This window comes from Miniphocaeibacter halophilus (assembly GCF_016458825.1).
GTDB lineage: Bacteria > Bacillota > Clostridia > Tissierellales > Peptoniphilaceae > Miniphocaeibacter > Miniphocaeibacter halophilus.
Genome location: NZ_CP066744.1, coordinates 1,388,607 through 2,311,352, shown reverse-complemented (window position 1 = coordinate 2,311,352; position 922,746 = coordinate 1,388,607). Strand labels below are relative to the sequence as shown.

Here is a 922,746-nt window from a genome sequence, read left to right as displayed (position 1 = left end):
AAATGATGGGTAAAAAAGACAAGATAAGTAAAACACAAATAGAGATATTAAGTTTAGATTCATTAGTTCCACAAGATCATTTGGTAAGAAAACTGGATCAAGTTATTGATTTAAGCTTTATCTACGATTTAGTAAAAGATCTTTATTCTAAAACAGGAGCCGAAAGTATAGATCCTGTTGTTTTAATAAAATTAAATATTATCCAATATACATTTGGAATTAGGTCTATGCGACAAACAATAAAAGAAATAGAAGTTAATGCAGCATATAGATGGTACTTAGGATATGGATTAACTGAGAAAATACCACATTTCTCAACCTTTAGTAAAAATTATCAAAGACGATTTAAAGGAACAGATATTTTTGAACAAATATTTTTCAGAATTTTAAATGAAATAGCTAAATGTGGATTACTTACAGAAGAAAATATATACATAGATGGAACTCATATAAAGGCAAATGCAAATATACATAATAAAGAAACCATAGAAGTAGAAGAATCTGTTAAATATTACCAAGACATATTAGAAAAAGAAATAAATGAAGATAGAAAAAATCATAATAAAAAACCATTAAAAAAAAACGAAGAAATCAAAACAAAAGAAATAACAGTAAGTAAAAATGACCCAGATTGTGGAATATTTCATAAAGGAGAGCATAAAAAAGTATTTGCATATTTATCAAATACAGCGTGTAATGATTATGGAATAATACTTGATTTTGAAGTAACCTCAGGAAATAAACATGATTCAACAGTATTTCCTATATTATATGAGAGAATAAAGAATAAATATAAAAGTAATAAATACATAGCAATTGATGCAGGATATAAAACACCGGCAATAGCAAAACAAATACTTGATAATGATAAAATACCATTATTACCATATAAAAGACCAATGACAAAAAAAGGGTTCTATAAAAAATATGAATATGTTTATGATGAATATTATGATTGTTATATATGTCCAAATAACAAAATATTAAAATATAGTACAACCAATAGAAATGGATATCAAGAATATAAAAGTAATCCTAACGATTGTAAAAACTGTAAATATGTCAAAAATTGTACAGAAAGTAAGAATAATCAAAAAGTAGTAACTCGTCATATCTGGGAAGAATACATAGAAAAATGCGAAGATATTAGACATACTAAAGGATTTAAAGAAAAATATGGAAGAAGGAAAGAAACAATAGAGAGAGTTTTCGCTGATGCAAAAGAATTACATGGGATGCGATACACATTACATAGGGGTTTAGAAAGAGTTAAAAATGAACTATACCTCTTATTTGGGTGCATGAATTTAAAGAAGTTGGCAAAAATCATATGGAAAAGGTATAAGAATTCTTCCGAATTACATGTTTTATTTGAAGATTTGAAAAATATTTCAAATTTCAGAATTTTAAAAAGGCATTTTAGATTATTGATAAATTCTAAAATGCCTTTTGTCTTCAATCTGAAGCCATAGAATCTATGGCTTTTCTTTAATGAAATAATTATTTGCCTCTTTTAAAGTATCTATAATATTTAAAGCCTGTGGACAAATAGATTCACATTGACCACATTCTACACAAAGGGATGCGTCTTTCTTTTCTTCAATTAATGACAAATATTCTTTTTTATACCTTTCTTTTCTGTCGTAGATAACCGCATTATTATATTTTGAAAAAACAGACGGAATTTGTACTCCTTCCGGACAAGGAAGGCAATATTCACAGGAAGTACAGGCAATTTTTGTCTTACTGTTAAAAAAGTCCTTAACCTTATTAATATTTTCTAATTCTTTAAAATTTAAAGAATTAGCCTCTGCTTCACTGGCAATTTTAATATTTTCCTTTACTTGGTCTAAATTTGACATTCCACTTAAGGCTAAGGAAACCTCTTCAAAGTTATAAACCCATTTTAAAGCCCATTGAGCCATAGAATATTCTTTATTTAAATCTATAAAATAATCTTTGACCTCTTTGGGTCCATCTGAAAGAAAGCCACCTTTAACAGGCTCCATAACTATTACTGACAAACCCTTACTTTTTGCATAACGTAAACCTTCAACTCCGGCTTGGTAATTTTCGTCCATATAGTTTAATTGGATTTGACAGAAGTCCCAATTATATGAATCTACAATTTCCTTAAATAATTCAAGATTATCATGAAAAGAAAAGCCGACGTATTTTATTCTTCCACTTTTGCGTTCTTTATCAAAAAAATCAAAAATATTATTTTCAACCATTTTCCTATAGGAGTTTTCTCCAATGGAATGGGCTAAATAGAAATCAATATATTCAGTTTGAAGTTTTTTTAATTGTTCTTCAAAAATATTTTCATAATCGCTATATTCTTTACATAGCCATAAAGGCATCTTAGTAGCTAGGTATAATTTATCGCGGCCTAGTTTTTTAATAGATTCTCCTACAAAAACTTCACTTTGACCATCATGATAAGTATAAGCGGTATCAAAATAATTTACTCCGGAATCAAAGGCGTATTTAAGCATTTCAAAGCTTTTTTCTTTGTCAATACTTCCATTATTATTTGGATCGTATAAAGGAAATCTCATACAACCAAAACCTAGTATAGATACCTTAATATTTTCATTAATAAAATTTCTGTATTTCAATTTAATCATCTCCTTTATAACTTTATTAAATTATAACATTAAATAAGAAAAATAGAGATAAGGTTTTCATATTGTAAAATTAATCGTTTTAATTTATAATAAGTTAGAAGGGTAGTTTCATTTCTTATCAAATATTTACTATTCTAAGGAGGAATTAAATGAGTGCAAAGAAAACACCGTTATATGATCGTCATATAGCAGCAGGTGGAAATGTAGTAGATTATGCAGGTTGGATGTTACCTGTAGATTATGTAGGACTTAAAGAAGAACATAAGGCAGTAAGAGAAAATGTTGGTTTATTTGATGTTTCTCATATGGGAGAATTTGATGTAAAGGGTAAAGAAGCATTAAAATTCCTAAATTATGTTTGCTCTAATGATTTTTCAAAGGCAGCAGACGGGCAAATCGTTTATACTATGCTATGTAATGAAAATGGTGGTATTATTGATGATTTACTAGTATATAAGTATAATAATGAACATTTTCTAATGGTTCCTAATGCAGCTAACACTGAAAAGGATTACAACCATTTAATAAAATACGTTAAGGATTATGATGTAGAATTTAACAACATATCTGATAACGTAGGGGAAGTAGCTATTCAAGGTCCTAATTCACAAAAAGTACTTCAAAAACTAGTAGATTTTGATTTAGATCAAATAAAGTATTATCATTTTGTTGACGATATTGATTATAAGGGACATAAATTATTAATATCTAGAACAGGTTATACTGGTGAAGATGGATTTGAAGTTTATACTACTCCAGAAGGAATACAACAAGTTTGGGATGACTTACTTGAAATTGGTAAGGAATTCGAATTACAATTGTGTGGACTTGGATGTAGAGATACTTTAAGATTTGAAGCATCAATGCCATTATATGGTAATGAAATGGGAGATGATATTTCTCCACTAGAAGCAGGATTAAAATTTGCTGTTAAATTTGACAAAGATGATTTTATTGGTAAAGCAGCTTTAGAAAAAGAATTAGCTGAAGGACCAAAAAGAAAAATCATTGGACTTGAAATGGAAGATAAGAGAATTCCAAGACATGGATATGAAATTCAAAAAGATGGAAAGAAAATTGGTGTAATAACAACTGGTTATTTATCTCCAACTTTGAATAGACGTCTTGCAAATGTTTTAATTGATATTGACGAAGCTGTTATTGGAAATGAAGTAGATGTAATTGTAAGAAATAAAGTTTCCAAAGCTAAAATAATTAGCAAAAAATTCATGAAATAATTAATTATTATTAAAAATTAAAAATAAATTTTAGGAGGATTAGAATGAACGTAGAAAAAGGATTATTGTATACAAAAGACCATGAGTGGGTAAAAGTTGAAGGAGATACTGCTTATATAGGAATAGCAGATTTTGCACAATCAAATTTAGGTGATATCGTTTATGTAGAATTACCAGAAGAAGATGATGAAGTTTCAGCAAAAGATTCAATAGCATCTGTTGAGTCTGTTAAAGCAGCTGCAGAAGTATTTAGCCCAGTTGATGGAACAGTAGTAGAAATTAATGAAGATTTAGATGATGATCCAGGTCTACTAAATAAAGCTCCTTATGAACATTGGATTGCAAAAGTAGAATTATCAGATAAATCTCAACTAGATGAATTAATGAACGATGCTGAATATACTGACTTTTTAAAGGAGGCATAATTAATGTCTAAATATCCATATATTCCTCATACTGATGAGGAAATTAAGGAGATGTTGGATGTAGTTGGAGTTAGTTCTCTCGAAGATTTATTTTCGGACATTCCTGAAGAAATGAAAATGAAGGGAGAATTGGATTTACCTGCTTCACAATCAGAAGGTGAGGTATTTGGCTATTTAAGTAAATTAGCTAAGAAGAATAAAACAACTAATGATTTAGCTTGTTTTATGGGTGGAGGAGCTTATGACCATTACATTCCTTCAGTAGTTAACCATATTACAGGTAGATCAGAATTCTATACTGCATACACTCCTTACCAGCCAGAAGTAAGTCAAGGAACTTTACAATATATATTTGAATATCAAACTTTAATGGCTAATCTAACAGGAATGGATTATGCTAACGCTTCATTATATGATGGACAATCAGCTGTAGCAGAAGCTGCTATAATGACTACACAAATGTCAAAGAAAAACAAAATAGCAATTTCTGAAACTGCAGACCCTCAAGCAATTACAGTTTTAAGAACCTATACTCATGCAAGGGGAATGGAGCTAGTTCTTATACCTAGAGACGGTATGGTTACAAGTTTAGATAAGGCAAAGGAAATTGTAGATGATACAGTAGGAACTGTAATTATTCAAAGCCCTAACTTCTACGGCTATATTGAAGATATTGCACCTTTTGTTGAATTAGCACATTCACAAAAGAAAAGATATATTATTCAATCAACAGACCCAACTTCATTACCAATAATGAAGAAACCTGGAGAATTAGGCGTTGATGTTGTTGTTGGAGATGGTCAAGCCTTTGGAATTCCATTACAATTTGGTGGTCCTTATTTAGGAATATTGGCATTTAATAAACCTTTCTTAAGAAAGATTCCTGGAAGAATAGTTGGACAAACTGAAGATATGGACGGAAAAAGATCTTGGGTATTGACTCTATCAGCAAGAGAGCAACATATTAAGAGGGAAAGAGCAACTTCCAATATATGTTCAAACCAAGGATTAAATGTACTGGCAGCTACAGTATATATGTCATTACTTGGTAAAAAAGGGATGAAGGAAGTATCATATCAATGTATAGCTAAATCTCACTATTTATTTGAAAAATTAAGTGGTTTAGATAAAGTTAAAGTATTGACCGATAAACCTTTCTTTAAAGAATTTTCAATTGGTTTTGACAAAGATGCTGATGAAGTACTTGCTAAATTAGAAGAAAATGGCATCTTAGGTGGAATAAGTCTAAGTAGAATAGACGAAAGCCTAGGAAACGGATTGATTATAGCAGTAACAGAAAAACGTACTAAAGAAGAAATGGATAAATTTGTTAAAACTTTAGAGGAGGTATTATAATGGCTTACGATAAATTAATATTTGAATTATCTAAACCAGGAAAAACTGGATATAGATTACCTTCTTTAGATGTTGAAGGAAAAGACTTAAGCGAATATATTCCTGAAGAATTATTAGCAACAGATGAGTTGGATTTTCCAGAAGTAAGTGAAGTAGATGTAATTAGACATTTTACTAACTTATCTATGAAAAACTATGGCTTAGATAGAGGTTTTTATCCATTAGGATCATGTACAATGAAATATAATCCTAAAATCAATGAAGATGTTGCATCATTAGAAGGATTTACAAATCTTCATCCTTATCAAAAAGATGAGGACGTTCAAGGAACTCTTGAAGCATTGTACAATGTTGGTGAAGCATTGTCAGAAATATCTGGAATGGATTTTATGACATTACAACCTGCAGCAGGTGCTCATGGAGAAATAACCGGTGTTATGCTTATTAAGGCATATCATGAACACAATGGACAAAATCAAAGAAACAAAATAATTGTTCCAGACGCTGCTCATGGTACTAACCCAGCAACTGCAGCAATGGCTGGATATGAAATAATTGAAATTAAATCAAAACCAAATGGAATGGTTGACATAGATGCCTTAAAGGCAGTAGTTGGTGATGACACAGCAGGACTAATGCTTACAAATCCAAATACTTTAGGTATTTATGATGAAAATATAAAAGATATAACTAGCATTATACACGATGCCGGTGGATTGGTTTATTATGATGGAGCTAATATGAATGCAATATTAGGACATAGTAGACCGGGAGACATGGGATTTGACATTGTACACTATAATGTTCATAAGACTTTCTCTACACCACATGGTGGCGGTGGTCCAGGAGCTGGTCCAGTAGGAGTTAAATCATTCTTAAAACCTTTCTTACCTAAACCAGTAGTTGAGAAAAAAGATGATGGAACTTACTATTTAGACTTTGATGTACCTTATACTTTAGGAAAGATGAAAGCTTTTGTTGGTCACGTTGCTATTTTATTAAGAACTTATAGTTATATTTTAACTATGGGTAAAGATGGACTTAGAGATGCAAGTACAATGGCAGTTTTAAATGCTAACTATCTAGCACAAAGCTTAAAAGAAAATTACAACTTGCCATTAGATAGATTATACAAACATGAATTTGTATTAGCTGGAATTAAAGATGATACTCATACAATTACTACACTAGATGTAGCAAAGAGAATATTAGATAAGGGATTCCATGCTCCAACAGTGTACTTCCCATTAATAGTACCTGAAGCATTGATGATTGAACCTACAGAATCTGAACCTAAAGACACATTAGATGACTTTATAAAAGCATTAAATGAGATTGCTGAAGAAGCAAAGACAAATCCAGAACTTCTTAAAACAGCTCCTCATGACACTCCTGTAAGAAGACCAGACGAAACTAAAGCTGCTAAAGATTTAGTTTTAAAGTACGAAGGAGAGATTAATGCCTAAGATAGTAGTTATTGGTGCTGGACCTGGTGGATATGAAGCAGCTATTAGAGCTGCTCAGCTAGGTGCAGATGTAGTTTTAATAGAAAAAGGGAAATCCGGTGGTACTTGTTTAAACATAGGTTGTATTCCAACTAAAACTCTATGGAAAACAGCAGAACTATACGAGCAAGTAAAACACTCTTCTGAATTTGGAATAAATTTAGAAAACCCTTCAATAAATATGCCATCAGTAAAAGAGAGAAAAGATTATGTAGTTAATAGAATGAACACAGGAGTTGACTTCTTAGTACAATCCTATCCAAATATAGAATATATTGAAGGAACTGCTAGTTTTAAAGATGATAATACGGTTATTGTTAAAACAGCAGATGGGGAAAAAGAAGTTTCTGGAGATAATTTTATTATTGCTACAGGATCTGCTCCTCTAATTCCGGGATTTGAAGGTTCAAGACTGGATAATGTAATAACCAGTACAGAATTATTAGATTTGGATTATTTACCAAAAAGTCTAGTAATAATTGGAACCGGAGTAATTGGAATGGAGTTTGCTAGTATTTATACTTCTTTTGGTACAGATGTAACAGTAATTGGTTCAGACTTACTAAAAGCAGCTGATGGTGAAGTAACTAAGAGAATTCAATCTATATTCAAGCAAAAAGGTATGAAAATACAAAAGGGATATAGAGCTAGTAAAATAGAAAAAACAGAAAATGGTTTAAAAGTTGTTGCTGAAAATAAAAAAGGAAAAGTTATTGAAGCAGAAGGCGAATTAGTATTACTTGCAATTGGTAGAGTACCTTATACTGAAGGTTTAAATCTTGAGGAAATAGGCGTAGAAACCAATAGAGGTGGAGTAGTAGTAGATTCTAACTTAAAAACCAATAAACCAAATATTTATGCAATAGGAGATTGTATTGCAGGAAATACTCAACTTGCTCATATAGCATCAGCTCAAGGGTTGAATTTAGTTGAATATTTAATGGGCAACACACCTCATATTGTTATGGATGTAGTTCCGGCAGCAACATTTACCTTACCTGAAATAGCACAGGTTGGTAAAACTGAGGAGGAACTAAAAGAAGAGGGAATAGAGTATGACAAATCCAAATTCTTATTCTCTGGAAATGGAAAAGCCGTTTCTATGGGAGAAACTGATGGATTTGTAAAAATTCTAGCTTCAAAGGATCATGAAAAAATTCTTGGAGTTCATGTATTTGGACCTCATGCAAATGATATAGTACATTTAGGCGCTTTAGCAATGGCTAATGACTTATCTGTTGCAGCTTTAAATAGAACTATATTTGCTCATCCAACTTTAAGTGAAACATTTATGGAGGCAGCTCACGGTTTAGAAGGAGCATCAATTCATAGTGCTAATGTTGGAAGAAAATAAATATTTAAAGGGAGATTTATATCTCCTTTTTTATTTGCAAAAATTTATATTAAGTCTATTTCTAATACTTATTTAAAAAAAGTATCTCTTAAGTAACAAAATGAAAACAAATCTTAAGTAGATATAATTATTTTATGTTAAAATAGATATATATATATTTATAAAAGTATAAGGGGTAAAAATGAAAAAAATTAAAACTCAAGATGCAATAGGCCACGTATTGCCACATGATATGACTAGAATTGTAAAAGATGAATATAAAGGACCTGCTTTTAAAAAGGGACATGTAATAAAAGAAGAGGATATTCCTCTTTTATTGGAAATGGGAAAAGAACATATTTATGTATTGGAAAAAGATGAAAACATGATACATGAAAATGATGCTGCAAAAATATTAGCAAACATATGTATAAATGATTACATGGAAATGACCGATGTACAGGAAGGTAAAATAGAAATAAAAGCGACAGAGGACGGTTTCTTTGAAGTGGACACAGATAGGCTATTTGAATTAAATTATTTAGGTGACATAGCTATAGCAACTAGAACTGGAAATTTACCAGTTAAAAAGGGAGATGTTCTTGCTGGCACAAGAATTATTCCATTATTAATAGAGAAAAATCAGTTAGAAGAAGCTGAAAAAATTAAAAATGGAGTTCCTATTTTTAAAATTACTCCCTTTAGAAAACTTAAAGGCGGTATAGTCACAACTGGTTCAGAAGTTTATAATAATAGAATAGTAGATAAATTTACTCCAGTAGTAAAGGATAAATTAAAGGAATATAATGTTGAATTAATTCATCATGAAATATGTGATGATAAGACTGAAATGATAAAAAATGCAATTATGAAAATTAAAGAAATGGGAGCAGATGTAATTCTTTGTACCGGTGGAATGAGCGTTGACCCAGATGATTTAACGCCGGCTGCAATAAAGGAAAGTGGAGCAAATATTATAGCCTATGGAGCTCCTACGCTTCCAGGTTCGATGTTTTTAGTAGGCTATTTTGATGATGATACGGCAATTATGGGATTACCGGGCTGTGTTATGTATACAAAAACAACTGTCTTTGATATACTTTTTCCATATGTAATTGCAGGTAAAAAAATTACTAGAGAACAAATAGCTCGTTTAGGATATGGTGGCTATTGTTTAAAATGTGAAACTTGTCATTATCCTAATTGTGAGTTTGGAAAGGGAGTTTAGTTATAAAAAGTAAAAGTAAAAATAAATTTTTAATTATTTCAATTATTTTTATATTATTTATTTCCTTTGGTGTTTATTTAAAATTTAATGGAAATAAATATACTTTCATTGATTTTAAGTTATTATCCTTAATAAGAGATAATATAAAACCAAATATTTTTTTTAAAGCTATGACAATTTTAGGTGATGTAGAAACCTATTTTATTATCTTTGTACCTGTATCAATATATTTATTATTTAAAAGAGATTATAAAGAATTAATTACTATTTTGTTTGCCATATTATTAGCTGTAGTAACAATGAAGGTTTTTAAAAATATTTTTCAAAGAATAAGGCCAGAGGAGTTTTTTGTTGTACAGCAAGGTGGATTTAGCTATCCTAGTGGTCATTCTATAACAAGTGCTGCAACTTATTGGACTATTTTAAAAATTTTAAAAACAAAAAATATTAACATCGTTATTTTAAGTGTTTTTTTAGTAATTCCATTTTTAGTAGGTTTCAGTAGATTGGTTTTAGGAGTACATTGGCCTACAGATGTTGTTTTTGGTTTATTACTAGGATACTCTATATCAATAATAAGTATTATTTTATACAATAAATTAAGGGTGAAAAATGAATGATAATTTTATTTTAATTTTAACAATAGCTATTTTAGTTTTAGTTCTTTTATTTGGTAAAATATTAATGAAAAGTAAAGGATTTACAATAGATTTAAAAGTCAGAGCATTTTTTTATAAAAATGCAACTAAGCAATTTAAACATATGATGAATATGATTACAACATTGGCTAATGTTGAAACAATATTAATTATTTCCATACCAATCTTGTTTTATTTAATTTCAGAAAAAATGCTGGATAAAGCTACAGCCATAATTTTATCGGTGTTTTTTTCAGTAGGAATTAGTCAAATATTGAAATTTCTCTTTAGAGTTAGTAGACCAACTAAATCTCAGGAATTTAAATATATTGGATATTCTTTTCCAAGTGGTCATTCTACAGTAGGAATGGCATACTATTTAACATTAGCCTATATTCTTGCTGGTGGTTTAGATGGTTATACAGAAATAGTTTTTATAGGATTAATTCTAGGTATTTTAATAGGTTTTAGTAGATTGGTTTTAGGTGTACATTGGTTTACAGATGTTACAGTAGGATTAATTCTAGGTCTATTATGTAGCTGGTGGGTAATAAAAATATATAGTACAGGATATTATATTAATTGGTTATTTAATTGAGGAGGAAATATGAGTTTTTTAAGTGAATTAAGAAAAGACAAAATGAAAGCTATGAAAGAAAAAGATAGGGACAGAGTAAATGTTATTACATTGTTAATGTCATCAATATCTTTAGCAGAAAAAGAAAATAAAAAGGAATTAACCGATGAAGAGGCTTTGGTTTTTGTTCAAAAAGAGTTAAAACAATTAAAAGATACTTTAGAAGCTACTCCGGACAATAGACAGGATATTATTGATGAAACTAAAAGAAGAATTGATATAATTGAAGGTTATCTTCCAAAACAAATGACAGAAGAGGAGTTAACAGAAATAATACTAAATATAATAGATGAAAAAGATTTGGAAAAGACAAAAAAGAACAAGGGCATTATTATTAAAGAGGTTTTAGGAAAATATAAAGGTAAGACAGACGGTAAAACTGTAAATTTAGTAATAGATAAAATATTAGAATAATCTCGTAATTTACGAGATTATTTGTTTTTATAATATTAAACATATGGTAGAATTATAGTTGAAGTAAAAACAAGGAATGATATTATGACAGACAGTTTGAATAATTTTTTAAGTTTTGTATCGACAATTAGAGTACAAGACATTATAGATATACTTATAGTTGCAGTAGCAATATATAAAATATATATACTTATTAAAGAGACCAGGGCTGAACAGCTAATGAAAGGAATTCTAGCAATTTTCTTTTTCTCAATTTTAAGTGATATTTTAAATTTATATACAATTTCCTGGATTTTAAAGAAAGCTTGGACAGCTGGTTTTGTGTTAATAATTGTAGTCTTTCAGCCTGAATTAAGGAGAATGTTAGAGTACATAGGTACAAGTAATATATTTAAAAAATCCTTTGTAGATTTACAATATGAAGTAGCTAAACATAATTCTACTGAGGTTACCCGTGCTGTTGCATCTTTATCGAGACAAAAAATCGGAGCGTTAATCGTATTTGAAAGAAGAACAGGTTTAAATGAGGTAATAGAGACAGGAACTTTATTAAATGCCGTTATATCAAGTGAATTATTAATTAATATATTTATACCAAACACCCCCCTTCATGATGGGGCTGTAATTATTAGAGAGTCTACTATAAAAGCTGCATCATGTTTTTTACCTATGTCTGAAAATCAGTCTATATCTAAGGAACTAGGGACAAGACATAGAGCGGCATTAGGAATTTCAGAAAAGTCAGATAGTTTATCTGTTGTAGTATCTGAGGAAACTGGAACTATTTCAATTGCAGAAAAAGGTGAATTACAAAGATATATTGATGTTGAAACATTGGAAGATATTTTAATGAATTTTTATAGTGTAAATAATGAAGAAAGTGTGAATGACTATGAAGAGTAAATTGAAAAATAATTGGCATTTAAAATTAATTTCTTTATTATTTGCAATTGGACTTTGGTATTATGTTGTAATGGATAAAAATCCTACAACGACAGCAAATTATAAAAACATAGAAGTAACAATAAGGAATGAAGACTATTTAACAAAAAGGAATTTGGCTATTGTTGAACCAACAGAACCAGTTGTAAATGTTGAATTAAGAGGTAATATTAAGAAGTTAAATGATATTAAAAGATCCGACATTATAGTTACTGCAGATATGTATGGGGTAACTGGTGATTCAGCTGAAATTGACTTAAAATATACGGTGCCCGATGGGGTAACTATTGTTAATAAATCTCAAGATAAAATGACCTTTAAATTTGATGAGGAAGTAACGGATAAATTCCCTGTTAAAGTTGAGACAATAGGTGAGCTTCCTTCTAATAGTATGCAGTTAATTGAAGCAGAGGCAGTACCAAAAGAAGTAAAAATAAGTGGATTTAGAAAAGAAATTGCAAAAATAGATAAAGATAAGGTTAAAGTTACATTGGATTTATCTGTTATAACCGAAAGTGGTAAAATTACCAAGGACATTGAGGTATATGATAAAAATGGTGATTTAATGAAGGACTTAATAATGGATAAAACAAAGGCCACTATAAATATTTACATTGCCAATAGTAAACAGGTATCCATAAAGCCGGTTATTAAAAATGAACCTGAGAATTTCTCCATGTCAGATTTAAAATTAAGTAAGGACAAGGTAACAATACTAGGTGAAGAGAAAATAATAAAGGATATTACTGAAATAAGTACAGAGCCAATAGATTTAGAAGGAGTTACTGGTAATGCAACATTAAAAGTGAAATTGGATCTACCAGAAGGAGTTACATTGTTAACAGGAGAAAATGGCGAAGATACTATTGATGTACAAATTTTCACCAATACAGAAGAAACAGGAATTAGCAGTAAAAGACTTGTAAAAAAACTTTCAGATTTACAAATAGTAAATAATGAAAATAATAGTGGTATTTTATTTACAAATAGTGAAACAGATATTAATATAGACATTTATGGTTTAGAAGATAGTATAAAAAATATTAAAGTAGATGATATTATTTTAAGTATTGATGTTAAAAACTTAGAAAAAGGAAAACATGAGGTACCTATTAAAGTTGAAAGTATAGAAGGAGTAAGTAATATAACAATAAATCCTTCTAAAGTAAATATTGAAATAGAGTAATATCACAGGAGGAAAAATGGGAAAATATTTTGGAACTGATGGAATTAGAGGAGTGGCAAACAAGGAATTGACTCCGGAACTAGCGTATAAAGTTGCAAGAGCATCAGCTTATAAATTAAATGAAGATAATAATAAATTAATTATAATTGGAAAAGATACTAGAAAATCAGGAGATATGTTGGAAAGTGCCTTGGTAGCAGGTTATACTTCAATGGGCTATGATGTTTATTTACTTGGGGTAATACCAACGCCGGCAGTTGCATATTTAACTAAATATTATGGTGCAGAAGCGGGAATAGTTATTTCAGCTTCCCATAATCCTGCTGAATTTAATGGAATAAAATATTTTGGCAGTGATGGTTTTAAACTACCGGATGAAGTTGAAGAAGAAATAGAAAATATTATTGATAATTATAAGGAAATTGATATTAGACCAATTGGAAAAGATTTAGGTATAGTTGAATTTAAAACAGACGCAAAGGATATATATTTAGACTATTTGAAATCAAGAGTTAATTTGGATTTAACAGGAATAAATATTTCTCTTGATTGTGGAAATGGAGCAACATATGAAATAGCACCAAGACTATTTAAAGATTTAGGTGCAAATGTTACAGCTATTCACACTGAACCAAATGGACTTAATATTAATTTAAATTGTGGCTCTACAAATCCGGAAAAAATTGAAGGTCTTGTAAAAAAATCAAAATCAGATGTTGGTTTTAGTTATGATGGTGATGGCGATAGACTTATAACTGTTGATGAAAATGGCAATACCTTAGATGGAGACCATTATTTAGCTGCCTGTGCTTTTCATATGAAAAACAAGGGTACTTTAAAGAACTCCGGAGTAGTAGGTACAGTAATGACTAATATTGGTCTAGATGAATATTTAAACAAGATTGATGTAGAATTAAAGAAGTCGTCGGTTGGCGATAGATACGTTTTAGAGGTTATGAGAAAAGATGGATATTCTCTTGGCGGAGAACAATCTGGACATATAATATTCTTAGATGACAATACGACAGGTGATGGAATATTATCTTCTTTAAAAATTCTAGAAGTAATGCTTGAATCCGGTAAAAAAATGTCCGAACTAAATGAATTGATGGTAACCTATCCTCAAGTATTAATAAATGCGAAAGTCTCAAATGAAAACAAAAATAACTATAAAAAGGATGAACTTGTTTTAGAAGAGATAAGAAAATTGGAAGAAAAATTTAATGGTGAAGGAAGAGTATTAATTCGTCCATCAGGAACAGAGCCTTTGGTAAGGGTAATGATAGAAGGCAAAGACCAAGATGTCTTAAAAAGAGAAGCAGAAAGATTAGTTAAAATAATAGAAGATAGGTGTTCTTAGGAGGAAACATGAAAGATTATATTTTAATAGCCGATTCAAGCTGTGACCTAAATAAAAAATTGAATAAAGAGGTAAAAGTTGAATTAGTTCCTTTTAATATTGATGTTAGTGGAGAAACTTTTGTTGATGATGGTAAAACCGATTTAAAAAAATTCATGAAAAATGTTGACGAAAGTAAAAAAGCACCAAGTACTGCAGCACCTTCTCCAAATCTATTTATGGAGAAATTCAAAGAAAAAAAAGAAATATTCATAATAACAATTTCTTCAAAATTAAGTGCAACTTATAATAATGCTATTTTAGCTAAAAATATGTTTTTAGAGGAAAAAGAAGCAAAAATTCACGTATTTGACAGTAAAAGTGCTTCATCCGGAGAAACCTTAATAGCTTTAAAAATAAAAGAATACATTGACAATGGCCTTAAATTTGAAGAAATAGTAGATAAAGTTGAAGAATTTATAGAAAATATGAAAACTTTTTTTATATTAGATAAGTTCGATACATTAGTTAAAAATGGTAGAATGTCAAAATTTACAGGAACAATAGCAAAGGCGCTGTCGTTTAAACCTGTAATGTGTGCTAATAATGGGGAAATAGGAGTTTTTGCTAAAACTAGAGGATATAATAATGCTGCAAATAAATTAATTGACACTATTGCAGAGACCTATGATAATTTTGAAAATAGAACATTAATAATAGCCCATTGTGAAGCAGGGGACAGGGCTAAAAACTTAAAAAACAATATAGCTAAAAGATGTAATTTTAAAAACATAGAAATTGTTGAAACAGGAATGCTTTCATCTGTATATGCAAATACAGGTGGAGTAATAGTAGCTTTTTAGGAGGGTTATGACAAGAAGAGTAATATTAGGTATGAGCGGTGGCGTTGATAGCTCAGTTTCAGCGTTACTTTTACAAAAACAAGGATATGAGGTTGCCGGTGCAACTATGAATATGATTCCGGAAGGAAATTTATTTAAAGAAAAATATTGTTCGCTAGCTAATGCTACTGAAGAGGCAAAATTAGTAGCAAAGGACTTAGGAATAGAGCATTATATTATAGATTTAAAGCAAGAATTCGATAAAAATATTATTGAAAGCTTTGTAAGGGAATATTCCTTAGGATATACTCCAAACCCTTGTATTAGATGTAATAAATATATTAAATTTGGTGAATTTTTAAAAGAAACTAAAAAACTAGGTGGAGATTATATTTCTACTGGCCATTATGCAAAAGTGGAATATGATAAAGATAGGGAAAGATATTTATTAAAAAAAGCCAAAGATTCAAAAAAGGACCAAACATATTTTTTATATAATTTAAAACAAGAAATATTAAAGGAAGTTTTATTTCCTTTAGGAGATTTAACAAAGGATGAAGTAAGGGATATTGGAGAAAAAAGTGGAATATTTACCTATAGCAAAAAAGACAGTGAAGAGATTTGTTTTATAAATAAAGATGATCATGGTAATTTTATAAAAACAAGAAATCCTGAATTAATCGGTGTAGGAAATTTCATAGATGAAGAGGGAAATGTTCTAGGGGAACATAAGGGCATTGTATACTATACTATTGGTCAAAGAAGAGGACTGGGAATTGCTTTAGGTAAAAGGGTATTTGTAAGTAAAATAAATCCTAAAACAAAGGAAATTACCTTATCTGATGATGAGTCCTTATACAAGAGTCGTATAGAATTAAAGGATTATAATTTAATTTCTCTTGACGATATTTTAGAGCCATTAGAAGTTACTGCGAAAATTAGACATGGTGTAAATGAATATAAAGCCCTAGTGACTAAGAAAGATGATAAATTATTTTTAGAGTTTGAAAAACCTGTTAGAGCTCCTTCTAGAGGACAATCTGCTGTAATGTACAATGGAGATATTGTTGTAGGAGGAGGAATAATAGAAAATGTCTGGTAAGATTAAAACAATTGGAATAGTTTCTGCGTTAAGCTCTGAAATTAGAGCTTTTAAAGATATAATTTCAAATATAGAAGAAAAGAAAATAGGAAAACATCTTTTTTATTTAGGAGATTATGAAAATAAAAAAATCATATTTACGGATTCAGGTGTAGGAAAAGTAAATGCTGCAATAACAACTCAAATATTAATAAATGAATTTAAACCCGATTTTATTATTAACACAGGAATTGCAGGTGGATTAAATAAAGAATTAAATCATACTGATTTAGTTATTGCCAATGAATTAGTCTACCATGATTTTGATTCAGGATTATTAGAAAAATATTCACCTTATGTAAAATCTTTTAAAGTAGAAGACAAATATTTGGAAATTGCAAGAAAGGTTTTAGAAAATAAAAAATACTTTGAAGGACTGGTTATTACAGGTGATCAATTTATAACTGACTCCTTTAAAAAAGAAGAACTTATAAGGGATTTTAATGCTTACTGTGTTGAAATGGAGGGGGCAGCAATTGCTCATACTGCTTATTTAAATAATGTCTCCTTCATAGTAATAAGATGTATTTCAGACTTAGCCGATGATGATGGCGACGATGATTACGATGATTTTGAAATTATAGCAGCAGAAAAGGCAAGTAAATTTACCTTAGAATTTATTAAAAAATTATAAAATTCATATATGCTTAGCATATATGAATTTTTTCTTGTCTATTTAACCTTTAATAGTTATTTTTCTAATTAAAGGATTTGAAATTTTTTTATACCATAAATCAATTAAGGGTCCATTAAAAAATGCGTTTATAACAGTACCAACTCCTACAGGGCCTCCAAATATCAATGCAGATATCATAAATATTATATCTTGAGCCATTCGTATATATTTATATTGAATATGACTATAATCGGTTATTACTAAGGTTATAGCATCATAGGGAGCAACACCTAAATCGGCTGAAATATAAAAGGCAACTCCGAAAGTAAAAAACATAGTCCCAAATATTAAAGATAAAATTTTAAATGGTAAGGTTAAATCAAAAAACACTATATGAGATATTAATTTAGTAAAATAATCTATTAAGAAACCAATAGAAACCATAGTTATTAAGGTGCCTAGTCCAATATACTTTCTTCCAAAAATAAAAATAAAGAATAAAAATATAAGATTTAAAATAAATTGGTAGGTTCCTAAAGAAAGTCCAAATAAAGAACCAATTGCTATATTTGATGCTGTATATGTGTCGACTCCAACTTGTCCAACATTTAAAATAGCAGCTCCCAATGCAATAATTAGGACTCCTGTAACAGAAAATATAATTTTTACAAATGTTTCCTTATTGTTCACCTTATCACTTCCTTTAATTATATTAGCATCTCAAATTAGTTAATAATTGTCAATTATTTATTATTAAATCTCTAAATATAGCTAATATTTAAAAGAAAATTTTTTCAAAAAAGCCTATATATGAAAATAAAATTGGGTAGTAATAAAATGGATAAAATTTAAAAGAAAGGGGTACAATTATGGCTAAGGATTATCATGAACCGGAAGTTGAACTTACTGAAAAAGTAAGAGATCAAGTACGTGCAATCAATAGTTTAAAGGAAGAAATTGAAGCTATAGATTGGTATATGCAAAGGGTTGCAGTTGCTTCTGACCAGGAACTAAAAGACATTATGTGGCATAATGCAAAAGAGGAAATGGAACATACAATGATGACTTTAGAATGGTTAAGAAGGAATATGGACGGTTGGGATGAACAGATGAGAACATATCTATTTACTGATAAACCAATATTAGAAGTAGAAGAAGATGCTGAATCAGAGAATAATTCTAATGATGATTTAGATTCTTTGTGAATTGAAGAATTATAGTAAGCAAAGGTGAAGCTATGAGTATACTAAAAAGAAATACAGCACCAATTTCAGAAAAAGCGTGGACGGAAATAGACAATAGGGCTATAGATGTTATAAAGAGTTTAATTTCCACTAGAAGAGTTTTAAAGGTAAATGGACCAAAGGGGTTGGATTATACTGCTCTTCCAATAGGAAGATTGGACCATGTAGATGATTTAAAGGCAATTAATGTAGTAAAAACCGGTATCTACAAAACTCAAAATTTAATTGAATCCAGAATAGAATTTGAATTAGATAAGGCTGAACTAGATAATGTTGAAAGAGGTTCAAAAGATGTAGAACTTTTCAATTTAGAAAAAGCAATGGAAAAGTTACTAGTCTTTGAAGAGGAAACTATTTATAATGGAATGGAAAAATTTGGTATAGAAGGTATTAAAAAATCTGCTGGCCATAATTTATCCTTAGGAGAAAATGGTAATGAAATTCTAAAGGCAATTGGAGATGGGAAATATGCCTTACATAATTCTTATGCTAAAGGACCTTTTGATTTAATTGTGCCATCTAAAGTATATGATAAAATCAATACAATATATGATGGAGTCTTTTTAATGAAGCTGATAGAAGATTTAATTGGAGGTACTATTGTTCGAACTAAGGTCTTAGATAAAGCTTTGATGATTCCTCATAGGGATGAGGATTTAGAATTAACGATTGGTCAAGATTTTTCTATAGGTTATGTTGGAGAAAATGAAAAAGCTGTAAGATTGTTTGCTTTTGAAACCTTTACTTTTAGAATTTTAGACAATATGAAAATTGTATTATTTTCATAATATATAATAAATCAATTAGGAATGTGTCTTATGACCATTCCTTTTTTTGAGTATATTTATAAAGGATTAACCAAATTCAAAATAAGTAAAATAATATTTAATAAAGTTAATATAGATAAGAGAAATATTTAGTTAACAACAAGACAGATAATTCAACTAGAAAATACTTTTAATTGAATTTATTTACCAATATTAGTAAGATATATACAGTTGTAATATAAAATGGTATTTAAAGGATAAAATAATGACAAAATATTTAGAATATTCATTAAGGTATATAATAATAGTATTTGCTTTTGTATTTTCAATCTTAAACAAAAGTATGACATTAGTTAATTTTTCCATACTGTTATTATATATTATATTTTTTCATCTAACTAATTATCAAAAATTTAATGAAAATACAAAAATCTTTTTAATATTATTGGAGATTTTATTTGGACTATATTTAGCTCAAAGGGATATTACTATGATAACCATTTATATGGTTAATCCCATACTTGATGTATTAAAGGAGTTAAAAGCTCGGATAGCCGGTTTTTATATAATCTTAATAATTGGAATAGGCATATACTATTTAAGACAAAATTTAAATATATATAATATATTTACTCTTTTTACAATTTTTATTTTCTCAATTACTTTAGGTTATGTTTTAAGGCAAAATAAAAAAATAAAAACAATGGAAAACAAAATCGACGAATTGATTATAGATAAAAAAGAATTAATTAATGAACATAGAAATAAGGATATTCTTCTAGAAGAAATATATACGAATAAGGAAAGAAATAGAATTTCAAGGGACATTCATGACAGCGTTGGTCATAGACTTTCTGCTATTATAATTCAATTATCGGCTATAGAAAAATTAGCTAAAATTAATGGAGACAAGGCTTCAGAATTAAGTGGAAACTTAAGAAATTACGCCACAGAAGCTTTAAACGATATTCGTAAGGTACTTCGTAGAATAAAACCACAAAACACCGGAAAAGATGAATTAATAACTTTAATTCAAGAAATAATTAATCAAAATTCAAAACTAACCGGTTTAAATATAAAATTTAAATTTTCTTCTGAAAGATACCCTATTCCAAATGATTTAGAAGAAGTATTTGTAAATGCAGTAAGAGAATTTATTTCCAATAGTATAAAACATGGTAAAGCTTCATTAGTAGATATTAATTTATTTTATAAAGAAGATGAAATAATTTTAAGTATGAGGGATAATGGTCTAGGTTCAGAAAAAATAAAAAAGGGAATAGGCTTAACGGCATTAGAGGAAAGAGTTAAGGAACATAAGGGTAGTTTAACAATTGAAACAGGAAAAAAAAAGGGTTTTCTAATAAATATAGTTTTTTATAGAGGTAAATATGATAAAGGTAATGTTAGTTGATGATGAAAAGTTAATAAGGGAAGGTTTAAAAATATTAATTTCTTTAGACAAGGAAATAGAAATTGTAGAAGAGGCAAGTTCTGGAAAAGAAGCCTTTGAAAAGTTTAAGGAAAAGGAAATAGATGTAATTCTTTTAGATATACGTATGCCAAAGTCAAATGGTATAGATGCTATTAGATTAATAAATGACTATGGAAAAGGAAATACTAAGATACTAATACTTACAACTTTTAAAGACACAGAATATATAAATGAAGCAATAAGATTAGGAGCCTCCGGTTATTTACTAAAGGACAGTGACCCGGAATCCATTATAGGAGGAATAAAATCGGCCTATTATGGAAATGTAGTTTTAAATAGTGAGGTGTCTGAAATAATATTAAATAGTAAAAACTCTGTTAAGATACAAGCAAATATTGATGATTATAATATTACAAACAGGGAATTGGAGATTATAAAACTCATAGCTGAAGGACATAGTAACCAAGAAATTGCCAATCAACTATATTTATCTGTGGGAACAGTAAAAAACAATATTTCTTCAATACTTCAGAAACTGGAATTAAGGGATAGAACGCAAATTGTAATATTTGCTTATGACAATAATTTAAGATAATGTTAAAAACCATGACTAAAGTCATGGTTTTTAGTTACTTAAGGCAGTATTTAATTCAATTGAAATCTAGTAGTATATAGCTTAGGAGGTATTAGATGAATATTTTAAAAGTAGATAAAATTAACAAATCTTATGATAATAAAAAAGTTTTAAATAATATAAGCATGGAGGTTGAAGAAGGGGATTTATTTGGACTAATAGGACCAAATGGTGCAGGTAAGTCAACCTTAATACAAATAATTTGCGGATTACTTGGACAGGATTCCGGAAAAATAGAATTATTTGGAATGAATTATAAAAATAATAGTATAGAAATAAAGAAAAGAATAGGCCTTGTTCCTCAGGAACTAGCAATTTTTGAAAATTTAACGGCTAGAGATAACTTAGAGTATTTTGGAAGAATGTATGGACTGAAAGGAAAAGTATTAAAAGAGAGAATTAAAGAAGTACTTGAATTAATAGGACTCGATCCTAAAGACAAAAAACAAGTTCAAAAATATTCAGGGGGAATGAAAAGAAGACTTAATTTAGGTTGTTCTGTCTTACATAAACCCGACCTTTTAATCTTAGATGAACCAACAGTAGGTGTGGATGCTCAATCTAGAAACAATATATTTGATTATTTAAGGAAAATAAACAAAGAAGGAACAACAATAATTTACACATCACATTATATGGAAGAAATTGAAGCCCTATGTAATAAAATATTTATTATAGACTTAGGCGAAGAAATTGCATACGGTGAGAAAAGTGAATTAAAATCCATGTATGGCAGCAGTTCAATATTGACTATATATTTAAATAAAATAGAAAATGGAATTATTGAAGAGCTGAATTTAATAACAGGGGTTTTAAATAGTGAAATTGAAGAAAATAAAATCATAGTTAAGGTAAATAAGAAGGAATTGAATTTTACAAGTATTTTTAAGCTTATAGAAAATAGGAATCTAACTATAGAAAATTTTACAATAAAAGATTCAAACTTAGAAGAAATATTTCTTAATCTTACTGGAAAGAAACTAAGGGATTAGGTGATTTTATGATAATAGCAACTCTTAAACAATTTTATAGCACTATAAAGAAAAATTTTGCATCATATTTCTTTACCTTTTTAGTTATGCCAATTGGCCTTTCCTTGCTACTTTCAAGTTTTAATACCAGCTTGTTTTCAGGGGAAATTGAAACTAATCCGTTAAGTATAACAATTAAGGACAAAGACAAATCAGACTACTCAAAAATATTAGAAAAAACCTTTGAGGACAAAGAAATGAAAAAGTTCTTTAAAGTTGAAGAAAAAGGAGATTATTTAATTACAATTCCTAAAGAATTTGAAAATGAAATATTAGAAAGTGGTAAGTTTAATATAACAGTAGAAACTATAGGAAATAATTCCAGTATATTTGGTCTTGAGACAATTGAGAGTGTTTTAAATTCAATAGGAAACGGAATAGTAAAATCAATAGAAAATAATAAAATATCACAATCCTTAAATGAAGAAAACTTAAAAGAAAAAGTTTTTAACGATTTAACACAAATACAAAACACTGCCTTTTTAGAAAATAGAAAAATAGAATCATCATCAAAATTAACAAGTCAAAGTTTTTACGCAATGACCTTAATGCAGTTTCTGTTTTTAAACTATCTTGTATCAGCAGTAGTAGGTAGTAAAAAATTATCAGAAACAACAGCTTTATTTCAAAGGATTGATATGCTTCCAGTCAATAAAATAAAATATAATTTAGTAGATACATTTGGAGATTCTTTTATACTAATTTTGTTTGCCTTTGTTTATATTCTAATATATAGGGTTTTAGGGAAGGCTTTTACGGAAAATTTGGGAATGTATTTTATAGCAATTTTGATAATTTCCATTACAGTAGGATTTATATTATTTTTATTTAAAAATATAAAAAAAGAAGTAGCAATAGTAATAGCAAATATTGCAATGTATTTACAATTGGTTTTTGGTGGGATGTTAGGACCGGTAGAAAAGTTGTTTTCCGGAACCATAATGGAAAAATTAAGCAATATTAATTTTAATAAAATATTCTTAGATCCATTAATGAATGCATTTAATAATAATATTTCTTTAAAAACATTTATTCCTCATATAATAGTAATTGCTGTATGTATTACTGCTTCATCAATTATTATAACAATTAAAGAAAAAGAAAGAATAGGGGGCAATTATGAAATTATTAAATAATTTTTATGCAAATATAAAAAGACTAATTAAAAGTCCTAAAATATGGTTTATATTTGTAATTATGCCTGCCTTCATGTATTTATTATATTTCTTTATGTTTAACAACAGTGGAGTGTCTTATAACACCCTAGGAGTAGTAATCGAAGATAAGGGAAACCAATATGAAGAACTACTTGAAGTTTTTGGAGAGAATCCTAATATAATAAAAAACAGGCAAGAAGCAACAAAACTATTAGAGAATTACGACGTAAGTATTGTTTATTTAATAGGAGAAAATTTTTCAGAAGATTTAAAAAATAATAAATTTCCAAAAGTAGAAAAGTTATTCGTAGATGATTCAGGCGTTCAAATAGAAGATAAATTAATTAACGATAAAATAAGTGAATTATTAGAAAAAAACTACTTGAAAAATAATAATATAGATACCGACTCTTTAAATATTGAAACAGAAGTTAATGTAGAAACTATAAACAATAAAACAGGTGTAGACGGATATGCTATGATTATTTTAATATTATGTTGCTTTTTTATAATTTCATTTATAGGACAAATAGGACAGGATATTATAAATATTAGTAAGACAAAAGTCTTAAGTAGAATTTTAATATCACCAAATAGAAGTTTTATGAATATCTTTGTAATCTTTTTAAGTTACTTAACATTAGTGGGAACTATATTTAGCATAATGACAACAATAGGATTTAAAGTTTTACAAACAGAAAATATAGAATTGTTTAAATTGACTTTAATGATATTTTCCATTTCAGCCTATTCATTATCATTTATAATACTAATAACAAGAATAGCTAAAAAAGAAATAGTACTTTCAATGGTGCCATTAGTAGTAGGTATAATATTTTTCATAACATCGACATTCTATTTAAATAATGTTAATATACCTAATTGGGCTGAGTATGCATTTTATTTAAATCCTTTGTATTGGATTATAGTAACAGTAGAAACAAATAATTTAATTAACTTAATCCCAATAGTCCTTATGACCCTTGTATTGCTAACATTTGGCAGTAATAAATTGGAAAAATTGCAAAATATTTAAAATTTATTTAAAAAAAAGCTTGCATTATTTTTAAAATTGTATTATAATAAAAAAGTCGTCAGTTAATGATGACTTCGGCGGGGTGTGGCGCAGTCCGGTAGCGCACGTGGTTTGGGACCATGGAGCCGGGGGTTCAAATCCTCTCACCCCGACCATAAACCAATCTTTCAATTGAAAGGTTGGTTTTTTATTTATTTAATAATACTATTAATAAATCTACTTGATATACAAATATACTGAGTAGGTTTTTTTATTTTAATCTACAAGTTTTTCAAAATCGTTAAATTGATACATAAATTCCTTTATTTCATCTTTAGAGCATGATTCAGTCTTAAAATTCATTAATTTCTTTCTATGGTCTTTTTTATGATGCTATAAGCTATTATTTTTATTAAATATGTTCAAAGTTATAAAATCATTTTAATTTTTAGATAGATATAGGATTAAATGAAAATATTTGGTGGAACATTGTGGTATTGCCAGTTGTGTTATTTATAGTTTTTTGTAAAATAGTACTTTCTGGAAAGAGGATGTTTTATAGTTAGCCTAGACAAGTACAGTGGGATATGCTCCACCAAAACATGCTATGATGTTAACAAGTAGATCTACAAATGATTTTACATATTTTGGACATACAACTCACAGGAAAATGCTGCTCTGAGAGGAGATATAGAGCAAAGTTCTATAATTTATAGATTTAGATGGTGAGGTTTTTTTAATCATTATATTTAAATAAAAATCTATATTAAAAGAGGGAAGAAGATGGAAAAAAGTAATAAAAAAATAATTTATTTGTTTTTTACTATTATGTTTATAATGATCAATTATATTTTACAATATTATAGGTATATATTTGCAGAACAGGTACAGGTATCTTTTTGTGTAGCATTAATTTTCACTATATTTAATGTCTTAGTTAAACCAGAAACTAGAGGATTGAAATTGTTGATATTAGTGGGAGGATTGATTTTTTTATATGTAGCTATTAATAATTTTATTTCTATGACTGTAAGCTTAGAGTTTTTTACTATAGAAGGTATATTAGAAATAATTAAATAGTATAAATTTAGGAGATAAGATGAATAAAAATAAAAATTTGAATATCATTACTTTCTCGGCGATATTGATATTATTCAGCAACTTGATTTTTATTGGATATGAAGTAGAAACAGTATCTAAGACTGCATTAGTATTTACACTACTATATTTTATAGTAAATTTTAAATTTAAGGTATTTATAAAGGTTATATTAATGGTTTTTTTGCTTTTTTTGTATGTTATTAGTTATGTTTTTATTTAATAGTAATATGTAAGATGAAAATCTATGGCTTTTTATTTCAATATGTATTTTATTAAATCTATAATATTGTTAGTGATTAAATTTTTAAATATGAACTATATCAGAAGAGAATACGAATAGACGCTTTCAAAAAGAAGTGGTTAATTATAGTGTTCCATAAAAATTTGGCTTTTCCAGATTAGAAAATTGAAATTCAATTCTGGTTTTTTTAATAACTTATTTAGCCGATAAAATTTACAAAATTATTTTTACAACTTATTTTGTTGAAATTAAGTTGTAAACTTAAATCAAGCTATAGTTTTAGTACTCTTACAATAATATTCAATAATATCGCTTTATATGATGGTTTTTAAACTGAACGGCTTAAATAGACGTATGTGGAGAGGGAAGTGAACAATAGAAATAGAGGAAGATAAGGCAGAGAAAAATCTGTCCCTTTTTTATGTAAATATATTATTTTAAATATAAATTATTGTGTATAATTTGATATTACATTAATAAAATTACACAAGAAGGGTATAATATATAAAACATATATAAGGAGGAAGTAATGAAAAAAATAGGTACTCTATTAATAGCTTTAATGTTGATAGTGACAGCATGTAGTAATAATTCAAGCAAGGAAACAAGCAAGGAAACAAGGGAGACAATAGAAATAACAGAAAGTGTAGAAGTTGAAAAAGAAACTAATTATGAAAAAGCATTTTCAACTTATAATGAAACATTGCTAGAAAAGGTGGAATTATTATTAGATTCAGAAGATAGTATTCCAGAAGGGAAGTATACTGAAGAATGGGAACAAGGACATAGAGAAGTATTAGCTGAAGTTAAAGATACTATTAATACATTTGAAAATATAGAAGTACCAGAAAAATATAAAAGCGTTCATGAAAAATATATCGAAGCGAATGATCAATTATTAACATACATAAATGAAACAAGCAGAATGTTAGATGAAGGACTAATAAAATTTGATGAAATTAATAAATATTATCATGGGTTTGTTGAATTGCAAGGAGAGGCTGCTGATTTGTATAATGATATACCATAGTACCCTTTTCTAAAAATATTGCTTTATGCGGCGATTTAGAAGAGAATGGATTGAAATAGCCAAACACGGGGTAGAATGGAGAAATGAGAAGTAAAGTTAGGCAATAAAAAAGAGGATTTAATTATCTACCTTGTATTATTTAATAATATAACATGTTACGCTTTTAGGAGAACATAATAATATTAAAATTTATTCAGATTTCTTTATAATTTACAGAAATTGATAGTGAAAGTTTATTAATGTGATTAAAAAAGAATTAATCGAAGTTATATATTAAAGAAAATCAAGACACAGAATATAAAAAAACTGTGTCTTTTTTCTTAGTTTACTGTATAGAAACTATTAATTATAAGACTTAGTATTATAATTAATAGTTTTACATATGTATGGTGGAGATGGTGGGAGTTGAACTTTATTGTATTATCTAAGAAAACTTGATGAAAAGATAATAGGGTATAGAATTTATTGCGTTTTACCCGACAACACAATATCCGAATTTTGCCTAAAAGCTTGGTTTTTTATTTATTTAATAATACTATTAATAAATCTACTTGATATACAAATATACTGAGTAGTTTTTTTTATTTTAATCTATAAGATTTTCAAAATCGTTAAATTGATACATAAATTCCTTTATTTCATCTTTAGAGTATGGATTCAGTCTTAAAATTCTTTAATTTCTTTCTATGGTCTTTTTTATGATGCTATAAGCTACTATTTTTATTAATGATGCCTTGGTTTATATATCCATATTAAAAATAAAATAAAATAATTATGAACCGAAAAAAATAGAAGAAATCTAAATATTATTTTTAAATTGGAACAGTTTAAAAAGATTTCTATTGGGAATAGTAAGCTATTTTAAATTGACAAACAAATATTGTTTTGATAGCATATTTCCGTATCCTATATGGGGGGATATGGAAGGGAGATTAATTTGAAATATAAACATGATGAAATATCTAAAAAAGCAATAATAAACAGATTGTCTAGAGCTGGAGGACATTTAGAATCAGTCAAGAAAATGATAATAAATAATGAGGATTGTAGCAATGTTTTAATTCAGCTATCAGCAGTTATTTCAGCGCTAAATAATACTGGTAAAATAATTTTAAAGGATCATATAGATCATTGTATAGTAGATGCAGTAAGAGAAAATGACGAAGAGACTATAGAAAATTTAAAAGAAGCTATAGATAAATTTATTTAATTATGAAGGATAATATTATGAAGAAGGATATTAAAGATATATTCATATTGTCTTTTCCAATTATTATAGAGAATATACTTCAAACCTTATTAGGAACTACGGATACATTTTTTGCAGGTAAATTAAGTGATAATGCTATAGCGGGTATAAGTATTACCAATGTTATAATGAATATATTTATTTCATTTTTCACAGCCGTTAGTATAGGATCGATGGCTGTGGTTTCTAGAAATTATGGAAAAAAGGATTTTACAAGGACAAAGAAAGCTATTGCACATTCAATTGTAATAGGCTTAAGTTTAGGTATATTTATAGGACTGATATGTTTGATTTTTTACAAACAAATTCTTTTAATATCAGGAGCAAAAAATACCATTATTAATTATGTGGTGCCATATTATTTTTCTGTTGCAGTACCTTCTGTATTTTTATGTTTGCAATTAATTTTAAGTAGTTCCTCAAGAGCTATAAAAGATACAAAGACTCCAATGTATGTTATAGGATTGTCAAATATTTTAAATATTACATTAAATGCAATTTTCATTAAACTTGGACTTGGAGTATTAGGTTTAGGCTTAGCTACTACAATTTCTAGAGCTATTAGTACCGTATTACTGCTTTGTAGAATACTCAATCATGATAAGTATATTAAGCTTTCCAAAGCAGATTTTTTAATAGATAAAGGTATGCTAAAAGGTATTTTAAAGATAAGTATTCCAGCAGGCCTAGATAAATTAATTATGAGAATAGGTCAGTTAATTTATTATAGCATGATACTCTCAATAGGAATTTCCGAATATGTTGCTCATAACATAGCCGGAACTATTGAAAGTTATTCCTATATACCGGCTATGGGTTTTGGTTTAGCCATATCGGCATTAGTAGGTATATCTATGGGGGAAGGAAGAACGAAAGCAGCTGAAAGATATACATATACTGGATATTCTCTTGCGGCTATTTTTATGGTAATAATAGGTATTATATTTTATGTTTTTGCAGAGCCATTAGCTTCTATTTTTACAGAAACTAAAAGAGTTAAGTTATTGGTAGTAGATGTATTACATATAATAGCATTTTTTCAACCTTTTTCAGCCCTAGTTCAGATTATTACAAATGCACTTCAAGGTGCAGGTGATACGAAATTTCCAATGTATTCAACTATTGTAGGGATTTGGGGTATACGTTTAGCTATAGGTTATCTATTAGCTGTTCCTCTTAAGTATGGATTGCGTGGTGTATGGTATGCCTATGCCTTAGATTTGGTAGTTAGAGGAATTATACTTTTAATAAGGTTTAAAAAAGGTAAATGGAAACAAATAAAAATCTAGCAAATATAAAAATAGTTAATATTTTATTTGTAAGAAAAAGATAGATTAATTGTATAAATACTCAATAGTTAGACCTTAACTAGAACAGAAATTTTGATGTGTTTTCTTCATTAAATTTCATTCTCCTCTATACTACATATTTTCTGATATAAGAATATGAGGAGAAATTAAACTACAGAGGAACAGATAAGTACAATTGTGTTGTATTATTAATTCACTATGAATTAAGTTTAATTATTTTATTCATGTTCTTTGAGACTTATAATATAATGGATATTCTAATAACTAATTATTGAGGAGGTAAAAATGAAAAGAAAAATTGTTTTTGGTCTTATATTCATTTTGTTAATATACTTAATGTATGCTCTATATATTAATGAAAAAAAATATATGGGAAATTATAATTTGGATACAAAAATTATAGAAGTTAAAAATATAATGACAGGAGAAAAAACACTAATAGAGGATTCGGAAGACGTAAATGAAATTATTAAATCGTTACAATCTACTCCTTATAAAAAATTGTCTGGTGGAAACATGTATAAAGCAGGAAGTACATATGAAATGAAATTCAATGAAGATGTTGTTATAAGTATTGATATTTATGATGGATTAAAATTATTAATATTTACAAATGAAAGTGGTGAACATGAATATCAATATGAAGCTATAGGAATTTACCATATTCAGAATGAAAAGTTTAAGAGTATTTTAAAAAAATATTTTAGCAATGAGTTTGATTAATTAAGATTAAATGCTATTACTCTGTTAATATTTTATTTGTAAGAAAAAGATAGATTAATTGTATTAATCCTCAATAGTTAGACTTTAACTAGGGCAGAAATTTTGCTCTGGCTTTATTATCGGATTTTATATTTCTGTATGCTATATTTTCTGATAAGGAATATTATCGTGTTAATATATATATAAGATTTTAAATATCTGGAGGTAGATTAGAATTAGTATAGAATGTATTGTAGAAGCTAAAAGTGGAATAAGTCTTAAGGTTAATAAAGGAGAATTAATTGAAATTGTAGATTTATTCGGTGAGCAGGTAGTTGATTTTTTCGCATTCAATCAGGAATCTGCTGAAGAGTATTTATCTGCAGGGGTTACTATAGACTGTAATGAGAGTTTGAAAGTTTCTGTTGGGGATGTTATATATACAAATCACTATAATAAAATGTTTACTATTATCGAAGATGATGTTAAAGAGCATGACTTGTTACATCCTTGCTGTAGACCGGAAATGTACGATTTCTTTTATGGTAACGAAAAAGATCATTCAAACTGTCTTGAAAATATAAATAATTATCTTATTGAATTATTTAGTATAAAGAAAGAAGAAATTAGGCCATTCAATATTTTTATGTATACCAAAATATTATCAGACGGTAGCATATCTGTAGAAAAACCTTTATCGAAACCGGGAGAAAAAATAATTTTAAGAGCTGAAATGGATGTTCAATTAGCTGTGGCGGCATGTAGCGTATCTGAAAGTGATTGTAATGGAGGAAACTGTACTCCAGTTAAAATAATCATTAGATAAAGCTAAACTCTGTTATTATAGGAATAGGTTGTTGTTTTCATTAAAAAAATTAGGGAGAATAAAGAGTGATGACAATTGTAAGTATATTTATTTTAATTTTAATGGATCAATTATCTAAAATATTAGTTACTAAATTTTATTTAAATAGTAGTTTTATTATAATTCCTAAAACATTGAGTTTTTTACCAAAACAAAATACACATGGGTCTTATTTATTTAATTTAATGGATTATAAAGCATCAATAGCACTTCAAATAACAATCTTAATATTGGTATTTATTGTAATAATTGTTCTATATAAATATTTATTTCACATAATGAATAGTAAGATTATTAAGATTTCACTTATTTTTATTTTAGCAGGTAGTATTGGAGCAGCATTTGATACTATTTTTGGGGTGGAAGTTGGGATTTTTTCTACCTACATAATTGGTTTATATTCGATTTTAAAGATTTATATATTAGTATTGGGGCAATACTTTTAATAATAGGCTATATGAAAGCATATTATTCAATGGACAAAAATAGTAGAAGGGAAACTGGGTTTTCAAATTGGTTGAGAAATAAAAAGATAAAAATAAAAAGAATTATTAACATATATAATTTTAATATTATGGGAGATTTGATTTGAAAAAATTTAATAAAAAACATATCATTATTTTTAACTTATTGCTGTTATTATGGTTTAGTTTAGATATGATAGGATTAAAAATAGGAGAAAAAGAATTGGTTTCTCGAGCTTGGAGAGAAGATGGAATATTCTTTATTATATACTTATTAAGTTTTTTGTTTTTTATATTGAACACTATAAAAGGTATAAAAGTATTGATAACAGTATTATCTATTTGGTTTATTACTCAATTTTTAAGTCATGAATTATATACAATAGTTGGTGGGGGAGAAGGTAAAATAAGATTTTTTTCAAATACAATAAAAGTATTTGAAAGTTCATCTAAATATATACCGGACTTATACCATATAATTTTACATACACTTATACTTTTTGCTTTAATTACAACAGTAATATATTTTTATAATTTAAAGAAAATAAACTAATAAGTTAAGCCCTAAATTCGTAAAGAACTTTAGGGCTTTTAATATCTTAAATAGATTATGAATAAATAACACTGGTCCTTAATTAAAGAAAATTTTTGAATCGTTGAATTCTATTTCACATAGATACTACCTATTAGGTATAAATTAAATCAGATAGATAGTTTTCGTTTTTATCAAATTCTTTTAAAATATCATCATAAAATAATATTGCCTCACCTTTTAATAAGGAACAAACCAGGTCGAATTCATTTTTATCAATAAATAAATATCTGTTATGAACATCTTTTAATAGTAATTTTTCCATACATCCTCCTGTGGACTATTTTTAATTTCCTATCTTTAATTATACATTAATATTATGTTTTCTTATATTTTTCACTATAATAATATTCTTAGTAATGTTGCTTATAATATTTATTATAAATATTGATTTTTGCACTTTGCTTATTTCTGATAATAAGTTATGATTTATGTATTAGTAGAGTCATATTATCAACTTGTAAAAATTAAGAATTTTTAATATAAAGTAGAATGATTGGAGAATTAAAAATGAATAATATATATGTTTTCAAGATAGGTTACATTAACGATAGAGACTACTTGTTAAAGGAAATAGAAAACGGTAGATTACGTCAAGGTTGGGGAGCTATGTTTCCAGGTAAAAAGCCAATGGCAGTTTTTTACGGGAAGTTTAAATTTGTACAGGCATGGAAGGATAATTGGCCATTAGATGAAACGGCCCCTAAAACAATTAATGACATCTTTTCCCAGCTATTAATAATGACCGATTTTAAAGAAGGAGATATTTTAATAGTACCTAATATGCCAGAAAACAATAATTTTAAAATTCTTAAGGTTGTGGATTCATACTGTTTTGAACATAATACTGGTAAAGAAAAGGAAATTGATGACTATAGGCATATTGTACCTGTAAACGAAATAACTACAGTTTCTTTTGATTATGATAGTAATAGTAGAATAATTTCTAAAGAATTTAGTTCAAATGAAAATAATATATATAAAGTAGATTCTGAAGAAGTTATTGATGCAGTAAAAAATTTGATTGGTTAGAATAATTTAGTGTAGTAAATATTAGGGAGAAAGAATGTCGGAAAAAATCAAAGAACTAATAGATAAATATCAAGTTAGAAAAAATTATGAAGATAAGACGAAATTTATTAATTGGCTTAAACCGGTTATTAAAGAAATGAATTATGATTTTAAGATTGATAAATACAGTTCTAAGGGTAGAAATTTAATAGTAGGGGATATTAATAATGCAGAAGTTTTTTTAACTGCTCATTATGATACTCAAGTAAATTACTTTGTACCTATGTTTATGGGAATGAATTGGTTAGGATTTATTATAGGCCAACTTTATGTACTTTTTATTATCTTATTACCTGCAATTTTAATAGATTTGATTTTTAAAAATATTTTTTATTACAATATTCCAAATATATTTTTGGTTTTAATTGTTCTACTGACATTTCTTTATACTCAAATTGGTGTTTCAAACAAAAACACCGTTAATGACAACACTTCCGGTCTTGCTACTTTAATTAATATTATGGAAAATTTAGAGGATACTCATAAAAATAAGGTATGTTTTGTATTTTTTGATCAAGAGGAAGTAGGCTTAATTGGTTCAAGTAAATTTCAAAAGAAATATAGGAGAAATATAAGAAATAAGCCGCTAATTAATTTTGACTGTGTAGCTAATGGAAATAATATATTTTTTATTGGACAAAAAGAATTTAGAAATTCCATACTTAATAATGTTTTAACAAATTCAGTAGAAAAAATAATGAAGGACAATATATACGGTAAAAAATATGTAATAGGACCGGCTTACAGGTATATTTATCCATCTGACCAATTGATTTATGATAATAGTCTTGCTGTTGCTGCCTTAAAGAAGGCTCCGCTTATAGGTTATTATTTAAATGGAATTCATAATTCAAGAGATAGAGTTTTTATGAAAGAAAATATTGCTTTAATTACAGAGGTGATTTTAGATTTTGTAAAGAATATTTAAAAGGAAAAATGAACCTAGTATATCTAGGCTCATTTTTTAATTATTTGGAAAATAGAATAATATTTGTTGTATCTTCCTTAATTTCAATATTAATATTGTAATTAGTAATTAGATCATCTTCTTTAGATATAATGCTATCTAATTTCTCTTCCATTTTTATTGCTAATTCCTCAGCAGTTCCTTCACTAGTACCGTCTTCAACAAATGCATTTATTTTAATAGAATTATTTTCTACATCTATATTGAAATCTTTAATTTCTGCATAAACATCAATATTTTTAAATTCTTCATTCATTTTATTTTCAATACTAGTAGTTACATTAGTAGGAACTGAGATTTCTTCCTTAGTAGCGTCATCACTATTATTTTCTGTTTCTTTAATAGCTTCTGTTTCTGTTGTATTAGCTTCAGTTTCCTGTTCTTGTTTTACAGTAGGCTGATTTTCTGTTGTATTAGTTGAATTTTTAGAATTATTACAAGCTGTTAAGCTTAGTGATAAAATTAAACCTAATATTAATAATTTTTTCTTCATTTTTACCTCCAATATTTTATTACAATATAATTTTACCACAAAAAAATACCTATAAAGTTTACAATATATCTAAATCTGTTGTATAATTTGGTTTTAACGGTAATATAAAGTATAATTTTAATGTATAATTTAGAAAATTGAAAGTCGGTGAAAGATATTAAAAAACTTGGAATAATAGGAGGCATGGGTCCTTTAGCAACTTCTTTATTTATGAAAAGAATAGTTGAAAAAACTCAAGCTCATAAAGATCAAGACCATATAAATACAATAGTTTCAAACCATGCTACTTTACCTGACAGAACTGAGGTAATTAAGAATAACAAACCGGAAGAATTTCTTAGTAAAATTGATGAGGATATTAAGTTAATGGAATTTGCTAAAGTAGACAATATTGCAATTCCTTGTAATACATCACATTTTTATTTTGATGAAATACAAAAAATGACAAATATTAATATTATTAACATGGTAGATGAAACTATTAAATATATTAAAAACAATACAAAATTTAACAAAATAGCTGTTTTAGGAACCTATGGTACAATGGGGTGTAGGGTTTATGATAAATATGCCTTATTAAACGGTTTAGAGGTTTATTCTTTAAATGAAATGGAAGAAAAAATTTCCGTAGATAGTATTTACGATGTTAAGGAAAAAATGATTTTAAAATCTGAAAAATTTAATGAGCTTTTAAGAAAACTATCTAAAGAAAATGTAATATCGATATTGGCCTGTACTGAACTTAGTTGTTTGGATTTGCCGATTGACTTAGAAAATTATTATATAGATGCTATGGAAGTTTTAGTAGAAAAATCAATTGAATATTCAGGTGGAAAAGTAAAAAGCTAGAGATTTTCTCTAGCTTTTAATAGTATTCCTTTAAATCATAATCATATTTCGATATTTCTTTTTCACCTTTTTCGTTTTCAAACTCCAATTCATAAAAGATTGGTCTAAATTCTGAAAAGTCAATTTCTTCAGAGGCTTCTACTTCTATGGATTTTAAAGTGGTGCCTTTGTCTAAGTTATTACAATTTATTGTAATAAGACTTCCCTTGTTATTACTTAAATCCATAGCCAGCTTAGTAATATTATAGTCACTATTATTGCTTATATCCACCTTGCCAAGTCCATTTTCAAATTCACTTGCAAGAACTAATTCAATATCTTCAGCCTTAGGGTGTTTTCCACTTGTATCTACATATTTGTTGATATTATTTGTTTCCATTGTAGTATTTACATTTGTTTCAGTAGTTTCTTCTAAATTGGAGTTATTTTTAGTACATGAAACAGCAGTAAATAATACAATTACCAATATTAAACTTAAGATTTTTTTCTTCATGTTATCACCTACTTGTATTATAACAGGAATTATTTATCTGGAATAGGAAAAATCTCCCTTTTTCTGCCTATTTAAAATAGCATTTATAAGTACAAGAACAATAGTCATAACTCCTTGTACTAGAATAACTTTAATTAGTAGACTAAAATCCATTTTATTACTTGCCTTTATTCCCTCTAAATACCAGTAAGGAGGAAAAATTGAAGAAAGTTTAAGTAAATACTGTGGCAAAAGCTCCTGTGGAACAAATATTCCTGTAATGAAGCATAGGCTTAAAGAAATAATATTGTTAAGGGCGCCATTACTAGAAGAGTCCTTTGACTTAGAACTTACTAAGTATGCAAGGGCAACCATTGGTATTGTAAAAGCTATTAAATTAATTAAATATAAGGGATATTTTTCCAAACTTGTCTTATTTTTAAATAGTTCCAGTAAAGAAAATCCTAGACAGATAATTAACATCAGTATTAAGGACGATGCATATATTGAAATAATGAACTTATTAAATTTTGTTTTAGAAACTCTTACTCTATTCTCTACACCATCACGCAAAAAGGAGTTATATCCTAAATAAATTATAGACAGGGAAAATAGTATTATTATATAGGCTAAATAGGTGTAATAAAATTCGGTATTATTTCTACTAGTATTATCTAATATTTTAAAGTCTGCATTTTCAGATAATATATTTATACTTTCTTTATTGGAGTTTTCAATATTATATTTTTCTAAAGTAGCATTGGTATTTAAATACTCATCTATAGATAAATTTATGGCTACAGGGGCAACGGAATCTTCTTTAGCAAAATAGGATAGGTTATTTTCCTTGTCAATAAATAGCACGTAGGATGTAATATTACCAAATAATTTATCCTTGGCATTTTCATCAGAAATATTTTCTTTTCTAACCCTATATTTTGTTTCTAAAAATTCGATTAAATTTTTGCTTTTGTTATTATTTGCCTTGTCAATTACTGTTATATGATAATTTGTGTCCAATGTTTCTACATTTGAAGCATTGTTAATACTTAATAATATGGTAAAAAGTACTATATATAAAATTAATGACCATTTATTTGCGAAAATTATTTTAAAGTAGTTTTTAAATGTTTTCATTTTTTCTTCTCCTAGTGGTAAATAATATTAATATTACGAAGATTATAATTAAAGCCAATATATTAAAAAGATTTAATAAATAACTACTATTATTTTCAAAGTAATAAATGTTTTTGTAGGCCTTAGTAATAACAGTTGCCGGATTAATATATTTTATTATAGGTAATTTTTCTTCTATTATATAAGGAGTGGTATTAACCATCATCCCTGCTAAAAAACAGCTAAAGACATAAATAATAGCACTTATATTATACTTGGTGGCAAGTTTGGTTTTAAGCAGTAAGGATATAAGTACACCAAACAATAATCCCAATATGGTTCCTAAGGTTGAAGTTATAATTATTTTAGGCAAATACTCTGCTAAAGAAGCTTTTAGTATTAATAAATAGCCTATAGCAACATATGTTACAAACAAGGAGAAGGTTAGGGCTCCTAAAAATTGTGAAAAAATCAATTTGAATTTATTAGTAGGGGAAACCAATATTCTTTTTACATATCTCATTTCTGATTTTGGATTTAAAATTTCTCCAATGTCAATTCCTTGGTTTGAAGCAGAAAGACAGGCCATAGCAAGTATTGTAAAGAAATATATAAGTGATTCGTTTTTACTGGACGAATCGAATTTGTTTTTTATATTATTGTCTTTGTTATAGGTATCCATAATTTCTTCAGGATTAATATTAATGTCCTTGGCTAACACTTTTCCGTACATCTTATGAATATGCTTGTACATATTCACTGTTTCATAAACTAAAGAAGAAGATAGATTATAGTCCTTAACAACTACTTCTAAATTTTCTGAACCTTTAATGTAGGCAGTAATTTCTTCTTCCTTTAAATCTTTTTCATAGTCAGAACTTTCAATTATTTTAAAAGCTTTTTCTTTATCCGATATTTTAATATCTCCCAGAGTTTTAGCTACTGCTGTGTTTTCAACTGCAATGGGAATGGTTTCAAAAAGGCCCTCATTATCAATATTTGCAATTGTTAAGTTAAAAAGGGTTAGAAATATAATTGGAAGGGTTAGACTAAAAAATAAGGTAGATTTATTTTGAAATAATTCCTTTAGTTTTAATTTGTAATTGTTAATAACCATTATCTCTTAACTCCCTTCCTGTAATTTCTAAAAAGACATCATTTAATGTTGGAGTTTTAATATTAAGGGAATCATATATTATATTGTTCTTATTTAAATAATTTATTATATTACTAATAGCCAAAGCATTTTCAACAATTATTTTTAAATCATTTTTATTTTTTAATATTTTACTTACACCTCTTATGTTGTTTAATTCATCCATATAGTTTTTATCTATTTTAATATTTGATATTTCCAAGGAATTTCCTAAACCAACAAAGGATTTTAGTTCTTTTGATGTTCCTGTAACTAAAATATGGCCTTTATCAATTATTGAAATTTTATTTGCCAAATATTCTACCTCTTCCATATAGTGAGAAGTGTATATAATAGTAGCACCTTTTAAATTCAATTCTTTAATACCTTGGAGGATTTTATTTCTAGATTGAGGGTCAACTGCTACTGTTGGTTCATCAAAAATAATTAATTCCGGTTTATGAGCTATTCCACAGGCAATATTAAGTCTTCTTAGTAAACCTCCACTTAATTTTTTTGGTAGAAACCTTCTAAAATCATTTAATTCTACAAAATCTATTGCCTCTTCTATATACTGTTTCCTTAATTTTTTATCTTTAATATAAAGACCACAGAAAAAATCTATATTATCATAAACATTTAAGTCATATATTACAGAAACATCTTGAGGAATATAACCGATTTTTGCCTTAATATTATTTTTTGATGAATTCATTTTTTCATTAAAAATAAAAATATCACCTTTTTCATAATTTAAGAGAGAAAGAATACAGTTAATTGCTGTAGTTTTTCCTGAACCATTAGGTCCGACTAAACCATATATATCACCATTATCAACACTTAAATTAAAGTTGTTAAGGGCTAGTACTTCTTTATATTGTTTAAATAAATTCTTAACTTCTATCATAATAACCTCCTAAGTTTTATTGTTAACTATACTTTAAGCTATTTTTTTCTTTCATGGTAGTGAATAAAATCACTACTTATATGACATTTGTCATTAAAGTAATTTTTACAAATTTGTTATAAGTACAAAGATAAGGGTATATAGATTATGTAAATATATTAATAAATAGAAAAGAATATAAATAAATAGGAGGGTTTTATGGAAGACACAAATATCAACAAATTACCATTATTAGGCGACAAGGCACCGGAATTTACTGCAAATACAACACAGGGAACTATAAATTTCCCACAGGACTATGAGGGAAGTTGGGTTATATTATTTTCCCATCCTGCAGATTTTACACCGGTTTGTACAACGGAATTTATAACTTTTGCATCAATGGAAGAAGAATTTGCTGAACTAAATACAAAACTTATAGGTCTATCAATTGACTCTACACCATCACATATTGCTTGGTTAAATGCAATTGAAGATTTAGAATGGAAGGATTATAAAAATATAAAAGTTAATTTTCCGGTTATAGATGATATAACAATGGATGTAGCAAAAAAATACGGTATGATTCAACCAAATCAATCTAAAACTTCAGCTGTAAGAGCAGTATTTGTTATAGATCCAAAGGGAATAGTTAGAACTATACTTTATTATCCACTTTCAACTGGAAGAAATTTCGATGAAATAAAAAGAATTATTCAAGCATTACAAAAAGTCGATAAGGACAATGTAGCAACACCAGCTGACTGGCGTCCAGGCGACGATGCCATAGTACCTGCTGTAGCAACACAAGCAGAAGCTAAAGAGAGAATAGATAATTTAGCTGACAATGAATACAGTCTTGCTTGGTTCTTAACATTTAGAAAAGATAAATAAATTTAAATCCTATACTTATGAATACTATAAGTATAGGATTTTTTTGTTTTATTATGAAAATCCTTAAATATATTCTATAATTAATAGTATTAAAACAAGGTGGGATTTTATGAACAATTATTTAAGTAGTTTTTTTATTTGGTGTATTACAACAATATACTTCCTTATAACTTTCCCCTTAGGAAATTCTATTATTCCTTTAATTTCCCTAGGCCTATTAACTTGTGCATATTTATTAAAAAATAAAAAATTCAAGTTTTTAACAATGATTATTTTTATTATATTAATTTATATAGAAATAAAGTTTCTTTATTTTGTCCCCATACTGTTATATAACCTACTAAATAGAGATAGAATATTTAATATTCTTATATTAGTTTTTGCAATTTTAGTCGTTTGGAATGTTTTTAATAAAGAACAGTCTCTCTTTATTATTTTAAATATATTTATAGCTGTTTTATTTAAATTTAAAGATATGAAAATAGCCTATTTAGATAATAAATATAGGAATTTCATAATAGAATCAAATGAAAAGAACTTTAAATTGAAAACTGAAAACCAATTATTAATAGAGGAACAGGACAAGGGAATTTCCCTTGCTATTTCCAAAGAGAGAAATAGAATTGCAAGGGATATACATGATGGTGTGGGACATATTATTTCCCGTTCTATCTTACAAGTTGGTGCCTTAATTGTAAGAGAAGAAGATAATAGCAGAATAAATAATTTAAACTTATTAAAGGATTCCTTAACAGAATCCATGGAAGAGTTAAGAAAAAGTTTACATAATTTACAAGAGGATAGCATAAACCTTAAAAATGAGTTGGAAAAAATCATTCAAAATTATATTTTTTCTGATATTATCTTTAATTATAATCTTAACGAAAATAAAGATTTAAATTTTAAATATTCAATTATATATATTGTAAATGAATGTTTAAATAATATTATGAAGCATTCAAATGCAACTTTGGTAGAAATTAATTTAAGGGAAACAGCCAATAATATATATATTTTAATAAAGGATAATGGAACAAATCAGAAAATAATTAAGTATGGTATTGGTTTAAATTCAATTCAAACTAGGGTAGAGGCAATAAATGGAAAATTACAAGTTTCAAATGAAAAGGGATTTAGAGTTTTTATTAATATAGAGAAAGAGGAAATATGAATATAATAATTATTGACGATGATAAGATGATTACCTATGCATTAAAGACCATTGTTGAATCGGACAGGGAAATAGAAGTAGTTGGAATTGGCTATGGATATGAAGATGCTATAAGTTTTTTAGAAAAGGAAATAATAGATATTGCTTTATTGGATATAAGAATGGGGGATAAAACCGGAATAGACATTCTAGAATATATAAATAATAAAAATATCGCTACAAGAGTATTGTTTCTAACAACTTTTTTAGACGATGAATACATAAAAAACGCCTTGTCATTAGGAGCTTATGGTTATATTTTAAAGGATGATTTTGAAAATATTATACCTGCTATAAAGGCTGTCAATGCAGGTCAAAAGGTTTTTGGATCAAATGTGTTAAATACAATATACAATGAAAGTGTGAACAAGAAGGAAATTTCAAAAATATTAACAGAAAAAGAATTGATTATTTTAAAAGAAGTAGCTGAAGGTTTAAACAATAAAGAAATTTCAAATAAATTATATTTAAGTGAAGGAACTATAAGAAATTATATTAGTTCAATCTTAGAAAAACTTGACTTAAGAGATAGAACTCAATTGGCGATTTACTATTTAAACAATAAATAAGACAGGAAAACCTGTCTTATTTGAAAAATTCTAAAAATGCCTTGTAAATATATTCCTGGTCTTTTACTCCGGCTAATTCCCTTATGGAATGCATTGAAAGTATAGGATTTCCGATATCTACTGAATTTATATTTAAATTTTGAGTAGTAATAGGACCAATAGTTGAGCCACCTAATATGTCTGAACGGTTTACAAAGTATTGAACTGGAATATTTACACTATTACATAATTGTGAAAAGATTGATGATGAAACTCCATCACTAGTATAATTCATTCTTGCGGACACCTTTATAACCGGACCTTTGTTAATTAAGGGTGAATTTGTAGGGTCGTTTTTCTCAATATAATTAGGATGTACTGAGTGAGCTTGGTCGGCAGAAATTAAAAATGATTTATCTAATGCAATTTCAAAATCTTCAAAACTACCACCACTTGTAGTAATAATTCTTTTTAAAGTATCTCTTAAAAAAGGGGAGCCTGCACCTTGTTTTGTTTGGGAACCTACTTCTTCGTTATCAGAAACCAGTACAAGTTTTGTAAACTCCGAATCTTCTGAATTTAATAAGGCCTCCATACTAGCGTGGGCCATTCCAAGATTATCGATTTTTCCAATTGTAAAGAATTCCTTATTATTACCAAGAAATTCACCCTTTTGTCTATCATATAGGAAAAGATCAAAATCTAATATATTATTTATATCCTCATTTATTTCTTTTGAAATAATATTTAAAAGGTAGTTTTCTTTTTCGAGTTCTTCGTTTATTAATCCAATAATTGGTAAAGTATCTTTTTGCTTATTATATTTATAACCGTTGTTTATTTCACGATTCATGTGAATAGCTAGGTTTGGTATAATAAGAAGATTTTTGTCTATATTAATATTTCTTATAGTTGGACTAAAAATATCCTTTGATTTTAATACAACTCTACCTGCTAAAGATAAGGGTCTGTCAAACCAAGTGCTTAATATAGGACCACCATAAACTTCTGTATTGAGTTTTACAAAATGGTTTTTTTCAAATATTTCAGGAGAAGGTTTAACTCTGAAAGTTGGTGAATCACTATGGGAACCAATTATTCTAAAATAATTGTCCTTTAAGTTATTTCCCATTTGAAAAGCTATAATTGCACTGTTATTATTTGAAACAAAATATTTTCCGTTTCTTTTTAAGTTCCATTTTTTATTTCTAGAAAGTTTTGTATAACCTTTCTCCATAAGAGATTTTTCAAAATTATCCACTACATGAAAAACTGATGGACTATTATCAATAAAGTTCATAAGTCTTTTTACAATTTCTATATTTTCCATATAACACCTCATTAATTTTTTAATCGTATTTATTATAACATTAATGAAATTTTTTATTTAAATATAAATATAAGAAGTTAAAAGGCAGGTATAATTTAGTGGACTTGAAGAAGATACAGTATAGTGCTATAATTAAATTATCTTCAGGGCGAGGTTAAATTCCTCACCGGCGGTAAAGTCCGCGAGCCGTAAGGGTTGAATTGGTGAAATTCCAATACCGACAGTATAGTCTGGATGAAAGAAGAAAGCTGAATAAATGCTAATTTGTATATCCAAATGCCCGGAAGTATTAAAGGGGCATTTTTTATGTCCTAAATATTTAGGAGGATATAATGAGAAAAAATAATAATTTATCTATAATGATAAAAGTAGCACTACTTGGAGCCATAGCTTCAATATTAATGTTGTTTGATTTTCCTTTGCCTTTTGCACCACCATTTATGAAAATAGATGTTTCAGAGGTGCCGGCAATTATTGCAGGATTTACATTTGGTCCTTTATGGGGATTTATAGTAATTGTTGTTAAACTTTTATTAAAATTTTTAACACAAGGAACTTTAACAGCAGGATTTGGTGAATTATCGAATTTAATAGTTTCATCTTCCCTAGTTGTTACGGCATCATTAATATACAAAAGAAAGAAAACATTTAAAAATGCGATTTTTTCACTAACAATAGGAATTATTTTAATGAGTGCATTAGCAACCTTAAGTAACTACTATGTAATATTTCCACTATATGGATTACCAATGGAGACCTTTGCGCCTTCAATGGAGAAAATTAATCCGTTAGTTAGTAATGTGCCAACTTTTATCTTATTTTCAATTGTACCTTTTAATATAATTAAAGGTGCTTTAAACGCTATGATTTTAGGAATATTGTATAAACCTTTATTACCTAGATTAGGTAAAAGTTATGGCAGTTAAAATTAAGTTTAAACCTTAATAATTTAATATTGCCAAAAAAAGAATTATGAAATATACTTTTAGAATCGTAGCAATACGATTCTTTTTTAATTAATAATATTCAATATAAGGATTGCTTGATTTAGCTATAAGTTTTATACTAGTATAATGAGGTGGATTATGTATAAATACATTTCAAAAAATGAAAAAGAAACAAATGAGTTTGCTAAAAAAATATCTAAAGCCTTAAAAAAAGGATATGTAATTTCCTTAAAAGGAGAAATGGGAGCAGGTAAAACTACTTTTACAAAAATGATAGCAGATTCATTAAATATAAAGGATAATGTAACAAGTCCTACTTTTTCCCTAGTTAATACTTACTATGGTAATATAGAACTAAATCATTTAGATTTATACAGATTAGAAGATGAATCGGAAGTGGAAACTATAGATATAGATAATTATTATTATCCTAGTGGGGTAACAATAGTAGAGTGGGCAGAAAGAGCCTTAAATTATTTACCAAGAGACTATATAGAAATTTCTATAAACAAACTAGGAGAAACAGAAAGAGAATTTGTTATTGAAGGTAAAAATAATAAAGAAAAAGAACTAATAGAAAGATTGAAGTAAAATGAAAATATTAAGTATTGACACTTCAACTATGATTTCAAGCTGTTCAGTTATGGAAGATGGAATTATAATTGGAGATTATAATATAAATCAAGAATTAACACATAGTGAAACATTAGTACCTATGATTAAAGATTTATTAAAAAATTTAAATATAAAAATAGAAGATATAGACCTATATGTTGTTGGGAAAGGGCCAGGTTCTTTTACAGGACTTAGAATTGGAATGACTGTAGGAAAGACTTTTGCTCAAATTTTCAATAAGGACATAATAGGTATTTCAACCTTAAAGGCCCTAGCTTCTCAAATTATAAGTGATAAAATAATAGTTCCAATTTTAGATGCTAGAGGAGGAAGGGTATATTATGGTGTTTATAAATACAGTAATAATGAAATAATTAATATAGAAGATGATAATTTAATTTATTTTGATGAACTTATGAATAAATTAAATGAAAAATATGATGAAATTATTTTTGTTGGCGATATTAATTCTGACTTTGAAATGGAAATAAAGGAAAATAATAAATTTTCAATAGCACCTGCATCTTTAAATAGTTGTATTGGCAGAAGTTTATGTTTTTTAGCTAACAAGGAAAAGAATGGGGTTTTAGAAGAAAGTTATTTAACTTTAAAACCGGAATATATAAGAAAATCACAAGCACAAAGGGACTTGGAGATGAAGATTAAAAATGTTTAAAATTAGAAAGATGATTTATTCTGATATAGATTTAATTTCAGAATTAGAAAGAAAGATTTTTAAAAATCCTTGGTCATATGAAAGTTTTAAAAGTGCCTTAAATAATGAATATGCCCATTATTTTGTAGTGGAAAAAAACAATGACTTAATAGGTTATTTCGGGATGATAATTGTTTTAGATGAATGTCAGATTCATAATATTGGAATAATAGAAGAAGAACAAAATCAAGGATATGGAAATAAAATTATGCAATATATAGTAGATTATTGTAAGGAGAACAATATAAAATATATATCGCTAGAAGTAAGGGAATATAATTTTAAAGCAATTCATTTATATAGTAAGTTTGGATTTAAGAAAATGTCTAGAATAAATGGATATTATACAAACCCTTCTGAAGATGGATTATTAATGAGATTAGATATAGGAGAAAAATTTGAAAGAATTGAAAATTCTAGCTATAGAAACGTCATGTGATGAAACCTCTGTAGCTGTTATAAAAAATGGTAGAGAAATAATGTCAAATATTATATCCTCTCAAATATCTACACATAGGATTTTTGGTGGAGTTGTACCTGAAATTGCCAGCAGAATGCATTTGGAAAATATAAATTTAATTATTAAAGAAGCTTTAGAAGAAGCTAAAATTGGTTTTGAAGATATTGATCTAGTTGCTTGTACAAAGGGTCCTGGACTAATTGGTGCATTATTAGTTGGAATTTCATCAGCAAAGGCAATTTCCTTTGCTTTAGACATTCCTTTAGTAGGTGTAAACCATATGGAAGGTCATATTTGTGCAAATTATTTAGTTCATAAGGATTTAGAGCCGCCATTTATTGGCTTAATAGTTTCCGGTGGCCATACTTATCTAGTTCAAGTAAATAGCTACACTGACTTTGAAATTATTGGTAGAACAAGAGATGATGCAGCAGGAGAGTCCTTTGATAAAATTGCCAGAGCTTTAGGATTAGCCTATCCAGGTGGACCTGAAATAGATGCTCAAGCCAAAAAGGGAAATCCGGAAGCAATAGACTTTCCAAGGGTAATAATAGATAAAAAAACTTATGATTTTAGCTTTAGTGGTTTAAAAACATCTGTTTTAAATTATATAAATAATCAGAAGCAAAAAAATATAGAGTTAAATATACCGGATATATGTGCTAGTTTTCAACAAGCCGTTTTAGATGTTTTAATTGAAAAATCCTATAGATTGTTAAAAGAAAAAAATATGAATAAATTTGTTATTTCTGGAGGAGTTGCGGCAAATTCTAAATTAATAGAAATGGCAGAAAAAATGGGAGAAGAAAACAATATAAAAGTATATTATCCTAGTAAAATTTTAAGTACCGATAATGCTGCTATGATTGGTTGTGCGGCTTATTATGACTATATTAATGGTAAAAGAGATGAATTGAGTTTAAAAGTTTATCCGAATTTAGAATTAGGACAATAAAAAATAAGAAGGGAAAAGTCGGGTAGAAGTAATGGTTTTAATACCTGATTTTTTTTAGCAAAAAAATTGGATTTTATAAAAAATATAAAAAAATTATTATAAATATGAGTTTTTATTGATAAATCTTATCAATAGTTATAGAATAGATATGGATAACAATTATCAAAGCATTATATTTAAATGGTTTTCTTATATATAAATATTAAACAAAGGATTAGTGATAAATATGATATTAACAATTGCACCTGTAGGGGTGCCTTTAAAAATAGTCCATATTAGAGGAAAAGATAGTCAACAGAAACAATTGGCAAATATGGGATTTGTGTTAGATGCTGAATTAAGAATAGTGAATGAAATGATGGGAAATCTTATAATATCCATAAAAGGATGTAGGGTAGCTATTGGAAAAGATTTAGCAAATAGAATTAAAGTTGAAATAATATAAAGGGGTGTTTATTTGATTACTTTAGATAATGCAGAGGTAGGAAAAACCTATTCAGTTAAAAAAATTAATGGTAGCGGTGCTATTAGACGTAGAATTATGGATATGGGAATTACAAAAGGAGTAGAACTATATATAAAAAAAGTTGCTCCCTTAGGTGATCCGGTTCAAATTACTTTAAGAGGTTATGAGTTAACATTAAGAAAACAAGATGCAGAAATTATAGAAGTAGAGGAGAATTAAATGAGCAAGTTTACAATTGCTTTAGCCGGTAACCCCAATAGTGGAAAGACAACCTTGTTTAACCTTTTAACCGGTAGTGAACAATATGTTGGTAACTGGCCAGGGGTAACGGTAGAAAGAAAAGAAGGATTATATAAAAAGGACAAGGAAATAAATATTGTGGATCTACCGGGAATATATTCTTTGTCACCATATACTTTAGAAGAGGTTGTTTCTAGAGATTATTTAATAGACGAAAATCCTGATGTTATTATTAATATTTTAGATGCTACAAATTTAGAAAGAAATTTATATTTAACTACCCAATTAATGGAATTGGGAATTCCTGTTGTAATTGCACTTAATATGATGGACCTAGTGGATAAAACAGGTGAGAAAATATTAACAAATGAATTAGAAGACCATTTAAAATGTAAAGTTGTAAAAATTTCTGCCTTGAAAAAAACAGGAATTGATGAATTAATTGAGGCTTGCGAAAAGGTTAAAGATGACAAGGTAGAACCTTTAAAAATATTCAATGAATCTATTGAAAAATATATTGAAGATATTAAGAACATATCTACTAAAGTAGATTATCATAACAGTATAAGATGGATTGCTGTTAAACTTTTAGAAAATGATGAAAAGATAATAGAAAAAATTGGATTAGATGATTCAGAAAAAAATAAATTAAATGGTTTATTAAATAAATTTGAAGATGAATTTGATGATGATGGAGAAGGTGTTATAACAGACGGGCGATATAATTTTGTAAGCAATATAACTAAACATATTATTAAAAACAAAAGGTCCGGCCTTAGTACATCAGATAAAATAGATAGAATAGTTACAAATAGATTTTTAGCAATTCCTATTTTTGCCGTATTTATGTTTGCTATATATTATATTTCTATAAAAATAGGTAATGATATTTTAGGTGAATGGGTTAATGGAACGCTAATTGAAGAAATTATACAAGGTGGAGCAGAAAATCTTTTAGTAGGTTGGGGAGTTTCAGCTTGGCTAGTAAGTTTAATAGTTAACGGTATTATTGGTGGTGTAGGAGCGGTACTTGGATTTTTACCAGTTATTGCAGTACTTTATTTTTTCATTGCCATTTTGGAAGATATTGGATACATGGCAAGAATTGCATTTATTTTAGATAGAATATTTAGAAAATTTGGATTATCCGGTAAATCTTTTATTCCGATTTTAATTGGTATAGGTTGCTCAGTACCGGGAATAATGGCTACAAGAACAATAGAATCAGACAAGGACAGAAGAATGACAATAGTAGTTGCTTCCTTTATGCCTTGTGGTGCAAAATCAGAAATAATTGCCTTATTTGCAGCATCTGTTTTTGTTGGTAAATGGTGGTTTGCACCTATTTGTTATTTTGCAGGTATAGCTGCAGTAATAGTAAGTGGAATAATTTTAAAGAAAACCAGCAGATTTGCTGGAGAGGCAGCTCCTTTTGTAATGGAACTTCCGTCATACCATATGCCTAAACTTGGAAATGTTTTAAGAGTAACTTGGCAAAGGATAAAAGCCTTTATTATAAAAGCAGGAACAATAATTTTAGTTGCTACAATTGCAATTTGGTTTTTACAAAATATAAGTACATCTGGTGAATTTGCTGAATTTTCAGCAGAAAGTCATTCACTATTAGAAGCAATTGGAAAATTCTTTGCACCTATATTTAAACCTTTAGGTTTTGGTAACTGGTTAGCAGCAGTTTCATCTGTGGTAGGTTTAATAGCAAAGGAAATGGTTGTAAGTACCTATGGAGTAGTTGCCGGCGTTGGGGCTGACTTGACTTTTGAAAGTCCGGACATGATCCAATTTGCATCTCTAGCTTTTACAACAGTTTCAGCTATGAGCTTTATGATTTTCAATCAATTGAACATACCTTGTTTCGCAGCAGTAGGAGCAATAAGACAGGAAATGAAAAGTGGCAAATGGACTGCTTTTGCCTTAATTTACCAAATGGTATTTGCTTATACAATATCATTGATGATATATCAATTTGGTTCTGTTCTTATATTAGGTAATGACTTTACAATATGGACAGGAGTGGCTTTAGTAATATTAGCTGTATATATATTCCTGTTATTTAGACCGGATAAAAATAAAATAGATAAAAGAAAATTAAGTAGGTCCATAGACTAGATTAAGAAAGAAGGGTTATTATGGCTACAATAGTAGTATTAATCTTACTAGTTGGCATAGTTGCATTTGCTATTAGAAGTATGAGAAAGAACAAATCAAGCTGTGGTAGTTGTAGTTCTTGTCATATAAGCAATTGTCAATCTAATAAAAAATAAAATAAAAAATAGTTTAGTATTATTTTTATAATACTAAACTATTTTTTTCTTTTTAAATTGAAAAATTTCCCTCTGACCTAAATTGCTTTGGAGTTATTCCATATTCGCTTTTAAATTGGTGGCAAAAATAAGATGTACTATCAAAGCCTACTAAATGAGAAATTTCATTAATAGACAGATTACTGTCTAAAAGCAAAAGAATTGCTTTTTCTAATCTAAAGTTCAATAAAATAGTTGGTAGACTATTTCCTACGTGTTTAGAAATTAAATTAGATAAGTAAGATTTACTAATATGGAATTTATTGGATAAGATTTCCAAGGTTATTTTTTTCCACAGTTGTTGTAAATATAAATTAGAATGGTTTTAATTAAAGGATTTGTACAATTATAAATTAACTTATTTTGTGATGCAGTATAAAAATCCAACATTTCAAAAAAAACCTTTTTTAAGGATTTAATATTTGTTGATTCTGAAATTTTTAAAAGAAAAGCATTCCTTTCGTTTAATATTGCAGTTGTATATTCAATATCCTTAATGTTTTTAATAGTATTCCAGTAGAATATTCCATTAAATTGTATTAAATAGCTTTTGAAAAAGTCAAAACTAGTATGGTCTTCAGCAATTTTATTAAATATTGATTCAGAAAGCTCTTTAGTCTTGTCTCTGTCCTTCATTAAAACAGCTCTAATTAATTGATTTTCTAAAATGTCCAAAACAAACTCCTAAATGTTAATAAATTTATATAATTTACATTATTTTAACATAAATTAAGTATTTCAACTAGTTAAATTTGATTTACTAGTACAGAATACTATATAATTAGTATGTAATTTGGGAATAATAGAAAAGGAGATTAGGATGAACAATTTATTAAAAAGGTTTTTTTCAGTATTTTTAATGACGGTTTTAACTTTTTCTACTATTGCAGTTAGTATTGGAAATGGAGGAACTTCCTATGCAAGTTCGTCTAATAGTGTAAGTATTAGTAGGAACGAAATAGTTAAAAATAATGTAGTTTATTTAAATTCTACTAAAAACAATAATATTAATGCAAGTTCTACAATTTCTTATGTAGATAATAATGGAGAAGAGTTGAAATTTAGTCCAGTATATAACGATGATACTGAAACTTATTATTTTGAAGTTTTAATTAACAAGGCTGGTAATTGGAAAGTAAAAGAACATAACATTGAAGGTATTACTAATATCGATGAATTAGATATTACTGTACATGATACTTTAAACGATATGACAGGTTCTTCAACAGGATATGTTTATACTTCTGCTATTACAGGAAATAGCAATATTAGTGGTGAAAATTTAGAACAAATTTTATCACAATTAATAGGTTTAAATAGAAATGGAAATTACTCAGAAGTTAAAGTAACTATTGGAAATGGTAACAGCTCAGGTATTTTTTATATTGATTTTGATGGTGTATCCTCTTCTATAAATATTCCTAGTAATATTTATCTAGAAGCTGGTAACTATACTTTAACAATAGAGGTAGATGGTTATTCAACTACAGAAAATATAGTATTAACAACTGACTATACCAATGTTGAAGATATTAATTATGATGAATCTCCACAATTAAGAAGTCTATCATCAACTTCAAAACTATCTAGTGATTTTTATGTAAAGAGATACTCAGGAAACGATAGATATGCTACAGCGGTAGAAATTTCTAAATCAAAATTTTCAACTGCTGAAAATATAATCTTAGTTAACGGCGATTCAGTAAATGAAATATTATCAGCAGCTAGTTTAGCAAAACAAAAAAATGCTCCGATTTTATTAACTAAAGCAGACACATTAAATAACTATTCTGAAGCTGAAATAAATAGACTAAAGGCTAAGAATATTTTTATAGTTGGTAGCGAAAAAGAAATTGGAAAAGGTATTGAAACAAAGTTACAAAATAATGGAAAAGTAGTTACAAGATTAACAGGTTCTAATATTTATAAAACAGCTATTTCAGTTGCAAAGCAACTAAGTAGTTTTAATACTGTTATTGTATCTTCTTCATCTAGTTATTCAGACTCTTTATCGGCAGCAGCTTTATCAGCTAGTAAGGGATATCCGATTTTATATGTTGAAAATTCTTCAATACCAAATGATACTTTAAATTATATAAAGTCAAGTAATTGTTCTGTTATTTTAGTAGGTGGGCCTGCGACTATTAGTAATTCTGTGCAAGATAAATTAAAAGCAGAAAGCAAGTCCGTTACAAGAGTACATGGAGCTAATAGATATGGAACAAGTATTAATTTAGCTAAAAATTATTTTAGCTCAACAAGTATTATTAATTTAGCAACTGGAAATACTTTTGCAGATTCTTTAAGTGGTGCATCAGTAGCAGGTTTGAACAATTCCCCAGTTGTACTAGTAGAAGGCAATTCAGTTAGTGCAGATTTAAAGGGATATATTACTTCATCTAAGGCAAAAACTATAAATATTTATGGTGGTCCAGCTAGTGTTAGTAAAGAATATGAAAATAGTGTACAAAAAACTTTAAATGAAATATATAATAGTTCATCTATTCAAGGAAGTAATACTTCTGTTAAAATATTATTGGACCCGGGACACGGTGCCGGCTCATCCCATAATAGGGGTTATGTTGGACCAAGATGGAAAAATGAAGGTGATGGAAATTATTATTTCTCATTACTTTTAAAGAAAGAATTAGAAGCATATGGAATTCAAGTAGGTACTACTAGAGCTAGTATAGGAAAAGATCCTTCTTTAGCATCACGTGGACAATCTGCTAAAGGCTATGATTTATTTATTTCTTTACACACAAATGCATTAAATGGCTCAGCCAAAGGTGTAGAAATCTATGAAGATGTTAATGCAAGGGCAACTTCATTGGCAACTAATTTAACAAAAACCATATCATCAACCTTGGGAACATCAAATAGAGGTGTTAAGTACAGATATTATGGAGCAAATACAAGTGGAGTTAATCCTAAATCAAACTACTATGGAGTTTTAAGAAATAATGCGGCTCCAGCAGGAATGTTAATTGAACATTGTTTCCATGATAATCTTGCAGATGTTACTAAATATGAGTCAAAAGCAGAAACATTAGCTAAAAATATGGCTAGTACAATTGCCTCATATTATGGCGTAAAATAAGAGACTACTTATGTAGTCTTTTTTTAATGCAAAATAGAAAAAAATATGATATACTTAGTCAATGTGAGTAGTTGTACATTTTATATTTGGAGGAATAATTATGAGCGCAGTTTTAGTAAATAAAGAAAAAAATAGAGCAGTGTTTACTGTGGAAGTAGCACAAAATAAATTTGAAGAAGCTATACAAAAAGCTTATATTAAAAATAAAAAAAGATTTTCAATACCAGGATTTAGAAAGGGAAAGGTACCTAGAAAAATAATTGAACTGAATTATGGCGAAGGTATTTTTTATGAAGATGCTATAAATATATTATTACCAGAAGTATACGAAGAAGCATTAAATGAATTGGATTTAGATCCAGTAGATAATCCGGAAATTGATATCGATGAATTAAATAGGGAAAACCCTGTTAAAATAAAATTTGAAGTTGATGTAAAGCCAGAACCTAAATTAGGCGATTACAGTAATCTTGAAGCAGAATTAGAATCCTATGAAGTTAAAGAAGAGGATATTGAAAGAGTTATTAATAGTGCTTTAGAATCTAATTCAAGATTAGTTAGTATAGAAGATAGAGAAGTAAAGGACAAAGACATTGTTAATATAGATTTTGCAGGAAAACTAGATGGAGAATTATTTCCAGGTGGACAGGCTGAAAATTATGAATTAACAATTGGTTCAAATACATTTATACCGGGATTTGAAGAACAGATAATAGGTAAGAAAATTGGAGAGGAATTTGAAGTTAATGTAACCTTCCCTGAAGATTACCAAGAGGAAACTTTAAAGGGAAAAGATGTAGTATTTGAAGTTAAATTAAATTCCATACAAGAAAAAGTTTTACCTGAATTAGATGATGAATTTGTTAAAGATGTTTCAGAATTTGATACTTTAGAAGAATATAGAAATAACATAAAAATTGATTTAGAAGAACAAAACGAATCTAGAAAAAAAATAGATAAAGAAAATAAAGCTATAGAAGCCTTAATTGATGTAATGGAAGTTGAAATACCAGATTCAATGGTAAAAAATGAAATTGAAAGAGAATATGAAGATTTCCTTTATAGAATACAAGGAATGGGCTTAAATGCAGAACAGTATTTTTCCATTACTAACACTTCAGAAGAAGATACTAAAGAAGAATTAAAACCTAATGCAGAAAGAAAAGTAAAATCTGACTTAGCTATAGAAGCTTTAATTGAAGCTGAAGGTATAGAAGCTTCTGATGAAGAAGTAGATAAAGAATTAAATGAATTAGCAGAACAATATGATTCAAAAAATAAAGATAAATTCATTAAAAATATGAAAAAATCAGGTAACTTAGAAATTATTGCTGAAAATGTTAAAAAGAAAAAAGCAGTAGATAAACTTGTTAGTATGGTCAACTTTAAAGAGGAATCTAAATAAAAGATATTTAAAGGAGGCAAAATTATGGCATTAGTACCAATGGTAGTAGAGCAAACAAATAGAGGGGAAAGATCTTATGATATTTTTTCCAGACTATTAAAAGATAGAATAATTTTTATAAGTGGAGAAATTAATAATGTTATGGCTGATTTAGTTGTAGCACAATTACTTTTTTTAGAATCTGAAGATCCTAAAAAAGATATTCAAATATATATTAATTCTCCAGGTGGTTCAGTTAGTGCAGGATTTGCCATATATGATACAATGCAATATGTTAAATGTGATGTAAGTACAATTTGTATTGGTATGGCTGCAAGTATGGGAGCATTTTTACTTGCTGCAGGTACTAAGGGAAAGAGATTTTCTTTACCAAATGCAGATATAATGATTCACCAACCATTAGGTGGAGCACAAGGACAAGCTGAAGATATTAGAATTCAAGCTGAAAAAATATTAAAAACAAGAGCAAGATTAAATGATATCCTAGCTGAAAGAACTGGACAACCATTAGAGATTATTGAAAAAGACACAGATAGAGATAATTATATGGATGCTAAGGAAGCAAAGGAATATGGATTAATAGACGAAGTTATAGACAAGTCTAAATAGGGGAATATATGTCAGAAATAGAAGAAAAAAAGATTAGTTGTTCTTTTTGTGGAAAAACTTCTGATGAGGTTAATAGATTAATAGCAGGACCAAATGTTTATATTTGTGACGAATGCGTTAAACTATGTAACGATATAATTGAGGATGAAATTTTTAAAGAAAAAGGAGCTTCTCACTTAGATGAGAAGCTTTATAAACCTATAGAAATGAAAAAAATTCTTGACCAATATGTTATTCAACAAGAAGTAGGAAAGAAAGCTTTATCTGTAGCTGTTTATAATCATTACAAGAGAATAAATAGCAATTACAACAATACGGATATTGAACTTCAAAAGTCCAATATATTATTAATTGGCCCAACAGGATCCGGTAAAACTCTATTGGCACAGACTTTAGCTAAAACATTAGATGTACCTTTTGCAATTGCAGATGCAACATCTCTTACTGAAGCTGGTTATGTTGGCGAAGATGTGGAAAATGTAATATTAAAATTAGTCCAAGCAGCTGATTATGATATTGAAAGAGCTGAACGTGGCATTATCTATATAGATGAAATAGATAAAATTACAAGAAAATCGGCTAATCCTTCCATTACCAGAGATGTTAGTGGTGAAGGAGTTCAACAAGCATTGTTGAAAATCATAGAAGGCATGGTTGCAAATGTTCCACCTCAAGGTGGAAGAAAACATCCTCATCAAGAGTATATACAAATCGATACAACAAATATATTATTTATTTTTGGTGGTGCCTTTGAAGGCATTGAAAAAATTATTGAACAAAGAAAAGAGACAAAATCTATCGGCTTTGGAGCTGATATTAGAGATAGAAAAGAATCAAAAATTGGAGAACTAATTAAAGATATTAGACAGGAAGACTTATTAAAATATGGTTTAATACCAGAATTAATAGGTAGAATTCCGGTTATAGTAACCTTAGAAGAATTGGATATTGATTCTCTTATGAGAATATTAGTTGAACCTAAAAATGCAATAGTAAAACAATACGAAGAATTGTTTAAAATGGATAATGTTGAATTAACATTTACAGAAGAAGGTTTAAAGGCTATTGCACAGAAAGCTTTTGACCGTAAAACTGGAGCTAGAGGATTAAGGTCCATTATTGAAGAAACCCTAATGGATATTATGTTTGAAATACCTTCTAGAGAAGATGTTAAAGAGGTTATTATAGATGCAGATACTATAATTAAAGGTTCAGAACCAAAGTTGGTTTTTAATAAAAAATAAAAAGCTCACTATTGTGAGCTATTTTTTTTAGAGAGGGTTTTATGAATAAAAATATTACTTATGAAGTAAAAAATATTAGATTACCTATTATACCAATGAGAGGTATATGGATATTTCCTAATACTATTATTCATTTTGATGTAGGAAGGGATATTTCTATAAATGCATTAAATGAATCTATGATAAAAGATTCATTGATTTTTTTAACGGCACAAAAAGATGCTAGTATTGATGAACCTAAAATAGGTGATTTTTATGACACTGGCGTTATTGCAGAAATAAAACAGACCTTAAAACTACCTAATGGCAATATGAGAATATTGGTCGAAGGAATAAGTAGGGCAGAAGCGAAAGAATTTATTTTTGAAGATAATTACATTCAAGCAGAGCTAAAAGAATATGTTTATAACGAAGAAAAAGTTGTACTTGATGATAATTTAAAAGCTATTACTAGATTAGTAGTAAATGATGCCAAAGAATATATTAGTTTAAATCCAAATATTTCAACAGAAATGATATTGCCAATACTGGAACAGGATGATCCAAGTCGTTTAGCTGATATTGTTGCTTCCTATATAAACCTAGAAGGCGATGACTATTTTAATATAATAAAAGAACTGGATATTTATAAAAGACTTGAAATATTACATGGTATCTTATTAAAAGAAATCGAATATTTAAAAATCGAAGAAGAAATTAATAAAAAAGTTTCTAAACAAATTAGTAAAAACCAAAGGGAATATTATTTAAAAGAACAATTAATGGCTATTAGACAGGAATTAGGCGAAGATGATGACGAAGAAATAGCTTTTAAATATACAGAACAATTAAAAAAATTAAAATTAAATAAAAAGTCAGAAGAGCACGTATTAAAAGAAATAAATAGATTGAATATCCTTTCACCTGGAAGTCCGGATGTAAATGTAATTCGTTCCTATGTTGAAGAAATATTAAGTTTGCCTTGGAATAAAACTACAAAAGAAAAATATGACATTAAAAAGGCAAGAGATATTCTAGAAGAGGACCACTATGGACTGGAAGATGTTAAAGAAAGAGTATTGGAATTTATTGCAGTTAAAAAAATGACAAAGGGTTTAAAGGGGCCAATATTATGTTTAGTTGGACCACCGGGAGTAGGTAAAACATCAATTGTAAAATCCATAGCTAGAGCTACAAATAGAAACTTTGTTAGTATGCGATTAGGTGGAGTTAGAGATGAGGCTGAAATTAGAGGTCATAGAAAAACCTATATTGGGGCTATGCCTGGTAGAATAATTAAGCTAATGGAAGATGCTGGTACAACAAATCCGGTATTTTTACTAGATGAAATAGATAAACTGTCCTCAGATTTTAGAGGGGATCCTGCATCTGCTTTATTAGAGGTTTTAGACCCTGCTCAAAATGACGCTTTTATAGATAACTATATTGAAATTCCATTTGATTTATCTAAAGTAATGTTTGTTACTACAGCAAACTCATTAAATACCATTCCAGCAGCCTTGCTAGATAGAATGGAAATAATAAGAATTTCCGGCTATACTGAATTTGAAAAACTAAATATTGCTGAAAAATATTTAATACCTAAACAAGTTAAAGAGCATGGCTTAAAACCAAATCAGTTTTCAATTTCAACAGATTCTGTTAAGAAAATGATTACAAATTATACAAGAGAAGCAGGAGTTAGAAATTTAGAAAGATTAATTTCTAAGGCTGTAAGAAAAGCTGTAATGGATATAGTGGAAAAAAATAAAAAAGCTGTTAGAATTTCCTTGAGAAATTTGGAAAAATATATAGGTAATGTGAAAATTGTTGATGATGACATTCCTAAAGAAGACATGGTAGGAGTAGTTAATGGACTTGCTTGGACTGAAACAGGTGGAGAAATATTAACTATTGAAGCAACTGTTATGGAAGGTAGCGGAAAAGTACAATTAACCGGCATGCTTGGGGACGTAATGAAAGAATCGGCTATGGCTGCAGTATCCTTTATAAGAAGTAACCAAGAAAAATTAGGAATAAAAGGTGAGTTTTATAAAAATAAGGATATTCATCTACATTTCCCTGAAGGAGCTGTACCAAAAGATGGACCATCGGCAGGTGTTTCAATTATTACGGCTTTAGTTTCGGCCTTATCAGGTAAGAAAGTAAGCCATGACATTGCCATGACAGGAGAAATTACCTTAAGGGGTAGAGTCTTACCAATTGGTGGAGTTAAAGAAAAAGTATTAGCAGCAAACCGATATGGAATAAAAAATATTATACTACCAAAGGCCAATGAAAAAGATGTAGAGTTAATTCCAAATAAAGTAAGAAAATTATTACAATTTTCTTATGTTGAAACTATTGATGAAGTATTAAATTTAGCTATTAAAGAATCATAAGAAATTATGGTTCTTTTTTTATTTTCCAGAAAATATTTTTCAAATTAAATACATTGTATTATTGTATACTATACAATAATGTATTATAATTATTAATACAAAGAGGTGACAATATGATTATAAAATTAAATATGCAATCCAGCACTCCTGTGTATTTACAGTTAAGAAATGAAATTATAAAGAGGATTGCTAGTAAAGAAATAAATCCGGGAGAAAAACTTCCAACAGTTAGGGATATGGCTAAACAAGTTGGTCTTAATCCAATGACTGTAAACAAAACCTATCAGATTTTAAAAGAAGAAGGTATTGTAAGAACAGAAGGAAGAAATGGTGTTACAGTAAGAGAGGACATTGTAGCTAATGAATTGTTTTTATCAAAACTAAATAATGAAGTGGAACTTATGGTAACAGAGTCAATAGTTAGAGGTTTCAGTATAGAGAAAATAATAGAGATGATTAATAATACTACTAAAGAATACGGAGAGGTAAAATAGATGTTAATTCTATTTTTAATTTATAATAGTATATTGATACCGGTTGTTTTTTTAATGTACTATTGGAATAAGAAAACTCTAAAATATAATAATGGAGAAATCTTTTTGGTGAAAATTCCCTATTCTGAAAAAGACAATGAAGAAATATCTGAAATTTCTAAAAAACCCCTTAAATTTTTAAAAATATTATCTCTATTAAGTATTATATTTATTCTAATTGGAAGTTGTTTATTTTTTTATAAAGCAAATTATTATATTTTTTTACTAATAATAATATTATTAATTCAGTTAATAATTGATATTTATTTAAATAATCAGAGGAAAAAGGTTCTTACTTTGAAAATAGAAAATAATTGGCAATTTCCCACAGATGTTTTCATAGATACAAAACTGCTTAACTCTAATTTAAAGGCTGAATATAATTTTGCACTATATGGCTCATTAATAGTCTTACTTTTATCGATAAGTATTTTTATATTTCTTCCAAACTTAAGTGAATCAGCATTTTTTCCTTTATTTGCATCAGCTAATATTTTAATTTTCACCTTTATTATGAAGTCTGAAAATTATAATTATCTTAGTGAAAAGTTTGAAGAAAATTATGCATATAATTTGGAAAAATAAAGTCTAATAAGGTAGTTTTAAACCAATTTATTGCTATAAATATTTTTACCTGCAGTCTTTCTATATTAATGCATTTAATTTTAAAGGAAAGATATAATTTGATTATAAATACAATATTAATTTCACTGCTTGTTAATATTATTGCTATATTCATTTTTTTCATTAGGTATAGCACATTAAATAAAAAATATTATATTGGTAAAAATAATATAAATAACACCGGAGACTTTTATGACTATTTTGGATACAACAATCCCTATGACAATAGAATATTTGTGGAGAAAAAAGTTTCAATAGGTATGACTATAAATACAGGAACTTTAAAAGGTAGAATTACAGTGTTAGGAATTTTGCTTTCGACCTTTTTGCTTATATTCTTTTCAATGTTTGCAACTGGAACAAGTGATTTCAATTATGATTTAAATAATAGTTATTTAAAAGTGTCTTCTAATATCTACAAGGATGAAATTAAATTAAAGGATATAAAGAATATAGAATTTGAAAAAATAAAGGAATTCCCTAAAGGATATAGGTCAAATGGAGGAAGTAATTCAAAACAAAATTTTGGAAGTTTTAAATTTGAAGAATGGGGAAGCGTTAGACTGTATTCCTACAATGACAATGATTTTCATATTGTAGTTGATACTAAGAATCAGAAATATATTTTTAATGAAAGTACAAAAAAGGAAACGGAAGAGCTATATAATTCCATAAGGGGTAAATTAGAGTAATTTTTGTTCTTTAAAATAAAATATATAAAAGGAAGTGGACTATGATTTTTTTCTTTATAGTAATAATGATTTTAATAATTGGAGGCTATATATTTGCCTATAGAGCCTATTACAAGAGTACAAATTACAGAGATGGGAGAGTTATGCTAGTAAGTATTCCCTATGAACACAAGGACGATGAAGGTATTAAGCTTATTACCGAAAAATCTAAGAAGGTAATAAAAATAATAGGAATTTTTCATAATTTGCTTATGCTCATGTACTTCTATGGTTTATATTTTTCGGATTTTAATAAATATCTATTTAATGAATACTTTGCCTTTACCTTAATTCTTATATTAATGTTGCCCTTAGTAGTTTTGCAGGTATACCTAAATAAAAATCATAAGCAGATTAAGAAAATTAAAAGTGATAATAATTGGGCCCTAGTAACTGAATATGAAATTGAAGTTGATACTAGAATACTTGCCGATAATTTAAAAGGTAAATATAATAAATTACTACATTTAAGCTTAATATTAACAATAATAATTGGAATTTTGTCTTTTTTATTAAAATCTAAAGTTGAATTATTTGAAATATTGGTTTTATTATTAAATGTTAATTCATTAAATCTTGTAATGATTTTAATTCTTAAATTGGATAATTACATAAAGATTTCTGACGATTATAAGGAAAATTATAAGGCTAATAAGGAAAAAATAGAATACAACTATAATTTAATCTATAAATTGATTTTAATTGATTTTATACTTATTTTTGCCTATATAATATTAACCTACTCATTGGGTTATATGAATTATGTATTTATTTTCCTAAATATATTTCTTATAATTTTATGGATTCTATTCATAATAGTCTTTTATAAAGTAAATAAGAAATATGAGATAAGCAATAATAATATTTCAAAAGCCGGAGATTTTTATGACTATTATGGTTATAACAATCCCTATGATAATAGAGCAATGGTTAATTCCCTTGTATCTAGTGCAGGTACGGAAGTTAATAGGGGAAATATTAAGGGAAAGATGATTAATTTGCTTTCTTCCTTATTTTTAATAGTCATTTTAGTAGGTTCCGTAATTTTTTTACATGATACAATATATGCAAGTATAGATTATACAATTGAGGATAATAAATTGGAAATAGAAGTTTCCACCTTTAACTCAACAATAAATCTTAAGGAAATAGATTCCCTTGAGTTTAAGGAAGAAATAGATTTTGAAAATGCCTATAGAATTATAGGAAATGCCATGGAAAATTATAGTGCTGGCTCATATAATTTAAAGAATTACGGAAATGTTACACTATATAGCTATAATTATGTAGACTCCCATATAGTTATTAAAGCAAAGGGAAAAACATATATTTTCAATGAAGATACAAATAATAAAACAGAAAAATTATTTAATAAAATTACAAAATATATAGATAAATAGTGTAGTTTAAAACTTAACAGCAAGTAATTCTTGCTGTTTTTTCTTGCAAAATTATTAAGTAGCATTATAAAAACGTTAATAAATATACTAATAAATTCAATATATTATTGATTTTATTAGTATATATTGATAAACTTAGATAGAATGTATTTAATTAATTATATGAGGTGAACAATGGATATTAGAAATTTAGCGGTAAACACAATTAGAGTATTGTCTGTAGAAGCTGTACAAAAGGCTAAGTCAGGTCATCCTGGAATGCCAATGGGAGCAGCTCCAATGGCCTTTACACTTTGGAATGACGTTATGAATCATAATCCTAAAAATCCTAATTGGTTTAATAGGGACAGATTTATTTTATCAGCAGGACATGGTTCTATGTTGCTTTATTCGCTATTACATTTATTTAACTATGGTTTAACGATAGATGATTTGAAAAACTTTAGACAATTAGATAGTAAGACTCCAGGACATCCGGAATATGGACATACAGTTGGAGTAGAGGCTACAACAGGACCTTTAGGCCAAGGATTAGCTATGGGAGTAGGTATGGCTTTAGCAGAATCCCATTTAGCAGCAAAGTATAATAAACCGGGTTTAAATATAGTTGACCATTACACATATGTTATTGCCGGTGATGGATGTATGATGGAAGGAATTACAAATGAAGCATCATCTTTTGCTGCAGCAAATAAACTATCTAAATTAATCGTACTTTATGATTCTAATAATATTTCTATTGAAGGTAGTACCGATATTTCCTTTACAGAAAATGTTAGAGCTAGGTATGAAGCTTTAGGTTGGGATACTTTTTATGTAGAAGATGGAAAATCCCTAGACGATATTTTAGCTGCTATAAATGAAGCTAAGAAAACAGATAAACCATCTTTAATAGAAATAAAAACCAAAATTGGTTGGGATAGTGCTAAGGAAGGATCTGCCTCAGCTCATGGTGAACCTTTAGGCGACGATAATATTGTTGATTTTAAAAATAAAATCGGCTGGGAATATGAAGAAGAATTTTATGTTCCAAAAGAAGTTAGAGAATATATTTCTGAAAGTAGTAAAAAAGGCGAGTTAAAAGAAGAAGAATGGAATAAATTGTTAGAGGAATATAAAAACAATTATCCGGAAGAAGCTAAAGAATTTTTAATGTCCCTAAAGAAGGATTTATCAGATGATGTTTTTGATGAAGAGTTTTATAAATTTGACAAGGACGATGCATCAAGGGGGTATTCAGGAACATTAATAAATAGACTAGCTGAAAAAATTCCTTATTTAATTGGTGGCTCAGCAGATTTATCTCCATCAAATAAGACTGAAATGAAAAATACTAGTTATTATAGTCCAACTAATAGAGAAGGAAAAAATATTCATTTTGGTGTTAGAGAATTAGCCATGAGTGCTATTTCAAACGGAATAAGCTTACATGGTGGATTATTGCCATATTGTGCTACCTTCTTGGTATTTAGTGATTATGTTAAACCTACAATAAGATTGTCAGCATTGATGAATCAACAGGTATTGTATGTATTTACCCATGATAGTATTGGTGTTGGGGAAGATGGACCAACACATCAACCAATTGAACAAATGGTTATGTTAAGATCAACACCGAATATTTCAACTTTCAGACCGGCTGATGGCAAAGAAACTGCTGCTGCCTATGAGTATGCTTTAAAGAAGAAGGATGGACCAACGGTTTTTGCCTTAACTAGACAAAAATTAGAAAATCTGGAAGAAACCGGAAAAGATGCACTTAATGGCGGTTATGTATTAAAGGATTTAGGAGAAAGAATAGACATTATTCTAATGGCTTCCGGTTCAGAAGTAAAACTTATTTGTGATGCTGCTGAAAGAATTAATAAATTAGGTTATGGAGTTAGGGTTGTTTCAATGCCTAGTCCAGATGTTTTTGATAAACAATCAGAAGGATATAAAAACTCTGTTTTACCTAAAGAAGTAAGTAAAAGAGTTTCTGTAGAAGCACTTTCTACTTATGGATGGGATAAGTATGTAGGACTAGACGGAATAAAAATAGGAATGGAAGGTTTTGGAGCTTCTGCACCTGCAAATTCATTATTTGATAAATTTGGTTTTACAGTAGAAAATATTGTAGAAAAAGCTTTAAGTATCTTAGATTAAATTTAAACCATACAAATTATTTTTGTATGGTTTTTTTATATATATTATTGTTATTTTACAACATATATATTTTACTTAGGTATCATAAAAAGAAATATTGAAATTTATTTGACAATTATAAATAAATAGTATATTCTATTTTAAAGGAGAAATCACTATGAAAACTTTATTATTTAAAATTGAATTAAATAATTTAATGCATCACAGCCATCTATAATTGTATATGGCTATATTGTAGTGTTGAATTTTTATTGTTATAGCCACTATTGTAGTGGCTTTTTTTATTTTTAAATCCTAATTTAATGTTATAGTAATAATAATGAATTAATTAATAAATAAGTAAATTTGAGGTGAAACATGGATAAATATTTTATTAAAGGCTCGGAATATATTTTCGGTGAAAAAATTAATGAAATAAATAATATTGGTAATATAATTTTAGATAAGGCAAAAGATGCAGGCTATAAACAAGTAAGTACACCTTACTTTGAGGACTATGAAGTATATAAAAATTATGACAAATTAGATAAATTAAATATGACAAAAATAATAGATAAAGATGGGAAAATTTTGGTTTTAAGGCCCGATGCAACTATACCTATTGCTAAAATAGTATCTTCTAAATTTGAAGATGAAAAGGAAATAGTAAAATTATGCTATTTAACAACAATTTTTAGGGAATATAAAAGCCCTAAAAGTTATGGAAGGGATTTTTTACAAGGAGGAGTTGAACTTTTTGGCAAAGACTCTTCTGAAATAGATTATGAAGTAATAAATTTAGCAATAGATATGTTAAAAGAAATTGGATTTAATAATATTCAATTAGACATTGGAAATATCGCTTTTCAAGAAGGCTTTTTTCAATCTTTAAATATAGAAAGTCATATTAAGGAAAATATAAAAAAACTAATTGAAACTAAAAACATTAACGATATTAGAGAATATGTTGAGCCTTTAAGCATAAAAAGAGAAGATAAGGATTTTATTTATGCCCTACCAAAATTATTTGGTGAATATGATGAGATTATTAGTAAGGCTAAAGAATACTGTAAAAATAGTAATATGACAAGGGCTTTAGAGAGAATAGAGAATATATATGAAATTATTAATAATAAAAAACTGGACATAAAAGTTAAGTTAGATTTATCTTTTACTAATAATTTAAATTATTATACTGATTTAATTTTTAAAGTCTATGCCGGTTCCCTTCATGTCCCTGTTGTAAGTGGAGGTAGATGTAATAATTTAGCTGAAGATTTTGGAAAATATAGGCCTTGTTGCGGTTTTGGTATTAATGTTAATTTAGTTGATGAGTATTTAGAGGACGATAAATACGATGACGTTATTCATATAGCTTTAGCAAAGGGAAGAGTCCATAAACAAGCTATGAAAAGGTTTGAAGAGTGTGGATTAATTTTTCCCGAATACAGTGAAAAAAGTAGAAAGTTGTTATTCTTAGATAAAAGTAAAAAAATTGAAGTTATACTTGTAAAATCTCAGGATGTACCAATTTATGTTGAAAATGGAGCAGCAGATATTGGAATTGTCGGAAATGATATTTTGTTAGAGGAACAGTATAAGGTATATGAGTTAATGAATTTAAATATTGGAATTTGTAGAATGGCAACTGCTAAAATAAGAAATACCGAAATTGATTATAATAAAAAGGTTTTAGTTGCTACTAAATATCCTACAATAACTAAAAACTTCTTCTCTAAAAAAGGTGTACCTATTAATTTAATAAAGTTAAACGGTTCTGTAGAATTAGGCCCTATTGTAAAATTATCTGATGTAATTGTAGATATAGTTGAAACAGGTGGAACTCTTAAAGAAAACAATTTAGTTGAAGATGAAAAAATTTTGGATATTTCCTCTAGGCTAATATGTAATAAAGTTGCTTTAAAAACGAAAAACAAACAAGTTGGCAATATAATGGGAATTTTAGAAGAATTAGAATTAAAAAATTAGGAGAGGTATTATGAGAATAATTGAAATTAAAGACGGTATGAATAAAAGAAAAACTTTAAATGAATTATTAAAACGGGAAGATGAAGACAATTTAGAAATAGAAAATACCGTTCGAGATATTATTAATAATATAAAAAGAAATGGAGACGTTGCCTTAAAGGAATATACCTATAAATTTGATAGGGTAGAATTGGAAAATATTAAAGTTTCTAAGGAAGAAGTAGAAGAAGCAATAGATATAGTAGGAGAAGAATTTTTAAATATTTTAAAAGAAGCATCTGAAAATATAAGAATATACCATGAAGAAGAAGTAGAAACTACATGGTTTAAAGATTTTGGACCAGGAATAAAATTAGGCCAAAAAATTACTCCTATTAAGCGTGTTGGTTTATACGTACCTGGAGGTACAGCTGGTTATCCTTCAACGGTTTTAATGACAGCAATACCGGCAAAAGTTGCCGGAGTAAAATCTTTAGCTATGGTTACACCACCGGATAGTAGTGGAAAAGTAGATCCATATATTTTAGCTGCAGCCTATGTTGCCAATATAGATGAAATTTATAAGGTAGGTGGAGCTCAAGCAATTGCTGCTTTAGCCTATGGTACTGAAACAATAGAACCTGTATATAAAATAGTAGGGCCTGGAAATATTTTTGTTGCTACTGCTAAAAAACAGGTTTTTGGGAAAGTGGATATTGATATGATTGCCGGACCAAGTGAAATTGGAATCTTAGCAGATGAAAAGTCCAATCCTAGAATAATTGCAGCTGATTTATTATCGCAAGCAGAGCATGATGAAATGGCAGCACCGATTTTTATTACTACATCTAAGGAACAGGCAGAAAAAGTTGAAGAAGAAGTCTATAAACAAATAGAAAAATTACCTAGAAAGGATATTAACTTAAAGTCTATTGAAAATTATGCCTTAGGTATAATAGCTAGAAATAAGGATGAAGCTATTGAGTGGATGAATGAATTTGCACCAGAGCACTTAGAAATCCTATATGATAACCCTGAAACTTATTTAGATAAAATAACTAATGCAGGAGCAATTTTCTTAGGAGAATATTCTCCGGAACCTGTAGGTGACTATTTTGCCGGACCAAACCATACTTTACCGACAAGTGGAACTGCTAAGTTTTCATCACCTTTAGGTGTATATGATTATTTTAAAAGAAGTAGTATTATACAATATAATAAAGATGCATTGGAAAAAGTAGGGGATAAGGTACAAAAATTCGCTAAAAAAGAAGGCTTATTTGCCCATGCCAATGCTATAGATATAAGATTTCAAGAGGACTAATATGAGTGAGAGATATTTAAAAAAATGTTTAAGGGATTTTAGTAATTATGAAACTAAAGCAATTAAGGAAAAATATGTTGTAAATGCAAATGAAAGTCCCTTTAATATTATAGAAGAAGAAAATATTAAAAATACAATTGTAAATATAGTGAAAGACTACGATTTTAATCGTTATCCAGACCCAATGACAAATGAATTACGTGAAGAATTAGCAAATTTTTTAAATATTAAAAAAGCTAATATTATTTGTGGAAATGGTGGAGATGAAATTATTAATCTAATTATTATGACTTTCATCGAACCGGATGATTATGTAGTAGTTCACAGTCCCAGTTTTGAAATGTATAATATTAGTACAACTATTAATAATGGGAAAATAATTAAAGTAAGGGATAAAGATAATTATATTATTAATACAGACAAAATTATTGAAAAAGCAAATAAAAATAAGGCAAAAGTAATATTTTTATGTGTTCCTAATAATCCAACAGGCTATTTAATGCCAAAAGAGGAAATAGAAAAAATTATTAATAGTACAGATTCAATTATAGTTCTTGACCAAGCATATATTGAATTTTCATCCTTGGGACAGTTAAATTATCTAGACAATAGTAGGGTTATTGTAATTAGAACATTATCAAAATTATTCGGTTTAGCCGGACTAAGAATTGGCTACGGAGTTGGTAATGAGGAAGTAATAAATTGTTTAAATAAAGTTAAACCACCTTATAATGTAAATGGATTAACCCAAAAGATAGCTACAGAAGTATTAAAGAATAGAGAATTTATTTTAGAAAGAATTAATTTCTTTAAAAATGAAAGAGATAGAATAATTCAGGAATTAAGGAAACATGAATATCTAACAGTTTATGATAGTAATACAAACTTTGTATTAGTAAAAGTCAGTCCCGATAAAATCGATAATATTTTACAGAACTTGGAAAACAATAGTATTTTAGCTAAAGTTTATAAGGAAAGACCGGAGCTTGATAATTGTATTAGAATTTCAATTTCTAATACTGAAGTAAATAATTTAATTATAAAATCTTTTAATTGTAGGAGCGAAAATGAATAGAATTGCCAATGTAGAAAGAAATACTTTAGAAACTAATATAAAAATAGAACTGGATATAGATGGAAATGGTTTATTAAAAGGTAAAACAGGTATAGGCTTTTTTGACCATATGTTAAATTTATTGGCTAAACATGGAAACTTTAATTTGCAAATTTATACAAAGGGGGATACCTATGTAGACAATCATCATTTAATTGAAGACATAGGCATTGTTTTAGGTGAATGTTTAGTAAAAGCATTAGGCAATAAAGCAGGTATTAATCGTTATGGGTCCTTTACTTGTCCAATGGACGAAACTCTAACTACTGTAGATTTAGATTTAAGTGGAAGGGGATACTTGGTTTATAATGTTAAGTTAAATAGAGACATGATTGGAGAGTTTGAAACGGAGATGTTAAAGGAATTTCTTTATGCATTAGCTATTAATGGTAGGTTTAACTTACATATAAATAACCACTATGGAGAAAATGACCACCACAAAATAGAGTCAATATTTAAGGCAATGGGAAGGGCTTTAAGAATTGCTTGTAAAATAGAAGATGGCAATATGGATATACCTTCAACAAAAGGAGTAATATAATGTTAATTTTACCAGCAATAGACTTAAAAAACAGACAATGTGTAAGACTTCATCAAGGAAAAGAAGAGGAAGTAACATATTATTTTGATAATCCTGTGGAAGTTGCCAAGGATTTAGAAAAAAAAGGTGCTAAATATTTACACATTATAGATTTAGATGGGGCCTTTAGTAATGAAAATAGAAATTATGATATTATTGAAAAAATAGTGAAGGAAATTTCAATTCCAATACAAGTTGGTGGGGGAATTAGATCTGAAGAAATTGTAAATAATTTAATTAATCTAGGTGTTAGTAGGGTTATACTTGGTACAGTAGCAGTTGAAAACCCAAAACTGGTTAAATCACTTATAGAAAAACATGGTGATAAAATTGCTGTTTCCGTTGATTGCTATGGGGAACAGGTAGCTATAAAAGGTTGGGTAGAAAAAACCGATATAAATATTTTTGATTTTTGTAAGGAATTGAAGAATATTGGTTTAAAGACAATAATCTATACAGATATAAAAAGAGATGGTACCTTAGAAGGACCAAATATTGAAATTCTAGATAAACTACAAAAAGAATTTGGCGATAATATTATAGCTGCCGGTGGTTTAAGTAATATTGAAGATTTTTATAAATTAAAAGAAATTAACTTGTATGGTGGTGTTACAGGTAAAGCCTTATATGAAGGAAAAATCACCATGGATGAAATATCGAAATTTTCTTAATAGGAGTAAAATTGTGAAAAAAATAATAGCATGTTTAGATTGTAAAGACGGAAAATTAGTAAAGGGAGTACAATTTACAGATATAAAGGAAATCGCTGATCCGGTGGAAAGAGCAGCTTATTATATTGAAGAAGGCATTGATGAAATTATATATTACGATATTTCTGCATCAAATGAAGGTAGAAAAAATCAAATAGAAATTGCACGTAAAATTGCTGAAATTTGTAAAAGTAAAAACATTCCCCTTACTGTTGGTGGAGGAATCAGTAGCCTAGAAGATATACAGGAAGCCTTAGATGCAGGTGCAACAAAGGTTTCCATTAATACTGCAGCTGTTAAAAATCCACAATTTATTAAAGAAGCATCGGAGAAATTTGGCAAGGACAAAATAGTAGTTGCAATAGATGGTAAAAAAAATGAAAAAGGCTCTTGGGATGTATATATAAAAGGCGGCAGTGAAAATACAGGAATTGATGTAGTAGAATTTGCAAAAAAACTTGAAAAATTAGGCGCTGGCGAATTATGTATGAATTCCATAGATGGAGATGGTGCCAAAAAAGGCTATGACCTAGAGCTTACAAAACAGTTAAGAGATAATTTAACTATTCCGATTATTGCTTCAGGTGGTGCAGGTAAACTGGAGCATTTTAAAGAAGCCTTTAATGCAGGTGCTAATTCGGCTTTAGGAGCGTCGGTATTTCATTTTGATGAAATAGATATACATGATTTAAAAAGATATTTATTGTTTAAAAATATTGAAGTAGATTGGAGTAGTTATGAATTATGATTATAAAAGATATTAAATGGAATGAAAATGGTTTAATTCCCGCAATAGTGCAGGATGCAAAAACTAAAGAGGTTTTAATGTTAGCCTATATGAACGAAGAGGCTTTAGAGAAAACTTTAGAAACAAAATCCTCTTGGTTTTATAGTAGATCTAGAAAAGAATTATGGAATAAGGGAGAAACTTCAGGAAACACACAAAAAGTAGTGGAAATAGCACTGGACTGTGACAAGGATACAATTTTATTAAAAGTCCTACCTAATGGACCGGCCTGTCATACCGGAGAAGTATCTTGCTTTTTTAATGAAAAGGAAATATTTGAAGAAACAGTAGACAGAGAAATACTGTTTAAAGAATATGATATGATAAAAAATAGAGCTGAAAACCCAATTGAAGGCTCCTACACAAATTACCTATTAAAAGAGGGTGTAGATAAAATTTGTAAAAAAATTGGAGAAGAATCTGCTGAAACAATTATAGGAGCAAAAAATAATTCAAAAGAGGAATTGATTTATGAAGCTTCAGACCTGTTGTATCATTTAAATGTTTTACTTTATAACCAAGGGGTAACTCTAGATGATATAATGACAGAAATAACTAATAGATATAAATAAAGAGCTTCGAAAGAAGCTCTTTTATGCCTTTGCACAAGCAATTCCAAATTCTCTACATTTTTCCAAATCCTCATCTGAGGGATTATCATAAACTGCTAATGAGTCTGTAACTAATATAGCACCTAAATCTTTAGTTCTTTTCGTCCATTCCTCCATCCATTCACCATTATTCCATTCATATGAGCCAAACAAAGCCACTTTTTTGTTAGGAAGTTTATCTTCACATGATTCGAATAACTCTTCAAAACTGTCTTCCAATTCTTCATCGCCCATTGCAGGACATCCAAAAGCTATTACTTCATAATCATCAATCATATTAGCGTTAAAATCGTCACTAAAAAATAAATCATTTTCTGTATTAAGACAGTTAGCTCCTTCAATAATGGCATTTGCCATATTTTCTGTATTGCCTGTTCCAGTCCAAAATACAACTGCTAATTTTTTCATTTTTCACTCCTTTGTATTTATTTTTAATAAATTACAAATTAAAATCCAAATAGTAGTAATATTTCCAAAAGCTTGTACATTTTTGGAAAGAAAGAAGCTTTTGTTAATTCTAATTACTAGATATTTTTTAGTTTCCGTTAATGTAGGATCTTCTTTCTGGAAAATATTTTTTATTTCAATAAAGGGTAATTTACAAATACCCTAATTTCATGAAGAAATTCACCATTTTTTAAATTTATATTGTAAATATTTTATGGTCTTAAAACATCAATTTGAGGAAAAATATTTAGATAAAAATTTTTATTCTGCCTAAATTCAGTTTTTTTCTAAATCAAGAATATAAAATAATAATTTAGAATATTATTTTTAATTAGATAATGTTAATCAGCCTGGTAATTATAACGACATAGAGTAGGAGGAAATATAATTTTAAACATATTTTTCCAGTAATCCTATTCCTCTTTTTAAAATGATAATAAAGATTAACTACTCCTAAACTATGGCTTTAATCTTTTTAAAAGTCAGTAACAGTTATTAATTTGGCAGAGATTTAATATTTTATATAAATATAATCTAATACTTATATAAAAAAAGTATTTAATTGCTGTCTGTTAACTTGATAATAGGGCATAATTATGATATTATCGTAAGGAATGATATGTAGTGGGAGGTGCTCATGAAACAATTTCTTGAAATACTATTAGGTATAGTTAGTATTGTAATTATAGTAAGTGTATTATTCCAAGATTCAAAGTCAGATGGTTTAGCTTCTTTAACTGAAAGTTCAAATACAGGAGGATATGGAAGAAAAACTTCGAAAAATTATCTTATAGATAGAATTGTAATTGTTTGTTCAATTTTATTCTTTATAATAGCGTTAGCTTTAGCAATTTTATCTTAAATGAATTTATAAGACTTTAAAACTTTATGTAAATTTAGCGATTATTTATAATCGCTTTATTTTTATTAATTTATTATTTAAGGAGGATTTTATGGAACCAAGTATTTTTGGGTACATTGCAATAGGTTCAGGAATATTAGCGTTAATTTTTGCTTTTGCAAAAATGAGCTCAATTAATAATGAACCTGAAGGAAATGAAAGAATGAAAGAATTATCTTCTTTTATTTCAGAAGGAGCAATGGCTTACTTAGGAAGACAAAACAAAGCAATTATAATGTTTTTAGTAGTTGTAGCAATTATTTTAGGAATAGCTCTTACATGGCAAACAGCAGTAGCTTTTATTTTTGGTGGTATTTTATCAATGCTAGCAGGCTTAATAGGTATGAAGGCGGCTACTAAGGCAAATGTAAGAACTACAAATGCAGCAATGGAAAGTGGTATGGCTAAGGCTTTAAATATAGCATTTTCCGGTGGAGCTGTAATGGGAATGTGTGTTGTTGGTTTAGGTATTGTAGGTATAACACTTACATATTTAATATTTGATGATGCAAATATAGTTACAGGATTTAGTTTTGGTGCTTCTGCAATAGCGTTATTTGCAAGAGTTGGTGGAGGTATTTACACCAAAGCAGCTGACGTAGGAGCGGATTTAGTAGGTAAAGTAGAAGCGGGAATACCGGAAGACGATCCAAGAAACCCGGCAGTTATAGCTGATAATGTTGGAGATAATGTTGGGGACGTTGCAGGTATGGGAGCTGACTTATTCGAATCCTATGTAGGATCTATTTTGTCAGGAATTACTTTAGGATTAGCTGCATTTGGTGACAAAGGTATTTATTACTCTTTAGGAGTAGCAGCTGTGGGAGTTTTAGCTTCAATAATAGGAGTACTTTCTGTTAGAGGAGATAAGGACCCACAAAAATCTTTAAATATGGGTACTTTTGTAAGTGCAATCTTAGCAATTGCAGGTTCAGCAGTATTATCATACTATATTTTAGATGGTTTAAGACCATTTATAGCAGTAGCAATAGGAATTGTAGTAGGACTTTTAATTTCACAATTCACTGAATATTATACTTCTGCTGATAAAAAACCTGTTCAAAAAATTGCTCAAGAATCTGAAACTGGAACAGCAACAAATATAATTTCAGGTTTAGCAGTTGGAATGATGTCAACAGCAGCACCTATAATCATTATTGCAATTGGTATTATAGGAGCCTATCTTGGTGTAGGTGGAGCAACAAATGCTACTGAAGGCTTATATGGTATTGCAATTGCAGCAATAGGAATGTTATCAACTTGTGGTATGACAATAGCAGTAGATGCTTATGGACCTATTTCAGATAATGCTGGTGGTATTGCTGAAATGGCAAACTTACCGGAAGATGTTAGAAATATTACAGATAAATTGGACTCTGTTGGAAATACAACAGCAGCTATAGGTAAGGGATTTGCTATAGGATCAGCAGCTTTAACAGCATTGGCTTTATTTGCTTCATATAATCAAGTTGTTAAATTAGATTCAATAGACGTTTCTGAGCCAACAGTAGTTGCAGGTATGTTTATTGGTGGAATGTTGCCTTTCCTATTCTCAGCCTTAACTATGGATGCAGTAGGTAAAGCAGCTAATGATATGATTATTGAAGTTAGAAGACAATTTAAAGAAATACCTGGAATAATGGAAGGAAAAGCTCAACCTGATTATAAGAAATGTGTTGACATATCTACTTCAGCAGCTTTAAAAGAAATGATTGTTCCTGGTTTATTAGCAGTAATTGTTCCAGTATTAATTGGACTTTTATTAGGACCTGAATCATTAGGTGGATTACTAGCCGGAGCATTAGTAACAGGTGTTTTAATGGCTATATTCATGTCAAATGCCGGTGGTGCATGGGATAATGCTAAAAAGTATATTGAAGAAGGACACCATGGTGGAAAGGGTTCAGAAGCTCATAAAGCAGCAGTAAATGGTGATACAGTAGGAGACCCATTTAAAGATACTTCAGGACCTTCATTAAATATCTTAATAAAACTTATGACAGTAGTTTCATTGGTATTTGCACCATTAATTTTCCAATACGGTGGATTTTTATTTAAATAATATTTAAATATACTAAGATGTTAAGATGCTAAGCGATTAGCATCTTTTTTTAGGGTAAATTTAAGTATAATCTGCTATTATAGTATATGAGGTGGGACTTATGAGAGTACTAATTGTAGAGGATGAAGTAAGATTATCTGAAGCTATTTCAGAAATTTTAAAGTCCGAAAAATATGATGTTGATGTTGTCCATAATGGCGATGAAGGATTGGATTATGGTTTATCAGATATATATGATTGTATAATATTGGATGTAATGCTACCTGGAATTGATGGTTTTACAATTCTTAAGGAATTAAGAAAGGCAAAAATCTCAACTCCAATTCTTATGTTAACGGCAAAGGATGAAATTTCTAACAAGGTTGAAGGTTTAGATTATGGGGCAGATGACTATATGACCAAACCTTTTGATATTGAAGAACTTTTAGCTAGAATCAGATCTATTACAAGACGACAAGGACAAGTATATATTAATAATATTGAATTTGAGGATTTAAAATTAGATTTATCCAATTATAATATATCAACTGCAGAAAAATCTATTAATTTAACTGCAAAAGAATTTGAAATAATGAAATTATTAATGAGCAATATTAATATTGTTGTTACAAAAGATGAGTTAATATCAAAAATTTGGGGATATGATTCCGATGCTGAAGATAATAATGTTGAAGTTTATATTTCTTTTTTAAGAAAGAAGTTGAAATTTATAAAAAGTAAGGTAAGTATTGTAACTTTAAGAAAGTTGGGTTATAAACTTGAATATGCTGGTTAAATTAAAAAGGAAATTTATAATTATAACCATGTCATTAGTTTCTTTCGTGTTATTAGCTATTTTAATAGGATTTTATGTTTTTATGTATAGATTTTTAAATGATGATATAGATAATAGACTAAAAAACACAACTATGGATAGTGTCATGGGAGTAGATTATTCCTTTGAAGAAAGAATTGAAAGAAATAATTATGTATTTGTTTATTTAAAAGAAGGAAACTATTATAGACCTATTAATACCGATGCTAACTTATTACAAGATGAAAAAATGACAATTTCAATTTTAGAAAAAATTGAAAAACAAAATTCGGATGCCGGTTCAATTAAAGTAGGGATTAACCAAATAAGATTTTTTAAAATTGACAATTATGTTTCCTATACAGTTGTAAATGAGGATATTAATACTTTAACCTTAATAGCTAAAATGCTTACAACAGCATTTATTACGGCTTTTGTTTTCATATTTTTTATTGCAAAATACTTGGCTTCCTGGGCATTGGAACCTGTTGAAAAGGCTTGGTATATGCAAAGGCAGTTCATAGCAGATGCCTCTCATGAATTAAAGACCCCTTTAACTGTTATACTTGCGAATTTAAAAATTTTAAAAAGATATAATAATTTAACAGATGAGCAAACCAAGTGGGTTAACAATACAAATGATGAAGCTGTGAGAATGAAGGATTTAGTTGAAGAGATGCTGTACTTAGCAAAAGGTGATGTTGAACAGTCCAATTTACATTATTCAGAAGTGAATTTTTCAGAACTTGTAGAAGAGGTAATTCTAACATTTGAATCAATAGCTTTTGAAAAAGGTCTTACAATTGAATACGACAACTTTGAAGAAGATATCATCTATAGTGGGGACAGACAGCAATTAAAAAGACTTTTAATAATTTTAGTAGATAATGCTTGTAAATATTCAGATACGGGAAATGAAATAGAAATACAGTTAAACAAAAATGATAAGAAGATAATTTTTAAAATTTCTTCAATTGGCAATATAATTGATGAAAAAAATGCGGATAAAATTTTTGAACGTTTTGTAAGAGAGTCTGAATCACGTATGCGTAACTCAGAAGGCGGCTACGGATTAGGACTTGCAATAGCTAAAAATATAGTAGATAATCATAAGGGTAAAATAAGTTGGGAGCCCTATAAGGACATAGGAAATACATTTATTGTAGAATTAAATGTTTAAACTCTTTTTTTTACTTATATTTTGTGTTATATTTATGTATATACAATTTATTAGAATTATTAGGAGGAATTATATATATGGAAGATACTGGACCCGAGGTCTCGATACAAATACTTATTTTAGTTTTATTAACTACACTAAATGCTTTTTTTGCTGCGTCAGAAATGGCAATGGTGTCAGTAGATAGAAAAAAAATATCAAATTTAGCAGAGGAAGGAAATAGAAAGGCGGCTACTTTATTAAACCTTTTAAAAGAACCGTCCAGGTTTTTATCTACAATACAGGTAGGTATAACTTTAGCAGGTTTCTTCTCAGCAGGATTTGGAGCTACGGGACTATCAGGAGATTTAGGAAAGTTTTTATCTGATATTGGAGTACCTTATGGTGGGAAAATATCATTTGCTTTAGTAACTATAATATTAGCCTTTTTCAACCTAGTTTTTGGTGAATTAGTGCCAAAGCGAATAGCGTTACAAAATTCATTGAAATTTTCTCTATTTGCAATACCTGTAGTAAGTTTAGTAGCTAAGTTAATGAAACCTTTTGTTTGGTTATTATCACTAACAACGAACGGTGTTTTAAGATTATTAGGACAAAAAGCTGAGGGGGTTGAAGAAAAGGTAACCCTTGAGGAAATAAAATCTTTAGTAGAAGTAGGTCAAGAGCAAGGGGTTATTAACCCTGTAGAACGTGAAATGATCGATAGTGTCATAGGATTTGATGATAAGCTAGCAGAAGATATTATGACAGCACGTACTGAAGTTTTTATGATAAATGTTGATAGTGAAATAGATGAATATGCTAGCAAAATGATGGAATTAAAATATAGTAGAATTCCAGTATATGAAGATGATATCGATAATATTATTGGTATCTTATATATTAAAGATTTTTTAAAAGAAGCTTTTGAAAATGGCTTTGAAAATATAGATATTAGAAAAATAATTAGACCACCGTATTTTGTTCCTGAAAGAAAAAATATAAATGATTTATTTTTAGAACTACAGGAAGGCAAAATGCATATGGCTATTTTAATTGATGAGTATGGCGGATTCTCTGGTATAGTAACAATGGAAGACCTTATTGAAGAAATAGTTGGTGATATTGATGATGAATATGACCATGATGAACCGGACTTTAAAATAATAAATCCATTAACATTTCATGCTAAAGGTTCTATTTCCATTAAGGAATTAAATTCAAAAATAGGATCTAAATTTGATGAAGATACAGAAGACTATGATACCCTAGGTGGATTGTTAATATTCAATATGGGATTTATTCCTAATGATGGAGAAACATATAATCTTACAATAGATGAAATTTGTTTCAAAATTGAAGAAGTAAAGGATAAAAGAATTCAATATGTTAATATTGTTATTCCAGAAGACTATGGTGAAGAAAAAAAGAAGACGAAGAAGATAAGAAAGAGAGCTCTTAGTATTACTAGGAGCTTTTTTACAGACAATAATTAGGAGTAGTAATGATATATATAAAAAGTAAAAATGATATTGAAAGAATGAAAAAAGCTGGAAATATTGTAGCTACTATGCATGAAGCATTAAGAGATTATATTAAACCTGGAATTTCTACACTTGAAGTAAATGAATTTTGTGAAAACCATATAAGAAAATCAGGTGGAAAGCCTGTTCAAATTGGTTACCATGGTTTTCCCTACGCTACTTGTACTTCTGTAAATGATGAAATCTGTCATGGATTTCCAACAGAGTATATATTAAAAGCAGGGGATTTAATTACAGTTGATACAGTTGTAGAATATGATGGATTCATGGGGGATTCAGCGTGGAGTTACCATGTTGGAGAAGCCAGTGAAAAAGTAATGGATTTAATGAAAACGACAAAAGAATGTCTTTACATTGGTATAGAAAAAGCAATTATCGGCAATAGATTGGGAGATATTGGTCATGCAATACAAGAGCATGCTGAAGGCAAGGGATATTCTGTTGTAAGGGAGTTTACCGGACATGGAATAGGTAAGGATATGCACGAAGATCCAATGGTTCCGCATTTTGGAAAGCCTGGTAGGGGTATTAGGCTGGAAGAAGGAATGGTTATAACTATTGAACCAATGATAAATACTGGAAAATGGAAGAGTGTAATCGATGATAATAATTGGACAGCTAGAACTATAGATGGAGGATTATCTTGTCAATATGAACATACACTAGCTATAACTGCGGAAGGACCAATTATACTTACAAAACAAAAGGGAGAAGAGGATTATTTATAATCCTCTTTTATATATACTTTTTTTTGTAATTCCCTAGTAGATAGTTGATTTTTTATATTATAAAGATCTGTTGATGTAATTTCTAAATCAAACTGAGACTTGCTTAAACTATCATTTAAAATAAAGTCTTTGTTCTTAGTGACTATATTTAAATTTGATGATTTCTTAATAGATTTCAAAATAGATTTTCCATTATTATTTAAGCCCAGTACTTTTATAAATTTAACAGGGGTATTTATACTATTATCTATAAATTTCTTTTCAATATTTAGAAGATAGTTAAGAATAAATCTTTGGATTCTACCTTTTTTATATCTTTTACTAATGGAATAATCAATAAATTCATTCATGTTTTTCGATTTAATAATATTTTTGAAAAAGAGATTATCTAAACCTTCTTCATATCCGGTAATATTATAAAAATCTTTTTTTGTAATTAAAATATTATATTTTAATAATTCAAAATAATCTTCTAAGCTTGTAAATCTATGATAATTTTTTAAGTCAGACTTTGCTAAATATGGGATAAAGTTTAAAACTTCATCTATATTTCCCTTAAGAATATTATTTCTAATGGAAGTAGCTGAGTTAAAATTCGAATCTGTTAAATTTTCTTCTAAATAGTTATTTCCCTGTCGAAGAACCGGTAACAACTCAATATTTAGATTTAATTTCAAAATTGATTTAATATATTCTAAAGCTAGAATATTGTTAGATAAAAAAATATTTTCATCTACCTTATAATCAAGCAGGGAAATAGTTGCATCCTTATAAGAGGCAGCATAGCTTTTACCCGTTAACATAAATCTTTCTATTAGTAGTGACAATTCTTTAGCCTTATTAACTTGAGTTTTAGCTATTTCATATAATTCACTAATATTTTCACTTTCTACACCAAAGGAAATATAGTCTATACAATTTATCGCCTTTATTATTTTTACTCCACCTAGTGCGAAATTTTCAGCTGATTGAAGGGAATAAATAGTAGGAAGTTGCACTACTAAATCAATACCGTTTTCAATTGCGTATTTTGTTCTTAAAAATTTTTCAAAAATCGCAGGTTCTCCTCTTTGAACAAAATTACCAGACATTATTGCTAGAATTCTAGATTGAGGAAATTTTTCTTTTATTTTAGCGATTTGATATAAATGTCCTGTATGAAGAGGATTATACTCAGATATTATAGCTATTGTTTTCATTATATTTGTACCTTAATTTCCTTATTAATCCTAATATTATCCCTTGTAACAATTGAATCATAAGCCAGAATCCTTACATTACTCTTAGAAGCATTTTCAAGATTATTACTGAAGTTTGGATCCATAGGGCTATTTGGTTTAAATAATTTAGCATTGCTAAATTGAATTAAAAAAACAATAATTGCACCATATCCATTTTTCCTTGCATCTATTAATTCCAAAATATGTTTACTGCCTCTTTCTGTAGGAGCATCAGGAAACATAGCAACACCCTTATTTTCCAATGTAACACCTTTAACCTCTAAATAAAAATCTTTTTTTAAACTTTCACTATGAAATTTAATATCAAATCTACTATTTTTATATTGTTTTTCTCTAACAACATTAGTAGGATTTAATTCAGATAGAATTTTTTTATCTACTATACTATCATATACGACTTTATTTGGGATTTGGGAATCTATATTTATAAGTAAATCATTTTTATAAATGGATATTAGAGAATATTTAGTTTTCCTATTTGAATTATTGGATTTTTCTAAGTAGCATTTTTTGCCTTCAATAAAAAGTTCCCTACATCTGCCAGTATTTTTTACATGAACTTTTTCTATTTTATTATCAATTAATACTTCGGCTATGAATCTGTTTACTCTTTTTATAAAAATACCTTCTATAATTTCGTTATACATTATTACTCCTTATTGATTTTATTCAAATTATATTATATACTAAAACACTCATAAGAAAGGAATTTATTATGGATATTAGATTTACAAATGATAATATTTTTGATGTTAATGCAGAAAGTATTGTGTATTTTACAGACAATACTTTAATTGGTGAAAAAAGCAACGAATTAATTGAAAATGCCGGAGAAAGAATTCTTGAAACCATTCAAAAATTAAATGGTTGTCCAACTGGTGAGGTAAAAATCATTCCAGGATATAATTTGAAACAAAATTATGTTTTCCTATCTGTTTTACCAGAAAAAATTGAAAATAAAGTTGAAATAGAATTGTTTAAAAGTTTATTCAATAAATTATTTATATTGGCAGAAGAGTATAAAATATCATCTTTTGCTATTGATGTATTGTATATGCAAACTATTTATGGCGATAATTATATACGACTTTTAAATAATATTGTTCGTTCAACTGACATGAAATATAATGATTATACTATATACATGAGCAAGGAAATCAATTGACTTTTATGTAGTATTTTGGTAAGATTTGAATAGTGATTTGAGGAAATTTTGCTAAATCAATAAGAGAGGGTGTTATATAATTTTTCCAGAAGCACACGCAATAATTGCGAAAAATCTTTGTAAGGAAATAAATGATAATTACCAAATATCATTAAATGAAAAGAGAATGATGTGGGGGGCAATATCGCCAGATATTTTACCTAAGTATAAAATTTATCGTCATTACAAAGAGGACAGTGAAGCATTTTTAGTTAACGAAATAGTTAATTTAATATATATATGTAGATTTTTTAATTTAAAGAGTTTAGATAATTTTAAAAAGAAGATTATTAGTATAAAAATTGGGGTTATAAGTCACTTTTTGTCTGATTATGTATGTTTACCACATAAGGAAAATTGGACATTTAATGAGGCTTTTAAAAAGCATGTAAATTATGAAAAAGAATTAAATGAAGTTGTTAAAAATCATGTTTTTACAAAGAATGTTATCTCTACAGAGAGTATATCTTTATATGAATGTGAAACAATTCATTTAAAAAAATTAGTAAAGGAATATATAAATAAGGTAATAGATGAATATTCATTAGAACAATCATACGAAAGAGATTTAGATTTTGCTTTAAATTTAAGTACTAATATTTCTTATTTCATATTTGATGTTGTAAATGAATTAAGTCTTGAAACTTCCATGAAGTATTCTTTTGTATTTTAATTTTAAATTTGGGGAGGAAATATGCATCTTGAAAAAAAAAGAGATAATTTTTTAAAAGAAGAACTTAAAGCTAATTTCTTATATCAAGATGATATAGACTCTTTATATTTATTATTATCTATTATTGAAAATGATTACAAGTGTAATACATTAAAGCCTAAGTACAGCTGCACAAAAAAAATATTAAGAACTATAAGTAATTTTTTTAAAGAAAGAGAGGATGTTGAAGAAATAACATCTGCTTCGATGAAAATTCTAAATGAAGATCTTTCAAGAATGGAATTTGCTGTATATTTAGAAGCTTACAGAATAGGATATGATGATTTAAATGCAGTAAATGCCTTTGAAAATTTCGTTTTATCTAAGATACCAGCTGAAAGTTTGAAAAATAGACGAAAATTATTTCACAATTATAAGAACAAAGAGATTAAGGATTTAAAAAAACATATTGCTTACAATATAAAGGATTATATTGTTTTTGAAAAGTATTTGAAAGAATTAATAACAAAATATTGTGATAGTGTTATAAAGGATAATGTGTTTTCTTTAAATAAATATTTAGATAAACAACTTTTATTTAAATTTGATGGTATTAATACTTATATTGTTGAAGAAAGATTTTTAACAAGAAAAGAGCTAGAATTACTTTACGAAAAAATAGTAAGATCTTATTTACGTTCAATTAAATATTTATGCAAAGAAGCTTTATGGTATGGAATTAATGATAAAGTTTTAAGCAGATATAATTAGTCATTATTAGAGTTGTTAAACAACTCTTTTTTTTACCTTAATATGCGAATGCGACAATATTTAAATCAATTATGACTAAGATGATAAAAATGAAATCCTTGTAATATATTCTATATTGTAAGTATTTTGTAATATATGCAAATTTTATATAGATTATAATTAAAGATATGGGTTAGGAGGTTGTTGTGAATAAGATTATAGAAGTTAGAAATCTTTATAAGGTATATAAAATGGGGGAAGAATTAATATATGCTTTACGTAATGTAAATTTAGATATATATAAGAATGAAACCATTTCTCTATTAGGTACTTCCGGTTCTGGAAAATCTACTTTACTAAATTTGTTAGCGGGTTTAGAAAAACCAACTAAAGGAAAGGTTATAATAGGAGGTATTGAAGTTTCTAAATTAAATGAAAAACAAATTACAAAATTTCGACAAAAGAACATAGGATTTATATTTCAATCCTATAATTTAATTTCTTCTATGACAGCTTTAGAGAATGTGGAATTTAGTTTAATGCTTAAGGGCGTTGATAAAGAAAGTAGGTTGAAAAGATCTATTAAAATATTAAATGATGTTGGCCTAGGTAAAAGATTAAACCATAAACCAAGTGAAATGAGTGGAGGTCAACAACAAAGAGTTTCAATAGCTAGAGCTTTAATTGATAACCCTAAAATCGTTTTTGCTGATGAGCCAACGGGGAATTTAGATAGTAAAACCTCTATGGAGATTTTGAATCTAATTACCAATTTAACAAAGGAACATAAACAAACTATGATTTTAGTTACTCATGATGGGGAAATAGCCAAGTATGGGCATCGAACTATTTACTTAAAAGATGGTTCAATTGAAAATATAAAATAGGAGAGGAAATATATGAAAAAGCTTATAAGTGTTTTATTATCTTTAGTTATTATGCTTAATGTGGTATTTTCTTCTAATATAGTTAAAGCAGAAGAAAATTCAAACCTAGTAAAATTAGGAGTGGAAGAAATATCTCTTTCTAAACAAACAGCCGTTAAACAAGGAGATATTATAAATATAAAGATAAGGTTTGTAAACGAATCTGAAAATGAAGGTAATAATATTAAATTTGAACTGGATTCTGAAAGTGCTAAATCCTTTAAATTAGTAAGTGATAATACTGCAAATAGGATTAAAAGTATTAAAGGTAAAGAGAGTAAAGATTTAGATATTAGTCTGGAAGTTTTAAAGGATGCAAAAGAAGGTAGCCATAAAGTAGGACTTATTGCATTTTTAAATGAAAAAGATAGTGCTATAACCCAATCTTACTTTTTTAATATAAAGGTGGAGAATTCTACAATAGATAAAGAAGCAAACAATAATACACCTACTAGTCCAACTGTTGCTAACATAGAGGAAGTAAGTTACCCGGGAGGCTTAGACATTGTACCAGAAGCTTCTAATTTATCATCTTCAACTGGTGGAGATTTTAATGGAGGCGGTGGAGGAGGTACAGAAACTACAGTAATAAAAGGTGGTAAGCCAAAATTAATAGTAGATAATTATACAATTTCTCCTAATCCTGTAAAAGCAGGAGAGGATTTTGATTTAAATCTTTCATTTTATAATACCAACAAGAAGAAAGCAGTAAGAAATATTAAAATTGTAATAAATTCTTCAGGAGGAACTACAGTTGGTACAGGAGAAGAAGGAGGAGAAAATCCAGGTGGTGCAACACCGAGTTTAACGGGCTCTGTATTTATGCCGGTAAATAGTTCAAACACTTTCTACATTGAATCAATAGGGGCTGGAAAAAGAGCAAGTAAGAATTTGAAATTAACAACACCTCACAGCGTTACTCCAAATACATATGAATTAAATGTTCGTTTAGAATATGATAACTCTGAAAATAATGAATTAATATCAGAAGAAGCCTTGGGAATTAATGTCTACCAGGAGGCAAAAATTCAACTAGGTACTATAAATTTTATGGATCCTGAAGTTGGAATGCCTTCAGATTTTTCTGTTGAGTTTTATAATACTGGAAAATCCCCTATTCATAATCTAATGATTAAAATGTCTGGAAATTTTGATGTTGAAGGAGATACTTATTATGTAGGCAACTTTGAGCCAGGTAGTACAGAAAGTTTTTCTGCGCCGATAATTGCAACTGAAGCAGGGGAGGTTAAAGGAAAATTAATAATTTCTTATGAGGATTCGACTGGAAAGCCACATGAATTTGAGCAAGAGTTTTCTGCAAATGCCATTGAATTAAACATGGAAGAAGATCCAAGTTTAATAGGACAAGAGGAGAAGAAACCATCAATTTTCAAAAATCCTATTTTTTGGATAATTATTGTTTTAATTATTGTAGTAATAGTAGTTATAGTATTTAGACTCAACAAAAAAAATAAAGAGTTAGATGATGAACTAATAATAGATGATGACGATTTAGATAATTTAAATATTGAAGAAAAAAACGAAAACGATAATATTGAAAATACTCAATTAATTAATAAAGGAAATAAGGAAAATGAAGATAACTGATCTTTTATTAACTTCATTAAAAAATTTATGGAGAAGAAAAGTTAGAACTATTCTTACAATAATAGGTGTTCTAATAGGTTCAACCTCAATTATTATAATGCTTAGTATGGGCTTTGCCTTAACAAAAAACAATGAAGCCATGTTTGAAGAAATTGGAGGACTTTCTGTTATAACCGTCCATCCTTCAGACAGTATGTATGCTCAATTTCAAGAAGAAAAACCTATAAATACTAAAAATGTAAAATTAAATAGTCTTACATTAAATAAAATTCAAGAAATTGACGGAGTAAAATTAGTAGTACCATTTATGGAGTTTAGGGGAGAAGCTCCACAATTAACTAAAGGTAAATTTGTAGGTGGAGGAATGGTCTATGGAGTGGACTTTAAACATATAGAAGAAATAGGTTATAAAGTTACCCAAGGACATTTACCAACCGGCAAATATGATGCTTTAGCCGGAAGTGAAATTGGTAAAAATTTCTACAACCCTTCTAGCAATAATTATGAAACAATAGAAGTCGATTTACTTAAGGATAAAGTTGACTTTGGATTATTGGAGTATGATGAAAAGGGGAACTTTAAAGTTAAATCAAAAAGCAAAATCAATTTTACCGGCTTAACTGGTACGGAAGGAAGTATGTATAGTTACCAGCTTTTAATTGGTATGGATTATTTTAAAGAACTGGCTACTGAAGTTAATAGAAATGCAATAAATAAGGAAATGAAAACCGATTTAAACAATTATTCCTTAGCTATGGTTCAAATAGAGGATGGAGCAAATTTATTAGAGGTTCAAAACTCTATTAAGGCAGAAGGTTTTATAGCTGAATCAAATGCCGACTTTTATAATGAAATCAAGGAAAGTACAGACAGCACCAGAATGATGTTTCTAATAGTTGGAGCAGTTGCCTTTATAGTAGCTGCAATAGGAATTGCCAATACTATGATAATGTCCGTCTATGAAAGAACTAAAGAAATAGGTGTAATGAAGGTAATAGGAGCATCAATTAAAGATATTAGAAATATGTTTTTAATGGAAGCTACCTTTATTGGACTAATTGGGGGCATAATTTCCATATTTTTCAGCTTTTTTATTTCCTTTTTACTAAATTCCTTTGGTTCTGTACAAAATCAGGAAATTTTTTACATGGATGAAACAAAGAAAGCGTTAGTTTCCTATATACCATTCTGGTTGCCTTTTATAGGAGTATTATTTTCAACCTTGGTAGGATTATTCTCTGGATACATTCCGGCTAGAAGGGCAACTAAAATCTCAGCAATTGAGGCAATAAGAAATCAATAGACAATAAAGAGAAGGTGATAGCCTTCTTTTTTTATACAAATATTATAAAAAACTTGATTTATTAAATTATTACATATATATTTTTCTTATAAAGTATTATATATGACGGTGGTGGATAAAATGAAAAAGGTATATAGGGGAAATATAGTTTTTATTAAAAAAATGGGAGAATTAACAAGTATTAAAAACGGTTACCTTGTAGTTGAAAATGGAGTAATAGTTTCTGTTGATAAAGTACTTTCTAGAGAATATGAAAATCTTGAGATAGTTGATTTTGGAAATAAATTAATAATACCCGGCTTTGTAGACATACATTTACATGCTCCCCAAATAAATAATTTAGGTTTAGGTGCGGACTTAGAATTACTTGATTGGCTGGAAAAATATACTTTTCCAGAAGAAGCAAAATATAGGGATTTAAATTATACTGAAAAATCCTATAGCACTTTAATTAATAAATTATGGGAAAATGGTACAACAAGTTCAATTATATTTGGTAGTATTTTTAAAGATTCCAACATATTATTATCAAAAATGATTAGTAGATCAGGGTTAAAAGCCTATGTTGGGAAAGTAAATATGGATAAAAACTCTCCGGATTATTATATAGAAGAAACAGAACAAAGTTTAATTGACACTGAGGATTATATTAATGAAATTTCTAAGTTAAAAAATATAAGGCCTATTATAACACCAAGATTTGTTCCAAGTTGTTCTAAGAAATTAATGTATGGCTTAGGAGAACTTGCAAAAAAATATGACTTAAAAATTCAATCCCATTTATCAGAAAATATTGGAGAAGTAGAATGGGTGAAGGAGCTACATCCGGATTGTGAAAATTATATTGATGTTTATGAAAAATATAATTTATTAAGAAAAGACAAAGTAGTAATGGCTCATTGTGTTTGGTCTAATAAAGAAGAAATAAAAAAATTAAAAGAATATAATATTACCGTTGCTCACGCACCTGTTTCAAATGGAAATCTTGCTAGTGGAATAGCTCCTATTAATGAATTTAAAGAGAACAGGGTTAATATTGGACTTTGTTCCGATTTAAGTGGTGGACATGAATTGTTCTTAGGTAAAGTAATTAAAGAAGCTGAAACCTTTGGAAAATTAAAATGGATAAATGATAAAAATAAATATAATTATTTAACGACTTTAGATTATTTTTATTTTGCTACTAAGGGCAGTGGAAAGTTTTTTGGTAATGTTGGAAGTTTAGAAGAAAATTATGATGCAGATTTTTTAGTCATTGACGATAGTGATTTAAGTGATTTAAATGATAGAAGTTTAGATGAACGATTAAAAAGATTTATATACTTAGGAAATGGTAAGAATATAATTGCAAGATATGTGAATGGGATAAAAATTGAAAAACCTTTTTAATCTATAATGAAAATTTACTTATAAATTAATATATGATAAAATTATCAGATGAGGTGTTAGTTTGATAATTTTAGGTATAGATCCAGGGATAGCTATAATAGGTTATGGAATAATAGAAGTTGTTGGAAGTTCAATTAAATTGTTAGAATATGGATGCATTACTACTTCTTCAAAAAGTCCTGTACCCAAAAGGCTATCTTTTATTATGAAAGAAATGTCTTCGATTATAGAAGAATTTAAGCCTGATGAAATGGCTATAGAAGAATTGTTTTTTAATAAAAATGCCAAGACGGTTATTAATGTCGCACAGGCAAGAGGAGTGGAGATTCTAGCAGGTATAGAAGCGGGTTTACCAATATACGAATATACTCCTTTACAGATTAAACAAGCCATTGTTGGCTATGGAAGAGCTGAAAAAATTCAGGTGCAAGAAACAATTAAAACCATTTTAAGACTTAGTGAAATACCAAAACCGGACGATGCTGCTGATGCAATAGCAGTGGCAATTTGCCATTCATTTAGTCGTAAGTTTAAAGAATTATATGAAATGAGGTAATTTTATTGTATGCATATATTATAGGTGATGTAAAGGCAATTTATGATGGAGAAATTATTTTGGAAAATAACGGAATTGGTTATAGAATTTTTTCTTCTTTAAGTACAATTAGTGAAATAAACACCTATGAAACCTATAAAATATATACTGAATATATTCAAAGGGATGATGGAGTATATCTGTATGGTTTTAGTAGTGAAGAAGAATTAGAGTTTTTTAAAAAGCTTACAAAAGTTTCATCTATAGGACCAAAAGCTGCAATAAGTTTATTGTCAACCCTATCTGTAAATGATTTGAAATATTCTATATACAATAACGATTTAGACAATCTTACTAAGGCACCTGGTATTGGTAAAAAATCTGCAGGTAGAATTATTCTTGAGTTAAAGGATAAAATAGATTTAGATTTTACTACACCAGACGAGAAAACAATAGAAAATCCTTCTATGGATAAGGATTTTGCAGTAGAGGCTTTAGTTAATTTAGGCTATGTTAAAAATGAAGTTGAAAAAGTAATAAATAAAATGGATTATAATAATTTACAGTTGGAAGAAATAATTAAATTAGCTATGAAAACCTTAGAAAATAAGAGGTGATTAAATGAATGATGCTAATGAGAGAATTGTTGGTGGAAGTTACACTAAATTAGATGAAGGTATTGAATTTTCTTTAAGACCTAAATGGATGAAAGAATACATAGGTCAAAACAAAGCCAAAAACAAATTAGATATTTTTATAAAAGCAGCAAAAGAACGTGAAGAGGCTCTTGATCATGTTCTTCTTTATGGACCTCCAGGACTTGGGAAAACCACATTGGCAAATATAATTGCCAATGAAATGGGTGTTAATTTAAGGATAACAAGTGGTCCTGCAATAGAAAAGCCTAGTGATTTAGCCAGTATTTTGACTAATTTAGGAAAAGATGATGTTCTTTTTATTGATGAAATACACAGAATTAATAGAACTGTTGAGGAAATACTCTATCCTGCTATGGAGGATTATGCCTTGGATATTATAGTAGGAAAAGGACCATCAGCCAGATCTTTAAGAATTGATTTGGAGAAATTCACCTTAATTGGTGCAACAACAAGATCGGGACAGTTAACTTCACCATTAAGGGACAGATTTGGTGTAATGTTGAATTTGGAATTATATAAAGTAGAGGATTTAGCTAATATTGTAAAAAGATCAGCTTCTTTTTTAAATGTGGAAATAGATGATGAAGGAGCTTTAGAAATTGCAAGAAGAAGTAGGGGCACTCCTAGAATTGCCAATAGACTTCTAAAAAGAGTAAGGGATTTTGCTCAAGTAAAATCCGATGGGAAAATTATTAAGAATACTGCCAGAGATGGTTTAGATCTATTGGAAATAGATCCTTTGGGTTTAGACAGTGTAGACAGGAAGATTATAAAAACTTTAATTTATAATTTTAATGGTGGACCTGTTGGAGTTGATACAATAGCAGCATCAACAGGAGAAGAAAGAATTACAATAGAGGATGTTTACGAACCCTATTTACTACAATTAGGTTTTATAAATAGAACTTCAAGAGGAAGAATTGTAACATCAAAAGCATATGAGCATTTTGGTGTAAAAAAATAATTTAAAGGTGTAATTTTGAGGACAGATGATTTTAATTTTGATTTAAATGAAGAATTAATTGCTCAATTTCCCATAGAGAATAGAGACCAATCGAGATTGTTGGTCATGGGAAAAGAAAGTGGAAAAATTGAGCATAAATACTTTTATAATATAATAGATTATCTTAATAAGGGAGATGTACTTGTCTTAAATGATACAAGGGTTCTTCCTGCAAGATTATTTGGAAATAGACCAGGAAAAGATGAAAAAATAGAAGTATTATTACTAAAAAAAACTCTAGATAATTCTTGGGAATGTCTAGTTAAACCTGGGAAAAAAATGAAAATAGATACAATAGTTGAATTTGGAAAAGGTCTTCTTAAAGGAAGAGTAATGGATATTAAAGAAGATGGTTCACGAATTGTAAAATTTATATATGATGGAATATTTGAAGAAATTTTAGATAAACTTGGCACAATGCCACTTCCACCCTATATTAAGGAAAAGTTAAAAGATAAGGAAAGATACCAAACGGTTTATTCAAAACATAATGGATCTGCAGCAGCTCCAACAGCTGGACTACATTTTACAAAAGATCTACTTTTGAAAATAAAAGAAAAAGGCATAAAAGTAGCCTATATTACATTACATGTTGGATTAGGTACATTTAGACCTGTAAAGGTTGATGATGTAGAAGAACATATAATGCATTCTGAATATTATAATATTCCGGACGAAAGTTCAAAAATAATAAATAAAGCTATAGAAGAAAAGTCTAAAATTGTTGCTGTAGGAACTACTTCCATAAGAACTTTGGAAACGGTAGCAAAAGAACATGGGAAAATTACAGCTACAAGTGGCTGGACCGATATTTTTATATACCCGGGTTTTAAATTTAAAGTAGTGGATAGTTTAATTACAAATTTCCATTTACCTAAATCTACTTTAATGATGTTGGTATCTGCTTTTTCAACAAAAGAAAATATTATGAATGCATATAAGCTTGCAATAAAAGAAAAATATAGATTTTTTAGTTTTGGTGATGCAATGTTAATAAACAAAGAGGAAAATATATGATTAATTATACATTAGTAAAGGAATCCAGTAATTCAAATGCAAGATTAGGTTATATAGACACTCCTCATGGTAGAATTGAAACTCCAATATTTATGCCTGTTGGAACAAGAGGAACTGTAAAAACCATGACCTCTCATGAATTGTATGATATTAATGCTCAAATTATACTAGGCAATACCTATCATTTGTATTTAAGACCTGGTCAAGAGATTTTAAGAGAGGCTGGCGGCTTGCATAAATTTATGAATTGGGACCGTCCAATTCTTACTGATAGTGGTGGTTTTCAAGTATTTAGTCTTAATTCAATTAGAAAAATAACAGAAGAAGGTGTTGAATTTCGTTCTCACATTGATGGTTCAAAGCATTTTATTTCTCCTGAAAAATCCATGGAGATACAAAATGATATAGGCTCCGATATTATGATGGCCTTTGATGAATGTGCACCCTATCCTGCTAGTAAGGAATATATTGAAAATTCTATGCATAGAACTTTAAGATGGTTGCAAAGATGTAAGGACTACCATAAAAATACTGACAAACAATCTCTATTTGGAATTGTTCAAGGTGGAATGGTGGAATGTTTAAGGATTTAAGAGAATATAGTGCAAAAGCTACAGCAGAAATAGACTTACCGGGCTATGCAATAGGCGGACTGTCTGTTGGGGAACCAAGGGAATTGATGATTGAATATTTAAACCATACTATTCAATTTCTTCCAAAGGACAAGCCAAGGTATTTAATGGGGGTGGGAACACCTGATTATTTGTTTGAAGCAGTCGAGGCAGGAATTGATATGGCAGACTGTGTTCTTCCAACAAGAATTGCAAGAAATGGAACTGCTTTAACAACATATGGGAAATTAGTAGTGAGAAATGCAAAATATTCAAAGGATTTTAGGCCTTTAGATGAAGAATGTAATTGTTATACCTGTAAAAATTACAGTAGAGCCTATATTAGACATTTAGTAAATGTTGATGAAATTTTAGGGGCAAGACTATTGACAATTCATAATTTATCATTTTTAATTAATATGATGGATAAAATTCGTCAGTCTATAAAAGAAGATAGATTCTTAGAGTATAAACACGAATTTTACGATAAATATGGTTATAATTACCATAAAATTTAATGGAGGTAGAAATGCAAGGAACGGGTTCAATTATCTTTTTAGTTGTTATGATAGGTGCCATGTACTTTTTAATGATAAGACCGCAACAAAAAAGAGATAAAGAAGTTAGAGAAATGAGAAGTAAATTAAAAGTTGGAGATAAAATTATCACCATTGGTGGAATTAAAGGGAAAGTTCTAAAAATAGGTGATGATTATGTTGTAATTGAAAGCTCTAATGCAAAAACAAGAATGGAATTTGTTAAATCTGCAATTGGAACTGTTATTCAAGACGAACCAGTTTCAGAACCAGATGAAGATGAAATTGATGAGGACGAAGAAGAAGACGATGAAGATGAGGAATAAAATTCATTAATTTAAATGAATTTTATTCTCATATATTTAAAATTATATATTATTTGGATATATAAACTAGTAAAATATTTGATTTTATCAAATATTTTATTTTTTTATAGATTATTATTTAAAAAGATTGTTTCATTTAATATTTTAAAGGTGAAAAATGAGTAAATGGTTTATTAAAGGAAGTAAAGTAGATTATAGAATAATTAGTAAAAAATATGATATAAATCCAATAATTACAAAATTACTTGTTAATAGGAATATCGATGAAAAAGATATGCATAAATTTTTAAATCCGACTTATGAAAATTCTGTTCATAATCCTTTTTTAATGAAGGACATGGACAAGGCAGTTGATATGTTAATAGATTCCATTAATAATTATGAGCATATTAGAATTGTTGGTGATTATGACCAAGATGGAAATTCAGCTACTATGACTTTAATTGATGGAATTATGATTTACAACGAAAATATTTCCTACGCTATTCCCCACAGAGTAGAGGATGGTTATGGAATATCTAAGAGAATTGTAGATAGTGCTGTAGAGGAAAAAGTTGATTTAATAATAACTTGTGATAATGGTATAACATCTTTTGATGTTGTAGAATATGCAAAATCAAAAGGTTTAAAAGTAATAGTAACGGATCATCACCAGGTAAAGAATGAAAATGGAGTAGATGTTCTACCTATGGCAGATGCAGTTTTAAACCCAAATAGACAGGATTGTTCCTACCCATTTAAAAAACTATGTGGGGCAGGAGTGGCTTTTAAACTTGTTCAAGCACTTTATGATAAATTAGATGGTGATAGGGAATATATGCTTGATTTATTAGAATATGTAGCTATGGGAACTGTTTGTGATGTAGTTGATTTAGTCGATGAAAATAGATACTTTGTAATTGAAGGATTAAAGAGAATTAATAATACAGAAAATTATGGTTTAAAATGCTTAATAAAGGAAACTGGATTAAAAACAGAAGTTAACACCTATGCTTTAGGTTTTATTATTGGTCCATGTATTAATGCGGCTGGAAGACTTGATAGTGCAACACTGGGAATAGAGTTATTTTTAGAAGAAAATATGCTTAAAATTGAAGAAATTGCAAAAAAACTCGTAAGTTTAAATAATGAAAGAAAAAAACTAACAGAAGAAGGTCTTGAAAAAGTTGAAAAGATTATTGTAGACGAAAATTTAAATAAAAACAATATCTTAATTGTAAAAGAAAAAAGTATACATGAAAGTATAGCTGGAATTATTGCAGGTAGAATAAAAGAAAAATATTATAAACCTACAATTGTTTTTACTTCTTCTAGTGAAGATGGAATATTAAAAGGGTCTGGAAGAAGTATAGATGAATATAATATGTTTGAAGAAATTAACAAATACAATAGTATGCTAAATTCTTTTGGTGGACATCCTATGGCAGCAGGTTTATCTATTAAAGAAGAACTTTTTGAGGAATTTTCAAGTTTATTAAATGAAAATAATCCATTAGAGGAAGATGACCTGACTCCAAAAATCTATTTAGACTCACAATTATACGCAAATGAATTAACTTTCGACATTATAGATGAAATTAATACCTTGGAGCCTTTTGGTAAGGGTAATAGTAAGCCTGTTTTTGGCGATAAAGATATAAAAATAAATAAATTGGATATTATTGGGAAAAATAAGAATGTTATTAAATTTCAATTTGACATAAGAAATAGACTTATGGAGGGAATTTATTTTGGAGATGTTAGTGAATTATTAAATTATCTTGAAAATAAATTTAATACTAATAATTATACAAATAAATTTGTTGATATTGTATACTACCCTAATATAAATGAATTTAATGGAAACAAGAATATACAATTGGTTATAAAGGAAGTAAGATAATATATAATTGAGCATAAATTAAATATATGTTAATATTATACTATTATTTATACTTTAAAAGGAGGTGTATAAATATGCTTGAAGAATTATTAGCTAAAATAGAATTGTATAATCCGGAAACGAATAGGGAATTAATAACAAAGGCATATAATTTAGCCGAAGAAAAACATGAAGGCCAATTTAGAAGTTCTGGAGAGCCGTATTTTATTCATCCAGTTGCTGTAGCGAATATACTAGCTGATTTAAACATGGATGATGCAACTATAATGGCAGGATTACTTCATGATATATTAGAAGATACAGACTTTTCCTATGATTCTATGCAGGATATGTTTGGAGAGGAAGTGACTAAACTTGTAGATGGAGTAACAAAATTAAAGAAATTAAGCTACAAATCCAAACAGGAAAATCAAGCAGAGAATTTAAGAAAAATGGTCCTTGCTATGTCAAAGGATATAAGAGTAGTTATTGTTAAATTAGCTGATAGACTTCATAATATGAGAACATTAGAGTATATGAATAGAAATAAGCAAATTGAAAAAGCTACAGAAACTTTGCAAATTTATGCACCCTTAGCTCATAGACTAGGAATTAATACAATCAAATGGGAGTTAGAAGATTTAAGTTTACGATATTTAGAACCGGAAATTTATTATGAATTAGTAGAAAAAGTTAAACTAAAAAGAAAAGAAAGAGAATCTTTTATTCAAGATATTATAATGGTTTTAAATTTAGCTTTAGATGAACTAAATATTAGTGGGGAAATAAGCGGTAGACCTAAAAGTATATATAGCATTTATAAAAAAATGTATCAACAAGGCAAAGCCTTTGAAGAACTTTTTGATTTATCAGCAGTACGTGTTATTACAGATAGTATTAAAAACTGCTATGGTGTGTTAGGTGCAGTTCATACTTTATGGAAGCCAATACCTGGTAGATTTAAAGATTATATTGCTATGCCTAAGCCGAACTTATATCAGTCCTTACACACAACTGTAATAGGTCCAAGAGGAGAAATTTTCGAAGTTCAAATAAGAACCTGGGAAATGCACAGAACAGCAGAATACGGTATTGCTGCACATTGGAAATACAAGGAAGGAACTACAGGTAAACAGTCATCTCTTGACCAAAAATTAAGCTGGATTAGGGAGTTAATGGAATGGCAAAAGGATTTATCCGACTCTCGAGAGTTTATCAATACGATTAAAGATGACTTTTCCATGGATGAGGTATTTGTATTTTCACCAAAAGGAGATGTAATTGACCTTCCGGAAGGTTCGACTCCAATTGACTTTGCCTATAGAGTCCATTCTGCTGTAGGTAATAAATGTGTTGGGGCTAAAGTTGACGGGAGAATAGTTCCTTTAACCTATAAGTTAAAAACAGGTAACATTGTAGAAATTCTCACTTCTTCAAACTCTACAGGTCCAAGTATGGACTGGTTGAAAATTGTAAAATCATCTCAGGCAAAAACCAAGATTAAACAATACTTTAAGAAGAAAGAAAGAGACAATAATATTATTAAGGGTAGGGATATGCTTGAAAAAGAAGTAAGGAAACAAGGCTTTACCTTTAATGAAATATTAAAAGATGATTGGCTGGAATCTGTTAGGGAGAGGATGAGTTTTAAAAATATGGATGATATGTACGCATCTATAGGATTTGGAACAACACCTTTAACACAGGTTATGCCAAAATTAAAAGAACTTCATAAAGAATATTATCATACAGAGGATTCTGTTGAAGAATTACAGGAAAACTATCAAAAAAGTAAAACGCCAATTAGTTCTGAACATGGAATAATTTTGAAAGGTGTTGATAATATTCAAATAAAAATTGCTAAGTGTTGTAATCCGGTTCCAGGAGATGAAATTGTAGGCTATATTACAAGGGGAAGAGGAGTTTCTGTTCATAGAAAAGACTGTTCAAATATATTAAATGTTGATGATCAAAATCGATTAATAGAGGTTTCTTGGGATAATACTGAAGAATCAAATTACAATGTGGAAATAAAAGTTATAGCATTTGATAGATTTGGTTATTTAGCAAACCTAACACAAAAAATTTCCGAACTTGGCATTGACACCAGAGGTATGAATGTTGTTAAAAACAAGGATAAAACCTTCGATATTAATTTAATAGTTGAAGTAAAACATGCAAAGCAAATAGAGGATGTTTTGTCTATGATTAGATCTGTAAAAGGAACATTAGATGTTTACAGAGTTAAAATGTAGTTAATTAAAGGAGCAATATGAGAGCAATAGTTCAAAGAGTAAAAGAAGCGTCTGTAAAAGTTGACAATGAAATAATAGGAGAAATCAATCAAGGATTTTTAGTATTTGTTGCAGTAAATGTTGACGATGAGTTGAAGGATATTGATTATATAAAAAACAAGGTTATGAATTTAAGAATATTTGAAGACGAAGAAGGTAAAATGAATAAATCTATTATGGATATTGAGGGAGAATTTTTAGTTGTTTCTCAATTTACCCTATATGGAGATGCTAGGAAGGGTAATAGACCTAGCTTTATTAATTCTGCAAAACATGAAAAGGCAAATGAATACTATGAATTATTTGTTGAAAAATTGAAAAATGACTCAAATTTAAAGGTAGAAACCGGAAAATTTGCAGCTGATATGGAAATTTCTTTAATTAATGACGGCCCTGTAACTATTCAATTAGATAGTAGTAAATTATATTAGGAGTCTGTATGGAAATAATAAAATATGTTACAAGATCTTTAGTTGAAAATGTTTATATTGTTGTAGAAAATGAAAATTGTTTTATAATTGATCCGGGCTATGACTTTAATGGAATAAAAAATATTTTAGAAGAGAGAAATTTAAAACCTAAATTTATTATACTAACACATGGTCATGCAGATCATATTGGTTCAGTAGAAGAATTAAAAAAACTTTATAATATTCCAATATATGCACATATTGAAGAAAAAGATTTATTAAATTCACCAGAGTTAAATTTATCTAGCCAAATGTATGGCGATATATCATTAGAAGCTGACCACTATGTTAAAGAAGGGGATATTATAAATTTCGAAAATAATGAATTAAAAATTATTCATACTCCAGGACATACACAAGGAGGAATGTGTATTTTAATGGATGGTCATATATTTACAGGGGATACAATATTTGCAGGTTCAGTTGGTAGAACGGATTTACCAACTAGTAATTTTGAAGAATTAAAAAAATCCCTTAATAAATTAATGTTATTAGACGATGATTTAATAATTCACCCTGGACATAATTCAGATAGTACAATTGGTAGGGAAAGGATAAGCAATCCTTTTATATCTTGATTTTATAGTTTATTTATTGTAAAATCTTTTATAGTTAAATATAAAAACACTGTGAAAAAGAGGAGTAGTTTAAAAATCTTTAAAGAGAGGGAAATATTGGTGAAAATTTCCTAAGTAATTTTTAAATGAAGGTTGCTTTGGAGTGTTAAAGTTGATTACTTTATAATTAAGAGAGTCATATTTATTATGAAAATTAGGTGGTACCGCGAACCCTTCGTCCTAAGGATGAGGGGTTTTTTATTTGATTTACTTAATTATAAATATGCTAAATTGATGATAGTATATTAAAATAGTAATTTTAATATGAATTTATAAGGAGAAGATAATTGAAAAATTTAGATAAGAATTATAATCCTAAGAGTTTTGAAGATAGAATTTACAAAACATGGAAAGACGGAGAGTATTTTGTTGCAAAAATAGATGAGAATAAAAAACCATTTACAATTGTAATGCCACCTCCAAATGTAACAGGTAATTTACATTTAGGTCATGCATTAAATAATACCCTACAGGATATTCTAATTAGAAGAAAAAGAATGCAGGGTTATTCTGCACTATGGGTTCCAGGTACAGACCATGCCAGTATTTCCACTGAAATGAAGGTAGTACAAAAAATTGAAAGTGAAGGAAAAACAAAGGCTGAACTTGGAAGAGAAGAATTTCTTAAAGAAGCTTGGGAATGGACCTATGAATATGGTGGAAATATTAAAAACCAATTAGAAAAATTAGGGGTTTCTTGTGACTGGTCAAGAGAAGCCTTTACACTAGATGATAATCTTTCCAATGCAGTTCAAGAAGTCTTTATTAAAATGTATAATGATGGTTTAATTTACAGGGGAGATAGGATTGTAAATTGGTGTGTAAGTTGTGGTACTGCAGTTTCTGATGCAGAAGTTGTTCATAAAGATGAAAGTGGACATTTATGGCATATAAGATATCCTTTCAAAAATAAAGAGGGGTACATTGTAATTGCAACAACTAGACCTGAAACAATGCTAGGAGACTTAGCTGTTGCAGTTAATCCTAATGATGAACGCTATAAAGATATAGTAGGAGAAACTTTAGTTCTACCTTTAGTAAATAGAGAAATTCCAATTATTTCCGATGAATATGTTGAAATGGAATTTGGAACAGGAATGGTTAAAATAACACCTTCTCATGACCCTAATGACTTTGAAGTAGGAGCAAGACATAATCTAGGTCAATGTGTAGTTATTGATGAAAAGGGTTATATTCCTGAAGGATATGGAAAATATTCCGGAATGGAAAGAAGTGAAGCAAGAAAAGCCATTGTAGAGGATTTAGAAAAACTAGGGCTTCTGGATAAAATTGAAGACCATGAGCATTCTGTAGGTCATTGTGAAAGATGTGGAACTGTAATTGAGCCGGTTATTTCTAAACAATGGTTTGTTAAAATGGAAAACTTTGCTAAAGAGGCCCTTGAAGTATATAAGAATGGAGAGCTTAATTTAATACCTTCCAGACTTGGAAAAGTTTATGAAAATTGGCTTACTGGAACTAGAGATTGGACTATTTCTCGTCAACTTTGGTGGGGACATAGAATTCCAATATATTATTGTGATGATTGTGGAGAAATAATAGTTTCTAAGGAAAGGCCGGAAAAAATGTGCCTGTGGAAGTACAAATATAAGACAGGATCCAGATACTTTAGATACTTGGTTTTCGTCTGCTCTTTGGCCATTTTCAACTTTAGGCTGGCCTGAAAAAACACCTGATTTAGAATATTTCTTTCCAACAGATGTTTTAGTTACAGGGTACGATATTATATTTTTCTGGGTAATTAGAATGGTATTTTCATCATTGTACAATATGGGCAAAGTACCTTTTAAAGATGTGTATTTTACCGGTCTAATTAGGGATTCTCAAGGAAGAAAGATGAGTAAATCCTTAAATAATGGTATTGACCCATTAGAAGTAATTGACCAATATGGTGCAGACGCTTTAAGATTTACTTTAGTAACCGGTAATTCTCCAGGCAATGATATGAGATTCTATATGGAAAGAGTAGAGGCTAATAGAAACTTCGCTAATAAATTATGGAATGCTACTCGTTTTATCTTTATGAATTTAGATGAGGATAATATAAAAAACATTGATGAATTAGAACTTGAAAATGTAGATAAATGGATAATTTCACGAGCTAATAATCTAATTAAAAATGTAGATGAAAATATAGATAAGTATGAAATAGGATTAGCAGCAGATAAAATTTATGACTTTGTTTGGAACGAGTTTTGTGACTGGTATATAGAATTAGTAAAATCCAGACTTTATAATTCGGATTTAGAAAGAAGCATAAAAGCACAAAGTACATTAATTCATGTATTGGATATAGTTTTAAAATTACTTCATCCTTTTATGCCTTATATAACTGAGGAAATTTATTCTATTATGCCAAATAAAAAGGATATGCTTATTAATGAAACTTGGCCAAAATATAAGCCTAACTATGAATATAAAGATGAAGAAGAAAAAATAGATATAATGATAAATGCAATTAAGTCTATTAGAAATGCAAGAGCAGAATTAAATATTGCACCAAGTAAAAAAGCAGAACTAATATTTACTAGTAAGGACAAGAATTCCATAGACACGCTAAAAGAACTGACAGAACATTTTAAAACTCTAGGTGGAGCTTCAAGTATTAAGTTTTTAGATGAGGATTTAGATGAAAATATAGATGCTATTTCAATAGTACAAAATAAATTTAAGATTTTCATACCTTTAGCAGATTTAGTTGATTACTCTAAGGAATTGGAAAGACTGGAAAAAGAAGCGGAAAAATTACAGTCTGAAATAAAGAGAGCTAGTGGAAAATTGTCAAATGAAAAATTTACTTCTAAGGCACCTGAAAAAGTTGTACAGGAAGAAAGAGATAAATTAGTAAAATATGAGGGAATGCTTAAGGAAGTAAATAGTTCAATAGAAGGAATTAAGGCAAAATTGTAATGAAATTTGAAGAAGCTTTAGCATATTTGGAGGATGTAAAATATGGACATTGCAAGGACTTTAATAATTTTAAAGAGGTCCTTGCTCTTTTTAAAATAAAAGAATCGGATTTTAAGATTATTCAAATAGCCGGAACAAATGGTAAAGGTACAGTTGGGACTTTTTTAAGTAATTTTATTGAAGGTTCAAATAAAAGTATTGGACATTTTATATCTCCCCATTTAGTAGATTACAGGGAAAGATTTAAAGTAAATAATAAGATTATTTCTAAAGAAAGTTTTATTAATATTGTAAAAAAAATAAAAAATACATTGGCAGATGAATTAAAAAATAAATTAACCTATTTTGAATTATCCTTAATAGTAGCCTTGCTTGTATTTAAATATGAAAAAGTAGAATATATAATATTGGAGGCCGGCATAGGTGGAAGGTATGATATTACAAATATTTTTTCAAATAATATACTATCCATTATAACAACTATTGGTTATGACCATGTTAATATTTTAGGAAATTCACTAGAGGAAATAGCCTATCATAAATCCGGTATAATTAAACCTTGCTCAAAAGTTGTTTCCTATTCTCATACATCAATTGTCGATAGGCTAATAGAAAAAGAAGCTTTAGAAAAACATTCAAATTTAAGTTTTTTAAATAAAGAAGATGTAAAAATTTTAAATATGAACCTTAATGGTTCGGATTTTACATACTTGTCAGAAGAATTTCATACATCGATGATTGGAAAACATCAAGTATATAATATTTGTTTAGCCTTACAGGCTTTTTTATTATTGGATATTGAATATAATATGGATGTTATAAGGGAAAAAATTAATAGCATTCAATTTGAAGGAAGAATGGAAAAAATTAATTATAATCCAACTGTTATCGTAGATGGTGCCCATAATGATGAAGGCCTGGAAATTTTAAATAAAAATATAGAATATTTAAATATAGAAGATTTTATTTTAATAGTAGGATCTATGAATGACAAAAATATTTTTAATAAATTAGAGAAGATTATATCTAAGGCTAAAATTGTTATTTTCACCAAAATTGATTATGAAAGAGCCATAGAACCGGAAAAAATAATGAATTTGGTTAATTTACAAAAGAAACAGTATATAATAATAAATAATATTAAAGAAATTAAAGACTTTATAGTAAATAATATTAAAAAAGAGGATTTAGTTTTAATAACAGGCTCTTTATATTTAGTTGGAGAAATTAAAAAGATCTTTAACTATAAAAATAATAATGGAGATAAGTATGTATAGTGACTTTGCAGAAATATATAACAAACTGGTTTTTGATATAGATTATGATTTTTATTACAATACTATAAATGTTGAGTTAGATAAAAATAGTATTGTTCCCAAAAATATACTTGAAATAGGAATAGGAACTGGAAATTTAACAAAAAGAATGAATTTTGAAACAGATTCCTATATTGGAATTGACTTAAGTCAGGAAATGTTAGAAATTGCCAGTAATAATCTTATAGAAAAAAAGGACATTACATTATTAAATGCCGATATTTCAGATTTTAGTTTAAATAATTTCTTTGATTTAGCCATAAGTACACTAGACACAATAAATTATATTTTAGAAGAAGATAGGTTGTTTTCAGCCTTTAAAAATATATACAATAGTTTAAAAAAGGATTCTGCCTTTATTTTTGATATTAATTCTGAAAATAAATTAAAGAAAGTCCTAGGAAATAATACATTTGTATTTGAATATGAGAATATTTTTTATACATGGCAAAATTTTTTAGACGAAGAAGAAAATATTGTTGATTTTGTTTTAGATTTTTTTATAGAAGAAAATGGCTTGTATAGAAGAATAAGAGAAGAACAAAGCGAAAAGATTTATTCTGTAGATTATATAATGAAACTGTTGAAAAAAGCTGGTTTTAAAAACATCTCTTATAAAGATTTCGATAGTGGAAATAAGGTTACTGAAAATAGTCAGAGAATTTTATTTACAGCCATTAAATAACCTACTTAATATAAATATGTATTTTTCAATATTTCTTGCATTTTATATTTAATTATGGTATAGTTAAATTGTAGCAAAGCTACGCGTATCAACGATGGACATTATCGTTGAGTTCGTTTATTTTTTTTGGAGGATTTTTTAAATGGCAAAAGGCAAAGTAAAATGGTTTAATGCAACTAAAGGATTTGGATTTATATCTACAGAAGAAGGAGAAGACGTTTTCGTTCACTATTCAGCTTTAGAAGATAATGGAGATTTCAGAACTTTAGATGAAGGACAAGAAGTAGAATTCGAAGTAGTTGAAGGAACAAAAGGTCCACAAGCTTCTAATGTAGTTAAATTATAAAGTACAAAATATATTTTAGAAGTAAACCAAAGCCCCTAATTATTTAGGGGCTTTTGTAATTGGAGGATATATGAGCAAATTATATAGAGCAATTAATAAAAATGAAACAATAAGATTTTTTATTATAAATTCAACTGAAATAATAGAAGAGATGAGAAGAACTCACAATACTTCTACTACAGCTACAGCTGCACTAGGCAGATTAACGACTATGGCTGCAATAATGGGGTCAGATATAAAAAATGAAAAAGAAAAAATAATTTTAAAAGTCAAAGGTGATGGACCTTCAGGAATGCTTATTTCAGAAATAAATTCCAAGGGAAATATTAAATCATATATTCAAAACCTACAAGTAGATATTCCAAGTATAGTTGAAAATAATAAATTAGACGTTGGATCTTTTGTAGGAAAAAATGGTGCATTAGCAGTAATACATGATTTTGGTTTCGGGGAACCTTATACTGGTCAAACAAGTTTGGTTTCAGGGGAAATTGCAGAGGATTTTGCAAATTATTTTTATCAATCCGATCAATTACCTACAGTTGTTACACTTGGAGTGTTAGTAGATACAGATTATTCTGTTAAATCAGCTGGAGGTATTTTCATTCAAGCATTACCAGGTTATACAGATGAGGACATTGATATATTGGAAAAATGTATTAATAATCTTCCACCTGTAAGTTCTTTGTTTAATAAATACGAATCACCTGAGGAGATTTTAAAAATATTTTTCAAGGAAATGGAAGTAGAAATTTTAGAAATAGAAGATAGAATATACAAATGCGACTGTAATAGAGATAGGATAGAAAAGGCATTATTGTCTATTGGTGAAGAGGAAATTAACAAAATTATAGAAGAAGATCACCAAATTGAATTAACTTGTAGTTATTGTAATAAAAAATATAATTTTACTGAAGAAGAAATTAAAGATTTACTGGAAAAAGCAAGGATTTAGTCCTTGCTTTTTCTGTCATTAATGAATTATAGAAGATTGTTATTATTTGTGATATAATGTATTAAATATTTTATATAAAGGATGAAATAAATGATTAAAGTAGGAATTGTTGGTTCAACTGGCTATGCAGGTGGAGAATTAGTAAGGTTATTACTACAGCATAAGGAAGTTGAAATTAAATGGTTGTATTCACAAAGTTATCTTGGAGAGGATTACCATAGAATATATGGTAATTTTTTTAAACTATTAGATAAGAAATGTGTTGGTGGAGATATTAATGACTTGGTCAATGAAGTAGACTTAATATTTACTGCTACTCCACAGGGATATTGTTCCGGGATAATTAATGAGGAATTATTAAGTAAGGTAAGAGTAATTGATTTAAGTGCGGATTTTAGAATTAAAGATTTGGATATCTACACTTCATGGTATAACTTGGAACACAAATCTCCTGAGTATATTGATGAAGCAGTATATGGTCTATGTGAAATAAATCGAGAAAAGATTAAAAAAACTAGGATTTTAGCTAATCCAGGGTGTTACACTACAGCATCTATTCTTTCCCTATATCCATTAGTTAGGGAAAAGTTGGTGGATTTAAATAGTATTATTATAGATGCAAAATCCGGTACTTCCGGAGCAGGAAGAGGTAGTTCTGTTGCAAGTTTATTTTGTGAAGTAAACGAAAGTATTAAGGCTTACGGAATAACAAGCCATAGACATACACCAGAGATTGAAGAGCAACTTGGCTATGGAGCAGGAGAAAATGTTATTGTTAATTTTACCCCACATTTGGTTCCAATGAACAGAGGAATATTAACAACTTCATATTTAAATTTACTAAGTAAGGTAAATTATTTCGATTTAAAGGAAATATATAATAAATACTATGGAAATGAATATTTTATTAGACTTTTAGAAGAAAATGTATTTCCAGAAACCAGATGGGTTTCAAGTAGTAATTTTGTAGATATAAACTTTAAAATTGACAATAGAACAAATAGAGTTGTTGTTATCTCTGCAATAGATAATTTAATAAAAGGGGCAGCAGGACAGGCTGTTCAGAATATGAACATTATGTATGGACTAAAAGAAAATGAAGGGTTGGAACAAGTTCCCTTGTTTCCATAATAGATAAGGAGTGTGTATGAAAGAAATCGAAGGAGGTATTGTTTCTCCAAAGGGTTTTTATTCTACAGGAGTTAAGGCGGGAATTAAAAAGGATAGTCTGGATATGGCTGCAATTTATAGTGAAGTGCCGGCAAGTATAGCTGGTACTTTTACACAAAATATTGTTAAAGCAGCTCCTGTAGTTTGGGACAGAAAAATAGTTGATGATAATTTAAAATCCCAATTAATAATTATAAATAGCGGAATTGCAAATGCTGCAGTAGGAACAGAGGGACTAAAACATTGTGAAGAAACAGCATTAGAGGCTGAAGAAATTTTTAACTTAGATAAAAATTCCGTATTATTAGCTTCAACAGGATTAATTGGAGCTAAATTGCCAATGGATAAGATAATAAACGGTGTTAGTCTACTAAGAAAAAATTTAAACAATTCAAGTGAAAGTGCTAATTTAACGGCTGAAGCTATTTTAACTACAGATACTAAAAAGAAGGAAATAGCTGTTGAGTTGGAGTTGGATAATAAAATCGTAAAAATAGCCGGAATATGCAAAGGTTCCGGAATGATTCATCCCGATATGTGTACAATGTTAGCTTTTATAACTACTGATATTAGTATTGATGATTTATTATTAAAGAAATGTACTAAAGAAATTGTAGATGATACTTTTAATATGATTTCAGTAGATGGAGACACATCTACAAATGATACAGTCTTAGTTATGGCAAATGGATTGGCAAAAAACAATAAAATTACTAAAGAAACTGAAGAATATAACAAATTTAAAGATGCACTAAAGTATGTTTTTACTTATTTAGCTAAAAAAATTGCTGAAGATGGAGAAGGAGCAACTAAATTATTTGAAGTTAAGGTTAAGGGAGCTTCTACTGTAAAACAGGCTAAAAAAATTGCTAAATCAGTTGTAACTTCAAATTTAACTAAAGCGGCATTATTTGGCAATGATGCAAATTGGGGTAGGATTTTCTGTGCTATGGGTTATGCAGGAGAGCATTTTGACCCACTTAAGGTAGATTTAAACTTCATAAGTACAGCTGGAAATATAGAGATTGTTAAAAATGGAGTTGCAGAAAAATTTAATGAAGAAAAGGCTGTAGAAATTTTATCACAAAAAGAAGTTTTAGCATTAATTGATCTAAAAGAAGGTAATTGTGAAGCAACAGCATGGGGTTGTGACTTAACTTATGAATATGTAAGAATAAATGGAGAGTATAGATCATGATAAATACATCTAATTCAAATAATGTAGAGGATAAGGCTAATATTTTAATTGAGGCTTTGCCTTATATTCAAAAATTTCATAACAAGGTAATAGTAATTAAATATGGTGGTTCGGCTATGTTAGATGAAACCCTAAAAGAAAGTGTAATGAGAGATGTTGCCCTATTGAAATCAGTTGGTATTCATCCTGTAATTGTCCATGGTGGAGGAAATGAAATTACTAAATGGGTTGAATTAAATGGAATGAAGTCTGAATTTTATAACGGATTTAGGATAACTGATTCCGATACAATGAAAATAGTAGAAATGGTTCTTGGTGGCGTTAACAAGGGTTTAGTATCCCATATGGAAAGTTTAGGAGTTAAAGCAGTAGGCTTAAGTGGCAAAGACGGCTCTATGTTACGTGTTAAAAAGAAAAAAGTCGATGAAGTAGATATAGGTTTTGTTGGTGATATTACAAAGGTTAATACACAACTAATTAACACATTGCTTAAAGATGACTATGTACCTGTTATTTGTCCAATAGGTTTAGATAAAAACTACCAGATGTACAATATAAATGCAGATGAGGCTGCCAGCGAAATAGCAATAGCATTAGAGGCGGAAAAAACTTGCATTTTTAACAGATACAGAAGGATTCTATTTGGACTTTAATGATGAAAGTTCTTTAATTTCTAGAATATCGATAAGTGAAGCTCAAAAGTTAATAAGAGAAGGTAAAATAAATGGCGGTATGTTACCTAAAATGGAAAATTGTATTAGGGCAGCAAAAAATAGTGTAAAGAGAGTCCATATTTTAGATGGTAGAAAAATGCACAGTTTATTATTAGAAATATTTACTAAAAAGGGTATTGGAACCTTAATATATAGATAAAGGAGTAATAATGGATAAATATATAGATTTAGCAGAAGACAATATTTTAAAAACCTATAATCGCTTTCCGGTAGTTTTTAAAAAGGGGGAAGATGTATATCTTTATGACAATAAAGATAAAAAATATTTGGATTTTTTAAGTGGAATAGGTGTAATTGGTTTAGGATACAGTAACAAAAAATTTACAGATAGTATTAAAGAACAGGTGGAAAATTTATTACATACTTCTAATTTATTTTATACAGAGGAAATAGGAACTGCTGCAAGTAAAATTATAGAGGTTAGTAAAATGTCCAAGGTTTTTTTCACTAACAGTGGAGCTGAAGCAATAGAAGGTGCCTTAAAAGTAGCTAAAAAATTTGCCTATGAAAAAAATGGAAAAGATGATTATGAAATAATAGCATTTAAGAATTCTTTTCATGGAAGAACTATTGGTGCCCTATCTGTAACAGGAAATGACTCCTACAGAGAACCATTTTATCCATTACTACCGGGAGTTAAATTTGCAGAAATTAATAATATTTCCAGTGTTAAAGAATTAATCAATACAAAAACCGCAGCAATAATTATTGAACCTATTCAAGGCGAAGGTGGGTTAACTGTTGCTGATGATGACTTTTTAAAAGAATTGGAATCAATTTGTAATGAAAAAAATATTTTATTAATTCTAGACGAAATACAATGTGGGGTTGGTAGGACAGGTAGTTTTTATAGATATTTAGAAATTGGTATAAAACCGGATATTGTAACTACAGCAAAGGCAATTGGCAACGGTATTCCAGTGGGAGCATTTCTTCTAAATGAAAAAGCTGCTAAAGATTCATTAAAACCAGGAGACCATGGAACGACCTATGGTGGAAATCCATTAGCAGGAAAAGCCATATCTACAGTTATAGATATTTTTAAAGAAGATGAAATTTTAAAGAAAGTAAAATCAACTTCTCTATATTTTGAAGAAAAACTAGATGAACTAGTTAATAAATATGATTTCATTTTAGAAAAAAAGGGAATAGGATTAATGAGGGGATTAAAATTATCCTCCGACAAAAAAGTTGGCGATATTGTTAAAAACTGTTTAAATAATGGCTTGGTTATAGGAACAGCTGAAGGAAATGTTCTTCGATTTTTACCACCATTAATAATAGATAATAATAATATTGATGAAATGATAGGAAAATTGGAAAAGTCTTTTTAATTATTTAAAGAGCAAATTAAACAAGGACATTTTGTTCTTGTTTTTTATTTGTTTAAAAAGATTATAGTTTTTCAATATAAATATAGATATTATTAAGATGTTTTATTTTAAGATTTAGATATAATAAAATTAACAATATAAATATCTATAGGAGGTATATTATGAGACAGGAATATCCACGTCCAAATTTTGTTAGAAAAGATTGGATTAATTTAAATGGAGAGTGGGACTTTAAATATGATGATAAAAATAAAAAGATAAATGTTCCTTTTGTTCCCCAAAGTAAGCTAAGTGGAATTAACGAAAGAATAAAAACAGATTTTGTAATATATGAGAGAAAATTCAATATTCCAAAGGAATGGAATGGTAAAAATATAATATTACATTTTGGAGCCGTAGATTATAGTTGTGATGTTTTTATAAACAATAATAAAGTCGGTTCACATAAAGGCGGAAATACCTCTTTTAGTTTTGATATAACACGTTTTTTAGAAGATGAAGAGCAAATTTTAACCGTAGAGGTTTATGATCCACTAAAGGATGATACTATTCCACGAGGAAAACAATTTTGGAAGGAAGAAAGTGAATTCATTTGGTACACCCCAAGTACTGGCATATGGCAGACTGTTTGGTTGGAACCTATTGACAACTCAAACATATCCTATGTGCATATGACTCCTGATATAGATAGGGGAGAAGTTGAAATACGTTTTGAACTGGATAAAAGATGTAAACTACCTTGTGAAGTAAATTTCTCAATTAAATTTAATTATGAAATCGTTAACGAAACTTTACTAAAATGCAATCAATTACAAAATAAAATTGTTTTAGATGTATTTGGCAATAGGGCAATGGAAGGCAGTTTCCATTTTACAGGTAGATATTGGACACCGGAAAATCCTGTGCTTTACGATGTAGAAATAAAATTGTCAAATGAAAATAATATTAAGGATTTTGTTAAAACATATTTTGGCATGAGAAAGGTTCATGTTGAAAATGGAAAATTTTATTTAAATAACCTGCCTTATTATAATAAGTTAATTTTAGATCAAGGATACTGGAAAGATGGTTTAATTACAGCTCCTACAGACGAGGATTATAAAACCGATATTATTAAATTTAAAGAAATGGGTTTTAATGGTTGTAGAAAACATGAAAAAGTAGAAGATCCAAGATTTTTATACTGGGCAGATAAGTTAGGGTTTTTAGTTTGGATTGGAATGGCAAGTTTTTGGAGTTATACACCGGAAGCTGCAAGTAATTTTACAAAAGAATGGTGTGATGTAATTAAAAGGGATTACAATAGTCCTAGTATTGTAGTTTGGGGGATGTTAAATGAAAGTTGGGGAGTACCTAAAATTTATGATAATTTACATCAACAAGCTTTTTCACAAGCCTTATACTATCTAGCTAAAAGTTTGGACCAAAGTAGACTTGTTATTGGTAACGATGGTTGGGAACAGACTACTACAGATATTGCTGCCCTACATACATATAAGCATGGTGTAGAGCAAGATTATAAACAGCATGAACTATTTTCTAAATCCTTAAAAAACATTGATGAAATGCATAATATTGTAGAAAAACTACCTTATGCTAAAGGTTTTAAATATAATGGTGAGCCTTTTATGATTACTGAATTTGGTGGAATTTCAATGTCAAAGGACAATTCAGATGATTGGGGATATACTTTTGCGAAAAGTGAAGAAGAATTTATTACAACCTATAGTAGGATAATGGAATCAATTTACGATTCAGATATTATTTGCGGCTATTGCTATACTCAAGCTACAGATATTGAACAGGAAACCAACGGTCTATTAGATATAAATCATGAATTTAAATTTGACCCAGCGAAAATAAAAGAAATAAATGATAAGAAGAAAGTTAATAATCTTTAAAAAAATGTCTCATCGAAAGGTGAGATATTTTTAATATCTAAGTGATATTAATTCTAAAATATGATAATCTATTTTCGAGTGTTTATTTTAAATAGGTAAAACTATTGTAAATTTTACTTATATTTTTCAATGAAGGAGTAATTTATGAAATTTAAATCCATTAGAACTAAAATATTATTAAGCAGTTTAGTTTTATTTGCAATATTATTATCTTCTTTTTTTATTATTTATTATATTTCCTTATCTCATATTAAATCTATGACCATTTCTTCAATGGAATCATCTGTTGAAAAAAGTGCAAACGATATGAATAATCTTCTTAAAAATATGGAAAACGTTGCAGAAATGGTTGCCTTAGATAGTGAGATTCAAAAATCGTTAAGATTACCTTTACCAGAAACTAAACAGGATATTTTCAAACAACGTTTAGAGTATAATCAAAAAATTCTATACATGAAGCAGTTTTCCAACCAAATAGATGGTATTTTCGTTCTAGGAGAAAATGGTTCAATTTTTCGAGGTAGTAATAAATCTTTAAGGGAAGAAGAATATAGGAATTTTGATTGGTATAAAAAGGTTGTTAAGGAAAATGAAAGTTTGTGGATAGAACCAAATAATCCTTCATTAATAATAAAAAATTTAAATAAACCAACTTTGAGTTTAGTATTTCCCATTCAAGATAGGATTTCTCCGGAAATTATAGGAGTTGTTGTTGTAGAGGTTTTAACATCAACTTTAAATGATATTTTTATAGAAAGTACTATCTACAAGGGAAATATTTATATTGTTAATGAAAATGGTAATATTTCATATTCAAATCAAGAAAATATTGAAGAAGCAATATCTTTAGAAAAAATAAAATATGAAAAAGAAGATTTCATATCAAAAAAACAAATAGATTCCAACAACTGGGAATTAATTGGTTTTATAAAGAAGAATATAGTTTTTTCTGAATTATACAATATAAGAAATAATATATTAATAATTTTTATAATAGTTGCAATTATTAGTTGTACTTATATTTGGTTTTCTGCTAATAAATTAACAAAACCTATAAAAAGAATTATTAAAAACATGAAAATAGTTGAAAAAGGAAATTTCAATATATCTTTGGAGGTAGAAAGCGAAGACGAAATGGGAGTATTGACTACTACCTTTAATCACATGGTATATACAATTAAGGAATTAATAGAAAAGGAAAAACAACAACAGATACTTTTAGAAACAGCAGAATTAAATGCTTTACAAAGTCAAATTAATCCACATTTTCTATATAATACTCTAGATTCAATAAACTGGATGGCTAGATTAAATAGACTAGATGTAGTTTCCGATATGATAGAAGCATTAACAACAGTTTTTAGGGTTAGTTTAAGTAAAGGGAAGGTTTTAATTCCGGTTAAAGATGAGCTTAGTCATGTGGAAGAATATATGAAAATTCAAAAGTATAGATACGGTGATAAAATTAATTTTGAAATAGATGTTGCTGAAAAATTATTGGATTACACAATTGTTAAAATTATTTTTCAACCCTTAGTTGAAAATTCACTATATCATGGCTTAATTAATATTAATAAAAGGGGAGATATAAAATTAATAGGAAAAGAATATGAAGATAAGTTAGTGTTTATAGTAGAAGATAATGGGTTGGGAATGACAAAGGAAAAACTTAAAGAAATTAATAATCATCTTAAAGATGGAATAGATATAAAATCATCTTCTTATGGAATAATAAATGTTCAAAGAAGATTACAGATGACTTTTGGTGAAGAATATGGACTAAAATATGAAAGCGAAATAGATAAAGGAACTAAAGTATATATAGAATTACCAAAAATAAAGGAGAATTAAATGTTAAATTTACTAATTGTAGAAGATGAAGAAATATTGAGAATAGGTTTAACATCGTATATGAATTGGGAAAATTTAGGTTATATAGTTAAAGGACAAGCTAGTAATGGAAAGGAAGCTTTGAATGTATTAGAAAATGAAGATATTGATGTAGTTATAACAGACATTAGAATGCCTTTAATGACAGGAATAGAATTATCAGAAATAATACATGAAAAATATCCGTTAATAAAAATTGTAATAGTAAGCGGATATGATGATTTTGAATATGCTAGAAGTGCTTTAAGGTTTGGCGTAGTTGATTATCTATTAAAACCAATTAATTTAAAAAAACTTGATTCTACTATGACAAAAATTAGAGAACAATTTAATAAAGAAAAAAAGAAGCTGAAGAATTAAATAGGTTGCAAAATGTTGCAGAGAGCTCCTCTCAAATCTACAGCTAATAAGATTATTAACGATATATTTGTTTTGGATTTATCCTATGAAGAATTAAAAAACAAACAAGTTCCAATGGAATTAGAAGAAAAATATTATTCAATTATAATTGCAGGAATAGAAAATTTTGTTTTGTATATTAACGAATATACTAATTTAGAATTATTGGAATTAGATAGGAACTTTGGTTCTCAAATAAAAGAACAACTAGAGAAATTTGAGCAAATATATATGTTACAGGAACAACTATGTGAACGAATTATATGTATTTATGGAGATTCTGAAAATGAAGTTTTAAGCATAATTGAAAATTTAGAAACTAAAATAAAAAATTTAAAAATAGAAAATATGAATGGAGTCTTGTTTAAAGGAAGTACCGAAAAAGGAATATTTAAAATAAAACAATCCTATTCCATAGCAAGAAATAGTTGGAAAGTTGCTCAAGAAAATTATTGGGAAATATCTCCAATACTAACAACTGATGGTAAATCTGAAAATTATACTTTCTTTAGTTATGACAGTTCAAAAATAAAATCTGCAATAAGATCAGGAGAAGAAGAGGAAATACTTAATGAGTTAGAAAAATTTTATAAAAAATTAGGCAAGGGTTATATTAACTCTTACCTACAGTGGATAATGATTTTTAGTAATTTATATAGAGAAATAATTCAACTACCAGAAGAAGTAGGAGTTAAAGTTGATGATATTATTGGAAATCCAGATTTATTATTAAAAGAAATGATGCTTGAACGAAAAAGAGAGATTATGATGAATAATCTTAGAGCGATAAGCAGTGAAATTGGTAATGAATTTAAAAAAGCTGGTCAAGGTAGGCAAAAGGATATTTTAAATAAGGCTTTAACTTTTATTGATGATAATTATTATAAAGAGGATTTAACAATAGGAGATGTGGCGAAAAACATTTATGTTAGTAGTTCATACTTAAGTTTATTATTTAGAAAGGAATTAGGTAAAACTTTTATAGAAATATTATCTGATACTAGAATGGAACATGCTAAAAATCTTTTACTAAATACTAACTTAAGATCCTACGAAGTAGGAGAAAAATGCGGTTATTCTAATCCATCATACTTTAGTACAGTATTTAAAGGGTATTACGGATGTTCTCCATCAAAGTTTAAAAAGAAATCATAGTTTCTAATAATATTTCATACCAATAATTTATTATGATAGAAAAGTGAAAGATATTTATAGTTTTTTTAATGGTTTACAGTCTGTATAGCTTATATAATATAATTGAATAGAAAATTAAATATCAAGGGGGAAAACGTATGAGTAGTAAAATTAAGAAAATTTTAATGTTGATGTTATCAGCAGTTTTGGTTTTTTCTTTAGTTGCATGTAGTGACAAAGAAGAGAAGAAGGAAGAGGGAACTGACGCTGGCACACCTGTAAAACAAGCTGAAAATGGAGAATTAGATATGTCTGCACTATCAGGTTTAACTGTAGGGTTTTCACAATGTGATAATGCTAGTGCTTGGAGAATTGCTGAAACAGAAAGCATTCAAGAAACAGCAAAGGAAAACGATGTAACATTAGTTTATGCAGATGCAGGTGGAGATATTGCAAAACAGGCTTCTGATATAGGCGATATGATTGCTCAAGGAGTTGACTACATAATTGCTGCTCCGCAAGAAGAAGATGGCTTACAAAGTGTATTACAAGAAGCTATGGCTGAAGGAATAGGAGTTATATTAGTTGACCGTGGAGTTAATGGAGAAGCAGGAACAGATTATACAACAGCAATAATGTCGGATTTTATTTGGGAAGCTGAACAAGTTGCTAAAAAGGTTATAGAGGCTACAGAAGGTAAAGGAAATGTAGTTATACTTCAAGGAACTCCAGGAGCTACTTCTGCAACAGAAAGAAATGAAGGATTTTTAAATACAATAAAAGATACTGATTTAAAGGTTATTGTAGAACAGCCAGCAGGTTTCTTAATGGCTGAGGCTCAATCTGTAATGGAAAATATTCTTCAAGCTCAAGGAGATGAAGTAGATGTAGTATTCTGTCATAATGACGATATGGCTTTAGGCGCATTAACAGCAATAAAGGCTGCAGGATATAAACCGGGCGAAGATATTTTAGTATGTGGAATTGATGGAGCTTCAGCAGCATTAGAAGCTGTTAAATCAGGGGAAATGTTATGTACAGCTTCATGTTCACCATATTTTGGACCAATAACTTTTGAAACTATTGCTAAACTTAAAAATAATGAACAAGTTGATGAGAAATTAATAATTGAAGATACTTTATTTGATATAGACAATGCAGATCCAGCATTGGGTTACTAGGAGAATATATAAAACGGCCTGCATAAGCAGGTCGTTTCTTCCAACTGGAGGTTTAATATGGAAAGAAAAATAATACTGGAAATGAAAAATATTGAAAAATCTTTTCCAGGGGTAAAGGCATTAAAAAATGTTGATTTTTCTGTAGCAGAGGGAGAGGTTCATGCTTTAATGGGAGAAAATGGAGCTGGAAAATCAACTTTAATAAAAGTCCTAACTGGTGTATATGGAAAAGATAGCGGCGATATAATGTTTCAAGGAAAATCTATTAATCCAAAATCTACTTTAGAAGCTCAAGAAGAGGGAATAAGTACAATTTATCAAGAATTAAATCTTAGTCCTTTTCAAACTGTTTATGAAAATATTTATTTAGGAAGAGAAATAAAAAATAAATATGGCTCGCTAGATAGAAAACAAATGAGAGCTGGTGCTAAAGAATTATTATCAGATATGGGTTTACATATAGATGTAGATGTTCCCTTAAGAAAATATAGTACTGCTATTCAGCAAATGGTAGCAATTGCTAGAGCTGTTTCTACAAAAGCAAAATTAGTTATTATGGATGAACCTACTTCTTCTTTAGATACTAAGGAAGTTAGGGTTTTATTTGATGTTATAAATCGTTTAAAATCTCAAGGAATTGCCATTATATTTATTAGTCATAGATTAGATGAAGTATTCGAAATTTGTGGTCATGTTACTATTTTAAAAGATGGAGAACTTGTTGGAGATTATAGTATAGAAGATTTAGATCAAATGAAATTAGTTTCTTTAATGATTGGTAGAGAGGCTGTAACTTTAGAAAGAAAAAAAGACAAATATACATTTAGAGATGTTGATGAGTTAGTAAAAATGGAAGATATTCATTTTGAAACTAAGTTAAACGGTATAGGAATTAGTATAAAAAAAGGTGAAGTTCTAGGACTAGCTGGATTATTAGGGTCGGGAAGAACGGAGTTAGCCAATGTTTTATTTGGAGAAATTAGACCAGATAAAGGAAATATATATTGGTTAGATAAGAAAGTCTCATTAAAAAATCCACAAATGGCAATTAAATTAGGTATGGGATTTTGTACTGAAGATAGAAAAGTAGAAGGAATTTTCCCGGAGATGACTGTTAAAGAAAACATGACAGTTGCTTTACTTCCTCAAATTAGTAAACATGGAATAATTTCCAATAAGAAGGAAGAGGAATTAACTCAATATTATATTGACAAACTTCGTATAAAAACACCTTCAATGGATCAATTAATTGGTAATTTATCAGGTGGAAATCAACAAAAAGTATTACTTGCTAGATGGATGTGTATGAATCCGGACTTAATAATAATGGATGAGCCAACAAGAGGGATAGATGTTGGTGCTAAGTCAGAAATTGAAGACTTAATACAGGAACTTTCCTCTAATGGAATAAGTATATTAATGATTTCTTCTGAAATAGAGGAGTTGGAGCGTAACTGTGACAGGGTTTATGTTATGAGGGAAGGAAAAGAATTAGCAGATTTAATTGAGGATGATATTAATTCAGATTTAATTATGAGCACTATTGCTTCTGCAGGAAAAGTTAGTAGCAAAGAAGGAGGAAAATAAATTGATTAACAATAAAAGTCAAATGAATTCAAAGGAATTCTTAAAAAAATATAGTGCTTTTATATTACTGGTTATTATGTTACTTGTTAATGCAATTATTACACCTAATTTCTTTGCATTAAATACATTTAGCTTAATGCTTACACAAATATGTCCTGTTATTTTAACAGCAATGGGGATGACAATGGTAATTTCCACTGGAGGAATAGATATATCAGTAGGTGCTGTAATGGCTCTATCAGCTGCATTATCGACTAGGTTTGTAAATTTTGAGGGAAAAGCTTCAATTATTATGTTAGCAATTGGATTATTAGCAGCAATAATATTATCTTCAGCTAGTGGACTTGTAGCAGGTTTTATGGTTGGAAAATTAAAAGTACAACCAATGGTTGTTACCTTAGGTTTAATGATAGGAGTAAGAGGACTTGCCTTAGTTGCAACTAGTTCAAAAACCGTTTATATATCCCAAGCACAAGGAGAACTATATAAATTATTAGGAAATTATAAAATTGCTGGCTTGTTACCAATACAAATCATACCAATTGTTCTAAGCATTGCAATAGTATACTTTATACTAAACAAAACGGTTCTTGGACGAAGAATACAAGCAGTAGGTGATAATGTAAACTCTGCAAGATTAGCGGGAATAAATGTTACAGCTGTAATTATTTTTGTTTATATGGCAAGTGCATTTTTTGCGTCAACTGCAGGAATTTTTTCAGTAGCAAAAATTGGTAATATTAATCCAAATGATGTAGGCTTGTTAGCCGAATTAGATGCAATAGCTGCCGTAGTTATTGGCGGTACTAAAATGTCAGGTGGACGAGGTCGTGTATTTGGTACTGTCATAGGTGCATTTATTATGTCAATAATATCGATGGCAGTAAATATGAATAATATTCCATATGAATATGCACAAATAGTTAAAGCAATTATTATTGTTGTAGCTGTCTATATTCAATCAGATAGAAAGAAATAAGAAGGTGAAATAAATGAAAACTTTAAAGAAGACATGGAATTGGTTTGGATCTAAAAGTTCTATAATTGCATTTTTAATTTTGTTCATATTTGCTAGTATTGCATTTTCTGAAAAGAATTTAATGTCGTTTCCATCAATTATGAGATTATTCAATAAAGCAGCTAGTGATACTGGTATAGTTGCACTGGGTATGGCTTTTGTTATAATGATAGGTCAAATAGATTTATCCGTTGGAGCAGTTTTAGCTTTATCTGGTGTAATAATGGGGATTTTTGGAGAAACAAATCCGATATTAGGAATAATATTAGGTTTATTATGTGGAGTTATTACAGGATTATTAAATGGATTAATGGTTACAAAGTTACGTATTTCTTCATGGATAGCTACATTAGCAATGTTAATGGGAGTAAGGGGGCTAGTTCTTTTAATAACTAACAAAAGTCCGGTATCCATTAAGGATCCAATACTTAGAGCAATAGGAGGATATAGAATTCCTTTTTTAAATAATACAAATATACCAATATTAGTAGTAATCTTCGTAGTACTTACTTTAATCTGTATGCATATATCACATAATACAAAATTTGGAACATCCTTATATTCTGTAGGAGGAAATGAAGAAGCAGCAAGAATGATGGGACTTCCAGCAGATAGAACAAAAATCTTAGCTTTTGTAGTTTGTGGTCTTATTGCAGCTCTCTCAGGTATATTATCAGCCTCTAAATTAGGTACAGCTCAACCAAATGCAGGAGATGCTTGGGAAACAACTGCAATAGCAATGTGTGCTCTTGGAGGAATTAAACTTTCAGGTGGAGAAGGAAAATTTAGTGGAGCATTTTTTGGTGCTATGATTATAACTATAATTAATACAATATTTAATTATTCTGGTAAATTAGACTCTGCATGGCAAAGGGTAGCGATGGGAGGAGTAATATTACTATCTATAGCCTTACAATCAGAAGTATTTTCTTTTAAGAAAAAAAATAAAGAAGAAGTTAAAGAAGAATTTAATACTTAGAAAAACTTTCCTTAATAAAAATGTACCTACAAATCAGAAAAATTGAGATAGTAGGTACATTTTTCAATAAAATATAAAAAAATTGACATATCTTATGTATAATACAATAGAGAACAAAATAAATTAGTCTATTGATTTTAAAAAAAGTAAAATAATTGACTTTATATCTAAAATTTGATATCCTTAAATCAATATAATTGCAAGCGCTACCATTGAGGTTAATATGAATATATATGATATTGCTAAAAAAGCAAATGTTTCAACAGCTACAGTTTCAAGAGTTTTAAATAATCCAGAAACTGTAAAAGAAGAAACTAGAAAAAAAGTACAAAAAATAATTGATAAATATGGATACAAACCAAGTCATATTGCAAGAGGTCTTGCAACAAATAAAACTAATACAATAGGAATTATGGTTCCAGATATAAGAAATCCCTTCCATGCTAATTCTGCATTTTTATTAGAACAAAATTTAGTTTCAAAAGGTTACAATTCTATCTTATGTAATACTTCAGAAGAACCAGAACAAAAACTAAAGTATTTTGAGTTGCTTAATCAAAAGGGTGTAGACGGAATAATTTTACTTGGTGCATCTTATGGTGATAAAGTTTTAGAAGAAAGATTTGAAGAATTAAATAAGAGCATATCAATTGTATTAATAAATAATATAATTGGAGATAATTCTACATTTGTTATTTGTGATGAGAAAAATGGTTTAGACCAATCCATAGGTTATTTAAAAAGTAAAGATTATAAAAATCCTATTTATATACAAGATAAACAAAAATATATTACAAGAGCAAGTGTATCTAAAAAAGAAGGTTTTTTAAAAGCAATAAAAAAATACTATCCAAATTTAATAAATGAAAATCTAATCTTAGAATTAAAAGAAGATTTAGAAGAGTATGAGAAAATAATTGAATTTCTTAAATCTAATGTTGAAGTTGATAGTATTCAATTTGAAAAAGATACATCTGCTATAAAGTTTTTAAAAGTAGCTCAAAAATATAATATAGAAATTCCTGAAAAATTAGCAGTAATTGGATTTGATAATATTGATTTAACAAATTATACCTATAAGTCATTATCAACAATTGACCATAAAATAGAGGAACATTGTAATATAGCAATAGATTTATTAATAAAAAAAATGAATGGGGAAACTGTAAAAAATAATAATTATATTATTCCTAAATTTATAAAAAAAGAAACATCTTAATGTTTTTTTTTAATACACAATGTAATCGCTTACAATAGAGAGGAGAAAGAAATGAAAGTAATTAATGATAATTTCATGTTACATAATGATTATGGAAAAGTTTTATATGAAGAGTATGCAAAGGATATGCCTATATTTGATTTTCATTGTCACTTAGAAGCTAAAGAAATATGGGAAAATAAAAAATTTAGTAATATTACAGAAATTTGGTTAGGTGGTGATCACTATAAGTGGAGAGTCATGCGTGCATATGGAATACCTGAAGAAAAAATAACAGGAAATGCATCTGACTATGAGAAATTTGCAGAGTGGTCAAAAATTGTACCGCTTTTAATAGGCAATCCATTATATCATTGGACACATTTAGAATTGAAAACTTTTTTTGGAATAGAAAAAGAACTTAACGAAAATACTTGTAAAGAAATTTGGGAAAGAACAAATGAATTATTAAAAACTGATGACTTTAGAGCAAGAAAATTAATAGAAAGATCAAATGTTTATGCTGTTTGTACAACTAATGATCCAGTAGAAACTTTAGATTACCATAAAAAAATAAAAGAAGAGGATAAATTTAAAACTAAGGTTTTACCAGCTATGAGACCTGATAAAGCTTTAAATATTGAAGCTGAAGATTATAGTGAATATATTAATGAATTATCTAATGTTTCTGAAATAGAAATAAATAGTTTTGAAGATTTAAAAATAGCATTATCTAAAAGAGTTAAATATTTTAATGATAATGGTTGTGCAGCATGTGACCATGCATTTAATTATATTCCATTTAATAGAGCGTCTAATGCTGAATTAGATAATATATTTTTAAAAGGATTAAATGGCGAGAAAACTAACAAGGAAGAAGAGGACAAATATAAAATAGAGTTAATGATTTTTTTAGCCAAGGAATATAAAAAATATGATTGGGTTATGGAACTTCATATTGGTGCTTTAAGAAATAATAATGAAAGAATGTTCAATAAATTAGGACCTGATACTGGCTATGATTCTGTAAATGATTATAAATATGCTAGAGAATTGGGACAATTACTTAGTGCAATGGATTTAACAGAAGAATTGCCAAGAACTATTTTGTTTTCTTTAAATCCAAAAGATAATTATGTTCTATCAACTTTGGCTGGTTGTTTTCAAGGAGAAGAATATGGAATATCCAAGATACAATTTGGAACTGCATGGTGGTTTTTAGACCATAAGGATGGCATGACAAAACAAATAAAAGATTTAGCTGCTACTGGAGTTTTACCTAATTTTATTGGAATGTTAACTGATTCTAGATCGTTTTTGTCCTATCCACGACATGACTATTTTAGAAGAATTATTTGTAATATTTTAGGAGAATATGTAGAGCTGGGAGAATATCCTTGGAAAAAGGAATTTTTAGGTGAAATAGTTAAGGATATAAGTTTTAATAATGCAAAAAAATATATAAAAATTAAATAATAGTTTATAAACTAGGAGAAAAAATGGAAATCAAAGATAAAATTATAAAAGATAACTCTAAATATCCTAAAAAAATTCTTCAATTTGGACAAGGAAACTTTTTAAGGGGATTTGTTGACTGGATAATTGACTTAAGTAACGATGAAGAAATTTTAAAATCATCAGTAATAATAGCTAAGGCTACTGAAAGAGGAGATTTAAATAGGTTTAAAAAACAGAATTTTAAATATACTTTGGCTATGAGAGGCTTAGAAGGTGGAGAAGCTAAAGAAGAGTACAAAATTATAACCAGTATATCAGATATGATAAATCCCTATAATGACAAGGACTTTAAAAGTTACGAAGAAGTAATAAAAAGTGAGGAATTATCGATTGTAATTTCAAATACTACTGAAGCTGGAATTGTATATGAAAAAGTTAATTTTGAAGATAATTATCCTAAGACTTTTCCAGCAAAGATAACAAAATTATTATATACAAGATATTTGCATTTTAAAGGTGATAAATCTAAAGGGTTATTATTTATTCCTGTTGAGTTAATAGATAATAATGGCCGTGAATTAAAAAAAATAGTCTTAAAACATATTGAGGATTGGAAATTACCGGATGAATTTAAAAATTGGGTAGAAGAAAATAATAAATTTCTAAATACTTTAGTCGATAGAATTGTTACAGGATACCCAAAAGATAATATAAGTAAATTAGAAGAAAAAATAGGCTATAAAGATGAAATTATAGTTACTAGTGAAATTTTCAACCTATGGGTTATTGAAGGCAATAAAGAAGATGAAAAAAATTTTCCAATTAATAGGACAAAAGCAAATATAATTTGGACAGATAATGTTAAATCATATAAAACAAGAAAAGTTAGAATTCTAAATGGTGCCCATACATCTATGGCTTTAGCTGCATATCTATCTGGTTTTAAAATAGTTAGAGATATGATGGAAGACAGAAATTTTAATAATTTTTATGATTTTATAATAGAAGATGAAATAATTCCAACAATTGAAATGGATAAAGATGAATTATTAAGTTTCTCCAATTCAGTGAAAGATAGATTTAAGAATCCTTTTATTGACCATAGTTTGTTGGATATTTTTTTAAACTCTGTATCTAAATTTAAGGAAAGATGTTTAAGCAGTTTGTTAGATTACTATAATAAATATGATAAAATTCCCAAGGGTTTAGCTTTTTCATTGGCTTCCTTAATTAGATTCTACAAAGTTAAAGAAAAAAACAATGTTTTTTTTGGAAAGGATTTTAATAATAATAATTATGAAGTTAAGGATGATATTAACATTTTAAAATTATTTGAAAAATTCTGGCAAGAAGATAATAACTATAATTTGGTAAAAAATATATTATCTAATGAAGAAATATGGGGTGTTAATCTATTAGAAGTAGACGGATTATTTGAAGAAATCTTAAATAATTTAAATAATTTTGAAGAAATAGGAATAAGAAAAACTTTAGAAAAAATCGTATAGGTGAATTATGAATAATAATTATTTACAAATTAATGAAAAAGATAATGTAGTTGTGGCAGTAAAAAAATTAGAAAAGGGAAATAAAATTGTTTTTAAAGATACTGAGATAGAAATTCGTTCTGAAGTTCCTGTTGGTCATAAAATTGCAATTAAAAACATTAAAACCGGAGAAAATATTATTAAATATGGGGAAGCTATAGGAAGAGCTGTTACTGATATTGAAAGTGGGGAACACGTTCATACTGAAAATATAAAAACAAATCTTAAAGATATAATCGATTACAAATACAATAAGCAAATTTTTGAATTTGATTATAAAAATAAGAACATACCAACATTTAAAGGATATGTAAGAGAAGATGGAAATGTTGGTACAAGAAACGATATTTGGATAGTTCCTACAGTTGGTTGTATTAATCAAACTGCTAAAAACTTGTCAAAAATGGCTAAAGAAAAATATGGAAATAAAGTTGATGATATAGTTGCAATAACTCATGATATGGGATGTAGTCAACTAGGTGATGACTTAGAAATAACACAGAAAATACTTGCCGGTATTATTAAAAACCCTAATGCTGCTGGTGTTTTGGTTTTAAGTCTTGGCTGTGAAAATAACTATTTGGAGATTTTTAAACCTTTTCTTGGTGAATTTAATAAAAATAGAATTAAGTTCTTGACTATTCAAAATGTTAAAGATGAATATTTAGAAGCTATGAATTTATTAGATGAATTAGTAAGTTACGCTAGTGAATTTAAAAGAGAAGATGTTGGAATAGACAAGTTAAAAATAGGATTTAAATGTGGTGGCTCCGATGCTTTTTCAGGAATAACAGCAAATGTACTTTCAGGTAAGGTAAATGATGAGATAGTTTCTTATGGAGGGAGTACGGTTATTAGTGAAGTACCTGAAATGTTTGGTGCTGAACACTTATTAATGGCCAGAGCTAAAGACAAAGAAGTATTTAATAAAATTGTAAACTTAATTAATGATTATAAGAATTATTTCAAAAAATATAATCAACAGATATATGAAAATCCTTCACCAGGCAATAAAAAAGGTGGTATTACAACTTTAGAAGATAAATCCTTAGGCTGTATTCAAAAGGGAGGTAGTTCTCAAATAGTAGGAGTTTTAGACTATGGAGAACAAATTGATAAACCGGGTTTCTTTTTACTAAATGGATCAGGTAATGATCAAGTTTCAACTACTAATTTAGTAGCTTCAGGTGTTAATTTAATTGTTTTTACAACAGGAAGAGGAAATCCTTTTGGAAATATAGTTCCAACAATAAAATTATCTTCCAATACAGAGCTAGCAAAAAATAAACCACATTGGATAGACTTTGATGCAGGACAACTTTTAAATGGAATAAATTTTAAAGTGTTAACACAATCATTTCTAGACTATATTATAAAAGTAGCATCAGGTGAATTAACCAACAATGAAAAAAATGGCTTTAAGAGTATAACAATATTTAAAGATGGAGTAATCTTATAAGATTACTCCATCTTTAATTTTGTAAAAATTACGAATCTAAAACTTTCAATTATAAACTAACCGTAAAAACTATTAAACTTTAAAGATTATTAACTGCATCTTTAATTCTTTCTAATCCTTCCATTACGATATTTCTTTGGGTAGCAAAATTAAATCTCGCAAATCCAAGACCTTCATCTTTTCCAAAAGTAGTACCATCATTTAACAAAACTTTAGCTTTATTTATGAAAAAATCCATTAATTCTTTTTGATTCTTGAACCCTAAATCTCTACAATCAAGCCAAATCATAAAAGTTGCTTCAGGACTTACTGCTTTAATTTTAGGAATGTTATCAGCAATGTATTTAACAACTTGATTTTTTGTTTCATTTAAGTATTTAACTAGTTGATCAGCATAGTCATCGCCATAATTAAAACATGCTTCTAAAGCTACATTTCCAAAAATATTTCTTCCCATACCCTTATTATATGTTTGTTGATTAATCATCCTATCATAAATTTTTTTGTTATGTGTAAACCATGCAGCAGTACGGACTCCAGCTACATTAAATGTTTTAGCTGGATTTAAAAAAGTAACTGAATTTTTTGCAAATTCATCAGAAATTGAACAAAAAGAAACAAATTTTTCATTATCAAAAACTATATCTGCATGAATTTCATCAACACCAATCATAACATCATATTTTAAACATAAATTTCCAATTTTAGTCAATTCTTCTTTTGTAAAATTTCTACCAGTAGGATTTTGTGGATTACAAATAAAAAGCATTTTTACTTTTGGATCATTTAATTTATTTTCAAGATCTTCAAAGTCTATTTCATATCTGCCTTCAATTAGCTTTAATTCGTTATATACAAGTTGGCGACCATTATTTTTCACTAAATCATGGAATGGGGGATATACAGGAGTTTGCAAAACAACTTTATCTCCGATACTGGTAAATTCTTTTACAAACCAAATCATTCCAGGAATAACACATGGAGAAAAATCAATTAAGTTTACATCCAATTCAACATTATGCCTAACTTTATACCATCGAGCTATACTTTCTTCAAATTTTGAATTAATATATGGATATCCATAGTGTCCTTCCTTTACTCTAGTTAATAAAGCGTCCTTTACTTCAATAGGGCTTGGAAATTCGGTGTCAGCTATCCAAAAAGGTAAAACATCGTCAGGACATAGTGATGGGTCAAATTTTTTAGCATCTGTACCTCTTCTACTTACACCTTTATCAAAATCGTAAATTATTTTTTTCATTATAAAATTCCTTTCTTTAAATATATATTTTACACTACTAAGTATGATACAACTAAGTTACAAACAAACATTACCATTGATGGAATAGAACATCTTTTTATTAAATCGGTTAATTCTACTTCTGCCATACCTGCAACTGAAATCATAGCTCCAGCAACAGGTGACATACTTCTACCTATTCCAGAAGATAGTTGCATTGGCAAAGCAATAGTTGCTGTAGATATTCCCATTTGCATCGTAACATCTGGAACTAAAGGACCAAATGCATACCATGAAGCATTACCAGACCCCAATAACATACCTGCAAGAAATGTAATTAGAGACATTAATGCCATTGTAATAATTGGTGCACTTCTTATAGATGCTAAAGCATTTGAAATAATGGTAATTCCCCCTAATAATTGAATTGCTTCTGCAAAAAGTGCTGCTCCTATTAAAATACTAACAACTCTAGCAAAAGAATTTCCCATAGCTTTTAAAACAACATTGAAATCGTTTGTAACTCTTTTTCTATCCTTTTTCACTAACAACTCTAAAGTGAAAACAAATATTAAACCAATCAAATTTGCTGTAACCACATCTAATTCAATCGTAGGAATAAAACTAAAAATGGTAATTAGTAAAAGTGGGATTACCGGTAAAATTGCATAAATAATAGGGCAATCAACATTTTCTACTTTTTCAGTTTTAATATCGTCACTATTTTTGCTTATTGATTTTTGATCAATTTTCCATAAATAAATAGGCAAGAAAATTGCTGCAATTATTATTAAGATAATGGCAGTTTTTGCTTGATATGTAAGAAAATATTCCATCATAGGCATTCCAACTACATTTTCTCCAGCAAAAATTGCACTTGAATCATTAGGACCCCAATCAACAAATCCAGACATTATTATTGCAGTAGCAGCGCTTAATTTACTAATTCCTAAAGAAGTTAAAATAGGAAAAGATATAGCCATAAGTAACATTGATAAGCCAGCATGACTTGTTATTACAAGTTTTAACATAGTTCCTATAACAAATAATAAGCTAAGGACTACATAAGGGCTTTTGATTTTAGATAATGGCTTAGTAGCTATATATGCTAATTTGGTAGAAGCACCAATATGTGACATGTACATAGCATAACCAGTAACCATCATCAGTGTAAGTCCAACTCCTGAAACATTAGACTTGAAAGCGTTTGTAGCATAAACAAAAACGTCAATAATGCCACTTCCTGAAGTTTCTTCACCTAAAATTGTAGCTCCGGTAATTATTGTAGAAATGAGTAAAACAAGTATTCCCGATGATAAGAAAACAAATACTGAGTTATACTCTTTTATAACTAGATATGCAACAATTACTATATATAGTAGTGTTACTATTATTGAAAATAACCCATTCATGATAACCTCCATAATTATTTTAATTAACATATCTGCAGATAAGTCTAAGGTAGAGGTGAAATCCAACCAAAAGGTTTATAATCTATACCTCTTGTATAGATTCTAAACCTTTTGGTTATTTTTGTCAATATAAATTAATCATAAAAATTAAAATAAAAAATTAATAGTTATTTTATATTTTATTGTAAGAAAATGTATAGGTTGTGAAACAATAAATAGTATATTTATTAGTGATAATGAAAATTTCGATAAAGAGTTTATTGTAATTAGAAATAAAACAATCTTAAATTATATGTATGTTAAAATTAAAATTAAAAAAGACATAAAATTAGTAGATGAATATTATAATAATAATTAGGTAGAGGAAGTAGATTATGAATCCTCATAAGCATATTTAAAATATATGTTTGGATTCATAATTACTTTTTTTCTTTAATTCTTCTTTCTTGAACTTTTCGTCTAATATTTAACCAAGCTTCTAAAACTTCAAAAGTAGTATTTATTTGTTCTTCAGAAAACATTTCTCGTACTATATTCATAGATTCTCCAAAATGTTTTTCATCATATTCTTTATGGCAGTCATTTAAAATTTTTCCTTTTTCTGTTATTCGTAAAAAAAATCTATTTTCGTTGTTCTTATCAATTTCTTTATAAATTAAACCTTTTTTTTCGATTTTTTTTAGTATTTGAGAGATTGCACCTTTAGTTTTTCCGGTATTTTTTGAAAGTTCCGTTAGCGTTGTATCAGGATTATCTGCTATTTCTTTTAAAGTATGAACTTCTACAGATGTATATACTTCACCGGTTCCATAATCATGAGGAACTTTTGTATTAATATAAAAATTAGAAACTTTATGAAGTACATCTACGGCATCAGCATTACTATATGTTTTTTTATTGTTCATTTTATCACCCATTATTATTATTATTTATAACATACGCTAGTATAGTTCATATTATTTAATAAATCAATAATATAACAAACCGTTTAATTAACAAAATTCGATTAAACGGTTAAACTTTATAAATTATCGTTTTGGTGCATCAGAGAGGAATCGAACCCCCAACACACGGTTCCGAAGACCGTTGCTCTATCCATTGAGCTACTGATGCATATACATTTATTTTATCATAAAAAGTTATTTATAAATTACTAAATTTAATATGGTATAATTATATATATTAATTTTAAGTATAAAGGAGTAAGTATGAGTACTATACTGCAAATGATATTAGAAAATAAGGACAAAGTTTTAAAAGTTCCTTTATTTTGTTTTTTTTCAATAGTAATAGTTTATATTGTATTTAAATTTATTAAAAAAGAAGGAATAGCAAAATATATTTTTGGTTTAGTTATGTTAGCAGTGGCTTTAGTATTATTTATTGTTTCAATTACTAATTTAACTGATCCTATAGTGTTAACTACATTGGAGTTTTTTGTCTTAACTTTAGCTTCAGGAGTTGTATCTTTATGTGCAGCTTGGTTTTTGGATTTGTTTTTTGTAAAAGGAAAGAAATAAACTATGGAGAAAAAAATAGCTGCCTTTTTTGATATTGATGGAACTATTGCTAGGGAAACTTTAATTGTAAGACATTTTAAGAAATTACTTAATTATGGAATTATAGAGCAATCTGTTTGGTATGATAAAATTAGACCTTTTCAAGATGCATATTCTAAAAGATATAATGACTATGATTATTATTTTCTAGCGCTTGCTGATGCTTATAGAGAAAGTATTACAGGTTTTAATAGTGTTTTTAATCAATTTATTTCCCAACAAGTAGTTGAAGAAATTGGAGAAATTGTATACAAATATACTCGTAGTAGAATAAATTTTCACAAAGAAAACAATCATTATATTTTCTTTATATCCGGTAGTCCAGATTTTTTAGTTAAGGAAATGGCTTTGAAATATGAAGTTACTGAATATAGAGGATCAAAGTATAATATTGATGATAATGATAATTTTAATGGTGAAATTGAACCTATGTGGCAAAGTCGAAAAAAACAAAAGGAAGTTTTAAAATTAGCTGAGAAATATAATGTAGATTTATTAAATTCTTACAGTTATGGAGACACTTCTGGAGATGTTTCAATGTTAAAGTTAACAGGCAACTCCATTGCTATTAATCCTACTAAAGAATTGGTAGATATCATAAAAGAAGACGAGGAATTAAAGGATAAAGCTAAAATAATCGTTGAGAGAAAAGATGTGATTTATTCTTTAGATTCTTCAGTTAACATACTGGAAATATAAAATTATTATTTAGATTATGATTGATATTGAATTTCATTTATTCCGATGATATAATTAAATTGCATTAAAAATCAAGGAGGGATTTATGAATTATATAGGAAAAAAAGTCGAAGAATTTAAAGTTCCAGCATATAAAGATGGAGCTTTAACAACTGTTTCAAGTGACGATTTAAAAGGCAAATGGTCAGTATTATTCTTCTATCCTGGAGATTTTACTTTTGTTTGTCCTACAGAGTTAGAAGAATTGCAAGGCTTATATGAGGAATTTAAAGATATAGGAACAGAAATTTATGGAGTTTCAACTGACAGTGAATTTGTTCATAAAGCTTGGTTAGATGCATCAGAACAAATGAGTAAAGTAGAGTATCCATTATTATCTGATAGATCTTTTACTCTTTGTAATCAGTTTGGTGTTCTTATAGAAGAAGAAGGACAAGCAAGAAGAGGTACTTTTGTAATTAATCCAGATTTAGAAATAGTTCTATATGAAGTAAGTGCTGATGGTATTGGTAGAAATGCCAAGGAATTACTAAGAAAGGTAAAAGCAGCACAATATGTAGCTAAATATGGTGATCAAGTTTGTCCAGCAAGTTGGGAGCCAGGAGATGATACTTTAACTCCAGGAATTGATCTTGTAGGAAAATTATAATATTTAAAGTCTTGGTAAAAAACCAAGACTTTTTTTATGAAATATCCTATTTGTTAATTTTTTTGATTTCATTAAAGAATTTAGACGGTTTAACCTTTGTATTGTACCTATATTTAGGGAATACTAGGTATAATTGTTTTTTTGCTCTTGTAATTCCAACATAGAATAATCTTCTTTCCTCTTCTAAATTAGAAGCCTTGTCACTGTATATTGGAAATTCACCATCTACTAGGTCAATTAATAAAACATTGTCATATTCCAATCCTTTTGACTGATGTATAGTTGATATAAAAATATTGCTAGTGTTAAAGTTTTTATTTTTCAATGTGGATTCTATATTTTTAAAAGCTTTTAAAAGTTCATTTATAGTATTATAATCCTTGGCAAAGTATAAAATTATTTCTTGAATATATTTTATTGGAATATTTTCAAAGTGCTTAGAAATATATTCGATATAGCCCAACTCTTCAAAAATCAATTTAATAGAATTGTATAAATTCAAATTAACTACTTTATCAAGTACGAATTTCAAATTTTCCACCAATTCCTTCTGATATTCTTTTATATAGGAATCGTCTAATATTGTATCTAATATACTCTTGTTAAAACCAATATTTAAGCCATATATATAATCCTTTTTTAAATATAAATTTAATTTATAATAAATTGATTTAAAAAGTTCAAGATTACTATTATCAAGAGCAAAATCTATAATATTATTTAAATCCTGTAGAACAATATTTAGGCTATTGTTATTGAAATTTAATCTTTTGTTAAACTGTATCTTGTTTTTTATTAAATCAAAGGCAATAGCGTAAGCACTTATATTATTTCTAAAAAGAATAGCTAAATTTTCCTTATTATTTAGTTTAAAAATTTTATTGGAAATAAATATATTTTGTGTTTCAATATTTTTAACTTTTATTATTTGTATAGGAGTTTTTTCGTCATTATGACTTTCAACTGTTTTTAAATATCTTTCCTTATTATTTTTTATTATATAGTCAGAAAGCATGACAATATCCTTTGTAGACCTATAATTTTTATTTAAATAATAGTATTTTATATCTTTAAAAATCGAATTAATTTTCAACAAATATTCTGGATTAGCACCTCTAAAAGAGTAAATAGATTGATCATCATCGGCTAGTATATATATATTGTTTTCTGGATAAGCGATTAATTCTAAAATTTTAAACTGAATTAGACTAGCGTCTTGACCTTCATCTAACTGAAAATATTTATAATTTCTTTTTATAATCCTTAGAATATCGTCGTTATTTTTTAATATATTATATGCATAAGTTAGCATATCATCAAAATCAAATAAGTTATTTTTCTTTTTATAATCCTCATACTTTATTGCAATATTAATAAAATGATTGCTATTAAAATTATCTATGTTTAGCATATTATTTTTCATTAGACTATAGTTTGCAAAAAAATAATCTAGATCATCATTAGAAGGGGGAGATTTATAATTCTCATAAAAAATTCTTTTTAATAATTTATATTTATTAAAAATGTTATTTCCTTCTATTAATTTTAAATTTATTTTATACTTTTTAGAAAATAATTTAATAACATTAAAAGCAAAAGCGTGGATTGTAGAAAAAACTGCCTTGTTATTACTGGTCATTGAATCGAAACGAGTTTTCATATCTGTAGCTTGGGTTTTACTAAAGGTTAAATTTAAAATTTGTTTATATTCTACAGATTGGGTATTATTTAAGTATATGATTCTATTTAACAAAACCGTAGTTTTACCTGAGCCGGGCACAGCTAAAACCAATGCCGGACCATTTTTGTGTGAAATTGCTTTTTTTTGTTGGTCTGATATAATCATTTAATCACCAAGTTGATTATATCAGAATAATAATAGAAATAAAAAATAAAGGAGTTTTTAAATGAGATTAAATGAATTTATGGAACAGAGAAAATCTTCTAGAGAATATAAAAACAAAAAATTATCGAAGAAAGAAATAGCACTAGTAGAAGAAATTTTAGATGATGTAAATAATAAAGCAAAAGATTGTAATGTTGATTATAGATTATTTAATGGAAAAGATGTTTATGAAGGTTTAAAGGGCGAAGGTGGATATTCCGGAGTAATGATAGAAGCACCAGCGTACATTACACTGGGCATGTCACAATTAAATGACAAGGCTTACATATATGGTTCCTATTATTTAGAAGATATAATTGGGAAGTTGTCGAGTTTAGGCTTTGGAACTTGTTGGGTTAGCTTATTTTCAGTAGATAAGGAATTAAAGGAAAAAGTATTTAAATTAAATGAAACAGTAGATTTTATTTTGGCTTTTGGTAAACCTGTAACCCAATCTATTCTTACAGATGAGCCATATAGTAATAGACTAAGTATGGAAGAATTTGTTTTCTTCAATGACTTTAACACTCCTGCTACTGTTGAAAAACTGGAAGATTATGGCCTTGATGAAATATTCTATTATTTGAGAAATGCACCATCAGCATTTAATAAACAACCTTGGAGATTTTTAATTAAAGATGGTAAAATTGATTTATTTATAGATGATTTTCAAGGCAATGTAAATTTAACTGATGCAGGAATTGTAATGTATTATTATGAACAATTGGCTGCACTAACAGGTATTAATGCAAGCTGGGACTTGGAAGTAGATCCTTGTATTGAAACCGATAAAAAATTTATAGGAAGGACTAATTTCTAGAAGTGGGAAACCACTTCTTTTAAATTTATGGAAAAATACAGAAGAAGTAATAACTATGTAAATATTGCTAATAGTTTTTATATAAATAAAAATCTTGAAAAAGCTTTACTCTATTATTTTAAGGCTTTAGAATTCGATAATATTAAAGATGAATATATAAATATATATTTAAATATAGCACAAATCTATTTTGAATTAGATGAAAAATATAAGGCCATAGATATTTACCAAACTATTTTAAAAAAATTTGGAGATATTAAAGAGGCTTATTATGGAATAGCTGTTATGTATGATTATTTAGATAAGTTTAAAGAAGCGGAAAAATATTATGTAGAATCCTTAAAAATAGATAATACTTTTAGAGATGCACTATTTTTTCTAGCTGATTTATATGATAGAAAAGATGAAGTTGAAAAAGCAATTTTATATTATAAAATGACAATTGAGAAGCATCCTAATGATTACATGGCATATAATAACTTAGGAAGTATTTATGAACAAAACTCTAAATATAAAGAGGCAATAAAATTTTTAAAAAAATCAATTGAAATTAATCCAAATTACTATTTGTCAGTATTTAATTTAGGAATAGCATATAAGGGATTAGACGATTATATTAATGCGGAGAAATATTATTTACTTGCCTTAGAACTTAACCCTTTGGAAAGTAATATATATTTAAACCTATCAGCCCTCTATATTGAGAGTAAAGAATTTGAAAAAAGCTATAATATTTTAAACAAGGGAATTGAAAATATTCCAACATCAGAAAATTTATTCTATAATAGAAGTTGTGTAAATTTGAAATTTAACAAAATCAATGAAGCTATGGATGACTTAGAAATTGCTTGTGAATTAAATCCTAGAATTGCAGATTATTCCTTAATAGATAAAGACTTTGATGACCTTAGGAAAGATAGCAGGTATTTAAAAATAATAAATGATTACTTGAAATAATTATAGGACAACGATATACTTATTATAGTATAACGTAAGGAGTGATTATTTTGAGAAAGAAAAGTTATTTAATTGTTATGTCTCTTGTATTAGTATTTACAATGTTTTTAACATCATGTTCAAATACTAATACAAGAGATACAACTAAGGAAGGCAGTACAAAGGAAGTAAAGAAAACAGAGGAAAAGGTTAGCAGTAAAATAACAGTAGCTGCTGCAGCAAGTCTAACAGATGCTTTTAATGAAATGCAACCTATATTTAAGGAAAAAGAAAATATAGAGTTAGAATTTACATATGGAGCAAGTGGTACTTTACAAAAACAAATTGAAGAAGGGGCAGGTATAGATTTATTTATTTCTGCTAGTACTAAAAATATGGATGAATTAGTAGAAAAAGATTTAATAGACAAAGATACTGTTGATACTATTGTAAAAAATGCTCTAGTCTTAATTACACCAAAAGATTCTGAAGTAAAAAGTATTGCAGACTTAGAAGCTCTAAATGATAAAATTGCAATTGGAGAAACAGAGTCAGTTCCTGCAGGACAATATGCAAAACAATCTTTAGAAAGTCTTGATTTATGGAATAAATTAGAAGATAAATATGTTTTTGCAAAAGATGTAAGAGCGGTACTATCATATGTAAGTACAGGAGAAGCTGGAGCGGGCTTTGTATATAAAAGTGACACTATTGGAGAAGATAATGTAGTTATAGTTGAAACTATAGAAGAATCCAATCATGACCTAATAATATATCCAGGTGGGGTTATTTCTGAAAGTAAGGAAAGAGATGCTGCAATGAAATTTTTAGATTATCTTAAAACCGATGAAGCAAAAGAAATATTAACAAAATATGGATTTGTAGTAGATTAATGAATATTTGGGAGCCAATAATACTTTCTTTAAAAGTTGCGACTATATCAACAATATTCACTTTAATAATTGGAACTTTTTTTGCCCATATATTTACGAAGTACAATTTTCCTTTTAAAGATGGCCTAGAAGTAATTTTTACATTACCAATGACAATACCACCTACAATAGTAGGCTATTTGTTATTAATTCTTCTAGGTAGAAGGGGACCGGTAGGAATATTCCTAGAAGAAGTATTCGGTATAAGAATTATTTTCACTTGGGTTGCAGCCTGTATTGCATCAATAGTTGTATCGTTACCGTTAATGTACCAAAGTATTAAATCCTCATTGCAAGGTGTAAATCCTGTTTATGAAAAAGCGGCAAAAACATTAGGGGTTTCAAATATAAAAATATTTTTTAAAATTACTGTTCCCTTAGCATTACCGGGAATAGTAAGTGGTATTGTCCTTTCTTTTTCAAGAGCGTTAGGAGAGTTTGGTGCAACTTTAATGGTTGCAGGAAATATTCCCGGAAAAACAGAAACTATTCCATTGGCCATTTACTATGCTGTAGAAAGCAATAATAAAGAAAAAGCAAATACCTTAATGTTAATTGTAATAATCTTTAGTTTTATAAATATATATTTATTAAATAAATGGCTTAAGAAAAAGAGGATGAACTAATGTCTAATTTAAAAGTTAAGATAAATAAAAAACTTAATCATTTTACCTTAGATTTGGATTTTGAATTAGGAAAAGAGATATTGGTTATTCAAGGGGAATCAGGCTCGGGAAAAACAAGTACATTAAATATTATTTCCGGTTTAATGAAACCGGATAGGGCGTATATAAAATTAAATAATTCGGTTTTAGTAGATAGTAAAAATAAAATATATGAAAAGGTTCAAAATAGAAATATTGGTTATGTGTTTCAAGATTTTGCACTTTTTCCTAATATGACTGTAAAGAATAATATAAAATTTGCAATTAAAGATGAAAAGATTTATGAAGAAATTATAAGCTTATTAAAGATTGAACATCTTCTAAATAATTTTCCTGCTGAGATTTCTGGAGGAGAAAAACAAAGGGTAGCCTTGGCTAGAACATTGGTCACAAAACCTAAATTACTTTTATTAGATGAACCATTTTCAGCTTTAGATAGTAAGCTAAAAAATAAATTATATATTGAGTTTCAAAATATTATAAAAAATTTAAATATTCCGGTTATTTTAATCACCCATAATGAAATAGAAGCAAAAATATTAGGTGACAAGTTATTATATTTAAAAAACGGAAAAATTCAAGCTAGGTAATCCCTAGCTTTTTCATTTGTTTTTATAATGTTATAATATAAAGTGGAGGATTAAAATGAATATTAAAAATAATATAGTAAATTATATTTCATCTAATAATTATAAGCCAATGACAAAAGAAGAATTAGCATTGGAATTTAATATAGGTATAAAAGAATATAGGGATTTCTTTAAAATATTAAAAGATTTAGAAAAAGAAGGTTTGTTATATAGAACTAAAAGAGAAAAATATGTTTTGACTTCTTCAGAAGGTTTATATAAGGGTACATTACAGGGAAACAAAGCCGGATTTGCATATTTTATTGAAGAAAATAAATCTATTTCTGATGTTTTTATTTCAAAAGATAGTTTAAATGGAGGAAAACATAAGGATAGAGTATTAATAAGGATTTTAGTAGACGAAAAAGAGTCCAGAAGTGCTGAAGGCGAAGTTGTAAAAATAATAGAGGAAAGTAAAACTCCAATAGTTGGGACCTATAAGGATTCAAAGCAATTTGGTTTTGTAATTCCAGACGACTCTAAATATGGATTTGATATTTTTATTGCAAAAAGGGATAAAAATGGAGCTAAAAACAATGATAAGGTAGTTATAAAGTTAAAAGATACAGTTAAAAATGGCAAGAGTCCGGAAGGAATTATAACTTCAGTACTAGGTAATAAAAATGAAAAAGGTGTTGATATTTCAAGTATTGCATTGGAATTTCAACTACCTTATGAGTTTTCAAATAAACTTTTAGAAAAGGCCGATAAAGTTCCACAAAAAGTATCAAAAGAAGAAATTAAGAAGAGAAAGGACTTTAGAGATTTATTTACCGTAACAATTGACGGCGAGGACGCCAAGGATTTCGATGATGCTGTTTCCATAGATAAAAAGGGAGATAACTATATATTATATGTTCATATAGCTGATGTAGCTCATTATGTAGCTAAAGGAAGCGCTTTAGATAGAGAAGCTTATAAAAGAGGTAATTCTGTTTATTTATTAGATAGGGTTATTCCAATGCTTCCTAAACAATTATCCAATGGCATATGTAGTTTAAATCCTAATGTAGACAGACTTACTATAACATGTAAAATGGAAATAAATCCTAAAGGTAAGGTTGTAGATTATAAATTTTTTGAGTCTGTTGTTAACTCGGATTACAGACTGGTTTATGAAAAAGTGTCGGATATTCTTGAAAATAAGTCAGATTATTATAATGATGATTATTTAAATAATAAATTAAGGATAATGGCTGAACTTTTTGAAATATTAAAAGATAAAAGAAAAAATCGTGGTAGTATTGATTTTAATTTTGTTGAGTCAAAAATAATATTAGATGAAAATGGAAAAGCTGTAGATGTGGTCAAAGAGGAAAGAAGAGTTGCCAATAGAATCATTGAGGAGTTTATGATTGTAACTAATGAAACAGTTGGTGCACATTTTGGCTATATGGAAGAACCATTTATTTATAGAGTCCATATTGAGCCAAGTAAGGAGAAAGTTCTACAGTTTAAAAATATAATTAAAAAATTTGGTTATTTTTTAAAGGGACAAGATATTTATTCTAAGGATTTTCAAAAAATATTGGAAGACGTAAAAGGAAAGCCTGAGGAAATGTTAGTTTCAACATTACTACTTCGCTCCCTTTCAAAAGCAGAATATAGTTTAGAACCGGATATACATTTTGGTTTATCCAGTATGTTTTATTCTCATTTTACATCTCCAATAAGAAGATACCCGGATTTATTTATTCACAGAATTCTAAAAAACTTTATTCATAATAAACCTAATACTAAAAACATTAAGGCATATTTAGAGATGATAGATGAAGTAGCACACCATTGTTCAATAACTGAAAGAAGAGCTGAAGAAGCAGAATACGAAGTAAATGATATGAAAATGGCAGAATATATGGAACAGCATATTGGTGAAGAATTTGAAGGTATTATTTCATCCCTAACTAATTTTGGTATTTTTGTTCAGCTTAATAATGGAATAGAAGGATTAGTACAATATGCCCAAATGAAAGATGATTATTACACTTTTAATCAAGAATCATATATAGTAGTAGGTGAAACTAGGAACAAAATGTACAATCTTGGTCAACAAGTTACAGTAAAAGTGATAGATGCTAGTAGTTCTAGAAGACAAATAGATTTTGAATTTATTAATTAATGGTGAAAAATATGAGTAAAAAAATTATAGCTAACAATAAAAAAGCACGTTATGAATATTTTATTGAAGAGGTATTTGAAGCAGGAATTGTTTTAAAAGGTACTGAAGTAAAATCCATAAGACGAGGGAAAGTCTCTATTAAAGAAAGCTATTGCCTATTAAAAGATGGGGAGCTTTTTATATTTGGTATGCACATTAGTCCATACGAACATGGTAATAGGTATAATGTAGACCCTTTAAGAACAAGAAAATTACTTCTTCATAAAAAACAAATTAATAAGCTAATAGGTGCTACAAAAGAAAAGGGCTTTACAATTGTACCTTTAAAGTTATATTTAAAGGATGGTTTAGTAAAATTGGAAATAGCCTTAGCTAAAGGTAAAAAAATATACGATAAAAGAGATAGTATTGCTAAAAAAGATGCTGAGAGAAGAATTCGTAGAGCTGTAAAGGAAAGATACTAAAAAACTTATAAAAGCTGTAACAACTATAAATTGTTATGGCTTTTATTTTTTATAGGAGTAGAATGTGATTAAAATATTAATTAGCAATATGGAAGAAATAATTAGAAATAAAGAATTTTTAAACTTGCTTAAAGTAAAGTTAAGTAAGGGGAAACTTTTATTTGTTCCATCAAATCTAAAGAATAAAAAATTAACTGAAGAATTCGGTACTGAAATATATAAGTTATTTTTAAAAAATAATTTATTATTTGTTGATATTGAATATTTATATGAAGATTTTGATTTTAAATTATTAAACAGCATGAATGAATATTCTCTTATATTTTTAATGGGGGGAGATACTGTTGAACAAAATAGCTTTATAACAAAAATTAATTTGATGAAATCTTGAGAGAATATAAGGGGATTTTTATTGGAATGAGTGCTGGTGCACTTAATATGTGTAAATTTACTATAGATACGCCTAAAAATATAAAAGATGAAATAATTTATCTAAGCGGCTTAAGTCTAACAGAGTTAACAGTTGAAGTACATTTTAATAAAAATAATAAAAATCAATTATTAATTTTAGAAAAAACAAATATGCCTGTATATTGTATAGTTGATACTGGAGCAGTAGTGGAAATGGATAAAAAAGTTTATGTATATGGAGATGTTTATAAATATGACAATATGCTGGAAAAACTTCCAAACAAATATATAATAAAAAAATAGAGATTTATTTCTCTATTTTCTTATAATTGTCAATATTGAATTCTTTTAAATTTACCATTTTAGTTTCATAATTATCATAATATACCATACCGGGTTTGGCGTGTTTAGCCTTACGTACATTTTTCTTTAAAGTATAGTCTACAAGAACATGGTCTTCTTGAGATTGGCTGCTATAATAGGCTGCTAACATCGAAGCATCATAAATGTCTTCTTCTACAATATTATTACCTCTTAAAATTACATGAGAACCTGGAACATCTTTTGCATGTAAGAAGTAGTCGTTTTTGTTAGCAAATTTTAATGTAAGATAGTCATTTTGATAATTATTTTTTCCAATATAAATGTCGTTGTTATTTTTGTTTTTATAGTGTAAAGGAAGGGATGGTTTAGATTTAATCTTAGGTTTTTTCCTTTTTTTCAAATAACCATTACTTTCAAGTTCATCCCTTATTTCATCAATTTCATTATTTGAATTAATATATTTAAGACTTTCTAAAACTTGATAAATATATGCTATTTCAGATTCTAATTTCGGAATTTGAGTTTTCAATAATTTATTTGATGTTTTCAATTTACTGTATTTTTTATAATAGAATTGAGCATTTTCCCAAGGACTCTTAGTTTCATCTAATTTTATTTCAACAAGACTTAAATCAGGGTCATAAAAATTTTCCGCTTCTAATATAGTTTGTCCCCTTTTTATAAGATGACTATTTGCAGATATTAAATCAGCCCATACTTTATATTTTTCCCTATCGGAACTAATAACTTCTTCCTGTTTAAGTTTTTCCAATTTACTTAAATTTCTATTTAAAATAGTTTTTACTTTCTTTTGTAAATTAGAAATTTTTTGTCCAACTTTATCAGAAATAGTTGTTTGGCTGTAAAAATCATCTATTAATTCTGAAACATTTTCAAAACTAGAATAATTTTCACCTAAATGATTTAATTTTATAATATGAAAATCTAAATAATTATTATTGGAATCTTTATATATATTAAATTTATATTCTTTATTTATAATGGAATTACTTATGTCTTTAAAGCTTAAGTCAATTAATTTCAAATTGTCTTCACTTAAGTCAGAAGTTTTTATGTCACTATCTAAATTTGCCCTGTAGGAAATTTCTTTTCCTAACTGAGGACTAAATCCAGTATAGTTCATATAAAAAAGTCGTGATAATTTAACGGGTTTTTCTAATTTTGAAATTATTTCACTTGGATAAATTTTTTCTTTCATTATATCAGTTTTATTATCGGGAATACTTGAATATTCCATTCCTGGTAAAACCTGTCTAATTCTACTTAAATCCAATGTAATTCTTTTTATACTATCAATAATTTTTTGATCCTTTTTATATGTTAAAATTATATTAGAATATTTTCCCATTAGCTCGATAATAAGGGTTTTTGTTATAAAATCACCTAACTCATCTAATGATTTTACATCTATTTTAATAACCCTATCAAGTCCAACTTGTTCAATATTAGTAATACTTCCACCTTGAATATGCTTTCTAAGTAGCATACAAAAATTAGGAGCTTGGACCGGATTTTCGAAATTATTCTTTGTTATATTTATTCTAGGACTATTACTAGAAGCATCTATCAATAATTTATAATTATTTTTATTGTTGTAAATGTTAAATACTAAAGAATTTTTTTCAGGTTGATTGATTTTGTTTATCTTCCCATTAATTAATAATTTTTGTAATTGTTCTACTATAGATTTTGTAACTATACCATCAAAACTCAAAATATCACCTCAAAGTAATTATATCATAGTAATTGTTAAGAAAATGTAATAATCTATTGTATTCTATTTTAATATATATTAAAATAAAGTAATTAAGGAAAAGGAGAGAATATGGTTTATTCAATGACAGGCTTTGGAAGAAGCGATGGAGAAAATGATGATTTTACAATATCTATTGAAATAAAAACAGTTAATCATAAGTATTTAGATATTCAGATTAAATCACCATATTATTTTAATTATTTAGAAGAAGATATTAAAAAAACAGTAAAAAAATACCTTAATAGAGGTCGTATTGAAATATTCATAAAATCTACAAGAAAAATTGGAAATGCTGCAAAAATTGATGTAGATTATCTTTTAGCTAAAAGTATTAATGAAGCTTTAAATAATTTAAAAAATGAACTACAAATTAATGAAGAAGTAGGTTTAAATAATATTTTAAAGTACGATGGTGTAATTAATTTACAATATGAAGAACCTAATGAAGACAGTACAAAAAAACTTGTTATAGGTTTAATGGAAGAAGCTCTAGTAGAGTTAAAAAACATGAGAAAAGTAGAGGGTGAGAACTTAAGTAAAATTATTGAAACTCAATTATTAGAAATTAGCAAATTGATTTCTGAAATAGAAATAGAATCACCTAAACTCACTGAAAAATATAGGGAAGATCTTTTAGAAAAATTAAATGATATTTTTTCTGAAACAGAATCTTTAGACATGGATAGAATTAGTTTAGAAATAGCCCTATATGCGGATAAATCCGATATTACTGAAGAAATAGTAAGGCTTAGATCCCACATAGACCAATTTACAAACACTATGAAAGAAAATTCGTCTATAGGACGAAAACTGGATTTTATTATTCAGGAAATGAATAGAGAAGTAAATACTATAAGTTCAAAATCTAATGATAAAATTATTACTGAAAAATCAATAGAGCTTAAGACTTTAATAGAAAAAATTAGAGAACAAATACAAAATATTGAATAATGGAGGATTAAATGAGAGATGGATTCTTATTAGTATTATCAGGACCTTCAGGTGTTGGAAAAGGTACTGTTTGTGAAGCATTATTAGATAAAAGAAAAGATATTAAATATTCGATTTCAGCTACAACACGTAAAAAAAGGCCACAAGAAAAAAATGGTGAGAACTATTATTTTTTATCCTTAGATGAATTTAAAGACAAAATAGACGATGGAGAATTTATTGAATATGCTAAAGTTCATGGAAATTATTATGGTACTCCAAAAAGTTATGTAGTTGATAAAATTGCTGAAGGCGATATTGTTATATTGGAAATTGATGTTCAAGGTGCTTTACAGGTAAAAGAAAATTATCCGGGAGCTGTTTATATTTTCTTATTACCACCGGATATGAAGGAATTGAGAAGTAGAATTGAAAAAAGAGCAACTGAAGATGAAGAAACTATAAATCTTAGGATGAATAATGCTAAGAATGAATTATCATTTATAGATAAATATGATTATGCAGTTATTAATGATGAAATAGAAAAAACTGTGAAAAAAATAGAATGTATTATTGAAGCTGAAAAATTGAAAGTTACAAATATACAAGGGGTGAAATTATGATTAATCCATCATTTAAAGAATTAGAAAAAATTAGTAATAGTAGATATGCCATTTGTGTTATGGCTTCAAAGAGAGCTAGAAAAATAATAGATGGTGCTGAAGTATTAATAAAAACAAAAGATAAGAATCCTGTTACTATAGCCATAGAAGAAATTATGGAAGGTAAAGTTACAGAAGTAAAGGGAGAATAATGGGTAAAAAAAGAATTTTAATTTGTGTAACGGCAGGAATAGCAATTTATAAAGTTGTAGATGTTGTATCTAGATTAGTTAAAAAAGGTTATGAATTGGAAATAATTATGACAGAAGCTGCTACTAAATTAATTTCTCCTTTAGTATTTGAAACTATGGGTAATTGTTTAGTCCATACTGATATGTTTCATAATGGACACCATTATGAGGTTGAGCATATTGAAATTGCTAAAAGAGCTGATTTATGTTTAATAGCTCCTGCAACGGCAAATACTATTGCTAAATTAGCCAATGGCGTAGCAGATAATTTACTTACATCAACCTTGCTGGCATATACAAAAGATACTTTTGTGGCAATAGCCATGAATACCAATATGCTAAACAATATTGCCACAGTTAATAATGTTAATATACTGAAAAAAAGAGGATTTAAATTTATTAATTCAAACGTTGGCTATTTAGCATGTAATACCTATGGTGACGGAAGATTAGCTGAACCTATAGAAATTGTTGAAGAGATAGATAGGTATTTTATAAAAAAAGATTTAATAGGTAAAAAGGTTATAGTAACAGCTGGTCCTACAATAGAAAGAATTGACCCTGTAAGATATATTACCAATGACTCAAGCGGTAAAATGGGCTATGCTATTGCAGAATCAGCTTATAATAGAGGAGCAGAAGTAGTATTAGTTTCCGGACCTAGTAAATTAAATATTTCCGAAGGAATAAAGAAAATAGATATAACTACAAATAATGAGTTAAAAAAGTCAATTGAAAATGAATTTAATAATGCAGATGTTTTAATTATGGCTGCTGCACCTTGTGATTTTAGGGTAAAAGAACAAAGTAAGGAAAAAATCAAAAGGAAGGAAGAAAATCTTCTTTTAGAACTAATTCCAAATGAGGATATACTGTCCTATTTTGGTAAAATTAAAGGTAAAAGACTAGTTATTGGCTTTGCGGCAGAATCTAACAACTTAATTGAAAATAGTAAAAGAAAATTAGAAAACAAAAATGTAGATTACATTATAGCAAATAACATAACCGAAAAAGATGCCGGTTTTAATGTAGATACAAATAAAGTGAAAATTATTTCTAAAGATGAAATAATAGATTTACCATTAATGTTAAAAAGTGAAGTAGCTAATAAAATATTGGATTTAATATAAATGATTTATGTAGAAATTGTTCTTGAAAATAAGACCAGAGTAACAGATAGAATATACACCTATAAAGTTGACGAGCAATACAAACATGATGTGAAAATTGGAAAAAGAGTAATTGTTCCTTTTGGAAAAGGTAATAAAAAACGACTGGGTATTATAGTAAATATTTTAGATGAGGTTAATTTTAAATTTGAATTAAAATATATTTATAAAATAGTAGATAAAAACCCAATAGTTACAACTGATTTAATAGAATTGGCTTTTTATATGAGAGATAGGTATTTGTCAGATTTTTCTTCTGCTTTTCAAACGGTTCTACCTCCAGGAAACTGGAAAGATTTGGAGGAAGTTTATTTTGTAAATGAAAATTCTATTAATGATTTAGATGGGGAAACTTATAATTTTTTTATAAAACCTAGATCCTATGAGGATATTCAAAAAAAATATCCTAATTTAAATATTACTGAATTATTGGAAAATAATATTCTAAAAACTAAATATATTATTAAAAATTCCATAAAAGAAAGGAAAACTTACTTTTATGAATATAATAAGAATTTTAAGTTAAAAAGTATTAGAAAAAATGCAAAATCTCAAATTAAAATAATCGATTATTTAAAAAATAATGGAAAAACAGAAATAAAAAAGTTATTGAAGAACACCTCCACATCATCTAGTGTTTTAAAAACCTTAGAGAAAAAAGAGGCTATAATAAAAATAGAAGAAGTTAGTTATGGTAAAGTAATCGAAGAAAATGAAATTTATAAAAAAATTACCTTAAATAATGAGCAGAAAGAAATATTTAATAAGATTTTAAAAAGTGAAAATAATTTTAATTTAATTCATGGTGTTACAGGTAGTGGGAAAACGGAAATATATTTACATTTAACTGAACAAATTTTAAAAGAAAACAAGTCTGTAATAATCCTAGTACCGGAAATTTCCTTAACACCACAGACAATCGAACGGTTTTCTGGTAGATTTCCAAATCAAGTAGCTGTACTTCATTCTAAGTTAACACCTACAGAAAAATTAGAGCAATGGCAACAAATTGAAAATGGTGATTATAAGATTGTAGTTGGTGCAAGGTCAGCTGTTTTTGCACCAGTAAAAAACTTAGGTCTTTTAATAATAGATGAGGAACATGACACTAGTTATTATAGTGAAAAAAATCCTAAATATAATACTATTGAAGTTGCTGAATATAGAACTAGACAAAATAATGCAAAACTAGTCCTAGGATCAGCTACACCCAGTATTGAATCCTATTACAAAGCTAAAGAGGGTTACTATAATTTATTTACAATAATGAATAGGGCAACAAATTCTTCTTTACCAAAAGTAAATATAGTAGATATGAGGGAGGAATTAAAAGCTGGCAATACTTCAATTTTTAGTTCCAAACTTAAAGAAGCTCTTGAAGAGAATTTATCTTTAGGTAATCAAAGTATTTTATTTTTGAATAAAAGAGGACATACTTCCTATATTTTTTGTAGAAGATGTGGTTATGTGGAAATGTGTCAACATTGTGATGTTTCAATGACTTATCATAAAAGAAGTAATAGGCTAGTCTGTCATCACTGTGGTAGAACAAAATATAAACCTAATATTTGTCCTAATTGTGGAAGTAGGTATATTAAAGAGTTTGGAGCAGGTACAGAAAAGCTGGAAGAAGAGTGTAGAAAATTATTTCCAGATGCAAATATATACAGAATAGATGGAGATACAAATACAGGTAAAAACACCTATACTAATTTATATAACAAAATGAAAAACAAGGAGATTGATATTCTAATTGGAACACAAATGATAACTAAGGGATTTGATTTTAAAGATGTAACCTTAGTTGGAATAGTTGCAGCGGATATTAGTTTAAATGTTGGAGATTATAAATCCTCGGAAAAAACATTTCAGTTACTAACCCAAGTAGCGGGAAGAGCAGGAAGAGGAGAAAGTACTGGTAATGTGTTTATACAAACATATAAACCGGGCCATTATTCAATTATGGCAAGTAAAAATCATGATTATGAATCATTTTATAATTTAGAAATAGAATATCGAAAAAGATTTAAATATCCTCCTTTTTACAAATTATTAAATATAAAGGTATCGGGTAAAAATAGAACGCAAACAAGATTAAAGCTTTTTGAAATACTTAGGTATATTCAAAATAATATTAAGAAAGAAAAATTAAAGAATATAGAAATTATTGGACCGAATCCTAGTCCTGTAAATAGAATTAATGATTTTTTTAGATTTGATATTCATTTTAAATTTGAAAAAAATGACTTGGATTTTCTAAAAATAATAAAAAGAGTGTTAATTGAAGATGAATATAAGATTAATTTAACAGGATTTAAATTAAGTATAACTGTTAATCCTATATCATTTTTTTAGGAGGCAATATGGCAATTAGACAAATTAGAATAGAAGGAGATCCATTACTAAGAAAAAAATCTAGGGAAGTTTCTGAAATTAATGAAAGAATATTGGAACTTCTTGATGATATGAAAGATACTTTATATGAAGCAGAGGGGTTAGGATTGGCTGCTCCACAAGTAGGTGTCTTAAGAAGAGTAGTAGTGGTAGATATGAGAGATGAAGAAGGATTATTGATGATGATAAATCCTAAAATAATAGAAGAAAGCGATGAAACACAAATAAATATTGAAGGTTGTTTATCGGTTCCAGATGAATCTGGTTATGTCCAAAGACCAAAGGAATTAACTGTTGAGTATCTTGATGAAAAAGGAGAAAAACGCACTATGAAATGTGATGGATATAAGGCCGTTTGTATAAGTCATGAACTGGATCATTTAGAAGGAATACTTTATATAGATAAGAAAATAGAAGTAGATGAAGAAATGCTAGAAAAAGAAGGAATGTTAGAAGAAGAAATATTAGAAGAAGAAAATGGTGAAAATGAATGATTAAAATAGTTTTCTTAGGAACACCGGATTTTGCTGTGGAATCATTAAGAAAATTAAATGAAGATAAAAATATTTCTGTGGATTTAGTAATTAGTCAGAAGGACAAAAAAAGGAGTAGGGGAAAATTTACCCCTACTCCGGTAAAACAATATGCAATAGAAAACAATTTAGAATGTATTACACCGGAAAATATTAATTCAGATGAGGTTTACGAGACTTTAAAGGAACTTAACCCTGATTTATTAGTAGTTGTTGCATATGGACAAATAATAGGGGATAGATTATTAACTCGATTTAAAGATAGGATTATAAACCTACATTCTTCCGTACTTCCTAAATACAGAGGTGCTGCACCTATAAATTGGGCTATAATTGAAGGTGAAAAAGAAACTGGTACAACTATTATGTTAGTTGAGAAGGAACTTGATTCCGGAGACATTTTAAAAATTGAAAATACTCCTATAGACGAAAATGAAAATGCTGAACAACTACATGATAGATTAAAAATTATTGGGGCAAAATCCCTTGTTGAAGTAGTTAATAATTTTGACTATTATTATAATAATCGGGTTAAACAAAATGAAAAAATAGCTGTATACAGAGGTATGCTAAAAAAGTCAATGGGCAAGATTAATTGGGCTGATAATATTAAAGATTTATACAATAAATTTAGAGGAATGTACCCATGGCCGGGATTTTATTTTAACTATGACAATAAAATTGTCAAAATTCATGAAATGAATATAATTAAAGAAAATCATGACAATGAATTTGGCAAGGTGGTAAAGGTAGCCGATGAAGGCATTAAAATAGCTGTAAATGGTGGTTATGTAGTTTTAAATAAGATTCAATTTCCTAATAAAAAAGCTATGTATGTAAAAGACTTTTTAAAGGGAAATGAATTTAAAACTAATATTATATTAGAGGGATAGATATGTACGGATATAATTTTTATTATAATTTTGATTGGAGTTATTTGTTAGTATTATTTGCAATTATATTAGCAATGTATGCCCAACATAAAATAAATAGTTCATTTAAAGAAAATAGTAAAATTCCTTCCAAAAAGGGATTTACCGGAAAAGAAGTAGCGAGGTTTATCCTAGATAGAAATGGATTAAATGATGTTGAAGTTTTACCTGTTTCAGGTAATTTAACAGATCATTACGATCCTTCAAAAAAAGTAATTAAATTATCACAAAATGTTTACAATAATTCATCTATTGCTGCTATTAGTGTTGCAGCTCATGAAGTTGGTCATGCAATACAAGACAAGGAAGAATATATGCCTTTAAGAATTAGATCTGCTTTAGTGCCAGCAGTTAATTTTGCTTCAAGGTATGTTTTTATTTTGATATTAGTGGGATTTTTAGCAAATCTATTTATGCTGGTGCAAATTGGAATTGCTGTTTTCATGGTAGCAGTATTATTTCAGATTGTAACATTACCGGTAGAAATAAATGCTAGTAAAAGAGCCTTAATTCAATTAGAGGATTATGGAATATTGGAAGAAAGAGAAATAGATAATGGAAAATCTGTTTTAAAAGCCGCTGCTTTAACATATATTGCATCAACATTAGTGGCAATAACACAATTAATACGTTTAATTTCAAATACAAGGAGAAGAGATTAAGGGATTGATTAAATCCCTTTTTTTATTATGAATGAAAGAATAGAATCAGTTATAATTTTAGAAAAAGTTAATACACAATCAGGTTATTCAAATGAATTAATTAATTCTATAAGAAATAAAAATTTAAATACAAATTTTATTAGAGAATTAGTTTATGGCGTTGTTGAAAATAAAATACTATTGGATTATATCTTGTTTTCTAAACTGGATAAACCAAATAGAAAACTACCACCAAAAATAGAAGAAATTTTTAGAATAAGTATTTTTCAAATTCTTTTTTTAGATAATATACCTAAGTATGCTATAGTAAATGAAGCATTGGAAACTGCAGAATATTTTAAATTAAATGGATATAAAAATTTGTTAAATGCTATACTAAGGGATATAGAAAAAGGTGACGAGGAAAAATATTTAAAAAAAATCAAGGACAGGGAATTACGAATTCAAACGGAATTTTCCCTATCAAAAGATTTTTATGATATTTTAAGTAAGGATTATTCAAGAAAAACTTTAATAAAAATTTTAAAGTCCTATAATGCTAAACAAGAATTTATTATTAGAATAAATAAATTGAAAAGCAATATAGTTGAAGTTAAAAAAATATTTGATGAAAATGGAGTTTTGTATAAAGATCATCCTTTTTTAAATAATTCCTTAATAATTGAAAACCCCGGAGCTATTTTAAATTCAGATTATTTTAAAAATGGCTTATTTACTGTTCAAGATGGAGGAAGTATTTTAGTATCAGATGTGTTAAATCCTAAAAAAAATTCGCGAGTTTTGGATTTATGTGCAGCACCGGGAAGTAAAACCTGCCATTTATCTGAAATCATGGAAAATACAGGAAGTATTTTAGCAAACGATCTATATTCTAAAAAGTTAGAAAAAATTCATGAAAACATAAAGAGATTAGGATGTAAAAACATAAAAACGATTAGTTTTGATGCTACAAAATATATTTCAAAATACTATGAAAAATTTGACTTTATATTAATAGATGCACCTTGTTCCGGTTCCGGTATAGTTTCAAGAAAACCAGAAATAAAACTATACAGAACAAAAGAACAGATTAGAGAATTAATTGATATTCAAAGGAAAATAGTTGAAAATGGGTTTAAGTACCTAAAAAAAGGTGGATTCTTGGTTTATAGTACATGTAGTATTTTTGAAGATGAAAATGAAAACCAAATAAAATGGATCTTGGACAATATTTCAAATGTTGAAATATCCAAAATTGATTTTAAAAATAAAGAACTTGACTATATTAAACTTATGCCTTATGAATTTGGAAATAACGGCTTTTTTATGAGTAAATTCATAAAAAGATAAGTAGATTATGGTATAATAGGTAAGGATTAATATGAAAAAAATTAGTTATAATAATATGGAATTAAAGGAATTGGAAGATTTTTTTGTATCCATAGATGAAAAAAAATTTAGAGCAGAACAATTATTTGTTGGTCTGCATAATAAGAATTATTTTGATTTAGATGAATTTACTAATATTTCAAAGGAATTAAAACTTAAATTAGAAGATTATGGCAATATAAATAAAAGTGAAATTTTTAAAGTATTTAAATCTAAATTAGACAAGACAAGGAAATATTTAATAAAATTAAATGATGGTAATATTATTGAATCAGTTTATATGGAATACAGTTCTCACAATACAATTTGTATTTCTTCACAAGTTGGCTGTAAAATGGGATGTACTTTCTGTGCTTCCACAAAACAAAAATTTGTTAGAAATTTAGAACCATCAGAACTTCTAAATCAAATTTACCTAATTCAAAAAGATGTAGGTAAAAGAATTAGCAATATTGTTCTAATGGGTATAGGTGAGCCACTTGACAATTATGATAATGTAATAAAATTTATTAGGTTAATTTCAAACAAGAAGGGATACAATATTAGTATAAGAAACATTACTTTGTCAACATGTGGAATTGTACCTAAAATATATGAGCTTGCAGATGAAAACTTACCTATTAATATTACTATTTCTCTACATAATCCATTTGATAATGAGAGAAAACAAATAATGCCAATAGGTAACAGATATTCTATAGGAGATATTATAAAGGCTACAAAATATTATTTTCAAAAAACTGGAAGAAGAATTAGTTTTGAATATACTTTAATTGAAGGTGAAAATGATAGTTATATCCATGCCAAAGAATTAAGAAGGATTTTAAGAGGACTTAACTGTCATGTAAACTTAATACCTTTAAATAAGATTAAGGAATTCAATAAAAATAGTTCAAACAAGGAGTCAATAAATAAGTTTAAATCATATTTAGATGACTTCGGTATTACCACTACTATAAGAACTAGCTTAGGGCAAGATATAGACGGTGCTTGTGGACAATTAAGAGCAGCCCATAATTTTAATTAAGGACGTGATGAAGTGCAATTATACTCTAGTACAGATATAGGACTGCAGCGGAAATTAAATGAAGATTATTACGATAACTATATAGTTGATGATATGACTCTTATGGTTGTTGCAGATGGAATGGGAGGACATAATGCAGGCGAAATAGCATCAGAACTTGCAGTAAAATCCTTCGTGTATTTTTTTAAAGAAAATTATGAAAAATATGATAATTATTTAGATTTACTAAAAGACTGTGTATCCTATTCAAATAGTATTATATATGATGAATCTCATAATAATGAGGAATTGTTAAATATGGGAACAACCATTGTAGTAGCATTAATTAAAGACAATTCTCTGTATATTTTAAATGTAGGAGATAGTAGAGCTTATTTTTTAAATCAATATGGTTTTAGACAGTTGTCAAAAGATCATTCTTTAGTAAATGATTTATTAAGTAATGGAACTATTACTGAAGAAGAAGCCAGAACTTATATTCAAAGAAATGTAATTACAAGAAGTTTAGGATCTGAAGAAAGTGTTGAACCTGAAATGATAGCAATTGATATAGAGGAAAACGATGCGGTTTTACTTTGTACAGACGGTTTAAATACCATGTTGGAAGATCATGAAATAGAAGAAATCTTAAAAGAAAAAATTACAATAGAAGATAAGGTCAATAAGTTAATTGATGAAAGTTTAAAAAATGGCGGAAATGATAATATTACTATTTCCTTATTTATAAAAGAGGAGGTAGCTAAATGATAGGCTTAACTCTTGGAAATAGATATGTAATTGAAGAAAACGTTGGAATAGGTGGAATGGCTATAGTTTATAAAGCCAAGGACACTTTACTTAATAGATATGTTGCAGTCAAAGTATTAAAAAATGAATTTATGGATGATGAGGAGTTTTTGAAAAAATTTGCAATGGAAGCACAATCAGCTGCAAGTTTATCTCATCAAAATATTGTTTCTGTATATGATGTTGGTAGTTCAACAATTGACAATAAAAAATACAACTATATTGTAATGGAATATATAGATGGAAAAACACTTAAGGATATTATTAATGAAAAAGGTGCATTAGAGCCTGAATATATTGCTAATATTGGTTTCCAAATAGCTGCAGCAATTGAAGCAGCACATAAAAATGGTGTTATCCATAGAGATATTAAGCCTCACAATATATTAATAAATAGTGATAATATAGCAAAAGTTACGGATTTTGGTATTGCAAGAATTTCATCATCAGCTACAATTACTTATACTTCAACTGTTTTGGGAACTGTACATTACATTTCACCTGAACAGGCAAAGGGTAAATTTATTGATGAAAAATCAGACATTTATTCTTTAGGAGTGGTCTTGTATGAAATGGCTACGGGAAAGGTACCTTTTGATGCAGAAAATGCAGTAGGAATAGCCTTAAAACATATACAAGATCCATTAATTGATCCAAAAAGTATAAACAATTCAATTCCTGATGGCTTAAATGAAATTATTATAAAGGCTATGGAAAAAAATCCTGGTGACCGATTTGAAAATGCTACAGAAATAAAAATTGCATTATTAAATTATAGGAACTACAAAGCAAATTACAATGATGATTTAGAAAAAACTGAAAGAATCGGCGTAATTAAAGATGAAGATATTGAAGATAAAAAAGACACAAAAGCAATTTACAATATGCCTAAAGAAGAGGATGAGGAAGAAAAACATCCTAAGAAAAAAGAAAAGGAAAAAGGAAAATTTTTCAAAACTTATATTTTACCAATTATTCTAGCATTATTGGTTATTGTTGTTGCAGTAGTTGCTGTTAAAGCTTTTAATGGAGAGCTAAAATTATTTGGAAAAGATAAGGTAAAAGCTCCAAATCTACTAGACTATACTTATAGTGAGGCTGAAGAGCTCTTAAAAGAAGAATATGAAGAATATGATTTAGGATTAGAAATAGTAGAATCAGATGGTGAAGATAATTCTGAAGAAGGTAAAATAATAAATCAAGATCCTGCAGCAGGGACTGAAATTAAGAAGGGTACAACTATTAAAGTTTCAATTAGTTCAGGAGAAGAAGAAGTAACAGTTACTAATTTAAAAGATTTGACTAGAGAAGCAGCTATTGCTGAAATTAATAGGTTAGGATTAAAAAGAGGTGCTGTTCAAGATCAATATAGTGATACAGTTCCTAATGGTATTGTAATAAGTCAGGAGCCAGAAGAAGGGGCTGTTGTTGCACCAGGCTCTACTGTAACCATAGTAGTATCTAAGGGAGTAAAACCTAAGAATCCAAAAATGCAAGATGTAACAGGCTTTACTGTAGATAGAGCTACCAGTATATTAAATGAATTGGGATTAGTTGTAAGCTACAATAAAGAATATAGTGACAATGTAGAGGTAGACAGGGTAATAAAGCAAAGTATTAGCCCTGACACAGAGGTTCAACAGGGACAAAAAGTTGTTTTAACTGTAAGTCTTGGACCAGAGGAAACACCAACAGAAGCAGAAGAAAACAATTCAACGACAAATGCAACATTTTCAATAAATACTTCCGATATTATGGAAGGTGCTTTTGATGTTAGAATAACTAGCAAAGATGGAAACACCATATATAAGAAACGACATAATACAAATGAAGGGAAAAACATAGATATTGATATATCAAATGTTCCAGTTGGGAAATATGATATTTTTATAGCTGGTGAATACTATAATACGGTGACAGTTCAGTAATGAATAAAATTATAAAATCACACAGAGGAATTTATTATGTTGAAAATAAAAATGATATAGTTTTATCAAAAGCAAGAGGGGTTTTTAGAAATCAAAATATAAAACCTGTAGTAGGTGACAATGTAAAATTATTCATAAATGATGATGGTACAGGTTATATAGATGAAATCTATGAAAGAAAGAACCAATTAATACGACCACCTATTGCAAACATAGACCAGGTTGTAGTTGTAATGAGTATTGTATCTCCTAATATAAATTTAAATCTTTTAGATAGATATTTACTTATGTTAGAAAAATCAAAGATAGATATTAAAATAATATTTAATAAAATTGATTTGTTAGTCAACGATGATTTTAATTATATTTTTGATATATATAGAAATATTGGATATGATATCTTCTTAAATTCAAATAAGGATTCTAAGAGTAAGGAATATTTAAAAGAAATATTTAATAATAAAATCACTGCAGTAGCAGGACCTTCAGGTGTAGGAAAATCTACAACTTTAAATAGTATTTTTGAAGATTTAGATTTAGATACTGGTTTGATTAGTAAAAAAACACAAAGAGGTAAACATACTACAAGAACTGTAAAAATGCTTAAAATAAATGAAACTACCTATATAATAGATACTCCAGGATTTAGTTCCTTGGATTTAACCTTTATTGAAGATAGGTCGGAAATTAAAGATAATTTTGTAGAGTTTAAAGAGTTTTCTGCAAATTGTAAATTTCATAATTGTTTTCATATAAATGAACCGTCCTGTGGTATAAAAGAAGCAGTTAAGCTTGGAGATATTTCAGACTATAGATATAATAACTACAAATTGATTTTAGAAGAATATGATAGTATAAGGAGATATTAATGGCGTTTTTATCACCATCGTTATTGGCAGCAGATTTTTATAATTTAGAAAGACAAATTAAAGTTTTAGAAGAAAATAATGTTAAATATTTACATTTGGATGTTATGGACGGAAACTTTGTTCCTAACATATCCTATGGAGCAGGAATAATAAAGAGTTTAAGAGAAAATACCAATCTTGTATTTGATGTTCATTTAATGATTGAAAAACCTGAAAACTATATTGATGATTTTGCAAAAGCAGGTGCAGATATAATAACTATACACCAAGAAGCTACTAAACATCCTTTAAGGGTTTTACAACAAATAAAAGAACATGGAATAAAGGCAGGTATCTCATTAAATCCTGGTACATCTTTATCGGTACTAGACTATTTATGGGATGAACTCGACTTAATTTTAATAATGACCGTTAACCCGGGATTTGGTGGACAGAGTTTTATACCAAGTAGCATAGATAAAATAAAAGAAACCAGGAAGTTGATTAATCAGAATAAAGATGATATATTATTAGAGATTGATGGAGGAGTTAAAACAACTAATTTAGAATCCCTGTTAGATTTAGGGGTTGACATATTTGTTTCAGGCTCTGACATCTTCAATAAAGATTTAAATCTTATGAAAGAAAAAATTGAATATTATTTAGAAAGAATCTAATTTATCACTAGGGGAGCTTAAGCTGAGAATGTTATACATGACCCTTTTACCTGATCTAGATAATACTAGCGTAGGGAAGTGAATTTTATAATATTATATTTATTTATAGACAATATTATTTTAATCCATTTACCTTGTTGGTAAGTGGATTTTTTTATTTTTATAAATAAAAATAATTGAATAAGCTCAACAAGTTTTGTATAAATTATTTCTAAATAAAGTAAAATTACAAACATTTTATATTTTAGGAGGAAAAAATGAATACAAAGAAAATGAATATGAGAAAAGTTAATGTTAAAATGTTGGCAGAAGCAGGAATTATGATAGCTTTGTCCATAGTATTAAATATGATTAAATTATATAAATTGCCACAAGGTGGTTCAATAACTCCTGGAGGTTATGTTCCGTTGTTATTATTTGCCTTAAAATGGGGACCAACTAAGGGAGTAACTGTTGGAATAATATATGGCCTAATTGATTGTTTAATAGATCCATATATTATTCATCCATTACAATTTTTGTTGGATTATCCTTTAGCTTATGGAATGTTAGGTTTGGCTGGTTTAGCTAGTAAAAATTTGAATTTTAATAGTGTTAAGGGAAAAATAAAACTAACTTTATCTGTTGTTTTTGCAAATTTTATGAGAATGGTTATTGCAATATTGTCTGGAATAATTTTCTTTAAAAAATTTTTACCAACAAATATTCCATATGTACTAGGATCATTTATTTATAATATATCCTATGTACTTCCTAATACAATTATATGTATAATATTAATATTTATAATATATCCTAGATTGATAAAACTTAATAAATAAGGTGGAGAAATGATAGGTTTAATAGTTTCCGGTGGAAACAAAGTAAATGATGACATATTAAAAAAATATTCCAAGAAAGCAGATTTTATTATTGCTGTTGATAAAGGTGCTGAATCATTAATTGAAAACAATATAAAAATAGATTTATTAGTTGGGGATTTTGATTCCATTAATAAAAAGTATTTAAATATTTTAGAAGAAAAGAAAACATCTATAATAAAATTAGAAATAGAGAAGGATGACTCTGATACAGAAGCTGCTTTAAATTATTTAATAAAGAAAAAATTTTCAAAAATATTTATGTTAAATTGTACAGGAAGTAGATTGGATCATACTTTTTCAAATGTTCTTTTATTGAAAAAATTATTAGACAATAATATTAAAGGATATTTAATAGATAATAATAACAGGATAACTATTACTAATTCCAAGGTTAAAATAGAAAAAGAATATGATAATATTTCAATAATTCCTTTGACCTTAGAGGGTATTAATGTTACTCTAGAAGGATTTTATTACAAATTATTTAATGAAAATATCGAATATGGTAGTAGTAGATGCTTAAGTAATTTTTTAATAAAGGACTTTGGAAATATTTTTATAAATTCAGGATTAGCAATAATAATAGAATCTAACGACTAAAAAAATACCTCAAAAGAGGTATTTTTTATATTTAAATATATTATATAATTATTGAGGTCTAACAACTTTACCAGATCTTAAACATCTAGTACACACATTAATTCTTTTTGTTTTTCCGTCAACAACTGCTTTTACTTTTCTAATATTTGGCGCCCAACTTCTATTATTCTTTTTATGTGAGAAAGTAATGTCGTGTCCAAATACTCTGGATTTACCACAGATTTCACATTTTTTTGACATAGTTACACCTCCTGTCAATAATATCAATATTCTTGTTTAGAACAGTAATATTATAGCAAACAAAGTTTTTTTATGCAACAAATAGTTAATATATATGATACTTTGGGTAAATTATATTTACATTATTAGTTTTTTACATTAGAATAAATGTATATGTATAAATATAAGGAGGCAATATGTCAGCTCATATAATAAATGAATTAGGAGTAATACAAATTAGCGATAATGTTATCTCAAAGGCTATAAGTGATGTTGCAATGCAATCATATGGCGTTGTAGGATTAGTTAGCGCAAGCGCTACTGATAGTTTATTGACTTTGTTAGGAAAAGACAATATAACTAAAGGCGTTGTATTAAATATAAAAAATAATAAAATGACTATAGATTTACATGTAATATTAGAATATGGAGTAAAAATTTCAGTTGTTACTGAAAATTTAATTGATGCAATTAAATTTCATGTAGAAGAACATACCGGTATAGAAGTTGAAAAGGTTAATATAATAGTAAGAGATATTAGACTCCAAAATCAGGAGGAAATATAATGAACATAACAGATGGTAAGTTGTTTACAACTATGCTTAGGGCGGCTTATCTAAATTTAGAAAAAAATAAAGAAGAAGTTAATAGGTTAAATGTTTTTCCTGTTCCAGATGGAGATACGGGAACAAATATGTCACTAACCTTAAAATCTGCAATTAAGAATATGGAATCAGAAAATAATGAAAATATTTCTAAAATTGCAAAGGCCTTTAGTACAGGATCCCTAATGGGAGCAAGAGGAAATTCTGGAGTTATAACTTCTCAAATTTTAAGGGGTTTTGCTCAAGGAATAGAAGATTCGGAAATTATTGATGTTGAAACCTTAAAAAATGGCTTAGTCCAAGCATATAAAGTTGCTTATAAAGCAGTTATGAAACCTACCGAAGGAACAATTTTAACAGTTATTAGAGGTATAGGTGAATTTGCTGAAAAAAATTATAAAAATTATGTTGATGTTAAAGTTTTCTTTGACGATTTAATCAAAGAAGGTAAAAAAGTATTGGATTCGACTCCTGAAATGCTACCTGTTTTAAAACAAGCAGGTGTAGTTGATGCTGGTGGAATGGGACTTATTGTTATTTTAGATGGAATATTGAATTACGAAAATATAGATTCCAGCGACTCGATTTCTGTGGAAACTGTAAAGGTTAATTCTACAAGCTTTCCTATAGCTCAAGATACAGGAGAAGATATTAAATATGGCTACTGTACAGAATTTATGATTGAAACTGACTATGGTGATTATTTAAAATTCAGAAATGATATTTCTAAATTTGGTGACAGTATTTTAGTTGTTAAAGGCGATGGTTTAATTAAAACCCATATTCACACCAATAATCCTGGAGTGGTTTTAGAAAAAGCTCTACAGTTAGGGCAACTAAAGGATGTTAAAATAGATAATATGAGAATTCAACATAATCATATTATTGCAGGAGAAGAAGCTGATAAATATTTAGATCCTGCTATAAATCCGGATAAAAAAACCAAATATGGATTCATATCTGTTTCTAGTGGAGATGGATTTTCTAAGCTGTTTAAAGAATTAGGGGTAAATGAAATAATATCCGGTGGACAAACAATGAATCCGTCCACAGAAACTATTTTAGAAGCCATAGATAAAATAAATTCTGATAATATATTCGTTTTTCCTAATAATGGAAATATTATATTGGCTGCTGAACAGGCTAAATCTCTGTCGGAAAAGAATATTATTGTTATTAAATCCAAAACCATACCTCAAGGAATTACATCTTTATTATCCTTTGATGAAGAACTAAGTCCAGAAGAAAATGAAAAAGAAATGAATGAAGTTTTAAGTACTGTTAAAACAGCTCAACTAACATTTTCAATTAGGGATACGGAAATTAATGGACTAAAAATAAAAAAAGATGATATTATAGGTTTAGAAGGTGGAGAAATACTTTCAACAGGGAAAAAACTTAATAAAGTCACCTTGGATTTATTAAATAAGATTATTGATGAAGACTCAAGTTTAATTACTGTTTATTACGGGGAAGACACAGAAGATAAATATGTAAATGACCTGGAAAGAAAGTTAACTAGAATTTATCAAGATCTAGATATAGAATTTGTAAATGGTGGTCAGCCATTATATTATTATATTATTTCAGTGGAGTAAGCCTTACATAAGTAAGGCTTTTTATTATTAATATGAAGTTAAAAGAAATTAAAGGAATTGGTCCTAAAAAAGAAAAATTATTAAATAATCTAGGAATTTTTACTGTTAAGGACCTAATAGAATATTACCCTAGAAAATATGAAGATAGAAGTAAAGTTGTAAACATAAATGATGTACCAAATGGCGAAATGGGATTATTCTATTTGAAAATTATTTCCCCGTGTATAGTTTCCTATCCTAGAAGAAATATGTCGATTACTAAATGCAAGGCAACAGATGGTACTAATATAATAAATATTAAATGGTTTAATAATCACTTTATAAAAAATTCTATAAGGTTAAATAATACCTATTATATTTATGGTAAAGTAACACGGACGAATAAATATATCGAAATTGATTCCCCGGTTGTTAATAAAACCTTGGGTGGCAGTCTAGGAAAAATTTATCCAATTTACTCTTTAACAAAGGGGCTATCTAATAACGATATGAATAAATTTGTACTGGACGCCTTAAAAAAATTAGAAATCAAAGATATTTTACCAAAGGTTATCTTAGAGAAATTTAGTTTATTAAATAGAAAATTAGCAATTAGAAACATTCACTTTCCTGAAAATGAAAAACTACTTATTCTTGCTCGTAAAACATTAAAATTTGAAGAATTACTGGTTTTACAAACAGCCATTAATTTAGATACAATTAATATAAAAAAAGAAGGTATTCGATTTAAAGATTTTAAGGAAGTAGATGATTTTATAAAAGGACTTCCATTTAAATTAACAAATGCTCAAAGAAAAGTAGTAAATGAAATATTTAAAGATATGAATGAAAACAAATCTATGAACAGACTTGTCCAAGGAGATGTTGGTTCAGGTAAAACAATTGTTGCGGCTATAGCAATGTTAAAGGCGTTTTACAATGGTTATCAATCAGCTATGATGGCACCTACAGAAATTTTAGCAACTCAACATTATAATTCATTAAAGGAATTATTTAAAAACGTAGACCTTAAAGTTGAATTATTAAAGGGTAGTATGTCAAAACAAGAAAAAGATAGTGTGTATGAAAGAATATATAATCATGAAATTGATATTTTAATAGGAACTCATGCAATAATAGAGGATAAGGTAGAATTTTCTAAAATAGGTTTAGTAATTACCGATGAGCAACATAGATTTGGTGTTAAGCAAAGGGCTGAAATTTCTAAAAAAGGCAATGTTGATACTTTAATTATGACAGCTACACCAATACCTAGAACTTTAACCTTAGCTATGTATGGGGATTTAGATATTTCAATAATAGATTCATTACCACCTGGTAGAAAGAATATTGATACTTTTGCAGTTAATATGAATTATGAAAAAAGAGTTATAAATTTTTTAAAAAAACAAATTAAAGATGGTAGGCAGGGCTATATAGTTTGTCCATTAATTGAAGAGTCCGATAAGTTAGAATTAAATTCTGTAATTGAATTATATGAAAGATTAAAACAAGAATATTTTCAAGCTACTAAAATCGCATTTATTCATGGAAAAATGAAAAATGATGAAAAAGAAAGTATTATGGATGAATTTATTAATAATAATATAAAGATTTTGTTTTCTACAACTGTAATTGAAGTAGGTATAAATGTACCTAATGCTAATATTATGATTATTTATAATGCTGAAAGATTTGGCCTTTCTCAATTACATCAGCTAAGAGGAAGGGTAGGTAGAGGACAATATCAATCCTATTGTATTTTAATCAACAACTCAAATAGTAAAATTGCCAGAGAAAGAATGAGAATTATGCAAAATTCCAATGATGGTTTTGAAATATCAAAAAAAGATTTAGAATTAAGAGGTAGCGGTGATATATTAGGAACTAAGCAATCTGGATTAGCAAGTTTAAAAATTGCTAATATTTTTGACGATATGAATCTTTTAAATATAATCCAACCTATTGCTAAAAAAATTGTAGTTGAAAGAAAATTAGATGAAAAAGAATATTTTAATCTGAAAAAAAGTATTTTAGAATTTTCAGATAAATTAAAAGAGAATATTATATTTAACTAGGAGGATTATGAGAGTTATTTCCGGTGAAAAAAAAGGTATGAGATTATTTTCTACTAAAGATAAAAATACTAGGCCAACAGAAGATAGAATTAAAGAAGCCTTATTTAATATTTTAACCGATATAGATGATAATTCTATGGTTTTAGACCTGTTTGCAGGCACAGGCAGTGTAGGTATTGAGTTTTTGAGTAGAGGAGCTAAATTTGCCGTTTTTAGCGAAAAAAGTAAAACGAATATAAAATGTATAAGAGATAATCTTAACCATACAAATTATACAAAGAAAAGTAAGATATATTTTGGGGACTATGTTGATAATTTGAAAAATATAGCTAAAGATTTTACAGGATTTGATTATATTTTTATAGACCCTCCTTATGATGAAGCTAAAATGTATTATAATTCTTTGAATTTAATCTATCGTTTAAAACTTTTAAATTTTGAAGGAATAATAATTTTAGAAAGTAATATAGAGTTGGATTTAAAAAAATATAATATAATTAAAGAAAAGAAATACGGCAAAAAATTAATTTATTTTATAGATTTAGGAGTTAATTATGAAAATAATATATCCAGGTAGTTTTGATCCTATTACTTTGGGACATTTAGATATAATTGAAAGAGTTTCAAAAAAATTTGATGAAGTTTATATAGCTATATTAAATAATAACCAAAAAAAATCTCTTTTTACAGTAGAGGAAAGAATAGAAATTATAAAGGATGCGTGTAAATCCTTTAAAAATATAAAGGTTGTAGCTTTTTCAGGACTTCTTGTAGATTTTGCTAAAAGCATAGACTGTAAATTAATTGTCAGAGGCTTACGGGAAGTGTCCGATTATGAAAAAGAAGTTCAAATGGCTCTTATGAACAGAGAGCTATATAACGATATGGAAACATTATTCTTAGTTTCCAATGCAAAATATTCCTTTGTAAGTTCTTCTATTATAAAGGAAATAATTTCCTTTGGTGGTAATGTCGAGAACTTTGTACCAGAATTAGCGTATAAAATGTTAAAAAGTAAGTATTTACATAAGTAAATTCTTGTAAGTTCTTGATATTTAATATATAATATTTAGAGAATTATAAATTTGGGAGGTATTTGTATGGATGTACTTCAAATTATTGAAGAAATAGAAGATTTACTAGACGAAGCTTCTACAGTACCATTTTCGAAAAAAGTTATGGTGGATACAGACGAAGTATTTCATCTTTTACAACAAATAAGACAAGGACTACCTGGAGAGATAAAACAGGCTCAATGGGTAAACGAAGAAAAGGATAGAATTTTGGCAGAAGCTGAAAGAGATGCATCTGCAATAAAAGATGAAGCAAACAAAGAAGCAGACAAAATAATTAACGATGCTAAAGAAACATTTAATAATATGATAAGTGAACACGAAATTACTAAAAGTGCAAATGAATTTGCAGAAGATATTGTTTCTAAGGCAGAAGAAAATGCAAGAGTATTAAAAACTCAATCACTAACATATGTTGATGAAATGCTTCAAGCAACTCAAGACAGATTGAAAGAAATCTTAAATGATTTAGAAGAAGATAGGAAAGAATTAAGATAAATTTTTATTAATATTTGAATAATTCATATCGAATGCCTTTAATTGTTTAAGATAAAATTTTAATAGAACTATGATGAGAAATATTTATAAATATATTTTATAGAGAGCTAATAGTTGGTGGAAATTAGTAAATATTTTATATTGGGCAACTCTGAGTTCGTTAATCAAGTGACGACATAAGTCGTAAATAGGGTGGAACCGCGGAAAACTTTCGTCCCTAGCGTAAGCTAGTGGTATGGGAGTTTTTTTATTTTTTAATAAAGTTTAGGAGGAAGTTATGGCCAAAGAAATTAAAATGGAAAATATTGTTAGTCTTGCTAAAATGAGAGGATTTGTTTATCCAGGCTCTGAAATATATGGAGGATTGTCAAATACATGGGACTATGGTCCTTTAGGAGTGGAATTAAAAAATAATATTAAAAAGGCATGGTGGAAAAAATTTATACAAGAAAGTAAATATAATGTGGGAGTTGATGCAGCAATTCTTATGAATCCATCAGTTTGGGTTGCATCAGGCCATGTTGGAGGTTTTTCAGATCCACTAATTGATTGTAAAGAATGTAAGTCTAGATTTAGAGCAGATAATTTAGTGGAAGATTATTTTTTAAATGAAAAAAATGAAGAAGTTGTTGGCTTAGATGGATATACAAGCGAGGAATTGAGAAATATTATTGAAGAAGAGAATATTAGTTGTCCAAAATGCGGAAAACATAATTTTACAGATATAAGAAAGTTCAATTTAATGTTTAAAACTTTCCAAGGTGTTACTGAAGATAGTACCTCAGAATTATACTTAAGACCGGAAACAGCACAGGGAATCTTTGTTAATTTTAAAAATGTTCAAAGAACTTCTAGAAAGAAAATTCCTTTTGGAATAGGACAAATAGGAAAATCTTTTAGAAATGAAATTACACCAGGTAATTTTATTTTTAGAACTAGAGAATTTGAACAAATGGAATTAGAATTTTTCTGTAAACCTGGCGAGGACCTAGAATGGTTTAATTATTGGAGAACCTACTGTAAGAACTTCTTGTTAAATTTAGGAATTAAGGAAGAAAGACTTAGAATGAGAGATCATGGTGAAGAAGAACTTTCTTTTTACAGTGTAGCTACAACTGATATAGAATATTTGTATCCTTTTGGATGGGGAGAACTATGGGGGATTGCAGACAGAACCGACTATGATTTAAAACAACATATTGAAGGTTCAGGAATTGACTTTACTTACACAGATCCACAAACAAATGAAAAATATATACCTTATTGTGTTGAACCGTCAGTAGGAGTAGACAGAATGTTCTTAATGTTTTTATGCAATGCTTATGAAGAAGAGGAATTGGAAGACGGAACTACAAGAAATGTTCTTCACCTACATCCAGCTCTTGCACCATATAAAGCAGCTGTTCTACCTTTAACAAAAAAACTTTCTGACAAAAGTGATGAAGTTTATGAATTATTATCAAAAGAATTTAATGTAGACACTGACGTTTCTGGCTCAATTGGAAAAAGGTACAGAAGACAGGATGAAGCAGGAACTCCTTTCTGTATTACAGTAGATTTTGATACCTTAGAGGATAATTCTGTCACTATAAGAGATAGGGACACAATGAAACAAGATCGTATAAAAATAGATGAACTTATTGATTATATTAATGAAAGGACTATGTTTTAATGGAAAAATTAATAGTTTTTGGATCAGATAAATGTCCGGATTGTCCACCTGCATTAGAAGAGTTAGATAGAAAAAATATTTCTTATGAATTTGTTAATATAACTGATTCAATTCCTAATCTAAAAAGATTTTTAATAATTAGAGATAGTAATACTAAATTTGAAAAAATTAAAAATAACGGCTCTGTAGGTATTCCATGCTTCTATAAAGATGGAGATGTATTCTTTAACATTGAAGAAATTTTATAAAAACATTGATTAGATTAGTTTAATGTAGTAAAATAGTTTAACAAAAGGATGAATAAAGGAAAGAGGGATATAATGAGTAATGAGGTGTTAAACCCCTTAATAAGTGCTCAGACACAATTAAAAACTGCATGTGATAAATTAAATTTAGATTCTGCCATATATGAATTATTAAAAGAACCTGAAAGAGTTATAGAAGTTTCAATTCCTGTAAAAATGGATGATGGAACGGTTCAAGTATTTAAGGGCTATAGATCGGCACATAGTACAGCTGTTGGACCTAGTAAAGGTGGAATAAGGTTTCATCCTCAAGTTAATTTAGATGAAGTAAAGGCCTTGTCAATGTGGATGACTTTTAAGTGCTGCGTTACGGGAATTCCTTATGGCGGTGGAAAAGGAGGCATTGCAGTTGATCCTTCAAAACTTTCACAGGGAGAATTAGAAAGACTAGCAAGAGGTTTTATTAGAAAAACTTATAAATATTTAGGTGAAAACATAGATATTCCAGCTCCGGATGTTGGAACTAATGCACAAATAATGAGTTGGATGATAGATGAGTATATTACAATAAAAGGTGAACATTTAAACGGTGTTATAACCGGAAAACCAATTGTATTTGGTGGCTCAAAAGGTAGAACTGAAGCAACAGGTCTAGGTGTTGCAATAATATCTAGAGAAACTTTCAAAAGTATTGGTAAAAATATTGTAGGTTCTAAAGTAGCTGTACAAGGGTTTGGTAATGTAGGAAGTTTTGTTGTAAAATATTTAGAAGAGCTAGGCGCTAAAGTAGTTGCTGTATCTGAGTATCATCCATCAAAAGGAACTTATGCAATATACAAAGATTCAGGCTTATCATATGAAGAATTAAATTCCAGTATGAATGAATATAAAATACTGCAAAATATTGATGATGCTAAAGAAATATCCATGGATGATTTTTGGAGTTTGGATATAGACTTAATAGTTCCAGCTGCTTTAGAAAATGCGATTTCAACTAATGAAGCAAAATTAATTAAATCAGATATGATTGTAGAGGCTGCAAATGGACCTATAACCCTGGAGGCCGATGAAATTTTAAACAATAAAAACATAGTTGTAATTCCGGATATTTTAGCTAATTCCGGAGGGGTAACTGTTTCATACTTTGAATGGGTTCAAAACCTTTACGGATATTATTGGGAAGAAAAAGAAGTTGCTGATAAACAAGAAAATGCCATGGTAACTGCTTTTGAAAATATCTTAGAAATTAAAGAAGATTACAAGGTATCTTTTAGAGAGGCTTCATATATGTTCTCTGTTAAAAAAGTTGCCGAAGTAATGAAATTTAGAGGCTGGTATTAAAAATGAAAGTCATAATGTGATATAATTCATATTATGACTTTTTTAGGTGAAGATATGAAATATAAAATAAAAAATAAAAATATAATAATAAAAAGTAATAATGATTTCAATCCAAAACATATTTTTGAATGCGGACAGGCTTTTAGATGGAAAAGAGAAGAAGATAATTCCTATACCTGTGTTGCAAAAGGTAGAGTTATAAATATTTTTCAAAGTAATGATGAAATAGTATTTAGCAATACAAATGAAGAAGATTTTAATAATATATGGATTGATTATTTTGATTTAAAAACAGACTATAATAATATAAAAAAAGAATTATCATTAGAAAAAACCATAAAAGATGCAGTTGATTATGGGTATGGTATAAGAATATTAAATCAAGAAAAATTTGAAACAATAATTTCTTTTATTATTTCTGCAAATAATCAAATACCTAGAATTAAAAAATCCATTGAAATTATTTCTAAAAATTATGGTGAATTCATAGAAAACTTTAGAGGTCAGGATTATTTTTCCTTTCCTAGTGCAGAAAATTTATCTAAAGTTTCAGTAGAAGAATTACGAGAAGTTGCTAGAGTTGGTTTTAGAGATAAAAGAATAATTGAAACTTCTAAACTAATAGCAAATAATGATTTTTCTATTAAAGAATCAGTTAATTTAAATAGTGAGGAATTAAGAAAGGAATTAGAAAGACTTCCGGGAGTAGGACCTAAGGTTGCATCTTGTATTATGCTTTTTTCCTATGGCAGAAGTGAAACTTTTCCAGTAGATGTATGGATTAAAAGAGTAATGGAAGAATTATATATTAAGAAGGAAACAAATATAAAACTAATTGGTAAATATGCAAGTGAAATATTTGGCGATTTAGCAGGATATGCACAACAATATTTATTCTATTATGGCAGAGAAAATGCTATTGGAAAGCTTTAATAAATATAATTAATGATAGCTACTATTAATAATTTAATGAAAAGCAAATAAAAATATGATAAAATTAATTAGATATTATTATAATTAGGAGAACTTATGATTGATATAAATGAAGTAAAAAGAGTTTATTCTTTAGCTAAATTAAATATTAGAGAAGATGAACTTGAAATAATGAAAAATAAATTTAATACTGTATTAGAATTTGCAAATAGTATTATGGAAGTAGATACAGAAGAAGTTGATATGTTAGAAATGGTATCAAATCACAAATCTGTTTTAAGAGAGGACAATGTAGAAAAAAGCGTAGATAGGGAAATGGCTTTAAAAAATTCTACAGATAGGGAATATGGATATTTTAGATTAAAAAAGGTTGTTGAATAATGAATATAAAAGAATTAAGAAATAGTTTTGTCTCAGGTGAGATTGATTTAAGATCATATTATACTAAATTAATAGAAAAGATTGAAACAAAAAAGGATTTAAATATTTTTATTTCTTTTAACAAGGAAGATATCTTTAGGCAAATTGAAAAATTAGAAGAAAAACAAAATAGTAATTGTGGTATTCTTTTTGGAATTCCCGTTACTTTAAAAGATAATATTTCTTACGATAAATTAAAAATGACTTGTGGTTCAAAAATGCTAGAAAATTTTGAGCCTATTTTTAATGCTACTGTAGTGGATAAATTAATTGAAGAAGATGCTGTAATAATAGGGAAAGTTAATATGGACGAATTTGCTATGGGAAGTTCATCTGAAACATCATATTTTGGTCCAACAAAAAATCCTATTGACAATAAACTAATTCCGGGAGGTTCTTCTTCAGGTTCGGCTGCTTCAGTCGCAGCAGATTTAGCTATGATTTCTTTAGGGTCAGACAGTGGTGGTTCTGTAAGGCAACCAGCTTCGTATTGTAATATATATGGCTATATGCCAAGTTATGGTACTATTTCAAGAGCCGGTGTAGTTTCAATGGCAAATACTCTAGACCAAATAGGAATTCTTTCAAACTGTGTTGAAGATATTGTTACAACTACAAATGTTATTGGTGGAAATGACAGTAAAGATATGAATTCAACTTTAAAAGAAAGTATAAATTTCCAAATAGAAGATAATTATAATTTTAAAAATAAGAAAATTGGTATTATTAATTTAGATAAATTTGAAATAGAGGAAGCAGTTAAAAAAGATTATGAATTAGCAGTAGATAAAATAAAATCTTTAGGTGCAGAAATTGTAGAACTGGATTTTAAATATTTAAAGTATTCTACAGCTGTATATTCTGTAGTGATGTCTTCAGAAGTAAGTAGTAATATGTCCAGATTTGATGGTATAAGATATGGATGTTTAACAGATGAATATGAAACAACTGATGATTTATATATTAATACAAGAAGCGAAGGCTTTGGTGAAGAAACTAAAAGAAGAATTGCCATGGGAACATTGTTTTTAGCTGCTGAGAATAATCAAGAATTATATAAACAAGGTCAAAAAGTTAGAAAGTTAATGTCTGATGAGTTTGATGCTCATTTTGAAAAAGTTGATATTATTTTAACTCCTACAACAACTAATTTACCTTATGAAATAGGCTCTAGAACAGAAGATCCTCTATCAGTTTATGATAGTGGCACTTTTAATGTTCCAGTAAATCTTTGTGGTCTATGTTGTATTTCTATACCTGTTAGAAAAGGTATTTCCGGTTCAATTCAATTTATTGGAAAAAGATATGAAGATGAAGAAATACTAAATGCAGCGTATTATTATGAAAGGAGTAACAATTAATGAATTATAAAACTTTAATTGGCCTAGAAATTCACGTAGAACTTTCAACAAATAGTAAAATGTTCTGTGGCTGTAAAAATGAATTTGGTTCTGCTCCTAATACAAATGTTTGTCCAATTTGTTTAGGACATCCAGGTGCATTGCCTGTTATGAACAAAAAGGCATTAGAATATGCTATAATGGCAGGACTATCTTTTAATTGTAATATAAGAAATAGTTTTAAAATGGATAGAAAAAAATACTTTTATCCGGATTTAACAAAAGGATACCAAATTACACAACAAGACATGCCTTTATGCGAAAATGGTTATATAGAAGTTCATACAAAAGATGGTATAAAAAAAATTGGACTTATTAGAATTCACATAGAAGAGGATACCGGAAAATCAATTCATAACGAAGAGGGTAATACTTTATTGGACTATAATAGGGCAGGAGTTCCCCTAATTGAAATAGTTTCTGAGCCTGAAATGTCAAATGCTGATGAAGCTAAAGAATTTTTAGAAAACTTAAAAGAAACCCTTAAATTCATTGGTATTTCAGATGTTAAAATGGAACAAGGTTCATTAAGATGTGATGTTAACATAAATGTTATAGATGAAGATAGTAATTTTAAAACTAGAATTACGGAAGTAAAGAATTTGAATTCCTTTAAAGCGGTTTATAAAGCAATAAACTATGAAGAAAAAAGACATCTTGAAATGTTAGAAAACAAAGATGAAGGATTCAAAGAAACAAGAAGATGGGATGACGCTAGTAATTCTACAGTTGTAATGAGAAGAAAAGAAGAAGGTAGTGATTACAGATTTTCAGTAGAAGGGGATATTCCTGTAACTATTGTAGAAGATGAATTTATAGAAGAAATAAAAAATAACTTACCGGAACTTCCTTCACAGTTAATGAAAAGATTTATAAAAGAATATAATATATCAGAATATGATGCAGATATATTATCAAGAAATAAATATCTTTCCAAATACTTTGAAATTGTTACAAAAGAGGTAAAAGATCCTCAATTAGTTAGTAATTGGTTATTATCTGATGTTTTACGTAGGGTAAATGAAGCAGAAATTGAATTTGAAGAAATAAAAATGGAAAGCAAAAATTTCGCTAAACTATTAAATTTAATAAAAAATAAAGATATAAACAATAATACTGGTAAAAAAGTTTTAAGAAAATTATTTGAAGATAATTTTGATCCGGAAGAATATGTAAAAGAAAAAGGACTTATCCAAGTAAATGATGATTCTGTATTAGAAAAAATAGTAGATGAAGTTTTAGCAAATAATCAAGAATCTATTAATGACTATAAAAATGGTAAGGACAGAGCTTTAGGATTTTTAGTAGGACAATGTATGAAGGCTTCAAAAGGCAAGGGAAATCCTCAAAAATTCAATGAAATGATTTTGAAAAAATTAGTTAGGTGAAAAATGAAAAGATTAGTATTGGCAACTCACAATAAAGGAAAAGTAAAAGAGATAAAAACTATATTAAAAGAACTAAATATTGAAGTTTTAAGTATATCTGATATTATATCAATTGAGGATATAGAAGAAAATGCTGATACATTAGAGGGTAATGCTAAAATTAAAGCTGAGTATATTCATCAAAAAATTGGTGGATATACTCTTGCTGATGATACAGGACTTTTTGTCAATGCTTTAAATGGAGAACCGGGAGTTCATACAGCAAGGTATGCAGGAGAAAATTGTTCTGAAAAAGATAATAGATTAAAAATGCTAAAATCTTTAGAAAATATTGAAGATAGAACAGCTTATTTTAAAACTGTTTTAGTTTTAATAGATGACAAAGGCAAAGAACATATTGTTGAAGGTATTTGTGAAGGTAGTATAGCTTTTAAAGAAACAGGTGAAGGTGGTTTTGGATATGACAAAATTTTCATTCCAAAAGGCTATACAAAAACATTTGCTCAATTAGGTTTAGATGAAAAAAATAAATTAAGTCATAGGGCAAAAGCTTTAGACAAGTTAAAAATATTATTGGTGGATGTGTTAAATGAAAGTAGCTATAATTAGTGATACTCATGGGAGCTTCGATAATGTAATTGAAGAAATTGAAAAACATAATATTGATTTAATTATTCATTTAGGAGATTTTTCTGATGATGGTAGAGACATTGGACTAATTACAAATAAAATTTCCTATGTAGTAAAAGGCAACAACGACTATTTAGCTAATAATGAATTAGAAGATCTGTTTATTAATCTTAATGGCATAGATTTTTTTATTACTCATGGTCATCGTTATAATGTTTATAGAGGCGTTGGTAATCTTGTAAAAAGAGCAAAAAAAGCTAATGCAAAAATAGCGCTTTATGGTCATACACATGTATATTTTAATGAGGTTGTTGATGGTGTATGGGTAATAAATCCTGGAAGTCCAAGTTATCCAAGATATGGAGATGATAAAAGTTTTGTTATTTTGGATTTAGATACAATGGAATTAGAAAGAATAAAATTTAGGAGGTCAAAATGGAAGCTATATTAAGCTCGAATGAGCTGGCAAAAGAACTAGAGGAAAATATTATATCTAGAGTAAAGGTTTTATCTGAAAAAGGTGCTACACCTAAACTTGCAATAGTTAGAGTAGGTGAAAATCCTAATGATATTTCTTATGAAAAAAGTTTATTAAAAAAAGGTGATGGATATGGAATAGATATCCAACAAGTTGTTTTAGAAGAAAACATTTCAACAGAAGAATTAAAAAGTGAAATGGAAAAACTTAATGTTGATGAGTCTGTTACAGGAATCATTTTATTTAGACCTTTACCAAAGCATATTGATGAGGAATTAATTCAAGAAACAATATCATGGAAAAAAGATGTTGATTGTATGTCACCATTAAATTTAGCAAAAATATTCCAAGGAGATTTTACCAGTTTTCAACCTGCAACACCTTTTGCTTCAATGAAAATTTTAGAATACTATAATATAGATTTAACTGGAAAAACAGTAGCAATAATAAATAGGTCAATGGTATTGGGAAAACCTTTAGCTATGATGGTGTTAGGTAAAAACGGAACTCCAATAATCTGTCATTCTAAAACAAAAGACCTTAAAAAAATATTAAAAGAGGCAGATGTAGTAGTTACAGCAACAGGAAGAGCAAAAAGCTTAAAAAGAGATTCATTAACTGAAGATTCAATAGTAATTGATGTTGGAGTTTCCTTAGATGAAAATGGAAAATTATCAGGTGATGCAGATTTTGAAGATTTAAAAGGTTACGTTAAAGGCATTACACCAAGATTAGGTGGAGTTGGTAAAATAACTTCAACATTATTAATGGAACAGTTAGTTACAGCAAAAGAAAATAGTTTAAAATAAAGCCAACAGGCTTTATTTTTTTTACTAAAAATATGCTATACTTCTTTAAGGTGATAATATGAAAAAAATAACTAAGAAAAAAATTATATCCTTAATAATAGCCTTATTAATTACGGCTTTTGGTGGAATAACAGTAACTGAAAATCTAGCTGATAATGTAAATTCAGATTTAGAAGTACATTTTATTGATGTAGGACAAGGAGATAGTACCTTGTTAATATCAAAAGGAGAATCTATATTAATTGATGGCGGGGAAAGGCATGCATCTTCTAAAGTAGTAAGTTATATAGAAAAATTAGGTATAAATAAAATTGATTATGTTATTGCAACTCATCCCCATAGTGATCATATTAGTGGTCTTATAGGTGTGATAAATAAATATGAAGTAAAAAATATAATAAGAAATGAAGAAGAAGTAGATAGTAAAATTTATGATAGCTTTGTAAATGCATATGAAAGTAAAAATATTAATACGATTATACCAAAAGTAGGAGATAGTTTTAAATTCGGTGAAGCAAATTTTGAAATTTTAGGACCAACTGCATACAATTTTGATACTAACAACAACTCATTAGCTGTAAAGGTCAATCATGGGGAAAATTCCTTTCTTTTTACCGGTGATGCAGAGAAACTGGAAGAATCTACATTAATGTATACAGGAGAAGAAATAGACGCAAAAATTCTTCATATAGGACATCATGGTAGTAGGAAAGCATCATCAGAAGAGTTTTTAAAAGAAGTTAATCCTGAATATGGAATAATATCCGTTGGAAAGGATAATATGTATGGACATCCTCATAAAGAAGCCTTAAATAGACTGGAAAAACATAATATTAAAACTTATAGAACAGATATATCGGGAGACATAATTATAATAAGCGACGGAGAAGAAATACTTATTAGTACAGAAAAATAATTGAAGATTATTAACAGCTTGTTTTAATAACTACAAGGTCTTTCATGTTAAATAGCTTTAGATATATTAGATTTTAGGATAGTTAAAAAAAGAAATAATGAAAAGAAGTTGGTTTGGATTATCAAATAGAAATTACCAGTTTTTTCAGGTGTTGTTAAAAAATAAATCTTTATAATGAAATAATAATGGGTATATTATTATAAACTAAATGATTCTATTTCTTAAAATTTCAAGGAGGTATTGAAATGTCAGAATATAGAGAAATTGTTATTCAGGAAGAGGAATTAAAATTAAGATTAGAACAACTTCGTGCTGATAAAAGAAAATTTGAAGAAGATATTTTAATGACTTTTGGAAAAATGTATTTAAAGAAAAAAGGATTGAGCATTGAAGATTTTACTGGACTAGAACCTGAGGAATTAGACAAATTAATTAGTAAATTAATAGATGAGGATTTAAATAATAAGTAATAATAGCAAACTAAACCAGCATAGTATCCAATATAGGATTTATGCCGGTTTTTATTTTATACTCAATTAATAATAAGAATATTTTATTATTAATTATTTAATAGAATCTTCTACAATTCTTATTAAATCCACATCTATTTCTTTTGAAAATTTTATTTTGGTAGCCGCTACATCATAATCATTTTTATATTTTAAGTATTCATCATATAATTCTTTTTTTGTAACGGTTTTATTTTTACCATCATAGACTTTTGTTTCTTCAATTCTAGCTACAATGCTGTTTTTATATATTATAGTATCTATATTTATTGTAAATTTATTAATAGGATGACCAGAACCAACACCACTGGTTAAATAAGTGTATATATTATTACCTTTTATATCAAAATAAAACTCCATGTAATCTAAATTTCGAAATTCGAAGACTCTTTCATCTGCAATACTTGTAATCAAGAATGCCTGTAACTTTATATCTAATTTATCAAAGTTATTTTCTATTGGGGTTATAACCTCTCCTCTTAATTCTCTTTCAATGTTTTTAGATACTGAATTTTCTCCACCAACAATAATTACATTTTTAATATTATCGTTATTGTCTATAAATGATTTTGTTTCTTTAGATAATGTTTTAGAATTTGTTAATAATATTACGCCATTGTTCATACTAGCCACTGGTGCAGAAGCTAGTGCATCCGGATAATCATATCCATGAACTAGGACTACAGTATTAATTTCTTTGTTTAATTCCTCTTCATATGCTTTAGCTATTTCAACAGCTGTTCCTTCTCTATTAGAACCTGCGTACCTTTTCTTTTCTGTAGTTGACTTTGTAACGCTATTAGTACCACCCAAAGCTACTGTATGAGCTGAACTAGTATTGCCTTTTTCAATTGGTATCAAAGGAATAAAATAATTAAGCTGAGAAACAAAAGGAGCTGCACTTAATGCATCTGCATAATTATTTGCATCTATAGCTGCAAATTCAGTCCAGTTTGTATCAATCCCTAAATGTTTTGCTCTTGCTTTTGCAATTTCTTGAGCTGTATAAGCCTTATTTCTACCAGCTAATCTTTCTACAGAAACACCTAGTTGTTTCAGAGAATTTTCCACTGTAGAAGTTCCACCTAACAAATATACTTTTTCAACTTCTAGTCTTTTAATTTCAGTTGTTACAACGCTAGGAACTGAATTTTTATTTACCAATAGTACCGGTGCTTCAATCTGAGTTGCTAAAGTTCCTCCGACAAGAGCGTCAGCAAACTTTTCTCCGCTTGCAACTACTGCATATTTACTTCTTTCAAATGTTTTCTTACTAGCTTCTACGGCTGTTTCATATCTACCACTGCCAGCTATTCTTTTTACATTTAATTTTTTATTGTCAGCAAGCGATGTAGCTGGTAACAAAGAACTAAATGTAAATGTTAATGCAAGCATTAAACTTAAAACTTTCTTTTTCATATCATTCTCCTTTACTTAAATATAATTGTTATTAGAAAATTAATTATTTAATCCCAATGTTTAATACATACCCAAATTAAAATAAAATTATTAATTAGAATATTTATGTATTTAATTATAGTAAACATGATAAATGCTTAAAATATTTTCTTATTATTAAAGAATGAAAATTAAATATACATGTAACTTTATTACAAGAGAAGGATTAAAAGTTTAATTGATATGGAAAAAACAATGTTTTCTAAAAAAATTAAAAGAAACATTTTTTTAACAGCGTTAATTATAATTATTCTAGATATTATCTTTTTTATAATTGAATAATATAATGGAGAAATTACCTTATGTTACATTATTCATAGATTAACTTTTTTTTATCCATGGTAAGTTGTATAATTTTACTTAATTTAGTATTTGGAGATAAAGATTAAAATAAGAAAATACAGTAATACTCTTTTAAATATAACAAGTATTACTGTATTTTTAAAATTTAACCAAATAGTTCATTTAATGATTCTGCAGCATCTGATTTTTCTTTTGGCATTGCATGAGTATATATATTCAATGTAGTTGCTATGTCAGAATGGCCCATTAATGTTTGAACTACTTTTGGTTCAACCTTATTTTCAATAGCCTTGTAGCATAAGTATGTCTTATTCCATGAAATTTCACATAGGTATTTCTAATTCTTTTAATTTTTTAGCAAAAAATCTTGGAAGCCTTCTTGGTTCTAATGGTTCACCTAATCCGTTTTCGAAAATAAACTTTTCATCTTTATAAGTTTTTCTATATCTCATAATTCTTATAGCTTGTTCACTTTTATGCTTTTTAAGTTCTTTCATTAAAACAGAGGGGATAGGAACTATTCTATTACTACTTTCTGTTTTAGGTGTTTGCATTAACAGTTCAGCATGTCTTGTTCCATCATTATCTACTACATTAACTTGTTTTAATACTTTATTTACGTTTAAAGTTCCTTCTTCAAAATCTATATCAGTCCATTTAAGTGCAGTTAGTTCTCCTAGCCTTAATCCTGTACCAAATGCAATTTTAACTGCTAATCCATAGGTAGAGTTGTCTAAATTTTCTAAAATGGTTTTTTGCTGTTCTAAGGTAAATACAGGGTATTTTTTACAGGTGGAGCTTTGGGTATGGTAACAAAGGAACAATAATTTTTTACTACTAAATCTTCTTTTATAGCATAATTTAAACATGATACAATTATTTTCTTGTAGCTATAGTTTTTTCTTTCACTATTTTATTTATATACTTTTGAAAATGAATTGTTTTTAAGTCTAATAATTTAAATTTTGCAATAGGGGATCCTTGAATATAGTTTCTATAGATACCTTCGTTTCTTGCAAAGGTGGATGGTTTCCATTCAATTTTTTTATATTGATATAACCAGGTATAACAATATTTTTCTAATGTGGTTTCACTATCTGCAGAAATTAAGCCTAAATTTAATTTGTATTTATATTCTTCCATTCTCTTAACAACATTATCTCAATTATAACTACAAAATGATTTTCTTTTAGGACTGCCATCTTCATTGGTTCCTATAATTAACTGTGCCTTATAATACTTCTTATTATTTCTTAATTCGACAAAGATAGTTCCATCAGCATTAGCTTTACTTCTTTTCTTAGCCATAATATCCTCCTTCATAAAAATAGGGGATATATGATATAATCCTATTGTGGTATTGGGATGTATATCTATATATCCTTATATTATAAAGTCCTTCATGTTACCGCATGAGGGGCTTTTTAATTTATATCTTACTTGTGATTTTCAATATAATCTTCCATTAAATATTCTGCTGAACCAAAATGCTCATTTGCAGTTGCCTTATCATATTCTTCTTTATGTGCTAAATATTCATTATACAAATTTTCTTTAGTCACTGTTTTAGATGGAATATCTAATTGGCTCCATTCATACCAACTAGAATGCACTACTCCGTCTAAATATGTTATGCTGTCTTTTCCAACAGTAAACTTGTAGATTGGGTGAGCGAGTCCAGCTCCACCATGTATTTGAGTATATAATGTATTTCCATCATAATGGTAATGAAAAGCCATACCAAATGGCAACTCTTTTAGTTCTTCTAGTCTCCAGTCACCAGTAATACTAGTGGCAACATATGCCTGTAATCCTTTATCTAACTTATCAAAATTATTTTCTTCTACTACAGGTGGTGTAACTTCTCCTCTTAATTCCCTTTCAATATTAGCTGATACTGAATTTTCTCCACCTACTATAATTACATTTTTTATATTGTCATTATTATTTATATAATCTTTTGTAGCTTTGCTAAAATTAGTTGGATGAGTTAATAATATTGCTCCGTTATTCATACTTGCTACTGGAGCTGAAGCTAAAGCATCTGGGTAATTATATCCATCAACTAATACTATGGTATCTAATTTTATATTTAGTCTACCATCGTAGGATTCAGCAATTTTAATAGCAGTTTCTTCTCTATTGGAACCTGCTAATCTATATGCTTCTGAAGCTGTTTTAGGTACTGAATTTGTTCCACCAAATACATATTCATTCACTGATTTACTTAAATCTTGACCGATATAAGGAATCATATGAGTTTTTTTCATAGATCCTACAAAAGGAGCAGCAGCTAATGCATCTGCAAAATTATTTCCGTTAACCATTGCTATCAAAGGATTATCTTCAATAAGTCCTGGCATTTTTTCAAATTCTTGTTTTAATTCACCGATTTTTTTAGCTGTTTCTAATCTGTCTTTTCCTGCTAATCTTTCAACATTTGTTATTCCGGTATTTAATGTAGATTCGACAGACTTAGAGATAGTATTTGTACCACCCAATAAATATACCTTTTCTACTCCAAGTCTCTTTATTTCATTAAAAACTGCATTAGGAACAGAGTTTTTACCAACTAATAAAATAGGGGCTTCTATTTGAGTTGCCAAAGTTCCACCTACTAATGCATCAGCAAAGCCTTCTCCACTTGCAACTACTGCATATTTAGATGTTTTAAATGTTGCCTTGCTTGCTTCTACTGCTGTTTCATATCTTCCTGAACCTGCAATTCTTGTTACATTTAGTTCTCTACTATCTGCTAATGATAGATTAGATAATAGAGTAGTAATACTTAATGTTACCGCTAATACTAAACTTAAAATTTTCTTTTTCATATAATTCTCCTTTATTTAAATATAATTATTATTCTAAATTATCAATAGCATATTGAGCTTCTTCAGCTGTAAATTTTTCACCATGTTCTGATACTAATTGATCATATATGGCTTGTTTGGACATTGACATAGTCTCTTGATAACTTTCTGCTTTTTTGAGTGCGTTTTCTTTATAATTAGTTTCTAAATTATCAATAGCATAGGTTGCAGCTTCAGCAGGGAATTTTTCACCATGTTCTGATACTAATTGATCATAGATACCTTGTTTTGACATATGCATTGTATCAGAATATGATTTTGCTTTCTTTAGAGCAGACTTATATTCTGTTGGTATAGCTTCAGTTGGTGCTTCTGTTTCCTCATTTCCTTGCTCTTTTGTATTTTCTTCAGTAACATCTTCATTATTTACGGATATTTTAACTCCTGTATTTTCTGAACCAGTTATTTCTCCATAAACTCCAATTGCAACTATTATTACAATTAATATGAACCACCATCTTTTATAGAATGGCTTCTTTACTTTACTTCTTGACATACAAATCCTCCTAAATAAATTTATTTAAACACACTAAGTATGTTTATTACAAAATAACATTATACATAACTACTTTTCCGACTATTTTAACTGTAGTAAAAATATCTTCTGTTATATCAAAAGTTATATCGGTAAATGATTCATCTGTTGATTCAGGTCTAAATATAATTTTAGTATCGGTTTTGTAGAATCTTTTAACAAAACAATTATAGTTATCATTAAATACAACAATATCTCCATTTTTTAAATCACATAAAGGAAAGTTTTCCAGTATTCCAATAAGACTTTCATTTGGAATAATTTTATTCATAGAATCTCCGTTAACTTTCATAATAATAATGTCTGGATTGTTTGCATATTTTCCTAGAAAATTATTAGGAATAGATATGCTACTGTATTTTTGTCCTTCCATATTTTCTAGATTTCCTGCAGAAACAGGATCTGGTATGTATTTATATGAATTAATTGTTTCTACTTTTCCAATTATTTCATTCTCTGGTTTTGTTAAGTCTTTAGATATTAGATAGTCTATATCAACATTAAAAATTTTCGATAATTCATGCAGTTTTTCTAAGGAAGGTTCAGAAATTCCAGACTCCCACTTTTGAATAGTGGTATATGATTTATATCCAAGTTTTTCGGCTATATAATCTTGAGACATATTCTTTTTTTTCCTTAAAAATCTTATATTATCAGCTAATGTCATAATTTGTCTCCTTTTCATATATGTTAATATACGCTAGAAAATAATTCAAGTATATTTCAAAGAAAACCAATTTACCTGAAAATATTTCAAGCCACGATTAATACTTGAAGTATATTAATGCAACACATAATTGTACTACAAAGAGGTAATGAAAATAACAGTGCTGAAATGGAATCTATTAAACGATTAATTAAACAAAGAGGTAAATAAGTTGAGAAGAAACTGGAACAAATATAGGGCTATTAGATGTGAATGTGATGGTATTAAGTTTGATAGCTTAAAAGAAATAAATAGATACAAAGAATTAAAACTTTTAGAAAGAGCTAAGGAAATATATAAGCTAGAATTACAGCCTAGGTTTTTAATACTAGATGGTTTTGAATATGAAGGAAAAAAGGAAAAAGCAATTTATTATGTGGCTGATTTTCAATATATTACAAAAGATGGTTATGAAATAGTGGAAGATACTAAAGGATTTAAAACAGATGTATATAAAATTAAAAGAAAGATGTTTTTATTTAAATATGGTGAGAGATTTATATTTAGGGTGGTATGGCAACCCTTTTTTAGACAATTTCATGTCAAACACTTCCTTGAATTTCTTAACAACTATAAAATATTTCCAAGAACTAGTCTAAGGTAAAGGTGTTGCCCAAATTAAAAAACGTAATTTGCCATAGCCTAAACCTTGAAAATATTTTTATCTATTTATAGAAATTCAACTTGTCATATTTAATTTTTTGTATTCTAGAGGACTTAGATATCCCAAAGAACCGTGTATTCTATCATTGTTATACCAATAAATATATTTTTCCAGTTCATATTTTAATTGTTCTAGATTCTTGAATTTGTGTTGATAAATTAATTCGGTTTTTAAAATTTTATTAGTTGCTTCACTTATTGCATTGTACCCTCGCTATGCTGGGGTAGACCCTCATGAGGATTACCTTTTCTACTTAAAGATCTTTGTATCTTAAAGATTTTTAAAAGGTCATCTATTATTTTATTATCATATTCACTCCCTCTATCTGAATGAAATAACTGTATTTTACTTAATGAGTATTTAGAACTAAGAAGAGCTTGTTCGATTAATTTTGTGGATAGGCTATACTAAATAGGACAATTTCATTCCGAACATGATATATTAAAAGAAATGGGAGGAATTGAAATGTCTAAGAGAAAATACTATGAAGAGAATTTTAAAAAGCAAATAGTAAATATATATAATCAAGGAAATCATACCTACAGAGAGTTAAGTGAGCGGTATAGAATCTCTACGTCTACCATTAGGCAATGGGTTGTAAAATACAATAACACGCAATCTTTTAATGCTAAGGACAATAGGACGGACGAAGAAAACAGAGTAATAGAATTGGAGAAAAGGCTAAAACAACTTGAAATGGAAAATGATATTTTAAAGCAGGCAGCACTACTACTGGGCAAAAGATAGACCTAATTATTTCTAACAAGGAGAAATACAGTATTAGTGCCATGTGCAAATTTTTAAAGGTCAATAGAAGTTTGGTATATCATCATATAAATAATGAATTATCCCTTAAAAAGACAAAAAATAAAGATATCGAATTAGTAAATCTTGTGAAGGGAATTTTCAAAGATAGCAGAAATAACTTTGGAACTAGGAAAATAAAAAATGAGTTAGAAAAACTAGGTTTTTGTGTATCTAGAAAAGTAATCTCCAGAATTATGAAAACAAATGGACTTGTTTCTAATTACACAGTAGCTCAATACAAAGTCTACAAGAGCACTTGTAACGAGGCTAAAATAGAGAATATAGTAGATAGGGATTTCAATGACAGAGACTCTTTAGAAGTAATAGTAAGTGATTTAACATATGTGAGAGTAGGCAAATCCTGGAACTATGTATGCCTCCTAGAAGATCTTCATAATAGAGAAATAGTTGGGTATTCTGCGGGTAAAAAGAAGGATGCAGGTCTAGTTGAAAAGGCAATTTTCACTTGTAAATATCCATTAGATAAAATGAAAATATTCCATTCCGATAAAGGAAAAGAATATGACAATATAAGCATTGATGAAATACTGGATGCTTTTAAAATTGAGCGCTCACTTAGTAGTAGGGGTAATCCCTATGATAATGCAGTGTGTGAGGCACTTAACAAGGTATTAAAAATTGAGTTTAAATATCAAAATAGATTTGAAAATTTGAAGAGTTACAAATGGGGTTGGCAGAATATGTCTATTGGTATAACAATGTTAGAATACACGGCTCTCTAGGCTATATGACGCCAATTGAGTATAGGAATTTGAATATGGAAGTATGGATAGCTGCATAGTTATTTGTGTTCGGTATAAAACTGTCTAAAAAAAGGTTGCCATTCCAAAGCTAAGTCAAACAAAGATTAAATCAGATCTTTATTCTTTAAATTTATCATCGTATCTTTTTACCCTTACCGATCATGATTTCACTTCTTGTTTTTATTATTTAGATTCTATCATGTTTGGTATAAAACTGCTTTATTTAGTGTAGCCTATCCAAAACAACTCAAAAATTATGAAACAAATAGATAAAGTGGTAGATAAAATAGTTTCTCTTGAAAATAACGATAATAGATTTGAAGAAGTAATAGAAAGCTTAACAGATGCTGTAAAAGAAGTAGTCACTACTAATAGAATTATGGCTGATACTTTAAATAAGATAGATTTCTATAATAGGGAACTTCATAAGAAATCGGATAGGATTTATGATGAAATAACTAAGATTGGGAGGTGATAATTTGACAATAGGAGTTGATTTATCTCAATGGAATAGTAAAAGTAATATTGCTCAAGCAAAGAAAGCAGGATTAGGATTTGTTATTGCAAGAGCAGGAAGTGGTGTTATACATTAGATAGTAAATTTAATGATGTATATAGTCAATGTAAAGCAATAGGAATGCCTGTGAGAGCATATTGGTATCTTTATGCATTAAATGTGCAACAAGCTAGAAATGAAGCTAATATATTTGTTTCAAGATTAAAAGAATCAGAAAAACGGGATAAATAAACAGCAGAGGATGTATTTAACCAAGCATTAACTGAAGTAAAGTTTCAATTAGGAAAAGAAGGTTTAGAATTATTAAATGAGAAGGTCGCTGATGTAGATATATACTTAACTTCATTAATAGAGTCAATAGTATACGAAACAAAAGCTAATGAAGTAGAGGGTGTAGGTATAAATAAAATATTGGAATTAGCTAAAAGGGAAGTAGATGAGGATGGGGTGGATTAAGTTCCACCTCTTTTTTTGTATAAAAATATAGGTTATTATATATTATGATGTTGAGTTTAGGTTATACAATAGTCAATTTACAACATGAGATATTTTGATAGATATCATGAGTATATTATAATCATTAATAGAGGAGTAAAAATGTATGAGTCAAGTAGTAGAAACAAATAAATTAATTTTTGGAATGGATATTGGCGACAATGAGTTTAGTTTTACATCTTCAATTGAAACTGCATTAATATCAGCTGAAAGTGAAATACAGAGTCTGAAAGAGACAATTACGTCAGTTGAAAGTCTCAGACCTAACTGTGATAAATTGGATTATGCATTGGCTGCTAGCTCAGGAGTTTTATGTGGTATTATTGATATTTTTTTGGTTGGAAAACCCAATAAGTCACAAAAAACAGATAAAATGAATTCACCAGCTGCTGATGTTGTTGATAGGTGGTTTGAAAAACGAATATTTGATTTTGCAAAACTTTGTGGATGGGATAGCAAAAAAGATGATTCACTTTCAACAGCAATCACCTTTCTTGAGGAAAAATTCGAAATTCCATATGATCAGCGCGGAGCTGGAGATTCAGGTAGTGACATATTCGGATTGACTCCTAGTAATCATCATTTTAAATCGCTTGGACATAATCCAACTTTGCTTGGTTTATTTTTTTCAATATTAGATCAGTTTACAAACCAATCACACTTTGTATCTGGAGGGGATGTAATATCGTTACAGAATGCTGATGGAAAATCTAAACTTAATGGTAAAAGTGTTCCTGCAAAATTATTTTCTGGATTTGTCAATTGGTTTGGACATTTGATTTCCGATGTATCTGGTTCATCAAGTAGTAAGGGTCGGGGCATGGGAATACCTTCTCCATTTTGGTCTTGGACTAATGATCTTATTGTAATAAAAAGATATTTGAATATACCTCCTTCACAGTTTGATAGCATAATAAATGAATTGGCTCTGAGTATTTATACAGAAGGATTCGATATCCGATTTCAAGCTACTCAGGCTATTCCAGTTTTTATTAATGAAATCATTACTAGATTTATGTATGCTATACGACGATTGATAAAGTATTTAGCAACAACAGATAAAACAGAAATTTCAGCATCTGATATGTGGAAAGCTTGCGAACCGTTCTCAAATGCCACAGTAAAAAGAATGCTTACAGTGGGACACGGTGTATTTTGTATGATAGATCTTAGCGATGCAACCATACGTGCATTTTCAAAAAGTAGTGGTGCTTTCAATATGAAAGAGTTTGCGCTTAGACTTAATATAGCAGGAGTGGGACGCTTCACCATTTCTTTGTATGGAGAAGTAAAGCGAGCTGTTTCAATAGGAAAAGCTGTATCCGAAGCTCAATTTGCAAGAAGAGAAATAGCCATCGTAGAAAATTATCTGAGCGGACTTTCAATCTTGTCTAAGATATATGACGATGAAAATCTTGTAGATTTTGTTGATGACTTTAAGAATAGTGATATGTATGTCCAGGCATTTCAAAAATCTGTCAAGTTGGCAGAACTTAGGAAGGTTTCTGATAATAAGATACTTAGGACAAAATCTGATATAGATTCATATTTTAGGGAGGGAGATAGACAATGAGTAAGAAAAAATCAAAATTAGAACGTACCCAAGAATTGACGGAATTAGCTATTAAAAAAACGAATAAAAAAATAGATGAGCTAGGTTTTTACACAAGTCAAATATATGATGAATTAAATACTATACAAAAAATCTTTGATGATATCAGAAATGTCCCTAGTGAAGAATGGTTGAAATATGAGGAGCTTAAAAAAATTCGTTTAAACTGGAAACAACAGGCAGAAAAAATTGAAACAGATTACAAAAATACTGTAGCAAAGAATGCAGGAAAAGGTGCAGCAGGTGTAGGGATAGGAGTTGCTTTTGCAGCTTTAGGACCTACAGCTGCAATGGGAATTGCAACAACGTTTGGAATTGCATCAACAGGAACAGCTATATCTACATTAAGTGGTGCAGCAGCTACTAATGCAGCATTAGCTTGGTTGGGTGGAGGTGCACTTGCAGCTGGTGGTGGGGGAATTACCGCTGGAAGCATAATAATGAATCTTTTTAGCCCCATTGGTTGGATGATTTCTGGAACTGCACTTGCAAGCAGTGGATTTCTTCTATGGAAAGGTAAAAATGATAGGAATCGCTTAGAGAATATCTTCATTCTTATTAGTAAACGTGATGTTAAATCATTTGAACTGGCTATTGTAGAAATAAATGAGCGTATAACTCGCATTAAAGATGAAGTTCAAAAACTTAATAACGCAATAGAAAGAATAAAAGAATTTGGACTTGATTATAACTTAATGCCGGAGGATATTCAGTACGAGTTAGGTTCTTATGTAAATTTAATGAATTCTTCTACTCAATTGCTAATTAATCCTATACTTGGACTACAGTCAAAATATACCGAAGATGATTTTAAGACATACAATTCTTTTGATAAAAACAAAGTTGATGATAGGCTTAGGTCTTTAATAATTTACCTTGCCAATCTTTTGTATAAGATAACCCTTGATGATAAAGACAAAACATTATTATGGAAGTCTTTCAAAAGAAATAAGGAGTTTTTGAAACTAGTAGAAATTTCAAAAAAGGATTTTGACTTTTCAATTATTGAAACAGTAACTGATGCTCTTCAACAAAAGTACCATTCTGAAAAAAATTAATATTATTGGTGCTAATGTAGTTGCATGTAATTTTTTAGTAAATTATATTACAATATGGATAATTAGCATTGGAGATATGTATGATTAAAAATATTCAAGAACTTATAAATTAATATCAAGTTAGAAAAACATAAAATCAGAAAACAGAATTCATAGAATGGTTAAGCAGCATCTATTAATAACGAATTAATATTTATACAATTATTGGAATTATATTAAAATGAATTAAAATAACAAAAAATTAAATTAAATTAGTTTAAAAAATAACGGTTCTTTGTCAAATGGTGTTGGTATACAATAAAATAACAAACTACTTTTATATTAGGCAGCTATATAGCTGCCTGATAATTTTCTATTGGCTTCATTAAATTTTTAATTATAAAAACTCTATTTCTAAAATTATAAAATGACCTATATCCAAAAGCTATTCTTTTTATACTTTTAATAAGATTATTAGTACCTTCCAAGGGTCCATTTGTAATGTCCGTACTTAAGGTGTTTTTCACATATTCAAAATATTCTAACAAAGTGTTTATAGCTACTTTCATTTGTTCACTTACTGTGTCCTTAAATAAAGTTAAATGTTCCCTTAATCCTTTAGAATTTTCACATCTAATATCAGATAAAAGAATTTGATAAACTTCATATGTTTTCTTTAAATTATCATCAACAGCAATAGTTTCATTTACTACATCAGATGTGCTTTTCCACTTATTAAAATGTGTCCATTTACTAAAGTGGATTATATCAAGTTTAGAAGAATCCTTTTGAATTAGCTTCCAATATCTTTTTAGTCTTTTATATTCAATAGAGGAAGTAAAAGTTTTTCATTATTTCAATCCTTGTTTTTAACAAAGCTCTGCCAATAAGATTTACAATATGAAACTTATCTAAAACTATTTGAGCATTAGGAAAAACATCCTTAATTAATGACATATAAGGTTTATATATATCTATACAAATATATTTAACATTTGCTCTAGCTTTACAGGTAAACTTTCTAAAATATTTAGTTAAATAAGGGAGAGTACGATTTTCAACAATATCCATAATATTAAAATTCTTCCTATCACCATTACAAAAGATAAAGCTCATACTGCCCTTAGCATCTTTAGTGGATTTGAATTCATCAAAACACAAAGTTTCAGGCAGATATGACTTGTTAACTCTAAAAGCCTTATAATTAGCCTCTAAAGAACGACTAACGGTATTAGAAGATACGTAATTTAACCTAGCAATATCCTTTTGACTTATTTTCATAGTTAGATTTTCAGTTATATGTAATTTTACCCTATTTGAAATAAAACAATTTTTCTCTACAATATTGGTTTTTGCTGTAAAAGTATGAGAACATTCTTTACAAAAAAATCTTTGTTTTCTTAATTTTAAAATAGTAGGATCTCCATTTAGTGGAAGAAGTTTAATATTTGATATTTTATTTCCGTGCTTAATAATTGCATTCTTGTCCATATTCCCACAAATTGGACAAATATTAGGAGTATAAGAAAGTTTAGCGTCTATAACTTTATATATTACATTGTTCTTTCTCATATTATTGCTGAATTTAATAAATTTAATATTCTTATCTTTTATTCCTAAGAAATCTAAGATATAATTACTAGTAGACATAATGACCTCCGATTGGTATTTTGTAGTGAATTTATTGTATCGGAAAAATGGTTGTTATGTCTCTTTTTTTATAAAAAAATGGTGCTGGAGAAGATTTTCTTTTTTCTTCACCAACACCATAAATTATAGAACCAAAATTAATTTTCAGCAGGTAGCACACTTATGCAAACTAAAACCCCTCAAACATTATAGTTTAAGGGGTTGTTTTTCTTATGGAGGCGGCACCCAGATTTGAACTGGGGATAGAGGTGTTGCAGACCTTTGCCTTACCACTTGGCTATGCCGCCATATGGAGCGGAAGACGAGATTCGAACTCGCGACCCTCGCCTTGGCAAGGCGATGCTCTACCACTGAGCCACTTCCGCATTGTGTTGGTGCCCGGAGCCGGAATCGAACCAGCGACACGAGGATTTTCAGTCCTCTGCTCTACCGACTGAGCTATCCGGGCGAATAGTACATTTGACTACCAATTTATGATACAATAACTTTTAAATAATGTCAAATATAATTTTGGAGATGTTAAATGTTTAATTTTTTACAAATTGTAAACTATACCGAAAAAAATTTTAATGAAGATACATACTTTGTTTCAAATGATTTTGCATTTGTTATAGATGGAGCTTCTGCAATTACCAATAAAGATAATAGTAATTATATTGTCCATAGTTTTGTTAATAATTTCAAAAAAAATCTTTCTAAGGAACTTTTTAATAAGGAAATTTCAATTGTTAAGGCTTTAGAATTAGCATTGGAAAACACTTTAAATTCAAAACTTAAAGATGAATATACTTTCAATGATGTTTCTGCAGCGATTTCCATTGTAAGATTCATAGATGATTATTGTGAAGTTTATACTTTAGGTGATTGTAGTGTCTTGTTAGAACTAGATAATACTATTAAAACTTTTAAGTCAAAAGATATTGAATTACTCGATAAAAAAGTAATTGATAAAATGAAAAATATTTCTATTAAGGAAAATATTAGTATTCTTGAAAGTAGAAAACATGATATTGTTATTAATCATCTTAAAAATAATAGGTTATTAAAAAATAAGGAAAATGGTTATTGGATATTAGACACTACTGGTATAGGTATAAAAAATGGATTCTATACAAGAATAGAAAAAGATGAAGTTAAGGGGTTTCTAATTTGCAGTGATGGTTTTAGTCAAGTCTATGATACTTTAAATATTTATTCTGATTTAAATAAGTTGTTTTTAGATTTAAAAATATTTTCAATTAATAAGGTTTTATTTACTATTTTAGAAAAACAAAATAATGATAAGCTTTTAAATGAATTTCCAAGATTTTTTAAAACAGATGATATAACAGCTGTTTATATAGGAGGAATGAATGAATCCCTTCGCATTTAACAGGAGAGTAAGGGCTGTAATTATAAGTTATAAATCATCTAAACAGTTTAAAAACTTACTTAATGATTTGAAAATAGATTATATTGAAACAATTAAATGTAAAGATTTAGACCTTCCTGTTGATGATCATCCGGATATGGTTATTCATCCAGTAAATTATAGTACTTTTGTCGTTTATAATGAACATTTTGATTATTATTTAGATAAAACAAAAAAATATAATATTAATATTATTAAATCTAAAGAAAAGTTAAATCCAAAGTATCCTAAGGATATTTTATTAAATATTTCAAGATTAAATAATTATTATTTTTATAAAAAGGATTTTATTGATGAAAATTTACAATATTTACTGGATAAAGAAAATACCGGGATTACGGTTAATCAAGGATATGCTAAATGTTCATCGATGATTATTAAAGAAAATACGGTTATAACAACTGATTTAAAACTTCACAAAATCTTTTTAAACCTTGGACTTAAATCCTATTTGCTAAATCCTAATTTTATAGATTTATCAGGATATAATACTGGTTTTATTGGAGGAACTTGTGGTAATATAGGAAAAGATGAAGTAATTTTTTATGGGAATTTAAAAAAATATAAGTATTATGAAGAGTTAAGAAAAATTTTAGAAAGAGAAAAAATTGATTATTATTATCCCAATGTTGATACTTTTATAGATAGAGGTTCAATTATAGGAATTTTAGGAGGTTAATATGAGTATAATTCAACCAAGTGTTTTACCGGGAATGATGGAATTATTACCCGAAGATCAGGTAGTATTTAATAAAATGAAAAATATTATTGAAGATACTTTTAAGAAATATGCATTTTTACCAATTGACACTCCGGTTATGGAAAAATTGGAAATTTTACTAGCTAAAGGTGGAGGAGAAACAACTAAACAGGTTTATACTTTAAAAAAGGGTGATACAGACATAGGATTAAGATTTGATTTAACCGTTCCTTTAGCACGATATGTTGCCCAACATTTTAATGATTTAACTTTTCCTTTTAGAAGATATCATATTGGAAAAGTTTATAGGGGAGAAAGAAATCAAAGAGGTAGATACAGAGAATTTTACCAATGCGATGTAGATATTATTGGAAACAATAGTATTTCCATATATAATGATGCAGAGATTCCATCTGTTATGTCAGAAATATTCTATAAATTAGGATTAAAAAACTTTAAATATTTATTTAATAATAGAAAAGTTTTAAATGGTTATTTTGAGTTTTTAGGTATTGAAGATTTTGTTTTTGCATTAAGGACTATTGATAAAATAGAGAAAATCGGAGTAGATAATGTAAAAAAAGAGCTGCTAGAGAATAATATTTCTGAAGAAACAATAGATAAATTGTTAGATTTTCTATATTTTAAAGGTAGTAATGAAGAAATATTAGAATATTTAAAAAATTTGAATATGGACAATGATCTATTTAAAGAAGGACTTGAGGAACTGGAATTAGTTTATTATAATATGATAGCCTACGGTGTTAATGAGGAGAATATAGAAATTAAACTCAGTATTACTCGTGGTTTAGATTACTACACCGGTTCTGTTTATGAAACGATTATTCCTGGTTATGAAAGTCTAGGTTCAATTTGTTCAGGTGGAAGATATGATGATTTAGCTGGAAATTATACTAAACAAAAACTTCCGGGAGTAGGCCTTAGTATAGGTTTAACAAGATTATACTTCCAATTAAAAGAAGCCAATTTATTAAACTTAGATGTGAAAATGCCTTTTGATGCAATAATCTTACCAATGAAAGGTTACGAAGGCGAGTCTATTGAATTATTGACTAGATTAAGAAAAAATGATAAAATAGTTCAAGCCTATATGGAAGGTGGAAAACTTAAAAAGCAATTTAATTATGCAGATAAGTTAAATATTCCTTATGTTATTGTTATAGGCGAAGATGAAGTTAAAAATAATTTTTATACTTTACGTAATATGAAAACAGGGGAACAAAAAACTGTTGATTTTGAATACCTTGTAAATAATATATAAAGCTGTGAAGGATCCAAGTAGTAAATTTAAACTTTAAGAGAGAAATAGACATGGCTGAAATCTATTTTAAGTAAATGAATTTATGAATACTAATCTGGAGCTAATTATTTAATTGAGAAGCAATTAGGGTGGAACCACGAATCTTTCGTCCCTACTATTTATTATAGTAGAGATGGAAGATTTTTTTATTACTTTATTTAATATTAAACTTGGAGGTAATTATGATAAAAATAACTTTACCAGATAATTCTGTTAGAGAATACAATGAAGGAGTTTTAGTAGGGGATATTGCAAAAGATATTTCTGAAGGTTTGGCAAGAGTTGTATTAGGTGCTGTTGTTAATGATAGAATTATGGGAATGCAAGAGCCAGTTAAAGAGGATTCCAATATTAGATTTGTTAAAATAGAAGATCCTGAAGGAAAAGAAATATTTTGGCATACCTCAGCACATATTATGGCATTAGCCGTACAAAGACTATTTAAAGATGTTAAATTTGGAATTGGCCCAGCAATAGACAATGGTTTCTATTATGATTTCGATACAGAACATCGCTTTACAGACGAGGATTTACCATTAATTGAGGCGGAAATGAAAAAAATTACTAAAGAAGGCCTTAAAATGGAAAGATATGAAATGTCAAGAGATGAGGCTTTGGCTTATTTTAAAGAAAAGGGAGAAATTTATAAAGTTGACCTAATTGAAAATTTACCAGAGGATGAAACTATTTCATTTTATAAACTAGGTGAATTTACAGATCTTTGTAGGGGACCTCATCTATATGAAATAAAAAAAGTTAAGGCAATTAAATTATTAAGTATTGCAGGAGCATATTGGCGTGGTGATGAAAACAACAAGATGCTTCAAAGAATTTACGGTATAACTTTTGAAAAACAAAAACAATTAACAGAATATCTTGATTTTTTAGAAGAAGCTAAAAAAAGAGATCACAGAAAATTAGGAAAAGAACTAGATTTATTTAGTTTCCACGAAGAAGGTCCTGGTTTTCCATTTTTCCATCCAAATGGTATGATTTTAAGAAATGAATTACAGAATTTCTGGAAAGATTTGCATATTAAGGAAGGTTATGGAGAAATAAATACACCAATTATTTTAAGTGAAAGTCTATGGCATCAATCAGGTCATTGGGACCACTACAAAGAAAATATGTATTTTACAAAAATAGATGATGAAGATTATGCTATAAAGCCAATGAACTGTCCTGGATCTATTTTAGTGTATAAGAGCAATATGCACAGCTATAGAGATTTTCCATTAAAGTTAGGAGAAATGGGTTTAGTTCATAGACATGAATTGTCAGGAGCATTACATGGACTATTTAGGGTAAGGTCTTTTACTCAAGACGATGCTCATATATTTATGTTAAAAAGTCAAATTAAGGACGAAATTTCTAAAGTAATAGATTTATGTGATTATATTTATTCTGTATTTGGATTTAAATATAGTGTAGAATTATCAACTAGACCAGAGGATTCTATGGGAAGTGATGAAGATTGGGAAATTGCAATTCAAAGTTTAAAAGATGCTCTGGACAGTAAAGATTTTGACTATACAATTAACGAAGGCGACGGAGCATTTTATGGTCCTAAAATAGACTTCCATTTAGAAGATGCAATTGGTAGAACTTGGCAATGTGGAACTATACAGTTAGATTTCCAAATGCCAGAAAGATTTGAATTGACTTATATTGATTCAGATGGTGAGAAAAAAAGACCTGTAATGGTTCATAGGGCAATTTTAGGTTCTATGGAAAGATTTATTGGTATTTTAATTGAACATTTTGCAGGAAAGTTCCCAACTTGGTTAGCTCCTGTACAAGCAAAAATATTACCAATTTCCGATAAATTTAACGAAAAAGCTTACGAATTAAAAGAAAAATTAATGGAAAATGGCATTAGAGCACAGGTTGATAACAGATCTGAAAAAATAGGTTTTAAAATTAGGGAAGCTCAGTTATTGAAAATTCCTTATAGTTTAATTTTAGGTGAAAAGGAAATTAATGAAAATAAAGTCTCTGTTAGAAAAAGAGACCTAGGAGATCAAGGTTCAATAGATACAGATGAATTTATTAAAAATATAGTGGAAGAAATTAAAACTAAAAGAATATAGTCTTTTAAACACCTTTAATCTTTTTTGGATTAATAGGTGTTTTTTATTACCTTTACACAATTATTTTACTATGATACCATAATAAAGTATAATGATAAATTAATTGAGGAGAGAAAAATGAAAAAAAGAAATTTAATTATGGTAATAGTATTAACATTGTCATTGTTTTTAGTTAGTTGTTCAAATAAAAATGAAGGTAAGGATGATGTAACAACAGATAATAACACATCTTCTAATACTTTAATTGTTGGATTTGATGCGAATTTCCCACCAATGGGTTTTAAGGAAACAGATGGTAGCTATACCGGATTTGATTTAGAATTAGCTAAGTTAGTAGCTGACAAATTAGAAATGGAGTTAGTACTACAACCTATTGATTGGGCTTCTAAGGATGCAGAATTAGATAGTGGAAATATAAATGTAATTTGGAATGGATTTACTAAAACAGGAAGAGAAGAAAAATATACTTTTTCTGAACCATATATGGAAAATAGACAACTTATAGTCGTAAATGAAGATTCAGAATTTAATGAATTAGAGGATTTAAAAGGTAAAAACCTTGAATTACAAGATAGATCAACAGCTGAATACGCTTTAGAAGATTCAGCAGAATTTAAAGAAAGCCTTGGTGAAGTTATAAAAGTTCCTGATAATTTAACGGCTTTAAACGATTTAGAACAAGGTTCAACAGATGCAGTTTTAATGGACGAAGTAGTGGCCAAATACAATATTAATAAAGGAAGAAAGTTTAGAGTTTTAGAAGAATCTTTAAAAGACGAAGAATATGCAATTGCTTTTAAATTAGGAAATGAAGAATTAAGAGATAAAGTTGACAAAGTAGTTAAAGAATTAGCCTCAGAAGGTGTATTAAAAGAATTGTCAATTAAGTGGATAGGCGAAGATAAAACTTTAATTAAATAAATAGAAATAAAAATACAGATATGATAATTATCATATCTGTAAATATTTTAAGTATTAGGTGATATATGTATATATTAAATATTTTTAAAGAACTTTCTAAAGGATTTTCAACAACATTTTTAATATTTTTACTAACATTAATCTTATCAATTCCTCTTGGTATGATAATATATTTTTTAAAACATAGTAAAAACAAGATAATATCTAGTATTACTAAAATTTATATTACTGTTATGAGAGGAACTCCTTTAATGTTACAGCTTATGTTTGTATTTTATGGACCTTTTTATATATTTGGGATGAGGTCACCAGATAGATTTTTTGCTGTAATAGTGGCTTTTGTTTTAAATTATGCAGCTTATTTTGCAGAAATATACAGAGGTGGATTTAAATCAATAGATAAAGGACAATATGAAGCTGCAAATATTTTAGGCTTAACGAAATGGCAAACATATAAAAACATTGTAATACCTCAAGTTTTTAAAAATTCTTTACCTGCAATGACCAATGAAATAATAACTTTAGTAAAGGATACATCTTTAGCTTTTGCAATTTCTGTAACAGAAACCTTTACCTTAGCAAAATCAATAGCTAATAGAGATTCAAATATGCTAGCTTTTCTTGCAGTAGGAATATTTTATTTTGTTTTTAATTATTTAGTAGAAAAAATTATGAATAAAATAGAAAATAGATATAATTATTATAGGTAGGTTATAATATGAAAGTATTAGAAATGAAAAATATTAGGAAGAGCTTTGGTAGTGATGATGTTTTAAAAGATATTTCTTTGTCTGTAAACAAAGGGGAAGTTGTGGCTATTATAGGTTCTTCAGGCTCTGGGAAATCAACTTTAATAAGATGTGCAGTTAATTTGGAAAAAATAGATTTTGGTGAAATAAAATATGATGATTTGATTTTAGCTGAAACAAGAAACGATGAAGTTATATATGCAAAAGCAGAAAATTATAAATTAATTAATAATAAATATGGTATGGTGTTTCAAAACTTTAACCTATTTCCAAATTTAAGTGTATATGAAAATATTTCTTTAGCATTAAAATTAGTACAGAAAAAAGATAAAAAAGAAATTGATAATATTGTAGAAAATTTAATCGAAAAAATGAATTTACAAGGAAAAGAGAAAGCGTACCCATATAGCTTGTCAGGAGGACAAAAACAAAGAGTATCAATTGCAAGAACACTTGCAATGAATCCGGAAATTATTTTTTTTGATGAACCAACTTCTGCCCTAGATCCGGAATTAACTCAAGAGGTGCTAAAAGCAATAAAAGCTTTAGCTAAAGAAAATACCACTATGGTTATAGTAACACATGAAATGGAATTTGCTAAAGAAATTGCTGATAGAGTTATATTTATGGATAATGGGTATATTGTTGAAGAGGGAGCACCTGAAGAAGTTTTGGTTAATCCCAAAAATGAAAGAACAAAGAATTTTTTAAATTTAAAATAGTGAGGTAGTATGAAAGTATATTGTTATCCTAAATGTAGTACATGTAAAAAGGCATTAAAATTTTTAGAAAATAATAATTATAATTTTGAATTGTTAGATATTTCTAAAGAACCCCCTTCTTATAAAGAGCTAGAAGAAATAATAAATAAGAGTGGATTAGATATAAAGAAATTTTTTAATACAAGTGGAAAACTCTATAGAGAGAAAAATGTAAAGGACAAATTGGCGGATATGACACAAGAAGAAAAAATTACTCTTCTTTCTTCTAATGGAATGTTAATTAAAAGACCATTGCTAATTAATGACGATGTAATTTTAGTAGGTTTTAAAGAATCGGAATACAAAGAATTAAAGAAGTGATATCACTTCTTTTTTTATAGTATAATTAATAGTATAATTTTTAATTTTAGGATGATAATATGATAAATGTAATAGAAGCAATAAAAATATTAAAAGATAATATAAAAACACAAACAGAATTTTTAGATGTTAGCCTCTTAAATTCTGAAGGATATGTTTTAGCTAAAGATTTATATTCAGAAATAAATGTTCCGGAATTTCCAAAATCTGCTATGGATGGTTATGCTGTAAATTATAAGGATTTGGAGAATACAAGAAAATTTAAAGTAATAGATGAAATATATGCCGGTCAATTTAAAGATATAGAGTATAAACCAAATACAGCTATTAGAGTAATGACTGGGAGTTTTATTCCAAAAGGCTATAATTGCGTTGTTAAACAAGAAGATACAGATTATGGAGTAGAATATGTAAGTATTAATAAAAAAGAAAAAGAATACTCGAATTATTGCCATATTGGTGAAGATATAAAGAAGGGAGACCTTATATTAAAGGCCGGAACAATTATTAGTACAATTCATTTAGGTGTTTTTGCTAGTTTAGGGCTAAATATGATAAAGGTTGTAAAGCCACTTTCGGTTTCTTTAATTTCTACAGGTAGTGAATTATTATATCCTGGAGAAAAACTTGAAAATGGTAAAATATACTGTAGTACTTTATTTACAATAAATTCATATTTAAAAAAATTTAATATTAAAGTTAATAATATTAAAATTGTAAAAGACAATCTTTTTGATATTTCAGAAAGTGTTGAGAAAGCCTCTCAAGAATCGGATATAATAATAACAACCGGAGGAGTATCAGTAGGAAAATATGATTTAATTCCAGAATTATATAATAAAATCTCAAATAATATTTTGTTTAAAAAAGTTGCTATGAAACCAGGCACTCCTGTTTCAGCTGCTTTAATAAATGATTCTATTATAATAAGTCTTTCAGGAAATCCCTTTGCAGCCTTAGCCAATTTTCAAGTACTATTTTGGCCAATTGCATCTAAATATTATAATTCTGAGGAGTTTAATAATATTGAACATGAAAAAATTGTAAAAAAGGGTTATTTAAAACCTAGTAAATTACAAAGGTATGTAAGAGCAAGGTACTATAATGAATATGTTGAATTAGAAGATATCCATTCATCATCAGTAATTTCCAATTTATTAAATTGTAATTGCTTAATAGTACAAAAGCCAGATACAGAAATTAAAGAAGGAGATAAAGTAAAAGTTATTTACTTACCATAATATGAATATTGGAATAGGAATTTTAGCCGGTGGGAAAAGTTCTCGAATGGGAGAAAACAAATCAGAGTTAATTTATAAAGGAAATACTTTTTTAGAAAATTTAATTCATTTATTTAAAGGTTATGATATTATTGTTTCTTCTAATGATAAAGATTTTAAAAAAATAGATAAAGTAAGATATACTGAAGATTTATATAAAAACATAGGTCCAATTAGTGGGATTTTAGAAATATTGAAGGCAAGTAAATATGAATATAATTTTATAACCGGAGTAGATATGCAAAATATAAACTTGGATTTTGTTAATTATCTTAAATCCTATATTTCTAGCGACTACTATATTTTTTCTGTTAAATCAAATAATAATATACATCCTATTGGAGCAATTTATTCAAAAAAAATGGTTCCAACTTTAGAAAAATATATTCATGATGAAAATTATAAATTAAAAGAACTTCTAAAAGAACCTTTTAGTAAAATAATAGATTTAAAATATAGTATATTTAATGATAATATATTGTATAATGTTAATACTAAAGAAGAATACTATAAACTAATTAATAACAATATAATTTCTATTTGTGGTAGAAAAAACTCTGGAAAAACTACTTTCATTGAAAAACTAATCTATATACTAAAAGAAAAAGGATATAAAGTATGTGCTATTAAACATGATGGCCACGATTTTAATATAGATAATAAAACCGATACCGGTAAATTTTTTAATGCAGGTGCAGATAGTGTGGCTATTTTTTCAAATAGAAAATATATGATGATTGAAAACAAGAAAATAAATATTGAATTTTTACTTAACAGACTAAAGGAGTTTGATTTAATTGTTATTGAGGGTTTAAAAGATAGTGACTTTGATAAATATGAAATAGTTCGCTTTAAAAACTCCACAGAAATAATTACAAGAAAACCTTTAAAGGGAATTGTTACCGATATTGAAGATTTTTCAAATAAATATGAAAATGTATTTAAATTGTCGGATATAGATAACTTTGCAAATTATATAATTGAACACTATATTAGTCCTAAACAATTAGTTTAGGGCAATTTTATTTGGTATAATTTAGTTGGTGATTAAATGGACAGGTTTTTTGAAATATTAAAGGATGAAAATCCTCAGTTAATTCTTACAATCTATGACTCTTTAGAAAAATTAGAAAAGAGTTTTAACATGGCTCAAACTTATGATTTAGACTTAAAAAATCATAAGGAAATTAAAGAGTTTTATGATAGTATTATTAATATTAAATCGTTAATACCCATTGAGGGAATACAACTTTCATTGGAAATATTATCTAATGAAAAGGTATTTTCTAAATCTGTAAATTTATTTCATGATTTTTCCTATACCAAACCAAAATCCTATTCGATTTATAGGGGAAAAAATATTGAGGTCTCATCTTTTAAAGAATTATATGAGCAAATTTTATTTTATTTATTTAAAATTGATCAAAGTAAACTATATTCACTTATAAATAAAACTAAGTACAATGGTAGAACAAGACCATATTTTGATAAAGAACCTAAAAATATGATTAATCCAATAAAAATCTCACATAATTTATATGCTGAAACTCATTTTAGTTCAAATAGATTTAGGGATATGTTAATTAAAATTTTCAACTTATATAATATAGATATTAATAATTTAAGAATATATATAAAGCAAGATAAAAAAGATAAATATGGTTATTATAAATAGGAGGACTATGAAATTTTTACACAGTGGAGATTTTCATATAGCATCTAGTTTTGAATACTCTTCTTTCCCAAAAGAACTGGCCATTGAAAGAAGAAATGACATATGGCGAAGTGTTGATAATCTCATTGATATAGTTAATAATAAAAAAGTGGATATACTACTGCTTTCAGGTGATTTATATAATGAAGAATACGTGACTTTATCAGATTTAAAAAGATTAAATGATCTTTTTAGAAAAATACCATCTACGAATATATTTATTATATTTGGAAATCATGATCCTTATAGAAATACTTCAAAATGGAAACTAATTGATTTACCAAGTAATGTATATTTGTTTAGAGAGGATAAAATAACTAAATTTGAATTTGAGGAATATGATGTTTATGGTATTAGCTACATAGACAATATTTTAAATAGGGATAATATTTTTGAAAATATAACTTTAAATAAATCTAAAAAAAACTTTTTACTTATTCATACAGATATAGTTAATACAAATTTTAAATATCAACCAGTTGATATTAATGAATTAAAGAGCATCGGTTTTGATTATATTGCTTTAGGACATTTACATAAACCAGGTGCAATTGCTGAAAACATTGTATATCCTGGTTCAATAGAACCTTTAAGTTTTAAAGAACAGGGTTTACATGGTGCTGTTTTAGGGGAATTTAAAGAAAAAGAACTTTTAATTGAATTTTTAGATATTTCTCAATCTGTTTTTAGTGAAGTAGAATATAAAATAAATGGAGAATTTAATTTTTATGAATTAAAGGATTTACTTTTAAATGATTGGATTTATCCTGATAAAAAAAATTATATTAGAATAAATTTAATTGGAAATTTACCTGAAGAATATGATATTGACATAGATGCTATTGAAAATGAACTAAAGGATCATGTAAAATATTTAGAAATTATAAATAAACTCGATAATAATCTAGATTTAGATAAGCTTCAAAAATTAAATGAAAACAATATAATAGGTGTTTTTATAAAGAATATGTCAGAATATGATATGGATGATTCTATAAATGTAGAAGCTTTAAATTTAGGTTTAAAAGCTCTTTTAAAGGAAGATAAATGAAAATAATTGAATTAAATATAATAAATTTTGGACAGTTTAAAAATAAAAATATTGTATTTAAAAATAATTTTACAATTCTACAAGGTAAAAATGAATCCGGGAAAACAACTGTAGTAAAATTTATTGAAGGTATGTTTTATGGATTTGTTAAACCTCATTTAAAAACTTTAAGATTTACAGATGATTACTACAAATATAAACCTTGGACTAGTGAAAAATATGAAGGTAGTATTATTTTTATTTATAAGTCAAAAAAATATAGATTATATAGAGATTTTATTAATAAGATCTATAAAATCTTTGATGAAAAAACAGGATTAGATATAACAAGGGAATTTGAAGAATATGAAGAAAGCAACTTAAGTTTTCCGGGAGAATATTTCTTTAAATGCAGTAGTGATATTTTTATAAATACAATATTAGTTGGTCAAGATAATATAGAAATTTCTTCTAATTCAACAAAATATATTTCAGAAAAAATAGCCGATACATTTAGTGAAAATAATGAAGTATTTTCTGTTGTAAAGGGGCTAAATAAATTAAATACATTTAAAAATAATATAGGAACTGAAAAATCTTTAAAAAAACCATATGGAATATTAAAAAGTAGGGAAAAGGAATTAAATGAAGAAATTATAAGTATAAAGAATAAAAAAAATCAATATGACGATTATTTATTTGAGTTGGATAAAAAAATCAAAGAGTTTAAAAAACTACGAAATGATATAGATTTATATAATAAATTAGAAGAATATAATAGACAACAAAAATTACTAAAAGTAGTAGAACAGAAAAAAAGTTTAGAAAAAGAGATTTCAGATTTAAAAAAACAATTAGAAGAATATAATAGATTAAAACTAATGGCAAATGACGATATTGAAAAATCTGAAGAAATTCTAGAAGAAATAAAATATATTCAACGTGAATTCAATGAATTATCAAAGGATAAAAAATATATTTATACTGAGTATAAAGAAATTGAAGATAAAATTATTTATGAAGATAAAAAAGCCTTTTATAAAAACGAATTAAACAAATTATCGAAAAATAAGAAAAATGTATTTTACCTTGTACTAGCTTCAGGACTTTTTTCGTTTTTAACTTTGATTTTCTTATTTATATCTAATTTCCAAAATATACTTGTTTTTATATTATTTTTCTTTTTAATAATATTTGGAATTTCTATTGGTATAATACTTTTTTTAAATAATAAAGAAATTAATATTATTGAGGAAATTAATAATAATTTCAATATAAAGCTAAATAAAAAAAACATTTTAAATTCAGATGTTTTAGAAACCGATAAATATATTTATGAAAAATTTGAAAAAATTAAAAAAGAATTAGATGAAAAAGATAGGGATATAGAAATTCTTTTAAATGATGAAGATTTTAAAAACGAAGAATTAAAAGAAATATCTATTAGAATAAGAAACAAAACTGGATTTGATTTAAGTAATCATTTAAAAAATAGAAATACCTTCATTGAGTTAGAAAAGGATTTAAACAATAAAATTAAAGAGCTAGGTACAATTAATAACAATTATGACACTAGATCCTTAAACAATATTATAAAATATGAAAAAGGATTTGAAAATATAAAACATTTTAATCTTAATAATGCAAAAAGCAATTCTGATTTTTTAATTAAAGAAATTGCATCTTTAGAAGAAAAGAAAAATTTTCTAGAAAATGATGTAAAAAGATTACCTGAATTAATTGAAGAATTAAGTCAAACAGAAGATGAAATTAGACAAACAAACGACTATTTAAAGTCTTTGGATATCGCTATTAAAGAAATTGAAAAAGCTCATAATGAAATTAAAACAAATTATTTACCTCGTATGGTAAGCTTTTTAAAAAATTATTTTGATTTAATCTCCGATTATAATATGACAATTAAAATCGATGAAGATTTAAATATAAATTTTAGTAATGATAAAATCGGTGAATTTAAAGATGTGAATTCTTTAAGTAGGGGAACTATGGATCAATTATATTTAGGTTTAAGGATAGCCTTGTCAAATGAAATCTTCAATGAGGAGGAATTTATAATTTTTGACGATGCTTTTAATAATTTTGATGATTATAGACTACTAAAAACTTTAAAATATTTAAAGAATATTAGTGAGAATAGACAAATTATTATTTTTACTTGTCAAGAAAGAGAAAAAAATTTATTAAATAATCTTCTTGAAAAAGAGGTTATTTATTTATAGGAGAAATATGATATATAGCATTTCAGATTTACATTTAGATTATACCGGTAATAAAACTATGGAATTATTTGGTGAAAATTGGGATAATTATGAAAATAGAATATTTCAAAATTGGAAAGAAGTAGTTAAAGATAATGATATAGTTTTAATAGCAGGTGATATTTCTTGGGCAATGACTATTAACGAAGCCTATAATGATTTAATTAGAATAGAGAATCTTCCTGGAAAAAAAGTGTTAATTAAGGGAAATCATGACTATTGGTGGAGTTCATTAAAAAAAATTAATGATTTGAATTTAAATAATATGTTTTTTTTACAAAACAACTCCTATGATTTTAATGGAATTTCTATTGTTGGAACTAGAGGATGGGAAGATTGTAATGAGGATTCGGATGAGTTTAATGTTTTTAAAAGAGAATTATTAAGACTTGAAATGAGTATAAAAACAGCAAAGACATGTAATAAAAAAATTGCAATGTTACATTATCCTCCATTTGATAAAAAAGGCATTCCTAATGACTTCCATTCAATATTAAAAAAATATAATATTGAAATTTGCATATATGGACATTTGCATGGTCCAGGACTAAGTAATATAATTGAGGGTACAGTAGATGGAATAAAGTATTTTTGTACTTCTAGTGACTACTTAAATTTTATTCCTAAATTAATATATTAACTTATTTTTAATATATAAAATTTAATAAGGAGACTAAAAACATGAAAATAATATACACAAAAAACTATGATGAAATGAGTAAAAAAGCTTGTGAATTAGTTGTAAAGCAAATTAATGAGAAAAAGAATTCCATACTAGGTTTAGCAACCGGCTCTACTCCGTTAGGACTATATGAAAAGTTAATAAAAGAGTATAAGAATGGATTAGATTTTTCTGAAATTTCAACATATAATTTAGACGAATACATTGGCTTAAGTGAAGATAATGACCAATCCTATAATTATTTTATGAATGAAAATTTATTTAAACATATTAATGTAAATAAGGAAAATATAAATATTCCTAGTGGTATAAATAATCCTGAAAAAGAAATTGATGACTATGAAAATAAAATAAGAGATATTGGTGGTGTTGATTTACAAATTCTTGGTTTAGGTTCAAATGGCCATATTGCTTTTAATGAGCCAAGTGAAGAACTTAATGCAAAAACAAGTATAGTAGAATTAACTGAAAGTACAATTAAAGCCAATTCAAGATTTTTTGAAAAGGAATCAGACGTTCCAACAAAGGCAATTTCTATGGGGATTGGAACAATATTTACTGCAAAAAAAATTATTATATTAATTAGTGGTAAAAATAAAGAACAAGCAACTGACTATTTGCTTAATAGTAATAAAATAAGTACCAATTGGCCGGTTTCCTTATTACAATTACATCAAGATACTACTGTTATAATCGATGAAAGTTCAGTTGGAGTAAAATAGTGGAGAGGGAATTAGAGTTTAAATTATTAGGACTTGACTTTAATTACTATGAAGAATTGTTAAAAGAAAAAGGTGCAACTTTAATTGCACATGAATTTCAAACAAATACTGTTATTGATTCAACAAATTTTCCATTAATTGATGAAGATTGTTATTTAAGAATTAGGGAAACTAAAAATCTATTAAATAACTTGTCAAAAAATGAGCTTACCTTTAAGAAGAAAATTAGAAATCAATATGCTAGAGAAAACTTAGAATATACTATTGAATTTGATAATAAAGAAAATTTAATTGAAATATTGAAAAATTTAAAATTAGACAAATATATTGTTGGAACAAAGGAAAGAACTTCATATAAATATAAAAATTTAAGAATTGATTTTGATATATGGGATAAGGATACTTATCCTTACCCCTATATTGAAATAGAAGCAAATACAAATGAAGAATTATATGAATTATTAAATGAACTAAATATAGATAAAAAACATATTTCTCTTAAATCAATAACACAATTACAAGAAGAATTAAGAAGATAGCTAAAAGCTCTCTTTTTTTTATTTTATTACTTTGCTATAATAAATATAATTGACATAAGGTAGGAGATGCTATGAGAGAGTTTGCTAAAAATTTAAAAAGAGTAGTAATAAAAGTTGGATCGTCCTCAATTACCCATGAAAATGGTGATATAAACTTAAGAAAGATATTTGATTTATGTTGGCAATTAAGTGATGCTAAAAATCATGGATATGAAGTTGTATTGGTATCATCAGGAGCAATTGCTGCTGGTTCTAAGAGATTGAACTTAAAAGATCGTCCTAATACAACTGCACTTAAACAAGCTGCTTCAGCAGTAGGACAAGTTGCACTAATGAACACCTATAATAGGATTCTAGGCGAATTTAGCTATCATGGTGCTCAAATTCTATTGACTAAACATATTGAAACAGATGAGTTAATGCTTACAAATGCTAAAAATGCTTTTAAAGAACTTTTTAATCTAAATGTTATTCCAATAATAAATGAAAATGATACTATTTCAACCTTTGAAATTAAATTTGGAGATAACGATACTTTATCTGCAATAGTATCTAGAATTATAGATGCGGACTTATTGGTTCTTTTATCTGATATTGACGGATTATACACTTGTGACCCTAGAGAAAATAGTGATGCAGAATTAATTAAAAATGTAGATACTATTACAGAAGAAATAAAAAGTTGTGCTCAAGGAACTAATTCTAAAGTTGGAACAGGTGGAATGGTTACAAAAATTAGTGCAGCAAATTTGTGTATGGAAAAAGGGATAGATGTAGTTTTAGCAAATGGAAAAGATATGAAAATAATCAAGGATATCCTTGAAGGAAAAGAAATAGGAACATATTTTAGGAGTAAAAAAAATGATTAATGAAATTGGTAGAAAATCAAAAGAATCTTCTTTTGATTTAAGTCTATTATCGACAATAGATAAAAATAATATTATAAATAAAATTTCCGATAATTTAATAAAATATGAGGAAGATATTATAAGTGCAAACAAAATCGATATAGAAAATGGAAGAAAAAATGGACTAAGTGAAGGTTTAATAGATAGGCTTTTACTAAATAAGGAACGTATTTTAGGAATGGTTGACTCTGCAAATAAGGTTAGGGATTTAAAAGATCCTATAGGAGCTATTAACCATATGGAAGTGTTGCCTAATGGACTTCAAATTGGTAAAAAAAGAATTCCAATGGGAGTAATAGGTATAATTTATGAATCAAGACCAAATGTAACATTAGAATGTAGTATTTTATGTTTAAAATCATCAAATAGCTTAATTCTTAGAGGTGGTAAAGAGGCAATTGAATCAAATAAAGCTATAGTGAAAATAATAAGAGAATCTATTAAAGAATTGGGTTTTAATGAAAATTTTGTTCAATTAATTGAAGATACTACAAGAGAAAGTGCTAATGCATTGATGAAATTAGATAAATGTGTAGATTTATTAATACCAAGAGGAAGTGCAGGACTAATAAAATCCGTTGTACAAAATTCTACAGTTCCTGTTTTAAAAACAGGAGATGGAAATTGTCATGTATATGTAGATGAGTATGCAGATATTGATATGGCAATAGATATTATTGAAAATGCTAAAACTCAAAGAATAAGCGTTTGTAATGCTATGGAATCACTTCTTGTGCATAAAAACGTAAGCGATGATTTTTATTCAAAATTAAAAAAGATTATTGATAAATACAGTATTACAGTATATGGAGATGAAATATCTAAATTTAAATTAGGAGATATTGAAGATGCTACTGATGAGGAATATGCAAGGGAATATTTAGATTATGCATTTTCTTTGAAGGTAGTTGATTCCATAGACGAAGCAATTTTGCATATAAGAAAATTTAGTACAAATCATTCTGAAGTTATAGTAACAAAAGATTATGATAATAGTAATAAATTTTTGAATTTAGTAGACAGTGCTTGTGTATATGTAAATGCATCAAGTAGATTTACAGATGGTTTTGAATTTGGTTTAGGTGCTGAAATGGGTATTTCAACACAAAAATTACACGCAAGAGGACCTGTTGGTCTTGAAGAACTAACATCAGAAAAATATATTATATTAGGAAATGGACAGGTTAGGTAGAAGATATTTTCTATCTGGATATTTAGGAGAAATGGATGTATAAATTATTAGCATTAGATTTGGACGGCACAACCTTAACAAGTAAACATATTATTGATTCAGAAACAAAAAAACATATAAAATTTTTAATAAATAAAGGAATAAAAGTTACTATTATATCAGGTAGAGAACCTAAATCCATAGTTTCTTTATCTGACCAAATTGGATTAAATGGATTAGTTGGTTCAATGAATGGAGCTATTATTACTACTTCCGATGGTGTTGATCATATTATGAATTTAACCTTACCAGAAGAACATGTAAAATACTCTATTGATTTGTCAAAGAGAATGAACTTTAATTCAATACTCTTTATAGAAAATGATTCCTTTATTGCTTCTAAGAAAAATGAATTTGGAAAAATTATAGATAAATTTACAGATTATCCAGCTACAGAAGTAGGAGATTTAGATAAATTTTTAAAAGAAAACAATTTGTATAATAAAGTAAATAAAGTTGCAATTACAGATGAATATGAAAATTTATTAAAATTCAAATCGGTATACGAAAAAAATAATAACTCCTCAAAATTATTTTTTTCCCTACCATTTTTCTTAGAAATAAATAGAAATGATATATCTAAAGGAAGAGCTTTAGAATATATTGCAGATTCTTATAATATTAATCGAGAAGAAATAGTTGCAATTGGTGATGGTGAAAATGATATAGAAATGATACAATATGCAGGAAAGGGTGTAGCCATGAAAAACGCCATGACAGGATTAAAGGATGTTGCTGACGAAATTACCGATTCTAATGACAATCATGGAGTAGTTAAAATTATAAAAAAATACTTTTTATAATTTGACATTTTTTTTTATAAATGGTATTGTATTTAAGGAAAAAAATTAAACAAATATTAATTTAAATGTCTGAGGAGGAAAGTAATGCTTAAAGGTAGGAATTTAATTGAAATTAATGATTTTACAAATTCTGAGATTATGGATATTATGTTATTAGCTCAAGACATTATAAAGAGTCCTGAGAATTTTTCTAATTTATGTAATGGAAAAATTCTAGGGACTCTTTTTTTTGAGCCATCAACAAGAACAAGATTAAGTTTTGAATCTGCAATACACAGATTAGGAGGGGATTGTATAGGATTTTCTGAAAGTCAATCTTCTTCAACAGCAAAGGGAGAAAGTCTAGCTGACACTATAAGAACTGTCGGCAGTTATGTTGACATAATTGCAATGAGACATCCTAAGGAAGGATCTTCTACATTAGCAAAGGATTATACATCTGTACCATTAATAAATGCAGGAGATGGGGGACATCAACATCCAACGCAAACTCTAACAGATATGTTAACTATTTTAGAAAGTAAAAAAACTTTTGAGAATTTAACAATAGGTTTATGTGGTGATTTGATGTTTGGTAGAACTGTACATTCTTTAGTTAAAGCCATGTCCCAACATAAAGGCAATAGATTTGTTTTTATTTCTCCTGAAGAATTAAAAATTCCTGAATATATTAAAATAAATTTAAAAAACAATAATATTGAATTTATTGAAGAGGAAAGATTGGGAAATATTATTCATGAATTAGATATTTTATACATGACAAGGGTTCAAAGGGAAAGATTTTTTAATGAAGAGGACTATATTAGATTAAAGGATAGTTATATTCTTGATAATAAAAAATTAAAAAAAGCAAAAGAAGATTTAGCAATTCTACATCCATTGCCAAGAGTTAATGAAATAAGTGTAGAAGTTGACTCTGATAAAAGAGCATTATATTTTGAACAAGTTAAATATGGTGTAATTGTAAGAATGGCTCTTATTTTAAAGTTACTAGGGGTGAAATAATGTTAAATATAAATAGTATAAACAAAGGAATCGTAATTGATCATATAAAACCTGGTCATGGACATCTTATATTTGAAATGTTAGGATTAGACAAAGCAGATTACTCTGTTGCATTAATTATGAATGCATCTTCAAAGAAATTTGGCAAAAAAGATATGATTAAAATTGAAAATGTTATAGATATAGACTTGACTGCTCTTGCTATTATAGATATAGACTTAACTGTAAATATTATAGAAGATCAAAAAATAGTTGAAAAAATTAATATGACTTTGCCAGAATATATTGAAAATGTTATAAAATGCAAAAATCCAAGATGTATTTCCACTAGTGAAAGAAATATTGTTCATAAATTTGCTTTAGTCGATAGAGAAAATTCATTATACAAATGTGAATATTGTGATCAAATATATGACATGGAGGGATAAAATGATAATTGATAAATTATATGATTCTGTAAAAGACAAGGGATTTGTTTGTGTAGGACTTGATACTAGTTTAGATTACATACCTGAAAATATAAAAAACAAATCAAGTAATGTTGCTGATATAGTTTTTGAATTTAATAAACAAATAATAGATTGTACAAATGATATTACAGGTATATTTAAAGTTCAAATAGCCTATTATGAAGCAATGGGATTAGAAGGCTTAAAAGCTTATTCAAAAACATTAAAATATTTAAAAGAAAAAAATGCCCTTTCTATTGGAGATGTTAAAAGAGGAGATATTGCCGCTACAGCAAAGGAATATGCAAAGGCTCATTTTAGTGGTGATTTTGAAGTAGATTTTATAACATTAAATCCTTATATGGGATATGATAGTATTACTCCATATTTTGATTATTTTAAATCTGGAGAAAAAGGAGCTTTTGTGCTTTTAAGAACTTCAAATCCTGGAGCAAAAGATATTGAATATTTGGAATATAAGAACGAACCCTTATATTATGAAATTGGTGAAAATATTTATAAAATGGCTGATGAATTTATTGGTGAATGTGGTTATAGTTCCTTAGGTTTTGTAGTAGGTGGAACCTACAGTGAAGAAGCTACTGAAATAAGAGAAAGATTTAAAAAGTCATTTTTCTTAATACCTGGCTATGGTGCTCAAGGTGGTAAAGCAGAGGACATAAGATTATATTTAGATGATTTTAATGGAGGTGTTGTTAATTCTTCTAGAGGTATAATTACTGCTTATAAAAAACATGAAGATGGAGAAAATAAATTCCAAGAATATACTAGACAAGCAGTTGAAAATATGAGGAATGATATTTATGGAAAAAAATAACTATGTTAGTGGAAAAATTATAAAAAATGAACAAATAGATAATGATATATTTTTGATTGAATTAGAAGGGAGTTTCAAAGGAGAACCTGGTCAATTTTACATGGTTAGAGGATGGGATGAGTATCCTCTTTTACCAAGACCATTGAGTATTTTTGACTTAGAAAATAATAAAATTTCCTTTTTATATCAAGTAGTAGGTAAAGGAACAGGAATATTATCTAACTTGAAAAAAGGAGCAAAAGTTGAAATTTTAGGGCCTTTAGGTAATGGGTTTCCAATTGTTAATAATCAAAAGGTTGCTTTAGTATCAGGAGGAATAGGTCTTGCTCCTATGAAGTATCTTGCTAGAAAATTAGATTGTAAAGTAGATTTATTTGCAGGATTTAGAACTTCCAGTTATTTAATGGATGAAATGAGTAATTTTGTAGATAATATTGTAATTACAACAAATGATGGTAATGAAGGAAAAAAAGGATTTGTAACTGATTATATAGAAGATAAATACGATGTAATTTATGCTTGTGGACCAAATCCTATGATGAATTCCTTGAAAAAATTAAATTTAAAAGCTAAATCCTATTATTCTTTAGAAGCTCATATGGCTTGTGGCATTGGAGCTTGCCTAGGATGTGCTATAAACACTACAAAAGGAATTCAAAGAGTTTGTCATGAAGGACCGGTTTTTGATGGTAGTGAGGTGATATTTGATGTTGAAAGTTAATATTTGTGGAGTGGAATTTAATAATCCAGTAATAGCAGCCTCAGGAACTTTTGGTTTTGGTAGAGAATTTGAACCTTATGTAGATTTAAATAAAATTGGTGGTATTTCAACCAAAGGTTTAACCTACTATAAAAAAGACGGTAATGAGGGAAGAAGAATTCATGAAACAGCATCAGGTATAATGAATAGTATAGGACTACAAAATCCTTCAGTATCTGAGTTTATAAAAAATGATTTGGATTTTATGAAACAATTTGATGCAAAAATAATTGCTAATATTGGTGGCTCACAAGTTGAGGACTATTTAAAAAGCATAGAATTAATAGAAGAAACAGATATAGAAATTATTGAATTAAATATTTCATGTCCAAATGTAAAAGAAGGTGGAATGGCCTTTGGAATTAAATGTGATATTGCCTTTGATATTGTAAAAAAAGTTAGAGAAAAAACAAATAAGGTTTTAATGGTTAAATTATCTCCTAATGCAGAAAATATTAAAGAAATGGCTATTTCTTGTGTTGAAGCCGGTGCCGATAGTCTATCACTTGTAAACACATTTAATGCATTAGCTATTGATATATATAAAAGAAAACCAATATTTAAGAATGTTACTGCCGGTTTGTCTGGACCAGCAATTAAACCAATTGCTTTAAGGATGGTTAAAGAAGTACATGACGTTGTTGATGTTCCAATAGTAGGAATGGGTGGCATAATGGACTGGCAAGATGCTATTGAATTTATTATGGCCGGTTCTACAGCTGTGCAAGTTGGTACTGCAAACTTTATCCAACCAAATATTATGGAAGATATTATAGATGGTATAGAAAGATTTATGATAAAGGAAAATATTAAAGATTTAAGTGAAATAACAGGAATAATATAGGAGGAAATTATGGAAAATAGAATTGTAGAGCTTTTAAAAGAAAGTGATGCTTTATTAACAGGACATTTTTTACTTTCATCTGGTAAACATAGTGATAAATATGTACAATGTGCTAAATTATTACAATACCCTGAAAAAGCTGAAGAGGTTTGTCAAGTATTAAAAGAAAAATTAAAGGATGAAAAAATAGATATTGTTGTAGGACCTGCCATGGGTGGAATTATAATTGCCTATGAACTTGGTAGAGCATTAGGAGTTCCTGCAATTTTTACTGAGCGTGAAAATAATGAAATGACTTTACGTAGAGGTTTCGAAATAAAAGAAGGACAAAATGTACTAGTTGTTGAAGATGTGGTAACAACAGGAAAAAGCTCGTTAGAAACTATAAAAGTAATTGAAGATTATGGTGGAAAAGTAGTAGGTATAGCTTCTTTAGTTGATAGAACAGGTGGAAAGGATATAGGAACAAAGTTATTTTCTGCAGTTGCTTTAGAAATTAACACCTATGATAAAGAAAATTGTCCATTATGTGAAAAGAATATTGAACTAGTAAAACCTGGTAGTAGAAAAAAATTCTAAATTAAAATATAATAAAAGGTAGGCATATATTTATTATGTCTACTTTTTTTATATACAAAATTTAAGGATATTTGTATGATAACTAATTAAATTTAAGACTAAATATTATGCTAGATATGAGTATTGTATACTTTAATATGTTATAATAATTTAGGGGATTATATGAATAAAATTAAATCAAAAAACAAAACTAATAAAAAGAAATTTAAAATAAATATTTTTTCGCTAATTTTTCTTTTTATATTATTAATATTGATTAAAAATATTTATGTTAAATTTGTTAAAAATAATACTATTATTCTAGATTCTCCAGTAATATATGAGGAAAAAATTAATACAAATGCAATTATTTTAAAAGATGAACATATATATGCCTATGATGAAAATATAAATCTAAATGCAAAAAGTACTTCAAGAATATCTGTCGACACATCTTTAGGTTCAATTAATGATTTTACAAATAAATTTGGTCTAAATATAGACATTATAAATAATGAATTAGAAAAACTAAAAGAAAAAAACAAAAATCAAGAAACACTTCCTATTGAAGATATTGTCGAGAGTATTCATGATTATAACTATTCAAAAATAGGAGAGTTACCGATAGATAATTACGAAGATCATGAAATTGAATATAAAAAATATCTGGAAAGTCAAAATAATATTTATAAGTCTGTCTTAGAGTCAAATGGTCAAAAAATTAAATCTAAAAATGCAGGTGTTCTTTTTACCGAAGTTGATGGATATGAGGATATATTTAACATATATAGAATGGATTTAAATCTATTGGATTTAGACATTGAAAACTTAGATCTTGATAAAGAATCTCATAAAAATGGGTTAAAAATCGTTAATAACAATTATTTTGGTATGATTTTTACAGTAAATAGCAAAGATGTGAAAAAATCTTATGAAGTTGGTGGAGATATTACCATTAAAATTAACGATACATATATTACTGGTACTGTAAAGGATATTAAATTAAATAATAAAATATTTACAATAGCAGCTTATTTTGATACAAATTTTGATTCTATTAGTGATAATAGATTTTATAATATAGATATAGTAAATTTTTCCACAAAATCATATAAAATTCCAGAAAAATCTTTAACAACAAATAAAGACACAGTGGGAGTTTATATAAAAAAACCTAGCGGGGTAGTTGTTTTTAGACCTGTGGAAGTTATAACAATAAAGGATAAAACAGCGATTGTAAATTATGGTAATAAAGGATTAATTAAAATTAATGGTAAGGAAATGGAAACTATAAATCCTTATGATGAAATAATTAAAAATCCTAAAAAAGTAAAATTAGGAGAATTGTTAGAATAGGTGATAAAATGAGTATAAGCAGTAATTTAAACGAAATTAAAAATAATATTGAAAATATAAAATCTGAACTTTCTATTGAAAGAGATATAACTCTTATTGCTGTTTCAAAAACAGTAGATTCAAATAGAGTTCTAGAAGCATATAATAGTGGTCAATTGGAATTTGGTGAAAACAAGGTACAAGAGTTAATAAAAAAGTATGAAGAATTAAATAATTCTGATATAATCTTTCATATGATTGGTCATTTACAAACAAATAAGGTAAAATATTTAGTTAACAAAGTGAAATTAATTCAATCATTAGATAGATTGTCCTTGTTAAAAGAATTAGAAAAAAGAGGTAAAAACAATAATTATGTTTTTAATTGTTTAATCGAGTTAAATTTAGCAAAAGAAGAGAGTAAAACAGGATTACATGAAGAAGATTTACCAGAACTAATTGAAAAAATCGAGGAATGTAATTATGTTAAAGTTAAAGGACTAATGACAGTTGCACCTTATTTTGAAGATTTAGAAAAAGTAAGAGTTTATTTTAAGAAACTTAAAGATATTTATGAAAATTTAGCTAGTAAAAAGTTTAAAAATATTACAATGGAATACTTATCAATGGGAATGAGTCATGATTATAAAGTTGCTATTGAAGAAGGCTCAAATATGATTCGTATTGGTACTAGTATTTTTGGAGAAAGAAATTATGATTAATGGAGGAAAATATGGGAGTTTTTGATAAATTTAAGAATTTAATTGGTTTAGATGATAATTATGAAGATGATTACTACAATGATGATTACTATGAAGATGATTACTATGATGAAGGGCCTTCTGTAAATAAAAATAGTAGTTCAAATAATTATTATAGCGAAAACGATAATGAATCATCTAGCAATAAATTTAAAAAGAGCAATGTTGTAAGTATTAAGGATAATTATGTATCTGATAGAGTAAAGATTCTTATTCATGAACCTATAAAATTTGATGATGCTCCATTGGTTTTAGATGATATAATTTCTAAAAATATAGTTGTTCTAAACCTAGAAATGTTAGATGTTGATACTAAAAGAAAAACCTTTGATTTTGTAAGCGGTGGTATTTATTCAATTAATGGTAAAATGCAAAAAGTTACTAAAGATATTTTTGTAATAGCACCAAAAGAACTTGAAATAGATGGGAAAATCAAAGATCAAATACAAAGTAAAGGATACTATCAATTATAATTTATAGAGATGAACATGGAATATTCAAAAATACTAAATCATATACAAGATATTGAAACTAAACAGACTATCAAAAAATTTATTGATAGTCTATTTGTTGTAGAAAAAAAGGGAGGCACCTATTGCTCTGATTTTCTTACACCTAATGAAATAAATTATTGTATAAGTAGTATTAATACCTATTCAAATCTTGATTATATGGTTATTCCTAACCTTAATATATGTGAAAGAAATTGCATACTTGTAAGTTCTTATATAGATTCATTGAATATATATGAATACATAAATATAATAAGTGCTCCCGTAATAGATAATATAAATCATAGAGATGTACTAGGATCGCTTCTAGCGTTAGGTGTAAATAGAAGTAAGATAGGTGATATTTTATTTACAGATAAAAAAATGGCTATAGTTCTAAGAAGTTCTTTAACAAACTATATTCTACAAAATTTATTGTCAATTTCAAAATATAATGTCAGCTTTTCTCTTGACAACGAATTTTCTTTTAATAATTTAATTGAAAATACTAAAAAATATTTTGCAATTGTTTCTTCTCTTAGATTGGATTTAATAATTTCTGAAATTATAAATTATCCACGAAATAAAACTAGCAGTTTGTTAAATTCAGGAAAAATAAAAGTTAATTATGAGGAGATTAAAAAATCACATTACGAGTTAAATGAAGGGGATATTATTTCCATAAAAGGATTTGGAAGATTTAAATTTTTGAAAGTTTTAGGTGTTACTAAAAAAAATAAATATAAAATAGAGTATATAAAATATGAGTAGGAGAATTATGTTATCTGGAATATTAATAGCTTTAGCTTTGATTATAGATCAATTTACAAAATACAAAGCTTTAGGTTTAAAAAACAATTCTATTGAATTAATTGGAAAAAAACTTCAATTAGTCTATGTAGAAAATAGAGGAGCAGCTTTTGGATTTTTCCAAAATAAAAAAATAATTTTATTAGCTGTTACTATAATAATAATTTTAGCATTAGTTGTTACCTTAATAAAAAATTATAGTAAATTCAGCTTAATTTCATTAATTAGTTTATCCTTAATAATAGGTGGAGCGATTGGAAATTTAATAGATAGGATTTTCAGAGGGTATGTAATAGATTTTATATCATATACTTTTTTTAATGGCTATGAATTTCCTGTATTTAATTTTGCAGATATTTTTGTAGTTTCAGGATGTATCTTATTAATTATTGCTATTATTTTTACAAAGGATTTTGAGGGAGTATAATGGTTAATTTAGGTAATAGTTGGGATTTGTTATTAAAAGATGAATTTAAAAAAGAATATTATTTAAATCTTAGAGAAATATTAAAGAAAGAGTATATGAATTTTAAAATTTATCCTTCTATGGATTTAATTTTTGACGCATTAAAAAAAGTGGATTATAAGGATGTTAAAGTTGTTATATTAGGACAAGATCCCTATCATGGTCCAAATCAAGCTCATGGTCATAGTTTTTCAGTATTACCTGGAGTTAGAAAACCGCCTTCAGTACAAAATATTTTTGTAGAATTAAAGGATGATTTAGGTTGTTATATTCCAAATAATGGATATCTTATGAAATGGGTAAATCAAGGAGTGTTATTACTAAATACTTCCTTAACAGTTAGGGCAGGAGCTGCTAATTCACATAAAGATTTAGGCTGGCAGATTTTAACTGATAAAATAATTAAAATTCTTGGAGAACGTGAAAAACCATTAGTTTTTATTCTTTGGGGAAGAAATGCAATTAATAAAGAAAAGCTTATAGAAAACAAGGATCATTTAATTTTAAAATCTGTTCATCCTTCACCTTTATCAGCATATAGAGGTTTTTTTGGTAGTAAACCCTTTTCTAAATGTAATAATTTTCTACTACAAAACAATATTGAACCAATAGATTGGCAGATTGAAAATATATGAATGAATTTGAAATAAAAGTAGATTCTTCTGAAGAGGTGCGAATAGACAAATATTTAACAAGTTACTTTAAAGATTATTCTAGAAGTTTTATAAAAAATCTATTTTCAGATAATTCTATTTTGTTAAATAATAAAATAGCAAAGCCCAGCACGAAGGTAGTTTTTGGTGATATTATTTTAGTTTCAATTCCAGAAAAAAAAGATATAAGTATAAAGCCGGAGAATATATTCTTAGATGTAGTTTATGAAGATGAGTACCTAGCTATTATTAATAAACCGGTAAATATGATAGTACACCCAACTGAATCAATTACAGAAGGGACTTTAGTCAATGCTATTATGTATCGATTTGAAAAACTATCAGATTTAGACTTACCATTTAGACCTGGTATTGTACATAGACTTGACAAAGACACTACTGGACTCATTATAATTGCTAAAGACAATAATATACACTTGCTTTTGCAAAAAATGTTTAAGGATAGAAGAGTAAAGAAAACCTATTTAGCAATTGTTCATGGAAGAATTCAAGACTCCTTAGTTTTAAATTTTCCTATTGGAAGACATATAAAGGATAGAAAAAAAATGTCAGTAAGAAAAGATATTGGTAAAGAAGCTGTTACTAGAATTTTTCCAATATTATCTAATGAAAATTATAGTTTACTAAAAATCAATATAGATACTGGCAGAACTCATCAAATTAGAGTTCATCTTAAATATATACACCATTGTATAGTAGGAGATAAAATTTATGGACAAAAAAATGAAAAAGTAAATTTTAACTCTCAATTACTTCACGCTTATAAATTGGAATTTAATCATCCTGTAACTGGTGACAAACTTACTGTTTCGGCAGAACCAGACGATACATTTAAATCTGCAGTAAAAAAATTATTTTAATTTTACAAAAGCTATATATAGTTTTACTCAATACTATATATGGCTTTTTATATTACAAAAAATATTTTCTCATAATATAAAAATTCCTTCATTATACTTTTATTTCACCATATTCATCTTTTTTGTTATTATATAATAGTAAAAGGAGGTTTTTATGTTTGATATTTTAATAATTGGAGCAGGTGTAGTCGGTGCTAATATAGCTAGAGAACTTTCAAAATATAAATTAAACATTGGTATTATTGAAAAAGAACCTGATGTTTGCATGGGATCAAGTAAAGCGAATTCTGCTATTGTCCATGGAGGTTACGCCGAAGAACACACAAAGTTAAAAGGAAGAATTTGTTTCAAAGGTAGAAAGAAATTTGAACAATTAAATAAAGAATTAAATTTCGGATATTTGAAAACAGGATCTTTAGTACTGTCTGAATCAGAAGATGATTTAGACAATTTGAAAAATTTAGAAGAAAATGGAATTAAAAACGGTTTAAATGATATAAAAATAATTGACTCTAATGAAATTAAAAAAATGGAAACTAATATAAATGAAAATTTCAAATATGCACTTTTTTGTGAAGGAGCGGGTATTTGTTCTCCTTTTGAATTTACAATTGCATTAATAGAAAATGCTATTGACAATGGTGTTAAGTTGTTTTTAAATGAAGAAGTAAAAAAGATTGAAAACAATAACGACTATTTTGAAGTAATTACAACAAATAAGAGCTTTAGAAGTAAAATTATTATAAATTGTGCAGGATTAGGTGCTGAAAAAATCGCTAATATGGTAAATGATTTTTCATTTAATTTAAAGTTTAGATCAGGACAATACTTTGTTTTTGATAAAAGTGAAGGGGGTAAAATCAATTCTGTTCTTTTTCAAATGCCTACTAAGTTAGGAAAAGGAATTTTAGTTTCAAAAACAGTGTACGGAAATTTAATAATAGGACCAGATGCTTTAGATGAAAATACTGCAAATCTTAATACAGATTCGCAGCGACTAGTAGAGATTTACAAAAAATCTCTACTAGTTACAGACAAAATAAACATTAATAAAATAATTAGAACCTTTTCTGGAGTTAGAGCAGTTTCTAATAATGATGATTTTATTATTGAAGAAAGTGCTATTAAAAATTTTATTAACGTGGCAGGCATTCAATCTCCAGGACTAACTTCATCTCCTGCTATAGCAGAGTATATAGTAGATATTTTAAAAAACAAGGGTTTTACATTAGAAGAAAACCAATCCTTCAATCCGTATAGAAAGGGTTATGGAAATTATAATCATAATAAGAGTAATAAAGACAACTTAATATGTATTTGTGAAGAAAAAACAGAAGAGGAAATAATGGAATGTTTTAATAGACCTATTCCTATTAATACTATTGATGCTATTAAACGTAGAGTTAGGGCAGGTATGGGTATGTGTCAAGGAAGACGTTGCAAACCTAAAATTAAAGAAATATTAGAAAATAAGAATATTAATCTAGACTATAGAACAGATATAGAAATAAAAGATGTCGATAGAGTGGATAGATTTAAATTAATAAAAGATTTAAAGGAAAATATTTAACTGATATTATGGATAGAAATATTGTTTTATTTTTAAATGCTATTGGAATTTCAAATAGAAATATACAAAAGATATTAAAATTATTTAACTCGTATAAGGATTTCAAATCAAATTATAAATTATTATATGAATTAGATAATATTGATAAAAGAACAGTAAAGAAAATAATCAATAATATAGATTTTAATATAAGTGATTATATAAAAAGGATTAAAAAACTAAATGTAAATATAGTTTTTTATGATGATGACAATTATCCTAAAAACCTAAGATTTATTGATGATTATCCTTTAATTTTATATTACAGAGGAACTCTCTTAGAAGATGATTATTTAGGTGTTTCTATTGTAGGAGCAAGAAAATGTACAAGCTATGGTTCCTGGGCATGTTCAAAAATAGCAAAAGAGCTTTCATATTATAATATTCCAATTATTTCAGGTCTAGCATATGGTATAGATAAAATAGCTCATGAAACGGCATTACAAAATAATAATAGGACTATAGCTGTTTTAGGAAACGGTATAGATATAATATATCCTAAGAATAATTATAAAGTCTATAATGAAATTTTGAAAAATGGTGCAATTATAACTGAATATCCTTTAGGAACACAACCTTTAGGATATAATTTCCCTTATAGAAATAGGATAATCTCTGGAATAGGGCAAGGAGTAGTCGTAATAGAGGCTATGGAAAAATCAGGTACTCTTATTACTGCTAACTACGCAGCTGAACAAGGTAAAGAAGTTTTTGCATTACCTGGAAATATTAACAGTCTTTATAGTAAAGGTACTAACTTACTTATAAAAGATGGTGCTAAAATATTAATATCCATTGATGATATACTTGAAGAGATTGAGTATAGAGATGTAAAAAAGGATAGTATCAATATTCAATTTTCAAATGATGAAGAAAAAATCATTTATAACGAGCTATTAAAAGAACCTAAAACTGCTAATGAACTATCTATTACTACTAATATTAAAATAGATAATATAAATGTGGTCTTGACAATACTTGAACTTAATGGTTATATTATTGAATTAAAAGGTGGAAAGTTTTCTACTGTTTAAATATGAAAGGAAAATACAGTTGGCAAAGAATTTAGTTATTGTAGAGTCTCCAACAAAAGCAAAGACTATTGGAAAAATGCTTGGAAGTAATTATAAAGTCGTAGCTTCTGTTGGACATTTAAGAGATCTTCCTAAGAGTAAAATGGGAATCGATATAGAAAACAACTTTGAACCTCAATATATTAATGTTAGGGGCAAAGGTGACATAATAAAAGAATTAAAAAAACAAGCAAAAAAATCTGAAAAAGTATTTCTTGCAACAGACCCGGATAGAGAAGGTGAAGCAATTTCTTGGCATCTTAGTAATTTATTAGGATTAGATCCTAATGAAAAAAATCGAGTTGAATTTAATGAAATTACTAAATCAACAGTTAAAGAAGCTGTAAAAAATCCTAGAAAAATAGATATGAATCTAGTAAATGCTCAACAAGCTAGAAGGGTATTAGATAGACTTGTAGGTTATGAAATATCTCCTGTTCTCTGGAAAAAGGTCAAAAGTGGACTTAGTGCCGGTAGAGTACAATCAGTAGCCTTGCGTTTACTATGTGAAAGAGAAAAGGAAATTAGGGAATTTGTTCCAAAAGAATACTGGTCAATTGAAGCCACTCATCTTAAGGATAAAATTAATTTTGAATCATCTTTTTATGGAGAGTTAGTTAAAGGTAAAGAAGAAAAAAAAGAATTAAAAAATATTAATGAGGCAGAAGAAATTATTAGTAACTTAGATTTAAATAATTTCATGGTTTCAAACATTAAAAAAACTAAAAAGAAAAGAAACCCTTATCCTCCATATACAACAAGTACGTTACAACAAGATGCAAATAGAAAATTAGGTTTTTCTGCATCCAAAACCATGTCTGTAGCACAACAGCTTTATGAAGGTATTAGTATAGGAAATGAAGGTACTGTTGGTTTAATTTCCTATATGAGAACGGATTCTACAAGAATTTCTAAAGATATAATTAATGAAGCCTTAGAATATATTAAAAACAAATATGGCAGTCAGTATGCTTCAAAAGGTAATAGTTATGGGAAAAATAAAAAAGGGGCTCAAGATGCACATGAAGCTATAAGACCAAGTTCTATAATACGAACTCCTGATTCGTTAAAGGATTATTTAAGCAATGATCAGTATAAATTATACAGACTTATTTGGAATAGAGTAGTAGCTAGCCAAATGACACAATCCCAATATGAATCAACTAATATTACCCTTTTAAATAACAATTTTGTCTTTAAAGCTAATGGAAACATTGAATTATTTAAAGGCTTTACTATAATTTATTCTGTTGAGGATAAGAATGTACTATTGCCTACAGTTGAAGAAAATGAAATAATTAACACAAGTAAAATTGATAAAACTCAACATTTTACTAAGCCAAAAGCAAGGTTTACTGAAGCTTCCTTGGTAAAAACATTAGAAGAAGATGGTATAGGACGACCTAGTACTTACGCTTCAATTATAAGCAGTCTTTTAAAAAGAAACTATGTAAAATTAGATAAAAAGAAATTTTTCACTACTGAACTAGGTGAAAATGTTAATGCTTTCTTATTAAAGTATTTTAGCGATATAATAAATCAAAAATTTACAGCTGAAATGGAAGATGAATTAGATAAAATTGAAGAATATGATTTAGATTGGAAAAATACTATTTCAAAATTCTATGATAGTTTAGAAGAAAATTTAGCAAAAGCCAAATCAGATACGAATACCTATAAGGTTGAAGATAAAAAAATTGATGAGTTTTGTCCAGAATGTGGTTCACAATTAGTCATAAAACATGGACGTAATGGAGAATTTATAGGTTGTTCAGGATTTCCTAATTGTAAATATACAAAAGCCATAATTAAAGGTACAGGGGTTAAATGTCCTAAATGTGGTGGAGAGATTATTGAAAAAGTTTCAAAAAGAGGAAAGCTTTTTTATGGTTGTAGCAATTATCCAAATTGTGACTTTGCTGTTTGGGATAAACCAATAGATGAGAAATGTCCTAAATGTAATTCAATTTTAGTTCATAAGAAAAATAGAAAAGTAGATGAAATTAAATGTTCTAATGAAAAATGTGATTATGTAAAATAAATTTGTAAAATTAATCCTTTTATGGTATTATACTTGAGGAATACGCACATTTATGGATTAATTAAGAGTTGCTAAATAGTACTTAATTAAGTTGAAGTAAATGGAGGTAAAAAAACAATGGAGGGATTTATTTAATGGCAGTAGTATCAATGAAAAGCCTGTTAGAGGCTGGTGTACATTTTGGACATCAAACTAGAAGATGGAATCCAAAAATGGAAAAATTTATTTTTACAGAAAGAAATGGAATCTATATTATAGATTTACAAAAAACTGTAAAACAAATTGAAGAGGCTTATAACTATATAAGAGATATAGTAGCAGATGGTGGTAAAGTATTATTTGTAGGCACAAAGAAACAAGCTCAAGAAGCTATAGAAACAGAAGCTAAAAGATCAGGACAACCATATGTTAGTCAAAGATGGTTAGGTGGTATGCTTACAAATTACAAAACTATCAAAAGTAGAATTAGACGTCTTCGTGAATTAGAGGATATGGAAGAAAATGGTACATTTGCCGTTTTACCAAAAAAAGAAGTAATTCAACTAAGACATGAAAAAGATAGATTGGAAAAATTCTTAGGTGGAATTAAAGACATGAATGGCTTACCAGATGTTCTATTTGTTATAGATCCTAAGAAAGAAAAAATAGCAGTACATGAAGCACATATTTTAGGAATACCTGTAGTTGGGGTAGTTGATACAAATACAGATCCTGATGATGTAGACATTCCAATTCCTGGTAATGATGATGCTATAAGAGCTGTAAAATTAATAACAGGTGTTGTAGCAAATGCAGTAATTGAAGCTAACCAAGGTGCTCAACATGATGATGTTGAAGCAGAAGCAGAAGTTGAAAATAAGGAAACTGCTAAAGTAGAAGAAGTTACTGAAGAGGAAATAAAAGAGGCTTCAGAAGAAATTAACTCATAATAAAAATGGTAAGAGTAATATATCTCTTACCTTTTGTTCTGATTTATTATAAATTTTAAGGGGGAATATTAATGGCTATAACAGCTACAATGGTTAAAGAATTACGTGATAAAACTGGTGCTGGTATGATGGATGCTAAAAAGGCTTTACAAGAAGCTAATGAAGACATGGAAAAAGCAATGGAAATTTTAAGAGAAAAGGGACTTGCTGGTGCTTCTAAAAAAGCTGGTAGAATTGCTTCTGAAGGTTTAGTTGAAGCATATATACATGGTGGTAGAATTGCAGCCTTAGTAGAAGTGAATTCTGAAACTGATTTCGTTGCTAAAAATGAAGAATTTAAACAATTTGTTAAAGATATTGCTATGCAAGTTGCTGCTTCATCTCCAAAATACGTTTCAAGAGAAGATGTTCCTGCAGAAGAAGTTGCTAAAGAAAAAGAATTTTTAATTCATCAAGCAATGAACGAAAATGCTGCTAAAGGAATGGATCCTGAAAAATCAAAAATGATTGCAGAGAAAAAGGTAGAAGGTAGAATGGGTAAATTCTATGAAGAAATTTGTCTATTAGACCAAGCATACATTAAAGATCCTAGCATAAATGTTCAAACTCTTTTAAATAACCTAATTTCAAAAATTGGAGAAAATATTAAAATCCGTAGATTTGTAAGATATGAAGTTGGAGAAGGATTAGAAAAAAGAGAAGAGGACTTTGCAGAAGAAGTTGCTAAACAAATGGGTAACTAGAATATAAATTAAATAATATTTTAAAATAGACATAATCTTAATTATGTCTATTTTTTTAAGTGTAACAATATTATGAAAGCAAATAAAATAATTAAATATTAACAAATATTTTCTTTCAATTTCTTATTACATAAAACTGCTTAATTCAGTTATTTCCTAAACTTACTTCTGTTGAAAAAGTAAGTTGTAAATGATATGATATTAAAGATATATAATAGAATTTTTATGTGAACATTTATCTTGTTCGTATTTATAAAAAATAGTATGGGAGGAATAATTTGAATTTAGCCTATAAAAGAGCAATAATAAAATTAAGTGGAGAAGCCCTTTCAGGTGGTAAAGGTCATGGACTAGATGACGATGTTATAGATGATATTTGTAAATCTATAAAAGAAGTTCATAATTTAGGTCTAGAACTAGCAATAGTAGTTGGTGGAGGAAATTTTTGGAGAGGACGTTCCTCTGAAAAAATAGATAGATCTACATCTGACAGTATGGGGATGTTAGGTACAGTAATTAACGCATTGAGATTACAAGCTTCACTTGAAAATTTAGGAGTAGATACTAGAGTACAAACTGCAATAGAAATGAAAGCAGTAGCCGAACCATATATAAGAAGAAGAGCCATTAGGCATATTGAAAAAAATAGAGTAGTAATCTTTGGTGCCGGTGCCGGTTTACCATATTTTTCAACAGATACAACAGCAGCTTTAAGAGCTGCAGAAATTAATGCAGATGTAATTTTATTAGGTAAAACAGGAACAGACGGAATTTATAATAAAGATCCTAATAAATATGATGATGCTATTAAATATGATGAATTATCATATATAGATATATTAAATCAAGGTTTAGGTATAATGGATTCAACAGCCACATCTCTATGTATGGATAATAATATACCAGTGGTTGTTTTTGGAATTGATGATCCAAATAATTTAATAAAGGTAGCTTGTGGAGATAATATTGGAACTAAGGTGAAAGGAGACTAATATGTATACTGACGTATTGAAAAATTTAGAAACAAAAATGCAAAAAACAATAAATTCCTATAAAGAGGATTTGAAAACTATTAGGGCTGGGAGAGCAAATCCTGCTTTGTTAGATAATTTATCTATAGACTACTATGGAACACAAACTCCATTAAATCAAGTATCTACTATTAATGTTGCTGAAGCAAGGTTATTGACCATTCAACCATGGGATGTTTCAACTATATCGGCAATAGAGAAAAGTATTCTACAATCAAATTTAGGTATTACTCCTTCAAATGACGGAAAAATTATTAGACTTCCATTTCCTGCATTAACAGAAGAAAGAAGAAGGGATTTAGCTAAATTAGTTAGACAGTATGCTGAAAATGCTAAAGTAGCTTTGAGAAATAGTAGAAGAGAAGCAATGGATGCAATAAAAAAATTAGAAAAAAACTCAGAAATATCTGAAGATGAGTTACGAACTGGAGAACAAGAAATTCAAGATTTGATTAATAAATATACTGCTGAAATTGATTCCATTACAAAAACAAAAGAAGACGAGTTAATGGAGATCTAGGAGAGAATATGCAAGAGAGTTTACTTAATAAAATTGATTCAAATAATATTCCTAAACATGTTGCAATTATTTTAGATGGTAATGGAAGATGGGCAAAAAAAAGATTTCTTCCTAGATTTAAAGGGCATCAAGAAGGTATGAAAAGAGTAGTTGAAATAGTAGAAGTTGCTAGCAATATTGGTATTGAATTTCTAAGTGTCTATGCATTTTCTACTGAAAACTGGAAAAGACCAGTGTTAGAAGTAAATTCTCTTATGGATTTATTAGTTTATTATGTAGAAATACAACTAGATAAATTAAAAAAGAATAATGTTAAAGTTATTACTCTTGGAGATATATCAAAACTTCCTACTAAAGCTAAGAATGCTATTGTTAAAGCTTGTAATGAAACAAGTACAAATACCGGAATGGTTTTAAATATAGCTTTAAATTATGGCGGTAGAGATGACATTGTAAATGCAACAAAAAATATTCTTGAAGATTTTAATTTAGGAAAAATTAATATTAATAATATTGATGAAGATATTTTTAAAAACTATTTATATACAACAAATCAACCAGATGTTGATTTGTTAATTCGTTCAGGTGGAGATATGCGATTAAGCAATTTTTTATTATATCAAACAGCATATGCTGAATTATATTTTACTAATTGCTTATGGCCTGATTTTAAAGAAGATGAATTATTTAAAGCTATTATAGATTATCAAAGTCGTAATAGAAGGTTTGGAGGAGTATAATGAAAAATTTAATTATTAGAGCATTAACAGGTATTGTGTTAGTAGCCGTATTAATTGGTTTTACAATACTAGGAAAAACCTATTTATTATTACTGACGACTTTTTTATCTTTAGTTGGAATTTATGAATTTTTTAATATTATGAAAAAACTAGAATATAAACCTAACTATTTGTTAGCGTTTATTTTTTCTTTACTGCTGTTACTAACTGTATATTTTGGATATACAAATATAGAGAGTAGTATAATTTTAGTTTACACATTATTTGTAATGATAATGATGACTTTTTTTGATTTATTTGATCATAAAACAGCCTTTTTACAAATCTTTGTAGTAACTTATATTACGCTGTCTTTTAGTAGACTAATATTATTATCTGATACTATGCTTATATGGTTAGTATATATAACTTCATGGGGTACAGATACTTTTGCATATCTAGTAGGTTCTGTTTTTGGCAAACATAAATTAATTGAAAAACTAAGTCCCAAAAAATCCATTGAAGGTGCTATTGGTGGAATTATAGGAGCTGCTATTCTAACTTACATATTTGCCGTTGTTTTTAAATTTGACAATAAGATGCAATTAGTTATTATTGCCTCTATTGGTTCAGTAATATCTCAAATCGGTGATTTATGTGCATCTAAATTTAAAAGAATATCAAATACTAAAGATTATGGCACAATATTTTTAGGACATGGAGGAGTATTAGATCGTTTTGATAGTGTTTTATTTACTGCTCCATATATATATTTAATATATTCATTTTTATAATGAATGTCTGGAGGTTAAATGGTAACAATAATAATAGCAATAGCAGTATTTTTGATAGTGATTTTTTGGCATGAATTAGGACATTTTCTTGTAGCTGTAAAATCAGGAATTAAGGTAAATGAATTTTCCGTAGGAATGGGCCCAAAGTTATTTCAAAAGAAAAAAAATAATATTAAATATTCTTTAAGAGCCTTACCCTTAGGTGGCTATGTTGCTATTGAAGGCGAAGATGAGGATTCTGAAGATCCGAAAGCCTTTAATAATGCAAAGGCAAGTAAAAGACTAGCTGTAATAGTAGCTGGTGTAATAATGAACTTTATTCTTGGATTCGTAATTTTATTTTTTGTAAATATGTTTGCGCAACCAAATATAGCATTAATAGTGGAGAATAGCCCTGCAGAAAAGGCTGGACTTAAAGCAAATGATATTATTTTAGAAATCAATGAAAAAAATGTAAAAAACTCAGATGATATTACAAAGTATATATCTGAATCTAATGGAGAAGAACTGAATATTTTAATTAAATCTAACAATAAGGAAAAAGAAATTAGAGTAACTCCTTCTAAGGATGAAAGTGGTCAATATCTTATTGGTATTCAAATAGGAAGAGCTTTCAGTACAGATAATGTTTCTATATTACAAGGAATTACAGGTGCAGTTAAGGATTTTAAAATCTATTCAACAGCGATTGTAGATGCACTATATAAATTAATAACAGGTAAATTATCTCTTGATAATTTAGCAGGACCTGTAGGTACTGTTGTTTTAATTGGTGATTCTGCAAAAAGAGGTGCAATGACCTTTTTTAATCTACTAGCAATGCTTTCTATTAATTTAGGAGTTTTTAACATTATGCCTTTTCCTGCATTAGATGGGGGACGAGCTGTTCTAATACTTGTGGAAATGTTAACCGGTAAAAAATTACCGGCTGAAAAGGAAGGACTACTAAATTTTGTTGGATTAATACTACTTTTAACACTTATGGTTGTAGTAGCTTTTAAAGATATAGTTACTTTATTTTAAGAGGTAAAAATGAAAAGAAAATTAACAAAACAAATTTTTGTAGGTGATGTTCCCGTTGGAGGTTCATCACCTATTACTGTTCAATCTATGACTAACACAATAACAAAAGACATCGATTCAACAGTAAATCAAATTTTATTATTAGAAAAAAATGGCTGCGATATTTCCAGGTCAGCAATTAATGACTTGGAAGATGCAAAAGCAATTTCTATTATAAAAAGTAAAACCAATATTCCCTTTATTGCTGATATTCAATTTGATTATAGATTAGCAATTGCAGCAGTGGAAAATGGTGCTGATTGTTTAAGAATAAATCCCGGCAATATTGGAAATAAAAACAGGGTTAGAGAAGTAACCCATTGTTGTGAAGAGTATAATGTTCCTATACGAATAGGAGTAAACTCCGGTTCCTTACATCAAAAATACTTGGATAAATATAAGGGTGTTAACTCTGATTCTATAGTATATAGTGCTTTAGATGAGGTGAATTTTATAGAATCCTTAGGTTTTTATAATATGAAATTATCTTTAAAATCCAGTGATGTAAATATGAGTATTGAATCATATAAAAAGATTTCTGAACTAACGGATTATCCTCTACATTTAGGAATTACTGAAGCAGGACCTTCTTATGTTGGGACAATAAAATCTGCTGTTGGTATTGGAAGTTTATTAAGCCAGGGTATAGGTGATACCATTAGAGTTTCTCTAACAAGTGCACCAGAAGAAGAGGTTCGGGTAGGAAAAGAGATTTTAAAATCTTTAAAACTTAGAACAGAGGGCATTAATATAATATCTTGTCCAACATGTGCAAGGACAAAAATTGATTTAATAAGTATTGTTAAAGAAGCTGAAAATTATTTAAACAACATTAATAAAAACTTAACTGTTGCCATTATGGGCTGCGTTGTAAATGGACCTGGTGAAGCAAAAGAAGCTGACATAGGAATAGCAGGCGGTAATGGTCAAGGCTTAATATTTAAAAAAGGAAAAGTTATAAAGAAAGTTGAAGAGAAAAAATTATTAGAAGAATTAATTTCAGAAATAGAAAAAATGAAGTAGAAGGTAAATATGGAATCAAAATTTAATACTTTATTAGATAAATTAAAAATTAGAAATTGTTTAAATTGTGATCCTAATATCTTAGAAATTAATTATGATCCAAAAAAGGACGAAATTAGTTTCTTATTTTCAGAAGTTGAGAATATTGAGGATAAAAAGGAAATTAAAAATATTTTAAAGGAAATTTTACCAAATCTTTCAAATATTATAATTGAATTTAAAGAAAATTCAATTAATAGTGTTAGTGTAAATATTGAGGAATTAGTTTTTAATTTTTTAAAAAATAATAATATATTTATAAATAAATCCGATATATATTTAATAGGGGAATCAATAAACATATATTGTGAAGAAAAATATAAAAAATTGTTATCCGAAAATAAAATTGAAAATTCTTTATTAGAAAATGTTAACAAATTTGACAACAAATATACAAATGTTCTAATTAATACTTTAAAAGATGAAGATATTTCTCAACAACATCTTTCTATAGTGAAATCAAAAGAAAAAAAGGTTAGTAAAGAATTTGTTTCAAAAATAAATAACGAACAAAAAAATAATATAAATGATATTAACAATAATAATAAAGTAGACAAGAAAAACAGATATGGCAGGAAAATTAATAGTTCCATTACTCCAATAAAAGATTTAGGAGATAATTGGGATTATATTTGTGTTGCTGGAGAAGTAATAGATCTAAATAAAGTTGTTACTAAAAAAAATGACTATGTAATACTCTCATATGATATAAGTGATTATACTTCAACAGTAACTTGCAAAACTTTTTTTACAACAAAAAAATTTTAGCGAATTCGAAGATTTAATTACTGTTGGATCTTGCTTAAAGGTTGAAGGTAAATATACCTATGATAATTTTGCTAAATCAAATGTAATTAATGTTAACAGTATAGAACCATATAAAATGAATAAGAAAATTGATAACTCAAGTGAAAAAAGGGTTGAGTTACATCTATTTACACAAATGAGTGCCTTAGATGGTTTTGTAAAAGTAAAGGATTTAATGAAACTTTTAAAAAATTGGGGACATACTGCTGTTGGGATAACCGATAAGGGTGTAGTTCAATCCTATCCGGATGTTGACCAATATGCTAAGGAAAACTGTATTAAACCTTTATATGGTATTGACGCAAAGTTTTTAAAAGACAAACTTAGAATTCTTACAGATTTTTATGGTACATTTAATAATGATGAATTTGTTGTTTTTGATATTGAAACTACAGGTTTTTCAAGAATAAATGACAAAATTATTGAAATTGGTGCTGTAAAAGTAAAAAACAATGAAATAGTTGAAAAATATAATCAGCTAATAAACCCAAATGTTACTATTCCCGAAAAGATTATCGAACTAACAGGAATTAATAACAATATGGTAGACAATGAACCTAATATTAAAAAAGTACTTCCTGAATTTATGGAATTTGTTGGAAATGCAACACTTATTGCCCATAATGCAGATTTTGATATAGGATTTATAAGGGAGAATTGTAAATTACAAAATATTACATTTAAAAATGCTTATATTGATACAGTGGCATTATCTAGAGCTGTCTTTCCTGAATTAAAGAAACATAAATTAAATATTATAGCAAAACATTTAAGTATTTCTCTAGAAAATCACCATAGAGCTTGTGACGATGCACAAGCTACAGCTGAAATTTTCTTAGAAATTTTAAAAAAACTTAAAGAAGAAAATATAATATTTGATGAAAAAATTAATAATCTAAATACGGAATGGCCAATTTATAAAAATGAAGCCTATAATGGATTAATATATGCGGAAAATCTTACTGGTTTAAAAAATCTTTATAAAATAGTATCTGAATCAAGTTTGAATTATTTTAATCGTTCACCTGGCATACCTGAATTTCTTTTTGATAAATATAAAGAAGGTCTATTAATTGGTAGTGGGAATCACAATGGTGAATTATTTAAAGCTATTATTAAGGATTATCCTGATTTTATAATTGAAGAAATAGCTAGTAAATTTGATTTTCTTGAAGTTCAACCTCCTGAAAATTATGGAAAATTAATTTATGAAGGTGAAATTAAAGATATTAATCATGTTAAAAAATATATAGAAAAAATATGCAATATTGGTGAAAAATATAATATTCCAGTAGTAGCAACAGGAGATGTACACTACATTTATCCAGAAGATTATATTTTAAGAAATATTGTTAAGTTCTCTCAACCCCTTGCAAAACATGAGAAAGAAATTAAACCAACCTTATATTTAAGAACAACAGAAGAAATGTTAAATTCCTTTGAATTTTTAGGTAGGAAAAAAGCTAAGGAAATAGTAATAAAAAATACTAATTTAATAAAGGATTTAATTGGAGAATTTAAACCTATACCAGATGGTACATTCCCTCCAGTAATAGAAGGCTCTGATCAAGAACTTAGAAAAATCACCTATGATAAAGCCATTTCTTTATATGGAGATCCTATACCTGAGTATGTTAAAGCTCGTTTAGATAAAGAGCTGGACTCAATTATTTCAAACGGATATGCAGTTTTATATATTATTGCCCAGAAACTTGTCTGGAAGTCAAATGATGATGGTTATTTAGTAGGATCAAGAGGTTCTGTCGGTTCTTCTTTTGCTGCAACTATGGCAGGTATTACTGAAGTTAATCCACTATTACCACATTATAGATGTCCAGAATGTAAACATAGTGAATTTATTGATGATATAAATATCGGTTCAGGTATAGATTTACCTGATAAAATCTGTCCTGTTTGTGGAACAAATTATATAAAAGATGGGCACAATATACCTTTTGAAGTCTTTCTGGGATTTGAAGGGGATAAAGAACCGGATATAGATTTAAACTTTGCAGGAGAGTATCAACCAGTAGTTCATAAATATACAGAAGAACTTTTTGGTTCCGATAAAGTTTTTAGGGCTGGTACTATAGGTACTATAGCTGACAACACCGCATATGGCTATATTCAAAAATATATAGAAGAAAATGAAATTAATATACCAAATGCAGAATTAAAAAGATTGCAAAAGGGAATTGTAGGTGTAAAGAGAACTTCCGGTCAACATCCAGGAGGAGTTATGATTGTTCCTCAAGATAAGGAAATATATGATTTTTGTCCTGTCCAACATCCTGCAGACGATATGAAGTCAGATATTATTACTACTCACTTCAACTATAATGCAATTAGTGGTAGAATATTAAAATTGGATTTACTTGGCCATGATGTTCCTTCAATAATAAAAATGCTTAGTGATATTACAGGAATAGATCCATTAACTATTCCTTTTGATGATGATGAAACAATGAGTATTTTTAAATCTAATGATGCTTTAAATTTTATTGAGGATTATGATTATACATCGGTAGGAACTTTAGGTATACCTGAATTCGGTACTAAATTTGTTAGGCAAATGTTAGTTGAAACCGAACCAACAACTATTTCAGAATTATTTAGAATATCTGGACTATCCCACGGTACTAATGTTTGGACTAATAATGCACAGGATCTAGTACGTGACAATATAGCATCTCTTAAAGACGTTATATGTACAAGAGATGATATAATGACTTATTTAATACAGAAGGGACTGGAGAACAAAAGAGCCTTTAAAATAATGGAAACAGTTCGTAAAGGGCGTCTACTCGATGAAGAAACAGAAAATTATATGAGAAAGTTTGATGTACCTGAATGGTATATTGATTCCTGTAGAAAAATTGAATATATGTTTCCTAAAGCCCATGCAGTTGCTTATGTTTTAATGAGTTATCGTATAGCTTACTTTAAGGTTCATTATCCTGAAGCCTTTTATTCAACTTTCTTTACAACTAAAATTGCGGATTATCCAGGTCAAATTATTTTTGAAGGATTGGATTCTATTAGGAAAAAAATGAGCGAAATAAAAGAACTTGGATATTCAGCTACGGCAAAAGATAATAGTACATTGACTGTATTAGAAGTTGCTGAAGAAATGTATTGTAGAGGAATAAAAGCTAGTCCTGTAAGTTTTCAAAACTCAGATAAATTAAAATTTAAAGTTTTAGAAAAAGGATATATTCAACCTCCTTTTAGAGGACTTGAAGGAGTTTCAGATGCTCATTCAATTGCAATATATGACGAATACAATAAGAATGAATTTCTTTCAATTCAAGATTTAGTAAAAAGAACTAAAATAAATAAAGTTGCTGTAGAATCTTTAAGAAATCATGGTGTATTAAAGGGGCTACCAGAATCTAACCAATTGAGTTTCTTATAAAAAAGATGTTGTTATTTCAACATCTTTTATTTAATTGTGTACTATTTCTATGCTATAATTGAATAGAATATAAATGAGGAGAATTTATGGAAAAAGTTAAATTTGAATTTGAAGTTACAAATCAAGAATTTATCAACATACTATTTGATAACTTAGAGGAAAAAATTAAATTAATAGAAAAAGAATTAAATGTAAAATTATCTTTATATGGCAATGGAATTAAGATTATTGGTAATAAAAATTATTCCAGTGCTACATATAATTTACTTATTGAATTATATGAATTATATAAAAAAGATGGAAATATTTCTGAGCAACAAGTTAGATATTTAATTGATATGATTAAAAAGGGCAAAAATGGAATTTCTAAAACCCTTCTTGACTATATAATATGTACAACATCTAGAGGAAAACCAATTAAACCAAAAACTCTAGGACAAAAACAATACTTGGATTATATTTTAAGTAATGACATTGTATTTGGAGTTGGACCAGCAGGGACAGGTAAAACTTATTTGGCTATGGCAATGGCAATTAGAGCTTTTAAAAATAATGAAGTAGATAGAATAATTCTTACTAGACCAGCTGTAGAAGCTGGAGAAAGCTTGGGATTTTTACCAGGAGATCTGCAAGAAAAAATTGACCCATATTTAAGACCTATATATGATGCTCTATTTGAAATATTAGGCTATGAGCAATACTTGAAACTAGTTGAAAAAGGATTAATTGAAGTGGCACCTTTAGCCTATATGAGGGGTAGAACTTTAGATAATGCTTATGTAGTATTAGACGAAGCTCAAAATACAACCAATGAACAGATGAAGATGTTTTTAACTAGGATTGGTTATGGTTCAAAAGCTATCATTACAGGTGATATTACCCAAATAGATCTACCTAGGGGAAAAAAATCCGGTCTAAAAAATGCTAGTAATATTTTACGTAATATTGATGGTATAGCTTTTATGGACTTTGAATCTACAGATATAGTTAGACATCCACTAGTACAAAAAATTATTAATGCTTACGAGAAATTTGAATTAAAGGAAAATAAGAATGGAAATATTAATAAATAACAGACAAGATAAATTAACACTTTCTGATAACTTAATTTCAAATATAAAAAAAGCTATTTTAATCTGTCTAGAAATTGAAAAGCATAATATAAATGTAGAAATATCTCTTTCATTTGTTGACAATGAAGAAATAAAGAAAATAAATAAAGAATTTAGAAATATTGATACTCCAACTGATGTACTATCTTTTCCTTTAGATATAGATTTTTTCATTGAAGATATAAATATTCCTTTAGGGGATATTATTATTTCTACAGAAAAAGCTAGGGAGCAATCATTAGAGTTTGGACATAGTTTAGAAAGGGAAATTATATACTTAGTAATTCACTCTATGTTTCACTTACTAGGTTATGATCATATTAAAAATGAAGATGCAATAAAAATGCGTAATAAGGAAAAAGAAGCTATTAGAAAAATAGGAATATATAAAAATGAAAAATAATAAAGACTTTAAAAATACTAATTTAATAGAAAGCTTCAATCATGCCATTGATGGTTTAATCTATTCTTTTAAAAATGAAAATAATTTTAAACGCCATGTATTTATGGCAATTTTAGTGGCTTTGTTAAGTTTGTTTTTTAATTTTACAAGATTGGAAATGGCTATTTTATGTATTACTATTACTTTGGTTATTTTAGCAGAATTATTAAATACGACTATTGAAAAAATTGTGGATTTAATATATGAATATTATGAGCCTAGGGCAAAAATAGCTAAAGATGTTGGAGCTGGAGCAGTTTTGGTAACAGCTTTAAACTCTTTGTTTGTTGGTTATTTTATTTTCTATGATAGGATTATAAGAATTACTGAAATAGGAGTATTTAAAATAAAGAAATCTCCTGTTCATTTAGCTTTTATAGCCTTGGTTATTGTAATTTTAATTACACTAATATTAAAAAGTTCTTTTTATAAAGGAAAGGGTACACATTTACAAGGAGGTACTGTAAGTGGACACTCTGCTTTAGCCTTTTGTTTGGCAACTATTATTGTTTTTTTAGCAAATAATACACTAATTTCAATTTTAAGTTATTTTTTAGCTTTTTTAGTTGCTGAATCTAGGGTAGAAAGTAAAATTCACAGTTTATCTGAAGTTATATTTGGTGGAATTACAGGATTTTTAGTTGCTACTATTATATTTAAATTGTTGGTGAGATTTTAATTATGAATATAGAAAAACTTATAAAATTAGCTTATACTGCAAGAGAAAAAGCCTACACTCCTTATTCTAATTTTAAAGTAGGCGCTGCTGTTGTTACAGAGAATAATAATATTTATTCTGGATGCAATATAGAGAATGCTGCCTATTCTCCATCTATTTGTGCTGAAAGAACAGCAATATTTAAGGCTATTAGTGAAGGAGAAAGTAAAATTAAATTAATTGTTATTGTAGGAACTAACGATTTTACTTATCCTTGTGGTGTATGTAGACAGGTAATTAAAGAATTTGCAAAAGATACATGTAAAATAATTGTTGCAAATAATAAAATGGAATATAAAACTTTCACTTTGGACGAGCTACTTCCTTATAGCTTTGGGCCAGAGGACTTAAGGAGATAAATATGTTTAAATCTGGATTTATTACGGTATTAGGTAGGTCAAATGTAGGAAAATCTACATTTTTGAATTATATAATGGGGGAAAAATTATCAATTATTTCCAATAAACCTCAGACTACAAGAAATAAAATAAAAATGATATATACAACTGAAAATATGCAATGTATTTTTTTGGATACTCCAGGTATACAAAAACCTAAAAATAAATTAGGTGAATATATGTTGAAAGTATCAAAAGATAGTTTAAATGATGCTGATATTGTAACTTATATAGTTGACAATAGTACAATTATTGGAGAAAATGAAGAATATATTTTAAATTTTTTAAAAAATATAAAAACTCCAATTATATTAGTTATAAACAAAATAGATTTATTAACTGAAGCTAACCTAGAAAAAATTATTGCTTTATATGAAAAATATAATATTTTTAAAAAAATTATTGCAGTTTCTGCAGTAAATGGACAAAATATAGATGAGTATTTTGATGCAGTCTATGAACTATTACCTGAAGGTCCTATGTATTATGACGAGGATGAAATTACTGACCAACCTATTAAGAAAATAGTTTCTGAAATAATCAGAGAAAAGACTCTAGTTTATTTAAATGAAGAAATTCCACATGGAATAAATGTTGTTGTTGACAGCTTAAAACACAGAACAGAAAAGAATATATATGATATATATGCAACAATAATTGTCGAAAAAAAATCTCATAAGGGAATGGTTATAGGCAAAAACGGAAAAATGATTAAAAAAATTGGTACCGATGCTAGAATAGATATTGAAAATTTTCTAGAAAGTAAAATAAATTTAAAACTTTGGGTAAAAATTGATCCTGACTGGAGGAATGTCAATTCTAGATTGTCAGAATATGGATATAAATAATGCAAAATAATGAAACAAGAGCTATTGTACTAAATACCTTTAATATAAAAGAAAAGAATAAAATAATTAAGGTTTTTTCTAAAAACTTTGGCAAAATGGATCTAATTTATAAGGACAATAAATTAGGTTCATTAAATAATGCCAGTCAATTAGATATATTCAGTGAAGCTTTTTTAAATGTTTATATATCAAAGGAATATGCTTATTTAATAGATTATGAACTTATTTCTACCCGGTATAAATTAAGGAAAAATAGTTTAAAAATCCTATATGGAAATGTAATTATAGAATTATTAGAAAAAATTTTTCCAATGTATTTTATTGAAGATAAAATATATGATTTAACATTAAAAGTATTGGATAATTTAGAAAATAAAGATAATAACGGTTATTTACTTGTATTAGCCTATATATTAAAATTTTTAGCTTATACTGGATATAAATTAGACTTTAGTAAATGTGCAAATTGTAGTGATAGCAAATCAAAAAAATATTACTTTTCTTCACAAGAAGGAGTTTTATTTTGTAATAATTGTACAAAAGGTTATAATATGTATGAATTAGATTATTCACAAATTACATTAGTGAATAAATTATTATATTCTAAAATTGATTTTATTCCTGATGTAGAATATGAAGATAATTTGTATTTATTAACGATTTTAATAGATAGTATAAAAAAAATTTTCGAAATTAATAAGTTTAATTCATTAAGTTTTATTAACTTATATAAGAAAGGTTTATATGGACAATAAAGTTTTAATTGAAATAGGTATAAAGGATTTACAATATAATTTATATGATGTTGTTATTAGAAATTTAAGGGAAAGTTTGAATAAAAATTTTGAGATAAATAATATTAAATACGATGAATTAAAGTTCAATTATAGTAAAAACAGAATTTTGTTCTCTTTTAGTATTCCTGAAGAAACAAATATTTCTAACGATATTATTTCAAAAATTATTACAGATTCCTTAAATAAATTATTTATACCTATAAAAGATTTAGAAATTTCATATTATTTAAAGGATTATATAATATGGATTCAAGGGATGAGAGATGATTTATTTTTAAATTTTAATGAATTTAATATTTCCAATGAAAAAGATTCTAATATAAAATTTTATAAAATGGTTTCTATTGACGGGTATAAAGAACTTTTAAGGAAAAATAATATTATTTTTGAAAATGATGCACGTAGAAATTATTTTATTACAAAATCCAATCGAATGGCTAAAGAATATGGTGGAATATTATTTGATTCAAATTACTTAATTGAAAAATATATAAATGCATATAATTTGCCATATCCAATTATAAAAAAATTTGATAATAAATTATTAGAATATCCTCAAAAATTATTAATAGCAATTTTATTGGATATTTGTAATGTTTTTCCAATAGTTAATGAAAAGAATGCATTAATGCCTTATTTCATCTTTCCTGTAGAAAAACATAATATTAATAACGAAATTAAAATAAATAATATTCATTTAGAAATAATTAATACTATATTGGAAGTTTTGTCTAAGTATGAAAAAACTATGGAATTTGATTATGAATATTATTTAAATAAAATGAAAAAAACAAAATTGCCGTTAGAAATAGGTACAGTATACGATAAAACCCTTAGAATAAAATCTTTTGCTAAAATACTAGGTTCCTATTTAAAAGTAGGGGAAAATACTATAAAAAATATCGAATTAGAAGCAGATATATGCAAATTGGATCTGGCTACAGATATAGTAAATGAAATGCCAGCTTTAAAGGGAATTATTGGATATTTATATGCTAAAGAAAGTGGATTTAGTGATATTGTATCAAATGCTATGTATATGTACTATAGACCAAGGTTTTATTATGATAAGATGCCTGATACCACTTCTGCAAAAATACTTAGTATTGCTGACAAATTAGATTCAATAGCTAATATGTTTATTTATAATACGTTAAATTTAAAAGATAACCTATATCAAACTACTGATATTAGGAGAAAAGCAAGTGGTGTTATTAATATAATTATAGAAAATAAATGGGATTTAAATCTTTCTATTATAATTGATGATTTAATATATACCTATATAAAATACAATAATATAGTAATGGATTATAAGGTCCTTAAAAATGAAATTAAAAGTTTTATTTTATCTAAATTTCGAGAGGAACTGGTTAATAAAGACTTTAATTATAATTCCATTGATAATTTAATAAAAAAATATCCAGATAATATTTCAAAAATACATGAAATATTAGTAAAAGGAGAAGAAGATGAGTAGTAAAAATTTAATTATAGTGTCTGATTCCACTGGCGAAACTGCTATTCAAATGACAAATGCTATAAAAGTACATTTTGACTTAGATGGAGTAAATATTTTAAGATATCCTGATATTTTGTCTAATGAAGAAATTGATGAAATGTTTAATGAACTAACAGGTGAAAATTTAATTTATTCAACTATTATAAGAGAAGACATCTTAAAATATTTAAAAGAAAAAGCTTTAGAAAAAAATTATACAGTTGTAGATTTATTTGAAGTTCCTTTAACGGCAGCTGAAAAATTCTTTAACCAAAAAGCTAAACGTGAAGTAGGATTAACAAGAACATTAAGTGAAGATTATTTTGCAAAAATTGAAGCACTTGATTTTGCTATGAAATATGATGATGGTAAAGATCCAAGGGGAATTAAATTAGCTGATATAGTTTTAATTGGAATATCCAGAACTTCAAAAACTCCATTATCCCTTAATTTAGCTTTTAAAAACTACAAAGTATGTAATATTCCCTTAGTACCTGAAATTAATCCTCCTGAGGAATTGTTTCAAGTAGATCCAAAAAAAATAATAGGACTTATAATTAATAAAGATAAATTAAATGAAATAAGAAATGAAAGATTAAAATCTATGGGAATAGTATCAGGTGGAGAATATTCATCTGAAAATAGAATATTAAATGAATTGAATTTTGCTTTAGAGCTATATGAAAAAATTGGTTGTAGAGTTATAGATGTAACTACTAAAACCATTGAAGAAACAACATCTGATATTATTACAATGATAGATCAAAAGGACAATATTAATTAATAGGAGAAGTAATGACAGAAGAAGTAAAAAAGAAAAGTGTATTTAAAAAAATATTTATTGCTATATTGATTTTACTCGTTTTAGTATATTTGGCAGGAATATATGTTTTTTCAAAATACACCTATCCCAACACTTATTTAAATGAAGTAAAAATTCCCTTTAAACAAATTGACACTTTGTTTACTAATGTAGACTTAGATGACATATTAATTTATGACAAGGACAATGAAAAATATGTTTTAAATCCAACAGAATTAAACTTTGTTGCAGATTATAAAGATGAAATTGAAGTTAAACAGAATTCTTTTCTATGGCCATTTGAAATATTTTCAAAACACGAATATATAAATCCTGTAGAAAAATCTGTTAATGCAGATAATTTAAAATCTTGGATAAATGAATCTGAATTAACTAAAAACATGGTAGAACCTGTAAATGCAGAAATAGTTAAAGAAAATAACAATTATATTATTAAAGAAGAGGTAGTTGGAAATACTCTAGATAAAGATAAATTGTATACTACAATTGAAAATTCTTATCTGAACTCCGTTAATGAAATAACATTAAAGGATGAATATATTAAACCAACAGTAGTAAAAAAAGATTTAGAAGAAAGAGCTGAATTTTTAAATAAATTAATAGGTAGAAATCTTTCTATTAAAATACATGATGATTCCTTAATTAAACTAGACGATATGGAAATCTTTATTAACGAAAATGAAGCTAAACTGGATTATGAAAAAGTTAAAAATTACGTTACAGAATTAAAAAACAAGTATGATAATTTAAACAAAGAAAGAAAATTCACTACTTTTGCAGGTAATGAAGTTTCAGTTCCAGGTGGAAATTATGGGATACAAATTAATTTAGAAAAAAGTACAGATGCTATTTTTAATGCACTATCTGAAGGAGATTCTGAAGTAGTTGATTTAGTTTATACTCATAAATCTCCAAATAATGGAGAAATTGGAAATACCTATGTAGAAATTAGCATAGCTGATCAAAGAATGATTTTTTATAAAGATGGAAATGTAATCGTAGATACCCCTGTAGTTACAGGTCAACCTAATGGTAAGTATGATACTCCTAGAGGAGTTTGGAATGTTTGGATTAAAGAGAGAGACAGATATTTACAAGGTTATAATTCAGATGGTACTAAATATAAGAGTTGGGTGCAATATTGGTTACAAATCGATTATACAGGTGTAGGAATTCATGATGCTTATTGGCAAAATGGAAATTTTGGAGGACAGAGATACAAAACAAATGCAGGTAGTCATGGTTGTATTAACACTCCTTTATCAGCAGTTAGTACACTTTATAATAATATCGAAAAAGGTACTCCTGTAATAATATATTAATTTTAAAAAGGTGATTTGTAAATCACCTTTTTATTATATTAAATTTATGTAATATTCAAATAATATACTATTATTCTTAAAAATATCTATTAATATACATCTTAACTTTTTATTTATTCATATTATCATTTATACATATACATAGTGATATTTTCTTTAAAAATTTTCAAATTTAACTTTTTTGTAATACTTTTGTAACTAATTTGTAACTTTCATTGACTTATGAACTATAGTCCATTAGAATTTATTATAGTGTTTAACTTGGGAGGATACTAAATTATGAATAAGAAAAAATTAGGTGCATCACTGGGCTTTGTATCTTTAATAGCTTTAGGAGTAGTTGGTTTAGGTAACGAAACTTTAAGTGATGTTTTAAAGTCAGCGCCTAAAAATTATGTAGAAAGTATTTCAACTTTTAAAGAAGAAGATATAGATAAATTAATAGACGAAAATAAAAATGACAAAAACGATAAAAAAGATAATATAGAAACTATTAAATTAGCATTGGATAACACTGTTTATGATATTTCTAAAAAAGATAATACTGAAACTATTAAACAAGAAGAAACTCCAAACATTACAGATAACTCTGCTGTAAAACAAGCACCAGCAGAAACAACCGTTGTGGAAGAAGACAATATATCTCTTTCAGGAGAGAAAGTAGTTGAAACTTCTAAAGAAAACAATATAGAAAACAATAGTGCAAATTCAACTATGGATAATACAAATACTGTAGATAATGATTCTAAAACTGAAGATAAATCTAGTTCAGAAGTTGAAGTTGAAGTTGTTAATAGCGATGAAAGTTCATTATCAGATGAAAACACAACAGTTAGCACTCCAAAAATAGAAACTAATGAAGCAAAAGTTATAGAATTACCTGTTGAAGGTTGGGTATCTCATAATTTAAATGTACGTTCTAGTGCAAAAATTGATGCTGAGAATATAGTAGGTACTTTAACTGTAGGTACTAAAATTTCCGGTACTGAATCCAATGGTTGGGTTAAAATAGAATTTGAAAATAAAACAGGATATATTGCTAGGGACTATATTTCAAATACAGAAATTAAGGCTCCGGAAAAAGAAGAGACTCCAGCTCCTGAAAATACAGTAAATGATTCAGCTACAGAAACCAATACTAACGAATCTGTTCAAACTGAAAATTCATTAACCGGCTGGGTTAAAAGTCCTTTAAATTTAAGAGAAAATAGTAATACTAGTTCAAAAGTATTAACAGTATTACCTGCGGGTACTAAAGTTTCTGGTACTGAATCCAATGGTTGGGTTAAAATAACTTATAACGGACTAACTGGTTACATTGCTAAATCATATATTTCAAGTACCGAAATAAATAATGAAGAAAACACTACTGAAACTAATGCTACAGAAACCAATACTAACGAATCTGTTCAAACTGATTCTAGTACTATAAATAAAATAGTAAACAGTGCATATGGTTTTGTAGGTTATAGATATGTATATGGTTCAGCAGATCCTAGTGTAGGTTTTGACTGTTCAGGTTTGACATACTACCTTTATAAAACACATGCAGGTATTACTTTAAATAGAAACTCTGCAGCTCAGGCTTCAAATGGCTATCAGGTTTCAAGGTCTAACTTAAAACCTGGAGATTTATTGTTCTTTGCTACTTCAGGAGGAAAGAATATAAGTCATGTTGGACTTTATGTTGGAAATGGAAAAATGGTACATGCTTCTACTCCAGAAACTGGAGTTAAAGTAGACGATATAAATTCTAACTACTATGTTAATAACTTTATTACAGCAAGAAGAATAATCGATTAAAAATTTCAAGCACCCGTTGGGGTGCTTTTTTTATAGCAAAAAATATATTTTAATGCTATGATAAATAAAGAGGATGCTATGAAAAATATTAATAAAGATAAAATCATTATTGGTTTTCTTGTTATTATTTTTGCAATATACGGTTTTATCTCAAGTAAAAAAAATTCTAAGGTCGATTTTAAGGAAATAAAGAATGACAATATAGTTATGACTGATACTACTTCTAAAGCTGAAGGTATTTTTGTACATGTAGATGGTGAAGTATTCAACCCTGGACTTTACGAATTTACTAATAAGGATAGAGTTAATGATGCTATTTCAAAAGCCGGTGGTATTACTGATAATGCCGATTTGAAAAATATAAATTTAGCTCAAAAATTAGAAGATGAGATGAAAATTTTTATACCGACTAAAAATACTAATGAAAACCAAGTAGAAAATAATTACAAGGAAAAAACTGAATTTCAACTTATTAATATAAATTCTGCTTCTAGAGAAGAATTAATGTTATTGCCAGGTATTGGAGAAACTAGAGCAGATGCTATTTTAAAATATAGAGAAGAAAATAGTTTTAAAAAGATAGAAGACCTTATGAATATATCCGGAATTGGCGAAAAAATATTTGAAGGGTTGAAAGATTTAATTTCTGTTTATTAAGGAGAGAAAATGGATAAAAAAATAAAAATGACCAATTATGCAAAAAACTTCTGGTTGAGCAGCAAAATTCGGACCTGATGTCCTTTCACAAGTTTTGTGTAATTTACCAAAAAATACTGATGAAAATTTAATTGTAGGATTGGAAACTTCTGATGATGCTGCAGTTTATAAAATTAATGATGATTTAGCATTAATTCAAACTTTAGATTTTTTCACACCTATTGTTGACGATCCTTTCCATTATGGAAGAATTGCTGCTGCAAATTCTCTTTCAGATGTTTATGCAATGGGGGGAGATCCTAAAATAGCTATGAATATAGTTTGTTTTCCTAATTGTTTAGATCCAAGTGTGTTATCTGAAATTTTAAAAGGTGGATTTGAAAAAGTTAATGAAGCTAATTGTATTTTAGCTGGTGGACATACTGTTCAAGATGATGAGCCTAAATATGGACTATCAGTTTCTGGATTCGTTCACCCTGATAAAATCTGGACTAATTCAAATTGTAAGGCTGGTGATTATTTAATATTAACAAAACCTATAGGTACTGGAGTTATTAATACAGCTATTAAAGGCGGTATAACCGATAAAAAAATAGAATTACAAGCAATAGAAACAATGGCAACTTTAAATAAATATGCTAAAATAGTAGCAGAGAACTATAATATAAATAGTTGTACCGATATTACTGGTTTTGGATTAGCGGGACATTTATATGAAATGGCAAAGGGAAGTAATTGTAGTATAAATTTACACTTTAATAATATTCCAATTATTGAAGGAGCTAAAGAATTTTTTAATCTTGGTTTAATTCCTGCTGGTACTTATAATAATAAATATTTCGTAGGTGAAAATATTTCATATAAAATAGAAAATGACTTTACTGATATTATTTTTGATCCACAAACTTCTGGTGGATTATTGTTTAGTTTACCTAAAGAAGAGGCTATTGCGTTAAATAATGAATTAAAAGAAAACAACATTATTTCAGAAATTATTGGAGATGTAGAGAGTTTAAAAGAAAAGTATATATATTTAGTATAATATATATAGTTGAGGTGTAAAATGGAACTTAATGTATTATTATCGTTTCCAGAATCAAAGTATAAAAATGAAATACTATATAATTTTTCTGATGATCCCAATTATATTATTACAACCACTAGTACTATTGCAGAGTCTATTGATAAAGTAAATAATTTCGAATATGATATTATTTTACTAGATATGAACTACAGTGATGGTACCGGATTGGATTTAAAGAAGAAATTAAACGATATAAGGGATATTCCAACTATTTTTGTTACAGATGTCAATGATGACATACAAAAGGTGTTGGCTTTAGAATACGGGGCAGATGACTATATTGTATATCCTTTTAATATTTTAGAGTTAAAGGCTCGTATTAGAGCTATAATAAGAAGAGTGTCAAAGTCACAAGATGAAACTATTGTAGATCAAGAAAAGGAAAATATAATAGTTTTTGATGATTTTGAATTCAATATTGTTGGAAGAAAAGTAACTCTTAAAGGTGAAGACATTGATTTAACCGGCAAAGAGTTTGATCTTTTATATATTTTAGTTTCAAATTCTGGTAAAGTCTATTCTAGAATAGATTTGGCAAAAGAAATTTGGGATGAAAATTATGAAGGACATCTACGTACTGTTGATGTTCATATTAAAAGATTAAGGGAAAAGATTTTTGATAATGATGGCCTAATTATTAAAACTAAATGGGGTAAGGGCTACTATTATGGAAACTTAGAAGAAGGTGATTAAAATTACATTACATCAATTTGACGAATTAAAAAAATCAGATGTATTAGCAAATATAAATACAACAAAAGGTACTATTAAAGTAAAATTATTCCCCAATATTGCTCCACTAGCTGTAGAAAATTTTCTTACTCTTGCTAAAAATGGATATTATGACAATGTTATTTTTCATAGAGTAATTAATGATTTTATGATTCAAACAGGTGATCCTGAAGGAACAGGAATGGGTGGAAACAGTATTTGGAATAAACCATTTAAAGATGAATTTGATTTATATTATAGAAACTTTAGAGGTGCATTGTCTATGGCTAATGCAGGACCTAATACTAATGGAAGTCAATTTTTTATAGTGCAAAAAAATAATACTGAACCTAAATTTATTGAACAAATGAGGGAAATGGGGGAAGAAAACGGATATCCGGAAAATATTATTGATGCATATGAAAAATTCGGAGGAACTTTCTGGCTAGATTTTAAACATACTGTTTTTGGACATGTTTACAGTGGAATGGATATAGTAGACGAAATAGCGACTACTAGAGTTGGCATTAATGACAAACCTATTGAAGAGATTAAAATAAATGATATAGAAATATTATAAAAACCTAAACTGCCTTATTCAGGGTAGTTTAGGTTTTTTTCATTTAAGTTATTTAAAATATCATCTATAAATTTTTTACTTATATATCTTGCCATAGGTAAATTCATATCTAAGTAGTTTCCACAGTCTTTAGCTGTCGCTCCCGGTATTTCGTCCTTATAATTAGCAATAAAATCAAACATATCTTTTAAAAGTTCTACAATATCCTTAGATTTATAATCCCCAACTAAAATCAAATAGAATCCTGTTCGACATCCCATTGGCCCAAAATATATAACCTTATTCTTATATTCATTATTATTTCGTAGGAAAGTAGCTCCTAAATGTTCAATTGTATGAATTTCAGCTGTATTCATTACAGGTTCAAAATTAGGTCTGGTTATTCTAATATCAAATGTAGTCAAACAACTCCCATTGATAAAGTCTTTCCTAGATACATAAATACCTGGTAATAAATTTAAATGATCTACTTTAAAACTATCAATTTTATCCATAATTCAATTCCTTTTCTTCTATTTTAAAATTCCATAATCGATTTTTATCTATTTCATCAGCGTAATTAATTCCTATACGCTTATTTCTATGAAATAAGAATTTCCTTGTATTTTCTTCAAAATATAAATCACTATTAAAAACAGTTTTTTTATTTAAGCTTCTATCTATACCTAATTGTTTAGTTATTTTTCCTGGCCCATATATGTTATCAAGACCTCGTATTAATATTGCTTGAGGTTGACCTTCTTTTCCAGTAACTATATTAAGCATGTTATGAATCCCGTAACAAAGATATACATATATAGTTCCTGCCTTATCATATAATACTTCTGTTCTTTTTGTTATACCTCTACTTGCATGACAAGCAGTATCTTCTTCTCCTCTATAAATCTCCAGTTCAGAAACAATATATTTATTGTTTTTATAAACTAAATTTTTACCAATTAGTTCCTCAGCTACAATTAAAATATCTCTATTAAAAAAGTCATAATTTAATTTATTCAAAGGACAAGGCCTCTTTTTGAATTGAAACTGAAAGAATTATTCCTACAGAAATTAAATTTATTAATTGAAAAGTTCCTCCATAACTAAAGAATGGTAATGGTATACCTGTAACAGGCATAATTCCCAATGTCATTCCTATGTTTTCAAATATATGGAATAAAAACATAGCTGAAAGTCCCATAATAACCAATTTAGAAAAGATTTGATTACTATTTTTAGCAAGAACTACGAATCTATATAATAGTCCACCATACAAAGCTATAAGTATTCCTCCACCTAAAAAACCAAACTCTTCTACTAAAACAGGAAATATATAATCTGTTTGTTTTTCTGGTATAAAATTAAATTGACTTTGCGTTCCTTTTAAAAATCCCTTGCCAAAAAACTTTCCTGAACCTATAGCAATTTTCCCTTGTATTGCTTGGTAACTTGAATCTGATGTATCATGTTCGGGATTTAAAAAAGTTAAAATTCTCTTTTTTTGAAAATCTTCTAAGGATAAATAAATAAATGGTAAAGAAGCTATACCTAATCCTAAAGCCATAAAAAAGTATTTCATTTTTACTCCTGCTGCAAATAACATTACTGCAATTATAAATATGAAAACCATAGCCGTACCCGCATCTGGCTGTAGTAAAATTAAAATTACTGGTATTAAGGCGAAAATTAAAACTTTTAACAATGTTTTAGGATGATTAATAGTTTTAATATTAATTTCTATAATTCTAGAAAAAGATATAATAAAACCAATTTTTACAATTTCAGCTGGCTGAAATCTTATTGGTCCTAGTACAATCCAACTATTAGAACCCCATTGTTCTCTACCTGTACCTATAATTAAAACCAACACTAGTAAAGCTATACTAGCTATATAAATAACCTTATAATTTTGTTTTAAAAAATCTGTATCTATTAACAATATAAATATAATTGCTATTAATCCTAAAATAGTAGCTACAACTTGTGCAAAAATAGTTTTACTACCTAAACTTTTAGTTGCACTAAATAAAACAATTAAACCATAAACTAGTAAAGTTAATAGTATTAAAACTAGTTTTTTATCTAATTTTCCTAAATTCTTTTTTCGCAAATTAAACATCTTATCACCTTCGATTATTATATCATAGATGAAATATTATTAACTAACTTTATGCTATAATAATTTAGGGGTAAATTTTATGAAAATAGGGTTTCATATTTCAACTACTAAAGGATTTCATTATGCAATTAATGAATCAATAAAATATAAAGCAAATACTTTTCAGTTTTTTCCAAGAAATCCAAGAGGATCCAAAGCTAGAAATCTAGAAAATAGTGAAATTTCTAAATTCAATGAAAAAATTAATAAGTATAACTTTGGTCCTGTAGTATGCCATGGTTCATATACTATGAATCTAGCTTCAAATAAAGATTCTGTTATAAATAATAGTATTGAATTAATGAAAGATGATTTTAAAAGAATAAAGAAATTAAGAATAGGTAATTATGTGTTTCATCCCGGATCTCATGTTGGACAAGGTGAAACTGTCGGATTAGATTTAATTATTAAGGGATTAAATTCTATATTAAATGAAGCATATGATTTTAATCTTTGTTTGGAAACAATGTCTGGAAAAGGTACTGAATTGGGGCATAACTTTCTTCAGTTAAAATATATTATAGACAATCTAAATTATAAAAAAGTTGGTGTTTGTATGGATACCTGCCATATTTATAGTGCTGGTTATGATATAAAGAATGATTTCCTAAATGTTATGGAAGAATTCGATAAAATAATAGGCATAGATAAAATTAAAATTTTACACTTTAATGATAGTAAAACCGAATTTAATTCACATAAGGATAGACACGAAAATATAGGCCTAGGATCATTAGGAATTGAAACATTTAAAAATTTTATTAATTATGAGTATTTTTCTAATATTCCCATAATATTAGAAACTCCAAATGATTTAAATGGCTATAAAAAAGAAATAGAATTATTATATAGTTTAAAGGAATAGATATGAGTAAACATTTAAAAATAGTAGAAATAGAAGAAGTATTAAATATTTTAGAAAAGGATTATCCTGATGCAAAAGCAGAATTAAACTTTTCGACACCATATGAATTATTAATTGCAACAATTTTATCTGCTCAATGTACAGATGTTCAAGTAAACAAAACAACGGCTGTTTTGTTTAAAAAATATAATACACCAGAAAAAATGGTTACACTGTCTACTGATGAATTAGGAAAGCTAATTAAAAGTTGTGGATTTTATAAAACAAAAAGTGCAAATATTTTAAGCACTTCCAGAATTTTAATTGAAAATTATAATTCAAAAGTTCCTAATACTATGGAAAAATTAACTGAACTACCGGGAGTGGGAAGAAAAACAGCAAATGTTGTACTTTCAAATGCTTTTAACATTCCTAGTATAGCTGTAGATACACATGTTTTCAGAGTATCAAATAGAATAGGAATTGCAAATGCAGATAATGTTGAGAAAACTGAGAAACAATTACGTAGGAGAATAAAGAAGGATAGATGGAGTAAAAGTCATCATATCTTAATCTTTCATGGTCGAAGAGTCTGTAAGGCTCGTAATCCTTCTTGTGAAATATGTAATGTTAGAGATTACTGTTTATATTATAATAAAAAATAATTTTAGGAGATATTATGTTTAATATAGTTCTATTAGAACCTGAAAAACCAGCAAATGCAGGCAATATTGGAAGAACCTGTCTTTTAACAAATTCTAAACTTCACCTAATAAGACCTTTTTATTTTAAAATGGATGATAAAACTTTAAGAAGAACTGGTCTTGATTATTGGAAAGATGTAGACTTAGAAATATATGATAATTACGAAGATTTTCTTGAAAAAAACAATCATCCTAATATATATTACGCTACTACTAAAGCTAAACAATCCTATTCTGAAGTAAAATTTAAAGATGGTGATTTTATTATGTTTGGAAAAGAATCTGCTGGTATCCCAGAAGAAATATTAAATTCAAATAAAAATAACTGTATTAGAATACCTATGATAAAAGATTTAAAGAGATCTTTAAATTTATCTAATAGTGTAAGTATTATTTTATTTGAAGCTTTAAAACAAAATAATTTTTTAGATTTAATTTAGCCAAGATAAATTTCTTGGCTCAGGCTGTTGACAATGAAATTGTCAGCAGCCTTTTAAAATGGGTAAAAATAATATAGGGTGATAAAAATGATGGGTAAAAAAGACAAGATAAGTAAAACACAAATAGAGATATTAAGTTTAGATTCATTAGTTCCACAAGATCATTTGGTAAGAAAACTGGATCAAGTTATTGATTTAAGCTTTATCTACGATTTAGTAAAAGATCTTTATTCTAAAACAGGAGCCGAAAGTATAGATCCTGTTGTTTTAATAAAATTAAATATTATCCAATATACATTTGGAATTAGGTCTATGCGACAAACAATAAAAGAAATAGAAGTTAATGCAGCATATAGATGGTACTTAGGATATGGATTAACTGAGAAAATACCACATTTCTCAACCTTTAGTAAAAATTATCAAAGACGATTTAAAGGAACAGATATTTTTGAACAAATATTTTTCAGAATTTTAAATGAAATAGCTAAATGTGGATTACTTACAGAAGAAAATATATACATAGATGGAACTCATATAAAGGCAAATGCAAATATACATAATAAAGAAACCATAGAAGTAGAAGAATCTGTTAAATATTACCAAGACATATTAGAAAAAGAAATAAATGAAGATAGAAAAAATCATAATAAAAAACCATTAAAAAAAAACGAAGAAATCAAAACAAAAGAAATAACAGTAAGTAAAAATGACCCAGATTGTGGAATATTTCATAAAGGAGAGCATAAAAAAGTATTTGCATATTTATCAAATACAGCGTGTAATGATTATGGAATAATACTTGATTTTGAAGTAACCTCAGGAAATAAACATGATTCAACAGTATTTCCTATATTATATGAGAGAATAAAGAATAAATATAAAAGTAATAAATACATAGCAATTGATGCAGGATATAAAACACCGGCAATAGCAAAACAAATACTTGATAATGATAAAATACCATTATTACCATATAAAAGACCAATGACAAAAAAAGGGTTCTATAAAAAATATGAATATGTTTATGATGAATATTATGATTGTTATATATGTCCAAATAACAAAATATTAAAATATAGTACAACCAATAGAAATGGATATCAAGAATATAAAAGTAATCCTAACGATTGTAAAAACTGTAAATATGTCAAAAATTGTACAGAAAGTAAGAATAATCAAAAAGTAGTAACTCGTCATATCTGGGAAGAATACATAGAAAAATGCGAAGATATTAGACATACTAAAGGATTTAAAGAAAAATATGGAAGAAGGAAAGAAACAATAGAGAGAGTTTTCGCTGATGCAAAAGAATTACATGGGATGCGATACACATTACATAGGGGTTTAGAAAGAGTTAAAAATGAACTATACCTCTTATTTGGGTGCATGAATTTAAAGAAGTTGGCAAAAATCATATGGAAAAGGTATAAGAATTCTTCCGAATTACATGTTTTATTTGAAGATTTGAAAAATATTTCAAATTTCAGAATTTTAAAAAGGCATTTTAGATTATTGATAAATTCTAAAATGCCTTTTGTCTTCAATCTGAGCCAAGATAAATTTCTTGGCTTTTTTATTGCAATTATTTCCAAATTGTAGTATTATCTATATATAAACGATATTGTCCCAACAGGGACAAAAAGAGTGGTGCCTATGAATAAAAATATAATAGATATTCTATATCCAGATTATAAGGAAAAGATGCTACAGCGATATAATATTCTAAATGAAATAAAAATGAATAATAATATAGGTAGAAGAAAATTATCTAATATTTTAAATTTAAATGAAAGGCTAATTAGAAATGAAACTGAAAAGCTTTTTCAAATGAATTTAATAATAATAGAACAAGTGGGTATGAATATTACAAAAGAAGGTATTGCCGTACTTGAAGAAGCTAATGATTTTATAAAGCATTTATATAGTCATGAAGAATTAAGTAATAAAATAAAAAATTTACTTGGGATAAAAAAAGTTATTATTTCTAATGGTAGTATATATGAATCAAACGGCAGACTTGAACTAGCTAAGGTTTCAAGTAATTATTTTTTAAAAAACATAAAAAATAATATGATAATTGGTATAACTGGTGGATCAACTATTGGACAAACCATTGAAAATATACAAACAAATAAAAGTTTTTCCAATATTGTAGTAGTACCAGTTAGAGGAAGCTTGATGGGATCAGTAAAAAATCAAGCTAATATTTTAGCTGTAAAACTAGCTGAAAAACTTAATTCGAAATATGCAAATTTTTATTTACCAGATGATTTTGACTTAGACAATTTAAAGGATATTTCTAAATTACCAGAAGTACAAAAAACTTTAGATTTAATTAATCATTTAGATTTATTGGTATTTGGCATTGGAGATGCTTTAAAAATGGCAAATCGTCGATTATTGTCAGAAGATGAAAAGGAACTCTTAATTGAAAATAATGCAGTTGCTGAAGCTTTTGGAAATTATTTCGATATAAATGGAAACATAGTATTGAAATCAAAATCAATAGGTATAAGTTTGGAGCAGTTTTTAAATGTCAAAGATGTTATTGCCATAGCTGGCGATGATGAAAAAGAAAAGGCGATAATTGCAATTTCTGAAGTAAGAAAAGATATTACTTTAATTATTACTGAAGAATGTGCAAAGAAAATAATTGAATTAAAAGATAGCGATATCTAAAAATTTAAGGAGGATTTTTTTATGAAAGTAGCAGTAAATGGTTTTGGTAGAATTGGTAGAGATGTTGTAAGACAAATTTTTGAAAGAGAAGAAAAAGATTTAGAATTAGTAGCTATAAACTTTAGTACAGATATTGATACAATGGCTCATTTGTTTAAATATGACTCATTATATGGAAAATTTAATGGTACTGTTGAAGCAACTGAAGATTCATTTATTATTAATGGTAAAACAGTAAAAATTGTAAATGACAGAGATCCTGCTAATTTACCTTGGAAAGAATTAGGTGTTGAATTAGTTATAGACTCAACAGGTGCTTTTAAAGATGAAGCTGGCTTAGGTAAACATATTCAAGCTGGTGCTAAAAAAGTTATATTAACAGCTCCAGGTAAAGGAATTAAAACAATCGTTATGGGAGTTAACGAAGATACTTATGATCCTGAAAAAGATAATATTATTTCAAATGCTTCTTGTACAACAAACTGTTTAGCACCTATGGCTAAAGTTTTAGATGAAAACTTTGGTATTAAAAGAGGTTTAATGACTACAATACATGCTTATACAGGAGATCAAAATTTACATGATAATAAGCATAAAGATATTAGAAGAGCTAGAGCTGCAGCTTTAAGTATGGTTCCTACAACTACTGGTGCTGCTAAAGCAGTTGCATTAGTATTACCTCAATTAGAAGGAAAATTAAATGGTTTTGCAGTAAGAGTTCCAACCCCAACAGTTTCTTTAACTGATTTAACAGTTGAGTTAGACAAAGAAGCTACAAAAGAAGAAATTAATGGAGCTATTAAAAAAGCTGCTGACAATGAATTAAAAGGCATTTTAGGATATTCTGACGAAAAATTAGTTTCTATAGATTTCCAAGGTGATCCAAGATCTTCAATTTTTGATGCTGATTTAACAACAGTTATTGATGGTAACTTTGTAAAAGTTGTATCTTGGTATGATAATGAGTGGGGATATTCTCAAAGAGTTGTAGATTTAGCTAAATTAGTTGCTACAAAATAGTTATATAATAAATAAATAAGCCCAGTCTTTGACTGGGCTTATTTAAAGAATAACGAGGTGAATTCTATGTTAAATAAAAAATCAGTTAAAGATTTAAATGTAAAGGGAAAAAAAGTTTTAGTAAGAGTAGATTTTAATGTGCCTATGTCTAAAACTGAAGAAGGTGTTATTACTGATGATGCAAGAATTGTTGCAGCAATACCTACAATACAATATTTAATAGATAATCAAGCAAAAGTAATTCTTATGTCTCATTTAGGTAGACCTAAAGGAGAGCCTAAAAAAGAATTTTCTTTAGCTCCTGTAGCAAAAAGATTATCTGAATTAATCAATACAGAAGTAAAGTTTTTAGATTCTGATACAGTAGTTGATGATAATGTAATAGAAGAAGTTAATAATTTAAAAGATGGGGAAGTAGCCTTACTACAAAATACCAGATATCGTAATGAAGAAACAAAAAATGGTGAGAAATTTGCAAAAGAATTAGCAAGCCTAGGCGATTTATATGTAAATGATGCCTTTGGAACTTCTCATAGAGCCCATGCTTCTAATGTTGGTGTTTCTTCTTTACTACCTTCTGCTGTAGGATTTTTAGTTGAAAAAGAATTAGATATAATGGGAAAAGCTTTAGATAATCCGGAAAGACCTTTTATAGCTATACTTGGTGGTGCTAAAGTAAGCGATAAAATCGGTGTTATTGAAAATCTTTTAAATAAAGTAGATTCTATTATTATTGGTGGAGGTATGGCCTTTACTTTCTTAAAAGCGGAAGGTAAAAATGTAGGTAAATCTCTACTGGAAGAAGATAAAATAGACTTAGCAAAAGAATTAATGGATAAGGCTACTGAAAAAGGAGTTAAGTTATTTTTACCAACTGATGTTGTTGCTGCAAAAGAAATGACAGATAGTGCAAAGTCTGAAATTATTTCAGTTGACAATTTTTCAGATGATGTAGCAGGATTTGATATTGGTCCTAAGACTATTGAAGAATTTTCTGAAGAAATAGGAAAAGCAAAAACAGTTGTTTGGAATGGACCAATGGGAGTTTTTGAAGTTGAACAATTTAGCAAAGGTACTTTTGCAATTGCTAAATCATTAGCAGATTCAAATGCTATAACTATTATTGGTGGAGGAGATTCCGCTTCTGCAATTGAAAAAGCAGGCTATAAAGAAAAAGTTACTCATGTTTCAACTGGAGGAGGAGCTTCTTTAGAATTTTTAGAAGGAAAAGAACTTCCAGGTGTTGCAGCTATAAATGATAAATAGGAGGAATTATGCGTAAACCAATAATTGCAGGTAATTGGAAAATGAATAATACAGTTACCGAAACTTTAACCTTATTAAAAGAAATTACTTCATTGGATTTAGACAAAGAAGTTGAAAAAGTAGTAGTAGTTCCATTTACAAGTGCATATTCTGCTGTTGATCTTTTAAAGGATTCTGATATAAAAGTTGGATGTCAAAATATGTACTATGAAGAATCTGGTGCATATACCGGTGAAATATCACCTTTAATGCTTAACGATTTAGGAATTGAATATGTAATAATAGGTCATTCTGAAAGAAGAGAAATTTTCGGTGAAGATGATAATTTAATTAACAATAAAGTTATTTCCGCTTTAAAACATAATATTAACCCAATTTTATGTTGTGGAGAAACTTTAGAAGAAAGAGAAAATAACAAGCAAGAAGAAAAAGTAAGAAATCAATTAATCAATGATTTAAAGGATGTTTCAGCTGAGGATATTACAAAAGTAGTAATAGCATACGAACCTATTTGGGCAATAGGTACAGGAAAAACCGCTTCTAGTAATGATGCTGAAGAAATGTGCAAATTTATTAGAAATTTATTAAAAGAATTATATAACGAAGAGTTAGCAGAAAAAGTTAGAATTCAATATGGCGGATCTGTTAAGCCTAATAATGTTTCTGAAATAATGGAAAAAGAAAATATTGATGGTGCATTAGTGGGTGGTGCCAGTTTAAAAGCTGACAATTATGCAGCGTTAGTAAACTTTAGAAGGTAATTATGAAAAAAACAATGTTAATGATACTAGATGGATGGGGATTAGGAGAAAAATATCCAGGTAATGCAATTGAACTTGCAAATACTCCTAATTTTGATAAATTAATTAAAGAATACCCTCATTCAACTTTAGAAGCAAGCGGTCTAGCAGTTGGATTACCAGAAGGTCAAATGGGTAATTCTGAAGTTGGACACTTAAATATAGGTGCTGGTAAAATAGTTTATCAAGATTTAACTAAAATCACAAAAGCTATAGAAGATAAAAGTTTTTTTAAAAATGAACACTTACTATATGCAATAAATAATGCTAAAAAAAATAACAGTAATTTACATTTACTAGGATTAGTTTCACATGGCGGTGTTCATAGTCATATGGATCATCTATTTGCTCTCTTAGAGCTATGTAAATTAAATAATTTTGAAAATGTATTTGTTCATGCTTTTTTAGACGGTAGAGATGTTTCTCCAACTGCTGCTAAGAATGATATAGCTGAATTGGAAAATAAAATGAAAGAAATTGGTGTTGGAAAGTTAGCAACAATATCTGGAAGATATTATGCAATGGATAGGGATAAACGATGGGATAGAGTTGAAAAAGCATATAATTCCATGGTAATGGGGGAAGGTAATAAATCAGATGATATTATTAAAACTATTACTGAATCCTATGAGAATAAAATTACTGACGAATTTTTAGTTCCAACTCTAATTTCCAATAACAAACAAGGGCTAATTGATGATAATGACTCTATTATCTTCTTTAATTTTAGACCGGATAGGGCTCGAGAATTAACAAGAGCTATTATCGATAAGGATTTTAATGGATTTGAAAGAAAAAAAGTATTAAAGAATATAACTTATATCTGTATGACTCAATATGATGCTACAATAGAAAATGTAAGAATTGCATTTCCTCCGGATGTTCATAAAAATACCTTAGGAGAAATTATTGCAAAAAATAATTTAACACAACTAAGAATTGCTGAAACGGAAAAAATATGCTCATGTAACATTTTTCTTTAATGGTGGTAATGAAGAGCCAAACGCTGGAGAAGACAGAAAATTAATTCCTTCTCCTAAAGTGGCAACTTATGATTTACAACCAGAAATGAGTGCGATTGAAGTTACGGACAATGTAATTAAAGCTATAAATGATGATAAGTACAATTTAATTATTCTAAATTATGCTAATACTGACATGGTAGGACATACAGGTGTTTTAGAAGCAGCAATTAAAGCTGTGGAAACTGTAGATGCTTGTATAGGAAAAGTATTAGATGCAATAGAAAAAAATGATACTATTCTTTTTATAACTGCTGATCATGGTAATAGTGAATATTTAATTGATAAAGATACAGGTGAATCATTTACAGCACATACAACAAATAAAGTACCTTTCATTGAATTTCCAAGAAAGGACTTACAATTAAAAGATGGTAAATTATCTGATATAGCACCTACTATATTAGATGTTATGAATATTAAACAACCAAATGAAATGACAGGCAAATCACTTATTAAAAATTTATAGGAGGTTATGATGAGTACAATTATAGACGTGTATGCAAGAGAAGTATTAGATTCAAGAGGTAATCCAACTGTTGAAGTTGAGGTTACTACAGACTCAGGTGCTGTAGGACTTGCTTTGGTTCCTTCAGGAGCATCTACAGGAGCACATGAAGCAGTTGAATTAAGAGATGGAGATAAGAGTAGATATTTAGGAAAAGGTGTTACAAAAGCTGTTGATAATGTAAATGACATTATCGCTGATGAAATAGTTGGCTGGTCTGTATTTGATCAAATTGGTATTGATAAAGCAATGATAGCTTTAGACGGAACAAGCAATAAAGGAAAATTAGGAGCTAATGCTATACTTGGAGTATCTATGGCTGTTGCTAAAGCTGCTGCTGACGATTTAGGAATGCAATTATATGAGTACATAGGTGGGGTTAACTCTAAAACACTACCTGTACCTATGATGAACATTTTAAATGGTGGAGAACATGCAGATAATAATGTAGATATTCAAGAATTTATGGTTATGCCTGTAGGTGCACCTAACTTTAAAGAAGGTTTAAGAATGGGAGCAGAAATCTTCCATAGTCTAAAATCAGTGCTAAAGGAAAAAGGATTAAATACTGCAGTAGGTGACGAAGGTGGTTTTGCACCTAATTTAAGTTCTAACGAAGAAGCCTTAGAAACTATAGTAACAGCAATAAAAAATGCAGGATATGAACCTGGTAAAGATATCTTTTTAGCTTTGGATGTTGCTTCATCTGAAATGTTTGTAGATGGAAAATACAACTTTAAAGGAGAAGGAATAGTAAGAACTACTGATGAATTAATTGACTATTATAAAGGATTAGTTGAAAAATTCCCTATTATATCCATTGAAGATGGTTTAGCAGAAGATGATTGGGATGGATGGAAAAAACTTACAGAAGTTTTAGGTGAAAAAGTTCAATTAGTTGGAGATGACCTTTTTGTAACTAATGTTGAAAGATTAGAAAAGGGTATTAATTTAGGAATTGCTAACTCTATACTAATTAAACTTAATCAAATCGGTACAATTACTGAAACCTTAGATGCTATTGAATTAGCTAAAAGAAATGGATATACTGCAGTAATTTCTCATAGATCCGGTGAAACAGAAGATACAACTATTGCAGACTTAGCAGTTGCTACAAATGCCGGCCAAATCAAAACAGGTTCCGCATCTAGAACTGATAGAATTGCTAAATATAACCAACTATTAAGAATAGAAGATTATTTAGATGATAATTCAAAATATGATGGATTAAAAACTTTCTATAACTTAAAAAAATAATATGGTTAATAATATTAACACTTAAAAGAGAAAAATTTTATTTCTCTTTTAAGTGTTTTTTTACATATCGTAATTTTAAATTTTAATCTGATATAATAATAGTAATATTTATTATAAAGGTGCATTATGAGAAAATATCCATCTGTTATTATAGCTATAATATTATTTATTGGAATAATTTTAAATAAAATTTTTAACTTCCCCAAAAATCATTTAATTATATTTTTATTTTTAGGGACTTTTTTATTTCTAATAAAAAATAAAAATATAAATTATTTAGGATTAGCCTTAATATTAACAACAGTTACAATATTTAACTTTAATAATACATTAAACAAAATAAATCCTACTTTAGATGGTAATTATTATACAGTCTCCGGTGATATAAAAAACTTGAAAAAAGATGATAATAAAACAACTCTTATTATTACAAATGTTGCCTTGGATTCCAATATAAAAATTGAAGATATAATTGTATATTATAATGGAGAAAACAACAAGCTATCCGTAGGAGATAAAATTAAATTTATAGATCAAATATATGTTCCAATTGAAAATTTTAACCCTGGTGAATTTAATTATTATAATTACTTAATATCTAATAATATTTTTTATTACTCATATACAAAGGACTTACAAGTAATTGGTCGAAGTAGCAATATATTACTTACAGCTAGAGATTGTTTTTTTACAAAAGTTAACAAAATTTTATCTAAATTAGATTCCAATAGTAAAGACTTCCTATATTCAGTTTTTACGGGAAATAATTTTCTGTCAGAAGAATATACTAATATGTACAAAAATTTAGGAATAATGCATATTTTGTCTGTTAGTGGCCTACATATAGTCATACTTCAGTCACTTTTAATGTTTTGTTTGAATTTTATTATTATTAATAAAAATACTAAAAGAATTTTATCATTATTTTTAATATTTTTATATTGTTTATTAATAGGATTTCCTATTTCAGCTATAAGAGCCTTCATATTCCTATTTATTGACTTTATATCTAGTGTATCTATGAGGCCTAAAGTTCAAATTAAAACAATTTCTATATCGGCAATATTAATATTACTTATTAATCCTTGGAGTATATTTGATTTAGGATTTCAGTTTTCATTTTTATCAGTTTTAGGAATTGCAATAATATATCCTTTGTTAAAAAATAAAAATTATGCTAATGGAAGTATTCTAAATCTTTTTTATATAACCTTAGCTATTAATATATTAATAATACCATTACAATTATATTACTTTAAAAACTTTTCTATAGCTTTTTTCCTTGGAAATATTATAGCTATACCGATTTTAACAATCATAATTAATATATCTGTTATATATATGCTTGTTAACTTTTTACCCTTGATAAGTACAATTTTAAAATTAATAATAGATTTTTTATATAATATTTCAACCTATTGTTTACTAGGAATAAATAATCTTTTCGAAAAATTTAATAATGGTATATATTTAAATCTGTACAATATTATTTCAATATATATGATTATTGTTTTAATATTAATTATGTATAAAAATTATTATTATTTGAAAAGAAATAGTAAAATAATCCTAAATATTTTAATAAAACTTATTCCCATTCATATAATTTTATTATTTTATTGTACAAATTTTCTAACTCCCTTAAGATTTAATATGATCAATATAGGGCAAGGTGATTGTTTTTTACTTGAAACAAAAAATTATAATATATTATTTGATACTGGCGGCTCTGTTTTTAAAGAATATGACAAATCAGGTAATAGATTAATAAATTTTTTAAAATATAAAAAAATCAAAAATATTGATGCTATTTTCATATCCCATTTTGATGAAGATCATGCAGGAAATATTAAACTTTTATTAGATAATTTTGGTGAAATACCTGTCTATGGAAGAAATAATGGTTTAGATATTTTAAAAAACAAATATGAAATTGATAATGTTTTATACTTTGAATTAAATAATAATGAAATCATTAAATTTGAAGATATTGAAATACAAGTAATTAGCCCTAATAATCAAGTAGGAGATGAAAATAGTAAATCCTTAATATTTAAAATGAAAATTAATAATAATACAATTCTCCTCACTGGTGATACAATAGAGGAAGTGGAGAAAAATATACTTGATAACAATTTAAAAAGTGATATATTAAAAATTCCACATCATGGTTCAAAAACAAGCTCTAGTACAGAGTTTATAAATACTGTAAACCCAAGAATAGCACTATTGTCTGTTGGGAAAAACAACATATACAATTTACCAAATGATGAGGTCATAAAAAAATACAAAGAAAACAATGTAAATATAAAAAGAACCGATAATGATGGAATTATAATAACAGATTTTTATAAGGATGGTTATAAAATTTACAAATATAGTGAGATTTTAAAATACAATATTTCAAATTCTGTTATTTTAATATACACTATATATGGACTAGCCTTAGTTTTAATTTTAAAAAATTATTATAGTAGGATGACATATGAAAAAAAATATATACTTAATTTATGGTGAAGAAAAGTTTTTAATCGATAAATATAATGAAGAAATAATTAATAAAACTCTAATTAAGGATTTTTTAGATTTTAATTTAATTAAATTTGAATCTAAAAAATTGAAATTTGATTCTATTTTAAATACATTAGAAACTTTGCCACTTTTTGATGAAAATAAAATAATTATTATTGATGATTTAGACACAAGTAAAAAAGGTATTTCAACGAATTCTGAATTTATAAATAAGTTACATGACTATATTGATACTATTTCAAACTATAACAATATAATTATAAATTCTTATTTAGATAAACCATTTAAAGGAAAATTCTTTAAAAAAATAAAAAAGGTAGGAAGCTTAAAACAGTTTAAAAAACTAAATTATTCGGAGCTAAAAAATTATATAAAAGAATTTTTTACACAAAATTCCCTAGATTATAATTTGAATACCATTGACTATATAATTGATAAAACTGCATATTTAAATAAAGATTTTAATAAAAATTTATATAATGTTAATAATGAATTAGAGAAATTAAAAAATATTAAAGTAAAAATTAATAAGGAGATAATAGATGATGTTTTTACAAATTCCTTTGAAAATAATATTTTTAAATTAACAGATGCTATTTCTACAAAAAACATATCTGATTCAATAAGAATTTATAATGAATTACTTATTAATTCAAATGATCCTTTTAGGATTTTCTATATGATAGTTAGACTAATTAGAAATATTCTAATTATAAAGGAAAGTACAAGGCTAAATTTAACTGAACAAAATATTAGTAAAAATTTTTCTATTTCAAATTTTGAAATTAAAAAGCTTAAAGCTATTATAAATCGATGGAAATATGACACTTTAAAATTAGGAATCCATAATTCTTACAAAACCGAAGTACTATTAAAATCTACATCTGTTAACCCTAACTATATAGTAGAAAATTATATGATAAATTTATTAAGATAATTACAAAAAAAGAGATAATGTAATGGATCCTTTTACATTATCTCAACAAAACCTATTTAGATGAATTCAATTTTTTTGAAAGTTTACTTAATTGTCTAGAAGCTGTATTTTTATGAAGAACATTTTTTGAAGTAGCCTTCTTTAATTTTTTATCTATAACTTTTAATAAGCTTTTTGCTTCATCAAAATCATCAGAAGAAATAGCATCTTCAAATTTTTTAACATAAGTTTTAATTTCAGATTTTCTTGCTTTATTTTCTAAGGTCTGTCTTTTAGTAACATCAATTCTTTTAATTGCTGATTTAATATTTGCCATAATTTCACCTCCTAAACATAACATTGTTATTATATAATAGCAAAAAACAAAAATCAAGAGAATTTATGTTATAATTATTAATGGATTTATTTTAAATATGTACTTAATGTAGGAGTGTAAGAATGAATAATACAAAAAAAGTTAAATCTGAGTTTTTTGAATGGATTATTATGATTATTGTAGCAATAGTTCTAGCTTTAATTATTAGATATTTCATTTTAAGTTCTACTTTAGTAAATGGTTCAAGTATGGAACCTACTTTAAAAACAAATGATAGGCTACTTGTAAATAGAATAAGTTTTATGATTGATGATTTAGAATACGGAGACATAGTTGAGTTTCATAATCCGAATAATGAAAAAGAAGACTTTATAAAAAGAGTAATCGCCACAGAAGGTGATACGGTAGAAATAAAAAATAATATTGTCTATGTTAATAACCAACCTTTAAATGAAAATTATACCAGTACTGAAAATGGTTTTACAACATTTGGAGCAGAATCTTATTGGGAAATAGAAAAAGATGAGGTTTTTGTATTAGGAGATAATAGGCCAAACAGCAATGACAGTCGTGCCTTTGGACCAATAAAAAAAGATTCTATAGTTGGAATAGCTTTTTTTAGATTCTATCCTTTTTCAAAAATAGGATTATTAAAATAATTTACGGTGAATTTTATGAATAAAAATAACAAAGAAAAATCCGAATTTTTAGAATGGATTTTCCTTATTGTCTTTACATTGGCCCTAGCTATACTAATAAACACTTTTGTTCTAAGTTTAACTATAGTAAAGGGTTCAAGTATGGAACCTACTCTAAAAACAAATGATAGATTATTAATTAATAAAATAAGTTTTTTAGTAGATAATATAGAATATGGCGATATTGTAGAATTCCATAATCCCTATAATAAAAATGATGAAAATTATATAAAAAGAGTTATTGCTTTAGAAGGTGATATTGTAGAGATTATAGAAAACAGGGTATATGTAAATCAAAATTTACTTGATGAAAATTATACAAGTACCAAAGGAGAAACAAAAATAAAATCTGAATATTATTGGGAAATACAGGAAGATGAAGTTTTTGTATTAGGCGACAATAGACCAAAAAGTGAAGATAGTAGGGCTTTTGGACCAATTAAAAAAAATTCAATAGTAGGTATTGCTTTTTTTAGATTTTATCCTTTCAATAAATTTGGAAGTTTAAATATTAATTAGTTAGTAGGAGATTTAATGAATATAAAAAAATCAAATATAAGAAATTTTTCAATAATTGCACATATTGATCACGGTAAGTCCACTTTGGCTGATAGGTTAATTGAAGAAACAGGAATGTTAACTAAACGAGAAATGGAAAGTCAAGTATTAGATAGCATGGACTTAGAAAGAGAAAGAGGTATTACAATAAAATTAAAGGCTGTAAAACTATTTTATAAGTCTTTAGATGGTGAAGAATATATATTAAATTTAATTGATACTCCTGGTCATGTTGATTTTAACTATGAGGTATCTAGAAGTTTAGCTGCTTGTGAAGGAGCTGTCTTAATTGTAGATGCAACACAAGGAGTGGAAGCTCAAACATTGGCAAATGTATATTTAGCCATTGACCAAGATTTAGAAATTCTTCCTGTAATTAATAAAATTGATTTACCTTCTGCCGATATTGAATATGCTAAAAATGAAATAGAGGAAATTATAGGATTAGATGCTTCTAATATCCCTGAAATTTCAGCTAAGGAAGGAATTAATATAGTAGATGTTTTAGAGGATATAGTAAATAATATACCAGCACCAGAAGGAAATGATTCTAATCCACTAAAAGCTTTAATTTTTGATTCATATTATGATTCATATAAGGGCGTAATCTCATATGTTAGAGTTTTTGAAGGTGTAATAAAACCAGGTATGAATATTAAAATGATGTCTACGGGAAAAGAATTTGAAGTAACGGAAGTTGGTTATACTGCTCATTCTAGTGTAGTAACCGATAAGATTATAGCAGGAGATGTAGGATACGTTGTAGCTAGTATTAAAAATGTAGAAGACTCAAGAGTTGGTGATACTATTACCGATGCTGACAATCCAACTGATGAAGCTTTGCCTGGCTATAAAAAAGTAACTCCTATGGTATATTGTGGTATATATCCTGCTGAGGGTGAGGAATTTACAGCTATTCGAGAAGCATTGGAAAAATTACAGGTTAACGATGCATCATTAACTTTTGAACCAGAATCATCTGTAGCCCTTGGGTTTGGTTTTAGATGTGGTTTCTTAGGATTATTACATATGGAAATAATTCAAGAACGATTAGAAAGAGAATTTGATCTTAATATTATAACTACTGCACCATCTGTTATTTATAAAGTTACTACAAAAACTGGAGAAATGTTAAATATACAAAATCCAAGTAATCTTCCAGAACCTACTGAAATAGAGTATATGGAAGAACCAATAGTAGATGCAAATATTATGGCTCCAAAAGATTATGTTGGTGTAATAATGGAATTATGCCAAAATAAACGTGGTACTTTTATAAATATGGAGTATTTAGATGAAAAAAGAGTAAATATAAACTACACTTTACCTTTAAATGAGGTTATTTATGACTTTTTTGATGCCTTAAAATCAAAAACAAAAGGATACGCATCATTGGACTATGAATTAAAGGGTTATGAAGTTTCTGAATTAGTAAAATTAGATATATTAATTAACGGAGAACTTGTAGATGCCTTTTCATTGATTGTTCATAGTGAAAAAGCCTATGAAAGGGCTAGGATTATTGTTGAGAGACTTAAAGAAGAAATACCTCGTCATCAATTTGCAATTCCTATTCAAGCTTCAATAGGTTCTAAAATAATAGCTAGGGAAACAGTAAGAGCATTAAGAAAAGATGTTCTAGCAAAATGTTATGGTGGAGATATTTCTCGTAAAAGAAAATTATTAGAAAAACAAAAAGAAGGAAAGAAAAGAATGAGACAGATCGGTTCAGTTGAAGTTCCACAACAAGCCTTCTTGTCTGTATTGAAATATGATGAAGATTAATCTCATAGCATTGCTATGAGATTTTTTTGGAGGAAAAATGAAAAAATTAGGTATTTATATCCATATTCCTTTTTGCAAAGAAAAATGTTATTATTGTGATTTTATTACGATGCCTTACCAAGAAAAAAGAATTGATGAATATTTTTCCTTATTAGGAAAAGAAATAGATATGTATAAAGAAAAATTTAAAAACTTAAAGGATTATGAAATAGATAGTATTTATTTTGGTGGAGGTACTCCTTCCTTTGTAAACTCTAAATATATTATAAATTTAATATCACTGTTGAAAAAAACTTTTTTTATTAAAGATAATATTGAATTTACTATTGAAACAAATCCAGATACTTTAGATAAATTAAAATTAGAAGATTACCTTAATTCTGGAATAAATAGAATTTCTTTAGGAGTTCAAACTTTTAACGATAGCATTTTAAAAACTTTAGGAAGAAATCACAACTCTAAAACAATATTAAATGATATAAAAATAATAAGAGAATCAGGATTTGAAAATTTAAGTCTTGATTTAATAATGGGACTTCCAAAACAAAAGCTACGTGACATAAAAAATGATTTGAAAATTATAAAGGAAGTTTCTCCTAATCATATTTCCTATTACGATTTAATAATAGAAAAAAATACCAGGTTTAATAAATTATATAAAGAAAATAAATTAATATTACCAACTGAAGATGAAAATAGAAATTTTTACAAAGAAATTATTTCTTCATTAGATAAAATGAATTTAAAACAATATGAAATTTCAAATTTTGCAATAGAAGGGTTTGAATCAAAACATAATTTAAAATATTGGAATGTAAATGAATATTTGGGATTTGGTATTGGAGCCTCTGGCTATATTAATAATTATAGATATACAAATGAATATAGATATAAAGATTATAAGAATAAAATTGATAAAAATATTATTCCCATTCTCGAAAAAGAAAATCTAACTAGAGAAAATAAAATCTTTGAAAAAATTATTATGAATATGCGTCTTGTTGATGGAGTGTCGTTAAAGGAATTAAATACTGAATTTAATTATAATTTTATGGAAAAAAATAAAAATATAATAGAAGAATATATTAGTTTAAATTTATTGAATTTAAAAAATGATAATTTATCATTTACAGAGGAGGGTTTTAATATTTCTAATAAATTTTTTACTGATATTAGTATTTAGTATTGACAAATTTAAATATTAATACTATTATAATATTAGCACTCGACATCAAGTAGTGCTAATAAAGAATAGGGCTGAGTTAAATGAACTATAAAGACTTGGATATTAGGAAAAAAAATATTTTATATTATATTATAGAGGAATATTTATTACATCCTGAACCTGTAGGTTCAAGAACAATATCTAAAAATTCTAATCTAGGTGTAAGTGCAGCTACTATTAGAAATGAAATGAGTGATTTAGAAGATTTAGAATTACTAAAAAAATCTCATGCTTCTTCCGGAAGAATACCTTCTGAAATGGGATATAAGCTATACGTTGAAGAAGCGTTAACGAGTTTTAGAGAACAATTTACCAATTCTTCCAATACTGCACTAAAAGTAAAACGAAGCGATTTGAATATAGATGTTGAACAACTTGTTAATTCAGCTGCAGAAATATTATCCTCTATGACTAATAATGTTGTAATAACTTCTTTAGAAAGACCATATAGTATTGGAATATATCATGTAGAAATACTAAAAATCAGTAAATACGATTATGTCTTGTTAATGGTTTTAAAAAATGGAGAAGTTAATAGTTCAATTTTTAATCTTAGAAATAATATTTCAAATGAAGATCTTAAAAAAATCAATTTTTTATTAAACCATTTAATAAAAAACAGTTTAACTGTAGAAGATTTTGAAGAAGAATTTACAGAAATAATTCAAAAATTAAATAATTATTTTGATTTATTGCAAAATATTTTTAGAATTTTAAAAATTGAATTTACTAATTTTGGTAATATTAAAACAAAAATATATGGTTTAACAAATATTTTTAATTTACCAGAATATAATGATTTAGAAAAAGTTAAAAACTTTTTTCAGTTTATGGATAAAAAAGAAAACATCATTACACTTCTAGATAAGACTATAGAAGAACACGTTGAAGTGTATATAGGATCGGAAATAGGAATACCTATTTTAAATGAAAATAGTCTAATATTAACCAATCTATTTTTAAATAATTACTATATAGGGAAAATAGGGGTTATTGGACCATTAAGGATGGATTATAAAAACACAATAGTGACTCTTTATAATATATCTTGGAAAATAGTTAATATGATAGATTAAAGAGGTGATAAAGTGGCTAAAAATAAAGATAAAAAAACTAATGAAACTTTTGAATCTGATGAAAATAAAGAAAATTTACCTAACAATGAGGAAAATTCAGATGAAATTGAATCTAATGAAAATGAATTACTTGAAGAAAATGAAAGTCTTAAAAATTCATTGACAATATTACAGGCAGATTTTATAAACTTTAAAAAAAGAATAGAAAAAGAAAAATCTCAATCTATTTCTTTAGCAAATGAAGGGTTAATTATGAAATTACTTCCTATTGTTGATGATTTGGAAAGAGCTTATGAAAATAAAATACAAGAAGATGAATTTTCTGAAGGTATTAAAATTATCTTAGATAATTTTAAAGAAATACTAAAAAGAGAAGGACTTGAGGAAATAGAATCAAAAGATACATTATTTGATCACAATGTTCATCAAGCTATATTAGTTGAAAAAAATGATGAGGTAGAGTCGGGTTATATTATAGATACTCTACAAAAAGGTTACAAGTTAAATGGAAAAATTATAAGACCTAGTATGGTCAAAGTTAGTGAATAATTTAGGAGGATATAATTATGGGAAAAATTATTGGTATAGACTTAGGTACAACAAACTCTGCAGTAGCTGTAATGGAAGGAGGTACTTCTACAATAATTCCAAATGTAGAAGGTAATAGAACAACCCCTTCAGTAGTAGCTTTTACAAAGGATGGAGAAAGATTAGTTGGAGAAACTGCTAAAAGACAAGCAATAACTAATCCAAGTAGAACAATTTCTTCTATTAAGACACATATGGGAACAGATTTTAAAGTTGATGTTGATGGAAAAAATTATACACCAGAAGAAATTTCTGCTATGATATTACAAAAATTAAAAACAGATGCTGAAAGTTATTTAGGAGAAACTATTACTGAAGCTGTAATAACAGTTCCAGCTTATTTTACAGATAGCCAAAGACAAGCTACAAAAGATGCAGGAAAAATTGCAGGTTTAAATGTAAAAAGAATTATAAACGAGCCTACTGCTGCAGCATTAGCATATGGAATGGATAAAGACCATGACCAACATAAAATTATGGTATATGATTTAGGTGGAGGTACTTTTGATGTTTCCATACTAGAAGTAGGGGATGGAGTTTTTGAAGTACTAGCTACTAGAGGTAATAATAAACTTGGTGGAGATGATTTTGACAACATAATTATCGATTATTTAGCAGATGAATTCAAAAAAGAAAATGGAATTGATTTAAGACAAGATCCGACTTCTTTACAAAGATTAAAAGACGCTGCTGAAAAAGCTAAAAAAGAATTATCTTCAACTTTAAGTTCAAATATTAACTTACCATTTATTACAGCCATAAACGGAGTGCCAGCTCATTTAAATATGGATTTAAGCAGATCCAAATTTGAAGATTTAACTTCTGGCTTAGTAGAAAAAACTACAATTCCTGTTAAAGAAGCATTGAAGGATGCAGGTCTTTCCGCAAGTGATATTCAATCAGTTCTCTTAGTTGGTGGATCTACTAGGATACCTGCAGTACAAGAATCCGTTAAAAAGTTAATTGGTAAAGATCCTCAAAAGGATATAAACCCAGATGAATGTGTGGCAATGGGTGCTGCTATTCAAGGTGGAGTTTTAAGTGGTGAAGTAAAAGATTTACTATTACTAGACGTAACTCCTTTATCATTAGGTATTGAAACTCTAGGTGGAGTTACAACTAAGTTAATAGAAAGAAATACAACTATTCCAACTAAAAAAAGTCAAGTATTTACTACAGCGGCTGATGGACAAACAAATGTAGAAATTGTTGTTCTTCAAGGTGAAAGAGAAATGGCAGCAGACAATACTCTACTTGGCAAATTTACTTTAGCTGATATACCAGCTGCACCAAGAGGAGTGCCACAAATTGAAGTTACATTTGATATTGACGCTAATGGAATTGTAAATGTAACAGCAAAGGATTTAGGATCTGGAAAAGAACAAAAAATGACAATTTCTTCTTCTACTAAACTTACTGATGAAGAAATTCAACAAAAAGTAAATGATGCTGAAAAATTTGCAGAAGAAGATAGAAAGAAAAAAGAATTAATTGAAAGCAAAAATAATGCTGAATCTGTTATTTATCAAACAGAAAAAACAATTAAAGACCTAGGTGATAAAGTTTCAGCTGATGAAGTTGAAAGTGTAAATAATAAAATAAAAGATTTAAGAGATGTAGTTTCTGGTGATGATGCTGAAACAATAAAAAGCAAAACCGAAGAATTAACTCAAGAACTTTATAAAATGTCAGAAAAACTTTATAGCCAACAAGGTGCTCAAGATACAACTCAACAAAATCCTGAAGACGATGTTGTTGATGCAGATTATGAAGTAGTTGATGATGAAGAAGATAAGTAGTATTATAGATAATATTGTTACATTAATAAAGGCTCATGTTTTCATGAGCCTTTATTAATGTATTGAATATATTTATATTTTTAGTAGAATATTTAAGAAAGATATTTTGAGGTTGGTGTATTAATGAGAGATTTATATGAAATCTTAGAAATAGATAGAAACTCTTCAAAAGAAGAGATAAAAAAATCATATAGGAAATTAGCTAAGAAATATCATCCAGATTTAAATCCAGACGATGATGAAGCTCAAGAAAAATTTAAAGAGATTAATTTCGCATATGAGGTTTTAAGCGATGAAGAAAAAAAATCCAAATATGATATGTATGGTGAAGCTGCCTTTACAAATGGTGGAATGGGACCTAATGACTTTACAATGGATTTTTCAGATTTATTTGGAGATATTTTTGATATATTTGGTGGAGGTTTTTCAAGGAAAACTAGAAATCCTAACGCTCCACAAAAGGGTTCAGATATACAGCAAAAAATACATTTGACTTTTGAAGAAGCTGTATTTGGAGTAGAAAAAGAAATATCTGTTAGAAAAATGGAAACATGTGATGAATGTAACGGGACAGGTGCTGAAAAGGGTACTAGCAAAAAAATTTGTGATAAATGTCATGGAACAGGTCAGGTAAGATATACTCAACAATCGGCATTTGGTACATTTGTTAGAACTGCCACTTGTGATAAATGTCATGGAACAGGTGAAATAATAGAAAAGAAATGTCATAAATGTAAAGGCAAGGGACAAATACGTACAAATAAATCTTTAAAAATTAAAATACCTGCTGGTGTAGATAATGATTCTGTAATTAATTTACGAGGTGAAGGAAACGCTGGGGTAAATGGTGGTCCTGACGGAGATTTATATTTAGTTTTAGATGTAAAACCTCACGAATTCTTCCAACGTTCAGGATATGATATTTACTTTAAATTACCTATATCTTTTACTCAAGCAGCTTTAGGTGCGAAAATTGATGTACCTTTGTTAAAGGGAATTGAAGAGTTTGAAATTCCTGCCGGAACACAAACTGGAACAAGATTCAAGTTGAAGAACAAAGGAGTACAAATTTTAAATAGGAAAAACAATGAACGTGGTGACCTATATTTTGATGTACAAATAATAACTCCTACTAAATTAAATAGTAAACAAAAGGATTTATTGTTAGAATTTTCTAACATAACTGATGAAGATTATAGGGAAAGCAAGGGTAAAAAAAGTATTTTTGATAAAATAAAGGATAAATTCGATGTTGGAAAATAACAAGTGGTTTGAAATTATAATTAATCTACCTAAAGAATTTGAAGATATTGTATATTCTATTTTATATGATTATGATATTTCAACTTTTGAAATAATTGATTATAGGACTATGGATGAAATAAAGAAGACCAAACCATATTGGGTTGAACTACAAGACAATTTAATTCCTAAATCTAAATTTATAACTATTAAATTATATTTATCTGAATCTGAACATGATAAAAATGAAATAAAGGAATTAGAAAATTCCATAAAAAATATAAATAAATTAATAGAGTTTTATATTGATAAAAAAATAGAAGATAAAGATTGGTCTGAAGAATGGAAAAAATTTTACAAACCATTTAGAATAGGTAAAAAATAATTATTAAACCTTCATGGGAAAAATTCACACCTAAAGAAGATGATATAGTTATAAATATTGATCCTGGAATGGCCTTTGGAACAGGAACTCATGAAAGTACCTATTTATGTATTGAAAAATTACAAAGTATAGACCTGCTAAATAAAAGAGTTTGTGATGTTGGATGTGGCTCAGGAATTTTGTCAATAGTTGCTGCAAAACTTGGTTCAATAAAAGTTTCAGCAATTGATATAGATCCAATTAGTGTAAAAACTACAAGGGAGAATTCTCTTTCAAATAATACAGATAATATTATTTCTGTCTTTGAAGGTGATTTACTTAATACAATAAATAACAAATACGATATTTTTATTGCCAACATTCTTCCAAATGTAATAGTTGAATTAATACCATCGGTAGAAAAACTAATTAATAAAAATGGTTTAATAATTACTTCTGGAATAATTAAAGAAAAATCGGATTTTATAATATCTAAACTGAAAGAACATAATTTCAGTATAATAGACACTACTAGTAAAGGAGAGTGGGTTTGTATCCTAGCTGAGTATAATGCATAGAATTTTTAGAAATATTGAGGATGTTAACAATAATAATATTTTAATAGATGGAGAGGACTTTCATCATTTAAAAAACGTACTACGTATGAAAAAAGATGAAGAACTAGAAATTGTTATTAATGAAAATCTATATATTTCTAAGGTTTCAACTATAGAAAAAAATAGAATTATAGCAAATATTTCTTCTATTAAAAAGTTAAAGGAAGAAACTTTAAACATTCATCTTTATCAAGGGTTAACAAAATCTGATAAATTTGATTTAATTATACAAAAATCGGTAGAATTAGGTGTTTATAGAATAATTCCGATAATAACTAATAGGGTTATAGTTAAATTAAATAGTAAAAATATTGAGAAAAAATTAATTAGATTTAATAAAATTTCCAAACATGCTGCTTCTCAATCTCATAGAAACTACATTCCTAAAGTATATTCACCAATAAATTTATCTGATATTACTTTAGAAAAAAATGAGTTAGGATTATTAGCATATGAATCTTCAGAAAATTATGATTTAAAGGATATTTTAAAAAGTTCCAAGGTCAAGAACATTAAAATTATAATAGGTCCTGAAGGTGGATTTGATAGTAGTGAAGTTTTATGTTTGGAAAATAAGGGATTTAAAACAATATCTTTAGGAAAAAGAATTTTAAGAACAGAAACTGCTCCTATAACTATGTTATCAATATTACAATATGAAATAGGAGATATGAATAGGTGATTTATGAAAAAAGTAAGTTTTTTGACTTTAGGTTGTAAAGTTAATCAATACGAAACCGAAGCAATGATGGAATTATTTAATAATAAAGGTTATAAAATATCAGAAAATGATGAAGTGTGTGATATTTATGTAATAAATACTTGTACAGTTACAAATTTAAGCGACCGGAAATCAAGACAATTTATATCAAAAGCTAAAAGTAAAAATCCTAAGGCTATAATCGCAGCTGTTGGATGCTATTCACAAGTTAGTACAGAAGAGGTTTTAGCCATAGATGGTATTAATGTAATTTTAGGAACAAAGAATCGCTCTAGTATTGTTGAGTATTGTGAAGAAGCAATTAAAACAAATAGTATAGTCAATAAAGTTGAAGATATTAAAAATAATAAAGATTTTGAATCCTTATCCATTACTAAGCAAAATCATATGACTAGGGCCTATATAAAAATTCAAGAGGGATGTAGTCAATTTTGCTCTTATTGTATTATTCCCTATGCAAGAGGGCCAATACGTTCTAGAGATTTAAATGAAATATATGAAGAAGCTCTATTATTGTCAAAAAATGACTTTAAAGAAATTATATTAACTGGTATACATGTTGCTTCTTACGGATTAGATTTAAAATCCAATGTTTCACTAGTTGATGTTATTGAAAAAATAGCAACAATTAATAATATAAAACGAATAAGATTAAGCTCTTTGGAACCTAGAATCATAAATGATGATTTTTTGAGCAGAGTTAAAAATACAAATAAATTCTGTGATCATTTTCATTTATCATTACAAAGCGGGTCAGATAAAATCCTTAAACTTATGAATAGAAAATATGATACAAAAGAATACCTAGAAAAAGTTGAATTGATTCGCAAATATTTTCCTGATGCAGGAATTACTACAGATATAATTGTTGGTTTTCCAAATGAAACCGAGGAAGATTTTCAAGATACCTTAAAATTTGTTAATAAAGTTGCTTTTTCAAAAATTCATGTATTTAAATATTCACCAAGAAGTGGTACTAAGGCTTCTAAAATGAAAAATCAAGTAGATGGAAATATAAAAAAATTAAGGAGTTCTACTTTAATTGAAGAATCAAAAAAACTTACTAACAATTTTTTGAAGGAATTCATTGGAAAAGATTTAGAAGTTCTTTTTGAAGAAAAAACTGACAATAAAATAATTAGTGGTTATTCTACTAACTATATTAGAGTATCTACAAATTATAATAAAGAATTTATAAATAAAATAGTAAAAACTAAAATTACCGATATACAAGATGAGGGAGTTTTTGGTATAATTAACTAATAGGAGGTGAAATTAATGGATTGTATTTTTTGTAAAATTGCAAATAAGGAAATAGATTCCGATATTATTTATGAAGATGATAAAATAATTGCTTTTAACGATTTAAATCCTCAAGCACCTACTCATTTTTTGGTTATTCCAAAAAAACATATAGCATCTGCAAATTATATCGATAGTTCTAATGTTGATATTATTGCACATATTATGATGGTTATTCCCAAATTAGCAAAAGAGCTAAAAATTGATAATTCTGGTTATAGAATTGTTAATAATTGTGGAAAAGATGGAGGTCAGTCTGTAGACCATATTCATTATCATGTACTTGCAGGCAGACAATTACAATGGCCACCAGGCTAAAATTCTTGCAATTAGCATCTATATGAGTTATACTATTATAGTATTATTCTGCTCATTAAGAGCACTCTTGCAAGAGAAGAGGGGAGGGATAACCTATGGCAGAAATTAAAGTTGGTGAAAATGAATCATTAGATAGCGCTTTAAAAAGATTTAAAAGACAATGTGCTAGATCTGGTGTTTTATCTGAATATAGAAAAAGAGAACATTATGAAAAACCAAGTATTAAAAAGAAAAAGAAATCAGAAGCAGCAAGACGTAAAAAGGCTAAAAGAGGTTAATATAGTTAATTAATGTCCAGTAATTACTGGACATTTTTATTTTTTATTTACTTCTAAATTTTAGGGTATAAAATGCTAAAGGAGGTAAATATGAAAAAGTATTTTTTAATTGCTATAGTTTTAATTTTTGGATTTTGTTGTAACACAGTGTCATTAGCTAGTGATTATTATAAATCTGATTACGCAGTAACTGTAGAAAAAAATTATGAAAAAAATGAAATAAATCTTAATACAACTCCTAAAAATGTAAACCAGGTTAAATCTTTTAGTATTAAAAATAATAATTTCTTTTCTAATTTTATTAGAAATATATCAAATCCATTTGTTAGTGGAATACTGTTAATAATTTCTATAGTCGCTATAATTATTGAAATATTTTTACCTACATATGGAATAGCAGGAATAATATCTATAATCTCAATTGTACTATTTTTTGCTGGAAATTTTCTTTATGGTGATACAGATATAATAGATTTAATCTTATTTATTATTGGATGTATTCTCATTGCAATAGAAATTCTAGTACCGGGATTTGGAATCCCTGGGATTGCAGGTATAATTCTTATTGTTTTGGGAGTAATTTTATCTATGTCAAATTTATATGTTGGATTGTTATCTATTAGCATTGCCTCAATAATAGGTTTCTTAGTTCTTATTACTATAATAAGAAAAGGATATAAAAGTAAGTTGTTTAACAGGATTGTATTGGATAAAGAGATTAAATCCTATAGTTCAAAAGATAATAGGCACCTGTTAGGAAAAAAAGGTTTAACTATTACACCCTTAAGACCGTCTGGCACAATAGAGATAGACAATAAAAAAATAGATGCTTTAACTGAAGGCGAATTTATAGATAAGGGTGAAAAAGTGGAAGTTGTAAATATTGAAGGTTTTAAAATTTTTGTAAGGAGGTATTATGATTAATTTCGGTAGTTTTAGTATAATTATAATTGCAGTACTTGTATTTTTGTTTTTAATTTTATTTTTTACATTTGTTCCTGTAGGTTTATGGATAACAGCATTCTTTTCAGGAGTAAAGGTAAAAATATCAACTTTAATTGGTATGAGACTTAGGAGGGTAGCTCCAAGTAGGATTATAAACCCTCTAATAAAAGCTACTAAAGCAGGATTGGTTTTAAGTACAAATCAATTAGAAGCTCATTACTTAGCAGGTGGTAATGTCAATACTTTGGTAGATGCTTTAATTGCTGCGCAAAGAGCTGAAATACCTTTAGATTTTGATAGAGGTGCTGCTATAGATTTAGCAGGAAGAAATGTTTTAGAAGCAGTACAAGTATCTGTTAATCCAAAGGTAATAGAAACACCACAAATTTCTGCAGTTGCAATGAATGGTATAGAAGTTATTGCTAAAGCAAAAGTTACAGTAAGAGCTAACATTGACAGGTTAGTTGGAGGAGCTGGTGAAGAGACAATAATAGCTAGAGTTGGTGAAGGTATTGTTACAACAGTTGGATCAGCTAAAAGTCATTCTGATGTTTTAGAAAATCCCGACTCTATATCACAAACGGTACTTTCTAAAGGTTTAGACTCTGGTACTGCCTTTGAAATACTATCAATTGATATTGCAGATGTAGACGTTGGAAGAAATATAGGTGCTAAACTCCAAACAGACCAGGCTGAAGCCGATAAGAGAATTGCTCAAGCGAAGGCTGAAGAAAGAAGAGCTATGGCTGTAGCTTTAGAACAAGAAATGCTAGCTGAAATTAGAAAAATGCGTGCAAAAGTTGTCGAAGCAGAAACAAAAGTTCCTATCGCGATTTCAAATGCATTAGAAAGTGGTAACCTTGGTGTTATGGATTACTATAGAATGGAAAATATAAAAGCAGACACTAATATGCGTTCATCAATATCTGGTACTGATAACAGTAACGAAACCGACACCTCTAAGTAGGTGATATTATGGACATTATATTATTAATTATTTTAATTGTAGCCTTTACTATCTATAATTCAAATAAAAAAATCAATAAAGAAAAGAAAAAGAACGTTAAAAGAACTGAACCAATAAAAAACAATGAACATATTTATTCAAAAAACAAAAAAAAGAGTAAGACAAAAAATATAACCAAGGCTAAAAAAATAGAAAATGAATTGTTATTAAGAGAAAACATTAAGGAGAATATAGAAGAAATAATATCTTCTAGCATAAAATTAGATAATATTGTAGCTAGAGATACTTTAAAAGAAGATATTATTAAAGTTGAAATTTTAGGAGATATAAAAAAAGACTTTAAGAATAATCCAAAAAAAGCTTTTATTTATTCGGAAATTTTTAATAGAAAATATTAATAACTTGATATTTTAGAGGTTTTTTGCTATAATTAACATAGAAAAATAATGTTTGTTTCGGAGTGGGATTTTCCCACTCTTATTTATTTAATTAGGAGGTATGATGAATAAAAAAAATTTATTAGACCTGTGTTGGAAAGAATTTGAACCTATAGTAAATAATTTAGGATATATATTAGATGATATTGAATATGTAAAAGAACCTAAAGGCAATATACTTAGAGTTTATATTGATAAAGACCAAGGTACCATAAATATTGATGATTGTGAAAAATCAAGCAAGCTAATTAGCGATAAGCTTGATGAAATAGATCCAATTGACGAACAATACTATTTAGAAGTGTCATCTCCAGGAATAGATAGACCTTTTAAAAATAATAGAGACTACTCCAAAAATATTGGAAACTTAGTTATTGTAAAGTTTTATGCACCAATAAATGGAGAAAAAGAAATTACAGGAAAATTAATAGATTTCAACGATGAATCTATAGCAATCGAAAGAAAAGATAAGGTAACTAATTTTGACCGAAAAAAAATAGCTACAATTAGATTATCATTATTTTAATAGGAGAGACAAATGAATCAAGAATTTATTAATGCATTAAATGAAATTGAAAGAAATAAAGGAATTTCAAGCGATGTAATAATAGATGCATTAGAAAAAGCTTTAATAAAAAGCTATGAAAAAAATTTTGATGATAATGCAAATGTATCTGTTTCTGTTAGTAGAGATACAGGGGAAGCAAAGATATACTCAATAAAAACAATTGTTGAAGATGTTGATAATAAAATTACTGAAATATCTTTAGATGAGGCCCGTTTAATTAATAATAATTTAAATATAGGCGATGAGGTGACTATTGAAGTTACTCCAAAAAATTTTGGTAGAATTGCGGCGCAGACTGCAAGAAACATTGTCATTCAAAAAATAAAAGATGCTGAAAGAGAAATTGTTTATAATGAGTTTATAAATAGAGAAAAAGAAATTATTACAGGTATTATTCAAAGAATAGATCATGGTATTATTTACGTAGACCTAGGTAAAGTTGAAGGCATTGTACCTTTAAGTGAACAGATTCCTAATGAAGAATATAAGGTAAATGATCGATATAAGTTCTATATTAAAGAAGTTAAAAATACAACTAAGGGAGCTCAGGTTATACTATCAAGAACTGATACTGGATTAGTTAAAAGACTTTTAGAATTAGAAGTTCCTGAAATTCATGATGGTATAGTTGAAATATTTTCTATTTCAAGAGAGGCTGGTTCTCGTACTAAACTAGCAGTATTTACAAGAGATGAAAATATAGATCCGGTAGGTGCTTGTGTAGGATTTAAAGGGACTAGGGTAAAGGCTATTGTCGATGAATTAAATGGCGAAAAACTAGATATAATAATTTGGGATAAAGATATTAAAGTATTTTTAGCTAATAGCTTAAGTCCTGCAGAAGTATTAAAGGTATTTGTCAATGAAAAGGAAAAAATTGCTAGAATTATAGTAGATAGCGGTCAATTGTCCTTAGCCATTGGTAAAGAAGGACAAAATGCTAGATTAGCTGCCAAACTAACAAATTGGAAAATAGATATAAAGGGAACTGAACAATATTTGGAAGGAATTCAAAACAAGAACATTGTTGCTGAGTTTCCAGAAGAAGAAGAATATATTAATGATTTATTAGGTGATTTTGATGAAAACTAAAAAAATTCCTATGCGAAAATGTGTCGCTTGTGGTGAAAATAAACCTAAGAAGGACCTACTTAGAATTGTTAATAATAAAGAAGAAGGAATACTAATAGACCCTACTGGTAAAAAAAACGGCAGGGGGGCTTACATCTGTAAAGATGTAAAATGTGTTGAATTAGCTAAAAAAAATAAAAATATTAGTCATGCATTAAGTGCTGAAATTAACGAAGAAATATATAAGGAGATTGCAAATTATGTAGTAGATTCGGAATAGAGAGGAGCAACAAATATGAAAAAAATCAGAGTGTATGAAATAGCTAAAGATTTAAATGTATCTGCTAAAGAAATTATTTCTGAATTAAACAAATTAAATATAGATGTTAAAAGTCATATGTCATCAATAGAAGGTGATGTAATAGACAAAATATATAATGTGTTTTCTAAAAATAATACAAAAAAAAGTAATGTTGATAAAAATTCTAAAAATACAAGTCAAACAAAAAAATCCAATAGAAAAGAAAAACAAACTAATAAGAAGGACAAATTTACTAAAGAAAACCAAGCTAGTAAAAAGGATAAAGTTATAAAAGATAAACAAGATAATAAAAATAAAAAATTCAACAATAAAAGCCAAGATAATAAAGGCAAAAAAACTATTGTTAAAAACAAAAAAACTATTGACAGAAATAAAAATAAAAAGATTAATGAAGACCATTTTAAAAATTTACAAAAAGCAAAACCAAAACATAAGAATAAAAGTAAGGCTAAGAAAAAAGCCGCTGAAACTACAAATCTTGAGGGTATTGTAAATGTAACTGAATCTGGCGCAATAGAAATTCCTGAAACTATTATTGTTAAGGATTTTGCTGCTGCCATAGGGGTTTCTGTTAGTCAAGTTATATCTAAACTTATTCAGTTAGGTATTATGGCTTCACAAAACCAAGAATTGGATTTTGAAAATGCTGAACTAATTGGTATGGAATTTGATAAAGAGATTGTTTTAAAATCCGAAGATGAAGAAAGCATGGAGGATATTTTTGACCTAGATTACGAAGACAAGGAAGAAGATATGATACCTAGACCTCCAGTTGTTACAGTTATGGGCCATGTTGACCACGGAAAAACTTCTTTATTAGATAGTATTAGAAATACACATGTAACCAAAAAAGAAGCTGGTGGAATTACACAACATATTGGTGCTTATACTGTAAGAGTTAATGATAATAAAATTGTATTTTTAGATACTCCTGGACACGAAGCATTTACTGCTATGCGTTCTAGAGGAGCTCAAGTTACAGATTTAGCTATACTTGTTGTAGCTGCAGATGATGGTGTAATGCCTCAAACAATAGAAGCTATTAATCATGCAAAAGCTGCTGATGTACCTATAATTGTTGCAATTAACAAAATGGACAAAGAAGGTGCAAATGTTGATAGAATTAAACAAGAATTGTCTGATAATGGTTTAGTACCTGATGATTGGGGTGGAGACGCTATTTGTGTACCAGTTTCTGCTCGAACAGGACAAGGTATAGATGAACTACTTGAAATGGTAGCAACTGTTGCAGAAATGGAAGAATTAAAAGCAAATCCTAATAGGGCTGCAGTAGGTACTGTAATAGAAGCTCAGCTAGATAAAGGTCGAGGACCAACTGCAACAGTACTTGTGCAAAAAGGAACTCTAAGATCAGGCGATATGGTTGTATCCGGAGTTTCAAGCGGTCGAATTAGGGCGATGTTTGATGATAGAGGTAAAAAAATCAAAAAAGCTGGTCCTTCCATACCTGTTTTAATATTAGGTCTTTCTGATGTACCTGAAGCTGGAGAATTTATATATGTTACAAAAGATGAAAAAACAGCTCGTTCTTATGCTGAAAAAGCTAAAAACTTAATTAAGGCTGATATGGTTAAATCTTCTTCTAATATTAAATTAGATGACTTGTTTAATCAAATATCTGATGGAACAATAAAAGATTTGAATATTATTATAAAAACAGATGTTAGAGGAACAATAGATGCTGTAAAACAATCCTTTGAAAAATTAAGCAATGAAGAAGTTAAAGTAAATATTATACATGGAGCTGTAGGTGGAATTACAGATTCAGATGTTAACTTAGCAGCTGCTTCAAATGCAGTTATTATAGGATTTAATGTTAGACCATCTCAAAGTGCCATTGACTTAGCAAATTATGAAAATATAGATATTAGAACCTATAGAGTAATTTATGATGCTATTGAAGATATTAAAAATGCTATTAAAGGAATGTTAGCACCAAAATATGTTGAAGAAGTAATTGGAAGAGCTGAAGTTAGAGCTATCTTCAAAGTTCCAAATGTAGGATCTGTTGCGGGTATATATGTTCTTAATGGTAAAATAACTAGAAATGCTACTATAAGATTAATTAGAAATGACATAGTTGTTCATGAAGGTGAAATATCATCATTGAGAAGATTTAAAGATGATGTAAAAGAACTTGCTTCTGGTTATGAAGGTGGACTGGGTTTAGAAAATTATAACGATGTAAAAGAAAATGATATTTTAGAAGCATATATAATGAAAGAAGTTAAAAAATAGGTGATTTTATGAATCAAAAAAGAGTTAATCGCATCTCATCTGAAATTAATAAGGTTATATCCCATTGTTTATACAATACTATTAAGGATCCTAATTTAGATCCATTGTATACTGGAATTACTGGAGTTAATGTTACTAATGACCTAAGTTTTGCAACTGTATATATTAGTGTCATAGGTGATGATGAAAAAAAGGCAAATACTATAAAGGGCTTTGAAAATGCTAAGGGATATTTAAAAAGAGAAATTAGTAAAAATGTAAAATTACGACATATTCCTGAATTAATATTTAAAATAGATGATTCAACCGAACGTGGAATGCATATAGAAAATATAATAAACGAATTAAATAAGACAGGTAATGCAAATGAATAATTTGTTTACTAAATTTAAAGAAATAATTGCAAATAATAAATCTTTTGCAATTATTTCTCATTTAAGTCCAGATGGGGACAACTTAGGATCAATAAAATCTCTTTATTTATATTTGAAAAACTTAAATAAAGAAGTTTATCCAATATTATTTGATAAAATCCCCAGCAATTTAAAATTTATTACTAATGATATTCCCTTCACTTCAAATGATAAACTAATAGTTGATGTTCTAATTGCTGTTGATTGTGGTGATAAAAAAAGATTAGGAAATATTGAATATATATATGACAATTCTAAAGAAATAATAAAAATCGATCACCATATTTCAGGAGAAAATTATGGGACTTTAAATATTATAGACCCTCAAATATCTTCTACCTGTGAACTTATTTCAAAATTGTTTTTAGATTTGAATATAGAAATTACACCTGAAATATCCACATCTTTATTGTTAGGTATTTTAACGGATACAGGAAGATTTTTATATGAACGTGCTACTGAAGATACTTTTCAAATGGCTGCAAAATTAATTGAAAATGGTGCTGAAAAAGATTTATTAATGAAAAAATTGTTTCAGTCTAATAAATTAAATGCATTAAACGCAATAAATAAAATAAATAATAATGCTAAATTTTATTATGACAATCATCTAGTTATAACTTCCGTTACCAATGATTTTCTTAATGACTATAATTTAGAAGTATCCGATGTTGAAACTGCTATTAATTACTATCGGGATGCTGAAGAAGTTGAAGTTTCCTGTATGTTAAAAGAGAAAGAAAACAATAAATTTAAAATTAGTTTTAGAAGTAAAAATTATGTAGATGTAAACCTAATTGCAAATTATTTTAATGGTGGTGGCCATAAATTTGCTTCAGGTTGCATTATTAATGGTGATTTAAAAGAAGTAGAGGAAAAGATAGTTGAAAGATTCAAAACAATTAACTGGCAATAATATAGATGGAGTATTAAATATTTTTAAAGAACCAGGTTATACTTCCCATGATGTTGTTGCAATTTTAAGAAAAATTTTAAAAACCAAAAAAATAGGTCATGCTGGAACATTAGATCCTAACGTAAGTGGAGTTCTACCTATTTGCATAGGCAAGGCAACTAAAATTAGTCAATATCTAATGGATTTTGGAAAAACTTATGTTGCTGAAATAACTTTTGGAATCGAAACTGATACAGAAGATATTTGGGGAAATATAACAAAAACAGATAATATGCCAGTAAATTTTGAAACTTTTGAAAAAGTTTTATCAAAGTATAATAATATAGAAATAAAACAAATACCACCTATGTACTCAGCTATAAAGGTTAATGGAAAAAGATTATATGAATTAGCTTATAAGGGTATAACAATAGATCGTAAAGAAAGAAATGCTAAAATTTATAAAACAAAAATTCTAAGAAAATATAAAAATAAAGTTATTCTTGAAGTAAGCTGTTCAAAAGGAACTTATATTAGAACTCTTATAAAAGATATTTGCATAGAGTCTGGTACAATAGGTACTATGTCAAATCTTCTTAGAATTGAATCCGGTGGGCTTAATATAAGCAACTCATTAACATTAGATCAAATTAAGTATTTTGTATATAATGGTAATTATGATTATATAATATCTATTGAGAATGCTCTTCATACCTATGAAAAATTTAATTTATCTGATAAGTATTTTAAAAAAATTATAAACGGTGTTAAAATTGACGTAGGAGATTTCTATACAGATAAATTACTTTTAATATATTGTTCTAATGAATTTATTGGTTTAGGTTCAATTAATAGAATTAGTGGTAGTAATTATCTAAAAATGAAAAATATGTTTTACAGAGGTACAAATGAAAATAATTAAAGTTTCAGAAGATATGATTGTAAAAGATAATATTGTTTTTGGATTAGGAAATTTTGATGGTATACATCGTGGTCATAGATTTTTAATTGAAAGAGTCAAAGAAATATCTACAAATTATAAATATAAATCCGGAATTTTATTATTTACACAACATACAAAAGACATTTTAAATCCAAATAATCCTACGCCTAAATTGACTAGTACCAATGATAAAATTGATATATTGAGTAAATTAAATATAGATTATGTTTTTTTAATAAACTTTAGAACTATTTCTAATTTATTACCTTCTGAATTTATTACTCTTCTTATTAATCAACTGAACTGTAAGGGTATTGTAGTTGGAAATGACTATAGATTTGGAAAAAAAGCAGCAGGTGATATTAATCTTTTAAAAGAATTATGTTATGAAAATAAAATTATTTTAAATATAATTGATACTATAAAAGATAAAAATATTAATATAAAAAGCACAAATATAAGAAAGTATATCAACGAGGGTATGATTATAGAAGCTAATAAATTACTTGGTAGAAATTATTTTATTACAGGAAATGTAATACATGGTGAAAAAAGAGGCAGAGAATTAGGATTTCCTACGGCGAATATGATTAATGATTACAATTATGTTTTACCTAGAGAAGGGGTCTATTATACAAAAACTACCATTATTAGTAAAAATTCCGAAAAAAAATATGATTCACTTAGCTTTATTGGCAATAATATTACCTTTAATGAGTTTGATAAAAAAATTGAAACATTTATATTTGATTTTTCACATAATATATATGGTGAAATAATTAGAGTTGAATTCATTGACTTCATACGACAAAATTTTAAATTTAATTCTAAACTGGAATTAATTAATCAAATGAATAAAGATGTAGAATTTGTTAAAAACTATAATAAAAATTTACATTTTTAGTTATTTATGATATTATATTCCGGTAGGTACTGTAACGTTGAATATCGAGTCCTCAACGAATTCAACAGTTATGGTGGACTAAAATATTAGGAGGAAATTATGTTTACAGCAGAAGATAAAAAAAGAATAATTGATGAATACAAAACGGTAGAAGGAGACACTGGATCACCAGAAGTTCAAATAGCTTTATTAACTTATAGAATAAACTATTTAACAGAACATTTAAAAACTCATAAAAAAGATCATCATTCTAGAAGAGGATTGTTTAAAATGATTGGTAAGAGAAGAGGTCTACTTAACTATCTACAAAAAAAAGATATCAATAGATACCGTGAATTAATTAAAAAATTAAACATTAGAGGTTAATTTCGGTTAATTTTTAAACTAATAAGAGCGGTTCAACGCTCTTATTTTTAAATGTTTTAAAATCTAAAGGAGATTTAAATGATAAAAGAATATAAATATGACTTGCTTGGAAAAGAAATAAAGGTAACTATTGGAAAAGTTGCTAAACAAGCAAATGGTTCTTGTACTATACAATGTGGAGAAACTGTGGTTTTAGTAACTGCAACTGCTTCGAAAGAACCTAGAGAAGGAATAGATTTTTTCCCTCTAAGCTGTGATTTTGAAGAAAAATTATATGCTGTTGGAAAAATACCAGGTGGATTTATAAAAAGAGAAGGTAGAGCTAGTGAAAAAGCTGTACTTACTTCTAGATTAATAGATAGACCTTTAAGGCCATTATTTCCTGAAGGTTACAGAAATGATGTACAGGTTATAGCAACGGCTTTGTCAGTTGATCAAGATAATACTCCAGACATACTTGCTATGATAGGTTCTTCAATAGCATTAAGTATATCTGATATTCCTTTTAATGGTCCTACTGGATCAGTATCTGTAGGTATGGTAGATGGAAAAATTATTATAAATCCAAATCAAGAAGAAAGAGAAAATTCATCTTTAGAACTAACAGTTGCAGGTACTAAAGATGCTATTATGATGGTTGAGGCTGGATGCCATAAATTAACTGAAGCTGAAGTATTAGAGGCTATTTTAACTGCCCATGAATCAATAAAGGGAATTTGCTCTTTTATTGAAGAAATTCAAAAAGAATGTGGAAAAGAAAAAATAGAATTTATTTCACCTCAAATAGATCAGGACTTAGTATCTGCAGTTACTGAGTATTCTAAAGAAAATTTAATTAACGCTATTAGAAATGCTGATAAAATTAAAAGAGAAGAAGATACAGAAAAAATTATTGAAGAAACATTAACACATTTTTCAGAAATTTATGAAGGAAGAGAAAAAGAAATCAAGTCTATTTTGGAAAATATTCAAATAGAAGAAGTTCGAAGATTAATTATAGAGGATGAAATTAGACCTGACAATAGAAAATTAGATGAAATTAGACCTATATCTTGTGAAAGAAGATTATTACCAAGGGCTCACGGTTCCGGATTATTTACTAGAGGACAAACTCAAGTACTATCGGTAGCAACTTTAGGCTCTCCAAGTGATGTTCAAATCTTAGACGGTTTATTAGAAGAAGATAATAAAAGATATATGCATCAATATAATTTTCCACCTTATAGTGTAGGAGATACAAGGCCAATGAGAGGTCCTGGAAGAAGAGAAATAGGACATGGGGCATTAGCTGAAAGAGCATTAATTCCTGTAATTCCTTCAATAGATGATTTCCCTTACACAATTAGAGTTGTGTCTGAAGTTTTAGAATCAAATGGTTCAAGTTCTCAAGCTTCTATTTGTGGTTCAACTTTAGCCTTACTAGATGCAGGAGTACCTATTGATGAACCTGTAGCAGGTATCGCTATGGGACTAATTAGCGATGGAGAAAAAGTTTCAATACTTACTGACATCCAAGGACTAGAAGATCATTTTGGAGATATGGATTTCAAAGTAGCAGGAACTAAAGATGGTATTACCGCTTTACAAATGGATATAAAGATAGATGGTATTAGTAGAGAAATATTAGAAGAAGCTTTATCTAAAGCTAAAGAAGCAAGATTGTTTATTTTAGATAAAATGAATGATTTAATTTCAGAACCTGAAAAAGAAATTTCAAAATATGCACCACGATTAATGACTATTAAAATTGATCCTGAAAAAATAAGAGAAGTCATTGGACCTGGTGGAAAAGTAATTAATAAAATTATTGAAGAAACTGGTGTAATAATTGATACTAAAGATGATGGTAATATAACCATTACTGCAGAAACTACTGAAAATGGTGAAAAAGCTATTGCCATGATTGAAGATATTATTGCCGAAGTTGAAGAAGGAAAAACATATTTAGGTAAAATAACTAGAATTACCAATTTTGGCGCTTTTGTAGATGTTCTAAACGGTAAGGAAGGTTTACTTCATATTTCTAAAATTGCTCATGAAAGAATTAATAAAGTTGAAGATGTTCTATCTGTTGGGGATGAAGTACTTGTTAAAGTAACTGATATAGATAATCAAGGTAGAATTAACCTTTCAAGAAAGGCTTTATTGCCAAAACCAGAAAACAATAACAATAGCAATAAAAATAATAATAACAATAAATAATAAGATTAAAATGAAACATAGGAAACTATGTTTTTATTTTTTAGTGGAGGGACTATGAAAATAAAAATAATTAATAAAAGCAATAATTCATTACCGGAATATGCAACTTTAGGTTCAGCAGGACTTGATTTGCAAGCCTATCTTCCTGAACCATTAACCTTAAAATCCTTAGAAAGAAAAATTATACCTACAGGTTTATACATGTCAATTCCGGTAGGCTATGAAGTACAAGTTAGAGCAAGAAGTGGTATGGCTATTAAGCATGGAATTACTGTAATAAATGGTATTGGAACAATTGACAGTGATTATAGAGGAGAAATTGGTGTATTGTTAGTCAATCTTTCAAAAGATGATTATACTATTAATTCAGGTGACAAAATAGCTCAAATGATATTATCTAAATACGAACAAGTTGAATTTGAACTTGTTGAAAATTTAGATAATACAGAAAGGAATGCTGGTGGTTTTGGTCATACAGGTTATTAATATGATATAATTTATAATGTCACAAGGAGATATTACATGGCCAAAAAAAAGAAAAAGAAAAATAAAAAAAATAAATATTCTAAAGGGTTAAATCCTAAAAATATTGTAATTGTACTTACAGTCCTAATATTTATTTCATATATATTTCTAATTGGGAATAACACAGGATTTATAGGAGACTTTTTTAAAAAATATTATTTTAAATTACTAGGATTAGGTTCTTACATACTTCCTATAATTATAATTATTAATTCTTTAGTTTATATTTTTAATAAATTAAATAAAAAATTGATAAACATATTTTTATTATTATATGGATTATTTGTTATTTCTTTAATCTTAATAGATTTAAATATGAATACTGGAACTATTTTAAATATGAGATTAGAAAATTCAAAAATATTATCTAGTAACTATTTAGGTGCAGGAATTATTGGAGCATTTATTACACATTATTTACTTATTTCAATAGGTAAAATAGGAATATATCTTTTAACGATTTTTTATATTATTTTTTCAGGAATTTATATTTTTAATATATCCTTTAAAGAACTATTAGAAGAAATAAAACAATTTTTTATTGGAATTGCAAATCTATTTAAAAAAATTTCCAATAAAATAAAGAAAATAAATATTCCTAATAATAACAAATCTTCAATTATAAAAAATAATAAATCTAAGAATAATAATAAAAACAAAATAGAAGTAGAAGATATTGTTATAAATGACTATAGTGACAATTCTCCTAAATCTAAAAATATTATTGATAATTCTAATTTAGAAGAATTAGATGGAGAAATCGAACAACTATCTGTGGAAGATTTTTCTGTTGAAATTGAAAAAGAAACAACTCCCTATAAGTTTCCACCTTTAGAGCTTCTAAAAGATCCTTATTTATCAAAGGGTGATAGTAAGGATGAAGTATTAAACAAAGCAAAAAAAATTGAGAGTACCCTTTCTAGTTTTGGAATTGATGCTTCTGTAGTGGAAATAAATAAGGGACCAACAGTTACTTGTTATGAATTAGAACCTGCTCCTGGAGTTAAAGTTAGTAAAATAGTTAATTTATCCGATGATTTAGCTATGACATTAGCTTCATCAGATATAAGAATTGAAGCTCCTATACCGGGTAAGTCCGTTGTTGGAATAGAAGTACCAAATATCAATAAAGAAGATGTCTATTTTAAAGAAATAATAAATTCTAAAGAATTTATGCAAATTAACTCATTAATGCCTATAGCTTTAGGAAAGAGTATTTCTGGAAAATCTATAGTAACCTCTATAGATAAAATGCCCCATTTACTTATTGCAGGAGCAACAGGAAGTGGTAAATCAGTATGTATAAATACAATTATAATGAGTATTATCTATAAAGCTAAGCCCGATGACGTTAAAATGATTCTAATTGACCCAAAAGTAGTTGAATTAAGCGTTTATAATGGAATACCACATTTAGCTATACCCGTTGTAACTAACGCTAAAAAAGCTAATTTTGCCTTAAATTGGGCTGTTACAGAAATGGAAAGAAGATATAAAATATTTTCTGAAAATTATGTCAGAGATATTAAATCATATAATGAAAAAAATTCGGACAATAGTTTAGAAAAATTACCTTATATTGTAATAATTATAGATGAATTATCAGATTTAATGATGGTTGCAGCTGGAGAGGTTGAAGATTCAATCGCTCGACTTGCACAAATGGCAAGAGCTTGTGGAATTCATTTAATTGTAGCTACTCAAAGACCATCAGTAGATGTTATTACCGGTACAATTAAAGCAAATATTCCTTCTAGAATTTCTTTTGCTGTTTCATCACAAATAGATTCAAGAACTATTTTGGATACATCAGGTGCAGAAAAATTATTAGGTAAAGGCGATATGCTCTTCTTCCCTTCAAATGTATCTAAGCCTGTTAGAATACAAGGAGCATTTATTTCTGATGGTGAAGTGGAAAAAATAGTAAGTTACTTGAAAAATCAAAATATAACAGATTATGATAAAAATATAATAGAGGATATCGATAAAAAACAAGAAGCTTCTGAAAATATACAAAGTACCGATGAACTATTTAAAGACGCTGTGAAAATAATTTTAGATGAAAATTCAGCATCTATATCCCTTCTTCAAAGAAAGATGAAAATAGGTTATGCTAGAGCTGGAAGACTTATTGATGAAATGGAAGAGATGGGTATAGTTAGCGGGTATGAAGGAAGTAAACCTAGAAAGATTTTAGTTGGGAAAGATTATTTAAAGGATATAGGTGAATAGATGAATATTGCAAATAAGTTTACAATTTTTAGATTAATATTAATTCCTGTTTTTATTATATTACTTATGGTACTAGGTATTGATAGCTTAATACCCGGGCTTGTTTTTGTTATTGCTTCTTTAACGGATTTTATTGATGGTCATTTAGCTAGAAGCCGTAACCTAGTTACAACATTTGGTAAATTTTTAGATCCACTTGCTGATAAAATGTTAGTAACAGCTGCATTAATCATGTTTATAGAGTTAGGATTAATACCAGCTTGGACTGTCTGCATTGTTGTCGCAAGAGAATTTATTATTACAGGATTTAGAGTTTTAGCAGCTTCTAACGGTATTACTATAGCTGCAAGTTTTTGGGGTAAATTTAAAACTGTTTCACAATTTTTAGCAATTATAATGATTCTATTTAGTGGAAGCATTTTATTTTGGATTCCAACGTTTATTATAAGTATTGTATATTATATTTCAGTTATATTAACAATTATATCTGGTATAGATTATTTAATAAAAAATATACATGTATTAGATTTAGATAATATTTAAGGAGAATAATAATATGTCATTAAATTTTACAAATGATAAAGACAAAAACCAAGCATTACAAAATACTTTTAAAAATATTGAAAAACAATTTGGTAAAGGTTCTGTTATGCTTTTAGGAGATACTCCTAAGCAAAATATAGCTTCCATTTCTACTGGTGCAATTAATTTAGATATAGCCCTAGGTATTGGAGGAATTCCACGTGGAAGAGTTGTAGAAATATATGGTCCTGAGTCTTCAGGAAAAACAACATTAGCACTTCATGTAATTGCTGAAGCACAAAAAGACGGAGGAATAGCAGCTTTCATTGATGCAGAACATGCCTTAGATGCTCAATATGCTACAAATCTTGGTGTAGATATAGATGAACTAATTGTTTCCCAACCAGATACAGGTGAACAAGCTTTAGAAATAACAGAATCTCTTGTTAGAAGTAGTGCGTTAGATATAGTTGTTATTGATTCAGTAGCAGCATTAGTTCCAAGAGCTGAAATTGAAGGGGATATGGGTGACTCCCATGTTGGTTTACAAGCTAGACTAATGTCACAGGCTCTAAGAAAACTTACTGGAGTAATAGCAAAATCAAATACTACTGTTGTATTTATAAACCAATTAAGAGAAAAGGTTGGTATTATGTTCGGGAATCCAGAAACTACAACAGGTGGTAGAGCTTTGAAATTCTATTCCAGTGTTAGATTGGAAGTTAGAAGAGCTGAGGCTATAAAAGATGGGGATAGTATAGTAGGAAATAGAACTAGAGTTAAAGTGGTGAAAAATAAGGTAGCTCCACCTTTTAAACAAGTAGAATTTGATATAATGTATGGAACCGGAATTTCTAAAGTCGGTGCCTTGTTAGATATGGCTGCTGAAGCTGGTATTATTAATAAAGCAGGTGCTTGGTATTCATACAATGAGGAACGTTTGGGACAAGGTAGGGAAAAAGCAAAAGATTTCTTAGAAAATCATCCAGAAATACTAGATGAAGTTTCTAAAAAAACCTATGCTCATTATAATATTAATAATGGCAATGAAGACATAGTTGAAAAAGAGATAAATATTGAAGAATAATTAAAGACCTCCTTACAAATAAGGAGGTCTTATTGTAGGTGATTTATGAAATTTTTATTTTTTACAGATACTCATATAAGATCAACAAATCCTGTTTCAAGAAAAGATAATTTTTTAGAAACTATAGAGAATAAATTTGCTGAAATAAATTCATTAATCAATAAATATGATATTGACTATGTATTACATGGTGGTGATTTATTTGACAGACCAGATATTCCTGTAAGGATCATAGGTAAATTTGCAAACATTTTAAAATCTTTTAATAAACCAATTTATATAATTAGTGGAAATCATGATATTTATGGTCATAATCCAAATACTGTCGATAGATCAATGTTAGGATTATTAAATACTTTAGATATTGTAACCCTTATTAATAAAGATGATCCTATTATATTAAAAGAAGAAAATTTACGTATTCAATTATCCGGATGTCCATATATATATGATATTGATAGTGAATACAAAAAATATTATTTCCCACAACGATTAGAAGATGTTGACTATCATATTTTTTTAATTCATAGTTTTTTAATAGACAAACCCTTTGTCGATTCAGTAAGTCATACTTTAATTGAAGAGATTTTAGAAATTGATGCTGATATAGTTTTATCTGGTCATTATCATACAGGTTTTGGAGTTAAAAATATAAATAACAAATATTTTATAAATCCTGGTAGTTTACTTAGGACTAACAGTAGTAAACCTGAATTAAAAAGAATTCCAGAGGTAGTCATTATGGATATTTCAAAGGAAGGAATAAATATTAAAGAAATTCCATTAAAATCAGCCTTACCTGGAGAAGATGTTTTAAAAATAAATAATAATTATGAAAAATTAAAATCTGAAGCACTGGAGGATTTCAAACTTTTAGTTCGCCAAAGTAGTAACTTAGAAAGTTATAATATTTATGATATATTAAAAGAAATATCAGAAAAAAATAACTTTCCTAAAAGAATACTGGAAGAAGCGTTAAAAAGAATAGAAGATATCGAGGTTAATAAAAAATGACTTATTTAAGAAGAATGGAAATAATCAATTTTCAATCCCATGAATATACAGATTTATACTTTGATAATAAGGTCAATGTTATTATTGGTCCTTCTGATAGTGGTAAAACTGCTGTTATTCGTGCTTTAAAATGGGTTTTATTCAATGAGCCATCTGGAATTGACTTCATAAGAAAAAATAGTAAAGAAGCTAAAATTATTCTTTATTTTGATAATGAAATTATAATTACAAGAGGACGTAGTAAATCCAAAAATTATTATGAAATAACTTATCCAGCTGGAGAAGTAGAAAGATTTGAAGGATTTGGAACTAAAGTTCCAAAAGAAGTAATAGATGTTACAAATATATCAAAAGTTCAATTAGATGGTAATAATTTAATTGCATTAAATATTTCCGATCAGTTAGAAAGTCCTTTCCTATTAACAGAATCTCCATCAATTAAGGCTGTAGCTATTGGTAAATTAGCTGGAATTGAAAAGGTAGATTTAGCTTTGAACAAACTATCTAAAGACATCAATGAAATAAATGCTGAAAAAAAATCATTAGAAAAAGAAAAAGATATTCAGCTAGAGAATTTGAAAAATTATGATTTCTTGGATTCTGAATTAGAGGAAATTAAATATATTAGTAATATTATAAGTGAAATAGACAAGAAAAAGATACTATTAGAAAAATATAAAAGAATTAATAGTTCTTATCTGAATATTCAAAACCAAATTAATGATTATAATATATATATTAATAAATTTGCAAATCTCTTAAATTATGAAAATATAGTTGAGAAATCTTCTTCAATTTTGACTAAACGCAATAATTTAAGAAATATTAATCTTAAATTATTATCAGTTAATAATGAAATTAATAAATATAATTCAATACTTAGCAAAACAAAAAACTTAAACAATGTTATTGTTAAATATGAAGATATAGTTGAAAAATCCAATAAATACAGTAAATTACAATCAATTCATAATAAATTAGTACCATTAAATTATAATATTGAAAGATTTCTTTCTTTAATAAAATCCAATAAGGTAAATAATCTAAGTATACAGTTAAAAAAATTAGATAGTTTAGAAAAGAAATATATAAAACTATTTAATTTAAATAAAAATTTAATTGAGATTAATAGTAGAATTAAAAATGGTAATATTTATATAAAACAATTTAAAAATATAGATGACTTATCTTTAAAATACAATAAAAGCACTTCTTTAGAAATTATTTATGAAAAACTAAATAAATATAAGGAAAATCTAGAAGAGATTAATAAAAAAATACTTTATTTAGAAGATACTATTAAGACAGAGTCTATGGTTAATAATAAAATTCTTGAAAAATATATTGATTTATTAAAAGAATCTTCTATATGTCCCTATTGTTTCAATGATTTAGATGAAAATCATTTAAATAAAATTATTAGTGAATATGAGGTATAAATAAAATGGATTATAGTAAAGAAATTAGTAACTTAAAAAATAGATTAGATGATGCAAAAATTAAAAGAGCAAGAGCAGAATCTACTTTAGAAAGTTTAAATAAACAAAGAGAAGAACTTTTGGCTGAAATAGAGAAATTGGGAGTAGAACCTGAAAATTTGGAAATTGAAATAGCTAATTTAGAAAATGAAATAGATGGATTACTGTTTGAAGCAAGCAAACTATTATCAGAGGATATTTAATGATTGATATAGATTATAATGAAATAATATCTAGTTTTAATTCTAAAAAAGAAAAGTATCAATTAAATCTTGGACAAAAAAAAGCTATTGAAAATAATATAAATAGAATAGATAAAAGAATAAACAAGTTGGTTGAAAATAACCAAGATTTGTTATTAGTAGATACTTTATTAAAACAAACTGCTGATTTTTCTAGAGAACAAGCCAGCCAACAAATTAAGTCAATTGTAACTAGCTGTTTAAAATTGGTTTTTAATAATGATTTAGAGTTTGAAATCGAACTAAGTCAATTAAGAGGTAAAAATAGTGCTGAATTTTTTATACTAGAAAAACAAGATGATAATATATATAAATACAAGATTCAGGATAGTAGGGGGGAGGAGTAATAGATATACTCTCCTTAGCATTACGATTAGCTTTTTTGTTAAAATATAAACCAACTATAGATGGTCCATTAGTTTTGGATGAACCAGCTAAACACGTTAGTGAGGATTATATATTTAATGTATCAAATTTTATAAAAAAGGTATCTGAAGAATTTGATAAACAAATAATTTTAATTTCTCACAATGAACATATTGCTTCAATTGGCAATAAAGGATATAGAATAATTAAAGAGGATATGATTTCAAAAACTGAAACAATAAACTTTTGATTGTTAAAGTGGAATTCTTGACTTTTAAGCTGCAAAAGCTTATACTTAGTATGTAAAATATAACAAAATTTTAATATTTTGTTATATTTTTATGAATATTGAAAATTTAATATTATTTAGGGGGTGCGTTATTTGAATAACGTATTAATTACTACAATAGCTAGTATTATTACCCTTATAATCGGCTTGTTAGTCGGTTTTTTAATGAGAAAAAATATTTCCGAAAAGCATATCGGAAGTGCTGAAATTCATGCAGCAAAAATAATTGAAGATGCTAATAAAGAAGCTGATTCAACTAAAAAAGCTATGTTAGTAGAAGCAAAAGATGAAATTTTTAAATTAAGAACCGAGCAAGAAAATGAAAATCGAGAAAGAAGATTAGAAATTCAAAAATCTGAAAAAAGAATTCTACAAAAAGAAGAAAATCTTGAACGTAAAAGTGATATTTTAGAGAAGAAAAATGCTAAATTAGACACTGAAATGAAAAATATTGAAATTAAACAAAAAGAAATTCAAGAAATTGTAGATAAACAACTTCAAGAATTAGAACGAGTTGCTAATTTAACTCAAGATGAAGCTAAAAATGTTTTACTTAATGACTTAAGAGAACAAGTTACTCATGAACAAGCTATGATTATTAAGGAGTTAGAAGCTAAAACCAAGGACAAGGCAGATTCTTATGCCAGAGAAATAATCACCACATCTATTCAAAGATATGCTGCTGATTATGTAGCTGAATCTACCGTATCGGTTGTTTCATTGCCTAATGATGAAATGAAAGGTAGAATTATTGGTAGAGAAGGAAGAAATATAAGAGCTTTTGAAACATTAACTGGTGTTGATTTAATTATCGATGATACACCTGAAGCTGTAGTTTTATCAGCCTTTAATCCTGTTAGAAGAGAAATCGCAAGAATTGCTCTTGAAAAATTAATTTTAGATGGAAGAATTCACCCAACTAGAATTGAAGAAATGGTAGAAAAAGCAACTAAAGAAGTTGATGCTACTATTAAAATTAACGGGGAAAATGCATGTGATGAAACCAATGTACATGGAATCCATCCTGAAATTGTAAAATTATTAGGAAAATTACATTACAGAACAAGTTACGGTCAAAATGTTTTAAAACATTCTATTGAAGTATCCAATATTGCAGGAATGATGGCTGCTGAAATAGGAGCAGATGTTAAACTAGCTAAAAGAGGCGGTTTATTACACGATATTGGTAAAGCAATAGATCATGAAATTGAAGGCCCTCATGTTGAATTAGGTGTCCAAGCTGCTAAAAGATTTAAAGAAAAACCAGAAGTTATTAATTGTATTGAATCACATCATGGCGATGTTGAACCTACAACCATAGAAGCGGTTTTAGTACAAGCTGCTGATGCAATTTCAGCTGCAAGACCAGGCGCTAGAAGAGAAGCTATTGAAAATTATATTCAAAGATTAGAAAGTCTAGAAGAAATTTCAAGTTCCTTTAAAGGAGTAGACAAATCCTATGCTATTCAAGCTGGTAGAGAATTAAGGATAATGGTTAAACCAGAAGAAATTTCTGAAGATGAAATGATTATATTGGCTAGGGATATTTCTGCTAGAATCGAAGATGAACTAGAATATCCAGGTCAAATTAAAGTAAATGTTATAAGGGAAAGCCGAGTAACAGATTATGCAAAATAGAAAATCAAACTATTACATTTGTAATAGTTTTTTTTTATTCTATTTTAAAGATAATAATATAGGTTCTTTGTCAAATGGTGTTGGTGTACAATAAAATAACAAACTACTTTTATATCAGGCAGCTATATAGCTGCCTGATAATTTTCTATTGGCTTCATTAAATTTTTAATTATTACAAGAAAAGATTTAAATGACTATAAAATACTCTATTTTTTTATTTATGGTTAAAAGTAGTCATAGTTTACTACTCTTTTCTTTTAATATAAGCTTAAACGACAATTTAAAGCCAAACGGCTTAATATCAATGTTTAAAGGTAATTTATTTATATTTAACTATGAAATTCCATTATTCTTTAATAAAATCTAATTTATATTACTTAAATATAATCTGCCCTTGTAATTTTTTGATTTTAAATCATCTTTTTTAATCCTTAAATTTAAAATTCCTAATTAACTATATTTAATAGAGTTATTTAGCTAATATGTTTTAATTTTATTTTTATAAGACATTTACTACTTTATATACTATAATAGAATATACTTGAATTTATTTTTACAATATAAATAAGGAGATTATAATGTATGATTTACATTTACATTCTATCTATTCCGATGGAATAGTTTCAGTTAAAGAAATTTTAGACTCCATATTGGATCTTCAATTAAAGGGATTCTCCTTAACGGACCACGATACTTTCAATGGTATTAAAGAAGCTAATACATTAGCCAAATCCCATAATCTAGATTTCATTCCTGGAATAGAATTTGGAATCACCATGGCAGGACGAGAAGTACATATTCTAGGTTACTATATTGATATTAATAATAAAAATATTATAGACATAGTCGAAAGATCTAAGAGGAATCGGATAGAACGAACTAAGAAAATATTAAATAAATTATCACAAGCAGGAATTAATATTAGTAATGAAGAAATTAAAGAATACTCCAAAAAAGATATAATAAGTAGAAGTCATCTGGCTCAAATTCTTGTGGATAAAGGTTATTCTTCCTCTATAGTAAATTCTTTTGAAAAATATCTAGGTAGTGAAGGTTTGGCCTATGTGGAAAAAATATCCATCTCCTACAAGGAGATTCTTCAAGCTATAAAATCTTCTGGAGGTGTGTCCATATTAGCTCACCCGGGAGATATTGGAGATGATAATATTGTATATGAATTAATACATGGAGGCATTGATGGTCTTGAAATTATTAATTCAAAACATACTTTAGAGCAAATAGAAAAATATTACAACATTTCTAATAAATACCACTTAATAGAAACTTGCGGCAGTGATTGTCATGGTAAAATAATCAACGGTTCTAAATATATAGGAAAATTTATTTTAAATAAAAAAAATATTAAAAGAATTAAAGCTTTACATAAAATAAGAACAGAGGGGATGTAAAATAAATGAATTATAGTAAAAAGATTGAAAGTTTAGCAACTTCTATGACTTTAGCTCTTTCAACAAAAGCAAAAAATTTAATACAAGAAGGAATACCGGTACTTGATTTGACAGCTGGTGAACCCGATTTCGATACTCCAGAATACATTAGAATGGCAGGGATTGAGGCTATTAACAAGGGATTGACAAGGTATACTCCAGCAAATGGAACACTTGAATTAAGAACAGAAATATGTAAAAAACTTTTGAATTTTAATAAATTAGAGTACTCTCCTAATGATATTATAGTTTCAACTGGAGCAAAACAATCTCTTCTTAATGCTTTAATGGCTATTTGTAATCCTGGAGATGAAGTATTAATTCCCACTCCTTTTTGGGTCAGCTATCCTGAAATGACAAAAATTGCAAGTGGAGTGCCTATAACTGTAGAAACTAGTTACGATAATGACTTTAAAGTAACTGTTTCCGATTTAGATAAATATTTAACTAATAAAAGTAAGGTTCTTATAATAAACAATCCATCTAATCCTACTGGTGCTGTTTATTCTAAAAATGAACTAATGGACATTGCAAATTGGGCATTAAAAAACAAGATTTTTATTATTTCAGATGAAATTTATGAAAGATTAAATTTTGTTAGTCAACATCATAGCATTGCTTCCTTCAATAAGCAAATTAAAAATATTACAATTACTATTGGTGGTTTTTCTAAAAGTTATGCAATGACTGGATGGCGTTTAGGTTATTGCGCTGCTAATGGCGATTTAGTTAAATTAATGAATAAAATACAAAGCCATGCAACTTCTTGTGCAAATTCAATAGCTCAATATGCCGGTTATATTGCTTTAAAAGAGGAACAAAACGAAATAGAAGATATGATTACACAGTTTAAAAATCGTTCTAATTTAGTATATAATTTAATTAATGACTCTGGTACATTAGATATGATTAAACCACAAGGAGCTTTCTACGGTTTTATTAATATAAAATATTTCATTGGGAAAAAATACAATGATTTAGAAATAAAGAATGCGTCTGATTTGGCTAATATATTATTAGATAAATTTCAAGTAGCTATTTTGCCGGGAATCGCTTTTGGAAATGATAATTATATAAGAATTTCTTATGCTACTGATGAAGACACTATAAGAAAAGCTCTAGAAAGATTAATTGATCTTTCTAAAAAAGTAAACTAGGTATGTCTAGTTTACTTTTTTATCTTACATAACATATTAGTATTTCATAATTTAATAGTTTTAAATGGCCATTTTCATAAATATTGTAATTTTCTCTTTACAATTATTATATTTTGGTTTATAGTTTAAGTAGTCACAAAACTATTATTTTGTGACTACTTAAAAATCTTAAGGAGGTTCCACCTTGTTAAATTATCCATTAATATTAAATGATTATTTGGACTATATGGAAACTATTAAGGGTCGCTCCCCTAATACTACTAAGGAATATGGTTATGATATTTCTAAATTTTTGAAATTTATTACCTACAGATTTAATACTAAAGAATTTGTAAATAATAATATAGATAATATTGACATTTCTAATTTTCCAGAAGAATATTTAAAAAGAATTCAACTATCAGACATACATTCCTATTTAGCTTTTCTCGATAGAAATTATAACGATAGCGCAACTACAAGAGCTAGAAAAGCGTCTAGCATAAGATCCTTCTTTAAATATTTACTAAATATTAGAAAAATAATAGATTCCAACCCTAGTGAAGAATTAGAAATACCAAAAAAACAAAAACGTAATCCCGTCTACCTTACTCTAGATGAATCTATTAGATTAATTAAATCTGTTCAAAATGTAGAAAATGAAATTATTAGAAAAAGAGATCAGGCTATTTTAATTCTATTTCTAAATTGCGGAATGAGATTATCAGAACTTTCAAATATCAAATTATCAGATATTAAAGATGATACTTTAAAAGTTATAGGAAAAGGAGATAAAGAAAGAACCATATACTTAAACAAATCATGTAATACAGCTATTGATGAATACTTAAAAGTTCGCCCAGAAACAGATGATGAGTTTCTCTTTTTAAGTATTAGAAAAAGCAAAATGAGTAATAGAGCAATACAACGTAGAGTTGATTACTATTTAGAATTATCCGGATTTGATACTACTATATACTCTACTCATAAACTAAGGCACACAGCAGCTACTTTAATGTATAAACATGGAGATGTTGATATAAAAATATTACAAGAAATCCTTGGTCATACATCAGTGGCTACGACTCAGATTTATACTCATGTTGATAATGAAAGTTTAAGAAGTGCAATTAATAAAAATCCATTAGGAGATTTATAATATAATTTAAATAAGGATACCTATGATTTAAATCATAGGTATCCTTATTTTTTCCCCTGGAATAATATTTGAATCAAACAAATCATTCTCATCTATAATAATACTAACAAAATCCCTTATATCAATCTTCTTGTTATTATACTTCTCTGCAATCTTCCAAACTGTATCATTATCCCTTATAGTATAGTATTCATATTCTATTTTATTAAAATTAGATCCTAAAGAGCTACCTATATTAAAAAATAGTAGAACTAAAAATAGAATTATTGCTAAAGAAATAGTTATAAAACTATAAAATTTAAATTTATTAACTATTTTGTATTTTTTCATAACATCCTCCGTACATATGTTCTTATAATATATATAATAACGAATATTTGTTCGCTTGTCAAATATTTGAAACGTTTGTTCGTGTTTAATTAGAACTATTGTTTGTTAGTAAAGTTTTAATATGATATACTTTATTTAAGAAAATTTGAGGTGTTAAAATATGTATGATGATTTATCAAAAAAACAAGCAGATATATTAAATTATATTAAATCTTATATTAAATATAAAGGCTATCCCCCAGCCATTAGAGAAATATGTACTAAACTAAATATTAGTTCTACTTCTACTGTACATAGTCATATAGTTAAACTTGAAGATAAAGGTTATATAAGACGTGATCCTTTAAAAAATAGAGCTATTGAAATTATAGATACAGATTATGATGAAATGAATTCAAAAAAGGAAACTTTCGATGTTCCTATTGTAGGAAAAGTAACTGCTGGTGAACCTATTTTAGCATTGGAAAATATAGAGGATACTTTTCCCCTACCAATAGAGCTTTCTACAAAGGGAAATTTATTTATTTTAAATGTACAAGGTGAATCTATGATAGAAGCCGGTATACTCGATGGGGATAAAATAATAGTAAGACAACAGAAAACCGCAAATAATGGTGATATTGTAGTAGCCATGATAGATGAATCCGCTACAGTAAAAAGATACTATAAAAGAAATGACCATGTTGAATTAAAACCTGAAAATTCAACAATGTTTCCCATTATAGTAAAAGAAGTTGAAATATTAGGTAAGGTTATAGGCTTATATAGAGACATATAAAAAATGACTAATTAATTAGTCATTTTTTATAATTTTATATATCCTTTATTAAGAAATTTATTCAATACCAGCATGACTGCATATTTACACTGATAATAATTTAAACCGCCTTGAAAATAAGCAATATATGGTTCTCTTAATGGACCGTCTGCACTTAACTCTATAGATGAGCCATCAATAAAACTTCCAGATGCCATTATTACCTTATCTGTATAACCTGGCATTTCCCAAGGATAAGGAGTTACAAATGCATCTACTACAGAGGCCTCTTGAATAGTTCTGCAAAAATCTATTACTAATTCTTCTCTTTCAAAAACTATAGCTTCAATAATATCATATCTAGTAGAATTTGAATTTGGAAAAGTTTTAAATCCTAATTTTTCAAAAACTCTAGCAAAAAGCAAGGCTCCCTTTAAGGCTTCCATAGTTACTTTAGGAGCAAAATAAAGTCCTTGTAATGTTGTTCTTGTTGTTCCAAATGTAAGCCCGGTTTCTTTTCCTAAGCCTGGCGCTGTTAATCTATTTGAAATTCTTTCAATATGTTTTGTAGGCCCTACTACATAACCTCCCGATAGCGCTATTCCTCCACCAGGATTTTTTATTAAGGACCCTACGGCTAAATCAGCACCAACTTCTGTAGGCTCTAAAATCTGAGTAAATTCACCATAACAATTGTCCACCATTATAATAATATTATTGTTTTTTTCTTTTATTACTTTAGTTATATTTCTTATACTTTCTATAGATATAGCATTTCTAAGACTATATCCTGTTGATCTCTGTATTGTAATAATTTTTATATTGTCATCTAATGAATTGAGGACTAAATCTTTTTGGATTTTACCATCTTTACTTAATTCAATCTTTTTATAATTTATTCCATATTCTAATAATGTTCCTTTTTCTTCACCTTCAATACCAATAACCTGTCTTAAGGTATCATATGGGTCTCCTGTAATTGATAATAATGTATCACCTGGTAATAATAAGCCTTGTAAAGTTAAGGCAAGAGCATGGGTTCCAGAAGAAATACTTGGTCTTACTAGTGCATCTTCAGTTTTAAATACTTTGGAATATATTTCCTCAACCTTTTCTCTTCCAATATCACCATATCCATATCCTGTAGACCAAGCAAAATCTGTAGCAGATAAACGTGAATCCTGCATAGCTTGAATTATTTTTATAATATTATATTCTTCTATAGAATTTAACTCATCAAATCTATTTTTTAAACTTTCTTCAATATCAATAACAAAATCATAGACCTTATTATTAATATTATTATCAATTAAATAACAACCTTTATTTGCCATTTACTACTTCCTTATATATTATTTCCGTTATTTGACTAATGTCATAGTTATAATTAATTAAATTAAACCATTTAATCCTTTCATCTCTTCTAAACCATGTTAATTGTCGCTTGGCATATTTTCTAGAATTTTGTTTTAATTTATATATTGCAGCCTCTTTATCATACTTGTTATTATAATAATCAATTATTTCTTTATAACCTATGCCTTTAAAAGCTTGAATATTTTTATCATATTTATCCATTAAAGTCCTGACTTCTTCAAATAAACCTAAATCTATCATTTTATCAACTCGATTATTAATTCTTTCATATAATTTTTCTCTATTGTCATTTAGTCCATATATGAAAAATTCATAATCTTTATTTTCTTTTCTAAAATTTTTATTTTGATTAGAAAATTTAGTTCCTGTGACTTTATATACCTCTATAGCTCGTATAATTCTTTTAATATTGTTATGATCTATACTATTATAGGATTCTTCATCAACTGATTTTAACAAATTAAGAATATAATCTTTGCCTTTTTCTTCATAGTCTTTCCATAATAAATCTCTAATTTCTGTATTTGGTTTAGCATTTGAGAAATCCAAATCATATACTATAGAGTTTATATATAGTCCTGTACCTCCAACTACAATTGGAATTTTATTATCATTTAAAATTTTTTCTAGGTGCATTTTTGCTAATCTTTGATAATCAGCTACTGAAAATTCAACATTAGGTTCTATAATATCTATCATAAAATGTTTTATTTTTTTTCTATCATCTTTATCTACTTTAGCTGTCCCTATATCCATATATTTATATATTTGCATAGAATCCGCCGATATAATTTCAGAGTTTAGCTTGTATGCAAGTTTTAATGATAATTCTGTCTTTCCACTAGCTGTTGGTCCAACAATTATAACAACTTTTTTCATTATTTCACTCTCATAAATTCTTTTTCTAATTCATATTTTGACATTTCAATTAAGGTAGGTCGTCCATGTGGACATGTATAAGGTTCTTTACAATTCATTAATTTGTTCAATAATTCCCTTATTTCCATTTCGCTTAATGAATCCCCTGCTTTAACAGCGTTTTTACAAGAATTTTTAATAATTTTCTTATAAATAGAATCTAATCCATCCTTTTTATCTGAATTAGATATAGAGTCTAGTAAGTCCAAAAACAATTGTTCATTTTTAGCGTTTCCTAGTATATTTGGAACTGATCTTATGATTATAGTACGACCACCAAACAGGTCAACATTATATCCTATTTTACCGAAAATATCTTTGTTCTCTAAGTATAAATCATATTCGTCTTGTTTCAAATCGATAGTAATTGGAACGATAAGTTCTTGTATTATAACTTCATCTTCTTCAAATTCTTTCAAAAACTCCTCATATAATACTCTTTCATGGGCTGCATGTTGATCTACTATGAAAATTCTATTGTTAACTCGATCTTCATATAAAAGATACGTTTTAAATATAGTACCTATATATATATATTCATTAAAATCATTCTCTTTAATAAAATTAACTTCTTCTATTTCAATATTATAATCCTCTTTTATTTCTAAATCTTCTTGGGTATTTGTATTGACACTATAGTATTCATTAGATTCAAATACAAAATTATTAAAATCTTCTTCAGAAGTAGTATTATTATCTAAATTAATTTTTCCTGTATTATCATGCTCAATCTTTTCAATCTTATCTGTATTAGTATTAGAAATACTATTTGTAGCTTTATTGTTTTCAAACTTCTCCAATAGGTCCTTAATACTATTATCTTCTTGAAAAAGAATATTTTCCTTTATATCATCTTTAGATTTTATTTCTGGTAAGGAAAATTCTTGATTTAATATCTCTTTAGTTTTTAATTGTATACTATTTAATATTTCTTCTAATATTGTTATTTGAACCTTTTCTTTATTCGGATGGATATTTACATCGATATGTTTTGGATTAATACTTAAAAAAATCTGGAAAACAGGATATCTACCATTTGGAATTACTGCTTTATAAGCAGTTTCTATTGAATCTCGTATTTCTTTACTCTCTATATATCTACCATTTATATATATATATTGTAAAGATCTATTGGCTCTATAGTATTTATTATTGGATATATAACCGTTAATCTTGTATTCTCTACCACTTAGAGTAAATTCTAACAAATTATCAACTATATTAACTCCAAATAACTCAGTTAATACTGAATTTAAATTTTCCTTTTCTTTTGTTTCAAAAATTAATTTATCGTCTTTAATATATGTTATTCCAATGCCATAATTTCCTATAGCTAATTTATACATTAAATTTGTTATGCTATTAGCTTCTGTAGTCTTGCTCTTTAAGAATCTTTTCCTAACTGGTACATTGTAAAATAAATCTTTTACAATAATACTTGTTCCTATATTCTTTGCAATTGGTCTTTCTTCTATTTTTTTACCATCTTCAAAATATACTTTATGTCCCAATTTTTCGTCATTAGTCCTAGTGGAAATAATAACTTTACTAACTGAAACAATACTTGCTAATGCTTCTCCCCTAAAACCTAAGGATTGTAAATTATATAGATCATTAAAATCATTTAATTTTGAAGTTGCATGCCTTTTAAATGCGATTTCTATTTCGTCTTTCGCAATACCCTTTCCATTATCCAGCACTTCTATATAATCTAAGCCGCCATTTTTTATTTCTACTACAATATTAGTAGCCCCTGCATCTATAGAATTTTCAACTAATTCTTTTACTATAGAACTAGGTTTTTCAATTACTTCACCAGCAGCAATTTTTTGAATAGTATCATTAGATAAAACCTGAATCATATTAACACCTATAAATCTTTCGCTTTTTCTATAAATTCATCTAATAATGTCAACGCTTCAATTGGAGATAAAGAATTAATATCAACTTTTGTCAATGACTCTATAAACTCATCTCTTTTAACATCTTCTATATCCATTTGCGCTTCTTCTATTATATTTTCAAATATATTTAGATTCGAATCTTCATTCTTTGATTCTATGTTTTTTAAAATAGTTTTTGCTCGATCTGTTAAACTTTTAGGAAGTCCAGCTAATCTTGCTACTTCTATTCCATAGCTTTTATCTGTTTTTCCTTTAATTATCTTTCTTAAAAATATAATTTCATTTTTATATTCTTCAATTTGTACCTGTAAGTTTATAACGTTGTCTAACTTATTCTCAAGCTCTGTTAATTCATGATAATGTGTCGCAAATAATGTTTTTGCCTTTATCTTAGTACTTATATGCTCTATAATTGCCCAAGCAATACTTAAACCATCAAAAGTACTTGTCCCCCTACCTACTTCATCTAATATTAACAAACTATCTTTTGTTGCATTTGTTATTATATTACTAACCTCATTCATTTCTACCATAAATGTACTTTCGCCTTTATATAGATTATCCGAAGCTCCTATTCTGGTAAAAATCTTGTCTACTATGGAAATATTTGCCGAATTTGCCGGTACAAATGAGCCAATTTGTGCCATAATTACCAATATCGCTACTTGCCTTAAATATGTGGATTTTCCACTCATATTTGGTCCGGTAATTATTTGTATATTGTTAAATCCACTTCCTATATTAACATTATTTGATATAAAATTACTTCTACCTATACTTTGCTCAACAACAGGATGTCTACCCCCTACTATATCGATAATTCCAATGTTATTAATTGTTGGTTTTACATAGTCATTAGAGTAAGCAACCTTTGCTAATGAGTTAAATACATCTAAATAAGATAGTATATTTGAAGTATCTTTAACCCTTTCTACATTTTGTAAAATTATATCTCTAATATTATTAAATATTTCATATTCTTTATCAAATATTTCGTTTTCGGAACTTAAGATTAAGTTTTGAATATTTTCTAATTCTTCCGTAGTAAACCTTTCTGAATTAGTTAAAGTTTGTTTTCTAATATAATAATCTGGAACATTTTTTAAATTTCCCTTAGTTACATCTATAAAATATCCTAATTTTTTATTAAATACTATTTTTAAATTTTTAATACTATTTTTTTCTTTTTCATTTTTTTCATATTCAATTAGTTTTTGTTTACCTATGACCTTATTATTTCTAATATTATCCAATTCGCTATTAAAACCAATTTTTATAAGATTTCCTTCTGTTATTGTAAGTGGTGGTTCATCAACAATAGATTCATTAATCAACTTATAAATGTCTTCTAAACTATCTATATCTTTAGCTAGTTTTACTAAAATAGTATCATTTGCATCTTTTAAATCTTTTATAATAGTAGGAATTTTTTCAATCGATAATTTCAAAGCTATTAAATCTCTGCCATTAGCTCTTCCATAGGATAATTTCCCAATAATTCTATCAAGATCATAAATATCTTTTAATGAACTAGTTAATAATTCCTGTAACTTTTTATTTTCAAATATTTTCTCAACTATTAATTGACGTTCTAAAATTTTGTTTTTTTCCATTAATGGCATTTCTAGAAAATTATGCAATAATCTTGACCCCATGGAAGTATTCGTTTTATTTAAAACATCAAATAAAGATCCTTTTTTATTTCCAGTAAATAAATTCTTCTGGATTTCTAAATTTACAATTGTATGTGAATCAATATTTAAAAATTTATCTACTTCATAAAAATTAATATTATTAAGATGTTGTAATCTTTCCTCTTGATAAATATATATATAATTTAATATACTAGCTATAGCTCCAATATAGGACTTTTCCTTATAGTCAGTTTTTTCTACATCTATATTAAGTTTTTTTTGTATAATCGCTATTGAATCCTCTATTGATAGTTTGTCAACAATTGTAAATAATAAATTGTTACTAGCTGATAAATTTTCAATTATTTCATTATGAATTATTTTATTTTCATTGATTACAATTTCTGAAGGATTTATTCTACTGATTTCATTTTCTATGTTCTTTCTAACATCATTTATATTTGAAAATCTTAATTTAGTAAAATTAATAATGCCTTCTAAAACATCGCAATATGAAATACCAATATTTTTTTCATCTATATATATTGACATTAAATAATTGTTATCACCTTTTTCGGACACACTGTCATCTATTATTGTTCCAGGTGTAACAATTCTTATAATATCTCTTTTTACTAATCCCTTAGCTTTCCTAGGATCTTCCAATTGTTCACAAATAGCAACCTTATACCCTTTTGCAACTAATTTAGAAATATATACATCTGAAACATGGTAAGGAACACCACACATAGGACACTTTTCTCCACCACCACAATCTCTTTGAGTTAGCACAATTTCTAACTCTTTAGAAGCAATTATGGCGTCTTCAAAAAACATTTCGTAAAAATCCCCTAATCTAAAAAATAAAATACTATCTCTATTTTTTTCTTTTATTTCTAAATACTGCTTAATCATTGGAGTATAATTATTCATTTTATCACCTATATTAAATCTCCATTTAAGGAAAAAGAATTATGTCCTGTAATTTTTACATTCACTAGCTTCCCTATTAAACTTTTATCACCTTTAAAATGAACCAGTTTATATCCTCTGGTTCTCCCAGTTAATACTTCGTCATTATTTTTACTTGGTCCTTCTACTAAAACTTCTAATGTTTTTCCTAGTTCTTTTTCATTATTTTTATAAAATATTCCATACATTAAATCAAGTAGCCTTTCAAATCTCTTCTGCGAAATATTTCTTTCTACTTGATTATTCATAGTTGCAGCCTTTGTACCTTCTCTTTTACTATATATAAATGTAAAGCCTTGGTCATACTCAACTTCTCTAACAACTTTTAATGTTTCTTCAAAATCCTCTTCTGTCTCTCCTGGAAATCCAACTATAATATCAGTAGACAAAGTAATATTTGGAATTTTGTTTTTTAGTTTTTTTACTAATAATAAATAATCTTCCTGAGTATATTTTCTATTCATTTCTTTTAAAATTCTATTACTGCCTGCTTGAAAAGGTAGATGTAAGTTTTCACATACTTTATCACACTCAGCCATTGCATCTATTAAGTCATCGGATAAATCTTTTGGATGACTAGTTAAAAATCTAATTCTTTCAATTCCCTCTACCTTGTTTATCATTCTTAGTAAATCAGGAAATGAAATTGGATTTGATAAAGTTTTACCATAAGAATTTACATTTTGACCTAGCAGCGTAATTTCCTTATAACCCTTTTTTGCTAAATCATTTACCTCATCTAATATACTTTCAGGACTTCTGCTATCTTCTCTTCCCCTAGCATAAGGTACTATACAATAGGTACAAAAATTATTGCATCCTGTCATAATATTTACATATCCAATAAATGGATGTTCTCTAATCATATCAATTTGATTATCTATTAGGTCCCTATCTTCAATATCTACTACTGTATTACCTGTCGATAAATGCCTATTTATTAAAGAAGGTAAACTTGATATATTTTTTGTACCAAAAATAATATCTACATGTTTATATTTTTCCTGTATTATTTCTTTTGCTTCTCCTGTTTGCATCATACATCCACACACAGCAATTATCATATCAGGTTTTTCTTTTTTTAATGGTTTTAATGAGCCTAATTGCCCATAAACTTTAAGTTCAGCATTTTCTCTTACCAAGCATGTATTATAAATTATAAAATCTGCATTTTCAATTTTATCTGTTTTTACATACCCTAATTTTTCTAAAATATAAGCTATCTTTTCTGAATCATGTTCATTCATCTGACAGCCATAAGTTTGTATTATATACTTTTTATCTATCAAAATATTACCTCTAGTTCTAAAATTATTCTATATACGAACATAATTGTATCACAGATTATAGTAATGAAAAAGAATTCCATACTGTTTTTATATGGTTTAAAACAAAAATAGAAGTAACTAATATTTCTACTTCTACTTTTTTTAAATAGTCATAATTTTTTTATTACTTTTTAAGAAAATCTATTAAAAATTTCCCTCATATATTTTTTTACTATTATTTTCGCTTCATCAGCTGGAATTTGTTTTTTATATACTCTTCCTAAATAATTTTCGTATAAACTTATAATTATATCATCTACAATTACTGCATTTTCTCTTTCTATTAAACCATCTTCTACACATTTATCCATTAAAACCTTAGATCTTTTATTTAATGAATTTGAACGCAGCATCTCTTGTATATAAGAAGGATGTTTTTCTATATCTAAAGGAAAAATATTATAAAACTGTTTAACATATAATTCCAAGTCCTTTTTTAATTCAGCTAAAAACAAAGCTTGATAAATATTGGGAATTTCAAAGGATTTATCTATAAAACAATCCCAAACCTTAAAATATATTTCTTTACTATTATTTGCATCCTTAATATAATTGGGAATTTCGTCAATATAATCATTTAAATAGGTCATAGCCGCGAAAAACTTAAGATGATTTAAATCATCAAAATATTTATATATTGTAGCACTATTATATCCAGCTAATTCCCCAACTTTTCTTATTGTAATATTTTGAATACTATCATTATCGATTATTTGCCTTGCTGCATCTATAAAATATTCTATTTTTCTTTTCTTTTGAATTTTCTTGTTTCTTTCTTTAATTATTTCTTCTTTATTCAAAATATTCCTCCATTATAGTTCTTTATATTAAGGATAATATATCATAAAAAATAAGCAAGAACTAGTCTTGCTTATTTCACAATGTTAAAAAATTGTAGGTTCCTCTATTTCTATAGTTAATGAATCTAAAGCTCTTTTAACTCTGTCATATCTCAATTTATGTTGAACTTCTTCAGGTGTTGTTGGATCACCTAAAGGATATGGTATTGATATTGTTGGTACTATTTTATTAACTCCTACTGTCTGAGCCACAGGAATCAAGTTACACATTTGTACTACAGGTATACCTGCTTTTTCTATTTCTTTTACCATAGTTGCACCGCAACGTGTACAAGTACCTCACGTAGATGTAAGTATTACACCATCTACTGAATCTTCTTTAAGATATTCTATTATCTCCTTACCCATTCTAGAAGCTTCTGCTTGGGTAGTGCCTGTTCCTACTGTTGAATAGAAATAAGGATGTAATTTGCCAAAAATTCCTTCTTTCTCCATCTCTTTTAAAACATCTATTGGCGTCACTCTATTAGGATCATTGTCTGCAGCTTCTGGATCAAAACCAGCATGAATAGTTTTAAATTCTCCACTTTTTAATCTATCCATATTAGAAATATCATATCTACCCCATCTAGTAGCAGATGCTGATTGAATTCTATCAGGGTTATCAACTGGTACGATTCCTCCGCTTGTTACTACTGCTATATTGGCTTTTTTTAGATCTTTAATAGGTTCTGCCATTGGAATAACTTCCTTAGCTTCAATTACTAATTCAGTTTGAAACTCTTCGCCTTTTAATTTCTTAATTAACATATCTACGCCACGTTTAGAAGCTTTAACCGGATTTTCCAACCAAACTTGTTTTCTAATTCCTCTTGAAAAGTATCCTTCTTCCTCTGCAGATTTCAATTCTTTTCCTTCTAGGACTCTATTTAAATAATCTGCCATTGGAGCTATGTTTTTTCTCATAGAAGCTGCTGATTTTCCACCTTTGAATATTATCAATTCAGATTTAAACATTTCAACTCCAGGATTTTCAATGTTCATTGATGTAATAACCGGAACATTAAATTTGTCCTGAACAGCTTTACAAATATTACCACATGCTACACCATATCTACCTGCTTGAAATGCCGGACCTGCTACAAAAGCATCAAATTCTATTTCTTCTAACATATCTAATATATCTTCTATTGCCTTTTCTGTATTACTTCCAAAGTAATTGTCACCACATATAATAGTATGGGTAACTTCGGCATTTAATTTTTTATTTAATTCAGCACCTGGTCCTACAATACCTTCTCGTATTTCAGGCTTAATATCCGCTTTATCTTCGCCACCAATACCAGCAAAAAATTGATTTATATAATGTACAACTTTTTTCATATTATCCTCCTAAAATTCTTTAACGGTTTTTACAGACCAACCACTAATTCCATCGCCACAAAACATTGCATTGTTCTCTAGTATAATGGAACCGTCCTCTCTTACAGAAGGTCCTAATTTCTCATCGCCTTCCCAACCACCAGACAAACCATCTCTTCCCAATGCTGCAAGTTCTCCATAAACTATTTCACATGCTGGAAGTTCTATTAAGTCTGAAACATTTCCTGTAGATACTAGGGCATTAGCTTTTTCATTTAATACTACTAACGGTTGAGATTTTCCATCTCTTCCTGTACATTCATTACTTATTCCTACAGTTTTTACTCCTACATCCTCTAAAGCTACTATACATCTTATATAATCAACATCTGGATTACCATATCCTTCTTCTGTAACTATAGCTCCATCTGCTCCTAAAGATTTAGCAATATTAGCTACAAATATAGCTGATCTTTCTTTTTGTTCTAAAGAAACATTTAAATTGGATAGAATTACTCCTAAAAAATTTATTTCTTTACCATGTCTTGAATAAAGTTCCTTTATAGTCTCAAAGTTTTGCATTTCATATGTTGACCATTTTGATGATGACGGCATGAAACTACCAGAAATTAAAGCTCCATCTAAAATTTCATTTGGATTAATAAAGGAAGGTACATAATGGTTCATATCCCATCCATATATTAAATCGTTATAGCCCATCATTTCCATTTGGGATTGAGGTTGCATTACAAGTACTACTGATGGTAGATTATTTGTTTTTTCATCCCTTTTAGTAACGCCTTCAAATTCATATATGTCTTTATCTTCCGGTTCTAAATCCTTAACAGCCCTACCTATATACTCCGCTAATTTATGTGCAGCCCATCTAATTGCATGATTTTTCTTCTGTTGTTCAAATCTTTCTTCCTCTTCGTCTGTATCGGCTATTAAGACTACATTAATTAATTGTCCAAATAATGTATATTTTTGACCTTTTCCACCCATATCAACTACACCATCACCAAAACTTCCATAATGTTTTCCTACTCCCAGTACACTAATTCCCTTTAATGCATGTACTATTCCTTCTCCTGTAGGAGCTAAATCACCGATAACACCAGGAAATAATGCTCTTCCATCTGGTCTAATTCTAGGTTCTACTGCTTCTTTTACTGGTACTATTCTAATATCTTCTCCAGGTTTTGCTATTTTCAAATCCAGTGAAGTAATATGTTCGTCTTCTAAAATATAATCCATTGCTTCTTCTTTATTAATAATAAGTAAACCATCTTTATAAGAAGTTTCATTTCCAAAAACTACATCTTTTACATGAAAATTTCCTATTTCAAGTTTTTTCATAATATCCTCCTATTTTAAAGCCGCCGCTTTTTCTTTTGCTAGTTTCTTTTGTCTATCTAATTCAATTGTATATGGATCTTTATCCAAGGCTTTTTTTAATGCATACATAGCAAAAAACATTATAAATATAAATGGAAAAGCTGCTACAATGGAAATTGTTTGCAACATATTCAATCCATTACTAGTTCCTAACATTAGTGCTAAAGTTAAAGCTGATATTAAAATACCCCAAACTCCCATTTTCATTTTATTTGGTTCTAGTTTTCCTTCATCACATAGCATACCAAGAACAAAAGTTGCTGAGTTTGCTGATGTAATAAAAAAAGTAAATAGTAAAACTACAGTTACCATGGATAATATTGTCCCAAAAGGTATCTCATTCATTACAATGAAAAATGCTGTAGTTGTATTCTTAGCAGCCTCTGTTAAAATTGCTATATCAACAGAAAAATCTATACCACCAAATATTGCAAACCATAAAAAAGATAATATTGCTGGTACTAATAAAACGCCTGCCACAAATTCTTTTATTGTTCTTCCTCTTGAAATTCTAGCAATAAATACTCCAACAAATGGTGCCCAAGAAATCCACCAAGCCCAATAAAATATTGTCCATCCGCTATACCAGGTATCTTCATTAAATGCACCCATTTCCAAAGCACTACTTAAAAATCTCTGTAAATATAGGCCTGTACTTTCAATGAAAATACTTAAAATTTTAACAGTAGGTCCAAATACAAAAGAACCCAATAATAAGATAGCCACTAAAATCATATTTAAATTGGAAATTGCAGCTATCCCTTTATCTATTCCAGCTACGGCTGTTCCTGTATATATAATAGTTATTCCTACTACTATTATTAACTGGACTGTAGTACTTTCAGGAATGCCAAATAGATAATTTAAACCACTATTTATTTGATATGTACCTAATCCTAAAGATGTTGCCATTCCTCCTGCTGTCGCAAAGACAGCTAATATATCTATTAATTTCCCAAGGCCTCCTTTAGTCTTTTCTTCACCAAGTAAAGGAATAAATATACTACTTACTAAAGCGGGTTTTTTCATTCTAAATTGCATATATGCTAATCCTAAACCTATAATGCAATAATTTGCCCAAGGATGTAATCCCCAATGTAAAAACGATTTCTCCATTGCAAATTTAGCCGACTCCAGTGATGCAGTTTCAATTCCTGCCGCTGGTTGTAAATAATGACTAAGTGGTTCTGCTATTCCCCAAAACACTAACCCTATACCCATACCAGCTGAAAACAACATTCCAAACCATGTTATTGTTTTATAATCTGGCTTTGAATCATCTGGTCCTAATTTTATGTTTTTATATTTACTAATAAACCCAAGCCACAATGCATATACTACAAACGATGTCATAGCCAGAGTATAAAGCCAACTAAAATTACCAGATAAAAAGTTAAATACTGTGTTTGCAGTACTTTCAAAACTAGATGTATGTAATAATCCCCAAAGAACAATTACAAAGACCAGTAACATGGAAATAATAAATATCGTTTCCTTTTTGAAACTAAATTTTTCTTTCTTCATACTTCCTCCTTGCTAAATTTAAATAATTAACCACAAAAATAATTGTGATTGTTAAATAATCATGATTATTCTTATGTTAATATTCTATCATATAAGAAAAAATAAAACATCATATTTATATTCTTATATATATATTTATATTTTAAATAATTCTATGTGAAATATTTATCTGGAATTTTTTCTTCAAAGTATATAATATCTCTTATCCATTCTTCTCTTATTTCCCAAATATTAGCTTGAATAAAATGAACAGGAGTACTACTTATATCAAAAATCCTTGGCCAACTGTCAATTACCTTTTGTCTTTCAAGTAAGTTTAAATTTCCTTTTGAATCATCAAAGATATCATATTCACTTTTAATCCCCTTTTTTCTTAAACTATTTATATAGTTATTATAATCATTGTCATCCTTTGGTACATATCTTAAATTAAGTACATGATCCCATTTTACTGAATCAAAAAAAATAACCTTGTCTTTAGGAACTTCAATAATATAGATTACTTCATTTTCAATGGGTTTCATACAATTTTCTGCATTTGTACTACACCAAATATGGTATTGTGCATAATCTGGTCTTGCTACTTTTTTTTCTGCTTCTTTTACAAACCAATCATATCCCCTAATAAAAATATTTGAAATTTCTCCAAAACTATTTTCTATGTAACTTTTTTTATTTACTATTACTTTTTCTTTCTTTAATACTTCAAGGGATTTATCGTTCTGGCATGTAAATAAAATAATATTATTGTTTTTTTCAATTAACTTTATTCTTTCCATATTATCTCTCCTTATTAATAATTAAAAAAGTAATCACGATTATTTTATTAACAGTATATCAAATTAAATAAAAAAAACTAGACTGTAAATAAAACTTTTACAACCTAGTTTTAATCCTATAATTTTTTTCTTAACATATACCATGGTTTTACTGGAAAATTAATTTTAGTTTTAAAAATTTCCCTTGCTCGAGGAACTACATCTACTTCTTTCCCCTCATCATTTATCATTGTTCCAATTTCAAAATTATAAAAATCTTTTTCTGGTCCAAAAACTTCTAATTTATCTCCCTTAAATATTCTATTTCTTTGCTCAATAGTTGCTATTTTAGTTTCTTCATCATAATCTAGTACTATGCCAACAAAATCATAATTTCTAGTATATGAACTAGAAGTGTATAATTGATCTTCTGCTGTTGGCTTATTATAAAAAAATCCCTTAGTAAAATCTCTATGGCTTGATTTCTTAATCTCATTCAAAAGATAGTCTGCCAGTTCTTTAGTGTAATTTCCATTGTAATAAGCATCTATTGCAATTCTATAACTCCTTATAACAGTTGCAACGTAATACTGTGTTTTAACTCTTCCTTCTATTTTTAAACTATCTACTCCTGAAGATATTAAGTCATCCAAAGAATCAATCATACATAAATCCTTTGAATTGTATATAAATGTACCCTTATCCGTTTCTTCTATTGGATAATATTCTCCTGGCCTTTTTTCTTCTACTAAATGATATTTCCATCTACAAGCCTGTGCACAATCTCCTCTATTAGCATCTCTACCTGTCATATAGTTACTTAATAAACATCGTCCAGAATATGAAATGCACATTGCACCATGAACAAAAACTTCTAAATCCATATTTGGAACTTCTTCTTTTATTCTTTTTATTTCATCCAGTGATAATTCTCTAGCTAAGACTATTCTTTTAATTCCCATCTTTTCCCAGAATTTTACCGTCTTATAATTTGTAACCGATGCTTGAGTTGACAAATGTACTTCTAAATCTTCACTGACACTACGAACTATTGAATATATTCCTGGATCCGATACTATTACTGCATCAACATCAATATCTACTAAATATTGAACATATTCTTCTAATCCATCCAAATCATCGTTATGTGGAATTATATTTAAAGTAATATATACTTTCTTGTTTCTTTTATGTGCAAATTCTACACCTTCTTTTAATTGTTTTTCATCAAAATTTTTAGAAGCTGTGCGCATTCCAAATGCCTCACCTGCTAAATATACAGCGTCGGCACCATACATAATTGCAATTTTTAATTTTTCCAAATCTCCTGCTGGAGCTAATAATTCTACTTTTTTCAAAAATATCCCCCTAATTTTGTAGTATATCTTAGACTATTATACTACAAAAAAATAAATGATATAGATTTCTATATCATTTATTTTAAAATTATTTATTTTCTAATTGCTCTGCTATTTCCACTATCCAATCCTCTTGTCCACCTACTGCTTCTCTACGTCCTAATTCTAAAATTATATCTCTATAATCTACGTTAAAACGAGCTGCTGCTCTTTTAGCGTGTAACATGAAACTTGAATACACTCCTGAATAACCTAACATCATAGAATCTTCTAAATTATTTAAGTTTACACCATATTTTTTCACTATAGGTATTAATTTTTTAGAACTAACATCCATTGTTTTAAACATATCTACATTATGTTCTATTTTTAATCTATTCAAAACCGCAACTAACATTTCAGTTGGAGTGTTTCCTGCTCCTGCCCCTAGACCACCTAAAGAACCATCTAAATATGTTGCTCCCGCTTCAATAGCTGCTATAGAGTTTCCTATTGCTAAACCTAAATTGTCATGAGAGTGAAATCCTATAGGAATTTTTAACTCCTTCACTAAAGTACCAATTTTATTTCTTACGTCATTAGGTAACATTGCTCCTGCTGAATCTGTTGCATAAACTACATCAGCACCATAGGATTCCATTTTTTTAGCTTCTTCTAAAACTTTATCAACATTAGCCCTATGAGCCATCATTAAAAATCCTACAACAAAGAATCCCATTTTTTTAGCTTCAGTAATATGTTGTTGGGAAATATCGGCTTCAGTAACATGAGTGGCTATTCTTACAACTTCAACACCACATTCCTTAGCTTTTTTTAAGTCTTCAACCGTTCCTATACCTGGCAATAATAAGGTTGCAAGTTTAGAATTTTTAATTACTGATGATGCAGCTTCCAACATTTCAAAGTCATCATATTTGGAAAAACCATAATTACATGTTGATCCTGTTAGCCCATCTCCATGTCCAACTTCAATAATATCTACTTTAGCTTCATCCAATCCTTTACATATTTCCTTTATATCGTCTAAATCAAATTTATGTCCAACACTATGACTACCATCTCTTAAAGTAGTATCTGTAACAAATACTTTAGGCATACTACACCCCCAGTAATTCTTTTGCTTTTTCTTCTGCAATTTTTATTGCAGAAGCATTTATTATGTCTAAATTTCCAGAATGTATTGGTAAATAGTCACCTAAACCCTCCACCTCAACAATTAACATAACAATATCATCATTAAGATCTTTTAAAGTTGGAGTCATTTTATATCTTACACCTGGAACATATTCTTTCATTCTATTTATACACTCATCTGTAGCTTTAGTAATTTTTTCCATATTTACATCTTTTACTCTTGTATATATTGTATTGCTCATATAGATTGGAGGATCTGCTGGATTCAAAATAATAATCGCTTTAGCTTTATCAGCACCACCAATTGTTTCCAAAGCTTTCTTTGTCGTTTCAGTAAATTCATCAATATTAGCTCTCGTACCAGCTCCAGCACTATCTGAACTTAGAGATGATACAATTTCAGCATAGTAAACATCTGCTACTTCATTAATAGCGTTTACTAAAGGAGTTGTAGCTTGACCTGCACAAGTAACTAAATTTACTTCTTTCTCTCTTAACATATTTCTATCTAAATTTACAGCTGGAACACAGTAAGGTCCAACTGCCGCTGGAGTTAAATCCAATACAAACATACCTGCATCTTGTAATTTTTTATATGCGGATAAATGTGCCTTTGCAGAAGTAGCATCAAATACTATATCGATTATACCTGTATATTTTTCAATTAGGTAATCTACTCCTAAAGGAGATGCATCTACACCTAATTTTCTTGCTCTCTCAAGTCCTTTTGATTCTCTAATATTTACTACACATGTCAACTCTAAATATTTACTTCTTCCAATTTTAATCATTAAATCTTGTCCTATGTTTCCTGGACCAATTATTCCAACTTTAATTTTTTTCATATGCGTCTCCTACTTAATCGAATTCTATTTCTATTTTACCGAATTCGCCATAGTCACAAATAAATTTATCACCTTTTTCAGCAGCTACAGCTCCTGTAATAGCTCCTGATAGTATTACATCTCCCTTATTAAATTCAACTCCGTATTTCCCAAGAGTTTTCGCTAACCAAACTACTGCATTTACAGGATCTCCCTGCACCTCAGTTGCAAATCCTTTATTTATAAACTCTCCATTTTTATATACTGTCATTTCAATTTTTTTCAAATCTGTTTTTCTAGGATCAATCTTTATATCTGAAACTATATATTGACCACATGAAGCATTATCTGCAATAGTATCAATTATAGTAACTGCCCAATTTTCTATTCTACTTGCAACAATTTCTATTGCTGGAGCTACATAATCTGTGGCCTCTATAATTCTTTCATATGTAATATTTTTCCCTATATCTTCTTTTAAAACAAATACTAATTCTCCCTCTACCTTTGGCTGTAAAATTTTAGAAGTATCTATAATATTATCTTTTACTTCCATATCATCAAATAAAATACCAAAATCCGGTTGGTCTACTCCAATAGCATCCTGCATACCTTTTGAGGTTAAGCCAATTTTCTTTCCAGTTATTTTTTTTCCTTTTTCAAGTTCTTTTTTATGATTAATCAATTGAATTTTATAAGCATCATCAATTGTTAAATCTTTATAAGTATTACTAATTGGTTCTATTTGATAAAAATTATTTGATGCATCATATAATTTATCAGCTATTTTTTTCAATTTATCCATATTTCCACCTCTGTTTTTAAATAAATATAGAAGCCACTGCAGCGACTTCTATATTTATACAAGCTCTATTTGGATATAAAATATTTTACTAATTCTGAAAAGTCATCTGCTCTTTCAATTTGAGTCCAATGTCCACAATGTCCAAATACATGTAATTCCGCATTTTCTATTAATTTTATAAGTCTAAAGGCATTATCTACAGGAATTACTTTGTCCTCTCTACCATGTACAATCATAGTCTGATTTTTTACAGTCTTAATTTCCTCATCTGTAAAGGACATATCATCTACTGAATTTTGTCTAGGTTCAGGGAACATAGAACTAAAAGCTTCTTGGAAACCTGGTTCAGTACTTGCTTTAAACCTAACTTCAGCTAATTCTTCTGTTGCATATTCTTGATTATAGCAGAAAAGTTGAATTAGTTTTAACATATTTTCTTTAGATGGTTTATATCCCCAAACTTCATTTAATCCATAAGATATATCAAACTCTACTCCCATTGGTCCCATCATAATCAATTTTCTTACCCTTTCTGGGTATTTTAAAGCCATTGATAAGGCTAATGAGCCACCAAAGGAGTTTCCTACAAAATCTGCTTTTTCTATATTGAGAGCATCCATAAAATCTACTATTTGTTGAGTCCAAATCTTCATTCCATATTTTACATCAGTAGGTTTATCAGAATATCCAAACCCTAACATATCCATTGCATAACAATGAGCTTTCTCAGCAACCTTAGGCAAAACTAATCTCCAATTAGCATAAGCAGAAACTCCAGGGCCAGATCCATGTATAAAGATTAATGGATAACCCTTTCCTGATTCTAAATAATTTGTTTTATATTTACCAGTAATTACACTTTTTCCAATTTCTGGTCTAGTCAAAATACATCACTCCTTTTCTTATTTATAAACTTTCAAATATATTCTCATTGATTTTAAAGCATATATTTTAAGTATATACAGATAAGAATCTGTCATTTAATGCTTTATCATAGTAGAAAATTCCAGCACCAGCATGATCATAGTCCCAAACTCTAACTGGATGATCTGGGAAATATTCATATCCACCTGCATAGGCTTCATTTCTATTTCCAGAAGGATCAAAGAAATAAATTGTTTGTCCTCTAGTAATACCATGTCTCATTGGACCTGCATCTATAGAGATATCATATCTAGCCATTATATCAGCTGCATTTCCAACATCTTCCCAACTATTTAAATGGAAAGAAATATGATGTAAAACGTTTGGTTCTGGAAAATCCAATACAGCAAGATCATGTCCTCTGGTATTTGCTGTTAGCCATGTACATAGGCTTTCTTTTCCATCCTCTTTTAATAATATTTCAGATATACTTAATCCTAAAACTTTAGTAAACCATTCTACTGTAGTTTTTTGGTCTGGACCATATAATAATGCATGATCAAAATGAGTTGCTCTCATGCCCCTAGGTTCCTTTTTCCAAATAAAAGGATTTTGTATCATTGGATAATCTTCTGCCATTTCAACTTCACTATAAATACCAATTTTATGACCTGTTGGTACTGTAAAAGTATGAATAGGTCCAAAACCAGGCTGATCGTCTATTATTTCATAATTAAATTTATATTTGTCTTCCGTTTCTTTCTTTATTCTATCAATTGTCTCTTCATTGTCTGCTTTAAAAGCTATAAAATCAATTCCTGCTTTTTCCGCTCTATGTAATACAACGGAATGATGATCAAATTCGTCATATGCCTTTAACATTAACCTATTTTCATCTATGTTCCCTACAACATCTAATCCTATCCTGTCTCTATAATGCACTAGAGATTCTTCAAAATCCAATACTCTAATCTGAACTAAACCTACTCGCAATATACCAGTAATAGCCATTTTGTACCTCCTTGATAAAATATTAAATTAATTATTTTTCTACAAATTCAACTAACAAATCAGATCTTGGATAAGTCTTACATGCTAGTGTATAACCTTTTCCTATTTCACATTCAGAAATAACTGCTTTACTCATTCTTCCTAATTCATAATCACCACCTAAAATTTTTATCTTACAAATTCCACAGCCACCACCTCTGCATCCGACAATTGGATGTCTATTGTTCACTCTATTCATAGCATGAGAAATTGATTCATCACTATTACAAAAAAACTCTAATCCTTCTTTTAAAAATCTAACCTTATATTTCATAATATATATCCTCTATAAATGCGTACTATAATATAATACATCGTTCTCATTTATTAGCATACCTTTATTTTACTATATTATATTAGCTTATTTGACATATGTCAAGTTTTAATCAAGTTTTTTTATAATTTTATCTTTTATATTTAATAAATCTTTAATAATATTTTTTTTAATTTCATCATTAACCCTAAATTTAGGCATAGAAACACTAATAGCATACTCTGTTTCATCTAATTCAATACTAGTTGCTATACAATATAAATCATATTGTGTTTCTTCATCATCGATACTATATCCTCTTTCTCTTATTTTTTCAGCTTCTTCAATAAGTTTAAACTTATTAGTAATGGTATTTTTTGTAAAAGCTTCCAAGCCAAATTTATCTGCATACTCTAATATTTCTTCATCTGTTCTCAAAGATAATATAGCCTTTCCTACACCTGTACAATGTAAAGGTCTTTTATCTCCTACATTAGTGGATACAGTTATAGATTTTAGACCACTAAATTTATCAATATATATTGCTGAATCCTCTGTAGATACAACCAAATGTATAGTTTCCCCATATTTATTATTCAACATCTTTAAATAGGGCTTTGCTATATTTATAATTGGCAAATTGTCAACAAATCTACTTGATAATATATAGAACTTATAAGTAAGCATATATTTATCATCTGTATTATTTTGTGCAACATAACCTAACTTTTCTAAAGTTTTAACTAATCCGAAAACTGTACTCTTATTAATATCCAAGTTTCTGGACATTTCCGATATACCTGCGGAATTATTTTTTGAAATATATTCTAAAATTTTAAACGCCCTATCTACTGATTGTATAAAAACACTTCCCATGTTCCACTCCTAAACTATAGATTAACTTATAAAAATTTATATATTTCTATAAGTTATCATCATACCATCATCTATTGGCACAATAGATGATGATAGTCTTTTGTCATTAATTAATAAATCAATATATTCATCTAATCTTTTTACTATAGTAACTTTTCTATGTCTTTTTTGCTTGTATTTCTCTTCTGCTACCATGCCACGAAATAAAACATTGTCAGAAATTAAAAGCCCATGAATTTTTAATTTATCAATTGTTTTTTTTAAAAAATTTACATACTGTCCTTTAGCAGCATCTATAAAAATCAAATCATAATTATCGTCTAATAAATCAATCACTTCATTAGCGTCTCCAAGTATACAATGAATATCTTTTTCATAACCAAACTTTTTAATATTTGATTTGGCTTTTAAAAAATTTTCTTCATTTATTTCAATTGTAGTTATTTTAGAATCCTTAGATGCCATTTTCATTATTATAGATGAATATCCAATTGCAGTTCCAATTTCTAATATTTTATAAGGTTTTTTTATTCTTACAAGCATTCCTAGAAAGTTTCTAACTTCTGGTTCTATAATAGGAATATTGTTCTTGATAGCAAATTCTTCAATTTCTTTCAATAAATCATTGCTAGTTTGAGATTTGTTTCTAATATATTCTTCAACAACTTTATTTACTATCATTATTCTAGTTCTAGTTCCTTTTCTATTGCTTCATAAATATCTTTTAACTCTATGGAGAAATTAGTTTCTGCAATTAAAAATTTTCCTAAATCTTGATTCATCATCATAATGTTTTGTAAATTTTCTAGTTTTTTTAGTTCTTCTTCTGATTCTTTACCTTTATTAGCATAATTTAATTGATAGTCGACAACTTTTTTTCTAAAGTCATCAATCATCTCTTTATTTTTTTCATCTTTATATACTTGATTATATAGATTTTTATACTCAATAAACTTATCACTTTTTGATATTTCTATTCCTAACTCTCTTGCTTTTGATACTAAATCCATAAAAAACCTCCTAAGCTTCTATAATTACTGGTAGTATCATAGGTTTCCTTTTTATTTTACCGTATACATATTTTTTTAAACTTTCTCTAACACTGTTCTTTATAGTAGTCCAGTCCTTTATATCTTTGTTTTTACATACAGATAGTGATTTTTCAACTACTAGCTTAGCCTCTTCCATTAAATTCGTATTTTCTTTAACGTATACAAATCCTCTAGATATAATGTCTGGTTCAGAAATAATTTCTCCAGTATCTTTATTAACAGTTATTACTACAACTATTAATCCATCTTCTGCTAAATGTTTTCTGTCTCTAAGAACTATATTTCCAACATCACCAATTCCTAATCCATCAACTAATATATTTCCCGCATGATCTGTATCTATGAGTTTTCCAGAGCGTTTAGTAAATTCAAATGTATTACCATTTTTACCAATAAATATATTTTTCTTTTTCATTCCTAAACTTTCTGCTAATTCTGCATGTTTTTTTAAATGTCTATATTCCCCATGAATAGGAATGAAAAATTTAGGTTTTACTAGAGTATGAATTAACTTCAATTCTTCTTGACAGGCATGACCAGAAACGTGTACATCTGCTAATGTATCATAGATAATATTAACACCAATTTCCGTTAATTTATTTATTATTGAAGATACGGTTTTTTCATTACCTGGTATCGGTGAAGCAGAAATAATTACTGTGTCTTCTGGAACTAACTGTACTTTCCTATGCTCTCCATAGGCCATTCTAGTTAACGCACTCATAGGTTCACCTTGACTACCTGTAGTTAGTAGAACTATCTTATTACCTTTAAATTTATCTATATCTTTCAATTCAATGAAAGTATCATCTTTAACTTTTAAATAATTTAATTCTTTAGCAACAGAAACAATATTCACCATTGATCTTCCTGACAATGCTATTTTTCTACCATAGTGTTCTGCAGCATTAATTACTTGTTGTATTCTATGAACATTTGAAGCAAATGTTGCTACAATTATCCTTGATTTAGCCTTAGAGAATAAATCTATAAATGTTTCGCCTACAGATTTTTCACTTAAGGTATAACCTGGTCTTTCTACATTTGTACTATCTGCTAATAATGCTAATACACCATTTTTACCTAATTCAGCTAATCTTGTAAGATCCATTACATCTCCGTCAATTGGAGTATAGTCTATTTTAAAGTCACCTGTGAAAATTATAACTCCTACAGGTGTAGTAATTGCAAAACTAACAGAATCCGGTATACTGTGGCTAGCTTGTATAAATTCCACAGAAAATACCCCTAGTTTAATCGAGCTTCCTTTCTCTACAACTTTTAGATTTTTTTTACTTAATCCATGTTCATTTAATTTTGTTTTAATTAACCCTATTGTTAATTTAGTTCCGTATACTGAGATATCGAATTTTCGTAATATATATGGTATTGCTCCTATATGATCCTCGTGACCATGTGTTACTACAATACCTTTAATTTTTTCTTTGTTTTTTTCCAAATAATCTGTATCTGGTATAACTAAATCTATCCCTGGCATATTGTCATCAGGAAATGTCAAACCACTGTCTACTATAATTAAATCTTTACCAAATTCTACGACAGTCATATTTTTACCAATTTCCGAAACCCCGCCTAAAGGGATAATTTTTAATTTATTTTGTTTTTTTGGTGCCATTTAAATCTCCTTGTTCAATTTCTTTAGATTGACATTCGGAGCACAGTCCAAAAAATTTCAAAACATGATTTTGAATTTTAAATTTATAAGTTTTTTCTATATCTTCTTCTATATTTTCTAATAAATCATATTTCACTTCTTCAACCTTACTACAATTTGTACAAATTAAATGATGATGTTGATGCTTTTCTCCTTCTGAAGCAAGTTCGTATCTATATCTATTATCATCAAAATCCAATTTATAAACTATATTTAGTTCTTCAAATAACAATAAAGTTCTATAAACTGTTGCTATTCCTATGTCTTTATCTATTTTACTAACTATTTCATGTAGTTCCTCAGGACTTAAGTGGGATTCATTATTTTCTAACAGGGCTTGAAAAATAACTTCTCTTTGTTTTGTTACTTTATAACCATTTTCTGTTAATATTGTTTTCAAATTATTTAAATCCATAAACCCTCCTATTCTACTGAATTGTTTCTCCTTTTAATTTCTCGTATATTTCTACAGCATCTTTCAGTTCCTGCTCGTCATCTATTCCTTCTAAAATTATTTCTCCATGATTACTTTTTTTTATTCTAAAAATATATATTGTATTGTCTTCTTGATTAACTGTTAAAAGAGCAGCATAATCATTATCGTCCATTCCAAAAGTATCTAATAGTTCATATTTATGCAAGTTACCTGACTCATCATAAAGTTCTATAATTTCCATTGTTCCTCCTAATACATATCTAAATATGCTTGAAGAATATAAGTTGCTGCAACCATATCAATTAATTTCTTACGTTTTTTTCTTCTTACATTTCCTTCTATTAATGTTCTTTCTGCAGAAACTGTTGTTAATCTTTCGTCTTGAAAAATTATCTCTATAGAAATGCTATTTTTCAATTTATTACAAAATTTATAAACTTTTTCAGCTTGAGGACCTATTGTGTTATTCATATTTTTAGGTAATCCAACTATTATTTTAATTATATTATTCTCTTTAATAATGCTTAAGAGTTCCTTAATATCATCTTTGTCGTTTGTTCTAAAAATCGTTTTGTAACCTTGAGCGGTAATAAAGAAAGGATCGCTTATTGCAACACCTATTGTTTTATCACCTATGTCTAAACCCATATATCTTTCCATTAAACCACCTTTATATAAAAATCCGGACAAACGGTAGCACAGTATCCACATAAAACACATTTATTGTAATCAACAGTTGAAATTCCATTTGAAATCTTTAACGCATCTTGATTACATCTTTTCACACAATTTCCACAACCGGTGCAATATTCTTCAACTATAAGTTTTCTTTGTTTTAATGATAGCTTCTCTTTTAATTCTTCAGGATAAATCCCTTCATTAATTAAAGATATATTGCAGTCAATTTCTTCAATACTCTGCATACCAACAGCAATAGAATCAATAAAATCAAGCTCATTTAAAAAATTAAATGATTCTTTTATATCCTTTATTAAATGACCTCCACCTAACGGTTTCATACTATAAATGCCCTTCCCAAGTTTTTTAGATTCTTTTAAGGCTTTAATCATTTCTTTAACATTGCCATCTCCGATACCAAGTCCATTTTTATTTAAAATTGGATGAATTAATTCTAATTCAGGGTACTTATTAGCACCTAAAACTCCACTTATTCTATGGGTTGATAAACCTAAAGCTCTTATATATCCTCTTTTTTTTGCCTCCTTAAAGAATTCTAAAGCTTCATAATGTCCCTTTATTGTTAATTCCGATTCTTGTTCATGAAGCAAAAAAATATCTATATAATCTGTACTTAATTCTTTTAAGGCTTCTTCTAAGGCTTCTTCTGCTAATCTTCTATTCCACGCATAAGATTTAGTAGAGATGATTAAATCATTTCTACTAAATCCTTTTAAAGCTTCTCTTATATAATTATAATTATTGTACAATTGAGCTGTATCTATGAAATTAATACCTCTATCAAAAGCATACTCTATTAAGTATGCCCCTTCTTTTACAGTTAAATTACTTTGAAAGGGTGTCATAGTCAAGCTTCCAAAACAAATATTTGAAGTAATAATACCTGTATTCCCTAATTCACTATATTTCATTAGCTATTTTATTTTATTCTCTTTCAAATAAAATTCTAATAGTTCCTCAAGTAAATCGTCTCTATCAATTTGTCTAATAATATTTCTAGCATTTCCATGACTTGTAATATATGTTGGATCATCTGATAGTATATACCCAATAATTTGATTTACAGGCTTATAACCTTTTTCTTCTAATAAATTATAAACAGCTTCTAATATTTCTTTAATAGATTTTGAATCTTCTTTTTGTGGTTCAAACATTACCGTTTTGTTAATATTATTATCTTCGTTTCTCATTTTTCCTCCTATTTTATTATTGACTCTAAAATTTTATCTACTGAATCCATTGCAAATTTTACTTTAGTTATATCTTTTCCTCCGGCCATAGCAAAGTCTTTTCTTCCTCCACCATTGCCTCCTGTTAAAATAGCCACTTCCTTAACAATATTCCCAGCATAAATATTTTTTTCTACTATATCCTTAGTGACTAAAGCTAAGAAATTAACTTTATCACCATTAATATTTGACATTACTACTATTCCTGAACCAAGTTTATCTCTTATAGTGTCACCTAATTCTCTAAAAGTATTCATATCCATATCTTTTACAGAGTGTTTAATATATTTTACACCTTTAATTTCTTTAATATTTGATAATATTGAGTCCAGGTCCTTTTTACTATCCTTGTTTTTTAACTTTTTAAGTTCCTTTTCTAATATTTTTATATCATTTTGTAATGAAGTTATTCTATTGTTAATCTCTTTTTTATCTACTTTTAATTCTTTAGATATTTCGTCTAATAAGTTTCCATTTTCTTTTAAATGCTTATATACCTCTGGTCCTGTAATAGCTTCAATTCTTCTTATTCCTGCTGCTACAGATGATTCTGAAATTATTTCAAACATTTGTAAGTCAGCAGTTGTTGAAGCATGAGTACCACCACAAAGTTCAACAGAATATCCATCACCAACATTAATTACTCTAACAATATCCCTATATTTATCTTCAAATAAACCTATTGCTCCTAATTCCTCTGATTCTTTCAAGGTCATATGTTTTGATTTAATAGGCATTCCTAAAGAAATAGCCTCATTAACTTTATCTTGTACTTTTATTAAATCTTTTTTTGATATAGACTCATAATGAGTAATATCAAACCTTAATCTATCTGGACCTACATATGAACCAGCTTGATGGACATGATTACCTAAAACTTCTCTTAATGCTTTATGAAGCAAATGTGTTGCTGTATGATTTCTAACAGTATTTTTTCTTCTAATAAAATCTACTTTTAACTTTACAGTTTCTCCTACTGAAAACTCTCCATTTTTAACTTCAACATAATGTAATATAGCACTATTACTATTTTTTGTAGTATTTACAACAACCGCCTTTGAATTTGGACTTTCAATAATACCTGCATCACCTACTTGTCCTCCTCCTTCTCCATAAAAAGAAGTTTCCTCTACAATTATTATACCATTTTCTTCACTTTTTATTTTATCTACACTTTCACCATTAACAAAAATTTCAATTATTTTCGATTCATTTTCTAGTGTTTGATACCCTAGAAATTTGGTCTCTTGAAGTTTTTCAATATTTTCATTTGTCTCATTTGACCATCCTATATTATCTTCATGTCTAGATAGTCTGGATCTGGTTCTTTGTTCTTCCATTAACTTGTTAAATTCTGATAAATTAACTTTTAAATCTTTTTCTTCTAATATCTCTATAGTTAAGTCTATTGGAAAACCATAAGTATCATATAATTTAAAAGCGTCTCTACTACTTATTTCCTTTAAATTCTTTTCTATACTATCTTTTATAATTTTATCAAGTATATTAAGACCTTGATCTATGGTTTCTTGGAATTTATTTTCTTCAGCATTTATAATTTTAAAAATTCTTTCTTTATCTTCCAATAGTTCAGGATATTCTGACTTATAAATGTCCATGACTTTTTTTGCTACTTTTACAATGAAATTACCTTCAATACCTAATAATTTCCCATGTCTTGCTGCTCTTCTCAGAAGTCTTCTTAAAACATAACCTCTTCCCTCGTTACTTGGTATAACACCATCATATATTAAAAATGTTATTGCTCTTATATGGTCAGCAATAATTCTAATAGAAATATCGTCCTCATCATTTGTTTTATATTTTTTGTTGGAAATATCTTCTATTATTGAAATAATATCTTTTACTAATCCAATTTCAAATATATTATCTGCATTTTCCAACACCATTGTAAGTCTTTCCAAACCCATTCCCGTATCTATATTAGGAGAATCTAAATCATGGTATACTCCATTAGAATCTTTATTATATTGTGTAAAAACTAAATTCCAAACTTCTAAAAATCTATCACAATCACAGCCCGGCTTGCAATTTGGATCATCACAACCGTACTTTGTACCTCTGTCTACATGAATTTCTGAGCAAGGTCCACAAGGGCCCTCTTCTAATTCCCAAAAATTATCTTCCTTGCCTAATCTTACTATTTTTTCTTCTGGAATTCCTATATGATTTTTCCATATATCATAAGCTTCATCATCTTCTTCATAAACTGAAACCCACAGAATTTCTTCAGGTATTTCCATTTTTTCTGTTAAAAATTCCCAAGCCCAAGTAATAGCTTCTTTTTTAAAATAGTCACCAAAAGAAAAGTTCCCTAGCATTTCAAAAAAAAGTACCATGCCTTTGAGTTTTGCCTACCGACTCAATATCACCGGTTCTTATACATCTTTGAGATGATGCTGCTCTATTTTTAGGCATTTTTAATTCTCCAGTAAAGTATTTTTTTATTGGAGCCATTCCTGCATTTATTAACAATAAACTATTATCATCTTGTGGAATTAAGGAAAAACTTTTTAATATATTATGATTCTTCTCTTTAAAAAAATCTAAAAACTCTTGTCTAATTTCATTTAATCCTATTTTTTTCATATAACCTCACCTTATATATTATCTTCTTCATTTTCATCTTTTACAAAAAAATTCTTTACGTCATTTTTATAATGATTAATAACCACTTTAACAGTTGCTACAACAGGTACTGAAAAAATCATTCCTGGAACGCCAAACATCCCTGCTCCAATTAACAGACATAATAATATTAGCATTGGATTAAGTCCTATAGTAGTGCCTAAAATTTTAGGAGCCAGAATATTATTTTCCACCCATTGAATAAGTAAAAATACCACTGCAACAAACAATGCTTTTATAGGACTATCAAAAAAGGCTATAAGCACTGCTGGAATAAAACCTAAGGCAGGACCAACATACGGTATAATATCTGCTATACAGGTTATAATACCAACTACAAGTGCGTATTCAATCCTCATAATAAATAAAAATATAGCTGTTAGAACACCTACTGCTAAAGCCATTAATAAACGTCCTCGAACAAATTGTGAATTTACCTTGTCTATGTCTTTTAATAATGATATTATATTTTTCCTGTGTTTTTCTGGAATTGTTCTTTTAAATCCTGCAATGTATTTTTCTTTGTCCATTAAAAAATAAAAAGAAAAAATAGGTATAAGAACAATTCTTACTAAACCACTTGCTATACCACTAACTCTTTCACCAACATTTGAAATGCCTTCAATTAATTTCCCTTGAAAGCTTGAAATACTATTGGTAAACGTAGCTTTTGCCTCTGTAATTAAATTTTGAACAGTTTCATTTTCGCTAAAATTTTCTTTTAAAAACTTATATGCAGAATTAAACAAATCCTCAAAAAATGATGGTAAAGAATATAATAGCCTCTTTAATTGCTCACTTAATTTAGGCATTATCAATATAATAATTATAGCAAATAACAGTATTACTAAAAAATATACGAGTAAAATTGCATATGATCTTTTTAATCCTTTTTTTTCTAAATTTTTTACTAAAGGATTTATTAAATATGCTACAACTAAAGCAATTATAATAGTTATAATAGTACTTCCTATTATAGGAAACTTTGTAAATATATATAAGACCGCTAATATTATTAGTATATATATAGTTACTCTTTTTATATAGCTTTGATCTAGTCTTAATCTATTTTTTAAACTAACTTTAGTGTTTCCAATATTAATTAAATAATAAATACCTAAAGCAATTAAAATTGTTAGTAAAATAAATATAACATTTATTAATGTTTCTCTAACGTTAAACGGCATTATAAACCTCCACTTAGGGTTAATTTAATATATCTTAAAAATATTAAAAAAATATAGGCTTTAAAACCTATATTAAATTAATAAATAATTATCTACTGAAATTTAATATAAGGAATTACTAAGGGATTATCTCATGTATTTACCAGCTACCATTTCAGCTAAATTCATTGAATTGGCTTTAGTAATTAGCTCTTTGGAAATTTCAATCCAAACTCCTCTTGCCGGACAATATCCTTGCTTAGAACAATAACCTTCGTCAGTAGAACATTCAGTTGTACCAAAAAAATCTTCCAATGCTATTAATATTTCTCCAATACTAATATCTTTGGGATTTCTAGTTAAAAAATATCCTCCTTGTGATCCTCTAACACTACTCACTAAACCATTTTTCTTTAATCGTCTAATCAATTGTTCCAGATAACTATTTGATAATCCTGTCATTTTAGAAATTTCACTTAAAGGAATTGGATCTAAACCATAGTTTTTTCCCAATACATACATAGCATGAAGTCCATACCTTCCTCGTGTTGAAAGTCTCATCTATAATCCTCCATTATTACCCATATATTATATACTAAAATAGAACAAAAACAAAGGTCCTTAGCAAGGACCTTTACCTTTATACATTTAAATTTAAATATGTTCCAAATAACAGTCCTACCGTTCCAGGTCCAATATGTGAACCGATGGCAGGCGACACCTCTTCTATTACAACATTAATATGTGGATATTTTTCTCTCATTTCTTCATATAGTTTATAGGCCTTATCCTTTTTATAGACATACGCTATAGCCATATATTTTATATCTTCTGGTACAAATGAGACTATTTTTCCTATTGCTTTGTTATATCCTCTGGCTTTATCTACCAGTCCTAAAGAACCATCTTCTAGGACTGAAATAATGGGTTTTATACTTAAAACATCCCCTACAGTAGCAGAAACTTTAGAAAGTCTCCCTCCTCTTTTTAGATATTCTAAGGTTTCAGGAATAAAGTATACTTCCTGATGTTTTCTATGGAGATATAATCTATTTATTATTTCTTCAACTGGTAAGTCGAGTTTTCTTAATTCAACTAAGTATTCAACCATCCTTTTTAAATTTAAAGTAGTGGTTTTTACATTAATAATATGAATTCTGTCATCACCTATCATATCTTTAGCTAACAGACAGGAATCATAAGTTCCACTTAATTTTTCTGAAATAGGCATTACTATAACTGCATCAGGATTATCCTCTAATGCTTTTTTAAACACCTTTATTAACAATCCAAAGGGCGGTTGAGATGTAGTTGGAAAATTTTTACTTCCTACTAATTTTTCATAAAAAATATCATATCGAGTTGGATCTGGTTCTTGGTACTCCTCTCCTTCAAAAGTATAATAAATTGGAAATACATTTATATTTTCTTTATCAATAAATTCTAATGGTAAAGTAGCTGTTGTATCTGTAACTATATTAATTTTCATTAAAATCTCCTATATATAATATTAATATTCTCATTACACTATTTTACCACTATATTGTATATTTTACCATTTACATAAATTTTCTTAATTATGTCTTTTCCTTCTACGTATTTCTTTATTGATTCATTAGAAATAGCTTTACTGAAAATACTTTCCTCTTCCTCATCTATGGAAATTTCTATATTTGCTCTTAATTTACCATTTACTTGAATTGGTAGATTAATTACCTCATCTTTTGTCTTTTCTTCATCATACTCTGGCCATTGTTGTTCATAAATATGACCTTTAAATTTAAATCTTTCCCAAATTTCTTCTGTAATATGAGGTGCTACTGGATTTAGTAATATTAAAAATGTACTTAAATCTTTTTTGGAAATTTTACCATTAGCTAAAAAATCATTTAATAAAGTCATCAACTGGGCTATTCCAGTATTGAATTTTAATGTTTCAAAATCATTTGACACTTTTTTAATTGTTTTATGAATTGAGGATTCTAATTCTTTTGAATATTCTCCTTCATCAACTACAATATCTTGCAATTTCCAAACTCTATCTAAAAACTTTCTGCAACCCTTTACTCCATTTTCTGACCAAGGAACAGATTTTTCAAAATCTCCTATAAACATTTCATATGTTCTTAATGTATCTGCGCCAAAATCTCTAATAATATCATCTGGATTAATAACATTTCCTCTAGATTTAGACATTTTTTCACCATTATCTCCTAAAATCATACCATGGCTTGTTCTTTTCATATATGGTTCTTTGGTATTTGCAACACCAATATCGTATAAAAATTTATGCCAAAATCTAGAATATAATAGGTGAAGAGTTGTATGTTCCATTCCACCATTATACCAATCAACAGGGCCATAATAGTCTATACTCTCCCTGCTGGCTAATTCATTATTGTTGTGTGGATCCATATACCTCATATAATACCATGAAGAACCTGCCCATTGAGGCATAGTATCTGTTTCTCTTTTTGCCTTTTTACCACATTTTGGACAAGTAGTATTAACAAAGGATTCAATTTTAGCCAGTGGTGATTCTCCATCATCTGTAGGCTCATATTCTTTTACATCAGGTAATTTAACTGGTAGTTCCTCTTCAGGTACAGCAACCCAACCACAATCATCACAATACACTAATGGAATTGGTTCTCCCCAGTATCTTTGTCTTGAAAAAATCCAATCTCTAAGTTTAAAGTTCGTTTTTTTATGTCCTAAATTGTTTTTTTCAATATATTCTATAATTTTCTTTTTAGCATCCTCTACTTCAAGACCATTTAAAAATCCAGAATTTATTAAAATGCCATTTTCTGTATTGGTATACGCTTCTTTTGAAATATCTCCTCCAGAAACAACTTCAACAATATCTAGGTTGAATTTCTTTGCAAAATCATAATCCCTTGTATCATGAGCTGGTACTGCCATAATAGCACCTGTACCATAAGTCATTAAAACATAGTCTGAAATATAAATTGGAATTTCTTTTCCTGTTAATGGATTTATCCCCTTAATTCCCTTTAACTCTACTCCTGTTTTATCTTTATTTAATTCAGTTCTTTCAAATTCAGATTTTTTTAATACTTCTTTTTTATAATTGATCACTTCATCTAAATTTGTAATTTGATCCTTTAAATTTTCTATTATTGGATGTTCAACAGCTACAACCATGTATGTTGCTCCAAAAATCGTATCTGGTCTTGTTGTATAAACTTTAATTTTTTCTTCAGAGTCCTTTATAGAAAAATTTAATTCGCAACCATAGGATCTTCCTATCCAATTAATTTGTTGAGATTTTATTTTGTCCGGATAATCTACTTCATCTAAATCATCAATTAATCTATTTGCATATTCAGTTATTTTTAACATCCATTGGTTTTTTACTTTATGAACAACTTCTGTGCCACAACGTTCACAATTTCCACCAACTACTTCTTCATTAGCTAATCCAACTTTACAAGATGGACACCAATTAATAGGCATTTCTTTTTTATAAGCTAATCCTTTTTCAAACATTTTTATAAAGATCCATTGTGTCCATTTGTAATAATTTGGATCTGTTGTATTTATTTCTCTATCCCAATCAAAAGATAATCCTATCGATTTTAATTGAGCTTTAAATCTTTGTATATTTTTTTCAGTAATTATTGCAGGATGAATTTTATTTTTTATAGCATAATTTTCTGCCGGTAATCCAAAGGCATCCCATCCCATTGGATATAATACATTATATCCTTGCAATCTTCTTTTCCTAGATACAATATCTAAGGCTGTATATGGTCTAGGATGGCCCACATGAAGTCCCTCTCCTGATGGATAAGGAAATTCTATTAAAGCATAAAATTTCTCTTTGTTTTTATCAATTTCAGTTTTAAATGGTTTAAAATCATCCCAATGTTTTTGCCATTTTTTTTCTATGGCATTAGGATTGTAATTTTCCATAATTTCCTCCTCAAAATAAAAAACTTCCATCTCTATTAAGAGACGAAAGTTAAATTCGCGGTACCACTCTTATTGGTTTATACCCTCTTTAATACATTTATCGATGTCCCGTTTAAGTATAATATAGACAAGTTCGGTATTTAGACTATACTGTATTTCACCAAACTACAGCTCTCTATAAAAGTCCTTCTACTTAGTAATTCTATAAACTTAAAATATTTAATCTACAAAATTATACCATTAGAATTATAATAAATCAATTATTCCAATTCTTCTTTCAATAGTTCTTGCAATATCATTAGTTCGTCTTTTGTAAAAGTAACACCTTTACTCATTCTAGTATGATCTGGGTTCCATTCCCTTATATCATACTTAGGTTCTCTTTCACTCCAACTAACTAAATTAAGCTCTTTTCTCCATCCTTTTGCATTTTCAGAAAGAATGCCTAAATTTTCTACAATTTCAAATTTAAATTCTGCCATAGTTCCTCCTACATAATATAAGTATCTTCTTTTTCTGGTATTGACATTAAAAATATATCATTAATTTCTTTAATTAGCTTATCAAGCTTATCAATATTTTTATAAATATTCTCTTTGATTTTATTTAATCTTATATCTTCTTCTTTATTTTCTTTTTCCAACTTTTTAATAGAATTCTCTAAAATGTCTTGTGAAATATTTCCGTTTGATATATTTTTATTAAATATATCATAGGAAATTTCTTCATAAAGCCTTAATAATTTATCATTTTTATTTTTATATGCTAGCTCTGCTTTATTATATAATTCTTTAATGAATTTTTTGTCATCTTTATACAAATCTTCATATAAAAGATATTTAATATTTACAAATATTTTTTTTAAATTTTTTGAATTATTAATAGTATTGGATTTTAAAAAATCGTTACATATATATTCATTTTTTACAATGTAATCAATATATGGCAGCCAATTTGGTACATCTATATTTTTATTTACACTTAAATTTTGAGCTATTTCAATTTCTCTTAACTTTAATAAAATATATTTTTCTTTTAAATGCTTTCTTACTTCTAAATTATTTAATTCTTTTTTACTTTCAGATTTTTTCTCTAAATCATATATTTTTATTCCTAGTTCTACTAATAATTTATCTATACATAATTCCATTTCATCCCAACTTTCAATAAATATTTTAACATTAATAATATAAAATACAAGCTATGGCATAGAAGTTTTTAATATGATAAAATCTTATGATAAGAGGTGAATTATGAAAAAAAGAAATAAAATTATAAGAATTGTTTCATTTCTACTTGTTTTATCGATGTTAATTCCAGTAATTTATTCTTTAGTACTACTATGATTATAAAAGAAATAAACTTTAACGATCATAAAGATCAGTTTGATATAATTTTAGAAAACAAAAAAATATTTCATGCTAATTATAAACTATACAATGAGTTAAATTTATACAGAGGAAAGGAGCTTTCCTCTGACGATTTAAAACAATTAATAGAATATGATAATTTTACTAATTTATTATCAATATCCATTAATTTTATTAGCTATAGAATAAGAACAGAAAAAGAAATTGTCAATAGACTAAAAAAAGAAAAGGCAACAGAAGTAGAAATTGAAAATATTGTTTCTTATTTGAAAAATTTAAATATGATTGATGATCTTTCTTTTACAAAAGTATTCTACAACAATAAATCACAAGTTAATAAATGGAGTTCTAAAAAAATAAAATATGAATTATATTTAAAAGGTATTTCAAATGAAGTTTTTGACAATGTCATTGAAGATACTTATGAAACAGATTTTAATAATGCTGTTCATATAATTAAGAAAAAATATAATATATGGAAAAACAAGTATGATAAATATAAATTAAAAAATAAAATTTACTCCACTTTATCTCAAAAGGGGTTTTCATATGATATTATCACTGCTGTAATCGAGGAATTTCATGATTAATTATGTATATATCCTTAGGTGTAAAGATGGTTCTCTATATACTGGTTGGACAACTAATTTAAATAAAAGAATTGAAACCCACAATAAAGGACTAGGGGCTAAATATACTAGAGGGCGAATTCCTGTAGAGTTAGTTTATTTCGAATCTTTTGACAATAAAAGTGAAGCTTTAAAAAGAGAAATTAAAATAAAAAAATTAACCAAACAAGAAAAACTTAAACTAATATTAAAAAAGGAGAATTAATTCTCCTTTTTTAATATTAGTTTTCAAAAACGTCTATTTCATCACCAATTTCTTTTTTGTTAATAAAAACAGCTATACAGCCTGGTCCTGTATGTGCTGATATAGTTGATCCAATATTTCCAACTATTATATTCTCTGCTCCCAGCTCATTTGATATCATGTTTTTTAATTCTAATGCATTTTCTAAAAAGTCAGAATGAACTATGGCCATTGTTTGAGTTTTAAATAAATTATTATCTGCAATATCCTCTTTTATTTTGGATATTATTTTCCTATAAACCTGTTTTAAGCCTCTTCCCTTGTCTATTGGAATCAATTTACCATTACCCTTATCCACTGTTAGCATAGGCTTAATATTTAACATTCCGCCTAATATCTTTTGTGTGGCTGTGACTCTGCCACCTCTATATAAATATTGCATATCATCAACTGTAAAATAATGTTCTACATTATCAGCTAAAAATTTAATTTTATCCACTATATATTTTGAATCAAAGCCATTTTTTACTAATATTGCTGCTCTAATCGCAACAAGTCCAATTCCCAACGATGCACAATTACTATTTATTACATCAATTGATGCTTCTGGATATTCTTTAAGAATATCATTCATAGCTAAAACACCTGAATTATAACAACCGGATATACCAGCTGATAGAGCAATATATACAATTTCATTTCCTTTTTCTATTTCTTCTTTAAATTTATTATAAAACTGATCATATGTTACTTGAGATGTAGTGAAAACCTCTCCTTGTTTCATCCTATCAGTCAATTCTTTTGAAGTAATATCAACTCCATCACTATATTCCTTATCTCCAGAAATAACCGTTAGTGGAAGCATAATTAAATCATACTTTTCTACTAGTTCTTCCGGTATATCACTACCTGAATCTACAATTACTTTTAATGCCATTAAATCACCTCTATGTTAATATCAATTAATTTTAGTATACCATACATATGATACCTTTGAATAATATTAAAATCCTTTGGGTTTTAGTATATTGTTGACCGATTATTTTACTTAAAGTATAATTATAGTATTATTTTTCAGGAGGAAATTAATGTATAATCTTGTAATTCCCAAAAATTATAAGTCTGATTTAAACTTATTAGAAACACAAAAAGCTATAAAATTAATAAAAGATTTTTTCGAGTCCAGACTTGCTAGTACTTTAAATTTAACTAGGGTTTCAGCGCCTCTATTTGTCGAGTCTAACCTTGGTATAAACGATAATTTAACTGGTGTTGAAAAACCTGTAAGTTTTTATGTTAATCAAGAATGTGGAAAAACTCAATTAGAAATTGTTCAATCACTGGCTAAATGGAAACGAAATGCTCTAAAAGAATATAATATTCCAATAGGCAGTGGTATATATGCAGATATGAATGCAATAAGAGCTTCTGAAACCTGTGATAATACTCACTCTTACTATGTTGATCAATGGGATTGGGAAAAAACTATAGATGATAAAGATCGAACAGAAATTTTTTTAATTCAAACCGTTAGAACCATATATCAAGTTTTATTGGATACTCAGGTTATGTTGAAAAAACACTATCCTAAATATAATCCGGTTTTACGTGATACTATTAGTATAGTTACAAGCCAAGATTTAGAAAATAAGTACCCGAGCCTATCTCCAGAGGAAAGAGAAAAACAATATTGCAAAAAATATGGCTCAATGTTTTTAATGAAAATTGGAAACAAACTTAACTCTGGAAAACCTCACGATGTTAGATCTCCAGATTATGACGATTGGAATTTAAATGGAGACATTATAGTTTGGAATCCAATTTTAAATGATGCTCTTGAATTATCCTCTATGGGAATAAGGGTAAACTCTGAAGTATTAAAAAAACAATTGGAAATATCAGATAATCTTAACAGATTAAATTTTGAATTTCATAAAAATTTAATTGCAAATAACTATCCACAAGCTATAGGTGGAGGAATTGGTCAATCAAGACTATGTATGCTTTTTTTGCAAAAAGCACATATTGGAGAAGTTCAGGCTAGTGCATGGCCAAAAGAAATGATAGAAGAATGTAAAAAAAACAATATAAATTTATTATAAGCTCTGTTAATAGAGCTTATTTTTTATAATTAATAGAATAAAATCGAAATTGTTGTATAATAGTAGTATAAGCTAAAATAAGTAGAGGTATATATTATGATTAGATTTATCGTAGTGTCAGATTCAACTGGCGAAACTTGTGAACAAATTATTAATGCTTCTATAGCTCAATTTGATGTTGAAGAAAAAGTTTTTGAACGATTTTCTCATATTAGAGATATCGTTTCTTTAAATAAGATTTTTGATAATATTAAAGATATAAAAAATACCTTGATTTTTTATTCATTAGTTGATGAAAACTTAATTGAAGCAATGAAAAAAAACTGTGATTTAATTGGTATTACCGGTGTAGATGTCTTAACTTCATCAATTATCGCTATAGAAAGATTATTAGGTCAAGAACCTAAAACAAGGCCTGGTGCCTTAAGAAGTCTAGATGCTCAATATTTTAAAAGAGTAGATGCAATCGATTTTGCTGTTAGATATGATGATGGTAAAGATCCAAGAGGAGTCCTTTCAGCAGATATTACTATTTTAGGAGTGTCTAGAACGTCAAAAACTCCCCTATCCATGTATTTAGCTAACAAGAATTATAAAGTAGCTAATATTCCTTTGGTTCCAGAAACACCTGTTCCAAAAGAAATATTTGAAATTCCTGCTAAAAAAATTATTGGACTTACTAATTCCCCAGAAAAACTAAATCTTATTAGAAAATCGAGATTGCAAGCATTGGGTCTTCCACCTAATTCTTCATATTCTAATATGGATAGAATATTATTAGAATTAGACCATGCACATTCTGTAATAAAAAAAATTGGATGTCCTATAATAGATGTTTCTGAAAGAGCTATTGAAGAGACTGCAGATATTATTATAAGACATCTTAAAAAAATAAATAACGAAATTTAGGAGTGAGAATATGACTAAGAAATATGTATATGACTTTAGTGAAGGTAACAAAGATATGAGAAACTTGTTAGGTGGCAAAGGTGCTAACTTAGCAGAAATGACTTGTTTAGGTTTATCAGTACCACCAGGATTCACCATTACAACGGAAGCTTGTAATCGTTACTATGATGAAAATGAATCCTTGTGGCCTGAATTACTAGAAGAAGTTGAAATGCATATAAAGGAAACTGAAAAGAAATTAAATAAAAAATTTTCCGATGAAAATAATCCTTTATTATTCTCAGTTCGTAGTGGAGCAGTATTTTCAATGCCTGGTATGATGGATACCATTTTAAATCTTGGCTTAAATGATAAATCTGTAATCGGCTTAGCTAATTCTACTAAAAATGAAAGATTCGCCTATGATTCTTATAGAAGATTTATACAAATGTTTGCTGATGTAGCTATGGATATTCCTAAAGTTCATTTTGAAACAGCTTTAGAGCAAATGAAAGAGGACAAAAAAGTAGATTTAGACAATGAATTAACAGCTGAGGATTTGAAAAAATTAGTTGATATTTATAAAAAAATATATGTTGAAGAAACTGGTAATGAGTTTCCTCAAGATCCTATGGTACAACTAAAGTATTCTATTGAGGCAGTTTTTAGATCTTGGAATAATCCTAGAGCTAATATCTATAGAAAACTACATAATATTGACAATACTCTTGGTACTGCTGTTAATATTCAATCTATGGTATTTGGTAATATGGGTGATACATCCGGTACTGGTGTAGCCTTTTCTAGAAATCCTGCAACTGGAGAAAATAAATTATTTGGTGAATACTTAATTAATGCACAAGGTGAAGATGTTGTAGCAGGAATTAGGACTCCTGAACATATTTCTACTTTACATGATGTAATGCCTGAAGTTTATGATGAATTTTTAAATACAGCAAATAAATTAGAAGAACATTATAAAGATATGCAGGACTTAGAGTTTACTATAGAAAATGGTAAATTATTTATTCTACAAACTAGAAGCGGTAAAAGAACTACTCAGGCTGCTTTAAACATTGTTGTTGATTTAGTTAATGAAGGTCTTATTTCTAAAGAAGAAGCAGTTATGCGTATTGAGCCTGATAGTTTAAATCAACTACTACATCCAAACTTTGATCCTGAACAATTAAAAAATGCACAATTAATTTCTAAAGGACTAGCAGCTTCCCCTGGTGCAGCTTCAGGAAAAATATACTTTAATGCTGAAGAAGCAGTAGAAGCTGCAAAAAAAGGTGATAAAGTTATTTTAGTTAGACAAGAAACCTCTCCTGAGGACATTGAAGGCATGATTTCTGCTGAAGGAATTTTAACTGCTAGAGGTGGTATGACTTCTCATGCAGCTGTAGTAGCTAGAGGAATGGGTAAATGTTGTGTAGCTGGAGCAAGTGAAGTAGTTGTTGATGAAGCACAAAAAATTATGAGATCTAACAACTTTGTTCTAACTGAAGGTGATGTTATTTCATTAAATGGAAATGATGGTTCAATATATTTTGGAAATGTAGATAAAGTAGAACCTGAATTATCCGGTAATTTTGAAATATTTATGAATTGGGTTGATGAAATTAGGAATATGAAAGTAAGAACTAATGCCGATTCACCTAAAGATGCTAAACAAGCTTTAAAATTTGGTGCAGAAGGAATTGGATTAACAAGAACTGAGCATATGTTCTTCAGTGACGAAAGAATTCCAGCTGTAAGAGAAATGATCTTATCAAAAACCACTGAACAAAGAAAAATTGCTTTAGACAAAATCAGACCTATGCAAGAAAATGATTTTTATGAAATATACAAAGTTATGGAAGATCTACCTGTTACAATAAGACTATTAGATCCACCATTACATGAGTTCTTACCTACAAATAAAAAAGATATTGAAAAATTAGCAAAAGATATGGGATTGTCATATGACGAAGTAAATGATACAGTTCAAGATTTACATGAAGTAAACCCTATGTTAGGTCATAGAGGTTGTAGACTAGCTGTTACCTATCCTGAAATTTATAGAATGCAAGCAAGAGCAATTATTACAGCTGCTTTAAGACATAAAAAAGAAGGACGAAATATTGTTCCAGAAATTATGATACCTTTAGTTGGTGATGTAAAAGAATTAATCTATGTAAAAAATGAAATAATAGATGAAATAAATACAATATTTGAAGAATATTCTGATAAAGTGGAATATTTAATTGGAACCATGATAGAAGTGCCTAGAGCTGCATTACTAGCTGACGAAATTGCTGAAGAAGCAGATTTCTTTAGTTTTGGAACTAATGATATGACTCAAATGGCCTTTGGTTTTTCAAGAGATGATGCCGGTAAATTCCTAGGAGAATATGAGGAAAAAGATATTTATCCAACAAGTCCTTTTGAAAGTTTAGACCAAAAAGGCGTTGGTAAACTATTGGAAATAGCTGTTGAGAAAGGTCTGAAAACCAATAAGAATCTACATCTAGGAATTTGTGGAGAACATGGCGGAGAACCTTCTTCAATAGAATTCTGTTATAATCTTGGATTGGATTATGTTTCATGTTCACCTTATAGAGTTCCAATTGCTAGACTTACATTAGCTCAAGCAACTGTAAAAAAACAAAATATTGATACTGGTCATATTGATAAATAAAAACTAAAAAAAAGGTTCAGTAATAATTTACTGAACCTTTTTATTTTACTATAAAAGTAGCCTTCTTTGTTCTTCTGGACTAATAATTGATAAATATGATACTGGAACATCAAAGACAGATATTGCCCCTTTTGTCCCCTCTTTATTTAACCTATATACAGCCCTAGCATAAGCAACATTTATTGCTGAAGTAAACTCTGGATTACTTCCTAAATCAAGTTTGAATTCATAGATTTGTTTTATGTTTTCAGAGGTTTTACCAATCCTCAAAACTCTTCCTCCATGGGGCATTCCACTATGATTTAGTTTTAATTCATCTTCTGATACAAAATTTACATAAGTATCATAGTCTGAAAAATAATTAGGCATAGATTTAATTTCATTCTCTATTTTATTCTTATCAGCTTCTTCTTCAACAACAACATAGCATTCTCTAATATGCTTATCTCTTGTTGTTAAATCCAATATATTTCCACTTTGAATTTCACTAATTACTTTCTCCACAGGAATTGTATATTGAACTGCATCTTTAACCCCTTCTATTTGTCTTATAGCATCTCCATGACCTTGGCTAACACCTTTACCCCAAAAAGTATAGGTTTCTCCTACAGGCATTATTGACTGAGAAAATAATCTATGAATAGAAAACAATCCTGGATCCCATCCTGTTGAAATTAATGATAAATTATTTCCTGATTTTGCTGATCCATCTATTTGAGAGAAATATTCCGGAATTTTAGCATGTGTATCAAAACTATCCACTGTATTGAAGTTTTTAGCTATTTCTGGGCCTTGTTTCCATAAATCAGTAGCTGAGCCACCACATAATATGCAAACGTCAATATCCCCCTTAAATTCCTCTAATTCACTAATGTTGTAAATATTTGAATCACTATCTATTTCGCTTTTATTTCTTCTAGTAAAAATACCCACTAACTCCATGTCCTTAGATAATTTTACTGCTTTTTCAGCACCTTTGCCAAGATTTCCATATCCAATAATTCCTATTTTAATTTTTTCCATAAAATCTCCATTAAAAATCAAATATATCTCTCATACTATATAAGTTATTTTCCTTTTCGATTATAAATTTACAAGCCTTTAAAGCTCCAAAAGCAAATATTTTTTTAGATTGAGCTTTATGGGTTACTTCTAATATTTCATCTTCTCCTGAAAATAATACCGTATGTTCACCAACAATGGTTCCACCTCTTACAGAATGAATACCAACTTCATTATTAGCTCTTTCTAAATTAGTACCTTCTCTGCCATATTTTTCTATTAATTCATTGTCTCTTCCTAGATTTACAGAATTAAATAGCATACGTGCAGTTCCACTAGGAGAATCTTTTTTTAATTTATGATGTTTTTCTATAATTTCTATATCAAAATCCAATAGTGATTTTGATAAGTTCTCTACAACTTTCAATAAAATATTTATTCCCAAACTCATATTTCCGGAAAATAAAATTGGAATATAATTTGAAGCATTTTCAATTTCTTCAACTTGTTTATCTGTATATCCTGTTGTGGATATTACTAAAGGTTTTTTGATTTTTATTGCATAATTCAAAATATCTGTTATTAAATTATGATTAGAAAAATCCAAAATTACATCACAATTTTCTTTAACATTTGAAAAATTTGAATAAATTGGATATTTATGATCTTTCCCATCATTTAATCCTATTCCTGCAACAATTTTAAAATCTTTAGATTCACTACAAATTTCCTCAACAGTTTTTCCCATACTACCTGTTGCACCAATTAATAATATATTCATATTACACCTTATAAAATTCCTACTTCTCTCATTGACTCAACTAATAATTCTTTAGTAGAATCAGATGCTTCGTATAGAGGTAATCTTAAACCTCCAACATCAAAACCTAAAATATTCATTGCAGCCTTTACCGGTATTGGATTTGCTTCTGCAAATAATGAATCAATAAATTTTTTATATTTAATTTGCAAAGCTGCTGCTTCTTTGGTTTTTCCTTCTAAATATAGATGAACCATTTGACTTGTTTCTTTAGGAATTATATTAGCTGAAACTGAAATAACTCCTACTCCTCCTACTGATAATAGAGGTACAACTACATCATCATTACCTGAATAAATCGCAAAATTCTCTCCACATCTACGAATTACTTCAACAGTATATGCTAAATTTCCAGTTGCATCTTTTAAACCAACTATGTTTTTATGTTTTGATAATCTTTCAATTGTTTCTGGAGCTATTGTCATTGCAGTTCTTCCAGGAACATCATACAGAATTATTGGAATATTTACAGCATTTGCAATAGCTAAAAAATGTTCTTCTAATCCTTTTTGAGATGTTTTGTTATAATAAGGAGTAACTTGTAATAAAGCATCCGCTCCTCTTTTTTCCGCTTCAACGCTTAAATTTATTCCATGTCTTGTATCATTACTTCCAGTACCTGCAATTACCGGTATTCTTTTATTAATTACATCTACTGCAAATTTTATTGTTTCTAAATGCTCATCATCTGTCATTGTAGAGGCTTCACCTGTAGTACCAGTAATAATAATTGCATCTGTTCCATTTTCTACATGAAATTCTAACAATTCTTCTAATTTTTCAAAATCAATTTCTCCATTATCTTTAAATGGAGTAACTATAGCAACTCCTGAACCTTTAAAAATCATTACACTCCTCCTTAAAGTCTACTTGCAATTAATTCAGCTATTTGTACAGTATTAGTTGCTGCACCTTTTCTGATATTGTCTGCTACACACCAAAAATTAATTCCATTATCTACACTAAAATCTCTTCTAATTCTGCCTACAAAAACCTCATCTTTTCCATTAGCTGTTTCTTCAAGAGGGTAGATCAAATTTTTAATATCGTCTTGTACTACTACTCCATCTGCATTCTTTAATAATTCAAATATGTCTTCAATTTCAAAAGGTTTTTCAAATTCTAGATTAACACTAACAGCATGAGAGTTCTTTATTGGTACTCTTACAGTTGTTGCAGTAACCTTAATAGAATCATCATTTAATATTTTTTGTGTTTCCTCTATCATTTTCATTTCTTCTTTTGTATATCCGTTATCTAAAAAAGAATCAATATGTGGTAAGCAATTTTTTGCTATTGAATAAGGGTAATTTTCACAAGTTCCATTTTCTAAATCTGCTACTCCTTTTACACCTGATCCAGAAACTGCTTGATAAGTATTATATATAATTCTCTTTATTTTGTATTTATCATGTAAAGGTCTTAATGGAACTACTGATTGAATTGTAGAACAATTTGGATTTGCGATAATACCATCATTCTTAAATGCATCTTCTCCATTTACTTCAGGAACAATCAAAGGTATGTCGTCATTCATTCTCCAAAAAGAACTGTTATCTATTACTGTTACACCTTTTTTAGATGCTATTGGAGCAAATTTTTCAGAAATAGTTCCACCTGCTGAAAATAAAGCAATATCAATATCTCTATCAAAAGACTCTTCATTTAATTCTTCAACTACATATTCTTTTCCCATAAATTCTACTTTTTGACCTGCAGATTTTTTAGATGAAAATAAATATAGATTGTTAATTGGAAAATCCCTATCTTTCAATACTTCCAATATTGTTCTTCCAACCATTCCTGTTGCACCGACTACCGCTAAATTAACTAATTTTCTTTCTTCCATTTTTGCCTCCATTATAAATTATATTCTTTTGCCAATATTTCAACTATATTCTTAACATTGAAGTCATCAATTACATATGAAATACTAATTTCTGATGTTGATACTTGATGAAATTCAATATTATTTTTAGATAATATTTCAAAAACTCTAGATGCTACACCTGCCTGAGTTCTCATTGCATTTCCTATTATTGAAACCTTACTAACATTTTCAATAAAGTTAAAATTAAGATTCATTTCTTTTAAGATTTCCGATACTATAATTTTATTATCATTAGTTGTTGTAAATGAAATTAAATAATTATTATCAGAAAACTTGTTTTGACTTATTATATCTATATTTACATTTTTATTACCTAATTGTACGAAAATATTATTTATTTTTTCTGTATTTTTAGTTTTTAACTCTATATTAACTAAAAGAATATTATCAATTACTGAAATATTCGTAATACTATTTTTTTCCATATTATTTCCTTCTCCTCTGATTACTGTTCCAACTACATCATTTGTATTTAATGCTATATACAGAGGTACTTTATATTTCCATGCTAACTCTACACTACGAGGTTCTATAACCTTTGCACCTAAATTGGCCATTTCCAATGTTTCTTCATAAGATAGATAATCTAACTTTCGAGCTTTGCTAAATAGTCTTGGATCTACAGTGTATATTCCCTTTACATCTGTATAGATTTCACAAGAAAAATTTAATTTCGCTGCAAGTGCAACTGCAGATGTATCTGAACCGCCTCTACCTAATGTAGTAATATCTCCTACTTCATTTACTCCCTGAAATCCGGCTACAATTACTATATTGCCTTCTTCTAAGTAATTTTCGATTTTATTTTTATCTATATCTCCTATTTTACTTTTCATATGGTGCCCAAAGGTTTTTATTCCAGCTTGCCAACCTGTTAGAGAAATAACTTCCTCTCCCTTTGAAGCCAACGCCATAGCCAATAACGAAATAGTCACTTGCTCACCTGTAGATAAAAGCATATCCATTTCCCTTTTACTAGGATTTTCATTTATTTCTTTAGACATGGATATTAAATTATTTGTGGTTTTTCCCATTGCAGATACAACTACAACGATGTTTTTAAATTTCTTTTTTCTTTCAACTATCCTATCTGCAACTTCATTGATTTTCTTTGGATTAGCTACTGATGAACCTCCATATTTCATAACAACCCCAGTTGTAAAATTACTCAACATCTACATCCTCTCTAATTATGTCTTCATAGGTTTGTCTTCTAACAGCTAATTTTACCTTGTCTTTATTTATAAATACCATGGCTGGTTTTTCAATTCTATTGTAATTACTACTCATAGAATATGTATAAGCTCCTGTAGAAGATATTAATAATAAATCATTTTCCTCTGCTTTTGGTAATGGACAATTTTCTATTAAAATATCCCCTGATTCACAACATTTTCCAGCTATTGTATAGTTATTGGTATTTTTATTATTAGCTTTATTAGCTATAATTGCTTCATATTTAGCTTGATAAAGAGCTGGTCTTGGATTGTCTGTCATGCCACCGTCTACAAAAATATAATCTTTTCCGCCGTAAGTTTCTTTTATACCGCCAATTCTATAAAGTGTTGAACCACTATTTGAAATTAAAGATCTACCAGGTTCAATATCAACTCTTTTTAGATTTAAATCAAATTTTTTATCTAATTTTTCTATTTTAGAAATAAATTCTTTCAAAAATTTTTCTAGCTTAAATGGTTTGTCCTCCTCGGTGTAATATACTCCAAATCCGCCACCTAAATTTAATTCCTTTACCTTAATATTTAATTTTTCATTTATTTTTTTAGTAAATTCCATCATAGTTTCTGCTTCTTTAAAAAAGGATTCTTTTTCGAATATTTGAGAGCCTATGTGGCAATGAAACCCTTCAAATATTAAATTTTCACAATCTACAATCTCTTTTACAATACTATATATATTTTCATCAAAAATAGATTCTCCAAATTTTGAATCTAATTTTGTAGTTTTTATATATTCATGAGTATGAGCATCAATTCCCGGATTTACTCTTAATAAAACCTTCTGTTTTTTTTCTGTATCTTCAAGTAATTCTTTTAATCTACGAATTTCATCTTTATTATCTATTACAATAGTTCCTATATTATTTTCAATAGCTAACTTTAACTCTTTTTTTAACTTATTATTTCCATGAAAGTATATTTTATCTTTAGGAAAATTTGCTTTTAAAACAGTATACAGCTCTCCACCACTTACTACATCAATAAATAGATTTTCTTCTTTTATAACTTTAGCCATGTATATATTCAACATAGCCTTTGATGCATATATAACTCTTGTTTCAATATTTTTACTAGAAAAATTATTCAAGTATTTATTTGCTTTTTTTCTAAAATCATCTTCATCTATTATAAATAATGGTGTATCATATTTTTCAGCCAAATACTTACATGATATTTCTCCAATATAAAGTTCATTGTCCTTAATATTCATATTTCCTAATAATTTCATATAATGTCTCCTAATATTTGTATAAAAAAAACTATGAGCAAAAGGCACTCATAGTTAAAAACTTTCCTTCTGCCCTCAATATATAAAGTCCTCCAATAAAGAAATGGGCGTATCTTTATTGACAGTTCTATACTTGTTCAGCATAGCCCCAACACTTTCGTATTTCGGCAATTTAACCTTTCGTTTCCTACTAATTTAAACTGCGGCCTCTTTATATACTGATTATTATATTAAAATTAGAATAACAGATGTTCAATAATTTGTCAAATTACTTTCTGCTTTTATTATGCCAAATTTATATTTGAACAAATCCAACTTTTCTATAAACCTTTCTTAATGTTTTACTTGCTAATCTTCTAGCTTTCTCTGCTCCATTTCTCATAACATCCTCTAAATATGCCTTATCCTTAATTAATTTATAATATTCATTGTGAATAGGCTCCATTTTATCTGCAATTAATTCTCCTAAATCAGCTTTAAACTTAGAGTAGTTTTCATTTTTATATCTATTTAAAATTATTTCAATAGATTCTTCAGAAAAAGCACTATATATATTTATTAAATTCTTTAAACCTTTTTGCTCATCTGAATAATTAAATTCACCAAGTGAATCGGTTACAGCTCTTTTAATCTTTCTAATTATTGTATCCCTATCATCAAGCATTGAAATATAACTATTTATATCCGAATCGGATTTTGACATTTTAAACTCTGGGTTTTTCAAGCTATAAATTTTCCCAATTTCTTTTTGAATTAAATTTTCCGGCACTTTAAAAGTATCACTATATTTATTATTAAACCTAATTGCTAAATCCCTAGCTAATTCCATATGCTGTCTTTGATCTTCACCAACTGGAACAAAATCTGTCTGGTACAATAAAATATCCGCTGCCATTAGTACAGGATAAGTAAATAAAGCAGAATTTAAATTTTCTTCAGACTTACTTGATTTATCTTTAAACTGAGTCATTCTACTTAATTGACCCATATATGAAATTGAGTTTAACACCCAGCATAACTCTGCATGTGCTGAGACATGAGATTGTACAAAAATTGTAGTTTTTTCAGGATCTAAGCCTGTTGCTAAATATAACGCTAATACTTGATAAGTTCTTTGTCTTAAATCTTTTGGAATTTGAGGTACAGTTATTGAATGCATATCTACTATAGAATAAATAGCATTGTATTCCTCTTGTAATTTAGAAAAATTTTTAATAGCTCCTAAATAATTACCAATCGTTAAATTTCCAGATGGTTGTACTCCACTAAAAACAATTTTTTTTTCCATAATTCCTCCTAAAATAAAAAAACGTCTTCTAATAATAATAGAAGACGAATAACTCCGCGGTGCCACTTCATTTGCATTTGCCACTTAAAACTTTGTAAAGTAAGTTAAACTTTTGAATTATAGTCAAGCCCATTCATCAGTTCTCTCATATTGGGCTCCCACCTTTCCCAACTCGCTACAAATTAATCCCTGACTACTATTTTGACATTCAAATATTTATAACAAAATAAAACATAAATAATTAAAATAAAAAGCCCGTAAATCGGGCAAGTGACCAGAAAATAAGCCGTGTTCTGTTTTAGATAATCATCTGTCTAGACTAAATGTTACCAAATAGTTCAAGCGATCTACCTTAGGAGTGACGAGCAGCCACATATAATCCTACTTGATCTTGCACTGAATGGGGTTTACATAGCCATATAGTCACCTACATGCTGGTAAGCTCTTACCTTACCTTTCCACCCTTACCAAAAATTGGCGGTATCTCTCTGTTGCACTTTCCTTAGGGTCGCCCCCACTGGACGTTATCCAGCATTCTGCTCTATAGTGCACGGACTTTCCTCGTATTAACGCGATTATCTTTTCTACTCACATAATAATTATAACATATTTTATAATATTTTTCTCATAGATTTATCATAGTAAAATCTTGTAACTTTAATATTAAATTTTTCTTGAAAATCATAATATAATTTTTCTAAAATAAATTTTTCTGAAATATAATGACCTAAATCTATTAATAACAAGCCATTATCAATTGCAAATTCCGCATTATGATATTTAATATCACTAGTAATTAGTAAATCTAATTTTAATTTTAATGCTTCTGGAATTTCAGAAGCACCTGAACCACCTATAAAACCTATACTATTAATTTTTCTATTAAAATCACCATATACCAATAAATTATCTTCTACAATTTTACTCTTTAATAAGTTTAAAAATTCTTGTCCATTTATGGAAGGAATAGTTCCAAACCTTCCCAAACCAATTTTTTCATTAAAATCTTTAGGTACTATTGGCTTAATATTGTTTAATTCAAATAAATTCGCTAGAGCATCACTAACTCCACCATCTATATAATCTAAATTAGTGTGGCTGCTATATATTGAAATATTATTTTTTATAGCCATTTCAAGAGCTTTTCCAAAATTAGTATTAAGATCCAATGATTTAATTGGATTAAAAAAAACTGGATGATGAGTAAATATTAAGTTACATGAATTTTTTACAGCATACTCAACTACATTAATGCTAAAATCCAATGACAATGTTATTCCTTTTAAAATATTCTCTTTATTTCCAAGTTGAAAACCTGAATTATCCCATTCATCTTGAATATCTAAAGGAACTACTTTTTCATATTCATTAATGAATTCTTTAATTTTCAATTAAATCCCTCACTTCAGAGTAATATAGTATCTCTTCTTCTAGTTCAAGAATTCTGTTATTTAAATTAGGGTTTTTAATAGCTTTTAAATCTTTTATTAAATTTTGATTAATTTCTATTAATCTATTTAATTGTTCATATAATGATTTCGATTTTTTTTCTATTAAAAATTTACCAAATTCATATTCATACTTATGTTCATATTTTTCCAATCCAACTTCTGTTTTTATGATTTGATAATATTTGTCATTTTCAAATAAATCGTCCTCTTCAATAATTTTAAATCCATTTTCATGTAAAAATCTTCTAAGTTCATAAAGACTATTATTGGCTTGTAATATTAGATTATTAGCTGATTTAGCTATATTTAAATCCTTTTTTAATATATCGATAATTAATAGTCCTCCCATGCCGGAAATAACTATTGTATCCATTTCAAAGGGTTTATACTCACTTAACCCATCAGAAACCCTTGTTTCAATATTATCTAACAAATAACTACTATTTAATTTTTCTATTAATTTATATAGAGATTTTTGGCTTATGTCAGAAGCGATAATTTTTTTAGAAATTTTTTTCTCAGACAAAAATATAGGTATCAACCCATGGTCAGTACCTATATCTGCTACAATGGAATTATTATCAATCATATTCAATATCTTCATTAGTCTATATTGTTGCATTTTTTACTCCAAGAAATCTTTAAGTTTTTGACTTCTACTAGGATGTTTCAGTTTTCTTAAAGCTTTTGCTTCAATTTGTCGTATTCTTTCTCTAGTTACATTAAACTCCTTACCTACTTCTTCTAAAGTTCTAGGTGTTCCATCAGTTAAACCAAACCTTAACTCTAAAACCTTTCTCTCTCTATCATTTAATGTTCCTAATATTTCATTTAATTGTTCCCTTAACATTGTAAAATTAGCTGCTTCATCAGGAGCAATAGCAGTTTCATCTTCTATAAAATCTCCTAAATGACTATCTTCTTCTTCTCCAATAGGAGTTTCTAACGATACAGGTTCTTGAGCAATTTTTCTTACTTCCCTAACCTTTTCAACTTCTATTCCCATTTCCTTGGCAATTTCTTCATTTGTTGGATCTCTTCCAAGTTCTTGAATAAGCTGTCTTTCAATTCTTACTAATTTATTAATAGTTTCAACCATATGAACTGGTATTCTTATAGTCCTAGCTTGATCAGCTATAGCTCTTGTTATAGCTTGACGTATCCACCATGTAGCATAAGTTGAAAATTTAAATCCTCTTTTATAGTCAAATTTTTCTACAGCTTTCATCAAGCCTAAATTACCTTCTTGAATTAGATCTAAAAACTGCATACCACGACCAACATATCTTTTTGCAATACTTACAACTAATCTTAAGTTTGTTTCTGCTAACCGTTTTTTAGCATAGTTATCTCCTGCTTCCATTCTTTTTGCTAAATCAACTTCTTCTTCGGCAGTTAATAGAGGTATTTTCCCAATTTCCTTTAAGTACATCTTCACAGGATCATCTACGTTTAGTCCCTTTATATTTGATAAGTCATCAACTTTTATTTCAACTTCTTCTGAAGGTTCATCTTTTTCATCTTCTTCGTCTGCATCATCTTTTAAATCTTCATCGTCATCTAGGTTTTCTTTTTCAATATGGGCTCTGTCTTTTACTAGTTCTATATTTTCCTCTACTAGTTTTTTTTCAATATCTTCAATATCTTCTTCTGATAATTCTGAATAGGATTCAACTGCTTTAAACTGCTCTTCTGTAATCAAACCATCATTATCTGAAGCAAGACTAATTAATTCTTCAATAATATCTTTCTTTATTTCATCTATTTCTATACTTATTTCATCAAAATCTTTAATTGAATTATTGTCACTCATGATGAAACCTCCTGATTAAGTCATCTTTTTTATATCTATATCTAGTTTAAATATATCCATTGCAAGCTTATTGTAAACATTTTTTAATTCATCACTTAATTTATCATAATCTTCTAACAGAATAAACTGGGATTTTAATATTTCTCTTTCTATAATTAATTTATTTTTTTCCATGCTTTTTATATAATTTTCAGCATTATCGTTATTTAAATAATAATTATAATCCTTTACTTTAAAAACTGCATCAAATATTAACTTTGTTTTATCATCTATATTAAAATCATAAATTTGATCTTTTATTGATTTTTCTGAATTATAATCAATCTTTTTAACTATATCTAAAGTCTTAGTCCAAAATTCAGTTTTTTCACTTAGAAATTTTGATACTTCTATAATGTCTTCTGAAATATTAGGATTAAAAATAATATAACGTAAGGATTCTAATAAGATTTTTTTATATCCTTTATCGGATTGGTTTTTTACAACTTGCTTTTTTGTCTTTACATCTATAGTTTTAGTATTTAAAATCTTATTAATTTCATATTGTAAATTATCCCTATCTAATGATAAATCATCTGAAAATCGATTAATATATTCATCTCTAATCAATTTACTTTCGATTTCAGCAAGTAGTTCTGTTAATTTGTTTAAAAAAATCACCTTTTGATCTATATCATTTAAATCATATTCATTTATTAAATTATTATACTTATATAAAATAGGATTTAATGAGTTTTCTAATAATTGATTAAATGAGTCTCTTCCATATTTCTTCAGATAATCATCCGGATCTAAACCATCTGGAATTTTTACAATATTTGGAGAAATATTAATACTTCTAAATATCTCCAAAGCTCTTTCTGCTGCATTAATACCCGCTTCATCGCCATCATAACAAATGTACACATTTTTAGTATACCTAGATATTAATTTAGCTTGTTCTATTGTCAAGGATGTTCCTAAACTTGCTACACTATAATCTATTCCATAATTTGATAAAGAGATTACATCCATATAACCTTCAACTAAAATTACCTTGTTTTCTTTAGAAACATTTCTTAAATTCATTACACCATAAACATTGTTGCTTTTATGATAAACTAAACTTTCTGGTGAATTAATATATTTAGCCCTATCATCAACTAAGGTTCTTCCACCAAAACCTATTATGTTTTTTCTTAAATCTATAATAGGAAAAATTAATCGATTTCTATATGCATCATACAAGGAATTATTTCTTTTAGATTGTTTCACTAAACCTAATTCTAGTAGATCTTCAATTTTAAAACCCTTTTTTAACATATAATTTAGTAGATCTTGGGATTTTTCTGTAGCATAACCTATCATGAATTTATTAATTAATTCTTTTTTTAATCCCCTTTCCACTATATATTTTTTAGGTATTGGATTTGTTAAAAGATTATGAAAGAAAAAAAGTTTTGCTTCATTATTTATTGCATATAGTTTTTTTCTATGTTCATATAATTCTTTATCAACTTTTCCTGTCTCTATGAATATTCCTAATTTATCAGCTAGAAACTGAATTGCTTCAGGATAGGATAAATTTTCTTTTTTCATAATAAAGGAAATAGTATCTCCACCTTCACCACAACCAAAACAATGAAATATTCCTTTTTGACTAGATACTGTAAATGAAGGTGTTTTTTCGTTATGAAATGGACATAGTCCAATATAATTATTTCCAGATTGCTTTAAATCTACATACTCTGAAATAATATTGACTATATCTAATTGATCTTTTATTTCATCGATTTTATCTTCTGGAATATATGCCAATATTTACCTCCTAAATTGTCCACTGTTTAGGTACAAATAAATCCATATATTTATGAATTGCGAAAGTATCTGTCATTCCTGCAATGTAATCTGTAATTATCTCATCTTTAGAAGAATATTTTAAATCTTCACTCTTTTTATAAATATCTATATGATCTTTAGGCAGCTTATTAAAATTATTTTTATAATAAGCATAAAGATTTTCAATTATTCCCTTTGCTTTAACTTCATCATTTTTAACTTTTGGATTAAAATAAACTCTGTCAAACATAAATTGTCTTAATTCGTTCATTTTCTCGTTTTTATCACTAGACATCTCTATATTATTTTTCAAATAGCTGTTAATTATAATATCATTTACCAAGGTATTAATTCTAATACTAGAAGTCCTACCTAGAACATTTGAAATATCTTTTGGTATATCTTCTTCACTTAGAATTCCAGCTCTAATGGAATCATCAATATCATGATTAATATATGCAATTCTATCTGCAAATTTTATTATTTTACCTTCCATTGTTTTTGAAATTTGGCTACCTGTATGGTTAGCTATTCCATCTAACACATCTTCAGTTAAATTTAAACCAAATCTTTCTTTTGTGTTTTCTAATAATTCTACCACTCTTACAGAATGTAAATAATGTTTAAAACCAGAAGGATTTAATTCATTTAAAACTTCTTCTCCCATATGTCCAAAAGGCGTATGACCTAAGTCATGACCTAAAGCTATAGCTTCGGTTAGGTCTTCATTTAATCTTAAGGCTCTTGCAATAGTCCTTGCTATTTGAGCTACTTCAAGTGTATGAGTTAACCTGGTTCTGTAGTGGTCTTTTTCAGGGGAAATATAAACCTGTGTTTTATGTTTCAATCTCCTAAAGGATTTGGAATGAATAATTCTGTCCCTATCCCTTTGGTATGCTGTTCTTATGCTATCTTGTTTTTCAGGTCTTCTTCTAGTTGCAAATTTACTTTTAGCAGCAAATTCAGTTAAAAACTTATCTTCAAAATTTTCTTGATCTATTCTGTTATACATGGAGTACCTTTCTAAGATAAATTATAAAAGAGTGTATCAAATAAAAAAGATAGAGAATACTCTACCTTTTTTTATTAATTTTATTCTTCAGTATTTTTATTTAGTTCTGCATCTAAAATCTCACCTAAATTATGTTCTAGTTCTTGATTTTCATATTCAGGCATTCTATCTTCTTTAGGTTTTTTAGCTTTTTTTGGCTCTGGCCTTTCTGGCATTTCAGGTTTTTCTAAAGTTTCTTTTATACTTAATGCAATCCTCTTAGTTTCAGGATTGATATCTAATATTTTTACTTGTATCTTATCCCCAATGTTTAATTCATCTGAAGGCTTTTCTACATGTTCATAACTTATTTGTGAAACGTGTACTAATCCTTCAACTCCTTCTTCAAGACGTACGAAAGCTCCAAAATCCAATAGATTAACAACTTCACCTGTTACAATATCTCCAACATTATTATTTTCCATAAATAATTCAAATGGTTTTTTAGTAAGTTGTTTTAACCCTAAAGATATTCTGTTCTTTTCCTTGTTAGCTCTAAGTACTTTTACTTCGATTTCATCACCAACTGTTAATACATCTGAAGGATGTTTGATTCTCCTCCATGAAATATCAGAAATATGAATTAATCCATCAATTCCACCAACATCTACAAAAGCTCCAAAATCCGTTAATCTTTCAACTCTACCAGGTAATATTTTATCTACTTCAATATTTTCCCAAGCTTTGTCTATTCTTTCTCTTTCTGCAGCTTCTTCTATTTGTCTTCTTGATAAAACTAATCTTCTCTTCTTTTCATCTATACTTATAATTTTACATTCTAATGTTTGACCAACATATGGTGATAAATCTTTTACATAAGAAGTAGTTATTTGAGAACCAGGAATAAAAGCATTGATACCAAGTACAGAAGCTAGCAAACCACCTTTAACTTCTTTTATAACTTCAGCATTTACTGTTTCATCATTTTCATAAATTTCTACGAGTTTTTTCCAGTTTTTCAACCCTTCTACCCTTCTCGTAGATAAAACTACGTTACCTTCACCATCGTCAAGTTTTATTACATATACTTCAATTTCTTGACCTTCTGTGAAAAGATCTTTAGGTTTTTTATCTGGATCAGTTGATAATTCATCTAACTTAATTATCCCATCTGAACTATAACCTATATTAACCATAACTTCATTGTCAGTAACATAAATAACGCTACCTTTAACAACATCTTTAGGGTAAATCTTAGTTATACTTCCTTCCACTTGCTCCATAAACTCGTCTTTGCTGTAATTATCCATTACTTGAACAACCTCCTCAATTATCCATTCAGGTGTAGACGCACCTGCGGTAATCCCTATTTTTTTATATTTCAATACTTCTTGTAAAGATAAATCATTTACTGTCTCAATTCTAAATGAATTTTTACAATGCTTCTTGGACAATTCATAGAGTTTGTTAGTATTTGAACTCGTTTTTCCTCCAATAACAATCATTGCATCTACTTGTTTAGATAATTCTATTGTTGACTGTTGTCTTAGTTTTGTAGCATTGCATATTGTATTTTTTATCACTACATTAGTATTACTTCTATCTATTATATCAGATAATTTCAAAAATTTCTCTATTAAATTTGTTGTTTGGGATATAATATATAAATTTTTTTTATTTTTTATTCTTTCTGCCTCTTCTATACTGTTTATTACAATAGCATCAGTTGAAATTTGACCACATATTCCAATAATTTCCGGATGATTCTTATCTCCAATTATTACAATAGTGTAACCTTCATCTTCTGCTTTCTGTATTTTTTTGTAAATAGACAATAGAATTGGACATGTTGCATCTATAAGATTATACCCATTTTTTATAATTTCATTTTTTTTCTCTAATGTTTCACCATGACTTCGAATAACTAAATTTTCATTGGTGTTTGTTTCTTTTATTTCATCTAAAACATTTAACCCCTTTTCCTTTAATCTTCCAACTTCTTGTTCGTTGTGTATTAACAATCCTAAAGAATTTGTTTTTACAGTACTGTCTAAAGCTTTTTCCGTTATATCAATGGCTCTTTTTACTCCAAAACAAAATCCTGCATTTTTAGCAATATATATTTCCATAATTACTCCGATAAATCATATATTTCATTATAAGCTGCTAAAGTAATAGTTCTATTTTTTAGTTCTTTAGGAACTTCTAGAAATTTATCAATTTTTACTATAGGCTTATAAGTAACTTTCACCTTCCTAAATATTTTGTATTCCGTCTCTATATGGACAGGAAGTATATCTGAATTAGCTCTATTAGCCATCATACCTATTCCATCTTTCACATTGTTTTTATCAATAGTATTTACTCTAGTGCCTTCCGGGAAAATACCTAAGACCTTATCTTCTTTTAATATTTTCAAAGATTGTTTTATGCTTTTTAAATCAGCCTTTTTTCTATCGACTGGAAATGCTCCAACTTTATAAAATAGTTTACCTATAATAGGTATTTCAAACAATTCTTTTTTTGCCATAAAGTGAATCTGTCTATTATAAGTTATGGCTAGAATTAATGGATCTAATATACTTATGTGATTTGAGCAAATAATAAGCTTTTCTCTTGTATTTATATTTTCTTTTCCCTTGACTTCAATTCTAAATATAATCCTTAATACTACCCATAAAATATTTCTAAAAAACCAATACATTATATACCCCTAATACTTTTTAATATATTTTCAACAACTTCATTAATAGTTAATTTAGAAGAATCGATTACAATAGCATCTTCCGCTTTTTTTAAAGGTGAAATAGCCCTAGTTGAATCAAGATAATCTCTTCTTTTAATATCTTCTACTATTTCATCGAAGGTCATATTTAATCTACTATTTTTATCCTTTAGCCTTCTTCTAGCACGAACTTCCGGATCTGCTACTAAAAAAAACTTATATTCTGCATTAGGCAAAACCACAGTTCCAATATCTCTTCCATCTAATATTATGGAGTTTTTCTTAGCAATTTCTCTTTGAATATTAACTAATTTACTTCTAACGCTACTATAACTTGAAATCAAAGATACATTTTTAGTAACAACTTCTGTTCTTAACTCATCCTTTAATATTTTATTATTTATTATAATGTTATTGTTGTCATACTTTAAAATAATTTTCTTAATTCCTTTTTCTATTTCATTCTCATCTGTTAGCGAATATCCATTTTCTAACAAATAGAAAGTAATTGCACGGTACATAGCTCCTGTGTCTAAATAGTCTATGGCTAAAATTTCACTTAAATATTTAGAAATTGTACTTTTCCCCGATGCAGATGGTCCATCTATTGCAATTCTAAAAACTTTTTTTTCTTTAATTTTTACAATTATTCCCTTATCTTCCTTACTGCTATTAATATTATTTGTAATAAAAATATTAATATCCCCTAATTTTTTTAAAATATCTTCATCTAAATAATACATTTCTTTTGGTAGCTGTATTATTAAAGAATCTATATTTAACTTAGTTCTCCCTACTTTATAAACAATTTCTTGAGAAATTTCCTTTAAATCCTTATTTATATAATCATCTATAATAATTTCATCATTCATTACTTTTTTCCTTTATACTTTTTCCTGCAGCATATCCAGTAGAATAAGCAATTTGTAAATTATATCCTCCTGTCATTGCATCAATATCAATAACTTCGCCGGCAAAATATAAATTTTCAATTTTTTTACTTTCCATGGTTTTAGGATTTATTTCCCTTACGGAAATTCCTCCCTTTGTAATAATTGCTTCTTTAATAGGTCTTAATCCTACTAGTTCAAACTTTAAATTCTTTATTGTATTAATTAATCTAAGTCGTTCTTCCCTTGTTATTTGATTCACCTTTTTGAAACAATTAATTTTGGATTCTTTTAAAACTACAGGTATTAGCTTTTTAATTAATAAATCATCTAAAGCATTTTCAATATTTTTATTACTATATTTGGCAAAATCCCTTTGGATTCTGTTATCTAGTGTTTCTAAATCCAATTTTGGCTTTAAATCTATGGAAATAATAATATTATTTTTATTTTCTGGAACTGAATTTGAGGCTTTTAAAACTATTGGACCAGATAGTCCAAAATGTGTAAATACCAGTTCACCAAATTCCTTACAAATAATATTATCATCTACTTTTACTGCTAATTCAATATTTTTTAAGCTAACTCCTTGTAATTCCTTTAAATAATTTGACTTTATTTCCATAGGAACTAAACTTGGGTTTAATTTTGTAACACTATGTCCAAAATTCTTAGCAAATTTATGTCCAGCTCCTGTAGATCCAGTTGCTGGATAAGAAATCCCTCCTGTTGCTATTACTAAAAAATCTGATTCATATTTATTAGTTTTTCCATAAATTCTAAAAACATCATCTTGTTTTTCAATGTATCGAATATCTTCATTTAATTTTACCTTTATATTTAAATCAAGTAAAATTTTGTTAAAGGTTTTTATAACGTCGCTAGATTTATCACTATAAGGAAAAACCCTATTACCTCTTTCAACTTTATATTTTAGTCCATAACTCTCTAGCAAGTTTAATATGTCCATATTTGTATAATTATATAAAGCACTATACATAAATTTAGAATTACTATTTATCATTGGAAAAAAATCTTCAATTGGTGAGTAATTAGTAATATTGCATCTACCTTTACCGGTAATATATAATTTTTTCCCGATTTTTTCATTTTTTTCTAAAATTAAAACATTATTATTAATTGTTTTTGCTGCTATTGCAGCTAATATTCCTGCTGGTCCAGCACCAATTACGACAACATTTTTCAATTTAACCTCTCTATAACCACAACATATGGTGGATTATTTATTTGATTTATAAAACTATATTTTAATATATTATATTTCTTTTGATTTATTTTAGATAAAAACTTTTCAATTTCAATAGATTCTAATTTACCGCTATTATGACCTGGATAAAATGTCATTATAATAATTCCATTTTCATTTAAAGCACTTAGAACATACTCTAAACTTTTTATTACAGTCTTATAGTCTGTTGTAATATTTTTATCTCCCTTTGGTAAATAACCTAAATTATAAATTACTAAATCAAGTTTTTTATCTGTATATCTGTTAATGTTTTCATGACTATCTCTTATGATTTTTATATTATGTTTTTCAAATTCCTCTAGCTGTTTTTTTGTATTTTTAACTGCTATTTCTGAGATATCAAAGCCTAATATTTCGCTTTCTTTATTTACTGTTTTGGCAATCTTATATATATCATTGCCATGACCTATTGTCATATCAATTGCATTAATAATTTTATTTTTAAAAAAATCAATATAGTAGTCAGTTATTTCTACTGTATTTTTAAATAATATACTAGTCATTACATGTTCCTAAAAAAAGCTTATCTAAATTTATATCTTCTAAATTATTCTTATAAAATTGTAAACTATTAGTTTTATTCTTTAAATAATCAAATCCCATATCCTTTACTTTTGAACCAGTGCCTTTTAAAAAAAATAATTTTTCTTCATCTTTATAGTCCTCTCCTACATAAAACTTAATTAATGTAGGTAGATTATCGGCAATAATAATTTCGCTAAATCCAATAATGTTATTATCTTCTTTAAAAATATAATATAGGCTAGGATTTTTATAATCCATATTTAATTCTATTCCGAATTTATCTCTTATAAAGTAAAGTTCTTCTAAAATTGGATTTTTTACAATATACATTAAATACTCCTTAAATAATTAATTTCTTTTTTTGATAAAGCTCTATATTCTCCTTCTTTTAAACCATTTCCCCGAATATTGCCTATTGCTATTCTATTTAAATCTATAACTTTACAACCTATATGTTTAAACATCTTTCTAACTTGTCTATTTCTGCCTTCTGTAATTGTAATTTTATATTGGAAATCAGATATTTTTTTAATTTTAGCTTTTTTAGTTAAACTACCATCTATCATAATACCAGATTCTAATTTTTTTAAATCTTTTTCTGCTGGCATAGAATTTAATTTTACCATATATGTTTTAGGAAAATCATTACTTGGGTGTGTTAATTTATGGGTAATTTCTCCATCATTGGTTAAAATCAATAAACCTCGACTATCCTTATCCAATCTACCTACTGGATAAATACGATTTTTAAAATCAATTAAATCAAGGACCACCTTGTCAGCATATGGATCTTCAACTGTACTTACATAACCTACCGGCTTGTTTAATAGTAGATAAATATGCTCATCAATAGGTTTTACTACCCTATTATTAAACTTTACAATATCTCCCTCTTCTACTATTGTTCCAAGCTCCTGTATAACTTTATCATTAATGGATACTTTTCCTTCTAGTATTAATTCTTCTGCCTTCCGTCTAGATGCTATTCCTGCTTTTGCTAAATACTTATTTATTCTCATTTTCTTCCTCATCTTCCAACATTAATTCAATTTCTTTTAAATTAGGAAGAGATTTCAAACTATCTAGTGAAAATACTCTAAGAAATTCCTTAGTCGTTCCATACAAAATTGGTTTTCCCATTTTATCAAGTCTACCAACTTCTTCAATTAAATTTCTATTTACTAGTGAATCAATTGAACTATTGGATTTTACACCTCTTATTTCCTCAATCTCCATTCTTGTAACAGGTTGTTTATAGGCCACTATAGATAGTACTTCCATGGCAGAATTACTTAATTTCTTCTTTCTCTTTTTATCTACTAGTTTATTTATATAGTCGAAATTTTCTTTTTTTGTAACAAATTGATAATCTCCACTATAACTTTTTAACTCTAAACCTCTGTCATTTCTTTCATATTCCTCTTTCATTTCTTCCAAAGTTCTTTTAACTTCACTGTTTTCTCTTTCAACTACTTTTGCAATTTCCTTATATGATAATGGTTCTCCCCATACAAAAAGCAATGATTCAATTATAGATTTCAAATTAGTCATATTATCATCTCAATTCTACAATTATTTCTGAAAAAACATCCTCTTGAACAACTTTTACAACTTTGGTTTTTATTAATTCTAGAATAGATAAAAAAACCACTATAATTTCTTGCCTGGTTCCATTTTTTTCTATAAAGCTAGTTAAAGGAAGCTTTTTTTCTCCCTCAAGCTTCCATTGTATATTTTCCATATATTCTTCTACAGAGTATTCTTCAGCTCTAATTATTTCAAATTTTTTCAAATTTTCTTCTTCAATTCTATTTCTTTCAAGTAAATTCAATAATTCTTGAAGTAATAAATTACTATCACCAATAATGTCATTTTTAACTTCTTCAACAGTATATTCTAAAAAATCCTCTTGAAATTTTGGTAAATAGTAATCAGCATTTTTTTTTAGTTCAATAAATTCTTTACTTAGTTTTTTAAATTTCTTGTATTCAATTAACCTTCCTAATAATATTTCCTCAGTAATTTCTTCTTCCTCATCTAAATATTCATTCTTAGGTAATAGCTTTCTTGATTTTATTTCTAATAGAGTACTTGCTAAGTAAATAAATTCCGTTATATTTTCAGGATCTTTTATTTTTAGAGTTTCAACTTCCAAAAGAAATTGTTCAGTAATATCACTTAAAAAAACATCGTAAATATCTATCTTATTTTTTTCTATTAATTTTAATAAAAGATCAAAAGGACCATTGTAAAATTCTGTATCAATATTTAAAGTCATTAAAACACCCTTAATAAATTAAATAAAAAACTTAACAAACTCGAAGCTGCTGTACTTATAATTTTTGGAATTGCTCCTGAAAAAATCAATATAATTAAAATTATATTTAAATATTGTTCCATGGAAGATATTTTATAAACAATTTTTTCCGGTAAAAAACTATAAATAATTTTTGAACCATCTAATGGAGGAATAGGTATTAAATTAAAAATTGCTAAATATACATTATATAAAATTAAGTATGATATTAACTGAATTAAGAAAAATGAAAATAAATTTGTTACATCCATATTTTTAATAAATCCAAAAACAATAATAAAAATAATTGCTAAAATTAAATTAGTCATAATTCCCGCTATTGAAACTAAAAAATTACCTAATCTTTTATTCTTGAATTTATAGGGATTAATTGGTACCGGCTTTGCCCATCCGAATTTAAATATAAACAAAGATAATGTTCCAATTAAAGATAGATGCTTTAATGGATTTAATGATAGTCTACCATTGTTTTTAGCTGTATCATCCCCCATAAAATAAGCCATTATTCCATGGGCATTCTCATGTAAGACTAAGGCAGTTAAAAGAGCAACTGCCATTGCCAAAGTATCAATTATTTTTACATTATTAATCATTTGTCATTAACTTTCTATAAACATATAAAATTCCTGTTATTGTCTTACTATCTTCTATTTCTCCATCATCTATCATTCTTAAAGCTTCATCAATATCAAAATCCAAAACTTCCAAATATTCATCATCATCAGCCTCTAATTTACTTTCAAAAAGATCTTGGGCTAAAAAATAAGATGTTTTTTCATCTGTAAACCCTGGAGAAGAATAACCATCAAATAAAAATTCCAGTTTATTTGCACTATAACCTATTTCCTCTTGTAATTCTCTTAAAGCAGCTTCTCTTGGAGATTCATTTGCATCAATAAGACCAGCTGGAATTTCAAGTAAGACCTTATTAACAGCTTTTCTATATTGTTTTATGAAAAAAATTCTATTATCTTTAATAGCAATTATCGCCACAGCATTATTATGCTCAACTATTTCTCTTTTCGAATATTTTCTATTTGGTAATTCAACTGTATCGATTCTTAAATTCAATATTCTTCCTTCATATACCATTTCACTTTTTATAGTGTTTTCTTCATAAGTCATTTTTTACTCCTTTTAGATAAAAGTAAATTCATACCTTGATCTATCATTTCTTTTGCTTGTTTAATTGTTGTATCAGTTATATTTACGCCACCAATTAACCTTGCTATTTCATTTATTCTATCTTTGTTTTCTATACTGTATATTTTTGAAATAGTATTATCATCTAATTCCTCTTTATCTATTAATAGATGATTATCTGCTAAAGATGCAATTTGAGGCAGATGAGATATTACAATAATCTGTCTATAGTTAGATATATCTATTAATTTTTCTCCAACTAGTTGTGCTGTCCTTCCACTAATACCGGAGTCTATCTCATCAAAAATCAAAGTTTCCACATTATCTACATCAGCTAATGCAGTTTTAAAACCCAACATTATCCTGGATAACTCTCCACCTGAAGCTATTTTTGTCAAAGATGTAATATCTTGTCCTACATTAGTAGAAATTAAAAAATCCGCCTTATCTTTTCCTAAATTGCCAACATTTTCTAATTCCAAAAATTCAATTTTGAATTTTGCATTTGGCATATTTAAATCTTTAATATTAAAAAGAATTTCTTTTTCTAACTTTTGAGCAATTTTCTTTCTTTCACTTGTTAAAACAGTGGCTACCTTATTTAAGGCTTTATTGTTTTCATCTAATTGTTTTTTTAAATATTCTAAATTATCTTCAATATTATTAAGCTTATTTATTCTGTTATAGATATTATTTCTAAAAACAATTAATTCGTCTATGCTTGCTCCATATTTTCTTTTTAAGTTTGTTAAAGTTTCTATATTACTATTAAGTATAGCTAACTTTTCATCATCAATATATAAATTACTTGCATATCTGCTTATATCTGAAACTATATCTTCTAATTGAAAGTATATATTATTTATCTCCTCATAATAAGGTTCAATGTTTTTATCCTTATCTTTAACATCGCCTAATAATTCCTTACTTTTACCAAGCATAGTAAAAACATCTAAACTATTATAATCTTCAGAACTAAATAAATTTGAAAAGCTATTTAAATCATTTATTATTTCCTCAACATTACTTAGTAATGTATATTCAGATAAAATTTCTTCTTCATTTATATTTTCTAAATCTAACTCTTCAAGTTCAGATAATTGATATTGTAGTATATCTTTTTCTCTATCTAATTCTTGAGGTGAAAATTCCAAGCCCTTAATTTCTTTTAATAAGTTGTCTTTTTCCTTTAAAATTTTTTCAATTTTTATTAGTTCTTTATTGATTACATCTGGATTAAAGGAATCTATTAAATTTAAATAATTTTCCTTTTTTAAAAGAGTTTGATTTTCATTTTGGCTATGAATGTCCATAAGTCCATCCATTAGCTCCTTTAATAAAGCTAGACTAATATTTCTACCGTTAATCCTATTGGATGTCTTTCCACTTGAATGTAATTCTCTGGTAATAATAAGTTCACTATCATCTAAAATGTAACCTGCGTCTTGAAATTCTTTTAACTTATTAACATCATATACTAAAAATTTACCTTCTACTATGGATTTATTTCCATATTTCCCGAAGAAGCTTTTTTGAAATCTTCCTCCGAGTAATAACTGTAGAGAATTAACCAATATCGATTTTCCAGAACCGGTTTCTCCTGTAATTACATTGAATCTATTGGAAAATTCTATATTAAGTTTTTTTATAATAATAAAATTTTCTATGTATAATTCTGAAAGCATAATTCTACCTTATAATTGATTTAATATCATTAACCGTAATATCCAACTTGTCCTTATCTTCAACTGCAATAAATATTGTATCATTTCCTGCAATTATTCCACTTATATTATCTATTTTTGCATTTGTAATAGATGTTGCACATACAGTTGCAGTATGAGAAATAGTTTTAACAATAACCATATCATTATTGTGTTTTACAGTTAAAACTGCAGATTTAAATATTTTATCCAAACGTTCATTTAAAGAATCATGGACTGTATCAATTATTGCATAATGATATTCACCATCTCTTGTTTGTACTTTAGAAATTCTTAATTCTTTAATGTCTCTAGAAATAGTAGCCTGTGTTGCCCTAACTCCACTTTTTTCCAAAAGATCTGACAATTCTTCCTGTGTATGAATTTCATTATCTTGAATTAAATCTAAAATCAGTCTTTGTCTAGTATATTTCTTCATTTCTTCTCCTTTTATCAAATGCTGATTCAATAGTTTCTACTATAATATCTTTTGGAAATATTTTTTTCTGTTTTCCCTTTACTAAATGTGCTAAATACTCAACATTTCCTTCTTTTCCCAGAATAGGCGAAAAGCTTAAATTCATAACTATGAAACCATTCTTATTAATATAATCGATAATATCTCTAAGAATATTATAATGAAACTTTTTATTAACAATTCCCTTTTTTAACAATGTACTATTACCTTCAAATTGTGGTTTTATAAGAATAATAATATTCGTAAAATCATGTACTATTTCTTCCAATATAAAAAGTATTTTCTTAATCGATATAAATGAAATATCTATGGTTATAATTTCTAAATTATATTTATAGAATACATCTGTATCTATATTTTTTATATTGGTGTTCTCTAGAGAAATAACTTTTGGATTATCTTTTATACTCTTATCTAATTGACTTGTTCCTACATCTAATGCATATATTTTTTTTGCACCATATTCTAATAATACTTGTGTAAATCCACCTGTTGAAGAACCTATATCCAAACATATTTTATTATTAACCTCAATATTAAAAATTTCTAAGGCTTTAATTAGTTTGTAGGCACCTCTTGAAACATAATCCTTTCCTGCAATAACTTTTATATTATCTTTATTAGCTAAGGTTGAAGGCTTGGTAACTAATTTATTATTAAGATAAACTCTTTTTTGTTTAATTAATTCTTTAGAATATGTTCGAGATTTTGAGTATCCTAATTCCGTTAAAAGAATATCTACTCTTTTTTCTTCCATAACTAAATAGTCCTATTTATTAAATATTTTACTAAATCATTAAGAAAACTAGTATCTTCTTTAAATTCATTTAAAATATTAATTGCTTTATTGGAATACTCTACCAATACTTTTTCTGCATTCTCTTTTGACGTATAGTTAGCAAATGTTACTTTACCTATTTTTTTATCCTCTTCATAATCTAGAATATCATCTTGAATTTGAAAGGATAATCCTAATGCATGGCCAAACTCTTCTGCTAATTTAACTTCTTTATTATTTCCATTACCTAAAATCGCACCACATTTACACGCTGCCATTATTAGAGCACAGGTTTTTTTATTATACATGTTTAAAATTTCTTCCGAGTTTGTAAAATCATTCGATATATCTAAAATTTGACCTTCTATCATGCCATTTTTTCCTGCTTTATTTGCCAAATACTTACTTGCTTCAATAATATTGTCCTTATTTTCTTCCTGTGAAATAAGATTAAATAAAATTTCATATGATGAATTAAGTAAATTATCTCCTACAAGGATGGCTATATCTTCACCAAATTTTTTGTGTACAGTTAAATTTCCCCTTCTATAATCATCATTGTCCATAGATGGTAAATCATCATGGACTAAAGAATAATTATGTATTAATTCTAAAGCTAGTGCGAAATCATAAATATAGTTATTTACCTTAGAAAAAAGTTTAGCAAATTCAATAAGTAGGATTGGCCTTAATCTTTTACCACCATTTATAATTGCATATTTTGAAGCTTTAGATAATATGTCATTGTCAACAAAAATCATACTTAGTTTCTGATTAATTATTTCTTGTCTGAATCTTAAATCTTTTACAAAATTATTATTCTTCATTTAAAAAATTCATCTCATCTATCTCTTCAATATTATTCTCGGAAATAATTCTAATTTTACCTTCTTCTCTTTCTAAAATTTTAGATAATTTAGTATGAAGCTTAATTCCCTCTTCATATAACAAAACATTCTCTTCTAAAGAAATATCTCCGTTTTCCATTTTTTCTAAAATTTCATTTAATCTTTCAATTCCTTTTTCATATTCACTAAAATTATTACTCAAACTTATTCTCCTTATTTTCTATTAAAGCTCCTGCTACTCCATTGTGAAAGCAAATCTCAACTTTATCATCAATGTTAACATCTTCTATGCTCCCTATTGGCTTTTTATTTAAATAGATTTTAGCATAGCCATACTTTAAAACCTTATTTGAATCAAAATTATCTAATTTGATTTTAAAACTATCAATTTTAAATTTTTCTTTAGAAAGTAAATTATTCATATTCATAGTCAATAATTTATTTAAAACTTTAAGTTTTTCTCTTTCCTTTTTTATTTTGTTAATAGGATTAAAATTCTTAATTTTTAAATATATACTATTTATTTTATTTTTTTCAGAAGTAAAATAATTCAAATTATTTTTTTCAAGTTTTTCTTTTATATATATTAACTCTCTTTTTAAATTTAAAATTCTCTCTTTAGGATTATAATAATTAATTTCTTTAAAGTAAAAATCTAAAACTTTTTTCTCTTCAATAAAATAATTATAAAAATATTTATTCAATAAATTTATCGACTTATTTAAATCATTCTTTAAGTCATTAATTTCAGGAGTTGCTAATTCTGCAGCTGCTGTTGGAGTGGCAGCTCTAAGATCTGCAACGTAATCCGATAACATATTATCAATTTCGTGACCTACTGCTGATATTACCGGAGTTTTAGTATTATGAATTTCATAAAGTAAAGTTTCATCATTAAAACTATTTAAATCTTCAAAGGATCCTCCACCTCTACCTATTATAATAGTGTCAACTAATTTAGATTTATCAAAAAATTTCAACCCTTTAATTAAACTTTCAGGTGCATCATTTCCCTGGACTTTAGAAGGGTAAATATAAATATTTGCTATTGGAAATCTTCTTCTTATGGTATTTATAATATCCCTAACTGCTGCCCCTGTTGGAGATGTTATCACTCCAATGGAATTCGGCATACTAGGAATGCTTACTTTATGGTCTAGTGAAAACAGTCCTTCCTTAGCTAATTTATTTTTTAAAATTTCAAATTGTTGATATATATCCCCTATTCCATCGGATACAATTTCTTTTACTAATAATTGATAATAACTACCATAATCATATGTTGTAAGTGATCCTCTAGCTATAACTTTCATACCATCTTTAATAGATATGGTTTTTGCTAATCCCATATTCTTAAAAATAATACATCTTAAGGCTGCAGCTTCATCTTTTAAAACAAAATAAACATTACCTGATGATATTTTAAAGTTAGAAACCTCTCCCTCTACGTGTAAATTCGCTAAAATTGGATCACGCTTTACTAAAGAATTAATATATTTACTCAATTCCTTTATTTTTATTGCTTTTGTCATTCTGCTAAACTCTTTCTTGATATTGATCCTAAAACTCCATTAATAAATCTGTAGGCATCATCTGAAGAATATCTTTTTGCTATTTCTACAGCTTCATTAATTGATACTTTATTTGGAATATTTTCATTGAATAAAATTTCATTAGTTGCTACTCGCAAAATAGATTTGTCAATGCTAGATAATCTATTAAATTCCCAACCAATAAGATTTATTTCAATATTTTCATCTATTATATTTAAATTTTCAAAAATGGAATTAATTGAAAATTCTATAAATTCCTTTTCATTACTATTTATTTCAAAATTTTCACAAAATTTCTCAAAATTTTCATTGTTATACTCTTCATTAATTGTTGCTTGAAATATATATTTTACAATCCATTCTCTTGCTGATTTTCTACTCAAAATTCCTCCACACAAAAATTCCCTCTTTAACTTTTTTTAAAGAGGGTATTTTCTAATTATAATCTATTCCTACTACATTAATATTAACCTGGCTTACACTTAAACCTGTCATATTTTCAATATCACTTTTAACTTTATTTTGAACTGATTTTGTTGTCTCTGGTATTTTAGATTCAGAATCTAAAACTAAATTTATGCTAACTATAACATAGTCTCTTCCAATTTCAACTTCAGTAGCTTTCATTACTCCTTTTTTTGGATTAGTTATTTTTTCACCCATAGTTCCAATTAGAGCAGAAACACCTTCAACCTCTAAAGCAGAGGTTCCTGCAATTTTATTTACAATATCATTAGATATTTTTACAGAACCATTTTTAAATTTATTTTTATTAAGCATAACGTACCCCCGTTGTATAATTTTAACAAAAAACTTGTATATTTTCAAATAAACGAATAATTATTAATTAAATATTGCATCTACGAAATTATCTGAATCAAATTCCATTAAATTATCTATTTGTTCTCCTACTCCAATTAATTTTACTGGTAAACCTAATTCAATTTCTAAAGGAAATACTACTCCTCCCTTTGCTGTTCCATCTAGTTTAGTAATTACTACACCTGTTAATTCAGCAACTTCTTTAAATTCTTTTGCTTGAAAAATTGCATTTTGACCTGTAGTACCATCTACTACTAATAAAGTTTCTTTATAAGCTTCAGGATACTCCCTTTCAACAACACGATGTATTTTATTAAGCTCATTCATTAAATTCTTTTTATTGTGCAATCTACCTGCAGTATCACAAATTAAGACATCTACATTCTTTGACTTAGCAGAAGCTATTCCATCAAAAACTACAGAAGCAGGATCTGCTCCTTCTTTATGAGAAATAATATCCACACCAGCCCTATTTGCCCATTCGGTTAATTGTTCAATAGCTGCTGCTCTAAATGTATCAGCTGCAACTAACATTACTTTTTTACCCTGTTGTTTTAATTTGGCAGCCATTTTTCCTATAGTTGTAGTTTTTCCAACTCCATTTACTCCAACTACTAGTATAATCGTTGGACTTTTTGAAGTGTCAAGATTATTATTTGGTACTGCTTCAGCTAATTTTTGTTTCATAATTGATATTAAAATACTTTTTACTTCTTGAGGATCTTTTATTCTTTCTAACTTAACTCTTTCTGTTAGTTCATCTATTATTTGCATAGTAGAATCTACCCCAACATCTGCTGAAATTAAAGTTTCTTCAATTTCTTCAAATAAATCCTCATCTACTTTTTGATAACTTGCTAAAATCGTATCTATTTTATTAGAAATATTGTCACGAGTTTTAGTTAATCCTTTTTTTAACTTACTGAAAAAGCTTTCTTTCTCCTCTGTAATTTCTTCTTCTTGATTTGTTTCTTCAATTAATTCTTCTTCTTTTTCAGAAGACAAATCATGGTTTTTCTCTTCTAAATTAATATCCCCTTCTTTATTTTCTTCTTTTTCCTCGATTTCTTCAATTTCTTTATTTTCCTCATCGTCTTTATTTTTAAATTTATCAAAAAAATTTTTAAACATATTTCCTCCTATTCAATTTCTAAAGATATAACTTTACTTACTCCCTCTTCTTCCATACTTACACCATAAAGAATATCTGCTATTTCCATTGTCGTCTTTCTATGTGAAATCATTATAAATTGAGTAGTGTCTGTAAATGATTTTAAATATTTAGTATATCTTGAAATATTAGCCTCATCTAAAGCTGCATCAATTTCATCGAGAATACAAAAAGGTGATGGACTGGTTTCAAAAATCGCAAATAATAACGCTACAGCAGTTAAAGCTCTTTCCCCACCTGATAATAAAGATAGATTCTGTAATTTTTTTCCAGGCGGCTCTGCTACTATATCAATTCCACCATTTAAAATATCATTATCCTGTATTTCTAAACTTGCATGTCCACCATCAAATAGGATATGAAAAATATCATTAAATTTTATATTAATTTCTTCAAAACTTTTAGCAAACATTTTTTTCATATCTATATCTAAATTTTTAATAATATTTTCTATATCATCTTTAGAATTTAATAGGTCTTCCTTTTGTGCAGTTAAAAACTCTACTTCATCATTTATTATTTTATATTCTTCAATGGAATCGGTACTAAAATATCCTAGTTCCTTTAATTTGGTTTTTGATTTCTTCAAATCGCTTTTACTTTTATTATCTATATTGTATACCAATGTAAACTTTTCTAAAAATACATTGTATTCTTCAAGAATAATGGATAATATTTTGTTTTTATTATTGTTAAGATTTTCTATTTTATTATTTATTATATCTAAATTATATTCTAATTTTGATGAAATATTTTTTAAATCATTTACCTCATCTTTTTTGTCTAAGAATAATTTTAACTGTAATTCATAATTGGATTTTTCTGTAGGAATGATTTCCTCTAATAATTTTGCCTTATTATTTACTTCATCTAAATTATAGTTATCTACCTTTAATTTTTCTTTTCTATTTTTTAAGTTGCTAGTAAGTTCTACTATATTATTTGAAATAGTTCTTATTCTATTGTCTGTATCCTCTAGTTCATTTTTTAATTCACTTCTATTATTGTCATTAATACCTAAATCTCTTTTAAAAGCTTCTAGTTTAGAATCTTCTTTTATTATTTCTAGATCTAAATAATTGATTTTTGAATTAGTTTGTATAATTTTTTCTTCAACAACATTATAGTTATCTTTTATTTTTTCTAATTCTTCTTTTATTTCATCTACATTTATTATATTCTTTAAATCCTTTGATTTTGAATAAAATTCCTTAATCGAATTTTCAATTTCATTTAAAGAATTTTCTTTAATAAAAATCTGTGTTTTAATTTCTTCAATATTCTTCTCTTTTATTTTCTTTTCTTCAAAGAACTTTTCTAAATTTTTGTTTTTTTCATTATATAAATTTTTTTTAATTATTAATTTTTTTTGAAGTTGAGTTATTTCGTTTTCTAATAGACTATACTCACGTTTTAACTCTTCTAATTTACTATTTATAATATCTAGGTTCTTTTTTCTATTAATAATATTAATGGTCTTTTTCTTATTTGAATACCCACCTATTACAGAACCCCAAGAATTGAAAATATCCCCATCTAAAGATACAACCCTAAACTGTTTATATTTCTTGCTTATAATTATTGCATCATCAATATTAGTAACTAAAATAGTCTTTCCTAAAAAATAATTGATTAATGACTTATATTTATCATCACATTCAATTATTTCAGATGCTATGGACAATATTTTATCATCATTAAATTTAGGTATTGGATTTCTTCCTTTAATTTTGTTTAATGGTAAAAATGTCAATCTTCCAATTTTTTCTTTTTTAAGAAAGTCAATTAACACCTTAGCGTCATTTTCAGTATCAACAACAATATTTTGCAATGTTCCAGACAAAACATTATTTATTGCTATGGAATATTTTTCCTCTACATTTATTAATTCAGCTAAAGTACCTAATGGTAGTAAATTTAATTTAGAATTTTTGATTTTTTTAAAAAATGTACTTACCTGTCTATTATATCCTTCATAATTTTCTATTATATTTTTATAAAACAAAAATTCTCTTGTTAAGTCTTTAATTTGAATAGAAGTATCTGATTTCTTATTGTTTTTTTCTTCTATAGCACTGTTTAAATTATTAATTTCTTCTTCTAATTCTTTAATATTGCTAATTAAATTATCAATACTGCTATCAACATCTTTTAATTCATTTCTTTTTAAATTATTACTATCCTTTAAAGCTTCAATTTCTTTTAATAATTTATCTCTTATTAATTCATTATTTTTTATTTTTTCTCGATTAGTATTTTCAATGTTTTCTTCAGTTCTTTGTTCTACTTCAATATTCTTTAATTTTTCAGTATAAATTTCTTTATCTTCTTCAAGTTTTTTTAAAATTTCTTTATTTTCTTCAAGTTTCTTTGAAAATGTATTTTTTTCTATATTATAATCTTCTATTTTTTTAGATATTTCCTTTATACTTTCTTCAAGTTCTTTCTGTTGTTTAATATTTTTTTCAATTTTAATCTTTAAAGTATTTTCTTTTTCTAATAAGTACTTTTCTTCCTCTTTTAATCTAATTATTTCCGAGTCTTCGTACTTGATTTTTTCTTCGTTTAATTTTACCTGTAGATTTATATCATTTATATTCTTCTCTAACTTACTATATTCCAATTGTAAACTTTCATATTTTTCTTTTAATAGATCCACTTCTTTTTCTAGTAAGTTTATTTCTTCATTTAAAGACTCGATAGTATTTTTATTTTTATTAATATCTTCTTTTAATGAGGAAGTTTCTTTAATGTTTTTCGAAATTTCTATTTCACTTTTTTCAATTTCCAATTTATTAAAATACAAATCCAACAGTTTTATTTCATTTGTTAATTCTAATCCTATTTTAGCTTTATCAGATTGCTCTTTTAAATAATCTCTCTGATCAACTTTCTGATTTAAAATGTCTTCAATTCTACCTAAGTTAGAAATAGTTTTATCAAGTTTTTTTAAGGATTCTTCTTTTTTATATTTATATTTAGATATTCCTGAAGCTTCTTCAAAAATAAATCTTCTATCTTCACTTTTAGAAGATAGGATTTCATCTATTCTTCCTTGTCCAATAATAGAATACCCTTCCTTGCCTATACCTGTATCCATAAATATTTCTCTAATATCCTTTAATCGACAAGGCTTTTTATTTATATAATACTCTGATTCTCCTGTTCTGAAAACCCTTCTGGTAATATTTACTTCACTATATTCAACTGGAATCCATTTTTCAATATTATCAAAGTTTAAAGATACCTGTGCAAAATTTAAAGGTTTGTATTTGTTTGTCCCTGAAAAAATAACATCTTCCATTTTACTTCCCCGTAAGGACTTTACACTTTGCTCACCTAAAACCCATCTAATTGCATCTGATATATTTGATTTTCCACTTCCATTAGGTCCAACTATTGCACAAATAGGCTTATTAAATTGTAATTTAATTTTATCCTTAAAGGATTTAAATCCCTGAATCTCTATTGATTGTAATTTCAAATAGTTACACCTCTAAACTTTGCAAATATTTTTTGTAATAATTGTAAATATCTATATTAGTTTTTTTATTATTCGTTTTAATTATAATATTATTGTAATTGTCATCTGTTCCAATAAATTTAAGTTTTTTTATTTTAAATTCACTAGAATAATATTTTTTATTTTCTCCATTATTTCCAACTACATATGAAATATTTTTTTTATTGGTAAAGATAGACACTTCACTACTGTCTTTGAATATATCTAATTCTTTGGATAATATCTCTTTAAATATTTCTTGTAAAACCAATTGGCGAAAAGCGGCATGAAATGGTCCTGCTATAACATCTTTTCCTTCGTTAATATTATCTGTAGGTTGTAAGCCTATTCTAATTACATCAATTTTATTTAAAGTATACATAATATAAATTGGTTTTATAATATTAATCGCCTCATAAATCGATAAAGGCTTATAGACACCCTTTAAAAACAATCTTTCCAATTCTGTATCTTTAATTACTAAGGTAGGATAGATTCTTACAAATTTAGGTCCTATTTCTACAAATTTTCTTGCTGTATCTAATGATTTCTCAAAATCGTCCTTGTATAACCCAACCATTTGTTGCAGGCCTAGTTCAAATCCATATTCTTTTATTTTTTTTGCTGCTTCAAATACCACATTTGAATTATGTCCACGATTATTATAATATAAAACATCGTCATCGAGAGATTGGACTCCTAACTCAATAGTTTTTACATTAAAAAATTTAAGAATCTCTAATATATTATCATCTATATAATCTGGTCTAGTAGATAATCTTACAGAATTAACTAATTTTTTATCTATGAAATAATTAGCCAATTTTAAATACTCAACCATAACATCTTCTTTTAAACCAGTAAAGCTTCCACCATAAAAAGCTATTTGAGTTTCCTTGTTTTTATTCGAAAAAAAAGTTAGGTATTCTTCAATATCTAACCTTGTTTTTATTAAATCATCAGCATAATTTTTATTAGTTATTTTCCTTTGGTTGCAAAAAATACAATCATTTGGGCAACCGTAATGTGGTACAAATACCGGTATAATATTTAACTTACTCAATTTCAATACCTAATTTCTCTATAGAATTTTTCGCTGCTTTTTGCTCAGCGTGCTTTTTGTTTTTTCCTTTACCCTGCTCTAATTCTATATTATTATACATAGCAGTAACAAAAAATACTTTTGCATGATCTGGTCCAATAGATTTATCCAGTCTATACTTTACTTTACTTTTATATTTAATTTGTACATAATTTTGTAAAATAGCTTTATAATTATAGTTATTCTTATTAATTTTTAAGTAATTATCAAATATATTAATATGCTTTTTGGTAATTAATTCATATACTGTACTATAGGAATTAGAATCTAAGTAGATTGCAGCAAATAAGGCTTCAAAAGTATCTGATAAAATAGAATTTCTTTGTCTACCGCCAGACTTTTCTTCGCCTTTACCTAATATTAAATACTTTCCTAAATTAAAATGTTTTGCTGCATTTGAAAAACTCTCTTCGCAAACTACTTCACTTTTTAGTTTTGTCAGTTCACCTTCATCAATATCTCTGTATTTCTTATAAAAATATTCGCTAAATACTAATCCAAGTATAGAGTCTCCTAGAAATTCCATTCTTTCATTTGATTTATAACTTGAATCTTCTTGTTCGTTTACTTTAGATATATGGTGAAAAGCCGAATCTAAAATTTTCAAATCCTTAAAATCATATAATATTTCTTTTTCTAATTGTTTTAATAACTTAATTCTACTATTACTTAGTTCCAAAATGTCCTACTTCTTTAATTTTTCTATATTGTCTACTATATCTTTAACTGTTACTATATTATCTAAATTCTCATCTGAAATTTCAATATCAAATTCATCCTCTATTGCCATTACAAGTTCTAATAGTCCAATAGAATCTGTTCCTAAATCTTCTCTGATAACTGTATTTTCACTAATATTATCAACTTTAAATTCTTCTTTTATAATATCTACAACTTTATCGTAAATCATTCTTCAATCTCCTTTTTGGCTAATTCTTTCTCTATCTTATTAATTATATCATTTTCTACAAATTTCACCATTGCATCTATACCTGTTTCTATTGCTCTAGCATTGCTACTTCCATGAGCTTTAAAAACAGCTTTTTTAACTCCTAATAGTGGTGCTGCACCATATTCATTGTAGTCTAACATATTCTTGACATCTTTTAATACGTCCTTTAATAATAAAGCTCCTATTTTTGCTTTAAAAGAACCTAATATACCTTTTTTTAGTCTACCCATAATTGTTATAGCAGTACCTTCTGTTGATTTCAACAAAACATTTCCTGAAAAACCATCTGTTATAATTACATCGGAATTTCCTGAAAGTAGATCCCTTGCTTCAACATTACCTTGAAAATTAAGGTCGGAATTTTTCAATAATTCATAGGTGTCTTTTCTAAGTTTATCTCCCTTTCCTTCCTCTGTTCCAACGCTTAACAAGCCTACCTTTGGATTATTCGTATTTAAAACACCTTTGGAGTAAACACTACCCATTAATGCAAATTGAACTAATAATTCAGGAGGACAGTCCATATTAGCCCCAGCATCTAAAAGTACACAGGGGTTTTTTTCTGTTGGAAACACAATAGTTAATGCCGCCCTACTTATATTCTGTAGTCTTTTGGTTATTAATGTTGCTCCGGCTAATAAAGCTCCTGTACTTCCACAAGAAATAAGCCCATCGTATTCCTTCTCATTTAAAGCCTTAAGTCCTAAATGTAATGATGATTTCTTATTCCTTCTAATAGCTAATGCTGGTTCTTCATCATTTTTTATGTATTCATTTGTATCTATATAATTAATTTTATCTGTATTATTTTTGACTAGTTTTTTTATTTCTTCTTCATTGCCTATAAAGGTTAGATATAGATTATTATGATTTTCTAAAGCTTTTAAGGCTCCCTTTACTATTTCCTCATAACCTTTATCCGCTCCCAAAGTATCCACTAATATTTTCATTTCACACCTCTTTACTAATAGTATTTTAACATATTCTATTAATAATTAATAATACAAAAAAAGATAGGTAAATACCTATCTTTTTAAACTATTAATCTTCTACTGAAATTATTTCCTTACCATCATAATATCCACAAGATCTGCAAACCCTATGTGGTAATTTTGGTTCATGACAATTTGAACACTCTTGTATAGTTACTTTTGGTAATCTATATGAAGAAGCTCTTCTTTTATCTCTTCTAGTTTTGGATGTTTTTCTCTTTGGTACTGCCATTGGTACACCTCCCTTGAATATTAAAGCTGTTATTCAAATGTATTAAACAATTAGATATGGGTAGGTTGACAATCCCATATATCTAAAACTAAGCTTTATGAATAAATTTATACATACAACAAAATTCATTATACAAATTTATTGATAAATTGTCAATAATTACTTAACTATTTTTAAAGTATCTCTTGCAATCATCAATTCTTCGTTAGTTGGTACTATAAAGATTTTGGTTTGTGAATCGGCTTTTGATATACAAGCTTCTCCTCTAGTTTGATTTTTCTCTTCATCTAAAATCAAACCATAATCTTCAAGATTTTTTGTAACTTGATATCTTGTATCTGTGCCATTTTCCCCTACGCCGCCAGCAAAACATATAGCATCAACTCTACCTAATTCTATCATATATGCTCCTAAAAATCTTCTTATTCTATTATGGAACATATTTAATGCTAAAGTTGCTCTTTCATCTCCTTTTTCATGAGCTTCTTCTAAGTCTCTAAAGTCACTACTTAACCCAGAAATACCTAGAACACCTGATTCTTTATTTAAAATTGTATTAATTTCATCTGGAGACAAGTTTTCTTCATTTTGTAGGAAAGAAATAATTGTTGGATCTAAATCTCCTGAACGTGTACCCATTATTAATCCTTCTAATGGAGTAAGTCCCATTGTTGTATTTATACATTTACCATTTTTTATAGCCGCTAAACTAGATCCATTTCCTAAGTGTAAACTTATAATATTTATATCATCTACATTCTTTCCTAATAATTCAGCTGTTCTATGGGTAATGTATTTATGACTTGTTCCATGGAATCCGAATTTTCTAAGTTTATATTTTTCATAATATTTATATGGAATTCCATATAAATAATTATATGCTGGCATTGTTTGATGGAAGGCAGTATCAAAAACTGCAACATTTGGTTTTCCCGGTACTATTTTTTCACAAGCTTCTATACCCATTAAATTTGCTGGATTATGCAAAGGGCCAAATTTTATGTAATCCCTTATTATATCTTTTACTTTATTATCAATTAATGTAGAGTCAATTAATTCCTCTCCACCATGTAAAACTCTGTGGCCTATTGCTCCTATTTCATCTACAGATTCAACTACTCCATGGTCCTTGTCTGTTAAAAAATCAAATACCATTTTTATAGCTTTTGTATGATCTTCAATAGGTTCTTCCTTTGAGTACTTATCTCCATTAATTGTTTGAGTTATTTTTGATCCTTCAATACCAATTCTTTCAACAAGTCCCTTTCCCATAACTGATTCGTCATCCATGTTGAATAATTGATATTTTAATGACGAACTACCACAATTTACTACTAAAACCTTCATATTTCCTCCTAAATATATATTTAATTTAATAATCGTTATCTAATCTAAAGTTGATTATAACATAAATTTAACAAATTTTATTTGATTCTAGACTCATTGCCAGTTAAAAGTCTATATATATTTCCTCTATGTTTAAAAATAGTAATCACTGCTAATATTATATATAAAATTCCACCATAAAAGAACTCTTTTTTTACAATAAAATAAATACCTACAAAAATACACAATACCGCTACTGATACCGAACCTAAGGAAACATATTTAGAAATTGCTACTATAATTAGAAAAACTCCAAATACAGCAAGTATATGTAATGGCGATATAGCCATTAATACGCCAAAAGAAGTAGCAATTCCTTTACCACCTTTAAAGCCATATACAATTGGCCAATCATGTCCTAATACAACTGCTAATCCAGCTGTAAACATTCCAATATCACCATAAATTTTACTACCTATATAGGTAATTATTAGACCTTTAAGAAAATCGATTATAAAAGTCAATATTCCTATTTTTTTACCAAATACTCTCAAGGCATTAGTCGTTCCAGTATTACCACTACCAAACTCCCTAATATCTTGTTTAAATAATAATTTACTAAGTATTAAACCGCCAGAAATATTTCCAACAAAATAAGATATTATTGCAAGAAAAAAAATTCCCATTAGTCACCTCGTTCTCTTAATTCAAAAATTAATGGTACTCCGGTAAAATGAAAGTTCTCTCTAATTTGATTTTCAATATATCTAATATATGAAAAGTGCATTAAACTTGATTTATTAACATATATTATAAACTTTGGAGGTCTAACTGCCACTTGGGTAATATAGAATATTTTTAGCCTCTCTCCCTTGTCTGTTGGAGGAGGATTGTGCAATATTGCATCGTTTATAATATCATTTAAAATTCCTGTACTAATTCTCATAGAATAATTATTGTTGATTTGTTCTATGAGTTCAAATAATTTATACACTCTTAAATTATTTTTTACAGACATAAATATAATAGGTACATAATTTATAAATCCAAGTTTATTTCTTATTTCTCTTTCAAAATTAGTATAGGATTTATTATCTTTTTCAACTAAGTCCCATTTATTAACTGAAATAATCATAGCCTTTCCTTGGTCATGAGCATATCCTATGATTTTTGAGTCCTGTTCGGTAACCCCTTCTTTTGCATCTATCATTAATACACAAATATCCGATTTATCTATTGCATCTAATGTTCTAACAACGCTAAATCTTTCAACCTCTTCATTTATAGCTCTTTTTCTTCTTAGTCCTGCCGTGTCTACTAATATATAGTCTTCACCATTGTATTTAAACTTACTATCAATTGAATCTCTTGTAGTTCCTGCAATATCTGTTACTATCATCCTTTCTTCTCCTAATAAGCGATTAATAAGAGAAGATTTACCTACATTTGGTTTTCCTATTATTGCAACTTTTGTAATGTCTTCATCACTTTCTACGTCTAAATCCACCGGAAACTTTTCAACTATATCATCTAAAAGGTCTCCTAAACCCATAGAATTCTCAGCACTTATAGATTTTATATTCTCTATCCCTAATTCATAAAACTCATATATATTATCTTCAAATTTTTTATTATCAATTTTATTAACAACTAATATAATTTCTTTTTTGGATTTTCGTAATAAGTTTGCTATTTCTCTATCATCAGGTGTAATGCCTGTTCTTCCATCTACAACAAATAAAATTATTTCAGCAGTATCTATGGCTAATTCAACTTGATTGATTATTTCTTTAGAAAATCTCTCCTTTGCATCGATTTCTATTCCACCGGTATCTACTAAACTAAAATATCTATTTTGCCATTCAGCTTCCTGGTATAATCTATCTCTAGTAACTCCCGGATCATCTTGAGTAATTGCAACTCTTTTTCCTACAATTCTATTAAATAAAGTAGATTTTCCTACATTAGGTCTACCTACAATTGCTACTATTGGTTTTTTCATATAACACCTCTTTTCTTAGATATAATAACATAATGATTTCCTTTAATCCAATAAAAAAACTTGGGCTAACTGGCTAACCCAAGTTTACTTATTTTTTATTCATATAATTTGTAATTACTCATTAATTTAAGTACATCAGCCTTAATATCAGCAGCAGGTCTTTCCTTCTTTAAAGCCTGTACCATATATTTACCTATTTCTCTAAATCCATCTTCTTTCATTCCTCTAGTTGTAACTGCAGGAGTACCAACTCTTACTCCAGAAGTAACAAATGGTGATTCAGGATCATTTGGAATAGTATTTTTATTTGTAGTTATATTTACTTCTTCTAATAAAGCTTCAGCTTCTTTTCCTGTTAAGCCTAAATTTCTTACATCTAATAATAATAAGTGATTATCTGTTCCACCGGAAACTAATCTAATTCCACCTTCTGTTAAAGCTTCTCCCAATGCAACGGCATTTTTCTTAACTTGTTTTATATATTCTTTAAATTCATCTGTTAATGCTTCTTTAAAGCATACAGCTTTAGCAGCTATAACATGCTCTAATGGTCCACCTTGTAATCCTGGGAAAACTGCTTTATCTATTTTTTTAGCGTGTTCTGCTTTACATAAAATAGCTCCACCTCTTGGACCTCTAAGAGTTTTGTGTGTTGTAGTTGTTACAAAATCTGCATATGGAATTGGACTAGGATGTTCGCCAACAGCAATTAATCCAGCTATATGAGCCATATCTACCATAAAATATGCTCCCACTTCATCAGCAATTTCTTTGAATTTTGCAAAGTCTATTTCTCTTGAATAAGCACTAGCACCTGCAACTATTAGTTTTGGTTTGTGCTCTAAAGCTCGTTCTCTTACTTGATCGTAATCTATTGTTTCTGTTTCTGGATCAACTCCATAATCAACAAAGTTATAATATAAACCGGAAATGTTAACTGGTGAACCATGAGTTAAATGACCACCTTCAGACAAATTCATTCCTAAAACAGTATCACCTGGTTTAAGAACAGCTAAATATACAGCCATATTAGCATTTGCTCCTGAATGAGGTTGAACATTTGCATGGTCAGCTCCAAATAATTCACATAGACGATTTCTTGCAAGATCTTCAGCTATATCAACAAATTCACAACCACCATAATATCTCTTACCAGGGTAACCTTCTGCATACTTATTATTTAATGTTGTTCCCAAAGTTTCTAAAACAGCTTCTGAAATAAAGTTTTCTGATGCTATTAACTCCACATGGTCTCTTTGTCTTTGTGTCTCATTTTTTACAGCATCATAAATTTCCTTATCGAACTTTTCCAATTGTGGTAAAGATCTTAAACTCATTTTACTCCTCCTCAAAATTAATAATTTTTATTGCCCTAATCACACCATTATTTTTATTAAAAATCCTATTATCTAAAATTTTTAAAACAAATAATGAAATTAGTAGAAATATTATGCCAAGACCTAAGCTTTTAATCTCTTGACTGGAAACGTTATTTCCACTAAATATTATTATACCACTAATAATGCCAAAAACAAAGAATATTAGTGGAATAAAGTACATTATTATAGAATATTTAAAAATGGTACCGTTTTTTATTGAAAGTAATACCCTATCTCCCTTTTTAGCGTTTAAATCATTTTCTATTTTAACAATCATAGGTTTGTTTTCTGAACTGCAGCCTGCACAGGAACTACAGTTCCCACCACAGCCACTTTCTCTTACTACTAAGACATCTATATGATTATTATTACTATCTATTACTACACCTGTTTTATCCATTAATTCTCCTTTGAAATTAGTTCATTAATTATTTCTCCTGAAATAATAAGTCCTGCTACAGATGGTACAAAACTAATACTAGAGGTTGGTGTTTTATTTGAACCATTATTTGTATTGTTATTTTTTTTAGGTAATTCATCCGACCATACCACTTTAAGTTTTTTTATATTCTTCTTTTTTAATTTAGCCCTCATAGTTCTTGCCAATGGACAGACACTTGTTTTTCCAATATCAGACACTTTAAATCTTTTAGGATCTAATTTATTACCAGCTCCCATAGACGAAAATAAATTAATATTATTATTATAGCAAAATTCTGCTAAAGCAATTTTACCTTGGACACTATCTATTGCATCTACAATATAATCATATTCTTTTAAGGAAAATTTATCAATATTATTAGGTACTAATTTTTCATAAAATTTAGCAACCTTACATTTCGGATTAATATCCTTTATTCTCTGTTCTATAACATCCACTTTGTAGGCACCTATGTTAGAATGTAAAGCTATGATTTGTCTATTAATATTGGTTATATCAATTGTATCAAAATCTACAACTGTTATCGAGCCTATTCCAGCTCTAGCTAGTCCTTCAACAACATAACCTCCAACACCACCAACTCCAAAAATCAATATTTTAGAGTTGGCTAATTTGTTTAGAGATTCTTTTCCTATTAGTAATTCTGTTCTTTGTAAAAAATTATTTTCCATTTCTATTTATCCAATTTTATATGAATTTCCTTTAATTGTTCTTCTGTAACCTGTGAAGGAGCGCCTGATAAAAGATCTGTTGCAGATTGAGTTTTTGGAAAAGCTATTACATCTTTAATATTTTCAGTACCACTTAATAACATCATAAGTCTATCTAACCCATAGGCTAAACCACCATGTGGAGGTGTACCATACTTTAATGCGTCAACAAAGAAACCAAATTTATTCTCTATTTCTTCCTTTGTCAAATTTAAAGCTTTAAACATTTTTTCCTGTAGTTCACTATTATTAATTCTAATGGAACCTCCGCCTAATTCTTCTCCATTTACGACAATATCATAAGCTTTAGCTCTAACTTTTTCCGGAGTTTTTTCTAGTAATTCTATATCTTCATCTTTTGGGCTTGTAAATGGATGATGTTTAGCTACAAGTCTTTCTTCTTCATCATCATATTCAAATAAAGGAAAATCAACTATCCACGTAAATTTAAAATCATCTTTTTTAAGTAAGTCTAAATTTTGTGCAATATGTCTTCTTAATGCTCCTAATGAATCAAATACTATTGAGTTTTTATCAGCAACGATTAAAATAAGTCCCTCATTTTCAACATTAAAAGCTTTTAATATAGAAGCCAGTTCATCTTCTTTTAAAAACTTAGCTATTGGCGAATTAACCTTGCCATTATTCATTTTAATCCAAGCTAATCCTTTAGCACCATATGTTTTGACATATTCTTGTAAAGCATCTATTTTCTTTCTTGAATAATCTTTTTGGTATTCTCCGATGTTTATTCCTCTTACTGAAAAACCTTCTTTTACAGATGAGGAAAATACTTTAAAATCTGAATCTTTGACAATTTCAGATATATCTACTAATTCAAATCCAAATCTTAAGTCCGGTTTATCGCTTCCATATTTTTCCATTGCTTCAGTATAGGTCATTCTATTAAAAGGAATTTCTAAATCTATGTTTTTAATTTCTTTAAATATTTTCTTAATTAATTTTTCATTAATTTCAATAACATCATCTTCTTCTACAAAAGACATTTCTAAATCTACTTGAGTAAACTCAGGTTGTCTATTTGCCCTTAAATCTTCATCTCTAAAACATTTAACTATTTGATAGTATCTGTCCATTCCAGCTATCATAAGTAATTGTTTCATTAATTGTGGACTTTGAGGTAAGGCATAAAATTCATAAGGATTTACTCTTGAAGGAATTAAATAGTCCCTAGCACCTTCCGGAGTAGGCTTTCCTAAAAAGGGAGTTTCTATTTCAACAAAATCATTTTCTGCTAAAAAGTTTCTAATTATACTAGAAGTTTTAGCCCTTAATTTTAAATTATTTTGTAAATATTCCTTTCTTAGATCTAAATATCTATATTTTAGTCTTACTTCTTCTGAAACATTATCATCATTTTTTATATATATTGGAGTAGTTTCAGCTTTATCTAAAATTCTAAACTCATTTACTAGAATTTCAATATTACCCGTTGGTATATTAGGATTTTTAGATTCTCTTTCTCTAACAAGACCTTTTACACCTACTACAAATTCAGTTCTAACTCCTTTAACCTTATCAAAAAGTTCCTTGTTGTCAGTTTCATTTATAACTACTTGAACTATTCCTGTTGTATCTCTAATATCCATGAAAATAATACTGCCTAGATTTCTTTCTTTTGCTACCCAACCCATTACAATAACTTCTTTGCCTAAGCAATTCTCCAAAACTTCTCCACACATGTTTGTTCTTTTAAAATTTTTTATAGTATCCATAATTCCTCCAGTTTTAAATTATAATTTATATAAATTAAATATATTTTTGAAATAAAAAAACTCGCCACAAGGGACGAGTTAACTCGCGGTACCACCCTAATTAGGTAAACCTCTCTCATTGTTTTAACGCTTCTAGCGGAATAATCTACTCCAAGATGTCAATTTTAGTATGTATAATAAGTTCCACCAAACCTTATCTCTCTAGAAAACATATTCTAAAATACCCTTCTCTTCCTTGTATTTCTAATTATCATTATATAATATTTATATATTAAGTCAATTTATTTCTTTCTACTTAGTCTATTTTTAATGCTATTTAAAAGAGCATATAACTCTTTAACTCTAAATAGCAATAATAAAATTAAATACACTAGAGCAGACATCATTATAGAAATCAGTAAACTAATATTACTACCAAATCTATTATTTAATAAGCTAAATGAAATATATGCAAATACTCCCATTAATACACTTGCAACAATCATTTTTAAATTTTCTTTCTTAAAATTTTGTAAGTCTGAAAAATCTCCAATTTTCTTTTTAAGTCTTAAGTATAGAGTTGTAGCACCATAATATGCAGCAATTGTAGACCCTAAAGCTAAGCCTGATAAGCCTATAAATCTCGATAATATTATACTTGCAATTATATTTACCAATACCATATAGAACGAATTTATTGTAGGGGTTTTTGTGTCCTTCAAGCTATAGAAGGATTTAAATAAAACATCTCTAGCACCTATTGCCAAAAGTCCCAGTGCATAAAAAAGCAGACAAGGAGCTGTCAATACAGTATCTTCAGGTTTAAAGGCTCTTCCTTCATAAACCAATCTTACAATTGGCTCAGATAATACAGCAAGTCCTATCATTGCCGGCAAAACCAAAATATTCATTGAGGTCAAAGTATCCAATATAGTTTTTTTAAATTCCTTAATATTTCCTCTACCGGCAATTTTACTTAGTAAGGGATAAGCTACTGTTGTAATTGATATTATAACTATTCCATTAACAAATTCACTTAACTTTGAGGAATAGTCCATAATTGTAATACCTTGCCCACCTAAAATCATAGAAGAAAGGTTCTTATCAATGATAATATTCAATTGACTAATAGATGTTCCAAATATTACCGGTATAGCCATTATTAACATACTTTTAATTTCTGGCTCTTTTATATCCAATATTTTAGTCCATTTAAATTTTCTTTTTTTAATTGCAGGTATATAAGGAACAAATTGAACAATAGTTGCAAAAGTAAGACCTATTGCTAAAAAGTAAACATTTATGTATTTACCTAAAAACAATGATATTAATATAAAAAAATTTAAAATAAACCCTTGTATTGCCGGAACTATAAATTCATTTTTACAATTTAAATAACCTCTATAAACAGTCGCTACAGCCATAGCAGGTAAACTTAAATATGTAATTTGTGTAAAAATCGTAGTTAATTCCCTTGCTTCATTATTTAGCTTAAATGCAAATAAATAAGTAATCGGCTTTGCAAATATCTGACATATAAGCATTAAAATAATACTTATTATTAAGGTAATATTACCTAAATTACTTGTGAATTTATCGGCTATTAAGTATCCTTCTCTATCTTCTAACCTTTTATAAGTTGGAATAAATCCTGTCGTAATTCCTACAGAAATAAAACTAAATATTACAACCGGTATTGACATAGCTAAAGAAAAAGCTGCTGCCACATCACCAGTTCCAAATAATCTTGATAAAACAGCATTTCTTAAAGCACCTATAACTTTAGATGTAATTGTTATAATCATTAAAATAATCGTAGTGGCTTTCATGTTTCCCCCTTATTTATCTACTATAAACTATAACTTTACCATATTTGTATTTTTCAATCAATAAAAAAAGAAGCTATTAACTTCTTTTTTTCCCAAATCTATTTTTAAAACTATCTAAGGTTCTAAATAATTCTTTTACATTTAATATATACAAACAGATTCCATATACTATTACAGCAAAAACAACTGCAATTAATAAGGAAATAGTACTTCCTAAATAACCTAGCATAAATTTATATAGCAAATAAGAAAGTCCGCCCATAATTAAACTTGATAAAATCATTTTAGTATTCTCTCTTAAGAAAATTCTTATTCCACCAAATCTACCTACTTTTTTTCTTAGTCTTATTGCTAATGTTAAAGAACCAAAGTAAGCTCCTAAAGATGTTCCTAAAGCTAAACCTGGTAATCCAATAAAGTAGGCTGCAATTAAACTGAGGACCAAATCGACAAAAATCATATATACTGAATTAATTGTAGGTGTTTTAGTATCCTTCAAAGCATAGAAAGATTTTAATAGTATATCTCTAAATGCTATTCCTACTAATCCAAAGGCATAACATTGTAAAGTTTGAGCTGTAATAATAGTGTTCTGGTAAGTCCATTCCCCTCTATTAAATGCCAAATTTACTATTGGTATTGCATATATTATAAGACCAATGGAAGCAGGATAAACCAATATATTCATAGAGTCCATTGAAGATAAAATCATTCTTTTGAATTTTCTAATATCTCTTGAGGCAGTACTTTCACTTAATGCTGTATAAGCAACAGTCCCTATTGAAACCACTACTATTCCATTTACAAACTCACTTAATCTAGATGCATATTTCATTGTAGAATATCCACCTACAGACTGAATAAAAGTTGCAAGGTTTTTGTCAATCATGACTCCAATTTGACTAACAGATACTCCGAATATTACAGGAATAGCTAAATACAACATACTTTTCAAATGTTTGTCTGACCAATCTATTTTGGGTATCCATTTAAATCCAGTTTTCTTTACTGCTGGAATATAAGGTATAAATTGTACTATAGTACCCAGAGTTAAACCTATTGGCAATATATATATATTGGTTTTAGATCCTAAAACAATTGAAACTATTATAAATAAATTTAAAATAAACCCTTGTATTGCTGGAACTAGATAGTTTTCTCTAGCATAAAGATATCCTCTATAAACTGTAGCCACTGATGTAGCAACTAAACTTAAATATGTTATTCTTAAAAAATTAGTTGCTAAAGCATGGGATTCTTTTGGAAAATTATAGGCTAATAATTTAGTTAAGGGACTGGCAAATATTTGGCAAAATATAACAATTACTATACCAATTACTATACTTACATTTCCCATATTACTGGTAAATCTATTAGCTAATAAAATACCTTCCTTTTTTTCTATTCTTTTATATGTAGGAATAAATCCTGTAGATATACCTACTGCTACAAAGCTAAATATAAGAATAGGTAAATCCATTGCTATATTAAATGCATCTGCAACTATACCAGTAGCAAAATACTTCGCCAATAAAGATTCTCGTAACAAACCTAAGAATTTGGATATAATTGTAATTATCATTAATAAAAAAGCTGTTGACTTCATAACATCTCCTAAAATTTATATAAGCATAAGACATATTATAATATAAAATTTTATAATTTGCTAGATACTATTATTTCATATAATAATATATGCTATACTAATAGTATAAAAAAATAAGGAGTTATATGTAATGTTTTTCAAAGAATTGTTAAATTTAACTACACTTAAAATACAAAAAAATAATGTAAAAATTAATAATGAAATAATTCATATTAAGACCAATAATTTTATAGATAATGAAAATACATTAAATATTATTGATGGAAATTCCTTTAATAAATTAAAGGATGTAAAAGGTAATTATTTAATTTATAATTGTAATAAAGAAATTTCTTTAAACCAAAATATCAATTACATTGTTACAAATTTAGATAATTGTTATGAAATTGTAGATATTGTTAATGAATGCTTATATAAACATAATAATTTTCTTTTTCTAGTATATGATATTATTGCGAATAATAGGGGAATTGATGAATTATTAAAAATTTTTAAAAAAGAATACAATTCAAATGTATGTATCCTAAGCAACAATAAAAAATTAGTTTATAATATTTTTGATTTTAATAAGGTTAATGATATATTCTCCCTTAAAATATCGAAAAAAGCATCATCTCGTGTTTTTGGATATTTAGCTTTTGAAAATGTTGATGAAAAACTACACGATAGCATAGACAAGGTAAGTGGAATAACTTCCATATATATATATACTTGCATAAATGAATTTATTAACAGTAAGGATAAGTTTTATGATACATTAAAAAATTTATCTTTAAATAATTTTACTGATGAAGATGCACAGATTTTAAAAATTATTAATTGGAATATAAATGATCAATATAAACTATATAATTTAAAATTAGAAGGCGGTCTTTTCAAATATAGGGATATGTTTGTTCATGGCAATAAATTTATACTAGATTACCCTATGTACCTATATTCTATAATCGTAAATAATAATCTTCTTATTTTATTAAATGAATCTAATTTAAATAGCGACAAAATAAAAACCAACATACAAAATTATATTGATAAGTATAATCTTGATTATTCTACAATATATTTGAGAAAAAATTTATTAAATTTCTATAAAGCCTATGAACTTACTAAATATATTATAGATAATAATTTAAATATTAAAGAGAATATAGATTTAAATTTAGATAAATTAATATTCTCCATGTCACTTTCCAATGATTTTATTGAAATGGCTATACCCGAAGAGGTTATTGCTTTAAAAAACTATGATAAAGATAAAAATTCAGAATTATTAAAAACCCTATATTACTATTTAATTGAAGAAAGGTCTTTAATTAAGGCATCTAAACAAATGGATGTTCACAGAAACTCTATAGTGTACAGAATTAACAAAGTTAATGAACTTGTAGATATAGACCTTGAAAAATCAACTTCTAGGCAAAATATTTTAATCGCCTTAGAAATACTAGATAAATTAAATCCAGGATTAATAAAATAATTATTCATCCTGGATTTGTTCTAATAAAATCATTGCATTATTAAAAATATCTTCTGAAATATCGTAATATTGAACTATGTTTTCTAAATCTTCCTTAGCTTTTCTATTTTCTCCTAAATTTAAAAAGATTACAGCCCTATTAAACAACAATATTTCATTATCTTCATATTCCTTTAAACCTTTTTCTATTATTTCAATTGTCAATTCTATATATCCAACTTGAGATAAAAAATAACTATAGTCTATATAAAATTCTACTTCTTTATTTTTAAAATCATCTGCTAGTGAATAATATTTAAAGGCTTTATTATTTTCCATTAAGGCAAAATAAGCATTAGCTAAATAATAATATTTTCTATAATCGTATATGTCATTATTTTCTAATTTTTCTATAACCTCATAGAATTTACCATTTTCAAGTAAATACTTGCTTTCCAATAATATTACTTCAATTTGTAAAAAATCTAATTTATTATCTATTTCTTTTTCAATTTCTTCTATATTGTTTATATTTAAATTTTTTAAATTTTTCTTTGATTCCAAATAATAATAGTTAGCTTTTATTAAATTATCTCGATTTAATTCAATATTTCCCAATAAAAAATATGTTAATGGATATTTTTCATCAATAGAAATATTTTTATTTAATACCTTCTCTGCTTCTTCTAAAAATATATTATTGTTTTTACTTTCATATAATTCCAATAATGTTAAAGTATAATAATAATTACTGGTTACATCTTGAAAATTATCATAATTAAACTTTAAAAAAATATTTGAGATTTCTACATCATCTTGTAATTCATAAATAGCCATATTTAAAACAGCTTCTTTTAAATTTGTAATATTTTTAAATAAAAAATCAAAATATCTTTCTGCATACTTAAAATTGAAATCCACAGCTAAATTAAATATTATACCTCTAAAAAAATATTTAAACTCAATTTCTTCATTAAAAGTTCCTGACTTAATTTCTTCTGTAAAATCTTTTTTTAATATTGGTAGAGGAAAGTCAATATCTACTAAACTTTCTTTTAATTCTAAGTACAATATTTCGTCTGATTTTGAACTATAATAGTCTTTAATATTTTCCATTAATTAAACTTCCTCATATAATCTCGTTTTCTCATTGATGAACCATTTAAAATCTCAAATAAATTTCCTCTGTATATTAAAAATATACTATAGATTAATACTATTAATAATGAAATTAAAATATCTAAAATATTTTTAGTAAATGAAATATTAAAAGGTAATATATATGGTAAGTCTAAAAGCCATAACACTCCAAAGAATAATAAATTTGGTAATCCCCAATTTATTATATTATTTTTTAGAAATTCCAAGGAATGTATTAAAGTTCCTTGAGAATCATAATTTTCCAAATATATGGACTCTGGCAAGGCATTGAATACTATTAAAAGAACAGGAATTAAAAAATTATATATTCTATATAAACCACCAATTTGTAAAATTAACCTTACTAAATAGAATATAAATGCTATTTGAATTATTTTATACATAAATTGGCTACTACTATCTTGAATAAATCCCTTACCCTTTCCATTTGTCTTTACAGCCTTAAATAATATATTCATTATAAAAGAAATTATAAAAATTTCTAATATATATATTAATAGGTCTATTATAATTGAAAACATTCCAAACCCAAATATTGAATTTAAAATATTACTTACAATATTAATAACTAGTGAACTTGCTATTATAGCTATGGCTACAATAAAAAAATACCTTATTCCTTTAAAAGTATTCTTTATTGCAGTTTTTTGTACATAAAGAAAATCTTGTAAATAATTCATATTATCTCCTTATAATAATCTGTTATATTATAAAATTCATTGTTGTTTTTATCATATAATACAATACAATTTTTTTCATAATAATTGTTATTTTTCATAACATCAATTATATCATACTTAAATTTTAAGATAAAAATATTCTTAACCAATTTTTTTGTTGTCATACCTAGGGCATATTTTCCAATAGTATTCAAAATTTCATCATTTTTTAATAATTCATGTTTTATCTGGTTTTCAATTACTGCCGGGTTTAAAAAATAAGGAATTTTTTTATTTGTAATTATATAGTCATGAATAAGTAATTCTAAAAGAATATTTTTATATTTGAAATCTTTAAATACAATAAAATCTTTGAAAATCAAATAAAGATTATCTCTTGAGTGATTCCTAAAATAGTAGTTGTTTTTCTTCCAATAATTTGAAAAATCTTCAAAAAAATCAAAATCTGTTTTATAATAATTCTTTACAACAAATTCAAAAGTGTTAATAAAGTATTTTTCATTATAATATTTATCTACTAATGTTTCTATAAGTTTAATTTTCTGAATTTCATCATAGCTTATCCATTTGGTAAATATAACTTCAAAAGGTGGATCATCATCATAAATAATTCCATATTCTTTACTTTTATACCACAATGGTGAACCCTTTAAAACCTTTAAAAACCCTAATTGAAGTTTATCAGGTCTAATCGATAAAATATCGTTAAAGGATTTTTTTAAACTTTCATAATCCTCAAAGGGTAAACCTGTAATTAAATCTAAATGTAAATGAATATTGTTATAACTTATTATTTCTTTACAAACTTTTTTTATTTGTTCAAATTCCCCTACTCTTTTTATTGCCTTACAAGTTTTAACATTAGTTGATTGAACGCCAATTTCAAATTGAAAAAGATCTTTTCTTAAATTCTTAAATAATTTCAAGTAATCCTTGTCAATTAATGTAGGGTGTATTTCTAAATGAAATGTTGTTACTCCCTTATCATTTTCTTTAATAAACTTCATTAACTCTAAAGCACGGTTTTTGTCGTAGTTAAATGTTCTGTCTATAAATTTAACTAGTGGTACTTCTAAATCAATAAATTTTTTAATGTCTTTCTTACATCTCTCTAAATCGAAATATCTAACTTTTTTTGTAGAAGAGGAAAGACAAAATTCACAATTGTAGGGACAGCCTCTTGAAGTTTCATAATATATTATTTTTTTGTCTTTAATGTGTTCATCAGTATATTCAAATTCAGATATTTTTAAATCATTTATTACTTGGTAATTTGTATTTCCTAATATATTATTATTCTTTCTTCCTAAAATTCCATCAGGTAAAATAGATTCTTTATTTACTATATAATTTAATAATTTAAAAAAAACTAATTCTCCCTCACCTGAAATAATATAATCAATACTTTTGTTTTCCTTTAATAATTCCTCTCCATTATAGGATACTTCAGGTCCTCCTAGTATAATTATAATATCTTCCTTTATTTTTTTGATTTTCTTACATATTTTTAAAGTTTCTTCAACATTCCAAATATATGTGGAAAATCCTATTATCTCATAATCATTTTTCATGATTTCATAAATAATATCATCTATATTTTGATTAATAGTAAAATCCTTTGTGTCAACTTTATAATAGTCCTTCACAGTTGATTTTAAATATTGTATTGCAATATTACTATGAATATATTTTGTATTTAAAGATGTTAATAAAATTTTCATTTTTCACCTATCTAAAAAAGACTAGTTAAACTAGTCTTACATTTTTTCAGGAGCTGCTATTCCCAATAAATTCAAACTTGTAGTTAAAACTACCTTCGTTGCATATGTTAGAAGTAATCTGGCACTTTTAAGATTTTCTTCTGCCGAACTTATTGGACATGAATTATAAAATCTATTAAAAGCCTTTGCTAATTCTACTGAATATCTTGTAACAAATGATGGTTCTAATTTATTAGCAGCATTTTCTAAAACATTACTAAAATTATCTAAAATCTTAATTATAGCAATTTCTTCTTCTTCTTTTAATAAGGTATAGTCTACATTTTCTTCAACTTGGAAATTAACTTTATTTAAAATTGATGACGCCCTAGCATTTGCATACTGAACATATGGACCTGTTTCACCATCAAAGTTTAAAACTTGATCCCAATCAAATACATAATCCTTTATACGATTATTAAATAAATCTTGGAAAATTATTGCTCCTACACCTATTTCCTTTGCAACTTTTTCTTTATTTTCCAAGTCGGGATTTCTATTTTCTATTATTTCATTGGTTTTACTTATAGCTTGATTTAAAACCTCTTCTAAAAATATAACTTTTCCTTCTCTGGTTTTCATTGCACCATCTTTCATAGATACCATTCCAAAAGAAACATGGACACAATCATCTGCCCATTCATAACCCATTTCTTTTAGTACTGCTACAAGTTGTTGGAAATGTAGTCGTTGTTGAGAAGCTACAACATAATTATTTTTATAAAAATCATATGTTTTCTTTCTGTATATTGCCGTAGCAATATCCCTAGTAATATAAGTACTTGAACCATTGCTTTTTTTAATAAGCACAGGTGGTAAATCGTATTTTTCTAAATCTACTATTATTGCTCCTTCAGATTCTTTCAAAAGATTTTTCTCTTCAAGCTCCTTAATTACTTCTCCCATAAATTGCGAATGATAAGCTTCACCATTATAATTGTCAAATTTAACACCTAATAATTCATAAACCCTATTAAATTCTTTTAAACTAATATCTTTAAACCATTGCCATAATTCAAGGGCTTCCTTGTCTTTTTTTTCTAGTCTGTCAAACCAATATCTTGCTTCATCCATTAAGACTTCATTTTCTTTGGCTTCTTTATTGTACCTAACATACAAATCAAGCAAACCATTAATAGGATCTCTGTCTATGATCTCTTTACTTCCCCATTTTTTATATGCTGAAATCATCATACCAAATTGAGTACCATAGTCACCTATGTAATTTATTGCCACTGTATTATAGTCTTGGTATTTCAAAATATTATTAATGGAATTTCCAATTACTGTAGACCTTAAATGTCCAATATGAAAAGGCTTAGCTATATTAGTTGAAGAAAATTCAACTATAGCAGTTTTTCCTAATCCAATATTTTTTGAACCGAATTTTTTATTATTTAACACGCCTTCTAAAACTTCTTTTGTCAATAATTCATTATTAACAAAAAAGTTAATATATGGACCTGTATTTACTATATTTGAAAAAAATTCTCCTTTAGTTAATTTACCAGCTAATTCTTCTGCTATTAAATTTGGTGCCTTCTTAAAAGTTTTAGCAAATTTGAACACAGGAAAAGCGTAATCTCCCATACTCGATTCTGGTGGTATTTCTATAAGAGAAATAATTTCCTCTCTTGAAATATCTAGTTTCAATTCTTCTAATTTATCTACAACCTTAATTTTAAAATCTATCATATTTACCTCTCATTACTTTATTTCTACAACAGTTACTCCAGTACCACCTTCAGAATAGGAACCTATTCTATAGGATTTTACATACTTATTCTTTTTTAGATAATTTTGGACGCCTTGTCTTAACACTCCAGTTCCTTTTCCATGTATTAGTCTTATTTCTTTAATTCCTACAATATAAGCATCATCTATAAATTTTTCAATTTCATAAATAGCCTCTTCAATATTATAACCCCTTAAGTCTAATTCGCTACTTATATTTTTATTAGCCTTACTTTTTATAATATTCTTTATATTGGTTTTTGCCTTTTTTTCATCAGTAGACTCTACAAGTTTTAGGTTATTTACATTTGCATTTAATTTAATAATACCTATTTGAACTTGAACTTCACCTTTTCTATTTGGTTTAGAAATCACCTGTCCAACATCATTCATTCCTAGAACTTCTACTTCATCACCTATAGTTATATCTCTTTTTTCCTCTTTGTCTACTGTACCTAAAAGTCCCTTATTGCTAATATTCTTTTTTAATTTTTTATTAAAATTTTGTTCAATTTTAGTAGCTTGATGGGCTATATTTTCTTCAGAGCTACTTTGTAAGTATTTTAATTTTTTTATTAGTTCAGAACTAGAATCTTTCGCTTCCTGTATTATACTATAAGCTTTTTCCTTAGCATCATCAATAATTTTAGTTCTAGATAACTTAGTTTTATCTATTTCTTCATTTAACTTAGTTTTTAATAAAGTAACTTCCTCTTCAAGTTTTCTCTGTCTTTCCTTGCTTTCCTCTATTTCACGTCTATCATATTCTATTTTAGATAAAATATCCTCAAAGTTTTGATTTTCCTCTGATATTAGTTTTCGAGCCTCATTTATAATGGACTCACTTAGTCCAAGTCTTTTTGAAATTTCAAAAGCATTTGACTTACCAGGTAAACCTATTGTTAACCTATATGTTGGACTTAAAGTATTTACATCAAACTCTACTGAACCATTTTTTACACCTTCGGTATTTAATGCAAATAACTTCAATTGAGAATAATGAGTAGTAGCTATAGTTCTAATATTTTTGTGTAATAATTTTTCTAAAATAGCTATAGCTAGGGCAGCCCCTTCTGTTGGATCAGTTCCTGCTCCTAATTCATCAAAAAGTACTAAGGAATTATATTTTAAATTATTCATTATTTCTACAATATTTGTCATATGTGAAGAAAATGTACTTAACGATTGTTCTATACTTTGTTCATCACCAATATCTGCATATATTTCATCAAAAACAGCTATTTCAGAATTTTCCTTACATGGAATTAATAAGCCTGATTGGGCCATTAAAGTAAGTAATCCCACTGTTTTTAATGTTACTGTTTTTCCACCTGTATTTGGTCCAGTAATTACTAAAGTATTATAATCCCTACCAAAATTAATATCGATTGGAACTACCTTGTTTTTATCCAGTAAAGGATGTCTTGCTTTTTTTAAATCAACTATTCCCTTTTTATTAATAATGGGCCTAGAACAATTATATTCAATAGCTAAATTTCCCTTTGCAAATATAAAATCCAATCTGGACAAATATTTTTGATTAATAATTAAATCATCTTTTATTTCAAATAATTTTAAGGACAACTCTCTTAATATTTTTTTTATTTCTTCTTCTTCCTTAGCTTCCAATATTCTAATATCGTTATTTATTTCTACTACAGCCATTGGTTCTATAAAAGAAGTTGCTCCCGAAGACGATTGGTCATGAACAATACCCTTTATTAAATTTCTATTTTCTGATTTTACCGGAATTACATATCGTCCATCCCTAATTGTTACAAAAGAATCCTGTAATAGATTTTGTGAATTTTGAGATTTTAAAATACTATTTAGTTTTTCTCTAATAGAATTAGATTTGTTTAATATTTCTCTTCTAATTCTTTTTAATTCACTACTAGCGTTATCACTTATTTCATTTTCTGAAATAATAGCATTTGAAATTTCTTTTTCTATATTATTATATTCAGTTAAAGAAGAAACTATAGCCGATACTATTGGATACTTATTTTCATTTTCTATAGTATTAGGTAAATATCTTTTTATTTCATTAACCGATCTTAATAATGCAGAAGCATCTAAAAGCTCTCTTGTACCTAGACTTCCTCCCTTTTCTACATGTTTTAAAGGTAATATAAAATCATTGATTTCATATATAGAAGGATTGCCAAATGCAAATATTAAGCTAGTTGCTTCTTCTGTTTCCTTAAGTTTTTCTTCAATTTCTTCAAAATCTGAAATAGGTTCTAATTTTTTTGATATCTTTTTACCTAAGTTCGATTTTGTATAATTTACTAATTTATTTATTATTGTATTGTATTCTAAAATTTTTATTGCTTTATTATTCATTAATTTATACCTTTTAAAAAATGTCCCTTAGTATATTCTTCGTTATTATTATCTATTTTATAAACCTTCTTATTATTGATTTTATCATTGTATTTTTTTATTAAATCATCTACTTTATTATAAGCAATAATTCTTAAATTGCCACCCTTTTCTAAATTAATATTTTTAACAATATCGTAAATGTCTAAAATTTTATTATGATATAATTCACTATAACCATTAAATCTGTTAACTAAAAAATATTCATTATTATTATTTTTTAAATAGTGGTTTTTAGAAAATTTACATAAATTACATTTACTATCGTCTTTACAACCCTTTAAAATACTAAACGGACAGTTTTTCATTACCATAGAGGTTAAATATCCGTGGACTAATATTTCAAAATCATTATCAATTTTTGTAATTAAATCATTAATTTCATCTATATTTAATTCTGTTGACAAGGATATTTTAAACAGTCCTAAGTTTTTTAAAAGCCAATAGGCTTTAGAATTTAATACATTTAGTCCTATATCTCCAATAATTTTTGCATTAGGAAACTTTTCCTTAACAAATTGAATATCTCCTAAATTATTTACTAAAAATCCTTTTATATTGTTTTTATTTTTAATTTCAACGCTAATTTTTTCTAATTCTTTACTAGTGGCTATTCTTGGTATTTTATAATAACTATTTTCAATATTATTATAATCATTTGTATAAATATCACCATAATCATTTTCAAGATTTTCCACTATATTAATTAATTCTAAGTTAATTTTAGTCGTTGCAGGGTTTGTTGATTGGAAACTTTTAAAATCTATATTTACTTTATTTACATACTCTCTGCTATTAAAATTAGTTAGTATTTTATCTAATTTAAATATTATATCTCTTCGTAACTCGTTTAAAACCTTAATAGGTATAAATATGTTCTCATCTAATTCCAATTCAATAGAATGTAATTTATAGTTGGTATTTCCCATTTTAGATAGTTGCTCTACTATTCTATCTCTGCTTAAAGGTTGTTTTATGGCTTTTAAAACAGTATGATTTGAATCTGCAAATACAGTTTTATTACAACTTTTTGCATAAATTCTAGGATTTTCCCCAATTTTACCAATAAATTTAATATCAATATCTTTAAGATTATCGATTTTTGCATTTTCCAATTCATTTTTTATTTCAATAGAACTTGTTCTTCTTACTTTAGAATCAACTTTTGAATCGTGAATATGGTCACTAAATAAAGTTTCCCCTACATCATAATCCTTAGTTAAGGTAAGTTGAATTACCTTATTTTTTACTGTTTCAAAAAGTAGAATATCCCCTTTTTTTACTTTTATAAAAAACTCTATTGCTTTTTGTTTATTTTTTTTAACAATTTTGCCAACAATTAAACCTTTTTTATTCTTCTCTCTATTAATTTCAATAAAATCTCTGCCAAAGCTATAATTAATTAACCCCTTTGTATATCCTCTATTAGATACTTCATCAAGAATCCTATCATCTATATAGTGATTATTCAATTTACTCTTATAGGTTTTAACTACGGTATAGACATATTCTGGCTTTTTCATTCTTCCTTCTATTTTAAAGGATTTAATTCCAATATCTCTTAATTCTGTAATATTATCAATTGTGCATAAATCTTTTGGACTTAAATAAGATCTAGGGGCCTTGTTAGAATTTACAATATTAAACTCTGAATCATATATTGTATATTCTTTTCTACAAGGTTGGGCACATTTTCCCCTGTTACCACTTCTTCCTCCAATATATGAACTCATAAGACATTGACCTGATGATGAAATACATAGTGAACCATGAATAAATACCTCTAGTTCTATATCTAGATTTTCAGCTATATACTTTATTTCATCTATAGGGGTTTCCCTTGCTAAAACTATTCTTTTAAAACCTAGTTTTTTCATAAGTTTTGCACCGTAATAATTATTAATATTAATTTGTGTACTAGCATGTACATCCATATTAGGTAAATATTGCTTAATTAAAGTCAATAGGCCTAAATCTTGGATTATTACAGCATCAACATCTAAATTATATAAGTCAATAATGTAGTTTAAAGCATCATTTAATTCATAATCATGTAATAATGTATTTACTGTTACATATACCTTAATATTATTACTATGGCATTTTCTAACTAAATCTCTAATGTTTTCTATTGTAAAATTTTCTGCATATGCTCGTGCACTAAAATTTTTTCCACCTAAATAAACAGCATCAGCTCCTGCCTTAATTGCTGCATCTAACATCAACAAATTCCCTACAGGAGCCAATACCTCAAAATCATAATTTTTCAATTATAAAACCTTACCCTTGATTTTTTCTAATTCTCTTTTTACCGAATTAACTATTATTAATGTCTGTGTGTAATCTCTTCTAAGATTATCCATATTATCGTTTAATTTTTTAATAGTATTGTTTTTACCTTCTAGTTCTTGTAAATAGTTTGATGTTTCTATTTTAAGAGTTTCAATATATTGATTTAGCTTATTTATATTGTTAAGGTAAAGATTAATGTCCTCTTTTAGTTTTAAATTATCTTTTTCTAGTTGGTTAATATTTTTTATAAAATTTTCATTCTTTTCTTTTATTGTTCTTTTTTCCTGTCTGAAACTGTCTATCTCATCTCTTAAATTTGAAATCTCTAAATCATTATTTGTAATTTCTTCACTAAAATATAACAAAGCTAAGCTTAGAAGCATCTCCTGTTTTAAATTAGGATTATTTTTTCTTAGTTCTGATAATTTACTATTAATTTTACTGGTAATTTCATCTATAGCTTCTTCTGATTTGTCAGATTTTATTGTATAGGTATTATTTAATATCCTTATATTATATTTTGTTTTTTCAGACATTTTAGCTCCTTAATTTAGCACCAAAACCCTTTTCTAACTCGTTTAATATATCTTCTACAATAATGTTCACTTCTTTTTCTTTTAATGTTCTTTCTGGAGATTGAAAAACTATTCTATATGCTAAGCTCTTTTTATTGCTATCTACGTGCTCTCCTGTGTATATATCAAATAAATCTATTTTTTGCACAAGACCTTTTCCTGAACCTTCTATTACATTTTCAATTTTTGCAGTTTCTAAATTTCTATCTACAACAATTGCTATATCCCGTTCAATACTAGGATACTTTATAATTGGCTTATATGTCTTTTCTAAATTTACATATTTTCCCACTATTGATAAATCAATTTCAGCTATATATACTCTTGAACCAATATTATAGTTTTCTGCAACTTCATAGCTAATTTCTCCAATTTGTCCTAGTACTTCTCCCTTAAAAGCAATGCTTGCTGCTCTACCTGGATGAAATGTTTTATTATCTGTTAAGGCAGTAAATTCTAAATCTTTCAAACCTAATTGATTTAAATAGATTGACACTATATCCTTTATATCATAAAAATCATATTTACCGTACATTCCCAATGTTACTTTTTTACTTTCTACTGGAAGTTTTTTTGCATCATAGGAATGGAATGTATTTCCTAATTCATAAACCTTAAATTCATCTATTTTATTTTTACTATTTTTTTCCAATACATTTAAAATATTTGGAATTAAAGTAGTTCGCATTACACTAAAGTCTTCCCCTAATGGATTTTTTAATGTAACTAATTCCTCTTCATCAATATCCGTTAATGTTTTAGAGTAGGCTTTTCTGCTTATAAAAGAATAGGTAGTAGCTTCATATAACCCCAATGCATACATTATATTTTTAGTTTCATCTTCTATTAGTCTATTATATGATTTTTTACCTCGTAATAATCCTCCACCTAATGGTTTTGGTTCAATATTATGGAAACCATATAATCTCCCCACTTCCTCAATTATATCTTCTTCTATACTAATATCCAATCTAAATTTAGGAACTTTTACTATTAAAATATCATTTTCTTCTTCTACTTCAAATTCTAAATTTTCTAAATAGTTTACAATTTCTTCCTTAGAAATTTCTGTTCCCAATAATTTATTGATTCTTTCAACACTAATATTAATTATCCTATCTTCTTGAGGTTTTTTATAAATATCATAGCTTCCTTTAACAACGGTACCTGAATTTGTTTCTTCAATAAGTTCACAAACTCTTTCGGCTGCATATTTACTTATTTCAGGTGATATTCCCTTTTCAAACCTTTGAGATGCCTCTGTTCTAAGTCCTAAATGTTTAGAGGTTTTTCTAACTGAATCAGCATCAAATACTGCAGATTCAACTAAAATAGTTTTTGTACTATTAGTTATTTCACTATTTAATCCTCCCATAACTCCAGCTATGGCTACCGGTTTTTTCCCATCGGAAATAACTAGATCCGTTTTCCTTAATTTTCTACTGTTATTGTCCAATGTTGTCATTTCTTCATTTTCATTTGCTTGTCTTACAATGATTTTTTTATCTTCTAAAGTTTCAATATCAAAAGCATGAAGAGGTTGTCCTAATTCCAATAAAACATAGTTTGTAATATCTACAATATTATTTATCGGCCTCATTCCAGCTTGCATTAAGTAATTTTGCATCCATTGAGGAGATTCTTTTACTACAACATCTTTTACAATTTTTCCCACATATCTTAAACAATTGTCAGATAAAACTTCTATTGAGTTAAAATAATTTTCAATTTTATCCTCTTCTCTTTCTATATTTATTGTTGGTAAATTGATTTTCTTGTTAAAAGTTGCTGCTACTTCTCTTGAAATACCTACTATTGACAAACAATCCGATCTATTAGGCGTTATTTCAAATTCTACAACTGGATCCTTTAATTGTAAAGCATCTATAATATTTTCTCCAATTTTACCATTTTCTAAAATTATAATTCCATTTGCTGAACTTTTAGGAATAACACTATCAATATATCCTAATTCTTCATATGAACATAACATTCCTGTAGACTCTATTCCCTTTAAATCAATTGGCTTTATTTCTAACCCATCTGGTAATATTGCTCCAAGTTTTGCAAAAGCTACTAAATCTCCTTCTTTCATATTTTTAGCACCGGTAATTATTTCAACTACTTTTTCTCCATAATCAACTTTTACTAAGGATAATTTATCAGCATTAGGATGTTTTTTTATTTCTAATATTTTTGCAACAACTATATTGTTTAATTTTTCTCCTAAATCATTAATTGATTCAACATGTGAACCTGATAGTGTAACTTCATTTATTAATTCCATAATATCTGTATCTATATTAACATATTCTTTCATCCAAACTATTGGTAATAGCATATATTCCTCCTAAAACTGTTCTAAAAATCTCTTATCGTTATCATATAATAATCTAATGTTATTAATACCATGTTTTACCATTGTAATTCTATCTATTCCCATTCCAAAGGCAAATCCTGAATAAATTTCCGGATCAATGCCACAATTTCTCAATACATTAGGATGAACCATTCCACATCCTAATAATTCCATACTCCATCCTGTATAATTACATTCTGGACATCCTTCACCATGACAGGAAAAGCATGACACATCTACTTCTGCAGATGGTTCTGTAAAAGGAAAATAGTGTGGTCTATATCTAGTTTTCATATCTTCCCCAAAGAATTCTCTAATAAATACATCTAAGGTATGCATTAAATTAGACATGGTAACATTTTTATCTACTACTAAACCCTCAATTTGATGAAACATCGGAGAGTGTGTGTCGTCAACATCATCAAATCTAAAGGTCCTACCTGCTGAAACCATCCTAATTGGAGGTTTGTTATTTAACATAGTTCTAATTTGAACTGTTGAAGTATGAGTTCTAAGTAAAATATCTTCATTTATATAAAATGTATCTGTTAAGTCCCTAGATGGATGATTTTTAGGCGAATTTAACAAATCGAAATTATTTGCAACAGTTTCAACCTCTGGTCCTTCTATAATTGAAAACCCCATTGTTTGAAACAGATTTTCCAATTCCTCCATAGTCTTATTTAAAGGATGTCTATGACCTATTTTTAAAGAGCCCTTTTTTGCTGTAACATCGATTTTTTCTTCCTCTATTTTAATTTTGTTTATTTTTTCTATTAATTCCTTTTTCTTTATTCCAATATAGTCTTCTATGTCATTTCTTATTTCATTTGCATATTGTCCTACAATAGGTCTTTCTTCTTTAGATAGTTTTCCCATTCCTCTTAAAACTAGAGTCAACTCTCCTTTTTTACCTAATATTTTAACTCTAATTTTCTCTAATTCTTCTAAATTTTTTATTTCACCTAATTTAGCTAAAGTTTGTTCTTTTATATTCAATAATTTATTTTTCATTTTTCCTCCTATTAGTAACCTATATTAAATAAAAAAATCTCCCATCCCAAAATGGGACGAAAGATTTCCGCGGTACCACCCAAATTATGAAAACATCACTTAATTTGAAACTATATATCGTTAGTTAACGCTCAGAATTACCTGAGAACTCCGGAATGAATAGGGATAGTTTAATTACTATGTTTCACCAATTCATAGCTCTCTACTAATTAAAATCTATCTTTTTTTCCTTCACTGTACTTATTAAATTAAAATAAAACATTGTAACCGATGCAGCAATTGCTGCATTTAAAGATTCAACATTTTTTGAAATTGGAATAATAATATTTTTATCTGAAATCTCTATAATTTCCTTGTCTACTCCATTTGCCTCATTTCCAATAATTATAGCATGTTTTTTTATATCTGTCATATTAAATATGCTTTCTGCATTGTCCGATAATGACATAGAATATATTAAATGTGTGTTTTTTAATATATTTAAATCCTCTAGTTTTATTTCTTTTAAATTAACTCTAAAAATAGATCCCATAGAAGATCGTAAAACCTTATGATTGTATATATTTACACAACCATTTATTAATAATATATTATTATATCCAAAGGATTCAGCAGTACGTATTATTGTCCCCATATTTCCTGGATCTCTAATATTATCCAAGACTAAAAGATTTTTACTTAAATCTATTTCCTTATTACTTAAGAACTCACATATAGCTAGTATTCCTTCAGAATTTTTCATTTCTGTTATTTCATTAAATAAGGAATTTTTTAATTGAATTATACTCTCTTTTCTATTTTTCAATATAGTTAAATCTTTAAAATCCTCATTGATAATTATATTTTGTATAGACACTTTAGAGGTAAATGCTTCTATTAGCATTTTTTTACCTTCTATTATAAATAGATTATTCTTTTTTCTTCCAGTATTGGTTTTTAAAGATTTAAATTTTTTAAACTCTTTATTGTCCTTACTTTCTATTCTTTTAATCATTTGTAATATTAACCAATTCCTCTATATCAGAAGTTTTACCAACTACCGATAATACATCTGAACTTCCTATTACTAAATCAGCTTCAGGATTTATAATAATATCCTCATTACGTCTTACAGCAATAATACTTAGATTATATTTATTTCTTATTTCTAGGTCTTTTATCATTTTATTGGTCCAATTTTTAGGAGCTTTTATTTCCATTAGGCTAAATTCTTCAGATACTTCAATAAAATCTATAATGCTTTTCTTGGTCAAGCTATGAGCAAGTCTTAAACCCGTTTCCTTTTCTGGAATAATAACCTTATCCGCTCCAATTTTAGTCATAATCTTCCCATGAAGCGTATCTTTTACTTTTGCTATAACAGTATCTACTCCTAATTCTTTTGCTGTTGCAGTAACCAATACAGAAGCTTCAAAATTTGAACTCATACCTATTATTACTACATCAAAATTCTGTACTCCTAAATCCTCAAGGACACCTTCTGCCGTAACGTCTGCTGTTACTGCATAGGTAACAGAAGGACTAATTTCATTTACTACATCCTCATCTTGATCTATAACCAAAACCTCTTGATTTAACTCAGATAATTTTAACGCTAATGATTTTCCAAATCTACCACAACCAATAACTACAAATTGTTTCATTTCTCACCTATCCTAAAATAATATTTCCGTAAGCTTCTTTATATTGTTTCTTTTTCTTATCTTTTGAAAAAGCAAATAATAACGTCAACATTCCTACCCTACCTAAATACATGGTCAGAATAATCAATAATTTTGACACATTCGCTAAGTCAGGGGTAATTCCTCTACTAATTCCTACTGTAGCTGTAGCTGATACAACTTCATAAAAAACATCTAGTGGAGGAAATGGTTCTATAATAATTATTACTATGGAAACAAATAACACCCAAAAAGTAAAAATAATAAATACTGTAATAGCTTTAAAAACTTGTTCAAACCTTATACTTTTATTAAATACTACAATGTTTTCGTTTCCCTTTACTTCATTTATTACTGTAATTATTAATAATGCTAAAGTTGTAATTTTTAAACCACCTGCCGTACTAGCCGGTGCTCCTCCAATAAACATAGCAAGAATACTTATTATAGCACTACTATCATGTAAAGCAGCCTGGTCTATTGAGTAGTATCCTGCAGTTCTTAATGTAACCGATTGAAAGAAAGATGCTATTGTCTTATCCTTTGCACTAAGTCCCTTTAATGTTCCCGGATTATTATATTCTGCTATAAATATGAATATAGCTACAGACACTATTAGAAAAGCTGTTCCAATTAACACGATTTTAGCATGTAATGAATACTTCTTAAAATTAAATTTATATGCTGTTATATTTGTGTAAACATTGAACCCAAGTCCACCTAAAATTATTAATACAGCTATTGTTAGCATTACCAAAGCATTTGAATTATAATTTGTTAAACTTGAATCTCCTAAAATATCAAATCCTGCATTACAAAAGGATGAAATTGAGTGAAATATACTATACCAAATTCCCTTTCCTAATCCATATTCAGGTATAAATGAAATAGATAGTAAAGCGGCACCTACTAATTCAATAATGAAAGTTGATGCTAGTACATATTTTATTAACTTTACAAGTCCCTTCATATTGTCTGCACTTAATTGTTCTTTTATTACTAATCTTGAAGACAAGGTAATTCTCTTACCTAAGATTAATGCCATTAATGTTGACATTGTCATTATTCCTAGTCCACCAATTTGTATTAAAATAATAATTACAACATGTCCAAACGTACTCCAATGAGTAGCTGTTACTACTGGAGTTAATCCAGTAACACATACATTTGAAGTTGAAACGAAAAGGCAATCTATGTAATTTCCTACAGTACCATCTGCAGAAGATATAGGAAGCATTAATAAAAAACTTCCTATTATAATTACAGAAAAGAAGCCTAAAACCAAATATAATGATGGATTATCGATTATTCTTTTTTTTCTTATAGTTTTCATTTTTACCACTTCTTATATATTTAAATTATATATACTATTTATTTTAATTATTTGGGTAAACAAAAAAACCCCATGTTATGGGATTTAAGCGTTTTTAGCTATTTCTACTAATTGTGCAAATGCACTTGGATCGTTAATAGCCATTTCAGATAACATTTTTCTATTCATATTTATATTAGCTTTTTTTAAGCCGTGCATAAACTTACTATAGCTTAGACCATTTTGTCTAGATGCTGCATTTATTCTAGCAATCCATAATTGTCTAAAATCTCTTTTTCTTCTCTTTCTACCTATATAGGAGTAAGTCATCGACTTAATAACAGCTTCATTTGCTGTTTTATATAATGTAGATTTTGAACCATAATAACCTTTTGCTGCTTTTAATACTTTTTTATGTTTAGCGTGTGCTGTAACACCACGTTTAATTCTTGCCATTTAATTTTCCTCCTAATCTATAACTATGGAATCATATGATTGATTCTTTTTTGATCTCCACTGCTTACTAAAGTACCTTTTCTTAAATTTCTAATTCTCTTTGGAGATTTTTTAGATGTTAAGTGACTTTTGTAAGCTTTGAATCTTCTTAGTTTACCAGTTCCAGTTCTTTTAAATCTCTTAGCAGAAGCTCTATGTGTTTTCATCTTTGGCATAATATTCCTCCTAATTATTTATCTGTAATTGAGTTTAATATCATAATCATACTTCTACCTTCCATAGCAGGTCTTTTCTCAATTACACCATTTTCTTCAGTTAATTCAGCAAATTTATTAAGAACATCTCTACCTATTGCAGTATGTCCTAATTCTCTACCTCTAAATCTAACAGAAACTTTTACCTTATCCCCATTTTGTAAAAATTTATTTGCTCTTTTAGCTTTTACATTTAAATCATGAGTATCAATATTTGGGGAAAGTCTCACTTCTTTAACATTGATAGTTTTTTGTTTTTTTCTAGATTCTTTTTCTTTTTTTATAGTCTCGTATTTATACTTACCATAATCGATAATCTTACAAACAGGTGGATTAGCAGTTGGAGCTACATTTACTAGATCAAGATTACTCTCCCTAGCTAATTCTAATGCTTTGGCAATAGGAACAATTCCTTTCTGTTCACCTTTAGCATCTATTAATCTAACCTCTTTTGCTCTAATCTCATCATTAATTTGTAATTCCTTAATAATACACACCTCCGTGTTATAAATAAAAAATGGCAGGTAGAAATACCCGCCAAAATTACAAAAATAAACCGTAATTCAATTAATACCTTATTCATGTAATGATAAGGTGAGAGCGGATAACTCTACTTATTCAACATTGCATATTATACTATTAAATAATTTATATGTCAACTAATACTCACAATGACCTACAGTTCTTGGAAACGGTATGACATCTCTTATATTTGTCATTCCGGTTAAATACATTATCATTCTTTCAAATCCCAATCCATAACCACCATGTTTAGCAGTTCCATATTTTCTTAAATCTAAATACCAGCTATAATCTTCCGGATTTAAGCCCGCATCCTTAATCTTATCCAATAATACATCATATCTGTATTCTCTCTCACTACCACCAATTAATTCACCAATACCTGGAACTAATAAGTCTGTAGCAGCAACAGTTTTTCCGTCTTCATTTAATTTCATATAAAAAGCTTTTATTTCTTTTGGGTAATCTGTTATAAAAACCGGACCATTTGCAATTTTCTCACTTAAATATCTTTCATGTTCCGTTTGTAAATCTATTCCCCATTTTACAGGATAATCAAATTTTACATCTGCTTTTTCTAACACTTCTATGGCTTCTGTATATGTCATTTTCTTAAAGTCACTATTTGAAACCTTCTCTAGTCTTTCTATTAATCCCTTATCTATAAATTTATTGAAAAACTCCATTTCTTGCGGACATTTTTCCAACACATATTTAATAATATATCTAACCATATCCTCTGCTAAATTACATACATCTTCTAATTCTGCAAAAGCTATTTCAGGTTCAATCATCCAAAATTCTGCAGCATGTCTAGGTGTGTTTGAGTTTTCTGCTCTAAAAGTAGGACCAAATGTATATACATTTCTGTGAGACATAGCATATGATTCTACCTGCAATTGTCCACTAACTGTCAAATTAGTCTTTTTACCAAAAAAATCTTCAGAAAAATCCACATTACCATCTTTATCTTTAGGTAAATTATTTAAGTCTAAGGTAGATACTTCAAACATTTCTCCCGCACCTTCTGCATCGGAAGCTGTAATAATAGGTGTATGCACATATACAAAACCCCTCTCGTTGAAAAATTTGTGTATTGCATAACTTAATTCTGATCTTACTTTAAATACGGCGTTAAAAGTATTGGTTCTTGATCTTAAATGTAACAAAGTTCTTAAAAATTCAAAAGTATGTCTTTTTTTCTGTAAAGGATAATCATCAGATGACTTACCTTCTACTACTATTTCCTTAGCTTGAATTTCATATTTTTGTTTTGCATTTGGAGTACTAACTAATTTTCCATTTACAATAATAGCACTACTTAAATGTAATTTACTAACTTCTTCAAAATTTGCCAGATTTGAATCTACAACAATTTGAATAGGTTTAAATTGTGTTCCATCATGTAACTCAATAAAACCAAGTTTTTTCTGAAATCTTGAATTCTTAATCCAACCAGCTACTTCTATATCTTTGTCAATATATTTTTCATAGTTTTTTTCTAAGTCCTTTAATAATATCAATTTATTTCTCCTTTAACTTTTTCATATATTCTTTAATATTTGCTTCGTACCCTATATCACTTGGAATATAATATTTTTTTTCATTAAAATTATTTGGAAAATACCTTTGTTCCACATATGCATTTTCATAATCGTGAGGATATTTATACCCTTTGCCTATTCCGAATTTTTCTGCTCCTTTATAATGTGCATCTTTTAAATAATTAGGTATTTCTAAATTAGTATTACCATCTATATCATCCATTGCCTTTTTTATCGCTAAATAAGATCTATTACTTTTAGGTGCAGTTGCTAAGTACAAAACACCCTGGGCTAGATTTAATTGCGCTTCCGGTAAACCAATTATTTCAACTGCCCTAAAAACATTATTTGCTACTTGAAGTGCATTAGGGTCTGCGTTACCTATGTCTTCCGATGCAAATATAACCATTCTTCGGGCAATGAACTTAGGGTCCTCTCCTGATTTTATCATTTTAGCTAAATAAAGTATAGCTGCATCAGGGTCCGACCCTCTCATAGATTTAATAAATGCAGAAATCGTATTGTAATGATAATCTGAATCTTTATCGTATAAGTTTGTTGTATTTAAAAAAGATTCCTCAACGATTTTTTTATCTATTAAAATAACCCCTTCTATTGGCTCTGTAGATAGTACAGCCACTTCTAAACCATTTAAAGCAGCTCTAACATCACCATGTGATAATTTAGAAATAAAATATAATGTTTCTTCAGCAATTTTAACATTATATTTTTTTAATCCATTTTCCAAAATTAAAGCTCTCTTTAACGCTTTAACAATATCATCATCTGAAATATTTTTTAATTCAATTATCTTACATCTTGACAACAAGGCTTTATTAACCTCAAAATATGGATTTTCTGTAGTTGCCCCAATTAATGTAATTAAACCATTTTCAACATGTGGTAATAATGCATCCTGCTGAGATTTGTTAAATCTATGAATTTCATCAATGAATAATATTGTACCTTTGTTATAAAAACTTAAATTACTCTCTGCATTTTTTACAACTTCCTTTATATCTTTAACACCTGAAGTTACTGCAGATAATTTTTCAAATATTCTGTTAGTTGTATTTGAAATAATCATTGCCAAGGTTGTTTTACCTACACCTGGTGGCCCATAAATAATCAACGAACCTATTCTATCACTTTTTATTAATCTATCTAGAGGACTATTCTTGTAGATAATATGTTTTTGACCATAAAAATCCTCTAATTTTTTTGGTCTAATTCTATCGGCTAAAGGTGCATTTTTATTAATCGATTTTTTTCTACTATATTCAAATAAATCCATTTCTATCTCCAAACTTTTATTAGCATTTTACCATATCTTATATAAATATAAAAATAAAAAAAAGACAAGACTGTCTTTTTTTTATTAAAATTATTTTACTTTTTCTATTTCATCATAAAATGAATTCACATCTTGAAATTCTTTATAAACAGAGGCGAACCTTACATAGGCAACTTTATCAATTTTTTTGAGTTTTTCCATGATAATTTCGCCAATTAAGGAAGAAGGAACTTCTTTTAAATTTAAGTGGTTTATTTCCAGTTCAATTTCTTTAGTTGCTTTTTCTAAGTCCTCCATAGGAACTTTTCTTTTATAACAAGAACGAACCATACCATTTAAAATTTTATTTCTATCAAAAGCTTCTCTTTCTTGATTTTTTTTAATAACTATAAGAGAATTATTTTCATATTTTTCATAGGTTGTAAATCTTTTATTACATGATAAACACTCTCTTCTCCTTCTTATTGATGTTTCAGATTCCACTTGTCTAGAATCTACAACTTTAGTATTTGTTGAATCACAAAAAGGACATCTCATTAATTAAAAACCTCTTTTTTTCAAAAAGGAAGGAATTTCTAATTCATCTGTTTGATTATCTTTTTCAGAACCTTTATCCCCTTCTGATCTTTCATCTTTTTTCTTATTGTTTTCAGTATTGCCTGAAATAATATTTTTACCTAGTTTTTCATCAAAACCAGTAGCAATTACAGTAATTTTAATATCATCTTTTAGGCTTTCATCAATTCCAGCACCAAAAATAATATTTGCATCTGCATCAACTGCTTCTCTTATTAATTCTGAAGCTTCATTAATTTCAAATAGTCCTAAATCAGCACCAGTTATATTAATAAGTACCGCTTTTGCTCCATCAATAGATGTTTCTAACAATGGACTTTTAACAGCAGATCTAGCAGCTTCAACTGCTCTATTTTCACCTGTTGCTATTCCTATACCCATGTGAGCAATTCCTTGATCATACATTATTGCCTTAACGTCTGCAAAGTCTAGGTTAATTAAATTAGGTACAGCTATTAAGTCTGATATACCTTTAATTCCATTCATTAAAACTTCATCTGCCATAGAAAATGCTTCAGCCATAGTAGTTCTTTTTTCTGCTATTTGTAAAAGTCTATCATTTGGAATAATAACTAAAGTATCAACCTTATCCTTTAATGCTTCAATACCTTGTTCTGCTTGTAATTGTCTTTTTCTTCCTTCAAAAGCAAAAGGTTTTGTAACAACTCCAACTGTTAATATTCCTAATTCCTTTGCTATTTCAGCAACTATTGGTGCAGCACCGGTTCCTGTACCACCACCCATTCCTGCAGTTATGAAGACCATATCTGCTCCTTGTAGCATTTCTACTATATCGTTTCTACTTTCTTCTGCAGCTTTTTGTCCAACAGTAGGATTTGCTCCTGCTCCTAAACCCTTTGTTAATTTAGCTCCTATTTGTAATTTATTTTCTATTTGACTTGCAGTAAGGATTTGTTTATCTGTGTTAACAGCAATAAATTCAACACCTGATAAGCCACTTTCATGCATTCTCATAATAGCATTGTTACCACCGCCACCAACACCTACTACTTTTATTCTAGCTAAATCTTCATTATTGTTTACTTCCATCTCAAAGCTCATTTATATTCCTCCCGATTTTGTATTTTATTAAAAATAAATTCATCATTATATTTAATTCTATCATAATAACAATATTTTTATTTGAATTTTCTCTATTTTAGCCATTTTTAGCATCTTGTAAATTCATTGTACTTATGGTCTAAATATAATATTATTTAAATTGTTTTGGTGTATTTATGTGTCTTTTATCTATATTGTAAGTATGTTTCTTAAAAAAGTTATTTTTATCTTACCTATTTCAAAATTTTTGAAAAAGGTTTTTATATTTTAAAAAAGTTTATCTATCAGTTTTTATAATTATCTTGTTTGCTTAGTACAAAGTAATCTTTTTAATTCTTTGCTGATTTATTGTGTTTTAACCAAGGGTTTATCTATATTACTAACATTTATAATATAGGCATTTATATCATCAGTACTAATTTGTTCAACTAAGTCTTTTAATAGTTTCATTTTTTCTTCCAATTTGTTAGTATTGCCGATTATATACTTTATTGAATCGTCCCCATACAACACTATATCATTTATATCGGATAAATCATATTTTTCAATATTTATATTTGATTCATTTATGTTTTTAAATATAATTTTAATGTTTTTATCGTCAAATATACTGGCATCATTATTTTTTAGTAAATTAGCATCTACACCATTAATTTCTGGAATATTTTTTATGTTTTCAATTGTTTTATTGCTTATTTTCCCTAATCCATCTATATAGGAATAATTATCATCATTTTTTATACATGCGATTATTGTATTTTCAACTATCTCTATATTTACCGTATTTGGATATTTTTTTTCAATTTTAAAATCAAGTAAATTTTCTTTAATTAAATTTTTTTCTATACTTTTTTTGCTAGTTAAAAAAATATTCTCTCCTATTATATTAGATTTTTTTATTACATCATCTTCTTGAAGATATTTAATACCTGTAATATTTATTGTTTTAATATTAAAAAAGTCATGGGTAAATGCAAAAAAAGATGAGATTAATATTATTCCTACAAAAGTTATTAATAAAACTGTAAAAAAACCACTATTTTTTTTCTTGTCTTTTCTCTTGTTTTTTTTATAATTTCTTTTCTTTACCTGTTTCATTTACATATCCTTATATATTTCATCAATAATATTTTTTACAGCCTTCGGTGTTGCTAAAGTTTTTGCAGCTTCTTTCATCCTTTTAATTGTTTCGTTATTTGACACAATCTCCATAATAGAATCATACAGAGTATTTTCATTTAACTCATTTTCAAGTATTACTTTACTAGCTCCAACTTTTTCAAATTCTCTTGCATTGTATACCTGATGATTCTCTGTTGTATACGATTTTGGTACCAGTATACTAGGTAGTCCTAAAAATGAAAGTTCAGCCAAGGTTATAGCTCCGGAACTGGTTATTACCAAATCCGCTATACTATACGCTTTTTGAATATCTTTTAAATAGGGAAATATTTTATTTTTTGATAATTTATCTTCATCAATGCCTAGTATGAAATCTTCATAATTATTTTTTCCAGTTACATGAACAATTTGAAATTCATCATTCTTTTCTTTACTTACTATAAGTTTTTTTATTGTTTTATTTAATACAGCCGACCCATTTGATCCACCAAAAGAAAAAATGGTTTTTAAATCTTTTTTCAATCCATATTCTTCATATGTTTTATCTTTCAATTCTTCAATATTTTTAAATCTATTTCTAATAGGATTTCCTGTTACAATTGCATTTTGAGGATTTTTAAAATATTTTATACTTTCTTCAAATGTTACAAAATACTTATTTACAAATCTAGATAAAATTTTATTTGTTACACCTGGATAACTATTTTGCTCATGAAAATACGTCTTATACTTCATCAATGAAGCATTTAAGAGTACTGGTCCCGTTACAAATCCTCCTGTGCCTATAACAATATCAGGTTTAAAATTCTTTATGATTTTTTTTGATTGTTTTAATCCAAATATAAGTTCTTTAAAAGATCTAAAAGATTTTTTATTGAATTTTCTAGGTAGTCCCTCTACTCTAATACCTTTAAATTCTATTCCAAGTTTTGGTATAATTTCTGATTCCATACTATTAATTTTACCAACATATAATATCTCAATATTTTTATCTCTATTTTTTAACTCCTCAATAATTGAAACCGCAGGATATATATGTCCTCCAGTTCCTCCTCCAGTTACTATTGCTCTCATTTTACCTCCTATTTACAGTCCTTGAAACATTTAACACAATTCCTATCATAGTCATATAAACTATTAAAGAGCTACCTCCATAGCTAATAAACGGTAATGTTAAACCTGTAGGAGGTATTAAACCCAATGCTACTGCAATATTTGTAAAAGATTGGATTCCTAATAGTAGCATTATACCTATAACTAAAAACTTGGCAAATACATCTTTTAATGAAAATGCCAATTTCATCCCTAAATAGATTAAATAGATATAGAGTAAAATTATAATCATAGCTCCAATAAATCCAAGCTCTTCACATATTATAGCAAAAATAAAGTCATTATGAGCTTCTGATAAGTAACTAAATTTATGTCTACTCTTTCCTATTCCTACTCCAAAAAATCCACCATAGCTTATTGCAAATAGCGACTGAGCTAATTGCCATCCAGTGTTTGAAAAATCCTTTAAGGGATCTAACCAAGCCTCAATTCTAGAACTTCTACTATATATGCTTTTTGAACCTATTATTCCAATTATTCCAACAGCCCCTATTCCCAAAACTGCCAGTGTAAAATATTTCATATCTATACCTGCTATTATGAACATAGATACTATTAAGGCTAAGATTACCAACGTTGTAGATAAATCCGGTTGTTTATATACTAAAAAACCCGATATAGCTGCAAATAAAATCATGGGAACAAATCCATATGCTATTGTATTTATCTTTTTATAATTACTTGAAATATACCTAGAAATGGCAAATATTGTACCTAATTTTAGAAAGTCAGAAGGCATAATTGTTATACTTTTTATAGTAATCCATCTTTTAGCAGAATATGTTTCTACATCTCCTGTAAATAAAACTATAATCGAAAGACAGATTGTAAGAATATATAGTATAACTGCATATTGTTTATATATCTTATAGTCAATTTTAGACGTAATATACATTGCAACAAAACCTATTATTAAAAAGATTATTTGTTTTTTTACAAAATGATATGGATCGTTTTGTATTCTAGTTGCATATGGCCAACTCGCACTAAACACCATTACAGAACCTATAATAATAAGTATTATTGTTGTTATTAATATTTTATAATCTATGCTACCTTGTTTTCTTCTCACAGTTATTCCCCTAATTTATAAACTAATCGCTTAAAATCTTTTCCTCTTTCTATATAAGATTTATACATACCCCAACTAGCACAAGCTGGAGAAAGCAATGCAACATCACCATTTTCAGCAATTTCTTCTATAAGCTCAACTGCTTTTTCCATATTTTCAACAACAAATATATTACTATAACCGAATTTCTCAGCACTATTTTTAATCTTGTATTTGGTTTCTCCAAAGACTATTAATGATTTTAAATCATAATCCCCTGTTTTAAACAACTCATCAAAGGAAACTTTCTTATCGTATCCTCCTGCTATTAAAATAATAGGACTATTAAAGGAGTTTAAGGCCTTTAAAGTTGCATCAATATTTGTTCCTTTTGAATCATTGTAGAACTTTATTCCATTAATTTCTCTTACAAATTCTATTCTATGTTCTACAGGATTAAAAGTAATACAAGCTTCTCTTATTGTATTTATATCTATTTCTAAACAAATAGCCATTCCAACGGCTATTAAAGTATTTTGAACATTATGCTTACCTACAATTTTTAAATCTTTTGTATTAAGAACATATTCTTCAGAACCGTTATTGTTATAAATAATTTCTTCGTTTTTTTCATATATTCCATTTTTTAATTCTTTTATCTGAGAAGTACAAATTACTTTTGATTTAGTTTTTCTTATAATTTTTTTTATTATTTCATCATCACAATTAACAACTAAATAATCATCGTCCCTTTGAAATTTAAATATATTACTTTTATCTTCTATATACTTGTTATAATCTCCATGCCAGTCAATATGATCTTCACTTATGTTAATAATACCTGCTACTTTAGTCCTGAAGCTATTAATTGATGCCAATTGAAAACTTGATGCTTCTATAACAAAGTAGTCAATATTTTTATTATTGTAAATCTCCCACAACATTCCAACACCAATATTACCAATTGCCATAGCTTTTCTACCAGAAGTATTAATTATATGGGTTAATAACATTGTCGTTGTAGTCTTTCCATTAGTTCCAGTAATAGAGATTAAATTTTTATCTGGAAATAATCTATAGGCTAATTCTAAATCACTTATTATTTCCTTATTTAAATTTTTAAAATTCATTAATATTTCATTTTCTAATTTAATTCCCGGACTTTTTACAACAGTATCTATAATATCATAATTTATTTCATTTAGATTTTTAATAAGATTGTAATTATATTCTTTTAATGAATCTTCTACTGCACTAAAATCTTTTAAATTTTCATCAAAGGCATATACAGTATATCCTATTGAAGATAGAGTTTTTATAGTTGAAATTCCTGTAATACCAAGTCCTAATACAAAATAATTCATTTTCTGCTCCTATAAGAATAACAGTAAAGTTATTACTGATAATATTGTGCTTAAAATAGTAAATGATGTAACAATTTTTTGTTCCTTATATCCTTTTAATTCAAAATGATGGTGAATTGGTGACATTAAAAAAACTCTTTTTTTATTTCTTGTCTTATAACTAATTACCTGTATTATTACCGACATTGTTTCCATTACATAAACTCCACCAAGTATTATAAGATACAAGGACATATTAAATATTATACATGCCATTACCAATGCTCCGCCAATTGCCATTGAACCAGTATCTCCCATAAAAACAGATGCAGGGTTGGAATTATATACTAAAAATCCTATTAAAGCTCCTGTGAAAATAATACTAAATAAACTTATATTAGAGTTAAAATTAATTGCTATTATCGTTAAAGCAATAAAAACCGGAATAGTTACACTAGTAGCTAGGCCATCTAAACCATCTGTTATATTTGTAGCATTTACAGTTCCTATCATAATAAACGCAAGTATAGGATAAGCAAAAACCCCTAAGTTTAACTCAATGTTAATAAACGGTATTATAAAAGTTCCTATAGGTTTAATTGAAACTTGTGATGCTAAAAAAATCAATGCAAAACTTATTATTATTTGAAATATTATTTTTTGCATTTCAGTAAGTCCTAAGGATCTTTTCATTACTAATTTGAAAAAATCATCTACAAATCCTACTAATCCAAAACCTAACATTCCTAAGACTATTAATATATTTTCAAAACTATATCCTTTAAAAATCGCTAAAGTAATTAGAGTTGAAAAAACAAAAATAATTCCACCCATAGTTGGTGTACCAGCCTTAGAATAATGTGCCTTAGGTCCATCTTCTCTAATACTCTGTCCTATATGTGCTTTTTTTAAAATTTTAATTACTATTTTACCTAAAATTAAGGAAATTATAATACTAACTCCTAAAGGCAATAGTAAATCACTTTTAATATTTTCCATAAATCTCTCCTTTACTCAAATATTTATTATAACAAATAATTGAGCATTATAATAAATAATAGGCAAAAGAATAATCTTTAGCCTATTAATCACTTTCATATATAACTTCTAATTTACTTCCCGGTTCTATAAATTCATTATATTCAGGTATAGTTTTACTTACCTTTCCCTCTTCAATATTTCCCTTATTTTTTATTTCTATATCTAAGCTTCCAACTTCAATATTAACCTCTGACTTAGACATACCTATTAAATCCGGCACTTTTATTAAAGAAGTTCCTGAATCATCAGCCTTTAAATCAACTGTAGAATTTTTTTCGACTTTGGTACCAGCTTCAATAGACTGATTTGTAATTATAATTGAATCACTTAATGAAGTGTTTACTATATTCGCCTTCAAATCATTTTTTTCTAGTAGTTTTACTGCATTTTTTAACGATAAACCTATTAAGTCCGGTACTGTTGACTCTTCTATTTCCCCTGCAGTATAACTATGATCTTCTAAATTTTTATATTTTACTATTTGATTATTTATTTCTTTAGAAATAGAACCTGAAACAGCATTTCCTGAATTACTTCCCTGTGGTTCATCAACAACTACCAATACCGAATATTTAGGATTGTCAATTGGAAATGTCGAATAAAAAGAAGCAACTACTTTTTCAGAAGTATATTTTCCGTCTTCTATTTTTATTGTTGTACCTGATTTCCCACCAACTTTATAATTAGATGACTTAACTCCACTAGCTGCTCCATTTTCAACATTATTAGCTAGTAAAGCAAGCATTCTCTTACTCGTCTCTTCAGAAATCACCTGTCTTTTTACAGCAGGTCCTTCTTTGTCTTCTTTTCCTTCTATTTCTTTGACAACCTTTGGCTCTATAATATAGCCTCCGTTAACAATAGCATTTGCTGCAGTAATCATTTGAATTGGTGTTACAGCTATACCATGTCCATAAGACATTGTTGCCAATTGTGTAGAATTAATAGATTCTGCACTTTTAGGAATTATCCCCTTAGCTTCTCCATTAATATCTATACCTGTTACTTCACCAAAGCCAAAGGACTTTATATATTCATAAAATTTTGCATATCCTATATCCTGAGCTATTCTAACATAGGCCGGATTACAAGAATTTGCCAATGCTTCTTCCACAGTTTGATCGCCGTGAGGATCATACCATCTTATACATTTTATTTTTACTCCAGGAATATCTGTATAAATACCTTCACACTTATAGATAGATTTTTCATTTGCAGTATTTTCTTCAAGTGCAATTGCTGTTGTAATCAATTTAAATACAGAACCAGGTTCATATGTATCACTTATTGCAATATTTCGCCAAATATCATAATATTTTTCAACTTTTTCATCTTCAGAAAGAGTTTCTAATTCATTGCTTTCTTCTTTAGTTCGCCCTTGCCTTGGATTATTTGAATCATACCTCGGAAAATTTTCCATAGCTACAATTTTATTGGTTTTTGGCTCACTTACAATAATCGACAAACTCTTCGGTTGATATTTTTCATAAGCTTCTTTTGCGACATTAGCAACAATAACATTGATGTTTTCATCAATGTTTAATTTTATATTCTTTCCCTCAACAGCGTTGAGTTTCTTGTTTTTTTCAAAAGCTATAGGATTGCCTTCTCTTGTTCCTGAAAAAATATTTAAACCGGGTTTCCCCTTTAAATCTTCATTATAGTACTTTTCCACTCCGTACATACCATCACTATCCTTGTCTACAAAACCAAGTATATATGACAAAGAAGGGCTTCCAGGATAATATCTTTTATTTTCAACAGAAATGGATAAACAATTTAATTTTAACTCCTTAATTTCATCTACTTGTTTCTTTTTTAATCCATCTGCAATTCTAACTGTAGAGTCACTATTTATTATTTCATTTATTTCGTCTGTATTAATATTTAATATTCTACTTAAGCCATTAATTAAAACATCCCTTTGTTGTTGAGAAATTTTTTCAGGTATATAGTACAATACATTTACTTTTACCGACTCTGCTAATATATTTCCATTACTATCTAAAATATTTCCTCTATGGGCTGGTATTTCAATGGTTTTTTGTCTTTGTTCAGCTGCTCTTACTCTGTATTCAGAATTGTATAACCATATAAGCCTAACTGCAAAAATAGCCACTATAAATAAGGATATTAAAAAAATAGCAATAGTTCTATTTTGAAATGTTTTTTGTAACTTTGAAAAATTCTTATTCTTTTTCATATTCTGTCTTATCTTTTACTCCTGCTAACAATAATTCTTCATTTTTATCTTTGCTATCTATATTATCATAGTTATTCTTATTAGATAAATAATAAAATTGATTTTCTTCAGGATAAGACATTCCTAAATTATATTTAGCTATTTCTTCAATTCTTTCAGAAGATGAGTACTTTGCTATTTCCATCTTATATTGATCCCTTATAGTTTCCATTTCAGTTATATCGGATTTTATTTGTGTTATTTCCAAACTAGCATTACTCAATGTAATGTAACCATATAAGGTTATGGCTATTAACAACAAGTTAACAATACCGTAAATAGAAATTATTAACTTCTTTGCATTTATTGCACTTTTGGTTTGTGCTCTATTAATGGTTTTTGTTTTATTGTATTGCCTATTTAAATTCTTTTTTCTTTTTTTTATTCTTTTTTTAGGAACTACTATATCCTCTTCAATTTCCTCATAGTAATATTCAAAACTACGTGCCTCCATTTTAATCCCTCACTCTTTCAACAATTCTTAATTTTGCACTTTTAGATCTAGGATTTTGTTCTATCTCTTCTTCAGATGGAACAATTGGTTTTCTTGTGATGATTTTAATCTTCTTTTTCTTATTACATACACATATTGGAATTTCTGGAGGACATATACATGAAGTATTTAAATCTTTAAAAATATTTTTAACTATTCTATCTTCTAATGAATGAAAAGTTATTATACATAGTCTTCCACCAAAATTTAAATAATCTATCATTTTAGGAAGAACTTCTTCTAAAACTCCCAACTCATTATTTACTTCTATTCTTAATGCTTGAAATACTCTTTTTGAATAATGTCCTTTTGACCTTCTTCTAACATCAACTGGTACAGCACTATCTATTATTTCAACTAAATCAAAAGTTGTTCTTATCTCTTTATCTTTTCTTTTTTCAACAATAAAATCAGCTATTCTTTTTGACCATTTTTCTTCTCCATACTTGTAAAATATATCTGTTAACTCCTTAGATGAATAGTTGTTAACAATATATTTTGCTGTTAATTCTTGAGATTGGTCCATTCGCATATCTAATTCACTATTGTGAATATATGAAAATCCTCTTTCATCCTTATCTATTTGATATGATGAAACCCCTATATCCATTAAAATTCCATCAACTTTATCTATCTTTAATTCATCTAAAATTTCACAAAAATATTTAAAGTTTGATTTTACAAAAGTAATGTTTTCTATAAAATCACTTAGTTTTATTTTTGCTGCCTCTATTGCTTCAATATCTTGATCTATACATATTAGTCTTCCATTTTTTAGTCTCTTAGCAATTTCTAAAGAATGGCCTCCACCACCTAAAGTACAGTCAATATATATTCCATTAGGTTTGATTTTCAAACCATCTATTGTTTCGTTTAATAAAACCGAAATATGCTTAAATTCCATATTTACCTCTAAAAATCTATGTCTGTCATTTTTTCAGTTAAAATGTCATAGTTTAAATTATCATCATCGTTATATGTTTCCCAAGCTTCTTTATCCCATATTTCTACTCTTGAAGAAACTCCTATTATTATGGCTTCTTTATTTAGTCCTGCATATTTTCTTAATGTTTGTGGCAATAATACTCTTCCCATTTTATCTAAAGAAACACTTATTGCACCTGCATAAAACAATCTAGCAAGACCCCTTGTTTCCTTTCTGGATAATTTAAGTCCGTTTATTTTTTCATCCATCTTAACCCATTCATCTTCTGGAAAAACAAATAAACAGTTATCCATTCCTTTTGTGATGAAAAATTCTTCTCCTAACTCGTCTCTAAACTTTGATGGCATAGTTAATCGGCCTTTTGTATCTAAATTATGTTGATATTCACCAATAAACATTTCCCACCACCTTAAATCAAATTCTTGACACTTTTCCCCACTTTTCACCACTTAATATTATGATACATTAAATTTTACTATAAAACAACGCAAACATTAGTTCGCCGAGTTTCTTAATTATTAAAGATAAGCTTTAAATTTCAACAAAAAAAAGACGAACTAAGTCGTCTTTTAAAAATTAAATTTTTTTATTTATTTTTTTATTTTTTATTATATAAATTATAATTCCCACTACTACTAAAATTAAGCTAAGTATTTGAGAAACCCTAAAGTTAAAAATGTATAAACTGTCTATTCTTAATCCTTCTACAAAAAACCTCAATATTCCATAAAGAATTAAATACAGACTAAATACTTGCCCTTCGAACTTCCTATTTCCTTTACATATTTTATATAATACTAGAAATATTATAAAATCCCCTAATGATTCATAAAGAAAAGTAGGATGAACTTTTTCGCCGTTTATTATTATGCCCCATGGAAGATTTGTCGCTACACCATATGCTTCTTGATTTATAAAATTACCCCAACGTCCTATACTCTGACCTAAGGCTATAGCAGGCATAAAAATATCTACAACTTTAAAGAAACTTAATTTCTTCTTCTTTAAATATATAGCACCTACAAGAAAAGCACCTATTAATCCACCATAGATTGCCATACCGCCATTACGTGTATTAAGTATCTCCCATAGATTATCCTTATAATCATCCCACTGAAAAGCTACATAATATAATCTAGCTCCAACTATTGCTGCTGGAAGAGCATATAATAATATGTCTATTACCGTATCCGGATTTATATTATTATATTTTGCTAATTTAGTAGCTACTGCCATTCCTAATATAAATCCTATGCAAATTATAATAGCATACCACATTATTTCAATTCCAAATATTTCAAAGGCAACTGGATCAAAATTAAATTCCATACTATGCCTCTAAATCATCTGGAATATTCCAATTATGATAAACATTTTGTACATCATCATTGTCTTCCAAAATATCTATTAACTTTACTAAATTCTTTATATCTTCTTCATTTGATACATCTATTTCATTATTAGGTAAATATACTAATTCTGCTGTAGTAAATTTGTAGCCTTCTTTTAACAGAATATCTCTTACTGTAGAAAAATCTGTCATTTCTGTAATAATTTCAAATTGGCCATCTTCAGAACTAAAGTCTTCCGCTCCTGCATCAATAGCAGTCATCATGACTTCTTCTTCATCATAGTCACCTTGATCCATTATTAAAAGCCCCTTACGTTCAAAGGTAAACATAACAGAACCTGTTTGGCCTAAATTACCACCGTATTTATCAAAAGCATGCCTTACTTCTGGAGCGGTTCTATTTCTATTATCTGTTAAGCAACTTACTATAACTGCCACTCCAGCCGGCCCATAACCTTCATATACCACTTCTTCATAATTGTCCTGCTCATTAGAACCTGAGCCCTTTTTTATAGCTCTATCTATATTATCATTTGGCATGTTTTCTGCCTTTGCTTTTTCTATTGCTGTTTTTAAAGATGCATTGTATTCAGGATCTGATCCACCTTCTTTTACTGCAACTATTATCTCTCTTGCTAGTTTAGTAAATACCTTACCTCTTCTAGCATCTTCACTTCCTTTTTTGTTTTTAATCTTACTCCATTTATTATGTCCAGCCATACTATTCTCCTCTATAAACAAATTTTTCCGGCATATGTTTTTTATGTTGATTTATTCTTTTAAGATGTTCAACTTTTTTTATTAATTCATCACTGCCTTTTCCAGTTAAAATATAATTATCTAATTCCTTATAAGTAAAACCAAATTCATCTTCATCACTTTGTCCTTCCCATAAACCTGCTGAAGGTTTTTTTCTATTATTTTTTTAGGAACTCCAAGATATTTGGCAAATTCTAAAACCTCTGTTTTAGTTAAGTCGAGTAGTGGTGAAATATCAACTCCTGCATCACCATACTTTGTCGAATACCCTATAGTATATTCTGAAAGATTAGTTGTTCCTGAAACAAGGAAATTATTATTTTGAGCATAATAGTATAAGGTAATCATTCTAAGTCTAGGTTTTATATTTGCATAAGCCATTTCATTTTTATTCTTTTCAAATTTACTAATTAGATTTTCATAACTTTCTGATAAATCTATAGTTATATAATTAATATCAAATGCTTTTGCTAGTAAAATTGCATCTTCCATATCGAATTTTAAACTATTTATAGGCATAATAATTCCTAAGGAATTATTATTAAAAGCTTTTTTACCAATTACAGCTACAACTGCTGAATCTAGTCCACCACTTAATCCGTAAACCAGTCCCTTTGTATTAGCTTTTTTTGAATATTCCTTTAACCAACTTATTAAATCTTTTTCTAGTTTTTCACAGTTCATTTTATCCCTCAATATATAATTTATTATTTTTTGTAGTTAATAATAATACATTATCTATTATTATTTTTACATTGCCACTTGTCAAATCTAAAATATCTTTTTTAAATTTTTCAACGACTTCCGATTTTATATAAAGCTTTATAATAACCTCAGTTTCAAAAATTTTATCCAATATATAAAATTCGTTTTCTTCTATATAGTTTAAAAGTCTGCCGTAGCTATTATAATCCACTTCTATACTAATTTCAGAAAATTCTTGTTTTTCAACTATTACCGCTTTGTTTGTAACTTCATTACAAGCAGAGGAATAGGCCCTAATTAATCCTCCGGCTCCCAATAATATTCCTCCAAAATATCTTGTGACTACAACACAAATATCTGTTAAGTGCTTTTTCTTTAATATTTCTAGTATAGGAATACCCGCTGTACCACTAGGTTCACCGTCATCTGAGTAGCGCTGAGTAATCATTTTCTCACCTATAATATATGCATAACAATTATGTCTTGCTCCTGGATTTTTCTTTTTAATCTTTTCAATAAAATCCATTGCTTCCTCTTCACTACTAACAGGCGAAGCATATCCTATAAATCTTGATTTTTTAATTTCTATTTCTATAGTTTCCTCTTTATATATAGTTTTATAACTCATATTACTCCTTAAAATATTTTAAAAACAACTCTTTTTCCGATTTTAATACCTTTGCTTTAATATTAATATATTCACCATAATCAACAAATAGATTATATCCCTTATCTTTCAATTCTCTAACTATGTTCTGATTCTTTCTATCATAAGACAGATCCATATTAATATTCACATATTTATATTCTAAAGTCTTTTCTATTTCATGTAATAATATTTCTATATCATTTTTATTATAGGCAGAAATATAGATATTATTATCCAATAGAATGTCCTTGTTATAAACCATTTCTTTTTTTATATCTGTTTTATTAAATACATTAATAATAGGTATATCCAAAATTTCCAAACTATTTAGAATTTCATAAGTTGTTTCTATTTGTTCCTCTATGTTTTCACTAGAAGAATCTATTATATTTAAAATACAATCAGAGTATTTTATTTCTTCTAATGTACTTTTGAAAGCTTCAATTAAATTAGTTGGAATATCCTCTATAAACCCTACAGTATCAGCAATTAAGAATTCTAATCCACTAGGTAATACACCTTTTCTAGTTGTTGTATCAAGAGTCATAAACAACATATTTTTCTTTGCAAATACCTCAGACTGTTCTTTTTTATAAAAGTTGGTTAATTCATTTCCAATTGTAGATTTTCCTGCGTTTGTATAACCTACTAAAGATACAATAGGTATTTTAGAATCAACCCTATTTTTACTATTTATAATTCTAGTAGATTCTATTTTTTCAAGCTTCTTCTTTATTCTATTTATTTCTTTAGATATTTTTCTTCTATCTAGTTCTAGTTTTTGCTCTCCTAGTCCTCTTGTTCCAATTCCTGCACTTGCTTTTGACAGATTTTTCCTAAAGCCTACTAATCTAGGTAACATATATTCCATTTGTGCTAATTGGACCTGTAGCTTAGATTCTTTACTTCTAGTTCTATTTGCAAAAATATCTAAAATTAAACTAGTTCTATCAATTATCTTCTTATCGATTAAGTCACTTAGATTTTTTAATTGGGAGCCACTTAAATCATTATTGAATACAATAGTATCGGCCTCTAGTTCTTCAGCTAAAAATTTTATTTCTTCAGCTTTTCCCTTCCCTATATATAATGAGCTATCGATGAATTTTCTCGAACTAACTACTTCCGAAACAACTTCTCCCTTATTTGCTATAATCAAGTTTTTTAATTCATTTATTCTATTATTATAATCGATTTTTGTATTTGGTAACTTTACTGTTACAGCTATTATTTTTTCTTTCATATTTTTACTCCACCAAGTAATTATATCAGTTTTGTAATATCATTACTAATTTACTATGTGTAAATTAACAAATATTTATACCTATGATATAATAATTAAGATATAAACTTGGAGGTAATAATGAAAAATAAATTTACTGAATCCGTCTCTAAGCTCATTAAGTTAATTATTATTGCAATATTAGTGATATTTACCCTTGCTGCTGGAGCTTTAGGCGTATCAATAGTAGGTGTATTAGAAAAAACCCCTACTATAAATATAAGTGATATAGATGATAGTTTAAACCAAACATCTGTAATTTTAGACTCTGAAGGAAACGAAATAGAGAAAATACAAACTACAGAGTTTAGGGAGTTAATTGAATTTGAAAAAATACCTAAAGACTTAGTTAATGCTTTTATCGCTATTGAAGATAGAAGATTCTATAACCACGATGGCGTTGACCCTATAGGAATATTAAGTGCTATTAAAGATAATATCTTTTCCTCTTCTATGAGAGGTGCTTCAACAATTGCACAGCAACTTGCACGAAATATCCATCCAGGGTCCAAAAGAAGACTTGATTGGAAAATTCAAGAAGCTTACTTAGCATTAAAATTAACTGAGGGTTTGGGAAGGGAAGGTGTACTGGAAAAATACATGAATGCTGTTTTTCTAGGACAAAATGCATATGGCGTTCAGGCTGCTAGTAAAACATATTTTTCTAAAAATGTTGAGGACCTAACAACAGCTGAATGTGCTGCCTTAGCTTCTATTGTAAAAAACCCCGTTGAATACGCTCTCTACAAAACTGTACTTCCTCAAAATGTATCGGAATCGGATATGGTTTTAGGAGATATTGAAATTAACGGAATAAATTATAAAGTTGTCTACAATGATAAATCAAGTGCTAGGCAAAAACACGCTTTAAGTTCTATGTATGAAGAAGGATATATTTCTAAGGAAGAATATGACGAAGCTTCTAAACAAAATATAGCTGAAGCTATTAAACCTGGTGAAAATTCTACTAAACAGGTTATATCCTCTTATTACTCAGACTTAATTGCAAAACAAGTAATTGATAAATTACAAACAGAACTTAACTATACTGAAGCCGAAGCTAAAAGCAAATATTATACAGGTGGAATTAAAGTTTATTCCTCTATTGACATTGATATGCAAAACCAAGTAGAAGAAGTTTTTGAAAATTTCTCCAGTATAGTTTTAAGAGGTTCAGGTTCATCTACTAGACCTGCTCTGCTGGACTGGTCAGCAGATAGAAATGGAAATATAATTAATTCAAAACGTTCCGTAGTTTATTACAAAGGTAATAACCTTGTAGATTCAAATAGTAACTTGTATTTGCCTAAGGATGAATATAAGTTAAATGAAGATGGTAGTTTAAGTATTACTTCTAAAAAGTTTAAAATACTAGGCTCTTTCATAGATCCTTCAGACTACTATACAATTAATGAAGAAAGAAATCTCGTTACCCACATTATAGAAAATTCCGGAGAAGCTGTTGCTAAAGATGATGAAATTACAAAATCAGATTCGGAAATTACTTTAAGCAAAGCTTTATTAGATAGATATGAAGATTTATATAGTATTACTGATAATGGCTCTTTAGTTTTTAATAGTAAGTATTTTAATATTGATATTAAGGGAATACCTCAACCACAAGGATCTATTGCAGTTATAGACCATAAAACCGGACAAATAAAAGCAATAGTCGGCGGTAGAAACCAAGAAGGTAGAATGATATTAAATAGAGCCGCTAATGTTCCAAGACAACCTGGTTCTACAATAAAACCTATTGCAGTTTATACTCCTGCCCTTGATAATGGATATACTGCTGCTACAGGAATAGAAGATGCTCCTCATTATGAAAATGGTAAACTTTGGCCTAATAACGTAGATTTAAGATATAGAGGTTGGGTTTCTTTAAGGGAAAGTGTTAAATATTCCATTAACGTTAATGCTGTTAAAGCTTTAAAAGATATAGGTATTGAAACATCAAAATCCTATTTAGAAAAATTTGGAATCATTAATAAGAATGATCCATCTAAAGATAATTATGTTTCAGCATCTGAAAATCCTAAAGTAAATGATGAAGGTCTTTCCCCTATGGCTTTAGGTAGTATGACATTTGGTGTAACTAATTTAGACTTAACAGCTGCTTATGCAGCTTTAGCAAATGGTGGTGAATATATTGAGCCTTTAAGTTTTACAAAGGTTTTAAATTATGATGGAACTGTTTTATTGGAAGATGTTAATGAAAAAAGAGATGTTGTATCTCCTCAAATAGCCTATGTTATGACTGACATTATGAAAGATGTTTTAACCGTTCCTTATGGCAATATAGCTAGAAACTCCAAATTTGACATTGCCGGCAAAACAGGAACTACTCAAGAAAACCAAGATGTTTGGTTTGTTGGATATACTCCATACTATACAATTGGCTCATGGGTAGGTTTTGATAATCAACAATTAAAATTAGCTCAAAATCATGGTCATGCTGTATATTTATGGAACGCTGTTAATAGATCGATTCTAGAAAATTATGAATCTGCTAGATTTGAAGAACCTGATGGAATAGTCCGAACTCAAGCTTGTTCTTCTTCTGGAGGAAAGCCGACTAGCGCTTGCTATAGCTATGGTACTGTAACAACGGAAATATTTGCAAAAGGTACTGAACCTACAACCTATTGTTCCGTTCACAAATATGCTAAAAAACCTAAACCTGAAAAAGAAGATAAAGACGATAAAGACGAAAATAACAACGAAGATAACCAAAATAATAATGACAATAGTCAAAATAACAATCAGAATAATAATCAAAATAACAACAACCAAAACAATAATCAAAATTCTATAACACCACCTGTTGTTGATGGTGGCGGAGAAGAATCTGAATAATAAAAAATCCTAAAAGAAAAATTCTTTTAGGATTTTTTATTGACTTTATTTAAAATAAATGCTATACTATTCAAGTAGTCGTTTGGTGGGTGTGGCCTAGCTGGTTAGGGCGTCAGATTGTGGCTCTGAAGGTCGTGGGTTCGAATCCCATCATCCACCCCATATGCGGGAGTGGCGGAATTGGCAGACGCGCTAGACTTAGGATCTAGTGTCTTTGACGTGGGGGTTCAAGTCCTCTTTCCCGCACCAAAAAACCTTGTGAAAATTCACAAGGTTTTTTTATTTATATTTGAATTCTCTCCCCACCAGCTTTTATGAAGTATTCCTTCCATAAATCAGCATTGTTACCTACTATCCATTCAATCTTAATTAAATTTTTATTACCCTCAGGTAGTTTTATAGTTACTAGAGGCTCATCATTAACAATACTATATAAATATAAATTAGTATTATCCAATTTCATATAAAAGTTTTTCTCTGGTGAATACATCATATCTATTATGTTTTCATTTTTCTTCTTCTCTTCTGACCATTTAATATCTGAAGATTTGTTTTTTATAATATCTATTTTAGGAACAATATTAATATTAACATCTTTATATTTTAATTCTTCATCTCCCAATACTAGACTAGTTTTAAATTGCCAACTTCCATTTTCTCTAACTAATCCAATATTAATATAATCATCAATTGGATAATTATATTTCTTATTTAAAGAATCTTTTTCATTTTGTTTACTTAATATTTCCTTTATTAACTTTAATCCCTCATCTCCTGCTATATCCTGTATATTATAATAATTAGGATTTTCAACACTATTTAATTCCCTTATTCTATAATACTTGTTACTGGAATTATTACGTCACTAGAGCTATATGAAATATATTTATCAGATACAAATGTTAGTTCAAAAGGTACATCAGAATCTAATATTTTATTTGAAGCTGCTATATTATCATCTGTTACCAAAGTTTTAAATAATTTTCCTTCGTAATTTTCACCATCCCAAATCTCATCAAATGTTATAACATTAAAATCATTTTTATTTGGTAAAAAGATACCCGGTTCTTTATAGGCTTCCAAAGTTGCATTTTCTTTCTTATAGTTGTCATAATAAACATAATAAGAACTATAGTCTGTATAACTGCTAGCGTCCTCTTCCGCTCTATTTATAATAGATAAGGATAATCCTATTTTCCCATTATACGCTTCAATATTGGTTTTAATATTCTCCTCTTTATATTTTAAATAAATTGATTCATCGACGGTATTTGACATTCTTTCCAAGAAGTACAAATAGCCATCTGCTATTAAAAGAATTTTGTTCTCCTCTAGTTTAATTATCTCTTGTGAAATTCCTTCTGATTCAGATATTGTTACTATTTCAACATTATCATTACTTGTGAAATTATTAGGATTAATACCAGGGTAATTAATGTTAAAAAACTTATTTGTATTAATGTATTTACTAGTAAAATTAGGACTTAAAATACTTTTATTTCCAAATTTAAATAATTTTTTACTAATATATAAATTTTCTGTAATATGGTCGGTATTTGTTTCCATATTGTCTGCATTTTGTTTAACATCTATTACCTTCCAAGTTCCTTCTAACATAATATTATTAGGTTCAGGAGCCATTATAGAGCTTTTAATATCATTTTCTTCAGGATTCATACAAGATGTTATTAAGACAGCTGAAATAGACATTGCAAATAATAAAAATATTATCTTAATCCTCTTCATATTATTCCTCTTTCTTTGGAATTGAAATTTTAATCGTAGTTCCTTCTCCTATTTCACTTGAAATCATCATTTCTCCATTATGAAGTTTTACAATTTCTTCACAAATAGATAAGCCTAATCCAGTGTGAGAATTACTATTTTTCCCTTTGTAAAATTTTCCTGTTATTAGCGAAATTTCTTCACTATCAATACCTACACCTGTATCAATTACTTCAAAATGTAAGTTCTTTTCATCTTCACCTAAATTTAGTATTACTACACCACCTGTATTTGTAAATTTAAGCGCATTGTCTAATAAGTTAATCAGAACCTGTTTCATTCTATTTGGATCTAAACTTGCCATTATATGCTCTGGTTCAAAATTTATTATTAAATCAATGCCTAATGACTTAGCTCTTGGTGTAAGTTGTTTTTTTATTTCTATCGCTAACTCTGTAAAATCTGTTTCTTCTTTTTCCAGTTTAATTCTATTTGAAGTAAAGCGTGAAAAGTCTAATAATTCTTCGACCATTAAGCTTAACCTTGAACATTCACCTTGTATTATTTCTAAACCTTCCTTAACTAGTTCAGTGTCTTCCGGTTCAAATAGAAGTGTTGTCGCCCAACCATTAATTGAAGTTAAGGGCGTTCTTAGTTCATGGGATACTGAAGATATAAAATCATTTTTTAGTTTTTCCTTTTCTTTAATATTATCTGTCATATAATTTAACGTTCTACTTAAAGCATCTATCTCTTCAAATTTCGAACTCTCGACTCGTGTATTTAATTGTCCTTCAGCTAATTTTTCAGCAGTTTTAGTTAAATTTTTTATAGGCTTTACTAAATTATTAGACATTATTACACTTATTGCTATTGAAATTAATATAACAAAAATTCCAAAAGATAAAAACGCAATATACCTTTCCCTTACTAACAAATCAACATTCTTTAGTGAAGTTGTTAGTCTAAAAATTGCTTTCTGACCGTCTTGTGTTTTTATTGGTGAAGATACAGACATTACCTTGTCTTCCGAATAAGATACATTTCCAATATATTGTCCATCCATCCCTTCAGAAGCATCATCAATGTCCTTATAACCCTTAATTTGTTTACCAACTAAGTCTGTACCAAGACTATCATATATAACAACTTTAGAATTTGTTAATATTTGAACTTGAGATTTTATTCCTCTATAATATTGATCCATATCCTCAAGTATTGAAGTTTCTATATTATAATCGGAAGAATTAATATTTGACATTTCTAGGGAATATTTTATTTCATTTCTCAAATTATCATAAATTACTGAATAATAATAATAATATCTAACAGAATAAATTGAAAATATTTCAAATACTACAACTGTAAATATTATTAATAAAACAAAGGAACTAACTATTCTATTTTTTATGCTTATTTTCAAAATACATCAATCCTTTTTCCAACGATAACCTGTACCCCAAACAGTTTCTAAATATTTTGGTTTTCCTGGGTTATCTTCTATTTTAGATCTAAGCCTTCTAATATTTACATCAACTATTTTTGTATCTCCAACAAATTCTTCTCCCCAATTTAAATCCAACAATTCATTTCTTGTAAAAGCCCTTCCTGGATTTTTCATAAATAAAGTTATAATGGAAAGTTCTGTAGGAGTTAATTCTATATATACACCATCTTTCTTAAAAGCTTTTGAATATAAATCTAATTGATATGGTCCATGGGTTATTACATTTGTATTTTTTACCGGTTTTTCCAATCGTCTAATTAAAGATTTAATCCTTAATACAAGTTCTTTTGGATTAAAAGGCTTGCTTAAATAATCATCGGCTCCCCTTTCAAGACCAAGAATTTTATCATTTTCTTGGGTTTTTGCCGTCAACATAATAATTCCTATATTAGGTACTTTTTCTCTTAATATTCTACAAACTTCATACCCATCAATACCTGGTAACATTATATCTAAAATAACAACTAGCGGATTTTCACTTTGGGCTAATTCTACACCTAATTCCCCGGTTTCTGCTTCAATTACTGTAAAACCTTCCCTCTCTAAATTTATTCTAGTAAATTTTCTTATGTTTTCCTCATCTTCAACTAATAATATTTTTTCCTCCACACTATTCCTCCATCTACTGTTGAATATTATTTATATAATCTTTTAAAATAATAAAAAGTTCTTCTTTTTTTCTTCATTAAAATCTATTTTAATAGAATAGTTTTTCTTTATATTTTTAATTGATAATTCAATAGTCTTATTTGGAAATATCTTTTCACATACAATTCCATAAAAGACCAATTGAATCCAATATCTATTCTCTATTTCTTTTTTATTAAGTTTAGAAACTTTATAATCTACAATTCTTAAAATATTATTTTCTATTTCTATTCTATCAATAATTCCTCTAAAAAAACAATTTTCATACTTATAAATAAAACTTATTTCTTCATAGGTTTCATCAGCATTATAATTAAACAAATCCTTGAAATTCTCAACATATATTTTAAAATCATCTAAATGTTTTATATCAACGCCAAACTCTTTTAATACTTCATTAAAATCAATATTATATGGTGGTTTATAGATTTCTGCAAATCTATGAACAATATCGCCAATAATATCACTTGGCAATTCTTTAAAATTCTCCTTAACTTCTGACGACTTATAATCACTCTTAATATTGCTTTTATTATAATATTCAATTACCTTAGAAATATTAGTATTTACTTTTATATTTGTTTGTAAATTTACATCTTTACAAAGTGGATATAATGTACTTTCATTATACTCTTCTTTTTTTAAATCACATTGAAAATATTCTTCCTCTATTAACTCATTAGCCATATTTTTTTCTTCTAATGCTTTAATTTCTGGTAAGAGTATTTTTTTATAGCCGGAATTTCTACCTGATAAGCCTAAAAACAAATTTTCTTTTGCTCTTGTCATTGCAACATAATATATATTATTATCTTCAATTTCACTTGCAATTCTTTCATCTTCCTTTAAACTATTATATCTGTAATTTGCTAATGTAAAATTAATGCTTATACCATTTATTTTATTGAATTTAAATAATGGTTTGCTATTGGGTTTTCCCTTATTTATATATGGAACAACTACATCATTAAATCCTAACCCTTTTGAGCCATGTATTGTCATGAGTTTTACAACATCACTATTTTCATCTTCAACTTGTTTCATAGTTTCATTGTTGGAATTATAAATTATATCATAGAAAAAATCATTAAAAGTAAAATTATTATTATCGTATTCCCTTCCAATATCCAATAGTTTATATAAATTACCTTGTTTTTGAATATTATCTTCTGTATAATTATATTTTTCATATAATTGAAATAAATTATAAATCTCTTCTAGTATATTTGATATATTATCTTTTGAAAACTCTTTTAAAATGGATGTCTTATATAAAATTTCATTTATTATACCTTCAATTTTTATATTGTTTTTTGTTTTTAAAAATTCCAATATTTCAGAGTCACTAATATTGTATATATTAGATCTTAGTATATAATAAATTGATACATTATTAGTCTCATTTTTTATTAGTTTTAAAATTTCAATTACTGTAATTATTTCTTCTGAATCAAAAAATCCTAAAGAGTCAAAAGTATAATATTTAATATTTCTTTTAGAAAAACTGTTTTCAAAATAATTTTGTTCTTTTCTCGATCTAAATAATAGAGTATAATCCCCAAAGTTCTTTTTACCCTCATTTATTTGCCTTGATAGGTAATTTGAAAAACTCTCTGGTTCATATTCTAAATCCTTAGTATTATCATTGTTAAAATAATTAATACAATTTTCTATGTCACTTTCTTTATTAGCTATTAATTTATCATATCTGTCCTTCATTAAGTTTTCATAAATATTATTAATGCCCTCCAGAATATTTTTATCTGTTCTATAATTGTCAACAAAAGTTATTAACTCACCATTAGAATTTATAATATCCCTTTTTGTATTTTCAAAAACATTTATGTTTGCTCCTCTAAAACCATAAATTGACTGTTTAGGGTCTCCAACTACAAAAATATTATTCCTATCTAAAATAGTTTTTTCTGAACAAATTTCATAAAATATCTCTTTTTGAATATCATTAGAATCTTGATATTCATCAACCATTAAATAACTTACTTCTGATTGAATCTTCTTTTTAATATAGGGATTTTTTAATAGTTCTAAAGTTAAATGTTCTAAATCATTAAAATCATACTTTCCTAATTGTTTTTTTTCTAATTTATATTCCTGTTCAATAATTTCTAATAACTTGAATAAATCCAAATATATATCTTTTTTCAAATACTCTTTGTATTGCATTTCCAAATTGAAAATTTCTTTTAAGTAGTCTATATCCTCATTTTTTAATTTAGAAATACATTGCCATAATTCTTTTAAGATTCTAATATTTTCAGTTTCTTTTACCCTCTCTACTTTATCCTTATCATTGACAAATTTATATAAATTTGTATTTTTTCTTAATTTAACATTATCTCTAATATATATAAGCTCTTCGTATATCTCCTCGGATTTTTTAAATTTGTTTAATTTTTCCAAATCCTCTATAGTCATTTTTCTTATTTCTTCAAATGAAAATATAGTATTTTTAATACTTGTATACAAATCTTGAATTTCTGAAATCAATAATAAGGCTTCATTTTTATCTGTATAATTTAATAATTTAATTGAAAATTCATCATATTCTCCATCGGGATTTAAAACCTTAGAGATTATATTGTTTAAAATTTTTTTACTTTCAATTTCATCTAGTATTTCAAAATTTGGATCAATATCCAAAAAAAATGAATTTTCTCTTATAATTTTTGAACAGAAACTATGAATAGTAGAAATTTGAGACTCATTAATATCATTTATAAATCTTTGAACTTTTTTGTTACTATCAGATTTAAGTAATTTTCTAACTCTTTCCTTCATTTCATTAGCAGCTTTTATAGTAAAGGTTATTGCAACAATATTAGATACTTCTTCATCTTTTGGAAGCCTGCCATTTTTTAGTATTTCTATATAGCGTCTTGTTAATACTTCCGTTTTTCCAGTTCCTGCACCTGCATTAACTATTATATTTTTATCGATTGTTTTAATTGCTTTCTTTTGCTCATCTGTTAAATTCATCTTACCCTCTATATTTACAAATATTATAATATTGACAAAATCTACAATTCTTATTATCGGATGTTCCTATAAAAAATTCCTCTTTACTTATATTATTCAATATTTCTTCAATAATTTCCAAGGTTTCATTTCTTAAATTATTTAAACTTTCGTTGGAAATTGAATTATTGTCAAAATGAATATTATTTTTTGTCATATAAAACTCATGTACTTTAGAGTCTTTTATAGTTATATATCTACAGCCTTGTATATTATTTATAAGAGAATATATTGGAAATTGTAAAGTTTTCCTATTTTTAAAATCCCTAATGGTTTTAAAGGAATTTTTTCCTAATTTATAGTCTACTAAATAAAAATTGTTATCTAAATCTCTATCTATTCTATCTATTCTTCCTATAAATTTTATATTTTTATTAACACCATCAATATTAAATACCTTTGAAAAGGTAAAACTTTCTTCAAATTTATAAGGTGTTATATTTCCTTGAAACTTATCTAAATATTTAAAATCTTCCTTTATTGTATTCTCTAAATTTTTACCATATCTTTTTAAAGTATTTAGACCTTCGTAATTTTTAGTATTAATATCTAATTCTTCGAAGTTCTTTTTTAATATTTTAATTATGAAATCCTCTTTAATTAAAAGTTTGTTTTTTTCTATTAAATAATCTTTATAAATAGTTTTAAGTGCTTCATGACAAGCAGTTCCCAATTTTAAAATTTTATTTAATTCCTTATCTATAAAACAATCTTCTAATTTTAAAACATATTTATAATAATATTTAACTGGACAAAGTAAATATGTTTCAAGTTTTGTAGAGGAATAACTGTCACTTTCTTCTTTTTCAGGAATTTCAATTTTTCCATCAAAATCATCTATCCTGTTTTTTGGTTCTTTAAACATTGAAATATACAAATTTTTATCATAATTATTTAAAACAAATTCATTTTTAGGGTTAATATAATCTTTAAGACTATATAATTCTTGTATTTCAACATTTTCTTCGTATTCATAAATGAAATCAGATAGAAGATTTTTCCCACTATCTTCAAAGGAAATATAGAATTTTTCAACATTGCAATTAAGAATATTGAAAAAATTTAATTTATCCTTAGATTGTTTTAATCTATTTGTTAAAATATCGATGCCTAATTTTCTTAAATATATATTATTTTTACTATTGAAGTAATAATTTATGGTTTCTTTTTTAGGATATGAATTATCGTTACATCCTAAAAAATATAAATATTCATGATTTAATAATTTGTAATTATTAAAATCTATTAGTTCAATATTACAATTCATAAGCGAATTCTCATTAATAAAATATTCTTTTAAAATATTTAAAAAATACTTTTTAAATTCACTATATTCCATCTGGTTTAAAATATTTGAGTATCTTAATTCTAAATTTTCTATAAACTTATAAAATTTTTCATAAATTTCAATTTCCTCTTCGTCCTTTTCAATAATTTTATCTAAATGAAACTTAACAAACCCAATTAATTGCTCCTTATTGTTAATAGAATATATTTCATATATTTTATTTAATATATTAAAATATAAATTATAATCATTACTTGTTCTTAATATATTGGAATTAAAAAGTTCTTCAAAAGTATTAGGCAGTATTTTATAAATCATATTTTCTATTTCTAAGTTTTCTATATTATCACTAAATATAAATGGATTATTCAAATTGCCGATTATATAATCCTTTATATCTATATTGTTGTCTAATGAAAGATACATCCACTTACCAAAATTTGTATCTTTTATATTAATTTTTGAAGTCGATTGAATAGGAATTTCTTCCTCTTTGAATCTTTCTAAAATCAACTGCTTGTATTCATCATCGTTAATTATTATTGCACATGATTTATTAGAATCTTCTAATAAATCCTTTTTAATTTCAATTGCCAACCTTTTAACTTCTAAAAACTTGTCTTCTGCCTTTATTATTTTCAATTTACTCTTGGTTTTATCTACTAGAGTATTATTATTGTTAATTTTAAAACTTAAATTCAACAGATTTATAATAGTATCATTATATATTTCAAGCTTTTCATTTAAAGCATTTTGAATATAAATTTCAATATTATTAATATATTTTTTCAAAAATTCTATTATAGTATATTCTATTTTTCTAAAATCTAAAAAACCTGCAATATATATTCTTTTTACATTTTTTAATTCATTTAATATTAACTTTGAATTTAAAAAACTATTATATTTATCATAACGGTCCTGTAAATTATATTTACTCATATTATAATTGTATTCTTTAAATATTTTAAAAACAGAAAAAAGAGAAGAGTTGTTTTTAACCTTCTCTTCTAAATCATCTATTGATATAATTGAGCTTTTTATATAATTTATTAATTTTAATGAAATTGCTAAAAATCCATCTGAATTATAAAAATAATTATTATCAATAATTCCTTTATTTATGCAGTTCTGTATACTAAATTGCATAATAAGACTATTAAGATAATCCATATTCTCTAATTCAACAAAACCCGTATTTTTATAATTAATTAAATCATCAAATGTAAATAATTTAAGATTAAGTACCGCTTCAAATTCAGATACAATATCTACTCTAAGTCTTTCTATTATTTTTTTATTTGGCAAAATTACAATAAAATCATCATTATTTTTTATGTTTTCAAAAATATTTTCTTTTAAGTTGTCATATAAATAATTTGATGATTTATATAAATTTATATTAAACATATTACCCCTATATTTTATCAAATGCTAATTTTCCTGCTCCAATTACACCTGCATCATTTAAGAATTCCGCTGGTTTTATTTCCATTCCAACAGGTCTATTACAGTATTCCTTATAACTATTAATTGCATCATCCCACCAATAAGTTGATGTATTAATAAATCCCCCACCTATTATTACAGCCTCAGGATCAAATATATTCTTTATAGTTGATAAATAAACGCCTAAATCTATAGCAAGTTTTTTAAGGGCTTTTTTAGCATTATCGTCAGTGTTTAATCTTTCAATAATCTCCGGTCCCCTTAAATCCATTCCAGTTAGCTCTTTATAATTAATAGATAGGGAAGAACCTGCTACGTATTTTTCAGCACAGCCTTTTTGATTACAAGTACATAATCTACCATTTGGATACATTACCATATGACCTAGTTCTGCTCCCTGGTAATGACTTCCTTGCCAAAACCCAATTCTTTCATCATAGATAGCTCCACCTAATCCTGTTCCCATTGTTAGCATAATAAAATTTTTATATTTTTGAGCAGAACCAACCCATTTTTCAGCTAAGGCTGCCAAATTAGCATCATTATCTACAAAAACTGGTATATCTACATGTTTTTCAATTTCTTCTTTTAAATTTAATCCAGTCCAGCCTTCAATATTACCAGCAAAAACAATTATTCCATTATCGCTATCTATAAAACCTGCAGTAGCAATGCCAATTGATAATATTTCCGGTGTTATTAACTTATTAATTGAATCCACTATTCTTTTTATAACTTCATCTCTTCCTAGATGGGCTTCTGTAGCAACTGTATAGCTTTCAACAATACTACCATCTTCTGCAATTACAGCAGAATTTATTTTTGTACCACCTATATCAATTCCTATAACTTTTTTCATTCCTTCCTCCTAACCAATTATCTCTCTTAAAACAGAATTGTTTGGAACTAGCGTTTCATCTTCTATATCAATAAAATATTTTAAAAAAGCTCTTAACTTTTTAATTTCCTTATAATATTTTCCATTACAATCATAGGTGTCAAATAATTCATAGGCATATTTTTTCAAAATACATAGTTCATATACTAAAGAAGAGTCTACTGCAATATCGGCTAAATCTTGATAGGGAAATATATACTTTTCTTCGCCTCTTCTAACTTTATCCCATCCTTCAAAAGTATCTTCAATGGAGTTTCCTCTAAAGTTATTATCCCTAATCATCCTTCTTAAAAGTCTTACCCTTGAAGTAGAAATCCTATTATGACTATCAATATTAAGTTGAGTTAAAGCACTAATATAAATCTTAAACTTTTTCTTTTCCGGAACTAATTGTGTTAATCTAGGATTTAAACAATGTAATCCTTCAATTATAATAATGCTGTCATTCTCAAGTTTTATAAATTTACCTGATTTTTCTCTACTACCTGTAATAAAATTAAATCTAGGTAGTTCTATTTCTCCACCTTCCATCAATGTCATTAAATCGTCATTAAACTTTTCTAAATCAATTGCTTCCAACATTTCATAATCAATTTCTCCATCTTCATTAATAGGAGTTTTTTCCCTATTAACAAAGTAATCGTCTGTAGAAATTAAAATCGGTCTTTTACCCCTAATTGCTAATTGTACCGATAATCTATATGCAGATGTTGTTTTCCCTGAAGAACTTGGTCCTGCTATTTGAACTATGCTAATATCATTGTCATTTACTATCATATCCGCTATTTTGGAAATTTGGTTTTCAAAATAGGTCTCTGATGTATCAATAATAAATTTAATGTTATTATTTTTTACATATGAATTTAAATTACCTACATTGGCAATATTTAACATATTGGTCCATCTTTTAGAATTGGAAAAGATTTTTGCTAGTAATTTTCTTTCATGAAATTCAGTTAGTTCTCCATTAGTCCTACTAGACGGTACAGTTATTGCCACTCCTGGATAATATGAAATTATATCAAATTTATCAATATATCCTGTAGATGGAGCTAAATATCCATGGAAGGTAAAAATTCTCCCATCAACTTCATAATAGTGAATATCTTTAAAATTTAAATTCTTAAATAGAAGAACCTTATCTTTATAACCTTCTTCTTCAAAAAGTTTTAATGCATTTTCCTTATCTGTAGTCTTTCTATAAACCTTATAATCTGCATCTATAATCCTTTGCATTTCATTTTTTATTATTTTTACATCTGTATGTAAAAGTTTGTTTCCGCCTTTTAATTCACAATAAATGTATTCACCAATAGAATGCTCTACTTCTATAGTTTTGCCTTTATATAAATTTTTACAAGCAAGTATAAATATTAAAATAATAGTTCTTTGAAGTATCCCATCACTTTCAGATGAATATTTATCAAAAAAATGTAATTTTTCATTTTCTTCTACTTTTTCCAAAAAATTTTTATAATAATTATTAACTATTACACCTATTTTCTTCTTTTTTCCATATAAATTAGTAGATAGGTCTAAATAATTAATACCCTTTTCTATATTGAGTTCCTTATTATCGACATATATTTTCATATTCTTCTCCAAATATTTTTTTAATAATCTTTTTAAATTTGACAGGTGGTTCAGCCAAAAACTCTTTTCCATTTAAATAGCTTAATTTTCCCTCTAATCCATTAAATTCTATTTTATATGAATGCAATAATTGATTTTCTAGTTTAAAATTATCGCTAAAAAATTTATTAGTAATTTTATCTCCATATTTCTTATCTCCTACAATAGGGTGATTAATCGACTGTAAATGTACCCTAATTTGATGGGTTCTTCCCGTTATTAACTTAATTTTCACTAAGGAGTAAGCTCCATTTGTTGTTACCAGCTTTACTTCTGTTTTACTTTCTTTGCCCCTATCTTTTGAAATTTCCATTCTATTGTCAGAAATTTTTTTTATATTAGAATCAATAAGACCATCTTCTATTTTACCTTTACAAATAGTTAAATAGTTTCTATTTATCTTTCTACTTTTTATTAAATTATTCATCTGTAAAAGTGTTTCCTTGTTTTTACAACCTATTAATAAACCACTTGTATTTCTGTCTAATCTATTTGAAAGAGCCGGTACAAAGGACTTCTCTTTTCTTGGATTATATTTCTTGGTTTTTATTAAATAAGCAATAAAGTTATCGACTATATTATTACCGTAGTCTTCTTTACCTGCAGCATGACTTAAGGTTCCTGAAGGCTTATTAATAATTGCAATATTATCGTCCTCGTAAATAATATTCAAATTATAATCTAAATTAGTATATATTTTTTTATCTTCATATTTACTAAGAGTTTCTTCATATATATATATTTGAATTAAATCCCCTTCTTGTAAAATATCATTTGGATTTGCTCTTTTCTTATTTAATTTTATTTTTTTTGTTCTTATATACTTATTTATTAATGATTTTGAAGCCTTAGGTAAATATTTAACCATAAACCTATCTAATCTTTGTTTTGAATCATTTTCATCAATTTTAATTTCTCTCATTTGTTTTCCTTTTTATGATATAATTATACTAATTAAATTATACCTTAAATTATGTAAACTGTTAAAAGGAGAATTATGAAACGATTTATAAATTTTATAAGAGATACTATATATGACATTAATTACTTTTTATTTACTTTGATTATTATAGTATTAGTTGCTTTTATCTTACAAAATAGAATATCCTATATCTTTTCAAGAGATTATGCATCTATTCAAGGAAATATACCTAAGACCACTACTAAAGTTGAAAGTGAGTCAATTTATGCTAGTGATAATATGCCTGAAATAGATATAACAGTAATTTTACCAGACGGTTCTGATATTGTTAGTAAAGCCAGTATTCTAACTCAAAGTGGAGTAATTGATGATCAAGAAAAATTTCTAAATATTATTAACACATATAACTTACAAGATAAGGTTCTTAGTGGTGAATTTAGTATAAAAAAAGGATCTACTTTAGAAGAAATTATTAATATAGTTACAAACGATGCCTTACTAGAAGCAAAAGGTGAATAAAAAAATTCAGCGAAAGCTGAATTTTTTATATTCCACTATTTACATATAAATCTATTTTCGATTTCTTAACAGCGTTATTAAAAACACCTTTTCTTTTTAATTTATTTAAAATATCTGTATTCATAGAATGTAAAATAGTTTTTTCATAATTATTTAAAATTATCTCAAACAAATTATTATTTAAACGATTGGAATGCATTTCAATAAAATAGCAATCTATATTTTTATATTCTACTAGTTCTAGTATTTCTAAAATAATCCTATCTTTTTCATAATAATAATTATTAGTTTTATTAATTTCTTTCTTGTATCTTTTCTTATCTTTTTCTTTATACTTATTAGCTAAGTTATTATGATATTTAGCCAATATATTATAATACTGATAGTTGTATATTCCCTTTTCAACAGTATCGATTTTTAAAAATGGTTTCATAGATAATCTATCGAGTAAAGCATAGTTATTTTCTAAAAAAACTTCCTTATTTATTTTGCCCTTATCTAATTGGTCTATTAAATCATTTCTTTTTTGTATAAATAAATTTAATAATTCTCTTTCACTTTTCATTTTCCCTCATAATAAAAAAAGCATCCTAATTATTATTTAAGGATGCTTTTAAATTCTATTGTACATTTAATTCTATAACATCTTTAGCTAATTTTTCAGGAAGTTCAGATTTTTCTTTATTTAATCCTATATAGAATTCTACATTAAACTCCTCTGAAAGAACCTCTAAATCCTTAGTTAGAACTTCTAATTCAGGTAATTCAAAGTTTACTATATCATAAATACCATCTACATAAACTTTTTCAATATCATAGTCTCTTGAAATAATTCCTGCTAAGAATCCGTAGAATCCACTTACTGTATTTATATGATATTTGTTTGCATTTATTAATCTTACTTGATAATCTAAAGAAAAAATATGAGAATCATCAGTATCAATAAAAACTATATTTCCATTTCCATTTCTTTTATCTTCATTAGCTTGATCAATAAGCCATTTTGTTTTACCACTTCCAGATGGACCTAAAACAAATTTAACCATTTTACCACTACCTTTCTATAACTTAACTACTATTATTATTGTATTATATAATACTAATTCCATCAAGATGATTACATAAATCTCCTTGTCTGAAATTATTCTCCTCTAGAGTGTTTTCTATCTTATCTCTAATCTTCCACCAACTAGTTCCCCAGTTACAAAATACGCTATCTTCTTTTGGCATTCGTCCAACTAAACGTTGAATAGCTATGTCTTTTTTTAAATATCGTAAAAATAAAACTACATATTCAACATATTTATCTAAAGTAATCAACTCTATTTCTTTGTTTTCATACATCTTTTCCAGTTTTGTATTTTTAGGTATATACAATGAATGGATTTTAACTTCATCGTTATCTAAAACTGAAATTAATTTCGCCGTTTCTATTATATCTAATTCATTATCCCATGGTAATCCAATAATCACATGGGTGCAAATTTTAAAATTTCTTTCCTTTATTTTTTTACATGCTAAGACAAATTCACTTATTCCATGTCCTCTATTTAAAATCTTTAATGTATGGTAATTAGCTGTTTGTAATCCAAGCTCAAATATAATATCTATATTGGTTTCATTACTAAAGTTTTCTAAATACTCCAATTGAATATCGTATATACAATCTGGTCTAGTTGAAATATCAATAGCCACAATATCTTCCATATTACATTCATTGATGATCTTTTTAAATTTTTCAAAATCCATATAGGTATTTGAAAAATTTTGAAAATAAACTATAAACTTTTTTGCATTGTATTTATTTCCTATATACTCTTTATTTTTTAATATTTGTTCTTTAACAGTTAATGAAATATCTAGATTTTCAAAGGAACCACCTTTTTCATTACAAAAGATACATCCTCCTACAGATATATTATTATCTCTATTAGGACAAGTTAAATTTAATTTTACTGGTAATTTATAGACTTTTTCCCCATAATTATTCCTTAAATATTCACTATAGGATAAATATAAAGTCTCTTTACTCATTTAAAAATTCCTTCATAAAATTATATACTTCTTCAACATGGCCTTTTACTTTTACTTTTCTATATTCTTTAATTAATTTTCCATCTACATCAAATATAAAAGTTGATCTTTCTGTTCCCATTACTTCTTTACCATACATTTTTTTCGGCTTAATTACATTAAATTTATCATGTAATACCTTTTCTTTATCGCTAATTAAATCTAAATTCAAATTATGTTTTTTTGTAAAATTTTCGTGGGATTTTTCAGAGTCCTTACTAATGCCTACTATTTTAGTATTTAACTTTTCAAAATCATCTTTTTTTTCTGTAAATTCAATAGCTTCTGTTGTACAACCAGGTGTATTATCCTTGGGATAAAAATATACTATTAAATTATGTCCCTTATATTTATTAATAAATTCTTCATTAAAATAATCTTTTATATTACTCATAATATTCCTCCAAAAATTTCAACAAGTTCTCTTCCAACTCCATCTTCATTATTTGTATACCTTGAAATATACCTAGAATTTAGTTTTAAAAGATCACTTCCATTTTTCATACATATACCCAACCCGGATGCTTTTATCATTTCAATGTCATTATTGTCATCTCCAAAAGAAATTACTTCCTTCCAACTTATTTTTTTAAACTTTAAATAATTTGAAATTCCTATGGATTTTTGAGCTAATGGATTTAAGTATTCAACCATAATATTTCCCTTTGAGAATGAGGACAACATATGAGTCGATAAGTCCAATCTTAATTTTAATATATCCTCATTTAATTTATGAACTTTTTCTACTTCATCTATATATACTACAGATAATATATTTTCTAATTCCTCTACTCCTGCTTCTTTCCTATGAATAATTTCATCCAGTCTACTAACTGAGCCAATATGCTTTTCTTTCTCTACTTCATTTGGAATAATTAAAGATCTTTCTTTTTGAGAGTCAAAAATATGTAAATAAGGATACATATTCCTAGTTGAACTTATATCTAATATTTTTTCATATGATTTATAATCAATAGGGTTATAAAATAGAATATTATTAAAATTACTATATTTTGCAATAGCTCCATTATTAGCGATAATTATATGTGGAAAATTAAAATTTTTTATTAAATCAGCAGTTTTACTAAGTCCTCTTCCTGTTGCAATAGCAATTTCAATTCCCTTATAATGCAAAGCTTCCAATACTTGTAAATTAAATTGTGAAATTTGCTTATCGTCATTTAGCAATGTTCCATCTAAATCTAAACATACTATTTTATACATAATTCTACCTCTTAAAAAAGACAAAGCATATTTGCTTTGTCTTAACTATTCAATATCTTCGTCAACAAAAATCTCTTGGAAAACATTTGAAACATTTTCAAATTCTTCATCTGTTTCTATACTGCCAAGTTCAAATACTTCCTTATCATTTTCATCTTCAATATATCTATATAATAATACTTGTTCATCTTCTAAATTAACCAAAGCAATATATTCTTTATTTTCAGTAGGCACATCAAAAATTCCTAATACACCACATTCTAATTCAGAATCATCTTCTAAAGTTAATGTTATTGTTTCCATTTCTTCAAATTCGTGATCATGATTATCACATCCACAACCACAGTCATGATTATTATTTTCGCTCATTGAAACCTCCTATAAATTAATTTTTAAAAAGTTAAATATATTAAAATATATTAGAAATAATACTTAAGATATTAATATTAATTTTATACCCATTTTAACTGATTAAAACTAATAAAAAATTTAAACCATTAACTAATATGATTTTATATTATATTAGTTAATGGTGTTTTAAATATATTAAAAAGAATTTCTTAATAAAACTTCTCTACCTTATATTCTTTACTTAAGTCCTTTGCTTTATTTAAATAAACCTCTTGTTGTTTTAAAGCTGTTAATTGTCTTTTTACTTCATTTTTAACTTCATCTAATGAGGAATAATCTTCACTTGTTTTATTGTCAACTTTAATAATATGGTAACCAAATTGTGATTTAACTGGATCAGTTATCGTTCCAACTTCGGCATTAAAAGCAGCTTGCTCAAATTCGGGAACCATTTGTCCTCTACCAAATTGTCCTAAAGAACCACCTTTTTCTTTTGATGGACATGTTGAATATTCAACAGCAGCTTCTTCGAAAGATTTACCGTTTTCTATTTCCTCTTTAACTTTTTTTGCTTTTTCTTCATCTTCAACTAAAATATGAGAAGCTGTAACCATTTCCGGTTTTTTAAAGTATTCTTTATGGGAATTGTAATATTCTTCAACTTCACTGTCTTTAATTTCTATGTCTTTCAAGAAATTATTAACAGCAAATTGCTTTAATGCACTTTCTTTTATTCTTTCAATTTCCTTTAAATAGTCTTCATTTTTATCTAAACCATTTTTTAAGGCATCAAAATAAAATAATTCTTGATTTACTAATTCATCGGTAACTTTTTTCATTCCCTCTTCATTATTAAATTGTGCACCTTGTTGTCCCATCATATTTATAAAACTTTGTACTTCTTCTTTTGTAATTTCTCTTCCATTTACTACTGCTAAAATATTACTTTCGCTCATTTAATCTCTCCTCTTTATTTTTATACCATTTTTATAAAACTCTATTTTATTATTTTTTAATAATCTTCCAACTGCTTTCTTAAAGCTTGATTTTGTCATAGATAAAGTGTCAATAATATCTTCAGGGCTTGATTTATCATTTAATTCTAAAAATCCATCATTTTCTAAAAGTGTATCCATAATTAAATTACTATCATTATCTATTTCTAAATGACTTCTATTTTTCATAGTCAAATTTAATCTTCCATCAGCCTTTACTGATGAAACTCTAGCACTTACATTTTCACCTACAACAACTATTCCTCTAATATGTTCTTTAGGTATTAGTGCTTCGTATATACCATCTACTGCTACAAATGCACCAATATCATCAACTATATTATAAACTATTCCATCAACCCAATCATTTTCCTTAAAGTTCGAGTCTGTTCTTAAATAATCTCTAATTTTCATTGTTGAACTTAACCTATTGGATTTATCAATATATAAGGCAACTAAATACTTTCTTCCCTTTTCTAGCTTGATTGTCTGTTCTTTAAAGGGTAAAAACAAATCCTTTTGTAAACCCCAATCTAAAAATGCTCCAATTTTTGTAATATCCTTAACTTCTAAATGGGCAATTTTACCTAAGGTTATTTTAGGTTTTTTTCTAGTAGCCGTTAATCTATTTTCATGATCTTTATATATAAAAACATCTGTAGTATCTCCTACCTTGTCTTTTTCGGTAATTTCATTACTAGGTAGAAGTACAACTTCATCTCTATCACTACTTTTGGAAGGTCCTAAAAAAGCTCCGACTTTTCTAATACGCTTAATTTCTAGCTTTTGAATTTCACCTAATTCTATCATTATTTCACCTCCACATCTAAACATTATACCAAGAAAACCAATACTTTACACGTATTTTAATATATTTCTAATTTTTGTTAGAAAAATAAAAAATATATCTTAAATTTTCCGATTTTATTTTAATAATTTAATAAAAAAACAGAGTTGAAAATTTAATATTCCACTCTGTAAAAATCAAATTTCATAAGAAGTAAAATTACTCACCATAAAATTCTTTTTTTATTTTTTCTCCTGTTTTTGTAGCAGCTAAGCCTCCTAAAGAAGTTTCTTTTAAAGTATAACTCATGGATTTGCCAACTTCATTCATTGCTTGGGTTACTTCTTCAAAAGGTACTAATGATTTGATTCCTGCTAAAGCCAAATCTGCTGATAATATTGCATTAATTACACCTGAAGCATTTCTAAATGTACATGGGTATTCAACTAACCCAGCAATAGGATCACAAACTAAGCCAAGAATATTTACTAAAGTAATAGATGCTGCATTTAAAATTTCTTCAATAGAACCACCCTTTAGGAAAACTAAAGCAGCTGAAGCCATTGCAGAAGCAGAACCACATTCTGCTTGACATCCACCTTCAGCACCGGCAAAATTTGCATATCTGCCAATTATTTGTCCTATTCCTACAGAAGTTAATAAAGCATCTACTAGTTTACGATTATCAACATCCTTATTAGTTGCCTTATACCTAAAAATAGCCGCTGGGATTATTCCTGATGAGCCGGCTGTCGGTGACGCAACTATTTTCCCCATTGATGAACTAAATTCAAGTGTTGAAAACGCCATTGCCATTGCTTGTATATTCTCTTTACTTAACAAGCCTTCATCTTTTAATGCATAGTCATTTGCCTTCTTAGCAAAACCATCAATCATGCCTAGATTTGTAACACTTTCTACTTCCAAAAATTTCTTTGCCGATTGTTCCATTACTTCTAACATATTAAGTAGCTTTTCTATTATTATTTCCTCTGTTTCCCCTGAGGATTTTATTTCATCTTCAAGAACTATATCGGCTATGGATTTATTATTATCCTTACAATATAATATTAATTCTTCTGCATTATATATCATTTTAAAATCCTTTCACTAAATGTTTAACGAAATTAATATCTTCGTTTTTAGATATAGTTTCAATGGTATTTTCATCAATATTTTTATCAAGTTCAATTACTAAAGTAACTCCCTCATCACTTTTGTTTGTATGCATACTTTCAATATTATAACCATTGTCACTTAAAATTGTAGATATAAAGGCTATTATACCTCTTTTATCTACATATCTACATATTAATAAAGGATATTCACTAGTGAAATTAATTTTTATGCCATTCATTTCTACTATTTTTATATTTCCGCCACCAATTGAAGATCCAACTACTGTATTAACCTTTCCATTAGGATAATACATTTCAATTTTTACAGTGTTAGGATGAACATTTCCTAAATCTCCCTTTTCAAAAGAAAATTCTAGTCCTTGTTCTTTAGCTATTTCAAAAGAATATTTCAATCTATCATCATCTGGATACATTCTTAATGCCCCAGCTAATAAAGCTTTATCTGTACCGTGTCCCTTATATGTTTCAGCAAAGGAACCATGTAAAATAAATTTGATTTTATTAAAACCATCACCTGAAATAATTCGAGCTGTTTTTGAAATTCTACAAGCTCCTGCAGTATGGGAACTTGAAGGACCAATCATTATTGGTCCTAAAATATCAAATAAATTATAATCTCCCATTATATACCTAACTTTCTAATTCTTCTTTAGTTTTTTCTCTTTTAACTATATGTTTATAATATATTTTATCAACAGCTACAGCTATAGCATTATCTCCTGAAATATTTGCAGCTGTTCCAAAACTATCTTGTGTTGTATAAAGTGAAATTAATAAAGTTGCCATACCACTACCTGGGTCTATTCCTACAACTGGTAAAAATGGTAATGCACTCATTACTGCTCCACCTGGTGCTCCCGGAGCTGCTACCATTGCAATACCCAATATTGCAATATAAGGTATCATAGTTGTGTATCCATTTGGCATACCATACATTGCCAGTATTGTATATGTACAAGCTGTTATTGTTATCATTGAACCAGGCATATGAACTGTTGCTCCTAAAGGAATAACAAAATCTCTTATTCCCTTACTAACACCATCTTTTCTTGCACATTCTAAGTTTACTGGTATTGTTGCTGCTGAAGATTGTGTTCCTAGGGCTGTAATATAACCTGAAATTTGATTTTTTATTAATCTTATAGGATTTTTTCCTGTATAACTTCCAGATATTATAAACATAGCTGAAACATATAAAAGATGTAAGGTTACTATTAATATAAATATCTTCCAGAAAATGCTTAAAATAGCAAATACTGATCCAGAATATGCCATATTGGCAAAGTTACCAAAAATATAAAAAGGTAAAACAGGAACTACTGCTTTTGCTAAAATATTACTTATAATTTCATTAAATTCAGTTATAAATCCATAACTATATTCACCCTTGCCCTTGTTTCTCAACCAAGAAATTGATAATCCAAATACAAAAGCAAAAACCAATGCACCTGTTACATCAAAAAATGGTTTTAATTCAACACTAAAAATTGGTTCTAATGAATCTCCAGCTGCCTTAGTTATTTGATCAACAGCATCAGCTGTTATAAATTTAGGAAAAATACTATCACTCATAATCCATGATAATGTTCCTCCCAGTAATGTTGATGTATAAGCAATTAATACTGTAACTCCTAATAATTTTCCAGCACCTTCACTTAAATCAGCTATTCCCTTTGTAACAAAAGCTAAAATCATCAATGGGATAACAAAACTTAGCCATTGACTAAAAAATGATGAAAATGTAACTGCCACTTGAGTTACGATTTTAGGTAGATACAAACCTGTTAAAACCCCTAAAATAATTGCAATAATCAATTTTGGTATTAAACCTAACTTAAATTTCTTTTTCATATAATTTCCTCCTTATCCAAATGTATTATAACAAAATATTCTTGTATTGTTAAGTTTTTTTCAATTAACTTTCAATTTTATTTATTATGGTTATTTATTTTTCTATTTGAGAAAGTATTTCATCTTCTTTTTCCTGCATAGCTACAAGAGTATTTTCTAACAATTCGTCAAGTTCCATATTTAACATTTCAGCACCATTACGAATTGTATCCCTTGAGCAACCGGCTGCAAAACTTTTGTCTTTGAATTTTTTCTTTAAGCTCTTTAGTTTCATATCCTTTGTAGATTTTGATGGTCTCATTAAAGATGCAGCAAAAATCAAACCTGTTAATTCATCTACTGCATACAGAATTTTTTCCATTTTTTTACTAGGTTTTACATCAGAGCAAATTCCATATCCATGACTTATTACGCTTGTAATAAACTCTTCGTCGTATCCATTATTCTCAAGTATTTCTATTGCCTTTACACAATGTTCTTCCGGATACATTTCAAAGTCAATATCATGTAGTAACCCAACTATTCCCCAATATTTAGGATCTTCATTTTCAATTTCTGCAAAATATTCCATAACTTTTTCTACTGTAATGGCGTGTTGTATATGGAATTTTTCTTTATTGTATTCTTTTAGTAACTCTAACGCCTTATCTCTATCCATTTCTTACCTCCTTATTAAATTTTACTTAAACAAATGATACCCTTTTATTTAAATAAAATCTACATATTTAATTATATTTACAATAAAAAAGATACATACTAATTATCAGTACATATCTTTTAAATCTTCTGGTTCATGTGTAAAACCTTCTCCTACTACTTCATTAACATAATTCATAATAACAAATGCTTTAGGATCAACTTCCGATACATAATTTTTAATAACAAAATATTCAGATCTTGAAACTATTGTATTTATTATTTGTTTTCTCTCCCTAGAAAATCCGCCTTCTGCTAAATATACTGTTGAGCCACGTTCCATATGCTCTATTATAAATTTATTGACAATTTCAAATTTTTCAGTAATTATTACCATATTTATCTTAGTGTTTAATCCAGATATTGCCCAATTTATTACTAGGGTATTTAACCCTAATCCTACTAATGCATATAAACCTACTTCGATATTTACTGCATATATACCGAATAAAACCACTAAGCCATCTGCAAACATAATACTTCTACCTATGTCTATATTTGTATACTTATTTATTATGCTGGCTAGTATTTCTGTTCCACCTGTTGTAGCATTTTGAGTAATTACTATTGCTATTCCTAGTCCTGACAATATAACACCTATAATTACACTTAGCAAAATATTACTTGTTAACGCTTCCTTTAATGGAACAAGATTTTCTAATAGGGTAATTGTATTGGAAACTATTAAAGAAGAATATAAGGTATATCCTACATATTCTTTTCCTAAAAAAATATATGACAATATAAATAATAATATATTTAATGTTGTCATTACGTATCCAACTTGCAGTTTCGGAAATAAATTTTGTAAAGCTATTGCAAATCCACTAATTCCCCCTAATGGAATTTGGTAATCCATTATAAAAAAATAAATCCCCACTGCAACTAAAATAGAACCAAATGTAACTATTGTAATTTTTTTAAATTGTTTTCCATATTTCTTTAATAAATTCATCATTTTTTTCATAATTTAATTATAACATAGTATGGTAAAAAGTTGACAATAAAATAGTTATTATTTTAATATAGAATAAAATTATTGATAAAAATCTATTTGATTTATGAAAATATAATTTTTCATTTCTTATTAAAAACAAAAGTCATAAAATTTATTTTAATATAGTTAGTTCAACACAAAACCCACTAAAAACTATATTTAGTGAGTTCACCTTTGTAAAGAAAAGTCTTAGCTTTTCTTTTATTATTATGATAGCCCTAAGGATGTTTTTAATCCCTCATCAACTTTAATCATGACTTTATCGTCAAAAACACCAATTTTTTCTCTTAACCTTTTTTTGTCTATTGTCCTTATTTGTTCTAATAATATTACAGAATTCTTGGGTAAACCATAGGAATCTGCAGTTATGCCAACATGAGTTGGCAGTTTAGCTTTATGTAATTGAGAAGTTATTGCTGCAACAATAATAGTAGGGCTATACTTATTTCCAACATTATTTTGTATAACAACAACAGGTCTAACTCCTCCTTGTTCAGAACCAACAACAGGACTAAGGTCAGCAAAGAAAATATCTCCTCTTTTTATTTTCATTATTAACACCTAACAGCTGAGCTGTCCTTTATGATTTATATATTTATATATTTGTATGATTATAGTTATTATAATCTTTTAATTCTACCTATGTCAATTATCAATGCTTTAGATAATTAATTACACTAAGAACTTTATTATCTTTAATATAAATTCTAGGTATTCTCATCGTAATACCACAAATTAAATCATATACTATGGTATTGGCCAAATTGGCAATTTCATAAATCGGTAATTCTCCATATTCATCCTTGCCGTAAAGAAGAACAGAATCTCCAATGTTGATGTCTTCAATATTGGAAACATCTACCATTGTTTGATCCATGCAAACCTTACCTATGATTTTTGCTTTCTGTCCCTTAATTTTTACATAACCTTTATTAGATAGTTGTATAGGATATCCATCAGCATATCCTATTGCAATTGTTGCAATTTTTGTAACCTTATTTGTTTTAAAGGTTCGATTATAACCTATACTTTCGCCTTCTTCAAACACTTTTACGCTTGAAACAGTTGTAAATAAAGATGCAACTGCCTCTAATTTAACTTTATTGGAATACTCCACTGTTTTTGAAGGATAATACCCATAAATTCCTATTCCCGAACGAATCATGTCTAAATAATATCCATGAACTATAGCGCCGGCGTCATTACTTATATGTTTTATTGGAATAGAAATATTTTCTTTTTCAAGAAGTTTTATAAAGTTCATAAATTTTTCATATTGTTTTTTTGTATATGAAAAATCCTCTCCATCAGCATCTGAAAGATGTGAGTAAATACCTTTAATTCTAATATTGGAAAGTTCACTTATTTTCTTAATTTCCTTAATTGTGCTATCTATGTTTTTTTCATCAATTAAATACCCTAATCTACCCATTCCTGTATCTATTTTTATATGGACATCTACAATAGCATCTAATTTTTTCGCTTCTTCATTTATTTTTTTACAATGTTCAAAATTATATGCTGTTACTTCAATTCTATTTTGTACTATTGCTTTAAAAAAATCATCAGCAATATATCCCAAAACTAAAATTGGTAAGAATATATCATTATTTCTTAATTCTAAGGCCTCATTTACATTTGCTACACATAAATAATCCAATCCTATTTTTTCCAGCTCCCTAGCTATTGTAACAGCTCCTAAGCCATATGCATTAGCCTTTACTACTGCACTTATTTTAGAAGGATAACAAATTCTTTTAAGTTCAAAATAATTGTGTTCTAATGCATCTATATTAACTTTTACATAACTTTGATATTTCCCCATTAACTCTTAATCTCCCTAATTAATTTTATTGCATATGGAATTCTTTCTAAAATATCCCTGGCAATAATTCCATCTTCACCTAAATTGTTTTTAGCCAAATCGCCAGCTATTCCATGAATAATTACACCTACTTTAGCAGCTAAATAAGTGTCATATCCTTGACCTGCTAATGATGTAATAATGCCGGTTAAAACATCTCCACTACCAGCTGTCGCCATACCGGAATTGCCATATTTGTTTATATATATTTCTTTTCCATTTGTAATTATAGTTCTATTACCTTTTAAAACAAGCACTATATTGTTTTTTCTAGCAAATTCTAAGGCAACCTCTTCTCTGTTATTATGAATAAAATCAACAGATAATCCAGACAATCTTGACATTTCCATCTCATGAGGAGTAAATATTAATTTTTTATTTTTAGGAAGTTTATCCATATTCTTTGCAACTATATTTAATCCATCGGCATCAATTACTATAGGTTTATTAAATTCCTCTAAAAAAAATCTTATAAAATCATAATTATATTCCTTTCCCATTCCAGGACCAATTCCAAAAGCAGTCAATTTATTAAAGAAATTCTTTTTATCTGATTTTTCTTCTTTATCCATGGCTACTATAATGTTCTCTAATGCTTTAATCTGCATAATATCGGATATAACATTAGGTACTACTGTATATACTAAACCAGACCCTGTTCTTAAAGCCGCCATCGATGATATATGAATTGAACCACACATTCCTTTAGAACCACCAATTAAAGCAATTTTACCATAATCTCCTTTATGGGAATCGTCTCTTCTGCTTTTTAATAACTTTCCAATTTCTAAATCTATTTTCACAGGTCTATAATCTGCTTCTTTTGCAACCGATATAACATAATCCCCATCATGAGAAATTGATACCTCTAAATTTTTATCTACAATTTGTTTGCAGAGTTCTTTAGCCTTATTATATAAAAACAACTCCGGTTTTCCCTTTTCACCATTTAATATTTCAATATCTTTAAATCCTATTTCTCCTATACCAGTTCCTAATGCTTTAGAAACAGCTTCTTTGGCTGAAAATCTTCCGGCTATAGTCTCCAGTTTTCTTTTACCTGTTCTTTTATTTATTAATTCGATTTCATTTCTAGTAAAAACCCTATTATAAAATTTTTCATTATCTAAAAACTTTTCAAATCTACTAATTTTGCTAATATCTATTCCTATAGTCAAATCAATCACTCTTTTATAACTCTATTTGCATATATATATTGTTTATATAGCATATCTTCAAATTCCTCTATATCCAAATCCAGTAAGTCTTCCGGCTTTGAAATATTTTCCAAAAACTTTTCAATATTCTCCTGTAATTTTCTCATATCTTCAATATTAAAATAATTAATATCAAAATCTCTACAATAAAATTCTATAATTATATTTAACAGATCATATTTTAATTTATGTCTATCTCTCTTGCTTAAATTAATATCCTTAACTGCTTTCCCTACTCTATAGCTAATAGTATGAACTATATAATCTACAAATTGTACAAAAACAACACTATCCTCATCTTTAATTAAATCAAATATTATCTTTAAACATAAATTCCATCTAAAATCTTTGTTAATGGAATTTTCCATTACCTTTCCCAATTTCTTATTTAGATTATTTCTATATTTAATATTATCAATTACAATATTCTTTCCAAAAACCATCTTTTTTCTATTAAGTTGATTTATGGTATCAAATAATTCAATAATACTATTATTAAAACTAATATCATCATCTATTTTCAATTTTGCAAATAAAAAATCTACCACCAAATCCGATATTAACCTTAAATCTATTAGTAAGCCAGTCTCATTTTTTAGTTTTAAAATATAGGTATCGTGTACAGATTTAGATAAAATTGATTTTAATTGCGATTTTGTATTTTCAGTTTTTGACTCTTCAATATCCTTTAATCTGTTATATATTGTATTAAGCTGATTATCCACCATTTCTAGATTACTTTTAATAGAATACATTATATTTCTTATAAAATCTTCTGTTATCATATAATTAAAATTTTTGTAAAGTATTCTATGATCAATTTCTCCCCAAAAGACGTTTACCATTGACTTTATCTGTAACTCAAATAATAATTCCTCTTCACCATCAATAAATTTCCCATCAATTTTATATATTTCAAAACCATTCTTTTGATACTGGGGCTGTTCTTCTGACATATTTAAAAATATATTGTCATTAAATTTTGTCTTAAAATACTCTCCATCGCCTTTAATATGAAAGGCTTCCTTTATTCTATTAAATATTATTTCTTCATCGCTATTAAATCTACATTCCAACCTAACGCCTACAATATCATTTAAATAATCTAAAACTTCTCTTGGATGATCTAATTTGTTGAAAAAATTTTGACGTAACATTTTTTCCTTAATGCTATTATCCATTTTAATTCTATAATTTGAATTAAGAAAAAAATCATCATTTTCTAACAATTTATAAAAAAATCTATTAACTTCTTTCGCCACATAATTTATAAAGTCTTTTTTCGTATTTATATAATCTACTGACGAGTCAATAAATTGAAACATATCCAATTTCATAATTTCTCCTAAATTTGTTTAGTTTGTAACAAAAAATCTCTAAGTTTATTATAAAAAACATTGAAGTCATCATTTTCCATACTAATTTTTTCTACTGGACAAAAATCATCTCCTGTACGATTTAATATTTTATCTACTATTTTTTTATACTCTACCTTTATTCCTTTTGACTCTAGTAAATTTAAAGCTCCTTTAGAAATAATATTAGTGAATACTTCAACAGTACTTGCTTCAAAATTCAAAATAAACTTAGCCGCCCCACCACCAATAAATCTATCAGAAATATATATTTTACCTGTTAGTCCTTCATTATATAAGTCATACATGGGAACGATTCCTTTTTTGCTACTTTCAAAAACTATCTGTCCATTTTTAACAACTACCAAACTTCTATTATCTATTATCATTTTTTCTTTAGCTACTTTTAAATTATCCATTTAAACCTCATATTTATTTTTGTGTTTTTTAATATATCATATACTTCTTAATATATTTTATCATAATTAGCGACTATATTTTATTAATATATCTACTTTGGTTTCTAGCATAAAAATAAAAAATATATTACAACAACTTTTCAATAAGTATAGTATAATATTAAATAAAAATAGGAGGAAATATTTATGACTAACATAAAGCCTAATAAAGAAGTAATAGTTGAAGCTATGATAGAAATACCTAAGGGAAGTAGCAATAAATATGAGTTCGATCACGAAAAAAACGTAATAAAATTAGACAGGTGTTTATTTTCACCGATGTTTTACCCTGCTGACTATGGATTTGTTCCTGAAACTCTTTCTGAAGATGGAGATCCTATAGATATTTTAGTTCTTATGAAAAATCCAACTTTTCCTGGATGTATGATAGAATCACGAATAATAGGTATGTTTAAAATGGCTGATGATAAAGGAAACGATGAAAAATTAATCGCTGTTCCTATTCATGACCCAAGATATGATGAAGTGTATTCATTAGGGGATTTAAGTAGTCACACCGAAAGGGAATTTGAACATTTTTTTAAGGAATATAAAAGACTAGAAAATAAAAAAGTTGAAATTGGTGGATGGTACAATGTTGCTGATGCTATAAAGGCTTTGGAAAAATCCAGAGAAGCATATAAAAAAATAAATAATAAATAATATTCTATTTTAAAAATAAAAAACTAAGCATTTTTATAATTTATTTATAAAAGCCTAGTTTTTTTATTTTAAATTAATCTTGTAATTCAAACCAATCATCATATAATTGTTCCTTTAATTGTTCCTTTATGCGAATTTCTTTAAATAGACTTTCCACTTTCTTAGTGTCTGTATAAAGTTCATTATCCGATGCTTGTAAATTTAAATTCTCTATTTCAAACTCTATCTCTTGAATCTTTTTTTCAAGGTCAATAATTTTTTTCTTATTTTGGCTTTTTTCCCTTTCAAGCTCCTTTAATTTCTTTTTTTCCTTTTCTATACTTGTTTTAGATTTTCTCTCTATTTCAAGTTGAATTTTATCCTCATTTATTTTTTCTATATAATAATCGTAATTTCCCAAATAAGTTGTTGCTCCATCATTATTTAAAATAATAATCTTGTCTACTACCTTATTTAAAAAATACCTATCATGTGAAATAATAAAACAGGTTCCATCATATTCCAATAAGGCATTTTCTAAGACTTCTTTTGAATCGATATCTAAATGATTTGTCGGCTCATCCATCAGTAAGAAATTTGAAGTTGATAACATCAATTTTAATAATGATACTCTGGCTTTTTCTCCACCACTTAATTCAGATATTTCTTTAAAAATATCATCACCGATAAACATAAATCTCGCCAGATAATTCCTTATATCATAATGAGTTAAATTAGGATACTCATTCCATATTTCATCTATAATTGTGTTGTTTATATCCAAATTCTGTTGTTCTTGATCAAAGTATCCTATATGAACTTGACTTCCTATATTAATGCTTCCATTATTTATTCCGGATTTTCCAAGAATCATTTTAAATAATGTGGTTTTTCCAATTCCATTTGATCCAATTAATCCTACCTTTTCTCCTTTATAAATATCTATATCCACATTTTCAAATAGAGTTTTATCATCAAAGGATTTGGATAGATCTTCAATTTTCAAAACATCTTTACCACTTTCAACAGCTGGAGTAAATCTTAAGGAAAATTGACTAGAAACATTTTTAGGCTCCTCTAATACTTTCATTTTATCCAATAGTTTTTTTCTAGACTGAGACTGCTTAATTAGTCTTGCACTACCGTAGTTGGAAAACCTTTCAATAATTTCTTGTTGCCTTTTAATTTCTTTTTGCTGATTTTCATAAGCTGCCATTCTGGTTTCCAAATCTTTTTTTCTTTGTACTGTATATGCAGAATAATTTCCCTTATAAATTTCAATCTTTTTATTTTCCAATAAAAAAATCTTGTTAACAACCTTATCTAAAAAATATCTATCATGGGATATTAATAAAATAGAACCATCATAATCTCTTAAGAAATTCTGTAAAAAGTCTATAGCTTCTAAATCTAAATGATTTGTTGGTTCATCTAAAAATAATATATCCGGCTTAGATAGTAATAATTTTGCTAATTGTATTCTAGATTTTTGTCCACCAGAAAAAAATCTAATATTTTTATAAAAATCTTCCTCTTTAAATCCCAACCCTTTTAACATTCCTTGAATTCTGGAATTGTATTCATAACCATCTAATTTTATAAATCTATCTTGTAGTTTTTGATACTGTAATAAGATTTCATCTAAATCATCTTCTTTGCAACTAGACATCTTTTGTTCCAACTGTCTCATTTTATCCTCAAGACCAATTACTTCTTCAAAAACAATTAAACATTCATCATATAGGGTATTATTGGTATTTAAATCAGCTAACTGCTTTAAATATCCTATTTTCAAATCTTTTTGTTTGTATATTTCACCACTATCATAGGATATTTCATTCATTAAAATATTTAATAAGGTTGTTTTACCTGATCCATTTACCCCTATTAATCCAACCTTATCTCCCTTTTGTATATTAAATGTAACATCGGATAAAATTTCCTCAGTTACATAACTTTTAGATATTTCCTTTGCACCTATTAAAATCAAAATAACACCACCTAATCAAAAAAATAGACATTATTTAATGTCTAGTTTTTTGTTCCTGGATAATCTTTTAAGTTATTCATATAATATGTTAAGGTAAATAGACTTTCATCTAAATGAACATTTTCTAATACTACATCTTTTGGTAATTTTAAATCTATTGGAGCAAAATTCCATATTCCCTTAACATTACCTTCTACTAATATATCACATACTTCTTGAGCTGAATCAGCAGGTACAGCTACAACAGCTATATCCACATCTTCTTTTTGTAAAAACTTATTAATATTCTTAATATCATTTACTTTTATTCCACTCATTGTCCTTCCAATAGTATTCTTATCCTTATCAAATAAACCTACTATCTTAAAACCTGAAGCTTCATTAAATCCTCTATATTTATATATAGCCTGTCCAATATTACCCATTCCTACTATTATCGCCTTATAGGATTTATCTATCCCAATAATTTTTTCAATTTCTGATTTTAACTCTTCAACATTATAACCATAACCCTGCTGGCCAAAGCCACCAAAATGATTTAAATCCTGTCTTATTTGAGAAGCTGTTAATCCAGTAATTTTACTAAGTTCCTGTGAAGAAACCCTTATTATTCCCTTATCCGCTATTAATCCTAAATATCTATAATATTTTGGTAATCTTTTTACAACGGCAAGAGAAACACGTGGTTTTTCGCTCATATTCCCCTCCATAATTACTTATTACTGTAATTATAGCAATTATTGATTAATTCATCAATAGGAAATTTTTAACAATATATTTTATATGCAAATCAATATAGGCTAAAATTATGCTTAGCTTTAGTTCTACATATACTAAAAATGATTATTTAATAAATACTAAATTCTATTATTGAAAATATTCTGACATTTCTTTGCTAACATATAGCCAACCTTTCCACCCTAAATGCATAGCATCAAAATAAAAATATTTTTCATATTCATAATCTCTTAAATCAATATATTTAAATCCAAATTTTTCTACTAATTGACTTACCTTATCATAGTATTTATCTCTTTGTTCCTTATTAATACCAGCATAATCATAAAAGTATCCATTAGTAGACTCTATAATAATAAACGGTTTAACACCTAGCTGCTGACATAATTCAAATAATAATTCTAAATCATTAAACTCATCGGATTTCAACAAATCAATTCCCTTATATTTGTTTTCTAAATCCTTTAAATTAGGTTTTAATTCCCTACTATAGTATTTGTCATCTACGAACATATCATTATTAGTAACAGATGCTTTTCCTTGCTTTTCAGCCAATTCTTTTAATTCTTCCCAAGATTTTTCATTTTTCATCTTCTGATTTTTAGATTTATATCTATCAAGTAAAAATGATGACTTATACCCATCTTGTAAATCTAAAAACCATTTTTGAAAATTAAAAAATGGATTAAAAGCTTTTTGAAAAATTTTATGGGAATCATCTAGCTGTGTATAAACCGTAGCATTATGATTAGCTACATTATTAGTCAAATTAAAAACCCTACTAGCTACCTTGTCCTTTAAATTCTCGCTAATATTATTATTTTCCATGAATTTGTAAAATTGTAATTCTGAAAAATTAGAATTAAAACTTGCCTTTTCCACCTTGCTTCTCATAAACCATTGAAGCGAAACTATAACTCCTATATTACTATCTTTATTAACATCTAACGCTCCTAGTTTAATTAGATTTAAAAGACTTTGTACCCTCGGTTTACCAGAGATTATAATGTTTTTATTACTGGTATTGTTTGGAAATAAATTAACAGGATTTTGATCAACTTTTATTCTTAAATCAGAAGAACCTAAAAGTAAGATATCTTCCTTTTCCAATCCTTGTTTTAGTATCTGTATTCCTTTATCTCTAGTTTCATTAGAATATAAATGCATTACTTTAGGGCTATAATTGTTTTCTATATTTTTAATAGCATATTTGTAATATATAAACAATATAAAAATAGCAATGAAAAGTGAAATTAATGCTAAGACCATTCTTTTTAACAACTTATTCATATATCATTCCATTCCTTCTTAAATTGAATTTTGATACTCTTAAAATTCTAAAGATTATTATAGCACAGTATTTGTAGTATACTATTACAAAATAATTACAATAATCTTAAGAAAACATAAAAAAACTAAGGATAAATAAATTATCAATCTTATTTATCCTTAGTTTTTATTTATTCCACAAATATTCAATTACTTCTATACTATCTCTAGTTATTTTATGGGTATTAATTTCTGATTCTATTTTTCCTTCCTTAATACAATTAATAAACTCTTCAATTTCATAATACATTAACGGAATATTTTGTGAATTTTCATAAAACTCATAATCCCCATTACGATATTTTATTTCAAATTTACTAGGTAAGGAAATTTTATTAATTGATAAAACTCCTTCCTCACCGATAATTTCGGATTCACTGTAGCTGTTGAAAATTTTGCTATACATAATAATCGCTTGAAATTCATCATATTCCAATATACCTGTTCCAAATCCAATTGCATTTGTTATTAATCTTTTATTACTTCCCATAACAGAATTAGGTTTTCCAAAAAGATGAACTATAGGTTCTATAGTATAGATTCCTATATCGGTTAAAGCTCCATTACCCAGTTCAGGTTTAAATGCATTTTCTATTACACCTTTTTTCAAATTATCGTATCTGGAAGAATATTGATTAAACTGAAAAACTACTCTACGAATTTTTCCTAATTTATGTAAATTATTTTTAATTTCTTTAAACGTTGGTGTAACAGTAGAAATCATAGCTTCCATAAACATTTTATTATTTTCTTTTGCTACCTTTATAATTCTATCTATAGACTCTACTGTCGTTGTTGCTACTTTCTCACATAGTACATGTATTCCCGCCTTTAAAGCTTTAATTGATTGTTCCTCATGTAAACCTATGGGACTAGCTATATAAACAGCGTCTATGTCGGATTTAAACATTTCATCTAAATCATCATAAAAATATTTTGCACCATGTTCCTTTCCAAAAGTCTCAGCTTTTTTTAGATCCCTTGAATACATAGCTGTAAACTCAAAATCAGGATTTAGTTTTGCAGCTGCTAAAAAATCTTTAACAATAAAATTAGACCCAATAATACCAAATCTCATAATAACTCCTTTATATATTTGAAATATAATTTAAATATATATATTTCAAAATTATTTTCATTAACTATATTATAGAACTATTTGTAAAATATAATCAACTTTTATCCTACTTAACTATCTCTTAAATATTTAACACCACAAAGAATAACTATAATTAATGCTGTGAAACTTAATATATTATAACCTACCAAAAAAACCTGTATTAAATTATTTATTAAATTTAGTAAAATTACATCCATATAATCACTTCCTTTAAATATAGAATATTAAATTACTTTGTAGATATTATACCCAAATATAAAAAACTATGAAGTATTTTATAGAAATTATAAATTATTTCTTATTTTTCTTAAATTAATTACCTAAGTAACTAGCAAAAAAATTTTATAAGTTAAAATAATAATTGGAAAATATATTGAAAACAATAAAAAGGGAGATGAATTTATGTTTATTGTAAATGATTTTGAACCTAAGAAAATATTTAATATGGATTTATGTAAAAAAATTGAATTACTGGAAAATGATAATTTATATTCCCTTATAATTTACTTTTTAGATGGAACAACCGAGACTATAGCAGAATCAAATAATGAAAAAGAAATAAGTAAAAAATTCGATAAAATCGTTTCAGCTTCCGGTGATTTATTATCTACAAGAACTATAAGATTTTCCAAATAGTACATTTACCAAAATTAAAAGGTTCTATAATTTATGGTGTTGGTGAAGAAAAAAGAAAATCTTCTCCAGCACCATTTTTTTATAAAAAAAGAGACATAACAACCATTTTTCCGATACAATAAATTCACTACAAAATACCAATCGGAGGTCATTATGTCTACTAGTAATTATATCTTAGATTTCTTAGGAATAAAAGATAAGAATATTAAATTTATTAAATTCAGCAATAATATGAGAAAGAACAATGTAATATATAAAGTTATAGACGCTAAACTTTCTTATACTCCTAATATTTGTCCAATTTGTGGGAATATGGACAAGAATGCAATTATTAAGCACGGAAATAAAATATCAAATATTAAACTTCTTCCACTAAATGGAGATCCTACTATTTTAAAATTAAGAAAACAAAGATTTTTTTGTAAAGAATGTTCTCACACTTTTACAGCAAAAACCAATATTGTAGAGAAAAATTGTTTTATTTCAAATAGGGTAAAATTACATATAACTGAAAATCTAACTATGAAAATAAGTCAAAAGGATATTGCTAGGTTAAATTACGTATCTTCTAATACCGTTAGTCGTTCTTTAGAGGCTAATTATAAGGCTTTTAGAGTTAACAAGTCATATCTGCCTGAAACTTTGTGTTTTGATGAATTCAAATCCACTAAAGATGCTAAGGGCAGTATGAGCTTTATCTTTTGTAATGGTGATAGGAAGAATTTTAATATTATGGATATTGTTGAAAATCGTACTCTCCCTTATTTAACTAAATATTTTAGAAAGTTTACCTGTAAAGCTAGAGCAAATGTTAAATATATTTGTATAGATATATATAAACCTTATATGTCATTAATTAAGGATGTTTTTCCTAATGCTCAAATAGTTTTAGATAAGTTTCATATTGTAAATCTTATTGGCAGAGCTTTGTTAAAAACAAGGATTGAAATAATGAAAAACTTTTACTTCCTCTATTGAATATAAAAGACTAAAAAGATATTGGAAGCTAATTCAAAAGGATTCTTCTAAACTTGATATAATCCACTTTAGTAAATGGACACATTTTAATAAGTGGAAAAGCACATCTGATGTAGTAAATGAAACTATTGCTGTTGATGATAATTTAAAGAAAACATATGAAGTTTATCAAATTCTTTTATCTGATATTAGATGTGAAAATTCTAAAGGATTAAGGGAACATTTAACTTTATTTAAGGACACAGTAAGTGAACAAATGAAAGTAGCTATAAACACTTTGTTAGAATATTTTGAATATGTGAAAAACACCTTAAGTACGGACATTACAAATGGACCCTTGGAAGGTACTAATAATCTTATTAAAAGTATAAAAAGAATAGTTTTTGGATATAGGTCATTTTATAATTTTAGAAATAGGGTTTTTATAATTAAAAATTTAATGAAGCCAATAGAAAATTATCAGGCAGCTATATAGCTGCCTGATATAAAAGTAGTTTGTTATTTTATTGTATACCAACACCATTTGACAAAGAACCAATTAAAAAGGCTATAACCTAGTAATTATAATAGGTATAGCCCTTTATGTTCTTATTCGAATTCTATTGTTCCCGGTGGTTTTTGTGTTATATCATAAAGAACTCTATTTACCTGTGGCACTTCACTTGTAATTCTTTTTGAAACTCTTTTTAAAAATTCCATATCAAACGGATACCAATCTGCAGTAACTGCATCTTCAGAATTAACTGCTCTTAAGAAAATAGTTCTAGAATAAGTTCTTTCTCCATCTTTAACACCTGTTACACTAAAATCAGGCATAGCAGCAAAATACTGCCAAATTTTCGTATCTAAGCCAGCTTTAGCAACTTCATCCCTGTATATATAATCGGCATCTCGTAAAATATCAAGTTTTTCTTTAGTAATTTCTCCTAGTACCCTTACACCTAGACCTGGTCCTGGAAATGGCTGCCTATTTACCATTACATCCGGCATTCCAAGTTCCCTACCTACTTGCCTAACTTCTTCTTTATATAAAGTTTTTAAAGGCTCTACAAGTTCAAAATTTACATCTTCAGGTAATCCACCAACATTATGATGACTTTTAACTAGTCCCTTACCATCTTTACCACTTTCTGCAATGTCTGGATATATTGTACCTTGTACTAAATAATCATATCCTGATAATTTTGCTTGTTCTTCTTCAAAAACTCTTATAAATTCCTCACCTATAATTTTTCTTTTTTGTTCAGGATCGGAAACTCCTTTTAATTTTTCAAGAAATCTATCTTCTGCATCTACAGTTATTAAGTTTATATGGTATTTACCTCTAAACATTTCTTCTACTTCTTCACGTTCACCCTTACGTAGTAAACCATGATCTACAAAAACACAAGTCAGTCTGTCACCTATGGCTTTATGGACTAAAACTGCACATACTGATGAATCAACTCCACCTGATAATGCACAAATAGCTTTTCCATTGCCAATTTGTTCTTGTATTTCTTTAACACTTTTTTCTACAAATTCTTTCATAGTCCCTCCTAAACAAATTTTATACATTTTAAATTATAACATAAATTATAATTTATATTATTAGAGAATCAATAATAGAGTTATCTTCTATATTAATTAAATCAATAGTCTTATTATTGATAATTGCACAGGAACTTGTTCCATCTTTTGGAATTGTTGTGCTACCTGGATTGATTACAATAATATTATCGATTTTTTTTAATACTTTTACATGGGTGTGGCCAGATACTACAATATTAGCATTAAATTCCCTTGCTTTTTCAATTCTTTTTTCTTCTGTTTCCTCATATCCATGAATTGCAAATATAGTATATTTACCAAAATTAAAAACCCTGGATTTGCTTTTTAAATCTTTTTTAATAACCATTTCATCTACATCACTATCACAGTTACCTCTAATATAATAAATATTTTCCAATTTAGATAAATATGTTGCTAAATCCCTGGGATTATAATTTTTAGGTAAATCATTTCTTGGTCCATGATATAGAACATCACCACAATGAATAATATATTCACAGTCTTGTAGTATTTTTAATACTTTTTTAGTTTGAACAATATCACCATGTGTATCACTCAATATACCAATTTTCATCTATTTCTCCTCTTTAATCTTTCTTTACTTAACTATTATATTAGATAATCCTGTAATTATGCAATAAAAAATCTATAGACTTTATAAAAAAATAAAATTTATAACTTTCTTCTATCTTACCGATAAATTTTAATCTATTATGGTTCTATAATTTCTGATATTGATAAAGGAAAATCAAAAACTTCTCCAAATTATTTTTTATAAAAAAAGAAACACTCTAAACAGCTTTTATCTAAGCTTTTAAAGTGTTTTCTTTTGGTGACCCATCAGGGGCTCGAACCCTGGACAACCTGATTAAGAGTCAGGTGCTCTACCAACTGAGCTAATGAGTCATATATTTAATAATTATGTAGTTTATAAAAATTGGTGACCCATCCACGCTTTGAGCATGGGACCTCCTGATTAAGAGTCAGGTGCTCTACATCTGAGCTAATGGGTCACATATAAACATCCTATAAAAAGGATAAAACATAGTATAAACTATGTCAAGTTTTTAAATAAAAAAAAGACAATCATAAGTCTTTTTGGTGCCCGGAGCCGGAATCGAACCAGCGACACGAGGATTTTCAGTCCTCTGCTCTACCGACTGAGCTATCCGGGCTAATTTATTTGCTTTTAAATAAAATATTTCTTGGCAATGCCAAGAAATATTAATATTGGTGGGCCTTCAGGGACTCGAACCCCGGACCTACCGGTTATGAGCCGGGCGCTCTAACCAACTGAGCTAAAGGCCCCAATAACTGGCGGAGAAAGAGGGATTTGAACCCTCGCATCCCGTTAAGGATCTACTCCCTTAGCAGGGGAGCCTCTTCAGCCACTTGAGTATTTCTCCTAATCCAATCTAAAAAAAATTGGCGGAGAGGGTGGGATTCGAACCCACGTGGGCGTGAACCCAAACGGTTTTCAAGACCGCCTCGTTATGACCACTTCGATACCTCTCCTTGATGGTGACCCATCCGCGACTCGAACGCGGGACACCCTGATTAAAAGTCAGGTGCTCTGCCGACTGAGCTAATGGGTCATATAAAACTGGCTGGGGTGACAGGACTCGAACCTGTGAAATGCTAGAGTCAAAGTCTAGTGCCTTACCGACTTGGCTACACCCCATTATGGCGCACCTAAGAGGATTCGAACCTCTGGCGCACGGATTAGAAGTCCGTTGCTCTATCCAGCTGAGCTATAGGTGCATACTGGAGCGGGTGAAGGGAATCGAACCCTCGCAACCAGCTTGGAAGGCTGGGGCTCTACCACTGAGCTACACCCGCGCAAAATCTCTAAGCAACTATTTTAGTATACCAATTCGGTTTTATTTTGTCAACCCTTTTTCAATTTGTTTTTATTGGTGGAGGAGAGCGGATTCGAACCACTGAAAGCGTAGCTAACGGATTTACAGTCCGTCCCCTTTAGCCAACTCGGGAACTCCTCCATGTTTAAAAAATGGAGCTGATGAGAGGACTTGAACCCCCAACCTACTGATTACAAGTCAGTTGCTCTACCAATTGAGCTACATCAGCAAATGGCGACCTGGATCGGACTCGAACCGACGACCTCCAGCGTGACAGGCTGGCATTCTAACCAACTGAACTACCAGGCCATATATGGTGGGCGGTACAGGGCTCGAACCTGTGACCCCCTGCTTGTAAGGCAGATGCTCTCCCAGCTGAGCTAACCGCCCATATATGGTGACCCTACCGGGATTCGAACCCGGGATACCGCCGTGAAAGGGCGATGTCTTAACCGCTTGACCATAGGGCCTTATGTGACTAATTTAGTATAACTTATTTTTTTTTACTTGTCAAATTTTTTATTATTTAATTTGCAACAAGCTATACTGTTTTGACGACAAAAATAATTATATGATAATTCCAAATAAAATGCAACAACAATAATATAAATTCCTTTTTATATTATATAATATTTTCACTTTTTATATTTTATTTCTACAAAATATTTTAGAATTGTACATATATGATCTAAAAACATATCAAAATCTTTTATGAAATTATAGCTAAATAATTAAAGTCCCTATAATGAAAAAACTATCGATTGATGAACTAAACAACATATATATATATATATATGTGAAGATATTTACGATTTAGAAAAAGCTAAAGATTATCTTTGTAAGGGAATTTATCTATATTATAATGAATTTTTAAGAGTGTTTACTTCCCCTATTGTTGATAATGGATTTTATATAGCGGACTTAAAAATAAAAAATATAACAAATAAAAAAGACAGGAGTTCTCCCCTGTCTTAGTTAATTTACTTTATATTGTCAGCTTTTCTCCATTCAGCATTTTGTACTTCTCGTTCAGTTTTAAACCATCTTTCACCTGCTGATGTATTTATTTGTGTACTATTATATGAACCTTTATTAGGAATATGATATATTTTTTCGCCTTTAGCATTAATATTTCCTTTTATTAATCCTCTTCCATTTGAATCTACATACAATTTATCTAAATCTGTAGAGGAATTATTATCTGTATGAGTATTTGGTTTCTCAGTATTCGTTTCAAAGGCTGATACTCCATCTGCCCATATTCCTTTTTAGCAGCTTATGCTTCACTATCTTCTTATATTTCTTTTTAAAATTATCAGATCCTATTAATCCTACTTCTTCTTGGTCAAAACATACTTTATCTCTATCTGTTTCAGGTAAATCCTCCATTATCCAAAGTAATGTAGCTACTCCAGACGTATTGTCATTTACAGTATGCTTATTAGCTATTCCATATGTCATTTGAATAAGAAATGCTATAAGTATTATGTCTGGAATAAACATAGCCCAATAATTCCCTGTTAAATTAACTAAAAACTTAGTTGATAAAAACATGAAAGCAACTATAAATACAACTACATATAGTTGACTAATGATAAAACCTATCCAGTTTTGTCCCATAAACATTGATAAAAAAATTAGGCTGAGTATCGTAATGAGCAGTTAAAATCACTTTTGAATTTTCTACATCACTCTTATCAGATTTCTACCTTTTTTGCTACACTCATCTATTTTTAATTCATAATCTAGCTCTTCAGATTTGCTGCTTAACCATTCTATGAATTCTGTTTTCTGTTTATAAATTCTTCTTACTTGATATTTATCTTTAAGTTCTTGTATATTTTTCGTCATACATACTCCAATATTAATTTTAATAATCTCCTTTAATTATAGTGTACTTCACGTAATAAAAAAGTACAAGAAATGAAGTGACCTAGATAATTGGGAAAAAAATCATAACATTTTATTAATAATATATTATGTATATATAGCTTGTTCACATCCTATATCCATAACATGTTTTATATAATTAGACATAAAAATAAGTCAGATTTTACTCTGCCTTATTTTCCTCTATTTCTATTGTATACTTTCTCCGTTCCTCTTCACACTTGGTTTAAAATAACCATTTAGCTTAAAATTGGCGTATAAAGCGATATTTAGTGAAAGAGGTATTAGCATATGGCTACTTTAAGCCATTTACATAAAAAAAGAGGTATAAATTAATCCACCTTTGTTTTTTCTAGTTTTTTTATTTATTCTTCATCTTTTTCATTATCTGCAAAAATCTTATTTATAACAATAAATCCTACAGTGAAAAAACCGACTGATAGTATCATATTAACAATACCATTTTTTACATAGTTATCAATAATTTCTTCAACCTTGAACGTTATTATAAAAAACAATATTACAGCTATTATTTTAAATATTGTCTTATATTTCATTTAACACCACCATAATAATTCAACTGAACATGAATGAAATAAGTCTTAATGATTTCTTTTTCTACATTGAGCATTCGCTTGTGAATGATAAGGTCCATATTTATCACAATTTTCTTTTGGTTTTTTTGGTTTCCCTACTGTTTTAGGTAAGTGATTTAATATTCCTTTCCCTAATGCTGCCACTGTCAAAATTCCTACAATACCCATTAAAGTTCCTTTTCCAGCAATTAGTAATATCTTAGAAGCAGCCGCTTTCCAAGCTTTTTTACAATCAAAGCTTGAATTGTTTTAGCTGCTGCTTTATTAGCACTCGTTAAACCCAATTCTTTTTTCATACAATTCCAATCGCCTGCCCTATACATGCTTTTTAAAGTATATTCTTCTTTGGCTTTATTAATATAATATTCTAATTCTTTAACTTCATCAGTATTTCCATAATGTTCTTTTATTAAATCCATATTGAAATCAACTATAGCACCATCTTTGTCAAAAATAGCAGCTTTTTCGTATAAAAACTCTAATTTTTCAGCTACTTCATCTACTAACTTCTCATCGATTTGTTCTTCTTGTGTTGAACTAATAGATATTTCATTACTGTTATTAACATCATTGGAAGCACTAGCAATAACTGGGGTTATACTTGATAAAATCATAGTTGTTAATAGTAACATAGATATTATTTTTTTCATTTTCATTTCATCTCTTTTCGTTATATTTTTATCATTCGCTTGAGCTTTTCTAATATAACATTTTATTTTTAATTTTAACATTACAAAATCCTAACATTTATTAACAACTAACTATACCCTTAACCACTTATAAGTTAAATAATTAATTATTTATTTATTGATTGGTTATTTACATAAAAAAATATGTGGAAATTAATCCACCTTATCTTCTTTAATATCTATTCCAAGTTTTATAGGTTCTGCTTCTATCATGTAATTTTTGTTTTCTCTTAAAGTATTTTCAATCACATTGGTTAAATATACTTCTGTATTTCCTCTTATATCGTTTAAAATATCTATGGTATCTTTACCTAATTGTCCTTGTATTTCATTAAAGGCGTTATTAAATACTTTACCTGCATTTTCTTTGTTCCATCTACCATCTTTCTTTAATTCATCTACAACTGTTTGAATATATTTTCCTGTTGTATTTACAACTACATCTTTCACCTTGTTAATAACTTCCTCATTGGTTTTTAGTACTGCTTGAACCTTATCGTTCTTGATTTTCTTAACAGTGTCAATTACAAATGTAATACCCATAGCGACTATAGCTACTGCAGCTAAAGTTATTGTTCCACCAAATATTTCAAATAAATTTATATCCATTATCATTCTCCTTTATGCTACTTTTTGTTTTTTAATAAATTCCGTTACTTTTTCTTATGTTTCTTCTCTATCTTTACCTGCTAATGTAATATCTGCTGAATGTGATGTTCCTCCACCTATATGGATAGGCTACACTAAATAGAAAAGTTTTATACCAAACATGATAGAATCTAAATAATACAAACAAGGAGCGAAATCATGAGCGGTAAAGGTAAGAGATATGATAGTGCAATTTATAAAAAGAAATTAAAAGATAATGTGTGTCTGTTTTATCGGTGTTAGAGAACATAGATAATTCTCCAGAGTCTGTAATATTAGAATCCGTACTTGAAGGAATGAGTGAATATTTTTCTAAAAACTTATCTCGTGAAGTTAAAAAAGGTCAAAATGAAAATGCATTAAAATGTAAGTTTAACGGAGGAACTCCCCCGCTAGGTTATGATATTAATGAAGATAATGAATATGTAATAAACGAATATGAATCATTAGCAGTTCGTCTAATATTTGGAATGTATCTTAATGGTTATGGTGACATAATAAAATAACTAAACAAAAGAGGACATTTAACTAAAAGAGGAAACTGTTTTGGCAAAAATAGTATATATGAAATTTTAGGAAACGAAAAATATACAGGAACTTATGTTTTCAACAAACATCCTTGGAAAATAAATGGAAAACAAAATAGAAGAGTGAAACATAATGAAAAAGATATAATTAGAATTAAGGGCGGTATACCTGCTATTATATATGAGGAGGATTTTACAAGAGTGCAATAAATTAGAATGGCTAATAAAATAAAAGGGTCTAATAAAGCAGACCATATATATTTATTAAGCGGAATAATGTATTGTGGAGTATGTGGTAGCAAAATGTCTGGTCTACAAAGGCATTATCATAGAAAAGACGGGAAAGTTATCACTAGATACTATATTTTGTACTGATAAAAAGAATAAGAGTTCTAAGTGCACTTTAAGGTCAATTAGAGCTGAATCGTTAGAAGAAGATATAATTAATATATTTTCAGAGACTTTATTTACAGAAAATAACATAGATAGAGTTTTAAATAGCATGAAAAAATATCTTAATAAAAATAATAATACAGATATAAATAAATTAAAAAAAAATTATTTAAAACCAATGCTGAGATAGAAAACTTAATCAACGCTATTTCTAGTGGAATAAATAGTTCTACAATGGTTGATAGAATTAATGAGTTGGAAAAGAAAGAACAAGCTCTTAAAACTCAAATTAGTACCGCAGAGATAAAAATAAATGCAAAATATTCCGATGATGAAATAAAAGAGTTTTTAATGAAGCACAAAAGATTTGAAGATTTCTCAAGACAGGATAAGAAAAAGATTTTACAATTATTTATAAATAAAATTGTTGTTTATCCTGAAAATGTAGAAATCCACCTAAATCTTATTGACTTAGATGGATTTAAACTACATAATAATGGCAGGGACAAGAGGATTTGAACCCCTGACATCCGGTTTTGGAGACCGACGTTCTACCACTGAACTATGCCCCTTAATAATACTTTATTAGTATAGTATATTATTTTTTTTATGTCAACTATATTTCATATTTAAAATTATAACTTAGGAAAAGCACCAAAGTGCTTTCCCTAGTTATTATTACATATATCCCATTCCGCCTGGCATTCCACCACCAGCTGCTGCCACTGGGTCTTCTTCTGTTACATCTGCTACAGCTGCTTCTGTAGTTAATAACATAGCTGCAACTGATGAAGCATTTTGTAATGCTGATCTTGTTACTTTTGTAGGGTCAACAATACCTGCTTCAATCATATTTACATACTCTTCTTTATAAGCATCAAAGCCCATTCCTTTTTCTGATGCCTTTACTTTTTCTACTATTACAGAACCTTCTAAGCCTGCATTAATAGCTATTTGTTTTAATGGTTCTTCTAAAGCTTTTAAAATAATATTAACGCCTGTTTTTTCATCACTTTCAACTGTATCTAATAATGTTTCTATTTTATCAAGTACATTTATATATGCTGTACCACCACCAGAAACTATACCTTCTTCAACTGCTGCTCTAGTAGCTGCTAAAGCATCTTCTAAACGTAATTTTCTTTCTTTTAATTCTGTTTCTGTTGCAGCTCCTACTTGAATTACAGCAACTCCACCAGATAATTTTGCCAAACGTTCTTGAAGTTTTTCAGTATCAAATTCTGATTCTGTATTTTCAATTTGTTTTTTAATTTGTGAAACTCTATCTTTTATAGCTGAATCTTCACCAGCTCCGTCAACTATTACTGTATTTTCTTTTGAAACATTAACTTTTCTAGCAGATCCTAACATATCGATAGTTACATCTGAAAGTTCATAACCTAAATCTTCACTAATTACTTCAGTATTTGTTAAAATTGCTATATCAGCTAGCATTTCTTTTCTTCTATCGCCAAAACCAGGAGCCTTTACTGCTACACAATTAAATGTACCTCTTAATTTATTTATAACTAAGGTTGTCATAGCTTCGCCTTCTACATCATCTGCTATGATTAATAAAGGTTTACTTGCCTTAACTACTTCTTCTAAAACAGGAAGAATGTCTTGAATATTTGTAATTTTTTTATCGGTAACTAAAATTAATGGATCTTCTAATTCTGCTTCCATTTTATCTGTATCAGTTACCATGTAAGGTGAAACATATCCTCTGTCAAATTGCATACCTTCTACAACTTCTAATGTAGTTCCCATGCTTTTTGATTCTTCTACTGTTATAACTCCATCTTTTCCAACTTTTTCCATAGCTTCTGCTATCATTTGTCCAACTTGGTCATCTGCAGCGGATATTGCACCTACTTGAGCAATGGACTCACTAGTTTCAACCGGAATTGAAATATTTTTTATTTCTTCTACTGCTTTATCAACAGCTTTTTTTATACCTTTTTGTAAAACCATTGGATTTGCACCGGCTGCTAAATTCTTAATACCTTCTCTAATAATAGCTTGAGCTAATAAAGTTGCAGTTGTTGTACCATCACCGGCAACATCATTTGTTTTTGTAGCTACTTCTTTAACTAATTGAGCTCCCATATTTTCGTATGGATCTTCTAATTCTACTTCCCTAGCAATAGTAACCCCATCATTTGTAATTAGCGGTGATCCAAATTGTTTGTCTAATACAACATTTCTTCCCTTTGGACCTAATGTAACTTTCACTGTATCAGATAATTTATTAACACCATCAATTAAACCATTTCTAGCGTCAACACCAAATTTAATTTCTTTAGCCATTTATATTCTCCTCCTTATTTACTCAACAATTGCAAGAACGTCTTCTAACTTTACTATTATATATTCTTCGTCATCTAATTTTACTTCTGTTCCTGAATATTTTGAATAAATTACTTTATCTCCAACATTAATTTTTATATTATTTTCATTATTTTCAATAGCTTTAGAAACAGCTACAACTTCAGCTACTTGTGGTTTTTCTTTAGCTGAACTAGGCAAAACGATGCCTGAACTTGTTTTTTCTTCAACTTCTACCATTTTAACTACTATTCTCTCACCTATTGGTTTAAGTATCATTTAAAAAGCCTCCTTAAATTATTAGTTATCGTATTAGCACTCGTTATTATTGACTGCTAATAATTACTATTATATAATAACCCATTTGAAAAATTTTTTCAAGTATTTTTACTTTATATTGAATAAATATTTGATGACTAAATAGAATAGTGTTATCATTTATTAACAAGCAGTAACTATGTTTCAAATTTAAATTTCAGAAAGGATAAAAAATGAAGGACAGTACAAAAATTGAAATTGCAAATGCCATAACCCATGGAATAGGTGTTATTCTAGGAATAATATTTCTATTATTGTTGGTTATCCCTAGTGCAAAAGAAGGAAATACTTTAAAAGTAACAGCCTTTTCCATTTATGGTGCTTGCTTTATAACCATGTTTTTAAGTAGCACTATTTACCATTCTATTACAAATGAGAAAGCAAAAAAAATTTTGAGAGTTTTAGATCACTCCTCGATATATCTTTTTATAGCAGGTACATATGTTCCAATTATTCTTTTGGTTTTAGAAGGACCTTTAAGAATAATTTTACTAGTTCTAATTTCGATTTTAGCACTTACCGGAATATTTTATAAAATTTTCACTTATGGAAAATATGATAAATATAAAAGATTATCTACTATTTTATATATAGCTATGGGGTGGATTGCTGTATTCTTTATTAAACCTATTATTAATTCAACTTCACCTATGTTTTTCTTTTGGATTCTCTTAGGTGGATTATTGTATAGCGGTGGTACTTATTTCTATAAAAGCGACTCAAAATATGCTCATGTTATTTGGCATTTATTTGTTTTAGCTGCTGCTATTACTCAATTTATTGCAATTTATTTCTATTTATTATAGTTTTTTTTTAATTTATTGTATTGCAGTGGACTTCTCCCAATCTAAACTTCATTTTTCTTGGAAAGTCCTTGCATTTTCTACTATTAAAGTTATTTCAAATAAACAAAAAGACTAATCTTTTTTTGATTAGTCTTTTATAAATTCTTCCAAATCATCTTCATATATTATTTGTACACCTAGTTCTTGTGCTTTTGTAAGCTTACTTCCCGGGTCCGTCCCAACTATAACAAAATCTGTATTTTTAGAAACTGAAGAGCCTGTTTTCGCACCTTTTTCTTTAAATATTTTCTCTAGATCCTTTCTTTTATATTTTTCAAAGGAACCGGTAATTACTATTCTTTTTTCATTGAATTTTTCACTTGATACAATAGATTTTTCTTTTGGATTTTCAATTTTTATTCCCTTTGATAATAAACTTCTTATTCCATTTACTATTTCTTCATCATGAAAAAATTCTACAATTGCCTCTGCAGTAATTTCACCTATATCATCAACCTCTGTTAATTCTTCTACAGTTGCTTTTGATAGATTTGAAAATTCTTTAAATTTTTTAGCTAAATCTTCGCTAGTCTTTATTCCTACATTAGGTATTCCAATAGCATATATGAAATTTTCCAATTTTACATCTTTGCTTTTTTCAATAGCTGTAAGTAAATTATTTGTTTTCTTTTCTTTGAAACCTGGAATTTTTAAAAGATTATCTGCTGTTAAATCATATATTTGAGAAATTTGTCTAACATTTAAAATATCCAACATCTTCTCTATGGTTTTTTCACTTAAACCATCGATGTTCATCGCATCTCTTGAAGCAAAATGAACAAGTCTACTAACTAATTGAGGTTCGCAACTCATAGAGTTTGGACAGAATATATGAACTCCGTCTTTTATTAAATCCGTATGACAATAAGGGCATTTTGTAGGTAATTCAATAGGAGTAGTTTCCCTGCCGTCATCTATAACTCCTAATATTTCCGGTATAACATCATTTGAACGTCTAATAAGCACCCTTGAATTTAATTCTACTTTTTTTCTCAATATATCATCATAATTATTTAAGGTCGCTCTTTGAACTGTTACATCACCAATTTCTACTGGTTCCAGTATTGCTGATGGAGTAACTTTTCCAGTTCTTCCTACATTCCAAACTACATCTTTTAAGATTGTACTAACTTCTTCAGGTGCAAATTTATATGCTATTGCCCATCTTGGAAATTTATTAGTATATCCTAATACTTCTCTGGTTTTTAAATCGTTTATTTTTATAACGGCACCGTCTGTTAATATGTCAATGGTTTTTCTGTATTCATCTATATAGTTAATTGTTTCTTCTATTTCTTCTAAATTTTTTGCTATTCTAAAAAATTTATTAACTTTAAATTTATTTTCTTTTATAAAGTCAACCATTTCTAATTGACTTGAAAATTCTTTTCCTTCAATGTATCCAATATTGTAAAAAAATGCTGTTAAGTGTCTTTTTTCAGTTTCTTTTGGATTTAAATTTCTTAAAGCACCTGCTGCTGCATTTCGTGCATTTTTTAATTGTATTTCATTGTTTTTATTATAATTATCAAGTTCGGACAAGGGCATTAACCCTTCTCCCTGTACTTCCATAAGCCCTTTAAAGTCTATTTCTAAAGGAACTGATCTAATAGTTTTAACTTGAGGTAAAATCTCCTCTCCTACAGTTCCATTGCCCCTAGTAGCTGCCATTTGAAGTTTTCCGTTATTATAAGTTAAATTAATTGTTAGACCATCAAACTTTAACTCTATAATATATTTTAATTCCGGTAGTTTATCCTCATTTATGGCGTTATAATTACTTACCATTTTCTCACATCTAACTACCCAATCGTTCAATTCACCAAAAGTTTGAGCTTTATCTAGACTATATAGGGGATTTATATGATTATGCTTTACAAATCCTTCTAAAAGCACCTCCCCTACTCTTTGAGTAGGAGAAGTGTCTTTTACATACCCTGTTTCTTTTTCTAATGCTACTAATTCGTCATATAATTCATCATATTCACTATCTGAAACAATAGGTTCATCTAAAGTGTAATAATGATAATTAAGTTCTGTAACTCTTTTTATTAATTCTTCTATTCTAGATATTTTATCCATTATAAAATCTCCAAAGGTGCTAAATTTTTATTTAATCTTTTTATACCCTTTCCGTCAAAAGAAATTACTAGTTCATCTCCATCACTTTTTTCTGTTATGGACACTATTGTACCAATGCCAAAAGATTTGTGTTTTACCTTCTGTCCCATTTTTAAGTCAATTCCTTCTAAGGTCTTCTTAGTTTGTTTTGGCTTTTTGTAAAATGGCTCTCTTAAATCATCAGCCATACTTTCAACAGATGAAGAATAACTCTCTCTAAAATTAGTATCAACTATAACCTTTGGTTTTTCTTCAAAAATATTATCTTTCATTTCATCAATAAACCTCGATTCCTCCTTAATTATAGTTTTTCCAAACACCCTTCTTGAACTGGAGCTTGTAATAAACAATTTTTCCTCTGCCCTAGTAACTGCAACATAACATAATCTTCTTTCCTCTTCAAGTCCATCTCTTTCATAAATAGATCTTTCACTAGGAAATAACCCTTCTTCCATACCAGTTAGAAAAACAATTTTATATTCCAGTCCCTTTGCAGCATGGACCGTCATTAAACTTACACCCTTTCCTTCTTCATCGGTTTTGTCTACATCGGACAATAAACTGACTGAAGCCAAATAATCCTCTAGGGAAGGAGCTTCTGCATTTTTTTCATAATCCATAATAGCAGTAATAAATGAGCCTAGGTTTTCTATTCTGGTTTTATCCTCTCGTAATTTTGATGCCTTTAGCATACTTAAATATTCAGACTTTTCTAAAACCAATTCTACAAATTCTGAAACAGAATAATTGTTTATTTGTTCTTTCAAGTTTTCCATCATAAATAAAAAAGACCTTAATTTTGCAGCTGTACCTTGTGCAACCATGTGAAGTATGTCTCTTTTAATTAATTCATATATGGAAATTCCAAGATTGCTGGCTTCTGTCTCCAACTTTCCAATTGTAGCGTCCCCAATTCCTCTTTTTGGATAATTTATAATTCTTTTTAAGGAAATATTATCATCCTGGTTAATTATAATTTTTAAATAGGCTATTAAATCTTTTATTTCTTTTCTATCGTAGAATTTTAGTCCACCAACTACATGGTAGTTTATACCTTCTCTTAATAATGTTTCCTCAAAAATACGAGATTGAGAATTTGTTCTATATAAAATAGCCATGTCTTCAAATTTATAATGATTATATTTTAAATGTTCAATCCAATTTGTAACAACAATTGCCTCTTCTAAGTCCGAACCTACTCTTTTATATATTACATCTTCACCTTCATCGTTTTCGGTCCATAAATCCTTGTCTTTTCTTTCTTCATTATTTTTAATTACAGAATTTGCAACTTTTAAAATCTTCTTTGTTGACCTATAATTTTGTTCAAGCAAAATAATTTTTGCATCTGTAAAGTCTTTTTCAAAGTTTAAAATATTTGTAATATCCGCTCCACGCCATCCATAAATAGATTGGTCACCATCGCCTACTACGCAAATATTGTTATTGTTTTTTGTTAAAAAACGAATTAGATTATATTGACTTTTATTTGTATCTTGGTATTCATCAACAAAAACATATTTAAACCTACCTGAATATTTTTTTGCAATATCCGGGCAAGTTTCAAATAATTCTAAAGTTTTTAAAATCAAATCATCAAAATCTAAAGAATTGTATAGTTTTGTTTTTTTCCCATATTCTTCAAATATTTCACCAAATACTTTAAGTTGAGGATTGTCCTTGTATATATTATCTAAGTATTCCCTACCTTCTCCAATATTTTTCGTATTACTTAATACCGATAAAAAGGCGTTAATTGGAAATTCTTTAACATCTAAGTTTTTTTCTCTTAAAATTTCCTTAACTAATGAAATTTGGTCTGCCCTGTCGTAAATTGTAAAATTGGATGTATATCCTATATGGGTTATTTCTCTTCTTAATATTCTTGTACAAATGGAATGAAAGGTTCCAATCCACATATCCGATACATCATATCCTAATAAGTTTTCAACTCTATTTTTCATTTCCGATGCTGCTTTATTAGTAAAGGTAATTGCTAATATTTCATATTTATTGCAAAGTCCTTGTTCTAAAATATATGCAATTCTAGTAGTCAAAACTTTTGTTTTTCCACTACCGGCTCCTGCTAGTACCAATAAAGGTCCTTCTGTATTTATAACAGCTTCTCTCTGTTTTGTATTTAAATTATCTAATAAATTCATTACTACTCCCATTTTTAATCAAAAAAATAAGGCCTAAAAAGGCTTATTTTCAAAATATATTAGCAAAAATCTCGCTTCTTTCTATTTATTATTATACCATATATCGATTTTAAAATAATAGAATATAAGAAAAAAAGAGGTAATTTTATAACCTCTTATTGTAATACTGTAAAGTATAATATAACTAAAATACCTAAAGCTATTCTATACCAACCGAATATTTTAAAATCATGTTTTTTAACATAGCTTATTAAAAATTTAATAGTTGCTATTGATACTATAAATGATACTAATGAAGCTACTAAAAGTAAGGTAATTTCAAATCCTGTAAATGCAAATCCAAATTTTAATAATTTAATAAAACTTGCACCAAACATAACCGGAATTGCTAAGAAGAAGGTAAATTCCGCTGCTATTGTTCTAGATAATCCAATGGAAATACCACCAAGAATTGTTGCACCAGACCTAGATACGCCCGGAAATATTCCCGCTATCATTTGAAAAACACCTATTATTATTGCAGCCTTGTATGTAATATCATTAATAGAATTAATTTTAGCAGTTTTTTCTGTATTTCTGTTTTCAACTAATATAAATAATACACCTACTATTATTAATGCTAAAGCTATTGGAATAGGTTTATGAAATAATTCCTCAAATTTATCATCAAATGGAATAATTAAGGCTGCCGGTAAACAAGCAATGACAATTTTTATCCACATTATAATTTTATTTTTATTAACTAGAATCTTTCCTTCCTTTTTTCTAAAGGGAAAAATCTTATTCCAATATATTACTACTACAGCTAAAATTGCTCCTAATTGTATTACTACTGTAAACATGGACATAAATTGTTCTGAAACATTCATCTTTAAAAACTCATCGACTAGAATTATATGTCCTGTTGAACTAATTGGTAACCACTCTGTAATACCTTCTACAATACCAAGTATAATTGCTTTTAAAATTTCTATCATATTTCACCTCTCATACATTTTTACATTATACAACAAAAAGAGCCTTTTGGCTCTTTTTTTTCTAAAAATCTGCTGCTTTAACTTCAGCCCAAATTTCACTATATACAGAATTTATATCCCTTGGATTTTTAAATATCTCCAATTTCCCTAAAGTTGATAGGTCTGGATATGCTACTTGACTGTTTTGTATTTCTTCATCCAATAATTTTACTGCCTCTGTATTCGGTGAAGAATATCCTATATATTCAGCAATTTTTGCTGCATTTTTCGGTTCTAATATATAGTTAATAAATTTCTCTGCATTTTTTACATTTTTAGCATTTTTCGGAATTGCCATAGCATCAAACCATAAATTTGTGCCTTCTTTCGGCACCACATATTTTAAATCCGGATTTTCCGACATAGCATCCATAGCATCACCGGAATAAGCCGGCGCTAAAGCAGCTTCATTATTAACCATTTGTCCCTTCATCTCATCTACTAAATAAGCTCTTACAATTGGTTTTTGCTTAATTAAATCCTTCTTTGCAATTTCTAATTCCTTAAGATTTCTACTATTCATAGAAAACCCATTTTTTATTAAAGCTATTCCTATTGAGTCCCTAGTAGAATCCATCATTATTATTTTATGTGCATATTTTTTATTCCATAATATTTCCCAAGAATCAACCTTATCATCAACTAATTTTTCATTATAGAGAATTCCTACTGTTCCCCAAAAATAAGGTATAGAATACTTTTGTTCCGGATCATACTCCATATTTAAATATTCTTTGCCAATATTTTTAATATTTGGTATATTGGCCATATTTATAGGTTGAATCATATCTTCTTCTATTAATCTTTCAACCATGTAATCAGAAGGAAAAATCAAATCATAAGTTGAACCGCCTTCTTTTATTTTCATATACATATCTTCATTTTGGGTAAATTGCTCGTAAATTACCTTTATACCCGTATCCTCTTCAAAGGATTTTAATACAGATTCATCAATATATTCTCCCCAGTTGTAGACATAGACCTTTTCCCCTTTTATCGTTTTATTATTACAACCGGACAATAAAAAAACAGATAGTATTAGTATAATTAGAATTTTTATATTTTTCAAAGAACACCTCCTATAAATTTTTTTCATCTTCAGGGTCTTTTGAAGTTTTATATACTATAAATAAAAGTATTAAAATTGCTAAAAACATTAAAGTTGATAAGGCATTAATTGCAGGATTGATTCCCCTTCTCGCCATTGAATATACCGTTACGGAAAGCGTATTAAAGCCATTTCCCGTAGTAAAATACGATACAACAAAATCATCTAAGGATAAGGTAAAGGCAAGAACCGCTCCTGAAATAATGCCGGTTTTAATTTCCGGAATTATTATTTTTCTAAAAGTATAAAAGGGAGTTGCTCCTAAGTCCATTGCAGCTTCCGGTAAAGATTTACTCATTTGTTTTAATTTAGGTAATATAGTTAAAACAACATAGGGTGTTGTAAACATTATATGGGACAATAAAACGGTTATAAATCCATTTTCCATTGAAACCAATCTAAATAAAACCATAACAGATACTGCTGTAACAATATCGGGATTTAACACAGGAATATAATTTACATTTAATACTAGGGATTTCTTCCAATTTTTCATATAGTATATTCCTATTGCTGCCATAGTACCTAAGGCAGTGGCTACTAATGTTGCTAATATTGCTATTATTATAGTATTGGAAAAGGAAGATAATATTTCCTCATTTTTAAATAATTCTTCATACCATTTTAATGTAAAGCCACTCCAGGTAGTTTTTAATTTAGAATTATTAAAAGAAAAAATCATTAGGAAAATTATTGGTGCATATAGAAATAAAAAAACTAAAAATATATAAAGATTCTTTAATTTTTTTACCATAATCCACCTCCTGTTTTTTCTTCACTACTATCGAATTTATTGGTAATCATCATAATTATTAAAATTATAGCCATTAGTACCATACTAATTGCTGAACCATAATTCCAGTCCCCTACTACTCTAAATTGATTTTCTATAACATTACCAATTAAGTTTATTTTATTACCACCTAGTAGAGCTGAAATCTCAAATGTTGATATTGCCGGAATAAATACCATTGTAATTCCGGTTATTACTCCCGGTAAACTCATAGGAAAAATAATTTTCCAAAATGTTTGCATCTGTGTTGCTCCTAAATCTGCAGACGCTTCTAATAGTGAATTGTCAATTTTTTCAATTACAGTATAAATCGGCAAAATCATAAAGGGTAAGAAATTATAAACCATTCCAACAATAATAGCTCCCTTGGTATAAATTAAATTTAAGGGCTCCATTCCAAATAAACCTAAAAAATTATTTATAATTCCATTTGTAGCTAAAATATTCATCCAAGCATAGGTTCTTAATAAGAAATTCATCCACATAGGCAAAATAACAAGTAAAATCATAATAGATCTTTTTCTTAAAGATAATTTTGAAATCCAATATGCCATAGGATATCCAATTATTAAACATACTATTGTACATACAAAGGCAATTTTTATTGAATTATAAAAAACTCTTAAATTGATTGATTTGAAAAATTTTATAAAATTATCTAAGGTAAAACCTGCTATTTCACCGGATTTTAATGCATAATATAAAACCATAATTATTGGAATAATAATAAATATAGAAATCCAAATAATATATGGATAGGCTAATTTTCTAAATCTCATTTACATTACCTTCCTCATTATATGAATATTTTCCGGAGTAATTATCATACCTATTTTATCTCCTACATTTTTAGATAATGTTGACTGTACCAAATATTTAAATCCATCTACATCTATATTCATTTCATAATGAACACCTTTAAATACAATAGATTCAACAACACCAACTAACATTCCCCTATCTTCCGGAACTAATTCAATATCTTCAGGTCTAACAACTACATCAACTTTTTCATTTTTATTAAAACCACTATCTACACATTTAAATTCATAATCTGAAAATGTTACTAGATAATCCTTATTCATTATTCCATCAATTATATTACTCTCTCCAATAAAGTCTGCAACAAAAGCATTTTCCGGTTCGTTATAAATATCTATTGGACTACCGATTTGCTGAATTATCCCCTTATTTAAAACAACAATTTTATCACTCATACTTAGGGCTTCCTCTTGATCATGAGTTACATATATAAATGTAATACCGATTCTCTGTTGGATATTTTTTAATTCAACTTGCATATCCTGTCTTAATTTTAAATCTAAGGCACCTAAAGGTTCATCTAATAGTAAAACTTTAGGTTCATTTACTAAAGCTCTGGCTATAGCAACTCTTTGTTGCTGTCCACCACTTAAGGCCTCTATATTTCTTTTTTCAAATCCTGATAAATTCACTAACCTTAACATTTCAGAGACTTTCTTGTCTATTTCCTTTTTATGCATTTTTCTTATTTTTAATCCAAAAGCAATATTTTCATAAACATTCATATTTGGAAATAAAGCATATTTTTGAAAAACAGTATTTATATTTCTCTCATAGGGAGGTATATTACTAATATTTTTTCCTTCAAAAATCACTTCTCCACTATCCGGTGTTGTAAATCCTGCTATAATTCTTAAAGTAGTTGTCTTGCCACAGCCACTAGGACCTAATAAGGTTAAAAACTCCCCTTGTTTTATATTCAAATTTAAATTATCTAATATTAAATCATCATCAAATTTCTTTGAAATATTTTTTAACTCAATAGTATTATTCATAATACCTCCTAAAAATTTGGTGGATTTGTAATCCAAATCAATTTTGCTTTCTTTTTATTATCGTTAACAATAACCCTTGTTTTATCAGCTTTTGTATAAAAACATTCCCCTTCTTTTACAATATATTCCTTATTGTTTAATAAAAGTTTTATCTGTCCTTCCAAAACATAGCCGAACTCCTCTCCTTCATTAGGAGAATAAGTCTTACTTTTACCCTTTGGCTCTATTTCTAAAATTATTGGTTCCATATTATTCTTTTGTGCGTTTGGAACCACCCATTTAATTAAACTTAAATTTTCATCATCTATATTTTCAATATAATCATCCTTTGAAAATACAATTTGTTCTTCTACTTCCTCTTTAAAAAACTCTGACATATTAGTGCCTAAAGCTTCCAATATTACAAAAAGAGAATCTACTGAAGGTGAAGTTAAATCCCTTTCTACTTGAGATATAAAACCCTTCGTTAACTCCGCCCTTTCTGCTAATTCCTCTTGGGTTAAATTTAGTAAAACTCTTCTATTTTTTATTTTTTCTCCAATTTCCATAACAACCCCACCTTAATACATTAAACAATTTGTATAATTTATTAAATTACAAGAATATTATAGCAATAAAAGAATTTTTTGCAACAGTTTTTTAAATTTATTACTTAATATATTAAACTTCCCTATAAGAAAAAAATATTACAAATAAGAAGACTTTTCTTATTTGTAATATTTTTTCAATTTGGAATTTTTTGACCTTCTTCTAGTTTTAGGACTAACACTATTGGCAAGGTCTTGAACATATTTTACAACTTGCTCTTTTTTATCTATTTTCCCATAGAAAGTTTCAAAAAACCTTATAAGGTCAAATTTTAATTGTTCTTTTTGTTTTTCATTGTATGTCCAAATGTTATCTATATTCAAATAAATATCTGTAAGTCTTTCAATATATTTATCATTAACTTTTGAAATCCTAGTAATATTTTTTATAAATACCTGGGAGGTTTTAAAATATTCATCATTAATATGAGAGAAGTATTCCTCTGCTATTTCTTCAAAAAGATTATTTTCATCAACGGAAATTAAATTTGCTATTAATGTTGAACCTATATTTCTATGGTTATAATCCCTACTTTTTATTAAAGAATAAAAATTCTTCCAATACTTATAAAATAATTTCGGATTTTCTAAACTAGCCTTATTTAATATTTCATAACAATCCAAAATAATTTTAATATCCGAACTACCTAACAGTTCCTTTACAATCCTATCCCTTAATTTTTCATCCTCTTGTACTTCTTTTACAAAATTTTCTAAATTATAATCATCTTTTTTAAATTCATCAATTATTTCTATCATATTCTATCCTTTAATTCTCGTTTTCAAACTATAATAATTAAAATTTTAATAAAACAATATTAAAAGGCAAATATATTTAAAATATACTTGCCTAAACCTTTAAAAACTTCTTCCGGCTCCTCCACCACCAGATGAGCCTCCTCCTCCGGAGAATCCTCCACCGGAACCTCTGCCACCAGAGCCTCCAAATCCTCCAAATCCACCGTAATAACCACCACGGTAGTATCTTCTTCTACTTCCACCACTAGGACCATTAAAATTATTGCTACCAAATATAGAGCTAATAACTATTATTACAATAATTATTCCAATAATCTTGCCTACAGAAAAATTATCTTCTGAGGTTTTTTCCAAGTCTTCTACATAGTCTGAGTAATTTCCTTCTATTTCAATATTATATTCCTGTATTACCTGGGAAACAACTGCATTAAATCCTTCTTTAAGGCCTTCATCAAAGGAAGATTTATCGTCTCTGTCAAAATGTGAAAGCATATATTCATCTATTATACGACCAACTTTCGCATCATTTAATATTCCTTCTAAACCATATCCCACTTCTATTCTAACTTGGTATTTATCATCTAAGGGTTCATAAGCCAGTAAAATTAATACTCCATTATTTTCTTCCTTGTCACCTATACCAAATTTTCTATACATCTGTAATGCATAGTCTTCACTAGGCGTTCCCTCTAAATCATCTATAGTAGCCACTACTATTTGCGCTTTAGTCTTTCCTTCAATTTCTATATTTGTATTCATTATATGTTTTTTAGTACTATCAGAAATAACCTTCATTTCATCATATACATAAAAATCACTAGTAGGATTGGGAATAGCAAAAGATACATTGCTAATAAAAATAGTTAATAGTGTTACTAATAGAACTAATTTCTTTTTCATAAAAAATCCTAGTCGAAATTAACTTCCGGTGCGTCTTGAGCTGATTCTGGAGCTTCAAAATATTCAGCCTTTTCAAAACCCATTATTCCGGCTATTAATGATGTAGGAAATCTTCTTACTTTGGCATTATATGTTTTTACGACAGCATTGTAGTCTTTTCTTGCTACAGCTATTCTATTTTCCGTTCCAGCTAACTCGTCTTGTAAACCAAGAAAATTTTGATTAGCCTTTAAATCCGGATAAGCCTCAACTGCTATATTAATTGCTCTAGTTAAATTTTCATTAGCCTGTGCTAATTCTTCCGGTGAATTCGCCTTATCAATTCCTGCTCTTGCTTCAGTAATATTTGTTAGAGTCTCTTCCTCATGAGTGGCATAGCCTTTAACTGTATTAACTAAACTCGGTATTAAATCGGCCCTTCTTTGAACCGCCGTTTGAACATCTGCATAGGAATTATTTACATTTTCATCTAAGCTTACTAAATTATTATATGGTCCAATAAACATTAACCCTATTCCTGCAATTATAACCAAAATAATAATTATCGGTGCTAAAAATTTCTTTTTCATCGTTTTTCTCCTTATTCTTCTATTTTAAATATTTCCATATTTTCTATTGCTTCATCTACTAATTTATCTACATCTAAATTCTTTTCACTTGCTTGTATATCTCTTAATCTAGGTTTTGTTACAGGCCTTCTTGGTAAAAATACCGTACAACAATCTTCAAAAGGTAAAATGGAAGTTTCATAGGTTCCTATTTCTCTGGATATTTCTATTATTTCCGTTTTGTCCATTGCAATTAACGGTCTTAGTATCGGCATTTCCACAGCTTGATTAATTACTGAAACCCCTTGAATTGTCTGGCTTGCAACTTGACCTAGACTTTCACCTGTAATTAAGGCGTCATATTCATATTTTTGTGATAATTTTTCACCTATTCTCATCATAAACCTACGAGAAAGAATAGTCATTTCCCTTTCCCTACATTTTTCATTAATCTCTTTTTGAATTGGTAATAAATTAATACTGTACATGGTAATTTTACCTGTATAATAAGATAACAGTTTTGCTAAATCCTTTACTTTTTCTACAGATCTATCTGAAGTAAAAGGATAGCTATGAAAATGTAATGCTGAAATTTCTACTCCTCTTTTAGCAAGTAAAAAACCTGCAACAGGGCTATCTATTCCTCCAGATAAAAGTAAAAGACCTCTTCCAGAACTTCCTATAGGCAAACCTCCCCAGCCTTTAGTTCTGTCTGAATAAATATATACATTTTGTTTTACATCAACATATATCTTAAAGTCCGGATTGTGAACATCTACTTTTAATAAATCTCCAAATTGTTTTAAAACTGCCCCTCCTAATTTAGGATTTAACTCCGGCGATTTAAGTTTAAAACTCTTATCGACTCTATTTACTTCTACTTTAAAGGTAGATTTCTCTGTAATGTTTTTTTCTTTTACAAATTCTACAATCCCTTTTTCCATTTCCTCAATGTCTTTTTCAACTTTTAAACAAGGGCTAATATAGATTATTCCAAAAACTTTTTTTATTGACTTTATCATTTCCGGAAAATCATCTTTATTTGCTTTAACATAAAGTTTACCCTGTTCTTTATAATGTTTCTCAACATTAAATTCCTTTATAGAATTTAATACTTTCTTTACTGCCCTGTCTTCAAAAACTTTTCTATTATTTCCCTTTAAGGTCAATTCTCCAAAACTAACTGATATATACCAGTTCATTAATTCCTCCTAATAACACTTCTAATTTCTTTAATATATTTTACCAAACTATTATAAAAAACATCAATTTCTTCAATAGTAGTATATTTTGAAAAAGATATTCTTATTGTACCATCTTCATAGCCCTTAGGTAAATTAATAGCTTCAATTACTCTGCTTTTTTTGTTTTTTCCACAGGCAGAACCTGTTGAAATATATATTTCTTCCATTTCCAAATAATGTAATAAAACTTCTGCTCTAATATCTTTAAAAGATACACTTAAAATATAAGGACTTGAATTTTCTAAAGTTGAATTTATAATAGTATCTTCAATATTTAATAATTTCTCCATTAAATATTTTTTAATATTATAAACTTTTTTAAAATTATTCTCTATATTTTCATATGCTATTTTAGACATTTCCCCTAAAGCAACTATTCCAGGCATATTTTCAGTGCCTGGAGAAATATTTCTCTCCTGTCCACCGCCAAATAATATTGGTTTAACTTTTACATTCTCCCTAATATAAATAGCTCCTATCCCCTTAGGTCCATGTATCTTATGTCCACTTATTGTGTATAGGTCAATTTTGCATTTGTTAATATCTATAGGAATTTTCCCAAATCCCTGAATTCCATCAACATGAAAAATTGTATTTTTGTTTTTTCTTTTAATTATTTCACCAATTTTTTCTAAATCCTGTATAGTCCCTAATTCATTATTAACATGCATAATTGAAACTAATTTAGTATTTTCATTAACTGCATTTTCTAAATCATCTAAATTTATAAATCCATTAGAATTAACTTTTAATATTATTACTTTTCTTTCACTAATTTCATGATAAGGATTGAAAACTGAAGAATGTTCTATTTCACTAGTAATATATTCATCGTTTTTATTTCCTGAATAATTTCCTAAAATAGCTATATTATTACTTTCGGTTCCGGAAGAAGTAAAATAAACTTCCTTTTCTTTTACACCTAATGAGTCTGCTAAAAATTTCCTAGCATTGTTTAAGATTTTTTCTGCCTTATGACCAAAATCATATAAAGCAGAAGGATTTCCAAAGTTATTTTTCATTACATCTATCATTTTTTCTATTGCACTATCATCAACTTTTGTAGTTGCTGCATTATCTAAATATATCATAACTACCTCTTTGTATTCTATTATATTCTATTTTTTTAATGTTATAATAACTATATGTATTATACTACTAAAATAAAACTTATGGAGGTTTATATGAAAAAGAAAAAAATATTATCGTTACTTTTACTATCAACTATTTTAGTTAATACTTTTACTATCTCGTATGCAACTGAGCTAGAAACAAAGGATGAAACTTTTCCAACATATGAGGAAGAGACTTCTGATACTATAGAAAAAGAGGATGTAGAACCAACAAATATAAAAGATACAACTCCTACTAATAGTAATGAAAACTTAAGTACAGGTGAAGGTCTATATGGCTCAAATGTAGATAATTCCATTGACGAAGGTTCGGTTTTAGAGGACTTTTTAGACTCTGATACCATTATAAAAAGAATTTCCGGAAACACTAGAATAGAAACAGCTATATCTGTAAGTAAATTTCAAAATATTCAAGCTGACAAAGTAATAATAGCCGATGCTAGAAAATACGCAGATGCTTTAAGTGGTTCCAGTTTAACCTTTGGAGAATATCCTATACTTTTAGTTGATAGAGTAATTAATAGTTCTATTATAAATGAAATTATAAGATTAAAGGCTAAGGAAATTATTATTTTAGGTGGAGAAAATTCAATTAGCTCAAATGTTGAAAGTCAATTAAATAATATAGCAAATGTAGAAAAAGTAACCCGTATTTCCGGAGCTGATAGATTTGATACTTCTGTTCAAATAAGTAAAAAGACTGTTAATAACAATTTAATAGTAGCTTCCGGTGAATCTTTCCCAGATGCCTTATCGGCTTCTATTTTAGCTATAAACAAGGCTGACCTAGTACTTACTAACAAAAATAAAATTCCAAATAGTCTTGCCTATTCACTTCAAGAATTTACTGGAGATAGTATAAGTTTAGTAGGTGGAGTTTCAACTATTAATAACGATGTATTAAACAACATTAAAAATACTACAAATTTAAATTCTATTAATCGAATATCTGGTTCTAATAGATTTGATACAAGTACAAAAGTTGCATCTAGCGTTGTAAATAATGGTACTGTAATAATAGCTTCCGGCGAATCTTTCCCTGATGCCTTATCAGCTTCAACGTTGGCACAAAAAATTAATGCACCAATACTATTAGTAGAAAAATATGTAATGGATAATTCTGTTATTAACTATATAAAAAATAATAATATTATAAAGGCAATAGTACTAGGTGGTAGTAACACTATTTCTGAAAATACCATGAATAATATTGAAAGACTTATTACAGGACAAGATGTAGTAAATAATACAAAACCTATAAGCCTTGGAGAATATGTTGTAATTAATAGTGAACAAAACACCTATATTTCTCCGGATTTAAATTCTAAAGTAGTTGGAAAATTTACTAATAAACTAATTTTAAAAGTCTTAGACCAAAATGATACTTGGGCTAAAGTAAATTATGATACAACTACCGGCTGGGTAGAGAAAAAATATCTTTCAAATTACTCACCGCTTAATTTTGGAAAAGTAGTTAATGATGTTCCCTATATAAGTCAATTAAAACCAGTTTACGCACCAAATGGTTGTGAACCAACCTCTCTTTTAATGGGACTACAGGGTAAGGGTTATACAGATATCGGGTTAAGAGCATTTTTAGACAATATGCCAAAACACTCAAGTAATCCACAAAAAGGATATGTTGGAATACCTTATAATTCTGTATCTGACAAATTCCAAACAATAGATCCTGAACCTTTGGCTAATTATGGAAAGAAATATGGAAATGTAGTTAATATTCAAGGAGCATCTATTAACGATATTATCCGAGAAATTCAAAATGGTAATACAGTTGTAGCCTATGTTACATTGTTTTGGAATAATCCAACCTATAAAACATTGCCTATTGAAGGGAAAAATGCTAGAAGAATTTGGAACAACCATGTTGTTTTGATTACAGGCTATGACCCTAAAGCCGATTCATTTTATATAGCAGATCCCTACAATCATGAAAAAGCCGGTGCCAATAGAAGTAAATCATTTTATTATTGGAAAAATCGCAGTATTGTAGAAAAATTATATAATTATAGAAAGTTTGCAGTAGTAATAAGATAATGAAATATAAGACAGAATTTACAAATAGTTTAAAAAAAGATCAACTTGTTCTCTCAGTCAATTCAACAGGAATTAATAGAAAAAAGAACAAAATATTTTTAATTAATTTAATTACAGATAAAAATCAAATTATTCAATATTTTATTGATGAAAATTCTAAAGATGACTTAAAAGAGTTTGTTAATATTATAGGTAATAAAAAATTAATTACCTTTAATGGTGAGTCCTTTGACATACCATTTTTAAAAGAGTTGTTAAAGAATAATTCTTTAGATTTAATAGATTATAGTAATTTTGATATTTATTTGTTTTTAAAAAAATATAATTTTAACCCACAAAAAAATTATAGCATAAAAAATGTATATACAAATTTATGCAATAAAGATTATAAGTTAGGAAATATTAAAGATAATATAAAGTTATATAAAAATTATTTAGAAAATAAAGATTCTAAATCTTTGGAAAAGCTACTATATGAAGGTAGATTATCTGTAATCTACAGATACGAAATATTAAATTCTTTAATGGATAATTTAAAAAATGATGAAATTTATTTTAATATTTATGATTTAAACTTTAAAGTAGCGCCCTATAATTTCAAAATAAATAAAAATATTTTAAATGTTTCTTTGTATAATTTACAAGAAAATACTTTTGAACTGGAATTTAATTCTAAATATTATTCAATTAGTAATGGTGAAAATTTATTAAATTTGAAATTTAAAGTTCTTACCGGTTTAATTGACTCTGAAACAGATGCTACATGTGTAATTTATCCGGATAATTTTAATATAAAAAATATATATCCTAATATTAAAGAAAATCTTATACCGATATTTGTAGATGGAAAATATAATCTAAATCTTATTAAAAATATTGTAATTGACAGTTTAAAAAATATAAAAAACTATGCATAAAAGCATAGTTTTTATATTTTTATTCATTCATTAAGCCTAATCTATCAAATATATAGAATAGCAAACTTAAAATTACCGCTACTAGTGAGGACAATACCATACCGGATAATTGTATTCCTGCAAAATTAATTTGTAAACCACTTAAGCCTGTAACAAATACTACTGAAGTTAATATTAAATTTTTAGATTTACTATAATCAACTTTTTCATCTACTAGTAACCTTATTCCTGAAGAACCTATCATACCATATAATAAGAATGTTACTCCACCTATAACATCTCCCGGAATTGTTTGAATCAATGCAGATAATGGTCCTATAAATGCCATTAATATAGATATAACTGCAGCACCGGCTATAACATAAACAGAATACACTCCTGTAACTGCCATTACCCCAATATTTTCCCCATAAGTTGTAGTAGGAACTCCTCCTACCATTCCAGACACTGCCGTTGAAAAATTATCAGCAAATATACTTCTATGAAGTCCCGGATCTTTTATTAAGTTTCTACCAATTATATTACTAGTAACAACTTGATGGCTAATATGTTCCGATGTAATAACTAAAATAACAGGTAACATCGTTAAAATTGCCTTCATATCAAAAGCAGGTAGTCTAAATGTTGGTAGAGTGAATAGTTTCGCCTCTAAAACAGGTGTAAAATCAACTAATCCTAAGGCAAAAGCTACTAAGTAACCTACTATTATAGCTATTAGAATTGGAATAGTTGCTAAGAATTTTTTAAATACAACCGAACCAATTACAGCTACTAACAAGGTTACTAAAAATACAACTATATGTTCTGTAGATGCATTTTCAGTCATAATTTCTGCACCAATCTGTCCACCTTTTACTGTGGCTCCTGCCAGTTCAAAACCTATTAAGGAAACTACTGCTCCCATTGCAGCTGGAGGCAGAACAACATTAATCCAATCCGTTCCAAACTTATAAATAATTAAAGCTAATAAACAACCTAAAATTCCAATAGCAACAAAAGCCCCTTGAGCATATTCTGCTCCCATTGAACTCATTATTATTCCGGCTGGTCCTAAAAAAGCAAAACTTGAACCTAAATAAGCTGGAGCTTTCTTTTTAGTAATAAAAATAAACATCAAGGTACCTATACCATTCATTAATAAAACAATAGCCGGGTCGAATTTTAAAACAATAGGAACTAATACAGACGCACCAAACATAGCAAATGTATGTTGTATACTTAGTGGTACTAACATCCCAAATGGCACTTTTTCATCTACATGAATAATTCTCTTTGACATATTTCCTCCTTTAAATATTATTTAACCTTTACCATTTTACAATGTAACATTGATTTTTACAAGTTGCTAATTTGACTTTCCATTTATGTAATGATAAAATTATTGTAATAATTACAAAGGGTGATAATATGGATACGGATAACTTAAAAAATATGTTAATTGAAGCGGATATTAGGCCTACTTTTCAAAGGTTAAAAATCTTAGAATATCTTAATTTAAATCATACACATCCTACTGTTGACGAAATATATATTAATTTATGCCCTATTATACCGACACTTTCTAAAACAACGGTATACAATACTTTAAAATCATTTGTTAAGGCAAATATTGTAGATGAAATAAAAATAGAGAATACGGAAATTAGATATGATATTATAACAGAACCTCATGGCCATTTTAAATGTAAAAAATGTGGTACAATTTATAATTTCCATTTTCCATATAATTTAGTTGATTCTGAAGATTTAAAAGATTTTGAAATAGATAGTAAAAATATATATTTAAGCGGTACTTGTCCAAAATGTCAAGATGCTGACATATAGTTAAAAACCCCAACTGTTAATTAGGGTTCTATAATTTATGGTGTTGGTGAAGAAAAATGAAAATCTTCTCCAGCACCATTTTTTTATAAAAAAAGAGACATAACAACCATTTTTCCGATACAATAAATTCACTACAAAATACCAATCGGAGGTCATTATGTCTACAAGTAATTATATCTTAGATTTCTTAGGAATAAAAGATAAGAATATTAAATTTATTAAATTCAGCAATAACATGAGAAAGAACAATGTAACATATAAAGTTATAGACGCTAAACTTTCTTATACTCCTAATGTTTGTCCAATTTGTGGAAATATGGACAAGAATGCAATTATTAAGCACGGAAATAAAATATCAAATATTAAACTTCTTCCACTAAATGGAGATCCTACTATTTTAAAATTAAGAAAACAAAGATTTTTTTGTAAAGAATGTTCTCATACTTTTACAGCAAAAACCAATATTGTAGAGAAAAATTGTTTTATTTCAAATAGGGTAAAATTACATATAACTGAAAATCTAACTATGAAAATAAGTCAAAAGGATATTGCTAGGTTAAATTACGTATCTTCTAATACTGTTAGTCGTTCTTTAGAGGCTAATTATAAGGCTTTTAGAGTTAACAAGTCATATCTGCCTGAAACTTTGTGTTTTGATGAATTCAAATCCACTAAAGATGCTAAGGGCAGTATGAGCTTTATCTTTTGTAATGGTGATAGGAAGAATTTTAATATTATAGATATTGTTGAAAATCGTACTCTCCCTTATTTAACTAAATATTTTAGAAAGTTTACCTATAAAGCAAGAGCAAATGTGAAATATATTTGTATAGATATATATAAACCTTATATGTCATTAATTAAGGATGTTTTTCCTAATGCTCAAATAGTTTTAGATAAGTTTCATATTGTAAATCTTATTGGCAGGGCTTTGTTAAAAACAAGGATTGAAATAATGAAAAACTTTAGTACTTCCTCTATTGAATATAAAAGACTAAAAAGATATTGGAAGCTAATTCAAAAGGATTCTTCTAAACTTGATATAATCCACTTTAGTAAATGGACACATTTTAATAAGTGGAAAAGCACATCTGATGTAGTAAATGAAACTATAGCCGTTGATGATAATTTAAAGAAAACATATGAGGTTTATCAAATTCTTTTATCTGATATTAGATGTGAAAATTCTAAAAGATTAAGGGAACATTTAACTTTATTTAAGGATACAGTAAGTGAACAAATGGAAGTAGCTATAAACACCTTGTTAAAATATTTTGAATATGTGAAAAACACTTTAAGTACGAACATTACAAATGGACCCTTGGAAGGTACTAATAATCTTATTAAAAGTATAAAAAGAATAGTTTTTGGATATAGGTCATTTTATAATTTTAGAAATAGAGTTTTTATAATTAAAAATTTAATGAAGCCAATAAAGAATTATCAGGCAACTATATAGCTGCCTGATATAAAAGTAGTTTGTTATTTTATTGTATACCAACACCATTTGACAAAGAACCTTAATTAGCAGTTGGGGTTTAATTTATAGATAATATTTTTTATTTATAGTTAAATCATCATTTAGTTCTAATACTAAAGGTTCTCCTGTTGGTATTTCCAACTTCATAATTTCTTCATCTGAAATTCCTTCAATATGTTTTACTAAAGCTCTTAATGAGTTTCCATGAGCAGCCACTAAAATTGTTTTATTATCTAATACTAAAGGTGCTATTTGATCTTCCCAGAAAGGTATTACCCTTTCCAAGGTAACTTTTAAATTTTCTCCAAGTGGAACTGTTCCCTTTGGCAAATTTGCATATTTTCTATCAAATACCTGTTCTTCACTATTTAATAGCGGTGGAAGCACATCATAGGACCTTCTCCATTGATGAACTTTTTCATCACCATATTTTTCTGCTGTTTCTTTTTTATTTAATCCTTGTAATGCACCATAATGTCTTTCATTTAATCTCCAAGATTTAATTTCGGGAATCCATAACTGGTTAGATTCTTCCAATACAATATGACAGGTTTTAATGGCTCTTTTCAATACAGAAGTAAAGGCTAAATCAAATTCAAGTCCAGCTTCTTTAATTTTTTTACCTGCATTTTCTGCCTGGTTATAACCTTCCTCACTTAAATCCACATCTACCCAACCGGTAAATTTATTTTCCAAATTCCATTCACTTTGGCCATGTCTAACGAAAACTATTTTTTTCATAATATCTGCTCCTTAATAAGATTATATTATTTAAATAGGTATTTATTTCTTTAATACCCCACTTCTATTTAATATTTTCAAAAATAAATAAGTGATTAATACATCTATTGGATATTTCCCAATTTTAGTTATATATACCATTTTTGTCAATAATAAATTTTTTGAATATAAAATATAAATCCAAGTAGGCGTCATTATAAAAGAAACTAAGATTAATTGTATAAAGAAAGCAACCATTATCCTTTTAATATCCACTTGTTTTTTATAAAAAAATACTCCATATATAAAGCCTTCAACCATAGCATTTAAAGTAAATCCAGGGAAAAATATCCCTTTAGGAAATAACATTGCCCCTATAATATCACCTATTCCTCCTACTATTGCAGCAGGCATAGGTCCATATAAATAACCAACAACTACCAATGCTAAAAATTGAAAACCTATCATTATTGTATTTCCAAATAAGGGTATTTCAAAAAGACTCAACACTACATTTAAAGCGACCATTATTGCACATATAACTAAATTTCTTACATTTTTAAGCTCTTCTATATTAAACCACTCTTTTATAATTGACATTTACTCACCTTTTTTAAACTTCAGTTTTAATATTCTTCCGCCCATAATAAAATATATTACAGAGGAAATAATTCCCTGTAATAAATCATATGGTATTGATGTTAAACCAGTAATAAAACTTCCTATTATTAATGATCCAGATATATAATACCCAATAACGAGAATAATTATCGCTAAAATTGTTCCAATTAAATTTTTATATCCATAAAATTTATTCTTATAAGCAAGTTTTCCTACAACAAGTCCCATTAACCCTTTTATAATTAAGGAAAATAATGCCCATTGTGCACCACCAGATAATATATCAGCTAAAGCTGAGCCTATTCCACCAGCTAAAGCCCCAACAATAGGTCCAAATAAACTAGCTCCTAAAAATATAAATAAATCTCCAAAATTTATGTAGCCTGAAACTGCCGGAATTGGAATTCTTATAATTATTGTGCCTACTATTACCAATGAAGTTAATAGGGCACAGTAAATTAAATTTTTTAAACTTTTATCCATATACGAACACTCCAAATAATTTAATCAAAAAACAAACACAACACTAAGTGTTGTGTTTGCTATTTTTCTTGAATAATATCTTTAACCTTCATTAATCTTGTTATAGTTGCTCTTTCATTTTCGTCTAATTTACTACGAATATATTTTATAGTTTCCTCTAAATCAGGAATTGTTCTATATTCTAGAGCATTTACTCTTCTTCTTGTCTTTTCTAATTCTTTTGCCATTAATTGACAAGCTTTTTCTACTTCTGCTAATTCTAGAAGTTTATCCATAATTTTGTCTAAGCCTTCTATTGCATAGTCTAAATCAGCTGAAGTTTGAGCATAACCGTAAGGATAAATACTACCTGTATCATCTATTTCAGTTTTAATAAATTTCATAACAGGAATATTAACACTCATAATATTCTTTGTAGTAATATCAACATCTATATTTTCTTTTGGAAAAGAGACAGCTTCATCAAGAAATTCCGGACTCATTATAGCAGAAGCAAGCAAAAAATCTTTAAAGGAATTACTTAATTCTTCTTCAACTTCAAGTCTTAATTCCTTATTTTTTCTAATTAAGCCAATAAAACGTCTCATTAGCTCGTCTTGCTTATCCTTTAATAATTTATGTCCCCTAGTAGAAGTAGCTAGTCTTTCCTTTAATTCCGATAAGACCATTCTAGTAGGATTTACATTTAGCTTAGCCATCTAATCATCCCCTTGAGATTCATCCAAATATTTATCTAAATATTCATCCCTTATTCTCTTTAGTTCAGATCTTGGAATTATTCTTAATAATTTCCAACCAAGATTTAATGTTTCCTCTATAGATCTATTATTATAGTAACCTTGATTTACATATTCTTTTTCAAATTCTTCTGCAAATTTTGAAAACGCCTTGTCTGCTTCAGATAATGCACTTTCTCCAAGAATAACAGCTAAGTCTCTTGCTTCCCTACCGGATGCATATCCTGCATATATTTGGTTCATAGTGTCAGCATGATCTTCTCTAGTTTTTCCTTTACCTATACCCTTGTCCTTTAATCTTGAAAGTGAAGGTATTACAAAAATAGGAGGCTCTATACCTGATTTGTATAAATCCCTAGATAATATTATTTGTCCTTCTGTAATATATCCTGTTAAGTCCGGAATTGGATGTGTAATATCCTCTTCAGGCATTGTTAAAATTGGAATTTGCGTTATTGAACCATCTCTACCCTTAATTCTACCGGCTCTTTCATATATTGTAGAAAGGTCAGTATATAAGTATCCTGGATAACCCCTACGACCTGGAACTTCTTTTCTTGCTGCTGAAACTTCACGTAGTGCTTCTGCATAGTTAGTCATGTCTGTTAAAATAACAAGAACATGCATTCCCTTTTCAAAAGCTAAATACTCAGCACAAGTTAAGGCCATTTTAGGTGTTGCAAGTCTTTCAATAGCAGGGTCATTTGCTAAATTCATAAATAAAACAGCCCTATCTATAGCTCCTGTTTCTGTAAAATCATCTATAAAGAATTGTGCTTCTTCAAAAGTTATTCCCATTGCAGCGAAAACTACGGCAAACTTATCTCCCTTACCTAAAACTTTAGCTTGTCTAGCTATTTGTACTGCAACATTGTTATGTGGAAGTCCTGAAGCTGAGAATATAGGTAGTTTTTGACCTCTAACTAAAGTATTTAATCCATCTATTGTAGAAATACCTGTTTGAATAAATTCAGAAGGATAGTCTCTGGATACTGGATTAATAGGTGAACCATTAATATCTATTTTCTTTTCAGGTATTATTTTTGGTCCATTGTCCATTGGAGAACCTAAACCATCGAATACCCTTCCAATCATATCTCCTGAAACACCTAGCTCTAAAGGTCTACCTAAAAATCTAACGGTGGTATCCCTTAAGTTAATTCCTGAAGAACCTTCGAAAATTTGAACCATTGCCTTGTCTTCTTCGATTTCAATAACACGACCTCTTCTTTTTTCGCCGTTTTGTAATTGAATATCTACAAGTTCTTCATATTTAACCCCATCAACACCTTCTACTACCATAAGAGGGCCTACTACTTCCGTTACAGATTTATAATCCTTAAGCATTTACAGTCCCTCCTTTTTCTATTAACTTCTTAAATTCAACTTTTAGATCTTCTTTTAATTCGTCAAATTTATTTAATTCATCTTCTGGTATATTTTTCGCTCTTGCAATTCTATCTTTTATTGGCATAGTTTCTATTTCAGAAGTATAAATACCTTTGTCTAAAGCTTCCAGTGCTAAATCATAAAACTCTAAAATAGTATCTAGCATCTTATATTGTTTATTTAATGAACAATAAGTATCTACTTCATGGAAAGCATTTTGTTGTAAAAAGTCTTCTCTAATGGATTTAGTAATTTCAAGTTTTAATTGATCTCCATCTGAAAGAGCATCTCTACCTACAAGTCTAACTATTTCTTGAAGTCCTGATTCTTCTTGTAATAATGCCATAGCTCTAATTCTATCTCTTGAGAAATTTTCGTTTATATTCTCATCTAAATATTTGTCAACCTTAGTTTGATATAGAGAATATGAATCTAACCAGTTAATAGCTGGGAAGTGACGGCTGTAGGACAATGCATAATCTAGTCCCCAGAAAACTTTTACAATTCTCAATGTTGACTGAGAAACAGGTTCAGAAATATCTCCTCCAGGAGGTGATACTGCTCCTATTACTGTTAAAGCTCCTACTCTATTGTCATCACCTAAACATTCAACTTTTCCTGCTCTTTCATAAAAGTCTGCTATTCTTGATGCTAAATAAGCAGGGTATCCTTCATCACCAGGCATCTCTTCAAGACGTCCAGACATTTCTCTTAGAGCCTCTGCCCATCTTGATGTTGAATCTGCCATCATTGCTACTGAATATCCCATATCTCTAAAGTATTCTGATATTGTTATTCCTGTATATATGGAAGCTTCCCTTGCTGCAACAGGCATATTTGATGTATTTGCAATAAGTACGGTTCTTTTCATTAGCGATTCGCCTGTTTTAGGATCTATTATTTCCGGGAATTCCATAAGTACGTCGGTCATTTCGTTTCCACGTTCACCACAACCTACATAAACAACTATTTCAGCATCTGCCCATTTAGCCAGCTGATGTTGAACTACTGTTTTACCTGAACCAAAAGGTCCCGGTATAGCTGCAGCTCCCCCTTTTGTAACAGGGAAAAATGTATCTATAACCCTTTGTCCTGTAACTAATGGTTCTGTCGGATCCAGTTTTTTCCTGTAAGGTCTTCCTTGTCTAACTGGCCATTTTTGAATCATTGTTAATTCTTTTTCGCCATTTTCAGTTTTAATAACTGCAACAACTTCATCAACTGAAAAGCTACCATTTTCTATTTTTGTTAAAGTACCCTCTACTCCCATTGGAACCATTATTTTATGATTAACTATAGGTGTTTCTTGGACTGTACCAATAACATCACCTGGTTTTAAAACATCTCCAACTTTAGCAACTGGAACAAAATCCCATTTCTTTTCTCTATTTAATGCGTTTACTTCGACACCTTTTGTTAAAAAGTCTCCTGCTGCATCTTGAAGAGCTTGTAATGGTCTTTGAATTCCATCAAACATCTGCTCAATTAAACCTGGCCCTAACTCTATTGATAATGGAGATCCTGTTGTTATAACGGTATCTCCAGGTCCTATACCAGTAGTTTCTTCATATACTTGAATAGAGGCTTTGTCGCCCCTCATTTCTATAATTTCTCCAATGAGCTTATCTTCTGAAACTTCAACAACATCATATACGTTTGCATCTTCCATTCCTTCAGCTACAACTAAAGGTCCGGAAACTTTTATTATTTTTCCTGCTTTCAATATAAGCTCTCTCCTTTATAAAATATTAGATCCAACCGCCTTCTCTACATTCTTGTTTATATTTTCCATACCAATATTCAAAGTACCTTGATTTGATGGTATTAATATTACGGCTGGCGTAATTTCTGCATTATATCTTTCTATAGTCTCCGGTATTAAACTGGCAAGTTGTTCTGTAATAAATATTACACCATAACCTTCTTTTGCTATACTATCGACTATTTTTCTAGTTTCCGTAGCTTCATAAGCTATATATACATGAACTCCTAAAGCTCTAAAACCAAGAACAGAATCTCTATCTCCTACTACGGCTACTTTATACATAACACTCACGTAACCTTTCTCTAGTAAATTTTGCCGGTAGATTATTAAGCTTAGAAACAAAAATAATTCTTAGGTTCTTAATTTCGTTTTCTTTTGCCAGTAAATAAGCAAAAGCAACTTCCGGACCGTATGTAATTTTTTTTGCCTCTTTTATAACTTCTACCAAGTAATCATCCATACTTTTTTCAAAAACTGAAAGACTTTTTGTCATATTATATTCTTTTAGACTTTCTCTTAAATGATAATAGATTCTTGAATTTTTAAACAAATCACTGTTTTCATCAATTTTGCTAAAAAGGAAATCTTTATACTTATCCTTTGGTATAGCTCCACCTTCAATTATAACCCTGTCTAAAAAATTCAAATCTCTCTTTTGATTTTGACATCTTAATAGTGTTCTAATATTAGTAAAATCTATTAAATCTTCAACATAGATTTTAAATAAATCAATATCTAATTCTTCTGCTACTTCTTTTAGATTTTTAAAATATTCCTTGTCTATTAAAATATCTATATTTTGTGGGTCTTTATATTCTAAGAACTGATCGTATACAGCATTAATCACTCCAGAGTACCTATCATCTAAAGATGATCTGTCACCTGTTGCGAATTCTTCTTTTAATTTTTCAAAATCAAAATTTCCAAAATTTATATACATTCTAGAATAATTTAATCCACTTATTTTTTCTTTAAGAATAACTTTTAAATTATGATACTCGTACTTCATTGATATTAAATCAACTACTTCAGGACTAGGTAATAGTTCATAAAAAGTTCTAAAAGTATTATTCAATGCATCTTTTAATGCAATCTCATAATCTTCACTTCTTTCTAATTTCGCTATACTAGCCTGATATACAGTATCGTTTAAAAGCCTTAAAGCATCATCTAAGGAGTCAGATTCTATCATTCTTTCTAATTGACTTTTAGTAAGTAGGCTTTTTTCATAGATTCTTGTGGTTGTAGAACTTTGGATAAACTTATTTCTATCCATCATTCCCTCCTATTCCGAAAATAACTTTTCAGCTATATAGCTTTCCAAGTCATCTTTCATGTAGTCTACTAAACTTGAAAAGTCATTATTTAATACAGAATTCCCCTCTAATATAGAAAATCCACTTTCTACATATTTATCTGAAATTTTGTTTTTTAATCCTAATGATTTTACAATATCTACCCTGTTTTCTTGAACCATAATTTCAACATCATCTCCAATATTGGAAGATTTTATTGTCTTAAGTAGAATATCGGTATAGGATTTGTCATCAATGTTTTTAAGCTTTTCTTTAACTATATCTATTATTTTAGAAATTACATCTTGCTTAGCTATAAGTAAAGAATCCCTTGCCTTTAAATTAGCGTTATTAGTTGTTTTTTCAACTAATTGTTCAGCTTCTTCATTGGCCTTAGAAATTATTTCTTCCTTTCTTTCCCTAGCTTGTTTTTCTATTTCAGATATATATTTATTTTTATTATTTTCAGCTTCATTCAAAATCTTTTCACTTTCAGCTTCAGCATCTTGTAAAATAGTTTGAATTATATTGTCTAAATTTGACATTTTTTCACATCCTTAATCAATATGTTGATTACATTAATACGTTATTAATCATCAAGAATGAAATAGCAAATCCTAATATAGCATATAACTCAACCATTACTGCAAGTACGATTCCCTTTGCTTGTTGTTCTTCATTTTTTGCTAATATATTTATACCTGCAACAGATACTTTAGCTTGTGCTATTGCTGATAATAAACCAACTATTCCTACTGGTAATGCTGCTGCAACTGCATATAAACCTTGTGCTAAATTTAAATCTCCAACCATTACAACTAATACTATTCCTATAACGAATCCGTAAAGTCCTTGTGTACCTGGTAATAATTGAAGTACTAATGCCTTACCAAATTTTTCCGGTTCTTCTATTATTACTCCTGCAGCTGCTTCTCCTGCCATTCCAACACCCTTTGCTGATCCAATACCAGCAAACAAAACAGCTATTGCTATTGCTAAACCCTTAAATATAAGTCCACCATTTTCAATAAAAAATTCTGCCATTATAATTCCTCCTAATTATTTTCTCTTTTAATATTAAAATATTTAGATTTTTCTACTAATCCTTTAAAGGCTTTTCCTCCACCTTCATAGAATTTATTAAACATTTCTACATAAGTAAGTCTTGCTGTATGAACATAAGCACTTAAGTATGATAAGAATACATTGAATAATTGGAATATAACAAATACTATTAATCCTCCAATTGCTCCTAGTATTCCTGCACCAAATAGCATTTCTACAATCATATTAACAGCTAAAGCTATAAATCCTCCTGAAAGTGCTAAAGCCATAATTCTTAGGTAGGATACAAAATCTCCTATATAACTTGTAATACCATACAGTTCATAAACACCTGAGGCTACTTTTCCTACTATAGTTTCAGCATCTCTGCCTCCTGTAGCAACTATACCTACCATTCCAATTACAGAAATTATTATAAAAACTTTCCCTACTACTGGACTAATTCCCGGTATGAGTTTTGATATAGCAAATACAATTATTCCTATTAAAGTCATATACCAAAAACCTACATCAAAAATTGCATCCATAATTTTTTTGTCACGTATTTTCATATAAGCCTGTATAGCTAAACCGAAAAATAGGTGAATTCCACCTAATACTAATGATACCATTATCATTTTCATGGAATCATTAGAAGGACTTAAGATAGGATCTTCTATCATACTAAATCCGAAGAAAGAACCATACACTATTCCTGCTATACATGTACAAATTCCTATAAACATGAAAAATTTTACAAATTTTCTCATACTTTCTTTTAAGTTAAAGAATTTCAAACCTATAATACAACCTATGGTTAATAGTAATCCATAACCTAGATCTCCTACCATCATACCTGCAAATATCGCATAAAATGGTGCAAATAATGGTGTAGGATCAATTTCGTTGTATCTTGGTAGTGAATACATTTCCGTCATACCTTCGAAAGCTTCTGCAAATTTTCCGTTTTCTAATATAATCGGAACATTTGGATCATCTTTATCTGCTTCTTCTAATTCTAAATAATACCTGTTCTCTAGTATTTTATTTACTCTTGTTTTAAATTCTTCTTCTAAATTTTTAGGAACATAACCTTCTATTACATTTACCCTGTCTGTTTTAACAAAGTTTTCTACTGAAGTTTCACGTAACCTTACATTTGTTAAAAATTCATAGTAAACTTCAATATCTTCTAAAAATTTGACATTATCTTTAATAATATCTTCTTGTTGCAATATTGTTTTATTACTATTTTCTAAATCCTTTTGTAACTTAGAAATATCATCTTTAACTATTCCACTTGTATTTATTCTTATACTATTAAATCCATTTTTTCTTAAGATTTCTAAATCCCTATTTTTTTCTTCTAAGTTGCTTATAAATACAATATAGACATTTCCCTTATCTTCGCTAACAACCTCGATTACTGCATTATCTATATCCTTGTAATCATTTCTTAGGTTTTCCATATAGCGAGTTGGTACAACACCAGTAGTTACAAAAACCTTTTTGAATCCATATAGTTCAGCTATAGGAATATTAATTGAACTCCAAACTTTCAACTCATCTATTTTGAGTTTATTATTATGTATCTCTTGTTTGTTGTTCTCAATAATATCACTTGCTCTAAGTAGATTTTTATAAATTGATTTAAAATCGAACTTACTTCCCTTTTCTTTAATTTCTTCAAAGGAATAGGTAGCTACACCTTCTTTTAAAGATTTAATCATTCCATCTTTTTCTTTATATTTCGATAATAAATCAATTGACCAATTTACTTTAGTAAGCTCTTCATTTACAGCATTTACTTCATTATCTACTATAACTTGTTCTAATGATTCAAATTTTTCTTCATCTGACTTAGACAAATCATTAAAATGTACAAATTCAAAGTCTTGAAGTTCTTTTAGAAGATTACCCCTATCATAATTAAATGCAAGTAAATTAAATTTACTCATTTTAACTATTGCCATAATTCTTCACAATCCTCTCTACAATAGAATCTGCAATACTATTTAAATCATCATCTTTTGTGTTTAAAATTTTTTGAGATTCATTTTCTGCATTTTTTAATATAGGAGCTTCTATTTCTCTACTTTTCTCTTTAGCAAGCTCAAGAATCTTTTGTCTTTCAAGTTCAGCCTCTTTAACAATTTCATCGTATTTTTCCTTACCTTGAATTTTCATCTGTTCTTGAATTTCAAACGACTTATCCTTTGCATCATTAACTAAAGTCTCAGCTTTAATCTCAGCATCTTTAATTTTACTGATTGCATTGGATGACATATATTCACCCCCTTGTTTGATAACGATTTCAGAAATTTACATGCTTATGGCAATGACTAAATTACAACATTTATTAAGGTGTGTTAAAATAAACATCTCCCCCATTATAAATCATTACCATAAGTAAATATTAACACATTAAAAATTAATTATCAATTGTAAATTTATATATAATACAATTATTATTTTGTTCCAAATAATCTATCACCAGCATCTCCTAGTCCTGGCAAAATATATCCATGATCATTTAATTTTTCATCTAGACCGGCTACATAAATTGGAACATCAGGATGAGCCTTATGAACTACTTCTATTCCTTCAGGAGCAGCTATTATATTAACTAATTTTATGGATTTTGCACCTTTGTTTTTTAAATATTGAATAGCTGCAGCTGAAGAACCTCCTGTAGCCAACATAGGATCAAGTAATAAAATAGTTCTATCTGCTATATCTGTTGGTAATTTACAATAATATTCTACTGGTTCTAAAGATTCCGGATCACGATATAAACCAATATGACCAACTTTAGCTGCCGGTAAAATATTTAATATTCCGTCTACCATTCCTAAACCTGCTCTTAATATTGGAACAATTGCAACTTTTTTTTCCTGATAAGATTTTTGCTTTTGTTTTTTGCAATGGTGTTTCTATTTCTATTTCTTTTGTTTCAAAATCTCTTGTAACTTCATATGCCATTAACATGGCAATTTCTGCAACTAGATCTCTAAACTGTTTTGAACCTGTTTTTTTATCTCTTAAATATGTTAATTTATGAGTGATTACAGGGTGATCAAATATTGTAACATTATTCATATTTTTCCTCCTTATTTTAAAACACTATCTATATATTATCACTTATGCTTTATATTGTTAAAGATTTATTATAAATTTTTCTATTAAATTAATTATTTCATCCCTTGTATTGTCGTATATGAATTTTTCACTTCCATATGGATCTGTAATTTCCCCTTGTTTACCTTCGGCAAAATCCTTTAACAGAAAAATTTTGTCCTCATCAGGAAAATAATGTTTCAATATATCCAAATGACTTCTTCCCATAACCAAGACTATATCTGCCCAATCAATTTTTTCTTTTGATACCTGTGTAGAAATATGCCTTGTTAAATCTATTCCAATATCAGCCATTGATAATATAGCATTTTTACTAGCATAATCACCACTAGCTGCTATGCCTGATGATTTAGCCCTGTGGCTTAATCCCTTCCTCTTTGACAGGTCATTAAAAATATATTCCGCCATTGGACTTCTACATGTATTTCCAGTACAAACAAATAATACGTTCAAATTACACTCTCCTTATATTATGTGAAGAAGACTTTTTCAGTCTATTCATAATTCCTATACCTATTCCTTTTTCTTCAATGCCTTCGCAAATAATATAATCAACTTTCAATTTATCTGCCAACCTTAAATTCCTAAATAGATTATGAGCCATTTCATTTAATTTGTTTTTACTTCCTAGGCTTAAAAAAATATCATCTTTTTGTAAAATATTTTTATTCTCTTCAAATAAAATATAAGCCGTTTTCTTATTTGTATCCTTAGAATAATTTCTAATATACTCTTTAATTGAGTTATTATCACCAATAATAACTTCCATATTGGCCTTGGGAGCATAGTGTTTGTACTTTTGCCCTGGTGATTTTGGAATAATGTTATCTGAAATTAGTGCATTGTCATAAACTACCTTGTTTAAATATTCTTCTAAATCCTCTTTGTCGTAGAAACCCGGTCTAAGTATTGTGTAGGGTTTTTCTGTAACATCTAAAACTGTCGATTCAATTCCTATACTTGATTGACCTCCATCAATAATCAAAGGTATTTTTCCCTTTAAATCTTCATAAACATCATTTGCAGTTGTCGGTGACGGTCTTCCAGAAATATTTGCAGATGGAGCAGCTATAGGAACTCCTGATTTTTTTATAATTTCTCTTGCAATATTATGGCTTGGCATTCTAATTGCCACTGTATTTCCCCCAGCTGTAACTACAGAAGGAACAATATCGCTCTTATTAAAAATTACCGTTAAAGGGCCTGGCCATAAATTTTCCAATAATGTTTTTACATCTACTGGTAATTCTAAAATTAAATTTTTAATTTCTTCAATTTCTGAAATGTGAAGTATTAAGGGATTGTCCTGTGGCCTTCCCTTTACTTCAAAAATTTTTTTACAGGCCTCTTTTGAAAGTCCATTCGCACCTAACCCATAAACCGTTTCTGTTGGTATTGCAACTAATTCATTTTTTCTAATTATATCTGCTGCTTTTTTTATATATTCATAATCACTTTTTATATCATCAATTTTTAGTATTTCTGTTTGCATATTCATCACTCTCTAAACAATTTACTGGATCCATATGAATTACAATCCTAACGCCGCATTGGTTTAAAATTTTATTTTCCAAATCATCAGCAACTTCATGTACTTCTTTAAATATTAAGTTACATGGAAAATCTAAATGGACTGAACCATAAATATTTCCTTTTCCATATTCATGTAATTCTAATTTATGAACTCCTTGAACATTTTTCCCACTTAATAATATTTTTTCTATTTTATCTTCTAATTCTTCCGGTGGAGCTTCTCCTAATATTACATTTATAGAATCCATTGCAATATCATACCCTGATTTCAAAATTATAATTGAAACTAAAAGCCCAATATAACCATCAAGATTAATGTCTCCGTACTTATATATTAAAATTGAAATTATAATTCCAGAAGTTGAAAAAATATCACTTAAAGCATCTTTAGCTACACTAATAAGAGCTAGTGAATCAATTTTTTTACCAATATAGCTATTGTACCTATACATGAAAATTTTGACACATATAGAAAAAACCAAAATTATTATTGATAAAAAACCAGTTTTTATTTCCTCCGGGTAAATAATTTTTATAACCGATTCTTTTAAAAGACTTATACCTGTAAATAAAATAAAAAAGGATACTACTAAGGAAGAAATGTATTCCGACCTTCCATGTCCATATGGATGTTCCTTATCTGCAGGTTTAGCTGATAAAAAGCTACCAATTAAGGTTATTACCGAACTCATTGAATCTGCTAAATTGTTAAATGCATCTGAAATAACTGCTACAGAATTTATTAATAGACCTATTATTAATTTTGTAACAAATAATAATAGATTTAAGAATAAACCTATAATTCCTGATTTTTTAATATATTTATTTCTAGTTTCCTTATTCTCCACATCTTACCTTCCTATTAGATTATTAATTTTTTATAAATTTATTACATAATAAAAAACCTAAAATTTTAGGTTTTTTAATACGATTATTTACTAATGTCTACCCATGCAATATAGTTAGACAATGTCTCTAATTCTTCAATTGTCAATTCAATAGAACTATTTTTACTTCCACAAGCAGGATGAACTTTATCATAATCCTTTAAAGAATTATCTAAATAAACTTTCACACCTTCTTTAATACCAAAAGGACAAACACCACCTACTTCATGTCCTATTTTTTCTAAAGTCTCTTCTGGAGTAAGCATTTTAGCTTTAATTTTAAACTCATCTTTGAATTTTCTATTATCTATTTTTTTATCCCCTGCCATGACTACTATTATGGCTTCATCTTTTATTTTAAAAGCCAAAGATTTAGCAATTTGTCCTTCACTACATCCAATTTGTTCAGACGCCATTGAAACTGTTGATATCAATTCATCATGAACCGAAATTTTATTATCTAAATTAAATTTTTTAATATATTCTCTTGCTTTATCTAAACTCATAATTCCTCCGAAATATTATACCATAACTACAAACTCTTATTATTAATTATACATAAATAACCTCATATAAATTTACATTATTTACAAAATATTATATCACAACTAGACTTTTTTATTGTAAAAAATACAGGTATATGCTATTATAATAAAGTACTGATTTGCCGGAGTGGCGGAATTGGCAGACGCGCGGGACTCAAAATCCCGTGGTGGCAACATCGTGCGGGTTCGACCCCCGCCTCCGGCACCATGCATAATCACACTATTAAAATATATTCAGCATAATATTAAAGACATGATTTTAAATTAAATCATGTCTTTTTTAATCCAATATTATTTATTAAAATTATAATATCTTTAATGGCAATATATAATATTAAATCTAAATTTTCTAGCAACCTTCTTTAAATATACTAGGTAAATTTCCTCTTAAAGTTCTCATACTATTATTACAATAGTAACTACTTATATTAATTTTTAATATAGTGAAAATTAAAAAATTATAGTATCTAAATATTTGTTGATTTTAACAGCAGGTTTTATTTTCCCTTCTTCCTCTTAGGATTTTCAGGAAACCATCCCTTTCTTACTCTTTGTCTCTGTTCAAATAATTCCAATATACTCCACAAACAAGTAAAGCCCAGTACACTTAAAATTGCTGACCAAAAAATTTCTTCAATATAAAAACCTAAAGCTATAAAGATAATACCTAGAACTGCAAAAATAGGCCAAATTTTTACTCCAAAATAATACTCGCCTTTAATAACTATTGGATGAAATATTCCTATAATTAAAAAGGTAATTAGTCCTATTAATACGCCTTTCATTGTAACCTCCCTAATAATAACTTTATTATTTTATCAATAGAATAAATAATAATTTAAAATCTTTATTAGAGTATAGTTTGACTCTATTAATTATTTGTACCTTTCCCTTCCCCACCAATTTGGAAGTAATTCTTTTAAAGTAATGGTCTTTCTTAAATCATAATCTACCATAATTTCCATGTTTTCATTTTCAATATTTAACTGCATTAAAAATTCTCTACAAGCACCACAAGGCATTCCTCCAAATTCTTTAGGCTTTTCGTTTCGAAATGCTATTAAACGCTTTATCTTAGTTTGTCCACTACTCATATACATATTTAAAGCTGCCACTCTTTCAGCACATAGGTCCAATACTCCACAGGTACTTTCGATACAAAAACCTGTGTAAATTTCTCCATTTCCTGCTTCAATAGCACATACAACATGGTGAGCATAGACAAAAGGGGAAACTTCTGCTGGTTTATATTCTTTTCTTGCTTCATAATAAAGCTTTTCCCATGTTTCCATCAAATATTCCTCTCTGTTTTAAATTTATTATATTATAACTAATAACTATTGCTTTTTATTCTATTTTTTCATTTCCTCTTTAAATACTTCTAATATGTATTTTGCTACTTTTTCATCTTCATCTACACTTCCACCACTTACTCCAAGCCCTCCTATAACTTCTCCTTTTACTATAAGTGGATATCCACCACCAAATATTACTAATTTGGAATTTGTTATATTAATACCAAATGCATCTCCATCAACTCTTGCAATTTCCCCAAATTCCCTTGTACTTTGTCTAACTACTGCAGCTGTGTAGGCTTTTTTCTGAGAAATCTCTATACTAGGAAGTATTGCATCTCCAAATCTATAATAATAGATTAAATTTCCATATTTATCAGAAATCGCTACTGACATGTCCACTCCAATTTCCTTTTGTATTTTTTCTGACTCTTTAGACAACTTATTGCATAACTCTAAAGTAAGTAATGTTTTTTTCAAAATATTTCCTCCTTTAAATTAATTTATATAATCTTGTATAATAGTTCTACCCTATTTCTAATATTAAAACCTAATTATAGCTATAGGGCATTATTACTTTTTCCCTATCATCTGTTGGCATTTTATCATTTACTAAAAGATTACAATAGGTAATACAGTTTTCTCCATGTTTTTTTCTTATTGAATAAATAGTATTTTCTAGTTTTATATTTCTTTCATGTTCTTTTATATTTTCAAACATACATACTTGAAAAGCATAATTGTCATCTATTAAATCTATTGCTCTTATTGTAAGAGTACGTAAATTACTATTCCAATCATATTGTTTAAACAGTTCCATTGCTGCCTCTGTTAATTCTAAAGATGAAAATGTAGGATAGGCTAATTTCTTTTGAAATGTTTTTCTGGTTAATAGATTGCTTCTTACGTTAATTGCAACTCCTGTTGCCAACAACTCATATTCTATTAGTTTTCTTGAAATATCTTGAGCTAGTTCTTGAAAAACATCTCTTACTTCATTGTCATTCACTAAATCAGATTTAGTTGTAATTCCATGTCCTATGGTTTTTACCGATGACTTATAATGGTAATCCCTTACTTCTGAATCATCTATTCCATTAGCCCATTTCCATAGTTTTACTCCATTTATTCCTAAAATGTTTTTTAATATATTTACTTTTGTTTTAGCTATATCTCCAATTGTTTTTATTCCGATTTTATTTAATTTCTTTTTAGTCGCCTTTCCTACCATTATTAATTCTTCACATTTTAAAGGCCAAACAATATTTTTGAAATTTTCCTTATTAATAATAGTTACTGCATCGGGTTTTTTCATATCACTACCTAATTTTGCAAAAACCTTATTAAAACTAACTCCAATACTTACAGTTAAGCTTAATTCTTTCTTTATTCTATTTCTTATTTCCTCTGCAATCTTTTCTCCCGATTCAAATAGTTTAATAGAGCCTGTAACATCTAACCAGCATTCATCCATTCCATAGGGCTCAACCTGATTTGTATAATCATAATATATGTCATGAGCTTTTTTGGAATAATATAAATATTTTTCATAATGAGGAGGTAAAATTATTAAATTAGGACATTTCTTTTTTGCCTCCCAAATAGCCTCTCCCGTTTTAACGCCCATTTTTTTAGCTTCTAAAGTTTTAGCAAGAATAATACCATGTCTATTTTCCTCATCTCCTCCTACAGCTAAAGGCAGTCCTTTATACTGTGGATAATCAATTAGTTCAACAGATGCATAAAAGGAATTCATATCACTATGTAAAATTACTCTATTTTTTCTATTCATACTCAACCATTCCTAAATAAATATATCGAACATATGTTCGTGTATTTATTATATAATACTTTTTTTAAATTTCCAATAAAAAAAGAGCCCTTTAGATAAATAGCTCTTTAATATTTATTAATTATTTACATATATGTTTTTTTATTATCTCCATTAATCTTTCATCATTAGAGCCCTCTTGTAGTTCATACTGTACCTTTGAATCTCCATTTAAGCCTATTATTTTAAAGCCTTTTTCTAAATCTATATTAATTGTTAACTTATCATTTATAATAATTTTATCAAGTAATATAGTTTTAGTAATATTATCCCCTTCAAGTTTTCTATAGTTTAAACTTTTCAATATATTTGAAATTTCTTTTATTTCTTCTTTGTCCCTTATTTCCCAAATACATTCACTTAAGCGATGAGTTATAGAGATATTGTCTGTTGCTAAGTCTAAAGCTGCAAATATATTCTTTCCTACTATATCTTCTAATTCTTTTTCAACATTCTCTGAAACAGAATTTTCTCCACCAACAATTATTATATTTCTAATATTTTTATTGCTAGCAATGTATTCTTTAGTTTCTTTTGACAAGTTTTTTGGATTTGTAAGTAATATAGCTCCATTATTCATACTCGCCACCGATGCGGAAGCTAATCCATCTGGATAATCTGTTCCATCAACTAGAACAATAGTGTCTATATCTTGATTTAAATAGGTTTTATATGCTTTCGCCACTTCTACAGCTGTACCATATCTATTAGATCCGGCATAGCGTATTCCTGTTTCTTCATATTCTTCACTTGCTTGTCTAGGAATGGAATCTATGCCACCAAAAATAATATGTGGGAAAGTAGGTTCTGAATAAAGAAATAGTCCAGTAATTACTGAGTGAGTTTCATGATTTTTTGTGCTTTGTCCAACAAATGTAGGAGCACTTAATGAATCTGCAAAATTATAAGCGTTTATAACTGCAAATGTATCTCCTGGTGTAGGACTACCACTATGCCTAAAACATGCTGAAGAGATTTCATGAGCAGTTTCAAATCTGTCTTTTCCTGCTAGTCTTTCAGTAGTTCCTAAAATTTTTAAATTATCCTCAACATTTTTCGATATGGTTTCAATTCCCCCTAAAATATATATCTTACTTGGTTTCAATCTTTTAATTTCATTTCTAGTTTGAGATGTTACAATATTTTTAGTAACTAGCAATATAGGTGCATCTATTTGACTAGCCAAAGTTCCACCAACCAACGCATCAGGAAAATCTTCTCCACTGGCAACTATTACATATTTGCTTCCTTTTGGAAAGGTTTTTCTGCTAACCTCCACAGCTGTTTCGTACCTATCAGCTCCAGAAATTCTTGAAATATCTAAATCCCTTTCATTAGCTAATGATATTTTAGGAAATACCATTCCTAGAATAAATACTACAGATATAATTATTTTAAACAATCTCTTTTTCATTTTTCTTTCCTTTCTTGAGTTATAGAAGATTAGACTATCAAACCAAACATTTCTAATGATTTAAATATAATACTTTCATAATAATAAATTTAAAACCTTCTTCTTTATAATGAATATATATTCTAACAATATTATTTAACAAATTTATCTAAAATTACCTTAAGTCTATTTACTTCTGTTTCTAAAATACTATTTAGTAGATACTGGGGTTTTTCATCATTTATTTTAATAACATCAAAATTTTCACTAAATTTTATTTTATACTCCATGGCTATTTTCAGAGGAGCGTCATCTAATTCCCTATATTTAAATTATTTAAAATTATCTATTATTTCATTAATATCCTCCTTATCCCTAATTTCAAATATAATATTTTCATCATATAAAACAAATAATTCTATTTTATCTGTAGTAAAATCATATTCCCCCAAATCATTTCTATATTAATTATATTCTTCTATTTCTTTAATATATTCTTTTAAAAGACCGTTAATTTCCTCTACATCTTTTTCCTCTGCTTCATATTGAATTCCTTCTTCACCTTTTATTGAAATAATTCTAAGTCCTGTATTTGGCTCAAAGTAAATTGATATTTCCTCATTAAACTTCATTTCATAAGGCATTGCTAATTTATAGATATTACCTCCTGTTAGTTTTGTATATTCTATATTTTCAAGCGCTTTTATTATGTTTTCAATATCTTTGGCATCAGTTAGCTCTATTCTTTTTCCGTCTTTCAAAAACCAATCCGACAATACTATTTTTTCAGTTTCTAAATTATAATCTTTAAATATTTTTTTACTTTCATCAGACCTACAAGCACCTAGTATTACTGGAATAATTAATAAAGTTATTAGTAAAATAAATCTTTTTTTCATAGCCTTCCTCCTTATTATACTTATACCCTTTATAATAAAAACAAGAAAAACTATGATTTTGTGACAAAAAAAGAAGAACTAAAAAAGTTCTTCTTACTTCATTCCTTAATATACTCTTGTTCCAAAAGGCATTAATGCCAATTTTGCAAATTTAAAACATTGTAAACCAAATGGAATTCCAATTATAGTTATACATAATAATATGCCATTTCCTATTGCTGCAATAGCAAGTGGTATTCCACTAATTATTATCCATAAAACATTTGCTACTGTAGACATTGCCGTTCCCGGACCATATTCTACCTCTTTACCAAAGGGAAAAAAAGCCAAACCAGCTATTTTAAAACATTGTCTTCCTATTGGTATTCCTATTATAGTTATACTCCAAAGAATTCCGGCTAAAGTCCAACTAAGTCCCTGCCAGAAACCACTAAAAATAAACCATAATAAATTTCCTAAACACCCCATAACTATCCCTTCCTAATAATTTATATTCTTAACTATATTATAAAGGTTAATCTTATAGTTTTGTTGCTGTAAATATTACAATTAGTCTACATTTTTATATTTCTAATTTTTATAATTATTAATGAATAATTTATAAATCCTTTACCATTTTTATATGAGGACACCATTCATCATAATAAATATCACCTATTCGCCTAAAACCACATTTCTTATAAAACCTTTCCACTTCCTTTTGTGCTGATAGTTTTATTTTATTTCCTCCTAATTTAATTACCTTTTCCTCTAATATTTCTATGATTTCTTTTCCTATTCCATATTTTCTATAATCTTTCAAAACTGCAACTCGACCTATAAAATATTCGTTTTTATTTTCTAAATCTTCATAAAGTCTAGCTGTAGCAACCGGATTTTCATTATAATAGTATAGTATAAGTAAGGAATTTTCATCTATTTCATCAAACTCATTATTAAACTCTTGCTCCTTTATAAAAACCTCTTCTCTAATTTTAATTATATCCTCATTTAATTTGTCAAAAAATTTATGCATATTTTCCCTCTAACATATAAAAATAAACAGAATAGCATGTAACTGCTAGCTATTCTGTCTTTAATTATATTATATTTTCTATAATTTTTTATTTATTTCTTAATACCTTCAAGGATTTTTTCAATTTTTTTATTGCCCAAATATAATGGCTTGAGGTTACTGATACAGCATAGCTTCCTAATGTAGAACCACCTGTCCATGAATATATCTTTTTCATAAATAATTCTTCATTTGAGAATTCATCAATTAATTTCATAACATCGTTATGACTTTCCCTTAATATTTCTTCTGAAGTCTCTAGACTGGTATTCTGATGTTTTTCCCATAATTTTATATTCATTTGACCATAATTTCTCCAATTATAAGGAGCTGGTAGAAAGGATTTCTCCTTCCCTTTTAAGTTACTATTTACCCAGTCTAAAAATAGTTGGTGCCATTCATACAGATGAATTAAAACATCCCTAAGATTTTTATCTCTCTTCCAATGAGCCTCTTTTCCTATAAAATCTCCATAATCTAAAGTACTAAGCTTTTCTTCTTCTGTCATTGTATTTATTATATCCCATAATTTATCATACTGTAAATTTGATGATTCAATTAAATCTTTTTTACTTGTAGCTCTTGCCATAGATTTTCCTTCTTTCTAAAGTTACTATTTAATAAAATAACATGCCTCTGTAACATATTCCTCTTCATTTTTGGTTTGCGCCGGAGAAACATGAAAAATATTTACCATCTTACCGGTTAAACTTAAATTATTTTCTTCTATATAGTAAGCTACCGCCTCTGCAACTTTTGGCATTTGTTCATATGAACCTGAAAAAGTTACTGAAACTACTTTTTGCTCTTCTGTCCTTATAAATTTTACATCGTCATAATCCTCTTTATCTTCTACTGTAACTTGAATTTCTATATCTATATCTTCTTCTTTATATTCATCATCATGATAAATAGCCATAGTATATCCATCATAAATAGGTTTTATATTATTTTTAGTAATAATTTCATATATTTCATTCCAAAGTATTCCTTCATCATAGTAAGTAGGTATTTTCTTTCTTAGAGAAATTATCCTACGCTGTGGAATTGTTTTTTCTACTACATTGTAATTAATCATATTTAGGTTTTTATTTGCATCAGACACTATTTCAAGTTTATGTATTTGTTTTTCTAATTTTTCTTGTTCTTCTTTTATTTCCTCTATTCTTATTTTATAATAGGATAATAACTCCTCTTCTTTATGCTCATTTTCAATTAAGTTTTTTATTTTTTTCAAAGAAAATCCTAATTCCTTATATACCGTTATCTTAGATGCTTTTTCTAACTGATTTGCTGAATAATACCTGTAATTTGTATTTTCGTCTACTTTATCAGCTTTTAATAAACCTATTTCGTCATAATGCCTTAGCATTTTAATTGTAATGTTTGAAAGTTTTGAAAATTCACCAATTTTAAACATAACCCACCTCTTTCTTATTATTCTTATTATAACCTCTCCCATTATAGGAGAGTCAATTAATTTAAAATTAATTCTAAAGTTTCGTGCTATTTTAAAAAAAGACAAAAAAAAGAACCATGCACTTGCATGGCCCTTAAATTTTATTCTTCTGTTTTGCTATAATCGTAGCTTGCCATTCTCTTGTAGTTAGCATATCTTTCGTTAGCATCTCTTTCTGCTTCAGCAAATAGTGTTTCTGCTTCTTCAGGGAAAGATCTCTTTAATGAAGTATATCTAACTTCTGAGTTAATAAACTCTTGGAAGGAAGCTTTTGGTTCTTTTGAATCTAATTGGAATGGATTCTTTCCTTCTTCTTTAAGTCTAGGATCGAATCTATATAGATGCCAGTAACCAGCTTCTACAGCTTTCTTTTCTTGTTTTTGAGATTTACCCATACCAGACTTAATACCATGGTTAATACATGGAGCATAAGCTATTATTAATGATGGACCTGGATAACTTTCAGCTTCTCTTATAGCTTTTATTGTTTGTGCTTGGTTTGCACCCATAGCTATTTGTGCTACATAAACATAGCCATAAGTTGTAGCCATTAATCCTAAGTCTTTCTTTCTTATTCTCTTACCTGCTGTTGCGAATTTTGCTACAGCTGCTGTTGGAGTAGATTTTGATGATTGACCACCTGTATTTGAGTATACTTCTGTATCCATTACTAAAATATTTACGTCTTGTCCAGAAGCAATTACATGGTCTAATCCACCGTAACCTATATCATAAGCCCATCCGTCTCCACCAAATATCCAAACAGATTTCTTAATTAAATAATCTTTTCTTGATATTATTTCTTTAATTATTTTATCTGCATCATTATTTCCAGTATTAGCAACTAAGTTTGGTAAAATATCACCAGTTGCAGCTTTTGAAGCTGTTACGTCGTCTATTCCTTCTACCCAAGCTTTAAATGGATCATTTAGTGGTGAATCTATATTTAATTCTAAGAATTCTTCCATTAAGAATTTAATTTTTTCTCTAGTTTTTTCAACACCTAAGTGCATTCCAAAACCATATTCAGCGTTATCTTCAAATAATGAATTAGCCCATGAAGGTCCTTTTCCTGTTGCTGAATTTTGACAATAAGTTGTTGCTGGAGCTGAACCACCCCAAATAGATGAACAACCTGTAGCATTAGCTATCATCATTCTGTCACCAAATAGTTGAGTTATTAATTTAGCATAAGGAGTTTCTCCACAACCAGCACAAGCTCCTGAGAACTCTAATAATGGTTGTTTAAATTGACTACCTTTTACAGTTGTGTCTGCAACTAAATCTTCTTTATATCCAACTTTTTCATGTGCATAATTCCAATTGTCTTTTTGTGCTTGATATTGTTCTTCAAAAGGTTTCATTATTAAAGCTTTTTCTTTTGATGGACATACGTCAGCACAGTTACCACAACCTGTACAGTCTAATGTACTAACTTGAATTCTAAATGTATAGTCTTCTAATCCCTTACCTATTGCTTTTTTAGTTTCAAAACCTTCAGGTGCATTAGCTTTTTCTTCTTCTGTTACTAAGAACGGTCTAATTACTGCATGAGGACAAACATAAGCACATTGGTTACATTGTATACAATTATCTATTTGCCATTCTGGCACTTCTAAAGCTATTGCTCTTTTTTCGTAAGCTGAAGTTCCCATTGGGAATTCTCCATTAGCTCTATCTGCAAATTTTGACACTGGTAAGTCATTTCCTTCTTGAGCATTCATAGGAATTACTACTTCTCTAACGAATTCTGGAAGATTTTCATCTTTAGTATCATCTGCATCTAAGTTAGCCCAAGCTTCTGGAACGTCAATTTTTAATACTGAATTAACTCCTTCGTCTACAGCCTTATAGTTCATATTTACTACATCTTCACCTTTTCTACCATAAGCTTTTACTATTGCTTCTTTTAATCTTGTAATAGCTTCGTCTAATGGTAATACTTTTGAAAGTTTGAAGAATGCTGATTGCATAACCATGTTAATTCTTCCGCCTAATCCTATGTCTGCTGCAATTTTAGATGCATTAACTATATAGAAATTAATGTCATTTTCAGCAATATATCTTTTCATTGAATTAGGTAAATGAGTTTCTAATTCTTCTGGTGACCAAATACAGTTAAGTAAGAATGTACCACCTTTTTTAAGACCTCTTAATAATTTGTATTGATTAACATATGATTGTTTTGAACATGAAATAAAATCTGCACTATCTATATAGTAAGTTGATTTTATTGGTTGGTTACCAAATCTTAAGTGAGAAATTGTAACTCCACCAGATTTTTTAGAATCATATTCAAAATAACCTTGAGCGTACATATCTGTACCATCACCTATAATTTTTATAGCTGATTTGTTAGCTCCTACTGTACCATCAGAACCGAATCCCCAGAATTTACAGTTAATAGTTCCTTCAGGAGAAGTGTGAATGCCTTCTTTAACTTCTAATGATCTATTTGTTACATCATCTACTATACCAATTGTAAATCTCTTCTTTGGTTCTTCACTTATTAAGTTGTCATAAACTGCAACTATTTGTGCTGGAGTTGTATCTTTTGAACCTAATCCGTAAATACCACTTAAGATTATTGGTTGATTTTCTTCATCATAATAAGCAGATTTAACATCTAGATATAAAGGTTCTCCAAGTGATCCTTTTTCTTTAGTTCTGTCTAAAACTGCAATTCTTTTTACAGTCTTTGGTATTACGTTTAGCATATGCTCTTTTGAAAATGGTCTGTATAAATGAACTTTTACAACACCAACTTTTCTACCTTGAGCTGCTAAGTAATCAATAGTTTCTTCTATTGTTTCAGTTACTGATCCCATAGCTACTATTATGTCTTCTGCATCTTCTGCTCCATAATAGTTAAATAAACCATAGTCTCTTCCTGTAATTTTGTTTATTTCATTAATATAATCTTCTGCTACTCCAACTATATCATCATAGTAGTTGTTTGAAGCTTCAACAGATTGGAAATATATATCTGGGTTTTGTGCTGTTCCCATTGTCTTTGGTCTTTCAGGGTTTAATGAATTATTTCTAAATTCATTAATTGCATCATAGTCAACTAATTTTGATAATTCATCATAATCCATAACTTCGATTTTTTGAATTTCATGAGAAGTTCTAAAACCATCAAAGAAATGTAAGAATGGTACCTTACCTTTAATTGCTGCTAAATGCGCTACTGAACCTAAGTCCATAACTTCTTGAACAGAACCTGAAGCTAATAAAGCAAATCCTGTTTGTCTTGCTGCCATAACGTCTTGGTGGTCCCCAAATATACTTAATGCATGAGAAGCTAAAGCTCTAGCTGATACGTGGAATACACCAGGTAATAATTCCCCTGCTATTTTATACATATTTGGAATCATTAATAATAATCCTTGAGAAGCTGTAAAAGTAGTAGCCAATGAACCTGCTGCTAAAGCACCGTGCATTGCTCCTGCTGCTCCTGCTTCAGATTGTAATTCTGAAACTAGTACTTTTTGACCAAATATGTTCTTTCTTCCATTCGCAGACCATTCATCTACATATTCCGCCATTGTTGAAGACGGAGTTATTGGATAAATTGATGCTACATCTGTGAATGCATACGCAACATGGGCTGCAGCCATGTTTCCATCCATAGTCATCATATGTTTTGCCATTAATTATACCCCCTATAAAGTATCTATATATTTTAATAATTTATATACCGAGTAATTATATACTCTTTTAAAAATTATTGTCAACTTTGTGACTCATTTTGCATATCTGCAATAAGTCTTTTATTTAATTCCAATGCTGCATTGTATCCAAAGGATCTCTGTCTAAAGTTTCTTACAGCAACCTCTACAATCATAGCAACATTTCTACCTGGTTTAACAGGTACAGTAATTTGATTAACTTTTACTCCTAAAATTTCTGTATATTCGTCATCTATTCCTAAACGATCATACTCTTTGTCATCATCCCATTGTTCTAAGGCAATGACCATATCTATTTCAGTTTGAGATTTAACACTTCCAACTCCATACAATCTTTGGATATCCAATATTCCAATTCCTCTTATTTCAAGAAAATGTCTTATATTTTTAGGAGCTTGTCCCATTAAACCTCTTTCTAGTTTTCTAACTTCTACAACATCATCTGCAACTAATCTATGACCTCTAATAATTAAATCCAGTGCAGTTTCAGATTTTCCTACGGAACTTTTGCCAATTATTAAAACTCCTACACCGTAAATTTCCATTAAACCTGCATGCATACTAATTTCTTCACTTAAAACATATTCTAATTTATCGTCTATTTTTGAAATTAATCTTGTAGTAGATCTTGCAGATCTTAGTAAAGTTCTATCATAATAATCAGCTAGGTCTATTATTTCTTCATTAATTTCCTGATTATGGGAAAATATTAAACATGGAATTTTATAGGATAAAATACCTCTTACTCTTTCGTATCGCATACTATTATCCATAGAATTTAAATAAACATTTTCTGTTTTCCCAATTATTTGTAATCTTTTAAAAGGAAATTGTTCATAAAAACCAGCCAGCTGAATACCAGGTCTATTTACTTGTGCATTTGTTATAAAAACTTCGTCAAAATCCGAACTTTTTTTAATAATTTCTAAGTCGAGTTCCTTACATAAGTCACTAAGTTTTATACCTTTCAATTTTTCTCCTCTTTAAAAAAATTATAAATATTCTCCGCAGTTGATCTATTAATCTTATCTACTTCCATTAACTCTTCAATTGAAGCTTTTTTTATTTTATCAATTGATTTAAAATGCTTTATTAAAGCTTTTTTTCGTATATTTCCAATTCCTTCAATTTCATCTAACTGAGATTTTTTTAAGTCATGTTCTCTTAATTTTCTATGATAGTTAATTGCAAATCTATGTGCTTCTTCTTGAATTTGGAAAAGCATTCTATATAAAGCTGAGGATACTTTTAATGGATATTCTTGATTTTCATAAATTATTCCCCTTGTTTTATGAAAATCATCTTTTACCAGGCCAATAGCAGGTATTGCTAAATTAAATTCCTTAAGAACATCTTTAGCAATATTAACTTGTCCTTTACCTCCATCCATTATTATTAATGATGGTCTTTTTCCAAAGCCTGATAAATTATTCCCTTTTTTATTTTCAACTATAAATCTAGAAAATCTCCTTGTTAATACTTCCCTATGACTTGCGTAATCATCTGCGCCTTCTACTGTCTTTATTTTAAATTTTCTATATTCCTTTGGTGTTTTTTCTCCATTTTCAAAAACAATCATGGAGCCAACCGATTGTACCCCTGAAATATTAGAAATATCATAACACTCTATTCTTCTTGTATCATCTATACCTATTAATTCTTTTAACTCTTTAACTGCAGCATCCTTATTTCTTTCTCTTCTTTGCTTACTAGTTATATGTTTTTCCAACATTTCTTTAGCATTTGTTTCCACCATTTCAACAAGTTTTACCTTTTCTCCTCGTTGAGGTTTTACAATTTTCACTTTGCTACCTTTTTCATTACTTAAATACTTCTCTAAGGTATCTAAATCTTCAGGTAGAATATCTACTAAAATTTCTTTTGGGATAAAAGCCATATCTAAATAAAACTGCTTTAGAAAAGAGCTCATAATTTCACTATCTTTTTCATAGAATTCATCTTCTATTGAAAAATGTTCTCTATCTATTATCTTACCATTTCTCATTAAAAATACTTGAACACATATATCCGGACCGTTTCTAGCTAATGCAATTATGTCCATATTTGTTCCCTTAGCATTTCTAACTTTTTGTTTCTCTATAATTGTTTCTATATTTTGTAGATTATCCCTATATCTTGCAGCTAGTTCATAATTTAATTCTTTACTAGCCTGTAACATTTTTTCCCTTGTCTCATCAATTATTTTGCTTTCCTTGCCCTTTAAAAACAATTCAACTTCTTCTATGTTTTTTAAATATTCTTCTTCTGAAATATTTTTAATACAAGGTCCACTACATTTTTTTATATAGTAGTATAGACAAGGTCTCTTTAAATACTGGCCTTTGTCAAAATTTAAATTACATCTTCGTACTTTAAACATATCTTGCAAAATTTCTATTATTTCTGTAACAGCATATGCATTAGGAAAAGGTCCAAAATATTTAGCTCCATCTTTTTTAATTACTCTATCTTTAATTATTCTTGGAAATTTTTCATTATTAATTTTTATAAAGGGATATTTTTCACCATTTTTTAATAAAATATTATATTTTGGTTTTTTATCTTTTATAAAATTAGATTCAAGAATTAATGATTCTACTTCATTATCTACTATAATATATTCAAATCTTTTTATATGTTTAACCATTTCAATTACTTTTTCAGTTTGGTTACTAGTACTTGTAAAATATTGCCTTACTCTCTTTTTCAAGTTTTTAGCTTTACCAACATAAATAATTTCATCATCTTCGTTAAACATCATGTAAACACCAGGTTTATCTGGTAGTCGCTTTAATTCTTCCCTTATATCAAACATTAAACTCCTTATTTATTACAATATTAAAACCAAAGTATTTTCTAATATATTAAACATTATTAGTCTGCTTTAAAACAAGAAAAACATGTCTTGTTATAATACTGCTGCCTTACTAATTTATATTACAATTTTCATAATATTTCCTATATAACTTTTGTTTTTTCTTTTAAATATTCTAATTCTTCACCGTTTAAATATTTTGATAATTCTTCATAACATCTATTGTGATATTCGTTTAGCCATTGTATTTCTTCACTTGTTAAAAGTTCTTTAATTACAGGTTTTGTATCTATAGGACATAATGATAAAGATTCAAAACCGTAAAATTCTCCAAAGTTTGTTTGGAATTTATCAATACATAGCATTATATTTTCGATTCTAATACCATGACTACCTTCAATATAAACTCCAGGTTCATTTGATGTAATCATTCCAGGAACCATGTTTATATTATTACTTCTAGGTGAAATATTTTGCGGACCTTCATGACAAGCTAAAAAATATCCTACTCCATGACCAGTCCCATGATTAAAATCTATACCCTTTTCCCATAAAGGTTGTCTTGCAATAATATCCAATGCAGAACTCTTAGTTCCCTTTTTAAATATTGCTAGCATAAGACGAATATGTGATTTTAATGTTAAAGTATAATGTAAACTCTCTTCTTCTGTTACATCACCTAAAGCAATAGTCCTAGTTATGTCTGTGGTACCGTCAAGATATTGCCCTCCACTATCTACCAAGTATAGCCCTTTACTTCTTAAATATACAGGACTTCTGTCACTTGGAGAATAATGTGGAAGAGCTGCATTTTCACCATAAGCTGATATTGTTTCAAAGCTAGGTTCAATAAATAATTCCTGTTCCTTTCTAAATTCTAATAATCTTCTTGAGCAGTCCATTTCTGTAATTTCGTTATTACTAGAAACATTTTCTTCTACCCAATTTAAGAATTTTACAAGGGCAACACCATCCTTTATATATGCATTTCTTTGATTTTTTATTTCTATGGTATTTTTTACAGCCTTCATATTAGTTGTAAAATCAATTCCTGTTTTTTTATTAATGTTTTCCGGCAGAGAATTAAATAATTTTACATTAACTCTACTTGGATTAAAATATATGGTTTTTGTAGAATTCAAATTTTTAAGTTCTTCAAATATAATTTCATACTCATCTACTTCAACTCCATTTAATTTTAAGTTTTCAATTATATTTTTATCAACCTTTTTAAGATCTACAAAAAGGGTAGTTTTATCCTTATTAATTAATACATAGGATATAATAACAGGGTTGTAATCTACATCTAAACCCCTTATATTTAATAAATAACTTATATCATCTAAACTGGAAAGTAAATAATAATCTATATTGTTTTTTTCCATAAAATCTTTAACTTTAGCTATCTTTTCTTTGGCTGTTATACCAGCATAGTTAACATCATGTAGGAAGATTTTATCCATTGGTTTACTAGGTCTGTTTTTCCATATTTCACCAATTAAATCCCTATCTGAAAGGATTTTTTTGTTTTTTAAACCTTTCTTTAAATCTAAATAAGCTGAATAACTATAGGTTTCTCCATCAAAAGCTACAATACCATTTTCTTCTACTTCACTATTTAAAAATTCTATAATTGTAGGAGTTCCTTCTACTCCCATTTTATACAAGTCAATTCCTGAACCGTCAAGTTCTTTTGTTGCTTGAATGAAATACCTTCCATCTGTCCATAGTCCCGCCTTGTTATTGGTAATAACAAAAGTTCCTGCTGAACCGGTAAAACCGGATATATATTTTCTAGTTTTATAATAGTCGGCAATATACTCAGATTGATGTGGATCTGATGTAGGTACAATATAAGCATCTATATTATATTTAAGCATTAAATCTCTTAAATCCTTTAATCTATCTTTAACCATATTTCTCCTCTCTGTTTTTTAATTATCAATGTAATTATATCATAACATTTACAATTTATTGCTATTTATCTGTCATTAAATAATCCAATAATACATTTAAATCCTCAGGTGTATCAACATCTAAATTCGCACCTTCATCATCAACTTGTACACATTGAATACTATTTTCTATGTAGCTCCAAAAACCTCTAAGGCCATTATCTCCCTCATAATTTAGAATTAATGGTATACAATCGCTTTTAATAAGAGGAGGATGTTTCCTATATTGTTTATATAGGGGAAAAACCACTAGATTATGTTCATTATCCTTTTCAATAATAGTTTTATAACTTTTCTCTGAAATAGCCGGCATATCACCTGGAATTAAAAATACCCCATAACAACTGCCTATATTGCTAATTCCCTCTTTTATGGAATCTATCATTTCTAAATTTTTATAATTTTCATTAAATACAAATCTTAATTTGTCACCGTATTTACTTGCTAATACTTCACGGATTTCTTCAGCCTTATTACCAAGTACTATTGTAATTTCGTCTACTCCTCCATTAAGCATATTATCTATAGTGTGAAAAATTAATGGTTTTCCCCTTAAATCCATCAATAATTTATTTTCTCCCATTCTAGATGAAAGTCCTGCTGCTAATATTAATCCCTTGTATATTCTTTTCATAGTTGCCGCCTCTTAATCTTCCAATTTTTTATTTCCAACAAATATTTCATTGAATTTTTTATTTGCAAATCTTCTTACTTCTGTATCAAATTCCATATATTTATCTAAATAGTCTTTGCCTTCTTCCGTTAAAATGCTATTTCCACCTTGTTTTCCGCCATGACGTCTTTTTACAACCTCAAAACCTAAAGCATCTTCAACAACTTTTATCATATTCTATGCCTTACTATAGGACAAAGCCATATGATTACAGGCTTGTTTTACCGATCCAACTTCATTTATTAATTGAAATAACAATTTTGTTCTTGAATCAAAAAACAATGCTTCTTTTTCAATATTAATCCTTAAAAAGGGATGTAAAATTTGCGTGTTATGTATTGCCACAAGTTCTGAAACCGACTCCATTTCATCAATACTATGTATTATTCCCTTATCTTTTACATTTAAAAACCTTCTTCTGTCTTTTAAACTTCTTACCGTTTCTCTCATACTTAAAGTAGAATTAAGAAAAATATCAAATATATTTTTATCCAATAAAATAGGATGACCGCTTTTCCTTTTAAAAGAAGGTGAAACAATGTCACCTTCTATTGTAATTAATTCTAATAGGGTTTTAAATTTAAACATAGGAACGGAAACAGGAGTAACCAATACTCTGTCAACTTTATTGTATAGATAATCTAAACCAATTTTAACTAAATTTATCATTGTAGGTTGTACATTATTTTTATTATGTAAAAATATTACATCATAATCCCAAAGATGACGCTCTAAATCATAATTTTCTTCACCTAATACTATTATTTTAGGATACACTTCAGCCTGTTGGAAAGTAAGTACCTCTCTTTTTATTAGTGATATTGAACCAATAACAGATAATGGATCAATTGACTTTCCAGAATCGTTTTCATTTCCTACAACAATAATTCCACCAATTTTTTGCATCGTTTCATTCCTCCGTATCTAGTTTTTATTTTACCATAAGTTATTATAATTATTTACAATAAATATCCCCTATGGTAGAATTTATAAGGGTTTTGTAATAATTAATATTAAGAAAGAGTGATTAAATGAAATTAGGTATTGTAGGTTTACCAAATGTAGGTAAAAGTACTCTATTTAACGCAATAACAAAAGCAGGAGCAGAATCTGCTAATTATCCATTTTGTACAATAGATCCAAATATAGGAATAGTAAATGTTCCAGATGAAAGACTTGCAAAATTATCTGCAATTAGTGGTTCAAAAAAGCTTATACCTGCAAATATAGAATTTTACGATATAGCTGGACTTGTAAAAGGAGCTAGTAAAGGTGAAGGACTGGGAAATAAATTCCTTGCTAACATAAGAGAAGTAGATGCAATAGTAGAAGTTTTAAGATGTTTTCAAGATGAGAATATTGTCCATGTAGACGGTAATATTGACCCATTGCGAGACATAGAAACAATTAACTTAGAACTTATTTTTTCCGATATGGAAATGGTAGAGAAAAGACTTGATAAATCTAGAAGAGCATTAAAGGGAAATAAGGATTTGCAAGAAGAAGTAGATTTATTGGAAAAATTATTAACAGTATTAGAAGAAGGAAAATCTGCAAGAGTTTTAGATTTAAATGATGACGAGAAAAAACTTTTAAAAAATTTTAATCTGTTAAGTGATAAACCAATAATTTATGTTGCAAATGTTTCCGAAGAAGAAGTTGCCAATGCCGATTCAAATGAATTTGTAAAACAAATCAAAGAATTTGCTGCAGCTGAAAATGCTGAAGTAGTTGCTATTTCTGCACAAATTGAGCAAGAGATTTCAGAACTGGAAGATGACGAGAAAAAAGAATTTATTGAAGCTATGGGATTAGAAGAATCCGGTGTTAATACATTAATAAAAGCCAGCTATTCATTACTTGGACTAATGAGCTTTTTAACTACAGGAGAACAAGAAACTAGAGCTTGGACAATAAAAAAAGGAACAAAAGCTGTAGATGCTGCCGGTAAAATCCATACCGATATTTCAAGAGGATTTATTAGAGCTGAAATTGTTAGCTATGATGATTTAGTTGAATTAGGAAATATGAACGCTGCAAGAGAAAAAGGACTGGTAAGACTAGAGGGAAAAGACTATATAATGCAAGATGGAGATGTGGTCCATTTTAGATTTAATGTATAGAATTTTTATAAAAGGCTAGATATCAACAAATGTTAGTAGCTAGCCTTTTTCTTAATTTTCTTTTATTTTTACAAATTATAGTTTAATATGCAAATAACTGTACAAATTCAATATAACCATCTGGTCTTATATGTGATCCTATATTTATTTTAGTTGCTGTTTCTGTCAATATATTAGACTTATGTCCCGCAGAACCCATCAAACTATCCATAGCTTCTTCTGGTGTATGACTTGCTGCTAAATTTTCTCCTGCTGGTAATAACCCTGTTCCTTCAAAAACAGTAACCCATCTACTACCATCTGGTCTAATATGACCTGGATACTCACTAGCTTCCTCTGCTCTTATTTGTGCTGCATCATTTAAAGCATCTGTCCACTCTAATAGATACAGCCCTTTTTCTGCTCTAACCTCATTTACTAACCTAAACATTTTTTTATTCATTCTTTCATAATCTGCCTCAGTTGGCCCTGTTGGAACTTCTGGTTCTAGATCTTCTGGTTGTGTTGGATTAGTTGGATTATCTGGTTCCTCTGGTTCCGTTGGATCTGTTGGTGTTGTTCCACCACCATTATAAATTGGTACTCCTCCACCTACATAAATTACTTCTTCCGCCGTATTTATTAATCTTATATCCTCATTTGTTAATCCATTTGTATTTACTAGTAAAATATTTGCACGTAACACACCTGCTAAAGTACTTGCTGCTAATGCATCTGGGTAGTCATTCCCTTTTACTACTATTAATTTATCTGTATTAAACTCTTCTACAACTTTTTGACTTGTAACGTATCTATCCCTACCTGATACATTACGTTTTGTATTTCCTAATACTCCACCACCTACGGTTATGTCAAAATTATTAGCTGCATTATCAGATAATCTTACCAAACTACCATGTTTTATTGCAAATGGTACTGCAGATAAAGCATCTGGAAAATCATTACCTCTTACCCCTACATCTCCATAATATATTTGATTATTTCTATTCTCTATATATTTTATTACTTCGTCACTTGTTCTATATCTATTAGTACCTGATAATCTTGTAAAGTTATATCTAGCTCTTAGTCTTTGTTCTAAAGACCTATTCTTCACTACTGTATTCTGTCCACCTACTACAATAACATTAGTTGGATTATACCTGGCTACTTTTTGTTCTAGCCTAGCATCCTCTAAGATTAATGGATAATTATATTTATAGGTTAAGTTACCTGCACTTAATGCATCCGGGAAACTATAACCCGCTGCTACTACTACTGTTTCTGTATTAGCACCTAATCTTACCGCTTCATCTACTATTTTCATATTAGTTTCAAATCTATCTCTTCCTTCTAAATGTAAATTAGAGGATGCATAAGATATATTCACCAATACTAAGATATTTAAAACTCCTATTATTGAAAATGATATAAATTTCCTTAATAAATTTTTCATACATTTTCCCTCCTGTTAATATATTTAATATAATTAATACCCTTTTCTTGAAATATTATTATTTAAATTATTTATTTAAAATAAATATCGATAATATCCTTTCCTTTTAAAATCTTCGTATTAAGAAACATCTTGGAAAGAGATGCTAACATATGGCTTATTTTGGTGGTTAGCGATTTTTTACCACTTAGATAAGTTGTTAGATTAAATTAGTAACTTTTTATGTAGAAAATAAGTTATTAAAATAAAAAATAGGAAGCAGAAAATTAATCCACCTTTTTTATAAATCACTTCTCGCAAATTTCTATAGTGTTACCATCAGGATCTTTTATATTAAAGTATCTATATAAACTATGTACATTAAGATATAAAATTTCTAATAATTCACCAATGTTTTCTTTTTTCAATCTTTCATATTCATCTTTTAGATTATCAACTTCAAAATTTAAAACCATTATATTGTTTCCTGTTAGTTTACTTTCTTCTTTAAATATATTTATATATTCTTCATTTGCATTCAATAAACCCTTTTTTAATAATTCTTCATCATAATTTATGTTGTAAATCGAAAAACTATTTCCACTTTGAAAAGTTATCCATCTATTATTATTCATAAAGATTGGTTCTTTTTGAAGTAATGTTTTATAAAAACTTAAGGATTTTTCAATATTTTTTACACGTATATAAGTAGTTCCCAGTTTCATTTTATATCTCCAATCAACTAATTAGTGGTTTAATATATTATAGTCTATCCTAATCGTAAAAAGCATGTAAATTTTACTCTGCCTTATATTTATCTAGTTCTATTATTCCACTTTTACTTTATCCTGATTATTTTTCTTTTTTAATTAATAGACTACTGTTTTAGTATATTTACCACAACTATAGTATCTATCACTTGTCAACTATTTCCTCTATAAAACACAAAAAAAGAGCTAGGATTTTATCCTATCTCTTTTAATATTATAGTTTACTATTACATGCTTAACTTATATTTTGTTAATATTAGTAGCTTGTAATCCACGAGCTGATTTTTCAGTATCGAAAGTAACTTCTTGACCTTCGTCTAGTGTTTTGAATCCATCTCCTTGAATTTGTGAAAAATGTGCAAAAACATCGTCACCATTGTCTTGGGATATAAATCCAAAACCTTTTTCAGAATTAAACCATTTAACTGTACCTGTGTTCATAAAAATACCTCCTTTTAAAATATTGTAACAATCATAAACTTATAAAGGGGTATTTAAATACTCACAACTTTAGGTTTCATAAGAATTACTCATTAAGTATAACACATATAAATCTCCAATACAACTATTACTTAATAATTATCCTTATAAGACTAATTTAATATTAATAAGCAAATATATATTATTATTTTAGACAAAAAAATAGAGAGCTTAACTCTCTTATTAAATAAGATACTTATTGATAATAATTTAAAGCATCAAAAGAAGACAAAATCACCCTTGAAATATAAATTTTGTCTAATTTAAATATGTAATTTTTTCTAGCAAATATGTACTAATGTAATTCATTTTCAATAAAATCTTTTAAATTTTCCAAAGCAGCCTTTTCATCATCACCATTACATCTAATAGTAATCTCTGAGCCTTTAAAGGCCCCCATGCTAAGTATCGACAAAATACTTTTCCCGTCGTATTCAACATTATCTTTAATTAAAGTTATATCGCATTGATATTTAATAGCTTCCTGCAAGTATCTTGCTGCTGGTCTAGCGTGTAAACCCTCATCATTTACTATAATAACCTTTTCCTCAACCATAAAACCATCCTCCAATATTCTAAATTGGAATGCTCAGTAAGAGCATTCCAATTCTATTTAAGATTAATATGCTACAAATTTTGAAGATAATGCTCCACAAATTGGACATTTTTCTTCTTCACCAGTTATGCTTATAAAACCACATATTGGGCATAATAAAATCTTTTCTGCATCTAAGTCTTTTGCTTGGTCAACTGCTTCTTTAGCTTTACCAAATAATACTGCATGAACTTTTTCTGCTTCAATTGCAAATCTCATAGCTCTAACAGCTTCTTTTTCTTCTTGCATTTCTGCTACAGCTATATATGCTGGATACATTTCTGTATATTCAAAAATTTCTCCACCTCTAGCAGCTTCTAAGTTTTCAGAAGTAGTTCCAATTCCAAAACCTGCCATGCTTGCAACTAAAAAGTCTCCCTTTACATCTTTCATTGCTTTAAAATGTAAACCTGCATGTATTTTTTCTGCATCAGCTGTACAATGGAAAAGTCTTTCTACATTTGGATAACCGTCTTTTCCTGCACATTCTCCCCAAATGTCATATCTGTTTCTAGCTTGTGATTCTCCACCATAAGCTGAACGTAAATTTGCTTGTGTCATATCTTTCATAAAAATTACCCCCCTTGTTTATACATTAACTATAATAACATATTTTTTAAACCGAGTCTATGGTATGAATATATTTTTGAACTCATTACAGTTAATAGTTGAAATTGTTTTTCATTCTTTCTTCTATTGCTTTTTTTCTGCTACTTTCTTCTCCCATTTCACTGGAATCTAATTTATCTATCCAATTTAAAGCTTTTCCAGTTCCTCTAACAACTGCCGTAACAGGTCCTTCTGCTACTTGAACCTTTATTCCTATTTTTTCTTGAATTTTTTTATCAAGTCCGGAAATTAAACTACTACCACCTGTCATAATAGCTCCTCTTTCAAATAAATCTGCTGCAAGTTCCGGTGGTGTTTGTTCAAGAACGCTATGAACTGTATCTACAATTTGTGCAAGCGGTTTTTCCAAAGCCTCTGAAATATCTGACGCCGTAACAAAAACATGCATTGGAAGTCCATTTATTAAATTTCTTCCTCTTACTTCAAAAAGATCATTATCGTCTTTTAAATTTGCAGTAGCAATGTTTATTTTTATATCTTCTGCAGTTCTTTCTCCAATAATCATATTGTATTTTTTCTTAATATAATTGGAAATAGCCTTATCACATTCGTCTCCTGCTATTGGAATGGACCTATTAATTATTATTCCACCTAAGGCTATTACAGCCACATCTGTAGTCCCTCCACCAATGTCTATAATCATATTTCCACCGGCATCTCCAATGTCTACTCCAGCACCAATTGCCGCTGCTAACGGTTCCTCAATTAAATATGTTTTATAGGCTCCTGCAAATTTACTAGCTTGTATTACAGCCCTTCTTTGAACTTGAGTAATTTCACTTGGAACACATATAACAACATTTGGTTTAATAAATGACTTTCCTAAAGCCTTTTCTATAAAATATGACAACATTTTTTCAGTTGTATTAAAATCTGCAATAACGCCGTCTTTCATAGGTCTAGTTGCAATAATGTTCCCAGGTGTTCTGCCTAGCATTTTTTTTGCCTCTTTACCTACTGAAAGTACCTTTCCGGTATAACTGTCCATAGCAACTACAGAAGGTTCATTAATAATAACCCCTTTGCCACGCATATATACCAATACTGAAGCCGTCCCTAAATCTATTGCTATGCTTCTTCTTAAATTAGCCATTGTATTTCTTCCTCTCCATATCTATTACTTAATATAACATAAATAAGCAATTTCTGACTATTATTTATAAAAATATACATAGGAATATTTTCTTGTATAATCAATTTCATATGTTTACATACTAAGATTATATTACAAATAAATATATAAATACATAAATTATCGTTATTTTAGTTTTTTATGAAAATATTTATTTTTATCCTTTAATAATCTTAGACTTTTTAATAATTTATAATTATGTTAATATATAATCTATAAAAATAATTTAGGAGATTTTATGGACGATAAAGAAAATATAATTATGGATAAATTAACAAAAATTTGTACTTGTAAATCCATATCAAAATATAAAATTAAGCAAGCTATTGAAAAGGGCTATGATAATATTGAAACTATACGTAAAAAAACCGGTGCAGGTTCCGGCTATTGTAATGGTAAAAATTGTACAGAACCAATTCAAAATCTAATTGATGATTTTTGGGAAAATAAATAAGTAGGCCTTAGCCTACTTATTTATTTTAATTCTTTTTTTTAATTCTTCAACCTTATCTAATTTTTCCCAAGATAAATCTAAATCATCTCTTCCAAAATGTCCATAAGCTGCTGTTTGTTTGTAAATCGGTCTTCTTAAATCCAATATATCAATAATAGCAGCAGGTCTGGTGTCAAAGTATTCATCTACAATTTCCGATAATCTTTCTTCGCTAATTTTCCCTGTTCCAAAAGTGTCTACATATATTGAAACTGGTTTTGCTACTCCTATTGCATAAGATATTCCAACTTCAGCCCTATCTGCTAGTCCTGCAGCTACAAGATTTTTAGCAATATACCTTGCCATATATGCACCGGAACGATCTACTTTTGTAGGGTCCTTTCCTGAAAAGGCTCCTCCTCCATGTCTTGCAAATCCACCATAGGTATCTACAATAATTTTTCTTCCTGTTAATCCGGAGTCCCCCATAGGACCACCAATTTCAAATCTACCTGTTGGATTAATATAAATTCTTGTATTTTCATCTATTAATTCTTTAGGTATAACTTCTAAGATTAATTTATTTTTTATATCTTCCCTTAACTTTTCTGTTGTTACATTTGGGTCATGTTGTGTTGAAACTACTATAGCATCTACTCTTACAGGTTTGTCATCAATGTATTCAACTGTTACTTGTGATTTTCCATCGGGTCTTAAGTAATCCAATGTTTTTGATTTTCTTAATTCTGTTAATTTTCTTGTTAATTTATGAGCTAGACTAATTGGTAAAGGCATATATTCCTCTGTTTCATTACAAGCATAGCCAAATACCATTCCTTGGTCCCCTGCTCCTATTTCATCATATTTGTCACTATCTCCTTCTTTATATTCTAAAGAAGCATCTACTCCTAAAGCAATATCTTTAGATTGTTCGTTTATTGAAGTTAAAACAGCACAGGTATCACAATCGAAACCATATTTACCCCTGTCATAACCTATTTCCCTTACTGTTTCCCTAACTATTTTTTGAATGTCAACATAGGAAGATGTTGTTATTTCTCCCATTACAAAAACCGTTCCTGTAGTTGTTACACATTCACATGCAACTCTAGCATATTTATCATCCTTTATTATTTCATCTAATATAGCATCAGAAATTTGATCACAAATTTTATCTGGATGGCCTTCTGTAACTGATTCTGATGTAAATAATTTTCTTTTCATTTTTCCTCCTAAAATATTTTCCCATTTATTGTTTTCTAATACAGTATACTTTACCTTTATTATTTAGTTTAAAAATTAAGCTTATTATAATTAATATTATTTTGTCTTTTAAATAATCAACTATTATTAACCATAAAAAAACCTTGCCGAAAAGCAAGGTCATTAAACTTATTTTTCAGACAATCTGCAGGATTTAGCACCTAATTAAATAGGTTGCTGGGTTTCTTAGGGCCAGTCCCTCCACCACTCTCAATAAGGTATATTATATTTTCTTATATGCTAACACTAAAAATTTCTTTAGTCAACTATTTTGTCTAACAACACAAGAGCATAGGTTGAAATTCCCTCTCCTCTACCTTCAAAGCCCAGTTTTTCTGTTGTTGTCGCTTTTATTGAAATATTTGTTATTTCTGTGTTCAATATTTCCGATATAGTCTTTCTCATATTGTCTATATACGGTGCTAGTTTAGGTTCTTGTGCTGTTATAACCGTATCTATATTTCCTATTTTATATCCTTTTTCAATCATAATATTATGTACTTTTTTTAATAGAACTTTAGAGTCAATATCCTTATACTTCATATCATTATCGGGAAATAATTTCCCAATATCCCCTAAAGCTAAAGCTCCTAATATTGCATCCATTATTGCATGTATGCAAACATCTGCATCTGAATGTCCTAATAGTCCTAAATGGTAGTCTATTTCTATTCCACCTAATATTAACCTTCTATTTTCTACTAGCTTATGGACATCATATCCTATTCCTATTCTCAAGTTCGTCCTCCGATTTTGCTATTATCTCTCCAAAAACTAAATCTTCTTTTGTTGTAATTTTTATATTTGAATAACTTCCATCTATTATTTTTACTTTTTCTCCTATGATTTCCATTAAGGATGAATCATCAGTTACCTGAATATCTTCAGTAAAGCATTTTTTATAGGCGTCTAAAATTACATCTCTTTTAAATACTTGTGGAGTCTGGGCCTGATACAAATATTTTCTTGCCGGTGTAAAGGCTATTGTTTTATCTTCTCTTATGCTTTTTATTGTATCCTTTACAGGTACACCTACTATTACAGCATTATAATCCTTCATGTTTTTTACTGCTTCTAATATAATTTCTTTTGTAACAAAAGGGCGTACACCATCATGACAAATAATAATATCACTATTGGCGTCAGTTTTTAATAATCCATTATATGTAGATTTTTCTCTTGTATTTCCTCCTATAGCAATTTTTATTTTTTTATTATATTTTTTTGTTAGCTTATCATAAAAATCCAATTCTTCTTTTCTAACAATAACTATTATTTCATCAATAATATCAATACTGAAGAATTTTCTAATAGTTCGTTCTATTATTGAAACTCCATTAATTTTTAAAAATTGTTTTGGTATCTTAGAGGCCATTCTAGATCCACTTCCAGCTGCAGTTATAATAGCTGAAATTTTTATTTTTTTAATGTCTTCATTCATCTTGTCCATATTAAAAATTATATCATATAAAATCTTTCCAATAAAAAAAGTAGCTATATTAAATATAACTACTTTTTGCCATTATTTAAATTAATTCTTACAAATATCATTTTTCCTGCTGCAGTTTGTAAAACGGAAGTAACAGTTGTCTCTACTGTTTTTCCTATATAGTTTTTTCCATCTTCAATTACAATCATAGTACCATCTTCTAAATAAGCTAGCCCTTGATTGGCTTCTTTGCCATCTTTTAGAATTGTAACAGTCATTTGTTCTCCCGGTATTACTATTGGTTTCATCGCATTAGCCAGTTCATTAATATTTAAAACTTCAATATCCCTAACTGTTGCTACCTTATTTAAATTGTAATCATTCGTAATTACTTTTCCCTTTAATTCCTTAGCTAATTGTAATATTTTCGAATCGACTTCCTCAATATCCGAATATCTTTTTTGAGAAATTTCTACTTCAGTACTGGTAATATTTTGAATCAGCTTTAAAATATCTAAGCCTCTTCTTCCTTTTTGTCTTCTTAAGTCATTGTCTGAATCTGCTATATGTTGTAGCTCCTCAAGAACAAAAATAGGAACAATAATTTTTCCTTCTATAAATCCTGCTTCAATTATATCCTTAATTCTACCATCAATAATCACTGAAGTATCAAGAATTTTTATTGATTCATTAATTGTTTTTTTACTGACCTTATCCTTGGATATTCTCATTTTTTGAAAAGTATTATTTAAATCACTTTTATTAGTGCGTCCAACTCTTAAACCTAAATAACCTAGGGAAATAAATATGATTATAGACAATATTACCATAGGAATATTACCTACATAGGGCAGTTCTAACTGTAGTAATGGATAGGAAACCAGTAATGCTACTATAAGCCCAATTATCATTCCAACTACTCCAAGTAAAACTTCGCTAATAGGTAATTTAGCTATTTCCGACTCAACATTTTTAGTCGACTTATCAATTCCTTTTATGATTTTGGGAAAAATCAAATAAAATATAATAGAAAATAGAATAATGCCAATAACATAGATTACAGTTTTAACAACTCCTTCAAAGCTACTTAGTAATTGTACTTTATCTAGTAAATAAACAACTGTAAAACCACAAATTCCACCTAATAAAATCATAAAAATATTAAACACTTTTTTCGCCATTTTTTCACCTCCTTATTAAATATAATAATATATTATAATTTAATAGAGCTTATAATTTTGTACTCTACTTCGGAGGCTAATTCATCTTCAACAACGGAAATTTCTGAAATCAACATTTTCTTTGAAGTGTTCAATATCTTTTTTTCAGCCATGGAAAGTCCTTTTTCACTATCCAATATATACAAATCTCGAAAAACTTTAGATATTTCATATAAATCACCAGTTCTTAATTTTTCCAGATTATCTTTGTATCTTTGATTCCAATTTGATATTATTTCTCCTTGATCTTCTGATAGTATTTCAAATATATCCTCAACAACATCGTTATCTACAATATTTCTAATACCAACTTCATTAATTTTATCAATAGGAATTGAAATTTTCATATCTCCAACTGGCATCTTCAAAATAAAGTATTCTTTTTCAATACCTAAAATATCTTTTTTTTCCTTTTCTATAATTACACCTGCACCATGCATAGGATAAACAATCTTATCACCTATATCAAACATATTTTCACCTCACAATAACATTATATAACATATTTCAAAAATGGTAAACAAAAGTTAAATTATATCACAACTCAAAACATTGTCAAGTAAAAAAGTAAGACCTAGGTCTTACTTTACATATTTATCTATTATATTTACTATTTCATTTATTTTTTCATCACGATCACTTTCATCGTTTTTTATTGCATCTGTAACGCAGGTTTTTAAATGATCTGCTAAAATATCGGTATTAGCTTTTCTAATTTGACCAATTATGGCAAGTAGTTGAGTTGAAATATCTACACAATAGCGGTCTTCTTCCAACATTCTAATTACTCCATCCATTTGACCTCTAACTATTTTTAGTTTTTTTAACGCCTTAGCTTTTCCCTCTTTCATTATTCTATACTATCTACATCAAAACCTATACTCTCAACTGCATCTTTTAATACAGTATCCTCTAGGTTATCCCCTTCTACTGTAACAACTTTAGTGTTTAAATCCACATTTACATTTTTAACTCCCTTTAAATTCCCCAAAGCTTCCTTTACTGATTTTTCACAGTGGGAACAAGTCATTCCGCTTACTATTAATTTTTTCATTTTATTCTCCTTTTATTTTTTAAAATTTTTAAGTCTTAATGAATTAGAAACTACTGAAACAGAACTAAATGCCATTGCTGCTCCTGCTATCATCGGATCTAAAAATCCAAGTGCAGCAATTGGTATTCCTATTGCATTATAGAAAAAGGCCCAGAATAAGTTTTGTTTTATTGTTCGCATAGTTCTTTTACTTAATTTTATACTGGTTACTACTGAGCATAAATCACCATTTATTATAGTTATATCCGATGCTTCTATGGCAATATCTGTACCGGTTCCAATAGCAAATCCTATATCGCTTTCAACTAAAGCAGGAGCGTCATTTATTCCATCTCCTACCATACCAACTACTTTTCCCTCTTCTTTTATCGCCTTAACTTTTTCAGCCTTTTCATTTGGTAAAACCTCAGCCAATATATTTCTAATTCCAATGCTTTTTCCTATTGCCTTTGCCGTTCTTTTACTGTCGCCAGTAATCATATAAACATCTACGCCCATTTCTCCAAGTTCGTCTATAGCTTCTTTTGATGTGGGCTTTACCTCATCTGCAACTGAAATAATACCTAAAAGATTTTCTTCATCGGAAATTAATAAAGGTGTTTGACCTTTTTCTTGAAAATCATTAATATCTTTTTCATCATAAACAATATTTTTTTCATTTAGAAGTTTTTTACTTCCAATATAATATTTTTTATTATCTATTTTACCCTCAATTCCCTTTCCTGTAATGGAATTAAAGTCTACAACCTCCACCATACTATGATTGTTTTCTGTTGCATATTTCACTACAGCTTCTCCTAGAGGATGTTCACTTATTTTTTCCAGTGAAGCAGCAATTGAAATCAACTTATTTTCAGAAATGATATTATAGTTTTTTATATCGACAACAGCAGGTTTACCTTCTGTAATTGTTCCTGTTTTATCAAAAACTATTGCATTCATTTCATAGGCTTTTTCTAAATATTCACCGGATTTAATTAAAATCCCTAATTCTGCACCTTTTCCTGTTCCTACCATAATTGCTGTAGGTGTTGCTAGGCCTAAAGAACATGGGCAAGCTATAACTAAAACTGCCACTGCATTCATAATAGCATTGTCAAAGCTTCCTTTTAGAAAATAAGTTAGAAGAAAAGTTATTAAGGCTATTACTATAACTGCAGGGACAAAAATACCTGATATTTTATCGGCCAGCCTTTGGACAGGAGCTTTATGTCCCTGTGCATCTTCTACTAGCTTAATAATCTGTGCCAGCATTGTATCTTTACCAATTTTAGTTGCTTTGAATTTTATAAATCCATTTTTATTAATTGTTGCACCTATTACTTCATCATCAACTGTTTTTTCAACAGGAATGGATTCCCCTGTTATCATGGATTCATCTATATTCGTATTTCCAAAAACAATAGTTCCATCAACAGGTATTTTTTCACCTGGTTTTACTAATATAGTATCGCCTATTACAACATCTTCTACAGATATTTCAATTTCCTTTCCATCTCTTTCAACAACGGCGGTTTTTGCCTGTAATTCAAGTAGTTTATTAATTGCATCTGTTGTTCTAGTCTTGGCTCTTTTTTCAAAATATTTACCTAATAAAATCAAAGTAATAATTACAGCACTTGATTCAAAATAAAGTTCCGATGAACCAATTATTACATGATAAATAGAATAAAAATAGGCAGCTGAAGTACCCATTGTTATAAGTACATCCATGTTGGCTCCGCCACCTCTTATTGAATTATAAGCAGCCTTATAAAACCTTCCACCTATGAAAAACTGTACAGGTGTTGCAAGAATAAGTTGAAACCATCCTTCATTTAAAATAGTATGAATACCTGCCATGTGGAAAAACATTGCAGAAAATAAAGGAATGGTAAATATTGCAGAAATAATTAAATCCCTTTTTAATTTCTTTAATTCTTTTTCATCATTACTTACAACATTATCATCTTCGCTTACAACCTTTGCTTTAAAGCCAGCTTTTTCTACGGCTTTTATTATTTCGTCTTCACTTACAAATCCGTTTTTAAACCTTACTGTACCTACATTTTGTAAAGAGTTGATTACAGCTTCTTCAATTGGCAGTTTTGACAAAACCTTCTCTATTCTTTTTGAACATGCTTCACAGGTCATTCCCTCTATATTTAGTTTTATAGTTTCTTCCGGAACTTCAAAACCTATTGCCTCTATTTTTTCTATAATTTCATCAATATTAACATCATCATCTATATTCATAGTTCCTATACCGGTAACGGAGTTAACATTAATATCTGATATACCTTTTATTTTTGACAAGACCTTCTCTATCCTAGAGGAGCATGATTGTCAGGTCATTCCATTTATTTTTATATTTATATTTTTCATAATTCCTCCTATTTGTATACCCCCCATGGGTATGTAAATATTATAAAACTATTGATAACTATTGTCAATATAAATATATATTCTTTCATATTTCTAGAAAATCCCTTATAATCATAATATAAATAATAGTTAACGTAACTTCTAAAGGAGGAGTAGTTTTGTTAAATTGGAAAGATGAATACAACCTTGGAATGTTAGCCGATTTTTATGAATTCACTATGGCTAACGGATATTTAGAAAAAAATAAAGAAGATATTATTACATATTTTGACCTATACTTTAGAAATGTGCCTGATAATGGAGGCTTTGTAATTTTAGCAGGCTTAGAGCAATTAATTAGCTACATTGAAAATCTAAAATTCTCAGAATCAGATATAGAATATTTTAAAAGTAAAAATATATTTTCAGAAAAATTTATAGACTATTTAAGGGATTTTAAGTTTGAAGGAGACATATGGGCAATGCCTGAAGGCTCAATTGCTTTTCCAAATGAACCTTTAGTAACGGTAAGAGCACCGGCTGTACAAGCACAATTAATTGAAACTATGGCCTTATTGTGTATTAATCACCAAACTTTAATTGCTACTAAGGCCAATAGAATCGTTAGGGCTGCTAATGGGAGAGCTGTAATGGAGTTTGGTGCTAGAAGAGCTCAGGGAGCCGATGCTGCAACACTAGGAGCCAGAGCTGCTTATGTTGGTGGTGTTATTGGTAGTTCTAATACCTTAACAGATAAAATATTCAATGTTCCAGCTTTAGGTACAATGGCTCATTCTTGGGTAATGATGTTTGAAAATGAATATGAAGCTTTTAAAGCATATGCGGAAACTTTCCCAGATGATACAACTTTATTAGTTGATACATATAATACTCTTAAGGAAGGAGTTCCTAATGCTATAAGGGTTTTTAATGACGTTTTAAAACCTTTGGGTAAAAGGCCTAAGGGAATTCGCTTAGACAGTGGAGATATTGCATACCTTTCTAAACAATCAAGAATTATGCTTGATGATGCCGGCTATGAGGATTGTAAAATAGTTGCCTCCAGTTCTTTAGATGAATTTAAAATTAAAGCATTAATAAATCAAGGAGCAAAGGTAGATTCCTTTGGAGTTGGAGAAAGACTTATTACTTCTAAATCCAGTCCCGTTTTTGGAGGGGTGTACAAACTGGTAGCAATAGAAAAAAACAATAAAATAATACCTAAAATAAAAATCAGTGAAAATGTAGAAAAAATTACAACTCCAGGTTTTAAACAAATATACAGAATTTATGATAATATAACAAAAAAAGCTGAAGCTGATTTAGTTTGTCTCTTTGACGAAGAAATTGACACTACTAAACCTTTAGAGATTTTCCATCCAGTACATACATGGAAAAGAAAAGTAATTGAGAATTTCTCTGTAAAAAAATTACTTCTTCCTATTTTTAAAAATGGAAAATTAATATATAATCCACCAACTTTAGATGATATTACCAACTATCGAAAAACAGAACTAAATTCTTTCTGGGATGAAATTAAAAGATTTGATTATCCTCATCTATATGTAGTTGACCTATCTTTAAAATTATGGAATTTAAAAACTGACCTTTTACAAAATCGATAAAATAAAAAAGGCATTTAGACTTTTTAAAGTTTAAATGCCTTTTTATAATAATCTTTAAACATTATATTTTACAAGGGAATTAATTTCATATTCAGAATTTAATTCTCTTCCATTTAGTTCTTCTAATTCTATTAAGAACTCCATTGCTGCTACTATTCCACCTGCCTTTTCAACTATTTTTGCCAATGCATTAACAGTTCCTCCAGTAGCAAGTAAGTCATCTACTATAGCGACCCTTTCCCCTATGTCAATAGCATCTGTGTGCATAACCAGTTCGTCTTTTCCGTACTCTAAATCATACTCGTAGCTTATAGTTTCTCCTGGCAATTTCCCTGGTTTTCTTATTGGTATAAAACCTACACCCATAGCATATGCAACTGCAGAGCCTAAAATAAATCCTCTAGCTTCCGGTGCTGCTATATATTTAATATTTTTATCTTTTAGATTGTCTGCCATAGTATTAATAACATATTTAAAAGCTTCTCCATCCCTTATTAAGGTTGTTATATCTTTAAAACTAATTCCTTTCTTCGGAAAATCTTCTATTATTCTAATCTTATCGGATATATCCATAAATCCTCCTATGTTTTTTTCCAAGTTCTAGGCGAAAACAACACTAGAATTGGTATTATTTCCAGTCTTCCTGCTAACATACTAATCGATAAAACAATTTTGTTTAAATAACTAATATTAGCAAAGTTTAAGGTCGGTCCTACTTTTCCTAAACCTGGACCAACATTATTAAAGGTTGTAGCAACAGCACTAAACGATGTTAGAAAATCATCAAATGATAAGCTTACAATAAAAAATATTATTACAAATATTATTACATATATTGCCAAATAATTTAAAATATTTTCCTTTGCATCATCTCCTAGTCTTCTTTTATTAATTCTAATTAATTTTACTCTGTTGGGATTTGCTGATTTTGCAAATTGTGCAATACTGGATTTTATGTACACAACTACTCTAAAAATCTTTAACCCTCCAGCTGTTGATCCTGCACATCCACCAACAAATGTTAAAAATAAAATTATAACTTTTGAAAATAAAGGCCATTTATCGTAATCAACTATTGTAAATCCTGTAGTAGTAATGGTAGAAGATACTGTAAAGAAAATATTTCTTATAGCTTCAAATATTGTATCATAATTTCCATATATATATTTAAGAATATTAAAATAATAGAAATTCCAATAATTCCTAAATACCATTTTAATTCCTCGTCGTCAAAGGCTTCCTTTATTGACCCTACAATAATTAGATGGTAAATATTAAAATTTATACCAAATACTATCATTCCAATGGACAAAACCATTTCTATATAAGCACTATTATAGTGTGCTATTCCTGCATTTGAAATTCCAAATCCACCAGTTCCAGCTGTTCCAAAAGCATATAACATAGAATCAAAAAACTTTACTCCGCCTAATAATAGTAAAATAATCAACACAAAGGTCATTGAAAAATAAATTATATACAGGACCCTTGCACTATCTCTAGCTTTTGCTGCAACTTTGCCAAATATTGGCCCCGGTACTTCTGCCTTCATAATCAAAGATGACTGATTATTTTCCCTAGGTAAGATTGCTAGAGCAAATACCAAAATCCCCATACCACCTATTAAATGCGAAAATGATCTCCAAAACAAATTCGATTTGGATATTATATCCAAGTTGGTAATAATACTTGAACCGGTAGTTGTAAAACCACTTACCGACTCAAAAAAAGCATCTATAAAATTTGGTATGTCTCCAGATAGAAATAGAGGAAGAGCTCCTAAAAGGGATACTAGCAACCATCCTAAAGCAGCTATTATAATCCCCTCTTTTGTGTAAAATCTATCTGTTTTTTTACATTTTTTAGATAAAAAAGTACCTATTATTATCATTATTATCATAGGAATTAAATAAGCTAACTGATAGTTTAATTCCTCTTTAAAGACTATACTTACAATCAAAGGCAAGACCATTAAAATACCTTCAATTTTTATTATCTGTCCTAAAATATAACCTAATATTCTATAGTTCATAAACTCTCCATATTTTTACATAATAAAATTATATTATACTATAGTTGAATCAATAATATCCTCTATAACCTTAAAAGATTTATTAAGTGTAATAATTACAACTTTATCACCAGGTTTAATAATATCATTTCCGTAGGGAATAATCACTTCTTTATCTCTAATTATAAAGGAAATTAAAGTATTCTTTTTTATATTCAAATCTTTTAAAGGAATATTACATATTGAATTACTTGATTTTATTTCAAATTCTATAGCTTCTACTTTATCATCTGCAATTCTATGAAAGGCTTCTATTTTTGAATTTGTTAACTTAATATTTGTCCTTATAAATTGTACTATTTTATCAGAAATAACTTTTTTAGGGGAAATCGTAGTACCTATTTCTTCTAAATTGATTATTTTTAAAATTCTAGTTCTATCAACCTTTGTAATTGTTTGTTTTACTCCCTTTTGATTAGCAAATATAGAGGCTATAATATTTTCTTCATCTATACCGGTCATTGAAATAAAGGTGTCAAAGTTCTCAATACGCTCTTCTTCTAAAATGTCTTGATTTGTTCCATCTTCTCTTATTATATCTGCATCTGGAAAGGTAAAGCTCAAATGATCTGCAACATCTTTTTTTCTTTCAATAACCTTTACATTGTAATTTTGTTTTACTAATCTGCTAATTAAATAGAAAGAAATCCTGCCTCCTCCTACTATCATAATATTTTTGTTTTTCTTAATATTACCTATAAATTTAAAAAATTCCGTTAAAGCGTCTTTTTCACCTAGTACATAGATTATATCGTCTTTTTTTAATACAAATTCACCATTTGGAATATAGACTTCATCTTTTCTAAGTACTGAGCAAACTAAAATATTTCTATTGATTTTATTTTGTATTTCCAATAAAGACATATTGTTTAAGACACTTTTATCCCTTAATTTAAAAGAAATTAACATTACCTTGCCGTTAGCAAATTCTTCAACGTCTAAAACATCTGAAAAACTCAATATTCTTACAATTTCCCTAGCTGTTTCAAGTTCAGGGTTAATCATTAAGTCTATATTCATTGTTTCACTCATAAAATCGACATGATTTGAATATTCAGGATTTCTAACTCTGGATATTGTATATTTTGCACCTAATTTTTTAGCCATTACACAGGCTACCATATTTAGCTCATCTTGATTTGTTACAGCTATAAAAATATCACACCTATCAATGCCGGCTTCTTCTAAAACATAGGTATCTGCTCCATCACCTGCTATGCCCATAATATCGTTATACTCTAGAATTCTATCTAGCACTTCCTTGTCCTTTTCAATTAGGGTTATATCGTACCCCTCCTTAGACAAATCCTCACTTAAATATTCGCCGACCTTACCTGCTCCAACGATTATTATATTCATAATTCCTCCAATTTATAGTAGTCCTACTGCTTTTTTTGCTAATTTATCCGCTTCTTCGTTATATTTATCACCAGAATGGGCCTTAACTTTTACAAATACAACTTCTATTTCATTTTTCAAAATATCAAATTGATTTTTATAGTATTTTGTTAATTCATTGTTTGTTTTCCAATTTCCTAAAGCCCAATTACTAATACCTGTATAGTCATAATGAACGAAAATCTTTTTTAATCCGTATTCAATCGCCTTATTAATTACATACAAAGAACCAAAAACCTCTCCAGTAACATTTCTATATTCAGAATAATTCTTATTTTCTACTACTTGGAAAAAAGTTTCCTTTCCCTTCTTAGTAAATAATACTGCTCCAAAACCACATTCCTTACTTTTAACGTTATAACTACCATCTACAAAAGCAATAGCTTCATCTTCGCTTATTATATTCTCAGTAATTTCCTTTGGACTTACTTCTTTTTCTTCTAAAATAAATCCTTTAGCGTCTTCTATATTTTCAAACTTTTTATATATTGCTCCTTTAAATCCAATAACTTGTTTTTTACAGTCGTCCCAGTTAAAGTAAATTCCAGGTGTTTTACCTTTCTTAACTGCGTAATAATACTTTTTTGCCATTATGAATGTGCCAATCTACTTGCTGCAGCTGCTGCAATGGCAGCGACAATATCATCTAAAAAAGTATTTACTTCATTTAAACCTTTATTCTTATCTAAATCATTTATAATTCCAATTTTTTCCTTGTCTAAATATCCAAAATTAGTTAACCCAATTGAACCATAGATATTAACAATCGATAAGGGTAATATTTCATCTATTCCATATAATCCTTCATCATCTTTTATAATCGTCCTTAAGGGTTCATCTATTAGGTCCTTTTCAGCTAATTCATCCAGTGCAATTCCCGTTAAAATCGCATGACAAACTTCTCTTTTTTTCAATACACCAAGAACATTTTCCCTGCAAATCTCCAGTGTAAGTTCCGGAAAATAGTCTTCCTGTAACCTATATACGATTTGTGCAATATCTTTAATATGGACACCTCTACGATGTAATGCCTCCCTAGTATATTTAATTAATTCTTCCATTGTATGATTTGTTTGTATCTTACTTCTCATTTATTTACACTCCTATTGAATAAAAAATAAATTTTTTAATATTATTTGAAATTTAATATAGGTTATTTATAAATTCTAACTATATCTATAATACCCTACGACCCTTTACTATTTTCTCATAAATAATTTAAGCTTGCCATACCGTTAACTAGATACAGAAACTTTAAAATTTATATTACAATTAAATAAAATGCTCCATTACTTATAATAACATTTAAACCTATTTTATAATATGTCTTTATTTTTTCAAAGAAATTAATGGTATAATTTACTTTAAGATGAAAATTACTGGAGGTTTTAATTATGTTAATTTGGATAGATTTTACTTGTCCCTTTTCATATTTAGGAATAAAAAAATTGTTTTCTATAATTGAAGAAAATAACTACAATTTAAATTTAGAAATTAAATCATTTCTGCTTAATCCGGACTTAAAAGGAAAACAGGATTATATAAAAAGTCTTAGTGAAAAATATAATATTCCATATAGCAAAGCTGAAAACATGGCTTATGGAGCAACAAAAATGGCATCAGAGGATAATATAAAACTGGATTTCAAAAATCTAAGAATGGTAAGCTCAACTAATGCCCATAAATTAATTAAACATTTTGAAAATAATGAAAAATATCATAGTTTAATTATAAAAATATTTGAAAAATACTTTTTAGAGCAAAAAAACATCAGCAATATAAATGTTTTAGAGGATATTTTAGCTGAGTTAAATATTGACAATTCCTCTGTAAAAGAAATTACTGAAAATAACAAATATTTAGAAGAAATTAATAAGGATATGTACCAAGCTTCAACCTTCAAAATTAATAGTACCCCTACTATTCTTTTGCGAAATGGTAAAAAATTTATTGGCTCTAGAACAAAGGAGCAGTATATAGATATAATAAAACAATCATTGGAGATGAATTCATAATGAATTATGTAAATTTAAATAACAACTTAAAGGTTCCACAAATAGGCATAGGCACCTATAAAGTTGAAAATATTCAAGAAATAACAAATCTTATAGAATATGCAGTAAAAGCAAATTATGAAATGCTAGACACAGCTTCCTATTATAATAACGAAAATTTAATAGGAGAAGTTTTTAAAAATAATCCTGAATTAAAAAAACATTTTTTAGTCTCCTCAAAAGTATGGCCTAGCGATTTTGATAAAGATAATACTAAAAGGTCCATTGAAAATTCTTTAAATAATTTAAATTTAGACAAAATAGACATTATGTTTATCCATTGGCCAAGTGAAGGATTTTTAGAAGCATGGAAGGTATTTGAGGACTATTATGAACAAGGAGTTTTAAAATCTATTGCTGTATGTAATTTCCAAATAAAGTATATGGAAAAATTACTTGTCCATGCAAACATACCACCTTCTATTAACCAAGTAGAACTACATCCTTATTTAGTTCAAGAAGAACTATCGGATTATCTAAAAAAATCAAATATTAAAATTCAAGCATGGGCGCCTCTTGGCAGGGCAAGTAAGGAAATGTTCAACGAAAAAATATTAGTTGAGCTAGCTAAGAAATATAATAAATCAGTAGCACAAATAATATTAAGGTGGCATATAGACAAAGGTCATATTATTATTCCTAAGTCTACAAAGGAATCTAGAATAAATGAAAATATAAATATTTTTGATTTTTCTTTAGAATTAGAAGAAATAAAATTAATAGATAAGTTAAATAGAAATCATAGATTCTCGCAAAATCCTGATGATGAAGAGTGGCTTACTAAAATTAGAAAGGGTTTGAAGTAATGGCAGAATATATTTTTGGTAGAAATGCTGTATTAGAATTATTAAATTCCAATAAAGTTGAAGTTTTATATGTACAAAAGGGAAATTTAAAAGGATCTATTGAAAAAATAATAGGCAAAGCTAAAGATGATAAAATTGTAATAAAATATGTCGATAAGAATAAATTAGATAATATTTCCCAAGGTGGAACTCATCAAGGAGTCGCAGCCGCTGTTCTTGAATACAAATATTTTCAAGTTGATGATATTTTAAATGAGGCATATGAAAAAAAAGAAGACCCTTTTATAATAATTTTAGATGAAATTGAAGATCCTCACAACCTAGGAGCCATTATTCGAACAGCAGAAGTTGCAGGAGCTCATGGGGTTATTATCCCTAAAAGAAGATCTGCCACAGTAAATTCCGTAGTTCATAAAGCTTCAGCTGGTGCTACAAGTTATTTAAAAATTGCTAAGGTAACAAATATAACCGAAACTATTAAATATTTAAAAGCTAAAAATATTTTTATTTATGGTGCAGATGGAGAAGCTAAAAGTTTTTATAATGAAACTAATTTAACAGGTCCAATTGGTATTGTAGTTGGAAACGAAGGAAAGGGCATTACTAAACTCGTTAAACAAAATTGTGATGAGTTAATAAAAATACCAATGTTTGGAAATATTAACTCTTTAAACGCTTCAAACGCTGCTGCTATCATACTTTATGAAGTAGTGAGACAGAGAAATGAAGAGAAATAAATATCTTTTTGTCGATGGATATAATGTAATAAATGCTTGGCCTAATTTAAATACTATAAAAAATGAAATTGGACTAGATGCTTCAAGAGAAGAATTAGTTAATATACTTTCAGAATATCAGTCACTATCAGAAGAAAAAATAATCTTAGTATTTGATGCTTATCTTGCTAAAGGTGAAAGAACTACTGGAGAGAAAAAAGTTAAAAATATAATAGTTTATTTTACAAAAGAAAAAGAAACAGCCGACCAATATATAGAGCGTTCACTAGATAAAATAGGAAAAAAGGACAGGGTTAGAGTAGCAACCTCTGACAGTCTAATTCAACAAACAATTTTAAACCGTGGTGGTACTAGACTATCGTCAAATGAACTATTAATTGAATACAAAGGTTTAAAAACTCAAATAAAACGTCTTGAATCTAAATCCAGAACCTATAATTCCAAAAATCTAGTAACTATGGACAAGGAAAATCTATGTAAACTTGAAGAATTAAAAAAGGATTTAAATTAATAAATCCTTTTTTGTCCTTTATAAGATATTATGCCTTCCTTAGTTTTTTAGATAATTTTAAAGATTTTGACAATATTATTCCTAAAACTGTATTCATAATAGAAGCTGGTAATACAACAGTCCCAACTAATACTAAAAAACTATCTTTCATTGAAGGTGTAAATACAAAAACTGCGAAAGTTAAAAAAACTAATCCACTTGAGAAAGTACCTACAAAATTAATTATTCCTGACTTAATTGTATTTAAATTAAATTTAAATATATATTTATATATAAAGTATACTACTATTCCTGAAACTAACTTATCTATTATTGAAGGGATTTGACCACCTGGAAATTTCGTAGTTAACATTGCCAATACTCCTGCTACTAGAGAAATTACAACTGTTGAAGAAAAGTTTTTAACAATAAAAATAGCTAAAAACATAGTAGCCAATAACATATCCGGTGTAACTCCATAAATCGGTGGTGTAATTGCATGTAAAATTGTTCCTAAAGCTAGTAAAACCGCTGCTAATATCATATCTTTTGTTTTCATAATCTATCTCCTTTTAATTTTAATTGAATTTTTCTTAAGTTTTTACTACCTTTTCTCTTCAAGTCATTAAATCATCCCCTAAAATATATTATTATATAAAATTCTTATATAAAATAAAAAAACACTTACTCCAATAAAGGAGCAAGTGTAAACTCGCGGTGCCATCCTAATTATACATATAAAAATGCATATCTCTTTTCAGATACTAACATATCCTATCCCTATAAGGTGAGAAACACCCTCCAGCTACTATGATTCGCCTTCGATCTCATAGACCCATTCATAAAACTCTTCATGAAAATTTTCACCAACCATTTTCTCTCTACGAATTCAAGCTTTACTACTCTCTCTATTCAACGATTAATTATTAACCTTTATTATAAGTCTAATTTTTCTTTTTGTCAATAAAAATAATTTATAGTATATATCTTTTTTCAAATTGACAGATTTCTCAACAAAAGTTATAATTATCTTACTCGCTCTCTTAGCTCAGTAGGTAGAGCGCTTCCATGGTAAGGAAGAGGTCGCCGGTTCAATTCCGGCAGTGAGCTCCATAGACACCAATTGGTGTCTTTTTTTATATCTAATACTAATAGACAATAAGCACTATTGTGATAAAGTGTAAAATCCTATATAATGAGAGCTAATGGCGAATCTATGAACAGAGCAATCACATATGGGAGTGTTGAGAAATATAAAACCTAATAACTTAAAAGATGGTAATCTAGTAGTATTCAATGACGAATATGAATATTCTGTTAAAAAATATTTTAATTCAGGAAATTATATTATTTTTAAACCGGATTCAACTGATGAAAGGTTGAGAGATATTGTTTTTCCAAAAAATATAATGTTAATATAATTAGAAAAGTAGTAGTCTATAACGCAGTATTAGATTAGAGGGTGTTAGCTAGACCCTCTAGTTTATATACTTGAAAACGACCATATATTTAGTTTAATATTGTATATAAGCGATATGCTTAATATTTTAATTTTAGGAGGATTGATTATGAAGAAAAAATTACTTGTCATGGTAATGATTGGAATGCTGACTTTAACTTTTACAGGATGTAAAGTAGAAAAAGGGAAGCCAGAAGACATTTCTGAAGCTGAAAAACAAATTGAAGAAATGGATAATGAAATTGAAGAAGAAATGGATGAGTCAGAGTAAGAAACTAAGGCTGAAGTTATAGAATTAACTGTGGATATGCAGAAAGATTTACAAATAAAAATACAAGAAAAGCTAGGGACAGGAGCGAAAGTAGAAGTTCTTATCTACAACGCTAAAGATAGCATCGGTGATGCATTCCTATCTGTAAGTGTTGTGGCTAAAAAGACATATTAGAACCAATTCAATTAGATCAAGATATAATAGATATGATTTTACTACTTATAGAAGATAATCTTAAACTTGGCGATATTACTCTTGTGTTTTTTGGTTACACCACAGATGGAAGTAGAAATTGGCTAGTAAAAACAAAATTCACCAAAGCAACTATAGATAAAATTGATTTTATGTTACAAAATTCAATGATACAGCAGATGAGTATAATATAAAACCAAATTACGAAAAAGAATTCAACAAATACTATAGTAAATAAAACTAAAAAAGCCCCCTGCACTGCAATGCAAAGGACTTTGAGACGTATGGTATACATCCAAGTTACGCAACTTGATTATACCACATTTTTTATATATCAGAAAGGAAAACGTAATGAATTTTAAAGTTACGTACAAAGAAAAAGACGGTGGTATACAAGCGATTATTAACTATAAAGTAAACGGTAAGTGGAAACAAAAAACAAACAAGGCTTTAAACGGCAATAGGGTTATTCCGGTTCCTGAAAACTTGTGAAGGAAATATTAGTTTTTAGGAAGAAATATCATACTGATTTAACAAATAGAGTTTTGGGGAGTTTCAAACTTCCCTAATTTTCTAAAAAAATCATTATGGTATACAAGACACGAAGGATTTACTCCCCATAACTTTAAACACAGCTATGTTTCAGCTCTTTTAGAGCAAGGTTTGGATTTAAAAACAGTAGCAACACTAACCAGAAACTCTATGGAGATGATTTCTAAAACTTATGCACATATGGATAAAGATTCTTTTGACAAGGCTAAAAAAGTAATAAATAGTTACTTTTAAGATTTCTGCCGTTTATAATTTTATATAAAGAATAAACTTACAAACGTGCATTTTGCATTATTGTAGTAAAGCCTATTATTATAACGCTTTATTTCTATATTTTAATAACGATATTTGAGGTGAAAAATTTGAAAGGAACATTAGTTTACAAAATTCTTAAAGATCATCTAATTGAAGGTGATTTAGAAATTGGAAAAGAAATAGCTATTAAGCTAAATCAAACATTAACCCAAGACTCTACAGGAACTATGGTTTATTTACAATTAGAGGCTATGGGAATAGATAAAATTAAAACGGATTTATCTGTAGCATATATAGATCACAATACTATACAAGCTGGTTTTGAAAATGCAGATGACCATGAATTTATAAGAACAGCTGCTAGAAAGTATGGCCTTGTATATTCTAAACCAGGTGGAGGTATCTGCCACCAAGTACAATTAGAAAGATTTGCTAAACCTGGAATTACTTTAATCGGTTCTGATTCCCATACTCCTACTGCTGGAGGTTTAGGTGCATTAGCCATAGGCGCCGGCGGACTTGATGTAGCTGTTGGTATGGCAAATGGCTATTATTATATAACTGTACCTAAGGTATATAATGTTAAATTAACAGGAAAGTTAAGCGATAAATGTAATGGTAAAGATGTTATTTTAACTGTATTACAAAAACTATCCGTTAAAGGCGGAGTTGGATATATTATGGAGTACACCGGACCTGGTGTAAAGTCTTTATCGGTTACCGACAGAGCAACTATTTGTAATATGGGAGCAGAATTAGGAGCAACAACATCTATTTTCCCAAGTGATGAAAACACTTTGGATTTTTTAACAAAACAAAATAGACCTGAGGATTATATTGAACTATCTCCTGATGAAGAAGCAGAATATGAAAATACTTTAGAGATTAATTTAGATGATATTGTACCAATGGCAGCTAAGCCACATAGCCCGGACAATGTTATTAAGGTTGATGATGAAAAAATAAAAGTCGACCAAGTTGCAATTGGTTCCTGTACAAATTCATCCTACGCAGATATGATGAAGGTTGCTAAAATCCTAGATGGTAACAAGGTTGATCCATCTGTAAGTTTAGTTATAGCTCCAGGATCAAGTAATATACTAAGACTTCTTAGTGAAAATGGTGCTTTAAAAATATTTATTGAAGCAGGTGCAAGAATACTTGAATCAGCTTGTGGTCCTTGTATTGGAATGGGACAAGCACCAAAATCTAAGGGAGTAAGTTTAAGAACATTTAATAGAAACTTTAAAGGAAGAAGCGGAACTATGGATGCTGAAGTTTATCTTGTAAGTCCGGAGACTGCTGCTGCTTCTGCTATTACAGGATATTTAACTAATCCAAATACTTTAGATTTAGATTTGACTATTGAAGAGCCAGGTAATTATGGAAAAAGTGACAACTATTTTATATTCCCTAATGAAGAGGATTTAGGAAAAGATGTTGTAATGGGACCAAATATTAAACCATTCCCTAAAGCTGTTCCCTTATCTGATACTATTAATAAGAAAGTAATCCTTAAAACAGGAGATAATATTACTACAGATGATATTTGTCCATCTAATGCTAAATTATTGCCATTTAGATCAAATATCCCTTATTTATCACAATTTTCTTTTAAAACCATAGTAGATGATTTTTATGATAGGGCAGTTAATAATGATGGTGGAATAATAGTTGGTGGTGACAATTACGGCCAAGGTTCTTCAAGAGAACACGCTGCACTTGTTCCCCTATTCTTAGGAGTAAAAGCAGTTATTGCCAAATCATTTGCAAGAATTCATCGCTCCAATTTAATTAATAGCGGTATCTTACCTTTAGTTTTTGTAAATAAGGATGATTATGAAAAAATAGATGAGTATGATGAACTTGAATTAAATAATACTATAGAAGCTGTAACAAATGGTAAGGTTATTAATTTAATCAACAAGACTAAAAATATAGAAATACCTGTTATATTTGAAGGATCACCAAGAGAAATTGAAGTAGTATTAAATGGTGGATTTTTAAATTACGCAAAGAATAATAAATTAGAGGTGTAAAATGCATAGAGTTACAATGTTAGAAGGAGATGGCATAGGTGTAGAAATCTGTGCTTCTCTAAGAAAAGTATTTAGAGCAGCTGAAGTAAATATACAATGGGATATTTACCAAACCGGAGAAAAACATTTTGAAAAACATGGAGAATTAATATCTGATGATTGTTTTAATAGTTTAGAAAAAAATAAAGTTGGAATAAAAGGACCTATGACAACTCCTATTGGAACAGGCTTTAGATCGGCAAATGTATTTTTAAGAAAAAAATATGATCTATTTGCAAATGTTAGACCTGTAAAATCTTTAGGTAAAATAGATAGTAAATTTGAAAATATCGACATTACGATTTTTAGGGAAAATACTGAAGATCTTTATCAGGGAATTGAAGAGATGGAAGACGAAAATACTGCTAAAAGTATTAAGATAATCACTCGAAAAGGCTCTGAAAGAATTGCAAAAGAAGCTTTTGAATTTGCAAAGAAAAACAATATAGAAAAAGTAACCGTAGTTACTAAGGCAAATATTATGAAATTTACAGATGGACTGTTTTTAGAAGTTGCAAGGGAAGTTGCTAAAAATTACCCTGGAATTAAGTTAGAAGAAGTCCTAGTTGACAATATGGCTATGCAACTTGTAATGTACCCTGAAAGATATAAGCTGATTTTAACTGAAAATCTCTATGGAGATATTCTGTCAGACCTTTGTGCCGGTCTTGTTGGCGGTCTCGGATTAATACCGGGAGCTAATATTGGAAAAGATATTGCAATTTTTGAACCTGTTCATGGTTCTGCTCCTGATATAGCTGGAAAAAACATTGCCAATCCAACAGCATTAATTTTAAGTGGATGTTTAATGTTGGAATATTTAGGTGAAATTGAAGCAGCTACAAGAATAAAAAATGCAGTAGATAAAACTTTAAGTGATAAAAATAACTTTACAAGAGATTTAGGTGGAAATAAATCAACAGAAGAATTTACCGATGCTATAATCTCTAATCTTTAGGAGGGGTTCTATGGTTGTAAATAATTCTCAAGGCAAATCGATTGTTGAAATAGAACAAGATTTTTTAAAAACACTTGATGACAATAGTTATATTGATCCTTCACTATATACAAAATATAATATTAAAAGAGGTTTAAGAAACTCTAATGGTACTGGTGTTTTAGTCGGTATTACCAATATAGCTAGTGTAGTTGGATATGAAATAAAGGATGGAATAAAGGTACCAATAGATGGTAAATTATTCTATAGAGGTATTAGATTAACGGATTTAGTTAATGGTTTCCAAAAAGATGATAGATTTGGATTTGAAGAAACGGCATTTCTTTTATTACTTGGTACATTACCAACAAAAGATGCCTTAGAAGAATTTAATAGGGTTATTAGTTACAACATAGAATTTCCAAAATTTTATAAAGAGGATCATATAATTAAATATCCTAGTAATAATATTATGAATATGTTGCAAAAACAAGTTCTAACCCTATACACTTACGATAAGAATGCAGAAGATATTTCACTTCTTAATACTTTTAAACAATCTTTAAGTTTAATTGCAAAATTACCAATATTAATGGTTTATTCCTATAAGGCAAAAAAACATTATTACGATAATGATTCTCTTGTTTTACACAGACCTTTAAGCAATTGTTCAATAGCTGAAAATATTTTGCATATGTTAAGACCTGACAGTAAATTTACAAAGGAAGAGGCTAGACTTCTAGACCTATGTTTAGTAGTTCACGCAGAACATGGTGGTGGAAATAACTCTGCCTTTGCAACTCATGTTGTATCTTCTACAGGAACAGATACCTATTCAGCTATTGCTACAGCAATTGGTTCCTTAAAAGGACCAAAACATGGCGGTGCCAATATTATGGTTAGAGCTATGGTAAATAATATTATGGAAAATTGTAATTGGAAAGATTACGATTCCCTTTCAAACTATATTGATAAAATATTAAATAAAGAAGCCTTTAATAAAAAAGGACTAATTTATGGAATGGGTCATGCTGTATATACAAAATCAGATCCTAGAGCTGTTCTCCTAAAGAAAAAAGCTAGAGAATTAGCTGAAATAAAAGGATTTTCAGACAAGTTTGAACTACTTGAAAATATTGAAAATTTAACGATTAGTAAATTTAAAGCTAGAAAGGGTCCTGAATTTGAAATATGTGCCAATGTTGACCTTTATGCTGGATTGGTTTATGAAATGTTAGGAATTGAACCGGAGCTGTATACTCCAATTTTTGCCGTATCACGAATAGCAGGTTGGTGTGCTCACAGACTTGAACAAACAAGAGATGAAAAAATTATGCGTCCTGGTTATATTTCAATATCCGGTGAAAATGAATATACTAATATTAATGATAGATAATTTTTCAATAAAAAAGTACTGTATAAATATATTTTAAGGTGACCCCAAAAAGTTGGACTTTTTCCAGAGCAGATTTATCGCTCTGGTTTTTCTATTATTATGCTGTAGCTAACTTCATTTAATTATTTTGAAAGACTTATGTCAAGAGCAAAAGCGAAGCGACTCTTGACCTATGGCTTTCAAAATAATATCATAGCTATGCTACAGATAATTGTTTTCTATATTCTACTGGACTTAACCATCCAAATCTTTCTTTTATCCTTAGTTCATTATAGTATTTTATATATTTTCTTATTGCTGTTTCTAATTCTTCATAACTATAATATATTTTTCCATAATACATTTCTTGCTTCATTATTCCAAAGAAATTTTCTATTGGTGAGTTGTCTAAACAATTACCTTTTCTAGACATACTTTGTATTATTCTGTTTTCCCTTAGCTTTTTTACATAGGCTTTCATCTGATACGCCCAACCTTGGTCTGAATGAAATGTTCTTCTATACTTACAATCAGATGTTATTTTAATAGTTTCTTTCAGAGAAACCATTATATTCTCTGTTGATGGTCTTTCAGATATTCCATAGCTTAATATCTCCAAGTTACATAAGTAAATAAATGGATCAAAATACAACTTTTTAATTTGAGGATTTCAATTCTTGTCACGTTTATAGTATTTGAATTCTGTTGCGTCTGTGGTTATTTTTTGATGAATTATACTGGTGTTAAATCGTCTATTTAGTTTGTTTTTTGCTATTTTACCAACTTTACCTTTGTATGAACTATATTTTCTACTTTTTCTAGTAAATGATATTACTTGAAGTTTAAGTTTTTGTACAAGTCTCTGTACCTTCTTTTTATTTATCTTCAATCCTAGTTTTTTAAGTTCACCATAAATTCTTCTATATCCAAAGTTTTCATGTTTTTCTCTTATCGTTAAAATTTCTTTTTCTATTTTTTATCCAGACTATCTCTATTAAATCTTTTTTGCCAATACATATATGTTGATTTTGGAAATTTAAGCACTGCAAGAATATCTTTTAATTTAAATGATCCTCGGAGATTGTGTATTATTCTTGCGATTTGTTCTTTTTTTGACTTTCCTTTAGACGCAATCTCCTCAATTCTTTTAAATATTCATTCTCTATTTTCAGAGCTAAAACTTGTTGTTCTAGTTCTTTAATTCTGTCAGCATCATTTTTATTTATCTGAGAAATTTTATTGTTTTTATTGTCTTTAGCTTTCATTTTAGAGGGTCTCCCTTGTTGTTTTACGAGACCTTCTTTTCCCAATTTTCTAAACTTTGATACCCACCCTGCTATTAATGATGGATTATTTATTCCGAAATTGGTTGCTAGTTCATGATAAGAGGTCTCTGTAGTTAGGTAAGACTCTATCATATTTAATTTAAAATCTAAAGTATATTTATCATTTTGTCGTTTTCTTAATAACCCTGTTTCTCCAAATTCTTTATACGCTTGTATCCAGGTACATACTGTCGTAAAACTTGGAATATTATATTTTTTAGCTAAATATTTGTATCCTCCCAAGCCATCTAAATATTCCTCTACTACTTTTAGTTTAAATTCAAAACTATATTTCGCCATTGAAAAACCGACCTCCTAATCGTTAGATTTTTGGTCTAACTTTTGGGGGGCGGTACATTTATTTATATACAGTACTTTTATTTTTTATTTTTTTCTTACTATTTCAATATCATATCCGTCAGGATCTGTAATAAAATAAAATTTAGGTATATTTGAATCTGATAAACCGCTTAATTCTGTTACCTTATAACCCATTTTTTTATGTTCTTCATGAGCTTTTTCTAAATCTTCAACTTCATAAGCAATATGACTATAACCATTACCTAAATCGTATGGTTCATGGCCAACATTATAGGTTAATTCTATTTCATGACCACTTTCTTCATCACCTAAATATACTAGACTAAACTTATCTTCCGGATAGTCTTTTCTTTCTCTTACCTTTAAGCCTAAAGCTTTCTCATAAAACTCTATAGATTTCTCTAAATCATAAACTCTTATACATGTATGAATTGCCTTCATTTTCATAATTATTCCCTCCTTAGTCTAATTTCAATAATATAGTATTATTTGTTTCTATATTTCTATAGGTACTACCCCATAAATCCACATACCAAGTTTCAGTTTCATCGTTAAATTTAAAATGAAATCCTACTTTTTTATCTATATTATCTTCTAATTTATCCTTATCTACTTCTTCATCTTTACTAAATCGTCCTTCTTTGTAACTTAAGAATCCACCAATATATGCTGTTTGATTAAAAGTGGATATATTTACCTCAAAGGAAGTAATATCTATTAAATAGGACATATAATTCCTTACATAGTATTGATTATACCCAATATTGCTTTTAATCCAACCAATAGCTGTGTCTAAAGCCTCTCCACCTATTGTGGAAAATAAATTAATATCGGAATTTTCAAAAGCCATTTCATTTTCTTTTAAAGTCTTCTTTATAAGATTAACAAAATGATCTAAATAAAAATAATTTTCATAGTTCATTTCCAATTCAACATAATCCTCTACATTTTCTAAAGATACCGAATTAGATAGAGCATAACCAAATTTGCTTTTATTGACTACAGCAATAGAATCCTTGTTAGTTAGATTTTTATTTCCAAATTCATTGAATTCCTTTACTGTCATATTAGTGTTTTTCCCGTTTATAAATACAACATCATCTTCATCTACATCATTGATTGTTAAATCAAAATCACCTTTTTCAATTTTAATATTATCATTTGAAACTTTAGAATTTTTAAAATCTACTATTAGATTAAAACTATTTTCATTATTTTCATAGTTTACCTTTATTTCGTCCTCTAACTTTAAAAACTCAAATTCCGCTTTAATATTATAAATTCCCGGTATTAAGGTTAAGTCTTTAATTTTATAGTATTTTTCTTTCCCTATTTCCACTTCTTTTTTTATTAAAGATTCATCCTTAATATTAATTGGTGTTATTTTTATTTTATAATCTGAAGAAAACAACTTGTTACTATTTGATTTAACAACGCCTATTAAATTTTCACCTAAGTAGTCCTCATTTTCCTTTATGTTTTTTATATCACTAGATACTGACTCCTTAACATATTTAGCAAAACTTTCATCTTTCTCGTATAAATCTATAAAATTATTAAGTGATTCCTTATAATATTTTTTAGTATCTCCTTCTATATAGGTGATTTTTTCTAATTTGTTAATATTATGATTTTCAACTGCAGAAATAAACTCATTTTCTATTTGATCAATACCTATACCATTAAAATTAATAAATACTAAGAAAGCAATTGTAGCCAAACATATTATTGTTACAGATATTAGTATATATTTTAATTTTCTATTTTCAAAACCTATTTCTTCATTATCTTTTACATAATTATCTTTAGCAATAATTTCTTCGTCTATTTTAATACTATCGGTTTTATTCTTATTTTCTTTGTCTTTGTCTATTAAAATCCTTCTTCCGGATAAAGGATTGTTTTTATCTTTTAACTTTCCTAATTTTTCGTCGTTTTCTTTTTTATTTTTTTCTTTTTTTAGGATTTCTTTTATATTAATTTCTTCATCTTCAACTTTATGAAAATCTAGTTTATCCATTAACTTATGAATATAACCTCTATTATCTGACTTTTTATTATTATCATCATTTGACAAATACAATCACCTCCAAAGAAACTAAATTACGCCTTTTTATTTATTCTTTTCTTTATTATAAAATATGATATTATAGCTAAAATACCTACAATTACAACTATTACTGAATATTCTCTTACAATTGTTTTAACATATTTCCAATTATCTCCTAAATAAACACCTAAGTATGTAATTATACAATTCCAAATTAAAGACCCTAATGCTGTGTAAAGAATAAATCTAAAACGATTCATCCTAAACATTCCTGCCGGAATAGAAATAATAGATCTTACTATTGGTAACATTCTACAAAGAAAAATAGAAATATTTTCATATTTTAAATATATATTTTTAGCTCTTTTAAGATTTGTTTCATCAATTTTTAAAAGTTTATTACCTTTTCTAAATATCTTACGAACTTTTACATTATTTATATAATAACCTATATAATATAGAATAATAGCTCCTATAACCGAACCTAATGTTGCAGAAACTACTACTCCTGTATATTTTAAACTAGTAGAAATTGTAAAAAATCCTCCTAATCCTAAAATTATTTCTGAAGGAATTGGAGGAAAAATATTCTCTATTAAAATCAGAAAAAAAATTCCAAAATAACCATAATTATCTACGAAATGTATTATGAAATCTTCCAAATTCATCACCCATTCAATTATAGCATAGAATTATATTATACAGTATTACAAAGATATAACAATTGTTCTTTCTTGTAAATTAAAAGAAGTAAGATTTAAAATCCCACTTCTTATTAATTCTTTGATTTAATTTTTTTCAATCGAAAAAATTCCTCTATGTTTTTTTCTTCAAGAATTTCTTCTGTTTCTTTAATAATTTCCTTATATCTTGGTATTTGAATTTTATCGAGGGCATTTGCTCGCTTTTTAGTTTTTTTAATTTCTTTTGCTAAATTATAGACAGAATTTTCTATTTCTGCTAATTCATAAATAATATCCTTTATTTTTATAAATTCCTTTATTGCCTTATCAAAGGCAGGGTTGGTGTTATACATTCCAAAATCTATATAATTTTCTTGGTCTTTTTTATAGAAAACAGTTGGAACCATTGCTCCCATTATAGATTTATAGACTATATTATATCTTTCTTCTTTTGATATTCCTTCAGCTATATTGTCTAGATTTTCTCTTCCCATAGTTATAGTAGCTTCTTTAAGAAGATTATATGCCCTTTCAAATTCAACTTCTATTTCCTCTTGAAGTTTCTTAGACTTGTCTACTAAAGACATCATCTCTTTTACCAACACTACTCTTTTTCTATCAAGTAAGTCATAACCCTTTTCTGCAAAATCCAAAGATTTTTTAATTTTTATTAAATTTCCCTTTGTAGGTGTAATTTTATAAACAGCCATATTATCATCGCCTATTTAAGATATTTGTTCTTTAGTTCAGGATCTATTCTGTCTAAATCCTCTTTAGGTAAAATCCTTATTAAATCCCAGGCTAAATTTAAAGTATCAAAAATACTTCTATTGTCGTATAAGTCTTGTTTTATAAATTTATTTTCAAACTCATTACCAAATTCCAGATATTTTTTGTCTGATTCCGATAGATCATCAGCTCCAATAATTTGAGCTAAATCCCTAACCTCCTGTACTTTTGAATAGGAGGCAAATAGTTGATTTGCAATACTTTGGTGGTCATCTCTAGTAAAACCTTCACCAATTCCATCTTTCATTAACCTTGACAATGAAGGCAAGATATTAATATTAGGATAAATATCTTGCTGCATTAATTCTCTTGACAGAGTAATTTGTCCTTCAGTAATATAGCCTGTTAGGTCTGGAATAGGATGGGTTATATCATCATTTGGCATTGTTAGTATGGGAATTAATGTTAAAGAGCCTTCTGAATCCTCAATCATCCCCGCTCTTTCATAAATTGAAGCCAAGTCCGAATACATATAGCCTGGGTATCCCTTTCTACTAGGAACTTCTTCCCTCATAGATGAAATTTCCCTTAATGCCTCGCCATAACTTGTTATGTCGGTCATAATTACCAAAACATGCTTACCTTTTTCAAAAGCTAAAAATTCCGCAGCTGTTAAGGCACATTTTGGTACAATAACCCTCTCCATTATCGGATCATCAGCATAGTTAATATACATGACTACATTACCTAATACTCCGGAATTTCTAAATTCATTTTCAAAATATAAGGCTTCATCGTGCTTTACTCCTATGGCAGCAAAAACTATAGAAAAGTCCTGGTTTTCATCACCAATTATTTTAGCCTGTCTTACTATTTGAGCCGCTAATTTATTATGAGGCATGCCGGCTCCTGAAAAAATCGGCAATTTTTGTCCTCTTATTAAGGTTGTTAAACAATCTATAGAAGATATTCCCGTTTGTATAAAATTTCTTGGATATACTCTTGAAACAGGATTTATTGGTCTACCATTAATATTGTAACTATTTAAAGAATAAATTTGTCCTAACCCATCAATAGGTTCACCAACACCATTAAACTTTCTTCCTAAAATTTCTTCAGACAAGGGTAATTCAAAAGGTTTTGCACTAAAGGAAACCTTGGAATTTTTACCACTAACTCCTGTTGTGTCTCCAAATACTTGAATTACTGCAGTATTGCCAATAATCTTTACAACTTGTCCTAAATAATTATTTTCTCTTGTTTGTACTTTTACAACTTCACCAAAGAAAATATCGGAGACTTCATCTATTTCTATTAAAGAACTCTCTATTTTACCTAATTTTGTATATTCTTTTAACATGAATTCTCCTTTCTAGTAATTTGAAATTAAATCTTCAAAATACATTTTTATTTTCTTATTTATTGTTTCTATTTGTGATAGGTCATCATTTGAAATATTATATTTCATATTTACTATTTCATTGTAAATATCGCTACTGATTATTTTTGAAATAGGAACATTCTTATTTACAGCCTTTAGACCTTCTTCATAATAATTATCAATAGTTTTTAACATTTCATATTGTTTTTTTATTGGGACATAGGTGTCTATATTGTGAAAAGCATTTTGTTGTAAAAAACCTATTTTCACCATTTTGGCTATAAATATAATTAGTCTTTGATCGTCTGGAAGAACATCCTCTCCTACTAACATAACAATTTCTTGTAATTTATCCTCTTCAAATAATAATTTCAAAATTTTATTTCTTAGGAAAACAACGTCTTCTCCTACGGTTTCTTCGTAATTTTCCCTTAGTTCTTCAACGTATTCTGAATATGATGTTAGCCAATTAATAGCAGGATAGTGTCTGGAGTAAGCTAATTCCTTATCTAGTCCAAGAAAAACATTAACATATCTTTTTGTATTTTCCGTAACCGGTTCTGAAAAATCTCCTCCTGGTGGAGAGACAGCTCCTATTATTGTTACAGAACCTTCCTTATTTCCTAAAGTTTTAACATAACCTGCTCTCTCATAAAATTGTGCTATTCTTGAAGGTAAATATGCCGGATACCCTTCCTCTGCCGGCATTTCTTCAAGTCTTCCAGATATTTCTCTTAAGGCTTCTGCCCATCTTGAAGTTGAATCTGCCATAATTGCAACATCGTAACCCATATCTCTAAAATATTCTGCTATTGTAATTCCTGTATAAATGGATGCTTCCCTGGCTGCTACCGGCATATTAGAAGTATTGGCAATTAAAACCGTTCTTTCCATTAATGATTTATTGGTATTTGGATCTATTAACTTAGGAAAATCTTCAAGAACTTCCGTCATTTCATTTCCTCTTTCACCACAGCCAATATAGACTATAATATCCGCATCGGAATATTTTGCTAACTGATGTTGTGTCATGGTCTTTCCAGTACCAAATCCACCTGGTATAGCAACTGTGCCACCTTTGGCTATAGGAAAAAATATATCTAAGACCCTTTGACCTGTAGTTAGGATTTTATCCACCTTTAATCTATTTTTTATTGGACGAGGTTTTTTTATTGTCCATTCTTGGTACATTTTTAAGGGTATTTCTTCGCCTTTTTCTGTAACTAAAACCGCTATAGTTTCGTTTATATTATATTTTCCGTCCTCTTTAACATTTTTTAATCTACCAAATAATCCAACCGGCACCATAATTTTATGTGTAATTATATCTGTTTCAGGAACTTCTGCTATAATTTCACCTTCCGAAACATAATCTCCGTCTTTTACTTTTATTCTAGTTTCCCAGAGCTTTTCTTCATCAATGGAAAGAAGTCCTACTCCTTCAGGTATAAATGTTCCATACTTTTCCTTTAATAAATTTAAGGGTCTTTCAATACCATCAAACATATTTCCAATTAATCCCGGTCCTAATTTTAATGACAATGGTTTATTTGTATGAAGTATTTCATCAAATGGTCTTAGCCCTTCTGTTTCTTCATAAACCTGAATTATCCCTTTATTATCCTCTAAGCTTATTACCTCACCTATTAACTTTTTTTCACCTACAAGTACCATTTCTTTAGCTTGAAAGCTTTCCATCTTGTCTCCTGTAATAACCGGTCCGTTAATAGATTGAATTATTCCATTTTCACTATTCAATTTCTTCACCTACTTTGTTGATGAATTCTTGAATATATAGACCTATTGTATTTCTATTTCCCTTAATTTTTTCTTTAATACTATTATTGTAAATAATATTTTCTTTTTCGTTTAATACAATAAACCCTCCTATTTCAGATTCATCCAGAACTTTAAATCTTTTTGAACTAGAATTAAATCTATTTATATCATCTTTTAATAAAAATATTGTATTGTTATTATCATCTAGAAATTCCTTTAACCCTATTTTTAGATTTTCAAAATATTTTTCTGTCTTAATATATCCCCTATATTTTTCTTCTAAATTTATAGAAATCTCATCAATAAGTTGCTCTCTTAATTTCAAAATAGATTCTTTTTCTAAATTTTTTATTATTTCCAGTTCCTCATTCTTTTTAATGTCAAGCCTATGTTTTTCCTTTTTTAGCTTTTTTTCGAATTTGTTTTTTAATTCTTTTTCATAATCAGCTAAATCCTTGGCTAAAGCTTTCTCATACTCATCAAGTTCCTTATTGAAAAAACTTAACTTTTTATCGTAAGTTATTTTTTTAAAAAGATCATATTTATTTTCTAGTAAAAGCATAATTAACCTCTAATCTATTTTTACTCCTAAGGATTCCTTAACGTATTTCATAATAAAATCCTTGTCTTTTAAACCATCTTCACCAGGTATAGTAACTATTAAGGGTAGTTTTCCCTTTTCCCTATGGGAAAATATTAAATCCGATAATAATTCATTAATACCTTCTGTAACAATAACTATTCCATATTTTTCATTTTCTATACTTTCAGTAAATATTTTTCTAATTTCATCTTCATCTTCAGAATAACCTGTTTCTATACCTGCTAATTCCATTCCTAAAATTACATTTGTTTCATTTGAAATTACTATACTTTTCATTTTAAAGTTTACCTAAAATTAATATAGAAATAACTAATCCATAAATTGCAATACCTTCTGCAAGTCCAACATATATTAATGTTTTACCAAGTAATTTTGGTTCCTCTGAAACAGCTCCTAATGCAGATGAACCAACTACACCTACGGCATAGCCTGTACCAATAGTAGCTAATCCGGTAGATAATGCTGCTGCTAAAAGTCCTAATCCATTTACTTCAGAAGCTCCAGTTGTTGCAGCTAATGAAGATGAAGGTGCAATTAAAACCATTGTCATTAATAATAAGGGAACAAAACTAAACAAATTAATCTTTAAAGCTTTTTTTAATTTTCTCTTTGAATTGTCTGTGTTCTTATAAATCAAATACACTCCTGAACTAATAGTTAATATAACTACCATTATTGTTGATGCTAAAATAAAATACATAACATTTTCCTCCTAAAATTTGTTTTTGCTAGGAATAAAATCTATTCCGTCACCCTTATAATATTTACTAAACATTTCATAATATTCTAATCTTAAAGATTGAATAAATACTATTAAACCTTCCAATCCCATTATTAATATATTTCCAACTATTATCATCGCAATATTTCCTGTTTTAGTTCCTATCATATTTCCTATTGTTGTAAAAGCTAAAAATAACCCAACATGGTTAATGGCAAAAGCTCCTACTCTTATAAAAGAAACCGTTCCGCTGAAAATGGACAATAATGTTTCAATAATGGAAAATGAACCTTCAATATAATAACCCGATACTGGCTCACCATTATATAAATTTTCATTTTTTTGTAATTTATTGGCTAATGGTCTTTTAAATACCATAAGCAGTAAACAAAGTCCTATTAAAACTCCATTTAATTGTATTGGCATTATTTTAAAGGATAAAGCTAAATTTAAAGCTAAGCTTAAAATTAATAAATAGAGAATAAATCCTGTAATTCCTTTTTCTCCAAAATATAGTTCTTCTAAATTATTTTCCCTCCTAAGATTATAAATACCTAATCCATAGGACATAATTAATAGCATAATTCCCATTACTATTGCCATAACTAAAATTGTATTAATATTTTCATATGGTCTTATTAATAAGGCCGGAATAACAGTTTCAAGTCCAAAAAATGAGCCATATAAAAAACCGAAAATTACCGAGCTAAAGCCCAACCTAACTATTAAGCCTCCAAAATCCTTATTTTTGATTTTTGATAAGAGAAATCCTCCAAGTACAAATATCAATCCCTGCCCAACATCTCCAAACATTGCTCCAAATAAAATCATATATGTTATTGCAAAAAATGGAGTTGGATCTAATTCTTCATAATTTGGAGTACCATACATTTTTACTAATAGCTCAAAAGGCTTAAAAAAAACATTATTTTTTAACTTAGTTGGTGGTGTAATTCCCTCATGGTCATCCATGTCATTAAATTGAATAAGAATTTTATATTTCTTCTTTAATTCTTTTTCCAATTCTTCACTATCTGTTTTCCCAACCCAACCTGCTAAATAAAAATAATGGTCACTAATGGCTATATTATTTTTTATATTTTCTATATTCAATTTATTATATTTTTCAATTAAAAAGGATTTTAACTCATTAGAATATTTTTCTTTAATTTTCTCTATTTCCTTTAAAATATTCTTTTTTTTACTTATTAAATCCGACTTTTCATTTTTAAGTTTTTCTATAATTTCTACAGGAGTTCCTAAATATTCCTTAGGTAAAAATATTTCTTGAAAATTCAAACTTCTTAAAGTCCTATTTATATCTACTTCCATATCTGTAGGATATAAAATTAAATAAACTTCTCCTTCTTCCATAGAACTTAAATGGAAAATAGCAGCAAATATATTTTCATAGTTTTTCTTTAATTTTATTCTGTCATCTTTTCCAAAAATACCAAACCTATATTTAAAATTATTCATATTATATAGATCTTCAATTTTAATATTTAAGTTTTTAAATTTAGAATAAAGATTTACAAGTTCATTTTTTTCAGAAATTTTATTATCAATTTCCTGTAGTTTATCTGTATTTTCTAAAATTATTTCATAAAATCCTTGAATTTCATTTTTATTGTAGCTTTTTAATGATTTTCCCTTGCTTTTTGCTAGATCAAATTCTAAATAATCATTTATTTTATTTAGTTTGTTTTCCTCTTCCCTTGTATTAATATCAGATTTATACTTTCTAATATAATTAAAGTCAACTGCCATATTTACATTTTCATCGTTTATAGGAAAAAGAAATTCACTATGTGAAATTAAATCATTTGAATCAACTATTTGAACATAGTTTTTTTCTACTATATCTGATATAACATTATCCATATCTGAAATATTGCCGATAATATTCATCATTAACATTTTCTCAGATTTCATTTTTAACTCCTTCCTAAATTCTTAATTAAATAACCCCTAGTTTCTTCACTAGTAAGATTATAGTTTTTAGATTCTAAAATCGCTCCAATATCCTTAATATCGAAGTCGGTCATTACAATAATTCCTAGGGTCTTTTTAAAGTTAAATTTATTGCTTTTTGTTAAATCCCTTGACTGGTAATATAAATATCTGTTAATTCTTCTTTCCATATAAATATCTATATTATGCTTGGAATCAAATAAAAAACTATACTTAGTTTTTAAAATATTATCAACAAAATCCTCAAGTTCCATATACGATAGATTTTTAATATCAGTCGTATTAAATAAATCTCCTCCAAGTATTGTGTAATTATAAATAATAACCGGTTTTATATTATAAAATTTCTTTGCCCTATATATCCAACTTAAATTGTATAGGTCAATAAATTGTCCATAAAAATTTTTTATTATCTTCTCATTTTCCTTATTTAAATATTTACTTTCAAAAAAAATACTGGAGTAATAATTTCTATCTAATGACATTTCCACAAAAAATAATAAATCTCTTTTTTCCTGATTTTTATATCCTCTTAAATATTTATAAAACTTGCTATTTTTCAACTCTTCAAAAAATTCCTCTATAGTAATTCCTTCTTTTATCTTTTCATAAAAATCATCTCTTATAATGAAACTTTCTTTAGTCAAGGCCTTGTTTTTTGTAACAAGGTTTCTAGTCGCTTTTTTTATATCCTCTATTTCATACTTATCTAAAATTAGTTGAACTAGATTATTATAGTTTTTAGACAAGAAATAGCCTAGTTTATTTAAAATTTTTAATCTATTCTTTTTTAAATCCGATTCAATTTCATTTATGGAATTATAATTTTTATTTACAATAAATTCTCTTTCATATAAATAATCTATAACTTCTTCTATTTTTTTAAAGCCAATAAGACTTTCATAATCCTCCTCTTGTAAAAGATTTTTTTTCATAGAGGAAATTTTACTATTTAAGGCTGAAAACTCCTTTGCTGAATTCATTTAATCACTTTCCTTTGAAAATTGTTGTTCAAATACCTTATTACATATAAGGTCTTTGTTTTTTTCAAAAGCTTCCATTATCTTGTTTGTAACAATATTATTTCTTTCTTTTAAATAGACTTTTTGCCTTTCTACTTCCCTTTCAATATCTTCCTTATAATTTTCTAAATTTATATTAAATTCTTTATTATAATCTGCATATAGATTTTCTTTCTTTTTATTAAACTCTACTAACAGTTCATTTTTTCTTTTATTGAAGTCATTATCTAAATTATTAATGGATTTATCCAATTCAACAATTTCCTTAATAAAATTATCCATTCTACCCTCCTGCCTTTAATTCATAATAAACTATGGTACTCCTCTAATTGAAATTTGTCACGTATTTTCACCATAAAATTCATAATTATTTAATTATATTAATAATTAATAAAAATACATTTTTTATTCATTTTTTCTTTTTCTAATAAAAAACAATTTTTTACAGTTATTTGGTATATTTTTCACATTTAAAGCAATAAAAAAACAAAAAACATCCAGTAATTTAAATTACTGGATGTTTTTTGTTTTTAGTTATTAATTTTTATTCATTTGTTTATATCTATTAATATTTTCTTCACTTAGAAACTCATAGGCTTCATTAATTTTTTGAAACATCTCTGTAGCACCAGGATCTTTATTTATATCGGGATGATATTTCTTAGCCATTTTCCTATAAGCTGTTTTAACTTCATAAATATTAGTGTCTTCCGGTATTCCTAATACTTCACAACTTTCCTTATACTTTGTTTTAAAATCATTTAATGGATTTGCATAAGAGCCTTGACCATAGCCACCGTAGCCTTGTTGCTGGCCTTGGTAACCTCCAAAAGTTCTTCTAAACTCTTCATCATTCATATTATAATAGTGAAATCCTCCACTGCCTTGTGAAAAGTTTTTAAATATTTCTTCCCAAAAATCATTTTGTGCTTGTTGTTGTTCTTCCCTTTCTCTTTCTTCTCTTTCTTTTCTATCTTTATAGTCCTTAGAAAATTCACTATAGGATTTAAAGTTTTCCTTATTATTTATTAAATAATCACCATAGTTTCTTAAAAATTCAACAGCTGAATAATTAACATACTGTAACCAGCTGACAAATTTTCTTCCTAATATAGGAACTAATACAAAGAAAGCTACAATTATTATTATATAGGGCGATAATAGGACTCCTGCACCACCAATAAACCAAGGAGCTATTAAAAATGCACTACATCCTATAAAAACCAAAGAAAGTAAGGCCTTACCTAATTGCGAAACAACACTGACTATAACTTCCATTATATTTATTAAACCGCCTATTAGAACCTCTAAAAAATTAGCAAGTCCCAATATGAATTTACCCCAAATCTTTCTCATTTGCCATACCTTTCCAAATACTTTTTAATATATTCCTTATCTTCTTTTATTAAAGAAAAATCATTACATTTAAATTCAATATGATGTCTAAACTCATGAATTAATACCTCTTCCAGCTTGTCTTTAAACTGTTGACGAGGTAAATGTCCCTTAGTTTTAATTATTGAGCCATAATAAATCCTAATAAGATTATACATATTATTTCTTACATATTCACCATTAATATATAGGTTGTTATTTATGCTCTTAGGATGCATTTTGGCAGACTCAATTAATACAATTCCACCTTGTAAATCCTCAAATAATACATCGGGAATTGTATCAGCAATTTCTTCTAACATATCATGAACATCATCAATTGTATATTTTTCATTTAAATTTCCCATACTACACTCCAAATATTTATAATTATACCATAAAATAATTAATTTATTCTTAATAAAATGATATAATTATTCACTATGCTATAATTAATTTGAAAAGGAGATTTAAATGATAGATTTTTTAAAAGAACAAAATATAGATAATAAGTTAATAGATAAAGTTTTAGAATTTAGAAAAAACCATCAATTAGACAATAAATATATAAATCGTATTCCGTCACCACATTATAAATATTACGGAAAAGAAGTTTGGGAGCAAAGTATTACCGCTATACTACAAGGTTCAAATATCCTACTCAGCGGTCCTAAGGCAACAGGAAAAAATGTTCTTAGCGATAACTTAGCTGCCCTATTTCAAAGACCTACTTGGAATATATCCTTTCATGTAAACACCGACAGTACAAATTTAATTGGAACAGATACTTTTAAGGACAATGAAGTAACCTTTAGACCGGGACCTGTTTATGATGTAGCTTTAAATGGTGGTTTTGGTATATTAGATGAAGTAAATATGGCTAAAAGTGATTCCGTTGCAGTTATTCATTCCCTACTTGACTATAGGAGAATAATAGATGTTCCCGGATATGAAAAAATAAATTTAAACGATGCTACTAGATTTATTGGTACAATGAATTATGGCTATGCAGGCACTAAAGAATTAAATGAAGCTCTTATTTCTCGATTTCTTGTAATAGATATGCCTAAAGCAAGTGAAGAAACATTGAAACATATTTTACTTACAGATTTCTACCTAAGAGAAAATGCTTTGGATTTATTTATAAGATTGTTTTTAGACCTTCAAGAAAAGAGTATGAACTCTGAAATTTCTTCAAAAGCTATTGATATTAGAGGTTTAATAGCAGCTATTGGAGCAATGAAAATAGGATTAAATATAAAATCAGCTTTACAAATAGGTCTAGTAAATAAAACCTTCGACCTTTTTGAAAGAGAAATAATCCAGGATGTAATTAACAGTCTTTTTAAAAACGACTTAACAAGAGAAGATATTTTTAAGGTATTATAATGGAAAATAAATTAATGGATTTAAGTACTAACAGAATGAACAATATTACTTGGACCGTTGCAAATAATTATAATTTTATACCAAACTATAATATATTTAAATTTGAAGATAATAATAAAATCAATATTTACAAGTCTGCTTTAGCCGGCTTTAGCTATGGTAAATTTCAAATAGAGGAGGTTTATAATTTCCTCTATGTACTAACTGAGGACAATCCCTACCCTGACGATTATTATAAAATAACCGAATTAATGCTGGAGGAATACTTTTGGTTTTACTATGACAAATATAGACCGGGTATAGTAGAATTTAGAGATTATACAACTAAAGAAAAATACAATAATTACAAATTTAGAACACCTAATAATTTAGCAGAAGAGTTAGAATATGCCTATTATAGTAGAAAATTATCCTATGTTCCTAAAACTAGAGAGATGGTTATCTTATTATTAAATGATATTATGAATATTAAAAATATAAAAAACACTTCAGACCTTATATTAAAAATAGATAAAATTATTAAAAGGCATTTTCATATACACCTAAATATTAACTATGAGCAAAATTTAAAAAAATCTCTAGAAAGCTCCAAAGAAAAAGATAAATTGCCTAAAGATTTGAAGGTCAAAATAGAATTTAAAAATCGTAATCAAAATGTATTAGACAAAGATCAAGTTGAAGCTGCTGAATTTAATAAATCCAGCTTTCTCTTTGAAGATAGGGAAATAGATAGAGACCTGGAAGAAAATAATCTTACTACAGAAAACTATACTAAAGAAGGTTATTTAAAGGATTTAGCTGAAAAAGTATATGGTAAAAGTATCTTAAGTAGTTCAAATACAAGCAAACTAGAAAATAAGCTATGTACAGGAATACATGAAGGAATACAAATTTTACTTACTAGGGGAAAATTTGGCAAAAGCTTAAACGAACAATTTAGAGAATCTGAAAAGCAGGAAATAAAAAAAGAAAATTTAGAGCATTTTAATAAAAACTATTTAATATATAAAAGATCCATTACTAAATTAAGAGAAGTAATAAGAAGGGAGATTTTAACGGATTTAAACGAAAGTAAGTACCTATCTACTAATGGTAAGTTAATTCCTTCCTTACTTTGGAAACCAAAATATATAAATAATAATAAAATATTTTTAAAAGAAAAAAAGGATGAAATTGGAACAGTTTCAGTAGATATTTTATTGGACAGCTCCGCTTCTCAAATTGAAAGACAAGCATTAATAGCATCCCAAGGTTTTATAATTGCTCAATCCCTAACGGATTTAAACATTCCGACAAGGGTAATGTCCTTTAATAATTTTTATAATGTTTTAATCTTAAAAATATTTAGAGATTACTTTGATTCAGATAATAAAAACCAAAATATTTTTGAATATACTGCATCAGGTTCAAATAGAGATGGATTAGCTATTAAAACCGTTAGCTATCTTATGAACAATACAGGTTTTGAAAGAAGAATTCTAATAGTATTAAGCGATGGTAAGCCAAACGACAAAATCAATTTGAAAATCATCGGAAATATTAATAAAAAAGCTAAGGATTATATAAAAGAAGATGCTATTAAAGATTCATCAAAGGAAGTTTTTTTAAGTAGAAATTCTGACAACATAGTCTTAGGTGTATTTACCGGCGAAGAAGAAGATCTTCCAAGTGAAAAAAAGATATATGGAAATGATTTTGCCTATATTTCCAACATAAACAGATTTTCTGATATAGTTGGAAGCTTTTTAAAAAATGTATTAATAAATGAACTTGAATAAATTCTTAAAGTCCAAAATATTATTTTATTTTTTGGACTTTAAGCCTATACTAAATAAATTTATCTATATTTTCCTTAAATTCCTGTAACTGTCTTTGGTTTTTAATAACAATTAGCTTATTCTTATGTTTGTCTAAAATTTCTTTATAATGTTCTTTTATATCCTTATTTCTTCCCTTATACAAAATCCAATAAATAAACTCAAAATCAAATTTTTCCTTACATCCTTCCGCCATACTGTCCCTTGTAGTGTTTTTAAATTGTAAATACCTTTTAAAACCCCTATACAGACAGGAAAATCGATTAAATTTCATATAAATTATTTTATCTGCCAAGGACAACCTTTCTTCTTGAAAAAAAGAAGTATAATTGCCGTCTATAACCCAGGATTCCTTATTTATAAAGTTTAAAACTAAGGACCTTGCTTCTTCCCTATCTCTCATTTCCCAATTAGGTAAAAACTGAACAGTATCAAGGTATAAAAGGGGAATACCATATTTTCCGCTTAAATATTTAGATAGTGTCGACTTTCCACTGCCACTATATCCTAAAACAGCTATTTTCATATTCCCTCCAATCCATATTGTATACTTTTTCTATAATTATACAATATATCATAAAAATTTAAATATTTTAAATTATATGTCCTTTTCAATTTTTATATTTTTGATTTCTGCTATATTCCCATTATTGAATATTGGAAATGTAACAGTATTATCTCCAAATCTAAACTGTTCTAATTCATCATCAACATAATTTATAATCTTTCTTTCAATTAAGTTCTTATCTGTCGTTTCTTCTAAAAGGATATACTCTGTATTTGAATTAATTTCTATCCTATATGGTAAATTCGAATAATTAAATTTTTCAATATTTAACATATTATTATTTTTGTCCATTTCTATTATTTTTATTTCTTTTTTTCTTAATATTTTTTTTACTTCTAATTCTACAGTATTAGATTGCTCCTTTTTATTTAGTTTATTATTAAAATTTTCTGATATTGAAATTTTCTCATAATTTCCTTCCTCAAAATTTTGAAAATAATTTCCATCTAAGTCCAATCCAAAAACATACTTATTTTTACCGATATAGTATTTATTATCATCTGTTAAGTATATAGGATATAGTTTTAAACTTCCTTTAGTTTCTGCATCTATATAAATTTTACCTTTTAAATTAATTTGAAATCTTGATTGACCCTCTTCATATTTGTAATCTGCACTTGCTTCTATACATGGACTAGCTATTGTTTCTGATGTACTATAGCTATTTTCTAAATCTATTGTAGCTATTGCTAAAAAGGCATAACCTTCGGCTCCATCTACCTCTATGTATTTATTTGTATCTTTACCTTTAACTTCTATTTTTACATCCTCAATATTTTTAATTTCCTTTTCTTTTCCATACTCAATAAATTGAACAAATCCTCCAACTAATGTATCATATGCTGGATTTTTAACTGTTTCTTCTTTTGCCAACTTACATCCACTAAGAGAAAGAACCATTAGCAAAATTAATAAAACTACATTGAACTTTTTCATATTAGTCCTCCAATTCTCCATCGAATTTTAATATATCACCAATATCGCAATTTAAATAATAGCAAATTTTATTTATAGTATTAAATCTTATTCCTTTTGCCTTACCTGAACGTAAAATAGATAAATTAGCTTCAGTAATATTAATTAATTTTGCTAATTCTTTTGAAGTCATATTCCTATCTTTTAATATTTCATCTAAATATACTTTTATTGCCATAATTCACCTTAAATAAACATTTTATTTTCATCTTTTATTTCTTTAACTTTTATTAAATACTGTACAATTAAACTAATAAATAAAAAATAAACCAATAATTCTAAGTTAAAATTTATTTTTATAGTAATGTTGTAAAAATGCTTTTCAAAAATTATATAGACCAAATTTATAATTATATTTATAAAAATCGATAATAACAAGCCAAGTTTAATTTTATTTTTTAGTGAATATAATTTATTAATTGCAGTATTTTCACTAAATTTGTTTTCCATATCTATAAGAATATATATTAAATTCATATTTAAAAAAATATACATTATATTAAAAATATTATTATTTATAAAATCTAGAATAATTCTAATCAATTCATAATTATCTATTGCAAACATATATTTTTCTTTTAATCTATTCAAATAATCAAATATAGATATTGTATTGCCATAATAACTTAATGTTTCCATATTATTTAAATTATCTTTTAAGCCAACACCAAAAATATTAATTACTGCAATAACGTTTGTTAAAAACAAAATCCCTATAATATATTTTATAGAGTTTGATCTATTTATATCTATCTTTAAAAATCTCCATATAATATACAATAAAATTAATTGATTTGTAATAATAGGAAATGAAATTTGTAAACTAATATTTTGTTTTAAAATTATCTCAATTATATTTGGGTTTATTCCTACATATATAGTTAAAAATATCAATAATGAAATAAATAATAATAAATAATCTATATTTTTAAAATTATTTCTCCTTTTTATCTTAACAAAAATTATTATTGGAATTATAGATATTAAAATATATATAGCCCAAGATATTATATTTCCAATACTTCCACTTATAGACATACTTCTTAAAATATTACTTATTTGGTAATATGGAAAAAATACTATTTGTTCCATATTAAAAATATTTGCTTCAAAAATATTAAAAATTAAAAGTATTAAAACTTCTATTATTAAGAACATGGTTAATTTCTTCTTCATATTCATAATATCCCCCCCTTGATATAATTATTGTTTTACAATAATTATATCAGTTAAATTATCGTTTTACAATAATTTTAAGTTTAAAAAAATCAAATACACCTATATAGATATATTTGATTTATAAATTATTTATTAAATTTTATACTAGGCTAGTATTTCAATTACATTTTTATTTGCTGCAGCTTTTGCCGGACTATAGCTAAATATAATGCCTATTGCTAGAGAAATAAATAGGGAAACAAGTACAGGGCCTGTCTCTATTGAAATTGTAAAAGGTAAAAATATAGCTATTATCATAGCAAATAGTATACCAAAGAAATACCCTAATATTCCGCCAATTACAGTTATTATTATTCCTTCTAATAAAAATTGTATTGTAATATTCTTCTTTGTTGCTCCTAAAGCTCTTCTTATTCCAATTTCCTTTGTTCTTTCAGAAACTGATATAAACATCATATTCATTATTCCTATTCCTGCTATTAGAAGTGAAATACCTCCTATTAAGGCTATAAAAGTAGTAATGCTATCTAGAATATTGGATATACCATCCATTATTTCTCCAATATCCACAAAGGTATATTTGCCTAAATTTTTCATGCTTCCATTGTCGGCTAAAAAATCTACAACTTTTTCCGATACATCTGAAACCTGAGCACCTTTTTCCAAATACAAGGTTATTGAAGCACTTGCAAATTTTGCCTCATTATAAAATTCATATGTATCTTTTGGAATTAATAGAGAATAATTCATCATTGCCATCATACCGGTAGCACCTTTATAAACACCTACTATTTGGTAATTTAGACCATTAATCTTTATATTTTTACCTAGATAGGAATTTTTATCTTCAAAAAGCTTTTTTGCAATATAGTCACTAATAACAACTACCCTATTTTTGGTTTTATTGTCTACGGATGTTAAATTTCTTCCCTCGACTAATTTTTTATCTGTGTTTTTTACTAGTTCAGCTGTAGAATTTTCTGTAGTTTTATCTGTTTCCAAAATCATTGAAGCATTATTTGAATCGGTGTTTACACCGGTTATTTCTACATTTTTGACACCTTTAATTTTTCCTACTTCTATTAAATCCTGTTCTGAAAAAAACTTTATATTTGAATCATATGCCAGGGACATATCATTAGGTTGAAAAGTAATATTACTAGTAATATCTTGAGACTCATCTTCTGTAAGTTCCTCTACTACATAATTTTCAAAACCTTGGCCAATAGAAATTATTGCTATTACTGCACCAATTCCAATTACTATTCCTAACATAGTCAGTATACTTCGTTTTTTATTTCTTTTTATAGCATTAAATGCATCTGAAAATAATACCGAAAATTTCATTACAAATCAAACCTTTCTTCTAAATTTCCATCAACCATAAAAAGAACTTTTGAACAGTAGGAAGCTAAACTTCTATCGTGAGTTACCATAACTACAGTTGTTTTATTTTCTATATTTAGTTTTTTAAATATTTCCATAATCTCTCTTGATGTTGCTGAATCCAAAGCGCCTGTTGGTTCGTCTGCAAGGATAAATTTAGGATTATGGACTATTGCCCTAGCAATTGCTACCCTTTGTTTCTGACCGCCTGAAAGTTGTGTAGGATATTTATCTATTTTTTCAGGTATTCCTACAGATTCCAATGCTTCTAAAACAATTTTTTTTGTTTTTCTAGGAGTTAATCCTGCATATAATAATGGTAATTCAACATTCTCCCTAACTGTATAATTATCTATTAAATTAAAATTTTGAAATACAAACCCGACAGCTCTATTTCTTATATGGGAAAGTTTATCATCATTTTCATTTTTTGTTAATTTTCCATCAAAAAGATATTCTCCTTCATATTTATTGTCCATAAATCCTATTATATTCATTAAGGTTGATTTTCCCGAGCCTGATTCACCCATAATTCCAACAAATTCACCTTCATGTACTTCAAAGGATACATCTTTTAACACATGTAGTTTTTCCTCTCCGGTAATATATGTTTTGTTAACCTTCCTTACCTCTATCATTGTTGTGTCTCCGGATTTGTTGAACTATTACTATCTTCTACTTCTTTTGTAGCCTCTGTATTATTATTTTTACTATCATCGTCTACTTTTACTTCCATATTTTCAGTTATACCTTCTATATTGGAAATTATTTTATCGCCAAGCTTTAAACCGGATATTAATTTATATATACCATCTTCTATTTCTACTTCTATTTCTTCTTTAATTGCTTTTCCATCTTTAACTTTAAAAATAAAATACTTTTCTTTTTCTTTTAATACTGCTTCAAATGGTAAATAAATTTTATCTTGAGGTAGCTTTATATTTACTGAAAATCCATAATGAATATTTTCATCTGGTGTAACTGTAAAACTATAATTTGCAATTGATGTTGTTTGTTGGTTCATAGAAATTTGAGAATCCTTACTAATTGGCATTTCTTCAATGCTTTTTATAGTCCCTTCAATTTCCTCTCCAGAATTTGCAACTATTATTTTTACCCTATTATCAACTTTTAATTTGTCGTAATCGTATTCTGAAACCTGTCCTTTTATAACAATCTCGTTACTGTTTATAGTTACAACCGGACTTGCACCTGTCATACTCATAGCTGATTCTGCAGCCTCTTTATCAAGTTTTATTTTTCCGGATATTTTAGCTTTTTCTACATAGTTTAAGTTTTCTTTAGCAGTTTTTCTTTGGGAATCTATTCCTTTAATTTCTGCATTTGCTTGACTTACAGCAGACTCAAAACTTGGAATTGTAGACTCCAAACTTTGAACTTCCATTTTTGCCGACTCTAATTCCATCTGCAACTGAGTAAGTTCCCCTGAACTTTTCCCCGTATTATTTGGATTGTTATAATCCTCAATATCTGTTGGCAGAGTAATATTTGAAGAAATATTTTTAATTTTATTATTTAGGTCAGTTACTTTTTTATTAGCTGCCGATAAACTGCTTTTAGCTTTACTTAATTGTGAATTTGCAGAGTTTTTTGCATCTACAGCTAAATTATACTGTGTATCTAATTGAACTAATTGACTTTTAACTGTATCATTTTCATAGATAAATAAGTTCTGTCCTACTTCTACAGAATCTCCATCATTAACATAATATTCCTTTATTTTTCCTTTAGTAGAATCTAAATATACCTCCTGCTTTTCACTAGCCTCTACATTTCCAGAAAAGGAAATAGGATCTTGCTCTATTACTTCGTATAGTTCTACTGTTTCTTTAGTATCTCTACTAAAAAATATTGTTAGTGCTATAGCAACAATAAGAATTATTGAAACTATAGCTACTATTATCTTACTTCTCTTAGTCATAATTATCTTTGTTCTTCTCCCATTATATTATTTATTTTATTATAACTTGATATTATTATTACTGATGGTAGAACATTTATTAGAATACTTATTATCATATTTATTATAATTGACATCATTGCTCCTGGAACATTTAAACTAACCGCACTAATAATTGTTGTTGCTACAGAATAAATTACTAGTAATATTATTAATATATATGGCGTAATATTAAAAAGTTCTTGATTCTTCATTTTTTTAGAATTCATAATTGCCATAACAATTATTCCAATAGTAATTATTAAAATTATAATTGAAATTATATTATCAAAGGTACTTGTTTCAAAAACTGACATATCCGTTCCCACTGCAATTAATTGGTCTCTTACTTCCTTTGAATTATTAATCGCATATAAACTAACTAAACCCAATACAGTAAATATTACTGTTATAATTTTAATAACAATTATAAATGTATTCCATCCTTTTGCTCTTTTAAATAATCTTTCTTTATCCATTTTATCCTCCCTTTTGTACATTAATAAACTAATACACTATAATTATACCAAAACAAATTGAATTAAACAATTTACTTCTAAATATTTAACTAATTATTTTATCTTTTATTTAACTTACTTTTAAATAGTGTGTATAATGTTTATATACACTATACCCGTTTTAGAAATCTTTGTCAATTTAAACTATATAAAAAATAGAAGCAAAACTGCTTCTATTCCATATATTTTACTATTCGATTTTCTTCAAAGGTTTTTTTCAAATCAATAATTCTTTGATTTTCAGAACCTCTGAATTTTAACCTTAGATTTTTTAATTCTTCAACAAAAGGTCCATCTACAAGAACATCACACAACTTTAATAACTCAATATTTTTTTTGTCTTTAATTAATTTTTCAAAAACATATCCTGAAAAAATCCAAATATTCTTTTTTGTTTCTTTTTTAATATCAGATACAATTTTCACAAGATCTTCAGAATTATCAAAAGGCTCACCACCTAATATGGTCATTCCCTCAATAATATCTGACTTTAAATATTTTACAATTTCATTAGTCTGTTCCCTAGTCCAAATATTACCATAATTAAAGTCCTGGTATTCCTTATTAAAACAATTCTTACATCCTAGGGTACAACCTGTAACAAAAATCGTCGTTCTTACGCCTGGTCCATTTGCTACATCAAATTCTCTAATTTGTGCATATCTCATTTTAAATGTGTAATACCCTGTCTTTAATTTCTTTTGTTCTACCTTCGTTCCAGAAATTTTCACCTAGGTAGCCACAAGTTCTTCTTGTTACATTCATTTTAGCTGTGTCCTTGTTTCCACATTGAGGACATTCCCATTCATTGTTTTCATTAAGGGTTATTTCTCCATCAAAGCCACAAACTTGGCAAAAATCGGATTTAGTGTTAAATTCTGCGTAAGTTATATTATCATAAATGTATTTTACCATTGTTTCCAAAGCCTCTAAATTATGGGCCATGTTTGGAATTTCTATATAGGAAATACATCCGCCTTTTGACTTATCTTGAAATTTAGATTCAAATTTAAATTTTTTAAAAGCATCTATTTCTTCTCTAACATCAACATGGAAACTATTTATATAGTAACCTTTGTCTGTTACATCTTTAATAACGCCAAATCTCTTTCTATCTATTGAATTAAATCTATGGGTTAAACTTTCTGCCGGAGTACCATATAGGGCAAACCCAAGTCCTGTTTCTCTTTTCCATTGATCTATTTTTTCATTTAAGCGATCCATAATCTTAAGGGCAAATTCTTCACCTTTTTCAGATGTATGACTTTCTCCTGTTGTTAAAAGAGTAGCTTCATAGACTCCAATATATCCTAATGTTACAGTAGCATATCCATTTGTTAATAGCTTTGAAATAGGTTCGTGTTTTCCTAGTCTAGCTATTGCACCATGTTGCCAATGTATAGGAGATGAATCACTGTTGGCCTTTTGTAATAACTCATATCTTAACATACAAACTTTTTTACATAATTCAAGTCTTTTATCTAATATTTGGAAGAATTTACTTTCATTTCCTTCTGCTAAAATACCTATTTGAGGTAAGTTAATTGTAACAACTCCCATATTAAATCTACCATCAAATTGATATGTTCCATTTTCATCTTGCCATGGTGATAAAAACGCTCTACATCCCATTGGGCTAAATACATTTCCTTCATAATTTTCTCTCATTTTCTTAGCGGAAATATAATCCGGATACATTCTTTTTGCAGTGCATCTAATTGATAGACTTGTTAAATAATAATATTTACTCTCTTCATGAATATTATTTTCATCAAGTACATATATTAATTTTGGAAATGCCGGTGTTACATAAACTCCAACTTCATTTTTAATACCTTGAATTCTTTGTTTTAGAATTTCTTCTACTATCATAGCTGTTTCTTTTTCATATTGGTCACCATCAACTACATGCATAAATAAGGTAACAAATGGTGCTTGTCCATTGCTGGTCATCAATGTATTAATTTGATATTGGATTGTTTGAATACCTGACTCCAAATCTTTTTTAGTCATTTTATCAGCCATTTTTTCAGCAAACTTTATATCACCAATAGTTTCTAAGGCTAAATTTAAATTCTTTTCATAGCTTCTTCTTAAATATTTTCCTAAACATCTAATATCAATACTTTGACCACCATATTGATTACTGGCAATTTGAGCTATAATTTGAGTCATTACATTACAAGCTACCTGAAAAGATTTTGGAGATTCTATCATCTTTCCATTAACTACAGTTCCATTATCCAACATATCCTTCATATTTACTAAACAACAATTAAACATAGGCTGAATAATATAATCCATGTCATGTATATGTATTGCACCTTCATCATGAGCTTGAATTAAATCAGTAGGAATAATTTTTCTTCTTGCAATATCCTTTGAAACTTCTCCAGCTATTAAGTCCCTTTGTGTAGAAGCTATATAGGCATTTTTATTTGAATTTTCACTCATTAATTCTGAATTTTCTGTATTTAATAATCCTATAATACTAGCATCTGTAGTATTGCTTTCCCTTTTATAAGTTTGAACTGCCTTATAATTTTCATAGGCCCTAGCAGTTGCAGGATTATTATTTTGTATTAACTTATAATATACTTGATCTTCAATATCTGAAATAGTTAAGGTTCTCCCTGTTGTTTTAGAAAAATCCTCTATTTCATCAGCGATTTTTTCAGCTAAATTCTCTTCGTATATTCCAGTACTACTGTTCATTGCTTTTTTTATAGCAGATACTATTTTATTTTTATTAAATTCTACAATATTTCCATCTCTTTTAATTACATTCATTTTATCACCCATAAATATTTTAACAGATCTACAATATATGGCAACCACTATATGTAGACACACTATATGTAGTGTTAAAGAATATTCATAATTATTTCTCACTCTTTCTCTAAACCTACCAATTTCGGTTAATATAGTTAAAATTTATTCATTAAATATTCATATAACATTGTGGTATAAAATATTTTTTATTATTAATATTAAAAATTCACTACATATTGTAGTGAACTCAGATTGAAGACAAAAGGCATTTTAGAATTTATCAATAATCTAAAATGCCTTTTTAAAATTCTGAAATTTGAAATATTTTTCAAATCTTCAAATAAAACATGTAATTCGGAAGAATTCTTATACCTTTTCCATATGATTTTTGCCAACTTCTTTAAATTCATGCACCCAAATAAGAGGTATAGTTCATTTTTAACTCTTTCTAAACCCCTATGTAATGTGTATCGCATCCCATGTAATTCTTTTGCATCAGCGAAAACTCTCTCTATTGTTTCTTTCCTTCTTCCATATTTTTCTTTAAATCCTTTAGTATGTCTAATATCTTCGCATTTTTCTATGTATTCTTCCCAGATATGACGAGTTACTACTTTTTGATTATTCTTACTTTCTGTACAATTTTTGACATATTTACAGTTTTTACAATCGTTAGGATTACTTTTATATTCTTGATATCCATTTCTATTGGTTGTACTATATTTTAATATTTTGTTATTTGGACATATATAACAATCATAATATTCATCATAAACATATTCATATTTTTTATAGAACCCTTTTTTTGTCATTGGTCTTTTATATGGTAATAATGGTATTTTATCATTATCAAGTATTTGTTTTGCTATTGCCGGTGTTTTATATCCTGCATCAATTGCTATGTATTTATTACTTTTATATTTATTCTTTATTCTCTCATATAATATAGGAAATACTGTTGAATCATGTTTATTTCCTGAGGTTACTTCAAAATCAAGTATTATTCCATAATCATTACACGCTGTATTTGATAAATATGCAAATACTTTTTTATGCTCTCCTTTATGAAATATTCCACAATCTGGGTCATTTTTACTTACTGTTATTTCTTTTGTTTTGATTTCTTCGTTTTTTTTTAATGGTTTTTTATTATGATTTTTTCTATCTTCATTTATTTCTTTTTCTAATATGTCTTGGTAATATTTAACAGATTCTTCTACTTCTATGGTTTCTTTATTATGTATATTTGCATTTGCCTTTATATGAGTTCCATCTATGTATATATTTTCTTCTGTAAGTAATCCACATTTAGCTATTTCATTTAAAATTCTGAAAAATATTTGTTCAAAAATATCTGTTCCTTTAAATCGTCTTTGATAATTTTTACTAAAGGTTGAGAAATGTGGTATTTTCTCAGTTAATCCATATCCTAAGTACCATCTATATGCTGCATTAACTTCTATTTCTTTTATTGTTTGTCGCATAGACCTAATTCCAAATGTATATTGGATAATATTTAATTTTATTAAAACAACAGGATCTATACTTTCGGCTCCTGTTTTAGAATAAAGATCTTTTACTAAATCGTAGATAAAGCTTAAATCAATAACTTGATCCAGTTTTCTTACCAAATGATCTTGTGGAACTAATGAATCTAAACTTAATATCTCTATTTGTGTTTTACTTATCTTGTCTTTTTTACCCATCATTTTTATCACCCTATATTATTTTTACCCATTTTAAAAGGCTGCTGACAATTTCATTGTCAACAGCCTGAATTCACTACATATTGTAGTGAACTTTTAATTAAATATACAAAATTTATAATTTTTTTCTTTATAATAATCAATAATTTTAGGTAAGGCTTCAACTGTTAATTCTTTACTCTTTCCATCATGCATTAAAACTACTGCTACATCCTTAACCGGTGTATTCTCCATAGAATTATCTAATTTATCAATCATTTCATCTACAGTTTTAGGTCTAGTAGAAGAAGGTTCTGCATCTCCGTTAAGGACATTCCAATCAATCCAAGTTACTCCTGCATCAGCCATAAGTTTATCAGCCTCTTCTAATCCCTTCCATGACATATGTCCTCCTGGATATCTCCATGTACTAGATTTAAATTCCTCTCCTAATTGTTTTTTTAAGGCAGTATCTGTTTTTTTCATTTCGTCTACTATTACAGTAGCGTCTCCGACTTTCTCAGGATACAATCTTTTATAATCATGGTCAAAGCTATGCATTCCTATTCCATTTTTTTCACTTACAATTCTTTTCAAAACATCGGAAGTTTCATCTTTAACATTTTTACCTTGTAAGAAAAAAGTAGCATTTACCTTCTTTTCTTTTAACACATCTAATATTTTATTTGTAGAATCATTAAAAGGTCCATCATCAAAAGTTAAAAACACCAATTTTTCTCCTGAGTATTCCTCTTTACCTGATATAATTTTTTGTATTTGCCCTGCAGAATAAATATTATTCGGTTTATTCTCCTCTTTCTTTTCCTTTTTCATCTCTTCCTTTTTTGTTATATCTTTTTCTAAATTTTTAGTATATTTTTTATTTTCAAATACTAATATAACAAATAGAATAATTACGAAAAAAATGGAAATGACTCCAAATATATTTTTAATGTTTTTAAGTTTTTCTTTCATAATCCCTCCTATTTCTATATTAACTATTTGCTAATATATCTATTGCTGTCTTTAGCTGAATATCCGTATCTAAATGCTCAATTCCATATTCTGTCGTATTTTCCGGCATTTCTACCTCTTTGTCAGGTTTTACACCTACTTCATTTATTTTTCTATCTTTAGGAGTGAAATATTCCTGAATTGTTATTTTCAAAGCTCCATTATCATTAATACCAAAAGTTTTCAATGGTGCCAATGTTTGAACTAAGCCTTTACCATAAGTAGTGCTACCAACTATAGTTGCCTTCTCATAGTCTTGAATAGCTCCTGCTAATATTTCAGAAGCTGAAGCAGAGTTATTATTTACAAGTACAACCATAGGTAAATTTTCTTCTTTTGGATCTGACTTAGAAATGTCCTCATTTCCATTTTTGTCAACGGTTTTAACAATTGGTCCTTCTGGTAATAGAAAGTCTGCAATTTCCACACATGTATCTTTCAAACCTCCAGGATTATTTCTTAAATCCAATATAATTCCATTAACCTTATCATCCTTTAAAGAATTGTACCCTTCTACAAATTCTTCATATGTTTTTTCTCCAAATTGACTAATTAATATATATCCTAAATTATCAACTTTAGAATACTCTACTGTCTTTAATTCTACAATATCCACTGTCACATTTACTTCCAAATCTTCATAGCTACCGTCTTCTGACAATCTTTTTATTCCTATTGTAACCTTATCTCCAGGTTTTCCCTTCATAATTGCCATAGCGTCATTTAATTGATCTCCTGTAAATGTTTCTCCATTTACTTGAGCTATAATATCTCCCGGTTGAATACCTGAATTAAAAGCAGGAGAACCCTTTATTGGAGAAATAACCTTTATTAGATTATCATCTGTTACAGTAATATAAACACCAATTCCGGAATATTCCCCACTGGAACTTTCTACTAATTTTTCATATTCCTCTTCTGTCATATATTCTGTATATGGATCTCCTAATCCATTGAAAAAGCCTTTATATGTTGATGTTTTTAAATCCTCATCTTTTATATCAAATAAAAAATATTCATCTACAATATCTTTAAAACTATCTAGTTTAGAAAAAATATCATACTCTTCTTTATCAATTACTACCTTATTGCCATTATCTATTGCTATTTTATTCCCTAAATAAAAAGAGCCTAATAATAGTCCTATTAAAATAACCGTTGATAAAGTTATTTTAAACCATTTTTTCATCTTTCACCTCTATAATATAATACCATATAAATATATATCTTAATAAATAGTATTATGTCTTTAATAAATCAAATTTTTCATTTCCTAGCTATTATATTACAAAAATAATTAAATATACAAATTATTTTATACTATATGTTTAAGAAAAAGGAGTTTAACTTTTTCATATAAGCTAAACTCCTTTTTTATTTTTAATTTTTATCTTTTTTAATTTGAATTCTTAAAGCTTCTATTGCTGTTTTAATAGCCAAATCCACATCTTCTACTACTTTGTTTTCCAATCCTTCTTTTACACGTTCCTGATTGTTTATACATAAAAATATTGCTGCCGCTCTTTTTCTTCTGTAACTTGAAACTATAAATAAGGTAGATGCTTCCATTTCTGATGCTAAACATCCTGCTTTTTTCCACGCTTCCCATTTATTTTCCAGTCCATAGGATACCGGTTTATTATGGGGACTATGTTGGCCGTAAAATGAATCTTTACTTTGAACTACCCCTATATGAAATAAATTTTTATTTGTTTTACAAGCATCAACTAATGAGTTAGTTAGGTCAAAATCGGAAACAGCCGGATATTCAACAGGAGTATATTCTTTAGATGTACCATCCATTCTTATTGCACCTGTAGCTATGACTAAATCTCCCGATTTTACATCTAAGTCCATACCGCCACATGTTCCTACTCTAATAAAAGTATCAGCTCCTACGTTACATAGCTCTTCAACTGCAATTGCAGTTGATGGACCACCTATTCCTGTTGAAGTTACTGAAACTTTTTCTCCATCTAAAAATCCTGTGTATGTTACGTATTCTCTTTTATCTGCTATAAGTTTTGGATTGTCAAAATATTTTGCTATTAGTTTACATCTTTTAGGGTCTCCCGGTAAGAGGACATATTTTCCTACATCACCTTTTTCTAAATCAATGTGAAATTGTCTGTCAGTTAAAAGTTTTTCCTTCATAAATATCTCCTATTGAAATAGCTTATACAAATTATAAGCATTTATCTTGGAAATGGAATTTTCTCCACCTAGTATATAGTAATCTTCTGTGGTTTTTCCTGAATAATAGGAATTTATACTTTGTGGTATATTGTCCTTTGGTAGTATTTGGATCTGTGCTCCTAATCTACCTGCAACTGGCCCCACTGATAATGCATCAGCTATATTAACTCCATTTGCACAAAATACCGTATTACTTTCTTGATGGTATATTTTATTGACTTCCACTCCTGTTGCATACCTATCGCTACCGCTAATTCGATTTACAGTAACTCCTGTGTTTTTTAATTCTCTTACTACATTACTGCCTACTGTGTTTTCACCACCAACTATAGTAACATTTTTAATATTTTCTTTATTAATGTAATTTTTAACCTGAGATGGAAGTTTATTTTGATCTGTAAATAAAACAGGCACTCCGTCCCTACTGGAAACAGACACTATATTAATTGAGTCGGCTTCAATATATCCGTTAACTAAAAATATATTTTTTGTTTTATTAGACTGCCTAACTTTTTTTGCAATTTCAATAGCTGTGTCCACTCTGCTACTACCACTTATTCTTTCTACATTGGAAGTATAGTTTTTCAAATCTTTTTCTACTTTAGAGGAAACAGCATTATTTCCCCCAATTATAACTATTTTACTTGGTGATAGTAATTTTAAAGTACTGTCTAAATTTGTATCTATTGAATCCTTATCTGCTAGTAATAAAGGACCGTTGTCGGCCTTAGTTAATGACCCCATACTTAAACCATCTGCATATAAATTTCCATTTGTTATATACACGGTATCTGTTTCACTATAAAAATTCTTTGCAATTTCTGTTGCTGTAACATTTCTATTTAAACCGGCTATTCTTTTAATATTTGAATAGTTTGAGTAATTATATGCTAATTCAACAGCTTCTAAGGCATTTACCAAACCATAGCCATAAGTCATGTTAGGTGATACTTGATTTTTGCTGTCTGTTGTAGGTTTTGCTGTAACAGATACAATGTTTTTCAATTCTGATACTGTTAGATTTCTATTTGCTTCAAGCATTAATGCTATAACACCTGAAACATTTGGTGCTGCAATTGAAGTTCCTGTCCAAAAAGAATAAATATCTCCTGGTTCACTTGTATATACTCCTACTCCTGGTGCCACTACTTCCGGTTTAATAATACTTTTACTATTATCTAAATTTGAAGGACCTTTTTTAGAAAAATATCCTATCATATTTCCCTCATCTACTGCTCCTACGGAAATAACGTCTAAACTAGATGCCGGGTACTCTATGGAACCTGCTTTAGTTTCTCCATTTTGATTATTTCCCGATGCAAATACCGGTGTTATTCCTGCAGCAATCCAAGAAGCTAACATTTTGTCAAACCATCTACTATTGGTATTTTCACCCCAAGAGTTATTAATAATATCAGGGGCCATATCAGCCCTACCACCTGGGGCTAAAAACCATTCTGCTGCTTTTAAAATATCTGAATTTTTAGTTCTTTTACCTTGAAATGCTCTTGCTGCTATCCATTGTGCTTCCGGTGCTACTCCTACGGTTTTTCCAACAGCAACGCCTGCTATAGCTGTACCATGGCCGGACATTTCTCCATCTTCAGGATATTCACTTTTGTTATATACATCAAACCAGCTATATTCAACTCCATCTGTGTTACCTCTCCAATTATCAAAGAGCTCCCTATGTTTATAATCTACTCCACTGTCTAAAAACCCAATAACCACTCCTGAACCTTTTAAATTATATTTACTATATACTTCATCTATTTTAGTATTTTTAAAATTCCATCTATTATTAGATGCAAGTTCCGATTCATCGAAAAGATTATTTTCTGTATTTAGTTTAGTTTCTTTATTTTCTTCAACATATGAAACATTTTCATTTTTAGCCAATTCTTTAATAGTTTTTCCATTACCTACAATATGTAGAGTATTAGTTATATAAAAACTTTCATATTCCTTTATATTTTCATTTTTAAGATTTTCTTCTAAAAAATCAATGATTTCCTTTTGTGATTTTTTAGCATTATTTTCTATTTCATTAATATATTTTTCTCTGTCAGATATATTTTTTTCTTTACTATCCTTTAAATCTACAACAGTTTTTATTTCCTCTGTACTTTTAATATCTACTAATACATCTACTGTTTCATTATTATTAATTTTATCAGTAAGACTATCTTCTATTTTATTTTCCTTTGCGTAACTGGTGTTAATGTTAAACGATGTTAATAAAATAGCAGCTAATAATATTTTACTTAATAACTTTTTCATTTTACTCTCCTAAATAAATTTTGCTTAAGGTTTTCACATTTCCTTCATTGTCTTCTATAATATTATAAATTACCTTATCGCCATTTTCTTCTAGTAAATCTGTTGATTTAGATTTTATTTCCTCCCCATATCTGGTTTCTTTTTTATAGGTTAGTTGAATCTTCTTTATTTTTTTATAACTGTTAATTGTTTCTAAAATCCAATCAATATATTTTGCATTGTTTACATGCTTATTTGTATCTATATCGGATTTACGAATTCTAAAATCTATTTCCCTTGTAAACTTTAAATCTTTGCTAAATTCAAATTCACCATTAATGATTTCAAGACTTTCGTCTTTCCCATAAAGGCTAATTAATTCATCAGGTACTCTTGCAGGCATCTTTCTATTTTTATTTAGTAATAGCCATTTAGATTTTGCTTGTACAAAAACATTACCATCTTCGTCAAATACTGTGAAGTTTCTGTAGGCATAAAATTTTTTAGCTCCTGCTGACACTGTTTCAATTATTATTTCATCACCCATTTTTGGTCTTTTAATAAAATCTATATCCCATTGGTAGATAACCCAAAAATAGTCGTCAAAATCATGGTTGTTCTTCATTACAATATTGGTTTGCTCTATGGAAGTTTCAATCATATATTGAACTATTGCTTGATAACTTGCCTCACCATTTTCATTACAATTAAAACTATATATTTTATAATTTTCTGAATGATACATATTTTTATTTAAATTTTTCATATTTATCCCCTAAAAAAGTTTTCTTAACTACCAGTTGCTCTCTTAAAACTAAATTGTCTAAAATATTTCTTAACTGGTCTATTGTATAAACCATACCTGTATCTTCTTGAATTTCTTTAATTAAATCAAAAAAATCATTGCTGGATATAGGTAAATAATTTTCTATTATTTCCATAATATCATTATTATCAGTCTTTAGTCTATTTTCCAGTTCAATAAATGGATTTTCCTTATGTGGTGTTGTAGTATGGGCAGCTCTTATTCTTACATACATAGTTCTTCCAATAGCGGATTCCGATAAAAAAACATCTCCTGTTTTTAAATAAGGAAGCCTTTTAGTCTGTTCAATACTTAGGTCGGTTTCTTCCTTAATAGTCTGTATGTCATTTGCCCTTGTAGTTCTAAAAATAAACTTAGTATTAAGCTGTGCCGTAATTGTACTATCTAATAGTGAAGGCCTTTGAGTAGCTAAAATTAAAAATACTCCGTATTTCCTGCCTTCTTGAGCAATTTCTCGTAAAATATATTTTGACGGCGATTCTGAAGTACCATCTTTAGATTGAGGTGCAAAATTATGTGCCTCATCTGTTATTATAAAAAATGGAGGAAAATAATCTTCTTCACTATTATTTATTATAGCATCCTTATAATTTCTTCTTTTTTCATACACTGAATTTATTAAAAATGTTGAAAATACCTGAATTATTTTTATACTTCCCTGTATAACCACTAATTTATTTGATTTTAAGGCCTCCTCGGCGTTTATTGAATTATGTTCAAATATTCCAAGTTTTTTTAATCTATCAAATCTCCATGATACACCTGCTACAGATGAAGGAGGAGATTTATCGTTTAATTTTTCGTAGGTTTCTAAAACCTTATTTAAATATTTTTTCTCTTCAATATTATCAGTAGCTTCTATTTCCTTTTTAATATTTAAAGATGAACCTAACTCTTGGCCTTTTTTCAATCTTTCAAGTCTTTGTTCAAAAGTCAATAAACTGTCTTGAGGTTTATGTAAATTATCAACTACATTTTCCATGGCCTCAGATAACCTTGAAGAAGTTTGAAGTAGATTTTTCAAATCCCTGCTGGATATTTTCTTAAAATCTATTCCAATATTTTCACCTATTGTGAATTTTGAAAATAAGTTAGTATAATCCCTTCCATAGTCGGATTTCAACTTTTCTGAAAAATCCATTTCATAATGAGGGTCCAATACTAAAGTTGGAATATTTTTATTCATTAATTCCTCTAACACAACTCTTAATCCAAAGGATTTACCAGAACCGGAACCTCCAAATATCCCTACATGAGGATATTCATGCATATCATAGAGATTTAATATATAGGGTACTTCCTTTTGCTTAATAAGCTGTTTGTTTTCTAAGGTTAACGACAAATCAACAAACTCTTCATCTATATTTTCATAAATATCATCTGTATTTCTAATTACTCCAATATTTAAACCCTTATTTAAATCTGTAGAAATAAAGTATTTTTTTACTTCTTTAAATTTAGGAATTCTACAGTTTGATCCGGTTTCTATTGGATAGTTTGCTTCCTCTAATAATCTAATTTTTCCTAAGTAAATTGTTCCATCTTCTAAATTAAATCCTAACATACTTAAGTTTTTTATTAAATTATTGTCTATAATTTCCCCATCATTTGCCATGGGAATATATCTATTATAGGTATGGACTTCAACAACTTCTCCTAAAATATCACCTTGGTCCATATCCTCAATTATTAAAAATTCATTTATCCTAAATTTCCTTGAATTTGAACCAATATATGCTTCTTGTTGGTCTGTCATACCAATTATTTTAATATCCATTAAAAACTCCTTTTAAATCTTTGGGCATTAAATAACTTTTCATAAAATTCTACATTTATATAGGTCTTTATTAATTGTTTTGTTAAATCATTTGTAATTCTTGCTTGTACATCTGCTATATCCAAGATAAAGGGAACTCCCCTACTATTTACATCGGTTATTGATGCAAGTAACGACAAGCAAAATTCTAAATATTGCTCCTGTTCTTCTAAAATATCCACCGCTATAGCTGAAGGAGCTTGACTACTTCTAAAGAAAGTCGATCTAAATCCAAAACTATCCTTACCTTTTTTTTGTTTATTTAAATATAATGCTTCTAAAGAATCTAAAGCATCAAAAATAAATTCCCTATCATATATAGTTTCACTAGTATTGTTTTCATGATTTATGTTATATATATTATCATAAATTACAGATGTTTTTATATCTTCAACTACACCTATCAATATAATATTATTTTTAATTACTAAATCCTTTAACTTAACCCATAAATTCTCTGCTAATATTCTGTATCTTATTAGAGAGCCGTCCATAATTATAATTTTAGGATTGTTTTTTATAGCTTCTATTGCAGCTTTTAATTCTATTTCGGCTAATTTTTTATCAATAATTTTCTTTTCTTCGTAAATATTGCCCTCTTCGATTAATGGGCAATATAAATCTGCAATTTCAATATTTTCATTTTCCTTAAGTCCAAAACTGGCTACTGCTTTAAACATCTGAACATAATGAGGAAAGGCTCCACCAAATTTATTCGTTGAGCCATCAACTGCTATAACTCCACCTAAATCCTTTATTTCTTTTAATTCATCAACCTTTAAGGATTTTATATTAATGTAATTTCCTACCTTGCTAAGTAAATTCCTTTTTTCATCTCTGTTATATTTATCAATAGAATAATATTTTTCAATTAAAAGATTATTTAATTTTTTTAATTCATTGCTTAATTTTTCTTCCAAAGAAATCACCTATAATTCCAAACTAATTTTGTATACTTCATTTTTGTTTAAACCATACTTACTCGTAACAGCCTTAACTGACTCCTTCTTTGACAAACCATTATTTATTTCTTCCAATAATAATTTCTTAATATCCAATAACTCTTCTTTTACTTCAGCCTTATCTAAAACTATTACGAATTCTCCTTTAATATTATTCTTATTTTTGTAAATATTATAAAGCTCATTGCAGGTTCCTGAAATTTTTTCTTCATAAATTTTTGTTAATTCTCTACAAACTACAACTTTTCTATTAGGATATACTTCAGCAAGTTTTTTTAAAGTGCTTTTTATTCTATGAACCGATTCATATATAATTGATGTCATTTGCAAATTATCCAATAATTCATAAAATTCTTTTAATTTTTTCTTCTCCCTAGGAACAAAACCTAAAAAAGCAAACTTATCATTATCTAATCCAGATGAAACCAAAGCTGTTATACTAGCAGTAGCACCTGGTAAAACCTCAAATTCCATATTATTTTCAATAAAATATTTTATTATAGTATGTCCCGGGTCCGATATTCCAGGCATACCTGCATCACTAACAATAGCAATGCTAAGTCCACTTTGTATTTGTCTTGCAATTTCTTCTGTTCTTAACTTTTCGTTATGCTCATGGTAGGACTTTAAATTATTTTTTATATCATAATGATTTAATAGTTTTACTGTATTTCTTGTATCTTCACAATAAATAACATCTACTTCTTTTAACACATCTAAAGCTCTTAGCGTTATATCCTTCAAATTTCCAATTGGAGTTGGAACTATATATAATTTATTCTCCATAATAAATCCTCTTAATCTTATCTGTATATTGGTTTTTGTCATTATAAATAATCAATGGCTTTTCAAAAACAAAATCATTTCCACTATTTTTAATAAATTTAATTAAAATCATCTTTGGTTCTTCTGTTTTTCTAGAGACTACAGGAACTATTTTTTTAGGCTCTATCTTATATTTTCTACCGTAATATAAAATATCTACAAGCCTTCTTGGTCTATTTATCATATATAAAATTCCGTTGGATTTTAACTTTAATTTTGCAAATTTAAAAATATCCTCTAATTTTAAATATACTTCATACCTTGAAATAAACTGATTTAAATCATCGTTTTTTATGCCATGATTTAATTTATAATAGGGTGGATTTGTAACTATTACATCTAATGAATCATTTTTTATTAAATCGTAACAATTGTTAATATCTTCATTAATAGGATTAATCTGGTCTTGTAGTTTATTTAATTCTATATTTTTAGATAAAATTTCAAAATTGTCCTTTTGAATTTCCACACAAGCTATATTTTTCGGTGAGTATAAATAATTCATTCTTAAAGAAATGATTCCCGTTCCTCCACCAATTTCCAATATCTTACTATTCCTCTTAGTTTTTGCAAAATCAGATAGCAAAATTGCATCAATACCAAAAGAGAATTTTTCACTATCTGTATATATTTTATATTCCGTTCCCGGTATATAGTTTAATTTCATAATATCTCCTATTTAAATTCAACCCTATCATACCATTATATTATATAAATCAAAAAAACTAAAAGTAAACCTAATAGTAATTTTAAATAAAGGTTCTATAATTTATGGTGTTGGTGAAGAAAAATGAAAATCTTCTCCAGCACCATTTTTTTATAAAAAAAGAGACATAACAACCATTTTTCCGATACAATAAATTCACTACAAAATACCAATCGGAGGTCATTATGTCTACAAGTAATTATATCTTAGATTTCTTAGGAATAAAAGATAAGAATATTAAATTTATTAAATTCAGCAATAACATGAGAAAGAACAATGTAACATATAAAGTTATAGACGCTAAACTTTCTTATACTCCTAATGTTTGTCCAATTTGTGGAAATATGGACAAGAATGCAATTATTAAGCACGGAAATAAAATATCAAATATTAAACTTCTTCCACTAAATGGAGATCCTACTATTTTAAAATTAAGAAAACAAAGATTTTTTTGTAAAGAATGTTCTCATACTTTTACAGCAAAAACCAATATTGTAGAGAAAAATTGTTTTATTTCAAATAGGGTAAAATTACATATAACTGAAAATCTAACTATGAAAATAAGTCAAAAGGATATTGCTAGGTTAAATTACGTATCTTCTAATACTGTTAGTCGTTCTTTAGAGGCTAATTATAAGGCTTTTAGAGTTAACAAGTCATATCTGCCTGAAACTTTGTGTTTTGATGAATTCAAATCCACTAAAGATGCTAAGGGCAGTATGAGCTTTATCTTTTGTAATGGTGATAGGAAGAATTTTAATATTATAGATATTGTTGAAAATCGTACTCTCCCTTATTTAACTAAATATTTTAGAAAGTTTACCTATAAAGCAAGAGCAAATGTGAAATATATTTGTATAGATATATATAAACCTTATATGTCATTAATTAAGGATGTTTTTCCTAATGCTCAAATAGTTTTAGATAAGTTTCATATTGTAAATCTTATTGGCAGGGCTTTGTTAAAAACAAGGATTGAAATAATGAAAAACTTTAGTACTTCCTCTATTGAATATAAAAGACTAAAAAGATATTGGAAGCTAATTCAAAAGGATTCTTCTAAACTTGATATAATCCACTTTAGTAAATGGACACATTTTAATAAGTGGAAAAGCACATCTGATGTAGTAAATGAAACTATAGCCGTTGATGATAATTTAAAGAAAACATATGAGGTTTATCAAATTCTTTTATCTGATATTAGATGTGAAAATTCTAAAAGATTAAGGGAACATTTAACTTTATTTAAGGATACAGTAAGTGAACAAATGGAAGTAGCTATAAACACCTTGTTAAAATATTTTGAATATGTGAAAAACACTTTAAGTACGAACATTACAAATGGACCCTTGGAAGGTACTAATAATCTTATTAAAAGTATAAAAAGAATAGCTTTTGGATATAGGTCATTTTATAATTTTAGAAATAGAGTTTTTATAATTAAAAATTTAATGAAGCCAATAGAAAATTATCAGGCAGCTATATAGCTGCCTGATATAAAAGTAGTTTGTTATTTTATTGTATACCAACACCATTTGACAAAGAACCTAAATAAAAAATGCACCTATAAGCTAGTTTTAAATCTAACTTTCTAGGTGCTTTTATTTTTTCAAGTCCTTGTCTATGTTGTGAATATATAATTCTAAATTAATTCCTTCTTTTCTATCACATTTGTTTTTTTCCGACTCAAGTATTGAATTATAAATAAAATCTGCTGCAATTCTAGTTGCTTCTACTAATTTTACATTTTTTAAAACATATCCCAATACTATTGCTGAAAAAATATCTCCTGTTCCCGGATAATTTACAGAAATCTTTTCATAAGGAATTTTAAAATATTCTTTATATATATGGTCATATCCGGCAATATAATACTTACCATTACTTGCCTTAACGCTTGTTATAACCACCGACTTACTACCATATTCACGAATACCGTCTATTAAATCAATTAATTCTGTTTTGGTATCAACAAAAACCCTATTAAATCTATTTTCCAACAATAAATATGCTTCAGTAATATTCGGAATAGTTAAGTCAGCATTGGTTATAAGCTCCCTCATAATAGGTATTCTATCTTTTTCTATTCCATTATATAGTTGCCCATTATCTGCCATAATTGGATCAACCATAACAAAAGGATTATATTCTCTATTCATATAAATAACTTTTTCAATAATATCTATCTGTTTTTCATTTAAAACAAATCCTGTGGAAATGCTATTAATGTTAAAATTAAGTTTTTTCCAAATTTCAATACATTCTTCCATATAGTCTGTAGTATCTAAAATTGCAAACTCTCCGTAATCTAAGGTGTTAGATACTATAGCTGTTGGTAGATTTAATATTCCATACCCCATATGATATAGAATTGGTGTCATAGCTGATAAAGCTACCCTACTATACCCCGGTCTATCATTTATTAAAACAATATTATTCTTACTCATTTTTTCTCCAAGTTTATTAATAAAAATGGAGCCTTTAAAGGCTCCACTTTCCCCTATTTAAATATATTATTTATAATATATTTTATTCAGCTTCGATTGAATCAGTTGGGCATACAGCTGCACATGATCCACAATCAGTACATAGGTCCGGATCTATTGAATAGATGTCTCCTTCTTCAATTGCATCAACTGGACACTCTGGTAAACATGATCCACAAGCTATACAACTATCATTTATATGATAAGCCATTACAATACCCCCTTAAATTTTTAGATATCTTAATATCTAAAAACATTATGCCATATAATAATTTTAAAATCAATATTCTGTGTCACATTTACAGGAACAATCATTACAATTATTTCCTATAATATCCTCAGCATAAAAATATTTTATTTCTTCTATATCGTCTTCAGTTAATATTTTTACCTTAATTAATTCAGTTAGAATATCAACATCATATACTTTTCCTTCACCTTCTGGAGTGTTAATTTTTGTACCTACTTTAGGAAGTTTCTTTAGTCCTTCTTCATAGCCTTCCTGTTCATATTTTAAACAACACATTAATCTTCCACAAAGACCAGAAATTTTTGTTGGATTTAAAGAAATTGACTGATCTTTTGCCATTTTTATAGATACAGGAGTAAATTCACTTAAAAACCTACTACAGCAGCAAGGTTGACCACAAGAACCAAGACCACCTATTAATTTTGCATGGTCTCTCACTCCTATTTGTCGCAATTCTATTCTTGTTTTAAAAATACTGGCCAAATCTCTTACTAATTCCCTAAAGTCAATTCTATCATCTGAAGTAAAGTAAAAAATAACTTTATTATTATCAAATGTGTATTCGCAATCTACGAATTTCATATCAAGATTATGCTCTTTTGCTTTGATCTCACATATATCCAATGCATCTTTTGCTTTTTTCTTGTTTTCTTTGTTTATATATTTATCAGCTTCATCGGCTATTCGAATAACCGGTTTTAACTCAGATACTAAGTCTTTTTCCTCTATAGTCTTTATGTTTTCAATTGCCTTGCCAAATTCAATTCCTCTAGCAGTTTCAACTATTACATCATTACCTTTTTCTATATCAAATCCATTAGGACTAAAATAGTATATTTTACCTGCCCTTTTGAAGCGTATTCCTACTACTTCGACCATTTTGTTCCTCCATTATATATAATAAAAGCTCTTCATTTGAGAGCTGAAAATTTACATTAATTTTAAAATTATTTTTAATTTCCAAAATTTTATCTAAAATTTTTAATATATTTTCATTGTTAAAAACATCTATATCTTTGTATATATTAATATTATCTTTATATATGATTTCTTCTATATCCTTTGTATTTTTATAAATTAATAAATCATGAAAAAAATTATAGAAGTAAGTATAAATATCATAGGAATCATCTTTGTTTTCATTAAAATAATCCTTTGATCTGGCTAATTCTAAAAGTTCCCTATTTATGCTGTTAATTAGTATATCATTTAATTGATTATTCTTCCCACCATATAGTTGTACATTATTTTCCAAGTTTACTACTTGACATCTTGAAATAATGGTTTTAATAATTTGTTCTTCATTATTTGTAGTTAAAATTATTTTTCCATATTCCGGTGGTTCTTCTAGTATTTTAAGTAAGGCATTTGCAGATTCCTTCCTGAAGAATTCCGCATTTCTAATTAAAACAAGTTTATATTTACCTTCTACTGGACTTGTACTTAAAAATTTAATAACATTTCTAATTTCTGCAATTTTTATATTCTTATTATCTGGTAAAACCTCTAAAAAATCCACATAGTTTCCAGATAAAAACTTTTCGCCTAATTCCAAACCTAGTAAATCATAAATAAAGGCTTTAGTCTCCTCTTCTAAAATATTTTCAGAGCTTGAAACAAAAAGATACGCATGAGAAACTGTATTATTCAATAATTGCTCTTTTAATATTCTATTTTTTAAAACCATTAAAAACTCTCACTTTTCTCCATGTTTAAAACAAAAACATTTGCGTTGTAAGATTTTTTATCATCCGGTTCTTTTAGTCTATTTTCACTAATATCTTTAAATATTTTTAATATCTCATCTAATTGTTCATCTTTAAAACCAATAATTAAGGTTGAGTTTCCTTTTTTCAAAGCTCCTCCTGTAGAGGATATTTTTGTACATCTAATTTTTTTAACTGCTAATAATTTTGTTATATCATGAGATATATCATCTTCAACTACTGCTACAATAAATTTCATATAATCACCTAAAACCTATAATATTCTTCAACATCTAAAATAAAAACAGTTGCACCACCAATTGTTACTTCTACCGGATATGGCATATAGGAATCCGTAGGCATTGTTATATTTAATAATGATGAATCTGCTGTTCTAGCTTTACAATCCTCTTCAATTATTTTTAAACATTCCTCTACTCTTTCATCTTCAACACCAATTAAAAGAGTACTGTTACCAATTTTTAAAAAACCGCCTGAAGAAGATAATTTGGTCATCCTAAAATTATTTTTTGCTAAATCTTCCCTTAATAAGTATAAGTCTTGATCTTGAACTATTGCTATAATTAACTTCATTATTTCCTCCTAATTCTTTCAAGAATAATATTTAAACAATTTGAAAATACTTCTTCAATGCTTTTAGTTGCATCTATTTCTACAAAATTATCATTTTCATGATATTTTTCAAATATATCCATATATCCTTTATATACCCTTGAATGAAAATTTTCATCTTCCAATTCCATTCTATCTGCTTCAAATAAAGCATTTTTCCTCTTTAAAGTAGTTATTGGATCTACCTTAAAAAAAAGTACCAGATCTGGATTTAAATTATTTGTAGCAAATTTATTTATTTCAAATATTTCTTTAATGCCTAATTTTCTTCCTGCTCCTTGATAAGCTAAGCTAGACAAAACGTATCTATCGGATAAAATAATATTACCCTTTTGCAAATTTGGATAGATTACCTCTTCAACTAATTGAGCTCTAGATGCTGCATACAATAAAGCCTCTGTCCTATAAGTTAATTCTTTATTATTTTTATCTAATATTATATCTCTTAACTTTTCAGATATTGCAGTTCCACCCGGTTCTCTTGTTTTTATTATCTTGTATCCTTTTTCAACAAGGCTATTATAGACCATATTAATAATTGTCGTTTTGCCTGAACCATCCGGTCCTTCAAAAGTAATAAACAATGAATTCTCTCCTCCGATTATATTTATATTATACTATAATTTATAGTTGAATACATAGGACGGTTATTTCATATTCAAATCTTATAAAACTAATGTTACTTTTATATTTAAAACCTACCTTTAAATAATATTGCATAATCCAATAATTTACAAGAATTTTAGTAATAATATAGAATTTATATTAAAATATGTACTGTTTTATCTTAAAAACAAATAAAAAAGCAGATATGTACTTACACCATATCTGCATATATTAAATTAAGCCTCTGTTGAGAACTTAGCTGAATTTAATTTTATTCCAGGTCCCATTGTTGAAGAAATGGAAACTGATTTTAAATATTTACCTTTAGATGATGAAGGTTTAGCCTTAATAATAGCTCCCATTAAAGCATTTATATTTTCTGATAATTTTTCCTTACCAAAAGAAACTTTACCAACTGGAGAATGTATTATATTAGCTTTATCAACTCTATATTCTACCTTACCAGCTTTAATGTCTTTAATAGCGTCAGCTACATCAAAAGTAACAGTTCCTGACTTAGGGTTAGGCATTAGTCCTTTAGGTCCTAATAGACGACCAATTTTACCTACAACACCCATCATATCTGGAGTTGCTACTGCAACATCAAAATCAAACCAGTTTTCTGTTTGAATTTTAGCTACTAAATCTTCTCCGCCAACATAATCAGCGCCTGCTGCTTCTGCTTCAGCAACCTTATCGCCTTTTGCAAAAACCACAACTTTTAATGATTTACCTGTACCATGAGGTAAAACCATAGCTCCCCTTACTTGTTGATCAGCATGTCTAGAATCTACTCCTAATTTAACATGTAATTCAACTGTTTCATCAAATTTAGCCTTAGCTGTTTCTAAAACTAAATCTACTCCTTCATCTAAATCATAAGCTTTAGTTCTATCTATTAATTTAATACTATCTTGGTATTTTTTTCCTCTTTTTGCCATTATGAACCTCCTCGTGGTATTATCGAATTTTTTCTCCCACTAATTTTATTCTTCTACTGTTATACCCATACTTCTAGCTGTACCAGCTACCATTTCCATAGCAGATTCTACTGATGCTGCATTTAAATCTGGCATTTTTATTTCTGCAATTTTCTTAACTTGATCTTTTGTTAATTTTCCAACCTTTGTTTTGTTAGGCTCTCCAGAAGCCTTATCCAAATTTAATTCTTTCTTGATTAAAACTGGAACTGGTGGAGTTTTAGTTATAAATGTAAAAGATCTATCTTGATATACTGTCAAAACTACCGGTATTATCATACCTGCTTGATCAGCTGTCTTAGCGTTAAACTCTTTTGTGAATTGCATTATATTAACACCATGAGGTCCTAATGCAGTACCTACTGGTGGAGCTGGAGTTGCCTTTCCAGCTGGAATTTGTAATTTTACTATTGCTTGAACTTTCTTTGCCATTATAGTCCTCCTTAAAACTAATGTGGTTTGGCGGGTTCCCCCTCCCACTTGAATCTATATCGAACGAATTATTTCAATTATATTCAAATTTATATTTTTTCAACGTCATCAAAGTCAACTTCCACACTTGTATCTCTTCCAAAAATTGATACAAATGCTTTAACTTTTCTTTTCTCTGCGTTAATTTCTTCAACTGATCCGACGAAATCTTTAAAAGCTCCAGAAACAATTTTTATTGAATCTCCAACTTCTACATCTAAATCCGGCATTGTAATATTTTCAACACCAAAATCTCTCATTTCTCTATCAGTCAATGGAACAGGTTTTGAACCTGGACCAACGAAACCAGTAACACCTCTAGTATTTCTAACTAAATACCAAGAAATATCATTGATTATCATTTTTATAAAAACATATCCTGGGAAGAGTTTTCTCTCTTTTGTCTTTTTTACGCCACCTACTACCGATACATATTCTTCTGTTGGTACCATTACCTCAAAGATATCGTCAACGTATCCTCTATTTTCTACCATTTTTTCTATGTTTGCTTTTACTTTATTCTCATGTCCTGAATAAGTATGAACGACATACCATTTAGCATCCTTTGCTCTATCTTGTATATCATTATTTTGCTCTGTCATAGTAAAGGCCTCCTTCCCTACTCTTATTAATCTTAATTCTTATTTAGAAATTAGTTTATATAAGAAGTGGAAAACAGAATCTAAACCAAATACTAACAAAACAACTATTAAACATACAATTACTACTACAATTGCATAGTTTAAAACTTCCTTAGGTGTAGGCCAAATAATTTTTTTCCATTCTGACATAACACCTTTAGCAAAGCTCTTCTTTGCTACATTTTTTTGTTGAGCCAAATCGATCCTCCATTTCTAACTATCTAGTTTCCTTGTGTAGAGTATGACTTTTACAGAATTTACAATATTTTTTAAGTTCTATTCTATTAGTTGTATTTTTCTTATTTTTCATAGTGTCATAATTTCTATTTTTACATACAGTACATTCCAAAACTACCTTATCCCTCATTTTGCACCTCCTAAGAAAAATTTAAATAGAGTTTTTACTCATATTCATACTTGATTAATTTACCACAAACTAGCCATTTAGTCAATAATTTATTAGTTATTAAATTTAAAAAAAATATAAATACAATGCTAAATTTTTATTTTAACTCTTATCAAGTATTATATTATAAAATATAGAAAAAAATATATATATTCATATTATCGATATATAAAAATTTTCTAGTAGATTTGCTTATTTTTACATAAGGTAAATTAATATTTATTACTAATTAGTGTTTAAAGTTTTTCAAGAGGGTATACTTATTTACGTGACTAATAATAAATATTAATTAAGGAGAATTTCAATGAATAGTAATTTATTAGAAATAGAAAGAAAAAGAAGATCAATTTATAAACTTGGAAAAAATCTACCAATATCGGAAGATGAAATAATAAATTTAATATCCGACATTGTTAAAAATGCACCTTCTGCATATAACTCCCAAACCGGTAAAATATCAATATTATTAAATGAAAACCACAATGATTTATGGAATATTGTTGAAAATACTCTAAAGAAGAAAATGGGTCCGGATAGGGACTTTTCTAAAACTAAGGCTAAAATAGATGGTTTTAAAGCTGCTTACGGTACAATTTTATATTTTGAAAATAAAAATAAAGTAAAGGAACTACAAGAAACTTTTTCATCATATGCTGACAAATTTCCACAATATAGCCAACATTCATCTGCTATATTACAAATATTAATTTGGTTAGGCCTTGCAGAACAAAATATAGGTGCAAATTTACAACATTATAATCCTATAATAGATAATGAAATAAAAGCTAAATGGGATATCCCAAAAGAATTTGAATTAGTTGCACAAATGCCTTTTGGTGAAATATTAAGCCCGGCAGGAGAAAAAGAATTTGATAATATAGACAATAGAATTAAAATATTTAGATAATTTAAACCAGATGAAAATTTCATCTGGTTTTTAATATTTTTTGTCTAATCTCTTAAAAATTATAACACCCACTATATATTGAAAGATAAGATAGATAATAAGATATGTCCATAATATTTCTATTCCTTCTATTAAGTCTAACATTAAGACTATAGTTGAAGTTATAAATGATAAAAATATTATAATAAGCCCTATTATATAGGTATATCTTCCCGATATATTTCTTAAATGCTCTTTTCTCTCATCCTCTAATTCGATTTCTCTTAATTCTCTTCTTTCTTCATATTTTTTAATATTCTTCCCCCTTGTCCAATATATATATCTGATACCCCCTCCTAATCCTGCTCCTATAAAAGCAAAACCAAATATTATTGACTCATATTTAATAGTATAAAACAATGTACTAATGAGTATCAAAATTCCTAATATTAGATATATTAAACTAACTATTAAATTATTCTTTTTCATACATTTTACCCCTTTTATGAATAAATACTTCTTCAATTGACTTTCCAAAAAAATCAGCTATCGTAAAAGCTAATTCCAACGAAGGGTTATATTTTCCCGTCTCTATGGAACTAACAGTTTGCCTTGAAACTCTAATTACTTTTGCAAATTCATCTTGACTTAATTTAAATTCCTTTCTAAATTCTTTAACTTTGTTTTTCAACTTACCACCTCTTTTGTCAAGGTTCCTTTACATTTTCCCACAAAAAAAGATGCTTTTCAGCATCTAGTTTTCTTAATCTTCCAGATCATCATCTTCTATGAATTCATCATAATCATCATAGTCGTCATAATCATCGTCATATTCAAATAAACATTCTTCTACGTCTGAAAGGTCATCATCCATAAATGTTAAGTATTCTTCAACATCTTCAACATCATATGATAAAGCTTCAACTTCTTCTGCTAAATCATCTAATACATCGATGATACCTAGTAAAAGTTTACCTGTTTTACCATCTTCTTCTACAGATATTCCTTCCGCTAGTCCTCTTAAATATGCAATATTTTCATAAATATTATCCATTTTGAACCTCCTTGTTTTTATACTCTTGATAAGTATTCGTTAGTTCTTGTATCTATTTTTATTATATCTCCTTCATTAATAAATAAAGGAACTAATACTGTTGCTCCTGTTTCTACTGTTGCAGGTTTTGTTGCCCCTGTTGCAGTATCTCCTTTTACTCCTGGTTCTGTGTGAGTTACTTCTAATTCTACAAAATTTGGAGCCGCAACAGAGAAAGGACTTCCTTGGTAGAACTTAATTGTTGCATTATCATTTTCCCTTATATAATTTATAGCATCGGAAACTCCTTCAGAGTCTATTGGAACTTGCTCATAACTTACTGGATCCATAAAATAATATAATGATCCATCATTGTATAAGTATTGCATTTCCTTAGTTTCTATTCTCGCTTCCTGATATTTTTCTGATGGGTTAAAAGTTATATCTTTATTAGCACCAGTCATTACTGATTTGATTTTTGCTCTAACAAAAGCAGCACCTTTTCCTGGTTTAACGTGTTGAAAATCTATAATTTGCCAAACATCGCCATCCATTTCAAAAGTAGTACCCTTTCTAAAATCTCCTGCTGATATCATATGTACCTCCTAAATATTTTCTTAATTAATTATATCAATAGAAAGAATGCTTAACAAGTTATCTTGCACATTCTGAATCTTTTCCTTTTAATATATTAAGTCCATGGTCTAATTCTGTAATAATATATTCTAAACTTTCTCTTACTGCCTTTGGACTTCCCGGTAAATTAATTATTAAAGTGTTGTTTCTAATTACTGATGCCGCTCTTGAAAGCATGGCTCTTTTAGTAATTTGTAAGCTAAATTGTCTAATTGCTTCTGATATTCCAGGTACTAATTTAGTTGCTACCTTAATTGTAGCTTCCGGTGTAACATCCCTTTTACTAAATCCGGTTCCGCCTGTAGTTAAAATTAAATCCACTTGGTATTTATCTGCAAACTCTATTAATTTATTTTCTATGGTACTCTGTTCATCTGGAATAATTTCATAAATTGCTACTTGGTATTTATTTTCCAATAATATTTCTTTAATAACCTTACCGCTTAAATCTTCTCTTTCGCCTTTACTCCCTTTATCGGATATGGTCAATATAGCTGCTTTAAACATTTTACCTCCTACGGAAATGCATTAATAATATGCTCAATAATATTTTCATCTTCTATAATTTCTACTATGTCAAATCTTGGTTGAAAATCATATAGATTATTTATTTGAATAAAGGATTCTGCTGTAGAAATAATCTTATTTTGCTTGTTTAAAGTAACAAAATCCCTTGGATATCCAAATTTAGTATTTTTCCTTAATTTTACCTCTACAAATACAAGATATTCATTGTCCTGTAAAATTAAATCAACTTCTCCGGTTCTTGTACTAAAATTTCTTTCTATATAATTATACCCTTTGTTTAGCAAAAACTCTAATGCAAGGTTTTCACCTTTGTTTCCTATAGTTTTAGAATTCATACTATTTTTTCCCTAATAATTTTTTTAAAAAACTATGTCGATGTATAGGAGTTACTCCTAATTCAAGTATTGCTTCCCTATGTTTCTTAGTTCCATATCCTTTATTGTTTAAAAAGTCATATCCCGGATATTCTTTGTCAAAGTCAATAAATAAATTGTCCCTATAAACTTTAGCAACTATCGATGCACAGGCTATTGGATAACAAATATCGTCTCCCTTAATTAAAGATTCCTGCCTTATATTTAAATCTATATTCTCTGCGTCTATAAAAGTTACATCAGGTGAAAGATTTTTCCCATTTTTATCTTGTAAATTTTCTACAGCTATTTTCATTGCAAGTCTTGTTGCTTGTTTTATATTGATTTCATCTATTGTTCTTTCGTCTACTACACCAATTCCTATAGCAATAGCCTCTTGTCTTATTTCTTCATCTAAGGCTATTCTTTTTTTCTCCGTTAATTTTTTAGAATCTTTTATTCCTTCAATAAATTTATCATTTGGCATTATAATAGCACATGAAACTACCGGACCTGCTAATGGTCCTCTTCCAACCTCATCTACACCTGCTATTTTGAAATTATTATTGTAGTATTTTGTTAAATCATACTCGAACATCTATATCCTCTACTTTTTCTAAAGTAATATTACCTAATATACCCTTTCTAAATTCATCTAATACAATATTGGCTGTTTTAGTGTAATCTATTTCCTTACCCTTTAAAATAGCACCTCTTCTCAATGCTATTTCTTCCATAATTTCCAATGTAGATTTATTGTCTGTCTTAATATTATATCTAGTAGAAAGTATTTTAGGATCTATTTTTTGTAAAGTTTCTATTAGTGAAAAGGCTAAATTGTCCACATCCATTATTTCATCTTTAATTGCTCCTGTATAGGCTAAATTAAGTCCTGTTAACTTATCTTCAAATTTAGGCCATAAAACTCCAGGTGTATCCAATAGTTCCATATTTCCAGATGTTTTTATCCACTGATTATGGCGAGTTACCCCTGGTCTATTTCCAACTTTGGCTGATTTTTTATTGGCCAACCTATTAATTAATGTTGATTTTCCAACATTGGGTATTCCCACAATCATCAATCTAATCCTATCTGATAAAATATTTTTTTCTTTGTTTTTTTCAAACTTTTCCCTTAGTTGTGAACGACAAGCCTTTTCAATATTTTTAACACCATAGCCTGTCATAGAATTTATCATAACAGTTTCATGGCCTTCTTTTTTAAAGTATTCCATCCATTTTTCATTTTCCTTTTTATCCGATAAGTCCATTTTATTCATTAATATTATTCTAGGCTTATCGCCTAAAATTTCATCTATTAATGGATTTCTACTTGAAATAGGTATTCTGGAATCCAATAATTCTGCAACAATATCCACTAATTTTAAAGATGCTTTTAAAGAATCAATGGTTTTTTTCATATGTCCAGGGTACCAATTTATGTTCATATTATTCATAATTTTTTCCTCACAATATAACTAATTTAAAAGTTTAATACTCTATATTTAAAGTTTAATATAAAAAATTAAATACCTCAATTATATATTTCTAAATATTAAAAAATATTTTATCTCTAAAATAAAGATTTTAACCTTCCTTATTTTTATCTAATCTGACCATTCCCTCTTAGAAAATACTGAAATTACAAGTAGGTCCTAGACAAAGGCTTTGATTGGCTGCATGTTTCATGAATCTGTCTATATGCTATTTTCATTTACATAAAAAAAGCGCTATTAATAGCGCTCCTATTAGAAGTTCTTATATTCTTTAACTTTTGCAGATTTACCTACTCTATCTCTTAAGTAATATAATTTAGATCTTCTAGCTTTACCTTTTCTTGTAACTTTCAAGTTTTCAATTCTTGGTGAATGAATTGGGAAAGTTCTTTCAATTCCTGTACCATAAGCTACTCTTCTTACAGTAAAAGTTTTTCTTGAACCAGTTCCTTGAATTTTAATAACTGTTCCTTCAAACTTTTGAACTCTTTCTTTTCCACCTTCAACAATTCTATAGTCTAATACTACTGTATCACCAACATTAAAATCAAAACTGTTTTCTCTTAATTGTTCTTGTTCTATTTGCTTGATTATATCCATTTGTAAATCCTCCTAATTTATAAATGTTCATGCTATTAAGCAGAGGACCATCCGTTTTACATAACTTTGTGATTATATCATAATAAAATTTCTATTTCAATTTATTATCTTTAATATATTTTTCATATATATCCGGTCTTTTTTCCTTAGTGTTTTTTAATGAACTTTCATGTTTCCACTTTTCAATTTCTTTATGGTTTCCACTAAATAACACTTCTGGAACTTTAAGTCCATTAAATTCCCTAGGTCTTGTATAAACATTATTCTGCAATAGAAGATTATAGTGAGAATCTGTTACTACACTTTCTTCATTGCCTAATACACCATCTACTAATCTGGAAACAGAATCTATTACTACCATAGCAGCCAATTCTCCACCGGTCATAACGAAATCGCCAATTGAAAGTTCCATATCGACATAATTGTCAACAATTCTAGAATCAATTCCTTCATAATGTCCACATAATAGAATTATATCTTCGTAATTCAATAGCTCTTTACATATGTTTTGATTTAAAACCCTACCTTGTGGTGACATATATATTACAATAGAATTTTCTGTTTTTACATCCATAATAGAATCATAAACAGGCTGTGGAGTCATTAACATTCCTGCTCCTCCACCATATATTTCATCATCAACCCTATTGTGTTTATCCTTAGAATAATCTCTAATATTTTTTACAATTAATTCTATTTTTTCTTGTTCAATTGCCCTTCCTATAACTCCATAAGAATTTAATGAATTAATAAACTCCGGAAATAAAGTCAATACTTTGAATTTCATTAGAGCATTCCTTCTATAAGTTCTACATAAACTTTTTTATTTTTTATATCTATTTCCTTAACAAATTCTTTAACTGCCGGTATCATAAATTCTTTTTTATTTTTTGTTTCACATAAGTAAATATCATTTTTCGAATTAATAAGTACATCCTTAATATATCCAACAACCTTAGAGTCATTAATAACTTCCATACCAATTAAATCAGAAATATAATAGGTACCCTTTGGTAATTCCATTCTATCTTCTTCTTTTATATATATATATTTATCTTTAAACTTCAATACTTCATTTATATTATTAAAACCTTCAAGTTTAATATATACGAGTCCCCTGTAAATACGACTTTTTATTATTCTTACCTTGATTTTATTATCGTCAAGAAAAAAATCAATATCGTCTTCAAATCTCTTAGGATCATCAGTTAGAGGATAGACCTTTAAATCACCCTTAATACCATGTGTATTTGTAATATATCCTACTTTTACAAATTCCATAATTACCTACTGCATAATGTCCACTACTACTTTAACGCCATCTTTTATGGCCGCAGCTTTAACTACTGTTCTTATAGCCTTAGCTATTCTTCCTTCTTTTCCAATAATTCTACCTAGATCATTAGGATCAGCCTTTACTTCTATTATTAAGGTATTTCCTTCTTCCCTATGTGTTACAACTACTGCATCTGGATTTTCTACTAGTTCTTTAGCAATAGTTTCTACTAATTCAACCATAATACCTCCTAATGGTAGGACTCTTACTCTGAAACTTCTTCTGAATTATCGTTTTTAGTTTCGTAAACACCGTTGTTTTTAAATAATCTATTTACTGTATCAGTAGGTTTTGCACCATTTTTTATCCATTTATTAACTTTTTCAGCATCTACCTTAACTGTTTTTGGTTCTGTTAAAGGATTGTAATATCCAATTTCTTCAATAAACTTACCATCTCTAGGTGCTCTTATATCTGCTACTACTATTCTATAAAATGGATTTTTCTTTGATCCCATTCTTTTTAATCTAATTTTTACTGCCATTTATAAAACCTCCAAAATATTGTTTAAAATTTATTTAAAAAAGGGAAGTCCAAATTTTCCTCTTTTTTTCATGTTTTTACCCATATTGCCCATTTGTTTCATCATTTTTCTTGTTTCTTTAAATTGTTTCAATAATTTATTTAACTCGGAAACTGTTGTTCCAGAACCCTTTGCTATTCTTTTTTCTCCTACTTGAATCTATTATTTCAGGATTTTCCCTTTCATAATGAGTCATAGATTGAATCATAGCTTCAATTCTTTTAATTTCCTTGTCTCCGAAACTCAACCCCTTTAATGCTTTAGAATTTACTCCAGGAATCATTCCTAAAAGTTCATCTAATGGTCCCATGCTTCTTATTTGATCTAATTGTTCAAGGAAATCATTAAAGGAATATTTTTGCGATCTAATTTTTTCTTCTAATTCCTTAGCCTTCTTTTCATCTATTGCAGTTTGAGCCCTTTCGATTAATGAAAGAACATCACCCATGCCTAGTATTCTTGAAGCCATTCTATCTGGATGGAAAGGTTCTAATTCGTCTAACTTCTCTCCTACACCAATAAATTTAATTGGTTTTTCTGCAACATTTCGTATAGATAATGCTGCCCCACCTCTTGCATCACCGTCAAGCTTAGTTAAAATAATTCCTGTAACATCTAATTCTTCATTAAAGGATTTTGCAACATTAACTGCATCTTGCCCTGTCATAGCATCGACAACTAGAAGAATTTCATCCGGATTAACCGTTGACTTAATATCCTTTAACTCTTGCATTAATTCTTCATCAATATGAAGTCTACCTGCAGTATCTACAATTACAACATCGTTGTTATTCTTTTTAGCTTCTTCTACAGCTTGTTTAGCTATTTCTACAGGACTAATTTTATCCCCTAAGGAAAATACAGGTACATCAACTTTTTCACCTACAACTTGCAGTTGTTTAATTGCTGCAGGTCTGTAAATATCACCAGCAACTAAAATAGGTCTTTTGCCTTGTTTCTTTAAATGTAATGCTAGTTTACCACCATGTGTGGTCTTACCAGCCCCCTGTAATCCACATAATAATATTACAGTTGGTGGATTTGAAGAAAAGTTTATTTTTGCTTCACTTTCTCCCATTAGCTTTGTTAATTCTTCATTAACAATTTTTATAACTTGTTGTCCAGGAGTAAGACTTTCCATTACCTCTACTCCTAGCGCTCTTTCTTTAACAGTTTTTATAAAATCCTTAACAACTTTGAAGTTAACATCCGCTTCTAAAAGAGCAAGTTTTACCTCTCTCATAGCAACATCAATATCTTTTTCTGTTAATTTTCCTTTTCCTGTTAATTTTGAAAGTGCATTTTGTAATTTGTCCGATAGGTTTTCAAATATCATAAATAATTATCTCCTGCATTTTCATCTAAGAATTTATCTATTTCAAAAATAATATCCTTATATATTATCTCTTCACTAAAGCTATACTTTAAAGCTAAATTATTTAAATCTTCTTTGATTTTTTTTAATAATTTACTTGCATTATAACCTTTATTTATTAAATTAAGTTTTTTTTCAAAACTATATAGCTTATTAATAGCTCTTTTTAAATTTTCTGATACAGCTTGTTTAGAAATATTATTTAATTCAGCTATTTCTGTTAAAGATAAATCCTCATTGTAATACTCATCAACCATTTTAAATTGTTTCTTAGACAATAACTCACCATAATAATCAAAAAGTATTGCAACTTCCACTAGCTTTTCCATAATTACCTCTTTTGCACTGTCAACCTTTTACATTGACCTTGTATATTATACTTGCAAAAGATTTAAAAGTCAATGATTTTTTTATATTTTTTATATAAGAAATAATAATTAATAAAATAAAAAATATGCCCTTTCAAAATAATTTTTGGCATATATTTTATTAAATATTTTTCATAGTTTTAACTATTCTTTTTTAAAACTTTTTCAAAAGATTTCTTTTTTGTCTTAAAACAAACTGTTTTTTTCAAGCTTCGTCCTACCTTGGGAAACAGGTTGCATTAGACCTACCACCAAATCACAGATTTGGGGTTAGATGAGTTTCTCTTTTCTAGAGGGTATAATTCTTTCTCTTTTATCTCTTACTTCTATTTCACTTTGTCTTATTGCAGACTGTTTCTTCCAAGCTTCTTCGAACCTTGGGAAACAGGTTGCATTAGACCTACCACCAAATCATAGATTTGGGGTTAGGTCATTTCACTGCTTCGTTTGCCAAATCGTAGATTTGGACTTCGCTGTATCTGACCTACATCTACTTGCAAAAGACGCAAGCAGTGTTAGGTCATTAATCTCTGCCCGGTTGGAATTTTGGATAATATTTTATTGTTCCAAGTCTTCTTCTCCAATAGTTTAAAAATCTTTTTAAGTTTCTATCTTCTTTATACCATTGGGTAAATTCAAAACCATCTGCTAATAGTTTTTTAACATATTCTTTATCTTTTTCATTGGCATACTTTTTAAGTACTAATGGATCTACGTATAACCATAATTTTTCATTTTTGTGGTAATATATTGGTTTATCTTCATTATATATAAGATCATCTACTAGAAATGTAACAAAGTTACAACCACCTGTTGTCATATAAAAACTGGATCTTCCCTGTCTTATATTTATTTCAAATACCTTATACTTCTTGTCCCTTATATCATATTTAAAATCAAAATTTGCAAATCCTCTATAGTTAATATCTTCAAGAAATTTTTTGCACATTTTATAAATTTCAGGGTTGTCCTGTGTTACTAAGGCATTGTAGTTTCCAATTCCCTCCGGTAATGACTCATCTAGCAGGCATTTTCCAAAGCACATCATTTTAACTCTACCTTTTGAATCAACATAAGCGTTTAAAACAGCCATTGTAGAATGGTCTCCGGGAATATAGTCCTGGACTATTAACTCACCACTATAACCGGCATTATAAATATCGCTGATAATCTGATTATATTCTTCTTCATTATTTGCCTTATAAGCCTTCTTTTTTCCAGGAAAATCCAAATTCAAATATTCTATACTATCATTTGCTTTTACTGCTAGTGGAAACTCAAAGGGAATCTCATAATTATTTCTCATATCTTTGGATATTACATAGGTATTTGGATAGTTTAAATTATACTTTTCGCAAATTTTCATAAAAATCTTTTTTGTTTTCCAACTGCCTTTGTAATTCTAAGGGAACATAATTAAATAAATAATATTTTTCCAATAAATCCCTGTTTTCTGTAATAAGACTTGTGTAACCATCTGAACAGGAAATAAGCAATAATTTTTTTCCTGTATTTTTATATTTTTCGGCAATTTCTACCATTTTGTTTGAAAATACATCTTGTTTATCAAAATCTTTAAAGGTAAAAACTTCTACTATTTTTGAATTCTGTGTAAATGGTAGTGCTTGTTTTCCTAAAGCAATGGATTTTATACCATAGGCTTGGTGAAAGGACCTTGCTACACCATATGCATTTATATCTGTTCCTAATATAATAGGAAGAAAAACTGTATTCATTGTAACTCCTAACAAATTAATTTTATATACCATATTATAGTAACATAAGATATTATAAATTATTAATATATTGTATTTTATTCTTAAAAATTCCAAAGAAAGTATATACCTTCTTTGGAATTTTTACAAGATATGAATATCTATAATACTTTTAAATATATACTATTGTACTTCTACATCAATAAAATCAAATTTACCTACATCAAATAAGCCCTTATCTGTAAGTTTAACTTCCGGTATTACTGCTAGGGACATAAAACATAGGGTCATTATTGGTTCCACATCTTTATTAATCTTTAAATTGTCATAGGCAATGTCATGAATTTCAGATAGCTTTTTATCTACCCATTCTCCTGATTTATCGCTCATAATACCACCTAAAGGCATTGGCATACTTCCGATTACCTTTTCTTTGTCCACAACAATAATGCCGCCATTTTGTTTTACTAATTCATTTACGGCAAAATACATATCCTTATCGTTAGCACCAACTACTATAATATTATGGGAATCATGAGCAATTGATAAGGCTACTGCACCATTTTTTAATCCATACCCTTTTAATAGTCCTGTTGCAACATTTCCGGTACCCTTATGCCTTTCAACTACTGCTACTTTTAATATATCCCTATCTTCTGAATAAATAAATTCTTTATTTTCGTCTATATTTACTTCTTCTACTACTCTTTTTGTTACAACACCACCTGGTTGAATCTCTATTATATTGGCTTTTCCTGATGGTATTTTCAACTGTAATTTATCTATTGTAAAATCTTTTACATTAAAGCTGCTTCTTACAATATCGCTGTTAACTTTCTCTATTTCAAATAAATATTTTCCCTTTTCAGCTACTTTTTCACCATTAATATATACCTGTTCTACCTTAAATTTATTTAAATCCTCAAGAACTACTAAATCAGCCTTATAGCCCGGTGCAATTGCACCTTTATTATGTAACTTAAAACATTCTGCCGCATTTAATGAAGCCATTTGAATTGCTGTTATAGGATCTATTCCGGATTCAACAGATATTCTTAAATGGTTGTCTATATGACCTTCCTCTAATATGGTTTTAGGTTGTCTGTCATCAGAACAGAATAAACATCTTCTACTATTTTCCTCTGTAACCTCTTTAATTAATAGTCTTAGTTCATGGCAAGCGGAACCTTCCCTTAATAGAATATACATTCCTTTTGACAGTCTTTCATGCATTTCATCTGCTGTACTACATTCGTGTTCCGTATTAATTCCAGGCAATATATAGGCATTTAAATCTTTCCCTGTAACTCCCGGTGAATGTCCATCTATTAACTTCCCATTTTTAATAGCTAAATTCAGTTTATCTATTACCATAGGGTCTCCGTTAATTATTCCCGGAAAATTCATAAACTCCCCTAAGCCTAAAATCTCCTCTTTATTAATATGTTCTATCATGTCCTCTGCATTTATAACTGCTCCTGCATTTTCAAAAGGAGTTGCCGGTACACATGAAGGAATCATAAATTTAATATCCAATTTAGTGTTATATGATGCATCTATCATATAATCTAAGCCAGCTAATCCATTTACATTTACAATTTCATGAGGGTCGGCGATTATAGTAGTTGTACCACAAGGTACTAAAAGACTTCCCAACTCTTCAGGACTTAAATAGGATGATTCAATATGAATATGCCCATCAATAAATCCTGGAGAAAGGTATTTTCCCTTTAAATCTATTTCTTCTACACCTTCATAATCACCAATTCCAACTATATAATCCTCAAATATCCCTACATTTCCTTCAATTATCCTATGTCCAAATACATCTATAATTCTACAATTTTTAAAAACTTTACTACATGGTTTTCTTCCAGCTGCTGCATCTATTAATGTCTTTAATTTTAGTTTATCCATAGTTTCCTCCTGTAATAAAATATTCAATTCTTTCTTTATATTATATAGCATCTTACCTAGCTCTAAAAGCAGTATTTTAAGCTAAATCTAATTGCTACCTGTATTTGACTAATAAAAAATAATACCTCAAATCTATTTAAGGTATTATTTCTAAAATATTTATTAAGTTTTTTATCGTGTTCCTCCGCCACTTCCGCCACCGAAAGAACCTCCTCCTCCACCTAAACTGGAAAAACCTCCAGCACCGGAAGAAGGGCTGGCTGCACTGCTATAGGAAGAATAGAAGCCTGAAGAAAAAATTCTAATCCAAAAAATTGTCTCTAGATCATAATATGTTTCATTATAATAGTCAGGATATAGTTTTTCAAATTCCTTTTCAACTTCCTTCGTTATTCCAAGTAATGCTGCATATATCATATAATTATCCCAAATATGAACATTGTAAGAATCCCTAGTATTTAATAACGAATAGTCCTTGAGATAATTTTCAAATCGTACTAAATTGTCCATTAACTCTTGACCTTTTGAGGTTAATAAAATCTTTGTATGTTTGGAAAATCTATTAACTTTTGTCTCCAAATTCACATATCCTAAATCCTCGAATAAATTCTTAGATAAGTCTGTAAAATCTGCTACACTGGATGTTAAATCAACATGATTTTTACTCGCCCATGATTTAAAATCCTTAGCTTCAAGTATTCCTTTACCTTTTGCTGCACTTAATACTGCATTATACAAATAATTTTCAAAAGCATCTGTTGTGTTAATATTATCTTCTAAGATTTTAAAAGAAATTTTTTCTTTTTTAAATACTATTCCAGATTTATCCTTTACTGTTTCTATTTTCTTTTCTTGAATCCATTTTAAAAAATACGCCGATATATAATTTTCTAAATACTTAGGCCATTTACCATTTAGCATAATTAATAAATCACCTAAGTTTCCGGAATATGGAATCTCCCTATAATAAAGTCCCTTATTGCTCTTTCTATCGACCTTTATATAGTTTGATTCAGTTCCTTTATAATTATCTTTCTTAACTCTTTTAGATTGCCAGCTAAGTAATAAACCTGTAATTAATAATATTATTGGTCCTAGAAATTTAAATACACTTGAAGCAGCTATATGGGTTGATGGTTTTGATTCATCACTTTTACTTTTTCCACCTTTTCCGGATTCATCTATAGTATAACTAGAGCCTTCAAAGGCCTCTTTTTGTATTTCTTCAAAGCTTTTATTTACCGATGAACTTGTTGAAAAAATAGGTTCAGTAAATTGGGTAAGTATAGTAAGATAATTTGTGTCTTTAAATTGTCTATTATTTTCCGCTACTATTTTGCCATTTTCAAAATTAATCTCACCATCATATCCAAATGCCCAAATTTTAGAATTTTCATAGGATAAGTCATAATTTTCAACTTCTATTTCAACTTTTACTCTATCAATATCTTCAGATAATTTATCATTAATAAATTTCCAATTGAAAAACTGATAGTCATCTGAATTTTTTACAAAATTTGTTAATTTATATTGAACTACAAAATTATTATTTCCATATTCGGAAATACCATAACATAATTCATAACCATTATTAGTTTCTACAAAACCATATTTTCCACTTTTTTCTTCAAAGGACCAACTTGTGTTCCAATTATCTACAAATTCCATTGGTTTATTGTTATAGTAAACAACATAATCCATTATTTCAGAATCTGATAAATTTCCCATAACTATATAATGTTCAGTACCTTCATCATCATAGTAATTGTATTCATTTGTTAATATAGCATCTCCCTCTTGCTCCAATTTAACATTTATATTAACAGATTCCAATTCTGTTGCAAAAGATATTGTTGGAAACAATAATAATATTATACTTAAAATAATTAATTTAATTTTTTTCATATACAAACCCCAATATTTACCATGATGGCGTATTATATTTTTCTTCAACATTTTGGAAATATTCTTCTTCTTTAAAATTAAAAATTCCTGCTATTAAATTATTTGGAAAGGTTTGAATATTTGTATTGAATTTAGTAACTGTATCATTATAAATCATTCGTGAGTGTCTTACATTGTTTTCATATTTATCAACTTGAGTCATTGTATTTTGATATACTTCTGATGCTTTCAAATCAGGATAATTTTCAACAACAAAATTAAGCCTATCTACTGCCTGTTTAAATAATTCATCATTTTTCTCTAAATCTTCAATATTTGAATTCCTATCGACATTAGACCTACTCATAGTAATATCTCTTAATAGTACATCTTCATGTTTTTGATATGACTTTGTTGCTTCAATTAAATTTGTTATAGCATCCCACCTTGACTCTATTTGAGTAGCTACTTGTCCCTTAGAATTTTTCACCATTTCTCTTTGCTTTATAAAATTATTATATGAACTTATTATAAAAATAACCAATAAGGCAACTACTATTATAATAGCTATTATCATAATTTCTCCTTTAATATTTATTGTAGTATTTTTTATACTCTTTTTATCTATGTCTTGTATCTTGACGATATTTAGGTACCCATTTTACAACTTCTTTCATAAAAATATTATCTTTAATTGAATAACCATCATATAGATTGATTAAACCTGTAGAAAACTCCCTTACCCAAATTAATATTTTAAAATCTAATGATAAACTATAAAAATATGATGAATCTATTTTTCTTATTTCTTTTATTAAAGTTGGACTTACTCCATATATTGTTGAGTATAGTACTAAATTATCAATATATTTTTTTGTAAAATCCCCCTTATTGTAAAATTTAGACAAGTTTCTTAAATAATTTTTATACACTGAATATAATCTTCCCTAAAAATTACATATAGGTCTTCAATATTTTCCTTGTAGGGAAATTCTTCACATATACCATGATAGTTTTTCTTTACCCTTAACTTATTTTCCAGTTCCATTTCTAACCTCTAAATAATTTAAGCAAATTCATTTTTTATACTTCTTAAAAATAGATTTTCAATTTCTTCCTTAGCATCCCTCTTATTAAAACATACATTATAAACAGCTTCTGTTATTGGTAAATCAACCTTATATTCCTCTTTTAGCTTCATCATAGCCTTAGATGTATAATAACCTTCTGCTAATTTATCAAATTTTTCCCCTTTTACTAAGCTCTCTCCAAATTTTCTATTGTTGGAAAATTGCGAGAAAACCGTAGCTTCATAATCGCCTAAATGACAAAGTCCATATGCGGAAAAGGGATTACCACCCATTTTTTCAATTAAACGAGAAACCTCTCTAGTACCTCTGCTCATTAAAGCACCTTTTAATGATGTTAAACCTAATCCATCTAAAGCTCCAGCAGCAATACCAATTACATTTTTAGCCGCAGCACCTATTTCATTTCCCAATAAATCATTTCCATAATAAAATCTAATTAAAGGGCTGGTAAACTTTTCAACTAAAAACTTTTTACAAGCTTCGTTTTTAGAATCTATTACCATACAATTTGGCACACCTCTGTAAAATTCCTGTACATGACCAGGTCCTAACCAAACGGCAATTCTGTTAGAATAATCTACATTGGCTTCAGCAATTTCACTTAACCTTTCAGTTGACTCAATTTCTATTCCTTTCATACAAAGGACAAATATTTTATCCTTTAAGTTATATTCTTTCAGTTCTTCAAGTACATTTCTAAAAACCTGAGCTCCAACAGATATAACAATGATTTCCGATTTTTGGGTTACAGCTAAATCACTTGAAAGTTTTATACTTTCAGGCAATTCTATCATTCCATTTGTCCTAGTATTTTTAAACTGTTGGAATTTTTTTGAACTTTCCCTACCATATAGAGTTACATCATTTCCTATTTTATTTAAATACCAAGCTATGAAAGATCCCCATCTTCCACAACCTATTACAGTTATTTTCATTGTTCCTCCTTGTTTAATGAACTTGGTCAACTATAGTTCATTATTTTATATATAAGTATATTATAACAAAAAAAGGAACCAATTAAATTGATTCCTTCTCTTTTTAACCGAATATTAAATTTATAATTAATAACATTATAAAACCTACAGCCCAAGCTATTGTTGATGTTATGGACCAAATTTTTATTTGTTCTTTTGCATCTATAATTCCTAGGGATCTATTTACAACCCAGAAAAAACTATCGTTAAAATGACTAAAGAATAAGGATCCTATACAGGCAGATAATGTAGCAAAAACCGGATCAACATTTAAGGACACCATAATTGGAGCTGTTATTGATGCTGCCGTTAACATTGCAACTGTTCCACTACCTTGAATAAATCTCATTAAAGTAGCTATTAAAAATGGTAGAAATATTGGAGGAATTGGAGAATTTGCTATATAGCCTGCTATATATTCACCAACACCACTGTCTCTTAAAACTTGTCCTAAAGCACCTCCACCACCTGTTACCAATATAATAATGCCAGCGGATTGTATACCTTTTTCCATGTCACTAATAACAAAGTTTCTGTCTAGGCCTTTAGTTAAAGTTAGTATTGCTATAACCAGTCCAATACCTACTGCTACAATTGGAGTTCCAAAAAACACTAAAACACTTCCCAATGTACCTTTAACTTTCATTGCTGTTGATACAGTATTTAAAAGTATTAATATTATTGGTACAATAATTGGAGCAAAAGAAGTAAATACACCTGGAAGACCTTCTTCTGAATATTCTATAGGTTTCTTTTCCAATTCTTCCCTATTTTCAGGTCTTATCCACTCTTGAGCACCATCTCCCGGTAATTGGTAAATTTGTTTTCCCATATATCTAGCATATATTAATGATGCTATCATCATTGGTATTGCAACAACTATCCCCCATAATATAACACTTCCTACATTTGCTCCAAATATACCTGCCGCTCCAACCGGTCCCGGAGTAGGTGGTACTAAACTGTGAGTTATAACAAGTCCTGAAGCAAGTGCTATTCCTAATGAAATTACAGATTTTTTAGTTTGTTTTGACAAAGCTTTCGCCAATGGTGAAAGAATAACAAAACCGGAATCGCAGAAAATAGGTATTGAAACTAAAAATCCTGTTACAGATAGGGCTGCTTCTTCCCTATCCTTTCCAAATAACTTGATGAAGGTATAGGCCATTCTTGTAGCTGCACCACTGGTTTCAAAAATTTGACCCATCATTACTCCAAAACCAATAATTATACCAATGCTACCTAAGGTACTTCCAAACCCATTTGTTATTGCCGTCAAAACATCATTTTGAGGCATGCCTCCAACTATACCTATAAATATTGAAGCTAATATTAAGGCTAAAAATGTATGAATCTTTGTCTTTAATATTAAAAACACCAATAATATAATTCCTATAATTAATGCTGCAACCATTCTTTCCATTATTTATTCCTCCTAGCTATTAAAATATGGAGCATATTTTGCAGCAAGTTTTACCGCTTCAATCATACTTACAGCTGAAGCTATGTTTTTTCCTGCTATATCATATGCTGTTCCATGGTCTACACTAGTTCTTAAAAATGGCATAGAATTAGTAATAGATATTGTTTTTTCAAAATTATATGTTTTTGTTGCAATATGTCCTTGATCATGGTAAAGACTTAAAACACATGCATATTGTCCTTGTAATGCTTGATGGAATACAGAATCAGCTCCTACAGGTCCTACAACATCATAACCTTCCTTTTGTGCTTGCTCTATTGCCGGTGTTATTTCTTCAACTTCCTCCATTCCAAAAAGTCCGTGTTCTCCTGAATGTGGGTTTAATCCAGCTACTGCCATTTTTCCTTTAACACCAAGTTTATTTAAGGCCTCTGTACATCTTCTAATATAATCCAGTACTCTATCGTATTTAACAACATCAATTGCATCTCTTAAAGAAAGATGTCTCGATAAGAAAAACACCCTTAAGTTTTCAACTTCAAACATAGTTAAAGGATCATGAACTCCGGAAATATCCTCTAGCATTTCTGTATGACCTATATATGGTATGTTAGCAGCTCTTAAGGATTCTTTATTAATAGGAGTTGTGGCTATGGCATCGACTTCTTTTGCCATTGCTAATTCCCCAACTACCTTAATATATTGGTAAGAAGCATTACCACAAGTAGAGTTTACTTTACCAAATTCAAAATCTTCTTTTATTAAACCTAAATCTATTAAATCAATAGTGCCTTTTTCGAACTTCGCTTCAGAAACTTTTTCTATTATATTAATATTCATATTAATTCCGGTAACTTCTATTGCCTTCTCTACTACGTATTTATCACCTACTAGAATTAAATTACAATTATTAATAGTTTCATCATCATTAAATGTTTTTATTGTTATTTCAGGTCCTATTCCTGCCGGATCACCTAAAGGTATTCCTATAATTGGTTTCATATTTTATTCCTCCTTATTCTTCTCCTAAAGTATTTTTTAATTTTTCTAAACATAGTTTCATTGCATTTTTATCTCCAACCATTCCGCCCTTACTTATAATTCTTAAACCCGGAATTTTACCACCAATTAATCTACCATAAGCAGCCAATGGAATAATCTCTTCTTTTATTTCAATCATATTTGAATTAAGTTCCTTTATTAATTCAACTGTTACATCTCCACCACTTGAAAACACTCCTGCAAAAGAAAAATCTTTAACTAATAATTTTGCTGCTATTTCACCTAGCCCATGGGAGATCATAATTGAAATATCATCTATAGGCATATTGGTTTCTTTCGATATTTCATTTAAATCCAACCTTTTGTCATTGGGATTATAAGGCGTAGTTGTAATAAGTAAAAAATCCTCCTCTTTTAAGAACTTCTCCCCTTCTTTTACAGCCCTGCTTATTTCAGATTTATAGGTGTCAATTCCTATTAATTTTAAAGGATCTATTTTTAAAATATTAATTGGATAACTAAATATTAATTCCTTTACTTGTTCTATAGTAATATCTGTTACTGAACCTACAACCATTAAAACTTTACTGAATATTTCTTCCTCTTCTAAATACCTCTCTGCTAATTTACAAGTAAAAGGTCCCGGATCAACGGAAATAAATTTAATTTTGCTAGAAATAACTGCCTTAGCAATTATTTCTAGATGTTTATCTGTAAATCCATCAAATAATAATAATTTTGTATTATTTTTATATTTTTCTAAAATAAGTTTTTCTAAATATTCAGAGCCTTTTTCAATATCTTCTAAATAAATACTATCAATCTTTCGATTAAACTGTTTTTTAAAAAGTTCTTCTACTTTAGAAGAATCAACCGGCGTCTTAGTATCTTTGCCAGCATCGGTATTTATTAATAAAGAGCCGTTTACTACCATAGTTCCATTTAAAACAACCCTATTTGTTGATGGATATATAGGAACACATACAGCCATATATTCGTCATCTAAAGAATCTAACATAGCTATGGTTTCTATCCCAATATTTCCTCTTAAAGTTGAGTCTATTCTTTTACTAAAAAAAACTATATCTTTATTTTTAAACTTGGCCATGGCTTTTTTTACAATACTATATGCTTCCTTTTCAAACATAGCTCTTGAATCAGTAGAAATTGCTATTGCTTGAATATCTTCATTTTCCTTATAATTATCTACCGATAAAACGCTTGCACTACTAATGCCTATTTTTTTCATAAGCGAACAATTCGCATTAGCTCCTGTTAAATCATCTGCTATCATTACATATTCGGGCATAGTAACTCCTTTATGCTTTTATTACCTTAATATTATTTTCTAAAAAATATTTATTATTTTCATAATCTATTTCTTTTTCAGTTATTAATACATTGAATTCCTTCATATCTGCTATAAAATATAGACTATTTTTATTGAATTTAGAGCTATCTGCAAGAAGAATTTTTTCATTTGAATTTTGTAAAACCAATTTTTTATATTCAACCTTCCCCAGAGTCGGAGTATATAATTTGTAGTTACTATCTATATATGATATTCCTAAAAAACATTTGTCAAAATGTAGCATTTCTATATTGTTTTTTGCAATATAGCCCTGTGTACTGTAGGTTGCTTTAGAAACGTTTCCTCCAATAAAAATCATGTCTATATCTTCTCTATTCATCATATAAAAAGCAATGCTTATATCATTTGTTACAACAGTTAAATTTTTATATTCCTTTTCCAAAATACTTTCCATTAACATAAATGTTGTTGTACCAGCATCTAAAAAAATTATATCCCCATCTTCAATAATTTTGTTCCCTTCAATAGCTATTCTTCTTTTCGCCCTTACATTTTCAATCTTTTTTCTCTCATATTTAGTTTCAATATAAGCAGGATTTTTAGGATAAGCCCCTCCTTTTTCTCTTTTTACTAAATTTAATTCCTCTAAGGAATTTAAATCTCTCCTAATAGTCATAGCACTAACTGAAAAAACTTCTGCTAATTTAGTAACAGTTGTAAAGCCATTGTTATCTAAATATTTTTTAACTTCATTAATTCTTTTGTTTGTTTTCATAAGATGATCACCTTTATAAACAAATTGTATAAATAATTTTTATAAATGTCAATGGTCTTTTATTCATTTTAAATCCAATAATACACACTTACTATAAGTTATAACGAATAATTATTCATATTATCTTATATGTTATTTTTCTTTATATATTTAAAAAGTTTGGCAAACATCAATTGTTTGAATTTTTGTTCGAATATTCACTTTTTATAATAAATTATATTTAAAATTATATTTAAAACATTTTAACAAAAACCTTTATACAGTTTTATTAAATAATATTAATAAAATTTCTTTTTAAAATATTTTATAATATTAGTCTATTTTTTAAAAAATAATTAAAGAACAAAAAAAGTTGAAAGAATACTCTCTCAACTTTTTCATATAATTAAATCTATACGGTTTTAACAAAACAATCTACTTTTAATATATTGCAATTGGTCCATAAGGTCCTTCTATTGTTTCTATTTTAGTTTCAAATACCTCTGTTAAAAGTTTCGGTTTCATTACCTCATCTATTGTTCCAAAAGCTACTATTTTACCATTTTTCATGGCACAAATCCTATCGGAATACTTGCTAGCAAAATTTATATCATGCATAACCGTTAATATTGTTCTTCCAAATTCATTAGCTGCATATCTTAAATGTTCCATCATTTGAACAGAACGAGCTACATCAAGATTATTTAAAGGTTCGTCTAGAAGAACATATTCAGTTTCTTGACATAAAACCATAGCAACATAAGCCCTTTGTCTTTGCCCTCCTGAAAGCTCATCTAAATATCTGTCTTCTAAGTCCCTTAAATGTAAAAAATCTATATATTTAGAAATAATAACCTCGTCTTCTTCTCTTAATCTTCCTTTTGAATAGGGGAAACGTCCAAACCCAACTAGTTGCCTAACAGTAAGTCTTGTTACAAAATGATTCTCTTGACGTAAAATAGTTAAAACTTTTGCCAAATCTTCCGATTTAACCTTAGAAACATCCATATTTGCTACTTCTATTTGCCCTTGGTCAATATTTAATAATCTACCAATCATTAAAAGTGTAGTGGACTTTCCGGCACCATTCGGTCCAATTAAAGAAGTTATTCCCGCTTTTGGTATTTTAATATTTAATGGACCTATATTAACTTCACTATTATAATTCTTTTTTGCATTATTGATTTTTATCATAAAGTTCCCTTTCTTAGTAATACAATTAAAAAAGTAATTCCACCAAACATCTCTATAATAATAGAAACTACTCCTTGAGCATTAAATATATGGTACATAAAAAAGTATGCACCTGTTATAATTAAAAATCCTATAACAAGAGCCATTGGAAAAATATACCTATGATCATAAGTCGGCGCCACTTGGTAGGTTAATGTTGCAACTAAAAAACCATAAAAGGTTAAAGGCCCTACTAATGCCGTTGAAATTGACATTAATATTGAAACTAATACAAGAGTGTAAATAACTCCGGCTTTATGATTAACTCCTAAAGTAGTACTGGCATCTTTACCTAGGGACAAAACATTTAATTTTTTAGAGTAGGCAAATAAAAGAACAGCAACAATTAAAACTATTGGAATTGCTATTGGAAAATACTCTGCATCTGCATTATTAACAGAACCAAATAACCTTGCTTGCAAAACATCAAATTCCGATGGTGCTAGAAGTCTACGCATAAAAGATGAAACGGATTTTAATCCTGTCCCAATAATAACTCCTATTAAAAGCATAAGTTGTAAGTTTCCATATTTTCCCGAAAGTAACCATCCATAAAGAATTAAACACATTACAACCATAACAACTACTTGAAACAAGAAAGATCCTACACCTTTAGAGTTTACAAAAATAGTTAAACCACCAAAAAACATAGTAGCTGTGTGTATTGTTGAATAAAGTGCTTCAAAGCCCAGCAATGATGGTGTAATAATCTTATTATTTGTACTGGATTGGAAGGCAACAGTAGAAAGACTTTGACTTATAGCTGCAATAAGCATAGCAGCAAGAGCAACTACCCTCCTTTTAACTACCGGTATAAATGATGGTGAATTTACAGGAACCGGGTTATTATAAACTAAAAGTCCATAAGAAAATACTACTCCCAATATTAGTAATGTTATTAATAAAAACCAATATCTTCTTTCGTCTTTTTTAGAGGGAAAAGCCTTAGCTGTTCTATTTTCATTATTAGAATTATAGTTCAGTTTTACACTTTTTTCTTTTTTATATGTTGATTCGCTCATTTTACCCTCCCTTGTTTTAGTAACATAACAATGAAAACAATAGCTCCTACAGTTCCAAGTATTAATGATACAGGAACTTCAAAAGGCATTATAATCGTTCGTGAAATAATATCGCAAAGTGTAATAATTCCCATACCTAAGACACAAACCCATGGCAGATTACTTCTAAGGTCATCTCCTCTGTACATGGAGACAATATTGGGTACAATCAAACCTAAAAATGGTAAATTTCCTATTACTGCCGCAACAATTCCAACTATTAAAGAAATTATGCCGGTACCAAGTATTACAATTTTATTATAATTAGCTCCAAGGCTAGTTGCTACATCTTCACCTAGACCTGCTAAGGTTAATCTGTCAGCATAAAAGAAAATTAAAATCGTAGCAATAACAATAAACCACAAATATTCGTATCTTCCAATTTGTACAGGAGCAAAGGAGCCGACAAACCAGGTTTCAATATTCTGTGTCATTTGAAAAACCAGTCCAATAAAAGTAGAAATTGCAGATATTACAGCTCCTAACATCATACCTATAATAGGTACAATTAAAGATGAACGAAGCTTAACTTTTCTTAAAAATAAAAAGAAGATCATGGTTCCAATAAAAGAAAAAATAATTGCACCTGTCATTCTTAACACTAAAGACGGTGCAGGAAAAATCAAATAAACGAAGATTAGACCTAAACCTGCCCACTCTATTGTTCCTGTCGTAGTAGGCTCTACAAGTCTATTCTGTGTAATAAGCTGAGTGACAAGGCCGGAAATTGACATTGCAGCACCTGTTAACATCAATGCAGCAGTTCTAGGAACTCTTGTTATAAAAAACATATCCATTCCATCCTCCTGCCCTTGTAAATCATAAACACCTGTAAATAAAGATACTAGACCTAATATAAAAACAAGAATTATGGCCAATATAAAAGATTTCGTCCATAATTTATTTTTATTATTATTTAGAGGCCGAATTCTATCAGCCCCGGTTATCATTTTCATTCTTTTTTTGTACTCCTTCATATTACTTCTTTAAAGAATTTGACATATTTTCAAATAATTCTATATAAGTTTGTATTGATTCATTTGTGTAAGTATCTTTTGGCGCATATAAGATTCTTCCTTCAGAAATAGCTCTTGTATTTTTAAGGGCCGGTGAATTATCTATTACATCTTGAGCCGGAACTGCATCTTCTGACGATGAAGTTGCTGCATCACGGTCAAGAACAAAAATCCAATCAGGATTACTTTCTGCTATAGCTTCAACTGAAATATCGTCTCCCTTATGGTCTGAAGTAGAACCTTCAACTTCTAAAGCAGATTTCCATCCAAATAACTCATACATAGGACCCCAAACCCGTCCTGAAATAGGAGCTGAAAAACCAATTTCTCCACCTGAAACTACAACACTCATAATCGTATCTGTACCATTATAGGCATTTTTAGCATCTTCTATGGACTTATCGAAATCAGCTACTAATTTTTCTGCATCTTTACTTTTGTCAAAAATTTTTCCTAAAGAAATCGTAGCATTCTTAAGTCCCTTTACTAAACTTTCTCCTGTCTCTCCATTTTCACCGGAAACATCAAAACTAAGATCAATAACAACTGCATCCGGAACTAAAGCTTTTATTTCTTCATAATAACTGCTAAATCTTTGTCCTACTATTACCAGTTCAGGATTAACAGCTGCAATAATCTCAAGATTTGGTTCCTTATGGTCCCCAATATTTTGTACCTTTTCATCTTTAGCATATGATAATTCCTTTGGCATCACATCTTTTGGCACCGCAACCAATTCTATGTTCCAATCTGATAAAGTTTCAAAAGTTCTATTATCTAAAGAAACAACATTCTTCGGATTTACAGGTACTTTAACGCTCCCATGAATATCCTCTATTTCAACTGTAGAAGTATTTTTGTTTTCAACTACTTCAGTAGTGTTTTCATAAACTTCATCCTTGCTTGCATCTTTATTTGATGTTGCACATCCTGTGACAATAACCATTAAAGCTATCATTAAAACAGATAATTTAAAAATTTTTCTATTTCCCATATATATTTTTCTCCTTAATATTTATTTAATAAATAATTAAACCTTTAATACAAATTCAACTATTTAATTGTTACAACAATTACAAAATATATAAAACTTAATTTCCAATTAATCCTCCTTCCTATTTTTTATTAAAAAAATAAAATCCTGTAATTAAATTTAAAATATAATTGATAATCAATATCAACAATGTTTATAATTATATATTTCAATTTAATCTTTTTCAAGTTAATTGATAAGTATTTTCAAATAATAGTTAGTAATTTATGTTTTTTATAAATTTATTATTGTCTTTTTATATTTTATTTATCCTCATATGCTTTTGTATTATTGTGAAATCAATTATTGGAGGTTGTAATATGTGGATTGGTTTCGCCTTTGCTTCTGCATTTTTTTGCGGGAGTAAAGGCTATTTTATCAAAACTTGGAGTTAAGGATATTGACTCAAATTTGGCTACGGCAATTAGAACTACGGTTGTCCTAATTGCTTCGTGGCTTTTGGTTTTAATAACGGGAGTAATAGAAAATATTTATAAGATTTCTTTTCAAACTTTATTATTTCTTATATTATCCGGTTTTAGTACAGGGGTTTCTTGGATTTTTTATTTTAAAGCAATAAAACTAGGAGATGTAAATAAAGTAGCCCAATTGATAAAAGCAGTACTATTTTAACAATGATACTATCCTTTATTTTCCTAGGAGAAAAATATAATTATATTTCTCTACTAGCAATGATTACTATGTTTATAGGCACCTTTATGATGATTGGAAAACAAAAAGTAGAAACAAAGGAAAATGGAAGAAATTTATGGTTTATATACGCTTTACTTTCAGCGGTTTTTGCTAGTTTAACAGCAATACTAGGAAAAAAGGGAGTAGAAAATATAGATTCCAATTTGGCTACGGCAATTAGAACAATATTTGTATTTATTTCAGCTTGGTTTGTAGTCTATATTAGAAAAGCCAATATAAATTTAAAGAATATAGCAAGAAAATCTTGGATCTTTTTAATACTCTCAGGCATTGCAATGGGACTCTCTTGACTTTGTTATTACAGGGCATTAAAAGACGGACAAGCTTCCGTTGTTGTTCCACTAGATAAATTAAGTATTGTTGTAACAATTATATTTTCCTATTTTGTTTTAAAAGAAAAATTAAGTTTAAAAGCTTTTATAGGACTTATTTTAGTAGTAACAAGCACAATGATGTTAATACCACAATTTAATAAATATCTTATTAATTTTTTCTTGATTTAAATATTTACTTAAGATAAATTGTCGTTGCAGAATATTCGATTCTATCAGCTATTTTTCTCATAGAAAGTTTATCGTAACCTTCTTCTAAGATTATTTTTACACTAGCATTTAATATAAGCTTACGCATCTTCTCTTTCTCATTTTCCCTACGTTTTTTCCCAACCATATGGCACCTCTACTTAACATCGTTATTTTACTTAACGCTGTTAATATGTGTTATTTTTTGTCAACTTAATGTCTAAATAATTCTATAAAAAAACTGGCCATAGATTTTATTCTATAGCCAGTCTATACTTTACAATAATATTTAAATTTCTAATTCGACTTTTACCCCAAAATGATCGGATATTTGTAATTTATTTTTAAAAACGACCTCATATTTTTTTACAACTACTTCTTCTGATAAAAATATAAAGTCTATTCTTTTATTACTGGTGTCACACGCCCAGCCATCAATTTCAGATTCAACTGTGTATTCTCCTATTTTTTCCTTAGCTAAATTAAAGGAATCATAAAAACCACTTTTTAATATTAAATCGTAGCCTTCATTTCTTATATTAGCATTATTATTAAAATCCCCTGCTAATATAAATAAATCCGCATCTATTTCCTTTATAATTTCTCTTAATTTTTCCCATTCATATTGAAAACTACCATCTTTCCACCAAGAAAAATGTAGGGTAAATGCCCAAATATTTTTATCCTTATATTTAATTTTTATTCCGGTTGCTTTTCTGGTTTTTGGACTTTTATATTCTAGAGAACTTGAAATAATTTTACTTTTAACTTCCAAAATTGGATTTAAGGATAAGATTGCAATCCCCTCATCATAAATATCATATCCAATATGGGTACTATCCCAAGTATAATAATAATTTAATCCTTTTCTTTCCAATTCATCTTTTAATAACAAACCGAAATTATCTTCCTTAACTGTAGCTAATTCAACAATTTCTTCATCTTTTCTTTCTATTTCCTTTGCAGAAATACTTTGATTAATCTCTTGAAGAAAAATAATATCATATTTTTCTTCAAGAATATTATCTATGAATATATTAAATTTTTCTTTTTGATTTTTTTCTAACCAACTATGGGTGTTTAATGTTAAAATTTTCATATTATCTATTTAAATAATCATTAATATCAGATTTTAAAATATCTGCTTTAGGACCATAAACAGCTTGAACTCCTGAATCTTTTTTTATTAGACCCATAGCTCCCTGTTTCTTCCATTCTTCCTCATTTCCTACTAAACTATCATCTTTAATTGAAACTCTTAGTCTTGTCATACAAGCATCAACATCTATAATGTTGTCTGCTCCTCCTAGTAGTTCTACTATGGCTACTACCTGTGAATTAGCATCACCCTTTGCTTTAGTATCTACCTCTTTGTTTTCAGAGTTATCATTTTCATCATAATTTCCTAATCTTCCAGGAGTTGCTATTTTTAACTTTCTTATTAAGAAGCTTGCAAGAAAATAAGTTCCTACAAAGAAAACAATACAAGCTATAACATAATTAATTAAATCGCCGGTTAATCCTGCCTTTACACTTATAGGTACCCTTGTAAGTAATTCTATGGAACCAAAAGAATGAAGCCTTAAATTAATTATATCGGCTAATCCAAAGGCAAGTCCTTGAATTAAAGCATATATTCCATATAATATTGGAGATGCAAACATAAACATAAATTCCAACGGCTCTGTTACACCTGTTAAAAATACAGCTATTCCTGCTGAGAAAAACATTGACTTATATTTTTTTCGTTTTTCTAAGTCTGTGTTTTTGTACATAGCTAAGGCTATTCCCATAAGAATTCCCATGGAACCTATCATTTGACCAACCTTAAATCTAGCTGGTGTTATTGAGTTTAATAAATTAGTATATTCAGTCATGTTTCCTGCTGATTTTAAATTTACTAAATCACTTGCCCAGGCTAACCATAAAGGGTCTTGACCAAAAACTGCTGTTCCTGCTCCAGCCCCTGTTAAAATAGTATAGGTTCCTCCTAAGGCAGTATAGTTAATAGGTATTGTTAGCATATGATGTAAACCAAATGGTAATAGTAATCTTTCTGCCATACCAAATACAAATGGTGCTAGTATTGGTGCTTTATCACTAGATTCAGCTAACCAAACTCCAAAAGTGTTTATTCCTGTTTGTATAAATGGCCATACAACAGAAAGTAATAATGATATAATTACTGACCACAGGATTACAACAAAAGGCACAAATCTTTTTCCATTAAAAAAAGACAAGGCTTCCGGTAGTTTTCTAAAATTATAATATTTATTATAGATATTAGCACCTAAAAAACCGGCTATAATACCTACAAAAACTCCCATATTAAGTGCCGGCGCTTCTAAAACACTGGTAAAATATCCATTTACAAGTATTTCTTGACCAAATAAAGTATTGGTCACAGCACCTTCTGTTACTAACATTTCAGAAGTTACTCCAAATACTGCTCCGGTAATCCTATTGATTAAAATAAATGCTATAGCTGAAGCGAAAGCACCTCCTGCTCTTTCTTTTGCCCAGGAACCTCCAATTGCAATAGCAAATAGCAAGTGCAAATTTCCTATAATTGCCCAACCAATATTTTCAACTACGCCACCGGTAGTAACCAAAAAATTTAGGTCTGGACTAATCATTGCAATTAATTTCCCAATACTAATCATTAATCCTGCTGCAGGCATAACTGCAATTACAACCATTAATGATTTCCCGAATTTTTGCCAAAATTCAAATGATAAAAACTTCTTCATTTCCTTCTCCTTTTTAAAATAATTTATTAAAAAAGCAATATTGCTTTATTAATCAGATTTTTATAATACAATTATTATTTTAATTAAAATAAGGGCATCTGTTTTTTATGCACTGATTGTTTTTCTCCTTAAACTTACATTTAATACTTTCTTTTTCCATTTTTATTCCCATGTTTTCCTCTACAAAATCTATAGCTGTTTCAATAGCAATAAAGGAATTTCTTTTACAACACCTTGGTCCACCTATTTCACTTACTTTTGCCAAGGCCTTTGATGTAGCTAGATTGGATAATTTCCATGGATTATTTGTTAGTGGAGTTGCTCCTGTAATAATACTAATAAATATACCTAAAGATATAGATGCACCACAAGCTCCCCAAAAACCACAAGTACCACCTGGAACTTGCTTTCCCCTTCTTTCCATTTCTTCAAGGGAATTTTTTAAGTCAATATCTCCACCTGAGTTTTTATATGCCGTTAATAATGCTGAACCAACTAAAATATGATGTTCCGGTCCATGCATATGAATAAATGATTTGTTCATAATTTCTTCAGTAATTTCTATTGGATTTTTGCTATTTGAATTTGCACATATTTCCTTTATTAAAGGAACACCTGTACCATGACATTCATTACATACAAAGTGATTGTTTTTACATTTTGTAGTACTTAATTCTTCTTTTCCACAAATATAGCATTTCATAGTAGTTCCTTCATTAAAATACACTAAAGGCTCTTTGCAAATTAAACATTCTTCAGCTTTTGTCATTCAGCCCTCCTTTATGATGATTTTTTAATCTATTATTTTATTATAATAAGAAAATATTTTACTTCTTAAATTTATTCATCCTAATATTATAAATATCCCTATAATAATTATATACACTATTATTAATAAATAATATGATCTTAGTTACATATTTGTCAATTTTTTTGATTTTTTACTTAAATTAACTAATTCTTTATTATGAAAAAAAGAATTATCATGTATAAATATGTTTTTAAACATAAAAAAAGCTCCAGTATAAAACTGAAGCTTATAGATAATATTATCTTTTTGAGAATTGTGGACTTTTACGAGCTTTTTTCAAACCGTATTTTTTACGTTCAACTTTTCTAGGGTCTCTTGTTAAGAAACCTGCTCTTTTTAATGTTGGTCTTAATTCTGGATCTACTTCTAATAATGCTCTTGCTATTCCATGACGAATAGCTCCTGCTTGTCCTGTATATCCTCCACCTTTAACATTTACGAAAACATCATATCCACCTAAGTTTTCTGTTAAAACTAATGGTTCTCTTGCAATTACTCTTAATGTATCAAAATCAAAATATTCATCAATTGGTCTTTTGTTTATAATAAATTGTCCATTTCCTGGAACTAATCTAACTCTAGCAACTGATGTCTTTCTTCTTCCAGTTCCTAAATATTGTACGTTAGCCATTTTATATCCCTCCTATTTCTTATATGTCTAGAACTTCTGGTTGTTGTGCTTCATGATTATGGTCTGGACCAGCATAAACTTTTAATTTTTTATACATAGCTCTACCTAATTTATTATGTGGAAGCATACCCTTTACAGCAATTTCAATTGCCTTTTCCGGTTTTTTTGCCATTAACTCTTCATAAGAAATAGATTTTAGACCACCTGGAAAACCAGTATGATGTCTATATAATTTTTGACCTTCCTTATTTCCTGTAACTCTAACTTTGTCAGCATTGATTACTATTACGTAATCTCCTGTGTCTATATTTGGTGTAAATATAGGCTTGTTTTTTCCTCTTAAAACAGCTGCAATTTCACTTGCAAGTCTTCCAAGTACTTTGTCTGTAGCGTCAACTACATACCATTTTCTTTGGATATCTCCTGTTTTAGCAACATAGCTTTTCATTTTTTCCTTTCCTTTCCTTTTTACAATATTTTTAGCTATTTAGACATCGCTGCTAAAAAGCGATTGTTCTCCCACCAAGCATTTATGAATCGCACCCCTGGCCACTGGCGATTTTTGTGAATATTGTTAAAAAGGACTGGAGAAGTCATTTTTAACACCGAATAAGTATATCCTAACTTTGCCTATTTGTCAACTATAGGAGATAATTTTATAAAGTTTTAATTATGCTTAAATACAAATATGCTATAATATTAGTTAGTGTAGTTATACAATTAGAGGTAATTATGAAAATTTTATTAGCCACCGATGCTTACTCTGTTATTGTAAACGGAGTAATAACTTCAATTAAAAATCTTAGAAGAGAGCTTATCTCAATGGGACATGATGTAAAAATCTTAACCCTTTCTTCTAATCGTCATTCCTATATAGATTATGATAGTAATGTAGTATATTTAGGTTCTTATGATATTTCAAAAATTTATCCAGATGCAAGGTTTTCTTTATCTTATACGAATCCTTTAATAGATTCAATTCTTACATGGAAACCTGATATTATTCATACTCAAAGTGAATTTACAACTTTTTCCATAGCAAGAAAAATTGCAAACAAGTTGGATATTCCAATTATACACACCTATCATACCCTTTACGAAGAATATACCCATTATTTTTCACCTAGTGAAAGAATAGGAAAATATTTGGCGAAAAAATTTACTAAAAGAATTTATCATAAATCTACTTGTATGGTAGTTCCTACTTTAAAAACATATAAAGTTTTAAAAAAATATGGAATAGATGAAAATATCTATATTGTTCCTACCGGTTTATCCATGGATAAATTCAGTATTAAGTATCCTAAAGAGGAATTAGAGCTTCTAAAAGAAGAATTAAACCTACCTTTAAAATCTAAAATCCTAATTTCTGTAGGAAGAATTGGTAAGGAAAAAAATATTGAAGAGTTAATAAACTATTTAACTAAAATGAAATTCAAAAATATACATCTTCTTATTGTTGGAGATGGACCTTATAAAAATACTTTAGCAAATTTAATTAAAGATTATAATTTAAATAATAAAATAACTTTTACAGGTTTAATACCTAATGATGAGTTAAATATTTATTACCAAATGGCTGACTTGTTTGTTTCTGCCTCTACTAGTGAAACTCAGGGCTTAACTTATATCGAATCCCTTGCCAATGGAACACCAATTCTTTGCAGGGATGATGAATGTTTGGAACAAACAGTAATAAATAACTATAATGGATTTAGATACAATAGTTTTGATGAATTTAGTGAAAAGCTAAAGCTTATTTTAAATAATAATGGACTATATAAAAATTTTGTTGAAAATGCAGTAATTAGTGTAAACGAAAATTTTTCTTCTACTACTTTTGCAAATAAAATTTTAGAAATATATGAAAAATATATTAAATAGAATAATTATTGTTATTTTAAGATTAGTTTTAGGTAAATATTATATAATATATTATAACATTCTAATGTTAGGAAGGGATTTAAATGAAAGAAAAAATGTATAAATTCATGTCTGGTAGAAATGGTCCAAATGCTTTTTCAAGATTTTTGTCCGTATTGTCATTAATTGCTATTATAGCAAGTTTCTTTTTTGATAATATTGTAAGACAAATTCTCTTTTGGTTTGGTTTTTTATTAATTGTTTATTCTAACTATATAGTTTTTTCAAAAAATATTGCTAAAAGAAGTATTGAAAACCAAGACTTTCTAAGACTTAAAAATAAATTTACCGGTAGATTTAGTAAATTGAAAATGATTTTTAAACAAAGAAAAGAATATAAATTTTTTAAATGTGAAAATTGTAAAACAACTTTAAGAGTTCCTAAGGGAAAGGGAAAAATTAAAGTACATTGTAAAAAATGTGGTCATGATATGATTAAAAAAAGCTAGTTTTAAATAAACTAGCTTTTTTGTTTACAGTAATTTTCCATACCTTTTTATATATATATCCTTGACCACAGTAGTTAATATCATATATAAAACTACTGTTACTGCTAATATATAAAAATATTTTAAAGGAAATGGATAAAGATCTATTAATCCTCCAAATGGCGTAAATGGAATCATAGTTGCAATTACTATTCCTGATAAAGATAAGGATGTAACTGCAAAGGATGCATGACTTTGTATAAATGGTATTTTTGGTGTTCTAATCATATGGATTACCAGGGATTGTGTCCACATGGACTCAACAAACCAAATTGATTGTGCCATCATCATATAAGTATCTCTAACTAATTCCTCTGATTGAGGTATTGCATTAAATAGTCTTCCTTCTGCACCTGGAACAAATATAGGGCAAATTAAAAAATATGAAATTAAATAGGTTGCTATATCAAAAATAGAACTAGTTGGTCCTAGCCACAACATAAAACTTACTATTCCGGAAGCATCCCATTTTTTAGGTTCTTTAATGAATTCCTTATCTACATTATCCCATGGTATAGCCGTACAGGAAATATCGTATATTAAATTTAAAAATATTAACTGAATACTTGTCATAGGATTATATGGTATAAAGGCACTTGCAATTAAAACAGAAAATACATTACCAAAGTTTGAACTCGCTGTCATTTTTATATATTTAATCATATTAGCATAAGTTTTTCTGCCTTCTATAATACCTTTTTCCAATACCATTAAATCTTTTTCAAGTAAAATAACATCAGCTGATTCTTTTGCAATATCTACAGCAGTGTCAACAGATATTCCTACATCTGCCGCCTTCATAGCTGCTGCATCGTTTATTCCATCTCCCATAAAACCTACAGAATGTCCATTTTCTCTTAAGAGTTCTACAATATGAGCCTTTTGAGAAGGAGATACTTTAGCAAAAACAGTGGTGGTTTCAACAACCTTTTTTAATTCTTCCTCTGACATATTTTCTATATCTGAACCGGTTAAAAGATTATTTACTTCTAAGCCTACCATTTTACAAATTGATCTTGTAACATGTTCATTATCGCCAGTTAATACCTTTACCCTTACCCCATATTCTGCTAAAGCTACTATTGCATCTATTGTAGACTCCTTTGGTGGATCTAGGAAGGCAAGGTAACCAATTAAAACCATATCCTTTTCATCCTTTACAGAAAATTCTCCAACTGGTGAAGGATTGGTTTTTTGAGCTATGGCTATAACTCTCATACCGTCATCATTTAATTCTGTTACTTTATTCAGAACTTTTTCCTTAATATTGTCAGTTAATTCTATTACACTGCCTTCAAACTCAACAAAGGAACAAATTGAAAGCATTTCCTCAACTGCACCTTTAGTAATCATTTGAGTCTTGCCGTTTTTGTCCTCAACTACTACACTCATTCTTCTTCTATTGAAGTCAAAAGGTACTTCATCTATTTTCTTGTAAAATTCATCTAACCCTCTTAAAGACGGATCATCTACCTTTTCTTCATTTGTTGACTCAATAATAGCTATATCCATCAGGTTTTTTAAACCTGTTTGAAAATGACTATTTAAATAGGCATGTCTTAAAACCCTACTATTATCATTGCCATCTACATCTAAATGATATTCAAGTATTACTTTGTCTTGAGTTATAGTTCCGGTTTTATCGGTACATAGAATATCTATAGAGCCAAAATTTTGTATTGAATTTAAATTCTTGACTATTGTTTTTTCCTTTGACATTGCAACAGCACCTTTTGCAAGACAAGTTGTTACAATCATAGGTAACATTTCCGGAGTTAGTCCAACTCCTATGGAAATTGCAAATGTAAAGGCATGAATCCAATGTCCTTTTGTTATACCATTAATTACAAAAACAATAGGTACCATTATTAACATAAAACGTATTAACACCCAAGAAACTTGGTTAACACCTTTTTCAAAGGTAGTTACAACAGGTTCTTTTTGTATATCCTTAGCCATCATACCAAAAAGTGTATTATCCCCTGTTGCTACAACTAAACCAAAGGCTGAACCACTAATAACATTGCTTCCTAAAAAAGCTAAGCTTTTATAATTAGTTAAAGAATCTTCAGTTTCAGCTTTCTTATAGGTTTTTTCTACCGGTTCATTTTCACCAGTTAAAGATGACTGGCTAATAAATAAATCTTTAGTTTGTATTAGTCTTATGTCAGCAGGAATCATATCTCCTGCAGATAAACGTACAATATCTCCAACGACTAAATCTTCCAATAAGATTTCTCGTTGTTCGTTTTCTCTAATAACTGTACATTTGGTTTTTATTAAATTCAATAAGCTGTCAGCTGCATTTCCTGAGCGAATTTCTTGAACAAATCGAATCATTCCACTAATAAATACCATTGCTGTAATAATTATTACAGAAATCGCATTTTTATCTTCCGGATCAGGTAGAATAATATCGGTATAAATTGAAATTATTGCCAAGAAAATTAAAATCCCACTAAAAGGATTAATAAAAGAATCCCATAATTTTTTGAAAACTGAATCTTTCTTATGTTCGGTAACCTTATTATTTCCAAATTTTTCTCTGTTTTCAATAATTTGTTCTTCACTTAATCCATAATTTGTTGTTCCTATTTTTTCCATAAGTGAATTATGGTCTTCCATTGCAGCATCATGTAGTAACTTTTCAATATCCTTTTTACTTTCCATTATTATTTTTTTCTTTTTGTTTAAAAACATTTTAAACACCTCCATTCATTTTATTTTTTCCACCTAATTATTATATAGTAAAAAAAAGTAATATCATAGTAAATGATAAATTTATTAAATTATATTTTTGAATTGTTCTTTTAATTTAGTATATAATCATTTTATAAAAACACAAAATACTTAGGAGGCTTAAATGACCCATAATTTAAAAGAAAGTGCTAAAAGAGTTGTTTCCGATTTAAAGGAATTAAGAAATTTAACATCTACAGAAAATGGAGCACAACGTGTTGCTTGGACACCAACCTGGCAAAAAGCTAGAAACTGGTTTAAAGAAAAAGTTGAACAATATGGTGCAGAAGTAACTAGGGATTCTGCCGGTAATGTTTGGGCGAAAATACAAGGGGAATCTTCCGACTCAATTGCTATAGGAAGTCATATAGACTCTGTTCCTAACGGTGGCTGGCTAGATGGCGCTTTAGGTGTTGTTGTTGGCATTGAAATCATAAGACGTTATACAGAAGACAAAAGAAAACCTAAAAAGACCATTTATATCGTAGACTGGGCCGATGAAGAAGGTGCAAGATATGGCCGTAGCTGTTTAGGTTCAGCTGCAGCAAACGGTAGTTTAGATGTAGATAAAATAAAAGACCTTGTAGATATTAACGGAATAAAATATTCCGATGCATTAAGAAAATACAAGGTTGAACCGGAAAATATGCTTAATGCCTATAATGAGCTTAAAGAAAAAAATATAAAAGTCTATCTGGAACTTCATATTGAGCAAGGACCAATTTTAGAAAATTCTAATAAAGATGTAGCCTGTGTTTATGGAATAGCCGGCGTTGAAAGACACTATATTGACTTTATAGGACAAAAATCCCATGCCGGTTCCTTCCCTACAGAATTAAGACAAGATGCCTTTTTAGCTGCAGCTGAATCAGCATTGGAATTTAGAAAAATAGCTTTAAAATACAATGCTGTTTGTACTGTTGGAGAAGTTACAGTAGAACCTCATGTTACAACAATTGTTCCCGGAAAATGTACTATTTCACTAGACCAAAGGACAATAGATAAAAATAATTTGAAAATCATTTTTGAAGAAGCAAAAGATATTGTAGAAAAAATTTCCAAGAAAAATAATGTAAAATCCCATTGGAGAAATATTCATTCCATTGCACCAAAAATATTTGATGAAGAGTTAATTGAATTATGTAAGGAGTCTGTCAAAGAAGAAACAGGAGAAGCCACAACTATGTCTTCCGGACCACTACATGATGCAATAGAAGTAGCTAAAATAATTCCAACAGTAATGATGTTTGCTATGTCCGAAAAAGGACTTTCCCATACAAAAGAAGAAAATACACCAGATGATAAGTTAGAAACAGCAATAAGAGCCTTTCTTCGTCTAGTAGACAAGACTATAAAAAAATAATTTCTAAATAAAAAAAGAGACTGTGCTAAAATTTAACACAATCTCTTTTTCCTATTTAACTAACAATACTGATTTATCTGTAGAATTTAAAACCTTATTTGAAACACTTCCTAAAAAAGTTCTAGAAAAAGCTCCTAATCCCCTATTGGACATTACAATTAAATCTACATTCTTATTGTCAGCATATCTTAAAATCAGCTCTGGTGGTCTTCCTATTTCATAATCTGTATGTACTTCATTTTTATAGTTTTCGATTTTTGTCTTTGCATCTTCTAAAATTTTTTTTGTAACATCAACTGCACCTTGTGGAACTCGATTAGTAATCATATAAGAAGTTGTAATAGGATCTATTGCACTAATTTCCTGTACAACAGAATAAATATATATTTCAGATTCAAATTTTTCCCCTATTTCTTTTGCAACCTCTAATGCCCTTAATGAATGTTCTGAACCATCAATTGGAACTAAAATTCTTTTATACATAAGCTCAACTCCTTTAAAAATTAATATAATTTTCCTTCATTAATTATGTACCCATTTATTTACAAAAACATCTACAAACTGCTATTTATTCATATTTCCATATAATTAATAAATATTTTCCCCAATATTTACTTCTGTTTTTTTCTTATGAACTCTGAAAACTCAAATATTTTATACTAATTTAATACAAAATAAAAAACATTATTTTAAAAATATGTAAAGAAGTCTTTACATTTCAAAATTAAATTAGTATACTATATGTAAAGATATCTTTACATATGGAGTGTAATTATGAAAGTAAACAACAAAATAAAGGAAATTAGAGAAAAACGTGGAATAGTTCAATTGGATATGGCTGCTGCATTAGGTGTTTCCAGGCAAACAATGACGGCTATTGAAAATATGAAATACAACCCTAGTTTAGAATTAACATTAAAAATAGCCAAATATTTTAATTTACCGGTGGAAGAAATATTTGAATTAGTTGAGGAGGATTAATATGATATTTATTATATTTGTTTTAGTAGCTTTTTGGTTTCTTTGTATCTATTCACTTTATGGCATAGGAGTTATTATTAAAACCATTTTTAAAACCTATAAAAAAAGTTATGATGAATTAGAAATAAAAACCATTAAGGACAGTCTAGCAATTAGTATGATACTTATTGTTATTTTACATTTTATTCAATTAATTTTTAGCTTTTATTCTGTAAAATATAGACCAATTATTACACCTATAACAGATTCAGCTATTAATAACAACATCAATATACATTCACTTTTTTTTGATTGTATATTAATTGGATTTATTTATAATATTAAGAGATTTAAATATGGTCTTATTGCTAAAAGACAATTTTGGGACCCTATTCTAATTATATTGACAGTAACAATAATTTTAACAATAGCCTCTTTTCCTCCTTCATTATAATCAATTAAACTTTAGGAGGTTTATATGAAATTTATTTTTTAAATATTATATTTATATTTTTAGCATTTTATTCTATTTATGCGATTGCCAACATTATTAAGGCTCTCTATAGAGTTTCAAAAAAAGAATATGATGAACTTGAAAGAAAGGTAGTTTTTGATAGTTTAATTGTTACAGCATTAATAATTATAGGCTTGCATTTAATTCAATCTATTATTGGACTTACTATTCCCTATAGTCAATTTGAACCAATAATTTCAGCTGGGAAACATACTGTTTTTGAACTTAGTGGAAATTCCCTCACCCATATTGAATCTGTTTTCCTAGACTTTATAATTTTAAGTTTAGTTTATACAGTTATTAAATATAAATATGGTTTATTAAACATAAAGCAAGTGCTAAAACCAATAATAATCATATTAATAATTCCTACTATTATATTTATAACAGAAAACATAATTAGGTTTATATAAAAATATATAATATAATAAACATTATCATAAGAAAAAAGAGGTTACCATATGATTTCTGAATTTTTAGACAATCAAATTTTAAAAAATTTAACAAAAAAGGAAGCTGATATATTAAATTTTATTTACAATAATTCAGAAATAGTAGCTCAAATGAGTATTAAAGATTTTTCCATAAAAATGAATACTTCAACAGCTACTATTATTCGTTTTTGTAAAAAATTAAATCTAAGTGGTTTCTCTGAATTAAAATATGTATTAAAAAGACAAAAAACTTTTAAGTATGATAATTTAGATTCATATATTCAACCTGAAACTATTATTAAAAACCTTTCTAAAGACATAGAGAATACTGCACTATTAATAAAAGAAAATGATATAAAACAAACCATCTGTGAGATTAATAGTACAAAAAGTATTCACCTATATGGTTCAGGTCTTTCTGGTCAGGTATTAGATTATATAGAATATTTATTACTTTCAGTTGGAAGACAGAAAGTTTATCGTTATGAAACGAATTATTTAGGCTTAAAAATGTCTAAAACATTAACAAAAGATGATATTCTAATAGCTATTAGTTCAAGCGGTAAATTTGCACCCATGATAAAGATAGTAAACATTGCTAATTTAAATAATGCTACTATAATCGCTATTACACCTTCTATAAAAAATCAAATAGCAGATACTGCAGATATTAACTTTAGATTTTTTGGAAATACACGAAAAAATGATGACGCAGAGTTTAGTACACGACTACCTATGTTTTTTATTGTACATATTATTTTTTCATATTATTTAAATAACAGAGGTGAATTTTTTTGAAATCTTTTTTATCAGATATAGATACATCAAATTTCTCGGATATTGATTTTGAAATTTTAAATTTCATAAATAATAATATAAATCTTGTTTCTAATATGAATATAGAAGATTTATCAAATATACTATTTACTTCTAAATCTACAATAGTTCGTTTTTGTAAAAAAATAAAACTTGATGGTTTTAGTGAATTAAAATATATTTTAAAAAATGAAAGTACTACTAACACCAATATTTTTAATGATTTTATGTCTCATAATATCTATATGTATAATAATTTTGTTAAAAATATTGAGCTTGATAAAATATTATCTGCTGTTGATTTAATTAGCAATAATGACCCATTATATATTTTTGGACATAGTCTAAGTGAAATTCCTGCAAAGTACCTATATACAGTATTAAATTCTTTAGATCGCAGATGTGTATTTATTAATAAACCAATTCTTATGAAAAGTATAAGTTCGTCACTTGATGAAAAATCTACAATTTTAATAATATCTGCCAATTTAAATAATTCAATCTATGAAGATATTGTTAAAACTTCTATAAATAATAAATCTAAAATTATATTAATTACAAGAAATCATCATAGTAATCTTATCCCTTATGCTAATATTGCAATATTTAGCAATGATAAAAATATATCTTATAAAAATATCGATGTTAATTCTAGAATTGGTATAATTACAATTGTTCAAATAATTATAGAATTATCTTATAAAAAGCTTTTGTCAAAATAGACAAAAGCTTTTTATAAGATAATTAACCATTCTTTAAAACTTCTTTTACGGCATTTGCAATTTTTTCAACTTTAGGACCATATATAACATGTATATGTGTATCTGATGGTCTTACAATTCCCATACTACCTGTTCTCTTAAGTATATCTTCATCTAACTTATCCATGTTAATAATATCAACTCTTAATCTAGAAATACAATTATTTATACTAGTTATATTTTCTTTTCCTCCTAATCCCTTTATTACTTCTGCTCCAAGACTAAAATCAACCTTGCTATCCATACTTACTTCTTGTAATTCATTTTCATTATCAGCAACATCTATTGATAAGTTCTTTTTAGTAAAATACCATCTAAATACAAAATAATAAATTATAGCATAAAGCACTCCTACAATTATTATCCAATACCATTTTGAACCTGGCTGTAAAACACCCCAAATAATAAAATCAATTATACCTCCTCCTGTATTTCCTACAGTTACTCCTAAAATAGACATTAGCATAAAAGATATTCCACCCATAACCGCATGAAAAACAAATATTGCTGGAGCAATAAACATAAATGCAAATTCAAGAGGTTCTGTTATTCCTGAAATAATACTAGCTGCAACTCCTGCAATCATTAAAGCTTTTACTTTTTCACTTTTTTCTTTCGGAGTAGTTCTGTATATTGCAAAAGCAGCTGCAGGTAAACCAAACATCATAAAAGGCATCTTACCTTGTCCTAAGAACCTAGTAAACTGAGTCATTTCACTAATATCCACTTTATCAAAAAATTGTAAAAATATATTCAAACACCCTTCTATTCCTTCATATACTCCTCCAACAGCTGTAGTCCTAAATATACCATTTAAAACATGATGTAACCCTGTTGGTATTAATAGTCTTTCTAAAAATCCAAATGTAAATACCCCAAAAGCACCTGAATTACTTATGGCTTTTCCTAAAAATGTTATTCCATATGATATTGGTTGCCAAATAAATGGAGCTATCTGTCCTATAAGTGTCATAGCCAATATTACTACAATGGAAACAAATCGTTTTCCTCCATAAAATGCTATTCCAACTGGAAATTCTATTTTATGATACTTATTATGTAAAGCTGCTACGGTTACACCAGTTATAATACCAGCAACGGCTCCCATATCAATTGTTTCAACTCCCAATATTGTTGATATATTAAGAGAATCAAAATTAATTACATTTGATTGTAATACACAACTTGCGCTAACTAAAAATGTATAATATCCTATAAAGCCAGCAAAAGCTGCTATCTCTTTATCTTCTTTTGCAAGACCAAATGAAATAGATATTGCAAATAAGACAGGTATTAAAGTGAATACTATTCCTGATATAGTTTTTAAAGTATTCAAAATGTAAAAAATAACAGGCTGTTTCAGTAAAGGAATAGTTTCTAATACTTGGGTTTTTAAAAGCGCTCCAGTTATTCCTAATATTACACCACTAGCAGCCAAAGCTGCTATTGGCATCATAAGACTTCTTCCAAGTGCAGATAGAAAGTCCATTATTTTATGTTTTTTCATATTAATCTCCTTTAAATTAATCTATTTTAATTCAGGCCACATACCTTCATTGGCTTCTATTAATGCATCTAAAACCTCTCTTGCTTTCTTTGCATCATTTATTAATCTATTAATAGTAAAAGCTTCTAATGCTTTTTGATAAGAATTGTCAAAATAGGCATCTACTAATAATTTTTCACTTGATACTTGATTAACAAGTAAGCCTAAATAAAATTGTGGAATCTTACCTATTGACAAAGGTCTAGGACCATTAGCTCCTAATTCACACACAACCTCTACCATTGCATCATTTTGCATGTTTTCAATTATTCCATTATTTTCAACAATTAAAATATGTCTATTATTTTTATTATACGCTATTGCAGTGGCTACATTTATCATCATCTCAGCATGAGCATCACTAATATTTTCAAATTTATCACCTAATTTATCTTCTTTAATTACTTCTCTGCATTCAGAAAACACCCTTTTTTCCCTGCTTTGCATAACTTCATCAGCTCTAGTAAAGTTCGGATCTAATTGTTTAACTTTATAATCAGGATATAGATAATACTGATCATATGTATTTGGTAAAAACTCTGGAAAATCATTCATAATTGTTTCAACCATTCCATATGTATCTAACCAAGAAGGATCTCTTTGTTCTGCATCTTGAGGTAAGAATCCATTTTCTTTTATCATCTTTCTAATTTTAGGTAATAAATCTTTTCCTGTTTTTCTATCATATATATTTGTAAACCAGCCATAATGATTAAGTCCAAAATATACAGGATCTAAATCTTTCCAATCACAACCCAATAAACGACTACATGAACGTACTACATTTTCTGGCTGATCACAAATATTTAATATTTTTTTATCCTCAGGAAATTCTCTTCTAAGAGCTTCAGCAACTATTGCTGCTGGGTTAGAATAATTTAGTATCCAAGCTTCTGGGGCATAATTTCTTATGTCCTTTACTGCCTTTATCATATCTACACAAGAACGTAAGCCATAAGCCATTCCACCTGCTCCACATGTTTCTTGTCCTATTAACCCCATAGCTAATGGAATGTGCTCATCTTTTGCTCTCATTGGTAATCCACCGGATCTCATTTGCATAAAAACAAAATCCATACCTTCATAGGCTTCTTTTATATCCGTTGTATAGGAAAAATTTAATTCGGGAAACTGTTCTCTAAATAAAATTTCACCAAATTTTCCAATAATTTCTTGTCTTTCTTCATCTATGTCAAATAACACCAACTTATTCAAAGGAAATTCTTTTTGCATTCTAACGAAAGATTTTAAGAAACCTGGTGTAAAAGTACTTCCTCCACCAACTATACAAATATTATATTTTTTCATTGTTTTTCTCCTTATTTTTATTGCCAATGATCATTAACTTAATATCTATTTTATTAAACCATTACTCTTAATGCAATAGATGTTGTAATTTAAACATTTGTTACAATATATGAAATATGTTACTTTTTTTGTAATTTTTTCCTTTATTATATTAGTTGTATGTTTATTATTATTAATGTTTGTATATACAGATTTATCAATTTGAATATCGCTAAATATTTTGACTTTTAAACTTATTTTTGATATCTTATTCTCCATCAAGCTATTTGTTTACTAGTTTCTTTAAATAAAAATAGCTGCGGAAAATATTTAAACTAGAGGCTTTATTATGCCTCTAGTTTTATATTTTTTATAGATAAAATAAATGGATTAGGAGGTATTATGAAATTAGTTTTTAGTTATTTAAAAAAATATAAGGCGTTTTTAATTCTCTGCTTTATTTGTTCTTTTGGATTTATTTTTACAGAAATTGGAATACCTACTTTATTTGCTGATGGAATAAGCAATAATTTTAAAAACGGTAATACTCAATACATATTATTACTTGCGATTAAAATGTATGGTTTTGCTTTTATTGGATTGATTTTATTATTAATTTTAGCTTATTCTTCTAATAGAATGACTTCTAAAATAGTAAGGGATATTAGAAATGAATTATTTAGTCATATTCAAACATTTTCAAGGGAAAAATATGAAGATTTTAATATTTCCCGTCTATTAACAAATATTGTAAATGATTGTTTTATAATTATGCAATTTCTTATTGTCATAATAAGACTTGGATTTATTGCGCCAATGATGATTATTTCAAGTTTTATTATGATTTATAGAAAAAGTCCAACTATAGCAATTGTTACTTTGGCTATTGTGCCTATTCTTTTAGTTGGAGTATTTTTAATTAATAAAATTACAAGACCAATCTCTATAAAACAACAGAAAAAACTGGATAATATAAATTTAAATATGAGAGAATCCCTTACAGGTTTAAGGGTTATACGTGCTTTTAACAGACAGGATTTTCAATCTAAAAGATTTGGAAAAATTAATGAAGAGTATGGAGGTTTTTCTAAAAAACTATTCCAATTAATGGCTTTAATTCCACCTTTATTTACTGTTATATTCTCAATTATTATGATAACTGTAGTTTATTTAGGTTCAAATTATGTAAATCAAGGAACTTTGGATTATGGTGCTCTTGCAGCTTTTATTGAGTATGTATTTCATGCACTATTTTCTTTTTTAATGTTAGCCAACGTTCTTATTATGTACCCTAGATTTTCTGTTGCTGTAAATAGAATTAACGAAGTCTTAAATACTCAAACAAATATCACCTCTAAAGAGATTAATGTAGAGACTCCTATAAAGGGACATATTGAATTTAAAAATGTAAGCTTTGCCTATGCTGATAGTTCTAAAGAAAATGTCCTAGAAGATATTAATTTGTCTATTGAGCCTGGTGAAACTGTAGCCTTTATTGGTAGTACAGGAAGTGGTAAATCAACTTTAGTTCGTTTAATACCTAGAATATTTGATGTTACTAAGGGAAGTATTCTAGTTGATGGAAAAGATATAAGGGACTACGATTTAGACTATTTAAGAAGTAAAATTAGTTTTGTTCCACAAAAAGCTATACTGTTTTCAGGTACAATAAAAAATAATTTACTTTTTGGTAATAGAAATGCTTCAGATGAAGAACTAAATCGTGCTATTGACATTGCTCAAGCAAAAGATTTTGTTAATAGTAAAAAAGACGGAATCTATGCACAGCTTTCTGAAGGTGGAACAAATTTATCCGGTGGTCAAAAGCAAAGATTATGTATTGCTAGGGCTTTAACTCGAGATGTTCCCATTTATATTTTTGATGATAGTTTTTCTGCCTTGGACTATAAAACGGATTCAGTTTTAAGAAATAGATTAAAGGAAGAAATAAAGGATTCAACTTTTTTAATTGTTGCACAAAGAGTTGCAACTATTATGGAAGCAGACAGAATTTTTGTTGTTAACAATGGAAAAATAGTTGGTCACGGTACTCATAAGGAATTATTGAAAAATAACCCTATTTATAGAGAAATTGCTGAATCTCAGCTTTCAAAGGAGGAATTAGCATATGAATAGTATGAAAAGACTTTTTGTATATTTAAAACCCTATAGATTTAAATTTGCTAGTTCTGTATTTTTTAATATTTTATATACTTTTACAAGGACAAGTCAACCTTTTATTATAGGACTGGCTATATCTCAACTGGCTAAGGATGTTACCTCCGGGAATGAAATTAATTTTAAATATATATTCTATATAATTATAGCCCTAACTATTACTAGCGCTTTAGATGCTCTTGGCGATTTTTTATCAAATTATTTACTATCTGATGTTGTGCAAAGTAGTATGAAGGACATGAGAAAAGAAATTAATCAAAAGATAAATCTACTACCTGTTTCCTATTTTGATAGCCATAAACAAGGGGATCTTTTAAATAGAATTACTACAGATGTTGATGCAATAGGTAATGCTTTACAGCAAGGACTTTTACGTATTTTTAGTTCTATTTTAATCCTCTTGTTCAGTGTAGTTTTTATGTTTATTCGTTCACCGCTCTTTGCAATTATTGCAGTTGCAATATTTCCTATTTGTATAGGAATATACAAAATTATATATAGGAAAAGTCAACCCTTATTTACAGAATTACAAAATTCTTTAGGAGATTTAAATGCCTATACTACTGAACATCTTGCAGCTTACGAAGTAATACAGTTATTTGGTCAAGAGCAAGAAGTTATAAAAGGCTTTAAAAAAATAAATAAGAAAATAGACCTTGTAGGATTTAAATCAAATCTTATGGCAAGTGTCACTAATCCATTACTAAGTCATATAATTCATATTGCCTATATTGGTTTATTTGTAGTAATGGCTATAACTATTTTAGGTGAACCTTTAGCAATTGGTGGTTTTGTATTAGCTTCCAGTATTGATGTTGGAGGACTTCAATCCTTCGTACAATATATTTGGCAAGCAGGAAGTCCAATTCAAGACATAACTCAATTATCCAATACCTTCCAAGCTGCTATAGCATCTTTAAATAGAGTTTTTGAATTTTTAGATGAAGAAAATGAAGTTCAAGAAAATTTACCGCTTCCTATTGATACTAGTTCCGTTAAAGGAGATATTGATTTTGAACATCTGTCCTTTGGCTATAGTAAGGATAAACTACTTATGAAAGACATTAATATAAATGTTAAAAGTGGAGATACAATTGCTATTGTCGGTTCAACAGGTGCAGGAAAAACTACATTAATAAATTTACTAATGCGTTTTTATGATTTAGATGGCGGTTCTATAACAATTGACGGAGTCAATATGAACAAGTTTACAAAGGAACAATTTCGTTCTATGTTTGGTTTAGTCCTTCAAGATCCATGGCTCTACTATGACACAATAGCCAATAATATAAGGTTTGGTAAATTGGACGCAACAGATGATGAAGTAGTAGAAGCTGCTAAAGTAGCTAATGTCTACCATTATATAAATACATTACCCCATGGTTTTAATACAATATTAAATGAAGAGTCATCTAATATTTCGCAAGGTCAAAAACAATTAATAACCATTGCCAGAGCCATAGTTAAAAATCCTAAGATTTTAATCTTAGATGAGGCTACCAGCTCTGTTGATACTAGACTTGAAGTATTAATTCAAAAGGCAATGGTAAATGCCATGGAAGGAAGAACTTCCTTTGTAATTGCCCATAGACTTTCAACTATTAGAGATGCAGATTTAATTTTAGTAATGAGTAATGGTTCTATTGTTGAACAAGGTACCCATAAAGAACTATTGGAAAAAGATGGAATCTACAAGGATCTTTATGAAAGTCAGTTTGCTAATGGTCATGTAGAAGACAATTAATTATATTCATTAAAATAAAAAACAAAACCAACTACCTACTTATAGGAAAACTGGTTTTGTTTTTTATTATAGTTATTTATAAAACTTTTTAAATTATATCTTTTTATAGAGAAAATAATGATTAAAACCTTCAGGGAAATCTTCCAATTCTCCATAGATTTCATAGCCTAAATTTTTATAAAAATCAGGAGCTTGAAAGCTAAAAGTATCTACCATAATCATTTTACATTTTCTTTTAGTGGCAAAGTTTTCAACTTCTTCTATTAATTTTATACCAAAACCCCTTTTTCTTATATTCTCATTAATCCATAAAAAATCAATGAAAAGAATTTGTCTTTTAGATCTCCCTGAAACTCCACCAAATATTTCTCCCTTTTCATCTTTAATTGTGAAGCAAAAATCCTCGCTAATAAATTCCATATCTGCACTGGATAAGTATTTTTTATTATATTCTATTATTTTTCCATGGATATATTCTTTATCTTCTAAGTTACCTTTTAAATCAATAGCTAAGTGTTTCAATATTCTATCCTCTAATAATTGTAAATTCTTTAATCGCTTATTAACTCTTTCCCATTTAACATATTTTTACAAACAAGTATTATTAAAATCGATATTATAAAATTCATAATTACTGGAATATAATTTGCTATATTCATTAAATTTACAATATCCATTCCTGCAATACTTAAAAAGATAATTACTATTATTGAAGGTATAAAACAAACTAATATTATTAACCCTCTAAGTAAATTTTCTAACACTTGATTTGATCTGCTTTTTAATATTTTTAAAGATAGTACCATTCCTGATGTTACTAAAACAGAATAGCCTACAAACATAATACTATTGTAAATAATTAAAGCAGGTGCCACCTTCAACAATAATCCCGATATTACAACGGCCAAAACGGTTATTAAGGAAGTTCTTAAAATTGGTGGTAAAATTATAGCTATTAATTTTTTAAGTGGTGAATCCGGTATTAGATAAATAAAGTAGTTTTCCATTTCCTTCTTTATTCCGGTATTTTGTGGTGACACAAATAAATATATTATAAGCATACTGGTAAATGCCTCAAAGGATTTACTTATTATACCAAATACAATATATATTCCAACTATTGTAATATCTGAAATAGAAATAAATTGTCCCGTCTTTTTCAACTCTACTACAGATTTTGACAATATTGCCCAAGCACCATTTAAGAATTTTGACTTGCCAATTTCCTTATGTTTAACTTTTGCAGTAACTGTAGTATCTCCCCTTTTAGATTTTCTGGTATATTCACTTATTTTTATTGCATCTTCTAAAGCTTGCTCATAAAAATTACCTTTAAAGTTAATAAAAAGTAAATATATGATTATTGCAGGAACAAATACCAATAAAACCCCTATTACTGTAAGAATATATTCTTGTTCAACAAAGGAAACCATGGCTAGCTTAGCCAGCCCTAGAATTGGCACAAAATAAAATATTTCACCTGTTATAAAAGAGTAAAAGCCCTCTTTAATATTTAATCCACTTTTTATAATATATAGTCCTATAACTGTGGCCACCATTAATACGACTAGGGTTCCAACTATTTTTGATATATTCTTAAATTTTTTATAACAGATTTCCAAAACATATAAATAGTCAGTTAGTATTAAGAAGAAAAAGTATATTCCTAAAGTAACTAAAAATGTTAGTAGTATCATTAAAGGAGCAAAACTTACTTCTGAAAATGAAACTATACCTAAAAATAATGATACACATGAAAACAATATGCTTTGTAAAATTGTTTGTGCTAATAAATATTTCATTTGTTGCTTTTTTGTAAATGGGCCTGAAAATAAATAAAAAGCTTCCTGCTCATAAAACAAGGCTTTTCTTGATGAAAACAACATAGTTACCATCATAAAGGCAGTAAAGCCTATAATTATCATAATTGATTTTTGTACACCTAAGGTAGCTGTATAAACTGCTATTTGGTCCTTACTCAATAAGGCACCTACAATAATAAAACCATAGAATACAACTATTAAAACCGTTATTATAGCACTGGAAGGTTTCCTAAATAAATTTCTAATTATCCCTTTTTGTTTATAAAACCATAATTTTTGTAATGCTGTCATATTATTCCTCACCTGTATATTCAAAGAAAATTTCCTTTAGGGTGCTATCTCCTAATTCTTCCCTTTTAATATATTTCACAACTTTTCCGTGGTTTAAAATATATGCCTCATCCCATTCATGTAACATATCTATAATATGGGTACTCATAAAAATAGCACAGCCATCTTCCCTTAATTGATGAAATATTTTAAAGGTATCTTCAATACTTGCTGGGTCTAATCCAATCATAGGTTCATCTACAAGTAAGGCTTTTGGCTCTATTATTAAAGCTAAAACCATACTTAATTTTTGCTTCATTCCCTTACTTAATTCCTTTGCTAAAGATTTTCTTTTATCTTCTAAATTAAATAATTTAATATATTTATCGGCAATTTCTTTATAATTATGTAATTTATATGCACTACCTATAAAGTCTATATGTTCTTCAATTGTTAATAAATCAAATAAAACAGGAACTTCCGGTATATAGCCAAAGCTTTTTTTAGCTTCTATAGTCTTATTATCAAATCCACAAATTTCAATTTTTCCATCAAAATCCAATAGATTTGCTATTGATTTGATAATCGTTGACTTTCCTGCACCATTTGGACCTAATAAAACAGTAATTTTTCCCGGTAAAGCTTCTAATGTTACATTATCAACTGCTTTAAAGTTACCATAACTTTTAGTAACTCTTTCTAAACTAATCATATTATCACCTTCTTAAACTAAATATTACCATATTTATAGCTAGTATTATTACAATATCCTAACAAATAACAAAAAAACCCTTCAATATGTTTCTTGAAAGGTTTTTTATTAGATTATTATTAACTTTTCTTAAAAAATATTCTTGCCTAAATCTTCGTAACAATTATATTAATAACTACATATAGTAAAAATATTAAGCTTATTAATGCAACTTTTAAAATATAGGATTTTTTCTTCATAAATACTATTGCAATGTACTCCCTTATCATTGCATTTGGTAAATAATAAATTGCGGTTTTGGCACCTATTCCACTTATATTTAAATTAACCTGTTTAGCATATATTGCTGCTCTAAATACATGGTAATTACTTGTGGAAAATATTGCTTTATAGTTACTTCCTGAAATGGATTCTATTATCTTTTTTGAAAATTTAAAATTTTCCAAAGTACTTTTAGACTTATCCTCTAATAAAATATCATCCTCTTCTATTCCTTTTTCAATAGCATATTTTTTCATAGCTAAGGCTTCTGGAATGGTTTCATCGGCTCCTTGTCCACCGGAAAAAATCAATTTTGAATTCTTATTGTTTGCTTTTTGTTTTTTATAAAATAAAATAGCCCTATCTATTCTGCTTCCAAGTAATTTAGAAACTTTATTACCATCAATTAGTCCACTTCCCAATACTATTATATAATCTTTATCATATTTAGGTTTATAGATTCCATATAATAAAGAAGATACAAAATAATTATAGAAGGACAACATAAAATATACCAGTAATATTTCTAAGTAAATTAAAATATATTTCAATATACTTGGAATTTTTTCAAAATTAATATTACCTAATACAATAAAAAGAAAAAGTATAATTCCTATAAAAAGGGTTAGCATATTAGCGATACTTCGTCTTTCCCTTTTAAATACAACTATTGCATTTATAAAACAACCAACTAAAATAATATATAAACCAAAACCCCATACTATTAAGAAAATCAAAACTGCAATAAAAAACAATAACCGAATTAGTATTCCATCATACATTTGTCCAGCCATTAAAATGGAAACAAACATCAAAAGTAATAGGATATTTAGTAAAACACCATTTAAAAGTCTGGTTTTATCGGTTTTAAATGAAATAAGCAATAAAAAAAATACTAAAAATGTTAATACTACTATAGTAAATAGTAGTGTTTTGTCATTCATTATAACTCCTTAAAAATCTGCATCTACAATTACTTCAAGTTCTCCTGTCCATGGGTCCATTAAATAACCTCCGATTTTCACATCATTAGGCATTAAGGGATGATTTCTTAAAAGCATAACTGTGTCCTCTATGGCTTTTGAAGTTGAGTCAAAACCTCCCAACCAATTTTCCACATCTATGCCACAATATTTCATGGTTTCTATTTCTTCTTTTTTTATTCCCCGAATAATCATTTTTCTTTCAATTTCTAAACCATTAACTTGTTTTGCTCCACACTCCTTATGTCCAATAATCATTATATTTTGAACATTTAATTCATAAACCCCAATTAATAAACTTCTTACAGCAGAACCAAATTTATTGGTTATTATTCCACCTGCATTTTTAATAAGCTTAATATCACCATTTTTAAAACCTAGTGCGGCCGGTAAAAGTTCAACTAATCTTGTATCCATACAAGTTACAACTGCTAGTTTTTTATTGGGAAATTTATCTGTCTCATAATTTTTATATTTTTTCTCTTTTACAAAATTTTTATTATATTCTAATATTTCTTCTATCACAATATACCCCTATTCTAAATTAATATCACAATAATATCATGAATTATACTTTAAGGTAAAGAAAAAGTTTTCATAAAATTAATTTTAATACCATTATTAACAATATAAAAAAATCAACTATAGAAAAATTTATAGGAAATATTCTATAGTTGAATCCTATTTGTTTTTAACCCCTTTAACCTTAAAATAAAACATTCCAACAATTAGCCCTAATATTGATGGAATTACCCAGCCAAATCCATCTTCAAAAAATGGCAAAATATTAGACACTATTTTTAAAATCTTATTGAGAATGTAATTATCTCCAATAGATTTAGCTACTGTATTTAAGGCATCAAATAAACTGGCAAAAGCTGTAAATATTATAGTAATTATATATACCTTTTTATTGTTTTTAAATATTGGTGATAAAAAAATCAAGGCTATTAAAACTATTGCTATTGGATATAGGAAATTTAATACCGGTAGAGATAATTTAATTATTGAATTTAATCCTACATTGGACACTACAAAACTTATTAATGTAACTATACAAATAAATTTAAAATAACTAATTTTAGGATAAATTTTATGAAACATCTCTGAACAGGCTGTTATTAATCCAACAGCTGTTTTTAAACAAGCAACAACAACTATAATGGCAAGTAGAATTTCTCCAAAAAATCCAAAATAATATTTAGAAATTTGATTTAAGGCTATTCCTCCGTTTTCAGATAAGGCAATCTTCCCTAAACTTGAAGCCCCCATATAAACCAAGGAACCATATATTACAGACATTAGTACCAATGTTACTATGCCGGATTTTAAAGTATATTTAGCTATTTCATTTGGCTCTTTTATTCCCAGTCCCTTTATACTATTTATTACTATTATAGAAAAAGCTAATGAAGCTAAAACATCCATTGTATTATAGCCTCCAATAAAGCCTTCCCTAAAGGCTCCTGAAATAAAATTACTTTGAATTTCGGCATTTGAAATATGACCCATAGGATTTACAAAAGATACTACTATTAATGAAGACAAGAGTAGTAAAAACATAGGATTTAATACCTTCCCAACCCAAACCATTATTTTTGAAGGTTTCAACGACAGTAGAAATGCTAATGTATAAAAAATTAATGTAAAAATTAATAAAAATACCTTTACTTTATCTTCTCCAATAAATGATTTTAAGCCTACTTCAAAAGAAACCGTTCCAAGTCTAGGTAAGGCAAAAAATGGTCCTATTGTTAAATATAATCCTATAGTAAAGAAATATCCAAATTTCTTATTTATTCCTGTAGTCATTTCAAATAAGCTACTATTTTCAGATATTCCCATTGCTATTGTTCCTAATAGAGGAAGCCCTACAGCTGTAATTAAAAAACCAATCATAGTTTGAATCATATTTGCTCCTGCATTTTGTCCTAGATTTACAGGAAAAATTAAATTACCTGCTCCGAAAAATAGTCCAAAAAGCATAGATCCAATTGTTATATAATCTTTAATTTTATTTTTCATAACTCCTCCAAACTATATAAGTATACTACACTTGATTTTTTTAAAAAACTTATTTTTTATTTCTAATATAGTTAAAAAATATTAATTATCAATTAATCATTAAAATAAAAAACAGGAAAGATTTTTTCTTTTCTTTCCTGTGAATATTTTTTATTTTACATTAGGCTTTCTGCATACCTTACAGATTCCATTGCATCTTTTCCATAGAAATCTGCATTTATCATTTTTGCATATTCTGAAGTTAAGACTGCCCCTCCTACCATAACCTTACAATAAGGTGCTTCCTTTCTTAATAATTTTATGGTTTCTTCCATTGCAGGAACAGTTGTTGTCATTAAAGCACTAAGACCAACGAGTTTTATCTTGTTCTTTACTACAGTTTCCACTATTGTTTCCGGCGAAACATCCCTACCTAAATCAATAATATTAAAACCATAATTCTCTAATAAGACTTTGACTATATTTTTACCTATGTCGTGAATATCCCCTTTAACTGTTGCTAGGACAATAGTATATTTCTTTTCTTCTTTTTGTCCTACTTTTTTTAAATATGTCTTTATATTTTCAAAAGCTTCTTTTGCCGCCTCTGCACTCATTAATAGTTGTGGCAAATACAGGGTTTTATTTTCAAAACCAACTCCTACAATATCCAAGGCCGGAACTATTTCTTCATTGATTATTTCCAAAGGTTTTTTGTCTTCTAATAGTTTATTGGAAATTATACTTGCTTCTTCTTTTAAGCCTTTTATAATTGCATCTTGTAAGCCAACTGTAGCCTGTTTATTTTTAGATTTTTCATTTTTATTAATAAGCTTACTATCTATTTCCAAGTTAGATGCAAATTCTATATAATTTTTACATTGTGGGTCATAATCCGATAAAGCATTAAATGCATAGTAGGTTTTCATCATTTCCACAGAATTAGGATTCATAATAGCAGCATCTAATCCTTTTTCCAAAGCCATGGCAAAAAATGTACCGTTTATTAAATCTCTATTTGGAAGTCCAAAGGAAATATTAGAAACTCCTAAACTTGTAATTCCATTAAATTCTTTTTTTACTTTTTCCAATGTTCCAAGTGTTACTAAAGCAGAACTTGTGTCTGCACTTATTGTCATTGCTAGAGGGTCTATTATTATATCTTTTTTATCTATTCCAAATTCTTTAGCATATGAATATATTTTTTCTACTATTTTTATTCTACCTTCTACAGTATTCGGAATGCCATTTTCATCTAAAGTTAAGGCAACAACTAGTCCACCATATTTTGCTATAAGAGGAAAAATTGCATCCATACTTTCTTTCTTACCATTTACCGAATTTACCATAGGCTTTCCATTGTAGATTCTCATGGCTTTTTCAAGGGCTTCATAGTTTGAAGTATCTATTTGTAATGGTAGATCCGTTATTGCTTGTAATTCTTTTATTGAGTCTACCATCATTTCAACTTCATCAATTTCAGGTAGGCCAACATTTACATCTAGGGCATCTACACCTAATTCTTCCTGTTTTACTGCTTCATTTAAAATATAATTAATATCATGGTTTCTTAAGGCTTCTTTAAACTTCTTTTTACCTGTAGGGTTTATTCTTTCTCCTATTAATACAGGCTTCCTACCAAATTCCACTCCATGGGTATAGGAAGAAATAAAGGAATTGTTTTTCTTAACTACTTCAACAGGTTTTAAATCCTTGGTTTTTTCTATAATCCTTCTAATATATTCCGGTGTAGTTCCACAACATCCACCAATAATCCTAGCACCATTTTTTACTATCTCCACCATAATATCGGAAAACTCCTCAGCATCTACATCATAAACAGTCTTTCCATTTTCACTGCGAGGTAGACCTGCATTAGGATTTACAATTATTGGTAGGGACGAATATTTATTGAATATTTTTACAATATCCACCATTTGAGCCGGTCCAAGACTACAATTCATTCCAATAGCATCTACTCTTAAACCTTCCAATAAAGCAATCATGGCTATTGGATCTGCACCTGTCATTAAAGTTTTATTTTCATCATACACATTTGTAACAAAAACCGGTAAATCGGAATTTTCTTTTGCTGCTAAAACTGCTGCCTTGGTTTCATAACTATCATTCATGGTTTCAATAACTATTAAGTCGACATTATTCTTTACTCCCAAGTCTACGATTTCTTTAAAGACATTAACTGCTTCTTCAAAATCCAATTCTCCCATAGGTTTTAATAATTTTCCTGTTGGTCCAATATCAAGGGCAATATAATGTTCAACATCCCTCTTTTTTGTTAATTCAAATGCCCTTCTTACATTTTTTACAGCTGCATTTATAATTTCTTCTAAAGAATAATTATTATTTTCTCCTGTAAATTTAAAGGAATTAGCGCCAAAAGTATTAGTTAAAATTATATTTGAACCAGCATCTAAATATCCCTTATGCATTTCAATAATTTTACTTGGATTCGTTAAATTCCATACTTCCGGTAATTCTCCCGGTTTTAAGCCCATTTCCTGTAAGACTGAACCTTGTGCTCCGTCAAAATACAATAATCCTTTTTTCATTTTATCCAATATATTCATATAATCTCCTATTTGTAAACTCCAATAATTGCCGATACAGATTTTGATGGTGTCATTAATAGACTATCGTTTAAAACAACACCTATCTTTTTAGTAACCTCTAAATTTTTAAAAATATCAACTTGTAAGCCTAAATCCAAATCTCCATAGCCGGGACTAAATCTTGTTTTTAAACTATTACCCTTTTCATCTTCAATTTTAGCTAGATAATCATTGAAAAAATCGCAGTAATCCTCAATAATACCTGAACCAATACCTTGAAAGGCCAAAGCTTTAACTGGAGATAAATTGGTGTATTTTTTAATTTTTCTGTCAATTCCAAATCCGATTGTAGAAACAAAAACATAAATCTCCTTACAACTTTCTAGGTTTTTATATAAATTAGTAGAATTGGTTTTTACAAAGCCTAAATCTACTTCATAATTGTCATTTAATTTTAAATCATATTTTCTATAACATGTTTTAAAAACCAAATCATTTTTTACTTCATTAAATGATTCATCTACTATTTTTAATATTTCACTGGTAACTTTGGATTTTTTCTGACCCATGTAGTGTATCATGCTTTTTTTATTTAATTTAAAATCCCCAAGTTCAGCTTTGTGTATATAAATTATATCCTTCATTAATTATTTACAATCTCCGATAAATTATTATTTATTCTTCTTGCTATTTCAGGTTTATTCATAGTATAAACATGAATTCCATTAACTCCATTTGCATATAGGTCAATAATCTGTTCAGTTGCATAGGCTATTCCAGCTTGTGCCATTGCCTTTGGATTATGTCCAAATTTATCTACTATGGTTTTAAATCTTTGAGGTAAGTGAGTTCCTGAAAGTTCAGTTATTCTTTTTATTTGTTTTGGATTTGTAACCGGCATAATTCCTGCTATTACAGGAACTGATATACCAGCATCCCTTAATTTATATAAGAAATTATACAAAATATTATTATCAAAAAACATTTGTGTAATAAAAAACTCACACCCCATATTAACCTTGTTCTTTAAAGTTTCAATATCATCAATTAAACGTTCCGATTCCACATGACCTTCAGGATAGCATGCCCCTCCTATGCAAAAATCACCGAAACTATTAATATCCTTCATTAAATCACTAGCATAATTATAATCTCTACTGCGAAACTTTTCCATATCCTCAGGTAAATCCCCTCTTAGTGCAAGAATATTTTCAATATTATTGTCTCTTAATTTTTCTAGTTGATTGATAATTGTTTCCTTATTAGATGTAACACAGGTTAAATGTGCTAAGGAAGTTACATTGTAGGCTTTTTGAATATTAGAAGCAATATCAACAGTATAGTCACTGGTTCCTCCACTAGCTCCATAGGTAACACTAATAAAACCAGGATTTAACTTTGCTATTTCCTCTGTAGCAACTTTTACCGATTCTATACCTGCACTTGTTTTTGGCGGAAAAACCTCATAAGAAATAACCTGCTTACCTTCTTTAAATAAATCTATAATTTTCATAAATACCCCCAGTAATTTTATTGAAATTCATTTACTTTATAGTAACACAGTGTTTTGTTATGAACAATTACTATTAATTTATGGTTAGATATAGTTAAAAGCAATAATTAGCAATGTAAATTTTATAATTTTTATATCATACTCTTTCTGTTATAATAAAATTAATATAAAAATTAGGAGGCATTATGAAAAAGATTAAATTTTTAGTAATATCATTATTATTAGTATTTTCACTAGTAGCTTGTTCTACTAAAACAAATACAGAAAAGGAAACTAATATTCCAACTGAAAATAATACTATTACAGTAAATATTATTTTAGAAGAAGATAAGCAAGAATTTGCTAATGAAGAAATTGAAACTACAGAGGATAAGAATCTACTTTCTTTATTAAAGGATAATTTTGAAATAGTTGAATCAGATGGATTTATTACCTCAATTAACGGTAGAGAACAAGATGAAAACGAAGGAAAGTATTGGACCTATACAGTAAATAATGAATATGCTACTACAGGAGCAGGTGAATATATATTAAAAAATAAAGATACTATAGTTTTCTCTTTAGAAAAATTTGAAAATGAGTAATAGGAAATTAACCTTCCTTTCATTATTATCAGCTGCTACTATTGCCGGAAGAATTTTCTTTCAATTTTTACCAAATATACAGCCGGTAACAACAATAATTATATTTACAGCAATATATTTTTCCTTTATTGACGCAATTCTAGTAAATACTTTGGTAATATTTATTTCTAATTTATACTTAGGCTTTGGAATTTGGACTATTTACCAAATAATTTGCTACACTGTAATTATTTTAATAGCAGTTATATTAAAAAAATTTAATAACTTTAAAAAAAGCATACTTTTACAAGCTATTTACAGCTTTTTTTCAGGTTTTATATTCGGCCTTGTTTATTCCCTTTTAATTTCATCTATGTTTAGTAATTTTAAAAGCTATTGGGTTTATTTACTTGCCGATATGCCCTTTAATCTACTTCATGCTATAGGAAATATTGTTATCTACTTAATAATTGTTCCTATCCTATTAAAAATTATAAAAAAATATTTTTATTGAAAATTTATGATTATTTGTATTAAAGTTATTATAAAGTAAAAGTTTTTATTGAAAATAGATTAATTATTTACTTTTTAGGGTAGAACCTTATTACAGTAACTAGAATAGACAAACAATTATACAAGGAGGAATACCATGAAACTTAAAGATAAAATTGCTATTGTAACTGGAGCAAGTTCAGGAATGGGAAAGGCTATTGCAACAGAATTTGCAAAAGAAGGTGCTAAGGTATACGCTGTAGCAAGAAGAGTTGAGAAACTAGATGAATTAAAGAAACAAACTGAAAGCTATGAGGGTGAAATTATTCCTGTAGGAAGGGATTTAATGGATTTAGAAGCTGCTGCCAAAGTAATAGAGGAAGTTGCTGATAAAGAAGGCAAACTAGATATTCTTGTAAATAATGCAGGTATAATGGATAATTTTGCAGGAGTTGGAAATTTTGATGATGAAGCACTTAAAAATATTTTCCAACTTAATACCTTTACTCCTTTTTATACATCAAGGGAAGCAATCAAAATTTTTGAAAAACAAGGTTTTGGAAATATAATAAACATTGCTTCTGTAGGAGGTTTAAACGGTGCCAGAGGTGGTTCAATTTACACAGCATCTAAACATGCCGTAATAGGACTTACAAAAAACACTGCCTATATTTATACTAAAAAGAATATTAGATGTAATGCTATATGTCCAGGTGGAGTTGAAACAGATATAGCCAAAGGTGCTTATATGCAAAATATCGACAAAGAATCTAGAGAAGTAATACTACCTGCTACTATGGCAACAAATCCAAGATCCGGAAAACCGGAAGAAATTGCTAAAGTTGCTGTTTTCCTAGCTTCTGATGATTCCGGCTTTATAAACGGTCAAGCAATAGCAGTTGACGCCGGATGGACAGCTTATTAAAAATAAATTATTTTTTAGAGTAGAATTTAAAAATTCTGCTCTTTTTTATGATTTTATATTAGCCCTTGACTTTCTTTGACTTTTGATGTATGATAAAGATGTAAAGGGATAGCACTTAATATGGTGTAGTGCTAAATTGAACTTTTTAAGGAGTGATTATTATGTTAAACAAAATTACACCTAGAAGATATACTGGATTAAGAAACCAATTCGATGACTTTTACGACCTAATGGATCAATTTTTTAATGAAGGTACTTTACCAACTAAATTCAACAATGAACCTTTGTTCAAGGTTGATATTCAAGATTTAGAAGATGAATATTTAGTAGAGGCAGACTTACCTGGTTATGACAAAAAAGAAATTAATATTAAACTTGACGATGGAAGATTAACAATTTCTGTAAATAAAGATGAGGAAATTGATAAATCCGATGAAAAGAAAAATTATATCCATAAAGAAAGAAAAACTTCTTCTATGAGCAGATCAATGTATTTTGACAATATAGATGAAGAAAATCTAAAAGCAAAATTAGATAATGGAGTTTTGGAAATAAAAATTCCTAAACGTAAAAATAATAACAAGACAAAAGAAATTGAAATTGATTAATATCCATGAAAATGGATTGCATCCTCCCAGAAGGCTTATTTAAGCCTTCTTTTTTTATTTTATATTAAGTAACATTTTAATATTATCTCTTTTCTGTTAATATAAATTATACGAGGAGAAAAATATGAAAACTAAAAAATATATTAACATTTCCATATTATTAATAGGTGTACTTTTTATAATAATAGGTATAAAACAAAACGATTATCAAGATACATTAATGAAAGCAATCTACATATGTTTGGAGTGTATCGGCATTGGCTAAATTAAAATTACCTATAAAAAGAAAAATATTTCAACTTTTTACTGCCTTATTATATAATTCAGATTTAGTTAATTTTACAAATCAAACAATCAACCAAAATAAAACTAAGGGATTATGTGTTCCCGGACTTAATTGTTATTCATGTCCCGGGGCAATAGCAGCCTGCCCCCTAGGTAGTTTACAATTTGCCATTACACAAATTCCTAACAAACTACCATTTTATATTGTTGGAACACTATTAATATTTGGAGGACTTTTTGGCAGATTAATTTGTGGATTTTTATGTCCTTTTGGTCTTATACAAGAATTATTATATAAAATACCAACACCAAAAATTAAAAAAAATAGTATTACTAGAAAATTATCCTATTTGAAGTATATCTTACTGGTAGTATTTATTCTTATTTTACCTGTGGTACTTTTAGCTCCGACTTTTTGTAAATATATATGTCCTGCAGGTACTTTAGAAGCCGGAATTCCTTTAGTAGTATTTGGAAATAAATTTGATAATATAGTTGGAAAATTATTTAATTGGAAAATTTTCTTATTATTGTTTATAATAATCCTAGCTGTATTTATTTATAGAGGCTTTTGTAAATTTATCTGCCCTTTAGGTGCGATTTATTCTTTTTTCAATAAATATTCTGTATTTGGAATTACAGTTAATGAAAAAAGATGTATTAACTGTAACAAATGTATTAAGGTATGTAAAATGGATGTAAAGAAGGTTAATGATCACGAATGTATTAATTGTGGTGATTGTATAAATTCTTGCCCTACTAATGCAATACATTGGAAAAAGATAAAGATTAGAGGAGAAAAGGAAATTGAAAAAAATAAAACTTAGTTTTTTACTTATTGTATCATTATTTATAATAACTTCGTGTTCAGAAAACGAGACAATGACAAGTAGCAGTTCAAATGAATCTACTGATACTTCTCAAAATATTACAGATTCTACTACAGAAACAGATGTAACTGAACCTACTTCCGATCCAAATGCTGAAGGTTTTGATATAGGTAACTTAGCACCGGACTTTGAAGTAGAATTACTTTCAGGAGAAACTGTTAAATTATCTGATTTTAAAGGTAAAGCTGTAATTTTAAACTTTTGGGCAACATGGTGTAGTCCTTGTAAAAGGGAAATGCCTGACTTGCAAAAAATTCAAGATGATTATCCAGAAGAAGTTGTAGTTCTTGGAATATCAATAGGAGAAGAAAAACCATTAGTAGAAGATTTTGTAGAAAAAAACAACTATACTTTTAAAATAGCAGCAGATGAAAATGGCAAAAACAGGCTACCCTATTTTAGCATTTCCAACTACCTTCTTTTTAGATAAAGACGGTAGGATTATTGATTCCGCTATGGCTATGAAAGATTACGATTATTTTGAAGAAAAGATTGAAGAAGCTTTAAATACCAATACCGAAATTGAAGAAGAAACTACAGAAGCAGTAGAAGCAACTTCTGTTCAGGAAAATTAAATCACTACCACCCGTTTGTGTACCGACCCCCAAAAGTTAGATCAGAAATCTAACGATTAGGAGGTCGGTTTTTCAATGGCAAAATATAGTTTCGGATTTAAACTAAAAGTAGTAAAGGAATATTTACAGGTTTGGGAAGATACAAGTATTTAACTAAAAAATATAATATTCCCGATAAAGAAACAGTTCGTGATTGGGTTAAAAAATATATGTAATTTGGTGAAGAAAGCCTATTAATAAAAAGAAAAAATAATAATAAATATACTTTAGATTTCAAATTAAATATGATAGAGTCTTACCTAACAACATAGATCACTTATATAGAACTTACTATTAAATCTGGAATAGACAATTTCTCATTAATTCCAAATTGGGTATCAAAGTTTAGAAAATTTGGAAAAGAAGACCTTGTAATACAACAAGGGAGACACTTTGAAATGAAATCTAAAAATAATAAAAACAATAGAATTTCTCAGATAAATAAAAATGATGCTGACAGAATCAAAGAACTGGAACAACAAGTTTTATCTCTGAAAGTAGAGAATGAATATTTAAAAGAATTGAGGAGATTGCATCTAAAGGAAAGACAAAAAAATAAATCATAAAAATAATACACAATCTCCGAGGATCCTTTTAATAAAAAGATATTCTTGCAGTGCTTAAATTTCCCAAATCAACATAATATGTATTGGCAAAAAAGATTTAATAGAGATAGTCTGGATAAAAAATAGAAAAAGAAATTTTAACGATAAGAGAAAAACATGAAAACTTTGGATATAGAAGAATTTATGGTGAACTTAAAAAACTAGGATTGAAGATAAATAAAAAGAAGGTACAGAGACTTGTACAAAAACTTAAACTTCAAGTAATATCATTTACTAGAAAAAGTAGAAAATATAGTTCATACAAAGGTAAAGTTGGTAAAATAGCAAAAAACAAACTAAATAGACGATTTAACACCAGTATAATTCATCAAAAAATAACCACAGACGCAACAGAATTCAAATACTATAAACGTGACAAGAATTGAAATCCTCAAATTAAAAAGTTGTATTTTGATCCATTTATTTACTTATGTAACTTGGAGATATTAAGCTATGGAATATCTGAAAGACCATCAACAGAGAATATAATGGTTTCTCTGAAAGAAACTATTAAAATAACATCTGATTGTAAGTATAGAAGAACATTTCATTCAGACCAAGGTTGGGCATATCAGATGAAAGCCTATGTAAAAAAGCTGAAGGAAAATGGAATAATACAAAGCATGTCTAGAAAAGATAATTATCTGGATAATTCTCCTATGGAAAATTTCTTTGGAATAATGAAGCAAGAAATGTTCTATGGAGAAAAATTTGAATCAGCAGATAAATTGATTAAAGAAATAAAAGAATATATTAGATGGTATAATGAAGATAGGATTAAAAAAAATTTAAACGGACCGTCACCTGTAAAATACAGATTACAATCCGTCTAATTAAATATTATTTTTGTCTGTGTTTATGGGTTCACAACAATTGCTGATTTTTTTTTAGTTCTACAATTTATGGTGTTGGTGAAAGAAAATTAAAAACTTCTAGCTTTTCATCAACACTAATTAAAAAAACTATTTAAACTCTTAGCTTATCCAAGTAGTTTTTCATACACATTTTTTGTAAACTTATTATAATTAATATAATATTAGTAAATTTTTATTCAATAAATATTTTATTCTTTTCCTAAAGCTTCAGGGGATCGGGATTTAGATTTTGCTCCTACTAAAACAATTAATGTAACAATGTACGGGAGCATCTCTATAAATTGATTTGGTATTTTAAAATCTGTCAAGTAAAATCTGAAGGCTTGTGCTATAGAAAATATCAAGCTCGCTATTAACGACCCAATTGGATTCCATCCTCCAAATATATTGGCTGCCATCCCCATAAAACCACGACCCGCAACCATATCTTTAACAAAAATATCATTTAGCGATATTGATAAATAAGATCCTGCTATTCCTGCTATCATACCACTAATTATAACTGACCAATATTTATATTTAGCAACATTTATACCAGCTGTTTCAACAGATTTTGGAAAATCCCCTATTCCTCTATATCTTAATCCTATTTTTGTTTTATAAATAATAATAAACGCTACTATACCTATAATAATTGTAAGATACAGGTGAATAGACTGATTATCAAACAAAACTCCTATAATTGGTATTTTGTTTAGTATTGGTATAGTAACAGAAGGAAGTACTTTTACACTTACACTCATACCTTCATTATTCCATATCATTTTTAATAAAACTGCTGTTAATCCACTTGCAAATAGATTTATTCCTACTCCCATTACTGATTGATGAGCTTTAAGTTTTATGCAAAAAAATGCATGTAGTAACCCCATCATAGCTCCTACAAACATTGCTAGTAATAAACCAACAAATGGGTTGTTGAAAAAATAACTACCAGCTGCTCCAGCAAAAGCTCCCATTAACATCATACCTTCCAGCCCTAAGTTAATCATTCCCCCACGTTCTGATATTGTTCCAGCTAAAGCTGCTAGTGCAATAGGTACAAAAACTTGAAGAACAATAATTAAGAAATCTTCAATAATAACCATTATATATTCACCCGCTTTCCAGTCTTAATCAAACTAAATAATTTAGGTGCAGCAACAAAAATAATTACTAAACTTTGTATTACTATTGTAATATTAGTTGAAATTGAAGTTGTCATAGACATATACATCGAACCAGCGTTTAACATACCAAAAAGCAAAGCAGTAAAAATAATTGCTATTGGATGATTTCTACCTAATATAGAAACTGCAATTCCTGTAAATCCATAAGATGGAGAAAAACTTTCTCTAAATCTACCTATATTTCCACTAATTTCCGTTATACCAGCCAATGAAGACATGGCACCACAAATAAACATAGTTAAAATAATTATAAATGTTACATTTATTCCTGCCGCCTCTGCTGCTGTTCTATTCTTACCAACAGTTCTAATTTTATATCCTATATTTGTCTTCCATAAAAAAATATAGATCAAAACAATGGTTATTAGTGCAATGACTATTGTATTTCCTAGTAGACTATCCGAAGTATATCTATTTATTTGTGCAGATGCTGGAATCGGATTAGTATGTGCTTCCATTCCTTCTCCTTTGAAAGGTCCATTGACTAAATAAGATGTAAAGAGAGTAGCTATATAGTTTAACATAATACATACTATTACCTCATTAATTCCTTTTTTCGCCTTTAATAACCCCGGTATCGCTCCCCATAAACCACCACACAACATTCCAATAAAAAATCCAATAGGTAGCATTATTATTTTAGGTAAATTAGGAAATAGTAATGTAAATATTACAAATCCCATCGCTCCTATATACAACTGTCCTTCCGCTCCTATATTTAACATACCTCCTTGTTGACCAACAGCAACTGCCAATCCTGTAAACATCAAGGGAATGCTCATAGCAATCGTATTAAAAATAGCACGTTGATCTCCAAATGCACCTTTAAATAATGCCGAAAAAGCTTTTATTGGAGAATAATCCATGAAATAAATTATAAATGAACCAACAAGAAAAGCTAATAAAATTGCTAAGAAAGAACTAAGTATGTCCTGTAAAGGTAGTTTTTTAAAAAATATTTTTATTGAATTATTTTTCTTTTTATTTTCCATCACTATTTTCTCCTCTTACCTTTTCTAAATCTTCTCCAGCCATAAGTAAACCTATGTTTTCCCTTGATAAGACTCCATTTGCAATTTTCGCTTTAAACTTTCCTTCATATAAAACAGCAATAGTATCACTTAAGTTCATCACTTCTGAAAGTTCTGCAGATATTAATAATATCGCTTTACCTTCTCTTTTTAAATCCATTAAAGTTTTATGTACAAATTCAATCGCACCAATATCAAGTCCTCTGACAGGCTGAGCTGCAATAATTAAACTAGGATTCATTCCAACTTCTCTACTAAGTATTGTCTTCTGCTGATTACCTCCTGATAATTGTCCTATTTTATCTTTAGATGATAAGGCTTTTATTCTAAATAGATTTATCATTTTTTCTGAATGTTCAATTAGTTTATCCATCTTTATAAATAATTTTTTAACAAATTTATCATTGTCTTGATAACCTAACAGATAATTTTCTGTTAATGAGAAATCCTCTACCATCCCTCTTTTATGTCTATCTGATGGAATGTATCCTATTCCCATATTTTTTCTATTTTTAACATCAAATTTAGATATATTTTTTGATAAAAATTCAATCTTTGCATCAGGATTAGCTTCTCGCAATCCAACTATAAATTCCTCTAGTTCAAGCTGTCCATTGCCCTCAACACCTGCAATCCCAAAAATTTCTCCTTCTCTAATAGAAAAACTAACTTTACCTTCCTTACCTTTCAATAGTTGAAGATTTTCAATGGATAAGACTTCTTTACCAAATTCTATATCTTCATTATTCATTACTGACTCTATAGTTCTTCCAACCATATATTCTGCTAAAATCATTGGATTAACTTCTTTAGTCTCAACTGTAGCTATGTTTTTTCCCTTTCTTAAAATAGTAACTCGATCTGCAATTTCCATAGTTTCATTTAATTTATGAGTAATGAAAATAATAGTTTTTCCATCGGATTTTAGCAAATATAAAATTTTAAATAACTCTTCAACTTCTTGAGGAGTTAAAACTGCTGTTGGTTCATCAAGAATAATTATATCCGCGCCACGATAAAGAGTTTTTATAATTTCAACTCTTTGTTTAGTTCCTACTGAAAGATTTTCTACTTTTTCATCTACATCTATTTGGAAGTTATATTTTTCTATTAGATCGATTATAATTCGTCTAGAATCTTCATAATCAATAAAGAAAGATCCTCGCTCTTTTCCCAATATTATATTTTCAAGTACTGTCATTCTTTCAATTAGCATAAAGTGTTGATGTACCATACCAACTCCTTTATGAAAAGCATCCTTGGGATTTTGAATTTCACTTTTTTCTCCATTAATTAATATTTCTCCACTATCTGGATGATATAGACCAAACAGAATATTCATAAGTGTGGTTTTTCCTGTACCATTTTCTCCTAATAAACAGTGGACTTCATTTTTAAAAACTTTGAAAGTAATATCTTCATTTGCCACTACTTGTCCAAATGTTTTAGTTATATTTTTCATTTCAATAGCATATTTCACTTAAGTCCCCCCCTAATAATCAAGGAAGATAATTTATCTTCCTTGATTAAAATAAATTATTAAATAATTATTTGGAATAGCTATTATCATTTACAAAAGAAGATACTTCATCAAGAGTTTCAGGAACAATTATTTCACCTGATATTATTTGTTCTTTAATTTTCTCTACTTGATCTATAATTTCCTGAGAAGTTTCTATATTACTATCCTCAACAGTATATCCTACACCATTTTCTTTTAATCCTAAGTAATGTACCCCTGCTTGAAAATCATCCTCCATAACTTCTTTAATACATCTATAAGCTGATTCATCCGCTTTTTTTAGCATACTTGCCATTATAGTATCTGGGTCAATACTATTTTGGTTTGTATTTACTCCTACCGCTAATATACCTTGCTCTTTTGCAGATTGAAAAACGCCTAAACCTGAAGCTCCTGCAGCATGATAAACTACTTTTGCCCCTTTTTGTTCCATAGTATTTGTAATTACTTTAGCCGTTGATGGATCTTGAAAACCCCCAACATAATCAGCCAAAACTTTATTATCTTTATTTATATAACGAACTCCTGATTCATATCCTGCTAAAAACTTGTTTATTAATGGATTATTTACACCACCAACAAATCCAAAAATATTACTTCCTTCTACTGAATCTGCGGATAACGCTACCAAAGTTCCTATTAAAAATGATGCTTCTTCCTCTTTAGAAACATAACTGGCCACATTAGGAAGATCTAAATCTGCATCTATCATAGCAAATTTTTGTTCCGGATACTTACCTGCAATTTTTTCTACTACATCTGATTGTTCTTGCCCTACAGCAATTATTAAATCAAAATCTCCACTACTTGCCATAGTTTCTTGAGCATTTTCCTGATCAGAACTTGTATCTGGTTCAACTTCAGTAAAAGTTATAGACAGATCTTTTTCAGCACGTTTTAAACCTGTTTGAACAACATCATTAAAAGAATTTCCTCCTAATTTTGCTTTTGTATAAATAACCCCTATATTTCCTTTAACTTCATTTGTTTTCTTATCTTCTTTTTTATCATTTCCAGAACAACCCACCAATAAAGTAATCATTATTATACTTAAACATATTAAAAATCTTTTTTTCATTGTTTTATTCCTCTTTCTAATTTAAAATTTTGAATTTTTATCACTTTTAATGATTTGACGCATTCCTTCTATACCAGCTCTAATAACATAATCCTCTAAATCGTAACTGTCTCCTGGCTCTTGACCCTCAAAACTTTTTGCATTAGTTGCACTTACTAGCATACTAGCAGTACGAATTCCTAAAGCAGCACCTACCGCAAATAATATCGAGCACTCCATACTCGTTGTAGTTGCCCCACCTCTTATATATTCATCCCATTTTCTTATTAATGTATTAGAAACAGGACTTCTTTCTGGATTGGTTTGAGAATAGAAAGAATCTTTAGTAATACTAACATCTGTATGATATTTTATTTTTTGTGAATCTAACGAATTTGTTAATATTTTTAATATTTCAAAGTTTGGTACTGCAGGAAACTCAACGGGTAAATAATGACTACTTGTTCCTTCCATTTTTACTGCACCAGATGGTACAACAATATCACCTTTTTTTACTTTAGGACTCATTGAAGCACAAGTCCCTATTCTAATCATAGTATCAACACCTATTGCACTTAATTCTTCAATTGCTATTGCTGCAGAAGGTCCACCAATCCCTGTACTAGTAACCGCAACCAATTCTCCATCTAAAGTTCCTATAAACGTTCTATATTCTCGATTAAATGCAATTTCCTTAGCATTATCAAAATATTTCGCAATTTTTTCTGTTCTTTCTGGACTTCCTGGAAGAAAAACATACTTTCCAACTTCACCTTTTTTTATTCCAATATGCATCATTTTTTTATTATCCATTTTTTACCTCTTTTTTAAAATCATTTTTATTTATAACTCTCTACATTACTAAATCTCTTTTTATCCATATAAGATTTGTAAAGCTGAACTTGTACCAAGACGTTGACATCCAATCTCTATGAAAGATACTAAATCACTTTTTGTTTTAATCCCACCAGATGCTTTTATTTTCACATTTGGACCAATATGATTTTTTAATAATATGATATCTTTAATTGTAGCCCCCGCTGTTCCAAACCCAGTAGAAGTTTTAATATAATCCGCTCCACCATCTGTAACACATTTACACAATTGAATTTTTTCATTTTCTTCTAAATAGCATGTTTCAATAATTACCTTTAATATTTTACTCCCTACCGCTTCTTTCATCTTAGTTATTTCATATGTAATCTTGTCGTAATCCCTATTTTTCACATCTCCTATATTAATAACCATATCCAATTCTTCAGCACCTTTTAATATTGCATTTTTTGCTGAGAAAACTTTTGTTTCCAAATTATCATAACCTAATGGAAAACCTAATACAGTACATATGACGATATCGTTTCCATAATCTTTAGCTGCCTTTTCAACATATGTTGGCGGAATACAAGCACTAGCCATATTATAATCTCTAGTTTCCTCACATATCTTTTTTATTTGTTCCCAAGTTGAAACTGCTTTTAAAAGAGTATGATCCACATATTTTAAAATTTCATTATTCTTCATATTACCTCCTATTTTTATTATTTTATCATATTAACACCATTATGATAATTTGTCAACATTTTTTGTTTTTTTATTTACATAATGCTATTTAAATGTTATTATATATAACAAACATATAAATATTTACTATAATTAAAATAATGGAAGTGAATAATTTGGGCAAAAAAGAAGAAAGGTTAATGGCTTTTATAGATATTTTAAAAATTAAAAATTATATACCTATTCGAGATCTAGCTAATATGTTAAAAGTATCTGAAATGACTATTAGACGTGATTTGAAAATTTTAGAAAGTCAAAATATAGTAAAGAATATAGATGGTGTTATTATTTATGATCCAATGGATTCTTCTTTAAGAGAAGAATCCCAATACGATTTCAATGCTGAATTAGATAAACAATTTAAGAAAAAATCCAATATAGGAAAATATGCCGCTTCTTTAATAGAAGATGGGGACATAATAATGATTGATACAGGAACAACTACTCAACATATTATCTCAAATATAAATCCAAGTATTAATATTACTGCCTTAAGTTATAATATCAACATCTTAACTGAACTAAGAAAAAATCCAAATATAAAAAATCCAAATATAAAGATATTATTTGCAGGTGGATATTACTATCCTAACACTCAAATGTTTGCTAGTGTACAGGGAGTAAAATTCATTGAAGGAATAAGAGCTACAAAAGCCTTTCTTTCAGCTGCTGGTGTTCATGAGGAATTAGGCTTAACCTGTAGAAACTCCTATGAAGTGGCTACAAAAAAAGCAGTAATAAATAGTTCCATAAAAAGAATTCTACTTGTTGACTCTACTAAATTTGGAGTTATTAGATCGGAATATTTTTGTGATCTTGATGATATTGATGAAATAGTGACAGATTCTAAAATTTCAGAAGAATGGAAAAATTTGTTAAAAGAAAAAAATATAAAGTTACATATATGTAATTAATAACGGAGGAAAATATGTTTAATAGAATACATGTATTGGTAATGGATTCCGTCGGTATTGGAGAAGCACCTGACGCTGCTAATTTTCAAGATGAAGGTTCCAATACTCTTGGAAATATAGCTAAAACTGTTAATTTAAAAATCCCTAATCTTGAAAAAATGGGAATTGGAGGAATAACCCCACTAAAGAATGTTAAAAATATCACTTCGCCAAAATGTTACGCTGGAAAATTAACTGAAATTTCATCAGGAAAAGATACAATGACTGGACATTGGGAATTAATGGGACTACTAACCTCAACACCTTTTCCTACATATCCAAATGGATTTAATACAGAATTATTAAATAAAATTTCCAATTATTCTAAACGCTCCATTGTATGTAATAAACCATATAGTGGAACTAAGGTATTAGAAGACTATGGTGAAGAACAAATGGAAACCGGCGCTTTAATAGTATATACATCAGCTGATCCTGTCTTACAAATAGCAGCCCACGAAGAAATAATTCCCCTAGAAGAACTTTATGATATTTGTCAATATACAAGATCCATAACACTAGAAGAACCTAATTTAATTGGACGAATAATAGCTAGACCCTATATTGGAACACCTGGTAATTTTATAAGGACTTCCAATAGACATGATTACGCTGTTTCCCCTCATGGTAAAACTGTACTGGATACCCTCAAAGAAAATGGATTTGATGTTTACGCTATAGGAAAAATAAATGATATTTTTAATGGACAAGGTATTACTAAATCCACTCCAAGCACAAGTAATATGGATGGAGTAGATAAATTTATAGAAACATTGAAAATTAAATTTACAGGAATTACTTTTACAAATTTAGTAGATTTTGATTCAATGTATGGTCATCGTAGAAATCCTGAAGGATATGCAAAAGCTCTTGAGGAATTTGATTCCCGCTTACCTGAGATCATTAGCAATCTGACAGATGACGATCTTTTTATTGTAACTGCTGACCATGGTAACGACCCTACATTTAAAGGAACAGACCATACAAGAGAATATGTCCCTTTTATAGCTTATTCACCTAAATTTAATAATGGTGAAATTTTACCAGTAGGAAATTTTTCTGACATTGCAACAATTATCTCCAACAACTTTAAATTAAACGACAATTTTACAAATTATGAAAATACTATTTACAATCATTTATTTTCAAGTTAATATTAAAAAACAAAAAATCAGCAAAATTGCTGATTTTTTTAATTCTCTTTTGCAGATTGCAATTCGTACATTTTCTTATAAACACCATTTAAACTAATTAGTTTATCATGGGAGCCTTGCTCTATTATTCTACCCTTATCCAATACAACTATATTATCTGCATTTTTTATTGTTGATAGTCTATGGGCAATTAAGAATGTTGTTCTTCCTTTTTTTAGCTCCTCTATTCCCTTTTGAATAATAGTTTCTGTTTCACTGTCAATATTTGCAGTGGCTTCATCCAAAACAAGTATTGAAGGATTTTTTGCCAAAGCTCTCGCAAAGGAAATAAGCTGTCTTTCCCCTGCTGAAAAGGAATTCCCATCTTCCTTTACTTCTGTATAAATCCCCTTTGGATGTCTATCCAATATAATTTTTCCTCCAACTTTCATTAAGGCATTTAAGGCATCTTCTTCTGTCATTTTATCATCATTTAAGTTTATATTACTAAATATTGTTCCTGTAAATAGAAATGGGTCCTGTAAAACTATTGCAATATTTCTTCTTAAATCCTCTTGATTAAGTTGAGAAATATCTACACCATCAATTAAGATTTTTCCTTTTTGTGTATTGTAGAAATTTAAAAGCAAATTCATCATAGTGCTTTTACCGGAGCCGGTATGTCCAACAAAAGCTATGGTCTCTCCAGGTTTTACTTTAATATTAATATCCTTTAATACATATTCTTCATCTTTATAGTAAAATGAAACATCCTTAAATTCTATATCTCCACTAATATTTTCTAATTTTTCTTTTCTTTCAGGAATTATTTCAATTTGTAATAATTCAAATATATGATCTGCTGCTCCGTAGGATGTTTCTAAATTTCCTATTCTTTGAATAGCATTATTTAAATTTGCAAATATTTTTGTAAAATAGTCTACAAATAAATATATTATTCCAATATTTACAGCAAATGCTCCTGTAATAGAACCATAACCAAAATAAAGTAAAACCCCACCTAGTGTTAAATATTGTAATGTTTGGGTTGCATTAAATGAATTATAGGCATAAAGCTTTGTTAAATTTAACATGTTTTTATATATTTTATTATTTACTCCAGTAAATTCATCAAGTATTTTATCTTCTTGATTAAAAGACTGAATTATTTCCATTCCCTGTATGTTTTCATTTAAATTTGCATTTAAATCACTTAAAAGCCTTCTACCTTTTTTATTAATAGATGAAGCCTTATTAATAAAATCCTTAAATAAAAGATAAACTATTGGTAGTATTATTAAAGTTGATAATGTAAATTTAAAATCCAGTGAAAATAAGGCAATATATAAAACTAAAATATATACACCACAAGTTATTAAATCACTTAATACAATTTGGAACAAAACCTTAACTGCCTTAGTGTCGTTTGTAATTCTTGAAACTACTTTTCCGGCAGGTAATTCATCGAAATATGAAATTGGTAATTTTTGCACATGTTTATATACATCTCTTTGCATAAAAAGAGCAATTTTATTTGCAGCTTTTTTCCAAAAAATATCTACTAAAATACTTAGTAACTCCTCCAAATATTAACAATAAAAAATAAAATGCAACAAGAAAAGAAAAAACTCTTATAGATTTTGCACCTATCCCTTGGGCTATTTCCCTATTTAATATTCTGGAAATTATAAGTGGACCACCTAAATCCGCTAAAAGAGTAAATAAGGTAAAAAGCATACCTATGGAAAGATTTTTAATTTGTAATAATGTATAATTTGATAATTTATTTATGACAAATTTACGCTTTTTCTTTGATTTTATCCTGTTTATTTTTAAATTATTCTCCATTTTCTTCACCTTTTAACTGTTGGTGTATAAACTGCTCCCTATACCAACCATCTTTCATAAATAACTCTTCATGGGTTCCTTGCTCTATTATTTTCCCGTTATCTAAAACAATAATTAAATCCGCGTGTTGAACTGCTGAAAGTCTGTGAGCAGTTATAATATTTGTTTTATTTTTCCTATATTCCTTTAAGTTTTTCAAAATCTTTTGTTCCGTATTTGCATCAACAGCTGACAAACTATCATCTAAAATAAGAATTTCCGGCTCTTTAATTAATGCTCTTGCTATTGATATCCTTTGTTTTTGTCCTCCGGAAAGAGAAACTCCCCTTTCTCCGGCCATTGTATTAAGTCCTTGGGGCAGTTGTGACAAATCCTTTTTAAAATCTGCTAACTCAACAACTTTTTCTACATCTTCATGGGTCTTAGAACTGTCGGAAAATTTTATATTATCCTCTATGGTTTTAGAAAATACAATATGTCTTTGAGGAACATAGCCTATTTTTTCCCGTAAACTTCTGGTATTTAAATCTTCAATGTAATTTTTACCAACTTTTAAACTTTTTTCTTTAAGGTTATACATTTTTAAGAGCTGTTTTACTAAAGTTGTTTTTCCTGAACCGGTTTTCCCAACAACTCCTAAGGATTGTCCATTTTTTAAAACAAAGCTAATATTATCTAAAACCTTATATTTAGATGTAGGATAATAGAAATCCAAATTATTAAATTCTATATTTCCCTTTCCTTCATATATAATTGCATTTTCATTATCTATTAAATCCTCTTTATAATTTAAAACCTCATTTATCCTATCCATTGATGCACTTGCTTGCTCTGCTATTGTCGCAAAATCACCTAAGGCAAACATTGGCCAAACTAACATATTTATATAAAGAGTAGCTGAGACTAAGTTTCCTATTGTAAGGTCATTAACCCCTATTAAATAAGTCCCATAAATTATTGTAATTACCATACTAAGTCCTGGAATAACCCTACTAATAAATCCATAAATACTTGCAACCTTTACAAGATTCATATTTTTTTCATAATAATCTAAACATTCCTCTTCAAATTCCTTTGTTTGACTTTTCTCTAAGGTATAACTTCTTACTACTCTTACACCGGAAATATTTTCTAGGACTATATCGTTTAATCGGTCAAAACTTCTTTGTACTTGTTCAAATCTTGCATATAATATTGTTTCAATTTTTTTAGTAGCATAAAAAAGTAAAGGTAGTGGCAAGATTGAAACAATAGTTAGTTTAAAACTAACAGAAAATGCCATTACAATTAAAATTGCTAAAGGATAGAGTGTAGCATCTGAAAAAGCCATCATTCCATAGCCGGCAAACTCAGAAATCATACTTACATCATTTGTCGCTTTTCCCATTAAAGAACCGGTTGTATTTTTTTCAAAGAATTTTGGACTTTGTCTTAAATATTTTTTCATAAGTCTAAATCTAGTTACTCTTTCTATTTCGTCAGATGCTTTAAAAATATAATAGGACCAAATATAGTTAGAACCATAATGTACCAAAACTACAACAACTAAAATAGCAACTAAAGTATATAATTTTTCTAAAGTTAAAGTTTTACTGCTAATGTCATCTAAAATAATCCCTAATAATCTTGGAGGAATTATTATTAATATATTTGAAATTATCATAGTTATTAAAACTAAAATATAATATTTTTTATAATACTTTATAAACCAAGATAGTTTATTAAAAATCTTAAACATAAATCACCTCAATATAATTATTTGCACACAAAAAACACACCCAAATACTTAGGTGTGCTTCTAAAGTAAATGGAGACAGTCCTCTCCATTAATATTCAGTAAAAAATTTAATAATTAAATTTAATGATTTATGGAGAGGTATTTAAATTCATTTGTAAAAAAACTATTATTTCCCATCGTTCTAACTCTATTATTATTTGTAATAATCATTTTGCTTAAATTAATCATTTTTTTACCTCTCTTTCTTTAATATTTACTAATTCAATGTAACATAGTGAAAATATATTGTCAAGAAAACTATAAATATATTGCATAAATATGTAAAGTATATGAATATTGTTATACTTTAAAGATTATTTTTATATAATTTTTAAAATAAACAAAAGCTTTTTATCTTTTATTCACTTCTTTTATCCTAAATCTTTTTAAATGTTAAAACACTTCCTGGATTGTGTTTAATAACTAAAAAAATTTACTTAAATTAAAAGATTTATCAACATTTTAAAAACCCCCAAATCCTTGTCCGGACTTAGGGGTTCAGTTCATTTTCCAAGCTGTTCTTATAATTTATCTATTCTTTTCATCTAAGGCTTCCTTTAAAGTATGCCATGCCAGTACTGCACATTTTACCCTTGCCGGCATTGTAGAAATATTTTTAAACACTACTGCTTCTTCTAATTCTTCTTCAAGAAGCTCCTCATCTGTAACTTCTCCTCTTATCATATTTAAAAATAAATCCAGTTTTTTATAAGCCTCTTCTACTGTTTTTCCTTTTATATCATCTATCATAATCGAAGTAGATGCTTGGCTTATTGCACAACCTATTCCTGTATAAGCCGCATCTTTTACAATCCCATCTTCTATATTTAATCTTAGAGTAATATCGTCACCGCAGCTAGGATTATGACCTCTTTCCTCCATAGTGTAGGGATTTAATTCCCTCTTATTTCTAGTGTCTTGGTTATGTTCCAGTATTACTTCAGAATATAGTTGATTAAGCTCCATATCCCATAACCCCCCTAACCGTCTTTAATTTTTCTATAAAATATTTTGCTTCGTCAATATCGTTATAAAAATATGGACTAATTCTATTTGATGCCGGTATTCCCAAATATTTCCCTAAAGGTTGGGCACAATGATGACCTGACCTTATGGCTATTCCATAGGAGTCCATTATTGTTGCAACATCATGAGGATGAACACCATCTATAGTAAAGGCTATTACTCCATATTTTTCTTTATAATCCTTACTGCCTATTATATTTACTTCCGGAATTTTAATCATTTCCTCTAGTAAATACCTCATTAGTATTCTATTATTTTCCTCTATAAAGTCATATCCTACTTTATTTATATATTCTATGGCAGCTCTTAAGGAAACAGCTCCCTCTACATTTTGTGTACCTGCCTCAAATTTAAATGGCAATTCTGCAAATGTTGTGGTTTGTTCTTCAACATATTCAATCATATCACCACCTAGAATAAATGGTTCCATACTTTTAAGAATATCTCTTTTACCGTATAAAACTCCAATTCCTAAGGATGACAGCATCTTATGACCTGAAAATGTATAGAAATCACATCCAATTTCTTGAACATCTACCTTTACATGAGGAACTCCTTGAGCTCCATCAACTATTGTTATAGCTCCTACTTCTTTTGCCCTTTTTATTAGTTCTTCAACAGGTAATTTCATTCCTAAAACATTACTTATATGAGAAAAGGAAACTATTTTTGTATTCTCATCTATTTTTTTATAGTCCTCTTCTAATAATTTTCCAGTTTCCTTATTAATGTAAATATATTCTACTATAGCTCCTGTTTTTTTAGCCACTCTTTGCCAAGGAACAATATTGGAATGATGTTCTGCTATTGTTAAAACTATTTTATCGCCTTTTTTTAATCTAGGCTCTGCAAAAGATCTTGCAATTAAATTTATAGATTCACTACCGTTTTTAGTATAAATAATATTTTCTACATCTTCTGCATTTATAAATTTTCTTACTCTTTCTTTTGATTTTTCATAGTCCTCTGTAGCCTTTACAGATAATATATGTGCTGATCTATGGGGATTACCATTTGAATTCGTATTATATTCATAAACAGCATCTAATACTGTCTTAGGTTTTTGAGAAGTTGCTGCATTATCAAAATAAATTAATTTTTTCCCATTAAAATCTTTATTTAATATAGGAAAATCCTTCTTATATTTATTCATAACTCCTCCTAGACTTTTTCAAGTTTTTTGTCTAAGGTATCAATAACGAAATCCCTTAATTCCATATTTTTAATTTCATCGATTATTGGTCTAAAGGAACCCTCTACTATCATTTTTTTAGCTTCTTTTTCAGAAAAACCCCTACTCATTATATAGAAAAGAATATTTTCATCAACCTGTCCTGCACTTGCTGCATGGTTGCCTATTACATCATCTTCTCCTGCAAGAAGAATGGGAATAGCAAAGGATTTAACCTTGTCATTTAAAAGAATTACTTTTTCCTCTTCATCACCGGTTGATTGGGAACTTCCCTTTATAAAATCCAAAGTGCCTCTAAAATATTTTTTAGCCTGGTCTTTTAATGCTCCTTTTACTATAAAATCACCATTGGCATTTTTACCATAAAATCTAATATTATTATAAATATCAGTTAGTGACTTTCCTTCCCCAATATAAATTGTTTTTAAATCCGCCTTACTATTATCTCCAATTAAATCTGTAACAAAATGATAGAGACTTTCTTCCCCACCAAGATTTACTGTTAAATACTTTACTTCTCCATTTTCTTCAACTTGACTATATCTATGTTCAATGTGTCTAATTTCACCTTGTCTTTGAACCTTTACTATATTAATTTTAGAATTTTTTTCTGCCTTAATTCTTGTTAAAACATTAGTGTAGGCATTTTTATAATCTCCACTATAATCCATTGTTATTTGAATATTGGAATTTTCTTTACCATAAATGGAAATATCGCCTATTAAAACCGGATTAGCTTCGTTGGTTTTTAAATCTAGGTAAATGTCTAAATTTTCACCACTTTTAGCAAAAATATATTTCTTATAATTAGCAATTTCTAAAACTTCTTCTAAGGACTCTTTACTAGCCCCTACAAAATCATCTTTTATCTTAATTTCTTCTGCCATTGGAATATCAGAAACATTGTCCTTTCCGACTTTTACAGTGTTATAATTATATTCTGTTTTATTTATATTTAAATCATCTAGTAAAATATGATTAGCTTTTGTCCACCTAAAGGTTGTTACCGGAAGTTCATTATATATTGTCATATTATCCTCCTAACCTATTGTCCCTTTTAACTCAAGATTTATTAAGTTGTTCATTTCAACAGAGTATTCTAAAGGTAGTTCCTTAGAAATCGGCTCGGCAAATCCTCTAACTACCATGGATTTTGCTTCGTCTTCACTAATACCCCTGCTCATTAGGTAAAAGATTGTTTCATCGGAAATTCTACCTATTGTAGCCTCATGACCAATATCTACATCATCATTTTCTATAATAATAACCGGTACAGTGTCTGAGCGGGATTCATTATCTAGCATTAGTGATTCACAATTAGTAGTTGCCTTTGCCCCTCTTGCCTCCGGTGTAATTTTTAATAAACCTCTGTAGGTAGCAATACCACCTGATTTTGAAATTGATTTTGAGTTTACATTAGAACTTGTATTTGGAGCAGCCATAACAACTTTTGTTCCGGTATCTAAGTTTTGTCCTTCACCTGCAAAAGTAATACCTGTAAATTCAGATTTTGACCCTTCACCTCTTAAAATACTCATTGGATACAAATAGGAAACCTTTGAACCAAAAGAACCGCTTACCCATTCAATTGTTCCATTTTTATCGACTAAGGCCCTTTTAGTATTTAAATTAAACATATTTTTTGACCAATTTTCTATAGTGGAATATCTTAAATAGGCATCTTCTTTTACATGAAGTTCTACACAGCCTGCATGTAAATTATTTACATTGTATTTAGGTGCAGAACAACCTTCTATAAAATGAACAGACGCTCCCTTTTCTACTATAATTAAGGTATGTTCAAATTGTCCTGTACCCGGCGCATTTTGTCTGAAATAGGATTGAATTGGAATATCTACATGAACTCCTTCCGGAACATATACAAAAGAACCACCTGACCAAACAGCTCCATGTAAGGCTGCAAATTTATGATCTGTTGGTGGAACAAGCTTCATAAAATATTCCCTAATAATATCTTCATGTTCTCTTACAGCTGTTTCAAAATCCGTATAAATAACACCTTTTTTTATTAAATTTTCCTGAATACTATGGTAAACTACCTCAGAATCATATTGAGCTCCAACTCCTGCTAAAGATTTTTGGTCTGCTTCTACAATTCCCAAACTATCAAAAGTATTTTTTATGTCATCCGGTACATCATCCCAAGAATAATTTAAACCGGATTTAGGTTTAACATAAGTTACAATATTGTCCATATCCAGTTCTGAAATATCGGCACCCCATGTTGGAATGTCCAATTTGTTATAAATTTCTAAAGATTTTAAACGAAAGTCAAGCATCCATTCCGGTTCATTTTTTTGAGCTGAAATCTCCCTAATAATTTCAGGAGTTAATCCAGCATTAGTTTTATAATCATAGGTAAATTCATTTTTAATGTCATAAATTTCCCTGTCTATATTTTCAACTTGAGTTTTTTCAATTTGTGCCATTATTCCACTTCCTTTTTATAAGCATCGAATCCGTTTTTCTCAATATCCAATGCTAAAGACATATCCCCTGACTTTACAATTTCCCCATCAACAAATACATGAACAAAATCAGGTTTAATTTTTTCAAGCAGTTTTATTTGGTGGGTAATAATTACAATAGCATTTTCTTCACTGTGAAAATCATTTATACCTTGGGAAACTATTCTTATTGCATCAACGTCAAGTCCAGAATCTGTCTCGTCTAAAAATGCTAAGGTAGGATTTAAAATAGACATTTGTAAAATTTCATTTTTCTTTCTTTCGCCACCACTAAATCCAACATTTAAATATCTACTTGCATAATCAGGGTTCATTTCAAGTTTTCCCATACTGGATTTTAGCTCCCTTTTAAAGGGCATAACCCTTTGGGTTTCACCTGTAACTGCAGTTTTTGCAGTTTTAAGGAAATTCTCTACAGTTATACCAGGAACTTCAATAGGCGCTTGAAATGACATAAATATTCCTTCCCTTGCCCTTTCATCTACTGCCAAATCATTTATTAATTTATCTTTAAAATAAATTTCGCCTTCAGAAATATCATATATGGGATTTCCCATAATTGCATTGGCAAAAGTAGTTTTACCGGCTCCATTTGGTCCCATAAAAACATGAATTTCTCCAGAATTAATTCTTAAATCTATGCCTTTTAAAATTACTTTATCTTCAACTTGAACTTTCAAGTTCTTAACATTTAATATTTCTTTCACTTCTTCCTCCTATTTTATATCCTATACAATCTATAGGTTATCTTAACGAAAACAATTCCGAGTATTTTAGTAGGCTATTGAGATAAAAAATATAAGTCTATAAAACACCCAGTAACTTATTATATAATATTTTTTAAAATTGTTAAATAGCTAAACAAAAAAACCAAGTCTAACAATAAACTTAGTTTTTTGAATTATTATTATTTCTTTTTAAAGGGTTTACAACTTTTTTCTTTATATCTGAAATAGTTTCATTAAATTCTTCCTTATACTCTTTTTTGTATTCTTCAATACCCTTATTAAACTCCTTACTCTTTTTAGGTAATTCCTCTTTAACGAGCTTATCAAATTCCCTTTCTCTTTTACTAAATCTTGATAGTATGTAGGAAATTAAAGTCAAGGAAACTATCAACTTTGAAAAAGTAAGTATATTTAATTTTTCTAATTGTCTTAAAACTGCTCCCGGGGAATTGTCAAAAGTTTCTATAATTAAAGAAGCAAGCAAAATTAAATACGATAAAATAAAAACTAACAATAATGACTCAAATAAGCTCCTATCCAAAGCGTCAAACTTGCTTTTCACTCCCCTAAAATGGTAAATAGGTCTACTTAATAAAAAATATAAGATAATTGTACTTAACGCCCCAAACCAATCATTTTTAAAAGCTGTTAAAGTAAAATCCCATAAATTAGTAAAACCGTTAATAATAAATTCCATAATATCCTCCTAATTATTAAAAATATATTTATAAAATTTAAAAAATATAAACTTACAAATATTTGCCTCAATAAAATCAAAAATGCCATTCACATAATCACTTCCTATTTTCTTTTCTTTAATATTATCAATTACTAGAGAAGTTTCTTGTTTTCTTCTTGAACAGGCTATATTCTTTCTTAAATGAAAATATTTATTTGTAAAATAAAAAATCGCCTAGTATTTAACTAAGCAATTTTTAAAATCTGATTAAATTCCCTTTCAGTAGAAATAGTTTCCCTTACTATATTTTCATAATTTTCTACTATTTCCCTGTAATTAGAAAGTCCTAGGCCTCTTATATCTTCCTTGGTAGAGAAGCCTTCTTGGTATATATTTTGAATATTTACCTTTTCTGTTACAGGATTTTTAACCATAATAGTTGTAACTTTTTCTTCCTGAAGTATTACCAGTTTAATTATTCTTTCCTCTTGTTTATCAACCTCTTCTATTGCATTATCCAGTAATATTCCTAAACATCTTACAAGGTCTGTAGTTTTCATATTTATTCTATCTACTTCATTTAGGACCTCTAGATGAAATTCTATTTTCAACTCTTCCATTTTACTTATTTTGGAAAGAAGAAGCCCCTTGACTTCATTGGATTTTATTTTCTTTAACTGGGTATTTTTACTTATTTGTTTTCCCAACTTTTCTTCAAATTCATCAAATACATCTTTTAAATAAAGTCTAACCCCATCGTAATCCCCATACTTTGCTTGAAGTAAGGCTCCTGTTAGAAGATTTTTATAGTCATGATTATATTTTCTAATATCTTCCTGTATGGATTCTAAGGAATTTATATAGGTTTCTTGTTGAAGGATTATTGTTTCATTTAATTTCTTGTTTTTTTCAAAGTATTTTTTCATTCCATATATAACTATCCATAATCCAATCAGAATATGTACAGAAAATGTTATATATTTATAAATTTTACCATGAAATTCATCTCCAGTTATTATATAATAAATTGGACTCGATTCTAAAATATCTTTAGTCATTTCAAATACAATAAATAATATCTTAAAATTTTTATTATCAAATGCTAATAGAATTGGTATATTCCCAAATTTTTTTAATAATATCCTATAGGCACCAAACATTATTAAAAATACCGTCAACTGAAATATATAATTAATGATAAGAGGATCCTCATATATGTTTGTAAGATATTCATAAATATCAACACCTATTGTTACTACAAATTGATTGGTAACACCTAATATAATAGAACTTAATATATATGTAAATAATCCATCGACATGAAATATTTTCCCGTATAGTATTTTAACCATAAAAAATGTCATAAATAAGTATAAAACCATAGAAAATATGTCTCTTAGTATTAATTGATCATTATAATAAAGATAATATATGCCTAATTGTGTTAACTGCATTATAAAAACAAAACTAATTAGACCTTTAATAAATACTTTTTTTTCTAATTTTATATACATCAATTCACAATACTTTAGAATTATTATTCCAAATAGAATAAATCTTGGAATACCCTCAAAAAAATTAATTAGTTTCATATTTTACCTCTATTTTAAATATATTTTCTATTGTTTTTATTTTTCCTCGTGCAATAGGACATCTTAATCCTGTTTCTAACTCTAGCACACTATCCTTTTTGTTTAAGGATATAATTTTCTTCCTATTTACTAAGACAGACCTATGAGACCGGCAAAAGTCCCCTCCTAATTCTCTTTCTATTTCTCTTATTTTCCCAAAAAATTCATAGGAACGGTCTATTGTATATAGTACAATTCTGTGGGCTTTCTCTGAAGTTTGGAAATATAATATTTCATTATATGGTACTTTGTAAATCGTATCAAAAACTGAAACTGAATAATACTTACTTTCAGAAGCCGGTTCATTAATAAGCCTTTCCTCTACAGAGTCTATTGCTTGGGTTATTTGTTTTATAAACTCCCCTTCATTGTCTTTAATAATATAGTCTAAAGCTTCTAGTCTATACTTAAAGGTCTCCATTAAAAGATTATCATAGGAGGTTATGTAAATAATAAATCCCCTGCTATCTCTTTTTCTAATTTCCTTACCTAGGTCAAATCCATTTAGTTTTGAATTATTAAAATCTATGTCTAAAAAATAAATTGAACGTTGTTGAACAGTATCCAAATTATTTATAAAGTCTTCCGGTTTTTCATAAGTTCCCTTAATTTCAATATCGTAGCCTTGTATTAATATATATTTTTCAACTTCCCTTTTTATTAAGTTTAAAATATATTTATTATCTTCGCAAATATATGCTTCTATCAATGGTATCCTCTTTTCATATAAATATCTAAATCAATTAATTAAAATATTTTATATATTATACCATTTATAAAAAAAATTGGCTATTTAAAGCCAATTTAATTTTTTATTCATCTATTCCATTTTTTCTATAAACATATATAAATATTATGGCCGGAATTATTACCCATGCTGCAAGTACTATCCAATCTTTTGTAGACAGGGCATAATTAATATTTTCTATCATACCATTTAAATAACTATCCAATACTCCCGATATTGTAAGCATACTAATTTTTTCTATAAATTCAGAGAACATGGAAAATGTTGGTAACATTACTAATATTAGAATTATAGGCATTGTCGTTGTAGATACTTGTGCTTGACTTTTACCAAAAATACCAAAAATAAATCCTATTAAAATCATTGATATTATTCCTATTATATTTAGTAAGAGATACATAGGAATATTAATATTACTATAGGAAAACTGTGTTACTAAAGGAGTTACTAAAGCAGTTATTAACATAACTAAAAATGGAATTAAGGCACTTCCTAATAAATAGTCGCCACCTGTTATAGATGATGTCATTAAAGCTCTTAAGGTATGTTTTTCCTTTTCCTCTGCAACCATTGCAGCTGTTAAGGATATTCCAACCATAGAAATATTAAATCCTACTGTCATTATAAAACTATACCCCGGTATTGCTCCCTTGAAAAAATATCCAAATATTAATCCTAATAATATTACCAAAAATGGACTCATTATATAGTAAGTATTTCTTGAAAATATTTTTAATTTTAAACCTGCTATAGCAGAAATTTTTCTAATACTAATATTCATTACTTAATACCCTCCCTGTTAATTTAATAAATACATCTTCTAATGTTGGCTCTGAAGAATGAATTGATTTTACTCTTTTCTTTCTTATTAAATCAAATAGAGTTTCAAGTTCAGGTGAATCCTCTTGAAATGATATATTCTCATTATTGTCCAACATTACTTCAAATGATTGTTTTTGATTATGCTTTAATATTATTTCCTTAGGTTTTCCTTGTTCCACTATTACTCCCTCATTTATTAAGGCAAGATTGTCACAAAGTTTATATGCTTCTTCCATATTATGAGTAGTTAAAAATATTGCTGTACCGGAATTTCTAACTTCAAGTAACAGTTCATGTATTGCTAAGGATGTACTTGGATCTAACCCACTTGTTGGCTCATCTAAAAATAAAATTTCCGGACTATGAACTAAGGCCCTTGCAAGTACCAGTCTTTGTTTCATACCTTTTGATAATTTTTCAGCAGGTTTTTTCTTGTCATTTTCAAGTCCAACTCTTTTTAACAGCCTATTTGCTTCCGATACAGGAACATTGTGAATATTACAATAAACCTTCATATTTTCTGCAACTGTTAATTTTTCATACACTCCACTATTATCTGTTACAAGTCCAATTTTTCCGTAAATTTCAGCTGTAATATTCTTAGCATTTCTACCAAGTATAAAGGCCTCTCCACCTGATGGTTCTAATTGTCCTGTCATCATTTTAATAGTAGTTGTTTTTCCTGCTCCTGACGGTCCTAAAAATCCAAATATTTCTCCGTACTTTATTACGAAATCCAATTTTTTTAAAGCTTGTTTTCCATTAAAGCTTTTAGATATGTTTTTTACTTCTAATGCATTTAAATTTTTGTCCATAACTTCCTCCTAACGATATTTCGTATTTCCATAATACCAATATATAAAATTTTTTATTATTTTTTTCTTGAAATGTTCAATTTCTTTCTTGAATAACATATTTTTTATTATTTATTATAAATTATTAATAAAAGTACTATTATTTTTATTACTTTTAGGTTATTATACAATATGTATGAATTATTATTAGGAGGAGTATATGTCTATTGCTTATGTCTTTGCTCTTTTAGGAGGTCTTGCCCTGTTTTTATATGGTATGGATTTAATGAGTGAAGGATTAGAATTAGTTGCTGGAAATAGGTTACACAATATAATTGAAAAACTTACTTCCAACACTATTAAAGGTATTCTTGTTGGAACTGTTGTTACAGCCATTATACAAAGTAGTTCTGCTACAACTGTTATGGCCGTAGGTTTTGTAAATTCTGGTTTAATGACTTTACAACAAGCTGTTGGAGTTATTATGGGTGCAAACATAGGTACTACCGTTACAGGTCAACTTGTAGCCTTAAACATAACTGAATCAGCACCATTAATGGCTTTTATTGGATTTGCCATGTTTAAATTTATAAACAAGAATTCAGTAAAATATCTTGGTCAAGTTATTATGGGGTTAGGAGTTCTCTTTATGGGAATGACAATAATGTCAGACTCTATGAGTCCTCTACAGGAAAGTGAAACTTTTGTAAATATTATGACAAAAATTTCCAATCCGGTAATGGGTGTATTAGTCGGTACAATTTTTACAGCTGTTATACAATCATCTAGTGCTTCTTTAGGTATTTTACAAGCTTTAGCAAATAAGGGTCTAATTGCTTTTCACGGAGCTATTTTTATTGTTTGCGGATTCAATATAGGTACTTGTATAACCAGTATATTATCGTCATTGGGAAGTTCTAAAAATGGAAAAAGAACTGCCACTGTTCATGTTTTATTTAATGTTTTTGGAACTATTATATTTTTAATACTTTTATATATATTTCCATTTGAAGAAATAATAGTAAAGCTTTCTAAGGATTTACCGGCTGCACAAATTGCAAATATGCATACTTTGTTTAATATATTAGCTACGTTAATACTTTTCCCTTTTTCAAAGTTTTTAGCAACATTAGCTACAAAACTTATACCTGGAAAAGACCCTGCTACAGAAGACCTATCTCTTAAATATATAAACATAAAAAAACATCATGATGTGCCTTTACTTCTTACTGACGTAAAAGCAGAAGTAAAGAGAATGCTGGATATTGCAAAAGAAAATTATCGATTATCTATTGAACTATTCCATAACTATGATGAAAGTAAATATAAAAAATTATTGCATAATGAGGATATAATAAATTATTTAAACTCTAATATTACTAAGTATATTATAGATATTCTTAGCGAATTTATGGACGATTCCACTGCTTCAAGTTTTACAGCATATATGAGAATTGTAAGAGATATTGAAAGAATTGGAGACCATAGTAAGGCTATAGCTGAATATGCCAAAGCTTCATCTGAAAGACAATTAACTTATAGCGATGATTGTTATAAAGAACTTAAATTCTTAGATAAATCTGTAGAACAACTATATACCGTTCTAGAAAATGTTGCAGATCCGGAAGAAAGAAGAGTTTTAAATTATAGCTTAAATAAAAATTTTGAAAATAAAGTTGAAAATTTTAGAAATCTTCATATTGAAAGAATGAAAGATGGAATATGCGATCCTGAAAGTGGAGTTTTCTATGAAAAAACTTTAAGTAATTATGAAAGAATATTTTCATATTTAGATAATATAAATAAGCTATTTGTTTAATTGTTTATTATATATATTTTAAAAAAGCTTATATTCTTAACTAAAAAAAGATACAATATTAATAATATATTGTATCTTTTTTTATTTTAATAATTACTTATATATCGCTTTGAACTCTAAAAGTACAATTGCATTTGTATCTAAAATAAAACTATAATTAAAGCCATCTTGAATACTAACATCAAAAATGGAAATTTTAGGAGTTGACATGGTGCTTAAATATTTTCTTGCCTCTAAGTCTAAAGGATATCTTGATTTAAAATTTTGAAATAAATAGTATATAGCTCCACTATTTCTAGAAAAATCAAATCTTTTAACCTGGTAATAATTACCTTTTATATCCGGAATTTCTATATTATAAAGAACAGTTTTACTTTCTAAGAATCGAATCTGTTCGCTTAAATTAGGATTAAAATAATTTGGATTCCATAGTAAAAGTTGATAGTTATCACCTTCTTGTAATAACATACATTCTTTTCCTAAGAACCTTACATTCCCTTTTAGTCTTGAAGCCAGTAACAAAACATTATATACCGGCTTTTTACCCTTGTAATTATGAAATAGTTCTAAACCATTAAATTTGTTTTCCTTATCAAATTTATAATTCATATAAATTCCCGCATTCAACCAAAATCCATAAGCTTCTATTAACAGGTCTAACTTCAGCACTTCCTGCAAAATAATAGCAGCTCTGAAAAAAGTACCATTGATACTTTGTTTTTCTCCTGTTAAAGTATTCCACTCACTTAAAACTATGGGTATATTGCTGTTCCATTGCTGAACTATATTCTTTATATTTATTATTTCTTTATATACAAATTCATTAAAAAAATCCATATTTGTAATTTCATTTTTATTGTACTTATATATTCTATTAGGATCTGAAGAATAACTTAAAAAGTCACAAAAAGGAACAACTTTTTTTATATAAATCTCTCGCTCTTTTTCACTACTAAATGAATAATTAGGATATTTTAAAGGAATAGATGCACCAATTTCTAACCCATTATCAATTAGTTTCCCCTGTTTATAAATCATTTTAAAAATCGAGTAACTTTTTTCAATATTATCAAAATCAAATATACAATTTATTCTTATATTATTAAAAAACAATTTTCCATAAATATTTTTATAATTTTTGAAAAAATTTAACATTTGCCAATAATAATTATTTTTTTTATTGATTATATCTGAAATTGATATTTGATAAAAAATACCAATGGAGTTTTGTATTAAAGTTTCAACAATAGAATCAAATTTTCCAAATTTAGAAAAAACATAATAATCATCTACTTCATATTCTAAATATGAATCCGGATATGAAGTATATATACTTGATATTCCAATATAATTTATTCCTATATCCTCTTTAATCATTTCTAATTCATCAAAATTTTCGCAATCTAATAATAAATCCAAGGAGCCTACATGAATTATTTTCTTCGGATTAATTTGGCCTCTATTTATAGAAGAATCAATTATAAGTTTTTTATTATTTTCTACTATATATTCTTGTTTTATATTTTCTACCGGTGAATTTATATAGGAATATAAGATTTCAAAAATATCTTTATTTTTTTCCAATTCATCGCTTTTACTATCAGAAATAAAATCTTTAGTATCTCCATTGTTTTGTTTTCTATATTGAGATGGAGTACAACCAAAAACTTCTTTAAATCCTCTTCTATAAGTTCTACCGTTTCCAAAACCATTTTTCAATGCTATTTCCTCTATACTAAGACTAGAATATAATAAATCTTTAAGACTCTTTGTAGACCTTAAGTCATTTAAATATTTGGAAAATAATTCTCCGGTCTCCTCTTTAAATAATTTTGATAAAGTAGATGATGACATATAATATTTTTGCGCTAGACCATCTATACTTATTTTTTTGTCATAATTTTTATCCATATATTTCAATATATCTATTATTTTTTGATTTTTCACATATGTATTTTTTATATCTCTTTCTTTATTAAAATAAGAAATTAAATATAACATAATTTTATTTATAGATATATTCATACTTATATTAGTTGTTGATGAAGGATTTGAATAATACATTAAAAGTCTTGCTAACTCTACCCTCAACTCATTTATAGATCTTGATTTACCTGTTTTTTCTTCATCTGGGAATAGTTCAAAAGTTGCTGAGGTAAATTCATCATAAATAGATATAAAATAGGAATTATTTATAGTAATCATCATCAATATATTACCTACTTCACTAATATTTTCTAGAATGAAACTTCTATTTCTATTTATTATCATAATATTTCCCTTACTCATATTATAGTTATTCCCATCTGAATATATATTTGTAATTCCTTTTAATTGAAATAGAATTGTAGTTTCAAAAGTATATTTTTCTATAATTTTATTTTTATTTAAATCTATATTTGAAATATTAAATTTATTATCGTTCATTTTTTCTCCCCTGTATAATGAACTTAGTCAACAATGGTTCATTATTTTAATTTAATTATATCATAACAGAAAATTAATTGTATGTTAGTAGGTCATTATTTTCCTTACCTCATTAAGAAAATAGAATATAGTTCTTTTTAGAAAAAATCAATATTGTGCAAAGGTTTTTCATGGTATATTATAGTGCTACAAGATACATAAAATTTATTAATATTTTGGAGGTTATTATGCAAGAAAAGAAAAAAATCTTTTATGGTTGGTGGATAGTAGTAGGTTCTATTCTAGTAACTGCTACAGTAGTTCCTAGTGTAATGGCAACTGCAGGACTTTACCAGGATTCAGTTGTAAAAGAATTAGGTATAAACAAAAGTACCTTTGCACTAAGTAGTACAATTTTACAAGGACTAGGTATATTTGTATCACCATTTATATCTAAAAAACTAGCAAATGGAAATATGAAAAGGATACAAAATATTAGTGTTGTTTTATTTGCATTAGTATTTGCTACATACGGCTTAGCTCAAAGTCCAATTCACCTTTATATTACTTCATTTGTATTAGGAATATTGTTTTTGTCCTCAGCAATGTTACCAGTACCTATGATGGTAACAAATTGGTTTGTTGAAAAAAAAGGATTAGCCATGAGTTTAGCTATGGGTGGAATAGGTATAGGAGGAGCTGTTCTTGGACCAATTCTTAGTTACTGTATAGGTAATTTTGGTTGGAGAAAAGCATATTTTATTATGGCAGGAATCATATTCATAATAGCTGTTCCAACTTCTATATTTATCTTTACTAAAAAACCTGAAGATAAAAACTTAAAACCTTTAGGCTACTCGGCTGATTCTACACAAAAAACTAAAAATAATTACAACGTTGTTAAATTAGGACTAAGTACTAAAGAAATATTTAAGAAATCATTTTTCTACATTTTATTATTTGGAATGATTTGTAACGGATTAATTAATACCGGTGCTTTGCAACAAATACCACCTGCATTAGGAGAAATGCATACCCCAGCTATAGCAGCTTCAATTTTATCCTTATATTCTCTAATTGGAGTATTTGGAAAATTACTTATTGGCTGGATTAATGATAAATTCGGACTTATTGCAGCAATTCTATTTGGTGGAACTTCATTTACTCTATGTTTTATAAGTATGCTTTTTGCTGAAAAAACAATGTTTTTATATGGAGTAGCTGTATTCTTAGGATTAGGAATGGCTATAGGTAATGTGCTACCACCTTTAATTACATCAGAAGTATTTGGACAAGATAAATACGGAGATATATATGGATATGTAAATAGTACAGTACAATTAGGCTTATCCTGTGGAACTTTATTAGTAGCATCCATATATGATGTAAGTGGTTCTTATAAAGTAGCTTGGATGGTAATGGCTATAATGACAGTATTAACAATAGTAAGTTGGATATATTCTTATATTAGTTCTAAAAAATATAGGATTAATAACAATACTAAAACAAAAGAAAAAATCACTTTATAATATTTGAGGAGGAAAATTATGAGTAAAATAGCATTGGACTATATAGATAATAAGAGTAATGAATTAAAAGATTTAGCTATGGATATTTGGAAAAATCCAGAAGTGGCATTTAAAGAAGTCAAAGCTTGCAATTGGATTTCAGAATATTTAGAAAAAGAAGGATTCAATGTAGAGGTAGGAAAATTTGGTGTACCAACATCAATAAGAGCTACTTGGGGTGAAGGTAAACCAGTAATTGGTTTACTAGGAGAATATGATGCACTACCTGGTATGAGTCAAAAAGTTAGCACAGTAAAAGAATCTATTAAAGATGGAGATCCAGGACACGCATGTCAACACAATCTACTTGCTGTTGCACATTTAGGTGCTGCCATAGCTTTAAAAAAAGAAATGGAAGAAAAAAACTTAAAAGGCACCATTGTATTCTATGGTTGCCCTGGTGAAGAAACTCTTACCGGCAAAGGTTTCATGGCTAGAGGTGGAGCTTTTAAAGATTTAGATGTAGCTTTTGCCTGGCATCCCGGAACATCAAATATTGTTTTAAGAGGTGTAATGACTGCATCAAATTCTTTTAAATTCCATTTTAAAGGCATTACTGCTCATGCTGGTGCTGATCCACAAAATGGTAGATCTGCCCTTGATGCTGTAGAACTTACTAATGTCGGAGCAAACTACTTAAGAGAACACGTTACTGATGATGTGAGAATTCATTATGTTATTACCGATGGTGGACAAGCACCTAATATCGTTCCCGACAAGGCTTCTGTTTGGTATTATGTTAGAGCATTGAATAGAGAAACTGTAGAGGACACCTATAATAGATTAATTAAGGTTGCAAATGGTGCGGCAATGATGACTGAAACAAATGTAGAATTAGAATATTTGGGCGGTTGTTATGAAACCCTTAATAATAAAGTTCTAGGTGATTTATTGCTTGAATCTATGAACGAAATACCGGCTCAAGAATGGTCTAAGGAAGATATTGATTTTGCAAAAATTTTAGAAGAGAATAAAACTAATAAAGAAGGGGCTTTTGAAACAGGTAATACTGAAAATGTATATTTATTTAGTGGAAAACCTATTGACGGAAAATCAAATAGTTTCAATTCTACAGACGTTGGTGATGTACAACATATAATCCCGGGAACTATGTTTATGACAGCAACTTCTAATATCGGTGCGGCAGGTCATAGTTGGCATAATACAACATGTGCTGCTACAGAAATCGGTTTTAAAGGAATGTTATATGCTGCAAAAATAATGGCAGACTCATCTTTGAAAATAATAAACGATCCATCTATAGTTGATAAGGCAAAAGAAGAATTTGAAAAATCAATGAGCGGAAAAGAATATAACTGTCCGATTACTGATGATGTTATTTTTCCAAACTAAATTCATATTAATATTATTATAAAATAAAAATGCCCTAAAACTTATTATAGTTTTAGGGCATTTTTATTTTTATTTATTTAACTCTTCTAATAGTTCACTTACTTTTTTGTTTTTTCTAGGGTCAATAAAATCCCTATCTATTTCAACTATTGGTTTTAAAACAAAATCCCTATTATACAAATCAATATGAGGAATTTTCAAATCATCTTCGTCTATAATTTCATTACCGTAATAAATTATATCCAAATCAATAGTCCTAGGCCCCCAAGTTATAAGTCTTACTCTTTCAAGTTCAGCTTCAATTTGAAGTAATTTCTTTAATAAATCCCTTGGAGAAAGTTCTGTGTCTATTTTTATTGCCATATTTAAAAAATTATCTTGTTCTGTATAGCCATAAGGCTTTGTTTCTAAAATAGAAGATCTTTTTAATACTCTACCAACTCTTTTATTTATTAAATCAATTGCATCTTCTAAATATTTATTCCTATCTCCCATATTTGAGCCTAAGGCAATAAATGCTATCATAAAAATTCCTCAACCATTCTTACAGCTTCAAGATTTTCTTTTACATCATGAACTCTTGCTATTTCAATTCCCTTTGTTCTTGCATAAACTGAAATTCCAATTGTACCAAATAGTCTATCTTTTGCATCTTCATAGTTTAATACTTTTCCTATAAATTTTTTTCTTGAAACTGCTAATAAATGTGGTAAATTTAGTGTATCGAAATAAGATATATTTTTTAATAATTCTATGTTATGTTCTGCATTCTTACCAAATCCAATACCTAAATCAATTATAATTTTATTTTTTTCTACACCATTTTCATAAGCGTAATTAATTTGTCCTTCTAAAAATTCATAAACCTCTTTTACTACATTATCGTAATGGGGTTTAACATGCATTGTTTTCGGTTTACCTTTTATGTGCATTAAAATTAATGGTACTTTTGTTTCCGCTATAACTTTTACCATATTTTCATCAAAGGTTAGTCCTGAAATATCGTTTATTATGTCTACTCCATTTTCAATTGCCGCTAAGGCAGTTTTTGATCTATATGTGTCAACAGACAATAGTACCTCCGGATACAATTTTTTTATTTCTTTTATTACTGGACAAACACGATTAATCTCCTCTTCGGCATCTACCGGATCAGAACCAGGTCTTGTTGATTCTCCACCGATATCTAAAAATGTAGCTCCTTCTTCTATTAGCTTTTTGGCTCTTTTTATTGCATCATCGGTATTATAGGTCCTTGAACCTGAATAGAAAGAATTATCTGTTACATTAATTATTCCCATAAAATCCATTTTTTTTGAAAACTCTTTTATTCTTCCGTCCTTTAAAGTTATGTGCTTCATTTAAGCATCGCCTCACTTATTATTTTTGCAAAAGCATTATGATTATGAATGCTTTCAAAACTTTCCACTAATATTTTATATCTGGTTGCTATTTTATTTTCATCTAATTGAATTTTGACTTCTCTACAAACATCTTCAACAAATCTAGGATTTTCATAAGCATATTCTGTTACATATTTTTCATCCGGTCTTTTTAAAAGTGCATATACCGGTGATGATGCAGAATCTTCAGAAATTTTTACTAAATCTTCTATCCAAATAAATTCATTAGACCTAACAGTTATGGAAATGTTTGCTCTTTGATTGTGTGCACTAACTTCTGAAATTTCTTTTGAACAAGGACATAATGTTGTTGCAGGTGTATTGACAGTCATTTCAAATTCAAAGGTATCACCTAACCAAGCCTTATATTTTACTCCAACATTAATATATGAAATCTTCTTTGAAACAGGAGCTTCTTTTTTTATAAAATATTCAAATTCAAGTTCTATGAAACTCTTTTTTGCTCCTAGTTTTTCCTGTATTACTGCCAGTATATTCTTTATATGTTTCAAATCTATTCGATTATTTTTTTGAATTATATCTACAAATCTGGACATATGGGTCCCTCTTTGGGAAGGATCCAAGTCTACGGAAAGACTTATTTTTGCATGAGTAGTTTGCCATTTTCCATCTTTGTTTTTAATTTCAATAGGAAACACTAAATCTTTAATTCCTACTTCATTTAAATATATATCTCTTTCATCAACTTGTTGTTGGACATCTTTCATTAGTTGCCTCCTTATTCTCCTCTATAAACAATTCCAGATGTTTTTGTTTCCCATACTTCTATTTCATATAATCTACAATTATCTCTTTTTACCATTGGTTCTAATTTATTCCAAATATATTCTGCTATATTCTCAGCAGATGGCTGCTCTATAAAGTCATTTAAATAACCATGATCAAATTCATATAATATTTTTTCATTTACTAGGTGTTTTAATTCGACAAAATCAAATATCATATCCTCTTTGTCTTTAGTACCTTCAAGTTTAACTACTAATTTATAGGTATGCCCATGTAGTCTCTCACATTTTCCTTTATAATGGACTAAATTATGAGCTGCATCAAATTCAAATTCTTTTATTAATATCATAGTTGCCTCCTCTTGTTCTATTTATAATTTTAACATTAAATTCTATTTAAATATATCTTTTTTGTTAAATTAATCAATTACTTGTTCTTTATTTATTAATTTATTTCTTAATTTTGAAATAAGATAAAACGATCCTGTTAAAACTATTACATTATTTTCACTATTACCCTTTAAAATTACATTTAAAGCATCTTCAGGATTTTTAAAAGTATAAATATGCTCTGTATACTTTTTTAAAACTTTTTTCATTTCATCTACAGTCATTTTTCTGCTTTCATAAGGTACTTCTGTGAGATAAAATTCTGCATCTAATGATGATATAATCTTGAAAATCTCATCATATTCTTTATCTTTTAATACGCCCATAAGAATTTTTAATTTATTGTATTTTAGTTTTTTTAAAAAACTAACTAAATTATTTATTGAATCTACGTTATGTGCACCATCAATTAATATTCTTGGAGAATCAGAAACCCATTCAAGTCTACCTGGCCAGGATGTTTTTAATATACCATTTCTTATATTTTTTTCAGAAATACTCAATAATCCTTGTTCTTCTAATTTTTCTAAACACAGTAATGCTAATGCACAATTATATACTTGATAATTTCCAACCATTTTAGTTTTTATGTTCTTATATTTACCATATGAGAATATATTGTAGTTAGAATTTAAACTAATATTTTTAATGTCTGTTTTTTCTAAAATTGTGAGTTTTGCATCTTTTTCTCTACATACTTTTTTTATAATATTTAAGGCATCTTCAGGTGAAGGATAGGCTACAACATGGTCTTTTTTTTGAATAATTCCAGCTTTTTCATATGCTATTTCCTCTAGAGAATTTCCAAGTATCCCAATATGATCTATTCCAATATTGGTTATTACCGATAATACTTTCTTTTTAAATATATTAGTTGCATCGTATCGGCCGCCTAGTCCCACTTCAAATATTGCAAAATCAACATTTTTATCTTTAAAATAAAGTAATGCCATTGCAGTAAAAGCTTCAAAATATGTTATAAAATCATCTTCGCCGTAATTTTTAAGCCAAATACTTTTTATTTTACTTAAGTAATCATAGCCATCTTCAAAGCTAATAAAATCATCATTTATTCTAATACCATCGTTGTTGGAAATAACTGAAGGACTTGTAAACAAACCTACTTTTAAACCACTTTCTTTTAAAATAGACTGTAAATAAGCACTTGTAGAACCTTTTCCATTTGTTCCTCCTACATGGATTACTTTTAAGTAATCCTCAGGATTATCTAACAATTTCAAAAGTTTGTTCATTCTATTAAGTCCAAGACTAATTCCTTGTTTTTGCCATTCTCTTTCTTCGTTAATAAATAAAAACCTGTTAATTTTTTCTTTAATTTCATATATTTCTGTCTTATCTAAATTCTTTAAATATTTTCTTAATAATTTATATTTGTCTATTAAATTATCGCTTCTTTTTATTTCATCTATTGAAGTATTTTCTAATTTAAAATTATCTTCTATTTCGCTTAAACAATATTCAAATTCTTTCTCATTTAAAATTTCCATAAATTTCCTCAAAAAATTAAGAGGACAAGTTACTTATGAACCATCCCCTTAATTAACTTTATATTATATTTATTAGTCCATATTTATCAATTAATTATATCATAGTAATAATACTTTAACTATATTTGTAATATCAAAACTTGTTTATACATAAATATCTTTTTTTATATATTTTATAAAGCCGAATATTACAAATACTAAGGCGTATAATAACCCTAAGCCTATTAGCTTTAAATCTAATTTGCCCTCGGTTAATATATAAGAAACTTCCGTATATCCATATGGTGTAATATATTTTAGAAAATCTGCACTTGTTGTAATATTTTTAATTATGTTACAAAAATATAAAATAGCTGTTAATCCTATACCTACTCCCAGGCCACTTTTCCTAAAAAATGCCGATAATCCAAAACAAATTGAGCCAATTTCAATTTGCATTATCAAAAAAGCAATATGTAATAATAAAAACTCCTTTAATTTTAGTTTTTCATCAATAATAAAAAATGATATTGCAGAAAATAAGGTTATTACAATATTTAGAATTAAAATTTGAATTATTACCGATAAAAACTTTTCATATACTATTTTACTTCTACTTATAGGATGGGATAATAAAAATTCAGCTGTTCTATCTTTCTCTTCCTTAGACAAAATACTAATTCCCAATAGCGCAGCAAAAAAACCACCTGCTATTCCTATAACATTTTCTGCTTCAATACCATAATACCCCATAGCAGTTCCTATATTTATCTGGTCCATTCCAAAGGCAGAACTAAAACTTCCCATATTCTCAAAAAGATTATTAATTCCGTCCATATCTTTTTTCATTTCAGGGTATATTAACATAATTATTACCATTAAGACTGTTAATATTGACGTCCATATAAAAAGTGAAAATCTTGATAATTTAAGTTCATGTTTTAATATAATCATTGTCTTTCATCGCCTCCATTATAATAATGTAAAAATATTTCATCTAATGAAGGTTCTGTTATAGTTATGTCCTCTAAATTTAAATCGGTTAAGCTTTTAATTAATGTGTTTATGTTTCCACTATATAAAAAGTTAATTCCTCTATCATTTCTATGGATATCTGCTATACCATCAATATATTCAATATCTTTTATACCAAATAAATTCACTCTCTTAGCTTGTGTATTAGACAAATTAGCTACAGTATCGCAAGCTATTAGTTTTCCCTCACGTATTATTCCAGCCCTATTACAATATAGTTGTATTTCCGAAAGAACATGAGATGATAAAAACACCGTTGCTCCTTCTCTATTTCTTTCTTTAATTAGTTCAAAAAACTCTTTTTGCATTAATGGGTCCAAACCACTCGTTGGTTCATCAAGAATATATAAACTTGGTTTATGTTGAAAGGCACAGACAATACTAACTTTTTTTCTATTACCTAAAGATAGTTCTTCAACTTTTTTATTAGAGTCTAAATTAAATCTTTCACATAACTTCCTAGCTTCTGTTTCAGTGCTTCTATTATATAATTTAGATGAAAAAGAAATTACATCCTTAACTTTCATTCCCTTATAAAACATTGTTTCAGATGGAATATAACCAATATCCTTTAAGTTCTCATACCTATATTTTTTAATGTCTTCAGCAAATATTTCTCCCTTGCCCTTACTGGAAGAAATTAAACCTAAGAGTAATCTTATAGTAGTGCTTTTCCCTGAACCATTTGGTCCAATAAAACCAAAGACATCTCCTTTTTTTACCTCTAAATCTAAATTATCGATTCCTCTGGACCTGCCATAATACTTTGTTAGTCCTTCAGTTTTAATAATATTCATATACTTTTCCTTTTCTGTTTATAATTATTAAAATATGCTAAAATTGGTTTATTTATAGCATATTTTAATGTTTTAATCTCTTTTATTTATTTTAATTTTTTTCATTTCATCTAAAATAAATTCCTTATCCATATTTATATTAGAATATACCGCTGCTGAAATTACTCCCTCAACAAAAGCAGCGTCAACAATTTCTATGTTACTTTTTTTATCCTCATCTAAAAATTCTACAGCCATTTCGGCATTCATCATAGCAGAACCTAAATCATAAAAAATTAACACACCATCTTCTGAATAAACTTCATTAATAGCATTTAAAATTCTATTAATATCGGTACCTATTCTTCCGTCATTTGTACCGCCAACTGCAATAACAGGTGCATTTTTAGCCATTTGTTCTGTTATTTCTAAAATCCCTTCCGCTAATTTTCCACTATGGGATATTGCAACAATTCCTACCATATTACCACCTAAATAATATTATCTTTTATTGTTTTTAAAATTAAATAAGTTGAAGTTGCACCAGGATCTTGATGACCAATACTTCTTTCTCCAAGATAACTAGCTCTACCTTTTTTAGCTATAATTTCCTTAGTATGTTCAACGCCTTTTTCTGCTGCCATTACCATGTTTTCCAATACTTGATTTTCAGATTCATTATTTTCCAAATCTTTTTTAACTGATAAGTATGCAGGTTGTAGTGCATCTATTATGGTCTTATCATCTAGTTCAGCCTTTCCCCTTAACTTGATTCCCTTTAAAGAAAGCTCTAGTATTTTTTCCAAATCAGAAATATTTAATTCATCCCTACCACTAAATTCTTTACTTATTTCCATAAAAGCAGTACCATATAACGGTCCTGAAGCTCCACCAACATTTGATATTAAAAGCATTGCTACTTTCTTAAACAACAAACCTAAATCATCATAATCATTATTGTTAAAATCCTCTATAACAAAATTAAATCCCTTAGCCATATTATGACCATGGTCACCATCACCTATGGCAGCATCTAACTCCGAAAGAAAGGATTTATTCTCTTCCATAATATTACCAATATTTATTATTATCTTTTTTACATTATCTACTTTCATAACTACTCCTACTTAAAAAAAGGTGCTTTTGTCTCATAATCTAAAAGTTCTTTCAACTCATCATCTAATTTTAATAATGTAATTGAAAAACCGGACATTTCCAATGATGTCATATATTCACCTACAAAAGTCTTATAAATTTTTATTCCTTTATTTTCTAAAATATCATATACAGCATTATTTGCAATATATAGTTCCATTAATGGAGTTGAACCCATACCATTAACCATAACCGCAACTTCAGAATTGGAATAATCAATATCCTTCAAAATATTGTCTAAAAGTTCCTTTACTATTTCATCTGCTGTTTTTATTTTTTCTCTACTAATTCCCGGTTCTCCATGAATTCCTATACCTATTTCCATTTCATCTTCAGCTAGAATAAAATTTGGTTTTCCCACGGCTGGTACAATACAAGGTGACAAGGCCATTCCCATACTTCTGGTGTTATTTATAACTTTTTCTGCTACTGCCTTTACTTCACTTAATTCTGCTCCCTTTGAAGCTTTTGCTCCGGCGATTTTATGTACAAATACGGTTCCTGCTATACCTCTTCTACCTGCTGTAAAAGTACTGTCTTCAACGGCCACATCATCATTTACTATAACATAGTCTACTTCTATTCCTTCCATATCCGCCAAATCCTTAGCCATTTCAAAATTCATTACATCACCAGTATAGTTTTTTACAATTAACAAAGTTCCCTTTCCGGAATCAACAGCTTTTATAGCTTCAAAAACCTGATCTGGTGTAGGTGAAGTAAATACCGAACCACAAACAGCTCCATCTAACATACCTTCTCCTACAAATCCTGCATGAGCCGGCTCGTGACCACTTCCTCCTCCAGAAACTAAAGCAACCTTGTTTTTAATAGGAGAATTTATATTGATTATAACATCAGTTCCCTCTATTCTTTTTAAAGTATTGGGATTTGCTTTTAGCATTCCTTCTAACATTTCCTCTAAAACATTTTCCGGATTGTTGATTATTTTTTTCATAATTACCTCCTGTTATAATTGAAAATTTATTATAACTTTTTGTCTTTTTATTAACTGGTTTTTTTCTAAAAAAATTATACTTAATCCACTTAGATTATATTATATCATTTTAATGTAATTAATTAGTTAAAAATAAGTTACTAAAGTATTTTTTATTATTCAAATTAATTACACGAATTTTTCTATGATATAATATATTTAAAGCTATCATAAGGAGATGATATTTTGAAAAAAATAGCCAAAACATTGACAATTGCAGGTAGTGATGCCAGTGGAGGAGCTGGTATAGAAGCTGATTTAAAAACATTTACCGAATATGGAACATATGGAATGGCAGTTGTAACAACAATAGCTACTATGGATCCTAAAAATGAATGGAAACACAATGTTACAACTTTACCGGTAGAACTTGTAAAGGAACAATTAGAAACTGCCTTAGCAGGTGATGAGCAAATTTCTGCTATGAAAACAGGTATGATCGGTTCTGTAGAAATAGTAAACTTAATAAAGGAAACGATTTTGGAATATAATTTGAAAAATATAGTTATTGACCCTGTTTTAGCATGTAAAGGAGAAGATGATTTATTAAATCCAGAAACTGCCGAAGCAATAAAAAAAGAATTAATTCCAATAGCCACAGTGGTTACTCCAAATTTAATTGAAGCAGGAATTTTTTCCGGACTAGGTAAATTACATGATATTGACGAAATAAAAAAAGCAGCTAAAATTATTTATGACTTAGGAGCTCAACATGTAATAATTAAAGGAGGAAAAGCAGTTGATAGCAATTTGGCCATAGACGTTTATTACGATGGCAACAGCTATGCTATATTAAAGGCAAAAAAAATAACTCCAAGTTATTCCCATGGAGCAGGTTGTACTTTTGCGGCTGCAGTAACTTCAGGACTTGCAATAGGACTATCTCCTAAAGAATCCATTATTGAGGCTAAAAATTTTGTAACAGCAGCTATTAAACATGGCTTTAAATTTAATAAATTTGTAGGACCAGTTTTTCATAGTGCCTCAAGAATTTTTAAAGAATAAATTTAAAAGGACCTTGTATAAGGTCCTTTATTCCATTTCTTCAAACATCGGCATTTCTACATTATAACTTTCCATTTCTTCATACATTTTATAACTGCTATAGGATAAGGTTGCTACATAAATAAGACTTACTATTAATATTATAGTAGTGAATATAACAACAATATTTGAAATTCCACTTTTCTTTGGAACTACTTCCAGTTCACTGCTTGCCAACTTTTCTGTTCTTTTTGATTTTACTACTAAGTACACTAAAAGTCCTGCCATAAAAGGCGCCATAAAGACCCCTAAAAACCACATAATTCTCTCTGTGGGATCTTTTGTTCTAATATCCTTTTGTACCCAACTTGCTGCAACAAATTGTAGAATAATACCTAAAATAAATAGTATATATTTTAGTATTTCAAATAAAGATCCTAAAGTATAATTCATAATTTACAACTTCCCTTCTTTTTAATGTTAATAAGTATATTTTTTTCAAAATAAAATAGGGGCAAATTTCTAATAATCTATTAAGAAATCTACCCCTATTTACTTGATTCTATTTCGGACCAACATTCTATTTTAGGTTCCATCACCATTTATCAGTTCCTTTCTTTAATATTTAATTAGCATTTAATATTTATACTCTTTATCTAGTCTATTATTCTAATTTACTAAATCTACTTATATAAATATTATCTTGCTACTTGTATTTAATACAATCCTTTCAATTCTACCAATCTGAAACAAATTACAAATCATAGTCTTACTCTTGTATTAAATTACAATAATTAAATATTTGTCGCTAAATTAGAATTTACTTTACAGATTAGTTAATTTCCTCTAATAAACCATATTCACTATTCTAAGTTAAAACCAATTAACCATTTTAACCTTTTGAAATATTATGTCTTATTATTCTACTAACCCTCTAATATAATTATTAAATAACTTTGTAAATTCTCGACATTTTTAAACTTGAAAATCGTTTTCTAAATACTTTACTATTAGCTGTAAATTTTAAATACAGTACCAAAAAGAAACACTACATCCGTTTCTCCTAACTACTCTAAAATAAAATTTAGTTGATCCGATAGAATCACCTAAGATAAATAAAAACAATATATTTATCTTATTATATTTATACCCATTTATTTTTTTCTAAACATCTTTTTTAAATTTTTTTAATTAAAATATCATTTAATATCGGATCCATAGTTTTTGCAATATTTAATAATCTTAGATCATCTTTTGAAAAAAATTCTAATTTATATGATTCTTTACTAACCCTAAGTTCAGGAATTTCTTTTAAAACTAAAATATATACAACACCTAAAATCCTAACAATATTTCCATCTGGAAATTCTGCTATTCTGGAAGGTTCATAATAAATCTTAAAAAATTCCAAATTTTCTTCCTTGATTTTTAATCCTGTTTCTTCGTAAGTTTCTCTAATGGCACAATTTATAAAAGTCTCATCAATTTCTAAATTTCCTCCAATAAAACTCCATAAATTACTATCTTTCCTACATTCCATTAAATATCTATCATTGTATTTAATTATTACTACAGAACCTATTCCTATTTTTTTAGGTTTTGGTGCATTACTATTTTTAAAATAAAATTTAGCTTCTTTCACATACTTCTCCTTATTAATATATTAAAAACAAAAATATTTCTTAACAAAATAAAATAGGAGTAGTATTATTATAATCTTTAATAATCTACCCCTATTGTTTGATTTCAAATCTGAACCAACAGTTCATTTTTGGTTCTATCACCTAGTCTATCATACCCTTCTATTTATATTTTTTCGGTACTACTAATGTTAAAACTTTTTAACTCGGTTCTTTAATTTTTTAAAAATCAAATTACTTTATATTCAATTGTTATTTCTTAGTTTTCAATAATTAAATTAAATAATTTACATTGGACTATACTATATTAAATAGATCAACTGTCCTTCTTTATCATTCCCTCAACTAAAATTTTTTAAAACAAATCAATTTTAGTTGGTTCAGATTTAAAATCTTTAGCAAATATCTCTTTTGCTATGTATATTATACCCTAGAAATCAAATTTAAACAATACTTTTCTTAATTGTTTTATATTTTCCATTAATTTCTTATATAGAAAAGAATTGATTTATGTATTTAACCCCTAAATCCCAGTAAGAATTTAAGGGTTATAATATTTACCTTATTCTTTTAGTTATTTCATTTGCCTTTTCATAAATTTTTTCTACTTCTATTCCAACATTAAATTCACCATTTTCATAGAGAATTTCACCATTTATCATGGTCATTTTAATGTTTTCTTTGCTACCGCTATAAACAATATTTTTACTTACATTATTTAATGGTTGCATATTAGGCCTATTTAAATCAATAACTATTAAATCTGCAACTTTTCCTTTTTCTAATACATCACAATTATTTAGTCCCATTGCTAAGGCACCTACTGTAGTTGCCATTTTTAATACATCATTTCCATCAACAACTGAAGCATCTTGTGTTTTAACTTTTGTTAATCCTGACACTAAAAACATTTCTCTAAACATATCCAATGCATTATTAGATGCAGGTCCATCTGTTCCAATTGCTATTGGAATTCCCATTTCTAAAAATTTATCTATTCTAGCTATACCGCTGGCCAATTTTATATTAGAAGAAGGATTTGTTACAATTGTTAAGTTTTTTTCTTTAAATATTTTTTTATCTTCTTCATTTAAATATACACAATGGTAACCTCCTCCACCATTGTCATATATGCCTAATGAATCTAAATACGCCGTTGGAGTCATTCCATTTCTATTAATACAATCATTTACCTCCCTTAAAGTCTCGGAGTTATGTGTCCAAACAGGAGCCTTGTATTTTTCAGATAATTCTACTATACCTTTTAAGAGATTTTTACTTGTTGTATATTCTGCATGAAATCCAAGTTTATAGGATATAAGATCATCGTATTTTTCATTATTATTTAATTCTAAGTAATACTCTTCTATTTCCTCTATACTTTGAGTAAAATCATTTAAGGCACCGACTATTACCGTTCTAAATCCACTGTCATAACTTGCCTTTGCTATTTCCCTTGGATGAAAATACATGTCAAAGTTAGATGTTATTCCACTAGACAAATACTCTAATATGGCAAGTCTGGACAACCAATAAATATCTTCCGGTAATAATTGAGCTTCTCTAGGAAATACCTGGTTATTTAGCCATTCTTGTAAAGGTAAATCGTCAGCTCTTGACCTTAAGAAAGTCATTGCTGAATGGGTATGGGCATTTTTAAAACCCGGTAATATTAAATTACCTTTTAAGTCTATTTCCCTATTCCATTTTATATTGCTTTCTTTTTTATCTCCTATATATTCAATTTTATTTCCTACAACCCAAAGTTCTTGCTCTAAAACTTCCATATTGTTTTTCATTGTAAGAATTTTTCCATTGTAAAAACGTGTATTCATTATCTTTTTCCTTTATCGTAAATTTCACCTAAGGCAGCAGGTGCTCTATTGTGTTTTGAGAAGAAAACCAATAATAATAATGTTACTACATAAGGTAATATCATTATTAAGTCTGAATAGGAACTTGGCAATTTAAGGATTTGTATTATTTCATAACCTGTAGACTTAGCAAAACCAAATAGCAAACAAGCTCCTAATGTTGGAATTATCTTCCAATTTCCAAATATTAAGGCAGCTATTGATAAGTAACCATAGCCTACATAAATGTTTCCAGAGAAATTAGCAGAAATTGAGTATGCAAAACTTATACCTGCAAGTCCTGATAAGGCTCCTGAAAATAAAACCGCTACAAATCTTGTTCTATTTACATTTATTCCGGCTGCATCTACTGAATTAGGGTTTTCTCCGGCTGCCCTTAAATGTAAGCCAAAGCTTGTTTTATACAATATATACCAAGCGATTATGGCAACTGCAATAATAATTATTTCAAAGGGATAAATCTTAGTAAAAACTGCCCCGAGTATAGGAATTTTTGAAAGTACCGGTATTGTAATTCTGTCGGAAACAGCTAGTACAAATTTATCTGATGGAGTATTAAAGACCGTTTTATTTATTAATTTTGTTAAAAATGACGTTAATGCCATTGCTAAAATATTTATTACAACTCCTGAAATAACTTGATTAGCCTTAAATTTTATACATAGTAAAGCATGTAACATAGAGTAGAGCATACCCGTTAATATTGCTACAAGTATTGCAATGTAATAGGCTGTATTATCGCTTATTCCCATATTTTTTGTAATATATACCGCAACTAATGCACCACCAAAGGCACCAAACCCTTGTAATCCTTCTAGGGCTAAATTTGTAATTCCACTTCTTTCACTATAAATTCCACCTATTGCCATTATAAAAAGTGGTAAAGCAAATGATAAACCATCTATTATAATTTTATCCATTATTCTTTACCTCCTTTTTTTCTTCTTCTAATTTATCCTTAGATTTTGATAAACGATATTTTATATATGCTCCACAGGCACTAAATAAAAGAATAATACCTGTAATAACAGAAGATATTTCCTGTTCTATTCCTGCTTGTGAGCTCATATATGCACTACCTTCACTTATGATATTAATTACAAATGAGGAAAATATTATTCCTATTGGATTACTGTTTCCCAGTAATGCTACTGCAATAGCATCAAAACCAAGACTTGGTAAAACTTTTGGTTGAATGGAACCAAAGTAGCCTAAAAAATATGTAACTCCAGCTAGTCCGGCTAAGGCTCCTGATATAACCATTACAGTTACTATTCTTGAACCAACAGGAATTCCTATATATTTAGCTCCACTTCTACTTGAACCGACTGCCTTAATTTCAAATCCTAAGTTTGTCTTATCGATTAAGAATTTTATTACAAAAACAACAACAATAGCTAATATAATTCCAAGGGGTATATCCATTCTATAATTTCCTACTTGTGTATTCATTAATGTTAACCTGGACTCACTGGATACTGCAACTGATTGTCTAGATACCGGGTCAATATATCTGGTATTAATAAAAAAGCTTGTTGTATATTGTACTATATAGTTAATCATTATAGATGCTACTACTTCATTTATATTGAATTTATACTTTAAAAATCCTATTAAACCACCGACTAGTCCACCAACTACTATTCCTATAATAATAACTAAGGGCTTTGCTATATAGGCATTAAGTCCAGAATAACCTATTACTATAGTCGCTATAAAACCTGAGGCTAGCATTTGTCCGGAAACACCTATATTAAATAAACCACCCTTTAAAGCTACCGCCACTGCTAAAGCTCCAAATATCATTGGTGTTAAAGAATTTAAGAAACTGGCAAAGTCTGTTATCATTCCTTTACTTCCGGCATATCTTAATTTTGGAGCAAGTCCTGAACCTCGAAGTAAATTATATAAGGCTGAAAAAGGATTTTTCCCTAAAACTGCAAGAATTATAGCACCTGCAACTAGACTTAGTAAAATAGAGAATATGGGAATAGTAATAGCTTGTCTTTTTTCATCTCCAAAAATTTTTAAAAAGAACCTTCTTAATACCTTCAATTTTTCTTCACTCCCATCATATAAGCCCCTACTTCTGTACTAGTCATTTTGTTAGCATCTTCTACCTTTAGTAGCTCACCATTATATATAACTCCAATAGTGTCTGCTAAGTTCATAACTTCTTCTAGTTCTAAGGAAATTAATAAAACAGCCTTCCCTTTATCTCTTTCTTCTATAATGTATTTATGAATATTAGATACTGCACCAACATCTAATCCTCTTGTTGGTTGAACGAAAATTAACAATGGAGTATCCTGTTCAATTTCTCTACCAATAATTACTTTTTGTTGGTTTCCTCCACTCATTGAACGTACTATTGTATTTCCGCCTTGACTACTTCTAATATCATATTTCTCTATTAATTGTTTTCCATATTCTTTAAATTTTTGATAATTTAATACTCCATTTTTAGAAAACTCTTTTTTATAATAATTTTTTGAAGATAGATTGTAATTTAAATTAAAATTCATAATTAGGCCAACATTTTGTCTATCTTCAGGTATATAGGCAATTCCTTCTACATTTCGCTCTCTTATGGACCAGTTGGTAATGTCTTTGTTGTTAAGCTTAACTGTCCCTGATTTAACTTCTAACATTCCTGCTATAGCATCTGCCAGTTCTATTTGACCATTTCCTGAAACTCCTGCTATTGCCATAATTTCTCCACCATGAACATTAAAGGAAATATCTTTTACAACTTTAATTTTTTCATTATTTTCAACATTTAAATTTTTAACTTCTAAAACTATATTTTTAAAACTGGCTTCTTTCTTTTCTAAAGTTGTTTCTATATCCCTTCCAACCATTAAATTTGACATGTCTTTTGTAGAAACATCTTTTGTATTTACTACATCTACTAATTTTCCCCGTCTTAATATAGCGCACCTATCTGCTACTTTTTTTATTTCTTCTAGTTTGTGGGTAATTAAAAGTATTGTCTTTCCACTATTTTTAAGATTCACTATAATCTTCAATAAATATTCTATTTCCTGTGGTGTTAGTACTGCTGTTGGTTCATCAAAAATCAATATTTCAGATTCCCTATAAAGCATTTTTAATATTTCCACTCTTTGCTGAATAGAAACATTTAAATCCTCTATTTTTTTCTTAGGGTCTACCTCTAAGCCATATTCTGTAGAAATCTTTCTAACTTTTTCATTTGCAGTTTTCATATCTACATAAGGTAAGAATCCTAAAGCTCTTTTTTTAGGCTCAATACCCATAACAATATTTTCCGCTACTGTATAATTTGATACTAATTTAAAGTGTTGGTGTACCATGCCTATGTTTAAATCCGTTGCATGATTTGGAGATTTTATTTCCTCTTTTTTCCCATTTATGTAAATTTCTCCACTATCTGGCTCATACATACCGAATAACATACTCATTAAGGTTGATTTTCCAGCTCCATTTTCACCAAGTATAGCGAATATTTCTCCCTTTTTTACTTGAATAGTAACATTGTCATTTGCAATAATACCCGGAAATTTTTTTGTTATATTTTTCATTTCAACAATATATTCTGACATAATTCCTCCTGAATAATAAAATTAAGACTGCTAAAAAGCAGTCTTTAATTTTACTCAAGTCCTTCAAAATCCTCAGGTGTAGTTTCACTAAAGTTTGAAGGTGGTACAATCTTTCCTTCTTTAACTGCAGTATATACTTTTTCTAATTCTTCTAATGTTTTTTCTGACAGTTGATGTCTTCCTTCTTCTTTTACATAGCCAGTTGAGTCAGTGTCTGCTTTCAATAATGCATTTTCACCTTTAAACTTACCTGCAGCCATATTTTCTAATTGTTTTTCAACATTCATTCCCATTATTTTTAGTCCAGATGTAATAACTATGTTTTTGTCGCCACTTTTACCATCATCAAATTGGTCAACATCACAACCAATTACTTTTATATCATCGGCTTCTTTAGCTGCTGTAAATACTCCATTACCAGAGTTACCTGCTGCTACAAACATTATATCTACATCTTGGTCAATTAATGCATTTCCTACTACTTTTCCTGTAGCTTCATCGTTGAAGTCTCCTATGTAGTTACCTCCAACATTATTTTTATTAACATCTTCTCCCGCATAGGAAGGTAGTTCAATTATTTCTGCTTTTGCATCTAAATGTTTTACTGCGTAGTTTACACCGGCTTCAAATCCAAATTGATAGTTTACATTTGATGGAAATGCAATACCGTTTACTACTGCTATTTTTCCGGTTTTAGTTTCTAATGCTGCTGCTACTCCTGCATAAAATCCACTTTCTTGTTCAGCAAATTGCATAGCATAAACATTTTCTAATTCTACTTCTTCACCACTTGCATTTGTAGGATAAGAATCTACTAAAATAAATTTAGTATCAGGGTTTTCTTCTGCAACTGCTCCAATTCCTGCAAATTGGTAACCACAAGCTACAATAACATCATAATCAGCTACAATATCTGAAACTTGTTTAACTCCTGCCGCTGGGTCTCCTGTTGGTTCTTGTATTGGAGTAACTTTTGCATCAGGATGATTTTCGATAAAGGCTAAAATTCCCTCATAGTTATCTTGGTTAAAGGAACCATCGTCTACACCGGATGGACTGGAAACTATAGCTATATTTAAAGCATCACCCTTATCTTCAACTTTACCACCTGCTACGTCAGTACCAGTTTCCGAATTATCTTTTCCACCGCCACAAGCTACAAGTAACATTGAAGCTACAAGTAACATAGCAATTAAAATTAAATTTTTTTTCTTCATTATTTCCTCCTATTTTTTTGATATCTTAAGTAGACTCTCTTTAAAAGGTGGTCTACATATACCTTTCTCAGTAATTATGGCTGTAATTAAACTGTTGTCTGTAACATCAAAGGCAGGATTATATGTATTAACCCTTTTTGGTGCCATAGGCTTTTTATAAAATTTTTCCTTTATTTCATTACCATCTCTTAACTCTATTTTAATATCATTACCTGTTTTACATCCCATATCCAAGGTTGATGTAGGTCCAAGTACATAAAATGGAATATTATAATATTTTGCTAGAATGGCAACGCCACTTGTGCCAATTTTATTTGCTACATCACCATTGGCAGCTATTCTGTCACATCCTACAAGACAAGCATTAATCCAACCATTTTTCATAACAATACTTGCCATATTATCGCAAATTAGTGTTACATCTACATCTGCTTTATCCAGCTCATAGGAAGTTAGTCTTGCTCCCTGTAATAAAGGTCTTGTTTCATCAGCAAAAACTCTAAAATTATAACCTTTCTCCTGACCAAGTAAAATTGGACCTAGTGCAGTTCCATATAGGGATGTAGCCATTGGTCCTGCATTACAGTGGGTTAAAATACCATCTTCTTTTTCCAATAGTGACAATCCTAATTCCGATATTTTCCTACACATTTCTATATCTTCTTCTTGTATTTCAATTGCTTCTCTTTCAAGTAAGTCTACAATGTCGTCAATGCTTTTTCCCTTGTTTGAAATTACAACTTTTTCCATTCTTTCCAAGGCCCATGAAAGATTTACTGCCGTAGGTCTTGATGAGTTTAAATATTCCTTATTTTCTTTAAAAACACTTAAGAATTCATTATAATCATCTGCATTTATATTTTTAGCTAAAATATAAATTGAGTAGGCAGCACAAATTCCTATAGCTGGTGCTCCCCTTACCTTTAACTCAAATATAGCATCGTACATTTCCTTAGCTGTTTTCAATTCTAAGTATATTTCTTCATTTGGTATTTTTGTTTGATCTAATATTACTACTGCTGACTTATTTTCATTTAAATTTACATTCGTTGGTTTCATTTCTCACCCTTATTTTATTCTAAACCCAATTTTAAATTCTTTTGATTTAAAAGCTTCTTCAAATTCTTCTAATTTAAAAAATTTAATATTAGGAAAATTTACATATCCTTTTTCCAATAATGATAAAGCCGGCTTAAAAGGACCACATCTACTACCTTTAATGGTAATTTCATTTACTACAAAATAGCTTAGGTCAATATTTATATTATTGGCATAGGTGCTTTTCACAACTATAACCCCTTGTTTTCTAGTAATTTTTTTAGCTGTATCAAATCCTGATGGACTACCCGTTGCCTCTATAACTATTTCATAGCTATCATCTGTACTAGTTGTTGTTTTAGCAAATGCTTTAAAGTTTTCTAACTTGTCACTATGTTTTCCAATTATGGTTAAATCTGCTCCTGTTAGTGCAACTACTTGAGAAATCATAAATGATAATCTACCATCTCCAATTACGGCAACCTTTGTACTTGGTTTAATATGAACTTGGTCCAGTATTTCAATTGCAGCGGCTAAAGGTTCTGTAAATAACGCTTTCTCGCTTGCTAAATTATCCGGAATTCTATGCAATAACCTTGTATCCCAAGTTAAATATTCTGCAAAAACGCCATCATGGTTATCGATGCCTATAACTTCCCTAGTTAGACAATGTTTTTCCCTATTGCTAGTACAATAAATACAATTACCACAACCTCTATTTATATCTGCAACTACTCTTTTGCCGATTAGGGATTTATCCTTTGAATCTTCTACTACCCCTACAAATTCATGTCCTAATATTCCTTTAAAGTCTGGCCTATATCCCTTCATTATTTCTTTGTCGGTGTTACAAATTCCTGCTAGTTCAATTTTTATTAACGATTCATTTTCTTTCCTTGTTGGCTTACTGTAGTCTTCCACATAGGATAATTTTTCACCATTATAATATAGGGCTTTCAACTATATTTCACTTCCAATCTTAATAATAGAATCTGTAACTAGTTTTTTAAAAAGTGGAGCCACCTTATCAGCTGTTTCAGCCACATCTTCATGGGTTAAAGGCGTTTTCGATATTCCTGCTGCCATATTTGTAATACATGAAATACCACAAATTTTCATTTCCATATGTTTAGCAGCTATAGCCTCACATGCAGTACTCATTCCAACTGCATCAGCTCCTAAAATATTACACATTTTAATTTCTGCAGGACTTTCAAAATTAGGTCCTGTTAATTGAAGATATACACCTTTTTGAACCTTAATATTATTTTCAAAAGCTGCTTCTTCTATTTTCTCAATTAAGTCTTTACTATAAATCTCAGACATATCAGGAAATCTTGTTCCTAACTCCTCTATATTTTCTCCTATTAAGGGAGATGGAACAAAAGAGCCTATTTGATCTTTAATTATCATAAAATCTCCTACTTGGAAATTTTCATTTACTCCACCAGTAGCATTTGTTAAAAATAATATATCTGCTCCCATTTTCTTCATTAATCTAATTGGCAATACAACTTCTTCCATTGTATATCCTTCATAATAATGAACTCGACCTTGCATAATAACCAAGGGTATATTATTTATATACCCAAAAACAAATCTACCTTTATGACCTAGTACCGTTGAAGTAGGAAATCCTTCAATATCCTTATAGTCAATAGCGGCTTTGATTTCTATTGTATCTGCAAAATCGCCTAATCCTGAACCTAATATTAAAGCTATTTTAGGCTCAAAGGGAATTTTTTCCTTAATGCTATTATATGTTTGTTCCAACCTTGCATATTGTTTTGTCATTGCTTCCTCCTTAATGTCTTTATTTAAATTTTACCAAGGAAAAAACATCATTACAACTTATATGTTTTTTATATATATTTGATATTTTTATAATACCAATAGCAAAAAAAGAGATTATTATTCAATAATCCCATAAACCCCTTGTTTTATTCTTTTTCACTTAAAATTATATTTGAATATTCCTGTAACATAATTCTCATTTTTACTATATCGTCAAAAGAAAATTTCTCCATTAATTTTTTATTTGTCATAATAATAGAATTTACATCGTACTTTTTATGTCTTAAATCAAAATCTTTTCCTTTTTTAGTTACATAGAGATTATAATATTTTCTATTATCTGAATTTAATTCCCTATAGATTAAATCATCATTTTTTCTAAACTCGTTAATCTTTGAGATATAAAAGCAGGCGTTTTATCCCATTTTTTAGCAAGTATATTAGCTGTAATTCCTGGGTTATCAGCAATATCAGTTATTAAATGGGCTTCCAACATGGACAAATTCATATTAGTTCCATAATCTTTAGACTTGTAAATATATTTGTAGTAATTAATTACAAAATCATATACATATTCATTAAATTTATCTAAAACTACATATAATTTCTTTAACTCATCTTCTTCTAATTCATCGATATTGATTTTTTCTAACCTATTAATATCTATTTGTTCAATTTTTTCTAATTGTCTAATATAGTCCCTATCCGTTTTAGTCAATACCTTTGCCCCCTTATAAATAAAAATATAAATAGTATCTACTACCTATTAATTCTAACAGATTGTAGATACTATTAATACTTACTATTTATCTAAATTATAGTATTCCTTCAAATATTTTTTAACTCTATCTAAATTTTCTAAAAGTTTTTTTGTTGGTAGACCAGTATTGATTCGAATAAAGTTTTCACCATTATCCCCAAATGATAAACCATCACTTGTAAAGAAATTACATTGAGTATCTAAAAAGCTCATAAATTTTCCATGTTCTTTTTCTAAATTTTCAAAATTAACCCAAACTAAAAAACTTGCATCTGGTTTCATAACTTTAAAATTATCTCCATACTCTTCAAAGAATTCTATAACAATTTTATTATTTTTATCAATTACTTGCTTTACTTCTTCTAACCAGTCTAAAGCATTGTCATAAGCGGATTTAGTAGCAACTAAGCCTAAAACATTAGCTCTTTCTATACCAATATTTTCATTACATTTAACAAACTCTTTTCTTATATTCTCGTTTTTAATAAATATATTCGAACATTGTAAACCTGCAATATTGAAAGTTTTTGAAGCAGCGGTACAAACTATTGCCCTATCGCCAATAGTGTCGTTAACTCTTCCCAATATTATATGTTCTTTATTATTAAAAATAAGATCTGAGTGAATTTCATCTGAAACTATTAATAAATCATTTTTTTCAACAATTTCAACAACTTTTAATAGATCTTCCTTAGTCCATACTACTCCACCAGGATTATGAGGACTACAGAACAATACTAGTTTCACCTCTGATTTAGAAGCTAATTCATTAAACTTATCAAAATCTATTTTATATTCATTGTTATCATATATTAAAGGACATTCTAATATTTTTCTACCTTGTCCTTCAATTACATCATAAAATGGATGATATACCGGTGTAAAAATAATCACTTCATCTCCAACTTCTGTAAAAGCTCTTACTGAAGTTGCCAAGGCTGATACTATGCCAGGAGTTGTTACAATCCATTCCTTTTTTGCTTCATAGTTGTGATAATCTTTAAAAAACTTTATTACGGATTCTAAATAGGAATCCACAGGTTTAGAATAGCCTAAAGTTTGAGTTTTTGCATACTCAGTTATACCTTCTACAATTTCTGGAGCTGTTAAGAAATCCATATCTGCAACAGACATAGGGATTACTCCCTCTCCTATATTTGAACATCTAGAATCCATGTTTAACCATTTACTAGATCCTGTTTCTCTTCTTGTTAAATAACTTTCAAAATCATATTTCATTGTTTTTTCTCTCCTTAGCAATTTCATAAATAATATTTCTTTGTTCTTTTGTCCATCCCATTAATCCACCTGTATGAATAAACAAAATATTATCTTCCTTAATATTGCCTTTTTCTATTTCCTTAATTAAACCTCTAAATGCTTTACCTGTATAGCAAGGATCAAACACTATCCCTTCTGTACTAGCAATCTTATAGTAGAATTCCAGTTCCTCTCTTGTTGCTATTGCATAACCTTCCCCTACATACAAATCATTTATGTCTATTGTGTCAAAGGAATTAATTTTATTATCTATAGTATTTAAAATATCTACTATTTTTTCCTTAAATTCCTCTTTTGATGAATTAACTGAAAATCCTAAGATTCTTTTATTATTATTTGTATTATAATTGCCATACCAAAGACCGGCATAAGTACCACCTGAACCAACAGGAATAGAGATTAAATCAAATTTTATATTTAAATTTTTCTCTTGTTCGAGTATTTCATTATAGGTGTTTATATATCCATATGTACCTATTTTATTAGACGCTCCTACAGGAATTTTATATACTGTTCTTCCTTTTTTAGTTAGTTCTTCTGCAATTTTGTCCATTTCTTCATCTAAAGATGAATCTTCATTTACTAGATGAACCTTTGCACCTAATATATAATCTAAAAATAAATTGCCTTCAAATTCCTCAATATTTCCCTTGAGAATTAAATGACATTCTAGTCCAAGCTTCGCACAAACCGCTGCCGTTGCCCTACAATGATTTGATTGTAGAGCTCCAACAGTGATTACACAATTACATTTATTATTTAAGGCTTCTTTTATTGAGTACTCTAATTTACGCACTTTATTTCCAGAAGTTTCTGTTCCTGTAAAATCATCTCTTTTTAAATATATATTTTTATTATATTTTTTACTTAACTTTTCTAATTTAATAATTTTTGTTGGTAAATTAGCTAAATTAATTTTATCCATATTTATTACCTAAATTCCTACTTTTCTTTTAACCCAGTCTTTTCCTTCAACTATTCTAGTAACAATCATAGATGCAATAGCATCTCCTGAAGCGTTTAACATTGTTGCAGCTGGATCAACTAAAAATCCAATTGTAGCAATTAATGGAAAAGCTTCTGGTGGAAAACCGAATAATGAAACTATTAACATTTCACCTACAAGACCACCACCTGGTGCTCCTGACAATACAAAGGCAGCTAATACAGAAACCACTATTGCCATTGCATATGTACTAACACCAGTAAAAGGCATATCAAATACACCAAATAAAAAACTTATTTTTACAATTGATGATAATACAGATCCATCCATATGCATTGTAGCTCCCATTGGTAGTACTATATTACTAATATCTTCTGGTACACCCATTTTGTCACAGGCTTCTTTATTAACAGGTATAGCTGCAACGGAACTTTGTGTTGCAAATGCAGTTATTGCTGGATTTGCTATATTTTTAGCCATTCTTTTTACTCCGGTCTTACCACCTGCATAATAAGAATATATTGGGAACATTACAAACATATAAACAAATACCAATGGATAATAAACTATTAATACTCTACCGTAATCTGTAATTAGTTCTGGTCCCAATTCACCTATTAAGTTTGCAAAATATGCTCCTAAACCTATTGGCGCATACATCATTATGAAACTTACTACCTTCATAATTATATCATTTAAATTTACAAAGAATTTTCCAACAGGACTTTCATCCCCACCACAAATGGACATTGCTAGTCCAAATAATATTGCAAATATTATTAATGGAAGCATATGTTCCTTACTTAACAATTGTCCAAAATCTGTAACTGTTAAGGAACTTACAAACATTTCACCTGCCGTTTTAGCTTCTGCCATTTCTGCTGCTTCCGGTAATGTTACATTTGCAGTTGGTGGAAACACATTTACTGTAACTAATACAAAAGCTGATGCTATTAATCCAGTTATAACAAATACTGCTACAGTAGACCCTAAAATTTTTCCCAATCTTTTTAAGTTAACCATGCTTCCAACAGCACTGGTTATGGAAACAAAAACCATAGGTACTACAATTGTAAACATTAGATTTAGGAATATGTCTCCTAAAGGTTTCAACTTAGTAGCTTTTTCTCCAAAAACAGCTCCTATTATTGCTCCGATAACTATTCCACCAATTAGAATTAATGGAAAATACCTGTCAAAAAAACTTTTCTTACTTTCACTTTTACTCATATGTATAACTCCTTTCATTTATAGTTAACTAAGTTAACTGTTAACCAAATTATATATTACTTAAATAAATATGTCAACGTTTTTTTCGTAACGTTTTCACCTCTTGTGAAATGTTTAAAAAACATAAAAAAAGTGTACAATAAAGTACACTTTTATAATTACTATTCTGTTCTTGTTTCCATTTCAATTATTTTGTCTTGGTATATTTTATATAATTCTTGTTCTGTAATTTCTGAACTTTTCTTATCTAAAACTATCTTACCACGTTCTAACATAATTACCCTATCTGAATATTCTACTGCATCTCTCATATCGTGGGTAATCATAACAGTAGTGAGCTTTTTATTTTTTATTAAATCAATTGTTTTGTTCATTACAACTCTGGAGGTTTTTGGGTCAAGGGCTGCAGTATGTTCATCTAATAAAAGTATTTTGGGATGTTTCATCGACGCCATTAAAAGCGACAAGGATTGTCTTTGACCACCTGAAAGTAAATCTACCCTACTATCCAACTTATTTTCTAAACCTAGATCCAATGTTTTTAACTGCTCTTTATAATATTCTATTCTATCTTTTTTAATAAGCTTTCTTAATGTGAATTTTTCATTTTTTTTATCAGCTAATGCCATATTTTCTAGTATTGTTAAAGATGGAGATACTCCCATAGAAGGGTTTTGGTGAACTCTTCCAATATATTTAGATCTTTTTTCCTCTTTATACTTACTAATATCTTCACCATCTATTTCAATTATACCTGCATCTGCCTCTAATGATCCTGCAATTAAATTCATTAATGTGGACTTTCCACATCCATTTGAACCTATTATAGTAGTAGCAGTATTATCTTCAAAAGCTATATTAAAGTCACGAAAAAGATTGTTTTCAAAATCAGTACCTATATTGAAACTCTTATACAAATTCTTAATTTTTAACATTAAATTCGCTCCTTACTACGCTTCTTTATTTGCCAATTTGCATATCCGTTGTTATAGGCAATAAACAACACTACAATAATACCTGTTACCATCTTAAAGTCTGATGGTTGTAATCCAGCTTCTAATGCTAATGCATTTATGGCCTTATATATTATTGCACCTATTAATACCCTAGTTGTACCTCTTAGATTTCTATATCTAAATATAGTATCTCCTATAATTATTGAAGCTAGTGCAATAACTATAGTACCCGGTCCCATTTGCATATCTGCAAATTTTTGAGATTGAGTTAACAATGCACCGGATAATGCTACTAAACCATTTGATAACATTAATCCAATTATAATATATTTGTTTGAAGATTCTCCTAAGGATCTAACTAAGGACTTATTATCTCCTGTTGCTACAAGCATATATCCAGATTCTGTTTTTAAAAATCTGTCAACTAGAAATTTTACAATTGCAACTATAACAATCATCACTATAATTCTATCTATATATTTATTACCAAAAGAAAAATAGTCGAATATTACCTTTGAGCCGGATAATGGCACATTGGCTTTTCCATTAATCCTTAAGTTAATGGAGTATAGAATTGTCATATTTAAAATTCCTGCTAACAATGGTTTTATTTTTAGACCTATACATAGTAAAGCTGCTAATAATCCGGTTAGTGTTCCTAATACAAAGGTACCTATAGTACCAATTACCGGATCTATTCCCATTGTAGCTAATTTTGCAAATAGTAACGCTCCAAATGGAAATGTACTATCGACAGATAAATCTGCTATATCCAATACTTTATAAGTAAGATAAACACCTATACCGAGTATTGTATATATAAGTCCTTGTTCTATAGTAGTATAGATTAAATTCAAAAATGTTCCCCCCAAAAAATTTATTATTCAGCAGAAATTTCTGTTGCATCCTCAAAAACTTTTAATTCCTCATTTAAATCTAGGGCCTTTAATGTTTCAATATTATAATTTTTAATATAGGTCTTAGATTTTTCTACAGGAATATCTTTTGGTGATAAACCGTCAACTAATATTTTCTTAGCCATTTCCGCTGTTTGTTTTCCTAATTCATAATAACTAATACCATTTGATATTAGTATTCCGCCTTGAACATGAGCTTCTTCAGCTCCAACTGTAACTAGTTTATTTTCAATAGCGATTTCTGAAATAATAGAAATACTAGAAGCTATCATATTATCTGTAATAGTGTAAATTCCATCTAACTCTTTTACTTTAGACTGTAAAGCCTGTGTAACATCATTAATACTATTAACGCCTATTTCTATTATTTTTATTCCTAATTCGTCTTCTAATTCCTTAGCTTGTTCAATTTGTACTTCACTGTTTCTTTCACTTGTGTTATATATAATTCCTATATTTTCTATGGAATCATCTATTTCTTTAAATATGCTTAATTGTTCTTTCATCGGTGCTTCATCTAAAGTACCTGTAATATTTCCACCTGGCTTTTCATTTGATTCTACTAATTTTTCTTTTACTGCATCTGTTACAGCTGAAAAAAGTACCGGTGTTTTTTCCTCTGAATCAGCTGTTGCTTGTTGCGCTGCCTGAGTAGTTGGAGTAGCAATGGAATAAATTAAATCTACCTTATCTCCAACGTATTTTTGAACAATTTGTGATGCAACACTAGCATCTTGCTGGGCATTGCTATAATTGATTTTAGCACTTACACCTAACTCGTCTAAACCATCAATAAAGCCTTCCCTGGCAGAGTCCAAAGCTGGATGCTCTGCTAATTGTGCAATTCCTATTGTAAAATCCACATCACTTGAATTTGTTTCTTTTACATTTGTTTTTGTTCCTGTTGTTGTAGTAGTTTTACTACTATTGTTAGAACAACCTATAACCGTAAACATTAATAAAGCTATTAATAAACCAACTCTACAAATTTTCTTCATTTTTATTCCCCCTATTATTCCATGTAGTTCAGTGGGAATAGTGCAAAACTTAGAAAAGTTTTAAATAAAAAAATTATATTATCTATTTCATCAAATAAAAAACGACTTTAGATCTTATAATATAATTGATTTATTTTATACTAAAATATTTTCTTTTAAAAATAAAACAAAGTCCCTTATGCACAACAAGCACAAGGGACTAAAACTTTTCTATTTCCCTACTTTGCTACTATCCTACATAATTAAAATCATTTAAAAATTCTACTATTCTACAATGCTACATTAATACTACTATTTTACTTTTAAAAAATAATAAAGTCAACTATTTGACAAATTCTGCATTTTCAAAAATTGGTAAATTCTTATCTAATCCTAATTTTTCCAAAGTAGTTTCATTTACTTTCATAGTCTTAGTTTTTCCTAACTCTACCGGTATTGTTCCTGGGTCTGTTCCATCAACTAAAATCGCTTTAGCTTTTTCAGCAGCCTGCTTACCCATATCGTAGAATTTAGAACCATTACTTAAAAGAATTCCACCATCTACCTGAGACTCCTCTGCACAAATAGAAATCATCTTTTTCTCATTAAGTGCTTCACTAACTAAGTCTACTGAATTTGCTACCATATTATCTGAAACAACATAAAGTGCATCTATATCTGATAATAGAGTTTGTAGTGATTGTGCCATGTCGTTTATACTATTTATTCCTGTTGTCTTAACTTCCAAACCTACTTCCGGAGCTATTTTTTCAACTTGTTCCACTTGTGTTGTACTATTTTGCTCACTAGTGTTATATATAATTCCAATTGTTTTTATTTCTGGATCTAATTCCTTAAATATTTCCAATTGAGATTTAACATCTGCAGCATCTAAAACACCTGTAACATTTACTCCCGGCTTTTCATGATTATCCATAAGTCCGGCATCAACAGCATCTGTAACAGCAGAGAAAACTATAGGTATGTCTGCTGAAGCTTTTGTAACTGCTTGTGCTGAAGATTGAGTTGCTTGAGTTCCTATGGAGAAAATCATATCTACTTTGTCAGAAATAAATTTTTCTGCAATTTGTGAAGCTACTCCCATGTCCCCTTGTGCATTTTTTTCTTCAAATTTAACATCTACTCCTAGTTCTTCTAGGCCATCTTTAAAACCCTCTCTTGCACTGTCTAAAGCTTGGTGGTCCAACAATTGATTTATTCCTATAGTAAACTCAGCTTTAGTATCTGAAGTTTTATCTGTTGCTGCCTTATCTGTTTCTTTTCCATTGTCATTACTACATCCTGTTAATAAAAGTGACGTTACTACTCCTATTGCCAATATTTTTTTTAAAATTTTCATACCCCAGTCCCTCCGTAATATATATCTTTTAATTATTTTATTTAAAATTACTAAAGTGCTACCCTGACATATTGTGATGATTAAATATTTATATTATAGATTTAGGTAATAAAAAAAGCCTTCATCCCAAAAGGGACGAAAGCTATATTCCGCGGTACCACCCAAATTATGATAAAAAAATCATCACTTGCTATTCTTTAACGGGAATCTCCGAATAAGACTACTTTATTTCACCTTATTAGCTCTAGAGCGAATCGTAAAAAAATCATTTATTGTCTTTCACCAAATAACAACTCTCTAAGAAACTCAAATTTTACTTTTCTCTATCTTTGCATTTATTCCTTATATCATAATATGATAACAAGAGTTTGTCAATATATAATATAATATCAATAACTCTTAATTAATTGGTATAACTCTGTGTCCAAGTCCTATAGATAATTCATTAAGATGAAGTAGTCCAACTGAAATGAATATACAAACTGCAATATGGTCTTCTCCCCTTGCTATTCCAATTTTACCACCTGCATTAAGACCTGAAGCTTTTTCAATTATTTGATTTAATGCCTCTTTCGTTGCACCTAATACTGCTCCGTCATACACATGATTATCTCCAACTAAATTATTTCTTTTAGCACTAACTAATGCCGATTCTAATAATTTAGGTATGGAATTTAATATATTTCCACCTATATTAACTGCACATGATTTTATTCCAACTGTTTCAAACTCTTTTTTTAATTCTCTCTCTTCGTCAAAATTTTCTGATAATGCTAATTTTATTGCAACTTTTGCAACTTCTTTACTTGTTTTCATATATTCACCTCAAATATTTACATAAAAAAAGTATATCATAAAAACTATTATACAAAAATCATAAAGATATTAATGTAATAATATTTTAGTAAAAATGTATACTTATACGATAATAAATTAATGTTTTTTAATAAAATATAAAAAAGATATGGTTATTAATTAAAAAATAACTTTAGTTACCTAAATATAATTGAATTTTATTTCAATAACATATATAATTATATACAATAATTTACAGAGGTGAAATATGAAAAATATAGCAATACTAGGTTTTGGAACAGTTGGACAAGGAGTATATGAAATACTTCTAGAGCGTAGAGAAAAAATAAAAGAAATAATTAACCAGGATTTTTATATAAAAACTATCTTAGTTAACGATATTAACAAGGAAAGAGATATTGTTGATGGCATTACTCTAACTAATGATTTTAATATAATTCTTAATGATCCAGAAATTGATATTGTAGTTGAACTTACCGGAGCTTTAGAAAAGGGATTTGAATATATTTCTAAGTCCTTAAAAGCCGGAAAAAATGTTGTTACTGCTAATAAATCTGTAGTTTCTGCTTATTTTAAAGAGCTTCACTCTACTGCTCTTGAAAATAAAGTTAAGTTCCTCTACGAAGCTTCAGTTGGTGGTGGAATACCAATAATAAAACCTTTAAGGGAAGAAATAATGTTAAATGACATAGAGTCCCTACAAGGAATATTAAATGGTACATGTAATTATATACTTTCGAGAATGTTTAAAGAGAAATTATCATATAAAGACATATTAAAAGATGCTCAAGAACTAGGCTATGCAGAAGCAGATCCTACAGATGACGTTGAAGGTTTAGACACAATGAGGAAATTAAGAATTTTAAGTTCCATAGCCTTTGGCGTTGATATTAGGGAAGAAAATATTGACACTTTTGGTATATCTACAATTGAACTATGTGACGTTGAATATTTAGAAAAAAACAATTCTACTATTAAACTTTTAGCAACATCTACCTTCGATAAAAATAAAGGATATACTGCCTTTGTTGAGCCTACAATTGTTACAAATGAAGATTATTTTTCAACAGTAAGTATGGCTTTTAACTCTATTTCATTTGAGGGTAGCAATGTAGGACCTTTAAAGTTCTATGGTGCCGGAGCAGGAAAACTTCCAACAGGAGATGCTGTTTGTAGGGATATTATTGATATCTTCCTAGACAATACAAGTATTGAAGATTTCCATTTAAAAGAATCAACAAGTTTAAACCATGAAATTAAAGGAAGTTATTATTTAAGAACAGATATAAATGAAGATTTAATTTCCGATTTAAAAAATACTAATAATTTAGAAAAAAATGAAACTGTTGACAATAACAGTATTCTAATATTAAAAAATATTAGTAAGTTCAATATTATTGATTTACTTAAAAAATATAATATTGATGAAAAAGAATATTTCCTTGCAAAAATTGGATATTAATTATATGGGTATAATGTACTTATAGGGAGGTGCGTTATGGTTGACCGTATAAAAATGAAACTCAATTTAGCTGATGGATATTACAAATCAAACGAAGATGTTAATCAGGTTTTTTATGAAATGAGTGATGAATTAGCTAACACTATGTACAAAGCATATTCCAATTCAGTTGATTTTGAAGGTGATACTCTAGAGGATTTTCAAGATGAAATAAGTAATGTTTTCAAGGGTCTTTATGGGGAATTTATGCCTAATCTTTCATCAGTTATAGAAAAAGATGATAAAATAATTGGTGGTTTGTTACTTTGCATTTTTAAAGGTGAGCCGACTATTACCTATTTATTTACAAATCCTGACTATCAAAGAAAAGATGTAGCAACTATACTTTTAGAAAATACATGCTATAAATTATTAAACGAAGGATTTGAATACCTATATCTGTACTTAAACCTAAATAATATTCCTGCTTATAATTTATTTGATAAATTTGGGTTTAATGAAGTAATATATAATAAAAAGAAAAACTTGGAGGATTATTATGAATATAACAACTGAGAATTTTGAACAAGAGGTTCTTAATTCTAATATTCCTGTAGTTATAGATTTTTGGAAAGAAGATTGTGTACCTTGTGCTGCCTTAGAGCCTATTATTGATGAAATTGCAAAAGAAGCCGAAGGTTACAAAGTATACAAGGTAAATATTAAAGAAAATCTTGAATTAGCAAGAAAATATGTTATTTTTAGTGCACCAACAACAATGATATTTAAAGACGGTAAAATGGTAAAGGCTATTTCAGGATATCAAGAAAAAGAAACCATTGTTAATACAATAAAAGAATATTTATAATTTTTATATTTTTTATAAAAAGGTCTTGTTTTAGGATAATATCCAAAGCAAGACCTTTTTAATATTTAGTTTTAATTAAAAACCATATTAGTGTTTTCACATCTATTGATTTTAATGTATATCTTCGATTATATTAATACTATCAGCTAAATTATTCTTTATTAAATCGTATATATTATGTTCACTTATTTCTACAGATGAAATTAATTGGTCAAAATTTTCATACACAAAATAATTATCTGCACTTTCATCACAAAATACTAAATGCCCCATATAATCCCAAAAAACAGAATATTTATGACGATTATATATTATTTCAACTTTATGACCATTTTCCAAAGCATTATAAAATTCGTCAAAACTATAATTTACTTTTAAATCCTTTGTAATTTCATAAAAATCATCTTTAAAAACCGTATATACTAATTCATCTAAAAACTCATCTATTTTATATATTTTTGATTTAAAATGAGCTTCCTTTTTAAAACCTAAATTGTTTAATAAATTATTTGTTTTTTCATCTAAATAATTTATGCTAATTTCCACTCTTCTTGCATTAGACGTAGAAAAAATATAATCTAATAAAATATGTCCTGCTTCTGTGCCATACCCATTCCCTTCATATTCACTAAAGATATTTAAAAATATCCTTGCAGTTACATATTTTTCTTCTTTAAAATACAAATATCCTACTTGATTATTATTTTTCTTCTCCATAATTGCAAAAAATTTATTTTTATTATCTTTCTCTCTTATCATGTACTCAACTTGAGAAATATCCGAAATAAAAAGTCTGTTAATATTATTTTCTATTTCCATACGTGAACTCCAAATAGTCTCAATATCATCATCGTTTAAATCTCTTAAATAAACATTATCCCCCTCAACTACCCTTATATTGTTTAATTCCTCTAAATTATTATATAGTTGAACATCGCCAAAGGTTTTTATTTCACCATTTAAAAAAACAATTGCCCCTTCGTTTCCAACGGAGTAGATTTTTTTCTTTCTTTCCAAAAAATACCTTCTCATAGACTTCCTTTGTTGGTATGTATTTCTATAATGAACTTCTATTTCAAAATCGTCTATAAATCCTAGTCCCTCATAGTACCCATATTCATAGTAATCGTCATCAGGCGTTAAGTGATATTCTTTAAATTGAATCATTGCACCAGCTGAAGCACCCATAATAATTCCTTTATAATTTTTAATAGTATCCACAATATCAAACTCTTTTAATCTACTCATTAATTTGTCTGGATATCCACCTTGAAAATATATAATATCTGCATTTTCAATTTTTCTTTTAGCCGTTTCTCGATTATCCAAAAAATAGTTAAGCCATTTAATATTTTCTTCAAAAATACCATAGTCAAGAAAAGGAGTCGTTAACTTATTATAAGCCTCTCCCTTTTGAAACTTAAATTCTCTATCCCATTCCTTTGGAGTTTTAATATAATCCTCATGAAAAGAAAAAGGAATAATTAAAACAGACATCTTTCTATCAATATAATCTTCTAAGTAAAACTTAATAAAATCCTCATGAAAATTATCTAAATTTAATAATATATTCATAAAATTCTCCTTAATACAATTTAAACAAACACAATACATGTATACCCTATTTTGAAAATAAAAAATGCACTAAAAAAATTAGTGCATTTATAATTTACTATATTATATATTATCTATTACTAAATATATAGTCCTTTACAACTTCCGAAACATTATTTCCTCTAGATAGTACCATTGGATAACCATTCTTTGCTGCATATGGTGCTCCAACTATAGCATCCGGGAATACTTCTCCACTTGCTATTACTGCATGCTTTGGTTTTACATATACTTGTTCTGCCACCAATACTGATGTTTCATATCTGTCAGCACCGGCTATTCTATCTACTGTTGCAAATTTCTTAACTTCATTTGCCACTGTATCTGATACTGAATTAACTCCTCCACCAATGGTAACCTTAGATAAGTTCCAGTCTTTTATTGTTTTTGCTGTACTTTCCGGTAATTGACCCGGTCTTGTTAACAGTATTGGCATATTTTCTTCTACTGCCATAGATGTCATAGCTATGGCATCTGGGAAGTTTGTTCCATCAACTAATACCCCATCTGTTTTACTTCCTGTTAATCCTCTTACTCTATCTCCTACTAGTATTGCTGTATCGTATCTGTCCGGTCCACCTATTCTTTCAACTGTATAAGCAGATAGTTCTTTTTCTACTTTTTCAGATATTGAATTATTTCCACCTACTAATATTACTTTAGTCGCTCCAAGTCTGTTTATTTCAGCCTTTACTTCTGCCGGAATAGCATCTTTTCTTGTTAACATTATTGGCGCATCTAATTTATTTGCAAGTACTGTTGCTGTTAATTCATCTGTATATTTTTCTCCACTTGCCAGTAATACTATGCTGGATTTCTTGTATTCTTTTGCTACATCTGCTGATGTTCCATATCTATCCTTACCAGCTAGTCTGTATTGGACAAAGTCCATTAATTGACTCTCTATGTTTTCAGTTAAGGTAGACCTTCCACCTATTAGGGTTATTTCTTTTATAGTGCCTGTTGGATTTATAGGTTTTTCTGAATCTATAACAGATCTGTCCAGTACCCATTGGGCATATAGAATTGTATCTTTTGTTATTATAAAAGTATCTTCTATTGTATCATTCCCTAATGGATCCTTAGCCCAGCCATCAAATTTATAATCTTTTCTTGCTAAATTACCCGCATTTCCAAATACATCTACAGTTTCACCTTTTTCATACTCTCTGTTGTCTATTGGAACAGTTCCTAAAACAATATCGTCAGCATTAGCATCATAGCTAACTCTATATTTGGGAACTTCTTTCCACACGGCATAGACTGTTGTATCTTCTTCTATGGACGCAATTTCAGTTATTACTTTGCTCTCATCATTATCCGCTTCCAAGGACCAACCTGCAAATGTGTAGCCAGTCTTTTCTAGGTTTCCTTCATTTCTTTTTAAGGTAACCTTACTTCCTTCTTCATATTTGCTTTCATCTATCGGAACAACTCCTCCGGTGTTTCCATTTCCATCATAAACAATACTTACTTCTTTTTTCCAATTTGCATATAAAGTAACATTATTCGTTATTGGTTTTTCAAAATCAAACTCTTTAATACCTTCTTTATCTATTGACCAATAAGTAAATTTATAGCCTTCTTTTTTAGGATTTTCTAATTTTTTTAATTTATTGCCATGCTCAACTTCTTGAGTATTTATAATTTCATTAAAATTATTATCAAAATCAACTTTATATTTTTTTATAATCCTATAATATGTATCAAAATTATTTCCATCATAATTTTTGGTAAACTCTTCTGTCGATTTATAATAAACTCCTGTTTTTAGCCCCTTCCAACTATCTGTATATGGAGTTGTACCTTTAGCTAGTCCTGTATTACCCTTAAAACGAAAATTTAACCCTAGTGTTAGTTTGTTTAAATAAGGAGTATTTAGAAAAATATTATTCATGTTTTTTACTCCAAGCACACTATTTTTTGATAAATCTATTTCTTCAAAATTAGAATTGGCAAACATATAACTCATATCAGTAACTGTGGCAGTATTAAAGCCCGATACATCTAACTTCTTAATATTTTTAATATTATTGAACATATAAGACGTATTTTTTATTTCTTTTGCATTGTCCCACCTTGAAATATCTATTTCCTTTATTTTAACTCCATCAAATAAATGAGACATATTAGTAGTTTTTGTTATATCGAAATTATTTAGATTATTTATTTCTTTTAAATTATTGAAGCCATAAAATAAATAAGACATATCGATTGGCGCCTTTACTTTAGCTTTAAAAGTTATAATTTCAATATCATCTTTGTCTAAAGTTCCATTATTCCAAGGAGCCTCTTCTACAGTTGAAAAACTTCCACCCCCAAAAACGATTTCTTTATTATTATAATATTTCCAATTAGATGTTCTCCACTCACCTTCATCGACTATTTCTTTTGTGGTTTCTCCAGTTTCTTCTTGTCCATTAGTTTTTGCATAAGTTATGTTAAATAATAAGGAAAATATTAAAATAGATAAAATAACAAATATCCTTCTCTTCATACTCTATCACTCCTAGATTTACCTAATTATCTTAAGTATAAAATAGGATGTACCCATTTTCAAATGTTCATATAAAAAATAATAACCCTGATTAATTACTAATATTTTTTATATCAATAAGTAATTAGGGTTATTATAAATCTCAATAGTCCTTATATTCATCAATAGCCTTTTTGGTTTCTCTTATTTTTTTGATATTGTCTTCATAATTTTCAGCTACATAAGCATAAAAAAGGATATCTATAGCCATAAATTGTATGAGTAATGAGCTTGTTGCTGCACTTCTGATTTCTGCCTCCTTACTTTTTACTGTTTTTACTGAAATATCAACCTCTTGATTTAAACTATTGTTTCCAAACTGACTTATTCCAATAGTTTTTATTTTTCTTTTCTTCGCAATTCTTACAATGCGTAAAACCTCATCTGTTTCACCTGAATTTGAAATTCCAATAAAAACTACATCTTTAGGACCTGAAATTAAAGCGGATATTACTTGATGGGAATCTAATAATGAAATTGTTGTTTTTCCTATTCTATTCCATTTCTGAGCAATATTTTCTGCTACTAAGTTTGAAGCTCCTATACCAAACACATATATAATTGATGCTTTTTTTATAACTTCTACTACTTCCTTTACAATTCTATCATCCAATATTTGTATGGTTTCTTCCATTGATCTATAGGCATTAGATAATAATTTGTTTTTGATTTCTGAAATACTTTCATTTGGTGATATATCTGTATAGGATGAATAAGAAGGAAGCTCTATTTCTGCCGATAATTTTATTTTTAAATCAGTAAAGCTTGGTATGCCAATAGACTTGCAAAACCTCATCACTGTTGCTGGACTTGTGTTTGTTGCTTTTGCCAACTTACTGGCAGACATGGTTATAACTTTTTCAGGGCTTTCCAATACAAAGTTTCCAATCTTTTGTTCAGAATTGGGTAACTCCTTTACAATACTAGCTATTCTATTATGAATATGCTTTCCTTCCATACTCTCCTCCTATATATAATTGTATGAACTTGACATTCCTCCTGAGCAAACCATTATAACTTTCATTTTTTTACCTCCTAATTTTTTAGCATCTAGCTTATTTAAAGCTAGAATTAATTTATTTTGCTTATATCTGTATTATACAACTTTAGAAATAATATTTCAAGTTTTATATGATGTTTATTGAAATATTATTACATATTTTTTTCTTATAACATCTTATTCATATAACACTGAAAGAATTACAATAAAAAATATCAGTAGAAGAATATTCTTCAACTGATATTTTTAAAAATTCCAACCATAAAACTTATTAATTAAATTTATTTACCCAAGCTTTGAAAGCTTCAGAAAAATTATTTAAATATTTTTCAGTTCTTTCAACAATCTTACCATCATCAGTAAAACAAGCGCTTGAATCCCCTAAATATATTTCCGGTTGTTGCATCATATATACATTTAAAAAGGTCATACTCTGTCTTAAGTGGTGATTAGCTCCAAAACCTCCTATTGCTCCTGTAGAAGTAGATACTATAGCTCCTGGTTTCCCGTCCCAAACACTAGAACCATAAGGCCTAGAACCAACATCTAAAGCATTTTTTAATGCAGCTGGTACCGATCTGTTATATTCTGGAGTTACAAATAAAAATGCTTCCATTTCTCTAACTTCATCTCTAAATTTAGTCCATTCAGCCGGCACTTTCCCTTCTTGTTCTAAATCTTCATCATAAAATTCTAAATTTCTTATATCTATAAAAGATATTTCAAAATCATTTTCTAACTGTTTTGCAATAACATTTGCCGCTTTCTTTGAATAGGATCCTTCTCTTAAGCTTCCAACTAAAATTCCTAATTTTTTCATTTTCTCCTCCTAAAGTAAGTTGTTTTCTATACATATTTACTTTTACCCAATAAATCCTATTAATAAAACTAAAAGTCGAAAATCTATTTAGATTTTCGACTTCATGGCACCCCCAACCGGACTCGAACCAGTGAATCTCCCTTAGGAGGGGAGTATTATATCCAGCTTAATTATGGGGGCATATTGATTTAAAAGTTTAAATACAATTTCATATTTTCATAAATATCTAAAAACATTCTTTTTAATCTTGTACCAAACCCTGCTTTATTATAATCCTCTTTTACGATTAAATCAACATCATATACTTTACCATTATTTCCTCTTATTGACAATACTCCAACTTTATCTCCCGATTTTATTGGTCCTTTAACATCTACATTCATATCTCCAGATATGGTTAGTCCTTCAGTTTTGTCATATAAAATATCTCTAGTTTGTTTAGGATATACTTCTACTACTCCTGAATCTATACTATTGATTTTTAATTCTTTGTAGATTTCGTCTTCATCTACTACTTTCCCATTTATATAATTTCCATTTATATAATTAAAAATAATTTCTGCAATATTTCTTCTATCATCATTGGAATTTGCTCCCATTATAACAGAAATAAATCTATGTTCTTTTAATGTTTCGTTGGATATTGGCTTAAATGTTGAAACTAAACAATAGCCTGCTGCATCTGTGGTCCCTGTTTTTAATCCATCTATGCCTGCGATCTCCCCTAATAGTGGTATTGTACTTTCTTTCCTTACTTGTAATTCAGGAATTTCCAAAACCTTTGTTGAAGTAAGTTCTAAAATTTCCGGGTAGGTTTCTAGTACATACCTAGACATTGTGTAAACATCCCTTACTGTCATTGTGTTTTCTTCCTTTGTCTCTGGATCAGGAAGTCCTGATGCATTAACGAAATTAGCTTTTTCTAAACCAATTTCTTTAGCTTTTTCATTCATTAATTTAGTAAATTCCTCTTCACTTCCTCCAACGGTTTTTGCTAATGCATACGCTGCATCGTTACCGGAAACAATTACCAAACCTTTTAATAATTGTTCAATAGTAACATTTTGATCCTTTGATAAGGACAGTGAAGAACCTCCAACAGATGCAATGTCTTCTGTTACGGTAATGGAATCAGTTAGGCTTAAACTCCCTTTTTTTATTGCTTCTTTTGTAAGTATATATGTCATAAGTTTAGTAATACTGGCAACAGAAACTACCTCATCTTCATTATAGGAAGATAATATTGTGTCACTATCAAATTCAGCAATTATATAACCTTTCGTAGAATCTTCAAAACCCGGTATTGCTGCAAATGATATATTTGAAAAAATTAATATAATTGTTAATATAAAAGCAAATATCTGTTTTTTCTTTTTCATATTCCACCTCATAATTATTATACAATAAAGAAAATTTATATTAAACTTTGTTAGCATATTGTAATGTTAGAAAATTATTGAGTATATTAAACTACTAGTCTTAACTAGAATATAATTTTAAAGATAAGCCCATGAAATTATTTTTTGAAGATAAAATATTAATAAAGTCTTCATAGAAACTATAGACAACTATTTAAAGAATCCAATAAATTTTTCACAGCGGAATTATGCAGTTGATAAATTAAGAAAAATTAATGAAAATAATTATTTATTATATCGTAAATATGGAAATAATGAAGAAATAGAAAATGTTAAATTAATTTACTCTAAAGAAAACTCCGTTGAATAAAAATGACAGATGAAAGAATAAATTATAGAATTATTTTCATTTTGATTAAAATTAATTCTAATCTAACTTTTGTCAAGGAAGCTATTTATATTGATGAAGGAAATAACTTTATTACTAATCAAGTAGCCAGTTTAGCCAAACCCATTTTTAAAAATGCTTTTTCAAATAATTTAAAAGAATTAAAGTTATTTTGAAAAATAAATTAGTAGGATAGACAGTTGTCTATCCTACTAATTATGCATTATTTAGTTTTTTGAAACTATTTCTTTTCTATTTTTTCTACACCGTTCATATAAGGTCTTAAAACCTCTGGAATAGTTATTGTTCCATCTGCATTTTGACAGTTTTCAAGTATTGCAGCTAATGTTCTTCCTACAGCTAATCCTGAACCGTTTAAAGTGTGTGCAAATTTAACTTTTCCATTTTCGTCTCTGTATTTTATGTTAGCTCTTCTTGCTTGAAAATCCAAGAAATTACTACATGAAGAAATTTCTACATATCTATTATAGCTTGGCATCCAAACTTCTATATCGTAGGTTTTTGCAGAAGAAAATCCTAAATCTCCTGAAGATAATATTACTACCCTATAAGGTATATTTAATTTTTGTAGTACTTCTTCAGCGTCATTTGTTAACTTTTCTAATTCATCATAACTTGTTTCTTGATCTGTGAATTTAACTAATTCAACCTTGTCAAATTGATGATTTCTAATTAAACCTCTTGTATCTCTTCCTGCTGAACCTGCTTCTGCTCTAAAACAAGGTGAATAAGCAGTATAATGAATAGGTAATCTTGCTCCATCAATTATTTCATCCATAAATAGATTTGTTACAGGTACTTCTGCTGTCGGTGCCAAGAAAAGATCCTTTTGTGGCACATAGAACATATCTTCTTCAAATTTTGGTAATTGACCTGTTCCAAACATAGCTCTTCTATTCATCATTACAGGAACCCAAATTTCTTCATATGTTTGATCTATTGTATGTAAATCAAGCATAAAGTTTATTATTGATCTTTCTAGTCTTGCTCCTAGACCTTTGAATACAGAAAATCTTGAACCTGAAATTTTAGTTCCTCTTTCAAAGTCCAATATATCCAAATCTACTCCTAAATCCCAATGTGCTTTAGGTTCAAAATCAAATTTAGTAGGCTCTCCCCATTTTCTTACTTCAACATTGTCTGAATCATCTTCTCCTTCTGGTACTTCATCAGCTGGAGTGTTAGGAATATTTGCTAAATAATTATATATTTCATCATCATATTTTCTTACTTCCTCATCTAATTCCTTAACTTTATTTGATAATTCCTTCATTTGAGCAAATACTTCTGTGGTGTCTTTTCCCTCTTTTTTCAATATTGGAACTTGTTTAGAAATCTTGTTTTGCTCCGCTTTCATTTCTTCTACTTGCTTAATGGTATTTCTTCTTTTTTCGTCAACTTCTAAAAGTTTATCTATTGGAAAATCTCCATGTCTTTTTTCTAAAGCTTTTAAAACTCCCTCTTTATCCGCTCTTAATCTTCTAATATCTAACATAATTCCTCCTTATATTTTAAATAAACTACGCCACTACTATAAAATATAGATATAATAAAATCTACTAATTAATTATTTTTTCTTACAGGTATAAATTATTTTTAACAATTAATTTGTATATAAGCTTATTAAATAAAAAACTCGTCCCTTAACAAAAGGGACGAGTAAATACCCGCGTTGCCACCCTAATTACGATAAAATATCGTCACTTATAGGCCTTTAGCTCTAGGACGGATTCTATAATATTCAACATTTGCTTACACCAGCCGCAAACTCTCTATGCTTGAAAAATTATATACTATTTCCTTTCATCGCTAATATGAAATTATAAATAATTATACCATATACTTGGTTTATCAACAAGTAAATAACTAATTCCATCTTAATTTATAATATTAATTAATATAATAATACAAGCTATTAATGATATTGTTTAAAATCAAAATTTTCTTTTATAAATTCTATATCTTGAGCTACACCACTAAAATCCCCAGATACAACATCACCATATTCTATAACAATATCGGCTTTTGGAGTGTATTCTTTATATAATTCTTTAAAACGATTAAAATCTAAAGTTCCTTTAAATATTCTGTCGTGATTATCATCAAAACCATTATTATTATGAACATGATAAGCTTTTATTTTATTTTGTAAGGTCTTAATTATATTTTCTAAATCCCAACCATTAGCATTTATATGACCTATATCTATTAAAATATAATTTTCTATTGTTAAACATTCTTCTATAAACTCTTTTTCTGTAAATAGATTATTTCCTATAGAATTAACCCCTGCATTCTCAACATATATGGAAATATCATATTCTTTACTAATTTCATTTAGTTCTAATAAGTTCAATCTTGAATTATAAATCATCTCTTCTTTTTTATCTGCACTTACAACTTTATTATTATGATGAAATACAAAATACTTTCCATTTAATGTTTTTTCTAATTTAAAAACTTCTATACAATCATTAATTGCTTTATTATATTCTAAACTACCTTTAGGTGCACTATGTTCTATATTATAATATGGTCCATGAAAGCTAATTGGATATTTTTTTAATTCATCAATAGATTCTATTATCTCTTTAATAAATTTTCCATCTTTTAAAATTGGAAATATTTCTATGCCTATTTGATTTTTATTGTCTATCATTTTAAAAAGTTTAAATATATTTAAAAAAGAAGTTTTAGCATAAATATTAGTGCTTACATAAATTGTCATAATTTTCCACTTCCTTTGGATAACCTATATTATTTTCAGTTTTCTCATTAAAAAAATGCAGCTTATAATCATTAAAAGAAATACTAACTTTATTTCCTATTTTCCAATTTTTATAATCATCTAAAACTATCCATTCATCACCATCTATATCGACTGCTATAGCATAATTAGGACCAAGGTTTTCTATAAATTTTATAACTCCATCAATTGAATTATCTACTTTTTCTTTTGTAATTTTTAAATGTTCAGGCCGAATTCCCACTATTAAATTAGAATTATTGTTTCTCTTTAATATATCTTCCCAAATTTCATTAATTGTTATATTTTGTTTTTTAATAATTATTTTATTTTTCTCCATTTTTACTTTTTTTAAATTCATTTTAGGATTTCCAATAAATGAAGCCGTAAATACATTACTAGGATAATTATATACTTTTTCAGGAGTATCTATCATTTGAATTCTCCCCTCATTCAATAAGGCTATTCTATGACCTATTGTCATAGCCTCTACTTGATCATGGGTAACATAAACAAAGGTATGTTTATACATTTCATGTATTTTAATTAGTTGTTTTCTAGCATTATGGCGTAATGTAACATCTAAATTCGATAATGGTTCATCTAATAGAAAATAATTCGATCTTTTTACTACTGAACGAGCTAAGGCAACTCTTTGCCTTTGTCCTCCCGAAAGTTCTTTAGGTAACCTATCTTTATATTTTTTTAAATCTAACATATTGAGTACTTTTTCCAATCGTCGATTTACTTCTTCTTTATCTATTTTACTGGCTTTAAGACCAAATGTAATATTTTCTGAAACAGTCATATTTGGATAAAGTGCATAATTCTGAAAAACCATAGCAATGTTTCTATGTCCACTTTGCATATTAGTAGCATTTTCTCCATTTAAATACAATTCTCCTGAAGATATTGTTTCTAATCCTGCTATCATACGCAATATTGTTGATTTTCCACATCCAGAAGGACCTAATAATACAAGTCTTTCTCCCTCTTTTATTTCTAAATTTAAATTTTCTATAACCGGTGTATCTTTATATGATTTATATACATTTTTTAACAATATTTCTTTCATTCTTACTCCTATTTAACTCCTGCTGATACAAATGTTCCTATTATATATTTTTGAAATATTAGGTACAATGCTAATGGTAATATCATTGCAATTACTGAAACAGCCATTGCAACTGAAAAATTAGTTCCACCTTCTGAACTTATGAAGTTCTGTAATGCTAGTGGCAGTGTGTAGTTTTCTGTAGTTTTTAATACTAAAACAGGCCACACATATTCATTCCAAGCTGTTATAAAAAACCAAATTCCTGTCGAATAAACTGCATGTTTGCTTAGAGGAAATACAATCCCCCTCATTATAGTTCTGTCATTTAAATTATCTAATTTTGCAACTTCTATTAAACTCTTTGGTATTGAGCGCATTGTCTGTGTTAGTAAAAATATTCCCATTGCATCTGCTAATTGTGGCAATATAATTCCCCAAATTTTATCTATTAAACCAAGCTTTGATATAATCAAATAATTTGGAATCATCGTTACAGTAAAGGGAACAAACATAGTTCCAATAAAAATAAAATATAGTAATCTTTTTCCCCTAAAAGTACCATAAACTATTGCATATGAAGCAAAAAAAGAAATGAATAGTTTTATTAATGTAATTGCTGTTGCAGCAATAAATGTATTAAAGGTAATTTTAAAAATTGGCAAAGATTCAAATAAATACTTATAATTTTCCAAAGTTATTTTCCTAGGAATAATATCTAAAATAGTATGATAAGCATCCTTAAGGGGTTTAAAAGAATTACTTATTGAAAATATAATAGGATATAAAGATATTATAATTATTAGAATAAAAATAATATGCCAAATTATATTTTTCTTTTTTTTAGTTTTCATAATAAACTCCTTTTTCTACAAATTTAAATTCTAGTATCAGTAATATTGCAAATATTATCATAGTTATAACTGACAAAGCTGAAGAACTTCCTGTATTATACATTTCAAATGCCTGTTGATAGGAACTATATATTAAATTTGAACTTGCATTATCAGGTCCTCCCTGAGTTATTACCTTAATGGGAGTAAATACATATTGAACTCCCTGAACTATCGTTATAATAAAAATATATACTCCTGTTGCACTACTCATTGGTAAAATAATCTTTAAAAATATTTTTGTATTTGATAAATTATCTAATTTTGCCGCTTCAATTAATTCTCTTGAAATACCAGCAATTGATGCATATAATACAATAAAGTTATATCCAAATACTTTCCATGACGTTATTAAGCTTATTACAACAATTACCCAACCTTCCATTTTACTCCAAAAAGGAATACTAAGTCCTATTTTACCTAATATGATAGATAAAGGACCTGATACAGGATTTAAAATCCATGTAAATAATATGGAAGCCACTACTAATGAAATTACCGATGGAATAAAAATTAAAGATTTATAGATATTCTTAAATTTCGTTATGATTTGTTCCAAAACAAATGAAAGTATATATGGAATAACACAACAAAAAATAGTTAGAAGAATTATATACAAAAGAGAATTTAAGATTATTCTATAATTGTCCTTATTTTGAAAAATCGATATATAGTTTTCTAAACCTACGAATTCTTTTTTAGGTGAAACCATATTCCATTTGAAAAAACTTAAATATACTGTATATAACAAAGGAATTACCATAAACAAGATAAATACTATTAAAGACGGGGCAAGATAAATTAAAGATTTAATATCATTTTTATTAAAATTAAATTTCTTATTTTTAATCAATATTAACAATCCTTTCATTATTTTATAGGAGCCGATAAAATCGACTCCCTTATAATTAATCTAATAATTTATTTATTTCTTCTTGGGTTTTATCCATAGCCTCGTCTACTTCTACTTTTCCAGTTAAAATTTGATCCCTCATATCCAATAATTTTTGCTCTGCTTCTAAACCGGAATTGCCTGGAAAAGAAACCCATGGAACAACTTTATCCATTTGCTCAATTGCCGGTTTCATCATAGTATTTTCTTCTAAAAATTCTTTTAAACCATTTTCTGATTCTGCTACATCCTTACGAGGAGGTACATAGCCTGTTCCTATTGTCCACTTAGCCATATTTTCAACACTATATAAATATTTTATAAATTCCCAAGATGCAGCTTTCTTTTCATCATCAGCAGAGGTTATGGAAAGCATAGCTCCTCCAGCAGGTAAACGGGCTTCCTTGCCTTCCCATGATGGTGACTCTATTGCTGTAATCTCAAAGTTGGAATTACTTTGAATATTATTTCTTTGGGCTATAGTTGTATAAATCATTGCTACATCCCCTCTAATAAAGCTTTGAACTCCTTCTTCCCAACCTATATTCAAGGCAGTTTCATCTTTTAAAACCATATCCGCCCAAAGTCTATAAGCTTCTTTACCTTCTTCTGATGCAAAAGAAGCTTTCCCATCTGTAATAAATTTAGCACCATTACTTTCTAGTACTGCCTGTGTAGCCCAATTATCCATTGGTTCCTGGATATAAATTCCATATTTCCCTGTTTTTTCTTTAATAGTCTTAGAAATATTCTTTATCTCTTCCCAAGTAGCAGGACCATTTTCATCTAAACCAGCTTCTTTTAATAAATCCTTGTTTAAATATAATACTGGAGAACTTAGGGAATAGGGTATTCCAACTTGTTTTCCCTCTTTGTTCTTTGCTAAGTTTAAAATATTTGGTAAAAAATTATCTGTTAGAAAAGATGAGTTTTCCTTATCGAATTCATCTATAATCTCCTGTGGTTCACTATATTCAAAATTTTCAGAAAAATAATCTAAAAAAGCCCATCCTACTTGAACAATATCCGGAGATATACCAGATGCAATAGAAGCCTGCATATTTTGCATTAAGCCCTTATACATATCAGGATTATATTTTTCTACTACCTCAATTTTATCTTGAGATTTATTAAAACTATCAACTATTTCCTTTACAGTTTTTCCTCCTTGAGTATCAGCATTTACATGCCAATATTCTATTTTAACCTTTTCAGAAGCTTTGCCTTCAGTGTCTTTTATATTAGCATTAGAAGAGTTACATGCTGTTAAGGAAACAATTCCCATAGTTAAAATAAAAACTAATAATATAGATTTTTTTAAATTTCTTTTCATAATTTCCCCTTTCAATTATTATTTAATTAAATATTTAACTGTATTAATTCTAAATGAAGTCTGTAAAATTTATATAATGGAAATGTTAATTATTTTATACGAAAAATTAAGAATTATTTTAAAATATTGTTTTTCTTATATTTTTTATAAAAATATACTGAATTAATGAAAAGAATGTTAAAATTAAATAAAAAAATTGTTTTCCTCACTCTATTACAATAAAAAATTCTATTGAAATTAATGGTTCTATAATTTATGGTGTTGGTGAAGAAAAATGAAAATCTTCTCCAGCACCATTTTTTTATAAAAAAAGAGACATAACAACCATTTTTCCGATACAATAAATTCACTACAAAATACCAATCGGAGGTCATTATGTCTACAAGTAATTATATCTTAGATTTCTTAGGAATAAAAGATAAGAATATTAAATTTATTAAATTCAGCAATAACATGAGAAAGAACAATGTAACATATAAAGTTATAGACGCTAAACTTTCTTATACTCCTAATGTTTGTCCAATTTGTGGAAATATGGACAAGAATGCAATTATTAAGCACGGAAATAAAATATCAAATATTAAACTTCTTCCACTAAATGGAGATCCTACTATTTTAAAATTAAGAAAACAAAGATTTTTTTGTAAAGAATGTTCTCATACTTTTACAGCAAAAACCAATATTGTAGAGAAAAATTGTTTTATTTCAAATAGGGTAAAATTACATATAACTGAAAATCTAACTATGAAAATAAGTCAAAAGGATATTGCTAGGTTAAATTACGTATCTTCTAATACTGTTAGTCGTTCTTTAGAGGCTAATTATAAGGCTTTTAGAGTTAACAAGTCATATCTGCCTGAAACTTTGTGTTTTGATGAATTCAAATCCACTAAAGATGCTAAGGGCAGTATGAGCTTTATCTTTTGTAATGGTGATAGGAAGAATTTTAATATTATAGATATTGTTGAAAATCGTACTCTCCCTTATTTAACTAAATATTTTAGAAAGTTTACCTATAAAGCAAGAGCAAATGTGAAATATATTTGTATAGATATATATAAACCTTATATGTCATTAATTAAGGATGTTTTTCCTAATGCTCAAATAGTTTTAGATAAGTTTCATATTGTAAATCTTATTGGCAGGGCTTTGTTAAAAACAAGGATTGAAATAATGAAAAACTTTAGTACTTCCTCTATTGAATATAAAAGACTAAAAAGATATTGGAAGCTAATTCAAAAGGATTCTTCTAAACTTGATATAATCCACTTTAGTAAATGGACACATTTTAATAAGTGGAAAAGCACATCTGATGTAGTAAATGAAACTATAGCCGTTGATGATAATTTAAAGAAAACATATGAGGTTTATCAAATTCTTTTATCTGATATTAGATGTGAAAATTCTAAAAGATTAAGGGAACATTTAACTTTATTTAAGGATACAGTAAGTGAACAAATGGAAGTAGCTATAAACACCTTGTTAAAATATTTTGAATATGTGAAAAACACTTTAAGTACGAACATTACAAATGGACCCTTGGAAGGTACTAATAATCTTATTAAAAGTATAAAAAGAATAGCTTTTGGATATAGGTCATTTTATAATTTTAGAAATAGAGTTTTTATAATTAAAAATTTAATGAAGCCAATAGAAAATTATCAGGCAGCTATATAGCTGCCTGATATAAAAGTAGTTTGTTATTTTATTGTATACCAACACCATTTGACAAAGAACCAAATTAATCAATAGAATCTTTAAAATTTAAAAATAAAAAACGGTCCAAGTTTCTTAACCTGAACCGTAAATTTTTATTAAAAAATATATATTTAGTTATTAAAATTTTCATCTTTTAAAGAATTATTATAGTTTATCATTTTAATTAACTCTTCACTATTCATTTCCATTTTTGATTTTCTATTAAAATATTTTTTCCTGTCATAATATAGGCTGGAAATAATCGTATTTCATTATAATATATTTCTCCATGTCTTAATTTGTAAGTTGATATTGAAGGAATTATATTTTTCTTATTGGTTTTCTTGCTAATTATATTAACTGATTTTTTTGCAACATCTCCCATTAACATAATTGATTTAAGATTAGGAAATAGTTTAATCTCCTCAGCCAAAATAGGAGAAAACTTCTTTATTGTATCTAGGTTTATTTTTTATCTTTTTTAAGCAGTTTAATAGCATTTGTTATATATATTCCCATATCTAAATATCTTTAATACTATTAACTTTATGGCCTGATTTTTCAAAAAGAATTTTTGTTGTATCCATATAGGCCGAATTATTATCTATAGCATAGAAATTGTCGCAATTTTTTTCAGGCACTACTTCATTAATCATAATAGTTTCAATTCTATCTAAATCAATATTAATTTTAGGAAAGTATGAAATAGTTTTATTATATTCATCCTTATAATTTTCATAAATAAAATCTTTTAGCTTTTATATAATATTGGACATTTTAATCCCCTTTAAATAAAGTTAATAATTCTAATGGCTTATTTACAATATAATCGGCTTTAGATTCTTTTAATTCTTCTAGACTACCATAGCCATAGGTTACTCCTACTGTCTTTAAATTAAACTTCCTTCCTCCTAAAATATCGAATTTAGTATCACCTATCATAAAGGATTTTTCCTTTTCAATTTTAATATTATCCATAATATATTGTAACACTTCATTTTTATGGGCTATTTTATGGTCAAGGGAAGCCCCTCCTATAAAATCAAAATAATCAGTTAATTTGTGTTGCTTCATTACCTCTCTTGCAAATATTTCCGGTTTAGACGTAGCAAGGATTATTTTATTATCTTGTTCTTTTAATTTTTTAATTACATCTACTATTCCATCGTATAGTCTATTTTCATATACACCATATCTTCCATAATATTCCCTATATACATTTACAACTTCTATGGCTTTTTCTCTGGTAAAATTATAATTTTCCATATAGGAATCAACTAAAGGTGGTCCAATAAAACTATTTAACACCTCTTCCCTATTTTCTTCAATTCCTTCTTTATTTAACGAATATCTTATTGCATTTTTTATTCCTTCTCCAGAATCTATTATCGTTCCATCTAAATCAAATAAAAAAAATTGTTTTTTCATAATTACCTCTTTATTTCTATATTTAATTACATTATATCAATAATTTAAAATATATAAAAAAACCAATGGAAATCCATTGGCTTTACTTAATTTCATTTCTAAATCTTGATAAAAATTCTTTTGTTCTATCATGTTTAGGATTTTCAAATATTTCTTCAGGTTTTCCTTCTTCAGCAATAACTCCCTTATCCATAAAGCAAACTCGTGTGGAAACGTCTCTTGCAAATTCCATTTCATGTGTTACCACAACCATAGTCATGCCTTCTTCTGCTAAAGATTCCATTACATTTAAAACTTCTCCTACCATTTCAGGGTCCAAGGCCGATGTAGGCTCATCAAACAATAACACTTCAGGGTTCATTGACAAGGCCCTTGCTATTGCTACCCTTTGCTTTTGCCCACCGGAAATTTGTGAAGGCTTCGCATTTATATAGGCTGCCATACCAACTTTTTCTAAATATTCTTTAGCTATTTTTTCTGCTTCTTGGCGGTCTCTCTTCAAAACCTTAACTTGACCTACAACGCAATTATCTAAAATTGATAGATTATTAAAAAGATTAAATTGTTGAAATACCATTCCTACTTTAGACCTGTATTCATTTTCATTAAACTCCCCATCCATAATGGATTTACCATGAAATTTAATATCTCCTCCTGTTGGTTCTTCAAGTAAGTTTATACATCTTAACATTGTAGATTTCCCCGAACCGGATGAGCCTATTACAGATACTACTTCTCCCTCTGAAATAGTTAAGTCTATATCCTTTAAAACTTCAACATCTCCAAAACTTTTTTTCAAATGTAAAATTTCAATTATTTTATTTTTTTCTGACATTTGTGCCTCCTGTACTAGACTCCATTACAAAACTTGCACTATCAAACATTTTCTTTTCTACTAATCTTAATATTCTAGTAACTGTAAATGTTAATATAAAATAAACTACTGCTATAACAATATAAGTTTGGAAATATTTATTAGTTGTTCCTGCTACTGATCTACCGATAAAGAATAATTCTGTTACAGATATTACTGATAATACAGAAGTGTCCTTAATATTAATTACGAATTCGTTTCCTATAGAAGGTATAATATTTTTAATAGTTTGAGGAAGTACTACATTTATCATTGTTTGTGAATGAGTCATTCCTATTGCCTTACATGCTTCAAACTGTCCTTCATCTATGGAGTTTATTCCCCCTCTTACAACTTCAGATAAATATGCACCTGTATTAATTGAAACTACTAATAGAGCCGTTGGTAATATAGCTGTTTTTATACCTAGTACAAAGGGAATACCATAGAATATTAACATGGCTTGTACCATCATTGGTGTTCCTCTAAATATTTCTACATAACAAGCTAATAGAAAGTCCACTATTTTCATTAAATAATATTTAACTGGATTTTTTTCTTATTAGTTTTAATATTTCTAATTACTGCTACTAATAACCCTAAAATAAATCCTACCGATGTTGCTACTAACGCAAGTAACATTGTAATACCAACACCATTAATTATATTAGACCAATATGTAGTAACTATATTTTTAATATCTGACCAGAATCCTTCACTTTCTGGATTTAATTCCTCCTGTAACCTTACAGCATCATCCATTATTCCCAACCTATCTTCTTCAGATATGTTAGAAAGTACTTCATTTATACTTGTTGTTAATTCACTACCTTTCCTTAAGCCAACAGCAACTGAAGTGTCCTCACTGCTAGTTTCAAAACCCATTCCCTCTTCAAATTCAATAAAAGTTAAATCGTCATTGGCTCTTGTTGCCGATAAAGCTCCCGGTTTTTCAGAAACATAGCCATCCACTTTCCCTGTTTTCGTACTTAAAATCATAGTAGAAAAAGTATCCATAGGCTTAGCTTTTTTTACACCATTCATTTGATCGATTACAGTATAATGAAAGGTATTTAACTGTCCTGTTATTTCAGCACCTTTAAAATCTTGAATGGACTTGGCCTTTTCATACTTACTGCCTTTTTGTATGACAACAACTAAATCAGATGTATAATAACTATCTGAAAAATCAATTTCTTTTTTTCTATCTTTTGTAGGGGACATTCCTGCTATAATTGCATCTATTTTTCCACTTTGCAGTGCTGGAATAAGTCCATCCCATTCTGTTTTTATTATTTCAAGTTTTAGTCCTAGTCCATCTGCGATTTTTTTTGCCATTTGAACATCGTAACCATTTGCATATTCTCCTGAGCTATTGGCTACTGGATATGCATCATAATCGCTATTTGGTTGTGTCCAGTTAAATGGGGCATAATTTACCTCCATCCCTACCCTAAAAACGCCTTCTGTTGCTGTTGTTTCAGCATTACTTATGGTTAAAGGGTTAATTAACGATATAAGTAATACAAAAATAAATGAAAGCGAAAAAAGGCCTTTTGCTTTTCTTTTTATCACTATTAACAATCCTCCCTTAATTTACAAATATATCTTAGTATATCATAATTATTTGATATATTCATTTATAATATTAAATAATTTTTACATAAAAAAAGAAAGTTTTGGGACTTTCTTTTAATAATATATGGTTAATTTATAAAAATTTATTAGAAAAAATATTTTTAAAACCGATATTCCTATTGTAAAAATAAAGCTGACTTCAATACTAAATAAATTTAAAATTATAGATAAAAATAATAAGACTATAATAATATCATTTGTAATAATCAATCTATTAGTAATATTTAAATATGTGTCTATTTCTTTAGTAAAATTTAATGTTATATTTATTAAATATAAGGGAGTAAAAATTAGTAAGAGCCTTAATAAAGAAATTGCTACATTATTAATTTCAATATCCAATAATTCCATAGTCATTTGGATGAAAATTGTAATTAAAATTAAAATATATAAAATTAAAAAATATTTAAATTCTTTCTTATAGCTAAATTTTTCCTTATTTCCAAAAGCTACTAAAGTAGTCCCTAAAATATTAATCAATAATGTAAATATCCCATTATTAGAATTTACATATAATGGATTTAAATAAATAATTAATATTCCTATAAAAACTTTATACATTCTATTTGCCTTTAAATTCTTTGTCTAATCCAGTTAACATAGTCTCTAATTACCATGTCTTTTGTTGGTTCATTAAATAATTCATGATAGAGAGAATTATATATTTTTAATGTTTTATCCGATGATGATATTTCATTATAAAATCTTTTACTAGCTTCTTTAGATATTACTTTATCATCTCCACCATGACCTAAAAAACATGGATAATAATATTTTGATATATTGTTAAATATGTTTTCAGAAGCTTTAATTGTAAACTCCCTCATAAATCTAAGAGTAGCTTTATTTATAACTAATGGATCATTTTTATAACTTTCTACAATATTTTTATCTGAAGAAATATTTTCACTTACAGGATTGTTTATATAAACTTTTGAAAAAATTTTTGATGCCATTTTTAAAAATTGTTTTTTTATTCTTGGTACATCATAAAAATAACCAAAAGCTCCACCTGAAAATAATTGTCCATTTAAAGTATTGGGAAATTTTATACCAAAATTGGCAGAAATATTTCCTCCCATACTATGACCTAATGTGAAAATTTTTATATTTTCATTATTATCTATTACAAATCTAACTATTTCATATAAATCATCAACCATTTCTTTATATGATTTCATATCACCCATTTTACCTGTACTTAAACCATGACCTCTTGCATCATATCTAAATACTGAAATATTATTTTGATTTAATTTTTTTGTTATATAGTTATATCTTTCAATATGCTCAGCAAAACCATGTACTAATATTACAATAGCAATTGGATTTGAAACATAGTCTTCTCTATAACGTAATTGAATAGAATCTTTTGTTAAAAAATATTTGTCCATAATATCCCCTCATATATATTATATAACAAAAAAGCTAAAGCTAGGCTTTAACTTAATAATATACCTTCATAAGATATAAACCATTTGGTGATATTGTAGGACCGGCATTAATTCTATTACAATTTAATAATGCTTTTTCCAACCAGTCTATATCTCTTTTTCCTCTACCCACTTCAATTAAAGAACCTACTATAATCCTTACCATATTCCTTAAAAAACTCTCTGCTTCAAAGTAAAAAATTATATCTCCTTTTTCTTCCTTAACTTCAATTTTATCCAATGTTCTATTCATATTTATTTCTTCATCTATTTTTGCATTAGTAAAGGAGCTAAAATTATGATGTCCCAATAATATTTTTGAGCCATACCTTATTCTATTTAAATCCAATTTATAGGGTGTGTATCCCTTGTAATTTCTATACATTGGATGCATAAGTCTATTGTTGCTTAATACATATCTATACAATTTACCTTTTGCGCTAAATCGTGAATGAAAACAATCTTCCACTTCCTCAACTTTTGTAATTTGTATAGATTCTTCTCCTAAAAAAGTATTAAGCCCCCTTCTAATATTATCTGTTGTAAATTTATCATCTATAAAAAAATTTGTTACTTGACCAAAAGCATGAACTCCCTTATCTGTTCTACCTGCAGTAGATAATATAACATCTTTTCCAGTAAGTTTTTTTATTGCTTTTAAAATTTCCCCTTCTACTGTTTTATAACCATTTTGCTTTTGCCAGCCAAAATAATTACTTCCATCGTATTGTACAATTAGTTTTACATTTTTCATTAAATATACCTTGTTCCAAAAATAATTGCTAAAAATAAAAATATTAAAATCATGCCTAAATAATCTCTTTTTACAAAAACAAGTTCATTTAATCTTGTTCTTCCATCTCCACCTCTATAACACCTAGCCTCCATAGCCGTTGCTAATTCATCGGCTCTTCTAAAGGAATTAATGAAAAGTGGTACTAGTAAAGGAACTAGATTTTTAGCTCTTTTTATTATATTTCCCGATTCAAAATCAGCTCCTCTAGCAGTTTGGGATTTTATAATTTTATCGGCCTCTTCAAATAAAGTTGGAATAAACCTTAAAGCTATTGTCATCATCATGGCTAATTGATGAGATGGAAAACCAATTTTCGATAAGGGTCTCATAATGGATTCCAAACCATCTGTTAGTGCTATGGGACTGGTTGTTAAAGTCAATAATGATGTACCTAAAACTAGGAATACCAATCTTAAAGCCATAAATATAGCTGTGTTTAAACCTTCTTTAGTTATTGTGAAAATCCAAAACTTAGTTAAAACTTCGCCCTGAGTCATAAATATATTTATAAGGAAAGTCAATATAATTATAAATCTTAAGGGTTTTAAACCTTTCATTACAAATTTAATTGGTATTTTAGTAGTTTTTAAAATCAATAGGACCAATAAAGTTAAAGGAAAATATATAAATATATTATTTATTAAAAAAATTGCTACAATATAAATTGCTACAGCTAGAATTTTAACTCTTGGATCTAATTTATGAATTATACTATCTCCAGGAAAATACTGTCCAATTGTAATGTCTTTAATCATAGTTCTTCTCCTTTAAATATTTTGATAATACTTCATAAGCTTCCTCAATAGTAATTATATCTGTAGGAATATCCAATCCTTTTTCCTTTAACTTGAGCATAAATTCAGTAACTTGAGGTACATCAAGACCTACAGAAGTAAGCTTATCCGGTTTTGCAAATATTTCTTTTGGAGTTCCATCCATAAAGATTTTTCCCTTGTCCATTACAATTATTCGATTAACTAATCTAGCTACATCTTCCATGCTATGGGATACTAGTATAATTGAAATATTTTCAGTATCATATAAATATCTTATTTCATCTAATATTTCATCTCTACCTCTTGGGTCTAAGCCGGCAGTAGGTTCATCTAAAACCAAACACTGTGGCTTCATTGCTAAAACTCCTGCAATAGCAACTCTTCTTTTTTGTCCTCCCGATAGTTCAAAGGGAGATTTATCCTTAATATTTTCATAATCCAGTCTAACTAAATCACAAGCCCACTTAACTCTTTCTTCAATTTCCTCTTCAGAGCATCCAATATTTGATGGCCCAAAGGCAATATCCTTATATACTGTTTCTTCAAATAATTGATATTCCGGATATTGAAAAACCAGTCCAACTTTTTTTCTAATATCTATTTTACTTTTACTCTTTTCTTCCGTATCTACACCATCAATATAAATTTTTCCGGATGTAGGGGTAATAAGAGCATTTAAATGTTGTACTAAAGTAGATTTACCACTTCCCGTATGACCTATTATTCCTATAAATTCCCTATCACCTATATTTAAAGATATATTGTCAATGGCAACTTTTGAAAACGGATTTTCTTCATTATACACATATGACAAGTTTTTTATTTCTATTTGCATATTTCATTCACCAAATCATCGATATTTAAGACTCCACTTTCAATATTGAAGCCATTTGTTTTTAATTCATAGGCTAATTCCGTTACTTGTGGCACATCTAAGCCTAGTTGTTTCATTTTTTGGACATTTGAAAAAACCGCTTTAGGTTCACCTTCTAATTCTACTAAACCATCATTCATAACAAAAATCCTATCAGCTAGAATAGCCTCCTCCATAAAATGTGTTATTAAAATAATAGTTTTGCCAGAATCATTAAGTCTGGTTATAGTATTTACTATTTCCTTTCTACCATTAGGATCTAGCATAGCTGTAGGCTCATCTAAAAGAATACAATCCGGATTCATTGCTAATATACCGGCTATTGCTATTCTTTGCTTTTGACCTCCAGATAAAAGAGCAGGTGAATGCATTTTATACTCTAACATATCTACAGTTTTTAATGCATTATCTACTCTTTCTCTTAACTGTGGCATTGGAACACCTAAATTTTCCGGTCCAAAAGCCACGTCCTCTTCTACTATTGTTGCTACTATTTGGTTGTCAGGATTTTGGAATACCATACCACATGTTTTTCTTATATCCCAAATATTTTTTTCTTCCCTAGTGTTTAAGCCATTTACTGTAATATCCCCTTCATTGGGAATCATTTGGGCATTTATTAATTTAGCTAAAGTGGATTTCCCACAACCATTATGACCTAATATTGCAATAAATTCTCCTCTTTTTATATCCATATTAATGCCTTTTAAAGCATAGACAATATCTTTTTCGTCTTCGGCATCATAATTAAATTTTACATCTTTAATTTCTATAATATTATCTTCCATTTTATACTCCTGTAAATCATTACATTATTATACCATAAGTCATTATGGTTATATTTGGAAAATTATAGATATTCAGCTCTTGCTCCACCAATTAATTTCGGTCTAATTTTAGCACCTGTTACAATTGTTTCTCCAATTGTATTTGGATTAAGTCTTAAAGGTATACAGACATGTTTCATATGCATTCCTATCATAGTTAAACCAATATCCATACCATAATCCGCCTTAATATATTCTACAACAACAGGTTCTTTAAACAGACTATAAACAGCTGTTGCAAATGAACCTCCGGCCTTTGGTTTAGGAACCACAGTTACTATTTCAAAACCAAATTTTTCTGCAACCTCTTTTTCAACTACTAATGCCCTATTTAAATGTTCACAACATTGTGCAGCTAAATATATATTATTTTTTTCACATAGATCTAATAATGTTTTCGCAACGGTTTCTCCTACTTCATAACTGGAATTTGTACCTATTTTAGAACCTATTATTTCACTACTACTACAACCAACTACTAAAATGTTTCCTTCTTCAAAATTACATTGTTCTTTTAATGATTCAAATGATTTTTCAATTTGTGATTTTATTTTTAACATAATAGCTCTCCTAGCTTTAAAAATTTAACAAAAAAGCTGAGCGAAGTTGCTCAGCCTTTTGTTAGTTTACTGTTCCTTTGAATCTACTTGTAATAAATCTGATAAATTTTCATTATCTTCTTCATTTCCAGGTTCTTCTTCAATTTTTCCTTCGTAGTCAATATCTATCTTATTATATTTTCTTACGCCAGTACCTGCTGGTATTAATTTACCTATAATTACATTTTCTTTTAATCCTAAAAGGTGATCTTCCTTACCTTTAATTGCCGCATCTGTTAAAACTCTTGTAGTTTCTTGGAAAGATGCTGCTGATAAAAATGAATCTGTAGCTAAGGATGCCTTTGTAATACCTAACAATGTTCTAGAACCACTAGCTGGAACTTTTCCTTCATTATTCAATTTTTCATTTATTATTTCGAATTCTCTTAGACTAACCATACTTCCTTCTAAGAATTCAGAGTCACCAGAATCTTCAATTTTCACTTTAGACAACATTTGTTTTATTATTATTTCAATATGTTTGTCATCTATATCAACACCTTGAAGTCTATAAACCTTTTGAACTTCCTTAGTAATATAGTCCTGAACACCTTCTGGTCCTTTTACAGCTAATATATCGTGTGGGTTTACTGAACCTTCTGTTAAAAGATCTCCCTTTTCAATATATTCACCGTCTTTTACTCTTATTCTTGCTCCATATGGTATAGCATAGATTTTTTCTTCGCCATCATCACCGGTAACAAGAATGTCGTGTCTTTTCTTATTATCTACTATTTGCACTGTTCCTGCTATTTCAGTAATATATGCAAGTCCTTTAGGTTTTCTTGCTTCAAAAAGCTCTTCAACCCTAGGAAGACCTTGAGTTATTCCTACTCCTGCAATACCACCGGAGTGGAATGTTCTCATTGTTAATTGAGTTCCCGGCTCACCTATTGATTGGGCTGCAATAATTCCAACAGCTTCTCCAATATTTACAGGTTTACCAGTAGCCAAGTTACGACCATAACATTTAGCACATACACCGTGGTCTAATTTACATCCTAATACCGATCTTACTTTAACTTCTGTAATACCTAGTTCCTTAATTTTATCGGCTATATCCTCTGTAATGATTTCATTTTTTTGTACTACCAGTTCTCCAGTTTCAAGATTTAAAATATCTTCAAAAGCTGTTCTACCAATAATTCTAGAAGACATATCCTCTATAACTTCTTTTCCTTCAGTAAAGTCTTTAGCTAGTACATATCTGTCTGTTCCACAGTCATCTTCTCTAACTATTATATCCTGTGAAACATCGACTAAACGTCTTGTTAAATATCCGGAGTCAGCTGTTCTTAATGCCGTATCCGATAATCCCTTTCTAGAGCCGTGAGTTGAAATAAAGAACTCCTGTACAGATAAGCCTTCCCTAAAGTTTGCTCTTATAGGTATTTCTATTGTTCTACCTGCTGCAGAACTCATTAATCCACGCATTCCAGCCAACTGTCTAATTTGGTTAGTTGAACCTCTCGCTCCAGAATTAGCCATTATAGCCAAGTTATTTTTCGGATCTAAATCCTTTAATAAAGCACCTGTTACATCGTCTGTTGCTTTATTCCAAATATCTATTACAAATTCGTATCTTTCATCTTCCGATACAAGACCTTTTCTTAATAATTTTTCATATTTAGAAACTTCTTTATCGGCCTCATTTAATATTTCATCTTTTTCAACTGGAACTTCAATATCACCCATGGATATTGTTATTGCTGCTATAGTTGAATATTTATATCCTATGGATTTAATATAGTCCAAAATTATTGCTGTACCAATATTTCCATGTTTTCTAAAACATCTGTCAATTATATCCCCTAATGTTTTCTTATCAACTAGCTTGTCAACTTCTAAAGAATATTTATCAACTTCTCTGTTTACATATCCTAAATCTTGAGGAATTCCTTCATTGAATATAAATCTACCAACAGTTGATTCAACTAATTTTCCTCTATCATCCGGTGAACATTTTACTCTGACCTTAACTTTGGAATGTAGTGAAATTATTTTGTTTTCATGTGCCCTTATCATTTCATTATAGTCTTGGTAAGTTCTAATGTTGTCTGATTCTTCAGCATCAGATGTTAAATAATATGCACCTAAAACCATATCTTGTGAAGGAGTAGTTATTGGTCTACCATCTTTTGGTGCTAAAATATTATTAGTGGACATCATCAATAATCTTGCTTCTGCTTGGGCTTCTACAGATAATGGTAAATGGACAGCCATTTGGTCACCATCAAAGTCTGCATTGTAAGCAGTACAAACTAATGGATGAAGTTTTATAGCCTTTCCTTCAACTAGTACCGGTTCAAATGCCTGAATTCCCAGTCTATGCAAAGTAGGGGCTCTGTTTAATAGTACAGGATGATCTTTTATAACTGATTCTAATACGTCCCATACTTTTTCATTTTCCCTTTCTACCATTTTCTTAGCATTTTTTATATTATGAGAAATACCTCTTTGAACTAATTCCTTCATAACAAAAGGTTTAAATAATTCTAAGGCCATTTTCTTAGGTAAACCACATTGATAGAATTTCAAATTTGGTCCAACTACTATTACAGAACGTCCTGAATAGTCAACCCTTTTTCCTAGTAGGTTTTGTCTAAATCTACCGGTTTTACCCTTAAGCATATCTGACAAACTCTTTAGCGGTCTATTTCCTGGACCTGTAACAGGCTTACCTCTTCTTCCATTATCAATTAAAGCATCTACGGCTTCTTGTAACATTCTTTTTTCATTTCTTACAATAATGTCCGGTGCTCCAATATCAAGAAGTCTTTTTAATCTATTGTTTCTATTTATTACTCTTCTATAAAGATCATTTAAGTCAGAAGTTGCAAATCTTCCACCTTCTAATTGAACCATTGGTCTTAAATCCGGTGGAATTACAGGAACTGCTTCTAATATCATCCATTCCGGTCTATTACCTGATTGTCTAAAAGCTTCTACTACTTCTAATCTTCTAACTATTCTTATTTTCTTTTGTCCTGTTGCAGTTCCAAGAGCTTCTTTTAGTTCTTCATATTCTTTTTCTAAGTCTACTAAAAGTAGTAACTCTTTAACTGCCTCAGCACCCATACCAGCTTTAAAGTCTACACCCTCTGTGTATCTATCGCAAGCTTCATTATACTCATACTCTGTTAATAATTGTTTATTGAATAAATCAGTATCTCCTGCATCTATAACAACATAACTTGCAAAGTATAATATTTTTTCTAAGGCTCTAGGACTCATGTCTAGAAGTAAACCCATTCTAGATGGAATCCCTTTAAAATACCATATATGAGAAACCGGTGCAGCTAATTCAATGTGTCCAATTCTTTCCCTACGAACTTTGGACTTAGTTACTTCAACACCACATTTTTCACAAATGACACCTTTATATCTTATTCTTTTATATTTTCCACAGTTACATTCCCAGTCTTTAGTAGGACCAAATATTTTTTCACAAAATAGTCCTTCTTTTTCCGGTTTTAAAGTTCTGTAGTTAATTGTTTCCGGCTTTTTTACTTCTCCATAAGACCATTGTCTAATTTTTTCCGGAGAAGCTAAACCTATTTTTAACGAATCAAAAGTATTTATTTCTTCCAAGGAGTCTCTCCTTTCATACACATATATAAGTTCATGGTTTATTAATTATTCTTGTTGAAGGCTACTTTCATCTTTTTCAATAATAGAAAAACCTAACTCGGTATCTGATTTATATTCATCAGATTCTATATCATTTACTATTTCTTCTTTCTTAGTAAATTCATTTTCCACACTGTGAAAGTCCATTACTTCATCATCATTTTCTTTAAAGAAAATTTGCTCATGATTAGCATTTAATAATTTCACATCTAAAGACAATGATTGTAGTTCTTTAATTAAAACTTTAAATGATTCTGGTACACCAGGCTCTGGAATATTTTCTCCCTTTACTATTGATTCGTAAGTTTTAACACGACCAACTATATCATCTGATTTAACAGTTAAGATTTCTTGTAAAGTATGAGATGCTCCATAAGCTTCTAAAGCCCAAACTTCCATTTCACCAAATCTTTGTCCACCAAATTGAGCCTTACCTCCAAGTGGTTGTTGTGTAACTAAAGAATATGGACCTGTAGAACGAGCATGTATTTTTTCATCTACTAAATGATGTAGTTTTAACATATACATGTAACCTACAGTTACTGGGTTATCAAATGATTCTCCTGTTCTTCCATCTCTAACTCTTACTTTTCCATTTCCTGGATATCCTGCTTGTTCTAAAGCTTCAATAATATCTTTATCTGAAGCACCATCAAATACAGGTGTTGCAACTTTCCATCCAAGTTTCTTAGCTGCTAATCCTAAATGAACTTCCAATACCTGTCCTAAGTTCATTCTTGAAGGTACCCCTAATGGGTTTAATACAATTTGAATTGGAGTTCCATCATCTAAATATGGCATATCTTCCACAGGCAATATTCTTGAAACTACCCCTTTATTACCATGACGTCCACACATTTTATCTCCAACTTGTATTTTTCTTTTTGTAGCAACATAAACTCTAACTACTTGGTTAACACCTGGTGATAATTCATCTCCATTAGCTCTTGTATATACTTTAACATCTACTACTATTCCAGTTTCTCCATGGGGAACTCTTAATGAAGTATCCCTTACTTCTCTAGCTTTTTCTCCAAATATTGCTCTTAATAGTCTTTCTTCAGCTGATAATTCAGTTTCTCCCTTAGGAGTAACCTTTCCAACTAAAATATCACCACTAGTAACTTCAGCCCCTATTCTAATAATACCTCTGTCATCAAGATCTTTTCTCATATCTTCCCCAACATTTGGTATATCCTTAGTTATTTCTTCTGGACCTAATTTAGTTTCCCTAGCTTCACTTTCATGTTCTTCAATATGAAGTGATGTTAAAACATCATCAATAACCAATTTTTCATTTAATAACATAGCATCTTCGAAGTTATAGCCTTCCCAAGTCATAAATGCTATTAAAATATTTTTTCCTAAAGCTATTTCACCATTTTCAGTACTTGGACCATCTGCAATAATATCACCAACAGATACTCTATCGCCTACTTTAACTATTGGCCTTTGATTAAATGCAGTTCCTTGGTTGGATCTTTTAAACTTTAAGACCTTATATCTTTCAACTCTTTTATCTTCATCTCTAGTTATATGAATTTCATTACTTGCAACTTTTGTAACAACACCATTACAGTTACTCAATACAACAACGCCTGAATCTTTAGCCGCTTTATGTTCTATACCGGTTCCTATAATCGGTGCATCTGTTTTTAATAATGGAACAGCTTGTCTCTGCATATTAGAACCCATAAGGGCACGTGTAGCATCATCATTTTCCAAGAATGGAATCATAGCTGTACCTACAGAAACTATCTGTTGTGGACTAACGTCCATATAGTCAACTTTTTCCCTAGGATAAATATCATTTTCTCCATTGTAACCACGACCTAATACCCTTTCATTAACAAATGCTCCATTTTCATCTAGTGGCTCATTTGCCTGCGCTATTATAAAAGTATCTTCAAGATCTGCAGTTAAAAGGTCAATTTGATCCGTAACAACTCCATTTTCAACTTTCCTATAAGGAGTTTGTAAAAATCCATACTCATTTAAACTAGCATAGGTAGTCATGGAAGTAATAAGACCAATGTTTGGTCCTTCTGGAGTTTCTATTGGACAAATTCTTCCATAATGAGTATCGTGGACGTCTCTGACTTCCGCCCCGGCTCTATCTCTACTAAGTCCACCTGGTCCTAATGCAGACATTCTTCTTTTATGGGTAAGTTCTGCTAAAGGATTTGTTTGGTCCATAAATTGAGACAATTGACTGGAACCAAAGAATTCCTTTATAGATGCTACTACCGGTCTTATATTTATTAAGGCCTGAGGTGTAGCTAAATCAGGATCTTGTGTAGACATTCTTTCTTTTACTACTCTTTCCATTCTAGAAAGACCTATTCTAAATTGATTTTGTAAAAGTTCTCCTACTGCCCTAACTCTTCTATTACCTAAATGATCAATATCATCTACTTTTCCTACACCGTAGAAAAGATTGAATTCATAGGAAATACTTGCAAGAATATCCTGTGGAGTAATATGAATTGGACTTAAGGCATTGTAATTTTCTTTAATTGCATTTCTAATATCTTTTTCGTTATCATAAGTTTCTAAAATTTCTTTCATCTTAGGATAATATACTTTTTCTGATAATTTTAAATCAGAAATATCAAAATCAATATCAAATGCATCTAAATCTACAAATCTATTACTAATAACTCTAACTTTATTTTCATCTTTTATTACATCTAAAAAGTAAATACCTGCATCTTCAATGCTTTTAGCAATTTCGTTGTTTATAAATTCGCCTTCAGAAACCAATATTTCTCCGGTTTCTTCATTAACAACATCATATGCAGCGTGTGTTCCAACTATTCTATCTACTAAAGATAATTTTTTATTAAATTTATATCTACCTACTTTTGCTAAATCATATCTTCTACTATCAAAAAATAGGTTGTTAATAAGAGGCTCTGCAGATTCTATTGCTGCTGGATCCCCTGGTTTTAATTTTCTATATATTTCTAATAAGGCTTCTTCTCTTGTATTTGAGACCTCTTTTTCAAGAGTCGCTCTTAATTCCTTCGTATCCCCTAAAGCTTCTATTATTTCCTCGTCTGTAGGATATATTAAAGCTCTAAGTAAAGTAGTAACAGGTAATTTTCTAGTCCTGTCTATTCTTACACTAATAACCCCATTTGCATCTGTATCATACTCTAACCATGCACCTCTATTAGGTATAACTGTGGAAGAATATAATTTATTTCCAGATTTATCTATTTCTTCTCCATAATAAACACCTGGAGAACGAACTAACTGGCTTACTATAACTCTTTCAGCACCGTTTATAATAAAAGTACCACTATTGGTCATCATAGGAAAATCTCCCATGAAAACTTCTTGCTCTTTTACTTCTTCTGTTTCCTTATTAATAAGCCTTACCTTAACTTTTAGGGGACAAGAATAATTTGCATCCCTGTCTTTAGCTTCTACCTCAGAATACTTAGGAGTCTCCTCTAAATAATAGTCAATAAATTCTAGTACTAAAGAACCTGCATAGTCAGAAATAGGACTTATATCGTCAAAAACTTCTCTAAGTCCTTCTTTTAAAAACCAATCATAACTATTCTTTTGTACTGCTATTAAATTAGGGAGATCTAGAACTTTCTGAATACGAGAATAACTTACTCTTTCTGTAATTCCGTACTGTTCTTTATGCATAAGCGATCCACCTCTCTATAAATGAAAAAGACAAATAAACATGTATAAGATTTTTATACATATTTATCCAGTTTCTAATATTACATCTAAATATTATAACATGAGAAAAAAAGAATTATCAACTTTTGATAATTCTTATCTATTTCTACTATATAATTTTGTTAAACCGGCTATTTTATCTGCTAAATCTTTTGTTAACATATTAGACTTAACTCTCCACTTCCAATTTCCTAGAGTTCCCGGTTTGTTCATCCTTGAAAATTCTCCTAAACAAAGAAAATCTTGCATTTGTGCAATAGCTAAATTTGCAACTGAACTCCATACACCACGAATTAAGCCCCATTCATATCCTTCTTCTTTATTTAATTTTAAATAATCTACAGCATAGTCTATGGTTTCTTTCGGGGAATTTTCTAACCAAGAGGTTAGGGTCTCATTATCATGAGTTCCAGTGTACATAACCCAGTTTCTTTCAACATTATGTGGTAAATAATCCGATTCGTCATATGGTGAAAAAGCAAATTGAAGTATTTTCATTCCAGGAAATCCCGTATACTCTCTTAAAGCTGTTACTTCCTTTGTCATATACCCTAAATCTTCAGCAATTACATCTAAATTTGGTATCTCTTCTTTTAATTTACCAAAAAATTCTTCTGCCGGTCCCTTTGTCCATTTACCATTTTTTGCTGTTTCATGATCTGATGGAATTTCCCAAAATGATTCAAAGCCCCTAAAATGATCAATACGAATTTTATCAAATAATTTCATATTGATTTTCATTCTTTTAATCCACCATTTATATCCATCATCTCTTAGTGCTTTCCAATTATAGACTGGATTACCCCACAATTGTCCATCTTCTGTAAAATCATCAGGAGGGCAACCTCCTACTGTAATAGGTTCATGGTTTTCATCAACTTTAAAATATCTATAATCTACCCAAATATCACAACTATCAGGTGCAACATAGATTGGCAAATCACCTATAATCTTTATTCCATTATCATTAGCATATTTTTTTAATTCTTCATATTGTTTAAAGAAGTTAAGTTGAAGAAAATAATGAAATTCCATTTCCTTAGATAGCTTTTCCCTATAATGTTCTACTGCTTTTTCTTCTCTAAGTTTTATGTCATTATCCCAATTTATCCATGAAACCCCATTAAAGTATTCTTTTAAAGCCATAAATAAGGCATAGTCATAAATCCATTCCTTGTTCTCTTCTAAAAACTCGCTATAGTCCCAATTTAATTTCCTAGCCCTATTAAATGCTTTTCTTAGAACATCCATTTTATTATTGTATATTAAACTATAATCCACTTCCTCTTCATTATGTCCAAAATTTACATTTTCGTAATCTTCTAACTCTAACAATCCTATATCTTTTAAAATATCAAAATCTATAAAATACGGATTTCCGGCAAAAGATGAATATGATTGATAGGGACTATCTCCATAGGTAGTTGGTCCTAATGGTAGTACTTGCCAATATTTTTGATTAGCATCTTTAAGAAAATCTACAAAATCATAAGCAGCTTTACCAAAAGTTCCTATTCCATATTTCGAAGGAAGTGAAGTAATATGCATAATAATTCCACTTTCTCTTAATTTGTTTACTTTTTTATAATTATATTCGTCGTTTTTGTTAATATGCTCTTCCATATACCCTCTCTAATATTTTAAATTCTTAAACCAGTTTCTGTATCAAAATAATGAACAGCTTTTGGGTCAAACTTAAATATTTTTTCTTCTCCTTCACTAAAGCTTAGGTATCCTGGCATTGTCATTACAATTTCCTTAGAATCTTTTAATTTAACATACAGGACTTTTTCTTTACCTAAATTTTCTACAACTTCTATTTTACCAGTAAAACATCCTTTTTCAAGTTTATCTTTTATTTCAAATCTTTCAGATCTAATTCCTATTGTAATATTTTTATTTGCATAATCTACGAACCTATTTTTTTCTTCATCTAAAGGCTCAAATTTAACTTCACCACTTAAAGATTCAAATTGTCCATTTATAAATTTCCCCTCAATTACATTCATTGTAGGTGAACCTATGAATTGTGCAACAAATAAATTATTTGGCCTATCATAAAACTCATCCGGTTTTCCAACTTGCTGTACAACACCCTTGTCCAATAAAACAATTTTCGTTGCCATTGTCATGGCCTCTGTTTGGTCATGAGTTACATAAATTGAAGTAGTTTCCAATTGTTTATGTAGTTTAACTAATTCAATTCTCATATGTTCTCTTAGTTTTGCGTCTAAATTAGATAAAGGCTCATCCATTAAGAATACTGCCGGCTTTCTGACCATGGCTCTTCCAAGAGCAACCCTCTGTCTTTGTCCTCCTGAAATATCAGATGGTTTTGAATACAAATAGTCCTCTATTTGCAAAACTTTTGCCGCTTCTGTTACCCTATCGTGAATGGTTTTTTTACTAGTTTTTCTCATTGCTAGAGAAAAAGCCATATTATCATAAACCGTCATATGAGGGTAGAGAGCATAGGATTGAAAAACCATAGCTATATCCCTGTCCTTTGATGCTACCTTATTCATAAGCCTTCCATTAAATAGCAATTCACCTTCTGTAATTGAATTAAGTCCTGCTACCATTCTTAGCAATGTTGATTTACCACATCCTGATGGACCAAGTATTACACAGAAATCATGACTTTCTATATCTAAATCTATATTTCTAATGGTAAAATCTTCTCTACCTTCATATTTTTTACCTATATTTTTTAAAGTTACTTTCATAATTTCCCCCTAATTACCCTTTTACTGATCCTGATGATAATCCAGATACTAATTGTTTTTGTAATGCTATAAACAACACTACTATTGGTATAGCAGTTAAAAGTCCTCCTGCTGCAAACGCTGGTTGGTTCATATTTCTTTCATCGTTAACCAGTGTAAATAGACCAGTTGCTAAAGTATATGTTTCCGGACTTGTCAACAATATCTTTGATATTAAATAATCCATAAACGGACCAATAAATGACCATAATGCAATTATTGACAGCATCGGTCTTGCTATAGGCATTATTATAAGTCTATATATTTGCATATTTGAACAACCATCTATTCTAGCTGCTTCATCTAATTCCGGTGAAATAGAATCTATATACCCCTTTAAAATAAAGGTATTTGAAGCTATTCCTCCTGCGGAATAAATTAAAACCAACATAACTTGTCTACTAAATATAGGAATTTTAGACTCTATTATTGATTGCATAGTAAAATATGCTGTAATCCCTACAAATGTAGGTATTACTTGTATTAACATTATAGCCATTAAGGATGCCTTCTTACCTTTAAATCTAAATCTAGAGTAGGCATATCCTGTAAAGGAAACAACTAATAATGTTACTAAAGCCGTTGCTACTGCAATTAAAATCGTATTTATAACCCAAGTTAAAAAATGAGTTTCCTTAAATAAATATTCAAAGTTTTTTAAAGAAAATGCAAACTCCGTATTTAACATTATATTTCTTCCTTGATTTCCATTAAAAGATGATGAAACCATTTGAAATATAGGAAGTACTATTGCTAAACTCCATAATATTAAAACTAAATAACTTACAAAAAGTCCTATTTTTCCGACTAAGGTTAAAGGAGGTCTATCTGATAAGTAAAGATTTTTATTTTTATTTTTTTTCATTTAAATATCCTCCTTAAAAGCTTTTGAATTTCTATATCCAATAAATGTAAATATCATTAACCCAATAGATATGAATATGGTTATTGCAGCTCCTACTGCTTGATATCCGTTTACCATTGTCAAATTATAGATATAGGATATGAGGATATCTGATGAACCTGCTAAATTACCATAATTTGTAGGATTAAATGGTCCTCCTTGATTAAATAAATAAATTATGGAGAAATTATTAAAATTAAATGTGTACTGACTAACAAGTAATGGTGCTGTTTGAAATAAAACCAATGGAATGGTAATTTTTGTCAATCTTTGTAAGGCTGTTGCTCCATCAATGTCAGCAGCTTCATATAAATCTCCAGGTATTCCCTGTAATACTCCTGTTGCCAATAAAAATATATATGAAGAACCTAGCCAGCCTTGTAAACATATCAAGGCAATTCTTGTAAGTACTGTACTATTTTTTATTAACACATCGGTACCAAATATACCTGATAGTATTTCTGTAATTGCGCCTCCTGGTGATGCCATAATACTGAAAAACATAATGGTTATAAAAGCAGGTACTGCCCAAGGTAATAGAAATATCGTTCTAAAAACCACTTTCCCCCTTATTCTTTCATTATGGGCTAGAAGGGCTAAAGCAAAACCAATAAAAATAGAAAGGGTTGTTGCTCCAAATGTCCAAATCAAAGTCCAAACAAGTATTTTCCAGAAAACAGAACCTGCCATTCCTTCACCTTTTAATAACATGGAATAGTTTTTAAATCCAATCCAGCTAAATTTAGATTGATGGTCTGGATCCATGTTTGTAAAAGATAGAAGTAAGGCTGTAGCTATAGGTACTATTACTATAAATACAATAAGTATTAAAGCAGGTATGCTTACAATATAAGGAAATCCGTTATTTTCTATATTATCCTTAGTTTCAAACCAGTTATTTTCCCGTACTCCTTTAAATTTATTCTTTAAAACACCATGTACATCTTTAAAGGAAAGAATTAATATTAAAACTGCAAAAACCAGTAATACAAATGCTATAATTCCCTCTATCATAAATATTAAACTCTTGTCTAGTCTAGCTCCGCCTTCTGCCAAACTTAGTAAACCGGATATTCCTGTTCCTTGATAGTTTCCAAATCCAAGATTATAGGGTATAGCAACACTATAAATGAATAAACTTCCTATTAAAAAGAATAACGATTTCATGTATTGTTTGTTTAAAATCTGTCCTAAGCCTGGTATTGGAATAGTAACAATAGCCTTCCAAGTATCCTTATTTTCAACTTCTACAGGTGTCTTTCTTCTAAGATCAGATATATCGGCATTTAATATTTTCTTTCTAGTTTTTATACCATCTTTAAATATAAATTCTATGGATTTTTTTAAATTAATATAGTATTTTTCCTTTGATTCAAAACTTTTTGTTTCAATATCGTCTTTAAATTTATATTTATATTGTTTTACTTCATTTTTATATGCTTTTTTTGATATAATTCCCTTATTTTTCTTGTCTTTTAATTGTAATTTCTGTTCTTCTAAAAGTTTTTTTCTATCTTCAATATATTCTTCTATTTCTTTTTTTACTATATTTTCTTGATTTTTATCAATATTTTTTAATTCTTCATTAATAAATCTAATATCTTTATTTAAATTATTATATTCTCTTATAATTAAAGGGAGTTGCTCTACTAATATTTTATTGCTCTTGTACTCTAATTCAAAATCATAACTTAAATCTACATATTTTTTATAAAATTCGATTTTCTCAATAGCCAATCTAAATTCTACATCTAGTTTCAACAATGATTTTGGTAAAATATTGTCATTATCCTTTTTATGCTTTTCAGCTAGAGTTTTTAACCCCTTTAAAAATTCCTTTTCTTCTTCTTTTGCCTTATTTAATTCTATAATATATTTATTTGAGTTCTTATTTGAAACTAACTCTTTTAATTTATTTTTATAATTAATGTCTTTTGTTTCTTCATATTTTTCTTGAAGCTCAGCTACTTCCTTTAAATATAAATTTTTTCTATCATGAGAATTACCAATGCTGTCATAAACTTTTGTTTCATAACCAACCAATGCCGAACCTCCTTACCTTAACTTTATTGACAATATATACATAAGTAATATTAATGTAGCAATAATACTTATATAAAAAAATATCGAGCCAATAAAAAATTCCATTATCTTCATTATTAAACTCGATAATAATAACAATACCCATACTGCCTTATATAACCAATTGATGTTTATTTTCTTATAGGTAAAAAATGTATATACCGATAAAATTATTGGAATTAATATACCTTGTAAATATCCAAGTAATCCAATTGTTATGAATTCATCATATTTTATATTATTACCTAATGTTTCTTTATACATTTGAAAATAATTTAAATCTTTAACAGCCATTAAAACTTGTAAAGATTCTGACAATATAATGATTCCCGACAATATTAGTATTACTGTTACTTGCTTAACCTCTAATTTTTTTCCCATAATATAATGAAATAAGAAGGAGTTAGACTCCTTCTTAACCCCTTTTTTATTGACCTATATTTGTCATAAAAGCTTCAAATGATGCTTTTACTTCGTTGTAAGCAGCTTCTGCATCTGCTGGTTTTACACTATTCCATGATAATATTGCATTTTCCCATGTTGTCCAAACATTATCTATTTCACTAAAAGTTGGACGAGCAACTGATTTTTCATAAGAGTCTATTGTTGCCTTTATAACATTTTTATCAGCATCTGATAAACCTGTTTTTTCATAATCCTCAACTGAAACATTTTCAAGTATTTTTCCTGTTGCTTTAAATAGATCTTCAGCATATTCCGGATTGATTAACTCTGCAATTAAAGCGTTAGCTAAAGCCATTTTATCTTCATCTACTTCAATTCTAGAGTTGATTACAAGACCCCAACCACTTTTCCAGTGCTTTAATGGTTTACCATTTACTGTTATCATTTCTGTTGAAACTACATCTAAATCCTTACCTTCATTTGTAAATTCTCCTAAACTATTCATAGCCCAAGGACCATCTAATCTTAATGAAGATTCTCCACCGCTTTTAAAACTTTCATCTATAAATGAATCTGCAGATGATTTATCTAGAATTGGACTGTTTTCTTCAGAATTTCCCTTCCAATAATTATATAATGCTTCAAAAACAGCTTGTTTATCTTCTGATAATTCATTGTAAGGAGTAGTTAAATCCGTAGTTAATTTACCATCATCTTCTTTAGTAAGTAAATTAATGTCTGCAGAGTTTAAAAATGCAACTCCAAACCACAAGTCATGAATTTTTGTTACAAAATCGTTTTGTTTTAAGTCGTTAAATTCTAAAGCTTTTGAATAGTCAACTCCCTTTGCTTCTGCATTTGCTTTATTTGCATATACTACAAGAGTTTCTATATTGTATGGAAATCCTAAATAGTCTCCATCAACTTTAAAGTTTTTTCCAATACCATTATCCAAATCCTCATAACCACTTACTTTAGATTTAATATATTCTGTATCTACAGCTCCAAGTACGTCATTTTTAACTAAACCGCTAATTCTATCGATTGGAATTGCAAAAACGTCTGCTACGTCTTTGTTTGTTCCATCAGTTTGATCAATAACGTCTATATGATCAAATGCACCTTTTTCTATTATATTAATAGTTGCATCTGGATTATCTTTTTTAACTCTTTCTATTGCACCATTGTAATAATCCATCCATTCCTTTTCTGCTTGTACAGATATTTCTGCATTAATTCCCTTTGCTTCTCCTGAAGAGCTTGGTTTCTTCTCTCCTTTTCCACCACAGGATGTTAAACCTAAAGTCAAAGCTAACACCATACTCATACCTACAATTAATTTCTTCTTCATACTTTCCTCCTTGTTAATATTAAATTAATATAGCTTTTAATAATCTTTTACCCAATATTAAACTATTTAACATAATAATATTAATTAAAATAAAAAATTATTAAATAAATGTTATTAAATTAACATTACATTTATATAATACAACTGATTCTAAAATAATTCAATAAAAAAAGTGCTAATGGATTTATTTCCACCAACACTATTTTTATTAAATCAAAATTATTTAAGTTATTGTTTTATATTGAATTATTTTTTATTCTTTTTCTTTCTTTCTAAATCCCTTGCTATTAAAGTATCTAATACTAATTCATAACCTTCCGCTCCATAGTTTAAACTTCTGTTTACCCTACTTATTGTAGCTGTTGAAGCACCGGTTTCCTTTTCTATTTCATTATAGGTTTTTCTAATCTTTAATAGCTTTGCTACTTCCAATCTTTGAGTAATTGAATGTAATTCTCTTACAGTACAAACATCTTCAAAAAATTTATAGCAGTCCTCTTTATTTTTCAACATTAAAACAGCATCAAAAAATTCGTCAATTTGTTTGCTTTTAATTCTCGACTCATCTGTCAAATAAATCACCCCTTATTAGAACAATCCAACAATTTCTCCAGATTCTAATACATCAATATTATTAGCAGCAGGAACCTTAGGTAATCCAGGCATTGTCATTATATCCCCTGTTAAAGCTACAACAAAACCCGCTCCTCTAGAAACTCTTAAATCCCTAACTGTTACTGTAAATCCTGTTGGTGCTCCTAGTAATTTCGGATCATCTGAGAAGGAATATTGAGTCTTAGCCATACATACTGGATAATTGTCAAGTCCTAAGTCAGATATTTCTTTTAATTTCTTTTTAGCTTTTGAAGTAAAGTCTACTCCGTCTCCACCATAAATATCTTTTACAATGGTTTCAATTTTTTCTTCAATTGATTTATTATCATCATATAAATAATGGAATTTATTTTCACTTTCTTCTATTTTATCTACTACTACTTTTGCAAGTTCAACAGCGCCTTCGCCACCTTTTGCCCATACATCACAAATAACTGCAACAGTACCTGCTTTAACTGTTAAATCCTTTAATAATTCTACTTCTTTATCTGTATCTGTTGGGAATTTATTTATTGCTACAACTACAGGTATTCCATAACTTGCCATATTTTTAATATGTCTTTCTAGGTTAGCAAATCCTTCTGTTAAAGCATCTAGATTTTCTGTTCCTAAATCAGCTTTAGCAACTCCTCCATGATGTTTTAAAGCTCTTACTGTTGCAACTACAACTGTTGCATCTGGAGTTATTCCACCTAATCTACATTTAATATCGAAGAATTTTTCAGCTCCTAAGTCTCCACCAAATCCTGCTTCAGTAACTGTATAATCGCATAATTTCATAGCCATTTTTGTTGCTACAACTGAATTACAACCATGAGCAATGTTTGCAAATGGTCCACCATGTAATATTGCCGGAGTATTTTCCAAGGTTTGAACTAGATTAGGATTTATAGCATCCTTCATTACTAATGCTACTGCACCTTGAGCCTTTAAATCCTTTGCATATATTGGTTCTCCTTCATAACTATATGCAACTAAAATATTACCAATTCTTTCCTTTAAATCTGAAAGACTTGTACTTAAACATAATATTGCCATGATTTCTGAAGCAACTGTTATGTCAAATCCATCTTCTCTAGGTACACCATTAGGTTTTCCACCTAATCCAACTACAATATTTCTTAAAGCTCTATCATTCATATCGAGAACTCTCTTCCAAAGAATTCTTCTTGGATCTATTCTTAATTCATTTCCTTGTTGTAAATGATTATCTAATAATGCAGAAATTAAGTTATGAGCAGTTGTAATTGCGTGGAAGTCCCCTGTAAAATGCATATTAATATCTTCCATAGGCACTACTTGTGCATATCCACCACCTGCTGCTCCACCTTTAACTCCAAAGCTAGGTCCTAATGAAGGTTCTCTTAAGGCTGAAATAGATGATTTACCAATTCTATTTAATCCCATTGATAAACCTACATTCATAGTTGTTTTTCCTTCTCCTGCAGGAGTAGGGTTTATAGCTGTAACCAAAATAAGTTTTCCGTCTTCTTTGTCTTTTAATCTATCTAATAGACCTAAGTCTATCTTTGCTTTATAATTACCATATAGGTAAAGATCATCACTGTCTATTCCTAAACGTTTGCCTACTTCTAATATTGGATCCATTTTTGCTTCTTGAGCAATTTGCACATCTGTTTTCATTAATTAGCCTCCTCATTGTAATTATCTCTATCATATATAATAACAACTTTTGCAAAGTAAAGCAATAGTTTTAGTTTATAAAAATATATATCTTCACTCTAATAGTTGATTGTTTTTTGATTTTTCTTAACAAAGAAAAAAGGCGAACTTCAGCCTTTTCATAGCTAATGTCGCCTTATTTACTATTCTTTTTTGACTTATATCTTTTTTCTGAATTCAATATTTTTTTTCTTAATCTAAAATTTTTTGGAGTTATTTCTACTAACTCATCTTCTTCGATAAATTCCAACAGTTCCTCTAAACTCATAATTTTAGGCGGTGATAGCTTTAATGCTTCATCGGCTGCTGAGGACCTAATATTGGTTTGAGCTTTTTTCTTGCAAACATTTACCTCTATATCTAATCCTTTTGGATTTGATCCTATAACCATACCTTCGTACACTTCTTCCCCAGGTTTTATAAATAAAATTCCCCTACTTTGTGCAGAATTAAGTCCATAGGCTGTAGCGGTTCCCGTTTCATAGGATATTAAAGAACCTGTACTTCTTCTAGGTATTTCACCTTTGAACTTTGCGTATTCCTTAAATTCAGAATTTATTACTCCACTACCCTTTGTATCTGAAATAAACTCTTGCCTGTATCCTATTAAACCTCTTGTTGGAATTTCAAAAACCAATCTTGTATAGCCACCTTGTGATGGTTTCATGTCTTTAAGCTCAGCTTTTCTCTGTCCGAGTTTTTCAATTATAGTTCCTACAAACTCCTCATCAACATCAATTACTACAGTTTCTATAGGTTCTAATAATTTACCATCTTCATCTCTCTTATAAAGTACTTCAGGTTTTGAAACTTGAAACTCATAATCTTCTCTTCTTAAATTTTCAATTAATACTGAAAGATGTAGTTCCCCTCTACCACTAACTCTAAAGGAGTCAGTACTATCTGTATCCTCAACTCTTAAACTAACATCCGTTTCTAACTCTTTGTAGAGTCTATTTCTAATTTGTCTACTTGTTACATATTTTCCTTCTCTACCTGCAAAAGGGCTATTGTTTACAATGAAATTCATTGAAAGAGTAGGTTCCGATATTTTTACAAAAGGTAAGGGTCTTACGTCTTCCTCGGAACAAATAGTATCTCCAATATTTATTCCTTCAACACCTGTTACTGCAATTATATTTCCTACTGATGATTCACTTACTTCAACTCTGTTAAGACCTTGAAATTCATATATTTTTGTTATATTTATTTTTTTATCTACACTTTTGTCATTATAATTTACTATATGTGCTGTGTCATTTACTTTTATACTGCCGGATTCTAATTTACCAATACCTATTCTACCAACGTATTCACTATAATCCGTTGTTGAAATTAACAATTTAAACGGTTCGTTAATGTCGCCTTCCGGAGCAGGTATATAATCTATTATAGTATCTAATAAAGGAGTCATGTCCGTATATTTTTCATTAGGATCTTTAGTAGCATAACCTTCCCTAGCTGAAGCATATATAAATGGAGAATCTAAATATTCTTCTCCTGCATTTAACTGTATGAATAAATCCAGTATTTCATCTACTACTTCATCCGGTCTAGCTTCTTCCCTATCTATTTTATTTATACATACTATTGTTGGTAAATTTAATTCAAAAGCTTTTTTAAGAACAAATTTAGTCTGAGGCATTGGTCCTTCAAAAGCGTCTACTACTAATACCACTCCATTTGCCATCATTAAAACCCGTTCAACTTCACCACCAAAATCCGCATGTCCCGGAGTATCTATTATATTGATTTTGTAATCCTTATATTCAATCGCCGTATTTTTAGACAGAATAGTAATTCCTCTTTCTTTTTCAATATCATTACTATCCATTACTCTATCTTCAACTTCTTGATTTTCCCTAAATATTCCACTGGTTCTTAATAATCCGTCTACTAATGTTGTTTTCCCATGATCGACATGGGCAATTATTGCAATATTTCTTATATTATTCTTTAATGTCATTTAATCAATCCACTTCCTATAAAATCTAACTTTTACAGTATATCACAAAATCAACAAAAAAATAGAAGCAAATTATAAATATAATTCTGCTACTATTTCATTTTTGTTGAATATTAAATTATCTGTCAACTTTTTTACTATAAGTAATCCTCTACCACAAGTTTCACAGTCTTCTACTTTAGCAGTAATTTCTTGTTTCACTCCCTCACCTTGATCTTTTACCTTCATGATTATTTTATTATCTACTATTTCTACCGATAAAGAGATTTTCTTTGAATAGTCGTTTTTATTGCCATGCTGTACACAATTTACTAAAAGCTCTGTAATAATTAAACGAATGTCATATATTAATTCTTCATCATCAAAATAATTTGTTAATTTATTTATGAAGTCTTTAGTCATATGAGTAGCATTTAAAATACTGCTGCAAGCACAATCCTCATATATATTCATAATCATCACCATTATATATTTACCCTAAAAGAAAAAATAATCACAATATATAAAATTTAAAAACTATTGTTTAATTTCTATTTTTAGGGTATAAATAGTTTGTATATAATTTGAAAGGAGGAGTGTTGATTATGAAAAGATATGTATGTCAACCTTGTGGATATATATATGACCCAGCAGAAGGTGATGCTGACGGAGGAATAGCTCCAGGTACAGCTTTTGAAGATTTACCAGAAGATTGGGTTTGCCCAGTATGTGGTGCCGGTAAAGATATGTTTGAAGAAGAATAATCAAAATTAAATATCTTTAAATATAAAAGTAGACATAATTTAAATGTCTACTTTTTTTGTAAAATAAATATTCGTAAAATAAAAAAATATAGATAAACATAATATTTTAATATTGTTTCAAATATAATTACTAGGATTTTTAAAAAATGAATATCTTTATTTTTTTATATTTATACATAAACAAATACTAATCTACTCTTCAAATCCTGAACCGTATTTTATTATATTTTCTATTTGTTCTCTTATAATATCTATATTTATCTTTTTTTCTGAACTAAATGGAATTATTAAATCCCTATCCTTTATATTTAAAGCCTTCATTATAATGTCGATATTTGTTTTAAATTTAGACTTTGAAATTTTATCGGCCTTATTTGCTATTACAAAACCTGTAAAATCATAGGATAAAATCCAGTCATACATCTGTTTGTCATTTTCAGTTGGCTTATGTCTAATATCAACAATTAAAATAGTCTCATAAAGATTTTTTCTATTATTTAAATATGTCTCAATTATTTTTGCCCAATTTTCCTTTTCGGTTTTTGATACAGCTGCATAGCCATATCCTGGTAAATCCACCAGTCTAAACTCCTCATTTATATTGTAGAAATTAACAGTTCTGGTTTTTCCAGGTTTTGAACTGGTTCTTGCAAGGTTTTTCCTATTTATTACAGCATTAATAAAACTCGATTTTCCAACATTTGACCTACCTGCAAATGCTATTTCAGGTAGGTCATCAACTGGATATTGATTTAATGTTGCAGCTATTGTTTCAAGTCTACTAGATTTTATTTTCATAGTAATTATTATTGTCTTTGAGCCATTTCACCATCAAAAATATAAAGTCCTGATATACTTCCGTCAATTCTTTCAAGTCTAGTAATAATAGCTTCAAAGGATGCTTCTTCTTCAACTTGTTCAGTTATATACCAAGATAATAAATCTTCAGATGCATAATCGCCAATTTCTCTAGCTTCATCAAATAATTTTCTTATTCTTGAAGTAACAACTTTTTCATGCTCTAAAGCTGCTTTAAATATTTCTTCTAAATCCTTATAATCTGATTTTGGTTCTCCTATAGCTTTTAGCTTAACATCATAGCCAACTTCTAATAAATAATCTTTAAATTTATCTGCATGCTCTATTTCCTCTTCTTCTTGTTTATATAGGAAATTTGCATATCCGTTCCAATCATTTATTTCACACCAATGAGCCATAGCTTTATAAATATATGCTGACTCTAATTCGAAATTATATTGTTCATTCATATTATCAAGTAATTTTTTGTTATCCATAATATTAATATCTCCTTGTTTTATAATTTTGCTAATGAGCTATTTAATATAAATAAGCCATTAGATTTTTTTCCTATTCTTTTCATTCTTAGCTCTAAAGGTTCAATATAAGATACTACCTTTGTTTGATTTGCTAATAGGTTTTTAAAGAAAATTTCAATTTCATAATTTTTTTCTTCCCTTGCCTTTAGAACAATTTCATCATATTTATTACATAGTTTTTTTTCTGTTTTAACTACAGCTTTAATAACATCCTGTAAATTTTCAATGCCATTTTCAATCTTATCCATTTTTTCAAATGAAACTACATATCCTAATTGTCTTAAATAGTTCTCTATTATTTCAGAGTCTTTCAAAGCATACATAGACTGCTTATTCAGCAAATTAGAGAACCCTTTCCAACCATTACGATCAGTCCAAGATTTCATGGATCTATAATAAAGATAATTATTTAAATTATAATTTATTAGTTCATTTGCATTATCTAGTACATTCTTATCCATTGCATCTCCTTCTTTCTTTATCTCTACTTAATACATTATACCCTTTTAATTATTTTGTTAACAAGTTTAATTTAAATATTATTTAAGTTTATAGTATAATAATAACTATCAAATAATTAATAATATCCTAGGAGTAGTGTATGAAAAAGAAGCGTAGAAGAAAAAACAAAAAGAACAATTTGTTTCTAATATTTTTCTATATTGCTATTTTTGTAATAGCTTTTCTTTTATTTGATCCTAGTAAATTTTTAAAGGGAAAAAAATCAGTTGAAAACAAGGCAACTTTAACTCATTTAACTGAAAAAGATAAACTAGAAGAATTTAATTTTATAATGAAACTATTAGAAGAAGATTATCCCTACCTAGCTATAAATGAAAAATATTCTGAAGTTAATCTTAGTCAAATAAAAGAAAAATACGAAAAACTTATTATAGAAACTAAGGATGACATAAATTACGAAAAAATTTTATCAGATTTTTTCAAAGAATTTAATCAGCCTAATTTATTTCTATTAAATTCTGATGATTATTATTTATACAAAGAATATGAAGAAATCAATGGTAATTCACCTTGGTATGATGTTTTAAATTCTGAAATGCCTACATTGCGCTATGGGGAATATAAGAATAACTTTAAAAATAGCAACTATTTTAGCGGACTTTCCATGACAATTCTTTTAGAAAATAAAATTGCCTACATAAAAATAACGGATTTCAGTCCCCTATTTGTTGAGACGGATAAACCCCTTATTGAGAATTTTATTAATAGTATTATGGATTATCCTTATTTGATAATAGATATAAGAGATAACCAAGGGCAATCTATTGAATATGTTTTAAATAATATAGTGGAGCCGTTAGCACACGATACCCTTGTAATGAATTCCCTTATTCTTGAAAGAAATGAAAATCATCAAGAATTTTTAAATTATTATAATTATTTACCTTATATAACAATAAAAACCGATTTTGAAAAATCATCACAGCTAAAAGATACACCTATTTCCAATGATAACCTTGAAAACTTTCCTCTTTATAGAGAATACAATATAAGAATTGAAAAAAAAACCAATTTTAAAGGTGAAATATTCTTATTGCAAAATAGAAATACCAGAAATGCCGCTGATTTTTTTAGTCAGTTTTCAAATATTACAGATTTTGCAAGTACAGTTGGTCAATTTACCGGTGGAAATGGGGTTAACTTAAATACGGCTTTTATAGAACTTCCTAAAAGCGGTTTTGTTCTTTCAATGCCAGTAGGTATGGGAATAAATGAAGAAGGTTCACCTAATACTGAATTTGGCACATATCCTGAAATAAGGGTAGACGAGGAATCAGATGCCTTAAATATTTTACTTGAAATGTTAAATTAAAAAAACTCCAGACTATATTTAGTCTGGAATTTTTTATTTGGTCTTTAATTTAAAATTATCTAATAAACCATTAAATGATTTCTGAGCCTCGTGTTCATTATTTATAACCTTATAAAAAGATCTGTGATTTCCTATTCGATATAGAATAATTTCTTCAATTTTGATATTTTTAATTATTTCTATAAATAGCTTTAAGCTATCCAATATCATATAGTAATCTATTTTTCTATACTTAAGTTTTACTCTATTATAAACATTTCTTTTTCATTTTCTCTTTTTATAATAAACACAAAAACAATAAGAGAAAATATAGATATAGCAACTCCTTCTTTAAAACCTACCGGTGTGTATTTAAATTCAATTATATGTTCTCCCCTATCTAAATTCAAGCCTACAAAAGCATCTTTAAATGGTTTAATCTCTGTTTTATTACCATCTACATATGCTGTCCATCCTTCATTATAGGGAATTGAAGTAAATAAATACCCCTTATTTAAAGCGGTTATTTTCATATTTACTTTTCTAGAGCTATATTTAACTGAACTAGCAGATTCTTCTTTTAGGATTTTGTATCCTTCATTAAACACGTTTTCATCTAATAAGGCTAATTTTAAACCATAATCTCCATCATCTTCCGATTTGATTTTTACTATAAAATTTACTGTTTCTCCCTTTTCAAAATATCCAACAGACATTACCGATTTTCTTCTTGCATCTAGGGTTATTTTTTCTCTGTTGCTTTCTGCTATTATTTTTTCATCTTCTACTTTATCCGTATCTACATAATAATATCCACTCTCAGGTATTATATATTCTATATTGATTTCTCCTTCAGTATTATCTGCTAAAATTGTATAATCATAATTTCCATTACTATGTTGTTCTAAGTTTATTCCTGAAGATGTAGCCTTGTTTTTCTCTATTAGGGTAAATATGTTTTCATCTAGGCCTGTAAAGGACTTAAAAATTGTATTTTGATTTTCCAATAGGGTACTATAATAATTTTCAAATAAAGCTTCTTCCTTTATCATAAAGCCTAACGGTAAGCTTTTATTATTTTTATATAGGAAAACATTGTTTTTACTTTCTAACAAGTCAATATCAAAATTTTCATATAGTTCTTTTTCTCTAGAAATTAAATAATCTATATTTAAAATACCATTTGTTAATGGAGAACCATAGCTATAAAAATATCTATTTCCAATAGGATATGATGGAATACCAATCTTTTCTAAAAAAGTAGATACTCTTGCATCTATAGTTGATGAAAACAAAGCAACTCCATTATATTGGTATAAGGCCGGATCATTATAAGTAAACCTGTCTAGAATTTCCATTCTATAAAAATCATTTCCTTTTTCTTTTTCTACCTTATCTACGAAATAATCAATTTCTTCTTTATTTGCATTAAAAATACCATGGTCAGTTTTTCCAGCTGTACTTACTCCAATATATGTATTTGCAAATACTTCTGCAATAATTAAAAAATATAATAAAAAGGATACTACTACTCTGTATTTAATCCTATTGCTGTAGATTAATAGTAAATAAATTAGTAAAACTACAACATTTGCAATTAAAACCTCTACTGTCCTATTACTTCCTAAAAATATGACTACTCCTAAGGCTATTAAGGAAATAGAAATATATTCTCTCTTCTCGAAGTATTTAAGATTTTTATAACCTTTGTAGGCAATAACCACTAGAACAAAGGATAATATAAATGTAAATCTATAGGGAAGCATGTTAGTATATCTAAATCCATGCCAAATATAATTTAAAATATTTATATTTGTACTTAAAATCAAAAATACTATTACTATTAAAGATAGTATTTTTTCTTTAATTTTAATTCTTCTTGACAGAAAATATGATATTGATAAAAATATTGTAATTAGTCCGGAATATATATTAGGTAAGCCTTCTCTTACTGTAGGAAAGTTAAATGCTAAAAAATTAGACAAAATATCTGTAAAAGAATGATAGGTTTCAATATCTCCCATAAAGGGACTGGCTGTTTTAAAAACATTTGTTAAGGTAATTGCAGCGGGAATTAAAATCCAAGAAAATAAACCAGCAGCTAATATTGAAGCTCCCAGTATTTTAAATCCTCTTTTTATAAAATCTAAAAATCTTACTCCTACATTTATTGAGTAAAAAACATAAAATATTACTGCAAATATGCTTACAAAAATACTCATATAATAATTTGTAAAAAAACATAATGCTATGGAAATAATATAGATTTTAAATTTATTTTTTATTATTATATTTTTTAAACCTAATATCACCAAAGGAAATAGAGCAAAAACATCTATCCACATAATATTCCAATAATAGCCTGCTATAAAACCACATAAGGAATATAATAGCGAAAAAATTACTAAAGAATAGTCTTCCTGCTGATAAATGGATTTTAAGTAAACAGAAAAAGTAACTGCTGCTATTCCTACTTTAATTGCTATTAATAAAGCAAAAAAAATACTAAGCATAGATTCAGGAACAAGAATCGTCAATAAGTTTAATGGACTTGTACAATAATAGGCCATAAGGGAAATAAAATCCGTTCCTAACCCTAAATGCCAGCTAAAAAAAATTGACTCTCCTTTTAAAATTTTCCCTCTTAACTCTAACATAAAATGATAATATTGATGGTAGGCATCAATAACTAAAATTTGATTGTTACCAAAAGGATAAAATCTAGAGACTATAAATATTATCAGAAAAATTATAATCGGAATTACAAAAGATAATATATGAAAATAATTTTTTTTATTTTCAAGTCTTTTTAATTTTTCTATCATAATAACTCCTAAAAATAAATATATCTTAAAAATTAAGAGGATAGTCTCCTATCCTCCAATAAGTAAAATTATTCTAAAGAATCATTTATTAAAGCTGTAGCTTCTATTTCAATAACAGCATCTTTAGGTAGTTTTGCAACTTCTACTAATGCTCTAGCAGGTTTGTGATCGCCAAAGAAATTAGTATAAACTTCGTTAATTGCATCAAAATCACCAATATTTTTAACAAATACACCAACTCTTGCAATATCTGTTAATTTTCCACCAGCTGCTTCAACTATAGCTAAAACATTGTCTAAGCTTGTTTGAGTAGCTTCTTTTACATCATTTACTAACTCACCATCTTTAATTGGAAGTTGTCCTGAAACTAAAACTACATCTGCTCCTTTTAATCCTCTAGTTCCTTGTGAATATGGACCAATTGCTGCAGGTGCCTTGTGTGTTGTAATAAATTCTACGCTCATTAAAATCTCTCCTTTAATTTCTATTTCTATTTACTCCATAATCTCTCTAAATCATAGTATTCTCTAAACTCTGGAGTAAATACATGTAATATTATATCACCTAAATCTACTAGAATCCAATTTCCATCTCTATAACCTTCTTTACTAAAGACTTCAATTTCATTTTCCATTGCAACTTTTTCCACTTCATCTGCAATAGCTTGAGTTTGATTTGGTGTATTTCCCGTTACTATTATGAAATAATCAGCTATAGCTCTTCCTTTTTCTAATTCAATAATTTTAATATCTTTTCCAATCTTGTCTTCGCAAGCCTTTACAATTAATTGTACCTTATCTTCCACTAATACCTCCTATTAACTCATTTCTCAATTTTATAGTGTTTATTGAGATAATCTGATTGTTTTCTATTAAATATTTAATATTATTATTAATACTTAATATTATAGCATCATTTAAATTTATTAAAGACTTTTCTCTTATTTTATCTACTGAGGGATAATCTCTACCGTTTTCTGTTTTGTCTGCTAAATAGATTACCTTTTCAATTTCAGTCATACCTAGTCTACCAGTAGTATGCCATAATATAGCATTTAAAACATCATTATCTTCTACCTTATAATGATTTTTTGCTACTAGGTATCCAATTATGCAATGTTCTAAAAAGGGATTTTTAAATTCTACATATTCATCTTTCTTTATGAGCTTATTATATTCTGAAATATACTTGTTTTTATAGTGTTCTTCTTTTCCTTTGCCACAATCGTGAAGTAGTGCTGCCAGTTTACATTTATTAATGTCAAGCTTATATTTACCGGCTATTTCTTCAGCCTTATTAACTACTCTAAGTGTATGTTCATATCTCGATTTCTTTAAATCTCTTTTTAAATTCTCTTTAATTTCTTCAAAACTAAACATACAAGCCCTCTTTTAAAATGTAGTCATAAACCTTCTCCGGTAGATAATACCTAGGATTTTTTTTCAAATTAAATTTTCTTCTAATATTTGTGGAAGATATGTCTAAAAAAGCTGTAGGTATTTCTTCAACAAAATATCCATGTAAATTTATTTTTTTTATTTTTTCCCTAAGAGCTGTAAGCTTATCAAAAGATCTTCTAGCTACAAGAACTGTAACCTCTGAAAGAAATTCTTCATACTTATACCATTTTTCAATATTCATAAAGGAATCTTCTCCCATAATAAAATATATACCGAAATCTTCATATATTTCTTTAATATATTCTATTGTTTCCATTGAATAACTCTTAGTTTCTTTTTTTACTTCATAGTCTAAAACAATAAATTTTTCATTTCCTTTAATGGCCAAATTAACCATTTCCAATCTCTTTTGACCAGAAGTTATCTCTTTGTTTTTATGAGGAGGAAAGCCTGCTGGAATAAAAATAATTCTATCTAGATTTTTAAACTCTAAAGCCTCTTGGGCCATAACTAAATGACCTATATGAATGGGATCAAAGGTACCTCCCATAATGCCTATTTTTTTATTTTGGCAATTCAATTTTCTTCTCATCTGACTCTCTGTATATTATAAATTTAGATCCTATAAATTGCACAAATTCTGCATTTAAATTATCTAGTATGGTATTTATAATTTCATCTTTATCATCTAAATTATTATTTAGTATCTTTATTTTAATAAGCTCCCTTTTATTTAAAAGGTCATCTATCTGCTTTAAAGTATTACCTGTTACTCCGCCTTTTCCTATTAATAGCACAGGTTCCATTTTATGAGCCAAGCTTTTCAAATACGCTCTTTGTTTTGTTGTTATCATTAAGCCTCCTAATCGAAATATTCAAATTCCATTTCTCCAACAATTACTAAATCTCCGTTACCAATATTCAATTCCTTTAGTTTTTTAAACACTTCCTTGTCATCTAAAACTTTTTGGAAATGTCTTAAAGCCTCATAATCCTCAAAATTAGTTCTATAAACCAGGTCATCAATTAATGGTCCGGTTACTATAAAAGTATTACCCTCCCTTACAGTTACTTCATAATCCGGTTCAGCTTCTTCTTCAAACGGAATATACTCTTCATCATATGTTTCATACTCTAACTTTATATCTTTAATATATTCCCATATTTTATACTTCAATTTATCTATACCTTCAGTTGTAGCTGCTGACATTTCAATAATTTCGTCAATTTTGTCCGGAAAGGCCTTTTTAATTTTTTCTAAACCTTCTTTTGCTCCTTCAATATCCATTTTATTAGCTACAATTATTTCTTTTTTATCTGCTATTTTTATATTATAAGAAAGCATTTCTTTTCTAATTGTATTATAATCCTCTACAGGATTTCTTCCTTCACTACCGGAAGCATCTAATACATGAACTAAAACCTTAGTCCTTTCAATATGTTTTAAAAAATCAAAACCTAAACCAACACCTTCACTTGCACCTTCTATTAATCCGGGAATATCCGCTATAACAAAGGATTCTCCTTCACCAACTTTAACAACGCCTAGATTTGGTTCTATTGTTGTAAAATGATAGTTTGCAATTTTAGGTTTGGCCTCGCTAATAATTGAAAGAATAGATGATTTTCCAACATTTGGTAAGCCAACTAATCCAACATCTGCCAATAGCTTTATTTCCAATTTAATGGTTCTTTCTTGTCCTTTAGTTCCAGGCTCTGCAAATCTTGGAGCTTGCCTTGTTGAACTTGCAAACTTAGCATTTCCTCTACCACCTCTGCCACCTTTACAAATTAAAAAAACTTCCCCATCTTCTTTCATATCATGTATGACACGATCAGAATCAAAGTCCTTTACTAGTGTTCCTACAGGAACTTTTAAATAAAGATCTTCTCCCTTTTTGCCATACATTTTTTTTGTTCCACCATTTTCTCCATTTTCAGCTTTATAATGTCTTTTATATCTAAAGTCCATTAATGTTCTAATGCTATTACTAGCTACAAGATAAATACTTCCTCCATTTCCACCATCTCCACCGTATGGTCCGCCTGAAGGCTCATATTTTTCTCTACGAAAGGATACGGCACCATCGCCTCCCTTTCCTGCTTTTAATTCTATTTTTGCTACATCTATAAACATATTACTACCTGTTCTTTCTTTTTTACTTTATATAAATATATCATAGATATATAAATAGTCACATATTTAATATATTACCCAATATTTTATATAATTTCCTATCTTATTATTTATTTTAATTTATACGAAAAACATATTCGATTATTTACTATTAAATTTAAAACATAATCCCTATCTATTATACTTTTTGCTTTTTAATTATAGCTATTTCATTTCCCAGCCAAGCTTTTCTTTTGGAAAACTTTACATAAACCTGACCTACACTAGCTTATTTTATTAGCTATATAAAATCATAAAAAAAGCAACACTGTAATAGTGTTGCAAAGTTTTACGCTAATTCTTCTCTTGGATAAACAGAAATTTGTCTTTTGTCTTTTCCTTTTCTTTCGAATTTAACTATACCATCGATTGTAGCAAATAAAGTGTCATCGCCACCTTTTCCTACATTATTACCTGGATGAAATTTAGTGCCTCTTTGTCTTACTAAAATATTTCCTGCAAGAACAAATTGTCCGTCTCCTCTTTTAGTACCAAGCATTTTAGCAGCACTATCACGGCCGTTTTTAGAACTACCTACTCCCTTTTTACTAGCAAATAGTTGTAAGTTCATTTTTAACATATTATCGCACCTCCTCGTATTCAACGCTAATATATTCATTGTAATTCTCTTCTATACTACTTAAAGCTAATTTCAAGCTATTCATTATAAGTACAGTTTGTCTAATAGTTTCCTCTGGCATATTGTTATAATCAATAACCAAATTGTATAATCCATAATCTACAGAATATTCTATGCTATTAGATATTTTTAAAATCTCAGTTAATGTGTTAATAGTATTAATAAGATATACCGACACAGCTGAACAAACTATGTCCTTACCACTGTCATCGTATTCTCCATGGCCTTTAGACTCTACTTTTATAATTCTATTATTAGAATCTATAGTCATTTTAATGTTAATCATATTAACCTTCTATTGATTCAATTTTAACTTTTGTAAATGGTTGACGATGTCCTTTTTTCTTTCTATAGTTTTTCTTTGCTTTATATTTGAAAACTACGATTTTCTTTCCTTTTCCATGAGCTTCTACAGTAGCCTTTATTTTAGCTCCTGAAACTGTAGGATTTCCAACTTTTACATCTTCTCCGTCAGCTATTAATAATACATTATCAAATTCTACATTATCGCCAACTTCTGCATTTAATTTTTCAATATAATAGCTTTTACCAGCTTCTACATTATATTGTTTTCCACCTGTTTCAATTATTGCGTACATTTAACGTGCACCTCCTTATTTTAAGACTCGCCAGACTTCGGTGCTATGCTTTAAAACCTAATCCGAGCGGTTACACACTCAAGTATTATATGCTAAATATATTTAAAAGTCAATATTTATTCCTGTTCTAATAAACTCTAAAAGACCTGTTTTTGTAATTCCAAAATATTTTATTTTTGAATATTTTTTTATTTCCCTTAATATGAAATTATTTAATACTTTAAATTCCTTTTTGTTTATATTTATAATATCCACTACTATTATACCCTGAATGTTTCTTAAATTAATTTGCCTTAAGGCTTCCTTTATGGCAAGTTTATTAATCTCCAGAAAGTCCTCATTTCTACCACTATTAACATCAATAACCGTTAGGGCTTCTGTTTTTTCTACAATAATATTTGCATTATCCTTAATAATAATTTTCTTGGAATTTAAATTAATTAAATCCTCAGTAATATTTTCATCATATTTATAGTCATATTCTTCATTATAAATAACATTTTCAGTATTATAATAGTTTTTTAAAATATTTTTTATTTCTTTATTATTTGTAACAATATATTCAAATTCTTCTGAGATTAATTCAAAAACACTTTTAGGATTTGAATACAACTTTCTTGGTATAGGTAAAAATTTCGATTGTTTTTTTATATATTCATCAACTTTTAAAAGGGACTTATATTCTTTTAAAAGTTCTTCTTCAGAAATATTAATGCTATTAGTTCTAAAGGTAATTCCTTTAAATTTAGCTGTACTATCTATTTTCTTTTTAAAATTAATAAGGTCTTTCCTATTTATTTTTCTAGAGTATTTATTCTTCTCCCTATTTGGATAATAAACTATATTTTGTCCTGCTATACTATAGTCCATAGTATATTTATCAAATTTATTATCTCCTGTTTTTTTATAAAGCTGAACTAATATTTCATCTCCTAAGAATTTATCTCCCCTAATTTGACCTTTGCCAATACAAGCCTCTACACCTTTTTCTATTTCAATAATAAACCCGTTAATACTTTCGATATTTTTTATTATTTTAGCAATATAAATACTATCTCTTTCATCGATATCTATATTTTCTAACACTTCTAATTTGTTATTTACAATATAGCCAATGGTTATTATGTTTTTATTTTTATATACAAAATAATAATTCATTATTTTCCTAATAACCTTTCAAAGAAACTTTTTTGAATTTCATATTTACCTTGTCCCAAATAAACCTTCCATATTTCATTTAGAAACTCTTCTTTTGTATTTGAATCTATTTTAATTTCTCCTATTATTTTATAATTTTCTTCATCTAAGGATTTTTTGGCTTTTGAATTTATTTTTTTATTAATGGCAATATTGTTTATGAAATATTTGTTTTTAAAGTTATTTTCTAGAATATAATCTGTAATAATATCTACATCTTTTAAACTGTCTAAAACTTTTAAATCAGAATTTATTAAAATATAATCAAATTCTAAAATATTATCTATTTTATTAAAATCTTCATCTGTCATAGTATACTTATCGGGTTTATAGGCACTAGACATAATCATTAAACTATCCTTTAATTCTAAAGTAGCTTGGTCTAAATCACAAATACCTGAAAAATAATCTAAATAATCATAGATTATATAATCTTCAATTTTAAAATAAATCTCTAAACCCCTATTATTTTCCATGTTTATTATTAAAACTCTCTTATCCTTAGATAAAAAACTAGAAAGGCTTGAAATATACAAGTACTTTCTAGTTTTATCCTCAGATGAAATATAAATCTTTTTCATCTTACCCTCTATTCATCATCTCTTATTTCATCGTCATCATTATCATCATAATTATCATTGTTGGAGTTAGTACTAGTAGATGGATAAACATTCATAGCAGCCCCTAAAACCTCTCTCATTAACGGGGTTATATTTTGACTTGTTCCCGCTTGAATTACTACTGCCGCAACAACATATTGTGGATCATCATAGGGAGCAAAGCCTATCATCCAACCATGATCGCTATAGTCTTTACCTGTTACAGGGTTTTTTAATCCAGTTTCTGCTGTACCGGATTTTATTCCCATTTCAAATGGTAGCTTTCCAAGTACATTACTGTTTAAAGCATCTTTAGATGCCATATTAGTACCTTCCCTAATAATATCTATATAACTATAATCATCTATATCTATTTTTTCTGATGTTGGAGTATTTTCATATACAGGTACTCCATCTTTGCTATTAACAACCTTATCTACAACAGATACTTTGTTTTTATATCCGCCATTTGCAATTGTTGACATATACCTTGCCATTTGTAACGGGGTGTAAGCATTTTGTCCTTGCCCAATTACAACATTTAAACTGTCTCCTATTAACCATTCCGATTGATCTAAATAATCATATTTAATTTTTGTAGAAAAAGTTCTCCCATCTGAATCTATTTCTACATCAGGGTCAAAGCCAAGTTCTTTAAGCCTTTTAATTACCTCTGATTCAGATGGAACTATCTCCTCATCTATCCATGAAGTAATTTCAAGAATTTTATCCTTTAACTCCTCTTCTGAAGTCTTTTTATCTACTAAAGATTTTTTAGCATTCTTTTCTAAAAAATTAATAAATTGATTTCTATAAGAAGCTTTTTTTATTTTTTTATCTGGTAAAATACCTGAAGACTCTGCCGGAATATTAATATCTATTCCTGTTTTTTCCCCTAGGCCTAGCATTTTAGCATATTTTTCAATACTATCAACTTCTAATTTAAATTTTCCTCCATCAGTGGATTTTCCTTCTTCTCCTAAGGCTAACTTGTAAAAATAAATATTACAGGAATCCTTAATTGCATCTTTTAATGTTTCATTACCATGCATACCACCATGACTTCCCCAAACAGCATCTTGAAAGACCCTTCCTCCTACTTTAATGTGTCCAGGACAATTTATAGGATGATCCGGATTTAGTCCTGAACTTAATCCGGCTAAGGCTGTAGCTAATTTAAATGTTGAACCAGGTTGTATTGCTGACTGCATTGCTATATTTAATAAAGGTCTAGGTGCAAACATATCCCTTTCATCCTTAGGAAATAAATTTTTCCAATCACTTGATGAAATACCTGTTGAAAACATATTTAAGTTAACGCTAGGTTCATTTGCCATTGCAACAAGTTGCCCTGTTTTTGCATCTAAAACCACAACAGCACCACTAGTTGCATCCTTGTATTGACCTGCTGAAGAATTAACTAAATTAACATCTCCCCAATCAGAGTTAAACACATTATCTCCCGTTAGGGATGAAATAGTCTCTTTTAAGGCATTTTCAGTTGCTAGTTGTATCTTCCTATCAATTGATGTGTATACGTCCTTACCTGGTACAGATTTGGTTTCGCCAAGAACTTCTGTAGTATTTCCTCTATTATCTACCATTACCCTTTTAAAGCCATTTTCGCCCTTTAATTGTAGTTCCTGACTTTCTTCTATTCCAGTTTTTCCTATTAGAGATTCTGCATTATACTTTTCTTCTTTTAAATAGGTATTAATTTCACTTTCTGTTGAAATTTTCCCCATGTAGCCTATAACATGAGAGGCTAGTTCTCCATAAGGATAGTATCTAATAGATTCTGAATCAACAAAAATACCAGAATCATCTGTAAAGTTCTCTTCTATTTTAGAAAATGTAACTTCGCTTATATTATAGGTTAAATCTAAGGGAACATATCTTAAATCTCCATGTTTTTCAATTAAATCATAGATTTTTATAATATTATATACATCATAATCTGAATATTTTTTTATTTCATAGTTTTTCTTTATTGCATTATATAATTCCTTTACTCCATCCTCTTCATCAACTTTATATCTTTCATATAAATCTGAAATATTTTTTTCATATGAATATACCCAATCAACTACCGAGATTTGAGGAGTAATATTTAATTCAGTATTTATTTTTTGTGCAATAAATTTTATTTTATCCGATGTTACAAATTCTTCTAAAAGGTCATTTTCAATTAGTAATTTTATCAATGAATCCTTGGCATTAATATCTTTGTTTTTATCATCTGTCCTATATCTTATTTCTGTAACTGGATTGTTTTTGTTTGTTTCATCAATATCAACAACTATATCATTATCAACTCTATTTTTTTTCAAAATATCTAAAGCAATTCTTGCTGGTACAACAACATTATCGTCTTCAGAACCTGCATTTAAAGTTACATTATCCAATAGTTGAGATATACTGGAATCTTTAACAATTTCAACAAAATCATCCTTGGCATCTGAATCCAATGTAATTCCTGAATGATTTTTTGAAAGAGTTGACTTTATTTCCAACAAGGATTCTTCATCTTGAAAGCCTAGTTTCTTTATTGTTAAATTATCTTCTAATTTATTCTCTTTTAAAATATCATAGGCAATTTTTCTTCCAACGGGATGATTTAATATATTACGAATAATTCCTTCATCCTGTTTAGAATAATTTGCTAAAAAATCATACGGATTTTGATTTTTCTCATATCCGTTGCTATTTAAAAACTCATTATTTTCAACATCTTCAAACTCTAATTTATCCAAGCCGGAGCTTAATGGCAAACTAAAACCTTTGTTTTTTATACTTTTAATAATTGAATCAACTACCCTATACCTATATTCACCATTTTTAGTGTCTTCAGTATACTCTTCTTTAACAAGAGTTGATACAAGATCATTTTCAATAATTATCCTAATGGTTTTTTCTATTGGACTTTCATCTTCAGATATATAATCCTCTTTATCCTTATATGAAATAATATTATAGGATATAGGATATTCTATATTATAAGTAGCACCATCTAAATCCAAATATCTACTTAATTTAAGAAGATTTTTATTTTTTTCTTCTGTCTTTAATAATGTAAATTCATCTTTCATAATAGAAGCTGTATATACGGTTTTATTTCCTGCTAATACATCTCCATTTCGGTCATAAATATTGCCTCTAGGAGCTATTATTTCAACTTCTCTAATTCTTGAATTTTCAGAAATATCTCTGTAATAATTACCTTTTATTATGGTTAAATAAGCAAGCCTTATAAAAAGTAAAAACATTGTAATAAAAAGAATTATTTTTATAGCGTAAAATCTATCCTTTCCTTCAATGTTCTTAAAAAACTTTCTAATTATTTTTTTTATACTATTCATATAAACACCAACTACAATCTAAATCTAGGAAATTCAAATATTTTTTTAAATAAATAAAAGACCAGTATATATAATAGGGAATTAAGAATTACCTCTATGAAAATCGGACCTAGTAAATAACTTAAAATTGAAACTTTATCTCCTATTATTTTTATAATTATAGAATTTCCTAAAAAATTTCCCACTGTAGATACAGCTGTTAGTATAATTCCTGTTCGTATATCCTCTTTATTTATTCCAGCTTCAGAATTCCCTATTAAAAATCCAATAATAAAGTACATCAACGCTCTAATACCAAGGACTTTAGAAAATAAAATATCCTCTATAAGCCCTATTATTAATCCACCAAATCCACCAACATAAGGTCCAAATCCTATTGCTAAACTAACAACTACAGGTATTGAAATATTTGCATGAACTGACAACACATCAATTCTAGAAAATAATGTTGACTGTAATATTAAATTTATTAAAACTACAACTACTATTTTAAATCTATTCATCGTCTAATTCCTGTTCGTTTTTTAAAATTAAAACTCTATAAATATTATTAAAGTCTACAGGTGATTCAACTATAATCTTTTTTTCAGTATCACTTTCGTCTTTAATTACTTCCTTTATTTTTCCAATATATAAATTTGGAGGGTATACTCCACCTAGTCCGGAAGTATAAATTGCATCTCCTGAAGTAACATCGGCTTCTGTTCTATACATTCTACCTTCAATCTTGTTTTTGCTTCCACCTGTTATTACTCCTATTTCTCCGGATTTAGAGGTTCTAAAGGAAACACCTGCACTAGGATCTGTTATTGAAGAAACCTTAGCATAATTTAGTCCAACATCTACTACAGTACCAATAAGACCTTGCACTATTGTTCCTTCTTCCCCCATTACACCTTGTACAATGGTATCTTTTTCTTTAACACCACTAACCGTACCCTTATCTATTGTAAATCTATCATAAACATTGGAAGAATCCACTCCAACTATATATGCTTTTGTATAATCCTTTTTGTCTTTTTTTATTAAATCATATTCTGTTTTTAAATATTCTTCATTGTTTATAACCATTTCCATATTTTCAACTTGTTTTTTTAATATTGCATTTTCTGCATTTAAGTCAGCATTTTCTTTTCTCATATCAGCTGAACCAAATAAAAATTCAAGTCCATCAATTAGTTTCGAGGATGTAAAATACACAACTTTGGTTATAGGAGTAGTAACAGTTCCTATAATATTACCTCCAAAGGATAATAATCTATTATTTCCCTTACTTGTAACAATTAATGATATTAAAAACAAAACTGTTGTAATAAAAATAACATATCTTCTTTTTTTATTATTATTTCTAAAACTATTGTTCATTTTTCTTCCTAATAAATAATTTTCTTTTCTTTGTTATGATTTCTATGGCCTTACCTATTCCAATACCTGTTACATCTATGGGATTTTCACTTACCTTAGTTTCAATTAAAATATTTTCTCTTATAGTCTCTGCGAATCCTTCAAGATTTGCTAATCCTCCACAAATAACCATTCCATTTAAAACTACCTCTCCTGAAATTTCCGGTGGTGTTTTTTCTAAAACAGTTCTTATTGAAGAAAGAGTTTCATTTACTAATGGCATAACACAGTCTAATAAATCAGCAGCCGAAACCTCTACTACTTTTGGCATACCGGTAATAAGATCCTTTCCACTAATACTTGCTTTTCTAGATTGATTTTCCGTTTTTAATGAACATATATTGTTTTTTAAATATTCACAAGTGGTGTTTCCAACTAAAAAATTATATGTTTTCTTAACATAATTTCTTATATTTCTATCAACATTATCTCCACCGTATTTTACAGCATCAGAAGCTACTACTCCAGCTAAAGACACTATTGAAGTTTGAATTGTCCCAGCTCCTATATTAACTATTAGATTTCCCTGTGGTTTATTTATATCATATCCTATACCTAATGCAGAAGCTATATTCTCCTCTACTAGAACAACATCCCTACAACCAGCGTATATTACTACATCTTCCACTGCCCTTCTTTCAATATCAGTTAAAAAAGAAGGCACAGTTACTACAGCTCTTGGTTGAATAAGTGTAAAACCCTTAACAGCTTTTTTTATAAAGTATGACAACATGGCTCTTGTTAATTCAAAGTCTGCAATAGCACCATTTTCCAATGGTCTTACAGCCATAATATTTTCCGGAGTTTTTCCAAGCATATTTTTTGCTTCAATACCAACAGCTAGTAATTCATATGTTGTTAAGTCTATAGCTACAACGGAAGGCTCGTTAATTAATACATTTCCATTTATATCGGAAATTACAGTATTTGCCGTACCTAAATCTATTCCCAAATCCCTTGCAAAAATTTTAAAAAATGATGGCATTTTTTACTCCTTAAAAATATTCTTTCTCTTTTAAACTTAAAAATTGGCCATCGCCAATTATAAGATGGTCCAAAACTTGAATTCCTACTATTTTTCCCGTTTCAACTAATCGTCTAGTAATCTGAATATCATCCTTACTCGGCGTAACATCCCCACTTGGATGATTATGTACAAGTATAATAGAATTTGCACTTTTCTTTATAGCTTGTTTGAAAACCTCTCTTGGATGTACTAAAGAGCTGTTTAATGTTCCTTCAGAAATTAATTCCTTAGAAATTATTTTATTTTTAGTATTTAACAATAAAATATAAAAACACTCTTTTAATTTATTTCTTAATTCTTCCATAAAAATATTAGCAACTGAATTTGGACTATTAATTGTATATTCATTAAATGACTTTCTTATATTTAACCTTTTAGACAATTCTAAGGCTGCAATGATTTTACTCGCCTTTGAAATGCCTACACCTTCAATTTCCATTAATTCGTTTAATGAAATATCCATGTGATTGCATTCTTTTTTCATAATATTTAAAATATTTCTTGCAAGCTCAATTGCATTATGTTTTTTAGAACCCGTCCCTAGAATAACGGCTAATAATTCTTCGTCGGATAGGTAGCCTACACCATGTAAAGCCAACTTTTCCCTAGGCTTGTCCTCATCCTTTAAATCTCTTATTCTTAATCTATATTCATTATTATATTTTTGATTTTCCATTATTGTTTAACACCCTTAAAAGTTTTTTAGAAACAAATTTAGATGACAATCCAACAAAATAACCTGTAAATATTCCTATAAAAGTTAAGAATGGTAAATATGTGAAAATTTTAAAATTGTTTAATACTAAACTTGCTACTAATATTTGTCCAATATTAAAAGCAAAAGCTCCTAATTCACTTACCCCTATTAAACTTAATTTACTTGATAGATATTTATAAGAAATTGCCATTGTAACTGCACTAAATACTGTTCCTATAAGACTATAGGGCAATGAACTAAGATTACCTACTACCAATACCTGTAAGAACGACTTTAAAATAGATACTATTAAAGATTCTTTAAAACCAAAGCATATTAAAGTTACTAATATTACAATATTTGACAACCCTAATTTAGCCCCTGGAAAGGGTATTGGAAGAGGAATTATACTTTCAAATAAAGAAATAACCAAAGAAAGAGTCGTTAACAATGATAGAAAAATAAATTTTCTCATTTTAATATATTGTAGCGTCTAAATCCAATAAATCTTTATCGCTTTTTATTTCAATAACCAACCTATTTGGAACACACACTATTATTTCTCCTATATTTTTAATATAACCCTGTTTTACATCTAGTTTATCTGGGCAACTAGCCTCAATAACTCGCACCTTATCCTTATTAATTTCTAAAACATTTTCTCCAAATTTACTTTTTATTGGATATGTTTTTTTAGAAGAATTTCCAAAGGTAATTTGCTTTACTTCTTCTCCGTTTATTTGAACGCTTACATATTTATTTCCACTATTTACATTTGTTAAATTTATTATAAAAAATAATGAAATTGATAAAATAAAAATGAACAAAATCACTATTTTATCGCCTTTTGTCATTATTAACCTCTTTAAATATTCTTTAAATAGTTTATCATTAAAAAATACCTTTTACAAGGTAATAAAAAAGAGAATCCAACGATTCTCCCTTTTAAAAATATATATTAATTGTGAACTAAATCCTTTTTAATATCAAAGGCACCTTCAAAATCCTTTATTGAATTCTGTGGACATTTAACTATACACATTCCACAATTTATACAGATATCTTCATCTATATAAGCTAGATTATTTGTAACAGTTATTGCATCTACAGGACAGTTTCTTTCGCATATTTTACATGCAATACAGCCTACATCGCAACTTGGTCTTACATCTTTACCCTTGTCTAAACTATTACAAAGAACTGCAACCTCTTGCTCATAAGATATTAGTTCAATTAAATTTCTTGGACAAACTGCTATACACATTTCACAGGCTGTACATTTTTCCTTATCAACCTTTGCAATACCATCAATAATATGTAGTGCATCAAATTGACATTGTTCAACACAAGTACCACATCCAAGACAACCATAAGCACAGGACTTATGTCCTCCTTGTAGTGCTTGGTCCGCTCTACAGTCAGGAATTCCAATATATTCAAATTTATCCTTTGCCAATTCTGTTGTCCCTTGACATTTTACATAGGCAACCTTTTTATCTGCAGCTGAGGCATTTGCTCCTAATAGTGCAGATAGTCTCTCTGTTAAGTCTGCACCACCTACTGGACATGCAGATAAAGGTGCACCATCATATATAATTGCATTAGCTAAACCGTCACAGCCGGGAAATCCACAAGCTCCACAGTTTGCTCCAGGTAGCTCATTTCTTACAGCTTCAACTCTTTCATCTACAGGAACGTGAAAAACATTTGAAGCAAAACCAAGAATTATAGCAAAAATTATTGCTAAGACTCCTAACACCCCTACGGCAATTAAAATACTGTTTAAATCCATAGCTACCTCCTATACCAAACCTGAAAAACCTAGAAATGCCATTGCCATTAAACCAATAGCTACCAAAGCAATAGGTACTCCCTTAAAAGCTTTTGGTACGTCTGCAAGTTCTAGTTTTTCTCTAATTGCTGACAGTAAAACTATAGCAATAAAAAATCCTATTGAAGAACCTAAAGCTGATGCAACTGTCTCAATTAAATTATAACCTTCTTGAATATTAGCAATTGCTACACCAAGAACTACACAGTTTGTTGTTATTAATGGCAAAAATACTCCTAATGCACTGTATAAACCCGGTGTCATTTTCTTTAAAACCATTTCAACAAATTGCACTAATGTTGCTATTACTAAAATAAACACTATAGTTTGTGTGTATTGTAAATTGAAACGTTCTAATAAAAAATACTGTATAAAATAAGTTACTATAGAAGCCATTGTAATAACAAATGTTACAGCAAGCCCCATTCCTGCAGCAGTTTCCGTTTTTGTAGAAACTCCTATTAGAGGACAAATACCTAAGAATTGACCTAATACATAGTTGTTTACAAATATATATAATACCAATATTTTAAAAATACTTGATAATAATTCCATTCTTAATTATCCTCCTTTGCTTTCTTCTCTTTTCTACTCATTACAAAGTTAAAAGTTGCTAGTATGCAACCTAAGAGTATAAATGAACCAGGTGCTTGAGCAATAATTCCTATAGGTTTGATTGTTTCCCCAGATAAGAATTCATAGCCAAAAATAGAACCAGCTCCTAATACTTCTCTGAAAAATGCTAAAATAGTTATAACTACTGTATATCCAATTCCGTTTGCTATACCATCCATTATTGATACCAACGGTCCATGACTACTTGCAAATCCTTCAGCTCTTGCTAATATAATACAGTTAACAACTATTAACGGTATGAATATTCCTAATGCATCGTATAGTGGTGGTAAATAAGCTTTAATAACCATATCTACTACTGTTACGAATGTAGCAATTACAACTATGTAGCATGGAATTCTTATATCGTCAGGAATGAAATTTCTAAGTAGTGAAATAACAAGATTTGATAATGTTAAAACCACCATTAAGGATATTCCCATTCCTAAAGCATTAATTACAGATGTACTAACACCTAAAACAGAACATAGTCCTACAAGTTGAATAAGTACCGGATTATTTTTTATAATCCCATCTTTAAATAGTTTCTTAATACTCATAATTTCCTCCTTATATTCCTAGCTCTGATAAAGCTTCTACAGCTCCGTTTAATCCACTAAGAATACCTTTAACAGATAAAGTCGTTCCAGATATTGCTTGAATATCGTAGTCTGTACTAGGATTTGACGCTGATACTATTTCTTGGTCGATTTTATTTCCTACAACCGATGAAATAAACGGCTCTTCTGCAACTTGGCTACCAAAGCCCTTTGTTTCAGAAGATATTAAAACTTTATACCCTAGTATTGTAGCTTCCTTATCTACTCCTATTACAAAGGTAATAGGTCCACCATAGCCTTTTCCGTTGACTTTAAATACATAACCAACTTCTTCTCCACCGGAATAAGCTAAAACTATATCCTCTATATTTTCATTTCCTTCTACAACTTTTGTGTATTTATCCTTGTCAATTTCACTTAAGGATTTAAAATCATCGGCTGTTTCAAAAACTTCCTTAAGTGAATCACTATATTCTTTTGCTTCTCTTTCAGTAACAATAGGAGATGTCATTCCGTTTACTACAGCTAATACCGCTGTTGCAACAGCTGTAATAACAAATAATTTAACTGCTAAAATCACAGTATTTCTCATTATTTCTTACCTCCTTTTCCATATGCCTTAGGAGTTGTAAACTTTTCTATTAATGGTGTAGCCACATTCATTACTAAAATAGAATAGGAAACTCCTTCCGGTAAAGAGCCAAACATTCTAATAGCCGCTGTAATCAATCCACAACCAAGGGCAAAAATCACTTGTCCCTTTTTACTTACAGGTGCCGTTACATAATCTGTAGCCATGAAAAATGCTCCTAAAATTAATCCACCGTATAAAACTTGGTCTAATAATTTATTTGCAGGAATTCCAAAAGCAAATAAAAATACCACGGTTGATAATATATATACCAAAGGTATTCTTATAGATATTACCTTTCTTACTAATAGATACGCAGCCCCTATTAATAGACAAATAGCAGAAACCTCTCCAATAGTACCTGGCATTTTCCCTATAAATGCATCCATTAAAGTAACTGCTTCACCACCACTTAATGGAGTTGCTGTAGAAATAGCATCTGCACCTGGTGCAACGAAATTAGCCATTTCTTTTGGCCATGAAGCCATTAAAGCCGCCCTTGCTGCTAAGGCAGGGTTCATAAAGTTACTACCTATTCCACCAAATAATTGCTTAACTACTACTATTGCAAAAAAACTGCCAAATGCTACCATATAGAATGGTAATGTTGACGGTACGTTAAAAGCTACTAATATACCTGTTACTACTGCCGATAAATCCGTTATTGTACTTTCCTTTTTAGTTATTTTTTGAAAAACAAATTCAGATAACACTGCTGCTGCAACTGAAACCAAAACAAGCATTAATGCTCTTAATCCAAAAAAATAAGTCCCAGCAATTAGGGCAGGTACTAAAGCAATCACTACATCTAACATAATCCTAGAACTGGTTTCAGAAGATCTTATATGTGGTGTTGCTGACACAGTCAAAATATTATCGAAATTTGTTTCACTTACTTTTATATTTTCCTTATCCACAATATACCTCCTTACTTTTTAGTTGATGCTGCTCTAAGCTCTCGTTTTCCATGTCTAATTGCTTCTACTAAAGGACGTTTTGAAGGGCATACGTATGAACATGAGCCACATTCAATACAATCCATTATATTAAGCTTTTCAGCCTCTTCAAACCTATTATTTAATACATTTTGCTGTAAATATAAAGGCATTAGATATACAGGACAAACATCTACACATTTTCCACATTTAATACATGCAGTAATTACCGGTGGTTTTGCTTCTTCCTTATTCATAACAATGATTCCACCATTTGCCTTTAAAGTTGGAGAATCTATTGTAAATTGTGCTTCTCCCATCATAGGTCCACCTATGATTATTTTTCCAGGCTCTTCTTTAAATCCACCACAGTATTCCAAAACTTCTTTTAATGAAGTTCCAACTTTTACAAGTAAGTTTTTAGGGTTTGCAATTGCCGACCCTGTAACGGTGACAACCTTTTCATATAAAGGCTTTCCTAAAATTACCGCATCATATATTGCAGCTGCAGTACTGGAATTTATTACTTGAACACCTTCTTCTGTACTTCTTAATGAAGATGGCATTTTCATTCCTAGTATTGAATCTATAAGTCTTCTTTGGTCTCCCTGAGGATATTTTGTTTTAAGTACACTTACCTTAATTCCACTAAGTTTTTTAGCCTCCTCAGAAACCCTTTTTATAGCTTCCGGCTTGTTGTTTTCAATGCCTATGTAACCGTTTGGAGCTCCCATGGCCTTCATTACTATATCTAAACCTATAACTACTTTTTCAGGATATTCTTCCATTGTAACTTGATCACCAGTTAAATATGGCTCACATTCAGCACCATTTACTAATACATGATTGATTGTATCCTTAGGATTTTTGTTAATTTTCACATGGGTAGGAAATCCTGCTCCACCTAAACCAACAATTCCCGCTTCCCTTACTCTTCTAACTATTTCTTTTGGTTCAAGTTTTGTATAGTCATCGTTATAAGGTTCATATCCAATTTCATTTTTACCATCGGACTCTATTACTATGGCCTTAGTTTTAACGCCACTTACTGTTGTTATTTCTACAATTTGTTTAACAACTCCGCTTACACTTGAATGTACTGGAGCAGTAATTGTAGCATCAGCATCGCCGATTTTTTGTCCAACCTTTACCTCATCACCAATTTTTACTAATGGCTCACATGGAGCACCTGTATGTTGATGAAGTGCTATTGTAACAGTCTCTACATTCGGACCAGTTTCAATTGAATATTTGTTTGTTAATTCTTTAAAGTCGTGCATATGAACTCCGCCTTTAAAGGTTAACTCTCTACTATCCATAACACCCCTACCTTTCTATTTTTACATACTGGTGCAGAGAAAGGGATTTGAACCCTCATGAGTTATCCTCACTACCCCCTCAAGATAGCGTGTATACCAATTCCACCATCTCTGCATGCTGTATATAATACATTATTATATCAAATATTTCTAAAAATTACTTATTAAATCCTTTATCTGAATAAAATAATTGTTTAGCCAAGTTTTTGGAGATTTCTGTATGCCATCTTCTAATTTTGTATCTCCGTAAAGTTTCTTATAAGCTTCATAGTTATTGTTTACTTTAACAATATAATACCTGGCTTCATCAATTGGTATATTTTCCAATCCTTTGCCATTTTTACCAACTATTTCAGTGTCAATCCACTCCTGTACATTTCCCATTCCACCGTTGTAGGCAACAATTGCTAAATCAACATCTTTAAAATGGTTTATTAAGTAGGATAAATAATAAGTTCCTATGTTAATATTTGTTTCCGGATCTTTTAGCATACTTTCATCATAGTCTATTTTCATTTTATCTGTTATCCATTCAGCAGTTTCCGGTACGATTTGCATTAGTCCAATAGCATTCATAGGGGACTGTGCATCTGTCTTAAAGTTACTTTCTACTTTAATTACGGATAATACCAATAGCGGATCTACATTGTATTCTTCAGAATATTTATTAACATACTCCATGTATTCCACAGGTCTGCTGGATGTTCCATAAGCCACTACTGCAAAACTTGCTAAAATTGCAACTATTATTAACGCAAGCAGCAACTTAAATATTTTCTTTATTACTTTCATCTAATCTCTCCGCTATTAAAAATTTTTCTATTTTTAGCTTAAAATCCTCTAAATTTCCATTGTTTTCTATAGTATAATCGACTTTTTTAGAAAATTTACTTGTATCCTCAATATTGTCTATTAAAACCATAGCTTCTTTTCTAGTAATATTATTTCTTTTTATAAGTCTTTCTATTTGTATTTCTTTTTCTATTGTTATTAATATTAGTTTATAATTGTTAATTTTTTTTATTAATTCTTTTTCTACCTTATAATATAAGGGAATTTCAATAAAAATATTGTCATTACTATTGGAAATATACTCAATAATCCTGTCTAATACCCTAGGATGTACTATAGTTTCCAATAGTTGTTTTTTCTCCTCATTATTAAAAACAATATTACCTAATATCTTTCTGTTAATATTCCCATCTACTAGAATAGTATTTCCAAAATTAAGAGTCAACTGTTTTTTCATAGAATCTTCATCATATAATTCGTGAACAATTTTATCTGCATCTATTACTTTAAAGCCTTTTTGTCTTAAAATATTTGAAAAGGTGCTTTTCCCTGAACTAATGGTTCCTGTAATAATAAATATTTTTTTATTTTGATTCATACCAACTATCGCCTATATTAATATCTACTTTTAAATCAACTTTTAATTTTACTGCATTTTCCATAATTTCTTTTAATAGGTTGGTAACTTCTTCTACTTCATCTTCAGTAGCCTCTATAATCAATTCGTCATGAACTTGTAAAATCAACTTAGACTTTAAGTTTTTTTCTTTTAATTTATTGTAAACTTCAATCATTGCAATTTTTATAATATCTGCTGCCGAACCCTGTATTGGAGTATTTAAGGCTACTCTTTCACCAAATCCTCTAATATTGAAATTTTTCGAGTTAAGCTCTGGAATATATCGTCTTCTGTGCATAATTGTTTCAACATAGCCTTGTTCTTTACCAACTTCTACAATTTCTTCCATATATTTTTTTATACCTTTGTAGGTATTTAAATAATTTTCTATATATTCCCTTGCTTCTTTTCTAGTAATATTCAAATCTTGTGATAGGCTATAGTCTCCAATACCATATACAATTCCAAAATTCACTGCTTTTGCATTTGATCTGTCTAAAGAAGTAACTTTATCAAAATCTACATTGAATACTTCCGAAGCTGTTTTTCTGTGAATATCAAGACCTTCTTTAAAAAACTGCAACATTACTTCATCATTTGCCAGATGGGCAAGAACCCTTAACTCTATTTGTGAATAGTCAGCGTCAACTAGTTTTTTACCTTCTCCGGCTACAAAGGCCTTTCTAATAAGTCTACCTTCTTCGGTTTTCACAGGAATATTTTGTAGGTTTGGGTCAATGGAGCTAATTCTTCCTGTAACAGCTATAGTTTGATTAAAGGTAGAATGAATTCTACCGTCTTCTCCAATTAATTTTATAAGTCCATCTATATAGGTAGTAGTAAGTTTTTTTACTGTTCTATATCGTAAAATTCTTTCTATTATCTTATGACTTCCCTTTAATTTATCCAACACTTCTGCATCGGTAGAATATCCTGTTTTAGTTTTCTTAATTACAGGTAATTGTAGTTTATCGAAAAGAACTTCTCCTAATTGTTTAGGACTGTTAATATTAAATTCCATTCCTGCATCTTCGTAGATTTTTTCTTCTAATTCCAGTATTTCCTCGTTGAATTTATCCCCTAAATCCGTTAAATAACCAGCATCTACTTCAAAGCCTTCAACTTCCATACTAGCCAACACTTTAATAAGAGGAAGTTCCACATTAAAGTATAAATCATGCATTTGTCTTTCTTCAATGATCTCTGTCAAAGTTTTTCTTAAATCTTCAGTAACAGACATATACATTCCTATATAATTACCTAATTGTTCTTCTTCAATATCAGCTAAATTTTTCTTTTTCTTTCCCTTACCAAATATTTCTTCATTTGAAAACAAGTCTCTATTTAAATAAAGCTTTGCAGTTTTGTCTATATCGTATGAATTCTTAGATGGATCTATTAAATATTCTGCAACAGTTAAATCCTCATAGGGAACTTTTAAATCGATACCGTTTCTAAGTAAATAATATATATCCGACTTTAAATCGTAACTTAGTTTAGTAATGGAATTATTTTCAAAGATTTCTTTAAAGTCCAGTAGTTCTTTTTCATCTTTTAAAATATATATATATACTTTTTCTTCACCTATGATTTTAAAAGAAAGAATTTCCGGCTTACTATGAATGTAATTACTTCCATTGTAAAATAGATGAAAGGCAAAATCTTTTTTACTCTTCTTTAACTTATCTAATATTTTTGATGAATCTTTAATAAAAACATATTCAAAGTCCTCTTCATATTCAATTTCCTCTGTCGGTAATTTTTTTATAAAGGAATTAAACTCTAACTTTTCATATTTTTCTTTTAATTCTTCATAATTTGGCTCTTCTATTTTATATTTTTCTATATCAATATCCATTGGCACTTCTAAAAAAATAGTCCCTAGTTTTTTACTTAAATATGCTAAAGTTTCATTCTCCTCTAATTTCTTCTTCAAGGCTTTTCCGGAAATATTGTCTATATTAGCATATACATTTTCAATAGAATCATATTCACGTATAAGTTTTAAGGCTGTTTTTTCTCCCACTCCTGGTACACCTGGAATATTATCCGATGGATCTCCCATTAAACCCTTAACATCAATTAATTGAATTGGTTTTAATTCGTATTTTTCCTCTACAGATTCTTCATTATACTCATCTACATCTGTAATACCTCTTCTAGTTAACAGAACTTTTATATTCTCATCAACTAATTGTAAATAATCCTTGTCTCCGGTAACGAGTATTGTGTCATAATTTTCTTCTTGGGCTTTTTTAGCTAAAGTTCCTGCAATATCATCTGCTTCATAGCCATCTTGCTCTTCAAATTTAACATTTAAAGAGTTTAAAATATCCTTTAAAATACCAAATTGACTGCTAAGTTCAGATGGCGCCTTGTCTCTATGACCTTTGTATGCTTCATAGTCCTCATGTCTAAATGTTGGAGCCGATTTGTCAAATACTACACAAATATTATCAGGTTTATATTCATCTACTACTCTATAGTACATATTTAAAAAACCATAAACTCCATTTGTGAAAATTCCATCTTTAGTTGTAAGGTTTCTTATAGCATAAAACGCTCTAAAAATTAGACTAGAGCCATCTATTATCATAAATTTTTTATTCATATTTTCCTCCATGCAAACTCTATTATAGTATATACTTTAATGACTTGTAAAACTAGCCATTAACAATAGAAATTTTCCCTTAAAAATGTTATAATAGTTATGCACGGGGATGACACTGGTTTCGACGGGGATATTGAATCTGGAATAGCGAGCCGTTTTCGTCTAAAAACGTTAAACATGGGCAAATAAATATAAACGCTGAAGATAATAATTTAGCATTAGCTGCTTAATAGCAGCCTAATAGTCCATTTAAGCTTTCTCGCAGCTTAAATCTGACTTCATTATTAGCGAGAACGTTAGTTGAGAGTTCTTCGACTCAACTTCCTATAAGAAGATACCCGATACAATAATTTGTTAATTGTTTAGTGTTGAGGGGAACTTAATACAATTAACTGCGCTCGGAGAGATTCCCTTGGATATATTTTCGGACGTGGGTTCAACTCCCACCATCTCCACCATACATATTATTGGTGTTGAGATTACAAGTAAATATATGATAAATTAAGTCATAAGTAAAAATGGCATGGATTTTTAGTTTCCATGTCTTGTTTTTTATAATTAGAAAATCAATATTATGTATAGCTTAATATATTTTTTATAAATCTATTAGCTAGGTAAAAACAATAAATTAATTACTAAATTTTTGGAGGTTTGTAATGTATAATTTAAAAAATGATTTAATCAATAAGTTAAAAGAAAGAGTAGATTATGAAATAACTGATATTAGCTTTATTGACGATAGTGAAAATACAGAAAACTTTATTAATACTGCAATTCAACAGGAAGTTGCTAGTTTAGGTTTAGACTATGAGGATGAATATGAATTTTTAGATGAACATGAAGATGACATTAAGGAACAAATTAGAAATTATATGTATGAAAAATCTCAAAAATATACTGATGATGGTTTACTATAATAAGATTTAAGACTAAGGGTGAATAACATGGAAAGTAAAATCGATATTTTAGTGACATTAGACGAAAACTATCTTAATCCACTAAAAGTTATGCTTACGTCTCTTTACTATAATAATCCAAATGAAAGTTTTAATATTTGGCTTATTCATGAGAGGATTCCAGAAGAAAAAATAAATAATCTTAGAAAACTAACAGATTTTTTCCACTGGAAATTAAATGATATAAAAATAGATAACAACTTATTAGGGGATGCGCCTACTAAAAAACAATATCCTAAAGAGATGTACTTTAGATTGCTGGCAGGAGAAATAATACCTAACAACATAAATAAAATACTTTATCTTGATCCCGATATTTTAATTATCAATCCTATAATTGATTTATGGAATACGGATTTAGGCGATTATATGATAGCTGCTTCAACTCATACTGGCATGACTGATATTACTACGGAAATTAATAAAATTCGCCTATGGAATGATAATAAATACTATAACTCAGGTATAATGTTAATGGACTTGAGAAAAACTCGAGAATTAATTAAATTAAAGGATATTATAGATACTATCGATAAATATGGAAATCAATTGTTATTACCCGATCAGGATGTTCTTAACTTTTTATATAGCCAACATATAAAAGAAGTAGCTGAAGAAATTTGGAATTATGATACTAGAAAATACTTAACCTATTTTACACGAAGCTTAAGTAAACATAATCTTCAGTGGGTTATGGAAAACACATCTATACTTCATTTTTGTGGTAGACCAAAACCATGGGATCCAAAAAGTAACAGTAAATTTACTGCCCTATATCTTAACTATAAACAATTATTAAATAGAATAGAAAAGAACTATTAACATATTTTATCTTAAAAGAAATAAAAATCTAAAAAAATTAGATATGATAAACTAATTTTTTTAGATTTTTTATTATTTCTAAATAATATTAATACCTTGTTTCGGCAAAAGCTTCTATTATATTTAAAATTCCAAAAAGCATAAAATAGAAACCTACTAAATATGTTATTGTTAGTACTGCACTAAAAGGATTTTTCAATAATAATATACCTACAATTATACCTAGAATATTTACAATTACTTTAAACCAGTAATAGCCATTGCTAACTATTTTTGCCAGTCCACTGTTTAATAGGCCTTCTATTGATCTAATTATAAACCAAAAGGAAAATACATATGGCAATGCTGCCGCACTTCCATATAAATTAAATAACAGTAAAATTCCTATAAGTAAATTAATCACTCCTATTACTGTTATAAATGTAGACCTGTATCCCGTTACTTTTCTGATTCTTCTTCTAATAAAAAGTTGAAAAACTCCATCAAACAAAGCAGAGATACCAAACACCATTACAATTGCCAATAAGTTTGCAGTTGGATCTCTAAAAGCAATTAGGGAAGTAATAATAAAAATAATACCAATAATAAGATTTTCCCAGTTAAATTTAGATTTTCCTGTTGTCATTTTATCATCTCCTATTTATTGATATACCCTATTAACCTTTAATTTATGCTCTTATACAAAAAAATTCAAGATATATTTCTATATCTTGAATTTTTCTCTTAACTGTTTGTATTTTTTATTCTAATTCATCATCATCATTTGAATTTGCTAATATTTCATTTACATAATTTATACTGTCTTTAGCATTTTTTCTTATATCATCAGGTGATACTTCAAAGTCATTGGATATAAAATCTATAACCATTGGCATATTCATGCCGGTAAATATATCAAATTTTTCACCTTGCATTATCAACTGAGATACTACATTACAAGGTGTTCCTCCCATTAAATCAGCCAATACAGTAAATTTGTCTAAATCCTTAGTAACTTCTTTAAATTTATTCAAAAAATCTTCTTTTCCTTCAGAAGCTAATAATGATACTGTATGTATATTATTTTGAGGACCCATTATCATCTCAGTACTATTTTTCAATTCTTCGCAAAGCCTACCATGACTAATTAATATTAAATGATTCATAATTTTTTCCTTTTCTATTTACCAATTATTCCAAAAGCAGATAATGCTACAGATACTATTAATACTATAAATATCGCTTTTGTTGAAGTCATCTTCTTTTTGCCTAGTAACTTATAAATAGAAAATACTATTGCTGCAGGAAATATTCTTGGTAAAATCATATCCAATGTATTTTGTATATCAATAGTTACGTTTCCAATTTGAGGAACTAATGAAACATTAACATTTACCATAGTTGCAACTAATCCACCAACCATAAATACCCCTAATAAAGTTGCTGCATTAGTTAAAGCATTTAACTTGTTCTGCATAGTAGTAACTAAAGTTACCCCTTCTCTATAAGCAAATTCTAATTGCTTCCATCTAAAAATAACTATAATAAATTGTGCTATTGCCCATATTATACAGCCAAGTGGATTGCCTGCTATGGCCATAGCTGCTGCTAAGGCTCCGAATATTGTAGGAATTAATGAACCAAATAAAGAGTCTCCAATTGCTGCCATTGGCCCCATAAGCCCTACTTTAAGTCCTTGAACAGTCTCTTTTGCCTTAATACCCTCTTTTTCCTCAATAGCTAGGTTAATACCTGTTATTAAAGTATTTACAAAATTACTAGTATTGAAAAATTGAGAATGGGTTTTCATCATTTCTTTAAGTTCTGGAGTATCGTCACCATAAATTTTTCTTAACTGAGGAAGAATAGTGTAAAGATATCCTGAACCTTGCATTCTTTCGTAATTCCAACCCCATTGAATGGCAAATAAGTTTCTAATATTAATCTGTTTAAAATCTTTTTTAGTTAGTTTATTATTAGAGTTCGTCATCTTCTACCTCTCCTTCATTTGAACTTTCCTTTTTCTCTATTACTTTAGGTAGCTCTATATCCTTCTTGTATTGTAACATTGCAAAGGCAAACCCTATTAAGGCTATTGCTAACATTGGTAAAGCATTGAAATTTCCTGTAAAGTTTTCTACTACTTCTGCAACACCAGTGCCTAATAATTGTAATCCGGAGAATACTGTTGTTAGCAATGCAGTAATTACAAAACCTAAAATTAAATAAGGTAAATGTTTTTTAACAGGTAAATATCTAAGTAAAATAGCAAACCCTACAGCAGGTAATACTGCTCCCGCTACAGATAATCCATCTCCTAACCATTTTAAGTTACCATTTAAAACAGCAACTATCTTTTCAACCATTCCTCCACCAAAAGCTAAAGCTAAAAATACCGGCAATGCTCTAGATAGGAACCAAGGAAGTATACCGAATAAGAAATTTCTTTCAATACCCTTATAATCCATCTTTTCAATTCTGTTGTCTATTCTATGTGCAAAAAAAGTATTACAGAAACGTCCTAAAATATCTGTTTGAATCATCAAACTTGCTACTGGAACAGCTATTGCAGCAATTGCTTGTTCCGGATTCATACCTATACCAACAGAGAAAGCTGTTGCTAAAATAGTTCCGGAGTTAGCATCAATTTTAGAAGCTCCACCAAAAGTACCAACACCTAGTACAGTTAATTGCATACTACCACCAATAAATAGACCAGCTCCAACATCTCCCATAACAAGTCCAGTAATTAATCCTGCCCATACAGGTTGACTTATAGAAGTCCATATACCAAGCTCATCTAAGATTTGCCAACCTGAATATAAAGTTAAAATTAAAATTTGCCACCAAGCTATACTCATTTTATCCTCCTATTTAACTTTTTTAAGTAGGGACATAAAGTCCTCTTCTTTATCACCAGGAACCATTTGAGATATTATTTTCACTCCTAAATCATTAATCGCCTTAAAATCTTCAATATCCTTTTCCTCAACATTTATTGATTTTGTAACAGCCTTTGTGTCTTTACTCTGTGACATATTCCCAACATTTATTTCTTCTATTGGGACACCTAACTCAATTAATTTTAATATGTAATTAGGTTTTTTAGTTATTATAAACAAACGTTGAGAATCATATTTTCCTGCTAAAATATTGTTTGCAGCTTTTTCAACAGGTAAAACACTTAATTTTACACCTGAGGGAGTTGCTAATTTCAAGCCACTTTTTTCTATATCGTTTTGCGCCACTTCATTATCAACAACCATAAATCGACTTATATTTAGTTTTGTTGCCCAAAGATTTGCAACTTGTCCATGGATTAAACGTCCATCTATTCTTACACCAACAATGCTCATATTTCTCCTCCTTTTCTTTATTTATCACTATTGCAATTGTCGTCTAAATTTGTGAATAGCGGTTTATCTACTAAATTAATTTCTTCTGCAAAAATTCCTTCAGTTTCAAAAATCACTATTTCGTTGATACCTTTTTTGAAAAATCCTTTCGGTATATATAAAGTATCCATAGGTCCTCTGTTCCAAAATCTGCCAATATTGTTTCCATTTACCAGTACTATACCTTTTCCGAATTTACTAGTGTCAATATAACTGTCCTCAGGATTAGAAAGATCTAACTTATACTTATAAAAAGCTGGTGTATTTTTTTTCCATTTTTTAGAAAAATCAATTTTATCAACAAGATTAAAGTCAATTATAAACTGTTCCCAGTTAAGTATAAAATGTAAATCAGACATTACTCCTGTTCTAATTCCTTTTCTCTGAGTGTCTGCTAATAATTTATGACCATAATTCACCCTACCCATATTCTCTATAAGTATATCTAATTGGTTACTATCTTCTTCTATAGAAGCCTCTATATAGTCTCCTATTTCTTCTTGATATTGGGTTACTAAATGTTCTTCATTTAAATATACCTGTGCCCTATCTCTAGCGTCAATTACCCTAAATTTTTCTTCATCTGAATCTTTTTTTACAATAGTTCTATACAGCATATAACCATAATACTGATCTAGTTTTTCCATATTCAGCGGGTATTTTGTAGTAACTTTTTGACTTATATCATCTATAACTTCAAATAGTCCTACTTTTTTATGTAAAGGTATATTATTAACTGCCATACTTCTTTTTATTAATGGTTGTCCCTGTTTAATATCCGGGTACTTTCTATGTATTAGTTTTTGTATAGCATAATATTTTTCTGTAGGATTTCCTTGTTCATTTAAAGGAGCTCCATAATCATATGATGTAATTTGTGGTAAATCCTTTGTTCCTCTAGCAGAACATCCATTCATAAAACCAAAGTTGGTTCCACCATGAAACATATATAAATTTATACTTCCTAAATTTAAAACCTCTTCTATAGCATCAACAAGTTCTTCAGTCTCTCTTTTAACAATAGGTTCTCCCCATCTGTTAAACCAACCATCCCAAAATTCCATACACATCAATGGCCAATTTTTCCCATAGTCATTATGGAATTCTTTAAGTGCTTTAAAGTTCAAAGTACCTTTTGAGCCAAAATTTCCAGTTGGTAAAATATTGTGCTCTATCATACTTCCAGCTCTCAAAGTTGCCAACCAAGAACCATCAGATGTTACTAAGGGAATATTTACTCCAAATTTTTCCATTAATTTATATATTTGTTCTAAATATTCTTTGTCTTCTCCGTAGGAGCCATATTCATTTTCTACTTGCATCATAATAATAGGACCATTATTAGTAATTTGCAAAGGAGTTAATATTTTAAATAAAACACTATAATACTTTTCAACATATTCAATAAATTTAGGATCTGAGGATCTAATTCTACAATCCTTGTTTAATAACCAAGGTGGTAATCCTCCAAATTCCCATTCTGCACATATATATGGTGAAGGTCTTACTATCACCTTTAAATCCATTTTTCCTGCCGTTTCAATAAATGCTTTTAAATCCAAAATACCATTAAAGTCAAACTCTCCTTCTTTTGGCTCATGTGCGTTCCAAGGAACATAGGTTTCCACAGTGTTAAAACCCAAAGCTTTTAAATTATGTAGTGAATGATACCAGTCTGAAGGATGAATTCTAAAGTAGTGAATTGCACCTGATAGTATTCTAAAAGGTTTTCCGTCTAACAAAAAATTTTCTTTAATTTCGAAAGTAGTCATATTATCTCCTCTTCTTATTCTTCTACTCTTAAATGTTCTACTTAGTATATTAATATAATAACCTAGCATAACCTAGTTGTCAACACATTTATAAGTTTTTAATAGTTATTGTTATATCAAGTTAAGAAATAGTAACAATTGTTTATTTTTATGTATATTTCGTGATAAAATAATACATATGATATATTAATATAATAAGTAAGAATTTATTCAATTTTATTATTAATATACAATTATCCACATCGTTTAATTTACCTTAATGCATTTGAAAATTATTAATTACAATGTTAAACTAATTTACAATGCTTAAAAAAATTAAAAATTATTAAAGAATCTTAATAAATATAAAAAACTATTTAATTATTAAAAGGAGGATATTATGGCTCGAATACCAAAATATCAACAGATAAAAAGCGATTTACAGCTTCAAATTCAATCGGGGAAATTTCAAAATGGTGATCGTTTCTATAGTGAAGCCGATTTAATGAAACTATATAATGTCAGTTCAATTACCGTAATAAGAGCAGTAAGAGAATTAACAAATGAAGGCTACTTAGTTAGAAAACAAGGAGTAGGAACTTTTGTTTATCGTTCAAGAAAAAGAAAATTAGTTGAATTTTCCGATATAGAATTATTTCCATTAGAAAAGGATAAAGTAGAGGTTTTAAATATAGAAAAATGTCACGATGAAAAAATTCTAAAAAAATTGGAACTTTCAAAAGATGAATCCTATTATAAGATTACAAGAGTTAGGACTGCAGACAATAAACCCTATATTTTTCATACTTCATATATACCAACAGAATATATAAATGAAAACTACAAGGATCTTTCATATTATAACTCCATTTATCAACGTTTTAAAACGGATTTTAACATTCCTATGAACGATCAACTATCGGTGGAAACAAACGAAGTAAAATTTCCAACACCTGAAAATATTGCAGAAATTTTAAAAATGGATGTAAATGAACCAACTGTATTTCAAATAAAAACTACCAGGCTAAAATTAAATAAAAAAGTTGTTGAATATGTTGAAACTTATAAAAAATGGGATTATTATAAAATAGAATTTTCAACTTTTGAAAATGATAATTAAATGGATTTAACTTAAATTTAAAATCTATTTAATTATTCTTTAATATCTCTCTCCCTCTTCTATCTTTATTCGCCTTGTAAATTCCAACATTTTTTATTAAATAATTTAAACAGTATCAATTATTTGTTTTCATTTTTATAATTTTAAGCTATCAATTTAAAATTATATTATTGGTAATTTTACCTACTACTTTTATTTTTCTTCTAGCACATGGTTTTGACATAGTAAACCCCCAAATCCTACCTTGGATTTAGGGGTTTAATTATATTTTTATCGGTTTTATATATTAAGTTTAAAACTTACGTTTTATAAATTTACCATATCCGTTTTCTACTTGAACTTCATTATTTTGTATTACTACTTTACCTCTTACTATAACTGTGTCAACTTTAAAATCCACTTCGAATCCTTCGTAACCTGTATAGTCAACAGAGCTATGTCTATTAGATTGAGAAATTGTATATTTTTCTTTATTATAAATTACTAGGTCCGCATCTGAACCAATTGCTAAACTACCTTTTTTAGGATAAAGTCCAAATATTTTAGCAGGGTTATAAATTAACTTATCCATTAAAGTATTTAGGCTTATCTTTCTTTTTTGTCCCTCTGTTAAAACAATTTCCATTCTTTCTTCAACACCAGGTGCTCCTCCCGGTACCTTTTTAAAATCCTCCTTATATTTTAATTTATGCTCCTTAAACATAAAAGGACAATGGTCCGTTGCTATAACATCTACATCACCATTGGCTATACCTTCCCATAAGGCCTCAACATCTTTATTTGTTCTTAAAGGAGGTGCCATTATATATTTTAAACCTTCAATAGGATCTTTGTATTTTTCTTCTGTTAATGTTAAATACTGAGTACAGGTTTCACAAAAAATATTTTTCAATCCATATCTTCTAGCTTTTTTTATTTCTTCCAAACCTTCTGCTGTAGAAGTATGAACAATGTATAATTTAGGGTCTCCTGCTATTTTAGACAAATAGGCAAGACGTGAAATCGCTTCGGCCTCTGTTACATTCGGTCTTGTTTTAGCATGATAAATAGGATCAAAATGACCCTCTCTTTCAGATTCTTCCCTTAGTAGTTTTATTGAACCATCATTTTCACAATGTACACAAATTACAGTTCCTGTTTCCTTCGCCTTTTGTAAAACCTTTAATATTTGGTCATCTTCTAATTTTCCACCATATGTTGTATATAGTTTTACACTTACTATTCCTTCATTAAAAAGCTTTTCAACTTCATCGACCATTTCATCTGTTGTTTCTTGCATTACACCATGAAAACTATAATCTATTATTGGTTTACCTTCTGAAATTTCAAAATACCTATCTACCATTGCTTGTAATGACGAGCCTCTTTCTAGAAAGCCTATATGGTCAACAACAGTTGTTGTACCTCCAAAAGCAGCTGCTTTTGGTCCTATTTCCCAATCATCAACAGCAACAAACTCTCCTAAATCTAAATCAAAATGAGTATGGACATCTATTCCACCAGGTAACAATAATTTATTAGTACCATCTATAATTTCATCAGCTTTTATATTTAAATTATTGCCTATTTCTTTTATTTTTTCTTCTTCAATATATACATCTGAAATAAATTCATCTTTACCATTACATACTTTAATATTTTTAATTAGTAAACTCATTTAATCACCTTTCTTTCTTTACAATAATATTATATCACCAATTTAAACATAAAAAAAAGCCAACTATTGTCGGCTTTTCTTATGTCCTATTTTTCCATTTCTTCCCTTTCAGCTTGTTCCTCAGCTAATGATTTTTGAGGTAAAACTAAGTTTAAGAAGAATACTATTATTGTAGCTAATATTACTGGAGAAGAAACAAATATCATTGTAAACCAGCTTGGGAATGTAGAGAAAGCTGCTTTACTAATTTGTGTAACTCCCATACCTAGTGCAACACCAAGTCCAACTATTGTGGAATTTCTTATAGATAATTCCTCAGATGTTATTAGCTTCATACCACTCATTGTAATTTGAGCAAATACAGAAACTGTAGCTCCACCAATTACCGCTTGTGGTACTGTAAGCATTATAGCTCCAAATTTAGGTATAAATGCTGCTACTAAAATAAGTCCTGCTGTTATTTTAAATACCTTTAAACTAACTACCTTAGTCATTGCAACTATACCAACGTTTTGACTGTAAGTTGCTGGAGGTAATGCCCCTATTAATGAACCAATCGCAGATGAAACAGCATTAGCTTTAATTCCACCTGAAATTTCTTTATCTGTAGCTTCCCTGTCTAAACCACCTACTGTAGTTGAGGAAATATCTCCAACTGCTTGTACAGCATTTACTATAAACATTACTACCATTGTAGCAACTGCAGCTGGTGGGAATTTTAATTTATATGGCATGATTTTCGGAAAATCGAGCCACCTAGACGTTGATAGGGTATCGAAGTTAATCATTTTTATTACTTCCCCTGCCTTATTAACCATTGGAGGTAAGAACATATCAAAACATAGGGCAACAATATAACCTACTACTATACCTACTAAAATTGCAGCTAATTTTAAATACCCTTTAGCAAACATATTACAAATTAATACAACTGCTAAAGTTACTAGTGCTACAACCCAGAATCTCCAGTTACCAAAAGGTGGTGCATCTTGTGCTCCCGGTGTTCTACCAACATTATTTCCGCCGGCCATGTAATTAAGTGCGACAGAATATAGGGAGAGTCCAATTGTAAGTACAACTGTACCTGAAACTATTGGTGGGAAATACTTTCTAATTTTTCCTATTAACATACCTACTATAAAGGCAGCTATAGCACCTATTAACTGTGCCCCCATTACAGCCTCTATTCCATAAACTCTACCTATGTCATTAAGAACAGGTATATATGAGAAAGAAACCCCTATAATCAACGGTAATTTAGCTCCTACAGTAAGTACTGGTATTAATTGTAAGAAAGTTGCTATTGCAGCTATAAACATACCTGCTTGTATTAAATCTACTTTTTGTTCTGGTGTAAAACCATGTTCTGCAGCTAATGTGCCTGCTAATACTATTGAAGGTAATGTATTACCTACTATCATCGCTAGAAAATGTTGTAATGAGATTGGTAAACATTTACCAAAACTAGGATTACTATCCATTACAAATAGCGATTCACTTTTGTGTTTTTTTCCTTTATCCACTTTTATCCTCCTATTTATTACATAATTACATTTAGTAATTTTAATAAATCGATATAAAACTATAAAGACAATTTAAATATATGTAATTATAATGTAAAATATTAAATTAAAAAATTAAAATTAAAAATCCTGTTTATAAGGTTAGAAATAAAGCTATTTCTAACCTTATATTATTTTGTTACATAAATTTCCAAACTTCAGCAGCTCTTTCAGCTGATTTTGCATGAATTGCATCTACATCTACATTTTGTATTTCTCTGTTTTTCATTACGAATTTACCATTGATCATATTATCTATTACAAGTCTTCCTGTAAATCCAAATACTGAATGGCCATACCAGTTATTAGCATTAATTGGAGTATGTGGGAAATAATCTAAGGTAATTAAATCTGCATAAGCTCCTTTTTCTAATTTACCAACTGGTTTGTTATAATATTGAGCTAATATTATAGGGTTGTTTTTAAATTGTGCTTCTATAGCAGGCATAAATCCAACACTTGGTTTACAAACATTATGTGATTGTAAGATATTAGCAACCTTTAATGATTCAAACATATCATTAGTATATGCATCTGTACCTAATCCTACTACTATGCCTTCTTCCATCATTTTAATAGTTGGAGGTGCACCAATAGCATTATTCATATTTGATTCTGGATTTGTAACAACCTTTGTATTAGTATGTTTTAAAATATCCATTTCCGCTTGGCTTACATGCGCGCAGTGAACTGCTAATGTATTAGGTCCTAACATATCAAAGTCATGAAGTCTATTTACAACTCTTTTACCATGTTTTTCTAAACATTCGTATTGGTCTTCAATTCCTTCTGCTACGTGAACATGGTAACCATCATAAACGCCTTCCATAGCTTCTCTTGATTTGTATAAAGTATCATCTGATACTGTAAAGGATGCATGAATACCAAATAAAGCTTTTATCATGTCGCCTTTATCATCTTCTTGACAAGCTTTGATGAAGTCAACGTTTTCTTTTATTCCCTTTTCAGCTATTTCAATTCCATCTCTATCAGTTACTTCATAACATAAAGAGGTTCTCATTCCTGTTTCTAATGCAGCTTCTCTTATTGTAAATAAGGAACCTTCAACTGAATTAGGACCAGCATGATGGTCTATTAAAGTTGTAACACCATTTCTAATAGATTCAATATAAGTTGTTAAAGCGTTTAATTTAACATCTTCTGTAGTTAATAATTTGTCTAGTCTCCACCATTGATTTTCTAATACAGTATAAAAATCAGTAATTGGTTGACTTGTTGACATTCCTCTACCATATGCACTGTATATATGTGAATGTGCACATATCATACCAGGCATTATTATTTTGCCTTCTACATCTACTATTTCTTCATTTGGATATTTAGCTTTAATGTCTTCGAATGTACCAATATCTTCAATAACATTATCTTTTACTAAAACCGCTCCACAATCATAAAAATTGTTATCAGCATCGTTAGTAATAAGAACACCATTTCCTATAATCATTTGTAATCTCCTTTTCAAATGCTTTATTTAAAGTAAAGGATAATGAACTAACTCATTATCCTTTATTTTATTATCTATTTAGCTACTCCTGTTGGAGCCCAGTAGTACTCGTAATCTTCTAATAATGTTTCTAAGAATCTAGTTAATGTATAAGATAATTGTCCATCACCTAATTTATGTTCAATTATATTTCCATTTTCTAATCTAACTTTAAATGTATCTTCGTTAATTCTTAAGAAACCAACATTTGTTGAGTCTATGAAATCTTCTTCAGTCCAGAAAACAGTAATTTTATCCTTATATGGTTTACCTGCTGTTGGACAGAATACTGCACAGTTACCACATTCGTTACACATACCATCAATATGAACTATTTGATGTGGAGTTTTAAATCCTTCTATTTCTATTGCAACATTTGCTCTATTAGGACAAACTTCTGTACAAATTTCACAAATTTGATCACATTTTAAGCAACGTAATCCTTCTTCTTTTCCTTCTAATGGTCTTTGAAGAACTCCTCTTCTTTCATAAATTACTTCATCATACTCAGGGAAGTCGAATTGTGTAAAGTCATTTCCTAATCCTTCTTTAGCTAAAATATCCATAGCTGCAAATTTAGCATCAGCCATACCTTTAACTATTGTAGAAGCACCTGCTTTACAGTCTCCAATAACATATACATTTTCAACACTTGATTCTCTAGACTCAAGAACTTTAACTCTTCCTCTTTCATCTAAGTTTAATCCGTTAGCTTCAAATGCAGATGTATCAACCTTAGCTCCTGTTGCACCTATAACTGTATCGACTTCTAGTTCAATAAATTCACCAGTTCCTTCTACAGATTTTCTTCCTGATGCATCCCAGTCACCTAGTTTCATTTTTTCACATTTTAAAACTTTTCCATCATAACTTACAGGAGCAGTTAATTCTAATATAGTAATATTGTCAGCTTTAACATCTTCCACTTCTTCTTGAGTAGCTGGCATATAGCTTTCTGTTCTTCTATATACTAAAGTAACCTCTTCCACTCCTAATTGTCTCTTAGATAATCTTGAACAGTCCATTGCAACGTCTCCAGCTCCAACTACTGCTACTTTTTTACCTAAGTCCATTCCGCCTTCCATTCTCATTTTCCATAAGAAATCTAAAGCGTCTATTGTGTTTTCAGCACCTTCCTTAACAGGAGCAGCACCGTTTTTCCAAGCACCTGTAGCTACTACAATATAATCATATTCTTTCTTTAATTCTTCATAGCTGTCAGTTACTTCTGTATTAAATCTAAATTCAACACCTTGAGCTTCTGCTATTTTAAAGTCCCTGTTTATTTGTTCATCAGAAATTCTAAATCTAGGAATAACATGACTAACAATACCATAAGGTTTAGCTAATTTTTCAAATACTACAACATTCATACCATTTCTTCTTAAGTATGAAGCAGCAGCAACTCCTGATGGACCAGCACCTATAACAGCTACTTTACTGTTGGACTTTATGTCTGATGGTTTTATTTCACTAATTAATTTTTCTTGAGCATTATCAGCTGCTATTAATTTCATATCTCTTATTTGTAGAGTTTTTTCATAGTCAACTCTTGTACAATATTCTTGACAGTGGTGACTACAAATTTGACCTAATATTGTAGGTGCAGTGTTGTCATTAGCAATAACTTTAATAGCATCTTCATATCTACCTTCTGCAACTAATTTTAAATATTCAGGTATTTGTTGATTAATTGGACAACCGCCATCTTTACATGGAGCTTGATAACAATCTGTAAGACCTAATTCTTTGTCAGTCTTTCTTGAAGCTACCTTTTCTCTATATAATTTATTGTTAACAGGATTAGACTTAACTTCTTCAGCATATTTATTTAATGCTTGGTAATCTATTCCCTTATATTCAGGTGTTAATAAATCTTCAGTTTCTTCTGCTAATTGTTTGAATCTATTGTATCCACCTGGTTTTAATATAGTTGTAGCAACTGTTATTGGTTGAATACCTGTTTTAAATAAGTCTCTAATATTTAAACCGTCAGCTCCACCAGAGTAAGCTATTGGTAATTGACCTTTAAATTCATTGGATAATTTTGCTGCTAAACTAATTGATAATGGATATAATGATCTACCTGACATATACATTTCTTCAGATGGAAGTTCATTTCTCTTTGTATCAACTGGACAGGTATTAGTTATCTTTAATCCGAAAGCCAATCCTTCTTTTTTAGAAGTTTCAGTTAGTCTTTTGAACATTTCTATTGCATCATCATATTGTAAGTCATTTTTAAAGTGATGGTCTGTAAATGAAATGTAGTCAAATCCCATGCTATCTAATGTTTTTCTAACATAATCATAACCTAACATTGTAGGGTTACATTTAACAAATGTATTTAATTTCTTTTCAGTTAATAAGTAATGAGAAATTTTTTCTATTTCATCTGCTGGACATCCATGTAAAGTTGATAATGTTATGGATTGACAAATATTTGGTGAAATAGCTTCTAAATCACTAGAACCAAATTTTATATAGTTGTTTAAATTATCACTCAAATATTCTTTACATTCTTTAAATATAGGAGTATTAGAAGCATCCTTTAACCCTTCTATGTAGTTATCTACTTTTTCTGACTTTATACCTGCTAAGTCATAACCAACTGACATATTATAAGCAAAATCCTTATAGTCTGCTAAGCCTAATTCTTTAGCTAAAACTTGAATTGCAAAATATGCTTTTGTATATTCTTCAAAAGCTTGTTGTACAGTTAACTCAGTTGACCACTCACAGTTATAACATTCGTCTTCAGCAAATATACATGGTCTTGCAACAGCGTTTTGTATTTCTTCACCATCCATAATTTGAACAGTTTTTATTTCCATAAATCTAGCACCTGTTAAATAAGAAGCTATTATATTTTGTGCTAATTGAGATTGTGGACCTGCAGCTGGACCAACAGCTGAACCCATTTTATCTCCTAATACTGTTGTAATATATGTTCCTTTTTCATTTCTATAAAATTTATCTTTGTGTATACCAAAAATTGTATTTTGACTTTTATATTCATTTCTACACCATTCCATTAATTCTTTGAAAGGTATAGGTCTCATAAATTCACTCATTTTCTACCCCCTATATTTCTGCTTATTTTGCAGTTATCCATGTTCCAGTCTTTCCTTCAAGACCTTCTTGTGCTTTTTCCAATGATGTTATTAATGATTTTCTTCCTTCTTTTGATTCAGCAAATTCCATTGCTGCTTCAACTTTTGGTAACATTGATCCAGGAGCAAATTCATTATTTCCTATATGAACATTAGCTTCTTCTATATTCATTGAAGATAACCATTCTTGTTCTGGAGTACCAAATTTAATAGCAACTTTTTCAACAGCAGTTAAAACTATAAAATTGTCAGCATCAACTTGCTTAGCCATAACACAACTTGCAAAATCTTTATCTATAACGGCTCCAACGCCTCTTAAATGGTTTCCTTCTTCTACAACTGGAATTCCACCACCGCCACAAGCTATTACTACCTGACCTGCATCTAATATAGCTTTAATTGTATCGATTTCAACAATTCTTACTGGCTTTGGAGAAGCTACTACTCTTCTATATCCTCTACCTGAATCCTCTTTTACGACCATACCTCTTTTTGTTGCTTCTTCTGCTTCAACTTCATTCATAAAAGGACCAATTGGTTTTGTTGGATTTTGGAAAGCCGGATCTTTTTCATCTACTACTACTTGAGTAATTACAGATGTAACAGTTTTTTTAATTCCCCTATTACGCAATTCCTCTCTTAAAGCATTCTGTAAATCGTATCCAATATATGCTTGACTCATTGCAACACACATAGATAAAGGCATATATGGATATTTAGGATCTATTTTTCCATACTCTGTGAAAGCGTTATTTATCATTCCAACTTGAGGCCCGTTTCCATGAGCAATAACTACTTCGTTACCTGCTTCTATTAAGTCTGCAATAGCCTTAGATGTTTGTTTAACAGCTTCCATTTGGCTTGCTAAATCATCACCTAACGCATTTCCTCCTAATGCTAATACTACTCTATTTCCCATATTTCCTCCTGAAAAACTAAACTGAATATATCCCCCTTAGGATATATTCAGTTTTTTTAATTTTAATAAGTTCTTATTATCTATGGTTTTCTACATAAATAGTTGGTAATGCTGCATAAACTGCTGCACATGTTACTAAGTCTTGTTTCCAAGTAATTTCATTTGGAGCATGAGCTTGGTCTTCTGCACCTGGTCCAAAACCAATTGTTGGAATATTATGTCTACCCATTGTAGCAACACCATTTGTAGAGAATGTCCATTTGTCTGTTAATGGTCTAGCTGCTCTTTTTTCTATTTCTTTTTCAGCTTTAGGTGGAGCAATTCTCTTATCTCCATAAAGTCCTTTATGAACTTCTTCTAATGCTTTAGTCACTTTATGATCTTCTGGAATTACCCAAGTTGGGAAATAACATTCTTGCTCATATGATAAGCCTGTCCATGAAGGTCTACTGTATTTATACATTGTAACCTTAGCACCATGTTTTTTAGCTGATGGAAGATCTTCTATTTCTTTAATACAAGATTCCCAAGTTTCTCCAGCTGTCATTCTTCTATCTAATGAGATTGAACATGAGTCAGCTACTGCACATCTTGATGGTGAAGTATAGAATATTTGAGAAGTAGTTACAGTTCCTCTTCCTAAGAAGTTAGCTTCTTTCCATTCTGGATTGTATTTTTCATCTAACATCTTAACTAAACCTTTTATTTCTACGCTGTCATCAGCTGGGTTTTCATTAAGTTGTTCGATTTCTTTAAGAATGTCAGCCATTTTATAAATAGCATTGTCTCCTCTTTCTGGAGCTGAACCATGACTTGAAACTCCTTCAACGTCTACTCTTATTTCCATTCTTCCTCTTTGACCTCTATAGATTCCACCGTCAGTTGGTTCAGTAGAAACTACAAATTCTGGTTTGATATTTTCTTGTTCTATCATATATAACCAGCAGTTACCATCACAGTCTTCTTCTTGAACTGTTCCTGTTACCAATGCTGTATATTCATCTGAAAGCATATCTAAATCTTTCATTATTTTAGCACCGTAAACAGCTGATACTATTCCACCTAATTGGTCAGAAGTTCCTCTACCACCAATTTCAGTTTCGTTTTCGTATCCTTCAACTGGATCAAATTTCCAGTTATCTCTGTTACCAATTCCAACTGTATCTATATGAGCATCAAAAGCTATAAGGCTTTTTCCTGTTCCCATTTCTCCTAATACATTACCTTGTCCATCGATCCAAGCTTTAGTAAAGCCTAATTTTTCCATTTCTTCCTTAATTCTCTTAGCTCTAGGACCTTCTTCACAACTTTCGCCGTATAGGTTTACTAAATCTCTAAGGAATTTGTTCATATCTTCTGCATAACCTTCAGCTGCTGCTTGAATCTTTTTAAAATCTACTGCCATTTGTAAAATACCCCCTTATTAATCTCTGTCTATATTTCTAATTATATATTCTAAAATTCTAATAACTTACTCTATTATTTATTATCTAGCTAATCTTGCTTTGTTTTGATCCAATAATTTTTGTAACATTTCTTCTGGATTCTTAACTTTTTGCATGAACATCATAGCTGCTATTATATATGGTTTATAGCTTGCTTCTTTGTATAGAGGTATTCTATATCTATCAAATACTGACTCATCAACTTCACCTAACTCACAGCTTAATCCTGTAATGTCAGCTGGTAGACAGTGCATGTATAAAGCTTTACCGTCTTTAGTTAATTTCATCATTTCTTCTGTACAAGCCCAATCAATATGATCAGCATTTTGTTTTAATAATTCTTGCTCTAATTCATCAATACCTTTTTGGTCTCATTCGCCATATAATATAGTTCTTTTTTCCATTGCTGCAAATGGTGCCCAGCTCTTTGGATATACTATATCAGCGTCTTTGAAAGCTTCTTCCATTGAATTTGTTTTAGTGAATTTTCCACCGTATTTTTCAGCATTAGCTTTTGCTACTTCTTCAACTTCCGGCATTATTTCATATCCTTCTGGATGAGCTAAAACTACTTCCATTCCAAATCTTGTCATAAGACCAGCAATACCTTGTGGTACTGATAATGGTTTACCATATGAAGGAGAGTAAGCCCAAGTCATAGCAATTTTTTTACCTTTTAAGTTTTCAATTCCACCAAATTCATGAATAATGTGTAACATATCTGACATTGATTGTGTTGGATGGTCAATATCACATTGTAAGTTTACAATTGTTGGTCTTTGTTCTAATACGCCATCTTTATATCCTTCTTCAACATAGTTCGCAACATTTACTTGGTAAGTATGACCTTTACCAATATACATGTCATCTCTTATTCCAATAACGTCTGCCATGAATGAAATCATGTTAGAAGTTTCTTTAACTGTTTCACCATGAGCTATTTGAGATTTACCTTCGTCTAAATCTTGTATTTCTAAACCTAATAAGTTACAAGCTGATGAGAAAGAGAATCTTGTTCTAGTTGAGTTATCTCTAAATAAAGAAATTCCTAAACCTGAATCAAATATTTTTGTACTAATATTGTTTTCTCTTAAATATCTTAAAGCGTCTGCTACTGCGAAAATTGCTTCTAGTTCATCTTGAGTTTTGTCCCAAGTTAAAAAGAAGTCGTCTTGGTATAAGTTAGAATAATCTAACCCTTTAAGTTTTTCCATCAATTCATTAAAATTAGTGTTCATTAAACCCTCTCCTTGTTTTGTTTTTATTTATAATTAATTTTAAATTAATTTACCTATTATTTTAACTCTAATACTATTTCTTAAGATTTTCATCATTTGGATATAAACCATTCCAAACTAATTGTCTATATCTTAATGCATCTGTGTTTCCTTCAGTACTTATACATAAAATTACTGAATCTTCATTTAAACCAATAGTATCTTTTATTTCCTTTAAATCATCTCTATACATTAATTGGGATACTACTCCCATAGTAACTGCTCCTGATTCTCCAGATATGATTTTTGGATCTCCTTTTAATGGATTACCTAAAATTCTCATACCGTGTGCTGCCGCTGAGTCAGGTACTGATAAGAAATGACTAGCATATGATCTTATAACATCCCAACCTATTGTACATGGCTCTCCACAAGCAAGTCCAGCCATTATTGTAGGCATACTACCTGTAACAAAAGTAATTCCACCTGCTTTTGCTGATCTGTAAATACAGTCTGCTTGATTAGGTTCTACAATTGTTACTACCGGTCTATCATCTCCATATACTGATGCAAAGAATCCTGTAACTGCTGATGCCATTGAACCAACTCCAGCTTGTAAAAATACATGTGTTGGTTTTGAAGCTGCTAAAGTTAATTGTAAATATGACTCATAAGCCATAGTTAAATAACCTTGCATTATCCAAGTAGGAATATCTTCATAGCCTTCCCATGCTGTGTCTTGAACCATTATCCAGCCTTTTTCTTCAGCCATTTGATTTGCATATCTTACACAGTCATCATAGTTTCCTTCAAGAATTTCACATACAGCATTTTCAGCTCTTATATTTTCAGCTCTTTCTTGTGTACTTCCTTTAGGCATATATACAACAGCTTTTTGCTTTAATTGATTAGCAGTCCAAGCAACCCCTCTTCCATGGTTACCATCAGTAGCTGTTACAAATGTTAATTCTCCAATTTTTTCTCTTATTTCGTCAGATATAAGCACTTCATATGGAAGTTCATCTACTGACATCCCTAATTTATTTGCTATATATTTTACTACAGCGTAACTTCCGCCTAGTACTTTAAAAGCATTTAAACCGAATCTAAATGATTCGTCTTTTAAAAATATATCTTTAACTCCAAGATATTTTGCTAATTTTTTTAATCGATGTAATGGTGTAGGCTCATATTGTTCAAAACTGGAATGAAATTTAGCTGTTTGTTTAGCAACTCTTTCACTCAAGAAACTCAATGAAGCCTTGTTGTCCTTGTTCTCTAAGCTTGCAATTTCGTAAGTACTTTGCATTTTCCCATCCTTTCTTATAGTTCAATTATATTAATATACTTTATCAATAAATTTGTGCTATATAATTAACACATCACCTAGCACAATTTCCAATAACTATCTTACGCCATATTTTGGAAATAAGCAATAGTATTTAGAACAAAAAGCTTTAGATATCGATTTCCCATACATATATTAGACCATATGGGTGGTTTTTTGTCAATTTGTTTATCAAAATGATAACTAATTTACGTTGAAATATGGGAATTCTTAATTTTTTTATTTTATACTTCCATGTTCTTTTTGTTTTTATCAATATGATAATTTTTTTGCCTTGTGATAGGTTTTTCCCACACTAATTCCATCTCTTTTCCCCCTTAATATTACCTATTTTTCATGACCCTATGCTGTATATTTGTTTATTAAATATATATAAAAAACGCACCCTCTAAGTCTTTTTTCTTTCTTTATAACTTATTGGGTGCTCTTAAAATATTAAATTTTATAATTTTCTATATAGTGTTGCTATTCCTATTCCTAAAGCTTTAGCTGCTTTTTTCTTTCCATCTGTAGTATCGCCATATATTTCAATGGCTTTTCTTATTTCATTTTTTTCTAAACTAGCTAATGTAGAAATTTTTTGCTTCTTCTAATTTTTGTTTTTCACTTATATTTATAATGTTTTTCGGTATTGAATCTATATTTATTATTCCTTCTTCCATCATGTTAACCATATACTCTACAGAATTTTCCAATTCCCTAACATTACCTGGCCAACTATAGTTTATTAATATATCCAACGCATCATCTTCTATTTTATAAAAATTTTTACTAAATTGCTTTCTATAGTAATCTAAAAAATAATATATTAATTCTTCAATATCTTCCTTTCTTTCTCTAAGAGGTGAAATATATAATGGTATAACATTTAATCTATAATATAGATCTTCTCTAAATTTATTTTCAGATATTAATTTTCTTAAATCCTTATTAGTAGATGCTATTATTCTTACGTTTAAAGGTATTACTTGATTTGACCCTATTCTAGTTACTTTTTTATCCTGTATTACCCTTAATAGTTTCGATTGTAAATATAAGGGAACTGCGTCTATTTCATCTAAAAAAATCACTCCATTATTTGCCAATTCAAATTTACCTATTTTTCCGTTGAAGTTTTCACCAGAAAATACTCCTTTAACATAACCGAATAGCTCTCTTTCCAAATAATCTTCAGATATAGTAGCACAATTCATTGTAACAAATCTATTTTTTTTCCTATCTGAACTTTGCCATATTGCCCCTGCCACCATTTCCTTTCCAGTTCCGCTTTCTCCATTTATTAAGACTGTAGAATCGGATTTGGCAATTTTAACTAAACTTTTTTTCAAATCTAAAGTTTTCTTACTTTTTCCAATAATATTTTCTATTTTTTTAGCATTTATTGTAGACGTCATAGCGTAGAGATTAGATTGTACCTGTTTCATGTCCCTAAAAAGAAGTACCTTATCGTATATAGGATTTTCTGGAATCTTATATATATTTCCTATAACCGTATTGATATTTTCACCTATTCGTATTACATATTCCTTATTATTATTAACAGTATCTCCTGTTGGTTGAATAAGAATCTTCTCATTGGCGATTATCCTGTTTATTTTTAATTGTTTTTTTGCAGATCTATTAATTGTGTTAATCTTACCTTCGTTGTTGATTATAACCGCCCCTTCATCCATATTGCGAATAATAATTTCCAACATGGACACCATTGCCTGTTTGTCTATATCCTCTTCGTATTCTAGAGCTTTCAATGTTATAAATTCTGCAATTTGATCTAAAAGTTCCATATATTTTTCTATATGTTTTCCAATTTCAACTTTAGATTTTTTACTGCTACTAACCATTCCTATTACACCTATAACGTTTTTACCAAGTATAATAGGTGTTGTAATTTCTATATTTTCCACTTTCTCAATATCTATATTTTCTATTGATATTTGTGGTTTCCCGGTCTTTAATGTCTCAATAAGGGTTCTTCTATTTGAAACTTGCTTATTGTCCAATATTCCCTTTGCGAAGATCCCACTTCCTGTAATCCTTCGAAGTTTATAATCGACAATTTCTACGTCTACCTCTACCATCTCTGTTATGATTTTTACGTATTTTTCTATAAATTCTTTAAGTGTATCTAATCTAAACATAAAAACTCTCTCTATCTAAAAATTTAATTCATCTAAAAGACTATTCATCTTTTCATTCATTTCACTTACTATATGTTCATATTGCTCAATAATCTTTTCTCCGTCTTCTGTCAATTTAGATCCGCCGCCTTTTATGCCACCTATTTCCCTGTAAAGAAATTTTTTATTCAGGGCCTTCTCACAACTTTTTATTACATTAAAGGCCTTACTATATGACATTCCCATTTCTTTTGCAGCTTTATTTAAAGAACCTAGTTCCTTTACCTTTAAAAGTAGCATATAAGGACCCTTTCCAAAAAACTTTTTATTATCCTCTGTTCTTAGTATTATTCTTACAACTCCCTTAGCTTTCATTAATTTCCTCCATTTAGTTTTTCCTTAATTTCTAAATACCAATTTGGATAAACAGTATTAAAATCATCGTAATACTCAGATAATTCCTGAACTTTTAATTTTGCTACTTCACAATTTACTTTATCGAACTTTTTAAATTCTGTTCCAAAGGTTTCAGTAATTGTGTATAATGCTATTGTTTTAAAAAATAATCTATTAGGTCTTCCTGAAAAATATCCATCAATAATACCGGCAGAATAGGCCTCATCCTTATAATAATTAATATTAATATCCTTAAATTCGAAAAAAAGGATCTGCTTCTACAATCCCCTGTACTCCAAATAAATATACTTTTCCTTTTCTATCTACAGGAATGTCCCTAATATTATTGAAAGAAAAAATCTCTATTGCTTCCCTATCCTTTATTAAATAACTAAATTGTTTTACATAATCAAATAATATATAGTCTTTTTTCCCAATATAATCGCAGAGATAGTATTCATGGAAAATATTTCTGATTTTATGACCATAATTTTTAACCCAATTATCATTTTTAATAGGCTTAGATAATTCATGATAGTCCCGAATCGTTTCTCCAATATAATAACCAAGTTTATAATTATCCTTATCGTTGTCATATCTTTTTATTCCATTAATATAATCGGTTATTCTATAAGTCAAAGCCAATTCATTAATTATTCCTACTTCCAATATTGGATATAATTTTCTTCCCTTTTCTATTAAAGTATCTATTTTATGTTTTTTATCCACTATACTTTTATATGAATCTTTCGAAAAAACCCTTACAGTATACTTTTTTATTCCATCTATAGATACTACATAAATATCCTCTGTTGATTTTGAAATTTCAAAATTAGAATTTAGTTTTTTGAAAAAATCCAAGTTTTTAATATAATTTAAAGTTTCCATTTTTGCTCCTAAATTTATCAAATTAATAATTACCTTTATTTTAACATATAAAAATTGACATATACATATATTTTTTTGCATTTTTGGTTTAATTAAAGGAAATTTATTGACACAAATTGTTATAGCGGGTAAAATTAATTTAATTAGATTAAACTATGCAGGAAAATGTTTTATCTAAATTGTTTTTTGTTTATAATAATTATTAGAGAGGATGGTATAATGCAAGATTTTTCTTATATTCCACAAAATAAGCACAAAGATTTTAATATGAAGGGTTCTATTGAATTTTTTTCTGTAGATGAAATTCAAAGGGCTTTGAACTTTCACAAGAGTTTCCCTTCTTTTAAGGAAACCGATTTAGTGGTTCTAAATGACCGTTCAAAAGAGCTTGGATTATCTAATATCTATGTAAAAGATGAATCAACCAGATTTGGTATTAACTCATTTAAAGGATTGGGAGCTAGTTGGGCTATGGGAAATTATATAGCAGAAAAGCTTAATATTCCTATTGAGGAACTTCCTTATGAAAGAATGGTATCAGATGAAATTAGAAAAAAACTAGGAAAGGTAACTTTTGCAAGTTGTACCGATGGTAACCATGGTAGAGGTGTAGCATGGGTAGGACAAATGTTACAACAAGAAGTTAAGATATTTATGCCTAAAGGCTCAGGATCCGATAGGGTAAAAAATATAGAGGCTTTAGGAGCAGAAGTAACTGTAACAGATTTAAATTATGATGACACTATAAGATATGTAATGGATGAAGCTGATAAAAATGGTTGGGTAATCGTTCAAGATACTTCTTGGGACGGATATGTTGATATTCCTAAATGGATTATGCAAGGCTATGCAGCTTTAGTTTTAGAAGCTTACCAACAAATAGAAAGGGATAATCTACCTAAACCTACTCATGTATTCCTACAAGCAGGAGTTGGAGCAATGGCTGGTGGAGCTTGTGGTCTAATTACAAATCTACTAAAGGAAGATATGCCTAAAACCATTATAGTAGAACCTAATGAAGCAGCCGCTTTTTATAAATCAGCTCAAGCAAATGATGGCGAAAGACATTTTGTAACAGGTAGTATGCCTACAATAATGGCTGGACTAGCTTGTGGTGAACCGGGAATTATAGCTTGGGATGTTATAGCTGAATTTGCTGACGGCTATATAAGATGTCCAGACTGGATTTCCGCTAATGGTATGAGATTATCCGCTGTTCCTGTTGGCAACGATAAGAGTTTTGTCTCAGGTGAATCTGCAGGAGTTTCCTATGGATTAACAAATGAATTAATGATAAATGAAGATTTAAAAGAGATTAAAAACCAAATTGGGTTAGATGAAAATTCCATAGTACTATGTATTAGTACTGAAGGAGATACCGACGTTAAAGCTTACCAAGATATAGTTTGGTATGGAAAAATAAATAAATTTTAAATATTATTTAAGGAGAGGGAAAAGAAATGTTTGATTTAATCGATTTAACAATTAATGAAGAAAAAAGAAAAGAAGTAGCAAAATATGCTAAGGAAAGAGGCATAAAAATACCTACTTTGGCACAAATGAAAGATCCTTCAAAAATACCTGCTGATGTTAAAGAAAAGCTTAAAGATGTTGGTTTATGGGATATTAACCCAATAAATCTTTACAGAATATCTTGGAAAAACGAACCTAAGGACAAGGGTGGACTTTACCAAGATCTTCCAAACTTTATAGAAATCCCTTCTGAAGTATCAGGTATTAAAGCTAAAATTCTGTTTATGTCCGGAAAATACTTCCCAACAGGATGTCATAAAGTAGGCGCAAGTTATGCTTGCTTAGTTCCAAGATTAGTTACAGGACAATTTGATCCAGAAACTCAAGAAGCTGTTTGGCCTTCAACTGGAAACTACTGTAGAGGTGGAGCTTATAACGCTGCATTACTAGGATGTAAATCCATTGCAATACTACCGGAAAATATGAGTAGAGAAAGATTTGATTGGTTACAAGATTTAATTGACACTTATGGTGGAGAAATTTTTGCTACTACAGGATCAGAATCAAACGTTAAAGAAATATACGATAAAACATGGGAATTACTTGACGAAAGAGGAGACGGAGTAGTTATATTCAACCAATTTGGTGAATTAGGTAATCACCTATGGCATTACGAAGTTACCGGTGAAGCTATGAACGATCTATTCCTTTCATTCAAGGCTAAAAACGAAAATGCTAATCTATTCGGCGTAAACTTAAACTCAGGTTCAGGTGGAAGTTTAGGTGCAGGAGATAAATTAAAAGATTTATATCCTAATATAAAAATAACTGCTTCAGAAGCATTACAATGCCCTACTCTATTAGATAATGGTTTTGGTGACCACAGAATAGAAGGAATCGGTGACAAACACGTACCTTGGGTACATAATGTTAAAAATACCGATGTAGTTACAGCTATTGATGATGAAGATGCAGTATCGTTCTTTAGAATCTTAAACGACCCAGCAGGACATGAATATTTCAGAAGTTTAGGCGTTGATGAAGAAACTATAAGCAAATTCCAATATATAGGAATATCCGGTGCAGCAAATATTATTTCAGCTATAAAGGTAGCTAAATACTTTGAAGTAACTGAAAATGATTATTTTGTTACAGTTGGTACCGACTCTGCAGTAATGTATCAATCAAGATTGGAAGAATACGAAGCTGAAAGAGGAAAGTTAGATCTTGAACAAGCTAAATTAGATCATCACGTTCATGTTTTAGGAATTAAAACAGATAATATGATCGAGTTAAGATATACTGACAAGAAGAGAATCCACAACCTAAAATACTATACTTGGGTAGAACAACAAGGAAAATCAGCTGAAGAACTTAATGCACAATGGTATGACTATGACAACTATTGGACAAGACTTCATAAAATGGGTCCTGATTTCGATAGGGTTATTGATGAATTTAACGCATTAATAGATGAGGTATAAAATTTAATTTTAGTATATTAAAATTATTTTTAAAAACTATCCTTCCCCGAGTAGAGTCACCTATATCTACTCGGGTTTTGTTGATAAAAAAACGGCTACATATTTTTAATATGTAGCCGTTTTTATTATCAATTATTGATTATTTATTACTTCTTCAATTTCTGTAGTTGTTTCCAACTTTAGTATTTCTTCTGAAAACTCTGAAGCTTCTTCCAAAGTAGTATTTATTATTATATCCTTTATTTTAGGAATATTTGCTGCCGGTGCACTAAATTCATCTAATCCCATACCTAATAATAATTTAGTAGCTTTAGTATCTCCAGCAAAGCCTCCACACATTCCTGCCCATTTATCCGCCTTATGAGCAGCGTCTATAACTTTTTTAATAGATCTTAGGACAGCCGGATTATATGTGTTATAGAGTTTTGAAATCTTTTCATTTCCTCTATCTACTGCAAGTACATATTGAGTTAAGTCATTTGTTCCTATACTAAAATAGTCTACATATTTAATTAAATCCTCTGCAACTATAACGGAAGCCGGAGTCTCAACCATAATTCCAATTTCTATATTAGTATCAAAATCTATTTCTTTTGCTTTTAAATCATTTTTTACTTCTTCTAAAATTTCCCTTACTTTTTTAATTTCTTCTACAGAAATTACCATTGGAAGTAAAATTCTTACTTTTCCAAAAGCAGAAGCTCTTAAAATTGCTTTTAACTGTGTCTTAAACACATCTAACATATCAAAACAAATTCTTAAGGCTCTCCATCCTAAAAATGGATTTTCTTCTTCTGGGAATTTGAAATATGATAATGACTTATCTCCACCAATATCTAAAGTTCTAATAATAAGAGGCTTATCTTCCAATAGTTCTACCGCTTTTTTATATACTGAAAATTGTTCTTCTTCCGTTGGAAAATGATTATTTTCCATATATAAAAACTCAGTTCTAAAAAGTCCTACTCCCTCTGCTCCATTAGCAAGTCCTAATTTTAAGTCCTCTATATTCCCAATATTACAAGCTATTTCTACCTGATGGTTATCCTTTGTAATAGCCTTTTCAAATTTTACAGCTTCCAATCTTTCTTTTTCAGCTAATATTTGTTCCATTTTTTCTCTGTAGATATTTAACGTATCTTCATCAGGATTTATATATAATTTTCCTTCAAAAGTATCCATAATCAATAAATCGTTATCTTTTACAGATACTGAAACATCTTTCATACCTACTAAAGCAGGAATACCCAATGTTTGAGCTATAATTGAAGTATGAGCCGTCTTTCCACCGTTATCCATAGCAAAGCCTAGAACATTGTCCTTATCCATTGCTGAAGTGTCTGTTGGCGTTAATTCATCTGAAACCACAATTGTATCTTTTGGTAATGGAGATAACTTTTTAGGCTCTCTACCCTGTAATTTATAAAGTAGCCTTTCTCCAATATCCTTATAGTCTGTAGCTCTTTCTCTTAAGTATTCATCATCTAACGACTGCATCATCGTTACCATTTCATTTATTGAATCATGTAATGCTTTTTCTGCATTAATATTATTTTCTATTTTATTTTTAACAGTATCTACTAAAAAAGGATCGTCTAACATTCCTAAGTGCGCATTAATAACTTCTTGTTGAGTTTCTGTAGATACTTCCATATTTTCTAAGTCTTTACTATAATCGGCTATGGCTTTTTGTATTTTAGCTACTTCTCCTTCAATTTCCCCATCTTCCAATATTCTCGTATCAACTTCTAACTTTTCTTTTACAAATAAATATGCTCTACCAATAGCAATTCCTTCAGATGCTATGATTCCTGTTTTAATTGTTGACATATTTCCTCCTAATTATTTAACGAAGTGCACTTCCTAATTATATATAATATTAATATATTATATGTATAATAAATAGTATACCCAATATTATAAGCCAAAAAACCTAAATACTAAACGTAAGTTTTAATCCCTTATTTATATATAATATGTATTAATTTAAAACTTATGTTAATAAACCTAAAAACACAAAGCTGTTGTAATATAAAGCAACCTTGTGTTTTATTTTGTACCTTTGTCTTTTGATAGTAATGTTAATAAACTTATTTTCAATATTATATAGTACTAGATTATAAAAAAAGGATGTTTTAAACATCCTTATTGAAATTGAAAACTAATCTGCAAGATTTTCGATAAATTCAACTAATTTATCTAAGTTTTCTTGTTCATTTTCACCATCTATTCTAACAGTGATTTCAGTGCCTTTTGAAATACCCAATGCCATTACATTAAATATACTTTTTGCATTAGCTGTCTTACCATCTTTAATTAATTCTACAGTTCCATCAAAATTTTTAACAAATTGCACTAATGAAGCTGCTGGTCTTGCATGTAATCCAGTTTCATTTTTTACAAGTACAGTTTTTTCTACCATATCTTCCTCCTAATTTTTATATACTAATTACAATAATTTTAACATTATAATACTTTAAAATCAATTAATTCCTAAATATTTAAATTAATTAATATCTTTTACCGTTTCTCTTTCTATAATACTACTTGGTAAAATCGTTGCACTATCAATTTCTACATTGTCTTTAATCTTTTTAATAATCTTTCTAACAGCCACAGCACCATAATCATAGTATGGTTCTCTTACGGTTGTAAGTCTAGGCCTGTATAATGATGATATTTTTATATCACCAAAACCGGCTACTGAAATATCGTCTGGAACCTTCTTGTTATTATCATAACAATAGTTTAAGAAACCAATAGCAAGTCCATCTTCAGAGAAAAATGCAGCAGTAATTCCTTCATGCTCAATTATTTTCCATATTTCTTCACCGTATTTATATCCTTCTTTATCTGTAACTCCATCTACGGTAATTTCCCTGGAAAAATAATTATGAGCATCCATAACTTCCTTATAGCCCTTTAATTTTTCTTGACCGATTATAGCATTTTTATATTCCTTAACAAATAATATTTTCTCATGGCCTTTGCCAATTAGAAACTCTGTCATTTCCTTAGCCGCTTCTTTATAATTAATAGTTACAGAATAAGTTTCATTGAAATTATAAAACTTATCTAACTGAATATATGGAATAGTTTGATTTTGAAGCATGTATACCACTTCCGGTTTAGCATCTTCAGAAATTAATACTATACCTTCGACTTGTTTAGTAAACATAAAGTTAATGATTTTTTTCTCTAACTCTATGTCTCCATAGGAACTAGATAATAAAATATCATAATTATACATTCTTCCTACTTCTTCAATACCTCTGACCATTTCAGTCATATATGAAATTGCAATATCTTTTACAATTACACCAATTAAATTAGATCTTCTCATTACTAGAGATCTTGCTAATTCATTTGGTTTAAAATCCAATTTTTTTATAGCATCTAAAACCTTTCGTCTAGCTTCCGGACTTACAGGTTTAGAATCGTTCATTACCCTAGATACTGTGGATATAGAAACCCCAGCTAATCTAGCTACATCTTTTATCGTTGGTGATGACATTTCATTACTCCTTTATATTAGTGAATACATTCACCCTATAGTCTGATACCTTTATTTTCATCGGCAGTTCTCCAGCATATTCTCCATCTACATCAATTGTTATTGGAGAAGCTGATTCAAATTCTACTTCCTTGGTTTGAAAGTATGTTACATCTTCATTTTTCACGTGTTCTCCAGACAACACCTGTATAAATAGCTGTGCCAAATCTACAAGTTTATTAGGATTTTTTATTATTAATACATCTAAAAATCCATCGGATATGGAAGCATCCGGCGCTAAATTTTTAAACCCACCTATTGAAGAAGAATTAGCTACTAAAAATAAATATACATCATCTTCATAGGTTTCACCATCAAATTTATATTTTAACCTAAAATCATTTGCAATAATATCTGGAATAACTTTAATACCTTCTGCAACATAAGCTAACCTGCCGAATATAGCTTTTAAATTTTTGTCTGTTTCATGTCCAACATCAGCAAGTTTCCCACCAGCTGCAACATTAACAAAATATTTTTCACCAGCTAATCCTACATCAATTTTTTTAGTTGTCCCTTTAACTATTAGCTCAACCAACTCTTTGGGAGAATCGGTAATTTCTATATATGATGCGAAATCGTTTACTGTACCGATGGGAAATACTCCTAATTTCATAGTTGAATTAACCTTTGCTAAGGCATTTATTACTTCATTTACAGTACCATCTCCACCGCAGGCTATTACTATGTCAAATCCTTCCTCTGAAGCTTTTAGAGTTTCATTAAAAGCACTATCTTTGCCTGTAGTAGCAGTTCTTTTTAGGATATAGCCTTCATTTAATAAATCATTGCTCATAGTTTCTATGGCTCTTTTATTAGACTGACTTCCAGATGTTGGATTGTAAATAATTTTTATTTTCTCCACTTCTACCTCTCATAAAAATATTATCAAATTACTAATATTTTATCAATACATTTTATTAGCACAAAAAATTGGAGAGTCTACCTCTCCAATCTTTACTTTTTAAACAAAGATCTTATATAATTAATTATATCTAAAATATATGCTGCATATCCAGAATAACTAGCGATATTTGTTTTAATTGCATCAGTAGTATCAACAACTGATTCAGAAACAAAATCTACTGTATCTGTAACATCCTCTACTAAATGTTCAACATTGTTCATCGTATTATTAGTTGATGTTACTATACTTTTAACTTCGGGAGAAATATCCTCTATTATCCTATCTGTTTTATCTGTTATATCTGCAACATTTTCCATCACTTCCTGAGTTTTCCTAAGTGACATATCTATTTCAGTTCTGTTTTTATCAATTATAGAATTAACTTGTTTAATTGTACCTATTAGTTTTACCAAAAAAACAACCAGTACTATTAGAAAGATCGATAAACAAATAAGTACTATAATTGTAAATATATCTATAACATCTAACATTATAGTCTCCTATTTATTTTCTTTTTTCGTGTTTTTATCAACAGCTTCTTTTGCTTTTTCCTTTGTTTCCTTAGCTGTTTTTTCAGTTTCTTTAGCTGTTTTTTCAGCACTATCCTTTACATCTTTTGCAACTTCTTTTGTGTCTTTTTTTACTTCACTTGCAACCTTTTTAGCATCATCTTTAGCTTCACTAATTATTTCTTTTGCATCGTCTTTTGCATCCTTAGCTACTTCAACTAAATCTTCTGTTAAATCTTGAACCTTTTCTATTTCTGTATAGCCTCTATCTTTAAATTCATCATACTTATCTTTAATATCGCCTGTAATTTCTTCAGTTTTTTGTACGATATTATCCTTTGCAACGTGAATTCCTTCTTTAACTTGATCTGTTGTATCTTTAGCTAAATCCGCAATATCCTTTCTTGTTTCTTTTCCAGATTTAGGAGCAAGTAAAATTCCTGCTGTTACACCAGCTAAAGCACCAACTGTTGTTGCTAATGCAAGTTTACGAGCTTTTTCCGTTCTTTTTTTAGTAATCTCCCATTTAATTTGTCTTTCTTTTTCTTTCCTTTTGCTATCTAAATAATCTAATATACTCATCATACCCTCCTAGAATAATATAATACCTATATGTATTATTAATAATCCTTTTATATATAATCTTCATATTGTATATACCCTTAAAGACAATTAAAAATCAATATAATAATAAAAAAAAAGTAACTTTGTTACTTTTTATACCTTAGTGTAAACCTGTAGATTAGTAACCTTCAATATGTGAAGGTGGGTTGACTGTCTTAAATCTCAAAAGTCCACATTGAAGAGGCATTTTATCAAAGTAAGAACTTCCATCATCCCTTATTATAAGTGTAGGTATAATATAACAGGTTTCTTACACTAAGGATACTATAATTATACCTAACAATAGATTACTTTTCAATAAAGAATTAATATTTGTTGTTTATATGCTTTATTTTCAAATATAAAAAACAGATTTTACTATTCCATTTTATGTTGTTATGATATATTTAATGGTATAATATTTTATATTTTCCCCAATTTTAGAATGGAGTGAGATTCTTGTCTTTAAAAAAAATAGTAAATCTTTTTCCAAATAATAATCATAAATCTTTAACTATTAGTTTAGAAGTTCAAGAAAAATTTGAAAAAAGAGGATTTAATGTATTTTATGAGTATAATGAAAATGCAGATTTAAATATATGTATCGGCGGTGACGGCGCTTTTTTAAGAGCTGTCCATAAATCAAATTTTTCAAATATACCATTTGTAGGTATAAATACCGGGCATTTAGGTTTCTACCAAGAAATACTTGTTCCTAATATAAATAAATTTATTGATGATTATTTAAATAATAATTATGAAATAGAAACTTTGGATTTACTAGAAGCTAAAATTTCAACTAAAAATAGTAATAGGGTTTATACCTATACGGCCCTTAATGAATTTGTAGTTCGTTCAAGTGATAATTCAATAATACATCTTGATGTTTATATTGACGATAATCACCTAGAATCCTTTGCAGGAGACGCTTTACTGGTTTCAACACCTTCTGGGTCAACTGCCTACAACTTTTCAGCAGGAGGAGCTATTTTGTATCGTTCCTTGGAAGGCTATCAGTTAACTCCCCTAGCTCCTATTAATTCAAAAGCTTATAGGTCTCTTTTAAATTCCATAGTAATACCTAGTAAGTCGGTTTTAAAAATTAAAACTCGAAGTGAGGATATTAATAGCAATTCCCTATTTATCGCAGATGGTATGAGTTTAAATTATGATGATTTAGACTATGTTTTATTTAAAACCTCTGAAAAGAATATTAAAAAAATAAGTTTTTATAAGGATTGGTACTGGTTAAATGTTAAGGATAAATTCCTATAAAAATATAAAAAGACATCTTACAAATTCGTAAGATGTCTTTTGTATCTTATTGACCTAAACCATTATTTATTGCATTTTGAATCATAACCTTAGCTAATGGACCAGCTGATTTGTCACCACCAATACCGCTATCTTCCAATACTACAGCTACAGCTATTGTCGGATCATCTGCCGGTGCAGCTGCAATAAACCAATCATTTGTTGAATCCTTATTTTTTATTTCCGCTGTTCCTGATTTACCAGCTACTTTTATTCCTCGTATATACGCTTTTGAGCCATCTCTAACTACGGAAACCATATCTCCTAAAATTTCATTTGCTATTTCTGGAGTAGTTACTTCTGACAACACCTTAGGTTCTGTTTTTGTTATATCTCCATCTGGAGATATAATTTGATCTACTATAAAAGGCTGCATCATCTTGCCTTCATTTGCTATAGTAGACATAACCATAGCCATGTTTAGTGGCGTTACAAGGGTATCCCCTTGTCCAAAGGAGGTTGTCGCAATATTAGCATCATCTATTCCGTCAACATAACCATTTTTTGATTTATACATTGGTAAATCAAATTCAAATTCTTTTCCTATATAGTATTTATCTACAGTTTCTCTTAAAATATCAGCTCCAAGTTCAGCAGCTAATTTTGCAAAATAAACATTTGAAGATTTTACTAAGGCTTTTTCTAAGTCCGTCCTATTATTTACCATGTTTTCTATATTGCTTATTTCAAGACCACCAATTTTAATTTTTCCTTCGTCTTTTATTACTAAGCTTTCAACCTTGTCTGTGTTTTCCAATATACTAGTTGCAGTTACGACTTTAAAAACCGAACCAGGTACATAAAGTCCTTGAGTAGCTCTGTTTAATAAGACGGCACTTTCATTATCGGCAATAATTTCATCCCAGTTTTCTGCAACTTTGTTAGGATTAAAACTAGGATATGATGCCATGGCATAAATTGCTCCTGTTTTTGGATTCATTGCAACTATTGAACCTTTTTTCGCTTCAGTATTTTCCAATAAATCCATAGCAACCTTTTGCATTTTATAGTTAGTTGTAAGTACTAAATTATTTCCTTCATCTTGTTTTTCTACTAATTTTTTTAAATCGGACAAAGGAGTGTCCTCTTTTATATTTAAAAGTTGTTTTCCAAAGGATTTTTCTAATCCACTACCACCATTAATGGAGTATCCAGTAATAGGAGCATAGATATCATCAAAAGGAAAGTTCCTGTAATTATTTCCATTACTATCCTTTAAAGTTTCAACTACAATATTATTTTGGCTATCATAAACAGTACCTCGTTTTACTTTATTTTCATCAACCCAATATCTTTTATTATATTGTCCATATTTTCCATAACCCGTTGAAACATCTTTCGCTTTAGCTATTTGAAAATATGTCATATATAAAACCAGTCCTAAAAATAGAAAAACCAAAAAAGAAAAAACTATTAATATTTTTTTATTAAATTTTTCCATTAATCCACCATTCTTCCCTTAATATCTGAAGAGCAATATTGCAATACTCCTAAAGACATAAAACTTGATACCATAGAACTACCTCCGTAACTTACAAAGGGAATTGTAATACCTGTCATTGGAATAACCTTTAAAACTCCTCCAATCATCAAAATAGCTTGAACAGCAAATAAAACAGAAATTCCTAAAGCAACGAATTTAAAGAAGTTACTTTGTTGCTCCATAGAGATTTTAAATCCTCTATATACAAGAATCATAAACAACATAAGAACTCCCATTCCTGTAAATATTCCCATTTCTTCAACAATTGCCGGAAATATAAAGTCCGAAGTTGCTATTGGAATTAAGTTTGGTTGTCCTAATCCTAAACCTGTTCCAAAAAATCCACCAGCAGATAAGGCAAACAGAGATTGAATTATTTGATATCCCTTATAACCTGGATCTGCCCAAGGGTCTATCCAAATTTCAAATCTTGTTTGAATATGTGGAAATATAAAATATGCTGCTACAGCTCCAATTAATGCTAGTATAATATTTCCAGCTATTATTTTTTTATCGTAATCAAAGACAAATAGTGAAACAATATATACAGAAAAAAATATAACAGCTGAACCTAAGTCCCTTTGTAAAAAGAACATTCCTATAAAAATATAGGATATTAGCATATATAGATAATCCTTATATTTTAAGTATTTTTCTAATTTTGTTCCCCTTAGGAATTTATCATTTAGCTGATATGATGCTATGAAAAATACATAGAGTATTTTTGTTATTTCAGATAATTGAAAGCTAAATCCAAATATACTAACCCAGTTGTAAGCCCCTTTATTATAGCCTGCAAATAATAGGGTAATAATAAACATAGCAAAACAACCAATTAAATATAGTATTGTTAAATTTTCCCATCCTCTAAATGATTTTAAAATAAAATATACTACAAAAAATAAAACCAGCCCACCTATAAACCAAATAGTCTGTTTAATACCTTCAGTTGGAGTAATTCTATATATCATCGTTACTCCTATACTAAATAGCATTGAAGCTATAAGAAGCAAGTAGTTATCACCATCAGTGATTTTAGTAACCACTTTATTTGCTACATATACAACTACAATAACCGCTACAAATACAAGCAGTTTTTTCAATGTGAAATTTTCCCTATCATTTGCCAGTACTAAACCAAAAGCAAATATTTGAAACCAAAGTAACAGTGTTGCAGGATCTCTTAATTTGCCACTGGTTAAATTGGTACCTATACTTAAGAATCTTTCTTTTAACGATAGTTTCTGTTTCTTTCTTGCTTTACTTTTAATTCTCATCTTCATCTTCACCATTTACAAATAAAAATTCTACCTGTCCAATATCAATTAAATCCTTGTCCTTTAATTCTATAGTATTCTCAACTCTTTGACCGTTAATAAATACTCCATTGGCAGAATTTAAATCCTCTATAAAATAAACACCATTTCTTTTTGTAATCCTGGCGTGTTTTTTTGAAATGAACCTATCTTTTAAGACAATATCATTTTGATCTGATCTACCAATTACCGTATTGTCACCTATAAAGTAATGTTCTTGAATCTTAAAAGGAAGTTTTTCCTTCCTGTTTATAAGTTTTAAATAGGTATTTGCTATAGTGTTCATATTGCTAATTCCCTTAATATCCAAGTAGATCATCTTAATAATATTCAATATAAAATAATAAATTATAATTACAAAAACATATTTAAAAATCATTGATAATAATTCATACAGCGTTAAATTAGCTGTTAATTTCACAGATAAAAACTTATCTAATAAATCTATAATAAATTTCATACAAGCTCCTAAAATAATTTGATATTACTATTTTACATTAAAAACAGTTTTTTTCCTATATTTTAACCAAATTGTAACATTTTTTTTAAAATTTAAAAGAGTATATCCTAGGATATACTCTCTTTAAAAACTACCTTGCCATTTTCAAATTTTTCAATAATAGCTAATGATTCCAACTGAAACCCTTCTTCTCTGATTTTCTTTCCACCAGGTTGAAAATCTTTTTCAATTAAGATACCTATACCTTGTACTTTTGCTCCTGCTTGATTGCATAGATCTACAAGTCCTTCTATTGCCTTACCATTTGCTAAGAAGTCATCTATAATTAAAACTCTTTCGCCTTTTTGTAAAAATTCTTTAGCTACCATTATGTCATAATTTATTTTCTTTGTAAAACTATACACTTGTGAAGTATAAACATCACTGCCTAAAGTTTTTGAAACTGTTTTTTTTGCAAATAAAACTGGTTTTTTAAATTTTAATCCACAAGCAAAAGCTATTCCTATTCCAGAAACTTCCAAAGTTAGAATTTTATCTATTTCCTTGTTTTTAAATCTTTCGTAAAATTCATCAGCTAGTTTAACAAATAATTCTGGATCAATCATATGATTAATAAATTTATCAACTTTTAGGATGTCCCCTGGAAGAACAATCCCTTCTTCAATAATTCTCTCCTCTAACGGATTCAAATCAGCACCTCTCTATAGTAAAAATATTCTATTATAACTATATCTTGAAAATAAAACTAAATCAACTGCACAGATTTAATATTATTTATAACCGTCTATTTTGCTCAATTGTTCATCTGTTGGTTTGTACAATTTTCTAATAGCTATAATATTCTCTTCAGCTATTTATTGTTTTCATCTATTAATATTTTCAGTAAATAGCTGAATTCTTCATCTGTAATTTCCGTTATTTCATAGTCTTTTTCTAAATTATACAAGTCATACTCTTGATTTAGCGCTTCTTCTAATTCATCTTGACTTATGATATTTTAGTGGGAGGCATTTTTACTTTATCTTTACTATTGGAATACTTCATTTCCATCTTAAGAGAAGTGGCCTTTATGCTTTCATTATCATCATCTACTCCAACCTTAATCTGAAAATCCAAAATATTCTTTTTCATATACTTTCCTTAATTTATTTTATACTGTCAATCCTACCTCTTGTTGCTTTTTCAATTATGTCCAATTTTTCTTCAGAATCCTCTTTTGTTTTTCCTACTGAATAAATATAAACTTTAATTTTTGGTTCTGTACCTGATGGTCTTAAAGCATACCAGGAATTGTCATCAAAATAATATTTTAATACATTGGATTTTGGCATACCAGTGTCGTCTACTAAGTAATCTATAGTTTTATCTAGCTTTATGTTTCCTATTTCTTTTATAGCTTCTCGTCTAAATTCATCCATGATTCTTTTTATTCTAGCCTGGCCATCTAAACCTTCTAAAGTTATAGAAATCAATCTTTCATTATAAACTCCATAGGTATTGAATAATTCTTCTAAAATATCCAACAATGTTTTACCTTGTTTTTTATAAAAACCTGCCATTTCAGCAATCATCATTGCAGAGTTAACTGCATCTTTATCTCTTACAAAGGTTCCATAGTTATATCCTATACTTTCTTCAAAACCAAACAAGAAAGTTTTTTCTCCTGTAATATCATATTCATTGGCTTTTCCACTAACATTTTTAAAGCCAGTTAAAGTTTCTATCATTTCTACATTGTATTTTTCTGCAATTCTAGTTCCTAAATCACCTGTAACTATTGATTTAACAACAACACTATTTTCAGGAAGATTATTTTTTCTATGTCTTTCACTTAAAATATAGTTAATTAACAAAGCACCTATTTTATTTCCATTTAAAAATACATACTCGCCATTTTTATCTCTTACTTCTACAGCGGTTCTATCAGCGTCTGGATCTGTTGCTATTAATATATCTGCCCCTACTTCTTTTCCTAATTCAATAGAGTATTTAAAGGCTTTTGGATCTTCCGGATTAGGATAACCTACTGTAGTAAAATCAGGGTCTGGGGATTCTTGTTCTTTTACTATATAAATATTATTAAATTCCCTTTCTTTTAAAATCCTTCTAACTAGTTTATTACCAGTTCCATTTAATGGAGAATATACAATTTTTATATCCTTATCTACTTCTTCATCGTTAATAGTAAGTGACAACATATCTTTAATATATAAATTATCTAACTCTTCACCAAAATATACTACTAGGCCCTTGTCTATAGCCTCTTGTAAATCCATATTCTTTATTTCACTATAATTCTTTATTTTACCGATATTGTCTAATATTTCATCAGCAATATCGTCTAATATTTGAGAACCTTCTTTCCAATACGCCTTATAACCATTGTACTCTCTAGGATTATGGCTTGCTGTAACCATTACCCCTGAAATGGTTTTAAAATGTCTTATTGCATAAGATAATACTGGTGTAGGTCTTATATCGTCGGATAAATACACCTTAATGCCATTAGCCGCTAAAACAGATGCTGTAATTTCTGCAAACTCCTTAGAAAAATGTCTTACATCATATGCAATAGCAACGCCTTTTTCTGCCGCTTCCTTTCCCCTAGCTAAAATAGTAGTAGCTAAACCTTGGGTAGCTTCTGCAACTGTATATTGGTTCATTCTATTTGTTCCTGCACCAATTTTTCCTCTTAATCCAGCTGTTCCAAATTCTAAAGATTGGTAAAACCTATCTTGAATTTCCTCTTCATTTCCCTTTATTGACTCTAATTCTTTTCTAGTTTCACTGTCAAAAAAATCGTTGTTTAACCACTCTTCATATACTTTTTTATAATCCATTGTAACCTCCTATTTATAATATATTAAACCTTTATACAAAGATTTTCCTTCAAGCCAGCTATTTAAATCCAATATTTTCTTTTCCTTACCTGTAGTAGCAATTAATTCTACTTTACCATTATCATACTTTTTCATTCCTATTATACAAAACCATCTATTTTGAATATCCTTATCCTTAAAATTCCATGTTATCATAAGTACCGGACTATTTGAAAAAATTCCACTTTTTATATATTCATAAACAGAATTATTATTCCATTTCCAATAATTTTTCATTAAATGTAATTTTTTTCCCTTTAATCCAGTATATTTTTTTATTCCCCTATTCATCTGTAAAACAGAAATAGTTCTTTTACCTATATATCTACCTAACTCTTCTATTATTTCTAAATAGTTTTCTTCGTTTAATTCCTTATTGAATATACTGGAATAATCCTTATTATTCTTAGCTAGATAGATTATCATATTAGTAGCTTCTACTATACCTGAATCAAGTTTTATTTTTTCACTATTATATTTTTCTAAAGCCTTAGTGGAACTTTTAAATATGTTTTCAAAATTTTCAAGTTCATAAATTTCAATAATGTTCATATTAAATCTCTATTTCATAAATCTCGGTTTCTAAAGGAGCCATTTTAATAGAAAAACCTTGTTTTTCAAGTTTTTCATTAACTATACCATGGTCGTTAAATACCTTCTTAATATCTTTTACTTTATATATTTCATAGGATTGTGAAATATGTTTCTTTATTTTCTTTAGTGAAATTTCAAAATTATTTCTATTACAATTATGAATAATTAAAAGTATTCTATTATTGTGTTTTTTAATCGTATATATTATAATCCCGTCATTTGCCAATGGCAGAAAGAATAAGCTTTTTTTAATATCCTCATTTTTGAAAATTTTAAATTCCTGTCTGGTTTTCCTAAATTTAATAAGTTGGGCAATATAATTATATATGTCTATATTTTTCTCTTTTAACTGCCAGTTAATACCGTTTATTTCTAAAGGGGCATTATATGAATTATGGGACATTTTTTTATCTCTCATAAATTCATTTCCACTATGGAAAAATGGTATACCTAAAGATGTAAATAAAATATTAAAAACCATTTTATATATTTTATTAAGATTTTCCTTGTCATCTACAGATTTCAGTAATTTATCCATTATTATCAAATTATCATGGGCATTGAAATAATTTATACTCTCTGTAGCATTGTGAGCAAAACCCCTTCTACTTTTATCATAATCTATAGAGCCTGCTATACCTTTTTCTATACGGTTTTTTAAGTAGAAATCACCTTGAATATAACCCTTACCATTTCCATCGTTGTCGCCTTTAATAGCATCTCTAAAATCAGCATTAAAGACGGCAAACTCCTTTTCCTTTTGGCTACCTGCTAAAGTTCTTTCATTTATAGGTAGTGGACTGTCCAAGGCCATCCAAGGTTCACCATAAATAATAATATTAGGATTTATTTCCCTTAGTTTTTTTATGGCCATATTTATTGTTTCTATATCTATTAAGGCCATTAAATCAAATCTAAACCCATCTATTTTGTATTCTGTAGCATAATAAACAAGAGAATCTATTATAAATTTCCTACCCATTGTAGATTCGGACTTAAACTCATTTCCACAACCGGAACCATTTGAAAAATCTCCATTTCCATTTAACCTATAAAAATATCCTGGAGATAATATATTGAAATTCGAATCATTAGTCCTATAGGTATGATTATAAACAACGTCCATAATTACCGATATTCCATTTTCATGAAGTCTTTGTATCATGGTTTTGAGTTCATAAATTCTAGATATGGGATTTTCCGGATCTGTTGAATAGGAACCTTCTATATTGTTAAAAAGTTCCGGATCATAACCCCAATTGTAGTTAGTCTCTTTTAAATAACTATCTGAATCTTCATCTACTGTTAAATAATCATATATAGGCATTAAATGTACATGGGTAATTCCTAAATCTATTAAATTTTTTAATCCAGTAGAATAGCCATTATAATTGGAATTTAAATCTGCAAGTCCTAAAAATTTCCCCCTATATTCCTCTTTAGTATTTGAACTTTTATCAATAGAATAATCTTTAACATGGACTTCATAGATTATTGCATCTTTTATTTTATTATCTGGAGATTTATGTTCTCTAAATCCTTTTGGATCTGTCTTTTCCAAGTCCAAAACACAGGATTTAGTGCTATTAATAGAAGAAGCTACTGAATAAGGATCTGTTATTTCATATTTTCCCTCTATAATGTAATTATAGAATTTTAAATGTAAATCTCCCATTACCTTTATTTCAAATAAACCAAATCTATCCCTTTTCATCTTATATTCAGTTCTTCTAATATCTCTATAGTCATCATAAATTACTAAGGTTATATCTCTGCGTGAGGAAGACCAAATCCTAAATATCGTATATTCTTTTGTATATTCATATCCTAATTTTTTATTTATTTCCATATTTCTTAACACTCATCTCATTTATCATATGATTTTTTTAAATTCCTCTAATGAATAATCTACAGAGAACATTCCACTATGGGCCAAGTTTACTAATTGCATATTATTCCAACAAAATTTGTCCCTGTATCTTTGTTCAACTAATTTTTGTGCCCTTACATAAGCAGGAAAATCTTTAAAAATAAAAAAGCTATCATTATATTTTACAATTAAATTATATAATTTTTCGAAACTCTCTTTTAATAAAGTATTTCCACTAGATCTTATTCTTTTTATTAATTTGCTCAATTCATTATTGTTTTTAATAAATTCTGTAGGCTCATAATAATTATGCTTAAATTGATTGTCCAGTTCTTCCCTTGATAATCCAAATAAGAAAATATTATCTTCCCCTATTTCATTGCGAATGTCCAGGTTTAAACCTGTTCTACTACCAATTGTAAGTCCTGCATTAAACATATATTTAATAGCGGAAGCTCCTGCCATATCTATTCCCGGTGTTGAAAGTTGTTCATTAATATCAGCAGATGGAATTAATATCATAGCCTTTTCTATAGTCAGGTTTTCTATAAAAACCACTTTTAACTTACCTTTTATTGTTAAATCGGAGTTTACAACATAAGCCAATGTATTAATATAATTAATTATGGACTTAGCAGCCAAATAACTTTGAGAGGCCATTCCTCCAAAGAAAAACGTCCTGTCTGCTAGATCTATACTTGAATTTTCCTTTAAATCAAAATATAGTTTAGTTATATATAAGGCTGTTAAAAATTGTCTTCTATGTTCATGAAAATCCTTTAACTGCATATCGAATATAGAATAGGGATTTATTTTTATATTATAATTATTTTTAATATATTTTTCTATTTCTAATTTGTTTTCCCTTTTAATATTGTCTAATTCATTAAGTACTTTTTCATTATCTTTGTATTTTTCCAATTTAATTAAACATTTGGGATTTTTTATAATATCTTCGTTTAATAATTCACATAAATAGTCAGATTGTTTCTGATTCGCTAAATATAGCCAAGTTCTTTGACTTACACCACTTCTGTTTAGTATGAATTTTCTTGGGAAAATACTACTAAAGGTATTTAATCGTCCATCAGTAATAATTTTATAATGTAGTTCTGAAATAGCTCCTAAGCTATTGCTAACGAACAAAACAATATTTGTAAAATTAACCTTATTGTCGTTAATTATATATAATTCTTTTAATTCACTTTCTTTTAAATCAAATGTTCTTACTTTCAAAACTTCCCTTAACTTTTCATCTAAAAATTCTATTGCCTTTATTATTTTAGGACAGATTTCTTTTATTAAATTCATATCCCACATTTTTTTCTTTGAAGTAAAATCATCATAAGAAGTATAATTAAAAATCTTATTTGCTTTCTCATAGGCAAACTCATAACTACACCCTGTTATTTCTTTATATTCTTCAATAAATACAGGAATCGCCATTATTGTATGGGCCTCATTCATTTTAATAGAAACATATTCTTCTATTTTTAATAAATCTAATTCTTCTTTCTTAGTATTTGACAAAATATCCTTAACTGAACAAGTTGCATAAAAATACTCCTGTCCTAGTCTGATTTTTTTACCTACTATATTTGAATCTTCAGGGTATAAAAAGTTTATTATACTTTTAGTACTTATATAGTTATAATATAATTCGTTTAGGCTTCCTCTTAAAATTGCATCTACATCAATTAAATTATCGTTTATAATGGACCAAACCCTTAAAGTGTTTACGGTTTTTCCTTCATAGCCTAAAATTGGAATATCATAAGCCTGGGCCTGTACTTTTAGATTACTAAATTCTATATCATAGACTATATTTTTCCTATATTCCCATGGAAAACCAGCAGCAAGCCATGTATCTACTCTTTCTACTTGATTAAAATCCACTATTTCCTGCTTCAATCTGCCATTTTCATATCTCATTCCATATGCCATAAGATTTTCATTTACAGAACTGGCACTATCTAAAAAAGAAAATGAAAATCTACCTAAAGATTCTCCACCTAATCTACTTGTAGTATCATTCTCTAAAATCTCTTTAAATGTATAACCTAATTGATTAAAAGCATAATTAAACTCTTTTCCTAATTTAAGAAGTCCTATGTTTCTTGCTAAAAATTTTTCCGGCAAATATTCAAAGGATAAATAATAGATTCTTTTTCTGGAAAAAAATTTATCCTTGGTGTCTCTCCAAGGATATGAAATTATATCTTTTATAACTTCAGCAGTAGCAAGATAGACATCAAAGCTACTAGCCTCATGTCTATCTACTACTAATTTATAATTTAAGTTATGTTTTATTTTTTTTAGTAATTCTTCTCCACTAAATTTCAACATGATTACTTCACCAATTCTTCATATAGCTCGATATATTCTTTAGCAGATTTCTCCCAGTTATTTTCTTCATTCATTGCAGATGTTACAATGTTTTTCATTGATTTTTCATCATAATAAAATCTAATAGCCTGTCTAATTGTATATAGTAAATCATGAGCGTTTATGTTAGAAAAGCTAAAACCTGTTCCTTCACCAGTAAATTCATTATACGGTTTAACAGTATCTTTTAGTCCTCCTGTTTCCCTTACTATTGGTATTGTTCCATATCTCATAGCTATTAGTTGAGATATTCCACAAGGTTCTGCTAATGATGGCATTAATAAAAAGTCTGCTCCTGAATAAATTAAATGCGCTTCTTCATTGTTATAATAAATTCTAGCCCTTAATTTGTCTGGATATCTGTATTCAAAATACCTAAAAGCATTCTCGTACTTTTCATCACCAGTTCCTAAAATAACAACTTGAATATCCTCAGAATACAACAATTCGTCCATTATATAACAAACCAACTCAAGACCTTTCATTTCTACTAAACGTGATACCATTGCAAACATCGGTACGTCGTCTCTTATTTCAAGGCCAAATATTCTTTGAATTTCTCTTTTGTTTTCAATTTTTTTATCTATTGTTTTTAAATCATAATTTTTAGATAGGTATTTATCCTTTTTAGGATTCCACTCATCATAGTCTATTCCGTTGACTATTCCCTTTAATTTATACTCATGTTTTCTAATTACTCCGTCTAATCCTTCACCGAAATAATCGTATTTTATTTCATTAGCATAGTTTTTAGATACTGTTGTGAAATAATCACTAAATACTATTCCACCCTTCATAAAGTTTACTGCATCATAAAACTTTAAGGCTTCATCGTTAAAATACTCCGGTGATAAACCTGCTACTCTTAAAATATCTGCAGGAAAAACTCCCTGATATTTTAAATTGTGTATTGTGTATACAGCCTTAATATCCCAATAGTAGCTATCGCCACGTGCAAAATCTTTAATATACACATTAACCATAGCGGTATGCCAATCGTTAGAGTGTATGATATTCGGTTTAAATCCAATTACTTTTGGCAATTGAACACAGGCCTTGGAGAAAAATAAAAATCTTTCTCCATCGTCACCCTCACCATAAATTTTAGACCTATTAAAATATCTTTCATTATCTATAAAATAAAATTTTACACCTTCATGTTCTAGTTCCATTACTCCAGCATATTCATGAGCATTTCCTAAATCTACATAGAAATATCCTATGTAGTTCATTTCTGATTTATACTCCAAGGGTATTTTCCCATATAATGGCAATACTACCCTTATATCATGTCCCTGTCTTTTCATTTCCAATGGCAAAGACCCAGCAACATCTGCTAAACCACCTGTTTTTATAAAAGGCACTGCCTCAGATGTACAATATAAAATATTCATTTTTTATTTCTCCACTACTAAATTTTTCGCTATTACATAAGGAAGATTTTGACTTCCTACTATTGATACTCCTGACTTAACTGTAACATACTTGTCTGTTATTGTGTTAATTATTACAGCGTCAGATTCAATTTCTGTTTTTTGGAATAGGATGGAGTTCTTAATAATAGCTCCTTTTCCAATTTTAACTCCTCTAAAAATTATAGAATTTTCTACTTGTCCTTCAATAATACATCCATTAGCTATTAATGAATTAGAAACTTTAGATTCATCACTATATAAGGTTGAAGGTTCATCTTTAGATTTTGTTAAAAGAACACCGTTTTTATAAAAAATATCATCATAAAACTGTGTTTCCAATAATTTCATATTAGAATCATAAAAACTTCTTAAGCCACGTATTATTTCCACATTTTCTTTTTCTTCATGTAATCCAATTTTTAATCTACTACAATTATTGGCAATAGCTTCTGTTAAGTCCTTAGCATCTCCTTTTTCTATTGAGCTTTTAACTAGATTTATAAATACTTCTTTCTTTATAAACCCAACCTTAGTCAATAATGAAAACTTTTCTTGAGTACCTAAATTAGTGCCAATATTTACTAATTCTCCCTGAGAATTAAAAATCAGTTTTTTCTCACCAATATGTTTTCCTAACCCATCTTCTTTATTGGTATAAAATAGTAACACATCGTAATCTTCTTCAATAAATCTATCGTAAGTGTCTGTAAGATCTTCTTTGTCAATAAGCATTGGATCTACTACATATAAGTAATCCTCTTTAGCTTCTTCATAGAATGTCATCGTTTCATTTAAAGTTTCCAGTTGATTCGAGTTCATTCCATCAGGCCCAACTACTGCCGGAAATATTACAAGTCCACTTCTTCTTCTATTTAACTCCCAAGGAGCTCCATTTCCCACATGATCTAATGTTGATCTAATATTTCTGCCACCATATAATATAACATTTGAAAAATCGTTATTGGCTAAATTTGATAGAGTAAAATCAATTAATCTATATCTTCCACCATAAGGTAGCATATATGCGGGTCTAGTCTCACATAAAGATCCATACTGATTTGATGATTTTCCACCAATAATAACACCTATACATTTTTGCATAATACTACCTCCTAATCTACACAAATACCTTCGTCGTCAACTAAGTACACGTTTTTATCATCTGGAGAGCCTATCTCCTGTTTTTCATCAATTATACAGTCTTCATTTATAACTGCATTATAAACCTTGGCACCTTTTTTAATTACAACATTTGATAAAATTACTGAATTTACAACTTCAGCACCTTCTTCAATAATTACACTTGAAAATAAAACTGAGTTTTTAACTGTACCGTAAACTCTACAAGCTTCATTTATTAAGGCTTTTTTTACTACTGCTCCATTAGCTATAAAATGAGGTGGTAAGTTCTTAGCCTTTGTAAATATTCTTTCTTTTTTATCATATAAGTTTAAATTATTATCGTTTAATAAATCTAAATTTGCTTCCCAATAACTTTTTACAGTACCAACATCTTTCCAATAGCCATCGAATTTCCAAGCATACATATCGTATCCTTCATTTAAAATTGCCGGTAAAACATTCTTACCAAAATCATGGTCAGAGTCCTTGTCCTCTGCATCTTTAATTAAAAATTCTCTTAATGTAGACCAATTGAACATGTATATTCCCATAGATGCTAAATTGTTTTTAGGATTTTCCGGTTTTTCGTCAAATTCAACAATTTTATTGTCCTTATCGGTGTTTAGAATTCCAAATCTTGACGCTTCTTCCCAAGGCACTTCCATAACTGCTATTGTACAAGCTGAATTCTTTTCCTTATGATAATCTAAAAGTTCATTATAATTCATTTTATATATATGATCTCCAGATAAAATTAACACATATTCCGGTGCTAAATCATCTAGAAAATCAATATTTTCGTAAATAGCATTAGCAGTTCCTTCATACCATCTACCACCTTCTTCTGTTGCAAATGGAGGAAGCACTCTTAAACCACCACTGTTTCTATCATAATCCCAAGCAGCACCATTGCCTAAATGCGTATTTAAAAGAAATGGTTTGTATTGAGTCAATACACCTATATCTCTAATATCTGAATTTGTAGCATTACTTAAGGCAAAATCTATAATTCTATATTTTCCTCCAAATGGTACAGCTGGCTTAGCAATTTTCTTAGTTAAGCCTTTTAGTCTCGAACCTTGACCTCCAGCTAATAACATTGCTACAACTCGTTTTCTTGCTCTCATAACTACCTCCTATTTTTCTGCTTCATTTTGATAAACATTGCACCTAATGGTGGTAAATCTACCCTTATGCTATATTTTTTTGAATGTATTTCTTCTTTTTTAGTTTTATAGGCCTTGTTTCTTAGTAAATTTCCTCCATATTTTTGCATGTCACTATTTAACACTACTGAATAAGTTCCTTCCTTATCAACTCCTATAGGATAATTTTTTCTCAATACAGGAGTAAAATTATATGCACATATTAATTTTTCTCCCTTGTCAGAAATTCTTTCAAAAATAACTACAGATTCTTTATTATTGTCTACCTCTAACCAGTTAAATCCTTTATGGTCAAAATCCTCTTCCCATAAAGCTTTTTCTTTTCTATAAAAGTTATTTAACTCTGAAATAAATTTTTTATATCTTACATGTTTTTCAAAGTCTAAAACACCCCAAGTAATTGAATCCCACTCATTCCATTCATCAAATTGAGCTATTTCATTTCCCATAAAGTTCAATTTTTTTCCAGGATGTCCATACATATACATCATCAATAATCGCAATGAATCAAATTTTTCACTGTATTCTCCCGGCATCTTATTAATCATAGAGCCTTTCATATGAACAACTTCATCATGACTAAATGGTAAGATATAATTTTCGCTAAATGCATATATTAAACTAAATGTAAGTAAATCGTGATGATCTTTTCTAAATAATGGGTCCAGTTTTATATATTTTAAGGTGTCATTCATCCAACCCATATTCCATTTATAATTAAATCCAAGGCCATCTAGTTCAACAGGCATTGTTATATTTGGCCAAGCAGTTGATTCCTCTGCAATCATTAATGTGTTGGGATAATTTTTAAATATTATTGTATTTAATTCTCTAATAAAAGAAACAGCCTCTTTGTTTTCATTTCCACCGTCTTCATTTTTTATATCTTTACCTGTAAAGTTTAAATACAGCATATAAGCAACAGCATCTACTCTAATACCATCAATATGATAATAGTCATGCCAATATAAGGCGGAAGAAATCAAAAAGTTCCTAACTTCATTTTTTCTAAAATCAAAATTTAATGTACCCCATTGTTCATTTTCAGCCTCATAGGTATTTTGTGATTCATAAAGACCTGTTCCGTCAAATCTTGCTAGCCCAAAATCGTCTTTGCAAAAATGAACCGGTACCCAATCTAGTATTACACCTATGTTTTTTTGATGAAATTTATCAACTAAGTACATAAAATCCTTTGGTGTTCCAAATCTAGATGTTGGAGCAAAATAACCTGTTGTTTGATACCCCCATGAACCATCAAAAGGATATTCTGTAATTGGCATAATTTCAACATGGGTATATCCCATTTCCTTAACATAATTAACCAGTTCATCAGCTAACTCCACATAGGAATAGTAATCTCCATTATCCTTCTTTTTCCATGAAGCTAAATTTACCTCATATATACTCATAGGACTTTTGTAGATATCGGTCTTTTTTTTCTTATTTAACCATCTTTTATCATTCCATTTATAACCTTTAAGATCATAATATTTGGAAGCTGTTTTTGGTTTTAGCTCTGCATGGAAGGCATAAGGATCAGCCTTATATTTAATTTCATCATTCTTTGTTACAATTCTATATTTATAAGAATCATATTCTTCTACACCAAATACATTAATAATCCAAATTCCTGTTTCTCCTATCATTTTCATAGGAAGATTATAATCATCCCAATCGTTAAAATCTCCTACTAAATTGACATATTTAGCATTAGGTGCCCACACAACAAATCTTACAGTTTCCTTATCATCTTCTATGTACTTATGAGCTCCTAAAAATTCATAGGACTTTTCATTAATTCCTTTATTGAATAAATACGCATCTTCCTCGCCGTTTTCAGTATAATAATAATTAACAATTGGTTTTTTCATTACAGCCTCCATTGATTTCAAATCGTCTTAATTTATTACTTTGATTATAACATAACATAAATTTATAGCTTTATTATTATTTACCCAAATTAATTAATTTATATAAATATATTTTATAAAAGATAAATATATTTTACATACTTGACATAAGTTAAAATATTTAATAGAATATTGTCAATAATTTACTATGAACTAGGGATTTATTTTAATATTATTTTAGCGAGTTGAGTTTGGTGAAAGTCAACATAATATATTATAAATCGAGGACTAGGGAGTATATATTACGAGTATTACAAGTAATATACGTTAACTGCGTTATAGTTTAAGTGGATATAGGAATATATCAATTAGAGTGGTACCGCGGATTTTTCGTCTCTTTCTTAGTTAAGAAAGAGATTTTTTTATTTTTAGGAGGGATTTAATTGAAGAAAAAAATATTAGCATTATTATTAATTGCAGCATTTACATTAACTGCATGTGAAAAGGTAGAAAAGACAGATACTTCAAATTCAACTACTGCAAGTAAAGAGGAAGTTACTGAAGCTACTACGGAAAAAACTGAAGTTACTGAAAAGGCATTAGCTGAAATGAGAGAAGCTTATGAAGTTTCCGTAGATGATTTAAAGGCTGAAGATTACCCGGAAGACAGTACAATGCATAAAATATTAACAGATAAAAAGTTAATAGTAGCTACTAACGCAGCCTATCCACCATATGAATATAGATTAATGGTAGAAGGTAAATCGGAATTTGGTGGAATTGATATGGAAATGGCTAGACTACTAGCAAAGAAAATGGATGTAGAGTTAGAAATTGTAGACACCTCTTTTGACAGTTTAATAGCTGGACTTCAAAGTGGAATGTATGATCTCTTACTGGCAGGAATGAACAAGGACCCGGAAAGGGAAAAACAAGTTGACTTCACAAGTGACTATTATTTTCCTACTTTAGTTCTACTTGTTAGGGAAGCCGATTTAGATAAATATAAAACTGAAAAAGATATTCCTGACGACTTTAAATTCGGTAACCAAATGGGAACAGTTCAAGAAAATGTTACTAATGCACATTTTCCTAATGCAAAAGATAATTCTTTATATTTGAAAAACTATCCAGACTTAACTGCTGCTTTAGAATCCGGACAAATTGATGGATTATTAGTTGAAGATATAATAGCTAAGGCTTTTATAGCACAAAACCCTAAACTGGCAATCTCCGAAGGAATCAGTTATCCTGGGGAAACAGGTTTTGCCGGTGCTCTAAAAAAAGATGACAAAGATTTTCAAGATTACTTAAATACCTTTATAAAAGAAATTCAAGACAATGGAACTTTTGATAAAATAGTTATTGATAGTAATGAATTAGCAGGAGTTGCAGAAGAGTCATCGGAAGAAACCAGTACAGAAGCTACCGAATAAAAAATTACAGTAGAGTTTGAGTTTTCAAACTCTACTGTCTTTAATAAAGGAGATATATATGAATTTAAGCATTGAAAACTTTCTAGCTCTTCAAGAATTCATTCCTATGTTTCTACAAGGTATTAAAAATACATTGCTATTGTCTATAATAGGAATATTCTTTGGAATTATATTAGGAATGATTTTGTCCTTATTTCGATTATCACGATTTAGAATATTAAGGGGAATTTCTTTAATTTACTTAGAGTTTTTTAGATGTACGCCATTAATGGTACAAGCATTTTTTATATTTTTTGCTCCACCGGAATTATTTGGTATTAAATTTTCACCATTTTATGCAGGTGCCATAGCCATGTCACTTAATAGTGCTGCCTATGTTTCGGAAATTATTCGTTCCGGCATTAATTCTGTTGATAAGGGGCAAATGGAAGCATCTCGTTCATTGGGACTTAGTTATGGTAAAACCATGCGCTATGTAATAATTCCCCAAGCAGTAAAAAATATACTTCCTACTTTAGGAAATGAATTTGTTGCTATTATAAAAGAAACATCAACCTTAACTGTAATAGGAGCAGCTGAGGTAATGTATACTACAGACAGGGTTAAAGCTTCTTCCTTTCAAACTACAGCCCCTATTATTGTTGCAATGGTAATTTATTTTGTAATTACTTTTACCTTGTCTAGGGTTATTGCATATTTTGAAAGGAGGATGAAGGTAAGTGATTAAAGTTGAAAACCTCCATAAGAGCTTTGGAAAAAAAGAAGTTTTAAAGGGTATGAATATAGAAATAAAAAAGGGTGAAGTAGTTGTTGTTATTGGACCATCCGGTTCAGGAAAGTCCACTTTTTTACGTTGTTTAACAAGACTTGAAGAACCAACTAAAGGAAAGATTTTTCTTGAAGATGTAGAAGTTACCGACAAAAAAACCGATATTAATCTTATAAGACAGGAAATGGGAATGGTTTTTCAGCATTTTAATTTATTTCCCCATTTAACAGTTAATGAAAATATAACTTTGGCACCAATACAAATTAAAAAAATATCTAAAGATGAAGCTAGAAAAATTTCAAAGGATTTACTGGAAAAAATGGGATTACCTGAAAAAATAGACGCTTATCCTAATAGCCTTTCCGGCGGTCAAAAACAAAGAATTGCAATAGCAAGGGCTTTGGCTATGAATCCTAAAGTTATGTTGTTTGACGAAGCTACTTCAGCTTTAGATCCAGAAATGGTAGGAGAAGTTCTTCAAGTAATGAAGGACCTTGCTAAAGCAGGAATGACAATGGTTGTTGTTACCCATGAAATGAACTTTGCAAAAGAAGTTGGAAGCAGAATAGTTTTCATGGATGATGGTGTCATTTTAGAAGAAGGTAGTCCGGAAAAAATCTTTAACAACCCTGAACATAAAAGAACTCAAGATTTCTTAAAAAGAGTTTTAGAAGTATAAGGTAAAAAGAAGTGATAAAATATCACTTCTTTTTGTTTTCAACATATCTTGTTAAATCCATAAGATTGTCTTTTATTTCGTTTAAATTTCTTTTTACTTCAGAATATTTTTTTAAATCAACATCTTTAAAATTAATAGAAAGATCCTGTTCTTTTAATTGCTTCATCCTTTCAATTATATGCTCTATTTCTAAATATAAATTGAATTCCATTTCCTCTTTTGAAATTTCATCATATACTTTTTCCTCATTTGGTTTTAATTCATATTTTGAATATAGTTCAGGTATTTCACAATTTAATTTTAAATTGTTAGTAAGTGTTTTATAGAATTCTTTCTGTTCGTCATTTTCTCCATGTACTATAAAAACTTTTTTAGGTTTTGTAGTAAATGAATTTACCCAATCTAATAACATTGGTTCATCGGCATGTCCTGAAAATCCATCTAGATTATAAATACTGGCTTTTACAGCTATTTCTTCACCTAGTATTTTTACTGAGTCCTTACCGTCTAAAAGTATTCTCCCTAGTGTTCCCTTTGCCTGATAGCCTACAAAAACAACCGCTGAGTTTTCATCCCATAGGTTATGTTTTAAATGATGTCTTACCCTACCGGCATTGGCCATTCCTGATGATGATATAATGACCCTTGGAAATTTAACTTTATTTAATGCAATAGACTCATCTACTGAGGAAATATACTTTAAATTATCAAATTCAAAAACATTATCTCCTTTGAATATTAAATTTTTAGCCTTATCGTTAAAAAAATATGTGTTATTTAAAAAGGCTTCAGTTGCCCTTAAAGACATTGGACTATCTACATAAATTGGAACCCGTTGATGATATTCAATATCTTCATTATATTCATAATATTCATTTAATTCATAAATAATTTCCTGAGTCCTACCAACAGCAAAAGCCGGTATTATTACCGTTCCTCCTTTTGCTGAAGTTTCATCTATTATTTTTATTAGATTTTGTATTATGTTTTCACGATTTTCATGAACTGTATTTCCATAGGTTGACTCAACTATTAAATAATCCGCATCTTTTATATAAGTTGGGTTATTTAGTATAGGTTTATTAGGCATACCTAAATCTCCTGAAAAAACAAGTTTAGTTGTTTTCTCATCTTCTGTTATCCATAATTCTATTATTGCAGAGCCTAATATATGACCAGCATCAGAAAATCTAAATTTAACATTATCATTTACTAATATTATTTCATCATAATAGCATTCTCTAAAATTATTTAAGGAATTTTCTGCGTCTTTTGTTGTATATAATGGTTCATTTAATGGTTTTCCAGCTCGCATTCGCTTTTTATTATCCCATTCTGTATCTGTTTCCTGAATTTTTGCACTGTCTAATAACATAATATTACATAGGTCTACAGTTGGTTTTGTTGCAAATATATTTCCTGTAAATCCTTCTTTTACAAGTAATGGTATTCTTCCACTATGATCTATATGTGCGTGAGTAAGAAGCATAAAATCAATTTCTTCCGGATTAAATTTAAACCCTTCTCTATTTAAAGCTTCTGTTTCATCATTACCTTGGAATAAACCACAATCTATTATAAACTTTTCATTTTTTGTTGTAATTAAAAAGTTCGATCCTGTTACCATTTTAGCTGCACCTAAAAATTGTATATCCATATTTCCTCCATTAATAAGCTCTTTCAAATTGTTTTAAATAATCTATATCTATCTTGTTGTTTTTAGCAAAGTCCATAACCAAGTTCGGATTTCTAAGTAAGCCTCTTCCTATTGCTACTAAGTCACATTTTTCTTTTTCAATTAAATAATTTGCTAAGCTATAATCCTCTAACAAGCCTACTGCAATTGTTGGAATATTTAATGCCTTTTTTATTTTTTCAGCAAATTCAGCTTGATAACCTCCATATACCTTTATATCTACAGGAACTAATCCTCCTGATGATACATGAACAATATCAATATATTCTTTAACTTCCAATAAAATATCAATAATCATATTTATATCTATGCCTTGGGCCACATAGTCAGATGCTGATATTCTTAAAGAAATGACTTTATCTTCTGGCCAATATTTTTTTACTTCTTTTAATATTTCCTTTAATAATCTAGTTCTATTTTTTAAATTACCACCATATTCGTCTTCTCTTTTATTTGTAATTGGAGAGAGAAATTCATGTATTAAATAGCCATGGGCACCATGGATTTCTATTAAATCAAAACCTGCTTTTAAAGCTCTTTTTGAAGCTTCTCCAAAGGACTTTATTACTCTATTAATATCATCTTTGTCCATTTCCTTTGGTAAGGTATATTCTTCATTAAATTTAATAGCGGAAGGAGCAAAATGAATTAAATCTTTAGTTTCAGATTTTCTTCCTGCATGGGCTAACTGTATACCTACTTTAGAACCAAATCTATGAGAAAAATTTACTATGTTTTTTAATTCGTCTATGTATTCATCGTTGTAAATTCCCAAATCATCATCAGTAATTCTTCCATTGGCCATTACTCCTGTAGCTTCCAATATTATTAAGCCAACTTGTCCTAAAGCAAAAGAGCCATAGTGAACCTTATGAAAATCATTTGCAAATCCATTTTTTGCACTATACATGCACATTGGTGGTAAAACGATTCTATTTTTTAAATTTAAGTTTTTTATTTTATATTCTGACAACAATGACATATTAATCACCTCAAGTATATTTTACCCAAAAAACCATTTATAACGATATAAAAAAACATCTTTAGAAGAAAATCCTTCCAAAGATGTTTAAAATTAACCTGCCTGTTCAAATTGACTGTTGTATAGATTTGTATAAAATCCATTTTTAGCCATTAATTCTTCATGGTTTCCGCTTTCTATTATGTCACCATTATCCATAACAAATATCATGTCGGAATTTTTTATTGTAGATAATCTATGGGCAATAACAAAGGATGTCCTTCCTTCCATAAGTTTATCCATGGCTTTTTGAATTATAACTTCTGTTCTAGTATCTACAGAACTTGTTGCCTCATCAAGTATTAGCATTGGAGCATTTTCCACCATTGCTCTTGCTATTGTCATTAACTGTTTTTGTCCTTGGGATAAATTTGTCTTATTATCTAAAACCGTATTATATCCTTTTGGTAGAGTTCTAATATAATGATCTAGTCCAACAGCTTTACATGCTTTTACAACCTCTTCATCTGAAACATTGGTCTTACTATATTTTATATTCTCTTTAATTGTACCTTCAAATATCCAAGTGTCTTGTAATACCATACAGAATAAATCATGTACATTTTCCCTTGTAATTTCTTTTATATCTACTCCGTCAACAGATATTTTTCCACTATTCAATTCATAAAATCTCATTAACAAATTAACTAAAGTCGTTTTTCCTGCTCCTGTCGGTCCTACAATTGCAACTTTTTGACCGGCCTTTGCCTCTGCAGAAAAATCTTTAATTATTATTTTATCTTCGTCGTAGCCAAATCTTACATGTTCAAACTCAACATTTCCATTGACCTCTTTAGGGTTGATGGATTTAGTTTTATAGGATTCATCTTCTAATTCTTCTTCTCCTAAAAATTCAAAAACCCTTTCTGATGCTGCTGCTGTAGATTGTAAGCTTGTTGCTGCTTGAGCTATTGTAGTTAAAGGATTTGTAAACTGTCTAATATAGATCATAAAGGAAACTATAACACCAAAGTTCATCATTCCTTTTGCTACCATTATTGCACCTACAACTGATACTGCTACATACCCAAAGTTACCAATAAAACCCATAATTGGATTCATTATACCTGAAATAAATTGTGATTTCCATGCAGAATCGTACAGGTCATCATTTATTTCATTAAACTCCTCTTTAATTTCCCCTTCAGCATTGTAAACTTTAATAATAGTATGTGCTCCGTACATCTCTTCAACATAACCATTCATTTCACCTAGTGATTGTTGTTGTCTTGTAAAATATTTTTGTGATTTAGACATTATTATTATCATTAAACTAAAGCCTACTATTGTAGATGCAATGGCCGTTAATGTTAATATAGGATTAGTTCTAAACATCATATATAAAGAACCAAAAAACATCGCTATTGCTCCTGCCAAAGAGCCTATACTTTGATTTAAAGATTGACTGATTAAATCAACATCATTAGTTGCCCTACTCATTATGTCACCAAGAGTAGTTGAGTCAAAATATCTTAAAGGAAGTTTATTGATTTTAATTGATATATCTTTTCTTAATTTTTTAGATACTCCTTGAATTACTGTAACCATAAAAAATTCTTGTAAATACAAGAGTCCTGCTCCTATTAAATAAAGAGCTACTAAGGTATAACAAATTTTTTCAATGGCTGCAAAATCCATTTCACCTTTTATTCCGGCCAAAATTAAATCTGAAATTTCCCCTAATCTTCTTGGTCCATTTAATAACATAATCGTTCCAACAAAGGAGAATATTATAGCAACAATAGTTTGAATTCCGTATACTTTAAAATATCCTAATAATTGTCCCCAAGCTTTTTTAAAGTCTTTTGCTTTAGCATATTTACCACTTTGAGTATTTGCAGCAAAAGAGTTTCTTTTTCTTAATTCTCTATTTTTTTTCATGCAAGTTCCTCCTGTGATAATTGGGAATAAGCTATTTCCTGATAAACCTTACAATCCTTAATAAGTTCTTCATGAGTGCCTAAACCAGCCATTTCCCCATCTTCCATAACAAGTATTTTATCTGCGTTTTTTATTGATCCAATTCTTTGAGAAACAATAATATTAGTTGCATGACTTGTTTCTCTATCTAAAGCTTGCCTTAACATCTTATCGGTTTTAAGGTCTAAAGCTGAAAAAGAATCATCGAATATATATATTGCAGGATCTCTTGCTATGGCTCTTGCTATAGAAATTCTTTGTTTTTGTCCACCGGAGAAATTAGTTCCTCCCTGTGCTACATAGGAGTCTACTCCGTCCTCTAATTTATTAACAAAATCTGCAGCTTGAGCAATTTCTAAAGCGTTTTGTATAGCTTCATCTGTAATATTTCCTTTTCCATTGTCACCATAGTCAATATTAGATCTTATGGTTCCGGAAACCAATATGGTCTTTTGTGAAACATATCCTATATAATTATCTAATATATTTAATTTATAATCCCTTACATTAATTCCATTTACAAGTACCTCACCTTCAGTAGCGTCATAAAATCTTGGAATTAAATCTACTATTGTAGATTTACCACTACCTGTTGAACCTATTATTGCCAGTGTTTCTCCCGGTTTAACTTTAAAATTTATGTTTTTCAAAACATATTCTTCTGCATCAGGATATTTGAAACATACATTTTTAAATTCAACTTCTCCAATATTATCCTTAACTTCTGTAACATCACCATCAAGAATTGAAGGTTTCGTATCTAGGACTTCATTAATTCTGTTTGCAGACACTTGGGCCCTTGGCATCATTATAAAAATCATAGTTAACATCATGAATGAAACTACTACTTGAGTTGCATAGGATGTAAAAACTACCATATCGCTAAACAAATTAATTTTTTCCATATATCCGGCATTATAAATTAAATATGCTCCCATCCAATAAATAGCCAAACCTATACCATTCATTAAGATTCTCATCATTGGATTGAGCATTCCCATTAATCTTCCTGTAAATAAATTATTTTTAGTTAAGTCTTCATTTGCTTTTTCAAATTTATTTTCTTGATACTCTTCAGCGTTATATGCTTTAACCACTCTTATTCCAGTAAGATTCTCTCTAATTACTCTGTTTATAGAGTCTATTAGTTTTTGTACTCTTCTAAATCTTGGTAAAGCAAATATTCCAATTATTGCAATTACTACCATCATAATCAAAACGGCTATTCCTGTAGTTAGTGACCACTGCCAATTTTTACCATAAATTTTTAAAATTGCCCATACAGCCATTATTGGTGCCTTTATCATCATTTGTGCACCTATTGCAATAATCATTTGAATTTGAGTTATATCATTAGTTGATCTTGTAATTAAACTATCTGTAGAAAATTGTTTGATTTCTTCTTTTGAAAATTCTTGTACTCTATTGAAAACCGTTCCTCTAAGACGTTTACCAAATACTGCGGCTATTTTTGCTGCAAAAAAACCACAAATTATAGCTGCTCCTAAACTTCCTAGTGCACAAATTACCATTCTAATACCAATATTAATAATTTCACCTAAGGAACCATTTGTTTGTAGTATTTGTGTTATTTGTGTCATATAATCCGGTATTTTCAAATCTAAAAATACCTGAGTAGATATAAACACAACGTTAATTAAAAAGAAAAACCACTCTCTAGGTTTTAAGAATTTTAATAACCTTAACATCTATTCACCCCTATTCCATATCTTTTTTTAAATTACTAACCATCTCTTGTAATACTTCAAAAAAAATATCTAAATTTTTTTCATCAATATTTTTAAAAATAATTTTTTCTATTTCTTCTTTACTTTTTAAAATATTTTCGTTAAGTTCTTTAGCCTTTTCCCCTAAAATAATCTGTTTTAATCTAGCATCCTCTTTAACGGAAACCCTCTTTACATAACCTTCTTTTTCCATTGAAGATAATATTTTTGATAGCCTAGATTTTTTCATTGAAAACTCTTCCTCTATATCCTTTTGAAAAATCACTTTATCTGAATTTTGAAATATAAATTTTAAAATAAGTCCAGAAATCGGAGATAGGTTTCCATCAAAGGATTTGTGTAGTTCTTCAATTCTTTTATTTAAGAAGAAATTTATAGTTTTTAATTGTATTACTAATTCCCTTTTCATTTTGACTCCCACATATAAGATAGTTAGTTTACTAATTGTTTCTTTGGAAACTAAATCGTACTAAACTATTATAGTTACTTTTAAAAATTTTGTCAACAAAAAAACAACATTAATATTTATTAATGTTGTTAATATTTTTTAATTAAATAATCTTGTTGAAAAATACCTATCTCCACTATCCGGGAAAATTATTACAATATTTTTTTCATTATATTTTTCCTTCTTTGATATTTCCACAGCCCCATATAAAGCCGCTGCTGAAGATAATCCTAAAAGCAAGCCTTCTTTTTTTGCTAGTATTTTCCCATATTCATAAATTACCTCATTGTCTACCTTAACTATTTCATCATAGATATTTCTATTTAAAATACTTGGAATAAAACCTGCCCCTATTCCCTGTATTTCGTGTGGACCTGGATTATCTCCTGAAAGTACAGCTGAAGTTAGCGGTTCTACTGCTACTATTTCAATATTTTTATTCTTCTCTTTTAAATACTCTCCAACTCCTGTAATAGTACCGCCGGTTCCTACTCCTGCAACTAAAACATCTATATTACCATCCATATCCTTCCAAATTTCAGGGCCAGTTGTAATTTTATGAGCTTTAGGATTTTCCTTATTTTCAAATTGTGATGGGATAAAACTATTAGTATATTCCTTAGAAAGTTCTTTTGCTCTATCAATTGCCCCCTTCATTCCCTTGGAACCTTCTGTTAAAACTATTTCAGCTCCAAAGGCTTTAAGTATATTCCTTCTTTCCTCTGACATGGTCTCTGGCATTGTTAAGATCATTTTATAACCCTTTACAGCAGCAATGGCTGCTAATCCTATACCTGTATTGCCTGAAGTAGGCTCAATAATAATAGTGTCCTTGTTTATTCTTCCTTCTTTTTCTGCCTGCTCAATCATTTGCTTAGCAACCCTATCTTTAATACTTCCTTCCGGGTTTAAATATTCTAATTTACCAAATAAATTAGATTTTAAATTAAAATGCCTTTCTATATTATTAAGTTTCATAATTGGTGTATTACCTATTAAATCTAAAATACTATTATTTATATTCATATAATCGTCTCCTAACAATTAAATATATAGTAACAATGGACTGTATATTATATTGTATAATATAATAGAAAATGTAAAAAGATATATTAAAAGAAACTTTGGAGACTATATGAATGATTTAGTAAAAAAACTTTTTGAAAACAAAACTTTAAGTAATGAGGAATTTTTAACTATACTAGCTGACAATAAATACGATGAAGATTTAAAAAAAGCTGCCAATATAAGAAGAGAAGAATATTACGGAAAAGATGTCTATATTAGGGGCCTAATTGAATTTTCCAATTATTGTAAAAACAATTGTTTTTACTGTGGAATAAGAGCTGGTAATAATAAGGCCAGTAGGTATAGGTTAAATACAGACGACATTTTAAACTGTTGTAGGGAAGGATATAAATTAGGTTTTCGTACCTTTGTGCTACAAGGAGGAGAGGACCCTTATTTTACAGATGATATTTTTATTGAAATTATTGCAAAAATTAGAAGTAAATTCCCGGATTGTGCAATAACACTTTCCCTAGGCGAAAGGAATTATAAAAGTTTTAAGAATTTTTTTGATGCCGGAACTAACAGGTATTTATTAAGGCATGAAACGGCTAATGAATATCATTTTAATAAAATACATCCTAATAATTTAAGTTTAGAAAATAGAAAAAAATGTATTTTTCAATTAAAAGAAATAGGATACCAAGTCGGTTCCGGTTTTATGGTCGGTTCCCCTTTTCAAAAACTAGAATATTTAGTTGAAGATTTGCGTTTTTTAGAAACTCTTCAACCTGATATGATAGGCATCGGTCCATTTTTAAGTCATAAGGACACGCCTTTTAAAAACTTTGAAAATGGAAGTATGGGACTTACTATAAAGTTAATATCAATATTACGACTTATGTTTCCATATTCCTTAATTCCTTCAACTACTGCTCTTGGCACTATTCACCCTGAAGGAAGAGAGCTCGGTTTAAAAGCCGGAGCAAATGTTGTAATGCCAAACCTTTCACCTTCCAATGTAAGAAATAAATATGAGCTTTATGACAATAAAATTTATTCAGGAAGTGAAGCTGCAGAAAGTATAGAGTTATTGACTAGGTTAATTAAAAAATCTGGTTTTAATATTTCAGTAAATCGTGGTGATGTAAAAAGGACAACAATTTAGTTGTCCTTTACTCTATAGCTGTTAGCATAAATATGATATCTATTATTTCTTGTAAAACCACATAAGGTAATTCCCTTTTCTCTGGCTAGCTCAATTCCTAAATTTGTTGGAGCTGATCTTGAAATCATAATTGGTACTTTCATTTTTGAAATCTTTGTTACAATTTCAATAGGTAGTCTTCCGGAAAAAGCAATTATTTTATTAGACATATCTATATTATTTAAAATACAATACCCTGCAATTTTATCTAAGGTGTTATGCCTTCCAATATCCTCCATATAGACTATAACTTCATTATTAGATATTAGTGCTGCACAATGAACTCCACCTGTTTTTTCAAATAATTTCGCCTTGTCTTCCATTAACTTAATCTGCTTAGGAATTTCTGTTGACAATATTTCTATATTTGAATCATTTTTTTCAAGTTCTATTTGTTTTTCCTCTGTACTTCCCTTAATTTTTAAGTCCATTATGCCTTCTGTATCAATATCTATAGAAATAACATCATCCTTACTATTAATATATCCATTCATCCATAAAAACCCTACAGCCATTTCCTTTAAATTAAAGGGAGAGCATACAATTTTAAAAATCTTTTTATCATTTATAAAAATATCGATTTTACTTTCTTCTACTATGTTTTCAATATTTTTTTCAAAAACACCATTATTAAATGTATAAACTTCATAATTTAAAAATTTCTCTTTCATAATCACCTTTCTTAACTAAAGTTTTTTGCAATTTTTAAAAATTCTTTAACAGCCTTACTTAAAAATTTATTTTTTCTATAAAAAAATGAAATATCCCTATCTGATTCATATTTATTCAATTTATATAAACAAATATTAGGATTTGGTCCTACATTTCTTATTAAAAAATCACTTATAAAAGAAATACCTATTCCATAACTAGTTAGATTATAGGAGGTTATTTGTTGTTCTAACTCCAATATAATCCTAGGGTTTATATTTTCATAAGCAAGTTTTTTATCTGCTCTTTTTCTTGTATCATTGCCTTCTTTTAACAATATAAAAGGATCATCTTTAAATATTTTTAAGGGAATTGAATCTACATTATCCTCTAAAAATCTTCCAGATATAACATCCTCATAATTTAATTGAAAATCCTCTACAAGTTTATTTGATTCTATTTTCTTTGGAACAGCTAATAATATATTATCCTTTCTATGAAATTGCTTTATATATTCATTTTTGTCATATTTATAATTATCTATTGCTATGTCTATAGTGCCATCATTTAAATATTTCATCAAATTTGAAGATTTAGCCTCAACAATATCCACACTTACCTTTGGATATTTTTCTATAAATGTTGAAACTATTGGTGGTAGTAGGTAGGAAGTATATTGGTGGGTTCCACCAATAGCTACTTTACCGGCCTTTAAATCAGCAACATCATTAATATATTCATCAAAATTCTGTTCCAGTTCCAGTATTTTCTCAATGGTTTTTATATATTTCATTCCAATATCTGTAACACCTATTGGTTTTGTAGAGCGGTCAAATATTTCATATCCTATTTCCTTTTCTATTCTCTTTATAGTACCACTTAAAGAAGGTTGGGATATATACAAATTATTTGCCGCTTTCGAAAAACTTCTTTCCTTATATACTTCATAAACATATTCTATTCCTGTAAACATTATAACCTCGCACCTATACTTATATGATAATATTTGTATTTGATTATATAGTATTCCAATCATAGAATATAAGCAAGAAGAAGATTTGTTTTTTTATATTATCAGGAGGTTGTTATGGATAATTTTAGAATAGAAAGCGATTCAGTTGGAGAGTTAAAAATACCTACTAAGGCTTATTATGGCGTTCAAACTTTAAGAGCAAAAAACAATTTTAATATAACTGGAAGAAAAATGCATAAAGATTTAATTATATCTTTAGCTGAAATAAAAAAAGCATCAGCAGTATCTAATATAAAAACCGGTCAATTGGACACAGCAATTGGAACAGCGATTATTAAAGCCTGTGATGAAATTATAAATGGAAAATACCATGAAGAGTTTATTGTTGACCCTATACAAGGTGGAGCAGGAACTTCTGCAAATATGAATGCAAACGAAGTAATTGCAAATATCGCCTTGGAAATATTAGGAAATAACAAGGGAAATTACTCCTTAATTCATCCAAATGATCATGTAAATATGAGTCAATCTACTAATGATGTTTTCCCAACTGCAGGGAAAATGACAATAATAAAATTATTAAAAAATTTAAAAAAGGAAATTAATAATCTGTATAAGGCATTAATAGCAAAATCAGAAGAATTTGATGATGTAATCAAAATGGGCAGAACCCAACTTGAAGATGCTATCCCTATAACTTTAGGTCAAGAATTTAGCGCTTATTCCCAAGCTATTAAAAGGGACTTAAAAAGAACTGAATTAGCAATAGAGGAAATGGAATATGTAAATATGGGAGCAACTGCCATTGGTACAGGATTAAATGCAAAAAAGGATTACATTGACAATATAGTTTCAGAATTAGATGAAATATCCAATTTAAATTTAAAACAAGCTCCTAATTTAATAGATGGTACACAAAATTTAGATTGTTTTACCATAGTGTCAGGTTATTTAAAAGCTTTAGCAGTTAATCTATCAAAAATTTCCAACGATTTAAGACTTATGAACTCCGGACCAAGAACCGGTTTAGCAGAAATAACATTACCACCTAAACAAAATGGTTCTTCCATAATGCCTGGTAAAATTAATCCTGTAATTCCGGAAGTGGTAAATCAAATTTCCTTTAACGTTATAGGAAATGATACTACCATAACTATGGCTTGTGAAGCTGGACAGTTGGAATTAAACGCTTTTGAACCAATTATTTTTTACAACTTATTTGAATCAATAGAAACTTTAACCTACGGTATAAAAACTTTTACCGATAATGCAATTAAAGATTTAGTTGCCAATAGAGAAAACTGTAAAAAACATGTAAGCAACTCTATAGGACTAATTACTGCAGTTAATCCCTATATAGGCTACCAAAAATCAGCAACAATCGCAAAAGAAGCTTTAAAATCAGGTAAAACTATAAGAGATTTATTAACTAAAGAACATATTTTTTCAAACAATGAAATAGATAATGTCTTAGACCCTTATAAAATGATTAAACCTAAAAACTAGGGAAAGTGGCCAAGCCACTTTCCCTAGTTTTTAGATTTATTAGATAAATATATTTTTTTACTTAGATAATTAAGAAAAGACTCTTAAAACTTTCTTTAGAATGAAAGTTCCAAGAGCCTTTTAATAATCTTCCTCTAATATTTCCCTATTATAGAAAATAGAATTTTTCTTTAGTTCCTCATTTAAATATTCATTTCCATATTTTTCCAAAAGAGTTTCTTCTTTAGAAAACATATTAACCCCTAGGCCTAATTTATTACCTGGAATATCTACACCAATACTTGCTAATATTGTCGGATACATATCAAAAGTAGTAAATTGTCTATTTTTATTGTTTTTAGCCGGGCTTTTGCTATTTATGAAAGCATTGTAGACTGTTCTATCGTAATTTTCTACCATATTGTCTTCGTATAATTTATCCTGCATACCTAAATGATCGCCTAAAATTACAATTGTAGTGTTTTTGTAAAAATCTTGCCTTTTAACCCACTCTATAAATTCTCCGATTTGTTTAGATGAATGAGCATATACATTTTCATATTGATTATAGTACTTTTCTTCTGCACTATCTTCCAAATATCCATCGGTAAAATGAGTATTTACAGTTTCAATTATTAAATTAAATGGTTTATCGTCAGCAGCCAATTTCTTAACTTCTTCTTTTGACCATTTAAATAATTTACTATCCTCGAAGCCCCACCATACCTTATCTTCTTCTCTCATATATCCGTTTGCAACAGCATAATCGAAGTCAAATATTTTATAGTTTCCATGATTTTTATAATACTGTTTTTTTCCACCGAATTCTGCAGTAGATCCCATTATTATCTCTAAATTATATCCTTCTTTTTCAAGAATATCCCCTAATGAATAAGCTCCATTTAAAAAATTTTCGGATTTGTATTCATTATTTGCATAGCCTTTTATTGGAACTCCAGCAGTTGAACCTGTCATACCTGCAATAGTCCATGTTGTTCCTTCCACCTGATGAAATCCGCCTATTTTATTTGAATTGGAAAAATTTAAATTATCCATTGCTATTTGTTCCAGTTCTGGCATAAGACTATATTCCCAGCCACCACCTAAATTTTTGTTAAGTAGGGAATTTTCCAATGACTCAGAATATATTATGATTAAATTCTGTTTTTCCTTTGGAAAGCTTATGTTTACTTCTTTAGGATCAACATAATTTTCCTCAATTATTGATGATTCTTGAAAAACAGCCTTAACGTAATCATTTCCACCAAGTAAAGAATATGACAAAATAAATGAAGTCATTAATAAAACTACTGAGTATTTCAAATTAATTTTATATAATTTATTTTCCGACACCCTGTTTCGTTTTTTTAATATGAATATAGGTAGACTAAGAATTACTAGTAGTAATGAAAAAGGAATTATACAAGCTATAATACCTGTCAAAATAACTGACGGTGAAGTTCCTTTTAATCCATTTCCAATATGGAAAAGTATATTTCTAAGTCCCTGTTCTTTGAAATTTAAAGAAATATATAGAGTAGCAATAATAATTACAGCTGCTATGATCAATAAGATTTTACTTATAATATTTTTCGATTTTTTCATAGCTCCTCCATAAATTTAGTAAAAAATAATGTATTTAGATACTAAATACATTATTTCTACTCCTATTTTTTCAAAGTTACTCCGTCTTTGGCGTCCTCTCCTAATATATAGTCATTATAAAATGTAGAATTCTTCATAAGTTCTTCATTAAAATAATCATAACCATATTTTTCAACTAAAGTATCTTTTCCTGAAAACATATTAATTCCCAAACCTAGTTGTTCGCCTTCAATTTCTACACCTAAACTTGCAAGAATTGTTGGATACATATCAAAGGTTGTAAATTTTCTGTTTTTGTTGTTTTTAGTTTCAGTTCTAGGATTAATTATTGCATTGTAAACTGTTCTATCATAATTTTCATCAATATTGTCACTATAGAATTTGTCCTGCATTCCTAAATGGTCTCCCATTATTACTATAGTTGTATTTTCATAAAAATCTTGTTGTTTTACCCATTCAACAAATTCATTTATTTGTTTAGAAGATTGAGCGTGAACATTTTCATATCTTGTATCAAATTTTTCTTCTCCGCCTTCTTCTAACCATCCGTCAGTATAATGAGTGTTTACTGTTTCTATTACTAAATTAAATGGTTTCTCCTCTGAAGCTAATTTAGTTGCTTCTTCCTTAGACCATTCAAATAATTTACTATCTTCATAACCCCACCATACTTTATCTTCTTCTCTCATATATCCATTATCTACAGCATGGTGGAAATCAAATATGTCATAGTTGCCGTGGTTTTTAAAGAATTGTTCTTTTCCACCAAATTCAGCCTTTGACCCCATCATAACCCTTAAATTATAACCTTCGTCCCTTAAGACATCCCCTAGACTATAAGCTCCATCTAGGAAATTTTCAGACTTATACTCATTATTAACAAATCCTTTTAAAGGTATACCTGAAGTCGAAGCTGTTATTCCTGCAATACTCCAAGTTGTTCCTTCCACTTGATGGAAACCACCTATTTTATCTGTATTTGAGAAGTTGGTATTCTCTAAAGCAATTTGTTCTAATTCCGGCATTATGGAATAATCCCAGCCACCGCCTATATTTTTATTTAATATTGAGTTTTCAATAGACTCTGCATAAATAAGAATAAGATTTTGTTTTTTTTCTGGGAAATTCATCTTAACATTTTTCGGGTCAACATAATTCTCTTCAATTATTGGCGATTCTTGAAATACCGCTTTAACATAATCAGCTCCACCAAGTAAGTTGTAAAACATTGTTGAAGCTATACACATAATTCCAACAGAATAAAACATCTTTATTCTTCCAACTTTTTTAGCCGAATAATTTTTCTTTCTTTTAAGTAAAAACATCGGCAATAACAATACTGCCAACATAATAGTAAATGGTATTATACAAGCTCCCAAAACTGAAAGTACCACATCTGGAGATGTACCACCCATGCCACTTTTTAGGTGGTATACTATATCTTTTATACCTTTGTTTCTAAATGTAGTAGACATATATACCGCAGTCATAATTAATATTGTAGAAATAATAATTATAATAGTACTTAGCACGCTACTAAATGCTCTTGAATTTTTTTTATTTCCTTTTATTATTTTATTCATTTAACACTCCAAAATAATCTTATATACAATTTTCCTTAACAAAAATACATTATCTAATATTATTAGAATAAAATCAATATTTTAGTTATTCTTTTTTATATTCCTTTTATAATACATATAACCTAAAAGTATATATACAGAAATCAATAGTATATATACAATTATTTTAAAGTTAGACAAATCTGCTAAATTTAATACTAAAGTACTAAATGTTTTAATTATTACTAAGGATAAAACCAGGTAAAAAATTATATTAACTAATAAATTTCTATTCATTTATACCAACCTTAATAATATTCTCATAAATTTTCAAATCTTCTTCCCTATATAAATTAAATATAACCTTCTTTACATACTTTGAAGATGATAAAAAATTGTCTACAGTAGCAATTGCAATTTTAGCCGCTAATTCCTTAGGAAAATTAAATACTCCTGTAGAAATAGAACAAAATACAATGGACTCTAACTTATTTTCCTCTGCTAGTTTTAATGATTCATAATAAGAAGATTTTAATAAGGCCATATCTTCTTCTTTAACACTACTATATATAATAGGTCCTACAGTATGAATAATGAATTTACTAGGTAGATTATATCCCTTGGTAATTTTAGCTTTACCTGTTGGTTCATCATACCCCTGTTTTTTCATTATTTCATAACATTCATTTCTAAGCTGAACCCCTGCAAAAGTATGTATAGCATTGTCTATACAGTAATGTAATGGTAGTCTACAACCTAACATTTTTTTGTTTGCTGCATTTACAATACAATCAGCCTTTATTGTTACAATATCGCCTTTCCATAAATATATAGAGTCGCAATTTGTAACAGAACAGACTCCTTCAGAACCTACAGGCTTTAAATCATTTACATCTGTTATACCCATGGCTTTAATTTCATTTTTTAAAAATTCATCTTGAACTTCTAAAAATTCTTGAGAAATTTCACCAGGTTCCCTAACATTCATTAAGGCCCTTAATAGTTTCTTAGGATTCTTTTCGTAATCTACTATATTATCTTTATTGAATTTTGGGTTTTCTTTTAATAAAGTATCTATCATAAATTTTAATTTATCCATATTCCACCTATAAATAGATATACTAATATTTTAACATTAATTCTTAACATTAATCTTACAATATTATTACAAATCTATTAAATCCTATATATTTTATCATATTATCACTATAATTTCTTGATATTCATAAATTATGTAAAATTCTTATTACAATAACTTAATATAAATTTTATTTTTAAGCTCTTTGCATAATATTATATATAAAAAAGCTTAAAATAATCTTATATCATCTCATAAAAAAACCTACTAACAATATTGATAGTAGGTTAAAAATTTATTTTTTTAATTAAAATTTTATTTAGTTACTAATTTTACTTCAACCGGAATATCTTTCTCAACTGTTTCGCCATTTAATAATTTAATAGCAATTTCTATAGCTTTTTTTCCCATTAATTCAGGTTGTTGTTCTACTGTTGCCAATAAATCTCCACTTTCAACTGCTGTTTTTGCATCATCAGTAGCATCAAATCCAACTACCTTAATATCTTTACCTGAAGATTTTATAGCCTCAATAGCACCTAAAGCCATTTCATCATTATGTGCAAATACACCTGTAATATCAGGATTGGACTGTAGTATATTTTCCATTACAGATAATCCTTCTGCTCTATTAAAATTGGCTGTTTGCTTAGATACAACTTCTAAACTTTTATCAGCGATTTCATGGAAGCCTTCTCCTCTATCTATTGTTGCAGATGCACCTGGAACACCTTCCAGCTCTGCAACTTTAGCAGACTCTCCTATTTCTTCTAGTAAGTATTCAGTAGCCATTTTCGCTCCTGCTACATTATCTGAAGCTATTGTAGATTCAATATCTACTCCATTAACCATTCTATCAACTGCTATTACTTTAATTCCAGCATCTTTTGCTTGTTGAACAGCTGGTGCTACTGCATCAGAATCAACAGGGTTTACAATTAAAACAGAAACTTTTTTGGATATTAAATCTTCAATGTCACTTGCTTGTTTTGCAGAGTCATCACCTGCGTCAACTACTATTAATTCTTTTTCAGCATCTTTTGCTGCTGCTTTTGCTCCATCTGCTAATGTAACAAAAAATGGATTATTCAATGTTGAAACAGATAATCCTATAGTTCCTGTACCTTCAGAAACAGCATTTGTTCCATCTGCCTCTTCTTTTTTCTCACCATCAACAGAACATCCTGCCAGCACTCCTAAAACTAATACCATAATTAATGATAACGACAATAGTTTTGTTTTTTTCATCTTTTCTCCTCCTAAATAAAAATAATATGTTTATCTTTTTCTATCTGAAAGTACTGCTATCAAAATTACCAATCCTTTTACAACACTTTGATAATATGATGAGACTTCCAGAATATTAAGACCATTATTTAAAACAGCTATAATCAAAATACCTATTAATGTACCAGAAATCCTTCCTCTACCACCATTCATACTTGTACCACCAAGAACTACTGAAGCTATTGCATCTAACTCATAACCTTCTCCTAATGTAGTTTGGGCTGAACCTAGTCGTGATAAAAGAATTATTCCGGCTATAGACGCCATTAAACCGGATAAAGCATATACTACCATTTTTACTTTATCTGTCTTTACTCCTACTAATCTTGCACAATCCTCATTACTTCCTGTTGCATAAATTTTTCTTCCAAATGTAGTTTTATTTAACATGAAAAAATATAAAACAAAAATTACTAAAAACAATATTACAGGAAAGGGTATTCCAAAAATTGATCCTCTTCCTATAAATTTCAATAAAAAGCTGTCGCCTAAATTAGAAATTGGTTTACCATCCATATATATATATGTTAGCCCTCTATATACTGTCATAGTTACCAGCGTTGCTATAAATGGTTGTAGTCTACCCTTTGTAACTAATATACCGCTTACTAATCCAAGTAAAACTCCTAATATTAGCGTAATAATAAAAGCAAGTCCTACCGGAACTCCTCCGACTATTAGCCCTGCACATATAGCAGTACTAAGACTTAATACTGAACCAACTGATAAATCTATACTTCCTGTTAATATTACACAGGTCATTCCAAATGCTATAAATCCATTTATTGTAGATTGTCTTACTAATGATATTAGATTATTAAAACTTCTAAATTCTTTGCTTACTAAACTAATTAAAACAACCAACAGTATTAGTGCAATTAATGAACCATAGTCCTGCAAAAAATGTACCTTGTTTTTTTTCTTTTCCATTATAAAACTCCTCCTGTAGCTAATGTCATAATCTTTTCTTGATCCGCTTCTTCTATGTCTAGTATTCCCTTCACTTCTCCTTCCCTTACTACCATAACCCTATCACTCATTCCTAAGATTTCCGGTAATTCGGAAGAAACCATTATTATTCCAACACCATCATTTGCAAGATCATTTATAATATTGTATATATCTTGTTTAGCCCCAATATCTACACCTCTAGTAGGCTCATCTAAAATTAAAATTCTAGGATTTGTAGCAACCCATTTAGATAAAACAACTTTTTGTTGATTTCCTCCACTAAGTTTTTCACATATATGGTTAATACCTGTACTTTTAATTTTAAACTTTTCAATTGAGTCTTTAGCTAATTTATTAATTTTATTTTTTGATAAAATTGCGTTTTTGGAGATATCCTTTAAATTTGCAATAGTAATGTTTTCCTCTATGGTTTTTTCTAACATTAGCCCTTCTACTTTTCTATCTTCCGTTACATAGGCTATACCATTCTCGATTGCTTTATTAGGATTTTTTATATGTATTCTCTTTCCTTCTACATAAATTTCTCCTCCATCTATTTCATTATCTCCAAATATACAAGACATTATTTCAGTTCTACCTGCTCCCATAAGTCCCGAAACACCTAGTACTTCTCCCTGTCTTAATTTAAAGCTAACGTTGGAAAATTCTCCAATTTTATTTAAATCCTTTATTTCTAAAATAACCTCTCCAAGTTCATGTTGTCTTTTTGGAAATCTATCTCCTAATTCTCTACCTATCATCATCTTGACAATTCTATTCATGTCTGTGTCTTCAACGGTAGAAGTACCAATATATTCCCCGTCCCTTAAAACTGTAATTCTATCACACACTTCAAAAATTTCTTCCATTCTGTGGGATATATAAACTATTGATACACCCTTAGATTTTAAATTTTTTATAACATCAAAAAGAATTGCTGTTTCAGATTGTGTTAATGCTGCTGTAGGTTCATCCATAATAATCGTTTTTGCATCTACCATTAAAGCTTTACAAATCTCTACCATTTGTTGTTGTCCTACAGACAAATCCGACATAATTGATTTTGGATTAATATTTACTCCTAAAGATTCTAAAGCTTCTTTTGCTTTAATATACATAGCATTTTTATCTAGAATCCCAAAACCCTTTTTTATTTCTTTTGTTATAAATAAATTATCCATAACAGTGAGATCAAAAAGCGAATTTAATTCTTGGTAAATAAAAACTATTCCATCTTTTTCAGCCTCTTGAGGATTTTTATAGTTTACTAATTTATCATCAACATATATCTCGCCGGAATCCTTAGTATAAACTCCTGTAAGTATTTTCATTAAAGTTGATTTTCCTGCCCCATTTTCTCCCATTAAAGCATGTACTTCTCCATCTAGTAACTCAAACTCAGTATTTTTTAATACTTTATTATCGCCAAAGGATTTATTTATTCCCTTCATTACAATATGCATAAATTCCCTCCTAAAAAATACATCCTGAAACAAGTATTATATTAGCAAAAGGTGTATTTTCCCCTGTCCTTATAATAGCCTTGCTCTTATTTGTTACTTTTTTAAATTTTTCATGCTCAATAAATTCAATTTCAATATTTTTATCTATTAATTTCTTAATCTCTTTTAGAATAATCTCATTATCATTTATTATTTCTTTAGCTAATATAATTTTTTCAACTTTCATATCTTTTAAAATTTCTTTTAGAGTTTCTATGAAACTAGGTACTCCAAACTTTAGTGAGATATCTATCTTTTCAACTCCATCAGGTATTGGAAGTCCACAATCTGAAATAGTGATCATATCCGTATGACCTAAATCTGAAAGTACTTTAGAAATTTCGCTATTTAATATTCCATTTTTCTTCATTTATTTCTCCTTTGTTTCCAAGACTTCACTTAAAGTAGGCATACCTGTTTGAGCACCAAATTTTTCTGTTGATAAACTAGCAGCTATATTTGCAAAACTTAAAGCCTCTTCCATATCATAACCTTGAGAAATTCTCACAGCGAAAGCTCCATTGAAAGTATCTCCTGCACCTGTAGTGTCTACAACTTTTGCTTTTCTTGCCGGAAGATTTATTATTTCTAGCTTTTCATTTGCAAAAATCGCTCCTTTACTTCCTAAGGTTATAATTAATTTATTTGGGTGCATTCTTAACATCTCATCTATAGAAACATTTTCTCCAAATATTAACTTTGCCTCATGTTCATTTGGAGTTAAATATGTAACCTTATCTAATAATTCCTTTTCTACTTTAAAAGCCGGAGCTGGATTTAACAAAACATCTATATTATTCTTATAACATAAATCTATAACATATTTTATAGTTTCCATTGGTATTTCATTTTGCAAAACAACTAAATCACTTTTTAATATTTCTGACTCTTTTTTTTCAACATAATCTTTACTAACATAATTATTAGCTCCAGGTATTACAACTATTGTATTATCATTTTCAGCAATAGTAATAATTGCCATTCCTGAATTTTCATTTTTAACTATTTCTATATTATTAGTATTAATATTTTCATTCTTTAAATTTTTTAATAATATTTCACCATATGTATCATCTCCAACGCATCCATAGAAATCCACATCTGCACCTAGTCTTGCCATACTAACTGCTTGATTTGCACCTTTCCCTCCTGGAATATACTTAATATCGCTACCTTTTACAGTTTCTCCCTTTAATGGAATTCGTTCAGCTACAATATCCATATCAATATTTATACTTCCTACTACTGAAATTTTCATATATCCTCCTTCAAAAAAGTTGTTTGTCTTTGAATTAATTTCACATCAAAAATATGACTTTCTCCTGTTGAGTTATTCTTTTTAAAATCAACTATACTATTTACAGCCTTTCTTCCCATTTTTTCCATAGGCTGTTCTATAGTTGTTATTTCCGGAGTAAAAACACTTGCAAAGCTTATATTATCAAACCCTATAATCATTATTTCCTCTGGTACATCTATGCCTTTGTTATCCAATACCTTATAAGCTGCAATTGCAACAATATCATTTGAAGCAACTATTCCGTCAACTTCAGGGTATTTTTCCAAAAGTTCTTTTGTAGATTTAATACCTGACTCATAATCATAGTCACAGTCAATGGTCTTTATATCCAAATTCATCTCTTGGCAAATATCTACATATCCCTTGTACCTAAGTCTTGCACTTGAAAATTCCATAGGTCCTTTCATATTTACAATGTTCTTACATCCACACTCTACTAGATGTTTAGTAGCAAGTTTCGCTCCTTTATAATGATCGCAAACTATTTGAGTTAAATCGTTATCATCATTTAAACTCCTATCAATTATTACAACAGGAATAGATATATTTTTTATTTCATTTTTAATATTTTCATTACTTGTTAATAAAATTATTCCATCTGCATTCATACTAATGAGCATATCCAGATTTTCCTTCTCTTTTTTTGGATTATTATCTGAATAGGAAATAAGTATCTTATAATTTTGTTTGTAGGCCTCATCTTCAATATATTTTATTATTTCCGTAAAAAATGGATTATTTGTATTTGGTAAAATTAAACCTATAATACTTGAAGACTTTTTAAATAAAGACCTTGCTACTTGATTTGGTTTGAAATCGGTTTCTTCAATTACCTTTAAAACCCTTTTTTTCTTTTCTTCATCAACATTTGCCGTATTATTAATTACTCTTGATACCGTTGATGGAGAAACACCTGCTAATTTTGCAACTTCTCTTATACTTATCATTTATTTCATTCCTTTTGAAACCCGTTTCTTGATTCTATATTACTGTATTAAAATTCCTTTGTCAACATAAAAAACTTTTTCTAAATAGAACGGTTCTATAATTTATGGTGTTGGTGAAGAAAAATGAAAATCTTCTCCAGCACCATTTTTTTATAAAAAAAGAGACATAACAACCATTTTTCCGATACAATAAATTCACTACAAAATACCAATCGGAGGTCATTATGTCTACAAGTAATTATATCTTAGATTTCTTAGGAATAAAAGATAAGAATATTAAATTTATTAAATTCAGCAATAACATGAGAAAGAACAATGTAACATATAAAGTTATAGACGCTAAACTTTCTTATACTCCTAATGTTTGTCCAATTTGTGGAAATATGGACAAGAATGCAATTATTAAGCACGGAAATAAAATATCAAATATTAAACTTCTTCCACTAAATGGAGATCCTACTATTTTAAAATTAAGAAAACAAAGATTTTTTTGTAAAGAATGTTCTCATACTTTTACAGCAAAAACCAATATTGTAGAGAAAAATTGTTTTATTTCAAATAGGGTAAAATTACATATAACTGAAAATCTAACTATGAAAATAAGTCAAAAGGATATTGCTAGGTTAAATTACGTATCTTCTAATACTGTTAGTCGTTCTTTAGAGGCTAATTATAAGGCTTTTAGAGTTAACAAGTCATATCTGCCTGAAACTTTGTGTTTTGATGAATTCAAATCCACTAAAGATGCTAAGGGCAGTATGAGCTTTATCTTTTGTAATGGTGATAGGAAGAATTTTAATATTATAGATATTGTTGAAAATCGTACTCTCCCTTATTTAACTAAATATTTTAGAAAGTTTACCTATAAAGCAAGAGCAAATGTGAAATATATTTGTATAGATATATATAAACCTTATATGTCATTAATTAAGGATGTTTTTCCTAATGCTCAAATAGTTTTAGATAAGTTTCATATTGTAAATCTTATTGGCAGGGCTTTGTTAAAAACAAGGATTGAAATAATGAAAAACTTTAGTACTTCCTCTATTGAATATAAAAGACTAAAAAGATATTGGAAGCTAATTCAAAAGGATTCTTCTAAACTTGATATAATCCACTTTAGTAAATGGACACATTTTAATAAGTGGAAAAGCACATCTGATGTAGTAAATGAAACTATAGCCGTTGATGATAATTTAAAGAAAACATATGAGGTTTATCAAATTCTTTTATCTGATATTAGATGTGAAAATTCTAAAAGATTAAGGGAACATTTAACTTTATTTAAGGATACAGTAAGTGAACAAATGGAAGTAGCTATAAACACCTTGTTAAAATATTTTGAATATGTGAAAAACACTTTAAGTACGAACATTACAAATGGACCCTTGGAAGGTACTAATAATCTTATTAAAAGTATAAAAAGAATAGTTTTTGGATATAGGTCATTTTATAATTTTAGAAATAGAGTTTTTATAATTAAAAATTTAATGAAGCCAATAAAGAATTATCAGGCAGCTATATAGCTGCCTGATATAAAAGTAGTTTGTTATTTTATTGTATACCAACACCATTTGACAAAGAACCAAAAAAGAAAACACCTTATAAAGTTAACTAAATCAATACTTTAAGGTGTTTTTTATTGGCGTACCATAGAGGATTCGAACCCCTGACCTTCTGGTCCGTAGCCAGACGCTCTATCCAGCTGAGCTAATGGTACATATAAGTAAAACACAGAACTATACTCTGTGTTTTATTGTTGGAGCGGAAGACGAGATTCGAACTCGCGACCCTCGCCTTGGCAAGGCGATGCTCTACCACTGAGCCACTTCCGCATATAATTCTATTTTTAATTTCTAATAAAAATTGGTGGAGGAGAGTGGATTCGAACCACTGAAAGCGTAGCTAACGGATTTACAGTCCGTCCCCTTTGGCCAACTCGGGAACTCCTCCAAATAAAAAAATGGAGCTGATGAGAGGACTTGAACCCCCAACCTACTGATTACAAGTCAGTTGCTCTACCAATTGAGCTACATCAGCAAATGGCGACCTGGATCGGGCTCGAACCGACGACCTCCAGCGTGACAGGCTGGCATTCTAACCAACTGAACTACCAGGCCATATATGGTGGGCGGTACAGGGCTCGAACCTGTGACCCCCTGCTTGTAAGGCAGATGCTCTCCCAGCTGAGCTAACCGCCCATATATGGTGACCCTACCGGGATTCGAACCCGGGATACCGCCGTGAAAGGGCGATGTCTTAACCGCTTGACCATAGGGCCTTAGTGGTAGCGGAGGACGGACTTGAACCGCCGACACTGCGGGTATGAACCGCATGCTCTAGCCAACTGAGCTACTCCGCCACATAAGTATAAATATTAAATTGGTTGCGGGAGCAGGATTTGAACCTACGACCTCCGGGTTATGAGCCCGACGAGCTACCAAACTGCTCCATCCCGCGATATAATAACTAATATAATAGTTATAATTGTTGCTTTTTGCCAAATACTTCTTTTCTTTTAGATAACATGGTGCCGGAGATCGGAATCGAACCGATACGATCTGTTAAGGATCGCAGGATTTTAAGTCCTGTGCGTCTGCCAGTTCCGCCACTCCGGCTTATTTGGCTCCCAGGGTGGGACTCGAACCCACAACCTACCGGTTAACAGCCGGGTGCTCCACCATTGAGCTACCTAGGAATATTGTTGGGCAAATACCTACTCTCCCATGACGTTTCCATCATAGTACCATCGGCGCTAAAAGGCTTAACTTCTGTGTTCGAGATGGGTACAGGTGTATCCCTTCCGCTATCTTCACCCTATATTAACTTTTTCTATTGTAACATTGTTTCTCCTAACTGTCTATAGACTTCTATTAGGTCATTAGCAGGCTCCGTTTACCAAAACAAGTTTTGGACTTCGCTGCATCTGACCTACTACGAAATCATAGATTTCTGTTAGGTATTAGCAGTCGCATTCTTCCAATCACTTACGTTCTTGGGAATGCTTTGCATGAGTCGTACTTCAATTTGCTTCACAAACTGGGTTACGGCTTCAAAAAATAGTAATAAATATTCCTGGTCAAGCTTTCGATATATTAGTATCAGTTAGCTAAAAACATTACTGCTCTTACACCTCTGACCTATCAACCACATTTTCTTCATGGTATCTCTCTTCATCTCTGAAAAAGAAATCTCATCTTGAGGGGGGCTTCGTGCTTAGATGCCTTCAGCACTTATCCCGACCAGACTTAGCTACTCAGCTGTGCTCCTGGCGGAACAACTGATACACCAGCGGTCTGTCCATCCCGGTCCTCTCGTACTAGGGACAGCTCCTCTCAAATTTCTTACGCCCACGGCGGATAGGGACCGAACTGTCTCACGACGTTCTGAACCCAGCTCGCGTGCCTCTTTAATGGGCGAACAGCCCAACCCTTGGGACCTTCTCCAGCCCCAGGATGAGACGAGCCGACATCGAGGTGCCAAACCTCCCCGTCGATGTGAACTCTTGGGGGAGATAAGCCTGTTATCCCCGGGGTAGCTTTTATCCGTTGAGCGATGGCCCTTCCACTCGGTACCACCGGATCACTAAGTCCTAGTTTCCTATCTGCTCCACTTGTTGGTGTCACAGTTAAGCTCCCTTTTGCCTTTGCACTCTATGAATGATTTCCAACCATTCTGAGGGAACCTTTGAACGCCTCCGTTACTCTTTAGGAGGCGACCGCCCCAGTCAAACTGCCCAACTGACAGTGTCCCTGTACCTGTTTCAAGGTACCAGGTTAGAACTTTAGCATTAAAAGGGTGGTATCCCACTTGGGACTCTACTAAGACTGGCGCCCTAGTTTCTTAGTCTCCCACCTATTCTGTACATTTAATACCAAAATCCAATGTCAGCCTGCAGTAAAGCTCCACGGGGTCTTTCCGTCCTGCCGTGGGTAACTCGCATCTTCACGAGTACTACAATTTCACCGGATCCTTTGTTGAGACAGTGCCCAAATCGTTACACCTTTCGTGCGGGTCGGAACTTACCCGACAAGGAATTTCGCTACCTTAGGACCGTTATAGTTACGGCCGCCGTTTACTGGGGCTTAAGTTCTATGCTTTGGGTTACCCCTAACATTTCCCCTTAACCTTCCAGCACCGGGCAGGTGTCAGCACCTATACTTCATCTTTCGATTTAGCAGATACTTGTGTTTTTGGTAAACAGTCGCTTGGGCCTATTCTCTGCGACCATGCTTCGCTTTTTGTGTTTAACATATACGTCTCATGGTACCCCTTCTCCCGAAGTTACGGGGTCATTTTGCCGAGTTCCTTAACAAAGGTTCTTCCGCGCGTCTTAGGATTCTCTCCTCGCCTACCTGTGTTGGTTTGCGGTACGGGTATCTCTTCGCTCGATAGTGCCTTTTCTTGGCAGCGTGGAATCTACTTCTTCACTACTTGTTTTTCGCTCCCCATCGTATCTCAGTGTTATGTAAGAGCGGATTTTCCTACTCCTACCACCTACTTACTTGGACGCACTCTTCCTTCCGTGCGCTAAGTATATCCTTCTGCGTCAACACTTCTCTCAATCGCTTGAGATAGTACAGGAATTTCTACCTGTTATCCATCGCTTACGCCTTTCGGCCTGGGCTTAGGCCCCGACTTACCCTGGGTGGACGAGCCTTCCCCAGGAACCCTTAGGCTTTCGACGGGTGAGATTCTCACTCACCTTTTCGCTACTCATGCCAGCATTCTCACTTGTGTAATGTCCACAAAACCTTACAGTTTTGCTTCTTCCTTTACACAACGCTCCTCTACCAACGATTACTCGTTCCACAGCTTCGGTATTAGATTTTAGCCCCGGTAATCTTCGGCGCATCACCACTTGACCAGTGAGCTATTACGCACTCTTTAAATGTGTGGCTGCTTCTAAGCCAACATCCTGGTTGTCTAAGTAGTGTTACATCCTTTTCCACTTAATCTATATTTTGGGACCTTAGCTGGTGGTCTGGGCTCTTTCCCTTTCGACTATGAAGCTTATCCCACATAGTCTGACTCCTAACGCTAATTTAGAGGTATTCGGAGTTTGATAAGTTTCGGTAACATTATATGCCCCTAGACTAATCAGTGCTCTACCCCCTCCAATTACTACGTTAAGGCTAGCCCGAAAGCTATTTCGAGGAGAACCAGCTATCTCCAGGTTCGATTGGCTTTTCACCCCTATCCACACGTCATCCGATATGTTTTAAACCATACCCGGTTCGAGCCTCCATTCAATTTTACTTGAACTTCACTCTGCACATGGATAGATCACCTGGTTTCGGGTCTACAATATGCAACTTTGGCCCTATTCAGACTCGGTTTCCCTACGACTTCTCGTCTTAAACGATTAATCTTGCTACATATCATAACTCGCTGGCCCGTTCTACAAAAAGTACGATATTACATCTTATTGATGCTCTATCTGCTTGTAGGCATAAGGTTTCAGGTTCTTTTTCACTCCCCTCCCGGGGTTCTTTTCACCTTTCCCTCACGGTACTATTCGCTATCGGTCACTAGGTAGTATTTAGCCTTGGGAGGTGGTCCTCCCATATTCCCACAAAATTTCTCGTGCTTCGTGGTACTCTTTCTAAGAGCAACTTCTTGAATTTTTGAATACGAGGCTTTCACTCTCTACGGCTTACCTTCCCAGGCAATTCTTCTAATTCTTGTTGTTGTATTCTCTTATGTCGGGCTCTTCCCTCTTCGCTCGCCGCTACTACGGGAATCGAGTTTTCTTTCTTTTCCTCAGGTTACTTAGATGTTTCAGTTCACCTGGTTTCCTTCCATATCTTAATTGGTTGGGATATGGATACTTAGAGTTTGTCTAAGTGGGTTTCCCCATTCGGATACCGACGGATCGTTGGATATTTGCTCCTAACCGTCGCTTTCGCTGCTTGTCGCGTCCTTCTTCGGCTCCTAGTGCCAAGGCATTCACCTTATGCCCTTAGTCGCTTGACCAGAAATATTTATTACTATTTTATTTTCAATGTTCTATTTTTCTATAACCTTACGGTTATTGGTGGAGATGAGGAGATTCGAACTCCTGGCCTCCTGCTTGCAAGGCAGGCGCTCTCCCAACTGAGCTACACCCCCATGTTATTTGTCTTTAATTTAAAAAAACCCTCGACAAAAGTGTAAAAAACTATTAGTCCTATTCAAATCTATGATTTGTTAAGGCTTAATGCAGTACTTTATTTCCTTATTGTACTCTAACTACTGCACTGTACTCCTTAGAAAGGAGGTGATCCAGCCGCACCTTCCGATACGGCTACCTTGTTACGACTTCACCCCAGTCATTAATCCTACCTTCGACGTCTGCCTCCTTGCGGTTAGCTCGACGGCTTCGGGTATTACTAACTTCCGTGGTGTGACGGGCGGTGTGTACAAGACCCGGGAACGCATTCACCGCAACATGCTGATTTGCGATTACTAGCAACTCCGGCTTCATGTAGGCGAGTTGCAGCCTACAATCCGAACTGGGGCCGGCTTTCTGAGATTCGCTTCGCCTCACGACTTCGCTTCCCTCTGTACCGGCCATTGTAGCACGTGTGTAGCCCAGGACATAAAGGGCATGATGATTTGACGTCATCCCCACCTTCCTCCGGTTTGTCACCGGCAGTCTATCTAGAGTCCCCAACTTTACTTGCTGGTAACTAGATATAGGGGTTGCGCTCGTTGCGGGACTTAACCCAACATCTCACGACACGAGCTGACGACAACCATGCACCACCTGTATATGCGTCTCCGAAGAGAACCCACTATCTCTAGTGCTAGCGCATATATGTCAAGCCCTGGTAAGGTTCTTCGCGTTGCATCGAATTAAACCACATGCTCCGCTGCTTGTGCGGGTCCCCGTCAATTCCTTTGAGTTTCAGTGTTGCCACCGTACTCCCCAGGCGGAATGCTTAATGTGTTAACTTCGGCACCGAGGTTTGACCCCCAACACCTAGCATTCATCGTTTACGGCGTGGACTACCAGGGTATCTAATCCTGTTTGCTCCCCACGCTTTCGTACCTCAGCGTCAGTTTGTGTCCAGAAAGTCGCCTTCGCAACTGGTATTCCTCCTAATATCTACGCATTTCACCGCTACACTAGGAATTCCACTTTCCTCTCCACTACTCAAGTTTAACAGTTTCAAATGCTTTATGGGGTTGAGCCCCACGCTTTAACATCTGACTTGCTATACCGCCTACGTACCCTTTACGCCCAATAATTCCGGACAACGCTCGCACCATACGTATTACCGCGGCTGCTGGCACGTATTTAGCCGGTGCTTCCTCCTTGGTTACCGTCATTATCTTCTCCAAGGACAGAGCTTTACGATTCGAAAACCTTCGTCGCTCACGCGGCGTCGCTGCATCAGGGTTTCCCCCATTGTGCAATATTCCCCACTGCTGCCTCCCGTAGGAGTTTGGACCGTGTCTCAGTTCCAATGTGACCGTTCACTCTCTCAAGCCGGTTACTGATCGTTGCCTTGGTAGGCTTTTATCCTACCAACTAGCTAATCAGACGCGAGCCCATCTTACACCGATAAATCTTTAACCTCTTTGGCACTCGCCAATGGGGTCTCATATGGTATTAATCCCGGTTTCCCGAGGCTATCCCTTTGTGTAAGGCAGGTTGCTCACGCGTTACTCACCCGTTCGCCACTTTCCTCTTATTTGTTTCTACCGAAGTTTCCACTGATAAGATTCTCGTTCGACTTGCATGTGTTAAGCACGCCGCCAGCGTTCGTCCTGAGCCAGGATCAAACTCTCAATTAAATGTTTGATTCAGCTCTTGCTGACTTCTTCTTAATTTTACACCGAAAATTATTGTTTTGGTTGTACTTTTTCTCAAAGTTTTTTACACTTTTCTTTTGTCTAGGTTCTTGCTGCACTCTCGTGACAACTTTTTAAGTATACCATAGGGTATTTCTTTTTGTCAACACCTTTTATTTTTTTGTTTCCAATTAAAAAGGCACTTCAGTTGAGTGCCTATTTATATTATCAATTATTTTTAATATTGTCAAATCTTTTTTACTTGTTTTTTACATTCTTTTAATATTTTTATTATGATTTGTAAACTACTACCGGTGTATTATTTTTTACTTCTTCATATATGGTTTTAACTTTTTCATAAGGTATGTTAATACAGCCTCTGGAACCTACTGTTTTATATAAGTTTCCACCAAAGCTTGATTGCCATGAAGCATCATGCATACCTACACCTGTCCAATCAATTGGTAGCCAGAAGGATACAGGACTACTATAATCCTCTCCTGATAGTGTTCTGTTTGTTTCCCTAGACCATACTTTAAATAAACCTACTGGTGTTTCCCGTCCCAAGTTAGGATTACCGGTTATTATATCTGTTTCTACTATTAACTTACCGTCCTTATAAAACCATAAATATTGTCTGGTCAGATCAATTTCAATATAAGTGTTTCCTAATCCATCTTCTGCTCTATTCAATCCTTCTAATTTATATTCAGGTTCTATTGTTCCACTTTTTCCTGTTTCTAATTGTTTTGTTAATAGTTCTAGTGTCTTATCAACATCCGTTTGCCATCCGTATATTCCACCTGGTACTTCTATTTCCCCTGCACCGGTTGAAGAAAAAGTAATTCCTTTTTGAAAAGTATCGTGTTTTTTAGCTAATTCAGCAATGTATGTTCTAGCTTTTTCTTTGTTTAGTACATACTCTCCTTCAGCGTTGTTGTCATATAAGGCTATTAGGGAATCTCCAGATAATTCTTCTTTTTTATCTCCAAAGTTAAATGTAATTTTTACACTAAATAAGTTTTGTTTTAATTCTAATTCTTCTTTTAGTTTTTTATCATCTGCACGTATTTCCGGTACAATGTATTCGTCTTTTAATTCCAGCACTTTTTCTTTGTTTAAAAATGAATTTAATACGGAATTTTTAAATTTTTCCATATTTAGTTCATCCCCTTCTTGTTCTGGAACTATTTCATATTTATCTCCTACTAATTTTACTTTTGCATTTTCCATCTTTCTTATATCTTTATTTAAGTCAGAATTTTTTAATATTTCTTCTAATTTTGCCTCATCCCATTGTGGATTATACTCTATTGTATAATCAAATTTCTTAAATATGGATACTGGCCAAGTAAACGCATTTTGTTTAATTTCTACATCATTGTCTATAGCTATTTCATAGTTTATATCTTCGGCCTTTATTGAATCTTTTTTATTGTTTTTGCCTTTGATTTCTAATTCATAGTCTGTATAGTCTGTACTAATTAATTCTTTTTTCTTGTCAAATCCTCTTTTTTCTCCATTTATATATGTTTTTGGATATGATACGAAACTGAAACATATTACTCCAATTAAATATACTATTAATAAAAGGACTATTCCTATTCCTAATTTTTTCTTCAAATTACCACCTACTCTTTAAGGTATATTATAGCATAAATGCTATTTTTTATATCTACCCACTTTTTTTCTTTTTAATTTTTACAATAAAAAAACTACTTCAATGAAGTAGTCTATTTTACTGATCTTGAGTAGAACTCAACTATCAATGAATCTGTTATTTCAACAGGGATTTCTTCTCTTTCTGGCATTCTATCCAGTTTTGCTTTGAATCCATCCATTTTTGTTATATATGGTAAAGAATAACTGAAATTTGTTTCAAAATTTTCTTTGAACATTTCATTTTTTCTAGATTTTTCTCTTAATTCTAACTCATCACCAACTGAAACTGCAAATGATGGTCTATTTACTTTTTTGCCATTAACTAATATATGACCATGTACTACCATTTGTCTAGCTTGTCTTATTGATGAAGCAAATCCTGCTCTGTATACTAAATTGTCAAGTCTTGTTTCTAACATTTTAACAAGAGCATCACCTGTAGCTTCTTGTGAATTATAAGCTTTTTGGAAATAAATAACAAATTGTTTTTCCATTACGCCATAATAAGCTCTAAGTCTTTGTTTTTCTAATAATTGTCTACCATATTCTGTAAGTTTTTTGTCTTCTCTTCCTAAGCCTTTACCCATTCTTTTTTCAGCTTTAGGATGTCCTGAAACATTTAAACCTAGTCTTCTTGCTTCTTTAAATCTAGGTCCCATCATTTTAGCCATTTAATCATTCTCCTTAAAATTATTTGCCGCGGATAATTTTAAGCCATTAACATTCTATAAATTCTTATATCTTTTGTCAAGTAATTTACAGATAAAAAAGGGATTATTTAATAACCCCTGGTTTAGTCAACTAATTCTAGAATACACATCTCAGCATTATCACCTTGACGTGGTCCTAATTTTAAAATTCGAGTATATCCACCATTTCTGTCTGCATATTTAGGTGCAATTTCCTCAAATAACTTGTTTGCTACTTCATCTTTATATATATAGCCTAAAGCTTGTCTTCTTGAATGCAAGTCTCCTTTTTTACCAAGAGTTATCATTTTTTCTGCTACTCTTCTTGTTTCTTTTGCTCTAGTAACAGTAGTCTCAATTTTTCCATTTTCAAATAAAGACTGTACTTGATTTCTTAAAAGACTGCTTCTATGATCTGTTCTTCTTCCAAGTTTTCTTAAATTAGACATTTTATCCCTCCTTTAAGCTTCTTCTTCGTTTGCAAATAAAAGTCCCATACCATGAATTTTATTTTCAACTTCTTCTAATGACTTTTTACCAAAATTCTTGATTTTGCACATTTCGTCAGTAGTTTTGGATACTATATCTCCTACAGTGTCAATTCCTGCTCTTTTTAAACAGTTGAAACTTCTAAGAGATAAATCTAATTCTTCAATACTAATACTATATAGCTCATCTTTATCAACTGTATCTTCAACTTCCTCTTCTTCTTCTTGGAAACTATAGTTTGGAAGTTCAATAAATAGTTCAAGATAATTAGTTAGAATATCTGCTCCTTTTGATACAGCTTCCTGAGGATTGATTGTACCATTTGTCCACACTTCTAACTCAAGTTTTTCTTTGTTGGACACTTGCTCTATAACTTCAAAGTTAACTTTTGTTACAGGTGTAAATGAAGAATCAATTGCTATAACTCCTATAGCATCTTCTTCTGATTTATTTAAGTCAGAAACTCTATATCCTTTACCATTTTCTATTTCCATAGTCATTTTTATATGAGCATCTTCATTTAAGGATGCTATATAATGATCAGGATTAGCAACTTCTATATTTGTATCTATTTCTATATCCTTAGCAGTGAAAATATGCGGTCCTTTTATATCTATATTTAACTTTACAGGTTCTGCTGAATGGTTTTTAATAGCAATTCCTTTTATATTTAAAATAATTTCAGATACATCTTCCATTACACCTTTAACAGTTGTAAACTCATGTAATACATCTTCAATATGAATTTTAGAAACTGCAGCACCTGGTAATGATGACAACAGTACTCTTCTAAGACTATTACCTAAAGTAATTCCAAATCCTCTGTCTAAAGGAGTAACAACAAATTTCCCGTAATTATTTTCTTCATTTATATCTACTATTTCAATTTTTGCATTTAAGTTTTCTGTCATAGACAATAACCCTCCTATTGAAGTCTATTGTTTAATTGAGGGTAAATACTGTAAGGCAATTCTTTACATACCTCAAATTATATACCTGTTTAACTTTTATATTAAACTCTTCTTCTCTTAGGTGGTCTACAACCGTTATGTGGAACAGGAGTCATATCCTTAATTAAACTAATTTCAAGTCCTGAAGCTTGTAAAGATCTAATTGCAGCTTCTCTTCCTGAACCTGGTCCTTTAACATAAACTTCTACAACTTTTAAACCATGTTCCATAGCTTTTTTAGCTGCTTCTTGTGCTGCTTCTTGTGCTGCAAAAGGAGTAGATTTTCTTGAACCACGGAAACCTAATTGACCTGCTGATGCCCAAGATATTACATTTCCTTGTAAATCACTTAAAGTAACCATTGTGTTATTAAATGAAGATACTATATGAGCTTGGCCCTTTTCTATATTTTTTCTTTCTCTTCTTCTTACACGTGTTTGTTGTTTCTTAGTTGCCAATTAATTCGCCTCCTATCTACTTATTCTTTTGAGCTAATTTTTTAGGACCCTTACGAGTTCTTGCATTGTTCTTTGTGTTTTGTCCTCTTACAGGAAGTCCTCTTTTATGTCTAATTCCTCTATAACAATTAATTTCTTTTAATCTTTTTATATTCATAGCAACCTCTCTACGAAGGTCACCTTCTATTGTATATTTATCTAATTCATTTCTTATTGCCGCTAATTCTGTTTCTGTTAAGTCCTTTACTTTAGTATCAGCACTAACACCTGCAGCATTAAGAATTTCATTTGAAAGTTGTCTACCTACACCGTAAATTGCAGTTAAACCTATTTCAATTCTTTTTTCTCTAGGTAAATCTACCCCAGCAATTCTAGCCACTCTTAATTGTACCTCCTTAACCTTGTTTTTGTTTATGTTTAGGATTGTCGCAAATAACCATTACTTTGCCTTTTCTTTTAATGATCTTGCATTTTTCACACATTCTTTTAACTGATGATCTTACTTTCATGTTAACCTCCTAATTACTTGTTACGCCAAGTTATTCTTCCTTTAGTCAAATCGTAAGGTGATAGTTCCACAATTACCTTATCACCTGGAAGAATTCTAATGTAATTCATCCTTAACTTTCCAGAGATATGAGCTGTTATTTCATGACCATTTTCTAGTCGAACTTTAAATATGGTATTAGGTAAAGCTTCTGTAACTACACCTTCTACTTCTATTATATCCTTCTTGGACATTAGTTAATGAACCTCCTCTTTGTTCTCAAAAGCCTTAAGCATTTTTCGTATCTTACAATCATTAATATCCTTATTTATAGTAAGTACCGTATTAGTTTTTTGCAAATGCTTAATTTTCTTCTTCTTTGGATTTTCTAATTTTCTTCTTTTGCCATCAACTACCAATACATGGGATTCATCCAAAAGGTCCAAAACCAATTGAATTCGTCCTTTGTCTCGACCTTTTATGGATCTAACCACCTGACCTATTACTAACTCTTTGTATTGGTCCATAATTTTCTCCCGGAAGAACTACATATTGTCTAGATGATTTTTTATGATTTCAAAAACCTCATCTACAGGAAGAGTACCATCAACATTGAAAAGTAAATTCAAATCTTCATAGTATCCAATTAAGGGTGCTGTTTGATTCTCATAAACTTCAATTCTATTAAGCACTGTTTCTTCCTTATCATCTTCTCGTTGAATTACTGAATTACTATTACACAAGTCACATATTCCTTCAACCTTTGTAGGTTTGCTGTCTATATGATAAGTTGCTCCACAGTTAGTACATACCCTTCTTCCAGCTAGACGTTTAACTAAAATTTCTTTGTCAACAGCTATATTAATAACCTTGTCTAACTTTATGTTTCTTTCTTCTAATCCTTTTTGCAATTTATTGGCTTGTTCTATGGTTCTTGGAAAACCATCTAATAGAAATCCATTTTTACAATCGTCTTGATCTAATCTATCCCAAACTAGGTCAACAGTTAGTTCATCTGGAACTAATAATCCCTTGTCTAAATAATCCTTTACTTGTTTACCTAATTCAGTTTGTTCCTTTATGTTTTTTCTAAAAATATCCCCAGTAGATATATGAACTATCTTATATTCTTCAACTAACTTAGCTGCTTGAGTTCCTTTACCTGCTCCTGGAGGACCTAGTAGTACTAATCTCATTTATAACTCCTATTTATTTAAGAAACCTTTATAATGTCTCATTGTTAACATAGATTCTATTTGTTTAATAGTCTCTAATATAACCCCTACAACAATAATCAATGAAGTACCTGCAAATAACATATTTAACTTTAAGAAGTAGTTTACTAAAAATGGAGCTGTAGCTATTATAGCTAAAATCACTGCACCAATTAATGTTATTTTACTGGATATTCTTTGTAAGTATTCTCCTGTTGGTTTTCCAGGTCTTATTCCTGGTATAAAACCTCCGTATTGTTGTAAGTTTTTAGCATATTCAACAGTATTAAATTGTACTGCACTATAAAAATATGCAAAAACGATAATTAAAAACAAGTTTACAAGACAATATATAATTAAACCACTTATAGTGTTCATTCCAAATAAATACTCCATCCATTTTGGTGTACTACCACCAAAAAGAGATATTATAAGTTGTGGTAATTGAAGTATAGCATTGGAAAAAATTACTGGCATAACTCCAGACATATTAACCTTTACAGGAATATGTGTAGATTGTCCACCATACATCTTTCTTCCTACTACTCTTTTAGCATATTGAACAGGTATTCTTCTTTCTCCTTGGTTAATTTCAATAACTATTACAAGAATAACTACAGAAATCAATGCTAGTATAGCAACTGCCCACCAAGCAAATTGTCCATATGAAAAACCTGCAAACATCTGTTTAATTTGATTTGGAACACCTGAAATAATACCAAAGAAAATTATAATGGATATACCATTACCTACTCCCTTTTCAGTAATCATTTCACCTAACCAAACCAAGAACATTGTACCGGCAACTAAGGTCAACAACATAATTGCCTTCGATAAAAAGTTACCAGTTGCTACTGCTTGTCCAAACAATACCATTACTATAGCATAAGCTTGAACTAAGGCTAAAACAACACCAATAACTTTAGTATATTTACCCATTTTTCTTTTTCCTTCTTCACCATCTCTTGCCATTTCCTCTAATCTAGGAATAGCAATAGTAAGAAGTTGCATAACTATTGATGCTGTAATATATGGATAAATACTAAGAGCAAATATACTCATACTCTGTAAACTACCGCCTGCAAATGTATTAAGCATTTGTAGTAAGTAGTTGTCTTGTCCTGTCATAACTGCTTCCACTACAGATGAGTCTATAAATGGAACGGGAATTACATTTCCCAATCTATATATAACTAACATTAGAAATGTAAATATTAGTCTTTTTCTTACATCTTCAACTTTCCAAGCATTTTTCAATGTTTGAATCATCTAAATCACCTCAGCCTTTCCTCCAGCCTTGGCTATTTTTTCTTCAGCAGTTTTTGTAAATTTTTGTGCTTTAACTGTTAAATTCTTTTCTATTTCACCATTGCCAAGAATTTTTACACCATCCTTAGCCTTGGATTTTTTTATAATACCTTTTTCTAATAAAAGCTCAGGAGTTACAACTGTACCATCTTCAAATTTATTTAAAGTAGCTACATTAACTTCAGCATATTCTTTAGCAAAAATATTGGTAAATCCTCTTTTAGGTAATCTTCTGAATAAAGGCATTTGGCCCCCTTCAAATCCAGGTCTTACTCCACCGCCTGATCTTGAGTTTTGTCCATCATGTCCTCTTCCAGAAGTATGTCCAAGTCCTGAACCATAACCTCTACCAACTCTTTTCTTAGCTTTAACTCCACCGCCTGTTGCAGGTTTTAAGTCATGTAATTTCATGATACACCTCCTTATTATTTAACTTCTTCTACATCTAACATAAATGCTACTTGATTAATTTTACCTCTGTTTGCAGGTGTATCTTCTATTTCTACAACATCTCCAATTTTCTTTAATCCAAGTGCATCAACATTCTTAATATGTTTCTCTATTCTACCAATTCTGCTCTTTTTAAGAGTTACTTTAAGCTTACTCATATGTTAAGCCTCCTTACCCTAATATTTCTTGAACAGACTTTCCTCTTAATTTAGCAACATCTTCTGCTTTTTTAAGATTTTTAAGTCCTTCCATTGTAGCATTAACAATATTTCTTGGGTTTGATGTACCAAGGGATTTTGAACGTATATCTTTAATTCCTGCAAGTTCGCAAACGTCACGCACAGGACCTCCTGCAATTACCCCTGTTCCTTCATAAGCCGGTTTTAAGAATACTTTTCCAGCTCCAAAAACTCCTATAATTTCATGAGGTATAGTTGTTCCTACTAAAGGAACCTTGATCATATGCTTCTTAGCATCTTGTACACCTTTTCTAATAGCTTCAGGAACTTCTTGTGCTTTTCCTGAACCAATTCCTACAAGACCGTTTTTATCTCCAACTACAACTATAGCACTAAATCTAAAGTTTCTACCACCTTTTACTACTTTAGTTACACGGTTAATAGCTACAACTCTTTCTTCTAATTCCATACCTTCTACATTTTTAGTTAAAAGTTCCAATATTTTACCTCCTCGCCCCTAAAATTTCAGTCCAGCGTTTCTAGCAGCTTCAGCTAACTCTTTAACTTTTCCATGGTATTTATAGCCTGATCTGTCAAAAACTACTTCTTCAATACCTTTTTCTAAAGCTCTTTTCCCAATAACGTCGCCTACCATTTTAGCAGCTTCTTTATTTGAAGAATTACTTAAACCACTTTTAATATCCTTGTCTAATGTAGATGCAGATACTAATGTTGTTCCAGCTATATCATCAATAATTTGTGCATATATATTAGCATTACTCTTATATACATTTAGTCTTGGTTTTTGAGGAGTACCAGAAAGTTTCTTTCTAACTCTAGCATGTCTTGCTTTTCTGTTTGCTTCTTTATTAATTTGCTTTAACATTTACTACTCCTTCCTATTTACCAGTTTTACCAACTTTACGTCTAATATATTCATTTTCATAACGTACACCTTTTCCTTTATAAGGTTCAGGTTTTCTGTAATCTCTTATATTAGCTGCAAAGTTTCCAACTTTTTGTTTATCAATTCCAGTTATTACTATAGTGTGAGCATCAGGAACTTCTATTTCTATTCCTTCTGGATCTTCTACTTCAATAGGATGAGAATATCCTAAATTTAAAGTAAGTTTTTTACCAGCTTTTGCTGCTCTATATCCTGTTCCTTCAATAACTAAAGTCTTTTTATAACCATCAGTTACACCTACTATCATATTTTCTAGTAAGGATCTTGATAATCCGTGTAAAGACTTGTTCTTTTTACTGTCAGAAGGACGGGAAACAACAACTGTATTATTATCTATATTAATAGTCATACCCTGATCTATTTGTTGAGTTAATTCGCCTTTTGGTCCTTTAACATGTACAAGGTTGCCATCGTTAACTTTAACTTCAACACCAGCAGGAATTTCTATTGGTTTTAATCCAATTCTTGACATGGTTACCTCCTAATTAATTAATTATTTATTACCAAACGTAACAAATAACCTCTCCACCTATACCTTCTTTTCTTGCAACCTTATCAGTTACAACACCTTTAGATGTAGAGATTACCGCAATACCTAGTCCTCCTAGAACTTTAGGTAACTCATTGGATCTAACATATACTCTTAGTCCTGGTTTAGAAATTCTCTTAATACCTGAAATAACTCTTTCTTCCCTTGGACCATATTTTAAATCTAAAGTTATAATGCCTTGTTTGTCATCTTCTGTTACATTAAATCCATCTATAAAACCTTCATCAAGTAATATTTGAGCAACGTCTCTTTTCATTTTTGATGATGGAATTTCTACTGACTTATGCTTTGCATTGTTAGCATTTCTTATTCTTGTTAGCATATCCGCTATAGGATCAGTCATCATAAAAGCTTCCTCCTCTCTTATTTTACCAGCTTGCTTTTCTAACGCCTGGGATTTCGCCTCTATAAGCCAATTCTCTAAAGCATATACGACAAATTCCGTATTTTCTTAAGTAAGCATGAGGTCTACCGCAAATTTTACATCTATTATAAGCTTGTGTACTAAATTTTGCAGGTCTTTGTTGTTTTGCAATCATTGATTTTTTTGCCACTAATTATTCCTCCTTATACTACTTCTTGAATGGCATTCCCATTAGCTCTAAAAATTTCTTAGATTCTTCATCTGTTTCAGCAGTAGTCACTATAACAATATCCATTCCTCTAATTTGATCTACCATATCGTATTCAATTTCTGGAAATATCAATTGCTCTCTTATACCTAATGAGTAGTTTCCTCTACCATCGAAAGATGATGTTGAAACACCTCTAAAGTCTCTAACTCTAGGTAATGAAATACTTACTAATTTATCTAAGAAATCATACATTTTTTGTCCTCTTAAAGTAACTTTAACTCCGATACTCATACCGTCTCTTAGTTTAAAGTTAGCTATTGATTTCTTTGCTTTTGTAACTACTGGTCTTTGTCCAGTAATAGTTTCTATTTCTTTAACTGCACTTTCTACAGCCTTTGGATTGTCTTTAGAAGAACCTAAACCTACGTTAAGCACTATTTTGTTTAACTTAGGAACTTCCATTACATTTTTATAACCAAAGCTTTCTGTTAATGCAGGAATAACTTCATTTCTATATTTTTCTAATAATCTGGAAGTCACTCAAATACCCCCTCTTAACTATTTAATTTCTTGACCACTAGCTTTACTTATTCTAACTTTTGTACCATTTTCTATCTTATAGCCAATTCTACTGCCTTTTCCAGCTTTAGAATCGTAGTACATAACATTAGATGCATCTATAGGTCCTTCTGACTTTTGTATTCCACCAGGTTGTTCTGGTCCTCTTGGTTTTTCGTGTTTAGTTTGTATATTTACACCTTCAACGATAACCTTGTTTAACTTAGGTAGAGTTCTTAATACCTTACCTTGTTTTCCTTTATCTTTACCAGCAACAACTATTACCGTATCATCTTTTTTAATTTTCATTTAATATACACCTCCAACTATAATACTTCAGGTGCCAATGAAATAATTTTCATAAAGTTGCCAGATCTTAATTCTCTAGTAACTGTTCCGAAAATTCTAGTTCCCACTGGATTTTTATCATCTTTTATTATAACGGCTGCATTATCATCAAATTTGATGTAACTTCCGTCCGATCTTCTAACACCTTTTTTAGTTCTAACTATTACGGCTTTAACAATTTCGCCTTTCTTAACAACTCCACCAGGCGTAGCAACTTTTACAGAACAAACTACTGTATCCCCGATTTTAGCGTACTTTTTATTTGTACCCCCTAAAACTCTTATAACTAGTAGTTCTTTAGCCCCTGAATTGTCTGCGACTTTTAAACGACTTTCTACTTGAATCATTTAGTCTCTCCTTTCTAGTAATAAGATCTATTTTGCTCTTTCGAGGATTTCAACTAATCTCCATCTTTTTTCTCTTGAAAGAGGTTTTGTTTCCATTATTAATACTTTATCCCCAGTGTTACATTCGTTATTTTCGTCATGAGCTTTAAATTTTGTAGTCTTTTTAATTTGTTTCTTATATAGTGGATGAGCAACAAATGTATTAACAGCTACAACTATTGTTTTATCCATTTTATCTGATACAACAGTACCAGTAATAGTACTTCTTTTATTTCTTTCCATAATGGATTATGCCTCCTTCCCTATATTCAGTTCTCGTTCTCTTACGATTGTCTTAATTCTGGCAATATCTTTTCTAACCCCACCAATTCTCATAGGATTATCTAACTGACCAGTAGCCAATTGAAAACGTAGGTTGAAAAGTTCAACTTTTAAATCTTTTAATGAATTTTGTAATTCAGCATCTGACATTTGTCGAATTTCTTTAGTTTTCATTAGCTTCACCGTCCTTATCTATATTATCACGAGCTACGAATTTTGTTTTAATAGGTAATTTATGTGCTGCAAGTCTCATTGCTTCTCTTGCTATATCTTCTGTTACACCAGACATTTCAAATAATATTCTACCTGGTTTTACCACAGCTACCCAATATTCTGGTGATCCTTTACCGGAACCCATACGTACCTCAGCTGGTTTTTCTGTTACAGGCTTATCTGGAAATACTTTTATCCAAATATTACCGCCTCTTTTTATATATCTAGTCATCGCACGTCTTGCGGCTTCTATTTGATTTGAAGTCATCCAACAAGGTTCTAAAGCTTGTAAAGCATATTCTCCATAAGTAATAGTATTACCCTTGTGTGCCTTACCTGTCATTCTACCTCTATGAACCTTACGGTATTTAACTCTCTTAGGCATTAACATAGATTATTCCTCCCTCCTAGCGAATTATTTACTTGCTGCTTGAGTTTGTTGCTTGTTTCTCTTCGCATTACTGTTTCTGTTAAATTTCTTGTTATTTCTTCTTCTTCCCTTAATTTCTGGTAATTCCGCTTCTTTCATTCCTGGAAGAATTTCTCCTTTATACAACCATACTTTAACGCCAAGTTTTCCATAAGTTGTATCTGCTTCAGCAAAACCATAATCTATATCCGCTCTTAAAGTTTGTAGTGGAATAGTACCTTCGCTATAACCTTCTGTTCTAGCCATATCTGCTCCACCAACCCTACCAGAAACAGAAGTTTTAATACCTTTTGCTCCTGCTCTCATACTTCTTTGAATTGCTTGTTTCATCGCTCTTCTGAAAGAAATTCTTCTTTCTAATGAAGCCGCTATGTTTTCTGCAACTAATTGCGCATTTAAATCCGGTCTTTTTACTTCTTCAACATTAACTATTACTTTCTTTCCAGTTGCTTTTTCTATCTTTGTTCTTAATACTTCTACACCAGAACCTTGTCTACCAATTACCATACCTGGTTTAGCTGTATTAATAGTAACTTTGATTTTATTTGAAGCTCTTTCTATTTCTATACTAGAAACTCCTGAAAGATAAACTTCTTTTTTTACTAGCTCACGAATTTTATGATCTTCAACTAATAAATCTCCAAAATCTTTTTTATCCGCAAACCATTTTGAGTTCCAATCTTTTATAACTCCTACTCTAAACCCATGAGGATTTACTTTTTGACCCATTCTCGCTTGCCCTCCTTATTCTCTTTCCTTTACAACAACACCAATATGACTTGATCTTTTTAAAATAGGATAAGCTGCCCCTTTAGCCTTTGGTCTCCATCTTTTCATAACTGGAGCATCATTTGCATAAGCTTCAGATACATATAACATATCTCTATCTAAATCAAAGTTGTGTTCAGCATTGGCAATTGCTGATTTTAATACCTTTTCTAACAATCTCGCACCTTTTTTAGGAGTAAATTGTAGGATTGCAAGTGCCTCATCAACATTCTTACCTCTAATTTCCTTACAGATGAAGTTAACTTTTAGAGGTGAAATTCTTTCATATTTTGCTATAGCTTTTGCTTCCATGATTATCGTACCTCCTTTTGTTATCTTACCTTGCTGCTCTTTTCACTTTTTCCAGCGTGTCCTCTGTAAGTTCTTGTAGAAACAAATTCTCCTAATTTATGTCCTACCATATCTTCAGTTATATAAATCGGTAAATGCTTTCTACCGTCATGTACTGCTATTGTATGTCCTACAAATTGTGGAAATATTGTAGAACGACGAGACCAAGTTTTTACAACTTTTTTATTATTAGACTCGTTTAATTCTTCTATCTTCTTAAAAAGATGGTCATCACAAAATGGTCCTTTTTTTACGGATCTACCCATTAAAACCCCTCCTCTTTATTACTTATTTCTTCTTCTTACGATATACATATCGGATTTCTTACTTTTCTTTCTAGTTTTTAAACCTAATGCTGGTTTACCCCAAGGAGTTGATGGTGCTGGACGTCCTACAGGAGCTTTTCCTTCCCCTCCACCATGTGGATGGTCTACAGGATTCATAGCTGAACCTCTTACATGAGGTCTTTTTCCTAAATGTCTTGAACGACCTGCCTTACCAATAGTAACTAATTCATTACCTATGTTTCCAACCTGTCCTATAGTTGCACGGCATTCTTGTAGCACTAATCTAAATTCACCTGAAGGTAATCTTACTTGTGCGTATTTTCCTTCTTTAGCCATTAGTTGTGCTTCCGCTCCGGCAGTTCTTACTAATTGACCGCCTTTTCCAGGTTTAAGTTCAATATTGTGAATCATAGTACCAACAGGTATATCCTTTAATTTTAAAGCATTACCTATCATTATGTCAGCATTTTCACCTGACTCGATCTTGTATCCAACTTTTAATCCATTAGGAGCTAAAATGTATCTTTTTTCTCCATCAGCATAGTGTAATAATGCAATATTAGCTGTTCTGTTAGGATCATATTCTATTGACGCTACAGTAGCTGGTATTCCATCTTTATCTCTTTTAAAATCTATTAATCTATATCTTCTTTTTGCTCCGCCACCTCTATGACGACTAGTAATTCTACCATGTGCATTTCTTCCACCTGATTTGTTTAAACTTACAGTTAAAGTTTTTTCAGGTACAGTCTTTGTTATTTCTTCAAAGCTTAATACGCTCATTTCACGTAAGCCGGCAGAGGTTGGTTTGTATTTTCTTATAGCCATTGTTGTTTACCTCCTAATTATATCCCATCAAAGAATTCAATAGTTTTAGAGTCTTCAGTTAATTTAACTATAGCTTTCTTCCAATTAGGTGTTTTACCTTGGTTAGCTCCAACTCTCTTCATTTTGCCAACAACATTCATAGTGTTTACCCTTGCTACTTTTACACCTTCACCAAATACAGTTTCAACTGCTTTTTTGATTTCAGACTTATTGGCATCCTTAACTACTTTAAACGTATATACTCCTAGATCCATTTTATCCATTGAATCTTCAGTTATTATAGGTTTTAAAATTATATCGTATGGTGATCTCATTAAGCGAACACCTCCTCAATTTTCTTAACTGCGTCTTGAGTCATTACTAAAGAATCGTGTTTTATAACATCATAAACATTTATGTTCTTAGCTTCAGCTATTTCAACTCCGGCTAAGTTTCTAAATGACTTGTAAACCACATCATCTTTATTTTCAACAACTATTAACGCTTTTTTAGCTGCTTTAACATCTTCTAAAACTTTTTTAGCAACCTTAGTGCTTATATTATCAAAACTCAATTTGTCTAAAACAATCATTTCTTCATCGTTTACTTTAGAAGACAATATTGATTTCATAGCTAATCTTTTAATTTTCTTAGGTGTTTTATAGCTATAATCTCTTGGTTTTGGTGCAAATATAACACCACCGCCAGTCCATTGTGGACTTCTTGTACTTCCTTGACGAGCACGTCCTGTACCCTTTTGTCTCCAAGGCTTTCTTCCTCCACCTCTTACTTCAGCTCTTGTTTTAGCAGATTGAGTGCCTTGTCTTTTATTAGCAAGTTGATTTTTTACTACTTCATAAATAACATGCTCATTTACTTCTACGCCAAATATAGCATCATTAAGTTCTATTTCTCCAACTGATTCTCCTAGTTGGTTATATACTGTAACATTAGGCATATTTCATCCTCCTTCCTAAAAATAACTATTACGCTTTAACTGACTCTTTAATTGTAACTATTCCACCCTTTGGTCCTGGAATAGCACCTTTAACCAATATAAGATTCTTGTCAGCATCTACTCTAACAATAGTTAGATTTTGAATTGTAACTCTTTCGTTACCTGTCTTACCACTACCTTTAGTACCTTTGAAAACACGGCCTGGGTAAGTTCCTGCTGATCTTGCTCCAGCAACTCTATGGGATTTAGAACCATGTGTTTCTGGTCCTCTACCATAATTATGTCTTACAATAGATCCTTGAGTACCCTTACCTTTAGAAGTACCAAAAACATCTACCTTGTCATTTTCTTCAAATATATCAACTTTGATTTCTGCTCCAACTTCATAGCTTTCCCCTTCGTTTAAAGGAAATTCTTGTAAGTGTTTCTTATAGCCTACGCCAGCTTTGTCAAAGTGACCTTTCATTGGTTTATTTACTTTACTTTCTTTTTTGTCAATGTAACCAACTTGTATTGCGTTATATCCATCAGTTTCTTCTGATTTCACTTGAGTAACTATCATAGGTCCCGCTTCTATAACAGTTACAGGAATTAACTCTCCATCTTCTAAGAAAATTTGAGTCATTCCAACTTTCTTTCCTAATATACTCTTCATGAGCACACCTCCTAATTACTTACAGCGGATTGTTTCTTTACAATCATTCTAAGATTATAGCTTTATCTCGATATCAACACCAGCAGGTAAATTTAATTTTTTCAATGCTTCTAAGGTGTTTTTGTTAGGATTTAAAATATCGATTAGTCTTTTATGTGTTCTTTGTTCGAATTGTTCTCTACTATCCTTGTACTTGTGAACAGCTCTTAAGATTGTAATTATTTCCTTTTCTGTTGGTAGTGGAATTGGACCGGAAATTTCTGCTCCAGTTCTTTTTGTAGCTTCCACTATCTTTTGAGCAGATTGATCTATTAACTCATGATCATATGCTCTTAGTCTTATTCTTATTTTTTGTTTTGCCATCTCGGCACCTCCTCGTATTTTGCAGGAAGCGTCGGATTACTTATGTCCATACACCTTGCCGGGTGTATCGTGCCTATGTTTTTATTTGACTTTTCAGTCAATAAGTAATCTTCCGCCTGAATCCCATCAGACATACTCCACGAAAATTCCCCTGAAAACCTCAGCAACCTCTCGTTTCAACGCTTTTTCCTATTTTAGACACTCATACATTATATACAAACATAAAAAGAAATGCAAGTTTTTTTCACATTTCTTTAAGATTTTTTCTATTTATTTTAAAATTTATATTAAAATTATTTTCCATCCTTATTATATATAAGTTTTAAATATAAAAAACCAGCTATAATATACAAAATAGAAATCTCATAAAAATTATGACCTTGCTCCGGCAAAGATATGAAAACAGCCGCTGCACCACCTAAAAAGTATATTAATACTGCTGAAATTAAATACAATAACTTACTTATTTCTATATTTCTTCCATTTAATTTTATACCTATTAGTCTTCCTATATCGGATAAATAGCCTGTCATATGGGTAGTTCGTATGGTTATTTCATTATATGCTATATTCAATCCGTTTTGAGTTCCACTGGTTAGAGCAATAATTGCTGTAATAATATATTTATCCCCTATTATATATTCTGCTATTCCAAGTAAAATACCTATAGCTATAAGAAATACTCCATAGCTTTTCCCCTTACCAAAACTTCTATTATTAAAAATATATCCTGAAATTATACCCCCAAGTAAGAATAACAACACAATTGCAAGTAGTATTGCAGCTTTTTTAAAATCAAGTTCAAACATGGAAAATGAAATATTGCTTAAATTACCAGTCATATGAGTAGTTGGAGTCCCAAGTCTAAATATAGATAAAACATTTGCATAGCCAGAAGTAAAGGTTAACAGCAAAATCCAAAATATAACCCTATTAAAAAACTTTTTATTCAAAAAAATCCTCCTTCATATTAACAATTATTATAATTATATCCTAAATTATAGGTTAATACGAAGGAAGATTTTATTTAATATTCTTCATATATTCTTTTGTATCATCTATTTGAATTTTTACCGCTTCAGGACTTGGACCACCATAAACTTTTCTTTGAGCTAATATATAATCTAAATCAATATATTTATATACGTCTTCCTCGAAAAGTTCAGAGGACTTTTTAAATTCTTCCATAGTTAATTCTTCCAAAGATTTATTTTCATCTACACAATAGCCTACAAGTTGTCCTGTTATTTTATAGGCATCCCTAAAGGCCATTCCTTTTTTCACAAGATAGTCTGCCAAATCCGTTGCATTTATAAAACCCTTTTTAGCTTTTTCTCTCATGTTTTCACTATTTACCTTTAAAGTTCTCATCATTCCTTCAAAAACTAAAAGGCAAATTTCCAAGGTTTCTATAGAATCAAATATATTTTCCTTATCTTCCTGCATGTCCTTGTTATAGGCTAAGGGCAAGGCCTTAATCATATTTAATGTTGCCATTAAATTTCCAAAAACCCTTGAACTTTTTCCTCTTACAAGTTCTGCCATGTCGGGATTTTTCTTTTGTGGCATAATAGATGAACCTGTTGAATAACTATCATCTAATTCTATAAACTTAAATTCTTGACTTGACCATAGAATTATTTCTTCCGAAAATCTTGAAAGATGCAACATAACCATGGAAATATCGAAATTTAATTCTACAATGAAATCCCTGTCTGAAACCGAATCTAAGCTATTTCTTGTTGGAATGTCAAATCCCAATAACTTTGTAGTCATAAATCTATCTATAGGATAGGTTGTAGTTGCCAAGGCACCACTACCTAAAGGATTTTCATTCATTCTCCTATAACAATCCTTAAATCTTGTAGTATCCCTTACCAGCATTTGAACATAGGCCATAATGTGATGGGCGAATGTTACAGGCTGTGCTACCTGCAAATGAGTGTAGCCTGGCATAACTGTGTCAAGATTTTCTTCTGCTATATTTATTAAAGTGTTAATGAGTTTATTAATATCTTCAACAATAAGCTTGATTTTATTTTTCAAATACATTCTTATGTCTAAAGCTACCTGGTCATTTCTTGACCTTGCTGTATGAAGTTTTTTTCCAGAGTCTCCAATTCTTTTAGTAAGCTCCTCTTCATTAAACATATGAATATCTTCTGCCTTAGGATTAAATTCCAATTCATTTGAATCAATATCCTTTAAAATAGAATTAAGGCCTTCTACAATTTTATTTAAATCTTCTTTTGTTATTATGTCGACTTTTTCAAGCATAGTTGCATGGGCTATTGATCCTTCAATGTCCTCTTTATACATTTTATAATCTACGGATATGGATGAATTAAAGTCATTTGCCAAACTATCTAATTCCTTTTTAAATCGACCGCTCCACATCTTCATTATTACTTACCTTGTTCTTTTTTCTCTTGTTCTTTTTTTGCCTTAACTTTTTTCTTCATCATGGCTTGAACTTTTATTGGTAATGCATATAGATTTACAAAGCCTTGGCTATCTGTTTGGTCATAAACCCCATCTTCACCAAATGTTGCATATTCCTCATCATATAAGGTGTAAGGTGAAGTTACTCCTGCATTAATTACATTTCCTTTATATAGTTTTAATTTAACGTCTCCAGTAACTGTTTCTTGAGTTTTATTTACAAAGGCAGATAAGGCCTCTCTTAATGTTGAAAACCATAATCCATTATATACTAATGATGCAAATTCTACAGCTACCTTGTCCTTATAATGCATAGTGTCTCTATCTAATGTAAGGGATTCTAATATTTCATGGGCAGTATATAAAATTCTACCACCTGCATTTTCGTAAACCCCTCTAACCTTCATACCTACTAATCTATTTTCTACAATATCATCTATGCCTATTCCGTTTTCTCCACCAACTTTATTAAGGTATCTTATAATATCGGAGCCTTTCATATATTCTCCGTTAACTGCTACCGGAACACCTTTGTCAAATCTAATTGTTACATAAGTTGGTTTATCTGGAGCTTTTTCCGGTGAAACTGAAAGTTTTAAAACCTTATCATAATTCGGCTCTGTATCAGGATATTCTAAATCTAATCCTTCATGGGAAATATGCCAAATGTTTCTATCTTCTGAATAAAACTCATCTTTTTCCATTGGTAAAGGTATATTTCTTGCCTTTGCATATTCAATTTCATCTTCACGGGACTTGATTTCCCAAGTTCTCCATGGAGCTATTACCGGCATATCCGGATCAAAGGCCTTAACAGTAAGTTCAAAACGAACTTGGTCATTTCCTTTTCCAGTACATCCATGAACTATAGCATCTGCATTTTCTTCATGAGCAATTTCCACTAATCTCTTAGCTATAACAGGTCTTGCAAAAGCAGTGCCTAGTAAATATCTTCCTTCATATTTAGCACCGGCTTTTAAGGTTTCAAAAACATAATCATCTACAAACTCATCAATTAAATCTTCTATATAGATTTTAGAAGCTCCAGATGCAATAGCCTTGTCTTCTAAACCTTCTAATTCCTCTTCCTGTCCTACATTTCCAACAACTGCAATAACTTCACAGTCATAGTTTTCCTTTAACCATGAAATTATTATGGAAGTATCCAAACCTCCTGAATATGCTAAAACAACCTTTTTAATATCCTCTTTATTTATTTTTGTCACTATAATCCTCCTAATTATTATTAATATTCACTTAGCCACAACCTATATTTATCCGGATATTTTAACCTACCTACAACTCGCTTTATTTTCCAACCCTATGTTCTTGAACAAGGCTGCATATTAAAGCCCTAGTCAAAATCTTTGATTTTGTTACAGGTCTTATGTCAGATTTCTCCAAGAGTAGCTCTCTACGATTGGCTTGAAATTACGGCTAAAGCCCTAGTCAAAATCTTTGATTTTGTTACAGGTCTTATGCAACCTGTTTACCAAGTTTTACTTGGATTTAACAGTCTGCTGACCTACCTGCAACTCGCTTTGCTCCTTGGGTTAGGTCATAATACAAAAAAACGCCTCTTTCCTTCAAAGAAAGAGACGAAAATATCCGCGGTACCACTCCTATTGATGTATACAGTACATCCACTTAAGTTTAACGAAAACTCTACGGGTATTGCTAATTATTCACAATACCATCTCCATGGTCCTACTTTCATATTTTTATCCTTATTGGACTTTCACTCTACTCCAACTCGCTAAAATTCAAAAAATACTACTTTCCACTTCTAAGACATTCAATTATAGATATTCTAATAAGTAAAGGGATATTTGTCAATACTTTAGTTAAATATATTTATTTATCTCCATTTTTAATAAAAATTAATTCATTATTACTTGAATTATCCCTATCGTATTTATATCCATCATAATCAAATAGGACCAAATCTTCTATGCTACTTGCCTTTACCCTTGCCATATATTTTATAAAGGAACCTCTCCCCTTTTTTGAAATTGTAGAGTGGGTTTTTAATTTTCCATTGCTTATTTCCTTGAATTTTATAAAGATGGATTTTTCTAAAACTTCCTTGTTTAAAACTTTATTAAATTCATCAGAAAGTAGGTTTATAAAAACACTATCTTCCTTTAATAAATAAGAGGAGATATCCTCTTTCCAAAAATTCACTAATTTAATGTTATTGGTAATTTCTATATTTTTACTAAAATCCAGTCGGTGTTCCGCTATTTTATCAAAGGGTCTAATAATTCCATAAAGGGAGGATATTATTCTTAAGTTATTGTCTAAATAAATTTGTGATTGTCTATCTAGGTTTTCAAATTCTATATAACGGTACATTAACCCATTAAAAAGTTCTAAGGCCTTATACTTCTTTCTGCTTTCAAAGCTCTGCCATATATTAAAATTTCTTTCTGCAACTTCCCTCTTTACCTTGTACAGTTTTCCTAAACCATCTACTGTATATTTTTTAAGTTTTTCTACTACGGTTTTATATTTATTTTCAAAGATCAAGGGTCTATCTATATCTATACTACTGCTTTTTACTTTCATTTCCTTTGCTGTTGTAATTAAAATTTTCATACCTTTTCTCCTTTTTCCTATATTCATTATAACTTGTTACTTAAAAAAAAATAGTGTAAACTTATTAAGATATAGAATTATAAATAATTATGGAGGTAATTTTGAAAAAATATTCATTTACACTTTTAATAGGTGTTATTATATTAATTTTATTTACAAATATATCTAAACCTAACTCAGGTTTAAATAACGATGAATTGTTTGACTTAATTGAAAAAGAAAACAAAAATATAGAAAACTATTTACAAGTTGAAAATATTTCAATTAATAAATCAAGTTTTGACCCTAAAGAAGATATAAAAATCCCTAAGGAATCTTTCCTAAAAGGTTTTATTAATAATTTAATAGGTAAGAAAGAAGAAGAAAAAACACCTATTAAAACAAGTGAAAAAATTATAGACAGATATAAAGAATATACAAGAAATACAGTTTTTTATAATAATGATATTCCGGAAACCATCTTCTCTGATTCAACTTTTACTACAAGGGATGGCACAATAAAAGATATTATTCTCTACGATAAAGGCTCGGCTAAAATATCTGCAAATAATATAGTTAGTGAAGAAGAAAATAAAGTTATAGAATATAATGATTGGAAAGAATACAACAACAAGGTAGATATGATGGATTATAAAAAATTAACCGGTATAATTCGTAAGATATCAAATTTTGTTGAAGTAAATGAAGTAGATGAAAATAATATCTATAAGGAAGAATTTGAATCTATAGACAATGATAATATAAAAAGTATAATGAAGGATTTAAAAATAGATCAAATTATCGATAATTCCAATATTATTAAGTATGATGAGTTGTTTTCAAAAAATTGGGATAGAGAACATGTTTTAATTAATTTTTCTGTTCCTCTAAGAGACTTGCATATAAATAAATTCATATTTGCCATTACCGTAAGCGAAGAGGATATAAAATATAATATTCGTATTGAATTGAGTTTAGAACAATTTAATATTATGAATGATTTAAATCTTCCAAAAGAATTACAATAGAATTGAGGATTAATATAAATGAAACAAAATCTTTTAGACAATAAAAAATATTTTTATCTTTTCTCCAGTTTGATTTTATTAACAATAATGTTTGTTATAACTGAAGTTGGACTTAACCTTAAAATATATAGTTTTTTTACTCCCTACAAGGTAACTCTTTTAATTGCAGGATTAATGTTTTTAATAGCTTTGTTGAAAAATCCTAAAAACACATTTTTCTATTCTGTAGATTCGGTAAAAAACCAACTTAAAGAAACTAAGGTATTAATAATTTTTATAGCGATATATATAATTTTCGACTTAATTAGTTTAGTCCATACAAATAATAAAAGTGTAGCATTGGTAAAATATGTAACAATTATTTCAATGTTGGCTACAATATTTTTATATATTCTTTATTTAAACAAAAATAGCAACTCTGACAAATTAAATACTTTATTAGTTTTTCTTGGTACCCCTGCAATAGTTGTATCTATTTATACATGGATATATTTCTTCATACATGGATACACCTATTATGCAAGAAGATTATCCCTAATACAAGATTATAACAAGTTTAGTATGTTACTCTTTTTTAGTTTTATTGCAGTAATTTATTTAATTTTCAGAGTAGTTAATAGTTTAAATAAAAGAAATTTACTTTTGGCAATTACAACTATCCTATGTTCCTCAACAATACATTTAACGGCTTCTAGACGTACTTCTAAAATGATGAATGTAGTACTTATATTGTTTTGTTTATATGGTATATATGACACATATGTTAAATTAAAGATAAAAAACAATTCTAAGCCAAGTAAAAAGTTCTTGAAAAAACCATTAGGAAAGTTCTTTATTACTGTTATCATTACTCTTATTCTAAGTAATTTTATTATTTACACCTTTAATTATGTAACAACTGAAAGAGTTGAAAAAGCAACTCAAAGTGATGATGCTGATAGTATACCAATTAATCGTGGTGTTGAGGATATACTAGAGGACTCCCAAGCATTAGACAAAAGAAGCACAATTTGGGAAATTGCAATAAAATCATATAAGGATTATCCTTTAAAGAACAAAATTATAGGTAAAGGCGGCTCAGCCCACCTAGATATTTATAACCAACCGGAAAACCAAGAAGTTCTAAATAAAAGGGTGTATTGGAAAGTATTACCAGATAATACTGTTGATCCCCATAATTTTCTACTTGTAGATTTATTAAATGGTGGAATATTTTTAGTTGGAGTTACCCTTATCTGTATGTTAACTATACTTGTACTACTTTTTAAAATTTTTAGAAAATCAATAGTTGATGCTTTTTTTATATTTATATTTTCTATTTCAACTTTAGGAGATATATTTATTAGTTCTAGAAATGGTATGTTTGACAACAAGTTTATTTGGATTATACTAATTTTAATTATTACAGTTTTTAATTCTTTAAGGCATAAAAATAATTTATCAAAAGTCATTGAATAATCAATGGCTTTTTTTATTTTTCTTTCTACATTGGCAAAATACCACTTAACAAAATACTACATCGTGATATAATGATTAAATATATACGATTTTAGGAGGAATAACATGAAATTTAAAAGTACTCGTGATTCAAATGTTTATATAGACTCGAAGAATGCTTTATTAAAGGGTATATCCGATGAAGGTGGTTTATTTATTCCTGAGGAATTTCCTAAACTAGGAAGTATTAACCATATGATGGATATGCAATACAAGGATTTAGCTTACTATATTTTAGGAAAATTCTTTACAGATTTTACTCCAGAAGAATTATCTGCCTGTGTAAACGGAGCTTATAATTCAACTAATTTTTCAGATCCTTATATTGCACCAATAAGAAAGACCAGCGACAGATATTTTGTAGAATTATACCATGGAAGAACATCTGCATTTAAAGATATGGCTCTTTCAATTTTCCCTTACTTTATTCAAACTGCATTAAAAACCTCAGAGGAGTTTGATAATATTGTTATTCTTGTTGCAACAAGTGGAGATACCGGTAAAGCGGCTTTAGAGGGTTTTAAAGACGTAGATAACATTAGAATAGCTGTACTTTATCCTCAAGACGGAGTAAGTTCAATACAAAAATTACAAATGCAGACACAAGAAGGAAATAATACCTATGTACTAGGTGTTGTTGGTAATTTTGATGACTGCCAAACAACAGTAAAAAATATTTTTGCAAATAAGGAATTTAATAAAAAGTTAAATGAGGACAGAATTCAACTATCCTCTGCAAATTCCATTAATGTTGGTAGGTTATTACCTCAAATAGTTTATTACTATAGTTCCTATATTAATCTGTTGAAGTTTGGAGAAATAAAAAACAACGAAAAAATTAATATAGTGGTACCAACAGGAAACTTTGGAAATATATTGGCAGCCTATTATGCTAAAGAAATGGGCCTACCTATAAATAAATTAATTTGTGCATCAAACGACAATAATGTTCTTACAGATTTTATTAATAAAGGTATTTATGATAAAAATAATGATTTGATTTTAACTACTTCTCCATCAATGGATGTTTTAGTTTCTTCAAATGTAGAAAGATTTTTATACCATATGTCTAATGAAAATACCGATATTGTTTCTGATTTAATGAAAAAGCTTAATGAAAAAGGTCGTTATGAAATAGATGACAGTATTCTAAACAATATGGATTTCATGAATGCTTATTATGCTAAAGAAGAAGAAGTAAATGAAAAAATACTGTCTACATTACTAAATGAAAAATATTTAATTGATACCCATACTGCTGTTGCATCTGTTGCATATGACAAATACCTAAAGGAAACAGATGATAGAACTAAGACATTAATAGATTCTACTGCCTCACCTTATAAATTCTCAAAGGATATTTTAAAAGCCCTAGACATTGATACTAATAATTTAAATGATTTTGAAATTATGAATAAATTACACAATATAACTTCTGTTCCTATACCTAAAAATCTAAGTTCATTACAAAATAAGGAAATTAGATTTAATGAATATAGTAAAAAGGAAGATATATTAAATAATATAAAAAAATTTATAGGAGATAATAATAATGCTTAAAATATCGGTTCCTGCTTCAAGTGCAAATTTAGGTCCAGGCTTTGATGTTTTAGCACTTTCCTTTAAATTATATAATGTGTTTACCTTTGAAAAAAGTGATAAATTAGAAATTATTAGTGACTATGAAGAATTTAGCAACGAAAACAATTTAGTCTATACGACTATTAAACGGGTATATGAAGATTTTAATGAAAAACCCCCTACTTTAAAAATAAATACAGGTAGTGATATTCCCATGTCCGGTGGTTTAGGAACATCAGCTTCCTGTATATTAGCAGGTGTTGTAGCGGCTAATTATTTTCTTGGAAACAAAATGACAGAATATGAAATTTATAAAAAGGCCATTGAAATTGAAGGTCATTGCGACAACATAACAAGCCAATTTTTTGGTGGTCTTTCCATGTCCATTAAGCAGGATGGAGAAATACGATATAAGAAAATGAACATTCCTTCAGGTATGAAATGTACTGCTTTAATTCCTGATTTTGCTGTTAGAACAAAATTGGCCAGAGAGGTTTTACCTGAAAAAGTTACAATGGAAGATGCTGTTTTTAATATGTCCCATTGTTTATTTATGGTTGATTGTCTAAGAAACGGAGAGTTTGAAAATTTAAAATATTATTTTAAGGACAAGCTCCATCAGGACTATAGGGCACCACTTGTTAATAATTTTTATGATATAGTCTCCAAAGCTTATGAATTAGGAGCCTACGCTGCATACTTAAGTGGAGCAGGACCTACTGTAATGATTTTTAGAAGTATAGAGGATAATGAGTTTAATAAAAAAATTGAGAAATTTTTAAATAATTTGCCAAATAAATGGGAAATTAAGGATTTGGAAATAGATAACGAAGGAACAATAATAGAAGAATATTAATATAAATATCCTATATTATTGTTACTATTATAATATCTATGATATAATTAATTGTATATTTTATGGAGGTACATAACTATGAAAAAACACATTAAAACATTAGCAGGCAATTCTTTGAAAGAATCAGCATGTACAGGTGGATGTGGTGAATGTCAAACTTCTTGCCAATCAGCATGTAAAACATCTTGTACTGTTGGAAATCAAGAATGCGAAAACGAAAATAGATAATAAGAAAGAGCTATATAGCTCTTTTTTATTGTTAAAATCCACTTAAGAATACAGTAAATTAAGGAGAACCTATGATTCATAAATATAAAATGAATAACTATAATATAGTGCTAGACATTTATGGCGGTGCCGTACATGTAGTAGACGATATTAGTTATGATATTTTAGATTATTATAAAACAAATACAAAAGAAGAGATTATTTCAATATTAGATAATTATCCTAAAGAAAAAGTAGCTGAAGCCTATGATGAAATTCAGGAAATGGAAAATCAAGGTTTACTTTTTACTTCAGATGATTATTTAAATATAGATGAATTTGAAAAAAGAGAGCCTGTCCTAAAGGCTATGTGTTTACATGTAGTACATGACTGTAATTTAAAATGTAAATACTGTTTTGCCTCTCAAGGAGATTTTGGTGGACATAAGGCTTATATGTCATCGGAAGTTGGTAAAAAGGCTTTAGATTATTTAGTTGCTAATTCAGGAAGTAGAAAGGCTTTAGAAGTGGACTTCTTTGGTGGTGAACCATTAATGGATTTTGATTTGGTAAAAGAATTAGTGGAATACGGCAATGAAATAGCAGAAAAAAACAACAAATATTTTAGATTTACAATAACTACCAACGGTATATTATTAGATGATGATAAAATTGACTATATTAATAAACATATGCATAATGTTGTTTTAAGTTTAGACGGAAGAAGAGAAATAAACGATGAAATGCGTCCAACTCTTAATGACAAGGGAAGTTACGATATTATAGTTCCTAAATATCAAAAATTAATTCAAGGAAGAAAAAATAAGTATTACTATGTTCGTGGTACCTTTACAAGAAAAAATTTAGATTTTTCAAAAGATGTTAAGCTCTTTAAGGATTTAGGCTTTGATTTAGCCTCTGTTGAACCTGTAGTTGATGCTGATTACAACGAGTATGCCATAAGGGAAGAAGATCTTCCTACTATATTGCAGGAATATGAAAATTTAGCAATTGATTACGCTAAAGCTCAAGTTGCAGGTGATGCTTTTAAATTCTTCCATTTTATGGTTGATTTGACTCAAGGTCCTTGTGTAATAAAAAGAATGTCCGGTTGTGGTGCCGGTTGTGAATATGTAGCAGTAACTCCAGAAGGAGATATTTATCCTTGCCATCAATTCGTTGGTAATGAAAAATTCAAAATGGCAAATATTTTAGATGAAAAAGTCGAGCTTCCTAGAGAAATGCAAAATGAATTTTTAAATTGTCATGTTTTTTCAAAAGAGGAATGTAGAGATTGTTGGAATAAGTTTTACTGCTCCGGTGGTTGCCATGCAAATGCCTATAATTTTAATGGCGACATTATGAAACCCTATGAAGTTGGCTGTGAAATGCAAAAGAAAAGAACAGAATGTGCAATTATGGTTAAAGTAGCAAAGATGATGCAAGGAGAATCAATATAATGAAAAATATAAAGTCCCCTGTTTTACAGGGGCTTTTGTCTATGTCTAAAAAAGACAAATTCCGTTTCCATATGCCCGGTCATAAGGGAAAATTTTTAGAATTATATAAGAGTATGTCCAGTAATTTACTGTCTTTGGACTTTACTGAAGTTAACGGTACAGATGATTTGTATAATTCTAAGGAGATTTTAAAGGAAGGCATGGACTTACTGACAAAAGAAAGGATGTCTAAGTATAGTTTCTATTTAACTAATGGCACAACTGTAGGAATTTTAGCATCTATTATGGCCTTGACCAATAATGAAGATAGTATTTTAATCTCCAAAGATTGCCATAAATCCGTTTATAGTGCAATTGAATTAAATAAATTAAAGCCCATAATTCTTGAAAATATAATTTATGATTCCGGTTTAGTTTTACCTATTGAAGAAGATCTTATTATTAATGAATTAAAAAGAAATAATAATATTAAAATGGTGGTTTTTTCAAGGCCAAATTATTATGGACTTTGTTCCAACATTGAAAAACTGGCAAAATATTGTAGTGAAAATGAAATTTTCCTGCTAGTTGATGAAGCCCATGGCTCCCATTTAAACTATCATTCTGATTTACCAAAAAACGCTTTAAAATCCGGTGCCCATATTTCTGTAAACTCATTTCATAAAACCCTTCCGGCTTTAACTCAAAGTTCGGTAATAAATTTTAACCATAACTTAAGTCAGTTAAATATAAAAAAGGTTTTAAATATAATAGAAAAACTTCAATCCTCTTCCCCATCCTATTTATTAATGACATCTATTGATATTAGTAGAGCCTATATGGAAGTCTATGGAAAGGAAAAATTAAATAGTTTAAAAACCCATATTGAAGATTTTGAAAAATCCATTGAAAATTTACCATGGATTAAAATTCCTTATATACCTAATTATATTAGAAAGGATTTTACAAGAATTATACTTGAAACTAAAATGCCGGCTAGTATTGTTCAAAATTATCTGGAAGAAAATAATATTTACCTTGAAATGATAAGTAAAAATATTTTAGTCCTAATTACTACAACAGAAGATACAAAGGAGGATTTAGAATACCTTTCTAGGATTTTGAAAGATTTTAATCCAAATTATAATATAAATAATAATATAGTTGAAAATATAGATGACAAAAACAACAATGATAATTTACATTATGTTCCCTTAAATAAATCTGCAGGTAAAAAATTAAATGAAAATATTATTATTTACCCTCCAGGAAGTGTTTATTTGAAAAAGGGCGATATAATAAGTGAAGAAAATATAAAATATATTAATGAACTTATTAACTCCGGAATAAAAGTGTACACCGACTTTAATAAAGATATAAACAATCTGTATATTTCTATTGACTAAAGTCAAACTATAATGTATTATTGGGTTAGTACATTATAGAAAGGAGATATTTATGAAATTTAATGATTTCCAACCAATATATATCCAAATAATGGATTATATAAAGTACCAAATCATTCGTGGAGAATTAAAAATAGATGAAAAGGTCCCATCTGTTAGAGAAATAGCATCTACTTTAAAGGTCAATCCCAATACTGTTCAAAGAAGTTATAGTGAACTGGAAAGAGAAGATGTAATATATGCTAAAAGAGGACTTGGAAATTTTGTTACTTCAGATCCGGATATTGTAAATAATTTAAAAGAAGAAAAAGCAAAGGAAATACTGGACAATTTTTTAAATGAAATTCGAAAACTGGGTTTAACAAAATATGAAAGTATAAAATTAATTGAAGAAGGATGGAAAGATAATGAATAGTATTGTACAAATTTCTAACCTAACTAAAAAATATAATAATAATATCGCCTTAGATAATTTAAATCTTGAAATAAAAAACGGTACAGTAGTTGGTTTATTAGGTCCTAATGGCTCTGGAAAAACAACCTTAATAAAAATTTTATCCGGCTTGTTACGAACATACTCCGGTGAAGTTTTAATCGATGGTGAAGCCCCCGGTCCTATTACAAAATCCTATGTATCATATTTACCTGATAGAAGTGTTTTAAATAACTTTAATAAAATTTCCGATTGCGTTAAATTCTTTGAAGATTTTTTTGAAGATTTTAATACTAGTAAATGTAAAAATTTATTAAACACTTTAGGCTTAAAGGAAAGTTCTAAAATTAAATCCCTATCTAAAGGTATGGTTGAAAAATTACATCTGTCTTTAATATTGGCCAGAAAGGCAAAATTATATATTTTAGATGAGCCAATTGCAGGAGTTGACCCTGTAGCTAGAGATGAGATTTTAAACGCCATTATAGACAATATTGAGCCGGAAAGCACAATGATAATTTCAACTCATTTAGTTAGGGATATTGAAAATATCTTTGATGAAGTTGCTTTTATTAGTAACGGAAAAATCATTGAATATGATATAGCAGAAAATATAAGAACCCAAAGTGGAATATCCATAGATGAAAAATATAAAGAAATATTCGGAGGTGTATATAATGACTAAGTTATTAAAATATGAGCTTAAAGAAAGTTCGAAATATTTTTTATATATAATATTAGGAATAATTATTGCCTCTTTAAGTTTAGCCTTTACAATTATTAGGGCCACAAAAATCAATGAAAGCAATATGTCAGAATTTACGGCAATTTCAATGGGCCTATCTTCCTTACTTGCCTTCGGATTATTTATAGCGGTTTTTGTAGGTTTTATATTTATGATTATTAGTTCCTACCGAAAAGATTTATATACTGACAGTGCCTATTTAAAATTTAGTTTACCTATAAACGGTTCTCAATTATTAAATGCTAAGCTTTTAAATGTATTAATTTGGTCAGTATTGATGACCGTAGTAACAATAGTTATAAATTTACTTATTTACGGTATTTTCCTTAATCAATATATGGATGAATTTATTACATCCTTTAAAAATGCTTGGGATTTCTTTAATATAGGAATAGGATCAAATATCTTCTTGATTTTAAATTATATATATTCATTTTTTGCATCATTAATAACCGTATATTTTTGTATAACTTTTACAAAATCCTTTTTTAAAAATAGTAGAAATGGTTATATTTGGGTTTTAATATATATTATTTGGGGAATAATCAAAAGTTTTATTTCCATGGTAACATCAATAGCTTTACCTTATTATTTGTCCCTTGGAAAAAACTTATCCATTATTAAACTTGACTATGGTTCATATGCTGACTCCCTACTTGAATCTACGGAATTTATAAACCTTAACCTCGGTTTTTTTATTATTGAAATAATAATTACAGTACTAATATATTTCTTTACAATTCACATGCTTAATAAAAAAGTCGATATTTAAAGATAAAATACATCTATAAATAACTATAGGTGTATTTTTTATTTGCATATATTACAAAATCATTACAATTTTTAGATTTCAATACTTTGTCACCTTTCCTGTGGTATAATACATAAGTAAATTTAGAGAGGGAGTTATTATGTGGATATTAGACGAGTTATTAAAATTAAAAAATAGTAATAAATTAGCAATTAACCATGGTGATGACAAAATTACATTTAAGGATTTATGGACTAAATCAGAAATATTAGCTAATTATATAAAAAATAATACAGAGGATAATTCAACAGTTGCTATTTATGGAAATAAGGAAACTGAAATGCTTCTAACGGCTGTTTCAAGTTTAAAGGCAGGTAGAGCTTATTCTCCAATAGATATTACTTTTCCGGAAAATAGAGTAAGTAAAATAATGGATAAATTAAATGGTGATTTAATCTTTAATTTTTCTAAAAATAAATTAAATAACAACTATGTTGAAATAAATAGAGATAAACTAAACAGTATATTAAAAGAAAACTCAAAGGCTACAATCAGTCAGGACAATTGGATTAAAGATGATGATACCG

Annotated in this window: 919 protein-coding genes, 39 tRNA genes, 3 rRNA genes, 2 other RNA genes, 16 pseudogenes, 4 riboswitches and 9 other annotated features (1 of these 992 cut by a window edge); of the genes and pseudogenes, 376 read left to right on the top strand and 603 right to left on the bottom strand. The window is 28.4% G+C overall.

Translation table 11 applies throughout. From position 1 onward, the window contains the following. Positions 1-2: 2 nt before the first annotated feature. Complete coding sequence (locus JFY71_RS11570; protein ID WP_243660932.1) at positions 3-1,472, top strand: IS1182 family transposase; 1,470 nt, start codon at positions 3-5, stop codon at positions 1,470-1,472. Positions 1,473-1,475: 3 nt separating this feature from the next. Here JFY71_RS11570 and JFY71_RS11565 read toward each other — a convergent pair whose 3' ends face one another. Further along, positions 1,476-2,621: an aldo/keto reductase gene (locus JFY71_RS11565; RefSeq protein WP_243660931.1), complete on the bottom strand. Its 1,146-nt coding sequence runs from the start codon at positions 2,619-2,621 to the stop codon at positions 1,476-1,478. A gap of 158 nt (positions 2,622-2,779) precedes the next feature. Between JFY71_RS11565 and gcvT the strand changes: the two genes are divergently transcribed. The 15 genes from gcvT (at position 2,780) to JFY71_RS11490 (ending at position 17,488) form a co-directional block, all read left to right on the top strand. Continuing rightward, positions 2,780-3,868, top strand: coding sequence for a glycine cleavage system aminomethyltransferase GcvT (gcvT, locus tag JFY71_RS11560; protein WP_243660930.1), 1,089 nt, complete (start codon positions 2,780-2,782; stop codon positions 3,866-3,868). A gap of 44 nt (positions 3,869-3,912) precedes the next feature. Beyond that, positions 3,913-4,293, top strand: a complete 381-nt coding sequence (gene gcvH, locus JFY71_RS11555; RefSeq protein ID WP_243660929.1) for a glycine cleavage system protein GcvH — start codon at positions 3,913-3,915, stop codon at positions 4,291-4,293. A gap of 3 nt (positions 4,294-4,296) precedes the next feature. After that, entirely contained in the window at positions 4,297-5,649 is a 1,353-nt protein-coding gene (gene gcvPA / locus JFY71_RS11550; protein WP_243660928.1) for an aminomethyl-transferring glycine dehydrogenase subunit GcvPA, read from the top strand. Then, entirely contained in the window at positions 5,649-7,115 is a 1,467-nt protein-coding gene (gene gcvPB, locus JFY71_RS11545; RefSeq protein ID WP_275955183.1) for an aminomethyl-transferring glycine dehydrogenase subunit GcvPB, read from the top strand. Before gcvPA ends, gcvPB begins: the two co-directional genes overlap by 1 nt. Continuing rightward, on the top strand, positions 7,108-8,508 hold the full coding sequence (lpdA, locus tag JFY71_RS11540; protein WP_243660927.1) for a dihydrolipoyl dehydrogenase: 1,401 nt from the start codon (positions 7,108-7,110) through the stop codon (positions 8,506-8,508). The genes gcvPB and lpdA overlap by 8 nt, the downstream gene beginning before the upstream one ends. Positions 8,509-8,689: 181 nt before the next feature. Continuing rightward, the gene (locus JFY71_RS11535) at positions 8,690-9,715 is read left to right on the top strand and encodes a molybdopterin-binding protein (RefSeq protein ID WP_243660926.1); all 1,026 of its coding nucleotides are present in this window, start codon (positions 8,690-8,692) and stop codon (positions 9,713-9,715) included. 170 nt (positions 9,716-9,885) lie between these two features. Further along, positions 9,886-10,335 carry a phosphatase PAP2 family protein gene (locus JFY71_RS11530; protein ID WP_243660925.1) on the top strand — a complete coding sequence of 150 codons (450 nt, stop codon included), beginning with the start codon at positions 9,886-9,888 and terminating at the stop codon, positions 10,333-10,335. Next, positions 10,328-10,951, top strand: a complete 624-nt coding sequence (locus JFY71_RS11525; RefSeq protein WP_243660924.1) for a phosphatase PAP2 family protein — start codon at positions 10,328-10,330, stop codon at positions 10,949-10,951. Before JFY71_RS11530 ends, JFY71_RS11525 begins: the two co-directional genes overlap by 8 nt. 9 nt (positions 10,952-10,960) lie before the next feature. Further along, on the top strand, positions 10,961-11,404 hold the full coding sequence (locus JFY71_RS11520) for a GatB/YqeY domain-containing protein (protein ID WP_243660923.1): 444 nt from the start codon (positions 10,961-10,963) through the stop codon (positions 11,402-11,404). A gap of 84 nt (positions 11,405-11,488) precedes the next feature. Beyond that, positions 11,489-12,307, top strand: coding sequence for a diadenylate cyclase CdaA (gene cdaA, locus JFY71_RS11515; RefSeq protein WP_243660922.1), 819 nt, complete (start codon positions 11,489-11,491; stop codon positions 12,305-12,307). Beyond that, positions 12,297-13,532: a CdaR family protein gene (locus JFY71_RS11510; RefSeq protein ID WP_243660921.1), complete on the top strand. Its 1,236-nt coding sequence runs from the start codon at positions 12,297-12,299 to the stop codon at positions 13,530-13,532. The genes cdaA and JFY71_RS11510 overlap by 11 nt, the downstream gene beginning before the upstream one ends. A gap of 16 nt (positions 13,533-13,548) precedes the next feature. After that, positions 13,549-14,892: a phosphoglucosamine mutase gene (glmM, locus tag JFY71_RS11505; RefSeq protein WP_243660920.1), complete on the top strand. Its 1,344-nt coding sequence runs from the start codon at positions 13,549-13,551 to the stop codon at positions 14,890-14,892. Between the two features lie 8 nt (positions 14,893-14,900). Then, the gene (locus JFY71_RS11500; RefSeq protein ID WP_243660919.1) at positions 14,901-15,734 is read left to right on the top strand and encodes a DegV family protein; all 834 of its coding nucleotides are present in this window, start codon (positions 14,901-14,903) and stop codon (positions 15,732-15,734) included. Between the two features lie 7 nt (positions 15,735-15,741). Continuing rightward, positions 15,742-16,815, top strand: coding sequence for a tRNA 2-thiouridine(34) synthase MnmA (gene mnmA / locus JFY71_RS11495; RefSeq protein WP_243660918.1), 1,074 nt, complete (start codon positions 15,742-15,744; stop codon positions 16,813-16,815). Continuing rightward, positions 16,805-17,488 carry a 5'-methylthioadenosine/adenosylhomocysteine nucleosidase gene (locus tag JFY71_RS11490; protein ID WP_243660917.1) on the top strand — a complete coding sequence of 228 codons (684 nt, stop codon included), beginning with the start codon at positions 16,805-16,807 and terminating at the stop codon, positions 17,486-17,488. The genes mnmA and JFY71_RS11490 overlap by 11 nt, the downstream gene beginning before the upstream one ends. Before the next feature lie 42 nt (positions 17,489-17,530). On the opposite strand, the gene JFY71_RS11485 is transcribed toward JFY71_RS11490, so the two are convergent. Then, positions 17,531-18,160: a YczE/YyaS/YitT family protein gene (locus JFY71_RS11485; protein WP_243660916.1), complete on the bottom strand. Its 630-nt coding sequence runs from the start codon at positions 18,158-18,160 to the stop codon at positions 17,531-17,533. Between the two features lie 179 nt (positions 18,161-18,339). Here JFY71_RS11485 and JFY71_RS11480 point away from each other — a divergent pair, with 179 nt between their 5' ends. From JFY71_RS11480 to JFY71_RS11405, 16 genes and pseudogenes are all read left to right on the top strand, one after another. Next, complete coding sequence (locus tag JFY71_RS11480) at positions 18,340-18,675, top strand: encapsulin-associated ferritin-like protein (RefSeq protein WP_243660915.1); 336 nt, start codon at positions 18,340-18,342, stop codon at positions 18,673-18,675. Positions 18,676-18,707: 32 nt separating this feature from the next. Further along, positions 18,708-19,502: a family 1 encapsulin nanocompartment shell protein gene (locus JFY71_RS11475; RefSeq protein ID WP_243660914.1), complete on the top strand. Its 795-nt coding sequence runs from the start codon at positions 18,708-18,710 to the stop codon at positions 19,500-19,502. Positions 19,503-19,746: 244 nt separating this feature from the next. Then, positions 19,747-20,895, top strand: coding sequence for a sensor histidine kinase (locus JFY71_RS11470; RefSeq protein WP_243660913.1), 1,149 nt, complete (start codon positions 19,747-19,749; stop codon positions 20,893-20,895). Then, complete coding sequence (locus JFY71_RS11465) at positions 20,873-21,511, top strand: response regulator (RefSeq protein ID WP_243660912.1); 639 nt, start codon at positions 20,873-20,875, stop codon at positions 21,509-21,511. The genes JFY71_RS11470 and JFY71_RS11465 overlap by 23 nt, the downstream gene beginning before the upstream one ends. 95 nt (positions 21,512-21,606) lie before the next feature. Further along, a complete protein-coding gene (locus JFY71_RS11460) occupies positions 21,607-22,542 on the top strand; it encodes an ABC transporter ATP-binding protein (protein ID WP_243660911.1) in 936 nt (311 codons plus the stop codon). Between the two features lie 8 nt (positions 22,543-22,550). Continuing rightward, entirely contained in the window at positions 22,551-23,717 is a 1,167-nt protein-coding gene (locus JFY71_RS11455) for an ABC transporter permease (RefSeq protein WP_243660910.1), read from the top strand. Beyond that, positions 23,701-24,774: an ABC transporter permease gene (locus tag JFY71_RS11450; RefSeq protein ID WP_243660909.1), complete on the top strand. Its 1,074-nt coding sequence runs from the start codon at positions 23,701-23,703 to the stop codon at positions 24,772-24,774. The genes JFY71_RS11455 and JFY71_RS11450 overlap by 17 nt, the downstream gene beginning before the upstream one ends. A 78-nt stretch (positions 24,775-24,852) precedes the next feature. Continuing rightward, positions 24,853-24,929 (top strand) — tRNA-Pro (locus JFY71_RS11445). Positions 24,930-25,536: 607 nt separating this feature from the next. Further along, complete coding sequence (locus JFY71_RS11440; protein ID WP_243660908.1) at positions 25,537-25,833, top strand: hypothetical protein; 297 nt, start codon at positions 25,537-25,539, stop codon at positions 25,831-25,833. A gap of 791 nt (positions 25,834-26,624) precedes the next feature. Beyond that, positions 26,625-27,125 (top strand): DUF6376 family protein, encoded by a 501-nt coding sequence (locus JFY71_RS11435; RefSeq protein ID WP_243660907.1) that lies wholly within the window; start codon positions 26,625-26,627, stop codon positions 27,123-27,125. Between the two features lie 937 nt (positions 27,126-28,062). Continuing rightward, positions 28,063-28,335, top strand: coding sequence for a metal-sensing transcriptional repressor (locus JFY71_RS11430; RefSeq protein ID WP_243660906.1), 273 nt, complete (start codon positions 28,063-28,065; stop codon positions 28,333-28,335). 17 nt (positions 28,336-28,352) lie between these two features. Continuing rightward, entirely contained in the window at positions 28,353-29,663 is a 1,311-nt protein-coding gene (locus tag JFY71_RS11425; protein WP_243660905.1) for an MATE family efflux transporter, read from the top strand. 306 nt (positions 29,664-29,969) lie between these two features. Continuing rightward, on the top strand, positions 29,970-30,407 hold the full coding sequence (locus JFY71_RS11420; RefSeq protein WP_243660904.1) for a hypothetical protein: 438 nt from the start codon (positions 29,970-29,972) through the stop codon (positions 30,405-30,407). A 208-nt stretch (positions 30,408-30,615) separates the two neighbouring features. Further along, positions 30,616-31,212, top strand: coding sequence for a DUF1989 domain-containing protein (locus tag JFY71_RS11415; RefSeq protein WP_338041892.1), 597 nt, complete (start codon positions 30,616-30,618; stop codon positions 31,210-31,212). Between the two features lie 68 nt (positions 31,213-31,280). Then, positions 31,281-31,843: pseudogene (locus JFY71_RS11410) on the top strand (signal peptidase II). After that, positions 31,840-32,268 (top strand): hypothetical protein, encoded by a 429-nt coding sequence (locus JFY71_RS11405; RefSeq protein WP_243660903.1) that lies wholly within the window; start codon positions 31,840-31,842, stop codon positions 32,266-32,268. The pseudogene JFY71_RS11410 and the gene JFY71_RS11405 overlap by 4 nt, the downstream one beginning before the upstream one ends. A 133-nt stretch (positions 32,269-32,401) precedes the next feature. Here the strand turns inward: JFY71_RS11405 and JFY71_RS11400 are convergent, their stop codons facing one another. After that, positions 32,402-32,572, bottom strand: coding sequence for a hypothetical protein (locus tag JFY71_RS11400; RefSeq protein WP_243660902.1), 171 nt, complete (start codon positions 32,570-32,572; stop codon positions 32,402-32,404). A gap of 245 nt (positions 32,573-32,817) precedes the next feature. Between JFY71_RS11400 and JFY71_RS11395 the strand changes: the two genes are divergently transcribed. Together JFY71_RS11395 and JFY71_RS11390 are read left to right on the top strand one after the other, a co-directional pair. Continuing rightward, on the top strand, positions 32,818-33,339 hold the full coding sequence (locus tag JFY71_RS11395) for a hypothetical protein (protein ID WP_243660901.1): 522 nt from the start codon (positions 32,818-32,820) through the stop codon (positions 33,337-33,339). A 34-nt stretch (positions 33,340-33,373) separates the two neighbouring features. Continuing rightward, positions 33,374-34,306 (top strand): M28 family peptidase, encoded by a 933-nt coding sequence (locus JFY71_RS11390; protein ID WP_243660900.1) that lies wholly within the window; start codon positions 33,374-33,376, stop codon positions 34,304-34,306. Positions 34,307-34,346: 40 nt separating this feature from the next. On the opposite strand, the gene JFY71_RS11385 is transcribed toward JFY71_RS11390, so the two are convergent. Further along, entirely contained in the window at positions 34,347-34,838 is a 492-nt protein-coding gene (locus tag JFY71_RS11385) for a hypothetical protein (protein ID WP_243660899.1), read from the bottom strand. A gap of 147 nt (positions 34,839-34,985) precedes the next feature. Between JFY71_RS11385 and JFY71_RS11380 the strand changes: the two genes are divergently transcribed. After that, complete coding sequence (locus JFY71_RS11380; protein WP_243660898.1) at positions 34,986-35,687, top strand: aspartate/glutamate racemase family protein; 702 nt, start codon at positions 34,986-34,988, stop codon at positions 35,685-35,687. Positions 35,688-35,703: 16 nt separating this feature from the next. Here JFY71_RS11380 and JFY71_RS11375 read toward each other — a convergent pair whose 3' ends face one another. The 4 genes from JFY71_RS11375 to JFY71_RS11360 are packed head-to-tail and all read right to left on the bottom strand — an operon-like array spanning position 35,704 to position 39,317. Next, on the bottom strand, positions 35,704-36,180 hold the full coding sequence (locus tag JFY71_RS11375) for a hypothetical protein (RefSeq protein ID WP_243660897.1): 477 nt from the start codon (positions 36,178-36,180) through the stop codon (positions 35,704-35,706). A 33-nt stretch (positions 36,181-36,213) separates the two neighbouring features. After that, positions 36,214-37,296 carry an ABC transporter permease gene (locus tag JFY71_RS11370; RefSeq protein WP_243660896.1) on the bottom strand — a complete coding sequence of 361 codons (1,083 nt, stop codon included), beginning with the start codon at positions 37,294-37,296 and terminating at the stop codon, positions 36,214-36,216. After that, the gene (locus JFY71_RS11365; RefSeq protein ID WP_243660895.1) at positions 37,283-38,392 is read right to left on the bottom strand and encodes an ABC transporter permease; all 1,110 of its coding nucleotides are present in this window, start codon (positions 38,390-38,392) and stop codon (positions 37,283-37,285) included. Before JFY71_RS11365 ends, JFY71_RS11370 begins: the two co-directional genes overlap by 14 nt. Beyond that, the gene (locus tag JFY71_RS11360) at positions 38,382-39,317 is read right to left on the bottom strand and encodes an ABC transporter ATP-binding protein (RefSeq protein WP_243660894.1); all 936 of its coding nucleotides are present in this window, start codon (positions 39,315-39,317) and stop codon (positions 38,382-38,384) included. Before JFY71_RS11360 ends, JFY71_RS11365 begins: the two co-directional genes overlap by 11 nt. Positions 39,318-39,515: 198 nt before the next feature. Here JFY71_RS11360 and JFY71_RS11355 point away from each other — a divergent pair, with 198 nt between their 5' ends. The 3 genes from JFY71_RS11355 to JFY71_RS11345 all read left to right on the top strand — a co-directional run bounded on the left by JFY71_RS11355 (position 39,516) and on the right by JFY71_RS11345 (position 41,969). Next, positions 39,516-40,190, top strand: coding sequence for a peroxiredoxin (locus JFY71_RS11355; RefSeq protein WP_243660893.1), 675 nt, complete (start codon positions 39,516-39,518; stop codon positions 40,188-40,190). Positions 40,191-40,299: 109 nt separating this feature from the next. Continuing rightward, the gene (locus JFY71_RS11350) at positions 40,300-41,361 is read left to right on the top strand and encodes a sensor histidine kinase (RefSeq protein ID WP_243660892.1); all 1,062 of its coding nucleotides are present in this window, start codon (positions 40,300-40,302) and stop codon (positions 41,359-41,361) included. Further along, positions 41,358-41,969 (top strand): response regulator, encoded by a 612-nt coding sequence (locus JFY71_RS11345; protein ID WP_243660891.1) that lies wholly within the window; start codon positions 41,358-41,360, stop codon positions 41,967-41,969. Before JFY71_RS11350 ends, JFY71_RS11345 begins: the two co-directional genes overlap by 4 nt. 16 nt (positions 41,970-41,985) lie before the next feature. Here JFY71_RS11345 and JFY71_RS11340 read toward each other — a convergent pair whose 3' ends face one another. Beyond that, on the bottom strand, positions 41,986-43,278 hold the full coding sequence (locus JFY71_RS11340; RefSeq protein WP_420846424.1) for a M18 family aminopeptidase: 1,293 nt from the start codon (positions 43,276-43,278) through the stop codon (positions 41,986-41,988). Between the two features lie 135 nt (positions 43,279-43,413). Next, a riboswitch (FMN riboswitch) is annotated at positions 43,414-43,528 on the top strand. Positions 43,529-43,610: 82 nt separating this feature from the next. Between JFY71_RS11340 and JFY71_RS11335 the strand changes: the two genes are divergently transcribed. The 9 genes from JFY71_RS11335 to JFY71_RS11295 all read left to right on the top strand — a co-directional run bounded on the left by JFY71_RS11335 (position 43,611) and on the right by JFY71_RS11295 (position 49,958). Next, positions 43,611-44,204, top strand: coding sequence for an ECF transporter S component (locus tag JFY71_RS11335; protein WP_243660890.1), 594 nt, complete (start codon positions 43,611-43,613; stop codon positions 44,202-44,204). 159 nt (positions 44,205-44,363) lie between these two features. Then, entirely contained in the window at positions 44,364-44,816 is a 453-nt protein-coding gene (gene tsaE, locus JFY71_RS11330; protein WP_243660889.1) for a tRNA (adenosine(37)-N6)-threonylcarbamoyltransferase complex ATPase subunit type 1 TsaE, read from the top strand. 1 nt (position 44,817) lies between these two features. Then, positions 44,818-45,516: a tRNA (adenosine(37)-N6)-threonylcarbamoyltransferase complex dimerization subunit type 1 TsaB gene (gene tsaB / locus JFY71_RS11325; protein WP_243660888.1), complete on the top strand. Its 699-nt coding sequence runs from the start codon at positions 44,818-44,820 to the stop codon at positions 45,514-45,516. Then, entirely contained in the window at positions 45,509-45,994 is a 486-nt protein-coding gene (gene rimI / locus JFY71_RS11320) for a ribosomal protein S18-alanine N-acetyltransferase (RefSeq protein ID WP_243660887.1), read from the top strand. The genes tsaB and rimI overlap by 8 nt, the downstream gene beginning before the upstream one ends. After that, positions 45,954-46,970 carry a tRNA (adenosine(37)-N6)-threonylcarbamoyltransferase complex transferase subunit TsaD gene (gene tsaD / locus JFY71_RS11315; protein WP_243660886.1) on the top strand — a complete coding sequence of 339 codons (1,017 nt, stop codon included), beginning with the start codon at positions 45,954-45,956 and terminating at the stop codon, positions 46,968-46,970. Before rimI ends, tsaD begins: the two co-directional genes overlap by 41 nt. A gap of 226 nt (positions 46,971-47,196) precedes the next feature. Next, on the top strand, positions 47,197-47,415 hold the full coding sequence (locus tag JFY71_RS11310) for a FeoA family protein (RefSeq protein WP_243660885.1): 219 nt from the start codon (positions 47,197-47,199) through the stop codon (positions 47,413-47,415). A 15-nt stretch (positions 47,416-47,430) separates the two neighbouring features. Beyond that, positions 47,431-47,655 (top strand): FeoA family protein, encoded by a 225-nt coding sequence (locus JFY71_RS11305; protein ID WP_420846442.1) that lies wholly within the window; start codon positions 47,431-47,433, stop codon positions 47,653-47,655. After that, positions 47,656-49,803 carry a ferrous iron transport protein B gene (gene feoB, locus JFY71_RS11300; protein WP_243660883.1) on the top strand — a complete coding sequence of 716 codons (2,148 nt, stop codon included), beginning with the start codon at positions 47,656-47,658 and terminating at the stop codon, positions 49,801-49,803. A gap of 20 nt (positions 49,804-49,823) precedes the next feature. After that, positions 49,824-49,958, top strand: coding sequence for a FeoB-associated Cys-rich membrane protein (locus tag JFY71_RS11295; RefSeq protein WP_243660882.1), 135 nt, complete (start codon positions 49,824-49,826; stop codon positions 49,956-49,958). 52 nt (positions 49,959-50,010) lie between these two features. Here JFY71_RS11295 and JFY71_RS12220 read toward each other — a convergent pair whose 3' ends face one another. Further along, the gene (locus JFY71_RS12220; RefSeq protein ID WP_420846423.1) at positions 50,011-50,277 is read right to left on the bottom strand and encodes a helix-turn-helix transcriptional regulator; all 267 of its coding nucleotides are present in this window, start codon (positions 50,275-50,277) and stop codon (positions 50,011-50,013) included. 2 nt (positions 50,278-50,279) lie between these two features. Beyond that, the gene (locus JFY71_RS11290; RefSeq protein WP_243660881.1) at positions 50,280-50,672 is read right to left on the bottom strand and encodes a hypothetical protein; all 393 of its coding nucleotides are present in this window, start codon (positions 50,670-50,672) and stop codon (positions 50,280-50,282) included. Between the two features lie 145 nt (positions 50,673-50,817). Between JFY71_RS11290 and JFY71_RS11285 the strand changes: the two genes are divergently transcribed. The 17 genes from JFY71_RS11285 to hisIE all read left to right on the top strand — a co-directional run bounded on the left by JFY71_RS11285 (position 50,818) and on the right by hisIE (position 71,203). Continuing rightward, positions 50,818-53,097, top strand: coding sequence for an N-acetylmuramoyl-L-alanine amidase (locus tag JFY71_RS11285; RefSeq protein WP_243660880.1), 2,280 nt, complete (start codon positions 50,818-50,820; stop codon positions 53,095-53,097). A gap of 100 nt (positions 53,098-53,197) precedes the next feature. Further along, positions 53,198-54,502 (top strand): trigger factor, encoded by a 1,305-nt coding sequence (tig, locus tag JFY71_RS11280; RefSeq protein ID WP_243660879.1) that lies wholly within the window; start codon positions 53,198-53,200, stop codon positions 54,500-54,502. A 24-nt stretch (positions 54,503-54,526) separates the two neighbouring features. Continuing rightward, the gene (gene clpP, locus JFY71_RS11275) at positions 54,527-55,111 is read left to right on the top strand and encodes an ATP-dependent Clp endopeptidase proteolytic subunit ClpP (RefSeq protein ID WP_243660878.1); all 585 of its coding nucleotides are present in this window, start codon (positions 54,527-54,529) and stop codon (positions 55,109-55,111) included. Positions 55,112-55,119: 8 nt separating this feature from the next. Beyond that, a complete protein-coding gene (clpX, locus tag JFY71_RS11270; RefSeq protein WP_243660877.1) occupies positions 55,120-56,355 on the top strand; it encodes an ATP-dependent Clp protease ATP-binding subunit ClpX in 1,236 nt (411 codons plus the stop codon). A gap of 41 nt (positions 56,356-56,396) precedes the next feature. After that, the gene (gene lon / locus JFY71_RS11265) at positions 56,397-58,736 is read left to right on the top strand and encodes an endopeptidase La (RefSeq protein WP_243660876.1); all 2,340 of its coding nucleotides are present in this window, start codon (positions 56,397-56,399) and stop codon (positions 58,734-58,736) included. Between the two features lie 113 nt (positions 58,737-58,849). Further along, complete coding sequence (locus tag JFY71_RS11260) at positions 58,850-59,230, top strand: GntR family transcriptional regulator (protein WP_243660875.1); 381 nt, start codon at positions 58,850-58,852, stop codon at positions 59,228-59,230. Positions 59,231-59,338: 108 nt separating this feature from the next. Continuing rightward, complete coding sequence (locus tag JFY71_RS11255; RefSeq protein WP_243660874.1) at positions 59,339-59,854, top strand: hypothetical protein; 516 nt, start codon at positions 59,339-59,341, stop codon at positions 59,852-59,854. Between the two features lie 98 nt (positions 59,855-59,952). Beyond that, positions 59,953-60,585 carry a PH domain-containing protein gene (locus JFY71_RS11250; protein WP_243660873.1) on the top strand — a complete coding sequence of 211 codons (633 nt, stop codon included), beginning with the start codon at positions 59,953-59,955 and terminating at the stop codon, positions 60,583-60,585. 41 nt (positions 60,586-60,626) lie between these two features. After that, positions 60,627-62,024, top strand: a complete 1,398-nt coding sequence (locus JFY71_RS11245) for a PH domain-containing protein (RefSeq protein WP_243660872.1) — start codon at positions 60,627-60,629, stop codon at positions 62,022-62,024. 174 nt (positions 62,025-62,198) lie between these two features. Then, the gene (gene tkt / locus JFY71_RS11240; protein ID WP_243660871.1) at positions 62,199-64,169 is read left to right on the top strand and encodes a transketolase; all 1,971 of its coding nucleotides are present in this window, start codon (positions 62,199-62,201) and stop codon (positions 64,167-64,169) included. Between the two features lie 357 nt (positions 64,170-64,526). Beyond that, entirely contained in the window at positions 64,527-66,137 is a 1,611-nt protein-coding gene (gene hisG, locus JFY71_RS11235; RefSeq protein WP_243660870.1) for an ATP phosphoribosyltransferase, read from the top strand. Between the two features lie 10 nt (positions 66,138-66,147). Next, positions 66,148-67,440: a histidinol dehydrogenase gene (gene hisD / locus JFY71_RS11230; protein ID WP_243660869.1), complete on the top strand. Its 1,293-nt coding sequence runs from the start codon at positions 66,148-66,150 to the stop codon at positions 67,438-67,440. 1 nt (position 67,441) lies between these two features. After that, positions 67,442-68,515, top strand: a complete 1,074-nt coding sequence (gene hisC, locus JFY71_RS11225; protein WP_243660868.1) for a histidinol-phosphate transaminase — start codon at positions 67,442-67,444, stop codon at positions 68,513-68,515. Continuing rightward, complete coding sequence (gene hisB / locus JFY71_RS11220; protein ID WP_243660867.1) at positions 68,508-69,095, top strand: imidazoleglycerol-phosphate dehydratase HisB; 588 nt, start codon at positions 68,508-68,510, stop codon at positions 69,093-69,095. Before hisC ends, hisB begins: the two co-directional genes overlap by 8 nt. After that, positions 69,095-69,805, top strand: a complete 711-nt coding sequence (gene hisA / locus JFY71_RS11215) for a 1-(5-phosphoribosyl)-5-[(5-phosphoribosylamino)methylideneamino]imidazole-4-carboxamide isomerase (protein ID WP_243660866.1) — start codon at positions 69,095-69,097, stop codon at positions 69,803-69,805. The genes hisB and hisA overlap by 1 nt, the downstream gene beginning before the upstream one ends. Positions 69,806-69,818: 13 nt before the next feature. After that, on the top strand, positions 69,819-70,592 hold the full coding sequence (hisF, locus tag JFY71_RS11210) for an imidazole glycerol phosphate synthase subunit HisF (protein WP_243660865.1): 774 nt from the start codon (positions 69,819-69,821) through the stop codon (positions 70,590-70,592). Next, complete coding sequence (gene hisIE / locus JFY71_RS11205; RefSeq protein WP_243660864.1) at positions 70,589-71,203, top strand: bifunctional phosphoribosyl-AMP cyclohydrolase/phosphoribosyl-ATP diphosphatase HisIE; 615 nt, start codon at positions 70,589-70,591, stop codon at positions 71,201-71,203. The genes hisF and hisIE overlap by 4 nt, the downstream gene beginning before the upstream one ends. Before the next feature lie 21 nt (positions 71,204-71,224). Here hisIE and JFY71_RS11200 read toward each other — a convergent pair whose 3' ends face one another. Beyond that, positions 71,225-71,650 (bottom strand): flavodoxin, encoded by a 426-nt coding sequence (locus JFY71_RS11200; protein ID WP_243660863.1) that lies wholly within the window; start codon positions 71,648-71,650, stop codon positions 71,225-71,227. Between the two features lie 676 nt (positions 71,651-72,326). Between JFY71_RS11200 and secG the strand changes: the two genes are divergently transcribed. From secG to map, 6 genes are all read left to right on the top strand, one after another. Further along, on the top strand, positions 72,327-72,551 hold the full coding sequence (gene secG / locus JFY71_RS11195; RefSeq protein WP_243660862.1) for a preprotein translocase subunit SecG: 225 nt from the start codon (positions 72,327-72,329) through the stop codon (positions 72,549-72,551). 91 nt (positions 72,552-72,642) lie between these two features. After that, a complete protein-coding gene (locus JFY71_RS11190) occupies positions 72,643-74,652 on the top strand; it encodes a sodium-translocating pyrophosphatase (protein ID WP_243660861.1) in 2,010 nt (669 codons plus the stop codon). A 100-nt stretch (positions 74,653-74,752) separates the two neighbouring features. Then, positions 74,753-75,427, top strand: coding sequence for a response regulator transcription factor (locus JFY71_RS11185; protein ID WP_243660860.1), 675 nt, complete (start codon positions 74,753-74,755; stop codon positions 75,425-75,427). An 82-nt stretch (positions 75,428-75,509) separates the two neighbouring features. Continuing rightward, positions 75,510-76,625, top strand: a complete 1,116-nt coding sequence (locus tag JFY71_RS11180; protein ID WP_243660859.1) for a sensor histidine kinase — start codon at positions 75,510-75,512, stop codon at positions 76,623-76,625. A 77-nt stretch (positions 76,626-76,702) separates the two neighbouring features. After that, a complete protein-coding gene (locus JFY71_RS11175; RefSeq protein ID WP_243660858.1) occupies positions 76,703-78,100 on the top strand; it encodes a hemolysin family protein in 1,398 nt (465 codons plus the stop codon). A gap of 8 nt (positions 78,101-78,108) precedes the next feature. Next, positions 78,109-78,876, top strand: coding sequence for a type I methionyl aminopeptidase (map, locus tag JFY71_RS11170; RefSeq protein WP_243660857.1), 768 nt, complete (start codon positions 78,109-78,111; stop codon positions 78,874-78,876). On the opposite strand, the gene JFY71_RS11165 is transcribed toward map, so the two are convergent. After that, positions 78,867-80,075 carry a nucleotidyltransferase gene (locus tag JFY71_RS11165; protein ID WP_243660856.1) on the bottom strand — a complete coding sequence of 403 codons (1,209 nt, stop codon included), beginning with the start codon at positions 80,073-80,075 and terminating at the stop codon, positions 78,867-78,869. The genes map and JFY71_RS11165 overlap by 10 nt on opposite strands. Next, entirely contained in the window at positions 80,075-80,764 is a 690-nt protein-coding gene (gene sfsA, locus JFY71_RS11160; protein WP_243660855.1) for a DNA/RNA nuclease SfsA, read from the bottom strand. The genes JFY71_RS11165 and sfsA overlap by 1 nt, the downstream gene beginning before the upstream one ends. Before the next feature lie 68 nt (positions 80,765-80,832). On the opposite strand from sfsA, the gene JFY71_RS11155 reads away from it, so the two are divergent. From JFY71_RS11155 to JFY71_RS10965, 40 genes and pseudogenes are all read left to right on the top strand, one after another. Then, positions 80,833-81,282 carry a macro domain-containing protein gene (locus JFY71_RS11155; protein WP_243660854.1) on the top strand — a complete coding sequence of 150 codons (450 nt, stop codon included), beginning with the start codon at positions 80,833-80,835 and terminating at the stop codon, positions 81,280-81,282. Positions 81,283-81,337: 55 nt separating this feature from the next. Then, a complete protein-coding gene (locus JFY71_RS11150) occupies positions 81,338-81,994 on the top strand; it encodes a zinc dependent phospholipase C family protein (protein ID WP_338041891.1) in 657 nt (218 codons plus the stop codon). Positions 81,995-82,015: 21 nt separating this feature from the next. Continuing rightward, on the top strand, positions 82,016-82,744 hold the full coding sequence (locus JFY71_RS11145; protein WP_243660853.1) for a hypothetical protein: 729 nt from the start codon (positions 82,016-82,018) through the stop codon (positions 82,742-82,744). Between the two features lie 185 nt (positions 82,745-82,929). Continuing rightward, positions 82,930-83,610 carry an ABC transporter ATP-binding protein gene (locus JFY71_RS11140; RefSeq protein WP_243660852.1) on the top strand — a complete coding sequence of 227 codons (681 nt, stop codon included), beginning with the start codon at positions 82,930-82,932 and terminating at the stop codon, positions 83,608-83,610. A 12-nt stretch (positions 83,611-83,622) separates the two neighbouring features. Then, positions 83,623-85,257, top strand: a complete 1,635-nt coding sequence (locus tag JFY71_RS11135; protein ID WP_243660851.1) for a COG1361 S-layer family protein — start codon at positions 83,623-83,625, stop codon at positions 85,255-85,257. Then, positions 85,244-86,560, top strand: a complete 1,317-nt coding sequence (locus JFY71_RS11130; RefSeq protein ID WP_243660850.1) for an ABC transporter permease — start codon at positions 85,244-85,246, stop codon at positions 86,558-86,560. Before JFY71_RS11135 ends, JFY71_RS11130 begins: the two co-directional genes overlap by 14 nt. Before the next feature lie 120 nt (positions 86,561-86,680). Further along, complete coding sequence (locus tag JFY71_RS11125) at positions 86,681-87,949, top strand: amidohydrolase family protein (RefSeq protein WP_243660849.1); 1,269 nt, start codon at positions 86,681-86,683, stop codon at positions 87,947-87,949. A gap of 61 nt (positions 87,950-88,010) precedes the next feature. After that, positions 88,011-88,505 (top strand): crossover junction endodeoxyribonuclease RuvC, encoded by a 495-nt coding sequence (gene ruvC, locus JFY71_RS11120; RefSeq protein ID WP_243660848.1) that lies wholly within the window; start codon positions 88,011-88,013, stop codon positions 88,503-88,505. Positions 88,506-88,510: 5 nt separating this feature from the next. Next, positions 88,511-89,101, top strand: coding sequence for a Holliday junction branch migration protein RuvA (gene ruvA / locus JFY71_RS11115; RefSeq protein ID WP_243660847.1), 591 nt, complete (start codon positions 88,511-88,513; stop codon positions 89,099-89,101). A 4-nt stretch (positions 89,102-89,105) separates the two neighbouring features. Then, positions 89,106-90,107 (top strand): Holliday junction branch migration DNA helicase RuvB, encoded by a 1,002-nt coding sequence (ruvB, locus tag JFY71_RS11110; RefSeq protein WP_243660846.1) that lies wholly within the window; start codon positions 89,106-89,108, stop codon positions 90,105-90,107. A gap of 15 nt (positions 90,108-90,122) precedes the next feature. Beyond that, complete coding sequence (queA, locus tag JFY71_RS11105) at positions 90,123-91,163, top strand: tRNA preQ1(34) S-adenosylmethionine ribosyltransferase-isomerase QueA (protein WP_243660845.1); 1,041 nt, start codon at positions 90,123-90,125, stop codon at positions 91,161-91,163. Further along, positions 91,160-92,292 (top strand): annotated as a pseudogene (gene tgt, locus JFY71_RS11100) (tRNA guanosine(34) transglycosylase Tgt). The gene queA and the pseudogene tgt overlap by 4 nt, the downstream one beginning before the upstream one ends. Before the next feature lie 11 nt (positions 92,293-92,303). Continuing rightward, positions 92,304-92,636, top strand: a complete 333-nt coding sequence (gene yajC / locus JFY71_RS11095; protein WP_243660844.1) for a preprotein translocase subunit YajC — start codon at positions 92,304-92,306, stop codon at positions 92,634-92,636. A 157-nt stretch (positions 92,637-92,793) separates the two neighbouring features. Then, a complete protein-coding gene (gene recJ / locus JFY71_RS11090; protein ID WP_243660843.1) occupies positions 92,794-94,518 on the top strand; it encodes a single-stranded-DNA-specific exonuclease RecJ in 1,725 nt (574 codons plus the stop codon). Between the two features lie 74 nt (positions 94,519-94,592). Beyond that, entirely contained in the window at positions 94,593-96,752 is a 2,160-nt protein-coding gene (locus JFY71_RS11085; RefSeq protein WP_243660842.1) for a RelA/SpoT family protein, read from the top strand. A 17-nt stretch (positions 96,753-96,769) separates the two neighbouring features. Further along, positions 96,770-97,222, top strand: a complete 453-nt coding sequence (dtd, locus tag JFY71_RS11080; protein ID WP_243660841.1) for a D-aminoacyl-tRNA deacylase — start codon at positions 96,770-96,772, stop codon at positions 97,220-97,222. A gap of 8 nt (positions 97,223-97,230) precedes the next feature. After that, positions 97,231-97,839, top strand: coding sequence for an MBL fold metallo-hydrolase (locus JFY71_RS11075; protein ID WP_243660840.1), 609 nt, complete (start codon positions 97,231-97,233; stop codon positions 97,837-97,839). A gap of 42 nt (positions 97,840-97,881) precedes the next feature. Then, positions 97,882-98,064, top strand: a binding site (T-box leader). Positions 98,065-98,165: 101 nt separating this feature from the next. Further along, complete coding sequence (gene valS, locus JFY71_RS12140) at positions 98,166-99,563, top strand: valine--tRNA ligase (RefSeq protein ID WP_338041868.1); 1,398 nt, start codon at positions 98,166-98,168, stop codon at positions 99,561-99,563. Then, entirely contained in the window at positions 99,487-100,809 is a 1,323-nt protein-coding gene (locus JFY71_RS12135) for a class I tRNA ligase family protein (protein WP_338041890.1), read from the top strand. Before valS ends, JFY71_RS12135 begins: the two co-directional genes overlap by 77 nt. Then, positions 100,809-102,086 (top strand): bifunctional folylpolyglutamate synthase/dihydrofolate synthase, encoded by a 1,278-nt coding sequence (locus JFY71_RS11065; protein WP_243660839.1) that lies wholly within the window; start codon positions 100,809-100,811, stop codon positions 102,084-102,086. Before JFY71_RS12135 ends, JFY71_RS11065 begins: the two co-directional genes overlap by 1 nt. Beyond that, entirely contained in the window at positions 102,079-102,810 is a 732-nt protein-coding gene (locus JFY71_RS11060; protein ID WP_243660838.1) for a class I SAM-dependent DNA methyltransferase, read from the top strand. The genes JFY71_RS11065 and JFY71_RS11060 overlap by 8 nt, the downstream gene beginning before the upstream one ends. Positions 102,811-102,952: 142 nt before the next feature. Next, positions 102,953-103,156, top strand: coding sequence for a cold-shock protein (locus JFY71_RS11055; protein WP_099203027.1), 204 nt, complete (start codon positions 102,953-102,955; stop codon positions 103,154-103,156). 70 nt (positions 103,157-103,226) lie between these two features. Beyond that, positions 103,227-104,111 carry an Hsp33 family molecular chaperone HslO gene (hslO, locus tag JFY71_RS11050; RefSeq protein ID WP_243660837.1) on the top strand — a complete coding sequence of 295 codons (885 nt, stop codon included), beginning with the start codon at positions 103,227-103,229 and terminating at the stop codon, positions 104,109-104,111. A 90-nt stretch (positions 104,112-104,201) separates the two neighbouring features. Continuing rightward, on the top strand, positions 104,202-105,242 hold the full coding sequence (gene argC / locus JFY71_RS11045) for an N-acetyl-gamma-glutamyl-phosphate reductase (RefSeq protein WP_243660836.1): 1,041 nt from the start codon (positions 104,202-104,204) through the stop codon (positions 105,240-105,242). Between the two features lie 16 nt (positions 105,243-105,258). Continuing rightward, the gene (gene argJ / locus JFY71_RS11040; RefSeq protein ID WP_243660835.1) at positions 105,259-106,479 is read left to right on the top strand and encodes a bifunctional glutamate N-acetyltransferase/amino-acid acetyltransferase ArgJ; all 1,221 of its coding nucleotides are present in this window, start codon (positions 105,259-105,261) and stop codon (positions 106,477-106,479) included. Further along, complete coding sequence (gene argB, locus JFY71_RS11035; RefSeq protein ID WP_243660834.1) at positions 106,476-107,132, top strand: acetylglutamate kinase; 657 nt, start codon at positions 106,476-106,478, stop codon at positions 107,130-107,132. The genes argJ and argB overlap by 4 nt, the downstream gene beginning before the upstream one ends. Beyond that, positions 107,122-107,352, top strand: coding sequence for an amino acid kinase family protein (locus JFY71_RS11030; RefSeq protein WP_243660833.1), 231 nt, complete (start codon positions 107,122-107,124; stop codon positions 107,350-107,352). The genes argB and JFY71_RS11030 overlap by 11 nt, the downstream gene beginning before the upstream one ends. Before the next feature lie 10 nt (positions 107,353-107,362). Continuing rightward, positions 107,363-108,547: an aspartate aminotransferase family protein gene (locus JFY71_RS11025; RefSeq protein WP_243660832.1), complete on the top strand. Its 1,185-nt coding sequence runs from the start codon at positions 107,363-107,365 to the stop codon at positions 108,545-108,547. Between the two features lie 161 nt (positions 108,548-108,708). Further along, complete coding sequence (locus tag JFY71_RS11020; protein WP_243660831.1) at positions 108,709-110,448, top strand: glycoside hydrolase family 2 protein; 1,740 nt, start codon at positions 108,709-108,711, stop codon at positions 110,446-110,448. Between the two features lie 144 nt (positions 110,449-110,592). Beyond that, complete coding sequence (locus JFY71_RS11015; RefSeq protein ID WP_243660830.1) at positions 110,593-112,299, top strand: cache domain-containing sensor histidine kinase; 1,707 nt, start codon at positions 110,593-110,595, stop codon at positions 112,297-112,299. Beyond that, entirely contained in the window at positions 112,300-112,698 is a 399-nt protein-coding gene (locus tag JFY71_RS11010; protein WP_243660829.1) for a response regulator, read from the top strand. Positions 112,699-112,710: 12 nt separating this feature from the next. Continuing rightward, positions 112,711-113,892, top strand: a complete 1,182-nt coding sequence (locus JFY71_RS11005) for an AraC family transcriptional regulator (protein ID WP_243660828.1) — start codon at positions 112,711-112,713, stop codon at positions 113,890-113,892. A gap of 137 nt (positions 113,893-114,029) precedes the next feature. Then, positions 114,030-115,052, top strand: coding sequence for an ABC transporter substrate-binding protein (locus JFY71_RS11000; protein WP_243660827.1), 1,023 nt, complete (start codon positions 114,030-114,032; stop codon positions 115,050-115,052). A gap of 57 nt (positions 115,053-115,109) precedes the next feature. Further along, positions 115,110-116,639 (top strand): sugar ABC transporter ATP-binding protein, encoded by a 1,530-nt coding sequence (locus tag JFY71_RS10995; RefSeq protein WP_243660826.1) that lies wholly within the window; start codon positions 115,110-115,112, stop codon positions 116,637-116,639. A gap of 1 nt (position 116,640) precedes the next feature. Beyond that, positions 116,641-117,618 (top strand): ABC transporter permease, encoded by a 978-nt coding sequence (locus JFY71_RS10990; protein ID WP_243660825.1) that lies wholly within the window; start codon positions 116,641-116,643, stop codon positions 117,616-117,618. 13 nt (positions 117,619-117,631) lie between these two features. Then, positions 117,632-118,636, top strand: a complete 1,005-nt coding sequence (locus JFY71_RS10985) for an ABC transporter permease (protein ID WP_243660824.1) — start codon at positions 117,632-117,634, stop codon at positions 118,634-118,636. 223 nt (positions 118,637-118,859) lie between these two features. Beyond that, positions 118,860-119,855 (top strand): LacI family DNA-binding transcriptional regulator, encoded by a 996-nt coding sequence (locus JFY71_RS10980; protein ID WP_243660823.1) that lies wholly within the window; start codon positions 118,860-118,862, stop codon positions 119,853-119,855. Between the two features lie 51 nt (positions 119,856-119,906). Next, complete coding sequence (gene uxaC, locus JFY71_RS10975) at positions 119,907-121,310, top strand: glucuronate isomerase (protein ID WP_243660822.1); 1,404 nt, start codon at positions 119,907-119,909, stop codon at positions 121,308-121,310. A gap of 23 nt (positions 121,311-121,333) precedes the next feature. Further along, complete coding sequence (locus JFY71_RS10970) at positions 121,334-122,800, top strand: tagaturonate reductase (RefSeq protein WP_243660821.1); 1,467 nt, start codon at positions 121,334-121,336, stop codon at positions 122,798-122,800. 7 nt (positions 122,801-122,807) lie between these two features. Beyond that, positions 122,808-124,298: a UxaA family hydrolase gene (locus JFY71_RS10965; protein ID WP_243660820.1), complete on the top strand. Its 1,491-nt coding sequence runs from the start codon at positions 122,808-122,810 to the stop codon at positions 124,296-124,298. A gap of 79 nt (positions 124,299-124,377) precedes the next feature. Here the strand turns inward: JFY71_RS10965 and JFY71_RS10960 are convergent, their stop codons facing one another. From JFY71_RS10960 to JFY71_RS10945, 4 genes are all read right to left on the bottom strand, one after another. Further along, positions 124,378-125,559, bottom strand: coding sequence for a MalY/PatB family protein (locus JFY71_RS10960; RefSeq protein ID WP_243660819.1), 1,182 nt, complete (start codon positions 125,557-125,559; stop codon positions 124,378-124,380). A 29-nt stretch (positions 125,560-125,588) separates the two neighbouring features. Next, on the bottom strand, positions 125,589-126,950 hold the full coding sequence (dcuC, locus tag JFY71_RS10955) for a C4-dicarboxylate transporter DcuC (RefSeq protein WP_243660818.1): 1,362 nt from the start codon (positions 126,948-126,950) through the stop codon (positions 125,589-125,591). A gap of 419 nt (positions 126,951-127,369) precedes the next feature. Beyond that, complete coding sequence (locus tag JFY71_RS10950; protein WP_243660817.1) at positions 127,370-127,855, bottom strand: MarR family winged helix-turn-helix transcriptional regulator; 486 nt, start codon at positions 127,853-127,855, stop codon at positions 127,370-127,372. A 132-nt stretch (positions 127,856-127,987) separates the two neighbouring features. Then, a tRNA-Arg gene (locus JFY71_RS10945) sits at positions 127,988-128,063 on the bottom strand. A 95-nt stretch (positions 128,064-128,158) separates the two neighbouring features. On the opposite strand from JFY71_RS10945, the gene JFY71_RS10940 reads away from it, so the two are divergent. From JFY71_RS10940 to ahpC, 3 genes are all read left to right on the top strand, one after another. Then, positions 128,159-128,470: a hypothetical protein gene (locus tag JFY71_RS10940; protein ID WP_243660816.1), complete on the top strand. Its 312-nt coding sequence runs from the start codon at positions 128,159-128,161 to the stop codon at positions 128,468-128,470. Between the two features lie 3 nt (positions 128,471-128,473). Continuing rightward, entirely contained in the window at positions 128,474-129,208 is a 735-nt protein-coding gene (locus tag JFY71_RS10935) for an HAD-IB family hydrolase (protein ID WP_243660815.1), read from the top strand. A gap of 85 nt (positions 129,209-129,293) precedes the next feature. Next, the gene (gene ahpC, locus JFY71_RS10930) at positions 129,294-129,857 is read left to right on the top strand and encodes an alkyl hydroperoxide reductase subunit C (RefSeq protein ID WP_243660814.1); all 564 of its coding nucleotides are present in this window, start codon (positions 129,294-129,296) and stop codon (positions 129,855-129,857) included. 46 nt (positions 129,858-129,903) lie between these two features. On the opposite strand, the gene JFY71_RS10925 is transcribed toward ahpC, so the two are convergent. Beyond that, positions 129,904-131,703 (bottom strand): ATP-dependent helicase, encoded by a 1,800-nt coding sequence (locus JFY71_RS10925; RefSeq protein WP_243660813.1) that lies wholly within the window; start codon positions 131,701-131,703, stop codon positions 129,904-129,906. Positions 131,704-131,764: 61 nt separating this feature from the next. Here JFY71_RS10925 and JFY71_RS10920 point away from each other — a divergent pair, with 61 nt between their 5' ends. The 9 genes from JFY71_RS10920 to JFY71_RS10880 all read left to right on the top strand — a co-directional run bounded on the left by JFY71_RS10920 (position 131,765) and on the right by JFY71_RS10880 (position 139,021). Then, positions 131,765-132,562: a nitroreductase family protein gene (locus JFY71_RS10920; protein WP_243660812.1), complete on the top strand. Its 798-nt coding sequence runs from the start codon at positions 131,765-131,767 to the stop codon at positions 132,560-132,562. Positions 132,563-132,589: 27 nt separating this feature from the next. Beyond that, positions 132,590-133,519, top strand: a complete 930-nt coding sequence (locus JFY71_RS10915; RefSeq protein WP_243660811.1) for a tetratricopeptide repeat protein — start codon at positions 132,590-132,592, stop codon at positions 133,517-133,519. Positions 133,520-133,569: 50 nt separating this feature from the next. Further along, positions 133,570-134,391, top strand: coding sequence for a molybdate ABC transporter substrate-binding protein (modA, locus tag JFY71_RS10910; RefSeq protein ID WP_243660810.1), 822 nt, complete (start codon positions 133,570-133,572; stop codon positions 134,389-134,391). Further along, on the top strand, positions 134,391-135,056 hold the full coding sequence (gene modB / locus JFY71_RS10905; protein ID WP_243660809.1) for a molybdate ABC transporter permease subunit: 666 nt from the start codon (positions 134,391-134,393) through the stop codon (positions 135,054-135,056). The genes modA and modB overlap by 1 nt, the downstream gene beginning before the upstream one ends. Continuing rightward, on the top strand, positions 135,056-135,685 hold the full coding sequence (locus JFY71_RS10900; RefSeq protein ID WP_243660808.1) for an ATP-binding cassette domain-containing protein: 630 nt from the start codon (positions 135,056-135,058) through the stop codon (positions 135,683-135,685). Before modB ends, JFY71_RS10900 begins: the two co-directional genes overlap by 1 nt. Before the next feature lie 55 nt (positions 135,686-135,740). Continuing rightward, entirely contained in the window at positions 135,741-137,843 is a 2,103-nt protein-coding gene (gene rnr, locus JFY71_RS10895; protein ID WP_243660807.1) for a ribonuclease R, read from the top strand. 11 nt (positions 137,844-137,854) lie between these two features. Next, positions 137,855-138,307 (top strand): SsrA-binding protein SmpB, encoded by a 453-nt coding sequence (gene smpB / locus JFY71_RS10890; protein WP_275955182.1) that lies wholly within the window; start codon positions 137,855-137,857, stop codon positions 138,305-138,307. Between the two features lie 64 nt (positions 138,308-138,371). Next, positions 138,372-138,698 carry a hypothetical protein gene (locus JFY71_RS10885; RefSeq protein ID WP_243660806.1) on the top strand — a complete coding sequence of 109 codons (327 nt, stop codon included), beginning with the start codon at positions 138,372-138,374 and terminating at the stop codon, positions 138,696-138,698. A gap of 26 nt (positions 138,699-138,724) precedes the next feature. Continuing rightward, complete coding sequence (locus JFY71_RS10880) at positions 138,725-139,021, top strand: type 1 glutamine amidotransferase family protein (RefSeq protein ID WP_243660805.1); 297 nt, start codon at positions 138,725-138,727, stop codon at positions 139,019-139,021. Positions 139,022-139,025: 4 nt separating this feature from the next. Here JFY71_RS10880 and JFY71_RS10875 read toward each other — a convergent pair whose 3' ends face one another. Beyond that, positions 139,026-140,777, bottom strand: a complete 1,752-nt coding sequence (locus JFY71_RS10875) for an Rqc2 family fibronectin-binding protein (RefSeq protein WP_243660804.1) — start codon at positions 140,775-140,777, stop codon at positions 139,026-139,028. A 111-nt stretch (positions 140,778-140,888) separates the two neighbouring features. On the opposite strand from JFY71_RS10875, the gene JFY71_RS10870 reads away from it, so the two are divergent. The 16 genes from JFY71_RS10870 (at position 140,889) to JFY71_RS10795 (ending at position 156,389) form a co-directional block, all read left to right on the top strand. Further along, on the top strand, positions 140,889-141,770 hold the full coding sequence (locus JFY71_RS10870) for a YicC/YloC family endoribonuclease (RefSeq protein ID WP_243660803.1): 882 nt from the start codon (positions 140,889-140,891) through the stop codon (positions 141,768-141,770). A gap of 11 nt (positions 141,771-141,781) precedes the next feature. Continuing rightward, positions 141,782-142,372, top strand: a complete 591-nt coding sequence (gene gmk / locus JFY71_RS10865; RefSeq protein WP_243660802.1) for a guanylate kinase — start codon at positions 141,782-141,784, stop codon at positions 142,370-142,372. Continuing rightward, entirely contained in the window at positions 142,369-142,563 is a 195-nt protein-coding gene (gene rpoZ, locus JFY71_RS10860) for a DNA-directed RNA polymerase subunit omega (RefSeq protein ID WP_243660801.1), read from the top strand. Before gmk ends, rpoZ begins: the two co-directional genes overlap by 4 nt. Next, positions 142,560-143,732 (top strand): bifunctional phosphopantothenoylcysteine decarboxylase/phosphopantothenate--cysteine ligase CoaBC, encoded by a 1,173-nt coding sequence (coaBC, locus tag JFY71_RS10855; RefSeq protein WP_243662170.1) that lies wholly within the window; start codon positions 142,560-142,562, stop codon positions 143,730-143,732. Before rpoZ ends, coaBC begins: the two co-directional genes overlap by 4 nt. Beyond that, a complete protein-coding gene (gene priA, locus JFY71_RS10850; protein ID WP_243660800.1) occupies positions 143,733-146,126 on the top strand; it encodes a primosomal protein N' in 2,394 nt (797 codons plus the stop codon). Positions 146,127-146,134: 8 nt separating this feature from the next. After that, the gene (gene def, locus JFY71_RS10845; RefSeq protein WP_243660799.1) at positions 146,135-146,659 is read left to right on the top strand and encodes a peptide deformylase; all 525 of its coding nucleotides are present in this window, start codon (positions 146,135-146,137) and stop codon (positions 146,657-146,659) included. Next, positions 146,656-147,591, top strand: a complete 936-nt coding sequence (gene fmt, locus JFY71_RS10840) for a methionyl-tRNA formyltransferase (protein ID WP_243660798.1) — start codon at positions 146,656-146,658, stop codon at positions 147,589-147,591. The genes def and fmt overlap by 4 nt, the downstream gene beginning before the upstream one ends. A 2-nt stretch (positions 147,592-147,593) precedes the next feature. After that, positions 147,594-148,292 (top strand): zinc metallopeptidase, encoded by a 699-nt coding sequence (locus tag JFY71_RS10835; protein ID WP_243660797.1) that lies wholly within the window; start codon positions 147,594-147,596, stop codon positions 148,290-148,292. A gap of 27 nt (positions 148,293-148,319) precedes the next feature. Next, positions 148,320-149,621, top strand: a complete 1,302-nt coding sequence (rsmB, locus tag JFY71_RS10830) for a 16S rRNA (cytosine(967)-C(5))-methyltransferase RsmB (RefSeq protein WP_243660796.1) — start codon at positions 148,320-148,322, stop codon at positions 149,619-149,621. A 31-nt stretch (positions 149,622-149,652) separates the two neighbouring features. Then, on the top strand, positions 149,653-150,687 hold the full coding sequence (gene rlmN / locus JFY71_RS10825) for a dual-specificity RNA methyltransferase RlmN (RefSeq protein ID WP_243660795.1): 1,035 nt from the start codon (positions 149,653-149,655) through the stop codon (positions 150,685-150,687). Positions 150,688-150,699: 12 nt separating this feature from the next. Beyond that, positions 150,700-151,434, top strand: a complete 735-nt coding sequence (locus JFY71_RS10820; protein ID WP_243660794.1) for a Stp1/IreP family PP2C-type Ser/Thr phosphatase — start codon at positions 150,700-150,702, stop codon at positions 151,432-151,434. Then, positions 151,431-153,401 carry a Stk1 family PASTA domain-containing Ser/Thr kinase gene (pknB, locus tag JFY71_RS10815; RefSeq protein WP_243660793.1) on the top strand — a complete coding sequence of 657 codons (1,971 nt, stop codon included), beginning with the start codon at positions 151,431-151,433 and terminating at the stop codon, positions 153,399-153,401. The genes JFY71_RS10820 and pknB overlap by 4 nt, the downstream gene beginning before the upstream one ends. Then, a complete protein-coding gene (rsgA, locus tag JFY71_RS10810; RefSeq protein WP_243660792.1) occupies positions 153,401-154,270 on the top strand; it encodes a ribosome small subunit-dependent GTPase A in 870 nt (289 codons plus the stop codon). Before pknB ends, rsgA begins: the two co-directional genes overlap by 1 nt. After that, positions 154,270-154,926, top strand: a complete 657-nt coding sequence (gene rpe, locus JFY71_RS10805; protein ID WP_243660791.1) for a ribulose-phosphate 3-epimerase — start codon at positions 154,270-154,272, stop codon at positions 154,924-154,926. The genes rsgA and rpe overlap by 1 nt, the downstream gene beginning before the upstream one ends. After that, positions 154,926-155,020, top strand: a riboswitch (TPP riboswitch). (Overlaps the previous gene by 1 nt.) A 163-nt stretch (positions 155,021-155,183) precedes the next feature. After that, positions 155,184-155,747, top strand: a complete 564-nt coding sequence (thiT, locus tag JFY71_RS10800) for an energy-coupled thiamine transporter ThiT (RefSeq protein WP_243660790.1) — start codon at positions 155,184-155,186, stop codon at positions 155,745-155,747. A gap of 9 nt (positions 155,748-155,756) precedes the next feature. After that, positions 155,757-156,389, top strand: coding sequence for a thiamine diphosphokinase (locus JFY71_RS10795; RefSeq protein ID WP_243660789.1), 633 nt, complete (start codon positions 155,757-155,759; stop codon positions 156,387-156,389). 48 nt (positions 156,390-156,437) lie between these two features. Here the strand turns inward: JFY71_RS10795 and rpmB are convergent, their stop codons facing one another. Then, positions 156,438-156,629: a 50S ribosomal protein L28 gene (gene rpmB / locus JFY71_RS10790; protein ID WP_243660788.1), complete on the bottom strand. Its 192-nt coding sequence runs from the start codon at positions 156,627-156,629 to the stop codon at positions 156,438-156,440. A 176-nt stretch (positions 156,630-156,805) separates the two neighbouring features. On the opposite strand from rpmB, the gene JFY71_RS10785 reads away from it, so the two are divergent. The 18 genes from JFY71_RS10785 to JFY71_RS10700 all read left to right on the top strand — a co-directional run bounded on the left by JFY71_RS10785 (position 156,806) and on the right by JFY71_RS10700 (position 173,141). Beyond that, positions 156,806-157,174, top strand: coding sequence for an Asp23/Gls24 family envelope stress response protein (locus tag JFY71_RS10785; RefSeq protein WP_243660787.1), 369 nt, complete (start codon positions 156,806-156,808; stop codon positions 157,172-157,174). Next, complete coding sequence (locus JFY71_RS10780; protein WP_243660786.1) at positions 157,174-158,811, top strand: DAK2 domain-containing protein; 1,638 nt, start codon at positions 157,174-157,176, stop codon at positions 158,809-158,811. Before JFY71_RS10785 ends, JFY71_RS10780 begins: the two co-directional genes overlap by 1 nt. Before the next feature lie 32 nt (positions 158,812-158,843). Continuing rightward, positions 158,844-160,868: an ATP-dependent DNA helicase RecG gene (gene recG, locus JFY71_RS10775; protein ID WP_243660785.1), complete on the top strand. Its 2,025-nt coding sequence runs from the start codon at positions 158,844-158,846 to the stop codon at positions 160,866-160,868. A 7-nt stretch (positions 160,869-160,875) separates the two neighbouring features. Continuing rightward, positions 160,876-161,445, top strand: coding sequence for a 16S rRNA (guanine(966)-N(2))-methyltransferase RsmD (rsmD, locus tag JFY71_RS10770; RefSeq protein ID WP_243660784.1), 570 nt, complete (start codon positions 160,876-160,878; stop codon positions 161,443-161,445). Then, positions 161,423-161,902 (top strand): pantetheine-phosphate adenylyltransferase, encoded by a 480-nt coding sequence (coaD, locus tag JFY71_RS10765; protein WP_243660783.1) that lies wholly within the window; start codon positions 161,423-161,425, stop codon positions 161,900-161,902. The genes rsmD and coaD overlap by 23 nt, the downstream gene beginning before the upstream one ends. Before the next feature lie 66 nt (positions 161,903-161,968). Beyond that, positions 161,969-162,439, top strand: coding sequence for an ATPase (locus tag JFY71_RS10760; RefSeq protein WP_243660782.1), 471 nt, complete (start codon positions 161,969-161,971; stop codon positions 162,437-162,439). 277 nt (positions 162,440-162,716) lie between these two features. Continuing rightward, positions 162,717-164,111 carry a glycine--tRNA ligase gene (locus JFY71_RS10755; RefSeq protein WP_243660781.1) on the top strand — a complete coding sequence of 465 codons (1,395 nt, stop codon included), beginning with the start codon at positions 162,717-162,719 and terminating at the stop codon, positions 164,109-164,111. Then, positions 164,111-164,359 (top strand): glutaredoxin domain-containing protein, encoded by a 249-nt coding sequence (locus tag JFY71_RS10750; RefSeq protein WP_243660780.1) that lies wholly within the window; start codon positions 164,111-164,113, stop codon positions 164,357-164,359. The genes JFY71_RS10755 and JFY71_RS10750 overlap by 1 nt, the downstream gene beginning before the upstream one ends. 72 nt (positions 164,360-164,431) lie before the next feature. After that, positions 164,432-165,697 (top strand): Glu/Leu/Phe/Val family dehydrogenase, encoded by a 1,266-nt coding sequence (locus JFY71_RS10745; RefSeq protein WP_243660779.1) that lies wholly within the window; start codon positions 164,432-164,434, stop codon positions 165,695-165,697. A 54-nt stretch (positions 165,698-165,751) separates the two neighbouring features. Beyond that, positions 165,752-166,630: a DNA-3-methyladenine glycosylase family protein gene (locus tag JFY71_RS10740; protein ID WP_243660778.1), complete on the top strand. Its 879-nt coding sequence runs from the start codon at positions 165,752-165,754 to the stop codon at positions 166,628-166,630. Between the two features lie 96 nt (positions 166,631-166,726). Continuing rightward, entirely contained in the window at positions 166,727-167,011 is a 285-nt protein-coding gene (gene gatC / locus JFY71_RS10735) for an Asp-tRNA(Asn)/Glu-tRNA(Gln) amidotransferase subunit GatC (RefSeq protein WP_243660777.1), read from the top strand. Then, complete coding sequence (gatA, locus tag JFY71_RS10730; RefSeq protein ID WP_243660776.1) at positions 167,011-168,411, top strand: Asp-tRNA(Asn)/Glu-tRNA(Gln) amidotransferase subunit GatA; 1,401 nt, start codon at positions 167,011-167,013, stop codon at positions 168,409-168,411. Before gatC ends, gatA begins: the two co-directional genes overlap by 1 nt. Next, positions 168,411-169,838 (top strand): Asp-tRNA(Asn)/Glu-tRNA(Gln) amidotransferase subunit GatB, encoded by a 1,428-nt coding sequence (gatB, locus tag JFY71_RS10725; protein WP_243660775.1) that lies wholly within the window; start codon positions 168,411-168,413, stop codon positions 169,836-169,838. The genes gatA and gatB overlap by 1 nt, the downstream gene beginning before the upstream one ends. Positions 169,839-169,841: 3 nt before the next feature. Beyond that, positions 169,842-170,447 carry an RdgB/HAM1 family non-canonical purine NTP pyrophosphatase gene (gene rdgB / locus JFY71_RS10720; protein ID WP_243660774.1) on the top strand — a complete coding sequence of 202 codons (606 nt, stop codon included), beginning with the start codon at positions 169,842-169,844 and terminating at the stop codon, positions 170,445-170,447. Further along, positions 170,428-170,919 (top strand): metallophosphoesterase family protein, encoded by a 492-nt coding sequence (locus JFY71_RS10715; RefSeq protein WP_243660773.1) that lies wholly within the window; start codon positions 170,428-170,430, stop codon positions 170,917-170,919. The genes rdgB and JFY71_RS10715 overlap by 20 nt, the downstream gene beginning before the upstream one ends. Next, positions 170,904-171,755, top strand: coding sequence for a bifunctional 5,10-methylenetetrahydrofolate dehydrogenase/5,10-methenyltetrahydrofolate cyclohydrolase (locus JFY71_RS10710; protein WP_243660772.1), 852 nt, complete (start codon positions 170,904-170,906; stop codon positions 171,753-171,755). The genes JFY71_RS10715 and JFY71_RS10710 overlap by 16 nt, the downstream gene beginning before the upstream one ends. A 58-nt stretch (positions 171,756-171,813) precedes the next feature. Then, on the top strand, positions 171,814-172,671 hold the full coding sequence (locus tag JFY71_RS10705; protein ID WP_243660771.1) for a ComEC/Rec2 family competence protein: 858 nt from the start codon (positions 171,814-171,816) through the stop codon (positions 172,669-172,671). A 245-nt stretch (positions 172,672-172,916) separates the two neighbouring features. Further along, positions 172,917-173,141 (top strand): hypothetical protein, encoded by a 225-nt coding sequence (locus JFY71_RS10700; protein ID WP_243660770.1) that lies wholly within the window; start codon positions 172,917-172,919, stop codon positions 173,139-173,141. 93 nt (positions 173,142-173,234) lie between these two features. On the opposite strand, the gene JFY71_RS10695 is transcribed toward JFY71_RS10700, so the two are convergent. From JFY71_RS10695 to JFY71_RS10665, 8 genes are all read right to left on the bottom strand, one after another. After that, entirely contained in the window at positions 173,235-174,599 is a 1,365-nt protein-coding gene (locus JFY71_RS10695) for a cell wall-binding repeat-containing protein (protein ID WP_243660769.1), read from the bottom strand. A gap of 487 nt (positions 174,600-175,086) precedes the next feature. Beyond that, a complete protein-coding gene (locus tag JFY71_RS12075; protein WP_263457772.1) occupies positions 175,087-175,263 on the bottom strand; it encodes a tyrosine-type recombinase/integrase in 177 nt (58 codons plus the stop codon). A gap of 1 nt (position 175,264) precedes the next feature. Next, positions 175,265-175,810, bottom strand: a complete 546-nt coding sequence (locus JFY71_RS10690) for a site-specific integrase (RefSeq protein ID WP_263457735.1) — start codon at positions 175,808-175,810, stop codon at positions 175,265-175,267. Between the two features lie 7 nt (positions 175,811-175,817). Then, a complete protein-coding gene (locus tag JFY71_RS10685; RefSeq protein WP_243660768.1) occupies positions 175,818-176,084 on the bottom strand; it encodes a tyrosine-type recombinase/integrase in 267 nt (88 codons plus the stop codon). Between the two features lie 18 nt (positions 176,085-176,102). Beyond that, entirely contained in the window at positions 176,103-176,249 is a 147-nt protein-coding gene (locus JFY71_RS10680; protein WP_243660767.1) for a hypothetical protein, read from the bottom strand. A 128-nt stretch (positions 176,250-176,377) separates the two neighbouring features. Then, positions 176,378-177,772 carry a cell wall-binding repeat-containing protein gene (locus JFY71_RS10675; protein WP_243660766.1) on the bottom strand — a complete coding sequence of 465 codons (1,395 nt, stop codon included), beginning with the start codon at positions 177,770-177,772 and terminating at the stop codon, positions 176,378-176,380. A gap of 28 nt (positions 177,773-177,800) precedes the next feature. Further along, positions 177,801-178,307 carry an Ltp family lipoprotein gene (locus tag JFY71_RS10670; RefSeq protein WP_243660765.1) on the bottom strand — a complete coding sequence of 169 codons (507 nt, stop codon included), beginning with the start codon at positions 178,305-178,307 and terminating at the stop codon, positions 177,801-177,803. A gap of 46 nt (positions 178,308-178,353) precedes the next feature. Further along, positions 178,354-179,013, bottom strand: coding sequence for a helix-turn-helix domain-containing protein (locus JFY71_RS10665; RefSeq protein WP_243660764.1), 660 nt, complete (start codon positions 179,011-179,013; stop codon positions 178,354-178,356). A gap of 211 nt (positions 179,014-179,224) precedes the next feature. Between JFY71_RS10665 and JFY71_RS10660 the strand changes: the two genes are divergently transcribed. Then, complete coding sequence (locus JFY71_RS10660) at positions 179,225-179,656, top strand: DUF1064 domain-containing protein (protein WP_243660763.1); 432 nt, start codon at positions 179,225-179,227, stop codon at positions 179,654-179,656. 75 nt (positions 179,657-179,731) lie between these two features. Here the strand turns inward: JFY71_RS10660 and JFY71_RS10655 are convergent. Beyond that, a pseudogene (locus JFY71_RS10655) lies at positions 179,732-180,108 on the bottom strand (transposase); the annotation flags it as partial. A 73-nt stretch (positions 180,109-180,181) separates the two neighbouring features. Between JFY71_RS10655 and JFY71_RS10650 the strand changes: the two are divergent. From JFY71_RS10650 to JFY71_RS10630, 5 genes and pseudogenes are all read left to right on the top strand, one after another. Beyond that, positions 180,182-181,325, top strand: a pseudogene (locus JFY71_RS10650) (IS3 family transposase). Between the two features lie 236 nt (positions 181,326-181,561). Then, a complete protein-coding gene (locus JFY71_RS10645) occupies positions 181,562-181,762 on the top strand; it encodes a hypothetical protein (RefSeq protein ID WP_243660762.1) in 201 nt (66 codons plus the stop codon). Positions 181,763-181,834: 72 nt separating this feature from the next. Next, entirely contained in the window at positions 181,835-182,035 is a 201-nt protein-coding gene (locus JFY71_RS10640; protein WP_338041888.1) for a GH25 family lysozyme, read from the top strand. Positions 182,036-182,405: 370 nt separating this feature from the next. Beyond that, positions 182,406-183,872 (top strand): hypothetical protein, encoded by a 1,467-nt coding sequence (locus JFY71_RS10635; protein ID WP_243660761.1) that lies wholly within the window; start codon positions 182,406-182,408, stop codon positions 183,870-183,872. Further along, entirely contained in the window at positions 183,869-184,969 is a 1,101-nt protein-coding gene (locus tag JFY71_RS10630) for a hypothetical protein (protein WP_243660760.1), read from the top strand. Before JFY71_RS10635 ends, JFY71_RS10630 begins: the two co-directional genes overlap by 4 nt. 329 nt (positions 184,970-185,298) lie before the next feature. Here the strand turns inward: JFY71_RS10630 and JFY71_RS12070 are convergent, their stop codons facing one another. From JFY71_RS12070 to JFY71_RS10610, 5 genes are all read right to left on the bottom strand, one after another. Further along, positions 185,299-185,712, bottom strand: a complete 414-nt coding sequence (locus JFY71_RS12070) for a transposase (RefSeq protein ID WP_420846441.1) — start codon at positions 185,710-185,712, stop codon at positions 185,299-185,301. A 61-nt stretch (positions 185,713-185,773) separates the two neighbouring features. Beyond that, positions 185,774-186,598, bottom strand: a complete 825-nt coding sequence (locus JFY71_RS12065) for an ISL3 family transposase (RefSeq protein ID WP_263457728.1) — start codon at positions 186,596-186,598, stop codon at positions 185,774-185,776. Positions 186,599-186,811: 213 nt separating this feature from the next. Beyond that, a tRNA-Cys gene (locus JFY71_RS10620) sits at positions 186,812-186,885 on the bottom strand. Between the two features lie 3 nt (positions 186,886-186,888). Beyond that, positions 186,889-186,963, bottom strand: a tRNA-Gly gene (locus JFY71_RS10615). Positions 186,964-186,970: 7 nt separating this feature from the next. Next, positions 186,971-187,046: transfer RNA gene (locus JFY71_RS10610), tRNA-Phe, on the bottom strand. 75 nt (positions 187,047-187,121) lie between these two features. Between JFY71_RS10610 and JFY71_RS10605 the strand changes: the two genes are divergently transcribed. The 59 genes from JFY71_RS10605 to JFY71_RS10315 all read left to right on the top strand — a co-directional run bounded on the left by JFY71_RS10605 (position 187,122) and on the right by JFY71_RS10315 (position 244,512). Next, the gene (locus JFY71_RS10605; RefSeq protein WP_243660759.1) at positions 187,122-187,970 is read left to right on the top strand and encodes a protein phosphatase 2C domain-containing protein; all 849 of its coding nucleotides are present in this window, start codon (positions 187,122-187,124) and stop codon (positions 187,968-187,970) included. Then, entirely contained in the window at positions 187,951-188,688 is a 738-nt protein-coding gene (locus JFY71_RS10600) for a DUF6873 family GME fold protein (protein WP_243660758.1), read from the top strand. The genes JFY71_RS10605 and JFY71_RS10600 overlap by 20 nt, the downstream gene beginning before the upstream one ends. A gap of 1 nt (position 188,689) precedes the next feature. Next, entirely contained in the window at positions 188,690-189,991 is a 1,302-nt protein-coding gene (gene hisS / locus JFY71_RS10595; protein ID WP_243660757.1) for a histidine--tRNA ligase, read from the top strand. Positions 189,992-190,212: 221 nt separating this feature from the next. Next, a complete protein-coding gene (gene thrS, locus JFY71_RS10590) occupies positions 190,213-192,120 on the top strand; it encodes a threonine--tRNA ligase (protein ID WP_243660756.1) in 1,908 nt (635 codons plus the stop codon). Between the two features lie 117 nt (positions 192,121-192,237). Then, positions 192,238-193,041 carry an amino acid ABC transporter substrate-binding protein gene (locus tag JFY71_RS10585; RefSeq protein ID WP_243660755.1) on the top strand — a complete coding sequence of 268 codons (804 nt, stop codon included), beginning with the start codon at positions 192,238-192,240 and terminating at the stop codon, positions 193,039-193,041. Between the two features lie 65 nt (positions 193,042-193,106). Further along, the gene (locus tag JFY71_RS10580) at positions 193,107-193,751 is read left to right on the top strand and encodes an amino acid ABC transporter permease (protein ID WP_243660754.1); all 645 of its coding nucleotides are present in this window, start codon (positions 193,107-193,109) and stop codon (positions 193,749-193,751) included. Between the two features lie 8 nt (positions 193,752-193,759). After that, positions 193,760-194,512 (top strand): amino acid ABC transporter ATP-binding protein, encoded by a 753-nt coding sequence (locus JFY71_RS10575; protein ID WP_243660753.1) that lies wholly within the window; start codon positions 193,760-193,762, stop codon positions 194,510-194,512. Between the two features lie 9 nt (positions 194,513-194,521). Further along, the gene (locus JFY71_RS10570) at positions 194,522-194,872 is read left to right on the top strand and encodes an arsenate reductase family protein (RefSeq protein WP_243660752.1); all 351 of its coding nucleotides are present in this window, start codon (positions 194,522-194,524) and stop codon (positions 194,870-194,872) included. A gap of 59 nt (positions 194,873-194,931) precedes the next feature. Beyond that, positions 194,932-196,113 (top strand): molybdopterin molybdotransferase MoeA, encoded by a 1,182-nt coding sequence (locus JFY71_RS10565; RefSeq protein ID WP_243660751.1) that lies wholly within the window; start codon positions 194,932-194,934, stop codon positions 196,111-196,113. 1 nt (position 196,114) lies between these two features. Continuing rightward, a complete protein-coding gene (mobB, locus tag JFY71_RS10560; protein ID WP_263457734.1) occupies positions 196,115-197,167 on the top strand; it encodes a molybdopterin-guanine dinucleotide biosynthesis protein B in 1,053 nt (350 codons plus the stop codon). A 36-nt stretch (positions 197,168-197,203) separates the two neighbouring features. Continuing rightward, complete coding sequence (locus tag JFY71_RS10555; RefSeq protein WP_243660749.1) at positions 197,204-197,827, top strand: hypothetical protein; 624 nt, start codon at positions 197,204-197,206, stop codon at positions 197,825-197,827. A 7-nt stretch (positions 197,828-197,834) separates the two neighbouring features. Further along, the gene (locus JFY71_RS10550; RefSeq protein ID WP_243660748.1) at positions 197,835-198,917 is read left to right on the top strand and encodes a metallophosphoesterase family protein; all 1,083 of its coding nucleotides are present in this window, start codon (positions 197,835-197,837) and stop codon (positions 198,915-198,917) included. Next, positions 198,914-201,136 carry an ATP-binding protein gene (locus JFY71_RS10545; RefSeq protein ID WP_243660747.1) on the top strand — a complete coding sequence of 741 codons (2,223 nt, stop codon included), beginning with the start codon at positions 198,914-198,916 and terminating at the stop codon, positions 201,134-201,136. Before JFY71_RS10550 ends, JFY71_RS10545 begins: the two co-directional genes overlap by 4 nt. A 7-nt stretch (positions 201,137-201,143) precedes the next feature. Continuing rightward, positions 201,144-201,815: a metallophosphoesterase gene (locus tag JFY71_RS10540; RefSeq protein ID WP_243660746.1), complete on the top strand. Its 672-nt coding sequence runs from the start codon at positions 201,144-201,146 to the stop codon at positions 201,813-201,815. Between the two features lie 41 nt (positions 201,816-201,856). Continuing rightward, a complete protein-coding gene (nagB, locus tag JFY71_RS10535) occupies positions 201,857-202,579 on the top strand; it encodes a glucosamine-6-phosphate deaminase (protein WP_243660745.1) in 723 nt (240 codons plus the stop codon). Continuing rightward, positions 202,579-203,118, top strand: a complete 540-nt coding sequence (locus JFY71_RS10530) for a class IV adenylate cyclase (protein ID WP_243660744.1) — start codon at positions 202,579-202,581, stop codon at positions 203,116-203,118. The genes nagB and JFY71_RS10530 overlap by 1 nt, the downstream gene beginning before the upstream one ends. Positions 203,119-203,189: 71 nt before the next feature. After that, positions 203,190-203,987, top strand: coding sequence for a glutamate 5-kinase (proB, locus tag JFY71_RS10525; RefSeq protein ID WP_243660743.1), 798 nt, complete (start codon positions 203,190-203,192; stop codon positions 203,985-203,987). Beyond that, complete coding sequence (locus JFY71_RS10520) at positions 203,980-205,218, top strand: glutamate-5-semialdehyde dehydrogenase (RefSeq protein ID WP_243660742.1); 1,239 nt, start codon at positions 203,980-203,982, stop codon at positions 205,216-205,218. The genes proB and JFY71_RS10520 overlap by 8 nt, the downstream gene beginning before the upstream one ends. 35 nt (positions 205,219-205,253) lie before the next feature. Next, positions 205,254-206,060 carry a Cof-type HAD-IIB family hydrolase gene (locus JFY71_RS10515; protein WP_243660741.1) on the top strand — a complete coding sequence of 269 codons (807 nt, stop codon included), beginning with the start codon at positions 205,254-205,256 and terminating at the stop codon, positions 206,058-206,060. A gap of 84 nt (positions 206,061-206,144) precedes the next feature. After that, complete coding sequence (pyrB, locus tag JFY71_RS10510) at positions 206,145-207,065, top strand: aspartate carbamoyltransferase (protein ID WP_243660740.1); 921 nt, start codon at positions 206,145-206,147, stop codon at positions 207,063-207,065. Next, complete coding sequence (locus tag JFY71_RS10505) at positions 207,065-207,493, top strand: aspartate carbamoyltransferase regulatory subunit (RefSeq protein WP_243660739.1); 429 nt, start codon at positions 207,065-207,067, stop codon at positions 207,491-207,493. The genes pyrB and JFY71_RS10505 overlap by 1 nt, the downstream gene beginning before the upstream one ends. 1 nt (position 207,494) lies before the next feature. Further along, entirely contained in the window at positions 207,495-208,352 is an 858-nt protein-coding gene (pyrF, locus tag JFY71_RS10500) for an orotidine-5'-phosphate decarboxylase (protein WP_243660738.1), read from the top strand. Continuing rightward, positions 208,339-209,073, top strand: coding sequence for a dihydroorotate dehydrogenase electron transfer subunit (locus tag JFY71_RS10495; RefSeq protein ID WP_243660737.1), 735 nt, complete (start codon positions 208,339-208,341; stop codon positions 209,071-209,073). The genes pyrF and JFY71_RS10495 overlap by 14 nt, the downstream gene beginning before the upstream one ends. Continuing rightward, positions 209,060-209,956: a dihydroorotate dehydrogenase gene (locus JFY71_RS10490; RefSeq protein ID WP_243660736.1), complete on the top strand. Its 897-nt coding sequence runs from the start codon at positions 209,060-209,062 to the stop codon at positions 209,954-209,956. The genes JFY71_RS10495 and JFY71_RS10490 overlap by 14 nt, the downstream gene beginning before the upstream one ends. 9 nt (positions 209,957-209,965) lie before the next feature. Continuing rightward, a complete protein-coding gene (gene pyrE / locus JFY71_RS10485) occupies positions 209,966-210,535 on the top strand; it encodes an orotate phosphoribosyltransferase (RefSeq protein ID WP_243660735.1) in 570 nt (189 codons plus the stop codon). A gap of 162 nt (positions 210,536-210,697) precedes the next feature. Next, on the top strand, positions 210,698-211,870 hold the full coding sequence (locus JFY71_RS10480; protein WP_243660734.1) for a biotin/lipoyl attachment domain-containing protein: 1,173 nt from the start codon (positions 210,698-210,700) through the stop codon (positions 211,868-211,870). Between the two features lie 8 nt (positions 211,871-211,878). Beyond that, positions 211,879-212,571, top strand: a complete 693-nt coding sequence (locus tag JFY71_RS10475) for a YggS family pyridoxal phosphate-dependent enzyme (RefSeq protein ID WP_243660733.1) — start codon at positions 211,879-211,881, stop codon at positions 212,569-212,571. An 11-nt stretch (positions 212,572-212,582) separates the two neighbouring features. Further along, entirely contained in the window at positions 212,583-213,083 is a 501-nt protein-coding gene (locus JFY71_RS10470; RefSeq protein ID WP_243660732.1) for a cell division protein SepF, read from the top strand. 15 nt (positions 213,084-213,098) lie between these two features. Continuing rightward, positions 213,099-213,872: a YlmH/Sll1252 family protein gene (locus JFY71_RS10465; RefSeq protein WP_243660731.1), complete on the top strand. Its 774-nt coding sequence runs from the start codon at positions 213,099-213,101 to the stop codon at positions 213,870-213,872. Positions 213,873-213,879: 7 nt separating this feature from the next. Then, positions 213,880-214,338 (top strand): signal peptidase II, encoded by a 459-nt coding sequence (lspA, locus tag JFY71_RS10460; protein ID WP_243660730.1) that lies wholly within the window; start codon positions 213,880-213,882, stop codon positions 214,336-214,338. Beyond that, positions 214,335-215,012, top strand: coding sequence for a uracil-DNA glycosylase (locus JFY71_RS10455; RefSeq protein WP_243662168.1), 678 nt, complete (start codon positions 214,335-214,337; stop codon positions 215,010-215,012). Before lspA ends, JFY71_RS10455 begins: the two co-directional genes overlap by 4 nt. Beyond that, on the top strand, positions 215,009-215,911 hold the full coding sequence (locus JFY71_RS10450) for an RluA family pseudouridine synthase (protein WP_243660729.1): 903 nt from the start codon (positions 215,009-215,011) through the stop codon (positions 215,909-215,911). The genes JFY71_RS10455 and JFY71_RS10450 overlap by 4 nt, the downstream gene beginning before the upstream one ends. A gap of 154 nt (positions 215,912-216,065) precedes the next feature. Further along, positions 216,066-217,481: an FAD-dependent oxidoreductase gene (locus JFY71_RS10445; protein WP_243660728.1), complete on the top strand. Its 1,416-nt coding sequence runs from the start codon at positions 216,066-216,068 to the stop codon at positions 217,479-217,481. Between the two features lie 8 nt (positions 217,482-217,489). Then, positions 217,490-218,554 carry a DNA-processing protein DprA gene (gene dprA / locus JFY71_RS10440; protein ID WP_243660727.1) on the top strand — a complete coding sequence of 355 codons (1,065 nt, stop codon included), beginning with the start codon at positions 217,490-217,492 and terminating at the stop codon, positions 218,552-218,554. Positions 218,555-218,573: 19 nt separating this feature from the next. Next, complete coding sequence (gene topA, locus JFY71_RS10435) at positions 218,574-220,634, top strand: type I DNA topoisomerase (protein WP_243660726.1); 2,061 nt, start codon at positions 218,574-218,576, stop codon at positions 220,632-220,634. A gap of 134 nt (positions 220,635-220,768) precedes the next feature. Next, positions 220,769-221,563, top strand: a complete 795-nt coding sequence (gene rpsB, locus JFY71_RS10430) for a 30S ribosomal protein S2 (protein ID WP_243660725.1) — start codon at positions 220,769-220,771, stop codon at positions 221,561-221,563. Between the two features lie 71 nt (positions 221,564-221,634). Then, complete coding sequence (tsf, locus tag JFY71_RS10425) at positions 221,635-222,306, top strand: translation elongation factor Ts (protein ID WP_243660724.1); 672 nt, start codon at positions 221,635-221,637, stop codon at positions 222,304-222,306. A gap of 278 nt (positions 222,307-222,584) precedes the next feature. After that, the gene (gene pyrH, locus JFY71_RS10420; protein WP_243660723.1) at positions 222,585-223,298 is read left to right on the top strand and encodes a UMP kinase; all 714 of its coding nucleotides are present in this window, start codon (positions 222,585-222,587) and stop codon (positions 223,296-223,298) included. A gap of 1 nt (position 223,299) precedes the next feature. Beyond that, a complete protein-coding gene (frr, locus tag JFY71_RS10415; RefSeq protein WP_243660722.1) occupies positions 223,300-223,857 on the top strand; it encodes a ribosome recycling factor in 558 nt (185 codons plus the stop codon). A gap of 8 nt (positions 223,858-223,865) precedes the next feature. Further along, entirely contained in the window at positions 223,866-224,597 is a 732-nt protein-coding gene (locus tag JFY71_RS10410) for an isoprenyl transferase (protein WP_243660721.1), read from the top strand. Beyond that, entirely contained in the window at positions 224,597-225,370 is a 774-nt protein-coding gene (locus JFY71_RS10405) for a phosphatidate cytidylyltransferase (RefSeq protein ID WP_243660720.1), read from the top strand. The genes JFY71_RS10410 and JFY71_RS10405 overlap by 1 nt, the downstream gene beginning before the upstream one ends. Before the next feature lie 18 nt (positions 225,371-225,388). Beyond that, positions 225,389-226,393 carry an RIP metalloprotease RseP gene (gene rseP, locus JFY71_RS10400; protein WP_243660719.1) on the top strand — a complete coding sequence of 335 codons (1,005 nt, stop codon included), beginning with the start codon at positions 225,389-225,391 and terminating at the stop codon, positions 226,391-226,393. Positions 226,394-226,402: 9 nt separating this feature from the next. Then, entirely contained in the window at positions 226,403-227,455 is a 1,053-nt protein-coding gene (ispG, locus tag JFY71_RS10395; protein ID WP_243660718.1) for a flavodoxin-dependent (E)-4-hydroxy-3-methylbut-2-enyl-diphosphate synthase, read from the top strand. A 9-nt stretch (positions 227,456-227,464) separates the two neighbouring features. Beyond that, positions 227,465-228,262: a hypothetical protein gene (locus JFY71_RS10390; RefSeq protein ID WP_243660717.1), complete on the top strand. Its 798-nt coding sequence runs from the start codon at positions 227,465-227,467 to the stop codon at positions 228,260-228,262. Between the two features lie 16 nt (positions 228,263-228,278). After that, entirely contained in the window at positions 228,279-231,716 is a 3,438-nt protein-coding gene (locus JFY71_RS10385; RefSeq protein WP_243662167.1) for a PolC-type DNA polymerase III, read from the top strand. 86 nt (positions 231,717-231,802) lie between these two features. Then, positions 231,803-232,789: a PhoH family protein gene (locus JFY71_RS10380; RefSeq protein WP_243660716.1), complete on the top strand. Its 987-nt coding sequence runs from the start codon at positions 231,803-231,805 to the stop codon at positions 232,787-232,789. Further along, positions 232,770-233,231, top strand: coding sequence for an rRNA maturation RNase YbeY (gene ybeY, locus JFY71_RS10375; RefSeq protein WP_243660715.1), 462 nt, complete (start codon positions 232,770-232,772; stop codon positions 233,229-233,231). The genes JFY71_RS10380 and ybeY overlap by 20 nt, the downstream gene beginning before the upstream one ends. Then, the gene (locus JFY71_RS10370) at positions 233,221-233,949 is read left to right on the top strand and encodes a diacylglycerol kinase (protein WP_243660714.1); all 729 of its coding nucleotides are present in this window, start codon (positions 233,221-233,223) and stop codon (positions 233,947-233,949) included. Before ybeY ends, JFY71_RS10370 begins: the two co-directional genes overlap by 11 nt. A gap of 2 nt (positions 233,950-233,951) precedes the next feature. Then, a complete protein-coding gene (cdd, locus tag JFY71_RS10365; RefSeq protein WP_243660713.1) occupies positions 233,952-234,347 on the top strand; it encodes a cytidine deaminase in 396 nt (131 codons plus the stop codon). Positions 234,348-234,349: 2 nt separating this feature from the next. Beyond that, a complete protein-coding gene (gene era / locus JFY71_RS10360; protein ID WP_243660712.1) occupies positions 234,350-235,234 on the top strand; it encodes a GTPase Era in 885 nt (294 codons plus the stop codon). Continuing rightward, positions 235,234-235,989 carry a DNA repair protein RecO gene (gene recO / locus JFY71_RS10355; protein ID WP_243660711.1) on the top strand — a complete coding sequence of 252 codons (756 nt, stop codon included), beginning with the start codon at positions 235,234-235,236 and terminating at the stop codon, positions 235,987-235,989. The genes era and recO overlap by 1 nt, the downstream gene beginning before the upstream one ends. After that, positions 235,979-237,511 (top strand): glycine--tRNA ligase subunit beta, encoded by a 1,533-nt coding sequence (locus tag JFY71_RS10350; RefSeq protein ID WP_243660710.1) that lies wholly within the window; start codon positions 235,979-235,981, stop codon positions 237,509-237,511. The genes recO and JFY71_RS10350 overlap by 11 nt, the downstream gene beginning before the upstream one ends. After that, on the top strand, positions 237,504-238,316 hold the full coding sequence (locus tag JFY71_RS10345; RefSeq protein WP_243660709.1) for a pyruvate, water dikinase regulatory protein: 813 nt from the start codon (positions 237,504-237,506) through the stop codon (positions 238,314-238,316). The genes JFY71_RS10350 and JFY71_RS10345 overlap by 8 nt, the downstream gene beginning before the upstream one ends. Positions 238,317-238,327: 11 nt before the next feature. After that, complete coding sequence (locus JFY71_RS10340; protein WP_243660708.1) at positions 238,328-239,677, top strand: L,D-transpeptidase family protein; 1,350 nt, start codon at positions 238,328-238,330, stop codon at positions 239,675-239,677. A 279-nt stretch (positions 239,678-239,956) separates the two neighbouring features. Continuing rightward, positions 239,957-241,480: a C40 family peptidase gene (locus tag JFY71_RS10335; RefSeq protein WP_243660707.1), complete on the top strand. Its 1,524-nt coding sequence runs from the start codon at positions 239,957-239,959 to the stop codon at positions 241,478-241,480. A 78-nt stretch (positions 241,481-241,558) separates the two neighbouring features. After that, positions 241,559-242,137 (top strand): helix-hairpin-helix domain-containing protein, encoded by a 579-nt coding sequence (locus tag JFY71_RS10330; protein ID WP_243660706.1) that lies wholly within the window; start codon positions 241,559-241,561, stop codon positions 242,135-242,137. A gap of 37 nt (positions 242,138-242,174) precedes the next feature. Further along, positions 242,175-243,179, top strand: coding sequence for a selenide, water dikinase SelD (gene selD, locus JFY71_RS10325; RefSeq protein ID WP_263457733.1), 1,005 nt, complete (start codon positions 242,175-242,177; stop codon positions 243,177-243,179). A 21-nt stretch (positions 243,180-243,200) separates the two neighbouring features. Further along, a complete protein-coding gene (locus tag JFY71_RS10320; protein WP_243660704.1) occupies positions 243,201-243,914 on the top strand; it encodes a response regulator transcription factor in 714 nt (237 codons plus the stop codon). Further along, complete coding sequence (locus JFY71_RS10315; RefSeq protein WP_243660703.1) at positions 243,907-244,512, top strand: peptidylprolyl isomerase; 606 nt, start codon at positions 243,907-243,909, stop codon at positions 244,510-244,512. Before JFY71_RS10320 ends, JFY71_RS10315 begins: the two co-directional genes overlap by 8 nt. 14 nt (positions 244,513-244,526) lie before the next feature. Here the strand turns inward: JFY71_RS10315 and JFY71_RS10310 are convergent, their stop codons facing one another. From JFY71_RS10310 to rodA, 3 genes are read right to left on the bottom strand one after another with little or no spacing between them, the layout of a single operon-like run. Then, entirely contained in the window at positions 244,527-245,006 is a 480-nt protein-coding gene (locus JFY71_RS10310; RefSeq protein ID WP_243660702.1) for an S-ribosylhomocysteine lyase, read from the bottom strand. Continuing rightward, the gene (locus tag JFY71_RS10305; RefSeq protein ID WP_243660701.1) at positions 244,999-245,511 is read right to left on the bottom strand and encodes a DNA-3-methyladenine glycosylase; all 513 of its coding nucleotides are present in this window, start codon (positions 245,509-245,511) and stop codon (positions 244,999-245,001) included. The genes JFY71_RS10310 and JFY71_RS10305 overlap by 8 nt, the downstream gene beginning before the upstream one ends. After that, positions 245,504-246,610, bottom strand: coding sequence for a rod shape-determining protein RodA (gene rodA / locus JFY71_RS10300; protein ID WP_243660700.1), 1,107 nt, complete (start codon positions 246,608-246,610; stop codon positions 245,504-245,506). The genes JFY71_RS10305 and rodA overlap by 8 nt, the downstream gene beginning before the upstream one ends. Before the next feature lie 79 nt (positions 246,611-246,689). Between rodA and JFY71_RS10295 the strand changes: the two genes are divergently transcribed. From JFY71_RS10295 to holA, 12 genes and pseudogenes are all read left to right on the top strand, one after another. Then, positions 246,690-247,514: a deoxyribonuclease IV gene (locus JFY71_RS10295; protein WP_243660699.1), complete on the top strand. Its 825-nt coding sequence runs from the start codon at positions 246,690-246,692 to the stop codon at positions 247,512-247,514. 2 nt (positions 247,515-247,516) lie between these two features. Next, the gene (gene nth, locus JFY71_RS10290) at positions 247,517-248,158 is read left to right on the top strand and encodes an endonuclease III (protein WP_243660698.1); all 642 of its coding nucleotides are present in this window, start codon (positions 247,517-247,519) and stop codon (positions 248,156-248,158) included. Between the two features lie 14 nt (positions 248,159-248,172). Further along, positions 248,173-248,637 (top strand): tRNA (cytidine(34)-2'-O)-methyltransferase, encoded by a 465-nt coding sequence (locus JFY71_RS10285; RefSeq protein WP_243660697.1) that lies wholly within the window; start codon positions 248,173-248,175, stop codon positions 248,635-248,637. 87 nt (positions 248,638-248,724) lie between these two features. After that, a complete protein-coding gene (locus tag JFY71_RS10280) occupies positions 248,725-250,236 on the top strand; it encodes an IS1182 family transposase (protein ID WP_243660696.1) in 1,512 nt (503 codons plus the stop codon). Between the two features lie 54 nt (positions 250,237-250,290). Further along, the gene (locus tag JFY71_RS10275) at positions 250,291-251,316 is read left to right on the top strand and encodes a sugar-binding transcriptional regulator (RefSeq protein ID WP_243660695.1); all 1,026 of its coding nucleotides are present in this window, start codon (positions 250,291-250,293) and stop codon (positions 251,314-251,316) included. 21 nt (positions 251,317-251,337) lie between these two features. Beyond that, positions 251,338-252,336, top strand: coding sequence for a type I glyceraldehyde-3-phosphate dehydrogenase (gene gap, locus JFY71_RS10270; protein WP_243660694.1), 999 nt, complete (start codon positions 251,338-251,340; stop codon positions 252,334-252,336). A 66-nt stretch (positions 252,337-252,402) separates the two neighbouring features. Further along, on the top strand, positions 252,403-253,602 hold the full coding sequence (locus tag JFY71_RS10265; protein WP_243660693.1) for a phosphoglycerate kinase: 1,200 nt from the start codon (positions 252,403-252,405) through the stop codon (positions 253,600-253,602). A gap of 8 nt (positions 253,603-253,610) precedes the next feature. After that, entirely contained in the window at positions 253,611-254,363 is a 753-nt protein-coding gene (tpiA, locus tag JFY71_RS10260) for a triose-phosphate isomerase (RefSeq protein ID WP_243660692.1), read from the top strand. Between the two features lie 2 nt (positions 254,364-254,365). Further along, a pseudogene (gene gpmI, locus JFY71_RS10255) lies at positions 254,366-255,893 on the top strand (2,3-bisphosphoglycerate-independent phosphoglycerate mutase). Positions 255,894-255,902: 9 nt separating this feature from the next. Next, on the top strand, positions 255,903-257,189 hold the full coding sequence (gene eno, locus JFY71_RS10250) for a phosphopyruvate hydratase (RefSeq protein ID WP_243662166.1): 1,287 nt from the start codon (positions 255,903-255,905) through the stop codon (positions 257,187-257,189). A 126-nt stretch (positions 257,190-257,315) separates the two neighbouring features. Then, positions 257,316-259,706: a DNA internalization-related competence protein ComEC/Rec2 gene (locus JFY71_RS10245; RefSeq protein ID WP_243660691.1), complete on the top strand. Its 2,391-nt coding sequence runs from the start codon at positions 257,316-257,318 to the stop codon at positions 259,704-259,706. Then, the gene (gene holA / locus JFY71_RS10240; protein ID WP_243660690.1) at positions 259,675-260,658 is read left to right on the top strand and encodes a DNA polymerase III subunit delta; all 984 of its coding nucleotides are present in this window, start codon (positions 259,675-259,677) and stop codon (positions 260,656-260,658) included. Before JFY71_RS10245 ends, holA begins: the two co-directional genes overlap by 32 nt. A gap of 52 nt (positions 260,659-260,710) precedes the next feature. On the opposite strand, the gene rpsT is transcribed toward holA, so the two are convergent. Then, positions 260,711-260,974, bottom strand: coding sequence for a 30S ribosomal protein S20 (gene rpsT / locus JFY71_RS10235; protein ID WP_243660689.1), 264 nt, complete (start codon positions 260,972-260,974; stop codon positions 260,711-260,713). Positions 260,975-261,096: 122 nt separating this feature from the next. On the opposite strand from rpsT, the gene lepB (JFY71_RS10230) reads away from it, so the two are divergent. The 39 genes and pseudogenes from lepB (JFY71_RS10230) to JFY71_RS10040 all read left to right on the top strand — a co-directional run bounded on the left by lepB (JFY71_RS10230) (position 261,097) and on the right by JFY71_RS10040 (position 298,973). Next, positions 261,097-261,633, top strand: a complete 537-nt coding sequence (lepB, locus tag JFY71_RS10230; protein ID WP_243660688.1) for a signal peptidase I — start codon at positions 261,097-261,099, stop codon at positions 261,631-261,633. Between the two features lie 15 nt (positions 261,634-261,648). After that, positions 261,649-262,191: a signal peptidase I gene (lepB, locus tag JFY71_RS10225; RefSeq protein WP_243660687.1), complete on the top strand. Its 543-nt coding sequence runs from the start codon at positions 261,649-261,651 to the stop codon at positions 262,189-262,191. Positions 262,192-262,206: 15 nt separating this feature from the next. Continuing rightward, positions 262,207-264,015: a translation elongation factor 4 gene (gene lepA / locus JFY71_RS10220; RefSeq protein ID WP_243660686.1), complete on the top strand. Its 1,809-nt coding sequence runs from the start codon at positions 262,207-262,209 to the stop codon at positions 264,013-264,015. Between the two features lie 37 nt (positions 264,016-264,052). Further along, a complete protein-coding gene (hemW, locus tag JFY71_RS10215; protein WP_243660685.1) occupies positions 264,053-265,198 on the top strand; it encodes a radical SAM family heme chaperone HemW in 1,146 nt (381 codons plus the stop codon). 83 nt (positions 265,199-265,281) lie between these two features. Continuing rightward, positions 265,282-266,316, top strand: coding sequence for a heat-inducible transcriptional repressor HrcA (hrcA, locus tag JFY71_RS10210; RefSeq protein WP_243660684.1), 1,035 nt, complete (start codon positions 265,282-265,284; stop codon positions 266,314-266,316). A gap of 12 nt (positions 266,317-266,328) precedes the next feature. Further along, positions 266,329-266,865 (top strand): nucleotide exchange factor GrpE, encoded by a 537-nt coding sequence (locus JFY71_RS10205; protein ID WP_243660683.1) that lies wholly within the window; start codon positions 266,329-266,331, stop codon positions 266,863-266,865. A gap of 17 nt (positions 266,866-266,882) precedes the next feature. Beyond that, on the top strand, positions 266,883-268,703 hold the full coding sequence (gene dnaK / locus JFY71_RS10200; protein ID WP_243660682.1) for a molecular chaperone DnaK: 1,821 nt from the start codon (positions 266,883-266,885) through the stop codon (positions 268,701-268,703). 123 nt (positions 268,704-268,826) lie between these two features. Further along, positions 268,827-269,966, top strand: coding sequence for a molecular chaperone DnaJ (dnaJ, locus tag JFY71_RS10195; RefSeq protein WP_243660681.1), 1,140 nt, complete (start codon positions 268,827-268,829; stop codon positions 269,964-269,966). Further along, positions 269,953-270,887: pseudogene (gene prmA / locus JFY71_RS12215) on the top strand (50S ribosomal protein L11 methyltransferase). The gene dnaJ and the pseudogene prmA overlap by 14 nt, the downstream one beginning before the upstream one ends. Beyond that, the gene (locus tag JFY71_RS10185; RefSeq protein ID WP_243660680.1) at positions 270,880-271,608 is read left to right on the top strand and encodes an RsmE family RNA methyltransferase; all 729 of its coding nucleotides are present in this window, start codon (positions 270,880-270,882) and stop codon (positions 271,606-271,608) included. The pseudogene prmA and the gene JFY71_RS10185 overlap by 8 nt, the downstream one beginning before the upstream one ends. Before the next feature lie 3 nt (positions 271,609-271,611). Beyond that, on the top strand, positions 271,612-272,910 hold the full coding sequence (gene mtaB / locus JFY71_RS10180; RefSeq protein ID WP_243660679.1) for a tRNA (N(6)-L-threonylcarbamoyladenosine(37)-C(2))-methylthiotransferase MtaB: 1,299 nt from the start codon (positions 271,612-271,614) through the stop codon (positions 272,908-272,910). A 15-nt stretch (positions 272,911-272,925) separates the two neighbouring features. Then, a complete protein-coding gene (locus JFY71_RS10175; protein ID WP_243660678.1) occupies positions 272,926-273,267 on the top strand; it encodes a histidine triad nucleotide-binding protein in 342 nt (113 codons plus the stop codon). A gap of 95 nt (positions 273,268-273,362) precedes the next feature. Beyond that, the gene (gene rpsU / locus JFY71_RS10170) at positions 273,363-273,545 is read left to right on the top strand and encodes a 30S ribosomal protein S21 (RefSeq protein ID WP_243660677.1); all 183 of its coding nucleotides are present in this window, start codon (positions 273,363-273,365) and stop codon (positions 273,543-273,545) included. A gap of 90 nt (positions 273,546-273,635) precedes the next feature. Beyond that, the gene (locus JFY71_RS10165) at positions 273,636-274,469 is read left to right on the top strand and encodes an NfeD family protein (RefSeq protein ID WP_243660676.1); all 834 of its coding nucleotides are present in this window, start codon (positions 273,636-273,638) and stop codon (positions 274,467-274,469) included. Beyond that, positions 274,462-275,457: a flotillin-like protein FloA gene (floA, locus tag JFY71_RS10160; protein WP_243660675.1), complete on the top strand. Its 996-nt coding sequence runs from the start codon at positions 274,462-274,464 to the stop codon at positions 275,455-275,457. The genes JFY71_RS10165 and floA overlap by 8 nt, the downstream gene beginning before the upstream one ends. An 8-nt stretch (positions 275,458-275,465) precedes the next feature. Beyond that, positions 275,466-275,855, top strand: coding sequence for a hypothetical protein (locus JFY71_RS10155; protein WP_243660674.1), 390 nt, complete (start codon positions 275,466-275,468; stop codon positions 275,853-275,855). A 100-nt stretch (positions 275,856-275,955) separates the two neighbouring features. Next, positions 275,956-276,420, top strand: a complete 465-nt coding sequence (locus JFY71_RS10150) for a ribosome maturation factor RimP (protein ID WP_243660673.1) — start codon at positions 275,956-275,958, stop codon at positions 276,418-276,420. A 12-nt stretch (positions 276,421-276,432) separates the two neighbouring features. Continuing rightward, positions 276,433-277,554 carry a transcription termination factor NusA gene (gene nusA, locus JFY71_RS10145; protein WP_243660672.1) on the top strand — a complete coding sequence of 374 codons (1,122 nt, stop codon included), beginning with the start codon at positions 276,433-276,435 and terminating at the stop codon, positions 277,552-277,554. Next, positions 277,544-277,813 carry an RNase P modulator RnpM gene (gene rnpM / locus JFY71_RS10140; protein ID WP_275955181.1) on the top strand — a complete coding sequence of 90 codons (270 nt, stop codon included), beginning with the start codon at positions 277,544-277,546 and terminating at the stop codon, positions 277,811-277,813. Before nusA ends, rnpM begins: the two co-directional genes overlap by 11 nt. Before the next feature lie 15 nt (positions 277,814-277,828). Next, positions 277,829-280,114: a translation initiation factor IF-2 gene (gene infB, locus JFY71_RS10135; protein ID WP_243660670.1), complete on the top strand. Its 2,286-nt coding sequence runs from the start codon at positions 277,829-277,831 to the stop codon at positions 280,112-280,114. A gap of 8 nt (positions 280,115-280,122) precedes the next feature. Beyond that, positions 280,123-280,488 (top strand): 30S ribosome-binding factor RbfA, encoded by a 366-nt coding sequence (rbfA, locus tag JFY71_RS10130; protein WP_243660669.1) that lies wholly within the window; start codon positions 280,123-280,125, stop codon positions 280,486-280,488. Then, on the top strand, positions 280,481-281,443 hold the full coding sequence (locus JFY71_RS10125) for a DHH family phosphoesterase (protein ID WP_243660668.1): 963 nt from the start codon (positions 280,481-280,483) through the stop codon (positions 281,441-281,443). Before rbfA ends, JFY71_RS10125 begins: the two co-directional genes overlap by 8 nt. Next, the gene (gene truB / locus JFY71_RS10120; RefSeq protein ID WP_243660667.1) at positions 281,412-282,344 is read left to right on the top strand and encodes a tRNA pseudouridine(55) synthase TruB; all 933 of its coding nucleotides are present in this window, start codon (positions 281,412-281,414) and stop codon (positions 282,342-282,344) included. Before JFY71_RS10125 ends, truB begins: the two co-directional genes overlap by 32 nt. After that, complete coding sequence (locus JFY71_RS10115) at positions 282,331-283,269, top strand: bifunctional riboflavin kinase/FAD synthetase (RefSeq protein WP_243660666.1); 939 nt, start codon at positions 282,331-282,333, stop codon at positions 283,267-283,269. Before truB ends, JFY71_RS10115 begins: the two co-directional genes overlap by 14 nt. A 99-nt stretch (positions 283,270-283,368) precedes the next feature. Beyond that, entirely contained in the window at positions 283,369-283,635 is a 267-nt protein-coding gene (gene rpsO / locus JFY71_RS10110; protein ID WP_263457732.1) for a 30S ribosomal protein S15, read from the top strand. Between the two features lie 78 nt (positions 283,636-283,713). Further along, positions 283,714-285,837 carry a polyribonucleotide nucleotidyltransferase gene (locus tag JFY71_RS10105; RefSeq protein ID WP_243660665.1) on the top strand — a complete coding sequence of 708 codons (2,124 nt, stop codon included), beginning with the start codon at positions 283,714-283,716 and terminating at the stop codon, positions 285,835-285,837. Positions 285,838-285,891: 54 nt separating this feature from the next. Continuing rightward, positions 285,892-286,323, top strand: coding sequence for a dUTP diphosphatase (dut, locus tag JFY71_RS10100; protein ID WP_243660664.1), 432 nt, complete (start codon positions 285,892-285,894; stop codon positions 286,321-286,323). Between the two features lie 36 nt (positions 286,324-286,359). Next, positions 286,360-288,594, top strand: coding sequence for an FtsK/SpoIIIE family DNA translocase (locus JFY71_RS10095; RefSeq protein ID WP_243660663.1), 2,235 nt, complete (start codon positions 286,360-286,362; stop codon positions 288,592-288,594). After that, complete coding sequence (pgsA, locus tag JFY71_RS10090) at positions 288,595-289,137, top strand: CDP-diacylglycerol--glycerol-3-phosphate 3-phosphatidyltransferase (RefSeq protein WP_243660662.1); 543 nt, start codon at positions 288,595-288,597, stop codon at positions 289,135-289,137. 13 nt (positions 289,138-289,150) lie between these two features. Then, a complete protein-coding gene (gene recA, locus JFY71_RS10085; protein ID WP_243660661.1) occupies positions 289,151-290,203 on the top strand; it encodes a recombinase RecA in 1,053 nt (350 codons plus the stop codon). Positions 290,204-290,248: 45 nt separating this feature from the next. Next, positions 290,249-291,217 (top strand): metallophosphoesterase family protein, encoded by a 969-nt coding sequence (locus JFY71_RS10080; protein WP_243660660.1) that lies wholly within the window; start codon positions 290,249-290,251, stop codon positions 291,215-291,217. Beyond that, entirely contained in the window at positions 291,214-292,656 is a 1,443-nt protein-coding gene (locus tag JFY71_RS10075) for a hypothetical protein (protein WP_243660659.1), read from the top strand. Before JFY71_RS10080 ends, JFY71_RS10075 begins: the two co-directional genes overlap by 4 nt. Before the next feature lie 5 nt (positions 292,657-292,661). Continuing rightward, positions 292,662-292,898, top strand: coding sequence for a hypothetical protein (locus JFY71_RS10070; RefSeq protein ID WP_243660658.1), 237 nt, complete (start codon positions 292,662-292,664; stop codon positions 292,896-292,898). Continuing rightward, entirely contained in the window at positions 292,898-293,284 is a 387-nt protein-coding gene (locus JFY71_RS10065) for a hypothetical protein (protein WP_243660657.1), read from the top strand. The genes JFY71_RS10070 and JFY71_RS10065 overlap by 1 nt, the downstream gene beginning before the upstream one ends. Before the next feature lie 35 nt (positions 293,285-293,319). Continuing rightward, positions 293,320-293,553: a P-loop NTPase family protein gene (locus JFY71_RS10060; protein ID WP_243660656.1), complete on the top strand. Its 234-nt coding sequence runs from the start codon at positions 293,320-293,322 to the stop codon at positions 293,551-293,553. 132 nt (positions 293,554-293,685) lie between these two features. After that, positions 293,686-295,230 (top strand): ribonuclease Y, encoded by a 1,545-nt coding sequence (gene rny / locus JFY71_RS10055; RefSeq protein ID WP_263457731.1) that lies wholly within the window; start codon positions 293,686-293,688, stop codon positions 295,228-295,230. Positions 295,231-295,808: 578 nt separating this feature from the next. Then, on the top strand, positions 295,809-296,639 hold the full coding sequence (locus tag JFY71_RS10050; protein ID WP_243660655.1) for a PHP domain-containing protein: 831 nt from the start codon (positions 295,809-295,811) through the stop codon (positions 296,637-296,639). 5 nt (positions 296,640-296,644) lie between these two features. After that, entirely contained in the window at positions 296,645-297,835 is a 1,191-nt protein-coding gene (locus JFY71_RS10045; RefSeq protein WP_243660654.1) for a pyridoxal phosphate-dependent aminotransferase, read from the top strand. A 184-nt stretch (positions 297,836-298,019) separates the two neighbouring features. Next, the gene (locus JFY71_RS10040; protein ID WP_243660653.1) at positions 298,020-298,973 is read left to right on the top strand and encodes a tyrosine recombinase XerC; all 954 of its coding nucleotides are present in this window, start codon (positions 298,020-298,022) and stop codon (positions 298,971-298,973) included. A 27-nt stretch (positions 298,974-299,000) separates the two neighbouring features. Here the strand turns inward: JFY71_RS10040 and yneA are convergent, their stop codons facing one another. Next, positions 299,001-299,303, bottom strand: a complete 303-nt coding sequence (gene yneA / locus JFY71_RS10035) for a cell division suppressor protein YneA (protein ID WP_243660652.1) — start codon at positions 299,301-299,303, stop codon at positions 299,001-299,003. Between the two features lie 160 nt (positions 299,304-299,463). On the opposite strand from yneA, the gene lexA reads away from it, so the two are divergent. Continuing rightward, complete coding sequence (gene lexA, locus JFY71_RS10030; RefSeq protein WP_243660651.1) at positions 299,464-300,081, top strand: transcriptional repressor LexA; 618 nt, start codon at positions 299,464-299,466, stop codon at positions 300,079-300,081. Positions 300,082-300,107: 26 nt separating this feature from the next. Here the strand turns inward: lexA and JFY71_RS10025 are convergent, their stop codons facing one another. The 33 genes and pseudogenes from JFY71_RS10025 to JFY71_RS09865 all read right to left on the bottom strand — a co-directional run bounded on the left by JFY71_RS10025 (position 300,108) and on the right by JFY71_RS09865 (position 335,194). After that, a complete protein-coding gene (locus JFY71_RS10025; protein WP_243660650.1) occupies positions 300,108-301,394 on the bottom strand; it encodes a methionine gamma-lyase family protein in 1,287 nt (428 codons plus the stop codon). Beyond that, positions 301,384-302,319 (bottom strand): tRNA (adenosine(37)-N6)-dimethylallyltransferase MiaA, encoded by a 936-nt coding sequence (miaA, locus tag JFY71_RS10020; RefSeq protein WP_420846440.1) that lies wholly within the window; start codon positions 302,317-302,319, stop codon positions 301,384-301,386. Before miaA ends, JFY71_RS10025 begins: the two co-directional genes overlap by 11 nt. Beyond that, positions 302,316-304,217 carry a DNA mismatch repair endonuclease MutL gene (gene mutL / locus JFY71_RS10015; protein ID WP_243660648.1) on the bottom strand — a complete coding sequence of 634 codons (1,902 nt, stop codon included), beginning with the start codon at positions 304,215-304,217 and terminating at the stop codon, positions 302,316-302,318. Before mutL ends, miaA begins: the two co-directional genes overlap by 4 nt. 8 nt (positions 304,218-304,225) lie before the next feature. Then, positions 304,226-306,826: a DNA mismatch repair protein MutS gene (gene mutS, locus JFY71_RS10010; protein ID WP_243660647.1), complete on the bottom strand. Its 2,601-nt coding sequence runs from the start codon at positions 306,824-306,826 to the stop codon at positions 304,226-304,228. 8 nt (positions 306,827-306,834) lie between these two features. Then, positions 306,835-308,151: a tRNA (N6-isopentenyl adenosine(37)-C2)-methylthiotransferase MiaB gene (gene miaB, locus JFY71_RS10005; RefSeq protein ID WP_263457770.1), complete on the bottom strand. Its 1,317-nt coding sequence runs from the start codon at positions 308,149-308,151 to the stop codon at positions 306,835-306,837. Positions 308,152-308,324: 173 nt separating this feature from the next. Next, positions 308,325-308,993 (bottom strand): TetR/AcrR family transcriptional regulator, encoded by a 669-nt coding sequence (locus JFY71_RS10000; RefSeq protein ID WP_243660646.1) that lies wholly within the window; start codon positions 308,991-308,993, stop codon positions 308,325-308,327. Between the two features lie 84 nt (positions 308,994-309,077). Continuing rightward, the gene (gene grdH / locus JFY71_RS09995) at positions 309,078-310,376 is read right to left on the bottom strand and encodes a betaine reductase selenoprotein B (RefSeq protein ID WP_243660645.1); all 1,299 of its coding nucleotides are present in this window, start codon (positions 310,374-310,376) and stop codon (positions 309,078-309,080) included. Between the two features lie 9 nt (positions 310,377-310,385). After that, positions 310,386-311,714: a glycine/sarcosine/betaine reductase component B subunit gene (locus JFY71_RS09990; RefSeq protein ID WP_243660644.1), complete on the bottom strand. Its 1,329-nt coding sequence runs from the start codon at positions 311,712-311,714 to the stop codon at positions 310,386-310,388. 9 nt (positions 311,715-311,723) lie between these two features. Next, the gene (locus tag JFY71_RS09985) at positions 311,724-313,277 is read right to left on the bottom strand and encodes a BCCT family transporter (protein ID WP_243660643.1); all 1,554 of its coding nucleotides are present in this window, start codon (positions 313,275-313,277) and stop codon (positions 311,724-311,726) included. Between the two features lie 152 nt (positions 313,278-313,429). Continuing rightward, positions 313,430-314,056, bottom strand: coding sequence for a DUF3841 domain-containing protein (locus JFY71_RS09980; RefSeq protein WP_243660642.1), 627 nt, complete (start codon positions 314,054-314,056; stop codon positions 313,430-313,432). A 116-nt stretch (positions 314,057-314,172) separates the two neighbouring features. Beyond that, complete coding sequence (locus JFY71_RS09975) at positions 314,173-315,393, bottom strand: peptidase U32 family protein (RefSeq protein ID WP_243660641.1); 1,221 nt, start codon at positions 315,391-315,393, stop codon at positions 314,173-314,175. An 88-nt stretch (positions 315,394-315,481) separates the two neighbouring features. Next, entirely contained in the window at positions 315,482-316,489 is a 1,008-nt protein-coding gene (gene dmpG, locus JFY71_RS09970) for a 4-hydroxy-2-oxovalerate aldolase (RefSeq protein ID WP_243660640.1), read from the bottom strand. 1 nt (position 316,490) lies between these two features. Continuing rightward, entirely contained in the window at positions 316,491-317,372 is an 882-nt protein-coding gene (locus tag JFY71_RS09965; protein WP_243660639.1) for an acetaldehyde dehydrogenase (acetylating), read from the bottom strand. A gap of 13 nt (positions 317,373-317,385) precedes the next feature. After that, a complete protein-coding gene (locus JFY71_RS09960; RefSeq protein ID WP_243660638.1) occupies positions 317,386-318,156 on the bottom strand; it encodes a 2-keto-4-pentenoate hydratase in 771 nt (256 codons plus the stop codon). Positions 318,157-318,221: 65 nt separating this feature from the next. Next, positions 318,222-319,040 (bottom strand): alpha/beta fold hydrolase, encoded by an 819-nt coding sequence (locus JFY71_RS09955; RefSeq protein ID WP_243660637.1) that lies wholly within the window; start codon positions 319,038-319,040, stop codon positions 318,222-318,224. 67 nt (positions 319,041-319,107) lie between these two features. Next, entirely contained in the window at positions 319,108-320,031 is a 924-nt protein-coding gene (locus JFY71_RS09950) for a catechol 2,3-dioxygenase (RefSeq protein ID WP_243660636.1), read from the bottom strand. Between the two features lie 31 nt (positions 320,032-320,062). Then, positions 320,063-320,344, bottom strand: coding sequence for a 2Fe-2S iron-sulfur cluster-binding protein (locus JFY71_RS09945; protein WP_243660635.1), 282 nt, complete (start codon positions 320,342-320,344; stop codon positions 320,063-320,065). 108 nt (positions 320,345-320,452) lie between these two features. Continuing rightward, positions 320,453-321,199 (bottom strand): IclR family transcriptional regulator, encoded by a 747-nt coding sequence (locus tag JFY71_RS09940; protein ID WP_243660634.1) that lies wholly within the window; start codon positions 321,197-321,199, stop codon positions 320,453-320,455. 36 nt (positions 321,200-321,235) lie between these two features. Next, positions 321,236-321,880 (bottom strand): O-methyltransferase, encoded by a 645-nt coding sequence (locus JFY71_RS09935; protein WP_243660633.1) that lies wholly within the window; start codon positions 321,878-321,880, stop codon positions 321,236-321,238. Then, on the bottom strand, positions 321,880-322,209 hold the full coding sequence (locus JFY71_RS09930) for a YlbF/YmcA family competence regulator (RefSeq protein WP_243660632.1): 330 nt from the start codon (positions 322,207-322,209) through the stop codon (positions 321,880-321,882). Before JFY71_RS09930 ends, JFY71_RS09935 begins: the two co-directional genes overlap by 1 nt. A gap of 10 nt (positions 322,210-322,219) precedes the next feature. Further along, positions 322,220-323,887 carry a ribonuclease J gene (locus tag JFY71_RS09925; protein WP_243660631.1) on the bottom strand — a complete coding sequence of 556 codons (1,668 nt, stop codon included), beginning with the start codon at positions 323,885-323,887 and terminating at the stop codon, positions 322,220-322,222. Then, on the bottom strand, positions 323,865-324,341 hold the full coding sequence (locus tag JFY71_RS09920; protein ID WP_243660630.1) for a Fur family transcriptional regulator: 477 nt from the start codon (positions 324,339-324,341) through the stop codon (positions 323,865-323,867). Before JFY71_RS09920 ends, JFY71_RS09925 begins: the two co-directional genes overlap by 23 nt. Before the next feature lie 13 nt (positions 324,342-324,354). After that, on the bottom strand, positions 324,355-324,603 hold the full coding sequence (locus tag JFY71_RS09915) for a DUF1292 domain-containing protein (protein WP_243660629.1): 249 nt from the start codon (positions 324,601-324,603) through the stop codon (positions 324,355-324,357). A gap of 8 nt (positions 324,604-324,611) precedes the next feature. Continuing rightward, entirely contained in the window at positions 324,612-325,022 is a 411-nt protein-coding gene (ruvX, locus tag JFY71_RS09910) for a Holliday junction resolvase RuvX (RefSeq protein ID WP_243660628.1), read from the bottom strand. After that, positions 325,022-325,972 (bottom strand): aldo/keto reductase, encoded by a 951-nt coding sequence (locus JFY71_RS09905; RefSeq protein ID WP_263457730.1) that lies wholly within the window; start codon positions 325,970-325,972, stop codon positions 325,022-325,024. Before JFY71_RS09905 ends, ruvX begins: the two co-directional genes overlap by 1 nt. A gap of 3 nt (positions 325,973-325,975) precedes the next feature. Then, entirely contained in the window at positions 325,976-326,251 is a 276-nt protein-coding gene (locus JFY71_RS09900; protein ID WP_263457729.1) for an IreB family regulatory phosphoprotein, read from the bottom strand. Between the two features lie 8 nt (positions 326,252-326,259). After that, positions 326,260-328,900, bottom strand: a pseudogene (gene alaS, locus JFY71_RS09895) (alanine--tRNA ligase). A gap of 11 nt (positions 328,901-328,911) precedes the next feature. After that, positions 328,912-330,126, bottom strand: coding sequence for an AI-2E family transporter (locus JFY71_RS09890; RefSeq protein WP_243660626.1), 1,215 nt, complete (start codon positions 330,124-330,126; stop codon positions 328,912-328,914). Positions 330,127-330,252: 126 nt separating this feature from the next. Beyond that, positions 330,253-330,666 carry an RrF2 family transcriptional regulator gene (locus JFY71_RS09885; RefSeq protein ID WP_243660625.1) on the bottom strand — a complete coding sequence of 138 codons (414 nt, stop codon included), beginning with the start codon at positions 330,664-330,666 and terminating at the stop codon, positions 330,253-330,255. Positions 330,667-330,745: 79 nt separating this feature from the next. After that, positions 330,746-331,594, bottom strand: coding sequence for a DegV family protein (locus JFY71_RS09880; RefSeq protein ID WP_243660624.1), 849 nt, complete (start codon positions 331,592-331,594; stop codon positions 330,746-330,748). Between the two features lie 38 nt (positions 331,595-331,632). Next, a complete protein-coding gene (leuS, locus tag JFY71_RS09875; RefSeq protein WP_243660623.1) occupies positions 331,633-334,044 on the bottom strand; it encodes a leucine--tRNA ligase in 2,412 nt (803 codons plus the stop codon). A gap of 260 nt (positions 334,045-334,304) precedes the next feature. Next, positions 334,305-334,526 (bottom strand): YdbC family protein, encoded by a 222-nt coding sequence (locus JFY71_RS09870; protein ID WP_243660622.1) that lies wholly within the window; start codon positions 334,524-334,526, stop codon positions 334,305-334,307. Positions 334,527-334,534: 8 nt separating this feature from the next. Next, entirely contained in the window at positions 334,535-335,194 is a 660-nt protein-coding gene (locus JFY71_RS09865; RefSeq protein ID WP_243660621.1) for a hypothetical protein, read from the bottom strand. A gap of 192 nt (positions 335,195-335,386) precedes the next feature. Between JFY71_RS09865 and JFY71_RS09860 the strand changes: the two genes are divergently transcribed. Both JFY71_RS09860 and JFY71_RS09855 read left to right on the top strand, forming a co-directional pair. Then, positions 335,387-336,004: a regulatory protein RecX gene (locus JFY71_RS09860; RefSeq protein WP_243660620.1), complete on the top strand. Its 618-nt coding sequence runs from the start codon at positions 335,387-335,389 to the stop codon at positions 336,002-336,004. Continuing rightward, positions 335,997-336,248 (top strand): GIY-YIG nuclease family protein, encoded by a 252-nt coding sequence (locus JFY71_RS09855; RefSeq protein WP_243660619.1) that lies wholly within the window; start codon positions 335,997-335,999, stop codon positions 336,246-336,248. The genes JFY71_RS09860 and JFY71_RS09855 overlap by 8 nt, the downstream gene beginning before the upstream one ends. 16 nt (positions 336,249-336,264) lie before the next feature. On the opposite strand, the gene JFY71_RS09850 is transcribed toward JFY71_RS09855, so the two are convergent. After that, complete coding sequence (locus JFY71_RS09850) at positions 336,265-337,164, bottom strand: DegV family protein (protein WP_243660618.1); 900 nt, start codon at positions 337,162-337,164, stop codon at positions 336,265-336,267. A gap of 151 nt (positions 337,165-337,315) precedes the next feature. On the opposite strand from JFY71_RS09850, the gene asnA reads away from it, so the two are divergent. The 3 genes from asnA (at position 337,316) to ppdK (ending at position 341,897) form a co-directional block, all read left to right on the top strand. Continuing rightward, complete coding sequence (asnA, locus tag JFY71_RS09845) at positions 337,316-338,329, top strand: aspartate--ammonia ligase (RefSeq protein WP_243660617.1); 1,014 nt, start codon at positions 337,316-337,318, stop codon at positions 338,327-338,329. Positions 338,330-338,425: 96 nt separating this feature from the next. Next, entirely contained in the window at positions 338,426-339,238 is an 813-nt protein-coding gene (locus tag JFY71_RS09840; RefSeq protein WP_243660616.1) for a pyruvate, water dikinase regulatory protein, read from the top strand. 10 nt (positions 339,239-339,248) lie between these two features. Beyond that, positions 339,249-341,897, top strand: a complete 2,649-nt coding sequence (gene ppdK / locus JFY71_RS09835) for a pyruvate, phosphate dikinase (RefSeq protein WP_243660615.1) — start codon at positions 339,249-339,251, stop codon at positions 341,895-341,897. Between the two features lie 48 nt (positions 341,898-341,945). On the opposite strand, the gene JFY71_RS09830 is transcribed toward ppdK, so the two are convergent. The 48 genes from JFY71_RS09830 to murJ (JFY71_RS09595) form a co-directional block, all read right to left on the bottom strand. Continuing rightward, positions 341,946-342,920: a diaminopimelate dehydrogenase gene (locus tag JFY71_RS09830; protein WP_243660614.1), complete on the bottom strand. Its 975-nt coding sequence runs from the start codon at positions 342,918-342,920 to the stop codon at positions 341,946-341,948. Between the two features lie 10 nt (positions 342,921-342,930). After that, positions 342,931-343,680 carry a 4-hydroxy-tetrahydrodipicolinate reductase gene (gene dapB / locus JFY71_RS09825; protein WP_243660613.1) on the bottom strand — a complete coding sequence of 250 codons (750 nt, stop codon included), beginning with the start codon at positions 343,678-343,680 and terminating at the stop codon, positions 342,931-342,933. A gap of 8 nt (positions 343,681-343,688) precedes the next feature. Next, on the bottom strand, positions 343,689-344,567 hold the full coding sequence (gene dapA / locus JFY71_RS09820; protein ID WP_243660612.1) for a 4-hydroxy-tetrahydrodipicolinate synthase: 879 nt from the start codon (positions 344,565-344,567) through the stop codon (positions 343,689-343,691). A gap of 11 nt (positions 344,568-344,578) precedes the next feature. After that, positions 344,579-345,568, bottom strand: a complete 990-nt coding sequence (locus JFY71_RS09815; RefSeq protein ID WP_243660611.1) for an aspartate-semialdehyde dehydrogenase — start codon at positions 345,566-345,568, stop codon at positions 344,579-344,581. A gap of 11 nt (positions 345,569-345,579) precedes the next feature. Continuing rightward, complete coding sequence (locus JFY71_RS09810; RefSeq protein ID WP_243660610.1) at positions 345,580-346,785, bottom strand: aspartate kinase; 1,206 nt, start codon at positions 346,783-346,785, stop codon at positions 345,580-345,582. Continuing rightward, positions 346,775-348,076: a diaminopimelate decarboxylase gene (gene lysA / locus JFY71_RS09805; RefSeq protein WP_243660609.1), complete on the bottom strand. Its 1,302-nt coding sequence runs from the start codon at positions 348,074-348,076 to the stop codon at positions 346,775-346,777. The genes JFY71_RS09810 and lysA overlap by 11 nt, the downstream gene beginning before the upstream one ends. Positions 348,077-348,153: 77 nt before the next feature. Beyond that, positions 348,154-348,296: riboswitch (Lysine riboswitch) on the bottom strand. Positions 348,297-348,371: 75 nt separating this feature from the next. Next, positions 348,372-349,364, bottom strand: coding sequence for a tryptophan--tRNA ligase (gene trpS / locus JFY71_RS09800; protein ID WP_243660608.1), 993 nt, complete (start codon positions 349,362-349,364; stop codon positions 348,372-348,374). Positions 349,365-349,631: 267 nt separating this feature from the next. Further along, an RNA gene (gene rnpB / locus JFY71_RS09795) (RNase P RNA component class A) lies at positions 349,632-349,955 on the bottom strand. A 20-nt stretch (positions 349,956-349,975) separates the two neighbouring features. After that, on the bottom strand, positions 349,976-350,755 hold the full coding sequence (locus tag JFY71_RS09790) for a Nif3-like dinuclear metal center hexameric protein (RefSeq protein ID WP_243660607.1): 780 nt from the start codon (positions 350,753-350,755) through the stop codon (positions 349,976-349,978). Further along, positions 350,745-351,437 carry a tRNA (adenine(22)-N(1))-methyltransferase gene (locus JFY71_RS09785; RefSeq protein WP_243660606.1) on the bottom strand — a complete coding sequence of 231 codons (693 nt, stop codon included), beginning with the start codon at positions 351,435-351,437 and terminating at the stop codon, positions 350,745-350,747. Before JFY71_RS09785 ends, JFY71_RS09790 begins: the two co-directional genes overlap by 11 nt. A 3-nt stretch (positions 351,438-351,440) precedes the next feature. After that, positions 351,441-352,628, bottom strand: a complete 1,188-nt coding sequence (rpoD, locus tag JFY71_RS09780) for an RNA polymerase sigma factor RpoD (RefSeq protein WP_243660605.1) — start codon at positions 352,626-352,628, stop codon at positions 351,441-351,443. A gap of 15 nt (positions 352,629-352,643) precedes the next feature. After that, positions 352,644-354,425: a DNA primase gene (dnaG, locus tag JFY71_RS09775; RefSeq protein ID WP_243660604.1), complete on the bottom strand. Its 1,782-nt coding sequence runs from the start codon at positions 354,423-354,425 to the stop codon at positions 352,644-352,646. 10 nt (positions 354,426-354,435) lie between these two features. Beyond that, the gene (locus JFY71_RS09770; RefSeq protein ID WP_243660603.1) at positions 354,436-355,458 is read right to left on the bottom strand and encodes a deoxyguanosinetriphosphate triphosphohydrolase; all 1,023 of its coding nucleotides are present in this window, start codon (positions 355,456-355,458) and stop codon (positions 354,436-354,438) included. A gap of 80 nt (positions 355,459-355,538) precedes the next feature. Next, the gene (locus tag JFY71_RS09765; protein WP_243660602.1) at positions 355,539-357,566 is read right to left on the bottom strand and encodes a bifunctional 4-hydroxy-3-methylbut-2-enyl diphosphate reductase/30S ribosomal protein S1; all 2,028 of its coding nucleotides are present in this window, start codon (positions 357,564-357,566) and stop codon (positions 355,539-355,541) included. Positions 357,567-357,568: 2 nt separating this feature from the next. Then, positions 357,569-358,141, bottom strand: coding sequence for a lysophospholipid acyltransferase family protein (locus JFY71_RS09760; protein WP_243660601.1), 573 nt, complete (start codon positions 358,139-358,141; stop codon positions 357,569-357,571). Continuing rightward, positions 358,141-359,034: a (d)CMP kinase gene (gene cmk, locus JFY71_RS09755; RefSeq protein ID WP_338041866.1), complete on the bottom strand. Its 894-nt coding sequence runs from the start codon at positions 359,032-359,034 to the stop codon at positions 358,141-358,143. Before cmk ends, JFY71_RS09760 begins: the two co-directional genes overlap by 1 nt. Further along, positions 359,027-360,259, bottom strand: a complete 1,233-nt coding sequence (locus JFY71_RS09750; protein ID WP_243660600.1) for a BaiN/RdsA family NAD(P)/FAD-dependent oxidoreductase — start codon at positions 360,257-360,259, stop codon at positions 359,027-359,029. The genes cmk and JFY71_RS09750 overlap by 8 nt, the downstream gene beginning before the upstream one ends. After that, positions 360,256-360,825, bottom strand: a complete 570-nt coding sequence (gene mnmM / locus JFY71_RS09745) for a tRNA 5-(aminomethyl)-2-thiouridylate-methyltransferase MnmM (RefSeq protein WP_243660599.1) — start codon at positions 360,823-360,825, stop codon at positions 360,256-360,258. The genes JFY71_RS09750 and mnmM overlap by 4 nt, the downstream gene beginning before the upstream one ends. Beyond that, positions 360,818-361,177 carry a hypothetical protein gene (locus JFY71_RS09740; protein ID WP_243660598.1) on the bottom strand — a complete coding sequence of 120 codons (360 nt, stop codon included), beginning with the start codon at positions 361,175-361,177 and terminating at the stop codon, positions 360,818-360,820. The genes mnmM and JFY71_RS09740 overlap by 8 nt, the downstream gene beginning before the upstream one ends. Beyond that, on the bottom strand, positions 361,177-361,866 hold the full coding sequence (locus JFY71_RS09735; protein WP_243660597.1) for a pseudouridine synthase: 690 nt from the start codon (positions 361,864-361,866) through the stop codon (positions 361,177-361,179). The genes JFY71_RS09740 and JFY71_RS09735 overlap by 1 nt, the downstream gene beginning before the upstream one ends. Further along, entirely contained in the window at positions 361,853-362,398 is a 546-nt protein-coding gene (scpB, locus tag JFY71_RS09730; protein ID WP_243660596.1) for an SMC-Scp complex subunit ScpB, read from the bottom strand. The genes JFY71_RS09735 and scpB overlap by 14 nt, the downstream gene beginning before the upstream one ends. A gap of 4 nt (positions 362,399-362,402) precedes the next feature. Next, positions 362,403-363,125 carry a segregation and condensation protein A gene (locus JFY71_RS09725; protein ID WP_243660595.1) on the bottom strand — a complete coding sequence of 241 codons (723 nt, stop codon included), beginning with the start codon at positions 363,123-363,125 and terminating at the stop codon, positions 362,403-362,405. Continuing rightward, positions 363,125-363,757, bottom strand: a complete 633-nt coding sequence (locus tag JFY71_RS09720) for a site-2 protease family protein (protein WP_243660594.1) — start codon at positions 363,755-363,757, stop codon at positions 363,125-363,127. The genes JFY71_RS09725 and JFY71_RS09720 overlap by 1 nt, the downstream gene beginning before the upstream one ends. Then, positions 363,750-364,289 (bottom strand): NUDIX hydrolase, encoded by a 540-nt coding sequence (locus JFY71_RS09715; RefSeq protein WP_243660593.1) that lies wholly within the window; start codon positions 364,287-364,289, stop codon positions 363,750-363,752. Before JFY71_RS09715 ends, JFY71_RS09720 begins: the two co-directional genes overlap by 8 nt. Then, positions 364,286-365,992 carry a DNA repair protein RecN gene (gene recN, locus JFY71_RS09710; RefSeq protein ID WP_243660592.1) on the bottom strand — a complete coding sequence of 569 codons (1,707 nt, stop codon included), beginning with the start codon at positions 365,990-365,992 and terminating at the stop codon, positions 364,286-364,288. The genes JFY71_RS09715 and recN overlap by 4 nt, the downstream gene beginning before the upstream one ends. 4 nt (positions 365,993-365,996) lie before the next feature. Continuing rightward, a complete protein-coding gene (locus JFY71_RS09705; RefSeq protein WP_243660591.1) occupies positions 365,997-366,449 on the bottom strand; it encodes an arginine repressor in 453 nt (150 codons plus the stop codon). Further along, the gene (locus JFY71_RS09700; RefSeq protein ID WP_243660590.1) at positions 366,433-367,245 is read right to left on the bottom strand and encodes a TlyA family RNA methyltransferase; all 813 of its coding nucleotides are present in this window, start codon (positions 367,243-367,245) and stop codon (positions 366,433-366,435) included. Before JFY71_RS09700 ends, JFY71_RS09705 begins: the two co-directional genes overlap by 17 nt. 2 nt (positions 367,246-367,247) lie before the next feature. Continuing rightward, positions 367,248-368,093, bottom strand: coding sequence for a polyprenyl synthetase family protein (locus JFY71_RS09695; RefSeq protein ID WP_243660589.1), 846 nt, complete (start codon positions 368,091-368,093; stop codon positions 367,248-367,250). Further along, positions 368,083-368,316 (bottom strand): exodeoxyribonuclease VII small subunit, encoded by a 234-nt coding sequence (gene xseB / locus JFY71_RS09690; protein ID WP_243660588.1) that lies wholly within the window; start codon positions 368,314-368,316, stop codon positions 368,083-368,085. The genes JFY71_RS09695 and xseB overlap by 11 nt, the downstream gene beginning before the upstream one ends. Further along, positions 368,309-369,646, bottom strand: coding sequence for an exodeoxyribonuclease VII large subunit (gene xseA / locus JFY71_RS09685; protein ID WP_243660587.1), 1,338 nt, complete (start codon positions 369,644-369,646; stop codon positions 368,309-368,311). Before xseA ends, xseB begins: the two co-directional genes overlap by 8 nt. Then, on the bottom strand, positions 369,643-370,050 hold the full coding sequence (nusB, locus tag JFY71_RS09680; protein WP_243660586.1) for a transcription antitermination factor NusB: 408 nt from the start codon (positions 370,048-370,050) through the stop codon (positions 369,643-369,645). Before nusB ends, xseA begins: the two co-directional genes overlap by 4 nt. Positions 370,051-370,102: 52 nt before the next feature. Continuing rightward, positions 370,103-370,447, bottom strand: a complete 345-nt coding sequence (locus JFY71_RS09675; protein ID WP_243660585.1) for an Asp23/Gls24 family envelope stress response protein — start codon at positions 370,445-370,447, stop codon at positions 370,103-370,105. A 63-nt stretch (positions 370,448-370,510) separates the two neighbouring features. Continuing rightward, on the bottom strand, positions 370,511-371,620 hold the full coding sequence (ftsY, locus tag JFY71_RS09670; RefSeq protein WP_243660584.1) for a signal recognition particle-docking protein FtsY: 1,110 nt from the start codon (positions 371,618-371,620) through the stop codon (positions 370,511-370,513). Positions 371,621-371,628: 8 nt separating this feature from the next. Beyond that, complete coding sequence (gene smc / locus JFY71_RS09665) at positions 371,629-375,144, bottom strand: chromosome segregation protein SMC (protein ID WP_243660583.1); 3,516 nt, start codon at positions 375,142-375,144, stop codon at positions 371,629-371,631. Between the two features lie 4 nt (positions 375,145-375,148). Further along, positions 375,149-376,225 (bottom strand): elongator complex protein 3, encoded by a 1,077-nt coding sequence (locus JFY71_RS09660; RefSeq protein ID WP_243660582.1) that lies wholly within the window; start codon positions 376,223-376,225, stop codon positions 375,149-375,151. After that, the gene (rnc, locus tag JFY71_RS09655) at positions 376,218-376,943 is read right to left on the bottom strand and encodes a ribonuclease III (RefSeq protein ID WP_243660581.1); all 726 of its coding nucleotides are present in this window, start codon (positions 376,941-376,943) and stop codon (positions 376,218-376,220) included. The genes JFY71_RS09660 and rnc overlap by 8 nt, the downstream gene beginning before the upstream one ends. 6 nt (positions 376,944-376,949) lie before the next feature. After that, on the bottom strand, positions 376,950-377,174 hold the full coding sequence (locus tag JFY71_RS09650; protein WP_243660580.1) for an acyl carrier protein: 225 nt from the start codon (positions 377,172-377,174) through the stop codon (positions 376,950-376,952). After that, positions 377,171-378,166, bottom strand: coding sequence for a phosphate acyltransferase PlsX (gene plsX, locus JFY71_RS09645; RefSeq protein WP_243660579.1), 996 nt, complete (start codon positions 378,164-378,166; stop codon positions 377,171-377,173). The genes JFY71_RS09650 and plsX overlap by 4 nt, the downstream gene beginning before the upstream one ends. Positions 378,167-378,257: 91 nt before the next feature. After that, positions 378,258-378,440 (bottom strand): 50S ribosomal protein L32, encoded by a 183-nt coding sequence (gene rpmF, locus JFY71_RS09640; RefSeq protein WP_243660578.1) that lies wholly within the window; start codon positions 378,438-378,440, stop codon positions 378,258-378,260. 159 nt (positions 378,441-378,599) lie between these two features. Further along, positions 378,600-379,787, bottom strand: coding sequence for an acetate/propionate family kinase (locus JFY71_RS09635; RefSeq protein WP_243660577.1), 1,188 nt, complete (start codon positions 379,785-379,787; stop codon positions 378,600-378,602). 77 nt (positions 379,788-379,864) lie between these two features. After that, the gene (plsY, locus tag JFY71_RS09630; RefSeq protein WP_243660576.1) at positions 379,865-380,452 is read right to left on the bottom strand and encodes a glycerol-3-phosphate 1-O-acyltransferase PlsY; all 588 of its coding nucleotides are present in this window, start codon (positions 380,450-380,452) and stop codon (positions 379,865-379,867) included. Beyond that, a complete protein-coding gene (gene der, locus JFY71_RS09625; RefSeq protein ID WP_243660575.1) occupies positions 380,452-381,768 on the bottom strand; it encodes a ribosome biogenesis GTPase Der in 1,317 nt (438 codons plus the stop codon). Before der ends, plsY begins: the two co-directional genes overlap by 1 nt. A 95-nt stretch (positions 381,769-381,863) precedes the next feature. Next, positions 381,864-383,105, bottom strand: coding sequence for a serine hydroxymethyltransferase (locus JFY71_RS09620; protein ID WP_243660574.1), 1,242 nt, complete (start codon positions 383,103-383,105; stop codon positions 381,864-381,866). Between the two features lies 1 nt (position 383,106). Continuing rightward, a complete protein-coding gene (locus JFY71_RS09615) occupies positions 383,107-383,547 on the bottom strand; it encodes a SoxR reducing system RseC family protein (RefSeq protein ID WP_243660573.1) in 441 nt (146 codons plus the stop codon). Beyond that, positions 383,547-384,260, bottom strand: coding sequence for a tRNA threonylcarbamoyladenosine dehydratase (locus JFY71_RS09610; RefSeq protein WP_243660572.1), 714 nt, complete (start codon positions 384,258-384,260; stop codon positions 383,547-383,549). Before JFY71_RS09610 ends, JFY71_RS09615 begins: the two co-directional genes overlap by 1 nt. A 2-nt stretch (positions 384,261-384,262) precedes the next feature. Next, entirely contained in the window at positions 384,263-386,035 is a 1,773-nt protein-coding gene (aspS, locus tag JFY71_RS09605) for an aspartate--tRNA ligase (RefSeq protein ID WP_243660571.1), read from the bottom strand. A 66-nt stretch (positions 386,036-386,101) separates the two neighbouring features. Beyond that, positions 386,102-386,280 (bottom strand) — a binding site (T-box leader). A 36-nt stretch (positions 386,281-386,316) separates the two neighbouring features. Continuing rightward, positions 386,317-387,843 carry a murein biosynthesis integral membrane protein MurJ gene (gene murJ, locus JFY71_RS09600; protein ID WP_243660570.1) on the bottom strand — a complete coding sequence of 509 codons (1,527 nt, stop codon included), beginning with the start codon at positions 387,841-387,843 and terminating at the stop codon, positions 386,317-386,319. 76 nt (positions 387,844-387,919) lie between these two features. Further along, complete coding sequence (gene murJ, locus JFY71_RS09595) at positions 387,920-389,449, bottom strand: murein biosynthesis integral membrane protein MurJ (protein ID WP_243660569.1); 1,530 nt, start codon at positions 389,447-389,449, stop codon at positions 387,920-387,922. 130 nt (positions 389,450-389,579) lie between these two features. Between murJ (JFY71_RS09595) and JFY71_RS09590 the strand changes: the two genes are divergently transcribed. Beyond that, entirely contained in the window at positions 389,580-390,926 is a 1,347-nt protein-coding gene (locus JFY71_RS09590; protein ID WP_243660568.1) for a helix-turn-helix domain-containing protein, read from the top strand. On the opposite strand, the gene JFY71_RS09585 is transcribed toward JFY71_RS09590, so the two are convergent. From JFY71_RS09585 to hflX, 33 genes and pseudogenes are all read right to left on the bottom strand, one after another. After that, positions 390,927-392,021: a tetratricopeptide repeat protein gene (locus JFY71_RS09585; RefSeq protein ID WP_243660567.1), complete on the bottom strand. Its 1,095-nt coding sequence runs from the start codon at positions 392,019-392,021 to the stop codon at positions 390,927-390,929. Further along, a complete protein-coding gene (locus tag JFY71_RS09580; RefSeq protein WP_243660566.1) occupies positions 392,021-392,746 on the bottom strand; it encodes a hypothetical protein in 726 nt (241 codons plus the stop codon). Before JFY71_RS09580 ends, JFY71_RS09585 begins: the two co-directional genes overlap by 1 nt. Then, the gene (locus JFY71_RS09575; protein WP_243660565.1) at positions 392,743-394,467 is read right to left on the bottom strand and encodes a B12-binding domain-containing radical SAM protein; all 1,725 of its coding nucleotides are present in this window, start codon (positions 394,465-394,467) and stop codon (positions 392,743-392,745) included. Before JFY71_RS09575 ends, JFY71_RS09580 begins: the two co-directional genes overlap by 4 nt. A gap of 36 nt (positions 394,468-394,503) precedes the next feature. Continuing rightward, positions 394,504-396,201, bottom strand: coding sequence for an arginine--tRNA ligase (gene argS, locus JFY71_RS09570; protein ID WP_243660564.1), 1,698 nt, complete (start codon positions 396,199-396,201; stop codon positions 394,504-394,506). Between the two features lie 12 nt (positions 396,202-396,213). After that, positions 396,214-398,586: an endonuclease MutS2 gene (locus JFY71_RS09565; protein ID WP_243660563.1), complete on the bottom strand. Its 2,373-nt coding sequence runs from the start codon at positions 398,584-398,586 to the stop codon at positions 396,214-396,216. Then, positions 398,586-400,895, bottom strand: a complete 2,310-nt coding sequence (locus JFY71_RS09560; RefSeq protein ID WP_243660562.1) for a U32 family peptidase — start codon at positions 400,893-400,895, stop codon at positions 398,586-398,588. Before JFY71_RS09560 ends, JFY71_RS09565 begins: the two co-directional genes overlap by 1 nt. After that, positions 400,896-401,453, bottom strand: coding sequence for a cell division protein ZapA (locus JFY71_RS09555; RefSeq protein ID WP_243660561.1), 558 nt, complete (start codon positions 401,451-401,453; stop codon positions 400,896-400,898). It lies immediately after the preceding gene. A gap of 1 nt (position 401,454) precedes the next feature. Beyond that, on the bottom strand, positions 401,455-403,833 hold the full coding sequence (gene pheT, locus JFY71_RS09550; RefSeq protein ID WP_243660560.1) for a phenylalanine--tRNA ligase subunit beta: 2,379 nt from the start codon (positions 403,831-403,833) through the stop codon (positions 401,455-401,457). A 9-nt stretch (positions 403,834-403,842) separates the two neighbouring features. Further along, complete coding sequence (pheS, locus tag JFY71_RS09545) at positions 403,843-404,865, bottom strand: phenylalanine--tRNA ligase subunit alpha (protein ID WP_243660559.1); 1,023 nt, start codon at positions 404,863-404,865, stop codon at positions 403,843-403,845. 49 nt (positions 404,866-404,914) lie between these two features. Beyond that, positions 404,915-405,109, bottom strand: a binding site (T-box leader). Next, positions 405,071-405,859 carry a TrmH family RNA methyltransferase gene (locus JFY71_RS09540; RefSeq protein WP_243660558.1) on the bottom strand — a complete coding sequence of 263 codons (789 nt, stop codon included), beginning with the start codon at positions 405,857-405,859 and terminating at the stop codon, positions 405,071-405,073. Its footprint overlaps the feature before it by 39 nt. Beyond that, entirely contained in the window at positions 405,852-406,508 is a 657-nt protein-coding gene (locus JFY71_RS09535; protein ID WP_243660557.1) for a potassium channel family protein, read from the bottom strand. The genes JFY71_RS09540 and JFY71_RS09535 overlap by 8 nt, the downstream gene beginning before the upstream one ends. A gap of 7 nt (positions 406,509-406,515) precedes the next feature. Continuing rightward, positions 406,516-407,859: a TrkH family potassium uptake protein gene (locus JFY71_RS09530; protein WP_243660556.1), complete on the bottom strand. Its 1,344-nt coding sequence runs from the start codon at positions 407,857-407,859 to the stop codon at positions 406,516-406,518. An 84-nt stretch (positions 407,860-407,943) separates the two neighbouring features. Further along, a complete protein-coding gene (gene rplT, locus JFY71_RS09525; RefSeq protein WP_243660555.1) occupies positions 407,944-408,294 on the bottom strand; it encodes a 50S ribosomal protein L20 in 351 nt (116 codons plus the stop codon). A gap of 23 nt (positions 408,295-408,317) precedes the next feature. After that, positions 408,318-408,509, bottom strand: a complete 192-nt coding sequence (rpmI, locus tag JFY71_RS09520) for a 50S ribosomal protein L35 (protein ID WP_243660554.1) — start codon at positions 408,507-408,509, stop codon at positions 408,318-408,320. A gap of 14 nt (positions 408,510-408,523) precedes the next feature. Further along, positions 408,524-409,045, bottom strand: a complete 522-nt coding sequence (infC, locus tag JFY71_RS09515) for a translation initiation factor IF-3 (RefSeq protein WP_243660553.1) — start codon at positions 409,043-409,045, stop codon at positions 408,524-408,526. Positions 409,046-409,207: 162 nt separating this feature from the next. Beyond that, a complete protein-coding gene (asnS, locus tag JFY71_RS09510) occupies positions 409,208-410,593 on the bottom strand; it encodes an asparagine--tRNA ligase (protein WP_243660552.1) in 1,386 nt (461 codons plus the stop codon). Position 410,594: 1 nt separating this feature from the next. Continuing rightward, complete coding sequence (locus tag JFY71_RS09505) at positions 410,595-411,908, bottom strand: replication-associated recombination protein A (RefSeq protein ID WP_243660551.1); 1,314 nt, start codon at positions 411,906-411,908, stop codon at positions 410,595-410,597. Between the two features lie 90 nt (positions 411,909-411,998). After that, on the bottom strand, positions 411,999-412,445 hold the full coding sequence (nrdR, locus tag JFY71_RS09500) for a transcriptional regulator NrdR (RefSeq protein ID WP_243660550.1): 447 nt from the start codon (positions 412,443-412,445) through the stop codon (positions 411,999-412,001). Positions 412,446-412,448: 3 nt separating this feature from the next. Then, positions 412,449-413,546, bottom strand: coding sequence for a cell division protein FtsZ (gene ftsZ, locus JFY71_RS09495; RefSeq protein ID WP_243660549.1), 1,098 nt, complete (start codon positions 413,544-413,546; stop codon positions 412,449-412,451). A 345-nt stretch (positions 413,547-413,891) separates the two neighbouring features. Further along, entirely contained in the window at positions 413,892-414,644 is a 753-nt protein-coding gene (locus tag JFY71_RS09490; protein ID WP_243660548.1) for a cell division protein FtsQ/DivIB, read from the bottom strand. Further along, positions 414,645-415,742: an undecaprenyldiphospho-muramoylpentapeptide beta-N-acetylglucosaminyltransferase gene (murG, locus tag JFY71_RS09485; protein ID WP_243660547.1), complete on the bottom strand. Its 1,098-nt coding sequence runs from the start codon at positions 415,740-415,742 to the stop codon at positions 414,645-414,647. 1 nt (position 415,743) lies between these two features. Continuing rightward, positions 415,744-416,853 (bottom strand): putative lipid II flippase FtsW, encoded by a 1,110-nt coding sequence (gene ftsW / locus JFY71_RS09480; protein ID WP_243660546.1) that lies wholly within the window; start codon positions 416,851-416,853, stop codon positions 415,744-415,746. Between the two features lie 2 nt (positions 416,854-416,855). Further along, positions 416,856-418,196, bottom strand: coding sequence for a UDP-N-acetylmuramoyl-L-alanine--D-glutamate ligase (gene murD, locus JFY71_RS09475; RefSeq protein WP_243660545.1), 1,341 nt, complete (start codon positions 418,194-418,196; stop codon positions 416,856-416,858). Positions 418,197-418,205: 9 nt separating this feature from the next. Continuing rightward, complete coding sequence (mraY, locus tag JFY71_RS09470) at positions 418,206-419,174, bottom strand: phospho-N-acetylmuramoyl-pentapeptide-transferase (protein WP_243660544.1); 969 nt, start codon at positions 419,172-419,174, stop codon at positions 418,206-418,208. 85 nt (positions 419,175-419,259) lie between these two features. Further along, positions 419,260-421,419, bottom strand: a complete 2,160-nt coding sequence (locus JFY71_RS09465; protein WP_243660543.1) for a penicillin-binding transpeptidase domain-containing protein — start codon at positions 421,417-421,419, stop codon at positions 419,260-419,262. Then, the gene (locus JFY71_RS09460; RefSeq protein ID WP_243660542.1) at positions 421,406-421,912 is read right to left on the bottom strand and encodes a septum formation initiator family protein; all 507 of its coding nucleotides are present in this window, start codon (positions 421,910-421,912) and stop codon (positions 421,406-421,408) included. The genes JFY71_RS09465 and JFY71_RS09460 overlap by 14 nt, the downstream gene beginning before the upstream one ends. 1 nt (position 421,913) lies before the next feature. After that, on the bottom strand, positions 421,914-422,855 hold the full coding sequence (gene rsmH / locus JFY71_RS09455; protein ID WP_243660541.1) for a 16S rRNA (cytosine(1402)-N(4))-methyltransferase RsmH: 942 nt from the start codon (positions 422,853-422,855) through the stop codon (positions 421,914-421,916). A gap of 8 nt (positions 422,856-422,863) precedes the next feature. Then, positions 422,864-423,295: a division/cell wall cluster transcriptional repressor MraZ gene (gene mraZ / locus JFY71_RS09450; protein WP_243660540.1), complete on the bottom strand. Its 432-nt coding sequence runs from the start codon at positions 423,293-423,295 to the stop codon at positions 422,864-422,866. Positions 423,296-423,473: 178 nt separating this feature from the next. Next, positions 423,474-424,226: a prolipoprotein diacylglyceryl transferase gene (lgt, locus tag JFY71_RS09445; RefSeq protein WP_243660539.1), complete on the bottom strand. Its 753-nt coding sequence runs from the start codon at positions 424,224-424,226 to the stop codon at positions 423,474-423,476. 1 nt (position 424,227) lies between these two features. Further along, entirely contained in the window at positions 424,228-424,968 is a 741-nt protein-coding gene (locus tag JFY71_RS09440) for a YebC/PmpR family DNA-binding transcriptional regulator (protein ID WP_243660538.1), read from the bottom strand. Position 424,969: 1 nt separating this feature from the next. Next, positions 424,970-425,691 (bottom strand): annotated as a pseudogene (gene nadE / locus JFY71_RS09435) (NAD(+) synthase). 1 nt (position 425,692) lies between these two features. Continuing rightward, complete coding sequence (locus JFY71_RS09430) at positions 425,693-426,340, bottom strand: YigZ family protein (protein WP_243660537.1); 648 nt, start codon at positions 426,338-426,340, stop codon at positions 425,693-425,695. A gap of 1 nt (position 426,341) precedes the next feature. After that, positions 426,342-427,604, bottom strand: a complete 1,263-nt coding sequence (gene hflX / locus JFY71_RS09425) for a GTPase HflX (RefSeq protein ID WP_243660536.1) — start codon at positions 427,602-427,604, stop codon at positions 426,342-426,344. Positions 427,605-427,724: 120 nt separating this feature from the next. Here hflX and JFY71_RS09420 point away from each other — a divergent pair, with 120 nt between their 5' ends. The 3 genes from JFY71_RS09420 to JFY71_RS09410 all read left to right on the top strand — a co-directional run bounded on the left by JFY71_RS09420 (position 427,725) and on the right by JFY71_RS09410 (position 430,751). Next, positions 427,725-430,502: a transglycosylase domain-containing protein gene (locus tag JFY71_RS09420; protein ID WP_243660535.1), complete on the top strand. Its 2,778-nt coding sequence runs from the start codon at positions 427,725-427,727 to the stop codon at positions 430,500-430,502. A gap of 85 nt (positions 430,503-430,587) precedes the next feature. Next, positions 430,588-430,664: transfer RNA gene (locus tag JFY71_RS09415), tRNA-His, on the top strand. 3 nt (positions 430,665-430,667) lie between these two features. Beyond that, positions 430,668-430,751, top strand: a tRNA-Leu gene (locus JFY71_RS09410). A gap of 34 nt (positions 430,752-430,785) precedes the next feature. Here JFY71_RS09410 and JFY71_RS09405 read toward each other — a convergent pair. The 9 genes from JFY71_RS09405 to JFY71_RS09365 all read right to left on the bottom strand — a co-directional run bounded on the left by JFY71_RS09405 (position 430,786) and on the right by JFY71_RS09365 (position 443,607). Then, entirely contained in the window at positions 430,786-431,124 is a 339-nt protein-coding gene (locus JFY71_RS09405) for a hypothetical protein (protein ID WP_243660534.1), read from the bottom strand. Positions 431,125-431,330: 206 nt separating this feature from the next. Next, the gene (locus JFY71_RS09400; RefSeq protein WP_243660533.1) at positions 431,331-432,248 is read right to left on the bottom strand and encodes a hypothetical protein; all 918 of its coding nucleotides are present in this window, start codon (positions 432,246-432,248) and stop codon (positions 431,331-431,333) included. 1 nt (position 432,249) lies between these two features. Next, positions 432,250-433,650 (bottom strand): sensor histidine kinase, encoded by a 1,401-nt coding sequence (locus JFY71_RS09395; RefSeq protein ID WP_243660532.1) that lies wholly within the window; start codon positions 433,648-433,650, stop codon positions 432,250-432,252. 6 nt (positions 433,651-433,656) lie between these two features. After that, positions 433,657-434,343 carry a response regulator transcription factor gene (locus JFY71_RS09390; RefSeq protein WP_243660531.1) on the bottom strand — a complete coding sequence of 229 codons (687 nt, stop codon included), beginning with the start codon at positions 434,341-434,343 and terminating at the stop codon, positions 433,657-433,659. 42 nt (positions 434,344-434,385) lie between these two features. Then, a complete protein-coding gene (locus JFY71_RS09385) occupies positions 434,386-437,379 on the bottom strand; it encodes a UvrD-helicase domain-containing protein (protein WP_243660530.1) in 2,994 nt (997 codons plus the stop codon). Position 437,380: 1 nt separating this feature from the next. Continuing rightward, on the bottom strand, positions 437,381-440,116 hold the full coding sequence (locus JFY71_RS09380) for a PD-(D/E)XK nuclease family protein (protein WP_243660529.1): 2,736 nt from the start codon (positions 440,114-440,116) through the stop codon (positions 437,381-437,383). A gap of 7 nt (positions 440,117-440,123) precedes the next feature. After that, positions 440,124-441,014, bottom strand: a complete 891-nt coding sequence (locus JFY71_RS09375; RefSeq protein WP_243660528.1) for an ROK family protein — start codon at positions 441,012-441,014, stop codon at positions 440,124-440,126. 9 nt (positions 441,015-441,023) lie between these two features. Next, positions 441,024-442,646 carry a nucleoside kinase gene (locus JFY71_RS09370; RefSeq protein ID WP_243660527.1) on the bottom strand — a complete coding sequence of 541 codons (1,623 nt, stop codon included), beginning with the start codon at positions 442,644-442,646 and terminating at the stop codon, positions 441,024-441,026. Continuing rightward, positions 442,627-443,607: an RluA family pseudouridine synthase gene (locus JFY71_RS09365; RefSeq protein WP_243660526.1), complete on the bottom strand. Its 981-nt coding sequence runs from the start codon at positions 443,605-443,607 to the stop codon at positions 442,627-442,629. Before JFY71_RS09365 ends, JFY71_RS09370 begins: the two co-directional genes overlap by 20 nt. 75 nt (positions 443,608-443,682) lie before the next feature. On the opposite strand from JFY71_RS09365, the gene JFY71_RS09360 reads away from it, so the two are divergent. Beyond that, positions 443,683-444,126, top strand: a complete 444-nt coding sequence (locus JFY71_RS09360) for a hypothetical protein (RefSeq protein ID WP_243660525.1) — start codon at positions 443,683-443,685, stop codon at positions 444,124-444,126. 25 nt (positions 444,127-444,151) lie between these two features. Here the strand turns inward: JFY71_RS09360 and JFY71_RS09355 are convergent, their stop codons facing one another. The 18 genes from JFY71_RS09355 to JFY71_RS09270 all read right to left on the bottom strand — a co-directional run bounded on the left by JFY71_RS09355 (position 444,152) and on the right by JFY71_RS09270 (position 459,094). Beyond that, positions 444,152-444,691 carry a DUF6648 family protein gene (locus JFY71_RS09355; protein ID WP_243660524.1) on the bottom strand — a complete coding sequence of 180 codons (540 nt, stop codon included), beginning with the start codon at positions 444,689-444,691 and terminating at the stop codon, positions 444,152-444,154. Positions 444,692-444,746: 55 nt separating this feature from the next. Further along, entirely contained in the window at positions 444,747-445,172 is a 426-nt protein-coding gene (locus JFY71_RS09350; protein WP_243660523.1) for a hypothetical protein, read from the bottom strand. Positions 445,173-445,215: 43 nt separating this feature from the next. Continuing rightward, positions 445,216-446,160, bottom strand: coding sequence for a tRNA modification radical SAM protein MnmL/YtqA (gene mnmL, locus JFY71_RS09345; RefSeq protein WP_243660522.1), 945 nt, complete (start codon positions 446,158-446,160; stop codon positions 445,216-445,218). Then, positions 446,153-446,593 (bottom strand): peroxiredoxin, encoded by a 441-nt coding sequence (locus JFY71_RS09340; RefSeq protein WP_243660521.1) that lies wholly within the window; start codon positions 446,591-446,593, stop codon positions 446,153-446,155. Before JFY71_RS09340 ends, mnmL begins: the two co-directional genes overlap by 8 nt. Then, entirely contained in the window at positions 446,590-447,423 is an 834-nt protein-coding gene (locus tag JFY71_RS09335) for an HAD family hydrolase (RefSeq protein WP_243660520.1), read from the bottom strand. The genes JFY71_RS09340 and JFY71_RS09335 overlap by 4 nt, the downstream gene beginning before the upstream one ends. A gap of 45 nt (positions 447,424-447,468) precedes the next feature. Beyond that, entirely contained in the window at positions 447,469-447,792 is a 324-nt protein-coding gene (locus JFY71_RS09330) for a DUF1292 domain-containing protein (RefSeq protein WP_243660519.1), read from the bottom strand. Positions 447,793-447,983: 191 nt separating this feature from the next. Further along, the gene (locus tag JFY71_RS09325; RefSeq protein ID WP_243660518.1) at positions 447,984-448,730 is read right to left on the bottom strand and encodes a peptidylprolyl isomerase; all 747 of its coding nucleotides are present in this window, start codon (positions 448,728-448,730) and stop codon (positions 447,984-447,986) included. Continuing rightward, a complete protein-coding gene (locus JFY71_RS09320; RefSeq protein WP_243660517.1) occupies positions 448,731-449,579 on the bottom strand; it encodes a CvfB family protein in 849 nt (282 codons plus the stop codon). Positions 449,580-449,775: 196 nt separating this feature from the next. Then, the gene (sdaAA, locus tag JFY71_RS09315; protein WP_243660516.1) at positions 449,776-450,651 is read right to left on the bottom strand and encodes an L-serine ammonia-lyase, iron-sulfur-dependent, subunit alpha; all 876 of its coding nucleotides are present in this window, start codon (positions 450,649-450,651) and stop codon (positions 449,776-449,778) included. Position 450,652: 1 nt separating this feature from the next. Further along, a complete protein-coding gene (gene sdaAB / locus JFY71_RS09310) occupies positions 450,653-451,318 on the bottom strand; it encodes an L-serine ammonia-lyase, iron-sulfur-dependent subunit beta (RefSeq protein ID WP_243660515.1) in 666 nt (221 codons plus the stop codon). A 7-nt stretch (positions 451,319-451,325) separates the two neighbouring features. Then, a complete protein-coding gene (locus JFY71_RS09305) occupies positions 451,326-452,546 on the bottom strand; it encodes a dicarboxylate/amino acid:cation symporter (RefSeq protein ID WP_243660514.1) in 1,221 nt (406 codons plus the stop codon). 94 nt (positions 452,547-452,640) lie between these two features. Continuing rightward, positions 452,641-453,204, bottom strand: coding sequence for an HDIG domain-containing metalloprotein (locus JFY71_RS09300; RefSeq protein WP_243660513.1), 564 nt, complete (start codon positions 453,202-453,204; stop codon positions 452,641-452,643). Between the two features lie 105 nt (positions 453,205-453,309). Then, positions 453,310-454,200: a YitT family protein gene (locus JFY71_RS09295; RefSeq protein WP_243660512.1), complete on the bottom strand. Its 891-nt coding sequence runs from the start codon at positions 454,198-454,200 to the stop codon at positions 453,310-453,312. Positions 454,201-454,446: 246 nt separating this feature from the next. Continuing rightward, complete coding sequence (locus JFY71_RS09290) at positions 454,447-454,791, bottom strand: type II toxin-antitoxin system PemK/MazF family toxin (protein ID WP_243660511.1); 345 nt, start codon at positions 454,789-454,791, stop codon at positions 454,447-454,449. Positions 454,792-454,891: 100 nt separating this feature from the next. Then, complete coding sequence (alr, locus tag JFY71_RS09285) at positions 454,892-456,064, bottom strand: alanine racemase (protein WP_243660510.1); 1,173 nt, start codon at positions 456,062-456,064, stop codon at positions 454,892-454,894. Continuing rightward, entirely contained in the window at positions 456,064-457,281 is a 1,218-nt protein-coding gene (locus JFY71_RS09280) for an NAD(P)H-hydrate dehydratase (RefSeq protein ID WP_243660509.1), read from the bottom strand. The genes alr and JFY71_RS09280 overlap by 1 nt, the downstream gene beginning before the upstream one ends. Positions 457,282-457,286: 5 nt before the next feature. Further along, positions 457,287-458,657, bottom strand: a complete 1,371-nt coding sequence (locus tag JFY71_RS09275) for a nucleotidyltransferase family protein (protein ID WP_243660508.1) — start codon at positions 458,655-458,657, stop codon at positions 457,287-457,289. A gap of 8 nt (positions 458,658-458,665) precedes the next feature. Next, positions 458,666-459,094, bottom strand: a complete 429-nt coding sequence (locus tag JFY71_RS09270; RefSeq protein ID WP_243660507.1) for a DUF1893 domain-containing protein — start codon at positions 459,092-459,094, stop codon at positions 458,666-458,668. Between the two features lie 186 nt (positions 459,095-459,280). Here JFY71_RS09270 and JFY71_RS09265 point away from each other — a divergent pair, with 186 nt between their 5' ends. Next, positions 459,281-459,796 carry an inorganic diphosphatase gene (locus JFY71_RS09265; RefSeq protein ID WP_243660506.1) on the top strand — a complete coding sequence of 172 codons (516 nt, stop codon included), beginning with the start codon at positions 459,281-459,283 and terminating at the stop codon, positions 459,794-459,796. Positions 459,797-459,869: 73 nt separating this feature from the next. On the opposite strand, the gene JFY71_RS09260 is transcribed toward JFY71_RS09265, so the two are convergent. The 4 genes from JFY71_RS09260 to JFY71_RS09245 all read right to left on the bottom strand — a co-directional run bounded on the left by JFY71_RS09260 (position 459,870) and on the right by JFY71_RS09245 (position 464,910). Continuing rightward, positions 459,870-461,765 carry an ABC-F family ATP-binding cassette domain-containing protein gene (locus JFY71_RS09260; RefSeq protein WP_243660505.1) on the bottom strand — a complete coding sequence of 632 codons (1,896 nt, stop codon included), beginning with the start codon at positions 461,763-461,765 and terminating at the stop codon, positions 459,870-459,872. A gap of 41 nt (positions 461,766-461,806) precedes the next feature. Then, entirely contained in the window at positions 461,807-462,463 is a 657-nt protein-coding gene (locus tag JFY71_RS09255) for a redox-sensing transcriptional repressor Rex (protein WP_243660504.1), read from the bottom strand. Between the two features lie 169 nt (positions 462,464-462,632). After that, positions 462,633-463,793, bottom strand: coding sequence for a D-alanyl-lipoteichoic acid biosynthesis protein DltD (gene dltD / locus JFY71_RS09250; RefSeq protein WP_243660503.1), 1,161 nt, complete (start codon positions 463,791-463,793; stop codon positions 462,633-462,635). 166 nt (positions 463,794-463,959) lie between these two features. After that, the gene (locus tag JFY71_RS09245) at positions 463,960-464,910 is read right to left on the bottom strand and encodes a Gfo/Idh/MocA family protein (RefSeq protein WP_243660502.1); all 951 of its coding nucleotides are present in this window, start codon (positions 464,908-464,910) and stop codon (positions 463,960-463,962) included. 444 nt (positions 464,911-465,354) lie between these two features. On the opposite strand from JFY71_RS09245, the gene JFY71_RS09240 reads away from it, so the two are divergent. The 3 genes from JFY71_RS09240 (at position 465,355) to JFY71_RS12055 (ending at position 467,041) form a co-directional block, all read left to right on the top strand. Continuing rightward, positions 465,355-465,588, top strand: coding sequence for a hypothetical protein (locus tag JFY71_RS09240; RefSeq protein ID WP_243660501.1), 234 nt, complete (start codon positions 465,355-465,357; stop codon positions 465,586-465,588). A gap of 153 nt (positions 465,589-465,741) precedes the next feature. Further along, a complete protein-coding gene (locus JFY71_RS12060) occupies positions 465,742-466,566 on the top strand; it encodes an ISL3 family transposase (protein ID WP_263457728.1) in 825 nt (274 codons plus the stop codon). After that, positions 466,562-467,041: a transposase gene (locus tag JFY71_RS12055; RefSeq protein ID WP_263457769.1), complete on the top strand. Its 480-nt coding sequence runs from the start codon at positions 466,562-466,564 to the stop codon at positions 467,039-467,041. The genes JFY71_RS12060 and JFY71_RS12055 overlap by 5 nt, the downstream gene beginning before the upstream one ends. A 113-nt stretch (positions 467,042-467,154) precedes the next feature. Here the strand turns inward: JFY71_RS12055 and guaA are convergent, their stop codons facing one another. From guaA to JFY71_RS09115, 24 genes are all read right to left on the bottom strand, one after another. Beyond that, entirely contained in the window at positions 467,155-468,096 is a 942-nt protein-coding gene (gene guaA, locus JFY71_RS09230; protein ID WP_476739014.1) for a glutamine-hydrolyzing GMP synthase, read from the bottom strand. 52 nt (positions 468,097-468,148) lie between these two features. Beyond that, positions 468,149-468,691: a phosphodiesterase gene (yfcE, locus tag JFY71_RS09225; RefSeq protein WP_243660500.1), complete on the bottom strand. Its 543-nt coding sequence runs from the start codon at positions 468,689-468,691 to the stop codon at positions 468,149-468,151. A 256-nt stretch (positions 468,692-468,947) separates the two neighbouring features. After that, positions 468,948-469,023: transfer RNA gene (locus JFY71_RS09220), tRNA-Lys, on the bottom strand. Between the two features lie 32 nt (positions 469,024-469,055). After that, positions 469,056-469,130, bottom strand: a tRNA-Lys gene (locus tag JFY71_RS09215). An 86-nt stretch (positions 469,131-469,216) separates the two neighbouring features. Next, positions 469,217-469,292, bottom strand: a tRNA-Phe gene (locus JFY71_RS09210). Between the two features lie 56 nt (positions 469,293-469,348). Further along, positions 469,349-469,425 (bottom strand) — tRNA-Ile (locus JFY71_RS09205). Between the two features lie 7 nt (positions 469,426-469,432). Next, a tRNA-Ser gene (locus JFY71_RS09200) sits at positions 469,433-469,523 on the bottom strand. Positions 469,524-469,543: 20 nt separating this feature from the next. Continuing rightward, positions 469,544-469,632, bottom strand: a tRNA-Ser gene (locus JFY71_RS09195). 4 nt (positions 469,633-469,636) lie between these two features. Then, positions 469,637-469,712, bottom strand: a tRNA-Lys gene (locus tag JFY71_RS09190). Between the two features lie 9 nt (positions 469,713-469,721). Then, a tRNA-Gln gene (locus JFY71_RS09185) sits at positions 469,722-469,798 on the bottom strand. 3 nt (positions 469,799-469,801) lie between these two features. Next, positions 469,802-469,878, bottom strand: a tRNA-Arg gene (locus JFY71_RS09180). Between the two features lie 4 nt (positions 469,879-469,882). After that, positions 469,883-469,956: transfer RNA gene (locus JFY71_RS09175), tRNA-Gly, on the bottom strand. A gap of 75 nt (positions 469,957-470,031) precedes the next feature. Beyond that, a tRNA-Tyr gene (locus JFY71_RS09170) sits at positions 470,032-470,117 on the bottom strand. A 12-nt stretch (positions 470,118-470,129) separates the two neighbouring features. Continuing rightward, positions 470,130-470,205: transfer RNA gene (locus JFY71_RS09165), tRNA-Thr, on the bottom strand. A gap of 3 nt (positions 470,206-470,208) precedes the next feature. Further along, positions 470,209-470,285: transfer RNA gene (locus tag JFY71_RS09160), tRNA-Asp, on the bottom strand. A 5-nt stretch (positions 470,286-470,290) separates the two neighbouring features. Next, a tRNA-Val gene (locus JFY71_RS09155) sits at positions 470,291-470,366 on the bottom strand. Positions 470,367-470,371: 5 nt separating this feature from the next. After that, positions 470,372-470,446, bottom strand: a tRNA-Glu gene (locus JFY71_RS09150). Between the two features lie 510 nt (positions 470,447-470,956). Then, positions 470,957-471,148, bottom strand: coding sequence for a sunset domain-containing protein (locus tag JFY71_RS09145; RefSeq protein ID WP_243660499.1), 192 nt, complete (start codon positions 471,146-471,148; stop codon positions 470,957-470,959). 61 nt (positions 471,149-471,209) lie between these two features. After that, entirely contained in the window at positions 471,210-471,530 is a 321-nt protein-coding gene (locus JFY71_RS09140; protein ID WP_243660498.1) for a M28 family peptidase, read from the bottom strand. 129 nt (positions 471,531-471,659) lie between these two features. Further along, the gene (locus JFY71_RS09135) at positions 471,660-471,827 is read right to left on the bottom strand and encodes a hypothetical protein (protein WP_243660497.1); all 168 of its coding nucleotides are present in this window, start codon (positions 471,825-471,827) and stop codon (positions 471,660-471,662) included. 404 nt (positions 471,828-472,231) lie between these two features. Continuing rightward, positions 472,232-472,423, bottom strand: coding sequence for a hypothetical protein (locus JFY71_RS09130; protein ID WP_243660496.1), 192 nt, complete (start codon positions 472,421-472,423; stop codon positions 472,232-472,234). 45 nt (positions 472,424-472,468) lie between these two features. Continuing rightward, positions 472,469-472,630, bottom strand: coding sequence for a hypothetical protein (locus JFY71_RS09125; protein WP_243660495.1), 162 nt, complete (start codon positions 472,628-472,630; stop codon positions 472,469-472,471). Positions 472,631-472,650: 20 nt separating this feature from the next. Further along, positions 472,651-473,193 (bottom strand): hypothetical protein, encoded by a 543-nt coding sequence (locus tag JFY71_RS09120; RefSeq protein ID WP_243660494.1) that lies wholly within the window; start codon positions 473,191-473,193, stop codon positions 472,651-472,653. 111 nt (positions 473,194-473,304) lie between these two features. Then, entirely contained in the window at positions 473,305-473,760 is a 456-nt protein-coding gene (locus JFY71_RS09115) for a hypothetical protein (protein WP_243660493.1), read from the bottom strand. Positions 473,761-474,020: 260 nt separating this feature from the next. Here JFY71_RS09115 and JFY71_RS09110 point away from each other — a divergent pair, with 260 nt between their 5' ends. The 4 genes and pseudogenes from JFY71_RS09110 (at position 474,021) to JFY71_RS09105 (ending at position 475,238) form a co-directional block, all read left to right on the top strand. Further along, a complete protein-coding gene (locus JFY71_RS09110; RefSeq protein ID WP_243660492.1) occupies positions 474,021-474,305 on the top strand; it encodes a serine integrase family protein in 285 nt (94 codons plus the stop codon). 12 nt (positions 474,306-474,317) lie between these two features. After that, positions 474,318-474,536: pseudogene (locus JFY71_RS12210) on the top strand (recombinase family protein); the annotation flags it as partial. Positions 474,537-474,542: 6 nt separating this feature from the next. Beyond that, positions 474,543-474,701 carry a recombinase zinc beta ribbon domain-containing protein gene (locus tag JFY71_RS12205; RefSeq protein ID WP_420846422.1) on the top strand — a complete coding sequence of 53 codons (159 nt, stop codon included), beginning with the start codon at positions 474,543-474,545 and terminating at the stop codon, positions 474,699-474,701. Between the two features lie 252 nt (positions 474,702-474,953). Further along, entirely contained in the window at positions 474,954-475,238 is a 285-nt protein-coding gene (locus JFY71_RS09105; RefSeq protein WP_243660491.1) for a hypothetical protein, read from the top strand. Here the strand turns inward: JFY71_RS09105 and JFY71_RS09100 are convergent. From JFY71_RS09100 to JFY71_RS09090, 3 genes are all read right to left on the bottom strand, one after another. Further along, positions 475,217-475,291 (bottom strand) — tRNA-Trp (locus JFY71_RS09100). The genes JFY71_RS09105 and JFY71_RS09100 overlap by 22 nt on opposite strands. Before the next feature lie 106 nt (positions 475,292-475,397). Continuing rightward, positions 475,398-477,029: a chaperonin GroEL gene (groL, locus tag JFY71_RS09095; protein ID WP_243660490.1), complete on the bottom strand. Its 1,632-nt coding sequence runs from the start codon at positions 477,027-477,029 to the stop codon at positions 475,398-475,400. 18 nt (positions 477,030-477,047) lie between these two features. Further along, complete coding sequence (locus JFY71_RS09090; protein ID WP_243660489.1) at positions 477,048-477,326, bottom strand: co-chaperone GroES; 279 nt, start codon at positions 477,324-477,326, stop codon at positions 477,048-477,050. 212 nt (positions 477,327-477,538) lie between these two features. Here JFY71_RS09090 and trhA point away from each other — a divergent pair, with 212 nt between their 5' ends. Next, positions 477,539-478,171: a PAQR family membrane homeostasis protein TrhA gene (gene trhA / locus JFY71_RS09085; protein ID WP_243660488.1), complete on the top strand. Its 633-nt coding sequence runs from the start codon at positions 477,539-477,541 to the stop codon at positions 478,169-478,171. Between the two features lie 126 nt (positions 478,172-478,297). Here trhA and ligA read toward each other — a convergent pair whose 3' ends face one another. The 13 genes from ligA to JFY71_RS09020 form a co-directional block, all read right to left on the bottom strand. Then, positions 478,298-480,292 carry an NAD-dependent DNA ligase LigA gene (ligA, locus tag JFY71_RS09080; RefSeq protein ID WP_243660487.1) on the bottom strand — a complete coding sequence of 665 codons (1,995 nt, stop codon included), beginning with the start codon at positions 480,290-480,292 and terminating at the stop codon, positions 478,298-478,300. Then, positions 480,292-482,493, bottom strand: coding sequence for an ATP-dependent helicase (locus JFY71_RS09075; protein ID WP_243660486.1), 2,202 nt, complete (start codon positions 482,491-482,493; stop codon positions 480,292-480,294). Before JFY71_RS09075 ends, ligA begins: the two co-directional genes overlap by 1 nt. Before the next feature lie 155 nt (positions 482,494-482,648). Then, on the bottom strand, positions 482,649-483,470 hold the full coding sequence (locus JFY71_RS09070) for an undecaprenyl-diphosphate phosphatase (protein WP_243660485.1): 822 nt from the start codon (positions 483,468-483,470) through the stop codon (positions 482,649-482,651). A gap of 61 nt (positions 483,471-483,531) precedes the next feature. Continuing rightward, positions 483,532-484,569 carry an ABC transporter substrate-binding protein gene (locus JFY71_RS09065; RefSeq protein ID WP_243662160.1) on the bottom strand — a complete coding sequence of 346 codons (1,038 nt, stop codon included), beginning with the start codon at positions 484,567-484,569 and terminating at the stop codon, positions 483,532-483,534. Between the two features lie 19 nt (positions 484,570-484,588). Beyond that, complete coding sequence (locus JFY71_RS09060) at positions 484,589-485,371, bottom strand: ABC transporter permease (RefSeq protein WP_243660484.1); 783 nt, start codon at positions 485,369-485,371, stop codon at positions 484,589-484,591. Then, on the bottom strand, positions 485,365-486,189 hold the full coding sequence (locus JFY71_RS09055) for an ABC transporter permease (protein ID WP_243660483.1): 825 nt from the start codon (positions 486,187-486,189) through the stop codon (positions 485,365-485,367). Before JFY71_RS09055 ends, JFY71_RS09060 begins: the two co-directional genes overlap by 7 nt. Next, positions 486,190-487,227 carry a spermidine/putrescine ABC transporter ATP-binding protein gene (gene potA, locus JFY71_RS09050; protein ID WP_243660482.1) on the bottom strand — a complete coding sequence of 346 codons (1,038 nt, stop codon included), beginning with the start codon at positions 487,225-487,227 and terminating at the stop codon, positions 486,190-486,192. An 8-nt stretch (positions 487,228-487,235) separates the two neighbouring features. After that, positions 487,236-487,775: a cupin domain-containing protein gene (locus JFY71_RS09045; RefSeq protein WP_243660481.1), complete on the bottom strand. Its 540-nt coding sequence runs from the start codon at positions 487,773-487,775 to the stop codon at positions 487,236-487,238. A gap of 159 nt (positions 487,776-487,934) precedes the next feature. Further along, positions 487,935-488,573, bottom strand: a complete 639-nt coding sequence (locus tag JFY71_RS09040; protein WP_243660480.1) for a hypothetical protein — start codon at positions 488,571-488,573, stop codon at positions 487,935-487,937. Positions 488,574-488,672: 99 nt separating this feature from the next. Then, positions 488,673-489,473 (bottom strand): TPM domain-containing protein, encoded by an 801-nt coding sequence (locus JFY71_RS09035; protein ID WP_243660479.1) that lies wholly within the window; start codon positions 489,471-489,473, stop codon positions 488,673-488,675. Between the two features lie 8 nt (positions 489,474-489,481). Further along, positions 489,482-490,042, bottom strand: coding sequence for a LemA family protein (locus JFY71_RS09030; RefSeq protein ID WP_243660478.1), 561 nt, complete (start codon positions 490,040-490,042; stop codon positions 489,482-489,484). 11 nt (positions 490,043-490,053) lie between these two features. Next, positions 490,054-491,223: a tRNA uracil 4-sulfurtransferase ThiI gene (thiI, locus tag JFY71_RS09025; RefSeq protein ID WP_243660477.1), complete on the bottom strand. Its 1,170-nt coding sequence runs from the start codon at positions 491,221-491,223 to the stop codon at positions 490,054-490,056. Beyond that, complete coding sequence (locus tag JFY71_RS09020; protein ID WP_243660476.1) at positions 491,223-492,356, bottom strand: cysteine desulfurase family protein; 1,134 nt, start codon at positions 492,354-492,356, stop codon at positions 491,223-491,225. Before JFY71_RS09020 ends, thiI begins: the two co-directional genes overlap by 1 nt. Before the next feature lie 93 nt (positions 492,357-492,449). On the opposite strand from JFY71_RS09020, the gene JFY71_RS09015 reads away from it, so the two are divergent. Both JFY71_RS09015 and JFY71_RS09010 read left to right on the top strand, forming a co-directional pair. Beyond that, positions 492,450-494,453 (top strand): cell wall-binding repeat-containing protein, encoded by a 2,004-nt coding sequence (locus tag JFY71_RS09015; RefSeq protein WP_243660475.1) that lies wholly within the window; start codon positions 492,450-492,452, stop codon positions 494,451-494,453. Then, a complete protein-coding gene (locus tag JFY71_RS09010; protein ID WP_243660474.1) occupies positions 494,453-495,370 on the top strand; it encodes a ribonuclease H-like domain-containing protein in 918 nt (305 codons plus the stop codon). Before JFY71_RS09015 ends, JFY71_RS09010 begins: the two co-directional genes overlap by 1 nt. Before the next feature lie 19 nt (positions 495,371-495,389). Here JFY71_RS09010 and uraA read toward each other — a convergent pair whose 3' ends face one another. Then, the gene (gene uraA / locus JFY71_RS09005; RefSeq protein WP_243660473.1) at positions 495,390-496,649 is read right to left on the bottom strand and encodes a uracil permease; all 1,260 of its coding nucleotides are present in this window, start codon (positions 496,647-496,649) and stop codon (positions 495,390-495,392) included. Between the two features lie 128 nt (positions 496,650-496,777). On the opposite strand from uraA, the gene JFY71_RS09000 reads away from it, so the two are divergent. Further along, positions 496,778-497,194, top strand: a complete 417-nt coding sequence (locus tag JFY71_RS09000; protein ID WP_243660472.1) for a Fur family transcriptional regulator — start codon at positions 496,778-496,780, stop codon at positions 497,192-497,194. Between the two features lie 157 nt (positions 497,195-497,351). After that, positions 497,352-498,653 carry an ISL3 family transposase gene (locus JFY71_RS08995; protein ID WP_243660471.1) on the top strand — a complete coding sequence of 434 codons (1,302 nt, stop codon included), beginning with the start codon at positions 497,352-497,354 and terminating at the stop codon, positions 498,651-498,653. 84 nt (positions 498,654-498,737) lie between these two features. Here the strand turns inward: JFY71_RS08995 and gpmA are convergent, their stop codons facing one another. The 17 genes and pseudogenes from gpmA to JFY71_RS08910 all read right to left on the bottom strand — a co-directional run bounded on the left by gpmA (position 498,738) and on the right by JFY71_RS08910 (position 512,792). Then, positions 498,738-499,415 (bottom strand): 2,3-diphosphoglycerate-dependent phosphoglycerate mutase, encoded by a 678-nt coding sequence (gene gpmA / locus JFY71_RS08990; protein WP_243660470.1) that lies wholly within the window; start codon positions 499,413-499,415, stop codon positions 498,738-498,740. 42 nt (positions 499,416-499,457) lie between these two features. Then, entirely contained in the window at positions 499,458-499,994 is a 537-nt protein-coding gene (locus tag JFY71_RS08985; protein ID WP_243660469.1) for a folate family ECF transporter S component, read from the bottom strand. Beyond that, positions 499,995-500,498, bottom strand: coding sequence for an ECF transporter S component (locus JFY71_RS08980; protein ID WP_243660468.1), 504 nt, complete (start codon positions 500,496-500,498; stop codon positions 499,995-499,997). A gap of 59 nt (positions 500,499-500,557) precedes the next feature. Next, positions 500,558-501,196, bottom strand: coding sequence for a V-type ATP synthase subunit D (locus JFY71_RS08975; RefSeq protein ID WP_243660467.1), 639 nt, complete (start codon positions 501,194-501,196; stop codon positions 500,558-500,560). Continuing rightward, positions 501,197-502,582: a V-type ATP synthase subunit B gene (locus JFY71_RS08970; RefSeq protein ID WP_243660466.1), complete on the bottom strand. Its 1,386-nt coding sequence runs from the start codon at positions 502,580-502,582 to the stop codon at positions 501,197-501,199. It abuts the gene before it with no gap. Then, positions 502,575-504,347: a V-type ATP synthase subunit A gene (locus JFY71_RS08965; protein ID WP_243660465.1), complete on the bottom strand. Its 1,773-nt coding sequence runs from the start codon at positions 504,345-504,347 to the stop codon at positions 502,575-502,577. Before JFY71_RS08965 ends, JFY71_RS08970 begins: the two co-directional genes overlap by 8 nt. Positions 504,348-504,362: 15 nt before the next feature. Next, complete coding sequence (locus tag JFY71_RS08960) at positions 504,363-504,671, bottom strand: V-type ATP synthase subunit F (RefSeq protein ID WP_243660464.1); 309 nt, start codon at positions 504,669-504,671, stop codon at positions 504,363-504,365. Continuing rightward, positions 504,664-505,668, bottom strand: coding sequence for a V-type ATP synthase subunit C (locus JFY71_RS08955; protein WP_243660463.1), 1,005 nt, complete (start codon positions 505,666-505,668; stop codon positions 504,664-504,666). The genes JFY71_RS08960 and JFY71_RS08955 overlap by 8 nt, the downstream gene beginning before the upstream one ends. A 6-nt stretch (positions 505,669-505,674) precedes the next feature. Next, positions 505,675-506,229, bottom strand: a complete 555-nt coding sequence (locus JFY71_RS08950) for a V-type ATP synthase subunit E (RefSeq protein ID WP_243660462.1) — start codon at positions 506,227-506,229, stop codon at positions 505,675-505,677. Positions 506,230-506,257: 28 nt separating this feature from the next. Continuing rightward, positions 506,258-506,728, bottom strand: coding sequence for a V-type ATP synthase subunit K (locus tag JFY71_RS08945; protein WP_243660461.1), 471 nt, complete (start codon positions 506,726-506,728; stop codon positions 506,258-506,260). Positions 506,729-506,739: 11 nt separating this feature from the next. Further along, the gene (locus JFY71_RS08940) at positions 506,740-508,701 is read right to left on the bottom strand and encodes a V-type ATP synthase subunit I (RefSeq protein ID WP_243660460.1); all 1,962 of its coding nucleotides are present in this window, start codon (positions 508,699-508,701) and stop codon (positions 506,740-506,742) included. Continuing rightward, positions 508,688-509,014 (bottom strand): hypothetical protein, encoded by a 327-nt coding sequence (locus JFY71_RS08935; RefSeq protein ID WP_243660459.1) that lies wholly within the window; start codon positions 509,012-509,014, stop codon positions 508,688-508,690. Before JFY71_RS08935 ends, JFY71_RS08940 begins: the two co-directional genes overlap by 14 nt. 182 nt (positions 509,015-509,196) lie before the next feature. After that, positions 509,197-509,827 (bottom strand): annotated as a pseudogene (gene upp, locus JFY71_RS08930) (uracil phosphoribosyltransferase). A gap of 57 nt (positions 509,828-509,884) precedes the next feature. Continuing rightward, positions 509,885-510,319 carry a low molecular weight protein arginine phosphatase gene (locus JFY71_RS08925; protein ID WP_243660458.1) on the bottom strand — a complete coding sequence of 145 codons (435 nt, stop codon included), beginning with the start codon at positions 510,317-510,319 and terminating at the stop codon, positions 509,885-509,887. A gap of 1 nt (position 510,320) precedes the next feature. After that, positions 510,321-511,358 carry an L-threonylcarbamoyladenylate synthase gene (locus JFY71_RS08920; protein WP_243660457.1) on the bottom strand — a complete coding sequence of 346 codons (1,038 nt, stop codon included), beginning with the start codon at positions 511,356-511,358 and terminating at the stop codon, positions 510,321-510,323. Next, positions 511,333-512,247 (bottom strand): cation diffusion facilitator family transporter, encoded by a 915-nt coding sequence (locus JFY71_RS08915; protein ID WP_243660456.1) that lies wholly within the window; start codon positions 512,245-512,247, stop codon positions 511,333-511,335. Before JFY71_RS08915 ends, JFY71_RS08920 begins: the two co-directional genes overlap by 26 nt. An 83-nt stretch (positions 512,248-512,330) precedes the next feature. Beyond that, entirely contained in the window at positions 512,331-512,792 is a 462-nt protein-coding gene (locus JFY71_RS08910; RefSeq protein ID WP_243660455.1) for a YbaK/EbsC family protein, read from the bottom strand. A gap of 160 nt (positions 512,793-512,952) precedes the next feature. Between JFY71_RS08910 and JFY71_RS08905 the strand changes: the two genes are divergently transcribed. Further along, positions 512,953-513,039, top strand: a tRNA-Leu gene (locus tag JFY71_RS08905). 289 nt (positions 513,040-513,328) lie between these two features. Here JFY71_RS08905 and JFY71_RS08900 read toward each other — a convergent pair. The 18 genes from JFY71_RS08900 to JFY71_RS08815 all read right to left on the bottom strand — a co-directional run bounded on the left by JFY71_RS08900 (position 513,329) and on the right by JFY71_RS08815 (position 530,803). Further along, entirely contained in the window at positions 513,329-513,616 is a 288-nt protein-coding gene (locus tag JFY71_RS08900; protein WP_243660454.1) for a DUF4491 family protein, read from the bottom strand. A 90-nt stretch (positions 513,617-513,706) separates the two neighbouring features. Then, positions 513,707-514,126 (bottom strand): cytidine deaminase family protein, encoded by a 420-nt coding sequence (locus tag JFY71_RS08895; RefSeq protein WP_476739013.1) that lies wholly within the window; start codon positions 514,124-514,126, stop codon positions 513,707-513,709. A gap of 57 nt (positions 514,127-514,183) precedes the next feature. Further along, positions 514,184-514,606 (bottom strand): GlcG/HbpS family heme-binding protein, encoded by a 423-nt coding sequence (locus JFY71_RS08890; RefSeq protein WP_243660453.1) that lies wholly within the window; start codon positions 514,604-514,606, stop codon positions 514,184-514,186. A 70-nt stretch (positions 514,607-514,676) separates the two neighbouring features. After that, positions 514,677-515,918, bottom strand: coding sequence for a DNA polymerase IV (dinB, locus tag JFY71_RS08885; protein ID WP_243660452.1), 1,242 nt, complete (start codon positions 515,916-515,918; stop codon positions 514,677-514,679). A 121-nt stretch (positions 515,919-516,039) separates the two neighbouring features. Next, positions 516,040-517,371, bottom strand: coding sequence for a cell wall-binding repeat-containing protein (locus JFY71_RS08880; RefSeq protein WP_243660451.1), 1,332 nt, complete (start codon positions 517,369-517,371; stop codon positions 516,040-516,042). A gap of 131 nt (positions 517,372-517,502) precedes the next feature. Next, positions 517,503-517,640 carry a hypothetical protein gene (locus JFY71_RS08875; protein ID WP_243660450.1) on the bottom strand — a complete coding sequence of 46 codons (138 nt, stop codon included), beginning with the start codon at positions 517,638-517,640 and terminating at the stop codon, positions 517,503-517,505. A gap of 174 nt (positions 517,641-517,814) precedes the next feature. Further along, positions 517,815-518,249, bottom strand: a complete 435-nt coding sequence (locus tag JFY71_RS08870) for a hypothetical protein (protein WP_243660449.1) — start codon at positions 518,247-518,249, stop codon at positions 517,815-517,817. Positions 518,250-518,354: 105 nt separating this feature from the next. Beyond that, the gene (locus JFY71_RS08865; protein ID WP_243660448.1) at positions 518,355-518,717 is read right to left on the bottom strand and encodes a YccF domain-containing protein; all 363 of its coding nucleotides are present in this window, start codon (positions 518,715-518,717) and stop codon (positions 518,355-518,357) included. A 130-nt stretch (positions 518,718-518,847) separates the two neighbouring features. Then, positions 518,848-519,264, bottom strand: coding sequence for a GNAT family N-acetyltransferase (locus JFY71_RS08860; protein WP_243660447.1), 417 nt, complete (start codon positions 519,262-519,264; stop codon positions 518,848-518,850). A gap of 88 nt (positions 519,265-519,352) precedes the next feature. Further along, positions 519,353-519,892 carry a ClbS/DfsB family four-helix bundle protein gene (locus tag JFY71_RS08855; RefSeq protein ID WP_243660446.1) on the bottom strand — a complete coding sequence of 180 codons (540 nt, stop codon included), beginning with the start codon at positions 519,890-519,892 and terminating at the stop codon, positions 519,353-519,355. Between the two features lie 24 nt (positions 519,893-519,916). Then, positions 519,917-520,723, bottom strand: coding sequence for a MerR family transcriptional regulator (locus tag JFY71_RS08850; RefSeq protein ID WP_243660445.1), 807 nt, complete (start codon positions 520,721-520,723; stop codon positions 519,917-519,919). 140 nt (positions 520,724-520,863) lie between these two features. Beyond that, complete coding sequence (gene nifJ / locus JFY71_RS08845) at positions 520,864-524,415, bottom strand: pyruvate:ferredoxin (flavodoxin) oxidoreductase (protein WP_243660444.1); 3,552 nt, start codon at positions 524,413-524,415, stop codon at positions 520,864-520,866. Positions 524,416-524,495: 80 nt separating this feature from the next. Next, positions 524,496-525,425 carry an HPr(Ser) kinase/phosphatase gene (gene hprK / locus JFY71_RS08840; protein ID WP_243660443.1) on the bottom strand — a complete coding sequence of 310 codons (930 nt, stop codon included), beginning with the start codon at positions 525,423-525,425 and terminating at the stop codon, positions 524,496-524,498. Further along, positions 525,422-527,269, bottom strand: coding sequence for an excinuclease ABC subunit UvrC (gene uvrC / locus JFY71_RS08835; RefSeq protein WP_243660442.1), 1,848 nt, complete (start codon positions 527,267-527,269; stop codon positions 525,422-525,424). Before uvrC ends, hprK begins: the two co-directional genes overlap by 4 nt. Positions 527,270-527,412: 143 nt before the next feature. Next, positions 527,413-529,185: an aminopeptidase P family protein gene (locus tag JFY71_RS08830; RefSeq protein WP_243660441.1), complete on the bottom strand. Its 1,773-nt coding sequence runs from the start codon at positions 529,183-529,185 to the stop codon at positions 527,413-527,415. 61 nt (positions 529,186-529,246) lie between these two features. Further along, a complete protein-coding gene (locus tag JFY71_RS08825) occupies positions 529,247-529,858 on the bottom strand; it encodes a nucleotidyltransferase family protein (RefSeq protein WP_243660440.1) in 612 nt (203 codons plus the stop codon). Positions 529,859-529,870: 12 nt separating this feature from the next. Next, positions 529,871-530,071, bottom strand: coding sequence for a winged helix-turn-helix domain-containing protein (locus JFY71_RS08820; protein ID WP_243660439.1), 201 nt, complete (start codon positions 530,069-530,071; stop codon positions 529,871-529,873). Between the two features lie 3 nt (positions 530,072-530,074). Further along, a complete protein-coding gene (locus tag JFY71_RS08815; protein ID WP_243660438.1) occupies positions 530,075-530,803 on the bottom strand; it encodes a glycosyltransferase family protein in 729 nt (242 codons plus the stop codon). A 125-nt stretch (positions 530,804-530,928) separates the two neighbouring features. On the opposite strand from JFY71_RS08815, the gene ychF reads away from it, so the two are divergent. Beyond that, positions 530,929-532,020: a redox-regulated ATPase YchF gene (gene ychF / locus JFY71_RS08810; RefSeq protein WP_243660437.1), complete on the top strand. Its 1,092-nt coding sequence runs from the start codon at positions 530,929-530,931 to the stop codon at positions 532,018-532,020. Between the two features lie 82 nt (positions 532,021-532,102). Here ychF and JFY71_RS08805 read toward each other — a convergent pair whose 3' ends face one another. From JFY71_RS08805 to mreB (JFY71_RS08780), 6 genes are all read right to left on the bottom strand, one after another. Then, positions 532,103-533,455, bottom strand: a complete 1,353-nt coding sequence (locus JFY71_RS08805; protein WP_243660436.1) for a cell wall-binding repeat-containing protein — start codon at positions 533,453-533,455, stop codon at positions 532,103-532,105. 287 nt (positions 533,456-533,742) lie between these two features. Beyond that, positions 533,743-534,159 (bottom strand): VOC family protein, encoded by a 417-nt coding sequence (locus JFY71_RS08800; protein WP_243660435.1) that lies wholly within the window; start codon positions 534,157-534,159, stop codon positions 533,743-533,745. Positions 534,160-534,444: 285 nt separating this feature from the next. Continuing rightward, positions 534,445-534,645, bottom strand: coding sequence for a cold-shock protein (locus tag JFY71_RS08795; RefSeq protein ID WP_243660434.1), 201 nt, complete (start codon positions 534,643-534,645; stop codon positions 534,445-534,447). Positions 534,646-534,979: 334 nt separating this feature from the next. Further along, on the bottom strand, positions 534,980-535,240 hold the full coding sequence (locus JFY71_RS08790; protein ID WP_243660433.1) for an HPr family phosphocarrier protein: 261 nt from the start codon (positions 535,238-535,240) through the stop codon (positions 534,980-534,982). A 63-nt stretch (positions 535,241-535,303) separates the two neighbouring features. Continuing rightward, the gene (locus JFY71_RS08785) at positions 535,304-535,849 is read right to left on the bottom strand and encodes a rubrerythrin family protein (protein ID WP_243660432.1); all 546 of its coding nucleotides are present in this window, start codon (positions 535,847-535,849) and stop codon (positions 535,304-535,306) included. A gap of 91 nt (positions 535,850-535,940) precedes the next feature. Further along, complete coding sequence (mreB, locus tag JFY71_RS08780) at positions 535,941-537,002, bottom strand: rod shape-determining protein (RefSeq protein ID WP_243660431.1); 1,062 nt, start codon at positions 537,000-537,002, stop codon at positions 535,941-535,943. A gap of 277 nt (positions 537,003-537,279) precedes the next feature. Here mreB (JFY71_RS08780) and JFY71_RS08775 point away from each other — a divergent pair, with 277 nt between their 5' ends. Continuing rightward, positions 537,280-537,495: a (2Fe-2S)-binding protein gene (locus tag JFY71_RS08775; protein ID WP_243660430.1), complete on the top strand. Its 216-nt coding sequence runs from the start codon at positions 537,280-537,282 to the stop codon at positions 537,493-537,495. A 12-nt stretch (positions 537,496-537,507) separates the two neighbouring features. Here the strand turns inward: JFY71_RS08775 and metK are convergent, their stop codons facing one another. From metK to JFY71_RS12095, 9 genes and pseudogenes are all read right to left on the bottom strand, one after another. Next, positions 537,508-538,698, bottom strand: a complete 1,191-nt coding sequence (metK, locus tag JFY71_RS08770) for a methionine adenosyltransferase (protein ID WP_243660429.1) — start codon at positions 538,696-538,698, stop codon at positions 537,508-537,510. Positions 538,699-538,863: 165 nt separating this feature from the next. After that, positions 538,864-538,957, bottom strand: a riboswitch (SAM riboswitch). Positions 538,958-538,995: 38 nt separating this feature from the next. Next, positions 538,996-539,475, bottom strand: coding sequence for a 2-C-methyl-D-erythritol 2,4-cyclodiphosphate synthase (gene ispF / locus JFY71_RS08765; protein WP_243660428.1), 480 nt, complete (start codon positions 539,473-539,475; stop codon positions 538,996-538,998). Continuing rightward, positions 539,453-540,178, bottom strand: coding sequence for a 2-C-methyl-D-erythritol 4-phosphate cytidylyltransferase (gene ispD, locus JFY71_RS08760; protein WP_243660427.1), 726 nt, complete (start codon positions 540,176-540,178; stop codon positions 539,453-539,455). The genes ispF and ispD overlap by 23 nt, the downstream gene beginning before the upstream one ends. 68 nt (positions 540,179-540,246) lie before the next feature. After that, positions 540,247-541,347, bottom strand: coding sequence for a PIN/TRAM domain-containing protein (locus JFY71_RS08755; protein ID WP_243660426.1), 1,101 nt, complete (start codon positions 541,345-541,347; stop codon positions 540,247-540,249). 32 nt (positions 541,348-541,379) lie between these two features. Beyond that, complete coding sequence (locus JFY71_RS08750) at positions 541,380-541,859, bottom strand: CarD family transcriptional regulator (protein ID WP_243660425.1); 480 nt, start codon at positions 541,857-541,859, stop codon at positions 541,380-541,382. Between the two features lie 108 nt (positions 541,860-541,967). After that, positions 541,968-542,237 (bottom strand): metal-sensing transcriptional repressor, encoded by a 270-nt coding sequence (locus JFY71_RS08745; RefSeq protein ID WP_243660424.1) that lies wholly within the window; start codon positions 542,235-542,237, stop codon positions 541,968-541,970. Further along, positions 542,237-542,440: a heavy-metal-associated domain-containing protein gene (locus JFY71_RS08740; protein WP_243660423.1), complete on the bottom strand. Its 204-nt coding sequence runs from the start codon at positions 542,438-542,440 to the stop codon at positions 542,237-542,239. Before JFY71_RS08740 ends, JFY71_RS08745 begins: the two co-directional genes overlap by 1 nt. A gap of 12 nt (positions 542,441-542,452) precedes the next feature. Next, positions 542,453-544,282, bottom strand: a complete 1,830-nt coding sequence (locus JFY71_RS08735) for a copper-translocating P-type ATPase (RefSeq protein WP_275955204.1) — start codon at positions 544,280-544,282, stop codon at positions 542,453-542,455. A gap of 138 nt (positions 544,283-544,420) precedes the next feature. Next, a pseudogene (locus JFY71_RS12095) lies at positions 544,421-544,753 on the bottom strand (heavy-metal-associated domain-containing protein); the annotation flags it as partial. A 209-nt stretch (positions 544,754-544,962) separates the two neighbouring features. Here JFY71_RS12095 and JFY71_RS08730 point away from each other — a divergent pair. Beyond that, entirely contained in the window at positions 544,963-546,408 is a 1,446-nt protein-coding gene (locus JFY71_RS08730) for a nicotinate phosphoribosyltransferase (RefSeq protein WP_263457727.1), read from the top strand. A gap of 54 nt (positions 546,409-546,462) precedes the next feature. Here the strand turns inward: JFY71_RS08730 and JFY71_RS08725 are convergent, their stop codons facing one another. Genes JFY71_RS08725 through JFY71_RS08700 form a run of 6 tightly spaced genes read right to left on the bottom strand, consistent with a single transcriptional unit; the run spans position 546,463 to position 550,968 of the window. After that, on the bottom strand, positions 546,463-546,981 hold the full coding sequence (locus JFY71_RS08725) for an adenine phosphoribosyltransferase (protein WP_243660422.1): 519 nt from the start codon (positions 546,979-546,981) through the stop codon (positions 546,463-546,465). An 8-nt stretch (positions 546,982-546,989) separates the two neighbouring features. After that, a complete protein-coding gene (locus tag JFY71_RS08720; protein WP_243660421.1) occupies positions 546,990-547,622 on the bottom strand; it encodes a potassium transporter TrkG in 633 nt (210 codons plus the stop codon). Then, complete coding sequence (locus JFY71_RS08715; protein ID WP_243660420.1) at positions 547,535-548,440, bottom strand: potassium transporter TrkG; 906 nt, start codon at positions 548,438-548,440, stop codon at positions 547,535-547,537. Before JFY71_RS08715 ends, JFY71_RS08720 begins: the two co-directional genes overlap by 88 nt. A gap of 33 nt (positions 548,441-548,473) precedes the next feature. Next, the gene (gene trkA / locus JFY71_RS08710) at positions 548,474-549,838 is read right to left on the bottom strand and encodes a Trk system potassium transporter TrkA (RefSeq protein ID WP_243660419.1); all 1,365 of its coding nucleotides are present in this window, start codon (positions 549,836-549,838) and stop codon (positions 548,474-548,476) included. A gap of 12 nt (positions 549,839-549,850) precedes the next feature. Continuing rightward, positions 549,851-550,468, bottom strand: coding sequence for a ribonuclease H1 domain-containing protein (locus JFY71_RS08705; protein ID WP_243660418.1), 618 nt, complete (start codon positions 550,466-550,468; stop codon positions 549,851-549,853). Next, positions 550,468-550,968 (bottom strand): phosphatidylglycerophosphatase A family protein, encoded by a 501-nt coding sequence (locus tag JFY71_RS08700; RefSeq protein WP_243660417.1) that lies wholly within the window; start codon positions 550,966-550,968, stop codon positions 550,468-550,470. The genes JFY71_RS08705 and JFY71_RS08700 overlap by 1 nt, the downstream gene beginning before the upstream one ends. 303 nt (positions 550,969-551,271) lie before the next feature. On the opposite strand from JFY71_RS08700, the gene JFY71_RS08695 reads away from it, so the two are divergent. From JFY71_RS08695 to JFY71_RS08680, 4 genes are read left to right on the top strand one after another with little or no spacing between them, the layout of a single operon-like run. After that, on the top strand, positions 551,272-551,892 hold the full coding sequence (locus JFY71_RS08695; protein WP_243660416.1) for a DsbA family oxidoreductase: 621 nt from the start codon (positions 551,272-551,274) through the stop codon (positions 551,890-551,892). Continuing rightward, positions 551,892-552,737: an aldo/keto reductase gene (locus tag JFY71_RS08690; RefSeq protein ID WP_243660415.1), complete on the top strand. Its 846-nt coding sequence runs from the start codon at positions 551,892-551,894 to the stop codon at positions 552,735-552,737. Before JFY71_RS08695 ends, JFY71_RS08690 begins: the two co-directional genes overlap by 1 nt. Further along, the gene (rlmB, locus tag JFY71_RS08685) at positions 552,737-553,474 is read left to right on the top strand and encodes a 23S rRNA (guanosine(2251)-2'-O)-methyltransferase RlmB (RefSeq protein ID WP_243660414.1); all 738 of its coding nucleotides are present in this window, start codon (positions 552,737-552,739) and stop codon (positions 553,472-553,474) included. The genes JFY71_RS08690 and rlmB overlap by 1 nt, the downstream gene beginning before the upstream one ends. Further along, positions 553,461-553,985 (top strand): NYN domain-containing protein, encoded by a 525-nt coding sequence (locus JFY71_RS08680; protein WP_243660413.1) that lies wholly within the window; start codon positions 553,461-553,463, stop codon positions 553,983-553,985. The genes rlmB and JFY71_RS08680 overlap by 14 nt, the downstream gene beginning before the upstream one ends. Before the next feature lie 28 nt (positions 553,986-554,013). Here the strand turns inward: JFY71_RS08680 and JFY71_RS08675 are convergent, their stop codons facing one another. Then, positions 554,014-554,523, bottom strand: coding sequence for a tryptophan transporter (locus JFY71_RS08675; protein WP_243660412.1), 510 nt, complete (start codon positions 554,521-554,523; stop codon positions 554,014-554,016). 134 nt (positions 554,524-554,657) lie between these two features. After that, positions 554,658-554,889, bottom strand: a binding site (T-box leader). Between the two features lie 112 nt (positions 554,890-555,001). Here JFY71_RS08675 and JFY71_RS08670 point away from each other — a divergent pair. The 9 genes from JFY71_RS08670 to JFY71_RS08635 all read left to right on the top strand — a co-directional run bounded on the left by JFY71_RS08670 (position 555,002) and on the right by JFY71_RS08635 (position 561,104). Continuing rightward, positions 555,002-555,077: transfer RNA gene (locus JFY71_RS08670), tRNA-Thr, on the top strand. 131 nt (positions 555,078-555,208) lie between these two features. Beyond that, positions 555,209-555,385, top strand: coding sequence for a hypothetical protein (locus JFY71_RS08665; RefSeq protein ID WP_243660411.1), 177 nt, complete (start codon positions 555,209-555,211; stop codon positions 555,383-555,385). A gap of 147 nt (positions 555,386-555,532) precedes the next feature. Further along, positions 555,533-555,694, top strand: coding sequence for a hypothetical protein (locus JFY71_RS08660; protein WP_243660410.1), 162 nt, complete (start codon positions 555,533-555,535; stop codon positions 555,692-555,694). A 206-nt stretch (positions 555,695-555,900) separates the two neighbouring features. Continuing rightward, positions 555,901-556,080 carry a hypothetical protein gene (locus tag JFY71_RS08655; protein WP_243660409.1) on the top strand — a complete coding sequence of 60 codons (180 nt, stop codon included), beginning with the start codon at positions 555,901-555,903 and terminating at the stop codon, positions 556,078-556,080. A gap of 157 nt (positions 556,081-556,237) precedes the next feature. Beyond that, positions 556,238-556,378 carry a hypothetical protein gene (locus tag JFY71_RS08650; protein ID WP_243660408.1) on the top strand — a complete coding sequence of 47 codons (141 nt, stop codon included), beginning with the start codon at positions 556,238-556,240 and terminating at the stop codon, positions 556,376-556,378. Positions 556,379-556,549: 171 nt separating this feature from the next. Further along, a complete protein-coding gene (locus JFY71_RS12050; RefSeq protein ID WP_263457726.1) occupies positions 556,550-556,672 on the top strand; it encodes a hypothetical protein in 123 nt (40 codons plus the stop codon). Positions 556,673-556,800: 128 nt separating this feature from the next. Then, positions 556,801-558,732, top strand: a complete 1,932-nt coding sequence (locus tag JFY71_RS08645; protein ID WP_275955179.1) for an aconitate hydratase — start codon at positions 556,801-556,803, stop codon at positions 558,730-558,732. Between the two features lies 1 nt (position 558,733). Beyond that, entirely contained in the window at positions 558,734-559,729 is a 996-nt protein-coding gene (locus JFY71_RS08640; RefSeq protein ID WP_243660406.1) for an isocitrate/isopropylmalate dehydrogenase family protein, read from the top strand. Positions 559,730-559,739: 10 nt separating this feature from the next. Further along, positions 559,740-561,104 (top strand): citrate synthase, encoded by a 1,365-nt coding sequence (locus JFY71_RS08635; RefSeq protein ID WP_263457725.1) that lies wholly within the window; start codon positions 559,740-559,742, stop codon positions 561,102-561,104. A gap of 196 nt (positions 561,105-561,300) precedes the next feature. Here JFY71_RS08635 and JFY71_RS08630 read toward each other — a convergent pair. The 15 genes and pseudogenes from JFY71_RS08630 to JFY71_RS08560 all read right to left on the bottom strand — a co-directional run bounded on the left by JFY71_RS08630 (position 561,301) and on the right by JFY71_RS08560 (position 575,414). Next, positions 561,301-562,708: pseudogene (locus JFY71_RS08630) on the bottom strand (IS3 family transposase). Positions 562,709-562,792: 84 nt separating this feature from the next. Continuing rightward, positions 562,793-563,176 (bottom strand): lactoylglutathione lyase, encoded by a 384-nt coding sequence (gene gloA, locus JFY71_RS08625; protein WP_243660405.1) that lies wholly within the window; start codon positions 563,174-563,176, stop codon positions 562,793-562,795. A 13-nt stretch (positions 563,177-563,189) separates the two neighbouring features. Then, on the bottom strand, positions 563,190-564,806 hold the full coding sequence (locus JFY71_RS08620; RefSeq protein WP_243660404.1) for a zinc ribbon domain-containing protein: 1,617 nt from the start codon (positions 564,804-564,806) through the stop codon (positions 563,190-563,192). Positions 564,807-564,832: 26 nt separating this feature from the next. Continuing rightward, complete coding sequence (locus tag JFY71_RS08615; RefSeq protein WP_243660403.1) at positions 564,833-565,441, bottom strand: DedA family protein; 609 nt, start codon at positions 565,439-565,441, stop codon at positions 564,833-564,835. 113 nt (positions 565,442-565,554) lie between these two features. After that, positions 565,555-566,172 (bottom strand): V-type ATP synthase subunit D, encoded by a 618-nt coding sequence (locus JFY71_RS08610; RefSeq protein WP_243660402.1) that lies wholly within the window; start codon positions 566,170-566,172, stop codon positions 565,555-565,557. Positions 566,173-566,183: 11 nt separating this feature from the next. Next, the gene (locus tag JFY71_RS08605) at positions 566,184-567,551 is read right to left on the bottom strand and encodes a V-type ATP synthase subunit B (RefSeq protein WP_243660401.1); all 1,368 of its coding nucleotides are present in this window, start codon (positions 567,549-567,551) and stop codon (positions 566,184-566,186) included. 12 nt (positions 567,552-567,563) lie between these two features. Continuing rightward, positions 567,564-569,270, bottom strand: coding sequence for a V-type ATP synthase subunit A (locus tag JFY71_RS08600; protein WP_243662155.1), 1,707 nt, complete (start codon positions 569,268-569,270; stop codon positions 567,564-567,566). A 52-nt stretch (positions 569,271-569,322) separates the two neighbouring features. Next, positions 569,323-569,913 carry a hypothetical protein gene (locus tag JFY71_RS08595; RefSeq protein WP_243660400.1) on the bottom strand — a complete coding sequence of 197 codons (591 nt, stop codon included), beginning with the start codon at positions 569,911-569,913 and terminating at the stop codon, positions 569,323-569,325. Positions 569,914-569,922: 9 nt separating this feature from the next. Next, positions 569,923-570,231 (bottom strand): V-type ATP synthase subunit F, encoded by a 309-nt coding sequence (locus JFY71_RS08590; RefSeq protein WP_243660399.1) that lies wholly within the window; start codon positions 570,229-570,231, stop codon positions 569,923-569,925. Between the two features lies 1 nt (position 570,232). Then, the gene (locus JFY71_RS08585) at positions 570,233-570,655 is read right to left on the bottom strand and encodes an ATP synthase subunit C (protein WP_243660398.1); all 423 of its coding nucleotides are present in this window, start codon (positions 570,653-570,655) and stop codon (positions 570,233-570,235) included. A 12-nt stretch (positions 570,656-570,667) separates the two neighbouring features. Further along, entirely contained in the window at positions 570,668-572,611 is a 1,944-nt protein-coding gene (locus tag JFY71_RS08580) for a V-type ATP synthase subunit I (RefSeq protein ID WP_243660397.1), read from the bottom strand. 2 nt (positions 572,612-572,613) lie between these two features. Further along, positions 572,614-573,633: a V-type ATPase subunit gene (locus JFY71_RS08575; protein ID WP_243660396.1), complete on the bottom strand. Its 1,020-nt coding sequence runs from the start codon at positions 573,631-573,633 to the stop codon at positions 572,614-572,616. Next, the gene (locus tag JFY71_RS08570; protein WP_243660395.1) at positions 573,634-573,954 is read right to left on the bottom strand and encodes a hypothetical protein; all 321 of its coding nucleotides are present in this window, start codon (positions 573,952-573,954) and stop codon (positions 573,634-573,636) included. A gap of 255 nt (positions 573,955-574,209) precedes the next feature. Further along, positions 574,210-575,028: a J domain-containing protein gene (locus tag JFY71_RS08565; protein ID WP_243660394.1), complete on the bottom strand. Its 819-nt coding sequence runs from the start codon at positions 575,026-575,028 to the stop codon at positions 574,210-574,212. Next, positions 575,025-575,414, bottom strand: coding sequence for a metallopeptidase family protein (locus JFY71_RS08560; protein ID WP_243660393.1), 390 nt, complete (start codon positions 575,412-575,414; stop codon positions 575,025-575,027). Before JFY71_RS08560 ends, JFY71_RS08565 begins: the two co-directional genes overlap by 4 nt. A 106-nt stretch (positions 575,415-575,520) precedes the next feature. Between JFY71_RS08560 and JFY71_RS08555 the strand changes: the two genes are divergently transcribed. Beyond that, complete coding sequence (locus tag JFY71_RS08555) at positions 575,521-576,435, top strand: AAA family ATPase (protein WP_243660392.1); 915 nt, start codon at positions 575,521-575,523, stop codon at positions 576,433-576,435. Next, positions 576,435-578,213, top strand: coding sequence for a hypothetical protein (locus JFY71_RS08550; protein WP_243660391.1), 1,779 nt, complete (start codon positions 576,435-576,437; stop codon positions 578,211-578,213). The genes JFY71_RS08555 and JFY71_RS08550 overlap by 1 nt, the downstream gene beginning before the upstream one ends. 49 nt (positions 578,214-578,262) lie before the next feature. On the opposite strand, the gene JFY71_RS08545 is transcribed toward JFY71_RS08550, so the two are convergent. The 20 genes from JFY71_RS08545 to JFY71_RS08450 form a co-directional block, all read right to left on the bottom strand. Beyond that, positions 578,263-578,778, bottom strand: a complete 516-nt coding sequence (locus JFY71_RS08545) for a DNA topology modulation protein (protein ID WP_243660390.1) — start codon at positions 578,776-578,778, stop codon at positions 578,263-578,265. A 72-nt stretch (positions 578,779-578,850) separates the two neighbouring features. Next, the gene (locus JFY71_RS08540) at positions 578,851-579,756 is read right to left on the bottom strand and encodes a hypothetical protein (protein WP_243660389.1); all 906 of its coding nucleotides are present in this window, start codon (positions 579,754-579,756) and stop codon (positions 578,851-578,853) included. 1 nt (position 579,757) lies between these two features. After that, positions 579,758-579,973 (bottom strand): helix-turn-helix domain-containing protein, encoded by a 216-nt coding sequence (locus JFY71_RS08535; protein WP_243660388.1) that lies wholly within the window; start codon positions 579,971-579,973, stop codon positions 579,758-579,760. Between the two features lie 8 nt (positions 579,974-579,981). Further along, entirely contained in the window at positions 579,982-580,971 is a 990-nt protein-coding gene (locus JFY71_RS08530) for a hypothetical protein (RefSeq protein WP_243660387.1), read from the bottom strand. Between the two features lie 147 nt (positions 580,972-581,118). Continuing rightward, entirely contained in the window at positions 581,119-582,321 is a 1,203-nt protein-coding gene (locus tag JFY71_RS08525) for an ABC transporter permease (protein WP_243660386.1), read from the bottom strand. Beyond that, on the bottom strand, positions 582,321-582,998 hold the full coding sequence (locus tag JFY71_RS08520) for an ABC transporter ATP-binding protein (RefSeq protein ID WP_243660385.1): 678 nt from the start codon (positions 582,996-582,998) through the stop codon (positions 582,321-582,323). The genes JFY71_RS08525 and JFY71_RS08520 overlap by 1 nt, the downstream gene beginning before the upstream one ends. Continuing rightward, positions 582,995-584,302, bottom strand: a complete 1,308-nt coding sequence (locus JFY71_RS08515) for an efflux RND transporter periplasmic adaptor subunit (RefSeq protein WP_243660384.1) — start codon at positions 584,300-584,302, stop codon at positions 582,995-582,997. The genes JFY71_RS08520 and JFY71_RS08515 overlap by 4 nt, the downstream gene beginning before the upstream one ends. A 2-nt stretch (positions 584,303-584,304) precedes the next feature. Then, a complete protein-coding gene (locus tag JFY71_RS08510; protein ID WP_243660383.1) occupies positions 584,305-584,799 on the bottom strand; it encodes a hypothetical protein in 495 nt (164 codons plus the stop codon). Between the two features lie 212 nt (positions 584,800-585,011). After that, positions 585,012-585,506, bottom strand: a complete 495-nt coding sequence (gene nrdG, locus JFY71_RS08505; RefSeq protein WP_243660382.1) for an anaerobic ribonucleoside-triphosphate reductase activating protein — start codon at positions 585,504-585,506, stop codon at positions 585,012-585,014. Position 585,507: 1 nt separating this feature from the next. After that, complete coding sequence (gene nrdD / locus JFY71_RS08500; protein ID WP_243660381.1) at positions 585,508-587,628, bottom strand: anaerobic ribonucleoside-triphosphate reductase; 2,121 nt, start codon at positions 587,626-587,628, stop codon at positions 585,508-585,510. A gap of 200 nt (positions 587,629-587,828) precedes the next feature. Beyond that, a complete protein-coding gene (locus JFY71_RS08495) occupies positions 587,829-589,319 on the bottom strand; it encodes an IS1182 family transposase (protein ID WP_243660380.1) in 1,491 nt (496 codons plus the stop codon). A 93-nt stretch (positions 589,320-589,412) separates the two neighbouring features. After that, the gene (locus JFY71_RS08490; protein WP_243660379.1) at positions 589,413-590,270 is read right to left on the bottom strand and encodes a polysaccharide deacetylase family protein; all 858 of its coding nucleotides are present in this window, start codon (positions 590,268-590,270) and stop codon (positions 589,413-589,415) included. A gap of 19 nt (positions 590,271-590,289) precedes the next feature. Continuing rightward, on the bottom strand, positions 590,290-591,498 hold the full coding sequence (locus JFY71_RS08485; RefSeq protein ID WP_243660378.1) for a S41 family peptidase: 1,209 nt from the start codon (positions 591,496-591,498) through the stop codon (positions 590,290-590,292). A gap of 191 nt (positions 591,499-591,689) precedes the next feature. Further along, the gene (gene udp / locus JFY71_RS08480; protein WP_243660377.1) at positions 591,690-592,463 is read right to left on the bottom strand and encodes a uridine phosphorylase; all 774 of its coding nucleotides are present in this window, start codon (positions 592,461-592,463) and stop codon (positions 591,690-591,692) included. A gap of 9 nt (positions 592,464-592,472) precedes the next feature. Next, positions 592,473-594,785 (bottom strand): S8 family serine peptidase, encoded by a 2,313-nt coding sequence (locus tag JFY71_RS08475; protein ID WP_243660376.1) that lies wholly within the window; start codon positions 594,783-594,785, stop codon positions 592,473-592,475. A 1-nt stretch (position 594,786) separates the two neighbouring features. After that, positions 594,787-595,530, bottom strand: a complete 744-nt coding sequence (locus JFY71_RS08470; RefSeq protein WP_243660375.1) for an acyl-[acyl-carrier-protein] thioesterase — start codon at positions 595,528-595,530, stop codon at positions 594,787-594,789. Then, positions 595,514-597,367, bottom strand: coding sequence for an ATP-binding protein (locus JFY71_RS08465; RefSeq protein WP_243660374.1), 1,854 nt, complete (start codon positions 597,365-597,367; stop codon positions 595,514-595,516). Before JFY71_RS08465 ends, JFY71_RS08470 begins: the two co-directional genes overlap by 17 nt. After that, positions 597,367-598,326 (bottom strand): DNA double-strand break repair nuclease NurA, encoded by a 960-nt coding sequence (locus tag JFY71_RS08460; RefSeq protein ID WP_243660373.1) that lies wholly within the window; start codon positions 598,324-598,326, stop codon positions 597,367-597,369. The genes JFY71_RS08465 and JFY71_RS08460 overlap by 1 nt, the downstream gene beginning before the upstream one ends. 9 nt (positions 598,327-598,335) lie before the next feature. After that, the gene (gene rsmI, locus JFY71_RS08455) at positions 598,336-599,154 is read right to left on the bottom strand and encodes a 16S rRNA (cytidine(1402)-2'-O)-methyltransferase (RefSeq protein WP_243660372.1); all 819 of its coding nucleotides are present in this window, start codon (positions 599,152-599,154) and stop codon (positions 598,336-598,338) included. Next, the gene (locus tag JFY71_RS08450; protein ID WP_243660371.1) at positions 599,144-599,860 is read right to left on the bottom strand and encodes a tRNA1(Val) (adenine(37)-N6)-methyltransferase; all 717 of its coding nucleotides are present in this window, start codon (positions 599,858-599,860) and stop codon (positions 599,144-599,146) included. The genes rsmI and JFY71_RS08450 overlap by 11 nt, the downstream gene beginning before the upstream one ends. 224 nt (positions 599,861-600,084) lie before the next feature. Between JFY71_RS08450 and JFY71_RS08445 the strand changes: the two genes are divergently transcribed. Beyond that, positions 600,085-601,386, top strand: coding sequence for an ISL3 family transposase (locus JFY71_RS08445; RefSeq protein WP_243660222.1), 1,302 nt, complete (start codon positions 600,085-600,087; stop codon positions 601,384-601,386). A 114-nt stretch (positions 601,387-601,500) separates the two neighbouring features. Here the strand turns inward: JFY71_RS08445 and JFY71_RS08440 are convergent, their stop codons facing one another. From JFY71_RS08440 to rpmG, 12 genes are all read right to left on the bottom strand, one after another. Beyond that, positions 601,501-602,346 carry a pyridoxamine kinase gene (locus JFY71_RS08440; RefSeq protein ID WP_243660370.1) on the bottom strand — a complete coding sequence of 282 codons (846 nt, stop codon included), beginning with the start codon at positions 602,344-602,346 and terminating at the stop codon, positions 601,501-601,503. An 82-nt stretch (positions 602,347-602,428) separates the two neighbouring features. After that, positions 602,429-602,596, bottom strand: coding sequence for a DUF362 domain-containing protein (locus JFY71_RS08435; RefSeq protein ID WP_243660369.1), 168 nt, complete (start codon positions 602,594-602,596; stop codon positions 602,429-602,431). A gap of 69 nt (positions 602,597-602,665) precedes the next feature. Beyond that, a complete protein-coding gene (locus JFY71_RS08430; RefSeq protein ID WP_243660368.1) occupies positions 602,666-603,514 on the bottom strand; it encodes a PSP1 domain-containing protein in 849 nt (282 codons plus the stop codon). After that, positions 603,474-604,322, bottom strand: coding sequence for a DNA polymerase III subunit (locus JFY71_RS08425; protein WP_243660367.1), 849 nt, complete (start codon positions 604,320-604,322; stop codon positions 603,474-603,476). Before JFY71_RS08425 ends, JFY71_RS08430 begins: the two co-directional genes overlap by 41 nt. Further along, positions 604,322-604,600, bottom strand: coding sequence for a cyclic-di-AMP receptor (locus tag JFY71_RS08420; RefSeq protein WP_243660366.1), 279 nt, complete (start codon positions 604,598-604,600; stop codon positions 604,322-604,324). The genes JFY71_RS08425 and JFY71_RS08420 overlap by 1 nt, the downstream gene beginning before the upstream one ends. Positions 604,601-604,608: 8 nt before the next feature. Beyond that, positions 604,609-604,935, bottom strand: coding sequence for a cyclic-di-AMP receptor (locus tag JFY71_RS08415; protein ID WP_243660365.1), 327 nt, complete (start codon positions 604,933-604,935; stop codon positions 604,609-604,611). Then, the gene (gene tmk / locus JFY71_RS08410) at positions 604,935-605,558 is read right to left on the bottom strand and encodes a dTMP kinase (protein ID WP_243660364.1); all 624 of its coding nucleotides are present in this window, start codon (positions 605,556-605,558) and stop codon (positions 604,935-604,937) included. The genes JFY71_RS08415 and tmk overlap by 1 nt, the downstream gene beginning before the upstream one ends. Positions 605,559-605,816: 258 nt before the next feature. Next, a complete protein-coding gene (gene rplA / locus JFY71_RS08405; RefSeq protein WP_243660363.1) occupies positions 605,817-606,521 on the bottom strand; it encodes a 50S ribosomal protein L1 in 705 nt (234 codons plus the stop codon). Positions 606,522-606,566: 45 nt separating this feature from the next. Next, positions 606,567-606,992, bottom strand: coding sequence for a 50S ribosomal protein L11 (gene rplK, locus JFY71_RS08400; protein ID WP_243660362.1), 426 nt, complete (start codon positions 606,990-606,992; stop codon positions 606,567-606,569). An 89-nt stretch (positions 606,993-607,081) separates the two neighbouring features. Continuing rightward, positions 607,082-607,633: a transcription termination/antitermination protein NusG gene (gene nusG / locus JFY71_RS08395; RefSeq protein ID WP_243660361.1), complete on the bottom strand. Its 552-nt coding sequence runs from the start codon at positions 607,631-607,633 to the stop codon at positions 607,082-607,084. Positions 607,634-607,672: 39 nt separating this feature from the next. Beyond that, positions 607,673-607,870 carry a preprotein translocase subunit SecE gene (secE, locus tag JFY71_RS08390; protein ID WP_243660360.1) on the bottom strand — a complete coding sequence of 66 codons (198 nt, stop codon included), beginning with the start codon at positions 607,868-607,870 and terminating at the stop codon, positions 607,673-607,675. Positions 607,871-607,889: 19 nt separating this feature from the next. Further along, positions 607,890-608,039, bottom strand: coding sequence for a 50S ribosomal protein L33 (gene rpmG / locus JFY71_RS08385; RefSeq protein WP_243660359.1), 150 nt, complete (start codon positions 608,037-608,039; stop codon positions 607,890-607,892). Between the two features lie 343 nt (positions 608,040-608,382). Here rpmG and JFY71_RS08380 point away from each other — a divergent pair, with 343 nt between their 5' ends. Next, complete coding sequence (locus JFY71_RS08380; RefSeq protein ID WP_243660358.1) at positions 608,383-608,985, top strand: nitroreductase family protein; 603 nt, start codon at positions 608,383-608,385, stop codon at positions 608,983-608,985. A 30-nt stretch (positions 608,986-609,015) separates the two neighbouring features. Here the strand turns inward: JFY71_RS08380 and JFY71_RS08375 are convergent, their stop codons facing one another. From JFY71_RS08375 to JFY71_RS08230, 31 genes and pseudogenes are all read right to left on the bottom strand, one after another. Beyond that, positions 609,016-609,453: a hypothetical protein gene (locus JFY71_RS08375; RefSeq protein WP_243660357.1), complete on the bottom strand. Its 438-nt coding sequence runs from the start codon at positions 609,451-609,453 to the stop codon at positions 609,016-609,018. After that, the gene (locus tag JFY71_RS08370) at positions 609,440-609,655 is read right to left on the bottom strand and encodes a helix-turn-helix transcriptional regulator (RefSeq protein ID WP_243660356.1); all 216 of its coding nucleotides are present in this window, start codon (positions 609,653-609,655) and stop codon (positions 609,440-609,442) included. The genes JFY71_RS08375 and JFY71_RS08370 overlap by 14 nt, the downstream gene beginning before the upstream one ends. Before the next feature lie 72 nt (positions 609,656-609,727). After that, entirely contained in the window at positions 609,728-610,018 is a 291-nt protein-coding gene (locus JFY71_RS08365) for a CD1247 N-terminal domain-containing protein (RefSeq protein WP_243660355.1), read from the bottom strand. Between the two features lie 17 nt (positions 610,019-610,035). Next, positions 610,036-610,593, bottom strand: a complete 558-nt coding sequence (efp, locus tag JFY71_RS08360; protein WP_243660354.1) for an elongation factor P — start codon at positions 610,591-610,593, stop codon at positions 610,036-610,038. A 58-nt stretch (positions 610,594-610,651) separates the two neighbouring features. Further along, positions 610,652-611,140 (bottom strand): molybdopterin adenylyltransferase, encoded by a 489-nt coding sequence (mog, locus tag JFY71_RS08355; RefSeq protein ID WP_243660353.1) that lies wholly within the window; start codon positions 611,138-611,140, stop codon positions 610,652-610,654. An 8-nt stretch (positions 611,141-611,148) separates the two neighbouring features. Continuing rightward, entirely contained in the window at positions 611,149-611,496 is a 348-nt protein-coding gene (locus JFY71_RS08350; RefSeq protein WP_243660352.1) for a YraN family protein, read from the bottom strand. Between the two features lies 1 nt (position 611,497). Further along, a complete protein-coding gene (locus JFY71_RS08345) occupies positions 611,498-612,112 on the bottom strand; it encodes a ribonuclease HII (protein WP_243660351.1) in 615 nt (204 codons plus the stop codon). Continuing rightward, positions 612,099-612,962 carry a ribosome biogenesis GTPase YlqF gene (gene ylqF / locus JFY71_RS08340; RefSeq protein ID WP_243662154.1) on the bottom strand — a complete coding sequence of 288 codons (864 nt, stop codon included), beginning with the start codon at positions 612,960-612,962 and terminating at the stop codon, positions 612,099-612,101. Before ylqF ends, JFY71_RS08345 begins: the two co-directional genes overlap by 14 nt. A 300-nt stretch (positions 612,963-613,262) precedes the next feature. After that, positions 613,263-613,610 (bottom strand): 50S ribosomal protein L19, encoded by a 348-nt coding sequence (rplS, locus tag JFY71_RS08335; RefSeq protein ID WP_243660350.1) that lies wholly within the window; start codon positions 613,608-613,610, stop codon positions 613,263-613,265. A gap of 91 nt (positions 613,611-613,701) precedes the next feature. Then, positions 613,702-614,397 (bottom strand): tRNA (guanosine(37)-N1)-methyltransferase TrmD, encoded by a 696-nt coding sequence (gene trmD / locus JFY71_RS08330; RefSeq protein ID WP_243660349.1) that lies wholly within the window; start codon positions 614,395-614,397, stop codon positions 613,702-613,704. Continuing rightward, on the bottom strand, positions 614,397-614,891 hold the full coding sequence (rimM, locus tag JFY71_RS08325) for a ribosome maturation factor RimM (protein WP_243660348.1): 495 nt from the start codon (positions 614,889-614,891) through the stop codon (positions 614,397-614,399). The genes trmD and rimM overlap by 1 nt, the downstream gene beginning before the upstream one ends. Positions 614,892-614,897: 6 nt before the next feature. Continuing rightward, positions 614,898-615,128 carry a KH domain-containing protein gene (locus JFY71_RS08320; RefSeq protein ID WP_243660347.1) on the bottom strand — a complete coding sequence of 77 codons (231 nt, stop codon included), beginning with the start codon at positions 615,126-615,128 and terminating at the stop codon, positions 614,898-614,900. Between the two features lie 23 nt (positions 615,129-615,151). Then, positions 615,152-615,430: a 30S ribosomal protein S16 gene (rpsP, locus tag JFY71_RS08315; RefSeq protein WP_243660346.1), complete on the bottom strand. Its 279-nt coding sequence runs from the start codon at positions 615,428-615,430 to the stop codon at positions 615,152-615,154. Between the two features lie 30 nt (positions 615,431-615,460). Beyond that, positions 615,461-616,805: pseudogene (ffh, locus tag JFY71_RS08310) on the bottom strand (signal recognition particle protein). Beyond that, positions 616,802-617,173, bottom strand: coding sequence for a YlxM family DNA-binding protein (gene ylxM, locus JFY71_RS08305; protein ID WP_243660345.1), 372 nt, complete (start codon positions 617,171-617,173; stop codon positions 616,802-616,804). Before ylxM ends, ffh begins: the two are co-directional and overlap by 4 nt. Positions 617,174-617,735: 562 nt before the next feature. Continuing rightward, positions 617,736-618,578 carry a carboxylate--amine ligase gene (locus JFY71_RS08300; RefSeq protein WP_243660344.1) on the bottom strand — a complete coding sequence of 281 codons (843 nt, stop codon included), beginning with the start codon at positions 618,576-618,578 and terminating at the stop codon, positions 617,736-617,738. After that, the gene (locus tag JFY71_RS08295) at positions 618,556-618,948 is read right to left on the bottom strand and encodes a hypothetical protein (RefSeq protein WP_243660343.1); all 393 of its coding nucleotides are present in this window, start codon (positions 618,946-618,948) and stop codon (positions 618,556-618,558) included. The genes JFY71_RS08300 and JFY71_RS08295 overlap by 23 nt, the downstream gene beginning before the upstream one ends. A gap of 162 nt (positions 618,949-619,110) precedes the next feature. Beyond that, positions 619,111-620,844, bottom strand: a complete 1,734-nt coding sequence (gene ade, locus JFY71_RS08290) for an adenine deaminase (RefSeq protein ID WP_243660342.1) — start codon at positions 620,842-620,844, stop codon at positions 619,111-619,113. A 171-nt stretch (positions 620,845-621,015) separates the two neighbouring features. After that, positions 621,016-622,749 (bottom strand): DUF2207 family protein, encoded by a 1,734-nt coding sequence (locus JFY71_RS08285; RefSeq protein ID WP_243660341.1) that lies wholly within the window; start codon positions 622,747-622,749, stop codon positions 621,016-621,018. A gap of 16 nt (positions 622,750-622,765) precedes the next feature. Further along, on the bottom strand, positions 622,766-623,305 hold the full coding sequence (locus JFY71_RS08280; protein ID WP_243660340.1) for a LemA family protein: 540 nt from the start codon (positions 623,303-623,305) through the stop codon (positions 622,766-622,768). 43 nt (positions 623,306-623,348) lie between these two features. Then, a complete protein-coding gene (locus JFY71_RS08275) occupies positions 623,349-623,660 on the bottom strand; it encodes a hypothetical protein (RefSeq protein WP_243660339.1) in 312 nt (103 codons plus the stop codon). Next, positions 623,642-623,776: a hypothetical protein gene (locus JFY71_RS12045; RefSeq protein ID WP_263457723.1), complete on the bottom strand. Its 135-nt coding sequence runs from the start codon at positions 623,774-623,776 to the stop codon at positions 623,642-623,644. The genes JFY71_RS08275 and JFY71_RS12045 overlap by 19 nt, the downstream gene beginning before the upstream one ends. 18 nt (positions 623,777-623,794) lie before the next feature. Next, on the bottom strand, positions 623,795-624,754 hold the full coding sequence (locus JFY71_RS08270; protein WP_243660338.1) for an NAD(P)H-dependent glycerol-3-phosphate dehydrogenase: 960 nt from the start codon (positions 624,752-624,754) through the stop codon (positions 623,795-623,797). 103 nt (positions 624,755-624,857) lie between these two features. Further along, positions 624,858-626,216 carry a GntP family permease gene (locus tag JFY71_RS08265; protein ID WP_243660337.1) on the bottom strand — a complete coding sequence of 453 codons (1,359 nt, stop codon included), beginning with the start codon at positions 626,214-626,216 and terminating at the stop codon, positions 624,858-624,860. Between the two features lie 12 nt (positions 626,217-626,228). Beyond that, the gene (gene pdxA, locus JFY71_RS08260; protein WP_243660336.1) at positions 626,229-627,218 is read right to left on the bottom strand and encodes a 4-hydroxythreonine-4-phosphate dehydrogenase PdxA; all 990 of its coding nucleotides are present in this window, start codon (positions 627,216-627,218) and stop codon (positions 626,229-626,231) included. A gap of 13 nt (positions 627,219-627,231) precedes the next feature. Then, the gene (locus JFY71_RS08255; protein ID WP_243660335.1) at positions 627,232-628,527 is read right to left on the bottom strand and encodes a four-carbon acid sugar kinase family protein; all 1,296 of its coding nucleotides are present in this window, start codon (positions 628,525-628,527) and stop codon (positions 627,232-627,234) included. A gap of 10 nt (positions 628,528-628,537) precedes the next feature. After that, on the bottom strand, positions 628,538-629,305 hold the full coding sequence (locus JFY71_RS08250) for a DeoR/GlpR family DNA-binding transcription regulator (RefSeq protein ID WP_243660334.1): 768 nt from the start codon (positions 629,303-629,305) through the stop codon (positions 628,538-628,540). A gap of 420 nt (positions 629,306-629,725) precedes the next feature. Next, entirely contained in the window at positions 629,726-630,478 is a 753-nt protein-coding gene (locus tag JFY71_RS08245) for an iron ABC transporter ATP-binding protein (protein ID WP_243660333.1), read from the bottom strand. Next, positions 630,475-631,539, bottom strand: a complete 1,065-nt coding sequence (locus JFY71_RS08240) for an iron chelate uptake ABC transporter family permease subunit (protein ID WP_243660332.1) — start codon at positions 631,537-631,539, stop codon at positions 630,475-630,477. The genes JFY71_RS08245 and JFY71_RS08240 overlap by 4 nt, the downstream gene beginning before the upstream one ends. Continuing rightward, positions 631,536-632,555, bottom strand: a complete 1,020-nt coding sequence (locus JFY71_RS08235) for an ABC transporter permease (protein ID WP_243660331.1) — start codon at positions 632,553-632,555, stop codon at positions 631,536-631,538. Before JFY71_RS08235 ends, JFY71_RS08240 begins: the two co-directional genes overlap by 4 nt. A gap of 1 nt (position 632,556) precedes the next feature. Then, positions 632,557-633,588, bottom strand: coding sequence for a siderophore ABC transporter substrate-binding protein (locus tag JFY71_RS08230; RefSeq protein WP_243660330.1), 1,032 nt, complete (start codon positions 633,586-633,588; stop codon positions 632,557-632,559). 378 nt (positions 633,589-633,966) lie between these two features. Between JFY71_RS08230 and JFY71_RS08225 the strand changes: the two genes are divergently transcribed. Beyond that, positions 633,967-634,260 carry an EamA family transporter gene (locus tag JFY71_RS08225; protein ID WP_243660329.1) on the top strand — a complete coding sequence of 98 codons (294 nt, stop codon included), beginning with the start codon at positions 633,967-633,969 and terminating at the stop codon, positions 634,258-634,260. Between the two features lie 2 nt (positions 634,261-634,262). Continuing rightward, positions 634,263-634,844, top strand: a pseudogene (locus tag JFY71_RS12120) (EamA family transporter). Positions 634,845-634,848: 4 nt separating this feature from the next. Here JFY71_RS12120 and JFY71_RS08210 read toward each other — a convergent pair. The 6 genes from JFY71_RS08210 to rplM form a co-directional block, all read right to left on the bottom strand. Continuing rightward, positions 634,849-635,010 carry a TetR/AcrR family transcriptional regulator gene (locus JFY71_RS08210; protein WP_243660327.1) on the bottom strand — a complete coding sequence of 54 codons (162 nt, stop codon included), beginning with the start codon at positions 635,008-635,010 and terminating at the stop codon, positions 634,849-634,851. A 141-nt stretch (positions 635,011-635,151) separates the two neighbouring features. Continuing rightward, on the bottom strand, positions 635,152-635,961 hold the full coding sequence (locus JFY71_RS08205; RefSeq protein WP_243660326.1) for an endonuclease/exonuclease/phosphatase family protein: 810 nt from the start codon (positions 635,959-635,961) through the stop codon (positions 635,152-635,154). A 1-nt stretch (position 635,962) separates the two neighbouring features. Beyond that, positions 635,963-637,612: a PTS transporter subunit IIBC gene (locus JFY71_RS08200; protein WP_243660325.1), complete on the bottom strand. Its 1,650-nt coding sequence runs from the start codon at positions 637,610-637,612 to the stop codon at positions 635,963-635,965. 79 nt (positions 637,613-637,691) lie between these two features. Continuing rightward, entirely contained in the window at positions 637,692-638,381 is a 690-nt protein-coding gene (locus JFY71_RS08195) for a DUF5714 domain-containing protein (protein WP_243660324.1), read from the bottom strand. 280 nt (positions 638,382-638,661) lie between these two features. Continuing rightward, positions 638,662-639,054 (bottom strand): 30S ribosomal protein S9, encoded by a 393-nt coding sequence (gene rpsI / locus JFY71_RS08190; protein ID WP_243660323.1) that lies wholly within the window; start codon positions 639,052-639,054, stop codon positions 638,662-638,664. A 19-nt stretch (positions 639,055-639,073) separates the two neighbouring features. Continuing rightward, on the bottom strand, positions 639,074-639,502 hold the full coding sequence (gene rplM, locus JFY71_RS08185; protein WP_243660322.1) for a 50S ribosomal protein L13: 429 nt from the start codon (positions 639,500-639,502) through the stop codon (positions 639,074-639,076). Positions 639,503-639,786: 284 nt separating this feature from the next. Here rplM and JFY71_RS08180 point away from each other — a divergent pair, with 284 nt between their 5' ends. Together JFY71_RS08180 and JFY71_RS08175 are read left to right on the top strand one after the other, a co-directional pair. Then, complete coding sequence (locus JFY71_RS08180) at positions 639,787-640,938, top strand: glycosyltransferase (protein WP_243660321.1); 1,152 nt, start codon at positions 639,787-639,789, stop codon at positions 640,936-640,938. Between the two features lie 83 nt (positions 640,939-641,021). Continuing rightward, complete coding sequence (locus JFY71_RS08175; protein WP_243660320.1) at positions 641,022-641,426, top strand: hypothetical protein; 405 nt, start codon at positions 641,022-641,024, stop codon at positions 641,424-641,426. 24 nt (positions 641,427-641,450) lie between these two features. Here JFY71_RS08175 and mgtA read toward each other — a convergent pair whose 3' ends face one another. Further along, positions 641,451-644,165 (bottom strand): magnesium-translocating P-type ATPase, encoded by a 2,715-nt coding sequence (gene mgtA / locus JFY71_RS08170; RefSeq protein ID WP_243660319.1) that lies wholly within the window; start codon positions 644,163-644,165, stop codon positions 641,451-641,453. 163 nt (positions 644,166-644,328) lie between these two features. Between mgtA and JFY71_RS08165 the strand changes: the two genes are divergently transcribed. Then, the gene (locus tag JFY71_RS08165) at positions 644,329-645,567 is read left to right on the top strand and encodes a Zn-dependent hydrolase (RefSeq protein ID WP_243660318.1); all 1,239 of its coding nucleotides are present in this window, start codon (positions 644,329-644,331) and stop codon (positions 645,565-645,567) included. Between the two features lie 51 nt (positions 645,568-645,618). Here the strand turns inward: JFY71_RS08165 and JFY71_RS08160 are convergent, their stop codons facing one another. Next, on the bottom strand, positions 645,619-646,050 hold the full coding sequence (locus JFY71_RS08160) for a universal stress protein (protein WP_243660317.1): 432 nt from the start codon (positions 646,048-646,050) through the stop codon (positions 645,619-645,621). Positions 646,051-646,341: 291 nt separating this feature from the next. Between JFY71_RS08160 and JFY71_RS08155 the strand changes: the two genes are divergently transcribed. The 4 genes from JFY71_RS08155 (at position 646,342) to JFY71_RS08140 (ending at position 649,013) form a co-directional block, all read left to right on the top strand. Then, positions 646,342-646,548, top strand: a complete 207-nt coding sequence (locus JFY71_RS08155) for a helix-turn-helix transcriptional regulator (RefSeq protein WP_243660316.1) — start codon at positions 646,342-646,344, stop codon at positions 646,546-646,548. 1 nt (position 646,549) lies between these two features. Next, positions 646,550-646,981, top strand: coding sequence for a hypothetical protein (locus JFY71_RS08150; RefSeq protein WP_243660315.1), 432 nt, complete (start codon positions 646,550-646,552; stop codon positions 646,979-646,981). Between the two features lie 521 nt (positions 646,982-647,502). Continuing rightward, positions 647,503-648,273: a MurR/RpiR family transcriptional regulator gene (locus JFY71_RS08145; RefSeq protein WP_243660314.1), complete on the top strand. Its 771-nt coding sequence runs from the start codon at positions 647,503-647,505 to the stop codon at positions 648,271-648,273. After that, positions 648,270-649,013, top strand: coding sequence for a MurR/RpiR family transcriptional regulator (locus JFY71_RS08140; RefSeq protein ID WP_243660313.1), 744 nt, complete (start codon positions 648,270-648,272; stop codon positions 649,011-649,013). Before JFY71_RS08145 ends, JFY71_RS08140 begins: the two co-directional genes overlap by 4 nt. A gap of 22 nt (positions 649,014-649,035) precedes the next feature. Here the strand turns inward: JFY71_RS08140 and JFY71_RS08135 are convergent, their stop codons facing one another. Together JFY71_RS08135 and JFY71_RS08130 are read right to left on the bottom strand one after the other, a co-directional pair. Then, positions 649,036-650,559 (bottom strand): PTS transporter subunit EIIC, encoded by a 1,524-nt coding sequence (locus JFY71_RS08135; protein WP_243660312.1) that lies wholly within the window; start codon positions 650,557-650,559, stop codon positions 649,036-649,038. A gap of 21 nt (positions 650,560-650,580) precedes the next feature. Further along, positions 650,581-651,906 carry a 6-phospho-alpha-glucosidase gene (locus tag JFY71_RS08130; protein WP_243660311.1) on the bottom strand — a complete coding sequence of 442 codons (1,326 nt, stop codon included), beginning with the start codon at positions 651,904-651,906 and terminating at the stop codon, positions 650,581-650,583. A gap of 381 nt (positions 651,907-652,287) precedes the next feature. Between JFY71_RS08130 and JFY71_RS08125 the strand changes: the two genes are divergently transcribed. Together JFY71_RS08125 and JFY71_RS08120 are read left to right on the top strand one after the other, a co-directional pair. Next, positions 652,288-654,021: an ABC transporter ATP-binding protein gene (locus JFY71_RS08125; RefSeq protein ID WP_243660310.1), complete on the top strand. Its 1,734-nt coding sequence runs from the start codon at positions 652,288-652,290 to the stop codon at positions 654,019-654,021. Further along, complete coding sequence (locus JFY71_RS08120) at positions 654,014-655,807, top strand: ABC transporter ATP-binding protein (protein WP_243660309.1); 1,794 nt, start codon at positions 654,014-654,016, stop codon at positions 655,805-655,807. Before JFY71_RS08125 ends, JFY71_RS08120 begins: the two co-directional genes overlap by 8 nt. Before the next feature lie 93 nt (positions 655,808-655,900). Here JFY71_RS08120 and JFY71_RS08115 read toward each other — a convergent pair whose 3' ends face one another. The 9 genes from JFY71_RS08115 to metF all read right to left on the bottom strand — a co-directional run bounded on the left by JFY71_RS08115 (position 655,901) and on the right by metF (position 665,943). After that, entirely contained in the window at positions 655,901-656,329 is a 429-nt protein-coding gene (locus JFY71_RS08115; RefSeq protein WP_243660308.1) for a GNAT family N-acetyltransferase, read from the bottom strand. A gap of 29 nt (positions 656,330-656,358) precedes the next feature. Continuing rightward, the gene (locus JFY71_RS08110; protein ID WP_243660307.1) at positions 656,359-657,921 is read right to left on the bottom strand and encodes a putative ABC exporter domain-containing protein; all 1,563 of its coding nucleotides are present in this window, start codon (positions 657,919-657,921) and stop codon (positions 656,359-656,361) included. Position 657,922: 1 nt separating this feature from the next. Beyond that, on the bottom strand, positions 657,923-658,612 hold the full coding sequence (locus tag JFY71_RS08105) for an ABC transporter ATP-binding protein (RefSeq protein ID WP_243660306.1): 690 nt from the start codon (positions 658,610-658,612) through the stop codon (positions 657,923-657,925). A gap of 146 nt (positions 658,613-658,758) precedes the next feature. Then, positions 658,759-659,817: a YdcF family protein gene (locus JFY71_RS08100; RefSeq protein ID WP_243660305.1), complete on the bottom strand. Its 1,059-nt coding sequence runs from the start codon at positions 659,815-659,817 to the stop codon at positions 658,759-658,761. A 9-nt stretch (positions 659,818-659,826) separates the two neighbouring features. Then, on the bottom strand, positions 659,827-660,381 hold the full coding sequence (locus JFY71_RS08095; protein WP_243660304.1) for a beta-class carbonic anhydrase: 555 nt from the start codon (positions 660,379-660,381) through the stop codon (positions 659,827-659,829). A gap of 156 nt (positions 660,382-660,537) precedes the next feature. Then, positions 660,538-661,881 (bottom strand): branched-chain amino acid transport system II carrier protein, encoded by a 1,344-nt coding sequence (gene brnQ / locus JFY71_RS08090; protein WP_243660303.1) that lies wholly within the window; start codon positions 661,879-661,881, stop codon positions 660,538-660,540. A gap of 155 nt (positions 661,882-662,036) precedes the next feature. Next, a complete protein-coding gene (locus JFY71_RS08085; protein ID WP_243660302.1) occupies positions 662,037-664,448 on the bottom strand; it encodes a homocysteine S-methyltransferase family protein in 2,412 nt (803 codons plus the stop codon). A gap of 8 nt (positions 664,449-664,456) precedes the next feature. Next, positions 664,457-665,074, bottom strand: a complete 618-nt coding sequence (locus JFY71_RS08080; RefSeq protein WP_243660301.1) for a vitamin B12 dependent-methionine synthase activation domain-containing protein — start codon at positions 665,072-665,074, stop codon at positions 664,457-664,459. After that, positions 665,074-665,943 carry a methylenetetrahydrofolate reductase [NAD(P)H] gene (metF, locus tag JFY71_RS08075; RefSeq protein WP_243660300.1) on the bottom strand — a complete coding sequence of 290 codons (870 nt, stop codon included), beginning with the start codon at positions 665,941-665,943 and terminating at the stop codon, positions 665,074-665,076. Before metF ends, JFY71_RS08080 begins: the two co-directional genes overlap by 1 nt. A gap of 185 nt (positions 665,944-666,128) precedes the next feature. Here metF and JFY71_RS08070 point away from each other — a divergent pair, with 185 nt between their 5' ends. The 11 genes from JFY71_RS08070 to JFY71_RS08030 all read left to right on the top strand — a co-directional run bounded on the left by JFY71_RS08070 (position 666,129) and on the right by JFY71_RS08030 (position 671,758). After that, positions 666,129-666,527 carry a DUF4430 domain-containing protein gene (locus tag JFY71_RS08070; protein WP_243660299.1) on the top strand — a complete coding sequence of 133 codons (399 nt, stop codon included), beginning with the start codon at positions 666,129-666,131 and terminating at the stop codon, positions 666,525-666,527. Continuing rightward, positions 666,520-667,020 (top strand): ECF transporter S component, encoded by a 501-nt coding sequence (locus JFY71_RS08065; protein ID WP_243660298.1) that lies wholly within the window; start codon positions 666,520-666,522, stop codon positions 667,018-667,020. Before JFY71_RS08070 ends, JFY71_RS08065 begins: the two co-directional genes overlap by 8 nt. Positions 667,021-667,155: 135 nt before the next feature. Then, the gene (locus JFY71_RS08060) at positions 667,156-667,923 is read left to right on the top strand and encodes an SDR family oxidoreductase (protein ID WP_243660297.1); all 768 of its coding nucleotides are present in this window, start codon (positions 667,156-667,158) and stop codon (positions 667,921-667,923) included. Positions 667,924-668,084: 161 nt separating this feature from the next. Continuing rightward, positions 668,085-668,531 carry an Hsp20/alpha crystallin family protein gene (locus JFY71_RS08055; protein WP_243660296.1) on the top strand — a complete coding sequence of 149 codons (447 nt, stop codon included), beginning with the start codon at positions 668,085-668,087 and terminating at the stop codon, positions 668,529-668,531. 124 nt (positions 668,532-668,655) lie between these two features. Further along, the gene (locus tag JFY71_RS12200; protein WP_420846421.1) at positions 668,656-668,796 is read left to right on the top strand and encodes a CD1871A family CXXC motif-containing protein; all 141 of its coding nucleotides are present in this window, start codon (positions 668,656-668,658) and stop codon (positions 668,794-668,796) included. Then, positions 668,789-669,643, top strand: a complete 855-nt coding sequence (locus JFY71_RS08050; protein WP_243660295.1) for a 4Fe-4S binding protein — start codon at positions 668,789-668,791, stop codon at positions 669,641-669,643. The genes JFY71_RS12200 and JFY71_RS08050 overlap by 8 nt, the downstream gene beginning before the upstream one ends. Further along, complete coding sequence (locus tag JFY71_RS08045; protein ID WP_243660294.1) at positions 669,624-670,136, top strand: TlpA family protein disulfide reductase; 513 nt, start codon at positions 669,624-669,626, stop codon at positions 670,134-670,136. Before JFY71_RS08050 ends, JFY71_RS08045 begins: the two co-directional genes overlap by 20 nt. After that, positions 670,081-670,281, top strand: coding sequence for a TlpA family protein disulfide reductase (locus JFY71_RS08040; RefSeq protein WP_243660293.1), 201 nt, complete (start codon positions 670,081-670,083; stop codon positions 670,279-670,281). The genes JFY71_RS08045 and JFY71_RS08040 overlap by 56 nt, the downstream gene beginning before the upstream one ends. A gap of 437 nt (positions 670,282-670,718) precedes the next feature. Beyond that, on the top strand, positions 670,719-670,886 hold the full coding sequence (locus tag JFY71_RS08035) for a hypothetical protein (RefSeq protein ID WP_243660292.1): 168 nt from the start codon (positions 670,719-670,721) through the stop codon (positions 670,884-670,886). A 122-nt stretch (positions 670,887-671,008) separates the two neighbouring features. Beyond that, entirely contained in the window at positions 671,009-671,311 is a 303-nt protein-coding gene (locus JFY71_RS12195) for an IS3 family transposase (RefSeq protein ID WP_420846439.1), read from the top strand. Between the two features lie 18 nt (positions 671,312-671,329). Then, positions 671,330-671,758 (top strand): IS3 family transposase, encoded by a 429-nt coding sequence (locus JFY71_RS08030; protein ID WP_338041863.1) that lies wholly within the window; start codon positions 671,330-671,332, stop codon positions 671,756-671,758. Positions 671,759-671,988: 230 nt separating this feature from the next. Here the strand turns inward: JFY71_RS08030 and JFY71_RS08025 are convergent, their stop codons facing one another. The 6 genes from JFY71_RS08025 to deoC form a co-directional block, all read right to left on the bottom strand. Further along, positions 671,989-672,888, bottom strand: a complete 900-nt coding sequence (locus tag JFY71_RS08025) for an ABC transporter permease (RefSeq protein ID WP_243660290.1) — start codon at positions 672,886-672,888, stop codon at positions 671,989-671,991. Next, positions 672,888-673,961, bottom strand: coding sequence for an ABC transporter permease (locus JFY71_RS08020; protein WP_243662153.1), 1,074 nt, complete (start codon positions 673,959-673,961; stop codon positions 672,888-672,890). The genes JFY71_RS08025 and JFY71_RS08020 overlap by 1 nt, the downstream gene beginning before the upstream one ends. Continuing rightward, positions 673,951-675,480: an ABC transporter ATP-binding protein gene (locus JFY71_RS08015; RefSeq protein WP_243660289.1), complete on the bottom strand. Its 1,530-nt coding sequence runs from the start codon at positions 675,478-675,480 to the stop codon at positions 673,951-673,953. The genes JFY71_RS08020 and JFY71_RS08015 overlap by 11 nt, the downstream gene beginning before the upstream one ends. 67 nt (positions 675,481-675,547) lie before the next feature. Next, complete coding sequence (locus JFY71_RS08010; protein WP_243660288.1) at positions 675,548-676,600, bottom strand: BMP family lipoprotein; 1,053 nt, start codon at positions 676,598-676,600, stop codon at positions 675,548-675,550. A gap of 21 nt (positions 676,601-676,621) precedes the next feature. After that, complete coding sequence (locus JFY71_RS08005; protein WP_243660287.1) at positions 676,622-677,392, bottom strand: nucleoside phosphorylase; 771 nt, start codon at positions 677,390-677,392, stop codon at positions 676,622-676,624. A gap of 60 nt (positions 677,393-677,452) precedes the next feature. Next, positions 677,453-678,100 (bottom strand): deoxyribose-phosphate aldolase, encoded by a 648-nt coding sequence (deoC, locus tag JFY71_RS08000; protein ID WP_243660286.1) that lies wholly within the window; start codon positions 678,098-678,100, stop codon positions 677,453-677,455. 155 nt (positions 678,101-678,255) lie between these two features. On the opposite strand from deoC, the gene JFY71_RS07995 reads away from it, so the two are divergent. Both JFY71_RS07995 and JFY71_RS07990 read left to right on the top strand, forming a co-directional pair. Then, the gene (locus tag JFY71_RS07995) at positions 678,256-679,053 is read left to right on the top strand and encodes a DeoR/GlpR family DNA-binding transcription regulator (RefSeq protein ID WP_243660285.1); all 798 of its coding nucleotides are present in this window, start codon (positions 678,256-678,258) and stop codon (positions 679,051-679,053) included. A gap of 14 nt (positions 679,054-679,067) precedes the next feature. Further along, positions 679,068-680,246, top strand: coding sequence for a phosphopentomutase (locus tag JFY71_RS07990; RefSeq protein ID WP_243660284.1), 1,179 nt, complete (start codon positions 679,068-679,070; stop codon positions 680,244-680,246). A gap of 38 nt (positions 680,247-680,284) precedes the next feature. Here the strand turns inward: JFY71_RS07990 and JFY71_RS07985 are convergent, their stop codons facing one another. The 13 genes from JFY71_RS07985 to JFY71_RS07925 all read right to left on the bottom strand — a co-directional run bounded on the left by JFY71_RS07985 (position 680,285) and on the right by JFY71_RS07925 (position 693,980). Then, a complete protein-coding gene (locus tag JFY71_RS07985; RefSeq protein WP_243662152.1) occupies positions 680,285-681,742 on the bottom strand; it encodes an ABC transporter ATP-binding protein in 1,458 nt (485 codons plus the stop codon). A 13-nt stretch (positions 681,743-681,755) separates the two neighbouring features. Beyond that, the gene (locus JFY71_RS07980; protein ID WP_243660283.1) at positions 681,756-682,073 is read right to left on the bottom strand and encodes a 6TM ABC transporter family protein; all 318 of its coding nucleotides are present in this window, start codon (positions 682,071-682,073) and stop codon (positions 681,756-681,758) included. After that, positions 682,063-683,811, bottom strand: a complete 1,749-nt coding sequence (locus JFY71_RS07975; protein WP_243660282.1) for an ABC transporter ATP-binding protein — start codon at positions 683,809-683,811, stop codon at positions 682,063-682,065. The genes JFY71_RS07980 and JFY71_RS07975 overlap by 11 nt, the downstream gene beginning before the upstream one ends. 567 nt (positions 683,812-684,378) lie before the next feature. Then, positions 684,379-684,816 (bottom strand): Fe-S cluster assembly sulfur transfer protein SufU, encoded by a 438-nt coding sequence (sufU, locus tag JFY71_RS07970; protein WP_243660281.1) that lies wholly within the window; start codon positions 684,814-684,816, stop codon positions 684,379-684,381. Then, positions 684,806-686,029, bottom strand: a complete 1,224-nt coding sequence (locus tag JFY71_RS07965; protein ID WP_243660280.1) for a SufS family cysteine desulfurase — start codon at positions 686,027-686,029, stop codon at positions 684,806-684,808. Before JFY71_RS07965 ends, sufU begins: the two co-directional genes overlap by 11 nt. An 8-nt stretch (positions 686,030-686,037) precedes the next feature. Then, positions 686,038-687,099, bottom strand: a complete 1,062-nt coding sequence (locus tag JFY71_RS07960; protein ID WP_243660279.1) for a SufB/SufD family protein — start codon at positions 687,097-687,099, stop codon at positions 686,038-686,040. A 9-nt stretch (positions 687,100-687,108) separates the two neighbouring features. After that, positions 687,109-688,518, bottom strand: coding sequence for a Fe-S cluster assembly protein SufB (sufB, locus tag JFY71_RS07955; protein WP_243660278.1), 1,410 nt, complete (start codon positions 688,516-688,518; stop codon positions 687,109-687,111). Continuing rightward, positions 688,518-689,264, bottom strand: coding sequence for a Fe-S cluster assembly ATPase SufC (gene sufC / locus JFY71_RS07950; RefSeq protein WP_243660277.1), 747 nt, complete (start codon positions 689,262-689,264; stop codon positions 688,518-688,520). The genes sufB and sufC overlap by 1 nt, the downstream gene beginning before the upstream one ends. Before the next feature lie 181 nt (positions 689,265-689,445). After that, complete coding sequence (locus JFY71_RS07945; protein WP_243660276.1) at positions 689,446-689,982, bottom strand: hypothetical protein; 537 nt, start codon at positions 689,980-689,982, stop codon at positions 689,446-689,448. Between the two features lie 227 nt (positions 689,983-690,209). Further along, on the bottom strand, positions 690,210-691,556 hold the full coding sequence (locus tag JFY71_RS07940; RefSeq protein ID WP_243660275.1) for a sensor histidine kinase: 1,347 nt from the start codon (positions 691,554-691,556) through the stop codon (positions 690,210-690,212). After that, positions 691,543-692,304: a LytR/AlgR family response regulator transcription factor gene (locus JFY71_RS07935; protein ID WP_243660274.1), complete on the bottom strand. Its 762-nt coding sequence runs from the start codon at positions 692,302-692,304 to the stop codon at positions 691,543-691,545. The genes JFY71_RS07940 and JFY71_RS07935 overlap by 14 nt, the downstream gene beginning before the upstream one ends. A 103-nt stretch (positions 692,305-692,407) precedes the next feature. Then, positions 692,408-693,124 (bottom strand): ABC transporter permease, encoded by a 717-nt coding sequence (locus JFY71_RS07930; protein WP_243660273.1) that lies wholly within the window; start codon positions 693,122-693,124, stop codon positions 692,408-692,410. Beyond that, complete coding sequence (locus tag JFY71_RS07925; protein ID WP_243660272.1) at positions 693,114-693,980, bottom strand: ABC transporter ATP-binding protein; 867 nt, start codon at positions 693,978-693,980, stop codon at positions 693,114-693,116. The genes JFY71_RS07930 and JFY71_RS07925 overlap by 11 nt, the downstream gene beginning before the upstream one ends. A gap of 199 nt (positions 693,981-694,179) precedes the next feature. Between JFY71_RS07925 and JFY71_RS07920 the strand changes: the two genes are divergently transcribed. After that, the gene (locus tag JFY71_RS07920) at positions 694,180-695,778 is read left to right on the top strand and encodes a Na/Pi cotransporter family protein (protein WP_243660271.1); all 1,599 of its coding nucleotides are present in this window, start codon (positions 694,180-694,182) and stop codon (positions 695,776-695,778) included. 93 nt (positions 695,779-695,871) lie between these two features. Here the strand turns inward: JFY71_RS07920 and JFY71_RS07915 are convergent, their stop codons facing one another. Then, positions 695,872-698,205 carry a helix-turn-helix domain-containing protein gene (locus JFY71_RS07915; RefSeq protein ID WP_243660270.1) on the bottom strand — a complete coding sequence of 778 codons (2,334 nt, stop codon included), beginning with the start codon at positions 698,203-698,205 and terminating at the stop codon, positions 695,872-695,874. A gap of 227 nt (positions 698,206-698,432) precedes the next feature. Here JFY71_RS07915 and JFY71_RS07910 point away from each other — a divergent pair, with 227 nt between their 5' ends. Beyond that, complete coding sequence (locus JFY71_RS07910; protein ID WP_243660269.1) at positions 698,433-699,713, top strand: MFS transporter; 1,281 nt, start codon at positions 698,433-698,435, stop codon at positions 699,711-699,713. Between the two features lie 18 nt (positions 699,714-699,731). Next, on the top strand, positions 699,732-701,105 hold the full coding sequence (locus JFY71_RS07905) for an amidohydrolase (RefSeq protein WP_243660268.1): 1,374 nt from the start codon (positions 699,732-699,734) through the stop codon (positions 701,103-701,105). Between the two features lie 69 nt (positions 701,106-701,174). Here JFY71_RS07905 and folK read toward each other — a convergent pair whose 3' ends face one another. From folK to dhaK, 10 genes are all read right to left on the bottom strand, one after another. Further along, positions 701,175-701,630, bottom strand: a complete 456-nt coding sequence (folK, locus tag JFY71_RS07900; RefSeq protein WP_243660267.1) for a 2-amino-4-hydroxy-6-hydroxymethyldihydropteridine diphosphokinase — start codon at positions 701,628-701,630, stop codon at positions 701,175-701,177. After that, positions 701,627-702,466: a dihydropteroate synthase gene (gene folP, locus JFY71_RS07895; protein WP_243660266.1), complete on the bottom strand. Its 840-nt coding sequence runs from the start codon at positions 702,464-702,466 to the stop codon at positions 701,627-701,629. The genes folK and folP overlap by 4 nt, the downstream gene beginning before the upstream one ends. Continuing rightward, positions 702,463-703,236 carry a GTP cyclohydrolase FolE2 gene (gene folE2 / locus JFY71_RS07890; protein WP_243660265.1) on the bottom strand — a complete coding sequence of 258 codons (774 nt, stop codon included), beginning with the start codon at positions 703,234-703,236 and terminating at the stop codon, positions 702,463-702,465. The genes folP and folE2 overlap by 4 nt, the downstream gene beginning before the upstream one ends. An 11-nt stretch (positions 703,237-703,247) precedes the next feature. Next, positions 703,248-703,604: a 6-carboxytetrahydropterin synthase QueD gene (gene queD, locus JFY71_RS07885; RefSeq protein ID WP_243660264.1), complete on the bottom strand. Its 357-nt coding sequence runs from the start codon at positions 703,602-703,604 to the stop codon at positions 703,248-703,250. A 69-nt stretch (positions 703,605-703,673) separates the two neighbouring features. Further along, the gene (locus JFY71_RS07880) at positions 703,674-705,152 is read right to left on the bottom strand and encodes a bifunctional folylpolyglutamate synthase/dihydrofolate synthase (RefSeq protein WP_243660263.1); all 1,479 of its coding nucleotides are present in this window, start codon (positions 705,150-705,152) and stop codon (positions 703,674-703,676) included. Between the two features lie 144 nt (positions 705,153-705,296). Then, positions 705,297-706,085 (bottom strand): ABC transporter permease subunit, encoded by a 789-nt coding sequence (locus JFY71_RS07875; protein WP_243660262.1) that lies wholly within the window; start codon positions 706,083-706,085, stop codon positions 705,297-705,299. Next, positions 706,082-706,963: an ABC transporter ATP-binding protein gene (locus JFY71_RS07870; protein ID WP_243660261.1), complete on the bottom strand. Its 882-nt coding sequence runs from the start codon at positions 706,961-706,963 to the stop codon at positions 706,082-706,084. The genes JFY71_RS07875 and JFY71_RS07870 overlap by 4 nt, the downstream gene beginning before the upstream one ends. A gap of 72 nt (positions 706,964-707,035) precedes the next feature. Further along, the gene (gene dhaM, locus JFY71_RS07865; RefSeq protein ID WP_243660260.1) at positions 707,036-707,425 is read right to left on the bottom strand and encodes a dihydroxyacetone kinase phosphoryl donor subunit DhaM; all 390 of its coding nucleotides are present in this window, start codon (positions 707,423-707,425) and stop codon (positions 707,036-707,038) included. Positions 707,426-707,433: 8 nt separating this feature from the next. Then, the gene (gene dhaL, locus JFY71_RS07860; protein WP_243660259.1) at positions 707,434-708,057 is read right to left on the bottom strand and encodes a dihydroxyacetone kinase subunit DhaL; all 624 of its coding nucleotides are present in this window, start codon (positions 708,055-708,057) and stop codon (positions 707,434-707,436) included. Positions 708,058-708,065: 8 nt separating this feature from the next. After that, complete coding sequence (gene dhaK / locus JFY71_RS07855) at positions 708,066-709,055, bottom strand: dihydroxyacetone kinase subunit DhaK (protein WP_243660258.1); 990 nt, start codon at positions 709,053-709,055, stop codon at positions 708,066-708,068. Positions 709,056-709,280: 225 nt separating this feature from the next. On the opposite strand from dhaK, the gene thiD reads away from it, so the two are divergent. Further along, positions 709,281-710,099, top strand: a complete 819-nt coding sequence (gene thiD, locus JFY71_RS07850; protein ID WP_243660257.1) for a bifunctional hydroxymethylpyrimidine kinase/phosphomethylpyrimidine kinase — start codon at positions 709,281-709,283, stop codon at positions 710,097-710,099. Between the two features lie 27 nt (positions 710,100-710,126). Here the strand turns inward: thiD and JFY71_RS07845 are convergent, their stop codons facing one another. The 19 genes from JFY71_RS07845 to JFY71_RS07755 form a co-directional block, all read right to left on the bottom strand. Next, positions 710,127-710,531: a hypothetical protein gene (locus tag JFY71_RS07845; protein ID WP_243660256.1), complete on the bottom strand. Its 405-nt coding sequence runs from the start codon at positions 710,529-710,531 to the stop codon at positions 710,127-710,129. 724 nt (positions 710,532-711,255) lie between these two features. Further along, the gene (locus tag JFY71_RS07840) at positions 711,256-711,720 is read right to left on the bottom strand and encodes an NUDIX domain-containing protein (RefSeq protein ID WP_243660255.1); all 465 of its coding nucleotides are present in this window, start codon (positions 711,718-711,720) and stop codon (positions 711,256-711,258) included. Positions 711,721-712,275: 555 nt separating this feature from the next. Beyond that, on the bottom strand, positions 712,276-713,553 hold the full coding sequence (locus tag JFY71_RS07835; RefSeq protein WP_243660254.1) for an amidohydrolase: 1,278 nt from the start codon (positions 713,551-713,553) through the stop codon (positions 712,276-712,278). Further along, positions 713,553-714,512, bottom strand: a complete 960-nt coding sequence (locus JFY71_RS07830) for an ABC transporter permease (protein ID WP_243660253.1) — start codon at positions 714,510-714,512, stop codon at positions 713,553-713,555. The genes JFY71_RS07835 and JFY71_RS07830 overlap by 1 nt, the downstream gene beginning before the upstream one ends. Continuing rightward, complete coding sequence (locus JFY71_RS07825; RefSeq protein WP_243660252.1) at positions 714,505-715,647, bottom strand: ABC transporter permease; 1,143 nt, start codon at positions 715,645-715,647, stop codon at positions 714,505-714,507. Before JFY71_RS07825 ends, JFY71_RS07830 begins: the two co-directional genes overlap by 8 nt. Next, positions 715,644-717,176 (bottom strand): ABC transporter ATP-binding protein, encoded by a 1,533-nt coding sequence (locus JFY71_RS07820; RefSeq protein WP_243660251.1) that lies wholly within the window; start codon positions 717,174-717,176, stop codon positions 715,644-715,646. The genes JFY71_RS07825 and JFY71_RS07820 overlap by 4 nt, the downstream gene beginning before the upstream one ends. Positions 717,177-717,226: 50 nt before the next feature. Continuing rightward, entirely contained in the window at positions 717,227-718,393 is a 1,167-nt protein-coding gene (locus tag JFY71_RS07815) for a BMP family lipoprotein (protein ID WP_243660250.1), read from the bottom strand. Between the two features lie 9 nt (positions 718,394-718,402). Further along, on the bottom strand, positions 718,403-719,452 hold the full coding sequence (gene mtnA, locus JFY71_RS07810) for an S-methyl-5-thioribose-1-phosphate isomerase (protein ID WP_243660249.1): 1,050 nt from the start codon (positions 719,450-719,452) through the stop codon (positions 718,403-718,405). 9 nt (positions 719,453-719,461) lie between these two features. Beyond that, positions 719,462-720,391, bottom strand: a complete 930-nt coding sequence (locus tag JFY71_RS07805) for an MDR/zinc-dependent alcohol dehydrogenase-like family protein (protein ID WP_243660248.1) — start codon at positions 720,389-720,391, stop codon at positions 719,462-719,464. Then, the gene (locus JFY71_RS07800; RefSeq protein WP_243660247.1) at positions 720,392-721,225 is read right to left on the bottom strand and encodes a purine-nucleoside phosphorylase; all 834 of its coding nucleotides are present in this window, start codon (positions 721,223-721,225) and stop codon (positions 720,392-720,394) included. 361 nt (positions 721,226-721,586) lie between these two features. Continuing rightward, entirely contained in the window at positions 721,587-721,943 is a 357-nt protein-coding gene (locus JFY71_RS07795) for a hypothetical protein (protein WP_243660246.1), read from the bottom strand. An 84-nt stretch (positions 721,944-722,027) separates the two neighbouring features. Beyond that, positions 722,028-723,224 (bottom strand): MalY/PatB family protein, encoded by a 1,197-nt coding sequence (locus JFY71_RS07790; RefSeq protein ID WP_243660245.1) that lies wholly within the window; start codon positions 723,222-723,224, stop codon positions 722,028-722,030. Then, positions 723,214-724,191: a D-cysteine desulfhydrase family protein gene (locus tag JFY71_RS07785; protein ID WP_243660244.1), complete on the bottom strand. Its 978-nt coding sequence runs from the start codon at positions 724,189-724,191 to the stop codon at positions 723,214-723,216. Before JFY71_RS07785 ends, JFY71_RS07790 begins: the two co-directional genes overlap by 11 nt. Before the next feature lie 9 nt (positions 724,192-724,200). Further along, positions 724,201-725,442, bottom strand: coding sequence for a dicarboxylate/amino acid:cation symporter (locus JFY71_RS07780; protein WP_243660243.1), 1,242 nt, complete (start codon positions 725,440-725,442; stop codon positions 724,201-724,203). Between the two features lie 161 nt (positions 725,443-725,603). After that, positions 725,604-726,377, bottom strand: coding sequence for an ABC transporter ATP-binding protein (locus tag JFY71_RS07775; RefSeq protein ID WP_243660242.1), 774 nt, complete (start codon positions 726,375-726,377; stop codon positions 725,604-725,606). Next, entirely contained in the window at positions 726,377-727,255 is an 879-nt protein-coding gene (locus JFY71_RS07770; RefSeq protein WP_243660241.1) for an ABC transporter permease, read from the bottom strand. The genes JFY71_RS07775 and JFY71_RS07770 overlap by 1 nt, the downstream gene beginning before the upstream one ends. 23 nt (positions 727,256-727,278) lie before the next feature. Continuing rightward, a complete protein-coding gene (locus JFY71_RS07765; protein ID WP_243660240.1) occupies positions 727,279-728,313 on the bottom strand; it encodes an ABC transporter substrate-binding protein in 1,035 nt (344 codons plus the stop codon). 322 nt (positions 728,314-728,635) lie between these two features. Then, positions 728,636-729,652, bottom strand: coding sequence for an ABC transporter substrate-binding protein (locus JFY71_RS07760; RefSeq protein ID WP_243660239.1), 1,017 nt, complete (start codon positions 729,650-729,652; stop codon positions 728,636-728,638). A 128-nt stretch (positions 729,653-729,780) separates the two neighbouring features. Continuing rightward, positions 729,781-729,991: a binding site (T-box leader), on the bottom strand. A gap of 60 nt (positions 729,992-730,051) precedes the next feature. Beyond that, a complete protein-coding gene (locus tag JFY71_RS07755) occupies positions 730,052-730,468 on the bottom strand; it encodes a HutP family protein (protein WP_243660238.1) in 417 nt (138 codons plus the stop codon). 247 nt (positions 730,469-730,715) lie between these two features. Here JFY71_RS07755 and JFY71_RS07750 point away from each other — a divergent pair, with 247 nt between their 5' ends. Genes JFY71_RS07750 through JFY71_RS07740 form a run of 3 tightly spaced genes read left to right on the top strand, consistent with a single transcriptional unit; the run spans position 730,716 to position 732,777 of the window. Beyond that, on the top strand, positions 730,716-731,930 hold the full coding sequence (locus JFY71_RS07750; RefSeq protein ID WP_243660237.1) for a homoserine dehydrogenase: 1,215 nt from the start codon (positions 730,716-730,718) through the stop codon (positions 731,928-731,930). 36 nt (positions 731,931-731,966) lie between these two features. Then, positions 731,967-732,485: a GNAT family N-acetyltransferase gene (locus JFY71_RS07745; protein ID WP_243660236.1), complete on the top strand. Its 519-nt coding sequence runs from the start codon at positions 731,967-731,969 to the stop codon at positions 732,483-732,485. Further along, positions 732,469-732,777 carry a thioredoxin family protein gene (locus JFY71_RS07740; protein ID WP_243660235.1) on the top strand — a complete coding sequence of 103 codons (309 nt, stop codon included), beginning with the start codon at positions 732,469-732,471 and terminating at the stop codon, positions 732,775-732,777. Before JFY71_RS07745 ends, JFY71_RS07740 begins: the two co-directional genes overlap by 17 nt. 111 nt (positions 732,778-732,888) lie before the next feature. On the opposite strand, the gene JFY71_RS07735 is transcribed toward JFY71_RS07740, so the two are convergent. From JFY71_RS07735 to JFY71_RS07710, 6 genes are all read right to left on the bottom strand, one after another. Then, a complete protein-coding gene (locus JFY71_RS07735; protein WP_243660234.1) occupies positions 732,889-734,352 on the bottom strand; it encodes a GNAT family N-acetyltransferase in 1,464 nt (487 codons plus the stop codon). A gap of 109 nt (positions 734,353-734,461) precedes the next feature. Then, positions 734,462-736,888, bottom strand: coding sequence for a cell wall-binding repeat-containing protein (locus JFY71_RS07730; RefSeq protein ID WP_243660233.1), 2,427 nt, complete (start codon positions 736,886-736,888; stop codon positions 734,462-734,464). A gap of 142 nt (positions 736,889-737,030) precedes the next feature. Beyond that, the gene (locus JFY71_RS07725) at positions 737,031-737,885 is read right to left on the bottom strand and encodes a MurR/RpiR family transcriptional regulator (RefSeq protein WP_243660232.1); all 855 of its coding nucleotides are present in this window, start codon (positions 737,883-737,885) and stop codon (positions 737,031-737,033) included. 313 nt (positions 737,886-738,198) lie between these two features. Then, entirely contained in the window at positions 738,199-738,747 is a 549-nt protein-coding gene (locus JFY71_RS07720; protein WP_243660231.1) for an NADPH-dependent FMN reductase, read from the bottom strand. Positions 738,748-738,851: 104 nt separating this feature from the next. Then, positions 738,852-738,927: transfer RNA gene (locus tag JFY71_RS07715), tRNA-Arg, on the bottom strand. Between the two features lie 8 nt (positions 738,928-738,935). Then, positions 738,936-740,126, bottom strand: coding sequence for a D-alanyl-D-alanine carboxypeptidase family protein (locus tag JFY71_RS07710; RefSeq protein WP_243660230.1), 1,191 nt, complete (start codon positions 740,124-740,126; stop codon positions 738,936-738,938). Between the two features lie 351 nt (positions 740,127-740,477). On the opposite strand from JFY71_RS07710, the gene JFY71_RS07705 reads away from it, so the two are divergent. Further along, positions 740,478-740,669 (top strand): hypothetical protein, encoded by a 192-nt coding sequence (locus JFY71_RS07705; protein ID WP_243660229.1) that lies wholly within the window; start codon positions 740,478-740,480, stop codon positions 740,667-740,669. Positions 740,670-740,734: 65 nt separating this feature from the next. On the opposite strand, the gene serS is transcribed toward JFY71_RS07705, so the two are convergent. From serS to JFY71_RS07675, 6 genes are all read right to left on the bottom strand, one after another. Next, a complete protein-coding gene (gene serS / locus JFY71_RS07700) occupies positions 740,735-742,009 on the bottom strand; it encodes a serine--tRNA ligase (protein ID WP_243660228.1) in 1,275 nt (424 codons plus the stop codon). Between the two features lie 153 nt (positions 742,010-742,162). Beyond that, positions 742,163-742,330 (bottom strand) — a binding site (T-box leader). Positions 742,331-742,429: 99 nt separating this feature from the next. Continuing rightward, complete coding sequence (locus JFY71_RS07695; protein ID WP_243660227.1) at positions 742,430-743,242, bottom strand: sugar phosphate isomerase/epimerase family protein; 813 nt, start codon at positions 743,240-743,242, stop codon at positions 742,430-742,432. Then, positions 743,220-744,335: an ABC transporter ATP-binding protein gene (locus tag JFY71_RS07690; RefSeq protein WP_243660226.1), complete on the bottom strand. Its 1,116-nt coding sequence runs from the start codon at positions 744,333-744,335 to the stop codon at positions 743,220-743,222. The genes JFY71_RS07695 and JFY71_RS07690 overlap by 23 nt, the downstream gene beginning before the upstream one ends. Before the next feature lie 8 nt (positions 744,336-744,343). After that, a complete protein-coding gene (locus JFY71_RS07685; protein WP_243660225.1) occupies positions 744,344-745,168 on the bottom strand; it encodes a carbohydrate ABC transporter permease in 825 nt (274 codons plus the stop codon). Continuing rightward, positions 745,158-746,060 carry a carbohydrate ABC transporter permease gene (locus JFY71_RS07680; protein WP_243660224.1) on the bottom strand — a complete coding sequence of 301 codons (903 nt, stop codon included), beginning with the start codon at positions 746,058-746,060 and terminating at the stop codon, positions 745,158-745,160. The genes JFY71_RS07685 and JFY71_RS07680 overlap by 11 nt, the downstream gene beginning before the upstream one ends. A gap of 55 nt (positions 746,061-746,115) precedes the next feature. Next, positions 746,116-747,432: an ABC transporter substrate-binding protein gene (locus JFY71_RS07675; RefSeq protein WP_243660223.1), complete on the bottom strand. Its 1,317-nt coding sequence runs from the start codon at positions 747,430-747,432 to the stop codon at positions 746,116-746,118. A gap of 375 nt (positions 747,433-747,807) precedes the next feature. Here JFY71_RS07675 and JFY71_RS07670 point away from each other — a divergent pair, with 375 nt between their 5' ends. After that, a complete protein-coding gene (locus JFY71_RS07670; protein ID WP_243660222.1) occupies positions 747,808-749,109 on the top strand; it encodes an ISL3 family transposase in 1,302 nt (433 codons plus the stop codon). Positions 749,110-749,329: 220 nt separating this feature from the next. Here the strand turns inward: JFY71_RS07670 and JFY71_RS07665 are convergent, their stop codons facing one another. From JFY71_RS07665 to JFY71_RS07555, 24 genes and pseudogenes are all read right to left on the bottom strand, one after another. Continuing rightward, complete coding sequence (locus JFY71_RS07665) at positions 749,330-749,563, bottom strand: uracil-DNA glycosylase family protein (protein ID WP_243660221.1); 234 nt, start codon at positions 749,561-749,563, stop codon at positions 749,330-749,332. An 88-nt stretch (positions 749,564-749,651) separates the two neighbouring features. Continuing rightward, positions 749,652-749,786, bottom strand: a complete 135-nt coding sequence (locus JFY71_RS12040; protein WP_263457722.1) for a hypothetical protein — start codon at positions 749,784-749,786, stop codon at positions 749,652-749,654. Positions 749,787-749,907: 121 nt separating this feature from the next. Beyond that, entirely contained in the window at positions 749,908-750,558 is a 651-nt protein-coding gene (locus tag JFY71_RS07660) for an HAD-IA family hydrolase (RefSeq protein ID WP_243660220.1), read from the bottom strand. An 82-nt stretch (positions 750,559-750,640) separates the two neighbouring features. Next, a complete protein-coding gene (locus JFY71_RS07655; RefSeq protein WP_275955178.1) occupies positions 750,641-751,393 on the bottom strand; it encodes an amino acid ABC transporter ATP-binding protein in 753 nt (250 codons plus the stop codon). Continuing rightward, positions 751,377-752,983 (bottom strand): annotated as a pseudogene (locus JFY71_RS07650) (ABC transporter permease subunit). The gene JFY71_RS07655 and the pseudogene JFY71_RS07650 overlap by 17 nt, the downstream one beginning before the upstream one ends. 120 nt (positions 752,984-753,103) lie before the next feature. Next, positions 753,104-753,610, bottom strand: a complete 507-nt coding sequence (locus JFY71_RS07645; RefSeq protein ID WP_243660219.1) for a hypothetical protein — start codon at positions 753,608-753,610, stop codon at positions 753,104-753,106. An 11-nt stretch (positions 753,611-753,621) separates the two neighbouring features. Continuing rightward, complete coding sequence (locus JFY71_RS07640; protein ID WP_243660218.1) at positions 753,622-754,443, bottom strand: alpha/beta hydrolase; 822 nt, start codon at positions 754,441-754,443, stop codon at positions 753,622-753,624. Between the two features lie 52 nt (positions 754,444-754,495). Then, positions 754,496-755,236, bottom strand: coding sequence for a tRNA pseudouridine(38-40) synthase TruA (gene truA / locus JFY71_RS07635; RefSeq protein WP_243660217.1), 741 nt, complete (start codon positions 755,234-755,236; stop codon positions 754,496-754,498). Then, positions 755,236-756,033 carry an energy-coupling factor transporter transmembrane component T family protein gene (locus tag JFY71_RS07630; RefSeq protein ID WP_243660216.1) on the bottom strand — a complete coding sequence of 266 codons (798 nt, stop codon included), beginning with the start codon at positions 756,031-756,033 and terminating at the stop codon, positions 755,236-755,238. The genes truA and JFY71_RS07630 overlap by 1 nt, the downstream gene beginning before the upstream one ends. Then, complete coding sequence (locus JFY71_RS07625) at positions 756,026-756,889, bottom strand: energy-coupling factor transporter ATPase (RefSeq protein ID WP_243660215.1); 864 nt, start codon at positions 756,887-756,889, stop codon at positions 756,026-756,028. Before JFY71_RS07625 ends, JFY71_RS07630 begins: the two co-directional genes overlap by 8 nt. Then, the gene (locus JFY71_RS07620; RefSeq protein ID WP_243660214.1) at positions 756,880-757,716 is read right to left on the bottom strand and encodes an energy-coupling factor transporter ATPase; all 837 of its coding nucleotides are present in this window, start codon (positions 757,714-757,716) and stop codon (positions 756,880-756,882) included. The genes JFY71_RS07625 and JFY71_RS07620 overlap by 10 nt, the downstream gene beginning before the upstream one ends. A gap of 62 nt (positions 757,717-757,778) precedes the next feature. Continuing rightward, positions 757,779-758,315: a TIGR01440 family protein gene (locus tag JFY71_RS07615; protein WP_243660213.1), complete on the bottom strand. Its 537-nt coding sequence runs from the start codon at positions 758,313-758,315 to the stop codon at positions 757,779-757,781. 66 nt (positions 758,316-758,381) lie between these two features. Beyond that, entirely contained in the window at positions 758,382-761,945 is a 3,564-nt protein-coding gene (gene rpoC / locus JFY71_RS07610; protein WP_243660212.1) for a DNA-directed RNA polymerase subunit beta', read from the bottom strand. A gap of 45 nt (positions 761,946-761,990) precedes the next feature. Beyond that, positions 761,991-765,647: a DNA-directed RNA polymerase subunit beta gene (rpoB, locus tag JFY71_RS07605; protein WP_243660211.1), complete on the bottom strand. Its 3,657-nt coding sequence runs from the start codon at positions 765,645-765,647 to the stop codon at positions 761,991-761,993. A gap of 135 nt (positions 765,648-765,782) precedes the next feature. Then, positions 765,783-767,309, bottom strand: coding sequence for a 4-alpha-glucanotransferase (gene malQ / locus JFY71_RS07600; protein ID WP_243660210.1), 1,527 nt, complete (start codon positions 767,307-767,309; stop codon positions 765,783-765,785). A 17-nt stretch (positions 767,310-767,326) separates the two neighbouring features. Beyond that, positions 767,327-768,412 (bottom strand): ABC transporter ATP-binding protein, encoded by a 1,086-nt coding sequence (locus tag JFY71_RS07595; protein ID WP_243660209.1) that lies wholly within the window; start codon positions 768,410-768,412, stop codon positions 767,327-767,329. A 13-nt stretch (positions 768,413-768,425) separates the two neighbouring features. After that, complete coding sequence (locus JFY71_RS07590; RefSeq protein WP_243660208.1) at positions 768,426-769,316, bottom strand: sugar ABC transporter permease; 891 nt, start codon at positions 769,314-769,316, stop codon at positions 768,426-768,428. Then, positions 769,317-771,398, bottom strand: coding sequence for an ABC transporter permease subunit (locus JFY71_RS07585; RefSeq protein ID WP_243660207.1), 2,082 nt, complete (start codon positions 771,396-771,398; stop codon positions 769,317-769,319). Positions 771,399-771,410: 12 nt separating this feature from the next. Beyond that, entirely contained in the window at positions 771,411-771,755 is a 345-nt protein-coding gene (locus tag JFY71_RS07580; protein ID WP_243660206.1) for a hypothetical protein, read from the bottom strand. Positions 771,756-771,864: 109 nt separating this feature from the next. Beyond that, complete coding sequence (locus tag JFY71_RS07575) at positions 771,865-773,193, bottom strand: sugar ABC transporter substrate-binding protein (RefSeq protein ID WP_243660205.1); 1,329 nt, start codon at positions 773,191-773,193, stop codon at positions 771,865-771,867. 246 nt (positions 773,194-773,439) lie between these two features. Further along, positions 773,440-773,766, bottom strand: coding sequence for a YerC/YecD family TrpR-related protein (locus JFY71_RS07570; protein ID WP_243660204.1), 327 nt, complete (start codon positions 773,764-773,766; stop codon positions 773,440-773,442). A gap of 15 nt (positions 773,767-773,781) precedes the next feature. Beyond that, complete coding sequence (locus JFY71_RS07565) at positions 773,782-775,452, bottom strand: formate--tetrahydrofolate ligase (RefSeq protein WP_243660203.1); 1,671 nt, start codon at positions 775,450-775,452, stop codon at positions 773,782-773,784. 175 nt (positions 775,453-775,627) lie between these two features. Further along, on the bottom strand, positions 775,628-777,457 hold the full coding sequence (typA, locus tag JFY71_RS07560) for a translational GTPase TypA (protein ID WP_243660202.1): 1,830 nt from the start codon (positions 777,455-777,457) through the stop codon (positions 775,628-775,630). Positions 777,458-777,529: 72 nt separating this feature from the next. Further along, positions 777,530-777,910 (bottom strand): ATP-binding protein, encoded by a 381-nt coding sequence (locus JFY71_RS07555; RefSeq protein ID WP_243660201.1) that lies wholly within the window; start codon positions 777,908-777,910, stop codon positions 777,530-777,532. A gap of 131 nt (positions 777,911-778,041) precedes the next feature. Between JFY71_RS07555 and rd the strand changes: the two genes are divergently transcribed. Beyond that, entirely contained in the window at positions 778,042-778,200 is a 159-nt protein-coding gene (gene rd / locus JFY71_RS07550; RefSeq protein ID WP_243660200.1) for a rubredoxin, read from the top strand. A 192-nt stretch (positions 778,201-778,392) separates the two neighbouring features. Here the strand turns inward: rd and yihA are convergent, their stop codons facing one another. Genes yihA through JFY71_RS07535 form a run of 3 tightly spaced genes read right to left on the bottom strand, consistent with a single transcriptional unit; the run spans position 778,393 to position 779,998 of the window. Further along, positions 778,393-778,998 carry a ribosome biogenesis GTP-binding protein YihA/YsxC gene (gene yihA / locus JFY71_RS07545; protein ID WP_243660199.1) on the bottom strand — a complete coding sequence of 202 codons (606 nt, stop codon included), beginning with the start codon at positions 778,996-778,998 and terminating at the stop codon, positions 778,393-778,395. 8 nt (positions 778,999-779,006) lie between these two features. After that, entirely contained in the window at positions 779,007-779,495 is a 489-nt protein-coding gene (locus JFY71_RS07540) for a ferritin (protein WP_243660198.1), read from the bottom strand. A 20-nt stretch (positions 779,496-779,515) separates the two neighbouring features. Then, positions 779,516-779,998: a ferritin-like domain-containing protein gene (locus JFY71_RS07535; RefSeq protein WP_243660197.1), complete on the bottom strand. Its 483-nt coding sequence runs from the start codon at positions 779,996-779,998 to the stop codon at positions 779,516-779,518. Positions 779,999-780,138: 140 nt separating this feature from the next. Between JFY71_RS07535 and JFY71_RS07530 the strand changes: the two genes are divergently transcribed. Then, the gene (locus JFY71_RS07530) at positions 780,139-781,371 is read left to right on the top strand and encodes a S41 family peptidase (protein ID WP_243660196.1); all 1,233 of its coding nucleotides are present in this window, start codon (positions 780,139-780,141) and stop codon (positions 781,369-781,371) included. A gap of 239 nt (positions 781,372-781,610) precedes the next feature. Here the strand turns inward: JFY71_RS07530 and JFY71_RS07525 are convergent, their stop codons facing one another. From JFY71_RS07525 to polA, 29 genes are all read right to left on the bottom strand, one after another. After that, the gene (locus tag JFY71_RS07525; protein WP_243660195.1) at positions 781,611-784,175 is read right to left on the bottom strand and encodes a YfhO family protein; all 2,565 of its coding nucleotides are present in this window, start codon (positions 784,173-784,175) and stop codon (positions 781,611-781,613) included. Positions 784,176-784,243: 68 nt separating this feature from the next. Beyond that, complete coding sequence (locus JFY71_RS07520; protein ID WP_243660194.1) at positions 784,244-784,639, bottom strand: RidA family protein; 396 nt, start codon at positions 784,637-784,639, stop codon at positions 784,244-784,246. Positions 784,640-784,665: 26 nt separating this feature from the next. Continuing rightward, positions 784,666-784,980, bottom strand: coding sequence for a ribosome silencing factor (rsfS, locus tag JFY71_RS07515; protein ID WP_243660193.1), 315 nt, complete (start codon positions 784,978-784,980; stop codon positions 784,666-784,668). Then, a complete protein-coding gene (gene yqeK / locus JFY71_RS07510) occupies positions 784,970-785,554 on the bottom strand; it encodes a bis(5'-nucleosyl)-tetraphosphatase (symmetrical) YqeK (protein ID WP_243660192.1) in 585 nt (194 codons plus the stop codon). The genes rsfS and yqeK overlap by 11 nt, the downstream gene beginning before the upstream one ends. Beyond that, positions 785,547-786,167: a nicotinate-nucleotide adenylyltransferase gene (gene nadD, locus JFY71_RS07505; RefSeq protein ID WP_243660191.1), complete on the bottom strand. Its 621-nt coding sequence runs from the start codon at positions 786,165-786,167 to the stop codon at positions 785,547-785,549. The genes yqeK and nadD overlap by 8 nt, the downstream gene beginning before the upstream one ends. Beyond that, positions 786,139-786,429, bottom strand: a complete 291-nt coding sequence (yhbY, locus tag JFY71_RS07500) for a ribosome assembly RNA-binding protein YhbY (RefSeq protein WP_243660190.1) — start codon at positions 786,427-786,429, stop codon at positions 786,139-786,141. The genes nadD and yhbY overlap by 29 nt, the downstream gene beginning before the upstream one ends. A gap of 8 nt (positions 786,430-786,437) precedes the next feature. Next, complete coding sequence (obgE, locus tag JFY71_RS07495; protein ID WP_243660189.1) at positions 786,438-787,712, bottom strand: GTPase ObgE; 1,275 nt, start codon at positions 787,710-787,712, stop codon at positions 786,438-786,440. Between the two features lie 328 nt (positions 787,713-788,040). After that, a complete protein-coding gene (gene rpmA / locus JFY71_RS07490; protein WP_243660188.1) occupies positions 788,041-788,331 on the bottom strand; it encodes a 50S ribosomal protein L27 in 291 nt (96 codons plus the stop codon). Position 788,332: 1 nt separating this feature from the next. Then, positions 788,333-788,677, bottom strand: a complete 345-nt coding sequence (locus JFY71_RS07485; protein WP_243660187.1) for a ribosomal-processing cysteine protease Prp — start codon at positions 788,675-788,677, stop codon at positions 788,333-788,335. A gap of 1 nt (position 788,678) precedes the next feature. Further along, on the bottom strand, positions 788,679-788,990 hold the full coding sequence (gene rplU, locus JFY71_RS07480) for a 50S ribosomal protein L21 (protein ID WP_243660186.1): 312 nt from the start codon (positions 788,988-788,990) through the stop codon (positions 788,679-788,681). Positions 788,991-789,003: 13 nt separating this feature from the next. Next, positions 789,004-789,072: a sequence feature (ribosomal protein L21 leader region), on the bottom strand. 20 nt (positions 789,073-789,092) lie between these two features. Continuing rightward, a complete protein-coding gene (locus JFY71_RS07475) occupies positions 789,093-790,148 on the bottom strand; it encodes a ribonuclease E/G (protein ID WP_243660185.1) in 1,056 nt (351 codons plus the stop codon). Continuing rightward, a complete protein-coding gene (locus JFY71_RS07470; protein WP_243660184.1) occupies positions 790,148-790,768 on the bottom strand; it encodes a P-loop NTPase family protein in 621 nt (206 codons plus the stop codon). The genes JFY71_RS07475 and JFY71_RS07470 overlap by 1 nt, the downstream gene beginning before the upstream one ends. 8 nt (positions 790,769-790,776) lie before the next feature. Next, a complete protein-coding gene (locus JFY71_RS07465; RefSeq protein ID WP_243660183.1) occupies positions 790,777-794,145 on the bottom strand; it encodes a penicillin-binding transpeptidase domain-containing protein in 3,369 nt (1,122 codons plus the stop codon). A gap of 11 nt (positions 794,146-794,156) precedes the next feature. Continuing rightward, complete coding sequence (mreD, locus tag JFY71_RS07460; RefSeq protein ID WP_243660182.1) at positions 794,157-794,648, bottom strand: rod shape-determining protein MreD; 492 nt, start codon at positions 794,646-794,648, stop codon at positions 794,157-794,159. Then, positions 794,641-795,510, bottom strand: a complete 870-nt coding sequence (gene mreC, locus JFY71_RS07455) for a rod shape-determining protein MreC (protein ID WP_243660181.1) — start codon at positions 795,508-795,510, stop codon at positions 794,641-794,643. Before mreC ends, mreD begins: the two co-directional genes overlap by 8 nt. Further along, positions 795,500-796,534 carry a rod shape-determining protein gene (gene mreB, locus JFY71_RS07450; RefSeq protein WP_243660180.1) on the bottom strand — a complete coding sequence of 345 codons (1,035 nt, stop codon included), beginning with the start codon at positions 796,532-796,534 and terminating at the stop codon, positions 795,500-795,502. The genes mreC and mreB (JFY71_RS07450) overlap by 11 nt, the downstream gene beginning before the upstream one ends. A gap of 10 nt (positions 796,535-796,544) precedes the next feature. Beyond that, positions 796,545-797,252 carry a RadC family protein gene (gene radC / locus JFY71_RS07445; RefSeq protein ID WP_243660179.1) on the bottom strand — a complete coding sequence of 236 codons (708 nt, stop codon included), beginning with the start codon at positions 797,250-797,252 and terminating at the stop codon, positions 796,545-796,547. Beyond that, positions 797,233-797,748: a Gx transporter family protein gene (locus tag JFY71_RS07440; RefSeq protein ID WP_338041862.1), complete on the bottom strand. Its 516-nt coding sequence runs from the start codon at positions 797,746-797,748 to the stop codon at positions 797,233-797,235. Before JFY71_RS07440 ends, radC begins: the two co-directional genes overlap by 20 nt. A gap of 1 nt (position 797,749) precedes the next feature. Then, the gene (locus JFY71_RS07435; RefSeq protein WP_243660178.1) at positions 797,750-798,127 is read right to left on the bottom strand and encodes a NusG domain II-containing protein; all 378 of its coding nucleotides are present in this window, start codon (positions 798,125-798,127) and stop codon (positions 797,750-797,752) included. Positions 798,128-798,231: 104 nt separating this feature from the next. After that, on the bottom strand, positions 798,232-799,065 hold the full coding sequence (locus tag JFY71_RS07430; protein ID WP_243660177.1) for an RnfABCDGE type electron transport complex subunit B: 834 nt from the start codon (positions 799,063-799,065) through the stop codon (positions 798,232-798,234). A 9-nt stretch (positions 799,066-799,074) separates the two neighbouring features. Continuing rightward, complete coding sequence (locus JFY71_RS07425; RefSeq protein WP_243660176.1) at positions 799,075-799,659, bottom strand: electron transport complex protein RnfA; 585 nt, start codon at positions 799,657-799,659, stop codon at positions 799,075-799,077. Between the two features lie 2 nt (positions 799,660-799,661). Next, positions 799,662-800,279, bottom strand: coding sequence for an electron transport complex subunit RsxE (gene rsxE / locus JFY71_RS07420; protein ID WP_243660175.1), 618 nt, complete (start codon positions 800,277-800,279; stop codon positions 799,662-799,664). A gap of 10 nt (positions 800,280-800,289) precedes the next feature. Beyond that, the gene (locus JFY71_RS07415) at positions 800,290-800,871 is read right to left on the bottom strand and encodes an RnfABCDGE type electron transport complex subunit G (RefSeq protein WP_243660174.1); all 582 of its coding nucleotides are present in this window, start codon (positions 800,869-800,871) and stop codon (positions 800,290-800,292) included. Next, positions 800,871-801,827: an RnfABCDGE type electron transport complex subunit D gene (locus JFY71_RS07410; RefSeq protein ID WP_243660173.1), complete on the bottom strand. Its 957-nt coding sequence runs from the start codon at positions 801,825-801,827 to the stop codon at positions 800,871-800,873. Before JFY71_RS07410 ends, JFY71_RS07415 begins: the two co-directional genes overlap by 1 nt. Before the next feature lie 11 nt (positions 801,828-801,838). Beyond that, the gene (gene rsxC / locus JFY71_RS07405) at positions 801,839-803,164 is read right to left on the bottom strand and encodes an electron transport complex subunit RsxC (RefSeq protein WP_243660172.1); all 1,326 of its coding nucleotides are present in this window, start codon (positions 803,162-803,164) and stop codon (positions 801,839-801,841) included. 29 nt (positions 803,165-803,193) lie between these two features. After that, positions 803,194-803,279, bottom strand: a tRNA-Leu gene (locus tag JFY71_RS07400). A 35-nt stretch (positions 803,280-803,314) separates the two neighbouring features. After that, a complete protein-coding gene (locus tag JFY71_RS07395) occupies positions 803,315-803,956 on the bottom strand; it encodes a lytic transglycosylase domain-containing protein (protein ID WP_243660171.1) in 642 nt (213 codons plus the stop codon). After that, entirely contained in the window at positions 803,931-804,554 is a 624-nt protein-coding gene (gene coaE, locus JFY71_RS07390) for a dephospho-CoA kinase (RefSeq protein WP_243660170.1), read from the bottom strand. Before coaE ends, JFY71_RS07395 begins: the two co-directional genes overlap by 26 nt. After that, positions 804,541-807,186, bottom strand: coding sequence for a DNA polymerase I (gene polA / locus JFY71_RS07385; RefSeq protein WP_243660169.1), 2,646 nt, complete (start codon positions 807,184-807,186; stop codon positions 804,541-804,543). The genes coaE and polA overlap by 14 nt, the downstream gene beginning before the upstream one ends. A 105-nt stretch (positions 807,187-807,291) precedes the next feature. On the opposite strand from polA, the gene ssrA reads away from it, so the two are divergent. From ssrA to JFY71_RS07370, 3 genes are all read left to right on the top strand, one after another. Further along, positions 807,292-807,644, top strand: a transfer-messenger RNA (tmRNA) gene (ssrA, locus tag JFY71_RS07380). 198 nt (positions 807,645-807,842) lie between these two features. Then, positions 807,843-808,103 carry a hypothetical protein gene (locus JFY71_RS07375; protein ID WP_243660168.1) on the top strand — a complete coding sequence of 87 codons (261 nt, stop codon included), beginning with the start codon at positions 807,843-807,845 and terminating at the stop codon, positions 808,101-808,103. 27 nt (positions 808,104-808,130) lie between these two features. After that, positions 808,131-808,964 (top strand): glycosyltransferase family 8 protein, encoded by an 834-nt coding sequence (locus JFY71_RS07370; protein WP_243660167.1) that lies wholly within the window; start codon positions 808,131-808,133, stop codon positions 808,962-808,964. A gap of 88 nt (positions 808,965-809,052) precedes the next feature. On the opposite strand, the gene JFY71_RS07365 is transcribed toward JFY71_RS07370, so the two are convergent. The 6 genes from JFY71_RS07365 to JFY71_RS07340 form a co-directional block, all read right to left on the bottom strand. Then, complete coding sequence (locus JFY71_RS07365) at positions 809,053-809,589, bottom strand: HdeD family acid-resistance protein (protein WP_243660166.1); 537 nt, start codon at positions 809,587-809,589, stop codon at positions 809,053-809,055. Between the two features lie 115 nt (positions 809,590-809,704). Beyond that, on the bottom strand, positions 809,705-810,109 hold the full coding sequence (locus tag JFY71_RS07360; protein WP_243660165.1) for a PTS sugar transporter subunit IIA: 405 nt from the start codon (positions 810,107-810,109) through the stop codon (positions 809,705-809,707). A gap of 14 nt (positions 810,110-810,123) precedes the next feature. Then, positions 810,124-810,933, bottom strand: coding sequence for a PTS system mannose/fructose/sorbose family transporter subunit IID (locus JFY71_RS07355; protein ID WP_243660164.1), 810 nt, complete (start codon positions 810,931-810,933; stop codon positions 810,124-810,126). Next, positions 810,920-811,804, bottom strand: a complete 885-nt coding sequence (locus JFY71_RS07350; protein ID WP_243660163.1) for a PTS mannose/fructose/sorbose/N-acetylgalactosamine transporter subunit IIC — start codon at positions 811,802-811,804, stop codon at positions 810,920-810,922. The genes JFY71_RS07355 and JFY71_RS07350 overlap by 14 nt, the downstream gene beginning before the upstream one ends. Before the next feature lie 9 nt (positions 811,805-811,813). Further along, a complete protein-coding gene (locus JFY71_RS07345; RefSeq protein WP_243660162.1) occupies positions 811,814-812,299 on the bottom strand; it encodes a PTS sugar transporter subunit IIB in 486 nt (161 codons plus the stop codon). A gap of 17 nt (positions 812,300-812,316) precedes the next feature. Beyond that, complete coding sequence (locus JFY71_RS07340; RefSeq protein WP_243660161.1) at positions 812,317-814,110, bottom strand: glycoside hydrolase family 35 protein; 1,794 nt, start codon at positions 814,108-814,110, stop codon at positions 812,317-812,319. Positions 814,111-814,489: 379 nt separating this feature from the next. On the opposite strand from JFY71_RS07340, the gene JFY71_RS07335 reads away from it, so the two are divergent. Further along, the gene (locus JFY71_RS07335; RefSeq protein ID WP_243660160.1) at positions 814,490-815,209 is read left to right on the top strand and encodes a GntR family transcriptional regulator; all 720 of its coding nucleotides are present in this window, start codon (positions 814,490-814,492) and stop codon (positions 815,207-815,209) included. A 292-nt stretch (positions 815,210-815,501) separates the two neighbouring features. On the opposite strand, the gene hydA is transcribed toward JFY71_RS07335, so the two are convergent. The 12 genes and pseudogenes from hydA to JFY71_RS07280 form a co-directional block, all read right to left on the bottom strand. Further along, a complete protein-coding gene (gene hydA, locus JFY71_RS07330; RefSeq protein WP_243660159.1) occupies positions 815,502-816,866 on the bottom strand; it encodes a dihydropyrimidinase in 1,365 nt (454 codons plus the stop codon). A gap of 86 nt (positions 816,867-816,952) precedes the next feature. Further along, the gene (locus JFY71_RS07325; protein WP_243662149.1) at positions 816,953-818,347 is read right to left on the bottom strand and encodes a uracil-xanthine permease family protein; all 1,395 of its coding nucleotides are present in this window, start codon (positions 818,345-818,347) and stop codon (positions 816,953-816,955) included. Between the two features lie 220 nt (positions 818,348-818,567). Further along, positions 818,568-819,893: a putative aminohydrolase SsnA gene (gene ssnA, locus JFY71_RS07320; RefSeq protein ID WP_243660158.1), complete on the bottom strand. Its 1,326-nt coding sequence runs from the start codon at positions 819,891-819,893 to the stop codon at positions 818,568-818,570. Between the two features lie 74 nt (positions 819,894-819,967). Further along, positions 819,968-823,006: a putative selenate reductase subunit YgfK gene (ygfK, locus tag JFY71_RS07315; protein ID WP_243660157.1), complete on the bottom strand. Its 3,039-nt coding sequence runs from the start codon at positions 823,004-823,006 to the stop codon at positions 819,968-819,970. Between the two features lie 22 nt (positions 823,007-823,028). Then, entirely contained in the window at positions 823,029-823,964 is a 936-nt protein-coding gene (gene arcC, locus JFY71_RS07310; protein ID WP_243660156.1) for a carbamate kinase, read from the bottom strand. Positions 823,965-824,040: 76 nt separating this feature from the next. Further along, on the bottom strand, positions 824,041-825,369 hold the full coding sequence (locus tag JFY71_RS07305; protein WP_243660155.1) for a YgeY family selenium metabolism-linked hydrolase: 1,329 nt from the start codon (positions 825,367-825,369) through the stop codon (positions 824,041-824,043). A gap of 81 nt (positions 825,370-825,450) precedes the next feature. Further along, a pseudogene (gene ygeW / locus JFY71_RS07300) lies at positions 825,451-826,647 on the bottom strand (knotted carbamoyltransferase YgeW). A gap of 73 nt (positions 826,648-826,720) precedes the next feature. Continuing rightward, entirely contained in the window at positions 826,721-827,935 is a 1,215-nt protein-coding gene (gene dpaL / locus JFY71_RS07295; protein WP_243660154.1) for a diaminopropionate ammonia-lyase, read from the bottom strand. Between the two features lie 481 nt (positions 827,936-828,416). Beyond that, entirely contained in the window at positions 828,417-828,500 is an 84-nt protein-coding gene (locus JFY71_RS12190; protein WP_420846438.1) for a helix-turn-helix domain-containing protein, read from the bottom strand. Positions 828,501-828,534: 34 nt separating this feature from the next. Then, positions 828,535-830,112 carry a sigma-54 interaction domain-containing protein gene (locus JFY71_RS07290; RefSeq protein ID WP_243660153.1) on the bottom strand — a complete coding sequence of 526 codons (1,578 nt, stop codon included), beginning with the start codon at positions 830,110-830,112 and terminating at the stop codon, positions 828,535-828,537. A 15-nt stretch (positions 830,113-830,127) separates the two neighbouring features. After that, positions 830,128-830,466 carry a winged helix-turn-helix domain-containing protein gene (locus JFY71_RS07285; protein ID WP_243660152.1) on the bottom strand — a complete coding sequence of 113 codons (339 nt, stop codon included), beginning with the start codon at positions 830,464-830,466 and terminating at the stop codon, positions 830,128-830,130. Between the two features lie 273 nt (positions 830,467-830,739). After that, positions 830,740-831,375, bottom strand: a complete 636-nt coding sequence (locus JFY71_RS07280; RefSeq protein WP_243660151.1) for a hypothetical protein — start codon at positions 831,373-831,375, stop codon at positions 830,740-830,742. A 219-nt stretch (positions 831,376-831,594) separates the two neighbouring features. Between JFY71_RS07280 and dpaL (JFY71_RS07275) the strand changes: the two genes are divergently transcribed. Together dpaL (JFY71_RS07275) and JFY71_RS07270 are read left to right on the top strand one after the other, a co-directional pair. Next, a complete protein-coding gene (gene dpaL / locus JFY71_RS07275) occupies positions 831,595-832,809 on the top strand; it encodes a diaminopropionate ammonia-lyase (RefSeq protein WP_243660150.1) in 1,215 nt (404 codons plus the stop codon). Between the two features lie 26 nt (positions 832,810-832,835). Beyond that, positions 832,836-834,332 (top strand): pyridoxal-phosphate dependent enzyme, encoded by a 1,497-nt coding sequence (locus tag JFY71_RS07270; RefSeq protein ID WP_243660149.1) that lies wholly within the window; start codon positions 832,836-832,838, stop codon positions 834,330-834,332. Positions 834,333-834,464: 132 nt separating this feature from the next. On the opposite strand, the gene ptsP is transcribed toward JFY71_RS07270, so the two are convergent. From ptsP to JFY71_RS07240, 6 genes are all read right to left on the bottom strand, one after another. Next, a complete protein-coding gene (ptsP, locus tag JFY71_RS07265; RefSeq protein WP_243660148.1) occupies positions 834,465-836,162 on the bottom strand; it encodes a phosphoenolpyruvate--protein phosphotransferase in 1,698 nt (565 codons plus the stop codon). A gap of 331 nt (positions 836,163-836,493) precedes the next feature. Next, complete coding sequence (locus JFY71_RS07260) at positions 836,494-836,754, bottom strand: HPr family phosphocarrier protein (protein WP_243660147.1); 261 nt, start codon at positions 836,752-836,754, stop codon at positions 836,494-836,496. 84 nt (positions 836,755-836,838) lie between these two features. After that, on the bottom strand, positions 836,839-837,846 hold the full coding sequence (locus tag JFY71_RS07255) for a LacI family DNA-binding transcriptional regulator (protein WP_243660146.1): 1,008 nt from the start codon (positions 837,844-837,846) through the stop codon (positions 836,839-836,841). Positions 837,847-837,850: 4 nt separating this feature from the next. Then, on the bottom strand, positions 837,851-838,750 hold the full coding sequence (locus JFY71_RS07250; protein WP_243660145.1) for a diacylglycerol/lipid kinase family protein: 900 nt from the start codon (positions 838,748-838,750) through the stop codon (positions 837,851-837,853). Between the two features lie 92 nt (positions 838,751-838,842). Then, entirely contained in the window at positions 838,843-839,283 is a 441-nt protein-coding gene (locus JFY71_RS07245) for a hypothetical protein (protein ID WP_243660144.1), read from the bottom strand. Positions 839,284-839,292: 9 nt separating this feature from the next. Next, a complete protein-coding gene (locus tag JFY71_RS07240; RefSeq protein WP_243660143.1) occupies positions 839,293-839,886 on the bottom strand; it encodes a YtxH domain-containing protein in 594 nt (197 codons plus the stop codon). A 477-nt stretch (positions 839,887-840,363) separates the two neighbouring features. Here JFY71_RS07240 and JFY71_RS07235 point away from each other — a divergent pair, with 477 nt between their 5' ends. Beyond that, positions 840,364-841,179: an NAD(+)/NADH kinase gene (locus JFY71_RS07235; protein ID WP_243660142.1), complete on the top strand. Its 816-nt coding sequence runs from the start codon at positions 840,364-840,366 to the stop codon at positions 841,177-841,179. Between the two features lie 46 nt (positions 841,180-841,225). Here JFY71_RS07235 and JFY71_RS07230 read toward each other — a convergent pair whose 3' ends face one another. The 13 genes from JFY71_RS07230 to glgB form a co-directional block, all read right to left on the bottom strand. Beyond that, positions 841,226-842,659: a peptidoglycan D,D-transpeptidase FtsI family protein gene (locus JFY71_RS07230; RefSeq protein ID WP_243660141.1), complete on the bottom strand. Its 1,434-nt coding sequence runs from the start codon at positions 842,657-842,659 to the stop codon at positions 841,226-841,228. Further along, positions 842,659-843,978 carry an FtsW/RodA/SpoVE family cell cycle protein gene (locus tag JFY71_RS07225; protein ID WP_243660140.1) on the bottom strand — a complete coding sequence of 440 codons (1,320 nt, stop codon included), beginning with the start codon at positions 843,976-843,978 and terminating at the stop codon, positions 842,659-842,661. Before JFY71_RS07225 ends, JFY71_RS07230 begins: the two co-directional genes overlap by 1 nt. Continuing rightward, the gene (locus JFY71_RS07220) at positions 843,968-844,477 is read right to left on the bottom strand and encodes an FHA domain-containing protein (RefSeq protein WP_243660139.1); all 510 of its coding nucleotides are present in this window, start codon (positions 844,475-844,477) and stop codon (positions 843,968-843,970) included. Before JFY71_RS07220 ends, JFY71_RS07225 begins: the two co-directional genes overlap by 11 nt. Positions 844,478-844,584: 107 nt before the next feature. Beyond that, entirely contained in the window at positions 844,585-845,166 is a 582-nt protein-coding gene (locus JFY71_RS07215) for a xanthine phosphoribosyltransferase (RefSeq protein ID WP_243660138.1), read from the bottom strand. A gap of 298 nt (positions 845,167-845,464) precedes the next feature. Next, entirely contained in the window at positions 845,465-845,608 is a 144-nt protein-coding gene (locus JFY71_RS07210) for a hypothetical protein (protein ID WP_243660137.1), read from the bottom strand. 14 nt (positions 845,609-845,622) lie between these two features. After that, positions 845,623-847,317, bottom strand: coding sequence for a phospho-sugar mutase (locus JFY71_RS07205; RefSeq protein ID WP_243660136.1), 1,695 nt, complete (start codon positions 847,315-847,317; stop codon positions 845,623-845,625). A 9-nt stretch (positions 847,318-847,326) separates the two neighbouring features. Beyond that, entirely contained in the window at positions 847,327-847,908 is a 582-nt protein-coding gene (locus tag JFY71_RS07200) for a hypothetical protein (RefSeq protein WP_243660135.1), read from the bottom strand. 1 nt (position 847,909) lies between these two features. Then, positions 847,910-849,799 (bottom strand): type I pullulanase, encoded by a 1,890-nt coding sequence (gene pulA, locus JFY71_RS07195; RefSeq protein ID WP_243660134.1) that lies wholly within the window; start codon positions 849,797-849,799, stop codon positions 847,910-847,912. A gap of 24 nt (positions 849,800-849,823) precedes the next feature. After that, positions 849,824-852,166 (bottom strand): glycogen/starch/alpha-glucan family phosphorylase, encoded by a 2,343-nt coding sequence (gene glgP / locus JFY71_RS07190; protein WP_243660133.1) that lies wholly within the window; start codon positions 852,164-852,166, stop codon positions 849,824-849,826. A gap of 2 nt (positions 852,167-852,168) precedes the next feature. Next, complete coding sequence (gene glgA / locus JFY71_RS07185; RefSeq protein ID WP_243660132.1) at positions 852,169-853,599, bottom strand: glycogen synthase GlgA; 1,431 nt, start codon at positions 853,597-853,599, stop codon at positions 852,169-852,171. A 3-nt stretch (positions 853,600-853,602) separates the two neighbouring features. After that, on the bottom strand, positions 853,603-854,721 hold the full coding sequence (gene glgD, locus JFY71_RS07180; RefSeq protein WP_243660131.1) for a glucose-1-phosphate adenylyltransferase subunit GlgD: 1,119 nt from the start codon (positions 854,719-854,721) through the stop codon (positions 853,603-853,605). Positions 854,722-854,732: 11 nt separating this feature from the next. Then, the gene (locus JFY71_RS07175; protein WP_243660130.1) at positions 854,733-855,869 is read right to left on the bottom strand and encodes a glucose-1-phosphate adenylyltransferase; all 1,137 of its coding nucleotides are present in this window, start codon (positions 855,867-855,869) and stop codon (positions 854,733-854,735) included. A 2-nt stretch (positions 855,870-855,871) separates the two neighbouring features. Next, entirely contained in the window at positions 855,872-857,782 is a 1,911-nt protein-coding gene (glgB, locus tag JFY71_RS07170) for a 1,4-alpha-glucan branching protein GlgB (protein ID WP_243660129.1), read from the bottom strand. Between the two features lie 178 nt (positions 857,783-857,960). Continuing rightward, positions 857,961-858,162 (top strand) — a binding site (T-box leader). A gap of 42 nt (positions 858,163-858,204) precedes the next feature. On the opposite strand from glgB, the gene JFY71_RS07165 reads away from it, so the two are divergent. Genes JFY71_RS07165 through JFY71_RS07155 form a run of 3 tightly spaced genes read left to right on the top strand, consistent with a single transcriptional unit; the run spans position 858,205 to position 860,645 of the window. Continuing rightward, positions 858,205-859,197 (top strand): transporter substrate-binding domain-containing protein, encoded by a 993-nt coding sequence (locus tag JFY71_RS07165; protein WP_243660128.1) that lies wholly within the window; start codon positions 858,205-858,207, stop codon positions 859,195-859,197. A 58-nt stretch (positions 859,198-859,255) separates the two neighbouring features. Beyond that, on the top strand, positions 859,256-859,924 hold the full coding sequence (locus tag JFY71_RS07160; protein ID WP_243660127.1) for an amino acid ABC transporter permease: 669 nt from the start codon (positions 859,256-859,258) through the stop codon (positions 859,922-859,924). Continuing rightward, entirely contained in the window at positions 859,917-860,645 is a 729-nt protein-coding gene (locus JFY71_RS07155) for an amino acid ABC transporter ATP-binding protein (protein WP_243660126.1), read from the top strand. The genes JFY71_RS07160 and JFY71_RS07155 overlap by 8 nt, the downstream gene beginning before the upstream one ends. A 22-nt stretch (positions 860,646-860,667) precedes the next feature. Here JFY71_RS07155 and JFY71_RS07150 read toward each other — a convergent pair whose 3' ends face one another. The 6 genes from JFY71_RS07150 to cysK all read right to left on the bottom strand — a co-directional run bounded on the left by JFY71_RS07150 (position 860,668) and on the right by cysK (position 868,504). Next, the gene (locus tag JFY71_RS07150) at positions 860,668-862,302 is read right to left on the bottom strand and encodes an MBL fold metallo-hydrolase RNA specificity domain-containing protein (RefSeq protein WP_243660125.1); all 1,635 of its coding nucleotides are present in this window, start codon (positions 862,300-862,302) and stop codon (positions 860,668-860,670) included. A 10-nt stretch (positions 862,303-862,312) separates the two neighbouring features. Next, entirely contained in the window at positions 862,313-863,323 is a 1,011-nt protein-coding gene (gene namA / locus JFY71_RS07145; protein WP_243660124.1) for an NADPH dehydrogenase NamA, read from the bottom strand. Positions 863,324-863,416: 93 nt separating this feature from the next. Then, positions 863,417-865,243, bottom strand: a complete 1,827-nt coding sequence (locus JFY71_RS07140) for an ABC transporter ATP-binding protein (protein WP_243660123.1) — start codon at positions 865,241-865,243, stop codon at positions 863,417-863,419. Beyond that, positions 865,240-866,991, bottom strand: coding sequence for an ABC transporter ATP-binding protein (locus JFY71_RS07135; protein ID WP_243660122.1), 1,752 nt, complete (start codon positions 866,989-866,991; stop codon positions 865,240-865,242). The genes JFY71_RS07140 and JFY71_RS07135 overlap by 4 nt, the downstream gene beginning before the upstream one ends. A gap of 10 nt (positions 866,992-867,001) precedes the next feature. Further along, positions 867,002-867,439 (bottom strand): MarR family winged helix-turn-helix transcriptional regulator, encoded by a 438-nt coding sequence (locus tag JFY71_RS07130; RefSeq protein WP_243660121.1) that lies wholly within the window; start codon positions 867,437-867,439, stop codon positions 867,002-867,004. A 138-nt stretch (positions 867,440-867,577) separates the two neighbouring features. Further along, positions 867,578-868,504, bottom strand: a complete 927-nt coding sequence (gene cysK / locus JFY71_RS07125) for a cysteine synthase A (protein ID WP_243660120.1) — start codon at positions 868,502-868,504, stop codon at positions 867,578-867,580. A 109-nt stretch (positions 868,505-868,613) separates the two neighbouring features. Between cysK and hydE the strand changes: the two genes are divergently transcribed. Continuing rightward, a complete protein-coding gene (hydE, locus tag JFY71_RS07120; protein WP_243660119.1) occupies positions 868,614-869,654 on the top strand; it encodes a [FeFe] hydrogenase H-cluster radical SAM maturase HydE in 1,041 nt (346 codons plus the stop codon). On the opposite strand, the gene fdhD is transcribed toward hydE, so the two are convergent. Both fdhD and JFY71_RS07110 read right to left on the bottom strand, forming a co-directional pair. Further along, positions 869,651-870,364 (bottom strand): formate dehydrogenase accessory sulfurtransferase FdhD, encoded by a 714-nt coding sequence (gene fdhD / locus JFY71_RS07115; RefSeq protein WP_243660118.1) that lies wholly within the window; start codon positions 870,362-870,364, stop codon positions 869,651-869,653. The genes hydE and fdhD overlap by 4 nt on opposite strands. A gap of 11 nt (positions 870,365-870,375) precedes the next feature. Then, complete coding sequence (locus JFY71_RS07110) at positions 870,376-871,317, bottom strand: LysR family transcriptional regulator (RefSeq protein WP_243660117.1); 942 nt, start codon at positions 871,315-871,317, stop codon at positions 870,376-870,378. 114 nt (positions 871,318-871,431) lie between these two features. Between JFY71_RS07110 and JFY71_RS07105 the strand changes: the two genes are divergently transcribed. Further along, positions 871,432-872,823 carry an aspartate ammonia-lyase gene (locus tag JFY71_RS07105; protein ID WP_243660116.1) on the top strand — a complete coding sequence of 464 codons (1,392 nt, stop codon included), beginning with the start codon at positions 871,432-871,434 and terminating at the stop codon, positions 872,821-872,823. 120 nt (positions 872,824-872,943) lie between these two features. Here the strand turns inward: JFY71_RS07105 and JFY71_RS07100 are convergent, their stop codons facing one another. From JFY71_RS07100 to JFY71_RS07060, 9 genes are all read right to left on the bottom strand, one after another. Continuing rightward, complete coding sequence (locus tag JFY71_RS07100; protein WP_243660115.1) at positions 872,944-874,407, bottom strand: LTA synthase family protein; 1,464 nt, start codon at positions 874,405-874,407, stop codon at positions 872,944-872,946. Positions 874,408-874,469: 62 nt separating this feature from the next. After that, positions 874,470-875,990, bottom strand: coding sequence for an LTA synthase family protein (locus JFY71_RS07095; RefSeq protein ID WP_243660114.1), 1,521 nt, complete (start codon positions 875,988-875,990; stop codon positions 874,470-874,472). Positions 875,991-876,258: 268 nt separating this feature from the next. Next, entirely contained in the window at positions 876,259-877,068 is an 810-nt protein-coding gene (locus JFY71_RS07090; protein WP_243660113.1) for a protein-ADP-ribose hydrolase, read from the bottom strand. Between the two features lie 294 nt (positions 877,069-877,362). Continuing rightward, positions 877,363-878,295 carry a D-ribose ABC transporter substrate-binding protein gene (locus tag JFY71_RS07085; RefSeq protein ID WP_243660112.1) on the bottom strand — a complete coding sequence of 311 codons (933 nt, stop codon included), beginning with the start codon at positions 878,293-878,295 and terminating at the stop codon, positions 877,363-877,365. A 30-nt stretch (positions 878,296-878,325) separates the two neighbouring features. Beyond that, on the bottom strand, positions 878,326-879,264 hold the full coding sequence (locus JFY71_RS07080; RefSeq protein ID WP_243660111.1) for an ABC transporter permease: 939 nt from the start codon (positions 879,262-879,264) through the stop codon (positions 878,326-878,328). Next, the gene (locus JFY71_RS07075) at positions 879,264-880,748 is read right to left on the bottom strand and encodes a sugar ABC transporter ATP-binding protein (protein WP_243660110.1); all 1,485 of its coding nucleotides are present in this window, start codon (positions 880,746-880,748) and stop codon (positions 879,264-879,266) included. Before JFY71_RS07075 ends, JFY71_RS07080 begins: the two co-directional genes overlap by 1 nt. 10 nt (positions 880,749-880,758) lie before the next feature. Continuing rightward, complete coding sequence (rbsD, locus tag JFY71_RS07070) at positions 880,759-881,157, bottom strand: D-ribose pyranase (RefSeq protein WP_243660109.1); 399 nt, start codon at positions 881,155-881,157, stop codon at positions 880,759-880,761. Beyond that, positions 881,158-882,045, bottom strand: coding sequence for a ribokinase (rbsK, locus tag JFY71_RS07065; RefSeq protein ID WP_243660108.1), 888 nt, complete (start codon positions 882,043-882,045; stop codon positions 881,158-881,160). Continuing rightward, positions 882,042-883,034 carry a LacI family DNA-binding transcriptional regulator gene (locus tag JFY71_RS07060; RefSeq protein WP_243660107.1) on the bottom strand — a complete coding sequence of 331 codons (993 nt, stop codon included), beginning with the start codon at positions 883,032-883,034 and terminating at the stop codon, positions 882,042-882,044. The genes rbsK and JFY71_RS07060 overlap by 4 nt, the downstream gene beginning before the upstream one ends. A gap of 224 nt (positions 883,035-883,258) precedes the next feature. Here JFY71_RS07060 and JFY71_RS07055 point away from each other — a divergent pair, with 224 nt between their 5' ends. Further along, positions 883,259-884,560: an ISL3 family transposase gene (locus tag JFY71_RS07055; protein ID WP_243660106.1), complete on the top strand. Its 1,302-nt coding sequence runs from the start codon at positions 883,259-883,261 to the stop codon at positions 884,558-884,560. Positions 884,561-884,677: 117 nt separating this feature from the next. Here the strand turns inward: JFY71_RS07055 and JFY71_RS07050 are convergent. The 51 genes from JFY71_RS07050 to yaaA all read right to left on the bottom strand — a co-directional run bounded on the left by JFY71_RS07050 (position 884,678) and on the right by yaaA (position 912,237). Beyond that, positions 884,678-884,754 (bottom strand) — tRNA-Arg (locus tag JFY71_RS07050). 40 nt (positions 884,755-884,794) lie between these two features. Next, a tRNA-Gly gene (locus JFY71_RS07045) sits at positions 884,795-884,869 on the bottom strand. A 32-nt stretch (positions 884,870-884,901) separates the two neighbouring features. Further along, positions 884,902-884,987, bottom strand: a tRNA-Tyr gene (locus JFY71_RS07040). A gap of 11 nt (positions 884,988-884,998) precedes the next feature. Then, positions 884,999-885,074, bottom strand: a tRNA-Thr gene (locus JFY71_RS07035). Between the two features lie 3 nt (positions 885,075-885,077). Continuing rightward, positions 885,078-885,154, bottom strand: a tRNA-Asp gene (locus tag JFY71_RS07030). Between the two features lie 5 nt (positions 885,155-885,159). Further along, positions 885,160-885,235 (bottom strand) — tRNA-Val (locus JFY71_RS07025). Positions 885,236-885,240: 5 nt separating this feature from the next. After that, positions 885,241-885,315, bottom strand: a tRNA-Glu gene (locus tag JFY71_RS07020). 4 nt (positions 885,316-885,319) lie between these two features. Next, positions 885,320-885,396 (bottom strand) — tRNA-Met (locus tag JFY71_RS07015). Positions 885,397-885,417: 21 nt separating this feature from the next. Next, a tRNA-Met gene (locus JFY71_RS07010) sits at positions 885,418-885,494 on the bottom strand. 68 nt (positions 885,495-885,562) lie between these two features. Beyond that, positions 885,563-885,652 (bottom strand) — tRNA-Leu (locus JFY71_RS07005). Positions 885,653-885,657: 5 nt separating this feature from the next. Next, positions 885,658-885,732: transfer RNA gene (locus JFY71_RS07000), tRNA-Asn, on the bottom strand. Between the two features lie 5 nt (positions 885,733-885,737). Then, positions 885,738-885,854, bottom strand: a 5S ribosomal RNA gene (rrf, locus tag JFY71_RS06995). A 255-nt stretch (positions 885,855-886,109) separates the two neighbouring features. After that, positions 886,110-889,010 (bottom strand): 23S ribosomal RNA (locus JFY71_RS06990). A 59-nt stretch (positions 889,011-889,069) separates the two neighbouring features. Next, positions 889,070-889,145: transfer RNA gene (locus JFY71_RS06985), tRNA-Ala, on the bottom strand. Between the two features lie 141 nt (positions 889,146-889,286). Continuing rightward, positions 889,287-890,816 (bottom strand): 16S ribosomal RNA (locus tag JFY71_RS06980). The 16S, 23S and 5S rRNA genes sit together here with 12 tRNA genes alongside, the layout of an rRNA operon. A gap of 288 nt (positions 890,817-891,104) precedes the next feature. Then, entirely contained in the window at positions 891,105-892,436 is a 1,332-nt protein-coding gene (locus JFY71_RS06975; protein WP_243660105.1) for a L,D-transpeptidase family protein, read from the bottom strand. 110 nt (positions 892,437-892,546) lie between these two features. Next, on the bottom strand, positions 892,547-893,146 hold the full coding sequence (gene rpsD, locus JFY71_RS06970) for a 30S ribosomal protein S4 (RefSeq protein WP_243660104.1): 600 nt from the start codon (positions 893,144-893,146) through the stop codon (positions 892,547-892,549). A 122-nt stretch (positions 893,147-893,268) separates the two neighbouring features. Continuing rightward, the gene (gene rplQ / locus JFY71_RS06965; protein ID WP_243660103.1) at positions 893,269-893,613 is read right to left on the bottom strand and encodes a 50S ribosomal protein L17; all 345 of its coding nucleotides are present in this window, start codon (positions 893,611-893,613) and stop codon (positions 893,269-893,271) included. Between the two features lie 12 nt (positions 893,614-893,625). Further along, entirely contained in the window at positions 893,626-894,564 is a 939-nt protein-coding gene (locus tag JFY71_RS06960; RefSeq protein ID WP_243660102.1) for a DNA-directed RNA polymerase subunit alpha, read from the bottom strand. 101 nt (positions 894,565-894,665) lie between these two features. After that, complete coding sequence (gene rpsK / locus JFY71_RS06955) at positions 894,666-895,061, bottom strand: 30S ribosomal protein S11 (RefSeq protein ID WP_243660101.1); 396 nt, start codon at positions 895,059-895,061, stop codon at positions 894,666-894,668. 16 nt (positions 895,062-895,077) lie between these two features. After that, a complete protein-coding gene (gene rpsM / locus JFY71_RS06950; RefSeq protein WP_243660100.1) occupies positions 895,078-895,440 on the bottom strand; it encodes a 30S ribosomal protein S13 in 363 nt (120 codons plus the stop codon). A 16-nt stretch (positions 895,441-895,456) separates the two neighbouring features. Beyond that, positions 895,457-895,570, bottom strand: a complete 114-nt coding sequence (gene rpmJ / locus JFY71_RS06945; RefSeq protein ID WP_243660099.1) for a 50S ribosomal protein L36 — start codon at positions 895,568-895,570, stop codon at positions 895,457-895,459. 13 nt (positions 895,571-895,583) lie between these two features. After that, a complete protein-coding gene (infA, locus tag JFY71_RS06940) occupies positions 895,584-895,802 on the bottom strand; it encodes a translation initiation factor IF-1 (protein ID WP_243660098.1) in 219 nt (72 codons plus the stop codon). Positions 895,803-895,805: 3 nt separating this feature from the next. Beyond that, the gene (locus JFY71_RS06935; RefSeq protein ID WP_243660097.1) at positions 895,806-896,075 is read right to left on the bottom strand and encodes a KOW domain-containing RNA-binding protein; all 270 of its coding nucleotides are present in this window, start codon (positions 896,073-896,075) and stop codon (positions 895,806-895,808) included. Positions 896,076-896,093: 18 nt separating this feature from the next. Continuing rightward, positions 896,094-896,744 carry an adenylate kinase gene (locus JFY71_RS06930; RefSeq protein ID WP_243660096.1) on the bottom strand — a complete coding sequence of 217 codons (651 nt, stop codon included), beginning with the start codon at positions 896,742-896,744 and terminating at the stop codon, positions 896,094-896,096. A 9-nt stretch (positions 896,745-896,753) separates the two neighbouring features. After that, entirely contained in the window at positions 896,754-898,031 is a 1,278-nt protein-coding gene (gene secY, locus JFY71_RS06925; protein WP_243660095.1) for a preprotein translocase subunit SecY, read from the bottom strand. Continuing rightward, positions 898,032-898,481: a 50S ribosomal protein L15 gene (gene rplO, locus JFY71_RS06920; RefSeq protein WP_243660094.1), complete on the bottom strand. Its 450-nt coding sequence runs from the start codon at positions 898,479-898,481 to the stop codon at positions 898,032-898,034. It lies immediately after the preceding gene. Between the two features lie 14 nt (positions 898,482-898,495). After that, positions 898,496-898,678 carry a 50S ribosomal protein L30 gene (rpmD, locus tag JFY71_RS06915; RefSeq protein ID WP_243660093.1) on the bottom strand — a complete coding sequence of 61 codons (183 nt, stop codon included), beginning with the start codon at positions 898,676-898,678 and terminating at the stop codon, positions 898,496-898,498. Positions 898,679-898,691: 13 nt separating this feature from the next. Continuing rightward, positions 898,692-899,168 carry a 30S ribosomal protein S5 gene (rpsE, locus tag JFY71_RS06910; protein ID WP_243662148.1) on the bottom strand — a complete coding sequence of 159 codons (477 nt, stop codon included), beginning with the start codon at positions 899,166-899,168 and terminating at the stop codon, positions 898,692-898,694. Between the two features lie 48 nt (positions 899,169-899,216). Next, positions 899,217-899,585 (bottom strand): 50S ribosomal protein L18, encoded by a 369-nt coding sequence (rplR, locus tag JFY71_RS06905; RefSeq protein ID WP_243660092.1) that lies wholly within the window; start codon positions 899,583-899,585, stop codon positions 899,217-899,219. 13 nt (positions 899,586-899,598) lie between these two features. Next, the gene (rplF, locus tag JFY71_RS06900) at positions 899,599-900,138 is read right to left on the bottom strand and encodes a 50S ribosomal protein L6 (RefSeq protein ID WP_243660091.1); all 540 of its coding nucleotides are present in this window, start codon (positions 900,136-900,138) and stop codon (positions 899,599-899,601) included. A gap of 28 nt (positions 900,139-900,166) precedes the next feature. After that, a complete protein-coding gene (rpsH, locus tag JFY71_RS06895) occupies positions 900,167-900,562 on the bottom strand; it encodes a 30S ribosomal protein S8 (protein WP_243660090.1) in 396 nt (131 codons plus the stop codon). 22 nt (positions 900,563-900,584) lie between these two features. Continuing rightward, a complete protein-coding gene (locus JFY71_RS06890) occupies positions 900,585-900,770 on the bottom strand; it encodes a type Z 30S ribosomal protein S14 (protein ID WP_243660089.1) in 186 nt (61 codons plus the stop codon). A gap of 18 nt (positions 900,771-900,788) precedes the next feature. Next, complete coding sequence (rplE, locus tag JFY71_RS06885; RefSeq protein WP_243660088.1) at positions 900,789-901,331, bottom strand: 50S ribosomal protein L5; 543 nt, start codon at positions 901,329-901,331, stop codon at positions 900,789-900,791. An 18-nt stretch (positions 901,332-901,349) separates the two neighbouring features. Further along, the gene (gene rplX / locus JFY71_RS06880) at positions 901,350-901,658 is read right to left on the bottom strand and encodes a 50S ribosomal protein L24 (RefSeq protein WP_243660087.1); all 309 of its coding nucleotides are present in this window, start codon (positions 901,656-901,658) and stop codon (positions 901,350-901,352) included. Positions 901,659-901,675: 17 nt separating this feature from the next. Further along, positions 901,676-902,044, bottom strand: a complete 369-nt coding sequence (gene rplN / locus JFY71_RS06875) for a 50S ribosomal protein L14 (RefSeq protein ID WP_243660086.1) — start codon at positions 902,042-902,044, stop codon at positions 901,676-901,678. Positions 902,045-902,071: 27 nt separating this feature from the next. Then, positions 902,072-902,326, bottom strand: coding sequence for a 30S ribosomal protein S17 (gene rpsQ, locus JFY71_RS06870; protein ID WP_243660085.1), 255 nt, complete (start codon positions 902,324-902,326; stop codon positions 902,072-902,074). Between the two features lie 6 nt (positions 902,327-902,332). Continuing rightward, complete coding sequence (rpmC, locus tag JFY71_RS06865; RefSeq protein ID WP_243660084.1) at positions 902,333-902,539, bottom strand: 50S ribosomal protein L29; 207 nt, start codon at positions 902,537-902,539, stop codon at positions 902,333-902,335. Continuing rightward, entirely contained in the window at positions 902,529-902,969 is a 441-nt protein-coding gene (rplP, locus tag JFY71_RS06860; RefSeq protein ID WP_243660083.1) for a 50S ribosomal protein L16, read from the bottom strand. Before rplP ends, rpmC begins: the two co-directional genes overlap by 11 nt. A gap of 24 nt (positions 902,970-902,993) precedes the next feature. Next, entirely contained in the window at positions 902,994-903,737 is a 744-nt protein-coding gene (gene rpsC / locus JFY71_RS06855) for a 30S ribosomal protein S3 (protein ID WP_243660082.1), read from the bottom strand. A gap of 15 nt (positions 903,738-903,752) precedes the next feature. Continuing rightward, complete coding sequence (gene rplV, locus JFY71_RS06850) at positions 903,753-904,088, bottom strand: 50S ribosomal protein L22 (protein ID WP_243660081.1); 336 nt, start codon at positions 904,086-904,088, stop codon at positions 903,753-903,755. A gap of 20 nt (positions 904,089-904,108) precedes the next feature. Beyond that, the gene (gene rpsS, locus JFY71_RS06845) at positions 904,109-904,393 is read right to left on the bottom strand and encodes a 30S ribosomal protein S19 (protein WP_243660080.1); all 285 of its coding nucleotides are present in this window, start codon (positions 904,391-904,393) and stop codon (positions 904,109-904,111) included. Between the two features lie 18 nt (positions 904,394-904,411). Continuing rightward, positions 904,412-905,242, bottom strand: coding sequence for a 50S ribosomal protein L2 (gene rplB, locus JFY71_RS06840; RefSeq protein ID WP_243660079.1), 831 nt, complete (start codon positions 905,240-905,242; stop codon positions 904,412-904,414). Between the two features lie 17 nt (positions 905,243-905,259). Further along, on the bottom strand, positions 905,260-905,556 hold the full coding sequence (gene rplW, locus JFY71_RS06835; protein ID WP_243660078.1) for a 50S ribosomal protein L23: 297 nt from the start codon (positions 905,554-905,556) through the stop codon (positions 905,260-905,262). Beyond that, a complete protein-coding gene (rplD, locus tag JFY71_RS06830; protein WP_243660077.1) occupies positions 905,556-906,179 on the bottom strand; it encodes a 50S ribosomal protein L4 in 624 nt (207 codons plus the stop codon). The genes rplW and rplD overlap by 1 nt, the downstream gene beginning before the upstream one ends. Before the next feature lie 28 nt (positions 906,180-906,207). Continuing rightward, entirely contained in the window at positions 906,208-906,834 is a 627-nt protein-coding gene (gene rplC / locus JFY71_RS06825; RefSeq protein ID WP_243660076.1) for a 50S ribosomal protein L3, read from the bottom strand. A gap of 54 nt (positions 906,835-906,888) precedes the next feature. Next, the gene (gene rpsJ, locus JFY71_RS06820) at positions 906,889-907,197 is read right to left on the bottom strand and encodes a 30S ribosomal protein S10 (protein WP_243660075.1); all 309 of its coding nucleotides are present in this window, start codon (positions 907,195-907,197) and stop codon (positions 906,889-906,891) included. A gap of 293 nt (positions 907,198-907,490) precedes the next feature. Next, a complete protein-coding gene (locus JFY71_RS06815; protein ID WP_243660074.1) occupies positions 907,491-908,150 on the bottom strand; it encodes a YoaK family protein in 660 nt (219 codons plus the stop codon). A 70-nt stretch (positions 908,151-908,220) separates the two neighbouring features. Beyond that, positions 908,221-909,600, bottom strand: coding sequence for an argininosuccinate lyase (gene argH, locus JFY71_RS06810; RefSeq protein WP_243660073.1), 1,380 nt, complete (start codon positions 909,598-909,600; stop codon positions 908,221-908,223). A gap of 2 nt (positions 909,601-909,602) precedes the next feature. After that, on the bottom strand, positions 909,603-910,865 hold the full coding sequence (locus JFY71_RS06805) for an argininosuccinate synthase (RefSeq protein ID WP_338041861.1): 1,263 nt from the start codon (positions 910,863-910,865) through the stop codon (positions 909,603-909,605). A 365-nt stretch (positions 910,866-911,230) separates the two neighbouring features. Beyond that, positions 911,231-911,437: a binding site (T-box leader), on the bottom strand. Between the two features lie 56 nt (positions 911,438-911,493). Next, the gene (yaaA, locus tag JFY71_RS06800; protein ID WP_243660072.1) at positions 911,494-912,237 is read right to left on the bottom strand and encodes a peroxide stress protein YaaA; all 744 of its coding nucleotides are present in this window, start codon (positions 912,235-912,237) and stop codon (positions 911,494-911,496) included. A gap of 101 nt (positions 912,238-912,338) precedes the next feature. On the opposite strand from yaaA, the gene JFY71_RS06795 reads away from it, so the two are divergent. From JFY71_RS06795 to dltA, 11 genes are all read left to right on the top strand, one after another. Beyond that, positions 912,339-913,244, top strand: coding sequence for a hypothetical protein (locus JFY71_RS06795; protein WP_243660071.1), 906 nt, complete (start codon positions 912,339-912,341; stop codon positions 913,242-913,244). An 18-nt stretch (positions 913,245-913,262) separates the two neighbouring features. Beyond that, positions 913,263-914,702 (top strand): O-antigen ligase family protein, encoded by a 1,440-nt coding sequence (locus tag JFY71_RS06790; protein ID WP_243660070.1) that lies wholly within the window; start codon positions 913,263-913,265, stop codon positions 914,700-914,702. A 105-nt stretch (positions 914,703-914,807) separates the two neighbouring features. Then, a complete protein-coding gene (gene thrC, locus JFY71_RS06785; RefSeq protein ID WP_243660069.1) occupies positions 914,808-916,301 on the top strand; it encodes a threonine synthase in 1,494 nt (497 codons plus the stop codon). After that, positions 916,294-917,178 carry a homoserine kinase gene (thrB, locus tag JFY71_RS06780; protein WP_243660068.1) on the top strand — a complete coding sequence of 295 codons (885 nt, stop codon included), beginning with the start codon at positions 916,294-916,296 and terminating at the stop codon, positions 917,176-917,178. Before thrC ends, thrB begins: the two co-directional genes overlap by 8 nt. A 78-nt stretch (positions 917,179-917,256) precedes the next feature. Then, the gene (gene scfA, locus JFY71_RS06775; protein WP_243660067.1) at positions 917,257-917,406 is read left to right on the top strand and encodes a six-cysteine ranthipeptide SCIFF; all 150 of its coding nucleotides are present in this window, start codon (positions 917,257-917,259) and stop codon (positions 917,404-917,406) included. Positions 917,407-917,477: 71 nt separating this feature from the next. Continuing rightward, complete coding sequence (gene scfB / locus JFY71_RS06770) at positions 917,478-918,845, top strand: thioether cross-link-forming SCIFF peptide maturase (RefSeq protein ID WP_243660066.1); 1,368 nt, start codon at positions 917,478-917,480, stop codon at positions 918,843-918,845. Beyond that, positions 918,845-920,230 carry an aminotransferase class I/II-fold pyridoxal phosphate-dependent enzyme gene (locus JFY71_RS06765; protein ID WP_243660065.1) on the top strand — a complete coding sequence of 462 codons (1,386 nt, stop codon included), beginning with the start codon at positions 918,845-918,847 and terminating at the stop codon, positions 920,228-920,230. The genes scfB and JFY71_RS06765 overlap by 1 nt, the downstream gene beginning before the upstream one ends. A gap of 52 nt (positions 920,231-920,282) precedes the next feature. Further along, the gene (locus tag JFY71_RS06760; protein WP_243660064.1) at positions 920,283-920,645 is read left to right on the top strand and encodes a GntR family transcriptional regulator; all 363 of its coding nucleotides are present in this window, start codon (positions 920,283-920,285) and stop codon (positions 920,643-920,645) included. Next, positions 920,638-921,348, top strand: a complete 711-nt coding sequence (locus JFY71_RS06755; RefSeq protein ID WP_243660063.1) for an ABC transporter ATP-binding protein — start codon at positions 920,638-920,640, stop codon at positions 921,346-921,348. The genes JFY71_RS06760 and JFY71_RS06755 overlap by 8 nt, the downstream gene beginning before the upstream one ends. Continuing rightward, on the top strand, positions 921,341-922,180 hold the full coding sequence (locus JFY71_RS06750; protein WP_243660062.1) for an ABC-2 transporter permease: 840 nt from the start codon (positions 921,341-921,343) through the stop codon (positions 922,178-922,180). Before JFY71_RS06755 ends, JFY71_RS06750 begins: the two co-directional genes overlap by 8 nt. A gap of 139 nt (positions 922,181-922,319) precedes the next feature. Beyond that, positions 922,320-922,746, top strand: partial view of a D-alanine--poly(phosphoribitol) ligase subunit DltA gene (gene dltA, locus JFY71_RS06745; protein WP_243660061.1) — the start only. It continues 1,079 nt past the right edge of the window; the window shows 427 of its 1,506 coding nt (coding positions 1-427); it begins with the start codon at positions 922,320-922,322; the stop codon falls past the right edge of the window.

Coding starts and splice junctions, on each gene's coding strand:
- JFY71_RS11570 (WP_243660932.1), top strand. CDS start 3: ATGATGGGTAAAAAAGACAAGATAAGTAAAACACAAATAGAGATATTA.
- gcvT (WP_243660930.1), top strand. CDS start 2,780: ATGAGTGCAAAGAAAACACCGTTATATGATCGTCATATAGCAGCAGGT.
- gcvH (WP_243660929.1), top strand. CDS start 3,913: ATGAACGTAGAAAAAGGATTATTGTATACAAAAGACCATGAGTGGGTA.
- gcvPA (WP_243660928.1), top strand. CDS start 4,297: ATGTCTAAATATCCATATATTCCTCATACTGATGAGGAAATTAAGGAG.
- gcvPB (WP_275955183.1), top strand. CDS start 5,649: ATGGCTTACGATAAATTAATATTTGAATTATCTAAACCAGGAAAAACT.
- lpdA (WP_243660927.1), top strand. CDS start 7,108: ATGCCTAAGATAGTAGTTATTGGTGCTGGACCTGGTGGATATGAAGCA.
- JFY71_RS11535 (WP_243660926.1), top strand. CDS start 8,690: ATGAAAAAAATTAAAACTCAAGATGCAATAGGCCACGTATTGCCACAT.
- JFY71_RS11530 (WP_243660925.1), top strand. CDS start 9,886: ATGACAATTTTAGGTGATGTAGAAACCTATTTTATTATCTTTGTACCT.
- JFY71_RS11525 (WP_243660924.1), top strand. CDS start 10,328: ATGAATGATAATTTTATTTTAATTTTAACAATAGCTATTTTAGTTTTA.
- JFY71_RS11520 (WP_243660923.1), top strand. CDS start 10,961: ATGAGTTTTTTAAGTGAATTAAGAAAAGACAAAATGAAAGCTATGAAA.
- cdaA (WP_243660922.1), top strand. CDS start 11,489: ATGACAGACAGTTTGAATAATTTTTTAAGTTTTGTATCGACAATTAGA.
- JFY71_RS11510 (WP_243660921.1), top strand. CDS start 12,297: ATGAAGAGTAAATTGAAAAATAATTGGCATTTAAAATTAATTTCTTTA.
- glmM (WP_243660920.1), top strand. CDS start 13,549: ATGGGAAAATATTTTGGAACTGATGGAATTAGAGGAGTGGCAAACAAG.
- JFY71_RS11500 (WP_243660919.1), top strand. CDS start 14,901: ATGAAAGATTATATTTTAATAGCCGATTCAAGCTGTGACCTAAATAAA.
- mnmA (WP_243660918.1), top strand. CDS start 15,742: ATGACAAGAAGAGTAATATTAGGTATGAGCGGTGGCGTTGATAGCTCA.
- JFY71_RS11490 (WP_243660917.1), top strand. CDS start 16,805: ATGTCTGGTAAGATTAAAACAATTGGAATAGTTTCTGCGTTAAGCTCT.
- JFY71_RS11480 (WP_243660915.1), top strand. CDS start 18,340: ATGGCTAAGGATTATCATGAACCGGAAGTTGAACTTACTGAAAAAGTA.
- JFY71_RS11475 (WP_243660914.1), top strand. CDS start 18,708: ATGAGTATACTAAAAAGAAATACAGCACCAATTTCAGAAAAAGCGTGG.
- JFY71_RS11470 (WP_243660913.1), top strand. CDS start 19,747: ATGACAAAATATTTAGAATATTCATTAAGGTATATAATAATAGTATTT.
- JFY71_RS11465 (WP_243660912.1), top strand. CDS start 20,873: ATGATAAAGGTAATGTTAGTTGATGATGAAAAGTTAATAAGGGAAGGT.
- JFY71_RS11460 (WP_243660911.1), top strand. CDS start 21,607: ATGAATATTTTAAAAGTAGATAAAATTAACAAATCTTATGATAATAAA.
- JFY71_RS11455 (WP_243660910.1), top strand. CDS start 22,551: ATGATAATAGCAACTCTTAAACAATTTTATAGCACTATAAAGAAAAAT.
- JFY71_RS11450 (WP_243660909.1), top strand. CDS start 23,701: ATGAAATTATTAAATAATTTTTATGCAAATATAAAAAGACTAATTAAA.
- JFY71_RS11440 (WP_243660908.1), top strand. CDS start 25,537: ATGGAAAAAAGTAATAAAAAAATAATTTATTTGTTTTTTACTATTATG.
- JFY71_RS11435 (WP_243660907.1), top strand. CDS start 26,625: ATGAAAAAAATAGGTACTCTATTAATAGCTTTAATGTTGATAGTGACA.
- JFY71_RS11425 (WP_243660905.1), top strand. CDS start 28,353: ATGAAGAAGGATATTAAAGATATATTCATATTGTCTTTTCCAATTATT.
- JFY71_RS11420 (WP_243660904.1), top strand. CDS start 29,970: ATGAAAAGAAAAATTGTTTTTGGTCTTATATTCATTTTGTTAATATAC.
- JFY71_RS11400 (WP_243660902.1), bottom strand. CDS start 32,572: ATGGAAAAATTACTATTAAAAGATGTTCATAACAGATATTTATTTATT.
- JFY71_RS11395 (WP_243660901.1), top strand. CDS start 32,818: ATGAATAATATATATGTTTTCAAGATAGGTTACATTAACGATAGAGAC.
- JFY71_RS11390 (WP_243660900.1), top strand. CDS start 33,374: ATGTCGGAAAAAATCAAAGAACTAATAGATAAATATCAAGTTAGAAAA.
- JFY71_RS11385 (WP_243660899.1), bottom strand. CDS start 34,838: ATGAAGAAAAAATTATTAATATTAGGTTTAATTTTATCACTAAGCTTA.
- JFY71_RS11375 (WP_243660897.1), bottom strand. CDS start 36,180: ATGAAGAAAAAAATCTTAAGTTTAATATTGGTAATTGTATTATTTACT.
- JFY71_RS11370 (WP_243660896.1), bottom strand. CDS start 37,296: ATGAAAACATTTAAAAACTACTTTAAAATAATTTTCGCAAATAAATGG.
- JFY71_RS11365 (WP_243660895.1), bottom strand. CDS start 38,392: ATGGTTATTAACAATTACAAATTAAAACTAAAGGAATTATTTCAAAAT.
- JFY71_RS11360 (WP_243660894.1), bottom strand. CDS start 39,317: ATGATAGAAGTTAAGAATTTATTTAAACAATATAAAGAAGTACTAGCC.
- JFY71_RS11355 (WP_243660893.1), top strand. CDS start 39,516: ATGGAAGACACAAATATCAACAAATTACCATTATTAGGCGACAAGGCA.
- JFY71_RS11350 (WP_243660892.1), top strand. CDS start 40,300: ATGAACAATTATTTAAGTAGTTTTTTTATTTGGTGTATTACAACAATA.
- JFY71_RS11345 (WP_243660891.1), top strand. CDS start 41,358: ATGAATATAATAATTATTGACGATGATAAGATGATTACCTATGCATTA.
- JFY71_RS11340 (WP_420846424.1), bottom strand. CDS start 43,278: ATGGAAAATATAGAAATTGTAAAAAGACTTATGAACTTTATTGATAAT.
- JFY71_RS11335 (WP_243660890.1), top strand. CDS start 43,611: ATGAGAAAAAATAATAATTTATCTATAATGATAAAAGTAGCACTACTT.
- tsaE (WP_243660889.1), top strand. CDS start 44,364: ATGTATAAATACATTTCAAAAAATGAAAAAGAAACAAATGAGTTTGCT.
- tsaB (WP_243660888.1), top strand. CDS start 44,818: ATGAAAATATTAAGTATTGACACTTCAACTATGATTTCAAGCTGTTCA.
- rimI (WP_243660887.1), top strand. CDS start 45,509: ATGTTTAAAATTAGAAAGATGATTTATTCTGATATAGATTTAATTTCA.
- JFY71_RS11310 (WP_243660885.1), top strand. CDS start 47,197: ATGATATTAACAATTGCACCTGTAGGGGTGCCTTTAAAAATAGTCCAT.
- feoB (WP_243660883.1), top strand. CDS start 47,656: ATGAGCAAGTTTACAATTGCTTTAGCCGGTAACCCCAATAGTGGAAAG.
- JFY71_RS11295 (WP_243660882.1), top strand. CDS start 49,824: ATGGCTACAATAGTAGTATTAATCTTACTAGTTGGCATAGTTGCATTT.
- JFY71_RS11285 (WP_243660880.1), top strand. CDS start 50,818: ATGAACAATTTATTAAAAAGGTTTTTTTCAGTATTTTTAATGACGGTT.
- tig (WP_243660879.1), top strand. CDS start 53,198: ATGAGCGCAGTTTTAGTAAATAAAGAAAAAAATAGAGCAGTGTTTACT.
- clpP (WP_243660878.1), top strand. CDS start 54,527: ATGGCATTAGTACCAATGGTAGTAGAGCAAACAAATAGAGGGGAAAGA.
- clpX (WP_243660877.1), top strand. CDS start 55,120: ATGTCAGAAATAGAAGAAAAAAAGATTAGTTGTTCTTTTTGTGGAAAA.
- lon (WP_243660876.1), top strand. CDS start 56,397: ATGAATAAAAATATTACTTATGAAGTAAAAAATATTAGATTACCTATT.
- JFY71_RS11260 (WP_243660875.1), top strand. CDS start 58,850: ATGATTATAAAATTAAATATGCAATCCAGCACTCCTGTGTATTTACAG.
- JFY71_RS11245 (WP_243660872.1), top strand. CDS start 60,627: ATGATTTTTTTCTTTATAGTAATAATGATTTTAATAATTGGAGGCTAT.
- tkt (WP_243660871.1), top strand. CDS start 62,199: ATGGATATTAGAAATTTAGCGGTAAACACAATTAGAGTATTGTCTGTA.
- hisG (WP_243660870.1), top strand. CDS start 64,527: ATGGATAAATATTTTATTAAAGGCTCGGAATATATTTTCGGTGAAAAA.
- hisD (WP_243660869.1), top strand. CDS start 66,148: ATGAGAATAATTGAAATTAAAGACGGTATGAATAAAAGAAAAACTTTA.
- hisC (WP_243660868.1), top strand. CDS start 67,442: ATGAGTGAGAGATATTTAAAAAAATGTTTAAGGGATTTTAGTAATTAT.
- hisB (WP_243660867.1), top strand. CDS start 68,508: ATGAATAGAATTGCCAATGTAGAAAGAAATACTTTAGAAACTAATATA.
- hisA (WP_243660866.1), top strand. CDS start 69,095: ATGTTAATTTTACCAGCAATAGACTTAAAAAACAGACAATGTGTAAGA.
- hisIE (WP_243660864.1), top strand. CDS start 70,589: ATGATTATAAAAGATATTAAATGGAATGAAAATGGTTTAATTCCCGCA.
- JFY71_RS11200 (WP_243660863.1), bottom strand. CDS start 71,650: ATGAAAAAATTAGCAGTTGTATTTTGGACTGGAACAGGCAATACAGAA.
- secG (WP_243660862.1), top strand. CDS start 72,327: ATGAAACAATTTCTTGAAATACTATTAGGTATAGTTAGTATTGTAATT.
- JFY71_RS11190 (WP_243660861.1), top strand. CDS start 72,643: ATGGAACCAAGTATTTTTGGGTACATTGCAATAGGTTCAGGAATATTA.
- JFY71_RS11185 (WP_243660860.1), top strand. CDS start 74,753: ATGAGAGTACTAATTGTAGAGGATGAAGTAAGATTATCTGAAGCTATT.
- JFY71_RS11180 (WP_243660859.1), top strand. CDS start 75,510: ATGTATAGATTTTTAAATGATGATATAGATAATAGACTAAAAAACACA.
- JFY71_RS11175 (WP_243660858.1), top strand. CDS start 76,703: ATGGAAGATACTGGACCCGAGGTCTCGATACAAATACTTATTTTAGTT.
- map (WP_243660857.1), top strand. CDS start 78,109: ATGATATATATAAAAAGTAAAAATGATATTGAAAGAATGAAAAAAGCT.
- JFY71_RS11165 (WP_243660856.1), bottom strand. CDS start 80,075: ATGAAAACAATAGCTATAATATCTGAGTATAATCCTCTTCATACAGGA.
- sfsA (WP_243660855.1), bottom strand. CDS start 80,764: ATGTATAACGAAATTATAGAAGGTATTTTTATAAAAAGAGTAAACAGA.
- JFY71_RS11155 (WP_243660854.1), top strand. CDS start 80,833: ATGGATATTAGATTTACAAATGATAATATTTTTGATGTTAATGCAGAA.
- JFY71_RS11145 (WP_243660853.1), top strand. CDS start 82,016: ATGCATCTTGAAAAAAAAAGAGATAATTTTTTAAAAGAAGAACTTAAA.
- JFY71_RS11135 (WP_243660851.1), top strand. CDS start 83,623: ATGAAAAAGCTTATAAGTGTTTTATTATCTTTAGTTATTATGCTTAAT.
- JFY71_RS11130 (WP_243660850.1), top strand. CDS start 85,244: ATGAAGATAACTGATCTTTTATTAACTTCATTAAAAAATTTATGGAGA.
- JFY71_RS11125 (WP_243660849.1), top strand. CDS start 86,681: ATGAAAAAGGTATATAGGGGAAATATAGTTTTTATTAAAAAAATGGGA.
- ruvB (WP_243660846.1), top strand. CDS start 89,106: ATGAATGATGCTAATGAGAGAATTGTTGGTGGAAGTTACACTAAATTA.
- yajC (WP_243660844.1), top strand. CDS start 92,304: ATGCAAGGAACGGGTTCAATTATCTTTTTAGTTGTTATGATAGGTGCC.
- recJ (WP_243660843.1), top strand. CDS start 92,794: ATGAGTAAATGGTTTATTAAAGGAAGTAAAGTAGATTATAGAATAATT.
- JFY71_RS11085 (WP_243660842.1), top strand. CDS start 94,593: ATGCTTGAAGAATTATTAGCTAAAATAGAATTGTATAATCCGGAAACG.
- dtd (WP_243660841.1), top strand. CDS start 96,770: ATGAGAGCAATAGTTCAAAGAGTAAAAGAAGCGTCTGTAAAAGTTGAC.
- JFY71_RS11075 (WP_243660840.1), top strand. CDS start 97,231: ATGGAAATAATAAAATATGTTACAAGATCTTTAGTTGAAAATGTTTAT.
- JFY71_RS11065 (WP_243660839.1), top strand. CDS start 100,809: ATGAAATTTGAAGAAGCTTTAGCATATTTGGAGGATGTAAAATATGGA.
- JFY71_RS11060 (WP_243660838.1), top strand. CDS start 102,079: ATGTATAGTGACTTTGCAGAAATATATAACAAACTGGTTTTTGATATA.
- JFY71_RS11055 (WP_099203027.1), top strand. CDS start 102,953: ATGGCAAAAGGCAAAGTAAAATGGTTTAATGCAACTAAAGGATTTGGA.
- hslO (WP_243660837.1), top strand. CDS start 103,227: ATGAGCAAATTATATAGAGCAATTAATAAAAATGAAACAATAAGATTT.
- argC (WP_243660836.1), top strand. CDS start 104,202: ATGATTAAAGTAGGAATTGTTGGTTCAACTGGCTATGCAGGTGGAGAA.
- argJ (WP_243660835.1), top strand. CDS start 105,259: ATGAAAGAAATCGAAGGAGGTATTGTTTCTCCAAAGGGTTTTTATTCT.
- argB (WP_243660834.1), top strand. CDS start 106,476: ATGATAAATACATCTAATTCAAATAATGTAGAGGATAAGGCTAATATT.
- JFY71_RS11025 (WP_243660832.1), top strand. CDS start 107,363: ATGGATAAATATATAGATTTAGCAGAAGACAATATTTTAAAAACCTAT.
- JFY71_RS11020 (WP_243660831.1), top strand. CDS start 108,709: ATGAGACAGGAATATCCACGTCCAAATTTTGTTAGAAAAGATTGGATT.
- JFY71_RS11015 (WP_243660830.1), top strand. CDS start 110,593: ATGAAATTTAAATCCATTAGAACTAAAATATTATTAAGCAGTTTAGTT.
- JFY71_RS11010 (WP_243660829.1), top strand. CDS start 112,300: ATGTTAAATTTACTAATTGTAGAAGATGAAGAAATATTGAGAATAGGT.
- JFY71_RS11005 (WP_243660828.1), top strand. CDS start 112,711: ATGTTGCAGAGAGCTCCTCTCAAATCTACAGCTAATAAGATTATTAAC.
- JFY71_RS11000 (WP_243660827.1), top strand. CDS start 114,030: ATGAGTAGTAAAATTAAGAAAATTTTAATGTTGATGTTATCAGCAGTT.
- JFY71_RS10995 (WP_243660826.1), top strand. CDS start 115,110: ATGGAAAGAAAAATAATACTGGAAATGAAAAATATTGAAAAATCTTTT.
- JFY71_RS10985 (WP_243660824.1), top strand. CDS start 117,632: ATGAAAACTTTAAAGAAGACATGGAATTGGTTTGGATCTAAAAGTTCT.
- JFY71_RS10980 (WP_243660823.1), top strand. CDS start 118,860: ATGAATATATATGATATTGCTAAAAAAGCAAATGTTTCAACAGCTACA.
- uxaC (WP_243660822.1), top strand. CDS start 119,907: ATGAAAGTAATTAATGATAATTTCATGTTACATAATGATTATGGAAAA.
- JFY71_RS10970 (WP_243660821.1), top strand. CDS start 121,334: ATGGAAATCAAAGATAAAATTATAAAAGATAACTCTAAATATCCTAAA.
- JFY71_RS10965 (WP_243660820.1), top strand. CDS start 122,808: ATGAATAATAATTATTTACAAATTAATGAAAAAGATAATGTAGTTGTG.
- JFY71_RS10960 (WP_243660819.1), bottom strand. CDS start 125,559: ATGAAAAAAATAATTTACGATTTTGATAAAGGTGTAAGTAGAAGAGGT.
- dcuC (WP_243660818.1), bottom strand. CDS start 126,950: ATGAATGGGTTATTTTCAATAATAGTAACACTACTATATATAGTAATT.
- JFY71_RS10950 (WP_243660817.1), bottom strand. CDS start 127,855: ATGAACAATAAAAAAACATATAGTAATGCTGATGCCGTAGATGTACTT.
- JFY71_RS10940 (WP_243660816.1), top strand. CDS start 128,159: ATGAGTACTATACTGCAAATGATATTAGAAAATAAGGACAAAGTTTTA.
- JFY71_RS10935 (WP_243660815.1), top strand. CDS start 128,474: ATGGAGAAAAAAATAGCTGCCTTTTTTGATATTGATGGAACTATTGCT.
- ahpC (WP_243660814.1), top strand. CDS start 129,294: ATGAATTATATAGGAAAAAAAGTCGAAGAATTTAAAGTTCCAGCATAT.
- JFY71_RS10925 (WP_243660813.1), bottom strand. CDS start 131,703: ATGATTATATCAGACCAACAAAAAAAAGCAATTTCACACAAAAATGGT.
- JFY71_RS10920 (WP_243660812.1), top strand. CDS start 131,765: ATGAGATTAAATGAATTTATGGAACAGAGAAAATCTTCTAGAGAATAT.
- JFY71_RS10915 (WP_243660811.1), top strand. CDS start 132,590: ATGGAAAAATACAGAAGAAGTAATAACTATGTAAATATTGCTAATAGT.
- modB (WP_243660809.1), top strand. CDS start 134,391: ATGAATATTTGGGAGCCAATAATACTTTCTTTAAAAGTTGCGACTATA.
- JFY71_RS10900 (WP_243660808.1), top strand. CDS start 135,056: ATGTCTAATTTAAAAGTTAAGATAAATAAAAAACTTAATCATTTTACC.
- rnr (WP_243660807.1), top strand. CDS start 135,741: ATGAATATTAAAAATAATATAGTAAATTATATTTCATCTAATAATTAT.
- smpB (WP_275955182.1), top strand. CDS start 137,855: ATGAGTAAAAAAATTATAGCTAACAATAAAAAAGCACGTTATGAATAT.
- JFY71_RS10880 (WP_243660805.1), top strand. CDS start 138,725: ATGAGTGCTGGTGCACTTAATATGTGTAAATTTACTATAGATACGCCT.
- JFY71_RS10870 (WP_243660803.1), top strand. CDS start 140,889: ATGGTTTATTCAATGACAGGCTTTGGAAGAAGCGATGGAGAAAATGAT.
- gmk (WP_243660802.1), top strand. CDS start 141,782: ATGAGAGATGGATTCTTATTAGTATTATCAGGACCTTCAGGTGTTGGA.
- rpoZ (WP_243660801.1), top strand. CDS start 142,369: ATGATTAATCCATCATTTAAAGAATTAGAAAAAATTAGTAATAGTAGA.
- priA (WP_243660800.1), top strand. CDS start 143,733: ATGATTTATGTAGAAATTGTTCTTGAAAATAAGACCAGAGTAACAGAT.
- def (WP_243660799.1), top strand. CDS start 146,135: ATGGCAATTAGACAAATTAGAATAGAAGGAGATCCATTACTAAGAAAA.
- fmt (WP_243660798.1), top strand. CDS start 146,656: ATGATTAAAATAGTTTTCTTAGGAACACCGGATTTTGCTGTGGAATCA.
- JFY71_RS10835 (WP_243660797.1), top strand. CDS start 147,594: ATGTACGGATATAATTTTTATTATAATTTTGATTGGAGTTATTTGTTA.
- rsmB (WP_243660796.1), top strand. CDS start 148,320: ATGAATGAAAGAATAGAATCAGTTATAATTTTAGAAAAAGTTAATACA.
- rlmN (WP_243660795.1), top strand. CDS start 149,653: ATGAAAAAAATTAGTTATAATAATATGGAATTAAAGGAATTGGAAGAT.
- pknB (WP_243660793.1), top strand. CDS start 151,431: ATGATAGGCTTAACTCTTGGAAATAGATATGTAATTGAAGAAAACGTT.
- rsgA (WP_243660792.1), top strand. CDS start 153,401: ATGAATAAAATTATAAAATCACACAGAGGAATTTATTATGTTGAAAAT.
- rpe (WP_243660791.1), top strand. CDS start 154,270: ATGGCGTTTTTATCACCATCGTTATTGGCAGCAGATTTTTATAATTTA.
- thiT (WP_243660790.1), top strand. CDS start 155,184: ATGAATACAAAGAAAATGAATATGAGAAAAGTTAATGTTAAAATGTTG.
- JFY71_RS10795 (WP_243660789.1), top strand. CDS start 155,757: ATGATAGGTTTAATAGTTTCCGGTGGAAACAAAGTAAATGATGACATA.
- rpmB (WP_243660788.1), bottom strand. CDS start 156,629: ATGTCAAAAAAATGTGAAATCTGTGGTAAATCCAGAGTATTTGGACAC.
- JFY71_RS10785 (WP_243660787.1), top strand. CDS start 156,806: ATGTCAGCTCATATAATAAATGAATTAGGAGTAATACAAATTAGCGAT.
- JFY71_RS10780 (WP_243660786.1), top strand. CDS start 157,174: ATGAACATAACAGATGGTAAGTTGTTTACAACTATGCTTAGGGCGGCT.
- recG (WP_243660785.1), top strand. CDS start 158,844: ATGAAGTTAAAAGAAATTAAAGGAATTGGTCCTAAAAAAGAAAAATTA.
- rsmD (WP_243660784.1), top strand. CDS start 160,876: ATGAGAGTTATTTCCGGTGAAAAAAAAGGTATGAGATTATTTTCTACT.
- coaD (WP_243660783.1), top strand. CDS start 161,423: ATGAAAATAATATATCCAGGTAGTTTTGATCCTATTACTTTGGGACAT.
- JFY71_RS10760 (WP_243660782.1), top strand. CDS start 161,969: ATGGATGTACTTCAAATTATTGAAGAAATAGAAGATTTACTAGACGAA.
- JFY71_RS10755 (WP_243660781.1), top strand. CDS start 162,717: ATGGCCAAAGAAATTAAAATGGAAAATATTGTTAGTCTTGCTAAAATG.
- JFY71_RS10750 (WP_243660780.1), top strand. CDS start 164,111: ATGGAAAAATTAATAGTTTTTGGATCAGATAAATGTCCGGATTGTCCA.
- JFY71_RS10745 (WP_243660779.1), top strand. CDS start 164,432: ATGAGTAATGAGGTGTTAAACCCCTTAATAAGTGCTCAGACACAATTA.
- JFY71_RS10740 (WP_243660778.1), top strand. CDS start 165,752: ATGAAATATAAAATAAAAAATAAAAATATAATAATAAAAAGTAATAAT.
- gatC (WP_243660777.1), top strand. CDS start 166,727: ATGATTGATATAAATGAAGTAAAAAGAGTTTATTCTTTAGCTAAATTA.
- gatA (WP_243660776.1), top strand. CDS start 167,011: ATGAATATAAAAGAATTAAGAAATAGTTTTGTCTCAGGTGAGATTGAT.
- gatB (WP_243660775.1), top strand. CDS start 168,411: ATGAATTATAAAACTTTAATTGGCCTAGAAATTCACGTAGAACTTTCA.
- rdgB (WP_243660774.1), top strand. CDS start 169,842: ATGAAAAGATTAGTATTGGCAACTCACAATAAAGGAAAAGTAAAAGAG.
- JFY71_RS10715 (WP_243660773.1), top strand. CDS start 170,428: ATGAAAGTAGCTATAATTAGTGATACTCATGGGAGCTTCGATAATGTA.
- JFY71_RS10710 (WP_243660772.1), top strand. CDS start 170,904: ATGGAAGCTATATTAAGCTCGAATGAGCTGGCAAAAGAACTAGAGGAA.
- JFY71_RS10705 (WP_243660771.1), top strand. CDS start 171,814: ATGAAAAAAATAACTAAGAAAAAAATTATATCCTTAATAATAGCCTTA.
- JFY71_RS10700 (WP_243660770.1), top strand. CDS start 172,917: ATGTCAGAATATAGAGAAATTGTTATTCAGGAAGAGGAATTAAAATTA.
- JFY71_RS10695 (WP_243660769.1), bottom strand. CDS start 174,599: ATGAAAAAGAAAGTTTTAAGTTTAATGCTTGCATTAACATTTACATTT.
- JFY71_RS10690 (WP_263457735.1), bottom strand. CDS start 175,810: ATGTTTAAATTATGCTATAAAAGAAGATTTAGTAGTAAAAAATTATTG.
- JFY71_RS10685 (WP_243660768.1), bottom strand. CDS start 176,084: ATGGAAGAATATAAATACAAATTAAATTTAGGCTTAATTTCTGCAGAT.
- JFY71_RS10680 (WP_243660767.1), bottom strand. CDS start 176,249: ATGGCTAAGAAAAGAAGTAAAGCTAATGCTGATGGAACTATCTTTGTC.
- JFY71_RS10675 (WP_243660766.1), bottom strand. CDS start 177,772: ATGAAAAAGAAAATTTTAAGTTTAGTATTAGCGGTAACATTAAGTATT.
- JFY71_RS10670 (WP_243660765.1), bottom strand. CDS start 178,307: ATGTCAAGAAGTAAAGTAAAGAAGCCATTCTATAAAAGATGGTGGTTC.
- JFY71_RS10665 (WP_243660764.1), bottom strand. CDS start 179,013: ATGACATTAGCTGATAATATAAGATTTTTAAGGAAAAAAAAGAATATG.
- JFY71_RS10635 (WP_243660761.1), top strand. CDS start 182,406: ATGAGTCAAGTAGTAGAAACAAATAAATTAATTTTTGGAATGGATATT.
- JFY71_RS10630 (WP_243660760.1), top strand. CDS start 183,869: ATGAGTAAGAAAAAATCAAAATTAGAACGTACCCAAGAATTGACGGAA.
- JFY71_RS12065 (WP_263457728.1), bottom strand. CDS start 186,598: ATGTCTACTAGTAATTATATCTTAGATTTCTTAGGAATAAAAGATAAG.
- JFY71_RS10605 (WP_243660759.1), top strand. CDS start 187,122: ATGTTTAATTTTTTACAAATTGTAAACTATACCGAAAAAAATTTTAAT.
- JFY71_RS10600 (WP_243660758.1), top strand. CDS start 187,951: ATGAATCCCTTCGCATTTAACAGGAGAGTAAGGGCTGTAATTATAAGT.
- hisS (WP_243660757.1), top strand. CDS start 188,690: ATGAGTATAATTCAACCAAGTGTTTTACCGGGAATGATGGAATTATTA.
- thrS (WP_243660756.1), top strand. CDS start 190,213: ATGATAAAAATAACTTTACCAGATAATTCTGTTAGAGAATACAATGAA.
- JFY71_RS10585 (WP_243660755.1), top strand. CDS start 192,238: ATGAAAAAAAGAAATTTAATTATGGTAATAGTATTAACATTGTCATTG.
- JFY71_RS10580 (WP_243660754.1), top strand. CDS start 193,107: ATGTATATATTAAATATTTTTAAAGAACTTTCTAAAGGATTTTCAACA.
- JFY71_RS10575 (WP_243660753.1), top strand. CDS start 193,760: ATGAAAGTATTAGAAATGAAAAATATTAGGAAGAGCTTTGGTAGTGAT.
- JFY71_RS10570 (WP_243660752.1), top strand. CDS start 194,522: ATGAAAGTATATTGTTATCCTAAATGTAGTACATGTAAAAAGGCATTA.
- JFY71_RS10565 (WP_243660751.1), top strand. CDS start 194,932: ATGATAAATGTAATAGAAGCAATAAAAATATTAAAAGATAATATAAAA.
- mobB (WP_263457734.1), top strand. CDS start 196,115: ATGAATATTGGAATAGGAATTTTAGCCGGTGGGAAAAGTTCTCGAATG.
- JFY71_RS10555 (WP_243660749.1), top strand. CDS start 197,204: ATGGACAGGTTTTTTGAAATATTAAAGGATGAAAATCCTCAGTTAATT.
- JFY71_RS10550 (WP_243660748.1), top strand. CDS start 197,835: ATGAAATTTTTACACAGTGGAGATTTTCATATAGCATCTAGTTTTGAA.
- JFY71_RS10545 (WP_243660747.1), top strand. CDS start 198,914: ATGAAAATAATTGAATTAAATATAATAAATTTTGGACAGTTTAAAAAT.
- JFY71_RS10540 (WP_243660746.1), top strand. CDS start 201,144: ATGATATATAGCATTTCAGATTTACATTTAGATTATACCGGTAATAAA.
- nagB (WP_243660745.1), top strand. CDS start 201,857: ATGAAAATAATATACACAAAAAACTATGATGAAATGAGTAAAAAAGCT.
- proB (WP_243660743.1), top strand. CDS start 203,190: ATGAGAGAGTTTGCTAAAAATTTAAAAAGAGTAGTAATAAAAGTTGGA.
- JFY71_RS10520 (WP_243660742.1), top strand. CDS start 203,980: ATGATTAATGAAATTGGTAGAAAATCAAAAGAATCTTCTTTTGATTTA.
- JFY71_RS10515 (WP_243660741.1), top strand. CDS start 205,254: ATGTATAAATTATTAGCATTAGATTTGGACGGCACAACCTTAACAAGT.
- pyrB (WP_243660740.1), top strand. CDS start 206,145: ATGCTTAAAGGTAGGAATTTAATTGAAATTAATGATTTTACAAATTCT.
- JFY71_RS10505 (WP_243660739.1), top strand. CDS start 207,065: ATGTTAAATATAAATAGTATAAACAAAGGAATCGTAATTGATCATATA.
- pyrF (WP_243660738.1), top strand. CDS start 207,495: ATGATAATTGATAAATTATATGATTCTGTAAAAGACAAGGGATTTGTT.
- JFY71_RS10495 (WP_243660737.1), top strand. CDS start 208,339: ATGGAAAAAAATAACTATGTTAGTGGAAAAATTATAAAAAATGAACAA.
- JFY71_RS10490 (WP_243660736.1), top strand. CDS start 209,060: ATGTTGAAAGTTAATATTTGTGGAGTGGAATTTAATAATCCAGTAATA.
- pyrE (WP_243660735.1), top strand. CDS start 209,966: ATGGAAAATAGAATTGTAGAGCTTTTAAAAGAAAGTGATGCTTTATTA.
- JFY71_RS10480 (WP_243660734.1), top strand. CDS start 210,698: ATGAATAAAATTAAATCAAAAAACAAAACTAATAAAAAGAAATTTAAA.
- JFY71_RS10475 (WP_243660733.1), top strand. CDS start 211,879: ATGAGTATAAGCAGTAATTTAAACGAAATTAAAAATAATATTGAAAAT.
- JFY71_RS10470 (WP_243660732.1), top strand. CDS start 212,583: ATGGGAGTTTTTGATAAATTTAAGAATTTAATTGGTTTAGATGATAAT.
- JFY71_RS10465 (WP_243660731.1), top strand. CDS start 213,099: ATGGAATATTCAAAAATACTAAATCATATACAAGATATTGAAACTAAA.
- lspA (WP_243660730.1), top strand. CDS start 213,880: ATGTTATCTGGAATATTAATAGCTTTAGCTTTGATTATAGATCAATTT.
- JFY71_RS10450 (WP_243660729.1), top strand. CDS start 215,009: ATGAATGAATTTGAAATAAAAGTAGATTCTTCTGAAGAGGTGCGAATA.
- JFY71_RS10445 (WP_243660728.1), top strand. CDS start 216,066: ATGTTTGATATTTTAATAATTGGAGCAGGTGTAGTCGGTGCTAATATA.
- dprA (WP_243660727.1), top strand. CDS start 217,490: ATGGATAGAAATATTGTTTTATTTTTAAATGCTATTGGAATTTCAAAT.
- rpsB (WP_243660725.1), top strand. CDS start 220,769: ATGGCAGTAGTATCAATGAAAAGCCTGTTAGAGGCTGGTGTACATTTT.
- tsf (WP_243660724.1), top strand. CDS start 221,635: ATGGCTATAACAGCTACAATGGTTAAAGAATTACGTGATAAAACTGGT.
- frr (WP_243660722.1), top strand. CDS start 223,300: ATGTATACTGACGTATTGAAAAATTTAGAAACAAAAATGCAAAAAACA.
- JFY71_RS10410 (WP_243660721.1), top strand. CDS start 223,866: ATGCAAGAGAGTTTACTTAATAAAATTGATTCAAATAATATTCCTAAA.
- JFY71_RS10405 (WP_243660720.1), top strand. CDS start 224,597: ATGAAAAATTTAATTATTAGAGCATTAACAGGTATTGTGTTAGTAGCC.
- rseP (WP_243660719.1), top strand. CDS start 225,389: ATGGTAACAATAATAATAGCAATAGCAGTATTTTTGATAGTGATTTTT.
- ispG (WP_243660718.1), top strand. CDS start 226,403: ATGAAAAGAAAATTAACAAAACAAATTTTTGTAGGTGATGTTCCCGTT.
- JFY71_RS10390 (WP_243660717.1), top strand. CDS start 227,465: ATGGAATCAAAATTTAATACTTTATTAGATAAATTAAAAATTAGAAAT.
- JFY71_RS10380 (WP_243660716.1), top strand. CDS start 231,803: ATGGAAAAAGTTAAATTTGAATTTGAAGTTACAAATCAAGAATTTATC.
- ybeY (WP_243660715.1), top strand. CDS start 232,770: ATGGAAATATTAATAAATAACAGACAAGATAAATTAACACTTTCTGAT.
- JFY71_RS10370 (WP_243660714.1), top strand. CDS start 233,221: ATGAAAAATAATAAAGACTTTAAAAATACTAATTTAATAGAAAGCTTC.
- cdd (WP_243660713.1), top strand. CDS start 233,952: ATGAATATAGAAAAACTTATAAAATTAGCTTATACTGCAAGAGAAAAA.
- era (WP_243660712.1), top strand. CDS start 234,350: ATGTTTAAATCTGGATTTATTACGGTATTAGGTAGGTCAAATGTAGGA.
- recO (WP_243660711.1), top strand. CDS start 235,234: ATGCAAAATAATGAAACAAGAGCTATTGTACTAAATACCTTTAATATA.
- JFY71_RS10350 (WP_243660710.1), top strand. CDS start 235,979: ATGGACAATAAAGTTTTAATTGAAATAGGTATAAAGGATTTACAATAT.
- JFY71_RS10345 (WP_243660709.1), top strand. CDS start 237,504: ATGAGTAGTAAAAATTTAATTATAGTGTCTGATTCCACTGGCGAAACT.
- JFY71_RS10340 (WP_243660708.1), top strand. CDS start 238,328: ATGACAGAAGAAGTAAAAAAGAAAAGTGTATTTAAAAAAATATTTATT.
- JFY71_RS10335 (WP_243660707.1), top strand. CDS start 239,957: ATGAATAAGAAAAAATTAGGTGCATCACTGGGCTTTGTATCTTTAATA.
- JFY71_RS10330 (WP_243660706.1), top strand. CDS start 241,559: ATGAAAAATATTAATAAAGATAAAATCATTATTGGTTTTCTTGTTATT.
- JFY71_RS10320 (WP_243660704.1), top strand. CDS start 243,201: ATGGAACTTAATGTATTATTATCGTTTCCAGAATCAAAGTATAAAAAT.
- JFY71_RS10310 (WP_243660702.1), bottom strand. CDS start 245,006: ATGGATAAAATTGATAGTTTTAAAGTAGATCATTTAAATTTATTACCA.
- rodA (WP_243660700.1), bottom strand. CDS start 246,610: ATGTTTAATTTGCGAAAAAAGAATTTAGGAAAATTAGATAAAAAACTA.
- JFY71_RS10295 (WP_243660699.1), top strand. CDS start 246,690: ATGAAAATAGGGTTTCATATTTCAACTACTAAAGGATTTCATTATGCA.
- nth (WP_243660698.1), top strand. CDS start 247,517: ATGAGTAAACATTTAAAAATAGTAGAAATAGAAGAAGTATTAAATATT.
- JFY71_RS10285 (WP_243660697.1), top strand. CDS start 248,173: ATGTTTAATATAGTTCTATTAGAACCTGAAAAACCAGCAAATGCAGGC.
- JFY71_RS10280 (WP_243660696.1), top strand. CDS start 248,725: ATGATGGGTAAAAAAGACAAGATAAGTAAAACACAAATAGAGATATTA.
- JFY71_RS10275 (WP_243660695.1), top strand. CDS start 250,291: ATGAATAAAAATATAATAGATATTCTATATCCAGATTATAAGGAAAAG.
- gap (WP_243660694.1), top strand. CDS start 251,338: ATGAAAGTAGCAGTAAATGGTTTTGGTAGAATTGGTAGAGATGTTGTA.
- JFY71_RS10265 (WP_243660693.1), top strand. CDS start 252,403: ATGTTAAATAAAAAATCAGTTAAAGATTTAAATGTAAAGGGAAAAAAA.
- tpiA (WP_243660692.1), top strand. CDS start 253,611: ATGCGTAAACCAATAATTGCAGGTAATTGGAAAATGAATAATACAGTT.
- eno (WP_243662166.1), top strand. CDS start 255,903: ATGAGTACAATTATAGACGTGTATGCAAGAGAAGTATTAGATTCAAGA.
- JFY71_RS10245 (WP_243660691.1), top strand. CDS start 257,316: ATGAGAAAATATCCATCTGTTATTATAGCTATAATATTATTTATTGGA.
- holA (WP_243660690.1), top strand. CDS start 259,675: ATGAAAAAAAATATATACTTAATTTATGGTGAAGAAAAGTTTTTAATC.
- rpsT (WP_243660689.1), bottom strand. CDS start 260,974: ATGGCAAATATTAAATCAGCAATTAAAAGAATTGATGTTACTAAAAGA.
- lepB (WP_243660688.1), top strand. CDS start 261,097: ATGAATAATACAAAAAAAGTTAAATCTGAGTTTTTTGAATGGATTATT.
- lepB (WP_243660687.1), top strand. CDS start 261,649: ATGAATAAAAATAACAAAGAAAAATCCGAATTTTTAGAATGGATTTTC.
- lepA (WP_243660686.1), top strand. CDS start 262,207: ATGAATATAAAAAAATCAAATATAAGAAATTTTTCAATAATTGCACAT.
- hemW (WP_243660685.1), top strand. CDS start 264,053: ATGAAAAAATTAGGTATTTATATCCATATTCCTTTTTGCAAAGAAAAA.
- hrcA (WP_243660684.1), top strand. CDS start 265,282: ATGAACTATAAAGACTTGGATATTAGGAAAAAAAATATTTTATATTAT.
- dnaK (WP_243660682.1), top strand. CDS start 266,883: ATGGGAAAAATTATTGGTATAGACTTAGGTACAACAAACTCTGCAGTA.
- dnaJ (WP_243660681.1), top strand. CDS start 268,827: ATGAGAGATTTATATGAAATCTTAGAAATAGATAGAAACTCTTCAAAA.
- JFY71_RS10185 (WP_243660680.1), top strand. CDS start 270,880: ATGCATAGAATTTTTAGAAATATTGAGGATGTTAACAATAATAATATT.
- mtaB (WP_243660679.1), top strand. CDS start 271,612: ATGAAAAAAGTAAGTTTTTTGACTTTAGGTTGTAAAGTTAATCAATAC.
- JFY71_RS10175 (WP_243660678.1), top strand. CDS start 272,926: ATGGATTGTATTTTTTGTAAAATTGCAAATAAGGAAATAGATTCCGAT.
- rpsU (WP_243660677.1), top strand. CDS start 273,363: ATGGCAGAAATTAAAGTTGGTGAAAATGAATCATTAGATAGCGCTTTA.
- JFY71_RS10165 (WP_243660676.1), top strand. CDS start 273,636: ATGAAAAAGTATTTTTTAATTGCTATAGTTTTAATTTTTGGATTTTGT.
- floA (WP_243660675.1), top strand. CDS start 274,462: ATGATTAATTTCGGTAGTTTTAGTATAATTATAATTGCAGTACTTGTA.
- JFY71_RS10155 (WP_243660674.1), top strand. CDS start 275,466: ATGGACATTATATTATTAATTATTTTAATTGTAGCCTTTACTATCTAT.
- JFY71_RS10150 (WP_243660673.1), top strand. CDS start 275,956: ATGATGAATAAAAAAAATTTATTAGACCTGTGTTGGAAAGAATTTGAA.
- nusA (WP_243660672.1), top strand. CDS start 276,433: ATGAATCAAGAATTTATTAATGCATTAAATGAAATTGAAAGAAATAAA.
- rnpM (WP_275955181.1), top strand. CDS start 277,544: ATGAAAACTAAAAAAATTCCTATGCGAAAATGTGTCGCTTGTGGTGAA.
- infB (WP_243660670.1), top strand. CDS start 277,829: ATGAAAAAAATCAGAGTGTATGAAATAGCTAAAGATTTAAATGTATCT.
- rbfA (WP_243660669.1), top strand. CDS start 280,123: ATGAATCAAAAAAGAGTTAATCGCATCTCATCTGAAATTAATAAGGTT.
- JFY71_RS10125 (WP_243660668.1), top strand. CDS start 280,481: ATGAATAATTTGTTTACTAAATTTAAAGAAATAATTGCAAATAATAAA.
- JFY71_RS10115 (WP_243660666.1), top strand. CDS start 282,331: ATGAAAATAATTAAAGTTTCAGAAGATATGATTGTAAAAGATAATATT.
- rpsO (WP_263457732.1), top strand. CDS start 283,369: ATGTTTACAGCAGAAGATAAAAAAAGAATAATTGATGAATACAAAACG.
- JFY71_RS10105 (WP_243660665.1), top strand. CDS start 283,714: ATGATAAAAGAATATAAATATGACTTGCTTGGAAAAGAAATAAAGGTA.
- dut (WP_243660664.1), top strand. CDS start 285,892: ATGAAAATAAAAATAATTAATAAAAGCAATAATTCATTACCGGAATAT.
- JFY71_RS10095 (WP_243660663.1), top strand. CDS start 286,360: ATGGCCAAAAAAAAGAAAAAGAAAAATAAAAAAAATAAATATTCTAAA.
- pgsA (WP_243660662.1), top strand. CDS start 288,595: ATGAATATTGCAAATAAGTTTACAATTTTTAGATTAATATTAATTCCT.
- recA (WP_243660661.1), top strand. CDS start 289,151: ATGTCATTAAATTTTACAAATGATAAAGACAAAAACCAAGCATTACAA.
- JFY71_RS10080 (WP_243660660.1), top strand. CDS start 290,249: ATGAAATTTTTATTTTTTACAGATACTCATATAAGATCAACAAATCCT.
- JFY71_RS10075 (WP_243660659.1), top strand. CDS start 291,214: ATGACTTATTTAAGAAGAATGGAAATAATCAATTTTCAATCCCATGAA.
- JFY71_RS10070 (WP_243660658.1), top strand. CDS start 292,662: ATGGATTATAGTAAAGAAATTAGTAACTTAAAAAATAGATTAGATGAT.
- JFY71_RS10065 (WP_243660657.1), top strand. CDS start 292,898: ATGATTGATATAGATTATAATGAAATAATATCTAGTTTTAATTCTAAA.
- JFY71_RS10050 (WP_243660655.1), top strand. CDS start 295,809: ATGTATGATTTACATTTACATTCTATCTATTCCGATGGAATAGTTTCA.
- JFY71_RS10045 (WP_243660654.1), top strand. CDS start 296,645: ATGAATTATAGTAAAAAGATTGAAAGTTTAGCAACTTCTATGACTTTA.
- yneA (WP_243660652.1), bottom strand. CDS start 299,303: ATGAAAAAATACAAAATAGTTAATAAATTTAAATTTTATAGTTTTATA.
- lexA (WP_243660651.1), top strand. CDS start 299,464: ATGTATGATGATTTATCAAAAAAACAAGCAGATATATTAAATTATATT.
- JFY71_RS10025 (WP_243660650.1), bottom strand. CDS start 301,394: ATGGCAAATAAAGGTTGTTATTTAATTGATAATAATATTAATAATAAG.
- mutL (WP_243660648.1), bottom strand. CDS start 304,217: ATGATTCAGGTTTTATCTAATGATACTATTCAAAAAATTGCTGCTGGT.
- mutS (WP_243660647.1), bottom strand. CDS start 306,826: ATGAATAATTATACTCCAATGATTAAGCAGTATTTAGAAATAAAAGAA.
- JFY71_RS09990 (WP_243660644.1), bottom strand. CDS start 311,714: ATGAAAAAACTTGAAATAGGAAATTTTCATGTAAAAGATGTAGTTTTT.
- JFY71_RS09985 (WP_243660643.1), bottom strand. CDS start 313,277: ATGAAGAAAGAAAAATTTAGTTTCAAAAAGGAAACGATATTTATTATT.
- JFY71_RS09980 (WP_243660642.1), bottom strand. CDS start 314,056: ATGGAAAGAATAAAGTTAATTGAAAAAAACAATAATATTATTTTATTT.
- dmpG (WP_243660640.1), bottom strand. CDS start 316,489: ATGCCTAAAGTATTTGTTACAGATACTACTTTAAGAGATGGTAGTCAT.
- JFY71_RS09965 (WP_243660639.1), bottom strand. CDS start 317,372: ATGAAAAAAATTAAAGTTGGAATAATTGGTCCAGGAAACATAGGACAA.
- JFY71_RS09960 (WP_243660638.1), bottom strand. CDS start 318,156: ATGGATAAATTGAAAAAAATAGCTGATAAATTATATGATGCATCAAAT.
- JFY71_RS09950 (WP_243660636.1), bottom strand. CDS start 320,031: ATGGCTATTACTGGTATATTGCGAGTAGGTTTAGTTCAGATTAGAGTA.
- JFY71_RS09945 (WP_243660635.1), bottom strand. CDS start 320,344: ATGAAATATAAGGTTAGATTTTTAAAAGAAGGATTAGAGTTTTTTTGT.
- JFY71_RS09940 (WP_243660634.1), bottom strand. CDS start 321,199: ATGGGAAGTGTTTTTATACAATCAGTAGATAGGGCGTTTAAAATTTTA.
- JFY71_RS09935 (WP_243660633.1), bottom strand. CDS start 321,880: ATGATAGTAAATAAAGTTGTTGAAGAATATATTAGAAACAAATCTCAA.
- JFY71_RS09930 (WP_243660632.1), bottom strand. CDS start 322,209: ATGGATTTAGTATCAAAAGCAAGAGAGTTAGGAATAGAAATATCAAAA.
- JFY71_RS09925 (WP_243660631.1), bottom strand. CDS start 323,887: ATGGCACCAAAAAAACAAAATAAATTAAAAATTATCCCTTTAGGCGGG.
- JFY71_RS09920 (WP_243660630.1), bottom strand. CDS start 324,341: ATGGATTTAAATAATTTGAAAACAATATTAACAGAAAATGGTTATAAA.
- JFY71_RS09915 (WP_243660629.1), bottom strand. CDS start 324,603: ATGGAAATTATAGAACTTTATGATGAGTCAGGTAACTTGCATAAATAT.
- ruvX (WP_243660628.1), bottom strand. CDS start 325,022: ATGGAAAGATATATGGGTTTAGACATAGGTGATAAAACAATAGGTGTT.
- JFY71_RS09905 (WP_263457730.1), bottom strand. CDS start 325,972: ATGAAATATAGTGAATTAGGGAATACAGGTATTATTACTTCAAATATT.
- JFY71_RS09900 (WP_263457729.1), bottom strand. CDS start 326,251: ATGAGAAACGAAGATAATAATATTAACAAAACGGTAATGTTTGAACCA.
- JFY71_RS09890 (WP_243660626.1), bottom strand. CDS start 330,126: ATGCCGTTTAACGTTAGAGAAACATTAATAAATGTTATATTTATTTTA.
- JFY71_RS09885 (WP_243660625.1), bottom strand. CDS start 330,666: ATGAGACTTTCAACACGAGGAAGGTATGGACTTCATGCTATGTATGTA.
- JFY71_RS09880 (WP_243660624.1), bottom strand. CDS start 331,594: ATGAAAATTAATATAGTTACAGATACAACAGCTACTTTACCATTAGAA.
- leuS (WP_243660623.1), bottom strand. CDS start 334,044: ATGGAAAATTACAATCCTAATGCCATAGAAAAAAAATGGCAAAAACAT.
- JFY71_RS09870 (WP_243660622.1), bottom strand. CDS start 334,526: ATGGCAGAATTTAAATTTGAAATTGTAGAAAATTTAGGCATTCTTTCT.
- JFY71_RS09865 (WP_243660621.1), bottom strand. CDS start 335,194: ATGGAATTATGTATAGATAAATTATTAGTAGAACTAGGAATAAAAATA.
- JFY71_RS09860 (WP_243660620.1), top strand. CDS start 335,387: ATGATTATAAAAGAAATAAACTTTAACGATCATAAAGATCAGTTTGAT.
- JFY71_RS09855 (WP_243660619.1), top strand. CDS start 335,997: ATGATTAATTATGTATATATCCTTAGGTGTAAAGATGGTTCTCTATAT.
- JFY71_RS09850 (WP_243660618.1), bottom strand. CDS start 337,164: ATGGCATTAAAAGTAATTGTAGATTCAGGTAGTGATATACCGGAAGAA.
- asnA (WP_243660617.1), top strand. CDS start 337,316: ATGTATAATCTTGTAATTCCCAAAAATTATAAGTCTGATTTAAACTTA.
- JFY71_RS09840 (WP_243660616.1), top strand. CDS start 338,426: ATGATTAGATTTATCGTAGTGTCAGATTCAACTGGCGAAACTTGTGAA.
- ppdK (WP_243660615.1), top strand. CDS start 339,249: ATGACTAAGAAATATGTATATGACTTTAGTGAAGGTAACAAAGATATG.
- JFY71_RS09830 (WP_243660614.1), bottom strand. CDS start 342,920: ATGGAAAAAATTAAAATAGGAATTATTGGATATGGAAATCTTGGCAAA.
- dapB (WP_243660613.1), bottom strand. CDS start 343,680: ATGAATATATTATTAATTGGTGCAACAGGTAGTATGGGAAAAACTGTT.
- dapA (WP_243660612.1), bottom strand. CDS start 344,567: ATGATTTTTAAAGGTTCAGGAGTTGCTATAGTTACTCCATTTAAAGAT.
- JFY71_RS09815 (WP_243660611.1), bottom strand. CDS start 345,568: ATGGAAGAAAGAAAATTAGTTAATTTAGCGGTAGTCGGTGCAACAGGA.
- JFY71_RS09810 (WP_243660610.1), bottom strand. CDS start 346,785: ATGTTGAGTAATTTTACAACTGGGGTTGTTATGAAATATGGAGGTTCA.
- lysA (WP_243660609.1), bottom strand. CDS start 348,076: ATGAAATTATTAGGAAATATGAATATTAAGGACAATGAACTTTATATT.
- trpS (WP_243660608.1), bottom strand. CDS start 349,364: ATGGAAAAAAAAATTGTTTTTAGTGGAGTACAACCATCTGGAAATTTA.
- JFY71_RS09785 (WP_243660606.1), bottom strand. CDS start 351,437: ATGCAACAATATAGACTAATGAAGATATTGAATATGATTGATAATAAT.
- rpoD (WP_243660605.1), bottom strand. CDS start 352,628: ATGAGTGACAATAATTCAATTAAAGATTTTGATGAAATAAGTATAGAA.
- JFY71_RS09770 (WP_243660603.1), bottom strand. CDS start 355,458: ATGTATAACAGAATAGATCAAGAAAATTTTGAAGATAAGTTTTTAACT.
- JFY71_RS09765 (WP_243660602.1), bottom strand. CDS start 357,566: ATGGAAATATATATTGCTAAAAATGCAGGATTTTGTTTTGGAGTAAAA.
- JFY71_RS09760 (WP_243660601.1), bottom strand. CDS start 358,141: ATGTATTGGTTTTTTAGAAATATTTTATGGGTAGTATTAAGGATTATA.
- cmk (WP_338041866.1), bottom strand. CDS start 359,034: ATGAATGATGAAATTATTATAGATGATTATATAAATAAGGATTTAAAG.
- mnmM (WP_243660599.1), bottom strand. CDS start 360,825: ATGACTAGTATATTATTTAAAAATACAGTAGAAATAACTGACTACTAT.
- JFY71_RS09740 (WP_243660598.1), bottom strand. CDS start 361,177: ATGTATATTGTAAAAAATCCAATTTTAGAAGAACTTTACTTTATAAGA.
- JFY71_RS09735 (WP_243660597.1), bottom strand. CDS start 361,866: ATGAGAATAAATAAGTATTTAGCAAAAGCAGGAATAGCATCTAGACGG.
- scpB (WP_243660596.1), bottom strand. CDS start 362,398: ATGACTAATTTGAAATCTATAATTGAATCATTGCTTTTTGTATGGGGA.
- JFY71_RS09725 (WP_243660595.1), bottom strand. CDS start 363,125: ATGACTTTAAATATTGATACAGAATTTTACAATGGTCCTTTTGATCTT.
- JFY71_RS09720 (WP_243660594.1), bottom strand. CDS start 363,757: ATGATTAATAATGTAAAAATAATTGATACTTTGGCAATGGCAGTTGCT.
- JFY71_RS09715 (WP_243660593.1), bottom strand. CDS start 364,289: ATGACTTATGAAGAAAACACTATAAAAAGTGAAATGGTATATGAAGGA.
- recN (WP_243660592.1), bottom strand. CDS start 365,992: ATGCTTTCAGAATTATACATAGAAAATTTTATTATTATAAAAAAACTT.
- JFY71_RS09705 (WP_243660591.1), bottom strand. CDS start 366,449: ATGAAGAAATATACTAGACAAAGACTGATTTTAGATTTAATTCAAGAT.
- JFY71_RS09700 (WP_243660590.1), bottom strand. CDS start 367,245: ATGGAAGAAAAAAGAGTAGATATTCTTTTAACGGAATTAGGATACTCA.
- JFY71_RS09695 (WP_243660589.1), bottom strand. CDS start 368,093: ATGAAGAATAATAATTTTGTAAAAGATTTAAGATTCAGACAAGAAATA.
- xseA (WP_243660587.1), bottom strand. CDS start 369,646: ATGACAAAAGCAATAAAAATAAAGGAATTGAGTAAATATATTAATTCT.
- JFY71_RS09675 (WP_243660585.1), bottom strand. CDS start 370,447: ATGCTTAATAAAAATAAATTTAAAAATGGTTCTGTAAAAATATCTAAT.
- ftsY (WP_243660584.1), bottom strand. CDS start 371,620: ATGTTTAAAAATTTTTTTGATAAATTTAAAAATAAAGACGATGAGGAA.
- JFY71_RS09650 (WP_243660580.1), bottom strand. CDS start 377,174: ATGATTTACGATAAAGTTGTAGATATTATAAAAGAAGAATTTAAAGTT.
- plsX (WP_243660579.1), bottom strand. CDS start 378,166: ATGAAAATATTAGTGGATACTTTGGGAGCGGATAAAGGTTATGAGGAA.
- rpmF (WP_243660578.1), bottom strand. CDS start 378,440: ATGGCAGTACCAAAGAGAAAAACATCCAAAACTAGAAGAGATAAAAGA.
- JFY71_RS09635 (WP_243660577.1), bottom strand. CDS start 379,787: ATGAAGGTTTTAGTAGTAAATTGTGGTAGTTCGTCATTAAAATATCAA.
- plsY (WP_243660576.1), bottom strand. CDS start 380,452: ATGGGAATTTTTTTTCTTGCAATAATATCTTATTTTGTTGGAAATATT.
- der (WP_243660575.1), bottom strand. CDS start 381,768: ATGAAAAAACCAATAGTAGCAATTGTAGGTAGACCTAATGTAGGAAAA.
- JFY71_RS09620 (WP_243660574.1), bottom strand. CDS start 383,105: ATGAGTTTAAGATCTTTACCACAATTGGAAAAGTTCGATAAGGAAATT.
- JFY71_RS09615 (WP_243660573.1), bottom strand. CDS start 383,547: ATGGATAAAACAGGTGTAGTAATAGATAGTAATAATAATCATATAGAT.
- JFY71_RS09610 (WP_243660572.1), bottom strand. CDS start 384,260: ATGGAAAATAATTTTTTACAAAGAACAGAATTACTAATAGGAAAAGAA.
- aspS (WP_243660571.1), bottom strand. CDS start 386,035: ATGGATACTATAAAAAATTTTAAAAGAACAAACATGTGTGGAGAAGTT.
- murJ (WP_243660570.1), bottom strand. CDS start 387,843: ATGAAAGCCACTACGATTATTTTAATGATTATAACAATTACATCTAAA.
- murJ (WP_243660569.1), bottom strand. CDS start 389,449: ATGAAGTCAACAGCTTTTTTATTAATGATAATTACAATTATATCCAAA.
- JFY71_RS09590 (WP_243660568.1), top strand. CDS start 389,580: ATGTTTTTCAAAGAATTGTTAAATTTAACTACACTTAAAATACAAAAA.
- JFY71_RS09585 (WP_243660567.1), bottom strand. CDS start 392,021: ATGGAAAATATTAAAGACTATTATAGTTCAAAATCAGACGAAATATTG.
- JFY71_RS09580 (WP_243660566.1), bottom strand. CDS start 392,746: ATGAATTATTTACAAGATTTTCTTTATGTACAAAAAACTGCAATAAAG.
- JFY71_RS09575 (WP_243660565.1), bottom strand. CDS start 394,467: ATGAAAATTTTATTAACATCTTTAAATACAAAATATATTCATAGTAAT.
- argS (WP_243660564.1), bottom strand. CDS start 396,201: ATGATAGATTTTAAAATTAAGGTTGTAGATAAATTAGAAGAATTGAAA.
- JFY71_RS09565 (WP_243660563.1), bottom strand. CDS start 398,586: ATGAATAATAAAGCAATAAAAATTTTAGAATACAATACAATAATAAAT.
- JFY71_RS09555 (WP_243660561.1), bottom strand. CDS start 401,453: ATGTCTGAAAAAACAAAATATAATATAAGGATATTAAATAATACCTAT.
- pheT (WP_243660560.1), bottom strand. CDS start 403,833: ATGCTATTACCAATAGTTTGGATGAAAGAATATGTTAATATAGATACA.
- pheS (WP_243660559.1), bottom strand. CDS start 404,865: ATGAAAAATAAATTATTGAATATAAAAGAACAAACTTTAGCTAAATTA.
- JFY71_RS09540 (WP_243660558.1), bottom strand. CDS start 405,859: ATGATTAAAAGAATAGAAAGTAAGGACAATAAAGAGTTTAAAAAATTT.
- JFY71_RS09535 (WP_243660557.1), bottom strand. CDS start 406,508: ATGAAACAATTTGTAGTTATTGGTTGTGGTAGATTTGGAAAATCATTA.
- JFY71_RS09530 (WP_243660556.1), bottom strand. CDS start 407,859: ATGAAAACTATAAGAAAAAAAAGAATAATCGATAATCCATCATTATAT.
- rplT (WP_243660555.1), bottom strand. CDS start 408,294: ATGGCAAGAATTAAACGTGGTGTTACAGCACACGCTAAACATAAAAAA.
- rpmI (WP_243660554.1), bottom strand. CDS start 408,509: ATGCCAAAGATGAAAACACATAGAGCTTCTGCTAAGAGATTTAAAAGA.
- JFY71_RS09505 (WP_243660551.1), bottom strand. CDS start 411,908: ATGGATTTATTTGAATATAGTAGAAAAAAATCGATTAATAAAAATGCA.
- nrdR (WP_243660550.1), bottom strand. CDS start 412,445: ATGAGATGTCCTTTTTGTGATTCAACAAATACTAAAGTTGTAGATTCT.
- ftsZ (WP_243660549.1), bottom strand. CDS start 413,546: ATGAGCTTTGAGATGGAAGTAAACAATAATGAAGATTTAGCTAGAATA.
- JFY71_RS09490 (WP_243660548.1), bottom strand. CDS start 414,644: ATGAAACAGGTAAAGAAAAGAAATTATAAAAAAAACAAGAGAAAAGAC.
- murG (WP_243660547.1), bottom strand. CDS start 415,742: ATGAGAGCAATAGTAACTGGAGGAGGAACTGGAGGACATATATATCCT.
- murD (WP_243660545.1), bottom strand. CDS start 418,196: ATGAATTATTTTGTATTAGGACTTGGTATTACAGGAATTTCAACTATA.
- mraY (WP_243660544.1), bottom strand. CDS start 419,174: ATGGAAAATATTAAAAGTGATTTACTATTGCCTTTAGGAGTTAGTATT.
- JFY71_RS09465 (WP_243660543.1), bottom strand. CDS start 421,419: ATGAAAAAGAATAAGAATTTTTCAAAGTTACAAAAAACATTTCAAAAT.
- JFY71_RS09460 (WP_243660542.1), bottom strand. CDS start 421,912: ATGGAGGCACGTAGTTTTGAATATTACTATGAGGAAATTGAAGAGGAT.
- rsmH (WP_243660541.1), bottom strand. CDS start 422,855: ATGGAATTTAAGCATATTTCGGTTTTATTAAACGAAACAATAGATGGT.
- mraZ (WP_243660540.1), bottom strand. CDS start 423,295: ATGTTTATTGGTGAATATCAACATAATTTAGATACAAAAGGCCGATTA.
- lgt (WP_243660539.1), bottom strand. CDS start 424,226: ATGGAATTTAATTTTGATCCAGTTGCCTTTGAAATATTTGGAATTGAA.
- JFY71_RS09440 (WP_243660538.1), bottom strand. CDS start 424,968: ATGGCTGGACATAATAAATGGAGTAAGATTAAAAACAAAAAAGGAAGT.
- JFY71_RS09430 (WP_243660537.1), bottom strand. CDS start 426,340: ATGAGTTATAAAACTATATATAAAGAGGAAACTATAGAAATAGAAATT.
- hflX (WP_243660536.1), bottom strand. CDS start 427,604: ATGAAAGAAAAAATAATAGCTGTAACAGTAAAGTTACCAAATACAAAA.
- JFY71_RS09420 (WP_243660535.1), top strand. CDS start 427,725: ATGAAAAATAAATTTACTGAATCCGTCTCTAAGCTCATTAAGTTAATT.
- JFY71_RS09400 (WP_243660533.1), bottom strand. CDS start 432,248: ATGAAGAGGATTAAGATAATATTTTTATTATTTGCAATGTCTATTTCA.
- JFY71_RS09385 (WP_243660530.1), bottom strand. CDS start 437,379: ATGAATTTAACAGATGAGCAAAAGAAAGCAATTAAAACAATCGATAAA.
- JFY71_RS09380 (WP_243660529.1), bottom strand. CDS start 440,116: ATGTTTAATATAAATTTATATAAATCATCAAATTATTTATATGACAAC.
- JFY71_RS09375 (WP_243660528.1), bottom strand. CDS start 441,014: ATGAAAAAAGTTATAGGAATTGATATAGGTGGTACAAAAATAAATTCT.
- JFY71_RS09370 (WP_243660527.1), bottom strand. CDS start 442,646: ATGAAAATATATGTCGATAATAAGGAACTCAATATAGAAAAGGGTATT.
- JFY71_RS09365 (WP_243660526.1), bottom strand. CDS start 443,607: ATGAGAGAAATTAAAATTGATGAAAATGATTCAAAACAAAGATTAGAT.
- JFY71_RS09360 (WP_243660525.1), top strand. CDS start 443,683: ATGAAACGATTTATAAATTTTATAAGAGATACTATATATGACATTAAT.
- JFY71_RS09355 (WP_243660524.1), bottom strand. CDS start 444,691: ATGAAAAGTGAAAGAGAATTATTAAATTTATTTATACAAAAAAGAAAT.
- JFY71_RS09350 (WP_243660523.1), bottom strand. CDS start 445,172: ATGGTTAAATTTGTTTTAGGTCCATCTGGAAGTGGTAAAACAAAATGG.
- mnmL (WP_243660522.1), bottom strand. CDS start 446,160: ATGAGTAAAGAGACTTTATATTTATCCTATAGTGAATATTTAAGGAAT.
- JFY71_RS09340 (WP_243660521.1), bottom strand. CDS start 446,593: ATGAGTAATATAAAAGATTATTTTAATGAAGAATTTATTAATAAATAT.
- JFY71_RS09335 (WP_243660520.1), bottom strand. CDS start 447,423: ATGTATAAAATAGTATGTTTAGATTTAGATGGAACATTGCTAAATGAC.
- JFY71_RS09330 (WP_243660519.1), bottom strand. CDS start 447,792: ATGAGCGAAAATAATAATCATGACTGTGGTTGTGGATGTGATAATCAT.
- JFY71_RS09325 (WP_243660518.1), bottom strand. CDS start 448,730: ATGAGCGAAAGTAATATTTTAGCAGTAGTAAATGGAAGAGAAATTACA.
- JFY71_RS09320 (WP_243660517.1), bottom strand. CDS start 449,579: ATGATAGAATTAGGTGAAATTCAAAAGCTAGAAATTAAGCGTATTAGA.
- sdaAA (WP_243660516.1), bottom strand. CDS start 450,651: ATGATATATAATGCAGAAGAATTAATATTATATTGTAAGGATAATAAT.
- sdaAB (WP_243660515.1), bottom strand. CDS start 451,318: ATGGGAGATTATAATTTATTTGATATTTTAGGACCAATAATGATTGGT.
- JFY71_RS09305 (WP_243660514.1), bottom strand. CDS start 452,546: ATGAAAAAGAAATTTAAGTTAGGTTTAATACCAAAATTGATTATTGCA.
- JFY71_RS09300 (WP_243660513.1), bottom strand. CDS start 453,204: ATGGATAGAGATAAGGCGTTAGAGTTACTAAAAGAATACAATAAAGAA.
- JFY71_RS09295 (WP_243660512.1), bottom strand. CDS start 454,200: ATGATGAATTTATTAAAGAAATATGGAAAACAATTTAAAAAAATTACA.
- JFY71_RS09290 (WP_243660511.1), bottom strand. CDS start 454,791: ATGAAAATAAAAAGAGGAGATATTTTCTTTGCTGACCTTAGTCCTGTT.
- alr (WP_243660510.1), bottom strand. CDS start 456,064: ATGGGGAAATATCAAAGTTATGTAAAAGTTAATATAGATGCATTAGAA.
- JFY71_RS09275 (WP_243660508.1), bottom strand. CDS start 458,657: ATGAAATTGGATATGTTTCAATTTATTGACTCGTCAGTAGATTATATA.
- JFY71_RS09270 (WP_243660507.1), bottom strand. CDS start 459,094: ATGGATAATTTAAAAGTAGCTAAAGAAAAAATGATAATAGATAATAGA.
- JFY71_RS09265 (WP_243660506.1), top strand. CDS start 459,281: ATGACTAACATAAAGCCTAATAAAGAAGTAATAGTTGAAGCTATGATA.
- JFY71_RS09255 (WP_243660504.1), bottom strand. CDS start 462,463: ATGAGCGAAAAACCACGTGTTTCTCTTGCCGTTGTAAAAAGATTACCA.
- dltD (WP_243660503.1), bottom strand. CDS start 463,793: ATGAATAAGTTGTTAAAAAGAATGGTCTTAGCATTAATTTCACTTTTC.
- JFY71_RS09245 (WP_243660502.1), bottom strand. CDS start 464,910: ATGAGATTTGGTATTATTGGGTCTAATTTTATTGTTAAAGATTTTTTA.
- JFY71_RS09240 (WP_243660501.1), top strand. CDS start 465,355: ATGTTTATTGTAAATGATTTTGAACCTAAGAAAATATTTAATATGGAT.
- JFY71_RS12060 (WP_263457728.1), top strand. CDS start 465,742: ATGTCTACTAGTAATTATATCTTAGATTTCTTAGGAATAAAAGATAAG.
- guaA (WP_476739014.1), bottom strand. CDS start 468,096: ATGAAAGAATTTGTAGAAAAAAGTGTTAAAGAAATACAAGAACAAATT.
- yfcE (WP_243660500.1), bottom strand. CDS start 468,691: ATGAAAATTGGTATATTGAGTGATACACATGGTGATATTGTTCAAACT.
- JFY71_RS09140 (WP_243660498.1), bottom strand. CDS start 471,530: ATGTTTTTATCAACTAAGTTTTTAGTTAATTTAACAGGGAATTATTGG.
- JFY71_RS09135 (WP_243660497.1), bottom strand. CDS start 471,827: ATGACGAAAAATATACAAGAACTTAAAGATAAATATCAAGTAAGAAGA.
- JFY71_RS09130 (WP_243660496.1), bottom strand. CDS start 472,423: ATGAAATATAAGACAATATTTAAAATAATAGCTGTAATATTGTTTTTT.
- JFY71_RS09125 (WP_243660495.1), bottom strand. CDS start 472,630: ATGGGTATTGTAGGAATTTTGACAGTGGCAGCATTAGGGAAAGGAATA.
- JFY71_RS09120 (WP_243660494.1), bottom strand. CDS start 473,193: ATGTTAAAATTAAAAATAAAATGTTATATTAGAAAAGCTCAAGCGAAT.
- JFY71_RS09115 (WP_243660493.1), bottom strand. CDS start 473,760: ATGGATATAAATTTATTTGAAATATTTGGTGGAACAATAACTTTAGCT.
- JFY71_RS12205 (WP_420846422.1), top strand. CDS start 474,543: ATGGCTAATAAAATAAAAGGGTCTAATAAAGCAGACCATATATATTTA.
- JFY71_RS09105 (WP_243660491.1), top strand. CDS start 474,954: ATGGTTGATAGAATTAATGAGTTGGAAAAGAAAGAACAAGCTCTTAAA.
- groL (WP_243660490.1), bottom strand. CDS start 477,029: ATGGCTAAAGAAATTAAATTTGGTGTTGACGCTAGAAATGGTTTAATT.
- JFY71_RS09090 (WP_243660489.1), bottom strand. CDS start 477,326: ATGATACTTAAACCAATAGGTGAGAGAATAGTAGTTAAAATGGTAGAA.
- trhA (WP_243660488.1), top strand. CDS start 477,539: ATGAAGGACAGTACAAAAATTGAAATTGCAAATGCCATAACCCATGGA.
- ligA (WP_243660487.1), bottom strand. CDS start 480,292: ATGGATAAAATATCTAGAATAGAAGAATTAATAAAAAGAGTTACAGAA.
- JFY71_RS09075 (WP_243660486.1), bottom strand. CDS start 482,493: ATGAATTTATTAGATAATTTAAATACAAAACAGAGAGAAGCTGTTATA.
- JFY71_RS09070 (WP_243660485.1), bottom strand. CDS start 483,470: ATGATAGAAATTTTAAAAGCAATTATACTTGGTATTGTAGAAGGTATT.
- JFY71_RS09060 (WP_243660484.1), bottom strand. CDS start 485,371: ATGGTAAAAAAATTAAAGAATCTTTATATATTTTTAGTTTTTTTATTT.
- JFY71_RS09055 (WP_243660483.1), bottom strand. CDS start 486,189: ATGAGATTTAGAAAATTAGCCTATCCATATATTATTTGGATTTCTATA.
- potA (WP_243660482.1), bottom strand. CDS start 487,227: ATGAATAATACTATTGAGTTAAAAAATATTTCAAAGAAATTTGATGAT.
- JFY71_RS09045 (WP_243660481.1), bottom strand. CDS start 487,775: ATGGAAATTGGAGAAAAAATAAAAAATAGAAGAGTTTTACTAAATTTA.
- JFY71_RS09040 (WP_243660480.1), bottom strand. CDS start 488,573: ATGATAGAAATAATTGATGAATTTAAAAAAGATGATTATAATTTAGAA.
- JFY71_RS09035 (WP_243660479.1), bottom strand. CDS start 489,473: ATGAAAAAGAAATTAGTTCTATTAGTAACACTATTAACTATTTTTATT.
- JFY71_RS09030 (WP_243660478.1), bottom strand. CDS start 490,042: ATGAAAAAGAAATTTTTAGCACCGATAATTATTATTTTGGTTATAATT.
- thiI (WP_243660477.1), bottom strand. CDS start 491,223: ATGAACTGGTATATATCAGTTAGTTTTGGAGAATTGACCTTAAAGGGA.
- JFY71_RS09020 (WP_243660476.1), bottom strand. CDS start 492,356: ATGATATATTTAGATAATGCAGCAACTACAAAAGTTGATGATAGTGCA.
- JFY71_RS09015 (WP_243660475.1), top strand. CDS start 492,450: ATGAAAAAGAAAAAAATATTATCGTTACTTTTACTATCAACTATTTTA.
- JFY71_RS09010 (WP_243660474.1), top strand. CDS start 494,453: ATGAAATATAAGACAGAATTTACAAATAGTTTAAAAAAAGATCAACTT.
- uraA (WP_243660473.1), bottom strand. CDS start 496,649: ATGTCAAAGAGAATTATTCATGTAGATGAAAAAGTGCCATTTGGGATG.
- JFY71_RS09000 (WP_243660472.1), top strand. CDS start 496,778: ATGGATACGGATAACTTAAAAAATATGTTAATTGAAGCGGATATTAGG.
- JFY71_RS08995 (WP_243660471.1), top strand. CDS start 497,352: ATGTCTACAAGTAATTATATCTTAGATTTCTTAGGAATAAAAGATAAG.
- gpmA (WP_243660470.1), bottom strand. CDS start 499,415: ATGAAAAAAATAGTTTTCGTTAGACATGGCCAAAGTGAATGGAATTTG.
- JFY71_RS08985 (WP_243660469.1), bottom strand. CDS start 499,994: ATGTCAATTATAAAAGAGTGGTTTAATATAGAAGAGCTTAAAAATGTA.
- JFY71_RS08980 (WP_243660468.1), bottom strand. CDS start 500,498: ATGGATAAAAGTTTAAAAAATTTAATTTACTGTGCCCTATTAACTTCA.
- JFY71_RS08975 (WP_243660467.1), bottom strand. CDS start 501,196: ATGGCTAAGCTAAATGTAAATCCTACTAGAATGGTCTTATCGGAATTA.
- JFY71_RS08970 (WP_243660466.1), bottom strand. CDS start 502,582: ATGCTTAAGGATTATAAATCTGTAACGGAAGTAGTAGGCCCTCTTATG.
- JFY71_RS08960 (WP_243660464.1), bottom strand. CDS start 504,671: ATGTATAAAGTAGCCGTAGTAGGAGATAGAGATTCTGTTCTTGGTTTT.
- JFY71_RS08955 (WP_243660463.1), bottom strand. CDS start 505,668: ATGATGGATAGAAATAAGTTTATCCAAAGTTCTACAACCACAAGAATC.
- JFY71_RS08950 (WP_243660462.1), bottom strand. CDS start 506,229: ATGTCAAATTTAGACAATATAATTCAAACTATTTTACAAGATGCTGAA.
- JFY71_RS08945 (WP_243660461.1), bottom strand. CDS start 506,728: ATGGCAGAATTTTTTATTGAAAATGGTGGACTTATATTTAAGGGTTTA.
- JFY71_RS08940 (WP_243660460.1), bottom strand. CDS start 508,701: ATGGCAATAGTTAAAATGAGTAAATTTAATTTACTTGCATTTAATTAT.
- JFY71_RS08935 (WP_243660459.1), bottom strand. CDS start 509,014: ATGTCATCCAATGCAATCAGTAAAATTAAAGATGCTGAGATTAAAGCT.
- JFY71_RS08920 (WP_243660457.1), bottom strand. CDS start 511,358: ATGCAAACAGAAATACTAAAAATTGATGATATAAAAAGTGATTATGAA.
- JFY71_RS08910 (WP_243660455.1), bottom strand. CDS start 512,792: ATGAGTTTAGATAAAGCAAGAGAATATATTAAAAAATTTAATTTAGAT.
- JFY71_RS08900 (WP_243660454.1), bottom strand. CDS start 513,616: ATGAAAGGCGTATTAATAGGACTAATTACCTTTTTAATTATAGGAATA.
- dinB (WP_243660452.1), bottom strand. CDS start 515,918: ATGAATAGAAAAAATAGAGTAATTTTACATAGTGATATGAATTCCTTT.
- JFY71_RS08880 (WP_243660451.1), bottom strand. CDS start 517,371: ATGAAAAAGAGATTGTTTAAAATAATTATATCTGTAGTATTTATTCTA.
- JFY71_RS08875 (WP_243660450.1), bottom strand. CDS start 517,640: ATGGAGTATAAAATAAAATTTAGTGAAAATTTTGATGTTATTAAAATA.
- JFY71_RS08870 (WP_243660449.1), bottom strand. CDS start 518,249: ATGAAAAAAAGATTTATTTTACTAATAACTTTATTAATTATTCCAGTA.
- JFY71_RS08865 (WP_243660448.1), bottom strand. CDS start 518,717: ATGGGGTGTTTAGGAAATTTATTATGGTTTATTTTTAGTGGTTTCTGG.
- JFY71_RS08860 (WP_243660447.1), bottom strand. CDS start 519,264: ATGCATAAATTTTTTGACAAATTAAATGAGGATATAATTAAAATTAGA.
- JFY71_RS08855 (WP_243660446.1), bottom strand. CDS start 519,892: ATGGCAAGAGCTACAAGTAAAAAAGATTTAATTGAATCATCAAATTTA.
- JFY71_RS08850 (WP_243660445.1), bottom strand. CDS start 520,723: ATGTTTAAAATTGGTGAATTTTCAAAACTTTCAAACATTACAATTAAA.
- nifJ (WP_243660444.1), bottom strand. CDS start 524,415: ATGGCAAAACATATGATGACTATGGATGGAAACATGGCTGCAGCCCAT.
- uvrC (WP_243660442.1), bottom strand. CDS start 527,269: ATGTTTGATATAAGGGAAGAATTAAAGCGACTACCAGATAAACCTGGT.
- JFY71_RS08830 (WP_243660441.1), bottom strand. CDS start 529,185: ATGGTTAAAGATAGATTAAAGGATTTAAGAGATTTAATGCTTAAATAT.
- JFY71_RS08825 (WP_243660440.1), bottom strand. CDS start 529,858: ATGAAAAGAATATACAAGGGATTAATATTAGCAGCAGGACTTTCATCT.
- JFY71_RS08820 (WP_243660439.1), bottom strand. CDS start 530,071: ATGATAAAAGTTGTTGAAGATGCTTTAGGTTTTGAGGTTGTAAAAAGA.
- JFY71_RS08815 (WP_243660438.1), bottom strand. CDS start 530,803: ATGCAAAAAATTGGTGGAATTATTGTTGTAGGAAATGAAAACGATTCT.
- ychF (WP_243660437.1), top strand. CDS start 530,929: ATGAAATTAGGTATTGTAGGTTTACCAAATGTAGGTAAAAGTACTCTA.
- JFY71_RS08805 (WP_243660436.1), bottom strand. CDS start 533,455: ATGAAAAATTTATTAAGGAAATTTATATCATTTTCAATAATAGGAGTT.
- JFY71_RS08800 (WP_243660435.1), bottom strand. CDS start 534,159: ATGAAACTGGGAACTACTTATATACGTGTAAAAAATATTGAAAAATCC.
- JFY71_RS08795 (WP_243660434.1), bottom strand. CDS start 534,645: ATGAACACAGGTACAGTTAAATGGTTTAATTCTGAAAAAGGTTTTGGA.
- JFY71_RS08790 (WP_243660433.1), bottom strand. CDS start 535,240: ATGGTTGAGGAAAAGGTTATTATAGTAAATGATGAGGGTTTACACGCT.
- JFY71_RS08785 (WP_243660432.1), bottom strand. CDS start 535,849: ATGAAAGATATGACACAAGCAAATTTACGTTCAGCTTATGGTGGAGAA.
- mreB (WP_243660431.1), bottom strand. CDS start 537,002: ATGGCTAATTTAAGAAGAAGCATAGCAATAGATTTAGGGACGGCTTCA.
- JFY71_RS08775 (WP_243660430.1), top strand. CDS start 537,280: ATGGACGATAAAGAAAATATAATTATGGATAAATTAACAAAAATTTGT.
- metK (WP_243660429.1), bottom strand. CDS start 538,698: ATGAAAAGAAAATTATTTACATCAGAATCAGTTACAGAAGGCCATCCA.
- ispD (WP_243660427.1), bottom strand. CDS start 540,178: ATGAATGAAGACATTAAAAAAATAAAAATTTCAGCTATTATAACTGCA.
- JFY71_RS08755 (WP_243660426.1), bottom strand. CDS start 541,347: ATGGCGAAAAAAGTGTTTAATATTTTTATGATTTTATTAGGTGGAATT.
- JFY71_RS08750 (WP_243660425.1), bottom strand. CDS start 541,859: ATGTTTGATATAGGTGATAAGATTGTTTATCCTATGCATGGTGCAGGT.
- JFY71_RS08745 (WP_243660424.1), bottom strand. CDS start 542,237: ATGAAAGAGGGAAAAGCTAAGGCGTTAAAAAAACTAAAAATAGTTAGA.
- JFY71_RS08740 (WP_243660423.1), bottom strand. CDS start 542,440: ATGAAAAAATTAATAGTAAGCGGAATGACTTGTTCCCACTGTGAAAAA.
- JFY71_RS08735 (WP_275955204.1), bottom strand. CDS start 544,282: ATGGCAGGTATTCATACTATTTTAAATGAAGGATGGTTTCAACTTATT.
- JFY71_RS08725 (WP_243660422.1), bottom strand. CDS start 546,981: ATGGATATATCCGATAAGATTAGAATAATAGAAGATTTTCCGAAGAAA.
- JFY71_RS08720 (WP_243660421.1), bottom strand. CDS start 547,622: ATGGTATTTAGGAATTATTGGAATTTCTATTATTTTAATATTCTTAAA.
- JFY71_RS08715 (WP_243660420.1), bottom strand. CDS start 548,440: ATGAACTATAGAATATTAGGTTATATTTTAGGACAGATAATAAAAATT.
- trkA (WP_243660419.1), bottom strand. CDS start 549,838: ATGAATATAATAATCGTTGGAGCAGGTAAGGTCGGCGAATATTTAAGT.
- JFY71_RS08705 (WP_243660418.1), bottom strand. CDS start 550,468: ATGGCAAAAAAGTATTATTACGCAGTTAAGAAAGGTAAAACACCTGGA.
- JFY71_RS08700 (WP_243660417.1), bottom strand. CDS start 550,968: ATGAGAAGTAAGATACAAACAAATCATACAATGGAAGAATTAATTAAA.
- JFY71_RS08695 (WP_243660416.1), top strand. CDS start 551,272: ATGTTAATTTGGATAGATTTTACTTGTCCCTTTTCATATTTAGGAATA.
- JFY71_RS08690 (WP_243660415.1), top strand. CDS start 551,892: ATGAATTATGTAAATTTAAATAACAACTTAAAGGTTCCACAAATAGGC.
- rlmB (WP_243660414.1), top strand. CDS start 552,737: ATGGCAGAATATATTTTTGGTAGAAATGCTGTATTAGAATTATTAAAT.
- JFY71_RS08680 (WP_243660413.1), top strand. CDS start 553,461: ATGAAGAGAAATAAATATCTTTTTGTCGATGGATATAATGTAATAAAT.
- JFY71_RS08675 (WP_243660412.1), bottom strand. CDS start 554,523: ATGAAAACAAAAGATATGATATTAGCAGCGGTTTTACTAGCTTTAGGA.
- JFY71_RS08660 (WP_243660410.1), top strand. CDS start 555,533: ATGAAGAAAAAATTACTTGTCATGGTAATGATTGGAATGCTGACTTTA.
- JFY71_RS08655 (WP_243660409.1), top strand. CDS start 555,901: ATGATTTTACTACTTATAGAAGATAATCTTAAACTTGGCGATATTACT.
- JFY71_RS08650 (WP_243660408.1), top strand. CDS start 556,238: ATGAATTTTAAAGTTACGTACAAAGAAAAAGACGGTGGTATACAAGCG.
- JFY71_RS08640 (WP_243660406.1), top strand. CDS start 558,734: ATGCATAGAGTTACAATGTTAGAAGGAGATGGCATAGGTGTAGAAATC.
- JFY71_RS08635 (WP_263457725.1), top strand. CDS start 559,740: ATGGTTGTAAATAATTCTCAAGGCAAATCGATTGTTGAAATAGAACAA.
- gloA (WP_243660405.1), bottom strand. CDS start 563,176: ATGAAAATGAAGGCAATTCATACATGTATAAGAGTTTATGATTTAGAG.
- JFY71_RS08610 (WP_243660402.1), bottom strand. CDS start 566,172: ATGGCTGTTTATAAAATTACACCTACAAAGGGAAATTTAATAAAAATT.
- JFY71_RS08605 (WP_243660401.1), bottom strand. CDS start 567,551: ATGTTAAAAGAATATACAAAATTAGGTAAAATAGAGAGTTCTTTAATA.
- JFY71_RS08600 (WP_243662155.1), bottom strand. CDS start 569,270: ATGGAAAGCTTTCAAGCTAAAGAAATGGTACTTGTAGGTGAAAAAAAG.
- JFY71_RS08595 (WP_243660400.1), bottom strand. CDS start 569,913: ATGCTTTTACTAGAAAATAAATATGATCTTTTTAAAAAAATAACTTAC.
- JFY71_RS08590 (WP_243660399.1), bottom strand. CDS start 570,231: ATGAAAAGTATAGTAATTTCAAATGAAACAAATGTAATTTTAGGAATG.
- JFY71_RS08585 (WP_243660398.1), bottom strand. CDS start 570,655: ATGTATTTTATTTTAGCATCAACAATAATGGTAGTTATATTAACTATT.
- JFY71_RS08580 (WP_243660397.1), bottom strand. CDS start 572,611: ATGAAATCTGAGAAAATGTTAATGATGAATATTATCGGCAATATTTCA.
- JFY71_RS08575 (WP_243660396.1), bottom strand. CDS start 573,633: ATGAATTCAGCAAAGGAGTTTTCAGCCTTAAATAGTAAAATTTCCTCT.
- JFY71_RS08570 (WP_243660395.1), bottom strand. CDS start 573,954: ATGGATAATTTTATTAAGGAAATTGTTGAATTGGATAAATCCATTAAT.
- JFY71_RS08565 (WP_243660394.1), bottom strand. CDS start 575,028: ATGAGAAAGATTTGGGGTAAATTCATATTGGGACTTGCTAATTTTTTA.
- JFY71_RS08560 (WP_243660393.1), bottom strand. CDS start 575,414: ATGGGAAATTTAAATGAAAAATATACAATTGATGATGTTCATGATATG.
- JFY71_RS08555 (WP_243660392.1), top strand. CDS start 575,521: ATGATAGATTTTTTAAAAGAACAAAATATAGATAATAAGTTAATAGAT.
- JFY71_RS08550 (WP_243660391.1), top strand. CDS start 576,435: ATGGAAAATAAATTAATGGATTTAAGTACTAACAGAATGAACAATATT.
- JFY71_RS08545 (WP_243660390.1), bottom strand. CDS start 578,778: ATGAAAATAGCTGTTTTAGGATATAGTGGCAGTGGAAAGTCGACACTA.
- JFY71_RS08540 (WP_243660389.1), bottom strand. CDS start 579,756: ATGAAAAAGTTCAATGTAGTTTTATTAATTTTGCTAATGGTTCTTTCT.
- JFY71_RS08535 (WP_243660388.1), bottom strand. CDS start 579,973: ATGGCAATAAAAGTATATTTAGATGAAATATTAAAAGATAGGAATATG.
- JFY71_RS08530 (WP_243660387.1), bottom strand. CDS start 580,971: ATGAAGAAGAAATTAACCATGTTCTTAATAATAGAAGTTTTAATACTT.
- JFY71_RS08525 (WP_243660386.1), bottom strand. CDS start 582,321: ATGAAATTTTCGGTATTATTTTCAGATGCATTTAATGCTATAAAAAGA.
- JFY71_RS08520 (WP_243660385.1), bottom strand. CDS start 582,998: ATGATAGAGGTAAGGAAGGTTAACAAAACATATATTACCGGAGAGGAA.
- JFY71_RS08515 (WP_243660384.1), bottom strand. CDS start 584,302: ATGACTAAGAGAAGTAAGATAATAGTAGCTATAGTTTCAATAATTCTT.
- JFY71_RS08510 (WP_243660383.1), bottom strand. CDS start 584,799: ATGGATAAAGAAAGATTATTTAAAAGAGCAAAAGGATGGAATACATTT.
- nrdG (WP_243660382.1), bottom strand. CDS start 585,506: ATGAGATATGCACAAATTAGAGAATTTGATGTAGCAAATGGACCAGGC.
- nrdD (WP_243660381.1), bottom strand. CDS start 587,628: ATGAATGTAATTAAAAGAGATGGAAATATTGTAGAATTTAATAAAAAT.
- JFY71_RS08495 (WP_243660380.1), bottom strand. CDS start 589,319: ATGATGGGTAAAAAAGACAAGATAAGTAAAACACAAATAGAGATATTA.
- JFY71_RS08490 (WP_243660379.1), bottom strand. CDS start 590,270: ATGAAAGAAAAACTTAAAAACATTAAAAATATATTTGGAGTCATTTCC.
- JFY71_RS08485 (WP_243660378.1), bottom strand. CDS start 591,498: ATGAAAAAATGGTTTAAAATAACTTTATCAACGGTTATTTTAATAGGA.
- udp (WP_243660377.1), bottom strand. CDS start 592,463: ATGAAGGAAAAACTTTTAACTGACAGACAATTTCACATTGATTTAGAA.
- JFY71_RS08475 (WP_243660376.1), bottom strand. CDS start 594,785: ATGAAAAAGTTATTAAGTAAAATATTATTAGCTGCTATTTTATTAACA.
- JFY71_RS08470 (WP_243660375.1), bottom strand. CDS start 595,530: ATGAAAAATTTAAATAAAAATATGTATCATTCAGAAAATTATAAAATA.
- JFY71_RS08465 (WP_243660374.1), bottom strand. CDS start 597,367: ATGGATATTAAAATAATTGGTATGACAGACCAACAAGAAGCATATATT.
- rsmI (WP_243660372.1), bottom strand. CDS start 599,154: ATGGAGAATAAATTATATATAGTTCCAACTCCAATTGGAAATTTGAAG.
- JFY71_RS08450 (WP_243660371.1), bottom strand. CDS start 599,860: ATGAAATTAAACTATATACCGGGAACGGAATATAAAATATATACAGAT.
- JFY71_RS08445 (WP_243660222.1), top strand. CDS start 600,085: ATGTCTACAAGTAATTATATCTTAGATTTCTTAGGAATAAAAGATAAG.
- JFY71_RS08440 (WP_243660370.1), bottom strand. CDS start 602,346: ATGAGTAAGAATAATATTGTTTTAATAAATGATAGACCGGGGTATAGT.
- JFY71_RS08435 (WP_243660369.1), bottom strand. CDS start 602,596: ATGGCTTATCATATAAATGATAGTTGTATAGCTTGTGGATCATGTTTA.
- JFY71_RS08430 (WP_243660368.1), bottom strand. CDS start 603,514: ATGGTCGAAGTAGTAGGAATACGCTTCAAAAGGGCAGGTAAAATATAC.
- JFY71_RS08425 (WP_243660367.1), bottom strand. CDS start 604,322: ATGGTTTTAAAAAATAGAATATTAAAAGAGCAATTATTGAATAATACA.
- JFY71_RS08420 (WP_243660366.1), bottom strand. CDS start 604,600: ATGAAATTTATTGTAGCAGTAGTTGAAGATGATATATCTCATGATATA.
- JFY71_RS08415 (WP_243660365.1), bottom strand. CDS start 604,935: ATGAAGTTAATTATAGCAATAGTTCAAGATCAAGACTTATACTTATTA.
- rplA (WP_243660363.1), bottom strand. CDS start 606,521: ATGGCAAAAAGAGGAAAAAAATACCAAGATAGTATTAAATTAATAGAT.
- rplK (WP_243660362.1), bottom strand. CDS start 606,992: ATGGCAAAGAAAGTTCAAGCAATAGTAAAATTACAAATTCCAGCTGGA.
- nusG (WP_243660361.1), bottom strand. CDS start 607,633: ATGACAGAGCAAAATAATGATATACAAGATAGAGCAAAGGATGCTAAA.
- rpmG (WP_243660359.1), bottom strand. CDS start 608,039: ATGAGGGATAAGGTAGTTTTGGAATGTACTGTATGTAAAAATAGAAAT.
- JFY71_RS08380 (WP_243660358.1), top strand. CDS start 608,383: ATGAATAGTAATTTATTAGAAATAGAAAGAAAAAGAAGATCAATTTAT.
- JFY71_RS08375 (WP_243660357.1), bottom strand. CDS start 609,453: ATGAAAAAGAATAATTTAATAGTTAGTTTAATATATCTAATATTAGGA.
- JFY71_RS08365 (WP_243660355.1), bottom strand. CDS start 610,018: ATGGATAATATTTATGAAAATATTGCATATTTAAGAGGACTAGCGGAA.
- efp (WP_243660354.1), bottom strand. CDS start 610,593: ATGATATCAGCAGGAGATTTTAGAAAGGGTACTACTTTTGAAATGGAT.
- mog (WP_243660353.1), bottom strand. CDS start 611,140: ATGTTTAAAGCAGCTATATTGACCATATCCGATAAAGGGAGTAAAGGC.
- JFY71_RS08350 (WP_243660352.1), bottom strand. CDS start 611,496: ATGAATTCTAAAACTATAGGAAACAAAGGTGAAAACCTTGCATTAGAG.
- JFY71_RS08345 (WP_243660351.1), bottom strand. CDS start 612,112: ATGTTCGAGTATGATTTAACAAAATACTACAATAATAATTTCAAAATA.
- ylqF (WP_243662154.1), bottom strand. CDS start 612,962: ATGAACATAAATTGGTACCCTGGACATATGAAAAAAACCATTGATTCT.
- rplS (WP_243660350.1), bottom strand. CDS start 613,610: ATGGATATAATCAAGCAAATAGAACAAGAACAATTAAGAGAAAACAGT.
- trmD (WP_243660349.1), bottom strand. CDS start 614,397: ATGAAATTCAAAGTATTGACTTTATTTCCGGAGTTTATTAATTCATTA.
- rimM (WP_243660348.1), bottom strand. CDS start 614,891: ATGGAATTTGTAAAAGTAGGATATATTACAAATACACATGGTATTAAG.
- JFY71_RS08320 (WP_243660347.1), bottom strand. CDS start 615,128: ATGGTTGAATTAGTAGAAACTATTGCTAAAGAACTAGTAGAAAATCCA.
- rpsP (WP_243660346.1), bottom strand. CDS start 615,430: ATGGCAGTAAAAATTAGATTAAAAAGAATGGGATCAAAGAAAAATCCA.
- ylxM (WP_243660345.1), bottom strand. CDS start 617,173: ATGGAAAAGCTAGTGGAAGTTGCAATACTTTTTGATTATTATGGTGAG.
- JFY71_RS08300 (WP_243660344.1), bottom strand. CDS start 618,578: ATGAAAATTTGCGAAAAGTATAATTTAAACTATCCAAATACCTATGTA.
- JFY71_RS08295 (WP_243660343.1), bottom strand. CDS start 618,948: ATGAATACAGTTTTTCTTCCTATTATATTAGGAACAGATATAAATGCA.
- ade (WP_243660342.1), bottom strand. CDS start 620,844: ATGGATAAACTAAAATTAAAGACATTAATAGATGCAGCAGCTGGAAGA.
- JFY71_RS08285 (WP_243660341.1), bottom strand. CDS start 622,749: ATGAAAAAAATTAAATTAATTATTTTAAGTATAATATTATTATTGTTT.
- JFY71_RS08280 (WP_243660340.1), bottom strand. CDS start 623,305: ATGATAATAGCTATTATAATAGTAGTTGCCTTATTGGTTATTTTTATA.
- JFY71_RS12045 (WP_263457723.1), bottom strand. CDS start 623,776: ATGGAACTGGAAAATAAGTTAAGGGTAAAGAAAAACTATCATGGTATA.
- JFY71_RS08270 (WP_243660338.1), bottom strand. CDS start 624,754: ATGAAAATAACTGTAATAGGTTGTGGAAGATGGGGATCTTTCATAGCT.
- JFY71_RS08265 (WP_243660337.1), bottom strand. CDS start 626,216: ATGGAAAGAATGGTTGCAGCATTAATTATAGGAATTATATTATTGGTG.
- pdxA (WP_243660336.1), bottom strand. CDS start 627,218: ATGAAACCAATTATAGGAATACCTTTAGGTGATCCGGCAGGAATAGGA.
- JFY71_RS08255 (WP_243660335.1), bottom strand. CDS start 628,527: ATGCCCGAATATGTAATGATAGCAGATGATTTAACAGGAGCTAATGCG.
- JFY71_RS08250 (WP_243660334.1), bottom strand. CDS start 629,305: ATGAAAACAAACAAAAGAATTAATGAAGTTAAAAAATATTTAGATAAC.
- JFY71_RS08245 (WP_243660333.1), bottom strand. CDS start 630,478: ATGATAAAAATCAATAATGCAAAAAAGAATTATAATAGTGAAGTTAAT.
- JFY71_RS08240 (WP_243660332.1), bottom strand. CDS start 631,539: ATGAGCGAATCAACATATAAAAAAGAAAAAAGTGTAAAACTGAACTAT.
- JFY71_RS08235 (WP_243660331.1), bottom strand. CDS start 632,555: ATGAAGGAGTACAAAAAAAGAATGAAAATGATAACCGGGGCTGATAGA.
- JFY71_RS08230 (WP_243660330.1), bottom strand. CDS start 633,588: ATGGGAAATAGAAAAATTTTTAAATTATCTGTTTTAATGATAGCTTTA.
- JFY71_RS08210 (WP_243660327.1), bottom strand. CDS start 635,010: ATGGTTGGGAAAAAACGTAGGGAAAATGAGAAAGAGAAGATGCGTAAG.
- JFY71_RS08205 (WP_243660326.1), bottom strand. CDS start 635,961: ATGAAAATTTTAACATTAAACACCCATAGTTGGTTAGAAAAAAATCAA.
- JFY71_RS08200 (WP_243660325.1), bottom strand. CDS start 637,612: ATGAAGAAGTTTTTATCATTTGAATTTTGGCAAAAATTCGGGAAATCA.
- JFY71_RS08195 (WP_243660324.1), bottom strand. CDS start 638,381: ATGACAAAAGCTGAAGAATGTTTAATTTGCAAAGAGCCTTTAGTGTAT.
- rpsI (WP_243660323.1), bottom strand. CDS start 639,054: ATGGCTAACGTACAATATTTAGGAACTGGAAGAAGAAAGACATCAGTT.
- rplM (WP_243660322.1), bottom strand. CDS start 639,502: ATGAAAAGCTATGTTGCTAAAACAGGAGATATCCAAAGAAAATGGTAT.
- JFY71_RS08180 (WP_243660321.1), top strand. CDS start 639,787: ATGAAAATTTTATTAGCCACCGATGCTTACTCTGTTATTGTAAACGGA.
- JFY71_RS08175 (WP_243660320.1), top strand. CDS start 641,022: ATGAAAGAAAAAATGTATAAATTCATGTCTGGTAGAAATGGTCCAAAT.
- mgtA (WP_243660319.1), bottom strand. CDS start 644,165: ATGTTTTTAAACAAAAAGAAAAAAATAATAATGGAAAGTAAAAAGGAT.
- JFY71_RS08165 (WP_243660318.1), top strand. CDS start 644,329: ATGACCCATAATTTAAAAGAAAGTGCTAAAAGAGTTGTTTCCGATTTA.
- JFY71_RS08160 (WP_243660317.1), bottom strand. CDS start 646,050: ATGTATAAAAGAATTTTAGTTCCAATTGATGGTTCAGAACATTCATTA.
- JFY71_RS08155 (WP_243660316.1), top strand. CDS start 646,342: ATGAAAGTAAACAACAAAATAAAGGAAATTAGAGAAAAACGTGGAATA.
- JFY71_RS08150 (WP_243660315.1), top strand. CDS start 646,550: ATGATATTTATTATATTTGTTTTAGTAGCTTTTTGGTTTCTTTGTATC.
- JFY71_RS08145 (WP_243660314.1), top strand. CDS start 647,503: ATGATTTCTGAATTTTTAGACAATCAAATTTTAAAAAATTTAACAAAA.
- JFY71_RS08135 (WP_243660312.1), bottom strand. CDS start 650,559: ATGAAAAAACATAAAATAATGGACTTTCTATCTGCACTTGGAAGAAGT.
- JFY71_RS08130 (WP_243660311.1), bottom strand. CDS start 651,906: ATGAAAAAATATAATATTTGTATAGTTGGTGGAGGAAGTACTTTTACA.
- JFY71_RS08125 (WP_243660310.1), top strand. CDS start 652,288: ATGAAATTAGTTTTTAGTTATTTAAAAAAATATAAGGCGTTTTTAATT.
- JFY71_RS08120 (WP_243660309.1), top strand. CDS start 654,014: ATGAATAGTATGAAAAGACTTTTTGTATATTTAAAACCCTATAGATTT.
- JFY71_RS08110 (WP_243660307.1), bottom strand. CDS start 657,921: ATGACAGCATTACAAAAATTATGGTTTTATAAACAAAAAGGGATAATT.
- JFY71_RS08105 (WP_243660306.1), bottom strand. CDS start 658,612: ATGATTAGTTTAGAAAGAGTTACTAAAAGTTATGGTAACTTTAAAGCA.
- JFY71_RS08100 (WP_243660305.1), bottom strand. CDS start 659,817: ATGAATGACAAAACACTACTATTTACTATAGTAGTATTAACATTTTTA.
- brnQ (WP_243660303.1), bottom strand. CDS start 661,881: ATGAAAAATAAAATTAAAGATTATATAACAATTGGATCTATGCTTTTT.
- JFY71_RS08085 (WP_243660302.1), bottom strand. CDS start 664,448: ATGAATATATTGGATAAAATGAAAAAAGGATTATTGTATTTTGACGGA.
- JFY71_RS08080 (WP_243660301.1), bottom strand. CDS start 665,074: ATGAAGGATATAATTTATATACACAAAGCTGAACTTGGGGATTTTAAA.
- metF (WP_243660300.1), bottom strand. CDS start 665,943: ATGAAAATTATAGATTTATTTAAAGAAGGTAAGCAGGTTATTTCTTAT.
- JFY71_RS08070 (WP_243660299.1), top strand. CDS start 666,129: ATGAAAAAGATTAAATTTTTAGTAATATCATTATTATTAGTATTTTCA.
- JFY71_RS08065 (WP_243660298.1), top strand. CDS start 666,520: ATGAGTAATAGGAAATTAACCTTCCTTTCATTATTATCAGCTGCTACT.
- JFY71_RS08060 (WP_243660297.1), top strand. CDS start 667,156: ATGAAACTTAAAGATAAAATTGCTATTGTAACTGGAGCAAGTTCAGGA.
- JFY71_RS08055 (WP_243660296.1), top strand. CDS start 668,085: ATGTTAAACAAAATTACACCTAGAAGATATACTGGATTAAGAAACCAA.
- JFY71_RS12200 (WP_420846421.1), top strand. CDS start 668,656: ATGAAAACTAAAAAATATATTAACATTTCCATATTATTAATAGGTGTA.
- JFY71_RS08040 (WP_243660293.1), top strand. CDS start 670,081: ATGGCAAAAACAGGCTACCCTATTTTAGCATTTCCAACTACCTTCTTT.
- JFY71_RS08035 (WP_243660292.1), top strand. CDS start 670,719: ATGAAATCTAAAAATAATAAAAACAATAGAATTTCTCAGATAAATAAA.
- JFY71_RS08025 (WP_243660290.1), bottom strand. CDS start 672,888: ATGGTTATTATTGAAGATTTCTTAATTATTGTTCTTCAAGTTTTTGTA.
- JFY71_RS08020 (WP_243662153.1), bottom strand. CDS start 673,961: ATGGAAAATAAAAAGAAAAATAATTCAATAAAAATATTTTTTAAAAAA.
- JFY71_RS08010 (WP_243660288.1), bottom strand. CDS start 676,600: ATGAAAAAAAGATTTTTAATATGTTTAAGTATAATAATGATTACTTTA.
- JFY71_RS08005 (WP_243660287.1), bottom strand. CDS start 677,392: ATGGATAATAAAAAAATGATGCATATTGGAATAAAAAAAGGTGAAGTT.
- deoC (WP_243660286.1), bottom strand. CDS start 678,100: ATGAAGAATAATGAAATTTTAAAATATGTGGATCATACTCTTTTAAAA.
- JFY71_RS07990 (WP_243660284.1), top strand. CDS start 679,068: ATGTTTAATAGAATACATGTATTGGTAATGGATTCCGTCGGTATTGGA.
- JFY71_RS07985 (WP_243662152.1), bottom strand. CDS start 681,742: ATGCAAAGAGATGTATATAAACATGTGCAAAAATTACCAATTTCATAT.
- JFY71_RS07980 (WP_243660283.1), bottom strand. CDS start 682,073: ATGGAGAATAATTTAAAAATAAACAGGATAAAATCAAAGAAAAAGCGT.
- JFY71_RS07975 (WP_243660282.1), bottom strand. CDS start 683,811: ATGTTTAAGATTTTTAATAAACTATCTTGGTTTATAAAGTATTATAAA.
- sufU (WP_243660281.1), bottom strand. CDS start 684,816: ATGGAGCTTAATCAACTATATTCTGAAGTAATACTGGAACATAACCAA.
- JFY71_RS07965 (WP_243660280.1), bottom strand. CDS start 686,029: ATGAATAAATATAAGAAGGATTTTCCTATATTAAATAAAGATTTTAAT.
- JFY71_RS07960 (WP_243660279.1), bottom strand. CDS start 687,099: ATGACAATATATAATGAACTTCCGGTAACAACCTTTAGGTGGACAAAA.
- sufB (WP_243660278.1), bottom strand. CDS start 688,518: ATGGCACAAATTGAAAAAACTCAAGTTGAAAATATAGACAGGGAAATT.
- JFY71_RS07945 (WP_243660276.1), bottom strand. CDS start 689,982: ATGGAATTTATTATTAACGGTTTTACTAATTTATGGGATTTTACTTTA.
- JFY71_RS07940 (WP_243660275.1), bottom strand. CDS start 691,556: ATGAAACTAATTAATTTTTTTGAGGGTATTCCAAGATTTATTCTATTT.
- JFY71_RS07930 (WP_243660273.1), bottom strand. CDS start 693,124: ATGAATATTAGTATTAGAAAAATTTCTGCTATAGCAGGTTTAAAATTA.
- JFY71_RS07925 (WP_243660272.1), bottom strand. CDS start 693,980: ATGGACAAAAATTTAAATGCATTAGAAGTAAAAAACATATCTAAAAGC.
- JFY71_RS07920 (WP_243660271.1), top strand. CDS start 694,180: ATGTCTATTGCTTATGTCTTTGCTCTTTTAGGAGGTCTTGCCCTGTTT.
- JFY71_RS07915 (WP_243660270.1), bottom strand. CDS start 698,205: ATGAACGATAATAAATTTAATATTTCAAATATAGATTTAAATAAAAAT.
- JFY71_RS07910 (WP_243660269.1), top strand. CDS start 698,433: ATGCAAGAAAAGAAAAAAATCTTTTATGGTTGGTGGATAGTAGTAGGT.
- JFY71_RS07905 (WP_243660268.1), top strand. CDS start 699,732: ATGAGTAAAATAGCATTGGACTATATAGATAATAAGAGTAATGAATTA.
- folK (WP_243660267.1), bottom strand. CDS start 701,630: ATGATAGCATTTATTGCCTTAGGCTCAAATATGGGAGATAGGAATAAA.
- folP (WP_243660266.1), bottom strand. CDS start 702,466: ATGAAGCACATAACTTTAAAGGACGGAAGAATAAAAGAGTTTTCAAAA.
- folE2 (WP_243660265.1), bottom strand. CDS start 703,236: ATGAAAGATGTCCAACAACAAGTTGATGAAAGAGATATATATTTAAAT.
- queD (WP_243660264.1), bottom strand. CDS start 703,604: ATGATATTAATAAAAGAATTTGAATTTGATGCAGCTCATAATTTAGTC.
- JFY71_RS07880 (WP_243660263.1), bottom strand. CDS start 705,152: ATGGAAATTTTAAATGAGAAAGAATTTGAATATTGTTTAAGCGAAATA.
- JFY71_RS07875 (WP_243660262.1), bottom strand. CDS start 706,085: ATGATTATATTAAAACATGAACTTAAATTATCAAGATTTTCACTTTTT.
- JFY71_RS07870 (WP_243660261.1), bottom strand. CDS start 706,963: ATGAATATTATTAAAACTGAAGGACTAACAAAGTATTATGGCAGGTCC.
- dhaM (WP_243660260.1), bottom strand. CDS start 707,425: ATGGTAGGAATTGTTGCAATATCCCATAGTGGAAAATTAGCGGAAGGG.
- dhaL (WP_243660259.1), bottom strand. CDS start 708,057: ATGAAAGTAGATAATGTAAAAAAGATAATAATAAATATTGGTAATATT.
- dhaK (WP_243660258.1), bottom strand. CDS start 709,055: ATGAAAAAAATAATCAACAATCCGGAAAATGTTTTAGAGGAAATGTTA.
- JFY71_RS07845 (WP_243660256.1), bottom strand. CDS start 710,531: ATGAATTATACTTTAGGATCTTTATTTGAAATACTAAAATATATACTA.
- JFY71_RS07835 (WP_243660254.1), bottom strand. CDS start 713,553: ATGAATACACGTTTTTACAATGGAAAAATTCTTACAATGAAAAACAAT.
- JFY71_RS07830 (WP_243660253.1), bottom strand. CDS start 714,512: ATGGATAAAATTATAATAGATGGTTTATCATTTGCTTTACCACTTTTT.
- JFY71_RS07820 (WP_243660251.1), bottom strand. CDS start 717,176: ATGTCAGAATATATTGTTGAAATGAAAAATATAACAAAAAAATTTCCG.
- JFY71_RS07815 (WP_243660250.1), bottom strand. CDS start 718,393: ATGAAGAAAAAAAATTTAATTTTAATTGCTATGTTACTTGTAGCTTCA.
- mtnA (WP_243660249.1), bottom strand. CDS start 719,452: ATGAAACCAACGAATGTAAATTTAAATGAAAATAAGTCAGCAGTAGTA.
- JFY71_RS07800 (WP_243660247.1), bottom strand. CDS start 721,225: ATGACAAAACAATATGCAAGGTTGGAACAAACATATAATAGCATTAAG.
- JFY71_RS07790 (WP_243660245.1), bottom strand. CDS start 723,224: ATGAAATATGATTTTGAAAGTTATTTAACAAGAAGAGAAACAGGATCT.
- JFY71_RS07785 (WP_243660244.1), bottom strand. CDS start 724,191: ATGGATAAAATTAATTTAGCTAATTTACCAACAAAAATTATTAAATTA.
- JFY71_RS07780 (WP_243660243.1), bottom strand. CDS start 725,442: ATGAGTAAAAGTGAAAGTAAGAAAAGTTTTTTTGACAGGTATTTTCCA.
- JFY71_RS07775 (WP_243660242.1), bottom strand. CDS start 726,377: ATGTTAAAAATTAAGAATTTGTATAAGAGTTTCAATATAGGTACTGAT.
- JFY71_RS07765 (WP_243660240.1), bottom strand. CDS start 728,313: ATGAAGAAAATTTGTAGAGTTGGTTTATTAATAGCTTTATTAATGTTT.
- JFY71_RS07760 (WP_243660239.1), bottom strand. CDS start 729,652: ATGAAAATTTTAAAAAAAATATTGGCAATAGGAGTAGTAACGTCACTT.
- JFY71_RS07755 (WP_243660238.1), bottom strand. CDS start 730,468: ATGAAAACAAGTAAAGAAGTTGCAAAAGTTGCAATAAAATTAGCATTA.
- JFY71_RS07750 (WP_243660237.1), top strand. CDS start 730,716: ATGAAAAATATAGCAATACTAGGTTTTGGAACAGTTGGACAAGGAGTA.
- JFY71_RS07745 (WP_243660236.1), top strand. CDS start 731,967: ATGGTTGACCGTATAAAAATGAAACTCAATTTAGCTGATGGATATTAC.
- JFY71_RS07740 (WP_243660235.1), top strand. CDS start 732,469: ATGAATATAACAACTGAGAATTTTGAACAAGAGGTTCTTAATTCTAAT.
- JFY71_RS07735 (WP_243660234.1), bottom strand. CDS start 734,352: ATGAATATATTATTAAATTTAGATAATTTTCATGAGGATTTTATTAAG.
- JFY71_RS07730 (WP_243660233.1), bottom strand. CDS start 736,888: ATGAAGAGAAGGATATTTGTTATTTTATCTATTTTAATATTTTCCTTA.
- JFY71_RS07725 (WP_243660232.1), bottom strand. CDS start 737,885: ATGGAAGGAAAGCATATTCATAATAGAATAGCTAGTATTGTAAAGGAG.
- JFY71_RS07720 (WP_243660231.1), bottom strand. CDS start 738,747: ATGAAAAAATTAGGAATTTTAGTTGGAAGCTTAAGAGAAGGATCCTAT.
- JFY71_RS07710 (WP_243660230.1), bottom strand. CDS start 740,126: ATGAAAAAGAAAAAACAGATATTTGCTTTTATATTAACAATTATATTA.
- JFY71_RS07705 (WP_243660229.1), top strand. CDS start 740,478: ATGACAGATGAAAGAATAAATTATAGAATTATTTTCATTTTGATTAAA.
- serS (WP_243660228.1), bottom strand. CDS start 742,009: ATGTTAGATATTAGAAGATTAAGAGCGGATAAAGAGGGAGTTTTAAAA.
- JFY71_RS07695 (WP_243660227.1), bottom strand. CDS start 743,242: ATGACAATTTATGTAAGCACTAATATTTATGCTAAAACTTCTTTTTTA.
- JFY71_RS07690 (WP_243660226.1), bottom strand. CDS start 744,335: ATGAAAGAAATATTGTTAAAAAATGTATATAAATCATATAAAGATACA.
- JFY71_RS07685 (WP_243660225.1), bottom strand. CDS start 745,168: ATGAAAACTAAAAAAAAGAAAAATATAATTTGGCATATTATTTTTATT.
- JFY71_RS07675 (WP_243660223.1), bottom strand. CDS start 747,432: ATGAAAAGAAATTTAAAAAAATCTATATTATTAGTTTTTATTTTAACT.
- JFY71_RS07670 (WP_243660222.1), top strand. CDS start 747,808: ATGTCTACAAGTAATTATATCTTAGATTTCTTAGGAATAAAAGATAAG.
- JFY71_RS12040 (WP_263457722.1), bottom strand. CDS start 749,786: ATGATTAATGAAGTAGTGCCTGAAAAAAATTGCGACAATTTCTATGCT.
- JFY71_RS07660 (WP_243660220.1), bottom strand. CDS start 750,558: ATGAAAAAACAATTTTTTTTATTTGATTTAGATGGAACGATAATAGAT.
- JFY71_RS07655 (WP_275955178.1), bottom strand. CDS start 751,393: ATGTCAGAAAAAAATAAAATAATTGAAATTTTACATTTGAAAAAAAGT.
- JFY71_RS07645 (WP_243660219.1), bottom strand. CDS start 753,610: ATGTATAAAGTTTTTATAGGAATATTAATTATTTATTTAAATCCATTA.
- JFY71_RS07640 (WP_243660218.1), bottom strand. CDS start 754,443: ATGGACAAATATTTTTTAACAAAAGATTCTATTCAATTACGTTATAGA.
- truA (WP_243660217.1), bottom strand. CDS start 755,236: ATGAAAAATGTAAAACTAATTGTACAATACGATGGAAGTAATTATTTT.
- JFY71_RS07630 (WP_243660216.1), bottom strand. CDS start 756,033: ATGATTAAAGACATTACAATTGGACAGTATTTTCCTGGAGATAGTATA.
- JFY71_RS07625 (WP_243660215.1), bottom strand. CDS start 756,889: ATGCAAATAGAAATAAAAAACTTGTCATATGTGTATAATGAAGAAAAT.
- JFY71_RS07620 (WP_243660214.1), bottom strand. CDS start 757,716: ATGGAAGATAATATTATAGAAATTAAAGATGTAAAATTTAATTATGAT.
- JFY71_RS07615 (WP_243660213.1), bottom strand. CDS start 758,315: ATGTTAAAAATAAAATCACAAATTGAAAAATCATTTGAATCATTAAAA.
- rpoB (WP_243660211.1), bottom strand. CDS start 765,647: ATGCATAAAGAACAGTACGGAATTACAGAAAGAGTAAGTTATTCTCGT.
- malQ (WP_243660210.1), bottom strand. CDS start 767,309: ATGGAAGAGCATATTAACAAAAACGACGAATATAATTATAAAAAAGTA.
- JFY71_RS07595 (WP_243660209.1), bottom strand. CDS start 768,412: ATGAAAGTAACTTTAAAAAATATAGGTAAAAAATATGAAGGTAGAGAA.
- JFY71_RS07590 (WP_243660208.1), bottom strand. CDS start 769,316: ATGAAAAAAAATAAAAATAAAAATCTTTACTTATCAGATAGACCTCCT.
- JFY71_RS07575 (WP_243660205.1), bottom strand. CDS start 773,193: ATGAAGAAGAAATTAATTGTAGGTATGAGTATGGTGTTAGCTTTGACT.
- JFY71_RS07565 (WP_243660203.1), bottom strand. CDS start 775,452: ATGAAAACAGATGTGCAAATTGCTCAAGAAGCAAAAATGGATCCAATA.
- typA (WP_243660202.1), bottom strand. CDS start 777,457: ATGACATTAAAGAATAATATAAGAAATATTGCAATAATTGCCCATGTC.
- JFY71_RS07555 (WP_243660201.1), bottom strand. CDS start 777,910: ATGAATATATATGAGGATTGTGCTTGCAGCAGTATTTTAAATGCTACT.
- rd (WP_243660200.1), top strand. CDS start 778,042: ATGAAAAGATATGTATGTCAACCTTGTGGATATATATATGACCCAGCA.
- yihA (WP_243660199.1), bottom strand. CDS start 778,998: ATGAAAATAAAATCTAGTAGACTTGAAACAATAGCTGCAACATTAAAT.
- JFY71_RS07540 (WP_243660198.1), bottom strand. CDS start 779,495: ATGGATAACAAAAAATTACTTGATAATATGAATGAACAATATAATTTC.
- JFY71_RS07535 (WP_243660197.1), bottom strand. CDS start 779,998: ATGGATAAGAATGTACTAGATAATGCAAATGAACTAATAAATTATAAT.
- JFY71_RS07530 (WP_243660196.1), top strand. CDS start 780,139: ATGAAAAAGAAGCGTAGAAGAAAAAACAAAAAGAACAATTTGTTTCTA.
- JFY71_RS07525 (WP_243660195.1), bottom strand. CDS start 784,175: ATGATAGAAAAATTAAAAAGACTTGAAAATAAAAAAAATTATTTTCAT.
- JFY71_RS07520 (WP_243660194.1), bottom strand. CDS start 784,639: ATGAGCGTAGAATTTATTACAACACACAAGGCACCTGCAGCAATTGGT.
- yqeK (WP_243660192.1), bottom strand. CDS start 785,554: ATGTTTAGTTTTGAAGAAATTAAAGAGAATTTAAAAAGAGATTTAAAG.
- nadD (WP_243660191.1), bottom strand. CDS start 786,167: ATGAGAAGAAAATTGAATTGCCAAAATAAAAAAATAGGCATTATGGGA.
- yhbY (WP_243660190.1), bottom strand. CDS start 786,429: ATGATAACAACAAAACAAAGAGCGTATTTGAAAAGCTTGGCTCATAAA.
- obgE (WP_243660189.1), bottom strand. CDS start 787,712: ATGTTTATAGATGTAGCAAAAATAGAATTAAAAGCAGGAAAGGGAGGC.
- rpmA (WP_243660188.1), bottom strand. CDS start 788,331: ATGTTAAAAATGAACTTACAACTATTTGCTAGTAAAAAGGGAGTAGGT.
- JFY71_RS07485 (WP_243660187.1), bottom strand. CDS start 788,677: ATGATTAACATTAAAATGACTATAGATTCTAATAATAGAATTATAAAA.
- rplU (WP_243660186.1), bottom strand. CDS start 788,990: ATGTACGCAATAATTGAAACAGGTGGAAAACAATATAATGTAGAAGCT.
- JFY71_RS07475 (WP_243660185.1), bottom strand. CDS start 790,148: ATGAATTATTATTTTGTATATAAAAATAAAAACATAATAACCATTGGC.
- JFY71_RS07470 (WP_243660184.1), bottom strand. CDS start 790,768: ATGAAAAAGATTTATATTTCATCTGAGGATAAAACTAGAAAGTACTTG.
- JFY71_RS07465 (WP_243660183.1), bottom strand. CDS start 794,145: ATGAATAGTATAAAAAAAATAATTAGAAAGTTTTTTAAGAACATTGAA.
- mreD (WP_243660182.1), bottom strand. CDS start 794,648: ATGAATAGATTTAAAATAGTAGTTGTAGTTTTAATAAATTTAATATTA.
- mreC (WP_243660181.1), bottom strand. CDS start 795,510: ATGAACAATAGTTTTAGAAATAATAATAAAAAAAGAAGATATGTTATT.
- mreB (WP_243660180.1), bottom strand. CDS start 796,534: ATGCCATCATTTTTTAAAATTTTTGCAAGGGATTTGGGAATAGATTTA.
- radC (WP_243660179.1), bottom strand. CDS start 797,252: ATGGAAAATCAAAAATATAATAATGAATATAGATTAAGAATAAGAGAT.
- JFY71_RS07440 (WP_338041862.1), bottom strand. CDS start 797,748: ATGAGAAAATTTATTTTTCTATCATTGTTAACGACTCTTTCTTTGGTT.
- JFY71_RS07435 (WP_243660178.1), bottom strand. CDS start 798,127: ATGACAAAAGGCGATAAAATAGTGATTTTGTTCATTTTTATTTTATCA.
- JFY71_RS07430 (WP_243660177.1), bottom strand. CDS start 799,065: ATGGATTTAAACAGTATTTTAATTGCCGTAGGGGTGTTAGGAGTCTTA.
- JFY71_RS07425 (WP_243660176.1), bottom strand. CDS start 799,659: ATGGAATTATTATCAAGTATTTTTAAAATATTGGTATTATATATATTT.
- rsxE (WP_243660175.1), bottom strand. CDS start 800,279: ATGAGTATTAAGAAACTATTTAAAGATGGGATTATAAAAAATAATCCG.
- JFY71_RS07415 (WP_243660174.1), bottom strand. CDS start 800,871: ATGAGAAATACTGTGATTTTAGCAGTTAAATTATTTGTTATTACAGCT.
- rsxC (WP_243660172.1), bottom strand. CDS start 803,164: ATGGATAGTAGAGAGTTAACCTTTAAAGGCGGAGTTCATATGCACGAC.
- JFY71_RS07395 (WP_243660171.1), bottom strand. CDS start 803,956: ATGAAAGTAATAAAGAAAATATTTAAGTTGCTGCTTGCGTTAATAATA.
- coaE (WP_243660170.1), bottom strand. CDS start 804,554: ATGAATCAAAATAAAAAAATATTTATTATTACAGGAACCATTAGTTCA.
- polA (WP_243660169.1), bottom strand. CDS start 807,186: ATGAATAAAAAATTTATGATAATAGATGGCTCTAGTCTAATTTTTAGA.
- JFY71_RS07375 (WP_243660168.1), top strand. CDS start 807,843: ATGTATAATTTAAAAAATGATTTAATCAATAAGTTAAAAGAAAGAGTA.
- JFY71_RS07370 (WP_243660167.1), top strand. CDS start 808,131: ATGGAAAGTAAAATCGATATTTTAGTGACATTAGACGAAAACTATCTT.
- JFY71_RS07365 (WP_243660166.1), bottom strand. CDS start 809,589: ATGACAACAGGAAAATCTAAATTTAACTGGGAAAATCTTATTATTGGT.
- JFY71_RS07360 (WP_243660165.1), bottom strand. CDS start 810,109: ATGAATCATTTAATATTAATTAGTCATGGTAGGCTTTGCGAAGAATTG.
- JFY71_RS07355 (WP_243660164.1), bottom strand. CDS start 810,933: ATGACGAACTCTAATAATAAACTAACTAAAAAAGATTTTAAACAGATT.
- JFY71_RS07350 (WP_243660163.1), bottom strand. CDS start 811,804: ATGAGTATAGCTTGGTGGCAAATTTTAATTTTAACTTTATATTCAGGT.
- JFY71_RS07345 (WP_243660162.1), bottom strand. CDS start 812,299: ATGAGCATTGTTGGTGTAAGAATAGATGGACGTTTAATCCATGGACAA.
- JFY71_RS07340 (WP_243660161.1), bottom strand. CDS start 814,110: ATGACTACTTTCGAAATTAAAGAAAATTTTTTGTTAGACGGAAAACCT.
- JFY71_RS07335 (WP_243660160.1), top strand. CDS start 814,490: ATGGCTCGAATACCAAAATATCAACAGATAAAAAGCGATTTACAGCTT.
- hydA (WP_243660159.1), bottom strand. CDS start 816,866: ATGAGTTTACTAATTAAAAATATTAAAGTATGTAATGGTAAAGATGAA.
- JFY71_RS07325 (WP_243662149.1), bottom strand. CDS start 818,347: ATGGATAGTAATCCTAGTTTTGGTAAATGTTTACCAATCTCATTACAA.
- ssnA (WP_243660158.1), bottom strand. CDS start 819,893: ATGATTATAGGAAATGGTGTTCTTATTACTAACGATGCTGATAACAAT.
- ygfK (WP_243660157.1), bottom strand. CDS start 823,006: ATGAGTGAATTTATGAGACCTATACCTTTCAAAGAATTAATGGAATGG.
- arcC (WP_243660156.1), bottom strand. CDS start 823,964: ATGGGAAATAGAGTAGTATTAGCATTAGGAGGAAATGCGTTAGGTGAT.
- JFY71_RS07305 (WP_243660155.1), bottom strand. CDS start 825,369: ATGGCAGTAGATTTTAAAAAGATTCAAGCAGCAGCTGAAGGTTATGCA.
- dpaL (WP_243660154.1), bottom strand. CDS start 827,935: ATGCAAAGTACTTACGAAATTGCAAGCTTAGAGAACAAGGACAACAAG.
- JFY71_RS07290 (WP_243660153.1), bottom strand. CDS start 830,112: ATGTTTAGATTAGATACACTTAAAGAATTTATAGAAAAATACGTAAAA.
- JFY71_RS07285 (WP_243660152.1), bottom strand. CDS start 830,466: ATGAAAGCTAAGGGAGTTGTAAGAATAATACTAAGAACAGAGGATAAT.
- JFY71_RS07280 (WP_243660151.1), bottom strand. CDS start 831,375: ATGGAAACTTTAAATTATATTAAAAACTTGGATTTTTTCAAAAAACTA.
- dpaL (WP_243660150.1), top strand. CDS start 831,595: ATGCAAGATTTTTCTTATATTCCACAAAATAAGCACAAAGATTTTAAT.
- JFY71_RS07270 (WP_243660149.1), top strand. CDS start 832,836: ATGTTTGATTTAATCGATTTAACAATTAATGAAGAAAAAAGAAAAGAA.
- ptsP (WP_243660148.1), bottom strand. CDS start 836,162: ATGTCAACAATTAAAACAGGAATCATAGCATCTGAAGGAATTGCTATT.
- JFY71_RS07260 (WP_243660147.1), bottom strand. CDS start 836,754: ATGGTAGAAAAAACTGTACTTGTAAAAAATGAAACTGGATTACATGCA.
- JFY71_RS07255 (WP_243660146.1), bottom strand. CDS start 837,846: ATGTCATCACCAACGATAAAAGATGTAGCTAGATTAGCTGGGGTTTCT.
- JFY71_RS07245 (WP_243660144.1), bottom strand. CDS start 839,283: ATGTTAGATGTTATAGATATATTTACAATTATAGTACTTATTTGTTTA.
- JFY71_RS07240 (WP_243660143.1), bottom strand. CDS start 839,886: ATGATGAGTATATTAGATTATTTAGATAGCAAAAGGAAAGAAAAAGAA.
- JFY71_RS07230 (WP_243660141.1), bottom strand. CDS start 842,659: ATGGAAAAATTTAATAAAAAAATATTAATAGTTTTTTCTTTTTTGGTT.
- JFY71_RS07225 (WP_243660140.1), bottom strand. CDS start 843,978: ATGAGAATTAAAAGTAAAGCAAGAAAGAAACAGAAACTATCGTTAAAA.
- JFY71_RS07220 (WP_243660139.1), bottom strand. CDS start 844,477: ATGAAATTTATTATAGATTTATTAGATAAGTTTTTATCTGTGAAATTA.
- JFY71_RS07210 (WP_243660137.1), bottom strand. CDS start 845,608: ATGAAAAAGAATATTTTGGATTTTCAGATTAAGGTTGGAGTAGATGAT.
- JFY71_RS07205 (WP_243660136.1), bottom strand. CDS start 847,317: ATGGATTATAAAAAAGTATATGAAGAGTGGTTAAACAACGATTTTTTT.
- JFY71_RS07200 (WP_243660135.1), bottom strand. CDS start 847,908: ATGAACATTATTGAAATTTATGAACTTGAAAATTTTGAAAACATATTT.
- pulA (WP_243660134.1), bottom strand. CDS start 849,799: ATGGAAATAAATAAAAAATTAGGATATGAATATACAAAAGAATATACG.
- glgP (WP_243660133.1), bottom strand. CDS start 852,166: ATGTTGAAATTTAGTGGAGAAGAATTACTAAAAAAAATAAAACATAAC.
- glgA (WP_243660132.1), bottom strand. CDS start 853,599: ATGAATATTTTATATTGTACATCTGAGGCAGTGCCTTTTATAAAAACA.
- glgD (WP_243660131.1), bottom strand. CDS start 854,721: ATGCAAAAATGTATAGGTGTTATTATTGGTGGAAAATCATCAAATCAG.
- JFY71_RS07175 (WP_243660130.1), bottom strand. CDS start 855,869: ATGAGAGCAAGAAAACGAGTTGTAGCAATGTTATTAGCTGGAGGTCAA.
- glgB (WP_243660129.1), bottom strand. CDS start 857,782: ATGAAAAAACCAATTGTTAATTATTATTATACTGAAAACGGCGAGGAA.
- JFY71_RS07160 (WP_243660127.1), top strand. CDS start 859,256: ATGAATTTAAGCATTGAAAACTTTCTAGCTCTTCAAGAATTCATTCCT.
- JFY71_RS07150 (WP_243660125.1), bottom strand. CDS start 862,302: ATGGATATACAATTTTTAGGTGCAGCTAAAATGGTAACAGGATCGAAC.
- namA (WP_243660124.1), bottom strand. CDS start 863,323: ATGTCATTGTTGTCAGAATATAAAATAAAAAACTTAAATTTAAAAAAT.
- JFY71_RS07140 (WP_243660123.1), bottom strand. CDS start 865,243: ATGAAAAAAAATAGAGAATTAAGAAAAAGAAACTCTTTTGCTGCAAAT.
- JFY71_RS07135 (WP_243660122.1), bottom strand. CDS start 866,991: ATGTTAAGGTTATTAAAATTCTTAAAACCTAGAGAGTGGTTTTTCTTT.
- JFY71_RS07130 (WP_243660121.1), bottom strand. CDS start 867,439: ATGAAAAGGGAATTAGTAATACAATTAAAAACTATAAATTTCTTCTTA.
- cysK (WP_243660120.1), bottom strand. CDS start 868,504: ATGAATATAAATAATAGTATTTTAGATTTAATAGGTAATACACCAATT.
- hydE (WP_243660119.1), top strand. CDS start 868,614: ATGAATGATTTAGTAAAAAAACTTTTTGAAAACAAAACTTTAAGTAAT.
- fdhD (WP_243660118.1), bottom strand. CDS start 870,364: ATGAAAGAGAAATTTTTAAATTATGAAGTTTATACATTTAATAATGGT.
- JFY71_RS07110 (WP_243660117.1), bottom strand. CDS start 871,317: ATGTTTACAGGAATAGAATATGTTTATGAAGTATATAAGGAAAGAAGT.
- JFY71_RS07105 (WP_243660116.1), top strand. CDS start 871,432: ATGGATAATTTTAGAATAGAAAGCGATTCAGTTGGAGAGTTAAAAATA.
- JFY71_RS07100 (WP_243660115.1), bottom strand. CDS start 874,407: ATGAAAAAATCGAAAAATATTATAAGTAAAATCTTATTGATCATAGCA.
- JFY71_RS07095 (WP_243660114.1), bottom strand. CDS start 875,990: ATGAATAAAATAATAAAAGGAAATAAAAAAAATTCAAGAGCATTTAGT.
- JFY71_RS07090 (WP_243660113.1), bottom strand. CDS start 877,068: ATGGATAAATTAAAATTTATGATAGATACTTTATTAAAAGAAAACCCA.
- JFY71_RS07085 (WP_243660112.1), bottom strand. CDS start 878,295: ATGAAAAAAACAAAACTATTGTCGTTATCATTAATTATGGTATTAGTT.
- JFY71_RS07080 (WP_243660111.1), bottom strand. CDS start 879,264: ATGGAAAAGAAAAAAAACAAGGTACATTTTTTGCAGGACTATGGTTCA.
- JFY71_RS07075 (WP_243660110.1), bottom strand. CDS start 880,748: ATGCATATTGTAATGAAGGGAATAAATAAATCCTTTGGCGATAATAAA.
- rbsD (WP_243660109.1), bottom strand. CDS start 881,157: ATGAAGAAAAATGGAATATTAAATAGCGAAATTTCTAAAGTACTTTCA.
- rbsK (WP_243660108.1), bottom strand. CDS start 882,045: ATGAAAATTTCAGTAGTAGGAAGTATAAATATTGATATGGATATTGTA.
- JFY71_RS07060 (WP_243660107.1), bottom strand. CDS start 883,034: ATGATAAGTATAAGAGAAGTTGCAAAATTAGCAGGTGTTTCTCCATCA.
- JFY71_RS07055 (WP_243660106.1), top strand. CDS start 883,259: ATGTCTACAAGTAATTATATCTTAGATTTCTTAGGAATAAAAGATAAG.
- rpsD (WP_243660104.1), bottom strand. CDS start 893,146: ATGGCTAAAATGATGGGACCTAGATTTAAAGAAGCAAGAAGACTAGGT.
- rplQ (WP_243660103.1), bottom strand. CDS start 893,613: ATGTCTAATTTAAGAAAACTTGGAAGAAGAACAGATCATAGAAGCAGT.
- JFY71_RS06960 (WP_243660102.1), bottom strand. CDS start 894,564: ATGACAGAAAACTTAAATGCAAAAATTGAAATAGTAGATATAAATGAA.
- rpmJ (WP_243660099.1), bottom strand. CDS start 895,570: ATGAAAGTAAGATCATCAGTTAAAAGAATGTGTGAAAAATGCAAGATC.
- infA (WP_243660098.1), bottom strand. CDS start 895,802: ATGTCCAAGAAGGATATAATAGAAGTAGAAGGTGTAGTTACAGAAGCT.
- JFY71_RS06935 (WP_243660097.1), bottom strand. CDS start 896,075: ATGGACCAATACAAAGAGTTAGTAATAGGTCAGGTGGTTAGATCCATA.
- JFY71_RS06930 (WP_243660096.1), bottom strand. CDS start 896,744: ATGAGATTAGTACTACTAGGTCCTCCAGGAGCAGGTAAAGGAACTCAA.
- secY (WP_243660095.1), bottom strand. CDS start 898,031: ATGATTCAAACATTGAAAAATGCTTGGAAAGTTGAAGATGTAAGAAAA.
- rplO (WP_243660094.1), bottom strand. CDS start 898,481: ATGAAATTACATGACTTAAAACCTGCAACAGGCGGTGGAGTTAAAGCT.
- rpmD (WP_243660093.1), bottom strand. CDS start 898,678: ATGAGTAAGCTTAAAGTAACTCTTAAAAAGAGCAGAATTGGTAGAATA.
- rpsE (WP_243662148.1), bottom strand. CDS start 899,168: ATGGAATTAGAAGAAAGAGTTGTAGCTATTAACCGTGTAACTAAAGTA.
- rplR (WP_243660092.1), bottom strand. CDS start 899,585: ATGTTAAAGCAAATTAATAAAGAAGCAAACAGAAAAGCAAGACATGCT.
- rplF (WP_243660091.1), bottom strand. CDS start 900,138: ATGTCAAGAATTGGATTAAAACCAATAGAAATTCCTGCTGGTGTTGAA.
- rpsH (WP_243660090.1), bottom strand. CDS start 900,562: ATGATGACTGATCCTATAGCGGATATGCTAACAAGAATAAGAAATGCT.
- rplX (WP_243660087.1), bottom strand. CDS start 901,658: ATGAAAATTAAAAAAGATGATACGGTAATAGTTGTTGCTGGTAAAGAT.
- rplN (WP_243660086.1), bottom strand. CDS start 902,044: ATGATTCAAGTAGAAAGTCGTTTAAAAGTCGCAGACAATTCAGGGGCT.
- rpsQ (WP_243660085.1), bottom strand. CDS start 902,326: ATGGAAAGAAATAAAAGAAGTACTATTACTGGTACTGTTGTATCAGAT.
- rpmC (WP_243660084.1), bottom strand. CDS start 902,539: ATGAAAACTAAAGAAATTCGACAAATGTCAGATGCTGAATTACAAAAT.
- rplP (WP_243660083.1), bottom strand. CDS start 902,969: ATGTTAATGCCTAAGAGAGTTAAATACCGTAAGGTTCATAGAGGTAGA.
- rpsC (WP_243660082.1), bottom strand. CDS start 903,737: ATGGGTCAAAAAGTAAATCCTCATGGGTTTAGAGTAGGAGTTATAAAA.
- rplV (WP_243660081.1), bottom strand. CDS start 904,088: ATGGAAGCAAAAGCTATAGCAAAATATGAAAGAATTTCACCTCTAAAA.
- rpsS (WP_243660080.1), bottom strand. CDS start 904,393: ATGGGTAGATCCGTAAAAAAAGGACCATTTTGTGATGACCATCTTTTT.
- rplB (WP_243660079.1), bottom strand. CDS start 905,242: ATGGCTATAAGAAAATACAAACCAACCTCTGCCGGCTTACGTGAAATG.
- rplW (WP_243660078.1), bottom strand. CDS start 905,556: ATGAGATCACCATACGATATAATTTTAAAACCTATAATAACTGAAGAT.
- rplD (WP_243660077.1), bottom strand. CDS start 906,179: ATGCCTAATGTTACAGTATATAACCAACTAGGAGAATCAGTTGGAGAA.
- rplC (WP_243660076.1), bottom strand. CDS start 906,834: ATGAAGAGTATATTAGGAAAGAAAGTTGGAATGACTCAAATTTTCTTA.
- rpsJ (WP_243660075.1), bottom strand. CDS start 907,197: ATGGCAAAACAAAAAATAAGAATAAGACTAAGAGCATATGATCATGAG.
- argH (WP_243660073.1), bottom strand. CDS start 909,600: ATGAAGATGTGGAGCGGTCGATTTAAAAAGGAATTAGATAGTTTGGCA.
- yaaA (WP_243660072.1), bottom strand. CDS start 912,237: ATGAAAATTTTAATTACAACAGCAAAGGAAATGAAAGTAAAAAGCAGT.
- JFY71_RS06790 (WP_243660070.1), top strand. CDS start 913,263: ATGAAACAAAATCTTTTAGACAATAAAAAATATTTTTATCTTTTCTCC.
- thrC (WP_243660069.1), top strand. CDS start 914,808: ATGAAATTTAAAAGTACTCGTGATTCAAATGTTTATATAGACTCGAAG.
- thrB (WP_243660068.1), top strand. CDS start 916,294: ATGCTTAAAATATCGGTTCCTGCTTCAAGTGCAAATTTAGGTCCAGGC.
- scfA (WP_243660067.1), top strand. CDS start 917,257: ATGAAAAAACACATTAAAACATTAGCAGGCAATTCTTTGAAAGAATCA.
- scfB (WP_243660066.1), top strand. CDS start 917,478: ATGATTCATAAATATAAAATGAATAACTATAATATAGTGCTAGACATT.
- JFY71_RS06765 (WP_243660065.1), top strand. CDS start 918,845: ATGAAAAATATAAAGTCCCCTGTTTTACAGGGGCTTTTGTCTATGTCT.
- JFY71_RS06760 (WP_243660064.1), top strand. CDS start 920,283: ATGAAATTTAATGATTTCCAACCAATATATATCCAAATAATGGATTAT.
- JFY71_RS06755 (WP_243660063.1), top strand. CDS start 920,638: ATGAATAGTATTGTACAAATTTCTAACCTAACTAAAAAATATAATAAT.
- JFY71_RS06750 (WP_243660062.1), top strand. CDS start 921,341: ATGACTAAGTTATTAAAATATGAGCTTAAAGAAAGTTCGAAATATTTT.